The organism is Methylomonas sp. PHL2-19, assembly GCF_059331595.1.
The window spans coordinates 1-922,746 of the sequence record NZ_CP196839.1 but is presented as its reverse complement, the minus strand read 5'-3'; the positions used below and the strand labels follow the sequence as shown (position 1 = coordinate 922,746).

The 922,746-nt window shown below is 52.3% G+C and carries 845 protein-coding genes, 4 tRNA genes, 2 rRNA genes, 1 other RNA gene, 9 pseudogenes, 1 CRISPR repeat array and 2 riboswitches (1 of these 864 only partly in view); of the genes and pseudogenes, 402 read left to right on the top strand and 459 right to left on the bottom strand.

What is annotated here, in order from left to right; genetic code table 11:
* From ACR02O_RS04305 to ACR02O_RS04240, 14 genes are all read right to left on the bottom strand, one after another.
* A 23S ribosomal RNA gene (locus ACR02O_RS04305) occupies nucleotides 1-2,771 on the bottom strand; it reaches 124 nt to the left of the window's first position.
* A gap of 322 nt (nucleotides 2,772-3,093) precedes the next feature.
* Nucleotides 3,094-3,169, bottom strand: a tRNA-Ala gene (locus ACR02O_RS04300).
* Nucleotides 3,170-3,286: 117 nt separating this feature from the next.
* Nucleotides 3,287-3,363: transfer RNA gene (locus ACR02O_RS04295), tRNA-Ile, on the bottom strand.
* Between the two features lie 60 nt (nucleotides 3,364-3,423).
* Nucleotides 3,424-4,957, bottom strand: a 16S ribosomal RNA gene (locus tag ACR02O_RS04290).
* The 16S and 23S rRNA genes sit together here with 2 tRNA genes alongside, the layout of an rRNA operon.
* 401 nt (nucleotides 4,958-5,358) lie before the next feature.
* Nucleotides 5,359-6,252 (bottom strand): tyrosine recombinase XerC, encoded by an 894-nt coding sequence (gene xerC / locus ACR02O_RS04285; protein ID WP_494522861.1) that lies wholly within the window; start codon nucleotides 6,250-6,252, stop codon nucleotides 5,359-5,361.
* A gap of 5 nt (nucleotides 6,253-6,257) precedes the next feature.
* Complete coding sequence (locus tag ACR02O_RS04280; protein ID WP_415879307.1) at nucleotides 6,258-6,947, bottom strand: DUF484 family protein; 690 nt, start codon at nucleotides 6,945-6,947, stop codon at nucleotides 6,258-6,260.
* Nucleotides 6,944-7,771, bottom strand: a complete 828-nt coding sequence (gene dapF, locus ACR02O_RS04275) for a diaminopimelate epimerase (protein ID WP_415880854.1) — start codon at nucleotides 7,769-7,771, stop codon at nucleotides 6,944-6,946. Before dapF ends, ACR02O_RS04280 begins: the two co-directional genes overlap by 4 nt.
* A gap of 5 nt (nucleotides 7,772-7,776) precedes the next feature.
* Nucleotides 7,777-9,027, bottom strand: coding sequence for a diaminopimelate decarboxylase (gene lysA, locus ACR02O_RS04270; protein WP_415879308.1), 1,251 nt, complete (start codon nucleotides 9,025-9,027; stop codon nucleotides 7,777-7,779).
* A 3-nt stretch (nucleotides 9,028-9,030) separates the two neighbouring features.
* Nucleotides 9,031-9,156 carry an LPS translocon maturation chaperone LptM gene (gene lptM / locus ACR02O_RS04265; protein ID WP_084153286.1) on the bottom strand — a complete coding sequence of 42 codons (126 nt, stop codon included), beginning with the start codon at nucleotides 9,154-9,156 and terminating at the stop codon, nucleotides 9,031-9,033.
* Between the two features lie 141 nt (nucleotides 9,157-9,297).
* A complete protein-coding gene (locus ACR02O_RS04260) occupies nucleotides 9,298-11,541 on the bottom strand; it encodes a type IV pilus secretin PilQ (RefSeq protein WP_033156770.1) in 2,244 nt (747 codons plus the stop codon).
* Nucleotides 11,542-11,543: 2 nt separating this feature from the next.
* Complete coding sequence (locus ACR02O_RS04255) at nucleotides 11,544-12,101, bottom strand: pilus assembly protein PilP (RefSeq protein ID WP_084153287.1); 558 nt, start codon at nucleotides 12,099-12,101, stop codon at nucleotides 11,544-11,546.
* Nucleotides 12,098-12,724 (bottom strand): type IV pilus inner membrane component PilO, encoded by a 627-nt coding sequence (locus ACR02O_RS04250; protein ID WP_458138913.1) that lies wholly within the window; start codon nucleotides 12,722-12,724, stop codon nucleotides 12,098-12,100. The genes ACR02O_RS04255 and ACR02O_RS04250 overlap by 4 nt, the downstream gene beginning before the upstream one ends.
* Nucleotides 12,721-13,293: a PilN domain-containing protein gene (locus ACR02O_RS04245; protein WP_458138912.1), complete on the bottom strand. Its 573-nt coding sequence runs from the start codon at nucleotides 13,291-13,293 to the stop codon at nucleotides 12,721-12,723. Before ACR02O_RS04245 ends, ACR02O_RS04250 begins: the two co-directional genes overlap by 4 nt.
* Entirely contained in the window at nucleotides 13,293-14,354 is a 1,062-nt protein-coding gene (locus ACR02O_RS04240; RefSeq protein ID WP_020483743.1) for a pilus assembly protein PilM, read from the bottom strand. The genes ACR02O_RS04245 and ACR02O_RS04240 overlap by 1 nt, the downstream gene beginning before the upstream one ends.
* Before the next feature lie 210 nt (nucleotides 14,355-14,564).
* On the opposite strand from ACR02O_RS04240, the gene ACR02O_RS04235 reads away from it, so the two are divergent.
* Complete coding sequence (locus tag ACR02O_RS04235) at nucleotides 14,565-16,928, top strand: penicillin-binding protein 1A (RefSeq protein WP_494522860.1); 2,364 nt, start codon at nucleotides 14,565-14,567, stop codon at nucleotides 16,926-16,928.
* Between the two features lie 71 nt (nucleotides 16,929-16,999).
* Here the strand turns inward: ACR02O_RS04235 and rpmE are convergent, their stop codons facing one another.
* The 3 genes from rpmE to nhaD form a co-directional block, all read right to left on the bottom strand.
* Entirely contained in the window at nucleotides 17,000-17,200 is a 201-nt protein-coding gene (rpmE, locus tag ACR02O_RS04230; RefSeq protein WP_081607938.1) for a 50S ribosomal protein L31, read from the bottom strand.
* 294 nt (nucleotides 17,201-17,494) lie between these two features.
* The gene (locus tag ACR02O_RS04225; protein WP_494522859.1) at nucleotides 17,495-18,874 is read right to left on the bottom strand and encodes an AmpG family muropeptide MFS transporter; all 1,380 of its coding nucleotides are present in this window, start codon (nucleotides 18,872-18,874) and stop codon (nucleotides 17,495-17,497) included.
* A 262-nt stretch (nucleotides 18,875-19,136) separates the two neighbouring features.
* Nucleotides 19,137-20,444: a sodium:proton antiporter NhaD gene (gene nhaD / locus ACR02O_RS04220; RefSeq protein ID WP_225587310.1), complete on the bottom strand. Its 1,308-nt coding sequence runs from the start codon at nucleotides 20,442-20,444 to the stop codon at nucleotides 19,137-19,139.
* 212 nt (nucleotides 20,445-20,656) lie between these two features.
* Here nhaD and ACR02O_RS04215 point away from each other — a divergent pair, with 212 nt between their 5' ends.
* Nucleotides 20,657-22,309 (top strand): nitrite/sulfite reductase, encoded by a 1,653-nt coding sequence (locus ACR02O_RS04215; RefSeq protein WP_494522858.1) that lies wholly within the window; start codon nucleotides 20,657-20,659, stop codon nucleotides 22,307-22,309.
* Nucleotides 22,296-22,751 carry a DUF934 domain-containing protein gene (locus tag ACR02O_RS04210; protein ID WP_033156777.1) on the top strand — a complete coding sequence of 152 codons (456 nt, stop codon included), beginning with the start codon at nucleotides 22,296-22,298 and terminating at the stop codon, nucleotides 22,749-22,751. The genes ACR02O_RS04215 and ACR02O_RS04210 overlap by 14 nt, the downstream gene beginning before the upstream one ends.
* Nucleotides 22,752-22,861: 110 nt before the next feature.
* Here ACR02O_RS04210 and ACR02O_RS04205 read toward each other — a convergent pair whose 3' ends face one another.
* Nucleotides 22,862-24,226, bottom strand: coding sequence for a S41 family peptidase (locus ACR02O_RS04205; RefSeq protein ID WP_033156778.1), 1,365 nt, complete (start codon nucleotides 24,224-24,226; stop codon nucleotides 22,862-22,864).
* 37 nt (nucleotides 24,227-24,263) lie between these two features.
* Nucleotides 24,264-25,475 (bottom strand): murein hydrolase activator EnvC family protein, encoded by a 1,212-nt coding sequence (locus ACR02O_RS04200; RefSeq protein ID WP_494522857.1) that lies wholly within the window; start codon nucleotides 25,473-25,475, stop codon nucleotides 24,264-24,266.
* Between the two features lie 390 nt (nucleotides 25,476-25,865).
* Here ACR02O_RS04200 and ACR02O_RS04195 point away from each other — a divergent pair, with 390 nt between their 5' ends.
* The 21 genes from ACR02O_RS04195 (at nucleotide 25,866) to lpxC (ending at nucleotide 46,898) form a co-directional block, all read left to right on the top strand.
* Nucleotides 25,866-26,177: an ArsR/SmtB family transcription factor gene (locus ACR02O_RS04195; protein ID WP_458138906.1), complete on the top strand. Its 312-nt coding sequence runs from the start codon at nucleotides 25,866-25,868 to the stop codon at nucleotides 26,175-26,177.
* A gap of 35 nt (nucleotides 26,178-26,212) precedes the next feature.
* The gene (locus ACR02O_RS04190; RefSeq protein ID WP_171697288.1) at nucleotides 26,213-26,647 is read left to right on the top strand and encodes a rhodanese-like domain-containing protein; all 435 of its coding nucleotides are present in this window, start codon (nucleotides 26,213-26,215) and stop codon (nucleotides 26,645-26,647) included.
* 33 nt (nucleotides 26,648-26,680) lie between these two features.
* Entirely contained in the window at nucleotides 26,681-27,154 is a 474-nt protein-coding gene (secB, locus tag ACR02O_RS04185) for a protein-export chaperone SecB (RefSeq protein WP_171697287.1), read from the top strand.
* A gap of 5 nt (nucleotides 27,155-27,159) precedes the next feature.
* Complete coding sequence (gpsA, locus tag ACR02O_RS04180; RefSeq protein ID WP_494522856.1) at nucleotides 27,160-28,161, top strand: NAD(P)H-dependent glycerol-3-phosphate dehydrogenase; 1,002 nt, start codon at nucleotides 27,160-27,162, stop codon at nucleotides 28,159-28,161.
* A gap of 393 nt (nucleotides 28,162-28,554) precedes the next feature.
* Complete coding sequence (gene mraZ / locus ACR02O_RS04175) at nucleotides 28,555-29,022, top strand: division/cell wall cluster transcriptional repressor MraZ (RefSeq protein WP_026147052.1); 468 nt, start codon at nucleotides 28,555-28,557, stop codon at nucleotides 29,020-29,022.
* Nucleotides 29,023-29,027: 5 nt separating this feature from the next.
* Nucleotides 29,028-29,957: a 16S rRNA (cytosine(1402)-N(4))-methyltransferase RsmH gene (gene rsmH, locus ACR02O_RS04170; RefSeq protein WP_445369916.1), complete on the top strand. Its 930-nt coding sequence runs from the start codon at nucleotides 29,028-29,030 to the stop codon at nucleotides 29,955-29,957.
* Entirely contained in the window at nucleotides 29,957-30,229 is a 273-nt protein-coding gene (gene ftsL, locus ACR02O_RS04165; protein ID WP_020483757.1) for a cell division protein FtsL, read from the top strand. Before rsmH ends, ftsL begins: the two co-directional genes overlap by 1 nt.
* Complete coding sequence (locus tag ACR02O_RS04160) at nucleotides 30,230-31,957, top strand: peptidoglycan D,D-transpeptidase FtsI family protein (protein ID WP_445367665.1); 1,728 nt, start codon at nucleotides 30,230-30,232, stop codon at nucleotides 31,955-31,957.
* On the top strand, nucleotides 31,954-33,414 hold the full coding sequence (locus ACR02O_RS04155; RefSeq protein ID WP_494522855.1) for a UDP-N-acetylmuramoyl-L-alanyl-D-glutamate--2,6-diaminopimelate ligase: 1,461 nt from the start codon (nucleotides 31,954-31,956) through the stop codon (nucleotides 33,412-33,414). The genes ACR02O_RS04160 and ACR02O_RS04155 overlap by 4 nt, the downstream gene beginning before the upstream one ends.
* Nucleotides 33,411-34,775, top strand: coding sequence for a UDP-N-acetylmuramoyl-tripeptide--D-alanyl-D-alanine ligase (locus ACR02O_RS04150; protein WP_445367663.1), 1,365 nt, complete (start codon nucleotides 33,411-33,413; stop codon nucleotides 34,773-34,775). Before ACR02O_RS04155 ends, ACR02O_RS04150 begins: the two co-directional genes overlap by 4 nt.
* On the top strand, nucleotides 34,775-35,857 hold the full coding sequence (gene mraY, locus ACR02O_RS04145) for a phospho-N-acetylmuramoyl-pentapeptide-transferase (protein ID WP_033156788.1): 1,083 nt from the start codon (nucleotides 34,775-34,777) through the stop codon (nucleotides 35,855-35,857). The genes ACR02O_RS04150 and mraY overlap by 1 nt, the downstream gene beginning before the upstream one ends.
* Nucleotides 35,858-35,859: 2 nt before the next feature.
* Nucleotides 35,860-37,230, top strand: a complete 1,371-nt coding sequence (gene murD, locus ACR02O_RS04140) for a UDP-N-acetylmuramoyl-L-alanine--D-glutamate ligase (RefSeq protein WP_445367662.1) — start codon at nucleotides 35,860-35,862, stop codon at nucleotides 37,228-37,230.
* Nucleotides 37,224-38,390: a putative lipid II flippase FtsW gene (gene ftsW / locus ACR02O_RS04135; RefSeq protein ID WP_051669999.1), complete on the top strand. Its 1,167-nt coding sequence runs from the start codon at nucleotides 37,224-37,226 to the stop codon at nucleotides 38,388-38,390. The genes murD and ftsW overlap by 7 nt, the downstream gene beginning before the upstream one ends.
* On the top strand, nucleotides 38,387-39,451 hold the full coding sequence (gene murG / locus ACR02O_RS04130) for an undecaprenyldiphospho-muramoylpentapeptide beta-N-acetylglucosaminyltransferase (protein ID WP_445367660.1): 1,065 nt from the start codon (nucleotides 38,387-38,389) through the stop codon (nucleotides 39,449-39,451). Before ftsW ends, murG begins: the two co-directional genes overlap by 4 nt.
* A complete protein-coding gene (murC, locus tag ACR02O_RS04125; RefSeq protein ID WP_458138903.1) occupies nucleotides 39,448-40,875 on the top strand; it encodes a UDP-N-acetylmuramate--L-alanine ligase in 1,428 nt (475 codons plus the stop codon). Before murG ends, murC begins: the two co-directional genes overlap by 4 nt.
* Entirely contained in the window at nucleotides 40,875-41,753 is an 879-nt protein-coding gene (gene murB, locus ACR02O_RS04120) for a UDP-N-acetylmuramate dehydrogenase (protein WP_033156791.1), read from the top strand. The genes murC and murB overlap by 1 nt, the downstream gene beginning before the upstream one ends.
* The gene (locus ACR02O_RS04115) at nucleotides 41,750-42,700 is read left to right on the top strand and encodes a D-alanine--D-alanine ligase (protein WP_458138902.1); all 951 of its coding nucleotides are present in this window, start codon (nucleotides 41,750-41,752) and stop codon (nucleotides 42,698-42,700) included. Before murB ends, ACR02O_RS04115 begins: the two co-directional genes overlap by 4 nt.
* Nucleotides 42,687-43,430 (top strand): cell division protein FtsQ/DivIB, encoded by a 744-nt coding sequence (locus ACR02O_RS04110; RefSeq protein ID WP_458138901.1) that lies wholly within the window; start codon nucleotides 42,687-42,689, stop codon nucleotides 43,428-43,430. The genes ACR02O_RS04115 and ACR02O_RS04110 overlap by 14 nt, the downstream gene beginning before the upstream one ends.
* A 20-nt stretch (nucleotides 43,431-43,450) precedes the next feature.
* Entirely contained in the window at nucleotides 43,451-44,677 is a 1,227-nt protein-coding gene (ftsA, locus tag ACR02O_RS04105; RefSeq protein WP_020483769.1) for a cell division protein FtsA, read from the top strand.
* A gap of 23 nt (nucleotides 44,678-44,700) precedes the next feature.
* Nucleotides 44,701-45,861 (top strand): cell division protein FtsZ, encoded by a 1,161-nt coding sequence (ftsZ, locus tag ACR02O_RS04100; protein ID WP_033156793.1) that lies wholly within the window; start codon nucleotides 44,701-44,703, stop codon nucleotides 45,859-45,861.
* A gap of 110 nt (nucleotides 45,862-45,971) precedes the next feature.
* Nucleotides 45,972-46,898: a UDP-3-O-acyl-N-acetylglucosamine deacetylase gene (lpxC, locus tag ACR02O_RS04095; RefSeq protein ID WP_033156794.1), complete on the top strand. Its 927-nt coding sequence runs from the start codon at nucleotides 45,972-45,974 to the stop codon at nucleotides 46,896-46,898.
* A gap of 72 nt (nucleotides 46,899-46,970) precedes the next feature.
* On the opposite strand, the gene ACR02O_RS04090 is transcribed toward lpxC, so the two are convergent.
* From ACR02O_RS04090 to ACR02O_RS04075, 4 genes are read right to left on the bottom strand one after another with little or no spacing between them, the layout of a single operon-like run.
* On the bottom strand, nucleotides 46,971-47,435 hold the full coding sequence (locus ACR02O_RS04090) for a DciA family protein (RefSeq protein ID WP_494522854.1): 465 nt from the start codon (nucleotides 47,433-47,435) through the stop codon (nucleotides 46,971-46,973).
* Nucleotides 47,432-49,075, bottom strand: a complete 1,644-nt coding sequence (locus ACR02O_RS04085) for a hypothetical protein (RefSeq protein ID WP_494522853.1) — start codon at nucleotides 49,073-49,075, stop codon at nucleotides 47,432-47,434. Before ACR02O_RS04085 ends, ACR02O_RS04090 begins: the two co-directional genes overlap by 4 nt.
* A gap of 25 nt (nucleotides 49,076-49,100) precedes the next feature.
* Nucleotides 49,101-49,466 (bottom strand): DMT family transporter, encoded by a 366-nt coding sequence (locus ACR02O_RS04080; protein ID WP_033156796.1) that lies wholly within the window; start codon nucleotides 49,464-49,466, stop codon nucleotides 49,101-49,103.
* A 3-nt stretch (nucleotides 49,467-49,469) separates the two neighbouring features.
* Nucleotides 49,470-50,909 carry a UbiA family prenyltransferase gene (locus ACR02O_RS04075; RefSeq protein WP_458138898.1) on the bottom strand — a complete coding sequence of 480 codons (1,440 nt, stop codon included), beginning with the start codon at nucleotides 50,907-50,909 and terminating at the stop codon, nucleotides 49,470-49,472.
* 290 nt (nucleotides 50,910-51,199) lie between these two features.
* Here ACR02O_RS04075 and ACR02O_RS04070 point away from each other — a divergent pair, with 290 nt between their 5' ends.
* Complete coding sequence (locus tag ACR02O_RS04070) at nucleotides 51,200-51,955, top strand: pentapeptide repeat-containing protein (RefSeq protein ID WP_458138897.1); 756 nt, start codon at nucleotides 51,200-51,202, stop codon at nucleotides 51,953-51,955.
* A gap of 13 nt (nucleotides 51,956-51,968) precedes the next feature.
* Entirely contained in the window at nucleotides 51,969-53,366 is a 1,398-nt protein-coding gene (locus ACR02O_RS04065) for an amino acid permease (RefSeq protein ID WP_033156798.1), read from the top strand.
* Nucleotides 53,367-54,841: 1,475 nt separating this feature from the next.
* On the opposite strand, the gene ACR02O_RS04060 is transcribed toward ACR02O_RS04065, so the two are convergent.
* From ACR02O_RS04060 to speA, 6 genes are all read right to left on the bottom strand, one after another.
* The gene (locus ACR02O_RS04060) at nucleotides 54,842-55,084 is read right to left on the bottom strand and encodes a DUF2442 domain-containing protein (protein ID WP_458138896.1); all 243 of its coding nucleotides are present in this window, start codon (nucleotides 55,082-55,084) and stop codon (nucleotides 54,842-54,844) included.
* A 13-nt stretch (nucleotides 55,085-55,097) separates the two neighbouring features.
* Complete coding sequence (locus ACR02O_RS04055) at nucleotides 55,098-55,364, bottom strand: DUF4160 domain-containing protein (RefSeq protein WP_458138895.1); 267 nt, start codon at nucleotides 55,362-55,364, stop codon at nucleotides 55,098-55,100.
* Between the two features lie 32 nt (nucleotides 55,365-55,396).
* Nucleotides 55,397-56,716, bottom strand: coding sequence for a UDP-glucose dehydrogenase family protein (locus ACR02O_RS04050; RefSeq protein ID WP_458138894.1), 1,320 nt, complete (start codon nucleotides 56,714-56,716; stop codon nucleotides 55,397-55,399).
* Between the two features lie 16 nt (nucleotides 56,717-56,732).
* A complete protein-coding gene (locus ACR02O_RS04045) occupies nucleotides 56,733-57,599 on the bottom strand; it encodes an NAD(P)-dependent oxidoreductase (RefSeq protein WP_445367649.1) in 867 nt (288 codons plus the stop codon).
* Between the two features lie 71 nt (nucleotides 57,600-57,670).
* Nucleotides 57,671-58,279, bottom strand: coding sequence for a GDSL-type esterase/lipase family protein (locus ACR02O_RS04040; protein WP_458138893.1), 609 nt, complete (start codon nucleotides 58,277-58,279; stop codon nucleotides 57,671-57,673).
* Between the two features lie 64 nt (nucleotides 58,280-58,343).
* Nucleotides 58,344-60,170: a biosynthetic arginine decarboxylase gene (speA, locus tag ACR02O_RS04035; protein ID WP_033156804.1), complete on the bottom strand. Its 1,827-nt coding sequence runs from the start codon at nucleotides 60,168-60,170 to the stop codon at nucleotides 58,344-58,346.
* Nucleotides 60,171-60,253: 83 nt separating this feature from the next.
* On the opposite strand from speA, the gene speE reads away from it, so the two are divergent.
* The 4 genes from speE to ACR02O_RS04015 all read left to right on the top strand — a co-directional run bounded on the left by speE (nucleotide 60,254) and on the right by ACR02O_RS04015 (nucleotide 63,597).
* Nucleotides 60,254-61,099, top strand: coding sequence for a polyamine aminopropyltransferase (gene speE / locus ACR02O_RS04030; protein ID WP_033156805.1), 846 nt, complete (start codon nucleotides 60,254-60,256; stop codon nucleotides 61,097-61,099).
* 251 nt (nucleotides 61,100-61,350) lie between these two features.
* On the top strand, nucleotides 61,351-62,265 hold the full coding sequence (locus ACR02O_RS04025) for a diguanylate cyclase domain-containing protein (RefSeq protein WP_494522852.1): 915 nt from the start codon (nucleotides 61,351-61,353) through the stop codon (nucleotides 62,263-62,265).
* A gap of 163 nt (nucleotides 62,266-62,428) precedes the next feature.
* Complete coding sequence (locus ACR02O_RS04020; protein WP_033156807.1) at nucleotides 62,429-62,866, top strand: exosortase system-associated protein, TIGR04073 family; 438 nt, start codon at nucleotides 62,429-62,431, stop codon at nucleotides 62,864-62,866.
* Between the two features lie 35 nt (nucleotides 62,867-62,901).
* Nucleotides 62,902-63,597: an OmpA family protein gene (locus ACR02O_RS04015; protein ID WP_171697263.1), complete on the top strand. Its 696-nt coding sequence runs from the start codon at nucleotides 62,902-62,904 to the stop codon at nucleotides 63,595-63,597.
* Between the two features lie 84 nt (nucleotides 63,598-63,681).
* Here ACR02O_RS04015 and ACR02O_RS04010 read toward each other — a convergent pair whose 3' ends face one another.
* The 6 genes from ACR02O_RS04010 to ACR02O_RS03985 all read right to left on the bottom strand — a co-directional run bounded on the left by ACR02O_RS04010 (nucleotide 63,682) and on the right by ACR02O_RS03985 (nucleotide 70,143).
* Entirely contained in the window at nucleotides 63,682-63,882 is a 201-nt protein-coding gene (locus tag ACR02O_RS04010; RefSeq protein ID WP_494522851.1) for a hypothetical protein, read from the bottom strand.
* A 32-nt stretch (nucleotides 63,883-63,914) separates the two neighbouring features.
* Nucleotides 63,915-64,190 carry a late competence development ComFB family protein gene (locus ACR02O_RS04005; RefSeq protein WP_319961641.1) on the bottom strand — a complete coding sequence of 92 codons (276 nt, stop codon included), beginning with the start codon at nucleotides 64,188-64,190 and terminating at the stop codon, nucleotides 63,915-63,917.
* Between the two features lie 125 nt (nucleotides 64,191-64,315).
* The gene (locus ACR02O_RS04000; RefSeq protein WP_101052681.1) at nucleotides 64,316-65,515 is read right to left on the bottom strand and encodes an ABC transporter permease; all 1,200 of its coding nucleotides are present in this window, start codon (nucleotides 65,513-65,515) and stop codon (nucleotides 64,316-64,318) included.
* Nucleotide 65,516: 1 nt separating this feature from the next.
* Nucleotides 65,517-66,722: an ABC transporter permease gene (locus tag ACR02O_RS03995; RefSeq protein ID WP_458138892.1), complete on the bottom strand. Its 1,206-nt coding sequence runs from the start codon at nucleotides 66,720-66,722 to the stop codon at nucleotides 65,517-65,519.
* Between the two features lie 150 nt (nucleotides 66,723-66,872).
* Nucleotides 66,873-68,087: an amidohydrolase family protein gene (locus ACR02O_RS03990; protein ID WP_205452671.1), complete on the bottom strand. Its 1,215-nt coding sequence runs from the start codon at nucleotides 68,085-68,087 to the stop codon at nucleotides 66,873-66,875.
* A gap of 64 nt (nucleotides 68,088-68,151) precedes the next feature.
* The gene (locus ACR02O_RS03985) at nucleotides 68,152-70,143 is read right to left on the bottom strand and encodes a TonB-dependent receptor (RefSeq protein WP_494522850.1); all 1,992 of its coding nucleotides are present in this window, start codon (nucleotides 70,141-70,143) and stop codon (nucleotides 68,152-68,154) included.
* A gap of 299 nt (nucleotides 70,144-70,442) precedes the next feature.
* Here ACR02O_RS03985 and ACR02O_RS03980 point away from each other — a divergent pair, with 299 nt between their 5' ends.
* Both ACR02O_RS03980 and ACR02O_RS03975 read left to right on the top strand, forming a co-directional pair.
* Nucleotides 70,443-71,408, top strand: coding sequence for a helix-turn-helix domain-containing protein (locus ACR02O_RS03980; RefSeq protein ID WP_494522849.1), 966 nt, complete (start codon nucleotides 70,443-70,445; stop codon nucleotides 71,406-71,408).
* A 151-nt stretch (nucleotides 71,409-71,559) separates the two neighbouring features.
* A complete protein-coding gene (locus tag ACR02O_RS03975) occupies nucleotides 71,560-72,474 on the top strand; it encodes a DMT family transporter (protein WP_225892931.1) in 915 nt (304 codons plus the stop codon).
* A gap of 102 nt (nucleotides 72,475-72,576) precedes the next feature.
* On the opposite strand, the gene ACR02O_RS03970 is transcribed toward ACR02O_RS03975, so the two are convergent.
* From ACR02O_RS03970 to ACR02O_RS03945, 6 genes are all read right to left on the bottom strand, one after another.
* Nucleotides 72,577-73,476, bottom strand: a complete 900-nt coding sequence (locus ACR02O_RS03970; RefSeq protein WP_033156814.1) for a hypothetical protein — start codon at nucleotides 73,474-73,476, stop codon at nucleotides 72,577-72,579.
* Between the two features lie 36 nt (nucleotides 73,477-73,512).
* Nucleotides 73,513-73,941 (bottom strand): hypothetical protein, encoded by a 429-nt coding sequence (locus ACR02O_RS03965; protein ID WP_415879339.1) that lies wholly within the window; start codon nucleotides 73,939-73,941, stop codon nucleotides 73,513-73,515.
* 113 nt (nucleotides 73,942-74,054) lie between these two features.
* A complete protein-coding gene (locus tag ACR02O_RS03960) occupies nucleotides 74,055-74,726 on the bottom strand; it encodes an ABC transporter ATP-binding protein (RefSeq protein ID WP_033156816.1) in 672 nt (223 codons plus the stop codon).
* Nucleotides 74,723-75,859, bottom strand: a complete 1,137-nt coding sequence (locus tag ACR02O_RS03955) for an efflux RND transporter periplasmic adaptor subunit (RefSeq protein ID WP_033156817.1) — start codon at nucleotides 75,857-75,859, stop codon at nucleotides 74,723-74,725. Before ACR02O_RS03955 ends, ACR02O_RS03960 begins: the two co-directional genes overlap by 4 nt.
* A gap of 118 nt (nucleotides 75,860-75,977) precedes the next feature.
* Nucleotides 75,978-76,433 carry a DNA polymerase III subunit chi gene (locus ACR02O_RS03950; protein WP_033156818.1) on the bottom strand — a complete coding sequence of 152 codons (456 nt, stop codon included), beginning with the start codon at nucleotides 76,431-76,433 and terminating at the stop codon, nucleotides 75,978-75,980.
* Between the two features lie 76 nt (nucleotides 76,434-76,509).
* Entirely contained in the window at nucleotides 76,510-77,994 is a 1,485-nt protein-coding gene (locus ACR02O_RS03945; protein ID WP_033156819.1) for a leucyl aminopeptidase, read from the bottom strand.
* 91 nt (nucleotides 77,995-78,085) lie between these two features.
* On the opposite strand from ACR02O_RS03945, the gene lptF reads away from it, so the two are divergent.
* Nucleotides 78,086-79,219, top strand: coding sequence for an LPS export ABC transporter permease LptF (gene lptF / locus ACR02O_RS03940; protein ID WP_033156820.1), 1,134 nt, complete (start codon nucleotides 78,086-78,088; stop codon nucleotides 79,217-79,219).
* Nucleotides 79,219-80,286: an LPS export ABC transporter permease LptG gene (gene lptG, locus ACR02O_RS03935; RefSeq protein WP_033156996.1), complete on the top strand. Its 1,068-nt coding sequence runs from the start codon at nucleotides 79,219-79,221 to the stop codon at nucleotides 80,284-80,286. The genes lptF and lptG overlap by 1 nt, the downstream gene beginning before the upstream one ends.
* A 68-nt stretch (nucleotides 80,287-80,354) precedes the next feature.
* On the opposite strand, the gene ACR02O_RS03930 is transcribed toward lptG, so the two are convergent.
* The 3 genes from ACR02O_RS03930 to ACR02O_RS03920 are packed head-to-tail and all read right to left on the bottom strand — an operon-like array spanning nucleotide 80,355 to nucleotide 81,445.
* Complete coding sequence (locus ACR02O_RS03930) at nucleotides 80,355-80,741, bottom strand: hypothetical protein (protein WP_033156821.1); 387 nt, start codon at nucleotides 80,739-80,741, stop codon at nucleotides 80,355-80,357.
* Nucleotides 80,742-80,800: 59 nt separating this feature from the next.
* Entirely contained in the window at nucleotides 80,801-81,265 is a 465-nt protein-coding gene (locus ACR02O_RS03925) for an RDD family protein (RefSeq protein WP_494522848.1), read from the bottom strand.
* Nucleotides 81,266-81,445, bottom strand: coding sequence for a hypothetical protein (locus ACR02O_RS03920; protein WP_020483849.1), 180 nt, complete (start codon nucleotides 81,443-81,445; stop codon nucleotides 81,266-81,268).
* A 327-nt stretch (nucleotides 81,446-81,772) separates the two neighbouring features.
* On the opposite strand from ACR02O_RS03920, the gene pcnB reads away from it, so the two are divergent.
* From pcnB to panD, 5 genes are all read left to right on the top strand, one after another.
* Complete coding sequence (gene pcnB / locus ACR02O_RS03915) at nucleotides 81,773-83,083, top strand: polynucleotide adenylyltransferase PcnB (protein ID WP_494522847.1); 1,311 nt, start codon at nucleotides 81,773-81,775, stop codon at nucleotides 83,081-83,083.
* Nucleotides 83,070-83,573: a 2-amino-4-hydroxy-6-hydroxymethyldihydropteridine diphosphokinase gene (gene folK / locus ACR02O_RS03910; protein ID WP_494522846.1), complete on the top strand. Its 504-nt coding sequence runs from the start codon at nucleotides 83,070-83,072 to the stop codon at nucleotides 83,571-83,573. Before pcnB ends, folK begins: the two co-directional genes overlap by 14 nt.
* Nucleotides 83,570-84,379, top strand: coding sequence for a 3-methyl-2-oxobutanoate hydroxymethyltransferase (panB, locus tag ACR02O_RS03905; protein WP_494522845.1), 810 nt, complete (start codon nucleotides 83,570-83,572; stop codon nucleotides 84,377-84,379). The genes folK and panB overlap by 4 nt, the downstream gene beginning before the upstream one ends.
* Nucleotides 84,380-84,383: 4 nt before the next feature.
* Nucleotides 84,384-85,235 (top strand): pantoate--beta-alanine ligase, encoded by an 852-nt coding sequence (panC, locus tag ACR02O_RS03900; RefSeq protein WP_494522844.1) that lies wholly within the window; start codon nucleotides 84,384-84,386, stop codon nucleotides 85,233-85,235.
* Between the two features lie 97 nt (nucleotides 85,236-85,332).
* The gene (panD, locus tag ACR02O_RS03895; RefSeq protein ID WP_033156827.1) at nucleotides 85,333-85,713 is read left to right on the top strand and encodes an aspartate 1-decarboxylase; all 381 of its coding nucleotides are present in this window, start codon (nucleotides 85,333-85,335) and stop codon (nucleotides 85,711-85,713) included.
* A 48-nt stretch (nucleotides 85,714-85,761) separates the two neighbouring features.
* Here the strand turns inward: panD and fliW are convergent, their stop codons facing one another.
* Complete coding sequence (fliW, locus tag ACR02O_RS03890) at nucleotides 85,762-86,220, bottom strand: flagellar assembly protein FliW (protein WP_033156828.1); 459 nt, start codon at nucleotides 86,218-86,220, stop codon at nucleotides 85,762-85,764.
* A gap of 139 nt (nucleotides 86,221-86,359) precedes the next feature.
* Nucleotides 86,360-86,577, top strand: a riboswitch (cobalamin riboswitch).
* 119 nt (nucleotides 86,578-86,696) lie between these two features.
* Between fliW and ACR02O_RS03885 the strand changes: the two genes are divergently transcribed.
* The 4 genes from ACR02O_RS03885 to cobD all read left to right on the top strand — a co-directional run bounded on the left by ACR02O_RS03885 (nucleotide 86,697) and on the right by cobD (nucleotide 91,160).
* Nucleotides 86,697-88,520: a TonB-dependent receptor domain-containing protein gene (locus ACR02O_RS03885; protein ID WP_494522843.1), complete on the top strand. Its 1,824-nt coding sequence runs from the start codon at nucleotides 86,697-86,699 to the stop codon at nucleotides 88,518-88,520.
* A 19-nt stretch (nucleotides 88,521-88,539) separates the two neighbouring features.
* Entirely contained in the window at nucleotides 88,540-89,115 is a 576-nt protein-coding gene (locus ACR02O_RS03880) for a hypothetical protein (protein WP_458138880.1), read from the top strand.
* Nucleotides 89,116-89,230: 115 nt separating this feature from the next.
* Nucleotides 89,231-90,148, top strand: coding sequence for an adenosylcobinamide-phosphate synthase CbiB (gene cbiB / locus ACR02O_RS03875; RefSeq protein WP_458138879.1), 918 nt, complete (start codon nucleotides 89,231-89,233; stop codon nucleotides 90,146-90,148).
* Nucleotides 90,141-91,160: a threonine-phosphate decarboxylase CobD gene (gene cobD / locus ACR02O_RS03870; protein WP_458138878.1), complete on the top strand. Its 1,020-nt coding sequence runs from the start codon at nucleotides 90,141-90,143 to the stop codon at nucleotides 91,158-91,160. The genes cbiB and cobD overlap by 8 nt, the downstream gene beginning before the upstream one ends.
* Here the strand turns inward: cobD and ACR02O_RS03865 are convergent.
* Together ACR02O_RS03865 and ACR02O_RS03860 are read right to left on the bottom strand one after the other, a co-directional pair.
* Nucleotides 91,131-91,853: a hypothetical protein gene (locus ACR02O_RS03865; RefSeq protein WP_458138877.1), complete on the bottom strand. Its 723-nt coding sequence runs from the start codon at nucleotides 91,851-91,853 to the stop codon at nucleotides 91,131-91,133. The genes cobD and ACR02O_RS03865 overlap by 30 nt on opposite strands.
* 216 nt (nucleotides 91,854-92,069) lie before the next feature.
* On the bottom strand, nucleotides 92,070-92,864 hold the full coding sequence (locus ACR02O_RS03860) for an RMD1 family protein (RefSeq protein ID WP_033156832.1): 795 nt from the start codon (nucleotides 92,862-92,864) through the stop codon (nucleotides 92,070-92,072).
* 106 nt (nucleotides 92,865-92,970) lie between these two features.
* On the opposite strand from ACR02O_RS03860, the gene aroG reads away from it, so the two are divergent.
* From aroG to trmB, 4 genes are all read left to right on the top strand, one after another.
* Entirely contained in the window at nucleotides 92,971-94,050 is a 1,080-nt protein-coding gene (gene aroG, locus ACR02O_RS03855) for a 3-deoxy-7-phosphoheptulonate synthase AroG (protein WP_319961620.1), read from the top strand.
* Nucleotides 94,051-94,053: 3 nt separating this feature from the next.
* A complete protein-coding gene (thiS, locus tag ACR02O_RS03850; protein WP_494522842.1) occupies nucleotides 94,054-95,031 on the top strand; it encodes a sulfur carrier protein ThiS in 978 nt (325 codons plus the stop codon).
* 355 nt (nucleotides 95,032-95,386) lie between these two features.
* Nucleotides 95,387-95,584, top strand: a complete 198-nt coding sequence (locus tag ACR02O_RS03845) for a (2Fe-2S)-binding protein (protein ID WP_458138875.1) — start codon at nucleotides 95,387-95,389, stop codon at nucleotides 95,582-95,584.
* 425 nt (nucleotides 95,585-96,009) lie between these two features.
* A complete protein-coding gene (gene trmB, locus ACR02O_RS03840; RefSeq protein WP_458138874.1) occupies nucleotides 96,010-96,699 on the top strand; it encodes a tRNA (guanosine(46)-N7)-methyltransferase TrmB in 690 nt (229 codons plus the stop codon).
* 73 nt (nucleotides 96,700-96,772) lie between these two features.
* On the opposite strand, the gene ACR02O_RS03835 is transcribed toward trmB, so the two are convergent.
* From ACR02O_RS03835 to ACR02O_RS03825, 3 genes are read right to left on the bottom strand one after another with little or no spacing between them, the layout of a single operon-like run.
* The gene (locus tag ACR02O_RS03835) at nucleotides 96,773-97,327 is read right to left on the bottom strand and encodes a DUF2058 domain-containing protein (protein ID WP_494522841.1); all 555 of its coding nucleotides are present in this window, start codon (nucleotides 97,325-97,327) and stop codon (nucleotides 96,773-96,775) included.
* Nucleotides 97,328-97,381: 54 nt separating this feature from the next.
* On the bottom strand, nucleotides 97,382-98,602 hold the full coding sequence (locus ACR02O_RS03830) for a hypothetical protein (protein ID WP_458138872.1): 1,221 nt from the start codon (nucleotides 98,600-98,602) through the stop codon (nucleotides 97,382-97,384).
* Between the two features lie 3 nt (nucleotides 98,603-98,605).
* Entirely contained in the window at nucleotides 98,606-99,454 is an 849-nt protein-coding gene (locus ACR02O_RS03825; protein ID WP_171697229.1) for an outer membrane protein assembly factor BamD, read from the bottom strand.
* An 83-nt stretch (nucleotides 99,455-99,537) separates the two neighbouring features.
* Between ACR02O_RS03825 and rluD the strand changes: the two genes are divergently transcribed.
* Genes rluD through ACR02O_RS03810 form a run of 3 tightly spaced genes read left to right on the top strand, consistent with a single transcriptional unit; the run spans nucleotide 99,538 to nucleotide 102,074 of the window.
* Complete coding sequence (rluD, locus tag ACR02O_RS03820) at nucleotides 99,538-100,491, top strand: 23S rRNA pseudouridine(1911/1915/1917) synthase RluD (protein WP_458138871.1); 954 nt, start codon at nucleotides 99,538-99,540, stop codon at nucleotides 100,489-100,491.
* On the top strand, nucleotides 100,472-101,197 hold the full coding sequence (gene pgeF / locus ACR02O_RS03815; RefSeq protein ID WP_458138870.1) for a peptidoglycan editing factor PgeF: 726 nt from the start codon (nucleotides 100,472-100,474) through the stop codon (nucleotides 101,195-101,197). The genes rluD and pgeF overlap by 20 nt, the downstream gene beginning before the upstream one ends.
* A 1-nt stretch (nucleotide 101,198) precedes the next feature.
* Nucleotides 101,199-102,074 (top strand): ZIP family metal transporter, encoded by an 876-nt coding sequence (locus ACR02O_RS03810; RefSeq protein ID WP_458138869.1) that lies wholly within the window; start codon nucleotides 101,199-101,201, stop codon nucleotides 102,072-102,074.
* Nucleotides 102,075-102,148: 74 nt separating this feature from the next.
* On the opposite strand, the gene ACR02O_RS03805 is transcribed toward ACR02O_RS03810, so the two are convergent.
* Entirely contained in the window at nucleotides 102,149-102,613 is a 465-nt protein-coding gene (locus ACR02O_RS03805; protein WP_319961611.1) for a hypothetical protein, read from the bottom strand.
* A gap of 927 nt (nucleotides 102,614-103,540) precedes the next feature.
* On the opposite strand from ACR02O_RS03805, the gene ACR02O_RS03800 reads away from it, so the two are divergent.
* The 3 genes from ACR02O_RS03800 (at nucleotide 103,541) to glgC (ending at nucleotide 107,578) form a co-directional block, all read left to right on the top strand.
* Nucleotides 103,541-105,433 (top strand): thiamine pyrophosphate-binding protein, encoded by a 1,893-nt coding sequence (locus ACR02O_RS03800; protein WP_171697225.1) that lies wholly within the window; start codon nucleotides 103,541-103,543, stop codon nucleotides 105,431-105,433.
* A gap of 303 nt (nucleotides 105,434-105,736) precedes the next feature.
* On the top strand, nucleotides 105,737-106,210 hold the full coding sequence (locus ACR02O_RS03795; protein WP_494522840.1) for a carbohydrate-binding protein: 474 nt from the start codon (nucleotides 105,737-105,739) through the stop codon (nucleotides 106,208-106,210).
* Between the two features lie 102 nt (nucleotides 106,211-106,312).
* Complete coding sequence (glgC, locus tag ACR02O_RS03790; RefSeq protein WP_101052703.1) at nucleotides 106,313-107,578, top strand: glucose-1-phosphate adenylyltransferase; 1,266 nt, start codon at nucleotides 106,313-106,315, stop codon at nucleotides 107,576-107,578.
* Between the two features lie 55 nt (nucleotides 107,579-107,633).
* On the opposite strand, the gene ACR02O_RS03785 is transcribed toward glgC, so the two are convergent.
* From ACR02O_RS03785 to ACR02O_RS03775, 3 genes are read right to left on the bottom strand one after another with little or no spacing between them, the layout of a single operon-like run.
* The gene (locus ACR02O_RS03785; RefSeq protein ID WP_020483819.1) at nucleotides 107,634-108,221 is read right to left on the bottom strand and encodes a phosphoheptose isomerase; all 588 of its coding nucleotides are present in this window, start codon (nucleotides 108,219-108,221) and stop codon (nucleotides 107,634-107,636) included.
* Nucleotides 108,222-108,226: 5 nt separating this feature from the next.
* Nucleotides 108,227-108,595: a YraN family protein gene (locus ACR02O_RS03780; RefSeq protein ID WP_415879357.1), complete on the bottom strand. Its 369-nt coding sequence runs from the start codon at nucleotides 108,593-108,595 to the stop codon at nucleotides 108,227-108,229.
* A 1-nt stretch (nucleotide 108,596) separates the two neighbouring features.
* Nucleotides 108,597-110,417 (bottom strand): penicillin-binding protein activator, encoded by a 1,821-nt coding sequence (locus ACR02O_RS03775; protein WP_415879358.1) that lies wholly within the window; start codon nucleotides 110,415-110,417, stop codon nucleotides 108,597-108,599.
* Between the two features lie 21 nt (nucleotides 110,418-110,438).
* Between ACR02O_RS03775 and rsmI the strand changes: the two genes are divergently transcribed.
* Nucleotides 110,439-111,290 (top strand): 16S rRNA (cytidine(1402)-2'-O)-methyltransferase, encoded by an 852-nt coding sequence (gene rsmI / locus ACR02O_RS03770; protein ID WP_415879359.1) that lies wholly within the window; start codon nucleotides 110,439-110,441, stop codon nucleotides 111,288-111,290.
* A gap of 21 nt (nucleotides 111,291-111,311) precedes the next feature.
* On the opposite strand, the gene ACR02O_RS03765 is transcribed toward rsmI, so the two are convergent.
* Complete coding sequence (locus ACR02O_RS03765; RefSeq protein WP_494522839.1) at nucleotides 111,312-111,497, bottom strand: YjfB family protein; 186 nt, start codon at nucleotides 111,495-111,497, stop codon at nucleotides 111,312-111,314.
* A gap of 363 nt (nucleotides 111,498-111,860) precedes the next feature.
* On the opposite strand from ACR02O_RS03765, the gene ACR02O_RS03760 reads away from it, so the two are divergent.
* Together ACR02O_RS03760 and ACR02O_RS03755 are read left to right on the top strand one after the other, a co-directional pair.
* Entirely contained in the window at nucleotides 111,861-112,886 is a 1,026-nt protein-coding gene (locus ACR02O_RS03760; protein ID WP_494522838.1) for an HD domain-containing phosphohydrolase, read from the top strand.
* Nucleotides 112,887-113,202: 316 nt separating this feature from the next.
* Nucleotides 113,203-117,330 carry a PAS domain-containing protein gene (locus tag ACR02O_RS03755; protein ID WP_415879360.1) on the top strand — a complete coding sequence of 1,376 codons (4,128 nt, stop codon included), beginning with the start codon at nucleotides 113,203-113,205 and terminating at the stop codon, nucleotides 117,328-117,330.
* A gap of 67 nt (nucleotides 117,331-117,397) precedes the next feature.
* Here the strand turns inward: ACR02O_RS03755 and ACR02O_RS03750 are convergent, their stop codons facing one another.
* Both ACR02O_RS03750 and metH read right to left on the bottom strand, forming a co-directional pair.
* Nucleotides 117,398-117,661 (bottom strand): glutaredoxin family protein, encoded by a 264-nt coding sequence (locus tag ACR02O_RS03750; protein WP_494522837.1) that lies wholly within the window; start codon nucleotides 117,659-117,661, stop codon nucleotides 117,398-117,400.
* A gap of 11 nt (nucleotides 117,662-117,672) precedes the next feature.
* A complete protein-coding gene (gene metH / locus ACR02O_RS03745) occupies nucleotides 117,673-121,344 on the bottom strand; it encodes a methionine synthase (protein WP_494522836.1) in 3,672 nt (1,223 codons plus the stop codon).
* 75 nt (nucleotides 121,345-121,419) lie between these two features.
* Between metH and ACR02O_RS03740 the strand changes: the two genes are divergently transcribed.
* Complete coding sequence (locus ACR02O_RS03740) at nucleotides 121,420-121,611, top strand: DUF2970 domain-containing protein (RefSeq protein ID WP_494522835.1); 192 nt, start codon at nucleotides 121,420-121,422, stop codon at nucleotides 121,609-121,611.
* A gap of 58 nt (nucleotides 121,612-121,669) precedes the next feature.
* Here the strand turns inward: ACR02O_RS03740 and ACR02O_RS03735 are convergent, their stop codons facing one another.
* The gene (locus ACR02O_RS03735) at nucleotides 121,670-122,089 is read right to left on the bottom strand and encodes a hypothetical protein (RefSeq protein WP_033156855.1); all 420 of its coding nucleotides are present in this window, start codon (nucleotides 122,087-122,089) and stop codon (nucleotides 121,670-121,672) included.
* Nucleotides 122,090-122,302: 213 nt separating this feature from the next.
* On the opposite strand from ACR02O_RS03735, the gene ACR02O_RS03730 reads away from it, so the two are divergent.
* From ACR02O_RS03730 to ACR02O_RS03720, 3 genes are all read left to right on the top strand, one after another.
* Complete coding sequence (locus ACR02O_RS03730) at nucleotides 122,303-122,431, top strand: hypothetical protein (RefSeq protein WP_255189959.1); 129 nt, start codon at nucleotides 122,303-122,305, stop codon at nucleotides 122,429-122,431.
* 135 nt (nucleotides 122,432-122,566) lie between these two features.
* Nucleotides 122,567-124,474: a DCC1-like thiol-disulfide oxidoreductase family protein gene (locus ACR02O_RS03725; RefSeq protein ID WP_458138859.1), complete on the top strand. Its 1,908-nt coding sequence runs from the start codon at nucleotides 122,567-122,569 to the stop codon at nucleotides 124,472-124,474.
* Between the two features lie 100 nt (nucleotides 124,475-124,574).
* Nucleotides 124,575-124,712, top strand: a complete 138-nt coding sequence (locus ACR02O_RS03720) for a hypothetical protein (protein WP_165385996.1) — start codon at nucleotides 124,575-124,577, stop codon at nucleotides 124,710-124,712.
* A gap of 386 nt (nucleotides 124,713-125,098) precedes the next feature.
* Here ACR02O_RS03720 and ACR02O_RS03715 read toward each other — a convergent pair whose 3' ends face one another.
* From ACR02O_RS03715 to glyQ, 4 genes are read right to left on the bottom strand one after another with little or no spacing between them, the layout of a single operon-like run.
* Complete coding sequence (locus ACR02O_RS03715; protein WP_445367600.1) at nucleotides 125,099-125,863, bottom strand: lysophospholipid acyltransferase family protein; 765 nt, start codon at nucleotides 125,861-125,863, stop codon at nucleotides 125,099-125,101.
* Entirely contained in the window at nucleotides 125,829-126,371 is a 543-nt protein-coding gene (gene gmhB / locus ACR02O_RS03710) for a D-glycero-beta-D-manno-heptose 1,7-bisphosphate 7-phosphatase (protein WP_445367599.1), read from the bottom strand. The genes ACR02O_RS03715 and gmhB overlap by 35 nt, the downstream gene beginning before the upstream one ends.
* Complete coding sequence (gene glyS / locus ACR02O_RS03705; protein WP_458138858.1) at nucleotides 126,368-128,437, bottom strand: glycine--tRNA ligase subunit beta; 2,070 nt, start codon at nucleotides 128,435-128,437, stop codon at nucleotides 126,368-126,370. The genes gmhB and glyS overlap by 4 nt, the downstream gene beginning before the upstream one ends.
* A 1-nt stretch (nucleotide 128,438) precedes the next feature.
* On the bottom strand, nucleotides 128,439-129,353 hold the full coding sequence (gene glyQ, locus ACR02O_RS03700; RefSeq protein WP_458138857.1) for a glycine--tRNA ligase subunit alpha: 915 nt from the start codon (nucleotides 129,351-129,353) through the stop codon (nucleotides 128,439-128,441).
* Nucleotides 129,354-129,658: 305 nt separating this feature from the next.
* Here glyQ and ACR02O_RS03695 point away from each other — a divergent pair, with 305 nt between their 5' ends.
* From ACR02O_RS03695 to ACR02O_RS03670, 6 genes are all read left to right on the top strand, one after another.
* Nucleotides 129,659-131,824: a zeta toxin family protein gene (locus ACR02O_RS03695; RefSeq protein WP_458138856.1), complete on the top strand. Its 2,166-nt coding sequence runs from the start codon at nucleotides 129,659-129,661 to the stop codon at nucleotides 131,822-131,824.
* A 221-nt stretch (nucleotides 131,825-132,045) separates the two neighbouring features.
* Complete coding sequence (locus ACR02O_RS03690) at nucleotides 132,046-132,642, top strand: VPLPA-CTERM sorting domain-containing protein (protein WP_458138855.1); 597 nt, start codon at nucleotides 132,046-132,048, stop codon at nucleotides 132,640-132,642.
* Nucleotides 132,643-132,878: 236 nt separating this feature from the next.
* Nucleotides 132,879-134,417 carry a DUF1175 family protein gene (locus ACR02O_RS03685; protein WP_458138854.1) on the top strand — a complete coding sequence of 513 codons (1,539 nt, stop codon included), beginning with the start codon at nucleotides 132,879-132,881 and terminating at the stop codon, nucleotides 134,415-134,417.
* On the top strand, nucleotides 134,387-136,075 hold the full coding sequence (locus tag ACR02O_RS03680; RefSeq protein WP_494522834.1) for a hypothetical protein: 1,689 nt from the start codon (nucleotides 134,387-134,389) through the stop codon (nucleotides 136,073-136,075). Before ACR02O_RS03685 ends, ACR02O_RS03680 begins: the two co-directional genes overlap by 31 nt.
* The gene (locus tag ACR02O_RS03675; protein WP_205452571.1) at nucleotides 136,072-136,542 is read left to right on the top strand and encodes a hypothetical protein; all 471 of its coding nucleotides are present in this window, start codon (nucleotides 136,072-136,074) and stop codon (nucleotides 136,540-136,542) included. Before ACR02O_RS03680 ends, ACR02O_RS03675 begins: the two co-directional genes overlap by 4 nt.
* Nucleotides 136,543-137,334: 792 nt before the next feature.
* On the top strand, nucleotides 137,335-142,029 hold the full coding sequence (locus ACR02O_RS03670) for an MG2 domain-containing protein (RefSeq protein WP_494522833.1): 4,695 nt from the start codon (nucleotides 137,335-137,337) through the stop codon (nucleotides 142,027-142,029).
* Nucleotides 142,030-142,476: 447 nt separating this feature from the next.
* Here the strand turns inward: ACR02O_RS03670 and ACR02O_RS03665 are convergent, their stop codons facing one another.
* From ACR02O_RS03665 to ACR02O_RS03640, 6 genes are all read right to left on the bottom strand, one after another.
* Nucleotides 142,477-143,190: a DUF3240 family protein gene (locus ACR02O_RS03665; RefSeq protein ID WP_458138851.1), complete on the bottom strand. Its 714-nt coding sequence runs from the start codon at nucleotides 143,188-143,190 to the stop codon at nucleotides 142,477-142,479.
* 98 nt (nucleotides 143,191-143,288) lie between these two features.
* Nucleotides 143,289-143,594, bottom strand: a complete 306-nt coding sequence (locus tag ACR02O_RS03660) for a DUF3240 family protein (RefSeq protein ID WP_033156867.1) — start codon at nucleotides 143,592-143,594, stop codon at nucleotides 143,289-143,291.
* Nucleotides 143,594-146,653, bottom strand: coding sequence for an efflux RND transporter permease subunit (locus ACR02O_RS03655; RefSeq protein ID WP_458138850.1), 3,060 nt, complete (start codon nucleotides 146,651-146,653; stop codon nucleotides 143,594-143,596). The genes ACR02O_RS03660 and ACR02O_RS03655 overlap by 1 nt, the downstream gene beginning before the upstream one ends.
* On the bottom strand, nucleotides 146,653-147,744 hold the full coding sequence (locus tag ACR02O_RS03650; RefSeq protein WP_458138849.1) for an efflux RND transporter periplasmic adaptor subunit: 1,092 nt from the start codon (nucleotides 147,742-147,744) through the stop codon (nucleotides 146,653-146,655). Before ACR02O_RS03650 ends, ACR02O_RS03655 begins: the two co-directional genes overlap by 1 nt.
* On the bottom strand, nucleotides 147,741-149,051 hold the full coding sequence (locus ACR02O_RS03645; RefSeq protein WP_415879375.1) for a TolC family protein: 1,311 nt from the start codon (nucleotides 149,049-149,051) through the stop codon (nucleotides 147,741-147,743). The genes ACR02O_RS03650 and ACR02O_RS03645 overlap by 4 nt, the downstream gene beginning before the upstream one ends.
* A gap of 127 nt (nucleotides 149,052-149,178) precedes the next feature.
* Nucleotides 149,179-149,544, bottom strand: coding sequence for a hypothetical protein (locus ACR02O_RS03640; protein ID WP_458138848.1), 366 nt, complete (start codon nucleotides 149,542-149,544; stop codon nucleotides 149,179-149,181).
* A 170-nt stretch (nucleotides 149,545-149,714) separates the two neighbouring features.
* Here ACR02O_RS03640 and ACR02O_RS03635 point away from each other — a divergent pair, with 170 nt between their 5' ends.
* From ACR02O_RS03635 to ACR02O_RS03620, 4 genes are all read left to right on the top strand, one after another.
* Entirely contained in the window at nucleotides 149,715-150,686 is a 972-nt protein-coding gene (locus ACR02O_RS03635; protein WP_319961587.1) for a Tim44 domain-containing protein, read from the top strand.
* Nucleotides 150,687-150,692: 6 nt separating this feature from the next.
* Nucleotides 150,693-151,310 carry a class I SAM-dependent methyltransferase gene (locus tag ACR02O_RS03630; protein ID WP_319961586.1) on the top strand — a complete coding sequence of 206 codons (618 nt, stop codon included), beginning with the start codon at nucleotides 150,693-150,695 and terminating at the stop codon, nucleotides 151,308-151,310.
* A 99-nt stretch (nucleotides 151,311-151,409) separates the two neighbouring features.
* Nucleotides 151,410-153,398 carry a TOL_0244 family TonB-dependent receptor gene (locus tag ACR02O_RS03625; RefSeq protein WP_458138847.1) on the top strand — a complete coding sequence of 663 codons (1,989 nt, stop codon included), beginning with the start codon at nucleotides 151,410-151,412 and terminating at the stop codon, nucleotides 153,396-153,398.
* 27 nt (nucleotides 153,399-153,425) lie between these two features.
* Nucleotides 153,426-153,968, top strand: a complete 543-nt coding sequence (locus ACR02O_RS03620) for a YfiR family protein (protein WP_319961584.1) — start codon at nucleotides 153,426-153,428, stop codon at nucleotides 153,966-153,968.
* Between the two features lie 186 nt (nucleotides 153,969-154,154).
* Here ACR02O_RS03620 and phoU read toward each other — a convergent pair whose 3' ends face one another.
* The 6 genes from phoU to ACR02O_RS03590 form a co-directional block, all read right to left on the bottom strand.
* The gene (phoU, locus tag ACR02O_RS03615) at nucleotides 154,155-154,874 is read right to left on the bottom strand and encodes a phosphate signaling complex protein PhoU (protein WP_033156873.1); all 720 of its coding nucleotides are present in this window, start codon (nucleotides 154,872-154,874) and stop codon (nucleotides 154,155-154,157) included.
* A 10-nt stretch (nucleotides 154,875-154,884) separates the two neighbouring features.
* A complete protein-coding gene (pstB, locus tag ACR02O_RS03610; protein WP_033156874.1) occupies nucleotides 154,885-155,718 on the bottom strand; it encodes a phosphate ABC transporter ATP-binding protein PstB in 834 nt (277 codons plus the stop codon).
* A gap of 36 nt (nucleotides 155,719-155,754) precedes the next feature.
* Nucleotides 155,755-157,410 (bottom strand): phosphate ABC transporter permease PstA, encoded by a 1,656-nt coding sequence (pstA, locus tag ACR02O_RS03605; protein WP_458138846.1) that lies wholly within the window; start codon nucleotides 157,408-157,410, stop codon nucleotides 155,755-155,757.
* Nucleotides 157,407-159,686: an ABC transporter permease subunit gene (locus ACR02O_RS03600; protein WP_319961580.1), complete on the bottom strand. Its 2,280-nt coding sequence runs from the start codon at nucleotides 159,684-159,686 to the stop codon at nucleotides 157,407-157,409. Before ACR02O_RS03600 ends, pstA begins: the two co-directional genes overlap by 4 nt.
* Before the next feature lie 216 nt (nucleotides 159,687-159,902).
* Nucleotides 159,903-160,892 carry a PstS family phosphate ABC transporter substrate-binding protein gene (locus ACR02O_RS03595; protein WP_458138845.1) on the bottom strand — a complete coding sequence of 330 codons (990 nt, stop codon included), beginning with the start codon at nucleotides 160,890-160,892 and terminating at the stop codon, nucleotides 159,903-159,905.
* Between the two features lie 80 nt (nucleotides 160,893-160,972).
* Nucleotides 160,973-161,518 (bottom strand): dihydrofolate reductase, encoded by a 546-nt coding sequence (locus ACR02O_RS03590; RefSeq protein WP_458138844.1) that lies wholly within the window; start codon nucleotides 161,516-161,518, stop codon nucleotides 160,973-160,975.
* Between the two features lie 56 nt (nucleotides 161,519-161,574).
* Here ACR02O_RS03590 and ACR02O_RS03585 point away from each other — a divergent pair, with 56 nt between their 5' ends.
* Nucleotides 161,575-162,597 (top strand): asparaginase, encoded by a 1,023-nt coding sequence (locus tag ACR02O_RS03585; RefSeq protein WP_458138843.1) that lies wholly within the window; start codon nucleotides 161,575-161,577, stop codon nucleotides 162,595-162,597.
* A gap of 85 nt (nucleotides 162,598-162,682) precedes the next feature.
* On the opposite strand, the gene ACR02O_RS03580 is transcribed toward ACR02O_RS03585, so the two are convergent.
* The 9 genes from ACR02O_RS03580 to ACR02O_RS03540 form a co-directional block, all read right to left on the bottom strand.
* Nucleotides 162,683-163,243, bottom strand: a complete 561-nt coding sequence (locus tag ACR02O_RS03580; protein WP_033156879.1) for a FlgO family outer membrane protein — start codon at nucleotides 163,241-163,243, stop codon at nucleotides 162,683-162,685.
* Between the two features lie 145 nt (nucleotides 163,244-163,388).
* Nucleotides 163,389-164,033, bottom strand: coding sequence for an SPOR domain-containing protein (locus tag ACR02O_RS03575; protein ID WP_458138842.1), 645 nt, complete (start codon nucleotides 164,031-164,033; stop codon nucleotides 163,389-163,391).
* The gene (gene argS, locus ACR02O_RS03570) at nucleotides 164,033-165,790 is read right to left on the bottom strand and encodes an arginine--tRNA ligase (RefSeq protein WP_458138841.1); all 1,758 of its coding nucleotides are present in this window, start codon (nucleotides 165,788-165,790) and stop codon (nucleotides 164,033-164,035) included. The genes ACR02O_RS03575 and argS overlap by 1 nt, the downstream gene beginning before the upstream one ends.
* 57 nt (nucleotides 165,791-165,847) lie before the next feature.
* Nucleotides 165,848-166,531 carry a YggS family pyridoxal phosphate-dependent enzyme gene (locus ACR02O_RS03565; protein WP_458138840.1) on the bottom strand — a complete coding sequence of 228 codons (684 nt, stop codon included), beginning with the start codon at nucleotides 166,529-166,531 and terminating at the stop codon, nucleotides 165,848-165,850.
* Nucleotides 166,524-167,279: a twin-arginine translocase subunit TatC gene (tatC, locus tag ACR02O_RS03560; protein WP_205452536.1), complete on the bottom strand. Its 756-nt coding sequence runs from the start codon at nucleotides 167,277-167,279 to the stop codon at nucleotides 166,524-166,526. The genes ACR02O_RS03565 and tatC overlap by 8 nt, the downstream gene beginning before the upstream one ends.
* Nucleotides 167,254-167,577: a Sec-independent protein translocase protein TatB gene (tatB, locus tag ACR02O_RS03555; protein WP_026602621.1), complete on the bottom strand. Its 324-nt coding sequence runs from the start codon at nucleotides 167,575-167,577 to the stop codon at nucleotides 167,254-167,256. The genes tatC and tatB overlap by 26 nt, the downstream gene beginning before the upstream one ends.
* 8 nt (nucleotides 167,578-167,585) lie before the next feature.
* On the bottom strand, nucleotides 167,586-167,801 hold the full coding sequence (tatA, locus tag ACR02O_RS03550) for a Sec-independent protein translocase subunit TatA (protein ID WP_033156884.1): 216 nt from the start codon (nucleotides 167,799-167,801) through the stop codon (nucleotides 167,586-167,588).
* A gap of 23 nt (nucleotides 167,802-167,824) precedes the next feature.
* Nucleotides 167,825-168,145: a phosphoribosyl-ATP diphosphatase gene (locus ACR02O_RS03545; RefSeq protein WP_171697187.1), complete on the bottom strand. Its 321-nt coding sequence runs from the start codon at nucleotides 168,143-168,145 to the stop codon at nucleotides 167,825-167,827.
* Nucleotides 168,146-168,328: 183 nt separating this feature from the next.
* Nucleotides 168,329-168,481 carry a hypothetical protein gene (locus ACR02O_RS03540; RefSeq protein ID WP_494522832.1) on the bottom strand — a complete coding sequence of 51 codons (153 nt, stop codon included), beginning with the start codon at nucleotides 168,479-168,481 and terminating at the stop codon, nucleotides 168,329-168,331.
* A gap of 190 nt (nucleotides 168,482-168,671) precedes the next feature.
* Here ACR02O_RS03540 and ACR02O_RS03535 point away from each other — a divergent pair, with 190 nt between their 5' ends.
* The 4 genes from ACR02O_RS03535 to typA all read left to right on the top strand — a co-directional run bounded on the left by ACR02O_RS03535 (nucleotide 168,672) and on the right by typA (nucleotide 172,463).
* Entirely contained in the window at nucleotides 168,672-169,574 is a 903-nt protein-coding gene (locus ACR02O_RS03535) for a LysR family transcriptional regulator (protein ID WP_020484211.1), read from the top strand.
* On the top strand, nucleotides 169,571-170,140 hold the full coding sequence (locus ACR02O_RS03530) for a class I SAM-dependent methyltransferase (RefSeq protein WP_494522831.1): 570 nt from the start codon (nucleotides 169,571-169,573) through the stop codon (nucleotides 170,138-170,140). The genes ACR02O_RS03535 and ACR02O_RS03530 overlap by 4 nt, the downstream gene beginning before the upstream one ends.
* A 12-nt stretch (nucleotides 170,141-170,152) precedes the next feature.
* Nucleotides 170,153-170,545 carry a rhodanese-like domain-containing protein gene (locus tag ACR02O_RS03525; protein ID WP_319961570.1) on the top strand — a complete coding sequence of 131 codons (393 nt, stop codon included), beginning with the start codon at nucleotides 170,153-170,155 and terminating at the stop codon, nucleotides 170,543-170,545.
* Between the two features lie 109 nt (nucleotides 170,546-170,654).
* Nucleotides 170,655-172,463, top strand: coding sequence for a translational GTPase TypA (gene typA / locus ACR02O_RS03520; RefSeq protein WP_346015185.1), 1,809 nt, complete (start codon nucleotides 170,655-170,657; stop codon nucleotides 172,461-172,463).
* 68 nt (nucleotides 172,464-172,531) lie between these two features.
* Here typA and ACR02O_RS03515 read toward each other — a convergent pair whose 3' ends face one another.
* Nucleotides 172,532-173,344, bottom strand: a complete 813-nt coding sequence (locus tag ACR02O_RS03515) for a sulfite exporter TauE/SafE family protein (RefSeq protein ID WP_205452531.1) — start codon at nucleotides 173,342-173,344, stop codon at nucleotides 172,532-172,534.
* A 215-nt stretch (nucleotides 173,345-173,559) separates the two neighbouring features.
* Here ACR02O_RS03515 and ACR02O_RS03510 point away from each other — a divergent pair, with 215 nt between their 5' ends.
* From ACR02O_RS03510 to yfbR, 4 genes are all read left to right on the top strand, one after another.
* Nucleotides 173,560-173,958 carry a hypothetical protein gene (locus ACR02O_RS03510; RefSeq protein WP_494522830.1) on the top strand — a complete coding sequence of 133 codons (399 nt, stop codon included), beginning with the start codon at nucleotides 173,560-173,562 and terminating at the stop codon, nucleotides 173,956-173,958.
* A gap of 421 nt (nucleotides 173,959-174,379) precedes the next feature.
* A complete protein-coding gene (locus ACR02O_RS03505) occupies nucleotides 174,380-174,835 on the top strand; it encodes a hypothetical protein (protein WP_101052747.1) in 456 nt (151 codons plus the stop codon).
* A gap of 194 nt (nucleotides 174,836-175,029) precedes the next feature.
* Nucleotides 175,030-175,815 (top strand): retropepsin-like aspartic protease family protein, encoded by a 786-nt coding sequence (locus ACR02O_RS03500; protein WP_494522829.1) that lies wholly within the window; start codon nucleotides 175,030-175,032, stop codon nucleotides 175,813-175,815.
* Nucleotides 175,815-176,438: a 5'-deoxynucleotidase gene (yfbR, locus tag ACR02O_RS03495; protein ID WP_494522828.1), complete on the top strand. Its 624-nt coding sequence runs from the start codon at nucleotides 175,815-175,817 to the stop codon at nucleotides 176,436-176,438. Before ACR02O_RS03500 ends, yfbR begins: the two co-directional genes overlap by 1 nt.
* On the opposite strand, the gene ACR02O_RS03490 is transcribed toward yfbR, so the two are convergent.
* Entirely contained in the window at nucleotides 176,433-177,101 is a 669-nt protein-coding gene (locus ACR02O_RS03490) for an NUDIX hydrolase (RefSeq protein WP_494522827.1), read from the bottom strand. The two genes, yfbR and ACR02O_RS03490, sit on opposite strands and share 6 nt — an antisense overlap.
* Before the next feature lie 158 nt (nucleotides 177,102-177,259).
* On the opposite strand from ACR02O_RS03490, the gene ACR02O_RS03485 reads away from it, so the two are divergent.
* From ACR02O_RS03485 to ACR02O_RS03465, 5 genes are read left to right on the top strand one after another with little or no spacing between them, the layout of a single operon-like run.
* Nucleotides 177,260-178,108: a cysteine hydrolase family protein gene (locus ACR02O_RS03485; RefSeq protein ID WP_494522826.1), complete on the top strand. Its 849-nt coding sequence runs from the start codon at nucleotides 177,260-177,262 to the stop codon at nucleotides 178,106-178,108.
* 9 nt (nucleotides 178,109-178,117) lie between these two features.
* On the top strand, nucleotides 178,118-179,308 hold the full coding sequence (pncB, locus tag ACR02O_RS03480; protein WP_494522825.1) for a nicotinate phosphoribosyltransferase: 1,191 nt from the start codon (nucleotides 178,118-178,120) through the stop codon (nucleotides 179,306-179,308).
* Between the two features lie 19 nt (nucleotides 179,309-179,327).
* Nucleotides 179,328-181,025, top strand: coding sequence for an NAD+ synthase (locus ACR02O_RS03475; protein ID WP_494522824.1), 1,698 nt, complete (start codon nucleotides 179,328-179,330; stop codon nucleotides 181,023-181,025).
* Nucleotides 181,026-181,035: 10 nt separating this feature from the next.
* A complete protein-coding gene (locus ACR02O_RS03470) occupies nucleotides 181,036-182,082 on the top strand; it encodes an NUDIX domain-containing protein (RefSeq protein WP_494522823.1) in 1,047 nt (348 codons plus the stop codon).
* 58 nt (nucleotides 182,083-182,140) lie between these two features.
* Nucleotides 182,141-182,359, top strand: coding sequence for a DUF3820 family protein (locus ACR02O_RS03465; protein WP_205452518.1), 219 nt, complete (start codon nucleotides 182,141-182,143; stop codon nucleotides 182,357-182,359).
* A 204-nt stretch (nucleotides 182,360-182,563) separates the two neighbouring features.
* Here ACR02O_RS03465 and ACR02O_RS03460 read toward each other — a convergent pair whose 3' ends face one another.
* Together ACR02O_RS03460 and ACR02O_RS03455 are read right to left on the bottom strand one after the other, a co-directional pair.
* Nucleotides 182,564-182,821, bottom strand: coding sequence for a hypothetical protein (locus ACR02O_RS03460; protein ID WP_494522822.1), 258 nt, complete (start codon nucleotides 182,819-182,821; stop codon nucleotides 182,564-182,566).
* 2 nt (nucleotides 182,822-182,823) lie between these two features.
* Entirely contained in the window at nucleotides 182,824-183,105 is a 282-nt protein-coding gene (locus ACR02O_RS03455; RefSeq protein ID WP_494522821.1) for a hypothetical protein, read from the bottom strand.
* A 205-nt stretch (nucleotides 183,106-183,310) separates the two neighbouring features.
* Between ACR02O_RS03455 and ACR02O_RS03450 the strand changes: the two genes are divergently transcribed.
* Nucleotides 183,311-184,387: an alkene reductase gene (locus ACR02O_RS03450; RefSeq protein ID WP_494522820.1), complete on the top strand. Its 1,077-nt coding sequence runs from the start codon at nucleotides 183,311-183,313 to the stop codon at nucleotides 184,385-184,387.
* Between the two features lie 445 nt (nucleotides 184,388-184,832).
* Here the strand turns inward: ACR02O_RS03450 and ACR02O_RS03445 are convergent, their stop codons facing one another.
* From ACR02O_RS03445 to ACR02O_RS03410, 8 genes are all read right to left on the bottom strand, one after another.
* Entirely contained in the window at nucleotides 184,833-185,414 is a 582-nt protein-coding gene (locus tag ACR02O_RS03445; protein ID WP_494522819.1) for a DUF4166 domain-containing protein, read from the bottom strand.
* Nucleotides 185,415-185,417: 3 nt separating this feature from the next.
* Nucleotides 185,418-185,891, bottom strand: a complete 474-nt coding sequence (locus ACR02O_RS03440; RefSeq protein ID WP_494522818.1) for a DUF2269 family protein — start codon at nucleotides 185,889-185,891, stop codon at nucleotides 185,418-185,420.
* On the bottom strand, nucleotides 185,888-187,177 hold the full coding sequence (locus ACR02O_RS03435; protein WP_494522817.1) for an NAD(P)H-binding protein: 1,290 nt from the start codon (nucleotides 187,175-187,177) through the stop codon (nucleotides 185,888-185,890). The genes ACR02O_RS03440 and ACR02O_RS03435 overlap by 4 nt, the downstream gene beginning before the upstream one ends.
* 162 nt (nucleotides 187,178-187,339) lie before the next feature.
* Nucleotides 187,340-188,344 (bottom strand): helix-turn-helix domain-containing protein, encoded by a 1,005-nt coding sequence (locus ACR02O_RS03430; protein ID WP_494522816.1) that lies wholly within the window; start codon nucleotides 188,342-188,344, stop codon nucleotides 187,340-187,342.
* 125 nt (nucleotides 188,345-188,469) lie between these two features.
* The gene (pssE, locus tag ACR02O_RS03425; protein ID WP_458138835.1) at nucleotides 188,470-188,928 is read right to left on the bottom strand and encodes a PssE/Cps14G family polysaccharide biosynthesis glycosyltransferase; all 459 of its coding nucleotides are present in this window, start codon (nucleotides 188,926-188,928) and stop codon (nucleotides 188,470-188,472) included.
* Nucleotides 188,925-189,455 (bottom strand): hypothetical protein, encoded by a 531-nt coding sequence (locus ACR02O_RS03420; RefSeq protein ID WP_458138834.1) that lies wholly within the window; start codon nucleotides 189,453-189,455, stop codon nucleotides 188,925-188,927. Before ACR02O_RS03420 ends, pssE begins: the two co-directional genes overlap by 4 nt.
* Nucleotides 189,456-189,660: 205 nt before the next feature.
* Nucleotides 189,661-191,181: a fumarate hydratase gene (locus tag ACR02O_RS03415; RefSeq protein WP_458138833.1), complete on the bottom strand. Its 1,521-nt coding sequence runs from the start codon at nucleotides 191,179-191,181 to the stop codon at nucleotides 189,661-189,663.
* 154 nt (nucleotides 191,182-191,335) lie between these two features.
* Nucleotides 191,336-192,130: a chemotaxis protein CheW gene (locus ACR02O_RS03410; RefSeq protein WP_458138832.1), complete on the bottom strand. Its 795-nt coding sequence runs from the start codon at nucleotides 192,128-192,130 to the stop codon at nucleotides 191,336-191,338.
* 447 nt (nucleotides 192,131-192,577) lie between these two features.
* Here ACR02O_RS03410 and ACR02O_RS03405 point away from each other — a divergent pair.
* Nucleotides 192,578-192,670 (top strand): annotated as a pseudogene (locus ACR02O_RS03405) (REP-associated tyrosine transposase); the annotation flags it as partial.
* Nucleotides 192,671-192,705: 35 nt separating this feature from the next.
* Here the strand turns inward: ACR02O_RS03405 and ACR02O_RS03400 are convergent.
* From ACR02O_RS03400 to ACR02O_RS03380, 5 genes and pseudogenes are all read right to left on the bottom strand, one after another.
* Nucleotides 192,706-193,749, bottom strand: coding sequence for an IS110 family RNA-guided transposase (locus ACR02O_RS03400; RefSeq protein WP_494522208.1), 1,044 nt, complete (start codon nucleotides 193,747-193,749; stop codon nucleotides 192,706-192,708).
* Between the two features lie 1,039 nt (nucleotides 193,750-194,788).
* Nucleotides 194,789-195,280: pseudogene (locus tag ACR02O_RS03395) on the bottom strand (transposase); the annotation flags it as partial.
* Nucleotides 195,281-195,412: 132 nt separating this feature from the next.
* The gene (locus ACR02O_RS03390; protein ID WP_458138831.1) at nucleotides 195,413-195,919 is read right to left on the bottom strand and encodes a hypothetical protein; all 507 of its coding nucleotides are present in this window, start codon (nucleotides 195,917-195,919) and stop codon (nucleotides 195,413-195,415) included.
* Nucleotides 195,920-196,002: 83 nt separating this feature from the next.
* A complete protein-coding gene (locus tag ACR02O_RS03385) occupies nucleotides 196,003-196,527 on the bottom strand; it encodes a YcxB family protein (protein WP_458138830.1) in 525 nt (174 codons plus the stop codon).
* Nucleotides 196,528-196,552: 25 nt separating this feature from the next.
* Nucleotides 196,553-197,854, bottom strand: a complete 1,302-nt coding sequence (locus ACR02O_RS03380) for an NAD(P)/FAD-dependent oxidoreductase (protein WP_458138829.1) — start codon at nucleotides 197,852-197,854, stop codon at nucleotides 196,553-196,555.
* Nucleotides 197,855-198,128: 274 nt separating this feature from the next.
* On the opposite strand from ACR02O_RS03380, the gene ACR02O_RS03375 reads away from it, so the two are divergent.
* The gene (locus tag ACR02O_RS03375; protein ID WP_458138828.1) at nucleotides 198,129-198,629 is read left to right on the top strand and encodes a septal ring lytic transglycosylase RlpA family protein; all 501 of its coding nucleotides are present in this window, start codon (nucleotides 198,129-198,131) and stop codon (nucleotides 198,627-198,629) included.
* Between the two features lie 73 nt (nucleotides 198,630-198,702).
* On the opposite strand, the gene ACR02O_RS03370 is transcribed toward ACR02O_RS03375, so the two are convergent.
* The 8 genes from ACR02O_RS03370 to ACR02O_RS03335 form a co-directional block, all read right to left on the bottom strand.
* Nucleotides 198,703-199,389 (bottom strand): hypothetical protein, encoded by a 687-nt coding sequence (locus ACR02O_RS03370; protein WP_458138827.1) that lies wholly within the window; start codon nucleotides 199,387-199,389, stop codon nucleotides 198,703-198,705.
* Between the two features lie 399 nt (nucleotides 199,390-199,788).
* Entirely contained in the window at nucleotides 199,789-200,733 is a 945-nt protein-coding gene (locus ACR02O_RS03365; protein ID WP_205452461.1) for a FecR family protein, read from the bottom strand.
* Between the two features lie 150 nt (nucleotides 200,734-200,883).
* The gene (locus ACR02O_RS03360; RefSeq protein ID WP_205452469.1) at nucleotides 200,884-201,390 is read right to left on the bottom strand and encodes an RNA polymerase sigma factor; all 507 of its coding nucleotides are present in this window, start codon (nucleotides 201,388-201,390) and stop codon (nucleotides 200,884-200,886) included.
* Nucleotides 201,391-202,756: 1,366 nt separating this feature from the next.
* The gene (guaA, locus tag ACR02O_RS03355) at nucleotides 202,757-204,343 is read right to left on the bottom strand and encodes a glutamine-hydrolyzing GMP synthase (protein ID WP_494522815.1); all 1,587 of its coding nucleotides are present in this window, start codon (nucleotides 204,341-204,343) and stop codon (nucleotides 202,757-202,759) included.
* A 72-nt stretch (nucleotides 204,344-204,415) separates the two neighbouring features.
* On the bottom strand, nucleotides 204,416-205,375 hold the full coding sequence (locus ACR02O_RS03350) for a class I SAM-dependent methyltransferase (protein WP_240348151.1): 960 nt from the start codon (nucleotides 205,373-205,375) through the stop codon (nucleotides 204,416-204,418).
* A gap of 83 nt (nucleotides 205,376-205,458) precedes the next feature.
* Nucleotides 205,459-206,925 carry an IMP dehydrogenase gene (guaB, locus tag ACR02O_RS03345; RefSeq protein WP_033156917.1) on the bottom strand — a complete coding sequence of 489 codons (1,467 nt, stop codon included), beginning with the start codon at nucleotides 206,923-206,925 and terminating at the stop codon, nucleotides 205,459-205,461.
* A 76-nt stretch (nucleotides 206,926-207,001) separates the two neighbouring features.
* The gene (locus ACR02O_RS03340) at nucleotides 207,002-207,487 is read right to left on the bottom strand and encodes a hypothetical protein (protein ID WP_458138826.1); all 486 of its coding nucleotides are present in this window, start codon (nucleotides 207,485-207,487) and stop codon (nucleotides 207,002-207,004) included.
* Between the two features lie 9 nt (nucleotides 207,488-207,496).
* Nucleotides 207,497-208,099, bottom strand: a complete 603-nt coding sequence (locus ACR02O_RS03335) for a CPBP family intramembrane glutamic endopeptidase (RefSeq protein ID WP_494522814.1) — start codon at nucleotides 208,097-208,099, stop codon at nucleotides 207,497-207,499.
* A 74-nt stretch (nucleotides 208,100-208,173) separates the two neighbouring features.
* Here ACR02O_RS03335 and ACR02O_RS03330 point away from each other — a divergent pair, with 74 nt between their 5' ends.
* The 6 genes from ACR02O_RS03330 (at nucleotide 208,174) to ACR02O_RS03305 (ending at nucleotide 213,232) form a co-directional block, all read left to right on the top strand.
* A complete protein-coding gene (locus ACR02O_RS03330; RefSeq protein WP_101052774.1) occupies nucleotides 208,174-208,446 on the top strand; it encodes a YcgL domain-containing protein in 273 nt (90 codons plus the stop codon).
* 108 nt (nucleotides 208,447-208,554) lie between these two features.
* A complete protein-coding gene (locus ACR02O_RS03325; protein WP_020484171.1) occupies nucleotides 208,555-209,574 on the top strand; it encodes a DUF2333 family protein in 1,020 nt (339 codons plus the stop codon).
* A gap of 7 nt (nucleotides 209,575-209,581) precedes the next feature.
* Nucleotides 209,582-209,884 (top strand): DUF4389 domain-containing protein, encoded by a 303-nt coding sequence (locus tag ACR02O_RS03320; protein ID WP_020484170.1) that lies wholly within the window; start codon nucleotides 209,582-209,584, stop codon nucleotides 209,882-209,884.
* 6 nt (nucleotides 209,885-209,890) lie between these two features.
* A complete protein-coding gene (dinB, locus tag ACR02O_RS03315) occupies nucleotides 209,891-210,982 on the top strand; it encodes a DNA polymerase IV (RefSeq protein WP_494522813.1) in 1,092 nt (363 codons plus the stop codon).
* A 167-nt stretch (nucleotides 210,983-211,149) separates the two neighbouring features.
* Nucleotides 211,150-212,628 (top strand): hypothetical protein, encoded by a 1,479-nt coding sequence (locus ACR02O_RS03310; RefSeq protein ID WP_494522812.1) that lies wholly within the window; start codon nucleotides 211,150-211,152, stop codon nucleotides 212,626-212,628.
* Nucleotides 212,629-212,674: 46 nt separating this feature from the next.
* The gene (locus tag ACR02O_RS03305; protein ID WP_494522811.1) at nucleotides 212,675-213,232 is read left to right on the top strand and encodes a C40 family peptidase; all 558 of its coding nucleotides are present in this window, start codon (nucleotides 212,675-212,677) and stop codon (nucleotides 213,230-213,232) included.
* Here ACR02O_RS03305 and ACR02O_RS03300 read toward each other — a convergent pair.
* The 5 genes from ACR02O_RS03300 to ACR02O_RS03280 form a co-directional block, all read right to left on the bottom strand.
* Nucleotides 213,229-213,900 (bottom strand): NAD(P)H-dependent oxidoreductase, encoded by a 672-nt coding sequence (locus ACR02O_RS03300; RefSeq protein WP_494522810.1) that lies wholly within the window; start codon nucleotides 213,898-213,900, stop codon nucleotides 213,229-213,231. The two genes, ACR02O_RS03305 and ACR02O_RS03300, sit on opposite strands and share 4 nt — an antisense overlap.
* A gap of 1 nt (nucleotide 213,901) precedes the next feature.
* Complete coding sequence (locus ACR02O_RS03295) at nucleotides 213,902-214,654, bottom strand: DUF5765 domain-containing protein (protein ID WP_171697153.1); 753 nt, start codon at nucleotides 214,652-214,654, stop codon at nucleotides 213,902-213,904.
* Nucleotides 214,655-214,828: 174 nt separating this feature from the next.
* Nucleotides 214,829-217,036, bottom strand: a complete 2,208-nt coding sequence (locus ACR02O_RS03290) for a primosomal protein N' (RefSeq protein WP_494522809.1) — start codon at nucleotides 217,034-217,036, stop codon at nucleotides 214,829-214,831.
* 380 nt (nucleotides 217,037-217,416) lie between these two features.
* A complete protein-coding gene (locus ACR02O_RS03285) occupies nucleotides 217,417-217,914 on the bottom strand; it encodes a disulfide bond formation protein B (RefSeq protein ID WP_494522808.1) in 498 nt (165 codons plus the stop codon).
* 70 nt (nucleotides 217,915-217,984) lie between these two features.
* A complete protein-coding gene (locus ACR02O_RS03280; protein WP_494522807.1) occupies nucleotides 217,985-218,938 on the bottom strand; it encodes a universal stress protein in 954 nt (317 codons plus the stop codon).
* A gap of 321 nt (nucleotides 218,939-219,259) precedes the next feature.
* On the opposite strand from ACR02O_RS03280, the gene ACR02O_RS03275 reads away from it, so the two are divergent.
* Nucleotides 219,260-220,480 (top strand): potassium/proton antiporter, encoded by a 1,221-nt coding sequence (locus ACR02O_RS03275; RefSeq protein ID WP_494522806.1) that lies wholly within the window; start codon nucleotides 219,260-219,262, stop codon nucleotides 220,478-220,480.
* Between the two features lie 28 nt (nucleotides 220,481-220,508).
* On the opposite strand, the gene ACR02O_RS03270 is transcribed toward ACR02O_RS03275, so the two are convergent.
* From ACR02O_RS03270 to ACR02O_RS03255, 4 genes are read right to left on the bottom strand one after another with little or no spacing between them, the layout of a single operon-like run.
* Nucleotides 220,509-221,213, bottom strand: a complete 705-nt coding sequence (locus ACR02O_RS03270) for a potassium channel family protein (RefSeq protein ID WP_494522805.1) — start codon at nucleotides 221,211-221,213, stop codon at nucleotides 220,509-220,511.
* Nucleotides 221,210-222,814, bottom strand: coding sequence for an NAD-binding protein (locus ACR02O_RS03265; protein ID WP_494522804.1), 1,605 nt, complete (start codon nucleotides 222,812-222,814; stop codon nucleotides 221,210-221,212). The genes ACR02O_RS03270 and ACR02O_RS03265 overlap by 4 nt, the downstream gene beginning before the upstream one ends.
* A 6-nt stretch (nucleotides 222,815-222,820) precedes the next feature.
* On the bottom strand, nucleotides 222,821-223,534 hold the full coding sequence (locus ACR02O_RS03260; RefSeq protein WP_494522803.1) for an SDR family oxidoreductase: 714 nt from the start codon (nucleotides 223,532-223,534) through the stop codon (nucleotides 222,821-222,823).
* Nucleotides 223,522-224,514: an SPL family radical SAM protein gene (locus ACR02O_RS03255; protein ID WP_494523450.1), complete on the bottom strand. Its 993-nt coding sequence runs from the start codon at nucleotides 224,512-224,514 to the stop codon at nucleotides 223,522-223,524. Before ACR02O_RS03255 ends, ACR02O_RS03260 begins: the two co-directional genes overlap by 13 nt.
* 391 nt (nucleotides 224,515-224,905) lie before the next feature.
* Here ACR02O_RS03255 and ACR02O_RS03250 point away from each other — a divergent pair, with 391 nt between their 5' ends.
* Nucleotides 224,906-225,262, top strand: a complete 357-nt coding sequence (locus ACR02O_RS03250; RefSeq protein WP_494522802.1) for a hypothetical protein — start codon at nucleotides 224,906-224,908, stop codon at nucleotides 225,260-225,262.
* Between the two features lie 61 nt (nucleotides 225,263-225,323).
* Here ACR02O_RS03250 and ACR02O_RS03245 read toward each other — a convergent pair whose 3' ends face one another.
* Together ACR02O_RS03245 and ACR02O_RS03240 are read right to left on the bottom strand one after the other, a co-directional pair.
* Nucleotides 225,324-226,217 (bottom strand): PilZ domain-containing protein, encoded by an 894-nt coding sequence (locus tag ACR02O_RS03245; protein WP_494522801.1) that lies wholly within the window; start codon nucleotides 226,215-226,217, stop codon nucleotides 225,324-225,326.
* A 107-nt stretch (nucleotides 226,218-226,324) separates the two neighbouring features.
* Nucleotides 226,325-226,915 (bottom strand): LOG family protein, encoded by a 591-nt coding sequence (locus ACR02O_RS03240; RefSeq protein WP_494522800.1) that lies wholly within the window; start codon nucleotides 226,913-226,915, stop codon nucleotides 226,325-226,327.
* A gap of 156 nt (nucleotides 226,916-227,071) precedes the next feature.
* Here ACR02O_RS03240 and ribF point away from each other — a divergent pair, with 156 nt between their 5' ends.
* Nucleotides 227,072-228,016: a bifunctional riboflavin kinase/FAD synthetase gene (ribF, locus tag ACR02O_RS03235; RefSeq protein WP_319962128.1), complete on the top strand. Its 945-nt coding sequence runs from the start codon at nucleotides 227,072-227,074 to the stop codon at nucleotides 228,014-228,016.
* On the top strand, nucleotides 228,013-228,243 hold the full coding sequence (locus tag ACR02O_RS03230; RefSeq protein ID WP_494522799.1) for a DUF1289 domain-containing protein: 231 nt from the start codon (nucleotides 228,013-228,015) through the stop codon (nucleotides 228,241-228,243). Before ribF ends, ACR02O_RS03230 begins: the two co-directional genes overlap by 4 nt.
* Here the strand turns inward: ACR02O_RS03230 and ACR02O_RS03225 are convergent.
* Together ACR02O_RS03225 and ACR02O_RS03220 are read right to left on the bottom strand one after the other, a co-directional pair.
* Nucleotides 228,240-229,721, bottom strand: a complete 1,482-nt coding sequence (locus ACR02O_RS03225) for a polysaccharide biosynthesis protein (protein ID WP_494522798.1) — start codon at nucleotides 229,719-229,721, stop codon at nucleotides 228,240-228,242. The two genes, ACR02O_RS03230 and ACR02O_RS03225, sit on opposite strands and share 4 nt — an antisense overlap.
* Before the next feature lie 196 nt (nucleotides 229,722-229,917).
* Nucleotides 229,918-230,499, bottom strand: a complete 582-nt coding sequence (locus ACR02O_RS03220; RefSeq protein WP_494522797.1) for a TetR/AcrR family transcriptional regulator — start codon at nucleotides 230,497-230,499, stop codon at nucleotides 229,918-229,920.
* A 115-nt stretch (nucleotides 230,500-230,614) separates the two neighbouring features.
* Between ACR02O_RS03220 and ACR02O_RS03215 the strand changes: the two genes are divergently transcribed.
* From ACR02O_RS03215 to ACR02O_RS03180, 8 genes are all read left to right on the top strand, one after another.
* Nucleotides 230,615-231,265, top strand: coding sequence for a glutathione S-transferase family protein (locus tag ACR02O_RS03215; protein WP_033156937.1), 651 nt, complete (start codon nucleotides 230,615-230,617; stop codon nucleotides 231,263-231,265).
* 311 nt (nucleotides 231,266-231,576) lie between these two features.
* The gene (locus tag ACR02O_RS03210) at nucleotides 231,577-232,344 is read left to right on the top strand and encodes a YciC family protein (protein ID WP_494522796.1); all 768 of its coding nucleotides are present in this window, start codon (nucleotides 231,577-231,579) and stop codon (nucleotides 232,342-232,344) included.
* Entirely contained in the window at nucleotides 232,344-233,225 is an 882-nt protein-coding gene (locus ACR02O_RS03205; protein ID WP_494522795.1) for a DUF4129 domain-containing protein, read from the top strand. The genes ACR02O_RS03210 and ACR02O_RS03205 overlap by 1 nt, the downstream gene beginning before the upstream one ends.
* Nucleotides 233,222-234,517: a DUF4350 domain-containing protein gene (locus tag ACR02O_RS03200; protein WP_494522794.1), complete on the top strand. Its 1,296-nt coding sequence runs from the start codon at nucleotides 233,222-233,224 to the stop codon at nucleotides 234,515-234,517. Before ACR02O_RS03205 ends, ACR02O_RS03200 begins: the two co-directional genes overlap by 4 nt.
* A complete protein-coding gene (locus ACR02O_RS03195; RefSeq protein ID WP_033156941.1) occupies nucleotides 234,514-235,482 on the top strand; it encodes an AAA family ATPase in 969 nt (322 codons plus the stop codon). The genes ACR02O_RS03200 and ACR02O_RS03195 overlap by 4 nt, the downstream gene beginning before the upstream one ends.
* Entirely contained in the window at nucleotides 235,482-236,780 is a 1,299-nt protein-coding gene (locus ACR02O_RS03190; RefSeq protein WP_033156942.1) for a DUF58 domain-containing protein, read from the top strand. Before ACR02O_RS03195 ends, ACR02O_RS03190 begins: the two co-directional genes overlap by 1 nt.
* 52 nt (nucleotides 236,781-236,832) lie before the next feature.
* The gene (locus ACR02O_RS03185) at nucleotides 236,833-237,603 is read left to right on the top strand and encodes an RDD family protein (RefSeq protein ID WP_494522793.1); all 771 of its coding nucleotides are present in this window, start codon (nucleotides 236,833-236,835) and stop codon (nucleotides 237,601-237,603) included.
* A gap of 37 nt (nucleotides 237,604-237,640) precedes the next feature.
* Nucleotides 237,641-238,600: a stage II sporulation protein M gene (locus tag ACR02O_RS03180; RefSeq protein ID WP_494522792.1), complete on the top strand. Its 960-nt coding sequence runs from the start codon at nucleotides 237,641-237,643 to the stop codon at nucleotides 238,598-238,600.
* 220 nt (nucleotides 238,601-238,820) lie between these two features.
* On the opposite strand, the gene sodB is transcribed toward ACR02O_RS03180, so the two are convergent.
* Nucleotides 238,821-239,402, bottom strand: coding sequence for a superoxide dismutase [Fe] (gene sodB / locus ACR02O_RS03175; RefSeq protein WP_033156944.1), 582 nt, complete (start codon nucleotides 239,400-239,402; stop codon nucleotides 238,821-238,823).
* Between the two features lie 124 nt (nucleotides 239,403-239,526).
* Between sodB and ACR02O_RS03170 the strand changes: the two genes are divergently transcribed.
* From ACR02O_RS03170 to ACR02O_RS03160, 3 genes are all read left to right on the top strand, one after another.
* Nucleotides 239,527-240,000, top strand: a complete 474-nt coding sequence (locus ACR02O_RS03170) for a CYTH domain-containing protein (RefSeq protein WP_494522791.1) — start codon at nucleotides 239,527-239,529, stop codon at nucleotides 239,998-240,000.
* A 231-nt stretch (nucleotides 240,001-240,231) separates the two neighbouring features.
* On the top strand, nucleotides 240,232-240,921 hold the full coding sequence (locus ACR02O_RS03165) for a tetratricopeptide repeat protein (protein WP_494522790.1): 690 nt from the start codon (nucleotides 240,232-240,234) through the stop codon (nucleotides 240,919-240,921).
* Nucleotides 240,922-240,990: 69 nt separating this feature from the next.
* Nucleotides 240,991-245,625: an EAL domain-containing protein gene (locus ACR02O_RS03160; RefSeq protein WP_494522789.1), complete on the top strand. Its 4,635-nt coding sequence runs from the start codon at nucleotides 240,991-240,993 to the stop codon at nucleotides 245,623-245,625.
* A 688-nt stretch (nucleotides 245,626-246,313) separates the two neighbouring features.
* Here the strand turns inward: ACR02O_RS03160 and ACR02O_RS03155 are convergent.
* The 14 genes from ACR02O_RS03155 to ACR02O_RS03090 all read right to left on the bottom strand — a co-directional run bounded on the left by ACR02O_RS03155 (nucleotide 246,314) and on the right by ACR02O_RS03090 (nucleotide 259,409).
* The gene (locus ACR02O_RS03155) at nucleotides 246,314-246,784 is read right to left on the bottom strand and encodes a hypothetical protein (protein ID WP_319962139.1); all 471 of its coding nucleotides are present in this window, start codon (nucleotides 246,782-246,784) and stop codon (nucleotides 246,314-246,316) included.
* A gap of 362 nt (nucleotides 246,785-247,146) precedes the next feature.
* Nucleotides 247,147-247,791 (bottom strand): MAE_28990/MAE_18760 family HEPN-like nuclease, encoded by a 645-nt coding sequence (locus ACR02O_RS03150; protein WP_319962140.1) that lies wholly within the window; start codon nucleotides 247,789-247,791, stop codon nucleotides 247,147-247,149.
* 1 nt (nucleotide 247,792) lies between these two features.
* Nucleotides 247,793-248,881, bottom strand: a complete 1,089-nt coding sequence (locus ACR02O_RS03145) for a DUF262 domain-containing protein (protein WP_319962141.1) — start codon at nucleotides 248,879-248,881, stop codon at nucleotides 247,793-247,795.
* A gap of 327 nt (nucleotides 248,882-249,208) precedes the next feature.
* Nucleotides 249,209-251,044: a glutamine--fructose-6-phosphate transaminase (isomerizing) gene (gene glmS, locus ACR02O_RS03140; RefSeq protein WP_494522788.1), complete on the bottom strand. Its 1,836-nt coding sequence runs from the start codon at nucleotides 251,042-251,044 to the stop codon at nucleotides 249,209-249,211.
* Between the two features lies 1 nt (nucleotide 251,045).
* Nucleotides 251,046-252,467: a bifunctional UDP-N-acetylglucosamine diphosphorylase/glucosamine-1-phosphate N-acetyltransferase GlmU gene (glmU, locus tag ACR02O_RS03135; RefSeq protein ID WP_458138807.1), complete on the bottom strand. Its 1,422-nt coding sequence runs from the start codon at nucleotides 252,465-252,467 to the stop codon at nucleotides 251,046-251,048.
* Between the two features lie 72 nt (nucleotides 252,468-252,539).
* Nucleotides 252,540-252,962, bottom strand: coding sequence for a F0F1 ATP synthase subunit epsilon (locus ACR02O_RS03130; RefSeq protein WP_033156953.1), 423 nt, complete (start codon nucleotides 252,960-252,962; stop codon nucleotides 252,540-252,542).
* Nucleotides 252,963-252,986: 24 nt separating this feature from the next.
* Entirely contained in the window at nucleotides 252,987-254,360 is a 1,374-nt protein-coding gene (gene atpD / locus ACR02O_RS03125) for a F0F1 ATP synthase subunit beta (RefSeq protein ID WP_033156954.1), read from the bottom strand.
* Between the two features lie 42 nt (nucleotides 254,361-254,402).
* Nucleotides 254,403-255,266, bottom strand: coding sequence for a F0F1 ATP synthase subunit gamma (gene atpG / locus ACR02O_RS03120; RefSeq protein ID WP_171696980.1), 864 nt, complete (start codon nucleotides 255,264-255,266; stop codon nucleotides 254,403-254,405).
* Between the two features lie 11 nt (nucleotides 255,267-255,277).
* Complete coding sequence (gene atpA, locus ACR02O_RS03115; protein ID WP_033156956.1) at nucleotides 255,278-256,819, bottom strand: F0F1 ATP synthase subunit alpha; 1,542 nt, start codon at nucleotides 256,817-256,819, stop codon at nucleotides 255,278-255,280.
* 21 nt (nucleotides 256,820-256,840) lie between these two features.
* Nucleotides 256,841-257,371 carry a F0F1 ATP synthase subunit delta gene (locus tag ACR02O_RS03110; RefSeq protein ID WP_494522787.1) on the bottom strand — a complete coding sequence of 177 codons (531 nt, stop codon included), beginning with the start codon at nucleotides 257,369-257,371 and terminating at the stop codon, nucleotides 256,841-256,843.
* Between the two features lie 3 nt (nucleotides 257,372-257,374).
* Entirely contained in the window at nucleotides 257,375-257,848 is a 474-nt protein-coding gene (locus ACR02O_RS03105; protein ID WP_026602690.1) for a F0F1 ATP synthase subunit B, read from the bottom strand.
* 84 nt (nucleotides 257,849-257,932) lie between these two features.
* Nucleotides 257,933-258,217, bottom strand: a complete 285-nt coding sequence (gene atpE / locus ACR02O_RS03100; protein ID WP_020484117.1) for a F0F1 ATP synthase subunit C — start codon at nucleotides 258,215-258,217, stop codon at nucleotides 257,933-257,935.
* Nucleotides 258,218-258,259: 42 nt separating this feature from the next.
* The gene (gene atpB / locus ACR02O_RS03095) at nucleotides 258,260-259,024 is read right to left on the bottom strand and encodes a F0F1 ATP synthase subunit A (protein ID WP_026147085.1); all 765 of its coding nucleotides are present in this window, start codon (nucleotides 259,022-259,024) and stop codon (nucleotides 258,260-258,262) included.
* A gap of 16 nt (nucleotides 259,025-259,040) precedes the next feature.
* Complete coding sequence (locus ACR02O_RS03090) at nucleotides 259,041-259,409, bottom strand: ATP synthase subunit I (protein ID WP_026147084.1); 369 nt, start codon at nucleotides 259,407-259,409, stop codon at nucleotides 259,041-259,043.
* Between ACR02O_RS03090 and ACR02O_RS03085 the strand changes: the two genes are divergently transcribed.
* Complete coding sequence (locus ACR02O_RS03085) at nucleotides 259,408-259,554, top strand: hypothetical protein (RefSeq protein ID WP_171696983.1); 147 nt, start codon at nucleotides 259,408-259,410, stop codon at nucleotides 259,552-259,554. The two genes, ACR02O_RS03090 and ACR02O_RS03085, sit on opposite strands and share 2 nt — an antisense overlap.
* A gap of 165 nt (nucleotides 259,555-259,719) precedes the next feature.
* Here ACR02O_RS03085 and ACR02O_RS03080 read toward each other — a convergent pair whose 3' ends face one another.
* From ACR02O_RS03080 to mnmG, 4 genes are read right to left on the bottom strand one after another with little or no spacing between them, the layout of a single operon-like run.
* On the bottom strand, nucleotides 259,720-260,568 hold the full coding sequence (locus tag ACR02O_RS03080; RefSeq protein ID WP_494522786.1) for a ParB/RepB/Spo0J family partition protein: 849 nt from the start codon (nucleotides 260,566-260,568) through the stop codon (nucleotides 259,720-259,722).
* Entirely contained in the window at nucleotides 260,565-261,341 is a 777-nt protein-coding gene (locus ACR02O_RS03075) for a ParA family protein (RefSeq protein ID WP_494522785.1), read from the bottom strand. The genes ACR02O_RS03080 and ACR02O_RS03075 overlap by 4 nt, the downstream gene beginning before the upstream one ends.
* Nucleotides 261,334-261,960, bottom strand: a complete 627-nt coding sequence (gene rsmG / locus ACR02O_RS03070) for a 16S rRNA (guanine(527)-N(7))-methyltransferase RsmG (protein WP_494523449.1) — start codon at nucleotides 261,958-261,960, stop codon at nucleotides 261,334-261,336. The genes ACR02O_RS03075 and rsmG overlap by 8 nt, the downstream gene beginning before the upstream one ends.
* Entirely contained in the window at nucleotides 261,960-263,828 is a 1,869-nt protein-coding gene (mnmG, locus tag ACR02O_RS03065; protein ID WP_494522784.1) for a tRNA uridine-5-carboxymethylaminomethyl(34) synthesis enzyme MnmG, read from the bottom strand. The genes rsmG and mnmG overlap by 1 nt, the downstream gene beginning before the upstream one ends.
* Before the next feature lie 54 nt (nucleotides 263,829-263,882).
* Here mnmG and ACR02O_RS03060 point away from each other — a divergent pair, with 54 nt between their 5' ends.
* The 4 genes from ACR02O_RS03060 to ACR02O_RS03045 all read left to right on the top strand — a co-directional run bounded on the left by ACR02O_RS03060 (nucleotide 263,883) and on the right by ACR02O_RS03045 (nucleotide 268,546).
* Nucleotides 263,883-264,122, top strand: coding sequence for a DUF7230 family protein (locus ACR02O_RS03060; RefSeq protein ID WP_494522783.1), 240 nt, complete (start codon nucleotides 263,883-263,885; stop codon nucleotides 264,120-264,122).
* A gap of 27 nt (nucleotides 264,123-264,149) precedes the next feature.
* Nucleotides 264,150-264,758, top strand: coding sequence for a GTP cyclohydrolase II (gene ribA, locus ACR02O_RS03055; RefSeq protein ID WP_494522782.1), 609 nt, complete (start codon nucleotides 264,150-264,152; stop codon nucleotides 264,756-264,758).
* Nucleotides 264,759-264,766: 8 nt separating this feature from the next.
* Nucleotides 264,767-267,154 carry a Lon protease family protein gene (locus ACR02O_RS03050; protein ID WP_494522781.1) on the top strand — a complete coding sequence of 796 codons (2,388 nt, stop codon included), beginning with the start codon at nucleotides 264,767-264,769 and terminating at the stop codon, nucleotides 267,152-267,154.
* 480 nt (nucleotides 267,155-267,634) lie between these two features.
* Complete coding sequence (locus ACR02O_RS03045) at nucleotides 267,635-268,546, top strand: response regulator (protein ID WP_494522780.1); 912 nt, start codon at nucleotides 267,635-267,637, stop codon at nucleotides 268,544-268,546.
* 23 nt (nucleotides 268,547-268,569) lie between these two features.
* Here the strand turns inward: ACR02O_RS03045 and ACR02O_RS03040 are convergent, their stop codons facing one another.
* Complete coding sequence (locus ACR02O_RS03040; RefSeq protein ID WP_319962155.1) at nucleotides 268,570-269,091, bottom strand: GNAT family N-acetyltransferase; 522 nt, start codon at nucleotides 269,089-269,091, stop codon at nucleotides 268,570-268,572.
* A gap of 148 nt (nucleotides 269,092-269,239) precedes the next feature.
* Here ACR02O_RS03040 and ACR02O_RS03035 point away from each other — a divergent pair, with 148 nt between their 5' ends.
* Nucleotides 269,240-269,989: a zinc ribbon domain-containing protein gene (locus ACR02O_RS03035; RefSeq protein ID WP_458138803.1), complete on the top strand. Its 750-nt coding sequence runs from the start codon at nucleotides 269,240-269,242 to the stop codon at nucleotides 269,987-269,989.
* Between the two features lie 11 nt (nucleotides 269,990-270,000).
* On the opposite strand, the gene ACR02O_RS03030 is transcribed toward ACR02O_RS03035, so the two are convergent.
* The 6 genes from ACR02O_RS03030 to ACR02O_RS03005 form a co-directional block, all read right to left on the bottom strand.
* Nucleotides 270,001-270,471, bottom strand: coding sequence for a hypothetical protein (locus ACR02O_RS03030; RefSeq protein ID WP_192392320.1), 471 nt, complete (start codon nucleotides 270,469-270,471; stop codon nucleotides 270,001-270,003).
* A gap of 194 nt (nucleotides 270,472-270,665) precedes the next feature.
* Nucleotides 270,666-271,073: a hypothetical protein gene (locus ACR02O_RS03025; RefSeq protein ID WP_458138802.1), complete on the bottom strand. Its 408-nt coding sequence runs from the start codon at nucleotides 271,071-271,073 to the stop codon at nucleotides 270,666-270,668.
* The gene (locus ACR02O_RS03020; RefSeq protein WP_494522779.1) at nucleotides 271,070-272,809 is read right to left on the bottom strand and encodes an Hsp70 family protein; all 1,740 of its coding nucleotides are present in this window, start codon (nucleotides 272,807-272,809) and stop codon (nucleotides 271,070-271,072) included. Before ACR02O_RS03020 ends, ACR02O_RS03025 begins: the two co-directional genes overlap by 4 nt.
* A 17-nt stretch (nucleotides 272,810-272,826) precedes the next feature.
* Nucleotides 272,827-273,477, bottom strand: a complete 651-nt coding sequence (locus ACR02O_RS03015) for a nucleotide exchange factor GrpE (RefSeq protein ID WP_494522778.1) — start codon at nucleotides 273,475-273,477, stop codon at nucleotides 272,827-272,829.
* Nucleotides 273,474-273,809 (bottom strand): J domain-containing protein, encoded by a 336-nt coding sequence (locus ACR02O_RS03010; RefSeq protein ID WP_458138799.1) that lies wholly within the window; start codon nucleotides 273,807-273,809, stop codon nucleotides 273,474-273,476. The genes ACR02O_RS03015 and ACR02O_RS03010 overlap by 4 nt, the downstream gene beginning before the upstream one ends.
* A 6-nt stretch (nucleotides 273,810-273,815) precedes the next feature.
* Nucleotides 273,816-276,311: a hypothetical protein gene (locus tag ACR02O_RS03005; protein ID WP_494522777.1), complete on the bottom strand. Its 2,496-nt coding sequence runs from the start codon at nucleotides 276,309-276,311 to the stop codon at nucleotides 273,816-273,818.
* A gap of 685 nt (nucleotides 276,312-276,996) precedes the next feature.
* Here ACR02O_RS03005 and ACR02O_RS03000 point away from each other — a divergent pair.
* The 5 genes from ACR02O_RS03000 (at nucleotide 276,997) to ACR02O_RS02980 (ending at nucleotide 284,594) form a co-directional block, all read left to right on the top strand.
* A complete protein-coding gene (locus ACR02O_RS03000; RefSeq protein WP_494522776.1) occupies nucleotides 276,997-278,634 on the top strand; it encodes a hypothetical protein in 1,638 nt (545 codons plus the stop codon).
* Nucleotides 278,635-278,976: 342 nt separating this feature from the next.
* The gene (locus tag ACR02O_RS02995; RefSeq protein ID WP_458138796.1) at nucleotides 278,977-279,825 is read left to right on the top strand and encodes an aldo/keto reductase family protein; all 849 of its coding nucleotides are present in this window, start codon (nucleotides 278,977-278,979) and stop codon (nucleotides 279,823-279,825) included.
* A gap of 292 nt (nucleotides 279,826-280,117) precedes the next feature.
* The gene (locus ACR02O_RS02990; protein WP_494522775.1) at nucleotides 280,118-282,145 is read left to right on the top strand and encodes a TonB-dependent receptor plug domain-containing protein; all 2,028 of its coding nucleotides are present in this window, start codon (nucleotides 280,118-280,120) and stop codon (nucleotides 282,143-282,145) included.
* Nucleotides 282,146-282,162: 17 nt separating this feature from the next.
* The gene (locus ACR02O_RS02985; protein WP_205452311.1) at nucleotides 282,163-282,672 is read left to right on the top strand and encodes a YfiR family protein; all 510 of its coding nucleotides are present in this window, start codon (nucleotides 282,163-282,165) and stop codon (nucleotides 282,670-282,672) included.
* Nucleotides 282,669-284,594: an ATP-binding protein gene (locus ACR02O_RS02980; protein ID WP_494522774.1), complete on the top strand. Its 1,926-nt coding sequence runs from the start codon at nucleotides 282,669-282,671 to the stop codon at nucleotides 284,592-284,594. Before ACR02O_RS02985 ends, ACR02O_RS02980 begins: the two co-directional genes overlap by 4 nt.
* Nucleotides 284,595-284,608: 14 nt before the next feature.
* Here the strand turns inward: ACR02O_RS02980 and ACR02O_RS02975 are convergent.
* The 8 genes and pseudogenes from ACR02O_RS02975 to ACR02O_RS02940 all read right to left on the bottom strand — a co-directional run.
* Nucleotides 284,609-284,842 (bottom strand): annotated as a pseudogene (locus ACR02O_RS02975) (CreA family protein); the annotation flags it as partial.
* Nucleotides 284,843-284,925: 83 nt separating this feature from the next.
* The gene (locus ACR02O_RS02970; RefSeq protein ID WP_494522773.1) at nucleotides 284,926-285,402 is read right to left on the bottom strand and encodes a CreA family protein; all 477 of its coding nucleotides are present in this window, start codon (nucleotides 285,400-285,402) and stop codon (nucleotides 284,926-284,928) included.
* A 40-nt stretch (nucleotides 285,403-285,442) separates the two neighbouring features.
* Complete coding sequence (locus ACR02O_RS02965) at nucleotides 285,443-285,919, bottom strand: MEKHLA domain-containing protein (RefSeq protein ID WP_494522772.1); 477 nt, start codon at nucleotides 285,917-285,919, stop codon at nucleotides 285,443-285,445.
* Nucleotides 285,920-285,928: 9 nt separating this feature from the next.
* Nucleotides 285,929-286,627, bottom strand: a complete 699-nt coding sequence (locus ACR02O_RS02960; RefSeq protein ID WP_494522771.1) for an RES family NAD+ phosphorylase — start codon at nucleotides 286,625-286,627, stop codon at nucleotides 285,929-285,931.
* Complete coding sequence (locus ACR02O_RS02955) at nucleotides 286,627-287,031, bottom strand: MbcA/ParS/Xre antitoxin family protein (RefSeq protein WP_494522770.1); 405 nt, start codon at nucleotides 287,029-287,031, stop codon at nucleotides 286,627-286,629. Before ACR02O_RS02955 ends, ACR02O_RS02960 begins: the two co-directional genes overlap by 1 nt.
* A 123-nt stretch (nucleotides 287,032-287,154) precedes the next feature.
* Complete coding sequence (locus ACR02O_RS02950) at nucleotides 287,155-287,388, bottom strand: addiction module protein (protein ID WP_494522769.1); 234 nt, start codon at nucleotides 287,386-287,388, stop codon at nucleotides 287,155-287,157.
* Nucleotides 287,389-287,599: 211 nt separating this feature from the next.
* Nucleotides 287,600-288,400, bottom strand: coding sequence for a hypothetical protein (locus ACR02O_RS02945; protein ID WP_458138792.1), 801 nt, complete (start codon nucleotides 288,398-288,400; stop codon nucleotides 287,600-287,602).
* A gap of 341 nt (nucleotides 288,401-288,741) precedes the next feature.
* The gene (locus tag ACR02O_RS02940; protein WP_494522768.1) at nucleotides 288,742-289,212 is read right to left on the bottom strand and encodes a hypothetical protein; all 471 of its coding nucleotides are present in this window, start codon (nucleotides 289,210-289,212) and stop codon (nucleotides 288,742-288,744) included.
* Between the two features lie 148 nt (nucleotides 289,213-289,360).
* On the opposite strand from ACR02O_RS02940, the gene ACR02O_RS02935 reads away from it, so the two are divergent.
* Complete coding sequence (locus ACR02O_RS02935) at nucleotides 289,361-290,167, top strand: helix-turn-helix domain-containing protein (protein ID WP_033157661.1); 807 nt, start codon at nucleotides 289,361-289,363, stop codon at nucleotides 290,165-290,167.
* 1 nt (nucleotide 290,168) lies between these two features.
* Here ACR02O_RS02935 and ACR02O_RS02930 read toward each other — a convergent pair whose 3' ends face one another.
* On the bottom strand, nucleotides 290,169-291,329 hold the full coding sequence (locus ACR02O_RS02930) for an aminotransferase-like domain-containing protein (RefSeq protein WP_033157660.1): 1,161 nt from the start codon (nucleotides 291,327-291,329) through the stop codon (nucleotides 290,169-290,171).
* Nucleotides 291,330-291,400: 71 nt separating this feature from the next.
* Between ACR02O_RS02930 and ACR02O_RS02925 the strand changes: the two genes are divergently transcribed.
* Nucleotides 291,401-291,883 (top strand): MarR family winged helix-turn-helix transcriptional regulator, encoded by a 483-nt coding sequence (locus tag ACR02O_RS02925; protein ID WP_084153347.1) that lies wholly within the window; start codon nucleotides 291,401-291,403, stop codon nucleotides 291,881-291,883.
* A gap of 6 nt (nucleotides 291,884-291,889) precedes the next feature.
* Nucleotides 291,890-293,116, top strand: a complete 1,227-nt coding sequence (locus ACR02O_RS02920; protein WP_494522767.1) for an RNA polymerase sigma factor — start codon at nucleotides 291,890-291,892, stop codon at nucleotides 293,114-293,116.
* A 336-nt stretch (nucleotides 293,117-293,452) separates the two neighbouring features.
* Here the strand turns inward: ACR02O_RS02920 and ACR02O_RS02915 are convergent, their stop codons facing one another.
* From ACR02O_RS02915 to ACR02O_RS02900, 4 genes are all read right to left on the bottom strand, one after another.
* The gene (locus ACR02O_RS02915; RefSeq protein ID WP_494522766.1) at nucleotides 293,453-293,953 is read right to left on the bottom strand and encodes a hypothetical protein; all 501 of its coding nucleotides are present in this window, start codon (nucleotides 293,951-293,953) and stop codon (nucleotides 293,453-293,455) included.
* 76 nt (nucleotides 293,954-294,029) lie between these two features.
* Entirely contained in the window at nucleotides 294,030-294,794 is a 765-nt protein-coding gene (locus ACR02O_RS02910; protein WP_494522765.1) for a hypothetical protein, read from the bottom strand.
* Between the two features lie 614 nt (nucleotides 294,795-295,408).
* The gene (locus ACR02O_RS02905; protein ID WP_494522764.1) at nucleotides 295,409-295,846 is read right to left on the bottom strand and encodes a YkgJ family cysteine cluster protein; all 438 of its coding nucleotides are present in this window, start codon (nucleotides 295,844-295,846) and stop codon (nucleotides 295,409-295,411) included.
* Nucleotides 295,791-296,171 (bottom strand): YchJ family protein, encoded by a 381-nt coding sequence (locus ACR02O_RS02900; RefSeq protein ID WP_494522763.1) that lies wholly within the window; start codon nucleotides 296,169-296,171, stop codon nucleotides 295,791-295,793. The genes ACR02O_RS02905 and ACR02O_RS02900 overlap by 56 nt, the downstream gene beginning before the upstream one ends.
* Nucleotides 296,172-296,386: 215 nt before the next feature.
* Here ACR02O_RS02900 and ACR02O_RS02895 point away from each other — a divergent pair, with 215 nt between their 5' ends.
* From ACR02O_RS02895 to blaOXA, 8 genes are all read left to right on the top strand, one after another.
* A complete protein-coding gene (locus ACR02O_RS02895; protein ID WP_033157656.1) occupies nucleotides 296,387-296,779 on the top strand; it encodes a YciI family protein in 393 nt (130 codons plus the stop codon).
* A 122-nt stretch (nucleotides 296,780-296,901) separates the two neighbouring features.
* A complete protein-coding gene (locus tag ACR02O_RS02890; RefSeq protein WP_494522762.1) occupies nucleotides 296,902-297,387 on the top strand; it encodes a VOC family protein in 486 nt (161 codons plus the stop codon).
* 42 nt (nucleotides 297,388-297,429) lie between these two features.
* The gene (locus tag ACR02O_RS02885) at nucleotides 297,430-297,837 is read left to right on the top strand and encodes a VOC family protein (protein ID WP_494522761.1); all 408 of its coding nucleotides are present in this window, start codon (nucleotides 297,430-297,432) and stop codon (nucleotides 297,835-297,837) included.
* Nucleotides 297,838-297,848: 11 nt separating this feature from the next.
* The gene (locus ACR02O_RS02880) at nucleotides 297,849-298,205 is read left to right on the top strand and encodes a YciI family protein (protein WP_494522760.1); all 357 of its coding nucleotides are present in this window, start codon (nucleotides 297,849-297,851) and stop codon (nucleotides 298,203-298,205) included.
* A 25-nt stretch (nucleotides 298,206-298,230) separates the two neighbouring features.
* Complete coding sequence (locus tag ACR02O_RS02875) at nucleotides 298,231-298,758, top strand: SRPBCC family protein (RefSeq protein ID WP_494522759.1); 528 nt, start codon at nucleotides 298,231-298,233, stop codon at nucleotides 298,756-298,758.
* 29 nt (nucleotides 298,759-298,787) lie between these two features.
* On the top strand, nucleotides 298,788-299,264 hold the full coding sequence (locus tag ACR02O_RS02870; protein ID WP_494522758.1) for an SRPBCC family protein: 477 nt from the start codon (nucleotides 298,788-298,790) through the stop codon (nucleotides 299,262-299,264).
* 46 nt (nucleotides 299,265-299,310) lie between these two features.
* Nucleotides 299,311-299,793, top strand: coding sequence for a VOC family protein (locus ACR02O_RS02865; RefSeq protein WP_494522757.1), 483 nt, complete (start codon nucleotides 299,311-299,313; stop codon nucleotides 299,791-299,793).
* Entirely contained in the window at nucleotides 299,793-300,575 is a 783-nt protein-coding gene (blaOXA, locus tag ACR02O_RS02860; protein WP_494522756.1) for a class D beta-lactamase, read from the top strand. The genes ACR02O_RS02865 and blaOXA overlap by 1 nt, the downstream gene beginning before the upstream one ends.
* 10 nt (nucleotides 300,576-300,585) lie before the next feature.
* Here the strand turns inward: blaOXA and wrbA are convergent, their stop codons facing one another.
* Together wrbA and arsC are read right to left on the bottom strand one after the other, a co-directional pair.
* Nucleotides 300,586-301,176 carry an NAD(P)H:quinone oxidoreductase gene (wrbA, locus tag ACR02O_RS02855; RefSeq protein ID WP_458138781.1) on the bottom strand — a complete coding sequence of 197 codons (591 nt, stop codon included), beginning with the start codon at nucleotides 301,174-301,176 and terminating at the stop codon, nucleotides 300,586-300,588.
* Nucleotides 301,176-301,523 carry an arsenate reductase (glutaredoxin) gene (gene arsC / locus ACR02O_RS02850; RefSeq protein ID WP_458138780.1) on the bottom strand — a complete coding sequence of 116 codons (348 nt, stop codon included), beginning with the start codon at nucleotides 301,521-301,523 and terminating at the stop codon, nucleotides 301,176-301,178. Before arsC ends, wrbA begins: the two co-directional genes overlap by 1 nt.
* A 72-nt stretch (nucleotides 301,524-301,595) precedes the next feature.
* On the opposite strand from arsC, the gene hldE reads away from it, so the two are divergent.
* From hldE to ACR02O_RS02815, 7 genes are all read left to right on the top strand, one after another.
* Nucleotides 301,596-303,026, top strand: coding sequence for a bifunctional D-glycero-beta-D-manno-heptose-7-phosphate kinase/D-glycero-beta-D-manno-heptose 1-phosphate adenylyltransferase HldE (gene hldE, locus ACR02O_RS02845; protein WP_458138779.1), 1,431 nt, complete (start codon nucleotides 301,596-301,598; stop codon nucleotides 303,024-303,026).
* Nucleotides 303,027-303,097: 71 nt separating this feature from the next.
* Nucleotides 303,098-303,331 (top strand): DUF4258 domain-containing protein, encoded by a 234-nt coding sequence (locus tag ACR02O_RS02840; protein WP_216614915.1) that lies wholly within the window; start codon nucleotides 303,098-303,100, stop codon nucleotides 303,329-303,331.
* A 4-nt stretch (nucleotides 303,332-303,335) separates the two neighbouring features.
* Nucleotides 303,336-303,602 carry a hypothetical protein gene (locus ACR02O_RS02835; RefSeq protein WP_171697025.1) on the top strand — a complete coding sequence of 89 codons (267 nt, stop codon included), beginning with the start codon at nucleotides 303,336-303,338 and terminating at the stop codon, nucleotides 303,600-303,602.
* A gap of 42 nt (nucleotides 303,603-303,644) precedes the next feature.
* Entirely contained in the window at nucleotides 303,645-303,800 is a 156-nt protein-coding gene (locus ACR02O_RS02830; protein WP_458138777.1) for a hypothetical protein, read from the top strand.
* Between the two features lie 103 nt (nucleotides 303,801-303,903).
* Complete coding sequence (gene ubiA / locus ACR02O_RS02825; protein WP_458138776.1) at nucleotides 303,904-304,767, top strand: 4-hydroxybenzoate octaprenyltransferase; 864 nt, start codon at nucleotides 303,904-303,906, stop codon at nucleotides 304,765-304,767.
* A gap of 152 nt (nucleotides 304,768-304,919) precedes the next feature.
* Nucleotides 304,920-305,369 (top strand): nucleoside deaminase, encoded by a 450-nt coding sequence (locus tag ACR02O_RS02820; RefSeq protein WP_171697028.1) that lies wholly within the window; start codon nucleotides 304,920-304,922, stop codon nucleotides 305,367-305,369.
* A 263-nt stretch (nucleotides 305,370-305,632) separates the two neighbouring features.
* Complete coding sequence (locus ACR02O_RS02815; protein ID WP_101052874.1) at nucleotides 305,633-306,280, top strand: glutathione S-transferase family protein; 648 nt, start codon at nucleotides 305,633-305,635, stop codon at nucleotides 306,278-306,280.
* A gap of 240 nt (nucleotides 306,281-306,520) precedes the next feature.
* Here ACR02O_RS02815 and ACR02O_RS02810 read toward each other — a convergent pair whose 3' ends face one another.
* The 14 genes from ACR02O_RS02810 to gmk all read right to left on the bottom strand — a co-directional run bounded on the left by ACR02O_RS02810 (nucleotide 306,521) and on the right by gmk (nucleotide 322,383).
* A complete protein-coding gene (locus ACR02O_RS02810; RefSeq protein WP_494522755.1) occupies nucleotides 306,521-309,637 on the bottom strand; it encodes an efflux RND transporter permease subunit in 3,117 nt (1,038 codons plus the stop codon).
* Nucleotides 309,634-310,701 carry an efflux RND transporter periplasmic adaptor subunit gene (locus tag ACR02O_RS02805; protein WP_494522754.1) on the bottom strand — a complete coding sequence of 356 codons (1,068 nt, stop codon included), beginning with the start codon at nucleotides 310,699-310,701 and terminating at the stop codon, nucleotides 309,634-309,636. Before ACR02O_RS02805 ends, ACR02O_RS02810 begins: the two co-directional genes overlap by 4 nt.
* A 41-nt stretch (nucleotides 310,702-310,742) precedes the next feature.
* The gene (locus ACR02O_RS02800; RefSeq protein ID WP_494522753.1) at nucleotides 310,743-311,669 is read right to left on the bottom strand and encodes a hypothetical protein; all 927 of its coding nucleotides are present in this window, start codon (nucleotides 311,667-311,669) and stop codon (nucleotides 310,743-310,745) included.
* A 109-nt stretch (nucleotides 311,670-311,778) separates the two neighbouring features.
* Nucleotides 311,779-314,166, bottom strand: a complete 2,388-nt coding sequence (locus ACR02O_RS02795) for a tetratricopeptide repeat protein (RefSeq protein ID WP_494522752.1) — start codon at nucleotides 314,164-314,166, stop codon at nucleotides 311,779-311,781.
* Complete coding sequence (locus ACR02O_RS02790; RefSeq protein WP_494522751.1) at nucleotides 314,159-315,514, bottom strand: P-loop NTPase family protein; 1,356 nt, start codon at nucleotides 315,512-315,514, stop codon at nucleotides 314,159-314,161. The genes ACR02O_RS02795 and ACR02O_RS02790 overlap by 8 nt, the downstream gene beginning before the upstream one ends.
* A gap of 476 nt (nucleotides 315,515-315,990) precedes the next feature.
* Nucleotides 315,991-317,334, bottom strand: coding sequence for a DNA recombination protein RmuC (locus ACR02O_RS02785; protein ID WP_494522750.1), 1,344 nt, complete (start codon nucleotides 317,332-317,334; stop codon nucleotides 315,991-315,993).
* Nucleotides 317,335-317,365: 31 nt separating this feature from the next.
* Nucleotides 317,366-317,800 (bottom strand): hypothetical protein, encoded by a 435-nt coding sequence (locus ACR02O_RS02780; RefSeq protein ID WP_494522749.1) that lies wholly within the window; start codon nucleotides 317,798-317,800, stop codon nucleotides 317,366-317,368.
* A gap of 408 nt (nucleotides 317,801-318,208) precedes the next feature.
* The gene (locus tag ACR02O_RS02775; RefSeq protein WP_494522748.1) at nucleotides 318,209-318,469 is read right to left on the bottom strand and encodes a Txe/YoeB family addiction module toxin; all 261 of its coding nucleotides are present in this window, start codon (nucleotides 318,467-318,469) and stop codon (nucleotides 318,209-318,211) included.
* Nucleotides 318,459-318,731 (bottom strand): type II toxin-antitoxin system Phd/YefM family antitoxin, encoded by a 273-nt coding sequence (locus ACR02O_RS02770; RefSeq protein ID WP_494522747.1) that lies wholly within the window; start codon nucleotides 318,729-318,731, stop codon nucleotides 318,459-318,461. The genes ACR02O_RS02775 and ACR02O_RS02770 overlap by 11 nt, the downstream gene beginning before the upstream one ends.
* A gap of 176 nt (nucleotides 318,732-318,907) precedes the next feature.
* The gene (locus ACR02O_RS02765; protein ID WP_205452391.1) at nucleotides 318,908-319,426 is read right to left on the bottom strand and encodes a hypothetical protein; all 519 of its coding nucleotides are present in this window, start codon (nucleotides 319,424-319,426) and stop codon (nucleotides 318,908-318,910) included.
* A 129-nt stretch (nucleotides 319,427-319,555) separates the two neighbouring features.
* A complete protein-coding gene (locus ACR02O_RS02760; protein ID WP_033157634.1) occupies nucleotides 319,556-319,804 on the bottom strand; it encodes a CCDC90 family protein in 249 nt (82 codons plus the stop codon).
* A 76-nt stretch (nucleotides 319,805-319,880) separates the two neighbouring features.
* Nucleotides 319,881-321,167: a glutamate-1-semialdehyde 2,1-aminomutase gene (hemL, locus tag ACR02O_RS02755; protein WP_494522746.1), complete on the bottom strand. Its 1,287-nt coding sequence runs from the start codon at nucleotides 321,165-321,167 to the stop codon at nucleotides 319,881-319,883.
* Between the two features lie 143 nt (nucleotides 321,168-321,310).
* The gene (locus ACR02O_RS02750) at nucleotides 321,311-321,751 is read right to left on the bottom strand and encodes a hypothetical protein (protein WP_033157632.1); all 441 of its coding nucleotides are present in this window, start codon (nucleotides 321,749-321,751) and stop codon (nucleotides 321,311-321,313) included.
* Between the two features lie 17 nt (nucleotides 321,752-321,768).
* Nucleotides 321,769-322,383, bottom strand: a complete 615-nt coding sequence (gmk, locus tag ACR02O_RS02745; RefSeq protein ID WP_033157631.1) for a guanylate kinase — start codon at nucleotides 322,381-322,383, stop codon at nucleotides 321,769-321,771.
* 121 nt (nucleotides 322,384-322,504) lie between these two features.
* Between gmk and dnaA the strand changes: the two genes are divergently transcribed.
* From dnaA to ACR02O_RS02705, 8 genes are all read left to right on the top strand, one after another.
* The gene (gene dnaA, locus ACR02O_RS02740; RefSeq protein WP_033157630.1) at nucleotides 322,505-323,821 is read left to right on the top strand and encodes a chromosomal replication initiator protein DnaA; all 1,317 of its coding nucleotides are present in this window, start codon (nucleotides 322,505-322,507) and stop codon (nucleotides 323,819-323,821) included.
* Between the two features lie 189 nt (nucleotides 323,822-324,010).
* Nucleotides 324,011-325,114: a DNA polymerase III subunit beta gene (gene dnaN / locus ACR02O_RS02735; RefSeq protein WP_033157629.1), complete on the top strand. Its 1,104-nt coding sequence runs from the start codon at nucleotides 324,011-324,013 to the stop codon at nucleotides 325,112-325,114.
* A 14-nt stretch (nucleotides 325,115-325,128) separates the two neighbouring features.
* Nucleotides 325,129-326,202 (top strand): DNA replication/repair protein RecF, encoded by a 1,074-nt coding sequence (gene recF, locus ACR02O_RS02730; protein ID WP_033157628.1) that lies wholly within the window; start codon nucleotides 325,129-325,131, stop codon nucleotides 326,200-326,202.
* A 120-nt stretch (nucleotides 326,203-326,322) separates the two neighbouring features.
* Complete coding sequence (gene gyrB / locus ACR02O_RS02725) at nucleotides 326,323-328,728, top strand: DNA topoisomerase (ATP-hydrolyzing) subunit B (RefSeq protein ID WP_033157627.1); 2,406 nt, start codon at nucleotides 326,323-326,325, stop codon at nucleotides 328,726-328,728.
* A gap of 2 nt (nucleotides 328,729-328,730) precedes the next feature.
* The gene (locus tag ACR02O_RS02720; RefSeq protein WP_494522745.1) at nucleotides 328,731-329,021 is read left to right on the top strand and encodes a nucleotidyltransferase family protein; all 291 of its coding nucleotides are present in this window, start codon (nucleotides 328,731-328,733) and stop codon (nucleotides 329,019-329,021) included.
* Entirely contained in the window at nucleotides 329,018-329,383 is a 366-nt protein-coding gene (locus ACR02O_RS02715; protein WP_494522744.1) for a HepT-like ribonuclease domain-containing protein, read from the top strand. Before ACR02O_RS02720 ends, ACR02O_RS02715 begins: the two co-directional genes overlap by 4 nt.
* Nucleotides 329,384-329,450: 67 nt before the next feature.
* Nucleotides 329,451-334,028, top strand: coding sequence for an AAA family ATPase (locus ACR02O_RS02710; protein WP_494522743.1), 4,578 nt, complete (start codon nucleotides 329,451-329,453; stop codon nucleotides 334,026-334,028).
* A gap of 529 nt (nucleotides 334,029-334,557) precedes the next feature.
* On the top strand, nucleotides 334,558-335,178 hold the full coding sequence (locus ACR02O_RS02705) for a hypothetical protein (protein WP_494522742.1): 621 nt from the start codon (nucleotides 334,558-334,560) through the stop codon (nucleotides 335,176-335,178).
* A 296-nt stretch (nucleotides 335,179-335,474) separates the two neighbouring features.
* Here ACR02O_RS02705 and cueR read toward each other — a convergent pair whose 3' ends face one another.
* Nucleotides 335,475-335,876, bottom strand: a complete 402-nt coding sequence (gene cueR, locus ACR02O_RS02700) for a Cu(I)-responsive transcriptional regulator (protein WP_205452245.1) — start codon at nucleotides 335,874-335,876, stop codon at nucleotides 335,475-335,477.
* 190 nt (nucleotides 335,877-336,066) lie between these two features.
* The gene (locus ACR02O_RS02695; protein ID WP_494522741.1) at nucleotides 336,067-336,891 is read right to left on the bottom strand and encodes a class I SAM-dependent methyltransferase; all 825 of its coding nucleotides are present in this window, start codon (nucleotides 336,889-336,891) and stop codon (nucleotides 336,067-336,069) included.
* 497 nt (nucleotides 336,892-337,388) lie between these two features.
* Here ACR02O_RS02695 and rep point away from each other — a divergent pair, with 497 nt between their 5' ends.
* Nucleotides 337,389-339,395 carry a DNA helicase Rep gene (gene rep / locus ACR02O_RS02690; protein WP_494522740.1) on the top strand — a complete coding sequence of 669 codons (2,007 nt, stop codon included), beginning with the start codon at nucleotides 337,389-337,391 and terminating at the stop codon, nucleotides 339,393-339,395.
* Nucleotides 339,396-339,397: 2 nt separating this feature from the next.
* On the opposite strand, the gene ACR02O_RS02685 is transcribed toward rep, so the two are convergent.
* The gene (locus ACR02O_RS02685; RefSeq protein WP_494523448.1) at nucleotides 339,398-340,738 is read right to left on the bottom strand and encodes a DegQ family serine endoprotease; all 1,341 of its coding nucleotides are present in this window, start codon (nucleotides 340,736-340,738) and stop codon (nucleotides 339,398-339,400) included.
* Nucleotides 340,739-340,890: 152 nt separating this feature from the next.
* On the opposite strand from ACR02O_RS02685, the gene ACR02O_RS02680 reads away from it, so the two are divergent.
* Nucleotides 340,891-342,222, top strand: coding sequence for a cyclic nucleotide-binding domain-containing protein (locus tag ACR02O_RS02680; protein WP_033157604.1), 1,332 nt, complete (start codon nucleotides 340,891-340,893; stop codon nucleotides 342,220-342,222).
* Nucleotides 342,223-342,281: 59 nt separating this feature from the next.
* On the opposite strand, the gene rpmG is transcribed toward ACR02O_RS02680, so the two are convergent.
* Both rpmG and rpmB read right to left on the bottom strand, forming a co-directional pair.
* Entirely contained in the window at nucleotides 342,282-342,437 is a 156-nt protein-coding gene (gene rpmG / locus ACR02O_RS02675; RefSeq protein ID WP_013816853.1) for a 50S ribosomal protein L33, read from the bottom strand.
* Nucleotides 342,438-342,448: 11 nt separating this feature from the next.
* Nucleotides 342,449-342,685: a 50S ribosomal protein L28 gene (gene rpmB / locus ACR02O_RS02670; RefSeq protein WP_033157675.1), complete on the bottom strand. Its 237-nt coding sequence runs from the start codon at nucleotides 342,683-342,685 to the stop codon at nucleotides 342,449-342,451.
* 139 nt (nucleotides 342,686-342,824) lie between these two features.
* Here rpmB and gshB point away from each other — a divergent pair, with 139 nt between their 5' ends.
* The 18 genes from gshB to ACR02O_RS02580 all read left to right on the top strand — a co-directional run bounded on the left by gshB (nucleotide 342,825) and on the right by ACR02O_RS02580 (nucleotide 366,239).
* Nucleotides 342,825-343,775: a glutathione synthase gene (gshB, locus tag ACR02O_RS02665; protein ID WP_494522739.1), complete on the top strand. Its 951-nt coding sequence runs from the start codon at nucleotides 342,825-342,827 to the stop codon at nucleotides 343,773-343,775.
* Between the two features lies 1 nt (nucleotide 343,776).
* Nucleotides 343,777-344,670: an energy transducer TonB gene (locus tag ACR02O_RS02660; RefSeq protein ID WP_494522738.1), complete on the top strand. Its 894-nt coding sequence runs from the start codon at nucleotides 343,777-343,779 to the stop codon at nucleotides 344,668-344,670.
* A gap of 16 nt (nucleotides 344,671-344,686) precedes the next feature.
* Complete coding sequence (locus ACR02O_RS02655) at nucleotides 344,687-345,253, top strand: YqgE/AlgH family protein (RefSeq protein WP_020483975.1); 567 nt, start codon at nucleotides 344,687-344,689, stop codon at nucleotides 345,251-345,253.
* Nucleotides 345,246-345,692 (top strand): Holliday junction resolvase RuvX, encoded by a 447-nt coding sequence (ruvX, locus tag ACR02O_RS02650; RefSeq protein ID WP_051670127.1) that lies wholly within the window; start codon nucleotides 345,246-345,248, stop codon nucleotides 345,690-345,692. The genes ACR02O_RS02655 and ruvX overlap by 8 nt, the downstream gene beginning before the upstream one ends.
* Before the next feature lie 101 nt (nucleotides 345,693-345,793).
* A complete protein-coding gene (pyrR, locus tag ACR02O_RS02645; RefSeq protein WP_033157601.1) occupies nucleotides 345,794-346,315 on the top strand; it encodes a bifunctional pyr operon transcriptional regulator/uracil phosphoribosyltransferase PyrR in 522 nt (173 codons plus the stop codon).
* Nucleotides 346,312-347,277 (top strand): aspartate carbamoyltransferase catalytic subunit, encoded by a 966-nt coding sequence (locus tag ACR02O_RS02640; RefSeq protein WP_033157600.1) that lies wholly within the window; start codon nucleotides 346,312-346,314, stop codon nucleotides 347,275-347,277. Before pyrR ends, ACR02O_RS02640 begins: the two co-directional genes overlap by 4 nt.
* Nucleotides 347,274-348,563 carry a dihydroorotase gene (locus ACR02O_RS02635; RefSeq protein WP_494522737.1) on the top strand — a complete coding sequence of 430 codons (1,290 nt, stop codon included), beginning with the start codon at nucleotides 347,274-347,276 and terminating at the stop codon, nucleotides 348,561-348,563. The genes ACR02O_RS02640 and ACR02O_RS02635 overlap by 4 nt, the downstream gene beginning before the upstream one ends.
* 55 nt (nucleotides 348,564-348,618) lie before the next feature.
* Nucleotides 348,619-349,323 (top strand): LOG family protein, encoded by a 705-nt coding sequence (locus ACR02O_RS02630; RefSeq protein ID WP_494522736.1) that lies wholly within the window; start codon nucleotides 348,619-348,621, stop codon nucleotides 349,321-349,323.
* Between the two features lie 66 nt (nucleotides 349,324-349,389).
* On the top strand, nucleotides 349,390-350,376 hold the full coding sequence (locus tag ACR02O_RS02625) for an AAA family ATPase (protein WP_494522735.1): 987 nt from the start codon (nucleotides 349,390-349,392) through the stop codon (nucleotides 350,374-350,376).
* Nucleotides 350,377-351,294, top strand: a complete 918-nt coding sequence (locus ACR02O_RS02620) for a DUF58 domain-containing protein (RefSeq protein ID WP_494522734.1) — start codon at nucleotides 350,377-350,379, stop codon at nucleotides 351,292-351,294. It abuts the gene before it with no gap.
* Nucleotides 351,295-351,312: 18 nt separating this feature from the next.
* Nucleotides 351,313-355,470 carry an EAL domain-containing protein gene (locus ACR02O_RS02615; protein ID WP_494522733.1) on the top strand — a complete coding sequence of 1,386 codons (4,158 nt, stop codon included), beginning with the start codon at nucleotides 351,313-351,315 and terminating at the stop codon, nucleotides 355,468-355,470.
* A gap of 9 nt (nucleotides 355,471-355,479) precedes the next feature.
* Nucleotides 355,480-355,947 (top strand): DUF4381 domain-containing protein, encoded by a 468-nt coding sequence (locus ACR02O_RS02610; protein WP_319962787.1) that lies wholly within the window; start codon nucleotides 355,480-355,482, stop codon nucleotides 355,945-355,947.
* Entirely contained in the window at nucleotides 355,944-356,930 is a 987-nt protein-coding gene (locus tag ACR02O_RS02605; RefSeq protein ID WP_319962786.1) for a vWA domain-containing protein, read from the top strand. Before ACR02O_RS02610 ends, ACR02O_RS02605 begins: the two co-directional genes overlap by 4 nt.
* The gene (locus tag ACR02O_RS02600) at nucleotides 356,927-358,711 is read left to right on the top strand and encodes a vWA domain-containing protein (RefSeq protein WP_494522732.1); all 1,785 of its coding nucleotides are present in this window, start codon (nucleotides 356,927-356,929) and stop codon (nucleotides 358,709-358,711) included. The genes ACR02O_RS02605 and ACR02O_RS02600 overlap by 4 nt, the downstream gene beginning before the upstream one ends.
* A 71-nt stretch (nucleotides 358,712-358,782) precedes the next feature.
* Nucleotides 358,783-360,081, top strand: a complete 1,299-nt coding sequence (locus tag ACR02O_RS02595) for a hemolysin family protein (protein ID WP_171697062.1) — start codon at nucleotides 358,783-358,785, stop codon at nucleotides 360,079-360,081.
* Between the two features lie 191 nt (nucleotides 360,082-360,272).
* The gene (locus ACR02O_RS02590) at nucleotides 360,273-361,409 is read left to right on the top strand and encodes an efflux RND transporter periplasmic adaptor subunit (protein WP_240618076.1); all 1,137 of its coding nucleotides are present in this window, start codon (nucleotides 360,273-360,275) and stop codon (nucleotides 361,407-361,409) included.
* A gap of 3 nt (nucleotides 361,410-361,412) precedes the next feature.
* Nucleotides 361,413-364,538 carry an efflux RND transporter permease subunit gene (locus tag ACR02O_RS02585; protein ID WP_494522731.1) on the top strand — a complete coding sequence of 1,042 codons (3,126 nt, stop codon included), beginning with the start codon at nucleotides 361,413-361,415 and terminating at the stop codon, nucleotides 364,536-364,538.
* 12 nt (nucleotides 364,539-364,550) lie between these two features.
* On the top strand, nucleotides 364,551-366,239 hold the full coding sequence (locus ACR02O_RS02580) for a BatD family protein (protein WP_494522730.1): 1,689 nt from the start codon (nucleotides 364,551-364,553) through the stop codon (nucleotides 366,237-366,239).
* A gap of 55 nt (nucleotides 366,240-366,294) precedes the next feature.
* Here ACR02O_RS02580 and nudE read toward each other — a convergent pair whose 3' ends face one another.
* Both nudE and ACR02O_RS02570 read right to left on the bottom strand, forming a co-directional pair.
* Nucleotides 366,295-366,846, bottom strand: coding sequence for an ADP compounds hydrolase NudE (nudE, locus tag ACR02O_RS02575; RefSeq protein WP_033157587.1), 552 nt, complete (start codon nucleotides 366,844-366,846; stop codon nucleotides 366,295-366,297).
* Between the two features lie 83 nt (nucleotides 366,847-366,929).
* The gene (locus ACR02O_RS02570) at nucleotides 366,930-368,441 is read right to left on the bottom strand and encodes a methyl-accepting chemotaxis protein (protein ID WP_319962781.1); all 1,512 of its coding nucleotides are present in this window, start codon (nucleotides 368,439-368,441) and stop codon (nucleotides 366,930-366,932) included.
* Between the two features lie 177 nt (nucleotides 368,442-368,618).
* Between ACR02O_RS02570 and yrfG the strand changes: the two genes are divergently transcribed.
* Complete coding sequence (yrfG, locus tag ACR02O_RS02565) at nucleotides 368,619-369,275, top strand: GMP/IMP nucleotidase (protein ID WP_319962780.1); 657 nt, start codon at nucleotides 368,619-368,621, stop codon at nucleotides 369,273-369,275.
* Here yrfG and rhlB read toward each other — a convergent pair.
* Complete coding sequence (gene rhlB, locus ACR02O_RS02560; protein ID WP_494522729.1) at nucleotides 369,214-370,554, bottom strand: ATP-dependent RNA helicase RhlB; 1,341 nt, start codon at nucleotides 370,552-370,554, stop codon at nucleotides 369,214-369,216. The genes yrfG and rhlB overlap by 62 nt on opposite strands.
* Nucleotides 370,555-370,655: 101 nt before the next feature.
* Between rhlB and trxA the strand changes: the two genes are divergently transcribed.
* The 5 genes from trxA to ACR02O_RS02535 all read left to right on the top strand — a co-directional run bounded on the left by trxA (nucleotide 370,656) and on the right by ACR02O_RS02535 (nucleotide 375,854).
* Nucleotides 370,656-370,982: a thioredoxin TrxA gene (gene trxA, locus ACR02O_RS02555; RefSeq protein WP_033157672.1), complete on the top strand. Its 327-nt coding sequence runs from the start codon at nucleotides 370,656-370,658 to the stop codon at nucleotides 370,980-370,982.
* A gap of 174 nt (nucleotides 370,983-371,156) precedes the next feature.
* Entirely contained in the window at nucleotides 371,157-372,413 is a 1,257-nt protein-coding gene (gene rho / locus ACR02O_RS02550; protein ID WP_033157583.1) for a transcription termination factor Rho, read from the top strand.
* 231 nt (nucleotides 372,414-372,644) lie between these two features.
* Nucleotides 372,645-374,315 (top strand): ABC transporter ATP-binding protein/permease, encoded by a 1,671-nt coding sequence (locus ACR02O_RS02545; protein WP_494522728.1) that lies wholly within the window; start codon nucleotides 372,645-372,647, stop codon nucleotides 374,313-374,315.
* A gap of 43 nt (nucleotides 374,316-374,358) precedes the next feature.
* Nucleotides 374,359-375,459 (top strand): glycoside hydrolase family 5 protein, encoded by a 1,101-nt coding sequence (locus ACR02O_RS02540; protein WP_494522727.1) that lies wholly within the window; start codon nucleotides 374,359-374,361, stop codon nucleotides 375,457-375,459.
* A 134-nt stretch (nucleotides 375,460-375,593) separates the two neighbouring features.
* The gene (locus ACR02O_RS02535) at nucleotides 375,594-375,854 is read left to right on the top strand and encodes a hypothetical protein (RefSeq protein ID WP_033157580.1); all 261 of its coding nucleotides are present in this window, start codon (nucleotides 375,594-375,596) and stop codon (nucleotides 375,852-375,854) included.
* 5 nt (nucleotides 375,855-375,859) lie between these two features.
* On the opposite strand, the gene ACR02O_RS02530 is transcribed toward ACR02O_RS02535, so the two are convergent.
* Both ACR02O_RS02530 and ACR02O_RS02525 read right to left on the bottom strand, forming a co-directional pair.
* Nucleotides 375,860-376,318 (bottom strand): molybdenum cofactor biosynthesis protein MoaE, encoded by a 459-nt coding sequence (locus ACR02O_RS02530; RefSeq protein WP_494522726.1) that lies wholly within the window; start codon nucleotides 376,316-376,318, stop codon nucleotides 375,860-375,862.
* A gap of 1 nt (nucleotide 376,319) precedes the next feature.
* Nucleotides 376,320-376,553 carry a MoaD/ThiS family protein gene (locus ACR02O_RS02525; protein ID WP_494522725.1) on the bottom strand — a complete coding sequence of 78 codons (234 nt, stop codon included), beginning with the start codon at nucleotides 376,551-376,553 and terminating at the stop codon, nucleotides 376,320-376,322.
* Between the two features lie 53 nt (nucleotides 376,554-376,606).
* On the opposite strand from ACR02O_RS02525, the gene moaC reads away from it, so the two are divergent.
* Complete coding sequence (gene moaC / locus ACR02O_RS02520) at nucleotides 376,607-377,095, top strand: cyclic pyranopterin monophosphate synthase MoaC (RefSeq protein ID WP_033157577.1); 489 nt, start codon at nucleotides 376,607-376,609, stop codon at nucleotides 377,093-377,095.
* A 15-nt stretch (nucleotides 377,096-377,110) separates the two neighbouring features.
* Here moaC and ACR02O_RS02515 read toward each other — a convergent pair whose 3' ends face one another.
* From ACR02O_RS02515 to rlmH, 6 genes are all read right to left on the bottom strand, one after another.
* Nucleotides 377,111-377,692, bottom strand: coding sequence for a hypothetical protein (locus ACR02O_RS02515; RefSeq protein WP_445367435.1), 582 nt, complete (start codon nucleotides 377,690-377,692; stop codon nucleotides 377,111-377,113).
* A gap of 5 nt (nucleotides 377,693-377,697) precedes the next feature.
* Nucleotides 377,698-378,516, bottom strand: a complete 819-nt coding sequence (locus ACR02O_RS02510) for a carbon-nitrogen hydrolase family protein (RefSeq protein ID WP_494522724.1) — start codon at nucleotides 378,514-378,516, stop codon at nucleotides 377,698-377,700.
* 70 nt (nucleotides 378,517-378,586) lie between these two features.
* The gene (locus tag ACR02O_RS02505; RefSeq protein ID WP_494522723.1) at nucleotides 378,587-382,387 is read right to left on the bottom strand and encodes a YhdP family protein; all 3,801 of its coding nucleotides are present in this window, start codon (nucleotides 382,385-382,387) and stop codon (nucleotides 378,587-378,589) included.
* Between the two features lie 9 nt (nucleotides 382,388-382,396).
* Entirely contained in the window at nucleotides 382,397-383,854 is a 1,458-nt protein-coding gene (gene rng, locus ACR02O_RS02500) for a ribonuclease G (RefSeq protein WP_319962773.1), read from the bottom strand.
* Entirely contained in the window at nucleotides 383,851-384,426 is a 576-nt protein-coding gene (locus tag ACR02O_RS02495; RefSeq protein ID WP_033157572.1) for a Maf family protein, read from the bottom strand. Before ACR02O_RS02495 ends, rng begins: the two co-directional genes overlap by 4 nt.
* Before the next feature lie 4 nt (nucleotides 384,427-384,430).
* Nucleotides 384,431-384,895 (bottom strand): 23S rRNA (pseudouridine(1915)-N(3))-methyltransferase RlmH, encoded by a 465-nt coding sequence (rlmH, locus tag ACR02O_RS02490; RefSeq protein WP_033157571.1) that lies wholly within the window; start codon nucleotides 384,893-384,895, stop codon nucleotides 384,431-384,433.
* Nucleotides 384,896-385,217: 322 nt separating this feature from the next.
* Here rlmH and ACR02O_RS02485 point away from each other — a divergent pair, with 322 nt between their 5' ends.
* From ACR02O_RS02485 to ACR02O_RS02440, 10 genes are all read left to right on the top strand, one after another.
* Nucleotides 385,218-386,690 (top strand): complex I subunit 4 family protein, encoded by a 1,473-nt coding sequence (locus ACR02O_RS02485; protein WP_494522722.1) that lies wholly within the window; start codon nucleotides 385,218-385,220, stop codon nucleotides 386,688-386,690.
* Between the two features lie 11 nt (nucleotides 386,691-386,701).
* The gene (locus ACR02O_RS02480; protein ID WP_494522721.1) at nucleotides 386,702-387,061 is read left to right on the top strand and encodes a hypothetical protein; all 360 of its coding nucleotides are present in this window, start codon (nucleotides 386,702-386,704) and stop codon (nucleotides 387,059-387,061) included.
* Between the two features lie 2 nt (nucleotides 387,062-387,063).
* Entirely contained in the window at nucleotides 387,064-390,264 is a 3,201-nt protein-coding gene (locus tag ACR02O_RS02475) for a DUF2309 domain-containing protein (RefSeq protein WP_494522720.1), read from the top strand.
* Complete coding sequence (locus ACR02O_RS02470; RefSeq protein WP_494522719.1) at nucleotides 390,261-391,838, top strand: proton-conducting transporter transmembrane domain-containing protein; 1,578 nt, start codon at nucleotides 390,261-390,263, stop codon at nucleotides 391,836-391,838. Before ACR02O_RS02475 ends, ACR02O_RS02470 begins: the two co-directional genes overlap by 4 nt.
* On the top strand, nucleotides 391,835-393,376 hold the full coding sequence (locus ACR02O_RS02465) for a complex I subunit 4 family protein (protein ID WP_205452116.1): 1,542 nt from the start codon (nucleotides 391,835-391,837) through the stop codon (nucleotides 393,374-393,376). The genes ACR02O_RS02470 and ACR02O_RS02465 overlap by 4 nt, the downstream gene beginning before the upstream one ends.
* Nucleotides 393,369-394,940 carry a complex I subunit 4 family protein gene (locus tag ACR02O_RS02460; protein WP_494522718.1) on the top strand — a complete coding sequence of 524 codons (1,572 nt, stop codon included), beginning with the start codon at nucleotides 393,369-393,371 and terminating at the stop codon, nucleotides 394,938-394,940. Before ACR02O_RS02465 ends, ACR02O_RS02460 begins: the two co-directional genes overlap by 8 nt.
* 148 nt (nucleotides 394,941-395,088) lie before the next feature.
* Nucleotides 395,089-395,721 (top strand): carbonate dehydratase, encoded by a 633-nt coding sequence (gene can / locus ACR02O_RS02455; protein WP_319962767.1) that lies wholly within the window; start codon nucleotides 395,089-395,091, stop codon nucleotides 395,719-395,721.
* A 32-nt stretch (nucleotides 395,722-395,753) separates the two neighbouring features.
* Nucleotides 395,754-397,313, top strand: a complete 1,560-nt coding sequence (locus ACR02O_RS02450) for a SulP family inorganic anion transporter (RefSeq protein WP_101053743.1) — start codon at nucleotides 395,754-395,756, stop codon at nucleotides 397,311-397,313.
* Between the two features lie 247 nt (nucleotides 397,314-397,560).
* Nucleotides 397,561-399,924: a penicillin acylase family protein gene (locus ACR02O_RS02445; RefSeq protein ID WP_458138730.1), complete on the top strand. Its 2,364-nt coding sequence runs from the start codon at nucleotides 397,561-397,563 to the stop codon at nucleotides 399,922-399,924.
* Between the two features lie 262 nt (nucleotides 399,925-400,186).
* Nucleotides 400,187-400,585 (top strand): hypothetical protein, encoded by a 399-nt coding sequence (locus ACR02O_RS02440; RefSeq protein ID WP_458138729.1) that lies wholly within the window; start codon nucleotides 400,187-400,189, stop codon nucleotides 400,583-400,585.
* Between the two features lie 244 nt (nucleotides 400,586-400,829).
* Here the strand turns inward: ACR02O_RS02440 and ACR02O_RS02435 are convergent, their stop codons facing one another.
* The 4 genes from ACR02O_RS02435 to ACR02O_RS02420 are packed head-to-tail and all read right to left on the bottom strand — an operon-like array spanning nucleotide 400,830 to nucleotide 404,195.
* Nucleotides 400,830-401,894, bottom strand: coding sequence for a phosphotransferase enzyme family protein (locus ACR02O_RS02435; RefSeq protein WP_458138728.1), 1,065 nt, complete (start codon nucleotides 401,892-401,894; stop codon nucleotides 400,830-400,832).
* Nucleotides 401,891-402,478: an RdgB/HAM1 family non-canonical purine NTP pyrophosphatase gene (gene rdgB, locus ACR02O_RS02430; RefSeq protein WP_458138727.1), complete on the bottom strand. Its 588-nt coding sequence runs from the start codon at nucleotides 402,476-402,478 to the stop codon at nucleotides 401,891-401,893. The genes ACR02O_RS02435 and rdgB overlap by 4 nt, the downstream gene beginning before the upstream one ends.
* 4 nt (nucleotides 402,479-402,482) lie before the next feature.
* Entirely contained in the window at nucleotides 402,483-403,232 is a 750-nt protein-coding gene (gene rph / locus ACR02O_RS02425) for a ribonuclease PH (protein WP_171697841.1), read from the bottom strand.
* Nucleotides 403,233-403,289: 57 nt separating this feature from the next.
* Nucleotides 403,290-404,195 carry a serine/threonine protein kinase gene (locus tag ACR02O_RS02420; protein WP_458138726.1) on the bottom strand — a complete coding sequence of 302 codons (906 nt, stop codon included), beginning with the start codon at nucleotides 404,193-404,195 and terminating at the stop codon, nucleotides 403,290-403,292.
* A gap of 54 nt (nucleotides 404,196-404,249) precedes the next feature.
* Here ACR02O_RS02420 and ACR02O_RS02415 point away from each other — a divergent pair, with 54 nt between their 5' ends.
* Nucleotides 404,250-405,101, top strand: a complete 852-nt coding sequence (locus ACR02O_RS02415) for a YicC/YloC family endoribonuclease (RefSeq protein WP_230410256.1) — start codon at nucleotides 404,250-404,252, stop codon at nucleotides 405,099-405,101.
* A 176-nt stretch (nucleotides 405,102-405,277) separates the two neighbouring features.
* On the opposite strand, the gene ACR02O_RS02410 is transcribed toward ACR02O_RS02415, so the two are convergent.
* From ACR02O_RS02410 to ACR02O_RS02400, 3 genes are all read right to left on the bottom strand, one after another.
* Entirely contained in the window at nucleotides 405,278-405,694 is a 417-nt protein-coding gene (locus tag ACR02O_RS02410) for a hypothetical protein (protein ID WP_458138725.1), read from the bottom strand.
* Between the two features lie 252 nt (nucleotides 405,695-405,946).
* Nucleotides 405,947-407,206 (bottom strand): NAD(P)/FAD-dependent oxidoreductase, encoded by a 1,260-nt coding sequence (locus ACR02O_RS02405; RefSeq protein ID WP_458138724.1) that lies wholly within the window; start codon nucleotides 407,204-407,206, stop codon nucleotides 405,947-405,949.
* A gap of 46 nt (nucleotides 407,207-407,252) precedes the next feature.
* Nucleotides 407,253-407,933 (bottom strand): SDR family NAD(P)-dependent oxidoreductase, encoded by a 681-nt coding sequence (locus ACR02O_RS02400; RefSeq protein WP_458138723.1) that lies wholly within the window; start codon nucleotides 407,931-407,933, stop codon nucleotides 407,253-407,255.
* Between the two features lie 213 nt (nucleotides 407,934-408,146).
* On the opposite strand from ACR02O_RS02400, the gene ACR02O_RS02395 reads away from it, so the two are divergent.
* Nucleotides 408,147-408,773: a DUF998 domain-containing protein gene (locus ACR02O_RS02395; protein WP_494522717.1), complete on the top strand. Its 627-nt coding sequence runs from the start codon at nucleotides 408,147-408,149 to the stop codon at nucleotides 408,771-408,773.
* A gap of 166 nt (nucleotides 408,774-408,939) precedes the next feature.
* Complete coding sequence (locus ACR02O_RS02390) at nucleotides 408,940-409,326, top strand: MAPEG family protein (protein WP_494522716.1); 387 nt, start codon at nucleotides 408,940-408,942, stop codon at nucleotides 409,324-409,326.
* A gap of 39 nt (nucleotides 409,327-409,365) precedes the next feature.
* Here ACR02O_RS02390 and ACR02O_RS02385 read toward each other — a convergent pair whose 3' ends face one another.
* Nucleotides 409,366-409,797, bottom strand: a complete 432-nt coding sequence (locus tag ACR02O_RS02385; RefSeq protein WP_494522715.1) for a DUF2721 domain-containing protein — start codon at nucleotides 409,795-409,797, stop codon at nucleotides 409,366-409,368.
* Nucleotides 409,798-410,082: 285 nt separating this feature from the next.
* On the opposite strand from ACR02O_RS02385, the gene ACR02O_RS02380 reads away from it, so the two are divergent.
* Complete coding sequence (locus ACR02O_RS02380) at nucleotides 410,083-411,093, top strand: TIGR03790 family protein (protein WP_494522714.1); 1,011 nt, start codon at nucleotides 410,083-410,085, stop codon at nucleotides 411,091-411,093.
* A 49-nt stretch (nucleotides 411,094-411,142) separates the two neighbouring features.
* Here ACR02O_RS02380 and ACR02O_RS02375 read toward each other — a convergent pair whose 3' ends face one another.
* The gene (locus ACR02O_RS02375) at nucleotides 411,143-412,534 is read right to left on the bottom strand and encodes a sensor domain-containing diguanylate cyclase (RefSeq protein WP_494522713.1); all 1,392 of its coding nucleotides are present in this window, start codon (nucleotides 412,532-412,534) and stop codon (nucleotides 411,143-411,145) included.
* Nucleotides 412,535-412,578: 44 nt separating this feature from the next.
* Nucleotides 412,579-413,181, bottom strand: a complete 603-nt coding sequence (locus ACR02O_RS02370; protein WP_494522712.1) for a nitroreductase family protein — start codon at nucleotides 413,179-413,181, stop codon at nucleotides 412,579-412,581.
* A 326-nt stretch (nucleotides 413,182-413,507) separates the two neighbouring features.
* Between ACR02O_RS02370 and ileS the strand changes: the two genes are divergently transcribed.
* Complete coding sequence (gene ileS / locus ACR02O_RS02365) at nucleotides 413,508-416,339, top strand: isoleucine--tRNA ligase (protein WP_458138716.1); 2,832 nt, start codon at nucleotides 413,508-413,510, stop codon at nucleotides 416,337-416,339.
* The gene (gene lspA, locus ACR02O_RS02360) at nucleotides 416,332-416,811 is read left to right on the top strand and encodes a signal peptidase II (RefSeq protein ID WP_458138715.1); all 480 of its coding nucleotides are present in this window, start codon (nucleotides 416,332-416,334) and stop codon (nucleotides 416,809-416,811) included. Before ileS ends, lspA begins: the two co-directional genes overlap by 8 nt.
* Nucleotides 416,812-417,414: 603 nt before the next feature.
* Here lspA and ACR02O_RS02355 read toward each other — a convergent pair.
* Nucleotides 417,415-418,416, bottom strand: a complete 1,002-nt coding sequence (locus tag ACR02O_RS02355; RefSeq protein WP_458138714.1) for a hypothetical protein — start codon at nucleotides 418,414-418,416, stop codon at nucleotides 417,415-417,417.
* Between the two features lie 719 nt (nucleotides 418,417-419,135).
* On the opposite strand from ACR02O_RS02355, the gene ACR02O_RS02350 reads away from it, so the two are divergent.
* The 3 genes from ACR02O_RS02350 to ACR02O_RS02340 all read left to right on the top strand — a co-directional run bounded on the left by ACR02O_RS02350 (nucleotide 419,136) and on the right by ACR02O_RS02340 (nucleotide 421,228).
* Nucleotides 419,136-419,387, top strand: coding sequence for a hypothetical protein (locus tag ACR02O_RS02350; protein ID WP_033157546.1), 252 nt, complete (start codon nucleotides 419,136-419,138; stop codon nucleotides 419,385-419,387).
* A gap of 167 nt (nucleotides 419,388-419,554) precedes the next feature.
* A complete protein-coding gene (locus ACR02O_RS02345; protein WP_458138713.1) occupies nucleotides 419,555-419,776 on the top strand; it encodes a hypothetical protein in 222 nt (73 codons plus the stop codon).
* Nucleotides 419,777-420,133: 357 nt separating this feature from the next.
* Nucleotides 420,134-421,228 carry an L-dopachrome tautomerase-related protein gene (locus ACR02O_RS02340; protein WP_458138712.1) on the top strand — a complete coding sequence of 365 codons (1,095 nt, stop codon included), beginning with the start codon at nucleotides 420,134-420,136 and terminating at the stop codon, nucleotides 421,226-421,228.
* Here the strand turns inward: ACR02O_RS02340 and ACR02O_RS02335 are convergent.
* On the bottom strand, nucleotides 421,225-422,160 hold the full coding sequence (locus tag ACR02O_RS02335) for a LysR family transcriptional regulator (protein ID WP_033157543.1): 936 nt from the start codon (nucleotides 422,158-422,160) through the stop codon (nucleotides 421,225-421,227). The two genes, ACR02O_RS02340 and ACR02O_RS02335, sit on opposite strands and share 4 nt — an antisense overlap.
* Before the next feature lie 251 nt (nucleotides 422,161-422,411).
* On the opposite strand from ACR02O_RS02335, the gene amoA reads away from it, so the two are divergent.
* From amoA to ACR02O_RS02305, 6 genes are all read left to right on the top strand, one after another.
* On the top strand, nucleotides 422,412-423,164 hold the full coding sequence (gene amoA, locus ACR02O_RS02330; RefSeq protein ID WP_033157542.1) for a bacterial ammonia monooxygenase, subunit AmoA: 753 nt from the start codon (nucleotides 422,412-422,414) through the stop codon (nucleotides 423,162-423,164).
* A 12-nt stretch (nucleotides 423,165-423,176) separates the two neighbouring features.
* Nucleotides 423,177-424,415 (top strand): bacterial ammonia monooxygenase, subunit AmoB, encoded by a 1,239-nt coding sequence (amoB, locus tag ACR02O_RS02325; protein WP_458138711.1) that lies wholly within the window; start codon nucleotides 423,177-423,179, stop codon nucleotides 424,413-424,415.
* 16 nt (nucleotides 424,416-424,431) lie between these two features.
* Nucleotides 424,432-425,205, top strand: a complete 774-nt coding sequence (gene amoC / locus ACR02O_RS02320; protein ID WP_033157540.1) for a bacterial ammonia monooxygenase, subunit AmoC — start codon at nucleotides 424,432-424,434, stop codon at nucleotides 425,203-425,205.
* A 431-nt stretch (nucleotides 425,206-425,636) separates the two neighbouring features.
* The gene (locus ACR02O_RS02315; RefSeq protein WP_494522711.1) at nucleotides 425,637-426,899 is read left to right on the top strand and encodes an MFS transporter; all 1,263 of its coding nucleotides are present in this window, start codon (nucleotides 425,637-425,639) and stop codon (nucleotides 426,897-426,899) included.
* Nucleotides 426,900-426,919: 20 nt separating this feature from the next.
* On the top strand, nucleotides 426,920-427,300 hold the full coding sequence (locus tag ACR02O_RS02310; RefSeq protein ID WP_458138709.1) for a tautomerase family protein: 381 nt from the start codon (nucleotides 426,920-426,922) through the stop codon (nucleotides 427,298-427,300).
* A 64-nt stretch (nucleotides 427,301-427,364) separates the two neighbouring features.
* The gene (locus ACR02O_RS02305) at nucleotides 427,365-427,871 is read left to right on the top strand and encodes a DUF1993 domain-containing protein (protein ID WP_458138708.1); all 507 of its coding nucleotides are present in this window, start codon (nucleotides 427,365-427,367) and stop codon (nucleotides 427,869-427,871) included.
* 121 nt (nucleotides 427,872-427,992) lie between these two features.
* Here the strand turns inward: ACR02O_RS02305 and ACR02O_RS02300 are convergent, their stop codons facing one another.
* Entirely contained in the window at nucleotides 427,993-428,562 is a 570-nt protein-coding gene (locus ACR02O_RS02300; protein ID WP_494522710.1) for a TetR/AcrR family transcriptional regulator, read from the bottom strand.
* 271 nt (nucleotides 428,563-428,833) lie between these two features.
* Here ACR02O_RS02300 and ACR02O_RS02295 point away from each other — a divergent pair, with 271 nt between their 5' ends.
* Nucleotides 428,834-429,931 (top strand): IS5 family transposase, encoded by a 1,098-nt coding sequence (locus tag ACR02O_RS02295; protein ID WP_458137750.1) that lies wholly within the window; start codon nucleotides 428,834-428,836, stop codon nucleotides 429,929-429,931.
* A gap of 336 nt (nucleotides 429,932-430,267) precedes the next feature.
* Here the strand turns inward: ACR02O_RS02295 and ACR02O_RS02290 are convergent, their stop codons facing one another.
* From ACR02O_RS02290 to ACR02O_RS02280, 3 genes are all read right to left on the bottom strand, one after another.
* The gene (locus ACR02O_RS02290; RefSeq protein WP_494522709.1) at nucleotides 430,268-431,065 is read right to left on the bottom strand and encodes an SDR family NAD(P)-dependent oxidoreductase; all 798 of its coding nucleotides are present in this window, start codon (nucleotides 431,063-431,065) and stop codon (nucleotides 430,268-430,270) included.
* Nucleotides 431,066-431,122: 57 nt separating this feature from the next.
* Nucleotides 431,123-432,124, bottom strand: a complete 1,002-nt coding sequence (locus ACR02O_RS02285) for an NADP-dependent oxidoreductase (RefSeq protein ID WP_494522708.1) — start codon at nucleotides 432,122-432,124, stop codon at nucleotides 431,123-431,125.
* Between the two features lie 100 nt (nucleotides 432,125-432,224).
* Nucleotides 432,225-433,067 (bottom strand): oxidoreductase, encoded by an 843-nt coding sequence (locus tag ACR02O_RS02280; protein ID WP_494522707.1) that lies wholly within the window; start codon nucleotides 433,065-433,067, stop codon nucleotides 432,225-432,227.
* 104 nt (nucleotides 433,068-433,171) lie between these two features.
* Here ACR02O_RS02280 and ACR02O_RS02275 point away from each other — a divergent pair, with 104 nt between their 5' ends.
* Both ACR02O_RS02275 and ACR02O_RS02270 read left to right on the top strand, forming a co-directional pair.
* A complete protein-coding gene (locus tag ACR02O_RS02275; protein ID WP_458138703.1) occupies nucleotides 433,172-433,615 on the top strand; it encodes a winged helix-turn-helix transcriptional regulator in 444 nt (147 codons plus the stop codon).
* Nucleotides 433,616-433,742: 127 nt separating this feature from the next.
* A pseudogene (locus ACR02O_RS02270) lies at nucleotides 433,743-433,835 on the top strand (IS5/IS1182 family transposase); the annotation flags it as partial.
* Between the two features lie 95 nt (nucleotides 433,836-433,930).
* Here the strand turns inward: ACR02O_RS02270 and ACR02O_RS02265 are convergent.
* The 13 genes from ACR02O_RS02265 to ACR02O_RS02205 all read right to left on the bottom strand — a co-directional run bounded on the left by ACR02O_RS02265 (nucleotide 433,931) and on the right by ACR02O_RS02205 (nucleotide 450,593).
* Nucleotides 433,931-435,433: a cobyric acid synthase gene (locus tag ACR02O_RS02265; RefSeq protein ID WP_494522706.1), complete on the bottom strand. Its 1,503-nt coding sequence runs from the start codon at nucleotides 435,431-435,433 to the stop codon at nucleotides 433,931-433,933.
* The gene (bluB, locus tag ACR02O_RS02260) at nucleotides 435,405-436,118 is read right to left on the bottom strand and encodes a 5,6-dimethylbenzimidazole synthase (RefSeq protein WP_171696962.1); all 714 of its coding nucleotides are present in this window, start codon (nucleotides 436,116-436,118) and stop codon (nucleotides 435,405-435,407) included. Before bluB ends, ACR02O_RS02265 begins: the two co-directional genes overlap by 29 nt.
* Nucleotides 436,115-436,837, bottom strand: a complete 723-nt coding sequence (locus ACR02O_RS02255) for an adenosylcobinamide-GDP ribazoletransferase (RefSeq protein ID WP_171696961.1) — start codon at nucleotides 436,835-436,837, stop codon at nucleotides 436,115-436,117. The genes bluB and ACR02O_RS02255 overlap by 4 nt, the downstream gene beginning before the upstream one ends.
* Nucleotides 436,838-436,839: 2 nt before the next feature.
* Nucleotides 436,840-437,253 carry a TM2 domain-containing protein gene (locus ACR02O_RS02250; RefSeq protein ID WP_033157528.1) on the bottom strand — a complete coding sequence of 138 codons (414 nt, stop codon included), beginning with the start codon at nucleotides 437,251-437,253 and terminating at the stop codon, nucleotides 436,840-436,842.
* 175 nt (nucleotides 437,254-437,428) lie between these two features.
* On the bottom strand, nucleotides 437,429-438,469 hold the full coding sequence (gene cobT, locus ACR02O_RS02245; protein ID WP_171696960.1) for a nicotinate-nucleotide--dimethylbenzimidazole phosphoribosyltransferase: 1,041 nt from the start codon (nucleotides 438,467-438,469) through the stop codon (nucleotides 437,429-437,431).
* Nucleotides 438,470-438,476: 7 nt separating this feature from the next.
* Complete coding sequence (gene cobU / locus ACR02O_RS02240) at nucleotides 438,477-439,004, bottom strand: bifunctional adenosylcobinamide kinase/adenosylcobinamide-phosphate guanylyltransferase (protein WP_319961019.1); 528 nt, start codon at nucleotides 439,002-439,004, stop codon at nucleotides 438,477-438,479.
* Nucleotides 438,997-439,440: a universal stress protein gene (locus ACR02O_RS02235; protein WP_319961020.1), complete on the bottom strand. Its 444-nt coding sequence runs from the start codon at nucleotides 439,438-439,440 to the stop codon at nucleotides 438,997-438,999. Before ACR02O_RS02235 ends, cobU begins: the two co-directional genes overlap by 8 nt.
* 8 nt (nucleotides 439,441-439,448) lie before the next feature.
* The gene (locus ACR02O_RS02230; protein ID WP_319961021.1) at nucleotides 439,449-439,958 is read right to left on the bottom strand and encodes a hypothetical protein; all 510 of its coding nucleotides are present in this window, start codon (nucleotides 439,956-439,958) and stop codon (nucleotides 439,449-439,451) included.
* A gap of 2 nt (nucleotides 439,959-439,960) precedes the next feature.
* Nucleotides 439,961-441,847 carry an ATP-binding cassette domain-containing protein gene (locus tag ACR02O_RS02225; protein ID WP_319961022.1) on the bottom strand — a complete coding sequence of 629 codons (1,887 nt, stop codon included), beginning with the start codon at nucleotides 441,845-441,847 and terminating at the stop codon, nucleotides 439,961-439,963.
* Between the two features lie 291 nt (nucleotides 441,848-442,138).
* Nucleotides 442,139-444,436, bottom strand: coding sequence for a PKD domain-containing protein (locus tag ACR02O_RS02220; RefSeq protein ID WP_494522705.1), 2,298 nt, complete (start codon nucleotides 444,434-444,436; stop codon nucleotides 442,139-442,141).
* A gap of 477 nt (nucleotides 444,437-444,913) precedes the next feature.
* A complete protein-coding gene (locus ACR02O_RS02215) occupies nucleotides 444,914-448,021 on the bottom strand; it encodes an efflux RND transporter permease subunit (protein ID WP_458138693.1) in 3,108 nt (1,035 codons plus the stop codon).
* Complete coding sequence (locus ACR02O_RS02210) at nucleotides 448,018-449,196, bottom strand: efflux RND transporter periplasmic adaptor subunit (RefSeq protein ID WP_458138692.1); 1,179 nt, start codon at nucleotides 449,194-449,196, stop codon at nucleotides 448,018-448,020. Before ACR02O_RS02210 ends, ACR02O_RS02215 begins: the two co-directional genes overlap by 4 nt.
* The gene (locus ACR02O_RS02205) at nucleotides 449,193-450,593 is read right to left on the bottom strand and encodes an efflux transporter outer membrane subunit (RefSeq protein WP_494522704.1); all 1,401 of its coding nucleotides are present in this window, start codon (nucleotides 450,591-450,593) and stop codon (nucleotides 449,193-449,195) included. Before ACR02O_RS02205 ends, ACR02O_RS02210 begins: the two co-directional genes overlap by 4 nt.
* 310 nt (nucleotides 450,594-450,903) lie before the next feature.
* On the opposite strand from ACR02O_RS02205, the gene ACR02O_RS02200 reads away from it, so the two are divergent.
* Entirely contained in the window at nucleotides 450,904-451,647 is a 744-nt protein-coding gene (locus tag ACR02O_RS02200) for a methylenetetrahydrofolate reductase (protein ID WP_458138690.1), read from the top strand.
* A 166-nt stretch (nucleotides 451,648-451,813) separates the two neighbouring features.
* Here the strand turns inward: ACR02O_RS02200 and trpC are convergent, their stop codons facing one another.
* From trpC to trpD, 5 genes are all read right to left on the bottom strand, one after another.
* Entirely contained in the window at nucleotides 451,814-452,614 is an 801-nt protein-coding gene (gene trpC, locus ACR02O_RS02195) for an indole-3-glycerol phosphate synthase TrpC (protein ID WP_494522703.1), read from the bottom strand.
* A gap of 364 nt (nucleotides 452,615-452,978) precedes the next feature.
* Nucleotides 452,979-453,377 (bottom strand): hypothetical protein, encoded by a 399-nt coding sequence (locus ACR02O_RS02190; RefSeq protein WP_494522702.1) that lies wholly within the window; start codon nucleotides 453,375-453,377, stop codon nucleotides 452,979-452,981.
* Nucleotides 453,378-453,929: 552 nt separating this feature from the next.
* The gene (locus tag ACR02O_RS02185; protein ID WP_205451875.1) at nucleotides 453,930-454,229 is read right to left on the bottom strand and encodes a CopG family antitoxin; all 300 of its coding nucleotides are present in this window, start codon (nucleotides 454,227-454,229) and stop codon (nucleotides 453,930-453,932) included.
* Nucleotides 454,216-454,509 (bottom strand): toxin, encoded by a 294-nt coding sequence (locus tag ACR02O_RS02180; RefSeq protein WP_494522701.1) that lies wholly within the window; start codon nucleotides 454,507-454,509, stop codon nucleotides 454,216-454,218. Before ACR02O_RS02180 ends, ACR02O_RS02185 begins: the two co-directional genes overlap by 14 nt.
* A gap of 59 nt (nucleotides 454,510-454,568) precedes the next feature.
* The gene (trpD, locus tag ACR02O_RS02175; protein ID WP_494522700.1) at nucleotides 454,569-455,576 is read right to left on the bottom strand and encodes an anthranilate phosphoribosyltransferase; all 1,008 of its coding nucleotides are present in this window, start codon (nucleotides 455,574-455,576) and stop codon (nucleotides 454,569-454,571) included.
* Nucleotides 455,577-455,952: 376 nt separating this feature from the next.
* On the opposite strand from trpD, the gene ACR02O_RS02170 reads away from it, so the two are divergent.
* On the top strand, nucleotides 455,953-456,798 hold the full coding sequence (locus tag ACR02O_RS02170) for a hypothetical protein (RefSeq protein WP_033157511.1): 846 nt from the start codon (nucleotides 455,953-455,955) through the stop codon (nucleotides 456,796-456,798).
* Between the two features lie 66 nt (nucleotides 456,799-456,864).
* Here the strand turns inward: ACR02O_RS02170 and ACR02O_RS02165 are convergent, their stop codons facing one another.
* The 6 genes from ACR02O_RS02165 to trpE all read right to left on the bottom strand — a co-directional run bounded on the left by ACR02O_RS02165 (nucleotide 456,865) and on the right by trpE (nucleotide 461,330).
* Nucleotides 456,865-458,109 (bottom strand): TIGR03862 family flavoprotein, encoded by a 1,245-nt coding sequence (locus ACR02O_RS02165; RefSeq protein ID WP_033157510.1) that lies wholly within the window; start codon nucleotides 458,107-458,109, stop codon nucleotides 456,865-456,867.
* A 7-nt stretch (nucleotides 458,110-458,116) separates the two neighbouring features.
* Nucleotides 458,117-458,374 (bottom strand): Txe/YoeB family addiction module toxin, encoded by a 258-nt coding sequence (locus ACR02O_RS02160; RefSeq protein ID WP_033157509.1) that lies wholly within the window; start codon nucleotides 458,372-458,374, stop codon nucleotides 458,117-458,119.
* Complete coding sequence (locus ACR02O_RS02155) at nucleotides 458,371-458,607, bottom strand: hypothetical protein (RefSeq protein ID WP_033157508.1); 237 nt, start codon at nucleotides 458,605-458,607, stop codon at nucleotides 458,371-458,373. Before ACR02O_RS02155 ends, ACR02O_RS02160 begins: the two co-directional genes overlap by 4 nt.
* A gap of 86 nt (nucleotides 458,608-458,693) precedes the next feature.
* The gene (locus ACR02O_RS02150) at nucleotides 458,694-459,125 is read right to left on the bottom strand and encodes a DUF2442 domain-containing protein (protein WP_494522699.1); all 432 of its coding nucleotides are present in this window, start codon (nucleotides 459,123-459,125) and stop codon (nucleotides 458,694-458,696) included.
* A gap of 109 nt (nucleotides 459,126-459,234) precedes the next feature.
* Nucleotides 459,235-459,825: an anthranilate synthase component II gene (locus ACR02O_RS02145; protein ID WP_033157507.1), complete on the bottom strand. Its 591-nt coding sequence runs from the start codon at nucleotides 459,823-459,825 to the stop codon at nucleotides 459,235-459,237.
* Complete coding sequence (trpE, locus tag ACR02O_RS02140; protein WP_494522698.1) at nucleotides 459,822-461,330, bottom strand: anthranilate synthase component I; 1,509 nt, start codon at nucleotides 461,328-461,330, stop codon at nucleotides 459,822-459,824. The genes ACR02O_RS02145 and trpE overlap by 4 nt, the downstream gene beginning before the upstream one ends.
* A gap of 140 nt (nucleotides 461,331-461,470) precedes the next feature.
* Between trpE and ACR02O_RS02135 the strand changes: the two genes are divergently transcribed.
* Together ACR02O_RS02135 and ACR02O_RS02130 are read left to right on the top strand one after the other, a co-directional pair.
* On the top strand, nucleotides 461,471-461,704 hold the full coding sequence (locus ACR02O_RS02135; protein WP_458138681.1) for a hypothetical protein: 234 nt from the start codon (nucleotides 461,471-461,473) through the stop codon (nucleotides 461,702-461,704).
* A 344-nt stretch (nucleotides 461,705-462,048) separates the two neighbouring features.
* A pseudogene (locus tag ACR02O_RS02130) lies at nucleotides 462,049-462,237 on the top strand (IS110 family transposase); the annotation flags it as partial.
* A gap of 161 nt (nucleotides 462,238-462,398) precedes the next feature.
* Here the strand turns inward: ACR02O_RS02130 and ACR02O_RS02125 are convergent.
* The 13 genes and pseudogenes from ACR02O_RS02125 to mmoX form a co-directional block, all read right to left on the bottom strand.
* Nucleotides 462,399-462,977 carry a hypothetical protein gene (locus ACR02O_RS02125; RefSeq protein ID WP_319961034.1) on the bottom strand — a complete coding sequence of 193 codons (579 nt, stop codon included), beginning with the start codon at nucleotides 462,975-462,977 and terminating at the stop codon, nucleotides 462,399-462,401.
* Nucleotides 462,977-466,585, bottom strand: a complete 3,609-nt coding sequence (locus ACR02O_RS02120; protein WP_458139205.1) for an RHS repeat-associated core domain-containing protein — start codon at nucleotides 466,583-466,585, stop codon at nucleotides 462,977-462,979. The genes ACR02O_RS02125 and ACR02O_RS02120 overlap by 1 nt, the downstream gene beginning before the upstream one ends.
* 72 nt (nucleotides 466,586-466,657) lie before the next feature.
* Nucleotides 466,658-466,750, bottom strand: a pseudogene (locus ACR02O_RS02115) (DUF6531 domain-containing protein); the annotation flags it as partial.
* Nucleotides 466,751-466,761: 11 nt separating this feature from the next.
* Nucleotides 466,762-466,983 (bottom strand): hypothetical protein, encoded by a 222-nt coding sequence (locus ACR02O_RS02110; protein ID WP_445369930.1) that lies wholly within the window; start codon nucleotides 466,981-466,983, stop codon nucleotides 466,762-466,764.
* Between the two features lie 752 nt (nucleotides 466,984-467,735).
* On the bottom strand, nucleotides 467,736-469,523 hold the full coding sequence (locus tag ACR02O_RS02105) for a sigma-54-dependent Fis family transcriptional regulator (RefSeq protein ID WP_319961036.1): 1,788 nt from the start codon (nucleotides 469,521-469,523) through the stop codon (nucleotides 467,736-467,738).
* Nucleotides 469,524-469,735: 212 nt separating this feature from the next.
* The gene (groEL, locus tag ACR02O_RS02100; protein WP_494522697.1) at nucleotides 469,736-471,418 is read right to left on the bottom strand and encodes a chaperonin GroEL; all 1,683 of its coding nucleotides are present in this window, start codon (nucleotides 471,416-471,418) and stop codon (nucleotides 469,736-469,738) included.
* A 20-nt stretch (nucleotides 471,419-471,438) separates the two neighbouring features.
* Complete coding sequence (locus tag ACR02O_RS02095) at nucleotides 471,439-471,732, bottom strand: hypothetical protein (RefSeq protein ID WP_494522696.1); 294 nt, start codon at nucleotides 471,730-471,732, stop codon at nucleotides 471,439-471,441.
* 115 nt (nucleotides 471,733-471,847) lie between these two features.
* Nucleotides 471,848-472,885 (bottom strand): aromatic/alkene monooxygenase hydroxylase FAD-binding subunit MmoC, encoded by a 1,038-nt coding sequence (gene mmoC / locus ACR02O_RS02090; RefSeq protein WP_494522695.1) that lies wholly within the window; start codon nucleotides 472,883-472,885, stop codon nucleotides 471,848-471,850.
* A gap of 1 nt (nucleotide 472,886) precedes the next feature.
* Nucleotides 472,887-473,147 (bottom strand): soluble methane monooxygenase-binding protein MmoD, encoded by a 261-nt coding sequence (mmoD, locus tag ACR02O_RS02085; RefSeq protein ID WP_051670140.1) that lies wholly within the window; start codon nucleotides 473,145-473,147, stop codon nucleotides 472,887-472,889.
* Nucleotides 473,148-473,302: 155 nt separating this feature from the next.
* Entirely contained in the window at nucleotides 473,303-473,800 is a 498-nt protein-coding gene (gene mmoZ / locus ACR02O_RS02080) for an aromatic/alkene monooxygenase hydroxylase subunit gamma (RefSeq protein ID WP_033157498.1), read from the bottom strand.
* Nucleotides 473,801-473,809: 9 nt separating this feature from the next.
* Entirely contained in the window at nucleotides 473,810-474,235 is a 426-nt protein-coding gene (gene mmoB / locus ACR02O_RS02075; RefSeq protein WP_033157497.1) for a methane monooxygenase regulator MmoB, read from the bottom strand.
* Between the two features lie 9 nt (nucleotides 474,236-474,244).
* Nucleotides 474,245-475,423, bottom strand: a complete 1,179-nt coding sequence (mmoY, locus tag ACR02O_RS02070; RefSeq protein WP_033157496.1) for an aromatic/alkene monooxygenase hydroxylase subunit beta — start codon at nucleotides 475,421-475,423, stop codon at nucleotides 474,245-474,247.
* 28 nt (nucleotides 475,424-475,451) lie between these two features.
* A complete protein-coding gene (gene mmoX, locus ACR02O_RS02065) occupies nucleotides 475,452-477,035 on the bottom strand; it encodes an aromatic/alkene monooxygenase hydroxylase subunit alpha (protein WP_033157495.1) in 1,584 nt (527 codons plus the stop codon).
* Between the two features lie 337 nt (nucleotides 477,036-477,372).
* Here mmoX and ACR02O_RS02060 point away from each other — a divergent pair, with 337 nt between their 5' ends.
* Complete coding sequence (locus ACR02O_RS02060; RefSeq protein WP_494522694.1) at nucleotides 477,373-478,248, top strand: fumarylacetoacetate hydrolase family protein; 876 nt, start codon at nucleotides 477,373-477,375, stop codon at nucleotides 478,246-478,248.
* Between the two features lie 73 nt (nucleotides 478,249-478,321).
* Nucleotides 478,322-478,768 (top strand): hypothetical protein, encoded by a 447-nt coding sequence (locus ACR02O_RS02055; protein ID WP_171696929.1) that lies wholly within the window; start codon nucleotides 478,322-478,324, stop codon nucleotides 478,766-478,768.
* Between the two features lie 21 nt (nucleotides 478,769-478,789).
* On the opposite strand, the gene ACR02O_RS02050 is transcribed toward ACR02O_RS02055, so the two are convergent.
* A complete protein-coding gene (locus ACR02O_RS02050; protein ID WP_033157492.1) occupies nucleotides 478,790-480,676 on the bottom strand; it encodes a potassium transporter Kup in 1,887 nt (628 codons plus the stop codon).
* A 225-nt stretch (nucleotides 480,677-480,901) separates the two neighbouring features.
* Between ACR02O_RS02050 and ACR02O_RS02045 the strand changes: the two genes are divergently transcribed.
* The 3 genes from ACR02O_RS02045 to ACR02O_RS02035 are packed head-to-tail and all read left to right on the top strand — an operon-like array spanning nucleotide 480,902 to nucleotide 482,804.
* Nucleotides 480,902-481,693 (top strand): energy transducer TonB, encoded by a 792-nt coding sequence (locus ACR02O_RS02045; protein WP_225892962.1) that lies wholly within the window; start codon nucleotides 480,902-480,904, stop codon nucleotides 481,691-481,693.
* A gap of 15 nt (nucleotides 481,694-481,708) precedes the next feature.
* Nucleotides 481,709-482,389 carry a MotA/TolQ/ExbB proton channel family protein gene (locus tag ACR02O_RS02040; protein ID WP_033157490.1) on the top strand — a complete coding sequence of 227 codons (681 nt, stop codon included), beginning with the start codon at nucleotides 481,709-481,711 and terminating at the stop codon, nucleotides 482,387-482,389.
* A gap of 4 nt (nucleotides 482,390-482,393) precedes the next feature.
* Complete coding sequence (locus ACR02O_RS02035; protein ID WP_033157489.1) at nucleotides 482,394-482,804, top strand: ExbD/TolR family protein; 411 nt, start codon at nucleotides 482,394-482,396, stop codon at nucleotides 482,802-482,804.
* Nucleotides 482,805-482,887: 83 nt separating this feature from the next.
* On the opposite strand, the gene rimK is transcribed toward ACR02O_RS02035, so the two are convergent.
* From rimK to ACR02O_RS01995, 8 genes are all read right to left on the bottom strand, one after another.
* Nucleotides 482,888-483,778 (bottom strand): 30S ribosomal protein S6--L-glutamate ligase, encoded by an 891-nt coding sequence (gene rimK / locus ACR02O_RS02030; protein ID WP_171696927.1) that lies wholly within the window; start codon nucleotides 483,776-483,778, stop codon nucleotides 482,888-482,890.
* A gap of 18 nt (nucleotides 483,779-483,796) precedes the next feature.
* Complete coding sequence (mtnC, locus tag ACR02O_RS02025) at nucleotides 483,797-484,471, bottom strand: acireductone synthase (protein WP_458138674.1); 675 nt, start codon at nucleotides 484,469-484,471, stop codon at nucleotides 483,797-483,799.
* The gene (locus tag ACR02O_RS02020) at nucleotides 484,468-485,025 is read right to left on the bottom strand and encodes a 1,2-dihydroxy-3-keto-5-methylthiopentene dioxygenase (protein WP_494522693.1); all 558 of its coding nucleotides are present in this window, start codon (nucleotides 485,023-485,025) and stop codon (nucleotides 484,468-484,470) included. The genes mtnC and ACR02O_RS02020 overlap by 4 nt, the downstream gene beginning before the upstream one ends.
* On the bottom strand, nucleotides 485,022-485,648 hold the full coding sequence (locus tag ACR02O_RS02015) for a methylthioribulose 1-phosphate dehydratase (RefSeq protein WP_458138672.1): 627 nt from the start codon (nucleotides 485,646-485,648) through the stop codon (nucleotides 485,022-485,024). Before ACR02O_RS02015 ends, ACR02O_RS02020 begins: the two co-directional genes overlap by 4 nt.
* A 33-nt stretch (nucleotides 485,649-485,681) precedes the next feature.
* Nucleotides 485,682-486,031: RNase P RNA component class A (gene rnpB / locus ACR02O_RS02010), an RNA gene on the bottom strand.
* A gap of 399 nt (nucleotides 486,032-486,430) precedes the next feature.
* Nucleotides 486,431-487,141, bottom strand: a complete 711-nt coding sequence (locus ACR02O_RS02005) for a hypothetical protein (protein ID WP_458138671.1) — start codon at nucleotides 487,139-487,141, stop codon at nucleotides 486,431-486,433.
* Nucleotides 487,142-487,217: 76 nt separating this feature from the next.
* On the bottom strand, nucleotides 487,218-487,664 hold the full coding sequence (locus tag ACR02O_RS02000; protein WP_458138670.1) for an NfeD family protein: 447 nt from the start codon (nucleotides 487,662-487,664) through the stop codon (nucleotides 487,218-487,220).
* Nucleotides 487,665-487,666: 2 nt separating this feature from the next.
* Nucleotides 487,667-488,587 (bottom strand): SPFH domain-containing protein, encoded by a 921-nt coding sequence (locus tag ACR02O_RS01995; protein ID WP_033158304.1) that lies wholly within the window; start codon nucleotides 488,585-488,587, stop codon nucleotides 487,667-487,669.
* A gap of 101 nt (nucleotides 488,588-488,688) precedes the next feature.
* On the opposite strand from ACR02O_RS01995, the gene ACR02O_RS01990 reads away from it, so the two are divergent.
* The gene (locus ACR02O_RS01990; RefSeq protein ID WP_458138669.1) at nucleotides 488,689-488,952 is read left to right on the top strand and encodes a hypothetical protein; all 264 of its coding nucleotides are present in this window, start codon (nucleotides 488,689-488,691) and stop codon (nucleotides 488,950-488,952) included.
* A gap of 110 nt (nucleotides 488,953-489,062) precedes the next feature.
* Here ACR02O_RS01990 and ACR02O_RS01985 read toward each other — a convergent pair whose 3' ends face one another.
* The 3 genes from ACR02O_RS01985 to ACR02O_RS01975 are packed head-to-tail and all read right to left on the bottom strand — an operon-like array spanning nucleotide 489,063 to nucleotide 492,867.
* Nucleotides 489,063-491,012, bottom strand: coding sequence for a transglutaminase TgpA family protein (locus tag ACR02O_RS01985; protein ID WP_458138668.1), 1,950 nt, complete (start codon nucleotides 491,010-491,012; stop codon nucleotides 489,063-489,065).
* Between the two features lie 2 nt (nucleotides 491,013-491,014).
* Nucleotides 491,015-491,965, bottom strand: a complete 951-nt coding sequence (locus ACR02O_RS01980; RefSeq protein ID WP_494522692.1) for a DUF58 domain-containing protein — start codon at nucleotides 491,963-491,965, stop codon at nucleotides 491,015-491,017.
* A complete protein-coding gene (locus ACR02O_RS01975; protein WP_033158300.1) occupies nucleotides 491,962-492,867 on the bottom strand; it encodes an AAA family ATPase in 906 nt (301 codons plus the stop codon). The genes ACR02O_RS01980 and ACR02O_RS01975 overlap by 4 nt, the downstream gene beginning before the upstream one ends.
* Before the next feature lie 145 nt (nucleotides 492,868-493,012).
* Between ACR02O_RS01975 and ACR02O_RS01970 the strand changes: the two genes are divergently transcribed.
* The 4 genes from ACR02O_RS01970 to mltB all read left to right on the top strand — a co-directional run bounded on the left by ACR02O_RS01970 (nucleotide 493,013) and on the right by mltB (nucleotide 496,856).
* Nucleotides 493,013-493,354 (top strand): TraR/DksA family transcriptional regulator, encoded by a 342-nt coding sequence (locus ACR02O_RS01970; protein WP_033158299.1) that lies wholly within the window; start codon nucleotides 493,013-493,015, stop codon nucleotides 493,352-493,354.
* 116 nt (nucleotides 493,355-493,470) lie between these two features.
* A complete protein-coding gene (locus tag ACR02O_RS01965) occupies nucleotides 493,471-494,508 on the top strand; it encodes a type IV pilus twitching motility protein PilT (protein ID WP_026602881.1) in 1,038 nt (345 codons plus the stop codon).
* A 15-nt stretch (nucleotides 494,509-494,523) separates the two neighbouring features.
* Nucleotides 494,524-495,657, top strand: coding sequence for a PilT/PilU family type 4a pilus ATPase (locus ACR02O_RS01960; protein ID WP_033158298.1), 1,134 nt, complete (start codon nucleotides 494,524-494,526; stop codon nucleotides 495,655-495,657).
* 17 nt (nucleotides 495,658-495,674) lie between these two features.
* Entirely contained in the window at nucleotides 495,675-496,856 is a 1,182-nt protein-coding gene (mltB, locus tag ACR02O_RS01955) for a lytic murein transglycosylase B (RefSeq protein ID WP_033158297.1), read from the top strand.
* Between the two features lie 500 nt (nucleotides 496,857-497,356).
* Here the strand turns inward: mltB and ACR02O_RS01950 are convergent, their stop codons facing one another.
* The 6 genes from ACR02O_RS01950 to ACR02O_RS01925 form a co-directional block, all read right to left on the bottom strand.
* Nucleotides 497,357-497,911 carry a hypothetical protein gene (locus ACR02O_RS01950; protein ID WP_129871319.1) on the bottom strand — a complete coding sequence of 185 codons (555 nt, stop codon included), beginning with the start codon at nucleotides 497,909-497,911 and terminating at the stop codon, nucleotides 497,357-497,359.
* A gap of 114 nt (nucleotides 497,912-498,025) precedes the next feature.
* A complete protein-coding gene (locus tag ACR02O_RS01945; RefSeq protein ID WP_494522691.1) occupies nucleotides 498,026-498,562 on the bottom strand; it encodes an REP-associated tyrosine transposase in 537 nt (178 codons plus the stop codon).
* 415 nt (nucleotides 498,563-498,977) lie between these two features.
* Nucleotides 498,978-499,865: an MBL fold metallo-hydrolase gene (locus ACR02O_RS01940; protein WP_494522690.1), complete on the bottom strand. Its 888-nt coding sequence runs from the start codon at nucleotides 499,863-499,865 to the stop codon at nucleotides 498,978-498,980.
* A gap of 22 nt (nucleotides 499,866-499,887) precedes the next feature.
* On the bottom strand, nucleotides 499,888-502,665 hold the full coding sequence (gene polA / locus ACR02O_RS01935; RefSeq protein ID WP_494522689.1) for a DNA polymerase I: 2,778 nt from the start codon (nucleotides 502,663-502,665) through the stop codon (nucleotides 499,888-499,890).
* A 324-nt stretch (nucleotides 502,666-502,989) separates the two neighbouring features.
* Nucleotides 502,990-504,216, bottom strand: coding sequence for a PepSY-associated TM helix domain-containing protein (locus tag ACR02O_RS01930; RefSeq protein WP_051670283.1), 1,227 nt, complete (start codon nucleotides 504,214-504,216; stop codon nucleotides 502,990-502,992).
* Nucleotides 504,217-504,361: 145 nt separating this feature from the next.
* A complete protein-coding gene (locus ACR02O_RS01925; protein WP_494522688.1) occupies nucleotides 504,362-506,878 on the bottom strand; it encodes a TonB-dependent siderophore receptor in 2,517 nt (838 codons plus the stop codon).
* A 200-nt stretch (nucleotides 506,879-507,078) separates the two neighbouring features.
* Between ACR02O_RS01925 and ACR02O_RS01920 the strand changes: the two genes are divergently transcribed.
* Both ACR02O_RS01920 and ACR02O_RS01915 read left to right on the top strand, forming a co-directional pair.
* Entirely contained in the window at nucleotides 507,079-507,318 is a 240-nt protein-coding gene (locus ACR02O_RS01920; RefSeq protein ID WP_033158291.1) for a CopG family ribbon-helix-helix protein, read from the top strand.
* Nucleotides 507,315-507,599, top strand: coding sequence for a type II toxin-antitoxin system RelE/ParE family toxin (locus tag ACR02O_RS01915; RefSeq protein WP_033158290.1), 285 nt, complete (start codon nucleotides 507,315-507,317; stop codon nucleotides 507,597-507,599). The genes ACR02O_RS01920 and ACR02O_RS01915 overlap by 4 nt, the downstream gene beginning before the upstream one ends.
* Nucleotides 507,600-507,601: 2 nt before the next feature.
* Here the strand turns inward: ACR02O_RS01915 and ACR02O_RS01910 are convergent, their stop codons facing one another.
* From ACR02O_RS01910 to ACR02O_RS01875, 8 genes are all read right to left on the bottom strand, one after another.
* Complete coding sequence (locus ACR02O_RS01910; RefSeq protein ID WP_101053862.1) at nucleotides 507,602-508,558, bottom strand: FecR family protein; 957 nt, start codon at nucleotides 508,556-508,558, stop codon at nucleotides 507,602-507,604.
* A gap of 151 nt (nucleotides 508,559-508,709) precedes the next feature.
* Nucleotides 508,710-509,225 (bottom strand): RNA polymerase sigma factor, encoded by a 516-nt coding sequence (locus ACR02O_RS01905; RefSeq protein WP_051670277.1) that lies wholly within the window; start codon nucleotides 509,223-509,225, stop codon nucleotides 508,710-508,712.
* Between the two features lie 162 nt (nucleotides 509,226-509,387).
* Nucleotides 509,388-510,638, bottom strand: a complete 1,251-nt coding sequence (locus tag ACR02O_RS01900; RefSeq protein ID WP_033158288.1) for a dicarboxylate/amino acid:cation symporter — start codon at nucleotides 510,636-510,638, stop codon at nucleotides 509,388-509,390.
* A gap of 669 nt (nucleotides 510,639-511,307) precedes the next feature.
* Entirely contained in the window at nucleotides 511,308-511,631 is a 324-nt protein-coding gene (gene fdxA, locus ACR02O_RS01895; protein WP_033158287.1) for a ferredoxin FdxA, read from the bottom strand.
* A 148-nt stretch (nucleotides 511,632-511,779) separates the two neighbouring features.
* A complete protein-coding gene (gene fusA, locus ACR02O_RS01890; RefSeq protein WP_033158286.1) occupies nucleotides 511,780-513,885 on the bottom strand; it encodes an elongation factor G in 2,106 nt (701 codons plus the stop codon).
* A gap of 219 nt (nucleotides 513,886-514,104) precedes the next feature.
* A complete protein-coding gene (locus tag ACR02O_RS01885) occupies nucleotides 514,105-515,043 on the bottom strand; it encodes a ketopantoate reductase family protein (protein WP_494522687.1) in 939 nt (312 codons plus the stop codon).
* Complete coding sequence (gene hda / locus ACR02O_RS01880) at nucleotides 515,040-515,732, bottom strand: DnaA regulatory inactivator Hda (protein ID WP_458138657.1); 693 nt, start codon at nucleotides 515,730-515,732, stop codon at nucleotides 515,040-515,042. Before hda ends, ACR02O_RS01885 begins: the two co-directional genes overlap by 4 nt.
* 11 nt (nucleotides 515,733-515,743) lie before the next feature.
* Nucleotides 515,744-516,088: a DUF2069 domain-containing protein gene (locus ACR02O_RS01875; RefSeq protein ID WP_033158283.1), complete on the bottom strand. Its 345-nt coding sequence runs from the start codon at nucleotides 516,086-516,088 to the stop codon at nucleotides 515,744-515,746.
* Between the two features lie 105 nt (nucleotides 516,089-516,193).
* Here ACR02O_RS01875 and ACR02O_RS01870 point away from each other — a divergent pair, with 105 nt between their 5' ends.
* Nucleotides 516,194-516,760, top strand: coding sequence for a YceI family protein (locus tag ACR02O_RS01870; RefSeq protein ID WP_458138656.1), 567 nt, complete (start codon nucleotides 516,194-516,196; stop codon nucleotides 516,758-516,760).
* Between the two features lie 94 nt (nucleotides 516,761-516,854).
* Nucleotides 516,855-517,298: a GNAT family N-acetyltransferase gene (locus ACR02O_RS01865; protein ID WP_458138655.1), complete on the top strand. Its 444-nt coding sequence runs from the start codon at nucleotides 516,855-516,857 to the stop codon at nucleotides 517,296-517,298.
* 266 nt (nucleotides 517,299-517,564) lie between these two features.
* Here ACR02O_RS01865 and ACR02O_RS01860 read toward each other — a convergent pair whose 3' ends face one another.
* The 3 genes from ACR02O_RS01860 to ACR02O_RS01850 form a co-directional block, all read right to left on the bottom strand.
* A complete protein-coding gene (locus ACR02O_RS01860; RefSeq protein ID WP_494522686.1) occupies nucleotides 517,565-519,922 on the bottom strand; it encodes a TonB-dependent siderophore receptor in 2,358 nt (785 codons plus the stop codon).
* 103 nt (nucleotides 519,923-520,025) lie between these two features.
* Complete coding sequence (locus tag ACR02O_RS01855; protein WP_494522685.1) at nucleotides 520,026-520,982, bottom strand: FecR family protein; 957 nt, start codon at nucleotides 520,980-520,982, stop codon at nucleotides 520,026-520,028.
* A 110-nt stretch (nucleotides 520,983-521,092) separates the two neighbouring features.
* Complete coding sequence (locus tag ACR02O_RS01850; RefSeq protein ID WP_458138652.1) at nucleotides 521,093-521,617, bottom strand: RNA polymerase sigma factor; 525 nt, start codon at nucleotides 521,615-521,617, stop codon at nucleotides 521,093-521,095.
* A gap of 462 nt (nucleotides 521,618-522,079) precedes the next feature.
* Here ACR02O_RS01850 and ACR02O_RS01845 point away from each other — a divergent pair, with 462 nt between their 5' ends.
* Nucleotides 522,080-522,667 carry a Uma2 family endonuclease gene (locus ACR02O_RS01845; RefSeq protein ID WP_445367337.1) on the top strand — a complete coding sequence of 196 codons (588 nt, stop codon included), beginning with the start codon at nucleotides 522,080-522,082 and terminating at the stop codon, nucleotides 522,665-522,667.
* Between the two features lie 71 nt (nucleotides 522,668-522,738).
* On the opposite strand, the gene ACR02O_RS01840 is transcribed toward ACR02O_RS01845, so the two are convergent.
* The 15 genes from ACR02O_RS01840 to ACR02O_RS01770 form a co-directional block, all read right to left on the bottom strand.
* A complete protein-coding gene (locus ACR02O_RS01840) occupies nucleotides 522,739-525,120 on the bottom strand; it encodes a TonB-dependent siderophore receptor (RefSeq protein WP_494522684.1) in 2,382 nt (793 codons plus the stop codon).
* A 259-nt stretch (nucleotides 525,121-525,379) separates the two neighbouring features.
* The gene (locus ACR02O_RS01835) at nucleotides 525,380-526,372 is read right to left on the bottom strand and encodes a FecR family protein (RefSeq protein WP_033158320.1); all 993 of its coding nucleotides are present in this window, start codon (nucleotides 526,370-526,372) and stop codon (nucleotides 525,380-525,382) included.
* 69 nt (nucleotides 526,373-526,441) lie between these two features.
* Nucleotides 526,442-526,969: an RNA polymerase sigma factor gene (locus ACR02O_RS01830; RefSeq protein ID WP_033158276.1), complete on the bottom strand. Its 528-nt coding sequence runs from the start codon at nucleotides 526,967-526,969 to the stop codon at nucleotides 526,442-526,444.
* Between the two features lie 180 nt (nucleotides 526,970-527,149).
* Nucleotides 527,150-528,385, bottom strand: a complete 1,236-nt coding sequence (locus ACR02O_RS01825) for a PepSY-associated TM helix domain-containing protein (RefSeq protein WP_494522683.1) — start codon at nucleotides 528,383-528,385, stop codon at nucleotides 527,150-527,152.
* Nucleotides 528,386-528,615: 230 nt separating this feature from the next.
* Nucleotides 528,616-530,982: a TonB-dependent receptor domain-containing protein gene (locus tag ACR02O_RS01820; protein ID WP_494522682.1), complete on the bottom strand. Its 2,367-nt coding sequence runs from the start codon at nucleotides 530,980-530,982 to the stop codon at nucleotides 528,616-528,618.
* Between the two features lie 129 nt (nucleotides 530,983-531,111).
* Nucleotides 531,112-532,122 carry a FecR family protein gene (locus ACR02O_RS01815; RefSeq protein ID WP_033158273.1) on the bottom strand — a complete coding sequence of 337 codons (1,011 nt, stop codon included), beginning with the start codon at nucleotides 532,120-532,122 and terminating at the stop codon, nucleotides 531,112-531,114.
* 89 nt (nucleotides 532,123-532,211) lie between these two features.
* On the bottom strand, nucleotides 532,212-532,718 hold the full coding sequence (locus ACR02O_RS01810) for an RNA polymerase sigma factor (RefSeq protein ID WP_033158272.1): 507 nt from the start codon (nucleotides 532,716-532,718) through the stop codon (nucleotides 532,212-532,214).
* 268 nt (nucleotides 532,719-532,986) lie between these two features.
* Complete coding sequence (locus ACR02O_RS01805; protein WP_494522681.1) at nucleotides 532,987-534,210, bottom strand: PepSY-associated TM helix domain-containing protein; 1,224 nt, start codon at nucleotides 534,208-534,210, stop codon at nucleotides 532,987-532,989.
* Between the two features lie 251 nt (nucleotides 534,211-534,461).
* On the bottom strand, nucleotides 534,462-536,897 hold the full coding sequence (locus tag ACR02O_RS01800) for a TonB-dependent siderophore receptor (RefSeq protein WP_033158271.1): 2,436 nt from the start codon (nucleotides 536,895-536,897) through the stop codon (nucleotides 534,462-534,464).
* Nucleotides 536,898-537,263: 366 nt separating this feature from the next.
* Nucleotides 537,264-538,235: a FecR family protein gene (locus tag ACR02O_RS01795; protein WP_033158270.1), complete on the bottom strand. Its 972-nt coding sequence runs from the start codon at nucleotides 538,233-538,235 to the stop codon at nucleotides 537,264-537,266.
* Between the two features lie 182 nt (nucleotides 538,236-538,417).
* A complete protein-coding gene (locus ACR02O_RS01790; RefSeq protein WP_033158269.1) occupies nucleotides 538,418-538,939 on the bottom strand; it encodes an RNA polymerase sigma factor in 522 nt (173 codons plus the stop codon).
* Between the two features lie 363 nt (nucleotides 538,940-539,302).
* Nucleotides 539,303-540,517, bottom strand: coding sequence for an exo-alpha-sialidase (locus tag ACR02O_RS01785; RefSeq protein ID WP_415879610.1), 1,215 nt, complete (start codon nucleotides 540,515-540,517; stop codon nucleotides 539,303-539,305).
* Nucleotides 540,518-540,556: 39 nt separating this feature from the next.
* Nucleotides 540,557-543,085 carry a TonB-dependent siderophore receptor gene (locus tag ACR02O_RS01780; RefSeq protein ID WP_494522680.1) on the bottom strand — a complete coding sequence of 843 codons (2,529 nt, stop codon included), beginning with the start codon at nucleotides 543,083-543,085 and terminating at the stop codon, nucleotides 540,557-540,559.
* Between the two features lie 177 nt (nucleotides 543,086-543,262).
* Complete coding sequence (locus ACR02O_RS01775; RefSeq protein ID WP_494522679.1) at nucleotides 543,263-544,255, bottom strand: FecR family protein; 993 nt, start codon at nucleotides 544,253-544,255, stop codon at nucleotides 543,263-543,265.
* Between the two features lie 73 nt (nucleotides 544,256-544,328).
* Complete coding sequence (locus ACR02O_RS01770) at nucleotides 544,329-544,844, bottom strand: RNA polymerase sigma factor (RefSeq protein WP_494522678.1); 516 nt, start codon at nucleotides 544,842-544,844, stop codon at nucleotides 544,329-544,331.
* Nucleotides 544,845-545,264: 420 nt separating this feature from the next.
* On the opposite strand from ACR02O_RS01770, the gene ACR02O_RS01765 reads away from it, so the two are divergent.
* Together ACR02O_RS01765 and mtgA are read left to right on the top strand one after the other, a co-directional pair.
* Nucleotides 545,265-547,673 (top strand): TonB-dependent siderophore receptor, encoded by a 2,409-nt coding sequence (locus ACR02O_RS01765; RefSeq protein ID WP_494522677.1) that lies wholly within the window; start codon nucleotides 545,265-545,267, stop codon nucleotides 547,671-547,673.
* Between the two features lie 510 nt (nucleotides 547,674-548,183).
* Nucleotides 548,184-548,924, top strand: a complete 741-nt coding sequence (gene mtgA / locus ACR02O_RS01760; protein WP_458138647.1) for a monofunctional biosynthetic peptidoglycan transglycosylase — start codon at nucleotides 548,184-548,186, stop codon at nucleotides 548,922-548,924.
* 7 nt (nucleotides 548,925-548,931) lie between these two features.
* On the opposite strand, the gene yjgA is transcribed toward mtgA, so the two are convergent.
* Both yjgA and ACR02O_RS01750 read right to left on the bottom strand, forming a co-directional pair.
* Complete coding sequence (gene yjgA / locus ACR02O_RS01755) at nucleotides 548,932-549,579, bottom strand: ribosome biogenesis factor YjgA (protein WP_494522676.1); 648 nt, start codon at nucleotides 549,577-549,579, stop codon at nucleotides 548,932-548,934.
* 1 nt (nucleotide 549,580) lies between these two features.
* Nucleotides 549,581-549,808 (bottom strand): hypothetical protein, encoded by a 228-nt coding sequence (locus tag ACR02O_RS01750; protein WP_458138645.1) that lies wholly within the window; start codon nucleotides 549,806-549,808, stop codon nucleotides 549,581-549,583.
* Nucleotides 549,809-550,246: 438 nt separating this feature from the next.
* Here ACR02O_RS01750 and rdgC point away from each other — a divergent pair, with 438 nt between their 5' ends.
* Together rdgC and ACR02O_RS01740 are read left to right on the top strand one after the other, a co-directional pair.
* Entirely contained in the window at nucleotides 550,247-551,155 is a 909-nt protein-coding gene (rdgC, locus tag ACR02O_RS01745; protein ID WP_458138644.1) for a recombination-associated protein RdgC, read from the top strand.
* Nucleotides 551,155-552,120, top strand: a complete 966-nt coding sequence (locus tag ACR02O_RS01740; RefSeq protein ID WP_205451741.1) for a L,D-transpeptidase family protein — start codon at nucleotides 551,155-551,157, stop codon at nucleotides 552,118-552,120. The genes rdgC and ACR02O_RS01740 overlap by 1 nt, the downstream gene beginning before the upstream one ends.
* A gap of 66 nt (nucleotides 552,121-552,186) precedes the next feature.
* Here ACR02O_RS01740 and ACR02O_RS01735 read toward each other — a convergent pair whose 3' ends face one another.
* On the bottom strand, nucleotides 552,187-552,465 hold the full coding sequence (locus ACR02O_RS01735; RefSeq protein WP_165385904.1) for an Lpp/OprI family alanine-zipper lipoprotein: 279 nt from the start codon (nucleotides 552,463-552,465) through the stop codon (nucleotides 552,187-552,189).
* A gap of 84 nt (nucleotides 552,466-552,549) precedes the next feature.
* The gene (locus ACR02O_RS01730) at nucleotides 552,550-553,104 is read right to left on the bottom strand and encodes a L,D-transpeptidase family protein (protein ID WP_033158317.1); all 555 of its coding nucleotides are present in this window, start codon (nucleotides 553,102-553,104) and stop codon (nucleotides 552,550-552,552) included.
* A 72-nt stretch (nucleotides 553,105-553,176) separates the two neighbouring features.
* Between ACR02O_RS01730 and ACR02O_RS01725 the strand changes: the two genes are divergently transcribed.
* The gene (locus ACR02O_RS01725; protein ID WP_494522675.1) at nucleotides 553,177-554,811 is read left to right on the top strand and encodes an alpha-D-glucose phosphate-specific phosphoglucomutase; all 1,635 of its coding nucleotides are present in this window, start codon (nucleotides 553,177-553,179) and stop codon (nucleotides 554,809-554,811) included.
* Between the two features lie 46 nt (nucleotides 554,812-554,857).
* On the opposite strand, the gene ACR02O_RS01720 is transcribed toward ACR02O_RS01725, so the two are convergent.
* Nucleotides 554,858-556,969, bottom strand: coding sequence for a hypothetical protein (locus ACR02O_RS01720; RefSeq protein WP_494522674.1), 2,112 nt, complete (start codon nucleotides 556,967-556,969; stop codon nucleotides 554,858-554,860).
* A 295-nt stretch (nucleotides 556,970-557,264) separates the two neighbouring features.
* Between ACR02O_RS01720 and ACR02O_RS01715 the strand changes: the two genes are divergently transcribed.
* Both ACR02O_RS01715 and ACR02O_RS01710 read left to right on the top strand, forming a co-directional pair.
* Nucleotides 557,265-557,471, top strand: a complete 207-nt coding sequence (locus ACR02O_RS01715; RefSeq protein WP_033158255.1) for a cold-shock protein — start codon at nucleotides 557,265-557,267, stop codon at nucleotides 557,469-557,471.
* Nucleotides 557,472-557,685: 214 nt separating this feature from the next.
* On the top strand, nucleotides 557,686-557,952 hold the full coding sequence (locus ACR02O_RS01710) for a hypothetical protein (RefSeq protein WP_020484270.1): 267 nt from the start codon (nucleotides 557,686-557,688) through the stop codon (nucleotides 557,950-557,952).
* Nucleotides 557,953-558,177: 225 nt separating this feature from the next.
* Here the strand turns inward: ACR02O_RS01710 and ACR02O_RS01705 are convergent, their stop codons facing one another.
* Nucleotides 558,178-558,864 carry a zinc ribbon domain-containing protein gene (locus ACR02O_RS01705; RefSeq protein WP_494522673.1) on the bottom strand — a complete coding sequence of 229 codons (687 nt, stop codon included), beginning with the start codon at nucleotides 558,862-558,864 and terminating at the stop codon, nucleotides 558,178-558,180.
* A gap of 256 nt (nucleotides 558,865-559,120) precedes the next feature.
* Between ACR02O_RS01705 and mutY the strand changes: the two genes are divergently transcribed.
* The 3 genes from mutY to ACR02O_RS01690 all read left to right on the top strand — a co-directional run bounded on the left by mutY (nucleotide 559,121) and on the right by ACR02O_RS01690 (nucleotide 561,141).
* The gene (gene mutY / locus ACR02O_RS01700) at nucleotides 559,121-560,188 is read left to right on the top strand and encodes an A/G-specific adenine glycosylase (RefSeq protein WP_494522672.1); all 1,068 of its coding nucleotides are present in this window, start codon (nucleotides 559,121-559,123) and stop codon (nucleotides 560,186-560,188) included.
* Nucleotides 560,172-560,441: an oxidative damage protection protein gene (locus tag ACR02O_RS01695; protein ID WP_494522671.1), complete on the top strand. Its 270-nt coding sequence runs from the start codon at nucleotides 560,172-560,174 to the stop codon at nucleotides 560,439-560,441. Before mutY ends, ACR02O_RS01695 begins: the two co-directional genes overlap by 17 nt.
* A gap of 154 nt (nucleotides 560,442-560,595) precedes the next feature.
* The gene (locus ACR02O_RS01690) at nucleotides 560,596-561,141 is read left to right on the top strand and encodes a globin family protein (RefSeq protein WP_494522670.1); all 546 of its coding nucleotides are present in this window, start codon (nucleotides 560,596-560,598) and stop codon (nucleotides 561,139-561,141) included.
* A 57-nt stretch (nucleotides 561,142-561,198) separates the two neighbouring features.
* Here ACR02O_RS01690 and ACR02O_RS01685 read toward each other — a convergent pair whose 3' ends face one another.
* The 8 genes from ACR02O_RS01685 to aceE all read right to left on the bottom strand — a co-directional run bounded on the left by ACR02O_RS01685 (nucleotide 561,199) and on the right by aceE (nucleotide 569,844).
* Complete coding sequence (locus tag ACR02O_RS01685; protein ID WP_494522669.1) at nucleotides 561,199-561,645, bottom strand: hypothetical protein; 447 nt, start codon at nucleotides 561,643-561,645, stop codon at nucleotides 561,199-561,201.
* A gap of 95 nt (nucleotides 561,646-561,740) precedes the next feature.
* Nucleotides 561,741-563,156, bottom strand: a complete 1,416-nt coding sequence (gene lpdA, locus ACR02O_RS01680; protein WP_494522668.1) for a dihydrolipoyl dehydrogenase — start codon at nucleotides 563,154-563,156, stop codon at nucleotides 561,741-561,743.
* A 73-nt stretch (nucleotides 563,157-563,229) separates the two neighbouring features.
* The gene (locus ACR02O_RS01675; RefSeq protein WP_494522667.1) at nucleotides 563,230-563,982 is read right to left on the bottom strand and encodes an HNH endonuclease family protein; all 753 of its coding nucleotides are present in this window, start codon (nucleotides 563,980-563,982) and stop codon (nucleotides 563,230-563,232) included.
* Nucleotides 563,983-563,987: 5 nt separating this feature from the next.
* Nucleotides 563,988-565,220, bottom strand: coding sequence for an AAA family ATPase (locus ACR02O_RS01670; protein ID WP_494522666.1), 1,233 nt, complete (start codon nucleotides 565,218-565,220; stop codon nucleotides 563,988-563,990).
* A 74-nt stretch (nucleotides 565,221-565,294) separates the two neighbouring features.
* On the bottom strand, nucleotides 565,295-565,612 hold the full coding sequence (locus ACR02O_RS01665) for a PIN domain-containing protein (protein WP_415879617.1): 318 nt from the start codon (nucleotides 565,610-565,612) through the stop codon (nucleotides 565,295-565,297).
* Nucleotides 565,613-565,649: 37 nt separating this feature from the next.
* Nucleotides 565,650-565,832 (bottom strand): hypothetical protein, encoded by a 183-nt coding sequence (locus ACR02O_RS01660; protein WP_415879618.1) that lies wholly within the window; start codon nucleotides 565,830-565,832, stop codon nucleotides 565,650-565,652.
* 33 nt (nucleotides 565,833-565,865) lie between these two features.
* Complete coding sequence (locus tag ACR02O_RS01655; protein ID WP_415879619.1) at nucleotides 565,866-567,158, bottom strand: 2-oxo acid dehydrogenase subunit E2; 1,293 nt, start codon at nucleotides 567,156-567,158, stop codon at nucleotides 565,866-565,868.
* A gap of 13 nt (nucleotides 567,159-567,171) precedes the next feature.
* Nucleotides 567,172-569,844 carry a pyruvate dehydrogenase (acetyl-transferring), homodimeric type gene (aceE, locus tag ACR02O_RS01650; RefSeq protein ID WP_033158244.1) on the bottom strand — a complete coding sequence of 891 codons (2,673 nt, stop codon included), beginning with the start codon at nucleotides 569,842-569,844 and terminating at the stop codon, nucleotides 567,172-567,174.
* 284 nt (nucleotides 569,845-570,128) lie between these two features.
* On the opposite strand from aceE, the gene ACR02O_RS01645 reads away from it, so the two are divergent.
* The gene (locus tag ACR02O_RS01645) at nucleotides 570,129-570,740 is read left to right on the top strand and encodes a VPLPA-CTERM sorting domain-containing protein (RefSeq protein WP_494522665.1); all 612 of its coding nucleotides are present in this window, start codon (nucleotides 570,129-570,131) and stop codon (nucleotides 570,738-570,740) included.
* A gap of 62 nt (nucleotides 570,741-570,802) precedes the next feature.
* Here the strand turns inward: ACR02O_RS01645 and ACR02O_RS01640 are convergent, their stop codons facing one another.
* Together ACR02O_RS01640 and ACR02O_RS01635 are read right to left on the bottom strand one after the other, a co-directional pair.
* Complete coding sequence (locus ACR02O_RS01640; RefSeq protein WP_205451705.1) at nucleotides 570,803-572,956, bottom strand: retention module-containing protein; 2,154 nt, start codon at nucleotides 572,954-572,956, stop codon at nucleotides 570,803-570,805.
* A gap of 112 nt (nucleotides 572,957-573,068) precedes the next feature.
* Nucleotides 573,069-574,673 carry a protein adenylyltransferase SelO gene (locus ACR02O_RS01635; RefSeq protein WP_494522664.1) on the bottom strand — a complete coding sequence of 535 codons (1,605 nt, stop codon included), beginning with the start codon at nucleotides 574,671-574,673 and terminating at the stop codon, nucleotides 573,069-573,071.
* A gap of 110 nt (nucleotides 574,674-574,783) precedes the next feature.
* Between ACR02O_RS01635 and bamE the strand changes: the two genes are divergently transcribed.
* Complete coding sequence (gene bamE / locus ACR02O_RS01630; protein ID WP_033158240.1) at nucleotides 574,784-575,128, top strand: outer membrane protein assembly factor BamE domain-containing protein; 345 nt, start codon at nucleotides 574,784-574,786, stop codon at nucleotides 575,126-575,128.
* A gap of 12 nt (nucleotides 575,129-575,140) precedes the next feature.
* A complete protein-coding gene (locus tag ACR02O_RS01625) occupies nucleotides 575,141-576,082 on the top strand; it encodes a peptidoglycan DD-metalloendopeptidase family protein (RefSeq protein WP_494522663.1) in 942 nt (313 codons plus the stop codon).
* Here ACR02O_RS01625 and ACR02O_RS01620 read toward each other — a convergent pair.
* Nucleotides 576,079-578,319, bottom strand: coding sequence for a PAS domain S-box protein (locus ACR02O_RS01620; protein ID WP_494522662.1), 2,241 nt, complete (start codon nucleotides 578,317-578,319; stop codon nucleotides 576,079-576,081). The genes ACR02O_RS01625 and ACR02O_RS01620 overlap by 4 nt on opposite strands.
* Nucleotides 578,320-578,474: 155 nt before the next feature.
* Nucleotides 578,475-579,674 carry an MFS transporter gene (locus tag ACR02O_RS01615; protein WP_494522661.1) on the bottom strand — a complete coding sequence of 400 codons (1,200 nt, stop codon included), beginning with the start codon at nucleotides 579,672-579,674 and terminating at the stop codon, nucleotides 578,475-578,477.
* Nucleotides 579,675-579,830: 156 nt separating this feature from the next.
* Between ACR02O_RS01615 and ACR02O_RS01610 the strand changes: the two genes are divergently transcribed.
* Complete coding sequence (locus ACR02O_RS01610) at nucleotides 579,831-580,616, top strand: dienelactone hydrolase family protein (RefSeq protein WP_494522660.1); 786 nt, start codon at nucleotides 579,831-579,833, stop codon at nucleotides 580,614-580,616.
* Here the strand turns inward: ACR02O_RS01610 and ACR02O_RS01605 are convergent, their stop codons facing one another.
* A complete protein-coding gene (locus ACR02O_RS01605) occupies nucleotides 580,617-581,312 on the bottom strand; it encodes a TetR/AcrR family transcriptional regulator (protein WP_494522659.1) in 696 nt (231 codons plus the stop codon).
* Between the two features lie 136 nt (nucleotides 581,313-581,448).
* Between ACR02O_RS01605 and ACR02O_RS01600 the strand changes: the two genes are divergently transcribed.
* Together ACR02O_RS01600 and ACR02O_RS01595 are read left to right on the top strand one after the other, a co-directional pair.
* Nucleotides 581,449-582,618, top strand: coding sequence for an efflux RND transporter periplasmic adaptor subunit (locus ACR02O_RS01600; RefSeq protein WP_494522658.1), 1,170 nt, complete (start codon nucleotides 581,449-581,451; stop codon nucleotides 582,616-582,618).
* Nucleotides 582,618-585,680: an efflux RND transporter permease subunit gene (locus tag ACR02O_RS01595; RefSeq protein WP_494522657.1), complete on the top strand. Its 3,063-nt coding sequence runs from the start codon at nucleotides 582,618-582,620 to the stop codon at nucleotides 585,678-585,680. The genes ACR02O_RS01600 and ACR02O_RS01595 overlap by 1 nt, the downstream gene beginning before the upstream one ends.
* Nucleotides 585,681-585,699: 19 nt before the next feature.
* Here ACR02O_RS01595 and crp read toward each other — a convergent pair whose 3' ends face one another.
* Complete coding sequence (crp, locus tag ACR02O_RS01590) at nucleotides 585,700-586,353, bottom strand: cAMP-activated global transcriptional regulator CRP (RefSeq protein ID WP_033158235.1); 654 nt, start codon at nucleotides 586,351-586,353, stop codon at nucleotides 585,700-585,702.
* Between the two features lie 128 nt (nucleotides 586,354-586,481).
* Here crp and ACR02O_RS01585 point away from each other — a divergent pair, with 128 nt between their 5' ends.
* Complete coding sequence (locus ACR02O_RS01585) at nucleotides 586,482-586,901, top strand: OsmC family protein (protein ID WP_319961096.1); 420 nt, start codon at nucleotides 586,482-586,484, stop codon at nucleotides 586,899-586,901.
* Nucleotides 586,902-586,905: 4 nt separating this feature from the next.
* Nucleotides 586,906-587,685: an adenosylmethionine decarboxylase gene (speD, locus tag ACR02O_RS01580; RefSeq protein WP_033158233.1), complete on the top strand. Its 780-nt coding sequence runs from the start codon at nucleotides 586,906-586,908 to the stop codon at nucleotides 587,683-587,685.
* A gap of 61 nt (nucleotides 587,686-587,746) precedes the next feature.
* Here the strand turns inward: speD and ACR02O_RS01575 are convergent, their stop codons facing one another.
* The 3 genes from ACR02O_RS01575 to apaG all read right to left on the bottom strand — a co-directional run bounded on the left by ACR02O_RS01575 (nucleotide 587,747) and on the right by apaG (nucleotide 589,353).
* Complete coding sequence (locus tag ACR02O_RS01575) at nucleotides 587,747-588,067, bottom strand: periplasmic heavy metal sensor (RefSeq protein ID WP_319961097.1); 321 nt, start codon at nucleotides 588,065-588,067, stop codon at nucleotides 587,747-587,749.
* Between the two features lie 75 nt (nucleotides 588,068-588,142).
* On the bottom strand, nucleotides 588,143-588,976 hold the full coding sequence (locus tag ACR02O_RS01570) for a symmetrical bis(5'-nucleosyl)-tetraphosphatase (RefSeq protein WP_494522656.1): 834 nt from the start codon (nucleotides 588,974-588,976) through the stop codon (nucleotides 588,143-588,145).
* Nucleotides 588,976-589,353 (bottom strand): Co2+/Mg2+ efflux facilitator ApaG/CorD, encoded by a 378-nt coding sequence (apaG, locus tag ACR02O_RS01565; protein WP_020484295.1) that lies wholly within the window; start codon nucleotides 589,351-589,353, stop codon nucleotides 588,976-588,978. Before apaG ends, ACR02O_RS01570 begins: the two co-directional genes overlap by 1 nt.
* Before the next feature lie 71 nt (nucleotides 589,354-589,424).
* On the opposite strand from apaG, the gene ACR02O_RS01560 reads away from it, so the two are divergent.
* The 4 genes from ACR02O_RS01560 (at nucleotide 589,425) to ACR02O_RS01545 (ending at nucleotide 593,684) form a co-directional block, all read left to right on the top strand.
* Nucleotides 589,425-589,946, top strand: coding sequence for an ankyrin repeat domain-containing protein (locus tag ACR02O_RS01560; protein ID WP_494522655.1), 522 nt, complete (start codon nucleotides 589,425-589,427; stop codon nucleotides 589,944-589,946).
* 62 nt (nucleotides 589,947-590,008) lie between these two features.
* Nucleotides 590,009-591,379: a UDP-N-acetylmuramate:L-alanyl-gamma-D-glutamyl-meso-diaminopimelate ligase gene (mpl, locus tag ACR02O_RS01555; RefSeq protein ID WP_494522654.1), complete on the top strand. Its 1,371-nt coding sequence runs from the start codon at nucleotides 590,009-590,011 to the stop codon at nucleotides 591,377-591,379.
* Between the two features lie 3 nt (nucleotides 591,380-591,382).
* Nucleotides 591,383-591,670 (top strand): Rdx family protein, encoded by a 288-nt coding sequence (locus tag ACR02O_RS01550; protein WP_033158228.1) that lies wholly within the window; start codon nucleotides 591,383-591,385, stop codon nucleotides 591,668-591,670.
* A gap of 40 nt (nucleotides 591,671-591,710) precedes the next feature.
* A complete protein-coding gene (locus ACR02O_RS01545) occupies nucleotides 591,711-593,684 on the top strand; it encodes a serine/threonine protein kinase (protein WP_494522653.1) in 1,974 nt (657 codons plus the stop codon).
* A 143-nt stretch (nucleotides 593,685-593,827) separates the two neighbouring features.
* Here the strand turns inward: ACR02O_RS01545 and ACR02O_RS01540 are convergent, their stop codons facing one another.
* The 3 genes from ACR02O_RS01540 to ACR02O_RS01530 form a co-directional block, all read right to left on the bottom strand.
* Nucleotides 593,828-597,871 carry a hypothetical protein gene (locus ACR02O_RS01540; protein WP_494522652.1) on the bottom strand — a complete coding sequence of 1,348 codons (4,044 nt, stop codon included), beginning with the start codon at nucleotides 597,869-597,871 and terminating at the stop codon, nucleotides 593,828-593,830.
* Nucleotides 597,872-598,130: 259 nt separating this feature from the next.
* Nucleotides 598,131-598,313, bottom strand: coding sequence for a diacylglycerol kinase (locus ACR02O_RS01535; RefSeq protein ID WP_494522651.1), 183 nt, complete (start codon nucleotides 598,311-598,313; stop codon nucleotides 598,131-598,133).
* Between the two features lie 206 nt (nucleotides 598,314-598,519).
* Entirely contained in the window at nucleotides 598,520-599,155 is a 636-nt protein-coding gene (locus ACR02O_RS01530) for a phosphatase PAP2 family protein (RefSeq protein ID WP_494522650.1), read from the bottom strand.
* Between the two features lie 96 nt (nucleotides 599,156-599,251).
* Between ACR02O_RS01530 and ACR02O_RS01525 the strand changes: the two genes are divergently transcribed.
* Nucleotides 599,252-599,416 carry a hypothetical protein gene (locus ACR02O_RS01525; protein WP_165786353.1) on the top strand — a complete coding sequence of 55 codons (165 nt, stop codon included), beginning with the start codon at nucleotides 599,252-599,254 and terminating at the stop codon, nucleotides 599,414-599,416.
* 86 nt (nucleotides 599,417-599,502) lie between these two features.
* Nucleotides 599,503-599,808, top strand: a complete 306-nt coding sequence (locus ACR02O_RS01520; RefSeq protein ID WP_033158224.1) for a hypothetical protein — start codon at nucleotides 599,503-599,505, stop codon at nucleotides 599,806-599,808.
* 108 nt (nucleotides 599,809-599,916) lie between these two features.
* Here ACR02O_RS01520 and ACR02O_RS01515 read toward each other — a convergent pair whose 3' ends face one another.
* From ACR02O_RS01515 to ACR02O_RS01505, 3 genes are all read right to left on the bottom strand, one after another.
* Nucleotides 599,917-600,621, bottom strand: coding sequence for a DUF2490 domain-containing protein (locus tag ACR02O_RS01515; RefSeq protein ID WP_101053961.1), 705 nt, complete (start codon nucleotides 600,619-600,621; stop codon nucleotides 599,917-599,919).
* A 394-nt stretch (nucleotides 600,622-601,015) separates the two neighbouring features.
* A complete protein-coding gene (locus tag ACR02O_RS01510) occupies nucleotides 601,016-601,450 on the bottom strand; it encodes a hypothetical protein (protein ID WP_033158222.1) in 435 nt (144 codons plus the stop codon).
* A gap of 174 nt (nucleotides 601,451-601,624) precedes the next feature.
* Complete coding sequence (locus ACR02O_RS01505; protein ID WP_494522649.1) at nucleotides 601,625-603,187, bottom strand: bifunctional aminoglycoside phosphotransferase/ATP-binding protein; 1,563 nt, start codon at nucleotides 603,185-603,187, stop codon at nucleotides 601,625-601,627.
* Between the two features lie 315 nt (nucleotides 603,188-603,502).
* Between ACR02O_RS01505 and ACR02O_RS01500 the strand changes: the two genes are divergently transcribed.
* The 6 genes from ACR02O_RS01500 (at nucleotide 603,503) to ACR02O_RS01475 (ending at nucleotide 610,843) form a co-directional block, all read left to right on the top strand.
* On the top strand, nucleotides 603,503-604,330 hold the full coding sequence (locus tag ACR02O_RS01500) for an undecaprenyl-diphosphate phosphatase (protein ID WP_033158221.1): 828 nt from the start codon (nucleotides 603,503-603,505) through the stop codon (nucleotides 604,328-604,330).
* Between the two features lie 60 nt (nucleotides 604,331-604,390).
* A complete protein-coding gene (locus tag ACR02O_RS01495) occupies nucleotides 604,391-605,374 on the top strand; it encodes a calcium/sodium antiporter (RefSeq protein WP_101053971.1) in 984 nt (327 codons plus the stop codon).
* 2 nt (nucleotides 605,375-605,376) lie between these two features.
* Entirely contained in the window at nucleotides 605,377-608,043 is a 2,667-nt protein-coding gene (locus ACR02O_RS01490) for an MMPL family transporter (protein ID WP_171696861.1), read from the top strand.
* Nucleotides 608,044-608,159: 116 nt separating this feature from the next.
* Nucleotides 608,160-609,005 carry a flagellar motor stator protein MotA gene (gene motA / locus ACR02O_RS01485; protein ID WP_033158218.1) on the top strand — a complete coding sequence of 282 codons (846 nt, stop codon included), beginning with the start codon at nucleotides 608,160-608,162 and terminating at the stop codon, nucleotides 609,003-609,005.
* Nucleotides 609,006-609,016: 11 nt separating this feature from the next.
* Nucleotides 609,017-609,988, top strand: coding sequence for a flagellar motor protein MotB (gene motB / locus ACR02O_RS01480; protein ID WP_494522648.1), 972 nt, complete (start codon nucleotides 609,017-609,019; stop codon nucleotides 609,986-609,988).
* A gap of 138 nt (nucleotides 609,989-610,126) precedes the next feature.
* On the top strand, nucleotides 610,127-610,843 hold the full coding sequence (locus ACR02O_RS01475) for a class I SAM-dependent methyltransferase (RefSeq protein WP_494522647.1): 717 nt from the start codon (nucleotides 610,127-610,129) through the stop codon (nucleotides 610,841-610,843).
* Nucleotides 610,844-610,921: 78 nt separating this feature from the next.
* On the opposite strand, the gene ACR02O_RS01470 is transcribed toward ACR02O_RS01475, so the two are convergent.
* The 10 genes from ACR02O_RS01470 to pyrF all read right to left on the bottom strand — a co-directional run bounded on the left by ACR02O_RS01470 (nucleotide 610,922) and on the right by pyrF (nucleotide 621,118).
* Nucleotides 610,922-612,757: a polysaccharide biosynthesis protein gene (locus ACR02O_RS01470; protein WP_494522646.1), complete on the bottom strand. Its 1,836-nt coding sequence runs from the start codon at nucleotides 612,755-612,757 to the stop codon at nucleotides 610,922-610,924.
* Nucleotides 612,754-613,785 carry an MraY family glycosyltransferase gene (locus ACR02O_RS01465; protein ID WP_494522645.1) on the bottom strand — a complete coding sequence of 344 codons (1,032 nt, stop codon included), beginning with the start codon at nucleotides 613,783-613,785 and terminating at the stop codon, nucleotides 612,754-612,756. Before ACR02O_RS01465 ends, ACR02O_RS01470 begins: the two co-directional genes overlap by 4 nt.
* Before the next feature lie 7 nt (nucleotides 613,786-613,792).
* The gene (locus tag ACR02O_RS01460) at nucleotides 613,793-614,746 is read right to left on the bottom strand and encodes an NAD-dependent epimerase/dehydratase family protein (protein ID WP_494522644.1); all 954 of its coding nucleotides are present in this window, start codon (nucleotides 614,744-614,746) and stop codon (nucleotides 613,793-613,795) included.
* A gap of 66 nt (nucleotides 614,747-614,812) precedes the next feature.
* A complete protein-coding gene (locus tag ACR02O_RS01455) occupies nucleotides 614,813-615,271 on the bottom strand; it encodes a DUF411 domain-containing protein (protein ID WP_494522643.1) in 459 nt (152 codons plus the stop codon).
* 10 nt (nucleotides 615,272-615,281) lie between these two features.
* Nucleotides 615,282-615,701, bottom strand: coding sequence for a secondary thiamine-phosphate synthase enzyme YjbQ (locus tag ACR02O_RS01450; protein ID WP_205451618.1), 420 nt, complete (start codon nucleotides 615,699-615,701; stop codon nucleotides 615,282-615,284).
* Between the two features lie 259 nt (nucleotides 615,702-615,960).
* On the bottom strand, nucleotides 615,961-617,025 hold the full coding sequence (gene hemE / locus ACR02O_RS01445; protein ID WP_494522642.1) for a uroporphyrinogen decarboxylase: 1,065 nt from the start codon (nucleotides 617,023-617,025) through the stop codon (nucleotides 615,961-615,963).
* Between the two features lie 21 nt (nucleotides 617,026-617,046).
* Complete coding sequence (locus ACR02O_RS01440) at nucleotides 617,047-618,606, bottom strand: AAA family ATPase (protein WP_494522641.1); 1,560 nt, start codon at nucleotides 618,604-618,606, stop codon at nucleotides 617,047-617,049.
* The gene (gene aroB, locus ACR02O_RS01435; RefSeq protein WP_494522640.1) at nucleotides 618,596-619,678 is read right to left on the bottom strand and encodes a 3-dehydroquinate synthase; all 1,083 of its coding nucleotides are present in this window, start codon (nucleotides 619,676-619,678) and stop codon (nucleotides 618,596-618,598) included. Before aroB ends, ACR02O_RS01440 begins: the two co-directional genes overlap by 11 nt.
* Nucleotides 619,650-620,204, bottom strand: coding sequence for a shikimate kinase (locus tag ACR02O_RS01430; protein ID WP_494522639.1), 555 nt, complete (start codon nucleotides 620,202-620,204; stop codon nucleotides 619,650-619,652). Before ACR02O_RS01430 ends, aroB begins: the two co-directional genes overlap by 29 nt.
* Before the next feature lie 188 nt (nucleotides 620,205-620,392).
* Entirely contained in the window at nucleotides 620,393-621,118 is a 726-nt protein-coding gene (gene pyrF, locus ACR02O_RS01425) for an orotidine-5'-phosphate decarboxylase (RefSeq protein ID WP_494522638.1), read from the bottom strand.
* Between the two features lie 301 nt (nucleotides 621,119-621,419).
* Here pyrF and ACR02O_RS01420 point away from each other — a divergent pair, with 301 nt between their 5' ends.
* From ACR02O_RS01420 to ACR02O_RS01370, 11 genes are all read left to right on the top strand, one after another.
* The gene (locus ACR02O_RS01420) at nucleotides 621,420-622,841 is read left to right on the top strand and encodes an undecaprenyl-phosphate glucose phosphotransferase (protein WP_494522637.1); all 1,422 of its coding nucleotides are present in this window, start codon (nucleotides 621,420-621,422) and stop codon (nucleotides 622,839-622,841) included.
* A 355-nt stretch (nucleotides 622,842-623,196) separates the two neighbouring features.
* Entirely contained in the window at nucleotides 623,197-623,598 is a 402-nt protein-coding gene (locus ACR02O_RS01415; RefSeq protein ID WP_494522636.1) for a VanZ family protein, read from the top strand.
* Between the two features lie 156 nt (nucleotides 623,599-623,754).
* The gene (locus tag ACR02O_RS01410; protein ID WP_494522635.1) at nucleotides 623,755-625,068 is read left to right on the top strand and encodes an oligosaccharide flippase family protein; all 1,314 of its coding nucleotides are present in this window, start codon (nucleotides 623,755-623,757) and stop codon (nucleotides 625,066-625,068) included.
* Between the two features lie 120 nt (nucleotides 625,069-625,188).
* The gene (locus ACR02O_RS01405) at nucleotides 625,189-626,013 is read left to right on the top strand and encodes an acyltransferase (RefSeq protein WP_494522634.1); all 825 of its coding nucleotides are present in this window, start codon (nucleotides 625,189-625,191) and stop codon (nucleotides 626,011-626,013) included.
* Nucleotides 626,013-626,927 carry an NAD-dependent epimerase/dehydratase family protein gene (locus ACR02O_RS01400; RefSeq protein WP_494522633.1) on the top strand — a complete coding sequence of 305 codons (915 nt, stop codon included), beginning with the start codon at nucleotides 626,013-626,015 and terminating at the stop codon, nucleotides 626,925-626,927. Before ACR02O_RS01405 ends, ACR02O_RS01400 begins: the two co-directional genes overlap by 1 nt.
* Entirely contained in the window at nucleotides 626,918-628,087 is a 1,170-nt protein-coding gene (locus tag ACR02O_RS01395) for a glycosyltransferase family 4 protein (RefSeq protein ID WP_494522632.1), read from the top strand. Before ACR02O_RS01400 ends, ACR02O_RS01395 begins: the two co-directional genes overlap by 10 nt.
* A gap of 186 nt (nucleotides 628,088-628,273) precedes the next feature.
* The gene (locus ACR02O_RS01390; RefSeq protein WP_494522631.1) at nucleotides 628,274-629,509 is read left to right on the top strand and encodes a hypothetical protein; all 1,236 of its coding nucleotides are present in this window, start codon (nucleotides 628,274-628,276) and stop codon (nucleotides 629,507-629,509) included.
* Nucleotides 629,502-630,656 carry a glycosyltransferase gene (locus tag ACR02O_RS01385; protein ID WP_494522630.1) on the top strand — a complete coding sequence of 385 codons (1,155 nt, stop codon included), beginning with the start codon at nucleotides 629,502-629,504 and terminating at the stop codon, nucleotides 630,654-630,656. The genes ACR02O_RS01390 and ACR02O_RS01385 overlap by 8 nt, the downstream gene beginning before the upstream one ends.
* Nucleotides 630,657-630,745: 89 nt before the next feature.
* Entirely contained in the window at nucleotides 630,746-631,921 is a 1,176-nt protein-coding gene (locus tag ACR02O_RS01380) for a glycosyltransferase (RefSeq protein ID WP_494522629.1), read from the top strand.
* Nucleotides 631,899-632,498 (top strand): LbetaH domain-containing protein, encoded by a 600-nt coding sequence (locus ACR02O_RS01375; RefSeq protein WP_494522628.1) that lies wholly within the window; start codon nucleotides 631,899-631,901, stop codon nucleotides 632,496-632,498. The genes ACR02O_RS01380 and ACR02O_RS01375 overlap by 23 nt, the downstream gene beginning before the upstream one ends.
* Nucleotides 632,491-633,408 carry a glycosyltransferase family 2 protein gene (locus ACR02O_RS01370; RefSeq protein WP_494522627.1) on the top strand — a complete coding sequence of 306 codons (918 nt, stop codon included), beginning with the start codon at nucleotides 632,491-632,493 and terminating at the stop codon, nucleotides 633,406-633,408. The genes ACR02O_RS01375 and ACR02O_RS01370 overlap by 8 nt, the downstream gene beginning before the upstream one ends.
* A gap of 168 nt (nucleotides 633,409-633,576) precedes the next feature.
* Here the strand turns inward: ACR02O_RS01370 and ACR02O_RS01365 are convergent, their stop codons facing one another.
* Nucleotides 633,577-635,664, bottom strand: a complete 2,088-nt coding sequence (locus ACR02O_RS01365; protein WP_494522626.1) for a right-handed parallel beta-helix repeat-containing protein — start codon at nucleotides 635,662-635,664, stop codon at nucleotides 633,577-633,579.
* Between the two features lie 486 nt (nucleotides 635,665-636,150).
* On the opposite strand from ACR02O_RS01365, the gene ACR02O_RS01360 reads away from it, so the two are divergent.
* Entirely contained in the window at nucleotides 636,151-637,380 is a 1,230-nt protein-coding gene (locus ACR02O_RS01360) for a glycosyltransferase WbuB (protein WP_494522625.1), read from the top strand.
* Between the two features lie 290 nt (nucleotides 637,381-637,670).
* Here ACR02O_RS01360 and ACR02O_RS01355 read toward each other — a convergent pair.
* The 8 genes and pseudogenes from ACR02O_RS01355 to ACR02O_RS01320 all read right to left on the bottom strand — a co-directional run bounded on the left by ACR02O_RS01355 (nucleotide 637,671) and on the right by ACR02O_RS01320 (nucleotide 648,629).
* Nucleotides 637,671-638,785 (bottom strand): annotated as a pseudogene (locus ACR02O_RS01355) (IS5 family transposase).
* 235 nt (nucleotides 638,786-639,020) lie between these two features.
* Nucleotides 639,021-641,132: a right-handed parallel beta-helix repeat-containing protein gene (locus ACR02O_RS01350; protein WP_494522624.1), complete on the bottom strand. Its 2,112-nt coding sequence runs from the start codon at nucleotides 641,130-641,132 to the stop codon at nucleotides 639,021-639,023.
* Between the two features lie 914 nt (nucleotides 641,133-642,046).
* The gene (locus tag ACR02O_RS01345) at nucleotides 642,047-642,790 is read right to left on the bottom strand and encodes an Lcl C-terminal domain-containing protein (RefSeq protein ID WP_494522623.1); all 744 of its coding nucleotides are present in this window, start codon (nucleotides 642,788-642,790) and stop codon (nucleotides 642,047-642,049) included.
* A gap of 754 nt (nucleotides 642,791-643,544) precedes the next feature.
* Nucleotides 643,545-644,840, bottom strand: a complete 1,296-nt coding sequence (gltA, locus tag ACR02O_RS01340; RefSeq protein WP_033158189.1) for a citrate synthase — start codon at nucleotides 644,838-644,840, stop codon at nucleotides 643,545-643,547.
* A gap of 347 nt (nucleotides 644,841-645,187) precedes the next feature.
* A complete protein-coding gene (locus ACR02O_RS01335) occupies nucleotides 645,188-646,294 on the bottom strand; it encodes a HupE/UreJ family protein (RefSeq protein WP_494522622.1) in 1,107 nt (368 codons plus the stop codon).
* Between the two features lie 17 nt (nucleotides 646,295-646,311).
* Nucleotides 646,312-646,980, bottom strand: coding sequence for a hypothetical protein (locus ACR02O_RS01330; protein ID WP_494522621.1), 669 nt, complete (start codon nucleotides 646,978-646,980; stop codon nucleotides 646,312-646,314).
* A 27-nt stretch (nucleotides 646,981-647,007) separates the two neighbouring features.
* Nucleotides 647,008-647,385: a copper resistance CopC family protein gene (locus tag ACR02O_RS01325; RefSeq protein ID WP_494522620.1), complete on the bottom strand. Its 378-nt coding sequence runs from the start codon at nucleotides 647,383-647,385 to the stop codon at nucleotides 647,008-647,010.
* Between the two features lie 23 nt (nucleotides 647,386-647,408).
* A complete protein-coding gene (locus tag ACR02O_RS01320; RefSeq protein ID WP_494522619.1) occupies nucleotides 647,409-648,629 on the bottom strand; it encodes an exo-alpha-sialidase in 1,221 nt (406 codons plus the stop codon).
* Nucleotides 648,630-648,985: 356 nt separating this feature from the next.
* On the opposite strand from ACR02O_RS01320, the gene ACR02O_RS01315 reads away from it, so the two are divergent.
* Nucleotides 648,986-649,582, top strand: a complete 597-nt coding sequence (locus ACR02O_RS01315) for a CHRD domain-containing protein (protein ID WP_458138570.1) — start codon at nucleotides 648,986-648,988, stop codon at nucleotides 649,580-649,582.
* Between the two features lie 156 nt (nucleotides 649,583-649,738).
* On the opposite strand, the gene ACR02O_RS01310 is transcribed toward ACR02O_RS01315, so the two are convergent.
* From ACR02O_RS01310 to ACR02O_RS01300, 3 genes are all read right to left on the bottom strand, one after another.
* Nucleotides 649,739-651,151 carry an ATP-binding protein gene (locus ACR02O_RS01310; RefSeq protein ID WP_494522618.1) on the bottom strand — a complete coding sequence of 471 codons (1,413 nt, stop codon included), beginning with the start codon at nucleotides 651,149-651,151 and terminating at the stop codon, nucleotides 649,739-649,741.
* Nucleotides 651,151-651,810 carry a response regulator gene (locus ACR02O_RS01305; protein ID WP_033158182.1) on the bottom strand — a complete coding sequence of 220 codons (660 nt, stop codon included), beginning with the start codon at nucleotides 651,808-651,810 and terminating at the stop codon, nucleotides 651,151-651,153. Before ACR02O_RS01305 ends, ACR02O_RS01310 begins: the two co-directional genes overlap by 1 nt.
* Nucleotides 651,811-651,945: 135 nt before the next feature.
* Complete coding sequence (locus ACR02O_RS01300; protein WP_494522617.1) at nucleotides 651,946-653,178, bottom strand: NADP-dependent isocitrate dehydrogenase; 1,233 nt, start codon at nucleotides 653,176-653,178, stop codon at nucleotides 651,946-651,948.
* A 195-nt stretch (nucleotides 653,179-653,373) separates the two neighbouring features.
* Between ACR02O_RS01300 and ACR02O_RS01295 the strand changes: the two genes are divergently transcribed.
* The 3 genes from ACR02O_RS01295 to ACR02O_RS01285 are packed head-to-tail and all read left to right on the top strand — an operon-like array spanning nucleotide 653,374 to nucleotide 655,730.
* Nucleotides 653,374-653,952 (top strand): MarR family winged helix-turn-helix transcriptional regulator, encoded by a 579-nt coding sequence (locus ACR02O_RS01295; RefSeq protein ID WP_458138565.1) that lies wholly within the window; start codon nucleotides 653,374-653,376, stop codon nucleotides 653,950-653,952.
* A gap of 11 nt (nucleotides 653,953-653,963) precedes the next feature.
* Nucleotides 653,964-654,215, top strand: coding sequence for a ubiquinone biosynthesis accessory factor UbiK (gene ubiK / locus ACR02O_RS01290; protein WP_033158177.1), 252 nt, complete (start codon nucleotides 653,964-653,966; stop codon nucleotides 654,213-654,215).
* 6 nt (nucleotides 654,216-654,221) lie between these two features.
* Nucleotides 654,222-655,730 carry a YifB family Mg chelatase-like AAA ATPase gene (locus ACR02O_RS01285; RefSeq protein ID WP_494522616.1) on the top strand — a complete coding sequence of 503 codons (1,509 nt, stop codon included), beginning with the start codon at nucleotides 654,222-654,224 and terminating at the stop codon, nucleotides 655,728-655,730.
* A gap of 19 nt (nucleotides 655,731-655,749) precedes the next feature.
* Here ACR02O_RS01285 and ACR02O_RS01280 read toward each other — a convergent pair whose 3' ends face one another.
* The 4 genes from ACR02O_RS01280 to ACR02O_RS01265 all read right to left on the bottom strand — a co-directional run bounded on the left by ACR02O_RS01280 (nucleotide 655,750) and on the right by ACR02O_RS01265 (nucleotide 662,438).
* Nucleotides 655,750-657,033 carry a TolC family protein gene (locus ACR02O_RS01280; RefSeq protein WP_458138533.1) on the bottom strand — a complete coding sequence of 428 codons (1,284 nt, stop codon included), beginning with the start codon at nucleotides 657,031-657,033 and terminating at the stop codon, nucleotides 655,750-655,752.
* Entirely contained in the window at nucleotides 657,030-660,137 is a 3,108-nt protein-coding gene (locus tag ACR02O_RS01275; protein WP_494522615.1) for an efflux RND transporter permease subunit, read from the bottom strand. Before ACR02O_RS01275 ends, ACR02O_RS01280 begins: the two co-directional genes overlap by 4 nt.
* Nucleotides 660,138-660,149: 12 nt before the next feature.
* Complete coding sequence (locus ACR02O_RS01270; RefSeq protein ID WP_494522614.1) at nucleotides 660,150-661,142, bottom strand: efflux RND transporter periplasmic adaptor subunit; 993 nt, start codon at nucleotides 661,140-661,142, stop codon at nucleotides 660,150-660,152.
* Nucleotides 661,143-661,835: 693 nt separating this feature from the next.
* Nucleotides 661,836-662,438 (bottom strand): peroxiredoxin, encoded by a 603-nt coding sequence (locus ACR02O_RS01265; RefSeq protein WP_033158174.1) that lies wholly within the window; start codon nucleotides 662,436-662,438, stop codon nucleotides 661,836-661,838.
* A 251-nt stretch (nucleotides 662,439-662,689) separates the two neighbouring features.
* Between ACR02O_RS01265 and ACR02O_RS01260 the strand changes: the two genes are divergently transcribed.
* Nucleotides 662,690-663,202, top strand: a complete 513-nt coding sequence (locus ACR02O_RS01260; RefSeq protein ID WP_020484362.1) for a hypothetical protein — start codon at nucleotides 662,690-662,692, stop codon at nucleotides 663,200-663,202.
* A 16-nt stretch (nucleotides 663,203-663,218) separates the two neighbouring features.
* On the opposite strand, the gene nadC is transcribed toward ACR02O_RS01260, so the two are convergent.
* Complete coding sequence (gene nadC, locus ACR02O_RS01255) at nucleotides 663,219-664,046, bottom strand: carboxylating nicotinate-nucleotide diphosphorylase (protein WP_494522613.1); 828 nt, start codon at nucleotides 664,044-664,046, stop codon at nucleotides 663,219-663,221.
* 151 nt (nucleotides 664,047-664,197) lie between these two features.
* Between nadC and ampD the strand changes: the two genes are divergently transcribed.
* Nucleotides 664,198-664,785: a 1,6-anhydro-N-acetylmuramyl-L-alanine amidase AmpD gene (gene ampD / locus ACR02O_RS01250; RefSeq protein WP_494522612.1), complete on the top strand. Its 588-nt coding sequence runs from the start codon at nucleotides 664,198-664,200 to the stop codon at nucleotides 664,783-664,785.
* Between the two features lie 27 nt (nucleotides 664,786-664,812).
* On the opposite strand, the gene ACR02O_RS01245 is transcribed toward ampD, so the two are convergent.
* From ACR02O_RS01245 to ACR02O_RS01190, 12 genes are all read right to left on the bottom strand, one after another.
* Nucleotides 664,813-666,744: a dynamin family protein gene (locus ACR02O_RS01245; protein WP_415879670.1), complete on the bottom strand. Its 1,932-nt coding sequence runs from the start codon at nucleotides 666,742-666,744 to the stop codon at nucleotides 664,813-664,815.
* Nucleotides 666,745-666,846: 102 nt separating this feature from the next.
* Nucleotides 666,847-667,485 carry an orotate phosphoribosyltransferase gene (gene pyrE, locus ACR02O_RS01240; RefSeq protein ID WP_494522611.1) on the bottom strand — a complete coding sequence of 213 codons (639 nt, stop codon included), beginning with the start codon at nucleotides 667,483-667,485 and terminating at the stop codon, nucleotides 666,847-666,849.
* A 48-nt stretch (nucleotides 667,486-667,533) separates the two neighbouring features.
* Entirely contained in the window at nucleotides 667,534-668,664 is a 1,131-nt protein-coding gene (gene hemW, locus ACR02O_RS01235) for a radical SAM family heme chaperone HemW (RefSeq protein ID WP_494522610.1), read from the bottom strand.
* Nucleotides 668,665-668,675: 11 nt separating this feature from the next.
* Nucleotides 668,676-669,116 carry a VOC family protein gene (locus tag ACR02O_RS01230; protein WP_319961159.1) on the bottom strand — a complete coding sequence of 147 codons (441 nt, stop codon included), beginning with the start codon at nucleotides 669,114-669,116 and terminating at the stop codon, nucleotides 668,676-668,678.
* 276 nt (nucleotides 669,117-669,392) lie between these two features.
* Entirely contained in the window at nucleotides 669,393-670,223 is an 831-nt protein-coding gene (locus ACR02O_RS01225; RefSeq protein WP_494522609.1) for a CheR family methyltransferase, read from the bottom strand.
* Between the two features lie 66 nt (nucleotides 670,224-670,289).
* On the bottom strand, nucleotides 670,290-670,856 hold the full coding sequence (locus ACR02O_RS01220) for a chemotaxis protein CheW (RefSeq protein WP_033158168.1): 567 nt from the start codon (nucleotides 670,854-670,856) through the stop codon (nucleotides 670,290-670,292).
* Between the two features lie 9 nt (nucleotides 670,857-670,865).
* Nucleotides 670,866-674,669, bottom strand: coding sequence for a methyl-accepting chemotaxis protein (locus tag ACR02O_RS01215; protein WP_494522608.1), 3,804 nt, complete (start codon nucleotides 674,667-674,669; stop codon nucleotides 670,866-670,868).
* A gap of 295 nt (nucleotides 674,670-674,964) precedes the next feature.
* A complete protein-coding gene (locus tag ACR02O_RS01210; RefSeq protein WP_494522607.1) occupies nucleotides 674,965-679,902 on the bottom strand; it encodes a methyl-accepting chemotaxis protein in 4,938 nt (1,645 codons plus the stop codon).
* Between the two features lie 43 nt (nucleotides 679,903-679,945).
* On the bottom strand, nucleotides 679,946-682,120 hold the full coding sequence (locus ACR02O_RS01205; RefSeq protein ID WP_494522606.1) for a chemotaxis protein CheA: 2,175 nt from the start codon (nucleotides 682,118-682,120) through the stop codon (nucleotides 679,946-679,948).
* A gap of 12 nt (nucleotides 682,121-682,132) precedes the next feature.
* Complete coding sequence (locus tag ACR02O_RS01200) at nucleotides 682,133-682,420, bottom strand: STAS domain-containing protein (protein ID WP_033158482.1); 288 nt, start codon at nucleotides 682,418-682,420, stop codon at nucleotides 682,133-682,135.
* 80 nt (nucleotides 682,421-682,500) lie between these two features.
* Nucleotides 682,501-682,869, bottom strand: coding sequence for a response regulator (locus ACR02O_RS01195; RefSeq protein ID WP_020484376.1), 369 nt, complete (start codon nucleotides 682,867-682,869; stop codon nucleotides 682,501-682,503).
* A gap of 12 nt (nucleotides 682,870-682,881) precedes the next feature.
* Nucleotides 682,882-683,583 (bottom strand): methyl-accepting chemotaxis protein, encoded by a 702-nt coding sequence (locus ACR02O_RS01190; protein WP_240617928.1) that lies wholly within the window; start codon nucleotides 683,581-683,583, stop codon nucleotides 682,882-682,884.
* Between the two features lie 645 nt (nucleotides 683,584-684,228).
* Between ACR02O_RS01190 and ACR02O_RS01185 the strand changes: the two genes are divergently transcribed.
* A complete protein-coding gene (locus ACR02O_RS01185; RefSeq protein WP_033158484.1) occupies nucleotides 684,229-684,564 on the top strand; it encodes an ASCH domain-containing protein in 336 nt (111 codons plus the stop codon).
* On the opposite strand, the gene ACR02O_RS01180 is transcribed toward ACR02O_RS01185, so the two are convergent.
* From ACR02O_RS01180 to nth, 5 genes are all read right to left on the bottom strand, one after another.
* The gene (locus ACR02O_RS01180; RefSeq protein WP_494522605.1) at nucleotides 684,542-685,300 is read right to left on the bottom strand and encodes an HvfC family RiPP maturation protein; all 759 of its coding nucleotides are present in this window, start codon (nucleotides 685,298-685,300) and stop codon (nucleotides 684,542-684,544) included. The genes ACR02O_RS01185 and ACR02O_RS01180 overlap by 23 nt on opposite strands.
* On the bottom strand, nucleotides 685,300-686,151 hold the full coding sequence (locus tag ACR02O_RS01175; protein WP_494522604.1) for an HvfB family MNIO-type RiPP peptide maturase: 852 nt from the start codon (nucleotides 686,149-686,151) through the stop codon (nucleotides 685,300-685,302). The genes ACR02O_RS01180 and ACR02O_RS01175 overlap by 1 nt, the downstream gene beginning before the upstream one ends.
* Before the next feature lie 3 nt (nucleotides 686,152-686,154).
* The gene (locus ACR02O_RS01170) at nucleotides 686,155-686,736 is read right to left on the bottom strand and encodes a DedA family protein (RefSeq protein ID WP_101051455.1); all 582 of its coding nucleotides are present in this window, start codon (nucleotides 686,734-686,736) and stop codon (nucleotides 686,155-686,157) included.
* A 29-nt stretch (nucleotides 686,737-686,765) separates the two neighbouring features.
* Nucleotides 686,766-687,347: a hypothetical protein gene (locus tag ACR02O_RS01165; RefSeq protein WP_494522603.1), complete on the bottom strand. Its 582-nt coding sequence runs from the start codon at nucleotides 687,345-687,347 to the stop codon at nucleotides 686,766-686,768.
* A 106-nt stretch (nucleotides 687,348-687,453) separates the two neighbouring features.
* Nucleotides 687,454-688,089 carry an endonuclease III gene (gene nth / locus ACR02O_RS01160; RefSeq protein ID WP_494522602.1) on the bottom strand — a complete coding sequence of 212 codons (636 nt, stop codon included), beginning with the start codon at nucleotides 688,087-688,089 and terminating at the stop codon, nucleotides 687,454-687,456.
* Between the two features lie 210 nt (nucleotides 688,090-688,299).
* Here nth and smbP point away from each other — a divergent pair, with 210 nt between their 5' ends.
* Nucleotides 688,300-688,635 (top strand): small metal-binding protein SmbP, encoded by a 336-nt coding sequence (gene smbP / locus ACR02O_RS01155; protein ID WP_494522601.1) that lies wholly within the window; start codon nucleotides 688,300-688,302, stop codon nucleotides 688,633-688,635.
* 78 nt (nucleotides 688,636-688,713) lie between these two features.
* Here smbP and ACR02O_RS01150 read toward each other — a convergent pair whose 3' ends face one another.
* On the bottom strand, nucleotides 688,714-689,547 hold the full coding sequence (locus tag ACR02O_RS01150) for a thymidylate synthase (RefSeq protein ID WP_494522600.1): 834 nt from the start codon (nucleotides 689,545-689,547) through the stop codon (nucleotides 688,714-688,716).
* A 182-nt stretch (nucleotides 689,548-689,729) separates the two neighbouring features.
* On the opposite strand from ACR02O_RS01150, the gene ACR02O_RS01145 reads away from it, so the two are divergent.
* From ACR02O_RS01145 to ACR02O_RS01130, 4 genes are all read left to right on the top strand, one after another.
* Complete coding sequence (locus tag ACR02O_RS01145) at nucleotides 689,730-689,942, top strand: hypothetical protein (RefSeq protein ID WP_458138510.1); 213 nt, start codon at nucleotides 689,730-689,732, stop codon at nucleotides 689,940-689,942.
* Nucleotides 689,943-690,068: 126 nt separating this feature from the next.
* A complete protein-coding gene (locus tag ACR02O_RS01140; protein ID WP_494522599.1) occupies nucleotides 690,069-690,659 on the top strand; it encodes a DUF4124 domain-containing protein in 591 nt (196 codons plus the stop codon).
* On the top strand, nucleotides 690,656-691,489 hold the full coding sequence (locus tag ACR02O_RS01135) for an SDR family oxidoreductase (RefSeq protein WP_458138508.1): 834 nt from the start codon (nucleotides 690,656-690,658) through the stop codon (nucleotides 691,487-691,489). The genes ACR02O_RS01140 and ACR02O_RS01135 overlap by 4 nt, the downstream gene beginning before the upstream one ends.
* A gap of 164 nt (nucleotides 691,490-691,653) precedes the next feature.
* Nucleotides 691,654-692,040, top strand: coding sequence for a hypothetical protein (locus ACR02O_RS01130; RefSeq protein ID WP_033158495.1), 387 nt, complete (start codon nucleotides 691,654-691,656; stop codon nucleotides 692,038-692,040).
* Between the two features lie 75 nt (nucleotides 692,041-692,115).
* On the opposite strand, the gene ACR02O_RS01125 is transcribed toward ACR02O_RS01130, so the two are convergent.
* Entirely contained in the window at nucleotides 692,116-692,937 is an 822-nt protein-coding gene (locus ACR02O_RS01125; RefSeq protein WP_458138506.1) for a 5'-methylthioadenosine/S-adenosylhomocysteine nucleosidase family protein, read from the bottom strand.
* Nucleotides 692,938-693,046: 109 nt separating this feature from the next.
* Between ACR02O_RS01125 and ACR02O_RS01120 the strand changes: the two genes are divergently transcribed.
* The gene (locus ACR02O_RS01120) at nucleotides 693,047-693,484 is read left to right on the top strand and encodes an Rsd/AlgQ family anti-sigma factor (RefSeq protein ID WP_458139200.1); all 438 of its coding nucleotides are present in this window, start codon (nucleotides 693,047-693,049) and stop codon (nucleotides 693,482-693,484) included.
* 34 nt (nucleotides 693,485-693,518) lie between these two features.
* Here ACR02O_RS01120 and ACR02O_RS01115 read toward each other — a convergent pair whose 3' ends face one another.
* Both ACR02O_RS01115 and ACR02O_RS01110 read right to left on the bottom strand, forming a co-directional pair.
* Nucleotides 693,519-696,155, bottom strand: coding sequence for a UPF0182 family protein (locus tag ACR02O_RS01115; protein WP_494522598.1), 2,637 nt, complete (start codon nucleotides 696,153-696,155; stop codon nucleotides 693,519-693,521).
* Nucleotides 696,156-696,604: 449 nt separating this feature from the next.
* Nucleotides 696,605-698,335, bottom strand: a complete 1,731-nt coding sequence (locus tag ACR02O_RS01110; RefSeq protein WP_458138503.1) for a multicopper oxidase domain-containing protein — start codon at nucleotides 698,333-698,335, stop codon at nucleotides 696,605-696,607.
* Nucleotides 698,336-698,590: 255 nt separating this feature from the next.
* Between ACR02O_RS01110 and ACR02O_RS01105 the strand changes: the two genes are divergently transcribed.
* The gene (locus tag ACR02O_RS01105; protein WP_494522597.1) at nucleotides 698,591-700,291 is read left to right on the top strand and encodes a glycoside hydrolase family 17 protein; all 1,701 of its coding nucleotides are present in this window, start codon (nucleotides 698,591-698,593) and stop codon (nucleotides 700,289-700,291) included.
* Between the two features lie 237 nt (nucleotides 700,292-700,528).
* Nucleotides 700,529-701,215, top strand: a complete 687-nt coding sequence (locus ACR02O_RS01100) for a hypothetical protein (RefSeq protein ID WP_458138500.1) — start codon at nucleotides 700,529-700,531, stop codon at nucleotides 701,213-701,215.
* 127 nt (nucleotides 701,216-701,342) lie between these two features.
* Here ACR02O_RS01100 and ACR02O_RS01095 read toward each other — a convergent pair whose 3' ends face one another.
* From ACR02O_RS01095 to ACR02O_RS01080, 4 genes are all read right to left on the bottom strand, one after another.
* Entirely contained in the window at nucleotides 701,343-702,653 is a 1,311-nt protein-coding gene (locus ACR02O_RS01095; RefSeq protein WP_171696802.1) for a GGDEF domain-containing protein, read from the bottom strand.
* A 13-nt stretch (nucleotides 702,654-702,666) separates the two neighbouring features.
* Entirely contained in the window at nucleotides 702,667-704,193 is a 1,527-nt protein-coding gene (locus ACR02O_RS01090; RefSeq protein WP_494522596.1) for a GGDEF domain-containing protein, read from the bottom strand.
* A 125-nt stretch (nucleotides 704,194-704,318) separates the two neighbouring features.
* Complete coding sequence (locus tag ACR02O_RS01085) at nucleotides 704,319-704,924, bottom strand: thiol:disulfide interchange protein DsbA/DsbL (RefSeq protein WP_033158503.1); 606 nt, start codon at nucleotides 704,922-704,924, stop codon at nucleotides 704,319-704,321.
* Nucleotides 704,925-705,273: 349 nt separating this feature from the next.
* The gene (locus tag ACR02O_RS01080) at nucleotides 705,274-705,957 is read right to left on the bottom strand and encodes a c-type cytochrome (protein WP_033158505.1); all 684 of its coding nucleotides are present in this window, start codon (nucleotides 705,955-705,957) and stop codon (nucleotides 705,274-705,276) included.
* Nucleotides 705,958-706,068: 111 nt separating this feature from the next.
* Between ACR02O_RS01080 and yihA the strand changes: the two genes are divergently transcribed.
* The 4 genes from yihA (at nucleotide 706,069) to ACR02O_RS01060 (ending at nucleotide 708,399) form a co-directional block, all read left to right on the top strand.
* A complete protein-coding gene (gene yihA / locus ACR02O_RS01075) occupies nucleotides 706,069-706,689 on the top strand; it encodes a ribosome biogenesis GTP-binding protein YihA/YsxC (protein WP_033158506.1) in 621 nt (206 codons plus the stop codon).
* A gap of 309 nt (nucleotides 706,690-706,998) precedes the next feature.
* Complete coding sequence (locus tag ACR02O_RS01070) at nucleotides 706,999-707,385, top strand: hypothetical protein (protein ID WP_171696798.1); 387 nt, start codon at nucleotides 706,999-707,001, stop codon at nucleotides 707,383-707,385.
* Nucleotides 707,385-707,780 carry a glycine zipper family protein gene (locus tag ACR02O_RS01065; protein ID WP_033158508.1) on the top strand — a complete coding sequence of 132 codons (396 nt, stop codon included), beginning with the start codon at nucleotides 707,385-707,387 and terminating at the stop codon, nucleotides 707,778-707,780. Before ACR02O_RS01070 ends, ACR02O_RS01065 begins: the two co-directional genes overlap by 1 nt.
* 103 nt (nucleotides 707,781-707,883) lie before the next feature.
* Nucleotides 707,884-708,399: a septal ring lytic transglycosylase RlpA family protein gene (locus ACR02O_RS01060; RefSeq protein ID WP_494522595.1), complete on the top strand. Its 516-nt coding sequence runs from the start codon at nucleotides 707,884-707,886 to the stop codon at nucleotides 708,397-708,399.
* A gap of 71 nt (nucleotides 708,400-708,470) precedes the next feature.
* On the opposite strand, the gene ACR02O_RS01055 is transcribed toward ACR02O_RS01060, so the two are convergent.
* The 6 genes from ACR02O_RS01055 to ACR02O_RS01030 all read right to left on the bottom strand — a co-directional run bounded on the left by ACR02O_RS01055 (nucleotide 708,471) and on the right by ACR02O_RS01030 (nucleotide 716,611).
* Nucleotides 708,471-709,940: a methyl-accepting chemotaxis protein gene (locus ACR02O_RS01055; RefSeq protein WP_033158510.1), complete on the bottom strand. Its 1,470-nt coding sequence runs from the start codon at nucleotides 709,938-709,940 to the stop codon at nucleotides 708,471-708,473.
* A gap of 3 nt (nucleotides 709,941-709,943) precedes the next feature.
* Entirely contained in the window at nucleotides 709,944-710,483 is a 540-nt protein-coding gene (locus ACR02O_RS01050) for a PAS domain-containing protein (RefSeq protein WP_171696795.1), read from the bottom strand.
* Between the two features lie 157 nt (nucleotides 710,484-710,640).
* On the bottom strand, nucleotides 710,641-711,435 hold the full coding sequence (locus ACR02O_RS01045) for a response regulator (protein WP_033158512.1): 795 nt from the start codon (nucleotides 711,433-711,435) through the stop codon (nucleotides 710,641-710,643).
* A 3-nt stretch (nucleotides 711,436-711,438) separates the two neighbouring features.
* Entirely contained in the window at nucleotides 711,439-712,881 is a 1,443-nt protein-coding gene (locus tag ACR02O_RS01040) for an HDOD domain-containing protein (RefSeq protein ID WP_494522594.1), read from the bottom strand.
* A gap of 4 nt (nucleotides 712,882-712,885) precedes the next feature.
* A complete protein-coding gene (locus tag ACR02O_RS01035) occupies nucleotides 712,886-715,693 on the bottom strand; it encodes a valine--tRNA ligase (RefSeq protein WP_494522593.1) in 2,808 nt (935 codons plus the stop codon).
* Between the two features lie 231 nt (nucleotides 715,694-715,924).
* On the bottom strand, nucleotides 715,925-716,611 hold the full coding sequence (locus ACR02O_RS01030; RefSeq protein WP_445367224.1) for a hypothetical protein: 687 nt from the start codon (nucleotides 716,609-716,611) through the stop codon (nucleotides 715,925-715,927).
* A 228-nt stretch (nucleotides 716,612-716,839) separates the two neighbouring features.
* On the opposite strand from ACR02O_RS01030, the gene ACR02O_RS01025 reads away from it, so the two are divergent.
* A complete protein-coding gene (locus ACR02O_RS01025; RefSeq protein ID WP_494522592.1) occupies nucleotides 716,840-717,370 on the top strand; it encodes an MOSC domain-containing protein in 531 nt (176 codons plus the stop codon).
* 82 nt (nucleotides 717,371-717,452) lie between these two features.
* Here ACR02O_RS01025 and ACR02O_RS01020 read toward each other — a convergent pair whose 3' ends face one another.
* The 5 genes from ACR02O_RS01020 to ACR02O_RS01000 all read right to left on the bottom strand — a co-directional run bounded on the left by ACR02O_RS01020 (nucleotide 717,453) and on the right by ACR02O_RS01000 (nucleotide 721,178).
* Nucleotides 717,453-718,214 (bottom strand): hypothetical protein, encoded by a 762-nt coding sequence (locus ACR02O_RS01020; protein ID WP_494522591.1) that lies wholly within the window; start codon nucleotides 718,212-718,214, stop codon nucleotides 717,453-717,455.
* A 3-nt stretch (nucleotides 718,215-718,217) separates the two neighbouring features.
* Nucleotides 718,218-718,640, bottom strand: a complete 423-nt coding sequence (locus ACR02O_RS01015) for a YqaA family protein (RefSeq protein WP_494522590.1) — start codon at nucleotides 718,638-718,640, stop codon at nucleotides 718,218-718,220.
* A gap of 48 nt (nucleotides 718,641-718,688) precedes the next feature.
* Nucleotides 718,689-719,438 carry an IS5 family transposase gene (locus ACR02O_RS01010; protein WP_129871393.1) on the bottom strand — a complete coding sequence of 250 codons (750 nt, stop codon included), beginning with the start codon at nucleotides 719,436-719,438 and terminating at the stop codon, nucleotides 718,689-718,691.
* Nucleotides 719,439-719,554: 116 nt separating this feature from the next.
* Nucleotides 719,555-720,451: a cupredoxin domain-containing protein gene (locus tag ACR02O_RS01005; RefSeq protein ID WP_033158519.1), complete on the bottom strand. Its 897-nt coding sequence runs from the start codon at nucleotides 720,449-720,451 to the stop codon at nucleotides 719,555-719,557.
* A 133-nt stretch (nucleotides 720,452-720,584) separates the two neighbouring features.
* The gene (locus tag ACR02O_RS01000) at nucleotides 720,585-721,178 is read right to left on the bottom strand and encodes a hypothetical protein (protein WP_033158520.1); all 594 of its coding nucleotides are present in this window, start codon (nucleotides 721,176-721,178) and stop codon (nucleotides 720,585-720,587) included.
* A 312-nt stretch (nucleotides 721,179-721,490) separates the two neighbouring features.
* On the opposite strand from ACR02O_RS01000, the gene pgi reads away from it, so the two are divergent.
* Nucleotides 721,491-723,128, top strand: coding sequence for a glucose-6-phosphate isomerase (gene pgi / locus ACR02O_RS00995; RefSeq protein ID WP_171696783.1), 1,638 nt, complete (start codon nucleotides 721,491-721,493; stop codon nucleotides 723,126-723,128).
* Nucleotides 723,129-723,348: 220 nt separating this feature from the next.
* Here pgi and ACR02O_RS00990 read toward each other — a convergent pair whose 3' ends face one another.
* Both ACR02O_RS00990 and ACR02O_RS00985 read right to left on the bottom strand, forming a co-directional pair.
* Nucleotides 723,349-724,182 carry an alpha/beta fold hydrolase gene (locus tag ACR02O_RS00990; protein WP_494522589.1) on the bottom strand — a complete coding sequence of 278 codons (834 nt, stop codon included), beginning with the start codon at nucleotides 724,180-724,182 and terminating at the stop codon, nucleotides 723,349-723,351.
* A 65-nt stretch (nucleotides 724,183-724,247) separates the two neighbouring features.
* Nucleotides 724,248-724,970 carry an Lcl domain-containing protein gene (locus ACR02O_RS00985; protein WP_494522588.1) on the bottom strand — a complete coding sequence of 241 codons (723 nt, stop codon included), beginning with the start codon at nucleotides 724,968-724,970 and terminating at the stop codon, nucleotides 724,248-724,250.
* A gap of 200 nt (nucleotides 724,971-725,170) precedes the next feature.
* Between ACR02O_RS00985 and ACR02O_RS00980 the strand changes: the two genes are divergently transcribed.
* From ACR02O_RS00980 to ACR02O_RS00965, 4 genes are all read left to right on the top strand, one after another.
* Nucleotides 725,171-726,229 (top strand): hypothetical protein, encoded by a 1,059-nt coding sequence (locus ACR02O_RS00980; protein ID WP_494522587.1) that lies wholly within the window; start codon nucleotides 725,171-725,173, stop codon nucleotides 726,227-726,229.
* A gap of 256 nt (nucleotides 726,230-726,485) precedes the next feature.
* Nucleotides 726,486-726,878, top strand: coding sequence for a hypothetical protein (locus tag ACR02O_RS00975; protein WP_494522586.1), 393 nt, complete (start codon nucleotides 726,486-726,488; stop codon nucleotides 726,876-726,878).
* A gap of 164 nt (nucleotides 726,879-727,042) precedes the next feature.
* Nucleotides 727,043-728,860: a sensor histidine kinase gene (locus ACR02O_RS00970; protein ID WP_494522585.1), complete on the top strand. Its 1,818-nt coding sequence runs from the start codon at nucleotides 727,043-727,045 to the stop codon at nucleotides 728,858-728,860.
* Complete coding sequence (locus ACR02O_RS00965) at nucleotides 728,847-729,476, top strand: DUF998 domain-containing protein (protein WP_494522584.1); 630 nt, start codon at nucleotides 728,847-728,849, stop codon at nucleotides 729,474-729,476. The genes ACR02O_RS00970 and ACR02O_RS00965 overlap by 14 nt, the downstream gene beginning before the upstream one ends.
* A 145-nt stretch (nucleotides 729,477-729,621) precedes the next feature.
* On the opposite strand, the gene ACR02O_RS00960 is transcribed toward ACR02O_RS00965, so the two are convergent.
* Both ACR02O_RS00960 and ACR02O_RS00955 read right to left on the bottom strand, forming a co-directional pair.
* Entirely contained in the window at nucleotides 729,622-730,314 is a 693-nt protein-coding gene (locus tag ACR02O_RS00960; RefSeq protein WP_494522583.1) for a hypothetical protein, read from the bottom strand.
* A 124-nt stretch (nucleotides 730,315-730,438) separates the two neighbouring features.
* Complete coding sequence (locus ACR02O_RS00955; protein ID WP_494522582.1) at nucleotides 730,439-730,852, bottom strand: hypothetical protein; 414 nt, start codon at nucleotides 730,850-730,852, stop codon at nucleotides 730,439-730,441.
* A gap of 423 nt (nucleotides 730,853-731,275) precedes the next feature.
* Here ACR02O_RS00955 and ACR02O_RS00950 point away from each other — a divergent pair, with 423 nt between their 5' ends.
* From ACR02O_RS00950 to ACR02O_RS00925, 6 genes are all read left to right on the top strand, one after another.
* Complete coding sequence (locus ACR02O_RS00950) at nucleotides 731,276-732,547, top strand: IS256 family transposase (RefSeq protein WP_494521800.1); 1,272 nt, start codon at nucleotides 731,276-731,278, stop codon at nucleotides 732,545-732,547.
* A 178-nt stretch (nucleotides 732,548-732,725) separates the two neighbouring features.
* Complete coding sequence (locus tag ACR02O_RS00945) at nucleotides 732,726-733,379, top strand: response regulator transcription factor (RefSeq protein WP_101051504.1); 654 nt, start codon at nucleotides 732,726-732,728, stop codon at nucleotides 733,377-733,379.
* A complete protein-coding gene (locus tag ACR02O_RS00940; RefSeq protein WP_494522581.1) occupies nucleotides 733,379-735,196 on the top strand; it encodes a sensor histidine kinase in 1,818 nt (605 codons plus the stop codon). The genes ACR02O_RS00945 and ACR02O_RS00940 overlap by 1 nt, the downstream gene beginning before the upstream one ends.
* Nucleotides 735,197-735,286: 90 nt before the next feature.
* Nucleotides 735,287-735,691, top strand: a complete 405-nt coding sequence (locus tag ACR02O_RS00935; protein WP_494522580.1) for a hypothetical protein — start codon at nucleotides 735,287-735,289, stop codon at nucleotides 735,689-735,691.
* Nucleotides 735,692-735,817: 126 nt separating this feature from the next.
* Nucleotides 735,818-736,870: a MerR family transcriptional regulator gene (locus ACR02O_RS00930; RefSeq protein WP_494522579.1), complete on the top strand. Its 1,053-nt coding sequence runs from the start codon at nucleotides 735,818-735,820 to the stop codon at nucleotides 736,868-736,870.
* 84 nt (nucleotides 736,871-736,954) lie between these two features.
* Nucleotides 736,955-737,752: a hypothetical protein gene (locus ACR02O_RS00925; RefSeq protein WP_494522578.1), complete on the top strand. Its 798-nt coding sequence runs from the start codon at nucleotides 736,955-736,957 to the stop codon at nucleotides 737,750-737,752.
* A gap of 53 nt (nucleotides 737,753-737,805) precedes the next feature.
* Here the strand turns inward: ACR02O_RS00925 and ACR02O_RS00920 are convergent, their stop codons facing one another.
* From ACR02O_RS00920 to ACR02O_RS00885, 8 genes are all read right to left on the bottom strand, one after another.
* A complete protein-coding gene (locus ACR02O_RS00920) occupies nucleotides 737,806-737,967 on the bottom strand; it encodes a hypothetical protein (protein WP_494522577.1) in 162 nt (53 codons plus the stop codon).
* A 22-nt stretch (nucleotides 737,968-737,989) separates the two neighbouring features.
* On the bottom strand, nucleotides 737,990-739,033 hold the full coding sequence (locus tag ACR02O_RS00915) for an IS110 family RNA-guided transposase (protein ID WP_494522208.1): 1,044 nt from the start codon (nucleotides 739,031-739,033) through the stop codon (nucleotides 737,990-737,992).
* Nucleotides 739,034-739,503: 470 nt separating this feature from the next.
* Nucleotides 739,504-740,079: a DUF2452 domain-containing protein gene (locus ACR02O_RS00910; RefSeq protein ID WP_458138479.1), complete on the bottom strand. Its 576-nt coding sequence runs from the start codon at nucleotides 740,077-740,079 to the stop codon at nucleotides 739,504-739,506.
* A 181-nt stretch (nucleotides 740,080-740,260) separates the two neighbouring features.
* Entirely contained in the window at nucleotides 740,261-741,865 is a 1,605-nt protein-coding gene (locus ACR02O_RS00905; protein WP_494522576.1) for a cryptochrome/photolyase family protein, read from the bottom strand.
* Nucleotides 741,787-741,963: a DUF2256 domain-containing protein gene (locus tag ACR02O_RS00900; RefSeq protein WP_494523447.1), complete on the bottom strand. Its 177-nt coding sequence runs from the start codon at nucleotides 741,961-741,963 to the stop codon at nucleotides 741,787-741,789. Before ACR02O_RS00900 ends, ACR02O_RS00905 begins: the two co-directional genes overlap by 79 nt.
* Nucleotides 741,936-743,459: a cryptochrome/deoxyribodipyrimidine photo-lyase family protein gene (locus ACR02O_RS00895; protein ID WP_494522575.1), complete on the bottom strand. Its 1,524-nt coding sequence runs from the start codon at nucleotides 743,457-743,459 to the stop codon at nucleotides 741,936-741,938. Before ACR02O_RS00895 ends, ACR02O_RS00900 begins: the two co-directional genes overlap by 28 nt.
* 3 nt (nucleotides 743,460-743,462) lie before the next feature.
* Entirely contained in the window at nucleotides 743,463-743,699 is a 237-nt protein-coding gene (locus ACR02O_RS00890) for a TIGR02450 family Trp-rich protein (RefSeq protein WP_494522574.1), read from the bottom strand.
* 80 nt (nucleotides 743,700-743,779) lie between these two features.
* A complete protein-coding gene (locus ACR02O_RS00885; RefSeq protein ID WP_458138475.1) occupies nucleotides 743,780-744,913 on the bottom strand; it encodes a S1C family serine protease in 1,134 nt (377 codons plus the stop codon).
* Nucleotides 744,914-745,159: 246 nt separating this feature from the next.
* Here ACR02O_RS00885 and ACR02O_RS00880 point away from each other — a divergent pair, with 246 nt between their 5' ends.
* On the top strand, nucleotides 745,160-745,426 hold the full coding sequence (locus ACR02O_RS00880; protein WP_458138474.1) for a hypothetical protein: 267 nt from the start codon (nucleotides 745,160-745,162) through the stop codon (nucleotides 745,424-745,426).
* Between the two features lie 206 nt (nucleotides 745,427-745,632).
* Here the strand turns inward: ACR02O_RS00880 and tadA are convergent, their stop codons facing one another.
* The 4 genes from tadA to ACR02O_RS00860 all read right to left on the bottom strand — a co-directional run bounded on the left by tadA (nucleotide 745,633) and on the right by ACR02O_RS00860 (nucleotide 750,476).
* Complete coding sequence (gene tadA / locus ACR02O_RS00875; RefSeq protein ID WP_458138473.1) at nucleotides 745,633-746,097, bottom strand: tRNA adenosine(34) deaminase TadA; 465 nt, start codon at nucleotides 746,095-746,097, stop codon at nucleotides 745,633-745,635.
* 1 nt (nucleotide 746,098) lies between these two features.
* Nucleotides 746,099-747,067, bottom strand: a complete 969-nt coding sequence (locus ACR02O_RS00870; protein ID WP_458138472.1) for an L-threonylcarbamoyladenylate synthase — start codon at nucleotides 747,065-747,067, stop codon at nucleotides 746,099-746,101.
* Nucleotides 747,068-747,218: 151 nt separating this feature from the next.
* Nucleotides 747,219-749,042, bottom strand: coding sequence for a sodium-extruding oxaloacetate decarboxylase subunit alpha (gene oadA, locus ACR02O_RS00865; protein ID WP_458138471.1), 1,824 nt, complete (start codon nucleotides 749,040-749,042; stop codon nucleotides 747,219-747,221).
* A 15-nt stretch (nucleotides 749,043-749,057) separates the two neighbouring features.
* Entirely contained in the window at nucleotides 749,058-750,476 is a 1,419-nt protein-coding gene (locus ACR02O_RS00860) for an acetyl-CoA carboxylase biotin carboxylase subunit (protein ID WP_458138470.1), read from the bottom strand.
* A 437-nt stretch (nucleotides 750,477-750,913) separates the two neighbouring features.
* Here ACR02O_RS00860 and ACR02O_RS00855 point away from each other — a divergent pair, with 437 nt between their 5' ends.
* From ACR02O_RS00855 to ACR02O_RS00845, 3 genes are all read left to right on the top strand, one after another.
* Nucleotides 750,914-751,396: a hypothetical protein gene (locus tag ACR02O_RS00855; RefSeq protein ID WP_458138469.1), complete on the top strand. Its 483-nt coding sequence runs from the start codon at nucleotides 750,914-750,916 to the stop codon at nucleotides 751,394-751,396.
* A 250-nt stretch (nucleotides 751,397-751,646) separates the two neighbouring features.
* Nucleotides 751,647-752,729 carry a GNAT family N-acetyltransferase gene (locus tag ACR02O_RS00850; protein WP_458138468.1) on the top strand — a complete coding sequence of 361 codons (1,083 nt, stop codon included), beginning with the start codon at nucleotides 751,647-751,649 and terminating at the stop codon, nucleotides 752,727-752,729.
* A gap of 54 nt (nucleotides 752,730-752,783) precedes the next feature.
* Nucleotides 752,784-753,806, top strand: coding sequence for a glycosyltransferase (locus tag ACR02O_RS00845; protein WP_458138467.1), 1,023 nt, complete (start codon nucleotides 752,784-752,786; stop codon nucleotides 753,804-753,806).
* Nucleotides 753,807-753,846: 40 nt separating this feature from the next.
* On the opposite strand, the gene ACR02O_RS00840 is transcribed toward ACR02O_RS00845, so the two are convergent.
* Entirely contained in the window at nucleotides 753,847-754,449 is a 603-nt protein-coding gene (locus tag ACR02O_RS00840; protein WP_458138466.1) for an arylesterase, read from the bottom strand.
* Between ACR02O_RS00840 and ACR02O_RS00835 the strand changes: the two genes are divergently transcribed.
* The 4 genes from ACR02O_RS00835 to ACR02O_RS00820 all read left to right on the top strand — a co-directional run bounded on the left by ACR02O_RS00835 (nucleotide 754,448) and on the right by ACR02O_RS00820 (nucleotide 759,490).
* A complete protein-coding gene (locus ACR02O_RS00835; RefSeq protein ID WP_458138465.1) occupies nucleotides 754,448-755,140 on the top strand; it encodes an ABC transporter ATP-binding protein in 693 nt (230 codons plus the stop codon). The genes ACR02O_RS00840 and ACR02O_RS00835 overlap by 2 nt on opposite strands.
* Nucleotides 755,137-757,617 carry an ABC transporter permease gene (locus tag ACR02O_RS00830; RefSeq protein WP_458138464.1) on the top strand — a complete coding sequence of 827 codons (2,481 nt, stop codon included), beginning with the start codon at nucleotides 755,137-755,139 and terminating at the stop codon, nucleotides 757,615-757,617. Before ACR02O_RS00835 ends, ACR02O_RS00830 begins: the two co-directional genes overlap by 4 nt.
* Nucleotides 757,618-758,005: 388 nt before the next feature.
* Nucleotides 758,006-758,509, top strand: a complete 504-nt coding sequence (locus ACR02O_RS00825; RefSeq protein ID WP_458138463.1) for a sigma-70 family RNA polymerase sigma factor — start codon at nucleotides 758,006-758,008, stop codon at nucleotides 758,507-758,509.
* Between the two features lie 6 nt (nucleotides 758,510-758,515).
* Entirely contained in the window at nucleotides 758,516-759,490 is a 975-nt protein-coding gene (locus ACR02O_RS00820) for a FecR domain-containing protein (RefSeq protein ID WP_458138462.1), read from the top strand.
* Nucleotides 759,491-759,667: 177 nt separating this feature from the next.
* On the opposite strand, the gene ACR02O_RS00815 is transcribed toward ACR02O_RS00820, so the two are convergent.
* Complete coding sequence (locus ACR02O_RS00815) at nucleotides 759,668-760,069, bottom strand: type II toxin-antitoxin system VapC family toxin (protein ID WP_458139198.1); 402 nt, start codon at nucleotides 760,067-760,069, stop codon at nucleotides 759,668-759,670.
* 8 nt (nucleotides 760,070-760,077) lie between these two features.
* A complete protein-coding gene (locus tag ACR02O_RS00810) occupies nucleotides 760,078-760,320 on the bottom strand; it encodes an antitoxin (protein WP_458138461.1) in 243 nt (80 codons plus the stop codon).
* A gap of 238 nt (nucleotides 760,321-760,558) precedes the next feature.
* Between ACR02O_RS00810 and ACR02O_RS00805 the strand changes: the two genes are divergently transcribed.
* The 7 genes from ACR02O_RS00805 to ACR02O_RS00775 all read left to right on the top strand — a co-directional run bounded on the left by ACR02O_RS00805 (nucleotide 760,559) and on the right by ACR02O_RS00775 (nucleotide 770,107).
* Nucleotides 760,559-761,308 (top strand): IS5 family transposase, encoded by a 750-nt coding sequence (locus ACR02O_RS00805; protein WP_129871393.1) that lies wholly within the window; start codon nucleotides 760,559-760,561, stop codon nucleotides 761,306-761,308.
* On the top strand, nucleotides 761,305-763,881 hold the full coding sequence (locus tag ACR02O_RS00800; RefSeq protein ID WP_494522573.1) for a TonB-dependent siderophore receptor: 2,577 nt from the start codon (nucleotides 761,305-761,307) through the stop codon (nucleotides 763,879-763,881). The genes ACR02O_RS00805 and ACR02O_RS00800 overlap by 4 nt, the downstream gene beginning before the upstream one ends.
* Before the next feature lie 171 nt (nucleotides 763,882-764,052).
* Nucleotides 764,053-765,327: a PepSY-associated TM helix domain-containing protein gene (locus tag ACR02O_RS00795; RefSeq protein WP_494522572.1), complete on the top strand. Its 1,275-nt coding sequence runs from the start codon at nucleotides 764,053-764,055 to the stop codon at nucleotides 765,325-765,327.
* A 258-nt stretch (nucleotides 765,328-765,585) separates the two neighbouring features.
* Complete coding sequence (locus ACR02O_RS00790; protein WP_458138458.1) at nucleotides 765,586-765,888, top strand: hypothetical protein; 303 nt, start codon at nucleotides 765,586-765,588, stop codon at nucleotides 765,886-765,888.
* Between the two features lie 288 nt (nucleotides 765,889-766,176).
* Nucleotides 766,177-767,640 carry a 4-hydroxy-3-polyprenylbenzoate decarboxylase gene (gene ubiD / locus ACR02O_RS00785; RefSeq protein ID WP_458138457.1) on the top strand — a complete coding sequence of 488 codons (1,464 nt, stop codon included), beginning with the start codon at nucleotides 766,177-766,179 and terminating at the stop codon, nucleotides 767,638-767,640.
* 40 nt (nucleotides 767,641-767,680) lie between these two features.
* Nucleotides 767,681-768,817: a PP2C family protein-serine/threonine phosphatase gene (locus tag ACR02O_RS00780; protein ID WP_494522571.1), complete on the top strand. Its 1,137-nt coding sequence runs from the start codon at nucleotides 767,681-767,683 to the stop codon at nucleotides 768,815-768,817.
* 207 nt (nucleotides 768,818-769,024) lie between these two features.
* A complete protein-coding gene (locus ACR02O_RS00775) occupies nucleotides 769,025-770,107 on the top strand; it encodes an HD domain-containing phosphohydrolase (RefSeq protein ID WP_033158548.1) in 1,083 nt (360 codons plus the stop codon).
* Nucleotides 770,108-770,127: 20 nt separating this feature from the next.
* Here the strand turns inward: ACR02O_RS00775 and ACR02O_RS00770 are convergent, their stop codons facing one another.
* From ACR02O_RS00770 to hemC, 4 genes are read right to left on the bottom strand one after another with little or no spacing between them, the layout of a single operon-like run.
* Nucleotides 770,128-771,363: a heme biosynthesis HemY N-terminal domain-containing protein gene (locus ACR02O_RS00770; protein ID WP_494522570.1), complete on the bottom strand. Its 1,236-nt coding sequence runs from the start codon at nucleotides 771,361-771,363 to the stop codon at nucleotides 770,128-770,130.
* A gap of 12 nt (nucleotides 771,364-771,375) precedes the next feature.
* Nucleotides 771,376-772,542 (bottom strand): uroporphyrinogen-III C-methyltransferase, encoded by a 1,167-nt coding sequence (locus ACR02O_RS00765; protein ID WP_458138454.1) that lies wholly within the window; start codon nucleotides 772,540-772,542, stop codon nucleotides 771,376-771,378.
* Entirely contained in the window at nucleotides 772,526-773,308 is a 783-nt protein-coding gene (locus tag ACR02O_RS00760; protein ID WP_494522569.1) for a uroporphyrinogen-III synthase, read from the bottom strand. The genes ACR02O_RS00765 and ACR02O_RS00760 overlap by 17 nt, the downstream gene beginning before the upstream one ends.
* Entirely contained in the window at nucleotides 773,305-774,231 is a 927-nt protein-coding gene (gene hemC, locus ACR02O_RS00755) for a hydroxymethylbilane synthase (RefSeq protein WP_205452827.1), read from the bottom strand. The genes ACR02O_RS00760 and hemC overlap by 4 nt, the downstream gene beginning before the upstream one ends.
* Nucleotides 774,232-774,451: 220 nt before the next feature.
* Between hemC and ACR02O_RS00750 the strand changes: the two genes are divergently transcribed.
* Nucleotides 774,452-774,697, top strand: a complete 246-nt coding sequence (locus tag ACR02O_RS00750) for a hypothetical protein (RefSeq protein ID WP_129871327.1) — start codon at nucleotides 774,452-774,454, stop codon at nucleotides 774,695-774,697.
* Between the two features lie 29 nt (nucleotides 774,698-774,726).
* Here ACR02O_RS00750 and yccX read toward each other — a convergent pair whose 3' ends face one another.
* Together yccX and rlmKL are read right to left on the bottom strand one after the other, a co-directional pair.
* Nucleotides 774,727-774,999, bottom strand: a complete 273-nt coding sequence (yccX, locus tag ACR02O_RS00745) for an acylphosphatase (RefSeq protein WP_494522568.1) — start codon at nucleotides 774,997-774,999, stop codon at nucleotides 774,727-774,729.
* A complete protein-coding gene (rlmKL, locus tag ACR02O_RS00740) occupies nucleotides 774,996-777,191 on the bottom strand; it encodes a bifunctional 23S rRNA (guanine(2069)-N(7))-methyltransferase RlmK/23S rRNA (guanine(2445)-N(2))-methyltransferase RlmL (protein ID WP_494522567.1) in 2,196 nt (731 codons plus the stop codon). The genes yccX and rlmKL overlap by 4 nt, the downstream gene beginning before the upstream one ends.
* Before the next feature lie 337 nt (nucleotides 777,192-777,528).
* On the opposite strand from rlmKL, the gene ACR02O_RS00735 reads away from it, so the two are divergent.
* The gene (locus tag ACR02O_RS00735; RefSeq protein WP_494522566.1) at nucleotides 777,529-778,104 is read left to right on the top strand and encodes a chemoreceptor glutamine deamidase CheD; all 576 of its coding nucleotides are present in this window, start codon (nucleotides 777,529-777,531) and stop codon (nucleotides 778,102-778,104) included.
* Between the two features lie 354 nt (nucleotides 778,105-778,458).
* Here the strand turns inward: ACR02O_RS00735 and ACR02O_RS00730 are convergent, their stop codons facing one another.
* The 4 genes from ACR02O_RS00730 to ACR02O_RS00715 all read right to left on the bottom strand — a co-directional run bounded on the left by ACR02O_RS00730 (nucleotide 778,459) and on the right by ACR02O_RS00715 (nucleotide 782,200).
* Complete coding sequence (locus ACR02O_RS00730; RefSeq protein ID WP_458138447.1) at nucleotides 778,459-779,424, bottom strand: IS110 family RNA-guided transposase; 966 nt, start codon at nucleotides 779,422-779,424, stop codon at nucleotides 778,459-778,461.
* Between the two features lie 412 nt (nucleotides 779,425-779,836).
* On the bottom strand, nucleotides 779,837-780,505 hold the full coding sequence (locus ACR02O_RS00725; protein WP_051670343.1) for a hypothetical protein: 669 nt from the start codon (nucleotides 780,503-780,505) through the stop codon (nucleotides 779,837-779,839).
* 582 nt (nucleotides 780,506-781,087) lie between these two features.
* A complete protein-coding gene (locus tag ACR02O_RS00720) occupies nucleotides 781,088-781,573 on the bottom strand; it encodes an FKBP-type peptidyl-prolyl cis-trans isomerase (RefSeq protein ID WP_033158556.1) in 486 nt (161 codons plus the stop codon).
* 36 nt (nucleotides 781,574-781,609) lie between these two features.
* Nucleotides 781,610-782,200, bottom strand: coding sequence for a transglycosylase SLT domain-containing protein (locus ACR02O_RS00715; protein WP_171696745.1), 591 nt, complete (start codon nucleotides 782,198-782,200; stop codon nucleotides 781,610-781,612).
* 66 nt (nucleotides 782,201-782,266) lie between these two features.
* Here ACR02O_RS00715 and ACR02O_RS00710 point away from each other — a divergent pair, with 66 nt between their 5' ends.
* Complete coding sequence (locus ACR02O_RS00710; RefSeq protein WP_033158558.1) at nucleotides 782,267-782,899, top strand: PilZ domain-containing protein; 633 nt, start codon at nucleotides 782,267-782,269, stop codon at nucleotides 782,897-782,899.
* Nucleotides 782,900-782,924: 25 nt separating this feature from the next.
* Here the strand turns inward: ACR02O_RS00710 and ACR02O_RS00705 are convergent, their stop codons facing one another.
* Both ACR02O_RS00705 and cyoE read right to left on the bottom strand, forming a co-directional pair.
* Nucleotides 782,925-783,923, bottom strand: coding sequence for a glycosyl transferase family protein (locus tag ACR02O_RS00705; protein WP_494522565.1), 999 nt, complete (start codon nucleotides 783,921-783,923; stop codon nucleotides 782,925-782,927).
* Entirely contained in the window at nucleotides 783,920-784,810 is an 891-nt protein-coding gene (gene cyoE / locus ACR02O_RS00700) for a heme o synthase (RefSeq protein WP_033158560.1), read from the bottom strand. The genes ACR02O_RS00705 and cyoE overlap by 4 nt, the downstream gene beginning before the upstream one ends.
* Nucleotides 784,811-784,917: 107 nt before the next feature.
* Here cyoE and ACR02O_RS00695 point away from each other — a divergent pair, with 107 nt between their 5' ends.
* Genes ACR02O_RS00695 through ACR02O_RS00675 form a run of 5 tightly spaced genes read left to right on the top strand, consistent with a single transcriptional unit; the run spans nucleotide 784,918 to nucleotide 788,922 of the window.
* The gene (locus ACR02O_RS00695; RefSeq protein WP_458138445.1) at nucleotides 784,918-786,288 is read left to right on the top strand and encodes a M16 family metallopeptidase; all 1,371 of its coding nucleotides are present in this window, start codon (nucleotides 784,918-784,920) and stop codon (nucleotides 786,286-786,288) included.
* Nucleotides 786,278-787,576, top strand: a complete 1,299-nt coding sequence (locus tag ACR02O_RS00690; RefSeq protein WP_415879726.1) for a M16 family metallopeptidase — start codon at nucleotides 786,278-786,280, stop codon at nucleotides 787,574-787,576. The genes ACR02O_RS00695 and ACR02O_RS00690 overlap by 11 nt, the downstream gene beginning before the upstream one ends.
* Nucleotide 787,577: 1 nt before the next feature.
* Nucleotides 787,578-788,162: a 16S rRNA (guanine(966)-N(2))-methyltransferase RsmD gene (gene rsmD, locus ACR02O_RS00685; RefSeq protein WP_458138443.1), complete on the top strand. Its 585-nt coding sequence runs from the start codon at nucleotides 787,578-787,580 to the stop codon at nucleotides 788,160-788,162.
* 26 nt (nucleotides 788,163-788,188) lie between these two features.
* Nucleotides 788,189-788,674, top strand: coding sequence for a pantetheine-phosphate adenylyltransferase (gene coaD, locus ACR02O_RS00680; RefSeq protein WP_171696738.1), 486 nt, complete (start codon nucleotides 788,189-788,191; stop codon nucleotides 788,672-788,674).
* Between the two features lie 2 nt (nucleotides 788,675-788,676).
* Complete coding sequence (locus tag ACR02O_RS00675) at nucleotides 788,677-788,922, top strand: YfhL family 4Fe-4S dicluster ferredoxin (RefSeq protein ID WP_171696737.1); 246 nt, start codon at nucleotides 788,677-788,679, stop codon at nucleotides 788,920-788,922.
* 123 nt (nucleotides 788,923-789,045) lie between these two features.
* Here the strand turns inward: ACR02O_RS00675 and ACR02O_RS00670 are convergent, their stop codons facing one another.
* Nucleotides 789,046-789,747: a class I SAM-dependent methyltransferase gene (locus ACR02O_RS00670; protein ID WP_458138442.1), complete on the bottom strand. Its 702-nt coding sequence runs from the start codon at nucleotides 789,745-789,747 to the stop codon at nucleotides 789,046-789,048.
* Nucleotides 789,748-789,881: 134 nt separating this feature from the next.
* Here ACR02O_RS00670 and ACR02O_RS00665 point away from each other — a divergent pair, with 134 nt between their 5' ends.
* The 12 genes from ACR02O_RS00665 to ACR02O_RS00610 all read left to right on the top strand — a co-directional run bounded on the left by ACR02O_RS00665 (nucleotide 789,882) and on the right by ACR02O_RS00610 (nucleotide 800,987).
* Nucleotides 789,882-790,931, top strand: coding sequence for an NAD(P)-dependent alcohol dehydrogenase (locus tag ACR02O_RS00665; protein ID WP_458138441.1), 1,050 nt, complete (start codon nucleotides 789,882-789,884; stop codon nucleotides 790,929-790,931).
* A gap of 188 nt (nucleotides 790,932-791,119) precedes the next feature.
* Nucleotides 791,120-795,076: a CHASE domain-containing protein gene (locus tag ACR02O_RS00660; RefSeq protein WP_494522564.1), complete on the top strand. Its 3,957-nt coding sequence runs from the start codon at nucleotides 791,120-791,122 to the stop codon at nucleotides 795,074-795,076.
* 135 nt (nucleotides 795,077-795,211) lie between these two features.
* Nucleotides 795,212-795,838: a glutathione S-transferase family protein gene (locus ACR02O_RS00655; RefSeq protein WP_494522563.1), complete on the top strand. Its 627-nt coding sequence runs from the start codon at nucleotides 795,212-795,214 to the stop codon at nucleotides 795,836-795,838.
* Nucleotides 795,839-795,866: 28 nt separating this feature from the next.
* The gene (gene murI, locus ACR02O_RS00650) at nucleotides 795,867-796,709 is read left to right on the top strand and encodes a glutamate racemase (protein WP_494522562.1); all 843 of its coding nucleotides are present in this window, start codon (nucleotides 795,867-795,869) and stop codon (nucleotides 796,707-796,709) included.
* A 58-nt stretch (nucleotides 796,710-796,767) separates the two neighbouring features.
* Nucleotides 796,768-797,244 (top strand): cupin domain-containing protein, encoded by a 477-nt coding sequence (locus ACR02O_RS00645; RefSeq protein WP_494522561.1) that lies wholly within the window; start codon nucleotides 796,768-796,770, stop codon nucleotides 797,242-797,244.
* Nucleotides 797,245-797,258: 14 nt separating this feature from the next.
* Complete coding sequence (locus ACR02O_RS00640) at nucleotides 797,259-797,540, top strand: antibiotic biosynthesis monooxygenase (RefSeq protein ID WP_171696731.1); 282 nt, start codon at nucleotides 797,259-797,261, stop codon at nucleotides 797,538-797,540.
* Between the two features lie 93 nt (nucleotides 797,541-797,633).
* Nucleotides 797,634-798,317 carry a TIGR04283 family arsenosugar biosynthesis glycosyltransferase gene (locus ACR02O_RS00635; protein ID WP_171696730.1) on the top strand — a complete coding sequence of 228 codons (684 nt, stop codon included), beginning with the start codon at nucleotides 797,634-797,636 and terminating at the stop codon, nucleotides 798,315-798,317.
* On the top strand, nucleotides 798,317-799,108 hold the full coding sequence (locus ACR02O_RS00630; protein ID WP_171696729.1) for a sterol desaturase family protein: 792 nt from the start codon (nucleotides 798,317-798,319) through the stop codon (nucleotides 799,106-799,108). Before ACR02O_RS00635 ends, ACR02O_RS00630 begins: the two co-directional genes overlap by 1 nt.
* 137 nt (nucleotides 799,109-799,245) lie before the next feature.
* The gene (locus ACR02O_RS00625) at nucleotides 799,246-799,395 is read left to right on the top strand and encodes a hypothetical protein (protein ID WP_165385908.1); all 150 of its coding nucleotides are present in this window, start codon (nucleotides 799,246-799,248) and stop codon (nucleotides 799,393-799,395) included.
* A gap of 155 nt (nucleotides 799,396-799,550) precedes the next feature.
* Entirely contained in the window at nucleotides 799,551-799,826 is a 276-nt protein-coding gene (locus tag ACR02O_RS00620) for a DUF5710 domain-containing protein (protein WP_171696727.1), read from the top strand.
* A 25-nt stretch (nucleotides 799,827-799,851) separates the two neighbouring features.
* Nucleotides 799,852-800,355: a YgjP-like metallopeptidase domain-containing protein gene (locus ACR02O_RS00615; protein WP_171696726.1), complete on the top strand. Its 504-nt coding sequence runs from the start codon at nucleotides 799,852-799,854 to the stop codon at nucleotides 800,353-800,355.
* A gap of 164 nt (nucleotides 800,356-800,519) precedes the next feature.
* Nucleotides 800,520-800,987 (top strand): CBS domain-containing protein, encoded by a 468-nt coding sequence (locus ACR02O_RS00610; RefSeq protein ID WP_033158577.1) that lies wholly within the window; start codon nucleotides 800,520-800,522, stop codon nucleotides 800,985-800,987.
* Between the two features lie 76 nt (nucleotides 800,988-801,063).
* On the opposite strand, the gene ACR02O_RS00605 is transcribed toward ACR02O_RS00610, so the two are convergent.
* Nucleotides 801,064-801,429 (bottom strand): Rieske (2Fe-2S) protein, encoded by a 366-nt coding sequence (locus tag ACR02O_RS00605; RefSeq protein ID WP_171696725.1) that lies wholly within the window; start codon nucleotides 801,427-801,429, stop codon nucleotides 801,064-801,066.
* Nucleotides 801,430-801,554: 125 nt separating this feature from the next.
* Nucleotides 801,555-802,640 (bottom strand): AI-2E family transporter, encoded by a 1,086-nt coding sequence (locus ACR02O_RS00600; protein ID WP_415879728.1) that lies wholly within the window; start codon nucleotides 802,638-802,640, stop codon nucleotides 801,555-801,557.
* A gap of 154 nt (nucleotides 802,641-802,794) precedes the next feature.
* On the opposite strand from ACR02O_RS00600, the gene moaB reads away from it, so the two are divergent.
* The 28 genes and pseudogenes from moaB (at nucleotide 802,795) to ACR02O_RS00460 (ending at nucleotide 829,370) form a co-directional block, all read left to right on the top strand.
* Nucleotides 802,795-803,316: a molybdenum cofactor biosynthesis protein B gene (gene moaB / locus ACR02O_RS00595; protein WP_205452885.1), complete on the top strand. Its 522-nt coding sequence runs from the start codon at nucleotides 802,795-802,797 to the stop codon at nucleotides 803,314-803,316.
* The gene (locus ACR02O_RS00590; RefSeq protein ID WP_415880812.1) at nucleotides 803,316-803,687 is read left to right on the top strand and encodes a DUF423 domain-containing protein; all 372 of its coding nucleotides are present in this window, start codon (nucleotides 803,316-803,318) and stop codon (nucleotides 803,685-803,687) included. The genes moaB and ACR02O_RS00590 overlap by 1 nt, the downstream gene beginning before the upstream one ends.
* Nucleotides 803,688-804,236 carry a phosphate-starvation-inducible PsiE family protein gene (locus tag ACR02O_RS00585; protein ID WP_205452886.1) on the top strand — a complete coding sequence of 183 codons (549 nt, stop codon included), beginning with the start codon at nucleotides 803,688-803,690 and terminating at the stop codon, nucleotides 804,234-804,236. It begins immediately after the preceding gene.
* A gap of 3 nt (nucleotides 804,237-804,239) precedes the next feature.
* Nucleotides 804,240-806,882 (top strand): aminopeptidase N, encoded by a 2,643-nt coding sequence (gene pepN, locus ACR02O_RS00580; protein WP_494523446.1) that lies wholly within the window; start codon nucleotides 804,240-804,242, stop codon nucleotides 806,880-806,882.
* A gap of 49 nt (nucleotides 806,883-806,931) precedes the next feature.
* Nucleotides 806,932-807,525 carry an imidazoleglycerol-phosphate dehydratase HisB gene (hisB, locus tag ACR02O_RS00575; protein ID WP_445367155.1) on the top strand — a complete coding sequence of 198 codons (594 nt, stop codon included), beginning with the start codon at nucleotides 806,932-806,934 and terminating at the stop codon, nucleotides 807,523-807,525.
* Nucleotides 807,526-807,572: 47 nt separating this feature from the next.
* Complete coding sequence (gene hisH, locus ACR02O_RS00570) at nucleotides 807,573-808,214, top strand: imidazole glycerol phosphate synthase subunit HisH (RefSeq protein ID WP_445367154.1); 642 nt, start codon at nucleotides 807,573-807,575, stop codon at nucleotides 808,212-808,214.
* A gap of 68 nt (nucleotides 808,215-808,282) precedes the next feature.
* Complete coding sequence (gene hisA / locus ACR02O_RS00565; protein ID WP_171696720.1) at nucleotides 808,283-809,029, top strand: 1-(5-phosphoribosyl)-5-[(5-phosphoribosylamino)methylideneamino]imidazole-4-carboxamide isomerase; 747 nt, start codon at nucleotides 808,283-808,285, stop codon at nucleotides 809,027-809,029.
* A 24-nt stretch (nucleotides 809,030-809,053) separates the two neighbouring features.
* Nucleotides 809,054-809,827, top strand: coding sequence for an imidazole glycerol phosphate synthase subunit HisF (hisF, locus tag ACR02O_RS00560; protein ID WP_205452890.1), 774 nt, complete (start codon nucleotides 809,054-809,056; stop codon nucleotides 809,825-809,827).
* A complete protein-coding gene (hisI, locus tag ACR02O_RS00555) occupies nucleotides 809,824-810,210 on the top strand; it encodes a phosphoribosyl-AMP cyclohydrolase (RefSeq protein WP_494522560.1) in 387 nt (128 codons plus the stop codon). Before hisF ends, hisI begins: the two co-directional genes overlap by 4 nt.
* Nucleotides 810,211-810,220: 10 nt before the next feature.
* Nucleotides 810,221-810,296 (top strand) — tRNA-Thr (locus ACR02O_RS00550).
* Nucleotides 810,297-810,559: 263 nt separating this feature from the next.
* On the top strand, nucleotides 810,560-811,684 hold the full coding sequence (locus ACR02O_RS00545; protein ID WP_494522559.1) for a fatty acid desaturase family protein: 1,125 nt from the start codon (nucleotides 810,560-810,562) through the stop codon (nucleotides 811,682-811,684).
* A 152-nt stretch (nucleotides 811,685-811,836) separates the two neighbouring features.
* The gene (locus tag ACR02O_RS00540; RefSeq protein WP_129871328.1) at nucleotides 811,837-812,022 is read left to right on the top strand and encodes a hypothetical protein; all 186 of its coding nucleotides are present in this window, start codon (nucleotides 811,837-811,839) and stop codon (nucleotides 812,020-812,022) included.
* Between the two features lie 351 nt (nucleotides 812,023-812,373).
* Nucleotides 812,374-812,436 (top strand): annotated as a pseudogene (locus tag ACR02O_RS00535) (zinc-ribbon domain-containing protein); the annotation flags it as partial.
* A 6-nt stretch (nucleotides 812,437-812,442) separates the two neighbouring features.
* Nucleotides 812,443-812,841, top strand: a complete 399-nt coding sequence (locus ACR02O_RS00530; RefSeq protein ID WP_494523445.1) for a DUF805 domain-containing protein — start codon at nucleotides 812,443-812,445, stop codon at nucleotides 812,839-812,841.
* Nucleotides 812,842-812,883: 42 nt separating this feature from the next.
* The gene (locus tag ACR02O_RS00525; protein WP_494522558.1) at nucleotides 812,884-813,396 is read left to right on the top strand and encodes a J domain-containing protein; all 513 of its coding nucleotides are present in this window, start codon (nucleotides 812,884-812,886) and stop codon (nucleotides 813,394-813,396) included.
* A gap of 234 nt (nucleotides 813,397-813,630) precedes the next feature.
* Nucleotides 813,631-816,342: a CRISPR-associated helicase Cas3' gene (gene cas3, locus ACR02O_RS00520; RefSeq protein ID WP_494522557.1), complete on the top strand. Its 2,712-nt coding sequence runs from the start codon at nucleotides 813,631-813,633 to the stop codon at nucleotides 816,340-816,342.
* Between the two features lie 327 nt (nucleotides 816,343-816,669).
* Nucleotides 816,670-816,873 (top strand): type II toxin-antitoxin system HicB family antitoxin, encoded by a 204-nt coding sequence (locus ACR02O_RS00515; protein ID WP_033158589.1) that lies wholly within the window; start codon nucleotides 816,670-816,672, stop codon nucleotides 816,871-816,873.
* Complete coding sequence (locus ACR02O_RS00510; RefSeq protein ID WP_494522556.1) at nucleotides 816,870-817,076, top strand: type II toxin-antitoxin system HicA family toxin; 207 nt, start codon at nucleotides 816,870-816,872, stop codon at nucleotides 817,074-817,076. Before ACR02O_RS00515 ends, ACR02O_RS00510 begins: the two co-directional genes overlap by 4 nt.
* 25 nt (nucleotides 817,077-817,101) lie before the next feature.
* A complete protein-coding gene (gene casA / locus ACR02O_RS00505; protein WP_494522555.1) occupies nucleotides 817,102-818,676 on the top strand; it encodes a type I-E CRISPR-associated protein Cse1/CasA in 1,575 nt (524 codons plus the stop codon).
* The gene (gene casB / locus ACR02O_RS00500; protein ID WP_101051485.1) at nucleotides 818,677-819,240 is read left to right on the top strand and encodes a type I-E CRISPR-associated protein Cse2/CasB; all 564 of its coding nucleotides are present in this window, start codon (nucleotides 818,677-818,679) and stop codon (nucleotides 819,238-819,240) included. It abuts the gene before it with no gap.
* 16 nt (nucleotides 819,241-819,256) lie between these two features.
* Nucleotides 819,257-820,390, top strand: coding sequence for a type I-E CRISPR-associated protein Cas7/Cse4/CasC (cas7e, locus tag ACR02O_RS00495; protein ID WP_101051486.1), 1,134 nt, complete (start codon nucleotides 819,257-819,259; stop codon nucleotides 820,388-820,390).
* Between the two features lie 9 nt (nucleotides 820,391-820,399).
* Nucleotides 820,400-821,182, top strand: a complete 783-nt coding sequence (cas5e, locus tag ACR02O_RS00490; protein ID WP_033158594.1) for a type I-E CRISPR-associated protein Cas5/CasD — start codon at nucleotides 820,400-820,402, stop codon at nucleotides 821,180-821,182.
* Complete coding sequence (gene cas6e / locus ACR02O_RS00485) at nucleotides 821,182-822,060, top strand: type I-E CRISPR-associated protein Cas6/Cse3/CasE (RefSeq protein WP_494522554.1); 879 nt, start codon at nucleotides 821,182-821,184, stop codon at nucleotides 822,058-822,060. The genes cas5e and cas6e overlap by 1 nt, the downstream gene beginning before the upstream one ends.
* A 47-nt stretch (nucleotides 822,061-822,107) precedes the next feature.
* Nucleotides 822,108-822,383 carry a type II toxin-antitoxin system Phd/YefM family antitoxin gene (locus ACR02O_RS00480; protein ID WP_033158596.1) on the top strand — a complete coding sequence of 92 codons (276 nt, stop codon included), beginning with the start codon at nucleotides 822,108-822,110 and terminating at the stop codon, nucleotides 822,381-822,383.
* Nucleotides 822,380-822,709, top strand: a complete 330-nt coding sequence (locus ACR02O_RS00475; RefSeq protein WP_494522553.1) for a type II toxin-antitoxin system RelE/ParE family toxin — start codon at nucleotides 822,380-822,382, stop codon at nucleotides 822,707-822,709. Before ACR02O_RS00480 ends, ACR02O_RS00475 begins: the two co-directional genes overlap by 4 nt.
* Before the next feature lie 34 nt (nucleotides 822,710-822,743).
* A complete protein-coding gene (cas1e, locus tag ACR02O_RS00470) occupies nucleotides 822,744-823,655 on the top strand; it encodes a type I-E CRISPR-associated endonuclease Cas1e (protein ID WP_494522552.1) in 912 nt (303 codons plus the stop codon).
* Nucleotides 823,636-823,959 carry a type I-E CRISPR-associated endoribonuclease Cas2e gene (gene cas2e / locus ACR02O_RS00465; protein WP_033158599.1) on the top strand — a complete coding sequence of 108 codons (324 nt, stop codon included), beginning with the start codon at nucleotides 823,636-823,638 and terminating at the stop codon, nucleotides 823,957-823,959. Before cas1e ends, cas2e begins: the two co-directional genes overlap by 20 nt.
* Nucleotides 823,960-824,098: 139 nt before the next feature.
* A CRISPR array of direct repeats spans nucleotides 824,099-828,826; the repeat unit is 29 nt; unit sequence GTGTTCCCCGCACCCGCGGGGATGAACCG.
* Nucleotides 828,827-829,148: 322 nt separating this feature from the next.
* The gene (locus tag ACR02O_RS00460; RefSeq protein ID WP_101051493.1) at nucleotides 829,149-829,370 is read left to right on the top strand and encodes a hypothetical protein; all 222 of its coding nucleotides are present in this window, start codon (nucleotides 829,149-829,151) and stop codon (nucleotides 829,368-829,370) included.
* 8 nt (nucleotides 829,371-829,378) lie between these two features.
* Here ACR02O_RS00460 and ACR02O_RS00455 read toward each other — a convergent pair whose 3' ends face one another.
* The 4 genes from ACR02O_RS00455 to metG all read right to left on the bottom strand — a co-directional run bounded on the left by ACR02O_RS00455 (nucleotide 829,379) and on the right by metG (nucleotide 832,515).
* Nucleotides 829,379-829,534, bottom strand: a complete 156-nt coding sequence (locus ACR02O_RS00455; protein ID WP_494522551.1) for a hypothetical protein — start codon at nucleotides 829,532-829,534, stop codon at nucleotides 829,379-829,381.
* Nucleotides 829,535-829,612: 78 nt separating this feature from the next.
* Nucleotides 829,613-829,689, bottom strand: a tRNA-Arg gene (locus ACR02O_RS00450).
* Between the two features lie 153 nt (nucleotides 829,690-829,842).
* Nucleotides 829,843-830,415 (bottom strand): RnfABCDGE type electron transport complex subunit B, encoded by a 573-nt coding sequence (locus tag ACR02O_RS00445; RefSeq protein WP_415879758.1) that lies wholly within the window; start codon nucleotides 830,413-830,415, stop codon nucleotides 829,843-829,845.
* Nucleotides 830,416-830,445: 30 nt separating this feature from the next.
* The gene (gene metG / locus ACR02O_RS00440; RefSeq protein ID WP_494522550.1) at nucleotides 830,446-832,515 is read right to left on the bottom strand and encodes a methionine--tRNA ligase; all 2,070 of its coding nucleotides are present in this window, start codon (nucleotides 832,513-832,515) and stop codon (nucleotides 830,446-830,448) included.
* Between the two features lie 259 nt (nucleotides 832,516-832,774).
* Here metG and ACR02O_RS00435 point away from each other — a divergent pair, with 259 nt between their 5' ends.
* The 4 genes from ACR02O_RS00435 to ACR02O_RS00420 all read left to right on the top strand — a co-directional run bounded on the left by ACR02O_RS00435 (nucleotide 832,775) and on the right by ACR02O_RS00420 (nucleotide 836,887).
* Complete coding sequence (locus tag ACR02O_RS00435) at nucleotides 832,775-833,176, top strand: hypothetical protein (RefSeq protein WP_494522549.1); 402 nt, start codon at nucleotides 832,775-832,777, stop codon at nucleotides 833,174-833,176.
* Nucleotides 833,177-833,463: 287 nt separating this feature from the next.
* The gene (locus ACR02O_RS00430; protein WP_033155832.1) at nucleotides 833,464-833,712 is read left to right on the top strand and encodes an EexN family lipoprotein; all 249 of its coding nucleotides are present in this window, start codon (nucleotides 833,464-833,466) and stop codon (nucleotides 833,710-833,712) included.
* 572 nt (nucleotides 833,713-834,284) lie between these two features.
* A complete protein-coding gene (locus ACR02O_RS00425; RefSeq protein ID WP_445367137.1) occupies nucleotides 834,285-834,623 on the top strand; it encodes a hypothetical protein in 339 nt (112 codons plus the stop codon).
* The gene (locus tag ACR02O_RS00420) at nucleotides 834,620-836,887 is read left to right on the top strand and encodes an EAL domain-containing protein (protein WP_494522548.1); all 2,268 of its coding nucleotides are present in this window, start codon (nucleotides 834,620-834,622) and stop codon (nucleotides 836,885-836,887) included. The genes ACR02O_RS00425 and ACR02O_RS00420 overlap by 4 nt, the downstream gene beginning before the upstream one ends.
* 13 nt (nucleotides 836,888-836,900) lie before the next feature.
* Here the strand turns inward: ACR02O_RS00420 and ACR02O_RS00415 are convergent, their stop codons facing one another.
* The gene (locus tag ACR02O_RS00415; protein WP_494522547.1) at nucleotides 836,901-838,238 is read right to left on the bottom strand and encodes a L,D-transpeptidase family protein; all 1,338 of its coding nucleotides are present in this window, start codon (nucleotides 838,236-838,238) and stop codon (nucleotides 836,901-836,903) included.
* A 258-nt stretch (nucleotides 838,239-838,496) separates the two neighbouring features.
* Here ACR02O_RS00415 and apbC point away from each other — a divergent pair, with 258 nt between their 5' ends.
* Nucleotides 838,497-839,588: an iron-sulfur cluster carrier protein ApbC gene (apbC, locus tag ACR02O_RS00410; protein WP_494522546.1), complete on the top strand. Its 1,092-nt coding sequence runs from the start codon at nucleotides 838,497-838,499 to the stop codon at nucleotides 839,586-839,588.
* Between the two features lie 43 nt (nucleotides 839,589-839,631).
* On the opposite strand, the gene proB is transcribed toward apbC, so the two are convergent.
* The 4 genes from proB to rplU all read right to left on the bottom strand — a co-directional run bounded on the left by proB (nucleotide 839,632) and on the right by rplU (nucleotide 842,467).
* Nucleotides 839,632-840,753, bottom strand: a complete 1,122-nt coding sequence (proB, locus tag ACR02O_RS00405; protein WP_458138429.1) for a glutamate 5-kinase — start codon at nucleotides 840,751-840,753, stop codon at nucleotides 839,632-839,634.
* Nucleotides 840,740-841,798 carry an Obg family GTPase CgtA gene (gene cgtA / locus ACR02O_RS00400; RefSeq protein ID WP_458138428.1) on the bottom strand — a complete coding sequence of 353 codons (1,059 nt, stop codon included), beginning with the start codon at nucleotides 841,796-841,798 and terminating at the stop codon, nucleotides 840,740-840,742. The genes proB and cgtA overlap by 14 nt, the downstream gene beginning before the upstream one ends.
* Before the next feature lie 82 nt (nucleotides 841,799-841,880).
* The gene (gene rpmA, locus ACR02O_RS00395; RefSeq protein WP_020484554.1) at nucleotides 841,881-842,138 is read right to left on the bottom strand and encodes a 50S ribosomal protein L27; all 258 of its coding nucleotides are present in this window, start codon (nucleotides 842,136-842,138) and stop codon (nucleotides 841,881-841,883) included.
* 17 nt (nucleotides 842,139-842,155) lie between these two features.
* Entirely contained in the window at nucleotides 842,156-842,467 is a 312-nt protein-coding gene (gene rplU / locus ACR02O_RS00390) for a 50S ribosomal protein L21 (RefSeq protein ID WP_033156113.1), read from the bottom strand.
* Nucleotides 842,468-842,673: 206 nt separating this feature from the next.
* Between rplU and ispB the strand changes: the two genes are divergently transcribed.
* Nucleotides 842,674-843,678, top strand: coding sequence for an octaprenyl diphosphate synthase (gene ispB, locus ACR02O_RS00385; RefSeq protein WP_171696696.1), 1,005 nt, complete (start codon nucleotides 842,674-842,676; stop codon nucleotides 843,676-843,678).
* Between the two features lie 4 nt (nucleotides 843,679-843,682).
* On the opposite strand, the gene ACR02O_RS00380 is transcribed toward ispB, so the two are convergent.
* Nucleotides 843,683-844,087, bottom strand: a complete 405-nt coding sequence (locus ACR02O_RS00380) for a hypothetical protein (RefSeq protein ID WP_205452931.1) — start codon at nucleotides 844,085-844,087, stop codon at nucleotides 843,683-843,685.
* A gap of 195 nt (nucleotides 844,088-844,282) precedes the next feature.
* A riboswitch (TPP riboswitch) is annotated at nucleotides 844,283-844,390 on the top strand.
* A gap of 32 nt (nucleotides 844,391-844,422) precedes the next feature.
* Here ACR02O_RS00380 and thiC point away from each other — a divergent pair.
* The 7 genes from thiC (at nucleotide 844,423) to yacG (ending at nucleotide 851,958) form a co-directional block, all read left to right on the top strand.
* The gene (gene thiC / locus ACR02O_RS00375) at nucleotides 844,423-846,291 is read left to right on the top strand and encodes a phosphomethylpyrimidine synthase ThiC (RefSeq protein WP_494522545.1); all 1,869 of its coding nucleotides are present in this window, start codon (nucleotides 844,423-844,425) and stop codon (nucleotides 846,289-846,291) included.
* A 201-nt stretch (nucleotides 846,292-846,492) separates the two neighbouring features.
* Entirely contained in the window at nucleotides 846,493-848,208 is a 1,716-nt protein-coding gene (gene pilB, locus ACR02O_RS00370; RefSeq protein WP_458138427.1) for a type IV-A pilus assembly ATPase PilB, read from the top strand.
* A gap of 2 nt (nucleotides 848,209-848,210) precedes the next feature.
* Nucleotides 848,211-849,428, top strand: a complete 1,218-nt coding sequence (locus ACR02O_RS00365; RefSeq protein ID WP_205452935.1) for a type II secretion system F family protein — start codon at nucleotides 848,211-848,213, stop codon at nucleotides 849,426-849,428.
* Between the two features lie 75 nt (nucleotides 849,429-849,503).
* The gene (locus tag ACR02O_RS00360) at nucleotides 849,504-850,370 is read left to right on the top strand and encodes a prepilin peptidase (protein WP_458138426.1); all 867 of its coding nucleotides are present in this window, start codon (nucleotides 849,504-849,506) and stop codon (nucleotides 850,368-850,370) included.
* Nucleotides 850,371-850,373: 3 nt separating this feature from the next.
* Entirely contained in the window at nucleotides 850,374-850,985 is a 612-nt protein-coding gene (gene coaE / locus ACR02O_RS00355; RefSeq protein ID WP_458138425.1) for a dephospho-CoA kinase, read from the top strand.
* Nucleotides 850,982-851,755, top strand: coding sequence for a cell division protein ZapD (zapD, locus tag ACR02O_RS00350; protein ID WP_458138424.1), 774 nt, complete (start codon nucleotides 850,982-850,984; stop codon nucleotides 851,753-851,755). The genes coaE and zapD overlap by 4 nt, the downstream gene beginning before the upstream one ends.
* Nucleotides 851,755-851,958, top strand: a complete 204-nt coding sequence (gene yacG / locus ACR02O_RS00345) for a DNA gyrase inhibitor YacG (protein WP_033155846.1) — start codon at nucleotides 851,755-851,757, stop codon at nucleotides 851,956-851,958. The genes zapD and yacG overlap by 1 nt, the downstream gene beginning before the upstream one ends.
* A gap of 16 nt (nucleotides 851,959-851,974) precedes the next feature.
* On the opposite strand, the gene ACR02O_RS00340 is transcribed toward yacG, so the two are convergent.
* The 11 genes from ACR02O_RS00340 to ACR02O_RS00290 all read right to left on the bottom strand — a co-directional run bounded on the left by ACR02O_RS00340 (nucleotide 851,975) and on the right by ACR02O_RS00290 (nucleotide 866,057).
* Nucleotides 851,975-852,919: a Nudix family hydrolase gene (locus ACR02O_RS00340; protein WP_458138423.1), complete on the bottom strand. Its 945-nt coding sequence runs from the start codon at nucleotides 852,917-852,919 to the stop codon at nucleotides 851,975-851,977.
* 12 nt (nucleotides 852,920-852,931) lie between these two features.
* Nucleotides 852,932-854,146: a bifunctional glutamate N-acetyltransferase/amino-acid acetyltransferase ArgJ gene (gene argJ / locus ACR02O_RS00335; RefSeq protein WP_494522544.1), complete on the bottom strand. Its 1,215-nt coding sequence runs from the start codon at nucleotides 854,144-854,146 to the stop codon at nucleotides 852,932-852,934.
* A gap of 679 nt (nucleotides 854,147-854,825) precedes the next feature.
* Complete coding sequence (locus tag ACR02O_RS00330; RefSeq protein WP_129871331.1) at nucleotides 854,826-855,392, bottom strand: hypothetical protein; 567 nt, start codon at nucleotides 855,390-855,392, stop codon at nucleotides 854,826-854,828.
* Nucleotides 855,393-855,560: 168 nt separating this feature from the next.
* On the bottom strand, nucleotides 855,561-855,962 hold the full coding sequence (locus ACR02O_RS00325; RefSeq protein ID WP_494522543.1) for a hypothetical protein: 402 nt from the start codon (nucleotides 855,960-855,962) through the stop codon (nucleotides 855,561-855,563).
* Between the two features lie 448 nt (nucleotides 855,963-856,410).
* Nucleotides 856,411-856,635 carry a sulfurtransferase TusA family protein gene (locus ACR02O_RS00320; protein WP_494522542.1) on the bottom strand — a complete coding sequence of 75 codons (225 nt, stop codon included), beginning with the start codon at nucleotides 856,633-856,635 and terminating at the stop codon, nucleotides 856,411-856,413.
* On the bottom strand, nucleotides 856,632-857,675 hold the full coding sequence (locus ACR02O_RS00315; protein ID WP_494522541.1) for a tRNA (5-methylaminomethyl-2-thiouridylate)-methyltransferase: 1,044 nt from the start codon (nucleotides 857,673-857,675) through the stop codon (nucleotides 856,632-856,634). Before ACR02O_RS00315 ends, ACR02O_RS00320 begins: the two co-directional genes overlap by 4 nt.
* Before the next feature lie 184 nt (nucleotides 857,676-857,859).
* A complete protein-coding gene (locus ACR02O_RS00310; protein WP_415879772.1) occupies nucleotides 857,860-859,614 on the bottom strand; it encodes a methyl-accepting chemotaxis protein in 1,755 nt (584 codons plus the stop codon).
* A gap of 118 nt (nucleotides 859,615-859,732) precedes the next feature.
* Complete coding sequence (locus ACR02O_RS00305) at nucleotides 859,733-862,279, bottom strand: putative bifunctional diguanylate cyclase/phosphodiesterase (protein ID WP_494522540.1); 2,547 nt, start codon at nucleotides 862,277-862,279, stop codon at nucleotides 859,733-859,735.
* Nucleotides 862,276-862,698, bottom strand: a complete 423-nt coding sequence (locus ACR02O_RS00300; protein WP_494522539.1) for a hypothetical protein — start codon at nucleotides 862,696-862,698, stop codon at nucleotides 862,276-862,278. Before ACR02O_RS00300 ends, ACR02O_RS00305 begins: the two co-directional genes overlap by 4 nt.
* Before the next feature lie 141 nt (nucleotides 862,699-862,839).
* A complete protein-coding gene (locus tag ACR02O_RS00295; RefSeq protein WP_101051991.1) occupies nucleotides 862,840-863,472 on the bottom strand; it encodes a response regulator in 633 nt (210 codons plus the stop codon).
* A complete protein-coding gene (locus ACR02O_RS00290; protein WP_171696680.1) occupies nucleotides 863,469-866,057 on the bottom strand; it encodes a PAS domain S-box protein in 2,589 nt (862 codons plus the stop codon). Before ACR02O_RS00290 ends, ACR02O_RS00295 begins: the two co-directional genes overlap by 4 nt.
* Nucleotides 866,058-866,245: 188 nt before the next feature.
* Between ACR02O_RS00290 and ACR02O_RS00285 the strand changes: the two genes are divergently transcribed.
* Nucleotides 866,246-867,403 carry a PilT/PilU family type 4a pilus ATPase gene (locus ACR02O_RS00285; protein WP_171696679.1) on the top strand — a complete coding sequence of 386 codons (1,158 nt, stop codon included), beginning with the start codon at nucleotides 866,246-866,248 and terminating at the stop codon, nucleotides 867,401-867,403.
* 230 nt (nucleotides 867,404-867,633) lie between these two features.
* On the opposite strand, the gene ACR02O_RS00280 is transcribed toward ACR02O_RS00285, so the two are convergent.
* The 5 genes from ACR02O_RS00280 to ACR02O_RS00260 form a co-directional block, all read right to left on the bottom strand.
* Nucleotides 867,634-867,957, bottom strand: a complete 324-nt coding sequence (locus tag ACR02O_RS00280) for an NGG1p interacting factor NIF3 (protein ID WP_494522538.1) — start codon at nucleotides 867,955-867,957, stop codon at nucleotides 867,634-867,636.
* Between the two features lie 48 nt (nucleotides 867,958-868,005).
* Entirely contained in the window at nucleotides 868,006-868,155 is a 150-nt protein-coding gene (locus ACR02O_RS00275) for a hypothetical protein (RefSeq protein ID WP_165385910.1), read from the bottom strand.
* Between the two features lie 9 nt (nucleotides 868,156-868,164).
* Entirely contained in the window at nucleotides 868,165-868,794 is a 630-nt protein-coding gene (lexA, locus tag ACR02O_RS00270; protein WP_494522537.1) for a transcriptional repressor LexA, read from the bottom strand.
* Nucleotides 868,795-869,190: 396 nt separating this feature from the next.
* Complete coding sequence (locus ACR02O_RS00265; RefSeq protein ID WP_494522536.1) at nucleotides 869,191-869,451, bottom strand: hypothetical protein; 261 nt, start codon at nucleotides 869,449-869,451, stop codon at nucleotides 869,191-869,193.
* Nucleotides 869,452-869,634: 183 nt separating this feature from the next.
* Nucleotides 869,635-869,841, bottom strand: coding sequence for a winged helix-turn-helix domain-containing protein (locus ACR02O_RS00260; protein WP_225892983.1), 207 nt, complete (start codon nucleotides 869,839-869,841; stop codon nucleotides 869,635-869,637).
* Here ACR02O_RS00260 and ACR02O_RS00255 point away from each other — a divergent pair.
* Complete coding sequence (locus ACR02O_RS00255) at nucleotides 869,840-870,211, top strand: hypothetical protein (protein ID WP_225892984.1); 372 nt, start codon at nucleotides 869,840-869,842, stop codon at nucleotides 870,209-870,211. The two genes, ACR02O_RS00260 and ACR02O_RS00255, sit on opposite strands and share 2 nt — an antisense overlap.
* 159 nt (nucleotides 870,212-870,370) lie before the next feature.
* On the opposite strand, the gene ACR02O_RS00250 is transcribed toward ACR02O_RS00255, so the two are convergent.
* The 9 genes from ACR02O_RS00250 to ACR02O_RS00210 form a co-directional block, all read right to left on the bottom strand.
* Nucleotides 870,371-871,090, bottom strand: a complete 720-nt coding sequence (locus tag ACR02O_RS00250; RefSeq protein ID WP_033155859.1) for a cytochrome c1 — start codon at nucleotides 871,088-871,090, stop codon at nucleotides 870,371-870,373.
* A 3-nt stretch (nucleotides 871,091-871,093) separates the two neighbouring features.
* Entirely contained in the window at nucleotides 871,094-872,491 is a 1,398-nt protein-coding gene (locus ACR02O_RS00245) for a cytochrome b (RefSeq protein WP_033155860.1), read from the bottom strand.
* Entirely contained in the window at nucleotides 872,488-873,087 is a 600-nt protein-coding gene (gene petA / locus ACR02O_RS00240) for a ubiquinol-cytochrome c reductase iron-sulfur subunit (RefSeq protein ID WP_033155861.1), read from the bottom strand. Before petA ends, ACR02O_RS00245 begins: the two co-directional genes overlap by 4 nt.
* A gap of 148 nt (nucleotides 873,088-873,235) precedes the next feature.
* Nucleotides 873,236-874,315, bottom strand: a complete 1,080-nt coding sequence (gene hisC / locus ACR02O_RS00235; RefSeq protein WP_033155862.1) for a histidinol-phosphate transaminase — start codon at nucleotides 874,313-874,315, stop codon at nucleotides 873,236-873,238.
* Nucleotides 874,316-874,664: 349 nt separating this feature from the next.
* Nucleotides 874,665-875,216, bottom strand: a complete 552-nt coding sequence (gene fae, locus ACR02O_RS00230) for a formaldehyde-activating enzyme (RefSeq protein ID WP_033155863.1) — start codon at nucleotides 875,214-875,216, stop codon at nucleotides 874,665-874,667.
* A gap of 257 nt (nucleotides 875,217-875,473) precedes the next feature.
* Entirely contained in the window at nucleotides 875,474-875,920 is a 447-nt protein-coding gene (locus tag ACR02O_RS00225; RefSeq protein ID WP_458138411.1) for an ankyrin repeat domain-containing protein, read from the bottom strand.
* Nucleotides 875,921-875,925: 5 nt separating this feature from the next.
* Nucleotides 875,926-876,606: a hypothetical protein gene (locus tag ACR02O_RS00220; protein ID WP_033155865.1), complete on the bottom strand. Its 681-nt coding sequence runs from the start codon at nucleotides 876,604-876,606 to the stop codon at nucleotides 875,926-875,928.
* The gene (locus ACR02O_RS00215; protein ID WP_033155866.1) at nucleotides 876,593-877,375 is read right to left on the bottom strand and encodes a 4Fe4S-binding leucine-rich repeat protein; all 783 of its coding nucleotides are present in this window, start codon (nucleotides 877,373-877,375) and stop codon (nucleotides 876,593-876,595) included. The genes ACR02O_RS00220 and ACR02O_RS00215 overlap by 14 nt, the downstream gene beginning before the upstream one ends.
* Nucleotides 877,376-877,930, bottom strand: coding sequence for a flavodoxin (locus tag ACR02O_RS00210; protein ID WP_033155867.1), 555 nt, complete (start codon nucleotides 877,928-877,930; stop codon nucleotides 877,376-877,378).
* Between the two features lie 363 nt (nucleotides 877,931-878,293).
* Here ACR02O_RS00210 and ACR02O_RS00205 point away from each other — a divergent pair, with 363 nt between their 5' ends.
* The gene (locus tag ACR02O_RS00205; RefSeq protein ID WP_494522535.1) at nucleotides 878,294-879,292 is read left to right on the top strand and encodes a hypothetical protein; all 999 of its coding nucleotides are present in this window, start codon (nucleotides 878,294-878,296) and stop codon (nucleotides 879,290-879,292) included.
* 179 nt (nucleotides 879,293-879,471) lie between these two features.
* The gene (locus tag ACR02O_RS00200) at nucleotides 879,472-879,849 is read left to right on the top strand and encodes a hypothetical protein (protein ID WP_033155869.1); all 378 of its coding nucleotides are present in this window, start codon (nucleotides 879,472-879,474) and stop codon (nucleotides 879,847-879,849) included.
* 140 nt (nucleotides 879,850-879,989) lie between these two features.
* Here ACR02O_RS00200 and ACR02O_RS00195 read toward each other — a convergent pair whose 3' ends face one another.
* From ACR02O_RS00195 to dcd, 4 genes are all read right to left on the bottom strand, one after another.
* Nucleotides 879,990-882,413 carry a sensor domain-containing protein gene (locus ACR02O_RS00195; RefSeq protein WP_494522534.1) on the bottom strand — a complete coding sequence of 808 codons (2,424 nt, stop codon included), beginning with the start codon at nucleotides 882,411-882,413 and terminating at the stop codon, nucleotides 879,990-879,992.
* A 116-nt stretch (nucleotides 882,414-882,529) separates the two neighbouring features.
* Nucleotides 882,530-883,513 (bottom strand): glucokinase, encoded by a 984-nt coding sequence (gene glk, locus ACR02O_RS00190; RefSeq protein ID WP_494522533.1) that lies wholly within the window; start codon nucleotides 883,511-883,513, stop codon nucleotides 882,530-882,532.
* A gap of 8 nt (nucleotides 883,514-883,521) precedes the next feature.
* Nucleotides 883,522-886,737 carry a phosphorylase b kinase regulatory subunit alpha/beta gene (locus ACR02O_RS00185; protein ID WP_494522532.1) on the bottom strand — a complete coding sequence of 1,072 codons (3,216 nt, stop codon included), beginning with the start codon at nucleotides 886,735-886,737 and terminating at the stop codon, nucleotides 883,522-883,524.
* Between the two features lie 42 nt (nucleotides 886,738-886,779).
* Nucleotides 886,780-887,346, bottom strand: coding sequence for a dCTP deaminase (gene dcd, locus ACR02O_RS00180; RefSeq protein ID WP_062328840.1), 567 nt, complete (start codon nucleotides 887,344-887,346; stop codon nucleotides 886,780-886,782).
* A 299-nt stretch (nucleotides 887,347-887,645) separates the two neighbouring features.
* Here dcd and ACR02O_RS00175 point away from each other — a divergent pair, with 299 nt between their 5' ends.
* The 10 genes from ACR02O_RS00175 (at nucleotide 887,646) to phoR (ending at nucleotide 897,016) form a co-directional block, all read left to right on the top strand.
* Nucleotides 887,646-888,242, top strand: a complete 597-nt coding sequence (locus tag ACR02O_RS00175; RefSeq protein WP_458138406.1) for a TetR/AcrR family transcriptional regulator — start codon at nucleotides 887,646-887,648, stop codon at nucleotides 888,240-888,242.
* A 100-nt stretch (nucleotides 888,243-888,342) separates the two neighbouring features.
* Entirely contained in the window at nucleotides 888,343-889,092 is a 750-nt protein-coding gene (locus ACR02O_RS00170) for an HNH endonuclease (protein WP_458138405.1), read from the top strand.
* Nucleotides 889,093-889,163: 71 nt separating this feature from the next.
* Nucleotides 889,164-889,388, top strand: coding sequence for an addiction module protein (locus ACR02O_RS00165; protein ID WP_458138404.1), 225 nt, complete (start codon nucleotides 889,164-889,166; stop codon nucleotides 889,386-889,388).
* Nucleotides 889,385-889,678 (top strand): type II toxin-antitoxin system RelE/ParE family toxin, encoded by a 294-nt coding sequence (locus tag ACR02O_RS00160; protein ID WP_171696662.1) that lies wholly within the window; start codon nucleotides 889,385-889,387, stop codon nucleotides 889,676-889,678. The genes ACR02O_RS00165 and ACR02O_RS00160 overlap by 4 nt, the downstream gene beginning before the upstream one ends.
* A 173-nt stretch (nucleotides 889,679-889,851) precedes the next feature.
* Entirely contained in the window at nucleotides 889,852-890,124 is a 273-nt protein-coding gene (locus tag ACR02O_RS00155) for a DUF4242 domain-containing protein (protein WP_171696661.1), read from the top strand.
* A 143-nt stretch (nucleotides 890,125-890,267) separates the two neighbouring features.
* Complete coding sequence (gene mtoX / locus ACR02O_RS00150; protein WP_458138402.1) at nucleotides 890,268-891,581, top strand: methanethiol oxidase; 1,314 nt, start codon at nucleotides 890,268-890,270, stop codon at nucleotides 891,579-891,581.
* 475 nt (nucleotides 891,582-892,056) lie between these two features.
* Entirely contained in the window at nucleotides 892,057-892,539 is a 483-nt protein-coding gene (locus ACR02O_RS00145; RefSeq protein WP_033155875.1) for a cupin domain-containing protein, read from the top strand.
* A 407-nt stretch (nucleotides 892,540-892,946) separates the two neighbouring features.
* On the top strand, nucleotides 892,947-894,950 hold the full coding sequence (locus ACR02O_RS00140) for a cytochrome c peroxidase (protein ID WP_494522531.1): 2,004 nt from the start codon (nucleotides 892,947-892,949) through the stop codon (nucleotides 894,948-894,950).
* A 92-nt stretch (nucleotides 894,951-895,042) separates the two neighbouring features.
* Nucleotides 895,043-895,735 (top strand): phosphate regulon transcriptional regulator PhoB, encoded by a 693-nt coding sequence (phoB, locus tag ACR02O_RS00135; protein ID WP_171696657.1) that lies wholly within the window; start codon nucleotides 895,043-895,045, stop codon nucleotides 895,733-895,735.
* Nucleotides 895,736-895,741: 6 nt separating this feature from the next.
* Nucleotides 895,742-897,016, top strand: a complete 1,275-nt coding sequence (gene phoR / locus ACR02O_RS00130; protein WP_205453007.1) for a phosphate regulon sensor histidine kinase PhoR — start codon at nucleotides 895,742-895,744, stop codon at nucleotides 897,014-897,016.
* 18 nt (nucleotides 897,017-897,034) lie between these two features.
* Here the strand turns inward: phoR and ACR02O_RS00125 are convergent, their stop codons facing one another.
* Complete coding sequence (locus ACR02O_RS00125) at nucleotides 897,035-899,176, bottom strand: MASE1 domain-containing protein (protein WP_415879789.1); 2,142 nt, start codon at nucleotides 899,174-899,176, stop codon at nucleotides 897,035-897,037.
* A 165-nt stretch (nucleotides 899,177-899,341) separates the two neighbouring features.
* Between ACR02O_RS00125 and ACR02O_RS00120 the strand changes: the two genes are divergently transcribed.
* From ACR02O_RS00120 to ACR02O_RS00080, 9 genes are all read left to right on the top strand, one after another.
* Complete coding sequence (locus tag ACR02O_RS00120; RefSeq protein ID WP_494522530.1) at nucleotides 899,342-900,748, top strand: cytochrome ubiquinol oxidase subunit I; 1,407 nt, start codon at nucleotides 899,342-899,344, stop codon at nucleotides 900,746-900,748.
* Nucleotides 900,738-901,829: a cytochrome d ubiquinol oxidase subunit II gene (cydB, locus tag ACR02O_RS00115; protein ID WP_494522529.1), complete on the top strand. Its 1,092-nt coding sequence runs from the start codon at nucleotides 900,738-900,740 to the stop codon at nucleotides 901,827-901,829. Before ACR02O_RS00120 ends, cydB begins: the two co-directional genes overlap by 11 nt.
* A 112-nt stretch (nucleotides 901,830-901,941) precedes the next feature.
* The gene (locus ACR02O_RS00110; RefSeq protein WP_033155879.1) at nucleotides 901,942-902,520 is read left to right on the top strand and encodes a DUF502 domain-containing protein; all 579 of its coding nucleotides are present in this window, start codon (nucleotides 901,942-901,944) and stop codon (nucleotides 902,518-902,520) included.
* A gap of 85 nt (nucleotides 902,521-902,605) precedes the next feature.
* Entirely contained in the window at nucleotides 902,606-903,097 is a 492-nt protein-coding gene (locus ACR02O_RS00105; protein ID WP_033155880.1) for a CinA family protein, read from the top strand.
* Nucleotides 903,098-903,274: 177 nt separating this feature from the next.
* A complete protein-coding gene (locus tag ACR02O_RS00100) occupies nucleotides 903,275-904,060 on the top strand; it encodes a M48 family metallopeptidase (RefSeq protein ID WP_494522528.1) in 786 nt (261 codons plus the stop codon).
* Entirely contained in the window at nucleotides 904,060-905,262 is a 1,203-nt protein-coding gene (gene dapC / locus ACR02O_RS00095) for a succinyldiaminopimelate transaminase (RefSeq protein ID WP_494522527.1), read from the top strand. The genes ACR02O_RS00100 and dapC overlap by 1 nt, the downstream gene beginning before the upstream one ends.
* A 125-nt stretch (nucleotides 905,263-905,387) precedes the next feature.
* Nucleotides 905,388-906,206 carry a 2,3,4,5-tetrahydropyridine-2,6-dicarboxylate N-succinyltransferase gene (gene dapD, locus ACR02O_RS00090; protein WP_205453028.1) on the top strand — a complete coding sequence of 273 codons (819 nt, stop codon included), beginning with the start codon at nucleotides 905,388-905,390 and terminating at the stop codon, nucleotides 906,204-906,206.
* Nucleotides 906,207-906,288: 82 nt separating this feature from the next.
* Nucleotides 906,289-906,663, top strand: coding sequence for a CCDC90 family protein (locus ACR02O_RS00085; protein WP_171696648.1), 375 nt, complete (start codon nucleotides 906,289-906,291; stop codon nucleotides 906,661-906,663).
* Between the two features lie 122 nt (nucleotides 906,664-906,785).
* On the top strand, nucleotides 906,786-907,337 hold the full coding sequence (locus ACR02O_RS00080; RefSeq protein ID WP_458138394.1) for a hypothetical protein: 552 nt from the start codon (nucleotides 906,786-906,788) through the stop codon (nucleotides 907,335-907,337).
* Here ACR02O_RS00080 and ACR02O_RS00075 read toward each other — a convergent pair.
* Nucleotides 907,334-908,038 (bottom strand): aldose epimerase family protein, encoded by a 705-nt coding sequence (locus ACR02O_RS00075; RefSeq protein WP_458138393.1) that lies wholly within the window; start codon nucleotides 908,036-908,038, stop codon nucleotides 907,334-907,336. The genes ACR02O_RS00080 and ACR02O_RS00075 overlap by 4 nt on opposite strands.
* Nucleotides 908,039-908,323: 285 nt before the next feature.
* Between ACR02O_RS00075 and ACR02O_RS00070 the strand changes: the two genes are divergently transcribed.
* The 6 genes from ACR02O_RS00070 to ACR02O_RS00045 all read left to right on the top strand — a co-directional run bounded on the left by ACR02O_RS00070 (nucleotide 908,324) and on the right by ACR02O_RS00045 (nucleotide 914,287).
* Entirely contained in the window at nucleotides 908,324-908,761 is a 438-nt protein-coding gene (locus ACR02O_RS00070) for a hypothetical protein (protein WP_458138392.1), read from the top strand.
* A 358-nt stretch (nucleotides 908,762-909,119) separates the two neighbouring features.
* Entirely contained in the window at nucleotides 909,120-909,365 is a 246-nt protein-coding gene (locus tag ACR02O_RS00065; protein WP_033155885.1) for a hypothetical protein, read from the top strand.
* Nucleotides 909,366-909,371: 6 nt separating this feature from the next.
* Nucleotides 909,372-909,710, top strand: coding sequence for an ArsC family reductase (locus tag ACR02O_RS00060; RefSeq protein ID WP_458138391.1), 339 nt, complete (start codon nucleotides 909,372-909,374; stop codon nucleotides 909,708-909,710).
* Entirely contained in the window at nucleotides 909,710-910,840 is a 1,131-nt protein-coding gene (dapE, locus tag ACR02O_RS00055) for a succinyl-diaminopimelate desuccinylase (RefSeq protein WP_458138390.1), read from the top strand. The genes ACR02O_RS00060 and dapE overlap by 1 nt, the downstream gene beginning before the upstream one ends.
* Before the next feature lie 341 nt (nucleotides 910,841-911,181).
* Entirely contained in the window at nucleotides 911,182-913,503 is a 2,322-nt protein-coding gene (locus ACR02O_RS00050) for a sensor domain-containing diguanylate cyclase (RefSeq protein WP_458138389.1), read from the top strand.
* A 49-nt stretch (nucleotides 913,504-913,552) separates the two neighbouring features.
* Nucleotides 913,553-914,287: a TIGR00266 family protein gene (locus tag ACR02O_RS00045; RefSeq protein ID WP_033155888.1), complete on the top strand. Its 735-nt coding sequence runs from the start codon at nucleotides 913,553-913,555 to the stop codon at nucleotides 914,285-914,287.
* Nucleotides 914,288-914,300: 13 nt separating this feature from the next.
* Here the strand turns inward: ACR02O_RS00045 and radC are convergent, their stop codons facing one another.
* Nucleotides 914,301-914,975 (bottom strand): RadC family protein, encoded by a 675-nt coding sequence (gene radC / locus ACR02O_RS00040; protein ID WP_033155889.1) that lies wholly within the window; start codon nucleotides 914,973-914,975, stop codon nucleotides 914,301-914,303.
* A 177-nt stretch (nucleotides 914,976-915,152) separates the two neighbouring features.
* Entirely contained in the window at nucleotides 915,153-915,344 is a 192-nt protein-coding gene (locus ACR02O_RS00035) for a hypothetical protein (RefSeq protein WP_494522526.1), read from the bottom strand.
* Nucleotides 915,345-915,542: 198 nt separating this feature from the next.
* On the opposite strand from ACR02O_RS00035, the gene ACR02O_RS00030 reads away from it, so the two are divergent.
* Together ACR02O_RS00030 and ACR02O_RS00025 are read left to right on the top strand one after the other, a co-directional pair.
* Nucleotides 915,543-917,159: an alkaline phosphatase D family protein gene (locus ACR02O_RS00030; protein WP_494522525.1), complete on the top strand. Its 1,617-nt coding sequence runs from the start codon at nucleotides 915,543-915,545 to the stop codon at nucleotides 917,157-917,159.
* A gap of 84 nt (nucleotides 917,160-917,243) precedes the next feature.
* Nucleotides 917,244-918,479 carry a glycerophosphodiester phosphodiesterase gene (locus ACR02O_RS00025; RefSeq protein ID WP_494522524.1) on the top strand — a complete coding sequence of 412 codons (1,236 nt, stop codon included), beginning with the start codon at nucleotides 917,244-917,246 and terminating at the stop codon, nucleotides 918,477-918,479.
* A gap of 195 nt (nucleotides 918,480-918,674) precedes the next feature.
* Here ACR02O_RS00025 and ACR02O_RS00020 read toward each other — a convergent pair whose 3' ends face one another.
* Nucleotides 918,675-918,806 (bottom strand): hypothetical protein, encoded by a 132-nt coding sequence (locus ACR02O_RS00020; protein ID WP_494522523.1) that lies wholly within the window; start codon nucleotides 918,804-918,806, stop codon nucleotides 918,675-918,677.
* A 119-nt stretch (nucleotides 918,807-918,925) separates the two neighbouring features.
* On the opposite strand from ACR02O_RS00020, the gene parC reads away from it, so the two are divergent.
* The 3 genes and pseudogenes from parC (at nucleotide 918,926) to ACR02O_RS00005 (ending at nucleotide 922,734) form a co-directional block, all read left to right on the top strand.
* Nucleotides 918,926-921,163 (top strand): DNA topoisomerase IV subunit A, encoded by a 2,238-nt coding sequence (gene parC / locus ACR02O_RS00015; protein WP_458138384.1) that lies wholly within the window; start codon nucleotides 918,926-918,928, stop codon nucleotides 921,161-921,163.
* Nucleotides 921,164-921,317: 154 nt separating this feature from the next.
* Nucleotides 921,318-921,893, top strand: a pseudogene (locus tag ACR02O_RS00010) (IS5 family transposase); the annotation flags it as partial.
* Between the two features lie 90 nt (nucleotides 921,894-921,983).
* Nucleotides 921,984-922,734 (top strand): IS5 family transposase gene (locus ACR02O_RS00005; protein WP_129871393.1). Its coding sequence is split into 2 segments (ribosomal slippage): nucleotides 921,984-922,271 and nucleotides 922,273-922,734, totalling 750 coding nucleotides; the frame shifts between segments, so codons are not numbered across the junction.
* Nucleotides 922,735-922,746: the final 12 nt, after the last annotated feature.

Genomic DNA, 922,746 nt, shown 5'->3' with positions numbered 1-922,746 from the left:
CATCTTGGGAGGGGCTTCCCGCTTAGATGCTTTCAGCGGTTATCCTGTCCGAACGTGGCTACCCGGCAATGCCATTGGCATGACAACCGGAACACCAGAGGTTCGTCCACTTCGGTCCTCTCGTACTAGAAGCAGCTTCCCTCAAATCTCAAACGCCCACGGCAGATAGGGACCGAACTGTCTCACGACGTTCTGAACCCAGCTCGCGTACCACTTTAAATGGCGAACAGCCATACCCTTGGGACCTGCTTCAGCCCCAGGATGTGATGAGCCGACATCGAGGTGCCAAACACCGCCGTCGATATGAACTCTTGGGCGGTATCAGCCTGTTATCCCCGGCGTACCTTTTATCCGTTGAGCGATGGCCCTTCCATACAGAACCACCGGATCACTAAGACCTACTTTCGTACCTGCTCGACTTGTCCGTCTCGCAGTCAAGCACCCTTATGCCTTTGCACTCATTGCCTGATTTCCGACCAGGCTGAGGGTACCTTCGTGCTCCTCCGTTACTCTTTAGGAGGAGACCGCCCCAGTCAAACTACCCACCAGACACTGTCCCTAACCCGGATAACGGGTCGAGGTTAGAACTCCAAACATACCAGGGTGGTATTTCAAGGTTGGCTCCACGAGAACTGGCGTTCCCGCTTCAAAGCCTCCCACCTATCCTACACAAGTAGGTTCAAAGTCCAGTGTCAAGCTATAGTAAAGGTGCACGGGGTCTTTCCGTCTAGCCGCGGGTACACTGCATCTTCACAGCGATTTCAATTTCACTGAGTCCCAGGTGGAGACAGTGTGGCCATCGTTACGCCATTCGTGCAGGTCGGAACTTACCCGACAAGGAATTTCGCTACCTTAGGACCGTTATAGTTACGGCCGCCGTTTACTGGGGCTTCGATCAAGAGCTTCTCCGAAGATAACCCCATCAATTAACCTTCCAGCACCGGGCAGGCGTCACACCCTATACGTCCACTTTCGTGTTTGCAGAGTGCTATGTTTTTGCTAAACAGTCGCAGCCACCGATTTTTTGCAACCCCCTTCCGCTCCAGTCGCGAGGACCTTCACGTAATGAGGGCATACCTTCTCCCGAAGTTACGGTATCATTTTGCCTAGTTCCTTCACCTGGGTTCTCTCAAGCGCCTTAGAATTTTCATCCCACCCACCTGTGTCGGTTTAGGGTACGGCCACTAGTAACCTGAAGCTTAGAGGTTTTTCCTGGAAGCAGGGCATCTATCACTTCGCTGTTCTTTCGAACCGCTCGTCATCACGTCTCGGCATAAAGCACCCCGGATTTGCCTAAGATGCATGCCTACCTGCTTAAACGGCCACTTCCAACCGACCGCTGATATAGCCTTCTCCGTCACCCCATCGCAGTTACTACTGGTACAGGAATATTAACCTGTTTTCCATCGACTACGCTTTTCAGCCTCGCCTTAGGTGCCGACTAACCCTGCGTCGATTAACGTTGCGCAGGAAACCTTGGGTTTTCGGCGAGGGGGTTTTTCACCCCCTTTATCGTTACTTATGTCAGCATTCGCACTTCCGATACCTCCAGCCGACTTCTCAATCGACCTTCGCAGGCGTACGGAACGCTCCTCTACCACTCACACTTACGTGTAAATCCGTAGCTTCGGTACTATGCTTAGCCCCGGTAAATCTTCCGCGCAGACCGACTCGACCAGTGAGCTATTACGCTTTCTTTAAAGGATGGCTGCTTCTAAGCCAACCTCCTGGCTGTCTGTGCCTTTCCACATCGTTTCCCACTGAGCATAGATTTGGGGACCTTAGCTGACGGTCTGGGCTGTTTCCCTTTTCACGACGGACCTTATCACCCGCCGTGTGTCTCCCGTGCTGGCACTTGCTGGTATTCGGAGTTTGCATCGGGTTGGTAAGTCGGGATGACCCCCTAGCCGAAACAGTGCTCTACCCCCAGCAGTGATACACGAGGCGCTACCTAAATAGCTTTCGAGGAGAACCAGCTATCTCCGAGCTTGATTAGCCTTTCACTCCGATCCACAGCTCATCCCCGTCTTTTTCAACAGACGTGGGTTCGGCCCTCCAGTTAGTATTACCCAACCTTCAGCCTGGCCATGGATAGATCGCCCGGTTTCGGGTCTACACCTTGCGACTAAACGCCCTATTAAGACTCGCTTTCGCTACGCCTCCCCTATTCGGTTAAGCTTGCCACAAAATGTAAGTCGCTGACCCATTATACAAAAGGTACGCAGTCACCCCACGAAGGGGCTCCCACTGCTTGTACGCATACGGTTTCAGGTTCTATTTCACTCCGCTCTCCGCGGTTCTTTTCGCCTTTCCCTCACGGTACTAGTTCACTATCGGTCAGTAAGGAGTATTTAGCCTTGGAGGATGGTCCCCCCATATTCAGTCAAAGTTTCACGTGCTCCGACCTACTCGATTTCACTAGAAAAAGGTTTTCGTGTACGGGGCTATCACCCTGTATCGCCGGACTTTCCAGACCGTTCCACTAACCTTATCCTAGCTTAAGGGCTAGTCCCCGTTCGCTCGCCACTACTTAGGGAATCTCGGTTGATTTCTTTTCCTCCGGGTACTTAGATGTTTCAGTTCTCCGGGTTCGCTTCAGTGAGCTATGTATTCACTCAAAGATGACGCGCTTATGCGCGCCGGGTTTCCCCATTCGGACATCTCTGGATCACAGCCGGTTTGCAGGCTCCCCAAAGCTTTTCGCATGCTACAACGTCCTTCATCGCCTCTTACTGCCTAGGCATTCACCGTATGCGCTTATTCACTTGACCATATAACCCGAATACGTCTGTATTTTGGTTATACTGTCAGCTGACATTTTCGCTGATTTTTCTGCTTGAGAACGACATGCCGTTTGTTTTCTGCCTTTCCCTTTCGAGAACGACGTCATTCAAACCGCAACTCGTTTTAGTGTTGATCATTGCTGATCATTACTATAGTTACAGATTTCCATATTGTTAAAGAGCTATCGGTACGAATACCAATGCTATAAAGTCTTTATCCGCTGCCGCTGATAAAACTGTATAGCGTTGATGTTCACCCACTATTTTTCTTACGTTTGACGAACTGGTTGACCCTCAGCGTTCAGCATGATGGTGGAGCCAGGGAGGATCGAACTCCCGACCTCCTGCGTGCAAGGCAGGCGCTCTCCCAGCTGAGCTATGGCCCCTAAAGCAGACTAAAGACCAAGACTCAAGCCGAAACGTGACTAGACACAGCGCCAGTTATTCTAACCAGGCGTGTGGTCTGATTGTGTTTCGCCTTATTGCTTTCGCCTTTTATGCGTTGGTGGGTCTGGGAGGAGTTGAACCTCCGACCTCACCCTTATCAGGGGTGCGCTCTAACCAACTGAGCTACAGACCCAGGTGCGTCTTTCAATCGAAATAATTTGTTGTGAGTACGTGTAACGGTGTGCCGTCTTTGTAAGGAGGTGATCCAGCCCCAGGTTCCCCTAGGGCTACCTTGTTACGACTTCACCCCAGTCATGAATCACAAAGTGGTAAGCGCCCTCCCGAAGGTTAAACTACCTACTTCTTTTGCAACCCACTCCCATGGTGTGACGGGCGGTGTGTACAAGGCCCGGGAACGTATTCACCGCGGCATTCTGATCCGCGATTACTAGCGATTCCGACTTCACGCAGTCGAGTTGCAGACTGCGATCCGGACTGGGACCGGCTTTTTGGGATTCGCTTACTCTCGCGAGTTCGCAGCCCTCTGTACCGGCCATTGTAGCACGTGTGTAGCCCTACCCATAAGGGCCATGATGACTTGACGTCGTCCCCACCTTCCTCCGGTTTATCACCGGCAGTCTCCCTAGAGTTCCCGGCATGACCCGCTGGCAACTAAGGATAAGGGTTGCGCTCGTTACGGGACTTAACCCAACATTTCACAACACGAGCTGACGACAGCCATGCAGCACCTGTCTCAGAGTTCCCGAAGGCACTCCGCTATCTCTAACAGATTCTCTGGATGTCAAGGGTAGGTAAGGTTCTTCGCGTTGCATCGAATTAAACCACATGCTCCACCGCTTGTGCGGGCCCCCGTCAATTCATTTGAGTTTTAGCCTTGCGGCCGTACTCCCCAGGCGGTCAACTTAATACGTTAGCTCCACTACTAAGTTCTTTAAGAACCCAACAGTTAGTTGACATCGTTTACGGCGTGGACTACCAGGGTATCTAATCCTGTTTGCTACCCACGCTTTCGTACCTCAGCGTCAGTTTTAGTCCAGGGAGCCGCCTTCGCCACTGGTGTTCCTTCAGATCTCTACGCATTTCACCGCTACACCTGAAATTCCACTCCCCTCTACTAAACTCTAGTTGCCCAGTATCAAATGCAGTTCCCAGGTTAAGCCCAGGGCTTTCACATCTGACTTAAACAACCGCCTACGCACGCTTTACGCCCAGTAATTCCGATTAACGCTTGCACCCTCCGTATTACCGCGGCTGCTGGCACGGAGTTAGCCGGTGCTTCTTGTATAGGTAATGTCAGTCTACCGGGTATTAACCGATAGGTATTCCTTCCTATTGAAAGTGCTTTACAACCCTCAGGCCTTCTTCACACACGCGGTATTGCTGGATCAGGCTTTCGCCCATTGTCCAATATTCCCCACTGCTGCCTCCCGTAGGAGTCTGGGCCGTGTCTCAGTCCCAGTGTGGCTGATCATCCTCTCAGACCAGCTACGGATCGTCGCCTTGGTAGGCCTTTACCCCACCAACTAGCTAATCCGACATAGGCTCATCTATTAGCGCCAGGCCCGAAGGTCCCCAGCTTTCCCCCGTAGGGCGTATGCGGTATTAGCGTGAGTTTCCCCACGTTGTCCCCCACTAATAGGCAGATTCCTATGCATTACTCACCCGTCCGCCACTCGTCAGCGCCCGAAGGCCTGCTACCGTTCGACTTGCATGTGTTAAGCATACCGCCAGCGTTCAATCTGAGCCATGATCAAACTCTTCAGTTTAATTTTAACTTGTCACTAAATAAGATTAGTGACCAATCTTGGCTCGACTACAGAACATCTTTTCTTGCGAATTGACGTGGTTTCTGTGTCGACTATTTTTAAACAGCACATAGTCGCTACACATACCCACACAAATTATTTCGATTTCGTTTGTTAAAGAGCCAGAGCATTTCGCCCTGTTGAGCCGACACATTCTACAGCGTTTTCAGTGTTTGTCAAATTTATTTTTAAGTGGCTTCAAAAACAGAAACTAAAAAAACAAACCCGTCAATCAACAACTTCAAACCCGCCGAACTAAGTCGACCGCTTCACCGCTAAAACTTAAAAGCCAGAGCAGTGAAGAGCCGCTCATTCTAATCACCCAACATCCTCGCGTCAAGAACTTTTTTATTCAACAGCCTTCAACCCTTGCGCGAGCGCGGATGTGCTTGATCATAAACAGCCGCTAAATGTTGAAAATCTAGGTGCGTGTATATCTGAGTAGTCGATATATTGCTATGCCCTAACAACTCTTGCACAGCCCTAATATCTTTACTGGCTTCAAGCAAATGGCTTGCGAACGAATGCCTCAACATATGAGGATGAAGGTGCTCGGCTATTCCGTTTTTTTTGCCCCAACGATCCAATCTAAGTTGCACGCTTCTTTGAGATAATCGAACCCCCTTTAGGGAAACAAACACTGCCTGCCACTCCCCATCAGGCCGACTTGCCAGCCAAACCTTAAGCGCATCAAGTGCTTTACTACCAACCGGCAATTGCCTTTGCTTGCCGCCTTTACCAAACCGCACCCTCAAAAAGCCTTCGCTAAGATTGATGTCAGACAAATCAAGCATTACCAACTCGCTCAGTCGCAACCCAGATGAGTAAAACAATTCGAACATCGCCAAGTCGCGGATTTCCAAAATCGAATCCGGCGTCGCATTTAGCATCCCCACAACCTGATCGACATCCAAAACATGTGGCAACCTTTTTGAAACTTTGGGCGCTTGCACATGCTGAGCAGGGTTATGCTCCACTTGCTTGGCCTTGAGTAAAAATCGATAAAAACTGCGTAAAGCAGCGAGTTCGCGCTGAATCGTCTTGCTGCCGATACCGTTTTTATGACGCCCGGCAATATAATTCCGCACATCACGATCCTGAACTTGCAGCCAATACATGAGCCCTTGCCTAGCGCAAAAACTTTGAAAACGTTTTAAATCCCTTTGGTAGTTTGTTGACGTATGATCTGCAACGCGCTTTTCCGAAACCAAATAGCGAAAATACCGCAGCAAGGCCTCATCCGCTTCGGCATGCATGACAATCAATCCGTTTGGTGTAGCAATGATATAAGACGAGTCCCGATAATCTCACTCATTTGAGTAAGAAATATGCTGCCCATACTATAGTGAAAGCGCGACTCATCGCGACTGCCGATCGCCAACAGCCCATCAAGCTGCGTAAACACCATAGGAATGATTGCACACGAGCGAACTTCCGCAGCCACGTCGCCAAACAAAAACCTCGCTTGCGCTAAGGTCGGCCGACCGCATTTCGGCTGGTTTGTGGTTAATTCATTGGAAAAATGCTTCAAATTAGCATCATCAGCCCCAACGAATAAATTACTGATAGGCGAGAGCGGTTGTTCTTTAATTATTTTAATGGCTACGAAATCAGTGAAAAAACATTCAGCCAACACCTCACTTAAATTTGCTACCGCGTCCTCCAGGGTATTTGCTTCCAACATGGCCAGAGTCAACTCATGCATGCGATTGAACGAAGCGTCATTTTCCCGGGCAATATCGATCAACGCGGTCAATTGATTTTCTTGCTCCTGATGCTTCGCCCGAAAAATTTCAAGTTGCTTGGATATTAGCGATATTGCATTACCACTGGGATGTGGGATATGCATCTTCTCCAGCAAATCCAAATGATTTTGGAAAAACTCGGGATGTTCTTGCAGATAGGCCTTAACGAGGGCTTCGGTCAATAAGACTTTTGGTTCAGTGCTCATAACTTTATTTGTCCTTCGAATACCGTAGTCGCTGCTCCCGTCATCATGACAGGATGACCACTACCAAGCCAGCTAACGATTAATTCCCCACCAGGCAGTTGAACCTGAACATTCTGCTCCAACAAACCTTGCTCAATACCGGCCACAACAGCAGCGCAAGCCCCACTGCCACAAGCCAGCGTTTCGGCTGCGCCACGCTCGTAAACTCGCAACTTGATTTGTCGACGATTAACAATTTGCATGAAACCAATATTAGCTCGTTCCGGAAACAGCTCATGACACTCCAACCTAGCGCCGATAGATGAAACGGGCGCGCTGATTACATCATCGACCTGGATAACCGCATGAGGATTCCCCATAGAAACGGCTGCGAATGCAACTTCTGTGTCCGCCAAAGTCACTTTATATAACGTGGATTGTTCGGAAACCTTTAGCGGTATTTGCTCAGGCTCAAGCGCAGGAACTCCCATGTCAACGGTGATCAAACCGCCTGCATCGAATCGAAGCGTCAGTTGTCTCGCGTCTGTATCAACAATAATTTCGTCTTTATTACTTAATCCTTTGTCGCGCACAAAGCGTGCGAAGCAACGCGCACCGTTTCCACATTGCGCAACCTCGCTACCGTCAGCATTGAAAATCCGGTATTTAAACTCGGCGTTATCGCTAACCGGCTTTTCCACCAATAACAATTGATCGCAGCCCACGCCAAAATGGCGATCCGCCAAAAATCGAATCTGTGATGTCGTCAATTGTATTGGCTGGTTTATAGCGTCGATCACGACAAAATCATTGCCTAAGCCCTGCATTTTGGTGAAATTAATCATCATCGCTACTCAGGTAAAAGCTGCTCGCCAATCCACAGTTGCTCCAAGGTTTCTCGGGCTCGAATAAGATGCATTTTATCGCCATCCACCATTACCTCCGCCGCTCGTGGCCTCGAGTTATAGTTTGAACTCATCGTAAACCCATAGGCTCCCCCGGAACGAACCGCCAATAAATCGCCTTGTTTCAACTTTAACGACCGCGCTTTACCCAGAAAGTCGCCCGTCTCGCAAACCGGTCCCACAATGTCCCAATCCAACTCGGACTGATCGCTTTCAGTGTTCGCAGGAATGATTGCCTGCCACGCCCCGTATAAAGCCGGCCTAACCAGATCATTCATCGCCGCATCCACAATAGCAAAATTTTTATTCTCTGTTGGCTTGAGGTATTCCACTCTGGTTAACAATATTCCCGCATTGCCGACGATGGCGCGCCCCGGCTCTAATAGAATTTCAAAACTCCGTCCCGCTAAACGCTGCAGCAGAGCTGCAATATATTCAGAAGGTTGCGGCGGATGCTCATCGCGATAACAAATACCCAGCCCGCCCCCTAAATCGAGGTGGTGCAATTCAATACCTTCCTCTTGCAGTTCATCGACTAACGCCAACACCCTATCCAGCGCATCCAAAAACGGCACTGTTTCAGTTAGTTGGGAGCCAATATGGCAATCGATACCGACTATTTGGATATTCGGCATCTGCGCGGCACGCCGATACTCATGAATGGCTTGCTTGATATCGATCCCGAATTTATTTTCTTTCAACCCGGTGGAAATATAGGGATGCGTCTTGGCGTCAACATCCGGGTTGACCCGGAAAGACACGGGAGCAATAACACCCAGCTCACCGGCTAATCGGTTGATCCGATCAAGTTCGCCGCTGACTTCAACATTAAAACAGCGTATACCTATTTTCAACGCCGCTAAGATTTCGTCCTCGCGTTTACCGACACCGGAAAACACAATTTTGTCAGGACTGCCGCCCGCAGCTAGCACGCGCTGCATTTCGCCAAGCGACACGATGTCGAACCCAGACCCAAGTCGCGCCAGCACGTTGAGAATCGCAATATTTGAATTGGCTTTTACCGCATAACAAATAAGGTGCGGGTGCCCGGCAAAGCCTTGATCGAAGGCTTGCCAATGCCTCTCCAAGGTCGCGCGCGAATAGACATAGCAGGGAGTACCGTAGTTTTCGGCAATTTTGTCAACAGGAATGCTTTCGGCAAACAGCTCGTGTTGCCGATAATTAAAAAAATCCATGGCTTATTTATCTTGTTTCGGTACGTAAATTGGCGGCGGGCTATCCGGCATATATAAGGGCCCGGTTTGACCGCAGGCTTGCAGCAACAGAGCCCAAAGAACTAGAGTTAAAATTTTGTTTGTCGTCATGTTCGTAACGATTATCGGGTGAGTGCGGAATATAGCATAGCCGACAGCTTAAAAGAACGAACGCAAGACAGCTAACCAATCTCGGCAAGCCACAAAAAAAGGGGCATGAAGCCCCTTTTTGTCGCTAGGCCAGACGAAGACTCACTTTATCGTCATCGACTCTTTCACCACTTTAGGCGTAATAAACACCAACAACTCTTTTTTGGTATCGTTTTTTACACTTTTCTTGAACATCCAGCCAATCACCGGCAAATCCGACACCCAAGGCACAGTATTGTAAGATTCCTGAACAGTCGACTCATAGATGCCGCCCAACACTACCGTCTCGCCATCTTCAACTTGAACTTTGGTTTTCAACTGCCGGGTATCGATAGGTACCGTTGCGTTACCGCCTGTAGCCAAAGGTGTTCCCGGCGAATCTTTTTTGATGTCGAGCAGCATGATAACACTGCCGCTTGGCGTAATCTGCGGCGTGACATTCAGCTCCAACACCGCATCGACCAGCTCCGTCACCGGACCAGTCGCCTGGCTTTGGGTTTGATACGGAATCTGCACACCTTGTTTGATTGAAGCTTGCACCATGTCGCTAGTCATTACCCGCGGATTGGACACCAACTCGCCTTTACCATCGTCTTGCAATGCACTGATCTCAAGGTTCAAAAGATAATCCGCTCCGCGTGCCAAGGTCAAGGCCAAAGCACCTCCGCTGGAAGCTGCCAATGCAGATCCCAAATCCGACAGAATTTGCGAATTTTCGCTGGTTTCCGCACCACTGGCCGTCATTCCGTATTGCGTTCCGCTATTTACGTCGGCTTTATGAGCCACCCCAAATTTGGTACCCAAGTTCTGCGCAAACGAAGTATCCGCTATGACGATTCGCGATTCGATCAACACTTGGCGCACAGGCACGTCCAATAGTTTGATCATTCTGCGTACATCTTCCATAGCCTTTGCCGTATCCTTGACAATCAGCGTATTGGTTCTGGCATCGACAATCGCCGTACCGCGTGGCGATAGCAATCGCATACTTGCTGGACCGCCACCTTGGCTATTCTGGCCGGAACCGGCCTGTTGCGACGCGACGGAACTCCCGCTACCACCGCCGCAACCACCACCTCCGCCACTGCTTGCACCTGCACCGGACTGACCACCTTGCGAGCTATTCCCCACCCCCATTAATACACCGCAAATCTCCCCTGCTTTTGCGTAATTGATCTGAATATTTTCGGTTTTTAACGGTTCCAACTCTTCGAATATTTTTTTCGAATCCAGCTCCTCCTGCTCGATTTTCATGATCTCAGCAACCGGCGCCACCATCACCACATTGCCGTTCTGTCTTTTTGCCAAGCCTTTGGATTTTAAAATCAACTCCAAAGCCTGATCCCAAGGTACATCGTTTAATCTAAGCGTGACATTGCCCGCCACCGAATCAGCAGCAATGATATTCAGCTCGGTAAAGTCGGCCAGAATTTGCAACACCGAACGCACTTCGATATCTTGAAAATTCAATGACAACTTATTGCCGATATACGGGAATTTTTCTTTTTGCTGCGCTTCTTTTTCCGCCGGTGTCAACGGCCGAAACTCAACCGTCAATAAATTATCGGACTGATAGGACGAGTAATCGTAATTACCATTGTTGGGTGTTATGACAATGTTGACGCTATCGCCTCTGGGAGAGGCTTCGATTTTTTGTACAGGTGTCGCAAAATCGGATACGTCAAAACTTTTAACTAAAGACTCCGGCAACTTGGTGTTTAGGAAACTTAAAACCACTTTACCGGCATTTTGTTTAGCGTCGACTACAGTATTTGCCGCTGATAAACCCAGCAACAAACGCCCCTCACCGTTTGGCCCGCGTCGAAAATCAATACTTTTTATGTTTTGTTCCGGCAAAAATTTACTAATCACCGAATCCTTCGCGACAGGCGCTTGCTGTACGGCTCGGTTTACCGCAGCAACGGTCCCGCTGGACTTCAACACCACATAAAATTTATTGCCCTCGATTTTGGTTTCGTAAGGCACTTTTTCTACCAAATTGATAATAACCCGAGTCCGCCCCGAAGCCTCAACCACATATACCGTGCCTGCAGCACCTTGATTGATCGGAAAGCTTTTTTTTGCCAGATTACTTTTTACGCCGGCAAAGTCCAATGCGATTCTGGAAGGGTTATCGGTCTGGAAGATTTTCGGCTCCACTATCGGACCATCCATTTCCAGTTGCACTTGCACTTGGTTTCCGGCCAAGGTGGAAAACTCTAAGTTGTTTATCGCTCCATCATCGGCGTGCACCAGCGCAACATGCACAAAACAACTCAGCAACACTGAACACCAGAAACCGAAGCCGGCCACTTTCCATCCGTTTTTATTTTGTTTAATACTCATTTCTATAACCCTTTTTCATCGGCCAATGCTAGTGAAGACTGTTGTTCGCGCCAAGTGCCCGGTTTATCAGGTACGATTTCCATTAGCTCTATTTTGTCGTCAAGAATACGCAGTATCTTGCCGTAATTTTGCCCCATGTGATGCCCAACCTGTACGCGGTGGATAGTCCCATCTCTAGCTCTTACCAAACCCCAATAGCCTTTGTCGTTACGTAGCGTTCCAACCATGCGCAGACTGTCCAGAGGGTAGGCTTCCAACTCTTCCTTCCGGCGTTCTATATCAGGTCTAATACCGTTGATACCGGAGACGTCGACATTGCTATCGTCATCTTTTCTTTCAATTGACCTAAACGGATCCCTCAATCCATCGGGCTTGAATATAAACGATTCAACCACTTTAATTTCAGGCAAGGGTTCGATAGCGGCCTTGGGACGAGCTTTTACCTCTTCAATATATTTGGTCAAATCGCTGACATCGTCGCCACCGCATCCGACCATCCCAACCAAAAGCAAACTTAACATCGGCAGGGTCGGAAAAACTTTCACACCGACGCACCTCATTGCCCTCTCCTTTTCTTAGCAGCCGGTCCGCCAGCGGCTTGCGCTGTTTCGCCCTCGTTATAGGTTTTTATTGTTGCCGTCATGCTCATACCATCTTTGCCTTCTTTACCCATCGGCGTCATGACCACATCGTGCACCGTCACAATCCGGGGTAGGGAAGCCAAACCGCTGACAAATAATCCCAGCTCTTCATACTTCCCGACGACATGGATACCAATTGGTAATTCAGAATAAAACTCTCTGTTAATTTCGGTACTGGGTTGGAACAATTTAAACTCTAGGCCACTTGCCAATCCGGTTTGGGAAATATCAACCAACAAGCTGGCAACTTCAGCTTTGGTAGGCATCTGCTTCAACATCTCACCTAGCGACGCTTCGATTTGATCCAGCTGATCGCGGTAATCCTGGAGATTGACAGCCTTTTTCTGCTTAACTTCAAACGCACTTTTCAAACTCTCTTCTTGTTTTTCAAGCACATCCAATTCATCCAACTGCGGCACCGTCACAAAGTAAACGCCAGCCGCCGCTGTTAATACCGCAAACATAAGAATGACGATGATTTTTAGTGGCGTTGGCCAGCTGCCCGCCGAATTAATGTCCCAATTGATTTCAGACAAATTCATTTGACGGCTCCTGGTTGAGGCTTATCGACCTTCTTACCTTGCTTGGCAGTTAGGGTGAAGTCATTCATCTGCCCATCCTTCTTACCCTCGCCCTTGATAACATTCAGTACCGAGGTATTCATCCACGGCGAGTTATCGATAGCCCGCATATAAGCGGACACCCCCGCATTCGATTCCGCCTTCCCATCCAGCGTCAAAACCGCTCCTGCCTGGGCAAACTTCGTCAGGTAAATACCATCCGGCGTGGTTTTGGCCAATTCATCGAATAAATGCACCACCTCGGGACGGCTTTCCTGCAACTTTTGGATGACTTCAATTTTGGTCAATAACCGGTTTTTCTTATCTTCGATTTCTTTGATTTCTTGAATTCGCTTATCCAAGATGGCTATTTCGTTTTGTAGTAGCGTGTTTCTGCGGGTCTGATACTCTTTGATCCCTTCGATATACATATAGACCACGACCAAAATCAGTGCTGTCACCAAAATACCGGCACCAATACCCGCCACAAAATCCTGCTGCTTTTTTTTACGCAGCTCTTCTCGCCAGGGGAGTAAATTAATTCTTGCCATTAATCGAAACTCCTTAGCGCTAAACCGCACGCTATCATCATCGCAGGCGTATCGTTGCTCAGACTTTGCGGTTTGACCCGATTAGAAAGCGCCATATTGATAAATGGATTGGCAATGTAAGACGGGATGCCGAGGTCGCGTTCCACCAATTTGTCCAAACCCGCGATTGACGCGCAACCACCGGCAAGTACCAAGGCATCGACGCCGCGATTGGCGCTAGAGGAAACAAAGAATTGCAACGATCTGGCGATTTGCTGCAACATGGCTTTTTTGAAGGGCTCCAGCACATCCGTGACGTAATTATCCGGCAGGCCGCCGTGCTTCTTGGCCAGACCGGCTTCTTCATACGACAGGCCATAGCGGCGCTGAATCTCTTCAGTTAGCTGTTTTCCGCCAAAGCCCTGCTCCCGGGTATAAACAGTTTTACCTTCATGCAGAATGTTCAGAGAGGTCATGGTGGCGCCAATGTCGGCAATCGCAACAGTCATATTGCCGGCACCTTCCGGTAACTGATCCGCCAACAACGAAAACGCATTTTCCATTGCAAAAGCTTCCACATCGACGACGACAGCCTTAAGGCCGGCATAGGCCAGTGCTGCCACCCTGTCTTCAATGTTTTCCCGCCGAGAAGCCGCCAGCAACACATCAACCATATCCGGGTTATTTTTGGTGATGCCCTGAACTTCGAAATCGAGATTAACCTCGTCCAGCGAATAAGGAATGTATTGATCCGCTTCCACCATGATCTGCTCCTCCATGTCCCTATCAGACAAGGAGGCGGGCATCGAAATGATTTTGGTCATCACCGAGGAACCGGCAACCGCAACGCTCGCCTGCTTTGCCCGAGTACCGGATTGCTTGACCGCCGCTTTTATTACCGCGCCGATTTGCTCTATATTGGTGATGTTCTTATCGACTATCGCATCTTGAGGTAAGGGCGCCACCGAGTAACTTTCTACCCGGTAACGAGCACCGACCCGGCTCAATTCCAACAATTTAACCGCAGCTGTACTAATATCCACACCCAGCACAGCCGACGGATTCCTGCTCAACCAGCTCATGAATGAACCCTTTTTAGATCGAATATGATTGAATTTGGCTCAAGCATGCTCAGACGACGTGCAGAACCCACATGGGTCAGAAGTATAGTAGGTTTTTTTAATTTCATCCTCTTAGATAAACCACTTTATAAGTAACTTTAGGTTGTTCCTATTATCAAAAGGGTTTATTTTGACCGGCAATTTGTATTTTAGCAGTGCGTTTGAATTTCAGTGCCCATTAAGAAAGCTCCCAAACCCAAGTCTCTGATCAAGACACTTTTTAAGTGGCTGGCCTTCTTCTTTTTCGCTTTTATCGGCACATTTCTGATCGCCACTTATTTTTTCCTAATCGAACTCGATAAGGAACTGCCGGACATCGACCAGTTACAACATGTTCAATATCAAATGCCGTTGAACATCTACAGCCAAGACAAGCTATTGATAGCTCAGTTTGGCGAGAAGCGCCGAATCCCGATCAACATTGAGCAAGTACCGCCGCAATTGATCAAGGCGTTTATCGCTGCGGAAGACGACCGCTTTTACAAACACAACGGCGTGGATTTCAAAGGCCTGCTGCGAGCGTTAAGCCAATTAGCCCTCACCGGCAAAAAGCGCCAAGGCGGCAGTACCATCACTATGCAAGTTGCCCGCAATTTTCTGCTGAGTAACGAAAGAACTTATTTGCGTAAGCTCAAAGAAATCATTCTTGCCCTGAAAATAGAGCGGCAATATTCCAAAGATCAGATTATGGATCTTTATTTGAACAAAATTTATATGGGCCAACGCGCCTATGGCGTCGCAGCGGCCGCGCAAACCTATTATGGTAAAGATATTTCCGAGCTAGCCCTTCACCAGCAAGCGATGATTGCCGGTTTACCAAAAGCACCATCCATTTACAATCCGATCACCAATCCTCAGCGTGCCATAGAGCGGCGGAATTACGTGTTACGCCGAATGCTGGATTTAAACTATATAAGCCAGCGCGATTACGAAATTGCTGTACAAACATTAGATAACGCGGAGATCCAGCCGATAAATGTCGAGCTACAATCGCCATACATCGCGGAAATGGTTAGGCAAGAAGTTATGTCCAAGTATGGCGAGACAGCCTATACCTTGGGTTTGAAAATTTTCACCACCGTCCCTAGTCAATTTCAGTTAGCAGCAGAAGACGCTTTGCAAAAAACCTTGCATGAATATGACGAGCGCCACGGCTATCGCGGTTTTCCACATAAGAATTTACAAAAAAAGGGGATTCAAATTGAGGACACTGTTATTGGAGATACCCGGCAAGCCTTAGTAACAGCAGCAACTGATTCCGGTGTGGTCGCAACATTCTATGACCATACGCAGATCGACATAAGCTGGAAAAATATTGAATGGGCAAGACCGTACCCGGAAAAAAATATCGGCACCGGCAAAGCTTTTCTCAAATCCAACGACATCATCTGGGTCAGGCAGTTAGAAAATAACGAATGGGCACTCACGCAAATTCCGAGTGCTGAAGCTGCTTTTGTAGCGCTTAATCCCAACAATGGCGCGATTTTAGCTTTATGCGGCGGCTTTGATTTTTATCACAGCAAATATAACAGGGCTACGCAGTCCAAACGCCAACCGGGCTCGGGATTCAAGCCTGTTATTTATACTGCTGCCTTGGAGAAAGGCTTCACCGCGGCCAGCATCATTAACGACGCCCCCATCGTAATCGAGGACCCTTCGCAAGAAAACGACTGGCGTCCGGAAAACTATAGCCGCCGCTTTCTGGGGCCGACATCATTGCGGGTTGCGCTCCGGGAATCGATCAATCTGGTCTCAGTGCGATTGCTGCAGGAAATCGGAATACCTCAGGCAATCGATACAGCCATGCGCTTTGGTTTCGATAAAGAACAATTGCCCGGCACGCTGTCTCTGGCTTTGGGTAGCGGCTATGCATCACCGTTGCGTATGGCGTCGGCCTACGCGGTCTTTGCCAATGGCGGTTTTTTGGTAAAACCCTACCTCATCGAACGCATCGAAGATCACAAAGGTAACCTGTTGTTCCAAGCCAACCCACCCCTGGCGTGTGCCGATTGCCCAGACCAAGACCCACCGTCACCAAACCGCGCGCCGCGCGCTATTTCAGCAAAAATTAATTTCCTGGCAAACAGCCTGCTGAGAGATGTTGTACAGCGCGGCACGGCAACTCAGGCCAAACAATTGGGCCGTAACGATTTGGCGGGTAAAACAGGCACCACCAACGAACAGAGAGACGCTTGGTTTAACGGTTTTGCTACCGATATAGTGGCATCTGCATGGATAGGCTTCGATAATTCATTACCACTTGGACATGGTGAGACTGGTGGCAAAGCCGCCTTACCGATGTGGATTAAATTCATGAAAGCCGTACAACAAAACTTCCCGGAAAAACCATTAACGCAACCAGCTGGGATAGTCCAGGCTTACATCAACCCAGCAGACGGGTTATTGCTAGATCAAGAAGCGAGAGGAGGCATTTGGGAATATTTCAGTGAAGAAACCGTACCAACGGCAAAATCGGCACCAAAAGCTGAAGAACCCGAAGAGGATGAATTATTTGCAGAAGAAGCGTTATTTTAAAACACTTCGCATAACTGGGAAGAATCTGGCCGCCAGTTGACCGACGGCCGAACAAGACTTCTCGAAAACTATTATTTTCCGAATTTTTTGCGGAATTTATCAACACGACCCGACGTATCAACGACGCGCTGTTTACCGGTATAAAACGGATGGCAAGAAGAACACACCTCAATGTGTAAATCAGAAGCCAGCACAGAACCGGTTTGAAAAGTATTGCCGCACCCGCAAGTAACGGTAATTTGTTTATATTCTGGATGTATTTCTGGTTTCATAGCGCTCACATACCCGTTCCGGGCTACATACTTGATAGAGAACTGCTTATGATACGATCTCGACAGGCAATCTGCAACACAAAAAACAGTGCTAAACACTACCTTAGCGCCTCAGACCATCACCGCTAATCACCAGTCCGCATCAATAACATATTAAAACCCCAGCAGGCAGTGCCGGATTGAACCGGCATCACGAACAGGCGCTCAGAACAGGATAGCGCTTTTGAAAGCCTACTAAACATTTCGTGTAATTTGCTATCAAATTAGGCGCTATCAATACTTTGATCACAAGGACTATCGCTTGATGTTCTGCACGCGCCAAAGCAGCAGCAATATCAGCAGCGGCGGCACCGCGGTTAGGCCAGTAGCCACAAATGCAGTAGCATAGGCTCCGGGTAACCCGTATATGGGCGTGAGCGTTTCGACCGCAACCCCGGAGAATCCTTTCAGGAATTTGCCAAGCAAGGCGTAGGTTGACGACAGCATGGCGTACTGAGTGGCGGTGTAGCCCAAACTGGTCAGGCTCGACATATAAATTACCAAGGCGACGCCCGCGAAGGACTGGGCAAAAGCGTCGAGCGTCATGACTGCGGCGAAAATCGCTGTGTCTGCATTGACGCTGAGTAAGGCGAATGCCGCCGTGCCACCCCCCTCGAACACAAGCCCCGCGATCAGCGTTGGTAACAGGCCGAATCGCACGGCACTGAGACCCGCCGAGGCAATACCGAAAAAGGTTGCAACCAGCCCGAATGAGCCGCGCACCCAGGCCACCGTGTCCTTGGAAAGCCCGAGATCATGATAATACGGGTTGTACATTGGCCCCATCACGAAATCAGGCAGGCGATAGAGCGCCACCATCAGCAGCATAAGGAGTCCTGCAACCTTGTGATTGACGAAAAAGTCGATAAACGGGCCGATGATCGCATCGGCAAGGCCGCGCAAGGTCCATAGCGGAGACTTCTGGCGCCGCGCCACATCAGCGCGGGTTGGCTCAGAGGCACATAGGGTTGCTACGGTGCAAAGTGCCATCAATACCGCCATGGCAACATACGACATGCTCCACCCGACACGGGCCGCCGCAGCAATGATTAAGGCGTCAGTAATAATGAGAGCGATACGGTATCCGACCTGCGCTGCCGAAGTCATCAACCCCGCGTCGGCGTCGTCGGACGCGGATTCGATTCGCCAAGCGTCGATGGCGATGTCCTGCGTAGCTGACGCGAAGGCCGTCAACAACGCGAAGGCACCAATAGCCACCAGCCCGCCTGCCGTCCCAACAGTGGCCATGCCCAGCAGCCCGACGGCGATCAATATCTGGCACAGCAGCATCCAGCCGCGACGACGCCCCAGACGGCCCAGCAGCGGCACATCGATATGATCCACCAGCGGCGACCAGTACACCTTAAAGGCGTACGCAAAGCCAACCCAGGACATGAAGCCGATGGCAACCAGGCTCGTGCCATCGTCCCGCAGCCAGTAGCCGAAGGTATTGGCTGTCAGCAGGAAGGGTAGGCCCGAGGCAAAGCCCAGCGCCAACATGACGGCCACCTTGGGCTGCTTGAGCTCATGAATCACTTCCAAAGCGGAGCGCTTGCGGCGCACAACGGGGGTTGATTGGGTTGCGGGCGACGGCTTCTCAGCCGAATTAGGGGGGATGTGCGTCGGCGTGCTCATGCAGGAATAGTAATTTAATCGAGTAAGGCCCTACACCCACCAGAGTAAAAAAGCCTATAACCAACAGATAATCCTGTCCATCGGCCAGCCAAACCGATACAGGCGAAGAAACCAACTAGAAAGGAAGTCCGGCTGAAACCGAGAAATACCACACTCAGAACACGCCACTGCGTAAAAGTAGAGAAAGCGCTACGCCAACTATTAATAGCCTTTGTCACGCGCCTTCCCTTACTTTATTGCAGTTCTATCAAAAATCGACGAGTTAACCGTTTATCAGATAGTGGGTAACGATACTCGCCGCATAGCCTGCAGCGATAACCGGCGTCCATTTTAAGTGACTGAAGAATGTGTATTTGTGATTGGATTGCCCCATCAACGCTACGCCTGCCGCAGAACCCACCGAGAACAATGAACCACCCACACCGGCAGTCAATGTCACCAACAACCATTGATACAAATCCATATCCAGATTCATATTCAGTACCGCGAACATCACCGGGATGTTATCAACTATTGCTGAAATTATACCAACCAGGATGTTGGCGGTGGTTTGCCCCAAACCGTCGTACATCGCGCCGGACAACAATTCCAGGTACCCGATATAACCTAAACCACCTACCGCGAAGACCACACCAAAGAAGAACAGCAACGTATCCCATTCAGCTTCCTTTACGCGATCAAATACATCAAGATGCACTGCATCAGCCGATGCGAAGCGCATCTTTATGTAGTAGATGAATAACATCAATATGGACAACCCTGCCATCATGCCCATGAACGGCGGCAAATGCAGAAATTGTTTGAAGCTGACGGCCAAACCGATGGTAACGCCGAACAAACCGCACACCACCCAACCACCGGGCTTCAATTCAACAGCAGCCTCGTTGGTTGCTTTTGGCTGACCACTTGGAATCGCTTGCGCCATGAAGAAGGCGGGCACGACGAAATTGACGACAGAGGGAATGAACAACTTGAAGAAATCGAAAAACTCAGCATAACCAGCTTGCCATACCATCAAGGTCGTGATGTCACCGAATGGGCAAAAGGCACCACCGGCGTTAGCGGCAATCACCAGGTTCACGAAACCGATTGAGACGAATTTTTCGTTATCCGCACCCACGGCCATCACCACGGCGCCGACCAACAGCGCAGAAGTCAGGTTGTCAGCTACCGAAGACAGGAAGAAGGTAATGATGCCGGTGATCCAGAACAATTGCTTGTAGCCAAATTGTTTACGAATCAACCAGGAGCGCAGCGCTTCAAACACATTACGTTCCGCCATGGTGTTGATATAGGTCATCGCCACCAGCAAGAACAACATCAACTCTGCGTACTCTTTCAAATCATGTTCGAAAGCTTTATGCAGTTCTTCACCGGAAACACCGGCCTCTTGAGCCAATATCGCCACATGCCCCCAAATCACGGCAGCGGCAAAAATAACCGGCTTGGATTTACGCAAATGCGTAAACTCTTCTGCCATCACAAATCCATAGGCCACCAAAAAGATCAGAACGGTATAAATGCCCCGCTCCGTTCCGGTTAAGCCGAGATTGTGAAACTCTTCAGCCATGGCGATTTCCGGCAAAAACAGCAAGCCGGCCAAAATTAACAGTAAGCGCAACAAGATAGCCCCCTTTATCCTCTATGTTTTAGTCATTATTGAAAGCGGAAAAAACTAACCGGGCATGTTATCACCATACAATATTCTTTGTCATTTAATCCCGGCCAGTATATTATTCAGATACCTAGCAAAATAGTATGTAAACTAAGCATCGCCCTTAAATGTATCAATATAACAAGCAAGATCAAACACTTATAGAAGAGCGCGTCAATGAGTTTCGCGGACAAACCCAACGTTTTTTAAACGGCGAACTCGGCCCGGACCAATTCAGAGCCTTGCGGCTGATGAATGGTTTGTACGTGCAAACACATGCCCCCATGCTCCGTGTTGCAGTGCCGTATGGATTGCTATCATCAAAGCAATTACGCAAACTGGCATCGGTAGCTCGCGACTATGATCGCGGCTATTGCCATTTCACCACCCGCCAAAACGTGCAATACAACTGGCCTGAACTTAGTCGAGTACCCGACCTGCTTGCCGAACTTGCGACGGTGCAAATGCACGCCATTCAAACCAGCGGCAACTGCCTGAGAAATACCACCTCAGATCCCTTAGCGGGCATCTGCAAAGATGAGATCGAAGATCCACGACCCTACTGCGAAACCATTAGACAGTGGACGACGCTGCATCCGGAATTTGCTTATCTGCCGCGCAAATTCAAGATCGCCGTTAGCGGTTCGGCGCATGACCGCGCCGCCGTGCAATTCCACGACATCGGCGTCTACATAGTCAAAAACGATGCAGGCGAAATTGGCTTCAGAATTTTGGCCGGCGGCGGCCTGGGCAGAACTCCCATCATTGGTCAAACCGTTAGACCTTTTCTGGAAAAACAACACCTATTATCGTATCTGGAAGCGATCTTACGGGTCTACAACCTATTCGGCAGACGCGACAACAAGTATAAAGCGCGCATCAAAATCCTGGTCAAAGAAACCGGATTGGAGAAGTTTACCGCCATGGTCGAAAAGGAATGGCTGCGCATTAAGGAAGATATGATCCTGAGCAACGAACGCATTGAGGAAATCAAAGCGCAGTTTTTACCACCCGCTTACGATCCCAGCGCTGCGGATGACAACGCCCTGACCGCGCAGTTGGCCGACAACACCGATTTTGCAAAATGGTTTAAATACAATACCGTCGAACACAAAATCGCCGGCTATCGCGGCGTCTACGTTTCACTAAAAGCCCCGGATTCTCCTCCTGGCGACATGACTGATAAACAGCTTGAAGCGGTAGCCGATTTGGCTGACCAATTCAGCTTTGGCGAAATTAGAAGCACTCATAGACAGAATTTGGTCTTGGCTGACGTGAAACAAGCCGACCTGTTTACAGTATGGCAGCAACTAAACGCCATCAAATTGGCTACACCCAACATCGGCACCGTCACCGACATGATCTGTTGCCCGGGCCTGGATTTTTGCTCGCTGGCCAATGCCGGCTCTATTGGCGTAGCAAAGGAACTCAACGAAGCATTGGATGATTTGGATTACATACACGACATCGGCGACATCAAAATTAATATGTCTGGCTGCATGAACGGCTGCGCCCATCAAAGTGTCGGCCACATCGGCATTCTGGGCGTCGATAAACATGGTGAGGAGTGGTATCAAATCACCTTGGGCGGCTCTTCTGAAAACGAAGCAGCGATAGGCGAACGCCTGGGACCATCAGTTCCCAAAGACCAAATCACCTCGACCATCACAACGATATTAGACGTTTACATCAAGCAACGCCTTGAAGACGAAGCATTTTTAGAGACCGTCAAGCGTGTTGGCCTGGAACCATTCAAAGAAAGAGTTTATGCAAATCATTAAAGATCGACAGTTGGTAGAAAACACCTGGACTTTTGTTGCCGACGACAATCCGTTACCAGAAAATGGTGACATTACAGTCACATTAGCGCGTTGGCTGACAGATAAAGAACAACTACTCAAACGCTCCAGCCAAACCGGCGTTCGGCTCATTCCCAGCGATCAAATTGAACCGCTGACTAACGACTTAAGCAAAATTGGCGTGATAGAACTTAATTTTCCGATATTCGGCGATGGTAGGCTTTTTTCGCAAGCACGCTTACTAAGGAGCCGCGACGGCTATCAAGGGGAAATTAGAGCCGTCGGCGATTATCTGCCTGATCAGGTATTTTATTTGGCGCGGGTGGGCGTGAATGCGTTTGAGTTTTCTGACCCAAACCATATTCAAGAGGCTCTGGCAGCCATGAACAATTTCTCAGTACGCTATCAGGCATCGACAAACTAAGCCAAAACCGGCGACTTGTCTTAAGTACCTGACAAGAAACAAAAGCCACACAATAAAAAACCCGCTTGACGAATATCGTCAAGCGGGTTTTTCTTTGCCCTATATCTGAGCTACTTTTTCATAATGCTGATACCTTTCAGCAGATTCAACGCTTCATGCAAAGGATAGTCGCGAATTTCCGCTTCTGAAGATTCGTTGGTATCGCCATCTTTTTCAGACGGGTCTTTCGCATCATCTTTATCCTCTTCTTCGGATTTTTTCTCCGGCTTCGCGTTACCGTTAGTCAAGTGGTGCGTCAGATCGGCTTCTTTAATCGACTCGATCTTAGCTTTTTCCAATGATTCCAGCTTAACTCTCGCCAAAGTCACATCAGGCTCGATGCCCTGCGCCTGAATTGAGCGACCGGAAGGCGTGAAGTAGCGGGCTGTAGTCAATTTCACCGCCGCGCCATTGCTGGTCGGCAGAATGGTTTGCACCGAACCCTTCCCGAAAGATTTTTCACCCATGATGATGGCTCGTTTGTGATCTTGCAACGCACCAGCAACAATTTCGGATGCCGATGCCGAACCGCCATTAATCAACACCACAATCGGCGCACCATTAATAATGTCATCCGGTGTTGCACTAAAACGCATTTCTGAGTTTTTGATTCTGCCTTCGGTGTAAACGATCAAACCGGACTCGATAAACGCATCACTGACATCAACAGCAGCATTCAATACACCGCCGGGGTTATTACGCAAATCCAGCACAATACCTTTCAGTGGGCCTTCGTTTTCTTTTTTCAGCTCGTCGACCGCATCCAACAAACCTTGACCGGTACCGGATTGAAAACTACTGATCCTCAAGTAACCGTAATTTTTTTCCAGCAGTTTGTTTTTAACACTTTTGACTTTGATGATGTCGCGGGTCAAGGTAAATTTCAGCGGCGCTTCTTCGCCTTCCCGAACAACAGTCAACACGATGTCGCTACCTGGCTCGCCACGCATAATTTTGACTGCGTCGGCCAGAGTCATGCCTTTAACCGGCTTGTCATCCAGACGCACGATCAAATCGCCCGCCTTGATGCCGGCGCGCTGAGCAGGTGTATCATCAATCGGCGAAACGACTTTAACAAAGCCATTTTCCATACCCACCTCAATTCCCAAACCGCCGAACTGACCAGTGGTGCCTTCTTGCAACTCTTTATATTCTTCGCTAGCCAAATAAGCCGAGTGCGGATCAAGGCCGGACAACATACCGCGAATCGCATCTTCCAACAGTTTTTTGTCGGATACGGGTTCGACATAGTCCTGTTTGATACGCCCGAATATCTCGGTAAATGTCCGCAACTCATCAAACGGCAAAGCCTGTAAATCATCTACCTTGGTCGAAACAGGTGCTTCCTTTTCCGCCAGGACACTGCTGCACAAACTCAGCGTCGCACCCAAAATAAACCCGACCAATAAAATCACTATATTTCTGTTTTTTAGCATGTGTTTTAAAACTCCAACAACCTGTTCCTGTAAATGATTAACCCTTGCCCGGCTTACGGCACCATTGCTCGGGATCTATGGGCCGACCTTGTTTCCTGATGCCGAAGTACAATGCCGCATCAGCACGCCCCCCGCTACGTCCAACCGAAGCCAATGTCTCACCGGCTCTAACATGCTCTCCCACGCTTTTATGCAAACTTTGATTGAATGCATACAAACTCATATAACCCTTACCGTGATCAACAATGATCATCAAACCATAACCCCGCAACCAATCGGCGTAAACAACTCTCCCGGCATTGACCGCATGAATATCGGCACCTTCGCGAGCGCTAATCACCACGCCGTCCCAGGTTGTTTCGTAGCGGCGACTGCCGAAACGATCCGTTATCGCCCCTTGCACCGGCCAAGGCAGCTTTCCTTGCAACTCGGAAAAAGAAAGACCCGTCGGTTCGCGAACAGGATTGACTTCGGATTTTTTTGGCGGCTCGGGTTGTTCGACAGGCTTTTCGTGCTTATCAAGCACGCGCTCCGGTGCAACCGCAGGTTCATTATCATCAGTTTTCTGCAATGATGCTACCAAGGCTTGCAATTTTTTCTCGTCACGCATCAAGCCAGCCAGCAGGGCGCTTTTTGACGCATAATCTTGCTGAATGTCGGCAAGCAAGGCTTCTCGCTGTTTTTTCAGCGTCTGCATCGCCTCGGTTTCTTGTTGTTTCTTGTCGAGAGACACTTGCAATAACTGAGTTTCCGTGTCTTTTTGCGCCTCCAACTGCCGCAAAACCTTGAAATCCTCAGCCATGGCCTGAAGCTTTTGTAAGCGGGCCTTACTAATGTAATCGTAGTAAACCAACATGCGACTCGATAACGCCGGATTACGTTGGTTAAGGATAACTTTCAGCCCTTCCTTATCGCCACCCATTGCATAAACCGACTTAATCAGCCCCTCAAGCTCCTTCTCCTGACTACGCATGTCTTTTTGCGTGGCAACGCTTTTATTCCGAACTTCCTGCAATGCCTGTTCTTGCTGCCTGATTTCAGCTTTGATAGCTCGCAGACTATTCGCAAGCTCCCCGTATTGCCGCTCCAGCTTTTGCAACTGCTCTAACAACCGAGACTTTTCAACCCCCAGGCTTTTGACGTCATCGCCAACTTGCTGGATTTGCGATTGCACTTCTACCAAGCTACGGGCATTTACGGGATCGCCCTTAGCCGGCAATGCGCAGACAATCGCAATCCAAGCGGTCAAAAAATATCGGTAAACATGCATCGATTAGGCAACCGGCAATAACCGTCCAATCATTGACGCGGAGAGCAGCAATAATGGCTTTGCTGGACTGACCATGTGTTACAGACTCCAAACATTAGTTTTGCGGGCGTTAAGGCAGATAAAATTTGGCCTAGTCAAAAAACGAGCCAACCCAAGCAGCCCCGAGCTATTTTCCTAAGCCTCTAGCCGAGGGTATTGAACAATAAAGCCCACTCTGTTAGATTTGCTCACCTTTTATTGCTTTAGCGCAAGCAATTAAACCCACTTGCGCCGTAGCGACATTATACCAGTACAAGGATGTCGTCATAGTTCGAAAAGTACCATTGTTCGCTCACTGTTCTTAACCTTAGCCTCGATCATCGTTATTAAATGGAAGACAAAAACGATACCATCCACTACGACGACAGCGATATTAACCGGGCGGCACGCTGTTTGAAAGCAATGTCCCATCCGTTGCGCCTAAAAATCCTGTGCGTACTGGGTAATAACTCGATCAGCGTGCAAGACATCGTTGAGCAAGTTGGCACGAGTCAAAGCAATATTTCCCAGCACTTAGCAATACTGCGAGACAAGGGCATTCTCGATTACAAAAAAGAAGCCAATCGGGTTTACTACTTTATCGACGATGAGCGCGTAATACACCTGATTCAAATGATGCGCAGCGTTTTTTGCGGCACGTAAACAGCATTCAATAACCACTAAAATAAACCCACGCGATGGACCAATATATAGAATTTGCCACCAATCACTATTTGCTAGCATTCTCGCTGGTATGCGTTATTTTTTTGCTAATCCAGGATTTGCTCGCGAACTCATTCAATAAGTACGAAAGCATTTCTCCGTTGATTGCAGTCACCAAAATGAACAGTGACGATGTCGTTGTGCTTGACGTGCGAGAAACCAACGAATTCGCCAAAAGCCACATCGAAAACGCGATCAACATTCCCTTAGGCAAAGTAGAAGAACAACTGGGCTCTCTGGAAAAGCATAAAAATCATCCTATGATCGTGACCTGCCAGACTGGTGCCCGCTCGGTAGCCGCTTGCAAAACACTGACCAAAGCCGGATTTGAGCATGTATTCAATATGACGGGCGGCATGCAATCCTGGGAAGATAACAAGCTCCCCATCAAAGTCAGCAGTAAAAACTAAAGATTAATCAACCAACCTTAACAAGTAATCATCATGGCCGAAATCAACGCATCCAGCGAAAAGCAGTTCGCGATTCAAAAGATATATACCAAAGACATTTCTTTTGAAACCCCCAATGCTCCAAAAATATTCACGCAAAAGTGGGAACCCGCGCTGGATCTTAATCTCGGCACGCACGTTCAACCCATCGAAAACTCGATGTACGAAGTATCGCTGACATTAACTGTCACCGTAAAAATTGCAGACACAACGGCCTATTTAGTTGAAGTCAATCAATCCGGAATTTTTTCAATAGCCGGTTTCAGCGAACAAGAAATGGGACCAATGCTAGGCAGCTTTTGCCCCAACGTCTTGTTCCCTTATGCGAGAGAGGTCATTTCCGACCTAGTGAATAAAGGCGGTTTTCCACAGTTAATCTTGGCTCCGGTCAATTTCGACGCATTGTATATGCAGCACCTGCAACAAGCGCAAACCCAACAGGAACCTGAAGCTAAAACGCTAAATTAAGCGGAATGCCACCATCTATCAGTATACTTGGTGCCGGCTCATGGGGAACAGCTTTAGCGGTACAGGCAGCCAGAAATGGCTGCAATACCCTGTTGTGGGGCCATAATCCCAAACACATAGCCACATTAAAGCAAACCGGCGAAAATGCACGCTATTTACCCGGCGTCCATTTTCCAGAAAACCTGCAATTCACCGACAATCTTGCGGAAGCCGTGGGGTTCAGCGCGGTATTGCTTATTTCGGTCCCCAGCCACACCTTTAGAGACTTATTAGCGCAAATCAAACCCACGCTCAGTGAAAGCTCCCGCATCGCATGGGCCACCAAGGGTTTCGATTCCCAAAACGGCGCCTTGTTAAGCGAGGTGGCGACGCAAATACTGGGGGCGAATATCGAATGCGCCGCACTCTCCGGCCCCACATTTGCCCAAGAAGTAGCTGCCGACCTACCAACCGCACTCACCATCGCCTCTAACTCGGAAGGCTTCGCCACCCAACTTAGCGAACGATTGCACAACCAACGATTTAGGATCTACACCAGCAACGATATTATTGGCGTTCAGGTAGGCGGAGCCTGCAAAAATGTTTTGGCAATCGCGGCAGGCATAGCCGACGGCCTTGGCTTTGGCGCTAACACACGGGCAGCACTAATCACTCGCGGTCTAACGGAAATCATGAGACTAGGCATCAAGCTTGGCGGCCAAGCCGACACTTTTATGGGCCTAGCCGGTCTGGGCGACCTGATTTTGACTTGTACCGACAATCAATCCAGAAACCGCCGCTTTGGCTTGGCATTAGGCCAAGGCAAAGACCAAAGGTACGCATTAAGCGAAATCAATCAGGAAGTCGAAGGCGTATCCGCAGCCCGAGAAGCGCACCGTTTATCGCAAAAATACGGTGTCGAAATGCCAATCACCGAACAAGTTTACAAAGTCTTATTCGAACAACTCTCCCCCAAACAAGCCGTCCAAAACCTGCTGACACGCGATCAAAAGCCGGAAAGTTTGTAAATCTCGTCTGAAATAGCCCAACGAACTCAATCTAAGGGCTCTACCACTATTTATCCCAAACCACAGCCGCCAATCTTTTGCTCAGAAAAACCAGCCTTACCGCTAACCGTCCAAACAGCTTGCTACAGCAAACCGCGTGCAAAAAGTGAGAATTAGCACCTAATAATTGCAATTCACATCAAAAACCATCATTAACTTTTTGATACAAATCATTTTTACTCGAAACCCTCGCATATACCGCCTAATACGCACCAATCCTGCGTAAGTCCTTGTAGAAAAAGAAAGAATTTAATTTAAATGCCTCTTGACTAAGCACCCGTTGAAAACTATAGTGGTGCAAAAGTGATGTAAAGTGGTCAAAAATGGATTTTTTTGGAATTTTTGAGGTTCATCTTGTTTCGAGGCATAAGTTCAATCAGTTTGGATGCGAAAGGGCGCATTGCAATTCCTACCCGCTATCGGGAGGAGTTACAGGAGTCCTGCGACCGCCAAATGGTTGTGACCGTTGCAGTTGACGACAAATGCGTCGGCGAACCGGGTTGCCTATGGCTATACCCGTTACCGGAATGGGAAAAGCTCGAACAAACCATCAGCAAACTGCCGACATTAAACAAAATGGCCGGCAAGCTGCGGCGTTTTGTGATCGGCAATGCCTCGGAATGCGAAATGGACAGCCAAGGCCGCCTGCTGCTGCCGGAAACCCTCAGAGAGTTTGCCGGCATGGAAAAGCACATCATGCTGGTTGGTCAGCTCAACAAATTTGAAATATGGAATGAAGCTGCCTGGAAGGCCAAAGAACAGGAATGGATGGACGGTAACGACACAGAGGGCCTTGAAGAACTTGGCTCGCTGTCGTTTTGACGGAGATGACCGCCCATCAGACGGTTTTGTACGAAGAGGCCCTAGAGCAACTCAACATAAAACCGGACGGTATTTATCTGGACTGCACGTTCGGGCGTGGCGGGCACAGCAGCGGCATTCTGAAATTACTGAATAGCACCGGCAGATTACTGGCGCTTGACAGAGACATGGACGCCATCGCTAGCGACGAAGCCAAACGCCTATCGGAAGACAGCCGTTTTAGTTTAAATCACGCCAGCTTTGCAGACCTGAGTACCGTCATTGAACAGCACAGCTATACGGGCAAAATCGACGGCATTCTGATGGATTTGGGCGTATCGTCCCCGCAACTAGACAATGCGGAACGCGGGTTCAGTTTTTTACGCGATGGTCCTTTAGACATGCGTATGGATAGCAATTACGGCTTATCGGCAGCGGATTATTTGGCGCGAGTCGAGGAAAAAGAATTGGTTCGCGTGCTGTTTGAATATGGCGAAGAGCGTTTTGCCAGACGGATTGCCAACGCGGTTGTCAGCCAACGCCAACAGCAGCCGCTGCAGACAACTCTGCAATTGGCAAAATTGATCGAAAATAGCGTGCCGTTTCGAGATAAACACAAACATCCTGCCACCCGCAGCTTCCAGGCGATCAGGATAGAGATTAACCAAGAACTCGAACAGATTAAAACCGGATTGAAACAAGCTGTGGAGGTATTGGCGCCAGGTGGACGTTTAGTCGTGATCGCTTTCCACTCATTGGAAGACCGCATCGTCAAGCGCTTCATTCGCGACCAAGCAGGCCCGAAAACCAATCCCGGCAAGCTGCCGATTAAAGAGCAGGACATAGAACAAGGCCAGTTACGCAAAATAGGCAAGTCGATAAGGGCACAACAACAGGAATTGCAACAAAACCCACGCGCACGTAGCGCGGTCATGCGAGTTGGGGAGAAACGTTGATGGCGATTGCAAGAAATATCCTGCTGACACTGTTGGTGGCGATGCTGATGATCTCCGGCATTGCCGTGATCTACAGCAAATACCAATCGCGACTGCTGTTTATCGACATTCAGAAAAAAGAAAAAGAGCTCGACGACTACGAAGTGGAATGGGGTCGGCTACAACTGGAATTGACGACGCTCACCGAAGAAAACCGGGTTGAAATCGAAGCAAGGACACGGCTGATGCTGACTTTGCCGGCCCAAGACAAAATTATTTATATAAAGCCGTAAATGCGAATTGCCACCGGTGCGGGCACGATACCGCGCCACAATACAGATTTTGTGATCCGGCGCAGATTGCTGCTTTCGGTGATGTTGTTGGCCATGTTGGCCTTGGTGGGCCGCGCGGTATACCTGCAAATTCTCGATAAAGAATTCCTGCAGGACAAAGGCGATATGCAGCACGTCGGCGTGGTGTCGGTTTCGGCTTATCGCGGGCAGATTAAGGATAGGAACGGCGAACCGCTGGCGATCAGCACTCCGGTGCAGTCAATTTGGGTCAACCCGCGGCAACTGCGAGATGCGGAACAGGACAAATTAACACCGATGGCGAAAATCCTCGGTTTTCCGGAAAAGGAACTGCGTTCGCTGTTAAAAAAGGAAAAAGACGCCAATAAGCGTTTCGTCTATTTGCGCAGGCAGATTAACCCGGATATAGCCGAAAAGGTCAAAGCGCTGGAAATTACCGGTGTGTATTTCGAGCGGGAGTTCAAGCGTTACTATCCAGCCGGCGCGGTATCGGGCCATTTATTGGGCTTTACCAATATCGACGACATCGGCCAGGAAGGCATAGAGCACGGCTACGAGCACATTCTACGCGGCCAGCCCGGCAAAAAGCGCGTGATCAAGGACGGCAAGGGGCAGATCATCAAGGACGTAGAAAATATTGAGGAAGCCATCCCGGGCCGCGACCTGGTGTTGACTATCGACGAGCGCCTGCAATACCTGGCTTATCGGGAATTGCAGAACGCAATGATCCAGAACAAAGCGCATTCGGCATCCTTGGTGGTACTGGATGCCAAGAACGGTGATGTATTGGCGACGGTCAGCCAACCGGCTTTCAATCCCAACAACCGTAAGGAATTGAGCAGTAACCGCTATCGGAATCGGGCCATGGTGGATAGCTTCGAACCCGGCTCGACGGTCAAACCCTTCGTGGTAGCGGCGGCGCTGGATGGTGGCTATATCAAACCCAACGTGTTGATAGAAACCCATGGTGTCTATCACTTGGGTCGCAACGTCGTTAAGGACGTGCATAACTACGGCACAATGGATTTGACCCACGTACTGCAAAAATCCAGCAATATCGCGGTCACGCAAATCGCGATGAGCATGCCGCCGGAGTATTTTTGGGGCGTATACAGCAGGCTGGGGTTCGGCACCTCCGCCGGTGTTGGTTTTCCGGGAGAAGCCAGCGGCTCTTTGCTGGATTATCAGGGCTGGCACGAATTCGACCAGGCGATTTTATCGTTCGGTTACGGGGTTTCCACCTCGATTTTACAATTGGCCAGAGCGTATACCGCTTTGGCGGACGACGGCATCATTCATTCCGTGACTTTACTCAAGCGCGATGAAGATCCCGATGCCCAACGGATTTTCAAACCCGAAACCGCCAGAAAGGTCAGGGAAATGCTGGAGCACGTGATCAGCAAAGAAGGTACGGCATACCAGGCCAGAGTCGAAGGTTACCGGGTAGCAGGTAAAACCGGCACCGTGAAAAAAGCCGCAGCCGGCGGTTACAGCGAAGACAAATATTTATCGGTATTTGTGGGCATGGCCCCGGCCAGCAATCCGCGTTTCATTATCGCGATTGTGGTGGACGAACCTACCACCGGCCAATATTACGGTGGCCTGGTGGCGGCACCGGCTTTCTCGAAAGTGATGGCGGGCGCATTACGAGTATACGGCGTTGAGCCGGACGGCATGGACAACATGCATTTATTGTTGAGCAAACAATGAAGCTAGCCCAATTGCTACACGGAATGACCGTAAATCCGCCGGATTTGGCAATCAGCGGATTGTGTTTGGACAGCCGAAACATCCAAGCCGGCGACGCATTCATTGCGTTGAACGGTGCCGTCCAGCATGGTATTGCGCATGCGGAACAAGCTGTTGCCAACGGCGCGGTCGCGGTAATTTACGATCCAAGCGGCGCGGAGACGCAGATCGTCAGCAAAGTAACAGTACCAAGCGTGGCTATAACCGATTTAGCGCAAAAGTTGGGCGAAATCGCCGCAAGATTTTACGGCAACCCGTCGCAACTATTGGATGTGATCGGTGTAACAGGCACCAATGGCAAGACCACCTGCAGCCAATTAATCGCGCAAGCTTTGCCGGCTTGCGGCGTGATAGGCACGCTGGGTTGGGGCGATGTCGGCAATTTGCAGCCGACCGCCAACACCACGCCGGATGCATTGGCCGTGCAGCGGATGCTGAACGAATTCGTAAAGCAGGATAAGCGTAACGCGGCCATGGAAGTCTCCTCGCACGGTTTACACCAAGGCCGGGTTAACGGGGTTAGCTTTAAAGGCGCGGTTTTTACCAATTTGAGCCGGGACCACCTGGATTATCACGGCAGCATGGCGGAATACCTGCAAGCCAAACTGGCCTTGTTTAAAACGCCTGGCCTGCAGTTTGCCGTGGTCAACCTGGACGACGCCAGCAGCGCCGAGGTATTGCAAAGCCTGCCGGACGCCGTGCAAAGCTGGACCTATAGCGCGACCGGCCAACGCGGAACTGCTAAGGAAGCCGTAAGTGCCGAGCAAGTAAAACATAGCGCTGCCGGCATCGAATTCGATGTGATATGGCGCGAGCAAAGACGCCGGGCAACGACAACGCTGGTTGGCGGCTTTAACCTGGATAACGTGCTAGCCGTGCTTTGTGTATTGCTGGCGACCGGCAGCGAATTCGACGCCGCCGTCGCGCAACTGGCCAAATTAAACGCCATTGCCGGCCGTATGGAAAAATTCGGCGGCAACGGCAAACCCACGGTATTCGTGGATTATGCCCATAGCCCGGATGCTTTGGAAAAAGTACTTAAAGCAGTAAAAGGCGCGCACCATCTGCGAGTGGTATTCGGTTGCGGCGGCGACCGCGATAAAGGCAAGCGTCCGGAAATGGGCCTGATTGCCGAAACCTGGGCGGATCAAGTCATCGTCACCGACGACAATCCGCGCAGCGAAGCATCGGCAGCGATTATTAAAGATATTTTGAGCGGCTGCCAAAGCCAAAAAATAACGGTCATTAACGATAGAACCACGGCCATAAACACAGTGATACGACAAGCAGACCCAGACGATTGCGTGGTGATAGCCGGCAAGGGCCACGAGGACTACCAAGAAATCGGCGGCGTAAAGCAGCCGTTCAGCGATAGCGCTGTCGTCAAGCAAGCACTGGCGGCGTGGAGCAAACCATGAAGCTGCAACTCAGCGAAATAGCCCAAGCCGTCAACGGCAAGCTAATCGGGGAAGACAAAGAAATTCGCGCCACCGGCATCGATACCCGCACCTTACAAGCCGGCGCGCTGTACATCGCAATAAAAGGCAAAAACTTCGACGGCCACAGCTTTATCGATAAAGCCGAGCAAGCCGGTGCGGCAGCGCTGTTACTCGAGCGAGCCGCGCCATCCGCTTTACCGCAAATCATCGTCGCCGATACGCATTTGGCGTTGGCGGAATTGGCTGGATACTGGCGCAAAACCTTGTCGGTCAAAGTAGCCGGCGTCACCGGCAGCAACGGCAAAACCACCGTCAAGGAAATGATTGCGGCGATTTTCGCCACCCAAGGCCACACCCTATCGACCCAAGGCAATCTGAACAACGACATCGGCGTGCCGCTGACACTGCTCAAACTGGATGACTCTCATCGCTACGCAGTCATTGAAATGGGCGCCAATCATCCCGGTGAAATTGCCTATACCAGCCGCTATGCGCAAGCCGATGTCAGCGTCATCACCAATATTGGCGCCGCCCATATCGAAGGTTTCGGCAGCATCGAAGGCGTGGCTAAAACCAAAAGCGAAATCGTCAAAAGCCTCGGTGAGGGCGGCGTGGCGGTATTAAATCGCGATGACGCTTTTTACGATTTCTTGCTGACCATGGCCGGCAACCGTCGCAGCGTATCTTTCGGCTTGCACCCCGCAGCCGACGTTACTGCGTTAAATATTGCCACAGCCTTAGATTCGCACGGCTTTAACACCTATTTCGAATTAAAAACGGCGACCGACAGTTTACCAATCCGCCTGCATCTGGCCGGCACCCACAATGTGAAAAACGCTTTGGCCGCAGCGGCAGTAGCACTGCAATTCGGCATCAGCCTGTCAGACATTAAACAAGGCCTGGAACAACTCCAACCGGTCACCGGCCGCATGCAACCTTTATTAGGCCGCAAGGGCAACATCGTCATCGACGACACCTACAACGCCAATCCCAACTCCTTGAAAGCCGCGTTGGACGTACTGACCGATTGCGGCAGCGAAGCGTGGGTAGCATTGGGCGCTTTCGGCGAACTCGGCCCGGACAGCCCGGCGATACACCGGGAAATGGGCGAATTAATCAAAGCAAAATCAGTGAAGCGTTTGTTCGCGACCGGCGCATTGGCAAAACATGCCGTTGAAGCCTTTGGCGACGGCGGCCAGTTTTTCGACGATCAGGAACAATTAATAGACACACTGACAACAGCTGTCACAGGTAAGGAAACCCTATTGGTTAAAGGCTCGCGCGCCCAGAAAATGGAAAACGTGGTGGCGGCGATGGTCAACAATTTCAGAGCAGCCTAATGTTACTTTTACTCGCGGATTATTTAAGCAATATCGACAGCGGCTTCAGGGTGCTACATTACCTGACCTTTCGCGCCATCTTGGGCGTGCTGACCGCGCTCATTATTTCCCTGATGGTCGGCCCGGCCATGATCGAAAAATTGACTCGCAAAAAAATCGGCCAAAGCGTGCGCGACGACGGCCCGCAAAGCCATTTTTCCAAATCCGGCACACCAACCATGGGCGGCGCGATGATTCTGTTCGCCGTAGCGATCAGCACCCTGCTCTGCGCGGATTTGAGCAATCGTTATGTCTGGGTGGTGTTGCTGGTAACACTGGCACATGGCGTAATCGGCTTTATCGACGACTATAAAAAAGTCCTGCTCGGCAATAGCGACGGCCTATCCGCCCGCGCCAAATATTTCTGGCAATCGCTGGTGGCACTGAGCGCCGCCTTATACTTATACAACACCGCTCAAGTAGCGGCGGAAACCCAATTCATCGTGCCGTTTTTCAAAAACGTCACCGTCGACATCGGCTGGGGCTACGTCGTACTGACCTATTTCGTCATCGTCGGCTCCAGCAATGCCGTCAACTTGACTGACGGCCTGGATGGCCTGGCCATCATGCCGACCGTGATGATCGCCGCCGCCTTGGCGATTTTTGCGTATTTATCCGGCCACGTTAATTTCTCGCAATACCTGGCTATCCCGCACATCCCCAAAGCCGGCGAGTTGGTGGTGTTCTGCGCGGCCCTGGTCGGTTCCGGCCTGGGCTTTTTGTGGTTCAACACTTATCCTGCCATGGTGTTCATGGGCGATGTCGGCGCACTGGCCCTGGGTGCTGCGCTGGGCATCGTCGCGGTGTTGGTTAGACAAGAAATCGTTTTGGTGATCATGGGCGGTATTTTCGTGATGGAAACCATCTCGGTGATTATCCAGGTTGCCTCCTTCAAAACCCGTAAAAAGCGGGTGTTTCTGATGGCGCCGATTCACCATCATTACGAATTGAAAGGCTGGCCGGAGCCACGCATCATCGTGCGTTTCTGGATTATCTCGGTCATCTTGGTGTTGATCGGTCTGGCCACTTTGAAACTGAGATAAGCATGAACACCACCGCCCTAGTCAGTAATCTGGAAACCCATTTCAACTTAAATCCGGATAACGCTCGCCTATTGATCGTCGGTCTAGGCGCTACCGGCTATTCGGCTGCTCAATTTTTGCAAAAGACCCCGATTAAATTCGCCGTAATCGATAGCCGGAAAAATCCGCCGCTAATCGATAATTTGCGCGAACAAATGCCGGACGTACCGGTATTTTCCGGCGGTTTCGACCAGTCCGCACTAGATGTCGCCACTCATTTGCTGGTCAGTCCTGGCGTATCTTTACACGAAGCGGCCATCCAAAAGGCCGTACAGGCGGGCGTTACCGTACTCAGCGACATCGACTTATTCGCTTGCGCCACTGATAAACCGGCTATCGCCATCACCGGCTCCAACGGTAAAAGCACGGTTACCACCATGCTGGGCGAAATGGCTAACGCCGCCGGCGTCAAAACCGCCATCGGCGGCAACCTCGGCACACCGGCGCTGGATTTGCTGCAACAAGACGCCGAACTTTACGTATTGGAACTGTCCAGCTTCCAATTGGAGCGCACCACCGCTTTAAACGCCAAAGTCGCCACAGTATTAAACGTCAGTCCGGACCATCTGGATCGCCATGACGGCATGGCCGGTTATGCGGCGGAAAAGCAGCGGGTGTTTCGGGGTGACGGCGTGATGATCTTGAATGCCGACGACCCGATGGTCATGGCCATGCGCGATCCCGCCCGGCAAACATTGACTTTTTCCACCCAAACTCAAGCCGATTTTTATCTGCGTCGCGGCGAAATCGATACTTTAATGCAAGGCGAACAAGCCCTGATGGCAGCCAGTAAATTGCGCCTGGAAGGCAGCCACAACATCGCCAATGCGTTGGCGGCGCTGGCCCTGGGCACGGCTGCCGGCCTAAGCATCACCAAAATGTGCGATGCGCTTAGAAAATTCAAAGGCCTGCCGCATCGCATGCAAAAAGTCGCGGAAAAAGGCGGCATTAATTGGGTTAACGATTCCAAAGCCACCAACATCGGTGCGTGTATCGCCGCGCTAAACGGCTACGAGCATAAAGTTGTTTTAATTGCCGGCGGCGAAACTAAAGGTGCGGACATGAGCGAATTAGTGCCTGCCGTCACCGAAAAAACCAAGGCCGTGGTCCTGATAGGCAAAGATGCACCATTGATCGCACAAGCTTTGAATAACTGTGTGCCTGTCCATTTCGCCGGCAACATGAAAGAAGCGGTCACCATCGCCGCCAGTTTGGCCAGCGAAGGCGACAGCGTGCTGCTGTCACCGGCCTGCGCCAGCCTGGATCAATACCGCAGCTATGTTGACCGCGGCAATAAGTTCGCCGAAGCCGTGATGAGTCTGCCCTTATGTTGAAACCGACGCCCAAGCCCCGCGCGCAAAACCGCCTGCACGTCGACCCGGTGTTGATGTTGGCGTGCTTCAGCCTGCTGGGCATCGGTTTTATGCTGGTCACCTCGTCCTCTTTGCATTTGGGCGTCAAAATGGCCGACGACATTTCGCACTATCCCTTCAAGCAACTCATTCATATTGCTTTTGGCTTGGGCTTTTCCGCGATCATTTTGAACATACCGATGCAAAGCTGGGAAAGAATGGGCCAAACCCTGTTCATCGCCGGCCTGGCCTTGCTGCTGGTGGTATTGATTCCCGGTGTAGGCATCAGGGTTAACGGCAGTATCCGCTGGCTATCGATTCTGGGTTTGCGGATCCAGGTATCGGAAGTCGTGAAATTCATTTCGGTGATTTATATGGCCGGTTACGTCACCCGTCATGCCGACCACGTCCGCCGTTCCGCATTCGGCTTGGTCAAGCCGTTGATGCTGTTTTCGGTGGCTTGCGTACTGTTATTGCTTGAGCCCGACTTCGGCTCGGCGGTGGTGATTCTGATCATTGCTATGGGCATGATGTTTCTCGGCGGCGCCCGTATTTCTCAATTCATTATTTTATTGGGCCTGGTCGCCAGTTTGGCGGTGATCTTGGTCATTGAGTCGCCCTATCGACTGGCGCGGGTCACCAGCTTCATGGACCCGTGGGCCGATGCCAGAGATACCGGCTTTCAGCTCACCCAGGCCTTGATTTCTTTCGGTCGCGGCGAATTTTTCGGCGTTGGCTTGGGCAACGGTCTGCAAAAACTGTTTTACCTGCCGGAAGCGCATACCGACTTTTTGTTCTCCGTATTGGGTGAAGAACTCGGCCTGCTCGGCGTGCTGCTGATCATCGGCCTATTCGCCGCCCTGGTCGTGCGCGCCTTTGCGATTGGCGAGCAAGCCGAGCAAGCCGGTCTAAAATTTTCCGCCTTGGCGGCTTACGGCTTAGGTATCTGGTTTGGCTTCCAATCCTTCGTGAATATGGGCGTCAACATGGGCATGCTGCCCACCAAAGGTTTGACCTTGCCGCTGATGAGCTACGGTGGCGGCAGTATGATCGTGATGTGCGGCGCAATGGCCGTATTGTTTCGGATTCACTACGAAGTGACCGAACACAATAAAAGCAATGTGAAGGGGAAACACGCATGAGCGGCCGCATCGTGATCATGGCGGGCGGCACCGGCGGACACGTGTTTCCGGCACTAGCGGTCGCCCAGGAAATGCGAACACGCGGCTGGCAAGTCAGCTGGCTTGGCACCGAGAAAGGCTTAGAAAGCCGCGTGGTGCCCGCCAACAACATAGACATCGACTGGCTGGCGGTAGCCGGCATGCGCGGCAAGGGCTTGCTGTCCAAACTCGGCGCCGGTTTTAAATTGATCCAAGCCTGCCTGCAAGCACGGCGCATACTGAAGCAACGCCAACCTAACGTGGTATTGGGCATGGGCGGTTTTGTGGCCGGACCGGGCGGATTGATGGCGAAATGGCTGGGCATCCCACTGGTAATACACGAACAAAACCGGGTCCCCGGCACCACCAACCGCTTGTTAGTAAAGCTCGCTGCCAGCAAAGTCTTGGAAGCGTTTCCGGACAGCTTCGCCAAGTCGGTACACGCCGTCTGCACCGGCAATCCATTAAGGGATGCGTTCATTGATCTGCCGGAAAAATCCGAATGGCACCCGCAAGCCGGACGCAATTTAAGGGTTTTGATCCTGGGCGGCAGCCAGGGCGCCAAAGTCCTGAACGACACTGTGCCAGAAGCATTGGCCGGATTGAGCAATCTGGAGGTAAAGCACCAGACCGGCAGCGCGATGCAAGCCGAAGTGGCCGAGCGCTACCGCAAGCTGGATCTGAATGCCGAAGCCCTGGCCTTTATCGAGGATATGGCCGGCGCCTATCAATGGGCTGATTTGATTATTTGCCGGGCCGGCGCAATGACGGTCAGCGAAGTAGCGGCCTGCGGTTTGCCGGCGATTTTTGTGCCCTTGCTGCACGCCATCGACGATCATCAAACCGCCAATGCCAAATATTTAAGCGAAGCCGGTGCAGCCATCTTGCTGCCGCAACCCGAATTAAACGCGGACAATCTGCGTAAAACCCTAGAACAAGCCATGACATCATTAACTTCCATGAGCCGGGCCGCCAAAGCCAAGGCTAGACTCGCCGCCACTCAGACCGTAGCGGATATTTGCGTTGCGGAGGCCGCCGTATGAACCGCCCCCACATCGAAAACCAAGCACTGGGCGACATCGACAAAATCCACTTCGTCGGCATCGGCGGCACCGGCATGAGCGGTATCGCCGAAGTGCTATCCAACTTGGGCTATAGCGTGTCCGGCTCCGATATTAAAGGCTCGGCGGTTACCGACCGCCTGCAAGCGATGGGCGTGAAAGTCTATTTTGGCCATCACGCCGACAATGTGACTGATGTCGATGTGGTCGTCACCTCCACCGCTGTCGATAGAACCAACCCGGAAATCGTCACCGCCTACGAAAACCGCATCCCGGTAATTCCGCGCGCGGAAATGTTGGCGGAATTGATGCGTTTCAGATTTGGCATTGCCGTCGCCGGTACCCACGGCAAAACCACCACCACCAGCCTGACCACGATGATGCTGGCCGAAGGTGGCCTGGACCCCACTTTTGTGATCGGCGGCCGCTTAAACAGCGCCGGCGCCAACGCCAAACTGGGTTTGGGTAAATATTTGGTTGCCGAAGCCGACGAAAGCGATGCGTCGTTCTTATTCCTGCAGCCAATGATGGCCATTGTCACCAACATCGACCAAGACCATATGGAGACCTATGGCGGCAGCTACAGCAAACTCAAGGACACTTTCCTGAAATTCCTGCATCAATTGCCGTTCTACGGTTTGGCGGTGATGTGCATAGACGACCCCGGCGTCTGCGCGATATTGCCGAACATATCCAAGCCGGTGAAAACCTACGGCGTCAACGAAGACGCGGACGTTCGGGCGATAGACATCAAACAGGACGGCTTGCGCACCCATTTCACCGTGCTGCGCTGGGGCGGATTGCCGCCGCTGCAAGTCACGCTGAACCTGCCTGGCTGGCACAACATGCTGAACGCCTTGGCGGCCACGACTATCGCCACCGCGCTGGGCGTGGACGATGCCGCCATTATCAAAAGTCTGGCGGAATTCAAAGGTGTGGGCAGGCGTTTTCAAATCAACGGCGACGTGGATTTCCAAGGCGGCAAGCTGACCTTGGTTGACGATTATGGCCACCATCCGCGCGAATTGGCCGCCACGCTGGAAGCCTTGCGCCAAGCCTGGCCGAGCCGCCGTAAAGTCGTGGTGTTTCAACCGCACCGCTACACCCGCACCCGCGACTTGTTCGAAGATTTCGTGGAAGTATTGTCCAGCGTCGACGTACTGATTTTGCTGGACGTGTATTCAGCCGGCGAAGCGCCGATCACCGGTGCTGATGGCAAAGCCTTGAGCCGCTCAATTCGCGTGCGCGGCCAGGTTGACCCGGTATTCGTGCAAAACCGTGAAGACTTGGCGACCATCCTGGCCGGCATCGTCGAAAAAGACGACGTGATATTGACGATGGGCGCCGGTAACGTCGGCCAGATCGCTGCCGAATTGCCGCAACAATTGGCCGAGGCCCTAAAGTGATGGTGGCTAGAGGCACTTTATTAAATAACGAGCCACTGGCGAAATACACCAGCTGGCGGGTCGGAGGTCCGGCCCAGCACCTGTACATCCCGGAAAACAAGGCCGATCTGATCGAATTTATCGCCAGCCTGCCGGCCGGCGAACCGCTGTACTGGATGGGTTTGGGTAGCAATTTATTGGTGCGCGACGGCGGCATTCGCGGCACTGTGATCAACACCCGCGGCCGACTGAAGGAAATGTATCTGGCCGATTCCGAACGGGTTTACGTGGAAGCCGGCGTACCTTGCGCCCATGTCGCCCGCTTTTGCGCGGATTTAGGCCTGACCGGCGCCGAATTTCTGGCCGGCATTCCCGGCACGATGGGCGGCGCGCTGAAAATGAATGCCGGAGCGTTTGGCGGTGAAACCTGGAGCATTGTGGAACGAGTGGAAATGATCAACCCACGTGGTGAAGTCATTCTGCGCGACCATCACGAATTTGAAGTGGCCTACCGCTCAGTCAAAGGACTGGCCGACGAATGGTTTTTGTCTGCTCAGTTAAAGTTGAGCAAAGGCAACAGCGAAGCCAGCCAACAACATATTAAAGCGCTGTTGGAAAAACGTAACGCCTCGCAACCGACCAACAAGCCGACTTGCGGTTCAGTATTCAAGAACCCGCCCGGCGATTACGCGGCGCGTTTGATCGAAGCCTGCGGCCTGAAAGGCTTTGCCATCGGCGGCGCGGTGGTGTCGGAAAAGCACGCCAATTTTATCGAAAATCGCGGCAACGCCAGCTCGGAAGACATAGAAGCCTTGATCGAACATATTCAAACCCAAGTACAAACGCAATTCGGCATCAGTCTGCAAACTGAAGTCTGCCGGGTAGGTGAAAAAGCATGAAGCCATTACGCATCAAAAATGCCGCCGATTTCGGCAAAGTCGCCGTGCTGTTGGGCGGCTCCGCTGCCGAGCGCGAAATATCCTTGAACAGCGGCAATGCGGTGTATCAAGCCTTGAAAGCACAAGGCATCGACGCCGTCGCGATAGACGTGACCGCCAGCCCCATTGATGCCTTGGCGAGTGTTAAAGCCGACAGAGTGTTCAACGTCATCCACGGCCGCGGCGGCGAAGACGGTGTGTTGCAAGCAGTATTGCAAGTCATGGGCTTGCCCTACACCGGTTCCGGCGTCATGGCGTCAGCATTGAGCATGGACAAATTGCGCACCAAGCTGTGCTGGCAAGGTTTGGGCTTGAGCACGCCGCTTTGGTTTGTGTTGAAAAGTGCTGCCGATATTGACGCCTGCGTCGCCAAATTGGGTTTTCCGGTGATCGTCAAGCCGGCACAGGAAGGCTCCAGCATTGGCATGAGCAAAGCCACTAATCGCGATGAACTGGCGGCCGCTTTAGAACTTGCCAGCCAATTTCGTTGCGACGTTTATGCAGAACAATGGGTACAAGGCCAGGAATTCACCGTAGGAGTGTTGGACGGCGAAGCGCTGCCGGCTATCCGTTTGGAAACACCGAATACCTTTTACGATTTCGACGCCAAGTACCGGGCCAATACCACGAAATACCATTGTCCCTGCGGCTTGAGCGCGGAGCGCGAACAACAATTGCAAGCCTTGGCGGTACAAGCCTGCCAGGCCTTGAACGTAAAAGGCTGGGCGCGGGTGGATGTGTTTATCGACAGCAATGGCCAATCGCAACTGATCGAAGTAAATACCGTACCTGGCATGACCGACCACAGTTTGGTGCCGATGGCGGCGAAAGCGGTCGGCATCAGTTTCGAGGAATTAGTCTGGCGGATTTTGGAAACCAGCATGGCGGGTGCAGGTGAGCCGGTTTAGTGTGATTTTAATGACCGCGCTGTTGATCGGCGGCGGCTGGTGGGCTTGGCAGCAATTCGGCGCCAGCGCACTGAGCAGCAAGCCGATCCGCTACGTCAAGATTGAAGGCGCGTTCCAATACACCAGCAAAGATCGGCTGAAAGAAGTATTGGCGCCGCAAATGAAACAGGGCTATTACCAGGCCGACATGAACGCGATTCATCAAGCGATCAAAGCGCTGCCCTTGGTGGATAAGGTTGACGTAAAGCGGGTGTGGCCGGATGCGGTGCATATCAAAATCACCGAGCAAAAGCCGGTGGTACGCTGGGGCAAATCGGCGCTGCTGAACAAACAAGGCGATTTATTGGTGCCGGACAATATCGACGAATTTAAAAATTTACCGCTGATTACCGGCCCGGACGGCCAGGAAAAGAAGCTGCTGGAGATCATGAAAGGCGTCTACATCGTGCTGAAGGATAAATCGATGCAGCTAGCGGAATTTCATGTCAACGAACGGCGAGCCTGGCGGATTAAGTTAGCCAGCGGCATGGAAATGCAATTGGGCAGAAAAGCGCCGCTGGAAAATATGCAACGCTTTTTAAAAACCATGGATTTATTGGGAGAGGAACAGCTGGCGCAAATAGCCAGCGTGGATACCCGATACCCGAACGGCTTTGCAGTGACCTGGAAACCGGAAGTCACCAACATCGATTGGAAAGCAATCGTGGAAAAAAATAAAAACCTGATTTAAACGCTTACTGAGCATAAACAATGGCCAAAAAGACAGATCGAAATTTATTAGTGGGGCTGGATATAGGCACGTCGAAAGTCGCTGCCATCGTTGGTGAATACCGCGGTGGCGACGAGATCGAAGTGATCGGAATCGGCACCGCGCCGTCCAAGGGCTTGAAAAAAGGCATCGTGGTCAATCTGGAATCGACCGTGCATTCCATTCAGCGGGCGATTGAGGAAGCCGAATTGATGGCGGGTTGCCAGATCAAATCGGTGTTTGCGGGTATCGCCGGCAGCCATATTAAAAGCCTGAATTCACACGGCATCGTGGCGATCAAGGAAAAGGAAGTGACCCAACACGACATCGATAGAGTGATCGATTCGGCGCGGGCAGTGGCGATTCCGGCCGATCAGAAAATCCTGCACATCCTGCCGCAGGAGTTTGTGATCGACCAGCAGGAAGGCATCAAGGAGCCGATCGGCATGTCCGGTATCCGTCTGGAAGCCAAGGTGCATATGGTCACCAGCAGCGTCAGTGCCGAACAGAACATCGTCAAATGCATCCGCAAATGCGGGCTGGATGTGGACGACATCGTTTTGGAGCAACTGGCCTCCTGCGCGGCGGTATTGACTGACGATGAAAAAGATCTGGGCGTCTGCCTGATAGACATCGGCGGCGGCACCACCGATATTGCGATTTTCTCGGAAGGCGCGATCAAGCACACGGCGGTGATTCCCATTGCCGGTGATCAGGTCACCAACGACATCGCCGTGGCGTTGCGCACACCGACCAAAAACGCGGAGGAAATCAAACGCCAATATGCTTGCGCGTTGACGCAATTGGCGGACCCGCAACAAACCATCGCGGTGCCCAGCATCGGCGACCGCGAGCCGCGCAAGATCTCGGCGCAGAATCTGGCTGAGATCGTCGAGCCGCGTTATGAAGAATTGATGTTGTTGGTACAAGCAGAGTTAAGAAGAAGTGGCTATGAAGATTTAATTGCCGCCGGCATGGTGATTACCGGCGGCAGTTCGCAAGTGAGGGGATTGGTCGAATTGGCGGAGGAAATATTCCATATGCCGGTTCGCATGGGGGTACCGCTGCATGTATCCGGATTGACCGATGTAGCGGAAAACCCGATTTATTCGACCGCGGTGGGTTTGTTGCTGTACGGCAAGGATCATCACGGCCGGGCGTTAGGCATGAACGATGATGGCGCGGATCTGTTGTCAAAAATCAAAAGCTGGTTTCAAGGAAATTTTTAATTTTTTGTCTGGAGGGTGTGAAAATGAAATATGAATTATTGGATAGTAGCGGCACCGCGGTTATCAAAGTCATCGGCGTCGGTGGCGGTGGCGGTAATGCGGTTAACCACATGGTGGAAGACGGTATCGACGGCGTGCAATTTATCTGCGCCAACACCGATGCCCAAGCCCTGCGGGAAATGAACGTAGAGTCCATCGTGCAATTGGGTGTTGAACTCACCAAAGGCCTGGGAGCGGGCACTCGCCCTGAAGTCGGTAGAGCCGCAGCGGAAGAAAATCGTGACCGCATCCGCGAAGTCATTGCCGGCGCCGACATGGTGTTTCTGACCGCAGGCATGGGTGGCGGTACCGGTACCGGTGCCATCGCGGTATTTGCCGAAGTGGCGAAAGAACTGGGTGTATTGACAGTCGCTGTCGTATCCAAACCTTTTGATTTTGAAGGTTCCAAGAAAAAAGGCGTGGCCGATGCCGGTTTACGCGAACTGGAAAAACTGGTCGATTCCTTGATCATCATTCCTAACCAAAAACTGCTGCCGACTTTGGGCAACAATAAATCGCTGGTAGAAGCATTCCGCGCCGCTAACGACGTGTTGCGCGACGCGGTACAAGGTATCACCGAGCTGATTACTCACCCTGGCTTGATGAACGTCGACTTTGCCGACGTCAAGACTGTGATGTCCAATATGGGCAGCGCCATCATGGGCACCGGCGTCGCCAGCGGAGAAAATCGCGCCCGTTTAGCGGCGGAAAAAGCCATTGCCTGCCCATTGTTGGACGACAACAATCTGCAAGGCGCGCGCGGCATTTTGGTGAACGTCACCTCCAACGGCGACTTGGGTTTGAACGAGTTCGACGAAATCGGCAGCATCATGCACGCCTTCGCTTCCGAAGACGCCGACATGAAAATCGGTATGGCAGTTAATCCAGCCATGGGCCAGGAAATTAAAGTCACCGTCGTCGCCACCGGTATGGGTGAAAAAGCCAAGCAAGCGGCTTCGCCTATCAGTCTGGTGAAAAAAGTCGCGGCCGGCGAGATCAATTACGATCAATTGGACAAACCGACCATCGTCCGCCAGCAAAAACAGGAATCGACTCGGGAATCCCGCTTCGGCGCGCAACCTAGAAACGACGTCGATTTGGATTACTTGGATGTACCGGCTTTCTTGAGACGTCAAGCAGACTGAGGTCCGCTTGCGACGAGTCCTTATGAGGCTGCACAACCAAGTTCGGGGGGAGCTATCGCATAATCTGTGATAGACTCCCCGGCTTTGTTTTACCTATTTGTCGGCATTTCATGATTAAACAGCGTACTTTAAAAAACACCATCAGAGCCACCGGCGTTGGTTTGCATACCGGCGATAAAGTGTATCTGACCCTGCACCCCTCCGAGCCCGATACCGGCATCCGTTTTCGCCGCGTGGATTTGGAAACTCCGGTGATGATAGCCGCGCGCCCTGAAAATGTCGGCGAAACCAAGCTGTCCACGACTTTGGTCCGCGACGGCGTTAAGGTGTCCACCGTCGAACATTTGCTGTCGGCTTTGGCCGGTTTGGGAATAGACAATGCGATTGTCGATGTCAGCGCAGCCGAAGTGCCTATCATGGATGGCAGTGCCGGACCGTTTGTGTTTCTGTTGCAATCGGCCGGCGTGGTCGAACAGGACGTACCCAAACAATATATCCGTATCAAGCGCGCAATCCGCGTGGAAGACGGCGACAAGTGGGCCGCGTTCGAACCGTTCGAGGGTTTTAAAGTTACCTTTACCATCGATTTCGAACATCCGGCGTTTTCCGAGCATTTGAAAACAGCGGTGATGGATTTCTCTTCGACGACCTTCGTTAAAGAAGTCAGCCGGGCCCGCACTTTCGGTTTTATGAAAGACATAGAGTTTTTACGCGAGAACAATCTGGCGCTTGGCGGCAGTCTGGATAACGCCATCGTGGTGGACGACGATAAAGTGTTGAACGAAGACGGCCTGCGTTACGCGGACGAATTCGTGAAACACAAAATTCTCGACGCCATCGGCGACTTGTATTTGTTGGGTTACAGCCTGATTGGCGAATACCAGGGTTTTAAATCCGGCCACGCGCTGAACAACAAGTTGCTGCTAAGCCTGATGAACGACAAAGACGCCTGGGAAATGGTGACTTTCGAAAATGCCGAGGACGCACCGATTTCCTTTATGCATTCCGCGCAAACATCGGCACGCGCGACGGGCTAATCCCGCATCACACAGATATTAAGCTGTGCCGTGGCCGTTCAACTTGATCGGCCACAATCCTGCCAAAACCTACTAATCTTCCCGCAAGCGTTTCGCCAACGTAGCACCCAAACGCGCCAAAGCCGCCGCCAAAACATCCTGCTGGTCCGCCTGCTTAATCTGCTGTGCGATCAAACCGACATTTTCCGCTGACGGCAAGCGCGGTGTGCGTTTTGGCCGAATCGGCTCGCCTGTCGGCGGCACAATCCGTACTTGCAAGCGGACAATATAGGGATGCCCCACACCATGCAATTTGTCTAAAATCGCTCGATTGAAAAACCGAATTTGCGATGCCCAGCTGGCCGAATCGCAGTACAACAGTATCTGCGCACCTGACGCCACGCAATGTTGAGCATGCGGAGCAATCTCAGCCGGTAACGCCGTCCTGACAATGGTCAGCAAGGCCTGTTGCGCGTTAATTTTGGCCACACACAGATTCAACTGCTTGTTGTCAAAATCCAGCGCGGTCTTAAACACATTTTTGCGATAACGAGTCATTGCAAATTCATTTGCTCTGAGCCGACTTTTGGATATTCCAGAATCAGGCCCTGTTGATCGTTTTTAATAATATGCCAGCCATTTGCCACTATTTGCCGTTCATCAACGGCTGACAAAGGCAAATTTTCAGATTCGACACCGAATCGGCCCGGAAATAAACCGACGCGAATTGGTCGGCTGCCGGCTTGCTGTTTTATGTCACTGACAGCTTCGAGCACTGACATATACCCATCACCTGCGGACATGAATGCTCGCATTTCACCACCCTTTGTCCCTGCGGCAATGGCTTCAATCTGGCGGACTCGTGCGCCGCACTCTATCCGAAACACATGCGCCCAGTTCGATACCAAGTAAGTATCTGCCTGATTGCCGCACAAATAGGCTTTTCCAATTGAAAATGCCTGCGCCAATTTCGGGTAGTCGTTATCGCTGTTGCGGAAACTCTCCGAATTGACCGCATAGCTAGCATGGAAAAACACCAAGCAAACAGAAATCGCCAATTTGGCCTGCTTCCAGGCAATAATAGCGGACTGCCTGCCATGATCAGCCAACAGCGCAAACATTCCAGCCCATAAAAAAGGCGAATATTGCAGGGTGTGGCGAAGATTAATCACCTCGCCCCATTGATAGCGGGTACGGGCAGCAACGACCACACAGGACCCCATTACCAGATAAATAGTTGAAATAGCCAAGGCTTTTTTCCCGAAAGTCGGTAGATTGGAGCAACGGTATTTATAAGCCACGTAGGCAGCGGCGATAATCAAAACCCCGAATCCCAGTAAACCAGGCAGCGACCAAGCCACATACCGGGCACATTCGCTACAAGCCGTTGCATCCTTTAGCAAAGCCTCGATATAGGTGCGTAAATTCTCGACAAAACCTATCGTGCTTGGCCCCATCACATAGGGATTCAGCGACCCAAACATCACTATATTTCTGAGCAGCAGCGGCGCTACGACCACGGCCATGCCAAACATCGCCGCGACAGCGCGCAGCAAAACAACGCGCCGTTCCCCAGCGGCACTGCTTAACCAGCAATAACAAAAATATAAAATAACGCTAGCCAGCAGCGCTAAATGCGCATTTCTGATTGCGTAAGCCATACCGGCAAGCAAACCAGCGAAGATAAAGCCGACGATGGATCGCGAGTTAAGCGTCAACCCAATAACAGCCACCGCTAACCATAAACCGAATACATCGGTCAGCCCCATCAGCGAATGCTTGAGCACACCGGGTGATAACGCTGCTAATCCGGCCAGCAGCAAAGCATAAAGTGGTCCAAGGCTCTGCCGAAAACTGAAAAATAATAACCACGGCAATGTAATGGCGGAAAAATGCGCCAAACCTATCGTGGCATCTTTCGCATCGATACCGAAACTGGAAACGGCCGCCAGAACGACAGCAAAACCCACGGGAAACAAACGATTCTCGACCTGATCCTGATCTCCCGGCGCCAAGCCATACGGAGTAATCAGCAAGCTGCCTGAATTGAGAAAATTTCTGGCTTGTTCGATATAGCTGGCGCTGTCAGGCGTAAACGGAAAACTCGGCGACCGGTAGTGCATATGCACCATCATCACTAGCGATATCGCCGACAGAATGCATAATTGATGTAAAAGAGCTCTGAGTTGCCAAGTCATACTTATTAGTTATCTCGTAACAGGGTCATGAATTGGCTACCAGCCAAACGCCCTCGCAAATCAGCAAAATGCCCAAGACGCGGAAAGCAGTGACAGTCTCGCCGAGCAGCATGCCGATCAGCACGGTTAATGCGAAACCCAGGCCTACCAAGGGATAGGCTTTACTGACATCCCAGGATGCCAAAACCTTCAACCAAACTATGGCGCCGACACCGTATAATGTAAACCCGGCAAACACAAATTTGTTGGTAAATACGATCCAAGGCAGGCGTGGTGTCAGCGGCCCGGCCATCGCCTGCTTGACATCCACACTGGACATGCCAAGTTTCAACATAAACTGCGCGGCGACAGACAGGACGATGCTAAAAATAGCGATCAGTAGAATTTGCATGGCTTATTCCCAATGTGAAAAATGAGCGGCTAATGTGGCGAACAGCATCAAGAGCACTGTGATCCGGCTACCGAAGTCACGCACCGCAAACACCAGCGGGTCATCGTGCATTTCGCCGCGAGCGGTTTTTATCCACAGGCGTGCTAACCAATAAATCAGGCCTATCGCCACAAACCATAATAGCTGCGGATTTAGGTAACGTATCTGGGTCTCCGCCGAGGTAATAAATAAACCAAACACCACCACCGCGCACAACGCGGAACTGACACCCAAGGGCCAGAGCACTACCAGATCCACCGCCCGATAATCGCGGCCGTGTGTGGTTTCCCGGCCTTTTTGTTGCAAAGCGACCAGTTCGGAACAACGCTTGACTAAAGCCAGACTGAAAAAGATAAACACCGAAAAAGCCAACAGCCAGGAACTGGTCGCTACCGACGCGGCCACGGAACCGGCAATAATCCTGAGCGTATACAGCAGAGATAGCACCATTACATCGATCAATACATAAGATTTCAATAGCCATGTATAAGTAGTGGTGACGAATAAATACAGCAGCAACATACCCAAAAATGCCTGCGACACGGCGAGCGCTAACATCAGGCCGCTCAGCAATAGCCCGCAAGCGGCTGCCAGACCTTTCAGAATGGGCAATTCGGCGCTGGCAAACGGCCTAAATTTCTTACGCGGATGATTACGGTCGCTGTCCAGGTCCCACAAATCGTTACCCATATATGTGGCGGACGCGGCCAAAGAAAACCCGAAGAAGCTCATTACAACGGTACCCAACTTATCCAAATCATCAAACGAAAAAGCCGTTAGCAGCGGCACGAATATCAACAGGTTTTTCAGCCATTGGTGCACCCGCAGCGCGCGTAACCACAACCGGATTTGATTCAGGTTGGCGGTAAATTCCTGCTCTATAGGTGTATGTTCCCGCACGAATTTCGCGACCGGCTTTGAGGTATTAACCAGGATTGCGGCATGTGCGGCTCGCCAAATCGGCAAATCGGCCTTGCTGTCACCCGCATAGACAAAATTCGGCCCCACTGCCTCGCGGATGGCCTCCAGCTTGTTGACACCTTTAAGATTATGGTTCTCATCGCTGCCTAACACTTTATCGAACAAATCCAGATGCTTGGCAACCGCATCGGCTATATCGGTATGTGCTGCGGTGGCGAGCACCAACTGCCTGCCCTTCCGTTTTTCCGCGCGCAAATACTCCAGCAAATCAGTCCGATAAGGCAAACTCTCGACATCAAGCGACGATGCTTGCGCCACGCGCGCTTTAAACGCCGCTCGCCCCTTCGCTAACCAAAACGGTAATTTGAATATAGCGTGCGGCTGCCGTTTACAGACCTGTAATACCGATTCGACCAAGGTGTCGGTGGGCGTCAGCGTGCCATCCAAATCAACGACAAGCGCGGCTAGCGAAGTTTCTGTCATGTTATGTTTCTTTTAGAGTGATTGGTGCAACGCTGAAAAAATCGAAAATATCTGGCTGATCGAAGGCATTGTAATGTAACAGCAATTCCGCAAGCTACGTTTAACTGGGCCCGCGCGGCCACCCACAACCTCCCTTGGCTGCGTCCCGCTTAATCCCCAGAAAATTCCAAGTACAATCCGGGCAGCATTTTTCTCGTTGAGTCTGTCTGTGACCCTGTTACTATCAACGACAATACGGTCCTGCCAAGCGGATTATCCGAATCAACAATGACAATATTGCGGAGGTTTTAATGACAAACTTATCGATCAAAACATTTCTAGCGCTATTTCTGGCGAGTCAAAGCATAGCCCATGCCGCCGATCTCACCCGCGCCCAAGTCGAGCAAATGCTGGCCAAGGCCGACAAGCAACACCCCGCCGACCTGCGCCGTAAGGATCTAACCGACCTGGACTTGTCGAATCTGGATTTTCGCAATGCCGACTTATGGGGCGCCGACCTGCGACGCTCCAATCTGAATAAAAGCAATCTGCAAGGCCTGACGCTGGATTTGACGGTGATGACCAATATCAAGCTGAGCGCCGCTAATCTAGCCAACACCAGCATCTTCGGCGTCAGCCTGATGCACGCCGACCTGAGCAACGCCGATATGAGCGGCAGCCGGGTAGTGGCGATCATGGATGGCGCGAATTTAAGCCACGCCAATCTCAGCAATGTGCAATGGGCGGCGGACATGAAGAATCAATCGATGGGCCTGATGCGCGCCAGCTTGAAAGGCGCCAATTTAACCGGCGCCAATCTCAGCAACGCCCAGCTTGGCCGGGCCATGTTAAAACACGCCAAATTAAATAACACCAATTTACAAAACGCCGACCTGTATTCCGCCGAAATGGACGGCGCCAATCTGACCGGCGCCAATCTGACCAATGCCAATTTCTCGCAAGCCAAACTGCACGACGCGATTTTCACCGAGGCGGTCACTACCGGCACCCGCTTTGACGGCGCCCAAAACCTGCCCGATTCCGTAAAGCCCACCTCTTCCAAATAATCGAGACGACTTCATGCAAATCCCCAAGCAATTACTGCAACGCAAATCCGTCGAGGCCTTGACCGATGTTCAGCACGGCTTAAAGCAAACACTGACGGCCAAAGACTTGACCATCCTGGGCATAGGCGCGGTGATCGGCGCCGGCATCTTCGTCTTGACCGGCATCGCCGCCGCTAAATATGCCGGTCCTGCCATTGTAGTATCGTTCATTCTGGCCGGCATCGCCTGCGGCCTGGCGGCCATGTGTTACAGCGAACTGGCGGCGATGATTCCGGTTTCCGGCAGTGCCTACAGTTACGCTTACGCGACGATGGGCGAATTGATGGCCTGGATCATAGGCTGGGATTTAATCCTGGAGTACGCTCTGGCCAGCAGCACGGTGGCAATAGGCTGGGCCGGTTATCTCACCAGCTTTCTGGAAAATTTTGGCGTACATTTACCCACTTATCTCACCACGGCCTATCTGGCCAACCCCGCGGCCGGCTTCATCAATCTACCGGCGGTAGCAATCATTTTATTGCTGACCGGCCTGCTGGTAATCGGCATCCGCCAATCGGCGATCTTCAATTTCGTCATGGTGTTAATCAAACTGTCGGTAATTGTCGTCTTCATCATCGCCGGCTCCCAACACATCGAAACCGGGGAAAATTGGTCCAACTTCATGCCTTTCGGCTTCGGTGGCGTATTGACCGGGGCCGGGGTAATTTTCTTTGCGTACATAGGCTTCGACGCCGTTTCCACCGCCGCCCAGGAAGCCATCAACCCGCAGCGCGACGTACCTATCGGCATCATAGGTTCGCTGGCAGTCTGCACCTTGCTTTACATTCTGGTGGCAGGCGTATTGACCGGCATCATTTCCTACACCGAACTCAACGTCCCGGCACCCATTGCGCTGGCGGTCGACCATGTCGGCATGGGCTGGCTGTCACCGATCATTAAAATAGCCGCCATCGCCGGCTTGACTTCGGTGATGTTGGTGCTGTTGATGGGGCAGAGCCGGATTTTCTTCTCAATGGCCAAGGATCAATTGTTACCGCCGCTATTCGCGCAGGTGCATCCGAAATACCAAACACCGCATTTATCGACCATACTGGTCGGCGTCGCAGTCTCCTTACTCGCCGGCTTCATGCCTATCGAGAAGCTTGGCGAGCTAGTCAGTATCGGTACTTTGTTTGCCTTCGTGCTGGTCTGCGGCGGTGTCTGGATCTTGCGGAACAGCCATCCGGAAATGGAACGCCACTTCAAATGCCCGGCCGTGCCTTACGTGCCGATTGGCGGGATTTTGGTGTGTTTGAGTTTGATGGCGGGCTTGCCGATTGATACGTGGATTCGGTTATTCGTTTGGCTGGTGATTGGGTTTTTGATTTATTTTGGGTATGGGGTGAAGCATAGTCAGCTGCGGTCTTCCTAACTTTTTTAGGCTGACTCGCTTACAACTGGTACGTTCGCCCTGAGTTGGTCGAAGGGCTAATTGTGATGTGTCGCTGGCGCGACGGCTGGTTTTAATATCGGGTCTCGGCCCGACAGCCGAGATACTCTCGCTACGAAAACGATCCCTGGTTTTCGCCCTTCGTGCCAGCCTATCGGCTGTTCAAATTCGCTCCAGGCGAATTTGTGCTTGTCCAAAAGAAAGTATCCAAAGAAAAGGCCACCCGGACGCCGCTTATTCCCTGCGCTCCTCGCTTTTGAACGGGGTCGCCGAAAGGGGCTTCCTGCCCCTTTCGGCAACGCAATCCATCCCTGCAGCGCCCCTAACGGGCTGATCCGTTCAAAAACTCCGGTGCTCTGCGCGGCATACGGGAGAAAAACCACCCTGTGTGGTGGGCAATTTTGCCCACCATTTGGCTTTCACCCCGCGTGGGCACTAAATCGTGCCCACGCTACTGGGCTACGCCTATTGACGCCCTACATGCACCCTATGCACGTGAAGAAAGCCGGAAAACAGTCATTCATTGCTTGAATCGACGAATTAATTACTTGGTTTTCTTGAAGATGTAGCGAGCAGCGACCAAAACAACAATTACGACTATCGCTAAAGCTAGTCCAGCAAACAGAAGCGACTTTTGTGGACTGATGTCAAATTCAGAGATAGATAGCACAACAAGAGTCGTTGCCACTCCGAGTCCCATGGTGGACATAGCAATGCCAGACCATAATTCATGACGATCCGCACATTGCTCACAATAAATATACCTTCCGCCTCTGTGGTGACAAATGACTCGATATTTCGTCATCGAGACAGGGGTTCCGCATGAATAACATTCCTGTCGAATATTTCTAGCCTTTCCGCGTAAGTCGCGGAATATATGTATAAGCAATGCCAATATAACTGGCGAGATCAGAATGATAAAAAAGATAAAAAATCCCATAATGCAAATAGTCTAGGTGAAACGCAAGGCCGTAAGGCGCAATTCGTAGGGCGTCAATAGGCTCAGCCGCATTGCGCCGTATATCGGCCTTAAATCATTCGGCGCATTACGCTATCGCTAATGCGCCCTACAAAACTGATGTTACCGCTGGCGCGGATAGTCTGGATTCCCACGCGGCGCGTGGAAACGAGAGAAAACTTCGTAAACAATAAGCTGCGATTTGGGGCGGGGGTCTCCCGTATGCCGCGCCGAGCACCGGAGCTTTCGGCGGGAATAGCCCGAAGGGGTGCGGCAGGGATGCCGCACGTTGACGAAGGGGCAGGAAGCCCCTTTCGTCAACCCCCGGCGAAAGTTTCGGAGCGCAGGGAATAAGCGACATCCGGGTGGCCTTTTCTTTGGATACTTTCTTTTGGCCAAGCAAAAGAAAGTATCGCGGTTGTCGGTCCGCGAACCGACATTAAATAAACCGTCGCGCCAGCGACACAAATTCACCATCTGTTCCGACAGAACAAAACCATCAATCCGAATTAATTCGACACTTATCGTAAACAAACTCAGGATCAAGATCAGCCCCAGACTCCCATTCAATCGTATCAAATGCCACCGATACTTTTTCGAAACAGCTGTAGTCTCTAATACGTTTGAAAATGCCGAAATCCAAATAAGGTTTCATATCCAACGTGCCGGTTTCGCCATTATTGAAGGCAATATCCAACACATAATCATCTCTAGGCGCAACCGCTATTACCGAAGGATACATATGACATCTCCTATTACTGTAATGGCTGTATTTTGAAAGGCTCCTCGCCATTCATAACTAAATCCCAATCTTGCATAAGCTCTTCTTGGTGTAATTCCGCCCACGCCAAAGCAAGTTTTAATTGCTTTCTTGGTAAATTACCTTCCAATAACTCGCTAGTCCGTATATCGACTGTCGCTTTGTATTCAGCATAATAAACGTGAAAGTGTGGCGGAGGATGCTCGCCAGGTGCAAAGTACATACGAATGATGATGCCGTAAAATACCGAGATGGTAGGCAAAACGAACTCCTTACCCCAACACCAAAAACAATTTACCGCCCAATCGCGTAATACTGCAACCCAAACTGCTTAACCAACCTAGGCTCATACATATTCCGCCCATCGAATATCACCTTGTCTTTCAACAAACGGCCCAAGTCATCGAAATCCGGGCTGCGGAACTGCTTCCATTCGGTGACGATGATCAATGCATCCACGTCGCTTAGAGTGTCCGCCTGCTTGGCGCAGTACACCAATCCGGCTTTATCGCCGTAGATACGGTGCGCTTCTTCCATTGCTTCCGGGTCGTAGGCTCGCACTGTGGCACCGGCATCAATCAAGGCTTCCAGCAATACCCGGCTGGGTGCTTCGCGCATGTCGTCGGTGTTGGGTTTAAACGCCAGGCCCCACAACGCAAAGGTTTTGCCTTTCACGCCATTTGGGTAATGGGTGGAGATTTTCTCGAATAAGCGGTGCTTTTGCCGGTCATTGACGTTTTCCACCGCGCTGAGCAATTCGGCTTGATAGCCGTAATCGCGGGCGGTGCGTTCCAGGGCTTTCACGTCTTTTGGAAAGCAGGAGCCGCCGTAGCCGCAGCCGGGATAGATAAAGCTGTAACCGATGCGGCTGTCGGAACCAATGCCGTGGCGGACGTTTTCGATGTCGGCACCCAGTCTTTCCGCCAGATTGGCCAGCTCGTTCATAAAGCTGATTTTGGTCGCCAGCATGGCGTTGGCAGCGTATTTAGTCAGCTCGGCGGAACGGATGTCCATCGTGATCACCCGCTCCCGGCTGCGGTTGAACGGCGCGTACAGCGCTTTCAGCAATTCGGCAGTTCTGGGGTTGTCGGTGCCGATGATGATACGGTCCGGCTTCATGAAATCGTCCAACGCCGAGCCTTCTTTCAAAAACTCGGGATTGGAGACGACGTCAAACTCCAATTCCTGACTGCGCTCGGCCAATACATCCTTGATGGCCTGTTTGACCTTGTCGGCAGTGCCGACCGGCACGGTAGATTTATCGACGACGATTTTGTAATCGCTCATGTGTTCGGCGATGCTTTTCGCCACCGCCAACACGTATTTCAAATCGGCTGAGCCGTCTTCGTCCGGCGGCGTACCCACCGCGATGAATTGAAACAAACCAAAGTCCACGGCTTCTTTCACGTCGGTGGTAAAGCTCAAGCGACCGGCAGCGACATTGTCCTTGACCATTTCGTCCAAACCCGGCTCGTAAATCGGAATGACCCCTTGTTTGAGTTGGTCTATTTTGCGCTGATCGACATCCATGCACAGCACTTGATTACCCACTTCTGCCAAACAGGCGCCCGTCACCAAACCTACATATCCACTGCCAAACACCGTAATTTTCATCGTTACACCTTGTAAACTAATTGGAAGATCGTTTCTGTTTTAATCGATACAACGCGGAAATATCCTCGTCGCCATAACCTTTAGCCATCAGCTTGGCATAATCGGCCAGCGTGGTGACGGTTAACGGACAACCGACGCCGGCATGTTGCGCCATATGTTGCGCAATTTTTAAGTCTTTGTGATGAAGCGCCAGTTTAAATCCTGGCGGAAATTGGTGTTGCGTCATGCTCTTGCCGCGATGCTCCAGAAACCAGTTACCCGCCGCACCGCCGCTGACGACCTCAATGACTTTGTCCATCGGCAAACCTTGCGCTTCCGCAAACGCCAAAGCTTCGGTCACCGCTTGGTTAATCCCCGCACACATAATCTGGTTCACTGCCTTGCAGGCTTGCCCGGCACCGACATCGCCCAGGTGTTCGATACGTGCGGTCATGGCCGCCAAAACCGGCCGAACCTGCTCCAAGGTTTGCGCGCTGCCGCCGACCATCATGGCCAACGTGCCTTTGTTGGCGCCTTCCACGCCGCCGGATACCGGTGCATCGAGGAAAGCCGCATGCTTTTCCGCAAGTTTTTGCGCCGCGACGGTAGCCGTTTCACTGCTGACCGTGGACATATCCACCACCACACTACCAGGGCGAACGGTTTTAGCGACTGCATCCACCACCATCAATACGTCTTTATCCGCCGACACACAAATCAACACGACATCGACTTGACCGGCCAGTTGTTCGATAGTCTCGCAAGCCTGGATTTGCAATTCCGCCGCCAATGCCTCGGCTTTACTAAAGGTCCGATTGTAAACCGCGGTTAAGTGGCAGGCCTTGGCAAGATTACGCGCCATGCCTAGGCCCATTGCCCCCAATCCGATCAAGCCTACCCGCATGTTATATCCCCCGAAATATGGTCTGGACCATTATAGCGTCTTAGTTGGGTACTAACAGACCGTGCGGGCGATTATAACGCTCCGTGTTTTTGTAATAACGCGACAACATTTTCCGCCAAAAGCCGATACCCCCTATCATTAGGATGGACCGTATCCGACTTAAGCTCGTTATTTGCCAGAATCTTAGGCAAACTATCCAGATCGCTCGGCACGCCTTCAGATGCAGCCAGCTCTTCATAAATTTTCGCGCTATGTAAAAACACGATCCCAAACGCCGGCACACCGAAGATCACTACCGGGATATTGCGTTGCCTGGCTTCGGCTATCATGGCTTTCAGATTATCGCGGGTTTGCTCCGCCGCGATTTGTTGCAAAATATCGTTGCCGCCGTGTATCAAAATTAATAGATCGGGCCTGTATTCATCCAGCAATGCCGGTAAGCGCTGCCGGCCTGCACTGCTGATTTCTCCAGGAACACCTTCATTAATGACCTCGCGGCCGGTCAGTTGCGTGAGTATGCTGGGGTAATCATGCTGGGCCGAAGCACCGGTTCCATAAGTCAAGCTATCGCCAAAGGCCAGAATGACGGCGTTATCCGGCAGCTTGCTTAAGGCTGGCTTTGGTTTATTACAAGCCATACCACCGAATAGCAATGCCACAACCATCAGAACTATTTTCATGCTCGCCCTCGATCCTTTAAGCGCCTGGGGCGCAGCACCCTTATCTATCCTTCTATCGCCTTAGCTATTTTTCCAGGTAGGTATAAGCATTCAGTCCGGCCAACAGCTCCTGCTCGAAAGCCTGCTTTTGCGCAGCCGTTAATCCGCTGACACCCAACTTTTGCCGGTAGGCGGTTTTTAACGCTTCGGTATTGATATGCACATAATCCAGCAGTTCGCTGACATCCTCGCCTTCCATGAAGTCACCGAAACGATAGCTGTCTCCCTCCAGTTCGATATTGATCGAATGCGTGTCGCCGAATAGATTGTGCATATCACCCAAAATTTCCTGATACGCGCCGACCATGAAAAAGCCGATCAGATAGTCCTGATCTTCGGCAATGCTATGCAGCGGCATGGTGTTGGCGATGTTCTGATGATCGACGTATTGATCGATACGGCCATCGGAATCGCAGGTTAAGTCTTGCAGGACCGCACGCCGGTTGGGTTGCTGCTGCAGATTATGAATGGGCATAATCGGGAAAATCTGATCGATACCCCAAATGTCCGGCATCGATTGAAACAAGGAGAAATTGCAGAACACCTTGTCCGCCAGTTTTTCATCCAGCTCCTGCAAAATTTCGCGGTGATGGTGATTATCCAGGTTCAACTTGCGCTGAATTTGCTGACACAAACTGACATAGTGCTTTTCGGCTTCGGCCAGTTCGGTCAGCGACAAATCGCCTTGCACGAACTGGGCGCGGGCTTCGGCCATGTTGAATTGGGCATTGTGATAAGCCTCGGCGATATTTTGCCCGCTGATGGTCACCGCCGTCGCCGCACCTTGCAGGCTTTCAACTTCGGTAACATTAGTAATCAACACCGCATGATGCGCGGTGATGGCACGACCGGATTCGGTGATGATATTGGGCTGCGGCAGACCGTGCTGCTGAGCCACGTCCGCAAAGGCGCGGACGATGTTTTCCGCGTACTCGTTGACGCTGTAGTTGATCGAACATTCCCTCCGCGAACCGCTGCCGTCGTAGTCCACACCCAAACCGCCACCGGCATCGACCGTGGTAATGTTGGCACCCAATTGATGCAATTGCAGGTAAAACTGGCCGGCTTCTTTTAAGGCCAGTTTGATGTCGTGGATATTGGCGATTTGCGAGCCCATATGAAAGTGCATCAGTTGCAAACAATTCAACATATTCAATTGCTGCAAACGGGCAATCAGTTGCAACACTTCACTGGCATGCAAGCCAAACTTGGATTTCTCGCCGCCGCTGTTCTGCCATTTGCCGGCGCTGATGGTCGATAAACGCACCCGCAAACCGATCAACGGTGTGACTTGTAGCTTAGCGGCTTCTTCGATGATCATCTCCAGCTCGGAGGGCTTTTCGATGACGATGAATACCGACAAGCCCATTAACTGGCCCATCAAAGCCATGCGGATATAAGCCCGGTCCTTGTAACCGTTGCAGACGATGGTACCGCCAGGTTTGGCCAGTCCTAAAATCGCCAATAACTCCGGTTTGCTGCCGGCTTCCAGGCCGATATGCTCGGCGGCAACAATGCTTTCCACCACATTGCCTTGCTGATTAACCTTGATCGGATAGACCGGCGTGTAATGGCCGCTGTAATGGTTCGCGGCTCTGGCTTGGTCGAAGGCCTGCTGCAGCTGACGGATGCGGTCGCACAAAATATCGGTAAACCGCACCAGCACCGGGAAGTTCAAGCCCTTGCCCCGCAAGGCCTGGGCAATGTCGAACAGATCGATTTCGGTCGCGCAATCGGCTTGCGGCTTCACGCAGACATGGCCCTGGTCGTTAATTGAAAAATAACCGTTACCCCATTGCTGGATAGCGTAAAGCTGCTTGGATTGTTCAATCGACCAGGGTTGTGTCGGCACGCGCGGTATCCTAACTGTCATAAAGAGGTAGAAATTCTAAAGTATAATGATGAACGTTATATGACTTTTTACAGGACTTTCCCATGCTCGACGATCAATGGTTTAGCGAAGCCCAAGAGCCTTCCGGTTCGGCCTTCTCGTTAAAAATCAAACGCAAACTGCACGAGGAGCAATCCGAATTTCAGTTTCTGGAAATCTACGAAACCGAACAGTTCGGCAATCTGATGGTAATCGACGGCTGCACCATGGTCTCGACTCGGGATAATTTCTTTTATCACGAGATGATCAGCCACCCGGTGTTGTTCACCCATCCCAACCCGAAAAATGTGTTGATCATCGGCGGCGGCGACTGCGGTACTTTACGGGAAGTGCTGAAGCATCCTGGCGTCGAAAAAGCCGTGCAAATCGACATCGACGAGCGCGTCACCCGCTTGGCGGAAATCTATTTCCCGGAACTGTGCGAATCCAACAACGATCCGCGCGCCGACCTGAAATTCATCGACGGTATTAAATGGGTGAAAGAGGCCGCGCCGAATAGCGTGGACATCATCATCGTCGACAGCACCGATCCGGTCGGCCCGGCCGAGGGCTTGTTCTGCGCTGATTTTTACAAGGATTGCTATAAAGCTTTAAGCGAGAACGGCATCGTGGTGCAACAAAGCGAATCAGCCCTGCTGCATATGAAAATTCTCAAGGAAATGCGCGAGGAAATGAAAGCGGGGGGATTTGCAAACTTCCAAACGGTCTTCTTCCCGCAATGCATTTATCCATCAGGCTGGTGGAGCGCAACGATGGCCAGCAAAACCGATTTGTCGAAGTTCCGCGAGCAGGACGCGGTCAACAAAGGCTTCGAGACCGTTTATTACAACAGCGACATCCACAAAGCCAGCCTGGCAATGCCGGAGTTTTTCAAAAAAGCCTTCGCTTAACCATTGCTCGAGCCGAAGCCACGCGCTTCGGCTCTGCTGAGCAGTTCTTACCGCGCCACGCTGAACATGGCCTCAAATCGTTTGGCCACGTGCTCACATCCCTTGCTAGCTATCCGGCTATCTGCGACACTGAGGCCTTGTAGGAGGTTTCTTACAGCGCGCCTGACTGGCAAGATAGTCTCGCGATTGCCCGAGTAACCCCCAAAAGCATATTTCATTACCCAAGCCAGGAGATGATTAGGACTCGCCCGATGACCACGCCTCCCGACAAAACTCAGTTAATCTTGTCCAACACCTTAATAGGCAAATTATCCGAAAACAGTCGTGACACTTCGGAGCTTGAGCCGTATTTGGTGGTGTTATCCGGTAGCGATCAAGGCAAGCAATACAAATTGCACCATCATCAGCATGTGTTGGGCCGCGAACCGGCCGTGGACATTCTGATTCCCGACCCTAAGGTCTCCCGGCGCCACGGCAGACTTTGGGTACAAAACCAGCATATCCTGCTGGAAGACTTAAACTCCACCAACGGCACCTACGTCAATGGCAAACGGGTCGCAAAACATAAACTCGAATTACTCGACCGAATCCTGTTGGGCGACACTTACTTAAAAATCGATTACAAACGCGCCAACGAAGCCAAATCCGAACAGGCGCTATACGCGGCGGCGAATCTGGATGCGATGACCAACATTCTGAACCGCAACGCCTTCATGCTGCGCGCGCAACAGGAATTGTCTTTTTGTAAACGCAACGAAACCCGATTAACGGTGATGATGTGCGACGCCGACCATTTCAAGCGCACCAACGACAATTTCGGCCATCTCGCCGGCGATCAGGTCCTTAAAGAACTGGCGAAAATCCTCAATGCGGAAATGCGCCAGGAGGATTTCCTGGCCCGCTACGGCGGCGAAGAATTCATCATGTTGTTGCGGGATATTTCCAGCGATGCTGCAACCACCTTGGCGGAGCGCATCAGACTGACGGTGATGCGGCATGCGTTTCAACACCAAAATCAGCCCATACCGACCACCCTGTCGATTGGCGTCTGCTCGTGCCGGATAATGGCCGACACCTCCCTGGAAGCCATTATTCAAGCAGCCGACGACGCCCTTTACCGCGCCAAGAAAAACGGCCGAAATCGCGTAAAAATCGACGCCCGATAACTTTAGTTTGCCAGCCGGCCAATACAAACACCTGGCTTCATGAGGTATTTGCATTTATCCGCGCCGTGCGTTACTGTCCAACTTCCAGTGTTTTCGGCGTTCTGCTGCTATGCTTAGGCATGCTACGTAGAATTAAATTTGTAACACCACGGGAGTATCTAACATGAATAAAAATAAATTCCTCACCACCTGTTTGCTGTCAGGTGCATTATTGGCCAGCCAAATGGCAAATGCGGACGAAAACCATCCGGGTTATCTGGCAGGTTTCACTTCCAGAGTTAGCCAAGGCTTTGCTAACACCACCTTCAGTTTTATTGAAATCCCTAAAAACGTGGTCAACATCACTCACGACCAAAACATTCTGCTGGGTTCAAGTTGGGGTCTGCTGCGTGGCGTAGCTCACACCGTCAGCCGCACCGTAATAGGCGTAGCGGAGCTGATTGCCTCGCCGATTCCCACCGATGAATTTATCTCTCCGCCCTACGTCTGGGATCGTTTTAGCGAAGATACCCGTTACTTCGGTCTGCATTACCCCGGCTACTGGACTCATTTCGGCCCGCTGGATCACGGCTATACCGACACGCTGGATCATGGCAAGTAACGCGGACGATACCGCTCGATATTGAGGATAAGATCATGACAAAAAAATACGTATACATCCCGCTTGCCGTTATGGCTCTGTCGCTGGCCGCCTGTTCCACTCCGAAAAAGGATGTGGCCGGGCTCAGCGCTGAGATTGATGCTGCATCCAAAGGTCATTACGGCCAAGCTTTGCTCCATGCTTCAGCAGCTGAACAGGACTTGAAAACCGCCAATCATGTGTTGAAACATTGGCAAAACGATTATTACTGGAACATCGACGAGACTCTGAAAGCGCAAGAGGCCGCAAAATCGGCCGCGGCACACGTTTTGGCCTCGGAAAAAGAGTATTGCCAATGGCTGACCGAAGTCCATTCGCAAAACCACCATCACGTGGAAACCATTCACGAAACCGTGGCCTACTTTAAAACCGGCAGCCATGTGCCGTTTAAAACCAAGGAAGACACCATCAGCCATATCGGTCACTTTTTACACGACCATCCCGATGCGACAGCGACTGTCACTGCTTCCACCGACACAGTGGGCAAACCTGCGGCTAACCAAGCCTTATCGGAAAGAAGGGCTAAATCCGTTACCGAACTGCTGATTAAAAACGGTGCCAGAGCCTCGCAACTGGTCTCCAAAGCTATCGGCGAAGCGGGTGGCCCCGATAACACGGCGGATCAGAATCATCGCGTTGCCGTGGTTATTTCCGCGCATCCTGACTATCTCGACTGCCCTAAATTTAAGTAAGCCCAACCCACCCTGCTCGCGCCAGCGACAGGGTACTTGGCGGCAGAGATTCAATAACATCGGTTATCGAATCTCTGCCCCACCTTACATCTCGTCTGCCTGCTGTTTCTGCCGATCCGCGCTTTCAAAAATTTGCTTTTCCGCATCCCTGGCCTGATCCATGGGTTGCTTGATTGCATCCGCCAGCGGCTGCGGCACCACTGGCGGATTCGCCTTGTCTGGCGGTGAAGAATCGCAAGCCGGCAAACCGCCAGCTATTAGTAAAAAAATCAAAGCGTTTTTCATGGCTTTACCGAATCGGCGACGTCAACAAAAACTCAATCATTGCGGTGCTCGCGAGGACGGCGCAAAACCTGCTTTATCGCCTGCTCCACCGCCATATCGACAGCACCGGCCATCTCCTGATATTGCTGCTCGCTGACATTAATACCCTTATCGATGGTGTTCCGCACATAACACGGCGGTAATTGGTTCAGCGCCAGACAGGCCACGTCTTCCTGAAATGCTTGACTGAAAGGCTCGTCGGCCTGCTCAGCAAGCTTCCAAAGCCGGTCTATCACCAATCGCTCGTAATAATTACAAATATTCAGCATAAACGCCTCTTAAAAAACATTGGCTACCAATGTTGATAAGCATAGCCCAGAATCCGACTTGGCCGAAGCCATTCGCCAGGCTGACAGAGGCCCTGATTATTCTCATTTTTTACGGCGGGCATAGCTCATTCCGCCCGCAACGCTTCCAGCGGGTTCAATCTAGCGGCCTTGATGGCCGGCACCACACCGGCCGCAATGCCGATAAATAGGGAAATTGCAAAAGCGGCAACGATGTAATTCCAGGCCAATTGCACCGGTAATGCCGGCACGAAAGCAGCGGCGAGCTTTACCAGTGCCACGCCCAATAAAACACCACCGGAACCGCCGACCAGACTCAACAACATCGCTTCGCCGAGAAACAGCTTAAACACCATGCCACGCTCGGCACCAATAGCCCGCAACAAACCAATCTCCGATACTCGTTCCGACACGGCGATGGTCATGATGGTGAGAATACCGACCGAGCCCACCAGTAACGAGATACTACCCAGCGCCGCCACCGCCAAGGTCAATACACTCAATACCGAATCCATTTTTTCCAGCATCTGGTTTTGGGTAACTATCGTAAAATCCTCGGCACCGTGCCGCGCTATCAAGCGGCGTTTGATGGCTTGCTCCACCGTTTCCGCGCTGGTCTCACTGCTGTATAGCAAATCGATTTCCATCAAACTCTGCCGATCAAACATCTCCATGGCCTTGCCGCTGGCAACGAACACCGTATCGTCCAGGTCAAAACCCAACATTTGTCCTTTGGCCTGCATCACGCCGATTACCCGAAACCGGTCGCTACCGATGCGAATCCGTTGCCCCAGAGGGTTGGTATTGCCGAATAATTCCGTGCGCATCTTACTGCCCAACACCGCGAACGCTCGCGGATTATCCAAACCATCGTCGGGTAAAAAGCGGCCGCTATCGACTTTCAATTGCCATACTTGCGGCAAGGCGGCGCCGACGCCAAACACATTGGCCCGGCGCTGTTTGTTGCCGGCCTCAATCCGGGCATTGCCCTGTACCATGGGCATGGCGGCCAACACGTGATCGAGATTTTCCAGACTGGCCGCATCGGCCGTGGACAAAGGCCGCACCGTGCTGATGGTCGCACCGGACATGCCAAACGTGGTGGTTTTTCCGGGATAAACCGCGATCAGATGCGTGCCGAACTGGGTAAATTCCGCTAACACGAAACTATGAATGCCCCGGCCGATGGAGGTCAAAATCACCACAGCGGCGATGCCGATGATCAGGCCCAAGGCGGTCAACAACGAGCGCTGCTTATGGCTGCTGATGCTGCGTAACGCCAGTTTGGCTAAATCCAGCCAGATCATCTTAGCGCCTCGCCAAAGCCGCGACCGGGTCGAGTCGCGCAGCCTTGCGAGCCGGCAACACCCCAAAAACCAGCCCCGTCACTAAAGCGACGGCCAAGGCCGACACTCTGGCCCAAATCGGTAGAGCAACCGGAAAATTCGGATACAACCACTGCAAGATCAAAATACCGAACTGACCGAGTACGCTGCCGACCAGCGCGCCGGCCAGCGACAACAAGGCCGCTTCGCATAAAAACCAGCGTTGCAGTTGGCTTTGCGTGGCGCCCAAGGCTTTCAGCAAGCCAATTTCGGCAGTGCGTTGGCTGACGCTGACCAGCATCACATTCATCACCAACACCCCGGCCACCGCCAGACTGACCGCGGCAATACCGGCCACGGTAAAAGTCAACGCGGTGAGGATTTTATCGAAGGTATTCACCACGCTATCCTGGGTAATCACCGTCACATCGTCCTCGCCTTCGTGGCGCAGCTTGATGATAGTGCGGACCTCGTCGACGGCCTTATACATGGCTGCTTCAGAGTAGGCTTCAATTAAAATCCGAAACAATGAATGGCTGTCGAACAAGGCTTGCGCGGAAGCCACCGGTACGATGACTAGTTCATCAAAGCCGGTGCCTATCGATTGACCTTCCTTGGCTAACACGCCAATCACTCGAAACCGCCGATCATTGATGCGCAGCCATTGCCCTACCGCTTGTTGATGGGCAAACAATTCCTCGCTGATTTTTTTGCCGATCACACACACCGAGACTTCTTTATCGGCGTCGGCCTCCGGCAGAAACTGGCCTTGAGCCATGGTGAGATGCCGCACGCGCAGCAAGGCATGCGTGGAGCCCATGATATTGGTTTCCCGCTCCAGACCGCCAACCGATACCGGCGCGGAGCCGATACTGACCGGGGCAATCGCCGCGACGTGCTTGCTGCGGAATAAGGCAGCGGCATCGTCCAGCGTCAAATCGCGCGGGGTTTCGCCGAACAGGGGCGGGTGGCCGCCGGTGGTTTCGGTGCGGCCGGGCAGGACGATGACCAGATGGGTACCCAACGATTCGAATTCGTGGACCACATAATTGCGAGCGCTGTCGCCCAATGCAGTCAACACGTTCACGGCAGCCACACCTATGCTCATCGCCAAAATAATCAGTGCGGCGCGCAGGGGTTGAGTCTGGATGGCTTTGCCGGCCTGAAGAAGTAAGTCTTTACTGAGCATGGCGATTGGGTAACAAGCTTAGCCGGCAGTTTAGCCGGAACCGCCAACAAATACCCAGCTAAAACGCACGCACTCCATAGACCTCGGGGTTAGAGCCTTGAACTTTGGTTTTCCAGAGGCTGAGCAGAGCCACTATAGAACCGGGACCGATCAATTTCCGAAGTAATTGATTATCAGCTTGCCGCCGGACATCACCAAATCAGGGTATTCCAACAACTTAAGCTTTTGCGTCGGATCACCTTTTACCGCGATCAGATCGGCCGGCGCGCCGGGTAATAAGGAGCCAAGCAAGGGCGTATTCAGGTATTGGCCCGCTTTGGAGGTTGCGGTCCGCATCACATCCAACGGCGCCATACCAGCCAGATGTTGTAAGTACAGTAATTCCTGCCCATCTATGCCCCAGGGAATGTCGGGATGGGCGATTTCCGCGCCATATAAAAACTCCGCGCCCAACTCGGCCAAGCGCCTGACATTGCTGCTCAGGCCCGGACATTTCGACAAAGTATCGATGGTGCCGACGATTCTGACCTGTTGCGCCGCGGCCCGCTGCAATTGCGCGTCCGGCAATCTGTCGCAGGGCGCGTGGGCCCATTCATCGACACCGGCATCCAGGGCCAATTGTGCGCCTTTGGGCTCGGCAAGATGCGCCGCCACCCGGCGGCCGACTAGATGCGCTTCGTCGACAATGGCCGCCAACACCGCCGGCGCTAACATCGGCCAGCTATGTGGTTTATCGTGCGCTTTGCTGCGTGGGTCTTGGGAATGAGCGTGCGTGTGTCCGCCAGACCAAGGCGCGCCCGCTTCGCCGCCGGGCTCCAGCGCCACTTTAATCACTACCGCGCCGCCTGCCACCAGTTTACGCACCGCTTGCCGCGCCTGCTGCTCATCGGCTACCGGCATGGCAATGTCAGTTTCGCCCAGGTTAGGGATCGGATAGCCTGCCGGCGCGGTGATAATCGGCCCGGACGTCATCAGTCTTAAGCTGCCGTCGCCGCCGTAAGGCTGATGCAGCGGCCCGCCGACATCACGCACTGTGGTGATGCCATGGCGCAGCACGGTATCAGTCGGCACGTGTTGGTAGCTCAGATGGGCATGTAACTCGATGAAACCGGGCAACAGTGTGGCATCGCCTAGCTCAAGCCGGGGCGCATCGCTATCGTTAAACGCTTCCCGGCTGTCTATCCTGGCGACCTTCCCGTCGCTTATCAGCACCGCAGCATCGCTTCTGAGCGTATAGCCATCGAAAACCCGCGCTGCCGCGATGAGCAAATGTTGGTCTTGGGCGCAGGCGACGCTGCCCGGCAACGTCAACAGCAAAACCAAGAGTAATCGGTAGCAGTGCTTGAAACTAGATTGAGATTTCATGGCTATTTCAAAAAAGCAGCGCCGGCGAAAACCGGCGCTGTCGAGTGGATATGGATTAAATCGCCTAGAAGCTGGCGGCAATACCGATTTGCCCCCAAATACCCGGCATTTGATAACCAGGGCGATAGACATAGCGTTTATCAAACAAGTTTTCCACGCTGACAAACACTTCGCCTTTTTTGCCTAACTCGGCAATAGGATAGGCCAGCCGGGTATTCGCCACAGTAAAGGCTTCGACACGTTGGTTATTCACCTCGGCGACATTCCGGGCGCGATTCAACGCCCAAGTTCTTGATTGGTATTGCAGATCGAAAGAAAAGCGCAGCGGACCGATGGGGCCGTTGATGCCGGCGGTCACCGCTTGTTCCGGGGTGTAGGGCAAATTCGGGATGCTGGGGTTGAGTAGCGTCAATCCGGCAAATAGACTCCAGTCGGCGATCAAGTCTTGTTTTACCGACGCTTCCAAGCCACGCATCCAGTACGAGCCGTAATTGATATAAGCACCCTGGGTTAAGTCGAACACGTAGCGATTCTTGACGTTATCGATGAAAAAGCTCAGATCGATTTGCGTACTTTTGAACGGCGAAGCTTTCAAACCCACTTCAGCATGATCGACGTTTTCCGGCGACAAGTTTTGCCAGCCGTCGGCTGAAAAATTCGGTAAAAAGCCGCCGGAAAATAGATTTAACGGCACGTTCGACAAGGCGCCCGAGTTAGCCGCCGCGTCAATACCGGGATAGTTGACACCGTTTGAGACGTTACCGAACACGGTTAAATCGTCGGAGACAAATGACAAACCGGCATGCGGGGAGGCTTTGGACTGGTAGTGGCTATGGTCGTAAAAACGCACTCCGACAGACGGGACCATCACCCACTCTTTGCTCAGCACCAGGTCGTGACTCAAGGCCAGGTAAGGACTGGTGAGTCTAAAAGTGGGGGTAGCGAATTGATAGACTTGGTTGCCGGTCTGGCTGCCCAGGTTAGTCACTTTACCGTTCAGCCACTCGTTATCTATCCCAGCCGTTAAGGTGCCGCCCTGCCAGGGCGAAAGCTGTTCCTTCCAGCGAAAACCGTCCATGCTGTATTGGCTGAGCAGATTCGAACGGTTGTCGGCAAAACCGGTGAAGTAAGTATTTTGACTCAACCAATTACCGTCGCCGCCGTTATGGTAGAGAGTAAATTTGCCCTGCCAATCGCCGTGCGCGTGGCTGAGGCTGGCGGCGACCATACCCGCAACCGTATCGTACTCGCCGATAGGCGGCGTTACCCCGTTTTGTCCGGGATCGCCGGCTCGGTTATCCGCGTAAAGAAAAGTCACATCCGAGCGCCATTGCGGATTTAACTGATAGCCGGCTTTTCCCATCACATTGCGTAACTCGCCGTAGCCGTTTTGGCGGTGGCCGTCTGATTTGGCGTAGCCTTGCGCCAGTGAGAAATCGAAATCGCCGTACTTGCCTTGCACATCCGCTTGTTCGGTAATCGTGCCGAAAAAGCCGCCAGACAATCGGCCGCTACCGTGCAAACCGTCCTCCGCCGCAGCCTTGGTTTGCAGATTGATCGAACCGAAATTGTTGCCGTTGATAGCCGGCTGCGGGCCCTTGTAAACCGTAATCGATTGCATGCCGTTGACGGGCAACAAATCCAGCAAAGGATGGTTCCAGGTAGCCATATACATAGGAATATCGTCGATATAGGTCTTGATCTCGCTACCAGGCCGGCCGGCACCCTGGCCACGAATCGCCACCGCACCGCCCTGGTCACCGCCGAACGCACCGACGGGGTTGTAACGCGAGATCTGCACGCCCGGCGTTCGTTTCAGGACCGACGCCAGATCCAATGCATTTTGGTCGCGGATTTGTTCTTCAGTGACGACCGCAGATACGCCGGAGAACTCGTCCACATGATTTTCTTCGATAACAGGGTTGGCGACTACCTCGGTGGAATCGAGCTGGTCAGTCTTTTCCTCTGCCAGGACGGCAGTACCGGCTTGCAGTAGCGCAAAAAAAACCAGCAAGGATTTGGGTAAATTCAGTAAGGGCAGCACGGCGTATTTCATGATCATTCCAGTCAACATTCGGCAAAAATAAAACCCTATCCACCGAACATTTATCGCTGAATGTTCGAATATGGAAAGCGTTTATCACAATGCTGATTTTAACGAATCACTCGCAACCGCCTGAGTTACTTTCATATGCTAAAAGTAATATTTTTTATGCTATAAGTAGCAGCCGGTAATATCCGAATTTTCGACTACCTCATCCAAAAAAACTCAGCGGCCTATTTAGCAACTATTAATTAAGCCAAATAACATAGTTTAAATAAAAATTGCTTATTAGCACCAACACAGGGATTGCCATGACGAAGAAAACGGCGGGACGCTGGCGCATCAAAAACGACGAATTGCAATCCCGCCAGCAAGGCAATTGCCTGACTGAGTATCTGCCGGATGACATAGGCAAAGGCTACTCGACATTATTTCCGCTCGATCCAGACTTGAACTATATCGAAACCCATTATCAGCCCAGTCAGGATTTAGCCATTCTGACCCGAATGGATCAGCATAACCCTCGCCTGGTGGTGACTTTGGGCATGCAAGGGCAATCGCGATTCGTTGATGCGCAGGGCCAGGAAATTACTTTTAATGAAGGCTATACGTCGATCACCGCATTCAGCTCCAGTATTGGCGAGCGCCAATATCAAGCCAATAATCCAATGGCCCAAGTGCGGTTCTCGATGAGTAAATCTTGGTTGAGTCGATACTTCGGCGAAAATACCGCAACGCGATTTTTTAATAAGAACGGCATTAGTTTAATAAGTTATAAACCCATTTCAAATACGGCATTAATAGCCACGCGACAGCTATTAAATTGCGACCCGAATAATCCGGCAAGACATGTATTTATGCACGGCCAAGCCCTGTCGATATTAGCCGCGGAAATGACTCATCTATGGCAAGATAATCGGAAGACATCGCCGGTATTTTCAAAAAAAGACCAAGTCATTGCCCAAGCCGCGCATAACATTCTGTTAAATGAATATAAAAACCCGCCATCGGTTGCCGAATTATCCAGACGCGCCGGCACCAATCAATTTAAATTAAAACAATTGTTTCATCACTTTTTTAATACGACGCCGTATGGCTTATTATTAGAGATTCGCATGAAAACCGCCTATCAGTTATTAGAATCCAGCCGCTGTCAAATCGATGTTGCCGCCGCCTATGTCGGCTACAATCACGCCAGCAATTTCAGCACTGCTTTTAGCAAATATTTCGGCATATCCCCCCGCAGTATCGCCAAAAACCACACATCCAAACCTTAAGAGGTTAATATACCTGCGACGCTGACCAAATCCGTGCGTCGGTAGCCGGCGCAATGATGTGCATTTTGGACTCGCAAGCCGTCAGGCCGAACCGATACGGCCCTATCCTCAACCTATTCGCCCTTACCGACGCTCTTAAGCCAAGCCACCAGTGCCCGCCGACACTAATCAGCCGCAAACCATCCAAACTCCCACGCCTATCTTGCCGCTGCCTAACAGCCGCCTCGGTCTGAGTTATATGCTGGTCGCTTGTGTCTTGTTTTCGGTGATGAACGCCGGCGCATACGCCATCGGCCTATTCGATACCGGCTTGCCGCCCAGCATGATCAGCTTTATCCGCATCCTGGCCAATTTCTTGATCCTGACAATTCCGGCGCTGATCGGCGGCCGACTGCTCGGCCTGTTCGGCGACGCCCGCCCCTCGCTGTGGTTGCGCGGCTTGTTCGGCAGCACGGCCTTGATGCTGTCGTTTGCGGCCATCGTCCGCATCGGCCCCGGCGAGAGCGCATTTTTGACCGCCAGCAGCGGTGTGTTCGTCATGTTGTTAGGGCCACTGGTTTTGGGCCAAAAAAACTCGCTATTGGTTTGGCTGGCCATTATCGGCTCGTTCAGTGGGGTATCGCTGCTATTTGATTTCGAAAATAGCCACAACTTATTCGGACAAGCCATGGCCTTGCTGGCCGGCCTGTTGTCGGCGCTGGCCTATTTGATGGTGGCGCGTGCCGGGCGCAGCAATACCCCGCAAACGGTAATTTTCTATTTTTGCCTGGTGGGCTTGGCGTTACACGGCATTTATTTTGCGCGGTTTGGCTATCGCCTGCCGGGCTCGGCGGAAAGCTGGGGCTTATTGCTCCTGGTAGGCGTGTCGGGCAGCGGCGCGCAACATTATATGACTCGGGCTTATCAAGCCGCGCCAGCAGCCTTGGTGAGCTCCATAGGGTATTTGGCCCCGGTATTAAGCTTAGCCTGGAGCGTCTTGCTATTCGAACAAATTCCCGGCCAAACGGCCCTGATCGGCACTACGCTGATTTTGGTGTTTGGGGTGATGTTGCCGTTTCTGCGTTAAGCCAAACTGGCTAAACGCCTGTTCTTCAGATACCGGGTTGCTTGCAACGCCTGACCATCGGCATGTCATTGCTGAATTGGCAGTCGCTTTCGAGACCAGATTTTAAGCGGCAACCTTGCAATAAGAAGGAACCCAACTCCGGGCGACCATGTAGTCCGGCAATTGATTAAAATCAAACGCTTCGCCGTGAGCGATCATTTGCTTGACATCGAATAATTCGCCCACTTCCGGAATGTCCTGATAAAACAGTATGTAAAACGGCTTAACCAGATAGCGGGCAATCTTAATGCCCACCGACCCGATGAAATTACGGCGTTGTCCGACGTGCGCGACTTCGTCGATGGTGATTTCGTCCAGCAAGGCTTTCAGACGATCTCTAACTTCCGGCTCGTCGGCCAATAACTCGTCGAATAAGGGATACAAATGGCAATAGAAGCTGACACCCATTAACTCGGTGACGAAGGCCGGCGTATCCATCAATACCCCCGGCAACTTCGGAAATTGTTCGTAGATCATTTCCTTAAACGGGGTCAACGGTTCCCATACCACCCGCTCTAATCCGCAGGTTTTCAGCATTTCATCAAACAAACGCCAATGGCAAAACTCTTCGGCCAGATGCACTCGGGAAATTTTGTCTTCCACGCTATGCGAATTAGCCATATCCGGCACCACATCCCAGGCGCCTTTGATACCTACCCACTCGTGGCGCGCGAATTTATAAATACCGCAGAGTAATAAGGTCAGCCTGTCCAAGGATTTTGGATCGTCCACCATCTTCACATAATTACGATAAAATGCTTCCGGGTCCGCTAAGGGCTTGTGCAAGCGCACCGGATTATTTTGAAAATAAGCCAATCGCTCGCGCTTTTTAGCCAAATCCCGGTCCGCTTCCAATAACTCACCGCCATGTTGTTGGGTAAACAGCCAATAATCAGCAAAATTTTCTTGCCGTTGCACGTCGCTGGCTGGCGTAAAAATAGAACGATATTTGAGCTGAGTCACAAAAAACTTCCCAATCTGTGGCTGAAAACACAGATTCTAACGAATTAATGACTTAGAGGTGGATTTTAAAGTTTTTCCGTCGTGATCGTTCGATTCCCGCTGCATTCCCAACCACATCAACGCATCGTCACGATTATTAAAAATCCGATAAACCCAATCGGCATCCCGCGGCATTGACAACATAACTTGGGTGGTTAGCTGACTAATATGGGTATACACCACAAATGCCGCCGCTTTAATACCAAGCAAAGTACCCATAGCAGTTTGCGAGGCAAAGTCATAGTGATAGGCGTTTACTTTGTGCACCAGCAGCAGATAGGGCCTCTGCAAATGCGCCACGATCCAAGCATGATATTCGTCGACAAGCGCCAAGTTGAGTTCCACTCCCTCATCGACAATAAACTCCGCCAAGTCCTCATCCAGCTTGATGGCATTACAAAAACTTAATCTATATCGCTCCATCATCCCTCCTCAGCCTACTGGCGTGTCAACTCTGTTGACAGTATCGCACAACCAGGAAAACTCTAACGACAAAGTTATCGCCGCCAAGCTTTTTTAGCACCGTTCTAAATGAAAAACTAAACCGCGCCGTCCGCCAAACGGCCGTCCACAATGCGCAACTGCCGCTTGGCTCTGCCGCCGATATTTTGATCGTGAGTGATGATGATTAAAGTCACGCCTTGCTGATTTAAATTCTCCAACAACTCGATGATGTCCTGTCCAGACTTGCTGTCCAGATTGCCGGTCGGCTCGTCGGCCAGCAAAATACCGGGTTGCATGATCATCGCCCTGGCAATGGCAATGCGCTGCAACTGGCCGCCGGACAATTGATTGGGCTTATGCTCGGCACGATCCAGTAAACTCACGGACGCTAGCGCCTGTAACACCCGCTGCTTGCGCTGCTTACTATCAACCCCGGCCAGAATCATCGGCATTTCGATGTTTTCCGCTGCGGTGAGCCTGGGGATCAAATGAAAAAATTGAAACACAAAGCCGATATTGTCGCGTCGAATCCGCGCCAGCTCGTCATCGCTTTGCCGGGTGACATCGGTGCCGTTTAATAAGTATTGGCCGGCCGAGGGCTGATCAAGCAGCGCGACAATGTTTAACAGCGTCGATTTGCCCGATCCTGACGGCCCCATCACCGACACATATTCGCCGGGCCCGATAGACAGGTCTATGCCGTTCAAGGCCTGTACTGTCTGCTCGCCGACCTGAAATACCCGGCGAATGCCACTGAGCTGAATCATGGCTTGACACTGACCGTTACGCCGGCCGCCACGCCTTCCTTGCCAACCGACGTCACTACTTGATCGCCCGCTTTCAGCCCGGACAGTACTTCCGTAAAACTCCAGTTGGATAAACCGGGCTGGAAGCTCTGTTCATGCAACACATGGTCTGCGTCTATCAACAATACGCGATGATTCTCCAGAATCGCCTCGGCCGGCAAACGCAGCGTGCGCTCTTTTTGACTGAGCAACACTTCAATGTCGGCGCTGTAACCCGGCAACAGCTCCGCGAGATCTTTGGGATCGCGCAAGGTCACTTCCACTTCCACCGTGCGCGCCTGTTTTTCCTTTTCCAACACGTAGGGCGCGACGCGGGTGACAATGCCGGAACAACGCTTATCCGGAAACGCATCCAGCGACACACAAGCACTCATGCCGGTCTTGATGCTGGCTGCGTCCACTTCATCGATAGGCGCGGAAACGGTCAAACAGCTGACATCCAGCAAGTCAATGGGCGGCAAGGTTGGAATCCCCGGCGGCGACGGTGTAACAAATTCGCCCAACTCGGCATTCACTTCCGCCACCGTGCCGTCAAACGGCGCTTTCACCAAGGTACGCAGCACCGCCGCTTCCGCCACGCCCAATTGCGCCTCTGCCACCTCAATGGCTTGCAGCGCGGCCCGGCATGCCGCGCGCTGCGACTTGCCGCCCGTCACTGATTTATCGACTTGCTCCACAGACACCACGTTTTTGTGTTTTTGCAATTGCGTCATCCTGGCCGCTTCCCGCTCCGCGCCACCGGCCAATTGGCAAGCTTGTTCTGCGCTGGCTCGGCTGGCATTGATCTGGGCTTTTTGCAGTTCAACCTGAGCTTTTAAGTCCTGGTTCCAAACCTCCAATAACACCTGACCCTGCTTGACTTTGTCGCCCTCCTTAACCCGCAGCTGCGCCACTTGCCCGCCGGTTGCCGGCGCCAGATAGGCCCGCCGACACGCTTTGACCGTACCCACCCGGGTATTCGCTACCGTCGCCCGCACCTCGCCTTCCACCACAGTGTAAGCCTCCACTGCCACCGGCTGCGGGCGGCGGCTATAGAGAAATAGTGCGGTGACAGCTATAAGCAAGGCGGCAACAATCAGCGTTTTACTTTTCATGGCGCGAGAGGGCGGATGCGTTGTACAAATTGGGATTCCACTTTTCTGAGCTTTGCTTTGGTTGGCGATAACCGGGGCGAAGTCCTCGTTGCATTTTCTAGTTCGCCACGTGACCACCCTACATTTTGTGGGTAGTAATCGCCAGTAGGGCTTGCTGGTAATGCCGGTAACGCTGGCGGCCGGCCTGTTTGCACGCTTCGCTGTTGTCCAATATTTCCAGGATACGCTCGGTCGGGGCGGTGGTCGGCGGGTACAAACTGGATAGGTTGACGACAATTTTCTGCCAGCCCTCAGGAATGTTTTCGCCACCAATTAGGATGGTGCCGGTAAATGCCGGGATTTCTCCGCGATAGGTTTGGTGCGGAATAAAACTGCCGGCCCGGAAGGTCCACAAGGCTTTATCGATTTGCTCGGCTTGCTCCGCCGAGTCGGTCAGCACATAGGGAAAATGGCCGCTACGGTAGATTTTCTCGATCAGCTTGCAGGCGAAATCCTGGCGTTGTTGCTGGTCATGGGTCGCCAGCACGTAGAAGCTGACTTCGGGGAGGGATGGCGAATGACTGGGGTCGGTCATGTCGTTTTAAGCCTGCGGAAAGTGCAGGGGCTTTCGCGACACCGGATCACCGCGAAAGCCTCTGTTACGCTCGGCCTTAAGCCGAGGCGCGGTTTAGCAAATACTGGCTTACCAGCGGGACCGGCCGGCCGGTTGCGCCTTTGTTGGCGCCGGTGCGCCAAGCGGTGCCGGCGATGTCGATATGCGCCCAGCGGTATTCTTCGGCAAATTTGGATAAAAATACCGCTGCCGTGATGCTGCCGCCGTCCGGGCCGCCGATGTTGGCCAGATCGGCGAAGTTGGATTTTAGTTGCTCCTGATATTCTTCCCAGATCGGCATGCGCCACACCAAGTCGCAGGCGGCATCGCCGGCGCTCAGCAAATCGTTGCAGAGTTTGTCGTCGTTGCCGAACAAGCCGCTCGGTACCCGGCCCAAGGCGACGATACAGGCGCCGGTCAAGGTCGCCATATCAATGACCACATCCGGGTTATATTTCTTTGCGTAGGTGAGCGTGTCGCACAAAATCAAGCGGCCTTCAGCGTCGGTGTTCAGGATTTCGATGGTTTTGCCGGACATGCTGGTCCAGATGTCGCCGGGTTTGTTGGCCGCGCCATCCGGCAGATTTTCCGAGGCCGGAATCAAGCCGACGATGTTCAGTTTCAGATTCAACAATGTCGCCATGCGCACCAGACCTAACACGCTGGCGCCACCGCACATGTCGTATTTCATTTCGTCCATGCCCAGGCCGGGTTTCAAGGAAATGCCGCCGGCATCGAAAGTTAGACCCTTACCGATCAAGACAATGGGTTTGGCGTTGCTGTCGCCGCCTTGGTAATCCAGACAAATCAATTTAGCAGGCTGACGGCTGCCGCGCGATACCGACAGAAAGGAGCCCATGCCCAGGGCTTCCATGTCGCTTTCTTCCAAAATCTCGCAGGTGAGTTTGTCGTGCTCGCCGGCCAGAGCCAGGGCTTGCTCGGCCAGATGCGTGGGCGTGCAGATATTGCCGGGCAGGTCGGCCAAGTGTTTGGCCAATTCCATGCCTCTGGCGATGGCGATGCCTTGTTGCAGGCCCGATTCGGCCAAAGCTTGTTGACTATCGTCGGCCACTACAGCCAGCTTTTGCAGCGGATTTTTGTCGTCGACTTTTTTGGTGGCGCTGTATTGGTACAGACCATCGTTGAATACTTCTACAACTTGGCGGGCTTTCCATTGGCTGTCCGCACCGTTGACGTCTATATCTAGCAGTGCGCAGCTGGCGGCGCTGACTTTACTGTCCTTGATGATTTTGATCGCAGCCGCCAAGGCTTTACGGTATTGCTTGCGCGTGACCTTGCCGCGCTCGCCAAACCCGAGCAATACGATGCGAGCGATATTGCCGTCGGGCAGGTTATTGATCAATAAGGTTTCGGCGTTTTTGCCCCTGATGTCGCCGCGGCCGATTAATTTGCTCAACAAACCGCCGAATTGGCTGTCCAGTTGGGTTGCCGCCGGGCTGAGTTGTTGATTTTCGTAGATTCCGACCAGCAGACAGTCGCTTTGCAGTTTGTCTAAGGGTGAGCTTTCTATAGAATAGTCCATGAGAGTAGTCTGTAAGTATCTGGGATTGAGGGGTTGCGCCGGATGCAGCGGTCTGTGGTTCGATTATACCTTAGAAATTAGGAGTGAGTTGTTGAGCATTGAGCGAGGATTACCCAGCGCGGGCCGGCCTTTCCGGCTGTTGACGGTGCTGGATAAAATGATAATCAAGGAGCTGTTTCACACCGTCACCGCCGTGTTGGTCGTGTTGGTGGTGATCATCGTCAGCCGCAAATTTATCAAGGTATTGGCGCAGGCCATCGAAGGCAATATCGCCAACGATACGGTGATGACCTTACTGGGTTTGAAAATCGTCGTCGCCACGACCACCTTCCTGCCCGCCGCGCTGTTCATGGCGGTATTGATGGTATTGGGCCGCATGTACCGCGAGCAGGAGATGGCGGCAATTTCCTCGGCCGGCGGCAGCGTGTTTACCATTTATCGGGCGATATTCATGCTGGTCATACCGTTAAGTCTGGCGGGTATGGCGCTATCGATGCTGGCTTCGCCGTGGGCGGAGGCCAAAACCGAGCAGTTGATGCATCAGGATAAACAAAATGCCGATATTCGCGGCATCGCTGCCGGCCGCTTCAGCGAGTACAGCGACGGCGAGTTGATTTTTTACACCGAAAACGTCGATGACGAAGGCCGCATGCACAAGGTGTTCGTGCAAAACAAACAAGGCGACAAAGCCGGCGTGGTAAACGCCGAATACGGTTGGTTGAAAAATTTGCCCGGCGGCTTGTATCTGGTGTTGGAAAATGGCGAACGGATTCAAGGCGTACCGGGTAACAAGAACTTCACCATTGAGACATTTAAAGAATATGCCGTGCTGATCGAAAAAAAGGTCACCATTTTGAATTTGGGCCGCGAGGCTACTACTACCGAGAATTTATGGCTGTCTCCGGAACTGCGCGATGTCGCCGAGTTACAGGATCGTTTCAGCACGCCGTTAGGGGTTATTTTATTGGCTTTTCTGGCAGTGCCCTTAGCTAAGCTGTCGCCGCGCGGCGGCATATACGGCAGTATGCTGGTGGCTTTTGGGATTTATTTCGTTTACGGCAATTTGCAGAGGGTCAATCACAGTTGGGTAATCAGCGGGGCGCTGCCCTCCTGGCTGGGCTATTTCTGGGTGGACGCCTTGTTACTGGTCTTGGGTTTGTTAATGTTGATGCGTTTGTACGGCTGGCAATGGTTGTCGCAAAGTCTTAAGGAGAAGCTGTCATGATCAACGTATTGACCATTTACATCGTCAAAGAAGTCGTCAAGGGCTCCTTAATTGCGGTGATATTGTTATTGACGCTGTTCAATCTGTTCAGCTTCAGCGACGAGTTAAAAGATTTGGGGCAAGGCGGTTACGGCTTGAAACAGATTTTATGGTTTTTGACCTTAACCTCACCACGGGTATTTTACGAATTGGTACCGTCGGCGGCGTTGCTGGGTAGCTTGTTCGTCGTGGGCTCGATGGCGAATAACCGCGAGATTGTAGCGATGCGCGGCGCCGGTTTATCCATCGCCTGGATTATCAGAACCATTATGCTGGCAGGCTTGCTGTTGGTAAGCGTTGCCGTACTGGTGGGCGAGTTCGTCGCGCCGTCTTGCGAACGCGCCGCGCAAGTGCTGAAAACCACGGCGCTGCACGACGGCGTGGTGATGCGCTCGCAATACGGGATGTGGCTGAGAGAAGGCAATAGCTTTATCAACGTCCGCAAAATTCTCGACGATGGCTCGCTGGCCGATGTACGCATTTACGATGTCGACGATGCACATAAACTCGCCCGCATCACTCAGGCCGAACATGCGCAGTTTTTAGGCGACAAACAATGGCGCTTGGAAAGCGTCAAACAATCCGAAATCAATCGGCAGCAAATTTATGCCGGCACTCAAGCAGAACAAAGCTGGAAATCCAGCATCGACTCGGATTTGTTGAAAGTGGCCGTCGTTAAATCCGACAACCTGTCGCTTTACGATTTGTTCATGTACATCGACTTCCTGAAGCAGAACAATCAAAAGTCGCAAAGTTACGAGTTGGCATTCTGGAGCCGTTTAATCAACCCGTTTGTAACCTTTGTGATGTTGATGGTGTCGGCGCCATTTGTGATTGGTATCGGTCGCGGCACCAGCACCGGCGCGCGGATTATGATGGGTATCGTGATCGGGATGACGTTTAACATTTTCGACAAGATTGCCGGCCATGTCGGTTTGGTTTACGACATGAATCCGATGTTGATGGCGATGTTGCCGAGTGCTTTGGTGTTTTTAGGCGCGCTGATCGCGGTTAAGCGGGTCAGCTAGGCGGCATAGTTGTCTCTCCACGGACCGGAAACCCCTTGCTTCCGTTCCGTGGAGCGTTATCACGGCAGTTATTTGCGCGTCATGAACAAATAAAGAAACTTACATTTCAAAATCGCATCTTTTTCGTCCATTTCCACCACCGCGCAATCTTCGTATTTTTCCCGGCCAGGTGTGACTTGCTTTTTTATCACGCCGTCGGCCACGCTATATTTGATTGGGATGGTCATTTCCCCGATGCCGCTACGCGCATCTTCACCGGTGGTTATCAAGGTACCGTCTTTTTGAAATTCCCAAGTGACGTGCAAGGGCTTCTTTTCGCGGTCGAGAGCCAGGGCTTCGTGAGTGACCTGCCATTTACCCAGTAATTTGGAGTTATCCGCCAGTTTGACTTCGGCATTGGCGGTGCCGGCGGCAACGGCGGCAAACAGGGAGAAAAGTATTGTTATTGTTTTCATCGTATATTCCCGGCTGGTAGGTTGATCGAGCCTGGAATATAGCATATCCGCTTTTGCCGTCAGCGCTTTTCTTCCTGAAAAACCAGCCGGGTTTTTGACAGGTAATCGTGCCAGCATTGGCCGTTTCTATCGAATAGACACCAGAAAAACCCTAGCCCCAAGCAAGCCCAGGATAATAAACCGCCAAGGAAGCGGACGCTGGCTTGCTGCCAATTGGGAGAGCGACCATCCAAGGCGCTGACTTTAACTTTCCAGGCGCGCAAACCCAGGGTCTGGCCGCCGTGGGTCCAAAACCAACCGTAGAAAACAAAGCTGATGCCGAGCAGATAAAGTGGATAAAAAAACTGATCGCTGGCAAATGCCTGGCCGGCGTTAAAAGGCAAAGCAACGGCCGTGGCGAAAAACCATATCGCCAGCAGTAAGAAAGCATCGTAACCAGCAGCGGCCAGCCGACGCAAAAAACCCGGAGGGGAGGGTAAATCCACGCCGGGTTTTGGGGTGCTTGCTTTAGCGGATTGTCGCAATTATTTGTCGAAAATCGCCAGTTTTTGCCCCATGTACATGCTCATGCCCACCAGCGCGCCGATCATGACGATGGAAAACAGAAAGGGCGGTCTATGAAAAACCAATAATGCGAAATCGGCGACGAATAGACTAGTAAATACAGGCTGGTCTACAAAACCCAGTAAAATTTTTTTAAACATACGCTCCACTCTCCGATATAAATTCCCCGTCACCGGCCTAAGGGCGACAAGTACAGCCAATTTTTATGTTATTACACCAAAATATTCGGCGAATTGCGAAATTCTACATTTAACCCAAGGGAATGTAAAAGAATGTGCTGGATTGAGCTTAAATCTGGCGAGGTGTTATGATAAGACCGCTAGGACGTTCGCGCCCGAAGCCTCGAAAAAGCTGGCACACGTCATTCTAAATTAAGGGATAAAGTCATTTTTAGTTTCTTCAAAAAAATCTTTTCACCGGTTGAGCAAATTGCCGAACCGGTTAATGAATCGGCGGGGTCGAGTGCCGTGAAGATTTATCCGCGTTCAGAGCATTGCATTTCTCGTGCACAAATCAGCGAAAACGCCCTGAAAGTGCTGCAACGCTTGAAAAAGGCCGATTACGAGGCCTATTTGGTGGGCGGCTGCGTCAGGGATTTGCTGCTGGGGCGGGAGCCTAAGGATTTCGACGTGGCCACTAACGCCAGCCCGGAGCAAATCAAGCAAGTATTTCGTAATTGCCGAATTATTGGCCGGCGCTTTCGACTGGCGCATGTTTTTTTCGGCCGCGAAATTATCGAGGTGGCGACGTTTCGCGGCTCGGAAACGGAAGAATCCGACCAGCAAGTCGTGCATGAAGACGGCCGATTATTGCGCGATAACGTGTTCGGCACACTGGAACAGGATGTCTGGCGCCGAGATTTCACCGTCAACGCTCTTTATTACAACATCCGCGATTTTTCCGTGGTGGATTATACCGGCGGCATGCAGGATCACGCGGCGGCGGTCATGCGTCTCATCGGCGACCCGGAAGTACGCTATAGAGAAGACCCGGTGCGGATGCTGCGCGCCATCCGTTTTGCCGTGAAGCTGGGTTTTACGTTGCATCCGGATACCGAAAAGCCGATTTACGCCCAAGCCGATTTATTGAAGAGCATCCCCTCGGCGCGTCTTTACGATGAAGTCATTAAATTGTTTTTGTCCGGTTACGGTCTGCAATCCTTCGAGATGCTCAGACATTACGGTTTGTTTGCGATTTTGTTTCCGGAAACCGACCGCTGCCTCGCCAGCGAAGACCACGATTTTCCGCGCTTGTTCTTGATCCGGGCCTTGGAAAACTCCGACACCCGCTTCAACGACGGCAAAACGCTGACACCTTATTTTTTATTAGCCGCCCTGTTGTGGGAGCCGCTGCAATTAGCCGCGCAAAGACGCATCGCCCACGGCGAAAACGAAACACTGGCCTATCAGAACGCCGCCAACGAAGTGCTGACCAGACAAATCAAGGTCACGGCGCTACCGCGCCACATCACGCAGTCGATGCGCGAAGTGTGGTTCTTGCAAAACAAATTCTCCAGAACGGTTGGGCCAAGGCCTTATCGTTTGCTGGAGCAGCCTAAATTCAGAGCGGCGTACGACTTTTTGCGGCTACGCGCGGAAACCGGCGGCGCCGATCTGGAACTGGTCGAATGGTGGACACGTTTTCAGGAAGCCGACGATGCGGAGCGGGAAAGAATGACCGCGCCGCCAAAATCCGGTGGCGGTAAAACCCGTAACCGTAAAACCGGCCGTTACCGTTCTCGAGGCAAACCCGCCCCCGTCGGCAATGACGCTAGCTAAGGCAGCTGTCGAGGCCTATATAGGCTTGGGCAGCAATCTCGAAGACTCTGTCGATCATGTCAATCGGGCCAGACAAGAAATCGCGGCCTTGCCGGGTGTGGTCGAAATTGCCTTCTCGCCCTTGTACCGCAGCTTGCCGGTTGGGCCGCAAGATCAGCCCGATTACGTGAATGCGGTGCTGCGAATTTCGACCGAGCTGGAACCTTTGGTTTTGCTCAGACAATTACAGCAAATCGAAAACCAGCATGGCCGGCTGCGCAGTGTACGTTGGGGAGCCAGAACCCTGGATTTGGATGTATTGCTTTACGCACAACAGCGCATTAACGAACCGGACCTGATTGTGCCGCATCCGGAGTTGTCCAAGCGCGCCTTTGTGCTGTACCCCTTGGCTGATGTGGCAAGCAGCGATTTGCAGATTCCGGGCCTGGATTCATTGTCGCAACTCTTGGCGGCTTGTCCGCCCGACGGCTTGCGGAAAATAACAGTATGAACTTATATGCCGATGCCTTAAAGGCGCTGACGATCAGTGATCTGGAGGCAATGAAACGAGCCGGCGAGAAAATCAGTTGCCTGACTGCTTACGATGCCAGCTTCGGCGCGCTGTTGGACAGAGCGGGTATCGACGTACTGCTGATCGGCGATTCGTTGGGCATGGTGATTCAAGGACACGGCAGCACCTTGCCGGTCACACTGAACGATATGGTGTATCACAGCCGTAGCGTGGCAATGGCCAGGAAGCGCGCTTTTGTGGTTACCGACTTGCCGTTTGCCAGTTACGCTACACCGAAGCAGGCATTGCTGAATGCAGCAAGCTTGATGCAGTTGGGTGGCGCGCAAATGGTCAAGCTGGAAGGCGCCAAGCTCGACGTCATTCGCTTTCTGGTGGATCAAGGCATTCCGGTCTGCGGCCATCTAGGTCTGTTACCGCAATCCGTAAATCGCTTAGGCGGTTATAAAGTGCAGGGGCGTGAAGAACAGCAAGCCAAACAAATTTTGGCGGATGCGGAAAAAATCGAGCAAGCCGGCGCAAGCCTTTTAGTGCTGGAATGCGTGCCGGCGCAACTGGCCGCCGAAATAAGTCAGCGCCTAAGTATTCCGACCATAGGCATCGGCGCTGGTGTTGATTGCGATGGCCAGGTGTTGGTGCTGTACGATATGTTGAATATCAGCACCGGCAAGCGGCCGCGCTTCTCTAAAGACTTTATGGCCGACGCCTCCAGCATAGAAGAGGCGGTGCGCCACTATCATCAAGCGGTTAAATCCGCGCAATTTCCAGCGTCCGAACACAGTTATTAAGCGTATGCAGATAGTCACCAGCGTCGCCGCCTTGAGAGAAGTCATCCGCCAATGGCGGCAAGCCGGCCATAGCGTCGGTTTCGTGCCGACCATGGGCAATCTACATGCCGGGCATATCAAACTGGTTAGCACGGCCAAGCAACAGGCCGATAAAGTGGTGGTCAGTATTTTTGTCAATCCCACGCAGTTTGGGCCGAACGAAGATTTTGCCAGTTACCCGCGCACCGAGCAGCAGGATCAGGAAAAGCTGATAGCCAGCGACGCCGATTTACTGTTCTTGCCGTCGGTGACGGAAATGTATCCGCAAGCCACGCAAACCGGCATTTCAGTCAGCGGCTTGTCGGCACTGCATTGCGGTGCCAGCCGACCCGGACATTTTGACGGCGTAGCCTTGGTTGTTTGCAAGCTGTTGAACATGGTCCAGCCCGACCTGTTGTTGTTGGGCGAGAAGGATTTTCAACAACTGACGCTGATTCGGCAAATGGTCGCCGATTTGAATATACCCGTTGCAGTCCAGGGCGTGGCAACGGTTAGGGAGGACGATGGCTTGGCGATGAGTTCCCGCAACAGCTATCTGACCGACCAACAAAGACAGCACGCGCCCAAGCTCTATCAAGCCTTGATCGCTGCACGCGACGAGATTTTAGCAGGGCATGTCGATTATCCAGCTGTGGCGGAACGGCAGCGCCAAAATCTGCAGCAAGCCGGTTTTGCAGTTGACTATTTCAGCATTTGCCGTAGCAAGGATTTATTGCCCGCCAGCACCAGCGACGCTAATCTGCTGATTTTGGCTGCTGCCAAGCTGGGCACTACACGCCTGATCGATAACCTGTATTTTTCTAAAATAAACAACTGACTGCATTGGTTTTTACCTTTGAAAGCTAATGCTTAAATTTGATAGCAGAGTCAATTTCAGGCATAATCGCCGGCCCTAGTATTCGACCTTGTTTACCATGAACATAAACATGCTTAAAGCTAAGTTACACCGTGCGCGGGTAACGCATTCCGAGCTGGATTACGAAGGATCGTGTGCTATAGACGGTAAAATTCTGGATTTTTCCGGCATCAGGGAGTACGAGCAAATCCATATTTACAATATTAACAATGGTCAACGCTTTACCACCTATGCGATTCGCGCCGAAGAAGATTCCGGCGTATTTTCGATTAACGGTGCAGCTGCAAGGTTGGCGTGCCCTGGCGATTTGATTATCGTTTGTGCGTTCGCCAGCTTAGATGAGAAGGAACTGACGAACTACAAGCCGACTTTGGTGTATTTCGACGGCAACAATCGTATTAGCCATTCCAGTCATTCCATTCCTGTTCAGGCCGCCTGATTTAAACATCCGCCGGCGAACGCAATCGCCGGTGGATGTTTGCATTTTTTAAGCTTCAGATACATCTATCTCACTGACCTTCTCGGTCAGGGTGATGCTTTGTTCGATTGCCACCAATACTTTTTGCATGCCGATGCGTTTGTTGGCGTTGATTAAGATTGGCGATTTGATCGAGCCTTTAATGGTCGGCTTGCCATTATCCTGCTCGTTGTCTTTGTGCAGCAGAATTAATATCACCAGTTCGTCGCCCGGCTCTAGTTGCAGCAGCGCTTCTTCGGGGTCGGTTACCGTAAAATTATAATTGATGTTGAAGTGCGACGGATGAGCCGCGGAAAAAGTCAGCTCCGCGTTATCGACCGATTGCAGCCAATAGACAATCTCGCTGCCTTCCTGATGAAATAATTTAAAGCGGGTCTGATCTTCAAAACCGGGTAGGCCGCGCGGAAAATTGATGATAGTGTCCGGATTGATGTCTTGGTTGCCTAACAATTTCGATTGAATTTCCATGATCCCGCCCGTATTCGTTGAAGTCTAAGTTAACAGCATTAATCAATGCACCAATGTATAGCACGGAAAGGGGTATTTGCAATGCCGATTGTGGGCGACCCGCTCGGACACTCTTGCTTTATCATGCCCGACTCCCTAAAATTGCGCGCTTCTTTCAGGTGTTTGCGCCGCTTTCTCGGCCAAGCTTAAACAGGAAGTCGGTGCGGCGGTTTTATCCGCTCATGCCGGCGCTGCCCCCGCAACGGTAGATAAGTAAAGAGCTGCGTTTTTGCCACTGTGCGCTTTGCATGGGAAGGTCGCAGATCAGGCGTCAAGCCACTTATAAGCCCGGAGACTGGCCCGGAAGATCATTCGAGACAGCGGAGGGCTGTTGACGGAATGGTCTGAGTCCATGCCTAGCCTGCCTCCGTCTTTTTCGTTTTCCGTTTTTCCTCTGTCCTTTTTCACCCGGATGCGCGGCGGGCGCAGAGGATAATATGCAAACAATTCTATACAGATCTTTATTGCTGGCGAGTACGCCTTTTACAGTGTGGGCGGCAACCGGCGATGAGGCTATCAACCTTGCCGAAACAATCGTGACGGCTACCCGAACCGAGACTAGACAGAACGAATTAGCCACGGCGATGACGGTTTATACTCGCCAGGACATCGAGAAACTTCAGGTTAGAACCCTTCCTGAGTTACTAAAAGGCACGCCGGGTGTGGACATGGTGCAAAGCGGCGGTTACGGTAAGGATACCAATGTCTATTTGCGCGGCACTAACTCCGATCATGTACTGGTTTTAATCGACGGCATCAAGGCCGGCTCGGTGACCACCGGCACCAGCGCATTTCAGTTTATTCCTATCGATCAAATCGAACGTGTGGAAATCACTCGAGGCCCGCAGTCCAGCCTGTATGGCTCGGAAGCGATCGGCGGGGTGATTCAGATATTTACTCGCAAGGGCGGCACCAGTGAACGGCCGAACATTGCGCTGGAAGCTGGCGGCGGCTCATACGACACCTATAACGGCTCGGCGGCCGTCAACGGTAAATGGGGCAAGGCTTGGTATAGCTTGAGCGCCGCTCAACTCGGTAGCCAGGGCATCAATGCGCTGAGCGGTGTCAGCGTCGCGAGCGGCTATAATCCGGACCGCGACGGCTATAACAACACCAGCCTGAATGCCAAAGCCGGTTACCGCTTCGACAACAGCGCGGAACTGGAAGCATTTTTCCTGCGAGCCGAAGGCGAAACCGAGATCGACAATTCCATCAGTAGCACCACTGAGTTTGTCAATCAGACGCTGGGAGCCACAGCCAGCGCAAATTTCAGCGATAGGTGGAAATCCACTTTGCGGGTGGGACAAAGCATGGACGATGCCGATCAGTTTCGGCATAACGGTCGGTTTACCAGCCGTTTCAACACCACACGCTGGAACGCCAGTTGGCTGAACGAACTGGCCTTGCATAAGGATCACCAATTGACAGTGGGTGCCGATTACCGCTTCGACGAAGTCGACAGCACCACACGCTATGTCGAAACCTCGCGTTACGATGTCGGAGTGTTCGCTGATTTGCACAGCCGAATTTTCGACAAGCATTTTTTGAACGCTTCCTTGCGGTGGGACGAAAACCAGGCTTTCGGCGATAGTGTCACCGGCAATTTCGGCTGGCGGTTTAATTGGGATTACGGTCTCAGCGCTTTTGCCAGTTTCGGCAATGCATTTAAGGCGCCGACCTTTAACCAGTTATACTTCCCAGGCTTCGGCAACCCCGGCTTGCGTCCGGAAAAGTCCACCAGCTTCGAAGCCGGTTTTGCCGGCCATCACGATTGGGCCAACTGGGAACTGCGCGCTTATCACACCAATATCGAGGATTTGATTGTATTTAGCGGCACGCCGTCCACCGCCAGAAATATCGGCAAGGCGCAGATAGATGGCATAGAAGCCGAAGTGTCCACGCAAATTCTCGGCTGGAACAACAAACTAAGCATGAACCTGATGACACCGAAGGACAGGCAGACCAATTTGCGCCTGCCGCGTCGAGTGACGGAAAGCATGTCCTATGATGTCTCGCGCTCGTTCGGTGATATTGATATTGGTGCCTCCGTGCTGGCTCAGGGCGAACGATTCGACGACGCCGCGAACCGGGTCCGTCTGGGCAGCTTTATGACCGCCGATCTGCGTACCGCTTATCGCATCGACAAAAATTGGATGTTAAGCGCCAAACTGAATAATATGTTCGACAAACGCTATCAAACGGTTAACACCTATAACAGCTTCGGCAGAAATTTCTATTTTTCGATCCATTACAATTACTAAACCTTTTTTGGAGAACCCTATGAGTTTGAATCAAACCTTGGCTGTTAAACCCGGCGCGGTCGCGTTGATGGCGTTGATGGCGGCCACCCGTTTTCACCATTTCGGCACCCCGTTCGCATTGCCGGACGCTTCATTGGCGGTGTTTTTTTTCGCCGGCTTGTGGCTAGGCGGACGCTATTTGTTCGCCTTATTGCTGGCGGAAGCGGTGCTGATTGATTACTTGGCGATCACTAAACTTGGTGTCAGCGATTTTTGCGTGTCCAAAGCCTACGTATTTCTGGTCGGCTCTTACGGCGCGATGTGGTTGGGTGGCAAATGGTGCCGACAATTCACTGGGTTGTCGATAGCCAACGCCGCGCAACGCCTGATGGCTCTAGTAGCAGCTACATCCATCGCGTTTCTGTTTTCCAACGGCAGTTTTTACTGGCTATCCGGACGCTATCCCAACGGCTCATTCGCGCAATATATTGAGCGCGTTGCGATGTATTATCCGCCTTATATGACATCCACCTTGATCTATGGTGTGGTCATTTTTGGCTTGGTAACTGTCGTAAAATCCTTACTGGCCGCCAAAACCACTCGCGAAGCCCTCTAACAGCATTCCAGAATCCAGCGCGGCGATTTTCATCGCCGCGCTGATCAGGACTATGTCGGCAAGCATGCCCTTCCGCTCTTCCAGTTTTGCAACACCTGTTTATCCAACGTAAATCATGATTCTCACCCTCAGCATTTTGTTGGCTGTAACCATCGATTTTTGGCTGGGCGAGCCGCGCAATACTTATCACCCGCTAGTGATGTTCGGCAAATGGGCTAGCGCTATAGAAATGCGGCTGTTAAACAACGAGCAATCGGTTTTTCGTCAACGAGTCAGCGGCTTTTTGGCGGTGGCAATAGTCTTAATTCCCTGTCTGCTCTGGTTGCGGCTTGTACCGAGTTGGCCACCGCTGCAAACTACAATCGATGTACTGGTTTTGTATTTTTGCATCGCAGCCCGTAGCTTGCAGCAACATGCGCTGGCCGTTCATTCGGCCTTGGCGGATAGCGATTTACCGTTAGCGCGGCAACAGGTGGGTAAAATCGTCAGCCGTCAGACCGAAGCGATGACCGAGGCCGACGTACGCCGTGCAACTATCGAATCGGTGCTGGAAAACGGTGCCGACGCGGTGTTTGCGCCCTTGTTCTGGTTCGTCGTATTGGGGCCGTTCGGCGCCTTGCTCTACCGCTTCAGCAATACCCTGGATGCCATGTGGGGCTATAAAAATCAACGCTATTTATATTTCGGCTGGGCCGCCGCGCGCTTCGACGACCTGCTGAATTGGTTGCCGGCACGCTTGACGGCCTTGAGCTATGCCCTGCTCGGCAACACCACACAGGCTATCAAGTCCTGGCGGACGCAAGCCCATCTACTGGACAGCCCTAACGCCGGACCGGTGATGACAGCTGGCGGCGGCGCACTGCAGCTGCAGCTGGGCGGGCCGGCTTGTTATCACGGCCAACTGAAACAAAAACCCTGGTTCGGCGGCCCACAACTACCGGAAAACGGCGATATTGAACGCGCCAGCGCATTGATGTACCGGGCTCTACTGTTATGGCTAGTCGTGATCGGCGCGGGAGACTTCCTTGCTTGAACATGGCGGCCGCTTGCGACAAGCCGCGAGCCAATATGGCATTCCTTTGGCCGACTGGTTGGATTTATCCACCGGCATCAACCCTAACGGCTGGCCGGTGCCTGCCATTCCTGCCGAATGCTGGCAACGCCTACCGGAAGATGATGACGACTTATTAGCAGCAGCGCGGGTCTACTATCAAAACGATTCCTTGCTGGCGGTGGCCGGCTCGCAAGCGGCAATTCAAGCGTTACCTTTGTTACGGCCGAAATCACGAGTGGGCTTGCTGCACCCTGCCTATGCCGAGCATGCCGGCAGTTGGCAAAAAGCTGGGCATCAAGTTGTCAGAGTCGAAGCGGAGGCAATAGACGAACGGCTGGATGAGTTGGATGTGTTGATTTTGGTCAATCCCAATAATCCCACTGGCCGGCTATGGAACCGGCAACAGCTATTGAATTGGCATGAAAGTCTTAGCCGGCGTGGCGGCTGGCTACTAGTCGACGAAGCGTTTATCGATAGTTTGCCCGCCGAATACAGTCTGGCACCACTACCTGTGCGGCCGGGTTTGATAATATTACGGTCTGTCGGTAAGTTTTTTGGTTTGGCCGGCATCCGTTGCGGCTTCGTGATTACCCAGTCGGACTTATTGGCGAAACTTGCTGAGCGGCTTGGGCCCTGGGCTATCAGCCATCCAGGCCGTTATGTCGCTGCACTGGCCTTGGCTGATCGAAGCTGGCAATCCGCCGCTGCTGCATCGTTAGCGAAGCAGGGGCAACGACTACAGCAGCTATTGACCGACAGCGGTTGGCCACCCAGCGGTGGATGCGATTTATTTCAATGGGTGAAGTGCGTGCAGGCAGCTAAGCTGCACGATTTATTGGCTGGGCAGGGTATTCTGACCCGCTTGTTTCAGGAGCCGGCCAGTGTGCGTTTCGGCTTACCGAAGGACGAGTCAGCCTGGCAACGCTTGGCACAGGCGCTGACTCATCCTGATATTAGGCAATTAAGCTGGTTTGCGCATCCGCAAACCTAATCCGGCGATAACGCTTGCAAATAGCCACGCCGCGCCAGGTAACGGCACGGGGGTAAACACGTGAGTGTCGACAATGTCACTGGCGGTAATGACACCAGCGCCACGAAAATCTTCGCTGTCGCCTAATTTTCGGTTAACTTCAAAAACCAAAAACTTCAAATTATCGGCAAATGCTAAGCCAAACAGGCTGGGCAGTTTAGTCGGATCAAGGTCTACCCCGCCCAGTAATAGCTGATCAAAAAAACCTGTCACCGAAAATTCCGCACCGGATACCAACAGGCCACTGTCATCGTATTGGTTGCTAGCCGATTCCATATGAAGGGTCAGGATGTCATAAGTGCCCGGCATTACTTGGGTACTGGTAAACCCCTGACTGTTTATCTGAGCTTCGCTGACGGTGGCGTTGTCGACGATATTTAGCACAGCGTGGTCGTTATCGATCGCCAACGCTTGTCCGTTAGCTAACATGGAAAGCGGAGCGCTTAGCGAGTAGCCCAAACGTAAACTGGCGGATTCGCTGCCTGACGCCGGAAAAACGTCGCTGGAGCTCGGTGACAAAGCATCGACCGTTACTTGTCCTGAAAAATTGCCGGTGCTGAAATTGACGAAATCGCCTGAAAAAGTAAATTCAAGAGCCGCAGTCGCGTTAGCCGAATACAAAAACGTCGCTAATAGGGCAGTTAGTATTTTCATGGTTTGTCCTTAAAGTAAATTTAGTGGTGCGACTTCTTATACTTAGCAGCAAGACTAAGTGGAGGCGCAGGGGATACCAATATTTTTGTGAGCGAGTTCAATCTCTGGACCGATTATCGCGGCAGCCGGTCGATACCGTCAACCCTTGATTTTCCTGGGCAAGCGTTAGCTTGCTGCAAACCCGGTGCCGAATTGGGCCGCTGAGAGTTGGGCTAACTAAAAAAGCTTGTCCAAAATCGACATCACGATTTCCACGGCAATCAGCCAGATAATGATCCACTCCAAGGCCGAGGAATGCTGGTGTTTTTGTTCATCTGCCAGCATTTCCAGCAGCTCGTGTATCGTCTCAAGCTTTTTTGACAATACGTCGGTGCGTTGCTGAATTTCCAGGTAATTGGCCGCCATTGAATAAATATGCTGGTATTCGGGATGTTCCCAAAAAAATTCCGGGGTATCCAGCAGATCGTAATTAAGGATGATGTCGCTCTTGGTAAGAAACAACTGGCCGCGGATCATCGCCATGGTTTTGCGATTGAGCTTGATTTTGCCTTCCCGCGCCAGCGACTGCGGCAAATGGCTGGTGGCGCGGATGGTGTCGATGGCGTGGCCTTCGAACGCCGCTAATTTGATCGATTGCGCCATCGCGTGCGAAAGCGCCAACAGCACTTTGAAGTCGGCAGATTGCAATTCGATATGATCGTGCTGAATCCGGTCCTGCTCGCAACCTATTTCATAGCTGAAATTGTCTTCCTGCGGTTCCGCGTCGGGTTTGATTGCATAATCCAGCAATAAATCCTGCAAGGCGCGGCGGTCGTCGAGATTCAGGTTCCAGCACACCATCACGCCATAGGCAAACACAATCGCGCAGCCGGTTTTGTAATCGACCACCAAAGCGTTTCTAAATAGTTGCGCGCGGGTGGTATCCAGCAGTTTTTCCCGCAATTGCGCGAATTCGAACGATTGCGCCAGGCACACCGTCAAGCAGCGTTTAATGGGTCTGTCGTCTGTCATGTCCGTATTTTCTCAGGTCGGTTTCGGCATTAGTTTGTAACACCGACAGGCAAAACGGTTAAAATAGCCAATTAATCCATCTACTGAAAGCGTATTGCTGAGTGTCATGCCAACTAACTATAACACCGATGATTTAAGAATTTGTGAAACCAAGGATGTGGTGGCGCCGATTCAGGTTCATGAAGAAATCCCGATGACCGAGCAGGCCGCAGCCACCATTCTGCATGCCAGGGAAGCGATTCACAACATTCTGACCGGTGCCGACGACAGATTGCTGGTGATTATCGGTCCTTGCTCCATCCACGATCCGGCAGCGGCAGTGGAATATGCAGGGCGCTTGAAACTGATCATGGACGAGTTGAAAGACGACCTGGTGATCGTGATGCGGGTTTACTTCGAAAAGCCGCGAACCACAGTAGGTTGGAAAGGCTTGATCAACGATCCGGATTTAAATTCCAGCTTCAACATCAACAAAGGCCTACGGATGGCCCGTCAAGTATTGTTGGATGTGAATAATCTTGGTGTGCCGGCCGCCACCGAGTATCTGGACTTGATCACACCGCAATACGTCTCGGACTTGATTTCCTGGGGCGCCATCGGTGCCAGAACCACCGAAAGCCAGGTGCACCGGGAATTGGCGTCCGGCTTGTCTTGCCCGGTCGGCTTCAAAAACGCCACTGATGGCGGCATTCAAATCGCGATTGACGCGATCAATGCCGCGATGAGTCCGCACCACTTCCTGTCGCTCACCAAAGAAGGCCGCTCGGCGATTTTCTCGACGCGCGGCAACGAAGATGCCCACATCATTCTGCGCGGCGGCAACAGTCGCCCGAACTATGACGAAGTCAGTGTCGATCAAGTGGCCGAGGGGCTGGAGAAGGCCGGTTTGCGGCCGAACATCATGATCGATTTCAGCCACGCCAACAGCCTGAAAAAATACCAGCGGCAAATGCTGGTGTCCGAGGACGTGGCCAGCCAAATTCGCGGCGGCGACAACCGCATCATTGGCGCAATGGTGGAAAGCCACCTAGTAGGCGGCCGTCAGGATGTCGAAGAAGGTAAACCGCTGACTTACGGCCAAAGCATCACCGACGCCTGCCTGGGTTGGGACGATAGCGCCGAATTGTTACATCATCTGGCCGGCGCCGTGGAACGCCGCCGCGCCGCCAAAACACACAAGGTTTAACGCATGAAAATACAGGTCAATGGCGATCATCGCGAGTATGGCGAAAACGCCACCGTTGCCGACGTAATTACCGATTTGGGCTTGACCGGCAAACGCATCGCCGTGGAATTGAACAAAGAAATCCTGCCGTTTACCCAACACGCCAGCCAACGCTTGCAAGCTGACGATAGATTGGAAATCGTACAGGCTATCGGCGGCGGCGAAGACGATTATTTCACGCTGGCCGGCAAACAATACCGCTCGCGTTTGTTGGTCGGTAGCGGCAAATACAAGGATCTGGAAGAAACCCGCCTGGCTACCGAAGCCAGCGGCGCCGAGATTATCACGGTGGCGATTCGCCGCACCAATATCGGCCAGAATCCCGGTGAACCGAGCTTGCTGGACGTGATCTCCCCGGACAAATACACGATTTTGCCCAACACCGCCGGGTGTTACACTGCCGAAGATGCGGTGCGCACCTGTCGTTTGGCGCGCGAGTTATTGGGTGGTCATAAATTGGTCAAATTGGAAGTATTGGCCGATCAACTGACCTTGTTTCCCGATGTAGCCCAAACCTACATAGCCGCCGAATTGCTGGTCAAAGAGGGGTTTGACGTGATGGTCTACACCAATGACGACCCGATTGCCGCCAAGCGCCTGGAAGAAATTGGCTGCGTGGCGGTAATGCCTTTGGCGGCGCCGATCGGTTCCGGCTTGGGTATCCGCAACCCCTACAACATTTTGACCATCGTCGAAAACGCCAAAGTGCCGATCCTGGTCGATGCCGGCGTCGGCACTGCGTCCGATGCAGCGATGGCGATGGAACTGGGCTGCGACGGCGTGTTGATGAACACCGCGATAGCCGCTGCGAAAAATCCTGTATTGATGGCTTCGGCGATGAAAAAAGGCATCGAAGCCGGCCGCGAAGCTTTCCTGGCCGGACGCATGCCGCGCAAGCGCTTTGCTTCGGCCTCTTCGCCGATTGATGGGTTGTTTCTGTAATGGGGACTCTGTGGAACTATCAGAGCGGTTGGTAATAAAACTTCTGATTTTAGCGATTACTCTTGGGGTCTATTTTTTATTAAAAACTATAATCCCCAATTTGGAATTCGAGAGTTTGCACAAGAAAGTAATACTGATAGTTGCAGTAACTTCAATTGGATTTTTTATCTTTGTACCTTTTAAATACGGAATGTAGGTTGGGTTAACAACCGATAGGGCGTGACCCAAGATTTCAACCCAAACATGTTGAGAACGTAGATTGGGCTAGCCCAATAGGGCGTAACCCAACAAACCGAAGCCACTGCCAAAAGACATACTCTGTAGAATTTGAGTTGATACGCTTAAAATCCTTATCATGACCGCCCAGCCCGACACCGAAAACGACGTAGTTTGCTACTGCAGCGGCACCACCGAGCAGCAAATCAAACAACTACTTGACGAGGGCGTCACCGATCCGGAACGAATCTCCCGCATTACCGGCGCGGCATCCGGCTGCGGTGGCTGCGAATTCGAATTTCAGCAGCTAATCTCCGAGTACGGTCAAAAAACTTAAGACAATGGCCTGCTGTGACGATCCTACCGAGCCGAAAAAAAATTGATCGCCGCGACTTGATTCGTTGCCAAGAACGATATGACGAACTAGTGCGGGACCTCTTCACCGAGGACCCGGAACGGGTCATTTTCAAATTGCTAAGCGATACTAGCGGCTATCTGACTGAACTGGCTGCATTAAACGCCCACCACGCTTCGGCCAGGCTCCGAGCAATCAATTTATTAGAAAAATCCAGTTCGTCGGTACTAGAACGAATCATTAACAAGGAGCCGGATTCGGTGTTTGGTCAGGCCGCAAAGGCTAGGATGGAGCAATGTGGCGCTTAACGAAGCCAGCTGCATCTGCCGCAATTTGTGTCCATCGCCATCGCCTAATAATATCTTGACGTTACTATCCTATCATTCAGGCCAGCAAGAAATTTTTCCATGACCGAACCCCAAAAAATCGACCCCGCCCGCATCAAAAGCTTCATCCGCCGCCAAGGCCGCGCGACTGCCGGCCAAAAGCAAGCACTGGAAAGCCATTGGGATAAATATTGCCTGTCGCCGCAGCATGATTTTGATCTGGAGCAAGCCTTCGGCCGGCAAGCGCCGTTGATTGTCGAGATCGGTTTCGGCAACGGCGACAGCCTGGCGGCGATGGCTGAGGCCAATCCGGATTTGAATTATCTGGGGATTGAAGTGCACCGCCCCGGCGTCGGCCATTTGATGATGTTGCTGGAGCAGCGCGGCATTAACAACGTGCGGATTTACCACCACGACGCGATCGAGATTCTGGAGCAAAAAATTGCCGACCATAGCTTGGCCGGCGTGCATCTGTTTTTCCCCGACCCTTGGCAAAAGCGCCGCCATCACAAGCGCCGCATCGTCCGTCCCAGTTTCGTGGAATTGCTGAACAAAAAATTGCTGGCCGGCGGCTATTTTCACGCCGCCACCGATTGGGAGCATTACGCCAAGGATATGCTGGGGATTTTATCGGCCGGCACCGGTTTGCAAAACACCAGTGCCAGCAAAGATTTCTGCGAACGGCCGATTTATCGGCCGTTAACCAAGTTCGAAAACCGTGGTTTGGGTTTGGGTCACGGGGTTTGGGATTTGATTTTTCGGAAGGTTTAAACGGGTCGAGACGCGATAAGCCGTTCGCTGAGCGGAGCCGAAGCGCTTGCCGACTCCGCTCAACCTGCGGCTTTCACCACATCAAATCGTCCGGAATCTGAAACTCGGCATACGGATCGTCGGCGGCCGCCAGATCCTGCGTGGCTTCGTTCAACACCACAATACTACCCGCATCCCGCGCCTGCACTTTGCGAGCGACCTCCGCAGGCACGATCTCATAATGTCCGTCTACTTTGGCGATACCGGCCCGACCATTGATCAAGGCCTCCCGCACTTTTTCAGCCACGTATAGGGTTTTGACTTTGTTGTCGTCGGTGAAGTTGTAAGCCAAGCCGTTCGGATCCAGCGCGATACGGTTCATTTCGACGATTTGCTTGATTTGCGCGCCCAAGGCCTTTTGTTCTTCTGCCAGCTTGCGTTGCCGATTCAGTTCGCGGTCGCGCTCTACTTGTTGCTGGCGCAGTTGTTCCGCACTCAGCTTCACCTCATCGATGGTCTCGACGCCATTATTGCGTTCCAATTTGGTTTGTTTACGCTTCTCGGCTTTGACTTGTTTGAGCTTGGCGTCGTTGCTCAGACCGGATTTAAGCAGTTGTTCTTGCAGGGATAGATTTTGCGGTTTTTTCATGGCTAGACAATGGTTTAGCAAGGTTAAAATTCGCGGTCAGCATAGCATAAAGCGTTACTGGCCCAGCATCTTGCCGGTAGCGTATTGCCACCAGCTTAGCGGCTTGGTCAGCGGCACCTCGCAGCGGTCGTAACCTTGGTATTCGATGCCGCGGAAGATGTCCTCGCGTAGCCATTGATAAGCGGCCGGCGCGCTTTGTTGCAAACGTTCCGGAATTAGAATGTATTGCGCCACCAGTTCGGCCAACTTTTCCTGGGTGGTGCCGTCGTAACGGCCTTCATTGACTTCGCCTAAAGCTTCAAAGGCCTCGAACCATTTCGAAGGCCACAACGCCAATTTTGCCTCAGCGATGATTTTCATGATGTCTTCGTCGTTGGAAATCTTGTGGTATTTGTAGAAAAAATACAGATCGTCCTGGCCATTCCAGAAATGGAAATTATCGATGGTGTGGGCGATTTCATGCACGACGATAGGCAGCCGAAAATCCACCAAATACTGCACGCCGATGTCCCGGTAAGTGCCGCCTTCCTTGCCCTTGTCGAAGGCCTTGACGGTAAACACGATCAGGTTTTGACCGCTGAACACCTGTGCCACGGTCTGCGAGCGAAAGCCTATGCCCGGCACCAGCGTCAACGGATGAGTATGATCCTGCCAGATGCTGTTTTTGTAGTCTTCCTGAAACGCATCGCGAATCAGTTCCTGCATCACCGTGGGCTTGTCGGCAATTTCCTGTTCCAGATTATCTACCGGCTTGGCTTTGCTGATACTTTGCCGCAAAAAGGCCGGGATTTTGCGAATGGCTTTTTCGAACAGACGCAGATGATCTACGTTGAAGCGCCGCACTTCGTAGCGATAGTCATCGCTGTGTTTGACCACGGTTTTGGTGTCGTAGAACAAGGCTAAAGCCCGCCAGGCGGCTTCGCGGTCGTCCCAATATTTTTCCAATACGCAGAGTTCGCCGGCGATATTGTTGGCGCAATCTTCGCGGTAATCGGCCAAGTCGTCGAGATAATCCTGGTTTTTATGATCGGTCAGCACCGCCACCGCTTGTTTGCGCAAGCCCGGGTGGCCCGCTTCATAAAAGCGGATGATGTCAGCTAGGGCCGCAGTAGGGGTAAAGTGTTGCTGGCTGGTAGCGCAGACCAGTTCAGTGTTCTGCGACAACGTGAAAAAGCGGTTTTGAAACAGCGGTACCGGCTCGGCTGCGTATCCAAAGCCGGTATTTAACAGCAGCCAGCCTAAGCAAGCAGGCCGCAAAAAGGTCAAACGGCGCAAGTTTTATTTATCCAGGCCCATGGCGTCCCACACTTTTTGAATGGCGCCTTCATCCTTGTAATTGGCTTGCGGTGCGCCGGCTGGATAATTTAAGGTATAAATCCGTTCGGCGTCGGCGGCCAACTCGTCCATCCCCAACTGCCGATAGCCGTCCTGCATGATTTGCAAGGCAAACGGCACCGCCGGGGTGCGTTGATATTCCTTGATGATGTAATTAGCCCGGTTAACAGCGGCGACATAGGCTTTACGGCGCATGTAAAAGTCGGCGACATGAACTTCGTACATAGCCATATTGTTGCGGAGTGCGATCATCCGCAGTTTGGCATCGGCAACATATTGGCTATTGGGATAGCGGCGGATCAATTCCTGGAAATTATCGTAAGAATCTTTGGCCGGACCGGGATCGCGTTGCGAAGAGTCCGTGGGCAGAAAGCGGTCTATAAAGCCGATGCCGCGGTTGTAATTGATCAGGCCCTTCAGATAATAGGCATAATCGACATTGGGGTTACGTGGATGGATTTTAATGAAGCGGTCAGCGGCGGCTAAGCCCGCTTCCGGATCGTCGTTTTTATAGTAAGCGTAAGCAACATTTAATTGGGCCTGAGCCGCATAGTCGCCGAACGGATAACGCGATTCCAGCGCTTCGTAAAGAGTCACCGCTTTTTGATAGTTTTTATTGTCCAGCGCTTCCTTGGCTTTTTCATGGAACATTTTATCGTCCCAACCGGCGTATTCTTCATCTTTATTATTAGCCGAAGAATCCTTGCTCATAAAGGCATCCAGGGTCTCGCAGCCTTGCAGCGTCCAAGCCAGACAGGCGATAAAAACGGTTTTTACTAAAACTAATCGCATACGTTTATCAACACGTTGTAATATTGCGGGTTTTTTGCAGCTTTTGGCGGCATTCTGGCCGCGAGTATAACTTAAAAACGACTATGACGATATTGACGGCAAGGGTTCCCGAGGAACTGGCGGGTATGCGACTGGACCAGTGTCTGGCCGAAGTGTTTCCGGATTATTCGCGCAGCAAACTGCAAACCTGGATCAAAGCCGGCCGGGTATTGGTGGATGGTGAGGTTATGAAAGGCCGCGAGAAATTGGACGGCGGCGAAGAAATCGAGCTGGATGCCGAAGCCGAGCGCGTGATCGAATACGCGCCTCAGGAAATCCCGCTAGACATTGTTTATGAAGACGATTCTTTACTCATCGTTAACAAACCGGCCGGTTTGGTCGTGCATCCTGCGGTCGGCAACTGGGATGGCACCTTGGTTAATGCCTTGCTCAATCACACCCCCAATCTGGATACCCTGCCCCGCGCCGGCATAGTGCACCGCATCGACAAGGATACCAGCGGTTTATTGATGATCGCCAAAACCTTGCAGGCTCATAACAGTCTGGTCGAGCAGCTCCAGGCTCGCAGCATCCATCGTGAATATCTGGCGCTGGTAAAAGGCTGGATGACGGCTGGCGGCACCGTCGACGAACCTATCGGCCGCCATCCGGTGGACCGTAAACGTAATGCCGTAGTAAAGCGCGGCGGTAAAGAAGCGATTACCCATTACCGGCTGGAACAACGCTTTAAGCGCCATACGCTGATTCGCGTCAAGCTGGAAACCGGCCGCACGCATCAGATTAGAGTGCATATGTCGCACATTAATTATCCACTGGTCGGCGATCAAGTCTACGGCGGCCGCTTCCAAATGCCGGCTGACTGTAATCCCGCGTTGGCAGAGGCCTTACGCAATTTTAAGCGCCAAGCCCTGCATGCCGCGAAATTGGGTTTGGAGCATCCGGAAACCGGCGAATACTGCGAATGGGAACAACCCATCCCCGAAGACATGCAAAATCTGTTGAAATTATTGGCCGAAAATGAATTGGATCAAGCCTGATTGGCCGCTGCCGGCGCATGTACACGCCGCAGTCACCTTGCGCACCGGCGGAGTCAGTACCGGCCCTTACGCCAGTTTGAATCCGGCCAGCCACGTCAACGACGACCCGCAGCACGTCAAAACCAACCGCTACATCATTAAGGACATGCTGCAACTGCCGTCCGAACCGGTCTGGCTGCAACAAGTGCACGGGACGCGCGTGGTGAACGCCGACGAAACCGAGGGCCAGGAGGAAGCCGACGCCAGCTTTGCCGATCAACCCGGCACGGTATGCGCGATATTGACGGCGGATTGTCTGCCAGTGCTGTTCTGTGGAGACGATGGCGAAGTGGTCGCCGCCGCCCACGCCGGCTGGCGCGGTTTGCAGGCCGGTATCATCGCCGAAACCCTGTATGCGATGAGTTGTCAGGATGTGCATGTTTGGCTGGGGCCGGCGATAGGCCCGGATAATTTCGAAGTGGGTGACGAGGTGCGGGACGCTTTTATTCAAGACAACCCGATTACCGCCGTCGCATTTCGCGCGCGACAGCCTGGCAAATGGCTGGCGGATATTTACCGGCTGGCGCGTATTAAACTGGCGGAACTGGGTGTGGAACACGTTTATGGCGGTGACCTATGCACCGTCGCCGATCCGCAACGTTTTTACTCGTATCGCCGTGACGGCGCGAATACTGGCCGCATGGCCAGTTTGATCTGGAGAGACTAATTTGACTGTATTGTTGTCGATTATCTTGTTTACCGCGCTGGGTGGCGTGCTTAGTGTTCTGGCTGCTGCGGTGTTTTTATTACTGCCAGAACACAAACAAAAGCATGTACTGCCGCACGGCATCAGTTTTGCAATTGGCGCGTTGTTGACCGGCGCGTTTTGCGGATTGATCCCACACGCATTCGAGGAAGTGCCGGTCGAGGATATGTCCACACTCTCGGCTACGATTTTAGCAGGCATCCTATTGTTTTTTGTATTGGAAAAACTCCTGGTCTGGCGCCATTGCCATTCTCACGCTTGCGAAGCCCACGGCGAAGAATCGCACGATGACCATCACCACGAACACGGCCATACGCATGCAATCCAAGCGGCCGGCCACCGCCCCGCCGGGATGTTTATTATCCTCGGCGACAGCATCCATAATTTTGTCGATGGCGTGTTAATCGGCGCAGCGTTTTTAACCGACGTGCAACTGGGTATCGTCACCAGCTTGGCGGTGGCCGCGCATGAAATTCCGCAAGAAGTCGGTGACTTCGCGATTTTGCTGCATAGCGGTTACAAGCGCGGCGAGGCTTTGTTTTACAACATTCTTGCCAGCTTGAGCACGGTAGTTGGCGGCGTTTTGGCGTATTTCAGTCTTGGCGACCTACATCACATCTTGCCCTACTTTTTAACCCTAGCGGCTTCCAGTTTTATTTATATCGCGGTTGCCGATTTGATCCCGTCTTTGCATCAGAAGACCGATATTAAAACTTCATTACAACAGATTGGTTTTATTTTGGCTGGGGTGGTGTTGATTTTGGTGATGCAAGGCATAGCGCATCGGTTTGAAGGGAAAATTGACGGGGATAGAGTCGAGCAAACTGGTATCGTTTGATCCAGTCTTTATAAGGTCACAAGTCAACTGTCTCTTCGCCATGCGAACGAAATTTAGGTCGCCGGCGCCGCGACTCAGTAATCATAAGCGTCATCTCGCAAGCGGCGGCTAATTTGATAGATGTTCTCGGTATCAAATACATTCGTGTAAGCGGCGGCTTGCCCTTCATGCTTGATATTGCAACGCCGTTCGCCTTTACGCTTTTCCAGTATGTCTGTCGATACCGGCTGCTGCGTTAAGCGTCTGTCGTTTTTATGCGAACGAATAAAATATTCTCTGACTTCGACGATTTTATTTTTGAAGCGCTTGCCATGCAGTTTTTTGATTGCGAGCTTACCGGCTTTGTCATCGTCAATAAAAATACGGCCATGAAACGACAGCACATTGGTCTTGATATTTTTAAGACAAAAGATGTCGGTTTTTAGAATATTGCCAAGCTTGAAGGGAAGTAACAGGCAAAACCTGAGGGCCGGGGCGACAAAGTCTCCCAACTCGCTTTCTTGCGTAATCGACGGGATATTTTTAATAATCAATATCATAAAGACACTCTGGTAGTACTTAGCTGTATCCCAAGGCTGGTTAATACGGTTTGGGCCAACGCTCACTACCTTCGATACGTAAACCATGAAAATCAAGCTACCGGACTGCCGCTAAGTTGATTGGCTTGGACTCTCTTGCTTACCCTATATAGCGTCAACCAGTTACTTTAGGTGTTGGAAACATAGTCCACGTTGCGGATAAATACAACTAACGCGACCTTTCCCTTTGGAAAGACCACTTACACCGTTTTGCCATGTCTTGCCGACTCTCCCCCCAGGCTGTTTGAAACGCGATGGTTTTGGTCACCGCACCGGAAAGCTTGACTAATCGGCCTCCCTTCTCCTCTGCCGAAGCCATCCTTTGTCCCATCAATTAGAGCAAGAACGAAACTAATGGTTCCAAGCCCGCGTTCCGATCCCTCCGGCGAAATGTTTGATATTTTTCCGCTGGCGATTTGGGATTGTGTATAGGTGAGGCGTGTTTCGGCAACACACTACCATTCAATCAATTCGTCCCGCAAAGCTGCACTGCCGCGAAAAATAAAATAAATTTTTTTGCTGCTTATAATCCTTTGATAGTAGAAGCGACTTGAATAACTAATTGATTTTCCATAGAACGTATTCTGTTATTTGTCTCAGGGCTATACAGGCTTTCCGTTTCAATTTATATACAAATTAGTAGGTATTTAATAAGTCTTGCAAAGCCCATTTTAATGGGTGTAAGGTTCGATACGACGGCATGAAAAAACAAATTTAAGACTACAAAATAGCAACGGCTTGTGTAAAAAAGCAGCGGTATTGTAGTTAATTAGCAACGAATATTTGCCGGGGCTAAATATTATCTTTGTTCTATGTCGCGTTTAAAAATGACAGCGTAACAACTAGCTGCGCGTCTATAAAAATAATGTCCTCACCATGAGATTAGTTATGTCCAAATTTCCAATCGATCTTGGCGCTTATCAGCGCATCAACTTAGATCCAAAAAACCCAACTTTAACCGATGCACAACGTGCCAGCCTGAAAGCCAACATTCAGTTGTGCCGTGATGCTATTGTCTATTTCACAGCCAACGGCGCAGCCCGTGGTGTGGGCGGCCATACCGGCGGTCCATACGATACCGTGCCGGAAGTCATGATCATGGATGCGCTGTTCCACAGCTCCAATGATTTTGTACCCATCTTTTTTGACGAAGCCGGCCACCGCGTCGCCACCCAGTATCTGATGTCCACCCTGAACGGCGATTTGCCGGCAGAACGCTTGATCGAGTACCGTGCCGCGCATTCACATTTGCCCGGCCATCCTGAATTGGATTTCACCCCCGGCGTGAAATTCAGCTCCGGCCGTTTGGGCCACATGTGGCCGTATGTCAACGGCGTAGCCATCGCCAACCCGGCCAAAACTGTGTTCTGCCTGGGATCGGACGGCTCGCAGCAGGAAGGTAACGATGCCGAAGCGGCCCGTCTGGCTGTGGCGCAAGGCCTGAACGTTAAACTGATCATCGACGACAACAACGTCACCATCGCCGGCCACCCATCCGAGTACTTAAAAGGCTGCAGCACCGCCAAAACCTTGGCTGGTCAAGGTGTCACCGTACTGGAAGGCGACGGCGAAGATCTGGACGATTTGTACAAACGCATCATTACCGCCATTAACACCCCTGGCCCGGTTGCGGTTATCAACCACCGCCCGATGTGCCCTGGCATTGTCGGCCTGGAAGGCTCAACCCACGGCCACGACGTTGTGTCGGTGAAAGTGGCATTGGAATACCTGGAGTCACATGGCCAACAAGCCGCTGCCGATGCATTGCGCGAAGTCAAAGCACCGAAAAACGACGCGGTATTTTTGGGTTCCAGCGACAAATGGGATGCCAACCGCAACGTCTTCGGCGATGCGTGCGTGGAAGTCTTGGGCCGTTTGAGCGAAGCAGAACGGGTTGCCAAAGTGCGGGTAGTCGACAGCGACTTGGAAGGCTCTTGTGGTCTGTTCAAAATCCACAAAGCTTTCCCGGAAGTGTTTATCTCCTCCGGCATCATGGAGCGCGGTAACTTCTCCGCAGCAGCCGGCTTTGGTATGGAAGCAGGCAAACAAGGTATTTTCGGCACCTTCAGCGCATTCTTGGAAATGCTGATGTCGGAAATCACCATGGCCCGCTTGAACAAATCCAACGTGCTCAGCCACTTCTCGCATTCCGGTATCGACGACATGGCCGACAACACCTGCCATTTCGGTTTGAACAATATGTTCGCGGACAACGGCTTGAGCGACGGCTATGAAACCAAACTGTATTTCCCCGCAGATCCTTTGCAAATGAAAGCTTGCGTGGAAAAAGTCTTCTTCGATCCAGGCTTGCGTTTCATCTTCTCCACTCGTTCCAAAGTGCCCACCATTCTGGACAGCAACGGCAACGAGTTCTTCGGTGGCGACTACAAATTCGTGCCCGGCAAAGACGAAGTCATTCGCGAAGGCACGGCCGGTTATATCGTCAGCTTCGGTGAAGCCTTGTACAGGGCGCTGGATGCGGTCGAGCGCCTGAAACAACAAGGCGTGGATGTAGGCTTGATCAACAAACCGACCTTGAACGTCATCGATGAAGACATGCTGGCCAAAATCGGTAAGTCACCGAAAGTGCTGGTGGTTGAGTCCTTCAACCGTAAAACCGGTTTGGGTAGCCGCATGGGCACATGGTTGTTGGAACGCGGTTACACACCAAAATACAACTATATTGCCACGCATAAAGAAGGTTGCGGCGGCCTGTGGGAGCAATTCCCGCATCAAGGTATTGACCCGGCTGGCATCATGGCCAGCTTTTTAAAGGGTTAATCCTCCCTCTCGACCTGGGGCGCAGGGAAGCGCCCATATTTTTCGGCTGGGGTTTGGGAGCAACAGCCATTTGTAATCAGCAATTGCCATCAGGCAATTTCGCAGTAAAACACTCAGCTCTCACCGGGACCTAGCCATGCCGACATTCCTTGTTTCCAAACAGCCGGACGCTAGGCATGCGGTGCCTGCCTATCCAATTACGGAGCAATCGCACTCAAGTTAAAGATTTCAATCAGTCCCGACAAACAAAAACCGGATTCAAACCATTTCGACCGATTAATACAGTCCTACGCCAGGTAAACCATGCAAAAACGAATTATCGGTGACAGTCGGCCCAACAAAGTCAGCTCAATGACAGAGCCGTTAAATCTGGAAGCGCTTGCTGACGTTGAAGTGTCATCTGAGGCTAAGGAGCACACTATCGAAGCCGCGCTACTGCCTGGTCTTAGCGGCGGGTGGCGAGCGGGAATGCCGGGATCGCAAGTTATACGCTTACTGTTTAAGCAGGCCCAGCCTGTGCAATCTATTCAACTGGATTTTTTGGAATCGGCTATAGCCAGAACCCAGGAATACGTCCTGCGTATTTCTGCTGATAGCGGACAGTCGTTTCGCGAAATCGTCCGCCAACAATGGAATTTTAATCCGCAAGGGTGCACGGCGGAATCGGAACAACACGTTGTCGACTTGCCTGCGGTAAGTATTATCGAACTACATATCACTCCGGATATTAACAACTCAAGCGCGTTTGCTTCGCTTGAAACAATGCGTGTATTTTGAGTTTTCACCGGTAATTTTTAGGTTTGAAAAAAGCCTTGGGAAAACTTGATACACCCTATAAAACCTATTCGGCCAGCAGCTTATTTTTCTAAAGATTTAACCATGTCAGCGCCTACACACAATATCCATCAATTAACCAAAAATACTATTGCTTTAATTCTTGCCGGCGGACGCGGCTCGCGCTTAATGAATATGACGGATTGGCGCGCCAAGCCCGCCGTACCTTTTGGTGGCAAGTTTCGAATTATCGATTTTCCGTTATCCAATTGCGTGAATTCCGGTATCCGTAAAATCGGCGTGATGACGCAATATAAGGCCGATTCGTTGATCCGGCATATTCAGAAAGGCTGGGGATTCATGCGCGGCGAATTTGGCGAATACGTCGACATCATGCCGGCACAACAACGGATAGACGAGACTTCCTGGTACAAAGGTACTGCCGACGCCGTGTTGCAGAATATCGATATTCTGCGGGCTCGCCAGCCGCAGCATATTTTAATTCTGGCTGGCGATCATATTTATAAAATGGATTATGCGGCCATGTTAATCGACCACGTCGAAAAAAACGCCGACCTAACCATAGGCTGTCTGGAAGTATCCTTAAAAGACGCCTCCGCTTTTGGCGTAATGGATGTGGATGCAAATCGCCGCGTTCGGGCGTTTGTCGAAAAACCCGCCAACCCACCCGTGATGCCGGGTAGAACCAATACCGCGTTGGCCTCAATGGGTATTTATATCTTTAACGCCGATTTTTTATGGGAGCAATTAATTAAAGATTCTCTCACTGAAAATTCTACCAACGACTTTGGCAAAGATATTATTCCCGCCGTCATTGACGATCATATTGTTAATGCCTATCCCTTTTTGGATTTACAAAGCGGCCAGCAAAGTTATTGGCGCGATGTCGGGACCATAGACGCCTATTGGGCTTCCAATTTGGAGTTAATCGGCGTCAAGCCGGATTTGAATTTATACGATGCGTCCTGGCCGATATGGACCTATCAGGAACAAACACCGCCGGCCAAATTTGTGTTCGACGACAACGGCCGGCGTGGTCTGGCCGTGGATTCGATGATTGCGGGGGGATCCATTATTTCCGGCGCAACCATTCAACATTCCATGGTGTTTTCCAATGTCACCGTAAACGAATCAGCGCTTATCAAAGACAGCATTCTGTTGCCGCAAGTCTGCATAGGCCAAAATTGCCGAATTACCAAAGCCATCGTTGAAAAAGGTTGCGAGGTGCCGGCAGGCACGGTGATTGGCGAGAATCTTGACGACGACAAAAACAGATTTTATGTCAGTGAGGGCGGGGTAGTGCTGGTAACTGCCGAAATGTTGGGGCAAAAACTACATTACGTCAGGTAATCAAGTATGCAAACGCCCGTTTATCCGATTGAGTGATAACGGGCGCCTGAGCGCCTTAGCCGCCAAATAATTGATGATCGATTAAATCGCATAGGCAATGCGAGATCAACAAATGCACTTCCTGAATGCGGGCGGTGGAATAAGATGGTACGCGGATTTCAATATCGGCTTCGTTCAACGCGCCAGCCAGCACACCGCCGTCTTTACCGCTTAGCGCGATAACCGTCATATCCCGGTCATGCGCCACTTTCACGGCTTTAATGATATTGCCGGAGTTACCGCTACTGGTGTAGACCAGCAAGATGTCGCCAGCCTGCCCCAGCGCGCGCAACTGCTTCGCAAAGATTTCGTCGTAATGGTAGTCGTTGGCGATAGAGGTGATGGTTGAGGTATCGGTGCTCAACGCAATCGCCGGCAACGCGGGGCGTTCGCGTTCAAAACGGTTGAGCATTTCCGAAGAAAAATGCTGGGCATCGCCCGCCGAACCGCCGTTGCCGCAAGTCAGCACTTTTTTGTCATTCACCAAAGCCTCGACGATTTTTTGCGAGGCGAATTCGATCAGCTCGCACAGGCTGGCCATCGCATCCTGTTTGGTTTGAATGCTGTCGGAAAAGTGGGCGATGATGCGGTCTTGTAAACTCATAATACTCAGGTTTGAAAAGCGTTTTTAATCCAGTCCAGGCGGTTGTCGCCGGATACAGCAACTACGTCGAAACGAATCGAGAGCTGGCTCAGGTTGTTGATTATGACATAGTGTTGGGTAGCGGCGACGATGCGCGCCTGTTTTTGCCGGGTGATACTGGCCAGGGCGCCGCCAAATTGCGCGGATTTGCGAAAGCGTACTTCCACAATCACCAGCGCCGTGCCATCTTTCATTACCAGATCCAGCTCCCCCATTTTGCAGCGGAAGTTGCTGCACACCCATTCCAAGCCTTGCTTTTGCAAATAAGCCAAGGCTAATTGTTCGGCGCTGTCGCCCTTTTGCAAATGAACCGGCTTGGCTTTACCGAATAGCATACTATTCGACAAATCCCGAGGCGACCGGCACGCCGCCTTTAAACTGGGCACAGACTAGTTTGCGGGTAATGCGGTTTTCACCGTTCAACGACAGTCGGCCGGTAGCACCGGCGTAAGACGCCCCGGTCAGCTGCGGTAATTGGCCGATGATGTTATAAGCATCTATGCCCAACGCGACTAATTTAACCTGGCTGTCGCTGAGGCCTTGCCAGGTATTCTGCACGGCTTGCTGGCTGAGTGCACCGGTGTAGGCGTCGCCGAACACCCAGGGCAAATCGCAGAAATTAATTTTGCCTAATTCGCTATCCCGCACCGGATTTTGCCGGCCGCTGTAGATATTCGGCATCGCATAAATCGACAACTCGCTGCTTTGCGAGTACTTGAGTTGCGGCGCCAACTCTCTAGCCAATTCCGGGCTGGCGCTAACGAATAAGGCCAAGGGTTGCTTCTGGCCATTCGCGCTGACGCTGGTGCTGAGCAAGGTTTTTACAATGGCTGCGAAATCGTGTTGTTTCGGGTCGTAGCTTTCCACACCCACCACGGCGCCACCGGCCGCTTGCCAAGCCGACATTAGATAATGGCGCACCCGCTCACCTTGCGTGGTATTCGGCGTCAGCAATACGGCATTCTGTTGGCCATCGCGCTTGGCTTTTTGTACCAATTGCTCCGCGTCGTCTATCGGGCTGAGGCCGAATTGATACAGATTGGTTTTGCTCAGGTTTTCCACATGATTCAGCGCCAACACCGGCACGCTTAATTCGGTGGATTGCGCCAGGCTTTGGATCTGTTCTTTCACCAAGGGGCCTATCACCTGTTTCGCGCCGTCACTAACGGCTTGCTTATATATATTGGCTATATCTTCTTTTTCGCTATCGTAATACTTTAGCGGCATTTGCGGCGCAGCGCTGGCAGCCAGGCGATGGGCTACCGTCAACCCTTCCCTGATGGCTTTAGCCGCGCTGGCGTAAGAGCCCGAGCCAGGCAGCAACACGGCAATGGTTGCACCCGGAGCAGGCGGTTGCGCCGCTTGTTCCGGTTCTTGGACTGCCGGCTGACTGACAGGCGGCGGATTCAAATAGGCTTGCAGATAATCGGCGTTGGCCGGATGGCCGGGAAACATTTGCCGCCATTGCATGATTTGACCGGCTGTGTCGAAACCCGCCACGTTGCGTTGCTTAAGAACTTTAGCCAAGGCCATCCAGCCGCTGAGTTCGTCAACGATGGGAGACGGGCCGCTAAGGGTTTCCAGCGGCAACACGCTAAGCGCATCGAGGATGGCGATAATGTTTTGCTTTTGCTGCTCGGGTTTTTGCAACAGTCGGCCCAGTTTCAGGCGCGCTCTAACGCTGGGTACAACATCTCCCAACAAAGCATGCACAAAAGCCACGGATTGGTAATAAACAATTTGATCGGCGTCGGTCAGTATGGCGGGCCGCACGCCCTCCAGCTTTTTCAAGGCTTGTTCCGCATCGCCCATGCTCAACGCTACTTGAGCTTGGAGCAATTTGTATTTGCTGAACAATTCCGGCGGTAACTGTTCGGCGTTGATTTTATCCAAGGCTTTTTGCGCGGCCTGGGTGTCACCAGCCTGCAGGCGGGTGTCGGCATCCAGCAGATGCAGGCTGTTTTGATTGTCGGCCATCCGGTAACTGCGCGGCGGCTCGGCCGGCTTGGCTTTGCGGGCACTGGTTTGCGGGCGCACTTCCAGCTGGGTCTTGTTTTTGACCGGTTGCTCGCTACACGCAGCCAGTAGCAACAGGCCGAAAAACCAGCGGTTTAAAACACGACGCGGCATAATGGCGGCAAATTTGCGATGAGACATAGCACGGGGACCGAAGAATAAATGTACGGAAAATTATACGTGGTTGCCACGCCAATCGGTAATCTGGCCGATTTCAGTTTTCGGGCGGTGGACATATTGAAACAAGTGGATTTGATCGCCGCCGAAGATACCCGCCACGTCAAGATGTTGCTGCAACATTACGGCATCAATAAGCCGCTGCAATCGCTGCATCAACATAACGAAGAACACGCTTCGCAAGGCCTGATCGATAAAATCCGCGAAGGATTATCGGTGGCGCTGGTATCCGATGCCGGCACGCCGATGATCAGCGATCCCGGCTTTCCTCTGGTCAAATTGGCCAGACAGCAAGGCGTGGATGTGTGTCCGATACCCGGCGCCTGCGCGCTGATCGCCGCCTTGTCGGTGGCGGGCTTACCGACTAGCCGTTTTAGTTTCGAAGGCTTTTTGCCACGCACCGGCTCGGCGCGGCGCAGCTTCTTCGAACACAAGTTAGCTGACTGCTCGACTTGGGCCTTTTACGAATCCAGCCATCGCATCCAGGCTGCCTTGGAAGATATGCTGACGGTATTTCCGGCTGATCATCAAATCGTCGTCGCCCGCGAGATCACCAAATTGCATGAAACGATTGTCGGCGACGAACTGGCCAAGGTGTTGGAGAAAGTGCAGACCGACGAAAACATGCGCAAGGGCGAATTCGTAGTGTTGGTAGCCGGTCGAGAGCCTGGTGAGCAGGACGATGAATTAACCGACGAGCAGCGGCGGATTTTGGGTATATTGCTGGCGGAATGTTCTACCAAAACCGCCGCGGCACTGGCGGCCGAAATTACCGGCCAGCGCAAAAAAACCTTGTATCAGGCGGCGCTGGCGATGCAGGACAAGCAAGGCAGCTAAGTTCCAGCAATCTTCCGCCGCTCAAACCCGGACATCGATACCGTTCGCCGGTACGCTGGCCGACTCCAATAACTTTAAGGCGTTTTGGCCTTGTTGTTCCTGCATCTCCTTGGCTTTTACCAGCATCGCAACTTCGACTTGTTGCGCGGTTTTTTGGGTGGACATTTGTGTCGCCAGTGCGGCGATGGAAGAGACGGAATCAAGCATGACGTGGCCTCGTCGGGTTGGTTTAGGAAAGCAGTCGCCTTACGGCAACGTGCGGGTCTGCTAGGTTATCGAACAGCAAGCCGATAACTTTAGAGTATTTACAAAAATAGCCGCATATCGGCAGTTTCAATAAACTTACCCGCGTCCTGCCGGGTCGTGGGGCGTAAACTATAATGTCCTACGGAGTCGGCTAGACCGGCGCCATTCAGAATCGGGCGGCGTCCAAAACGGTTCCAAATGAATCCGCCTTCCGGCGCGGCGCACGAGATTGCTTCAGCCCCGGAAAACATTGGTATATTTTGCTGAAAACTGCGTTTGGCAGGGTATCCTGAAAGCGTTGCGGCAAACCGATCAAAGAATTTTATGACACATAAAGGCAAGATTCTCGCCGTTGACGACACCCCGGCGTCCTTAAAATTATTAACGGATATTCTGAAGGACGAAGGCTACGAAGTTCGCTCGGCGATCAGTGGGCAATTGGCGTTGAATTCCGCGTTGAAGAATCCACCGGAACTGGTGCTGTTGGACATTCGCATGCCGGAGATGGATGGCTTCGAAGTTTGTCGGCAACTGAAGGCCAACCCGAATACTTGCGATGTGCCGGTCATCTTCGTCAGCGCGATCATGGATACCGACGAAAAAGTGCGCGGCTTTGACTTGGGTGCTGTGGATTTCGTCACCAAGCCCTATCAGCGCGATGAATTGCTGGTTAGGGTGCGTACTCATTTGGAGTTTGACCGCCTGCGCAACCATCTGGAAGAACAGGTGGAAGAGCGAACCCGTAAACTGATGGAAAGCGAGAGAAATTTGCGCGCCGGCATGCTGGATTTCGTGACCGCGATTGCAGCCACTATCGAAGCGCGCGATCCCTACACCGCCGGCCATCAACGCCGCGTCGCCCACCTCGCCACGGCTATCGCCCGCGGCTTGCAATTGCCGGAAGAGCGGATAGAGGGGCTGACGTTGGCGAGCGTGGTACACGATATAGGCAAAATTCGGATCCCCGCCGAAATACTGTGCAAGCCCGGTCGGTTGGACGATTTGGAGTTCAGCCTGATCAAGCGGCACGCCGAAACCGGCTACGACATCCTCAAATCCATCAACTTCCCTTGGCCTATCGCGCAAATCGTCTTGCAACATCACGAACGCCCCAACGGCAGTGGCTACCCGTGTGGCCTTAAAAAAGGTGAGATATTGCTGGAAGCGGAGATTCTGGCAGTTGCCGATGTAGTGGAAGCGATGAAGTCTCATCGTCCTTACCGCGCCGGTTTAGGCCTGGATGCAGCACTGCAGGAGATTTCCGACAATCGCGGTGTGCTGTATAACGCCGAAGTAGTCGAGATTTGTTTAAAGCTTTTTCGGGAACGGGATTATTGCTTGCCCGCTTGAGCGGCTCCTTAGAATTACGCTAAAAATAACTTACCGAAATGACTATTCCCGGCAAACCGTTCGTGCTCGACTGGCCTGGATGTCTGAGCAATTGCCGAGAGCGCAGTCGAAGCATGAACGGTTAAGGGCTATGAAGGCCCGGATTTCCCCGGAGATCCTTCGACAAGCACAGGAAAGCTCCACTAATCCGCGCTAGAAAAGTTACTTAACCCTATCCTTAGGTGTTTTGCAGCGCGTTTAAGGAATACGATGGGACCGTTTGCCCGCGCACACTTACGGGCCGCCAATACACCACAACAGTCTTGTGAGTTCAGCTATGCCAGGTCAGCTTGATTTTCCAAACAATGTCTCTAGGCGGCTGATTGCCGGGGCGGTAATCCTTAACCTGTTGGTTATCGCCACCGTGGGGTTTGCGCTGTATCGCAGCTTCGACAAATATCAACAGCGCGCCGAAATCACGACGCAGAACCTGGCCAAGGTTATCGCGCAAAACTTAGATAGCCTTATCGAAAAGGTCGACTTAGGCGTGTTGGTGGCCGTGGAGGAAATCCAACGGCAACAGGCTTTGGGGAGCGTTGACGCCGAGGCGCTGTCGGTTTTTATGCAGCGCTTACAAGCGCGTTTGCCATGGGTTATCGGACTTAGAGCTACCGACGCGCAAGGTTGGCTAGCCTATGGCGTGGATGTACCAAAAGATAAGCCGCTCAGCATGGCGGATCGGCTCTATTTTTCTAGTTTGCGGGATAATCCGGCGCTTGGCCTATTTATCAACAAACCGGTGATGTCTCATATCAATAAGGTTTGGGTGCTAAATTTTGCGCGCCGCCTTAACCGCGCCGACGGCAGTTTTGCCGGCGTGGTTTTTGCCAATGTTTCACTGGATAACTTGAGTAAAGCGATTTCCAACGTTGATATTGGCAGTCGCGGGGCGATTAACCTGAGAGATGCCGATATGGGCTTGATCGTTCGCTATCCCGCCCATGCCGAGCCCGGCAACATGATTGGCGATAAAACCATTTCGCCGGAATTTCGCCGGATGCTCGCATCCGGACACACCTCGGGTGTGTTCCACACGCCTTTCAGCTTCGACAATACCGCCAGGGTGGTATCTTTTCGCAAACTGGACACCTACCCGTTATGGGTCAGCGTCGGCCTGGCTCGGGACGACTTTCTGGCGGAGTGGTGGAATGAAGTCCTGGAAATGGCCGGACTGGTCCTGCTGTTTGCTTTGATTTCGGCTAGCAGCGCCCGGTTCATCATCGGTGCGTGGCGAAAGCAATTGCAGGTTGCCGCCAAGTTGGCGGCAGAGGAGGAAAAGTTCCATACCGTCGCGGACTACACCTTCGACTGGGAATATTGGGAAGGCGATGATCAGCAGATTTTGTATATGACGCCTTCCAGCTTGCGGGTTACCGGTTATGCGGCCGAGGAGTTTATGGCCGATGCCGGGCTGTTGCCGCGCATCATACATGCCGACGACCGGCACTTAATGACCGATCATCGCCACGATGTCGAGCATTTACGCCTGGCTGAAGTGGATTTCCGGATTGTCCGCCGCGATGGTGAAATACGCTGGATCTCGCATTGTTGCCAGGCCGTGTTCGGGGCGGACAATAACTACCGAGGCCGGCGCATCACTAACCGCGACATTACAGAACGCCATCTATTCGCCACCGAAATCAATCGGCTGGCGCAAGCGGCGGATCAGAATCCGACCGGCATCCAGATTACCGACCTGCAGGGCGTATTGACCTATACCAACCACGCTTATACGCGGATTACCGGGTATACGTTCGGCGAGGCTTACAAAATGACGCCTCGCGCATTATTGTCCAGTGAAATAACTGCCGATACGTACCAAGCCTGCCAGGCACAATTGGCAGCAGGCAAACTATGGAAATCTTCGCTGACCAATCGCCACAAAAACGGCGAGTTGCGCTGGGAACAGATCACCGCCTCACCGATTTACGACGAAGCTTATCAGGTTTGCAATTATCTATATTTACGCACGGACATCACCGAAGCCAAGCAAACGGAAGCGGCCTTATATAAGCTCAATCGCGAATTGCGCGCGATCAGCAATTGCAATCAGGCCTTGCTGCGACATGACAACGAACCAAGCCTGCTCAAAGAAATCTGCCGTATCGTCTGCGATGAAGCCGAATATCGCATGGCTTGGGTCGGCTACTTGGAAAACGGCCCTCCCAAAACAATACGCCCGGTGGCCTGGGCCGGTTTTGAAAACGGCTATCTGGCCGTCACCGATCACAGTGGCGGGGATGCGGCGGGCGCCCACAGTCCCGCAGCGGCGGCTATTTGCAGCGGCGAAAAAGTCTATGTTCAGGATGTCTGCACCGATGCGCTGATGGCTTTGGCTCGAGACGAAGCGTTAGCGCGCGGCTATCGCTCGGTTATTGCCTTGCCTTTGGCCGATCAGAACGCGGATATTTTCGGTGCGCTGACGATTTATTCCGCAGAACCCAATGCGATCACGGCAACGGAGATTCGTTTGCTAGAGGAGCTGGCCGGAGATTTGGCCTTTGGCATTTCCGTGCTCCGCGATAAGGCTGAGCGCTTACGCACGGAAGAGCATTTACGCGACTCGGAGGAGCGCTTGCGGTTGACATTGGAAGCCGCCCAGGTCGGCGTTTGGGACTGGGATGTAAAAAACGACCAATGGTACGCTTCGCCCACCTATTACACGATGCTCGGTTATCCTGTTCGGACCGGCATGGCTGATCGGCGCGCATGGTTCGAAAGCGTTCATCCGGATGATCAAGCGGAAGTCAGCGACAAAATGAGCGGCGTGTTGTCCAGGGATTTCACGGAATATCAATATCAAGCGCGCATGTGCCACGCCGACGGCAGTTATCGTTGGCAGTATGTGCGCGGTTTCGGTATTCAGCGCGATGCGGACGGTAAGGTCATACGCATGTTGGGTATTCGTATGGACATCCATGATCGCAAGCAAAACGAGGAAGAATTACGGCGCTATAAAGAACACCTCGAAGATGAAATCCAGCAACGTACCGCCGACTTGATAATTGCGCGCGATGCGGCGGAAGCGGCCAATAGGGCCAAGAGCGTATTCCTGGCCAATATGAGCCACGAATTGCGTACCCCGCTGAACGCAATTCTTGGATTCTCGAAATTGATGCGGAAAAATCCCCAACTGTCGGACGAGCAAAGGCAAAACCTGGATATTATCAATCGCAGCGGCGAGCATCTGTTGATGTTGATTAACGATGTATTGGAAATGGCTAAAATCGAAGTAGGCCGGCTACACTTGGAAAACGCGCCTTTCGATTTGGGCAATATGGTGCGCGATATTACCGATATGATGAGTGTCCGCGCCGCCGAAAAAGGCCTGAGGTTGTTGGTCGATCAGGCATCGCAGTTTCCGCGTTTCATTGTCGGCGACGAAGCCCGCTTGCGGCAAGTGCTGATTAATCTGGTGGGCAATGCTATTAAATTTACGCAGCAAGGCGGTGTTACCTTGCGCCTAGGCACTCGCAAAAATCGCATTTCGCATCTACAGATTGAGGTCGAAGATTCCGGTGTGGGGATCCCGCTGGCCGATCAGCAACGTATATTCGAACCATTCGTACAGCTAGGCGAGCAAAGGGATAGCCAAGGCACCGGCTTGGGATTGACCATTACCCGCCAGTTTGTAGAATTGATGGGCGGTACGCTTACCTTGGAAAGCCACCCGAATCAAGGCGCTTTATTTAGAATAGATCTGCCGCTCGCGGAGGTGAATCAGGCGGATATTACCGACCGCAGTGTCGACAAAGCGGAAGCCGGTGCCGTCATCGGCTTAGTGGAAGGGCAAAGCGACTACCGCATATTAATCGTTGAAGATCAGCTCGAAAATCAGTTATTGCTAGCAAAATTGATGGAATCGGTCGGATTCTCCTGCAAAGTGGCCGGCAACGGCGCGGAGGGCATAGCGCTATTTCAAACATGGCAACCGCAATTTATCTGGATGGATAGGCAAATGCCGGTAATGGATGGTTTGGAAGCCACGAAAAGAATTCGGGAGTTGCCTGGCGGGCAGGAGGTCGTCATTGTTGCCGTCACCGCCTCGGCATTCCTGGAGCAGCGCGGCGAGCTTCTGGAAGCCGGTATGAACGATTTTGTGCGCAAGCCTTATCGCTTCAACGAAATCTACGAATGTCTGGCCAAGCACTTGGGGGTGCGTTATGTTTACGAGGGTGTTCCAGAACAAACCCCACCAATCGCGCCATTAACGCCGAACATGTTAGCCGGCTTGCCGGCATCGGCTCGGGAGGAATTGAAAAATGCTCTGGAAAGTCTGGAGCCGGAACGTATAGCAAATGCCATAGTTCTGGCAACTCCGCAGGATCCTCAATTGCGCAAAACCCTGGCCTATCTGGCTGATAACTTTGACTATCCGGCCATTCTGAGGGCTTTGCCTAGCTGATTTTATCGTTCGCCGTTTTGAGTTGCACTGTTCCGGCACGTACGATTTGGCGACCGCCAAACCGATACTACGTCCGGCGTGCTGACTGGTATTCGCTTGGATCGATGGCGATGCTGAATGCTTTTAATTTCAGGCTGTCGAACGGCCAATTCAGTTGCTTTTGGCTTGGGGCATGCCACAACACCGGAATCAACAAACCATACGCCCCCTGCCATTGCTCATTGTCCATAATGTCCCGGCTGGTAAAATCCAGCCCGGCGGCTACCAATAACGCTTCCGCCTCTTCGCACAAATGGCAGCCTTCGGTGCCGAACAGGATAAAATCGGCCACGGTTGAATCGATCAATGATTCAAATGCGCAGCCAACCAACGTTCGGCTACTTCGATCTTCAGGCCTTTGCGCCGCGCGTAGTCCTCTAACTGATCCTGATCGATCTTGCCGACGTTGAAATACTGCGAATCAGGATGCGAGAAATACCAGCCGCTGACCGCTGCGGTCGGATACATCGCAAAGTTTTCGGTCAGTTCGATCGTGGTGTTTTCGGTGACGTTCAGCAACTCGAACAACTTGGCTTTTTCGGTGTGGTCCGGGCAGGCTGGATAGCCTGGCGCTGGACGGATGCCTTGATACGCTTCCTCGATTAGGGCATGGTTGTCGTGTTGTTCATCTTCGGCATAGCCCCAGTAATCGCGGCGTACAGCTTGGTGCATATATTCCGCAAACGCTTCTGCCAAGCGATCCGCCAGCGCCTTCAGCATGATGGAACTGTAGTCGTCGTGGTCTTTTTCGAATTCCGCTAACTTGGTTTCGATACCGATACCGGAAGTTACCGCGAATCCCCCGAGATAATCGGCAATGCCGCTACCGACCGGGGCGATGAAGTCGGACAAACAGTAGTTGGGCCGGCCCGGCGCCTTGACGTTTTGCTGACGCAAATGATGCAGCTTTTCGCGTTGTTGGCTGCGACTGTCATCGGTGTACAGTACGATGTCGTCGCCGTCGCTGTTGGCTGGGAAGAAACCGATGACGGCCTTGGCTGTCAGCCATTGTTCGCGAATCAAGTGTTTCAACATCTCTTGCGCATCTTCGAACAATTTAGTCGCTTCGACGCCCACCACATGGTCGCTAAGAATGGCCGGATAGCTGCCGGACAATTCCCACGTTTGGAAGAACGGCGTCCAGTCGATATACCAAACCAGCGTATCCAGCGGGAAATTATCGATGACTTTAGTGCCGAGGAATTTAGGCTTAACCGGCTGATGGCTGGCGTAATCGAATTTGTTAAGCCGGGCTTTTTCCAGATTATGCTGCGGATTCTTGGCGTGCCGCCCCTTGTGGCGTTCACGTACCACTTCATACTCGGCGCGTGTTTTTTCCACGAAATCGGCTTTCAAATCGTCGCTAAGCAGGGCGCTAACCACGCCGACACTGCGCGACGCATCCGTAACATAAACGGTCGGCGATTGATAGTGTGGTTCGATTTTCACGGCGGTATGGGCGCGCGAAGTCGTCGCACCGCCTATCATCAATGGGATAGTAAACCCTTGGCGTTGCATTTCCTTGGCGACATGCACCATTTCATCCAGCGACGGCGTGATCAGGCCGCTGAGACCGATCACATCGACGTTTTGCTCACGGGCGGTTTTCAAAATCGTCTCGGCCGGCACCATCACGCCCAAATCGATGACTTCATAGTTGTTGCATTGCAACACCACGCCGACGATGTTTTTGCCGATGTCATGCACGTCACCCTTGACGGTGGCCATCAGCACTTTGCCGTTGGTTTGCCGCTCGCTGCCGTCTATTTCGGCGTCCATGAACGGCATCAGATAGGCCACGGCTTTTTTCATGACCCGCGCCGATTTCACCACTTGCGGCAGGAACATTTTGCCTTCGCCGAACAAGTCGCCGACCACGTTCATACCGTCCATCAACGGCCCTTCGATGACGTGCAGCGGTTTTTCCGCTTCCAGCCGCGCTGCTTCAGTGTCTTCTTCGATGTAATCGGCAATGCCTTTCACTAACGCATGTTCCAGGCGTTTAGTGACCGGCCATTCCCGCCATTCCAAGGTTTCCTGTTTCGCTGTCTGGCCGCTACCACGATATTTCTCGGCGATTTCCAGCAGCTTTTCGGTGCCTTCCGGGGTGCGATTCAAAATCACGTCTTCGACGGCATTGCGCAGTTCTTCCGGGATATCGGCGTAAATCGCCAACTGCCCGGCGTTGACGATACCCATGTCCATGCCGGCATGTACGGCGTGGTACAGAAATACCGCGTGGATCGCTTCGCGCACCGGATTGTTGCCGCGGAACGAGAACGACACGTTCGATACGCCTCCGGAAATTAAAGCGTGCGGCAGAGTCTGCTTGATGATGCGGGTGGCTTCGATGAAATCGACGCCATAGTTGTTGTGCTCTTCGATGCCGGTGGCAACCGCGAAAATGTTGGGGTCGAAGATGATGTCTTCCGGCGGGAAGCCGACCTGTTCGGTGAGTATCTTATAGGCGCGGGTGCAGATTTCCACTTTGCGCGCCATCGTATCCGCTTGGCCCTGTTCGTCGAACGCCATCACGATCACAGCCGCTCCATAGCGGCGCACCAGCTTGGCGTGTTCGATAAATTTTTCTTCGCCTTCCTTGATCGAGATCGAGTTGACGACGCCCTTGCCCTGGATGCATTTCAGGCCGGCTTCCAGAATCTCCCATTTCGAAGAGTCCAGCATGATCGGTACTTTGGCAATATCCGGCTCGGCCGCCAACAGATTCAAAAAGCGCACCATCGCGGCTTTAGAATCCAGCATGCCTTCGTCCATGTTGATGTCGATAATCTGCGCGCCGTTTTCGACCTGTTGCTTGGCAACTTCCAGGGCTTCTTCGTAACGTTCTTCGACGATCATTTTCTTGAAGATCGCCGAACCGGTAACGTTGGTACGTTCGCCGACGTTCACGAACAGCGTTTCCGGACCGATGCTCATCGCTTCCAGGCCGGCCAGGTGGCAGCGTTTTTCCAACTCGGGAATCTTACGCGGCTGATATTTTTCCAGCGCGGCAACGATGGCGCGTATCGTGTCCGGCGAGGTGCCGCAGCAACCGCCGATGATATTCAAATAGCCGCTCGCCGCCCAGTCTGCCAGCTCGGCGGCCATCATTTCCGGCGTTTCGTCGTATTCGCCAAATTCGTTGGGCAGGCCAGCGTTCGGGTGGGCGGAAACGTAGGTGTCGGCGATATTGGAAAGTTCTTCGATGTATTGGCGCAGTTCCTGCGCACCGAGCGCGCAGTTGAAGCCGATCGAGATGGGTTGCACGTGTTTCAACGAATACCAGAATGCGGCGGCGGTCTGGCCGGATAGCGTACGGCCGGAGGCGTCGGTAATCGTGCCGGAGATCATCACCGGCAGTTTGTAACCTAGTTTGTCGAAAGTCTGTTCGACCGCGAAAATCGCCGCTTTGGCGTTCAGCGTATCGAACACCGTTTCGATCAGGATGATGTCGGCTCCACCGTCGATTAAGCCCTGAGTGGCTTCGCTGTAGGCGCTTACCAAATCATCGAACGTGATGTTACGGAAGCCGGGATCGTTGACATCCGGCGACATTGATGACGTGCGATTGGTGGGGCCCAAGACGCCGGCGACAAAACGCGGCTTGTCCGGCGTTAACGCGCTGACTTCGTTGGCCGCCTGTTTAGCGACGCGGGCCGAAGCTACGTTGATCTCGTAAGCAAGGTCTTCCATCCGATAATCGGCCATCGCGATACGGGTGGAATTGAAGGTATTGGTTTCCAGAATATCCGAGCCGGCATCCAGATAGGCGCGATGAATCGCCTTGATTACCTCGGGCTGGGTAATCGATAATAAATCGTTGTTGCCCTTAAGATCGACAGGCCAGTCGGCAAAGCGTACGCCGCGATAATCCTTCTCCTCCAGTTTGTAGCTCTGAATCATGGTGCCCATCGCACCGTCCAGAAACAAAATCCGTTGAGATAATAACTGGTGTAATCTTTGTGTGCTGTTCATACTGCCTGAGGGTCGTAAGGGTGAATATCGGTGGGCTAGTCCGCTTTATTATCAAACCAAATTTTGAGGGAAATCATGTCTAAACCCAGTCTATTGCATGTCATAAAAAGCGTGTTTGCCGCCGTGATCGGCGTGCAAAGCAATAAGAATAGAGAGGTTGATTTTCAGCACGGCTCTTTGCCTGCCTATATTGTCGTCGGGCTGATTGCGACTGTGCTGTTTATTTTAACGATAGTCAGCATCGTATCCGCAGTTACCGGCGGCTGAGGAATTTCGACGGTAACGAAGCCCAAGCGGCCTTGGGCTTCGGAGCCAGCCAAGTTGGTTAGTTGCTGGAGGTTTTGAAGCTGTTTTTGATGCTGACAAACAACTCTTTGATACCGCTGAACAGGTTGGCTGGTGTCAACGCTTGTTTCAAAATAAACTGACAGCGAATCAGAGCGACAGCCAACACACCGGCAAACGGCGGTAGTAATTCGAAGAAAACCGGCATGAACCAGCCGCCGGCGCCTTCCTGGGTTTTTCTATCGCCGACGCTGGTCAAGTCGCGATCATATTCGCCGCCGACATCTTTACCGTCTAAGCCGTCGATGATCATAATGTTGATGTTGTAGAACAACACCTGAATGACCAAGAACACTATGGCACAGCCGGCAACCCACATCAGCACATTACCCGTTTTGGCTTTTATCAGGGTTTGATATACCCAGATTGCCGTCAAAATCATTATTACGCCACCAATCATCTCTATTCCCCTTGTTGAAACTGTTTTTATAATTCTCAAAATTCAGGTTGAGAAAGCATACTACCATAATCCACCTGGATGGCAATTGCGGTCGGATGTTTCCGCGATAGCCATGAATCGCTTGACTTTGAAGGTGGCTAAAGTAACATATGAAGCTCGACCGCCAAAGACATGGCAAATTTTATAACAACTAACTAAAGGTAGGAGGCACCCATGGGAGCGATCTTAGATTTAACAGAAATGCTGAAAGAACCGTCGGGCATGATTGGAGCGGTAGTTATCATCGCTGCAGGATACTTCTTTGTAAAATGGGTTTTTGCTGAGCCTAAAGACGAAGAGTAAGCTACACCCCCTCGCTTACAAAGCTTTTCTGGAAAAAGCGGCTACGGATAGATCCCGTAGCCGCTTTTTTTTTGCCTGACGCATACCATTTTCAAATCCCTTATAATCTGTGGACTTTTAGCCTGCCGACCCGCCATGTACAAACTGTTAGTTCAGAAAGTCAATGCTCTTTATTCTAAAAAAGTACCCGCTACCGGCGTAGGCCTTTTCAGGCTTTTGTTTGGGGTGGTGACACTACAGGAAGTTTTTTTTCTGCTGTATTTCAACCATTTGATATTCGACCCCATCCCATTCATGGATGTCGAATTTCCGATGATTCCGTTCTTCCTTTGGCTATGGGCCGCGGTGGCGTTTTGTCTGGCCATCGGTTACCGCTGCCAGGCGGCCAGTGTTGCTAACTACATTTTTTGGCTGCTATTCGTTAATTTCACGCCTATGCAGCGCGATTTCGACGGCGGCTTCGATTTGTTCATGATTGGCGCCAATTTCTTTCTGATCTTCATGCCTATGGACCAAGCCTTTTCTATTGATGGCCTTAGGAAAAAATTTCTGCGCCCCTTCACGCATTATTCTCAATACCAAGCTCCGGAAGTGTCTGCACTGACTTATTATCTACCGGTCGCGATTTGTCTGGGCTTTTTGTATTTCGATTCCGCGATACACAAGATGTTTGCCGAGCATTGGCGCAACGGCTTGGGTGCTTGGTTGCCGTCTTCGATTCCGTATTACATGTCCGCGCTGGATTTGTCCTGGCTGCTGAATATCGAGATTTTGCAAAAAATCATCGGCTACACCATCATCGCATTCCAGTTTACTTTCCTGTTGTTTTTTCATCGCCGCCAGTTCAGATGGCTGTACTTTCTGATCGGGATTTCCTTGCATTTGGGCATTACCCTGTCCTTCAATATTTACCCGTTCGGAATGGGAATGCTGATTTTCTACGCATTGGTGATGCCATTTGCCTGGTATAGAAAAATCGGGGTACTTCTACGGATCAAACAACCACTATTAACGGTGTTTTACGACCAACAATGCCCATTGTGCAATCGTACGGTTTTGACACTGAATCATTTCGACATTTTGCACGGTGTTGATTTCAAGCCCGCACAAGTGTTTGCAATCGATTATCCAGCTCTAGCCGAATTGGGCGAAAAGCAACTGCTGACCGATTTGTACGCGGTGGATGGCGATGGACTGGTTTATTCCGGCGTTGATACTTACGCGCAAATTTTAATCTCGATGCGCTACACCGCGATGATAGGTTGGGCCATGAAACTGCCGCTGCTTTATCAGTGGATATGCGGGCGCTACCGGGCGATTGCCGATTCGCGCACGCGATTGGCATGCGATGTGAGCTGTCTGCCGGCATCAGCTGAAAACCTGCCGCCGAGTTTGTACGAGCGAATTTTCGAAGCGGAGCATGCCTTACCGGCCAGAAGTCGCGTACACAAAATCAGCAAAGTGTTGCTGGTGTTGATCTTGTTTCAGTTCAACAGCAGCTTTCACTATGGTTTGCTGTACCGCCTGCATGTCGATACCCGCCAGTCGCCGATAACCAGCATGCTGGCGGATATGAGCAACGCGGTCTTAATGATGTCTCACACGTTTTTGGGCATCACCCCCCACGCGCTGTATCTTCACGACCATTTCGAAGGCTATGACCGTTTACTGGCTATTACCTATTTGGATGCCAACGGCGAAGAGCAATGGTTACCGTTTGTTAATCGGCAAGGCCGCCTGTTGGCGCCGAATTGGGGGCGGGTGCATTCCATGTGGGCCAACATTGCGGTAACCCCAAATATCGACGAGCTCCGCTTGAAAAAATTCATCATGAAAGTCACGGCGTTCTGGGGAAAAAAAAGTGGTTTAGAGCTCGATAGCACGCAATTTATCGTCAAAATGAAGAGAATTCGAGCACCGTTTGTGTGGGAAAAAGATCTCAGGAACAGCAACTTGGCCGGAGAATGGCAAGCAATAGGCTCCGCACAATGGACTGGAAAGGACATAAAGATCAACCTGCCGAAAGACATCGATATTTTGTAAACATCTAGGGTATTGCATACTCGGTTTTGTCATGCTATAAATTTTGCGTGCTTGAATTTGAGTACACACAAAAATAAAAACCTTTAAATCGGAGGATGTTATGAAAAAAGTATTTTCTGTCTTGGCTATGGTAATGATGATTGTAAGCTTGAGCGGTTGCATGGACGACCCAGACCAAGGCAACCCAAAACCAAAAGGCTATGGCTCACCTAACCAACAAGGTTCAGGGGTTAAATAATCCTAGCCCTGGCAGGATATTCCTTCCTGAGTAAGGCCCACCCTGTGGGCCTTATATCCCGATTTCTTTTCCTCCAAACAGATTTAGTTTGCGCCAAACTGGTTCGGCATGTTTAAATCTCGCTGTGCTTAATTTTTTGTTTAGATTCAGCACACGCAAAAATATAAAAAACTTTTATTTGGAGGATGTTATGAAAAAAGTATTATCTCTTTTAGCTATGACCCTGATGATTGCTGGCCTGAGCGGTTGCATGGACGATCCAGATGCATCAAAACAAAAAGTTTCTAGCTCTACTTCTGTAGCGCTTTAATCTTTAAGCTTGAAGAAAAAGGCCCGCGAATGCGGGCCTTTTTTTTGCAGCTTAAATTTTAGCTCCCCAATTCGAATTACCCTGCTATTCGTTCTGCATCGATTTGCAACATCGCTTTATTAATCCAGGCTTCGGCCTCTGCGTTAATATCCTTCGATTTTTTATCAATGCTACTGATAACCGGCCCAATTTTGACCTTAATCACGCCCGGATATTTCAAAAAACTGTTACGCGGCCAATATTCTCCTGCATTGTGCGCCAGCGGAATCACCGGAAAACCGGATTTTTGCGCCAGCATTGCACCGCCCGCATTAAATTTTTTATGCGCTCCCGGCGCCACTCGGGTTCCCTCCGGAAACACCACCACGAACAAACCTTCCTGCAAACGCTGAATCCCTTGATCGATCAACATTTTTAGCGCTTCTTTCTGATTTTGCCGATCTATCGCGATGGGTTTTAATGTCGCCAGCGCCCAGCCGCCAAACGGGATTTGCAGCAACGATTTTTTCAAAACCGCGGTTTGCGGGAAAATAAATTGCCGCAAAGCCACCGTTTCCCAGGCCGACTGATGTTTGCTGAGAATAATCGCCGCGCTATCGCGAGGAATGTTTTCCAGCCCTTCCACTTCATAACTTAGCCCGCAACATAACTTCAGCATAAACAGCAGGCAATTGATCCAAACATCGGCGATTTTATAGCGCATCGGAAACGGCAGAAAAAATCCGCCCAAAATCGCCACCCCGACAATCAGTGTCGAGAATACTATGTAAATGAACAACAATGTAGAGCCCAAATAGACTCTAAAATCAGCTTGTCGAGACGATGTGCGTGGCTGCGTCATAAAGATTATCGAAAATAGGAACGTTACGTTGTGGATTATTAAGGGCAGTTTTTTCGCCTTTCCCGGTTTTGACCAGAATAGGTTTGGCACCGGCCGATTCCGCGGCCTGAATATCGCGCAAGGAGTCGCCAATCGCATAAGTCCGGCTCAAATCAGCTTGCGTATCGGCGGCAAAGCGTCGAAACAGTCCGTCCAGAGGTTTGCGGCAGTCACAAGTGTCGTTTGGGCCGTGAGGGCAAAAATAAATGGCTTCTATGTGTCCGTCGGCCTGGGACGCCAATTGCCGCATTTTGGCATGTATCGCCGCCAGCGTTGCCAAATCGAATAAGCCCCTGGCAATCCCCGACTGATTCGTAATCACCACGACTTTGTAGCCATGTCGATTTAACAGCGCAATGGCTTCCAGGCTGCCGGCCAGCGGCAGCCATTCTTCCGGTGATTTGATAAAATCGTCGGAATCGACATTGATGGTGCCGTCCCGATCCAGAATAACGTAACGCTCGGTCACGATTGCAGTTTGGAAATATCGGCGATTTTCAGGAATTGATTGGACAATTTGGCCAGCAATGCCAAACGACTGTTGCGTAAAACTTCGTCGTCGGTATTCACCATCACATTATCGAAAAACGCATCGACGCTATCGCGTAACTGCGCCAGCCGGCTCAGGGCCAGCGGATAATTCTGTTCGGCCAACAACGGCAAAATGTCGGCTTCCGATTGCTCGGCGGCTGCCAACAAGTTTTTCTCGGCGGCTTCTACCAAAGTACCAATGCTCTCCGTAGGCGCTTGATCCGATTTTTTCAGGATGTTGATAATACGTTTGTTCGCCGCCGCCAGACTTTCCGCTTCCGGCAAGGCTCTAAAACCTTGCACAGCGCGAATACGCAGCATGAAATCCAACGGACTAGTCGGATTAACCGCCAATACCGCTTCGAACTCGTGGCTGGTATAGCCTTGATCCAGACAATAGCCTTTTAGACGGTCAAACAGAAAACCTATCACTTTTTGCCGGATTTCGGCTTTATTAAAGTCGTGACTGAACTGATCCAGCGCAGCATCCAGCAGTTCGACGACATCCAATGCAATACCGTTTTCGATCAGCACCCGCAAAATGCCCAGCGTGGCTCGACGCAAGGCGTATGGGTCTTTGTCGCCGGTTGGAATCAAGCCTGCGCTGAAAATACCGGCCAGGGTGTCGATTTTTTCCGCCAGCGCCAACGCCTGGCCGATTTGACCGCTCGGTGTCGCGCCGCCGGACTGCTTGGGGTAATAATGTTCTTCCAAGGCTAAAGCCACGTCGGCATGTTCGCCGTCCGCAGCGGCGTAATAACGACCCATCGTGCCTTGCAGATTGGCGAATTCGCCGACCATATTGGTCATCAAATCGGTTTTGGCCAACAGTGCGGCTCGTCTTGCAAGCTCCACTTCGGCGCCCAATTTTTCGGCAACCAAAGCCGCAAGCTTGGCTACACGCTCGGTTTTATCGAACAAGGTACCCAGGTCTTTTTGGAAGACGATGCTTTTCAAGCTGTCGACCCGATCAGCCAGCGATTGTTTTCTATCCTGTTTCCAGAAAAACTCCGCGTCGACCAGACGTGGCAACACCACGCGCTCATTGCCTTGCCGGATGGAATCGGGGTTGGAGCTTTCGATATTGGCGAAGGTAATGAAATGCGGCAGCAATCGGCCTGCAGCATTTTTAACCGGAAAATATTTCTGGTTGGCCTGCATGGTGGTGATCAACACCTCCTGCGGCAATTCCAGAAAACGCGCATCGAAATTACCCACGACCGGCACCGGCCATTCGTTTAATGCCGCCACTTCTTCCAGCAAATCGTCTTCGATATGGGCAATACCGCCAACATTGCTGGCCGCTTGATTGGCAGCATCGCGGATGATGGTCATGCGTTCTTCGAAATCGGCCAGCACCTTGCCATGCTGTTTGAGGATGTCCAGATATTCGTGTGGACTACCGATGCTCAAATCCAGTGGTGAATGAAAGCGGTGACCACGGGTGACGCGGCCGGTCGTGCGGCCGAGAATATCGGTAATCAGAATTTCAGAACCCAACAGCAAAACCGCCCAATGTACCGGCCGGGCAAATTCGGCATCGAAACTTCCCCAGCGCATACGTTTAGCAATCGGTAAATTGGCCAGACTTTTGCGGATAATGTCAGGGATCAACTCGGCAGTGGCTTGGCCTTTCACCGCTTGTTTGAAGATCAACCATGAACCCTTGTCGGTTTCCAGCTTCTCCAAATCCTCAAAAGACGCACCGCAACTGGCGGCAAAACCCAGCGCGGCCTTGCTAGGTGAACCGTCGGGACCGTAAGCCGCCTGAATGGCCGGACCGCGCTTTTCAACAACTTTATCAGCCTGAAAGGTTTGCAGATCGTCTATCAATACCGCCAAGCGGCGCGGCGTAGCATAGGCACGGCCTTGGCCGTAGCTCAAACCGGCCTCTTGCAAGCCGGCCAAAATATTGTCCAGCAAGGCCTGACTGAGTTTTTTTAAGGACTTCGGCGGTAACTCCTCGCAGCCCAGTTCGAACAATAAATGATTGGTCTCGGTCATGTCACGCTCCCTGTCTGGCGAGAATCGGAAAGCCTAGCGCTTCCCGGCGGTTGTAATAGGCTTCGGCGACCGACTTGGCCATGTTGCGTACCCGTAAGATGTAGCGTTGCCGCTCGGTAACTGAAATGGCGTGGCGAGCATCGAGTAGATTAAAGGAGTGGGAGGCTTTTAAGACCATTTCGTAAGCCGGCAGCGGCAGGTTTTTCTCCAGCAGCATCAGGCATTCACGCTCGTAGGTATCGAAGCATTGGAACAAGAATTCGACATTGGCGTGCTCGAAGTTGAACTCGGACATCTCGACTTCGTTTTGGTGGAACACGTCGCCATAGGTGACCACGCCTTGCGGACCGCGGGTCCAGACCAAATCGTAGACGCTTTCGACGCCTTGTAGATACATCGCAATCCGTTCCAGGCCGTAAGTAATTTCACCGCTTACCGGCCGACATTCCAGGCCGCCGACTTGTTGAAAGTAGGTAAATTGGGTGACTTCCATGCCGTTCAACCACACTTCCCAACCCAAGCCCCAAGCACCTAGCGTTGGCGACTCCCAGTTGTCTTCCACAAAACGGATGTCGTGTTCCAGCAAATCCAGGCCCAGATGCCGCAATGATCCCAGGTACAACTCCTGAATATTGTCCGGCGACGGCTTCATGATTACCTGAAACTGATAATAATGCTGCAAGCGGTTGGGATTTTCCCCGAAACGGCCGTCTGTCGGGCGCCGCGAAGGTTGCACGTAAGCGCTGTTCCAAGGCTCCGGACCGATGGCGCGCAAGAAAGTGGCTGGGTGGAAAGTGCCGGCACCGACTTCCTGATCCAAAGGCTGCAACAACACACAACCCTGATTCGACCAGTATTCCTGTAAGGTCAGAATCAGGCCCTGAAAAGTAGAGACATCGTTTTTGCTAATCGACACGTCGGGAGCCACTTGATAGATAAAAAATGAGTTTATTGTACCTGAAAAGTACTCGCTAGACAGGCGCCAAGGGGGCTTTAAAGAATCCCGCTCAAGCCTGCTAACATCGCTCCAGGCAAGCGGAATCTGTGCGCTCTGGATCCCCACTAGCGTCCTCACAAGCCGGAATGCCATACCGACTTACTCAACCGCCAATAATAGTAGTTTTCCGTTGCAAGACATTCAGCCAATATTCCTTCTCCGCCAATAACCGGTTAAGATCAGCCCCAGAAAATAATAACTATAAAAAAATAAGAGGGTGGATTATGCAAAACCCCAGCCGGAATCTTCCGGGTTACAGGCCGCTAAAACGCCTGCGTACTGCACTGGCTATTGCCCAAGGCGCCGGACTGTTGTCGACCTTGTTGCAAGAGCTGGAAATCACCGTCTCGCACGACCAGACCAAGCGAGTCACTTACATGACCGGCTTGTACTCGCGCATTCATCGCGAAATGTTTAGCGATTGGAAGGAGCAGCCCACCGTCACCCACCGCCCCGGCACGATGCCGGATGCCGATAAACGCAAACAGTTTCGCGTCGCCATTGAGCGCTTGGTGTTGGATGGGGACAGCAATGCCGATACGGCGATTTTCGATAACAATGGCTTTGTGATTCATAGCGAGGACATCGCCGAGCGACTGGCCAGCTTTTATCATTCCTTACGGATCATTCGGCCTTATGGCTACGGCAATCGGATGACGCTGGATTTTTTCATTACCGCGCTGGGTAACCTGCCGGCCTTCAAGGCCGTCTACGAACAAGGCATCGATTTTCGCCGCCTAACTGCCGAAGACGCTTTGGTGCTGCACGATCATAATAGTCAACACCGGGCGCTGAGCCGCGCCTTTACGCACGCCCTTGATCCCAGGCGGATTAAAAGCCTGCACAACCAAGCCAACCGCTACGGCAAATGGCCGGAGAACAAACGCTTTCTATTAGGGATTCCGTTTCTGTCGCATACCACCAGCGACGGCATCGAATGCCTGATCACCGTGACGGGCGGTTTGGTGCCGCTAAGTAGCATTAGCGCCGAACAACTGATCGCCGGCCAGCATTTTGCCGACAACCCTTTGAGCGTGTCCGAGCACATCATCGGCTATTTGCCGGGCACCGAAGATTTGCGCGCCCCCGGCAAATTCGAGATCGATGCCATCCCGATTCGTGAAGACGGCGTTGCGCCGCTGTTTTGCTTGGACGTGAATATGCTCACCGGCTTGCGCTCCCCCAGCCAAGCCGAATTGATGGATTTACTGAAGCAGTGCGCCGGCGAGCAAGCCAATCTATTTTTATTGGCGGACAACGAAGCCTTAAAACAAAAAATGCTGGTCGCCGCCCGTAACGAAGTGCGCTTACGGCGCACCGTGGAAATTGCCTACGAGCGTTTAGCCAAGATCACCCGCATTTTGATCGCGGCCAGGGACGCGATTTTTGCCGGTAAAACCCCGGTGGACCAACCGCATTTTCTGATGAGCATGGGCGGCGCCGGTGCAGGCAAAACAGCGGTCGAGGAAATCGCCACGGCGCTGTGCGGCGACAATTTTGTGATCGCCTCCCTGGACGAATTTAGAAAGCTCAGCGATTTGTACCGCTTGCTGACCGCCGCCAATCACCATAGCGACGACTACGTGTACGTCGAACCGTTCGCCAACCGGCTGCGCGACCTGGTAGCGCAACGGGCGCGCGAACAGCGGATCAATATTCTGTACGACGGCACCGGCATTCCCTATCATCCGCGCTATTCGACCGCCATCAAACACTTCCAGGCCGCCGGCTTTCGCACCCAGATTGCCGCCGTCGATGCATTTCTGGTGAAGCCGGTCGGGCGGGAACTGGAGTTATCGCGCTCCGGCGTGATCGGCAGTGTCAAATCGCGCTTTGAAGCGACAGGTCGCGCCTTGCCCTGGGTGGTCACCATCGATAAACACATTCGTTCGCCGCAAGAGTTTCTAAATGCCCTTGAAGACACAGCGCTGGCAAAAATTTCGCTGTTTGCCAACGATGGTGAGCGGGATAAGCATTATTTGGTGGCGGAAAGTGTCTTGCTTAGCGATGCCGAACTGGAGCAATTGCAACAGCAACAGTTGGCCGGCCACTTGGTCGGGCATCTACTTGAGTTTATCCGCCGGCATCCAGATTCGGTATTGAAAAGCCTGGCCGGCGATTGCGAAACCCGATTGACCGCGCTGATCGCCCGGAACCCGGACTTGAGCGAAGACAACGTCGGCTATTTAATCTACAAAGGCAGCGAAGGCAACCGGGTATTACTGGTTTACCATCTGCGGCGCTTGATCGATTTTGTGGAAAAACGCCAGCTCAACCCCAACGCCTCCGGCGAGGACGGCCTGCTTCACAAACCGGTGGCGCTGGCGTTTCATGTCGATCCGAATGCGAAAGACGCTTGGATTACCCGTTTGCAGGGGACGCTGGAATAATTTAATCCGTGGTTACTGCCCTTTTGGGAGGGTTGTGAGTCAATTTCTGAGTCTATAGAATAAGGCATCGAATTTAAAATCATGAGAGCCTTGCAATGAAATCGTTCCTTTTAAGCAAATCGTTTGTAGCTGCCGGAGTATTGCTGATATCCAGCACCCAAGTTTTTGCGTCACCCATAAGCCTGGGTTTTACGCGTGTTACCAGTAATAGTAGCCAAAACGTGGCGAGCCAATTAAGCGTTGAGGTATTCAATCAAGCCGATGCTTTTTCAATTTTGAATCAGAGTATCGGCGCCAATGACGTGATATTCACCTTTAAAAATGCGGTTGGCACTGCTTCCAATATTGCCGAAATCTATTTTGATGACAGCAATTTTCTGCTGTCTCAATATGCTCCTTTTCTACAGCTTGGTGGCACTACCGATTTCGGAAATACCTTGAACCCAAGTGATCTGCCAGCCGGCAACACACTGGCTAACCCTTTTGTTGCAACTTCCGGTTTTGGTGCCGATGTTAATCCAGGCAATCCCAATAAAGGGATCAACGCCAGTAACGATTTGTTGGGTATTCGCATAGCCTTGCAGACTGGCGTTAGCTTTTTGGACCTTGGGCGCGGTTTGCAAGACGACTTGTTGCGTATCGGCTTACATGTCAGATCAATTGGTGCGGATGGAAAAAGCGATTCTTTTGTTAGCAGCGGTGATACGGCTGGTGGCGGCGGCTTAGGTTCTCCGGTTCCCCTGCCTGCAGCGGCCTGGATGTTCTTGAGCGGTTTGGTTGGCTTTTTGGGCTTGCAACGCCGTCGGACTTCAGTTTAATTCCGATCACGGAATATCCGGCGAATAGCAGGCGCTTATCGGCTACCCGCCTTTTGCCATTTATCGCTTGACTAAGAATATCCCTCGCTCCAGACGGAACGAGGGATTTTTTTTTGCGCCAAAAAATCTGTTCTGTCTACGTTATGCGGAACAACCGGCAGTTAGATTTGCCGTTAGCCTATTTGCTTGCTACATTTCCAGCACTGATTACATCCCATAGCCCGATGGAGGCCTGGATGCGGAAACCTCACTTGTTCGATGCCCGCCGGCTGGGCGGCATTACCGCCGTGCTGTTGGCTTTATCGACTCAAGGCGCCGCGGCGCCTAGCGACGATCCCGATATTCTGGCCCGACGCGGCCAACAACATCCAGTCCCTACCGGGCCGGCCACAGCGCCAACACTGACACTAAGCAAGCCGGCTGGCGGTTGGACCAGCGGTCTGCAGATCACGGTAGCCGGCACCTGTTCCGACCCAGCCGCCGATCCGATAGTCGTCAATATCAACGGCGTCCGTTACTACGTGCGCAATGCCAATGGCAGTTTCTCCCGCGCTTTTCCGGCCGCCAAGGGCAAAAATACCGTCATCGCCGAATGCGCCAACAGCGCCGGCGTCGCCAAAGCCTCAACTACCGTCGATGCGGTGATTGCTTCGATAGGCCTGAAAGTGGTGTTGACCAGCGACAGCGACGGTGTCTACACCGATTTGCATATCTACGAGCCGGACAACAGCCATGTGTATTGGGCCGACACTAATTCCAACAGCGGCGGTATCTTTTTCCTAAACCAAAACGGCGACAACTTCGACCAGGCCGGCTACGGCCCCTATTTATATGTACATCCGGCCCCGCCGCTCGGTGTGTTCCGCATCGACACCAACTACTGGCCGGGCGGCGCAGTGCAACATACGCTGGCAAATCTCGACATCATCCTTGACGAAGGCTTACCCAGCGAAAGTCGGCGCCGCGTGCAAAAACCGCTAGCCCGACCCGGCGAAACCAAAACCCTGGCTTATGTGGTGATCCAAGGCAACCGCCAGCCGGCGAAAATCTATGTGCCGGGGCAGGATGCCGAGCGAGACATGCCGATAGAAGTAAAGGAATACATCAAACACGAGCCCAAGCGCGAAGGCGAAGCAGAGGACAGTGCGGAAGAATTGGGCTACCTGCCGCCGCAAGACGCCGACGCGCTACGCCAAGTCGTCACCGATGTTGCCCTGCTACAAGCCCGTAAACTCAGCCCACTCTGGGAACCCAAACAGCGCGATTGCGCCGGTCTGGTACGTTTTGCTTACCGCACCGCTTTGGAACCGCGCGACGCCAAACGCACCGCCAAGCTTGGGGTACCAGCCAAGCTGATGCTGCCGCCCTTGTCCGAACAGGCCCGTAAAGCCATCCCCGACTATCCGCAAATCTGGCAAACCGGTCTCAACAACGGTCAAGCGCGCTACGGCCATTTTGCCGACGCTGAAACTCTAATCGGCTACAACTTTCGCTTGAAATCCCGCGATCTGGCAACAGCAAAAAGCGGCGATTTGCTGGTATACCAAAAGCCATTAATTAATGACGAACCCTACCACCTGATGCTATTCGCCGCCGGCCATCCGCAGAATCTGGTGGTGTACCACAACGGCGCACAGGGCGGCGACGCCCAGGTGCGCGTGGTCAGCGTCGCCGAGTTATTGCAATCGCCCGATCCGGTGTGGGTCCCCCGCCCGGAAAACCCTTATTTCCTTGGAGTGTACGAATGGAACCGCTTAGCCCCGCAAAACGCCTGACCGCGATAGCTTCGGCTGCGGTGCTGACCGTTACCAGCGCGGTGGTCGGCTATCAGGATTATGCCCGACAACCCTTAAGCCGCTTGATGCGTAGCGGGCTGCCGTTACTGGACTTGACTGTGAAATTGCGCGATGCCGCCAATCAGGATTTGGACGCCAGTACGTCGTTGGTCGGCAGCAACGATGTAGTGCCGGCTGGCGACGATCACTGTCCCGCCTTGACTGGCGGCGATGTCGGCTCGGGCACCACCATGGATGTCAAGGTACAGCGTCCCGCCGACTGCCCAAAACAGGCGACCTGGTATGTGAAAAAACATCCGGTGGCCTTTACCCTTAACTTCAATCAGGGCGAAGCGTTTTTAAACTGGTGGGATGCGCAGCCACAAGTGCAAAGCTTGCTCGGCAATCGCTTCGTACAAGGTTTGTTTTTTGGGTTATTGCAAAGCCTGAAAGTCAAAGCCGAGCAACTCAATCTGGAAGGCCTGCAAGGCGAGTTTCTGACGCAACTGCTGCGCGACGCTGTCACCGCCAATGCTGAGCTGCATTACGACATGGCCCATGCCAGCCAGGGTTGGGTGATCAGTTATTCGCGTAGCGATAGCCAGTTTGCCGATCAAGCCATGCCGGCCTTGGCCGGCGTGTTGGCCAGCAGTGGTTACCGCCTCAACAAACTGCCGGAACCGATCCTGGAAACCCGCATCGGTTTGCAAAAGCTGTTTTTCACCCAATTCCGCGAGCGGATTTATCTGGCGCAAAGTCTGGAAGCGTTATTGAACGTGATCGACAGCATCGCCCCGCAAAGCCGCCGCAGCGATGCGCCGCTGAGTTTGACCTTACGTAGCGAAGCTTTTATCGATAATTTGCTGCCGGTGCTGACCGGCTCGCCGACGTATCCGCTGCAATGGGATTTTGCGTTGAAAGACGGTCAACTGGGTACGTTGAATCTGCCAGCGGCGGCTTGGCAAAGCCAATTGCACGGGCAATTATTCGAAGGCGTTTTAGCCAGCATCCCGCATGACGCTTTTGCCGGCATCGCCACCAGCCTAGCGTTATCGCCGGATTTAACCGCAGAAGACTGGCAAACACTGGCTGCAAACGGCCCGTCGACCAACCCGCCTGACCCCGAACCGGCTGGTGTAGGCTTGGTTTGGGATTTCACCGCCGACAGCCCGACCGGCGCGGTCGGCATCATCGTCGCCAATCCCCAGCAACCGCAAGCCAGCGCCGTTTATGCGCAATATCTGAAAAATCCGGATTTGGGCGCGGAATGTGCCGGCGGCAGTTTGTTCCTGGCCGCGAGTTCGGAAAGTCTGTTGACCCGGATGAAGGATGCTTGCAACAAACAGTCCTTGAGCCCATTGGATTGGCAACGCGGCATCGAAAAACAACGCTGGCAAGCAGCGCAACTAACCGCTTTTGTTAATCCTGGCGCCGCGGTACGAGAACTATTCCTAGCAGGCGGTGCGGGTAACGCGCAGGAAGCCAACGAGTTTGCCCCGCGCTGGCAGCAAGACTATGAAGCCGCCAAAGCCGCGATGCGGCAGGAGGGGGATAAGTTGTTTTACGGTTTGCCGATTTTGAGTTATGCGGGGAGGGTTGAGGGAGGTTCTGGTGCTGCTTTGGAAGGTAGGTTGGTAGCTCAAGAAGGTGGGAAATGATTATTTTGAATTCGCTTTTTGGTTTGTTATTGGTGGTGGTTGGGATTTCCTTTGTCGTTGCCACTGGCTTTTTGAATGCTGACGACTCAACTCCCTCTCCTGATGGAGAGGGTTGGGGTGAGGCGATTCAAAACTTGGTTTCATTTTCTCTCTTAGAAGGTGTCGCTAGCGCGACGGTTTATTTAATGTCGGTTCTCGGACCGACAGCCGAGGTACTTTCTTTTGCTTGGCCAAAAGAAAGTACCCAAAGAAAAAGCCACCCGGATGCCGCTTTGATCCTGCGCGCAAAAGCTTTTGCCGAGGGTTTTCGGAAGGGGCTTCCCAGCCCCTCCGAAAACGAGCGGCATCCCTGCCGCTCCCCTATCGGGCTGATCTCGGCAAAAGCTTCGGTGCTCGGCGCGGCATACGGGACAAAACCACTGGCTGCCATGCGTTTTCAAGAAAAAATTGAATGCCAATTGTTATAAAGCCAAAAACCGATGGGAGCGATAGCGTAGACGCATAACCAAGCGGCTTCTAAAAATGAAGGAAAAAACGATGGGCTGCTCACCCGAACGAAATATAAAAACAAAATGCCGGGCCACAGAAAACAAATAGTCGCTAACACATCTGTTTTTAAGCTAAATATTTGCGGAAGACCAATCCATAAAATGAGAAAACCGAAAATTAGATAAATAGCTGAAAAACCAATAACGACCCAACCTTGCGGAGTTGACAGTAATGGGCCGCGAAGAAAATCAGTTATCGGGCTATGCAGGTGGTCCATAAATCTTTTCTATATTTCAACAGGAAATCCAATGTTAGTTCAGTTTGCTGATGTAAGTGCCAGATTTCTGTCCCGTATGCCGCGCCGAGCACCGGAGGCTTGGAACGGATCAGCCCGGCAGGGGCGATGCAGGGATGCATCGCGTTTTCCGCAGGGGCTGGGAAGCCCCTTCGGAAAACCCCGTTCCAAGCCTTCGGCGCGCAGGAAACAAGCGACATCCGGGTCGCCTTTTCTTTGGATACTTTCTTTTGGCGATGCAAAAGAAAGTATCTCGGCTGTCGGTCCGAGAACCGACGCCAAAACATCCGTCGCGACAGCGACACCAATTCCAAACAGTCTGTTAGCAATCATCAGTCAGCTAATTTTACTAACGGCATTACTGGTACCGATAAGCGCAACCGCCGGCAGCCCATTTTATTTAACCGCCGAACGCAGCTTCACCAACACCGAAACCCCCAACATACGCCTGGACTACACCCTCACCGACCAGCCCATGCTAATCCGGGTGCTGAAAGCCAATAATCTGGAAACCTTCCTGGATGGCCAGTTCAACGTCAGCCGCAGTTACGAGCAGCCGGTTAGCGAGCTTAATCCCGGCCATTACTTCGCCAAGGGTCTGAACAATGCGCAATCGCCCTTGAAGCTGCTGCGCGGCATGCTGGATGTGGAGTTTCGCAAGTCTTTAAAAGAATCCAACTTCAGCGGCTCGGTGCTGACTGTCACCGAAAAACCGTTGGTGTCGGTGCCGCAGCAGGTTTTAGTCGCGCCGCCGAAAGGGTTTAGCGTCGTGAAGGAAAACTATCTGGATCTACTGCGCAACGGCCAGCAAACCCATGATTTGGGTTGGTGGTTTAACGAAGACACCTGGAGCGAGCATCGTTATAAAGTTCGGCAGATTGCGCTTGATCCGTTGCCGGACGGCATCTATTTGCTGCAAGCGGTGCAAGGCAAGAACGAAGCGCAGTGCCTAATTCAGGTCAGCAGTCTGGCGGTGCAGGTCAAGCAATCCAGCGAGCAGTTGTTGGTGCGGGCCATGAATCGCGACTTGCAACCGTTGGCTGGTGCCAAAGTCAGTTATCGCGACGGTCGCGGCCGTTGGCAAACCTTACCGGCCAGTACCAACGCCGCCGGCGAGCTGAGCTTTAATAATCCCGACGGCGTGTTGGACGGCAAATTGCTGGTACGTGTCGATGCGCCGGCTGCCAAACCCGGCGATGCGGCACGCACCGCGTTGACCGCCACAGACTTTTTGCCGACGCAAGCCAAGGACGACGCGGTATTCGTGATGACCGACCGGCCGATCTTCAAGCCCGGCGAGACTTTTTATTACAAAGGTATCGTGCGCAATTTGCAGGACGGCCAGTTGCGGATTCCGGCCTTTCAATCCAAGCAAACCGATGTGTCGCTGATTCGCGCCGACGGCAACGCCACCGGTTTGCAAGGCCAAACCCAGCTTACCGATTTCGGTTCGTTTTCCGGCAGTTTCGATCTCGATCCCAGTCAGACGCCTGGTTTGTATCGCTTGCTAGCGGAAATCGACCATAAAGCTTATGGCGGCGAGTTCCGGGTGCGCGATTACATTAAACCCACGTTTTACCTGGAATGGCTGGATCGGAGTCCGGTGGTGCAAGCAGGTCAACCGTTTAAACTAAAATTCCGCGCCAAACGCTACAGCGGCGGTGTACCGCAGAACGTCAAATTCGAAGTGTTTCTGTACCGGAAAAAGTTCGAAGCCCCGCAATTTGTGACCGAAGCTGGCGCGGGTTTAGCTGCCGGTAACGATTATTTCGGCCAGGTGAAATCCGCCGCGCCGTTGACCCAGCCCCAACGCTTGTACAGCTCCATCGAAGAACGTCAGGCCGTCGATGCCAGCAATCCTTGGGAAACCGCCGCCAAGCTGGATGAAAGCGGCGACGGCAGTTTTGAATTCACCGTGCCCGCCTCGGACAAAGAAACGCCTGATCAGGAATGGATTTATTCCTTGATGGTGCGCGCCCAAGATGCGGCCGGCGGCAATGCGATTTTGACCGACAGCATTTACGCCACCTTGTCTGAGGCGCAGCCGGCTGTGCGTTTTAATAAAACCGTCGCGGCTGTCGGCGATCAGGATTTGCAATTGCTGTTGCAATCCAGCTATGCCGACGGCAAGCCGGCTGCCAAGGCCGGCGGCGTGGTCGATGTGATGCTGGAACAGCCCGGTAGCAGCAAACGCAGCCTGGTGAAACTGGATTTCGCGACCGACGAGCGCGGTCAGCAAAAACTGACCATCCCGGCCTTGAAAGAATTTGGCCGGCTCACCGCCGTCGCCCGTTTGGAAAGCCTGGATGGCCGCAATTTAAACCATCCGGCCAGTTCTCAACCCAGCACCTTGATCGTCGCCGGCAGCGGTGGCGAAGCGGTGGCTGATAATCCGGAACTGGAACTGTACACGCCCACCACCATCCTCAGCCCCGGCGAACAAGCCAAGGTGTTTGCCTTGTTGCCCAAGGCCTGGGGCAAGAACGAAAGCGGCGCGATTTGGGAAACCGTGGCCGGCGCGCGTTTGTTCGATAGCCGCAGCGCGTCAGCTCAAGGCCGCAGCCGCTGGTTTGAAGTGACCGCCAAGCCAGAATATGGCACCGGCTTTTACCACACCGTGACCGTGCCGGTAGCTGGCGGCAAGTACAAGGAACAAACCCTGGGCTTTAGAATCGTACCCTGGGAAAAGCGTTTGCAGATCACCATCGAGCCGGAAAAAGCCGAAACCGAGCCGCTGAAACCCACCCAAATCAAGCTGCAAGTCAAACGCGCGGATGGCAGTCCGGCGGCGAATACCGAAGTCGCGGTGTCCATTGTCGACCGCGCCGTGTATGCGGTGCAAGCCGAATTCCGGCCCGGCATTTTCGACTTTTTCTATCCGCTGCAACGCAGCAATTTAGCGACTTTCTATTCCGACGATCTGCAAGGCTACGGTTACGCGGATTTGCTGCGTAAACCGAATTTCTCGCTCAGCGCCTTGAAGAGCCAAAGCAAGTTGGCGAAAAAAGCCATGCGCGACACAGCCGGCTGGTTTCCGCACGTGATTACCGACGCCAAAGGTAATGCGACGATTGATGTAGACATGCCGGCCAACATCACCGAATGGCTGGTCACGGCGGTTGCCAGCGACAAGGACGGCCGCATCGGCGAAACCACCGGCCAATTCCGTAGCATCACCGATGTGGCGGTGGACATGGTCGGCCCGCAATTCTTGCGGCAAGGCGACGAAGTGGACGTAGCGGTGAAACTGACCAATCACTTGGCCCAGCCGGTGAAACTGGCCGGTAGCATCAGTTTGCCGGACAGCTTGCCTTTGCAAAACGGCGAGACTTCTCCCCAAGCCGAATTGGCTGCGAAAGCCGAGCAATTGTGGCCGTTACGCTTGAGCGCCAACGCCCGGCAAGGTACACCGGCGCTTAAGGTGGCGTTGACTGCGCCGGCCGGCGTGCGGGTGGGCGGTGCCGAGGAATTCGAGATTCCATTAAAAGCCGCCGCGCTGCCACAGGTGTTTAGCAGCGTTCAGCAGGACAATCTGCTGCGTACCGACTTGCCCGCGCAGGCCGAACCTCGGCAAGTGACGGTGCGAGTCAATTCCGGCCTGCTGGGTGCCGCGCTGCAAGCAGCGGCCATGCTGGTGCAATACCCTTACGGTTGCACCGAGCAACTGGCGCACAGCACCGTACCGAATCTGGTGTTAATCGATTTGATCGAACGCGCCGGCCTGAAACCCGAGCAATTGGGCCCGCTGGAAAAGACTTTGCAACACGCCAAACAGAACGCGGCGCTGGGCATTCGTAAACTGATTCAAAACCAGAAAACCGATGGCGGTTTTGCCTTGTGGTCAAGCGATAGCGAAGCCAGCGTGCCAGTGACCTTGATTGCGATGCAAGCCTTAAAATACGCTAACGACTTGCAAGTGGAAGGCGTGAATAACGCCTATTTCAAGGGTATGGACTGGCTGAACAATCATACCGAGGGCAATACGATAGCAAATGGCTTTGTGTTGAGCGGCTTCGCGACGGTTGGCTATGCCTACAACGCGCCTTGGCAACAGCAGGCCGATTTTGTCGAAAAAGTGCTTGCCAATTCTAAGGCTGGAGCCGACGAGTTGGTCGCCGCGTTGCGCATCGTCAAGGCTTACGAGAATCAAAACTGGCACAGTTTCAACCACCAGTTCAAAGACCGGCCGCAGCTGAAAAACGATTTAGTCAAACGCTTACAACTTGCGCTGGATGCGTTTGACCCGGCGGGTTATCAGCATCAGCGCGGCGAGTTGTATAACAGTTTGGGCTTTGGCTTTGGCGTACCCAGCCTGATCTCTGCCGGCCTGGGCGCGTTAAATGAAGCGCAGGCGCTGCCGCCTGCACTGGAAACCAAGCTGAAACGCTTGCTGTTGCAAACTCAGAAAAACGGCTATTGGCAATCGACATACGATACCGCGCAGGTGATCTTCAACAGCCGGGAATTGTTAACTAAGGAAGCGGCGGCTGCGGCCAAGCAGAATGCCCGAACCATCACCGCTACAACCAAAAACGGTTTTGAGTTGGGCAAATTGGAACGCATCCCCGGCGGCTATCTGACCAATTTCAACCAGTTTGGCGATAGCCCCGACTTGAGCGAACTTCATCTGGCCGAGCTGAATGCCGACGAAATCGCCAGTGCCACTATCGCTGTCGAGGTGCCGTATCCAGCCGTCGCCGCCCGCGCCGCCGGTCTGGAGGTACAACGCAGCTTCCGCCGCATCACCGCCAAAGGCAGCGAGTTGATCAATATGAGCCAGGCTTTGCAAACCGGCGATGTGGTGGTCAGCGAAGTGCGGGTAAAGCGCAACGCCGACGCCGGCCGGCCGGTACCCGGCAGCGAGTATGTGGTCATCGACGACGGCATCCCCAGCTTGGCGGAAGGCCAGGAAAACGACGAAACCTATTTGGCCGACGCCAAAATCCAAGCCAAGGACGACAGCTATTGGGCCAGCATCAAGGAAACCCAACGCTACCCGGACCGCATCATCCGCGTCGCCAAGCTCCAAACCGGCGGCGAATTGACCTTGTATCAAGTTTGGCGAGTCGCCAGAGCCGGTAGTGCGTCGATCCCCCCTGCTAGCGGGTTTGATATGTATAACGAGGCGGTGCAAGGGAATAGTTTGGCGGGGAGGGTGAGTGTTCAGTAGTCTTGTTCGGCGGAACGGCTTTGGTTTTGCGCGTTAAGGTTACGGGTTGGGCGCCCCCAAAGCTTAACTGCGTCCTCGTCGTTGCTGTACGCAAATATACCGGTACGGCACGGATAATCTGAAAAAGTGGAATTGCCTTAAAAAACTTAACTATATCACCCAAAGAAAATTGAAAATCTCTTTTCAGTTCTTCCTAAAAAAGGTAGATATTCATGAATTCCAAATACAAAAAAAAGCGCCGCTTAGGCGCTGCCTTTGCCATTGCGAGCATCGCGTCAACAGGGCTGGCCTCTACTAGGGTTTAGGTCAGCGCCACCGGTATCAATGATAGCGGTAACGTGGTCGGTTATTAGACAATTCGCAGCAATTACAGGTATGGCTTCAGACCATTCGCTTAATACTTGCACCATACTCGACCATCCTAGCGCTTGCTTGCATTATTAAGCGCTAAATTTCGCCCTTCTCGACCACCGGCATGATCCAGTAATGGATACCGGACCCGGCAAATTCGGACTTCAATTTTTCCAGCAAGGCAGAAATAGCCATTTTCTCGGCGTAAATCTGAAAGCGCGCGGTTTGCTGATCGGCGTCATCGGCTTCGGTGAGAAATTTGGTGATTTTGTGTTCGCCGGTATCACTATTAAGCAGTTCTTCCTCAAAGCTGGTCAGGCACTCCATCATCGGCCCCTCCATGACAGGCGGCACGATAAATGAAATGGAGAACTGTTGATGATGCACGGTTCGAAAAAAATCATCTTCACTGTTAAAACGATCAGACGCATTTTTGATCACTTGCAGATACTTACCGCGCCTGCGATCACCCTTGCGCTTTTCGATAATATCCGCAGACACAGGCATCTGATTTTGGCGGGGGTCGTTGTACCAACTGCGATGATAATAAGGCCTAACCACCACCATTCTGCCGTTAAACCGCCGATTTTTTAAACCTTTAACAACTCTTTGCACGGAAAGCTCAGAATCCAGCGTTACCACACCGTGATATTCGATAGTGCCTATGCGGGTATCCTGTAAGGCCAGAATCTGCACATCGACTATACGGCCGGATTTTCTGAACAAGCCGCGTTTCAAAGCAGGGGCCACAAATTCGGAAATTTCAGTATGCCTGGTATTAGCAGGAATGCGACGCAAAAAGATATTCATAGGGCTATGTGTGGCAAGGAAAATAGCTCATTCAAAAATGTTTAACCGCTGTTCGTCCGAACTGTAGCATCCCCAGTCGCTTTCTGCATGCTTTATGCTTAGATGATGCCTTGTTCGATAGCCGGTACCAGCCAATAATGCAGGCCGGAACCGGTAAAATCCGCCTTTAGCTTAGTCAATAATGCAGAAATGTTTTGTCTTTCGACATACATTTGAAAACGAATTTTGCGTTGATGTCCGGCAACCTGCTCTGCCAGCGACAAACCCTGCTGATTGTGATCGTGAACATTGGCCGGAAAACTGGTGAAACCCTGCGACCATTCCAATGACAGCAAACAATCGACCAGCGCTTCCTCCAGACTGGGAGGCGCATTGACAGTTAATAAAAACGCTTCGTGACTCATCAGCAACGCTCCGGGTGGCGGCCAAACAGTTGGTAAAGTATCGGCAGCAAAATCAGTGTTAACAAGGTTGATGACAATAGACCGCCGGTAACCACAATAGCCAATGGCCGTTGAATTTCCGAGCCGGGGCCCGACGCAAACAATAACGGAATCAAGCCGAAGGCGGCGATGCTGGCCGTCATCAGTACCGGCCGCAACCGCCGCCCTGAACCGATAATCACCACCCGCGACAATTCCATACCGGTCGCGCACAGCTGATTAAAATAGCTGACCATCACCACCCCATTCAATACCGCAATGCCGAGCAGAGCGATGAAACCCACTGAAGCCGGCACCGACAGATATTCACCGGACAACCACAGCGCGAACACCCCACCTATCATGGCCAGCGGGATATTGGACAGCACCAGCACCGCCTGCCGCACCGAGCCGAAGGTGGAAAACAGCAACAAAAATATCAAACCTAAAGATAATGGAATCACTAGAGAAAGACGCGCTGAAGCGCGTTGTTGATTTTCAAACTGACCGCCGAACGCCACATGAAAACCGCTGGGTAATTGAACACGCTCGGCCACTGCCTTGCGCGCCTCGTCAACAAAACCAACCAAATCGCGGCCCTCAACATTACAGCGGATTACCACGAAGCGCTGACCCTTTTCCCGGTCTATCGACACCACGCCTTCCACCGCTTGAATTTTCGCCACTGCGGTAATCGGCACATGATCGCCATTCGGCAAACTGATTTGTAAATTCTCGAAGTTGGCGGTGTTACTGTCGCCGCGCAGCAACAAAGGCGTGCGTTTCACCCCCTCTTGGACAATACCCAGTTGCACGCCTTCAATCTGCGCGCGCAACATATCTTCTATGATATTGCTATCCAACCCGAACCGGCCGGCAGCTTCTCTATCAATGCTCAACTGCAGAAACTGCATGCCTTCATTTTTACGGGTAAATACATCACTGGCACCGGGGATGGTCTTCAGCACCGCTTCGATTTGCTCGGCTTTATGATTTAAAGTATCCAGCTCGGGGCCGAATAATTTGATCGCCACGTCACCGCGCGTTCCCGTTAGCATCTCCGAAACCCGCATCTCGATAGGCTGAGTAAAACCAAAGGCTATGCCCGGGGTGTGATCCATAATCTTGCGGATTTCTTCGATCAACTCTTCCTTGGTTTCCATCCGCCATTCCGCTTTAGGTTTCAGGATCAGAAACGTGTCGGTATCGTTCAAGCTCATCGGGTCCAGGCCCAATTCGTCGGTACCCACCCTGGACACCACGGTCTGCACTTCCGGGATATGCTCGAGGATGTTTTTCTGCACCCGGCCATCCAAGGCCACCGAATCCAGCAAGGTAATAGACGGCAATTTTTCCAACTGCACGATGATGTCACCTTCGTCCATCGTCGGCATGAAAGTACTGCCGATCTGGGTGAAGACCAATACGCTTGCCGCCAACATCGCACCAGCACCGATAAAGACTTTTTTGCTGTTAGTCAGGCACCAGGCCAGAATAGGCTGATACCAATGCAACAGTTTGCGCGGCAACCATGGCTCCTCATGCGACACCTGTTTTAGCAACAGCGATGCCAGTACCGGAATCACCGTCAATGACAAAATCAAGGAGCCCGTTAAGGCAAACACGATAGTCATCGCCACCGGCCCGAACAACTTGCCTTCCAGTCCCTGCAAGGTCAGCAGCGGTAAGAACACGATGACAATGATCAAGATGCCCGACGTCACCGGCACCGCTACTTCGCGGGTAGCGCGATAAATCAGATGCAGGCGCGGCAACCTCTCGGCCTTTTGATGATCGGCCAGTTGCGTAATCACGTTTTCCACGACCACCACCGCACCATCCACCAACATCCCGATGGCGATAGCCAGACCGCCCAGACTCATCAAGTTGGCGGACATACCGAAAGCGTGCATCAGGATGAAGGTCACCAGCGCCGCCAACGGCAAAGCCAATGCGACGGTCAAAGCCGCGCGCAAATCACCTAAAAACAGAATCAGCAGCACCACTACCAAAACAATGGCTTCCAGCAGGGCTTTGGAAACGGTGTTCACCGCCTTGCCCACCAACACCCCCCGGTTGTAGAACACATTCAGGCGCACGCCTTCCGGCAAGCTTGGTTGCAATTCCGCCATCTTGCTTTCCAGTTGCTCGATAGTTTGCCGAGCATTGGCGCCGCGCAAACTGAGCACGACCGCTGTCACGGCTTCACCGTCACCGTCCTTGCTGACCGCGCCATAACGTGTCAACGCGCCGATTCTGACCTCGGCTATATCGTCCACTCGTGTCGGCAGGCCTTCGTGTTGCGCCACCACAATGGCTTTCACATCCTGCTCATTCTTGATACGGCCTTCGGCGCGCACAATCAACGCTTCCTCGCCTTCGCTCAACCGACCGGCACCGTCGTTGCGGTTATTATTTTGCAAAGCCGCTTTTAATTGCTCGGTATCGATATTGCGAGACGCCATGCGAATATTGTCGGGCACCACTTCAAAGCTGCGTACCAGCCCGCCCAGCGCATTCACATCCGCCACGCCGCTGACGGTACGCAGAGCAGGGCGGATGGTCCAATCCAGTAATTCTCGCCGTTGCATCAGCGTTAAATCGCCACCCTCGATGGCGAACATGAACATCTCCCCCAGCGGCGTGGTCATCGGCGCGATACCGCCCTGCACACCCTCCGGCAAATTACTCCACAAAGCGTTCAAGCGTTCCGCGACTTGTTGCCTGGCCCAATAAATATCGGTGCCTTCTTCAAAGTCCAGCGTAATATCGGTAATGGCATATTTAGCCAGCGAGCGCAGCATGGTTTGATGCGGAATGCCCAGTAACTCAACTTCAATTGGCGCGGTAATTCTGGCTTCCACTTCTTCCGGCGTCATGCCGTTGGCCTTGACGATGATCTTGACCTGCGTCGGCGATACCTCGGGAAAGGCATCGATAGGAATGTGTTTAACGGCATAATAGCCGCCGCCCACCAGCAACAATACGCCGAGTAAAATCAGTAGCCGCTGGGTCAACGCAAAGCGAATTAACCCCGCCATTACTCGTCGCCTCCCAAACCTAACCAATTGGCTTTCAAGGCCACCGCGCCTTTTATGGCGATTTGCTCGTTGCCGGACAACGGTCCGCTAATCAAGGAATTGGATTCTTGTTTACCGGTAATAGTCACTTCGGTCACCACAAAACCGTCTTGATTGCGCACAAACACATAGGCGTGCCCTTCGTTCTGCGCAATGGCGGTATTGGGTACGACGAAGCCGGTCTCTGCGCTATTTTGCATGATCTGCACATTGACGTTCTGTCCCACGCGCAAGCCCTCGGCTTTGCCGTCAATCACCGCCCTGGCCAATACCGTCTGATTGTCGCGGTTGACGCTTTGGCCCAGCAGACTAATTTTGGCAGTGGTCTCGCTGCCTTTCAGCCGCACCGAATCGCCTAACCTGATGCCGCTCAAGCGCTCCTGCGGAATATTGATTTCCAGCCACAGTTCAGACAAATCGGCAATCCGATACAGCGGTGCCTGCACATCCAAGCGGGCGCCCAAATTGGCCACACGCTCCAATACCACCCCATCGATGGGTGCGCGAATAGTCAAACGGTTGTCCAGCTTATGGCTTTGCCCCAAACTTTTAATCTCGGCGGCCGACATGCCAGCCAACAATAACAACTGCCGCGCCTCGTCGGCCTTGGCCGATTTGCTGCTGTGCAGCATTTGGGTTTCCTGCCAGCGCCGCTGCGCAATTACACCTTCCTGCAATAATTTTTGATCGCGATTGCGCTCTTGGCCGGATAAATTCAGTTCACTGGTAGCGGTTAAAAATGCTTGCTGTAATCCGACCAGTTCCGGGCTGTGCAACTGCGCCAATAGTTGGCCTTTATGGATCTTGTCGCCGATATTGACCGGCAATTGGGTAACCAGGCCGGGCTGGCTGCTACTGATCAATACCTCCCGATCTGCCGGCACCACCACTTTGCCCGGCGCGTAAAACAACGGAATCTGCTGGCTGGCGGTAAGCGGCGCGACTTTTATATCCAAATTGTCGATCTGCTGCTGGGTAATTTTAATCTGGGTATCTTGAGCAAACGCGCTTAAGGCCTGAGTCAAAAACAGGCCGAAGATTAACCGCCTCATGGCTGTACGCCGACAGCTTGGTTGTAGAAAGCAATGTTGCGCTGTAATTTAACCTCCTGCAATTTGGCGTTGCGAATCGCTTCCAGACTACGGGCCTGGATTTTTAAGAGGTCCAGCAGGTTGATTTCGCCGGCCGAGAAGCTGATTTCGGTCATTTTCAGATGGGTTTCGGCGATTTGTTTCAACTCGTTGGCGATTGCCAGTTCCGCCCGCGTTACTTCCAGGGCATGCTCGGCTTCGTGCAGATTTTTCTCCAACTGCCGGTAAAGGTGCTCGCGTTGGGCTTTGGCATTGTTCAGTTCCAGATTAACTTTGGCGATTTCCGGCGCGTTATAGGCCTCGCCGCCGAATAGCATCACCACACCGACGCCGACGCTCTCAATGTCTTGCCCGCTGCGGCCATCCCGCTGGCTTTTCGCACCTACACTGAGTTTGGGTTGATTGATAGGATCAGTGGTTTTGGTCCATTCAATTTCCGCCTGTTTCCGGTCGATGATGGCGTTGATAGCTTCCAGCATCGGATGGTTGCCGCTCACCGAGGTAATGTCGCTTAGTTTTTCCTGATAATTGCCCGGCACCCGCGACAAGGTAGTCAAGCTGGCATAGGCTTTACGGCTATGCATCACTTCCGCTTCGGCTTGGGTGACCAACCCTCGGTTTTGCAGATATTCACCCTTGGCCAGCAACAAATCCGCACGTGGCAAATCGCCCAATTCCACCCGGCGCTCGACTTTCTTCATCAATTGCTCGGAAATCGACAAGGCATTTTGCGCTTGTTGCAAACCGATATTGGCGATTTCCATATTCCACAAAGCGTCTCTGATCAAGCGCGTGACTTCCAGCTTAACCGCCGCCGATTGCTTTTGCGCGGCAACGCCGGCCCGTTCCGCTACCGCCTGACCGGCATCGCGTTGCCCCCATTTCCAAGTCGTGATTTCGACTTGAGCAGAGGCCTCACGCGAACCCAGGTCGTCGGCAATTCGGTCATCCATGTAATTCAATCCAACAGCCGTAGAACCGGCCACCCAAGCGTCACTGCGTTCGGCCAAGGCATTGGCTTCCTGGGCCAAGGCTTCGCCGACCAGACGATCCGGGTATTTTTCCACGGTTATTTCGACTAATTGCGACAAACTTAGCGACGGATCGGTTTCGATAGGATCCATGTGTTCGACAATCAAATTCTCCGAAAACATTTCGCCGCGAGTCGCCGCCAAACTCTCTCCGACAGGATTCATTTCGGCAAGGCAAGGCGCCGTAACCAGCAGTAATACAGGTAAACCGCATTTTAGATAACGGTATCCATTCATGGAGCACTCCAAAGCAGTAATTGAATAGAACTAGCAGCCAAACGCCTAACGGGCTTTTGGCCAATTTTGGGGACGAGGGGCTGCCAGGTGTTGACCCAGCCTGCTTCGACAGCGAAGCCAGCCCCTTTCAGAGCGGCGGCGCGCGGGATGGATTGTGACTAAGTACGGGGTCGGGCGCGAACAGCGGTATGTGCGGAGAAAACTTAACGAGTTGGATTTGCCGCGTAACCGCCAAATAGGCAACCACGCTGACCAGCAGATAGAAAACCGGCGCCAGCCTGTCCAGCCATTGCTGCTGTTTAATCGCAGAGCCCAGATTGACAATACTATTTTGAATTTGCAGATCGTGATCGACAGCCATCAAGGCGGTTTCGCCATCATGATCGATATGCAGCACTTCGAATTCGTGCAGATGCAGGCCGCCCTGCATGGCATCTCTACCGATATGGGCATGCACCAGCGGCGCTGCCACTTGCAAAAGCAGCAAAAACATAACTAGAAATTGACGCAAATATGCAACCATTTATGTTTTCAGAATGTCTGTGGGGTGTCGTTAATCGGTAGACGGCGGTTGTATAGGACCATGCGAAAGGCTATTCTACTTGAATTACGCGATTTTACCCCGAATATCGGCATACATTTATTCACTTTAGGCAAACACCTATGAACAGAAAGATCGGTACCTTGGCAACATTATTCATTGCACTGGCCTTACTGCTAGGCAGTGTCCAGGAAGCGCAGGCTAAACGCATGGGCGGCGGCAAGTCTTTCGGTAGCAAGCCGAGCTACAGCACACCGTTTCAACGCTCTACCTCTCCCACTGGAGCCAGCAGCCAGCCGACCCGCTCGGCCAGCCAGCAACAAGCGGCTGCACAAAATCAAACAGCCAGACAAAACTGGGCTGGTCGCGGCGGCCTGATGGGCATGCTGGGCGGCTTGGCTTTAGGCGGGTTATTGGGCTCATTGTTCTTCGGCGGCGCCTTCGAAAACATCAATCTGATGGACATGCTGCTGTTTGCCGGCGTCGCTTATCTGCTGTATCGCTTGTTTGCGGCCAGATCACGTCAGCAACCCGCCGCGCCGGCCGGTTATGGGCCCGCGCACTCGCAACCAGCGGAATCGCAAAACTATTATCGCGAGAACCAGCAACCGGCAGCCGGCGGTTCCGGTTTCGATACCGATGTGCTGTTCAAAAAAGGCAGAACAGCAGGATCAGGCAGCAATGACTATCAACAAGCCGCTAGTTTCGATGCAACCAACTTGCCGGCCGGGTTCGATCAGCGCGCGTTTTTAAGCGGTGCGGAAAGTGCCTACCGCTACCTGCAAGCAGCTTGGGATAGACGCGACTTGGCGGAAATCCGCGGCTTAACTACCGACAAGGTGTTTGTAGAAATTCAAGAGCAGCTACGTGCATCCAATGATATTAATAAAACCGATGTCCTGAAACTGAGCGCCGAATTAATGGATGTCCGCGAAGCCGGCACCGAACTCGAAGCGGTGGTCTTGTTCGACGCGCTAATCAGCGAAGACGGTGGCAAGGCAGAAGCCATTAAAGAAGTATGGCATTTCGTCAAACCCATCAACAGCAATCAAACCCGCTGGTTCCTAGACGGCATTCAGCAATTTGCAGAATAATCCGGCATGTCGGCGGACAGCACTCAAGTCAGGCAGCGCTACGATAGGCTTGCACCTTATTTCGATGGTCTGGAAGGCTTTCTGGAAGGCTTGCTGTTCCGCCGTTTACGTAAAAAACTCTGGTCGCAGGCTAGCGGCGCCCACATTTTGGAAGTTGGGGTAGGAACGGGGAAAAACTTCCCGTTCTATCCTGATGACGCCCGAATTACCGCTATCGATTTCAGCCCGAACATGCTGGAAATGGCCCGCCGCAAACAACAGCGTAAACAGATTGCGGTCGATCTGGCTTTGATGGACGTGCAAGCGCTGGATTATGCCGATAACAGTTTCGACACGGTCATCGCCAGTTTTGTGTTTTGTTCGGTACCGAAACCCAGAAAAGGCCTGAAAGAGCTCTATCGCGTTTGCAAACCCGGCGGTCAAGTGCTGCTGTTGGAACACGTTTTAAGCTCCAACAAAGCTTTGGCGATGATGATGAATTTATTCAACCCGCTGATTTTGAATACTTTTGGCGCCAATATTAACCGACAGACGTTAAAAAGCGTACAAGCTTGCCCGTTCCAAAAAATATTCGTCGATCCCGCCAGCAGCGACATGATCAAACTGATCCGCGCCATCAAATAAACCCTTCGTCGCAGCGCCGTTAATTGGGGTTGTTTTTACTATTCAATCGCCGGCGTCTACAATGCGCGCGTGCTTAATCGGGCGTAAAAGACGGAAGTTATGGCAAACAAGTTAAAATTGACGGGCAACACTCAGCGCTTGACGCTTTTCTGTATTGCCCTGCAAGCAGCTGCCCCAGCCGGGGCGGACGACACCCTATCCCATTTAAAGGCCTTATCTCTCCAAGAGCTGAGTGCGACCACCGTTTCCATCGCCTCGAAAAATCAACAACCTATCAGCGAAACCCCATCGGCGGTATTCGTCATCAGCCACGAAGAAATCAGGCGCTCCGGGATGCAGTCCATTCCGGAACTGCTTCGCAAAGTGCCCGGCCTGGAAGTCGCGCGGGTGGATGGCAATCAGTGGGCGATCAGTAGCCGTGGCTTTAACGGGATAAATGCCAACAAGCTGTTGGTGATGATGGACGGCCGCACCGTTTACGACCCACTGAACTCCGGCGTTTACTGGAACGAGCAAGACTACCCGCTGGAAGACATCGATCGGATCGAGGTGATTCGCGGCCCCGGTGCAACGTTGTGGGGCTCCAACGCCGTCAATGGCGTCATCAACATCGTTACTCGTTCCGCGCAGGAATCACAAGGCGTATTGCTGTCAGGCGGCACCAGCAAGGAAGAGCCCGGATTCGGCACCTTTCGTTATGGCGGCCGACTCAGTCCGGATTTTAATTATCGCGTCTACGGCAAATACAATCATCGCGAGGATTTTCATTTCGGTAACGGCGAAAAAGCCAACGACAGCCTGGACATGGGCCGCGCCGGTTTTCGCAACGACTGGACCCCGGACGCCCGCAAAAACCTGATCGTGCAGGGCGATTATTTCAATGGCGGCATGCAGCAATCGCTGAATAGTCTCGACCCGGCATCGCCCATTAGCCCCGACAGCACCAAAAAATATGGCGGTAACCTGCTGTTACGTTGGCAACAAACCCTGGAAAACGATAGCCGCCTACAAATCCGCAGTTATTTCGATCATGCCGTCCGCAACCAAAGCCGACTGGATTATCGGCGCAGCACCTTCGACCTGGATCTGCAGCATGATTTCCGTTGGCAGGCTCATCACGTAACGTGGGGGGCCGGTTATCGCTTCAATAGCGATCAACTTCAGCAAAAACAGGCGTTGTTACACTTCGATCCATCCGAGCGCGATGTGCACTTGTTCAACGTCTTTGCTCAGGACGAATGGCGGTTTCTGGCAGACGAACTGCGTTTGATATACGGCAGTAAAGTCGAGCATAACGATTTTACCGGTTTTGAGATCCAGCCTTCCGCCCGACTATTGTGGGTACCCAATCAGCAACACAGCCTGTGGGGCGCGGTGTCCAGAGCAGTTCGCGTACCGGCCAGGGCCGACCACGACGTCAATGTCTTATTCAACGTAGGCCCCGGAACCACAGCCAACGTCTTGGGCGACGATAATTTTGACTCGGAGAGCGCAGTCACTTACGAATTGGGCTACCGCTTTTTTCCGAACGACATCTTTAACCTGGATACAACGCTGTTTTATAGCGATTACGGCCGACTAAGCACCACCGAACCGCAAACACCGCTGGTAAACGGCGATAACATCACTATCCCGTTTCTGATTGCCAACAAGGCAAACGGTGAAGCCTACGGCTGGGAAACCGCATTGAATTGGCGGATGTCCGAACGCTGGCGCGTGCAAGGTAGTTACAGTCTGTTTGCAATTGCCTTGCACCAGCGCGACGGCAGCCTGGATAGCGCAGCAACAGTTGCTGAAGGCAATAGCGCCCGCAACCGTTTCAACCTCAGTTCCTACTTCAATCTGCCGTATCAATTGGAATTTGATGCGCATTGGTATTACACCGACCACCTAATCAATCAGGTGCCGGCCTATCATCGGCTGGATCTGCGCTTGGGCTGGCAGCCGAATCTGCATTTTGAATTGGCTGTCGGCGCGCAGAATTTGCTGGACAACCGGCACCTGGAATTCAGCCCCAATATAGATAACGCGGTGATCAGTAGCGAAGTTGAACGCAATTATTACCTTAAAGCCACGGTACGCTACTAGATGCGGCGTCCAAGCCTACGCAAAGTTGTGACACGCACCGGCGCGGTTGCGCGGCGGTGCCTGTTAATGCTGTTGTTGGCCTGTTTACCGCCGCTGCAATCATCGGGCACAGCGGGTGAACCGCGCTTTAACGAGACGGAACTTAAAGCGGCGTACTTATATAACTTTGCCTATTTCGTTACTTGGCCGACCACCCACAAGGAATTTTTGTTTTGCAGTTACGCCAATTCGCCGGTCACCGGCGTACTGGCCAAGCTGATCGAAGGTGAGCGGGTAAACGATCTACCGATGCAGATGGTTATCGACCCAATACCCGAACAATTGCACGAATGCCAGGTGATTTATATTCCGGCACAACAGGAAAGAATTCTCGCGGCGACCCTGGAGTTTGTCAGGCCCTTTCCGGTGTTGACGGTCAGCGATATTACCGATTTCGAACACCGGGGCGGCATGATCCGACTGGCTAACGACGGCCTCCGTGTTCAACCGGTCATACAACTGAAAAATGTAACGCGAATAGGTTTGACGATTAGTTCCAAGCTATTGCGCAGTTCGCGGCTAATTGAGTAGCTGCCGGCAGCAATTTCCGGGCAATTTTGAACATGGCTTGATGAGTTACTGAACTCGCCACTGCACAAGGATCTGCATCGGCGCCGTCGAATGATTTTGAAACTGGTGAGCAGCACCCCCAAGTATCTAAATCAGTAAAGCAGGGTAAAGGATTAACCGTTACCCTGAATCAAATTGACCTTATCGCTAGCGAGCCGAATTAACAGTACGCTCCAATTCTTCGCGGCTAAGATGACGCACATCCTTGCCTTTCACCATGTATATCACCTGCTCGCAGACATTGCAGGAGTGGTCGCCAATCCGTTCCAGCGCGCGCGCAGCCCATAACATATCCAGAGCTCGGGTGATGTTACGCGGGTTTTCCATCATCTGCGTGATCAACTGCCGGGTGATGCTGGTGTATTCGCGATCAACCTTGGCGTCCTGCTCGGTGATGGCAATCACTTCCTCGACATCGTTGCGGGCATAAGCATCCAAAGCACCGTTCAGCATGTCCTTGACCAGATTCAGCAGATGTTCGATTTCGTAGTACTTGTCTTGATAATAATCGGCACCTTCCAGACGCATGGTCATTTTGGCGATACGCGCGGCTTCGTCGCCAATCCGCTCCAGGTCGGTGATGATTTTGATGGTGGCGATCAACATGCGTAAATCAAAAGCCGCCGGCTGACGTTTGGCCATGATTTCGGTGCATTCGTGGTCGATGTCTTTTTCCATCTCGTTGACATACTGATCCTGCAGCACCACTTTTTCGGCATTTTCCATGTCGTTACCCATGAAAGCCTTGGTCGCCAGATCGACTTGCTGTTCCACCAGACCGCCCATGGTCAGCACCTTGTTGCGAATATCTTCCATCTCCTCGTTGAATTGGCGGGAAATGTGCGATTTGATTTTGCTGTTATCCATTGTTTACCTCCTAGCCGTACCTGCCGGTAATGTAATCTTCAGTTTGTTTTTTTGCCGGATTGGTAAACAACTCGCTGGTTTCACCAAATTCGATTAATTCGCCCATGTACATAAAAGCGGTGAAATCGGATACCCGCGCCGCCTGTTGCATATTGTGGGTAACGATCACTATCGTATATTTTTCTTTCAATTCGTTAATCAATTCTTCAATTTTTAGCGTCGAGATCGGGTCCAGCGCCGAGGCAGGTTCGTCCAGCAGAATCACTTCCGGCTCGATAGCAATGGCGCGGGCGATGACCAGCCGCTGTTGCTGCCCCCCCGACATGCCCAAGGCATTATCGTTCAAGCGGTCTTTCATCTCGTCCCATAACGCGGCGCCGCGCAGGGATTTTTCCACCACTTCGTCGAGTATGCGCCGGTCATTAATACCCTGAATCCGCAGCCCGTACGCCACGTTTTCGTAAATGGTCTTCGGAAACGGATTGGGTTTTTGAAACACCATGCCCACGCGCCGGCGCAAAGCCGCGACGTTTACCGATTTATCGTAAATATCCTCGCCATCCAGCAGAATCTTGCCTTTGATGCTGACGCCGTCGACCAGATCATTCATCCGGTTGATGCAGCGTAATAAGGTGGATTTACCGCAGCCGCTGGGACCGATATAGGCCGTCACTTTCTTACGCGGCATTTCCATGTTCACGCCATGCAAGGCCTGCTTCTGGCCGTAAAACAAATCCAGATTTTCAACTTTGATGCAGGTTTCCAATTGCTCAACGCTCTTTCTGTCTTCCCTTTTCAACGCGCTAATGTCAATGGCGTGGGTATTCTTTTGGGCTGTTGTCATGATATAGGGTCCAGTCTTCCGGATGGATATGCGAATTTAATTTTCCAGGGCGCGGTATTTTTCCCGCAAATTGTTACGTATCGAGATAGCGAACATATTCAGACCGATAATAACCATCACCAGTAACAGCGACGTCGCGTAAACCAAAGGTCTGGCCGCTTCGACATTCGGGCTCTGGAAGCCGACGTCGTAAATATGAAATCCCAAATGCATAAACTTTCTGTCCAGATGCAGATAAGGAAAGTTGCCGTCCAAAGGCAAGGTCGGCGCCAATTTCACCACACCAACCAGCATCAAGGGCGCCACTTCACCGGCGGCGCGCGCCACCGCTAGAATCAAGCCGGTCATGATCGCCGGGCTAGCCATCGGCAATACCGTGCGCCACAGCGTTTCGGCTTTGGTTGCCCCCAGCGCCAAACTGCCTTCACGTATCGATTTGGGTATCCGCGACAAACCTTCCTCGGTAGCGACGATCACCACCGGCAAGGTCATCAAAGCCAGCGTCAGCGAAGCCCATAATAAGCCCGGCGTACCGAACACCGGTGCCGGGGCCGCTTCCGGGAAAAACAGGCGGTCGATGTTGCCGCCGATGATATACACGAAAAAACCCAAGCCAAACACGCCGTAAACGATGGACGGCACGCCGGCCAAGTTATTGACGGCAATGCGGATCACTCGGGTGATAAAGCCTTGCTTGGCATATTCGCGCAGATAAACCGCGGCGATCACGCCGAACGGCGTGACGACGACCGCCATCAGCATTACCATCAACACGGTACCGAAAATAGCCGGAAAGATACCGCCCTCGGTGTTGGCTTCACGCGGCTCATCGCTAACAAACGTGGCGAAATTACCGACATATTCGATACATTTGTCCAGCACGCTCATCGTGTTGGGGCGGGTCATTTTCACCACCCGATTCAAGGGCAGGCTAATTTCTTTTTGTCCGGCTTCCGCCACCACCAAGCTGTAGCGTTTGCTTTCCTTGCTCAACTTGCCGATTTGTTGCTGGATGGCTTGGTATTGTTTTTCGTATGTCTGCTTTTGCGCGGCAAATTCCTGCTTGGCCGCATCGTTCCAGGCATTTTTCAGTTCCAGCGCGCGCTGCTTCAAGCGCAAGCGCTCCAATTCATAGTTGATCGCCCCGACTTCGTGGTCTTGTAAACTATCGATGTCGTCGTGCTGCTCCAACACTGTCGCCAGTTTTTGTTGCGCCACCTGCCAGGCCTGCTCGCCTTGCGCAATCACCGCGCCGTCTTCCTTAACCGCCAACAAGCGGCCGTAGAAATTGCCCCACTCACGGCGTTCGACCATGATCAAATCATCCGGCGTGGATTGGCTGTGAATATATTGCTGCTGAATCCAGCGAAAATCGCTACCGAGAATATCGCGGTTACCGGTTTTTACCAGATGCTGCACCAGGTATTCGCCGTTATCCAGCAACTCATGGCCGGCAGCCCTGGCTTGCGCGGCCGGTAATAGGGAGGTGGCCACGGCTTCACCGATAATGGAACTCTCCGGGCCATCGCGATCTTGATAGCGATATTCGATAATGTCGGCCGGCCAAAAATGCCCCAAGCCCCGCACCGCAATCAGCAGCAGCAAGCCCACCACCAATATCAGATTCAAACTGACCGCGCCGGCGGTCATCCATATCCAGGGCGAACCGCTCTTAAACCATGCTTTAATCATAATGAGCTGTATTTTTGTCTTAGATTCTGCCGAATGACTTCAGCTAGCGTGTTGACTACAAACGTGAACATAAACAGCACCAAAGCCGCCAGGAACAGCACGCGATAGTGGGTGCTGTTGACTTCCGATTCCGGCATTTCCACCGCGATGTTAGCCGACAGTGTGCGCAGACCCTGGAAAATACTCAAATCCATAACAGCGGTATTACCGGTGGCCATCAACACGATCATCGTCTCCCCAACCGCGCGGCCGAAACCGATCATGATCGCCGAAAAAATACCGGGGCTGGCTGTCAGCAATACCACCTTGGTCATGGTTTGCCAGGGCGTAGCCCCCAGCGCCAACGAGCCGGTGGTCAAATGCTTGGGCACACTGAAAATCGCGTCTTCGGCGATGGAGAAAATCATCGGAATGACCGCAAAACCCATAGCCAAACCAACGACCAAGGTGTTGCGCTGGTCGTAACCAATACCAAATTCCTCGCGCATCCAGGTGCGCAGATCGCCTTTAAAACATAAGGCTTCGATAGTCGGACTTAACTGAAAAGCCAGCCAGGCGCCGAATATCACCACCGGAATCAACACCACCGCATCCCAACCGTCGGGGATTTTGTGGCGGGTTTGTTCCGGTACGAATTGCCAGAAATAGGCAAAAATCATCACGGACAGCGGCACAACCATCAATAAGGCAAAAATCCCGGTGAGATTAGCTTCCACGAAAGGTGCCAGCCACAAGCCGGCTAAAAAGCCCAAAATCACGGTCGGCAAGGCGCCCATGATTTCCACGCCCGGTTTCACGTACTGGCGCACGCTGGGCGCCATAAAGTAACCGGTATAAATCGCCCCAAACAGCGCCAGCGGCACACCCATCAGCATCGCGTAAAACGAGGCTTTTAAGGTGCCGAACACCAGCGGCGTCAAGCTCATTTTCGGTTCGAAATCGTTACTGGCCGCCGAGGATTGCCAGATGTAATCGGGTTTTGGATAACTTTCGTACCAGACTTTGTTCCATAACGAGCTCCACGATACTTCCGGATGTTCGTTTTCGATAGTCCAATGATTGATTTTGCCGTCTTCGGTTTGCAGTAACATGGCATTGGCGCGCGGCGATAAGGTGACGGAAACAGGTTTTCCGCCAGCGATTTTTTCCTTGATCAATTCCCGCTCGGCGGTGGAACTGTAAATGCCGATCTCGCCGTTGGCGTCAGCCGCCAACATACCTTTGCGGCGCTGTTCCGGATTGATGGTAATAATCGGCGCGTCGGATACTTTAAACGCCCGCAGCTTTTCGATGCTGAAATGGTTTTGCTGGTCGCGGACCATTGACCATTGGGCCATCACGCCGCTGGTGTCGCCGATCAGTAGAGAAATATCGCCGTTCAAAAACTCCATGCTGCTGATTTGCACGCCTTGGTTTAGCACATTAAGTTTATGTTTGATCTCGGGTTTGCTCTTGTCGAGAATATCGACGACAGTCAAATCCCCGGCACGGCTGGCCAGGTAAAGGTTACGCAACTCTTTATCCAACAGGATGAAATCCACGTCATCCGCGGCCATCTCGACCACGGAGTCGGTGGCTTCCCAAGTGCCTTCATCGTCGAACAGCGATTCTTTCTTACTGAGACTGCTCAGCACCATGCGGTTATCAGCGGTTTTAGCCAGCAAAGTGCTGTTTTTATCGCCCAACTTCACCGCCAACTTGGTTAGCGCCTGGCCTTGCTTATCCACCACCAGCGGTTCGGCCCCTAAGGGATATTGAATAGCAGGGGTAATGACCCGCTTGCCTCCGGGATAAGACAATTTGTAATCATGCTTGACGACCACGGCACGGCCATCGGATAAACCAAAGGCGATTACCCCTTTATCGACACCGCCATGCGCGTAACTGGTGATTTGTACTTGCTCGGGGATAGGTAGGGCATCCACGCGAATCAGTTGACCCGTGGCAACGCTAAAAAATATCGCTTTGCCGGTGTCGGTAAACCGCACCGCCACTTCGTTCTGTTCTTCCATCGACAGGAAAACGGTATTGCCCAGCACCTGCTCGGGCACGTCGTAACGGCCGACCACTTCCGCGTGGGAGGGCATCAGTATCGGGAAAACCACATACAGCAAATAGAAAAAGATTAACACCACCGCCAGGATAATACTCAACCCGCCGGCTACGACGCCACGAGCCACCATTTTGTCCTTTACTAGCCGCCAACGCTGATAGCGCTCACTGGTCGCCGTCTGAAACAGCGTGGCTTTCGCTTGAGTGGAATGGACTTCAGTCATAACTAGGTATCGTGAGTTAACAAAAAGCGGCGCCGAACAATCGCAACGCCTTCAGAGACAAAAAAGCCGATAAAACTACAGAATTATCGGCTTGATAGTATACAAGATCATCCACCATTACTTGGCGAGAGGGGCAATGACATTGTTGGTATTAGCCAATCCCTTGCTGCATCCATGCAGAATTGTCCCTTTATCAGGCATCCTTGGCTGATGTAATTACTGAATCAGAGTCAGAGCTTTTTCGACTGCCTTGGCTGGCAGCGGAATGTAGCCGTCTTTGATCACAACTTGTTGGCCGGTTTTGGACAACACCATTTTGATGAACTCTTTTTCCATGGGGGCCAGCGGCTCGTTAGGTTTTTTGTTCACGTAAACATACAAGAAACGCGATAAGGGATAAGCACCAGAAGTGGCATTTTCCGGGCTAGCCTCAACAAATGGCTGGCCGTCTTTCAAGGCAAGAGGCACGGCTTTTACGCCCGAGGTGGAATAACCGATACCGGAATAACCGATGCCGTTTGCCGACGTCGTAACCGATTGCACGACCGACGCGGAACCGGGCTGTTCGTTGACGTTACTTTTGAAATCACCTTTGCACAAGGCTTCATCTTTGAAGAAACCGTATGTTCCGGACACTGAGTTACGGCCATACAGCTGAATAGGTTTGTTTGCCCATCCGCCCGTCAGGCCGGCTTGACCCCAGGTGGTGATGTCAGTGGCATAACCGCATTTACGGGTTGAAGACAAAATCGCATCCACTTGCGGAAGGCTCAAGCCTTTAACCGGATTGTCCTTGTTGACGAAAACCGCCAGCGCATCGATAGCAACCGGAATCGCAGTGGGTTTGTATCCGTATTTGCTTTCGAAATCGTCGATTTCGTTGTCTTTCATTTTCCGACTCATCGGACCCAGGTTAGCGGTACCTTCGGTCAAAGCCGGCGGCGCGGTTGAAGAACCGGCTGCTTGAATCTGAATGTTGACGTTGGGATAAATCTTGCCGAATTCTTCGGCCCACAAGGTCATCAAGTTAGCTAAAGTATCCGAGCCAACGCTGGAGATATTGCCGGACACGCCGCTGGCTGCCGCGTATTCGGGCAAAGCGGGGTCCAAAGTCGCCGGAGCCGCCACAGCTTCGCCGCCGACTAAAGCGGCCGATGCAAAACCAAATCCTAAAACCAGCGATTTCAGCTTGAATGTATTTTTCATATATTTTCTCGAAATGTTTAAAACTTAAGATTCATATTGCCAACCTAGCGTGACAATAGTATGAAGCAAATGTGACAGTTTTATGACAACGCACCTAATCCTGAGCGGCCGCGCAAATCCAGCACGCCACTAAAGCCAGGCCGGACGTTTTCCAACTTTAAAAAACTGTAACTGAAATCAACGGCTTGATCATTTTCAACGTCCTCTCTGGCAAGCTCCCGCCATTGCCTGGCATCAATCTCCGGAAAAAAGGTGTCACCCTCGAAGGTTTTATGGATTTCGGTCAGATACAAATAATCGGCATACGCCAGCATGGCTTCATATAAGGTGGCGCCGCCAATCACGAATAGCTCCGGGCTATCGGCATAGCATTGCAACACGCTATCGATGTCGCCAAACACCCGGCAACCGGGCTGTTGATAACTCGGGTCGCGGCTGATAATGATATTCTCCCGTCCCGGTAAGGGCCGACCGATGGCCTCAAACGTTTTACGCCCCATCAATATCGGCGCGCCCATGGTGATTTGTTTGAAGCGTTTCAAGTCGGCCGAGAGATGCCAGGGCATTTGGCCGTTCAGGCCAATGGCGCGATTACCGGCCATCGCCACGATCAGTGATATTTTCATGCGGAGTGTTTAAGATGGGCTTTGTGAGCAAAACATCATACTAGAAACCATCGTTTATGAAGAAAAACATCCTGCTGATATTTACCGGCGGCACCATCGGTTCGCAGCTCAGCGGCGACACCATCAATACCGACGGCAGCGCCGGTTTTAAGTTATTGCAACGTTTTGCGGAACACGACGCCAAGCCGGATTCGGTAAGCTTCAAAACCTTGCAACCCTTGCAGATTCTCAGCGAAAACCTGCATCCCAGCCACTGGCCCCAGATCATCGCTGCGATTGAAGCCGAGGACTTAAGCCAATTCGCCGGCATCATCGTCACCCACGGTACCGACAGCCTGGCCTTTAGTGCTGCCGCACTAAGCCTGTATTTCAATGGATTGTCGATTCCGCTGCTGCTGGTTTCCAGCGATTTGCCGCTGAAAAACCCGCAAGCCAACGGCGTGGCGAACTTTCTGTGTGCGGTGGAATTTATCCGCCAAATTGGTCTGGCCGGCGTGTTTGTGCCTTATCGCAATCCAGGCCAAGCGACGCTGATTCATCTCGGCAGTCGACTATCGTCCTGCCTGCCCTTAAGTAGCGATTTTATCAGCGTGCAGTCGCAGGCCTGGATGCGCTTCGAGAACGGATGCTTCTACTCTCTGCAAAATTTGGCGCCCGCCGCGCGCTCGCCGATTGCGCTTAAACCCGATTTTTCCAAACGAATATTGTTGATCAGACCTTACCCAGGCCTGGATTACGCTGCTTACAATCTCGATAAGATCGATGCAGTACTGCACGACCTCTACCACTCCGGGACGGCTTGCGCCTCTGCCGCAGCAGGAGAGCAATACAGCCTGGTGGAATTCGTCAAACGCTGCACCGGGCAAGGCATCAAAATTTATCTGGCACCGGCGCTATATTCGGAAAGCGCATACGCCTCGACTCGCGAGTTACTGGATGAGGGCGCGGAAATGATCTGGAATACGTCGTTGGAAGCGGCTTACGCTAAATTGTTATTGGCTTACGGCAATTTCGATACGCCGCAGGCAATTTCTGGGTATTTGGCACAGAACTTGGCCCACGAGCAACTGGGTAATTAGAGGGGGACTTTAGTGCGTCGAGCCTGATGGCTAAACTATAGCGAGGAGCGGATTGCCTAAAGGCAATCCGCTTAATAGTTGGGAGCTATGGCTTGGCTGGCGCGGGTGCTGGCGGCTTTTTAACCAAAACTTTGGCATCCGGCCCCATCGACACAGAATAGTCGGTGGAAGAAATCACGTTCTGACTGGCGATGTCCACAACCCTTAGCGACACATAGACATTGTTGTAGCCAGGAGCAAACGATCCTACGACGACCGCTTTAGCCCCGACGTTATTTAAAGCTTCCTTGGTTTTATCAGGCAGTTGCAGGATACCGGCTTCGTTTTTAGCAAAAATTTCGGTAGGCAGTTCCATACCCATCACCCGGTAACCGGAACGATGAAAGGCCGAGGAAATTTGATCGGAGACAATTCGGCCAAACGCCAGTGTTTGCTCCAGTTCTCCGAGATTAACCAGCGAATTGATAACCACCAGACTACCTCTGGGCAAAGGCTCGCGCAAATCGAGAAGGAGCTGATCGACAGCCTCGTAGCTTACCTCGACCAAATCGTCATCTTTGACTTCGCTAGCCCGAAAACCCCGGCTACAACCGCTCAGCATGATCAGCGCCAAAGCCATCAGCGCCATCGTCTTTTTGTTAACCATAAGACCTCTCCTCTCGTAATTGTTGAAGTTATCAGAGCTTAAAACAGCAAGCCAGTCAATCTAATTTACTACCGCAGTATACACAGCATTGCGCTGGAGAATTGCTTGAACAATGCCAGGCAAATCCCTGGATTTTTTTGAACGCTTATTGACCGCTTTCGGTAACAATCACACCGATGCCGTTTTTCTGTAGCAATTCCTTAATCGTGGAAACGCTGGCGGGATTATCGTAGGGACCGACCTTAACCCGATGCCAGATAACATTGCCGACCTTAGCTTTCTCAACCCGGGATTCTATGCCGAGCGATGCCAGCTTAGCCTTATGGCGCTCGGCTTCTGACGCTTCCCGGAAGGAACCGGCCTGCATAATGTATTTGGCCGCCTTGGTTTTGCCGACTAGCTGCTCGCGCACCCGTGTTTTGATTTCGTAGTCGGGCACCACGACTTCCGCCTGTGGCAGTATGGTATAAAAATCGTAACGCGGTTCTTCCGGCTCCGCTGGTTGCGGCGGCTCCGCCGGCTTTTCCGGCTCAACGGCCGCGGCTTGAGTTTGCGGTTTGACCGGTAATTCCTGCTTTAACTTTTCCACTACTTGCGGGATCTCCGCTTCCGACTTGCCTGCCACCAACTCCGGCACCATTTTGCGGATCATGTTCAAAAACACCCCAAAAGCTACAATCAGCGCGATGACCAGCAACCAGCGCCAAGGTGGGACCGAGGACTTTTTCGGCTTTCTGCGACTGTTGGTGTAACTGGGGCTTTGAACGCGGTGCTTATAGTCTCTGGCCATTACATCGCTTCGGGTGCATTGATTTTCAATAGGGATAGGGCATTGACCAATACCTGTTTCACGGCACAAATCAAATTGATGCGTGCGTTGCAGAGCTTATCGTCGTCCACCAGAAACTGGTGCGCGTTGTAATAACTGTGGAACTGATTGGCCAGTTCACGCAAGTAATGAATCAATTGATGAGGTTCGTAATTCACAGCAGCACGTTCCAAAGTTTCCGGGTACTTGGAAAGTGTAGTCAGTAACGCGGCTTCCTGCTCTTCGGTCAACAGATTCAGATGCTCCATACCTAACTGCGGATTGCGTTGCCGGCCTTTTTCGTCGAGCTGGCGCAACACGCTGCACACCCTGGCATGCGCATACTGCACATAATAAACCGGATTTTCGTTGCTTCTGGAAGTGGCCAATTTCAAGTCGAAATCCATATGTTGTTCGGATTTACGCATCACATAAAAAAAGCGGCACGCATCTCTACCCACTTCGCTGCGCAGTTGCCTTAGGGTGACAAATTCGCCGGAGCGGGTCGACATCTGTACTTTTTCGTCGCCGCGATACAAGATCGCAAATTGCACCAGCAATACTTTCAGTTTGGATTCGTCGGCGCCCAAGGCTTGCATCGCCGCTTTTACGCGCGGAATATAGCCATGGTGGTCGGCCCCCCAGATATTGACGATTTGATCGAAGCCCCGATCCAATTTGTGCATGTGGTAGGCAATATCGGAGGCAAAATAGGTGGTCTGGCCGTTGTCGCGCACCACGACTCTGTCTTTTTCGTCGCCCAGGCGACTGGAGGCAAACCAAGTAGCACCTTCCTGCTGATAAAGATAGCCGGCCGCATCCAGACGCTGCAAAGCCTGTTCAACAGAATGATCGTCCATCAGCGAACGCTCGGAAAACCACTGTTGATAACTCACGCCGAATTCAGCCAAGTCGTCTTTGATGTCGTCCAGAATTTCGTCCAGACCGGCTTGAAATACCTCTTTATAAGCGTCGCCGAGCAAGGCTTTGGCTCGGTCGATCAACGCATCGATGTGTTTTTCCTTATCGCCGCCTTGCGGTTCGTCGGCGGGCAAATCCGCCATCACTAGCGCGGCAGCTCTGCGGTAGGCGTCGCCGGCTTTCTTATGCAAATTCGCGGAAATATCTCGGACATACTCGCCGCGATAGCCATTGCTAGGGAAAGGCAGAACTTCGCCACAGGCTTCCAGATACCGCAACCAGACGCTGGTGGCGAGAATATCCATCTGCCGGCCGGCATCGTTCACATAGTATTCGCGTTCGACTTCAAAACCGGCTGCCGCCAGCAAATCCGCCACCGCAGAACCATAAGCTGCGCCGCGGCCGTGGCCGACATGTAAAGGCCCGGTGGGATTAGCGGAAACGAATTCGACTTGCACTCGCTTGCCAACGCCGATCTTGCTCAAACCGTATTCCGACCCGATATCCAGTATCTGTTTGACGACCTGAAATTGGCTATCGGGATTGATGAAGAAATTGATAAATCCGGGGCCGGCGATATCAACCTTGGTGATCAGCGCATCGCTCGGCAGTGCCGCGACGATTTTTTCGGCCAGCTGTCTAGGATTAAGTTTGGCCGGCTTGGCCAGCAACATCGCCAGGTTGGTGGCGAAATCGCCGTGTTGCGCATCGCGGGTGCGCTCCAAATTGATTTGCGCAATAAAATCGTTTTCGAGAATACCTTGAGTTTTAAGGGCTGTAACGGCTTGTTGTAACAGGGATTCCAGCTTTTGTTTCATCGCGTTGAAAAATGGGGATTTATCGGAAAATACCCTGCATTATCCATGAAAAACAAATTATTGGCTAGGACGCTCGCCGAACAGCGCCGTGCCGATCCGCACCAGCGTTGAGCCTTCGGCAACCGCTGCCTGTAAATCGCCACTCATGCCAAACGAAAAAGTATCGAGATCGTGGCGATCAAGTTGCCGCACTGCCTGATAGAGCCGCCGATACGGCAGGCATTGCGCCTGATAATCCTGCTGCGGCTCCGGAATCGCCATCACCCCGCGTAAACGCAAATTGGGCAGCTTACCGACTTGTTCGATCAGTACCGGCAAATCCGCCAATTCAATGCCGGATTTGCTCGCTTCATCGCTGATATTGACCTGCAAGCAGATATTCAAAGGCGGCAAATAGTCCGGACGCTGCTCGCTGAGGCGTTCGGCTATTTTTAGGCGATCAACGCTGTGCACCCAGGCAAAGTGCTGGGCAATAGGCTTGGTTTTATTGGATTGAATCGGCCCAATGAAATGCCAGCTGATATTGAATGCCGCCAATTCCTGCTGTTTTTTCAGGGCTTCCTGTAAATAATTTTCGCCGAAATGGCGCTGACCGAAACGGTAGGCTGCGGCAATATCGGCGGCGGGCTTGGTCTTGCTGACCGCCAATAACTGCACACTCCCCGGTGAACGCTGCGCATCGATTTCGGCCTGACGGAGTTGCTTGCGTACCGAGGCGAAACGCTGAGCGATACTATTCACGATCCTCAGCCGCCGACTCTTTTTTGGCGAACAATCGCGAAAACAGCAATCCGGATTCAAACAACAACCACATCGGCACCGCTAACAGAGTTTGCGACAAAGCGTCGGGCGGCGTCAAAAACATCGCGATGACAAACACCCCAACGATGACATACGGCCTTTTTTCAGACAGCGTTTCCGGGGTGATGATGCCGGTCCAGACCAATACGATAGTGAAAATCGGAATTTCGAACGATAAGCCGAAGGCAAAAAACATTGCCAATACAAAATCCAGATAAGTGGCTATATCAGTCATCACCGCCACGCCGGCCGGCGCCGCCGATGTGAGATAGCCGAATACCAGAGGAAATACCAAAAAATAGGCGAAGGCCGCACCACTATAAAACAACAGCGTACTAGCCAATAACAGTGGCGCCACCATCAGTTTTTCATGGCGATATAAGCCGGGCGCCACAAAACCCCAGAACTGGTAAAGAATGAAGGGAATGGAAACGAACACCGCCACTACAAACGCAAGCTTGAACGGCGTGAAAAACGGCGAGGCCACATCAATGGCGATCATCGTGCTGTTTTTCGGCATGTGCACTAACAGTGGCTCGGCCAGATAGGCGTAAATCTCGTTGGCGTAGCTTGCGGTACCAACAAATACCAGCAGCACGCATAACACGACCTTTAATAGGCGGTCGCGCAGCTCGACTAAATGGCTAAAAAATGACTGCTCGTTATCCAGCGGCGCTTGGCTTGTCATCGTCCTGATTGATTTCTGTCGCTGCCTGAGCATTGAAGTTAATATCGTCGAGAGCTGACTGAGTATCCTGCACCACTTTCTGCAATTCGCCGGCTATGGACTGTTGCTGGATTAACTGGCGCATTTCCTCAGCGTGCAATTCCTGTTTAATTTCCGCCTTAGCAGTGGCCAACACAGTACGGGCTTTTCCTACCCAAAACCCAGCCAAGCGGGCCGCTTTCGGCAATTTTTCCGGGCCGAGCACCAATAGCGCCACCAACCCCACCATCAACAATTCTGAAAAGCCGACGTCGAACATATCGCAGACTAAGCTCGGTCTTTTTCTTTATTAGTGACTTCGCCTTCCAAAGGCTCCTCTTCCTTGCTTGCAATCGCCTTATCTTCGCTACCTTCCTTAACGGCAGAACGAAAGCCCTTAATCGCTTCGCCAAGATCGGCGCCGATATTTTTCAGGCGCTTGGTGCCAAACACCAAGATCACGATAACCAAAACCACTAATAAATGAGGGATGCTTAAACCCATTGTTCACTCCTTAATTTTTACTATCAGGAAATATCGCGCTGCGCTTTTTCCTGTAAACCGGACAATCCGAAGCGCCTTTGCAACTCACTGATCACATGTTCCGGCCCGAGTTCCTGATGCGCCAACATCACCATGCAATGAAACCAAAGATCGGCAGTTTCATACACAATTTTATCCTTATCGCCGTCTTTGGCGGCAATCACCGTCTCGGTAGCCTCTTCGCCGATTTTTTTCAAAATATGATCCAAGCCCTTGGCGTATAAACTGGCTACGTAGGACTGATCGGCGGTTTGCAACTTGCGCTGCTCAAGAACCTCGGCCAATTGCTGTAAAACTTCGCTCATTAGCTTTTGTTTGGATTGAAAATTGCAAAATCATAGCACGTTGCCGAAGCAGCCAAAAAAAATCTATCGGCAAAAAAAAGCCTCCCTATGCTTGCGCAGAGGAAGGCAAAAAAACCAGCGGAGTGCTTAGAAGGAGGTTCCGCTCGTTATTACAACACCAGGAGGTAGTTACAAATTCTTGGATCAGCTATTCAGCAGCGCCTTAGTCGACATATTGCTAAATATGGAGGTGACAGCGAACAGCACAGTAGAGATGACGAACAAGCCGGAAATAAAGCTCCAAACACCGACAATAAAAAGAGCGCCGATTAAGATGTCTTTTTTAAAGTCGTTCATTGTGCTCAAATTCTCTATTTTTAAATCTTGCGCTTGACAAGACTTCATGTGCTTGCTCTTCAGTTGCAGCGCACTATACAGGATAGAAAAAAGTTTACAATTAGGCTTTTACTAAATAAATTGTATACAATTTAGAAACAATAAAAATGTCAACGCTTTTTGGTGAATTTTTTACTTTCCAGGAGATACCATGGACAAACTAACCAGCATGAATGTCTTTGTCCGCGTCGCCAAAGCCGGCAGCTTTGCCGGAGCCGCCAAAGATCTCGATATTTCCAGAGCAATGGCTACCAAACATATTATGCAGTTGGAAAGCGAACTGAACACACGCTTATTCAATCGCACAACCCGCAGCTTAAGCCTGACGGAAGCCGGCGAGGCTTACCTGGAGCGCTGCCAGCAAGTCCTACTGGACGTGGCCGAGATGGAATCGGCGATCACTCACCTGCAAACAGAGCCACGTGGCACACTGAAAATTCTGGCACCGCCAGTCATCGGCGCCAGCCATATTTCGCCGGGCTTGACCGAATATCTAAAAAACTACCCTGACCTATCGGTGGAAATGGTGCTGAAAGGCGGACAAGTCGATTTAATCGATGAGGGCGTCGATCTGGCTATTTATTTGGGACAACTCAACGATACCAGCCTGGTGGCCCGAAAACTGGCCAGCTCGTCGCTGGTCGTATGCGCCTCTCCGGAATATCTCAAAGCACACGGTACGCCACAAGACCCCGAAGACCTGGAAGACCACAGCTGCTTGATCAACTGGGCGATCCCACCCCGTAACAAGTGGCGATTCAAGGGCATACTCGGCGAACGCACCGTTACTGTCACAGGCCGGATGCAGGCCAACATGGCCGATCCGATCCGCAACGCTGCGGTGAATGGCTTAGGCCTGATCATGTTGCCGCGCTACATCGTCGGTCGCGACATCGAACAAGGCCGTTTACAAGTGGTCATGGAGCAATACGGTATCGCGCCGCTGGAGATTTATGCGGTTTACCCACACCGCAAATATTTATCCGCCAAAGTCCGTTCGTTTCTGGAGTTTATTCAAGCCTGGCTACCGCATAGAATCGGCATGAACCCATGACCGATCTACAAAGCAAGTGGGACGCCATTTATCGAGATTCCACCGCCGCACCTGCGCCAGCCGAGGTGTTGGCGCGGCATCAGTATTTGCTACCCAAGCAAGGCAAAGCGCTGGAATTGGCCTGCGGCATCGGCGGCAACGCGATATTACTGGCCGGATCCGGACTGGCCGTCGATGCTTGGGATATTTCCTCGGTCGGCCTGGGAATATTGCAACAACAGGCTGCCGAAAAAGGCCTTTCCATCGCCACTCGGCAATGCCATATCTACGCCGAAACACTTACAAATCAAACTTTCGACGTGATTGTCATCAGTCGTTTTCTTGACCGAACCCTGTGTAATGCGATAATGGCAGCCTTGAAACCGGGCGGCCTGCTGTTTTATCAAACATTTACCCGCAACAAACTTGACCAACAAGGCCCCAGCAATCCCGATTATTTACTGGAAAACAACGAATTATTGCGGCTGTTCTGCCCCTTAAGTGTGGTTTTTTACCAGGAGTACGCAAAACTCGGCGATACGCAATTCGGCAACAGAAACGAAGCCTGTTTTATCGGGCAAAAATAAAGCGGTAAATTAATGATAGAAAATCTCGACCCCAAACAATCCTGGGCGGTATTACAAAGCAACCCGGCAGCGGTACTGATCGATGTCAGGACAGCCATTGAGCACAGCTTTGTCGGCCACCCGCCGCAAGCCATTCATGTGGCCTGGAAAGAATTTCCCGGCATGCAGTTAAATACGGGTTTTGTGGAGCAAGTACAACAGCACGCCCCGGATAAAGCCGCGCCGATACTGCTCTTATGCCGCAGCGGACAACGCTCTGTAGACGCCGCCAAAGCCCTGGAAGCGGCAGGTTATCAGCATCTGATCAACATTCTGGAAGGCTTCGAAGGCCCGCTGGATGAAAACAAACACCGCGGCAATACCGGCGGCTGGCGTTTTCATGGCTTGCCTTGGCAACAAAGTTAATCCCTCAGCCAATTTCGGTCCGCGCCAGCGCGAAAACCAAAACTAAATCCCGCTGTGCGGCTTGTCCGTTCGGCCTATCTGTTCCTTAAAAATCATCTAGTAAATTATTGTGATAGAAAAACTCAGAAACATCGCGATCATCGCCCACGTCGACCACGGCAAAACCACCTTAGTCGACCAACTTTTACAGCAATCCGGCACCTTCGACGCGCACACCAAAGTCGACGAACGGGTGATGGACTCCAACGCGCTGGAAAAAGAACGCGGCATTACCATTCTGGCGAAAAACACCGCGATCGACTGGAACGGCTATCACATCAACATCGTCGACACCCCAGGACACGCCGACTTCGGCGGCGAAGTTGAACGGGTTTTATCGATGGTGGATTCAGTTTTATTGTTAGTTGACGCGGTCGACGGCCCGATGCCGCAAACCCGCTTTGTTACCAAAAAAGCCTTTGCCTTGGGTTTAAAACCGATTGTGGTGATCAATAAAGTAGACCGTCCCGGCGCGCGCCCTGATTGGGTCGTCGACCAAACTTTTGACTTGTTCGATAACCTCGGCGCCACCGATGAGCAATTGGATTTCCCGATTGTGTATGCCTCGGCGTTAAATGGTTTCGCCGGCCTGGAAGCCGACGTATCCGGCGGCGATATGACACCGCTGTTCCAAACTATTGTCGATAAAGTAGCGCCGCCGCCGGTTGATGTGGACGCACCGTTCCAAATGCAAGTCATCAGTCTGGATTACAACTCCTACGTCGGCGTAATCGGCATCGGCCGTATCAAGCACGGCAAAGTCTCGCGCAACATGCCATTGACCATTATCGATAACGAAGGCAAAACCCGTAGTGGCCGCATGCTGAAACTGTATGGTTTCCATGGCTTGGAGCGCGTCGAAGTGGAAACCGCGCAAGCGGGCGACATCATTGCCTTCTGCGGTATCGAGAATCTGAAAATCTCGGAAACCTTGTGCGACCCTAACAATGTAGTTGCCTTGCCGCCGCTATCGGTCGACGAACCGACCGTGAGCATGACCTTTCAGGTCAACAATTCGCCGTTTGCCGGTAGAGAAGGCAAATTCATTACCACTCGCCAAATTTACGACCGCTTACAAAAAGAGTTGCAGCACAACGTGGCCCTGCGTGTTGAAACCACCGACGATCCGGATAAATTTAAAGTGTCCGGTCGTGGCGAATTGCACTTGTCGGTATTGATCGAGAACATGCGCCGCGAAGGTTTCGAGCTGGGCGTTTCGCGCCCGCAAGTGATCATCAAGGAAATCGACGGCATCAAACAAGAACCGTTTGAAAATGTCACGATTGAAGTGGAAGAGCAGCATCAAGGCACCATCATGGAAAAATTGGGTGACCGTAAAGGCGACCTGAAAGACATGGTGCCGGACGGTAAAGGCCGCATCCGTCTGGAATATGTCGTGCCTTCCCGCGGTTTGTTGGGCTTTCAAACGGAATTCCTGACCGCAACCTCCGGTTCGGGTTTGTTCTATCACGTATTCGATCATTATGGTCCGGTGAAAGAAGGCGCGGTGGGCAATCGCGTGCGTGGCGTGTTGATCTCCATGGCCAAAGGTAAAGCGGTCGATTATTCACTGTATCCGCTGCAAGCTCGCGGTGAGTTGCTGGTGGTTAATGGCGATGAAATCTACGAAGGTCAATTGGTCGGTATCCATTCTCGCGGTAACGATTTAGTGGTTAACCCGACCAAGCCCAAACCTTTAACCAACATTCGCGCGGCGGGCTCTGACGACAGCTTGACCTGCGCCAAAATTCAAAAAATGACGCTGGAACAAGCTTTGGAATTTATCAGCGATGACGAGTTGGTCGAAGTGACACCTAAATCAATTCGTCTACGTAAAATCTTATTGACTGAAAACGAACGCAAACGCGCACCGAAATAGGCAAACAAAAAAGCCGTGCTCGTCGCAAAGACGAGCACGGCTTTTTTATTCGGAAAACCAGATTGGGCTTATTGCAATACGAATTTTAAGCCTATCACCAGCAGTAAAGTCGCTAACACCGGACGCAAAAAATATTCGGGAATCTTTGCACTTAGATGACTGCCGACCCAAATACCCGGCACCGACCCCAGCAGCAAGCTGATCAGTAAATCCAGATCGAAATTCCCCAGGCTCAAATGCCCCAAACCAGCTACCGCGGTTAAAGGAATCGCGTGCGCCAAATCGGTGCCGACTATTTTCAAGGTCGTCATTCTTGGATAAAGAAATAGCAAAGCAACGGTTCCCAAAGCTCCGGCACCAACCGACGACAATGTCACCAACACCCCCAGCACAGCACCAGTAAAAACCGTTGCAACTTTTTCCCAACGCGGTGAAAATCGGCCACTATTTACCTGGTTGCTGTGTTCGTCATCAATCTCCGCACTCTTGGACGCTTTGCGCAACAGAATACTGCGAACCAGCAAGGCCAGAGCGGTCAGCAACAAAGCCACACCCAAGGTAAAGGTAATTGCACCGGTCACTTCCTTGCCAACCTCCATCAGATTTTTCAACACATAAAGTGTTACACCTGCAAAAGGCAAGCTACCCAACGCCAACCAGCCGACGATTTTCCAATCTACCGAACCGTGCTTACCGTGATGAACAAACACCCCTGCGGTTTTCGTAATCGACGCATACAGTAAATCCGTGCCTACCGCGACGGCGGGTTTAAAGCCAAACAAAAACACCAGAAGCGGCGTCATCAACGAACCGCCGCCAACCCCGGTAACACCCACCAACATACCCACGGCAAAACCGGATGCCGTATACATTAAATTCATAGACAATCACCTTAAACTTCATAATATTCGATAAGTGACTTCATTATGCCAGCGCAATCACTCAGCTTATTAATGATTAAATTGCATATGTATATTTAATTTTTAGATATTTATTGATCTGAGCGCACAATTGCTCAACACCTAAATGACTGAGTCCGACGCCATCTTTTAGTAAACTGACGAGTATTCACTAAAATCCAACTTTAGGGGGATTTATGGTTAAGCAAGCGATAGTTTTGGTATTTGGCTGGCTTTTGTCAGGCACGGCCTTCGGCGATCAAGATGACTGGGTCTACACGCCACGTCAGCAACCGCAGCAACGACAATACCGGCAGCAACCCGAGCTGCGGCAATACAATCGCCGAGACGATTACAGCAATGACTATGAACAGGATCGTGATCGTGATCGTGATTTTCAAGACTATCCAAGAAATCAAGGCAATCAAGGTTTTCAGGGCTATCGAGGTGGCTATCGCGGCTACGTTCCTCAGCCTCCGACCGGCTATCAGGCTCCCGCCGACTATTATGGATTACCGCCAGTAAGGGGTTTCGTCTACCCACCGCAACCGCAGCAAATGCCGGGATTCGAGAATCACCAACGCGGACGCTGGTAGCCGCAAAACGAGTTATTGATCCTTAGCATGAAAAAGGGCAGCAGGCTTTCGACATCTCTTCACTCAGATTGACCTTACGATACTGAGCGTTTTTGTCGGGAATTCGATAAATTGTCGGACAGTTGGCAAGCGTTCCCGAAGATAGAGCTTTTTGCGGGTTTTGAGATAGCGATGAAAGGGCTGGGAGCCTATTTACAAGGAAGCCTTTAACACATTGATTGCACTGACGTGCCCGACAAACTTACCACGAACGGAATCAATAACATATGCTTCGCCTTGAGCCTGCCGGAAGACTTACTCGAAGCGGCCTTAAGTTTTAAAAACAAACAGTTATTGCCGAATTTTGGCGCCGGCGGAAATTGGTCATGATTTTGCTTGGCGGTTAATGCCTGTCCAAATCAAATCGACTAAGGGGAATAAAATGTTTGAACACAAAAATCTTGACGGCACATGGAACCGCGTTGTTTCAACAAGCGATGCGTATCTGAGTGGTGATATTCTGGAAACGCGGGATATGGTCGGCACCGAACCCGAGAAAATCGCGCGCATGCAATTTGCTGTGATCGGCCAGCGCCTGGTCGAACGTTGCCTGCCGCCGGAAGCCTTGAGTGAAACTTGGGCGCAGGATGCCGGCAAGCTGCCTTGGTGGGATTCGGTAAAAAACCCGCCGCATATGGGTATTATCGCCGACTTCAACAGCCACAACGGCGGTTTGCATCGTATTCCTTTCGACGCCAATCATAACGTCGTTGGCTTTGCCAGCGATGGCGAGGAAATCGTTCTCGGTAAAGGTGTGTACACAGTCACCCGCAAAAGCGATGGCAAAGAGTTGAGCGCTGCATCGCAAAGTGAGCTGCGCGCGTTGTATTTCGCATAAGCGGTGGATTGATCGGCACTGGACCCGGTTAACCCGGTTTTATTAACCCGGCCCTCAAACATCGTTGCTCCCGCTTAAGCGGGAGCCCCGTTTTCTCACTCCCGCTCACCAGTATGCTAAGTTTTAGGTAATAATCGGCGCTAGCTGAGAATGCTACGAGTTTTTTCGCTGAACGCAGATTGTCGGAACGGAACATGGGCATACAGGATCGCGACTACTACCGGGAAAAATATCAACCAGAGTCTAAAATTGCCGGCCCTGATGTGGTCGCTCATCGGACGACGCAGCGGGATCGCGGAAAATCCGGTCACAGCGGCATTCGCTATCTTTTGTTTCCGGTCTTAACCATTGCCGCCCTGTGGTACGGCGCCGATGCCTTTTTGAGGTTCCAACAGTCCAAAAGGCAGACGGAGATACCGCTTCCGGTGGCTATGGCTCCGCAAGCCCAACCACAATCTAATCTGATTACTCCCAAAGCCGGCGGCGTGGTTTTAAAAACCGACCCGCAAGGCCATTTTCGCGGTACGGTGTTAGTCAATAATGTGCCTATGCCTTTTCTAATCGACACCGGAGCGACCAAAACCGTGATTCCGAGCAGTATGGCAATCCAAGCCGGTTTGCCCTTCGGCGGCGTGGTGCAATCCAATACTGCCGGCGGCAAAGTAGCGGATCGCGCGACTCAAATCACCAGCTTGGTTCTGGGTAGTGCTGTCATTAAAAATCTTGATGCGCACATCAACGACCATCTGGATGAAGTGTTGATTGGCATGAATACTTTAAAATATTTCCAGATCACGCAAACCGGCAATACGCTGACCTTGTTAGCCAATAACCAAGCAGGCATCAGCCCCGCGAATCAGTCCATGACCAGTCTGGAGACGTTGGCAGCAAACCAGCCGATTAAAAAGCCCACCACCATCAAAAAGACCGTGCACTGCGATGAACGTAAGGTCTGCACGACAACCTACAGCGATCATTGATGTCAGCCATTAGCAGCAGTTTTTATGCTTACCTATCGCGCTTGCGTTGGATCAAGCGCTGGGGCTTGAAGCGCAACGCCCATGAAGAAAATGTCATGGAGCATAGCTGGGAAGTGGCGGTGATTGCCCACACGCTGGCCTTAATCAAAAATCGCTATTTTGACGGCCAACTCGACGCCAATGCGGTTGCCACCGCCGCGCTGTATCATGATGTGACGGAAGTGATTACCGGCGATTTGCCGACACCGATCAAATACCACTCACCGGCGATACTCGGCGCTTACAAGCAAATCGAACAACAGGCCGAAACCGAGCTGTTGAACTTGTTGCCGGACGCATTGCGCGAGGATTTTCGCGCATTTATTCAGCACGAAAGCCTGCCGGAGGCTGATCAGCACGTCATCAAAGCGGCCGACAAGATTTCCGCTTATCTAAAATGCCAGGCCGAACTCAAAGCCGGCAACACCGAGTTTGAACTGGCCGCCGCGCAGTTGGCTCAGAATATTCATGAATTGCAGCAGCCGGAAGTAGTGTTTTTTATGCAGGCCTTTGCGCCGAGTTGCGGCTTGACGCTGGATGGCTTAATGCAAAAAAGCGACTCCGAAAAAGGCCGGAATCTATAATCCGCGCACCAATAGCTTCAACTGATTTTTAAATTCGCTTTTCAGCCGATAGAGCTGCGCGGGTCTGTGCGCGCCGGCGGCTTCGGTTTGCCCTTCTACTGTTTCCAGCACCCCCAGTTCCTCCATTTTTCGCCGAAAGCTGACTTTATTCAACGTTTCGCCTAAGCAAGCCTCGTAAATCTTTTGCAATCTCGGCAGGCTGAAGGTTTCACCGGCCAAGTAACAAGGCAAGGAGGAATACTGCGACTTGTTACGAATCCGCTCCACCGCCGTGGCAATGATGTCGTTATGGTCAAACGGTAAGCGCCGCAAGGCATCCACTGCACAAATAGTCAGCCCGGGGTTGTTTACTGACAAGATCAAATCGGCATCAACCAAGGCAAAATACACCACCGAGATCGACCAGCCGCGTGGGTCACGCGCTGCGCCGGCAAAGGTTTTCAGTTGCTCTAAATAGGGCGGCAGCAAACCGGTTTTTTGTTGCAGGATGCGTACCGCGGCGTCCAGGCAATCCCTATCGTCTTGTGCGTGAATATACCCGCCGGGCAAGGCTTCCTGGTTTGCGTAAGGTTCTTTGTCCCGTTTGGACAGCGTGACGCACAAGCGATCTTCTTGGATGATCAGCAAGACAATATCAACAGTTGAAATAATGGGTTCGAGCATAGCAATATTGAGTTGGGCGATGGGAGGTAACTTACTTAGTAAAGAATTATAACTATACCTGCATACAAAATAGCGCACGATAAATTTTTGTTAGTTGCATTATGTAACTAACAAGGTTAAGCTAAGCCCATCTCAAATATCGTCGCAGGTTAAAGCTCATGGCAAATACTCAATTAATGATCATCGATGCGCAAAACGACTTTTGCGATCACGCGACCGAAGGCTATGCTCCGGCCCTGCCCGTGCCGGGCGCCTATCAGGATTGCGTGAGACTGGCGCAGTTGATTGAACAAGCCGGACTTGCCATTGCCGGCGTTATCGCCACGCTCGATACCCATCACATGATCGATCTGGCACACAACAGCTCTTGGCTAACTGAAGAGGGTGTAGCCCCACCCCCATTTTCCCGGGTGACCGCCGCTGACTTTTTAGCAGGCCGTTATCGCCTGTCCGTCACACCGGTGTCACCGGAGCAAAACGATTATGTTCTAAACTACCTGCAACAACTGGAACAGATGCAACGGCCTTTTATCCTTTGGCCGCCGCATTGTTTAATCGGGACACCCGGGCACAAGCTTAACCCCGAGTTGGCGCAAGCCTTAAGCGATTGGGAAACGCGAACCTGCAAAGCCGTTACGCTGGTGCAAAAAGGCGAAAACATTTGGACGGAAAGCTTTTCCGCACTAAAAGCCGTCATCCCGGATCCTGCCGATCCGGCCACGCAGTTGAATCGAGCCATACTGGAAATGCTCGCTCAGTCGGATCGTTTGTTAATCGCCGGCCAAGCCAGCAGCCATTGCGTCAAGGAGACGATCAGCGACATCTTGCAGTTCGGCGCCGCCGAGCTAAAACGCAAGCTAGTGATCCTGACTGACTGCATGAGTCCCGTCAGTGGATTCGAAGCGGCGGTCGAACAATTTTTTACCGAACTGCGCGCACAAGGCGTTCGTTTGGCAACCAGCGCCGAAATGGCTTTGGAACTGGTCCCCGAAAATAACCCATACTAAGGAATGCACATGCCCCCCATCGTCAAAAGCCTGCTTGAAAACGATTTGTACAAATTTCCGATGTGGCAAACCATGCTGCATAAGCGCCCGGAAGCCAGCGCCGAATACGATTTTATCTGCCGGAGTACACCGGAATACCCGCTGGCCGAATTGCTGGATGATGTCAAACAAGAACTGGATCACCTGTGTTCGCTGCAATTTGCCGACGACGAGCTAGCCTATTTAGCCAAACTACGTTACTTAAAACCCGATTTCATCGAGTTCCTGTCCTTGTTTCGGTTTAGAAGCAAATACATCAAGGCATTTGCCGAAGGCGACACCCTGAGAATTCAAGCCCAGGGTCCGCAAGTGCATGTGATGAATTTCGAGATATTTTGTTTGTACATCGTCTCGGAACTGTATTTTCGCCGCTTCGACCAGGCGGCGTTATTGGCGGAAGGCCGCCGCCGCTTGCAGGCAAAATTAGCTACCCTAAAAACCTTTGCTGAGCAACCCGCAAAAACCCATGCCTTCGAGATTTTCGATTTTGGTTTGCGCCGGCGCGCTTGGGGTAGCTGGCAAGAGGAAGTGGTGCGGACGTTTCAAGCCGAAGTGCCGAGCTTGTTCAAAGGCACGTCCAATGTGTATCTGGCCAAAAAATTCGGTTTAACGCCGATAGGCACCATGGCTCACGAGTATCTGCAATCCTACCAAGCGCATGTGGTGCGGCTGCGCGAATTTCAACGCATGGCCTTGGAAGATTGGGCGCAGGAGTTTCGCGGTGATTTGGGTGTGGCGTTGACCGACACCATTGGCATGGATGCCTTCCTGCGCGACTTTGATTTGTATTTCGCCAAATTGTTTGACGGCCTGCGGCATGACTCCGGCGACCCGGTGGTTTGGGGCGAAAAAGCCATCGGCCATTATCAAAAACTACGCATCAATCCGCATGGTAAACGCTTGGTGTTCTCGGATGGACTGGATATTTCCAAGGCAATCAGTCTTTATCAGCACTTTGGGGACCGCATTCAATTGGGCTTTGGGATAGGCACAAATTTAACCAACGATCTTGGCGGCCCCAAACCTTTGAATATTGTGATGAAACTGGTGCGCTGCAACGGCGACCCGGTGGCGAAATTATCCGACGCCCCCGGCAAGACCTTATGCAATGACCAAACCTTTATCGCCTACTTGCGGCAGATTTTTAATCACTACGCCTAAATTCTGCATAGGAATTGTTATGTCCAAACTTCCCCTGACCGTCGCCATCGCCCAAATCAATCCCATGGTCGGCGATTTTGCCGGCAACTTGGCGATTGCCAAAGATGCTTATCGCCAAGCCGCCGCGCAGCAGGCGCAATTGTTAGTGTTCCCGGAGTTGTCCTTGTGCGGGTATTACCCCGGCGACCTGTTAAACGAATCGACCTTTATTCGCAAAGCCTACGAAGCGTTGGTAGAGCTGACTGCTTTTTCAACGCAGTTTCCGGACCTCGTTGCGATTGTCGGCACGCCGATAAAAGCAAACGGCCCCGGTAAGCCGCTGTATAACGCGCTGATTGCCATACGTAACGGCGAGACTATTGCGGAATATCACAAGCAACTGTTGCCCACCTACAATATTTTCGATGAGCGCCGTCATTTCGAGCCCGGTCAACAGGGCGCGGTGAGTATCGACGTCGCCGGTTATAAAGTAGGGCTGATGATTTGCGAGGACGGTTGGAACGACAATGCCGACGATTATCCGGTTAATCCTTACGAAGCACTTGCCCGGATGCGCCCGGACTTGGTGGTCAGCATCAATGCCAGCCCGTCCAATATCGGCAAACGCGCGCAACGCCAACAAGTGATTTGCGGCGCGGCCCGCCGGCATGGCTTGCCGATACTGTATGTCAATCAAGTCGGCGGACAAGACAGCATTGTATTTGACGGGGCTTCCTTTGCCGTGAATGCCGATGGTGAGATTGCGCGCGAATGGCCGGCTTTCCAAACGGTGATAGATACGCTGCGTTTTACAGAAGGCGGATTTCAAACCATTGCGCAATCGGCCCAGCCCCAAATTGATAATGATCAGGAATTCATTCTGCAACATATCCTGCTGGGCTTACGCGATTATGTGCGGCGCTGCGGCTTTAATCGAGTCGTGGTGGGTTCCTCGGGCGGTATTGATTCGGCGTTGACGATTGCGATTGCCGCCGAGGCCTTGGGACCGGAAAATGTCATTGCTATCACGATGCCGTCGGCATTTTCCAGCAGCGGTTCGGTGAGCGACTCGCAACTGCTCTGCGATGCCTTGGGCGTAGAGCTATACAGCTATCCGATCAAGACGCTGGTGAATGATTTTGGCGAGCAATTTCACAGCAGTTTTTCCGAGGAATTACGCGGTTTGAGCTTGGAAAATTTGCAGGCTCGTCTACGCGGCACCATCCTGATGGCATATTCCAATCAGTCCGGTGCGATGGTCCTTACCACCGGTAACAAAAGCGAAATATCGGTGGGTTATTGCACGCTGTACGGCGACACCAACGGCGGTTTGGGCCTGATCGGCGACTTGTATAAAACCGAGGTGTATCGCCTGTCCGCTTACATTAACCAACGCGCCAATCGTGAGATTATTCCCGCAGCGATTTTAACGAAACCGCCTTCCGCAGAATTGGCGCCCGATCAGAAAGACACCGATAGCTTGCCGCCTTACGAGGTGCTGGATGAAATCTTGAAACTGTTGATCGAAGGCAAGCAGCTGGCTGACCACGAATATGAAAAAGCCCGGGAGTTTGTGGCTGGCTATCGAACCACCGCGGCCGGTGAAGCGGTTTACCAGCGCATCGTCGGCATGATAGCCCGCAACGAATACAAACGCCGGCAAGCTCCGCCCATCATTCGGGTGCGACCCCGAGCCTTTGGCGCCGGCCGGCAAATGCCGATAGCGGCCAAACATTAAGGCTAGAGCGATGACTAAATACCAAAAAGCCATTGTGATTGGCCGTTACCAAATTTATCACAAGGGGCACGAGCAACTAACCCGCCGAGCCTTGGAAATTGCCGACGAGGTGCTGGTGATTGTCGGTTCGTCCTTTCAGTCCAGAAATATCCGCAATCCGTTTAAATGGACCGAACGGGCGGCCATGATCACCGCCACGCTGCCGGAGAGCGAGCAAGCCCGCCTCAGATTTTTACCGGTACGGGATTATTACGACGATACGCTGTGGAATGCCGATGTCCGGCGGCAAGTTGGTGCATGTGTGGCGGACGGCGAACGGGTTGCATTGGTCGGCTTTAACAAGGACGAGTCCACGTATTATCTGGATAATTTTCCCGATTGGGCGATGGAGGCGATAGAGTCCGAGCTGGATATTGATGCTACGGCACTGCGCCACCAGCTGTTTGCAGCAGAAAACACGGAGACCGCGTTGGCAAATATCGCCAGCCGGATTTCCGTGCCGGTGAGGGATTTTTTAAACGATTGGGCAAAGAATCCTGAGTACGCGGTATTAAAAGCGGAATACGCCAAAATCCATGCAGAGAATCAAGTCTATGCCGGCATTCCCTGGGATATTATTGCCACCACTGTCGATGCGGTAGTCACTGTCAACGATCATGTGTTGCTAGGCAAGCGCAAACATTATCCCGGAAAAGGCTTGTGGGCTATCCCCGGCGGCTTTCTGGAGAAACGCGAATCCTTGCTGCAAGGCGCGATCCGCGAATTGAAGGAAGAAACCAGCCTGAACCTGCCGGATTCCGCTTTGCGAGACTGCCTGCAACAGATTAAAGTGTTTTCCCACCCCAGAAGATCGTGCCGTGGCCGCGTCATCACGCATGCCCATCACTTTGCTTTGACAACTCCTTGGCTTGATGGGTCTCGGCCGGAGATAAAAGCAGCGGACGATCTTGAAAGCGTGGCCTGGATACCGATCACGCAGCTGCCGACACTGGAAGAAGCGCTGTTTGAAGACCATTTCGCTATCTTGTGCAACTTCCTGTCATTTCAAACTAAGTAGGACGATGCACGTTATTTAAGCTTAACAGGGCAGAGGGAATAGCCAGGGAAACTTATCCATGAAACCCGAAGATTTACCAAAACTGGTCAGCGTTACTATGCCTTACGGCAAATACAAGGGCCGCGTTATCGCCGATTTGCCCGGCCACTACCTCAATTGGTTCGCGCGCGAGGGGTTTCCTGCCGGTGAATTAGGCAGACTATTGGCATTGATGCAGGAAATGGATCACAACGGCCTAAAACCTTTGCTCGAGCCGCTCAGACAAATAAAGTCCTGACTATTAAGCTGGTCCTTAATATGACTGGTCTTTATTTGCCCTGTATCGGACGGCTGATTTTTAGGCAAAAAAATTCCGACACGAGGCCGGATTAAGGGAGGAAGTTATTGCGCTGAACATCTCTGCAATGGCCAGTATAGTATCAGTGTTTCCTAATGCCTGGAATGCGACATAATGTCACGCGCCACCTGGCTGAAACGCAGTTTAATGATGCCCGTGGTGACCAAAATGTCCGTGACCGTGATGCCCGCCATAGCCCCTATGGCCTCCGTATCCCCACCCGCCGCGGTACATTGGCACAGGGACCGGCACAACAGGCGCCGAATAGCCGTAACTATAGCTACCGTAACCATACGGCGTATACGTCGCGGGATAAGACTCGGCATAGGGTGCGTAAGCCACACAACCGCTCAACATCGTCAGACTCAAAAACATCAGGGCAAGGCGTATTCGCGTGTTCACGACTACCAACCTTGCCGTATATTCCGGTCACACCGCGGTGCGGGGATGGGTTGTTGATAGACAAACCCTCTCACTGGCGGCAACCCGTAATAATCTGCCGGCGCCTGGTAATAGCCGACTGCGGGCGGCGGCACGTATGCGCGGTAATACGGATTGTTATAGCGATACCCGTAGTGCTCGCGTTGGTAACTATGATGATGTCTACCGCCCCAGCCGCCGTCATGCGCAAATGTTGCGCTCGAGAATAGCAAGATGGTTGCCAACAGTGCGGTAAGCCTGAACATAAACCCTCCTTATCCGGGATCTTCAGTTGCGGCTCATTGTTCACCCGCAGGCTTAAACATCTCTTAACTGACGACAATACTTAATAAGACTTTTCCGCGCACGGCATGAATAGTGCCGCCTGATTGCATATTTCCATAAAATACCTGGCTGGATGTTATGGTGTCAGGTAAAACAGCTAACAATTGCATTTAACATGGAGACGATATGAGCAACCTGTTTGAGCCCATCAAAGTGGGGGACATTAATTTACCTAACCGCATCGTGCTGGCGCCTTTGACACGCTGCCGAGCCAGCGCCGGCCGGGTACCTAACGAATTGATGGCGGAATACTACGCACAGCGAGCGGATGCCGGGCTGATTTTAAGCGAAGCCACCAGCGTGTCCGCGCAAGGTGTGGGCTATCCGGACACGCCCGGCATTTGGTCGGATGAGCAAGTCGCAGGCTGGACCAAGGTCACCCAAGCAGTACATGCAGCGGGCGGACGAATTTTCCTGCAACTCTGGCACGTCGGCCGGGTGTCGCATCCGGACTACCTAAACGGCGAGTTGCCCGTCGCGCCCAGTGAGATTGCGCCCTTGGGGCATGTTAGCCTGCTCCGCCCGATGCGCGATTACGTAACCCCCAGAGCCCTGGGCATCAGCGAAATTCCCGAGATTGTCGAGACTTACCGCAAAGGCGCGGAAAACGCCAAACTTGCCGGTTTTGACGGTGTGGAGATTCATGGCGCCAATGGCTATTTGTTAGACCAGTTTTTGCAGGACAGCACCAATAAAAGAACCGATGCTTACGGCGGTTCGGTGGAAAACCGCGCCCGTCTGATGCTGGAAGTGACGGATGCGGCTATTTCGGTATGGGGACCGGGTCACGTGGGTGTGCATCTTGCGCCCAGAGGCGACTCGCATACGATGGGTGATTCCGATCCCTTAAATACCTTTGGCTATCTAGCCGAGCAATTGGGCAAACGCGGCATTGCGTTCATTTTTACCCGAGAATCGCTCGGAGAGAACCGTATCAGCCCGGCGTTGAAAAAGCGTTTCGGCGGGGTGTTGATTGCCAACGAAGGTTTTAATAGAGAAACCGCGCAACAAGTCATTGCGGCCGGCGAAGCGGATGCCGTTTCGTTTGGCAAGGACTATATTGCCAATCCCGATTTAGTCCGGCGTCTGCAACTAAATGTGGCCCTTAACCCCTATCATGCTGAAACCTTTTATGGGGCCGCGGGGCAGGATCCGAGAATTGGCTATACCGATTACCCGCGTTTGGTCGCGGACGTGGGCTAAAAAAATAGTGTGGTTCCCGCGCAGACGGGGACCACAGATGTTACCCACAAGTGGCTTGCGAGGCTTGCAGAGAGATATTAATCGCCACCCGGAACTTCAGACAACGCCATATCCTGCAATAATTCCAGCCAAATCTGGCGATATTTTGGACATCCGACTTGGTAAAAACAGTTGGTCAAGACGCGCCAACCGGCCATGCTGGGTTTCTTCAGTCAACACGTCGCAGCTGTTCTCGCTCGGCTGCAGTGGCGCCTGGAGCAACCAAGCTCAAACCCACTCCGGTTGCACCGCCATGCAAGAGCTCACCCCACAATATTCGAACTTATCCGCGATTATTCCGGGTCGTCTTGAAAACCGGAACACAGCGGTATAGCGGGCATGCATGCTTGGGAAGAGCCGCGTTTGGATCCCGATCTGTAGCCGTCCTTCCCATCGATAAACCCTATCAGCCATAGCGAAAGTTTCCCCGGTAGTAATAACTCACACCCCACCAGGGATGGCGGATGCTGAAATCCAGATAGAACTCGTCTTCTGAAACAGCACTTTCGCTGATGCTGGCCGAACCTAGCAATAAGTAATCCGGAATATTCAGGCGTAGCGACCCGCATTGCCAGAAATGGCCGTTACTGCGATACAGCAATTCGCCGTTTTCGACGCTGACGTGCAAGCGCAAGCCAAAACCAAAGCCTATGAGTTCGACCAACTCGTGGTCTGCCGCATAACTCATCCTGGAAGTAAAGCAATCAGTTTTACCATCGGCGTAAGTCATCGTCCTATGCCAATGCAATAGTTCGCCGTCGGCGGTCTTGTCCACTTCGGCTTGTGCCGCCTGCCCGCGCCACAGTAACAAGCCGCCGAACAAATGAATCAGCCAAATCAACGGAAACAGATAAATTGGATAACCTATTTCCATCGTTCCCGTTAGCCGGCTTTGTTGGCAGTCGCTGATTTGGTAATGTCTTTGGATGACTTCCGGCAATTGTTGCCAATCGGCGCCCAACACTTTTTGCATTAATGATTCGGACATGGCTCAGCTCCAGAGTGAATTATGAAACACCATCAAGGTGGTGATGCCTATCATGCCGAAGAAGGCCGGCACGCCCAACCATAGCCAAATCTTGGAATAATAGTGGTAAAGGTACGGCAAAGCCCGGCCTTGGGCCAGTGACTCGGTGGCGATGTCGCGCATGCGGATCTGCAAAATCACCACCGGCAACCAGCACAGCCCGGTGATTAAATACAGCGCCACTGTCCACCACAGCCAGCCGTCGCCGAACGAAGCCGACAATTGATCGGCCAATAACACGCCGGTTAACGGCTGGATAATCACAGTCGGCGTGGTGAACCACCAATCGGCCAGCACTACATGTTTGCTGGTCGTGGCGATTGCCGCGTGATCGCCGCTTTTATCGGCCATCACTTTGTAAAACACCGTGCCGGAACCCAAACCGAACAATACGATGGCGCTGAGGATGTGGATCAATTTTAAAGATAAATACATCATGACGGCTCTCCTTCCAATATTCTGACAAGCAACAAGCACATTAAAAACGGCAGATTTTTCAACAGCGGACCGAACGGGTGGAATACAAATTCCGGTAAACATGCGGCTACTGTCAGGCTATAGCCGAGGACGACCCAGAACTGCCAAAGCATGAGCTGACTAATCCTAAACCGCGCTAAGGTCGCCAAACCCAAGCCAATATCCATGGCTGCCAAGCCGTATAAGGCTATTGGCGCGCCCATGCCGGTGATGCCAAGCGCTGCCAATAACTGATAACTCAGTTGATGCGGGTAGAAAAACAGCGAGGTGATGCCGCTCCATAGCCAGACGAGGGCAATCACGTATCGCAACAAAGGCTTGAGAAAATACAAACCCGCATGCCAACGCTCGACTGGGCTGGCCGCTTGTTCGAACCATTGCTCGTTCACGTTGAAGGGCGCTCGTTCCAAAAACTGGGTGAGCGGCGCTGGATCCGCGCAATTGCCGCGATTTAGCATCGCCAGGTTGTCTTTACTGACAATCGGCTCGTTCAGCCATTTGCCCATATCAGCCATGCTCAGCGCAAATGGGTAAGGCACGGAGCAAGTTCCGGCCTTGGGTTTGCCTAATCGCCGCCTAAGCCCTTGCAGCCAGTCCGCATAACTTAGGGGGCTGGGGCCGACCAAAGCCAAGGTTTTACGACCGGAGACAGCCGGCTCAAGACAACGGCAGACAGTGGTGGCTACATCGGCGATATGAATGGGTTGCAAAAGCTGGCGGCCACCATCCGGCAGCAGATGCACGGGTAAAGCGGCCAACGCATGAAACAAGCCGCTACTTTGCCCGCCGGGACCATAAACCAGCGACGGTTGCAGTACAAACCAGTCCAGGGCCAAGTCGCGTAAGGCATCGTCGGCAGCTTTTTTGCTGAGGTGGTAATTTGATTCGGCACCCGCGTCGGCACCCAAAGCCGAAACTTGCACGATCTTTTTTACCCCGGCGCACGCACCGGCCTGAAACAAGGCTATCGGTGCTTGACTATGCAACTGGGCAAAGCTTTGGTTATTGTTCTCGGCAATGATGCCCACGCAATTGACGATTGCGTCGACAGCTTGCAGATGCGGCAGCCAGGAGTCGATCGTACCGGCCTGGGCAAAATCCAAGTTTAATCGGATCAGGTTTGGATGATCGATTAGTAGACGTTCGGGGTGGCGGCAACAGGCCGTGACCTGGTGACCCTGTCGCAGCAACTCGTGTAATACGGCGCTACCGATAAAACCGGTCGCGCCGGTTAATAGAATATTCATGGTTTTGCTCCAAATGTTGAGAGGCAGGAGCAGATTAACGACCGCGAAACGGCGGAACTTCCGGAATGATAGGACAGGAATAGAAATAATTTACGCGGGATATAAATCCATAGACATCAAAGTGTTACGGATTTACAAAATGATAAAACTGGAGTTTTTTGTTTAGCCGGCGTGTGTTTTTCGATACTGTCCGGGCGCGACGCCGACGATGTCGCGAAACGCCGCATAGAAATTGGACTGGGTGCTAAAGCCCACCGTCAAGCCTATGGACAATACCGACGCATTGGGTTCCGCCAATAGCAATTTTTGGGCGGCGGCGATGCGTTGTTCGCGAATGTAGCGGGAAAAGCCTTGTTGAAATTCGGTATTGATCAGTTCGGATAATTGGTGCTGGCTCAAATTCAGTTGCTCGGCCAGCAAACCTAGGTTCAGGGTTTCCAGTGCATATAGTTTGTCCTGTGTCATCAAGGCGTCAAGCTTGGACAGCACCGCCTGTCTGTCGACATTATTAAGCGTGGACCCGGCATAGGCCGCCCGTACCGCCTCGGAAACGTCGGCCGTAATGTTCGGGAAGCGCAACAAGGTTAATGTCACCGCAAAAAACGCCAGCCCGATCAGTATGCTGTAGCTGCTGATGAAGTCGGTCTGGTTCAATAACGGCCAGATAAAGCCCAGTAGCAACACCCCAACGGCAATCGCAAACAGGGTTCCCAAAGCCAACAGTTCCAGACGAAAGCGCCGCCGCTGTCCGTGCAAGCCGTAGACAATTTTAGCCAACCACGCCAGATAGCCGCTGCCCACTAAAAACGCACCCGGCAAAGCCAGCTGATAAGGCAGCATCCAACCGCACAGTATCGGCGCGGCGTGCCAGGCATCGGCCCAGCGGTAATTCACCTCGGCAATCAACAACTGCCGGCTATAGAAATAAAAACTGGGAGCGATGCCGTATAGCAATATCAGATAAAGCGGCGAATGCACCCCATCGAATCGATTCAATAACCAGCTCACATGCAGGCTTTGGACAACCGCCAAACTCGTAACCAATACAAATCCCGCCAATCTCGGCACGCAACGCAGCGATTCCTGGCGCTGTAAAAGATTGCCGACGATCAGCAACAAGGCCGCGCCTAGCGAAAAGCCGATGCACAACAGAGGAGCTATTTGCATGAAAAAATAAGGCCTCGACAAGAGCAGCTACGTGTAGACGGCATTCCGAAAGGTTCGCGATGGGGTTTAAATTAGCTATACATGTAGAAGGAGAACGGCCGCGCCATCAATTGCAATGGCTTTGGTTATCCTTGGCAGGCCGACAGATATTCCAACAGATCGTCGGCCAAATGCGGCATATTGGAGGCTTGATATTCGTGATGCCTAGCCTTGTCGATCATAGTGGCGAGCTGCTGTAAATCGGCCGTCCATAATATAGGCGTTTGCTCGGCGAGCCGCGTCAAAAATTGCGCCTGATGATTGTCTGCCCCCTTGGGATTGGCGACCGCCACGAATCTTTTTTCCTTGATCAACAATTCCAGAGTACTACCCGTGCCGCCGTGACAAACGATCAGCGACGCTTGTTCGATCAAGGCGTCGAGATTTTTTTGAAACTTAAAATACTCGCAATGCTTGGGAATATAACTGCCATGGCCGATTTGGCAGATCACTTTTTCATCGAAAAATTGCGCGGCCGCCAATTCGTCGACCGTTTGAATCAAATCGTCAAACGTCAAGGTGGTGCCCACGGTGACCAAAATCATAGGATGGTTCCTTTATAGATGGATTTATCGACCTCGCTTAATAACTCCGGCCATTGCACATAAAATTTATTCGCCAAGCCAAAATAGGCGATAAGCTGGCTGGTTTTTGACGGATTATTAACCCTGGTAATGCTTTCAACAAAGACCGTTTTAATACCTTTGAGTCTTGCCGCGATAAACAGCGGAATAGCCATCGACGAACCCAGGACTATTATCGCAAAAGGCTTTTCTTTATCTATGATTTTATAACTGGAATAAAGCGATTTAAAAAAAGAAGCTATTTTAGAAAACTGGTTTTTTTCCAGGCTGAAGTTAGTCACTGCCGGAATGGTATATACATCGGTACAATTTGGAAATTTTTCCGCAATGGGCGTGCTTAATATTTTACTATCGGAAGGGATAATGGCAATAAAATCGTAGTGTTGGCTTAATGTTTTCAGCAGACAAATACTTTCAAAATAAAACCCGCCTCCGCCGATGCCAAGGGCAATCTTTGAGGGTTTTTGCGCCGATGTATGCTCTGTCATGGTTTGCCTACGTCAATAGTGAAGAACGCTTATGCGCCTGTTTTTTATGCCGATCCGCAGATTGAATCATATGCTATTTTTCCGCCAGCGGCGATAAACTCAACAGAAAGCCGGTGTTTCGGGGGCAAATTTGTATGCCCTTGCTTGTAACAAAACCAGGAAGCCTACGCCTTTTACTAAAAACGTAAACATCAATATGGCGGGCTTATTCCGTTATCACCGGTATCTTCCCTATCCGGCTTTGCCACTCTTTCGGCGCGGTCGCATGAATCGACTCGCCGCAACTATCCACCGCTACCGTCACCGGCATATCCTCCACCACAAACTCGTGAATCGCTTCCATTCCCAGCTCGGGAAAAGCCACGACCCGTGCCTGTTTGATGGCCTTGGATACCAAATAAGCCGCGCCGCCGACCGCGATTAAATACACTGATTTATGCTTGGCAATGGCCTCAATCGCTTTTGGGCCGCGTTCGGATTTGCCTATCATGCCTAGCAAGCCGGTTTTTTCCAGTACCGTGTCGGTGAAACTGTCCATCCGAGTGGCAGTAGTGGGGCCGGCCGGGCCGACCACTTCATCGCGCACCGCATCGACCGGGCCGACGTAGTAGATGAATTTATCTTTTAAATCGACACCTTCCGGTAAGGACTCGCCTTTGTTCAACAGATCGACGATGCGCTTGTGGGCGGCGTCGCGGCCGGTTAACAAGGTGCCGCTCAGCAGCAAGGTTTCGCCGGGCTTCCAGTCGGCAACGTCTTGCTTGGTCAAGCCATCGATATTGACCCGGCGGGCGCTGCTGGCGGATTGGGTAATCTCCGGCCAGTCCGACAGTTTGGGCGGTGTCAGAATGGCCGGGCCGGAGCCGTCCAACACGAAATGCGCATGGCGGGTGGCAGCGCAGTTTGGGATCATCGCCACCGGCTTGTTGGCGGCGTGAGTTGGGTAATCCAGAATTTTCACGTCCAGCACCGTAGTCAGGCCACCCAAGCCTTGTGCGCCGATGCCCAGCGCGTTGACTTTGTCGTACAGTTCCAGACGCAGTTCTTCAATAGCATTCGATGGCCCGCGGGCGATCAGTTCCTGAATGTCGATCGAGCCCATGCAAGCCTGTTTAGCCAAAATCATGGCTTTTTCCGCGGTGCCACCGATACCGATGCCCAAAATACCGGGCGGACACCAGCCGGCGCCCATGGTCGGCACGGTTTTCATCACCCAGTCGACGATGCTGTCGGCCGGATTCAGCATCACGAATTTGGACTTGGCTTCCGAACCGCCGCCTTTCGCTGCCACTTCCACGTCCACTTTGTCGCCAGGCACCAATTCCATATGCACCACCGCCGGGGTATTGTCCTTGGTATTGATGCGCTTGCCGGCCGGATCGGCCAGGATGGACGCCCGCAACACGTTGTCCGGATGCAGATAAGCCTGGCGCACACCTTCGTTAACCATCTCGGTCACGCTCAATGCCGCATCCCAGCGCACGTCCATACCAATTTTTAAAAAAACCGTAACAATACCGGTATCCTGGCAAATCGGCCGGCGGCCCTCGGCGCACATCCGCGAATTGATGAGAATTTGCGCCATTGCATCTTTCGCCGCCGGGCTTTCCTCTTTTTGGTAAGCCACATACAAGGCGTCGATGAAATCCTTGGGATGGTAATAGGAAATGAACTGCAAGGCATCGGCGATGCTTTGGATGAAATCGGCTTGGCGAATGGTGGTCATGGTGGTCGTCGGGCTATGAAGGAGAATTGGAAATTTATCACGAACCGCTGCCGTCCTGAATCAAAAACTGGTCGCCCAAGCCGTCGGTATTGAAATATAAAACGACAACTTGGAAGTCAGGATGATTTCATCATCCACCCCAGCACTGCGGGTGCTAAATTGCCGAGTTCGCTGATTTACCCATCAACCCCGGCGCATTGTTGGCTAAGGATGCAAGATTAATAATCGGCACAGCCTGACCATTCTCAAAGGATACGAACTCGGAAAAATGCTCGGACCTTGTAATAGGGTTGTCACGGCGCATCGACGCCTTCACTTTAACAATGTCAGACACCTCATCAATGCCGATAGCCAGGTAATTGGCATCATGTTTGGCGAGCAAGACTAGGCGTCTTTGCAGGTCGACAACCAATTCAATCGTTGAGTCGAAAATATTCAAAAGCTCCATTAACGTGCCGTGTTTAGCCTGATTCAAAGCCGACAAGGCTTCATCGACACGGCCGGTTTCCGCCATATTCAGCAATTTATCGGCTAGTTCATGTATGGCGGCGTGCGGCCTTTCGAAACAAGACAACAGCAAATGCAGTCTTTTGTGCCGGGGTGTGTAAGCGTAATACCACTTACCGAATGCGCATTCTCTGGGGTTTCTGGCCTTGCTGAAGGTGCCGTGGTTGCGGACCGAGTATTCCAGCTCGGCAATCCATTCCAGGTGATCCTTTCTGCGAATTTCCAAAAAAGACTTTAATTCCTCGTATTCAAAGTATTTCGACTTGATATCCAACAAATCCCAAAGCGACACATAAGGAAAAACCTCGCCATCGACACCGTAGAAGGGATCGGAGTTCTGCCCGCTGTAGGGATAAACCGGGGAAATGGGCACAATCCGTTTGACGCTGGATAGCGGTAGGCAAAAATATTTTTCGCCTATAAGAAAAAGTAACAGTTCCATGCTTGCTCCTCCCACCCGATGAACCGGTGGGCTTCGTTAATTTCCCAATAATTTGCAGGTCCTCTGCTTTCGAACGACATTGCGGCGAAGGCCTTTATAGATGCTGAGCCGCCCAATCGGTGGGACTTGCCGCCCCATCGGGTTAGCAAAGCTAGTGCCTTTTATCGTTGGTTAACCGTCGGCATAAGCAAATGCAACCAGAGTCTAACCTAATTCGCCATAGTCTAACATCCAAAGCAAGTATAGATTAGCACGCTCTAATATTTTGTGGGGATCCTTGCGTAGCGGAGAGCGATGTTCAGACCGCTACGCATGCAGGATAAAGCATGGCCGCTGCAAGGCAATAACTCCAACATTAGCAATAGCGTAATGCGCCGAATGATTTAAGGCCAACATACGGCACGACACGGCAACGCCTATTGACGCCCTACCAATTGCGCCTTGGCCTTGGATTATATCCACCTGAATCCGGTTAAATGCGGTTATGTTGATTTACCGGAGCATTGGCGTTATTCAAGTGCTTGGATTTATGCCGGGTAGATACTCTGTTCAAAAGCAACAAATTTCATCATTTTTTACTCGGCGATGATGGATTCAGGGATGGCATAAAACCGTGTGTTATCGAACGGCTGATCGTGCTTCAACATGCCATGGATCGCATGCAGTAATTTACGCATGACGGCGCAGACGGCTTGCAAAGGTTTCTTGCCGTTGTCGATCAAATGCTGGAAATACGCTCGCACATGCGGATCGTGCTGTTTGGCACTCAAGGCCGGCATATACAACGCCGAACGAATATGCCGGTTACCGGCCTTGGATAGCCGCATTTTCTTGTGTACGCTTTTGCCCGACTCAAAGGCCTTGGGATCGAGTCCGGCAAACTTGACCCATTCGCGATGCGACAGGTTGGGCGGCAATAGCAGTAGTTCGCCCATCAAGGCAATGGCGCTGGTTTGGGCAATGCCTTTGATGCCGGTCAACAGGTCGAATATTCGTTGCAGTTCCGGATGCTGGTCGATCAACGCCAGCGCCTCGCCAGCCAACGTATCGATGCGTTTTTCCAGCTGACTAATCGCCAATTTGGCATCGCGTAGTAGGGCCTTCGGCGTTTCCTCGGTCGCACTCAGCGCATGTAGATGATTTTTCGCGGCGGCCTTCTGACCGGTTAGCGCGTCGATACGGCGAGCATAGCCGCGCAAAGCCAGCGCTTGATTCGAAGGACGAGTCCAGGCGACGAAATCCATGCGCTCGACATATTCGGCCAAGGTGTTGGCATCGACGGCGTCGGTTTTACTGTTTTTCATCAATACCTTAGCGAAGTGATGCGAAGCCTTGGGATTGACCACCATCACAGGTACACCGACGTCGTGTAGCGCAATAGCAAGATCGAAATGGTAAATACCGGTGGCTTCCAGACAGACCTTGATGCCGGGTAATTTGATCAACTTATTCACCAGACGCGCACGGTCGCTACGAGTATTAGCATATTTTTGCGGGTCGAACGGCTTGCCGTTCTTGCGGATCACTAAAACCAATTCGTCGGCGCCGACATCCACGCCGGCAAACAGGCGATGGACAGATTCAGCGGGGGTGTTGAGCGAGCGGTTCGTCATCATCATTTTTAAATACAGTTTAAAGGGAAGTACACTATTCACCGGTTCCCGACCCTGCACATGCACCTACCTTCCTTGTGTATGCAGGCTCTAAGCCTCGGATACTCCACGGTATGGGTGAATAGGGCGGGGGCCAATCTACACGACAGGCTCTGGTAAACTACCAGTCCTCAGGGTGGGACGGCCTCCCAATGAACAATCACAGCTTAATCGGTTTTTCTGGGCTATCGGTTGTTAAAATTCATCATACAAGGATGGATTATTGCCGGTCTATCGGGATTGGTTTTAGCTCACCGCAGCGCGGTTGGTTTGCATTCCCACGCGGCGCGTGGGAACGAGATGAACAACAGACGGCGCAATACGGCTATCGTCTATTGACGCCCTACTAATTACACCTTGAATCCGGTTAAATGCGGTTATGTTGGTTTACCGGAGCATTGGCGTTCTTCAATTGCCTGGAATTATGCCGGGTAGGATGGATTATTGCCGGTCTATCGGGATTGGTTTTAGCTCACCGCAGCGCGGTTGGTTTGCATTCCCACGCGGCGCGTGGGAACGAGATGATTATGCTTCGCTAATCATACCTACAGAGGTGCTGTGAAATCGGGATGGTTTTGTTCCCGTATGCTGCGCCGAGCACCGGAGCTTTTGAACGGAACAGCCTGCTAGGGGCGCCGCAGGGATGCGGCGCGTTGCCGAAGGGGCAGGAAGCCCCTTTCGGCAACCCCGGTCAAAAGCGAGGAGCGCAGGGAATAAGCAGCATCCGGGTCGCTTTTTCTTTGGATACTTTCTTTTGGCGATGCAAAAGAAAGTATCTCGGCTGTCGGGCCGAGACCCGACTTCTAAACCAGCCGTCGCGTTAGCGACACCAAAAATGAAAGCCTATTGACCGCGTGGGAACGATAGAAATTACTGCATGCGATTCATGGCATGCTAAAGCACGACCAGCCGTTCGATAACACGCGGTTTTATGCCATTCCTGAATCCATCATCGCTGAGTAAAAGATGATGAAATTTGTTGCTTTTGAACAGAGTATCTACATGGCTGCGCTTCCAGCTTTTCGATGTGACCGTGGGACAAGGCTTTATGCCTGGAGGCGTTCGCCTTCACTTTCGTACCGTCCAGCGCAATTTGCCCCAGTGTCACCAACTTCATCGCTTGGGACAGGCTGAGGACCTGGACGAACAGATCTTCCAGCTCGATCAGGAAGGTTTTGCGGAAATGGGCCAGCGTATCGTGGTCGGGATGCGTATCCGCGGACAGGAAACGGAACGCCACCGAATCGTAGGTCGCTCGTTCGATCTTACGGCTGGAAAACACGCCGGTGGCGTAACCGTACACCAGGAGCGCCAGCAACACCGAGGGATGATAGGCCGCACTGCCGCGTCCCTGGTAACGGCTGGTTAATTGGCTCAGATCCAGTTGCTCGATGACTTCGACAACAAAACGGGCCAGATGAGCCTCCGGCAGCCATTCGTCCACCGAAGGCGGTAGCACGTAAAGTTGATGGCGGTTGACGGGAATGAATCGACTCATCACAGGCTCCGTATATCTGATCTTTTGACCGTCCTTATTTTACCAAACCGATGTCGCGGTTAGATCTACTGCGCTAAAGTCCGACAGGCTCCTAGGGATGCATTTCCACGCTGGAGCGTGGGAACGATAAAATTAACTGTCTTTTGCCCCGATTTCCTTGATAACTTCATCTTTGGCTTCCGTTATTAACGTATCGATGTCCACATAAAGCGGTATCAGTGCAACTGCCACACAGCGCAACGCGTGCCAGGTAGCCAGGAATGATACGACAAGCGGAGCGAGCACCGGGCTACGGAAGAGAACTTGCCCGTCTTGGGAAATAGCTAGGGCAAACAGAACAAACCCACACGTAGCTACGAATAAAAAAACCGAGAGCTTCATTACTTGGAGTGTGTAAAACACATGAGTTTTGTTGTCTCCTGTCACGAAGTGCAGACGCACCAACTGTTTGGTGGCAGGGCCAACAAAATGCATCAGAAGCTTTTTAAGCGCGGCAACAAGAGATTGATTTACGACAGGCACGAACACTCGGTTAAAAGCCCAGATAATAATGGCTGATAAAAGACCTCCGATTACACCGAGCAAGATAATGCCGGGTATGGTGTTTTTCAGCCACTCTGAAACTGTTGCAATATCCATGTATGTCTCTTTGTTGTGACAGCTAACAAGCAATTATATTGTTCCCGTATATCTTCCATATACCTTGGACATTCGGAAATGAGTTATGACCCCGCCCTCTCAATCATCCCCTCAGCCTGCTTAGCAAACGCCTTCAAATCGCCTTTCTTGACCGTAGCGCGCGGGATCACGATCGCCGCATCGATATCCACATAGATGTACACATAGTCTTTATGTTTCTCCACCCGCAACATGTCTTTCCAGGGGGTTTTGCTTTTGCCGCCGGGGGCGCGTTCTTGCAGGAATTCCGGCTCGATGCTCAGCCAATGAATACCGAATAAAGCCTTTTTTTCCGCTTCGGTGTATTTGTTGAAAAACTGGCGGCGCATGTCCATTTTCATGATAAACGGCGAGGCGAACGACCAAGCCAGCGCCAGGATGGTGATGTAGGCGGTGGTGGTCATGTCCACGTAATACACGTAATAAAACAAGGCGATAGCCATCATCACGCCGGGGGCGAAGATGCGGTTTTGGCGGATTTTCTTCTGCATTTCCGGGTCTTTTTTCAGCCTTTCCTCATTAAAGTGGACCAGGTCTTCTTCGCGGAATTCGTATTCGATTTCTAACATGTGTATCGCTCAGTGGAGTTGTGGGTTAATGCATTTTCATTTTGGCGTGGGTACTGCGCCGGAACAGATTGGATAAGGTCAACATCGCGGTGCGGAAGTAGCCGTGGATGGCGACTTGGTGCATTTTGTACAAGGACAAATACACGCCATAGGCAATCAAGCCGCCGACGCTGACCGTGCCCATCAAGCTACCCATCAAGCTGCCAACGGTGCTGAATTTACCCAGCGACACCAGCGAGCCATAATCGCGATAAACAAACTTCGCAGCCGGTTTGCCTTTCAAGCGGTTGATGATGGTTTTGGCCACGGTAGAGGCCATTTGGTGGGCGGACTGGGCGCGCGGTGGCACGTTGCCGCCGTGGCCGACCCATTCGCAAGCGGCGCAATCGCCGATAGCAAAAATGTCGGGGTCGCTGGTTTGCAAAGTTTGATCGACCACTAATTGATTGATGTGATTGGACTCCAAACCATCCAGGTCTTTCATCCAATCCGGGGCTTTGATGCCGGCGGCCCAGACTTTTAAGTCCGCATCGAATACTTCGCCATCGTAAGTGTGTACTTCGGTTTCGGTCACTTCCGTGACCTTGCGACCCAGCTTTAACTGGATGCCTAGCTTAATCAATTGCTCCTGGGTGGCTTGTGACAGCCGTGGCGGCAGGGCTGGCAACAATTTAGTCGCGGCTTCAATGATGGTAATGTTGACGTCTATCGAACCTTCAAGCCCGTAGGTGGCCAGCAATTTGGTCACTTCGTGCAACTCGGCTGACAATTCCACGCCCGTGGCGCCGGCGCCGATAATGACAATCGACAGCGGCTTGTCACGTTGATGGCTCTGGTTGGCGTAGGACTGGATGTAATAGGTTTCCACCAGTTGTTTTTGAAAGCGGAAGGCTTCCTTGGTGGTATCGATAAACCGGCAATATTTATCCACGCCCTTGATGCCGAAGGTGTTGCTGACACTGCCGACCGCCATCACCAGCGTGTCGTACTTGAAGCGGCGTTGCGGAATGATCTCTTCGCCTCTCTTGTTGGTAATCGCGCTGACGATAATTTCTTTATTGGCCCGATCCAAACCTTCCATTCTGCCGAACAAGAAGCGGAAGTGATTGCTGTGCGCTTGGGCCAAGTATTCGATTTCCTCCGCTTCTGCTAAGGTGCCGGACGCCACTTCGTGCAGCAAAGGTTTCCAGATATGGGTGGACGCGGCATCCAGCAATGTAATTTGCGCCTTGCCGGCTTTGCCGAGTTTTTGCCCCAATTCGGTGGCCAACTCCAACCCCGCCGCGCCGCCGCCAACAATCAAGATTTTATGTAATTCACCCGCCATGTATCTTTCCCCCTCAAGTGGCGTTTGCCGCGTCGGCAAACAAAGAAATCGCTATCCCGGCCCTAGTTGTCTATTTCCTGATGCCGGCATTATAACCAAACCGGTCAGGGCTGACCGATTTTGACGGGATGAACTCGCGCCGGCAACGGTCGGCTACTCGGAAGACGGGAAAGGCGCTGATAAAGCAAACGGATTTTAAGGGGAGCTTTAAATTATGCTTAGATTATTGCCAGCGCATGCGCGCCCAATAAATTACGCCCTGTGGAGTTATCGAATGTCGCGAAACCAACTAATCCAGGCGCTTGCCCATCCAGGTTTTTTATTGATTTTACTCAGCCTGCTGGCGGGTTGCGCATCCGAGCCGCCGCAGCCTTCCATGCCGGCCCGGTTGCCGGCGTACCAAAACAACGCCGCTTACAACAAGCCTTACACCGTCAAAGGCATCACGTATTACCCTTTGGCATCGGGAAATGGTTACCGGGAAACCGGCTTGGCTTCCTGGTACGGCGCGGAATCGGGCAATCGTACCGCCGACGGCAGTCGTTTTGATCCGCAAGGCTTTTCGGCGGCGCATAAAACTTTGCCGATTCCGTCAAAAGTGCGGGTTACCAATTTACGCAATGGCCGTTATGTGGATGTGCTGATTAATGATAGAGGTCCGTTCAGCCCGAATCGGTTGATCGATTTATCGCAAGGCGCGGCCAAGCAAATCGGCATCAGCGGCTTGACGGAGGTAGAGGTAAGTTATCTGGCAGCGCCGTCCGGCGCGGAATGAAGTCGCAAACCCGCTCAAGCCTTTACAAAACAACAGGAACGGGTTTGCCAGCTTTTAATGTGCTGCTATTGAATTAGACAATGGCGGTGGATTTCACTGTTACCGCAAAACGCCGCTTGCTGTTGCCGGCTAACTTGAACATTACAAACACCGAACCAAACAGCCAAAACGCGCCAGGGAGCGGTACGACTTGCACGGGTTCATTGATTGCATCGGGAGCGAAATCGGAGATTTGTCCAAAACCCGCAGGCAGAGCCCCGTCGCGCGGCCAGAGATTCCAGGTGTAGCTCGATTTGGCAAGACCATTCGAGGGCAGCAAGCTCGCGGCAATGTCGGCAATCAACTGGTTGTCTTTAATTTTGGCGGTCCCCGCGGCGAAAGCGGTAGTGGAAGAAGTCGGAGCCAACAGGCTTACCAAACCGCTGCCATCCATATTGAAGCGTACGACCGAATCGAACAGTACTTGCGGCAAGCCGTTTGCGGTAAACCGCCCGCTGCCGGCGCCCCGGTCGAAGCCCCAAATGTAGAAACCGGACGGCGAGCCGCCGAGGTTACCGGCAAAGGTACTTTCGAAATGAAAAAGATCGCTGGCCGGATTGTAAGTAACCGAGGCACTGATCACATCCAGATCGCCGGTCTTACTGCCGAAATAAGTTGCCAGATAATCGCCGGCGGCATCATGCACGGCACTGGCATTCGCTGGCGCCGCACCGATTAACAAAACGGCGGCAATTACTGTTTTAGCAATGTTTAATCTCATACTTCTATCCTCTGTCGATAAGATCATTAAGGTACAGCTAACCGGCGGCAAGCCTCAGGTTGGCTGCGATTTTTGTTCCATGGGAACCTTTGCTGTTGCGTCGGCATTTTGACCAACTGCCTAGCGCGAATGCGACCCTGCCTTGAGGCAACTTAGGGGACTTGCTCAAAGCGAACTGCATTCCGAGGTTAATTCCGCCAAGTAGTTGCCAAGTTCAATGCGTTTGAAATTTATTTTTCGGATAATTGGTAGAGGGATAATTTCAGCAATGCGCTGACAACAACTATCGAGTAGGTCAAAACGGTAATTTGCCGGGAGCGTTATTAACCCGGCCCTTAAATAGCATTCGCCTCAATGCCTTTGCCCGGTCAATAAACGCCACCGATGCCGTAAACTCGTTTAGCGGTGCAGCACGATCAAATAATCACCAAACCGCGTTGAGCGCAGTTGCAGAGAGGTTTCCAAGGCCGCCAGCACCGATAAGGCTTGGTCGGTACGAAACACACCATTGACGCGACGTTGGGCCAGTTCAGGATCGTTGATCAGCAAAAAGCCGCGATGATAGCGATTCAGCTCGGTAAGCACTTCGCCCAGGGGCCGGTTTTCGAACACCAGTTTGCCGCGTTGCCAGGCGGTAACGGCCTGGCTATCGATGTGTTGCAAATTGCCCATTCCCGATTCGGCGCTATAGGCTATTTGCTGACCTTCGGCAACCACGGTGTGCAGCGTTTTGCCGTCGGCTTGTTGCAAGTCCACCGCCACGCTGTGTTCCGTGACACTGACTTCGGTTTTATCGTGATGCAGCCGCACGTTAAAGGCCGTACCCAGCGCGGTGACACTGCCGTGCTCAGTATTTACCCGAAACGGCCTGGCTTTGTCGGGGCTGACTTCAAACCAGGCTTCGCCTTGTAGCAGGGTCAATTGCCGCTGTGCGCCGTCGATATGTACTTCCAATGCGCTGTTGCTATTCAGATGCACCGTCGAGCCGTCGCTAAGATGCACGTCGCGCCGCTCGCCGAAGCCGGTATGAAAATCGGCGCGCAATATGAGCCATAGCGGATTGAACAACCACAAGGCCAGGCAGCCCCCGGCTAAGGCAGGCAGCGCCCACTGCCATCGCCAAGCAAACTGCTTGGGTTTGCTGGCGGCCGGAATCGTTATTTTCGGTGCGATAGCGTCCAGCGCTCCCCATAACTCGCGTAATTGCTCGTAAGCCTGACGATGCAAGGGATCGGCAGCCAACCAGCGGGTAAATTCGGCGTGCTCATTAGGGCTAAGTTTGCCGCTATCCAGCCTGACCCACCAGTCGCGGGCAGCGGCTTTAATCTCGGCAGAGATTTTCATTGCCTATGTCCGTTTACAGCCGACAGGCGGCAATGCATCCTGCTGCGTAGCGGTGAGCGATAAAGGCTGAAGTTTTTCATCGGGCGCAATTCAGGGTTGGTGGCTCGCCATTATAGGACGCATAACCCTGTGAAAACAGGAGCGAATCAGCTAAAAATCGTCGTGTTCTTGCAAGGCGGCCAAGGCATTGCGTAGATGCTTTTCCACCATATTGCGGGATATGCCTAGGCGCTGGGCGATTTCGGCGTGGCTCAGTTCCTCGAACTTGCGCAGTACGAAAACCGTCCGGCATTTGCCGGGGAGTCTATCTATCGCCGCGACCAAGCGGTCCAAGCGCTCGCGCGCCAGACTGATTTGCTCCGGATCGATACCATCGCTAACCTGCAAGGCCGCGTCGCCGGTATCGTCATGCTCTACATGTTGATTGCGAGTATTGCGGCGGCGTTCGTAATCGGTGGCCAGATTGGCGGCGATGCGATGCAGCAAGGCGCGCGGGTTGTCGGCCTGCTGCCACAAATTGCCGGTAAACATGCGCTGGTAGGTCTCCTGCACGATGTCGGCGGCGGTATCCAGGCAGCCGCAGCGTCTAAACATCACCCGGCGTAATTCCTCGTCGTAAGCCTCAATCAGGCGGGAGATGTGGAGAGCGTTGCTCATGGTTAGGATATGCGGATTTTGGTGTCGTTAATTGGGCGAACAACCAAGATTCATGCCAGAGCACTAAAATAGCGGTATTTAGGGCATTTGGCGGCAAATTGCCCGGGATTACCGGAGCAACACGCTACAAATAATGCGGTATATGACCTAATTGGAAAAGTTATTTAACATAGTTAATTTCTATCCAGCGCAGTTGGAGCCGATAGCTTATTAACCCGGCAGTATTTTATCTCGGGTAATCCGTCCGGGCTGAGCTCGTCTGAGCCCAGGTGAGTGCGTCCATCGACAGGCTGAGTTCGCTCAAGAGCATAAGGCGAACGGTTTTTAATAGCCCTGTCATAACACTAGAAGCAGCACCGCAACGAACTCCGCATTTAAAATACTGTAATCAAATGCCTCCGCCAATGTAACCATCCGCTGACATTCCTTTGCAAAATCCCAGGCAGGCCAAGTTGCAACCGTGTCGGAAATAAGACAAAAACCTGCACGGGAATATAGCTTTTAACGCTAACTGACTGACAGGCAACTAAGTTATGGTGTTATCCACAAAAGCTGTGGATAACCTTGGGGATAAAAAGTTTTTTCGCTCTCTAAATGCCTAATTTTTGGGGCCTTTGCTTAAATTGACTCAATTTTAGACAACAGTTTATACAATTTAAAATCAATAACTTACATGCAATATACGAAGATTAGAGCCCAGGACCAGGCAGTCTTTGGCCGCCGACAGTGTCAAGTAGTTTTTTGTGCATAATTAAAATTAATCTCTTGCATTTTTGCCTAAATAATCTAACCGTTTTCCACCTGAAACCATTCTAAATGTGCCTGGGAGCATTCATCTTATTGTCATTAAATACCCAACAATTGCCGTATCGGACACAGGCTGTTATTCAATGGCTTTGACCAACGTCAATGTCGTCAAAAATCGTGAATGGCTGGTTAATTTGGCGGACCTTTACCGGCCACCAAGGAAATGATTTGGACAAACCCTCAACTTAAGGCCTTTTCGCAACGTGCAGCATAAACAGCCCAGTTGCGAAACATTCAATATTCAAGAAAAGAAGCTGCCGGCATCGACATGACCCAGCCTATACCTGCTAAGACCGGGGTGCGCCAATGATGGGTTGTTAGGCGAATGACGGACGTTTGCCTGTAAGAACCGACATAGGTTAAGCCGCGTTTTATTAACTTTAATTCGGCATAGCGACCAAGACTGCTCATTCATCGCAAAAAAAAAACCGGTAGTCAAAACAATTGACTACCGGCTTGGGAGAAACAATGAATAAGCTATTGCGCGGAGCAAATTTTCACACCCCGCGCTTGCGTTGACCGGAAGTCATTTTCAAAGTTCCATTTTAATTTGAAGCTATTACTCCCACTCTATCGTCGCGGGCGGCTTGCCGGAGATGTCGTAGGTGACGCGGGAAATGCCCGGCACCTCGTTGATGATGCGACGTGAGATCAAATCCAGGAAATCGTAAGGCAGATGCGCCCAGCGCGCGGTCATGAAATCTATGGTTTCGACAGCGCGGATCGCGATCACATAGTCGTATTTTCGGCCGTCGCCCATCACACCCACCGATTTAACCGGTAGGAATACCGCAAAGGCTTGGCTGACTTTGTGGTGAAGGCCGTGGCGATACAGTTCTTCTATAAAAATTGCATCGGCCTGGCGCAATAAGTCCGCATATTGCTTTTTAACTTCGCCGAGGATGCGTACACCCAGGCCGGGGCCGGGGAACGGGTGGCGGTGGATCATGTCAGCCGGCAAGCCCAGCTCCAAGCCCAGTTTACGTACTTCGTCCTTGAACAGTTCTCGCAAGGGTTCGACCAGTTTCAACTTCATGTTTTCCGGCAGGCCGCCGACGTTGTGATGCGATTTGATCAGATGCGCCTTGCCGCTTTTCGCGCCCGCTGATTCGATAACGTCCGGGTAAATGGTGCCTTGCGCCAGCCATTTGGCGTCGGTGAGTTTGCCGGCCTCTTCGTCGAAGATTTCCACGAACAGGCCACCGATGATTTTGCGCTTTTGTTCGGGGTCGTTAACGCCGGCAAGTGCCGCCATGTAACGGGCTTCGGCATCGACACGGATTACCTTGATACCCATATGTTGGGCGAACATCGCCATCACCTGATCGCCTTCGTGCAAGCGTAGCAAACCGGTATCTACGAACACGCAGGTTAGTTGCTCGCCGATGGCGCGATGTAGCAAGGCGGCGACTACCGAAGAATCGACACCGCCCGATAGGCCCAGAATGACTTGATCGCTGCCGACTTTTTCGCGGACTGCGGATATGCTGTCTTCAATGATATTGCTGGCATTCCACAACGCTTGGCAGCCGCAAATTTCCAACACAAACCGACTCAATATCCGGCCACCCTGCTTGGTGTGGGTCACTTCCGGATGAAATTGCAGCGCGTAGAAGTGTTTGTCCTCGTCGGCGATACCGGCTATTGGCGCGCCGTCGGAGCTGGCGATCAATTTAAAACCGGTTGGTAATTCAACGACACGGTCGCCGTGACTCATCCACACATCCAATAAGCCGAAACCTTCCGGTGAAGCGTGATCTTCGATGTTCAACAACAATTTGGAATGGCCGCGAGCGCGAATCTGCGCGTAGCCGAATTCGCGGTGATCGGACGATTCTACTTTGCCGCCCAACTGCTCGGCCATGGTTTGCATGCCGTAGCAAATACCCAAGACCGGCACGCCCAACTCAAAAACAATTTGCGGCGCGCGCGGGGTGTCGCTGCTGGTCACGGTTTCCGGCCCGCCGGAGAGGATGATGCCGTTGGGTGCGAAGTTTTTGACTTCATCGGCGCTGCAATCGCAGGAGTAAATTTCGCAATACACACCAATTTCACGGATGCGGCGGGCGATCAATTGCGTGTACTGCGAACCGAAATCGAGAATCAGGATCTTGTCGGAATGGATGTTGGCGGCGTGGGATGACATGACGGGAAACCTTTCAAAAATGTGGGGTGGGCCGACTAGCGTACCCACCGGAAAATCTAAGTGACGAGCGTACTATAAGCCCCGATACAATTGGTCAAGCAGGCTTTTATTGTTATCGAAACCTTTGACGTCCCGACTTTCGAATAGCGAACGACTCATGCGTTTGATAAACCGCAAATAAGGGGCCGCGCGCATGTAATGCCGTAAATTGGTGTGGCCGCGTACAATCGCGGAGATTCGTTCGGCATTTTCTGGGATTCCCCAACCCATAGCTTGGTCGGCCGGGTGTTCGGCTTTTTTGAAAAACAGCGTGACATTGCCGCCGTCTTCGGAAAACACATGTCTTTCCTCAATTAAACCGGCTTTTTCACCCATGCGCCGCAGTGTCGCCAAATTGAAATTGTACAGATGCGCCTCATGAAAAGTGCTGCTCGGCGATTGGCAAGTGGCCTCGATATTCGGTACTTCCACTACTAACACGCCGTCGGCTTTCAACAGGCTGCGCAACTTGCCCAATACAAAAAACGGGTCTTCGGTGTGTTCCAGTACATGCCAAATGGTGATCACATCAAAACTGTTTTCTGCAAACTGTGCATCTTGAATAAAGCCGAACTGTAAATTCAGATCGTATTGCGCAGCGGAATATTGGCCGTAACCCTTGTTCGGTTCGATGCCGTGCAAATCGTGGCCCAGCGATTTGATTAAATAAGCAAACTCACCGCCGCCGGTGCCCACATCCAGTAGGGTTTGCGGTTTATGCAATAAGTGCTGGATTTTTTCATGCCTGGTCAGCGCAACTCGCCCGGCACGCAAGATGTGTTTGGCTTTGGGGGCATAGGTGTTTTTGTATGCCAGCCGATAATCTTCTTCGTAAAACTGCCGAGGATCGTGCGGAAACGGATCGCTCCAGACCAGTCCGCAGTCCTTGCAGATGACGCTACGTAACTCTGCGCCGCTGCGGCTGCGCATGGATAACACGGCAACGTGGTTGCCGCCGCAAAGATTGCATGGAGTTGAAGACGTTTCGGACATTAAGCTATTTCTGTGATTTGTGTTCGATTAAAGCGGGTCGACGCGAAAGCGCAGACCCGAGAGCAACAGCCTGAGGGCCGGTTTTAGTTCATATGGTAATTCGGCGCTTCCTTGGTAATCGTCACGTCATGCACATGGCTTTCGCGCATGCCGGCACTGGTGACACGCACAAACTGGGCATTGTCATGCATCGCCGCAATCGTGCTGTTGCCGGTATAACCCATGCTGGAGCGGATGCCGCCCAACAACTGATGCACAATCGCCAACACGCTGCCTTTATAGGGCACCCGGCCTTCAATACCTTCCGGCACCAATTTTTCGACTTGCTCGGTATCTTCCTGGAAATAGCGGTCACTGGAACCCTGCTGCTGCGACATCGCACCCAAAGAGCCCATGCCGCGATAAGATTTGTAGGATCGGCCTTGGAACAGTTCCACTTCACCCGGCGCTTCTTCAGTACCCGCGAACAAGCCACCCAACATCACCGCATGCGCTCCGGCCGCCAAGGCTTTGGCAACGTCGCCGGAATAGCGGATGCCGCCGTCGGCAATCAGAGGTACGCCTGTTCCTCTTAACGCATCTGCGACATTGCTAACGGCAGTGATTTGCGGCACGCCGACACCGGCGACAATCCGCGTGGTACAGATAGAGCCCGGACCGATACCCACTTTGACGCCATCAGCGCCCGCTTCGACCAATGCCAAGGCGGCCGCAGCGGTGGCGATATTGCCGCCGATCACCTGGACTTGCGGGAAGTTTTGTTTTACCCAGCGCACTTTATCCAGCACGCCTTGCGAATGACCGTGAGCGGTATCGACGATGATGACATCGACACCAGCTTCCACCAACGCGCCAACCCGTTCGCCGGTATCGGCACCGGTGCCAACCGCCGCACCGACGATCAGTCTTTCCTGTTCGTCCTTGCAGGCTTGCGGGTTGTCTTTGGCTTTTTGAATGTCTTTGACGGTGATCATGCCGCGCAAATGAAAGGCATCGTTGACGACCAGCACTTTCTCGATGCGGTGCTTGTGCAGCAAGTCTATGACTTCTTTATGCTTAAACGACTCATGGACCGTCACCAGCTTGTCTTTCGGCGTCATGATGGAACGGATGGATTCGTCCAACCGAGTTTCGAAGCGCAGATCGCGACTGGTGACGATGCCGACCAATTCTTCGCCATCCACCACCGGAACGCCGGAGATGTTTTTAGCGCGGGTTAATTCCATTACCTCGCGAACCGTCACGTTGGGAGAGACGGTAATCGGGTCTTTGATCACGCCGCTTTCGTATTTTTTAACCCTTCTGACTTCCGCTGCCTGCTGCTCGACAGTCATGTTTTTATGGATGATACCGATGCCGCCTTCCTGAGCAATCGCAATAGCCAGGCGGGCTTCGGTCACTGTATCCATTGCCGCGGACACTAGCGGGATGTTCAGCTTAATTTTTCGAGTCAGCTGGGTTTTTAGTTCGACTTCGCGCGGCAGTACGCTGGAGTGGGCGGGCACCAATAAAACATCGTCAAAGGTGAGAGCTTCTTGAATGATTTGCATAATCACACCGGGTGGCTAATCGTAAATAAGCCAGCCATTGTACAACTTAACCTGCAATCCGAAAAATCGGAAATAGTCAATGGTATTTAGGTCCGTGCTGGTTTTCGCTCGAGAGTGCCGCCGCAATCGCTAAATATTCGCTGGTATTGGGCTTATGCAGGAAAACTCCCAGTACGCCCATCGCACTGAAAATATACAAGGTGTTAAATCCATCGCCGAGAAAGAACATCGCGAAGCCGAACAAACTTACGAGTTCGATCAGAAACTGCGTGACAATTATCGTAGACAAATAGCGCTGCTTAGCGGTTTTCGGTCCCGGCATGGTTTGATTCAGACGCAGCAGGATGTGCCGCAGCAGTTTAGTAACAGGAAACAACAAAATCGCTAAGCCGTAGAGCACACTCCTGATCAGCACTCGTTGCGCTTCGTCAACGCCTAGTTGCAATTCGCTGGCCCAGAAATGGCAAGCCAGGTTGTAGCCCAGTATCGTTAGCAACGCGCCTGCACAGATAAGCCAGTGCGGACGCAAATCTTCGGCTGATGGCTGGGTTTGAACGGACATCGATAACTCCTAACGAGCGCGGTTGCGGTAGTCGCGGAGGATAACAACAAACGCCACAAAGTCATAAACGGCATGAATCACCATGGGCACCAGCAGATTGCGTTCACCGCCATAATCCAGCATAACCCCCATATACAAGCCCATCAACATCGCTAAAACCGCGTAAAGCGGCGTGACCGCATGCACCAAGGCAAACAGCACATTGCTAACCCACAAGCCTACACTCGCACCCCAGCCATTTTCCAGCCAAGGCTGTAAAAAACCGCGAAACAGCGCTTCTTCGGCAAAGCCGGCAATCGCAGCCAGTATCAGCAAATCGGTCCAATGCCGATATGCCAGCCTGGCGCCCAAGGTTTCCAGCAGTAAATCGCGAATCTTTTGGATGGGCGGATAGCTAAGCTGTTGCATCGCAAAAAACAATACCAGTAGCGGCCCGGTTGCGAATAAGCCAATCCCTAATGCTGCCTCGGAAAACGCCAGATTGGCAAACGGATCGAGGTCGGCAAGCCAGCCCAAAGCCAGCGCCAATACCGCTAAAGAACCCTCGAAATAACAGGCAATTCTGAAAAAAGCGTTTGAAGCGGCGGGCTGGTTTTCCATGATGTTGGGCATTAGGCAAACGGGGACTGAAAATTCTAAACAAAAACCATTAGAATTGGCAGCATTAGCGATCACAGGTCATCATCATGCAATGTTTTATCTATAAAAGCCTGAAAAAAGACGAACTCTATTTATATCTGGACAAAAAGGACGACTTTTCCGCGGTGCCGGAAGCCTTGTTCAAAAGCCTTGGCCGCTTAACATTTGTGATGGAGTTGCAGTTGAGCCCGGATCGCAAATTAGCCAGGGAAAATCCGGAAAAAGTCATTGCCAGCCTGCAAAGCAAAGGCTTTTTCGTGCAATTACCACCGACTTTGATCAGTGCCATGCCGGCGTCGCTGGACAAGCAACTGCACTGAAATCGGGCGCGCCATATTGGTATATCCGTGCTAACATGGTCACAAAAAATCTTTATCGGAAAGCACGGTTTTTGCTCACTTATTTAGTCAGACCAGGATACGCACCACATGTCAGATAATCCATTAGCTTACGAAGACGCAAAGTCTAAGGGCATACTTTGGGGTTTTGGTTCGCTGTTAGGCGTTGTTCTGATTGTCATGCTGGTGTTAGGCGAATGGTGGAGCCGCGAACCCGAGCAATTCAGCGTTCAGGACGAAGCGATCGAACGAATGAATGTCACGCATACCGATCAGATGCCGATTGGGTATGTGTATGCCAATACCCTAGCGCATATCGCCGACGTCATACTGTTCAAATCCGGCGGTTACCTGTCCAACGACGTGGCGCCTCCCGGTCTGTTTTGCGATAACATTCAAAACTTCGAGTATGGCGCACTGGTCATGTTGCGCGACGGCACCACCGCATTACGTAACCATTTCGCCCGCGACCAATCGCAATCTGCGGAAGACCCTGATTTGGCAAAAGCCGAACCTTATTTTTACTACGAACGCAATTCCTGGGCCTTGCCGTCCACCGAGTCGGAATATGTAAAGGGTATCGAAGCACTGCATGCTTATATGGTTCGCTTGCAAAACCCGTCTTCCACTTCAAAAGCCGCGCAGTTTCACTCCAGAGCCGATAATCTTTGGCAATATACCGAGGTTGTCATCAAGCGGTTGGGTGGTCTCTCGACCCGCTTGGCGGCCAGTACCGACAAATTTTCCGGCGCAACCCACGGCGATCCATCCAATCCTATCGACATCAATATGCCAACCATCGGCCAAACGCCTTGGATGGAAATCGATAACGTATTCTACGAAGCGCGTGGTTCTTGCTGGGCGTTATTGCACATTCTGAAAGCCATCAAGCACGATTTTTCCGACATTTTGCTGGATAAGCGGGCGATGAATACCTTGGATAATATGATCCAGGCCCTGGAAAACGCCTTGTCTCCCACCTTAAGCCCGGTAGTATTGAACGGCGATGGCTTCGGCATTTTCGCCAACTATTCGCTGGCAATGGCTAACTACATCGCTCGCGCCAATGCAGCTGCGCTGGACTTGCGGGACGTGATGAACAGAGGGTAATGCCATCATGCAGGAACAAATTAACGAAAATCTGAAAAAAATCGAGACATGGAAACGTATCATTTTCATGCTGATTTTCGCGGCTATCGATAGCTTGGTTAAACTATTGTTGTGGCTGGTGATTTTGTTGCAGGTGGGCTCGGTGCTGTTTACCGGTGACGCTAACGCGAACATCCTTAACTTCGGCCGTAGCCTGTCAACTTACCATTATCATATTTTGCTGTTTTTGACGTTCAATACCGAGCAGCTGCCGTTTCCGTTTTCCGATTGGAACGAAACCGCCAAACTGGAATTGATCGGCAAGCAGTGATTTTCCATGGAAGCAGCGCCGCGCAAAATCATCCACATAGACATGGATGCATTTTATGCGGCGGTTGAACAGCGCGACCATCCCCAATTTAGAAATAAACCCATCATTGTCGGCGGTAAGCCTGATTCGCGCGGCGTAGTCGCCACCTGTAGTTATGAAGCCCGCCAGTTTGGCGTACGTTCGGCCATGCCTTCCGCGCATGCTTACCGACTCTGCCCGCAAGCTATTTTCGTTAAGCCGCGTTTTGATGTTTACCGGGAAGCGTCCGAGACTATCCGTGGGATTTTCGCTCGTTACTGTGAACGTTTCGAACCCTTGTCGCTGGACGAAGCCTATCTGGATGTTAGCGATAGCGAGCTTTATCAAGGCTCGGCGACTTTGCTGGCCAAGCACATCAAGCAGGAGATACGCCGACAAACCGAGTTAGTGGCGTCCGCCGGCATTTCCTACAATAAATTTCTCGCCAAAATCGCCTCGGACCTGGGCAAGCCGGACGGCTTGTATCTGATTACGCCTGAACAAGGACCAGCATTCGTGGAAAATCTGGCTATCGGCAAGTTTCACGGCATCGGCCGCGCTACCGAACAGAAAATGTACGACTTGGGCATCGTGACCGGCAAGGATCTAAAGCAACTGCCATTGGCGGAATTGCAACGGCATTTCGGCAAAGCCGGCCAACATTATTACAATATCGCCCGGGGTATTGATCCGCGCCAGGTCAATGCCAATCGAGCTCGCAAATCGGTGGGTATCGAAACCACGTTCGACCACGATATAGCCGACTTGACCACCATTCTGCGCTATTTGCAGGATTTGCTGGAAAAAGCCCTAGTCAGATTGGCGGAAAAACAGCTGACGGCCTATACGCTAACTGTGAAAATCAAATATCAAAACTTTGTGCAAATTACCCGAGGACGCACCTTGGCGGAACCGATCAGCGATAGCCCGAACACTAGACTGCTATTGACCGAATTACTGAAAAATACCGGCATCGGCACCTCCAAAGTTCGATTACTGGGTGTGACCTTATCCGGGTTGGAAAATGGCGATAAGCGCTTGGGTCAGTATAGGCAGATGGATTTGTTTGACGTGGGCTGAAGCGGATTTGCCATAATACGAGGCTATCTCGGGGCAGTTCCTTTCTTCAAGATAGGGGTTTTTACGACGGTCTTAATAAGGGTGGGGGATTGTTCGGCTCAACAAGCTTTGAACCCACCGGAAATACTTCGGTTTCAACATTGCGGTTTCAAATATTGTCAAACTTAATGTCATTGGCTCGAAAAATTAGCGCGGTGGCGGAAATGCGGCAGGCCGAATGGATTTTTATCTGCGGATTCCTTATCCATCTCGGCATCATGTATCCGGGCTTCATGTGCTATGACGCGGTCAATCAAATCCTTGAGGCTCGCGAAGGCGTCTATTCCGACTGGCATCCGCCGTTAATGGCTATTATCTGGCGTTTCACCGATAGCATCGTGCCGGGTCCGGCAGGCATGCTGTTTCTACAACTCGGCTTGGTGTGGGTCGGCGCTTACCTGAGCTTTCAAGCCTTTTTTAAGCCCTATGGCGGCAAGACCTTAGCGGCATTACTTGGCGCGATATTATTTTTGCCGCCGTTGTTCGGTATCAGCGGCGCAATTTTGAAAGACGTGCTGATGTGGGGCGCGCTATTCACCGCTTTTGGCATGGCCGGACATATAAAAAATCATAACGAACAAATCCCGCGGATTGCGTTTCTGTTGTTCGCACTGACAGTTTTGGTTTTATGGTTAGCCATCCTGATCAGGCACAATGCATTGTTCGCCACAATCCCCATACTCAGCTTTGCTTTATATCGCTTATATCCCAAAAACAGCCTACTGGGCTTGGCACGCGCAGCAATTCCCGGCGCGGCGCTTACACTGGTGTTATTTTTAGCGACAGGAGCGATAAACAACCGGCTTGCCGACAGACATACCTATCCCTGGGTGGCCAACGCCTCATTTGATATTGCCGGCGTCATCAAACGGCTTGAGGATAAAGGCAGGCAACAAGCCATTTTCGATCAATTGGCTGGCAGCCTAAATTCAACGGGTTCTGTCGAGCCTTTGCTAAAAGCCTATACGCCTATGTATTGGCGAGAGGTTTTCCGCACCAAGCCGCCAACCTTGCAACTGCCAACAAATTCGATGGAATCGCAGATCCATGGCTTTGAAAGCCTCTCCGACCAGCAACGGCAAACGCTGCATACGCAGTGGATAAACACCATACTCGCAGAGCCGGTTTTATGGGCGCGTCACCGCTTGGCCGTGTCGAGATATGTTTTAGGTTTGGTACCGGATAACAGTTGGAGCCCGGTGATGATGGCTAAAGATTTTCCCGGCGACTTAGAACACTTTTATGGATCTCATCCAAAAGCGAACAAATTACAGGAGTGGCTAGAGGCTGGCATGTCGAAGTATGTCGAATACTGGTTTTTTCAACCCTGGCCCTATTTTGTGCTGACAATTTGTCTATTTTTTGCCGCTGTGTTTCGCCAAGGAACAGCCAATATCGAAGTCATTTGTCTAACTTCCAGCGCCATCCTGCATGAGCTGGGTTTGATGTTGGCTGCCCCATCGCCCGATTTTCGCTATTCGCACTATATGGTTTTTTGCAGCCTGCTCGGTTTGCTGCTGCTGGCGCGCCACTGGTTGGCAAAACGGGAGTCTGTTCACTGGCAAGCGTTTAATGTTGTTGATAAACGGCGAGCGCGCGTTGAATAGCCTGTCTATAATATGCAAATTGATGATTTTATTGCCGATAAATCCGATGTCCATTTGCCTATCTTACCGCCGTGCTTTATTACTGCTGGTTCAGATAGTGGCGGTTGCCATGCTGAGTCAGCTGACCGGCTGCGCCAGTAAGGAAAAAGCACCGCTGACCGTGTTGCCGGCGCCCGAAGGCGGCAACCGGATCGCAGCGAATGATGCGCTGCAATTACAAGGTGCGCCTTATGTTTACGGAGGGGAGTCTCCCAGCCAGGGCTTTGACTGCAGCGGTTTGGTGTATTACGTGTATAACCGTCAGGGGATGCGCCTGCCGCGCGACACCCAATCTTTAGCCAGACAATTGCCGGCCGTACAGCCAGAGCAAAAACAACCGGGCGATTTGTTGTTTTTCACCACCGAGCGGCCGTTTTCGCATGTGGGGATTTATATTGGCGGTGAGCAGTTCGTGCACGCGCCAAGTAGCCGGACCGGGCAGGTGATGGTGTCCGACTTAAGGCAGCCGTATTGGCGCGAGCGCTTTATCGGGGTGCGCCGTCCTGTGGCGCGTTACTCGCTGTCGCTGAACGACAGCGATTTCGTTGGTTGCCGTCTGAATTAATCCAGCCAGCGTACCACCGCTTCGCGCTGTTGCCGGGTCTTCGGCCGCGCCGGCGGATTTTTCCGGTATCCAAACGCCACCATATACGCTGCGGACCAGTATTCTAAATTTACATCGGCGTCTTCCGCCAAGATCCGCTCCACTTCCACACGCTCGAAACCTTCTATCGGACAGGAATCGATACCTATCAGCGCCGCCGCCGTCATCATATTCGCCAGCGGCAGATAGGTTTGCCGGGTTGCCCAATCGGTCAGCGTGCGTTCGGAACCCAGCAAGTCAAAATCGCTACGCTGAAACTTCTCGATCAAGCCGCTGCGCAATTCGATGATGTCTTCCGGAAACTGCTGCACCTGGCGCATGATGTGTTGCAGATAGGCGCTGTCGTAGCGCATGAAATGGCTTTTCCGCACCAGCGTCAAAACCACATGGCTGGCGGTAGGCAACTGCTTTTGCCCACCCCAGGTAACCGCCCGCAGTTTTTCCCGCAGGTCCGGGTTTTGCACGACTAGAAACTGCCAAGGCTCCAGCCCGAAAGAACTGGGCGAGAGTCTGGCAACTTCCAAAATAAAGTCGAAATCCGCGCCGGCAATCTTGCGCTCGGCGTCGAATTCCTTACAGGCGTGACGAAATTGAAATGCGTCGAGAATGTCCTGCTTACTGATGCTCATATTACAAGCTGTCGCCTACTTCACGTTGATAGAACGGCCATTTCTTCACATGCAAATGTTTTCTGATCGGGGTTTTGATTACCGATACGCACAACGCAATCGAGAACAAACACCATACCGCGCAATACTCGTTCGGATCGTTGGTGGTCACGTCGGAAATCCAGGGTCCGATCAAGTAGTGAAACCCTACAAAGCGCCAGGATCCGTAAATAATAGGCAGGTAAAACGCCGCCAGAATGTACGAAAATGCGTGCAAGCCCCAATTAAAGCCAAACAACCAAGTCACGGGTTGCGACATCAAGCCGTTCAAAGGCATTTGCCAGGCAATGTGCCACTCACCGGACACCGAGCAGGTTTGTACACCGCAAAAGCCTTCAGTACCGGGTACGCAGTCGCCGGCCCAGGCGAACGGATACATCTTGATTAGCATCGCCAGGGAACTGATCGCACATAAGGTGTAAACCGTGGTCCTAATCTTTAATTTGACGCTTTCCGGAATGAAGTACATCGCCACCATGTTTACAAAAAACGGTTGGAAAGCGATATGCAGATAACCGAGCAGGGTGAGTACCTGATTATTGGGGTTATCGCACAGATTGATATACACATAGGTTGCCGCTTGTAGCAGTTCCATCAGGGCAAAATACGTTAACGGAATCCATAATTCCTTGGATTCACCTTTGTAAGCCACGTAAACGGCGGTCGTTAAACCTGCGGCAGCCAGAACGCCTGACGCTTCTCCACTCCAACACATTGAAAAATACCTTCTTTATTTTAGTTATAGGCATAGACATCTAGTTTGTAAGCGTGCCATCCAACCGCGCTTAAGTTACTGATTCAGATGTCTATGGGTTTTGCTACGGTCCGTCGTAAAGGGCGGGAATTATTACATAAACCGGACTAAATCGCCGGATTTTGGCGGGTCAGGCTAGTACAAATCCACCGGATCGACATCCAGCGACCAACGCACCTTTTTGGCTTCCTTCAACGCATAAATGGCAGGCAACAAATTGTCCAGCAAGTGGTGTAATTCTTTGCGCTGCGGACTCTGCAACAGCAACTGGTAACGGAATAAACCTGCGCGCCTAGCCATCGGTGCCGTCACCGGCCCCAGAACCTGCACTTCGCCGGGATTTAGCTCGCTGATTTTCTGACAAACCGCCTGTAAAAACTGTTGCGGCTCCTCGGCTTTGCCGGCTTGCACCCGCAGCAAGGCCTGATGGCCGAACGGTGGCAAACCAGCCTGCCGCCGCTCCTGCAGCGCACTTTGTGCGAAAGCCCGATAGCCTTTGCTTAGCAGGGTCTCCAGCAAGGGATGTTGCGGATGGCGGGTTTGCAATACCACCTTGCCGGGTTGATCGGCCCGCCCGGCCCGGCCGGCAACCTGCACGATCAATTGCGCCAGTCTTTCGCTACCGTGGTAATCGATACTGAACAGGCCGCTGTCTATATCCAAAATGGCAACCAGCGTCACGCCCGGAAAATGATGGCCCTTGGCGAGCATTTGCGTCCCCAGAATAATATCGACCCCGCCATCTTGAATCTGCTCCAGATACTGTTCCAACGAACCTTTACGTTGTGTGGTGTCCCGGTCCAAACGTACCACCACCTTGTCCGGGAACAAGCTTGCCAGGGTCTGTTCGATACGTTCGGTCCCCAAACCCAGCGCCTGTAATTCGCCGGTTTTACAGGCCGGGCACTGCTTGAGCAAAGCTTGTTCGCTGCCGCAGTGATGGCAGCGCAGCAAGCGGTCGGCAGCGTGAATCACCAAATTGGCATCGCAGCGCCGGCAGCGCGAGACCCAGCCGCAGCCATGGCAAATCTGCACCGGCGCATAGCCGCGGCGGTTGAGAAAAATCAGCGCTTGTTGTTTTTTGGCCAGCGTGGCTTGGATTTCCGCCAGCAGCGGTTCGGACAGGCCGGCTTGCATTCTTTTATTGCGAATATCCAATAACTGAAAGCTCGGTGCCGTGGCATTGCCGGCCCGATTGGGCAAATGCAGTAATTGGTAGCGATGCTGGGCAACGTTCGCCATGCTCTCCAGCGACGGCGTCGCCGAACCCAACAACACCGGGATACCCAATCCCTTGGCTCTGGCAATGGCAACGTCCCGCGCGGAAAAGCGAAAACCTTCCTGTTGTTTGAACGAGCTGTCGTGCTCTTCGTCGAGAATGATCAGGCCGGGGCGCGGCATTGGTGTGAACAGCGCGGAACGGGTGCCGAGCATGATGGCGGCATGGCCTTGTTGCATGCTCAGCCAGGCATGCAAACGCTGGTTATCGGTTAACTTGGAATGCGTGGACACCAGGTTCACGGCAAAACGCTTTAGAAAACGTTGCTCCAATTGCGGCGTCAGGCTGATTTCCGGCAGTAAAACCAGGACTTGTTTGCCCTGTTCCAGCACCTTGGCGATGATCTGCATATACACTTCGGTTTTGCCGCTACCGGTCACGCCCTCCAGCAAGGACACTGCAAAGCGGCCCAGATTGGCGATGACCGCATCGATAGCGGCCTGCTGTTCGGGGTTGGCCGGTAACGCGGTCTTAGTGACGGCTAATCCGGCGCCTGGAACGGGATCTTGTGCCGTGACCAAACCCTTATCAAGCAAGGCTTTCAACACCGGCTTATAGGCACTGAGGGCGGCAGCTGTCATCGCAGTACCGGTAGCCTGCAGCAAAGCCAAAAGCGCTTGCTGCTTGGGGGCGCGGCGTAACTGGTCCGGGGAAACCAACCGACCCTGCGGACTGAGGCCGAAACAGGGTTGACGTTGCAGTAAAGCGGGCCGGCCTTGGCGCAAGACCACCGGAAACGCCGCAGCCAGCACTTCACCAATCGGGTGGTGATAATAGCGGCTGGCCCAGCGTAATAACTGAATGTCGGTGTCAGCCAATAGCGGCTGGGTATCCAGAATGGCGATGGCCGGTTTGAGTTTATCCATCCGGACGCAGGAATTGTCCGCAACAGCCAGCAAAATCCCCACCTGCTGGCGCTTACCAAAAGGCACCAGCACTCTGACACCAACCTGCCATGTGGGCACACTAACGCCGGCTGGCGGCAGATAGTCGAATAAGCCATCCAGCGGAACTGGCACCGCAACTTTCAAAATTAAATTGCCCGTAGTGTCACAGTTAGGCATGTCTTGTGATGTTTTTTTGATATTAGCTGGCTAAGTGGTTAACAGGATTGAGGAATCTGAGTTACCCACAAAAGCTGTGGATAACTCTGTGGACAAGCTTTTCGGAGAATCGCTTAGTGTCGGTTTTTATTACACATTTGTTAAATTGCGCAAATTTAAGCCAGCTAATTTGCCAATTATAAATCAATGACTTAGCCAAAAAATTAATCTGTGTTAAATATCGCAGGCGCTATCGAAATGCCATTCAGGCTACGCGCCGTTTTTGTGCATAACCTGTTGCGAAGCTGTATCGATTCGACGCGGTAACTGCTGCAGTTGCAACAATTGGGTGCCGCGAAAAAATCAGGAGTCCGATACCGGCGACTTTTGACATCGCTAAGCTAGGCGGCATCGGCATCGTTAAAAAATTGCAGGCATGCCCAACCCGCCAACAATAAAAACGCGAACAAGGTCCAGGCAGGAATACTCAGGCCCAGCAAGGTCCAATCGACTTTCGCGCATTCGCCGGTGCCGGTCAGCATTAATTTGATGGTGTCGGCTAGCGGGAAATGCTGAAACACATATTCCAGCCCCGGACTGCATTCCGGCACCTCTTCGGGCGGCAGATGTTGCAACCAGACATGCCGGGCCGAGACGCTGGCGCCAATCAGCGCCGCGGCGGCACTGCACAGCGCGTAAATTTTGCGGCCGCGATTATGCAAACCACCGATTAAAAAAATCACGCCTGTCGCCAAAATGGCCAAGCGCTGCGAAATACACAGCGGGCAAGGCTCCAACTCTTCGACAAATTGCAAATACGCGCCAACCGCCAATAGCCCAGCGCAAGCGGCAAAGCCCAGGAAAAAACAAATACGCGGATTAAATTTTAAAAAATTCATTTTCTATTTCTTGGATTAATACGGAAACTGCAAAACTTCGGTTTAGGGTAAAAGCTGGCTCCAACCCTGTTCATGCCAAAGGAGAAACAAAACCGTCCGGCTTGACTGCGAGCACTGAACATTGGATACCGTTAAGGATGACTTCGGCAGTGTTGCCGATGATCAAACCTTTGATGCCGGTACGCGCCACTGTTCCCATCACCAGTAAGTTGACGTCCAATTTTGCCGCCAAAGCCGGAATATCGTCCCGCGCACTCCCTCTGACCAAGTGCAGCCTCGGCGATAAGTAATTGTAAGCCTCATCGCCTATCCAATGCCTTAATTTAGCGGCCAAGCCATCGAGCCCGGCCTGATAGCGGGCTCTTTCGGCTTCAATCTGCATTTCGACGGTTTTACTCGGAATTTCGCCTGCCCACGCGCTCAACATCGAGTCCCAAACGTGTACCAGATGCAGTTCGGCGAAATCGGCGAGCGCGACAGAACTGGCGAGCTCCAAAATTCTGCGGTTCAAACCGTCGTCCGTCACATCCGCGGACCACGGATCGAAATCGACGGCGGCCATAATTTTGGCATAATGGTTTTTTTCTTCCGACCGCATCAACCAGACCGGACGCGGACATTTGCGTAACAAATGCATGTCCGTACTGCCGAACAAATGGTCATGGATCCCATGGTCGCCGGCGGCCAATTTAATGACCAAATCATGGTCGCCATCCAGGGTCTGGCGCACAATTTCGATAAACGGGCTGCCAACCCGGATTTGCACATCAACGGGGTTCACGCTGCTGTAGCCAAGCAGTAAGGCTTCTAGCTTCTGGCGCTCCTGCTCGCGCAGCTGATTGTCGATTTGCTCCGGCGTATAAAGCTCAAGCAACGCGCCCAGACGCGGTTGTTCGACGACCTGTAAAAACGTCAATCTGGCTTGATTGTTTGCCGCCAACGCGATCACCCGCTCGATAGCCTGCCGCTGGTCGACGGCAAATTCGGCGACATACAGGATGTTTTTGAATCGGTTCATAGCCATGGTGTTGAGATCGTATAAATAGCCGAAATGCTTAGATTCCGGCTATATTGTCCGGGCAATCGAAAGCCACTTTGGCGGCGGATGCGCGTCCAGTACCAAAAAATTCCGTTTTCAGCGGGGCCATGCGCTTACACTCCGGCCTCAGACTTTACCGCGTCACGGCAAGTGAGGCAATCGCCTCTGTTTACCGGCACGGCATAAATCGACGTGGGAAGTAACACACGATTTGATAGGACCGAACATGCCGGCTCAGGCTTGCAAGACCGCTCATTTGCCCATACATCTTAACTACCGTAAATTCCTGATCACAGAGAATCGCCCATGCCCTCTATTGAATTGGTCAGTCTAGTTAGCGCCAGCCTGCTATTAATCAGCGTGTTTTCCAGCAAACTGGCCAGCAAAGTGGGCATTCCTTCGCTGCTGTTTTTTCTATTGACCGGCTGGCTGATCGGCGAGTTCGGCGGACCGGAACTGCATAGCCCGGAAATCGCAAAATTTATCGGCGATTTTGCGCTGATTTTTATTTTGTTTACCGGCGGCCTGGATTCGCATTGGCCCAATATTCGCCCGGTGTTATGGCAGGGGTTATGCCTCTCCACACTGGGCGTGTTTATCACGATGCTTTTATTAGGTAGCTTCGCTTGGTTTATCCTCGGCTCATTCAGCACCTTTTCGCTGGGCGTGCATGGCATCACGCTGACTCAAGGCCTGTTGCTGGCCGCAATTGTCTCTTCCACGGATGCTGCCGCGGTGTTTTCCGTGCTGCGCTCCAGCCACATCGCTTTGAAGGGCAAGTTGCAACCTTTGCTTGAGTTGGAATCCAGCAGCAACGATCCGATGGCCGTGTTACTGACCGTTACCTTGCTGAATTATGCGACCGGGGCCGAATCGGCTTTTCTGGAAGGTGGCCTGTTTTTGATTATGCAACTGTTGATCGGTGTGGCCGTGGGTTATGGCGGCGGGCGTTTCATGGTCTGGTTGCTGAATCATATGGGCTTAAGCTCGGCAGGTTTATATGCCATCGCCTCCATAGCATTGGTGCTGCTGACGTATAGCGGCACTACGTTTATGCATGGCAATGGCTTTTTGGCCGTTTACGTGGCCGGCATTGTGGCCGGAAACCGGGAAGTTACCCACCACCATTACATCAATGCCTTCCATGACAGCTTCGCCTGGCTGATGCAGATCATCATGTTTTTAACCTTGGGCATGCTGTCGGTACCCTATCGCGCCGAATTGTCGTCCTTGGCCAGCGTTGCCGTGGCGATCAGTTTGTTTCTGATGTTTGTAGCCCGCCCGGTCAGCGTCTTCATCAGTTTGCTGTGGGCCAAGATCAGTTTTAAGGAAAAGCTGCTGGTTTCCTGGGTGGGTCTGCGCGGTTCTGTACCTATCGTACTGGCAACTTTCCCGTTGGCGGCCGGCATCAAAGAAGCCGGGGAGATTTTTGTCCTGATCAGTTTTATTGTGGTGATGTCGGTGTTGATTCAGGGCTTTTCGCTAGCGGCTTTGGCGCGTTGGCTGGGATTGGCGGAAAAAAAATAAAATCGGTTGGATGAAGTCCAAGTGCGGGCTAGATTTTACAAAACTCACTTTCGACGTCTTTTTTGAATGCTCTAATCTCCCGCGAGGGTCCCAAAATCACCAAAATATCGCCAACGCTCAGGCGGCGGTCGAATTCTTCCGCCACAAAATGCAGCTGTTCGCTGACTTGTTTATTGACGATACCGATCAGTATCAAATTGTACTGGGAACTTAAATGCAGCTGCGTGACATGGGCATTCTCCAGATAGCTGTTTTCCGGAATCGCCACCTCAGCCAGATGCAAATCGTGTCTGCCGAAGACAGTGTGATCGAAAAGATCGTGAATGTCCGGCCGCTTCAGCATGTCGTGGATTTTACGCCCGCAGATTTCATAGGGGTCGATAATCTTGTTGGCTCCCGCCGCTATGAGTTTTTCCGCCGACTCTGGACTGTCGACAATCGCCACGATATTCAACGCCTTATCCAGTGCCCGCGCCGATAGCGTTAGAAATACATTTTCCGAGTCCGTGTCGAAAAAGCAAAACAGCGTATCGATATGCGCACCAATGCCGATCAGCTTCAAATCGTCGTCGCTACGGAAATCGATATTGGCGGTTTCGAAGCCGTTTTCCCGCGCCAGCGCCGCTTTGACCGGATCGTGATCGATGACGGTGATTTGATACAGTTCTTTGTCCAGCCGGCTAATCGCCTCGAACGACAGCCGGTTGTAACCGAATACGGCGATGTTTTTCATTTGGGCTGCCTGCTGAATAAACGGCGTTGTTCCACCTGATCGCGAAAATGATCGATACCGTACTTACGGCCCAATAACACCAGCATGTCGCCGTGCCGCAGGATAAAGTCCACTTCCGGATTGAAATAAAAATGTTGCTGATTCACCTGGTATTTATTCTTGTGTTTCAGATGAATCGGATTGTCGCTGATCACTCCCAACAAGGTGAGCTTACGCTGCTGCAAATCCAGTTGGCCGATTTTTTGATTATCCAGCGGCGACTTTTCGCTCACCAACACCGACTCCATCACCGTCTCGGTTTGATTATGCAAAATGCCGGAGATGGCCTCGAAAGCAACGGGCTGACCGACAAATTCCGCCGCCAGCAATCCGGCAATCTCAAACGGCCTGATGACGTTATCAGCGCCGGCCTGGTAGAGCTTATTGACGTTGTCATGTCGATTGGCACGGGAAATTATGCGCAGGTTTTTATTTAAATGCCGGCTGGTTAAGGTCACATAGACGTTAATCACATCGTCGCCGGTAATGCACAGAATGGCGCTGGCACCGCGGCAAATACCGGCGTTGATCAACACTTCATTGTTACTGGCATCGCTTTCTATCGCCAGATAACCGCGTTTCTTAGCCAAATCAATCCGCGCCGACACTCTATCGATGACTAAAAATTTTTGTCTGTCATTGTGTAAATGCCGGGCAATTTCCTGTCCGACCCGGCCAAAACCGCAAATAATGATGAAATTGTCATAGCGATCCAGTTCAGCGTAGGTTCTGGATTCACGCACCGACAGCATTTTCTCGCTGAAGGCGGCAATCAGGATGGAGGTGAAGAACGACAACACGCCCAAACTGGCCAGTATCAAAAAAATTGTCACCCAGCGGCCGCCGGTGGTTTGCGGGGTAATGTCGCCAAAGCCCACCGTCGCCAAAGTCACGATGGTCCAATAAAAGGCGTCGAATAAATTATGGATGCCGCTATCGGTGGCCTGATACTCGAACATGTAAATCGACACGCTGGCGATAAACACCAAAAAGCAGGTGAAGATCAACAAGGTCATCAATTCGAAGCGTTTGCTCGCCAAAGCGTCGGCGAACAATTTGGCGCTATTGGAATAGCGGAATAGTTTGAATAGCCGAAATATGATGAAGATACGCAGGATCGCCAACGGCCGGTAGCTGGGCAAAATGGCCAGGATATCGATAATCGCAAACGGCGAGGTGATGTACTCAATATCCCTGACGAAGGCTTTGCGAAACACCCCGAGCAGATTGAAATCCAGATTCAAATACAGCGCTTTCTCGTATTCCTCGATAATGACTTTATAGGTGTCCGAGTAAATCCAACCCCTGATCAGATATTCGATGATGAATATCATCAAAATCGCCAGCTCGAAATACCCCCCCATTTTGCTGTCTTCGTGCTCTATATCGTAAATCAGAAAAATCACGCTCAAAATCAGCAAGCCGATCATCGTCGCGTCGAAATATTTCTTTTTGCGGCTATGGCTGTTTTCTAACAAATCGTAAAAAAACAGCTTGGCTCTGCGATACCCGTCGGCGGATTTAAGGTAATAAGCGCAATAAACGATGAGTTTGGCTAGCATGTGGGGTTATTTCTTAAATTCGATCACTTTGCTGGAGGGATTTAAATTGATTTCGTCGATGACGCAGTGCGGGCCGGCTTGCAGGATATAAGACACCGCGTCGGCAATATCCTCCGCCAGCAAGGCTTGGCCGGACTGTTTGCCGGGCGCGAACGACAATGCATCAAAAAACGCGGTGTCGACCATGCCCGGATTGACCAAAGACACCCGCACCGAGCTTTTACCGCATTCGTCGCGCAAGGCCTGGCTAAAGCCGCGTAAGGCAAATTTGCTGGCGCAATAGAGGCTGCCGTTGCGGCTGCCTTTTAACGCGGCTTCCGAACCGATATACACCAAGTTGGCATGGGCTTTTTGCTTCAATTTCGGTAACAACGCCCGCGTCAGATAGGCTTGGGCGGTAAAGTTGACGGTCATCAGCGTCTCGATTTGCGCGTAGGAAAACTGCTCCAATCCGCCGAATTGGCCGTAACCCGCAGCAAATATCACCGCATCCAAGGCCGGGAAATCGCTTTGCAACTGCTTGGCAAACGGCGGCAGGTCGGCCAATTGAACTAGATCCAGCTCGCGGCCGATAAAATGGGGGTGATGTTTGGAAAACTTCCGACAGTCGCGCGATGTGCCAATCACGTGATGCCCTTGCGTCAGCAATTGCCGGGCAATCGCCCGACCGATGCCGGAACTGGCGCCGGTCACCAATACCGTGCGCTTTACAGTGTGCATGGGAAATAAGCGCTTTGCGGGATATATTCCAGCAGCATTTGCGCGCAATCGGCCATCATCGCCTGTTCCAGATCGGCGCGGTAAGACACCATGCCGGACGCAGTTTGCAGCGGGCTGGCGAACAATCTTTCATCCGGATATAGCTTATGCATTTTTTTGAAATATTGCTCCGGCAAACGAAACACCCCCAGGCTGACCGAGTGCAGAGCCTGAGCATCAATGGCCGCAAAGACTTGTTCGAACAAGGCCCGGTATTGCTGCCGATAGTCGTGCTGATAAATCAACGGGTCGAAACGCAAACCGATTTGCCAGCCTTGTTGCTGCAATTTGGCGGCGGCTTCGATACGCTTGGCCACCGCCGGGGCTTTGGCTTCCACTTTATCGGCTACCGCATCCGGCGACAGGCTAAATGCCACCACGCAACGCGGCACCACCTCGCGATTCAACAGGCTTCTGATCTGTGTGCTCTTGGTACGCAGTTCCAGCCAGGCATTGGGCAAGTCCGCAAACACCGGCAAAAACTGTTCGGCAAAGTCGGTGACCGGCTCGAACGCCAAGCTGTCGCAATCGTAACCCGAGAAAAAATACACATCCTGATCCGGCGTTTGCAGACAGGTCTGGCGAATCTCATCTTGAAAATCTTCGTAATTTACAAACAGCACATAATTGGCCGACTGGTACATGCCTTGCAAAAAGCAGTAACGGCAGTCGTACAAGCAATTGAGCATGTGCGAAAAATAATAATTGCGTTGGCCGCCGATGCCATAGCCAGCCGGCGCGGGCAACACGAACTTTTGGTATTTTTCCGCCAGAATCAGCGCCGGATGTTGCTTTTGTAAGCGAAAGTTCTGCGCCTTGGGATTGAACACCTCGCCGTATCGTTCGCACACCACTGTCCGTGCTTGCGGAAAACGCCGCCGAATCGTCGCTACGCGCGGGTGCTGCTCGATAGCGGATTCGATGTATAGCGTGTCTATCATGATGGCTGAATGCGGCAAAAGGCGGGAGAGCATTATAAATGATTGCCGGCGACAGGACGCCAGCTTGCGCCCGATAAATCTGCAAATCCGCGCGTTGCGGCCACTTGTCGCAACTGCCCGGCGCAAATGGTCCGTTGCCGGCACGCTAAATCCGTTATGATGGCGCCTGAAAAGCAATAACGTTTTTCAATTGGACCCAGTAGGAAAAAAGATACTTCCCATCAGCATGGATTTGCTTCAAGCCTTTTGCCGGCTATATGGCAAAGGGTGCTGTACCGGTGCTACTTCACGACGAACTTAGACCTATAAGTTGCCGGTGCAAAAAATCTATTCTGTGATGACGTGTTTTTTAGGGCATTGGACCTATTAACCATCACACAAAATCTACTTAATGAAATTATTTACAAAAGCAGTTTTAACGCTGTCATTCGCAGCATCTTTGAGTCTGGTCAACGTTTGTGCCTTTGCTGCCGAAGAAGCGCCAGTTGCAGCAGCACAATCAGGCACCGCAGGCATTATCGCTCACATCGAAAAAGCACTGGTTGAAGTGAGCAAAAGCGATTTCTCCGCTGCGCAGATTCATCTGAAAGCCGCCAGAACCAGTTCCGAAGCGATTGCCGGCAACTCCGAAGCCGCGAAAAAAGCTCACGCCTCTTTGATGCAAGGACAGATCCAGTCTAAAGCCGGTAACGTAGCTAAAGCTACTGAAGAATTGACCAAGACTATCGAACTGTATAAAGCGCTGTAAGGCTTGAACAGGGCTGGGCTGTAATGTCGGTCCAGCCTAATTCAGGGGCAAACCATAGCACCTACATCCCAAAATAGGCATAGCCGGTCACGGCTATAACGCCGATTCCGACAATCTTGATCTTATCCACCAGCGCTTGCTGGCTCCAAAAATAAAGACAACTGGCTTTTTTGCGGCACCAGAAGGCTATCAGGCTATTGCCGGCCCGCCGACAATGACGGGGAATAACGCGCCAAAGGAAATACAGGCCAACCAGGCCTAGCGTACACAGAATGTAAAAAACGATGACTTGGGTAGTATGCGTATCGGTATGGAATGCGTGTTCGATGACATGGTCCAGATTGTATTCGGCATACTCGAACATCAAGTGTGCCACATGCAAAACCACTTCGAGAACATGATGGATCAAGCCCATCAGCAGCCCGAATGCGGCATCCGGCATGGCCAGAATTAATAAGACCAGGCTTAACAGCAGGCCGTTCACGGCCCGCTGTTGTGTTTTGGTTTTGTCGATATGCTTGTTTAACAGCGCCGTGTCTTCATGCGTCAAATTGACGAATTGGGCGCCGATTAAATACGGATAACGGTCGTTTTCGTAAGGGTTGCTGGGCTTGCAATACACCACCTTACAGCAGGTCATGATTGCGGTCATATTGGATAACAGCAATATTCGCAGCATTAGATAATCGCCGGCTTGCAGCGGCTCTTGCGCAGTAAAGGCGATACCGCTGGCGCTGATACTGACGTTGAGCGTGTCGTTTTCCCTGCTTTGCGAATCGGGTAGCGCTTGAGGCGAGACGGTATCGGGCGGATTGCTGTTGCCGAGTAAATCATGGAAATTTTCCGGCGCTTGCATTTGTCCATCATAATCAAGCTTGCGATAGAACAGATTGGCTTGCTCATGGATGCGAAAAGCCACTCTGCGATTCAATTTCTTGCCGTTTACCTTAGCCATATTAATCAAACCCTAAAAATCGCCTGTTACGTAGTGTCGATGATAGTCCAAGACCGTAAACTCTCAATCCGCATAAAAATAGCCCGGACGCAGACTGGCGCGATTGCTCAGGTGTCGTCTTTACTGACCCACTGTTTTACGGCAGGCGCCTGGTAACTGACATAGCGGTCCAGCAACAAATTTGGGTCGGACTCGACCATTAACATGCCGCGGTGATGCGGTTTGACGAATTGCTCCGCCGCGACGTGGTCCAGAAAATTAATCAAGGCATCGTAATAGCCCGCCACGTTTAATACGCCGCAGGGTTTTTGATGAAAGCCAAGCTGCGCCCAGGTCCAAATCTCGAATAACTCTTCAAGCGTGCCGATGCCGCCGGGTAGCGCGATAAAGCCGTCCGCCAGTTCGGCCATCAGCATTTTTCGCTCGTGCATGGATTGGGTGACGTGCAATTCGGTGAGGTTGGGATGGGCGACCTCCTTGTGCGCCAAGGCTTTGGGTATAACGCCAATGGCTTGGCCGCCGAGCTTTAACACCTGATCCGCCACCGTGCCCATGATGCCGATGCCGGCGCCGCCATAAATCAAGCGGATGTTGCGGCTGACCAGGGCTTGGGCCAGCGCCTGCGCGGCCTTGCCGTAAGCATCTAGCCGGCCGGGACTGGAACCGCAATAGATGCAAATGCTGTTTATCGTTGTCATGTCGGATATGCCGGAGAATTAGGGTGGCTTATATTCGGTGGAAAACCATGACGCGGCAAGACGAAATTTACTGCCGCCCCATGCATGGGCAACTGCCAGCATGGTCGCTCAAGGGCTGTTACTGATAGAATTAGTCTTTTTAGCCAAGCAGTCATCATGCGCTTAATCCGGGGTTTGAATCATCTTGAGCCGTTACGCGACGGCTGCGTGTTGACCATAGGCAACTTCGACGGTCTGCATCTTGGGCACAAGTTGGTCATCGAAAAGCTGGCCGAGCATGGCCGGCGGTTGAATTTGCCAACGGTGGCAATGGTCTTTGAACCTCAACCGTTGGAGTATTTCCTCGGCGACCACGCACCGTCCAGACTGACCCGGTTGCGCGAAAAAACCATTCAGTTTGCTAAATTACCGGTCGATGAATTGCTGGTTTTACCCTTTAACCGCAGCCTGGCCGATTGCGATGCGGAGCATTTCATTCGCGACATTTTGGTCGAGCGCTTGCGCGTCAAGCATTTGGTGGTCGGGGACGATTTTCACTTTGGTAAGGCGCGGCGCGGCAATTTTGCGCTGTTGCAGCATCGCGGTCAGGAGTATGGTTTTGCGGTGGAAGATAGCCATTCTTTCGAGCTGGCCGGTTTGCGAGTCAGCAGCACGCTGATTCGCGATGCCCTGGGCGAAGGCCAATTGGCGCAGGCCACGCTGATGCTGGGCCGGGATTATTCGGTCTGCGGCCGGGTGGCGCACGGCGACAAGCGCGGCAGGGAGTTGGGCTTTCCTACGGCCAATGTCAGAATGTTTAGAAAGAATACCCCCGTCGTCGGCGTATTCGCGGTGACGATGACCGGCTTGAATGGCAACGAGTACCAAGGGGTCGCCAATGTCGGCACCCGCCCCACCTTCGACGGTGGTGCCAAAGTGGTCTTGGAAACGCATTTATTCAACTTCAATCAAGACATTTATGGGCATTACGTGGAAGTGCATTTTAAAAAGAAGCTGCGCGACGAAATCCGTTTTGCCTCGCTGAGCGAATTGAAACTGCAAATCAGCCGGGATGTCGAACAGGCTCAGCAGTTTTTCAGTGAAACATTGGATATGAAATGATTAACTCCGCAAACTTCCCGACATCGCCTTGTGTCCGTAACTGTTGCCTGAACGACGACGATATTTGCTTGGGCTGTTACCGCTCACTGGATGAAATCCGCCTGTGGTCTAGCGCGGATACGCAGACTCGCGAACTGTTTTTGCAGCAGGCTGCCGAGCGGCGTAGCAAGATTTTGCAAGCCACTCGGTTGAGGTCTGCTTATGTCGAACAGTTGCCAAAAGCTTAAGCGCTACGCCGCCTTTGTAATATCGGCCTGACATCCAGCCAAGCCGCGATGCCTATATAAGTAGCCAAGCCCAGGCTACCGGCCAGCCAGACATTCACCTGATAAATAGCCAACACGTAGCGGTTGGCAAAATATAGCGCCAGACCCAATGCAAAATAACCGGTGATCTTCATGAGCGGATAGCTCACCGGATAATAATGCCGTCCCAAAGCCCAAGATAAAACCACCATAAACAAATAACAAGCCAGCGTTGCCCAGGCCGAACCGACATAGCCCCAAATCGGTATCCAACAGATATTCAAAACAATCGTCAGGCCTGCTCCGGCCAGCGACACCCAGGCGCCCAAGCCGGTGCGGTCGCTCAGTTTGTACCAGACTGACAGATTGACATAGATCCCCAGCAGCAAATTAGCCATCAGTAATATCGGCACCACCTCCAGGCCCACTCGATACTCTTCGCCGATAAAATACTTGAACAGATCGATGAATAGCATCACCACTAAAAAGATAAACACGCCGGCGATGACGAAATACTGCATCACCAGTGCATAAGCGCGTTTGGCGTCTGCGCGGCCGGCATAGGAAAAGAAAAACGGTTCGCCGGCGTAGCGAAAGGCCTGCACGAACAAACTCATCAAAATCGACAGCTTGTAGCAGGCACCGTAGATGCCCAGCATCTTCAGGTTGGTGGACAAATCGTAAGGCAGCAAGACTTTCAGAATCGCCCTATCCAGCATCTCGTTGACCATGCCGGCAAAGCCGATGATGACCATGGGCAGGGAGTAGCGGAGCATCGGTCCGAGCACGCGCGGGTCGAGCTGGAAACGCACCGCGCGAAATTGCGGCAGTAACAGCAGCAGCTTGCAAACACTGGCGGCCAGATTGGCTAAAAATATGTAACCCACGCCCAGTTTAGGGTCGTAATAAGCGGCCAGTGCGCTATCCGGCCAGTAGCTTTTCAGCTTGGGCCAAACCAACAAAAACAGTAGATTCAAGCCGATGGCGATGAAAATCTCGCTCATCTTGATACCGGCAAAACGCCAGGCCCGGTTCTCGGCGCGCAATCGGGCAAACGGCAATGCCGACAGGGCATCCAGCGCTAGAAGCCAGCCGAACCACAACAAATACTCCGGATGCTGCGGATATTGCAGCCAGTCGGCCAGCGGCTGTTGCCAATAGTAGATTGCTGCGATGAAGCCGAGACTGGTAATCAACAGAAAACCCAGGGCGTTACGATAGACTTCATCGCTACTAAACTCTTGTCGTTGTCGAAACCGGAAATAACCGGTCTCCAGACCCAGCACCAACAGCACCGCAAAAAATCCGGCATAGGCGTAAAACTCGGAGACCACGCCGTATTCGCCGGCGCTGAAGGTGTAGGTGTACAGCGGCACCAGCAGATAATTCAAAAAACGGCCGACAATACTGCTGAGACCGTAGATGGCGGTTTGGGAGACGAGTTGGCGTAGTGAGCTCAAAAGCAGTTGGATCCAAAGAATGATGAGACCTCTCGCTGAGGTCTAAGGTAGCCATATTGTAAGGTAGTTGCCGGCAGCGTGGCTTATTAACCCGGCCCAATTTATCCCGTGCCCCGTTCGGGCTGGGCTCGTCGAAGCCTGAGGCGGTTGGCCCTTAGATAGACTCAGTACCCTCAGGATATAAAGACGAGCAGTGTTAACAGGATGGTTCTGCGTGGCTTAGACTTTGCTCGATCAGAATGTTTGCAGCCGCCGAGGCGGTGCGCATCGCTCCCGACTGTCGGCGCATCTGTTCACTGACGATGGCCCCGGAAATCAGCATGGCCAATTGCCGGGACAGTTGCTCCGAGTCCTGCGCGCCGGCTTGCCGGGCCAAATCGGCCAATATTGCCCGGAAGGTATCGGAAAATTCGGCGGCAGCCAATTGCACCGGATTGGAGGCTTCCGCAAATTCGGCGGAAGCATTGATAAACGGGCAGCCACGAAACTCCGGGCTGGATGATAATTCATCGAATACCGCAAACACCGCCAGCAACTTTTGCTTGGGTTCGCTGGCGCGCTGTTCCATACCGATAAGGATACGATTCAGCATAGCCTCCCGGCTTTTGCTTAGATGCGCCAAGACTAGATCGTCTTTTGACGGAAAGTACTTATACAGACTCATTTTGGTGGTGCCAGCGGCTTTGACAATCGCATCGACGCCGGTGGCCTTGATGCCTTGGCTGTAAAACAACGCAGAGGCGGTTTGCAAAATGTGATCTTGGAGATTACGGGCCATAATTTAAGTACCTGGAAAAAACAGCTTGCAACTATACAGACCGGTATGTATTATTTCAATAGACTGACCGGTCTGTTATAGCGCAGTCTTTAATTCAACTACTGGAGATTATTCGATGATTACTTTGTACGGCGTGGCAATCAGCAACTATTACAACAAAGTCAAATTTGCGTTGATGGAAAAGGATATAGCATTCATCGAAGAGTTTACGCCACCTAGTCAGAGCGAGGATTTGTTGCAACGATCCCCGCTGGGAAAAGTCCCGTTCATCAAAACCAGCGACGGTTATCTATCCGAATCGCAAGCGATTCTGGAGTATCTGGAAGATGCATTTCCAGAACATCCGCTGTATCCGGCCGATGCTTACGAGCGCGGCAAATGCCGGGAGTTTATCCAACATCTTGAATTGAACGTCGAACTGATTGCGCGCCGCCTGTATGGGGAGTTTCTGTTCGGCAACACCGTATCGGCAGAAACCAAGGACGAAGTCAGAGCCAAGCTCGATACCGGATTAAAGGGCTTAGCCAAACTGCTGAAATTATCGCCCTATGCCCTGGGCGACCGTTTTAGTACGGCAGACATCGTGGCTTGGCCGCATCTGCAATTGGTGGGCTTTGCCACCCAAAAAATCTACGGGGAGAATTTGGTGAATACGCATATTCCGGGCATTGAAGCTTATATACAACTAATCGAAAGTCGCCCGCACGCGCAAATAGTGGGTGCCGACCGGGCAAAGGCGTTAGAAGCCTTTTTTCGGAATAAATAGTCCCCGCTCTGCTATTCCTCAGGTGATTTAGCACAAGACCCTCTTATCACTTTCTGGCATTAAGCCGTCGGCGTAATGATGCCGGCGGCCACTCCATAGTGATTTGCGTATTCCGATCAAATCAGTCAAGGCGGACCGACCGAGTGGAGTCCCTGCTGTGCTAGGGCTTCGGCGCCTGCTATTCAGGACATTTACGCATAGACCAATTCAGAACTAATTGTCTATACTTCGCTTCCTAACGGCTATCACAATTTGTTTTCGAACATTTAGCGGGAGCCAAGCTCCGCAACCTTCAATTTAGGAATTTACTCATGCGACTATTAGCCACTGAACCCGCCAGTATTGCGAAAATTTTGGATGCCAGTATCAAACTGTACTCGGCCTGCTTCAGCAGACTATGGGGCATTCTTTCAATACTTGCCGTGCTGTATATCGCCATGGGTTTGCTGACTGCAACTTTGCAGCCCGATCCGGCCGCACCACAGACTGCGGCGCTGGAATTATTGTCTGAGAACCTGTTACTGATATTAGCGTTTGTCATTGTCTTCTCCTTGGTGTCTTTCGTGCTCTATGCCGCCCTTATTTACCGCTTGGATAATGTGACCAATGAACGGGAAGACAGTTTTTCCGAAGCGATAACGGCCGGATTCAGAGCCTTTCCCTCTATGTTCCTCGCCGCGTTCCTGTACATGGTTGTGATAATCGTGGGCTATATCCTGCTACTGATACCGGGCTTGATCTTGACCTTATCGCTGATGTTTTATCTCTATTTCATCGTCATCGACGGCCTTGGCGGCTATAGAGCTCTTAGAGCCAGCCACTCTTTGGTTTGGGGACATTGGTGGCGGACTGCGACAATCTTTACCGTACCGATGATCATCTGGATGGCAGTGATGTTTGCGCTGGGGTTTTTGATGGCGTTTCTGGCGCCGGCAGACAATCAAGTCTTGATGCAGATTTTGATGAATTTATTGTCGGTGTTTTTCATGCCCTATTTTTTCGCGCTGGGTTACGTGCAGTTTCACGACTTGAAGTTGCGTAAATCGGGCAGCGACCTTGCCTCTCGCCTAGGCAGATAATGCGGTTTGCTGCTTTATTGCTGTTGTGTCTGGCCGGCTCATCCCAGGCGCAAGACAACAGCTTACAAGCCTGCCTGAACCTTGCCCGGCAACAATCCGGGCAACAGCTAGATATTAAAAAAGACTGTCCGTTTCTGTTCAAGGAGTTGGCAAACCAGGGCCTGCTGACCAGTTTCGATCCACCATTAACTGCCGACGTTAGCGCCACGCAACTGGCGCTTTTAGCCGACAGTCTGAATAATTCTGGGACCATCCGCCAGGAAGGCCTGACGCTATTGTTAGCTGAAATTTTGATCACGCCAACCGACGACTCGCAAGCGAATTGGTGGCAAGCCGTCCTGAACTGGCTGAATAGCCTCAAGCCGGCGGACCATGAAGACCAATACCAGCAATTGCAGCGCTGGCTCGCGGCCTTGAAGCCATCGCAACAAGCGGCCGAGATTATCATCTACGTGTCGATTGCCTTATTACTGGCGCTATCGGCCTGGCTGGTGATTAGCGAGTTGTATCAGGCCGGGGTTTTTCGCAAATTTTCCGGCAAGCGCCAGCCCGTCACTCCCGCCGATAAGCTCGCTGAAACGCAGTCATTAGCTTCGCATCCGGCGATTAAGACCGTAACCCCGCAAGCTCAAATCGGCGCATTGCTGGCGCAACTGATAAACGCACTAATCCAGCGCCAACTGCTTCCGGCCGACCCCAGCCTGACCCATCGGCAACTCGTTAGTCATTTTCAACAACAAGCCCGACAACCGGACTCGGCATTTTCCCGTTTGGTCCGCCAAGCCGAACCCTTGCTTTACGGCCATCGCCCTGTTGATGCGGACTTGGTCGGCAATTACCGGCGCGAGGTGCAGGCGCTATTGGGCAATTTGCGCTCATGAAAGAACGCTTGATTACTCTTCTAACCGCACTGGCGGCATTGGCGCTGGTGATTTTGTTGTTGTCGCCGCGCCATCCCGATGCGCAGAAGCCGCTATCGCTACCGACCAGCGAAGACCGCGGAGCAGATGGTCTGAAAGGGCTTTTTACCTGGCTACAACGCGAAGGACTGAATGTCGTCAGTTTTCGCAAACGCTACAGCGATCTGCATAAGGACAAAACCCTTCCGGAGCGCGGCAATGTGCTGATTGCCAGCATGCCCGCTTCCAAAGAAATCCGAGAAACGGAGTGGCCGGCGCTGGCGGACTGGCTGGAGCAAGGCAACACGCTGATCGTTCTAGGCGCCGTGTATCAACACCCGGGCTGGGCCGCTGCCGAGGATTGCTTTTGCGATGTTAAGGAACTTTTGTCACGCTACGACTGGATCCTGGATTCCGCAGATCAACAAGACGAGCCAAACACCCCGGAAACACAGACGGATCAAACCCTGCAAAGCACCCTAAACACCCTACAAAACAGCCTCAAAGGCGCTCTCCCGCAAGACAGCCAGTTGCTTGCTCAATCCTCGCACCCCCTGCTGCAGGGCGTAACCATCCTACAGACCCAAACCTCGGCAGACTTGTTAAAAGCCGCATGGACGCTAACCGGCAGCGAACCTGAGAATCTCTCGCTGCGCTTGCTGTCCGAGCGCGATAGCCATCTCACCACCGCCTGGTGGATGAATGCCGGCGCCGGCCGGATCGTGTTGCTGCTGACCCCGGATTTGTTTAGTAACCAGCGGTTGGGGCAAGCAGACAACGCCCGGTTTATCGGCAATTTGCTCAAGCAATCCCTCGCGCCAGCAGGCCGATTGCTGTTCGACGATTACCATTTCGGCTTGTCCGAACTATACGATCCCGAGCACTTTTTTAAAGACCAACGGCTGCATCAAACCTTGTGGTGCTTTGGCATATTCTGGCTGCTTTACGTGGCCGGCTACACCAGCCGCCTGGCGCCGGTGCGCCAAGCCGGCAGTCAACTATCCACCCGGGATTTCATCAAGGTTACCGCCGAATTTTTCGCGCGCCGCCTGAACCAGCCTGTATTGGCCGAGGCCCTGGTTAAGCATCTGCTGGCGGATATTCATGCTCGGCGGGGCATGCGCAGCGAAGCGGAAGTCTGGCTTTGGCTGGAACAGCATAGCCGGGTAAGCAACGATCAGATCACACTATTAAAACGGGCGTTAGCCAAACAACGTCTTTCATTACTGCGTTTATCCAACACTATTACTTACATCAGGACAGTCACGCTATGAGCAACAACGCGGCGCAAAATTTGAATCTCCACCTGCGGCAACAAATAGGCAAGGTGGTATTCGGCATGGATGAGGTGCTGCATGGCTTGGTCATCGTCTGGATTGCCGACGGCCATGTGCTGCTGGAAGGTGCGCCGGGCCTGGGGAAAACCCTGTTGGCCAAATCACTGGCGCAATTGATGAGCGGCAGTTTCGGGCGCATCCAAGGCACCGCCGATCTGATGCCGTCCGATATTACCGGTCTGCATATCTTCAACACCGAGGCTAACAGTTTCGAATTCGTCCCCGGCCCCTTGTTCAACGAAGTGGTGCTGGTTGATGAAATCAACCGCGCCGGCCCCAAGACCCAATCGGCATTGTTGCAGGCAATGGAAGAAAAACTGGTGACGCTGGATAGAAAAACCTACCCGCTAGCAGAAAACTTTTTTCTGATTGCCGCTCAAAACCCCTTCGATTTCGAGGGCGTTTATCCCTTGCTGGAATCGCAACTGGATCGCTTTTTGGTGCGTCTGGACATTAACTATCCGCAACTGCCGGCGGAGGTGGCGGTGCTCAGGCACTACGATAAACCGGGCGGCGGGCACAGCACGGCGTTGCAACAAATCCAAGCCCTGCCCGATACGCTACTGCAGCAAGCGCGCCAAGAAGCCGCCGCTGTTCACGTTGAAGACTGTTTGTACCAATATGCCATCATGCTGGCGGAAGCCAGCCGTAACCATCCGCGTTTAAGCCTGGGCCTGTCGACCCGCGGCGCACTTGCCATCATTCGCTGCGCACGGGTTGAAGCGGTGCTGGACGGCCGCGATTTCCTGATCCCCGATGACATCAAAGCGGTCGCGCCGCTGGTAGTCGGGCATCGTTTACTGCTCAGTTCCGAAGCCATGCTGGAAGGTTACTCCGCCATTCAAATCTACCGGGAAATCGAAAATCAGGTCGCCGTTCCCCGCAGTGCGGAAGCGAAATAATGTCGATATCGCGTTTGACACTGCTGCTGGCCGGCTTGATTGTTCTGCTGGCCATCGCCGGTATCTGGAGCGGCGAGCCGCTGCAAGGTTTCTGGCGATGGCCGGCGGCCTTGCTGATAACGCTGATGGCTTGGGAACGCTTCAGGTTGATGGACAATATTGAGTTGCATAGACAAGTTCCGGCCACTTTGGCACTGGGCGAGTCAGTCGGCTACAGCATTCAAGTCTGCAATCGGGCCGGCGCCAAGGTCCGCTTCGAAACCCAAAGCGACTACCCTGCCGCGATTGTCGGCGACAACTCGCTGCAGCGTTGGCTACTGGGCGCACATGAAACCCAAAGCCGGCAGTTTTCGATTACGCCCACCCGCTTGGGCGGCACGTCCTTGGGCAGTTTGTATGTAAAACAGCTGGGCGCGTTCGGCTTGTGCTGGTGGACGCGGCGGATAGACGACGATATCGCCATGCGGATAGAACCCGCCCGGCTGAACAACTTTGTAGACCTATCCGGCATGCAGCAGCTTGGTAGCCGCGGCAGCGTCCAGGCTCGCAGTAGTGGCGTCGAGTTTTTGGATTTAAGCGAGTATCGGCGCGGCGATTCCTTGCGCAGCATAGACTGGAAGGCCACGGCCCGGCGCGGCAAGCCGATGGTGCGGCACTTCGAGCGCGAACATTTGCTGGAAATTGCGGTGCTGATCGATTGCGGTTTGAGCAGCCGCCTGCAAAGCGAACACATGGACCGCTTACATCATTACATCAATGTCGCCGCCAAATTGACGGAATTTGCCAGCTACCAAGGCGACCGGATCGCCTGTCTGGCCTACGCCCAACAAACTGTCGATAAAACGCCGATGGCCGGCGGCATGAACTCGGTCCGGGCCATACGTCAGCTGTTGAGCCGGCTCACAGTGTTTAACGAGAACGGCAATGCCCTGAATGCCGCACTGGAGGTCAAGCAACTGCTGAAACGGCGCGGTCTGGTGATTTTCCTGACCGAACTGGAACAGCCGGAAGCCGCTTTGCAGTTGGTTCAAGCCGGGAAATTACTTTCCACCAAACATCAAGTCCTGGTCGCCACAGTCGATGAGCCGGCGATTGGCGACGATCTGAAACAAAACGGGGTCTACTGGCAGGACCCTTATCGGAAATTCGCCATTCTCGAATACCTGCGCGGCCGCGAGTTGACCCGCAAGCGTTTACAGGGCAGTGGGGTAGCGGTAACCAGCGCCACCGCACAGAATCTGGACCGGCGGATACTGGCTTATTACCGGAACAAGCGCGACACCATCGCGGCAGCCTGATGTTAAATACCCGGTACCAACCTGTGTAAACAACTGACCTGTTTTTAATAAGATGATGAATAACCCCCTGAATAAACCCGGTTCGTTCCAGGATTATCTGCACATACAATCGGCAGACGGTATGGATTACCAGTTGGAAATTGCCGGAATGGGCGCACGTACCTATGCCTTCGTCATCGATTGGCATATACGACTGTTGTTGGCGATTAGCTGGGTAGCGATCTGCGGCTTGGCGTTCTTTAACTGGGAAGAAATGCGCAACGTGTTTAAAGCGGGACATCCCGGCTACACCGGCCTGGTTTTAATCTTACCGACACTGCTGATATATTTTTTGTATCACCCGGTGCTGGAAATCCTGATGGCCGGACGAACGCCGGGCAAGCGCATGACCGGTGTTCGTTTGGTGGATTTACAAGGGCATACCCCCGGCATAGGCGCGCTGTTGTTGCGCAATGTGTTTCGCCTGATCGACTCGCTACCCGGCTTTTATTTTCTCGGCTTGGTGGCTGTCGCCTTCACCGGCAAGCGCCAGCGGATCGGGGATTTAGCGGCGGGCTTGGTACTGGTGTATGACAACGTCGACAAGACCCATTCCTTGCAGCAAATTTCCACGTTAACCCTGCATTCCCGTTTAAGCGGCGACGATCAGACTCTGCTGCTGGATTTGTTGAAACGCTGGGACGAACTGGCCTCCGAACGCCGGATCTTGTTCGCCACACAATTTTTAAGCCGAATCGGCCGCGACATTCCTGAAGCAAATGGCAAACAGACGCAAGAACAGGTCTTAAAACGGGCTCTGAAAAGCTTGTTAAGCGAACCCTGAGCCGACGATGCAGCAGTTAAACAACCAATCTCAAGCATTGTCTCACTGGTTAAATGCCCGGAAAAGCCAATGGGAAAGCCTGGAAAACACCCTTAAACCGACGGCTAGCCGCCGCGCCCAGGAAATCAGTGATGCCCGCCAGCTGCTGTCAGGCTATCGCGCCCTGTTGAGCGATTTGTCCTTGTCGCGCCGGGTAAACGGCAAAGCCATGATTACCCGTTACCTGGAAAACCTGTTCTTAAAAGCCCACGAAGAAATCTACGGTCCCGCCAATCATCCTTTGGCGCGTTTGATCGATTTATATCATTGGGAAATACCGCGGCTGATGCGGGAATTGAAAACCGCAATCTTCAGCGCCTTTGCGCTGTTCGTGCTGGGTATTGCCGCCGGCTGGTGGCTGATTGGCAGCTATCCCGATTTGATCGGTCTGCTGGCCTCGCCGAAGATGATAGACCACGTTCAGAAAGGCGAATTATGGACCGACGGCCTGCTCAACGTCGCGCCGTCCTCGGTATTGTCCCTTAGCATTGCCGCCAACAACATCACGGTGACACTGTTCGCTTTTGGCTTAGGGGCATTCTACGGCGTCGGCACCCTCTACATCATCGGCTTCAACGGTTTCATGCTGGGCGGAATCTTTGCCTTTACCGCCGCTTACCAGCTGGACGGGCGGTTATTTGCCTTCATCATTGGCCATGGCGTGGTCGAATTGAGCGTCATCATCATCGCCGGCGCGATGGGCTTGCAACTCGGTGAAGCCCTGATACGGCCCGGCGCCCGCAATCGACTGCAAGCGTTTCAGGAGACCAGCATCAGTGCCGGCAAAGTACTGCTTGCGGTAACTCCGTTTCTGATTTTCGCCGGTTTGATCGAAGGCTTTGTCTCTCCCGATCAAGCCTTCAATTTGCCGCAAAGAGCGGTAATCGGCTGCTGCAGCGGCATGATATTCTGGCTGATATTGTTGTTCGGCGTGCCGGGAAAATCCAGACAGCCGTGACAGTACTTCGCAGCTATTCGGTATAGGCTAATACTGCTTAAGGTATTGCCTTGCCGATAATAGCGATAGCTTGGTTGTCGAAACGATAGGTGGAGAGGTCGAGGCTTGCGGCTTTTTAAGCTCGGCTAGCGCCAGTCTTGTATTGAAAAGCCCGAGAAATAAGTCTGGCAAAAGCGGCGCGGACGGGCCTGTGAGGACGCCGGCCCACGCCTTCTAAAGCTTAAGCTTCGTAATTGGCGCTGGCGAATTCCCAGTTAACCAAGGCCCAGAACGCTTCCAGATATTTAGGACGCAGATTGCGGAAATCGATGTAATAAGCGTGTTCCCAAACATCGCAAGTCAACAACGGCGTTTGCCCGGCAGTTAACGGGCAACCGGCGTTGCTGGTGCTAACCAGTTCCAGACCGCCTTTGTCGTTTTTCACCAGCCACGCCCAGCCAGAGCCGAAAGTGGTGACCGCGCATTTGGTGAATTCTTCTTTGAATTTCTCGAAAGAACCGAAAGTTCTGTCAATGGCATTTGCCAAACCACCGGTAGGTTCGCCGCCGCCGTTGGGAGACAGGCTGTTCCAATAAAAGGTGTGGTTCCAGATTTGCGCTGCGTTGTTGAATACGCCGCCAGAGGATTTTTTCACGATCTCTTCCAGGGACAAGCCTTCAAACTCGGTGCCGGGAACCAGATTGTTCAGGTTGGTGACATAAGTTTGGTGATGTTTGCCGTAGTGAAATTCGATCGTTTCTGCGGAAATGTGCGGCGCCAATGCGTCTTTTGCGTACGGTAATGCAGGTAATTCAAAAGCCATCTTTATTCTCCAGATTGATTGAACAGCAGCAGTGATTAGGCGCGGGCTTACCGCCCAAACCTAATTACCCAGCATTATAATAAAGAATTATTGCTTAACACTACCTAATCTAAGGAAAACAACGATGGCACTTGAGGTTGAACATAAGTTTTTGCTGGCGAACGACGACTGGCGCGGCGAAATCGATCATTCCGTACACTACAAACAGGGCTATTTAAGCAGCAGCCCGCTCAGTTCGGTGCGCGTGCGAATTTCCGACAAGCAGGCTTGGCTGAACATCAAAAGCGCCACTATCGGCAGCCATCGTCAGGAGTTTGAGTATGAAATCCCGTTGAATGACGCCAACAGTATTCTCGACGAGCTATGCCATAAGCCGTTAGTGGAAAAAATCCGTCATTTTGTCTATCGCGACCAGCATGTTTGGGAAATTGACGAATTCATGGGCGATAACCAAGGTTTGATTGTCGCTGAAATCGAATTGTCGACAGTAGGAGAGGCCTTTGTTAGGCCGGACTGGGTCGGCATGGAAGTTACCGACGACATACGCTATTACAACAATAATCTCTGCAAGTATCCGTTCAAGGATTGGGATAAATAAGCGGCAACAATCCAAATAGGCGATAAAAACTGCCGTTTTCTGAGGTTTGCGGCGCTTGTTGCAAAACTGGGACAAGATATTTGCAGAGTCGCTACAGCGCTACAAACATAGACCTAAGCCGCCTCTCTAAAGCCTGGCGCTTAGCGAATTTTTGCGATAGGCAATACTTTGTTAAAACAATAATTTAAAGGACGTATTGAAATCCAAAATGCAATGCTCTATATTGAGTGTATGAGCAAAGCTACTTTTGTTGTTTTATTGATACTTTTCGCCGACCCGCTGCATGCATCGGAGCTGGCGACCGCTATTGCCCGCTTGGAAAGCGAGTGGGCCAGCATTTATTATCAAAGCGACGAAACCCGGCAAAGACAAACTTATCCGCAATTGCTGGAAACAGCCGCGGAATTAACCAAACGCTACCCGAATGCCGCCGAGCCGAAAATCTGGCAAGCGACGATTATCGCCACCAATGCGGCGTTTCAATCTTCGTTGAGCGCCTTGTCCAGCCTGCAAACCGCCAAGACACTTTTGGAAGAAGCCATCGCCCAAAATCCCAATGCGCTGGATGGCGCGGCCTATGTCACGCTGGGCACGCTGTATTACATGGTGCCTGGCTGGCCGGTATCTTTTGGGGATAATCAGCTTGCGGAGCAAATGTTGAAAGCCAGCCTGAAAATCAACCCCAACGGTATAGACGCCAATTACTTCTACGCCGATTATTTGCTGCAACAGGATCGCAGCGCGGAAGCTGAGGAATATTTGCACAAGGCCGTCCAGGCCCCGCTGCGCAAACAGCAAGTATTTGCCGATACCCAGTTGCAAAACGAAGCCAAAATGGCGCTGGCACATACCCAGCAACGTAAATCCAACGCCGGCAAAAATAAATTTCAATCGTTGTTCACTTCCGCGACAGCCGACTAAATCCGCCTGGCCCGTTTGCCTTTGGCTGTAGAATAACCCTACTTTCAAAACAGGCCACGACTGGCATTTATGAAAAAAACCATTTTCGGACTGTCCGCGGTATTTTTTTTACTGTTTTGTACGTCCAGCACCGCTGGCACACCCGCAGCAAACCGGCCGCTGGAACCAGTAACGCTGCAATTAAAATGGTTTCACCAATTCCAATTTGCCGGTTATTACGCGGCTATCGAGCAAGGCTATTATGCCGAGGAAGGCTTGCAGGTAGCGATACGCGAGCGCAATCCTGACCAGGACTACGTAGAACAGGTCGCATCCGGGGAAGCCGAATACGGCATCGGCGATTCCGGCATCATTGCCCAGTATGCCAACGGCAAGCCCATCGCGGCTCTAGCCGCCCTATTTCAGCACGATGCGCTGGTGCTGTTCAGCAAACAAGCTTCCGGCATCGTCAGCCCCTACGAAATGGCCGGCAAGCGCATCATGTACGATGTGGTCGGTGAGAATAATGCGCAGATTCGCGCCTTACTCGCCGAAGCCAATCTAAACGAAAGCCGCTATCAAAAAGTTGCCGAGACCTTTAACAACGCCGATTTTATCGCGGATAAAGTCGATGTGATGTCCGGCTATATCACCGACCAGCCATTCAGCTTTCGCGCCGCCGGCATCAAATTCAATATTATCAATCCGCAAAATTACGGTATCGACTTTTACGGCGACTTGCTTTTCACCAGCCGCAACGAACTAAAGCAACATCCCGGCCGCGCCGAGCGCTTCCTCCGGGCCAGCCTGAAAGGCTGGGAATATGCGCTATCTCACCCCGATGTACTGATCGAACTGATCCAACGCAAATATCCAGGCAAACTTAGTCCGGAACAACTGCGCTACGAAGCCGAGGAAACCCGTAAGCTGATCATGCCGGACTACATCCCGCTGGGCCAGATAGAAGCTACCCGCTTACGCCGGGTAGCCGACATTTATGCCAACCTGAAATTAGCGCGTCCTTTAAGCGACGGCCAACTCAATGAGTTTGTCTACGGCGGCAGACAATCCGCCGATTTGCCATTGAACGACGCGGAACGGCAGTGGCTGGCCGAGCATCCAGAAATTCGGGTGGGCATAGACAGGAATTTTCCGCCATACGAATGGCTGGATGCCACCGGCCTGCATCAAGGCATGGTTGCAGAACACCTCAAGCTAATCGAGCAGAGATTGGGCGTGAAGTTCGTGCTGATCATGGACAAATCCTGGCAGGAAGTGCTGGACATGACCAAACGCGGCGAACTGGACATGCTCGCCGGGGTGACCAAAACCCCGGATCGCGAGCAATATTTAAGCTTTACCCAGCCTTATATCAGCACGCCGACGGTGATCATCGGCGACAAAAGCAGTGCTTATATCGATTCCCTGCCGCTACTGACGGGGAGACGAGTCGCTATCGAACAAGGGTATTTTGTGCAGGAATTGCTGAGCAGAGACTACCCAGGAATACAGTTGCTGACCGCCCCCTCGGTGCAAGAAGCGCTGAATCTGCTGGCCGAAGGCAAGGTGGATGCTTATATCGGCGATGCGGCTTCGGCTAGTTATGTGATCAAACAACAAGGCTTATTGAATCTGCATATTGCCGGCCAACCTGGCTACGTCAACGAAACCCGGATGGCCGCACTCACATCTCAGCCGCACTTGCGGTCGCTACTGGAGAAAGCTCTGTCCAGTATCAGCCAAGCCGAACATGACGCCATTATTAACCGCTGGATGGCTTTGAAGGTCGAGCAAGGCATTCAACTGGACGCGCTATTGAGATCCGCCGCCGTTGCGCTGCTGGCCCTGTTGTTTTTCGTCTATTGGGTGTTCAGGCTGCGTAAGGAAATCAAGGCTCGCAAACGTAGCGAGGCCGACCTGGCGCGGCTTTACACCAATATGTCGCTGGGCTTTGCGCTACATCAGGTAATACGCGACGACAGCGGCAAAATCGTCGATTATCGCTATCTGGATATCAACCCGGCCTTTGAAAAAATGACCGGCATTGCCCGCGAGAACTGGATAGGCAAAACCGTGAAGCAGGTTTTGCCGAATACCGAGGGAGCCTGGATCGCCAGTTTTGACGGGCTGGATACCAGTGGCGAGCCGCAACATTTTGAAAACTGTGTGACCGATCTGGGCCGCTGGTATGCCATCGATAGCTATAAAGCCGGCCCCGACCGTTTCGTCGTGTTAGTCCAGGATATTACCGAGCGCAAACAGACCGAACTGGCACTAAAAGAGAGCGAAGAACGCTTTCGGATCAGCCAAATCTATGGCGGCGTCGGTATTTGGGAAGCAGATTTGTTGAAAAACCGCCAGTTCTGGTCGGAAATCGTCACAACTGAATTGGGTTTTCCGCATAAGCCACTCAATACCTGGAATGATTTCCTGGAAGTGGTTTGTCCGGAGGATAGGCCTTTAATTTTGGAAGCGACCCGCGAGCACCTTGAACGCGGCGCCAATTACGATGTGGAGTACCGCATCCAAACCCCTAACGGCGAAAAGCGCTGGATGCGCTCGGTGGGCCAGGTCGAGCGCGACGGTAACGGCAAACCGGTGCGGATGCGCGGGATTGTCCATGATGTTAGTAAACGCAAAGCGGCCGAGGAAAAACTGCGGCTGTCGGCGCGGGTCTTTTCGGACGCCCACGAAGGCATCATCATTACCGACCTCAACGCCTGTATCATCGATGTCAACGCCGCCTTCACGGACATCACCGGCTACAGCCGCGAGGAAGCATTGGGACAAAATCCCAGCTTTCTGAAATCCGGCCGGCAAGCGCCGGAGTTTTACGAAGCCATGTGGGCGATCATAAACCAGACCGGGCATTGGCAAGGCGAAGTCTGGAATCGGCGGAAAAATGGGGATTTGTATGCCGAACTGTTAACGGTTTCGGCTTTGCGCGATGACACCGGCAATATCATCAATTATCTGGGCTTGTTCTCGGACATCACCGAGAGTAAACAGCAGCAGCAGGCGCTGGAAGTGCTGGCGCATTTCGACCCGCTTACCCAATTGCCCAATCGCGCCCTATTTGCCGACCGCTTTGCCCAGGCTATCGCCCACAGCAAACGCGCCGAATCGCTGTTGGCGGTGTGTTATCTGGATTTGGACGGATTCAAGCAGGTTAACGATAACTTCGGCCACGAAACCGGCGACCAGTTATTGGTGGAAGTCGCCAAACGCATCAAGTTAAAGCTGCGCGAAGGCGATACGGTTTGCCGGCTGGGCGGCGACGAATTTGCGTTGTTATTTGAAAACTTGCAATCGGTGCAGCAATGCGAGGATGCCTTGACCCGCATTCATCAGGCCATGGCCGAACCGTTCGAGTTAGAAAACCGCCATGTGCGGATTGCCGCCAGTAGCGGCGTGACCATCTATCCGCTGGATTTGGAAGATCCGGATATTCTATTGCGCCACGCCGACCAAGCCATGTATCAGGCCAAATTGGATGGCCGCAACCGCTATCGGATTTACGATCATTTGCCGGGACAATCGAGCAGCATCAATCATCGCCCCAGCCGTTTGGAGCAAGCCTTGGCCGAAGTCGGCCAAGCGCTGATGGATAACCAGTTTTGCATGTACTACCAGCCCAGAGTCAATATCAAAACCGGCGAAGTGGTCGGCGCGGAAGCGCTGATCCGTTGGCATCATCCGCAACGCGGCGTATTGCCGCCGGCCGAATTTCTGCCCATAGTCGAAAACACTACCTTGGAAATTGACCTGAGCAACTGGGTGCTACGGCAAGCCTTTAAACAATTGCAGGTCTGGCACGATCTCGGCCTGAATCTACAAGTGAGCGTGAATATTTCCCCGCGCCATCTGCAATGGCCGGATTTCATCAAAACCCTGGAAACTTTACTAACGGAATACCCGCAAATTCCTTCCTGGCAATTGGAATTAGAAGTATTGGAGAGTAGCGTACTGGAGGATTTGATCTCGGTTGGGGAGACGCTGAAACAATGCTTTCACGACCTGGGCGTACCCTGTGCGCTCGACGATTTCGGCACCGGTTATTCGTCGCTGGCGCATTTGCGGCATTTGACCATCAATACGGTAAAGATCGATCAGAGTTTTGTCCGCAACATGATAGACGACCCGGATGACATGGCCATCGTCGAAAGTGTGATTGCGCTGGCTAAAGCCTTCAAACGCGAAGCGGTTGCCGAAGGCGTGGAAGATATAGAACACGGGATTTTTCTGATCGATTTGGGATGCAGCATCGCCCAAGGTTCCGCCATCGCCGAAGCGATGCCGGCCGACGCGCTGTTGACTTGGGTCAACAGCTATCGCAACCCTCAGGCCTGGACCGATTGCGCCAGACTTTCGCTGACTAATTGGCAAAACCAATTGGAATTACTGAAACTTCAGCAGCAGTATTGGTTGCGCCGTCTGGAACAATGTCTGCATCCCCCAACCGGCAGCAGTCCGCGCTGGCCTATCCTGAACTCGAAAAAATCGCATCTGGGTAGATGGCTGGAACGGCTCAAACACGAACGCGGCATTGATGCGCGCTTACTGGAACAACTGGAGCGGGCCCAAGCCCGGCAACAAATCCTAGCGGAACAACTCCAACGTCATCGGCTGGACGGCAGAAACGGCGACAGCGCAGATTTCAGCCAATTACGCGAAGTCAATCTGCAAATAGTGCAGCTACTGGAGCGCCTAGAACCCGCGGCTTAAGCCTGTTCTGATCACCCCCAGCAAGCTGCCGATACAACGTCAGGCGGATTTTGAACCCGTTAGACCAACCACAATCCACCTGACGAAACAAACACTTGACGGGCCACCTCCACATGCTTAAGGGCAAAGCCACAAGGCTTACGCGAATCGCTTATTGGCCTGCACGCGAGGCTTTCAGGTTTGGGGTTGCGCCCATTTGGTTTAGCCGAATCGCTTTTTACCTGGCCCGCAACGTTATCGTGGCTTGCGGTTAAAGCAATTTGCTATCGGCGAACACTGTTTCTGCTTGCGCGCTTGCCCAGACAGCTTTGCGATTGAAGCAATTTGCCTTGCACGAACGACTAAATGGCTTGCGCGCAAGGTTGAGTAGGTTTGAGTTTGAACCAAATTGGCGAAGCCGAATAGCTTTTTACCTCGCGCGCAAAGTTATATTGGCTGGCAATTAATGCGATTTGCTATGGGCGAGAACTGTTTTTGGTTGCGCGCTTGCTTAGGCCAGTTTGCGATCAAAGCTATTCGCTTTGCGCGCGTGGCTTTTTGGCTTGCCGACATGCCTTAATGCTTGGCCCTTAAGACTAAAAGGTATTCGGGAAAGGCAAGAAAGTTGGGATTGATAGCATTTAAGCTCAGCGGTAAAGCCTTGCTGTCGGCCGTCCCCCGCGGCCGGTTGCAAACGCCGCCGTCAAGCTTAGCCGGCGGCTGGTTCGACTTTGCTCTTGGCGCCACGATTGAATCGCACCGCCATCGCTTGCCGCAGCGTTTCCAAGGCCGCACCTTTGCCAGCAATTTTTAATGAAGCGTAAGCATCCAGGCAGAAGCTGTAAATATCGCTGCCCAGCGCCATGTCGGTATCGTCGCCGCGCGCCTGCAAATCCCGCAGCCGATGCAAGCGCGGGCGGAGTTGGTCAAGGCTGGTCATGTCGGCTTGCGCCTCAGGCATATTCAGATTGGGCGGAATCGCCTGGGCGTTTTGGGCGGCCAGCAGCATTGTCTGCCGGCAGAACGCTTCAGTCTTATCGCCCATCTTCAAAATATTGCGGCGCTGGTCGGGCGACAGCGTCGCAAAGCCGGCGAAATGGGTTTCCAAGGTAGTCAACGCCGCGTCGATTTCCGCCAGCGCGGTGTCAGTGAACGTTAACGATAACAAATTCTGACTCATCTCAATCTCCTACATAGTTGTCGAAGTCGCGAACCGGCAGCGCCTGTCCGCAGAGAAAAAGCGTAGGCTATTTTTCTAAAAAGGAGTGATTTTATATGTTAGAAAATGGCTTTTTTATTCGGTAAAGCCCGTAGCCTGGATGCAGCGAAGCGGAATCCGGGGTTGAGATTTAACTTTTATGGATGCTCTTGATTCAGGCCATACTTGCTGTGGCCTGAGAGGGAAGGCTTAAAGCGACCAAAACCGCCGGACGAATACAATAGTGCCAATGGCAATTGCCTAGCCGAAAATAGGCGTAGTGTGTGGTGCGTCTACGAACCGAACCAATCGCGAACTATGCGCTTCACGCTGTTCAGTACATCCTACGGTCCTTTCGCGTATGACCTTCTAACAGCAATATTCTCGATGTCATCTTTATAGTATCTAATGAGATCGAATACTCTATCCGATATCCTCTTATACTCATCAATGTTTACATCCATGTATTCTCCGTGAGCGATATAATTTCTCTTATTAACTATTGATTCGTCAATGAATGGGTATAAATGCATATATTTATTCACATCTACACCGACCGATTTCGCAATACGATCAAATACTTCTGAACTCAAATTAGACTCCGTATTTACGTAGTTTTTGTACTTAATACAGGCGCTTTTATTCATCTCATCTAAGATAAATCTCAATGACTCTACCGCAATACTTGCATTTTTAGTTTCTGCAAGGTTTGATAAATGAGATTTAAATGATTGAATAACATACACATCACTCAACTCATCATTTTTTAGCTTTTGGTTAGAGATATAATTTAGAAGGAGTTCAGAAGATGCTTTAATAAAACCCTCCCAATGAGAATACAGCACAGCGACTCCCGCTCTCAATATGGTTTTATTAACAACATTATCTTTCTTAGCGGCATGCATCCTTAATTCAATAATTTCTCGTTTACGCCAAGTTATTTCGTCATTCAAGGCTGCTGAAAACTGATGAATAGTTTTGATTCTCATGTTAAAACCAAGTACTCGCTATTGGCAAAATATTTGCCAGTCTAGTTGTACCCCGAACGCCTGCTCTTGCATTATTAGAAAACCTTTCATCTCCCCACATTTTTTTTATTGAATCGACAAGAGAATTGATCCCACATTTTTCAATATTATCTATTTTATGAGACATTCCATGAGTAATTGCTTCATAAGCCGAAATTAAGAATCCTCTTTCAAAAACTCCATTATCAAACTTTTTAAAGCTATCACTTCCTAGAGACTTTTCAAGAATTTCAAATATTCTGTAGAAAATCTCTAACTCATGATCAATATCATATCTATCATCCGTAGCAATATCGATCGCCACCTCATCAAGCCAATCATGTACATCAATTTTTTGATCATACTTCTTGTATCTATAGGCTAGAAATCGAATCAACAGCTCCATAGGTTTTTGTTCGGAAATTGACCTATCAGTTTGAGCGGTACATTGGACAAATTTTGCATTTTGAGCAGCCACAACAAGCTTTTCATAGAGTTCCTTGTTAAGCATTACCAATACGCAATTTCTTACTTCTTGCTCTGATAGTCTGGCTCCACCGGTATTTAACCTCTGAAAGAGTTCATATTTTGCTCTTTGATCACTTTCCCGCTTTAATATCTCAACCCTAATTCGAGAACGCTCTACATCTAACCTGATTGACATCGGAAGAGCCGATTCATCATCATCGTTAATAGGCTCCCAGTGTAACCCATCCAGAGAGGGGAGTAGTTTTGTGCCAGATGGAGTAAATGGAGCAATTTTTGAGCCATTTTCGTCCATAAGAATACCTGCATAGTGAAATACAGTGGATAAGCGTTGCAATCCATCAATTAGCTCCCACCTCCCCTTTTCATCGGTAAAGACAAATATAGGAGGAATAGGTATACCTAAAATAAGCGACTCTAAAAACCTTGTGCGTTTTGACTCATCCCATCGATATAAACGTTGATACTCTGGACGAATGACAAGCTCTCCGCGCTCATAGATACGCATAATTTCACCAAGAGACATATCTAATCCGTCTTTAACTATCTCTTGCTTGGCTTTGTTTACTTCTTTGTCAATGCTCATTTTAATAACCAAATTTTGATTCAGTAGGACCGTAGGGTGGATAAGCGCAGCGCCATCCACCTAATTTAAAATTCTTCTACTCTATGGCGGATGACGCTACGCTTATCCACCCTACAACTTTCGTTATTTGAATATCAAACCGGCGTGCCGGATTAAATACACCAATTTCCGCTTGGGTCCGATCTCTCCTCCCGGTCATCGGACAATTCAAAACACAACGAGCAAATCACAGCCAATAAAAAAGGATTTGCCGAGACTTAACCCGACAAACCCTTAAACCCAAACCCAAACCCAACATATTCGGAATCCATTCCGCCAAATTACCCGCTATTCCACCGTAACCGATTTTGCGAGGTTCCGTGGTTGGTCTACATCGGTGCCTTTCAGTACGGCGACGTGGTAGGACAGCAGTTGCAGCGGGATGGTGTAGATGATCGGCGAGATGGCGTTGGCGACGCTGGGCATTTTGACGATTTGCACGTTCTCGTCGGCGGCGTCGCATTCGGCCAGTTCCTCATCCATGAACACGATCAACTGCCCGCCGCGGGCGCTGACTTCCTGGATATTGGATTTCAGCTTTTCCAGCAAATTGTTGTTCGGCGCCACCGTGACCACCGGCATTTCGGCGTCGATCAAAGCCAGCGGGCCGTGCTTCAATTCGCCGGCCGGATAGGCTTCGGCGTGAATGTAGGAGATCTCTTTTAGCTTCAATGCGCCTTCCATCGCAATCGGGTAATGGGTACCGCGACCGAGGAAGAGGGCGTTGTGTTTGTCGGCAAAGCGCTGCGACAACAGTTCGATGGCATTGTCCAGTTTCAACACTTTTTCGATGTTGCCGGGCAGGGCGAACAGTTGCGAGACGATGTGCTCCTCTTGGTCAGCGCTGAGCTCGAAGCGGCGGCCGACTGCGATGATCAGCATCAACAAGGCCACCAACTGGGTGGTGAAGGCCTTGGTCGAAGCAACGCCGATTTCCGGGCCGGCGCGGGTCATCAATACCAGATCGGATTCGCGCACCAGCGAGCTTTCCGGCGCGTTGCAGATCACTAGCGAGTGTTTGACGCCGAGCTTTTTGGCTTCCTGCAATGCGGCAAGCGTGTCGGCGGTTTCGCCGGACTGGGAAATGGTGACTACTAATGTATCCGGCGCCACCACCGGGTTGCGGTAGCGAAATTCGCTGGCAATTTCGATCGAGCTGGGCACGCGGGCGTATTTTTCGAACCAGTAGCGAGCGACCAGTCCGGCGTGGTAACTGGTACCGCAGGCCAGGATCAGCACCGATTTGATCTGGTCGAACACTTCGCCGGCGTTGTGGCCAAAGGCGTTGTCCTGCAGGCGGTTGTCGATGAAGCGGCCTTCCAGGGTTTCCGACACCGCCCAGGCTTGCTCGTAGATTTCTTTGAGCATGTAGTGGCGGTATTTGCCTTTGTCGACCGAGTCGGCTTTTAGTTGGCTTTCGATAACCGGACGTACGACGCGGCGGCCTGCTTCGTCGAAAATGGTGACGCCGTTGATGGTCAATTCGGCCACATCGCCGTCTTCCAGGAAGATGAAGCGCTGGGTAACCGGCAGCAAGGCGGCAATGTCGGAGGCGATGAAATATTCGCCGATGCCGATACCGATGACCAGCGGGCTGCCTTTACGGCAGGCAACCAATAAATCCGGTTGTTCGCTGTCGATGACGCCCAAGGCATAAGCACCGCGCAGGCTTTTGACGGTTTTGGTGACGGCGTCGAGCAGGCTGTCGGCGTCTTTCAGTTCCTCGGCAACCTTGTGCACGATGACTTCGGTGTCAGTCTCGGAGGTGAAGACGTAGCCGTTTTCCTGTAATGCAGTGCGTAAATGATCGTGGTTTTCAATGATGCCATTATGTACCACCGCGACACGGTCCTTGCTGACGTGGGGGTGGGCATTGCGGGTGCTGGGCTTGCCGTGAGTAGCCCAGCGGGTATGGGCGATGCCGATGCGGCCTTCGATCGGGTCGGCGGAAATCAAAGCTTCCAAGCCTTTAACCTTGCCCAACTCGCGCTTGCGGAATATTTCTCCGCTATTGACAACAGCCAAGCCGGCAGAGTCGTAGCCCCGGTATTCCAGACGCTTCAAACCCTCTATCAATATCGGTACCACATTGCGTTGGGCAACGCCCGCGACTATCCCACACATACTATTTCTCCGACTGACTAGGAGCTAACGAGTGCGGAGAATTGTCGGGAACAATCTCCGCCAGTTTGACCGGACGCTGCCAGTTAGGCACGCTAAGCTGCTTACTCCGGCTAAGGGTTAATTGACTTTCCGGCGTATCGCGGGTAATCGTCGAACCGGCGCCGATTGTCGCGTTTTTTCCGACCGTTACCGGTGCCACCAATTGGGTATCGGAACCGATAAACGCGCCGTCTTCGATGATGGTTTTAAATTTATTCACACCGTCGTAATTGCAAGTAATGGTGCCGGCGCCGATATTGACCTTGCTACCCACTTCGCTATCGCCAATATAGCTTAAATGGTTAATTTTGCTGCCGGTGGCGACAGTGGATTTTTTGATTTCCACAAAATTGCCGATATGCACATGGTCGGCCAGCTCGGTTTGCGGCCGCAGCCGGGCGAACGGGCCTATGCGGCTGCCGGCGCCGACCGAGGCGTCCTCGATCACGCTGTTAGCGAGAATTTCGACATCGTTGGCGATGCTGGCGTTTTTAATCAGACAATTGGGACCGATTTTTACATTGGAGCCGATGCGATTAACACCTTCGAAAATCACGTTGATGTCCACATCAATATCCTGACCCAGTTCGGCAAAACTGCCTCTGACATCCACCCGAGCCGGATCGCGCAATGTCACGCCTTTTTCCATCAGCGCTTGCGCCTGTTCCAGTTGATACACGCGCTCTAGATGCGCCAATTGGCTACGATTGTTTACACCCAGCACTTCTTCCTGGCTGCCGGCTTGAGTGGTTTCAACGGTAAGGCCATCTTCCACGGCCATTTCGATAATATCGGTCAAATAGTATTCATTTTGCGCATTGTTATTGCTCAGCCTGGATAACCATTGCTTCAACTGGCTGCCTTTGCAGGCCAGGATGCCGGTATTGCCTTCGCTGATTTGTAATTCCACTTCGTTGGCGTCTTTTTGCTCAACTATTTTGACAACGGCATGATCTTTATCGCGGACTATGCGGCCGTAGCCGGTGGGGTCGTCCAGGTTAACCGTCAGCAATGCCAAGGACGTCAAGCTGACTTTGTGCAATAAGGTTTGGATGGTTTTGGCCTTTAATAAAGGTACATCGCCGTATAGAATCAATACGGTGTCCGGATCGTCGACGTGGTGAATGGCTTGCTGTACCGCGTGCCCAGTGCCTAGTTGCTGTTTTTGCTCTATCCAGGTAGCGTCCAAGCTACTCAAAGCTTGTTTGACAGTCTCGCCGCCGTGGCCGTAGATGATAAAAATCTGATTATTTTCCAGCGAAAGACTGGTTTCGTAGACATGCTGCAACAACGCTTTATTGGCGATTTCGTGAAGTACTTTAGGCCGCGACGAACGCATTCTGGTGCCTTGGCCGGCCGCCAAGATGATGGTTTTAATCGACATTGCTATTCCTTAAAACAAAAAAAGCCCGATAACGTTGCGTCATCGGGCTTATATTTTTACGCGATAAATGGTTTACGCACCACGTTTTCTTAATCTTTCCAAGGTTCTTAATTGGTTTACAGCTTGCGCCAATTCGGCTTGCGCAATCGCGTAATCGTATTTACCCGATTTATCGCTGAGCATTTCTTCCGCTCTGGCTTTGGCTTGTAACGCCGCCGCTTCGTCGATGTCTTTTGCTCTGATCGCGGTATCCGCCAAAACGGTTACCAAATGCGGCTGCACTTCCAGAAAGCCACCGGACACGTAAAACGCTTGATAGTCCTTATCGCTCAGCTTAACCCGCACTTCACCGGGCTTGAGCTTGGTAATTAACGGCGCATGGCGCGGCGCAATGCCTACATCACCCATTTCCGCCGGCGCAAAGACCATTTCAGCCAAGCCGGAAAAAATTTCCTGCTCCGCGCTGACGATGTCCACATGAATTGTCATTGCCATGTTAAAACTCTCCTATGAGGTGGTTTACATGCCTTTGGCTTTTTCAATGGCTTCGTCGATTGTGCCGACCATGTAGAAAGCTTGCTCGGGAAGACTGTCGTATTCGCCGCTGATAATGCCTTTGAAACCGGCAATGGTATCTTTCAGGGACACGTATTTACCTGGTGAACCGGTGAAAACTTCGGCAACGAAGAACGGTTGCGACAAGAAACGTTGGATTTTGCGCGCTCTGGATACGGTCAGTTTGTCGTCTTCCGACAATTCGTCCATACCCAAGATGGCGATAATATCGCGCAGTTCTTTATAGCGTTGCAAAATACCTTGTACCGAACGGGCTACTTCATAATGCTCTTGGCCGATAACCAATGGATCCAGCTGACGACTGCTGGAATCCAGCGGATCAATAGCCGGATAAATACCCAGCTCGGCGATCTGCCGCGACAATACCACTGTCGCGTCCAAGTGAGCGAAGGTTGTAGCAGGCGACGGGTCAGTCAAGTCGTCCGCAGGTACGTAGACCGCTTGGATCGAAGTGATGGAACCGGTTTTGGTGGAAGTAATCCGCTCCTGCAACACCCCCATCTCTTCAGCCAGTGTAGGCTGATAACCTACCGCGGAAGGCATACGGCCCAGCAGCGCCGATACTTCGGTACCCGCCAGGGTATAACGGTAGATGTTGTCGACGAAGAACAGTACGTCGCGACCTTCGTCGCGGAAAAACTCCGCCATGGTCAAACCGGTCAGCGCGACGCGCAAACGGTTGCCTGGTGGCTCGTTCATTTGACCATAAACCAGTGATACTTTGTCGATAACGTTGGAGTCGGTCATTTCGTGATAGAAGTCGTTACCTTCACGAGTCCGCTCACCGACGCCAGCAAATACGGAGAAACCGCTGTGCTCAATCGCGATGTTACGGATCAATTCCATCATGTTAACAGTCTTACCTACACCGGCACCGCCGAACAGACCGACTTTACCGCCTTTCGCGAAGGGGCAAACCAAGTCGATTACTTTGATACCGGTTTCCAACAATTCGTTGGCTGGCGCTTGTTCGTCGTAGGAAGGGGCGTCGCGGTGGATAGTCCACTTCTCTTTCTCACCGATAGGCCCTTTTTCATCGATAGCTTCGCCAAGGACATTCATGATGCGTCCCAGAGTTGCTTGACCGACCGGTACCTTGATCGCTTCGCCAGAGTTGCTGACTTCAACACCACGGCTCAAACCGTCGGTGGAACCCATCGCAATGGTCCGGACTACGCCGTCGCCCAATTGCTGCTGAACTTCCAAAACCAGACCGCCCTTAACATTTAACGCATCATATACTTTCGGCAGGTTATCGCGTGGAAACTCCACGTCTACGACCGCACCGATGATCTGAACGATTTTACCCAAACTCATTATGTCGTCCTCTTTTAAAATCTCTAAACTTGTCTTGATGCACTAAACAGCGGCAGCGCCGGCCACGATTTCGGAAATCTCTTGCGTAATTGCCGCCTGTCTGGCTTTGTTATAAACCAGTTGCAATTCTTTAATGATATTCCCGGCGTTATCGGATGCGCTTTTCATTGCCACCATTCGGGCAGCCTGCTCGCAGGCGTTGTTTTCCACTAAACCTTGGAAAACCGCGGATTCCACATATCGGATCAATAAACTGTCCAATACTTCTTTAGCATCAGGTTCGTATAAGTAATCCCAGCGACCTTTGGACTCTTCAGCCAAATCACCCACGGCAACCGGCAACAATTTTTGCACCACCGGTTTTTGTGTCATGGTGTTTACAAAGTCATTACTAATCAAAAACAACTCGTCAATTTCACCAGCGGCAAACGCATCCAGCATGATTTTGATCGTGCCAATAATTTCGCTCTGATGCGGTGTATCCCCCAATTTCGAGACTTGTCCTATCAGGTTAGCTTTGATCATGCTGAAAAAACCCGCCGCTTTGCTACCGATGGTACAAACGTCTACTTCAATCTGGCGGCTTTGCCATTGCTGCATTTCGCCTAAAACTTTTCGAAACAAGTTGGCATTCAGACCACCGCACAAACCTCTATCGGAGCTCACTACGATGATGCCGATGCGCTTGACTTCGCGTTCTATCAAAAAAGGATGCTTGTATTCGGGATTGGCATAAGCCAGATGTTTGATGATCTGGCCTATCTTCTTCGCGTAAGGCCGGGTGGCCTGCATTCTGTCTTTGGTTTTACGCATCTTGCTCGCCGCCACCATTTCCATGGCCCGAGTAATCTTCTGAGTATTTTTAATACTCGCGATCTTGGTACGTATCTCTTTGCCAACAGCCATGTGCGGACCCTTTACCAGCTACCGGTTTTGACGAAACGCTCAATGGCATTGTGGATGCCTTTTTGAATGTCGTCGTTGTAGTCGCCTTTCTCGTTGATTTTAGCCATCAAAGCAGATTCGTCGGCATGCATGAAGTCCAGCAAGGCTGCTTCGAAATCGCGGACTTTTTTAACTTCCAGACCATCCAGGAATCCAGCGTTAGCCGCATACAAGGAAACACTCATGTCCGCAACCGACATCGGCGCGTATTGGTTTTGTTTCATCAGCTCGGTAACCCGTTGGCCGCGTTCGATTTGCTTGCGTGTGCTTTCGTCCAAATCGGAAGCGAACTGCGCAAAAGCCGCCAATTCGCGGAACTGCGCCAAATCCAGACGAATACCGCCGCCCAGCTTTTTGATGATCTTGGTTTGTGCCGCGCCGCCAACCCGAGATACTGACAGACCGGCGTTAACCGCAGGACGAATACCCGAATTGAACAGACCGGTTTCCAGGAAGATCTGGCCGTCGGTGATGGAGATTACGTTGGTCGGTACGAAAGCCGACACGTCGCCGCCTTGTGTTTCGATAATCGGCAACGCAGTCAATGAACCGGTTTTGCCTTTCACTTTACCGTTGGTCAGTTTCTCTACTTCAACTGCATTGATACGCGCAGCACGTTCCAGCAAGCGCGAGTGGATGTAGAACACGTCACCAGGGTACGCTTCACGACCTGGCGGACGGCGCAACAGCAAGGAAATTTGGCGATAAGCCCAAGCTTGCTTGGTCAAATCATCATAAATAATCAGGGCATCTTCACCAATGTCACGGAAATATTCGCCCATTGAGCAACCGGTGTAGGGTGCAATAAATTGCAGCGCTGCCGATTCAGAAGCCGAAGCTACCACGATGATAGTGTGCTCCATCGCGCCATGCTCTTCCAGTTTGCGAACTACGTTGGCAATAGAAGAGCGTTTTTGGCCAATAGCGACATAGATACATTTGATGCCGGTACCTTTTTGATTGATGATCGCATCAATCGCAATGGCGGTTTTACCGGTCTGTCTGTCGCCGATAATCAACTCCCGTTGACCACGACCAACAGGAATCATCGAATCAATCGCTTTCAAACCAATTTGCACCGGTTGATCGACCGATTGTCTGGCGATAACGCCTGGAGCAATTTTTTCGATAGGCGAACTTAATTTGGTTTCGATGGCACCTTTGCCGTCGATAGGGTTACCCAAGGCATCGACCACGCGGCCCAGCAGCGCTTCACCCACCGGCACTTCTAAAATTCTACCGGTACATTTAACAGTATCGCCTTCGGTGATGTGTTGATAAGCACCGAGCATTACCACACCGACCGAGTCTCTTTCCAGGTTCAAAGCCATGCCGTAAGAGCCGCCAGGGAATTCCAGCATTTCGCCTTGCATCGCTTCCGACAGACCGTGAACCCGAACAATACCGTCGGTGACACTAACTACGGTGCCTTCGGTATGTGCCTCAACATGGGCGTCGAAGTTCTCGATCTTCTTTTTGATCAGATCACTTATTTCTGATGGATTTAATTGCATTTTATTTTCCCGCTCTAACTCTTAAAGTCTTTTAGCTAATTGATGAAGCTGGCCTTTGATAGAACCGTCGATGACTTTGTCGCCCGCTTTAGCGAGGATGCCCCCAATTAACGATTTATCGACAGAAACGGATGCATTGACCTTTTTATGCAAAAGCTTTTCCAGCATGGCGACATACTTGCCTTGCTCGGCTTTTGTCAGAGAATACGCGCTGTATAAATCCACATTGGCGTAACCTTCATCGTCCGCTTTGTACTGCTCGAACATCACCGAAATTTGCGGCAGTAAGGGCAGCTTGTCATTTTCTATCAACACTTTCAGAAGATTCTTGGCTTCGTCATGTATCTGATCCTGGCAAATATCCAGAATCAACTGTGCTGTACGCTGTTTGCCAACCCGAGGATTTTTGACAATGGCAGCCAATGCCTCATCCTGGATGACCAAAGACAAAAACGTCAACGAATCGGACCATTGTTTGGACGACCCAGTTTCCTTGGCACGCTTGAAAGCTGCTTCCGCGTAAGGTCTTGCTAATGTCGATAACTCAGCCATTGCTTAACCCAATTGATCCGCTGCTTTGCTGAGAATGTCTTGATGCTTGGCTTTGTCGATTTCTTCTTTCAAAATCTGTTCAGCGGCACGCAAAGCCAGTGAGGATACTTCCTTGCGCAAGCTCTCTTTGGCTTGCAGCATTTCCTGCTCTATCTGGGCTTTTGCTGCTTCAAGCAAACGCTCGCCTTCTTTTTTGGCTTGATCTTTCGACTCTTCAACCAGCTGATTGGCGCGTTTTTGCGCTGCACTGACGATTTCCGCCGATTGTTCTTTTGCTTCCTTCAGCAGGCTCTTGGCTTTTTTCTCGGCCAATTTAATCTCTTCCTGGCCCTTCTCGGCCGCGGCCAAACCTTCGGAAATTTTGGTTTTGCGCTCTTCCAGAGCGGCAATGATCGGTGGCCAGACATACTTCATGGTAAACCAAACCAGAAGTGTGAAAGTTATCATCTGCCCGATCAGAGTAGCATTGATGCTCATTGATGCTTTCCTCGTAATGCCGTTGTCATTCTATCGGTATGCGAATAAGGCTTAGCTTATTCAAATGAATCCGATAATTGCTAATTAACCTGCAACAGATTGAACGGCTGAAAGGAATGGGTTTGCGAAGGTCAACATCAGAGCCAGACCAACACCGATCATGGTTACCGCGTCAAGCAAACCGGCGATGATGAACATTTTGACCTGCAACATTGGAACCAACTCAGGTTGACGAGCAGCGCCTTCCAGGAATTTACCACCCAACAGACCGAAGCCGATAGCAGTACCGATTGCGCCCAAGCCCAAAATGATGCCAACTGCGATAACGGTGAAGCCTTGTACGTTGGCAATTAATGATGCGAGTTCCATAGTGTCTCCTAAATATTGATATGAAAGTTGAAAGTAAAACTATTAATGATCTTCGTGGGCCAAGCTCAAATACACAATGGTTAACACCATGAATATGAAGGCTTGCAGGGTAATAACCAGGATGTGAAATACCGCCCAAGGAAAACCCAGCAATGGCTGAACGATAGGTGGCAGCAAAGCGATCAGGATAAATACCAGCTCACCGGCATATAAGTTACCGAATAACCGCAGGCCCAGCGAGATAGGTTTCGCCAATTCTTCAACTGTTTTCAGCAGCAGATTGAACGGCATCATTTTCGGGCCGAAAGGTGTGCAAGTCATTTCCTTGGCAAACCCCATCAGGCCTTTAACCTTGATGCTGTAAAAGAAGATCAGGAAAAATACGCTGATAGACAATGCAAAGGTACCGTTCAAATCGGTACTCGGCACCACGCGCATGTATTCCATGCCCATCAAACTGCCTATCATCGGTAACAAATCCACCGGCAACATGTCCATGGCATTCCACATGAACACCCAGCAGAAAATCGTCAACGACAACGGCGCAATTAAAGGACTACGACCGTGAAAACTGTCCTTGACTTGGGTATCAACAAATTCGACCAAGGTCTCCGCAATATTTTGCGCCAAGCCAGGCACGCCGGATGTCGCTCTTTCCGCTACCGTTTTGAAAAACAGGATGAACAATCCGCCCAAAAACGCGGAGAAAAACAAGGTATCCAAATGCAATGTCCAAAATCCCTCACCCACCGACAACGGTGTCAAGTGATGGACTATATAACCGGTTGCGCCACCTTCAGTACTCATTTGTCCTCGCTAAAAACTAATCACGCCACAAAAACAGCGCAAACCAAAAAACCGACAACACTGCGATGTAACCCACCATCAGCGTTAAGAAATCAACAGAGGGAATCTGTAAAACGATAGAAAACAGGGCTACCGTCAAAATTAACTTAACCGTTTCGCCTGCATAAAATGCATTAACGATGCCCTGCGCACCCAAATCCTTGGCCAGATAGATTTTGTAGGCAAAATACAGATTGGGCAATAAAGCCACAAACCCTCCGAATAATGGAGACACTGCACTTTTCCAACCGCCTATCAATAAAAATCCCGACGCCACTAATGCAGCCATCAGGACTTGTCCAAAAACTACTTTTCTGACAGTAGAAAAATCATTTCTAGCTGTCATGTACTTCCCCTTTCGTCTTGAGCTGGGCGATTATATCCAGCCAGCACGTCTAAAGCAAGGTAAGCACGTTCAGCAAGAAGCAATCAGCGTCGCCACCTTGTTGATTTGGCAAGACTATCCCAACGAGCCCACTGTCCACACCTAGCCAATACAGACGTATTCCAAACGCTCAATCCCAACGCTTACAGCAATACGCATGCCATTTCGTAACATATTGATTTTCTGCAATGTTACCCAAAACGGCATTGTAGCAAATCCGACAAAGCACCGAACCATGACCGAAATACGACATTCGCCAACCCCGAAGCACTCAATTGATTTTCTTTATGATGCCTTCTAGCTCTTCCAAACTGGTGTAAGTAAAAATCAATTTGCCTTTACCGCTGCTCTGATGATTGATTTCCACCTTGGCACCGGTCCGCTCACTCAGGTCACGTTGCAAACGCAAGGTATCCGGATCTATTTTTTTTACTACCGCAGGTTTATCTTCATGCTGTTCGCGCACCAGCTTTTCTACCGCTCTGACGGTCAAGCCTTGTTTCACAGCTTTATTGGCAATTTCGATTTGTTTGGCTTCGTCCAACCCCAGCAAGGCGCGGGCATGCCCCATTTCCAGTAAGCCCTTGCCCAACATGCCTTTCACTTCGCCAGCCAACTCCAACAAGCGTAATAAATTGGTGACCGTGGTGCGCGACTTGCCGACTGCGGTAGCGATCTGCTGATGGGTGAGTTCGAATTCGTCCTGCAAGCGGTGCAGAGCCTCGGCTTCTTCCAGCGCATTCAAATCCTCGCGCTGAATGTTTTCAATCAAAGCTATCGCCATCACCGAACGATCATCCAAATCCTTGATCAATACCGGCACGTCCTGCAACTCGGCCAATTGCGCCGCTCGCCACCGGCGTTCGCCGGCGATGATTTCGTATTTTTCGCTATCTATTTTGCGGACGATGATAGGCTGGATGATGCCTTGCGCAGCAATCGAATCGGATAACTCCTTCAGCTTCTCCGGATCCATGTCCTTGCGCGGCTGATACTTGCCGCGCTGTAAAAACTCGATAGGCAAACTTTGCGTGTCTTGAGATTTTTCCGGCGCCGGCGCGCTCACATCACCGAGCAACTCGCTCAAACCTCGCCCTAAACCGCGTTTTTTTTGCATCATTTTTTTGCCGCTTTTTCTTTTCTGATCATTTCACCAGCCAACGCGATGTAGGCCATCGCGCCGCGTGAAGCTTTATCGTAAGTCAACACCGGCACGCCATGGCTAGGTGCCTCAGCCAGACGAATGTTTCTGGGGATAGTGGTTCTAAAGACTTTGTCACCGAAATATTCGATTAACTGGTCGGAAACATCCTTACCCAAGCGGCTACGGCTATCCACCATGGTTCTGAGGATGCCTTCCAGATACAAACCGGGATTGACGCTATCGCGGATGCTGCGCAGGGTGGACATCAGTGAAGACAATCCCTCCAGCGAATAATACTCGCACTGCATCGGAATCAACACGCTGTTGGCGGCCACCATCGCATTCAAGGTCAACATATTCAACGATGGAGGACAGTCGATCAAGATATAGTCGTACTGATCTTTTATAGCCAATAAAGCGTCTGCCAAGCGCCGCTCACGATGCTGCGCGCTCATCAGTTGCACTTCAGCTGCGGTTAAATCGGCATTGCCGGGGATCAAATCAAACCCCAGTTGCTTGTTTTTCACGACAATCTCGGAAACCGGCACTTCTTCCAGCAACAGCTCGCAGCTGGAATATTCGATTTCTTCCTTATTCACGCCGCATCCCATGGCCGCATTGCCTTGCGGATCCAGGTCGATTAACAACACCTTGCGCTTGGTAGCCGCCAAAGCCGCCGCCAGATTGACGCTAGTGGTGGTTTTGCCGACGCCGCCTTTTTGGTTGGTAATCGCGATAATCTTAGCCATGCTTGGGTTTCTCCAGTCGAATCAGGCAGCGTTCGGCGTCTATGCCGGGCACCGTCAGCGGAATCACGCTGTATGTTGCGGCCAAGTCTATCAGCTCTTGCTCGGGCTGCTGACCTTTCATCGCCAGCAGCACACCATCCTCCGCCAGCAAATGACCGGTGAGCTGCAGAATGTCGGGCATGCTGGCAAACGCCCGGCAGAGCACCGTGGAAAATAATTCCGCCGGTTGCAGAAGTTCAACGCGGCTATGCATTACCTCGACATTTTTCAGCTTTAACTCCAGCACGGCCTGCTGAACAAAGCGGGTTTTTTTGGAGTTGGAATCAACTAAGGTGAAATGACAATCTGGAAGACAAATCGCCAACGGAATGCCCGGCAAACCGGCGCCGGTACCGATGTCGGCAACGCGCGAACCATGAAGATACGGCAAAATCGCCAAGCTATCCAAGATGTGCAGGCTGACCATTTCCAGCGGCTCGCGCACCGCCGTCAGGTTATAGGCTTTGTTCCATTTTGCTATTAAGTTGACGAACCGCAGCAACGCATCGATTCGCTCGCCGCCAATATCCAGCGACAAGGCCCTTAAACCTTGCTCCAGTTTTTCGCGACAGACGTCCATCAAGCGCTTTTCTTTTTCAGATGCACCAACAACAAGGAAATCGCCGCTGGGGTAATTCCTGGAATCCGCGAAGCTTGCCCCAAGGTTTCCGGCCGTTGTTTTTTTAGTTTTTCGCTGACTTCGTTAGACAAACCCGACACCAGGCTGTAATCGACATTTTCCGGCAATTTCAAATGTTCGTAGCGCTGGGTACGGTTGATCTCGGTTTGCTGCCTGTCGATATAGCCGGCGTATTTAGCTTGAATCGCCACCTGCTCGGCAACTTGTTCGTCTACTTCGGTTTCATCGCTGAAACGCAACAAATTCTCGACATCCACTTCCGGCCTACGCAGCATTTCCATCAGGCTAGCTTCTTTCAACAACTTTTTGCCCCACAATTGCTCAGCCAGCGCGGCTTCATCAGATTCGGTGCGTATCCATTTTTTAGCCAACTTGCCTTGCAGATTGGCGATGGCTTCACGCTTTTCTTCGAAGCGTTGCCAGCGAGCATCGTCAACCAAGCCCAGCTCGCGGCCTTGTTCGGTCAAACGCAAATCGGCATTGTCTTCGCGCAGTTGCAAACGGTATTCGGCGCGACTGGTGAACATCCGGTACGGCTCGGCGGTGCCACGGGTGATCAGATCGTCGATCATCACGCCAATATAGGCTTCGTCGCGGCCGGGACACCAGCTTTCCAGGCCTTTGGCCAGGCGGGCGGCGTTCAAGCCGGCGATCAAACCTTGCGCGGCAGCTTCTTCGTAACCGGTGGTGCCATTGATTTGACCGGCGAAGAACAGTGCGTTCATATGCTTGGTTTCCAGCGAGGTTTTCAAATCGCGCGGATCGAAAAAATCGTATTCGATGGCATAACCGGGACGGACGATTTCGGCATTTTCAAAACCGAGCATGGTCCTGATAAATCGATACTGAATGTCGAATGGCAAACTGGTGGAAATGCCGTTCGGGTAAACTTCATTGGTGGTTAAGCCTTCCGGTTCGACGAAAATCTGGTGTGAATCGCGATCGGCAAAACGCACGACCTTATCTTCAATGGACGGACAGTAACGTGGCCCCACGCCTTCGATGATGCCGGAATACATCGGCGACCGATCCAGGCCGGAACGAATGATGTCGTGGGTTTCTTGATTGGTGCGGGTGATATGGCAGCAGATTTGACGCGGATGCTGTTCGCGGCTACCCATGAACGAAAATACCGGCAGCGGCGTATCGCCGTGCTGTTCCTGCAATTTGCTGTAGTCGATGGTGCGGCCATCGATACGCGCCGGCGTGCCGGTTTTCAGACGACCAATCCGAAACGGCAACTCACGTAAACGCTCGGCCAACGCAATGGATGCTGCGTCGCCGGCGCGGCCGCCGCTGTAATTTTCCAAACCGATATGGATACGGCCCGCCAAAAAGGTACCGGCGGTCAACACCACCGCTCTGGCGTTAAACTCCAGACCCATCTGAGTTTTGACACCAGTCACCCGGTCGCCCTGCACGATCAGATCGGATACGGTTTGTTGAAACAGGGCCAGATTGGGCTGATTTTCCAAAGCAGAACGCACGGCTTGCTTATAAAGCATTCGGTCCGCCTGCGCCCGGGTCGCCCGCACCGCGGGGCCTTTGCTGGCATTCAGAATGCGGAACTGGATGCCGCCTTTGTCGATAGCCCGCGCCATGATGCCGCCCAGCGCATCTACTTCCTTGACCAGATGACCCTTGCCGATGCCACCTATCGCTGGGTTACAACTCATTTGCCCCAGGGTCTCAATGTTTTGCGATAACAACAGAGTTTGCGCCCCAGAACGGGCAGCAGCCAAGGCTGCCTCGGTACCGGCATGACCACCGCCCACTACGATCACATCAAAGTCTTTCTGGAATTTCACAGGCATTCTATGTTCAAATAAAACGTTATTTTAATAGCTTACGGAGAAAAAAGCATGAGAAAACAAAACCCCAGCAAGGACTTGCAAGACAAGCCCAGCAAAAACCCGGTGGCGAAATTCGCCCATCAGTTCAACAAGGCGCAGGTTTTCGCAGACAAAACCCGCTATCGCCGCAAAGCCAAACATGCAGGCCTGGAGCCTTTCGTAATCGTTGCCCACTCAGCAATTACGAAAGGCTCCAGGCCAGTCGCCATCGCTTCTGCCGCTAAGCAGTCGCGCGCACTTGCCGCTTAATGCCGCAGATTGAGGACTCACACAGCAGTGAAAGCAAGCATAGAAGACAAAGTTCAAACTCGAATTCCCACCAAACACGGCGAATTCATTCTGCACTACTACAACAACAGCCTAGACAAAAAAGAACACGTCGCCTTCGTGAAAGGCGAGGTAGCCGGCAAGGAAGACGTGCCGGTACGCATCCATTCCGAGTGCTTTACCGGCGATGTGCTGGGCTCGCGGCGTTGCGATTGTGGGGAACAGCTAGATATGGCCCTAGATTTGATCAACACCGCCGGTTGCGGCGTACTGATTTATCTACGCCAGGAAGGCCGCGGCATTGGTTTGCTGAAAAAACTGCAGGCTTATAATTTGCAGGACCAAGGCCTGGATACCGTCGATGCCAACATCAAGCTCGGTCATTTGGCCGACGAGCGCCAGTACGATATCGCGGCGCTGATTTTGAACAGCCTGCAAGTCCGCTCCATTGAGCTCATCACCAACAATCCATTGAAAATCGACGAGCTGACCAAGCTGGGTATCAAGGTGAACAACCGTATCGCCATCGAAACCCGCATTCATCAAGACAATCTTGAATATCTGAAAACCAAAGCCGAACGCATGAGCCACATGCTGTCGATGCCTAACAGCAAATAACCCGCATCATGCTTGAACAATTGAAATTGCCGGTCTCGGCCCTGAAGCTGGCGATTGACTTGCCCAGCGCTGCGCCAAGCGCACAACACAACGTCATTCTCGGCCAAACTCGCGCCCAATCGGCTCTAGCCTTTGGCATCGCAATGAAGGCGCCGGGCTACAACATCTTCGTGATGGGCGACCCCGGCACCGGCCGCCTGTCCATGGTCAGCCATTATTTAAGCACCTATGCCGAACAGCAAGAATCGCCGCTGTCTTACGCCTATGTCGATAACTTCGAGAATCAGCGCGAGCCGGTGGCCATTGAATTACCGTCCGGGGAAGGGCATAGTTTTGCCAAGGACATCGAAAAGCTGATCGACGACGTACTGGCCACCTTTCCAGCCGCCTTCGAAAGCCCTAGTTACCAACAGAAGAAAACCGCGATCGAACGCCGCTTTAACCAGCGTTACAACGCCGCCATCGATCTGGTCGACGCCAAAGCCCGCGAGATGAGTGTGGCGCTGTATCGTGACAGCGACACCATCACTTTTCTACCGATCCGCAACGACAAGGCGCTGGACGAAGACCAATTCACCCTGCTACCGCAAGCAGAGCGCGACGCCTTCCACCAACACACTGAAGAGTTGGAAGAATTTCTCGGTGACGTATTGTTGGAACTGCCGCAATGGCGACGCACACTGGTGGAAGAAACCCGCCAGCTCGACAACGACACCATCAAGCAGGCTTTGGAACCGCTGCTGGCCGAGCTGAACGACAAATACCAAAACGTCGATGACGTGATTACTTACTTGGCGGAAATCGAAAAAAGCCTGAGCAATACCATCGGCGAATTGCTGATGCCCAGCCGCAGCCAGGATAGCCGAGAGATCATCGCCAAGCGCCTGGCGCTAATCGAGCAATATCTGCCCAATATCCTGGTAGATTGCAAACACGACGGCAACGGCGCGCCAGTCATTTACGAACCACATCCGATCTATCAAAACCTGTTCGGCCGCATTGAGTACATCAGCGACCAAGGCACGCTGGTGACCAGTTACCGACGCATTTGCCCCGGCTCCTTGCATCGCGCCAACGGCGGTTATCTGATCCTGGATGCGGAAAAAGTTCTGACCTATCCCTTCGTCTGGGAAGGCCTGAAGCGGGCGCTACAAGCCGGGCGCATCGAGATCGAATCACCATATTCCGAACTAGGCATTAACACTATTACGCTGAAACCCGGCGTCATCCCGCTCAATGTCAAAGTCATTCTGGTCGGCTCGCGAGATATTTATTATTTGCTGGAAGAGCTGGATAGCGAATTCAACGAAATGTTTCGGGTGCTGGCCGACTTTGATGACCACATCAAACGCAGCCCGGACAATGTCAGCCAATTTGTCACCTTGCTAAAACGCCACGCCGCCGACTCCGGCGCCAAAGCCTTGACCGACGGTGCCTTGCTGCGCTTGATAGAATACAGCTGCCGGCTGGCGGAAAACCAACAACGCCTGTCCGCACACGTCAACAGCTGCCTGGAAATCATCGCCGAAGCCAACCTGCTGGCCGACCAAACCAACACGGCTAACATCGATAAAACCGAAATTGAGCTGGCATTATCAGCGCGAGAACAACGCAACGGCCGCATCGCCGAAGCCATTCTGGAAGAAATGCTGGAAGGCACCATCCTGATCGACACCGACGGCGAAGCCATCGGCAAGGTCAACGGCCTGACGGTGATGGACATCGGCGGCAGCAGCTTCGGCGCGCCGGCGCGGATCACCGCCACCGTGCATCCCGGTTCCCGAGGCATCGTCGATATCGAGCGCGAAGTGGAACTGGGCCAACCCATCCATTCCAAAGGCGTAATGATTTTGAGCGGCTATCTCGGCCATTGCTATGCCCAGCAATTTCCGTTGGCCATCTCCGCCAGCATTGCCATGGAGCAGTCTTACGGCCACATAGACGGCGACAGCGCCTCCTTGGCCGAGCTGTGTTGCCTGATTTCGGCACTGACGCGCACACCGATTCAACAGGGCTTTGCCATGACCGGCTCGATCAATCAATACGGCGAAGTACAAGCCATCGGCGGCGTCAACGAAAAAATCGAAGGCTTTTTCGAGCTATGTGCGGCGCGCGGTTTGACCGGCAAACAAGCCGTGATCATTCCGGCATCGAACAAACGCAATTTGATGCTGAAACAGCAAGTGGTGGATGCCGTCGAGCAAGGCCTATTTGCCATTTACACTGTTTCCAGCGTCGATGAAGCCTTGAGCCTGCTCACCGGACAAGAAGCCGGCACTATCAATGCGGAAGGCCAGTACCCGGAAGGCAGCGTCAACTTCAAGGCTGTGGCCCGTTTAAAGGAAATTTCCGATATGTCAGTGGATGAGGACAAGGAAACCGAGACCGGGGCATAACGCCGCGTCGCTAGGCTCATCAACCAAGATTGCAGCAAGATACAACCCGCGCAGTCGGTGGCAACCGATTGAAAATGCTCACTACAGCTGAGACATGCGTGAGGGCAAACCCTTAAAAACGCGGGCTTCAATAAACCTGGTTAGCCTTAATCGAAGACATTCGGATAAGGCTAACCAAGCAGCTTAGAATACAAAAGAGTTATCGCAAGCTAGGCCATATCGCGCTTGCGATTCAACCATGACAGGCCAAACAGGGCCGCACCAAAAGCAAGCAGCATTTTTGCCCGTATGCTTTTATGATTCATTCAACATATATTTGAAAAATCGCAAAAATAAATTATCGATACTCACTGTGTGGGCAAAATGGGGATTGGCCACTAAATTTTGTTTCGAAACGCTATTTTCTATCACAGCAGACTGTCTATGAGGCCAGGGCTACTAAAATGTTTGTATTATCCGTAGCCTAAAGGAGATTTGGCGTTGAAATCCAATTCCGACTATAAAGCCAGCATCCTCATCGCCGACGATGTGAAACTGATGCGGGACATCCTCCGCACATATCTGCAGTCTGCCGGTTACGAAGTTCAATCCGCGGAGGACGGGCTCGAAGCCTGGCAGATGTTGAACAGCAGCGAAAAGCCGTTTGACATTGTGGTTACCGACCGCAACATGCCACAGATGGATGGCATGGCCTTATTGGCCAAGATCAAAGCTGACCCGCGCTTTAGCGATCTGCCGGTTATTTTCCAGACCGGTGAGTCATCGCGGGAGTCGATCGTGGAAGGCATTCAAGCCGGGGTTTACCATTACCTCACCAAACCCTACGACGAAAAAATTTTACTGGCTTTCGTAGCGGCAGCGCTGGAAGACAGCCGCCGCCACAAGACTTTGAGAACCCGGATTAGCAACAAAAAGGTGGCGCTGGGTTTATTGAGAAAAGCGGAGTTTTCTTTCCGGACCTTGAGCGAGGTCAATGGCTTGACCGCACTGCTGACCGGGTTGTCATGCAACCCGGAAAAGGTCGCCACCGGGCTTTCCGAATTGCTGCTCAACGCCGTCGAGCATGGCAATCTGGGCATTAGTTATCAAGAAAAAACCGAATTGGTAGGTCAAGGTTGTTGGCGGGAAGAAATCGAGCGCCGACTGGGTTTGCCCGAATATAAAAACAAATTCGTGCAGGTTAAAATCGTTAGAACACCCACTCAGACCATCTTTACCATCAAAGACCAGGGCAAAGGCTTCGATCCATCTCCTTACCTGGATTTCTCCCCGGAACGCGCCTCCGATCTGCATGGCCGCGGCATAGCCTTGTCGCGAATGCTGAGTTTCGATTCACTGGAATACCTTGGAAACGGCAATCAAGTGATTGCCACCATTAGTTTACCGACCTAGGTTCTGCGCTGAAACAAGCTGGCTTACAGGCACTTTTCCAATAACTCCAAAGACAAATCCGCCACTTTTGGCGTCCACATCTCGGGATTTATCGGAAACGCTTTGCTGATGCCGGTACGCCGATAGCCGCGCCGTTCGTAAAACGCCATCAGCTCGGCCCGACAAGGGATCACCGCCATCACCAAATGATTAACTCCCCAAGTTTGCACGGCCTCTGCTTCCGCCGCCGCCAACAAACGCTTGCCAATCCCCAAACCTTGCATAGCCGGCGCGACCGCCAACATGCCGATATGCCCCTGTTGATCGACTTTTTGTAAATGCACCGAACCTAACAAATCTCCCTGCCGCCGACACTGCAAAATCATAGACCCCGCACCGGCGATTAAGTCCAGAATATCCGCCGCATCGGTGCGCCGGCCATCCAGCAAATCGGCTTCGGTGGTCCAACCCTGCCGGCTGGATTCGCCGCGATACGCCGCATTGATAAACTCCGCCAATTGCTCGGCATCAGCCGGTTTGGCTCTGGTAAATGTCAGTTCCAACATGATTAACCTCAAAAAAACTCGCTGCTTCGGCAAGCTACCTTACGCACAAACAAAACCTTGCCGAAGCAGAAAAAATCCCCGCCTTGCTGCTAAGGTTTATGGGCAATAACCTACGTTCTTCTTCCCCCACCAAGCCTGGAGCCCCAACATGAAGCCATGCCCAAAGTGTCATCGGGATGTGCTGCCCGCGGAGGAAACCTGCCCGCACTGCGGCATCGTCTTTGCCAAATATTACAAATACCACGGCGATACAAACTCCCCGGCGGCGGAACGCCCACAAGTTGTCATTACTCTTGAAGCCCCCGCAGACACCCTATTTGGCGACGACGCCTACCGGGACAACGAAGCCATTTTTATCGGCCGCTGCCTATTATTACCAGGATTTTTGCTGTGGAGCTGGTTGCTGATTACGCCGGGTCTGGCCAGCAATGCGGTCGGCGCATCGTTTCTGCATTTGGTCAACCTGCCGTTTCACGAAGCTGGCCATGTGATTTTCCGGCCGTTCGGGCAATTTATCACCTCGCTGGGCGGCACCCTCGGCCAAATTCTGATGCCGACGATTTGCATGTTGACCTTGCTGCTAAAAACCCGCGATCCGTTCGGCGCCGGCTTGTGTTTATGGTGGGTGGGCGAGAACTTCTTGGACATTGCCCCATATATCAACGACGCCCGCGCCGGGCAACTGCCCTTGCTGGGCGGCAATTTCGGCCATTCCGCCCCTTACGGTTTTCACGATTGGGAATATTTACTGACCGAATCCGGCCTATTGGCCCAGGATCATGCGCTGGCTAAACTCGCGCAGTTACTCGGTGCAATGTTGATGATAGCGGCGCTGATCAGCTGCGGTTACGTGTTGTTCAAACAGCGACAAAAACTGACTGGCTCAAAACCCGATTAACGGGAAACAATTTAGCCCAACCACGCTTTCACTTTGGCCTTAACCTGCGCTTTTACCTGCCGCGACCAACGGTAAATCTCGGTATCGACAATCTTGGCATGCGCCCATTGCAGCCAACCCATCACGGTGTGATAAACAAAAGCGATAAGTCCGAAGGTCAGCAACTGCGGCTTGGTCAATTTAAACACCCGCGACACCAGCAAGGTACCGAGCAACTTGGCGAACACTTCCAATAAAATGCCTTGCAACAACAGGCCATGTACTATCAAAGACAGCGCAGCCAGATTCAGCGGAGTGACGATCAATACCGGAATCGTAAATGCCAGCAAAGCCATGGCCGGCGAAGTTTGAGCCAACCAACGCTCAACACTTTCCAGCCTCAGCAGTAGCGCCAGATAGTGCCCACAAGCCGACAGGAAATCCCACAACCATTCCTCGATGATCAGCAGGATGGCCAGCAGCGTAAGCAGGAGTTTTTTCACGATTATTTCCCGATAGTTGGACTCGGACACTATAACCAAGCGCACTTGCGCTTGTCGTCAATTTATTAATCCGGCCCGCTTTATCGCTGGTATGCCCTTCGACAAGCTCAGTACCCTCAAGGGCATAAAGGCGAATGGTATTCAGGACCGGGTAATAGCCGGAATGCGTAGCTTAGCGGCAATCCGCTAACAGCCTAAGCAACACTATGATTTGATTCCGCTTGCGCCGACAACTGGGCAATCATCTCGGCAAATCGGCGCAAGGTTTCATTGTCAGCTTGCAACATTTGTAACAGACTGAGCATGCCACGCGCTTCTTGCCAATCCTGTCGGCCCAAATTTTCGTACAGCGTCCGATACAACTGTTGGATCAAGAAGCCATGTAACAGCTTGGCTGCCGGCGTTTGCTTGAAACTCAAGGAGCGCAGCACCGCCGGCACCGCGATAGCCAAGCGTCCGGCCCGCGTAGTTTGTAATGCGACGCCTAGCCACTGCTCGGCCAAGCGTTGGCTTCGAAAGATGTGCTGCAACTCCGCACCGCAACGCGGGCACGCCGTGGCCGCACCGAGCCGGGCATTGCAGGCCGGGCAGCGAGGTATCACGATTCCAGGTAATAAATGATGTCGTTCAAGCGCTCGACCGGCTGTTTCAGACCGGCCTCGTCACCGCTTTCCAGACACGTCGAGATAGCTTCGATCAGATCAACCATGTCTTCCTTGTCTTCGGCGGAGACGGTGTCGAACAAGGCTTCGGCTTTTTTGATGACTTGCCGCGCGGCGGCCACGGCCGGGCTTTCCGGAACCGAATCCGCCTCGCCACCGGCCGAATCGCCGAACAAGCCGTCGATACGCTGTTTGGCGCTATTCAGTTCGCCGCTATCGAAGCGGGAGATCGCATTGTTGATGGTGATAGCTTTTTCCTTGCCGGAGGCTTTTTCCCGCGCCGACACATGCAAGATGCCGTTCAAATCCAGGTCCAGCGTCAAGGTGATGATGTTGCCGGCCGGCACGTCCAACAAGCCTTCGACCAAAAATTCGCCGATTTCGACGTTGTTCAACGCATCCGGGTCCTCGCCTTGAAAAATCCTCACGTTTACTTCGCGTTGATTGTCGTGAAAGGTTTCGAAAGCTTCGGACTTGCGCACCGGCAACACGCTGTTTTTATGCACGATGGGTATGTATTGATACGGATAGGGCATGCCGTCCAGGTAGCCGACCGCGCAGGTGCCGAAGGTATACGGCGTTACGTCGACCAAGACCGTGCCGATGTCCTCGCCATTAATCATCGCCGCCTGCATCGCCGCGCCCATCGCCACGCACAGATCGGGATCGACTTCGCCGTGCGGTTCGAAACCGAATTCCTCGAACAGGCGCTCGCGGATGCACGGCGTGCGCGTCGAGCCGCCGACCAGGATGATTTCGTCGATGTCGGATGCAGTCAATTTCGCGCCCTTCAGCGCGATGTGGGTAGCGTCCAGCGTGGCGTTGATGTGGTCGGCAATTAGGTCTTCGTATTCCGAACGCGCCAATTCCATCGTCAAATGCAGCGGCGTACCTTGGCGTTCCAGCAAATATTCTTCCTCTATCGTCGCAAACGGCTCGTCGGACAAGCGCAGTTTCGCCTGTTCCGCCGCCCGCACGATGCGCGCCATCGCCTTGCCGTGCGGCTCGACTTCGATGCCGAATTGCTGCCGAATATGCGCCAAAATCCGCTCGACGATCAGTTGATCGAAATCGTCGCCGCCCAGGTGATTGTCGCCATGGCTGGCCAGCACCTCGACCACGCCGTTCTGCACGTTCACCACCGACACATCGAAGGTGCCGCCACCCAAGTCGTACACCAGCATGCGCTTGGCTTCGAGCTGGCCGGCACCGTAAACCAAGGCGGCGGCGGTCGGCTCGTTAATCATCCGCACCACCTCCAGCCCGGCGATTTCGCCGGCTTCGCGGGTCGCCTGGCGCTGGGCGTCGGAAAAATAGGCCGGCACGGTAATCACCGCCTTGACTATAGGCCGGCCGACATAGGCTTCGGCAATCGCCTTCAAACGCTTCAGGATGATCGCGGAAATTTCCTGCGGTGTGTAAGCCTGGCCGGCCATCGTGACTCGCGCATCTTGGCCCATCAGGCGCTTGATCGACTTGACGGTGCGTTCCGGATAAATCAGGTATTGGTTGCGCGCGCTGGCGCCGACCAGAATCTCGCCGTTATCGTCCAGCCCGACGAAAGACGGCAATATTTTTGTGCCGCTGTCGGCGATCACGGTGACCTTGCCGTTTTCGACGATGGCGACTTCCGAGTTGGTGGTCCCTAGATCGATGCCGATGATGATGTCGTTCATTTGTGTTCCCTGAATGCTTAAAGTTTATTGACCTTGACTTCCGCCAAGCGCAGCACTTGGTCTTCGAGTAAAAATCCCTTGCGCAGTTCTTCCAGCACGACCGCGTTTGCCTGCGTGGGATCGTTGCCGATGGCGATGGTCGTCATCGTCCGCGCGTCGAAGGGCCGACCGACGCAATCGATGGCAAACACCCGCCGGCGTTGCAGCATCTGTTCCAAGCGCTTCAATGTAATTTCCTGGCCTTCGCCGACGCTGGCGATGAAGCGCACGTCCTGTGGTTTGGAATGCCGGAACAAGCCATCGACCGGCCGATACTGCCGCACGGCCCGATAGCCGGCATCGAGCCGGTCGTAAATATCCAGCCATTCCAGCAGCAGGGCTCGCTCGTCCTCCCGGCGTTGTTGCTGCAGGCGTTCGTTGGCTTTCGCCAGTTCGTCCACCAAGGCTTGATTGTCGGCTTTCAGCGTGGAAACCGCCTCGCTCAAACTATCCAGCGTGGCTTTAAATTGCCGCGACTCGGCTTTGACTTCGGTTTTCAAGCCGGCCAAATCGCTGAATAAGGCGGTCAAATCCGGTTGGTCGATTGCGGTCAGATGGGCGAAGTCGGTTTCCTGTAGATAGTGCTGCAAGGCTGTCAGCAACTCGTCTTGCGGGGTGTCTGTCGTCATGATGGCGTTTTAGTCAATTGAGCGAGCGATTTTTCGATGGTCAGCGTGCTCGCCAGCTTTAGGAAATCGTCCGCAGGCATAGTCTCTCCAGTAGCCGATTGGCCGAAGGCTTGCGCCAGCAACGTGTCGAATTCGACACGCGGCATAGCAAACAATGCATGGCGCAGCCGACTGTCTTGGTCTTTAATCGCTTCGAAAGCCTCCTGGATTTCGCGAAAGCGCGCGGGATCGCGGTCGGGCGGATTGTCCTTGACCCGCTGTAAATAGGCTTGTTTGATGTCGGCGTCGCTAGTTTGTTCGGGCACGCCCAGAATGTCATACGGTGAAATCATAAGCACTTAATTAAAAGGCAGCGAATACTGCGGTGAGTCGTGGTTGAAGCGGGCGACGATGTCGTCGAAACCGACGCCGATCTCGAGTTTCAGCTCCTCTGCGGCGGCGTATACCGTCACACACCATAGGAAGTCTTGATTCATGAACAAGATCGCCAGGTTTTGCTCATCGCGGCCATTGCCGTATTGATGCATGATTTGGGCGACGAACTGCTCTGGACCGCGCTTGCGCACCAGCTCCTCGATTTTCTTTTCGATACGCTTGAACACGGCGTCCGGAACGTGGCCGAACAAATCTTCAATCGGATCGTCGCTAAACGGCGGCTGGTCGAAGTCGTCCGCTTCATCCTGCATCGGCAAATACTCAGGCACGCCTCTGGCCCGTTCGAGCAGGCGCGCGATCAACCCGGCGGTCCTGTTGTCGTTATCCGCCCGCGCATCTGCCAACCCGATTTCCAAGCGGTATAAGCTCATTAAGTCTAAATGGCTGGCATCGCCTTGGCATTCGGCCAGCGTCCGGTAATACATCAAGGCCGGCGTATGTCGGCGAGCCTGAGCCATTTTGGCGCAGTGCTTCAATAGCTCGAAATGACCGACGCTTTCCAAAGCTTGGCACCAGGCAAGCAGCAGCGCTTCATGGTCCAGTAGCCATTCCACCGACTTTTTCAGCGGCGCTTTGACTTTGTCCAAGGCTTTCAGCACCAGGCTGTTATCGTCCAATTGCTCGTCGTAATAATTCAGCAAGCCGATCAGCCGCTGCAATTGCGGGGCGGACAGCAGATAGTCCTTAAACGCCGGCAGCGCGCGGCTAAGCCCCTGTGTCGGCAGTTCCAGCAATCCGGCTTCGATCTGCGCTTGCACATGCATATTAACCGGATCGTCATAAAGGCTTGCCAGCGTATCGGCGATGCGTTGCAAGCCTTGGGCTTTGTCCTCGGCATGCCACAGATAAAATCCGCGCAACAACTCGGCTTGGCGGCGCAGGCTTTTATCGATGGTTAATTGTTCGGCCGCTTGAATTTCCTTTTCCACCAAATGAAATTTTTCGGCTTTCACCAAGCGGCGGGCATGGGCCATGTGATTGGCAAACAATAGCTGTTTAGCCAAGGTATTGACCGGGTCTATCTGCAACAAGGCTTTAGCGTAAGCCGCCGCCTTTTTAAAGGCTTTTCTCGCGGCGGCGGATTTGGCCGCCCGCACCAGCAGATCGGTATCGTTGGGAAAACGTTGCAAGCCACGTTCCAACCAGTGTTCGTACTGAGCCGCATTCGGCCGCTGTTCCTGGTAAACCGTTAACAGTTTTAGATAGCTTTGCCGGTCGTCGGGGTCGTACTCCAGGCTGTCGGCCAACATTGCGGCCGCTTCGCCGGAATAAGCCTTGTCGGCCATATGCCTGAGGATCAACGCAATTTTTCGGTCATTGGCCGGCCGGTCTTGTTTCAGAATATCGATGCAGCGTTGCCAAAAAAAACCGGCGTCGTAGGCGTTTTCGGCTTGCTCGTGCAACAAGGCCTGCAAGCGGTTTTCCTCGAACGGGTCCTTGCTGGCGAAGTGTTTGAAATAGTCTTTTTCACCGCCCGGATACTCGGCCAAGGCCCCCAGGCAATAGGCTTGCGCGGCAGCGTTGCCGAATACGTCGCGATATTGCAGGACCAGATTGAAGCGGGTCTTGGCGTCGATCTGGCCGTTGAGTTTGACCAGCGCTTCCGCTAACTGAGTCTGGCGGGCGTTGAGACCTTTGGCCTGAGCAACGATGCGGCGCTGATTGTGTTCCAGACTCGACAGGCTGGCAACGAAATCCGCGCCGGATTGCCGATACGCCAAGCAGGCCTTAGCCAGCGGTTGATAAGGCGATTCGTCGGGGATTTTGGCTAAAATGGCGGGTGCTTGCTCGATATCCGCGCCAGCCAGCAGCTGCGCTTTCAGCAAGCCCCGCAAATCGCGAAACGCCGAACGAAACGGCAATGGTTTCAAGGCCTGCTCGCAACGTTCCCGTTCGCCGTTGCGATACGCCGCCAGCGCCGCGCTTACACACTCCCAATGTTTACGCAGCGCGGAATCCTGGGGCAAATGCGGCAACAACTCCGTGTCCCCGGAAACCAGTAGCATCCCCAGAAATGCCGAAAGCACTGGAAACTCTTCGTCCAACTGCCGAGCATTCAACCCATCCAATAGGGCGTAAGCTTTGCGCTCGTTTTTGCCGGCCAACAGCCACAACAGGTAAGCATCTTGCGCTTGCAGCGGCGGTTGCGCGTTAGCCGCGTAATTTTCCCAAAGCACGCAGGCTTCCTTGAACATGGCCTTGGCCGCCATTCCCCTGGCCCGTTGCAGATAACAATCGGCCAAGCAGCGTTTGGTTTCGGCGTCGGCCGATTGCTTTAACAGTTCCTTGAATAAATCGCTCGCTTCCTTATAGCGCCCGGCGGCATAGTGCGCCTGCGCTTTTTCCGGTAATGACGATTCCGAGAGCCCGGCGGAAATATTCTGGATGATTTTTTTCACGGCTGTTTAGGGATTAGCCCTCGCTTTAAAAAAGAACATTATAAAGCAGCACCTGCATACTAGGCCGGTTTGCTTTCACGTCCAGACTTCGATTCCAGTTCCTTTGAAGAGTCAGTAATGAACGATGGATGTTCACAGACTTTTTTGAACTTTAAGGGGATAGCTTGCGAATCGGCTGTTGAGCTAACTGACATTCTGCCGGATGCGAACGAGCAAAACCGACGCCAAGCAGACTGTCGATAGTGGTCCACTCGTTGGTGTTATTGGGACCCGGGTATCGTGTCAAAAATGCCCGTTATCCCGTCTAGAACTAGTGAGCTCCAAAAACAGATTGACGCAAACTTATAACCCTAATGTACAGGATATGCAGACCTAGATAATAACTAGTCAGGCATTTGTGGATTCGACACTCCCAAGCGGTAGTAGTCCACTTTTGTCAAGTGCAAAAAATCACATTTTTTATCTCACGTTAGCTGCATTCTATAACTGTCGATGTCTTAGTTCGCGCTAAGACGGGCAATAAATCAGGCTTACTTTTAATAATGCCTGTTTAATTATTTCCATGGTCGTAAACTTTTATGGAGACGGCAGAAATGGCAAAAATTCAATTTGAAATTCAAGGGGCTAATCAACTAGCACCAATCAAATCTAATAGCTTTGCAAGAGTAATACGCGGAGGTGCGTTATGACTATCTGGTCTGATCTCGCCAAGTTCGAGGTAAACAAAAATTTTCACGACAGTATTTTACGTTGGTTAAGGATTGATATCCTTGTGGTGGCCGACACCATCGTGTCTTTCGGGCCGGAGCATGACCCGCGCAACCTAAATGAAGATTACTTTGGGATGAGCCACCTTATTGGTGTGCTGGAGCAGGAGGGCAAAGTCACCAAAGCCCACCGCGGAGCTGACCCGTTGACCGCGCCGGGCGTCATTGAGAATTTCCGCTTCAACGAACATAACCTCAATGATTACGACCAAATCTGGTTACTCGGCTATGGCTCCGGCACCCTTCCCGATCCTGAACAAGCCGCCATAGCAGCATTCATGAACCAAGGTGGTGGTGTATTTGCGACCGGCGACCACGCCGGCCTCGGCTCAGCATTGGCTGGCTCGCTCCCTAGGGTGCGGTCCATGCGCCATTGGCAGTCACCCCCACCGGCGCTGGGACCTGATCGAGTCGATACTACGCGGCCTGATGTGAATGATGTTGTAGTCTTTGAGAATCAATCCGACGACATTCCGCAGGTTCTCCGCCTGAAAATGTACGAATGGTCCCGCCGCAGATGGTTTCGGGAGGTCTATCCGCATCCTTTGCTGTGCAGCCCGTCAGGCGCCATCACAAAATTCCCGGATCACATGCACGAAGGGGAAGTCGTCATCCCCGACAATCTCGATGCCAAAATAAGTGTGGGCGGCATGACGTTTGACGAATATCCCAAAGACAGACACGGCAATCGGGTCTCGCCGGAAGTGGTAGCCTGGGGCTGGACAACAGGCCGCGCCGACCCGGAAGTGATGCACGGCATCCATACGGGCGACTCAGAGACAGCCACACCGCGCTGGACGGGCACGATTGGCGTATACGATGGACATCAGGCAGGGGTTGGTCGGGTAGTCGTCCATTCGACCTGGCACCATTTCTTCGACATCAACCTAATTGGCGACAATGCCGCCAACCGTCCGGGCTTTTCCGACCCAAGGGCGGCGCTCTGGCGGAAGGGCTTTACGGCGTCCCCCAATGGGTTGCGCATATTGGGACAAATAGACCAGTATTTCAAAAATATAGTCCATTGGTTGTCGCCCGATGTCGGCAGGATTTTTAGATTCAATGCCATGGTAGCCAATCTCGCAATGAGCCATCATATCCGCGAAATCCTTGAGAACGGCAGTGGTTCGCCAGCATTGATAGGCGCTTATGCCTGGGATTACGTTTTGCGCCTCTATCCCCCCTGCACAATAATTGAACTAGTAAATATCGTGATTCCAGAAGTGGTCCCCATCCCTTGGGGTCCTTGGGGCGATCCTGGTCCGGGCCCGGATCCTGGCCCGGACGATGCCCCCATGCGGCATTGGCCAATACCGCCGCGACAGCTTGCACAAGCGGCACTTGGCGGCGCATTGCTCGGCTTCAGCCAGATTGAATCAATTGATGAAATCGATCTGGAAATTGGCATGGAACGGGTACGCATGGGTGCATTGGATGCCGTCAAAACACTCGTTGACAGCGAACATCGCCGATTAAACGCCGAGTTAAAACAACTCAAAGCCATCAAAAAGCAATTTGAACACGGTGGCTGCCAAGATCATAAGGAACGGCTTTAAGGCCGTAACCAGCTTAAGGCGGAACGCGCCAGCGGTTCCGCTAAATGAGTAGGAATAATAACTACTTGGCCTAACAAAACGCTCAAGCCGACCCGCTTCCGCTTCACTCCAGCGGTCGGCTTAGCTCTATGCTAGACGAGCAATTTTCGGTATTAACCGGACATTCAAAAATCCACGCGATAGACGGCTCTTGGCCTAACGCAGCCGACAATATCAAGCACCCACCCCTAGTTATTCAATCACCCCACACTAAGCTCACTCAACAATCCCGGATTTTAGTAGCCTCAGTAATTGACGCCCAGGCCGCGATCACCGAAGATCAAGGCTTTTTCGGGAGCTGTGATGAGTGACAACGACTTTATTCTCTCCGCCGCCGGGGTACGCATGCCGGGCATTATTTACGGCACGGCCTGGAAGCAGGAGCGTACCGCCGCACTGGTGGAACAGGCGCTAACACTGGGGTTTCGCGGCATCGACACGGCTTGCCAGCCCAAACATTATCACGAGGCCGGCGTTGGCGAAGGCGTGTCGGCAGCTTGCCGGACGTTGGGCTTGCAGCGATCCGAGCTATATTTGCAAACCAAGTTCACGCCCTTGAACGGTCACGATCCGCTGCGCATTCCTTACGATGCCAAGGCCAGCTTGCCCGAGCAAGTCGCACAGTCCTTCCAGGTTTCGTTAAAGAATCTGCAAACCGATTATCTGGATGGCTTGGTACTGCATTCGCCGCTGGCGGATCGCGCGCAGTTGTTGGAGGTTTGGCAAGCGCTGGAAGTTATCCAGCAAAGCGGTGGCGCCAAACAGTTGGGTATCAGCAATTGCTACGATCCTAAATTATTCGAATTTTTGTACGATAACGCCACGGTTAAACCGGCCGTATTGCAGAACCGGTTTTATGCCGATACCGGCTACGACAAACAGCTGCGGGCGTTTTGCCGGCAGCGGCAGATCGCTTATCAAAGCTTCTGGACACTGACGGCCAACCCCAAAATCCTGGCTGACGCGGCTGTAAAAACGCTGGCGGAAAAATACCAGCGCGGCCCGGCACAAATATTCTTCCGCTATTTAACGCAGAACGGCATCGTGCCTTTAACCGGCACCACATCCGCCGAACATATCCGCGAGGATTTGGCTATTTTCGAGTTTGAGTTGAGTAGCGCGGAATGCGCGGCGGTGGAGGCCTTGCTTTAAGCGAGGTTCGACGTCGCTAAGAATCAATAGCCAATTCCCAAAAAAAGCCTCTCCCCCGGCAGAGGCTTATAGAACAGCGGTAAGTCACTGTTTTATAACCTTCTCCCGAAGGGAGAAGGAACAAAACTCCTCTTTTACGATACCCCCGAGGAGAGAAGCTTTTATTAAATCCCACAAGCTGCCAAGTTTGTAATGTATCTCTATTGACCTAACCCATCATCAACTGATTTGCCCAGTTAACGGTTAAGGCTTTTATAATAACGGGAACCTTGCCTCTTCAAGCCCAAATGTCATGCTGATTAACCGTTATCTGCGTCAATTTGCCTACCTATGCAGCGGGCTTTGCCTGGTGCATGCCAACGTGCTTGCTCAAGGAAACCCGGCCGACATCGAAGCGACCAACGAATTGCTGCCGCTAAGTTGGGAGGAACTCACCGAACTGGAAGTATCCAGCCTGGCGCGGCAGGAACAAACGGTTAAAGACAGCCCGGCCGCCGCATTCGTCATCACCTCGGAAGACATCCGCCGCTCCGGCGCCACCAGCCTCCCGGAAGTTTTGCGCATGGTGCCTGGCATGAATGTCGCCAAAATCAATGCCTGGAATTGGGCGGTCAGCGCGCGCGGTTTTAACGATCTATACGCCAATAAGCTGCAAGTGATGATAGACGGCCGCAGCATCTACGATCCATTGATCAGCGGCGTGTATTGGGGCCAGCAAAACCCGTCGCTGCCGGATATAGAGCGCATCGAAGTGTTGCGCGGCCCCAGCGGCAGTTTGTGGGGCGCCAATGCCGTGAACGGCACCATCAACATCATCACCCGTTCGGCTCGCGATACCCAGGGCGGCTTGCTCAATGCCGGCGGTGGCACCGAGGAACGCGGCTTCGGCGGGATTCGTTACGGCCAAAAGTTGTCGGAATCCACTTTCCTGCGCGGCACGATCAGTACGATGGTGCGCGACGCCAGCATCGATTTGGCCGGCCTGCAAGACACCCACGACACCGGCGATACCGAGACCGCCAATTTTCGGTTGGACAGCCAGCTCAGCGCCCAGGATAAATTGATGCTGGAAGCCAACGTCTCCCGTTACCGGCTGGGCGGCTACTATATCGGCAAAACCTCGACGACCGCGCCGCTGTGGCAAAACGACGATTTCGGCAGGGATGGCGTGACCGGCAGTTTGCAGGGCAATTGGTCTCATCGCACCGACAGCGGCCACGATTGGCGCCTGAATATGGCGTTTACCCAAACCGAATGGCAACTGGCGGTGAATCGGATGAGCCGCTCGCATTACGATTTGGACTTTCAACACACCCTGCCGGCCATCGACAACCATAAGCTGATGTGGGGTTTGAATTACCAAAACATCGACGATAGTTTCGACAATACGCTCACCCTGGGTTTCGAGCCGAATCAACTCACTCAACATAATGTCGGCGTGTTTCTACAAGATCAAATCGGCTTGACCGACGACCTGACCCTAACACTGGGCAACCGGGTGGAGCATTTCACCTTCACCGGCTGGGAAACCGAGCCCAACGCCCGGCTACTGTGGACACCCAATAAACAGCACAGCCTGTGGGCCGCGGTGTCGCGGGCCGTGGTCCTGCCGAATAGGGCGCAACACAGCATTCGTTTGTTCAAACAAATCCCGGATACCAACCGATTTTTCGAAGCCAAAGCCAACCCGGACATGCTCACGGAAAACTTGCTGGCCTACGAATTGGGCTGGCGTTGGCAAGTTTCCACTAGTCTGGATGTCGACAGCGCCTTGTTTTACAACATCTATGACCGGATGCAAGGCACTAAATTTACCAGTGTGACCTATAACAACCCAACATACGGCAACATCAAGCAAGCCACCGTGGCCAATTACCGGCAAGTGGACAGTTACGGCCTGGAGTTGGCGGTCAATTACCGGGTAAACCCCGATTGGCGGCTACAAGCCTCTTACAGCGCCAACCAATTCTCGGTCAATTACGATAAAAACCAGCCCTGGTTTCGCGATCCGCTCACCGAAGAACATTTCAATCCGCAACACAATCTCTCACTGCGCTCTTTGTACAACCTGACCAGCGAAATCGAACTGGATGCCTGGGCCCGCTATGTCGATGAAGTGTATATCGATAGACGCAGCATTCCGGCCTATATCTCCTTAGACTTACGCCTGGGCTGGCATCCGCACAAAAATCTGGAGTTATCGATAAGCGGGCAAAATCTGCTGGATGATCAACATCCTGAATTCAGCGATGTGCTGTACATACCGGTCGCCAGCCAGATTCAACGCGGCTATCTGGCGCAAATCTCCTGGCATTTTTAAGACAGGTTATCGCGCCGATGCGTCTGCACACCCTTTTGCTACTCAGTGTCTGCGTTTGGTTCGCCGGTTTCGCGCGCGCGGAGGAAAATAGCCAAAGCCGGGAGTTTCAATTAAAGACTGCCTATCTGTTTCATTTCGCCGAGCTGGCGCAGTGGCCCAGCGCTGCGCCGGTGACGATTTGTTTGCAAGGCCGCAGCCTGTTACGCGCCTACTTGCCGGTTTTGGAAGGCCAGCAAATCAACGGGAATGCGGTTCATGTCAATTTGGCCGACGCCCCCGACATCACCCAATGCAGCATCTTGTTTCTAAGCGACTTGGTCGGATTAACGCCGGTATTAGCCGAGCAAGCCCGCCAGCATCATGTGTTGTTGGTCGGCGACGTGGAAAACTTTGCTAACCACGGGGGTATGGTGCAATTTACGTTGCGCGACAACAGGTTAAAACTGGTGGTAAATTTAGCCGCGGTGAAATCAGCCGATTTAAAGCTGAGCTCGAAATTACTGCGGATGGCCGAAATAATAGAATGACAGCGTCAACAAATCCTCGCATTTCCATCAGCCGCAAGCTGGGTAAAATCCTGCGAGTGATGGTGATGTTAAGCCTGATGGTGGCGACGGTATCGCTGTCGATTCGGGAATATTCGGCTTTGCAGCAGAACATTGGGCAAAAATTGACCTTGACCGCGAATATGATCGGTCAAAACAGCAGCTTTGCCTTGTTGTTCGACGACAATCAAACCGCCCAGGAAATATTGGATGCGCTGGCCCACGATCCGGACATTATCGCCGGGCAAATCCAAACTCCCAGCGGGGTCACGCTGGTCCGTTACGCAAAACCGGCAAGCAATTGGCACGGCTGGTGGCCGGCCTGGCTGTCGAAAACCCGGCAGATCACGCAGCCGATTTTGCATAAAAATAAACAGATCGTCGGCCACATTACCCTGGTTGCCGATTTGAAACGGTCCTACCACTCCTTGCTGTTCAATACCCTGATTAACACCGGCATTATTTTGATCGCCTTGAGCGTGGTGGCCTTGTATGTGCAGCGCTTGCAACGTTCGTTTTTAGGCCCGCTGTTGAAATTGGCCAATACCGCGCGGCAAATCGAAAAAGACCACGATTACAGCCGACGCTCGGATTATGCCGGTAACGACGAAATCAGCGATTTGGCCGAAGCCTTTAACAATATGCTGGCGCAAATCCAGGCGCACGGGACCGACTTGGAAAGCCAGGTGCGAAGCCGCACGCAGGAGCTTGAGCTCGCCAAACGGGAGGCGGAATCCGCCAATCAGGCCAAGGGCCAGTTCCTGGCCAATATGAGCCATGAAATCCGCACGCCGATGAACGCGATTGTCGGCTTGGTGGAACTGTGCCTGAATAGCGAACTGAGCTTTAAACAACGCGAATATCTGAAACGGGTGGAATCGTCCGCGCAGTCCTTGATGACACTGATAGGCGACATTCTGGATTTCTCCAAAATGGAAGCCGGCAAAATGCAGATGGAGACCATACCCTTTCTGCTGGAAGAGATGCTGGAGCATGTGTTTTCCACCATGCTGCAACTCAGCGCGAACAAGGGGATTCAACTGATCAGGCCGCCGGTCGGCGAGTATCACGCGGTAATCGGCGATCCGCAACGGCTGCGGCAGGTGTTAATCAATCTGATCGGCAACGCCATCAAGTTTACCGAGCACGGCGAGATAACCGTCAGTTTCAGCGAAATCAGCCGCGATGCGCACTCGGTGCGTCTGCAATTTGCCATCAGCGACACCGGCATCGGCATCACCGCCGAACAGCAAACCAAATTGTTCCAGGCTTTTAGCCAGGGCGACAGCAGCGTGACCCGCAACTACGGCGGTACCGGCCTGGGCTTGATTATCTCCAAGCAGCTGATCGAACAAATGGGAGGGACGATAGAGGTCAGCAGCGAACCCGGCGTCGGTTCCACCTTTACCTTTAATGTGCTGCTCGGCGCCACCGATTTGAATACCATCCGTAATTTCCAAATCCGCCGTCACCGTACCAGCATAGACATCGGAAAATTGGCGCGGCTGCAGGGGCGGCGGGTGTTGCTGGTGGAAGATAACGAAATCAACCGCATCGTCGCCATCGAGCTGTTGGAACAAGCGCAATTACAGGTGGATATTGCCGAAAACGGCGAACTGGCCTTGGACAAGCTGCGGCATCACGACTACGACTGTGTGCTGATGGATGTACAAATGCCGGTGATGGACGGCTATCAAGCCACCCGGCTGTTACGGCAAATCCCGGCTTGCCGCGACCTACCCGTCATTGCGATGACCGCCAACGTGATGCACGGCGATCATCAGCACTGTCTGGCCGCCGGCATGAACGACTTCATCGGCAAACCGATTCTACCGGCCACGCTTTACGAAACCTTATTGAAATGGATTAAACCGGTTACCGACCAGCCTTTGGACCTGGGATAGCATTAATCAACGCCCTATTTACCCCAAGGCATCACCGGCACCGTCGACACACTGTTGGCCGGTGCACCTTCGATCACTTTCCGGCTAATCGCCAGATAAACCAGGGTGTTGTGCTTGGCATCCCATAAACGGGTAATGTTGGTGGACTTGAAAAACAGCGAGGTGCTCTCCGAAAATACGGTTTCTTCCGTGCTCAGTTTGGCCGGCAATGTGATCGGCCCGGTTTGCCGGCAAGCCAGCGAAAATTCCGACGGATCTTCCGAACCTTATTGAAATGGATTAAACCGGTTACCGACCAGCCTTTGGACCTGGGATAGCATTAATCAACGCCCTATTTACCCCAAGGCATCACCGGCACCGTCGACACACTGTTGGCCGGTGCACCTTCGATCACTTTCCGGCTAATCGCCAGATAAACCAGGGTGTTGTGCTTGGCATCCCATAAACGGGTAATGTTGGTGGACTTGAAAAACAGCGAGGTGCTCTCCGAAAATACGGTTTCTTCCGTGCTCAGTTTGGCCGGCAATGTGATCGGCCCGGTTTGCCGGCAAGCCAGCGAAAATTCCGACGGATCTTCCGACAGACCCAAGCCGCCGGAAATCCCCCCCGATCTGGCCTGACTGATATGGCAAATCACGTTAGGGATTTTCGGATCTTCAAACGCATCGACACAAACCTTGTGATTGGCACCGATTAGTTTCCAGGCCGTGGTCACGCAACCCACTTCATCGGCCTGCGCCACGCCCGCCAGCATGAGCAACAAGCCGCAGCATAAGCGGCCGCTATGTTTTAGGGATATTTTCAGCATAAATTTCTCGCAGACAGTGAGTAGATGGAAAGGGTCAGACTCAGGGTAACAAGCGCCAGTCGCTAAAACAAGCCGCCTGACCGACATAGCGTTGCGCGCTATCGTAGACATTCCACACCACCGCGCGCTCGATCAAAAAACGCTGGCCGGATTTGGCGATACGCACGCCGCTGTAATTGTCGATATAACCCCGGCTGGTCACTTGATTCAACAAGCGCTCCCGTTCCTCGCGGTTGACCGGTTCTGCCGAGAGACGCGACGGCATGCCGATAAATTCCGGCCAAGATAGCTCGAATAAATCTTGTGCGGTTTGATTAGCGTAATTGAACAAAGGATCTGCGTCTGTGTTATGCGACAGCAGGGCGAAATCGGCTTCATAGACTTGCCGGCCCAGCGCCATGCTTGCAGACTTTTCCAACAGCGGCTTGCCCAGTAATTGCTGATAGCTTTGGAGCAGCAATTGGATATGGGTTTCATAAAAATCGTTTTCTTGGCTGGGTACTGGCAAATCGAGCATGGCTATCGGTTACACACCGGGATGGTAAAGTTCTTTTTTATAAACTGCGCTGATTTGCCGGCCGTCCCACACGTAGCAATAATGCGCACCTTGTTTGACCGGCGCCAGCAAACGCGGTTTAAACACCGCCACACATTCACCGCCTGCCGCCCGCACGCTGGAATAGACGATACCGTCCGCGCCGTCCGCTCGTAACTGTCTGGCCCAGGCCTGCGCGGCAGCGTAATTGCCGGTGTCGGCGTCGTAAATTTCCGGTAATTCGGTTTGCCGGTCGCGAATGTCGTGCAAATCGGCATTTAAATCGGAGGCATAACTGCGCATATCTATGTCAATTGGCGTCTGTTGGGTGGCGGCCAGAAACCGGCTGCGATGAAAGCGGGTCTCGGCAATCGCCGTATCGATGTCTTTGGCTGCGTAATACACACCGTAACTGCCGTCGCAAAACCGGCTGCCTTCCGGATTCAGGTGCGTAAACGCCGCCATGATAGGCGTAGTCCCCGGCCCGGCAATCCGGTCCGCCGCCGCGACCAAACTAATTTCGCCGGCTTCGTCGCGCAGCCTATCGTTAGTCAGCGCTTCGATGGCGAACACCACGTCCAGATCGGCCGGGTCGGCCACTCGGTCGAATAAACCCGTCGGTGGAAACCTGCTCGGCACCAAGCGCCAGCAGGGCCGCCAATCTATCCGACTGATTTTCGCTACCGCCATTAGGCCCAACCGCACTGCGCGTCGAGATATTGGCGCACCACATATAAATCAGCCACCCGCCCGGACAGCATGCGTTGCAAGGCGGTTTGCCCGGAAAACAGCGCTGCCTGATTAGGCTGATGCAGCCAGCCGTCCGCCGCTTCCGGCTTGGGCAGTAAAATCTGCAAGGCTTTATAAATCCCAAAGATGTAAGACAGCCTTTCCAGTTTATCGGCGTTAAGACTGGCGCTTTCCGGGTTCTTCTTCCATTTAAAATACGTGCTGCGCGAATCCAGCCCCAGTAACACCATGGCCTGCTCGACGTTCAAACGCCAAGCATCGGCGATATTAAAAAAGGTCCGTAATGCCGCGCTGGCGACCAGCGCGCTATCGGCGGGTAATTGCGCATGAGCGGTAGACAACATAAGTCCTCCAAACAACTTATCTAAACTTTGGTTTAAAATAAGTCTATTTATGGACTTTGTCAAAGGGGGATTGGTTTTATTCTTGGGCTTCGCCCGTTTCACGTCAAGCGCGTGCGGAAAATTTCAGGCGGTACGCCATGAGCCATCTTTAAGACACGATTTTACTTGATCCCAGGAATAGCCGGACTCTGGATTCCGCTCAAACTCAGTCATGCGTCGTTCCAGTTCGGCTTTAAGCGCCGGCGATACTTCCACAGCTTCAGGCACTGCGGCGACGCTGTCCCAAATAAGCTCAACTAGCTGAATGCGTTCCTGCAACGGAAGCTCGAGAATATCGGTAATAGAGATATTGTTCATGGCGGATACCGTATCCATTTTTGGTAAAAATCAAAAGCGACCCTTATAAGCGGCCCGACGATTTAAGTTCTTGCACTACTAACTCATCAACTCGATTATTCGGTGTGGCCGGCGAACAGAACGTGAGTTGGGGTGACGACAGCCCGAGTAGCTCAGATTAGCGAAGCGTAACGGAGGAACGACAAAAAATATGCGTCCGATTGGATGGGCGTCACTTTTCAGGCCTTTCGACGAAAGCGTTCACCCAGTCGCTGTATTGTGAGTCCGGTGGCAAAAGTCCTGACTTTAGCGGCCCGGAAAAATCAGCCTCACTTACGTTTGGCAATTGTTTCGACGGCTTCTTGGTAAGGGCTGCTCTTACCTTGGCTCCATGTTTCATGAGGTCATTGCAAAGCTGATAGCTAAAGTATGATAGATCATCGGTATAGCTATATATGGCCTCAACAAGATCCGGGTACTCCTGGTTCAAATGACCACCCGGAAGAGGTAGACCGAAATAGTAGTGCGCGTAGTTGTTCTCAGGAATTTCGCCCGATGCAAATTTTTGGACAAGTTGATCACGCTTCGCTATTGCACCACTCAAACCGATTAGGGACTGCTCGATTACTGCAACGAGAGCCAATGGCCTGCCGACTGCGGAGAGTTCCTGGAACACTAAGTGCTTCAAAGTTTCAACCGGCAAAATTGGAGCCGGGTAAGTGCGCATATCCATTTGGAGATGGAACTCAACATCCGATGCAATTTGCTTGGCATTCCGTTTGTCCTTAAATGCCTCCAAATCTCCCCTCAGCTGTAGAAATGCATCATGCATTGGTCGAACATGCTGCTTCTTTAGTGCGAGTGCCGCATTGCAAATCGTATGGGCGACCATAATCGCGGCGTTTGTGTATCGAAGCTCCTTTAGACTTTCTTCTAGCTTCCGTGAACGCTCAACAATGCGCTGTGCACCAAGGGCACCACCAATAGCGCCGGTTAAACCACCGACAAATGCTATGACGATGTTTGAGTTCAAAAATTGCCAGCCAGCGGTTCCCGCGGAAGATAGGAATGAAGTGATCGAGTCTATGCACATAGCAGGATAAGTTATGGTTACGCCCAACGTTCGAATTAAAGGTCAACTCAGCAGGAACGCTTGAAAAGAGCACGACATCGTTTGTCTTATAATCCCAGCCATCTGCCGGATAACTCCTTATTACTGCGTTTTCCAGACTATCGCTTTCGCTGAAATAAACATTTTGGCTCGGTGTTGTTTGCAAAGATAACCCAAGACCCAAACTAATCAAAGAATATTCCAACGCTCAACCTCTGTCAGTCGGTTTGTCTAGCTGCCCAAGCGCCTCCAAACGATTTGGGTTAATCCTGTTCCGATCTCGACTTCCAGGCCGCTCGGGCCACTAGAATCGCCGCCGTTAGAAAACCGACCGTGGTCAGCGTAAAACTGATGCCAGCCTGAATCGGGAAGTGCGGTTCGACCGGTAAAGCGGAGGCCACCGGCTTGGCCGACAATCCCCTTAGTAAAAACGATAGCGGGTTGAAAAACGCCCCGAAGCAGCAGGCACTCACCACCCAGACCGGCGGCGTGACCGCATAATGCCGAAACAGCAAAAAGAAAATGAACAGAAATTGCGCCATCATCAGGTAATCGATGTGGGCGCGAATAATGTCGGCCCGTTCGACCAGGTGGCTGGCCAACGCGCCGTCGGGATAAAACAGCGTAAAGCCCAATACCCAGGCGATACTCAACGCTATCGCCAGACAGAATATCGCAAACACCAGCAAAAACACGTTTGCCAACGGTTCGGGTGGAAATTTTTGATTGCTCATGTGTATCCTCATTTTCAAGAGGCGCTTGGCCCCAGTTATCGAACGCCGCAAAGGGCAAACGCGCCGACCCCGTTGCCAAGCTCAAACGCTTTGACTAGACTGCCCGGCAAAAATGCCGGTTGGCCGAACGCAACGGGGAGCTTAAACAATGACCAATACACCACGCTTGTATGAACGTGCTACTGCCTCGGCGGTCCCTTTCGATGCGCTCTGGGACATCAGCGGCGGCCGCACGTTTTTTTGCGGTCCGCTGTATTACAACGCCAACCACCAACACGGCGCTCCGGTGTTTCTGGCCGGTCTGTATGGGAAGTTTCGTTTGAAAGTGGCGGGTAGCGATTGGCTGTCTTGCCGCACGGCGGTAATTCCGGCCGGCGTGTGGCACGAGCTGGATGTGGGCGGCGACCCGCTTGCGGTGTTTTACATCGAACCGACCATCGCCGGCGTCGAGGCGCTGTTACCTTTAATCCGCGATACCCGCTCAGTGAACGGTGCCTTGGTCGGTAACGGCGGCGAAATCGCCTTCATGCGCGATCTCTACGAAGATCGCTACAGCCCGAATTGGACCGCGCAGCCCCTGGCCGATTTGCTGGATTTTTCGAAACGCCGGTCTCAAGCCGACAGACTAGACCCACGCATCAGCCAAATCGTCGAATTTTTATTCGCGCAAGGCGACGACCTGACGTCGGTGATTACGCTGGCAGCGAATGTAGGACTATCCGCATCCCGGCTACAACATCTGTTCAGCCAGCAGATCGGCGTGCCGTTTCGCCGTTATCGCAGCTGGAACCGGATGCGGCAAGCGATAAAAGAAGTCATCAAGGGCCACAACTTCACGACTGCCGCGCACGCTACCGGGTTTTCCGATTCCGCCCATTTCAGCCATGAATTTCGCAAGACTTTCGGTGCCGCGCCCACAGTGGGTTTGCATAATCTGGCGCGGCTGCAACCCTAGCTTAAATCGACTCCCGCACCAAATCTGCCAAAATCCGCAAGCCTGATTCGGCATCCTCGCTACTGGAGTGGCTGAAATTCAACCGTAGCTGGCCGCAAGCGTCCACCGCCATCGGTAGGAAGGGTTCGCCGGGCATAAAAGCCACGCCGGCTTCGATAGCCTTAGGCAACAGCTGACGGGTATCGATGCGGCGATTCAGCGTCAGCCAAAAAAACAAACCACCGGGCGGGGTTTGCCAAACTGCCAAATCCACAAAATGCCGGCGCAGCGCAGCGTCGAATGCATCGCGGCGCTGGCGGTAATGGCCGGCCAAATCCGCCAATTGCCGGCTGCGGTCGGGATTGTTCAGTTGTTGTAGTACCAGCCATTGGCTAAGGCGATTGCTGTGCAAATCGGCCGCCTGCTTCAAGCGGGTCAAAAAAGGCATCAGTTCCGGCGACGCGACCAGGTAACCCAAGCGCAAGCCCGGCGCCAGGCTTTTGGAAAACGAGCCTTGATAAATCCATGGCGCTTGTTGCAACCTGGCACATACCGGCGTGCGTTCGCAATCGTCGTACACCAGATCACGGTAGGGATCGTCTTCGAATAGGGGAATATTGCCGGCATCGCAAGCGGCGGCCAGGGCACTGCGCTCCCCGGCATCCAGGCAGCGGCCGCTGGGATTCTGGAACGTGGGGATCGCATAGGCAAACGCTGGCTTTTCCCGCTGCCAGGTATCCAGATCGGGCGCCCCAGCATCGTAAGCCACGAAGCGGGCGCCGAAAAAGCGGAACACCTGCAAAGCCGCCAGATAAGTAGGCGCTTCCACGGCCACCGGCGTGCCGGGATCGATGAACAGTTTGGCGACCAGATCGATACCTTGCTGCGAACCGGACAGGATCAACACCTGTTCGGCCGAACATTTAACGCCCAGGCTTTGCATGTCGGCGGCGATACGCTCGCGCAACTCCGCTTCGCCTTCGCTGGCGCCGTATTGCAACATGTGCTGCGGCATGGCCTCTAGCGTGAATTGCGGGAAGCTGTCCAACGACGGTAATCCGCCGGCAAAGGAAATCATGCCGGGTCTGTCGACGACGGCCAGAATTTCGCGGATTGGTGACGGATGCAGGTCTTGGGTACGAGCGGAAAAGCGGATAGGGTGCTGCGGCGATAATGAGTTCATGGTGGGCATTGATAAATGTCAATAAAGTTGACCTATAGCCATGCTAACGGCTGCCTGCCTATAATGTCAACATGGTTGACCAAATAGCCGCTATCGATAATCCCCTGCTTGATGAAACGCCGAAGCCGGACAGGCGCGAAGCCGCGTTACGTCTGGCTATCGAACAATTTTACTTCGGCTATCGCGCCTTTACCGTACAGCCGGACCGCATCCTGGCCGAGCGCGGGCTTGGGCGGGTGCATCACCGGATCTTGTATTTCGTCGGCCGCAACCCGCGGATTTCCGTGAACGCGCTGCTGGGCATGCTAAGCGTCAGTAAACAAGCTCTGAACGCGCCATTGCGGCAGTTAATGGACATGCAGCTGGTCATGATAGACACGGCCGCGCATGACAAACGGGTACGCGAACTCAGCTTAACGCCGGACGGCGCGGAATTGGAAGCGCAACTGACCGGCACGCAAATGCAACAGCTGCAAACGGTATTCGCGCAAGTCGGCGCCGAAGCCGAAGCCGGCTGGCATGAAGTGATGCGTAGCTTGAGTGCACAGAGCTGAGCAGCCGTGCGCGAAAAAATCGACGCCATCTACCAAAGCGAATCCCGCCAGGTACTGGCCACCTTGATTCGGCTGCTCGGCGATTTCGATGTGGCCGAGGAAGCGCTGCACGATGCCTTTCGCGTTGCGCTCGAACAATGGCCGCGTGACGGCTTACCGGCCAATCCGCGCAGTTGGCTGGTGTCGGCCGGCCGCTTCAAGGCTATCGACGGCCTGCGCCGGCAAGCCCGCTTCGATGTGCTGGAGGATGCCGATACCTTGGCGGATCCAGCCAGCGAACCCGGCGACACGGATGACGAAGGCCTGGAAGACGACCGCCTGCGGCTGATCTTTACTTGTTGCCACCCAGCATTGTCCCCGGATGCTCAAGTGGCGTTGACGTTGCGCGAGGTCTGCGGCCTGGCCACCGAGGAAATCGCCCGCGCCTTCCTGACGCCGACACCGACGCTGGCCCAACGCATCGTCCGCGCCAAAACCAAGATCCGTGATGCCAAGATTCCCTATCAAGTGCCGGCGCCGGCCGAGCTACCACAACGCTTGGATTCCGTGTTACGGGTAATTTATCTGGTGTTCAACGAAGGTTACTCCGCCTCATCCGGCTCTACGTTAACCCGACACGATTTGTCGGAAGAAGCGATACGCTTGGGCCGATTGCTGGTCGAGTTACTGCCGGAACCGGAAGCACAAGGCTTATTAGCGCTGATGCTGCTGCACGAATCCCGCCGCGCCGCCAGAGCCGGCGCCGACGGCGAATTAATTTTGTTGGACGACCAAGACCGCAGCTTGTGGGATAGGGAACGCATCGCGGAAGGCTCGGCACTGGTGCAGCAGGCCTTAGTATCGCAGCGTTTTGGCCCTTACGCTGTGCAAGCCGCCATCGCCGCAGTGCACGCCAACGCCAGCCATGCCACCGCCACGGACTGGCCGCAAATCGTCGCACTCTATGAAGTCTTATTGCGCATCGAAGCCTCGCCGGTAATCGAATTAAACCGGGCCGTCGCGGTAGCGATGCGGGATGGACCGGCAGCCGGACTGGAGTTGATCGATACGATTTTACAGAACGGCGACCTTACCGATTACCATCTGGCGCACGCGGCGCGGGCAGACATGTACCGGCGTCTGGGCAGAATCGACGAAGCCATCGCAGCTTACGAGCAAGCCCTGGCTTTGACGCGGCAGGAGCCGGAGCGGCGCTTTTTGGCGCGTAGATTACGGGAAATCCGCGTCGAGTGACGGTATTAGTGAAACATGGGCGCTTGATTTTAAAGTGATATTTCATTATTTGAGTCGTGCAACATACCCGCTTTTGACACAACTATTTGAAAGTTTCGCGCCCCATCGTACTGATAAAACAAGTTCGGCCAAAGCCCACCCGACGTAAAAAATAGGTGCCACCCAGCGCGAAATTGCGTCGATTGAAGTCGGGCCATTGTAGCCTCGATGCAGCGTTAGCGGAATCGAGGGCGTCGGCCTGTCGGCCATCAAACCCACATCGGCAATTAAAAGAAGCTGGCCTTCGAAACCTCGATTCCATCGAGGCTACTTGCTTTGAGCGACGTGTAGCCCAAATCACAGGGGAATTCCATCAGTCTTGGGATTGTAGATGGTTAAGAATTGCTGACCACTTAAAACGCGACCATTCATCCAACTGTCCGCAGAATTGCATACAAGGAGGCAAAATCTATCGACCTGAACAATCAACATTGTTCCGCGGGCGCGAGTGTTAAATGACCAGCCCTTCAAAGGTTGAACAAAGTAAAACTTTTCCATCACCTCCTGAGCTCGTTGCGATGTAATGTCCTCTGAACCGTTATGCAGAAATGAGCACCTCAATGCATAACAATCCGAACCGCTCAATAGTAAATTGCCAACTCCTTCGGAAAAGACCTCTTGGAATTTCGGAGCAACATATTGATCGTACCAGGCGACATATCTCTTTTTCGACGATTGCTCGGTCAGGTGTTCAATGCTGCCGCATATGTCTGGCAATGCTAGAGTAAGCGCGAGGGCGCAATACCAGTTCTCTGCGGTAATGGCTTGCCGAACTGAAGCAATGTACGTATTAATCATCTGAGAAAAGTTGTTGTGTGTTGGCTAACGCAAAACTTTGCGGCGGAGCGTTAGCGGAGTCGGCTGGAGCATTGAGTTAGGCACTAGGGTTGCCTGTATATAACTTCGAAATGAAATAACAAATTGAAGTAATCAAATTTCTGCCAAAACGTGCATATTCTTTTTCTGTAAATCCTAAAGGAATATGAGAGCCATCACTCACAAATGTGTAGATAGCTTGAATTGTCTTTTCCTGTTTTTCATTTATAAAATCTCTTGTTTTCAGATAATTAAGAGAGCTCCCCCATGCTTTTCTTTCTTCAGCAACTACAAAACCTTTATGCTTTGCTATTCCTCTCACCAAAGTTTCCAAAGCTATTCTCGCGTGTGATAAGCAAGCATTGTAATCAGGCTCAACCTTGAGGAAAGACTGAGCCGAATAGTTTATATGGTTAATAATGTCCTCTGATTCAGAAAGATGCGATGAATTTATTTCATTGGTTAAATCATCTTCAATTGAGCCATTTCCTTCAATAATAGGATCGATACTATTGATAGTTTTACCATCAACCTTAAACCCGTCAAGCAACAAACAGCCTTTTAATTCGCTCCATCGCTCATCAAATCTATATTTCGGTGATACCCTGAATCTAAGGTCACCATCTGTTTTTACAATTTCTTCAAATAGGCTTGCTATTGATTTGGAATCTGCTTGCAATATCGATTGACCAATCGATATTGTGTTTCCGTATTCATCCACATAAGGAATATTGTGCTTCTCAAGCAACACTATATATGTATCCCCATTTAATAAACCGAGAAACTGACTAAGCGATAGTTTTGTTCTCTTGCTTACATTCATTTGCCATTCCAACTTGTTTAAAGCCTAACTAGTTATTAGATAGATCTGTATATCTACCGAAAAATGATTTTCGACACGATACTCTATTAATCTGCATGTGCTCTTTATTTCTGTATATCATTCCGCGGAGAAATAATGACCGGTATCGGCCAAACTGCTGTCATTGAATCAGATAGAGAGACGGTCCGCAACGGGTCAACAGGGCCGTAGGCTGGGTTGAGCGGCAGCGATACCCAGTTTTAATAGCTTATAGCTGGATTTCATTATCATTCAACCCAGCCTACTTCAACAAAGAGAGATTCAGATTATTACCCATTAGCAGTCATTGGAAAACTCAACCGACTGCCTATTTTGGATCTTTAGCAGTGATCCGGGGTCAAGCGCAATTGGATTGCCGATCATTCCAGCACAGTTACAATCATGTCTCCCATTCAGCCTCTAAGCACCAAAGCCAATCGGTTTTTCATGCGTTGTGACAACAGGCAATCGGCGAATAAGTTATCCGGCTTACCGAGCTAAATACTGCATTTCTTTGACGCCGGAAATGTAATGCCGATGAAATTCCGCCAGGCCAGGTTCCGATGCGGTTTTTTCTAAATAACCGTTCAAAACCGCTAGTTGCTGTTCGGCAATCTGTTGGGCATTAGGGTGGCGAACGCGGTCAGAAACGACGAAAGGCTAGTCACCACTTGCCCGCCTTTGGGTTTAAGCGACACTTTGGCGAGGTTACCGACCAGCTGCAGCGTGTACTTCAACATATAGTCAGCATAGCGGCGAATCTGCGGGATCTGTTCCTCTAAGTCCTTACGTTCCGCATCAAAATCCTCACGAAACAGGATTTTCTTGTCGGCAAATACCAGCGGCGCCGACTCGGAAGTATCGCAGGCCCAACCGGGTTGCGGTTTTAATAGCTCGGCTTGAAATTGCTCTTCCCGATACGGGTAAAACGGCATGGTGCGGCAGCGCGAGGGTTTATCGGGGTGAATGCCGCACAGATTATCGGCCGCCAGCGCCGGACACGGAAACGACGGCGGAATATAGGCGGTGGGCACTATCAATGCCGCCAATTCTTTCCGGTTGGCTAGTTTTATCGTGGCGCCCCGCTGGTGACATATAGCCATTCGCCATTTCCGTGGCGTTGCGGATTTCCAGGCTGCGCCACTCGCATTCCTCAGCCATCCGCTCGGCTTCAGCCCGATTAAAATCCTCTTTGATTTCCGGCGCATGGGTGCGTTCGACATGGTCCAGCTTGCGTTGTACGAAAGCCGTGTAACGCGAACGCATCAAAGCTTCGGTGGTGGGCGCCGGCGCACCGTCGATAATCGGGCCGCAGCATTCGGCATAATCCAGTTTGGAGCCGCCAGGGCAAAGCGTCATAGTTCATCTCCGGTTAGGTTGCGAAAAATTGAGGTCGATCTTTCAATGGTAAGCGACAGCCGGCTTCGGCTCAGGGCAAGCACTGGAAATTGTCGCCATGCATCGACACCACTTTCGGTAGCTCGTTTCAACGATAAAAACGTTCCAGTTGTCGAATATGCCCGGCGCCGAACGACTACTCAGTGCGAACATTATTTTTAACCCAGGAGTTGACCATGAAATACCTATGCCTGATTTGCGCCGAAACCGTGATGGAGGGAATGTCGAATGACGCGGCAGCCAAACACTTTGACGAATACGCCGAATTTACCCAAGCTATCCGCAACAGCGGCCATTACCTGAGCTGCAATCGGCTGCTGCCGGCCAATGCGGCCATCACGCTGCGGGTGCGCGGCGGTAAAGTCAGCATCACCGACGGCCCGTTCGCGGAAACCAAGGAACAACTCGGCGGCTATTATCTGATCGAGGCTAGCGATTTAAACGAGGCTATCCAGGTGGCCGCGCGGATTCCCGGCGCCAAGCTAGGCTGTGTGGAAGTGCGGCCGATAGCCGAAGACCGGCAAACGCTGCAAGCGTTGGGTTTTTTGGAACCGGACAATTTGCGCTAGCCGGCAAGTTTGCCAACTAGTGGAAAAAAATTTCTGCAGCTTGTCGATTTCGGGATTCGCGGTTCGACAACAGATGTAAGCAATCTTTTTTCCACGACAAACCTTAAACCAGGAGCACAGCCATGAACAACATCAAACCTATCCCCGACGGTCACCACACCTTAACTCCTTACCTAGTGGTGCGCGGCGCGGCGGCGGCATTGGAATTTTATGCAAAAGCCTTTGCCGCCACCGAGCTAATGCGCCTCAACGCGCCCGGCGGACTTATCGCCCACGCCGAATTTAAAATCGGCGATTCGCACTTCATGCTGGCCGACGAGAATCCGAATTGCAGCGATATTTCGCCGCAGGCACTGGGCGGTACGCCGGTGAAACTGCACCTTTATGTCAATGATAGCGATGCGGTGTTCGCCGCTGCCATACAAGCCGGTGCGGCGGAAATCATGCCGCCCACCAACCAGTTCTGGGGCGACCGAATGGGCGCAGTGACCGACCCGTTCGGCCATAAATGGCTGATTGCCACGCACATCGAAGACGTCGATCCGAGCGAATTTCAGGGCAGAATGGAGGCTTTCTTCGCCGCTCAGGCAACAGCCGGTAAACCTTAACGCGGCCGATTTCGGCATCCTCGCACCTTCAAAGAGAGCAATATGAACACGCAAATATTCATCAATCTGCCGGTAAAAAACCTCGATCAATCCGTGGGGTTTTTTACCGCGCTGGGCTACACCTTCAACCCGCAATTTACCGATGAGACCGCGACCTGCATGATCGTCAGCGAGAACATCTTCGTCATGCTGTTGACGGAAGACAAGTTCCGCACCTTCACACCTAACGCCATTTGCGACGCCACGAAAAGCACTGAGGTGTTGATTTGCTTGTCCTGCCAAAGTCGCGAGGCGGTGGACGACATGGTAAGTAAGGCGTTTGCAGCCGGCGGCAGCACCTATAACCAGCCGCAAGACCACGGTTTTATGTATGCGCACGGCTTTCAGGATTTGGATGGCCATATCTGGGAACTGGTCTACATGGCACCGGATGCGGTATCCCAGTACTAGCGGAGAAAGCGATGAAATATATGCTACTGATTTATCTCGAAGAACACAGCCTGGAGGAAGCCGACCGGCAGGCTTGTTATGCCGAATCCACCCAGCTCGCACACAAGCTCAAAGCTAACGGCCAATACCTGGCCGCCAGCCCCCTGCAGCCCACAGCCATGGCTACCAGCGTGCGGGTGCGCGACGGCAAACGCTTTATCACCGACGGCCCGTTTGCGGAAACCCGGGAACAACTGGGCGGCTACTATCTGGTCGACGTCCCGGATCTGGACGCGGCTCTCGCTATCGCCGAACAGATTCCGATGGCACGCAAAGGTACCGTCGAAGTGCGGCCGCTGATCGAGATTCCGGGTTTGCCCGGCGATTGAACTTACCATGCTTTAGGAGCTGACCATGATCAAAACCATCCTTATCGTTCTCGTTATCATAGTCGTCACGCTGCTGATCTATGCGGCAAGCAAACCCGATACCTTCCGCGTACAACGCTCCATCACCATCAAAGCGGCCCCGGATAAGATTTTTCCGTTGATCAGCGATTTGCACAATATGCAAACCTGGTCGGCTTGGGAGAAAGTCGATCCGGGCATGAAGCGCTCATACAGCGGCGCAGCCAGCGGTCCCGGCGCGGTCTACGAATGGGAAGGCAACAAGGAGATAGGCCAGGGTCGCATGGAGATTCTGGAAACCAATCCACCGGTAAAGCTGATGCTGCGGCTGACTTTCATTAAGCCATTTCCAGCCGAGAACAGCGTGGAATTTACGCTGCAAGCTGAAGGCAGTGTTACTCATGTCACTCAGGCGATATACGGCCCCAGCCCCTTCCTCTCTAAAGTGATGAGCCTGGTGTTCAGCATGGACAAAATGATAGGCGGCAAATTCGAGGAAGGTTTAGCTAAGCTAAAGACCATCGCCGAAAAGTAACTGTCTATTTCAATTGCATAGGAAAAGCCATGAATCCAACTGAACAAACAGCTGAATCGCGTGAATTAATGCTGACGCGCCTGATCGATGCGCCACCCGAGAAACTCTATAAAGCCTGGACCGAACCGGCGCTGCTCAAGCAGTGGTTTTGTCCGAAGCCTTGGACGATGGCATCTGCCGAACTCGATGTCAGAGCCGGTGGCACCAGCATCATCGTGATGCGCAGCCCGGACGGCCAGGAGTTTCCAAACCAAGGAATCTATCTTGAAGTCGTGCCAAACGAGCGTTTGGTGTTTACCGATGCCTACACATGTACCTGGGAACCGTCTGAAAAACCGTTTATGTCCGGCATTGTCACGTTTGCACCTGAAGCCGGCAAAACCCGCTACACCGCTCGCGTTTTGCATTGGAGCGCGGCAGACCGGAAAACCCACGAAGAAATGGGCTTTCACGAAGGCTGGGGCAAGGCCACCGACCAACTGGCCGAGCTGGTAGCCGGCTTGTAAGCCGGGAATCCGGTCATCACTTTTTATCACTTACCGAGTAAACAGCATGCCGAAAATCACTCCGTTTTTATGGTTCGACAACCAAGCCGAAGAGGCGATGAATTTTTACCTGTCTATCTTTAAAGACTCCAAAGTCTTGAGTGTCAACCGCTACGGCGACGCCGGACCGGGACCGAAAGGCAGCGTGATGACTGCCAATTTCGAGCTGGACGGACAAGTATTTACCGCGCTCAACGGCGGCCCGACGTACCCGATGCAACCGTTTTCCCCAGCAATTTCGTTTGTCGTACACTGCGAAACTCAAGCAGAAGTGGACCACTATTGGGAAAAACTATCCGCGGGCGGCAAGCAGAATCAATGCGCCTGGCTGGAAGACAAATTTGGCGTTACTTGGCAGATCGTGCCGAATGTGCTGCTTGAATTGATCAGCGATCCCGACCCGGTAAAAGCCGGACGGGTGATGCAGGCCATGCTGAAAATAACCAAAATAGACATAGACACCTTAAAACTAGCCTACGCACAATCCTGATGAAACCGCTATTCGCCACTCTACTGTTACTACTTGCCGGCCGGGTTAACGCCATCGAATGGGTGGATAGTCCTGCGCTCGCCACACTGTTCAGCGAAGCCGGCGTGCATGGCACTTTCGTAGCCTACGATGTCGATGCGGATAGGCTAATCGGCCACGACCGACTTCGCGCGGAAACCCGCTTCATCCCGGCCTCGACGTTCAAGATTGCCAATAGTTTGATCGGCTTGTCGGTAGGCGCGGTCAGTAGCGTAGACGAACCGTTGCCATACGGCGGCCAAGCACAAATGATCAAAGACTGGGAACGGGATATGGGCTTGCGCGAGGCTATCAAACTATCCAACGTGCCGATTTATCAAGCACTGGCGCGGCGCATCGGCCACGAGCGGATGCGCGAGGGAGTTGCCAACCTGGGCTACGGTAACGCCGATATAGGGGATAAAGTCGATCGGTTTTGGCTGGATGGTCCGCTGCAAATCAGCGCGGTGGAACAGACAGCATTTTTGGCCCGCTTGGCGCGGGATCAATTACCGCTCTCTGCCGATGTTCAGGCCAAAGTCCGGGAAATCGCCATGCTCGAACAAAGCGGCGAACGGGTTTTATACGGCAAAACCGGCTGGTTAAACGCGCCCAACCCCGGTATCGGCTGGTGGGTGGGCTGGGTTTCGAATGGGCAACACCTGTATAGTTTTGCTTTGAACATCGATATTACCCAAGCTGCGGATGCGCCCAAGCGCGTCGAACTTGGCAAGGCCTGCCTTAAGGCCTTAGGGATATTCTAAGCTCAACGGATTAGCTGGCTCGCAAGGCCAGTGCCGTTTTTGCTAGACGTTCCCCCAGCACCCAGCACAAGCGTTTTTCGTGCTCGGTGAGTTCAGCATCGGTGTCGGCGACATGGCTGGGTCCGTAAGGCGTGCCGCCGCTGACCGTCTCGCGCAGGGCGATTTCGTTGCAAGGCAGGCTCATCAACAACATACCATGATGCATCAAGGGCAGCATCATCGATAACAGCGTGGTTTCCTGGCCGCCGTGCATGCTGCCGGTGGACGTAAATACGCCGGCCGGTTTGCCGGACAACGCACCGGAAAACCACAACGCGGTGGTGCCATCCAGAAAATGCTTTAACGAGGCGGCCATATTGCCGAAATGCGTAGGGCTACCCAGCGCCAAGCCGTCACAGGTTTCCAGGTCTTGCAAGCTTGCATAAGGTGCGCCGGCATCCGGGATGCTGTCGGCGATTTTCTCGCACACCGCGGATACTTCCGGCACAGTGCGTAACACCGCTTCCGCTCCGGTTACCGATTCCACGCCCCGGCCGATCTGCTGGGCCATGCGCGCGGTACTGCCGTCGCGGCTGTAATACAGGATCAGGATTTTCGCCATCAGAGTATGGCCAATACGTTTTCCGGCGGCCGGCCGATGGCGGCTTTACCGTCTTTCAACACGATGGGCCGTTCGATCAATTTGGGAATTCTGATCATCGCTTCGATCAAGTCCGCATCGCTTAAAGATTTATCGTCCAGGCCGTTGTCTTTGTATTCCGGTTCTTTGGTGCGCATTAAGTCGCGCGGCTTGATGTTGAGCTTGGTCAGAATGTCCTGCAGTTCAGCGGCGGTAGGCGGGGATTTAAGATATTCGACAATGTCCGGCGTGACGCCTTGCGCTTCCAATAGTTTCAAAGTGTCGCGGGATTTGCCGCAACGCGGGTTGTGGTAGATTCTGACGCTCATGGTTTGCACCTTAATCATGACGGGTTGCGGCTATAATAGCACCCTTCGAATCACGGATAAGCCCCCAAAGCCATGCAATTACCCAACTATTCAACCGCCCGCGTGCTGGTGGTCGGCGACCTGATGCTGGACCGTTACTGGCACGGCGCCACTTCACGGATTTCCCCGGAAGCGCCGGTGCCGGTGGTGCACGTCAAACAAGACGAACAACGGGCGGGCGGCGCCGGTAACGTGGCTTTGAATATCGCCGCACTGGGTGCAAAAGTATCGCTGCTGGGTTTTACCGGCGAAGACGAAGCGGCGACGGCGTTGAAAGCTTTGCTGCAACAGGCCAAGGTTTTATGCCTGTTTCAAGCGGTGCCGGGTTATCCGACGATTACTAAATTGCGGGTGATGAGCCGGCACCAGCAGTTGATCCGGCTGGATTTTGAAGACGGTTTTAACAATGTCGATAGCGATGCGTTACTGCATCTATACCATGCCGAATTGATGCAATCGCAAGTCATTGTGCTATCCGATTACGGTAAAGGCACCTTGAGCCAGGTGCAGCAATTCATCCGCTTGGCCAAACAACTGAACAAGCCGGTGCTGGTCGATCCGAAAGGCAGCGATTTTTCGATTTACCGGCAAGCCACGCTGATTACGCCCAACCTCAGCGAATTTGAGGCAGTAGTGGGCCGCTGTGCCGATCAACAGAAAATCGTCGAACGCGGCATGAATTTGCTGAACGAGCTAGAACTTCAAGCCTTGCTGGTCACCCGTGGCGAAAACGGCATGACCCTGCTCAGCAAGAATGAAGAACCCTTACATCTACCAACGCATGCCCGCGAGGTTTTCGATGTCACCGGCGCCGGCGATACGGTGATCTCCGTACTAGCCGCCAGTCTGGCCGCGAAAAAGTCGCTGGCCGAAGCCACGCAACTCGCCAATATCGGTGCCGGCATCGTGGTCGGCAAAATGGGTACCGCCACCGTCAACACCGACGAACTGGCTAACGCCTTACAAGGCCCACGCGCCCATCACAAAGGCGTCTGCAGCCTACCTGACCTGCTGGCTGAGCGCGCCGCCGCCAAACAAAACGGCGAAAAAATCGTCGCCACCAACGGCTGCTTCGACATCCTGCATCCCGGCCACGTCCGCTATCTACAACAGGCCAAAACCCTGGGCGACCGCTTGGTGGTATTGGTCAACAGTGACGCCTCGGTGCAACGGCTGAAAGGCCCGGAGCGCCCGGTCAACAAACTGGATCATCGTATGGAAATGCTGGCCGCACTGGAATGCGTTGATTGGGTGGTGGAATTTGAGCAAGACACCCCGAAAGAAGTCATCGACCAATTACTGCCGGACATTCTGGTCAAAGGCGGCGACTATACGGACATAACCAGCATCGCCGGCCACGAAAGCGTGCTGGCCAACGGCGGCGAAGCGAAGATTTTGTCGTTTATCGAGGGGCATTCGACGACTTCGATTATTCAGACGATTAGAGATAAAACTGGCAACTAGGCCATGTCGTCAATACAATGTATGTATAAGACTGGCGTTCTATGATGTCATGTGGGCAAGAGAAAAATGAATTGCTCAAACAAAGTCGAGGCATCGGCTTTGAGGAGATTATCGCGGCAATCAATGCAGGAAAAATACTCGATGTATTTGAGCATCCCGATCAAATACGCTATCCGCAACAAAAAATTTATGTCGTTGAAGCGCTTGATTATGTGTATTTGGTGCCATTTTTGCGGAACGAAGACGGCATCTTTCTTAAAACCATCATTCCAAGTCGCAAAGCCAAAAAACGTTACAAAGGGTAAAGCCATGTTCGATGATGAAGAGATGTCGATATTAAACGCATTGGAAAATGACCAACTGGTACGTAGCATCAATGCCGATGAAGAAATTGCTTTGGCAAAACAGGCCGCTAAAGAATATCTATCAAAATCAAAAAACGTCACTATTCGCCTTAGTTTGGGCGATGTGACATTAATTAAAAACCGGGCTCAAGATGTTGGTATCCCGTATCAAACGCTAATTTCTTCGCTGGTACATCAATATGCGACGGGCAAAATACGATTGGAAACTTAAGAAGTGTCGCGACATCAATAAATCATGTGCTGAAGACAACTCATGAAAACTGACGCCGAAATCATCCATAGCGGATTCGAATCGATTTTTTCAACCTTGGGCATGGTTGATGCCGAGAGGTTTATCATGCTGATTAAGCGTGACAAATTCGATTACACACAGTGGCAAAAGCAGCTCTGGCCGAATATGAGTCTGTAGAATCTTTATCTGCCCTAGCTCAGCCGGATTGGGAACAATCTTCCTGAATTTGCCGCGAACTTAAATAACAGACAATCGCTCTCCCAAAAGAATTGCTTTTCGAATGATTAACCTAAAAGACCGCCTCCACCAATACTGGCTACTGGCCCGCTTTGATAAACCCATCGGCATTTTCATTTTGCTGTGGCCGACATTATGGGCCTTGTGGATTGCCGGTGACGGTAGACCGGACAATTTGGTGCTGACCGTGTTCATTGCGGGCGTGGTGCTGATGCGCGCTGCGGGTTGCGTGATTAACGATTACGCCGACAAGGATTTCGATCCGCATGTTGATCGCTGCAAACTAAGGCCTATCGCGGCCGGCAAAGTCAGCCCTAAGGAAGCGTTGATTGTATTTGCGGTGCTGTGTCTCACTGCCTTTGGTTTGGTGTTGCTGCTGAATGGGTACACCATCGGTTTGTCCTTCATCGGCGCGTTTCTGGCGGCCAGTTATCCGTTCATGAAGCGCTTTACCCATTTGCCGCAGGCTTATCTGGGCGCGGCGTTTGGGTTTGCTGTGCCGATGGCGTTTGCCGCGCAAACCAACGAAATCCCCTTGGTAGGCTGGATTCTGTATCTAGCGGTGCTGCTGTGGGCGCTGGTCTACGACACGATGTATGCGATGGTGGACATCGACGATGATTTGAAAATCGGCGTGAAATCCACGGCCATTTTGTTCGGTAAGCGGGTGCGGGAAATAACCGGCGGACTGCAAATCGTCATCCTAGTGTTGTTGATGACAGTCGGCCTGATGAAGCAATTGAGTTGGCCATATTACGCCGGTTTAACCGTGGCAGCCGGTCTGTCAATTTATCAGCAAACGCTGATTTTTCATTTCGACAAACCCAAGTGTTTCAAGGCTTTTTTGAATAACAACTGGTTCGGTCTGGCGGTATTTGTGGGGATTGTGTTGGCTTATTGGCAATAGCGAATCGAGGCGCTTAGGGTTGGAAAATCTCCCCAGCCCCGTTTTTTAAAGAGGTTTTTGGAGCCCCTAAAACTCAACTTAAGCCCATACTCATCTACCCGGCCTTTGTAGAACGAATTTTCAACCTTACCCAATTGATTTTAGGATTTGCGATGAACTATCAGGAGATGCTAGCCGTGGCGTTTGCCGAAGCAAAAGCCGGTTTTGACGAAGGCGGCGTGCCGGTCGGCGCGGCCTTGTTCGATGCTGATGGCAGCTTGCTGGGCCGGGGCCGCAACCGCCGCGTGCAAGATAACGATCCGTCTGTGCACGGCGAAACCGATGCCTTCCGCAATGCCGGCCGGCAGACCAGTTACCGCGACAAAATTTTGGTCACCACCTTGGCACCGTGCTGGTATTGCTCGGGATTGATTCGGCAATTCAATATCGGCACGGTGGTTGTCGGCGAATCGAGCAACTTTTCCGGGCATCTGGACTGGCTAAAAGAAGCCGGCGTCAAGATTGTGGAATTGAACGACCCCGTCTGCATCGAGTTAATGAGCCGTTTTATTGCTCAATCGCCAAAGATTTGGTTTGAAGACATCGGTGAGGACTGTTGTTAAACCAAGATTTGCCGCTGATTCTATCCGTTGAATAGCACAGCCGTAGAACCCAACTAAAAATCCATTACAAAATGGCATTGCTCTATACGGTTAATTATTATAAAACGGCGAGAATGATTCGCTGATACCTAAAGGCGTTCTTCGCTGTCAAACCTTCGAGAGTGGAACAGGGCTTCTCATTTCCCTGGGTTCACACATTCTCTGGGACGACGAATCCGATTTAATAAATTCTCGATCCATAATCTGCAAAGGAGTTTTCGTTTATGAGTCTGTCCTTAGTCATCGGTAACAAAAATTACTCATCTTGGTCGTTACGGCCTTGGTTGTTTTTGAAATATCACGACATCGACTTCACGGAAATCCGCATCCCGCTGTATCGAGAGGATTCGAAAGACAAGCTGCTGCAATACTCGCCGACCGGTAAAGTACCGGTTTTGCTGGATGGTGAGCTTAAGGTTTGGGATTCGCTGGCAATATTGGAATATCTGGCGGAACGCTTTCCGCAAACCCAAGGCTGGCCGGAGGATTTTGCCGAACGCGCTGCGGCCCGCTCCTTAGCTGCCGAAATGCATTCCGGATTTACGGCGCTGCGTACCTATTGCGGGATGAATTGCAAGCGGACTCCCTCAGCCAAACCCTTGCCGGAAGCGGTGCATCCGGACATCGAACGTATCGGTGAAATTTGGCAACACTACCGGCAACTGCACCGCCACGACGGTCCGTGGTTATTTGGGCGTTTTACGATAGTCGATGCGATGTTCGCCCCCGTCGCCTTGCGATTTCACAGCTATCAACTGGCAACCAATAAAGAGGCGCAGGCCTATGTGGACTCAGTGCTGGCTTGCCCGGCTGTAAGCGCCTGGATGGAAGCCGGCAAGTTGGAAAGCGAGGTAATCACCGCGTTTGAATAAGCGGTTTACAACGTTGCTTATCACCAAAATAAAATGGTCGCTGCTTTACTGAAATGATCGATATTTTCAAAACTGAGTTTTGCCGATGTGCCAGTGCAGATGTAAAAGGCAACTGGAAAGATCAACTCAGTGACCAGCCATTAATCGGTCGTTCCCGTAATGCTTTTCTCCAGTTCATACCGGGGCATTCGAAACCTGAATTTCACCCACCCGAAAACACCGGTTTCTAAACCTTAAAAATTAAACCGCGATTCTGAACCAAGCTGCATATAAAGCCGGCAAAAACAGTAGTGTCAACGCAGTCGCGACGGTCAAACCTCCCATAATCGCCACCGCCATCGGGCCGAAAAAGGCGCTGTGGGTGAGGGGAATCATGGCCAATATTGCCGCCGCCGCCGTTAATACGATGGGGCGAAACCGGCGCACCGTCGAATCGACAATCGCATCAAAATCCGAACGCCCGGCCTGCTTATCCTGATCGATTTGATCGACCAGGATTACGGAGTTGCGCATGATCATGCCGGAAAGTGCGATGGTACCCAACATCGCCACAAAACCGAACGGTTGTTGAAAAATCAACAAAAACAAGGTCACGCCGATTAGTCCGAGCGGCGCTGTTAATAACACCAAGGCCATCCGCGAAAAGCTTTGCAACTGGATCATCAGCACAGTCAAGACCGTCAGAAAGAACAAAGGCATACCGGCCGCGACCGAATCGCCGCCTTTGGCCGACTCTTCCACCGCGCCGCCGGTCTCCAGGCGGTAGCCGGGCGGTAATTGCCGCTTTATGTCGACCAGTTGTTCTTCTATTTGAGCCGAAACCATCGGCGCCTGCATATTGCCATACAAATTCGCGCGCACCGTGACGGTAGGAATGCGATTACGCCGCCAAATCAAACCTTCCTCAAAACCGTATTCCAGTTCCGCGACTTGCGACAGGGGCACACTGCGTCCGCCGGGGATCGGTATCATCAAATTTTGCAGACGCGATAAATGCTTACGTTCGATTTCGGCGCCTCGCACCAATAAGTCGATGCGCTCGATGCCTTCACGAAATTCGGTCACATACAAGCCTTGTAGCGCACCGTTGACAATATTGGCAATATCACTGGAGCTAATCCCCAGCAGTCTGGCTTTCGATTGGTCAACATTCACGCGCACGACTTTCACCGGTTCTTCCCAATCCAACTGCACGTTGGACGGATAAGGGTTGGCGCGCATCACATCCGCCACCTGGCGAGCAATCGTGCGTAGCGTTGATAAATCCGGCCCGGAGACTCTGAATTGCACGGGAAAACCTACCGGCGGGCCGTTCTCCAAACGTAATACGCTGCCGCGCATATCCGGAAAATCCTGTTCAAACAAATGGATGAGTTTATCGCGCAGTTGTTCTCGTTCCGCTGGACCATTGGTCAACACCACAAACTGCGCAAAGCTGCGTTGCGGTAATTGCTGATCCAAAGGTAAATAAAAACGCGGACTGCCGTTGCCGACATAAGCCACGTAATTATCAATGCCGCTTTGCTCATCCAACCAGGCCTCCATTTTTTTCACATCGGCTTCGGTGGCGGCATACGACACACCCTCAGCCAAACGCAAATCGACGATTAACTCCGGCCGAGTGGAATCCGGAAAAAACTGTTGCTGGACAAACTTAAAACCGAAGATCGCGGTAATAAACATGGCAATGGTTAAAACAATCACCAGCCAACGGTGGATAACGCAAGCAGCCACCAGTTTTCGGAAGCGCAGATAAAACGGCGTTTGATAAAGCTCGTGGGCGTGGTTCTTGGGCTGTTCGGCATGTGGTTTGTTCCGCAATTTGGCCCAAATCCGCGCCCAGCTCGACGCTTGCTCTTGTCCCTTGCTCAAGTCAGGCAATAAGCGATGGCCCAAATACGGTACAAAAACTACCGCCGCGAACCAGGAGACCAACAAGGCGATAACCACCACTTGAAAAATCGAGCGGGTGTATTCGCCGGTAGAAGACGCCGCCGTGGCAATCGGCAAAAAGCCGGCAGCGGTTACCAATGTGCCGCTCAGCATCGGCATCGCGGTGGATGTATAGGCAAATGCGGCAGCACGGGTTCTATCCCAACCCTGTTCCATCTTAGACGCCATCATTTCCACGGCGATAATCGCATCGTCCACCAACAAGCCCAAAGCCAAAATCAACGCACCCAGAGAAATTTTGTGCAAGCCAACGCCAAACAGATGCATCAGCCAGAAGGTGACCGCCAACACCACCGGAATCGTGATAGCCACCACGATGCCGGTGCGTAAACCCAAAGACAGCAGGCTAACGCCCAGCACTATGACGACCGCTTCGGTCAGCGATTTGGCAAACTCGTTAACCGAGCGCTGCACCGCTTTCGGCTGCGAAGACACCGTATGCAATTCCAAACCCACCGGCAATTGGGCTTGGGTAGTGTTTACGGCCTGGTCCAAATCGCGGCCCAGCTTGATGATATCGCCGCCGGCGCGCATCGCCACGCCGATCAACAGCGCGTCATGACCTTGATAACGCACCCGGTCCTTGGGGGGATCTTCAAAGCCGCGGCTGACTTTGGCGACATCGCCCAACCGAAATTCGTTGTTATTGGCGCGAAAACGTACATCCCGCAGCTCTTCCAATCTATCGTAACGACCGGTTACCGCAATCCGAATATGCTCGTTTTCAGAATCGAAACTACCGCTGCCCGTCACCAGATTTTGCGCTTGCAAGGTGCGGAGCAAGGTGGCAACGTCGATGCCGATGGTCGCTAATTTGGCATTGGACAATTCGACGTAAATGCGTTGTTTCTGCTCGCCGAAAAAGTCAACCTTGGCAACATCGTTCACTCTGAGCAGTTCGGCGCGTAACGTTTCCGCGTGACGCTTCAGTTCCGCATAGTCGTAGCCGTCGCCGGTCAAGGCATACAAGTTTCCGTATACATCCCCAAACTCGTCGTTGAATGTCGGCCCTTCAACACCAGCCGGCAGGGTGTAAGCAATATCGCCGATTTTTTTACGAACTTGATAAAAAATGTCCGGGACTTGCGCCGCGGGTGTGGAGTCCTTGGCCGACAGAAAAATTAAGGATTCGCCCGGTCTGGAATAGCTGCGTAAATTATCCAGCCAGGGTACTTCCTGGAGCTTTTTCTCCAGTTTATCGGTGACTTGTTGTTCCACTTCCTGCGCGCTGGCACCGGGCCAACCGGTATGGATAACCATCACTTTGAAAGTGAACGGCGGATCTTCAGACTGGCCCAGCCTGGTATAAGAAAGCATGCCCACCAAGGTCAGCATCAACACGGCATATAACACCAATGCCGGGTGCCGCAAAGCCCACTCGGAGAGATTGAAGCCCGATTTCATGGTTGGCTCCGCAGCGGCGTTGCCCTAACTTTCTGGCCGGGTATCAAAGTTTGCACCCCCGCCACTACTACTTGTTCGCCTTTTTGGATACCGCCGGCAATCAACACGCCATCTTCGCGAAACGCGCCGGCCTGAACGGTTCTAGGCTGAACTTCACCGTTCGCCGGATTCACCACCCAGACGACGGATTGACCGTCACGCTGAGTAAGCGCTGTGGTGGGTAATAAAAAATCCTTGGTGTCCTGATGATAAAAGCGAACGCCGGCCGTCATGCCCAAACGCACCGAATCGTCGGCATCCAGCAAAACCACACGTACTTGAAAAGTACGTGTGAGATTATCAGCAGCCGGTGCCACTTCCCGAACCTTACCTTTGTATACAGTGGTGGGGTTGGCCCACAATCTGATTTCCGCCGGCACATCGACAGCGATGCCCAGCATGCGCGACTCGGGAACGGCTATTTCGACTTCTTTATTTTCCGGCACGGCAATACGAACAATAGGCTCGCCGGCGGCAACCACTTGGCCCGGTTCGGCCTGAATGCGGGTAACCACGCCATCCCGCTCCGCCAGTAACTGCGTGTAGCGCGACTGATTGCCGGTTACCGCCGCTTGCGCGCGGGTTTGCTTTACCCTGGCCGCCGCCGCCTTGAATTGCGCTTCCTGAATATCCAAAGCCTGGTTGGAAATGAATTTGCTGGCGTGTAATTGGCGTTGTCTGTCCAGCTCTGCTTGAGCCAAAGCCAAATCGGCTTCCGCCGCCCGGACTTCCGCCTGCGCCGCTTGGGTAGATAAACCGGTATCCATACTATCCAGTTTGGCCAACAGCTGACCTTTCGTCACCACTGCGCCTGTATCGACATTGCGTTCGATAATTTTGCCGTTGATGCGAAAACCTTGAGCACTTTCGTAGCGGGAGCGAATTTCGCCTATCAATATAATAGGGGCGGCTGCAGTTTGTTCGCCTACTGTCACCACTAAAGCCGGTCTGGGCGCTGATGCCGTGGGCGCTGGTTTTTCGCAAGCGGCCAGCAATAGCGGCAACGTAAACAACAAATATTTCATTTTATCCCCTAAAAAATGGCACTAGCTGCATCCAGAGTTATTTATGCCATGGCCTTGCGGATTAACTCCAGCGGCACCAGCGAAATCAATGCTCTAAACAACAAGGCGTTGTGATTGTTGACTAGGCCGTAACATTCGTAATCCAAGGGTGTGGCGTTCAAATCGCCGAAATCGTGCGCGGCACAATCTGCCGCGGGTTTGATTAAAATATGCACCGCGTCGTTACTTTTAAGCTGCAACAAACAGCGCCTGTCGATAGAAATTTTGTGCGAAGTATAGACCATGGGATTGCGCTCGAAATCGTGCAGCCATTTCAAAGCTTTTTCCAGTAAGGCACTGGAGAGCAGTGCGCACGGAAACATCTCCGGGAAAATCACCTTATCCTGTAGCTCGTCGAAATACTGGGTTTGATCACGCAGCGATGCACACAAAAAATTCTTGGCATTGCTGGTCATCATGAACTTGCGTTTGAGAAAAAAACCATTGCTCAAAAAACAACGGTCAGGCTGGATTTTTAATTCGCCGACCCGAGACAAATCCGGCTGATCTAAAAACAGCGGTTCGGCGGTTTCTTTTTTATAGCCGGTCAAGGCCAGTTTGCCGTCGGCTTTGACGATAATCCGGTTGCTCAAGCTTGGCGACGGCTCGTTCTTAAATACCGAGTCTTTAATATCTACTTCAATCGCCTGGTTCGGCTTAATGGCATTGGCAAAGGCAAACTGGTAATTGCTGAAGTTCAAGCCATGTTCGGCCAGCAATTTTTCTTCGTTGTGTTGTCGACGATAGTCGGTAATTTTGCCTTCTATCAAGGACTCCAGCTGAAACCCCAAGGTAATCGGGCCATTAAACGGATTGCCGTTAATGTTCTGCCATTTCCGGCTATCGTGAAACAAATTGAAATCGTCAGTGGAATTGCGGGCGATGTCGATATGCAGCTGACTGAAAACGTCCGGATTGTTTTGATTCATTTGGGCGGCCTCCGCTGGGCTTTGGATATAAGGCGTTGCAACTCGCCGCATGCTACCACCTATCATCAGCATCACAAACTTGGCAAAGGCGGCATACTGCGATTGCAGCTTAGTCTAGCTGATCGTCGCTATCCAGGGCTTGCAGGCGGGCGCTTACCCATACCAGATCATTAGCGTATTGCGGAACATTGGGAAAAGCTTCAGCCAATTTCGCCGCTAACTCCATACTTTCCGTAAAACAGCCTCTTGCCTGGGACAACCGTCCGACAGCTTGCTCCACCCTGCCGACATTGTTTAGCGAAATACTCAAATCGCGCAGCGCTTGCGGACTGTCGCCCAGCGCCTCCCGCAGTTGCCGGCGCAAGCCCAGGCTTTCAGCATAGGCCGCCCGCGCCGCCTCCAGGCGGCCCAGGGCGTTATCCACATCGCCGATCTTGTTCAGCGACACACTCAAATCGCGTAGCGCTTGCGGACTGTCGCCCAGCGCCTCCCGCAATTGCCGGCTTAAAGCTAGGCTGTCGGCATAGGCCGCCCGCGCTTCTTCCAGACGGCCCAGGGCTTCATCCACCTCGCCGATCTTGACCAACGACACAAACAAATCGCGCAGCGTTTGCGGACTGTCGCCCAGCGCCTCCCGCAGTTGCCGGCATAAGCCCAGACCTTCGGTATAGGCCGCCCGCGCCTCTTCGAGGCGGCCCAGGGCTTCATCCACTTCGCCGATCTTGGTCAGCGACACAAACAAGTCGCGCAGCGCTTGCGGACTGTCGCCCAGCGCCTCTCGCAGTTGCCGGCATAAGCCCAGACTTTCGGTATAGGCCGCCCGCGCCTCTTCCAGGCGGCCCAGGGCTTCATCCACTTCGCCGATCTTGGTCAGCGACACAAACAAGTCGCGCAGCGCTTGCGGACTGTCGCCCAGCGCCTCTCGCAGTTGCCGGCATAAGCCCAGACTTTCGGTATAGGCCGCCCGCGCCTCTTCCACGCGGCCCAGGGCTTCATCCACATCGCCGATGTTGCTCAGCGTAATACTCAAGTCGCGCAGCGCTTGCGGACTGTCGCCCAGCGCCTCCCGCAGTTGCCGGCTCAAGCCCAAGCTTTCGGCATAGGCCGCCCGCGCCTCCTCCAGGCGGCCCAGGGCCTTATCCACATCGCCGATCTTGTCCAGCGAAATACTCAAATCGCGCAGCGCTTGCGGACTGTCGCCCAGCGCCTCCCGCAGTTGCCGGCGCAAGCCCAAGCTTTCGGCATAGGCCGTTCGCGCCTCTTCCATCCGGCCCAGGGCATTATCCACATCGCCGACGTTGACCAACGACACACTCAAATCGCGCAGCGTTTGCGGACTGTCGCCCAGCGCCTCCCGCAGTTGCCGGCGCAAGCCCAAGCTTTCGGCATAGGCCGCTCGCGCCTCTTCCATCCGGCCCAGGGCTTCATCCACATTGCCGATGTTGTTCAGCGAAATACTCAAGTCGCGCAACGCTTGCGGACTGTCGCCCAGCGCCTCCCGCAGTTGCCGGCACAAACCCACGCTCTCGACATAGGCCGCCCGCGCCTCGTCAAGCCGACCCAGGGCATTATCCACATTGCCGATCTTGTCCAGCGAAATACTCAAATCGCGCAACACTTGCGGACTGTCGCCCAGCGCCTCCCGCAGTTGTCGGCGCAAGCCCAAGCTTTCGGCATAGGCCGCCCGCGCCTGTTCCAGCCGGCCCAAAGCCTGGTCTATATCACCGGCATAATTCAAAATTATGCTGTAATTTCGCATGGCTTCGGGTGCTTCGGGCTTATTAGCCAACTGCCGCAACACCGGCGACATTTGCTCGACAACTTGTCTAGCAGCGACGTAATCCATTCTCTCAATAACCGCGTCTAAAGCGGCAAAAGCCACAACAGCCGACAGCCGTTGTTTGTCGGTAGTGTGTTCCCACAAGCGCCGCCATTCCAGTTCGGCTGCTGACAATTCCCGGCTGGCCGCCAAACTGACCGGAGCCGGTAAATTCTCTGACCGACTAGCCTGTACGATAGGCATAGGTGTCGGCAAATCGGCGGTATAACTGCGGATGCTCCAGAGATCCGGCAGCATGCTGGGCACATCGATACGAAACTCGGCGGGCAACAGCAATACCAGAGGGCATGCGACGTCGCGTTCCAGTAAAAAGCGCCGTTCGTTAAGGCGGGCCAGTAACTGCCACACCGCCCGGCGCTGGGTATCATCATCCAGCCTTAGCTCCAACCACAAGGGCGGGCGTTTGTCGCCCAGCGGCCGGGCAGCCAGTATCGCCGCCAAGGTGGCGTCCAGTTCTTCGGGCTGTTGCAAAACAAAGTACCGTAACGGCAGGGTATTGATACTCAGCAAGTCTTGCAGGCGCTGCTTCAAGGCCTGGACCGGTGCGGGATGCCGGCTGAACAACACTGCCAGCGTAAAGCCGCGTGCCCATTCCAGATGCGGACGCAGCTTACGCCAAATGCTGTCCAGCTCGGTTTGATAATCGGCGTCAGTCACCTTTGGAAACAATGTCGCGCAACAGCGGATGGACGTCAAACCAGTCGTCGCCGTTGCGGTAGTTGAGGATGTATTTGCCTTCGGTCAGACGGGCAAAGTCCGGCAGTTTGTCCAGGCTTTCCAATTGCCGGTCGTGCTTTTCCAACACCCGCGCCAACACCTGTTTGTCGTCGCGAGCCAGCGGCATATCGTTACGCAAGGCGCTTTCCGCGCTGGCTAACACCGCATCGGGTAACGGTAAAGATTCCTGATACAGCGCTTCGGTGATGCATAATCCCACCAAACGGAAAAAATCGCGCAAATCGCCACCGGAGTTGGCGGCCAGCCGTAATAGTTGTTGTCTATGAAAAAACTGGCTCCATTCCGGAAAGCGCCGTCCGACAATATCGACCATTGCATTCAGTCCGGTTTCGGAAGGTACCGGTGCTGCGCCATCTTGCGGACGGTTTTCGTAAACATGCACACTGGGCAACATATAAATTTTGCCGCCGGAATATAAAGCCGCCAGACTGCCGGCTAAGGCCGTCAAATACGGCGGAATGGTGCAAACCAAATACAGCGGCGGGAAACGCAATTTATCGGCATGCCCGGAAAAAATAGTCTCCACGCTCTTGAACACTTTGCCGATGTCTTCGCTGTCACCGACCCCACGCAAGCGTTCCACCGAATCCAACAGTAACACCACTTTTTTATCCGGCTGCCCGGCTTTCTGGCGGGCGACAGCGACAACGTTTTCGACGAATTTGCGCGCTTCCTGCACCAATCTGGCGACGTGACCACGTGTGCCTTCCTGGAGCTTTTTCTTGAAGGTGGGGTTTTCCCGCAACGACATTTTCAAACTGGCTTTGAGGTCTCCACCAGCTTCCAAACCAAGTTCCTCGATTTTCACTTCGCTTTGCAGAAAAGTCCAAACCCGTTCGAAAAAGCCAATGTTGGCTGGATCGTGGCCGTAACGTTCTTCGATTTTTTCCGATAAACCACCGAGCATGCTGATCAGAAAATCGGTGATTTCCACAGCCATGGTCAAATTCAGGTATTCGGCCATATCGACATAAAACACTTCGCAGCCCTGCTCGCGCAGCATTTCCGCCAGACGCATCAATTCGGTGGTTTTGCCGGTGCCACGGTTACCGGAAAATAAGTAAGTGCCGCCGCCTTCGTCGAAATCTATGCGATCAGCCAACACCCTAACCAGAGGCCTATCAGGCCCGTGTAAACCTGCCACATAAAGGTCTTCGCTAACGCCGTCCGCAATCAAGGGATGCTTGCCGAATACCACCGGTCGGGTGGCATCCAGTGCATTGAGGCAAGCTTTTATTTTGGGGCGTAATTCTGCCGGGTTGACCATGAGTATCTCTAGCCTGAGTCAGTAAACATTCCGCTTGTGGAAATTTTAGTCATGTTAGCACGCAACAAGGTTTTCTTGAGTCTACCCGGACATAGTGTCCGGGTAGGTGTATTTCAACGGGCGATGTTAAGAGATGGCGCTTGTAGTGCTACCCCTATCTATTGAGCTGTTGCGAGTATCGCCGGAAAAAAAGCCTGCCAAAAAACACGGTTTTTGTTGAAAACCTGTTGGTCGAACAGCTAGGAGGTTGTGGATAAGTTGTCTGTAAAAACCCGGATTCTAGTTATCCCCAGACTGTAAACAAGCTAAAATGCCGCTGTATAACAGCGTTAATTTTTAATAAGACTATGAATAAATTCATATAACCAGTGTTTTCCACAGATTTTTCCGCCTTAGTAGTAATAACAATCTAAAGATATATATAAAGTTATTATTACTACGATGATTAGACCTTAGTATTTCAGATCACGGAAACATCAATCCTCCGATGACATTTGTTCGGTCAGGCTTTTAGGCAGCTTCTTTTTAACCTTAACCCCCAATTCTTCAAATGCGCTGGCTTGACGGAGCAAATTGCCGCTTCCGCTACTTAATTTGTTGACGATGCCATCGTAGGTTTTTTGTACCGTGCTGAGTTGGTTGCCCAGTTTTTCAATGTCTTCGACAAAACCTCGGATCTTGTCATACAGACTGCCGGCCTTATCGGCGATCAAGCGGGCGTTTTCGTTTTGTTGTTCGTATCGCCAGATGTTTTGCACGGTGCGCAAAGTCGCCAACAAGGTAGTCGGGGTGACGACGACGATTTTGTGTTCGAAAGCATCGTTGAATAATTTTTCGTCGGCCTGAAAAGCGGCCATGAAGGCGGCTTCGATAGGCATGAACAGCAATACAAAATCCAGTGAACGTAAACCTTTCAAACTGGAATAGTCTTTATTGCTTAAACCTTTGATGTGGTTTCTGACCGCTTCGGTGTGTTGTTTCAAGGCTTCGATACGTTGGTTATCGTCTTCAGCGGAACAGTAACGCTCGTAAGCCACTAGCGAGACTTTGGAATCGATGATTACATCCTTGTTTTCCGGTAAGCGGACGATGACATCGGGCTTGAACAGCCGATTATCTTCATCACGAAACGCACCTTGGGTTTCGTATTCGATACCTTTGCGCAAGCCGGATTGTTCCAAGACTTTTTCCAGGATCATTTCGCCCCAGTTGCCTTGGGTTTTATGATCACCTTTCAAGGCCCTGGTTAAATTCAGCGCTTCTTGATTCATCTTGGCCGTATCGCGGCGTAGCGAGACGATTTCCTCGCGTAAGGAAATACGATCCTTGGTTTCGTTGTCGTAAACGCTTTCGACCCGGCTTTTGAATTCGCCGAGCTGTTGCTTAAGCGGTGCGACCAAACTTTCGATACTGACTTTATTGTGTTCGGCAAACTGCTTGCCGCGTTCTTCGAAAATCCTGTGGGCGAGATTCTCGAACTGCGTTTTCAATTGATTTTCGGCATCCTGTAGCAGACGGATTTTTTCGGCGTTGCTCTTATGCTGTTCTTGCTGACGCGCGTTGAGATCCGCGTTTTCGGTTTTCAACTCCAACAATTGTTGCTGTAGCAACTGCAACTCAGATTCTTTTTGCGCCAACAGCAAAACCCGCTCTTCGGCCACGGCCAATTTAACGGCTTGTTGTTGGACTTGCTGTTGCTGCTGCTCTAACTGACTTTGCAATTCGCGCTGCCGCTTATCGCTCAGCCAGGCGCAAGTCATGTAACCAAGCAAAGCCGCCAACGGTATTGCCGCCAGTGCCATCCCTATTCCTGTTTCCATCGAAATCCTCTTAATAAATCAAGCAGACGGTTTACCGCGGCTTGATCGACAAATCCCCAATCGTAAAACCAATGTCAAAGCCCTTGCCTTTACCCATTAACACCAGGGAAATTTCGCCACGGGTCAATACTTGCCTATCCACCGAGTTTTTAATCCCAAAGTGATTACCCAGCGAAATGTAATCGCCAAAAATTTCACTGATATATTTCACATCGGTGAAATGGCCTTCGCCTTCGATAACGGAATAACCAATCGTAAAGCCTATGCTTTTTGAGGACAGCTTGACCGCGGCCTTTTGGCCATTACGGCAGGTGATTTCGCCGGTGCCGTCGTATTGCTTATAAGCCAGCGAAAAGCCCTCCATCTTGTAGGTCATGCTGCAAGTACCCAGTTTCTTTTCGCCAAATTGCTCGTTAAAGTCAATCTCGGCCTGATTAGGCTGGCCGGTATCAGTGGCTTCCGGCACGGCCGGTGTTGCCGGTTCTGATGGCTTTGGAGACGGTGCGTCGGTTAGCGGATGGGTAACAAAATCGGCGTGGCTTATATTGGAAAACCCGACAAGTAGACAAGTGGCGTAAAGCAGTTTCCGACCAGAAATCTTACTCTGGGCTAAATTACTCAGGTTTAGGCGATACCTCTGCTTTTTGGGGCAGGGGGCTGGCAAGTACGTTGGCTGCTTATTCATCTATTTCGTCCAAATCAGTTAGACACGGAATATACGATTTGGCCAGAGAGAGCACAAATCGTTGGTTTTCAAAGCTGGGAAAGCGTGCTTTGAGTTATCAGGAGAGATTGTAGGCTTGGGATTAGCGGGTGGGAATGGCGAAAATCAAAATTGTACCGCTGAGCGATAGCGACGCTCAGTTACTGACTTTCAATGTTGGTCGTAATGTCCGCCGATAGCAAAAATATAAATGCAGTTGTCGTCGAACTTATAAATCAGCCGGTCTTTATGCGAAATTCGCCTGGACCAAAGTCCGGAAAGATTGTGACGCAAAGGTTCCGGTTTGCCCAAACCGGTTGCGGGATCGCCGCGCAGCATTTCCTTGAGCGGTTTGCACAGCGCTTTGTGTAAAACTTTGTCTTTGTCTCTAAGCTCTTCGTAAACCGCCCAAGTGTTACCTTCAAATGCCATCGATCTCATTGAATTGCTTTTCGCTTGGCCGGTAGCCTTGTTGTTGAGTATGTGTGGCGGCGGAAGCAGCGATTTGTGCCATCAGGTTGGCGTTTTGCAGCACATAAAGCGTTTCCTGCTCCCGTTCCCAATCGTCGGCGCTGATAACCACAAACGCTTCCCCAGCTCGGCGGGTGACTTTCAGCGGTTCGTGATTATCCACCACTTGCTCGACGTAGCTTTTTAAATTGTCCCGAAATTGGTTGACGCTGACGGTTTCCATAATGGCTTTCTCCTGTACGGAAGTTCCGTACCATTATAGGATGAAAGTCGTTATTGGGCTATGGTTATGAACGATGCTAGCCACTCTGCTATTCGCTATGTCAGAAAAAACAAGGTTTGGTAGGTGCGGTTAGCGGAGCGTAACCGCACAAAAATAATAGCTTTACATGCCTTCGGTTAGAACGATATTTCAGTGCTATCCCATTGAATTGACTTGATATACATAGCCTCAGAGCTTTCTAGTGCTATCTCAGTATACGGTAAGTGTAATTTTTGATTGTTGTCCAATGACCTAAAACAAAGCCAAGTTCCGTTATTGGTAACAGCTATGGAAATGCTTGGTAAAGGATCCTCTATACCTGAAGCATTCCTAACAAAGATTTTCGGTGAGAACGCCGCTCCATTGGGGCCGACAAATTTCGGCGGTACCACCCCATTTGGACCGAATACTGCGTCCGCAACCACATATGGCTCAGCTGGAAGCACGCAAACAGAATCATAATCGTTCGGGGTTCTTATATGTTCTGGGTTTTTGATTGACACCCGTGTGTTCGCGGGGATCTGAAGTGGCCCACTTACCACGCCATATTCAAACTCACGAGAGCAGCCAATAAGAGTTAAGGTAACAATTACAGCGAAATAGATGTAGGGATTATAGTGATACATAAGCCTAACAAGTAATTTAAAGGTTTTCATACATTACTCGGACACCACAATCTCACAACGCTTTAAACACCTCCGCCGCCGCCTGCAAATCCTCCTTGGTATGCGTCGGTCCGTGGTGCTATTAGCAGCGTGTATACCGCACGAACGATGTTAGGCTATTCAAGCCAAAAGCTTGGCAAGCAGCGGCATGACTTCGGCGGCAAATACCAAGCCGAGCATCCATTTGACGATCAATAAATCCGATTTGACCGGCGCTAGCTCGATTTGCAAATCCTTTTTGGTGAGCGGATCGGCTTCGGTTTGGGCGTCGCGAAAAGCTTCCGATACAGCCTCCGCCTGTTTTTCGTCAAAACCGGCTTCTTTCAACTTACGCGCAAATTTGTGAGTATCAAAAGTCACACTAGCCATTGCATATCCCCTTTCAATTTGCCTGTCAGTGTACCAGAATTCAATGAGTTTTCAGGGGTTTGAACATACGCTACATTCAATCCAACAAGCACTTAAACACCTCCGCCGCCGCATCTACCGTTGCCTGCAAATCTTCATCCGAATGCGCGGCAGAAACAAACCCAGCCTCGAATGCCGACGGTGCCAGATATACGCCTTTGTCCAACATGCCATGAAAAAAGCGTTTGAAACGATCAACATCGCAAGCCATCACCTGAGAAAAACGGTTGACCGATTTTTCATTGCTGAAGAATAAACCAAACATGCCACCGACTTGGTTGGTGGTAAAAGCAATACCGGCCTGATCGGCGGCAGTTTGGAGGCCAGCCAACAGTTTTGTGGTTTTGGCGGTCAAGGCCTCGTAGAAACCCGGCTGGTTGATCAGTTCCAGGGTTTTCAAACCAGCAGCCATCGCCACCGGGCAGCCGGACAAGGTGCCGGCTTGATAAACAGGACCCAGCGGCGCCAGATATTCCATGATTTTGCGGCTGCCTCCGAAAGCGCCGACCGGCAGGCCGCCGCCGATGATTTTACCCAGTGTGGTCAAATCCGGTTTAACGCCGTACAGGCCTTGCGCGCCTTGCAAACTGACACGGAAACCGGTCATTACTTCATCAAAAATCAACACGCTGCCGTATTGGTCGCAGACATCGCGGAGAGTTTGCAAGAAGCCTGGTTCCGGCGGAATACAGTTCATATTGCCGGCCACCGGTTCGACGATGATGCAGGCAATCTTGTCACCCAATTCAGCAAAGGTGCTGCGGACTGCATCGCTGTCGTTATAAGTCAGCGTTAGGGTATCGGCGGCCACCGAGGCTGGCACGCCAGGCGAACTGGGGACGCCGAAAGTCAAGGCGCCGGAACCGGCCTTGACCAATAGGGAATCGGAATGGCCGTGGTAGCAGCCTTCGAATTTAACGATCTTGTCACGGCCGGTATAACCGCGTGCCAGGCGCAATGCGCTCATGGTGGCTTCAGTGCCGGAGCTGACCATGCGGACCATTTCTATGGATGGCAGCAGTTCGCAGACTGTTTGCGCCATCAGCGTTTCTATCTCGGTGGGCGCACCGAAGCTCAAGCCTTTTTCGGCGCAGTGTTTAACTGCGTCGATCACGGCCGGATGCGCATGCCCCAAAATCATTGGTCCCCAGGAACCGACATAATCGACATAACGTTTGCCTTCGCTATCGTAAACGTAAGCGCCTGCTGCGCGGTCGAAATATACCGGCGTACCGCCGACACCACTGAAGGAACGCACCGGCGAGTTAACGCCACCGGGAATGTATTGTTTGGCTTGAGAAAATAATTCGGAAGATTGGGTCATTGGGGGAATGAAAGATTGGGTAAATCGGTAGGTTGGGTTTACCCTGAATAAGCTCGATAGAGGGTAACCCAACATTTAAGGCCGACGTGTTGGGTTACGGCTAACGCCTTTTATGCCCTTTCGGGCAAACCCAACCTACATCGTTATTGCGGTTTGCCAAACAAATGCGGGCCTTTGGGCTGCGGTTTGTTTTGCAAACAGAAATACGCCGCAGCATCGAATTTGATCTGCAAGGTGTGGGTGTCTTCGTGGTCTTCCAGGTATTTCTCGGCATCGATTTCCGACAGGTCTTTCATGATGTGTTCGGCAATGCAGTCGCAACTTTCTTGGAAGCGTTTTTCATCGACATCTTTGTTATTCGAGTTTTTCAGTTCCCGCGCGACGCATTTGGCTGAAAACTCTTTTTCGAATTGACGTTTCTCGGGTTCGGTCGCTTCGCCGCTATCCACGCGGTGGACAGCTTTTTTACTTGCAGACGGGGCACTGGCTTTGGGTGTTTCCGCTTCATCGCTGGAGCAGCCGGCAAGGGTCAACGCCGAAACAATCAGCGTGGCAAACAGATAAGACGTTTTTCTAGTTTTCATAAGTATTGTTAGTTCTATTAGTTAAGTAAATCTTGCAGCAATGTTGCCAAGGTTTTTTGTTGTTGATTTTGGGTTAAGCGGTTTGCGGTCACAATGCTTTTTAATTGCTGCAACGCCAGATTGAAATCGTCGTTAACGATCAAATAATCGTACTCCGGATAATGGCTCATTTCCGTCACCGCATCGCGCATGCGCCGGGCAATCACCTCCGGATTATCCTGGCCGCGGTTTTGCAAACGCTGGCTCAATACCTCGATAGACGGCGGCAAGATGAAGATCGACAGGCTTTCCGGCAACATCCTTCTGACCTGCTGAGCGCCTTGCCAATCAATTTCCAAGATCACATCCAGCCCTTTGGCCAGATTATCTTCCACGGTCTGTTGCGCGGTGCCATAAAAGTTGTCGAACACTTGCGCATGCTCTAAAAAAGCTTGCTGCTCGATCATGGCTTTAAAAGTCTCTACCGAGACGAAAAAATAATCGACACCATCCTGTTCGCCGCTGCGCATCGCCCGCGTCGTATGTGATACCGACACTGCCAGATCGTCCATCTCGGCAATCAGTTGTTTAACAAGACTGGTTTTGCCTGCCCCGGATGGTGCGGAAATAATATAAAGTTTGCCCGAAATCATGTGTGTTTATGAGGGTAATCCATGCGGCCGTCATTCTTTTCTGATAACGTCCATAGAGTCAAGCCCTAAGCGGTCACTGTGGTATCATGCAAGGCCTTTCTAAGCCCCTTCTTGAATGCCGATGAGTGTGATTTGGAACAACTGCCTGGCCAAGCTTGAACATGAAATTCCCAGTACCGATTTCAGCACCTGGATCAGGCCGCTGCAAGCTGTGGAAACCGACAGCCAGTTAAAATTGCTTGCTCCCAACCGGTTTATTATCGACCACATCAAACAACATTTTTTCGCGATCATCGAAGACGCCGTCAACGAGTTTTCCAATGCGACCTTGGCGGTACAGTTTGAAATCGGCAGTAAAAAATCGCCGGCCATCAAAGCACCGGCACTTAATAAAAGTCCGGCGCAAAAGAAGAATCAACCGAATTTTTTAAACAAAGCCTTCACCTTTGAAAGCTTTGTGGAAGGTAAATCCAATCAATTAGCCAGAGCCGCTTCGATGACGGTTTCCGATAACATCGGCAAGGTCTACAACCCGCTGTTTATCTACGGCAGTTCCGGTCTGGGTAAAACCCATTTGATGCATGCCATCGGTAACGCGGTGCTGTTGAAAAAGCCCGACGCCAATATCGTCTATCTGCATTCCGAGAAGTTTGTGCAGGACATGGTCAAGGCACTGCAACAAAACAGCATCAATCAGTTTAAAGAGTACTACCGCAGCATCGATATTTTATTAATGGACGACATCCAGTTTCTGGCCGGTAAGGAACGTTCCCAGGAAGAGTTTTTCCACACCTTTAACAACCTGCTGGACAACAAACATCAGGTGGTTTTGACTTGCGATAAATATCCCAAAGAAATCGATGGCTTGGAAGATCGTTTGAAGTCTCGCTTCGGTTGGGGTTTGCCAGTGGCTATCGAACCGCCGGATCTGGAAACCCGGGCCGCTATCTTGATTAAAAAGGCCATGCAAGTCGGTGTGGATCTGGATCAAGACATCGCCTTCTTCATTGCTAAACGCATACCTTCCAATGTTAGGGATTTGGAAGGTGCGTTACGGCGGGTGGTAGCCAACTCGCAATTTACCGGCCGCGACATCACTCTGGAATTTACCAAGGAAGCGCTGCACGATTTGATTAGCTTGCAAGATAAGTTGATCAGTATCGATAACATTCAAAAGACCGTGGCCGAATATTTCAAGATCAGGGTAGCCGATTTATCCTCAAAAAATCGCAAACAATCCATCACTCGGCCACGACAGGTGGCTATGTGTTTGGCTAGAGAGTTGACCTCGCACAGTTATCCTGAAATCGGCGATGCCTTTGGCGGGCGCGATCACACGACGGTCATCAACGCCTGCAAGCGGGTGGCTGAGTTGAAAGATGACGATGTGAAGATGGCGGAAGATTACAAAAACCTGTTGAGAACCTTATCGCATTAATTGCGCTTAAGTTGTGGATAAAGTGTGCCGAAAATACTCTATCCAGGTTATCCACAAACCTCATACAAGCTAAAACGGTATCCGGCAACAATGTTTGATACATGCTAAGATTTTGATTTAAATTAGATAAAACCGGTTTTCCACAGCTTTTTGTTTACATAGTAGTAACAATATATAAAAGATATTTATATGAAATTTATTATTAGCAAAGATCAAATTTTGCCGCCGCTGCAGCAAATCGTTAGCGTGATCGAGAAACGGCAAACCATGCCGATTCTTTCCAATGTGTTGTTGCAGGCCAGCGACGAGCAGTTGGTAATGACCGGTACGGATACGGAAATCCAGATTGTTGCTAAATTAAATATCGAATCAATATCGAATTCTGGGGAAATTACGGTTCCTGCTAGGAAATTTCTGGATATTTGCCGCTTATTACCAAACGGCGCTGAAATCCACTTCGAGTTGCAAGACGATAAAGTCAAAGTTGTCTCCGGCCGCAGCAGGTTTTCTTTAAGTACCTTGCCAGCTGAACACTACCCTGAATTCAATGAGTCAGAGTTTGAGCATAGCTTTTTATTGAATGCCGGCAAATTCAAGAAGGCGTTGGATAAAACCGTGTTTTGTATGGCTAATCAGGATGTACGCTATTACCTTAACGGCTTGCTGCTGAATGTGAGTAATTCCAGGCTAAAGCTGGTCGCTTCCGATGGTCATCGTTTGTCGATTTATGAAGATGACATAGGGCAAGCGACCGGTTATGAATCCCGCATTATCATGCCCAGAAAAGCGGTGCAGGAACTCAGTCGTTTGCTTGATGATGCAGATGCTGAATTGAATATCCAGTTTTCCAGCAACAACATCCGAATTTATTACAAGGATGTGGTGTTCTCTTCCAAGCTGATTGATGCCAAATTCCCGGATTTCAGTAAAGTGTTCAATCAAAGCTTTATGAGTCCGTTGCTAATCCAAAAACAAGTCTTGAGAGATGCGTTAACGCGGGTGGCGATTCTGTCTAATGAAAAATACAAGGGCGTGACTTTCGATATATCCAGAGATTTGCTGAAACTCAGTACGCATAATCCCGAGCATGACGAGGCCGAGGAAGAGTTGATCATCGATTATCAAGGCGAGCCGTTGAGTATTTCGTTTAACTCGCAATATATGCTGGATGCGGTGTCCAATCTTGATTCCGAAATGGCGGTGCTAACCATAGCCGGCAACGCCAGCAGTTGTTTTATTGAAGAACCTGAACAGCCTTTGTTTAAATTTATCGTGATGCCGATGCGGATGTAGGTTGTCCAGGGATTATGACCTTGTTAAAGCTGGATGTGCTGTCGGTCAGGAACATCCATTCAGCAAGTATCTCGCCGTCTCCTGCCATTAATTTCATCACTGGTGCCAATGCCAGCGGTAAGAGTTCGCTGCTGGAAGCCATTTTTATTTTGGGTAGGTCCCGCTCGTTCAGAACCACCCATACCAAGCAGGCAATTTCTTTTGATCAGCCGCAATTGACGGTGTCGGCACAAAATCGGCAACAGTCCGGTTCAGTCAGTACGTTGGGGATACAGATTGACAATAAACAATGCCAGATCCGCATCGATCAGGAAGATCGGCAAAAAGCGGATTTGGCTTACGCATTGCCGGTGCAATTGATTCATCCCAAGAGTTATCGCTTGCTGGACTCCGGGCCACAAATTCGTAGAGAGTTTTTAGACTGGGGGATTTTTAATCAGCACAAAAACTTTCTGCCCAGTTGGCGGAAGTTTAATAAGGCATTGCAGCAACGCAACGCTTTGTTGAAAACCCGGCAAATTAAACAGCTGCCGGCCTGGGATAAGGAATTTGTGGAATATGGGCAGGTGATTAACGATTTTCGTTTGGCCTATGTCGCCAGCTTGCAACCGGTGTTTTTAGAAATGGCTAGCCATTTTTTGGATAAGGATGATGTCGATTTACGCTTCTTGCCAGGCTGGGACGATAGACAAGCCTTAGACTTTATTTTGAAAAACGATCTAGACCGAGATATGCGCTATGGCTTTACACATAGCGGCCCGCACCGAGCGGATTTTCAAACGTATCAAAACAAAAGACTGGCTAGAGACTATCTGTCACGGGGGCAACAAAAGCTTTTGGTCTTGGCTTTGTTATTGGCACAAGTGACCTTACTGAATCAGGAAAGCCCATACTCGTGCGTCATTCTCATTGACGATCTAGCGTCCGAATTGGATACAGAAAACCGGGCAAAATTGATAAAATACCTCGTTGGATTGAGTTGCCAGGTTTTTATCAGCAGTACCGATATAGCTGATTTTGGCGACTTAAGTTCGGTAGAAAACTATAAATGGTTTCACGTGGAACACGGCGATGTAAAACAATTTTGATGTTTCACGTGGAACAAATAATAAAAATTAACAACTCCCATCACACACGATACAACCGATTCATGCGTGACATGAAGACAGGGCATCGTTGCGGTAAAACACAACACAATGGATATACCCATGAGTGAAAATTACGACAGTTCGAATATCACAGTACTAAAAGGCTTGGATGCGGTCAGGAAACGTCCAGGCATGTACATTGGCGACACCGATGACGGTTCCGGCTTGCATCACATGGTATTCGAAGTCGTCGATAACTCCATCGACGAAGCGCTGGCTGGGTATTGCAAGGGCGTCGATGTCGTCATTCATGAAAATGGGTCCGTATCTGTCTACGACGACGGTCGCGGCATTCCGGTGGATATACACAAAGAAGAAGGCCGTTCCGCCGCTGAAGTGATTATGACCATCCTGCACGCCGGCGGTAAGTTCGACGACAACGCCTATAAAGTCTCCGGTGGCCTTCATGGCGTAGGCGTCTCGGTGGTGAATGCCTTGTCTGAAGAGCTGACGCTGAAGATTCGTAAGAACGGTAAGCTGCATATGCAAAAATATGTACTCGGCGAGCCTGTAGCACCGTTAGCGGTGATTGGTGACTGTGAAGGCAGCGGTACCTACATCAACTTCAAGCCCAGCCCAACTATCTTCACCAATATCGAATTTCATTACGACATCCTTGCCAAACGTTTGCGGGAACTGTCGTTTTTAAATTCCGGTGTGCGCATCTCCTTGCGCGACGAAAGATCCGGCAAGGAAGATGTATTCGAATTCGAGGGCGGTATCAGCGCCTTTGTGCAGCATCTGAACAAAAACAAAACCCCGTTGTTTGAAAAAGTCTTTCACTTTATCGCCGAAAAAGAAGGCGTAACGGTGGAAGTGGCGATGCAATGGAACGACTCCTACCAAGAGAACGTGTTCTGCTATACCAACAACATCCCACAACGCGACGGCGGTACGCATTTGGCCGGTTTTAGAGGCGCCTTGACTCGCACCATCAACCAATACATCGAAACTAACGGCCTGGCTAAAAAAGAAAAGGTCGCCACCACCGGTGACGATGCCCGCGAAGGTCTAACCGCTGTGTTGTCGGTAAAAGTCCCCGATCCCAAGTTCTCCTCGCAGACCAAAGACAAATTAGTGTCATCGGAAGTCAAACCCTTGGTCGAATCGACCATGAACGAAAAACTGCAAGAGTTCCTGCTGGAACAACCGCAAGTCGCCAAAGCCATCGCCGCCAAAATTATCGATGCAGCCAGAGCACGTGAAGCGGCTAGAAAAGCTCGGGAAATGACCCGCCGCAAAACCACCCTGGATATTGCCGGTTTACCCGGCAAACTCGCCGATTGCCAGGAAAAAGACCCGGCCTTGTCCGAACTGTTCATCGTGGAAGGGGACTCGGCGGGCGGCTCCGCAAAACAGGGCCGTGATCGCCGCACCCAAGCCATCCTGCCGTTGAAAGGTAAAATCCTTAACGTGGAACGCGCCCGCTTCGACCGTATGATTTCATCGGAAGAAGTCGGCACCCTGATCACCGCCTTGGGCTGCGGGATTGGTAAAGACGAATACAACATCGATAAACTCCGCTACCACCGCATCATCATCATGACCGACGCGGACGTCGACGGCTCGCACATTCGCACCCTGTTACTGACGTTTTTCTATCGGCAATTGCCGGAGTTGGTCGAGCGCGGCCACATCTACATCGCCCAACCGCCCTTATACAAAGTCAAAAAAGGCAAACAAGAGCATTACGTCAAAGACGACAACGCCTTAAATCAATACTTGATCCAATTGGCTTTGGACAAAGCGCAACTACAAACCGATGCCGACACCCCGGTCATCCAAGGCCAAGGTCTGGAAAAATTGGCGACTGAATTTGCCGACGTGATGAGCATCATCAATCGCCTGTCCAGACGCTACGACGACCTGTATCTGGAGCAAATGACCTACATGCAGGTGTTAAGCGACGAAATCAAAGCCGATCAGCAAAAGCTGCAAGCCTGGTTGGATTTGCTGCAAAAAAATCTGAACGAGGGTGGTCATAAAGCCATATTCAGCACCGAGTTAAAATATCGCGGCAGCGACGACTTCGATGTGGAAGTCAGTAAGCGTCTGCACGGCATTACCAAAAGTTTTGTCTTGCATGCACCCTTCTTTGCCGGCAACGATTATCAAAAAATCGCCCGCTATGTAGAAAAAACCCTCAGCATGTTCGGCGAAACCTCTGTCATGCGTATGGGTGAGCGCGAACAACAAGTCGATAACTTCAAGCAAGCATTCGAATGGATGATGAAAGAAGTTAAAAAAGGCCAGCACATCCAGCGTTACAAAGGTTTGGGCGAAATGAACCCGGAACAGCTTTGGGAAACCACTCTCGACGCCAACGGCCGCCGCATGCTGCAAGTCACCATCAACGACGTAGTCGCCGCCGACGAAATCTTCACCACGCTAATGGGCGATGTGGTGGAACCACGTCGGGATTTCATTGTGAAGAACGCCTTGGATGTGGCAAACTTGGACGTGTAACTGTGAAGCCGTCGGAAGCATTAGATTCCCAGCGTACGGCAATACGCCAGATAGTGGGCCGCTTTCGGGCGGCCAATCCGCGCGTATTTGGATCGGTGCTTTACGGTACAGACTGCGACGGCAGCGACCTGGACTTGCTGGTAGATACGTTGCCAGGCGCCACACTATTTGATCTTGGCGGACTACAACTTGAACTGGAAGATTTACTGGCAGTTCCGGTTGATCTTCTGACTCCCGGCGATTTGCCCGCCAAATTCCGCGAACAAATATTGGCCGAAGCTCAACCCGTATGACGGTCAACCGCGTTGCCGATTACCTGGAACACATGCGACAAGCCGCATCCGATGCTTGTGGTTTCGTTGAAGGTTTAAGCAAGGCAGAATTTCTTGCCGACAAACGCACACAGCAGGCGGTGGTGATGAGTTTGATCATCGTCGGCGAAGCATCAACAAAAATAATGGATCATTATCCTGCTTTCATCGAGAAGCATGCCAATGTGCCTTGGCGAAATATGCGCGGTATGCGCAATCGCATCGCCCATGGTTATTTCGAAATCAACTTTGAAGTAGTTTGGGAGACGGTTTGTTCAGCCTTGCCTGAGTTGTTAAAACAACTATCAATAGTGACTAGCAATGTCGACGAAGAACATCGTTAATTCCAAAGGACATTTCGCAGTTGCTCACACAATCATTGCCGATTTGTTCTTGAGAGACATTTTCTAAATGATAGTTGGTGGAATACCCGACAAACTTGGCAATCGGTATGAAGCGAAATGGCTGGTCCGCTGCCTGATAGACGTAATTGCCGGTAAGGCAAATTGGCTTAAATTCGAAGGTATTGATACGGAATATCAAGGCTTTGAATTTGCTCTTTCGCGTGGCGATATTACTGAATGGCATCAGACAAAGATCAATGCACCTGCCGGAAACTGGACGCTCAATGTTCTAAATCGTGAAGGTATATTGAAGGCGTTTTCAGAACGGCTATCGGTAGATCATAACGCGCATTGTTTTTTTGTTTCGCAAGACAGCGCTAAAGACTTCAGGACCCTGACAGACAAAGCCCGCTTAGCCGAGTCGTTTAGTCAATTTGTCGACGATGCGCTTGCGAAAGAGGAAAGAGATGGGACATTTCCGAAACTCTATGACTTTTGGCGTCAAACACCAGAAACTGCATTTGAATGGCTAAAACGATGCTATGTCAAAGTCATACCAGATAGTGAGTTAGACGCAATCAATGAGTCGTTTGGCGATCTGACTTTTCAACAAGGAGGTAAATCCGCCTTTCCCGTACTGCGCGACATTCTCGAAAAGAATTTCAATAAACAATTATCGACTGATACGCTTCGTGAAGCTTTGAAACAACAAAGCGGTTTGAGATTTAAGGAATGGGCTTTCGACCCTACTATCCAACGGCGATTGCACGAAGAAACTGACGCCTATCTCAGCACCTACTCCCCATTTGGCGCAGGTAATGAAATCATTACTAGGACACAGACACAATCTCTAATTGATGAACTGTTGGCTCAAAACGGGCCTGAATTGATTTTACTTGCCGGTGTTGCTGGTTCGGGAAAGTCAGGGATTGTGCGCGCTGCCATCGAAAATCTTCGGCGACTAAATATTCCTCATTTGGCGTTTCGAGTAGATCAACATTTGCAGTGTGTTAGTCGTGAAGCATTAGGAAAAACATTAGTTGGGCGAGAGGAAAGTCCAGTCACTACCTTGAAGGGGACTTTCCCGAGTACGCCATCGGTTTTATTCATCGATCAAGTCGATGCCATTAGTGAAGTGTCTGGACGCGACGGCCAGATAAAAGAAGTTGTCTTCCGCTTGATTCAGGATGCTCATTATTTCAGCAACATCAAAATAGTCGCTGTTTGTCGGACATTCGACTTGGATAGCGACCCCCGATTAAAGCATTTGAAAGCCAATGACCGCACTCGGCAAATCGACATACCTTTGCTGGATTGGGGTGCCGATGTTGAACCGGTATTGAAAAAGAATGGCGCCGAAATTGCCATTTTCAAAGAGCCACAACGCCGATTATTGTGCTTACCAGTCAATCTGGCGGTGTTTTTGGAAATCGGCGAACCCGGATTGTCTTTTCTATCTCGATCAAGTCTGCATGAAGCTCTTCTGAAAAAGAAAGAACGGGAAATCCCTCGGCAACGCCAAATTAACTGGTCTCCGACTAAAACCTTGACAGCATTGTGCGATTGGATGACTAAGCGGCAACAATTGAGCGCCCCTACATCGGTTTTGGATGACTATCTAGGTGCTGCGGATATATTGGTTTCGGAAGGTTTGATCATCGTTTCTCGCGGCCAGCTGAATTTCTTTCACGAAAGTTTTTTCGACCATATTTTTGCCAGGGCTTTTGTCAATCGAAACCAGAGTTTGGCCGAGTTATTGACTTCAGCAGAACAGCACCTGTTTAGGCGCACGCAGGTTCGGCAAATTCTTGAATCGTTACGCCAAAACGATCCCCAGAGATATTTAACCGAATTGTCTGAGTTACTTTCCAGTTCTAGTGTTCGTTTTCATATTAAATCGGCAGTCTGCCAATGGCTAAATTCCGTGGAAAATCCGACGAACTCGGAATTCCAGATTGTTTCAAAGTTCGATCAAACGCCAGAAAAATTTCATCCTCTGTTTCGGCAAGCAGTTCTATCGACTAACTGGTTTCATCTATTAAATGACAGCGGATGGATTAATAAAGAAATCAATGGGTTGCATAATGAGCGCGTTGAAAGAATATTGTGGTGGCTTGGTCATGCAGCTAATGATCATCCACAAGCAATTGCTGAATTGCTAAAGGCTTGGTGGGGCGGCAAGCCGGAGCGGACTGAGCGGCTACTAAATTGGTTTGGATTTATTAGTCCTGACAAACCTGATGGTCAATTGATTGATCTATGTGAAGAACTCATTCTTTCGCGTTCGGGTGAGCTGTTGAATTATCAAAATGATGATCTGGTTTCAACGCTGCTACATACCTGGAGCAAAAGTTCGCCTGAAGATTGTGGTCGGATTTTGCATGCCTTGTTCGATACTTGGTTTGCGCTTGATAAAGAAGAAAATCCATTTATAAACAATGACTTTGGTCAATTAATCGAACATAGTATAAACGAAATTGCAGGTCAAACTCCGCTTGCTATTCTGCGTGGAACTACGGATGCATTGATAAAAGCCATAAATACAGTGGTCGAATCCGACGATAGCGTTCAACGCTGGCAGTTTAATCATCGAGCGTATTCCAGTCATCACTTTGGATTCGATAGTTTTTTAGCTTGTTACAGATCAGCATTAAAGCAGGTGCTGAAACAAAGCCCTGAAATAGCAGTCGATTATCTGGATAAACTCGATCCATTCAAGCATGAATGCCTGATGCATCTTCATTTGGAAGCGATTCAAGCTAATCCTGTCGTGCTCGCACACCGGTTACGAAATCTAGTCAGTCACAACAGTGTTTTCGACGCCGGTTTTGATGGTGCAGATTGGTGGTCGTTTGCTCACGCTTGCCGAGAGGCTTTTTCCGTTTTGGATATGGGAGAAAAGCACGTTGTAGAACAAGTCATTCTTAACCGGTATCCGGAAATTGAGCGAAGCGTACATCTAGCAAAGCGGATCAGAATAGAAGGTGAATCTGAACCTTTTTCTACGAAGAAAGATGTTGTTTGGTACCTGAACCGCACCGGCTATGAGCAATGGTGCATGCTTGAAACAATAGGTGCAGCTTTACTTTCTCAGGTTGCTTTATCACGGTTGCAAGCGCTTCGCCGAAAATTTCCGAACAAGAAAATTGAGCAACCACGAGATAATGGGGCTTATTCAGTTGGGTCGCCTATAAAGCGTCCTCAATGCGAGAAAATGAGCGACAAGCATTGGCTAGCAGCAATTAAACGTTACGACAATGAAGCAGAAAGACGCAGAGGGCCTGGTTTCGTCGACGGAGGTTCCGATGAACTTGCCCAACAGCTTCAAGAGCTTACTAAAACACAACCTGAACGCTTCTCGACATTGAGTTTGAAAATTCCCGTTAGTGCACCAGTCTGTTATATCGAACGGATTCTATGGGGATTGGCTGAAGCAGAATCAGCTACAGATAATTCAATGATACAAGTTATCAAGTACGCCGATCAGCACCCGACTAAAGCTTTTGGCCGCGCGATAGCTCGGATAGTCAATAAGCGTTCTCACATTACAGCCGATTCTGAAATTCTCGAAATCATGCTCAAACTTGCATTACAGGGAGAAGCAGAAGGCGAATCTATTAATCACGAATATACCAAACGTGAAACTATTACTATCGACACATTGCTGCAATCGGTCGGTGGGTTATATCTGCGAGGTATAAACGGAACGCGCGGTCAAATGTGGGAGGCGTTAGCCAATGTGTTATGGGAAATGCCGGAGAATACTTCCAAAATTTGGGATGTATTAGATATTGCTTTGGATAGTGAGCCGTTAGTCAGTGTGCGTTGTAGCATGATAAAAACCCTGACTCCGTTATTCAATGCCGATAAAACCCGATTTTCCGCTTCGATACGAAAGTTAATCATCTTGCCCTGTAACGTGGTCGAAAACAGAGATGATACTTGCTTATCACCACTGGTTACCCACCAAGGCATTTATCTTTTTCCACATATTTTTTACCGGTTGCCGGAGTTGGGGAAAGAATTAGTGGAGCGATTGCTGGGATGCAGTGATGAAAACAAACAACTCATAGCTGCATGGTTGATATTTTGTGAAAGCTATCGAAATGATGCCTATATTGCTCAGGCTGAAAGCCTTGCCGTCTCAAGCCTACAGCATCAACGACTATTCGCGGATGTCATCGCCGATGCATTTAGCTGGACGGATAATCGCCGTCGAGCGGAAACTCTTCTGCAAGGCTTTTTCTTCGATGAAGACAAAGAAGTTCGTAAACATGCATCCGATGTATTTAGAAAAACAGATAAAACCGATATTGAGCCTTATCGCAAATTAATCGAGAGTTTCATAACATCCCCGGCTTTTTTCGGAAACTCTTACTTTGTATTACGAATATTGGAAGACGCGACAAGCGACGTGCTTAAGCTGGTTATTTCTGTAAGTAAACGTTTGATCAATGATGCGAGTAATTTTAGTAATCAACGGCTTACCGACACACACCATTTGCAAAGCCTTATTAAGAAAGAATATACGGCATCAGAAGCTCGTCCCGAGGCCCGTCGAAGAATTCTGGATGTTATCGATGAAATGTTGATCAATGAAATTTATGGTGCTGATGATGTTGTGGCTGCGCATGATCGCTGGTAGTTATGGTTAAAACATTGTCTAAATAAAAGAAGCAAATTAGGTTTTAATTCGGATTTAGTAGATTAAAAGTTGTTCCGAATGCACTCCCACGAGCCCCGACCGCATATAAACCCAACCCGGTGGCGTATAAAAATCTCTCGGCTGCATCCCAAACAAATCCGGCGATGCCTTCGAGCCTGGTAGGGGCACCTTCCAGGTTTGCGCAGGCGCATTCCGGACATTGGGATATGCCTTCCAGATATTTTTATATGCCACCGGGATTGTTGGGAATGTCTTCGCGGTGGTCGGCAACCCGCACGGATGATTTGGAAGTGACATTAAAGCCTATGGCTACGCCGTCAGCCGGATTTTATATCCAAAAACGCGACATTTAGCCGCACTTGTGTAAGTCGAGAGCTTATCTATAATCGTTGGCGACATAGTTTTAACGCTAGTTATTCCCTTCGATTTATTCCAATACTTCCGCCGGCGATTCGGCCTGTTGGCCGTTGTCTGGCGTGCTTATCGTTTATTTATAAGGAGCTTACTCATGGCTAAATCAGATTATTTCCCCCGTCCGGATGGCGAGTTATTGATATGGCATGATCGGTTTATCCTCAATCTTGCTGCTTTGAAAAGCCAGTTGGGTTTATCCGACGAGGACATTGCCGCCTGCAATACCGAGAACCAAGAACTGCATGGCAAAGTGTCGGCCGCCAATATTGCAGCCGCGGCCGCGCATCATGCGACCGCCGATAAGCAGGCTTATCGCGGCCAATTCGAGAATAAGGTGAGGGCATTGGCGCGGCGCATCAAGGCTCACCCCGGTTATACGGAGGCATTGGGTAGTCTGTTGGGTATCGTCGGTGCGGAAATCAATACGGATCTCACCGACGCCAAACCGGTGCTGAAGGCTGCCGATCAGACCGGGGGTAATGTGGTGTTGAGTTTTCAAAAATTCAAAAGCGACGGCATCAATATCTATTCCCAGCGTGAGAACGAAAGCGAATTTGTGTTTCTGGCCCGTGACACTCAAACCCGTTATGTCGATAACCGCCCGCTATTGGTGGCCGGCAAGCCTGAGCTGCGCCGTTATACGGCGGTTTATGTGGTGAAAGATTTGGAAGTGGGCCAATACAGTGACGAATTGGTGGTGAGTTGTGCACCGTAAGCGTGTTTCAATTCCAAGTGTATTCGATTTTAGGGGATGCGTGATTCAGCCTTCGCTGGTTTCCCCGGTTTAGACACCTCATATTCGACAACGTCTATCTTTGTCCTTATTAATCAGACTGTTAAATTCCCTGGCTCGGTCATTCCCACCTAAGCGGGAGCGACGATATTTGAGGGCCGGGTTAATAACTTGAGACTGATTATCCTTAAATATCAGTCATTTCCGCGTATTTGCAGATCCGGAACCAGCAAAACGGGGAGGCAACCAAGGGAGAATAATCGCTGGATTATGTAGTCTTAAACCAGCTGCTGGCCGAGTACCAATGTATCGATAATCGGGCAATCCGGTTTATTGTCCCCGCTACAAGTCTGCGCCAACCGGGCCAGAATGTCGCGCATTTCGGTTAATTCGGCAATGCGTCGATTCAAATCGTCGACATGGGATTGGGCCAGCGCTTTGACATCGGCACTGGCTCTTACCGGGTCTTGCCACAATGAAACCAGATCGCGGATTTGCTCCAGCGAAAACCCCAGCCCCCTAGCTCGTTTGATCATCCGCAACACTTGCAAATCGGTGTCGTTGTAGGTCCGGTAGCCCGATACGGTGCGCACGCTTTTTCTGATCAGTCCGATACCTTCGTAGTGACGAATCATTTTGGCGGATACGCCGGTCATTTTCGCAGCTTGGCTGATATTCATCGCTCACTCTCCAATAGGGGGACTCGGCGTTGCGGGCGGCCAGTTCGCCGCCCGCTAGCGGGTTCGGTTAATGCCTGACGGATTGCAATAAGCCGGCGGGTTACCGCGATGGGAAGGACAAGCGATTTTTTTGCTTTTTTTAGTCCCTGGTATTTTTTGAAAAAATCGCTCATGAAAAAAACGCAAGGCTCTAAACGACAGGTTTATCGGCGACGGCATAAATCACATTGGCTGAAATCTCAGTAACCGATTGGCTCACTAATTGGTCGAGATTGGCCTGTTTCACCTTCTGTAGCTGTTCGCAATTGAGCTGATCCAAGGTGCCCCGATAACCGCTACCCATCGCCAAGGTCCACCAATCCTCAGGTTCAGACAGAGCATGAGTCGCGGTTTCGGCAAAAATGCGCACATTGGTTAAACCGGCTTCGGCCAGCATCTCCAACAGTCCTTTCGGTGTGGAAATACGATCCCAAGGATTAAAGTCTTTATAGAGTTCGGGGCGTTGTTGGCGGATGGCTTGCCAAAGCGAGGTGTTGGCTGGCTCGAATAAATCCGGTCCCCAGGTCGTAATAGCCAATCGCCCGCCTGGCCGGACCTGGCGCCATAATTCTTTGACGGCAGCGGCCATATCAGGTACGAAAAAGATCCCAAATACGCAAACGACGGCGTCGAAATAACCATCGGGATAACCTAGAGCAAGCATATCATGGACCCGAAATTCCAGATTCTCAAGACCATCGGCTTGGGCTTTATCGGCTGCCCGAGTCAATAGTTTTTCTGCCAAATCGACCGCAACCACCCGGCCATCCGAGCCGACCATCCGCGCGGCCGGTAAGGCTGAAGCACCGGTTCCGGAACAAACATCCAATACTTGGTCACCTTGCCTCAAACCTATTCGCTCAATGGTGCTATGACCGAAACGGTTCCAAAACGTGTTGGCCGGGTGATCGAATAAATCGGCGGCTGTGTTATAAGCATGTGCGGTTTTCTGATTGGCTAGCCAATGTGATTCCATTTCAACCTCCTGAAAAAATATTCAAATTTTAGTCATGGATAGTCACCTTACCTCAGTGACCATCCGGAGGCATCAATCTAAAGGTTTACATAATGGGAAGGTCAAGCAGAATTAAGGCTTAACTATGATCGCTAGATGAATAATCTGCTCGGATCGTCGCCAAGCAAAAGTACGGCAACAAGATTGATGTGTGTCATGTTCATTTGTTTGTTGCGCCACGTAGAGCAAAGCGAAGCTTTTTGCCCGTCCGTTTGACTGCCATGTTAGGCACCGTCTTTTCTCATCATGCGCTTTAGAATTGGTAGTCGGTAAGCTGACGTCCTTGATTTCGCTGACGCTGCATTGAGGCTGCACGACTCTCGGTGCTATGTCTCTGATTTCCAAAAAGACAATGTGCTCCGCGAGCTCCCATTAAGCCAACGCCCATTCGCCCAAGTTCACACAATTTCAGCTAGCCCTGCGATAATGGCCGGCCTGTCAATAACCCCTTTGTTTTCGTGTCCCCCAAACTCAACCCCCAACAACTCGCTGCCGTTAAAACCATCGATCATCCCTTGTTGGTGCTGGCTGGTGCCGGTAGCGGCAAGACGCGGGTGATTACCGAGAAAATCGCTTATCTCGTGCAGCAAGGTACGCCAGCGCGACATATCGCGGCGGTGACTTTTACCAATAAGGCGGCGCGGGAAATGAAGAGCCGGGTCGGCAGGCTGATTGATGACAAAGCCAGTCGCGGCTTGCGGGTATCGACTTTTCATTCCCTGGGCTTGGATATTCTGCGCAAGGAACACAAAGCCCTGGGCTACAAGGCGGCGATTACCTTGTTCGACGAACAGGACCGGCTGACCTTGCTACGCAATCTGATCAGCCATGGCGTCGGCGGCTGTGACATTGATCATGTGGAGCAGTACAACTGGCAAATCGGCCAGTGGAAAAACGCCTTTGTGACGCCCATCCAGGCTTTGAGCCAAGCCGATGCCAACAGTTTGCCGGCGGCGCTGCTTTACGAGGCGTTTACCCGCAGTTTAAAGGCCTATAACGCCACCGATTTCGACGATTTGATTTTGTTGCCGGTGCTGCTGTTCCAGCAACATCCCGAAGTATTGGAGAAATGGCAGAACAAAATTCGCTATCTGCTGGTGGACGAATATCAGGATACCAACATCACCCAATACCAATTGGTCAAGCTATTGGCGGGTAATCTCGGCCGCTTTACCGTGGTGGGTGACGACGACCAATCCATCTATGCCTGGCGCGGCGCGCAACCGGAAAATCTCAGCCAGTTGCAAAAAGATTACAGCCGCTTGCAAGTTATCAAGCTGGAACAAAATTACCGTTCCGCCGGGCGGATTTTGAAAGTAGCCAATCAGTTGATCGCCAATAATCCGCATGCGTTCGAGAAAAAACTCTGGAGCGAGCTAGGTTACGGCGATCCGCTGCGGGTGCTGAGCCACAAAAATGACGTGGCCGAAGCCAAGCAAGTGACTGCTGAAATTGTGCATCACCGCTTCAAAACCGGTGGTTCTTACGGCGACTACGCGATTTTGTATCGCGGCAACCATCAGTCACGCTTGTTCGAGAAGGAATTACGCGAGAACAACGTGCCCTATTTCATCAGCGGCAGCGCCTCGTTTTTTTCGTATGCGGAAATCAAGGATGTGTTGGCGTACCTGCGTTTGCTGGTCAATCGCGACGACGACGCGGCGTTTTTGCGGGTGATCAACACCCCGCGCCGGGAGATTGGGCCGACCACACTGGAAAAGCTCGGCGCCTATGCCAACGAGCGGCATATCAGTCTGTTCGCGGCCTGCAATGAGTTGGGCCTGCAACAACGGCTGCCGGAAAAATCGGTACAGCGTTTGAGCAAGTTTTGCGATTGGTTGCAAGAGACGGCGATTAAGGTCGAGCGCGAGGATACCTTTGTCGTGATCAACCGGATGATCGACGACATCAACTATTCGGCTTGGCTGCAGGAAAACAGCAAAACCCCGGCGTCGGCGGAACGCAAATTGAAAAACGTTTATGAATTGATCGAATGGTTGCAACGGATTGCCACCAAGGAACAAGGTGTCGAACAATCATTAGCCGATGTGATTGCCAAGGTGATGTTGCTGGATATTCTGGATCGCAATCAGGAAGACGAAGCTGGCGACCAGGTCAGCTTGATGACCTTACATGCCGCCAAGGGCCTGGAGTTTCCGCACGTGTTTTTGATCGGCATGGAAGAAAACCTGTTGCCGCATCAAAACAGCATCGAAACCGATAATATCGAAGAAGAGCGGCGCTTGGCCTACGTGGGCATTACCCGCGCGCAGCAGACCTTGACCTTTAGCTATTGCACGCACCGCAAGCGTTTTGGTGACTTGACCGAGTGCGAACCCAGCCGATTTTTAAACGAATTGCCGGAAGAGGATTTGGAATGGGCCAACAAAAAACAGTTGCCGCCGGAAGAAATTAAACAGCGCGGCAAGGCCAGCCTGGCCGCGCTGAAAACGATGCTGAATTGAGCTTATTGCAATACCACGAAAAAGCCTTCGCCGCCGCGTTGCAGATTGACTAACAGCGGTGCGTTGGGGTTGACGACCTGTTTTATTTCATCCAGGTTTCTGACCCGGTAGCGGTTGGCGGTGACGATGATGTCGCCGGGCCGCAAGCCGGTTTTCCAGGCTTTGGAGTTTTGTTCGACTTTTTCTATCATCACGCCTTCCACTTGATCCTTAGGGGTTACTCCCAGCACCGCGCCGCTTAGGGTCGGATGCAGTTTATTGCCGTCCAACTCCGGCCGTTTCGGCTTGCCGATGGTGGCTTGCAGCGACTTGCGTTCCTCGCCGCGCATGATCTCCAGGTTGGCAGTGTCGCCGATTTGCAGCAAGCCCACCGCATTGCGAATTTGCGCGCTACCGCCTTTTACGTCCTGGCCGTTAATGGCCATAATAATATCGCCAGGCTCCAATCCGGCCTTTTCGGCGGGCGATCCGGCCTCCACTCGGCTAACGACCGCGCCGTGCTGGCTTTTCAAGGCAAAGGCTTTAACCAGTTCCGGCGTTAAATCTTGCGTGGTCACACCCAGCAAACCGCGGCGCACTTCGCCGTGTTGCACTAAGGATTCCATCAAGCGAACCGCCATATTCGACGGAATCGCAAAACCGATGCCGACATTGCCACCGGTAGGCGCGAGGATTGCCGTATTCATGCCGACAAATTCGCCGCGTAAATTCACTAAGGCACCACCCGAATTGCCGGGGTTGATCGAGGCATCGGTCTGAATAAAATCTTCGTAACCTTCAATGCCCAAGCCTGAGCGGCCCAGCGCGCTGACGATGCCGGAGGTGACGGTTTGGCCCAAGCCGAACGGGTTGCCGATGGCGACTACGAAGTCACCGACTTTCAGTTGGTTGGAGTCGGCAATTTTCAAGGCACTCAGGTTGTCGGCGGGGATTTGGATCACCGCCACGTCGGCTTCCGGATCGGTGCCCAGCAGTTTGGCGTTGAGCTGCCGGCCGTCGCTAAGGGTAACGGTGATTTTGTCCGCTTTGTCTATCACATGATTATTGGTCAACACATAGCCTTGATCTTTATCGATAATCACGCCGGAGCCCAAGCTGTTTTTTTGCTGTTGCCGCTGGTTTTTGGGGATGTTGAAAAAACGCCGAAACATCGGATCGTTCATTAACGGATTTTCCTGTACCCGCACATTGGTCGAGGTGGAAATGTTAACGACGGCGGGCATACTTTGCTCCAGCATCGGCGCCAGGGACGGCAAAGGTGCGCCGTCGACTTGTCCGGGCAATTCTGCGCTGGCTCGCCAGCTGCTCAGGCCAAACAAGATAATCAGGAATAGTTTGTTCATGTTCGTCATGGTTTTTGCATTCCAGGCAGTTAAGTTGCCAGCATGGACTCGCTGGGCGGGAAAATGTTTCACTGAGAGTTTACTTAATAATCGACTATCATAGATTAAGTTTTCTTGTTGGTTTCCCTTCACTTTTTATTCGCGACGAATACGTGGCTGTCGACATCCATTCCGCTGAAGGCCGTGTGATTCGGCAATTAATTCCGCTATCTACTTTGCCCTTCAGTAAATTTGAGGCGCTGTGCGCACAAATCAAGGTCGAGGATGCGGAAGAAGGCCAATTTTTGTTCAAATGCGGGGATGAACCTAACGATCTGGTGTATTTGATCGATGGCAGCGTGACCTTACAGACCGATCTGTTAAAGATCGAAACGATCAAGTCCGATAGCCCCTCGGCGCGCTTTGCGCTGGCGCATCAAATCCCCAGGAAAGTGCATGCCGTTGCCAATAGCCGAATTCGTTTTTTGCGTTTGAATGCTGATATGATGAAATCGGTTCAAGACGTCCCGTATGAAGAAGCAGAGAGTTTTATGGTAGCTGAAGAGGTGGAGGATAATGACGACTGGATGACGACATTGTTGAAGTCGCCGGTATTTCGAGCGTTGCCTCCGGCTAATTTGCAAAAAATTTTGATGGGCATGGAGGAAGTGCGCGTGAATGCAGGCACTGTCATTGTCAATCAAGGTGAGCAGGGCGACTTTTACTACATCATCAAACGAGGGCAATGCTTGGTGAGTAGGAAACCTGCACCCAACGCCAAGGAGATTAAGCTGGCGCAACTCAGCGATCAGGATACTTTTGGTGAGGATGCATTGATTTCAGGCGAGCCTCGCAACGTTACGGTCAGTGCGTTGACGGATGTTTGCCTGTTGCGATTGGGTAAGGAGCAGTTTCTGAACTTGATCAAACAGCCGACGCTTAAATATATCAGCTATAAAGACGCTCAAGACTTGGTGACCAAGGGTGCGGATTTGATCGATGTGCGCGAGCCCGATGAATACAAGCCAAAGCATTTGCCGTTCAGCATCAATCTGCCGTTTTTTTCCTTGCGCATGCAGCTAAAAACCTTGAATCGGCAGCATCCCATCGTCGTGGTTTGCCAGAACGGCAAGATTAGCGAAACGGCGGCTTTTATCCTGATGCGGCACAAATTCAATGCGCTGATTTTAAGCGGCGGTATCGACAGCATTAACCCGGACGAACTGAAAGCACCTTCATCGTTTCCGATCGACGACGGTATTGAGACCGGTAATTTTAGAGGGAGCAGCGGCGAGAGCGAGACGAGTCACTCGTTCACCGAGCAATCCTCAATACAAGATGATATGGAGCGTTTGCGGCGTTTTCTGCAGCAACTTAAAACCAAATACAATATTTTGGAAGCCGAGAAGAAAGCTTTGGAGATGAAATATTTGGCACTTGCCAAATTTACGGAATCGCTGAAAGCCGAGCTGGAAGCGATGAAGAAAGCCGGTGGCGGTGGCTAGTCGGAAAAAACCCTGCTACTAGCCCGCCAACGCCTGAAAGCGGATCAATAAAACGCTGTTTATTTGATCTTGGCTTCTTTGTACATCACATGCTTACGAACCACGGGATCAAATTTTTTGATCTCCATTTTTTCAGGCATGGTTTTTTTGTTTTTGGTGGTGGTGTAGAAATGGCCGGTGCCTTCGCTAGATACCAATTTGATTTTGTCGCGCATTGTCAGTCTCCTTAATATTGTTCGCCGCGTTTACGCATATCGGCCAGAACAGCATCGATGCCGTTTTTGTCGATGATACGCATACCTTTGGAAGATACTCTCAAACGAACCCAACGGTTTTCGCTTTCAACCCAAAATCTGTGGTGATGCAGATTAGGCGTAAAACGTCTTTTGGTTCTGTTCATCGCGTGTGAAACGTTGTGCCCTGTTACTGGGCGTTTACCTGTTACTTGGCATACTCTGGACATGACTACCTCAATGCGAGCTTTTAATTCAAAATAGCCGCGCTTTATAACAAAAAAACTTTTGTTGGTAAACAACAGCCTGCAAAATAAATTTGATAAAATCGGTTTTATTTCCCCTTGCTTCGGAATTTACAGGACTTTAATGGCTATTAAACTCGGCATGGTCATGGACCCCATCGGCCAGATCAATATTAAAAAGGACACCAGTTTCGCGATGTTGCTGGAAGCCCAGTCTCGCGGTTGGGAGCTGCATTACATGGAACTGTCCGACCTTTACATGCGCAACGGCGACGCTTATGCCCGTTCCCGCGTGCTGGAAGTTGAACGCGATGACAAGCAGTGGCATAGGTTTCTCGGTGAACAGCAAATAGCCTTGTCCGAATTGGACGCGATCATCATGCGTAAGGATCCGCCCTTTAATCAGGAATATATCTACGCCACTTATATGCTGGAACAGGCTGAGCGCCAGGGTGTTTATGTGGTCAACAAGCCGCAATCGCTGCGCGACGCCAACGAAAAAATGTTCACCGCCTGGTTTCCGCAATGTTGCACCGATACTTTGGTAGCCCGAGACCCGCAAAAAATCCGCAGCTTTCTGCAAGAGCACAAGGAAATCATCCTGAAGCCCTTGGACGGCATGGGCGGAGCGTCGATCTTTTACGTCAAAGAGCATGACCCCAATCTTAGCGTGATTCTGGAAACCATGACTCAACACGGCAGCAGTTACATCATGGCGCAAAAATACCTGCCTGCCGTGAAAGACGGCGACAAACGGATCTTGGTGGTCAATGGCGAACCGGTGCCTTATTGTCTGGCACGGATTCCGGCCAGCGGCGAAAGCCGGGGCAATCTGGCAGCCGGCGGACGCGGCGAAGGCCGGCCATTGAGTGACCGTGATCGCTGGATTGCCGAACAGGTCGGGCCAACCTTACGCGAAAAAGGCCTGATATTTGTCGGCCTGGATGTCATCGGCGACTATCTGACCGAAGTCAACGTCACCAGTCCAACCTGCGTGCAGGAGCTGGATAAACAGTTCGGCATTAATATCAGCGCTCAATTAATGGACCACATCGCCGCTCAATGCCAGGCCTGATATGTACGCGCCGGACTTGACTCCCACGCCGTTGTCGCAAGGTGATTCGCTGCTGACGGCGTTGTTTGTGGCGGCGGTACTGCATGTGATCGTGTTGTTGGGCGTTAATTTCACCGCACCGCAGCCACCTAAGATCAACCGCTCGATTGAAATAACCGTGGCCCATGCTCCGGTGAAAAAGGCGCCCAAGGATGCGAAACATCTGGCAACGGAGCATCAAATAGGTGCCGGCGAGGAAACCCGCAAACCGGAGCCGCCGCAGCAAAAAATAGCTACTCAGGAACAATCGATCAGTCCGCCGGCAAAGAAAGTCTTGCCGCATCCGGTGGTTCCGCAAGTCAAGCCGGTCGCCGAAAAATTGCTTACTCAAGCAAAAGCCCCAGTTAAGGTGGTGACGGAACCCGAGCAGCCGGTAGAATTACCGGAAGCTGTTGAAGTTCAGGAATCCGCCCCCAAATTATCGCCTGAAGCGCTTCAGCAACAAATCGCTCAACTCGGCGAGCGCATCAGAAATACCCAACAAAGCGCGCAAGATACTAAGATTAAATTCGTCAACGCGGTTAGCACGCACAAGTATCTCGCGGCGCAATATGTCAAGGATTGGGAGGACAAGGTTGAGCGCACCGGCAATCTGAATTATCCTGAGGCCGCGCGCAAAAAAGGCGTTTCGCAATCCTTGACCATGGACGTGGGGATTAACGCCGACGGCAGCATTTACAGCATGCGGATTGTCCGGTCATCCGGCAATTCCGCGCTGGATGACGCCGCGAAACGGATTGTGAAGATGAGTGCGCCCTTTGCCGCTTTACCCGATGATTTGTTGAGAGAAGTGAACGTTTTGGTGATTACCAGGGTCTGGAAATTCTCAGACGAAACCGGCATGACTGCCCGCTAGCCCATACAGCACTCCAATGACAGACGTTACTTATTTAAATAACCAGTTTTTGATTGCGATGCCCGGCTTAGCCGACCCGCATTTTTTTCACACGGTGACATACCTGTGCCAGCACAACGAAGAAGGTGCGCTCGGCATTGTCATCAACCGACCGACCGGCATGAAATTACGCGACATTTTCGAGCAAATGGGGATTAAAACCGAGCTGGAAAATGTATTGGAAACCCCGGTGTTTGCCGGCGGCCCGGTACAGCAGGAACGCGGCTTTGTCATTCACGATGCCTGTGAACAACGCTGGGATTCCAGTATCAGTACCGCCGAGAATATTACGCTGACCAGCTCTCGCGACATTCTCGAGGCCATTGCCGAAGGTAAAGGCCCCAACCACTATTTGATCGCCTTAGGTTACGCCGGCTGGGGTAGCGGCCAACTAGAAAAAGAAATGGTCGAAAACGCCTGGCTGAACACGCCATGCGGTGAAGAGATACTCTACGAAACGCCGATTAGCCAGCGCTGGAATGCGGCGGCGGGACAATTAGGTATCGACATTAATCGCCTGACCACGCCGGCAGGTCATGGTTAAGCTCGATCCGCTGGCGGCAAAATTCAGCAGCGATGCGTATTTAGGGTTTGATTTCGGCAACAAAAAAATTGGGGTCGCGGTGGGACATGCCGATACCGGCATTGCCAGTCCGCTGCAAACCATCCAGTCGCTTAATCAAGTGCCGGACTGGCATAAAATCGGTCAGCTGATCGCCGAATGGCGGCCCATAGGTTTGGTGGTCGGCATTTCTCGACAGAACGATGGTTCGGATAATGTGATTACCCCGCGCATGCAAAAATTCTGTCGGCAGCTGAATGGTCGTTACAATCTACCGGTGCACCAAATCGACGAAACACTGACCACGTTCGCCGCTAAACAAATGCTGTACGACGACTTGAAGGTTAGCGCTACTAAATTATGGGCCGTGCAAGATCAACTGGCCGCACAGATCATTCTGCAAAGCTGGTTTGATCAGTAAAAAGACGAAAACGGTTTTACGCCCATGCAGCCTTATTATCCCGTCGCTTTCAGCTTTTTCCCGAATTTCATAACAATAACAAGATTCCCCCTGTAACCGTCATGCCCATCACCACGCTGAATATCGATAACCTGCTCGACACTCTGGAAGCCGCGATTCGCCGGCAGATTAGCGAGCGTAACTTGCATAATCCTTTGCTAATCGGCATACACAGCGGTGGCGCATGGATCGCGCGGCATATGCATCAGCGTTTGGGTTTGAGCGAACCCTTGGGCATGCTGGACATCACCTTTTACCGCGACGATTTTTCGCAAATCGGCATGCATCCCAAGGTCAAGACCAGCCAATTGCCGCCGCACTTGGAAGGCCGCGACATCATCTTGATAGACGACGTGTTTTACACCGGACGCACCATCCGTGCCGCGCTGAACGAAATATTTGATTATGGCCGCCCTAACCAGGTGGTGTTGGCGGTATTGATAGAGCGTAATGGCCGGCAAATTCCGCTGCAACCGGACTGTTACGGTATCCGCATCGATCTGGCCGGCGATCAACGTATCAAACTGACCGGCCCCGACCCATTGGGCATCGAGATTCAATCCCCGCAAGTGGTGGCGGCATGACCCGACATATTCAGCTTACCGAACAGGGTAAGCTCAAGCATTTTCTGACGATCGAAGGTCTGGATAAGGAGCTGCTGACCGAAATCTTGGATACCGCCGAATCATTTGCCGGCATGTCCGAACATCAAGTCAAAAAAGTGCCGTTGCTGCGCGGCAAAACCATCGTCAACCTGTTTTTCGAAAACAGCACCCGCACCCGCACCACTTTCGAGCTGGCGGCCACCCGGCTGTCGGCGGACGTGCTGAGCATGAACATCGCCACGTCCGCCACTTCCAAGGGTGAGAGTCTGCTGGATACCATTCACAACCTGGAAGCGATGCACGTGGACATGTTCGTGGTTCGCCATGCCCTGAGCGGGGCGGCGCATTTTATCGCTCAACACACCGCCCCGCATATCAGCGTGATCAACGCCGGTGACGGCCAGCACGCCCATCCTACCCAGGCGATGCTGGATATGTTCACCATCCGCCAACATAAAAAACAATTCGAAGGCCTGAAAGTCGCCATCGTTGGCGACATCTTGCATTCGCGGGTGGCGCGTTCGCAAATCTTGGCTTTGAACACATTGGGCGTTGCCGAAGTGCGGGTAATAGCTCCCAAAACGCTGTTACCGGCGCAAGTCAAAACTATGGGCGTGATACCCATGCATGACATGGACGAGGGCCTGGATGATGTGGATGTGGTCATCATGCTGCGTTTGCAAAAAGAACGCATGAATTCGGCGTTTTTGCCTAGCGAAAGCGAGTTTTTCCGCTGTTTTGGTTTGACCGAAGCCAAGCTTAAACGCGCCAAAGCCGATGCCATTGTGATGCATCCCGGACCGATCAATCGGGGTGTGGAAATTGCCTCCAGCGTCGCCGACGGCCCGCAATCGGTGATCTTGCAGCAAGTCAGCAATGGCGTGGCTGTGCGGATGGCGATTATGTCGATGGCGATGCACAGTCAAGGAGGAGCGGCATGACCAAGATTTTGATTAATAACGGCCGCATCATCGATCCGGCCAACAACATCGACGCCATCGGCTCGGTCTGTATTGCTGACGGCAAGATTGTCTCGGTGTTGGAGCACGCCGCCGATTTCACTCCCGAACAGATTATTGATGCCAGCAGTCAAATCGTCTGCCCCGGCTTCGTCGATCTAAGTGTGCGCTTGCGCGAACCCGGCCAGACCCAAAAAGGCAATATCCTCAGCGAAACCCGCGCCGCGCTAAGTGCCGGTGTCACCTCCTTGTGTTTGCCTCCCGACACCAAACCCTGTATCGATAGCCCGGCGGTAGTCGAGTTCATCAAGGACAAGGCCGAAAAAGCCGATTACCCGCAAATTCATAGCATAGGGGCGTTGACGCAGCGTTTGGCCGGCAGCGAATTGAGCGCGATGTTCGCGTTGAAACAGGCCGGCTGCATTGCCGTCAGCAACGCCAGCGAACCGCTCGGCAATCTGTTGATATTACGGCGGGCGATGGAATATGCCGCCACCCACAATTTATTATTGATGTATCGCGCCAATGAACCCGCCCTGTCCGGCAAGGGCTGCGCCCACGAAGGCGCGGTAGCCAGCCGCTACGGTTTGCCGGGTATCCCGGAAGCCGCCGAATCGATCGCCTTGGCGCAATGTCTGGAGTTGGCGGAGTTGACCGGCTGTCGGGTACACATCAGCCAAATTAGCTGCAAGCAATCGGTGATCAAATTGCAGCAGGCCAAGAAATACGGCCTAAACGTCACGGCCGACGTGGCGATTCACCAACTGCATCTGACCGAAGACAATATCACCCCATTCGACAGCAACTACCATGTATTGCCGCCGCTACGTAGCGCCATCGACCGCCAATATCTGCGCGAGGGCCTGGTTAACGGCACCATCGACGCGATATGCTCGGATCACCAACCCCACGACCTGGATGCCAAACTAGGCGCATTCCCGGAAACCGAAGCGGGCGTTGCCGCACTGGAAACCCTGTTGCCATTGACGCTGGCACTGACCCAACAACATCGCATCGGTTTGTCGCAAGCCATCGCCAATCTAACCTGCAAACCTGCACACATTTTAGGCCTGGCTAGCGGCACATTAACGCCGGGTTCTGCGGCCGATGTGTGTATTTTCGATCCACAAGCCAATTGGCAGGTTAATCGCGACAACTGGCTTAGTGCCGGTTGCAATACGCCGTATTGGCAGCAGACCTTGACTGGGCGCGTGACCCATACCTTGCAGGCCGGTAAGCCGGTGTATCGCTTGGTTGAGCTGCCGTGAACAGGTTATTTCGTCCCATTGTAAGTAGCACAGCGTGCTCATTAAGGAATAAATCATGAGTTGCATCAAAAACCGCCGCACTGACGGCTCGACGTCCTCCAGTATCATCGACGACCTGAAAGGCGATCAATCCTGGCGGATTTTTCGCATCATCAGCGAATTTACCGAGGGCTTCGACGAACTGTCCGGATTGTGCGACGCGATTTCGATTTTCGGTTCCGCCCGCTTGCCGCCCGAGCATTTTTATTATCAAAAAACTGTGGAACTGGCGGAAATGCTCAGCAAGGAAGGCTTTGCCGTGATCAGCGGCGGCGGGCCCGGCGTGATGGAAGCCGCCAACAAAGGCGCGATTTTGCATGATCAACCGTCTATCGGCTTGAACATCGAATTGCCGATGGAACAAACCCCCAATCCTTACCAAAACATTTCGCTGAATTTCCGTTATTTTTTCGTGCGCAAAGTGATGTTCGTGCGCTACTCGATCGGTTACGTATGTATGCCGGGCGGTTTCGGCACGCTGGATGAGTTTTTCGAAGCCTTGACCTTGATGCAAACCCACAAGATCTATCCGATTCCATTGGTACTGTTCGGCAGCGATTTCTGGAGCGGCCTGATGGATTGGATGAAAGCCAAGATGATGGAATACGGCACCATTTCCGCGGAAGATTTGGCTCTGATCACCGTCACCGACGATCCGCAGAAAGTGGTCGACATCATGGTTGCGCATCGCGAGTGGAAAGATTTGCAGCGCAAAAATTAAGCGCCGCGCAACTTTCAGGACTCAACTCGGTCACAACCTCGTTAAACATAAGGATTTTTTACACACATGACTGCGACAAGTCTTAGCCCCAGCCAAGCCGCCTTACAAAATCTCAAAACTCACATCAACACCCAGATCATCGGCCAGGAAGTGCTGGTTGAACGGATGCTGATCGCCCTGCTGGCCGATGGCCATTTGCTGGTGGAAGGCGCGCCGGGTTTGGCGAAAACCCGCGCCATCAACGTGCTCAGCCAAGGCATAGAAGCCGACTTTCATCGGGTGCAATTTACCCCGGACTTGTTACCGGCTGATTTGACCGGCACCGAGATTTACCGGCCGCAGCAAGGCAGTTTCGAGTTTCAGAAAGGCCCGCTGTTTCATAACTTGATCCTGGCCGACGAAATCAACCGCGCACCGGCTAAAGTCCAGGCCGCCTTGCTGGAAGCCATGGCAGAACGGCAGATCACGGTCGGCAAGGCCACTTATCCGCTGCCGCCCTTGTTCATGGTCATGGCCACGCAAAACCCGATCGAGCAGGAAGGCACTTACCCCTTACCGGAAGCGCAACTGGATAGATTTTTACTGCATGTGAAAATCGATTATCCCAATGCCGAACACGAGCAAGCCATTCTGCATCTGGCCCGTGCCGAGGCCAAGGGCGCACTGCAAAACCAGGACAGCGCACCGCCTAAAGTGAGCCAGCAAGCCTTATTCGCCGCGCGTGGTGAAGTGCTGGATTTGTATCTGGCCGATAGCTTGGAGCAATATCTGCTGCAAATCGTGCTGGCGACCCGCAATCCCGGCGCTTATGGTCAGGATTTGGCCGGCTGGATTCAATACGGCGCCAGCCCGCGCGCCAGCATTGCCCTGGACCGCTGCGCGCGCGCCAAGGCCTGGCTGCAACAGCGCGATTTCGTCGATCCCGGCGACATTCAAGAGATGGCTTATGACGTGTTGCGCCACCGCCTGATTCTGTCTTACGAGGCTGAAGCCGAAGGCATTAGCAGCGATTATGTGATCAAAGAATTGATAGCCAGAATTGCCGTACCCTAAATGAATAAATCGCCAGCGACCGACAACCCCAGGGTGACGGTCACTCTAAAAGCCTTGGTGGATCTGGCCAAACCGGCCGGCATGCTTAGCCTGGGGCACGCCAATATCCGCGCCGCGCAAAGCGGTAATTATCTGTCGCATCTAAAAGGGCGCGGCATGGCCTTCGACGAAACCCGGCTCTACCAACCCGGCGATGATGTGCGGCGTATCGACTGGCGCGTCACGGCCCGCACCGATAAGCCCCACAGCAAGATTTTCAAGGAAGAACGGGAAAGGCCCATGTTCATTGCCGTGGATTATCGCGCCAGCATGGCTTTTGCCACGCGCGGCGTGTTCAAATCCGTGCAGGCTGCCCGCTTGGCCGGTTTGCTGGCTTGGGCTGCACTGAAGCAAGGCGACCGCATCGGCGGGCAGATTTTCAGTGATGACGGTTGCCAGGAAGTAAAACCGCAAACCGGCAAACCGGCACTGTTACGCTTCTTAAACGCCCTGGTCAATCCGGATTACAACGGTGCGGCTGTTGTCAACCTGGCGCAGCCTCTGGCCAGATTGCTGCATCATGCCCGGCCCGGCAGCCGGGTGTATATTCTCAGCGATTTTCGCGGCATGAATAGCGCGGCCGAAAATCATCTGGCTAATTTGGCCCGGCATTGCGAGGTGGTGTTGGTACACATCGCCGACCCGCTGGAAAGCAGTTTACCGACCCTAGGCCGCTACCGCTTTACCGACGGCTGGCGCGAAGTGCTGTTCGATAGTGGTGACAAACAGCGCCTGCAAGCCTATCGGCAGCGCTTCCAAGACCGGCAGGCGTATCTGCAAAAGCTGGCCAATAAACTGCGTCTGACCTTGATACCCTGCACGACCCAGCAAATGCCTTTGGACGCATTGAACGGCACCCGCGCGCGTCCGGCGGCCTAAGACCTTCTCAATCTGGCCATGCGCATCCCCAATTTGTCTCATTCAATAGATTTTCCGGTGCCGGATAACGAGACACAAAGTATCGCGCTCGTCAGCCCGTTGGTTTCACTGATACAAATCGGCGTACTGAGTTTGCTGATGTTTGCCGGCGGCTGGCTGGGCGGCAAAATGATCATTCCGCCCGGCTATGCCAGTCCGCTATGGCCGCCAGCCGGCATCGCACTGGCTGCGCTATTTATGGGTGGCCGCAGGCTTTGGCCCGGAATCTGGCTGGGTGCGGCGTTCAGCAATTTTCTGGTGACTATTGATTTTTCCGGTCAATTGACCGCGCAAACTGCGATGTCCTCCTTTGCCATTGGCGGCGGCAGCGCCTTGCAGGCGTTGGCGGCTCTGGCTTTATCCAAAGCCTACGTAGAACCGGGTTTGCCCAAATTGGATAGTCCGGCTGCCATCCTCAAGTTTTTTGTCCTGGCCGGGCCGGTAGCCTGTCTGATCGCGCCCAGCGTAGGCGGAGCCGTACTTTATTCATTGGACTTGATGAGCCAGGCACAACTCTGGTCGTCCTGGCGAAACTGGTGGGTTGGCGACAGTTTGGGCGTGATGATAGTGACGCCGCTATTGTTTTGTTATTTCGGACGCCCCCGCGCGCTTTGGCAGGCGCGGCGCTTGAGTGTCGCGCTACCCTTACTGGGCACGCTGCTGGGTTTGGTGCTGGTATTTTTGCAAGCCTTTCAAGCGGAACGCGCACGCATTCAACAAGCTTTCGACAGTCGGGCTGCCGAGTTAGACCGGCTGCTGGCGGAATATGCCATTGATGTAATCGATAGTACGCTGGCGCTAAGAGATGTATTTCTGGCATCCGGGCAGGTAAGCAGAGCCGAATTTAGCGTGTTTTCCCAGGGTATCCTGCAACGCCATCCGGAAATCCAAGCCCTGGAATGGCTACCGCTGATTACCCAAGCCGATTTACCGGCCTTCGAACAAGCGGTACGCGCCGAAGGATTTCCTGATTTTCGCGTCATCGAACGGGATAGTGCCGGTCAATTGGTGCATGCAAGTGCCCGGCAGGAGTATTTTCCGATCATGTTTGTGGAGCCGATGGCCGGCAACGAAAAAGCCTTCGGCTTCGATTCCATGACAAATCCTCTTAGCCGGCAAGCAAAAATCCTGGCCCGCGCCAGCGGTAAACCCACCGCCTCGCAAAAACTGACGCTAATGCAGCGTGACGATACCGATCCCGGTATTTTGGTGTCCATTCCGGTTCGCCGGCATAGCACCGGCGGCGACGTCTTGGATATTACCGGCTATGTCTCGGCAATCTTACTGCCGGCCAAAATGGTGGAAACAGTCACCAGGGGGCTCAACACCGATACGCTGGGTATCAGCATTGATGACCTCAGCGCGCCCGCCGGACAAACGGCTTTGTATGTAAAACCGGTACGCAAACCGGTGTCGTTAAACTACGACTTAAAAAAATGGCAGCATAATTTTGCGTTTGTGGATCGTAATTGGCAAATTACCGTCACGCCGGATAGCGATTTCGTCAACGAACAAGGTTCATCGCTACCTTTGATTACGCTGATCGGCGGACTCTGTTTTACCAGTTTGCTGAGTATTTTATTGCTGATCATCAGCGGCAGAACCGCCTCCGTGCAAGCCTTGGTGGAAGAGCGCACCCAGGCATTGGCCGACGCGGTTGCGGAATTGGAAACCGCTGCCAATATCGCCAAGGAATCGGAATTAAAGCTGCGCACTATCGTCGATTCCGAGCCGGAGTGCGTGAAACTGCTCGCGCGGGACGGCAGCCTATTGCAAATGAACCGCGCCGGTCTGGACATGATAGAAGCCGAGACGCTGGAGCAAGCCCAACAAGGACGCATGGAGGATCTGGTATTGCCTAAGTACCGGGCAGCCTTTAAAAAATTGACTCGGCGGGTGTTTGCCGGCGCATCAGGCACACTGGAATTTGAAATCGTCGGCCTGAAAGGCCGGCAACGCTGGTTTGACACCCACGCTGTGCCAATGCGCGATGCGGAAGGCAATATCGTAGCCCTGCTGGGTTTGACCCGAGACATTACCGAACGCAAGCAGGCCGAGGAACATCTGAAACTGGCCGCGCGGGTATTCAGCGAGGCGCACGAAGGTATTTTAATTACCGATCCTGGCGGCATCATCGTCGATGTGAATCCGACTTTTTCCGAGATTACCGGCTATAGCCGCGCCGAAGTGATCGGTCGCAATCCCAGTATGTTGCAGTCCGGCAAATATGGTGCGGATTTTTACCGGGATATGTGGCAGGCCTTGCGCGAAGCGCAGCATTGGCAAGGCGAATTGTGGAACCGTAAAAAAAACGGCGAGTTGTATGCTGAGTGGCTGACGGTTTCTGCTTTGTGTGATGCCGACGGCAAGGTCACTCACTATATCGGGCTATTTTCCGATGTCACCCAGGCCAAGCAGCAGCAACAGATGCTGGAATTGTTTGCCCATTACGATCCGCTCACCCGCCTGCCGAACCGGATTTTATTCGCCGACCGCTTGAATCAAGCCATCGCCCACAGCAAGCGGGAAAACACTTTGCTGGCGATTTGCTTCCTGGACCTGGACGGCTTCAAGCCGGTCAACGACCAGTTCGGCCACGACATCGGCGACCGAGTGTTGGTGGAAGTGGCGGAACGGATCAAAAGCGCGATTCGCGAGGAAGACAGCGTGTCGCGGCATGGCGGCGACGAATTCGCGCTACTACTGGGCGATATAGACTCGATTGAACAATGCGAGCAAACCATCATGCGCATTCACCGGGCGATTGCCCAGCCGTATGTCATCGACGATCAGCCGATTTCGGTCGGCGCCAGCAGCGGTTTTACCGTATATCCGCTGGATGATGCCGACGCCGACGCTCTATTGCGGCATGCCGACTATGCCATGTACCAAGCTAAATTGGCCGGCAAAAACCGTTGTCAGCTGTTTGATGCCAGCCACGACCAACAAATCATGCATCGCCACCAACAACTGCGCGACATCGAAGCGGCGTTTTTAAACAACGAGTTGTGCATGTATTACCAGCCCAAGGTGGATATTAAATCCGGCCAGGTTAAAGGCGTGGAGGCCTTGATCCGCTGGCTGCATCCGCAGCGCGGCATGGTGCCGCCGTTGGAGTTTCTACCGGTGATTGCCTCCACCGATCTGGAAATCCGCATCGGCAATTGGGTCATCGCGCAAGCTTGCGAGCAGCTGGCGGGCTGGCATGCGCGCGGCTTGCCGTTGGAGGTCAGCGTCAACATCTCCTCCTATCATTTGTTGTGGTCCGGGATTGGTGCTTGTATCGAAGACACTTTACGCCTTCATCCGGAACTGGACGCCCGCTACCTGCAATTGGAAATTCTGGAAAGTACCGCATTGGATGATTTGTCGGCAGTGAACCGGATTATCACCAGCTGCCGCGAGCAACTGGGGATCAGCGTGGCCCTGGACGACTTCGGCACCGGCTACTCCTCGTTGACGCATTTGCGGCATCTGTCGGTGGATACCGTAAAAATCGATCAGACCTTTGTCCGTGACATGCTCGACGATCCGGACGACTACGCCATCATCGACAGCGTGATAGATCTCAGTCAGGCTTTTAGCCGGGAAGTCGTGGCGGAAGGCGTGGAAAGTCAGGAACAAGGTATCGTGCTGTTGCTGCTGGGCTGCCATCTGCTGCAAGGTTATGCGATTGCCCGGCCCATGCCTGCCTCGGCGATTGCCGACTGGGTGATTGCTTACCGGCCTTTCGACGACTGGCAAATTTATGCGGATGCCGAGCTGTCGGCGGAACAGGTTGACATAGCGATTCGCCGCTTCGACACCCGGCAGTGGTTGCAGCGGGTCCAGGCCTGCCTGTTCGCAGAGCCGCAAGCTGCCGTCAAAAGCTGGCCCATCATGGACCAGCGTCGTACCCATCTGGGCCGCTGGCTGAAGCAAGTACAACACGACCGACAGTATGCCCAGGATTGGCTGGAACATATCGAACAATTACAGCGGCAATTGCATGTCCTGGCCGAAAGTTTGCTGAAACGCTGCGAGGCCGGCCAGCGCGATGCCGCGCAGGCGGGTTTTAACGATCTGCGGGCTATTCAGCAGCAAATCGACGACATGTTGATTTTGTATACCCCACTCCCCAATTTGGACGCGATGTAGATATTCAATATGGAACCATTGCCCTTAAAAGATATTCATTTGCCCGATTCCGTGGCTTTTTGGCCGCCGGCGCCGGGCTGGTGGTTGTTAGCGGTATTGCTGCCGTTGTTGATTTTTTTGTGCCGGTATTTTTGCAAACGCATCCGCCGGCAGACAGCGGTGAAAACCGCCGGCAAATTGTTATTAGCGCTTCGCCGGGACGGCGGTGCCGACGCCAGACAGACCTTGGTGGCTTTATCGGCTCTGTTGCGGCGCGTAGCCATCAGTACGGCGCCGCGCAGCGATGCGGCCAGCTTACGCGGCGAGGCCTGGCTTAGCTATTTGGATCAGTCATTGCCGGATGCACCGTTTAGCCAAGGCCCCGGCCGTTGCCTGGCCGACGGCCATTACCGGCAAACGCCGCCCGCCGATACCGAACTGGAGGCCTTGTTTGAATTGTGCGAACGCTGGTTGAAACAACAGGCGAAAAAACGATGATCGAATTGTACTGGCCCTGGTTGCTATCTCTATTGCCACTACCGCTGCTATTGCGTTGGCTGTTGCCGGCGCGTGCCGTGGCCCAGCAGGCAGCATTGAAAGTACCGTTTCTGGACGATCTTGGCCCCAGCGAAACGCGGGTGGTCAGCAGCGAACGGCGTTGGCCTTTATGGCTGGCAGCTTTTGCCTGGGCCTGTTTACTGTTGGCCACCGCGCGTCCGCAATGGCTGGGCGAACCCATCGAGCAAGCGGTCAGCGGCCGTGATTTGATGCTGGCGGTGGATGTGTCCGGCAGTATGCAGGAGGAAGATTTCATCATCGGCAAACAGCGCGTGGACCGCTTAACCGCGATTAAACAAGTGGCCGGCGAGTTTATTCAGCGCCGGGTCGGCGACCGCCTGGGCTTAATCCTGTTCGGCACGCAAGCTTACTTGCACGTGCCGTTAACCTTTGATCGCAAGACCGTGCAAACCTTGTTGCACGAGGCGTTTATCGGCATCACCGAGGATGATCCGAAAACCTCCATCGGCGACGCCATCGGCTTGGCGATCAAGCGCCTGCAACAACAGCAAGATGCCAGCCGCGTGTTGATTTTATTGACCGACGGCGCCAATACCGCCGGCGAATTAACGCCGCTAAAAGCCGCCGAACTGGCGGCGGAGCATCACCTAAAAATTTACACAATAGGCATAGGTGCCGACGAAGTGTTGGTGCGCAGCCTGTTCGGCACCCGCCGCGTCAATCCGTCCGCCGATCTGGACGAAAAAACCCTGACTGCGATTGCCGATACGACCGGCGGCCATTATTTCCGGGCGCGTAATACCGAAGAACTGGAAAAAATCTACCGGATGCTGGATCAGCTGGAGCCGGTTGAAAAAGACAAACAATATTTTCGGCCGCGCAGCGAGTTGTTTTATTGGCCGCTGGGTCTGGCTTTGCTATTGACGGGATGCTTAACCTTGGCCCGCTTGAGGTGGTCATGAATTTTGCCGATTTTCATTTCCTGCGGCCCTGGTGGTTGCTGGCATTATTGCCGGCCGCGCTGTTTTTGATTTTGCTGGTGCGGCATCGACAAGGACGCGGCAACTGGAGCGAGGTGTGCGATGCCGAGTTGCTGCCCTTTATTTTGCAAGACAAACCGTTGCAAGCATCGCGTGGCCCTTTGTTCGGTGCCGGCTTTGCCGCGTTGCTAACCATAATCGCCCTGGCCGGCCCCACTTGGCAGCGCTTGCCCGGCCCGGCCTTTAGAAACGATGCCGCGCTGGTGATTGCGCTGGATTTGTCCAAGTCCATGGATGCCGCCGACATCAAACCCAGCCGTATCGCCAAGGCCCGTTACAAAATTGCCGATTTATTAAAACAGCGCAAAGACGGCCAAACTGCATTACTGGTCTACGGCGGCGATGCGTTTACCGTCACACCATTGACCAACGATACCGCGACCATTGATAGCCAGCTAAGCGCCCTGACCACCGACATCATGCCCAGTCCGGGCAGCAACACCAGTGCGGCATTGAATGCGGCGGTGGCATTGCTGCGCCAGGCCGGCTTGGTCAAGGGGCATATCCTGCTGGTCACCGACGGCGTTGATAGCGATGTCGCCGAGCAGGCCGAACACTGGTTGGGCGATTACCGGCTCTCGGTACTGGCGATGGGCACGCCGGAAGGTGCGCCTATCCAGCTACAAGGCGCAGGATTTTTAAAAGATAGCAATGGTGCCATCGTGGTCGCCAAGTTGGACGAAGCGGCCCTGAGCACGTTGGCGCAACACGGTCGCGGCATTTACCAGCCGGTGACGGCAAACGATGCGGATGTCGAGAATTTGGGGCGTTTATTCAATAGCGCCGAAACCGGTAACGAAAACTTGGATAGCAATCTGTTGCTGCAACAATGGGATGAAAAGGGGCCCTGGCTGTTATTGCTTGTGTTACCGTGGGCGGCTTTGCAATTTAGAAAAGGTTTGTTATTGGCCTTGCTGTGCCTGTTGCCGTTGCCGAAAAACAGCTACGCGCTGGACTGGCAGAGCTTGTGGCAAACGCCTGATCAACGCGCCAAGCAGGCTTTCGAGCAACAGCAATATCAACAAGCCGCCGAGCAGTTCGACAATCCGGATTGGCGCGCCGCCGCCCAATACAAGGCCGGTAAATTCCAAGAAGCCGCCGAGACCTTGAAAAACACCCAAAGCGCGGAAGGCCATTACAACCGCGGCAATGCCTTGGCTCAGGCCGGCCAGTTGCAAGAAGCCGTGCAAGCCTATCAGCAGGCGCTGCAACTTGATCCTAAGCATCAGGATGCGAAATACAATAAGGAGCTGGTCGAGAAGAAGCTGAAAGAACAGGAACAGCAGCAGGAGAATCAACAGCAAGACCAGCAAAAGCAGGACAAACAGGATTCGTCCGAGCAACAGCAAGAACAGCAACAACAGGATGGCAAGTCCGATCAAGCCGACAAAGATGCGCAGCAGGAGCAAAAACCGCAAGACCAGCAAAAAGCCGACGCCAAGCAGGACGCGGAACAAAATAAGGCGAAAGAAGACCAACAATCCGAAGCCGAGGCCAAACAGCAAGCTGAGCCGCAGCCGCCCAAGCAAGAGCCGACAGACCATGAACAAGCCGCGCAAGCCACGGAAAAAAACGAAACCGAGCGCGCCAACGAGCAATTGTTGAAGCGCATACCCGACGAGCCGACGGGCTTACTAAAGCGTAAATTCAAATATCAATACGGTCAGCGCAATCGAGCTAACCCGACCGGTCCGGCCTGGTAAATTGACGGATCGGGAATCCGGAATGAATTAGCCTAAGACCGACACATTTTAATTTTGGACGCGATGAAACGATGGATATTGGCCTGATACTGATTTTAATCCTGATCAACGGTGTGTTTGCAATGTCGGAAATGTCGCTGGTCTCTTCCGGACTGGCGCGCTTGCAGAAATTGGCCGGCGAAAAACGCGGGGGGGCGCGCACCGCGCTGAAATTGCACCAGGATCCGTCGCGGTTTTTGTCTACCGTGCAGGTTGGCATTACCTCGGTCGGCATTCTCAGCGGCGCGCTGGGCGAGGATGCCTTGACCGAGCCGCTGTATCGGCAACTGCTGAACATTCCCCTGCTGGCGCCCTATGCCCAGAGCATTGCATTAATCGCCACGGTATTTCTGATTACTTATTGTTCGGTAGTCATAGGTGAACTGGTGCCTAAGCGACTGGCCTTGCTACATCCGGAGCGGATTGCGGTGTTTATCGCCCGGCCCATGCACACCCTGTCACTGGTTGCCAGCCCTATCGTCTGGCTGCTGTCTTCATCCAGTACGCTGATACTGCGGGTATTTGGCGCGCATCGGCCGCCGCAGACCAGTGTCACCAACGAAGAAATTAAACTGCTGATGGAAATCGGTGCGGAGTCAGGGGTATTTCATGCCAGCGAAAGCCATTTGGTCGGTAACGTCTTGCAACTGGATGAACAAATGCTGGGTGCGGCCATGACGCCCCGGCAACAAATATACGCTATTGATTTAAGCGATCCGGAAGCGACAGTGCGCGCCGAAATCGCCGACTGTCCTTACGCCCGGGCAGTAATTTGCCGGGACGGTCTGGAAAATGTGGTCGGAATCTTGCAGAGAAGCGATCTGCTGAAACTGGCGATGGCCGGCGAGACCTTGGATATAGCGCCGATCCTGCATACACCGCTATACGTGCCGGAAGCCATGACGCTAAGGCAATTACTGGAGTTTTTCCAGGAAAAGCGAGCCGATCTGGCGCTGGTCGTCGACGAATATGGCGATATTGAAGGCTTGGTCACGCTGAGTGATGTGCTGAAAGCCATCGTCGGCCATCTACCCAGCCGCACCAATCTGGACGTCGATGTGGTGCAACGTAGCGACGGCTCATGGTTGGTGGATGGCGGCTTATCGATTCAGCGTTTGAAGACGGTGATCGGTATAGACGGCAATTTGCCCGGCGAAGCCGACAACGCCTACCACACCGTCGGCGGCTTTATTTTGTTTTACCTGGAAAAAATTCCCCAAGTAACGGACAACTTCGAATATCGGCAGTGGCGTTTCGAAATCGTCGATATCGACGGTACCCGTATCGACAAGGTGTTGGTCAGCGCCAAGCCGCCCGAGGCCGCAATTTAACGCTTTGCCAAATTGGGTTTGTCGGCCTAAAGCGCAATAGGCGACACCTGAGTTATACGCCAACATTGCTTGCATCGGCATTCGCTTTGCATCGTTAGATTACCTGACGACCTAGAAAATCACCTGGCAACGTAGAAGTAGCCCGTGATTTGTTAGTTGTTTGAAAAGATTTTTTGCTTAAAGGACATACCATGAAAGCTAAGCTCCATACGTCATTCCGCTCCTCGCCGCTTATGGCCGCGCTGTTTTTGCTGAGTTTTGCCTTGCCCGCCCTTGGCGCGGATCATAAACCCTTATTGGAAGCCTCGCCCGCCCTGTTAAAGCTGTTAAGCATCGCCGAAGTCAAACCCGGCGAAGTCGGCGAATCGCTGAATCTTTCGGCTCGGGTGGAGTTGGATCAACATAGGGTCGCACGCATCGGCGCCTCGGTAACCGGGCGGATTACCGAAATCGATGCCATGCTCGGCCAAGCGGTAAAAAAAGGCGAACGTCTGGCGCTACTGAACAGCACCGAGCTGGGTAAAGCTCAGTCCGACTATCTAAAAGCCGCGTCACAAGTCAATTTGCGGCGGATTACCGTGAAACGTGCCGAGCGTCTACTGGAAAGCGGCGTGATCTCGGAAGCCGAGTTTCAGGAGCGGCAGAGCGTGTTGACTGAAGCGGATGTGGATTTACGCGCCGCCGCCGACCAGTTGCGGGTCATGGGTATGAGGGATGCCGATTTGCAGCGCATAGACAAACAACGCAGCATTCACTCCTTTTCGCCGGTTACCGCCAGCATAGACGGCGTCGTCATCGAACGAAACGTCGCCATCGGCCAGGTGGTACAGCCGGCAGACGCTTTGTATACCGTTGCGGACTTGTCGCAGCTGTGGCTGGTGGCGGAAATTCCCGAGCAACAAGCGCATTGGGCGCGGCAAGGCGATCAAGCTTTCGCCGAAGTGCCTGCACTGCCTGGGCAGGAAGTGAGCGGCAAACTGATTTACGTCGCCGATATGGTCGATTCGGATACCCGCACGGTGACGGTGCGGATGGCCCTGGCCAATCCGCAGCGTCTGTTTAAACCGCAAATGCTGGCAACACTGAAAATCAGCAAGCCCGGTTCGCAATCTTTGATCGTGCCCAGCCAGGCGGTGGTCAGAGAAAATGACAAGGATTTCGTGTTCGTGGAAACCGCCGCCGCCCGGTTCGAATTGCGCCCGGTACGTTTGGGCCGCGAAGAAGCGCAGAAACGGCCCTTACTGGAAGGTTTGAAAGCGGGTGAAAAAATTGTCGTGGGCGGCGCGTTTCATTTAAATAACGAACGCCTGCGCAGCACATTGGAGTAGAGCATGATTAATAGCCTAATAGCAGCCGCTCTGCATCAACGTGTTCTGGTGGCGGTGCTGGCAGTGGCGGTCACGCTCTTCGGCGTGCGCGCCGTGCAGCAGTTGTCGGTGGATGCATTTCCGGATGTTACCAATATCCAGGTTCAAATCGCTACCGAAGCGACCGGCAAATCGCCGGACGAAGTGGAACGCCTGGTCACCGTGCCCTTGGAAATAGCGATGGCCGGCCTGCCGGGTCTGGAAGAAATGCGTTCGATGAATAAGAACGGCTTGTCCTTGATCACCTTAATCTTTACCGATAAGACCGAGGTTTACTTTGCCCGGCAGTTGGTGATGGAACGGCTGATAGAGGTGAAGCAGCAGATGCCGCAAGGCATCAATCCGGTGCTGGGGCCGGTGTCCACCGGTTTGGGCGAGGTCTATCAATACACCTTGGAACGCGACGACGACGGTCAGCGGGCCTTGACCCAGGAGGAATTGCAACAGCGCCGCGAAGCCCAGGACTGGGTGGTACGGCCGTTGCTGCGCGGGATTCCCGGCGTGGCGGAAATCAACTCCCAGGGCGGCTATGTCAAGCAATACCAGGTGTTGGTTGATCCCAACCGCTTGCATCATTACCGGATTTCATTGACTGAAGTATTCGAGGCGCTGGCCAGAAATAACGCCAACAGCGGCGGCGGTGTACTGCCGCATTATGCCGAACAATATCTGATTCGCGGTGTCGGTTTGATTAACGACGTCAAGGACATCGGCAATATCGTCTTGAAGGAAGAAGACTCGGTGCCGGTACATATGCATGACGTTGCCGAAGTCAAAATCGGCCACGAAGTTCGGGCGGGCGCGGTACTCAAGGACGGCTACACCGAATCCGTGGGTGGCATTGTCATGATGCTGCGCGGCGGCAACGCCAAGGAAGTGGTGAGCCGGATCAAGGCGCGAGTGGCGGAAATCAACGCGAAAGGCATGCTGCCGCATGACCTGAAAATTGTCTCCTATTACGACCGTAGCGATTTGGTCGATGCGGCTTTGCATACCGTGACCAAGGTGCTGCTGGAAGGCATTGTGTTGGTAGTGATCGTGTTATTCCTGTTTCTGGGCGATGTGCGTTCCAGTCTGATCGTGGTCAGCACCTTGATCGTCACGCCCTTGGTGACGTTTATCGCGATGAATCAGCTGGGTCTGTCCGCCAATTTGATGTCGCTGGGCGGCTTGGCGATTGCCATTGGTTTAATGGTCGACGGTTCGGTGGTGGTGGTGGAAAACGCTTTTCGTTTGCTCGGCGAACGCAAGGGCCGTGCCACCAGCCGGGTGCGCGTGGTGCAGACCGCAGCGCAGGAAGTGGCGACCCCGGTATTGTTCGGTGTCGGCATCATCGTGCTGGTATTTTTGCCGCTGATGACGCTGCAAGGCATGGAGGGCAAGATGTTCGCGCCGTTGGCTTATACCATTGCGATTGCCTTGCTGATTTCACTGATCGTGTCTCTGACCTTATCCCCGGTACTCTGTGCCTTTTTACTGGAAGGTCACGACGGCGAACATGACACCCGGCTGATTGCTTTCATCAAGCGGATTTATTTACGGATGCTGGATTGGGCGATGGCCAATCGGCTGAAGGTGGTGGGCGGTGCGGTCGGCGTGTTCGCCGCGACCTTGGCCTTACTGCCCTTGCTGGGCACATCGTTCATTCCGGAAATGAAGGAAGGCTCCATCGTGCCGGGCATTAACCGGATGCCGAACATTTCGCTTGAGGAAAGCATCAATGTGGAGATGCAGGCGATGAAAATGGTGATGGCAATCCCCGGCGTAAAAACCGTGGTTAGCGGTGTGGGGCGCGGCGAAAGTCCGGCCGATCCGCAAGCGCAAAACGAGTCCACGCCTATCGTTACATTGAAACCGCGGGAAGAATGGCCGAAAGGCTGGACTCAGGACGATATTGCCGATGCGATGAGCGCGAAACTCACCGAAAACTTGCCTGGCATGCAGGTGGTGATGGCCCAGCCGATTTCCGACCGGGTGGATGAAATGGTCACCGGCGTGCGCTCGGACGTGGCGGTGAAAGTCTTCGGCGACGATCTGGCTGAACTGAAACGCCTGGCAGACGCCATTGCCGGGGTGGCGAACGACGTGAACGGTGCCCGCGATATTCGGGTCGAGCGTTTGACCGGCCAGCAATATTTGAATATTACCGTTGATAGGCAGGCCATTGCGCGCCACGGTTTGAATGCCTCGGACATTCACGATGTCATAGAAACTGCGATAGCCGGCAAAGTGGCTACCGAGATTTATCAAGGCGAGCGGCGCTTTTCGGCGGCGGTGCGCTTGCCGGAGCAATTTCGGAACAATATCGGTGCCATTGATGCGTTGATGCTGACCTCCGCGAACGGCGCGCGCGTGCCGCTGGGCGATGTCTGCAATATCACCTTAAATGATGGTCCGGCCCTGATCAGCCGGGAAATGGGCAAGCGCCGCATCGTGGTGGGGATTAACGTGCGCGACCGGGATTTGGGCGGTTTCGTCGCCGAGCTGCAAAAAGCCGTGGCCGATAAAGTGCAATTGCCGGAAGGCTATTATCTGCAATGGGGCGGCCAATTCCAGAATATGGAGCGGGCCTTGGGGCATTTACAAATGATCATTCCGGTCACTATCGCGGCGATTTTCTTTTTGCTGTTTATGTTGTTTAAATCGCTGCGCTTCGCCGGGTTGATTATTCTGGTGCTGCCGTTTGCATCGATAGGCGGCATCATCACACTGTTTCTCAGCGGCGAGTATCTTTCGGTGCCGGCGTCGGTGGGATTCATCGCCTTGTGGGGCATCGCGGTGCTGAACGGCGTGGTGTTGGTATCGTATATCCGCTCCCAGCGCGAAAGTGGTCTGAGTCTGGAGTATGCGATACGCCGCGGTTGCGAACAGCGTTTTCGGCCGGTGATGATGACCGCCACGGTGGCCTTGCTGGGTCTGGTGCCGTTTTTATTCGCCATCGGCCCAGGTTCGGAAGTGCAAAAACCCCTGGCTATCGTGGTGATCGGCGGCTTGATTAGTTCGACGCTGCTGACCTTGGTGGTATTGCCGGTGTTATACGGCTGGTTTGATGACCGTCCTGATGTTCATAAACCTTTTTCAATGAAGTAAATGATCCATTGTATGCATAGACATAGTTACTCGTGGCTGCTGTATGGCCTGTTAATGCTGATCAGCGCCGCGATACATGCGGCGGAGATTCAAGTAGCGGTTGACCGCAACCCGGTTGGCCTTAACGAATCGTTTCAAATTACCTTTACCGCCAGTGAAGCTCCGGACGGCAATCCGGATTTTGCGCCCTTGCAGGAGAATTTTGAAATTCTCAGTCAGCAGCGCAGCACCAGCTCCTCTTGGGTCAACGGCAAAAGTAGCCGGACTGAACAATGGATAGTCCGGGCGATGGCCAAACAAGCCGGCGAGTTGTTTATCCCGCCGATTGCCTTCGGTGCCGACAGCAGCAAACCGTTGAAACTTATCGTCAACGAAAATACTGCCGCCCCGCAAGGCAACGACGACATATTTCTGGACGTGACCGCTACGCCCGAGCAACCTTATGTGCAGTCGCAGGTGCTGTACACGCTGAAGTTGTTCCGCAAAGTACAGATTACCCAAGCCAGCCTTAGCGAGCCGGAAATTAAGGATGCCTTGGTCGAAAAACTGGGCGAGGACAGCACCTACGCTACCCAAGTCAAGGGCGTGGATTATTGGGTGACCGAGCGCAAATATGCCATTTTTCCGCAACAGAGCGGCGTATTTACCATTGCGCCGCTGATTCTGAATGCCGAATACCTGAGCAATCAACGCCAACCGCGTTTCAACGGCTTCTTCAATCGGCCCGACACGGAAACCCGCCGGGTGGCTTCCAAAGCCATCACGTTGAACGTGCAAGCGGTGCCGGCAGGCTTTAAAAGCCCTAACTGGTTGAGTGCCGAGTCATTAACACTCAGCGAAGCTTGGTCCGACGCGGGCTTGCAAACCAAAGTGGGCGAACCCTTGACCCGCACCCTCACACTGAGCGCGAAAGGCACCACGGTCGGCCAGTTGCCGGAGCTGCTCGATAAAACGGCTATCGACGGTATCAAAACCTATCCCGACCAACCGCTGCTGAAGGAAGATAAGGAAAGCGACGGCTTAACCGCGCTGCGCGAGGAAAAAATCGCCTTCATCCCTTCCAAACCCGGCGAATATACCTTGCCGGCGCTGGACATCGTTTGGTTCAACACCAAAACTCAGAAAACGGAAACCGCGCACCTGCCTAGCGTCAAGCTCACGGCCTTAGCCGGCAGCACGGATGCCCAAAATTCCGCACCGCCCGCTACATCAAGCACGCCGCAAGAGCCGGTAACTAATCCAATGATCACGTCGCCGATTACCGTGACCAACAGCAGCGACACCCGCTTTTGGCAAGCGGTATCGGCGACCTTGGCGCTGGGCTGGCTGCTGACTATTGTTGTGTTTTATCGCCGCCCTTCCGGCAAAGTATCAACGAACAAGCCTGTTGAACGGGTGCCGGAAACCGCTATGGAAAAGACCCTGAAACGTGCTTGTTGGGAAAATAACCCGCAGGCCGCCAAACAGGCCTTGCTGCAATGGGGGAAGGCCGAGTTCGGCGCGGAGAGTCTGGGTGCAATTGCGGCGCATTGTCCCGAGGCACTTCGTGAAGAGATTTTGGCGTTGAATCGCTTGCTATATTCTGGGCGGAATCAAGATTGGCAAGGCCGGAATCTTTGGCAGGCGTTTTCCGCTAAACCCGCAGCGGTCAACAGTAAAGGGAAAAACGACGACGGTTTGGAGCCCTTATTCAAGATTTGAAGTTCGAAGTCGTAGAGGCGCAGAATCTTGCGTCTCTGCGACGATGATTTATAGCTTAGCCGCGCCCGTTCAGATGCGCCAACGCCATATACAAGGCAGCAATCGAGCGGGCTTCACTGCATTCGCCGCTGGCTAGCAAGGTATCGATACTATTCAAGGGCCAAGGTACCACTTGCAGTTCTTCAGGTTCGTCGCCGACCAATTTTTCCGGATACAGGTCTTCAGCAAGAATAATATCTATCGTGTGTTCCAGATAGGCCGGCGCCAGCGATACCCGGTGCAAATGGTGTAATTTGGCCGCGCCGTAACCGATTTCTTCTTTTAACTCACGGTTGGCGGCGTCCAGCATATCCTCGCCGGCATCCAGCTTGCCTTTCGGTAAACCCAGCTCGTAACGATGGATGCCGGCGGCGTATTCCCGAACCAGCAGCACAGTATCTGCATCCAGCATCGGCACCACCAGTACCGCGCCGTGCGAGGCGCTGCGGGCCAGGCGCTCGTATTGGCGGCGCTCGCCGTTACTAAACTCCAGGTCCAGAGCTTCGATGCAGAATTGCCGGGTTTGGGCGATGACGGTTTGTTTGAGGATTTTCGGTCTGTTGGGCATCGGCTCAGCTTCTAAAGCTTGGTTGTTGGTTGGTTTGCTGACGTGGGTTTGCTTTCAATGCCAAGATCGGCGTGAAAGCACTTTCAACTGTTCGCTAACTTAAAAAAACCCACCACGCTTTGCAGTTGTTCGGCTTGGCCGTTCAATTCCTCGGCGGTTGCGGCCATTTCTTCCGAGGCGGCTGCGTTTTGTTGCGTCACTCTGTCCAACTGCCGCATGGCCTCGCTGATTTGTTTGATACCGCTGGCTTGTTCTGCTGACGCGGCATTGATCTCTTGGACCAGGTCCGCTGTTTTCACGATGTCCGGCAGCACATGGCCGATGAGCACCCCGGCTTTTTCCGCAATCGAGACGCTGTTGGACGCCAACTCGTTGATTTCTGCCGCCGTCGTGCGGCTGCTTTCCGCCAATTTACGGACTTCCGCCGCCACCACCGCAAAACCTTTACCGTGTTCGCCGGCCGAGGCGGCCTCGATTGCCGCGTTTAAGGACAATAAATTGGTTTTGTAGGCAATGTCTTCGATCAGCCCGATTTTTTTGGCGATATGTTTCATGGCATTGACGGTTTCGATTACCGCTTCGCCGCCTTGCTTGGCCTCGCTGGCGGATTTGCCGGCCATCTGTTCGGTGACATGAGCATTTTCGGTATTTTGTTGCACCGAGGCGCTGAGTTGTTCGATGGAACTGGTGGTTTCTTCGACACTGGCCGCCTGCTCGGTGGTGGCTTGGCTGATCGATTGCGCGGTTGCGCTGACTTCCTTGGAGGCCGAACTTAACACGTCGGCATTACCCAGAACTTGCTGGACGACGTTACTAAGCTGGTCGCGCATGCCTTTTAAATCGTACAACAAACTGTTGGTGTCGCCTTCCCGCAGCTCTATAGCCACGGAAAGGTCGCCGGCGGCCATGGTATTGACCGCTTCAGCGGCATAGCCGGGTTCTCCGCCAAGTTGCGTCATTAAGCTTTTGGTGATCAGATAGCCGGCAACGCCACCAATCAGCACTGAAATTAGCGCCAGCGTGGTAATCAAATTCACGCTTTGATTGACCGTTTCCTTGGCTTCTAATCCGGATTGTTTCATTAGCTTGGTTTGGAAATCAATTAGCGCGTCCACCGAATCTATATACTCGGTTTGCAACTTCCTGACTTGGGACAGCAGAAAATCCGCCGCTTCCGCTTGCTTGCCATCGCCGGCCAATTTGATGAACTGATCCTGGGCATTTACGTAAGGTGTCCGGGCATCCAACACTTTTTTGAGTGCGGCTTTGCCTTCCGCGCTGCTAATACTCTCGTCGAGTTTATCCAGGTTTTCCTTGATAGCTCGCCGTGCGTCTTGAATACGGGCCAGTTCCTTATCGATGGTGGCTCGGTCTTTGATAATCAGGGTATTGCGCATCGAGCGGGCAATCACATTGATGTTGCCGATGACGTCATTGGCCCAGACTGTTTTCGGAAATTTATCGTTGACCATGTTGTCGATGTTGGACAATAGGTCATTCATGCTGTTGATGCTGATGCCGGCAATCATGGCCAGCAGCAGCAAGACTCCGCTAAAACCCAAGCCTAAACGGGTTCTCACTTTCATGGTACTCATGAATTTAACTCCTTTCGACGGTTGATGCCGTGACAGAACAGATATAAAAGCTTTTAATCCTTTTTCTAGTAGACATCAAGCCTAGCTGAACTTAGGGATTTTCCGGTTAGAATAAAAAACTAATTTAGGCCGTGTTTGGGAATGACAAGCGCTATTGAATGATAGGGATAAACTAAAATGCTCGACTGGAAACAAATCGATACCGTACTGCTGGACATGGACGGCACTTTGCTGGATTTGAATTTCGATAATCATTTTTGGCAGGAATTTGTGCCCTTGCGCTTTGCCGAACTGCACAGCCTGACGCTTGAGGACGCCAAACAGCAGTTGGCGCCGCGTTTCAAGGCCATGGAGGGCAAGCTGGAATGGTATTGTCTGGATTATTGGACCCAGGAATTGGCTTTGAATATCGCCGGATTGAAGCAGGAGTTGGCCGGTTTGATTGCGGTGCATCCACATGTCACCGAGTTTTTGGATGCGGTGCGAGCCAGCGGCAAGCGGCTATTGCTGGTAACGAATGCGCATCGCGATAGCTTGAATCTGAAAATGGAAAAAACCTGTCTGCATGGGTTTTTCGACGAAATCGTCTCGTCGCACGATTTTGGTTTTGCCAAGGAGCAGCAAGGTTTTTGGCAGATCCTGCAAGACCAGCATTTGTTCACAAAGGATAGAACGCTGCTGGTAGACGATAGCGTTGCGGTGCTGACGTCCGCCCGGACGTTCGGCATTGCTCATCTGCTATCGATCAGCAAGCCGGATAGCCGACGGCCGGTTAAGCAGGTTGCTGAGTTTGTGGCGGTGGAGGATTTTCGGGCGTTGATGCCTGGTTTGTAGTGGGAGCGGGGCGGGGCGGCCGGTGCTCTCTGGGCTTGTGCTCTGAACGCGGCGGGCGTTTGTCGCGCGGCATGACCCGTTCGCGCGGCTCGCGGCGTTGGGGCTTGATCACTTCTTCGACCATCAATTCCGCCGTGATGCTTTGCACCGGCACTTTCTCACCGATGTAATCCTCGATGTCCGGCATCGAGTAAGCGTATTCTTCGCAAATAAAACTGATCGCCTCGCCGCTGGCGCCGAAACGGGCAGTACGGCCAATCCGATGTACATAATCTTCGACGTCTTGCGGCAAGTCGTAGTTGAACACATGCGAGACGTCCGGAATGTGCAGGCCGCGCGCCGCCACGTCGGTAGCGATCAGCAGCGTGACCCGGTTTTCCTGGAAATCGTTAAGCAGGCGCTGGCGCTTTTCCTGGGGCACGTCGCCGCTGAGCATGGCTACTTTGTGGCCGTTAGCAGCCAAATAATCGTCGAGCTGCTCGGCGCAGCGTTTGGTGTTGACGAAGACGATGCTGCGCTGCGGTTGGTGGTGCTTCAGCAAGCCCAGTAATAGCGGGATTTTTTGCTCATTGGCAGGACAATAAGCCACCTGATTGATGGCTTTGGAAGTCACTTCCTCGGATTCGATGCGTATCAGCACCGGGTTGTTCATGTGTTCGTAAGCCAGTTCGGTGACTTTATAAGACAACGTAGCGGAAAACAGCATGTTCAAACGTTTTTCCGCCGGCGGCATGCGGCGCAGCAGGAAGCGGATGTCTTTAATAAAGCCCAAATCGAACATGCGGTCGGCTTCGTCCATCACGGTGACCTGGATGTTATCCAAAGTGAAGGCGCCTTGTCGGTAGAAATCGATAATGCGGCCCGGCGTGCCGATAATGATGTCGACATTGCCTTTGATTTTATCCAACTGCTTTTGATAGTCGGTACCGCCGTAGATCAATGCAAATTTCAGATTCAGATACTTGCTCAGAGCCACCGCGTCTTTGTGAATTTGGATCGCCAGCTCGCGGGTTGGAGCGAGAATCAGCGCGCGCGGGTTCTTGATTTTTTCGCTTTCGTCGTTGATCAGATGCTGAAAGGTCGCCAGCAAGAACGTGGCAGTTTTGCCGGTGCCGGTTTGGGCTTGGCCGGCAATGTCCTTGCCGCGTAAGGACAAGGGCAAGGATTTATCCTGAATGGGTGTGCAGTTGATGAATCCTGCTTCTTTCAGACCTTTAATGATGGAGTCGGACAGCTCCAAATTGCTAAAACGTGTTTCCGTCAAATGTGTTTTCTTCATAGCCCGATAGAATAAACTAAAAAGCCGCGCGGTTGAAATCGATTGACAATTAAAGCGCCGCGAAACTATAGTCTTGACTTTGTAAACTAATGGAGAATGGCGTGAGCGACCTAGTCCTTCATGTATCAGACGCTGATTTTAATGAAACTGTGTTGAAAGCCGGTGCGCCGGTGTTGGTCGATTATTGGGCAGAATGGTGTGGTCCATGCAAAATGATTGCCCCGGTTTTGGATGAAATTGCATCCGAATATCAAGGCAAACTCACCGTTGCCAAGCTGAATATCGACGAAAACCCCAAAACCCCGCAGCACTACGGTGTGCGCGGCATCCCGACCTTGATGCTTTTTAAAGGCGGTGAAGTGGAAGCGACTAAAGTCGGCGCCTTAACCAAATCCCAATTGGCTGCGTTTATCGATAGCAACATATAAATCAAGCCGAATCACCGGATTTATTAAAAATGTTTTTGATAAGTCCGGTTATTGCGCTAGAATTTTCCCCGCTTGCTTCTTCGCATTCTGATCGTCCTTAACAAATCCAACAACTACCTGCCGCTGTAAACAGCACTCTGCTGTTTTGCATTTCTTTCATTTCCCTTAATCAACATGAATCTTACCGAGTTAAAACTTAAACAAGCCACTGAAATTATTGCAATCGCTGAATCCTTGGGTCTCGAAAACATCGACAGAGCCCGAAAGCAGGAATTGATTTTTGCGATTTTGAAGAAACAGGCGAAGAGTGGGGAAGATATTTTTGGCGATGGGGTTTTGGAGATATTGGCGGACGGATTCGGTTTTTTAAGAACACCGGGTTGCTCCTATTTGGCGGGCCCCGACGACATTTATGTATCGCCCAGCCAGATCAGACGTTTCGGTTTACGCACCGGTGACACCGTTAGCGGCAAAATCCGCCCGCCGAAGGAAGGCGAACGCTACTTCGCGATGTTGAAGGTCGAAAGCATCAACTTCGAATCGCCAGAACAATCCAAAAACAAAATCTCCTTTTCCAACCTGACACCGCTGTTTGCCAATAAACGTTTCCGTTTGGAGCAAGGCAACGGCACCAGTGAAGATTTAACCGCCCGTATCATCGACTTGATTGCCCCTATCGGTAAAGGTCAGCGCGGCCTGATCGTCTCGCCGCCGAAAGCCGGTAAAACCATGATTATGCAAAGCATCGCCCATGCGATTGCCGAGAACAATCCCGAGTGTTATCTGATCGTACTACTGATCGACGAGCGCCCGGAAGAGGTGACTGAGATGGAGCGTTGCGTGCGCGGCGAAGTAGTGTCCAGTACCTTCGACGAACCCGCTACCCGCCACGTACAAGTGGCTGATATGGTCATCGAGAAAGCCCGGCGCATGGTTGAACACAAGCACGACGTGGTTATCCTGTTAGACTCGATTACCCGTCTGGCCCGTGCTTACAACATGGTAGTGCCGTCTTCCGGCAAATTGTTGTCCGGTGGTGTCGACGCCAATGCGCTGGAAAAACCCAAACGTTTTTTCGGTGCGGCGCGGAATATCGAAGAAGGCGGCAGCTTGACCATCATCGCAACCGCGCTGGTGGAAACCGGCTCGCGGATGGACGAGGTGATCTTTGAGGAATTCAAAGGCACCGGTAACATGGAGTTGCACCTTGAGCGGAAAATCGCTGAAAAACGTATCTATCCAGCGATTAACATCAACCGCTCCGGCACGCGCCGCGAAGAATATCTGGTCGATCCGGACGAACTGCAAAAAACCTGGATTTTGCGCAAAATCCTGCAGCCAATGGACGAATTGGCGGCATCCGAGTTTTTGCTGGGCAAACTCAAGGACTTTAAAACCAACGCCGCATTTTTCGATTCGATGAAGCGCTGAGCGCAAAACCTCTGTACCGACGAGCGCTACAGCGCTCGTCACAAACTCGTCAAACATCCCCACCGCTGTTTTTCTCTTTTTTGTCATAAAACACAGAAGCCTAGACTCATTCTGATGCGCAGCCAGCAGCGCGCCAGCACATTTGATGGTTGTCGATGCGATTAATTTTGTTATATTGCGCGACGACCTTAAACGAGGAGTATGGCCTTGCGAACAACCAGCAAATTTTTTATGCAATTCGTCCGATTAGCCGGCCCCTTCTGGTGCTCGGAAAATAAGACAACCATTCGGACCTTATCGGCGTTTTTGGTCGCGTTAACAGTGGCGCAAATTGCGGTGTCGGTCATTATTACCGAATGGAGCGCGGATTTATTCGATGCCTTGGAGCAGCGCTCTATGTCGAGGCTGTTTACCCAAGTTGGGTTGATCGTCTTGATTTTTATCGCGAATATGGCAATCACGGCGACCCATTTGGTCGTCAAACGTCGCTTGCAACTGAGCTGGCGGGGTTGGTTAACCGATAAATTGATCGGGCAATGGATGCGCGACGGCCGGCATTATCTGGTTACCCACTTACCGGGTCAGCACGATAATCCTGACGGACGCATCGCCGAAGATGTACGCATTTCCACTGAATACGCCATCGATCTGTTACACACTTTCTTTTACTGCGTGCTGTTGTTGACCAGTTTTACCGAGATCCTGTGGACCTTGTCGGGGACCGTTACGCTAAATCTAGGTTTGGTCGAAATCCCGGTTCAAGGCCATTTGGTCTGGTTGGCGCTGATTTACGCTGCTAGCGCATCCACGCTGGGTTGGTGGATAGGTAAGCCGCTCACCATGGCTACCGACAATAGACAGACTGTGGAAGCCAATTTCCGCTTCGCGCTGGTCAAAGCCCGGGAGAATGCGCAAGCCATTGCGTTGATCCACGGTGAGCGCCATGAAAATCCGCATTTTCATCATTTATTCGGAAACATTGTCGATGCCTGGAATCAGCAAACCCATGCCTGGCAGCGGATCACCATGTTTAGTTCCGGTTATTCGATATTGTCCATGGCATTTCCTATCTTGGTGTCGGCGCCGCGCTTTATTCTGGGTACGATCAGTCTGGGAGCGTTGATGCAATCCGCACAGGCTTTCCAGCAAATGGTCGCGGCTTTGTCATGGCCGGTGGACAACATGGGTAAGGTTGCGGAATGGCGGGCCTCTGTCGAGCGAGTTTTGGGATTGAGCAAGGCCCTGGAGCAATTGGAACGCGAAATAGCCAAGCCCGACCCCTATCGGATTCGGTTGGTGAAAAGCGACAAATCCGTATTGGCGTTTCGCGATTTATGCATTTCGCGTTTGGACAGAATCGTTTGCGTGTCCACTCTCAATGAAGAAATCAAGGCCGGAGAGCGGGTGTTGATTGCCGGCAATGCGTTTTCCGGTAACAAGCTGTTCAAAGCCATAGCAGGTCTGTGGCCATGGGGCGAAGGCATAATTGAATTGCCGGATGATGAAACCATGTTTTTTATGCCGCCGCGTCCTTATCTGCCTACCGGTACCTTGCGCGCGTCAATTTGCTACCCATCCAACCCCTCCACTTTCGATCAACAGATACTTGAAAATGCCCTTCAACTGGCCGGTGTGAAAGAGTTGGAGGAACAGCTCGACCAGGTTGCCGATTGGGAAAAGAATCTTGAGCGCGAACAACAACAACGCTTAGGCTTGGTGCGGCTGTTGTTGCATAAACCCAAATGGATATTGATGCAGGAAGCCTTTGATTCGCTCGACCCTGAAAGCGAAGTGGACATGGTCAATCTAATCCATAAAAGGCTCACGGATTCCGCTGTCCTGACCATCACCAAGGTGCCCAATATACAGGCTTTGTACCAGCGGCGGATTACGCTCTGCTAACGGGAAACGTGCTCTAAGGCGTTTTGTTACCGGGACTATCCGGATGTCTGCCAATAAACTGCGCGGGGTCAATCTGGGCGGATGGTTGGTTTTAGAAAAATGGATGACGCCCAGTTTGTTTGTCGGGTTGAATGCCAGGGACGAGACCAGTTGGTGCGTCGAATTGGGCCGCGAAGCCGAAACCCGTTTGCAGCAACATTGGCAAACCTTCATCACCCGCGCCGATGTTGCCTGGTTGGCGCAAGTCGGGATCAATGCGGTACGCATCCCGGTTGGCTATTGGCTGTTCGCAGCCGATTATCCCTATCATCATAGTTTCGGCGCAGTGCGATTTCCTTTTGTCGGCGGCGGCATGGAGGTGCTTGACCGGGCTTTCGATTGGGCTGAAGAATTTGGCTTAAAGGTTGTTGTCGATCTCCATGCCGCGCCCGGCTGTCAGAACGGTTTCGATAATGGCGGCATCCAGGACGTTTGCGAGTGGCATACTCAAAACAGCTATATCGACTATTCCCTGGAGACCCTGGAGCGATTGGCCCAGCGTTACGGCAAACGCGCTGCATTGCACGGAATTGAGATCTTAAACGAGCCGCGCTGGGATGTGGATACTGAACTGTTGAAACGTTACACCGAAGCCGCTTATTGGCGCATTCGCCGCCATTGTCCGGCCGAACAGGTGGCGGTAATATTTCATGATGGTTTCCGGTCGTTTCGCGAATACGCCGGTTTTTTACAGTCGCCCGAGCATGGCAATGTGATCTTTGACATACACCGTTATCAATGTTTTGTGCAGGACGATATCGACAGGAATATTTATCACCATTTGCAAAAAGTGGTTTGCGATTGGAAAGCAGAAGCTGACGAGATTATCAGCGGCCTGGGTTTGCCGACCTACGTCGGCGAATGGAGTTTGGGGTTGGATGCAAAACTGGCGGCGCTTTGGGCCGAGGGGCTTTTCGATCATGTCCATACGCAGATGGACGACATGCAGTTCGATATCGCTTGTCGCGGTTACGCGGCCGCCCAGCTGGCCGTGTTCGAAAAGTATCTGGGCTGGTTTTTCTGGAGTTATAAAACCGAGAATATGCCGCAATGGAATTTTCGGGAATGCGTCGAGCGTGGCTGGTTACCGGGTAAGTATGCTTGACGCTTGGGGCGATTGTTAAAATATTTGGTATTTTAAGTGGGGGATTTGCGTTCTGGAACGTCTTACTATTAACAGCATCATAGCAATCATGCCGAATGGGTATGCTTTAGCCGATAATGATGATTAGGTGTAATATGAAAACAAGACGATCTCGAACCAAATTGGACAAAATGTCGCCGGAAGCCTTGGATGCCTGCTTCCCGTCGGCGCGCTATTTTCAAGTTCACTTCGAATATCTGCATGAAACCATCAATGAACTGAAACAGCAGCTTACTCAGTCCAACCAGCAAATTGCCGAACTGCAACAGCAGCTACAAGCCCAGTCGTTGGCCGAAATGCCAACGGTAAATTATGCTGCCGAGACAAAGTCCACGGGTAATTTGCGTCAGTCTTAACAAACCTAAGGTTGCTTTAGATAGCCGTCACTGTTCTTTTCGACCCAGCGTATTTGCCCGGATTCCAAGGTTTCCCGTTTCCAGAACGGTGCCTGGCTTTTCAAGTTTTCCATAATGAAGCGGCTGGCGTCAAAAGCGTCACCGCGATGCGCGGACCACACTGCCACCAGCACCAGCGTATCGTTGGGCCATACCTCGCCGATGCGATGGATCAGCAACACCTCCAACAATTGCCACTGGCCTTGGGCTTGTTCGACAATACGCTGTAATTGTTTTTCGGTCATCCCTGGATAATGCTCCAGGTACATACCGCGTACCTCGTCGCCTTGATTAAAGTCACGCATGGTGCCGACAAAGACACCGGTGGCGCCGTATTTGCCGGCCATGTCGACCGCCAGGGCTTGAAAATCGGCCAGTTCTTGCCAGGGGTCGAAAATCTCGGCACTAAGTTTGATGGTACTCATTTCAACCTCCGGTCACCGGTGGAAAAAACGCCACGTCGTCGCCGTCGCTAACCTTGGCATCCAGACCGACGTACTCCATATTCACCGCCGCCAACAGCGTCTCGGGTATGTCCATGTGTGGATTAGCGCGGTGCCAGACCTCGAGCACTGTCAACGGCGCATCGATTGTTAGCTCGTCGTAGCTGCGGCCGACGCGATCCTTCAAGCTTGCAAAGTAAAGCACTTTAATCGACATCTTTATTCACCCGGTAATACAATGCTTGGCTGATTCCACTTGCCTAGTATGCCATGTCCCATTCGCCGCTCACTCATTTTAATGCCGCCGGAGAAGCCCATATGGTGGATGTCGGGGATAAGGCCATCACCCAACGTCAGGCGGTTTGCGAGGGGTACATAGAGATGCAGCCGGAAACCTTGGCGTTGATTGTGTCCGGCACCCACAAGAAGGGCGACGTACTGGGCATCGCCCGCATTGCCGGCATCATGGCCAGTAAAAAAACCGCCGATCTGATTCCGCTCTGCCACCCATTGCCGATCAGTCATGTCGAGCTTAGCCTGCAAGCCCAAACCGACTTGAGTCGGGTCTATTGTCAAACCACAGTGAAGACTACCGGCCAAACCGGCGTGGAAATGGAAGCCCTCACCGCGACCCAGATTGCTTTGCTGACTATTTACGATATGTGCAAAGCCGTGGATCGCGGCATGACGATTCAAGGGGTGCGCTTGCTGGAAAAAAGCGGCGGCAAATCCGGGCACTGGCGACGGGACGACGCTTAAATCAAGCCTTGCCGCTTACTCGTCGGCCTTCTTGTCAGGCGGGCGGTTGATGATTTTTTCGTCTATGGCTTTGTGTAGCAAACGAATCAGTTCCGCCGAGCCATCTTCGCCAAACTCCAAGTCTTGCGGTTTTGTCAGGCTGGCGTTGACGGTTAAGCCACGCCGCTCTTCTTTCAACTTGATGGTGTATTCGGCTTCGTCGTAATCATTATTCAATAAAGCGCGCAACAAGCCGACATCCTTGCCACTGGTGTCGGGGTCATAACGCACCTGAAAGCGTTGATCTTCCTGGCTTTTATCCAGCACTTCGATATTGCTGATTTTTAGCGCCGTGGCGACCATTTCCCAAGCCCGGTCGGGGCGGGTTTTCAAGGTCAGCACAGGCTTGCCCCCTTCGTCGGTAAACGCCATCAAATCGGCCAAAGCCGACTTAGGCTTTAAATCGTCGGCAGCCACTGCCGGCTGCGGATTGGTATGTTCTATCGGTAAAACCGGCGGCAGTTCCAGGTGATGGGTGTCGCGGTATTTGTCCGGCGCATCCGCGCAAGCTGTCAGCAACAGGCAAGGCAGGCCGTAAGTCAGCGTTCTCAACCACATAAGGCTCACTCGCAAAAAAAGCGTCTATGTTCCAGCACCGGGAAAGACAGGCGGGTTTTTTCCAGGCGGCTTTTATCGATTTCGGCGCTGACAAAGCCTGGGCCGGTTTTGTAACAATCCAGTACCACGCCCCAAGGATCGATCACCATGCTGTGACCGTAGGTTTGCCGGCCGTTCATATGAAAGCCGCCTTGGTTTGGCGCGATGACGTAGCAGAGGTTTTCGATGGCGCGGGCCCGCAACAATACTTCCCAGTGCGCGGCGCCGGTTTTGGCGGTAAACGCGGAAGGGATCACCAATATATCCAGGCCTTGCCGGGTCATAGGCCGGAAAAATTCCGGAAAACGTAAGTCGTAGCACACCGCTACGCCTAGCCGGCCAAACGGCGTATCGATCACGCAGGAGGCGTCGCCGGCTTCGACGGAGTCGGATTCGCGGTATTCCTCGGCGGTATCCGGTACGCTGACGTCGAATAAATGCACTTTGTCGTAACGGGCGACTCGCTCGCCCTGCTCGTTGTAAATCAAACAAGCCGCGCGGACTTTATTGGGAGCAGTGGCTTGCATCGGCATCGTGCCGCCTATCACCCATATGTCGTATTTTTTGGCGGTGGCGGCCAGAAAATCCTGAATAGGGCCGTTTCCATCCTGCTCGCTGACTTTAACCTTGTCGTATTCGTTCATACCCATGATGGCAAAGTTTTCCGGCAAGGCTACCAGTTTCGCACCGGCTTTCACGGCTTCGGCGATCTGTTTCTCGGCTTCAAGCAAATTGGCGCTGACTTGCGGTCCGGAGGCCATCTGGATGGCGGCACATATGGTCATGAGGTGTCCCTGATTTTAATTGTTTTCGATAGTTTTAACGGTTGGGGAGCTGTTTATTCGGCAGAGCGGTTCATTTGCTCAGCGACTCCAGCCAGCCGCCGGTTAAGCCGCGCCAAGCCTTTTGCACCAAGCCGTCTTGATCGTGTAACGGCGTGACCTCGACATTGCCCCAGGGCCCGGCGAGTTTGTATTGCGAGCCGAAAAAATAACCTTCTTTGTAATCGTCAGTCACCACTTGGGTAATGACGGCAGCGATACCGCCCACGATTGTACCAGCAATCGGCACCGCCCCGGAACTCTTGGGCACGACGGCAACGCGGTGGTCCATGGTCTTTTTTACTAGGTCGGCGGTCCCGGCTATGCTGAGTTTCGCCGATACCGCGTCGATTAATAAATTGTCGGTATAGGCTAAGCCGTTGCTGATTTTGAAGTCGCCGGTAATCTGATCAAAGGCCAAGCCCTGGCGGTAGACGTCGGTAAAATCCAGGCTCAAGCGCTTGGCCCATTGTTCCATCGCGATCAAGCCCAGCAAGCGGCCAAAGCCCGGCTCGATGCTGGAAATGCGGCCGTCACTGAACTTCAGCTGCATTTGCCCGGTCAGGTTGGCCGCTGAAAATTGCTGCGGGGCGCCGCGCCAGCCGCCGTTGAAATTGATTTCGGCGTGTGTGCCTCTCAAGTCGTCGGTAAAACCTAGCTGCGACAGAAACAAGCCGAAACCGTTCATGTTCAGTTTGCCGGTTAATTGCGTCGAACTGCCACCGACCAGTTTGATCCAGTCCGCACTGAAATCTATCGTACCGGCCACGCTGGCCAGTTGCACGTGTTTGAAATGAATGCCGTTGATCAGCCGCTCGGTATTCAGCTTCAAGCTACCCAAATCCACGCCGCGCCATAGCAGTTGTTTGCTGTCGATCTCGATCAAGGGCAAGTCGGTAACGACGTCTTCTGCCGCGTCGAAATTCAGGCTATCCATCGCCGACAAATTCAGATAATCCATTTGCAGCTTGATGATGTTGGTGCCGCCGCGCTGGTCGGGGATCGTCAATTTGCCACGTGCCATCGCGCTGTCCAACGTGGCTTGCCAAGCTTGATTGATATGCTGCAACCGGCATTTTAGCGCGCCGATGTTCTGGCCTTGCCAGATCAGTTGCTCGGTATCCAGAATAACTTCTTTTAACGCCGGCAAACGTTGCTGGGTTTCGTTGTCGGAGAATGCGGCAAGCGCGTCGGACAATTTGAATTGCGGCTGATTGATTTCCAGCTTCAACCCTGCCGGTTCGTAAAAGTCCGCCGAGTTCCGGCCGAACACTATATGCCCGGAATGGAGTTGATTTTGTTTGCCGTCGATCAACAGCGCAGCGTTCAACTCCTTGCCGTAAGTAATTTTTAGTGGCAAGTATGGGCTGTTGTTAAAAATAAAGCTTAGATTCAATGCTTGCTCTTGATCGGCCGATTTGGCTAGAGCATCCTGGGTGTTGATCGTTACGCCCTGTAAGTTGCTGTTAATGCTCAGGGTGGACGGCTTAGCCGCATCGTAAGGCAGCGTCAATACGGTTTGATAATTCAAGCTGCCGTCGGCAACCTGGTTTTTCAGGAAACTGAATTGCTTTTCCAGGCGCTGGATGTCGGTGGTACCGTCTATCAGGATTTGCGTGGCGCTGGCATCGCTTTGCAGGATGGCATGTATCAGATAACCCAGGGTATTGCCTTCCAGGCGGTTGCTGCTGACCCGGTCTTCGGTAAAACGCAGCACGCCGCTGATGTCGTTGACGGCCAGATCGACGGGTTTGACCAGCAAGCGGGCCTTATCCAGATGCGCATCGACTTTGACGGTGGTCGGCAGCGTTTCGTAGTAAGCAATTTTCAGATCCAGATCGACCTGAGTATGGCCATCCGGGGCCAACACTTTAGCCAGCGGATCGATTTTGGCGCGTAACGGGGTTTTTTGTAGATACTGCAAGCTTTGCGGCAGCTTGCTCTGCACCTGGCCTAACACGTAAACATAATCGCTATTGGCCAGGTCAGGAATTGAAACCACGGCTTGATTGATGTCGACATTTTCGCTATGGCCGCCGTTAATCGCCACGTTCAGATCCGCACCGAGGAATTGCACATCGGCATGCACCGCACGCAAATGCGGCCACAGGGCGTTGAACTGAATTTCGCCGTCGTCTATCTCAAACACTACTTCAAATAGGCCGGGACCGTTAGTGAACGGGAAGTCCGCTAATCTTCCGTTCAAGCGCATTTCGCCCTTGTCGATATGCCCGCCGATAAAAGCATCGTCCAGCCAGGCTACCGCATCCTTGCCCATGATTTTGGCCGGCAGGTATTGCGGTACGTTACTGATGTCTTTGAAATTGTCAAAACGAGTGCGCATATCAATGACAGCGCTGTCGTCATTCTTGGGGATGCTGAGTTGCAGATGGGTCTGCGTGTGGAAGGCTGCGCTGTCCAGTTGCAGATTTTCGCTGGCGATTTGCCAGTCGCTGTCGGTTTGCCGCCAGTTGATTTGGCCTTGTAAACGCGGGACGTCCAGGCTACTCCTAAACATTTGCGGCGCATTGAATTTGGCGTTTGTACTGTCGAATATCAGTTGCCCGCCCTGGTCACCGGCAATGATCGAGCCGCTTAGCTCTTGTAATTGCGGCACGTCGCCTTGCGCATCGTTGCCCAGTTGGCTGAAATGGCCGTTGAGCGCATAGTGTTGCTGATTACTCTCAGCGTAAAACGACAGATCGCGCAAAGTGCCGCGTGGATTGAGTGACAGCCATTTAGCCCAATCGGTTTGCTCTGCCGGTAGAAACGGCGGAATCAAATGCATCAAGGCTTGCAAATTCAACTGTTTGATCACGCCGCTGAGGTTGCCTTGCGCATCTTGCTGTAGATAGAGCTCGGCATCCCGCCAGCGCTGATGATTGGCGAAAACGTTGACGTCGTAGGCACTCCAACGTTGCCGGCCGTTTTGCTCGGTCCAGGCCAGATTGCCTTCAAAGGTATCGAGTTGCAGCGGTTTGCCTTGCTGTCTGCCGAGTTTAATCTGTTGGCCTTGCAGATAACCGCTAACTTGGTAAGGCATCGAGTCGCGCCATTGGCTCCAGATCCGCATATCGCCCGAGCCGGATTCCAAATGCAAACCCAGCGGTAAATCCTCGATCAGCCAAGCCGGCCCTTGCAGATTGCTGCCTTCCACATAAATTTGGCCGTTGATGCCATTGGCCTGAAAGATATTGCCGTCAAGCCGGGCGGAAATGCGCAAGTTATCGCCGTATTGCTCCGGTAAACTGCTAACTAGATGGATCTCGTGGCTTTGATCCAGATAGTGGTTTTTGATCAGCAAATCGAAGTGTTCGACAGTCACCGGCGGCCGATGCCGCTTCAGATCCTGCCACGTCACCTGGCTTTGCAGGATCTCGTATTTGCCGCCTTGTAACAGCCACAGCGGTTGTCCGTCGCTGCTTTGCAGGCCTTTGATGCTGAGGCTGCCGTCCTCATTACGCAGAATATCCAGTTTGGCGCCCACCAGCGTCACCCAACTGGCGGCCATAGGGTCCTGGGTCAATAGCCATTCCAGTAAATCGATACCAATCCGAACTTCTTGCAAACGGATAGCCGGTTTCGCCCCGGCTTCGGCGCCTTCGATAGCGATTTCCCGCAACAATAATTCCGGGCTGAAGCCGCGCATATTTGCGCCCAGTTTGCCGATATGCAGCGGAATGCCGGTGGTCTCGCGGACTTTTTGTTCCAGCGTGATGCGGTAATCGGCAATGTCGATCAAAAAAACCCGTACCGCGCTCAAGACGAGGGCAATCGTGATCAGCGACCAGAACAACAGGTGTCGGGTAGCCCGGGTAACGTGGTGAATAACCAAAATAGCCGCCTATAACAACACCACGTCGTAGTGCTCCTGGTTATATTCGGCTTCGGCGCGGATTTTAATACCGACTTTCAAGAACATTTCCAGCTCTGCCAGCATATCGGCTTCTTCGTCGAGCAGCATTTCCACGACCTGTTCGGAAGCCAGTACCAGGATTTGCTGGACATTGTATTGCCTGACCACGCGAATGATTTCCCGAAAAATTTCCAGGCAGATCGATTCGGCGGTTTTCAAGACGCCGCGACCGCCGCAGGTCGAGCAAGGCTCGCAGAGGATATGTTCCAAACTCTCGCGGGTACGTTTGCGGGTCATTTCCACTAGACCCAACGCGGAGACTTCGGTGATCTTGGTCTTGGCGTGGTCCTTGTCCAGGTTGCGCTGCAAGGCCTGCAATACCTGCTTTTTATGGTCTTCGCTCTGCATATCGATGAAATCGATAATGATGATACCGCCCAAATTCCGCAGCCGTAATTGCCGGGAAATGGTTTGAGCCGCTTCCAGATTGGTCTTAAAGATGGTTTCTTCCAGATTGCGGCCGCCGACATAGCCGCCGGTATTGACGTCGACAGTAGTCATCGACTCGGTCTGGTCGAATACCAGATGGCCGCCGGATTTGAGTTTAACCTTGCGGTCCAGGGCCTTGCTGATTTCGTCTTCCACGTTGTAAATATCGAACACCGGCCGCTCGCCCGAATAATGCTCGATCACAGAAACGATTTCCGGCACGAAGGTTTCGGCGAATTCGACCAAGCGTAGAAAGGTTTCCTTGGAATCGACCCGGATTTTTTCGATGCCGTCTTTGTACAAATCCCGCAAGGTGCGAATGCTGAGCGGCAGGTCTTCATGGATCAGGGTTTTGACTTTGGCCTTGCTGCTTTTTTCCAGGATGGATTCCCAGAGTTTGTGCAAAAAAGTCATGTCGGAATACAAAATCACGTCTTCCACGCATTCGGCGGCGGTGCGAGCAATAAAGCCCCCCGGCACCTGGTGTTTCAGCTGATAGGCTTCTATGCAAGCCCGCAAGCGGGTGCGCTCGGATTCGCATTCGATGCGTTGCGACACGCCGGAGTTACCGGCATAGGGCATGTAAACTTGGTAGCGGGACGGGATGGAAATATCGGTGGTCAGTCGCGCGCCCTTGTTGCCGAGCGGATCTTTGGTGACTTGCACCACCAATTTTTGGCCTTCCTTTAAATAATGTTCGATATTTTCCGAGGCTTTTTCAGCCAGTTCCTTGCTGCTGAAATCGGAAAGATGTAGAAACGCGGCTTTTTCCAAGCCAATATCCACAAAAGCCGCCTGCATGCCCGGCAATACCCGGCATACCTCACCTTTATAAATATTGCCGACCAAACCTTTTTGCCGTACCCGTTCGATAATCAGTTCTTGCAGGACGCCGTTTTCGATCACCGCGACTCGGGTTTCCGGCGGCGTGACGTTGATTAGTATTTCTTCGCTCATTGGATGATGTCTATGCCTGCTAGGCTTAATAATTGCGCGGTTTCGAAGAGCGGTAAGCCCATCACGCCGGAAAAACTGCCGGTGATCGATTCAATAAATACGCTGGCCAAGCCTTGAATGGCATAGGCGCCAGCCTTGTCGTGCGGTTCCCCGGTTTGCCAATAGGCGACGATTTCCTGGTGGCTCAAGGGCCTAAAGCGCACTTCGCTAACGCTAAGCGCTTGCCAGTGTTGCTCACCGCGTAAGGATACCGCGCTATAGACTTGATGGCTGCGGCCGGATAAATGACTGAGCATTTCAATGGCGTGCTGCAAATCGTCCGGTTTGCCCAGGATGCGGCCGTCGCAAATCACGCTGGTATCCGCGGCCAGTACCGGTAAATCAGTGCCGACCGTTGCCAGACAGAGCGCCGATTTTTCTGCGGCTACCCGTTCGACGTAAGCAGTCGGTGTTTCGCCCGGCCGCGGCGTTTCGTCGATGTCTACCGCCATGATACTGTGACGGATGCCGATTTGCTTGAGCAATTCGCTGCGGCGCGGCGAGGCGGAGGCCAGGATCAGTTGTGGGTGCATGCGCTTAACGATGGTAAGGGTGGTTATTCAACAGACTCCAGGCTCGGTAGATTTGTTCAGCGACAATCACTCGAACCAAGGGATGCGGGAAGGTCAGCGGCGACAGGCTCCAGGATTCCTGCGCCAGGTCGCGCACTTGCTGGGATAAACCTTCCGGTCCGCCTATCATTAATGCGACCGGCTGACCGTTGCCCAGCCAGCGTTGCAAGGCTTGCGCCAAATTCGGCGTGGTCCAGGGTTTGCCGGGAATGTCTAGCGTCACCACGTGAGCCCGGCTTGGCAATGCCGCTATCATGCGTTCTCCTTCGTCCTTGGTAATGCGGGCAATATCGCCGCTACGGCGTTTGTCCGGGGCAATTTCTTTTAGCAGCAACTCGCATTCGCGCGGCAACCGCTTGGCGTATTCATTATAACCTTGCTGTACCCAGTCCGGCATTTTGTTGCCGACGGCTATCATGTGGATTTGCATAGTTGTTACAGGCTATCAATTCGCGGGAAAACGGGGTAAAGAACGGGTGGCATTCATGCGCACAGCGTTTACAAACGTCGCCGAGCTATTATCGCCAGTCGCTAGCGTGACCATGTTTGGCATGCGTAGGATCCCCAAATCCCGACACTTTTTGATGCGCTTAGGTTACACGAAGCGCCAGGCTTTGCGAAATCGGCTCTACCGTCTGATAGTATAAGCCCCAAGCGGTCAGCTGGTTGATTTAAACCGATTCTTGGTCGGATTGGCTTTTTTCAACCAAATGTCGTTAGAATGTTTGTTGTATTGGACTTAGACGATAACAATGGTGATGCTAAGCGCGCTGTTATGGACCCCGGCGCTGGGGGCAATATTGCTGGTAATGGTCTCCGGCAGGAACAGTCAATTGATCAGAATTGTAGCTAATGTAGTGAGCTTGACGGCTTTGTTGCTGGCTTGTTTGCTATTAGTAAAGTTCGACGCCAACGACACCGCGCTGCAATTTAGCGAGTTCTATCCGCTTAACCCTAAGCTGGGTAGTGCTTACGCGTTGGGTGTGGACGGCCTGTCTATGCCGATGCTGGTGCTGGCTGCGCTGTTAACTTGCATTTCCCTGCTGGCTTCCTTTTCTTTAACTGACAGCATCAAGGGCTATCATATTTCCGTACTGTTGCTGGAATTCGGCATGCTCGGCGTGTTTATGGCGCAAGACTGGGCGCTGTTTTACATCTTCTGGGAAGTCACCTTGATCCCGCTGTTTTTCCTGATCGACCGCTGGGGCGGCAAGCGCCGGCATGCCGCCAGTTTGAATTTCGTGTTGTATACCATGGGCGGCTCGGTGTTCATGTTGCTGAGTTTATTGGCGATCAGTCAATACGATCTGGAAAACCAGGGCTCCTTGATGGCCTCAATGGGCCAAGCCGCGCAAAACATGCCGGAGATCGAGCAGGTTTTGGTTCTTTTGGGTTTCCTGATCGGCTTTGGTGTGAAAATGCCGATCTTTCCCTTGCACGGCTGGTTGCCGTTGGCTCATGTCGAAGCACCCAGCCCAATCAGTATTCTGTTATCCGGCATTCTGCTGAAAATGGGCGCCTATGGCTTGCTGCGCTGTGTGGTGATGTTGCCGGTTGCCGCCAAATTGATTCAGCCGCTGCTGGTATTTTTGGCCCTGTTCGGCATGCTTTACGGCGGCTTGCTGGCCTGGCGGCAACGCGATCTGAAAGCCATGGTGGCCTACTCCTCTTTGAGTCATATGGGTGTGGTCCTGCTGGGCATTGCCGCGCTGAATCAAACCGGCTTCACCGGCGCAATTCTACAAATGACTGCGCACGGCCTGATCGCCGGCGCGTTGTTTTTATTGGTGGGCCTGCTTTACGAGCGCACGCATACCCGTAACATCCAAGATTACAGTTCGCTGGTGCAGGTCATGCCGCGCTTCGCTACCTTAACTACCTTGACCTTGCTGGCGGCCATGGGCTTGCCCGGCTCCGTGGGTTTTATCGCGGAACTGCATACCCTAATCGGCGGCTTTCAGGAATGGGGCGGTTTGATGGTGTTTTTTAGCCTCAGTATTCTGATCAGCGCCGCCTATGCGATGCGCACCATCGGTTTGCTGTTTACCGGTCCGGTGAAACCGCAGATGCGGAAGATTGCCGACCTGAAATCTTTGGAACTGATGGCTTCCGGCGTGTTGGTCGGCGGTATTGTATTGTTTGGTTTGCTACCGGCGCCGTTGATTGATTTGTCTATGGCAACAGTGGGGAAAATGTTGGCGGTAATGGGGGAGAGGTTGCCTTAGGTTTTATGCTTATGTTTGAGGTATTTAAACTTTGTGTCGCTAACGCGACGGCTTATTTGATGTCGGTTATCGGACCGACAGCCGAGCTACTTTCTTTTGTTCCGCCAAAAGAAAGTAGCCAAAGAAAAGGCGGCCCGGATGCCGCTTATTCCCTGTGCTCCTCGCTTTTGACAGGGGTTGCCGAAAGGGGCTTCCTGCCCCTTCGGCAACGCGATGCATCCCTGCATCGCCCCTTCGGGCTGATCCTGCCAAAAGCTCCGGTGCTCGGCGCGGCATACGGGGTAACCCCCCCGCCCAATTTCAAGATTTTTGCAGATACTAAAGCAGTAAGCTTTTTGCTCTGCGCGTCAATGAATATGGCGGCGATTTGACCATGCACGATTACGCAAATGGCAACGCCTCTGCCCAACAAATTATCCTCGACGCAATCCAGCACCTGGATCACGTATTACCGGGGCAGGCGCCGATCCACGATTTCGTGCATCACAATACTTTGCATGGCTTTCAGCATTTGCCGTTCGAGCAAGCGCTGGAGGAATTTAACGAATTGACGGGTATCAGTTGCTACCTGCCGGCCGAACAGTTTCGCGAGTTTTATGCACAGGGCCGGATAGCCGATCAAGATATTGATGGCGCATTGGCGCAGCAATTTGGAGAAGCGCTGGACACTGAGATTTGCAAGGTCAATGGCAAACCCATTACTCAGCAGATGCTTTACCGGCTGGCCTTGCTGCACGAGTTGCAGGCGCTGACACCCGGGCAATTCGATTGGCAGGTGCGCGAGCTCGGAGTGCTGGATAAGCCGGCCGCCGCTGGCGAAACGGCTCGTGAATTGTGGGATGCCTTGCTCGCCAAGCTTGAGCTGCAAACACCGAATTTGCATCCGGAAGATTTGCTGGATTTGTCCGCCGAGCAAATCCGGCAATGGCTGCCGGATGCGGCGAATGCCGGTGCGGAACAGCAGATGCGCCAATCTTGCATGGAGAGCCTGGAAAGCCTTTTTGCACGGGTCGGCGACCGTTTGACCCTGCGCGGCTTGTTGCTGGCGTTGACCGGCAAGGATATTCTGGACACGGTGCGTCCGCAATTGATTCGTTTATGCGCATCGTTATTGGACGAAGGCCTGGCGGCCTGGCGATTGCCCAAGCGCCAAGAACTGGGGTTGTACGAAGCCTGGCGTGAGAGTTTGATCTACGATGCCCAGCCGGTTTTTCAGGAACTACATAATTGGCAAACGGTTACGGGAGCGCTACCTGCCGAACCCATAGATGCGATTGCGCAAGAGCTGGTAGCACTGAAAATCACAGAATCCCGCTGGGTTGGCTATCTGCAAAGGCTAGCCCTTGAACTACCGGGTTGGTCGGGTTTGATCAACTGGCGGCAAACTCATCCCGATTATCAAGCGGATGACGCCACCCAGCCCCTATTGGCCGATTATCTGGCGATACGCTTGATTCTGGATCGGCTGTACGCAGAACAGCTATGCAGGCAGCAATGGGGTTGCGAGGCGCAACTGGACAAACTCCGCGGTTATTTTTCAAAAAACCTGGCCGAGTTTTCGGTCAGGCATACTTTGTTTCAAGGCCAATTGCCGGAATATCTGGCGCTTGCGTCACAGGCTTTACTGAAAGATTCGGCGCGGGACAAACAGGTCTGGCAGACCGTGGCCGAACGGATTTGGACCTGGCAACTTAGTCCGTTGGCTCCCTCAGCCCTCAGTATTTATAACCAGGGTTGGCGCTTGTTTCGCCTTTGCCAATTGCTTGGATTAATCGCCAGCGACGTGCAGCGTTCAGAGCTGGCCCCGCTGTTGGATTGCTTGGCCGTCATCGACACTTTCAGTCAGGCGGATCGCAGCAATATTTGGCTTAACGCCTACGAACGCCACTATCAACAAGCGCTGCTGCAAGCCCTGCACGCCAATCATAATCGCGGGCGCTGGGCGCAACGAGACAACCGCCCCGCAGCACAAATCGTGTTTTGCATGGATGATCGCGAGGAAGGCATCCGCCGTCACTTGGAAGAACTCAATCCGGCTATCGAAACGCTGGGAGCCGCCGGTTTTTTTGGCGTACCGATGAATTATCAAGGCCTCGACGATAGCAAATTGACGGCCCTTTGTCCGGTGGTGGTCGTACCGGCACATAACGTTCAGGAATGCAGTCAACCCGGCCAGGAAAAAGCCTTGGCCCGGCGCCGGCAAGGCCGCAATCTAAAGCAACGGCTTGCCGATTTGCTTCAGCACGGTTTGCGCCGTGATACGCTGCTGGCATATCCGGTGATCAATGCCATGGCACCTTTTACTTTGCTCGGGTTGCTGGCGAAAAGTTTCATTCCCAAAACGCAGCAGCAGTTGCTGGCTGCGGTGGCGAAAGGCATCGCGCCTGATGTGCCATCGCAATTGCATTTTACCGCTGGCAACCCCGATACACCGGCCACGCCCCAACAACCTAGATGGGGCTTTACCGACCAGGAGCAAGCCGAGCGGATCGCCGGGTTTTTGCGTAATACCGGTCTGACTTACGGCTTTGCCGAATTGGTGGTATTGATGGGCCATGGGTCATTGAGCCAAAACAATCCGCATTTGTCCGCATACGATTGCGGCGCCTGCAGCGGCCGGCACGGTGGGCCGAATGCCCGGTTGTTCGCGGCAATGGCGAATCGGCCAGAAGTCAGGCAATTACTGGCCGAGCGCGGTATCGTCATTCCAGCCGACACCTGGTTCATCGGAGCCGAACACAATACCTGCGACGAAGACATCATCTGGTATGACAGCAGCGCCGTGCCGCAGGAGCGCCAACCGGCCTTCAACAAATTTATGCAGCAGATGCAACACGCGCAGCGCATGTCGGCTCACGAGCGCTGCCGGCGTTTGGCGTCCGCGCCGCGCCGGCCGGAGCCCAAGCAAGCGTTACGGCATTTTCTAAATCGCGCTGCCGATTTTTCCCAGGCTCGGCCGGAGTTGGGCCATGCCACCAACGCCGCGGCACTGGTCGGTAGACGCTCTTTAACGCAAGGTGCATTTTTTGACCGTCGCCTGTTTTTGATTTCCTACGATCCGAGCCAGGACCCTGAAGGTACAGTGCTGGAAGGCATCTTGCTGGCGGTCGGTCCGGTCGGCGCCGGCATCAACCTGGAATATTATTTCTCCACCGTGAATAACGAACGGCTGGGTTGCGGTTCGAAAGTGCCGCACAATCTGACTGGCTTCTGTGCGGTGATGGAAGGTGCCAGCAGCGACTTGCGCACCGGCTTACCAAGGCAGATGATCGAGATTCACGAGGCCATGCGTTTGCAAATCGTTGTCGAGGCGAAAACCGCGGTGTTGGCGCAAATTTACGGCCGGCAGGAAAGCCTGCGAGAACTGATCGGCGGCGGTTGGGTGCATCTCAGTGCCAAAGACCCGGATAGCGGCGAGATATTTGTGTTTCAGCGCGGTGTCGGCTTTGTGCGCTGGCAACCCGGCGACAGCGAGCTGCCGTTGCGAGATAACTCGCCGGATTGCTATCGCGACGAAACCCTGCCGGTGGCACCCATGTTGATCAAACAGCCCGATTTAATGGGGGTTGTATGAGTATGGCAGCCTACGCAACCCTAATGCCCTTGTTTCCGCTATTGGCCGCGTTACTGATTGGCGGCCTGCACTTTTTCCGGATTATCGATGGCGAGGCCGGCGAGAAAACCACGGCACGGCTGGGTGTAATGGCTATCAGCCTATCGGTACTGACGGCCTTGGCTTTATTAGCCGGCGATTTGTCCGGCCAGCTGGCCGACTCAGTTTCGTACGGCACTTGGCTGCGTAGCGGCTCGCTGAGCGTAGACTACACACTCAGCACCAGCGGTTTTAATCTGGCCTTGGTCAGTTTGTTCTCGCTGTTACTGCTGGTCGTGATGCGCTTTTCGGTGAATTACCTGCACCGCGAGGCCGGTTTCCATCGCTTTTTCTTCATCCTGAATCTATTTGCGGCGGCCATGCTGCTGTTGGTGTTGTCCGGCAACGCGGTGTTTACCTTTATCGCCTGGGAGATGGCCGGGGTTTGCTCGTACTGGCTGATTGCTTACGCCTACGACAGACCCATCGCCGCGCATAACGCCACCCGCGTATTTGTGACCAACCGCATCGGCGACGGCGGTTTTATTCTGGCAATCGGTCTGGCCTTGGCCTGGCTGGAAAATGCCGATTGGCAAACCATCAACAGCAGCGCGGGCGATCTGGAAGTGGGCGACGCTACCTTGCTGGCCCTGAGTTTTGCCATGGCGGCATTCGCCAAATCTGCGCAAATTCCATTCACGCCCTGGCTGGCCAGAGCAATGGAAGGGCCAACGCCATCCAGCGCGATTTTCTATGGTGGGGCGATGATCCATGCCGGCGTGTTCTTGATTATCCAATTGCAGCCTTTGTTCATGCAGGCGCCGTTGGCTATGCTGTTGTTGACGGTGGTTGGCGCGCTGACGGCAATTTACAGTTACTGGGTAGGCTTGAGCCAGACCGACATCAAAAGCTCGCAAATCTTCGCCACCTCCGGGCAACTGGGTTTGATGTTTGTTGAATGCGGCTTGGGATTTTGGACTTTGGCGGCCTGGCATCTGGCCGCGCATGCCGTAGTGCGTTGTTATTTGCTGCTAACCGCGCCGTCCATCTTGCACAACACCCACGGACAACCCATCAAATCGGTGGCGCCGGCGCTGGCAAATTGCCGCTGGGCCTTTATCGCCTCTTTGCAGCGCGGCTGGCTGGAGCCGGCCCTGGATTGGCTGATGGTCAAGCCGGTTTTACGCTTAGCCAAGGATGCGCGTTACATCGACGAACACATTGTGGATAAGGCCTTGGGCGCGCCGGCACCGGCTATCAAAGCGGTGTCGTCCTTGGCGCAGTGGGAAGAGCAAAAAATGGGCGCCAACCTGGATAGCCAGGAAGACAGCTTCGCTCAAGGCAGCGGTCTGGCCGGCAAATTGGCGCAATGGACCGCCGCCTTGCTGAACTGGTTTGAATATCACTTCATTCTGCGCGGCATCGGCCGCGATTCGATTCGATTTGGCCGGCGCCTGGGTCAGGCTGCCAACCGTTTTGAGCAATTATTGTTACAGCCGCGCTATCTGGCGTTGTTTGTGTTGATCACCTTGATGGTAGCGCTGGGATACCGATGAATACCCCTATTGTTTTCTGGCAGGCAGTGGCGGCGGTACCGCTATTGACTTTGATGACGCTGGTGCCCTTGCTGGCCATGTTAGCAGTGGTGTTCGCCAAACCGGTTTACAGCGTGCGACTGGCCTTTGCCGGGGCATTGCTGAACGTATTGCTGAGCATTTATCTGTTGCTGATATTCGACTCGGAAACCCCTGGGCTCCATCTTGCCGAACATTTTCAATTGTTGGGTATGAACTATCGGGTTGGCGTGGACGGCACCAATATTCTGTTTATTCCGCTAACGGCAATTTTAGGCTTGCTGGCGCTGGTCTATACCTTGATCACCCGGCATCGCAACGACCGCTTGTTCATCGCCTGCCTGCTGGCCTACCAAGGCATATTAATCGGCGCATTCGCGGCGCTGAATACGCTGCAATTCTGGTTCTGGTGCTTGCTGGAGCTGGTGCCGGTGGTGTTATTAACGGTATTTGCCGGTACCGGCAAGCAGCGCAATCAGGTGGTGAAATCGGTATTGCAATACTGGCTGTCCGGTTTGGTCATGACTCTAGCCGGCTTTGTGTTGCTTAGCTATGGTTTGGCGCAAAACGGCTTGGATTTGAGCTTCGATTGGTTGACTCTAAAACATCACAATCTGGCGATTCCTAACGAAACCCTGATCTTTATCTTGCTGTTTTTCGGCTTTGCCATCCGCATGCCGCTGTTTCCGTTTCACGCCTGGCTTCCGTTGCTGGCCGAGCACGGCACCGCCGCCAGCGCGGCGATTTTTCTGACCGGTTTAAAGCTAGGCATCTACGCCTTGATCCGCTTCATCCTGCCGCTAGTGCCGGGTGCGGCCGAGCAATGGGTGCATTTTGTCGTCGATTTGGGCTTGATCGGGATTTTTTACGGCGCCCTGCTGGCGCTGATGCAAATCAATATGCGCCGGCTGTTGGCGTTTGCGGTGATCAGTCATACCGGCATGTTGGCGATAGGCGTATTCTCCTTCAACGACTTTGCCTTGGAAGGCAGCATTCTGCTATCGATAGCCTACGGCCTGGCCACGGCCGGCATGCTGTTCAGCATCGGCTTGATTTACGAACGTACCCGCACCTCGTTCCTGCCGCGTTTGGGCGGACTGTTCGAGACCAATTCGACTATCGCCTTGCTGTTTTTGATTTCCGCGCTCAGCACCATGGTCATGCCCGGCACACCGGGTTTCGATGCCGCGCACCTATTAATCGAAGGCACCATAGAGGAACACGGCTGGTATATCGCCATCGCGATTTTGCTGGGTAACGTGCTGGGGGCGGCTTTTCTGCTGTGGGCGTTTCAAAGGCTGTTTATTGCTCATGCCAAGCGCATTGTTCAGCCTTACGGCAGCGTCCACCATCCGGTGGTTAAGGAGCGGATTATCGCTGTGACCATCTGCGGCCTGCTGATCGGCACCGGTTTTTACACCACGCCCTGGCTGAAATATATCGATCAGGAAGCCAAGGAAATCGGCGAACATTATCCGGAACATCACAGCCACCACATGAACGGCCCGCACCATGACTGATAGTTTTCCTTTGCTGTCCCTCTGTCTGGTCTGGCCCTTGTTGGGGGCCTTATCGCTGGCGTTCATCCAGGATACCCAGTTAGCCAAGCGCGGCGCTTTGTTGGTGGCCGTTGTGGAATTACTGTTTACCGTCGCGGCGGCTGGGGTTTTCGATACCGCGCGTGGCGATTTTCAGTTGCTGGAAGACTATGCCTGGATACCGGGCCTGAATATTCACTATCAACTCGGTGTGGACGGCATCTCGATCCTGTTTTTGCCGATGACGGCCTTGCTGACCCTGATGGGTTTGTTGGCCGGCTGGAACAGCGTGCGGCAGTTAAATCGCTTTCAGTTGGCGTTGATGCTGGCGCTGGAGAGCGTAACTATCGGTGTATTTACCGCATTGGACCTGGCCTTGTTCTTCCTGTTTTGGGAGCTGACCTTGCCGCCGATTTTTTTCTTGATCGGGTTATGGGGCGTAGGCGCAGAGCGACGGTACGCGGCGATGAAATATACCTTGTATATGTTATTCGGCGGCGTGCCCTTGTTGTTCGGGATTATTTTGCTGGCGATTAATCACGCGCAGGCTAACGGCGGGACCATTCCGCAGGATTTGGCTTTCAGTTTGCCGGTTTTACTCAACACGCCGATACCCGAGTCGGCGCAGGGTCTGATCTTTCTGCTGCTGTTTTTGGGGTTTGCGGTGAAAGCGCCGCTGCTGCCGTTTCATACCTGGCTGCCGACCACGGCCATTGAGGCGCCGACTTTTCTCAGCGCCTTGCTGGTCGGTTTGAAACTGGGCGTTTACGGCATCATTCGTTTTGCGATACCGCTGGCGCCGCAAGCGGCCTTGGAACATCGCTGGCTGTTGGCGATACTCGGTGCGGTGACGCTGATTTACGGTGCCTTGATTGCGTTGCAGCAAACCAATCTGCGCCGCTTGCTGGCTTATTCCAGTATTAGTCATGTCGGCCTGGTCATCGTCGGCATCGCCGCTTTTAATTTGCAAGGTTTACAAGGTGCGGTCATGCAGTTGCTGAATTTCGGCATCGTCGTCGGCAGCCTGATGTTGATCGCCGGCATGATTCAGCAACGCTTGGGTAGTACTGATCTGGTTCATCTCGGCGGCTTGGCCAAACCGCTGCCGCGCTTAACGACGCTATTTTTCGTGTTTGCGCTATCCAGTATCGGCGTGCCCGGCACCAATGGCTTCCCCGCGGAATTGCTGATGATACTCGGCGCATTGCAGGCTTATCCGGCACTGGCGATGGTGGCTTTGTTTGGCGCGGTATTGGGCGCGGCGTATCTGTTGGGTTTTGTCAGACGGGCATTCTTCGGCCCGCTTGTGCACAACAGCGTAGCCAAAGTACAGGATCTGCGCCCACGCGAGTTGGCATTGCTGGTCGTGCCGGCGCTGCTGGTATTGGTGATAGGCCTGTATCCGCAATGGCTGTTGTCCTGGCAAGAAACCAGTGTGCAGTCCTGGTGGCAGCGGTTAAGTGTGGCGGCTCCGCAGGCGGCACCAACATCCATACTCACGCAGAGAACCACAATTTCAGGCGCGCTGAGCGATGGTTCAATATAACTTTTGATTTAGCCCAGATTTAGAGCCTAAAGCAATTGCTATATAGTTTCGATTCGATATAGTATTACCGGTAAAGACACATTCTTTTGAACAACCCGTTCCGGATCCGCTCCAGGACGCATAGTGATAGAAAATAAGGACACCCATTATGATTACACCCACGAAATTACTGCTGGAAAACAAAGCCTGGTCGGAAGAAGTCAGTAGGAAAGACCCGGAATTTTTCGTCCAGTTGGCCAAAGAACAAAAGCCCGACTTTTTATGGATAGGCTGCTCGGATAGCCGGGTGCCTGCGGAGACCGTCGTCAACGCCAAGCCCGGCGAGATTTTTGTGCATCGCAATATTGCCAATCAGGTCATCGTCACCGATTTCAATTGCCTGAGCGTCTTGCAATACGCCATTTCCGTCTTAAAAGTTAAGCACGTTATCGTTTGCGGCCATTACGGCTGTGGCGGCGTGAGAGCGGCCTTGCAGCCGCAAAAATCGGATCTGGTTATCACCAATAAATGGTTGCTGCATATTAAAGATGTCTACCGTTTGCATCAGGAAGAGCTTGAGTCTATTGCGCCGGAGAAAAAAACCGATCGCCTGATCGAGCTGAATATCATCGAGCAAGTTTATCGCCTGGCGCATACCTCGATTATTCAGTCGGCCTGGAAACATGGGCACAAACCCACTTTACACGGCTGGGTATACGGCCTGAACGACGGCTTGATCAATGAACTGATCAAGCTCGACCATAACACGCAAATCAATCCGATTTACCGCTATGCCGACTAGCATCCGGATTTTCGCAACGACTGGGTAAACCAATGACATCGCAATTGAATTCTTATATGAAACATCTGCACCAGGACTTACCGGCCGGTATCGTGGTCTTTCTGGTGGCTTTACCGTTATGCCTGGGGGTTGCGCTAGCCTCCGGTGCGCCGTTGTTCTCCGGCATTATCGCCGGCTTGGTGGGCGGCATTCTGGTTTCCTGGGCCAGCGGCTCGCAATTGAGCGTTTCCGGACCGGCAGCCGGATTGACGGTTATCGTCTTCGAAGCCATCGAAACCTTGGGCGGCTTTGGCGGTTTTTTACTCAGCGTGGTGCTGGCCGGCGGCTTGCAAATAATTCTGGGCTATTTAAAAGCCGGGGTAATTGGCGCATTTTTTCCGGCTTCGGTGATTAAAGGCATGCTGGCGGCGATTGGCTTGATTTTGATTATCAAGCAAACGCCGCATGCCACCGGTTACGATACCAGCTTCGAAGGCGATGAAAGTTATATGCAGGAGAGCGCTGAATCCAGCTTCTTCGAATTGTCCGAAGCGTTGGAAGCGATTACCCCCGGCGTTACCATCGTCAGTGCCGTGGCACTATTGATTTTGGTGATCTGGGATTCCGGGTTTATCAAGCAGTTCAAGCTTTTAAAGTTAATTCCCGGTCCGTTGCTGGCGGTTATTTGGGGTGTCGGTTTCAACGCTCTGGCAGTGCGTTTTGCCCCGGAAATGATGATTGGCGAAAAGCACTTGGTGTCGCTTCCCGAGTTGGGCAGTGCCGCCAACTTTATCAACCAATTGCGTCTACCGGATTTCAGTTATTTCAGTAACCCGAAAATTTACAGCGTGGCGGTGACCATTGCGATTATCGCCAGCCTGGAAACCTTGCTGAGCATAGAGGCGGTCGATAAATTGGATCCGCACAAACGGGTTGCGCCGACCAATCGGGAGCTGAAAGCGCAGGGCCTGGGCAACATGGTCAGCGGCTTGATGGGCGGCCTGCCGATTACCGCCGTGATCGTACGTAGTTCGGCCAATATCAATGCCGGGGGCCAGACCAGAATCGCGTCATTCTTACACGGCGTTTTGCTATTGGTCAGTGTGCTGTTTTTTGCGAAATATTTGAATATGATTCCGTTGGCCTGTTTGGCGGCAATTCTGCTGCAAACCGGCTACAAACTGGCCAAGCCGGCACTGTTCGTGGAGTTTTATCGCAAGGGCTGGAATCAGTTCGCGCCGTTTGCGATTACCGTGGTGGCGATTTTATTCACTGACCTGTTGTTGGGTATCGCGATTGGTATGGCGGCTGGATTCTACTTCGTCTTGAAAGCCAACTTCCACGCGGCGATTACCTTGACTCAGCACGGCGATCATTATTTGCTGCGCTTACATAAAGATGTCTCCTTCTTGAATAAAGCCTTGCTACGTAAGCATCTATCTGCCGTAACCGATGACTGCGAATTGCTGATTGACGGCTCCAAAGCGTTGTTCATCGATCAAGACATCATTGAAACCATCGCGGATTTTCTACTGGCCGCGCCGGACCGCGGTATAAATGTGGAAATCCAGGGCTTTAGCGTCTCTTGCGACGTGTCTTCGTCGGCTCACTGATGCAAAGTCAATTTCTTTAAGCCACTACCAATCGAAAGTTGTTAATCGGTTTCGGAAAACGCCGTGCCGAAACCGATTTTTTGACGCATGAATTTCGAATGTTTTTGCTAGCGGAGTCTAATTGCTAAACTCCGCTTTGCTAAAAATCCGCTCAATCACCTTTTGAAATCTTAGCCCTATAATAGCCGGGGCAGTTGGCGACTTTCTCCGCGCCAATTTTTCCAATCTCCCCGAGGCTATATCAACCATGTCCAAAAAGCGCGTTGCCTCCCTGTCGATTGCCGGTGTTATTGTCGGTGGAATTGCTTTGGTAACAGGGCTGTTGCTGGCATCGCTACCCGCCGAAAATGGCGAAGTGGTTTTACCCGGCCTTTCCAGTCAAGCCAGCGTCAAAAGCGATACCTTCGGTGTGCCGGACATCGAAGCAACCCGGCGGGAAGACGCCTATCGCGTGCTGGGCTACTTGCATGCCCGCGACCGATTGTTTCAGATGGAATTGATGCGCCGCAAAAGCGCCGGGCGCCTGGCCGAATTGTTCGGCGCCAAGGCACTGGACGCGGACCGCAAGCAACGTGTCTATCAAATGGATCGCGCCGCGCAACGCATCGTTGCCGATTTGCCCCCGGCTCAGCGTTTGACGCTGCAAGCTTATGTCGACGGCGTGAATCAATTCATTGGCACTGCCCGTGTTCTACCGCCGGAATTTCTGGCACTGCGCCACCGCCCCGAGCCTTGGCGTCCCGAAGACAGCATCCTCGTCGAGTTGGCGATGTTTCAAACCCTTAACGGCCAGGAACAGGACGAGCGCATGGTCAGCGTCATGGCCCGCGCGCTGCCTCAGGAATTGGTGACTTTCTTGACGCCCGATACCGATCCCTACGCCAAGGCATTAATCGGCGGCAGCCTACCGCGCCGCTTTAATGCGTCAATTCCGCTTGAGGCGCTGGCCAGCCTGCCCGGCACCGATTCAACGCTGGCGCTTAACCAAGCCGTGGATGCCGAAAACGTGGTGTCCGGGTCCAACAACTGGGTGGTTGCCGGCAACAAAACCCGCGATGGCCGGGCGATGATCGCCAGCGATATGCACTTGGCGCTAAATGTGCCCAACATCTGGTACCGCGCCGATCTGAGTTATGGCAATCGCCATATTTACGGCGTGACCTTACCTGGTGCTCCTGCCGTAATCCTGGGTGGCAACGGTGATGTGGCCTGGGGCTTTACCAATGTCACCGGCGACTTTCTGGATTTGATCCGCCTGGAGACTGATCCGGCCCATTCCGGCCAATATCGCACACCGCAGGGCTGGCAAGCGTTTACCGAACACCAGCAAACCATTCGGGTTAAAGGTGAACCCGACGTGACGCTGACCTTGCGCGACAGCGAGTGGGGGCCGGTATCCGATCAAGATTTGCTGGGGCAGCCAGTGGCCATCAAATGGACTGCGCTGGAGCCGCACTTTGTGGATCTGGGCCTAATAGATATGGACCAAGCCCGCAATACCGAGCAAGCCGTGGCGGTGATGAATCGCTTCGGCGGGCCGCCGCAAAATGTGGTGATTGCCGATCGTGACGGCCATATCGCCTGGACTTACATGGGCCGTTTTCCTAATCGTCGCGGATTCGACGGCCTGATCAGCCAGTCGTGGGCCGACGGTAACCTCGCTTGGGGCGGTTCTATTCCTCCCGATGAATTGCCGCGCCTGTTCGACCCGGCCGACGGTTTTATCGTCACCGCCAACAATCGCACCTTGGGCCGGGATTACCCGTATGTGATCGGCCATAACTGGTCCTTGAGCTATCGGGCGCACCGCATCGAGGAATTGCTGAAAAATCGCAACGGCCTGACGGAGCCGGATTTGCTGGCAATCCAATTGGATACCCGCAGTGAAGTTCTGGCGTTTTATCGGCAATTGGCACTGGACGCTTTGGACCATCTGAGCGACGCCGACGAAAGTTTGCAAAAAGCCCGCAACTCCATCGCCGCCTGGGACGGCTACATGCAAACCGGCAGCATAGGCGCGCCAATCTTGAGTGAATTCCGCACGCGCCTAGCCGGCGCAGTGTTTGAGAAAGTGGTGGCGGCAGGTCAAACACTGGACCCGCAATTTCGTTACGCCTGGCGGGAAATGGAAACGCCGCTACGGCAATTATTGACGCAACGGCCCAAAGGCGTGCTGAACCCGCGTTATCAAGACGATTGGCAGGCGATGATCGTGGCAACCTTGCAGCAAACCGTGCAAGCGTTGCGCGAGAAATATCCCTCTGTCGAGCCCGATCAACTGACCTGGGGCATGACCCACCCGGTTAATTTACGCCACCCGTTCAGCAAAGTGGCGTCTGCTTTGAGCGGCGTGCTGGACATGCCCGCCTTCGACAGCGACGGCTGCGCCAGCGTTTGCGTCAAGGTCATGGACAATGCCCATGGCGCCAGCGAACGGCTGGTCTTGTCGCCGTCGCACCCGGAAAACGCCCTGTTCCACATGCCGGGCGGCCAGTCCGGCCACCCTTTATCGGCGCACTACCGCGACCAGCAGAATTTTTGGCGGGATGGGGTGGCTTTGCCGATGCGGACGGCTGTGGGTGAGGATGTTTTGCAGTTTGTGCCGAGGTAACGGCAGCGTTATTTGATGTCCTTTAGTGTTCACTGACGAGCGCCCATCAAGGCAAATCAAGCGACGATCCGAAAGCAATCACTCCAACAACGACTATCGGCGCCTTGAGTGAATGGAAAATGACGACCCATTACTAACCGTCACAGATGTTATCTAGAACAAACGTTCTTTACTAATCAATAAATTAGTATGTCAATGGTCACTTTCAGGTAGATATACTGTTAGCAGCTTAATAACTTATTAGAAATAAATGCGACTTTTCTTGCTTATACCTATTTTTTTATATGCCACCAGTGCAGTTGGGTTTGATAAGCAACACTGGATACAAGTAGCCGGGGGCTCCTGGGAGCCTGACGAAACGATACTTATCACAGTAGATGCAAAGTTGAAGCACGAGTTTCAGTCGCATGTCCGATACGTTGGACCTGGAGATCGATGGGAGGACTACACATTTCAATATCAGGGAAGCAAATTGCCGACAGGCCAGAAAATTATTGACATAAATGCCTTCTGCTCGAATATTCCGGAAGAATGGCGCGCACATTTTAAGCTTTCAAGTGAATGGGTTCGCATATTCGGCGGTGGCGGTTGCTTTTTTCGCGCACACTACGATTCAACGCTCGACAAAATATTCGATTTAAAGGTCAATGCGCCAAAATAGGGCCGTAGTTCGCGATTGGTGCGGTTCGTAAACTCACCGCACCCTACGCCTGCTTTTGCTTTGACATTTGGCATTGGCAGGCTCATGTCGTTTGGCGGGTTTTGGCTGTATCCCGCCTCCAAAAAATCCTGCCGAATTTATCTCGACGCTCAAATCGGTACTTCAGTTGGTTTTGATATGGACGGTGGCGGCTGTTTTGACCGGTGCTCACCACGCGATTTCGCGGTAATTTTGAGCGCTCTGGTTACTCGTGTCGGCACCGAGCAATCAATCGCTCCAACAAATCCTTCTGCAGCTCGATACTCCCGCACAACGCAAATAACGCCTTTGCCCGTTCCAGGTTCTGCCTGGGCGTGCTGACTTTGAAGTATTGGTTACCGTCCAGGTAATCGCTGAAAAAGCGCAGGCCCAGTTCGAACGGAATCAGCCAGATGGCCGGGTAGAGATAGTCGTAGTCGTGGGCACTGAAAAACTCGCCGGCTTCTTGCAGGTAGCTTTCCAAAATGGTCCGGCAGCGGGTCAGGTCGAATTCGTTGTTGCTGGGGTTGTGGCAGCAGGAGCGCAGGCAGTCGCCGATGTCGTAGTGCACCAGGCCGGGTTTGACGGTGTCCAGATCGATCAGGCTGACGATGCGGTCGCTGCCGGGTTCGAATAGAAAATTGTTCAGTTTCGGGTCGCCGTGTATCACCCGTTCGCGCAGTTCGCCGCCCTGTTTGGCCTGTTCCAGGACGGGGATTTGTTGCTGCATCCGGTCGATAAAATCCCGGCATTGGTTAAATGCCGCATCGACGGTGACTTGCAACGGCTGCGCCAGCCGTTGCCGATAAGTTTCAAAATAGCTTGGCGTGATATGAAAGCCCGGCAGGGTGTCGTGCAATTCAGCAGCGGGCAGGTTGGCGCATAGCTTGTGGAAGTGTGCCAAGGCAAAACCCACTTGGCTGGCTTCCGCCGGATTGCTGATGTGCTCGCGGCTCTCGGCGGGCTCGATTAACTGCAGCGCTCGCCAGACTTGGCCGCTGTCGTCCCGGTAACTCGCTGCTCCAGCCACGGTGGAAAGCATGGCCGGAATTTGCAGACACACATCGCCGGGACGCTGAGAGCCGATGTGCCGATTCAACCGTTGCAGATTGGCGATGACCTGTTCCGGTTGCGGAAATACCCGGCCGTTCAGGCCTTGCAACACAAAGCGATTACCCTTGCTTGGGGTGACGAGATAGGTGTCGTTGATCAGGCCGTTACCGAGCGGGCTGATCTGCGGGTTGCTGCCGAGGCCGGTGAATTGTTCGGCTATCTGCTGTAGCCGACTCACAGCCCGGCAAGTTGTTGACTAAGCGCCCGCAAGGCTTGGCCGCGATGGCTGAGGGCGTTTTTTAATTCCGGGGCCAGTTGCGCCGACGAGCATTGGTATTGCTCGACCCAGAACACCGGATCGTAGCCAAAGCCGTTTTCACCGACTGCCTGCCGCAGAATCCGGCCTTCCCAGACGCCTTGGGCGATGATGGGCGTTGGGTCCAACGCATGGCGCAGATAGACCATCACGCAGATGAAACGCGCGCTGCGTTCTGGGTCCGGCACGTCGCGCATGTCTGCCAGCAACTTGTCCAGATTCGCTTGGTCCGAAGCGCCGACGCCGGCATAACGTGCCGAAATCACCCCCGGCGCACCGCCCAGCGCATCGACGGCCAGCCCGGAATCGTCGGCGATGGCCGGCAGTTTGCAATGTGCGGCAGCGTTGCGGGCCTTGATGATGGCGTTTTCGATGAAGGTGGCGCCGGTTTCGTCCGGCTCGACCACGTTGAATTGCGATTGCGGCAGGATTTGGTCGTTTTGCAGGATGGCCTGAATTTCCCGAATCTTGCCGGCATTACCGCTGGCTAAAACGATCAAACTCATTTTTTTACAGCACGACTCGCAGCGGCGCGGGCTTTTTGGCTTCGCGCAATGCGGCTTGCTGTTTTTCGATCAATTGGTTGATGCCCAACTCAGCCAATTCCAGCATCGCGTTGAGTTCGTCTTTTCTAAAGGCGTGACCTTCGGCGGTACCTTGTACCTCAATGAAGTGGCCCGCTTCGTTCATCACTACATTCATATCGGTTTCGGCTTGATGGTCTTCGGCATAGTCCAAGTCCAACACCGGCACGCCGTTATAAATGCCGACCGACACCGACGCGACCTGGCCGTGCAGCGGGTTTTTTTTGATCTTGTGGGTTTTTAACAGGTGCTCAATCGCAATCGACAAGGCGACAAAACCACCGGTGATGGATGCGGTGCGGGTGCCGCCGTCGGCCTGAATCACGTCGCAATCGATAGTGATGGTGTTTTCACCCAGGGCTTTCAGATCGATTGCTGCGCGCAAGGAGCGACCGATCAGACGTTGAATTTCCAGGGTGCGGCCGCCTTGTTTGCCGCGGCCGGCTTCGCGGTCCATGCGGCTGTGGGTGGAGCGCGGCAGCATGCCGTATTCAGCGGTAACCCAACCTTCGCCTTTACCTTTTAGAAAACGCGGGACGCTATTGTCGACGCTGGCGGTGCACAGAACCCGAGTATCGCCAAATTCCACTAACACCGAACCTTCGGCGTGTTTGGTGTAATTGCAGGTAAAGCGTATTTCGCGCAGTTGATCGGGGTTGCGTCCGCTTGGTCTCATATTCTTCTCGCTGGTCTATAAATTGCCGGCATTATACTGGCTTTACCGGGCGGATTTTTAACTATTGCCGGGACTCAGGGCCTGCTGTAACTCCGCCACGCTTTGTGGCCGATTCTCTGGAAAAACCGCCATGGCCCAATCGATGGCTTTCAGTAAATACTCCGGAAAATGCCGTTTATGCGCCTTCACGGCCGGGGCTAAATCGTCCTGTTTGATGCGGTCCGGCGAGGGCTGCGGGATTTTATAATCCAGACAGGCGCGCATACTGGCGCCCACCGCATAAATGTCCGACCAGGGTCCGAGATTGCCATTGTTATCGTATTGCTCGATAGGCGAATAACCGTTGGTCAGCACCTTGGCACGATTGCGCTGCGGGTCCAGCGTGATTTTGCGGATGGCGCCGAAATCCAGCAGCAAGGGGTCGTTTTCGCTGCGGATCAGAATATTGGCGGGCTTGATGTCCAGATGCACCAGACCTTTTTGATGCACCGCTTCCACGCCGGTCAGCAATAGCTTGAATACGGTCAGCAAGAATTCTTCGTTAATCGGCAGGCTGCGTTTGTGCAGGATTTTGTCTAGCGTGATGCCGTAGTCGTAAGTCATCACCATATACACGGTGTCGTTGGCCTGAAAGAAATTAATCACATCGACGATATTATGGTGCTTCAGCATCGCCAGCACTTTGGCTTCTTCAAAGAATAGCGAGCGGCCGCGCATGAACAGCGTCTTGGCCTCCTCATTATTGGGTACGACTAGATTATTCCAGGTGCGGTGCGCCAGCTTGCGCGGTAGATATTCCTTAATCGCCACCTGAATTTGATCGGCCAGCTGTCTGGCCAGATACACCGAGCTGAAGCCGCCGTGCGCCAATTCCCGCTCGATCATGTACTGATCTATAATGGTTCCCGATTGAAGGTAATTCCATTCCTTGGGATAAGTTTCTGGATCGTAGTATTCGGCCATGTGCAAGCTGCGCGGGTTAAGCGTAACGATTATAGGTGAAAAATGATAAGAAGCATGACCGCTTTCGCGGACGGCGAAATAAGCGCCGACAATCTGACCATCCTTTGCGAATTACGTTCGGTCAACCATCGTTACAGCGATGTTAGCGTCAAGTTGCCGGAGAGACTGCGCTTTGTCGAAGCCGACGCCCGCCGCCTGATCAGTGACAAACTCAAGCGCGGCAAAATCGAATGCGCCTTGAGCTACAAAAAACAAGCCAGCGACAACAGCTTCAATATCAATCGGGAAATAGTCGAAAAGTTGTTGTCCGCTACTGCCGGTATCGAAGCATTGATGAACAACCCGCAGCCGTTTTCCGCGCTGGAGGTGTTGGCGTTTCCGGGGGTGCAACAAGAAACCGAAACCGACAAGGAAGCGCTACGCGATAAAATCGTCCGGTTGCTGGACTCAACCCTGGACAAAATGCTGGAAACCCGCGCCCGCGAAGGTGCGCAACTGGCGCAACTTCTGGAAGACCGCTGTCAGAAGATTAATTTGCTGGTCGACGCGGCGCATAAACGTATGCCGGATGTGCTGCATAACCTGCGTAGCAAACTTACCAGCCGAGTGCTGGAGATGGTCGCCGAACCCAATTTTGATCGCTTGGAGCAGGAGTTGGTGTTGCTGGCGCAAAAGCTGGACGTAGCGGAAGAACTGGATCGCCTGGAAACCCATGTCGCCGAAGTGCTGCGCACCCTGAAACAACCGGAACCCACCGGCCGCCGTCTGGATTTTTTAATGCAGGAAATGAACCGCGAGGCTAACACCTTGGGCTCCAAGTCCGCTGACCGGGAAATGACGCAGATTTCCATCGATTTAAAAGTGCTTATCGAACAGATGCGTGAGCAGATACAAAATATTGAATGAAGTCTCAACCAAGACAGGCGCTTAGACTTTTATCTTACTTCCCGTACCACATATATTTTGTGATCCCTCTAATTTAAAGTTCAAACTGAGCTTGTCGGCGTTAGCGGCTCACTATTATCCGACAAGCTCAAGACCCATAATAAAGCTAAACAACACTGATAGCGTAAATTAAAGCACTACTTATCAGCGCGCTGACAAAACAATATTGCGTCTCGCCAATCCAAACCTTTTCCTGTGGCATTTTGGAAGCACTCTACTGTGTTTTTGGCATTATTGGTGCCGGCGCAGAGATTAATAATATTTTGCCAATCCCAACTGATACCCTTGCCCCAGTTCACTCGGCCGTCCAGTACGCTTAGAAAGCATGCGCCAGGCTCTGCGGATTTAGTCGTTCCGGCACAGAGTTGCTTGACGTTTTTGGGCTCCCAATTCATATTTTTCTCGTCATTCCAGGGGATTTTGCCTTGCACCGAGTTAAAGCATTCTGATTCATGGTCGGAGGCTTGAACTGTCACAGGATTAAAAAACAATGCAATTGAGCCGACGGCAATCGAGGTGCGGATAAAACGGTAAATACTACTTGATGTTTTCATGGGTAAATCCCTCACTATTTAATATTGATGTTTAATATAATTTAATCACTAAAAACTATATTTTTGGCTCGCTAATAAATTACTCGGCGGTTAGAGTATTTAGTTACCAGCTTACGCTCACTCACTATTCCATAAAAAATAGGTTTGTCGAATATTTACAAATCAACTGCAAATTTATAAAAACTCAATAAAAATAATCGGCACAATAAAGCCTCGGCCTGGATTAACTCCTCGATTAATAATAACTAGAATTTACAAGCTGTTTTTCTTCAGTGCATTGGACTGCCAAAACTGGGATATATCGTTATTCGAAAACCTGCCTATGGAAAACTCTGCAATATCAATAGACTTTGAATTCACATGGCCTTCAATAATTAAGTCGGCAATGATCTCGCCGAAAATTGGCGCGTATTTCAAAGCTTGGCCGGCGCCCAAGCAGTGGTAGAGATTAGTCAACTGGGTGTCCGGACCTAAGATAAATTTCAAATCGGGGGTAATATCGAAAAACGAATGATAACCGCCGGCATAAACCGGCTTACCAATTTTCGGGAAACGATTAATCACCTTACCCAGATAATTATCGAGCTGTTGATGGGTAACATTAAAACTCAGCGCGTCATAAATGACGTTGGCGCCCTCCGGATTCATCACCGCTCTGCTAAACGAGCGGGCAATATCCTTGGCGTTGCGGCTACGAGGTTGGTGCATGTGCAAAATGCTGCCGCGCCAGCGCCGAAAATAGGCTTGATTGACATAATCGGCAATGATGGGCATGCCTTCGGGAATGTCATCGGCGCTCACTAAAAAATTGGCGGCATACACCGGTTCCAAAGCCACCGGGATGCTTAGGCCGATACCAGCGAATAATTCCGCGCTCCAAGCCCCGGCGGCATTGATCACGTGTTCGGCAAAAATTTTGCCCTGGCTCGTATTAATGGCGCTGATACCCTGTCCGGTACCTTCAAAGTCTATGACTTCGCAATGTTCCAGCACATCAATGCGGTTCTTTTTAGCCGCCGTTTGCATGGCATTTAATATCTGCGGCGAGTCCAACTGCAAAACGTCCGGTTCGTAGTAGTAGATTTCGTCCGGCACGGTTTTTAGGGCGTGGCGGCTCAGATCCATCACGTCGCGATGAGCAAGCATCGCAAAGCCTATGCCTTCCTGTTGCAGCATTTGCTCCAGCGCCGTCCAACTCTCGGCGCGGCTGTCGGGGGTATTTTCCGCAATCCAGATTGCGCCCGGTTGCTCGTAGGGGATGTTGACGCCCCAAAGAGGTTTGAGATTTTTCCAGTATTGGGTGGCCATTTTAGCCATCCTGGCCGCCATCGGCGACGCATTGGCGGAACGGACGATGGCGCTATGCCGCGAGCTAAGGCCGGCACCCAAAACTTTTTTCTCGATAATAGCGACTTTATGTCTGTTATTGCCCAGCCGGCGTTGTAACGAAAAAGCGCATGCCGCGCCGAGGCAGCCACCACCAATCACCACGGTATGATAGAGCTTATTCATCAAGTCTCCGCGCAGCCTGGCGCTGCAAAGCAATTTTCAGCGGCTATCAAGTCTTGATAGCAGACATTCCCCCATCGACATGCATGACTTGCCCGGTAATCCAGGCGGCATTTTCGGACAGTAAAAACCAGGCCATCTGGGCAATATCCTCTGCTTCGCCTAGACGTTTCAAAGGGTGCCGCGCCGCCGCAGCCTGTTTTTTACTGTCTTCGCGCAGCAAACTTTCCGCTAATGGCGTGTCGGTCAATGACGGCGCGATAGCGTTTACCCGGATTTTTGGCGCCCATTCCGCCGCCAAGGCGCGGGTCAAACCCTCTATCGCGCCCTTGGATGCCGAGACCGAGGCATGGAAAGGAAACCCGGTTTGCACGGCCACCGTGCTGAACAGCAAGACCGAAGCACCCTCTGCCGCTTGTAGATTGCGATGATAGTGCTGCAGGCAGCGCACGGCACCGATCAAATTAAGTTGAAAATCCGCGATAAATTCCTCGGGCTTGATCCTGACGAAAGGCTTTAAATTGATACTACCGGGGCAATACACCAAGCCTTGCAAGGGTTCATCAATGGTCGGCAATGCGTCGCTTGCTACATCGCAACTAAAATGTTTGAACACGTTCGGCACCGCAGCAGAACGGCTTAACGAGTAAATTTGACAGTGCGGCTGAGCCAAACCCGCAAGTACGGCACCAATCCCGCTACTGGCTCCTACAATCAAAACATTACCCATGTTGTCCTCTGTCAGCCGATCAATCCAAACAAAATCTGTCGTTTGCGGTGGGGGTGCTAATGATTTCTTCTTGTATGCGCCGTAACAGACTGAGTTTTGCACCACTAGCCCCCCGTGATCTGAAGGCTACCTTGCGGATGCAGTTAGTCAATGCACTACGCACGGCTAAGCTGGACGGGATAAACTAGTGTTTTTACGTGACGAGATTTGCAGATGAATCCAGGCCGATTTGGCATCTTTAGCGGCATCGCGGCACCGGTAATCTGGCTGTCGCTGATTGGTTTGGCCGGCGCCATGCGCCCGGAGTTCAACCACAGCTATCAGTACATCAGCGAATTGGGTGAACGCGGCAGTATTACGGAAATACCGATGCGCTATATCGGCTTCGGATTCGCCGGATTATTGTATGTGTGCTTTGCATTAGCCGTCCCGGCCACTTTGCGCGAAGGTTGGCGTTCGGCACTGCTCGCCACGCTGATTGGTCTGGACGGAATTGGGCGTATTGGGGCCGGTGTATTCGCCTGCGACCCCGGCTGCGATGGCTTGTCTTCCAGCCAGGAATTACATCGGCTGTTTGCGATGACCGGGTTTTCCGCGGCTATTCTGGCAACGCTTGTTTGCGGTGTGGTATTCCGACGCCATGCGTGGCTGGGCATACTTAGCGCTTACTCGATTGGTAGCGGCTTGCTGGCGACGACTTTGCTGCTGCTGATGACTTGGGAGGCCAATCCCATCCAAACCACCGGCCTGTTCGAACACTGGGCAACCGGCGTGCTTTCCATCTGGACATTGGTGTTGGCGTTGCGTTTACGGCGCACTCCCGTAGCGACCGATGAATAGCGCTGTTGCTAAAAACTTTAGTTATTGCCCGGCCCTTGTAACGACACTTCGGCACAGGCAAGTGTGGAGTGCAGTGGAGTATGAAATTTAAGGGTCTGCTTGATGGCAGGAACTTTCCAGGATTTCAATCACCGAAATTTCAACACCAAAACTGCGGGAGAATAATGTGATCAGTGCCGTATATGCCGCTTTGGCGGCCTTGCTAATAGCCGGGTTGTCACAGAGAGTTATCAAATTACGCCGGGCAAAAAAAGTGATTTTCGGCGATGGCGGCGAGACCGATTTGCAAATCGCCATCCGCGCCCAAGGCAACGCTACGGAATACATACCGATATTGTTGATTTTATTGGCGCTGTTGGAATTAAGCGGCGGACATGTCGCGCTGCTGCATATCGGCGGCTTTGCGATCATCCTGGGTCGAATAGTCCACGCCCGGGGTTTGCTGCGTGCGAACCTGGATCAACGAGTGCTTGGCATGCAAATCACTATTTTCACCCTGATCGGCCTGGCCGTCGCCAATTTGGGCTACGCCGCTTATGCCGCATTCGGTTAGCTGACGCTTTGGCAATAATCTGCGGAATGGCTGTATAGCTTAAGGTCGTTTGAGCAGGGCTAAAATGCCCGTGGCCAAGATGATTTCTCTAAGAAAACACAAAAGACCCGCTATCAGCGCCAGCATCGACGCCACAAACAAAAAAGAGACGACATCCGAGAGATCGATGGCCAATTCCACGCCAACAAACATGACGACGATAGACAGGCAAACCAGCAAGGCACAACTGGTGCACAGGATGATGGACCATTGGTTCCAACGTGCCCGCCGCGTCAAGATTTGCAATTCCAGATGATGTTGTTCGGCTTGTGCGCCATCAAGCTCACTGAGCAAACGAAACCGGTCCACGGTGCGTCCCAGGCGGTTGGTCAATACCGCCAAAATACCGGCAACGCCGGAAAGCAGAAAAACCGGAGCGACCGCTTGTTGAATCACGTGAGCAACTGTCGGTATGTTGGCTATGGCATCCATAATGACTATCCGCAAAATTAAAAATAACGCATCTATGCACCCAAGCTTTAAATGCCCTGGATTCCTGATTCCCGCGACATTCAAAGGCCGGGTTTAATCGGACAAGTTAAACGCGCACCTTGCCCGCTGTCGAAAAATTTTACAATGAGTGTTGCATTTAATGCGTGTCCGGTTAAAGTGACCGATCCGATAAATTCGACCGCCAACCTCACGGAGTAACGCGTGTTTCCCGTTAAGTCATGCAAATTCGCCCTGCTCGGGCTTATCCTCAGCCAGCTGCTTTGCGTGCCAACATTGGCCGCCCCTGTCTCGCCTATGTACCGGCCCTCTTCGGCGCTGACCGGTCAAGATCTGGCGGTCGTTGTCAATGACGCCGACCCCTTGAGCGTGCAAATCGCCGCTTACTACCAAAAGCAGCGGCAAATCCCGGCGGAACAGATAATACACGTGCGTTTTGCGCCGAATCAGGCTGTGTTGTCCAAACAACAATTCGAGCAAGTGAAACAGGAGGTCGATCAAAAAACGCCGGCGCATGTGCAGGCCTACGCGCTGACCTGGCTGCAACCGTTTCGTGTCGATTGCATGTCCATTACCACGGCCTTCGCAGCCGGATTTAGCGAATCCTTTTGCGCCAAAGGCTGCGTTCAAACCCATAGCAGCCCTTATTTCACCTCCGAAACCGATAAACCGTTTAAAACCCACGGCTGGCGGCCCACCATGGCCGTGGCCGGCAAGACCTTCGCGGAAGCGAAAAAACTGATCGATACCGGTGTCGCCTCGGATTATTCGCATCCGCAAGGCTCGGCATACTTGTTAAAAACCTCGGACCAGGCGCGCAGCTCCCGAGCCGCACTGTTTCCGAAAGTGGCTGAATCGCTGTCCAGCTTTTGGCCTGTGCATTATCTGGAGCAAGAGTACATTGAGGGACGCCAGGATGTGATGTTTTATTTCACCGGACTGACCAAGGTGCCGCATCTGGCGGATAACCGCTATTTACCGGGCGCGGTTGCCGACCATCTCACCTCTTCGGGTGGCGTGATGTCGGGCAGCGACCAGATGAATATCATCGAATGGCTGAGTGCCGGCGTTACCGCCAGCTATGGCGCGGTGGTGGAACCGTGTAATTTCCCGGCCAAGTTTCCCAATCCGGGCGTATTGATGTATTTCTACCTGCGCGGCAGCAGCGTGATCGAAGCCTACTGGAAAAGCGTCGCCCAACCCGGCCAAGGTATTTTCGTCGGCGAACCGCTGGCTAAACCGTTTGCTTATCAGCCGCACCAAGCGCCAGCTCCTTAGTGGGCATCCCTAAAATCCCTTCTCCCCCACGACGAAGAGATTTTAGAGGTTACCCCGGATCCGCTTCTTCATCCGCGACGACAAGCCGATTTCGGCCGGCTTCTTTCGCGACGTAAAGAGCTTGGTCGGCACGCGTTAACAGATCGAGCCGATTGCCGCCATGGACCGGATAAATCGCCACACCTATCGATACCGTCACCTGCGGCAACTGATGATTACCGAACTTCAGCGATAAGCTTTCGATAGCCGCACGCAAAGCTTCCAGACGTTGAAGGATTTTGTCCGGCTGGATTTCAGTAGTGACCACCACGAATTCTTCGCCGCCGAAACGGCAAACCATATCGCTGCCTTCCCGAAAACCGTTCATCAATTGCGCGGTTTTTTTCAAAACTTCGTCACCGGCATCGTGGCCGTAGTTATCGTTAAAAATTTTAAAATGATCGATGTCTACCATCGCCACGGCCAGCATTTTGCCGCAGCGGCTCATCCGCAATAATTCCCGGTCCAACACTTCTTCCAGAAAACGCCGATTGAACAATCCAGTAAGCGGATCGCGTATCGATAAGTCGTGCAATTCCTCGCGCAAGCTCAAATTCGCCAAGGCCAGCCGGGCACTATCGGCGGCGGCTTCGGCTATCGACAGCTCACGTTGAATTTCTTCCGGGTGATCACTGGTAAACCGGTGTTCGATGTAAATCAAACCTAAAGCGCGTGAATGCGCTAACAGTGGAATGCACAGATAGGGGCTGCTTCCCGGTTTTACATGGCTGCAAACCGGATTGATACTCTGGCCGACGCGGGCCATATGAATACAGCCGCGCCGCATGCCCCAGCATTCGTCCGGGGTAAACACTGATTCCAGCTCGGTTTCGCCGCAACCCCAGGCGTCGACCAGCACCAGCGAATTACCGGCGGCGTCCAGCATATAAAGACCACCGACGGAATCGGTAAACAAACGTACCAATGCCGCTTTGATAATCGGATAGGCCTCGTCCATTTTTTGACAGCTCTGTAAAAGATCAGTCATCTCGCGGATTAATTGCATATGCAAAATCGCGGCTTCCAATTCGGTCTGGGCTCTTTTTAATGCGGTGACGTCCCGCGCGGCAGCAAAAATCCCGGCGACGTCGCCTTTGTCATCCCGATAAACCGAGGCGTTGTACATCACCTCGGTGATCTGGCCGGAGGTATGGCAGATAGCCAGTGGATAATCCGTGACTTTGCCTTGCGAAAACGCCAAGCGATAGCCGTCGCGGGCTTTTTGCGGGTCGGTAAAGTAAGTGGAAAAATCGCTACCGATCAATTGTTGGCGCGGTACGCCGGTGACTTTTTCGGTAGCGCTGTTCACGTCCATGATCTTACCTTCCGCGCTGATGGTCACCAGCGGATCGAGGCTGGCCTCGATCAGGCTGCGCGCATAGGAGGTTTTAATATTCTTCATTCGCGCGACTCAACGCCCCCGCAGTTCATAAATATCGGCGGCGCTTATTTAAATGCCTCGCCCCATTGCCCGAGATAAAACCGCTGTTCCAGGGCCGCACGGCTGCGTTCTGCCTGTTCGCCGGCTTGAAATTCTTCGGCTAAGTTATCCGCCTCAGCTTGATAGCCTAATGCCAACATCGCCATCGGCGTGCAGTCGTCCGGCAAATTCAGCACCTGCCGGGCTTTATCGGCATCGAAACCGCCCATTTGATGGGTAATCAAGCCTAAGGCGTTGGCTTGCAAGCATAAGCTCAGCGTGGCAGCGCCGGTATCGTAAGCGGCAAAGCGGTTGGCTTTGCCGTTGTGATTGAAATTCTGCATCGCCACCGTCAAGATGAACACCGGGGCGTTTTTGGCCCAGAGCTGATTTTTTTCGACAATCACCGATAGCGCGGTTTCCCAGGCTGCGAGATTGCTGGATTTGTCGCAAACCACAAAGCGCCAAGGCTGGTCGTTAAAACAAGACGGCGCCCAGCGCGCCGCTTCCAGGCAAGCGGTCAAATCCTGGTGGCTGACCATTTTATCCACGGCAAAAGCCCGCGGGCTCCAACGGCTGGCGATCAAGTCGTGAATCTGAACCTGGGTGGTGGCGCGTTTATGTTGCATGGTTGAGCCTCTTCTGTGTGCTTAAGTAATTTTTAGTGCATGCCGGACCAGTAGTTTGCCGACCCTGTGCCACGCATAAACCCGCCGGTAAATTTCCTAAATCAGCAAACCGGATACGCTAACCGATGGTAACTCGCCGACGCCGTCCCGTCTATTTTTAGCACGGTTCAAGGTCCAGCGCCGAGTAGGCTTTATGCCACTTGGCACTTGGTGCTAAAATCGCGCGTTTACTATCATCCTTAGACTCATTCGGCTAATCGGCGCAACCGTTATTTTCAGCGGCCTAAGTCCGCACCCAGCCGCTGGAATGCAACGCAGACAACATCATGACCATGGATTACAAACAAACCCTGAACCTCCCCAAGACCGAGTTTGCGATGAAAGCCAATCTGGCGCAACGCGAACCGGAGATGCTGAAAAAATGGAACGAAAACCAGCTCTATCAAAAAATTCGCGAGGTGTGCGCCGGCCGGCCTAAATTTGTGCTGCATGACGGCCCTCCCTACGCCAACGGCGCGATTCACATCGGCCACGCCGTCAACAAAGTGTTGAAGGACATCATCGTCAAATCCAAAACCCTCAGCGGTTTCGATGCGCCTTATGTGCCGGGCTGGGATTGCCACGGCTTGCCGATTGAGTTGATGGTGGAAAAGTCGGTCGGTAAGGCCGGTGTCAAAGTGTCGCCTGCCGAGTTTCGCAAGGAATGCCGCGCTTACGCGAAAAAGCAGGTCAATATCCAAAAAGAAGAATTCATCCGCCTGGGTGTGTTGGGCGATTGGGACAATCCGTACTTAACCATGGATTTCGCCTTCGAGGCCGACATCGTCCGCGCCTTAGGCAAAATCGCCGCCAACGGCCATCTTAGTAAAGGCGCCAAACCGGTGCATTGGTGTACCGATTGCGGCTCGGCGCTGGCAGAGGCGGAAGTGGAATATGAAGACAAACACTCACCGGCCATTGATGTGCGTTTCGCCGTCGTTGATGAACACGCTTTCATGACCAAGTGCCATCACGCCGGTGACCGCGAAGGCAAAGGCCCGCTGTCGGTGGTGATCTGGACCACCACGCCGTGGACGTTGCCGGCCAACCAAGCCGTGGCTTTGAATCCGGATCTGGAATACGCGGTGGTGCAATGCGAAATCGACGGCCAAACCGAGCGCTTGGTCATCGCCGAAGCCTTGCTGAAAGACGCGGTACTCCGTTACGGTATCGGTGAACATCATATCGTTGGCTACTGCAAAGGCGCGGCATTGGAAAACCAATTGTTGCAGCATCCGTTTTACGACCGGCAAGTTCCGGTGATCTTGGGCGACCATGTCACCACCGATGCCGGTACCGGCGCGGTCCACACCGCACCCGGTCACGGTCAGGAAGACTATGTCGTAGGCATGAAATACGGCTTGCCCGTCGACAATCCGGTCGGCAGCAACGGCGTATTCTTGCCCAGCACCGAATTGTTCGCCGGCCTGCATGTGTTTACCGCCAACGAAAAAGTGCTGGAAGTATTGCGCGAACGCGGCAAATTGCTGCATCACCACGCCTTGCTGCACAGCTATCCGCATTGCTGGCGCCACAAGACCCCGATCATTTTCCGCGCCACGCCGCAATGGTTCGTTTCCATGGAAAAAAACGGCCTGCGCGATACCGCGTTGAACGAAGTGAAACGAGTAGAGTGGATCCCTGATTGGGGCCAAGCCCGTATCGAAGCCATGCTGAATAACCGGCCGGACTGGTGTATTTCTCGCCAGCGTACCTGGGGCGTACCGATTGCCTTTTTCGTGCATAAGGAAACCGGCGAACTGCATCCGCGTACCGGCGAGTTAATCGAGCAAGTGGCCAAACGCATCGAACAACAAGGCATAGACGCCTGGTTTGAATTGGATGCGGCGGAGCTGATCGGTGCCGATGCCGAGCATTACCAAAAAATGACCGACACGCTGGATGTCTGGTTTGATTCCGGTGTGACCCATGCCGCCGTGTTGGAGCGCCGCGAGCAACTGCGCTTCCCGGCTGATTTGTATCTGGAAGGCTCGGATCAACATCGCGGCTGGTTCCAATCTTCCTTATTGGCATCGGTAGCGATGAACGACGTCGCGCCTTACAAACAAGTATTGACTCACGGCTTTACTGTCGATGCCGAGGGCAAGAAAATGTCCAAATCCAAAGGCAACGTGGTGCTGCCGCAAACCGTGATGAAATCGTTGGGTGCGGATGTGTTGCGCTTGTGGGTGGCCGGTACCGATTACCGCGGCGAAATGTCGGTGTCCGACGAGATTCTGAAACGCACCTCGGACGGCTACCGGCGCTTGCGCAACACCGCGCGCTTCCTGCTGTCCAACCTGGACGGCTTCGACCCCGCACAACATCTGGTCGCCAAGGACGATTTGCTGGCGCTGGACCGTTGGGCCGTCGATAAAGCCTGGCAATTGCAGGAAGATATCAAAGCCGCTTACAGCGCGTATCAGTTCCAAAGCATTTACCAAAAAGTGCTGACCTTCTGCAGCATCGACTTGGGCGGCTTTTACCTGGACATCATCAAAGACCGCCAATACACCGCCAAGGAAGATTGTCTGGCCCGCCGCTCCGCGCAAACCGCGATGTACCATGTCATCGAAGCGCTGACCCGCTGGCTGGCGCCCATCACCAGCTACACCGCTGACGAATTATGGCAATTCATTCCCGGTCAACGCGGCGAATCAGTGTTTCTGGAAACCTGGTACGAGGGGTTGTTCCCGCTAGACGCCAACGCGACGATCAGCCGCGATACCTGGGACAAAGTGATGGCGGTACGCACCGTGGTGTCCAAAGAGTTGGAGCAACTGCGCGGCAAGGGAGCGATTGGTGCCTCGCTAAACGCGGAAGTGGAATTGTATTGCGACGAGGCCTATGGCGCGGAGCTCAACAAACTGGCCAGCGAGCTGCATTTCGTGTTCATCACTTCCAACGCCGGCGTCGCCGACATGCAATTCTGCCCGGACGATGCGGTAGCGACCGAATTGGACGGCGTGAAATTGAAAGTGACGGTATCCGAGCATCCAAAATGCGTGCGCTGCTGGCACCAACGTTACGACATCGGCGAAAACCCTGAGCATCCGGAATTGTGCGGCCGCTGTGTAGAAAACGTCGCCGGCCCTGGCGAGACCCGTCGTTATGCTTAAGTGGTTGTGGATTTCCGCAGTCACACTGGTGCTGGACCAAGCCAGTAAGCTGGCGGTGGACGGTTCGATGCAGCTATTTGAGTCGATCCCCTTGCTTCCGTATTTCAATCTGACCTACGTGCATAACACCGGTGCGGCATTCAGCTTTCTAGCCCAGGCCGGCGGTTGGCAGCGCTGGCTGTTCGCCGGCTTAGCCGTGGTGATGAGCGGCATCATTGCCGTCTGGCTTTATCGTTTAAAAAAACACGAGACTTTGATGGCAGTTGCCCTGGCTTTGGTGTTGGGCGGGGCTATCGGCAATCTGATCGACCGGGTGGCTTACGGTTATGTGATCGACTTTCTGGATGTCTATTACCAGGACTGGCATTGGCCGGCGTTCAATATTGCTGATTCGGCGATTTGCGTGGGCGTGGGCTTGATGTTGTTGGAGAGTTTTGGGGTTGGGCGCAAAACTGTGGATGTTTTGGAATAGGCTTTTCGAATTACTTTTTGATCAAACGTTAGCCAAAAACTGTGAATTCTGCTTATTTCCCCTCTTTGGAAAAGAGGGGTTAGGGGAGATTTTCCAATCAGGTGTCGCTAGCGCGACGGCTGGTTTTTAATGTCGGGTCTCGGCCCGACAGCCGAGATACTTTCTTTTGCTTGGCCAAAAGAAAGTATCCAAAGAAAAGGCGGCCCGGATGCCGCTTATTTCCTCCGCTCCTCGCTTTTGCCGAGGGTCGGCAGAAGGGGCTTCCCAGCCCCTCCGCCGACGTGCGGCGTCCCTGCCGCACCCCTTCGGGCATTTCTCGCCAAAAGCTCCGGTGCTTCGGCGCGGCATACGGGAGAAACCGCGCCCGAGATTTGAAGAATGTAAATATAGTGAGGCAGATCCGAGCTGCGAAGGGTGGGTATTCGGAGGAATTAAGGATATTCAGCGCAAAAAAATACAGTAACCGTGGATAAGGGGAAAGATCAGCTGGTTTTTCACCAGCCTGTTAGGGCTTATTGCCAATAGCGTATGGCACCGAATAATAAAAGGCATTATGCGAGGCATAGCAGCTACGCCTTTTGACACCTTACGTCGCTAACTTAATCATGTGACATATAAGCAAAACTGACCCTCCAGACTAATTGGGTAAGAATTATTAATCACCATATTGTTAAGGACAGTACCATAGAACTTGTTTTCCTCGAGTACGCCAGTCGCTGAGGCAGACAAGCTGATAAACATGTTGTTCGGTAACCTAACTATTTTCCAGGTATTCATATCAAGTAACTCTTCACCAGCAGGGAATATGACTGATTTTGAGGATGTAAAACGGGTTGGCGTTATTGGGTCAGTGGAAATATATGAGTCGATCGAGACCAGCTCAACAGTAGCTAGACCCATACGCTCATTGAGTTCTTGAAATGAACGAGTTGGAGCATGCGTTTCTAAAAAAACGACCATTCTGTTTTCTGAATCCCTCTCTACCGCTCCAGAAGTTATTGATATTTGTAATGCCTCCAGGGCTGGCATAGGGAAACTACATTTTTCGTAGTGAATGTGTCCGCCAGTTATCCGAGCGATTGATCGGAGGCCAGGGCCAAGGGCAGGATTTATATCAATAACTTGTGCTGGATGATCTCTGAGTACAGCCTCTGGAGACAGCAAATTTTGCAGCACACCCATGGTAATTTGATCACTGAGTTGTTCGTAGTCAATTGACAAAATAGGCGGTGATTCAGCCCCACGATTGGTTTGATATATCAATAGGTGTTTGCCGTTACATAACGAAAAATAAACCGCTCGTATTTCTGGGTGATTAGCATATGTCCATGCTTGTTCTATCTCATCAGCGTCAATGGCACAAGATGGCGCTTTAGCTTCGATCACCCAACGCACCTCCCCACCCGCTTCTAGAATGTAATCAGCCTTCCCTCGCAAAACCGGATCCTTTTTGGAATCCTTTCGGCCCAGATATATTCTCGGGTAGCGAAGAGACTGCTCTCGTAAGACATTGTGTTTCGACGCTGATCGATAACCCAATTCTCGAATCAACGGTGCAATAATTTCCTCGCGTACATCGGTTTCATTGAGTTTTGTAAAATCCATGTCTTAAGTACTCTCTATTCTGAAAAAATTATTTGTCATCTCAACCTTTAGGATTAGGATCTCAGGTTCTTACGGCCATAGGATGCTGCCGAGGCACGAGGCGCATCGATCATGACCGTTGCGCCTCGCCGCTGGCTCGGCACAACCTATGGATGCGCAACTTTTCGCGTTGATCGTACCAGATTGAATTTCAAATCCACGGCGGGTTTTCTCCCTTCTGCCGACCCTCGATAAAAGCTTTGGATCGCAGGACAAATCGGCAGGATAGCCGATTTGCATGCATCGCACCCGAAGGGCGAGGCACTGGGATGTGCCGAGTGAGCTAAGCGGCATCCGGGTGGCCTTTCTTTTGGTGACTTTTCTTTGGCCAAACAAAGAAAAGTTACTCGGCTGTCGGGCCGAGACCCGACATTAAAAACTAGCCGTCGCGCTAGCGACACCTATAACACCAACCGCATTGGCATCATCCCCGAAATCTCAAATCCCGCCCGCGGCACCGTCGCGCAGAAAAATTATTCTTATCCGTTGATAACCTAATAAGAGGGCAGTTTTGAGCTAATTGGGAACGCAAACCCAGCCACGCTAAGGTCAAAAATCCCACGTCAAACAAGCTGCTAAACCACCACTCACACAATTCCGCGAATTTGAATGACGGTAGTTATATTGCGCTACAGATTGCAAAAGTTCCGGGCAATTTGTTTCCTTATAGGAAACAAATCATGAATAAAATGCCTGATTGTAAATATTTTTGGTGGGTATATAGTGAAGTCGTACTTACAAAACGACTAAACATAGTCAAGGTGGACCCCATGAATATTTCAAAAAACATTTATAGAGACGTGATGATTGGCTTGTTTTTTGTCACCGGCGTGCTCAGCTTCGTCTCCGGTCAATTTATCCTATCCACACTTTTATTTGGTTCCGCATCATTGGCCAGTAACTTGAATCAAGCAACACCTGCGCGGGTTTAAGAGTGTAGGCTGGCCGCTATCGGCAACTTGTGGCGCAGACTCAAATGCGGGCATTGCTAATCAAGGCGGAACCTTATGGGTATTTTTTTAACCAAAGCCAAATCATCGACACATTAAAGATCCTTACTGTCATTCACAGCCAAGCATAAAGCCATAGGAGAAATACCATGAATTTACGTTATGCAAATATGAAAAGTGCGCTCGAATTTTTATATGCGCCTCCCGTCACCCTGGCGATTATCGAATCATGGAGCGATGACGAGTTTGATGATGTGTTGGACTGGATTGAACAAATGACTCGTCGCAATTGGCATCGAATACTTCAGCGACCAGAAGTGTTGGTGCAACAAAGGCCGGATGTTTTGAATGTATTGGATGTTGAAATGTAATGGATAAATTCAAATACGGCGTTTTTCTGGGCGTTATTATTAACTCGCCCCCTAAATACCATTCGCCTTGAGTCTATCGAAGGGGGCGCCAGCCTGGGCTTCGATGGGCTCAGCCCGAACGGCACCCGTGTCACATTGTTCCACTCTAGCCAGGGGTTGAGCTTAGACTCTCCCTCGACTTGGCGCTGCGGCTATCTAGGGATAAAAACCTTCACTTCGCTATCGCTGCGCTTCCAAAATTGATTACGCCAATCATCATCAATGTACTGAATGGTTCGTGATGAATGGATGTCATTTAACAGGGCTCTAACGATCCAGTATGGTGTTGCCTAACCCAACAACTTACTGGAGATGATAATGAACCGTGGAATCCTATTTTGCACCGCCATGGTGTTTGCAGCCTTTGAGGCTTTGGCGGATGGCAATTCTCATTTTGATGTATTCGCCAACCTCGATAACGGTCCTGGCAATGTCACGGCAACCGCCAACGGCCGGATCATCATGAGCCAACATCAGTTTTATCAACCGCAATACACGGTGGTGGAATACAAGGATCAAACCTTGCTGCCTTTTCCGAATAAGGAGATGTCCGCAGCGGATTCGACCGCACCGATCAAACTCGACTCGGTGCTGGGTATCCGCTCCGACGCCAACGGCATCGTCTGGATGCTGGACAACGGCATGCGTAGCGGCGTGACGCCTAAGCTGGTAGGGTGGAATACCAAAACCAACAAACTCCAACGGCTGATTTACCTGCCGGCCCCGATTGCCCCGAAAGATGCGTTCGTTAACGACTTTGCATTGGATGCCAACCACAATCATGCCTTCATCAGCGATCCGGCGGGCGGCGCGAATGCCGCCTTGATTGTGGTCAACCTGTCTACCGGTGCGGCGCGGCGGGTGCTGGAAGGCCATAAAAGTGTGGTGCCGGAAAACGTCGATTTGGTCATCGACAATGTGCCGATTCAGGTGAAAACCCCGGCGGGCGAGTTGGTCAAACCGCATATTGGCGTCAATCCGATTACCGAGGATTTGGCCAACGAATGGGTCTATTTCGGGCCGATGCACGGCCTCAGTCTTTACCGGATTAAAGCGGCGGATTTGGTCAACGAGTCGTTAACGCCTGAAGAACTGGCAAAGCAGGTGGAACGCTACAGCGACAAACCGATTTCGGACGGCATCAGCATTGATGAAAACAACAATATTTATCTGGGGGACTTGGCGAATAATGCGATTGGCGTGATCGCGCCTAACCGACAATACCGGCAATTGGCGCAGTGTCCAAGGCTGTCATGGGTCGATTCCTTCAGTTTTGGCGCTAACGGCCAACTCTATGCGGTAGTGAATCGCTTGCATCGCTCAGCCACACTGAACGGCGGCGACAACCAATCCAAACCGCCTTACTTTCTGTTGAAGGTCAAAACCTTGGCCGCGGGCCTGCCAGGACGTTAAAGATTGATTTGAGATGCGCTTATTTTCCGGCCTATGGCGTTGATTTGTTCGCGCAACCAACCGTGGGCCGGGTCTTTTTCCCATAGCGGATGCCAAATCATCGCCAAATCGTAGTCCGGTAAACTCACCGGCACGGGTAATACTTGCAGCGGCACCAGTTTCTGAAAAGCTATGGCCAAGCGATAAGGCAAAGACAAAATCATGTGGGTTTGGGCCACGATCAAGGGTGCCGATAGAAAATGCGGCACGATGAAATTGATACGCCGCTCCAAGCCCAACTCGGTCAATTTCTCGTCTATTACCCCCAATTTATCGCCGGTTCGGGAGATCAGCATGTGCGTCCCCGCCAAATAGTCCTCCAACGACGGTGCGGCTTGGATGGTGGGATGATCCTGCCTGACCACGCAAGCCATGCGATCCATGAATAAATGTTCGCAGTGCAAATGCGCGGGCGGATTCAGTACCGAGGCAAAGCCCAACACCACATCCAGACTGCCGTTTTCCAACTGCGCCAAGGGAAAAGCAGATTCCGTACGTTTGACATGAATATCCACGCCCGGCGCCGTTTGCTCTATCAATTGCGACAACTCTGGCAAGATCAAAAACTCCATGTAATCGGTCGCGGCGATGGTGAAACGGCGCTGACTGGATGCCGGATCGAAGGCCTGGGGTGCCTCTAGCAATCGTTCCATTTCCTGTAACAGACTGCGTACCGGCTCCACCAAGGCCAGCGCCAGTGCGGTCGGCTGCATGCCGGTGGGCGATTTAACCAAGACTGGATCGTTCAATTGCTGGCGTAAGCGGTGCAAGGTATGGCTCATCGCCGACTGGGTGACGAACATGCATTCCGCCGCGCGGGTGACATTGCGCTCCCGCATCAAAACATCGAAAGCCAGCAATAGGTTTAAGTCGAAAGTGCGTAGGTTAGCCATCCTGAGTTCCTCAAAAAATTCGGCTGCATACTAAACAAAATCGCTGCTGGCCGGTATGAACAGTCTTGATGGTAGCGGATGAAATTTCACCATTTCACAGCCAAGCCTTTTCTCCCTACCTTATACCCCGAGCGCGTCGTCCAAGCCTACAAGGTTTAACTCCCCCCAAGGGTAGCTTTTCGGTTGGCGGCGCGCCCAAATACTCAATGGCAACAGCCATTCACTAAAACGCATTACGGGGGATTCTTACCATGTCTGCACAAATTCCAATTTCAACATTCAAACCTTATCGGGGCGAAAAAGCCCGGCTGGCCAGAGCTTACGATTATCTGATTCTGGTACTGGCCCTATTTTTATTCATCGGCTCGTTCCATCTGCATTTTGCCCTGACCGTCGGCGACTGGGATTTCTGGGTGGACTGGAAAGATCGGCAATGGTGGCCTTTGGTCACACCCTTAATCGGCATCACCTTTCCAGCGGCTGTTCAAGCTGTGTTATGGGATAAGTTCCGGCTACCTTTGGGCGCCACGCTCTGCGTTGCAGCGTTGTTGATCGGCACTTGGGTTGCCCGAATCTTTGCCTATCACTACTGGAATTTCTTTCCCGTCAACATGGTGTTGCCGGCCACCATGGTGCCGGGAGCCTTGGTACTGGATACCTTGTTGATGCTGACCAACAGCCTGACCATTACCTCCATTTTTGGCGGTGGCGCGTTTGCCTTGTTGTTCTACCCCACCAACTGGCCGATCTTCGGCATGTTCCACCAAGCTGTCGAATACCACAACAGCCAGCTGACTGTGGCCGATTTATTTGGTTTCCAATATATCCGCACCGGCATGCCGGAATACCTGCGCATCATCGAACGCGGCACCTTGCGCACCTACGGCCAGTACGCCACACCTTTGGCGGCGTTTTGTTCGGCGTTGTTGTGCTCGTTGATGTATCCGCTGTGGTGGTACATCGGTAAATGGTTCGCCACCACCCGTTATCTGAAAAAAATCTAAGGAGGAATGGTCATGAAATCACTCTTTAAACCTTGGCTGTTGGCGTTGCTGTGCGTCAATGTATTGTCGATATTTGCAGTACCCACCGCGCAGGCACATGGCGAAAAAGCCCTGGAGCCGTTCATCAGGATGCGCACCATCCAGTGGTACGACGTGCAATGGTCCACGCAAAAATTCAACGTCAACGATGAAGTCAGCGTCAGCGGCAAGTTTCATGTCGCCGAAGACTGGCCGATCAGTGTGCCAAAGCCGGAAGCCACTTTCCTGAATATTTCAACACCTGGGCCGGTACTGATCCGCACCGAACGTTACCTGAACGGCAAACCATGGACCAACTCGGTAGCCCTGGAGCCGGGCGGCGACTACGAGTTCAAGGTGGTCATGAAGGGCCGTTTACCGGGTCATTATCACATCCATCCGTTTTTTAATTTAAAAGACGCGGGTCAGGTGATGGGCCCTGGGGTGTGGCTGGACATTGGCGGCGATCCCGCGGACTTTAGCAATACCATTCAAACCATCAACGGTGAAATGATCGACATGGAAAGTTTCGGCTTTGCCAATGGGGTGTTTTGGCACCTGTTCTGGGGAGCGTTGGCGGCTGCCTGGCTGTTGTGGTGGGTGCGCCGTCCCTTGTTCATCAGCCGCTACCGGATGTTGGATGCCGGTTTGGAACATGAGTTGATCACAGCTCGGGACAAAACCATCGCCAAGGCCGTGTTAGTGGGCATCCCGGTATTGGTATTGGTGATTAATTCCGTAACCAATAGCCGTTATCCGGACACCATCCCATTACAAGCAGGACTGGATAGAATTTTGCCTTTACCGGCTCAAGTCAATGCCGGAACGGTCAATGTCGACACGCTAAAAGCCGAATACAACGTGGCGCAACGTGCCATGGTGTTGCAGGTTAGTGTCGATAATCGCAGCCAAGGGGCGGTCAGGATAGGCGAGTTTTCCAGTTCCAACGTGCATTTCATGAATGATGATCTATCCGAGGTAGGCAACGTGCCCGGCAAGGACGACGTCAGCAATAAAGGCCTGAGCCTGAATGACAACACGCCTATCGCCCCCGGCGAACAACGTACCGTCACTATTGAAGTGCGCGATGCGGCCTGGGAGTCGGAAAAGCTGGATGGACTAATCAAAGACGCGGATAGCCGAGTGGGTGGCTTACTGTTTCTTTACGACGACGTGATGGGAAAACGCTATATCTCCAGCATTTCCGCCGCCGTCATTCCCAAATTCAATTAATTCAGGAGCACACATCATGGCTACCACGACAGAACATGTTAGCTTAAGCACCGAAACCCCAAAATCATTGCCTTGGTATTTGATCGACTTACCTAAGTACCTAAAGGGTTTTGGTCTATTAGCGGTTATCTACATCAGTTTACGGTTGTATCAGGGCGCTTTTGCCATCGCGCACGGTTTGGATTCCACGGAACCGGCGTTCGAACAGTACTGGATGCGGCTGTTTTATATCGAACTGGCGGTTCTCGCCGTCGTCGTCAGCGGCTTTTGGGGTTACTTATGGACCACGCGCGACCGGAATCTGGATCAGTTGGCGCCCAAGGAAGAAATCCGCCGCTATTTCACCTTGACGATGTGGATCAGCATCTACACCTTTGCGGTGTACTGGGCGGGCAGTTATTTTGCCGAACAGGACAATTCCTGGCATCAGGTGGCGATCCGCGATACGCCGTTTACCGCTAATCACATCATCGAGTTTTACTTCAACTTCCCGCTGTACGTGATCCTGGGCGGCTGCGCCTGGTTGTATGCTAGAACCCGCTTGCCCTTGTATGCCAAAGGCATCTCCTTGCCTTTGACCTTGGCGGTGTTCGGACCCTTCATGATCTTAGTCAGCGTCGGATTCAACGAATGGGGGCATACCTTCTGGTTTAGAGAGGAATTCTTCGCCGCGCCTATCCATTGGGGATTCGTGATTGGCGTATGGTTTGCCCATGGTGTGGGCGGGATATTGTTACAAGGCGTGACTCGGCTGATCGAGCTAATGGAAAAAATCGAAGACGCCGAATAGGTCTGCTTTGGGATGCAACTGGCATGAAGAGCGCATCATAACAAGGCTGCCGTACCCAAGGTAGGTCGGGCTGAATGCAATGGGTGCGGTTCAAATTGATGTGAAAAATCAAAAAACCGCGAAGCGAAAAAAGCCGAAGGCTGGTTTTTATCCCCTCATACCGCCCCGAGCATCGCAGCCTTTGACGAGAAATTGCCCGCAGGGGCGCGGCATGGATGCCGCGCGTTTTTCGCAAGGGCTGGGATGCCCTTTCGAAAAACCCTCGCCAAAGGCGAGAAGCGCAGGATTAAGGCGGTATGCGGGGCGGCCTTTTCTTTGGTTTCTTTCTTTTGGCCGAGCAAAAGAAAGAAACTCGGCTGTCGGGCCGAGACCCGACTTTTAAAGTAGTCTCGCGAAGCGTTTCCATACCTTACTAATCAACCCACACGACCATGTTTCAATCCAAATCCGATGTCGCCATGCCAAAGAGTCACGCTGATTCAGTTCACTATGCCTGGGTCGTACTCGCGGTGACGTTTCTGTGCTTGTTTATGGCGTCTGCACTGCGCTCCGTTCCAGGGATCATCATGCTGTCTCTGGAACAGGAGTTTGCCTGGAACCGGGAAACCATTAGCGGCGCGATTTCGCTCAACCTGCTGCTATTTGGCCTTGCCGGTCCCTTTCTAGGTCGATTGATGGATGTCTACGGCGCAAAACGGATCAGCGTTATCACTTTAATTTTGTCGGTGGCGGGTGCCGGCGGCAGCGTTTTTATGCAGGAATCCTGGCAACTGTATTTGCTTTGGGGATTGCTGATAGGCGCAGGTTCGGGCGGCTCGTCGATGATTATGGGCTCGGCGTTGATCAATCGCTGGTTTCATAAACACCGGGGGCTGGCCTTAGGCATATTGGGGGCAGCTTTCTCCTCCGGCCAGTTAGTGTTCACCCCGGTGCTCATGCAGATCAATGTGCATGAAGGTTGGCGCGCAGCGACGATATTTATCGCCGTAGGCTTGGGGCTAGTGGCTTTACCTTTGGTCCTGAGATTTTTAAGAGACGATCCCAAATCAAAAGGCCTATCGGCCTATGGGGAGCATGGCGTTCATAGAACAATGCTTAAGCCTGATCAAAATCCCATGCGCTCGGCCATGCGCAGTCCGCAGTTCTGGTTGTTAGCCTTGAGTTTTGGCATTTGCGGTTTAACCACCTCCGGGCTTTTTCAGACCCATTTGATTCCACACGGCATCGAACACGGCTTCACTGAAATGACCATGGCCATGTCCTTAGGCGTCATGGGTGCGGCCGATGTGTTCGGCACCATTTTATCCGGCTGGTTGTGCGATCGCTACGGCAAGCGCTGGCCGCTGGCGTTTTATTACATAGTCAGAGGCGCAACGCTGATAGTGCTGCCCAGCATTGATACCACCGGACAATTAATGCTGTTCTCGATTATCTACGGCATGAATTGGTTGTCCACCATTCCGGCAACCTCAGCCTTAACCGCGGATTTATTCGGGAAACAAAACGTCGGTGTGGTGTTCGGCTGGATCTGCTTCGCGCATCAAATCGGCGCGGCGATTGCTGCCTACAGTGCCGGGTATGTCCATAGCCTGGTGGGTGATTACCACCTGGCTTTTGTGGCGTCAGGTCTATTCGCTTTTATCGCAACCGGTATCGTTCTTTTCATAAAAGAACCACAAACTGTTCGTTTTTAATTTAATTTTGGAGGAATAACATGCCCTTAGTTCGAATATCGTTAATCAAGCAAGAAAATAAAGAGTTCGGGAGAAAGATTGGCCAAATCGTTCACCAAGAAATGGTGCGCACAATCAATGTACCCGAAAAAGATTGTTTTCAGGTTATTACCGAGCATGATAATAATTCTTTAATTTACGATTTCAATTATCTTGGTATACATCGAAGCGATGGCATCGTTTTTATACAAATAACCTTGAATGAAGGCAGAGGTATCGATTTAAAGAAATCACTTTATAAAAACATAGCCGATAGTCTGCATAATCAGCTAGATATACGCAGAGAAGATGTCTTAATAAGCCTTGTTGAAGTCAAAAAGGAAAATTGGTCGTTTGGGAATGGCATTGCGCAGTATGCGTAATAAGCGGTCAATACTTCTGCGTTTCATTAATCTGATTAAATGTTTTTAAAAATAGGGGGTTATTATGTCAATCGACATGTATCAAGCGTCAATACAAGTTTTTATCAAAATGCTGGGCAATTTATCGAAAATACTAGATAAAGCAGCAATCCATGCCGAAGCGAAAAACATTGATCAATCGGTCTTTATAAATTACCGTTTGGCCCCCGATATGTTTCCGCTCAGCAAACAAGTGCAAATTGCAACGGATATGGTTAAAGGCTGTGCCGCGCGCCTGGCGGGATTAGAGATTCCATGCTACGAAGACAATGAAACCACCTTTGCCGATTTGCAGGCTCGTATATCCAAAACCATCGCTTTTATCCAAGATGTAACCCCGGCGCAAATAAATGGCACTGAGAACCTGGCTATTAATTTCAAGATTGGCGGCGCCGAGAAAAGCTTTGTCGGTCTTCCATACGTGTTAGATTTTGTCCTACCTAATTTTTATTTCCACATCACGATGACCTACGCAATCCTTAGGCACAATGGGGTTGAATTGGGGAAATCGGACTTTTTGGGCGTGGATTAATTCCGCGTTTAAATTATTCATGTCTTTTGTTTTCCATAGGTAGAATGCGGCGTTTTGCCTATGGTAGCGCTGTTCCTTAGCCTGGAATAGGCAGAGTCTTGATCACGGCTTGGATCTCAAGTTATGGCTGATTCGTAGCAAGGCAATCCAGATGGGAATAAACTAGTTCTTTGGCATTAGCTATATAATCTGAATTGCAATTCGTTTGAGAAAATAGTATTGAGCCATGCATTAACATGGCAATTTGTGATGCTAATGTTTTTGGCTGACTTACCCCGCATTGATTGGCGAGGTTTAGTATATGCGTCCAAAAATTATGAATTATCCTGATCGCCGCTTGATGCACAGGATCGTCCTTGATTGGAAATTCCGAAAGCGCATTCAAAAACGGACTGCCTTTGAACTCTCCACTTTGAATTAAATCATTATAAACATCCAGCATCGCCAATAACTTATCTTTCGGATCAATCATTTCGGCGGCTATGTTTTCGTATCGGGACATGAATAATGCTTCCTGACGCAGAAGATAGGCAACGATTAAGTCTTTTTTCGACGCATAATATTTATAAAGACTCATTTTAGACACTTCAGCTTCTTTCAAAATGCCATCTATTCCGGTTGCGCGAATCCCTTGCTCATTAAAAAGATGAGTCGTAGCGGCTAAAATTTTATCCTGAGTATTATTTGACATTTTTAATCGACATAAATCAAACGCTATATTATGGCGCCCAATAAAAATTCTACATTCATTCTTTGTTCGCTGGAGTTTGAGTAAAAATCGTCATGAAACAACCGTGCATGCTAAATTTTTAAAAAGCGCCTGGTAATAAATCAATGAAGTTTAATGGCGATATAGAAACTCGCCGCTAGCAGGCTGGTGAAAAACTCGAAAAGCCAAGTAAGCTAAGGCATAGATGAGCGGCTAACTGTTAAAATAGGCTACCTAAATTTGGAGCCTTTCAATGCGCGGACACGATGCCATTCAAAACAGCTGGTTCAGCTATGTTGGCCTGGAAGACCGTATTCCCAAACAGCATCCGTTGCGTCGTTTACGGCTACTGGTTGATGGCGTATTGGCCTCGATGGATGCCGTCTTTGCCGAGCGTTACTCGCACACAGGCCGTCCCTCGATTGCCCCTGAAAAACTGCTGCGCGCCTTGCTGTTACAAGTCCTGTATACGGTCCGTAGCGAGCGTCAGTTGATGGAACAACTGGACTACAACCTGTTGTTTCGCTGGTTTGTCGGTCTGGGCATCGACGACGCCGTGTGGGAACGCACAGTGTTCAGTGCCAACCGCGAACGCCTGCTGTCCGAAGCCCTGAGTCGCGAATTTTTTGAGCGGGTACTGGCCATAGCCGAATGGCAAAATCTGGTGTCCGACGAACACTTCAGTGTCGACGGTAGCCTCATTGAAGCCTGGGCCTCGCACAAAAGCTTCGTCAAAAAAGATGGTAGTGGTCCCGATAAACCCGCCGGCCGCAATCCCGAGATCGACTTCAGTGGCGAAAAGCGCAGCAACGCCACCCATCAAAGTACAACCGATCCCGAAGCCCGGCTTTACAAGAAAGGCGAATACACCGAGGCCAAACTGCGTTACATCACCCATGCCTTGTCCGAGAATCGCAACGGCCTGATTGTCGATGTCGAAACCACTCAAGCCACCGGCACCGCCGAAATCGAAGCCGCGCAAAAAATGATCAAACGCCGCGTGCCCCAAGGTGGCAGCGTCGGTGCCGACAAAGGCTATGACCAACCGGCGTTCGTCAACGGACTCGAGTCCCGTGATATCAAAGCCCATGTGGCCCGCAAAAAGATTGGCAGTGCCGTCGACGGCCGCACCGCGCGCGGCAAAGGTTACGCCCAAAGTCTCAAGCGCCGCAAAATCGTCGAAGAAGCCTTTGGCTGGGTCAAAACGGTCGGCGGCCTGCGCAAAACCCGTCACATCGGCTTAGCCAAAGTCGCGGGTCAGGCCTTGTTTTGCTTTGCCGCCTACAACCTGACGCGCATGCTCAACCTATTGGTGTTCACGCCGAAACCGGCGTGGAGTGCACCCGCCTAGGGTGAAGTTCGCCTGAAAACCGTCCACAGACGGCTTCAGGCGAATAAAAAGCCCTTGAAACCGGGGCAAAACGCTTGAAACTCGATGTCATGACCGATTTCAACTCGAAAAAATCACGAACATCGTGGGTAAGGGGAAATATCGGCGGGTTTTTCACCAGCCTGCTAGGCGCGGATTGTTTGGTAATCCGCGCGACTAACGACTCGTTGCTCAGCCTACCTGTTTCTGTGAAGAATGTCTGTCATACGCCAACCAGCCCCGTGCCTTTCCAGATGTGATTTATAGCGGTCTGTGGAGTTATCAAAAAACGGCGCATGTTATTCACATGGAAAACAATCAAGATTGCGTAGCTAGGCGTGGCGCGGACTGGCCGGTTTGCGTCGCCGCGAAGAGTTCGGACCGTTCAGCGTCGTATCTGTCCCAGTGCCCGACGTCAGCCAGGGAGGGCCAGGTGACCAACTCGCCTTGGTCGAAACCAGCCAGCGCGGCATCGACAAGATGCTCGGTAGTCATCACCGCTTCTTCTGGAAACGCGGTCAGTGGCATCCCGGCGGTATCCCAAAGTTCGGTGGCTGTGGCGGCAGGCAACACCACTTGCACCCTAATCCCCGTATTTGCCAGTTCTTGCTGTAGCCCGCGACTGAAATTGAGCACGAACGCTTTCGTGCCGCTGTATACCGAGCTCACCGGAAACGAATGCACAGCCAATACCGAGGCGATATTGATAATGACACCGTCGTTGCGTGCCTTGAACGCAGGCAGCACGGCATGCGTCAATCGCGTCAGCGCCGTGATATTCAACGCGATCTGCGACAAGGAGTCTTTCACTGGCGCTTCCGCAAAAGGGCTGAGTCTGGCAATGCCGGCATTGTTGACCAATAGACTGATAGCGGGATTGGCAGCGAGAACGGCTTCAAGACCCGCGAGGTCTGTTTCGTTCTCAAGATCGGCCACCCGCGTTTCGGCCTTGATGCCGTAAGCCTGCTCTAGTTTGGCGGCGAGATTCTGCAAGCGGTCGCCGCGCCGGGCGACCAGCAAAAGGTCGTATCCGCGTTGAGCTAGACGATCGGCGTAGATGGATCCGATGCCGGAAGAAGCACCTGTTACAACAGCGATTTTTTTAGATGAAGTCATGGTTTTTTACCTTTAATTGAAGTGTTTGAAAAATTTGGAGCTTGGGTTGTCTTCTGCTCACAGCATCTTGACGACGACTTTCCCCCTCGAACGCCCCTGAGCGAGGTAGGCAAGCGCATCTTTGGCTTCCTCGAACGGAAACACCTTGTCGATCACAGGCTTAATACGCTCGGCTTCGAGGAGTTTGCCGATCTCGCCGAGTTGAGCGCCATCGGGACGCACGAACAGAAATGAATAAGTGACTGCCCGTTTTCTGGCAAGCCGAATGATCTTGCGGCTCATCAGCCCGAATACGAACCTGAGGAAGAAATTCAAGCGCTTGGCATCCGCGAACGCCGCATCCAGCGGCCCGATCAGAGAGACGATCTTGGCCCCCGGTTTGAGGATGCCGACGGATTTCTCGAGCTCGCCCCCTTTGAGCGTGCCGAGCACCACATCGTAGCCGCCCAGTACTTTCTCGAAATCTTGCTTCTTGTAGTCGACGACTTCATCGGCTCCCAGGTTGCGCACCAGTTCAACGTTGCCCGTACTGGTGGTGGTTGCCACCGTGGCGCTCAGGTGCTTTGCCAATTGGATCGCAAAGGTGCCAATGCCGCCTGAGCCTGCCGGGATGAAAATCTTCTGGCCGGCCCGAAGATTGGCGCGTTCCTTCAGCGCTTGCCAGGAGGTAAGCCCGACCATCGGAATGGATGCGGCCTGCACGAAATCCAGATTGGCCGGCTTCAGCGCGGCGGCGCTCTCCGGCACCACCGCAAATTCGGCAAGCGATCCTTTACCAAGATCGAAGATACTGGCGAAGACCGCATCGCCGGGCTTGAAGCTCGTTACGCGGCTGCCAACCTCAGTCACCACGCCCGCCAGATCGCTGCCCAGCGTGGCCGGAAGCTGGAAATGCAGGACCGGCTTGAACATCCCGGTCGGAATCATGTTGTCGATCGGGTTCAGGCCCGCGGCGTGGACTTTTACCAGCAGTTCGTCCGCCTTCAGTGTGGGACGAGAAATGTCGGAAAAACCGATCTCGGGCGACTTGCCATAGCGTTTGAAGGTGAGGGCTTTCATGGTTAATGTGCTATTCACAAAAAATTCCTTGTTGCTAAGTTCAGACTAAATCGGTGTTGAAATGCGACTTGGTTTCCATAACGCTGGACGACGAACGCCTTCATGACATTTGTGGTTTTTTTATTGCGTCGAGCCGCAGATCTTTTCGAAGCCCTGCGTCCAATACGCGAGCAGGCGCAAATCTGCGTAGCAAGCTCAAGCGCTTAGCGAGACCGCCAGCTGTATATCGGAGCTTGGGGCGAGCCGCTCTGGCCGCTTTCAGCACCACATCGGCCACGACTTCCGGCTCGTCGGCAATAGCCATCACTTCCTCCAGCACCTTGTCCAAGACCGCGCGGGTTTCGTGATACTCCTCAAGCTGCGAATCGGCCGCCAGCAGGTTCGCGTCGAACTTCGTTTTTGTGTATGCGGGCTCGATGACGGAGACCCGGATTCCTCTGGTACGCAACTCGTGATCGAGCGATTCCGAATAGCCTTCGATCGCGTGCTTGCTCGCGGCATAAATGGCCATATACGGCATCGGCAATACGCCAAGCACGGAGCCGATGTTGATGATGCGACCGCTGCCTTGGCGCCGCATATGGGGTGTAACGGCGCGAGTCATGCGGACAATGCCGAAGAAGTTGGTATCGAAAACCGACTGGGATTGTTCGATCGAACTTTCTTCCGCTCCGGCAGGGGCAACCCCGAATCCGGCGTTGTTCACAAGCAGGTCAATGCGTCCTTCCCGTTGCATCACCTCGCTAACGGCAGCTTCGACGGAAACATCGCTAGTCACGTCGAGAGGCAGCATCTGAAAAGGATGTCGATTCGTTTGGACGGCCCGTCTGCTGGTCCCGTAGACCTTGTAGCCAGCCGCGGTCAGCCGCAGAGCGGTTGCTTCGCCGATGCCCGAGGATGCGCCGGTAACCAGCGCGACACTAATATTTTGCTTAATACTCATAACTCAAATCTCCTTGCGGGGTGGATTGTCTATCATCTAAGTGTTACTATCATTTCGGTAGTCATGTTACTACCAATTTGAAAGCAAGTCACTACCAAAATTGTATGAACGATAAAAATATTTGTGATGACCCTTGTCCAATCGCGCGCTGCTTGGCTTTTCTGGGAGACGCATGGAGTCTTTTGATTCTGCGGGATGCCCATTTCGGCCTCACCCGCTTTGACCAGTTTCGGAAAAACCTGGGAATCGGACCGGCGATCCTGACCCGCAGATTGGCGACTCTGACAGCGGAAGGCTTGTTGGAAAAAAGGCTTTATTCGGAACGCCCGCCGCGTGAGGAGTATGTGTTGACTGCCGCCGGCCGCGATTTTCTGCCGGTGCTGTTCACGATTGGAGCCTGGGGACGTCAATATCGCGGCGAGGGCCGGCTGGTGCGCATCTTGGACGCAGAAACGGGGGCAGAAATCAGACCGGTGCTTGTGGATGAGGTCACCGGGATAAAGATCGGGAATCGGCCGATACGCATTGTCGAGCCGGATGGCGACTAGGGGGGTGTTGCTGCTTTGGAATGCTAGTTTTGAAATCGGACTGATTTGCCCAAGGGCTTGAAATTTTGAATCAAAAGAGCATTAAGCGATGCTTCGGCAGTTGTTCACGGACGAATACTGGAATAAATTCAAAGCCAGCGCGACGCGATATGACACATTGAAACGCCATGTTGAAAGCCTTGCCGCTTTGGCCTGCGCTTTTATTTGGTTGCCCAGTTAAAACGGCAACAGCCCTAATCAAACAAAGGGGTTTATGCAAAAAATCCGCTGCCGGAAATTGCGTATATTTCAGCCATTCGCCGCAATGGCTGAGCGTCAGCAAGCGCGTCGGGTAGATGCCGCCAATGCTTCCAGCAAGGTGAAATTGCAATGCGTTGCCAGGCAATCGGCCAGACGCTCGATGCCGGCTTCGCGCACCGCATTGAAATCCAGGGCTTGCGCTTGCCGATAGCCTGCCCAATGCAACAGCGCATCGCAGGCGGCGGGCAAATCGAATAAACCGTGCAGATAACTGCCCGCCACCTGTCCGTCTGCCGAAACGGTGCCATCGTGACCATCCGCTAGCGAAAATAAGGGTTGTGCCAGCGCCGGACCACTACTGACGCCCAGATGAATCTCGTAGCCCGCCACCTTTGTCGTTTGCCCATAAAACGTGCCGGTAGTTTGTTTCAAGCATTTTTCCGCTCGCAAAACCGTCTGCATATCCAATAAATCCAGGCCGGCAGCACTACCGGCCGGACCTTCCAGCCCCAGTGGGTCGTCTATGCTTTTGCCCAGCATCTGAAAGCCGCCGCAAATCCCCAGCAGTTTGCCGCCGTAACGCAAATGGCGAGCAATAAATTTGTCCCAGCCTTGCTCTCTAAGACGCGCTAAATCACTACGCACCGATTTGCTGCCGGGTAGCACAACCAAGTCTGCACCGGCTACCTGGTCCGGACTTTTCGCAAAACTGACTTGTACGCCGGGGTGCAATTGCAATGGATCGAAATCGGTATGATTGCTGAAGCTGGGCAAATGCGGCACGACGATATGAAACGCGCCGGTTTGGCCCTGTTGGGCATGCCGAGTGGATAAGGCATCCTCGGCTTCCAGATAAAGATCGTGCAAATACGGCAGCACGGCCAACACCGGCTTCCCGGTTCGCTGTTCCAGCCAATCCAAGCCGGGTTTTAACAACGCAATATCGCCCCGGAAACGGTTGATGACAAAACCGATCACGCGCTGTTGTTCGCTTGCTGATAGCAATTCCAGCGTGCCGACCAAGTGCGCAAACACACCGCCGCGATCAATGTCGGCGATTAGAATGACTGGGCAATCCACTGCTTCGGCAAAGCCCATATTGGCGATGTCACCGGCGCGCAAATTAATCTCCGCCGGACTGCCGGCACCTTCGACAATCAGCATCTGGTAATGAGCGCCCAAGCGTTGCCACGATTCCAGAACCGCTTGCTTGGCGATTTTTTTATAATCGTGGTATTGGCTGGCTGATTGGTTTTGCAGGACTTTGCCGTGAATGATGACTTGCGCGGTGGTGTCGGTATTGGGTTTGAGCAGCACCGGATTCATATCGCTATGCGGCGGCAAACCGCAGGCTGAGGCTTGTACGGCTTGGGCGCGGCCGATCTCGCCGCCGTCTATCGTTACCGCGCTATTCAATGCCATGTTTTGCGGCTTGAACGGCGCGACGGCGATGCCTTGACGCCGGTAATAACGGCACAAGGCCGTCACCAAGGTACTTTTGCCGGCATCGGAGGTGGTGCCTTGCACCATCAGGGCCTGGAAAGGCGGTTTAGGATGCATCGGGCCAGCCGTTTTCATAGACAAACGCCGATAAAGGTTGCGGCGTTGCCCAGTTTTCCAGTTCCAACATGGGTTTGGAATAAAACTCGGCGACATTGCCCAGACAAAGCACCGCAATCGGCCGGCTGCCGGTAGGCATTTTCAATAGTTGCGCCAATGCGCCCGGATCGAATAGCGATACCCAGCCCAGTCCCAGGCCTTCGGCGCGGGCCGCCAGCCACAGGTTTTGAATCGCGCAGGCCGCCGAGGCCAGATCCATTTCCGGCAGGGTCCGGCGGCCGAAAATGTGTTGCTCGCGTCGATCAGGTAAAGCGACGATCAGCAATTCGCCGCAATCGAGTATGCCTTCCACTTTAAGCTTCATGAATTCGTCGTGCCGTTCGGCGAGGGCTTCGGCGGTAAGTTTGCGTTCCTGTTCGACCAGCGCGTAAATATCGTTACGTATGCGGCGATCAGTAATGCGGATAAAGCGCCAAGGCTGCATTAAGCCGACGCTACCGGCCTGGTGCGCGGCTTGTAACAGACGAGCCAAGACTTCGGCATCGACCGGATCGGAAAGAAAATGCCGCATATCGCGGCGTTCGGCGATGGCACGATAGACGCCGGCGAGTTGTTGGTCAGGGAAGCGGTGCGCGGCAGAGGCGTCTTGCGGTGCAGATTTGTGCTCGGGAGTTGCCGGCGAACGCGGCGATTGCTGTGTCATTGCAGCATGGCAACCATTAGCACGGCGGCTTCCGTTAGCTCGACCGCCGCACCGTAAACGTCGCCGGTTACCCCGCCCAAGCGCGAGACCGCGGTTTGCCGTACCCAAAATAGTACACCACCGGCGAACAGTACAGCCGGTAAACCTAAAAACACCGCGGCAGTCAGGACGCTAATCACCAACACCGCTTGGATATGCGCTCTTGGCAATTGTTGCAATAGTGCCTCGGCCAGGCCTTTTGGGCGAATATAGTCAGTTGTCAGCATCAAACCCAGAATTGCGGTTCGGCCTAAAACCGGGGCCAGCAGCAAGGGGGCGAGGCGAGTTTGCTCGAACATGGCGGTCAGTGCAGCAAACTTCAGGACTAAAACCAGCACCAGCAAACTAACCGCAATCGGCCCGGAGGCCGGGTCTTTCATGATTTGCAGGCTACGCTGTTTGTCGCCGTAGCCGCCGACCCAAGCATCGGCGCAATCGGCCAAACCGTCCAAATGCAGGCCGCCGGTCAGTAATACCCAGCCGGTCAAGACGATAGCCGCCAACAGCATGGGCGCACTGCCGGCAAACAGTATCGGCGGCAGGCTTAGGAGAACACCCAGTAGCAGGCCGACCGCTGGATAGTACAAAACCGAACGCCCCAGCAAGGGAGCGCCAGCCGCGTCACGACAGCTAACAGGTATGCGGGTCAGGAATTGCAAGGCAAGCAGAAAAGCATCCACGATTATTTAAGATGACGTCCCTTGGCATCTTTGTAGATATGGCCGGTTGCAATCAACACGCCTTCGATGAAGCCCCACATGACGCCAAAACCGCCGGTAACCAGCGTGACTACGGCTTGGGTGAAGCCGAGGAAATAGAAGCCCAGATAAATGCGATGCAAGCCGATCGCGCCGAACGCAATCCCCAACAAAGCCGCGACCAACTTGCTTTTGACTGGCTTGGCTTCCATCAAATATGCGCCGACCAGGCTGACGTCGGTGACTTTATCTTCGTCGTGATCGAAATCTACATCGTCGCCGACTTTGGGCGGCGCTTCCGATGTCCATTGATCCAGGTGGAATTCGTAGAATTGACCTTCGTATTTGATCACGCCGGTCTGGCATCTTTCATCGTAACTTTCTATGTGTCCTAGCATGTTGTTTACCAAATCAGTTGTATGTTTTTATTATTATGTGCACCTGCCGTTAGGACAGTTGCCGGTCGCAAAGCAAGCTCGACGTCAGCCCAGCTTATTTTTCGCGGCTAATGATACGGGAAAGCCCAAGGCCCCGCCATTGCGCCTGACGCAGATTGCCAACGTAAAACCTATTTCAGGCAGTAGAGACTTGCGCTTGACTGAATGTGGCCATTTCATTGTGTAAACGACAGGCCATTTGCAGTAAGGGTACCGCCAACACCGCGCCGCTACCCTCGCCCAGGCGCATCTGTAGATTCAACAACGGCTGAGCGTTCAAGGCTTGCAGGATGCGGGCATGGCCTTTTTCCGCAGAACAATGGCCGTAAAAAAACCAGTCCACGCAGCCGGGATTGATTCCCACCGCCAGCAACGCCGCGACACTGCTGATAAAGCCATCTATCAACACCGGCAAACCTTGCTGGGCGGCGCTGATATAGGCTGCGGTGAGAGCGGCGATTTCAAAACCGCCCAAGGTTTTTAAAATATCCAAAGGCGTCTGCAAAGCAGCTTGGTGGTGCTGCAAGGCCGAGTCGATAACACCGGCTTTGTGGTCGATTTGTCCAGCGTTCAAACCGGTGCCGGCACCGGTAATCTCGGCGGCCGGTATCCGCAAACTGGCGGCCGCCAAAGCGCTGGCGCTGGTGGTATTGGCGATGCCCATTTCCCCGCCGATAAACAAATCGGCGCCGTTCGCCACCGCCCGCTCGACGGCAGCCCGGCCGGCGGCCAAGGCGATAGTTAACTGTTCGTCGTTCATCGCCGCTGTCCGGGAGAAATTGGCGGTGCCGGCACCGGCTCGATGGCTGATTACATTGGGTAAGGCCATTGGCTGCAATAGACCGACATCGACGACTTCGAAATAGGCATCGACATGCCGGGCCAGCACATTCACCGCGGCACCGCCGGCCGCGAAGTTTTTGACCATTTCCATCGTTACCACTTGCGGAAATGCCGAGACGCCTTCCTCGGCAATGCCGTGATCGGCGGCAAATACGCTGATATGGATTTTTTCCAGTTTAGGCATTGCCCGGCGCTGCATCGCCGCCAACCTGACCGCGCAATCCTCCAGCAACCCTAGGGAGCCGGGCGGCTTGGTTAATTGCGCTTGCCTGCTTAAAGCTTGTTGGTAATAAGCGGCATCAGGCGCGGCAATCGGCGCGGATAAACTGTTCATAATCAAATTACAGGGTTTTGAGGATTTGCGGCAAACCGGCGGTGACCAGCACCACCTTGTCGCTGATTTGCGCGAGTCTTTGATGTAAAAAGCCGGCTTCATCGACGAATCGGCGGGTCATGGCGTCGGCGGCTACAACACCCAGGCCCACTTCGTTGCTGACCATAATCACCCGTTGCCTGCCGGTCGCCAGTACGGCGCATAAGGCATCGGCTTGTTGCTGATAGCGCTGTTCTTGTAGATTACCTTGTTTATCGAATAACACATTGCATAACCAAAGCGTCAGACAGTCCACCAGCAAGCAATGTTGTTTGCCGGCATAGTCGCCAATCACATCCGCCAAGGCGATGGGTTCTTCAACGGTTAACCAATGCGGCGGCCGGCGTTGTTGATGGTGCTGGATGCGGCTGTGCATTTCGTCGTCACCGGCTTCAGCGGTGGCGATGTAGACCACGGGCAGGCCGGAGGCCAAAGCCTGTTGCTCGGCATAGCGGCTTTTACCGGAACGGGCGCCGCCCAAAACCAGCTCAATCATCCGCTAACCGCACCGCCAGTACGTCGCATTTAGCGTGATGCAGCACGCCGTTGGCAGTAGAGCCGAGTAACAAAGCAAAACCATGGCGGCCGTGCGAACCTACGACAATCAAGTCGGCCTGAATCTCTTCGGCTACCCGGACGATTTCCAGTTTGGGGCTACCCATTTCCAGATGTTGCCGTTCGGTAGGGACATTCAGTTTTTCGCCCAGCTCGTGCAGGCGTTTCTTGGTGGCATCCATCAGTTCCTGGGTCAGATCCACATCGAAGGGAATGATGGGGCCATAGGCCGGATCGGTAATCGGCAAATTATCGACCACATGTACCAAGCTCAGTTGGGCAGCGTTTTGCGCGGCGATTTGCCTGGCTTTTTCCGCAACTTGACCGCCATGTTCAAAAAAATCGGCCGCCAATAAAACATGTTTATAAATCGACATAATTCCTCCTAATCGCTAACGGCGATCTCGGTAAACAACAAAGTCATGACCTGTGTGGAAATCAGTATATATAAAAAAGCCAACGCCAAGCCGAACATCAACGGCCTATCCAGGGCATGCCGAAAAATATTGCCGTTAACCAGCCAATGCCAGCCCATCAGAGCTATCATCGCGATATAGGCCACCTGACTGATCTGGGTATACAGACTGGCGACCGCCGGAATGGCGCACAGACTAATCACCACATCGGAACCCAGTAATGCCGTCAGAGTTTGCGGAAAACGGGCGGTTTTCCCGGAAAAATAGAGTAGCGGATAGCAAAAACCTATCATCAACACCGTCTCGGTTGCAATTTGCAGCAGGGCATGCGACCAATCGCTATCCAGCAGCAAAATCAATAGATTAACCAGCAAATAGGGTATGAACATCAGCCGCATTAACCAAGGCGACGCCGGCACATCCTGCGGGCCTTTGCGCATAATGCAAATCTCAAAAAACAACACCATCAGTTGGTACATGATCACTCCGCTTGTTGTAGGTTTTCCTCCGCTGCCAGCCAATCCATTTCTGCCTGTTCCAGCGCGCTATCGATTTGGCCTTTCCGGCTCAGTAACTGCTTTAATTGTTCCTTATATTCCTCGGCATAAATGGCCGGATCGGCCAATTGTTCTTCCAGATCGCGCTGTTGCTGATGAAACTTTTCCACCGCCGCTTCGGCTTTTTTCACGGCGTCCAACAATGGTTTTAAACGCTGCCGACGCTCCGCATCGAGTTTACGCTGATCCTTGCGCGACACCCCGCCGCCATTCTCGTTGGCGACCGGTTCGTCGCCCGCTTTCTTTTGTTCGGCCAACCATTGCTTGTAATCGTCCAAATCCCCGTCGAACGGCTGGATTTTGCCGCCAGCCACCAATAACAGTTGGTCGGTCACGGAACGCAGTAAATGCCTGTCATGCGAAACTACCACCAGAGCACCCTGGTATTCCTGCAAAGCCACGCTCAGCGCGTGGCGCATTTCCAAATCCAGATGGTTGGTCGGTTCGTCCAACAGCAGCAAATTCGGATTTTGATAAACTAACATCGCCAGCACCAAGCGGGCTTTTTCGCCGCCGGAAAACGGTCCGACCGGATCGTTGACCTTGTCGCCGCGAAAATCGAAGCCCCCCAAAAAATTGCGCAAATCTTTCTCAGTCGCTTGTTTATCCAGCTTTTGCAGATGCCAGAGCGGGCTTTCTTCCAGGCTTAGCAATTCCAATTGATGCTGAGCGAAATAGCCGATATGCAAATCCTGAGCGGTTTGTAGCTTACCAGTCAATGCCGGCATTTGCCCGGAAAGTACTTTGATCAGGCTGGACTTGCCGGCGCCGTTGGGCCCGAGCAGGCCGATACGGTCGCCTGGCGCAATCGACAGGCTGGCGTTTTTAATCACCACTTTATCGCCGTAGCCGATGTCGGCTTCTTCGATTTTCAGCAGTGGATTGGGCATTTTCTTCGGCGGTGGAAAACTAAAACCAAACGGTGAATCGACATGAGCCTGAGCGATCAACTCCATGCGTTCCAAAGCCTTGATACGGCTTTGCGCCTGTCTGGCTTTGGTGGCTTGCGCTTTAAACCGGTCGACAAAACTTTGGATATGGGCAATTTCGCGCTGCTGCTTTTCGTAGGCGGTTTGTTGTTGAGCCAGTTTTTCGGCGCGCATGCGTTCGAAGTCGGAATAATTGCCCGTGTATATTTCGGCTCTGTTTTGCTCGATATGCACGATGTGGTCGGTGATGGTGTCCAGAAAATCCCGATCATGGGAAATCAACAGCAGCGTGCCGGGGTACTTGCCGAGCCAATCCTGTAGATAAATCACTGCGTCCAAGTCCAAGTGGTTGGTGGGTTCGTCCAAAAGTAAAACATCGGAACGACACATCAGCGCTTGCGCCAAATTTAAACGCATACGCCAACCACCGGAGAATGAGCTGACCGGCCGGCTTTCTTGCTCGGTGCTAAAACCCAGACCGTTTAACAAACGCGAGGCCCGAGCTTGCGCCGTGTATCCACCGACATGATCCAAAGCAGCATGCAGCTCCGCTAATTTGATGCCGTCATGCGCTTGTTCGGCCGTATGTAATTTTGCCTGCAACGCACGTAACTCTCTGTCGCCGTCCAGCACATAATCGATGGCTGAACATCCCAAGGCCGGGGTTTCCTGGGCGACATGCGCGATTTCCAGATTCGGCGGCATGGAAAAATCACCTTCGTCGGCATGTAATTCACCGCGCAATAATGCAAAAAGGCTGGATTTTCCGGCACCATTGGCTCCGGTCAGACCAATTTTTTGGCCTTTATGTATCGTGAAAGAGGCCTCGCTAAACAGCAAACGGTTGCCGCGACGGATGGCGATGTTTTTGAAATTGAGCATGATGGTCAAAAGTTGGCTGGGTGCGACGCCGCACAATAGGGGAATTTTAGCGCGGCAGGGGGTTGCGCGTCTTTTGCAGTTTACTTGACGACGCATAGCCGGCTATTTGCGGGCTTGGTGTTGAGCCGGGCAATAGAAGCTTTTGGGAGAGGAGGAATAAGCCGCTAGGGGATGTAAGCGGGAGCGGCAATGTTTTTAAGGCTATCCCGATTTCGGATGAATTATCGTCAACCGGGACAACTCCGGAATACGTCGGGGACGGCCAAGAACCAGCCGCCCCCGAGCATTAAATTACCAGGACAAACTGCGTGAAATAGCGCCACTACCATCGTACAAGTAGCCATTTTTAACTACCTTGGTGACGGTGAACGCGCAAGTACCCTTGCTGTTGCTAGGTAACAGGGCACTGCTCAAACTGGTCGAGCCCTTTGTACCGGTAATGGAATAGCTTGCCCCGGTCACATTAGTTTTGCTGGTGCCCGAGGTGACTGAGCCACTCCAAGTACCATAAACGCCGGCACCGGTAATGGTCGATGTTCCGGATTTAACGGTAATGTTGGCGACGCATTGCGATTTACCTCCGCTTAACAATTTTCGAGTCATCACGGTACTGGCAACTTTCATATTCATCGCTACGACACTTTGCGCCGCCTGAATACTTTGTGTGGTGCTGGTTTTCAAACCGCTGCTATCGGTAACGGTTAGTGTTGCGGTATAGGCGCCAGGGGTATTGTAGATGTGGCTGACCGATGCGCCGCTGGTTGCCGCAGAACCATCGCCGAAATTCCAGGCGTATGAAGAGATCGAGCCGTTTTTAGCGCTTGAGCCGGCACCATTCAACGTAACATTGAGCGGAGCGTCGCCGACAGTTGGCAGCGCTGTGATGACTGCTGAGGGTGGCACCAACGCTACAACCGGGTAATTGCCGGTAATTTGGTATTGGCCAAGGCTGCCGTAGTCAGAGTAACCCGTAGTTAAGTCGCCTTTGCCTACTCCTTCGACTTTCAGGAAATATTTTCCGGCGTTGAGCGAGACGTTTAAGGATGCCGCCAAGCTGTCCACCGGATTGGCTTGGGCCACCGTTTTGCCTTGCGCGTCAATTAACGTTAACAACACATCCAAATTGGGCGCTATTGCATCGGGTGTAACATTCAACTGCGCGCTGCCCCCGCCGGTTGAAAATACGAAAACGTCGACGTCCGTTGTGCGCTCGATGATGCCACTTTGTGAAACCGCGCTGGCGTCGCCGGCTAATGGTGCCGCACTGGCAGTTGTGTCAGGGAAGTCATCGGGCCGCACAGACGCACCCGCAGCGTTTATTACTGCAAGATCATCCTGTAGATTGTTGGCGCCCGGATACTCGCCTTTACTCCATTGTGCGACAGGTTTGTAGTAGCCCACTCCCATGATCGGCGCCCAGCCGGTAGCACCGCTACCATGGCCGGCATAGTAGCCGGTGCTGGCATTGCCATCATGATTGAGGTTTAAGTTATGCCCTACTTCGTGTGAAATAGCTTCTGCAACATATTTGGGATAACCGTTGCCCAGTTTGTCGAAGAATACCCAGGCGGGCCGATAGCGTTCCGGGTAGGCGGCTGAATAATATGAAAACACATTAACGTAAGCCACGCCGCCGCATGTCTGGTTGCAAAGTTCCGGCATAGACCGGGTAACCACGGCTCGAGTGCCGTACTGAATGTCACTGGTGCTACTGCGCCTCAAGGCATCCAAAGTGGGCTCCTGGGTCGTCACGTCAACATCGAAGGGGGCGTAGTCTTCCGCTACCCGTTGCCATATTTCCCGAATGTTATTTAATTCCGTAGTGCTGAAAGCGCCCGGGTTGCCATCTATATCATAGGCTTGAGCGGTAAGCGTAGTCATACTCCAGGCCGTGTTGGTCGCGATGTGGCCATTGAAGTCCAAATAAATAACGCGATTGGAACCAGGCTTGCTGTGCAGGGCGAATGGGTCGGCAGTTGCCGTACTGGCTACGCCGCTACCGGTGCTGGTGACCGTGGCGGTTTCTTGCTCGCCTTGTCCTTGAGTGATTTTGGTATGCTCGTCGATATAAAGCAGGCGACCGCTTTCATCGATCCAGGCGGACGCATCGGTGCGCAATATATCTTCCAGGCGTTCGCTGGACATGTCGTAGGCTTTCGCCACATCCCCCAGCTTGTCGCCCAATGCGTCGATAGCTGCCTGACCGTTCTTTTTGCCTGTTAGCGTAATTTGCGGAAACGCCATTTCAGTTTCCGCTTCGGCCAATTCGGTAATCTTGGCTGATGAACTTTGCGATTTTGCCCTGACCACGTCGAAGGGGTTTTCCATGCCCGACCCGTTTAAACCCGAGACAAATGCTTGAACCCGGCCATCGGCAAGCAGGGTCAGCCCGTAGTTATAACCGATCAAAGCGCTTTCGGCTTCTTGTTGCGAAGAAAAGTACAGTGGCTCTGCAGATATGCCGGCGGCTGAAGCGGGTAATTCGGTACTCAAATCATTTTCGATGGTCGCTTTCTGCTCAATCGGCGGCGTGGCGCAACCCACTAAGGTAGTGATGACGGCGGATGCGATGAATGTCTGTTTGTTCATGGTGGACTCCCGTGTATGGAAAGATCACTGTACCCATTCTCAAAAATCGGCAGGCACAGGCGAGTAATACTGACGACAAAGTAAAGAACAATGTGCCCAAAAATTCTGAGATCAGAGTGGCTATTTTAAAAAGAACGGAAAAAACTGAACGGCGCCGACCTTTCCCAAGGTAACTCATAACAATACCCAAGTGCCGCTCCCCTGAAAGCGCGGGCCCTTTGCAATCACCTTACTAGATCCGCGCATACACAACGATGACAAATGTTTTCAGACCTCCCTAAAGCTATGATTGTCGTAGTTGAAAATAGCCGTCACTGCCACCGTACCTCGCAGCATAACACCGGCTTGATAGGATTGCCTTACAACGCGAATCCGCCGCTAATTTAGTAAGCGGTGGCAACATCGCTACCTGCCAAAAACCCCCGCCACCAATGTATCAGGCCAAACTTACCGCTTTGGTTTTTACATCGATACTGCCTATCGCCTGGCCCCCAAAATCGCATAGCAAACCGGTGTCAAAATCAAGCTGGCTGCCATCCCGATCAATAGACCGGCCGACAGCGACAAAGTCATCGGAATCAGGAACTGCGCTTGCTGGCTGGTTTCCAGTAAGGTCGGCAAAAAACCGGCAAAGTTGGTTAGAAAGGCCAGCAAGATCGGCCGAAAACGGGCGATACAGGCGGCGCTGATCAGCTGTTCCACCGGGGTATCCTCGTCGCCGTGCTGACGAATATAATCCAGCAGCACCAGGCTATCGTTTACCACCACGCCGCTAGCCGCAATCATGCCCACTAACGATTCCATCGACAAGGGCAGTCCGGCCGTCCAATGCGCCAGCACAGCGCCGCTCCAGGCCACCGGCGCGGCCAACAGAAAGATCAGCGGTTTGCTGTAAGATTTAAACGGCACCGCGATCAAAGCATAGATCACCAACAGCGCGATCAAGGTATTTTTACCGAAGGCCGCCAGCATCGCTTCCTGTTCCTGGCGCTGTTGGCCGATTTGCACATTCAAGCCGGGAAACGCCTGCTCCAGATCCGGCAAAGCACTGTTCTCCAGCTCGGCGTAAATGCCGTTGACATCGGCCTTGGTCGGATCGACGCGGGCCTGCACCTTCAACACCCGATGCCGGTCTTCGCGATTCAGCCGGGAATAGCCTTGCACCAGCTTGATCTCGGCCAGATCGTTCAGCGGTACGCTGCTGCCGTTCGGCAGGCGCACCGGTTGCGCCTTCAACGCATCCAACGATTGTCGTTGTTCCAACGGATAGCGCACCATCACTTTTACTTCCCGGCGGCCGCGCAGGAAGCGATGCACTTCCTCGCCGTAATAACCCTGGCGGACTTGCTCGGCCAGTTGTTCCAGGCGCAAGCCCAGGCGTTCGGCTTCCGGCTTTAACGCCAGCCGTACTTCCGGTTTGCCCGGTTCGGATGAGTCGATCACATCGTAAACCCCGGGAAACGTCGCCAATGCCGTTTTGAGTTGCTCGGCGGCGGGTTGCAGCAGACTTGGGTCGCCGGCGCCCAGCAGCAACTCGATGTCGTAAGGCACATCGCCTTCTTTGTAAATAAAATCGACCTTGCCCCGGCCAATATCGCCGATACGTTGCCGCCAGTCGCGGATGAAGTCTTCTACTTTCAAACGCCGGCGGCCTTCTGCCGAAAACTCCAACCAAATGCCGGCGCCATGCTCCCAAATAATCGTTTCCACACCGACGATCACACTGTGGTCGTTGGCATGAGCGGCTTGCATGTTTTGCCGGCTTGCTGGATCCACGCCGTCCAGTTCGTCGCGTAAAGCAAACAGGGCTTTTTCCACTTGGGTCGCCAGTGCTTGAGCCTCGCTGTAAGGCGCACTCTGCGGCAATTGCATCGATACCCAAAAACTGTCCTTGGTGACATCCGGATTAATCGACTGCCGCACCCGGTCGCTCAGCACCAAGGCCGTGCAAATTGCCAGCAGGGCGATGAACAAGGCCACGGTCAAATAGCGCCAAGCCAGTGCCGTTTCCAACAGCGGCTGGTAAACACGCACGACGAAACGATCCAAGCTCTGATTCATTCGCTCGCGCAAGCGTTGTAAACGGCCGGGTTTGGCCTGGGTATCGATGTCGCCGACCAGATGCGACGGCAAAATCAGCAAGGCTTCGATTAGCGAGAACACCAGCGTCAAGATCATCACCAGGCAAATCGGCCGCATCAGTTGCCCTGCCCAACCCGGTAAAAATAGGCCGGGCAAAAACGCTACCAGTACGATTAATACCGACAGGCTCACCGGCAGCGCTACCTCCTGTACCCCCTTTATCGTAGCTTGCAGCGGCGAATACCGGCCTTCTATCTGCCGGCTATGCACACTTTCGCCGATGATGATGGCGTCGTCCACCAAGATGCCCATCGCCAGCAAGAAACCGAATAAGGACAGCATATTCAAGGAAATATCCAGGGCCGGCATCAGCCAAAACGCACCCAGCACCGAAGTAAAAATGCCGACGCCGGCCCACAGCGCCACCCGCAGCCTTAAGAACAAGGTCAGCACCAAACAGACCAGCACAAAGCCGCTCAAGCCATCTTCCAATAGCGTGCCGATGCGCTCGTCGTAAGCTTGTGAATCGTCCCACCAGGTAATCAGACGCAAGCCGTCCGGCAATTGCCCGCGCATTTCTTCGACATACGCTTTGACGCGCCGCGCCACCGCCACGCTGTCCTGTTCGGCGTGAATCTCCCAACCCTGCGCGGTTTGGCCATTGTGATGCCAGGCCCATAAGCGTTCTTCCAGGCCGTCTTTGATGGTGGCGATTTGCTCAAGCCGCACCCGGTTGCCGTCCGGCAAAGTCTTGACGATCAACGCGCCGACGGCGTCGGCATCGCGGGCCCGGCCGCTGACTCGCAGTTGCAACTCGCCGTCGGGATTCTTGATCAGGCCGCCCGGCAGATCGACCGAGGCCTTACGCAAGGCTTGTGCTACGTCGTCCAGCGTCAGCTGATATTTGCGTAATTGGTGCGGCAACACTTCGATGTCGATTTCATAGGCCAGCTCACCGTAGTTACGCGCGCGGCTGACGCCCGGAATCGCCGCTAGTTGTTCCTGAATCCGGTCGCCGTAGCGTTGCAAGGTGGCGGCATCGGTGGCCCCGTGCAAGGCCAGCCAGATCACACCGTCGTCGTCGTCCCGGCCAGCCGGCAACACCTGGATTTTTTCCAGCTGTTTCGGCAGGCGCGGAATAGCTTCCACCCGGCTTTGCAGGGTTGCCATCATCTGGTTTCGGTCATGGTCCGGCAGAATTTCAACTTCGATCTTGCAGTTATCGCCCCTAATCTCGCCGTGCAGATGTTTAACGCCCGGTACATCATGGATCGCTTCCTCAATGGGTACGCATACCGATTCCTCGACTTCCGAGGGGCCAGCGCCAGGGAATACAGCTTCGATCACGATGATATTAGGGCTGAAACGCGGAAATACTTCTTTATCGATACCGAGCACACCCAGCACGCCGCCGGTCAGAATCAGCAGCATCAATAGATTGGCCGCGACCGGATTGCCGGCGAACCAAGCCAATAAACCCAATCGCTGGTTGGTGGGCATCATGGGGCAGCGTCAGGCTGCGCTTCGACTGCGGTGACTTTCATGCCGGCCACCGCCACCGGCAATTCCGACACCACTACCCGCTCGCCGGGATTTAATCCGGCCTTGACGACGACACGCTCGGCGTCGTGGCGCAGCACTTGCAGCTGGCGGATTTCCAAGCGTTGCTCGGCGTCGACCAATTTGGCTTGTTGCAAGCCGTTCAAAGCCGTGCGCGGCAAGCTAAACAAACCTTCCCGGAACACGCCTTCGATCTCGGCTTGCACGAATAATCCGCTCAGCAAGGGCGGCCTATCCGCGCTTTCCCGGAACGGCTCGGCGACTTGCGCGACCAGATAAAGCTGGCCGCTGTTGTCGTCCAGCGCCGCTTCGCTGCGGACGATGCGGCCTTGCCAGCTATGCGGTTTGCCGGCCAGTTCCGCGCGCAAAGTCACCGCCGGCCAGTGGCCGGTCTTGCCATGTTGCCCCAAAGGCAGCTCTAAAAAGGCCAGTTGCTCGGTGCTGATCGGCAGACGTATTTCGGCGACATCGCTGGCGTAAATCCGAGCTATCACTGCGCCTGATGGCAGATATTGACCCAAACCTGCTTGCTTGCTGAGCACCCGGCCGGCAAACGGCGCCCGCAATTCGCAGCGGCTGCGATTGAGTTTGGCCTTGGCCAGATCGGCTTCGGCGGCCTTGAGCTTGGCTTGCGCCTCGGCCAATTGCGGCTTACGCAGCGCCAACGCTGTCGGCTCGCCTTCGCCCAACGCTTGCCATTCGCTGTGTGCCTGCTCGACTTGCGCCTGTTCGTTGATCAAGACCCGCTGGGCCTCGGCCAGCTGGGCTTCGGCGGCAACGATGGCGTAATCGTAATCGCGCGGGTCTATGGTCAGCAGCAATTCGTTGGCGGCAAAGAAACCACCGGCAGCCATCGCCGAATGTACCTGCGCTACTTTACCGCCCACTTCGGTGACCAAGTCAATAGTCTCGCGCGGCGCGACCACGCCTTGGGACATGACGTTCAGCCGCAAGCTTTGCGGCTCGACACGAACCACATTGACCTTGGGAATCGTCGGCTCGGCATTTTGCTGAACGGTTTGCGGCTTGCCGGCGATAATCGCCCAGGCCGCGCCGGCCGCCGCCAGCAATACCAGAATCGGTAACAGGATTTTTAAATTGAGTGCTTGCGGATTCAAACGCCACCGCCTAATGCCAGATAGAGGTTGATACGATTGTTTAATAATTGCCGCTGTACGGCCAGGTGAGCGCTTTGCGCATTGAGGGTGCTGCGGTAGCTGTCGAGTAAAGTCAGGATTTCGATCAAACCCTGCCGGTAGGAATACACCGCCAGCTTACGGCTGGCCTCGGTTTGCTCGACGGCTTCGCGCAAGGCCTGTTCCTGGGTGCGCAGCCAGGCTTCGGCGGCCAGCGCTTGCTCGACTTCGCGAAAGGCGTTTAAGGCCACACTTTGGTATTGGTTAAACGCTTCCTGGACTTTAGCTTCATTAAAGCGAATTTCGCCTTGCAGCCGGCCGCCGGTAAATAGCGGCTGGGCCAGGCCGGCGGCTAAATTCCAGGCCGCCGCGCGCGGGTCGATGATCTCGGTCAAGGCCGCGCTGCTGGAGCCGCCGGCGCCGGTTAGCGTCACCCGCGGCAGCAAGGCTTTTTCGGCGCTTTCCAGGCGCGAGTCGGCGGCCCGCAAGCGTTTGAATGCGGCGATGACGTCCGGGCGGCGTTCCAATAGCTCGGCCGGCAAACCGGCGCTCAAGGTTTCCGGCGGCTGCGGTAATTGGAATGTCGCGTCGAATTCTTGTTTAGCTGGATCATTACCCGGATACCGGCCCAGCAAGGTTTGCAGGCGCTTACCGATTAATTGCGCATCATTTCTAGCCTGCGCCAGTTGCGCTTGGGCATTTGCCAGATCGGTCAGCACCAAGCGCAAATCCAGGCCGCGGGTCAAACCTCTGTTGAAACGGCCGCGTACCAGATCGACAATGGTGCCGCGGTCCTTGACCGACTGTGCCGCCACCGTCGCTTGCCATTGCGCTTCAGTGAATTCGAAATAGGCTTGGGCAATCCGTGCGGCCAGCGATAATTGCGCGGCACGATAATCGTCGCCAGCTGCTTCTGCTTCGGTTTCCGCCGCTTGTTGTCCGGCCTTGATCCGGCCCCAAACATCCAGCTCCCAGCTCAGGTTGAACAGCGCCGTATACGCGCCGGATTCGCTGCTTTCGCCGCCCATATTGGTTTTTGCGCGTTGATAGCCGGGGGTTAACGACAATTGCGGCCAACGGCCGGAGCCGGCGATAACGGCTTGTTCGCGCGCCGCGTCAACACGGGCCGCGGCACTTTTCAAATCAAAGTTATCGGCCAGGCCGCTGTTTACCAAGCCCGTCAGATGCTCATCATTAAAGGCTGCCAACCAGCCCGTTGCGGCCGGTTCGGCAAACTGGCCGTTGCTGCTCCAGTTTTGCGGCGCCTGAAAAGCCAAAGCATGTGGGTCCCGAGGAACGGGTGCTTCGCAGCCAACGGCCCATAACGCCGATAGAGCTGGCAAAATCCATAACATCGGGCGACAAGGTTTGGCGGGCATTGGGGCGGGAATAACTGAATAAATCCGATGAATAGAGGCAGCTATTGAATAAGACGATCAAGCCGGCCAAATCCCCACCGCAAGCGAAAAAATAATTGAGTCAGCTCACTGGCAGCAACTGTTTGGGCCCAACATAATTGTTCAGCAACCCCTCTGGGGCGAATTCATTCCGCCTCTTGGTGCTTAGGCCGCTTCAGCCAAACCAAAGAAATCGGCCATGTGCATCGGGCTTTGTCTTTACTGCGTTACAATCCATACTTTGCGCATTGCGCTCGTTTCCAGTCAAATCTTTTAACTACCCAGCCACACGATGAATATTTCGTTTGAAATTGTCCCGCGCAGCCTAGAGGCTTTCGACGAGCAATACGCCTTTGTGCAAACCTTGGATAAAGGCGTCAACATCATTAATGTCCCGGACATCCAACGCTTCGATACCCGCAGCTGGGAGTTGGCGGTCCGCGTAGATCGAAGCAAATACCGGTTTATTCCGCATTTTCGGGCGATAGACTTCAAAATCGACAGCGGCGAACTCTACCGCATCATCGAAGAGTATGCGCTAGACAGCGTGTTGTTGGTGTCCGGCGATCCGCCGGAGGGGTTGAAGCGGTCGTTTTACAATACCGATGTGGTGGATTTGATTCGAGCCGTGCGCCAGCGTTTTCCCAGTTTACATATTTATGCCGGCTTCGACCCGCATCGTAGCGGTGTGCAGGATGAATGCGATTACATCCAACGCAAGGTCGATGCCGGTGCCGGCGGCTTTTTCTCCCAGCCCTTCTACGACAGCCGCATGATTGACATCTACGCCGAGCAGATGCAAAACCTGGAAACCTATATCGGCATCAGCCCCATCACCAGCAAGGCCTCGATGAATTATTGGGAAGTGAAAAATAAGGTGAAGTTTCCAAAGAGTTTTCGGCCGGATTACGACTGGAACGTCGAGTTTGCCAACGGCGTAATTGCCTCGGCGGCGGCGAATGGCTTGAATGTGTATTTCATGCCGATTCGGATTGATTTGGCCCGGTATTTTGGCGAGATTAAATTGGGCGGCTAATATCAGATACTTGGGCATCCGGACGAATCCGTCATCCCCGCGCAGGCGGGGATCCACTTTTTTGATTTTCCTGGGTTCCCGCATTAGCGGGAACGACGGGAGAAACGCCTGCCGTTCCACGAGGGAACGCCTCTTTAGATTCTCTGTGTAAGGTCTTGCTGTTGGCCTAAAAAAACAACTCGCGCATTTTTTTCCCTGGCGATTCCGCGCGCATAAACGCTTCACCAACCAGGAAGGTATAAATACCGTTGTCCTGCATCAATTGCACATCGGCTGGCGTGTGGATACCGCTTTCGGTGACGATCAACTTGTCGGCTGGGATGGTGTTTTTCAAATCCAGCGTGGTTTGCAGGGACACGTCGAAGGTGCGCAGATTGCGGTTGTTGATGCCGATCATATTGGTGTTGAGCTTTAGCGCGCGTTCAAGTTCCTGAGCATCATGCACTTCGGTCAATACGTCCATGCCCAAGCCGGTAGCGGTGTCGGCCAATTCTTCCAGCATCGCATCGTCCAAAGCAGCGACGATCAACAGGATGCAGTCCGCACCCAGTGCGCGCGATTCGTGGATTTGATACGGATCGATCATGAAGTCCTTGCGAATCGCCGGCAACGGGCAGTTTTGCCGCACCATTTGCAGATTGGCTTCCGAGCCCTGGAAAAACTCCTTGTCGGTCAGCACCGACAAACAAGTCGCGCCGCTGAACGCATAATCCACGGCAATTTCCACCGGCTTGAAGTTCTCGCGGATCACGCCCTGGCTGGGCGAGGCTTTCTTGATTTCGGCGATGATCGCCGGCTTTTTCTGATCGGCCTTGCTGCGCAATGCTGAATAAAAGCCGCGCGGGCCTTGTACCGTGCCGGCTAATTCTTCCAGCAGCGACAGCGGCGTATTGCTTTTGCGGCGCGCTACTTCTTCGGCTTTTTTGGCTAGGATGGTTTTTAGGATGTCGGGTGTGTCGTTTGTCATTGTTTGATTTTTATGTGGTGTCGCTATCGCGACCTATTATATTTGAAGTCGGGTCTCGGCCCGACAGCCGAGATACTTTTCTTTGCTTGTCCAAAGAAAAGTATCCAAAAGAAAAGCCACCCGGATGCCGCTTGTATCCTGCGCGCCGGAGGGTTTGAACGGGGTTTTTGGAAGGGCTATTCATAGCCCTCCAAAAACGAGCGGCATCCCTGCCGCTCCCCTTCGGGCTATTCCGTCCAAACCCTCCGGTGCTCGGCGCGGCATAGGGGAGAAAATTGTCCCGAGTTTATAAGTCGCCTGGTCTAAAAATTATGTAGCCTTGATGGAGTGAAACGTATCGGTCGCTAGCGATGTCCTACGAGGATTAATCTGGATTCGAACTACGTTGTCGAAAATAGTACAGCTCAAAAAAGCCGAACAAGCCCATTAAAAGAAGAAGTTGCCAAACAGGTATTAGCAAATAATCCCACCCTCCAGTTGGAATTCCTTTTAACCTAAAATAGCCAAACGAAACCATAGACAAGCCGCTAACTAAACAAAAGGAAACTACTTGAAAAATCAAAGACTGATTGGCGCGATTTAGCAAAAAGACAAGTATTCCATAAGGCGTCAGAGCGAACATTACAAGGAAAAAATGAACATGCAATTGTTCTAGCTCATGCGTATTAGACCAATCAATGCCCCCGACATAAAAAATAAATGTAATTCCTGAAATAATTTTACATGCGCGAACCAGACTTTGGTGAGTGACGATAGTTGCCATTTTATTGGTTTCCAGGATTGGTAGGACCGTAAGGATGTGCTTAACGAAGTGAAGCGCATCGGTCGCGATCGATGCGCCTCCTACAACAGACCGTCTCTCAATGCTTTCAAATTCATACGATTCTTGAGTGAGCTTAGCGGAACAATTCCCCCTATGCCGCGCCGAGCACCGGAGGGTTTGGACGGAACAGCCCGAAGGGGAGCGGCAAGGATGCCGCTCGTTTTCGGAGGGCTATGGATAGCCCTTCCGAAAACCCCGTTCAAACCCTTCGGAGCGCAGGAAACAAGCGGCATCGGGGTGGCTTTTTCTTTGGATACTTTCTTTTGGCCAAACAAAAGAAAGTATCTCGGCTGTCGGGCCGAGACCCGACTTCTAAATAACCCGTTGCGATAGCGACACAAAACTTCAACTACTTCCGACATCAAGTGTCTCGCTTTGATCGATAAATAAACCTGAGTAAACCTCTCAAACCGTTCGAAAAACCAGACCTAGACAATAGACCGGCTAATCAAGCGAATCAACCCGCCAGGCCAAAAAACACTATTTGGCAATCTATTGGTTTGAACGAGAATTTAAGCTGGAAGGTTTCTCTACTAAGCGACCTGAAACATATTTGTGCAAAACACTGGCAATCAGTGTTTGATACGGAATACCTTCTTCCAACGCACGAGCCTGAATATCCATCAGATCGGGAGAGGATAAGCGGATATTGACTCGTTTATCTTTGATGGTGGTAGCTAAGGCTGCGGCCTTGAATTTAGCCAAATCGGCTTTCGATGGCGTTGTCGACTCAAGTTCGCCCTGCTCATAGGCCGTCAGAAGATCTTGTTCAAAGTCATCAAGTTTTATCATTGGGTTTTTTCCTGGTCAGATAATCTCGGGTTGCTTTTCTGCTTGGAATAACTGTCTTCAAGAAAAAATAATTGGCTTCCTCGACGTAAGGTACCAAGTAAACATAACCATCCAGCGCTACCACGAGCACAAATTGATTGGGATATTTTTCCTGGTTGGGGTGGCGTAATTCATCCAGCATTCCGTCAGCTTCGATAGCCAATACTATTTCTTCGAAAGAGATGCTGCGTTCTTTCTTCAATAGTTCATTTTTCTCATGATTCCAGCGAAACGGTTTCATGGATAGAGTTTACGTCGGCGTGTGCCTATTGTCATCATTTATAGGGCAAATGCTGCCGCTCAAGAGTAAGCAATCAACGCCTCAAATTTCCCCAACGCACTCCCATCCGCCAACACCTGATGCGCTCGGCGAATGCCGGCATCCAGCGAATCGGCCAAATCGGCGGCATAAATCGCTGCGCCGGCGTTTAATGCCACAATGTCGCGGGCCGGGCCGGCTTGATTATTTAATACCGCGCGCATAATTGCCAGGCTATCGGCTGCGCAAGTGATCGACAAGGTTGCCAGGCTGGCGCGCGGCATGCCGAATTGTTCCGGGGTGACGGTGCAGCTGTGCACGATGCCGTCGATCAACTCGGCGACGTCGGTCGGTGCGGCGATGCTGATTTCATCCAGGCCGTCGCGCGCATGCACCACCAGCACATGCTTGCTGCCCAGTTTTTTCAAGACTTCCGCAACCGGCACCAACCATTGTTTATCGAACACGCCGATCAATTGATGCGGCGCATTGGCCGGATTGGAGAGCGGGCCGATCAGATTGAACAAGGTGCGCACGCCCATTTCCTTGCGCGGACCGACCGTGTGGCGCACCGCGCTGTGATGTTTGGCGGCAAACAAAAAGCCGACGCCGATGTCGTTGACGCATTGCGCCACTTGTTCGGCGGGCATATCCAAATTGATGCCTGCTGCTTCCAATACATCGGCGCTGCCGCAGCTGCTGGATACCGAGCGATTGCCGTGTTTGGCCACTTTGCCGCCGGCCGCCGCGACCACAAAGGCCGCCGTCGTCGAAATATTGAAAGTGTTGGCACCGTCGCCGCCCGTGCCGCAGGTGTCGATGACATGCTCTCCATGCACCGGAACCGGCCGCACCAGCTCACGTAACACACTGACCGCCGCGGCAATTTCTTCGATGGTTTCGCCCTTGCAGCGCAAGGCAATCAAAAAGCCGGCGATTTGCGCGTCGGTCAGCTCGCCTTGCATCATGGTACGCATCACATCGCGCATTTCCTCGGTGCCGAGGTCTTGTTTATCCAGAAGTTTTTGCAGCGTGGCTTGGATTTGCATGGAGTGGGTAGCCGGTGTCTTGGTCAAGACAGGGATGATAACAAACGACGGCTCATATCGAAAACCTCGCGGGCCGTCAATCCCTCGCGAGCGAGGTCGCTTGCTTACACGATCTCGAGAACGGGTAGATAAAAAGGCGATTTTATTCCAAGCCAGCTTATAAATTTCAAGTTTTATTGACGTAGCACATTGATTAAGCCGTTATGTTTTTATGGTAATTGACGGTGGTTAACTTAGCTGTTAAATGACGGTCAAGACTAGCATTTTAAATAAGCGGCTTGTCGCAAAGAGCTAGTCTTTATCAGCATGGCAACGGTTTTTGGCCGTTTGGCCGTGCGCAGAAAATTTGTGCTCGTTAATCAATGGAGACATTACCATGAAATACTTTGCCAAGCCGATTCGGCGACCTTACTTTAAGACTTATCTGTTCAGCATTCTGGTGCTATCGCTTTGCCTTGCCCAATCTGCTGAGGCGGCGACGGTTTCTGCGAGCGCGGTCATCGACTGGAGTACCTTTAAAATTACCGCCATTGATATTGGCAATGGCCTGCCAACTGTGACGTGGAGTAATCAGAACGACACTAGCCAAGTGAATACTGGTTACTACTACAACACCTATGATAGCGCGGCAAATTGGAGCTCAGGGACTTCGACTACCGAGTCACTGTCCACATCGACCTATAGCAGATCTGCTTCCAGCGCTACATCGATTAATCAAATCAACGCCAATGCCGCTCTAAACGGTTCTTTTCCGTATCAAAGTTTATCAGCCAGCAGCGGTAGCCAGCGATCCGGCAGTTTTACCGTGCAAGGCAGCGGACTGTTAATTTTCGAAGCGAATTACAGTTTGATGGGGGATCTGGGTGCCTCAAGTAATGCCTCGGCAAGCTCCAACGCAAGCTTCAATTTGAGTTACTACAATGGCGGAAACTCCGGGTCAGTCAACCAAAATGTCAATCAGTACCTATCAACCGGCTCCGCGCCCGTGACGGAAAACGATATATTGTCTGTTGCTTTGGTCTTTAAAGACGGTTGGAGCGGAAGTTTTTCCGCGAATACCAGTGCATCGGTTTACGGGTACGACTACGGAACCGGAGGCGGCGGCAGCGTACCGCTACCGGGGGCTTTCTGGCTATTTGGCAGTGTATTGGCCGGAGCCGCCTCGTTGCGGTCGGCTAATACAATGCGCAGAATGCGGCCATTCGCAGAAGTCGCACGCTAAACAAGATGTCGAAGGGGTGGCGCCGGCTACCCCTTTTTTGCGTCCGGCTATGGAGTGGGGAGTTCTTTAAAACTTTTGATGCCGGTTTAGCCAGTCACACACGCCCAGTCCGGCACTGCGGCCGGTAGCGAAGCAAGCCGAAAGCAAATATCCCCCGGTCGGCGCCTCCCAATCCAGCATCTCACCGGCGACAAAAACGCCGGGTAGCGCGGTAAGCATCAGATTTTGATCAAGACTGTTAAAACTCACGCCGCCGGCGCTGCTGATCGCTTCGGCGATGGGCCGGGTGGCATTGACAGTGATGGGCAAGGCTTTGATCGTCTTCGCTAGAATGGCGGCGTCGGCAAATTGCGCCTGGCTGAGCACTTCGCGTAGCAAGGCCGCTTTGACGCCGGAAATGCCAACCCGGCTCTGCAAATGGCTGGATAAGGACCGGGAACCCCTGGGGCGGCTGATTTCGGCCAGCACCCGTTCCGCATCGCGTCCTGGCAGTAGGTCAACGGTGAAGGTGGCGCTGCCGTGAACATGCAGATATTCGCGCAGCCGCCGCGAAAATGCGTAAATCAGGCTGCCTTCCACGCCGTGCGTGCTAATCACCATTTCGCCTAGCCTGCGTTCGGTGTAGCCCTGCGTGTCGGTAAAGGTTAGCGCTATCGATTTGAGCGGCGCGCCGGCAAACTTCTCGCGTAGATGCGCACTCCACGCTACTTCAAATCCGCAATTTGCGCTTTGCAAGGGTGCAACTTCCACACCGCGAGCCTGCAGCCATGGCACCCAGGCCCCATCCGACCCAAGTTGCGGCCAACTAGCACCGCCCAAGGCCAACACGGTTGCTTGTGGCTTGACCGAAATTTCGCCATCCGGATTGCTCAGGCGCAGCGCGCCATCATCATCCCAGCCCAGCCAGCGGTGGCGCATATGAAAGTGCACACCATTCGAACGCAAGCGGTGCAGCCAGGCGCGCAGCAGCGGTGCGGCCTTCATCTCCGTTGGAAACACGCGGCCGGATGTGCCGACAAAAGTTTCTATGCCCAAGCCTTGCACCCAGGCTCTCAGGGCCTCCGGAGAAAAGGCGTTCAGCATCGGTTCCAGTGCGGCACGCTGTGTGCCGTAGCGAGACAAAAACGGCTCGAACGATTCAGAATGGGTAATGTTTAATCCACCCTTGCCGGCCATCAAAAACTTACGCCCGGCAGAGGGCATAGCGTCATACACAGCGACGCTCAAGCCGGCCTGGCTTAGCACTTCGGCGGCCATCAATCCGGCGGGGCCGGCGCCGATGATAATTGCTGAATAGCTAATGGCGGCCACCTTGGAATCAACGGTAATGATATTTGCACGCGACGATTAGGCACTCACCATTTTGCACCCGGTAAACCAAACGATGTTCCTGGTCGATTCTCCTAGACCAAAATCCTTGCAGCTGATGCTTCAAAAGCTCAGGTTTACCCAATCCACTATGAGGATTGCGGGCTATGTCGCTAATCAGCGAAACGATACGCTGGTAGATTTTTCTGTCGGTTTGCGCCCATTCATTGAAGTCTAGAAATGAACTTTGCTCGAAAGCGATTTTCATAGCTCGGATAGGTCAACGCGAACGATATTTTGCTTTTGCTCGATATTGTTAATGGCTGTTAGCAAGCGTTCGCTGTTAACCGGATTTTTCAGCAAATATGTGGTTTCGTCTTCTTCGGCCTCCAAGCTATCGCAAATGGCGATTTCCACTACTTTATCGTGGAACAAGGCTTTAACAGATTGCAGAAAATCGTCGTTAAGCTCGCTGGCTTTGAGTTTGTAAGTCGTGTACATGTTAATGCGCTCCGGAAATTTTGAGTTGGCGGTAACAAAGTCAGCATTAGTAACAAGAATTGCCGTTACTCCCTAATTCAAGTGGCTTATAGCTTGGCTTGCAACGGATGTCTATCAGGATGCTTGATCATTTCTATTGTCAAATCGACATCGATCTCCGGCCAATAAAAATGATCCGGCGATGGCTCTTCGACTTGGTAGATAGTCTGAAGAGACTGGTTTTTAAACCACGGGAAATCGTTATATGACATGTACAAGGTATTTTCCCTAGTTTTCAACCAAAGGCCATGGCTAGAAATTTGGGTTACTTCAACGCTGAAAGCTGTATCGCTATCCGGAGCATCCGATCTGGGTGCCGTAGAATTTCTTCGGAGCTTTGAAATTTCCTGCCAAATAACAGGTATTGCGGCTAAACCCAAAATGAATTGAAACCAAAAAGCAAACCAGAACCATTCGGGACGTTTGTCAATATGAATAATCGAGCTACTGCGACCAAAACCGATTTCGCCGGTAAACAATGCTGTCAGACAGCTGTATACGAAATATAAGTCCCAAGCGAAAATCAAGAACCAAAAGCTCAAGCCAAGCAATGTTGGAATGCGGGACCTAGCTCCTGTAATTCCAATTTTACCGCGCCAAAAAATTCCGCAACATATCATGTCCATGCTCGGTCAGGATCGACTCGGGGTGGAATTGCACGCCTTCAATATCCAGCGTTTTATGTCTTACGCCCATGATTTCGTCGATGTTGCCGGCCTCGTCCTGGGTCCAGGCGGTCACTTCCAGGCAATCCGGCATGGTCGCTTGTTCGATCACCAGCGAGTGGTAACGGGTGGCGGTGAACGGATTGCTCAAGCCTGTGAACACGCCCAAATCTTTGTGATACACCGGCGATACTTTGCCGTGCATGATCTGCTTGGCGTGGATGATGTTGCCGCCGAAGGCGTAGCCTATGCTCTGGTGACCCAGGCAGACGCCAAGAATCGGGTATTTGCCGGCGTACCGGTGGATGGTTTCGACCGAGATGCCGGCCTCTTTGGGGGTGCAGGGGCCGGGGGAAATGACGATTTTGTCCGGGCGCAGCCCTTCGATGTCTTCCACCGTCACTTCGTCGTTACGCACCACCACCACCTCGGCACCCAGTTCGCCGAAATATTGCACCAGGTTGTAGGTGAACGAATCGTAGTTGTCGACCATCACCAATCTGACGCCGCTCATGTTTGTGCTCCTTTAGATTGAGCCGCGCTGCTCAGGAGGCCGGCTTCGGCCATGCTGACGGCGCGGAACACCGCGCGGCCTTTGTTCATTGTTTCATCCCATTCGTTGCGCGGCACGGAATCGTAAACGATGCCGGCGCCGGCTTGAATGTGTAAGGTTTGGTCTTTGATGATGGCGGTGCGGATCGCGATCGCGGTATCCAGATTGCCGGACCAGGAGATGTAACCCACCGCGCCGGAATAAATCCCGCGCTTGACCGGCTCCAGTTCGTCGATGATTTCCATGGCCCGGATTTTCGGCGCGCCGCTGACGGTGCCGGCCGGGAAGGTGGCCGCCAACACGTCGAAGGCATTTTTACCTTCCTGCAATTCGCCGGTGACGTTGGAAACGATGTGCATCACGTGCGAATAGCGCTCCACGATCATTTTGTCGGTGAGTTTGACGCTACCGATTTTGGCGACTCGTCCGGTGTCGTTGCGGCCCAGGTCGATTAGCATCAAATGCTCGGCGATTTCTTTTGGGTCGGCCAGTAGTTCCTTTTCCAGCTCCAGATCCTGCTCGTGGGTTTCGCCGCGTTTGCGGGTGCCGGCGATTGGTCGCACCGTCACTTCGTTGTCTTCCAGCCGCACCAGAATTTCCGGCGACGAGCCCACTACATATAGATCGTCCAGGTTCATGAAAAACATATACGGCGACGGATTCAAGCACCGCAAAGCCCGATACAAATCCAGCGGAGCGGCTTCAAACGGAATCGACATGCGCTGCGACAACACCACCTGCATGCAATCGCCGTCGGTGATGTATTGTTTGGCTTTTAACACCGCGTCTTCGTAGCCTTGTTGGGTAAAACCGGAGACAAAATCGTGTTCGTGCACGTGCTTAACGGCAGGATGTGCTTGCGGATTGGCTTGCAGTTCACGCAGCTTCACCACCAGTTCGTCGAGTCTGGCCTTGGCGTTTTCGTAAGCTTGGGCTTGTGCCGGATCGGCATGGGTCAGCAATAGCATTTTGCCGGACAGGTTGTCGAATATCAGCAAATCTTGCGACACCATCAACAAAATGTCCGGCGCGCCGATAGGGTCCGGCTTGCCGCTGGGCTTTAAACGCGGCTCGATATAGCCGATGGTTTCATAACCGAAATAACCGACCAGACCGCCGTTGAAGCGCGGTAAACCCGGCACATCCGGCACCTTGTAGTTTTGCCGAAATTCTTCTATCCATTCCAGCGGTTGAGCGTGCTCGAAAGTCTGGTTGTCGTGGCCGTCTTTTTCGACCGTGATGCGGTGGCCGCTGATTTTGATACGGGTTTTGCAAGGCAAGCCGATGATCGAATACCGTCCCCACTGCTCGCCGCCGTGTACGGACTCAAACAAATAGGAATAAGGGCCGTCGGCCAGCTTTAAGTAAGCGCTGAGCGGCGTGTCCAGATCGGCCAGCACTTCGCGGCAGATCGGGATGCGGTTGTAGCCTTGTTGGGCGTATGCGGTAAATTCGGCGGGTGTCATTATTATTCTCTTGAAGCAACCGGTTGTGCGACTCGCGATTGTAACGCACAACGCGCCCAGCAGCGACCCGCGCGGCTGAAAACTGAGCCTACTGCGAAATTGTAAACTGCTTGGACGTCCAAAATTAAACTGGCCGCACGTTGACAGCCTTATATTTTGCACCTCTATCTATCGGGCTGATAAAAATGGAGTTGTTACAGCGTGACATTGAGGTGTTGGAGCAGGAAAGGCATCAGCGTTTGGGACAAGACGCGGCAGCAGCTGATCAAGGGCCTTCGGCAGCTGATAGCCCTGTCGGCAAGGTTAAAACATTGGCGGTGAATAAAGAGTTTGGCGAATCCATGCGCATTTCGGGTATTGCACTTCGGTTTTGAATCTGCAGTTTGTGTCGAGCCATGCAAGGCGCAACGGTCGCGAACGATGCGCCTGTCGGCAGCATCCTATAGATCAGCGCACGTTATCGCGTTGGAACCAAAACTATAGCAAGGAAGATTTGATTGACGGGCAAGGCCGTAAGACATACGGCGCAATACGGCTTCGCCTATTGACGCCCTACCGATTGCGACTTACGGCCTTAAGAAGGCTCCAAGGCTATGGCTATTTAATTCCAGTGTTGGGCAATGAGATTACCACCTCTCCTGTCGATTGTTCTTTTACTTGTCGAGCAGGTGGGACTGTGGGATTTTCTGGATATGTTTTGCCGTTAAATATGAGTTCCGCGTTCTATATGCCGGCCATGGTGACGCTTTATAAAACAGCCTGGGGTAAACAATTCCGTGGACGATTAGCCGGTGCTGGTAAACCCAATAAGCTGATTATCGGGGCCATGATGCGTAAATTGATTCATGTGGCATTCGGTGTCTTGAAATCCGCAAAACCCTTCGACTCGGCTATTCATCTGGCTTGACTTGGATAACAGTATCTACGGCCCTGAAATCCGCAAAACCCTTCGATTCGGCTATTCGTTTGATTTGATTTGGATAACAGTATCTACGCGGGCTTGCTTATGAGAGACCAGCGGTCTTGCAGTCATGAGCGGAACCCGCCAAAAGTTCCGCTTTATGCCTGTTACAAGCGACTATTCGGTGACCAATGAATATAACCTTCTCCATCATAGGCGCCAACAACAACTTCTAGTATATTTTTGAACGAATCGTATTTTGAATTCATAACACAATCTTTAATATCAATAGAATTTTCTAACTCAAAAACAACGCACAAAAAATGCCACGAAACACCAGTTCCTCTAATTAAATCTCTCAATTTTAATTCCGTGGCTTCTGTATCAACAACCCAATGATAGACCTCGTCATTATTTGTAAGACATGAACCGTGGCCAGCTACATTTTCCGCACTTCCCATTACATCATCAAACATTGCAATAGACGGAGAATTTAACTTCAAAGCTCTTAGTATTCTATCCGGCAATGAGTTGTCAGAGCCTTTGCCAAATCCCCAAGAAAAATCAACAACATTTTCGACATTTAAATCTGCAGGAACAACAGAAAAAACACCGCCAACGCTTAAATCGACTTGAGTTTTTACAAACTGGCATAAGGAATTATCAATATCAAGAACATTTAATATGTGCTTAATAGCTTTTTCCCTCGCCAAGCCTAAGATTGATTGAACTGATGAATTTTTCATTATTTCGGCCATATCGTTCCATCAGGCCCAATTCGATAGCCAGGGCCATTTCTATCATTAAAATCCCAGTGTGGGCCAATATCTCCACCATGATCTAAGTCAGGATGCAAACTTTCCGGGCCATTTGGATTTTTATAGCCGCCTTTATCGCCACCTTGTGGTGGTTTGCCTTTCCAAGGCCATTGATTGCCATTCTTGTCTACGGGACATTGACCGGGTTTATCAAAATCAAAGTCTGGAATATTTTCCGGCAAATCAATTGGTACTGATGGACCTTCATCTCCAGAACTAAGTGAATCAGCGATCATTGCGCCGCCAAGTACAACCGTTGCAGCATCAACAAGCGCCTGAACAGCTGGTATTACAAGAGGCGCTGCAACTGCAACCAATCCTTGAGGATCGGTATATCTCAGAGGATTGTTATAAACATAGGCATAGGTATTAATGCCCCCCGCCAACCCAATCGGATCGGATTGCAGGTAGCGCCCGAGGTTAGGATCGTAGAAACGGGCGATATTGTAATGCAGGCCGGTTTCTTCATCGTAGTATTGACCGGGGAAACGCAGATTCTGGGTGATGAAGGCCGTGGTCGGCGTGGCCTTGCCGAACGGATCGAAATCTGCTGCCCAACTGATGTTGCCCGTGCGGTCCGTGGTTTTTTGGGGCGTGCCCAACCGGTCGTTGTGGTAATAATGGATAGGCCAGGGTGTCTGGTTTGGATCCGAGTCCACGTCATAGTTGATCCGCGCCAGTGGCTCGCCTTCCAGGTAAACATAACTGTGCGAGAAGGCCGTCCCTCCCCACTTGGTTTCATCCAGCAGCGTTCCGCTCAGCACGTCATAATCAAACGCGACGTTACCGCTGTTTGTCAGTTTCATGCTGCGATAGCCGAAGGCGTCGTACTTATTAGCCTGAACCGAGACTAGGCTTCCGCCCGCCTCATCCTTGATGGCCGTGACCAAATGGTCGGTGGCCTGGTAAAAATGCCGGCTGCCTTTCTGGCTCGCGTCGCCGTTCGCGTCGTACTGGTAGCTGGCCTGCTGCGCGCCCGTGAGCGCCAGCAGTTTCTGGCTGCCGAGGTCGTAGGTATACGAGGTCTGTGCGCCATTCCGCTCGCTGCTCAGACGGTTGCCTACATCGTCATAGCTAAAGGCATGGGTGTTCACGCCGGTGGCGCTGGACAGCCGGTCCAGCGGGTCGTAACCGAAATTTCGATGACGCCCCGAGGAGCTTAATTCGTCGGCCACACTGTCGAGGTTACCGTTCAAGTCATAGCCATAGGTGGCGGCCATGACGCCCGGCACGGTGCGCCCGGTTTCCCGGTAGTCTAAGTCGTAGCGACGGCTGATCTGTTTGCCATTGCCGTAGGTGAGCGATTTGACCGGGCCGAACGGCAGATGGGTGATGTGAGTTGCTAGCGGTGTTGTTATGTCGTAGACCCAGCTAACGGTACCATCATCCCAGTCGTGCAGCGATACCGAGTCGACTTGGCCGGCCGCATCAAAGCCATAAAGAACTTCACGGTATCCCGAATGCGATATTTTTTCTACTTTGCCATCGGCGTCGTAGGCATAGTAAATAAAGTTATCGTAGGTATGCGGCAAACCCTTGGCGGTGATGGAAGTCAACCGTCCTGCCCGGTCGTACTTGAGAGTCCGGTTACCGCTGGAGCCCGAACGCAAGGCGCGCGACAGCTTGCCCAAGTTGCCGTTTTCGTCGTAATAAAACTGCGCGCCGCCGTCGCCACTTTTAATCCGATTCAGCGCATCGTAGGTATATGTTACCGACACCTTGGCCACATCCGTTTTACCGATCCGGTTACCGGCACTGTCGTAGCCGTATTGAGTAATCCCGGTATTGGGACTGTCCAGTTGCATCAGGTCGCCGAGGCCGTTGTAGCTGTAGACGGTGTCGTGGTTGTTGGCATCGGTGACTTGGGTGAGGCGGTCTTGGCCGTCGTAGCGATAGTCGGTCAAGCCGGCGAGAGCATCGGTGTTGCGGATCAGCCGGTTCAGGCTGTCGTATTGGTGCTGGGTGGCATGGCCGTTAGCGTCCGTGACCTGGGTCAGGTTGCCGTTGGCGTCGTATTCGTAGCGTGTGGTCTGGTTGTAGGCGCCGATGTCTTGGGCCAAGCGGTTCAAGGCGTCGTAGACGCGACTGCGGGTTTTAACCACTGCGCCGCTGCTATCGAGAATTTCCTCTTTGGTGCGGTTCCCCATCGCATCCAGCGTGTAATGAATCTTGCCTCCCAGGGCGTCGGTGATGTCGGTCAGGCGGTGCGCAGCGTCGTAGGTAAACGTATGGGTCACACCGGCTGCCGAGGTAGTTTGAGTCAGGTTGCCGGCTTTGTCGTAGGTGTAGGCGGTGGTGTTGCCGTCGACGGTTTTTTGGGTCAGGCGGCCGCGAGCGTCGTAAGCAAAGCCAATCACCAAGCCATTAGGATCGGTCAGGCTGAGCAGGCGGCCGTTAGCGTCGTAGGCGGTAAAGGTGGTGGTGTGGCCGAGAGCATTGGTGATTTTCCACAGGTCGCCGGGATGGTGAGTGGCCGTGGTATCCGAGTAATAGCTATAGGCGGTGATGTCGCTAACGTCGGTACGCGGGCCGTCGGCGCTCAGCACTTGGCCGAGGTTGTTGTAGGTATAGCTCCACCTGCGGTTTTGCCCGGTCGCGGTATCGGTGACGGCTTTGCTTAGCAGGTTGCCGCCCGCGTCGTAATTGAAGGCGGTGCGCCGGCCGGCCTCGTCGATTTGGGTGGGCAGGTGGTAGTTGGCGTGCCACTGGCTGCTGATTTTGCGCTCAATGCTGTTCGGCGCCGGTACGTAAGTACTCAGATTGGCCGGGCAGCTGGCACCGGGCGCCAGGCCTTCGATGCGGGTCGTTTCCAGATTGCGGCTTAGGTCGTAGACGTAACAGCTCAGGTTGCCGTTGAAGTCGGTGCGGCTGGCGAGGTTGCCGTTGGCGTCGTAACTTTGGGTGTGGGTTGCCGCAACACTACCGGCTCCGGCGGGCTGGCTAATAGCGGTTAGTTTCTGAACGTTTAAGATAGTCTGAAACGTGTAATGCCGGCTGGCATTGAAGCTATCGACGACATCGGTGCTATTGTCATTGTTATAGCTCAGCGCTACTTGTTCAACGTCGCCGGCATGTTTGGATAAATTGGCGCGACCTTGGCTGTCGTAGGCCCAAGTCGCATAACGGTCGCCGTTCTCGTCGGTGATGCCGGTCAGGGCATGCGGGAAGGCGGTGCTCTCGTAATGGTAGAGTTTGAAGCTGCCATCCTGATAGGTCACTTTGCTGAGGTTGCCATCGCTATCATATTGATATTGACTACTCAGGCCGTCCGGGTAGGTGACGCTGCTGATCCGGTTGGCGCTGTCGTAAGCCAGTTGCAGACTGTGGCCGAAGGGACCGGTGACCGTGACCAAACGCTGGCTACTGTCGTAGCTGTATGTGGTGGTGCGACCGTTGGCTTCGGTGCGTGACACGATGCGACCGGCGGTGTCGTAACGTTCCACCACGCCCAGTTGATCGGTCAAGCTGTAGCCGGTGCTATCTTGGGTTAGCCGCAATTGGCTGTCGGCATCGCCTTGCCAGAGTCCGTTGCTCAATGTGAGCCATTCGGCACGGCCATCGGCTTGGTGGATAAAAATCTTGCCGGTTAGAATTTCCAGACTGGGGGCAAGTTGATGGCTCCAACCGTAGCCTATGCTATTAGTATTCCGTAATTGCTGAACACTGTTATAGTGACGTCTGAAAGATAAACCAATACTTTCATTAGAAAAATCTACGTCTTTTTGATATTTATTTCCTGTTGCGGAATCACATGGATTTCCAACTTTACTAGCGCAACCACTATTTTCACCCGCACTCTTTTGGTAATTGACCCCGGCGCACGTCCCATTAGCGTAATTTGGTGCAGAACCATCAGGACATGAAAGATCTGCTCTACATGTAAATCCCCCTCCACATCCAGTACTTGAGCAGTTAATAATAAGTCCTTGTCCATAATAAGAACATTGAGCAGGGCTTAAATACATGTCTGGGTGACCCGGCCATGTGGCGTGCCAATCAGCTATACGCCCATTTCCAGAGGGCGGCATAGAAAGCTTACCGGGAGCGTAGCCATAATCGTACCAGCTCACAATGGTAGCGGGGTAAGTTGCTAATCCAGTTGTTGGCAATATTATTGCCATAATCAAAGCGGCAACCATCAAAATATGATGGTTTGTGTTATGACTCCACCAAGTGACATAAGTTACGGGCAATACTTTGTTTTGTTTGTGGCTCATAATTTATCCAAGGATTTTGTGTCAAGCGATCAGCAATAGTGCGTACTGCCAATAATGTTCTGCGGGCTGTCAGATTAAATCTTGATATCTGTCCTGTTCTCTGAGCCGTTTTAGAAAATACAACATCCAGTCCTTACTATTTGTTGCCGACTCAGCATAGCCGTAAAAGCTAATTACAGGAGTGGGTTTAACCACTAGCGGGTGTTTTTGTGACTGAATCTACACCAGGTCTATTATTATCAGAGCTTCAGCCAGCCCAACAAACAGAGAAAAGTCATGGGCAACAGCTCTGAAAACTAACCAAAAAACATATTAGCCAGTTGACTATCGGGTAAAACGGGACATGCAAGGGAGAATCAATGCGGAAGCTGAAAGGCAAAAATACTACCGAAAACTGTCATTTACGCACCTGTCAGCCGGAGAATGTGCAAATGGATGCAATTACGCGCCTCTCGAATCAGTGTGCTTCTTACCCGGCCTTAGAATGCTCCCGCCAATCGATTTTATCCAGACCGAAGCGCTCGATTTTCCGATATAGCGTGGTACGAGTTATCCCCAGGTTTTTCGCAGCCAAGGAAATGTTGCCCGCGCATTCCCGCAAACTGGCTTTAATGCCGTGCAACTCCCAGTCTTCCAGTGTCATGGTACGGCCCGCAGCCGCCGATATTGGGTAAGTTAGCGTGTTGTCCAAAGCGTTATTGTCGTTCCCCGGCAGCACTTTACCCAGCTCTTCGACAAAATCCAGCGGCAAATCCTCGCGGGTAATCAGCGTGTCGCCGGCGGTGTACAGCGTCGCCCGGATGACGTTGATCAGTTGGCGAATATTACCCGGCCACGGGTGCTGCTCGATCAAGGCAATGACGCTGGGGCAAATACTGATCGCCTGCGGATTGGGTAGATTAGCCAGTTCGCGCTGCAAGATGTGGTGAATGATGTCGAGTTTGTCTTCGCGTTCGCGCAAGGGCGGCAGATGAATTTGCGCGCCGTTCAAACGGTAATACAAATCGCGGCGGAAGCGTCCGGCTTCGACGGCTTCCAGCAAGGGTACGTTGGTGGCGGCGACGATTTGCACATCCACCTTGATCGGTTTGCTACCACCAACTGGCGTAAATTCCGAGGTTTCCAGCACTCGCAGCAAAGTCGATTGCAAATCCAGGCTCATATCGCCGATTTCGTCCAGAAACAGAATACCTTTGTCGGCTAACAGAAATTTCCCCGGTTTGCCGGCACTGCGCGCGCCGGTAAAGCTGCCGGCTTCGTAACCGAACAGCTCGCTTTCGATCAAGTCATGCGGAATTGATGCACAGTTGATCGCAATCAAAGACTGATTTTTCCGCGGTCCGGCCTGTTTCAGCAGATTGACGAAATGATCTTTGCCCACGCCCGATTCGCCGGTAATCAGCATGGGAATCTTATGGTGTTGCAGCTTCACGGCCTTATCTACCAAGGCGGTCAATTGCTCTGACATTGCCGATTCGTATTGGCTGGGCGGCCTTTTGGCGGGTTTGAACGGGATTTTTTCCAACACCCGCGCTTGCGCAACCGGACTCTGGGTTAAGGGCAGATTGGTATTTAGGAGTACGCACAACAAATGCAAGAATGCGAACAAGGAGTTCATGCTTTCCTGTCTATCGCTGATCAAGCCGATCACGGCTTGCACGTTGTCGTCCTCATCCAGCAAGGGGTAACCGACCGTGGTGAAGGGGTGCAACAGGCTGACAAAATGCTCCATGCCCTGAAAGGCAATCGGTTTTTTCAATTGCGCGGCGGTGCCGATGCCGTTATTACCCAACACCGCTTCGCTCCAGCGGCTGTGCTTTTCGTACAAACTCAGCATGAAAGGGCTGGCAAACGGATTTTCGCCCAAGACTTGTAACAGGTGTCCGTCGGCATCGGTCAATACCAGCATGACGCCGGCTTCTTTCAAAAACACGTCGAACTGATGCCCCAAATGCCGGAGCATTTCGGCAATATCGTGAGCGGCACGGTTGATGCGCGGCTCCGGATCGGTGGTGAAACGCCAATGATCCCAGCGCGCGTAATTGCCCAATGGCAATTGGTATTCTTCCAGACAGCGGCGCCAGGATTCCGAGACTTCCGGGCGTACCCAGTCCGTGTGATCGGGCACGCAACGGCTCTGTGCCATCCAGCGCCAGGCCTGTATCGGGCGGTCAACTTCAAACGCTAGTGAGGTTTTGAACGCGCAGGCTTCTTTGATGATTTTAACGTTGTGGGGCAAGTGCAAGGCAATATCCATTTTTCCTCTTGTATTTTGGTGCGCCAATTTAGTATCGGCACAAAACAAAAATATAAAAAACAGAGGTTTAGCTGCTTTTTACGGCGATGTTGTCCAAAATAACAAAATCAAAAAAAGAGGCAATGCGACATAACGTCACATTGCCTTACTCCATTGCAGAATAATGGATAGCTCTAACTTTCGGAGAGAGGAGGTTGAGGTAGAAATAACAATTACATACGGGGATCTTCGCGGGTGGCGGCAGCCCATTCCGGCGAATAACCGGCCATGATGGACAAGTCCGGCACGTTCATGATCACCGTCTCGCTGCTGATCAAAGTAGCCACCACGCTCACTGCATTGCGCAAGGCGGTGCGCAACACTTTGACCGGATCGATAATCCCAATATCCAGAAAATGCCCGTAGTTTAAATACTGCATATCCACGGCAAATGCCGGGTCAGCCTGGGTAGCTAAGCGCATCAGCACGTCTTCGTTGTTCAGGCCGCCATTGTTCAACAATTGCCGGAGCGGCGCGCCCAGTGCCTGCTTGACGATGGCGATGCCTTGTTGCTGCTCGGCATTTTCGGCAATCACTTCGTCCAGCACCGTGGTGCAACGCCACAAACCGATACCGCCGCCGGGTAACACGCCTTCTTGCAGCGCAGCCTTGGCGGACAAATAGGCATTTTCGATGCGCACCAGCCGCTCTTTGATTTCCACGTCGGAGATACCGCCGACCTGGAAGCTGCCGGTCTTCCCGGATAGGATAGCGATGCGCTCTTCCAGCTCTTCGGCTTCGTGTAAATTGCCGGTGGCGGAACCTTCGCCGGGTTTACGGGCGCGAACCAGTGCCAACTCGCGCCTTAAGGCCTCTATGCGTGCGTTCACGGGTTCGCGCGTACCCGCCGCGCCGATGATCGTCGTATTACCTTCCGAGATGACCGCGCGCTGCGCCTGACCCAGTTGCGCCAGCGTGACGTCTTCCAGCCGCATGGCCCGCTCCTGCAAAATAGCGGTGCCGCCGGTCAACAGGGCCAAATCGCTCAGCCTGTTGATGCGTTTGTCACCGAAGCCTGGCGGCTTGACCGCCACCACTTTGAAAATGCCGCGCACATGATTCAGCAACAAGCCCGTTAACGCTTTCTCGGCGACCGCTTCGGCGATGACCAAAAGCGCGCGGCCTTCCGCCGCGACGTCTTCCAGCAGGGGTACCAGATCCATGAAGTCGCTGATTTCCCGGTCGTACAACAGAATGTAGGGCTGCTCCAAAACCGCTTCGGCGCGGGTTTTATCGGTGATGAAATAGGGCGACAAAAAGCCCTGCTCGTAATGGATACCTTCCACAATCTCCAGTTGGTCTTCGCGGCCATTACCCAATTGAAAGGTCAAGGTGCCGGTTTCGCCAAGCTCGGCCAGGGCCTGTTTCAGGAGCTTGCCGACACCGGCTTCGCCTTTACTGGCGACCCGCGTAATCTTTTCGACCCAGTCTGCCGCGCTGTCGGTGACAGCCGATTTTTGTAAATGCTGCTCCACCAAGATCAGCGCCAACTCCATGCCTTTTTGCAATTGCAGGGGATGAAAACCGGCCGCGACGCTTTTCAGCGCTTCCTCCGCCAGGCTTTGCGCCAGCACAATCGCCGTGGTGGTACCGTCGCCCACTTCGCGAGACACCGCGCCGGCGACGTCCCGCAACATGCGGGCACCCAAATCGGCAATCCGGTCTTCCATGACGATGGCATTGGCAACAGTAACGCCATCTCGGGTAAAGACGGGCATGATGCCGTCGGTTCGGTGTTGAATCATCACGGCAGGGCCGGCGCTACCCAGCGTAACGCTCGCCGCGCGTGCTACCGCATTGATGCCTTGCAGCAGACGTTGGCGAGCTTCCGGGTTGTAAATAACGTGTTTACTCATTTCTAGGGTGTTCCCATCGGTTAGAGGTGCGAATTTAATTTCATTAAGGTTTGCCCCACCTGGGCACGGGTTTGCCGAGCACGTTGCGCATTGGCCCAAGTACGAATCAGGATTTTGTCCCAGTAATCCAGGCTGCGTTTAAAGTCCGCCTCTTCTTCGCCCGTGAATTCCTGATTCCAGAATGCCTTTAATTCCTGAACTCTGGCATCGCCCAATTTTTCAAAAATCTCCTGCTCTTCTATCACCAGTTTTCTGATCGTTTCGTCTAGTTGCACCGCCATACCAACCAGAAACTCTACATCGTCGGCTTTCATAGTCGCCTCAGCGTGGTTGCGCGATTTTTCGATAGGAAAAAAAGGCTGATTTGGATCGGCAAACAGGATGGCTGCGCAGGGAAATGGCAGCGCAGCACCCTGTTTGCCCGTGGCGTTAAGGCGAACCGCTAGGCAGGAATTTTTCAAGGTAGATACGTTCCTTAGGGATGCCCATTTCGGCGCACACCGCAAAGGTGGCGTCGACCATGCCCGGCGGCCCGCACAGATATAAATCCGGCTTGGCGCCGGTATCCTTTAGATCGCGGCGCAGGATGTCCACCACGCTGCCTTTTTCGCAATGCCAGTCGTCCGAACATTTCCAGACGCAGTTTCTCAGCTCCAGCGTCGGCATTTGTGCGGCCAGTTGATTCAGTTCATCCAGATGGAAAATTTCGGCTTCGGTGTTTACCCCAAAATAGATGATGCACTTTTGCGGTTCTTCCCATTCGTGCATCCGCCGCACCATCGATAATATCGGCGCCAGTCCGGTGCCGCCGGCCACAAAATAGCGCGGGGTAAAACCGTTTTCCTTCAAACCGAAAACGCCGGACGGGCCTTTGACGTTTAATTTCTGACCCAACTTGGCGTCGTTTTTTAAATATTCTGAAAATTTGCCGCCATCGACGATGCGAATCAAAAACTCCAGATCGCCGGTTTTATTGGACGTGTTGGCGGGGGAGTATGAACGGGTGATGGTGGTGCCGGGAATTTCCAAATCAAAAAACTGCCCGGAGTCGAACTTGATGGTTTGATCGTCGCCCGTGCGCCGCAGCAGCAGTTTCACCACGTTGATGGAAATTGGCGTTAGCTCAATGACTTCCGCTACAAACGTCAAACCTTCCGGTGAGAATGAAATCCGGTCGTAGGTATAAGGTACTTCGACTTCCAAATCGCTCACGGGGTAGCAACGGCATAACAACACTTCGCCGGCCTCTTCTTCTTCGTAGGGCAAAGCCTGCGAACTGCATTTGCCCAAAACGTAATCGCCTTCCGCGCAAAATCCTTTGCAAGTCGCGCAACCGCCTTCCCGGCAAGAAGACATCAAATATATATCCTGCCGCACCGCTGCCGTGATGACATCCTCGTCTTCGTAACAATCAAAGCAAACGGATTCCCCGTCTTGCGTAATGATTTTAATTTGATGGGCGCTCATGTCATTCTCCCAGGCATTGGTTTTTGGCCGACACGCTGAAAAACGCCAATACGTGCTCAACCGCACGCCGCGATGCGTCCAGGGTTAGCGAGCAACCTTCCTGCACCAGTTTTTGGTCGCGGTAGATGGTCCAGCGCCACATGAACTCGAGATCTTCGCAGAAGGCAGCGTAGGGCGCGGTGTCGTATAGCGTGGTGAGTTTGTCGGCTTCACTGGGAAAAGCTGGCGCAACCGCCGACTTAAAATTTGAGAAAAAATCCATAATACTGATTCTATGAAATGGTTCGTTGAGATCGAAGCGCACACACAGGCCCTCTCGCTCACGGCGATGTAAGCGACGAGTAGGTTTTGTCCGCTATCGGTTTGTTGGCTATAAAGGATGCGCCACGCGCAAGTGCGGCGCATCCTGCCGAACGATTACTGCAAGGTGACCACTTTCACGCCGCGTTTCTGACGCAATGCCTCTAACGGCAAGGCGTAGTAGTCGGTGTTGCGCAGTTCCATCAACTTGGTCCCCAACTGGCGGTCGGTGTCCAGAAACACATTGACCGGCATCACAGGCGGTTTGCAGGCCAGTCTGAAGTTGATGTGAATGCGCTCTGCTTCGTACATGTCCGTGCATGCCTCCATTTTGGCAATTACTTCATTTGCCACTTGCTGGGCATTGGCGCCGCAGGTGCAGTTGTTGAGCAGTTGAGTGTCGTTGAATTCCTTGTGCTTCAACAGCGCCAGCTTTTCTTCGATTTTCAACTCGATCCACAAGCCATCCAATTCCAGCGACCAATCGGTTTTGAACGGACTCATGTGCTTGGCGCGGAAGTCGGTAATGAAGGCGTGCGCCTTTGCCAGGGTATCCAGCGTGGCAATTTTGGCCATCCAGGCATTACGGGTGGGGTTGTCATGAATATTTGCCATGGTGTTCTCCTACGCCGCAGCCAAGTCTTTCAGTTTCACGTCAAGACCCATCAACTCGGAAGTGATGGTGAAGGTCTCGCCCAGGGTATAAGCACGGCCGATGGTGGACGACACATCCACCAACAGGTCGTAAACACTGTAGTGCTTGCCCAGTAATTCCGAAACTTCGACGCAGTCGATCTCGATTTTGCCGGTCGCTTTCAGCCACCAGAAACCGGCGCGGTCTTCCACCACCAGCGTGGGGTTGTCCGCCTTGTGCGAACCTTGCAGAATTTCTTCCACCACGGTGTTGAGTTCATCGGATTTTTTCAGAACCAGCACCACTTCGTGGCTTTCGTGCACGACCTGGTTATCTTCGGCAAAGTATTCATCGGCAAAGGCTTTGCCGGTTTTTTGCATAATGCCTGCGTTGTAAGCATTTGAACTTTTCGACATGAGTTTTCCTTATTTGAGTCCGCTTAACACGGTTTTGACGAGGGCATTGGTATCGACTTTAAAGTTGATCGGATCGGCAAAATCGCGTTTCCAATCGGCAAACACCCTAACCAGCGCCGCTTCGATGGCGGCTTTGTCGCTGACGCCTTTGATTTCCGGAATGGTGGCGTAAATCGCCATGAAATCCTTCAGTGCATCGACGGTTCTGGGCAGCCACTTATTGGCCCAAGCCCGCATCAACCGGTTGTTGTAATCGCCGAATTCCACGTCGGCCCCCAGACAGGTATGGAACATGTCGGTGGTGATGCCTTTGGTTTGCGAGAAATACAACTGCATTTGATTGATAAAGAACGGGGTCAAGTTATCGCCGTAATAAGACGACAAACGCATAAAGAACTCTCTGCGTACAAATTGCCCGAAGATGGGGTCGCAAATCATATGGCCGGAGAACAAGATTTCATTCCAGTCATAAGTGGCTTGCCAAATATCCTGGACCAGTTCCCTGGCGCCTTTGAAAATCGCCCCCTTAGTCCATTCTTGTTTGGGAATGTCGGTGGACTCGGGGAAACCCGGTACCAATTTAGACAAAAAGGTTCTTTCCGCTTGAATCATTTGCGCGTTGTCTACCTTGTCCAAACCGATCATCGCGCTGCTCATCCGCAAGGTGTCGCCCAAGCAATCGCGCACCACGGAAGAATGCGCATTGAACAATCCATACTCGTAAAAACCGAAAGCGCCGAGATAATCGCCCAATACTTCATCGCGCCAAACCGGATCGATCGACCGTACGTGGCCGTCGGCGGAATAGGCTTTCAGGAAGCGGTCGGTATAACGCCACTCTTCGGCTTTATCCTTGACATACAGCGCATGCCAACGGAAAGCCGGGTCGCGGTGCGCCAGCCAATCCGAGCTGCGCATTTCGGTGGACTCGTTACTCCAGGATGGGCGGCCGCCGTGGAATTTTTGGGTCCAATCGCCCCAGTCCAAGCCGCCGGGAATCCAGTCCGGTGTCGGCTGGCTATAGCAACACAACACTTCATATTCATTGATCCGCTTACCGCGCGGCTTCATGAAGTAGTTCATTTTGCGCTGGGTTTCCAGAGGCTTGTCCGGCACTGCGGCCATGATCACTGCGGCAATTTCCGGGTCGGTCAGGCCGCGTCTGCCGCCATTTACTTCTATAGACATAAGCTAGTTCCTTAAAGTGTTGAAACGGTTACAGAGCTTTCAAAGGATCGGAAAACACGCAGTTAATCCGTTTGATGTCATCCAGCGTCCACAGCTTGCCGTCCTTTTTGGTGTGCGGCTGGCTGATCAAGGTTTTGCCGTCGCTACGCACGCCAAAGCCTTCGGCAATCACTTCCGACAATTCGCGGCCTTCGTATTGTTCGAAGATGTTTTGGCACTCATAACGCTCGGGCTCGGACAGCCACATTCTTTCGCCCCATTGGTCGCTGAAGGAATGTTTCTTGCCGTTGTATTCCAGCACCCGCAAGGTGCTTTCGCCTTTGCAGTAACTAGGGCAGAAAGGTACTTGCGAAACCCGGTCGATATAGATCGGATGGTTGTTTTCGATGAACCATTGGATCGGTAGGAAGCCGCTGCTTGGATCTTCGCAACCGCGTGCGCGCCATTCGTCGTAGACTTTGCCGTACATGTCGTACCAGCCAGGGTAATTGGCTTCGTACCATTCCGCTTCTTCCTGGGTTGGCAGGCTCAAACGGAAGAAACCGGTGGGCCACAAGGCATAAGCAATCAGGAACAAGTCGTGATGCGCCCAGTAGGCGTCTTTTTTGGCATCGCGCAAGCTGCGTGGCGACTCAACGCCGTATTTGCCCAGCCGGCCGATCCAGATACCGCCCCAATCTTCGTACACCCAGCGGTTCCAGGTTTTCACCCATGGCTCGACTTTGAAATGACTGCCGTACTCGAACATCATGCCCAATACCGGGGTGAAGTATTTTTGCTGGGTCCAGAAGGCGTTGTTCAAATCGGTGTTCAGATATTTTGAAGCCGCTTCGTCGTTGGCGATGGACACCACGGTTTGATAACCGTTGGCCATGTGACGCAACTCGTCGGTTTCGATGGACAAGAACACGGTCGGCGTCATTTCGTCGCCGTTGGCGGACGCCCACTCGGTCACGGCCACGATCAATGGATTGGTAAAGCAGGCTTCGCCGACCAATTGCAGATTGATGGAGCATTCCACCGCATCGCCGGAAATAAAGCCGTCCGAGAATACCCGTTTCATGCCTTTCCACAGCGGACCAATTGCTCGAGTGCGGCGGGCATCGTTATGGCCGGCGGCGTCTTGGCCTTGTTTGGCAAAGTAATAGTTGATGTAAGCACATTGGTTGGTGTGGCGAATTTCGTCCAGCACTTGGCCCAAGTAACCGTTTTTTTGTTCGGGTGCGGTAGCGGAATCCCACAGCATGCCGGTAGCGGCAATGGCGTTGTATTCACCCACTTCCAGGAAGTTGGAGATGATCTTCATCGATTCATTCCATTTCGGATGCACGCGGTTCGCCGCATCCACCCGCGTCAAAACGTCTTGCAAGCTGCCGAATTGACGCTCGTCCTTCACCGATTCCATGCGGGCATATTCTTTAGCGATCAGCTTGAATTGCTCCTTGGTATCGTTGGCCATTTTGTATTTGGTCGAATACTTGGTGCGATTTTTATCAAAATCCCAGGTAAAGCTCTGCATCCAGCGGTGAACTTCCTGTGCACCCACACTGACGGGCGCCGGATTGGCGGCCAACGCATCGGTTGCGGCTTTTGTGGCGGTACTTATAGCCATATTGAATCCTCGTTGTGGTGTTATAAGAATGGCGAGGCTGTCGTCATTAAGCTAAGCGGTGACTTTCCGTTGCCTTAAAGCGCTGATTGGCCTGGACTGACGCCAGCCTCGCAGGGCAGATTGCAACACACGTGCCAGCATTGCAGCTCCTGATTTAAATCTTTTCTAACAATCACTTAGCGAAACTTGCCTGCGGCTTCGAGCTGGCGCTTTCTAAGAATGAGCGTCCAATAACTGGACACTGCTTAGAAATAAGACGTCTAGTTCGGCGGTTTTGCCGGTCGATACCGGCGCTGGGATACAATGCTGTTTTGTTTGGTTTACGAGAAAATTCGCAATGAAACTGCTGAGCTTTAAACACAACGGTCAAATTCAAATCGGCGCGCTGCTTGGCGAGCAAATCGTCCCGGCTGGCGCGGATTTGCCCGGCCATATGCTCGATTTTCTGGCGGCCGGAGAGCCGGCAAAACAAGCGCTGCAAAAGCTGATCGATGCCGGCGGCAAGCGCATACCCTTGAGCGATGTGCAACTGCTGGCGCCGATTCCGCGTCCCGGCAAGTTGCTGGGCGTGGGTTTGAATTACGCCGATCACATCGGTGAAACAGGTATGGAAAAGCCGGAATATCCGACCTTTTTCACCAAGCAAAGTACTTGTGTCATCGCCGACGGGAACGCGATACATGTGCCGCCCGTATCGGACAAAGTGGATTACGAAGGCGAGCTGGCTTTCGTGATTGGCAAGCGCTGCAAACACGTAACGGTAGAACAGGCACATGAAGTGATAGCCGGCTACACCATTTGCAACGATGTGACGGTGCGCGATTGGCAGCAACGCACGCCAACCTGGACCTTGGGCAAATCTTTCGATACTCATGGTCCACTGGGGCCATGGCTGGTGACAGCCGACGAAATCGCCGATCCGCATAATCTCAGTTTAAAAACCTGGGTGGGCGACGAGTTGCGGCAAAACGGTAATACCGGCGACATGATTTTTAATTGTTACGAGTTGATTACTTATCTGACACAAGTGATGACGTTGGAGCCGGGCGATGTGATCAGTACCGGTACACCGGCTGGGGTGGGAGTAAAAATGAAGCCGCGCGGGTATCTGAAACCGGGACAAACTGTGCGTATCGAGATAGAAGGCATCGGCGCGCTAAGCAATCCGGTGATTGCCGAGCCGGAACATTTTTTGGTCGGCGCCTCAGGTTAAGCATTGATTAAGTCTGCCTCGGATATGCTAAGCCTAACTTTACATTAGAGGGCCAACCAGCCAAGAGGCAGTCATGAAAACCATACAAGTCAGCATTCTTACCATCGCCGTATTAACCCTATCGGGTTGCGCGACCGGCTATTATCAGCGTGACTATGGTTATGGCAGTGCTTACTCGTCGCCCGGCTATTACCAAAGCTACGGGCGTAGTTATGCCAGCCCGAGCACCAGTATTACTTACGGCCGCTATTATGTGCAGCCGAGTTATCGCCCGGAGCATCATCACGGCGATCATCATGACTGGCATCAACCAATGCCGCATTTCGATCATCGTGTTGGCGGTTGGCAGGGGAGGGACTTGGGGCGTCGGGACTTTGATCGTGAACGGCATGCCGAACAAAGATCCCTCCAACAACAATCGATGCCGGAGCGGCAGGAACGCGGTTTCGGGCGCAGGGACAGTGACGGCGACCATCAGCGCGGCGGCTGGGGCGGCCGTTTCGGCAGACGCGGAGACTAAGCGCGACTAGGCAGTGGATTTCTACAATTCGATGCGGATTCCCAGCTCGATCACACGTTCGACGGGGATTTTGAAATACTCTATCGCACTACTGGAATTATGCGTTAAGAAACTGAACAAGGAGCGCCGCCATTTCGGCATCGGGCTTTTGCGGCGGAACGACAATTTTTCACTACCGATAAAAAACGATACGGTTTTTTGATCGATATCCAAGCCTTCGTGGCAGCAAAGTTGCAGGGCGCGGCGCACGTCCTGTTCCTCCTGAAATCCAAAATACAATTTCACCCGGTAAAAGCCACCGCTATCGCCGAACATGCGGATTTTTACCCTATGCGCTTCATCCACGTAAGGTTCCTCGCGGGTCACGATGGTCAGCACGATGAGTTTTTCGTGCATCACATGGTTGTGCTCCAGGTTATGCAGCAAGACCTGCGGCACACCGTGTACGCTGCGGGCCATATAGATTGCCGTGCCGGGTACCGTAACCAGGGGCCGGTCTTTCAAACGTTCGTCCAAGTCCTCGAACAATACCCGTTTTTCGTCCAGGTACCGGGCTAACAATTCCTTGCCTTTGATCCATGTGGTCATAATCAAGAAAAACACCGTACCTACCACCAGCGGCAACCAGCCACCGTGCGGGATTTTCAGGCTGTTGGAAGACAGAAACAGCAGGTCGATAATCAAAAAAGTCGACAGAAAAGCAATGCTGGTGGCTTTGTTCCATTGCCAGAGGGCCTGGATGACGATAAAGGCCAGGATGGTATCGACAATCATCGTGCCGGTTACGGCAATGCCGTATGCCGATGCCAATGCGGACGACGATCTGAAGCTGAGAACTAAAATAAACACCGAGACCATCAGCAGCCAGTTGACGGCAGGCAAATAGACTTGGCCCATTTCGTCGCCGGAGGTGTGGCGGATGTTCATTCTTGGGCAGTAACCGAGTTGTATGGCTTGCCGAGTTACCGAAAACGCCCCGGAAATGACGGCTTGCGAGGCGATCACGGTGGACAGTGTTGCCAGGACCAGCAGCGGATATAGGGCCCAATGCGGCGCCATCAAATAAAACGGATTTTCGACGGCCTTGGGATTGCCGATCAACAACGCGCCTTGGCCAAAGTAATTGAGCAGCAAGGCCGGAAATACGAAATAGAACCAGGCGCGCCGAATTGGTTTCAAACCGAAATGTCCCATATCGGCATATAGGGCTTCGGCGCCGGTTATCGCCAACACCACCGCGCCCATGATTAAAAAGCCTTTCCAGCCCAATTCTATTAATAAGCTGACCGCGTAATAGGGGTTGATCGCCATCAATACATCCGGATGCTGGACAATACTGATGCCCCCCAAAAGACCCAGCGTGGCAAACCAGAAACACATAATGGGCGCAAACATTCTGCCGACTTTGCCGGTGCCTTTGGTCTGGATAAAAAACAGCACGCTGAGCACGATGATGGTGATCGGCAAAACGTAATGTTCCAGGCGCGGCGCCACGATTTGCAAACCTTCCACGGCGCTGAGTACCGAAATGGCCGGGGTAATCATGCTGTCGCCATAAAACAACGAGGCACCAAGCAGGCCGATGGTGACGATGAACGCTTTGCGTTCCGGATTATCTTTGGACCCCTGCAAGGCCAGCGCCATCAAGGCCATGATGCCGCCTTCGCCCTTATTGTCGGCGCGCATGATAAAAATGGCGTATTTGGTGGTGACCACCAAGGTGATAGCCCAAAAAATCAAGGACAGCACCCCGAGCACATGGGTGGTATCGGTCGGCAAGCCGCCGTGAAAAACCTCTTTTACTGCATACAAAGGACTGGTGCCGATGTCCCCAAACACGACACCTATCGCGCTTAAAGCCAGTGTGTTGACTTGACCCTGGGGATGATCGGATTGTTTTACGGACATATGGAATCAATCGGAAATACAAGACGGGAGTGGAAATTATGCCACAGATTGTAATTTAGCCCGAAACCGTCATCAGCCAGTGGGGATTTTGACGGCTGAAACGTCTTAGTAAGGAATGGTTAGATAGTGTTGTTTCCTGTAAGGATGGCTGTCGCGCTAAGACGTATTAATTTACAATGCCCGGCTAAATTCGAATCGCGCTTAATTTTGTATTCAACAGTTTATATGTATTTATTTAAAAACCACGAGGATGCTTTGCAAAATAAAGAGTTAGCGTCGTTCGGCGGTTATCTGCCGGCAGTGGCAAGCGGTTCCGGCTCATTTTGGCGGACGCTATTGGGAGAGGAACGGCCCGCCAGCATGCTGAGGCTGTTAACGCTATTAGTCGCGTTGCTGCATGTTTGGGGTTTGCAGCAATTGCTGAAACCCGAGGAAAAAGTCACGCCGGCGCAACCTTTGATGATGGAAGTATCGATGATTGCGATGTCAGCACCTAAGCCCGCCGCCGCCCCGCCGCCTCCCGCCCCGCCGCCGCCCAAAAAAGAGCCGCCGCCGAAAAAGCCGCAGCCCAAGCCGGTTCCCAAAAAAGCGCCGCCCATCGTGCAAAAGGCGCCCGAATATGCGCCGGTTGAGCCGGTTTCCGAGCCGCCGCCGACACCGGTAAGCAATACAGCGAGCAGTGCGCCGGTAACGACTACGACGACCAACACGACCGCGACCAACGCCGAGCAGTTTACCGAAGCCAATTTTCGGGCAAACTACGCCCACAACCCCAAGCCGGAATATCCGATGATTGCGAAAAGCCGCGGATGGCAGGGCAAGGTGATGTTACGGGTACAAGTCTCGCCGGAGGGTTTAAGCGATTCGGTGGCGGTCGAGCACAGCAGCGGCCACGAGATGCTAGACGAATCGGCGGTGGAAGCCGTGAAAAAATGGAAATTCATTCCGGCCAAACGCGGCGAAACGCCGGTGGCCAGTTCGGTGATTGTGCCAATAATTTTTACTTTGCGTGAATAAAAATCGGAGAGATTAATGCCCTACCATATAGCCCCGGAAGCGGTTATCGACGCTACCCTTTACACATTGCTGGTGTTTTCGTTGATAACGTGGACGTTGATTTTTTTCAAAATCTGGCAGTTTGCCAAGAATAATTATTACAACAAACGATACGACAGCGCTTTTTGGGACACTACCGATTTAAATGCCGCCGAGCAACTGCCCGCCGAAACCGCGCGCGGCCCTAAAGCTCGCGTCGCAGCCTGCGGCTTTGCCTGGTTGGCGGAAATGACGCATCCGGAAACCTGCACCAGCCTGAAGTTTCGTGGCTCTCCACAAGACTTGCTGGAACAAACCCTGCGTAAACAGACTCAGGACGAACAACGCCGAATGGAAAGCGGCTTGACCATGCTGGCCAGTATCGGTAGCACCGCGCCGTTCGTCGGCCTGTTCGGTACGGTACTGGGCATCATGCACGCCATGCACGACATCAGCGCCAGCGGTTCGGCCAGTTTGGACGTAGTGGCCGGGCCAATCGGCGATGCATTAATTGCTACGGCTATCGGTATCGCCGTAGCCGTACCAGCAGTGTTGGCCTATAATTTCTTCCAGCGTCGCGCCAAGCACCATCGGGCTTCGCTGGAAAATTTCGTCGAGGGTTTTCTGCATATCGCCTTCGGCGACTCAAACATCAATACCAGTAAAAACAAGGATTAATTACATGGGATTTAAAACAAACTCAGACGACGATGGGCCGGTTAGCGAGATTAATGTTACGCCGCTGGTAGATGTGATGTTGGTGTTGGTGATTATCTTGTTGGTCACCGCACCGTTGTTGACCCAATCGGTCAACGTGGCTTTGCCGAAAACGGCCTCCACGACCCCGGATTTGGAAAAGCAGCCTATGCAACTGGGTATCGACGCGCAAGGTGCCGTAACCCTGAATAAAAACGCCGTGGCCGATTTAGCGGCGTTGGATACCACGCTGAGGAACGAATTGGCCGGCAACCCCGAGCTAATCATTCACATTTATGCCGATCAAGGCGTGAATTACGGCAAAGTGGCGGAAGTGATGGCGACAGTACAGCATGCCGGGATTTCCAAGTTGGCATTCGTGACATTGGAAAAGTAATCCATATCGGCTGGGTTTCTCGCCCAACTCGCGATCCCCCTCCAACGCTTTAACGATTCTGTTGACTAAATCCGGGTTACCGATTACCCGGATTTATTTTTCCCGGCATTCTTTTCAATATATTCGATCATCAAGCCGGCAATATCCTTGTCGCTGGTTTTTTCTATGCCTTCCAAACCAGGGGAGGAATTGACTTCCATCACCAGCGGTCCGCGTTTGGAACGCAGCAAGTCCACGCCGCAGACATTGAGGCCCATGATTTTGGCGGCGCGCACTGCCGCCGAGCGCTCCTGCGGGGTCAACCTCACCAGTGTGGCCGTGCCGCCACGATGCAGATTGGAACGAAACTCGCCTTCGCGGCCTTGGCGTTTCATTGCCGCGACCACTTTGTCGCCGATAACAAAGCAGCGAATATCACTACCCGCGGCTTCCTGAATGAACTCCTGCACCATGATGTTGGCGTTTAGGCCCATGAAGGCTTGAATCACGCTATGTGCGGCGTTATGGGTTTCGGCCAGCACGACGCCTATGCCTTGCGAACCTTCCACCAGTTTGATCACCAACGGTGCGCCGCCGACTTCGGCGATTAGATCTTCGATATTGTCCGGATTATGGGCAAACGCGGTAATCGGCAGGTCTATGCCCTTGCGCGCCAGCAACTGGCTGGACGCCAGTTTGTCGCGGGAGCGGCTGATCGATGCGGAATTGTTGAGAACGAAGGTGTTCATCACCTCGAATTGCCTAAGCACCGCCGTGCCGTAAAAGGTGATAGACGCACCGATGCGGGGAATGACCGCGTCGTAACCCACCAAATTTTCACCCATGTAATGAATGGACGGCTTCATGGAGGTGATGTTCATATAGCAGTGGGTCGGATCCAATACTCTGGCCTCATGGCCGCGAGCGGCGGCGGCCTCCAGCAGCCGGACGCTGGAATACAGCGTCGCGTCGCGCGACAGGATGGCTATTTTCATAGGTAAACAGTGCCAGGTTTACAGATGAATGCCATCAAAATCGCTGACTTGCACGTGTTCAGTGTCGGAGTCGGGAACCTGGTCGCGCACCAGCCAGCAAGTGGCGAAGCCGGCCTGGCGCGCGGCGTCCAATTCGTCTTTTATATCCGACAAAAACAGGATTTGTTCGGCCGGCAAGCCAAGCTCGGCGGCAATCCGCTCATACGACGTTGCCTCTTTCTTGCCACCGATATGTGTATCGAAATAACCGGAAAATAAAGGGGTAAGATCGCCGAAGTCGCTGTACCCGAACAACAGCTTTTGCGCCTGCACCGAGCCGGAGGAATAGACATAAAGCTTGTAGCCCAGGCCAAACCAGTTTCTCAAGTTGCGCACAGCGTCTTCATAGACATGGCCGGTGAAATCGCCGTTGCGATAGCCTTCCTGCCAGATCAAGCCCTGCAAGGATTTTAACGGCGTAATTTTTTGGTCGGTATCTATCCAGTGGATGAACTGCGCAATCAATGCCTCGTCATCGAGTTCACCGCCGGCTAACTGCTTGGCATCGGTCAATAATAGCTTGATCTCGGCTTGCTCTCGATGGCGGCTCACAAAATCCGGCAAGCGGGCGCGGGCGTACGGAAACAACACGTCTTTAACAAACGACAGCGATGACGTGGTTCCCTCAATGTCGGTAACGATAGCCTTGATCATAAGCCGGCGACGTATTGGTCCAGCGTCGGAAAACTTTCTGCAATCGGATTGCCGGTAAACTCCGCTACCCAGCCGTCTTCGGTGGTGAACAAGCGTATGCATTTAAACGCCGGATTTTCCCCCATATCGAACCAATGCGTGGTATTGGCCGGCACGCTGATCAGATCGCCTTGTTCGCACAGCACGGCATAAACTTGATCGCCGACGTGCAGATAAAACAGCCCTTTGCCTTCCACGAAGAAACGCACTTCAAAATCGCTGTGGGTATGCTCGGATAAAAACTTCTGCCGCAAGGCATCTTTATTCGGATGGTCGGCGTTCAGGCTGATGACGTCCACCGACTGAAAACCGTATTGCTGTTTGAGTTTGTCTATCGAACTTGCATACGCCTTTAATACTGCATCGGCATCGTCAGCTTGCGAAAATTCGCAATCGGCCTGCCAGCGTTCGAACTGTACGCCAATTGCTTGTAACTGCTCTGCGATGCTTGCAAAGTCGCGGAAAGTGCGGCCATGTTGCGGCTGGGTGGCGGGGTAGAGGGTTAATGCGCTCATAATCGTGTTACTCCATGTAGGCGAATTTCAACGTCGAATAAAAATTCCAGTGCTTCCAGGTGGCGCAAGGCATCATCTACCGATGCGCCCCAAGTATAAAAACCGTGGCCGGCAATAATATAGCCGTAAACGTCATGCGTGTGATGGTCCAGGTAATTGTCCACCTTGTCGGCCAACCGGGGAATGTCCTGATCGTTAGCAAAAATCGGGATGGCAATACGGGTCTCATGGGTATTGATGCCGGCAAACGCCTTGAGCAGTTCGTAATCCTTCAGCACGATCTCATGCTTGAACAAGCGCGCCGTTAACGTGGCGTTGATCGAATGCGGATGCAGCACCGCCTGAATCTCCGGAAAACGTTGGTACAGCGCAGTATGCAATAGCGTTTCCGCCGACGGTTTCTTACCGTCCAGCGAGTTGCCTTTGCTGTCGATCAGCATAATATCGTCGGCTTGCAAACGGCCTTTGTGCCGGCCGGATACGGTAATCGCAATATTGCCGTCGCTGAGTTTGGCGGAAAAATTGCCGCTGGTGGCGGGCACCCAGCCCTTGCCGTCAATGAAGCGGCCGGCGGCAATCAACTGATCTGCCTTGCGGAAAAATTCGTCGGTTTTTGCTGTCATGGAGTATTTTGCGGATTGCAAAAGAAAAAGAAGAGAAAGAGTTGGCCTGTAAGCCGGGTTCTGTCTTGAACAGCCATTCATCTAGGCGTCAGATCACTCTGACGCTCAAGCAATCTACCCAGGAGCAGCGCGGGCCACGCCAATGCTCCTCTATTTGATCTTGCTCCGGGTGGGGTTTACCCTGCCACACCTGTTACCAGTTGCGCGGTGCGCTCTTACCGCACCATTTCACCCTTACCGGGTTCCGAAAAACCAGGCGGTATATTTTCTGCGGCACTTTCCGTAGGCTCACGCCTCCCAGGCATTACCTGGCACCCTGCCCTATGGAGCCCGGACTTTCCTCCCTTTTATTTGCATAAAACGGCGACTGTTCGGCCAACTCTGTTGTGGATTATACAGGCAAAGCCGGGAAATAGGAGTAATTGCGCACTTTATCTACTCAGAGAGGAATCAGACGGGATGTGATGGATCGGTAGTCGCAAAAGTCGAAGGCCACTGTATCGGCGAAAGCGAAAAGGTACGCGATGCGTATCAAGCTTCAAAGCACTGGACGGGGTTTTTCCCGTATGCCGCGCCGAGTACCGGTGCTTTCGTCAACCCCCGGCGAAGGCGAGGAACGCAGGGTGCAAGCGGCATCCGGGCCGCCTTTTCTTTGGATACTTTCTTTTGGCGGAGCAAAAGAAAGTATCTCGCCTTCGGGTGCGAGAACCCGATTAAATAGAGCAGTTGCGTCAGCGACAAATTATTCTGTAAGCCTTCAAATCCCGCGTGAGCAGAAAAACTTAATGTTTACCTGTTGAGCTATTAGCTGAAAGAAAAAATTCATAAATTTCTTTGTCCACATTCCCTACGTCTTTCAATAGTTGACCCACCATGAAATGTTTGTATCTAAAGTAATCAGCAACATAAGAGGAATCATTTGAGATAACTCGGTACATGTTCAAATATCGATACAGACTGCCAGCCGCCAATGCCAGCCTTAAATATACCGATTCAACTATGCTTCCGCTAGATTTTGCGAGAACAATAAAGTTTTCGTAACTATCTGATTTATTTGGCGTATGCCTGAGCCTAAACCCCTCGTGAATTATATGTTGAACTCTTAACTCAGGCTCGGAGTGTTCAGGACTAACCACAGTTTGTAAAATAGACTCTAGATCATCGTCGATATCTTTTATAATTTTGAACAGGTCTTCTTTCTCCGCTGAAAGTCTGTTGTGATCTAATTGCTTTTGCATAGAATCCGCCTGCCGAGCAAACTCAGTAGTTGCAAGCTTGAGCTCTGTGGCTTGAATAGCGATCGTGTATAGCAACGCCAGAAACGCCAGAAACGCATAAATCGGATTTAGCAAGCCACCGAAAAAGTCGCCAAACTGTCCCCATATCTCTTGTGAATCGGACCAATGAAATCCGTAGACCCAGATATACGGAGCTATCGGAATAAGAAGTAGTAGTCCAGCAACCACGCCCATTACGATGAGAGTTCTCTTCATAATTTACAATTAGAGATTAAGTATTGATGTAACAAGCTAATATTAGGAGAAATAGCATCAGGTTAACGGTTTAGAATTACTCACAAACCTCCACCTCAAACACCGTCCCCTTAACCGCCACTACCTTAACCTTAGCCCCCAGCGGACTATCCTCCCCATGCACCTTCCAAAAGGTGTCATCGACCTTAATCTTGCCCTGACCATTCTCAATTGGCGCGATCAAATTAAAGGTTCGGCCGATGTACTGTGCCCCACGCTGATTCAACAAGGGGTGATCGGTGGCCACCACGGCGCGGGTGCGGGCGTATTTACGCCAGCCCAATACCGACAACACCGCCAACAAGGAAAACATCAATAACTGCACGTTGAACGGCGTGGCCGGCACTAACAGCACTACCGCGCCGACGATGAACGCCGACACCGCCAACCACAGAAAAAAGAAGCCGGTGACAACAATTTCCAAGGCCAAAAAGCCGACCGCTAGCACCCACCAGTACCAAAATACGATGTCTTGCTCCCCCATAATCAGGCCTTTTTGTTTAAGGCTTCTTTAGCCAGTTCGCCGATGCCGCCCAGTGCGCCGATGACGCTGGAGGCTTCCAGCGGCATGAAGATCAGTTTGCTGTTGTTGGCGGAGGCGACGTCTTTTAAAGACTCGATATATTTTTGCGCGACGAAGTAATTGATGGCTTGTACATCGCCTTTGGAAATGGCTTCCGACACCATCATCGTGGCGCGGGCTTCCGCTTCTGCCAGACGTTCGCGGGCTTCGGCGTCGCGGAATGCGGCTTCTTTGCGGCCTTCCGCATCCAAAATCGCACCTTGTTTCAAACCTTCGGCTTTCAGAATTTCCGCTTGCCGCAAGCCTTCGGCTTCCAGAATCTGTGCGCGTTTTTCCCGCTCAGCTTTCATTTGCCGGGCCATGGAATCGACCAAGTCCTTGGGCGGGGCGATGTCTTTGATTTCGATACGGGTGACTTTAATACCCCACGGCGAGGTGGCCTCGTCGACTACATTGAGCAGGCGGGCGTTGATTTCATCACGACGTGACAAGAGTTCGTCCAGGTCCATGGAACCCATCACTGTTCGGATATTGGTCATCACCAAGTTGATGATTGCCACGTCGAGGAAATTGACTTCATACGCCGCTTTGGCGGCATCCATGATCTGGTAAAAAATCACCCCATCCACCCGCACCATGGCGTTGTCTTTGGTAATGACCTCTTGCGACGGCACGTCCAGCACCTGTTCCATCATATTCAGCTTGCGGCCGATGCGGTCGATGATAGGCATGATGATATTCAAGCCAGGTGTCAAAGTCGCGGTATATTTACCGAAGCGTTCGACGGTGTATTCCATGCCTTGCGGAACAGATTTGACGCTCATGAACACCATCAAAACCGCAAATACCAACAACATTATTGCGAATAAACCAAAGCCGCCCATAGCGCCTCCTAAATTATGAAAATGAATTGTGTATTGCCAACGGTCACGCGGCTAATAATAATGTATGTCTCTTTAACTTGCTGGAAACAGGGTTCCGATTCATGAATACTTTGATCTACTACAGTTTTAACGTGATGATTTTGGCGGCGATTATATTGGTCGTCGGTCTGATCAAACCCAAGTGGATATTGTTGTGGATGGATAAGCCCGGCCGCCTGCCTATCATCGCGATTGCCGGTGCCATATTCATGGCCGGCGCGGTGATGTTCGGCGAAGGCAATAAACAAAAACAGCAGGAACAAGCCGCGGCCGCCACCAAACAACCGGCGCAAAAAGGGGCTGAAGAAGTGCCGGATTTACATTAATCCGTCGCATAAATTCGCGCTGCAAATTTCGCTTTTTGCTTCCCTCACGCCAGCCCGCTCCCTGATGGCATCAAGCATATATGCCGAAATTTGGGGTGGGAAAGGTATATTTAAACCCTAAAGCGCGCGACTAGTCCTTTTAGAACCTGCAAATCGCCGGCTTCGCTGTCGGCTTGGTAGCGTAAGCGAATATAAAGCGCGGTGATCCGCTCAATCGTTTCGGCCAAATCCGGGCGCAGTTTTTTGGCGCGCTCGGCGACGGTTTTGGGGCCGTCGCCAATTTCAACGCTTAAGCCGGCTTTAGCCAACTTGGTACAAAATTGCCGGTACAAGCGCAACGCCGGATCTTGGCGGCGCCGGTTAGGCCGCAACAAGCGCCAAGCCACGACACCACCGATACCGGCAACGCTAATCACCAGCCAATAGCCAAGCTTCACAAAGCTGTCTATTCCTAAGCTCTGTAAAAACGCTTTCTGATTAACCGTGTCGTAATTGATGACCCAACGTTGCCAGTTGTAATCGACGCTTTGCCACAGTTGCCGGCCGCGTTGCAGCCAGGACAAAGTCTTGGCGTCGAGTTGCACCGGGCTGAAATTCACCGCGCCGCTAGCAATTTGTAAATCCACATTCACGCCGCGCTCGATGCGTTCCGGAGCGATGGCGGCGGTCGGATCGAATCTAACCCAGCCGCGTCCTTCCAGCCAGGCTTCCGCCCAGGCATGCGCGTCGGCTTGCCTGATCTCCAGAAAGCCGCCGACTTGGTTAATCTGCCCACCTTGATAACCGCCCACCACCCGTGCCGGAATCTCCGCCACCCGCAGCAAATACACGAAAGCCGTGGCGTAATGGCTGCAAAACCCGGCGCGGCGCTCGAACAAAAACGTCTCGATGGGTTTATCCGGCATCGCTTCCGGGCTTAAGGTGTAATGAAAATTCTCCTGGCGAAAATGCTGCAACAAATTGGCGATAAACAACTCGGGGCCTGCCTGCCGCCCTTGTAACTGCTTCACCAATTCGACGATTTTTTCCGATGGTTTGCCGGGTAGTTGCAAATTTTCCCGGCGCTCGGATTTACTGATGCCGCCGGTGTTATAGGCTGGCGACGAGCTCAGCCGATACTCGGCGCGGTCGCCGGGATTTTTGTTGGTAAGTAGCTGATACAGGCCATTGCGCCGCAAGCCGTCAAACTGGCTGGGCATCTCCAACGCGAATACCCAATTCTGTTTTTGCGGCTCCATCATCAGCGTGTAATCGTAAGTCGCGCCAGTAAAAACAGGTTGATCCGGATTGTTTTCCCGCCCTAACACCGGCGGCGCTCGCCAACTTACGCCATCGGTACTGGCGTAAATAGGTCCGCGCCAATAGCGCTGCGCCGGCGGCGGCATTTCTCCGTCAAATTTAACCCTGAACACCAGTTCCGGCGACAGGCTTAGTTCAGCGATGGAGCCAGGCTCCAATGTATTGCTTAAACCGCTATTGGCATGCGTATCATCGTCCAACCAACTCCAGTGTGGCGCTTCCAGACGCGGAAACAATACAAACAACACCAGGGCCAACGGCAGGCTTTGCAGAATAATCGCCGCCGAAGTTTTTAAAGCCGCCAGGGTTTGCGGCGTGTGGCTGTTTTGCGTAATCAAGGTAGCCAGCAAAACTCCGCAAACTACCAGAATATAAAGCGCCATCAAGATACTTTCTTCGTACAAGAACTGGGTGACGGCGACGATGAAAGCCAGATAAACGATCACATACACATCGCGCCGGCCGTGAATTTCCAGCAACTTCAAACCCAAGGCCACCACGAACAGACTGGTGCCGGCATCGCGGCCGAATACCGAGTGCTGCTGGCTGTATAACAAGCCTATTCCCAGCAGCATCAATAAAAACACGCCAAACCGGTTCGGCAAATAGCGGGGCTGCCAAATGCTCAGCAAGCGCCAGAGTAGCAGCAGAGTGAAAAAACTAAACAATATCGGCGGAATATGCCAGGCATGCGGCAAGGTAATCAGGCCTATCGAACCCAACATAAACAACATCAGCCGCGTGGACGGCAGAAACGGCATGCTCAAAACAGCGCCAAGGCTTGCAGGCAGTGACGGTAATGCGCGGTGCCGTTGTCCGGCGGCAGACGCAAGCCAGGCAGCACCAAGCCGTAGCGTAAACCGGCTTGTTCGGCGTCCACTAGCCAACGGCATAACTGGCTGAGGCGTTCTTCGGTGTGATGCCCTGGTGCCTGTTGATAATCCAACCACAATTCGCTAGCACTGGCGCCGCTGTAATGTTTACTGTGCACACCCTGGCCTTTGGCAAAGGCTTTCCAATGGATTTGCCGAATCGCGTCACCACGCTGATACACTCTTACGCCATCAAACTCGTCACCACTGCGGCGGTTTTGACCGGGCTTATCCTGGCCGCCGTCGCTGTCTGGAAACGGCAGTAATTTACTGGCCGGCTTGGGATACACCAGCAGCGGGCTATCGAAACGTAGTGGCGCCCAAGCCCGAAATAAACCCAAGGGGTAGGTGCTGGAAAGGGTCAATGTGCCCGGCAACAGCCAGCCACGCTGCCGGGTGGGTTGATATAGCGTCACCGTTTGGGTTTGTTCGGCTGCCAAGCTTATGGATAACTCGGATTGCAAAGCCAAATCCAAAGCAAAGCGCGGCTGTGAACCCGGATTGCTGATCTGGAAATTAAACGGTCCGGCCTGGCCGGCAAACACTGCTTGCTGCCGGGACGGCTGAATCGTTAGTCCGGCCAAGGCTTTGAAGCTGTGCAGGATGGTCACGAAAAAGATGCTGGCCAGTAAAAATCCCAGTAAATAAGCCAGATTATTGTTGTAGACAAAGCCGATCAGTACCAGCAACAGAATCAACAACACAAATGCCAAACCGCGTCGGGTCGGTAAAATAAATACCCGCCGCTGCGTCAACACAATCGGTCCTGCGGTCGGCGCTTCGCCGGTAAAAAAGCGCGATAGTTTAAAGCGCTGTTTTAAGGATAAGGCCGCTTCGCTCAAAATACCGGCACATGCTTGAGAATGGGCGCGACGATGGCCGCCGAATCATTGGCGCCCACGTTTAAACGATGTCCGGCCACTGCCGGCAAAACCGCTTGCAGATCTTCAGGCAACACGGCCTTGCGCTTGTCGATAAGCGCCCATGCCTTGGCGGCGGCCAGCAAACCCAGTCCGGCCCGCGGCGACAAACCGTTGGCAAAGTCCGTGGATTGGCGGCTGAACGCCAGAATGGCTTGCAGATAATCCAGCAAGGCCTGCGATACGTGTACCTGATCCGCCGCCTGTTGCAACTCTGCCAATTGCGCGGGTAGTAACGCTACAGGCAACTCGTCGATCAAGACATGCCGGGGTTGACCGCTTAGTAATTCCCGTTCGGCTTGCCGGCTGGGATAACCTAACTCGATACGCATCAAAAACCTATCGACTTGCGATTCCGGTAAAGGGAAGGTGCCAATCTGATGCGCCGGATTCTGGGTAGCGATGACGAAAAACGGTTGCGGCAGGGGATAAGTACGGCCTTCTACCGTTACCTGCCGTTCTTCCATCGCCTCTAATAACGCACTTTGCGCCTTGGGCGTGGCCCGGTTGATTTCGTCGGCCAGGATCATTTGTTTGAAAATTGGCCCGGGGTGAAAACTGAAGAGCTGTTGATGGGCATCGAATACCGAGGATCCGACGATGTCGGCCGGCAAAATATCGCTGGTGAATTGAATCCGCTGATATTCCAGACCAAACAAGCGCGCCAGAGTGTGGGAGAGGGTGGTTTTGCCGACACCGGGAATGTCCTCAATCAGCAAATGCCCTCTGGCCAACAGGCAGCACACCGCCAGACGAATTTGGGGTTGTTTACCGAGAATGACTTGATTGGCGGCGGCGAGTAAGCGGTCGAGAGCAAGGTCCATTGTGCAAAAAGCTAGAAATGTCGATGACTCGAGTATAGATCAGCTTGGTTGCACCTGCTATCGGCTTCATTGTATAAACCAGGGATTGACATCCGGCCGACAGAAGCCGGTTATTAAACCATGCAGCCCTGCTGCGGAGAGCACCATGAAAGACTATACCGATGTACGCGACCAACTATTGAATATGCTGGAAGACCTGGACGACAGGCTGGGAAAAATCACCGAAGACGTCAGGCACACCGACAAACCGCTGGCCCAGGATTTTTCCGAACAGGCCGTCGAAACCGAAAATGACGAAGTCTTGGACGCCTTGGGCAATGCTACGCGCGACGAAGTCGAAAAAATCAAACAAGCCATTTCCCGCATCGATGCCGGTACCTACGGCATTTGCCTGAGTTGCGGCGAACCCATAAAAAAGGAACGCTTGGCTGCGGTGCCGTATGCCAATCAATGTATACACTGCGCCGAAAAAAGCCAGCACCGCTAGGCCGATCCACCACTCACCAGCATAAGGGTTGCTGCCAAGCAGGAATAAGCCGGCCGGTTTTGAATTGTGTACTATCCTTGCCGACGATCATTCCTTTTATTGTTGGGACATAAATCATGGATATCGCCGAACTCTTGACCTTTTCCGTCAAAAACAAAGCCTCCGACTTGCATCTTTCCGCCGGCCTGCCGCCGATGATTCGGGTGGACGGCGACATCCGCCGTATCAATATCCCGTCCTTAAATCACAAGGAAGTCCACGCGCTGATTTACGACATCATGAACGACAAGCAGCGCCGCGATTACGAAGAGTTTCTGGAAACCGACTTCTCGTTCGCGCTGCCCGGCGTGGCTCGCTTCCGGGTCAACGCCTTCAATCAGGATAGAGGCGCCGGCGCGGTATTCCGGACCATTCCGTCCAAGGTGTTAACCCTGGAAGAATTGGACGCGCCGAAATTTTTCGCGGAATTGTGTACCAAACCGCGCGGCCTGATTCTAGTGACCGGCCCAACCGGTTCCGGTAAATCCACCACGCTGGCGGCGATGGTGAATCACATTAATACCAACGATTACGCACACATCCTGACCGTCGAAGACCCTATCGAGTTTGTCCACGAAAGCCAGAAATGCCTAATCAACCAGCGCGAAGTACATCGCGATACCTTAGGTTTCAACGAAGCCTTGCGCTCGGCACTGCGGGAAGACCCGGACATCATTCTGGTGGGTGAGATGCGGGATTTGGAAACCATCCGCCTGGCCTTGACCGCCGCGGAAACCGGCCACTTGGTGTTCGGCACCCTGCATACCACCTCGGCCGCGAAAACCATAGACCGGATTATCGACGTGTTCCCTGCCGCCGAAAAAGATATGATCCGGGCCATGCTGTCCGAATCCTTGCAGGCGGTTATCTCGCAAACGCTATTGAAAAAAGTCGGTGGCGGCCGGATTGCCGCCCACGAAATCATGGTCGGCACCCCTGCCATCCGCAACCTGATCCGCGAAGCCAAGGTGGCGCAGATGTATTCCGCGATCCAAACCGGCCGTAAAGACGGCATGCAGACGCTGGATCAAAACCTGAAGGAATTGGTCGACAAAGGCTTGATTACTGCGAAAGGCGCGATGGTCAAAGCCGTCAACAAAGATATGTTCCGTTAAATTTTAGGAGGCGTCATGGACTTTAAAGCCCTATTGGCCCTGATGGTGGAAAAGAAAGCGTCCGACTTGTTCATCACCGCCGGCCGGCCGCCGTCGATGAAAGTCAACGGCAAAGTCGTCGAAGTGTCCAAATCCGTTTTAACTAGCGAACAGACCATGATGCTGGTTCTCAGTATCATGTCGCAGCGCCAACGCGACGAGTTTGAAAACACTCACGAATGCCAGTTTGCCTTGAGTGCCCACAGTCTTGGCCGGTTCCGGGTCAGTGCGTTTACCCAACGCGACTCGGCCGGCATGGTGTTGCGCCGCATCGAAACCACCATCCCCAGCGCAGAGGAATTGCACCTGCCGCCGGTGTTGAAAGAACTGATCATGTACAAGCGCGGTCTGGTGATGTTTGTCGGTGCCACCGGTACCGGTAAATCCACCTCGCTGGCGGCCTTGATTCGGCACCGCAACGAAAACAGCAGCGGCCATATCATTTCCATTGAAGACCCTATCGAGTTTATCCATCCGCACAAGGGCTGCATCATCACCCAGCGCGAAGTGGGCCTGGATACCGAATCGTTTGAAGTGGCGTTAAAAAACACCCTGCGCCAAGCGCCGGACGTAATCCTGATTGGCGAGGTCAGAAGCCGGGACACCATGCAACATGCGATCACCTTCGCCGAAACCGGGCATTTGTGCGTCTGTACCCTGCACGCCAATAACGCCAACCAGGCCTTAGACCGCATTCTGCATTTTTTCCCGGAAGAAATGCACAGCCAGCTGTTCATGGATTTGTCTTTGAACTTGCGCGGTATCGTCGCCCAACAATTGATTCAGCGCGCCGACGGCAAGGGCCGCTACCCGGCTATTGAGATTTTGCTGAATACCCCGCTGGCATCAGACATGATCCGCAAGGGCGAAGTACACAAATTAAAAGAACTGATGAAAAGCTCCCGCGAGCATGGCATGCAGACTTTCGACCAAGCGCTTTACGATCTGTATACGGCGGGTAAAATTGGTTACGATGACGCCTTGCACGCTGCCGACTCCCGCAACGAGGTGCGCCTGATGATTAAACTGGGGGCCGAGAACGTCAACTTCGAAACCGCCGGCATGACCCTGGCCGAAAACGACGACGAGGGAGGCAGTCTTTTTAAATAGCCCTGGATATAACTCGCTTGTATACATTTAGTACTAGTAAAGTCTCGCTACAAAACGCCGGTTCGGCACTGTTAATAACACTTTTGGCGGGCTGCGCCTCGCAGCCGCCCGCCGGCGATAAAGCCAATACTCGCGTCCGCACACCCACCCAACAAACCGCGCCCAACCAGTCGCGCCAAGCCACGCCGGACTTACGGCCGTTCGCCAGCGTCGGCGGCTATCACGCTACAGCCGTCACCGGTGATTACGCCGGCTATCCGGCTTTGAACCAGTTCATCGAACAGATGGTGCAAAAGCACGGCTTTAACCGCGAATATCTGCAAGGCCTGTTCTCGCAAGCCAAACGCAAGCAATGGACGTTGGATTATCTGGCCAAATCCGATCAGGGCATGAAAGGTAAAACCAGCAAAGGCGGCTGGACCCGCTACCGCGCGCAATTTCTGGACGACCGGCATATCAACGCCGGCATCAGCTTCTGGCAACAGCATCATGCAACGCTGCAACGCGCCAGCCAGCAATACGGCGTGCCGGCCGAATACATCCTGGGCATCATGGCCGTGGAAACCACTTTCGGCAGCTTCGTCGGCAACCATAGAATCATCGACGCGCTAACGACCTTGGGCTTTGACTACCAGCGGCGTGGCGAATATTTCCGCAGCGAACTGGAAAATTTTCTGGTGATGAGCCGTAGCGAGGGCCTGGACCCCGGCAAACCGGTCGGCTCCTTCGCCGGCGCAATGGGCCTGGGCCAATTCATGCCCGGCAGTTTTTTGCAATGGGCGGTGGACTTTAACGGCGACGGCCGCCGCGACCTGTGGAATCCGGAGGACGTGATCGGCAGCGTGGCCAATTATTTTGCTCAGCACGGCTGGCAAGCCGGTCAACCCATCGTCTCGGCCACACGCGGCAGCTTCCATGGCATCGACAGCCTGGAACCCGGCGCGGACCATGCTTATTCTTTGGATACCTTGGTTAAAGCAGGTGTGGAACCGGCTGACACATGTGCTTGCGATTATCCGTTGCGGCTGTTGTTGCTCAGGCATCAAAGCAAAGACGAATACTTGCTGGGACATCCTAACTTTTATGCGATTACCCGCTACAACCAGAGCACGCACTATGCGATGGCGGTGCATGAGTTGGCGTTGGCGATTAAGAGGGGGTATCAGAGGGTGGCTGTTAATCGGTCTGATGCTGGGTAGGATTTTTGTGTCGCTGGCGCGACGGCTTGATTTAATGTCGGTTCTTGGACCGACAACCGAGATACTTTTCTTTGCTTGTCCAAAGAAAAGTATCCAAAAGAAAAGACACCCGGATGCCGCTTTGATCCTCCGCTCCTCGCTTTTGAACGGGGTTGCCGAAAGGGGCTTCCTGCCCCTTCGGCAACGCGATGCATCCCTGCATCGCCCCTGCGGGCTATTCCGCTCAAAAGCTCCGGTGCTCGGCGCGGCATACGGGAACAAAACCATCCCGATTTCACGATACCCCGTAGGTACGATTAGCGGAGCGTAATCGTACGCAAGACTCACATCCCCCCGATTACGCTTCGCTAATCGGGGCTACGATGCTATAGATAAGTGTCAATCCTTTAGTCTCCATCGGGTAAAACCAGCTGGATTTAATGAGTTGGCCTTTTTGGTCATCGGTTACCGTTGTCATAGTTTTCCGCTGTTTGTATGTAAGTTAAAATTTAAAGTAAGCTTCATGGTTCCATGTATTTTCTAAGGCCCTGTAAATCATCGGGTATATTGGATACATTGGTGCCACATTCATCTTGATTGTTTTCACCGCAAAGCAATTGTTTTAGATTGCTATATTTACTCATTTTTTTTTCAAAAAATTGAAAAAAAATAGAGTCTTGAATAGTAATATTAATGAATTTATCTTTATAGGCGATAAAAACACGCCAAGGTACACTTACACTTTCCTTTGCCCGCTCAAGCTTTTTTGAGGCATCAAATGGAAGCGATAAAAATACATCCACCAGTTCATTCAACTGCTCTGCTGTCATCTGTGCATAGCGGTCTTCGGATTCACTACCAAAATCAGTTTTGTTGCGGTGAAAATGGACTTTGCCATCGGGATATATTTTGATAACGGAAGTAGGAACGCCGCCCCAGGTATGCGTCAACTCGAAAACAGGCTCGGGATTAGTTTCTGCCAAGCTGTTTTGGCATGACAATAAGGTGAAACAGAAGGCTGCAAGGCGCAATAACCAACAGGCATTGCGCTGTATTTTCAAACTATTCAAAATCATATAAAACTCCATCAATTACCGTTATCACGCGCAATAGGGGCCAGGTCTTGCATTAACGCATTATCTCGTTCCCACGCGCCGCGTGGGAATGTAAGCCTGCCGCGCTGCGGTCAGCTAATACCAATCCCGATAAACCGGCAATAATCCATCCTGCCCCGAATAATTCCGAGCACTCGAATACCGCCAATGCTCCGGTAAATCGACATAGCCGCGTTTAACTGGATTCAGGTGGATATAGTCTAGTTTCTGCCGCAATACCTCTGGACTATCGATCATCTGCGGATGGCTACCCTCTTCCCATAACTGATAATCCCGGTCGGTTTTATGTGCTTTGCGGAACCAGTTCAATTGCTTCAATAAGCGCTCGGCGTTAATGGCTTGCAAATAATCGATCAGCTGGCGCGCGGTGTAAGATTTGAAGTGGGCCAATTGATGGATTAAATCGTCAGCTTGTACCAGCAGGTGCAAATGGTTTTCCAGAATGACATAGCCGTAGATTCGCCAATTGTGCTGCTGTTGGCGGTAAAGCAAAGCGTCCAGCACGATTTGCACGGTGGCCGGACGTGTGAATAACGGAATCCAGTTCAGTACGGTGCAGGTTATAAAATGCGGGTGTTGGGATTGGAGAATGCGGTAACGACTGCGGCCCATGGGTTTGACCTCGTTTGGTAGCTTGGTCGTATGTTACCGCTGACGCGGAAAGTCTGCATTCCCACGCGGCGCGTGGGAACGAGGAAAATGCTAAACGACCTATAAACTAGGGGACGGTTTTATCTCGTATGCCGCGCCGAGCACCGGAGCTTTTGGCGAGAATTGCCCGAAGGGGTGCGGCAGGGATGCCGCACGTCGGCGGAGGGGCTGGGAAGCCCCTTCTGCCGACCCTCGTCAAAAGCGAGGAGCGGAGGAAACAAGCGGCATCCGGGCCGCCTTTTCTTTGGATACTTTCTTTTGGCGGAGCAAAAGAAAGTATCGCGGTTGTCGGTCCGCGAACCGACATTAGAAAAACCGTCGCGCCAGCGACACAAAAAAACCAAACTCCAGCAAAATCAGGCCTAACTTATTCGGACTAACCAGAGTCATCCAACAACTCAAACTCTTCCCCCTCCCGAGCCAAACAAACCGAAACCTCACCAGTCTGCAAAAGCGATGCAAAAATCGCTTCCAAATCTGCATCACTCCGCGTCGGCTCGTGATGCGTCAAAAATAAGCGTTTAGCGCCCGCCTGCGCCGCGAAATTCATCGCCGAACGATAAGTGCCGTGGCCCCAACCATGCCGGTTGGCGTATTCGGCGTCGGTGTAGGAGCTGTCCATAATCAACGCATCGACCCCGGCCATGGCCGCAATCACTTCTTCGTGCTTTTGCTCGATCAGCTCCTGCATCGCCGGGTAGCCTGGATGACTGGATTCATAAGGATTGAGCTGCGGCTCGTAATCGCCGGTGAAAAACAAGGAGCTGCCATCGGCGTCATCCAGGCGGTACCCAAAATTATAAACAGGGTGATTCAGCACCGTCGGTGTCACCCGCACGCTACCCACGGTAATCGGCGCGCCGGCTTTCAGTGTGAAATAACGCACCTCGGCCTTTAATTGCGCTTCGCTGATCGGAAAATAGCTGTGCTGCAACTGCACATGCATCGCCCGCTCGATGCCTTGATGCGTCAAAGGTTCCAGGCCGCCGTAGATGTTGATGATATTGCCGGCTTTGAACATCGGCAGGAAAAACGGCAAACCCTGGATGTGATCCCAATGGGTATGGGTAATCAGGATATGCGCTGTCAATGCTTGTTGGGGCAAGCTCTGCGCCAGCGCGTGGATACCGGTGCCGGCATCCAGAATAATTAAATCGCCGGCGCTGCTGGTGACTTCGATACAGGTGGTGTTACCGCCGTATTTGACGGTGCTTGGCCCCGGCGTGGCAATCGAGCCGCGCACTCCCCAGAACTTGAATTTCATGGCCCGACAGCCTCAGCAATGCTCAATGCGCTTCGTCCCAATTCTCGCCGCTACCCACTTCCACCAGCAAGGGTACATGCAACTCGGCCGCGCCGGACATGATGCCGCGTATGGTTTCCATGTACTCCGTTAGACGTGTTTCCGCCACTTCGAATACCAATTCGTCATGCACTTGCATGATCATTTTTACGTCCGGATTGTCCGTGCCTATCCAGGCGTCGCAAGCCAGCATCGCCCGTTTGATGATGTCGGCGGCTGTACCTTGCATCGGCGCGTTGATCGCGGTGCGTTCGGCGTATTGGCGCATCGCGGCGTTGCGGGAGTTGATCTCCGGCAAATACAAACGCCGGCCGAAGATAGTTTCCACGTAACCTTGCTGTTTGGCCAGTTCCCGGGTGTTGTCCATATATTGCTTCACGCCGGGATAACGGCTGAAGTACAGATCGATATACGCCTGGGCCTGGTTGCGCGGCAAGCCCAATTGCTGGGCCAGTCCAAACGCCGACATGCCGTAAATCAAACCAAAATTGATGGCCTTGGCCGAACGGCGCAAATCGTGAGTCACCTGATCCAGTTCCACTTCGAATACTTCCGCCGCCGTCGCGCGATGCACGTCCACACCTTGCGAAAACGCCGCCAGCAGGCCGGCATCGCCGGACAAATGGGCCATGATCCGCAGTTCGATCTGCGAATAGTCGGCAGCGACGATTTTATAGCCGGGCGGAGCAATAAAAGCTTGCCGAATCTTGCGGCCCTCTTCGCTACGAATCGGGATGTTTTGCAGATTAGGATCGGACGAGGACAAGCGCCCGGTCGCGGCTACCGCTTGATGATAAGAGGTATGCACCCGGCCGGTGCGATCATTGATCTGCTGCGGCAATTTGTCGGTATACGTGGATTTCAGCTTGCTCATGCTGCGAAAATCCAGAATCAGCTTGGGCAAAGCGTAATCCACGGCCAGTTCCTGCAACACCGATTCATCGGTAGACGGCTGGCCTTTCGGGGTTTTCTTCAGCACCGGCAGGTTCAAGCGGTCGTACAAGATTTCCTGAATCTGCTTGGGTGAACCGAGATTGAACGCCGATCCGGCTAGATCGTGTGCCTGCTGTTCGATGCCTATCATCCGGTTCGCCAACTCCAGACTTTGCTGCGCCAACATTGCGCTGTCGATCAACACGCCGTTTTCCTCGATGCGCGCCAACACGCTAATCAGCGGCACTTCAATTTCGTTATACAAAGTCCACAAACTGGGGTGCTGTTGCAATTGCGCGGACAGGGTTTGATGCAGGCGCAAGGTGATGTCGGCATCCTCGGCGGCATATTCGCTGGCTTGCTCGATAGCCACTTCGGCGAAGCCGATCTGCTTGGCGCCCTTGCCGGCCACATCTTCGAAATGAATGGTATCCACCCCCAGGTAATGCTTGGCCAGATCGTCCATATTGTGTTTGGTGGCGGTGCTGTTTAGCACATAGGATTCCAGCATGGTGTCGTGTTGGACGCCGCGCAATGCGATGCCGTGATTGACCAACACATGGCTGTCGTATTTCAGGTTTTGGCCCAGTTTGGCTTTGTTTGGGTCTTCCAGCAAGGGTTTTAAGGCAGCCAACACAGACTGCCGGTCCAACTGCACCGGCGCATCTGGATAATCGTGCGCCACCGGCAGATACGCCGCTTGACCGGCTTCCACTGCAAACGACACGCCGACGATTTGCGCGTCGCTGTAATTCAGGCTGGTGGTTTCGGTGTCAAAGGCAAACAGCTCGGCTTGCCGGAGTTTTTCCAGCCAGGTATCGAAATCGGTTTGGGTGAGGATGGTTTGGTAGTTTCTGGTAAGCGCGGCCTTCGGCTCATTCTCCTCCGCGGGTAAAGGCTGAAATGAGGGGGGGCTACTTTGATTTCCCCTCACCCCTCCCTCTCCCGCTGGAGAGGGGGTTGAACCGTCGCCGTTCAAAGTTTTTAGCCAGCTGCTGAAACCCAAATGGCCCAACTGATTTTTCAGCGCGGCGATGTCCGGCTCCTTGCGTTTCAAATCGTCCAGACTGTAATGCAAGGCCACGTCGCACTTAATGGTGGTCAGTTCGCGGGACAAGGGCAGTTGGCCCAAGGCTTCGCGCAAGTTATCGCCGACTTTGCCCTTGATCTCGTCGGCGCGGGCGATCAGATTATCCAGCGTGCCGTATTCCTGCAACCATTTGGCGGCGGTTTTCGGACCGACTTTCGGCACGCCGGGGATGTTATCCACCGCATCACCCATCAGCGCCAGATAATCGATGATTTGCTCCGGCTTGACGCCGAATTTGTCCTGCACACCCTGAATATCCATGCGGGTGTTGGTCATGGTGTTTTCCAGCGTGATTTGCTCGTTGACCAGCTGCGCCATATCCTTGTCGCCGGTGGAAATGATCACTTCAAAGCCTTGGCGCGCGGCGTTTTGCGCCAGACTGCCCAGCACGTCATCGGCTTCCACGCCGTGTTCGATAATCAGCGGTAAACCCAAGGAGCGAATCAAATCGTGCAAGGGCGCAATCTGCACGCGCAAGTCGTCCGGCATCGGTGGCCGATGCGCTTTGTATTGATCGTACAAATCATGTCTGAAAGTCTTGCCCGGCGCATCGAATACCACGGTGATATAGGGCGTGTTGTAATCATTGATCAGCTTGCGCAGCATATTGGACACGCCGTAAACAGCGTTAGTTGGCTCCCCCTGGGCATTGGTCAACGGCGGCACGGCGTGAAAGGCGCGAAACAGAAACGACGAGCCGTCGACCAGAATCAATTTGTTGGGAGCGGAATCGGACATGTAAAGTCAACAAGCAAGAATTAGGGTTCCCGCAACGATACAGGGCCACGCTGATGGCTGCAAGTGCGTTATTACCAGTTGGCGCCGGGACGCTTGACTGCCAGGCCGGCTATCGACTATGTTGCATCACACCGTTTGAAAACTGCTTTCCTCGTGAGTTCAGCCATGGCATTACCGCACTCCCAGCGCAGCATTAGCCCGGAAGAATATCTTCGGGGATAACTACAGCCCACAATCAAACATCAATTAATCGATGGTGAGGCTTATGCGATGGCGGACGCCAGCGAAAACCATAACTTACTCGCTGGCATCAGCCTCTTAAACTTAATCCTGCAACACCGTTTTTTGCAGTCTGGCCCGGCGTTTTTTCAGCCAGATGACTACTCCGGTCACCGAGAGCATCACAATCACCAGCCCCAGCAGGCACACAAAAATCCGGTAAGGCATGCCGAACACGTTAGCCATGTGCAAGGCCCCCAACCAGTTAGTCACTGTGTTGCCGGCATACTGGCCGCGGGGCAGTAACAGCAATTTTTCAGCACCGGTAGTGGCGTCGATTACCAAGCGGGTAGTGCCGTGCTTGTCCTGTATATCCAGGCTAGTGCGCACCTGATAAACATAAAACCCTTTGGCCGGGTTGTAGCGAAAGCCTGACGGTGACTGAATCACAAATCCTTGCTCACGCGCCGCTTGGCCCATCTGCTCGACGGCTATCCGGTAAGCGTCAGACCAGGCAATTGCTGGCTGCTCCAAGGGTTTGTCCAGATCAGGAAAATCGATCCAGGGTTCGTGATAATCGGTGAATACCGCCCGGGTGACCGGCGCGTAAACAGTATCTGCCAGATTCATATAAACGCTGGACCAGGCGAACACCAACAGCATGGCCCACACCCACAAGCCGCCGGCCCGATGCAAATCAAAGTTTATTCGGAAGCTGGAGCCGTTCCATTTAATTTTCCAGGCCGGCGCCCAGCGTTGCCAAAACGAACGCGGCTTTCCGTGGGCAGCCGGCGAGGTGTGTCGTTTTGCAACGGGCAGCGTCAGATAAAATCCCACGAAGCAATCCAAGGTCCACACCAGCGCGGTAATGCCTAAAATCCAGCCGCCGATTTCATCCAGTGCCAGGGCATAATGCAATTTGTATACAAAGGGCATCAGGTTGATCCAGCCTTCGGAAATCGCGCCCCAAGTGCGGCGGCCCAGTTCTTCGCCGGTGTAGGGATTCAGAATCAGCTGGGTGAAGCCAAGTTCGTACGGCTTACCGCTAGCCGGATCGGTGCGCGGCGCCACATCGAGATGCGCGGCATCGTGTTCCAGCCATATTGAAACAACATTACCCTGAGGCACCAACAGTTCGGCCTTGGCTTTTAGCAAAGGCGGGCTCAAGCGCGGTAAAGACGATGCTGGCGCCGATAGCTGCGGGCTGATCAAATGCTCCAATTCGCTATAAAACGCCAACAGACTGCCGGTCAGGCCGACGATGATCAAAAAAACCGTCATCGCCAGACCGGCATAACGGTGCACCAATACCCAAAAGGGACGAATTTTCATAGCGGCTCCAGGATTTCCATTTCAAGCCGGCAAAGTACCGGCCATCATCGGATAAGACGTATGAGGTAGTGAAATTCCCACCGGCCTAGCCAAAGAAATCTTAGGATCGGGGTTGGACCGCCCCGATCCGCTAATGCGTTTGGAATCAAAACTCCACCCGCACCGAACCTAAAAACGTCAACGGTTCGCCGGGGCGAATATTCAGCCGATTGCTGGAATGGTCGTAATAGGTTTTGTCGAGTAAGTTGTAGACATTGAGTTGCGGGGTGATTTTGGTGCCACCGTGTTTGAAACTGTAACTAATGCTGGCATCCCAACGCGCATAGCCAGGCAATTGAAAGCTGTTGGCGTTATCGCCCTGCCGCTGGCCGCGGACATAAACGCCGGTACCGAAGTTCAAGCCCCGCAAAAGGCCGTTGTCTATGCCATATTTGGCCCACAGGCTGCCAGAATGGCGTGGTGCCGTGGGCAGTTGGTGGCCGGTGTTGCCCGAGTTCGTGGCAATGGCGTTGCCGTCAGCATCATAGATCGCCGCCGAATCCTTGGTGATTTTGGTATCGGTATAGGCATAAGTGCCGATCAAACTCAGGTTCTCGGTAACCCGGCCGGTTATGTCGAGCTCCACGCCGCGGCTACGGGCTTCGCCGATCGCGACACTGTATCGGGGATTATTCGGGTCGGTGGCCAGCGAATTTTGCTTAGTTATATGGTAATACGCCAACGTCGAACTCAGCCGGCCATCGAAAAAATCGGTTTTGATGCCGCCTTCGAATTGGGTCGCGGTTTGCGGTCCGAACGGTTGGCCGGAGGCGGAAAGGCCGCCGTTATTGCTGCCGATCGATTCGACGTAATTACCGTAAAGCGCCAGCCATTGCCAGGGTTGATACAGGATTCCGACCCGAGGGCTGAAAAATTCGCTACGGGTATTTTTCATCGAGATTGCGGCATGCGAATTCGACGATTCGCCGCTACCATTTTCCGTCCAGTCGTGGCGGCCGCCGCCCAAAATATGTAGTTTGTCCCACAAGGTGATCTGATCCTGAAAATAGACGCCGTACCAGTTATCTTGGGATTTATAGTAAAAGTTCTTCGCGCCGGCCAGCGCCGACATATCGACACCGTACACCGGGTTGTTGATATTGATGTCCAGGTCCGAATAAGTATCGGCATAGCCCGAAAATCCGCCGCCGTCCTGACTGTTAAAGCGATTTAAATCGAAGCCGACCAATACATCGTGGTGGGCAAATCCGGTATCGAACTTGCCGGTCAAATCCAGATTGGTGCTGTAGGTCATCCGGTGTATGGGTGTATGCCACAGGCCGCGAGAAAGCGTTTGATTGTCATCCGCCAGGCTATCCGCCCACAGTATCGATTGATGATACTGCGCGTCGATGTATTGGAAGCGGTTTTTCAGCTTCCAGTCTTGGGTGAACTGATACGACCAATCGAAACCCAACAGCACCTTATCCTGAGTATTCGGGTTTTGACGATTGAACACCGCGTCGCCCAGATAGCGATTAATCGGGAGATTGGCCGGACGGTTGCCGATAGCCGGAATGCCACTATCGCTGCCGTCTTCCACCCAGGTATCGTGCTGATATTCGATGTCCAGATTGGTTTCGAAGCGGTCGTTGGGACGCCAGGTTAGCGAAGGCGCGACAAACACATGCTCCTGATGCGCGAAATCCCGAAAGGTATCGTTGTCTTTGTATGCGATATTCATCCGGTACAACAGCGATTTATCCGCCAATAGCGGTCCCGTCGCATCGACCGTGGTGCGGAAGAGGTCGTATGAGCCGAACTGTTGTTGTACGGAATAATAAGGGGTGTCGAGCGGACGCTTGGTCGCCAGGTTGACCAAACCGCCGGGTTCGATGCGGCCGAATAAGATCGATGCCGGCCCTTTCAGGACCTCCACCCGATCCAGATTGGCGGTTTCCAGGTTGGTAATATAAGGTTGGCGCAGCCCGTTACGATAGGTGCTTTGCCCGGCATCGAAGCCGCGGATCGTGGCGTTGTCGTAAAAGCTATAACCGCCCGATTGCACGCCGCTGACGTTTTTCAACGCATCGCCGACCGAAATTGCTTGTTGATCGTCCAGCACCGCGCGCGGAATCACTTGGATCGACATCGGCGTTTCCATGATGGGGGTATCGGTTTTGGTCGCGGTACTGGCGATGGGCCTATTGTAGTCGCGGCTATAAGGGTCCGTGAGGTCATACGCAGCCTTACCGGCCACCGTCACCGTAGGCAAAGTATTGGCGCCAGATTGCGGCTCGGGTGCGGCGGCTTTTTCCAAAGTCACCGTGCCGTTGCGGCTGGATTGCACCGCCACGCCGGTGCCCGCCAGCAATTTTCGTAAAGCCTGCTCCGGTGCATATTGGCCGGATACGCCAGGAGAGATAACGCCGGCGGTCAATTTGCCGTCGGCCACCACTTGAATGCCGGATTTCAGCGAAAACTCCACCAAGGCCTTGTCCAGAGTCTGCGAGCGAATCCGGTAGTCGGCCGTTTGCTCGGCCAGGGCTGTCGAGGCCGGTTCCACACCGTGCGCGGCATGGGATGCCGCCAGCGAAAGTAGCAACAGGCCGCCGGGCAGCCGCGCGGGTGTTTTGGACTTGCACCGTGGCAAGCGGGTGGCGATAGGTGTTTGATCAGGCATTTACATCTCCGCAAGATAAATCGTCGTCAGGGTTGCTGGGCGATTCGGCCCATTAACCAGCAAGGACGATGGCTTTGCGCATATCCCTAGGCAAAATTAAAAATATTTCACCTCTACGCCACGCTGTGTTTATTGTGTTAAGAAACGCGAGTCATTAAACTGGTATTCACGATGTTTTTCGAACAACGGAAGAAGCCGCCATGCCTGTTACCTTACAAATAAATCCCGAACTAAAAGCCCAATTGAGCGCGCTTGCCAAGCAAACTCATCGAGATGAAACGGAGCTAGCGAATCAAGCCATCGGCAATTTCATTGCGTGGGAAAATGGCATGCTGGATAAAATCAAGGAAGGGCTTGCTCAAGCGGACCGTGGAGAATTCGTTGACGACGCGGAAATGGCCGCGTTTTTTGAACAACATTCGTTGCCATCAATGAAATGAGACTCCGCTATACCCGGCGAGCCAAGACCGATTTGAGCGAGATATACGACTTTGTGGCTCAAGACAACCGCAATGCTGCAACACGAATTATTACCAAAATTCACGACACGCTGAATAGCTTACTCGCAAATCCTTTCATGGGCCGTCCGGGCCGTATCGACGGCACCCGAGAACTGATCATTACGCATTTTCCGTTCATTGTTGTTTACCGTGTACAGGATAAGGACATTCATGTGCTTGCCATTATTCATACGGCCAGACTTTGGCCGGACACACTCTAACTTTACCCTAGCAACACCCAATAGTCGGCAATGCGCCGGGCCCGAATGCCGAAGGTTTGCTCCAGCGCGGATACCGCATCGTCCAACTTGTCGATATTAAACACCGCCGTGATCGGCCGATTTTCCAATTGCGGGTCCGTGACGATCAAACGGCCGGGGCGATAACGATTGATTTGCGCCACCACCTCAGCCAGCGGCGCTTGCACGAATACCATTTGCCCTTGGCGCCAGGCCAATTCGCGCGCTATGTCGGCCGTGTGCTTGGCGGAGAGCCGGGCGCCTCGATAATGCGCCGACTCGCCCGGTGTCAAGGCTGTGATCTGTTCGGGATGGCTTTCGGTGCTGGTTTCCACTCGGCCCTCGGCGACGGTGACGGCAACATTTTCCGAACGGCGGCCGACGCTGAACGCGGTGCCGGTGACTCGGGCGCGGGCGTCGCCGGCCACCACCCAAAACGGCCGTTGCGGCGCGCGCGCCACTTCGAAATACGCTTCGCCGCGCAGCAGCGTAACCCGGCGTTCAGCGGCGGTCATTTCGATGCCAACCGCGCTGTCGGTATTCAGCAGCAACCGCGAGCCGTCGGTCAACGTGACTAGGCGCTGTTCGCCGGTGGCGGTGTGATAATCGCTTTGCAGGTTTTGCAGAAGTGTCGATTGCGGGAGCACGGTGATCAAGACCGCGCAAGCGGCCAAGGCCGCTGCCATGCTAGCGGTTCGCAGGCGTCGAGGACGCTTGGCGGTCAAGGGTGCCGCGGCTTGCCGGCGAACGGCCTTGGCGGGGGCTTCCAAATCCGCGAACAACGCTTGCACCGTATCCCAGGCCTCGGCATGCAAGGGGCTGGCGGCCAGCCATGCGGCAAACCGTTCTCGCTCGGCAGCGTCGACATCGTCCGCGCGCAGCCGAAAGAACCAGGCATTGGCTTCGGTAAAGAGGCGGTCGGAAGCGGAGGATGATTCGATTGGGTGAATGGCGAGACTCCGGGGTAGCAGCGGCTAAAAGTTCAGTTAAGCGCGATTGTAAAGCAAAGCCCGAGCCGGTTCGACCGGGTATATTTTCAGCATGGGATACTTGAATGGGGGGCGGCTGCGCCGAGTGCTATTTAAACAGCACTCAAGTATTGGCCAAAAAACTTCGACACAGCAGCAGCGCTTGGCGCAGATGATATTCGACGGTTCGTTCGGAAATATCCAGTCGCGCGGCGATCTGTTTGTAGCTCAGTTCGTCGGCGCGGTATAACAGAAAAATTTCCCTGGTTCTGTCCGGCAAGCTGGCGATGGCTTGTTGCAATTGTTCTCCCAGATATTGCCTGGCGACGATGTCTTCCGTGTGCGGTTTCGAGTCGGCGATGTCGGTATCCAGCGGCACCATCTCGCGATGTTGCTGGCGTTTGATACCGCGCAGATGGTCACGCGCCAGATTGGCGGCGATGGTAAACATGAAGGCATTCAGATCCAGAATGTGTCGCGGCTCTTGTCTCAAAAACCGCAGATAGGTTTCCTGCGCCAGCTCCTCAGCCACTTCCCGCGAGCGGACCTGCCAATACAGATATTTTTGCAGTTGCGGGTGGCTGGCGTTAAAAAAATCGGCCAATTCCTGACTGGTGGCGGTGTTGTGTGGTTGAGTCATGCCAAATCGAATTCATGCGAGAATCCAATTTTCTGCAAGCTACATGCCATGGCGGCGGATTGCCGGCAATATGGGGTGCCCGTGTAGCCGGGGTCGTTGAATTGGGGCTAAAAAACTAAGGCATATGGCCAATCCTATGCGCGATATGACACAGTTGGTTTGTTAGGTTCGCTGCTGTTCGGGTTGGTCGACCAAGGCTGCAATCACCAAATCGCCGCTAACATTTAAAGTGGTGCGGCACATGTCCAGGAAGCGGTCCACCCCCAAAATCAAACCCATGCCTTCAGCAGGAATCCCGACCTGTTGGGTCAATATCATGATCAGCGGTAACGAGCCGCCGGGTACTCCGGCCGTGCCGATACCGGCCAATATCGACATCAACACCACTTGTACCTGCTGCGCCAGCGATAAATCGACACCATATACCTGTGCCAGAAACAGCACGGTAATGCCTTCGAACAAGGCCGTGCCGTTCTGGTTGGCGGTGGAACCTATTGTCAATACAAACCGCGCAACTTCCGGCCTAAGTTTTAAATCGTGTTCCGCCAGTTCCAGCGAGCGCGGCAATGTGGCATTCGACGACGCTGTGGCAAAGGCGTAGAGATAGACATCCCGGCATTGCCGGAAAAAATTCAAGGGCTTTAGGCTGGTAAAGAAGCGCAACAGCATGCTGTACACCACCACTTGCTGTAGCAGCAGCCCCGTCACCACCACCAGCACGTAAAACCCCAAGGAAAACAATATGTGATGCCCAAATTTGAAAGTCGATTGAAACACCAGCGCAAACACCGCAATCGGCGCCAGTTTCATCGCGGTATCGACGATCAACAAGCAGGCGGCATAGGTTTCTTCCAATAAGCCAACCCAACGCGACGGCTTGTCGCCATTGGTCGCCGCCAGCGCCGCGCCGAAGGCCAAGGAAAAGAACATCAACGACAACATCTCGCCTTCCAGTGCTTGAGTGGCACTGGCGAACGGATTTTTGGGAATGATCTCCAACAAAGACTGCACCACCGGCTTGGCTTGGGCGACGTTTTGCTGGATTTTATTCACGCCGCTGCTATCGCCCAACATCTGCGAAATATCCAAACCAACGCCCGGCTGCGCCAGATTGACCAGTGAAATCCCCACCGCCACCGACGCCGAACTGGCCAGCAAGGTAAAAAACAAAGTGCGCTGGGCGACCCGCGCCAATCCGTGATGATTGCTGAGTTGATACACACCCAACATCAAACCACTCATCACCATCGGCACCACGATCATGAAGATCAGCCGCAAGAAGATTTGGCCGATGGGTTCCATCAAGTAGCGGTTAAAGATTTGCAATGCCTCGCTGTTGGCAAAGCCGTGGCAGACCAGTCCGGCGCACGCGCCCAGCACTAAACTCAGCAGTAATCGGTGGTGGTTTTTCATGACGGAATTAGAACAGTTAGCGGGGATGCTTTGATCTTAGGGGTTTTGCGGATGCTTTGCTTGATTTCTCGCCATGATGGGTTTTGGGTCGGATGAAAATGCTCTGACAATCGATACCACCCCCGCAGTTATTCGGGTCTGCATTTAGCGAGGTAAATGGCGGTGATCATGGCACCTGAATGACGGGAAACAACATTAAACCAATAAAACTAACGGGAGAAGTACCAAGCAGTCAGATGGAGAATGGGGTCGGAAGGGGCGTAAATGGTGGCAAAAGTACCGCCGTAGCGAGTGTCGAGGTGAATTATTAACTGCTAATAATGTAATCTTGGCGGGGTGTCACGAGCAGCCCTAAAAATAGAGTGTTCCGCGGAAATGCGGGTGGAGTTAGAGTGACGCGCAGCGAGCCGGCAGAAGCACGGGTGGTTCTGGGCGGTCTGGCGGGAGAGCAAGTCAGAGAGGTTGTAGCGAACAGCCTAACGCGAGCAAAGTGCAATCCAATGACTACATCTTTTCAATGGCGAAAACACGAGGGTCGTAGTGCGTAACCACGAAATACTATCGCTAACTTGCGGGATTAAGTGCTAGTGACTAGCGAGTGCTTTAACGCTGGGTTGAGCCCATGCCGGAAGGGCATGGGCTCGGTATTTCATTAATCAATGGCAGTTCTTACTTTTCCAACAACGCAAATTTACCGGGTTTGCCGTTCCATTCGTCGGCGTCTGGTAGAGAGTCTTTCACTTCCGTAATGATAGGCCATTGTTTGGCCAGTTCCGCGTTCAGCGCTGCGAAGTGTTCTTGGCCTTCCGGCAATTCGTCTTCCGCGTGGATGGCGTTGGCTGGGCACTCGGGTTCACAGAGGGTGCAATCGATACATTCGTCGGGATCGATAACCAGAAAATTGGGACCTTCATGAAAGCAATCGACGGGGCATACGTCAACGCAGTCGGTAAATTTGCATTTGATGCAGTTTTCGGTGATTACAAAAGCCATATTGTTCTTCCAAGGTTAGGTAAATGAACAAGCTGCCGTGCATGGCGGAAGCTTTATGGTTAAAAATGCACCTGCCGCTTAACGCGGCAGGTGGCTGATCGGCAATATTAAGCAGAATAAGGGCCGACAAGATCAGCCCGTATAATGCTTATTTGTCTTTGTTACGTTCCTTAACTTCCTTGATCACCTCTTCCGCGACATTGCGTGGGCAAGCGGTGTAATGCGAGAACTCCATGGAGAACTGGCCGCGACCGGAAGTCATGGTGCGCAAATCGCCAATGTAACCGAACATGTCGCTCAGCGGCACGTCGGCTTTAATACGCACACCGGTAACACCGGCATCTTGCGATTTGATCATGCCGCGGCGACGGTTCAAGTCACCGATTACGTCACCGACATGCGCATCCGGTGTGAATACGTCCACTTTCATGATCGGCTCCAGCAATTGCGGACTACCTTTTGGGATCGATTGACGGTACGCGGCACGGGCAGCGATTTCGAAAGCGATGGATGAGGAGTCGACCGCGTGGAAAGCACCGTCGGTCAGAATGACTTTGAAGTCCAAGCAAGGGAAGCCTGCCAACACACCTTTGTCGATACTGGCTTTAAAGCCTTTTTCGACAGCAGGCCAGTATTCGCGAGGTACGTTACCGCCGGTCACTTGTGATTCGAATACGAAACCGCTGCCTGCTTCGCCTGGCTCGATGACGTAATCGATTTTCGCGTATTGACCGGAACCGCCCGATTGTTTTTTGTGGGTGTAGCTGTCTTCGATGCGTTGGGTAATGGTTTCGCGGTAAGCCACCTGTGGTTTACCCACGTTGACGTCTACACCGTGGGTACGGCGCAAGATGTCGACTTTAATGTCAAGATGCAGCTCACCCATACCTTTGATGATGGTTTCGCCGGATTCTTGGTCGGTTTCAACGCGGAAAGAGGGATCTTCTTGCACCATTTTGCCCAGCGCAATACCCATTTTTTCGTTACTGCCTTTGTCTTTCGGTGCAATCGCAATGGAGATAACGGGATCCGGGAATACCATCGGCTCCAATGTGGCCGGTTTGTCGGGGTCGCACAGGGTGTGGCCGGTTTGCACGTTTTTCAAACCGATCAACGCGACGATGTCGCCGGCTTGTGCGGTTTCGATCTCGTTACGGTCGTTGGCGTGCATTTCCACCATCCGGCCCACACGTTCGGTTTTGCCGGTGTAGGTGTTCAATACGGAGTCGCCTTTTTTCAGCTTGCCGGAATAAACACGGACGAAGTTCAGGGCGCCGAAACGGTCGTCCATGATTTTGAAAACCAGCGCGCGGAACGGACGTTCTGGATCGACAATCGCGTGTTCGCCGGTTGGTACGCCTTCGATATCGGTTTCAGGCTGCGGGTTAACTTCGGTAGGATTCGGCAGATATTCGATAACACCGTCCAGTACCAATTGCACGCCTTTGTTTTTGAACGAAGAACCGCAATAGGTCGGGAAGAAATCCATCGCGATGGTACCTTTACGGATGCAGCGTTTGATTTCTTCGATGGTGGGTTCTTCGCCTTCCAGATATTTTTCCATGATGTCGTCATCTTGGTCGGCGACTGAATCGATCAGTTTCGCGCGCCATTCTTCGACTTGTTCCACCATGTTGGCGGGCACATCTTGGATTTCGTATTTCATTGGATCGCCGGAGTTATCCCAGACCCAGGCTTTGCGAGTCAACAGGTCGACCACGCCGACGAAATTGTCTTCTTCGCCGATAGGCAAGGTCATGACGACCGGTTTTGCACCGAGTACGTCTTCGACTTGCTTGACGACGCGGTAGAAATCCGCGCCCAATCTGTCCAGCTTGTTGACGTAAATGATACGAGAAACTTTGGAGTCGTTCGCATAGCGCCAGTTGGTTTCGGATTGCGGTTCAACGCCGCCGGAACCGCAGAATACGCCGATGCCGCCGTCCAATACTTTCAAGGAACGATAAACTTCGATAGTAAAGTCAACGTGGCCCGGGGTGTCGATGATGTTGAAGCGGTGTGGCTCAAATTGCTTGGTGCTGCCCGCCCAAGAACAGGTAGTGGCCGCTGACTGAATGGTGATACCGCGCTCGGCTTCCTGAGCCATGAAGTCCATGGTTGATTCGCCTTCGTGAACTTCACCGATTTTGTGGATTTTTCCGGTCAGCTTCAAAATCCGCTCGGTTGTCGTGGTTTTACCGGCATCGACGTGAGCGAAGATGCCGATGTTTCTGTAAAGCGATAGATCAGTCATGGTTATACTCTAAAAATGGACATAAAAACTTTTAAACCCCAGCACCATTGCCACGGTTGGTTGTGGATCACATAGCTGCTAGTCTAGCGAAGTATGCGGCCGGTCTTCGCTTTGCAAGGTCTGAGGCGAAATTCACACGGCTTCTTCAAAGACAGGGTCAATGAAAATCTTCACATTCTAACCGAAAAATAACAAAAAGCAGAATGTCAATTGTGTGAATTAGCTAAGAAGGCTATTAGAACGGATTTGCAGCTCCCGGAGTTGCATCAATACATAAAGCGACTGCAGGCAAGGACAGTCTAAACCTTGCCGCTGGGCGGCGCGCACCGCGTTGCCGAGAATGGCTTCGGTTTCCATGGTCTGTCCGCGTTCGAAGTCCAGCAGCATGCTGGTTTTATAGGGTGGCATATCACAGGTCAGAGCAATGTGTTTTTCGACAATATCGGTCGGGAGCGGATGGCCGCAAGCCGCGGCAATACTGCAGACTTCCTGCATAACGCGGCGCACAAAATTTTCCTGATTCTGCAATATCGCCTGAGTTGCCAATCCGCCGGACAGTACCGATAGCGGATTAAACGGCGCATTCCACACGCATTTTTGCCAGCGGCTGGCGACAATATCTTCACTAATCGCGCATTCGATGCCGGCTTGTAGGAACAAATCGCGCAAATGCGATGTTTTAGGTTCGTGGCTATCTGACAGATTACCCAGAATCAACTTGCCGTAAGCCAAGTGGCTAATCTCGCCGGGAGCCAGCCGGTTACAGCAAATAAATGCCAAGCCGCTGATTAACAGATTGTCCGGGAAAGCTTGTTGCAGCTCCTGTTCAATCTCGACACCGTTTTGGATCAGCACAATGGTGGTTTGCCGAGCGACTGCATCGCGAATCAACGCAACTCGATCAATGTCCGGGGTTACCTTGCTGCATAAAATCAGGTAATCGGCTTGACCATCGTAGTTCGCGGCATCGCGCAATACCTGGCTAGGCATGAATTGCCAAGTGCCCAGAGCATGGCTTTCGATACGATACCCATGCTGTCTGATGACATCATAATCGGAGCGGCACACCACTGAGACTTCCGCGCCAGCCTTAGCCAGCAGGCCACCGTAAAAGCCGCCGATGGCACCGGCACCCACGATCAATACCTTGGCGCTCATGTTTCCTCAGCCAGAATCTGCTTTAAAAACGGAATGGTTAATTTGCGTTGCGCGGCCAAGGTGGCGCGGTCGATTTTTTCCAGGAGCAGCCATAGCGCTGCTAAATCGTGAACATAATGATTCAACAAAAATCGCCCCACTGCCGGCGGAATGTCGAAGCCCAAAAAATGGGCTTTATAAGTCAGTGCCTCGATTAACTGATCGTCGCGCAAAGGCTGGATTTTTAAGGTCAGTCCCCAAGCCATCCGGGTTTTCAGGTCGGGTAAGTCAAAGCCCAAAAACTTTGGTGGGCAATCGGCAGCCAGCAGCAATTTATGATTGTTCTGCCGATGCGTATTATAAAAAGCAAACAGCGCGTGTTCCCAGTCGAGGTGGCCGGCCAGCGCTTGCATATTGTCGAAACAGACCAATTCCAGATCTTCCAGGCCGTCCAACAAGGTCGGTGCCGGCAAATGGTCGATGTCAAAAGCCAGATAGAACGGGTCTTTACCCGCCAGTTTGGCTTGCTGGCAACAGGCCTGCAACAAGTGGCTTTTCCCGCTGCCGGCATCGCCCCAGATAAAAATTTGCTGTTCCTGGCCGTTCTCTGCCAGGGCCTTTAATTGCGTGACGATTTCGGCGTTATTGCCGGGAAAAAAACTGGCAAAGGTCTGATCGTTCTGAAACTCGAATTGTAACGGGACTTGCATGCCGCCGGTGCTCAGGCTTTTTCCGCTTTGTAGACATACAGGCCGGCGCCGAAGCACAGCAGCAGGCTGAACAACACTTCCAGCAGCGCATAAGGCCGTTCTATTTGATTGACATAGGCTTCAGCGGCGCCATGCGCGAAATACGGTAGGCTCAAATAACACATCCAGGTGCAGCTTTTCAGGTTGCGGTTTAATAAGCCTTTAAACGGCAGCAATAGCGGTCCGGCCGAGATTAACAACAGCAATGCAGTGGGCAACTTGTTCGATGGTGACAATAGCGTATGCCAAGCCATCATTAACAAAAACAGGCCGAAGAAGCCCATCAAGGCCGCGTAATAGTAATAGATTCGTTGCATGAGAGCGGCAAATGGCCAGAGTGATAGAGTTAAGCTGATCTATTATCACAAAGTCTCTGCAATAATGCAGTGTCGCTCGTTTTTTAACCCACAAAGGAGATAGACATGATTCGAAAACTTTGCTCCATAACCGCTGCCGGCCTGTTGAGTTTTAGCGTGTTGGCCGCCGATAGCTATACCATCGATAGCCATCACACCTTCCCCAGCTTTGAAATCAGCCATTTGGGTTTTTCCACGCAACGCGGCCGTTTTAACGAAACCAGCGGCAAAGTGACGCTGGATACCGCAGCGGGTAAAGGCAGCATAGACATCAGCGTCAACACCGCGTCTATTAGTACCGGTTTGAAGGAGTTGGAAGAGCATTTGCGTGGCAAGGAGTTTTTCGATAGCGGGCAATATCCGCTGATGACCTTCAAATCTGACAAGCTCAGTTTTCAAGGCGAAAAATTGGTCGGTGCGGATGGCATTTTGACCTTGCACGGCATCAGCAAGCCGGTGCATTTGGACGTTGAGCACTTTTACTGCGGGATGAATGTCATCAGATTAAAGTACACCTGTGGCGCCGATGCGGTCGGCACGATAAAACGCTCGGAGTTTGGTATCGACAAATATGTGCCGGCAGTGGGCGATGAGGTCAAGGTGCTCATCCAGGTTGAAGCTGTTAAGGATTAAGTTGCCCAGCGTTTTGCTCAATGCCGAACCAATCTTTACCTTGCGCCGAAATCGGGTGTTACACAATGCTTTTAATGCTTAGCCGGAGACGGGGATGGAAATAAGCTTAGCCAATGCGGCCGACATCCCGGCGCTTTGTCTGCTACTAGGCGAATTATTCAGTCAAGAAGCCGAGTTCCAGCCCGATTATGCGGCTCAGCATCGGGGCTTGGCGCGCATCATTGCCGACCCAAACATCGGTCATATTCTGGTGGCGCGGCATGAATGCCAAATTGTCGGTATGGTGAATCTGCTTTACACCGTCTCAACCGCGCTGGGCGAACGGGTGGCCTGGCTGGAAGATATGGTCGTGTCAAGCGAGGTTCGCGGCCTAGGTCTTGGTAGCCGGTTGTTGGAACACGCGGTCGCATTTGCCCGCCAAAATGGCTGTCGCCGGCTCAGCTTGTTGACCGACGCCGATAATCTGCATGCTCAGCGCTTTTACCAGCGACAAGGTTTCAGCGCGTCTCAAATGTTGCCGATGCGCTTGGTTTTTTGAATAACAGTGCCGCATTGCGCAAAAATGGCCCGCTTTTGTGGTCGGGGGCAACGTGCGGATGGGTAATGATGTTTATCCCTGGGTTGCAGAAAACCGGCTGGCGACGATGTTTTTTTCCATGTCGCCGGTGATCATCAAGGAAGTGCAGCCGGTCCTGCTTAACAAATAGCCCCATTTGTCGCCCATTACTAACCCCGCCCTCAGCCCAAACGATTTGGGGCGGTGGATGCGCGGAGTTTTTCGTCCATCCTTATCCTTAGCGGCTTTTAGAACTCATATTTCAACGAACCCAATACGCTGATGGGTGAACCTGGAATGCTGGTGTGGCGTCCACCCGACGTATTTGCGTAATAGTCCTTATCCAAAACATTATTGATGTTCAACTGCAAAGTAAGCTTGTGTTGACCAATGCGAGGGCTATACGCCGCCATCGCATCCACACGAGCGTAGCCGGGCAACGAGCAGGTATTGGCGGTGTCGCATGGCCGGCTACCGACGGCAACAGCACCTAAGCCCGCTTTAAAAGTATCGGTAAACTGCCAGGTACCCCACAGGCTGCCCTGGTGCTCGGGTACATTCTCCAAGCGATTGCCTTTTAGTCCGCTGAAGCTTTGCACATAATTAACCTGGGTATAGGCATACGTCCCCAACAAATGCAGTTGCTCGGTAATTTGCCCAGCCAGATCCAACTCAATACCTTTACTGCGGATTTTGCCGGCCAGAATCTGGTAGTCAGGATTGGCTTCGTTAGGATCGTCGGTTAGCAGATTGCTCTTGGTTAAATGAAAAAACGCCAGGGTCGATGAAAAGCGCTTGTCCTGTGACTCCGTTTTAAGGCCGATTTCATATTGCTTACCAATCTGCGGCTCAAAACTGGTGCCGCCGACGCTCACGCCATTGTTGCCGCTGAAAGATTTCGTGTAACTACCGTAAACCGACAGCCAATCCTGGACTTGGTAAAGAATACCTGCTCTCGGGCTAAAAGCGTTGTCTTCCCGCTCTATCCGTCCGGCTTTGGCCGCATCCAGGGACGCAGTCGAGGCAATGGCTCCCGTGGTGACGTTGTCGTAGCGACCGCCCAACAAAATGTGCAGCTTATCAAATAGCGTTATCTGGTCCTGGGCGTATGCGCCCACCCACGATTCCTCGCGATAAAAGAATCTGTTGTAGGTCGACAAAGCGGCAAAGTTTACTTGCCCATAAACCGGATTGTATATATCGATAGAAGCTGCTGAACCGTTTGCGGACGGGGCCTCGGTCGTGGCATGGAAGCCGTCGACACCGACCAACAGGTTGTGCTTGCTGCCCAATATTTCGAATTTGCCGTTCAAATCTATATTGCCGGAATGCGTCCTTACATCTTGTACGCCCACCGAGGCCGAACGATTCAGAATGCGGTTGTTAGCCTGTAAGCCACCGTTGAAAATGGCCGGACCGCTTAGCGACCAATCTTTAAACAGATAACGCTGGGTAATTTTCCAATCGTCGTTAAAGTGGTAAGTCCAGTCGTAGCCCACCAGTGTACTTTCCACGGTTTGGCGCTGAAAGCCATCTTTTAGGCTGCGGTCGAAGGGAATGGCTGCCGGGCGGTTGCCAATCGCGGGAATGCCGAAATCCGCGTTAAAGTTGTCATGCTTGTATTCAAGCTCGAGATTAGTTTCGAACTTTTCATTCGGCCGCCAGGTAACGACCGGTGCCACAAACACGCGCTCGTTGCCGACAAAATCCCGGAACGACTGATTGTCCGTGTAAGAGCCATTGAATCGATAAAGCAGCGTCTTGTCGTCATTAATTGGTCCGGTGGCATCGACCAAGGTGCGATATTGATCGTAAGAGCCGAACTGTTGTTGCAGAGAATAGTAAGCAGTATCCAGCGGTTTCTTGGTCACATAATTCACCAAGCCGCCGGGCTCAATACGGCCGTAAAGCACTGCGGCCGGGCCTTTTAATATCTCCACCTGCTCGATATTGGCAATATCGTAAATGTCTTGGCGATTGAACAAGCCATTGCGGTAGGCATCGCCAAAACCGGAACCGGCAAGGCCGCGAATGATGAAGTTGTCGTACAAAAAGCCGCCGCCCGTGCGGCCCAATACGCCGCTGACATGGCCGTTTACTGCGTCGGGCAAGGTCATGGACTGTTTGTCCGCCAGCACGGCTTTAGGCACTACCTGAATCGAAACCGGCGTCTGCATGATCGGGGTATCGGTCTTGGTGGCCGTCGTGGCATTGGGTCGATTGTAATCCGGGTTGTAGGGATCGGTGGCGTCATATACGGTCTGACCGACGACATTGACCGGTGGTAGTGTCGTCGAGTCTTGGGCGGCCGCTTTGACCGACACCGAGCCGTCGGCGGCAATCGCAAAACTCAGGCCGCTGGCGGATAACAGCCGGCTGAGCGCCTCGTTCAGCGTCATGGTGCCTTTTAGCGCCGGCCCGTTACGGCCGGCAACGCTGTCGTGCGCGTAAAAAATTTGTACGCCGGATTGCGCCGCCAGTTTTGGCAGCGCCGCCGCCAGTTCCTGGGCCGGGATGTCAAAGCTGTAGGTGGTTTCGGTTGCCCGCACTTCGCAGGCTGAGGCCAACAAGGCGCCGAACAATAGCGGTTGTGTTAAAAACTTCATCCATCTTCTCCTTTTGCGTGGGTTTCCAGAATGAAACGTACCAAGCCGAAAAAGACGCCAAAAATTATTGGAGGGGAAGACGCGCTGTGCGGTCTTGGCGGCCTCAGCGTCCGGCTAATATCACCTGTCCCGGCGAAGGTCGCTGAATATTGACCGGCAGCGTCATCGCGATCACATTTAGCGCGCCATCAAGGTTACCGATATGGAAGGTGCCACTGACTTTTAGTTTGGCCAGGTTTGGGTCGGCCAAGCTCAGGCGGGTGTCATGAAAGCGTTCCAGCTCGCTTAATACCTCATCCAACCGCCGGTTTTCGAACACCAGTTGACCGCGCAGCCAGGCTGTGATGGTGGCCGGTTTGTCCTGGCTTTCCAGAAAGTCGCCGCGCTGATCGTAAGCGAGTACTTGATTGGCGCTGATTTCCCGGCTGCCGGTCGTCACAATCTTTACCGCGCCTTCCAGTACTGCGACAGCGACCTGCCGGTTTTGCAAGCGCACGTCGAACTCGGTGCCAATATCAACGATACTGCCATGGCCGGCCTGCACCTCAAACGGCTGTTGCGGGTTGTGGGCCACACTAAAAAATGCCTCGCCCTTGATCAATTCAACCGAGCGCCGCCAACGGTTGACCCGTAGAGTCAGCTCGGTATCGCCGCTCAGTTCCAAACGCGAGCCGTCGGCCAGATTTACGGTTTGGCGGCTGCCGCGCTCGGTTGCATAGTGGCGAGGGTAGCCGTACCAGCCGTACTCGGAAAAAGTGGCGATGCTCAAGCCCAATAGCAGCGAAGCGGCTAACGCCAGCTTGCTAAGGCGGCGCGTTCGCTTGTGGGGAGCCAGGTAGCTCAGCGCTTGCCGACGCACCGGAAAGTCCCGGCCCTTATAGCGATCCAGTCTGTTCCAACGGCTGGCCAACTGCTGATAAATGCGTCGCCGGTCTTCGCCTAGCGCCAGCCAATCTGCGAAGGCCTGGCGATCTGCGGGTGTGCAGGCAGCCGAATCCAGCCGCAGAATCCACTCTATGGCTTGTTGCTGCAAAACGGTTGAGGTCTCGATGTTGGGCATGTTAAACAGAGGACATTAGGTTGCGCTTGGCGAGCATTATCACGTAGCCGCCCAACATTTAAAATCCGGCAAATGAAGCGGTGAGAAAAACCGCTGCGCCGCCCATGAGCTCAGTCATCCAACGAAGCAAAACGCAGCAGAACGTGTTGCGCGGCGATCCCGAGCAAGCGCACGGAATTACGTTCGGAAACGCCCAGTCGCCGGCCAATTTCCTTGTGTGACAATCCTTCCAGCCGGTAAAGCACGAAAACGTTGCGGGTTGCCTCCGGCAATTCCTGCAAAATGCTGTTTAAGGCATGCAACTCCTGTTGCGAGGCTAATTTATCTTCCGGTAATGGCTCGGGAGTCGGTATGTCATGCAATGCCTGATCGTCGCCGTTGTTTTCGGCATGAAAACGGTCGCGGACGTTTTGCCGGCGATGTTGATCGACGCTGAGATTGGCGATCGTTCGATATAGAAAGGCCCTGGCATTATCGATTGATTCCGGTTCGGGGTGCTGCATCAGCCGCAAATAAGCTTCCTGTACCAAATCCTCGGCAAACTCATTGCCGCTACGCAGGCCGGCAAACACCCGGAGTTCCTGGCTATGCCGCTGAAATAGCCGATCAAACAGCGATGGTTTGGATTTTGGCACTAACAAGACTCGGTGACGAAAAAGATAACGGTTAGGCAAACTACCAAGCAGGGCTGGACTTAACGGCATGGCAGCCGGACCAATTCCGGTTTGGAGGGGTTGATCTAACGGAATACCTCGCAAAAAACATTCCATCCGGCCGAATTCAAATCGATAGACAGGTTTTGGCTGCAATTAAACCGTTTGCAAACAGTTGCTTGAGTTACCCGTAACGGTGGTTGCTTGTGTTTGGGCGGCGGGAGTTTTTGTGGAACCGGGTGCGTTAGATCACGCAAAATGGCTTTTAGATACGCCAAATCACACAGGTTTTTTCCGCATTATCAATTTCAGGGGCAATTGCCGAGCGCGGCATGCTCAAACCTGAGCAATCCTGCTGCCGTTAGTCGAGAATTCCCCCTTGTATTCCCAGGCTAGGTCCCTAACAATATCTTCAAGCAACGCAAGCATAGTTGGGAGCGAGTCATGGCGTTACAGCAAGAGCAAGACAGTTTTTATCTGAGCGAAGAGGAGTATCTGGCCACGGAGATCCATTCCGACGTTAAGCGCGAATATATCGACGGCCGGATTTATGCGATGGCCGGGGCCGGCTATAACCACAACTGTATCTCGGCCAATATTTTGGGCGAGTTCCGAAACCATTTGAAAGGCACGCCCTGTGCAACGTTCATGGCCGACATTAAAGTGCGGATGGGTAAGGATTACGTTTATCCCGATGTACTGGTGGATTGCAGCAAAATGGCCGGCGACGATGTTTTTTCCACTTCGCCGGTCATCATCGTGGAAGTACTGTCGCGCTCGACCCGCAAAACCGACACCACCACCAAACTGCTGCGCTACATCAATTTGCCGTCCTTGCAGGAGTATGTGTTGATAGAACAGGACATCGTTTCGGTGCAGGTGTTGCGCCGGAACAAGCACTGGCTGTCGGAATATTATTTTTTGGGCGATGCGGTCACTTTCGAATCCATCGGTTTGACCTTAAACGTGGAAGATATTTACGACCGGGTCGATAACCGCGATATGAATGAATTCAGGCAAGATAAGCTTTGATCCGTCGTCGGCGTGAAAACGATGAAACCTAGGCCGGGTTCGCTCGATAGAGCGTAACCCGGCCTACGTGACTAAAACTCCACCTTAACCGAGCCCAAGAAAGTCCGTGGTGCACCGGGCATGGTTTGGTAAATAAAATTACCGTAACCGTTGCTGGATGCGATGTATTCCTTATTCAAAAGATTTTCTATGTTGAATTGCCAGGTTATACGGGAAGGTCCGGCTTTGTGCTGGTATTTCAACATCGTATCGACGCGGGTATAGCCGGGTATTTCGAAGCTGTTATCGACATCCCCCGAGCGCTTGTCGACCACGTATACACCGGCGCCGGCGCTGAAGCCCTGTGCTCCCAGACCGGAAAAATCATAGGTGGACCATAAACTGGCGGTATTTCTGGGGATATTCTCCAGGCGATTGCCGGCTTTGCCCACGCCGCTGAACGGCGACTCGTTGCCGCTGGTGACAACTGCGCCGATGTAGGTATAAGTGCCAATGATGTTCCAGTAATCGGTCAACTGCCCTTGCAAGTCGAACTCGATGCCTCGACTGCGTGCCGCGCCGATTGTGGCGTAAAAGCTGTTGTTAGGGGCCGGCAGTTGCGATTTGATATTGCTTTTGGTCAATTCGAAGAACGCCAGATTGGCGCGCAATTGTCCATCCAACCATTCGCCTTTCAAGCCAAACTCCATTTCCTTGGATTTTTCCGGGGCAAAGGCCGAACCGTCGATAGGCCGTCCGGCATTAAAGGTATTAAAGCCGTTGACGTAATTGACGTAAGCACCCAGCCACGGCACGGGTTGGTACAACAAACCTATGCGCGGACTAAAGTTGTCGTCGTCGGTGTGATTGGTGGAAACGCCTTGCGCATCGTAATTGCTGTGCATGGCATTATCGAAGCGTCCGCCCAGCAATAAATGCCATTGATTCCACAACGAGATTTGGTCCTGAATGTAAATGCCGTACCACTCATTGACGGTATCGTTCTGTCCTCCTAGCGGCAGGTCCAGCAACTCGGTATATCCGTATTGCGGGTTGAAGATATTGATATTGGGAGCGGTCGCATAAGCGCTAAACAGATTTCTGTTCTTGGAATGATAGTAATCAGCACCCAGCAAAACAGCATGTTTCAACGCTCCCGTCTCGAAGTGACCGGTGATGTCCACGGTGCCATAGTGATTTTGAAAATCGTCGCTGGTCTTGATAAACCCTCTAGCCAAATTTCCCAAAAGATCGGCGTTTTCATTCGAAGAAGTCTGTGCGGTTAAAAATGTTTGGTTATGGGTTGAATATTTTGCCCGTACTTTCCAGTCTTGATTAAACTCGTGGGTCAGGGTTAAGCCGCCGGTATAGGCTTCTTTGTCGGCAAAATCCGTTGGTTCGTTGCCGGAAAAGTGAAATGGAATTTTGCCGGGAATCGCTCCCGACTGCTGCAAGCTGTATGGGATTCCGGAATCGGCGACGTCTTTAATGTTCTGATACATAAAATCCAGATCTAGCCGGGTATGATCGGTAATGTTCCAGCTTAGGCTGGGCGCTACAAAGTCGCGGGTGACCGGATGGTTATCCCTAAACGTCGCGCTGTCCAAATGCTCGTAATTCAGACGATAGGCCAATGCACCGTCTGCGGTGATTTTATTGGTGGCATCCAGCAGGGTGCGGTAAGTATCGAAGGAACCAAATTGCTGTTGAAGCGAATAATAAGCATCGGTACGGGGCCGTTTGGTGACGATATTGACCAGACCGCCCGGTTGGGCGCGGCCGTACAACATGGCCGAAGGCCCTTTAAGCACCTCAATGCGTTCGGCGTTAGCCAGTGAAATAGGCGTGTTGGGAGTTAAAACGCCGTCACGATAAATATTATTGGTGTTGGCGAAACCGCGAATATAGAGATTTTCGTCTTTGTCGTTGCCGAAGCCCCAGCCTTTCGCAACGCCGCTGACGTTTTTCAGGGCGTTTTCCAGACCGATGGCTTGCTGGTCGTCGATGACGGCTTTGGGTAGCACTTGTACGGAAATCGGGGTATCGAACAGCGGCGTATCGGTTTTGGTCCCGGTCACGGCGTTGGAGACTGAGTAATCCTTGTTGTAAGGATCGCTCGGGTCACTCGTGCCTTTGACTAACACAGCGCCTAACGTTGTCGCATCGCTGCCGGAGGATGCTGGTTTCAACGTCACAGTACCATCTGCGCCAATACTATAAGTCAAGCCGCTGCCGTTTATTAACTGACGGACCGCTTCCTCGACGCTAAATTCGCCTCGCAGCGCCGGGCTGGTCTTGCCGGCGGCGGATTGTTCGGCATACAGCATCGCTCTGCCGGATTGATTTGCCAGTTGTTGAAGCGCGGAGGCCAAACTTTGGGCGGGAATATCGAAATGGCGTTTGTCGTCCTCGGCGTAGGCTTGCGCCGAGATCAGCGCGATTGCGGTCGCCAGGCGTTTTATCGTCAATGTCATGCTCCATGTCTCCATTGGTTAAGGGGTCATGGGCATAGACGCAGTCGATCAAAAAAGCCGCCAGCAAAACGATAGTTTATTTTGTGACGACCGGCGTTAAGGGCGAATGATTGAGTCGGCCTTAGGTATGGCAGCTATTCCCGTTTGGGCTAGGCGCTTTGGCTGTGCTCGGGGCTGGTGTTGTCAACGCCCGTTGGGTCACGTCTTAAACGGGTATGTAGCCAAGCTGCATAAAGGCGAACAGTTTTCAAACCCCGAGTCAATCATTCGCCCTGCGCGATGATGCCGCTTCCAGCACGATTTCGCGCTCGCCGACATGTTTGACTTTGACCGGCAATAACATGGCAACCGCGTTCAGCATATTGTCCAGTTGCTCGGTGCGGAAGCTGCCGTTGACGCGCAGTTCGGCCAGTTTAGGATCGGGCAGGCGGATTTGTACGTCGTGATAACGGCCGATTTCCGCCAGCGCTTCGCCAAGAGGCCGGCCGCGAAAAATCAGCTGGCCCTGCCGCCAGGCGGTTACGGTGGCGATGTCGGATTGCAAGGCTTCGACGAAGCGCTGGTCATGGCTATACGCCAACTGCTGACCGGCGTGCAATTCGCGGCTGCTGCCTTGGCCGGTCATTTCCACCAAACCGTCCTGCACAGCGACGCTGACCCGGTCGGATTGTTTGTAGACATCGAATGCCGTACCGATGTCGCGCACGCTGACATTGCCAACATGCACGGTGAATGGCCTTTCGGCATCGTGAGTCACGTTAAAAAAAGCCTCGCCGCGCACCAGATCGACATGGCGCTGACGACGGTTGAAATGCACTCGCACCTCGGTGTCGGTGTTGAGTTCCAGGCTGGAGCCGTCTGCTAGCGTCACGGTCTGTCTTTGGCCCTTGCCGGTGCCATAGCTATGGGGGAATCCGTACCAACCTTGCGGCGAGAATAACGCCAGGCCGACGCCCAGCAAGACAATCGCGGCAGCGCTATAGCTTGCCCAACGCAGCCAAACCGGCTTGCGAGTAGGCGGCCGGTAACGCAAGGCCTGGTTGCGCGCCAGGAAGGCCTGTTGTTTGAAGGGTTCCATCCAGGCCCATTGCGCTTCAACCTGTTGGTAAGCCTGCCCATGCAGTGGATCGGCTGCCAGCCAATCAGCAAATTCCTGGCGGATTTGCGGGTTGCCGGGCGCATCGCGCAGACGCAGCAACCAGCTTATCGCTTGCTCGCGGGTCGCTTGGCTGCAAGATTGAATGCTGGTCACGCTGGTCTTCTGTTCAATTGAGTGGGGCAGCAGTTTACCGGACATAGGCATAGACGGGCTAGACGGCAATTACCGCCAAGCGTGCTCCGGTTCTTCGCTGAGCTTGGCGCTGATGTGCTGCATTGCCAGCATCACGTAACGCTCGGAGCAACGTACCGAAATGCCCAGGCGCTTGGCGATTTCGGCATGGGAACAGCCTTCTATGCGGTATAACACAAAGGCGTGGCGGCGCAATTCCGGCAGTTCGTCCAACCAGCTGGAGAATTTCTCCAATTGCTGATGAGTTTGCCAATAATGCTCGGGCGAAAGGCTTTGGTCGGCAACATGCTCGATGTCTGCGTCGGCTTCATCGAAGCGTGCGCGCGTTGCGCGGCGGCGATGCCGGTCAACCGTTAGATTGGCGGCGGTCTGAAATAAAAACGCCCGGGGGTTTTGAATGGTTTGCGGATCGGGATATTGCGATAAGCGCAGAAAAGTCTCCTGCACAATGTCGCTTACATCGGGCTCTCGCGGCCAACGGCCGCGTAAAAAGCTGCCGATTTCGTGCGCGTGTTGCAGAAACAGCGTGTGCAGAAATCCGGAAAGGTCTTTGGGCATTGGCGATTGTTTGCGGAGGGACAGCTGGCGCGAAACCAGCAATGTTCAGGCCATGACGCTGAAAACGATCTGAGGTAGCGGTTTGCGCCGACCGCTACGCTAGCTTGCGTCGGTGCTTGGTTATACCCACTGATTGAGCGCTGTGTGATATGCCGCAGTTTTTGAAAAAGTCGCGGCATATCACACGGCAAAATTTTTGCGGTTATTTTGGCCGGCTCTACGCTTTTGCCGCCAGCGGATCACGCCGGTGACGAATAGAACCGGACAGGCCAGACCGGTGATAAACACCAAAATCCGCCCGGTCATGCCGAAGGCCTGGCCGGAGTGCAAGGGCCATTGCCAGTGGGTGAAGATTTCACAGGCGGTAGCAGTCGGCAGGCTGGGGTCGTCCAGGTCCAGAATCTTGCCGCTGTAACGGTCGATCACCGTGCAGCGGCGCTGCAAAATGCTGCCTGGCGCATCGACGCCGTCCTGGCACACCGTATAGGTTTTAGTCGGTTCCGCAGCCCCATAAATCCAGTGCGGACGGCCTTGCGGATACTGCTTAAAGGCAATCGCCACCGCCTCGTCCATGCCGATGGCCGGTGCATTTGGATAAGGCGGTTTGGATTGAAACCCGTAGCGGTAAGTCACCGGCGAGAACAGTTCCAGCACCGGCACCACGTTATGCGGCAGCACCATGTAAATCCCTGAGAACAGCACCGGCACCATCACCAAGGCGGTGTAAAATCCGCTGGTTTTATGCAGATCGTAATTGAAGCGCACCTTGCCGGCCTTGGCTTTAAAGGTCAAGGCGTTGCGCCAATGTCCGGTCAACGGCCACCAGACGACCAGGCCGGTCAAGGTCGAAATAATTAATAACGCGGCGGACATACCGACTATCGGCTCGCTGAGTTCTCCCGGAATCAACAAGGCGAAATGCAATTCAAACATCAAGCCGATAAAAGTGCTGGGCAGCCAGTTGCTGGAGCGCCTCTTGAGTTGCTTACCCGAGATATTAGTCGTATACGGGTCAACGGCAACTTCCCAGTTTTCCAGCGAGCCGTCAGCACCAGCAACCGCGTACCGCAGTTTGAAGGCCGCGAATTCGTTGCGCGGATAAGTGGCGAAGGTATGCTTCGCGGCTGGCGGCATCGCCTGCTTGCCGGCTGCGAAAATTTCCGCCAAGGGTCGATATTCGGCATGCGCCAGTGGCTGCACCGTCAACATCTCGGGATGCAACCATTCGTCGATTTCGGCATGAAACACCAGGATGCTGCCGGTGATGCCGTAAATCGACAGGAGCAAACCCAGCGTCAGACCCAACCATAAATGAACGGTCAGCCAGCGTTGGCGGCGGGCTTTCAGGCGAGACAACTCTCGGTTTTGCGGCTTGGATTGGATAAGCGTGTCAGGTTGATAGAGATTACTGTTCATGATGGGAGTACGGTTATCGTCAATATTCGAAAAAGAAGCCAGGGAACCAGATACTGCTCTTGTCCGGATCAAGCGCTGGCTGCCTTTCTTGCATAAGACGTTTAGGCGTAGGAAATCCGCATCGTATCGACCGGGTTTGGCGGGAACTAAGTGCCATTCCCACCGTCATTTCGGGCCGGAGCGGTATGCCCCGGCACGTTTAGGCCTACTAATTGACAACCCGCCAGTGCTTAAAACCGGTATTCCACGCCACCGAATACCGAGCGGGTCGCGCCGGGATTGAACTGGTCCAAATCGGCACCATTCGCATTGCCTAGAACCCACACCGACGACGCATAATGCTCGTCGGTCAAATTTCGGCCATCGACGAACAACTTCCAATGTTTGCCGTCATCCCAACCCATGCGTGCGCCCAACAGCGCATAAGGTTTGGCGGCCAGGGTGTTGGCGAAGTCCGCATAATTGGAACTGACGATGCGGGCATTGGGGCCGATGTAAAAGCCGCTGGGATGCTGGTACAGCGCTTCGACGAAAGCATTGTGTTCGGGAATGCCGGGCAAGCGGTTATTGCGAAGCGCGGGGTCGCTGTCAAACGTAAAGTCATTCCAGGTGTAGTTGCCGCTGAGCCGTAAGTTATCGCCCGACGCCGCCAGATTTAGCGGTAAAGTGGTTTCCAAGCCGAGTTCGACACCACGATGCAAGGTCGTGCTATCGGCGTTGGTGGAGGAAAAGGCCGTTGGATTTCTGGGATTGGAAACAATCAAGTACTCGTTGTTAACCCAGGACTGATAAAAAGCCAAGTCCCATTTCAAGCGCTGGGCTTGCCCGCGCGTGCCAATTTCCACGGTGCTGGCAGTTTGCAGATTTCGTTTGGGTTGGAGATAAATGTTGGCAAGATCGGCCATTTTTGGCGGTTCAGCGCTACGGCTGACATTGCCGTAAATCTGTGCTTCGTCGGTGGCTTGCCAAGTAAAGCCCAGCTTGGGGTTAGCCGTGAAGAAATCTTGATTGGCTTGGTTGCTGGGTCTGGCGGCACTAGCCACATAACCTTCGTACCGTTCGTAATTCACATCGCGATAATTCAATTGAATGCCGGCAATCAAGGTAAACCTGTCGGTCAAACTCAATTGATCTTCCATAAACGCTTCGACATTCAGCCAGCGGTCACGCTCCGCCGTCAACAACGGCCCAAGCTGTCTGCCGACGATGCCGTAGTTTTTATCGTTGATAAATTGCCATTGGGTCAGACCGCCCCAAACTACCCGGTTATTTAAACCCAATAACTGGCCGTTGATCTCATGCCGCCAGTTAAAGCCGACATCCTGCCACTGGTCGTGATTGCCGCTATCGGTATAGTCGTAACGATAGTTATTGATCGAGTAATAAGTGCCGACATCGAGTCGATCGCCGCCATGCAATTTTACCGAATGCTTTAGATCGAAGCGGTAAGATGAAAAGCCGTTAGGTAAGGACCAATCGTTGGGGTTTTGCTGGGGATTTTGGTCGATTTGTCGCTTGCTCAGCGTTGCCGGCCACAAGAAATTATGGTTTTGCGCATCGAAATACAAACGGGTTTCGTGATTTTCGTTCCAGCGGTAGCCGACATTGCCATGGCCTAAAAACTGCTCTTGATGATTGTTTTCCCGGGTCGTATCGGTATTGACGTAGGAAAACGTGCCGAAAACATCCAATCCGTTTTCAAACGCTTTACCGCCGCTGAAATAAGGTCGGTAATAATCGTTGGTGCCGCCGACGATGCCGATTTTCAACCCATTGGCGGTATACCCGGTCGGCGTGATGTAGTTGATGGCGCCGCCCAAATTGCTGCCGCCGTATTCCAAGGCATTGGCACCGCGATAGACTTCGATATGCTCGATAGCATAAAGATTGAGCGCCTCGACATCGAACGTCCCGTTGGCGTGAGTAAACGGCATGCCGTTGCGCAGAAATTTTATTCCGCGAATCGGCGAAATATCGGAATTGCCGTCCGAACCGCGGATGGAGATGCGCGATCCACCGGTCGCGCCGGCACTAATGTCGCCCACATAAACGCCCGGCGCCGTCGCCAAGGCATCGCTGACCGACAAGGGCGCGCCTTCTTCGATCCGCTTGCCGTTGATCACCGACGTACCGCCCGCCACGCGATTCAGTTTGATTTGCGATTCTTGGAGCGATGGCGTAGTCAGGCTTGGGCTTTCGCTTGCTAAGGCTTTACCCGTCACCGTCATCGTCGGCAAGGTTGTCGTACCGGCGGCGGACTGCGGTTCCACCGCCGCCGCCTTTTCCAAGGTGACGGTATTGCCGTTGCTGAACCGGTACTGCAGCCCGGAGCCGCGCAGCAAGTTCCGCAGAGCCTGTTCCGGCGTATAACGGCCGATTAATTCCGGCGCGGTGATGCGCTCGGCAATGTCGCCTTCATACAGCACTTGCAAGCCGGTGAGTGCGGAAAACCGGATCAGCGCGGAGGACAGCGCTTGGGAGCGAATATCAAAGGTTTGCGCGGTTTGCTCGGCAGACAGGATAACAGTAGGCGTCAATAGGCCGGCAGCAAGTGCTACGTAGAGTGGGGCACGGCAAGTGTGTGCGGGGTATTTCATGCGTCTATCTCCTTTGTCGATGGCAGGTGTTACCGACAAAGACGACGCGGGTTCGGGCTTACCCTTAGTGCCGAGAAAAATATTTTTATATTCGTTGGCTAACGGCGCAAGGCGCGCCCATCTATTACGTCAATACAACAACACCCAATCGCCCGGCATCCGCAAGGCCTTGGCTTGCAGCGTGGTGGTCAGCGCGGCCAGCACAGCATCGGGGTCGGCGTTGTTGAAGACACCGTTGACCACCCGCTCGGCCAACCGCGGATTGACCGCGACAATCCGGCCGCTGCGATAGCGGTTAATTTCTTCCAATACTTGCGTCAAAGGTTGGCGGTGAAACACAGTTTGGCGTCGTCGCCAGGCCAATGCATCGTCGTTGTCGAGCCGAGCAACGGCTTGCAGCCGGCCTTGCCGGTATTCGGCTTGCTCGGCGGCGTGCACCAACGCCTTAGCACTATCGGCGTCAACTTCTACGGTGCCTTCGCTAACAACGACGCGCAACTCGTCGGCTTGTTTACGAACGCTGTAGGCGGTACCGACGGCGCGCGCGGTCGCCTGACCGCCGTCGACGACGAACGGCCGTTGCTTATTAGGCGCGACTTCGAAATAGGCTTCGCCGCGCAACAATTCGATCTCCCGCAAGTTGTCGCTGTAACGGACCGCCAGTGCCGTATCGGTGTTCAAAGTCAGCCGAGAGCCGTCTTCCAATTCGATACTGAGTTGCTGACCGGCTGCGGTATGGTAATCGCTGCGCCAGTTTTGCCAGTGCTCCGGTAAGCGCCAGCCGGCCACCAGCAACAACAGCCCCAGGCAGGCTGAAGCAAAACGCAGCAGGTTTCGGCCGCTCGCCGACGATTGTAAGCGCCCCACACCCAGCGCCCTTCCGGTGGAAAAAGTCTCGGTTTTAAATTGGGCGGCATCCGCTTGCAGGCGTTGTTGAACCCGCTCCGCCGGCTGTTGCAGCAGGCTCCATAGCTTGCGGGATTTATCGTAGGCTTCGGCGTGCCGAGGATCGGCGTGGTACCAAATTTCAAATTGGCGGCGCACATCGTCGCTGACGTCATCCGCTTGCAAGCGGGCAAACCAGGCGAGTGCCTGGTCCGAGAGCAAATCGGAAGACGCGGATTGGAGCTTATCGGACATGGTTGGGAGCACGAAGCGTTGAGCCGAGGCAGGCATGATGCCACGATTTTAGAACGGGGTTAAGTTGCATGATACGAACGCACGGCGCATCAAAGGAAATCGATGCGGTCTTTCAAATGCTTCAAGGCCTTGTACATATGGGCCTCCACGGTACGTATCGATATGCCCAGCTCGGCGGCGATTTCGGAATAACGCTTGCCTTCCACTCGGCACGACAAGAACACCTTGCGGCATTGCGGCGGCAGTTCGTAGATGAGTTTTTCGAACAATTCCATTTGTTGCTGCCCCTCCAGCATGCTGTCCGGTTGCGGTTGTCTGCAAACGAGGTCTTCCTCGACCAAGCCGCCGTCGCGTTGCTCGTGTCTGGCCCGGCTGCGCAAATGGTCCAGGGCCAGATTGTCGGCGATGCGGAACACAAACGCCCGCTGGTTGACGATCTCGCCGTCGGCGGAATAGCGGGCGATGCGCAGATAGGTTTCCTGAATCAAATCGGCCGCGGTTTCCGCGCAATTGACCTTATGCGTCAAAAATTGCTGGAGCTCCTTCTGATAGAGCAGAAAGCTGGCCAGTAAATCGGAATCGGTAATTGCATCCATGAACACATAGTCGGCAATGAAACGTCTTCCGCTGCAGCAACTTTTAAGCCACTAACCTGGGAAGTCAGTGTTGTACGGCGCTTGATCCGTCAGTCGGCGGGATTGATGCCAAAACCCTCGAAAGCGCGACGAGCAAAGTGCGGCATATCACGCACTTTTAAATTGCGCATCCTGCTTCTAAGCACGCCTTGCGGAGCGGCAAATTCAGGCACCTCGTGTCGGTCGAAAATATTGACCACTCGTTTCGGCACCTGATAACGGATCGGAATCAGCCCTTCCGTACTTGCTTGGTCCTGGATTTTTGCCGCCAGCGAATCACCCCGGTGACGAATAGCACCGGGCAGGCCAGTCCGGTGATAAACACCAAAATCCGCCCGGTCATGCCGAAGGCCTGGCCGGAATGCAGCGGCCATTGCCAATGGGTGAAGATTTCGCCGGCCGTGGCGGTCGGCAGGCTGGGATCGTCCAAGTCCAGAATCTTGCCGCTGTAACGGTCGATTACCGTGCAGCGGCGTTGCAAGATACTGTCGGGTGCATCGACGCCGTCCTGGCATACAGTGTAAGTCTGGCTGGGATTCGGCGCGCCGTAAATCCAGTGTGGCCGGCCTGTTGGGTATTGTTTCAATGCAATAGCCACGGCTTGATCCATGCCGATGGTCGGAGCATCCGGCGTAGATGGCGTGGAATGAAACCAGTAGCGGTAAGTCACCGGCGAAAACAATTCCAGCACCGGCACCACGTTATGCGGCAGCACCATGTAAACCCCGGAAAAAAGCACCGGAATCATCACCAACGCGGTGTAAAAGCCGCTGGTTTTATGCAGGTCGTAATTGAAGCGCACCTTGCCGGCACCGGCTTTAAATACCAGTGCTTGCCGCCATTTGCTGGTCAGCGGCCACCAGACGATTAGGCCGGTCAGCGTGGAGATGATCAATAATATGCCGGACAGGCCGACCACTACTGTGCTGATGTCTTTGGGCAACAATAAGGCATAGTGCAACTTGAACATTAGGCCGATGAAGGTGTTGGGCAACCAATCGCCGGATCGTTCCTGGAGCTGTTTACCGGTGACTTTCGCGGTGTAAGGATCAACGCCTACTTCCCAGCGTTCCACCGCACCGTTGGCATCCGCCACCGCGAAGCGCAGCTTGAAGCTCGCAAACTTGTTACGCGGATACGTGGCGAAGTTGTGTTTGGCTTGTGGTGGCATGGCAGCTTTGCCGGCCGCGAAAATTTCAGCCAGGGGCCGATACTCGGCATGTTCCGGCGGTTGTACCGTCAACATCTCGGGATGCAACGATTCGTCGATCTCGGGATAAAACACCAAGACGCTGCCGGTGATGCCGTAAATAGACAGTAACAAGCCAAGCGTCAGCCCCAACCAAAGATGCACGGTTAGCCAACGTTGGCGGCGGGCTTTGAGGCGGGCAAGCGAATGGTGCTCTGGTTCGCTGCGAACGATAAGGCCGGATTGAGGATTGGTTACATTCATCGCAGTAACAGATTTGAGTTGAGAATTTGAAGAGTCAGGGCTTTGTATCCAAGCTCACCAACCCTTGTTTTTATGTGTTTCATTTGGATAAGACGTTTCCCGGCCAAAATTCCTCACGCGCTACGAGTTAGACCGGCAAGGCGTTAATCGGAATTTCTCCAAGCCAAATACCTTTACCTTGAAACCAAGCCGATCATGGTTTGAACTGGCTCACCATGATCGGCTTGATAGGATTACCGAGCCATCCGGCGTCAGAACTCCACGCGGATCGAGCCCATGAAATTGCGCGGCGCGCCCGGCTGAGTCAAATAGCTGTTAAATGCCGATGTTTCGTAAATCGTCTTATCCAACAGATTATTGACGTTCAACTGCGCGGTCACTTTAGACTTGCCTATCTCCCAGGAATAGCCGAGCAAGGCATCGACTCTGACGTAGCCCGGCATTTGCCAATTATTCAAATTATTACCTTGGCGCTCGCCAACCAGATACGCGCCGGCGCCAACATTTAGGCCACGCAAAGCGGGATCTTGAAATGCGTATTTGGCCCAGAAGCTGCCCGAATTTGCCGGCACGTTCCATAGCTTGCGGCCTTGATTACCGCTGTTATCCTGTGTGATGACTGCATCGGTATAGGCGTAAGTCGCGATCAAGTTCAGGCCATCGGTAATCTGGCCCGATATGTCTACTTCGATACCACGGCTGCGGGCCTCGCCGGTTTGCACGGAAAACCGGGTATTTACCGGGTCCGGCGTCGCGATGTTTTGTTTGGTCAATTCGTAAAAGGCAACGGTGGTCATCAGCCGCTTATCGAACCATTCGGTTTTGAATCCAACCTCGTGCTGCTGCGCGGTTTCGGCATCCAGCGGTTTGCCGGTTGATGCCAACGCGCTGTTCGCCCCGCCCAGCGATTCCGTATAATTTCCGTACAGTGATAGCCAGGGCCAGGGTTGATAGACCACACCCACGCGCGGACTGAAAGCCTCGTTTTTAACTTCAGTCTCACTGTTTCTGGCAGCTGCGATGGAAGTCGAGGCTGCGCCGCTGCTGCGCGTTGCCCAATCGTAGCGCCCGCCACCCATGATATGCAGCTTGTCAAACAGGGTGATTTGATCCTGAAAGTAAGCGCCGTACCAATATTGTTCTAAGGTGCTGAAATTATTGAAACCCCGGCTGGCAGCGGATGGAACCTGTCCGTAGACCGGATTAAAAATATCAACCACCGGCCTATGGCTGGCGGGAGCGGGCGCACCAAAGAACCCCTGACCTTCAAAGTCTTCCCAAAAGTAATCGAATCCCGCCAATACCCGATGCTCGGTTCCAAATAGTTTGAATTTGCCGGTGAGATCGATACTGGTCGCGACGGTATCGGTAATGTCGATGGGCCTATCGGTCACATTTCTTACCGAGGTGCGATTATTCGCGGGATTGACCGGTCCTGGGAAAAATGAAGAATTGTTGATTTGGTAATCCAGCTTGTAGTAGTGAAAGCGATGCTGGATTTTCCAATCGTCGTTGAATTGGTGCGACCAATCAAACCCGATCAAAAACTTGTCGAATACCGATTTTTCATTATCCGAGCCAAAACCGTAGTAACGGCTGATCGGTACATTGGCCGGACGGTTGCCCTGTACCGGCAAGCCGGTATAACTGGTGCGGGTATCGTAGAGATACTCCAAATTCAAATTGATTTCGGTGCGGTCGCTGGGCTTCCATGTGAGGGACGGCGCGAAAAACACCCGTTCCTGATCCATTTTATCGATGAAAAATTCATTGTTTTGATAGGCCAAATTGACTCTGTAAAGCAAGGAACGGTCTTGGTTGATCGGTCCGGTTGCATCGGCTGTAGTACGGAACATATCGTACGAACCAAACTGCTGCTCCAATGCGTAATAAGGGGTATCCAACGGTTTTTTGGTAACAATGTTGATCAAGCCGCCCGGCTCGATCCGACCATACGCCGCCGCAGCCGGACCTTTCAGAACTTCCAAGCGTTCCAGATCGGCAACCTCTTGTACGGCACGCCGGATGCGCAGTCCGTTCCGATAAACCGTGGTGGTGCCATCGGTCTGAAAACCGCGTAACTGAAAGCCTTCGTACATCGGGTCGGTCGCCCAGTTTATGCCGCTGACATTTTTCAGCGCATCCTTGATTCGAATTGCCTGTTGGTCTTTCAATATCTGCTTAGGAATGACCTGTACCGACATCGGTAATTCCATGATCGGCGTATCGGTTTTCGTGGCGGCGCTGGCGTTGGGTAGGTGATAGTCCGAGTTATAGGGATCGTTAGGGTCCGACAGGGTTTTGCCCAGCACCGTCACACTCGGCAAAGTTGTCGTACCGGCTGCCGATTGCGGTTCGATTGGCTTTGCCGACTTTTCCAGCGTCACGGTGCCATCGGTCGCGGTTTGTGGTGTCAGACCGGTTCCGCTCAACAGTTTGTCCAGCGCCTGTTGCGCTGTAAAGCGGCCTTGTACGGCGTTGCCGCGCAGGTTGCCGGCCAATTGAGAGCTGAAGAACACCTTGATGCCGCTGGTTTCGGAAAATTGCAGCAAGGCATCCGCCAACGGTGCGGCCGGGATGGCAAACTCGATGGCAGTTTCCGCCGCACACCAGGGGCTGGCGCTCATCGCGACGGCAAAAACGGTTAAACAGAACGGGTTAAAGGGCGGTATTGTGCGCTGACTCATTGGGCATCCTGGCTTGTGATTGTGATGACGGCGGTTGGCGAGGGAAGGTGTTCCGTCGGCGTATCCGCAGGGGTTCCAAAGCAAAGACGAAGGGAGGGATGGGTTTTATAACCTGGCTGAGAAAATATTTTTGGCCGAGGGCGCAGCGCAATGCCCTCAGCGACCGGATGGGGCCTAGGCTCGGCGCCACGCCGCTCCGTAAAAGCTATGAAATTCACCCGGTCAATAATCCCGTGTAGGCAGTACTGGCGAATTTATCCAGGGCTTATTGGCAGGGGCTAAAAATTATTAATCCGGCCCAAAAATGCCGTTCACCTTTATGCCCCTGAGGGTGCGAACGGCATTTCACCGATAAATAGGGCCGGGTCAATAATGGCGGTGCAGAACGATTAATGCGTCGGTCAGACGGGTTTCGCTAACCGCCAAGGTGGTCTCGATAACCGTCAACGCCGCTTCCGGGTCGTTGGCGTCGAATACGCCGGTCACCAAATGCGCGGCCAAGTCGGGATCGGCGATGACGATTTTTCCCGGACGGTAGCGGTTTAGATCGTCGATGACTTGTTGCAGCGGCTTTTCCTTAAACACCAGGCGCCGCTCCTGCCAAGCGGCGGCTTGCCTGAGATTGGCCTGTTCCGGCGCGCCGCTTTTACCGTCGAGCGACGCGACGCGCTGACCCTCCGGCAGGCGCTCGATGGTCGCGCCGTCGGCAAACGCAACGCGCACACTGTGCTCGTAAACGGTGACTGCCAGGTCGCCTTGCCACTGTTTGACGTCAAATGCCGTGCCCAAGGCGCGAACCCTACCGCCGCCGGCAACGACCTCAAACGGTCTTGCGGCATCGGCGGCCACTTTGAAATAGGCTTCGCCGCCGTGCAATCGAATCACCCGCTGCTGTTCGGAAAAATCCACCGACAGCGACGAAGCGGTATTCAGAATCACCATCGAGCCGTCGCTGAGCTGAATTCGGCGCTGCTCGCCGGTGCCGGTGCGGAAGTCGGCAAAATAGCCGGCGTTAAACGCCCAGCCCAAACATAATGCCAGCATCAGGCAGGCGGCAATGGGCCAGCGCCATAGACCCGCCCCGGCCGCAGCTGCTCTGCCGGCTTTTTGTACTGATCGTTCGATTCGGCGAACTTGGGCCGGATTCAAGGTCTCCACGCGCCGAAAAAAAAGCTGTGTTTGTTGCCAGGCCTCCAGGTTCTCTCGGCTGGCCGCCAGCCAGGCCAGCCACAATTTTTCCTGCTCACTGTCGTAGAACGGCGATTCGCGCAGGGCCAGCCAGTATTCGGCTTGCTCTTCGGCGCTGGCGTCGGGAAAAGGCGGGAAGGAAGGGTTCATATCGAAAGTGGCTGTGCTGTCAACTCGGTGTCCTGATTATAAAACGCTTGTTGGTAAACTCAGGCCCGATGGGCAAAAACTATTAATTCGGCCCAAAATGCCGCTGGCCCTGCGGGTGTTGAAGGATTCAGGGTCAAAGGCGTTCCGGAAGTTGTTATCGACGGTTTGATAAACAAACCCGGTCAATCCAGATCGCCAACCTTCGCTCGGCAGTGGCGCATGGCCTGGGTCAAATATTTAAAGATCATGGTTTGTGATATGCCCAGCCTTTGTTCCACCTCTGCGTAACTGCAATGCTTGAGTTTGAGCAAGATAAACACTTCTCGGCATTTGGGCGATAAATCATCCAACGCAGTGACCAGTTGCTCTAGTTGTTGTTGCGACATGACAGTCCGTTCGGCGGATAGCGCAGATTGTACGCCTACTTCAGCCTCGTCATTTTCGGCGGCTTCCAGATCTGGGCCGGTATGGCGGCTGTGGCTGCGCAGATAATCGGTAGCCAGATTGGCGGCGATGCGGAAAATGAAGGCGCGGGGATTTTCCACGCTATCTTTGCCGCCGTAACCGGCATAGCGAATGAAGGTTTCTTGAAAAATATCCTGCGCCGTATCCGTACAGCTGATGCGTTGCGATAAAAACCGCAACAATTCGTGGCGATGCTTGTGCATCAGATCGGCAATGTCGGCGGCAGTCAATTCAAGCATGGGATAGTTTAGGTAGGCGGCCAAATAGGGTGTTGATTAAACCGGCCCTATTTGTCGCGGGTATGCCGTTCGGGCTGGCTCAGTACCTTAAGAGCGCTAAGGCGAGCGACATTAAGGGCTGGGTTAATAAGCAAGCAATATTTGCACCCAAACTTAGAAAAGAGAGGTTTTTAGCGTGAGATTGTCCGGAAAGCCCGCCGGGCTTGAGGGACGGCGAAAATCGCTAAAGGCAATTGGGAGAAGTCGGCGGGCAATACGCGGCGAAACAACTGGATAAACTGTGTCATATCCCGCGTTTGGGAATGCTGGCGAAGGGCTCGGGACGAGATATCTCAAGACCAATCTGCTCTTTTAGGGGCTTGTTTAGTCGAGGGATAAACTGACCAGGCGTACTTTCTTCTGAAGCGGATCGGTCCAGGCCACAAAAGCTTGCTTGCCGACGCGGGCCAGCGCCAGGTATTTGCTGGGCCATTTCGGGAAGCTGCCGCGATATACGGTAGTTTGCCGGCTGACTTTGCCCTTGCTGGTCACTTTGGCAATCCTTAGCTCATCGTCGGGACCATTGCGGCCGCGCCAGCTGACCAAGGCCGAGCCGTCATCCAGCAGTAAGGCGTTGATATAGCCGCTGGCGTCGGCATCCAGCTCTATAGGCGAATTAAAATGCGCGCCTTGGTCAGTGGAGAAAGCCAATTTCACCCGGCCTTTGCCGTCGGCGGCAGTGAACCAAGCCGCCACACCGGCTGAGGGAGTCAGATCAATGGATGGCCCATTACTGGGGCAACCGCCGATCACCCAGCCGTCCGCATGAACGTTAGCGATTTGCGGATTGCCGCCAGCCTGCCAGCGCACCGCGCTTATGTCGCGAATTTCCCCGGCGGCATGATCACGGTAGACCGTGACCAGTTGCTCGCCTTGTGCGTCGGTATAGCTGCGGCAGCAGGAGCAGACATCGTCATCCAGCACGATCTCCGGGCTGGCTTGCCAGTTTTTGTCGATGACGCTTGCCATCAGTTGATAGCGGTTGGTTTTCTTATCCGCCGCCGGGTCGTGGCTGGCGTGGCGCATGTCGGTCCAGACCAGCGCCAGCCGTGCATCGGGAAGCGCGGCCAAAGACATTTGTGCGTCATAAATTCGTGCCGCGTCGCCGTATGGTTTTAACGCCGGACTCCAACTCAATCCACCGTCGATAGAACGTGCCAGTAAGATGTCCGCCGCATAACGATCAGTAGCACCTTGCCGATAAGGCATCCAGGCCGCCGCCAGGCTACCGTCGCTCAAGCCGATCACCACCGGCGGATCGGCCAGCTTGCCTTTCACTTGGACGACGGTGAGCGGGATGCTCCAGCCCCCTTCTTCCAGTATCGCAAACTTGGCGGTACTGGTTTCGGCGTCGGTTTCCACCCAGCTGACAATCAAATGCTCATCGGCGGTTTTAGCCAAATGGTGCTGCTGGCTGAAACCGGCCACCGGCATGTCCAATTCGCGGAACGGCAGCGGTTTGGCCAATAGCGATTGGCTGATGCCGGCAAACAGCAACAGGCCGGCAAGGGTGTTTGTAATCAATTTGGCGTGGCGCATGATGGTTCTCGACGGTGGCGGACAGGTGGGCAATTTACCTCAATATTCCACCCGAATCGAGCCGATAGCCGTCAGCGGCGCACCGGGATACACGCCCAGGGCCGGCGCAACGTTGGAATCGGGATCGGTGGATTCGTAATATTCCTTGTCCAGCAAATTGCGGATGTTGAACTGGGCGGTGATGCGGGAACCGCCGACTTTTTGCTTATACGCCAAAAAAGCGTCCAGCCGCACATAGCCCGGCATTTGGAAAGTGTTGGTATTGTCTCCCTCGCGTTGGCCGGCAGCAACACCGCCAAAACCCGCGCTCAAACCGTCCTTGGCGGCGTAGCCATTCATGTCGTAACGCAGCCACAGGCTACCGGAATGCTCCGGCACGTTGCTCATTCGATTGCCCTGAGTGCCGCCGCTGTAGTCCTTGATGATCCTCGCATCAGTAAACGCATAGCTGCCGATCAAACTGAATTTGTCGGTCAAATACCCGGTGGCGTCCAACTCAATGCCTTGGCTGCGTTGCAGGTTGGCGATACGGTCGAAAGGATCGGGGGTTGCATTATTGGCAACCAGAATATTGTCTTTTTCCAGATGGAAATACGCCAAGGTTGCCAATAGCCGTTGGTCGAACAATTGGGTTTTCAAGCCCACTTCGAATTGTTCGCCGATCTGCGGATCAAAACTGCGGCCATCAGCGGCTGGAGCGTTGTTAGCGCCCAACGAAGTGGTCCAGTTGCCGTAAAGACTGAGTTCGTCCATGGCCTCATAAAGGATGCCGACTTTGGGGCTGAAGCCTTGGTCCTCACGTTTGAACTGGTTAATACGGCTCTCGGCGGTGGCGAAGTCAAAGCCGTTGCCGCGCCCGGTTTCAGTCCAGTCGTAACGGCCGCCGCCCATGATGTGCAGTTTGTCCCACAGCGTGATCTGGTCCTGAAAGTAAGTGCCATACCAGTTGTTGTAGATTCTGGCGTGGTTGCCAACCCCGCTATTGGTCGCGCTACCGAAGGTGTTGGATGTCAAAAATGCGGTATCAAAGGTGGATTGTGGAATGCCGTAGCTGGGCTCCGGATTGTATATATTGATAGCCAGCGCTGGGTTCGCTACTTGCCAGCGGCCGTTGACATTGTAATTGTTATAAGTCCGGTAGTAATCAAATCCCACCAGAACCTCATGCAAAATGTCACCCGTCTTGAATTTACCGGTCAAATCCAGATTGGTGGCGTAATGCTCCTGATCGGTAAACTGTTGAAAGATGTTGCGCTGCATCAAGCCGGTGGTTTGATTCAGCGCCGCCGCGGCATTAAAGGCCGGGCCCGGATTGACGAAGGTGGTATTGCCTTCCGCCAAGCTGGCCAGGAAACGATTGTGTATCGCCCAGTCGTCGTTAAAACGGTGGTTAATTTCGCTGCCGACTTTGACGCCGGATTGCTCGCCGTTCGGTGTATTCGGATCGCCCAGGTTGCGGCTGATCGGAATCGGCGCCGGGCGATTGCCGATAAACGGAATCCCAAAGTCGGCCGGCGCGGTTTTATCAGTGCCCTCAATATCAACGGTCACATCGGTGTCATCGCTGGGCCGCCAAGTGATGCTGGGGTTGAACACCATCCGGTCCACCGACACAAAGTCACGAAACGAACCGTTGCTTTGGTAAGCGCCGGAAAAACGATATACCAGCGATTTGTCGCTGGTCAGCGGCCCGCCGGCGTCCCATTGGGTCCGGTAGTGGTCGTAGTTGCCAAACTGCTGTTCCAGCGAGTAGTACGCCGTATCCAGGCCGCGTTTGGTGGTGAGATTGATCATGCCGCCGGGTTCGGTGCGGCCGTAAAGTTGTGCCGGGCCTTTGATTACTTCGATGTTTTCCAGGTTGGCGGCGTCGAAGTCGCCAAAGAAAGCCTCGCTGGCCATCAAGCCATTACGGTAAACGTTGCCGTTACGAAAGCCGCGAATAATGAAACCGGTACCGCCACCCAGGGACGGATTGGCGCGCACGCCGCTAACGTTTTCCAAAGCGTCCTTCACCTTGGTGGTTTTTTGGTCGTCCATCACCGCTCGCGACACCACTTGCACGGATGTGGGGTTCTCCATCAACGGCGTGTCCGTTTTAGTGGCAGCGAAGGATTTTGTCACCGCATAGTCCTTGCTGTAAGGATCGGCGGCGGTGCTGCGAGTGCGATTGCCAGACACGGTGACCGCCGACAAGGTTGAAACATCGTTGTGCGAGTCCGGCGCTTTTTGCAGGGTAATGGTGCCGTTACTGGTGGCACCGGCTACTACGCCGGTGCCGGCCAGCAGTTTTTGTAAGGCTTGCCGGGCCGTCAATTGGCCGCTGACACCGGGCGATTTCAAGCCCGCCGTCATTTCCGCCGGATAACTAAGCTGTATGTTGGCGGCGTCGGCAAAGGCATTTAATGCGCCGCTTAAGCTTTGTGCGGGGATGTCGAAAGCGATGTTTTGTTCGGCGGCAATGACGGCAGGTGTGCCGAGCACAGCGGCGATTGTCAGCGACAAAGGCCAACGATTATATTGGGTCGGCTTGCCTTTGCGGTGGGCTTTGCGGAACGGATAAGATGCCATTAGATTCTCCCTTAGCGAATGAATTGATCCCCCGAAAGATTGGGGTTGCAATGGAGACGGGCGAAATGCGTTTTCCCTCAGCTTGACGGTAAAACTATTTTTTGAAGCTAAGAAGATATGGCTGAATGGCGGCGAGCTTTGTCGGGCGATTTGGCTAGGCAATAAGCTTTGTGATGCTCAAGCGATCACCACCAGCCACGGTGTAAATCGGTAAATCCGGATTGGCAGGGTTTGTTGTAACGACTCCAGGGTTTTATCGGTGTCGCGAATATCGAAACGGCCGCTGACTTTCATGTCCTGCAATACCTGATTGCGGATTATCAGGCTACCGCGCCGATAGCGGCCAATTTCCGCAATCACCTTCTTGAGCGGCACATTATCGAACGAGACGCTGCCTTTTAACCATGCCGTGGCATTGTCGGCGGGCTGGTGGCGGATTTCGCCTTGGTGGCGAGCGCTGACCTCCATGCTGTCATTGGCGTTCAAGGTGGCCGGATTTTGCCGATCCCGGCTGACTTCCACCACCCCATTCACCACGCTGACCGTGTCGCTGTCGGCGTCTTCCTTAACCACGAAACGTGTACCCAATACCCGTGTGTTGCTGTAGCGGCCATCCACTTGAAAAGGATGTTGAGAGTCGTGTTGCACCTCAAAAAATGCCTCGCCCCGGGCTAGCTGGACATGGCGCCGGCCATTACGCATGTTAACGTTAAGCGCGGTACCGGAGTTTAAAGTGACTTGGCTGCCGTCGCTGAGCTGTACGGTTTTTATTTCGCCGACGGCGGTGCAGTAGTCGGCCTGCCAGCAGCTTAATGCCGGCTGATAAATAAGCGCGGCGATGACTAGGCAGGCGGCTGCGGCTAACAACGGTTTGGCGTCGGGGGCGATATCTAAACGCCGCCTTGGGCTGTTGGCTGGTTTACTATTCAGCGAAATCTGTGGCGACAGCGTGGCGGCGTCCAGCGTGGCGTGGAAATCGGCATCCTCCCAAAATGCAGTGATTTCGGCATAGGCCTCGCGGTGAGCAGGGTCGGCTTGGTGCCAGATTTGAAATAGCCGGCGTTCGTCTACCGTTACCGACTCGGCACGCAGCCGGACAAACCACATTATCGCCTGCTCGCTAATGGCATCGGGCTTATCAGAGTCTGCGGGTGGTTGGTTTTCGGTCATGGCTGCATTATAAGGCGCTGGGCTAGGCGTATGCCTGGGGAATATCGGTACGACGGTTAAGGCGGCAAAAACCTCAGTCGGTCCGATAGGGGCGGCCGAAATGACTGCCTAGCTGTTTGCGGCAATACATCAAGCCTTTAATAATGTGTTTCTCGACGGCGCTCTCGGAAATACCCAAAACGCTAGCTACCTCCCGATAACTCAATCCATGAATTTTATGCAAGATAAATGCATCGCGGCAGCGCGGCGGTAACTCGTAGATGGTTTGTTGCAACAGGGTGCGCCATTGCTGATCCGCTAATTCGGCTTCCACTCCGGCCAGTTGCGGCTCATCCAGATGCCGCGTCGCTTCCTGATGACGCTCGACGACTTTATGGTGGCGCAGGTGATCCATCGCCAGATTGCTGGCGGTGCGGTATAAAAATCCGCGCGGGTGGTCTATGGAGGTATCGTTGGCGGTGCGGGCCAAGATCAGATAGCTTTCTTGCAGCAAATCTTCCGCGGTTTCCGGGCATTTGACTATCCGCAGCAAATGGTGCAGCAGCTCCTTGCAATGCAGTCGATACAGCGAGCTGATGTCCGGGGTCATGAGGCAGGGCTGGGTTTCAGTGGTTTCAGAAGCTCCGTCCCATGCCTGATTCGTGCCAGTAATGATTCAAATGCCGGCCAAGGCGCCGAATATCCTGATATTGCTGGATTGGAGCAAAGATCGGTGGTTCGCATGCGCGCTACCCGCACACATTTAACCGGTGTTGAATAGGTTATATGGCGCATCTGGCGCGGCATATAACCTATTTTTTGATGGTGGCCGGTATGATACCGGAAAGCAAAATAGGGGGACTGATTAGCGGCTTAGCGAAATGCCGAGAAAAGCGTTCGATGAGTCGGGGCCTGCAATGTCAGCAGCAGCCAATTAGTTGCCATGAATTTTTGTGCCTCACCTCCTGTTTTCTGCCTGTCGTGCGTCAAAACAACGATAGTCATTATTTAACAACAGCGAGGGAAATTCATGGCGTTGAAACAAACATTTAGCGGCGGCCTGTTTGGACATGCTTCGGCACTGGTATTGGGGGCTGTGTTGGCGGTTTCCGGTACCGCGGCGGCAGATAGTGTCAGTCGGGCTTTCAGTATCCCCGCAGGCTCTCTGTCTACCGCGCTGAATCGCTTGGCGGAATCCGGCGGCTTGCAACTGGTCTACGACACGGCAATCACCGAGGGTCTGCAAAGCAAGGGCCTTAGCGGCCATTACACCCCGGAAGCCGCGTTGCAACGGTTGCTGGCAGACAGCGGATTGAGTTACCGCATCGCCGAGAACGGCAATATAGTGATCGAAAGACAGTCTCTGAATTACAAACAGGACCCTACGGCCTTGCCGGCGGTGAATGTGGTGGGTAAAAAGGTATATGATCCTAACGACCCTTTCAGCCAGTTCTATGCGGTGCCGAATGCATCAACAGCGACCAAAACCGATATTGCGATTATGGACACCCCGGTATCTATCCAGGTTGTGCCCAAATCGATCATGAACGATCAGCAAGCGATCCGCATCGAAGACGCCTTGACGCAAAACGTCAGTGGGGTGCAACGGGCTTACGGTACGGCGGATATGTACGAAAGCTTCATTATTCGCGGCTTTGCTTCCGACGATCAAATGTACCGCAATGGTTTCAGGCGCTCGATGGGCAAGTTCGATCCGGCGAATATCGAACAGCTCGAGGTATTGAAAGGTCCGGCATCCGTGCTTTATGGAAGGTTGCAACCCGGCGGTATGGTTAATTATGTGACCAAAAAGGCGTTGGATGTGCCTTACTATTCCTTGCAGCAGCAATTTGGCTCCTTCAGTGAATTTCGTACCACGGTGGATGCAACCGGGCCGCTGGATAAGGATAAAACCCTGTTGTACCGATTTAATGCCGCTTACGACGAAGGCAATTCTTTCAGAGATTTTGTTGATCACGAGCGGGTATTTATTGCGCCGAAATTGACTTGGCGGCCCAACGACCGCTTCGAAGCCAATGTCGAAATAGAGAAACGCCATGAAAATTACACGGAAGATTATGGCGTGCCGGTATCGGGCAATCGGCCTGTTACAAACCGCAGATCCTTATTTACCGGCGATCCGGCCATCAAACCCAGCCAAGACACTACGCTGGTTTATGCGGATTGGAGCTTCAAATTCAATGATGACTGGGGGCTAAGGCATAAATTTCAGTGGGACGAGACCGACATCGTATTCGGCGGCGTTGCGCCTAATAGTAAAATTAACGCGGATGGGCATACTCTGGATCGATTTGGCATCCTCGGCACCAGTAACCGCCGCTCTTACTCAACCAGCCTGGATCTCACCGGAAAGTTTCAAACTTTCGGCCTCAAACATAATGTTTTAGTGGGGGGCGATTGGTTCTTTTTTAATCAGGATGCGCCGGACAATAACTTTAGTTACGGCACCATACCGACATTCGATATCAACAATCCCCAATACGGCAATTTCGACATGGCGGCTCTGCGCGCCGAGCCCGCCAATTGGTTTTGGCGCTCGCGCGACGATTGGTATGGGGTGTATTTTCAAGACCAAATTACCTTGTGGGATAAGCTGCACATCATGGGCGGCGGGCGTTACGATATGGCAGGTTACGGCGGCTACGGCGGTACCTCCTGGGATGAAACCAAGGCTGGATTCAGCATGCAGCACGAAGATAAATTCAGTCCGCGGGTAGGTATCGTTTACCAGCCTTGGGATTGGTTGTCTGTATATGGCAATTACGTTGAATCATTCGGTACGAATAACGGCCGTTCCGCTACCGGCGGCAATTTTGCACCGCAAGCCGCCGAGCAGTATGAAATCGGTTTCAAAACCGAGTTTTTCGATAAACGCCTGTCGTCAACAGTGGCGTATTATCATTTAACTAAAAATAATCTGATGACTTTCGACTTGAGCACGCCGGACCCCACCGATCAAAAAACTATCGGCGAGGCGCGTAGTCAGGGCATTGAAGTGGATATCAAAGGCCAGATTACCGATGAATTCAGCCTGGTGACGACCTACGCTTACACCGATGCAAGGTATACCAAGGATTACAGCGGCTTGCAGGGCAATCGGTTGTTGAATGTGCCTGAGCATCAAGCCAGTCTGTGGGGTACTTATCAATTCACTGAGCACTTCAAGGCTGGTCTCGGCGGTGTGGTCGTCGGCAAACGCGAAGGCGACAACACCAATACCTATCAATTGCCAGGCTATACCCGGCTGGACGCCATGATGGCCTACGTGCAACCTATAGGTAAAACCCGTCTGACCGCGCAAGTCAATGTCTATAATCTGCTGGATAAGGAATACTACACCGGCTCAACTTCTTGGTTGCCTACCGCCAACGTTGGCGCCCCTATTTCCGCCATGGGATCTTTGAAATTGGAATATTAATTCAATACGGGTTGATGGTGCTGCTGATAAAGCGGTGCCATTAGCCCCTTTTGAATATCCTCGTGTGAATATCCCCGTGCGAGAGCTTTATTTGGGATAGAGGATGGGCGTATGGACAACTCAGTCTTGCGGCTCATCGCCAACTCGATTTGAATTTTTACTGATTATTGAGCAGGCAGGAGGTATAGAGGGCTTCGTCATCCCTGCCCGGATAAAAGCGGTTTTCCGCGCTTTTATCCAGGTATCCTTGGCGTCTTGTTTTCCATGTTCACGGGGGAGAGAACTTAAACATCCTTGACACCGATCTTTATATAACAATATCCATGCCAAACCCTAAAGGCTGCGTGATTCAGGGGGGTTCGCTAACGTAGACGGCTACTCTATTAGTTTCTATGTTATTTGCCGCAATAATGGCTTTACTTTGCGGCATTTCCCGCAAAAGCTGCAGTTAGTCAATTCCGTGTTCAATCATGGATAATAAACATCTCAGTCACAACGCTCGAGTCGCTCGTGAAGCATTTCCGTCATCCGGCCCGCTATCGCCAATTTTGGCGTCAACCCAAAACGGCGCTTTCTTTACCGCAACGTTGCAAGCGCGGACTGGTTTATGCGGCGTTGTTTTTTGTAATCAGTTCGCTGCTGCTGGTAGGCGTTTTGCGGTACCTGCCCGCGCCGACGTCGGCATTCATGCTGCATCAGCATGTTGACGACCTGGTCGAAGGCCGACACTATAGAGGCATTGATCAGCGCTGGGTCAGTCGCCGGCATATTTCGCCGCACGCCTTTGCTGCGGTGGTCGCGTCCGAAGATCAATTGTTTTATCAGCATAACGGCTTTGATGTTGACGCCATCACCAAGGCTTTTAACCAATATTTGCGCGGCGGTAAACTGCGTGGGGCCAGTACGATCAGCCAGCAAGTCGCGAAGAATTTGTTTTTAAGCCCGGCTAAAAACTTCGGCCGCAAGGCGTTGGAGATTTGGTTTACGTTGTTGATCGAGGCGATCTGGGATAAGCAGCGGATTCTGGAAATGTATTTGAATATTGCCGAGTTCGGCGATCATTTATTTGGTATAGAAGCGGCCAGTCGCCGTTATTTCGGTATTTCCGCCCAGCAGTTATCTGCCAATCAGGCTGCGCTGTTGGCGGCGACATTGCCGAACCCAATATTGCTAAAAGCCGATCAGCCCAGCGCTTATGTACATAAACGCCAAAGCTGGATCTTGGGCCAGATGCGGGTATTGGGGAATTGATCGCGTGTTAATCCTCGGCATCCTGATTATCCTGCGCGTCCTCGTCAGAGAGCGGCAGGCCGGATGCATCGGCAATCAGTTCTTTCAGGTATTTGTATAACAAGCGCGCCGACTTAGGCGGTTTGGCTTCCTTGGCTTCTTTTTGCGCGTTGCGCTGCAATTGGCGCAAATGTTGGCTATCCGCGCCCGGAAATTCTTCCATAAATTGGGTCAGTTGCTGATTGCCATTGGCTGCCAGCAACAAATCGCGCCAGCGTTCGGCCTGATGATGTTCTCTGACCGCATGGGCGCTACGGTTTTTCATCCGCGCCAATTTTTCATGAATCGCGGCGGTATCCAGCTTTCTGAGCTGCGCGGTGATGTATTTCAACAAGCGCTTTCTGGCGGAGTTTTGCCCCATTTTGCCGGCATCGCGCATGGCTTGTTCTATGCTCTCGGGCAATTCGAATTCGGCGATATGCGCAGGGGATAGAGCACAAATTTCTTCAGCCATCGCAAATACTTCGGCTATTTCTTTTTTGATGCGGGTTTTGTTGGGGCGTATCGCGTAATGTTCGACTTCTTCTTCGTCGCTTTCGCCGTCGTCCTCCTCGTAATGGGTTTCGTCGTAATAATCTTCTTCTTCGAATTCTTCTTGGTAATCTTCGTCGTTCATGTCAAACCATTGCTATTAAGAAAAGCACGAACATCACTACCATCAACAGGGGCACAATAACGCTGGGCCAATCGGAGGGTGTTTGTTTGCTGCGCGCGATTGCGGCTTTGATGCCGGGCTGCATCCAGAACAAAAGCAGCAGCGCCAGGGCGCCGAGTATCAAGTTTTCCCAGGTTGACAGCATGATGCGACCGCTTTGTTGTGAGTGAGGGACTTTACTATGCGGCATTCTAGCAAACCTTGCCACGCAATAAGACATTGCTTGCTGCGACACATTAAAAGTCGTTTGTCTGGATTTGTCGCTAAGCGATTATTGCGGCTGGGTAAATTCAGTTATTCACAGAAGCTGTGGATAACTCTGTGTATTAAATGTCGAAAGCCTTTGCTGGTCCCCGGTAGCTCTGGGCTGCGGTCAAGTTGTATATTATTAGGTCACTATCATTAGTTAATAATAATCAATGATTTACAAATGATGCTTTGTATTTCAACGAGTTATTTTGTCAAGCGTTTTATGATCTTGCTGCAAACCGTTTAATGTGCATAACTTGTTTGCGCGCCAAGCAAATTTGCGGCCAAAATGTGTTTTTTGGCGAGTCTTTAAATGGGCTGGCTTATATGGTGTGCGTAAATTTGCGATAATGGCCGGTTTTTAAAAAAGAGTCATTTCATGTGGTTTAAAAATCTTGCAGTCTACCGTTTTACCGAGCCATTTACTTTGGATGCTGTTGCTTTGGAGCAAAAACTGCAACAACAGCCGTTTCGTTCCTGTGGCAGTCACGACGAGTTTAGTTTCGGCTGGACCTCGCCACTGGGTAGAGCTTCGGATGCGCTGGTGCATGCCAATAACGGCTTCTTGATGCTATGCGGCAAAAAAGAAGAAAAAGTGGTGCCGGCATCGGTGATCAACGAAATGCTGCAAGAGCGAATCAATGAAATCGAAGAGCGCGAAGCCCGCAAATTGCCGGCGAAAGAGCGTAGTCGGATTAAGGACGAATTGATATTCGAACTGTTGCCGCGGGCGTTTTCGTTTTCCCGCAAAACCTATGCTTATATCGATAGTCAAGGCGGCTGGTTGGTTGTGGATGCGGCATCGGCTAAAAAAGCCGAAGACATGCTCAGCCAATTGCGTAAATGTCTCGGTTCCTTGCCTATCGTACCGCTCACCGCTACCGCCAAACCGGCTGGCGTGATGACGCAATGGTTGATCGACAACATCTCGCCGAAAGATATTTTGATCGAAGACGAGTGCGAGTTGCGTTCGCCGGAAGAAGAAGGCTCGATTATTCGTTGCAAGCGTCACGACTTGGCCTTGCCGGAAATCAAGAATCATCTGGATAGCGGCAAGCAAGTGATTAAGCTGGCAATGAGCTGGGCCGAACGCATTTCGTTTGTGTTGGATGAGAACTTGGCGGTCAAGCGGCTAAAGTTTCTTGATCTTATCCAGGAGCAAGCCGCGGATATTGAGGCATTCGACGAAGTCGAGCAGTTTGATGCCGATTTTTCTATTATGACGGCGGAACTTGCTCAGTTTTTGCCGCGTCTGCTTGAATTATTTACTGCTGAAGGTAACGCCTAATGAAAACCCGTTTGTTATTCAGTTTGCTGCTGACAGCCAGTACGGCGGCGTCGGCACTGACGCTGCCGGCACCGGATAGGCCGGGTGACAGTTTGATAGGCAATCCGCCGCATGAGGTCAAATATGTCGCGGCCAAGCAGGAAGACACGCTGATTGACATCGCCGTCAACTTCCGACTGGGTCAGGACGAAATCGTGCTGGCCAATCCCCATGTTGACCGTTGGTTGCCGCGCGAAGGCACGCAGGTGCGGATTCCCAGTAGCTTTATACTGCCCAATGCGCCGCGCCAAGGGATCGTGATCAATCTGCCGGAAATGCGTATTTATTATTTTCCGGATTCTAGCAGGGTCGTAACCTATGCGATCGGCATCGGCCGGGAAGACAACTGGAAAACACCGCTAGGTAAAACCCATATAGCCGGTAAAACCGAAAATCCTTCTTGGACTCCGCCAAAATCGATCATTGCCGAGCACTTGGCCGATGGTGATGTATTGGAACCTTATTATCCACCCGGCCCCGATAACCCGCTGGGTCTGTTTGCGTTTAAACTTGGCATACCAGGCTATCTGATTCACAGCACCAACAAAACCAACGGTGTCGGCATGCGGGTAAGTCACGGCTGCATTCGAATGTATCCGGCCGACATCGAGCAGTTTTTTCCGATGGTCAAGGTTGGTACTCAGGTCAATATTGTTAATCAATCCATTAAGGTGGGCTGGTATCACGACACGTTGTATATGGAGGTCTATCCGGAAATGGAAGAAACGCCGGCTACTTATGAACAGCGCTTGCATACGGCATTGAATTTGATAGAGCAAGCCAACGGTGGGCAAATGCCGGTAATCAAAGGTTCTGTTTTAAAAGCGGCAGTAGAAAAAGCGACGGGTATTCCGGTGGCTATTTATGAGCGTCCTACCCAGACGCCTCCTGTCGTGCAAGGCCAAGCTGCTCCGGCAGCAAAATAGAGGCAACAAAAAAGCCCGTGGCCTTGCGGCTCACGGGCTTTTTAAAATCAACAACAGCAATAATGCTTATTTGTGTTGTGATTTTTTGAACATACGGTCCAATTTGCTGTTGGTGTCTTGAGCATATTGAGCAGCACGGTTAGCAGCAGCTTCAGCAGCAGCAGCTTTTGCAGCAGCTTCAGCAGCAGCGGCTTTAGCAGAAGCAGCGTCAGCAGATGCAGTAGCAACTTTGCCTTCCAAAGTGCCAACTCTTGCGTCCAAAGCTTCCAGGTCTGAAGTGCTTGCGCAACCGGTTGCCAAAGCTGCAATTGCAACAACTGCTGATAATGTAATAGCTCTCATCATGGTTTTCCCCTTGATTGTGGTTTCAAAAAATAATAAATGAAAAACGGTGGTAATTGTCCAACATTTTTTTGGATTTTACCAACATTATTTCACCGTTACGAGTGTCCCTTTTTCTACCCATTGACTTAACTGATCAATTTGATCATTAGTCAACGCGATACATCCGTGTGTCCAATTCATGGATCTGTGGATGGACAGACTACCGCTGCCCAAACCATGAATACCGATTTGCCCACCGAGATCGGTATTTTGCGGCGGAATTTGTCCGGCAGAATGCGCTCTGGCAATAGCTTCGTAAGTGTCGAGATCGATTTTGCCTTTTTTCAAGGCATTATCGGCATTGTCTACATTGGGGTAGGTTAGACCGAAGAATTTACGGAAAGCGCTTCTTTCGTTGATCCAGCCGATCCGATAGTTACCGAGCGGCGTGATGTCATCGCCGCGATGATTCTTTTCGCCGGCGCCATTGCGGCCAATAGCGATATTTTCCAGCACGGCAACTGTCTTGTCGCCCTTCCTGACTTCCATGCTTTGCGTCTGTGTATCCACCAGCAACCAAACATCCTGGTCAGCGAAACTGCGTGCCGATACGGTACAGCCCATCACAATCAAAACACCTAATAATTTTTTCTTTATCATGGCAATCTGTAAATAATCAAAGTTTTGGTGTAATTTAACCCTTTCGAAACGAGGTATTACAAAGGGTAGCATATGACAACAACAATCACCAAAACGACTCCCTACGATGATCAAAAACCCGGCACATCGGGCTTACGCAAAAAAGTCAAAGTCTTCCAGCAACCCAAATATCTGGAGAATTTCGTCCAATCCATCTTCGACAGTCTGGAGGATTTTCAGGGCAAAACCCTGGTGATTGGCGGTGACGGCCGCTACTTTAACCGCAAGGCCATTCAGATCATCATCAAGATGGCCGCAGCCAACGGTTTCGGTGAGCTCATTATAGGCCAAGGCGGCTTGTTGTCCACCCCTGCCGCATCAAATATTATTAGGAAATACAATGCTTTCGGAGGTATTGTTCTATCAGCTAGTCACAATCCAGGTGGTCCTGAAGAAGATTTTGGGATCAAGTACAACGTCGGCAACGGCGGCCCGGCTCCGGAAAAATTTACCGACAAACTGTACGAGAATACCAAAACCATCACCGGCTACAAAAAAGCCCGTTTCGGCGATATAGATTTAGACCTTATCGGTGAAGTCGAGAAAGGTGGCGTGAAAATTCGAATTATCGATTCGGTAGCCGATTACGCTGAATTAATGGCCAAGATATTCGATTTCGACCTGCTCAAACAAAGCATCCATAACGGCTTTATCACCTTACGTTTCGATGCGATGCATGCCATCACTGGGCCTTACGCCAAGCATATTCTGGAAGACACGTTGGGCGCAGCACCTGGCTCGGTATTTAATGCCGTGCCGCTGGAAGACTTCGGCGGCGGCCATCCAGACCCGAATATGGCCCATGCCCACGAACTTTGTGACATCATGTTCGGTGCCGATGCGCCTACTTTTGGTGCCGCGTCAGATGGCGATGGCGACCGCAATATGGTCATGGGCGCGAACATATTTGTTACTCCCAGCGACAGCTTGGCGATCATGGCCGCCAACGCCAAGCTGATCCCGGCCTATGCCAAAGGCATTAGCGGCGTGGCGCGTTCGATGCCGACCAGTCAGGCGGTAGACCGCGTCGCCGAGAAACTGAGTCTGCCATGCTACGAAACCCCAACCGGCTGGAAATTTTTCGGCAACCTGCTCGATGCCGACAAAATTACTATCTGCGGCGAAGAAAGCTTCGGCTCCGGCTCCAATCATGTCCGTGAAAAAGACGGCTTGTGGGCTGTGTTGTTTTGGTTGAATTTAATCGCGCGCAAACGCGAATCGGTGGAAGACATTGTCCATGAACACTGGCAAAAATACGGCCGCGACATTTATTGTCGCCACGATTACGAAGCGGTCGATTCGGAGATCGCCAACGGCATTGTCGCGCATTTGCGTAGCCAGTTAAGCAGCTTGCCTGGTAAAAGCTGGGGTGATTACGAAGTCAAATTTGCCGACGAGTTCAGTTACACCGATCCGGTCGATGGCAGTGTCAGCAGCAACCAAGGCATCCGTATCGGTTTTGTGAACGGCTCGCGCATCGTGTTCCGGCTGTCCGGTACGGGCACGGTCGGCGCTACTTTGCGTATTTATTTGGAACGCTACGAGCGTGATGTCAGCAAGCACGATCAGGATGCCCAAGTCGCGCTGGCGGAATTAATAGAGATTGCCGAGCAGTTGTGCGAGGTCAAAAAACGTACCGGCAGAACCGAGCCTGACGTCATCACTTGATCGAACTCGGCGGCATAATACGTTAGGTCTGGCTGAAGCGCCTGACCTAACGGCTTGATCCGTAAGCATCCCGCAAAATCTGTTCCGCCGTTCGACCGCCCTCCTCCAAAGCCTGAGCTCTGGCGATGGATAAACCCAGGCCGTGCCCGGCGCCTATGCCTGCAAATTGCCAGATTTGACCATCGGCAGCTATTACCGAGTCAGGGCAAGAAGGTAGCTTCAGGGTATTACGAAAAATCTCGCAACTGAGCAGCTCTTCGCTGGTCGGATAAAATAAGCGGATAAACAACTCGCCGTCTTTGCGCCGTTCGCGGCGAATATCCAGAATTTGATTTTCCGCAAATGCCCGGCTTAGCTCGGCGCTTGAGAGCTGCCGTTGCCAGTGCTGATCACCGCCGTTGGCAAACGGCAACCAGTTCAATCCGGATTTGGCCGCCAGTTGGTCCAAAAGCGTCAGTAACGCAATATCCGTGTGGCTGCTGCGTCGCGGCTTGTCCTCAGGCGACTCGCCGAGATAGACCATGCAATGCGTGGTGTCGCAAAGTGAGCTTGATTCATTGTGCCTATGGCTGCCGTGACTGCCGTTCCAGGCAATCACGGCCCGCATCGCGTCGCGTGCACTGCCTGCTAAATTTTGGGCCTCGGCAGCCAATACGCCATCGACATAGCTGTCGACATCAGTTTCCAGCACGGTTACTCCGTGTTCATCAGTTTGTCGTAGAACACCTTTCACCACCCGCTCGGATCGGCTGCCCCGTGCGCTGGAAACGATCCTGATTTGCCCGCAAACCGTAAAGCGCCCGTGTTGGTTAGCCACTAACGGACAGTCCGGCTCCGCACTCCAGCTATCTGGATCGGTAGGCGTTAACAAACTAACCCTAACTGCCGCAAAGCGGCTGGGATAGTCGCGTTGCCAAGTGCTTAGGAAGGCGGCAGCTTTGCTTAATATTGCTGCGCCACTGACGCGGCGTTGCCGAAATATCGCCAGAAATACCGGGTGCGTAGCTGGCCAGGCTAGCATTAAGTGGCCTGCCAAGGGGTGGCCGTCAACAGTCGATACCGTGCCGGTTTTTGCTAGAACTTGAAGTTGGCGCAACAATTTTTTATCGGTTTCGCGTTGCCCCGCCAAGGTGGAGTTGGGCAGGATACCGTTTTGACTCAGGCCGCGAAAATATTCCGGCTTCGATAGCAAGGCCGCCCGCATTGTTAGTGCCAGTTCGGGCAAGTTGGTCTGTAAAGCAAAATCGCCGTCGGCGTTACGTTCGCCCAGGTAAGATCGCCAGGTCTGCAGGTCCGATGGTTCAGTTTGCGCCGGAAGTTTTTGGTCTTTAATGGGCGACAATAACAGACGATAACGTTCGCCTTGAAATTGCTCGCGGCGCCGCAAAAGCTTTTCGGTATCGCTCGCCGCCAGTTCTGTACCTAGCAAATCCGGATCGGCTTGCGCCAATGCCGCCGCATAGGGAATTTTCAACAAGGAACCCGGGGGTAAGCGGCTGACTTGGTCGCCGCCGCTTACCAATATCCGCCCGGACAGCAGGCTCATCAACAGAAAGGAGCTATCCCCCGCATCATCAAATGCCTGACCAAGCATTTCATTTAATTTTGCCGACACGGCACACGGTTCGCTTGGCCAGCCGGCGTTAACCAACATTCGGGCCAATACCTCGCGATCATTGCTATCTAATTCGGCGCCTTGCCTCACCCGGTTCTTGATGCCTTGCAGTTCAAGCGAGCCGGGCCAGTCTCCAGGTGTTAGGCTCGCCGATTCGCCGCTAAAATACATCGCCCCCGCTTCTTCAGCCCAAGCCGGTAAGCGGCCGCCACAGCTGCGATGACTGGCTTCGTGAAATAGTTCGTGACGCAGATATACCGCCTCGCTCAGCCCGCCTTGCGGTTGTTGCCGCAGATAAATACTGCCTGGCCGCCAGCCGCCGGCATGGCGGCCGCTGAACGCTCCACTGGTCAACGCGGGGAACACCCGCACCGGATCATCCTCGCTAGGTATCTTGTAGCCTCGCGCCGCTAGTTCGCTAACGGCAATAGTCGCGGCTTGTCTTAATTCAGCTTGCTGGGTTAGCGCCCCGAAAAACAAAATCGCCGCGCCAACATCAAACAAATATTGCCGTCTGATGCATCGCTTTAATGAAGCATTCATTGGTAGTTAAAGGTTTATGCTGAGCGTGAGGAATCCCGCAAATTGCCGAATAGCGAAGATAAGTCCTGAAGTATCTAAATATTGGATTTTACGATTTAAATTGACAATCAGTCGAATCAGCCTAGAATGCAAGTCAGCTAGAAAATACGATTTACCCTTTGTCTACCAGCTCGATGTCTCTTCAGTAGTCCTTCGTCCTAGTTTTTCATTAAGTAATTTCCACATTTACCAGCGTGACCCGCCTTACTTTAGCTAAGGCATTATCTAAATTTTAATAGGACTTATTATGTCTACAATGACAACTGGCGTCGTAAAATGGTTTAACGCAGACAAAGGCTTCGGCTTTATCGAACAAAAACAAGGCCCTGACGTTTTCGTACATTTCAAAAACATTCTGAACCCAAACAACAGCTACAGAACGCTGGACGAAGGCCAGCATGTACAGTTCAAATTGGGCCGCGGCCCTAAAGGCCCACAAGCCGAAGAAGTAACCATCGTTTAAAGATTAAGCCGTAGTTGCCAATTGGTACCTACAGCTTTTTTGTTAGATAGAGTGGAAATCAAACGCGGTTTCCACTTTCGTTCATCCCCCCGTTTCATTTCAACGCACTGGATTGCTTTTAAAAGCTTCTAGCAAAGCATTCAGCAGACTAAACTTTAATTGTCCGCAATGGTCGAAAGGTCTTTGTAATTTTAATCAAGCAAAGAGGTGGGGCATGTCATTAAAAAACGAATTTGAAAGTTTGCTCGTTAATCTGGATTCGGTTCGCGAGGAACTGCAACTGAAGTTGCATCTGGCTTCAATGGATGCCAAGGACGAATTTGCAGAAGCGGAAAAACAGTGGTTGCAGATTAAAAGTAAAGCCGCTGAAATTGCCGACGAATCGATAGAGACTTCCGAAGAGTACATCGCCAAGGCCAAAATCGTTGGAGAGGAGTTGAAGGAAGCTTATCAGCGAGTAGCCAAGCGCCTTTCCGAGTGATCTGCCACAACTCAAAAAGCTGGCAAATTTAATTTGGTACCAGCCTTGCCGCTAGTGCGGGCTGGTTCATAAGTCTATTGCGTTTGGTATGAAATAAGTTGGAACAGGTAGCCGCCAATTGTGCTGACCATGGCGGCTTGGAGCCTATAAACTCAACGGCGGTTTTTGCAGTGTGGTTAAGCTATTGAATTAGCATCGCGACTTCAGCTGGAGATCTAGCTTTCCTCAGCTGTCCGAAACTGTTGTACTGCCAAGCTTAGATCCGCAATTTTGGCAATATTGTTGATCAACCGAAACCTTCGCTTCGCATGCGGGACATGTATTGGATGATTGGGTTTTATGTCCGCAGGCATTACAAAAATGAGTATTTGCGGTAATGTCGGCACCGGATTGCTGACAGGCCGGGTTTTGCTGGGGGAGAAGCCTTGATAACATTTTAACCAGCTTGGTAATGGTATCAACCAGATAAGTCGCATGGCTATACGCCCTGAACACCAACCAAATACTGACGCTTACGATTAGAATGATCGCGCTACTATGGTAAATCGTTCTTCCCAAGCTATCGACGAATGGCGCCAATAACTCCCAGAACAACGCCTGTATGGTAATCAAAATCAACAGAGCGGTTAACGGCTCCGCAATACCTCTGGCAAATGACAACGCACCGCCGCTGTTGGGAATGGCCTCTATCACGTAGCCGGCAAAAAAATAAAACAAGATTAATGCTGCCAGCCTGGCGAAAAACCAGACTACGGCCGCGGCCTTGAATACGCCGGCCACTTCCAATTCCGTCATTACCGGTACTAGTGTAATTAGCTGGCCTATTGTCAGGATGCTGGCAATGGTAATGAATAGCTGGGCGGCCCGCTGCCATGCGTTGCTAGATGAGGAAATCAGAGAAAACATAAGCATTGCAACTCCTGTTTGTAGGGGACTGAATTTGACCAATCATTTAGCTCGTTGGACGGGCTTGATTCCTTAAATAGAGAATATCACACAAAAAAGTGGATAACCTTCCTTGCTAAACAACCTGGCAGAGTACTCAAGCATTGTCTGGATATTTCCGGTTCGGATATCACAGGCGCAAAACGGCTTTTGCCTTATCTAAATCCTTTACGGTACTATTCGGTGGCTATGCCTAATTGATTTTTCCCTTCCCCCAAGCGACATGTCCCCCGAACAATTCCAACAAAAGCTCTTTAATTGGTTTGATAGCCATGGCCGCAAGGATTTGCCATGGCAACTGGACATTAATCCTTATCGAGTGTGGGTGTCGGAGATTATGTTGCAGCAAACGCAAGTAGTCAGCGTGATTGCATATTTCAATCGCTTCGTCGCCAGATTTCCGACGGTACAAAGCCTGGCGAGCGCAGAACTGGACGAAGTCTTACAGCACTGGTCCGGGCTTGGCTATTATGCGCGCGCCAGAAATCTTTACAAAACCGCGCAAATCGTTGCCGGCAATGCCGGCGTATTCCCGCAAACCGTCGCAGAACTCAGTGCCTTGCCCGGTATCGGCCGCTCCACTGCGGGGGCGATACTCAGCATCGCTTGCGGGCAAAGCCAGCCCATATTGGACGGCAACGTCAAGCGCGTGTTGGCGCGGTTTCATGCCGTGCATGGCTGGCCAGGTGACAATAAAGTGGCTGCGCAGCTTTGGCAAATTAGTCAGCGCTATACGCCGACGCAAAGAACCGGCGACTACACCCAGGCGATGATGGATTTAGGGGCCACGCTCTGCACCCGCAGTAAACCTCTATGCGAGATCTGCCCAGTTGCAGAAGGTTGTCAGGCCAGGCAGTTGGGCTTAGTAAAACAGTTGCCAGGCTCCAAGCCTCGCAAGAATGTACCGGTAAAACAACTATATTTTTTGCTGTTGCTAGACAAGGAAAACCGGGTTTTATTGGAAAGGCGGCCACCGACCGGCATTTGGGGCGGGCTATGGAGTCTGCCGGAGTTTGCCGATCCCCAGGCTTTGCAAGACTGGTGCCTGCAACGCAATTACCGAATCCATGCCTCACAAACTTTGGCTGACCAGCGACACAGTTTCTCGCATTATCATTTGGACTACACACCGTTCCTGGCGAAATTGGAAAACCCTATAAACAATGTGATGGAAGGCGAGCGGGCGGTTTGGTATAAAACCGCCGAGATTAATACTTTAGGTATGCCGGCGCCGATCAAGCGTCTGCTGCAACAACATGTCACAGAGGATCAAAATGACGAGAGTGATTAAATGCGTAAAACTGGGCGTTGAGGCTGAGGGTCTGGATGCGCCACCGTTTCCGGGTGTAAACGGCCAACGCATTTTCGAACATGTATCGAAACAGGCCTGGAAGGACTGGTTAGCGATGCAAACCATGATAATTAACGAGCAGCGGCTGTCCAGTTTCGATCCGGCCGCGAAAAAAATATTGGAAGCCGAGCGCGAGAAATTTTTGTTTGCCGGTGGTTTCGAGCTGCCGGAAGGCTATGTGCCGAAAAAATAGTGCCGTTTGGGCTTTAGGCGCTTTGTCAGCTGGTTAGTATTTGCAAAGTTACGTGTATGGCTTTTGTATAGTGTTAATCCGGTTAAAAGGTTGACAAAAACACCGTGACTGGAAAGCTCAGGATGCATGTTAAAACTATCATCCGGAGAAAAGTATGAACGCAACTGTAGCACCTCAGATCCATGCCTTGCGCGCCGCTCTCAGCGACCACGTCCTGATGGGTAAAATAATCGATGTGTTTTATGCAAAAATGCTGGACGACTATCGGATTAACCGCTTCTTCTTTACCCGCCCGGCTGCTGAGCAGGCTGATGCGCTAAAAGCCTATTTGAAAGCTTACTTCAATAGCTTAAATAGTGACGATGAGAGAGTATTAGAGGCATTGGATGGGTATTTTACGGCAGCGTTTGCCCGCACCAACGCCAAACCGAGTTTGGTTACCGGCAACGATTTTGCCTTCCTGCTGGATATCGTTGGCGGGCAAGAGATAAGAAGCATCACGTTGTTAACGCCGGCTCATAGTTTTTTGATCAAGCTCGGTCCTGACGATTTCCATTACGACATCGTGATGGAGCATTTGGCCGCCTCTTTAAAGCAATTGAATATCGCCGAAGATTTGGCTTATCAAATCCTGGCTTTGGCGGAGAAAGGTCGAGATGGCTTGTTGGCTAGAGGCGTAGAAGTTAAGAAAGCCGCTTGAATAGCGTTTTAGTCGTTCGAGTTTCGTTCGCTTAGGCATTGCCTAAGCGAACAATCACTAGCTGTCTTCCTTGATCATGGCAACAAGAAAATCTACGAAGCTCTGAATGGCTAAGCCGGTGCCCACTGCGGTTGCCATGTTTGCCAGTAATTTGCTGACAACACCTAAAAGTCTTTCAAGCAGTTTGTGGCCGCCGATAATTTCTATTCCGTACAGCAAAAATTCGCCTAAAAAATGATTGATGACGGCGAGCTTTAGATTTAGCTGGGTTCCCAATAAGCCTTGCGCTAACAAGGTGTGGGTTTCCGCACGTTGCAAGCCGTCTTTTAGCGCCGAAAAGTTTGGGTTAAGCTCCATCCAGGCTTTTTTATAATCGTCGCGAAATTTCGGCTGAAAATACTCGCCGTTATTTATCACCTTCTCTAAAAACTGCTGCAGAGCATCAACGAAATTCAGCAACCTTTTTCTGTCATCTTCGCCAGCCCCAAAGACAAATTTTTCCACTCGCTGTTCCTTCTATATGATGTCGGCGTTCTCACCAAAAAATGGCAGGCTGCCGTTTAACCCACTCACGAATTTTGCGTTTAGCAAAATAAGCACTATTTCTTTACATACAGGTCGGTAATCGTCCCCTCTATCATTTCCGCCGCAAACGCAAAGGTTTCCGATAAGGTTGGATGCGGATGGATGCTGAGGCTGATGTCGGTAGCGTCCGCGCCCATTTCCAAAGCCAACACAGCTTCTGCCACTAATTCGCCCGCACCTGGCCCGGTAAAGCCGGCGCCGAGAATACGGCCGGTAGTTTTGTCGGTCAGAATTTTAGTAATACCTTCGCTACGGCCCAGTGCCAAAGATCGGCCACTGGCGGCCCAAGGGAATACGGCTTTGTTGAATTCCACGCCTTGCTGTTGCGCCTGGGTTTCGGTTAGGCCCATCCATGCTACTTCCGGATCGGTGTAAGCGACCGAAGGAATGGTTAGCGCATCGAAACCGGCTTTGTGCCCGGCAATGACTTCGGCGGCGATTTTGCCTTCGTGCGTGGCTTTGTGGGCCAGCATCGGATTGCCGACGATGTCGCCGATCGCAAAAATATTGCTGACATTGGTACGGCCTTGCTTGTCCACCGGGATGAAGCCACGCTCATCAACATTGACACCCGCCTTATCGGCGTCGATCAGTTTGCCGTTGGGACGGCGACCGACTGCCACCAATACCGCATCAAAAACCTCCGATTCAGGTGCATCCTTGCCTTCCATGGTGACCTTGATACCAGCATCCGTGGGCTCCATAGCCTTGACACTGGTTTTCAGCCACAAATTATCGTATTGCTTTTTGATTTTACGCTGCAGCGGCGTGACCAAATCTTTGTCGCAGCCGGGGATAATCTGATCCATCAATTCCACGACACTGATTTTCGAACCCAGAGCATGGTAAACAGTTGCCATTTCCAGGCCGATAATACCGCCGCCGACGATCAATAATTTTTCCGGTACTGATTTCAACTCCAGTGCGTCGGTGGAATCCCAAACCCGAGGATCGTCGTGCGGAAAACCGGGGATTTTGGTCGGTTGCGAGCCGGCGGCGATGATGGCATTGTCGAAGGTGACGGTTTGCACGCCGGCCTCGCTGGTCACCGTTAAGCTGTTGGCGGTGGCAAATTTACCCACGCCATGGATTACAGTGACTTTACGTTGCTTGGCCAGTTTGCCCAAGCCTTGATTCAGGCTTTGGCTGACGCTTTGTTTCCAGCCACGAATTTGGTCCAGGTCAATGTTTGGCTTGCCGAAGCTGACGCCGTGTTCGGCCATCGCTTCCGCTTCATGAATCACTTGCGCTGTGTGGAGCAGAGCTTTGGAGGGAATGCAGCCGACATTTAAGCAAACACCACCCAGAACTGGATAGCGTTCGACCAATACCACTTGTTTACCCAAATCGGCAGCGCGAAACGCTGCGGTATAGCCGCCGGGGCCGCCGCCCAGAACCAAGACTTCGGCGTGTGTAACGGAATTAGTCATAGGATTTGTCTCCAGTGAGGATGTCTATTTAGGTTATTTTATCAATTCAAAATCGTCCGGCAGGCTTAAGCCGTCAGTGTAATGCCGGTAATTGTGCATTTATCATGGCCGAATATTCCGCCGTTGGTAATATCGCTTCGGCAATTATTTGTTTTGCTTGCGCGGCTACCGATTGAAGTTCAGTGTTTTCGAGTTGCTTGTTCGCAAGTTTTATCACCGCAATTAATTGATTAATCAACGCAAGGTGGCTACGCCGCTTTTCATTCAACGCTTCTCTATCTAATCCCACAACAGCAATCGTTGCTTTGCCGTAGATATTGCTGTCAATCGCATAGGGAATCTCTTGCCGAAAGCCGATATATTGCCGAGGATCGGTGGCGGAAGGGTTGATTAACAGTGGCTGTTCCAACGTAATGTCGTCGTGGTGGTTAAGTGCTCGCTCCTGCGGGTCCAACAAAGGAAACAGATTTTTCTTAAATTGTTGATTGCATAAGGTGCAGCTCAGCAACAAGTTTTCCCAAGTATAAGGCAACCAATAATAGCCAGGAGCATGCAATTCGTCCTGTTCCGCTTGTTTGTAGCCGCCCTTGGGCCGGTAATGCTCCACATCGCCATAACTAATATGGGAAATTTTCGACTCGCAAAAACAGCACTTGTCATAATGCATTTTTAATAACGCGGTTTTAACGGTGGGATTTCCGTAAATCGCACTATCGAATTTAAATTCGCGTTTGCCAGCATCATAAGCCTCACAAAAAGCCTGTTGTTCAGCTTTACCCTTGTTTTGCAATACGGCGGGTTCCTGGCTGCGCTGGATAAAAATCATCGGACCTATTTCAACAGCTCCGCCGCACGGCGAATAATATTCATCGCGTCAATATCTTCGGGGGTTTCCGCTGTGGGCAGTTCTCCGATTTGACATTCCAGTTCAGACAATTTGGCTTGATCGGCAGCGGTCAATTGCGCTTGGCTCAAAATCTGCCGGCGTTGTGTCAACAGGCTCTCGTAATGCGGCGAACGGGCACTGGGCAAATCGAACAAATCGCTGGTCAATAACTGATCGATACGCCAACCTTTGACGTCTTGCGGATGCTGGTGGATTTTCACCGAGTCGCCTTCGCGTTTAAGCACCACGATATTGGCGTTTTCCGCAGCCTGCACGATTAAGGGGCTATGGGCGGTAACAATAAACTGAGTATTGACGAAGCGTTCGCTCAAATAAGCCATGATGGTCCGCTGCCATTTGGGATGCAAATGCAGGTCGATTTCGTCGATCAACACCACAGCCGGTTCGACGATGGGGTTGGGGGAATTTGGGTACTCATCGAATAATCTTGCGGCTAAGTCCACCATCCAAGCTACCATCGTTTGGTAACCCAAACTCATTTTGTGCAATGATATCCAGCCGTCTAATGTTCTGAATTCTACCCTGGGTTTTGGAATAGTTTCGCTAGGCTCCGAAATGCGAATATCTTTCAAGTCTGGCAACAAATCAATTAATGTTTCTCTAATCAGTGTAAATCGTTGTTTATATTTGTGTTCAATAGATGGATCGGATGCTCGGTTAACGATATAGTCAATTTGTAACAACCATTCCTCAGCATTTATTAATTCTTCAGGGCTGTCGGGAATATCGCTTCTGGTGTCTCTAAGTCGAACAGCACTGTTTTTGAGAGGTCTTCTACTGGCGCTATAAGGATAGATTCTGGTATTTTCAGGCGCTCTGCCTTCATATAAATTGAGGTCGACAGTAATTTCTTGACGCTGAAAAGCGCGATCAGAATTATTAATTTGGCTGTCGAACACCAATTGGTAATTTACTTTGAATGTTTGGGCGTTCTTTCTCGGCCAATCGTGAGTTTCATCTCCTCTTAACATCAAATTAGCTAAGACTTCTAGCAATGTTGTTTTGCCAACCCCATTATCCCCCAAAATCACTGTCCACTGCGCTGGCCGGCCGCTACCGTCCGACAAATCCAGCGTCTGTTTTTCGGCAAAACAGCGCACGTTTTCCACCGATAACGACAGGAAATAAACGCCTTGGTTGCTAGAAGTTTCGGTCATTAGTTTGAGTGTTCGCTATTAAATTACCGACTTTCACGAGGCAAAAGGGTTGATTTGCTGTAAACCGTTTATGTTTAAACCATTGTGCATATCTTCCGAGTAAATGTCCGGCTATCGGCTGCCATTGCCGAGGCGATCAGCAAACTATCCCAATAGGACAAACTGAACGATTCGCGTAATTCGGAGGCCCGGCGTACATCATCCAATGTGACGGTATGTATCGGATAACGTTGCCGGAAATTATCCACGGTTAGTCGAATCTCTTGCTCGGTGTATCCGGCTTTTCGCTGCAGATTGTTGCAGACCTCGTTGACGACTTGAGTGCTAAGCATTACGCCGGGCTGTGCGATAACCGTTAAAGCTTGTTGGTGTTTGGGCGAACTCTCATCCATGAAAGTATAAAGTCAGACGTTGGAGTCGACAAAACAGTTAACGCTCATACACCGCTTCGCGCGGCGGCGGCTCGAATGGTTTAACCAAGCGAGGCGCTAACGGCGCTGATTCCTTAAGGTCTTGCTGTTGCCCCGCGTATTTTTGCAACAAAAATTGATAAAAATCCTCCAAATCATGCCTGGTAAAATCCTGTAGTTTATCTAAATTCAGTGTTTGCATACTGGGCCTCCCAAGAAAATTGATCCTTGCTGTTTACAATAACAAGCGCCGAATGTCGCCCAGATAAGATTTTAATGCTTCCATAAAACGCGCACCTTCGGCGCCGTCTATGACGCGGTGGTCGTAGGTAATGTCCAATGGCAGCATCAATTTCGGTTCGAATTCCTTGCCGTTCCAAACCGGCTGCACTTTGGAGCGGGTTACGCCCAAAATCGCCACTTCCGGGGCGTTGACGATGGGCGTAAACGCTGTGCCGCCGATGCCGCCCAAACTGGAGATGGTCATGCAACCGCCCTGCATATCGGCCGGTTTCAACTTGCCGGTTCTGGCCAATTCGCTTTTCTCGGCCAGTTCGGCGGACAGTTGGAAAATGCCTTTTTTATCCACATCGCGAATGACCGGTACGACGAGACCATTTGGGGTATCGACGGCGATGCCAATGTGGAAGTATTTTTTGAAATACAGCTTGTCGCCTTCCGGTGACAGTGAGCTGTTGAACGCCGGATATTTCTGCATCGCGGCGACCAAGGCCTTCATGATGAAAATCAGGCCGGTAACTTTGACAGCATCCTTGGCCAGGCCGGCGTTGACCGACTTGCGGAAGTCTTCCATCGTGTCGATGGCCACTTCGTCGTGATACGTTACCAATGGCAAATTCAACCAGACGCGAGTCAGATTTTGGCCGGTCAGACGCTTGATTTTGCTGAGCGGTTTTTCCTCGATTTCGCCGAATTGGGTGAAATCAACGGCAGGAATAGCCGGAATACCTGCGCCACCACCGGTTGATCCGCCGGAGGTCATGACTTGCTTGACGAAGTTTTTCACATCCTCTTGCAGGATGCGGCCTTTACGGCCGCTACCGGTTGGGATTTTGCTCAGATCGACGCCCAATTCACGGGCGAAGAGTCTGACGCTGGGTGTGGCGTGGGCTTTAAACCCTTCGTTACTTGTTACGACCGGCGTAGCTGGCGCTGCGGCAGGTTGAGCGGGTTCTATTTTTGGGGCTTCCGCAATCGGAGCTGGGCTCGGTTCGGCTGGGGCAGGCGTGGCAACCGGTGCCGGTTCGGCAGGAGCTGCAGTTGCCTCGCCCACTTCAAGCGTAGCGATCAATGTACCCTCGGAGACTTTATCGCCGGGTTTGATATGGATGGTTTTGATGGTGCCGGCTGCGCTGGATGGTAAGTCCATCGTCGCTTTGTCGGTTTCCATCACCGCCAGGGTTTGTTCGACCGCGACCACGTCGCCGGGCTTGATCAGCACCTCGACGATGTCGATTTCAGGGACATTGCCGACGTCGGGGACTTTTATTTCAATTACAGAACTCATATGTCGCTTTCCGTTAAATCAACCAGGGAGCGGTTGCGTCAGGGTTGATGTTGTATTTGGCAATGGCTACCTCGACTTTGGCGGCGTCGAACTCGCCGGCTTGCGCCAGGCTGTGCAAGGCGGCAACGGCAACGTGGTATCTGTCCACTTCGAAGAAGCTACGCAGCTTGGCGCGGGTGTCCGAGCGGCCGAAGCCGTCAGTACCCAACACCGTGTAAGAGCGATTCACCCAAGGGCGAATTTGTTCGGCAAATGCGCGCATGTAATCGGTAGCGGCGATGATCGGACCCTTGGTGCTATCCAGGCAGTGTTCGATATGCGTGATGCGCGGCTTTTCGGTCGGATGCAAACGGTTCCAGCGCTCGCAGGTTTGGCCGTCTCGAGCCAGCTCGGTAAAGCTTGGGCAGCTCCAGATGTCGGCGTCCACGCCCCAATCATCGTGCAGCAGTTTGGCGGCTTCAATGACTTCGATAAAGATGGTGCCGGAGCCCAGCAATTGCACGCGCGGTTTTTTGCTGTTCGGGCCTTTTTTGAACAAATACATGCCTTTCAGGATGTCGGCCTCCGCGCCTTCCGGCATGGCCGGTTGGTCGTAGTTTTCGTTCATCAAGGTGATGTAATAGAAAATATCCTCCTGTTCTACATACATCCGGCGCAAGCCGTCCTGAATGATCACCGCTAATTCGCAGGCGAAGGTCGGGTCGTAGGAATAGCAATTCGGTACGGTGGCGGACATCAAGTGGCTGTGGCCGTCTTCATGCTGCAAACCTTCGCCGTTCAAGGTGGTTCTGCCGGCGGTGCCGCCCAGCAGGAAACCGCGGGTACGTTGGTCTGCCGCGGCCCAGATCAAATCACCGACCCGTTGGAAACCGAACATCGAGTAATAGATGAAGAACGGAATCATCGGTACGCCGTGGGTTGAATAGGCGGTACCGGCTGCAATCCAGTCGCACAGGCCGCCCGCTTCGTTGATACCTTCCTGCAACACCTGGCCGTGCTTGTCTTCCTTGTAAAACATCAGTTGCTCGGCGTCTTGCGGGGTGTAGAGCTGGCCGACTTGAGACCAGATACCCAACTGCCGGAACATGCCTTCCATACCAAAAGTGCGCGACTCGTCCGGGACAATCGGTACTACGCGCTTACCGATTTGTTTGTCCTTGACCAGGATGTTCAAAATGCGCACAAAGGCCATGGTGGTGGAAATCTCGTGACCTTCGCCGGTGCCGTCCAATAGCGCTTTGAAAGCGGATAAGGCCGGTACTTCGAGCGGGTAGGACTTGGCGCGGCGAGCCGGCAGATAACCGCCCAGATCGACGCGGCGTTGGCGCAGGTAATTCAGTTCCGCAGAGTCTTCCGCAAAACGCAGGTAAGGTAGATTGATCAATTCTTCGTCGCTGACCGGCAATTGATAGCGGTCGCGGATATATTTGATCGATTCCATGCTCATCTTCTTCTGTTGATGGCTGGTGTTTTGCGCTTGTCCCGAATCGCCCATGCCGTAACCCTTGATGGTTTTAGCCAGAACTACCGTCGGTTGACCTGTGTGATTGACGGCGGCATTGAAGGCCGCGAACACTTTGATCGGGTCGTGGCCGCCACGATTCAATTCCCAGATGTCGCGGTCGGTGTAATCCTTGACTAGTTCCTGCAGTTCGGGGGTGTTGAAGAATTTTTCCCGGACGTAGGCGCCGTCCTTGGATTTGAAGGTTTGGTAATCGCCGTCCACGCATTCCATCATGCGTTTAACCACCAAACCGTCCTTGTCGCGGGACAGAATCGCGTCCCAGCGCCGGCCCCAGATTACTTTGATAACGTTCCAGTTGGCGCCGCGGAAGTTGGCTTCCAATTCTTGAATAATCTTGCCGTTGCCGCGTACCGGACCGTCCAGACGTTGCAGGTTGCAGTTGACGACGAAAATCAGGTTATCCAGTTTTTCCCGGCCTGCCATGCCGATCGCGCCCAGAGTTTCCGGTTCGTCGGTTTCGCCGTCGCCCAGGAAGGCCCAGACTTTACGGCCTTCGGTGTTGGCAAAGCCGCGGTTTTGCATATAACGCATGAAGCGGGCTTGGTAGATAGCCATGATCGGGCCTAGACCCATCGAAACGGTCGGGAATTGCCAGAAGTCCGGCATCAACCAAGGGTGCGGATAAGACGATAAGCCGTTGCCGCCGACTTCTTGTCTAAAGCTGTCCATTTGCTCTTCGCTCAAGCGGCCCAGCAAGAAGGCGTGAGCATAGGTGCCGGGCGCGGAATGACCTTGCGAGAAAATCAGGTCGCCGCCGTGTTTGTCCGAGGGGGCGTTCCAGAAATGATTTTGCCCGACATCGTATAAGGTGACGGCGGAAGCGAAACTGGCGATATGGCCGCCGACATTGGTGTATTTGTTGGCGCGCAACACCATCATCATCGCATTCCAGCGCACGTAAGAGCGGATGGTGCGTTCGATGTCGGTGTTGCCGGGAAATTTGGGTTGCCTATCTATCGGGATGGTGTTGATGTAAGGCGTATTAGCCGAGAACGGAATGTCCATGCCGGCTTGTCTGGCGGTACTGAGCAGGGTTTCAATCAGAAAACTGGCGCGGTCGCCGCCTTCTTTTTCTATCACCGCTTGCAGTGCCTCCATCCATTCTAGGGTTTCAGCAGGATCAATATCGTGTTTGGCGGCAATATCGGTATTGTTGGTCATTACGGAACCTTGGAAAACGTTGGATTAGCTTAAAAAGGATACCCGAAATGACTGGTTTGAGCATATTTTTTTAGTAATCCGCTACCGGCAAATCCGGCTAGAATCCAGGTAAAACCTGGATGTAGCCAAAAAACGCAGCGGTTTAGTTTTTCGAAACAGGCAAAAGGTTATTGTATGGTCAGAATTGCATTGAATTTAATGAGTTTCAGCCCTTAAGTACAGGTGGCTTTGCAAGCCGACATGACGTAAAATTTGTGCCAGTACTCATTTTTAAGGAAATCCCTATGCGTAATCAACTAGTTAAACCCTTGGTTGCCTTGTTTCTTTCTACGGCAAGCATAGAAGCTAGTGCTGGGCTGGTCAGTTTTACCTCCACTGAGTTCCAGCAAACCCTGGATGGACAGGTTTTTACTTTCGCTATTGATAATGCGCCTTTGGCGGATTTAGTGGCCGGCAGCTTCACTGTCCATGCGCGCGGAGATTACTCGATCAACGCATCTACTGCCAATCCTGAGAACATCGCCGTTACATTCGAAAGTGTGATCAGCAATCTGAAATTCGCTCCTATTGCTCCACCCGTTAACTCTAGTGCTGTCTTTGTTGACGCCAACAATTACAGCACGGTTACAAACGCCGATTTGGTCGAGTGGTCGCGGAGCACGCTGCTACCGGGTGCTTTATTGCAGAGTTGGACACAGGACAACAAAATTCTTATCACCTTGGCGCTGTCACCTGACGTGACCGCGGACTTGAATGCTGGACAAGGCAGCAACCCTTTTGTCCAAGCCACTATTACGTATACGACTTCGGCAGTACCTTTGCCGGCCGCAACATGGCTGTTTTTGTCTGGTCTGATTGGTATGGTAGGCTACGGAAAACAGCGCAAAGCAGATTAAAGCTGGTTCCCAGACAACAAAAAGCCGGCTTATGCCGGCTTTTTGTTGCGAAATGCGCTTGATTAATGAATAACGCTATCGGGGTGTTGCAAATCAGGCAGCACACTGCTGATGCCTGTATTGAGCAATGCGCCGGTATCGACGGTAAAGCTACCAACGCCGGTGCTATCGCCATCACCATCTGTTGCATTAAAACCAAATTGTAATTGCAGGTTTTGTGGCGCTACGCTGGTATATTGCAGGCCTCCCACCGCGAGCTTGCCAAAATTAACCTGGATTTCCAGCCTGTCGTATCCACCAACCACATCAATCGGGTCCGTAAGCCCACCTCCAGCAGGCGTGCTAAATACAACCGTTCCAGTATCAACTTGGGTTAGCCCCCTATAAGCTGTCCAGCTAAAAACATCCAAAGCACTACCAACATCGGCTTCATTGAGTTGTACCGAGTTTACTAATTGCGGAGATGTAATATCGAAACCGCCGACAGTACCAAACCTGTAGGTTATTACTTCCGATGCATCCAAAAATCTATCACCCACACCGACGTCATTGTTTGCTGAGTCGATAAACAAGTTGCTGCCCTCAACAAGCAGAGAATTCCCTACAGCAACTTTTCCGGCACCGAAAGCCAGCGCGGCGCTGCCAAAATCTAGCGTGGTGCTCGGCGCAGCAGGCAAATCCAAAACATCGTGCAATTCCAATTTGTACGCACCATCTACGGCGCCGTTAACTGTCGGCAGCAGCGAAAATACCATGCGGTCAGCGCTGAGGTCGGCAAATGTGGTCGTCAGGGCACCGTTATCGACAAAAGCATAAAGTTCTTGTAACTGGTCGCCGTTGCTATCGACAATCAAATAAGAAATACCGTCTGCTCGAGACGTTAACGCCCCATTATTGTTTGTCAAATTTACACCACCGGCACTCCCAAAGCCGTCAAAACCCAGATCGTAATCAATCAAGCCCGTTAATGTTTGACCTGCGGCATCTTGTAAATTCCCGTTGCTGTTTTTGACGAAGGGCGCATCATCAAACACGTTCGCACTAAACGTCGTATTGGCGACCCTTCCGTCCTGATCGGTTAACGTCGCGGAAAATGTAAAGCCAATAGCCGGCGATTCCGGTGCGCCCGTGTTTATGTGGGTCAAAGCGTTTAGCAAGGTAAAGGTATAACTGTCATTGTTCACAACGACCTGATAAGAGCCGTCGCTGGCTGTCAGGGTTTGTGTAGCGGCGTCCCAGGTTGCCCCGCTGGCCGACAAGACAACCGATGTTGGTGCTTGGCCGTTAATACGCAGAGTGCCGGTCTCGGCAGGGGGTAAGCTAGCGTCACTTTCGTCCACGATGACGTCGCTGACAGTGACAGTAGGCACGTAAACAATGCTGACCTCGGCAGGATTGGACTCCAGGCCCAAATCATCCTCGACGGTGTAGGTGATCAGAGTCGGATTGCCGGTAAAACCGGGGGTTGGCGTAAAAGTAATCGAGCCTGTAATCGTGTCGACAGTCCAAATACCCTGGCCAGGCACAACTAGTGGTTGACCGGGTCCATTACTGCCGACGATTTGCACGCTGGCGGGGTTGAGCGTGCCATCCGGGTCATTGTCGTTGCCCAGCACGTTGATCGTAACACTGCTGCCGGGTGTTAAGCCTGTAACGCTGTCATTGCCTGCAATCGGCGGCTGGTTGCCGGAGGTTGCAGCGGCCTGCTCCGGATTCAAAATCAAAACTTCGGGCACAATCGGCGGAAATGCGACATTGGGACCGGTGGTATCGAAACCATTCGTGACCGGTGCTACAGGGTTGAGATATTCGACGATAACCGGCACATGGCCTTCGTTACCTGCCCCAGGCGCGCCTCCTGCTGCCGGCGCACCGCCAGCGGCAGTCGCTTCAGCTATTGTGGTTGGATCGGCGCCGGCCAGTAAGGCCGCCTGAATATCTTCCGCGCTGGGACCGGCGGGTGTCGGATTCTGGGTGATCTGACCCGGCTCGCCTTGTTCCTGCAGCGCTGCAGCAAGCTGCATGCTGTCGTTGCCGCCCATATCAATAAACGAGCCATTGGCAAGTTGTATCATCACCGTGCTGCCGTCGGCAGTGGTCAAAAGATCGGTTGGGTAAACGCGGTCGCCGACCTGCAAAATACGTTTACTGCCGTCGGCGGCAATGGCGGTAACGGTGCCAGTTGCGATTTTAACGATGCCGATTTCTTTGGCCATGCTTTGCTCCGAAGTTTATTCCAAATAAATAACGTGATTTTGTGACCGAATAATAAGCTAATTTGAACAAGTTAACATAGTACCTTGGTTCGAAATTTGCCGATACGAGTCGTTAGGAGCTGCAGGACAGCATGGAGCAGCCGGCGCGCTGCTTAGCCCAATCGGGCCGTTTAGCGGCAAAACTCTGTTTATCCGCTTGTTCGGCGTAAGGGTGGCGCAGCACTTCGAGTAACTCCTGGACTAAAGAAAAATCGCCTTGTTCAGCCTGATCAATAGCCAATTGCGCCAGATAATTACGCAATACGTATTTCGGATTGACTGCATTCATTGCTGAGCTGCGATCCAGCGGTAGCCTGCCGTCGCGCTGACTGCGCAGGCGATAAATGGCGAACCAGCGGCTAGCTTGTTCCATGAGGTCGTCGTTCAACGGCTCGTAGCTGGTGCGCTGCAACAGCGCTAAAAATTGCGCCGGCGAATTCGATTCCGCGCTGACATCGACATCAGCCAACTGCCGATAAAACAAAGTCATATCGGTTTCAGCGGCTTGCATGAGCTGGGTTAAGTCGTTCACCAAGGTCTCGTCTTCGCTGGGCTCGAACCTTGTTAGGCCCAATTTGGCGGCCATCATCGCCTGCCAGCTGGCGTCGAAGGTGTCGGTATAAGCCGATAAAGCTTGTTGCAAACTTTCGGCGCGCATAATCAAGGGATACAGAGCGTTGGCGAGTTGTACCAAATTCCAATAGGCGATTTTCGCCTGATTGCCGAACCGGTAGCGCCGGCCTTGGGCGTCGGTGGTGTTAGGCGTCCAGTCCGGATCGTAATTTTCAAGCCAGCCGTAAGGACCATAATCGATGGTCAAGCCCAGGATCGACATATTGTCGGTGTTCATCACGCCGTGCACAAAGCCGACCCGCTGCCAGTGCACGATCATTTCGGCCGTCTTGCGGCAGACTTGTTTAAACCATTCCAGGTAGACGGGAATCGATGGCTCACCCAGCTCCGGAAAATCGGTGCGAATGGTGTAATCCACCAGTTTTTTCAGCGAATCGAGGTCATCGCGCGCGGTGAATAGTTGAAAACTGCCGAAGCGGACGAACGATGGCGCCACCCGACACACCACCGCGCCAGGTTCCATTTGCGGATTACCGTCGTAAAACATATCACGCACCACCTGTTTGCCGGTCAGGATCACACTTAAGGCGCGGGTGGTCGGCACACCGAGATGATGCATGGCTTCGCTGCACAAAAACTCGCGTATTGAAGAACGCAGAACCGCCAAGCCGTCGGCGCTGCGGGAATATGGCGTAACGCCCGCGCCTTTTAGTTGTAAGGTATAACGTTGGTTACGCTGATTAACGACCTCGCCCAAATTGATAGCCCGGCCATCGCCGAGCTGACCGGCCCAATGGCCGAATTGATGGCCGCCATAGCACATCGCATAAGCTTCCATGCCTTTTGCCAATCGGCTGCCGGCGAATACTTGGCAAAAATCTTCCGATTCACAGATTTCGGCGGATAGGTCCAAATCTTCCGCGACTTCTCTGGAATAAGCAACTAACCTGGGTTGCTGCGCCGGTGTCGGATTGGCCCTGGAATAGCACGCTGCATAAACTTGGCGCCGAAAATTGTCTGGTTCGGGATCACCTGGCAACTCGCGGATAAAACGATTGTCGAAGTTCAGATTATCGAGGGCTGAATTGTGGTTTTCGGTAGGCATGACGACATCTTATTGGTGGCTAAAAAATTTTCGAATCGCGGCTGGAACCGGCTAAGATAAGCCACTAGCAGCTAGTTTATATCAATCAACTTTTCAATCAGGGAATACCAATGAACAATTTTCTTGCAAAACGCGGACCACGCGCTTTTGGCTTTAGTTCACTTCTATTAGTCGCCTGCCTTGCGACGACGCAACTGACCGGTTGCTTTACTGTCGGCCAAGAGTTTTCCCCCGTCCGAGTGCCGGAAATCAAGGTCGGCCAAACCCGTAAGCAAGATATTACCGAAATGTTCGGCACGCCTTGGCGTACCGGTATGGAAGATGGTAAGCCTACCTGGACTTACGGGATCTACAAATATGCGTTGTTCGGCGGTAACGATTCCCAGGATTTGCTGATTCGTTTCGACGCACAAGGCGTAGTGCGCTCTTACACCTTTAGTTCTACCCGCAAATAATCGTGGCGACCGGTGTTTGCTCGCGGTATTTTAGCGATCTCGCTGTTACTGGCGTCAGGTAGCGGCGTAGCGAAAAAGCTTTATAAATATCAGGATGCCGAAGGTACCTGGTTTTTTACCGATCAGGCCCCCGCATCGAATCAGCCGGTAGCAGTCAGGCAGTTAAAAGCCGCCACTCCTAAGCGCGTTTGGCTGGAAAAAACGGCCGATGATTTGCAACCGAGTTTTTTTGCGCTGAACGCCTATCCGGGGCCTATCGAACTGGCCGTCGATTGGCGAGAGCGGGAAAATGTCAGCGCCAATCCGGATTTGCCGCGCCGCTTTGTCGTTGAATCCGGACAGTCCGGCAGCTTGTTTTCGCTTATTCCCAACCAGAGCGCCGGTTTTTATAGTGTCAATCTGCAATATAGCTATGTGGTTGGGCGGCCTTTACCCGGCTATGTGAGTCAAACCCTTTATAAACCACCTTTGCCGGCCGGCGCACAGTTTCAAATTACCCAAGCTTTTAATGGACCATACAGTCATAACGATGAACAGAATCGTTATGCGGTAGACATCATGATGCCGGTTGATACGCCGATTTACGCAGCCCGGGGCGGTATCGTGCTGGAAGTGGAAAATGACTATACCAGTCATGGTACTAGCCAGGCTTACGCCAGCAAGGCTAACAGTATCAGGATCTTGCATGAGGACGGCTCCATGGCTGTGTACGCGCATTTGGCTCTGGAAAAAGCCCAAGTCACGCCAGGAATGCGGGTGGCAACCGGGCAGCTGATCGCTTACTCCGGCAATACCGGTTTGACGACCGGGCCGCATTTGCATTTTGCGGTGCAGATCAATCGCGGTATGGAGCTGATTTCCGTACCGTTTCAATTTACCGACTTGAACGGTCTGGCGGTGGAGCCAAGGCTTGGCCTGTGGTTGTCCGGGCCGGCGGCTTCCGTCGGTAATTAGCCACCAGCCGTTGAACTAAAAAACCGAAAGCAGCCCCGCCCCGCGCATTTGGCTTGATACATGGCATTGTCGGCGTTTTTCATCAGGCTATTTGCCTCCAGGCCGTCATCGGGATAAACGGCAATGCCGATACTGGAAGAAATATCCAGCGTGTGTTGTTGAATCACAAACGGCTGATTCAGACTGCTTAAGATGCTTTCGGCCACCAGCCCGGCCGCGGAGTGTCGGTCCAATTGGCAGAGTAAAATTACAAACTCATCGCCGCCCAAACGCGATACGGTATCCGTTTCCCGCTTGACGCAAGCCTCCAGACGATTCGCCACCTCTTTCAGCAATAAGTCGCCGACATCGTGACCGAAGCTGTCGTTGACCGGCTTGAATTTATCCAGGTCCAGATAGAGCAAGGCCAGCAAACTGCGTTCGCGTCTGGCCTGAGCGATAGCCTGATGCAAGCGGTCGATCAGCAAGGTACGATTGGGCAAGTCGGTTAGTGCGTCGAAGTGGGCCAGATGATGAATGTGTTGCTCTATGGCTTTACGCGCCGTTATGTCCATCATCGTGCCGACATAATGGGTTATCTTGCCATCCGGGTTTTTCACGGCGCTGATGGTGAGCCATTCCGGAAAGATATTGCCATTCTTACGCCGATTCCAGATTTCACCTTGCCAGACGCCTTTGTTATCAATGGATTGCCACATTTCGGCAAAAAACAGCGCATCGTGAATGCCGGAATTGAGGATATTCATTTTTTGACCGATGGCCTCTTCGCTGGCGTAGCCGGTAATCTCGGTAAAGGATTTATTCACCTTTAAAATGACGGCATCGGCATCGGTAATCATCATGCCCTCCTGCGATTCAAAAGCGGTCGCGGCAATTCGCAGTTCGGTGTCCAGGCGTTTGCGTTCGCTAATATTTTGCGCGAAGGTAAAACTCAGTTCCAAGCCATTGTGAGCGATATAGTGGCAGGTGAGCTCAACCGGGAAAATCGTGCCGTCCTTACGCCGATGGCGGCTTTCGTGGCTGACAATTTCGCAGTCGCGCAAGCGCTGCCAGATGTTTGACCAGGCGCTGGCCAAAAGGTCCGGATCGAATTCCCAGGGTGTCATACCCACCAGTTCGTCCCGCGAATAGCCCAAGGACTGACAAGCGTAATCGTTGACGTAAGTCACCATGCCCTTGGGATCAAGGCAGAAGAAAGCGGTCTTGCTTTTATCGACCATGGTTTTGGCCAGCCACAACTCGTTTTCGATCTTCTTTAGCTCGGTGATGTCATCGTATACTCCTAATACCCCGATGGTTTCGCCCAAACTATTGCGCAGTGGCGCTTTCGATGTTCTCAGTAGAATCTCTTTGCCCTCAGGCGTGGTTTGCGGCTCTTCGTAAGCCAGCTTAGGCAGATTGGATTGCATGACCTGGCGGTCATCGGCGCGGTAGAGCAAAGCTTGGTTTCGCCAGGATAGTTGCTGGTCGACTTTACCGAGGAGGTCTTCGGTTCTCGTGAAACCACCATCTCGGGCGAACTGCGAGTTGCAGCCGAGATAGCGCGAGTGCAGGTCTTTCCAAAATACCCGCATGGGTATGGTTTCGATCACCGATTGCAGCAAGCTGCGCGACTCGGCGAGCGCATTCATTGCATTGATGCGTTTGGAAATATCGTAGAGCAATACCAGTTGCATTTTCTTGCCGGCCCCGCCTATGCGGGTAGCGGTGGTCATCACGTGCTTGTTCAGGCCGTTTTTGCAACGAACTTTGATTTCCAGGGGCTGAAATTCTTGGTCGTCATTTTCGAAGCGCTTTTGCCATTCCGCGCCAATCGTTTCACGGTAAACAGTATCGGGGAAGGCTTGTAATTGCCAGGCGGACAGGTTGGGAATATCCCGGAGCCGGTACCCGAAGACCTTGGTAAATTCCGGGTTCAGCATTTGCAGATTGCGCTTGTCGTCGAATAGCGCCAGTGGAATGGGGAGTGCGGTGACAATAGTGCTTAATTGGATATTGTCGTCGTTCAAGCTGCTCAACTGGTCTAAAAAAACAATGATCATCGCGCAGATCAGCGAGGCGACCAGCAGCGAAGCGACCAAGCCGGTAAGTAGATAATCGAAGCTGATTTCGCCTTTCAGCAGCCATTCCATTATCGCCACAATCGATTCGGTGAGCATTGTCGCCAGAGCAACCGAAATCAGCCAAAGTTGGTATTTATTGATACGCTGTAAACGGCTGAGAAGGATGTATTTCAAACTAGGCTTTAAGTACTTATTCGGCTGAAACGCGCAGTCGTTGACGACGTTTTTTTGTACGCTAAAGCTTACATCGTTGTAGGCCTATTTCAAAATCTTTCGAGGATTTTCCCTTTTTTAATCTGCGGCTGCTCCAATCCAATGGACGCTCAATGTCAATGAGCCGCTTTAACCCGGCGACGAGCGATGAGGATGCATAAAGCCATTAAACAAAATCCGGCCCCCGCGTAAAACGTAAACTCGGCGCCGTAGCTATCCCACAGCAACCCCGCCATGACGCTAGCCAACAGCATGGCGATGCCGCCGACCAGATTGAAAAATCCGTAAGCGGTGCCGCGCAGGTCGGCCGGTGACGTGTCCGCGACCATTTTGGCCAGCAGGCCTTGAGTCATGCCCATGTGCACCCCCCAAAGCCCAACGCCGGCCAACACTATCCGCCAATCGGCGCTACTGGCCAGTACTAGGTCGGCGGCGATGAGTACCAACAGCCCCCAAGCCAGCAGTTTCCGGTGCGATACGCGGTCGGACAGACGGCCAAACGGGTAAGCCGTGGCCGAATACACAACATTCATCGCCACCATTGCCAAGGGTAACAGCGCAATCGGAATGCCGCTTTGTTGGGCGCGCAGCACCAAAAAGGCCTCGCTGAATCGCGCCAGCGTGAACACCGCGCCTATCATCACTACCCGCCAATAGTCGGCATTTAAGCGTTGCAGATTGGCGCGCTTGATGGGGCTGCCGTGTTGCGAACGCTGCAGATGCTTGGATTCGCGCACACCAAACAGCAACATCAGCACCGACAGCCCGCCGGGGATCACGGCCACCCAAAAAACCGCCCGAAAATCGTTGGCCCACAGGAGCATGAGCGCCACCGCCAGCAATGGTCCCAGAAAAGAGCCGACCGTATCCAGCGATTGCCTGAGGCCAAAGGCCGCGCCGCGAATTTCCGGCGGGGTGATGTCGGCAACCAGTGCGTCGCGCGGTGCGCCGCGTATGCCTTTGCCGACCCGGTCTAGCAGTCGCGCGCTTAAAACCATGCCGCTGCTGCCGGCGATGGCAAACAGGGGTTTGGTCAACGCTCCCAGGCTGTAACCTATCAAGGCCAGACTTTTGCGCTTGCCCAAATAATCGCTGAGCACCCCGGAAAATACTTTGACGATCAGCGCGGTCGCTTCCGCTGCGCCTTCGATTAAACCGATGCTCAAACTGCTGGCATGCAGAGTGGTGAGCATGAATACCGGCAGCAGGCTGTGGATCATTTCCGAGGAAATATCCATCAACATACTGACAAAGCCCAATGCCCAAACGCTTTTCGGGATTTGTCGCCAGATAGGTTTTGCGCCGGAATGCGTCATGGAGTTTATGTTTGCCGTTCGTTTAAAGGAAATCACAGCGCCTAGGTTGCCGTAAAACCCGCCGCCCCGATGGAATTTTATTGTCGCAAGGCCCTAGAGATTGACAATGCCCGTTAGCAGTGTAAACGTAAGGCCATTTTTCAACAGGAGGTTTTTATGATGCGTAGTTTATTCTTTTTGGCCTTATTGTTCAGTTCCGGTTTGCAAGCCGCATTGCAGGAGCAAGCCGTGAGTTATACCGCCGGCGATACCACGCTAAAAGGCTATCTGGTTTGGGACGATACGAAAGGCGACAAGCAGCCCGGCGTGCTGGTGGTTCACGAATGGTGGGGCTTGAACGACTACGCCCGGCAGCGCGCGAAGATGTTGGCGGAACTGGGTTATACCGCGCTGGCGGTCGATATGTACGGCGACGGCAAATCCAGCGAGCATGCAGCCGAAGCCTCAACCTTCATGAACAGCGTCGTGGAGCGGGCGGGCGTTTCGCAATTGCGTTTTACCGCGGCTTTAGCCTTTTTACAAAAACAAGCCAGTGTCGATAAGGGCAATATTGCGGCGATAGGTTATTGTTTCGGCGGTGCGACAGTCTTGAATATGGCGCGCTTGGGTACCGATCTGGTGGCAGTGGTGAGTTTTCACGGTAATCTGGCCACGCAAACGCCGGCGCGGGCCGGGCAGGTGAAGGCGCGGGTATTGGTTTTGAACGGCGCGGCCGACGAGTTTGTCAGCGCCGACAGCATTGCGGCGTTTGAAAAAGAAATGACCCAAGCCGGCGTGGATTATCGTTTGGTTAACTATCCCGGCGCGCGCCACGGTTTCACCAACCCCGACGCGGCTAGGTTGGGCAAAGCCAATAATTTGCCTATCGCTTACGATGCCGAGGCGGATAAACAATCCTGGGAAGCCATGCAACAGTTGTTTCGCGAAGTGTTCAAGCAATAGCTAATCGTCAGTCAAATCGGTGGCAGTCGGTGCATAGGCTCGGATAAACGCGCTGACGGCGCGCTCGACTGTGGCTTTAATTTGTTTGGGTTTCAATTCCCGGCGGGCGTTGAACAAGCCCGATTCGTATACTTCCGATTCCAGCAAACCGCGAAAATGCGCGGCCACCACATGTGGGTCGGCATGCCGCAACTGGCCGGCATTCATCGCTTGTGCGAAGAATTGCGCAGTAAATTGCATGCCCTTGGCGGGGCCATTTTCGAAAAGCAGGCGGCCGGCTTCCGGCTGAGTGGCGGCGGCTGCGATCAACATGCGTCGGGCCGCCAAACTTTTCAAGGACAGAAAGTTGCTCATCACGCCTTCGCCGAAACGTTGCAAAGTGGCCGGCAAGTCGTCGGAAGGTTGCAACAGTGCCAGGACTTGGTTGACCTGGTCTGGCAGTGTATCCAGAGGCGCACTGCCGCAGTCCGGCATCAGCAAGGAAAATAATTGCTCGCTGTGGCGATCAGCGGAACGGCGCGCCAATTCCAGAAACAACTGCTCCTTGGAGCTGAAATAGTTGTACAGCGTGGCCTTGGAGTGGCCGGCAGTAGCGGCGATTTCCGCCATCGTCGCTTGTTCGAAACCGACTTTTTCAAACAGGGTTTTTGCCGCATCCAGAATGGCTTGGCAACGTTCTCCACTTTTCTTTCTCATGGAACCTTCCTTATTCGAGCGAGTCGGCTGAGTTTCGAGCACTAGGCCGCTGTTTGGCTTATTCTAGACCCGATGGTTCAGTTTTAAATTGTCGTATAGACTTGGAGCTGAGTAATGTTTGCCGAGATTTTTCGTCATGATGACACACCTAGCCCGCCGTATAAGCTTTTATACCCCTTATTCCCAGCGTGGATCGGCACGCGGTTCATTGCTTATCGGGATTTTTACCGTACTGGCATGCTGTGCGGTGCTTATAGTTTGGTTGTTAAACCGGGAAAGTCCAGGCGCTGCCGCGCCGGGAAAATCGGTGTCGGCGCTGACGGTGACGCGGGCAGTGCCGCAATGGCGGCAGTGGCCAACCACCCTGGAAGCGTCGGGGGCGATTGCGGCCTGGCAAGAAGCCGTCATCGGCGCCCAGCAATCCGGATTAAGGTTAATCGAAGTCAATGTCAATGTCGGCGATCAGGTCAAGCACGGTCAGCTATTGGCGCGTTTCGATGCTGATATGCTGCGCGCCGATCTGGCGCAATTGCAGGCCAATCTGGCCCAGGCGCGGGCCACCGCCGCGCAAGCCGAAACCAACAAACAGCGGGTGCTGAAACTCAAAAATGCAGCGACGCTGAGTCAACAGGAGTTGTTGCGTTACGAAACCGAAGCGGAAACCTCCCGCATTCAGGTCGATGCGATCAAAGCTCAGTTGGCTGCTAAACAGTTGCAACTAAGCTATGCCGAGGTGCGGGCGCCGGATGACGGTGCGATTAGCGCGCGAATGGCAACCCTGGGCGCGGTGGCCGGCAGCGGGCAGGAATTGTTTCGGTTAATTCGGCAAAATCGCCTGGAATGGCGCGGTGAATTGACCGCCGGGCAAATCGCGCAAATTCAGGCGGGGCAAGCGATACAACTGAGTCTGCCGGACGGCAGCGTTGCCCAAGCTAGGGTGCGGCAGCTGGCGCCGGCCTTGGACGAGCAGTCGCGATTGGGCGTTGTGTACGCCGACATCCTGCCTGGCAGTCAGGCGCGGGCCGGCATGTATGCCAATGGTCGGATCGAGTTAAGTCAGCGTCCGGCACTGGTGGTGCCGGCCGCCAGCGTGGTGATCCGCGATGGCCGCAACTATGTGCTGAAGCTGCTCAGCGATGCCGATACCTCGCCGGTTAGTTTGCAGGCGGTCGCTACCGGCCGTCGGCACGGCATAGAAATTGAAATCGTTCAAGGCTTGAGCGAAGCTGAGCGTGTGGTATTGGAGGGGGCCGGCTTTCTCAATGATGGTGATCTCGTGCACATCGCGCCGACGAGGGTTGATTGATGAGTTTTGCCTCTTGGTCGATTCGCAACCCCATCCCATCGATTTTACTGTTTATATTACTGTCACTGGCCGGACTGCGCGGTTTACAACAGTTATCCATACAGAGCTTGCCGGACCTGGATTTACCCAGCGTTATCGTCAAACTTAATCAACCGGGGGCGGCGCCGGCACAGCTGGAAACCGAAGTGGCGCGCAAAGTCGAGGATTCTATTGCCACTTTGTCCGGGTTGAAGCATATCCGCACCTCGATTACCGATGGTTTGGTGCAAATTAATGTCGAATTTATTCTGGAAAAAAAGCTTTCCGATGCCTTGATCGAAACCAAGGACGCGGTGGACAGAGTGCGCTCGGATTTACCTAGCAGTGTGCTGCAACCTAGTATCAGTGCGGTGACCGTGGGTGGCGCGCCGATTTTGACCTATGCGATTGCCTCGACCAAACTGGACGAGGAAGCCTTATCCTGGCTGGTGGACGATAACGTCAGCAAGGTCATGTTGGGTGTGGCCGGCGTCGGCCGTTTCGAACGCCTGGGCGGTGTGCAGCGGGAAATACAACTGGAGGTCGATCCGGTGCGCTTGGCTTCGCTGGGCGTCACCGCGACCGATGTGTCGCGAGCCTTGAAACAGGCGCAGCAGGAGTCTTCCGGCGGCCGGGGTAATGTGGGCTTGGCGGAGCAATCCGTGCGCACGCTGGCCACGGTGCGGCAGGCCAGCGAACTGGCGACCTTTCCGGTGCCTATAGCCAACGGCGGCGAGGTGCGCTTGGCGCAAATCGCCACGGTCCGCGACACCGTTGCCGAGCGTACGCAATTGGCAGCCTTGGACGGCAAGCCGTTGATCGGTTTCAACATCTACAGGGCCAAGGGTTTTGACGAAACCCGCATCGCCAATGATGTGGAGCAGGCCTTGGCGCGGATGCGCGAAGCCGATCCTTCCTTGAGTTTTACCCTGATTTCCGGTTCGGTGGCGTATTCGCAAGAGCAGTATGAAGGTTCGATGATGATGCTCTACGAGGGCGCGTTATTGGCGGTGCTGGTGGTCTGGTGGTTCTTGCGCGATTGGCGGGCAACTTTGGTATCGGCGTCGGCCCTGCCTTTGTCGATTCTGCCGACTTTTGCGGTGATGCATTGGCTGGGGTTTTCCATGAACATGCTGACCATGCTGGCCTTGGCTATCGTGGTCGGGATATTGGTGGACGATGCGATTGTGGAAATCGAAAACATCGCCCGGCATGTGCGGATGGGCAAAAGCATCCGTCAGGCCGCCGCCGAAGCGGTTGATGAAATCGCGCTAGCGGTGATCGCCACCACCTTGACGTTGGTGGTGGTGTTTATGCCTACCGCGCTGATGAACGGGGTTTCCGGGCTGTTTTTCCGGCAATTCGGCTGGACGGCGGTGGTTGCGGTGCTGGCATCCTTGCTGGTGGCGCGCTTGCTGACGCCCATGCTGGCGGCTTATTTACTCACTGAAGGTCATCATCCGGCCAGCGTCGATGGTAGATTGATGCCCATTTACCTGCAAGCCGTGCACTGGACGCTACGTCATCGCCAAGCGACGATGCTGCTCTCCACGCTGTTTTTTATCGGCGCTTGCTTATTGCTGCCCTTGATTCCGGCGGGTTTCGTACCGCCCGCTGATCGCGGTTACACCACGGTGCAATTCGAGTTGCCGCCGGGTAGTTCGATAAACGATGCCGGTCGAGTCGCCGAAGCGGCGCGAACGGTTCTGCAACCGCTGGCAGGTGTCGAACACATTTTTACCGCGGTCGGTAGCAGTCAAATAGTCGGTGGCGGCGTGACCAGACCGGGCGAACAACGTAAGGGAGCGCTGACCTTAACCTTGAGCGAGCGAGGACTGCGGCCGCATCAAGCGCAGATTGAACAGGCAGTGCGGGCAGTGTTGCGCGAAGTGCCCGGCGCCCGCTTCTCCATTGGCATCGGTGGTCCGGGCGAGAAGATGTCTTTGATACTGTCCAGCGATAATGCGGCGGCCTTAAAGGCCAGCGCGCAGGCCTTAGAGCGCGATTTGCGTAATATGGGTAGCTTGAGCAGCATCAGCTCCACGGCCAGCCTGGAACGGCCGGAGATTGCGATTCGGCCGGACTGGCAGCGCGCTGCCGAACTAGGCGTGACGGCCGAGCTGATCGGTGAAACGGTGCGGATTGCCACCAGCGGTGATTTCGACGCCCAACTGGCCAAGTTGAATCTGGATAACCGCCAACTCGCGATTCGGGTAAGGATAGCCGATGCCGCGCGGCAGGATTTGCAGGTCTTAGCCAATCTAAGAGTAAGGGCGGGGGATAGGTTGGTGCCGCTGTCCAGTGTGGCGGAGCTAACGTTAGCCAGCGGTTCGGCGCAGGTTGACAGGTATGACCGTCGCCGCTATGTCACGGTCAACGCCGAACTGGGCGGCATGTCCCTGGGTGAGGCACTGGCCGCTGCCAAAACTTTGCCGGCAGTGGTTAATATGCCATCCAGCGTTAAATTGATTCGTACCGGCGACGCCGAAATCATGGCCGAATTGGCCAGCAGTTTTGGTATGGCGATGCTGACCGGATTGCTGTGCGTGTTTTGCGTATTGGTGTTGCTATTCAAGGATTTCTTTCAACCCTTGACCATCCTGTCGGCGATACCGTTGTCAATGGGCGGCGCGTTTGTCGCACTGTTGCTGACCGGCGGCGAGTTGAATATTCCGTCGATGATAGGCTTGATCATGCTGATGGGCATCGTCACCAAAAACTCGATCCTGCTGGTGGAATATGCGTTGCTGGCGATGCGCGAACATGGGCTGAGTCGGCACGAGGCCTTGCTGGATGCCTGCCATAAACGCGCCCGGCCTATAGTCATGACCACGGTGGCCATGATTGCCGGTATGTTGCCGATTGCGTTGGGATGGGGGGCGGACGCCAGTTTTCGTCAGCCGATGGCGGTGGCGGTGATTGGCGGCTTGATTAGCTCTACTTTGTTAAGTCTGCTGGTGGTGCCGGTGGTGTTTACCTATGTCGATGGTGCTCGGCAAAGTTTGGTAAAGCCGTTTTTCGGTAGTGTCTCAAAGGGCGAATGAATTCGCCCTTCACGCGGCGTTAACGTGTGCCGAATACCACGATGGTTTTACCGTGTGCGGTGATCAAGCCCTTGTCTTCCAGCTCTTTCAATACGCGCCCTGCCATCTCGCGGGAACAACCGACGATCCGGCCGATTTCCTGGCGGGTGATATGCAACTGCATGCCGTCCGGATGGGTAATTGCGTCCGGCTCCTTGGCCAAATCCAACAGGGTGCGGGCGATACGGCCTTCCACGTCCATAAACGCCAGGTCGCGGTATTTACGGCTGGTGATCAACAAGCGAGTCGAGAGCTGTTCACCGAGTACGGTCAAAATCTCCACCGCCTGATCGCGCAACTCGGCGTTTAACAGCATTTTGAAGCGCTCGTAGCCGATTTCCGCCATTTGGCATTTGGTGCGGGTTTTCACCAGTACGCTCCGCGTTTCGGCATTTTTGAACACCCCGATCTCGCCGACGAAATCGTGTTTGTTCAAATACGCCAAAATCAACTCGCGGCCTTCCTCGTCCTCGACGCTGACGCTGACCGAGCCGTCGACCACAAACAACAGTTTGTCGCCTATATCGCCGGGGCGGACTATGGTGATTTTGGCCGGATAGCTCCTAACATGGCAGAAGCGTAAAAAGGCATCCAGGGCAGAGGGTGAAATCTTGTTTTGTTTAACAAAGCTCATAATTTGTAATAATTCTGTGAACTAGATTGGTTACCCTATCAAGGTGCAGTAGTTTTACAAAAAAATCAAGACATTTGACGGGTTCGTTGTAAAATTCGCGACAATTTTGAATTTGGTTGGGGTTTAACATGCAGGCAACGATTAAATGGGTCGACGGCAGATTATTCGTCGGCGAATCCGGCAGCGGGCACACGGTTGTGATGGACGGTCCGCCGGATCACGGCGGTCGTAATCTCGGGGTGCGCCCCATGGAAATGCTGTTGTTGGGTGTGGGCGGCTGTTCGTCGTTCGACGTTGTGGATATTCTGCAAAAAGGCCGCCACGAGATTGTGCATTGTACTGCCGAGCTGACTGCGGAACGGGTGGATACAGTGCCTGCCGTATTCAGCAAAATTCATTTGCACTTCAAGGTGACGGGTAAAAATCTGCCGGCTGCCGCAGTGGAACGGGCGGTGAAGTTATCCGCCGAAAAATATTGCTCGGCTTCCATTATGTTGGGCAAAGCGGGCGTGGAAATAAGTCATGATTTTGAAGTTATAGAGGGTTGATCGGTTGAGCAAATTACAGTTACACGGGTTTAATAACCTGACCAAATCGTTGAGTTTTAATATTTACGACGTTTGCTATGCACCCAAAGAGCAGGAAAAAGCCTACATCGAATATATCGACGAAGCCTATAACGCCAAGCGTTTGACGCAGATTTTAAAAGACGTAGCCAACATCATTGGCGCGCAAATTTTGAATATCGCCCATCAGGATTACGATCCGCAAGGTGCCAGTGTGACGATGCTGATTTCCGAAGGTGCGGTCATTCCGGCCGGCATGAATTCCGAGTCACCCGGCCCGTTGCCGGAAACGGTTTTGGCGCATTTGGATAAAAGCCACATCACCGTACACACTTATCCGGAAAGCCATCCGGATACCGATATTTGTACGTTCCGGGCCGACATCGACGTGTCAACTTGTGGGCAAATTTCCCCGCTGAAAGCCTTGAATTATTTGATTCACAGTTTCGAGTCCGACATCGTGATCATGGACTACCGCGTGCGTGGCTTTACCCGCGATGTATCCGGGCAAAAACATTACATCGATCATAAAATCAATTCCATCCAGAATTACATCGCGGAAAGCACGAAAGAGCTGTACCAGATGATCGACGTCAATGTGTATCAGGAAAACATCTTCCACACCAAGATGATGTTGAAAGAAACCGAACTGGAAAATTACCTGTTCGAAAAGGAAAGTAATTTCAGCGACGAGGATCAGGAAGAAATCCAAGGCATGCTGCAGGAAGAAATGGCCGAGATTTTTTACGGTCGAAATTTCTCTTAAAAAATACGCTGGTTCAAACAGCGGCCTCAGCAGTCACAGCTACTGCTGAGGCTTGTTTTGTTTATGGGGCCGGTTTACGTGGGGCTTGCTCGCGCATTTGTTCTTGATGTTGTTTGCGCAAGTCGTCCATTTTTTGCATTTGTTCCGGGCTTAACACTTCTTTCATTCGGCTGTGCGACTCTTCGTGGATGGCGCGGAATTTTTCGTGCTGTTCTTTAAAAATCGCTTCCAGTTTGGATTTTTGCTCAGGGCTGAGTTGCAGCAGTTTATTCAAATGTTCTAGCTTGTGGTCCACCGGTTGGCCATAGTCGTTTTCACTAGGGTAAGCGAAGGCGGTTAATGGCAAGGCCAGGATGATGGCGAGGAACAGGTTTTTTCGCATGGTCTAATCTCGAGTTAAATTGATGTGGTGCTTGGTGTGCGAGGGAACTGATGCCGGAACGCCGGCAAAAGTTCACTACTCTGAAAAAGCCTTGGGGTTTTGCACGGGCGCGCAGTCGATGCTGAAACGTCTGGGTTGTTCTGACAGTTCCAGCGCCGTCAATTGTCCGCCCCACAAGCAACCGGTGTCTATTGAGTAACAGTTATAGCCGGCGAAATAGCCTAGCGTGGACCAATGGCCGAAGATGATGCGCATATCGATACTTTTGCGGCCCGGCACTTCAAACCAGGGCATTAAGTGGTCGGGCTGACTGCCGGGCGCGCCTTTGGGCCCAAAATCCATCACGCCGTCGACGGTGCAATAGCGCAGCCGGCTGAAACAATTGATCGCAAAGCGCAGCTTTTCGGTTTTCAGTAAATCGTCGCGCCAAACTACGGGTTTGTTACCGTACATGGAACGGAAAAAGCGCTCGTGATCCGGGCTTTGCATGGCTTGTTCGGTTTCACGCGCCATGCGCAGCGTGGTTTCAAAATCCCACTGCGGCGGCAGGCCTGCGTGCAGCATGCAAAAATCGTCATTGTGATGGAACAGCTTTTGATGGCGCAGCCAGGTTATCAGCTCTTCGCAATCCTCGGCCCTTAAAACGTCGCTCAGCGTGTCTTTTTTACCGGCCTTGCCCAGCGAAACCACGGTCGCAATCAAGTGCAGATCGTGATTGCCCAGTACAGTAACGGCCGCAGAACCCAAGCCTTTCACAAAGCGCAGCGTTTCCAAGGATTTTGGGCCGCGATTGACCAAATCGCCGGCTAGCCAGAGTTGATCCTGATTCGGATCGAAGCTTATATGGTCCAGTAAGCGACGGAGCTCGTCGTAACAGCCTTGAATGTCACCAATTGCATAAATCGCCATTAGTGCAGCGTTCTAGGTATCGATAAAGTGAATTTGGGAATGGCTGCGTTAAAATTTTCGCCGGCGTCCGACTGCATTTGATACTTGCCCTGCATTACCCCAACCGGAGTTTCTATCATCGCGGCGCTGGTATAGCGGAATGAGTCGCCGGGGCTAAGATGCGGGTTTTCTCCCACCACGCCATCGCCGTTGACTTCCTGCACCTTGCCGTTGGCATCGGTGATCAGCCAGTGCCGGGTCAGCAATTTGGCCGGCGTGGAACCGACGTTGGTGATGGTGATGGTATAGGCGAACACATAGCGGTTTTGCTCGGGGGACGATTGGGCCTCGATATAGTAGGGTTGGGCTTCAACTAAAACTTTGTTTTTTTCGCTCATTGATAGATGATGTAAATCAGTATTTGCCTTATTTCAACCCAACTCATACCCAAACGCAAGCAAGCAATCCGATGAATATCCGCAGATTTCTGAGCGCCGGGCTAATCGTATGGTCCGTGCAGGCGCTTGCCGAAGATACTAAAGATTTATTTGCCGCCGCGGCCACCGGCAAGCTGGATCGCGTCGAAGCGCTATTAGCGCAAGGATTGGACGTCAATGGCAAACTGGAGACCGACCGCACCGCGCTTATGGCAGCCAGTTTTAACGGCAATTTAAGGATTGTCAAGGCGCTGCTGGCGTACGGTGCCGACGTCAATTTGGCCGATAAACTCGGCTCCACCGCGCTAACGGATGCGGTAATGTTCGGCAATGCCGACATCGTTGGCGTGTTAATCGCGGCCGGTGCCAACGTCAATGCTGCGGACAGCCAGAGCGTGAAAATACTCGATAAAGCCAAAAAGCTTGGCCGAGAAAACATCGTAAAGCAGTTAGAAGCGGCTGGCGCCAAAGGTTCGGAAGCCAAAGTCGAAGAAAAAATCGAAGGCGAACCCAAAGCCGAGGAAGAAAAAAAGCCGGAAGAACCCAAAAAATGATCCAATTCGCTGACGACCCAATTCCAGATTTGAATCTCATTAAACCCGCTAAAATTATCAGAATGACAGAATTACAAAAGCCACTACACATCCACATCCTCGGCATTTGCGGTACCTTCATGGGCGGCTTGGCCTTGATCGCCCGCGAATTGGGTTACACCGTCAGCGGCTCCGATCAAAACGTCTATCCGCCGATGAGCACGCAACTGGAAGAGCAAGGTATTCGACTGATGAACGGCTATAAGGCCGAAAATCTGGGCTGCAAGCCGGACCTGGTGGTCATCGGCAACGCCATGTCGCGCGGCAATCCGGAAGTGGAAGCGGTATTGAACCTAGGCTTGCCGTATATCTCGGGGCCGCAATGGTTGGCGGAACACGTGTTGCAACATAAATGGGTGTTGGCGGTGGCCGGTACCCACGGCAAGACCACTACCAGCAGCATGCTGGCCTGGGTGCTGGAATATAACGGCTTCAAACCGGGCTTTCTGATCGGCGGCATTCCACTGAATTTCGGCATCTCCGCCCGTTTGGGCGAGTCGGATTTTTTTGTCATCGAAGCCGACGAATACGATTGCGCCTTTTTCGACAAGCGCTCCAAATTCGTCCATTACCGGCCACGCACTGCAATATTGAATAACCTGGAATACGATCACGCCGACATCTTCGAAAACCTGGACGCCATTAAAAAACAGTTTCACCATCTGGTGCGCACCATACCCAGCGAAGGCTTGATCATCGCCCCGGCTTGCGAGCAACACGTCACCGAGGTGCTGGAAACAGGCTGCTGGACGCCGGTCGTGAAGACGGCTATCGACGGTGAAGGCGATTGGCAGGCGCACTTGTTGAAAGCCGACGGCAGCAGCTTTAGCGTCAGTTTTGCCGGTGAAGAGCAAGGAGTAGTCGATTGGACCTTAACCGGCCGCCATAGCGTCTACAATGCCTTGTCTGCCATCGCTGCCGCCCGGCATATCGGCATTCTGGCAAAAGATGCGATAGCAGCCTTGCAGCAGTTTCAGAGCGTGAAACGGCGCATGGAAGTCATCGTCAAAAGCGCTGGTGTTACCGTTTACGACGACTTTGCCCACCATCCGACAGCGATAAAAACCACGCTGGACGGCTTGCGCCAACAAGTCGGTAGCGAAAAAATCCTGGCCATCGTCGAGCCCCGCTCCAACACCATGCGGCTGGGCGTGCATACGCAATCGCTCGCAGAATCGTTGGGCCAAGCCGACCGGGCCATCGTTTATCAGCCGGATAATCTGGGCTGGGATTTAAGCCAGCTGCTGAAATACGCCAACAACATCGAGATTTGCAACAGCTTGGAAAGCATTATCGCTACCATCAAAGCCCAAACCGGCGGCGCGTGCCACGTGCTGCTGATGAGTAACGGCAGTTTCGGCGGCATATACAAACGCCTGCGCGACGAGTTGTAAGCCATGAACCGGGTCGAAATCCGCTACTGCACGCAATGCCGCTGGCTGCTGCGCGCGGCCTGGATGGCGCAGGAATTGTTAAGCACCTTCGAACAGGAACTGGACGAACTGGTATTGCAGCCCGACACCGGCGGCATCTTTGAGGTGCGCGCCAACGGCGAATTAGTTTGGTCTCGCAAGCAGCAAGGCCGGTTTCCGGAGATTACCGAGTTAAAGCAATTGGTGCGCGATCAAATTGCCCCCGAGCGCGACCTGGGGCACGCCGACCGCAAGCCCGCGCCGCAGTCTTGATCAGGCTACGCAGAGACTAAACAAGGCTAAGCTGTCTGAGATGATGCTCCCGGAAGACGACGCCACCCTCATCAAACCCAAAGACGACGATCTGACCCGGATCAAGCCTCGCCCCTACCCACAGGTGTTGAACGGCAGTCCGGAGCAGGACGGTAAATTCAACGATGATTATTCTTTGCGCGGCGCCGTGGGCGTGGGCGGTGGTGGTCAGGTGTTGCTGGGGTTTGACGAGCGCATCGGCCGCGAAGTGGCGATCAAGGAATTACTGGATCAGGCAGCGAATGATGATGTCGAGTTGAGCGCACGTTTTCTGCGCGAAGCTCGCATCACCGGCCGCTTGGAACATCCGGGGATTGTGCCGGTTTACGATCTGGGGACTAAACAAAGCGGCGCGCCCTACTATGTGATGCGCTTGGTGCGTGGCGATACACTGGCCAAAGCCCTAAAAGCCTGTAATGACGAGGTGTTGGCCGAGCATGCCTTGTCGCGGCGCCTGAGTTTGCTGGACAGACTGATCGACGTTTGCGAAGCGGTGGCGTACGCCCACTCCAAAGGCGTGATTCATCGAGACCTCAAGCCCGGCAATATCGTGCTGGGCCCGTTCGGTGAAACCATTGTTTTGGACTGGGGCTTGGCCAAGGTGGAAAACGAAGCCGATCTGGCGCCACTAATATCTGCCGCACCAAAACAGGTAGCCGACGATGCGGATTTGACCCGGATCGGCGACATTCTCGGCACCCCGGCCTATATGGCGCCGGAACAAGCTAATCCCGATTTCGGTGCGGTAGATACGCGCTCCGATGTGTTTGCACTTGGCTGTATTCTCTATTATTTATTGGCCGGCCATCCGCCGCTGCGCGGCAGTGCCGATGAGATATTGGCACAACTCAGTTCGCTGGCGCCCATGCCCTCGGCGCGGGAGCCGAAGCTGCCCATGCCGCCGGAATTGATCGCCATCTGCGACAAGGCATTATCCAAGGACAAAACCCTACGCTTTCCAAACGCGGCTGCGTTAGCCGACGAGTTACGGGCCTATCGCGACGGCCGCTTGGTGAGTGCCTATGCCTATTCGCGCGGCGAACTGCTGCGCCGCTTCATCGCCCGTAACAAAGTCGTGCTGGCGGCTAGTCTGGCGGTATTACTGGCGATTTTGATCGGCGCCGGGCTGGCCTTCAAATTTGGCGTGGAGGCGCATAAAGCCCGAGACTTGGCGGTGGCTGAAGGCGAACTCGTCAAGCAGGAAAAGCAGCAGGTGGAGCGTGCGCTAGCCGATGCCACCCGTATTTCCAATCAGAACCTGACGGCCGCCAACCAGATCGCGGACCGCATCTTGGGCAACTTGAACGAAATGCGCATGGGCATGCAGCAAACGGCTGAGTCCTTACACGGCAACACCGATTTAGCCGCATCCAGCGGCTTACTGGAGAGCTTGCTGCAACGTTATCCGCGCGGTGAAAGTTTCGCTACCACCCGCGCACCCGGGATTATCGTGGCGGTGGCGCCGGCCAAATATCGCCAAGCGCTGGGTGCGGATACCTCGCAACTTGAGCACAACCGGATGGTTTTGGAGCGGGGCGTGCCGATTCTGAGCCGGATTTATCAAGCCCCAGAGGGCTTTCCCGCCGTCACGATGGTGGTGCCGATCAAACAGGGTAAAACCATCCCGGGCTTTATTTCCATGCGCATCAAACCGGCCGATTTTCTGGGTGGTTTGCTGGCCGAGGATACTCAGACCCAAAAACGCACAGTATGGGTTGTGCAAGATGATGGCCTGCTGCTTTACGATAGCGACCCGCAGGAGATTGGCCTTAATTTGTTCCGTGAGGAGCGCTTCAATCAGATACCGGAATTGCGCCAGCTCGCTGCTGAAATCGCCGATCAAGACGCCGGCGTGGGTTATTACCAAAGCCAGTCAGCGGGTCAATCCGCGCCGTCAAGGCAGATCGCCGCCTGGGTAAGTTTACGGCCGGCGGAGAATCGGGGCTGGAAAGTGGTGGTTTTAGAAGCTTGGTGACGCGGCTGTATTGCACAGTTTCGCCCTTGGAACTTATACAAGGCGTGGCGAAAGCATTGCGTTGAAGCGTAGCCGGTTAGAGAAAGCTTTGAGGGTCATTGCGCGTAATAAAGCCCCCGGCTGTGCCGGGGGTATCTGCTATGTCAAGCTTCTGATTTCGGCACGCCCACTTGAGGCTGTGATTTTTTCCAAAGCCCACCACCGATAAAACAGTTCCAGCCCCAGCGCAGCCAATTCAACAACGCTGCGGCCATCCACAAAGACCAAGCCAGCATCAGAATCCGGTAAGCCAGCAAAGGCAGGCTTACGACTGTGGCAACGGCCAACTGCGGGCCATTGCGATCCTGATACCAATTCAACAAAGTTGCAGAGGATTGATTTCCGGCAATTTGCATATCCGGTTCGCCCAGCAGGCCCTGCTCAACGGCAATCGCTATTAACAATAGCGACAACAGCGTCAAGCCGGCCAAGCCGATTTGCGCCAGATTGAACCAACGCGGCCGCTGCGGCGCATGGCCGGCGCGCAATCCCAACGCAAACAGCCAGCCCACCACTAAAAATGCGGCAGCTATATGCAGTTGGCTCAGACCGATCAATAATAAAAACCACTGCCAATGCCGCAACGGAGTAATGCTCAGCTTGCCCAAGCCGAATGCCAATAAGGCCAGTACGATCAGCAAGCCCCAAATCAACACGGCCGGACCAAATTTTGGGCCGAAGGTCCACAACAACCAACGCTGTTGCTGCATCAGCAATTGAATACGGCTGTTGACGCTGGCGACACCAAGATCGACCAGCGGCGTGCGCAACAGTACGCCCGGTTCTTTAGCCGTTTGCCAATTAAGCACAATTTGCTGGGTGCCAGGATGTATCGGCAAGCTGACCGTTGCGCCTTGCTGGCGAATCGGCTGACTGACACCATCTATCGTCACACTTTGCAGCTCCGCCTGTTCCGGCAGCTTTACGGGGTGTTGTCCGCCTTTGGAGCTGCGGATGCTCAAAATCAGTTCTACCGTTTCGCTGCGTTGCCCAGACTTGACCGCTAATTCGCTTCTATCGATAGTCAGAGTTGAGCCGGCCACCGCTTGCGGTCGGCCGATAGTCAGATTGACCTTTTCGCCGGGCCAGGGCCGCCACTCCGGCAGCCACTGGCCCTGCCCGTCCTGGTGATGCACCACCGCGATACCGTCGGCTTGTAAATGCCAGATGGGGCTGACATCGGCGCGCCACACCTCGGTCCATTGCGGCGTGTCGGCGGCTTGCAAGGTCAATTGCTCGGTTTTTGCCAGTGCCGACTCCCATTCCAAAGTGGCTTGACCGGCCGCCATGTTCACCAATACTTTACCGTCCTTCACCCGTACTTGCGGACTGGTGACCGCTTCGCCCGGCAACAACGGTAGCTCCAGTAGCACCGGACTGAGTGCGCCGGCCAATTGCTCGACGCGGGTGGACACCCGCCAGTCCAAGCCCAAATGTAGGGTTCTTTCCACCCGCACGAATGCCGGCAAGGCGGATTGCTGTAATTTATTTTTCGGCCCGCTATCGGGTTGCAGCCGGCTGAACTCCAGTTGTGGACCCACCTTGCCGTCCTCGTATAAACCATCCACCCGCCAACCGTCGGCAATGACACCAGCGTGTTGCGGCGGCAATGGCAGCGGCAAACTAAATTTATCCTGCGCGGTATAGCGGCCCTGCATCATCACTTTGTGTACTCCAGGCGACACGGCCAGCCACAAGCCGCCGTCATCCTGTCTGATCAAGGCTTGCGCCTCACCGCCATCGACACTGACCTGCTCCGGAAACCATTGCTCAAGCTGGGCCGGCAACGGTACAGCCAAATCTTGCTGCGCGTGCAATTGCAGTTCGATACGCAGCACTTCCGGCTTGACCAGTAATTGCATGTCGGCAATCTGCGCGCAATTGGGTAGGCACTGCGGCGCTTGCAGCAAACGGGTTTTCAATTGTTCCAGCATTGGCGCGTCGGGCAGATCGGCATAAGTCTTTTCGCTGGGTGCCATCAACAGCGGCAGCAACAACAGACAGCTTAAACCCGGCAGAGACAAGCGCCAGTTACTGGCGATGGCGCCGAGCATTTTCAAAACCAATACCGCCACTAGTGCGGCCTGGGCAAAGTGCAGCAACATCATCATAAATGGCGACAAATACCAGAGTCCGATTTGCTGCCCATTATCGACCGCGCCGTTCCAGCTCAAATCCACCTTCTGCCAGCCCCAGTGTGGCAGACCAGGACCGGTTTGCAAATTGGCTTCCGGATCGACCCGTTGCAAAATGGCCGAGCTGCCGCCGTAAGGGGAGACAGGTACAACCGATTTTTTAAAATAAACTCCGCGCTCAGCTTCGCCCGAATCACTCCGTTCCGGCGCCATCGCCGAATCCGTCATCTGCTCAACTTGCATCGCCATCGGTGCCGCTGCACTCGCCATCGAATGCAGGCGTTGAATAGACTGCTCCGGCAACTCCAGCTGCGGGTATATACCGATACGAATCTGCTCTATCATGAACGGAATAGTCAGCATCAGCAGCGCCAGCCAACTGGCGTTGCGATACCATCGCAGCCATTGCGCGAAACCACCTACCGGCAATACCCGTAACAGAGCCAGTACCGCCAGCACGTTCAACCAGATCAGGCGCGGCGCGTCTGCCTCATGCCAAATCAACGTCAAACTCAACAAGGCAAATGCGCCCCATTGCGGCGACCAGATGCGCCCCACCGCCAATCCGGCGATCAAGACCAAGAACAAATCCAGCAAAGTCCAGCAGCTCAACCAGCTATTCGGCACATTATCTACGCCACTGACCGCCAGCAAGCGCCAGCCGGGTGGAATGTTCAGTTCAGCCTGTACTTGTTGAAATCGCTGCTGCCAGCCGCTGGCATTGATCGAACCCAAATCGGCTTCGATCCGGCTGTCGGCATTCAGCTGGATGGCACCGCGGCGCACTTCCACGCCCTGTTTGCCATCCGCCAGTTGCGTGATCAATTGGCTCTGACCGTCCAGTTGCACTTGGCCCAGTCCCAGCTCGGGCACCGCGTTCAAACGCCAGTCGCGACTCATCGTACCGGTGATGTTATCGCTGACCGTGTAACCGCCGCCCTCGAAGTCCAGCCACAGCGTGCGCTTCAACTTGAGTTGATTCGGTTCGGGCTCAGGGTCGCCGCGGCGCATGACCTTAAACTTCATGCTCTCGCCTTGCTTGAGTTGATAGGTAGGTAAATGCTGCCATTCTGCGGGCAGATTGGTTTGACTGCCGTCTATCGCGGTCAAATTCTCGATCTCCACCAGACGCAAGGCCGGCACGGCCTGGAATGCCCACAACTCTTGCGCCGGCCAGTTCTCGTCCTTTACAGCCAAATCCAGTTGCGTCAAGGCTTGCGGGTGGCGGCCATGAATTTCGATACTCCAACGCCCCGGCCGTACTTGCACCAATAACCGCCCGTTACCGTCCAGGCGAGCCGGCAACGAGCTATTCAACGCCACCGGGATAAAGTTAGGCAGTAAAGCATAAGGAAACTCAATCTCCCGCGCCTTGCCGGAAACTTCCAAATCCAGCCGGGTAATGACTTGCAGCGGCACCTCGTCCTGCACCTGCCGGAATACTTGCAGGTCCAGCCTATCCTGCTCCCGGTCGGCAGTGTCGGCGTTCTCGGTATTCAGCCACAAGGCACCTTGCTTGATGGGTGGATACGCGACCGGTTTATCGTTGACGCTGAGCTGAATCAAGCCGCTGGCTTCGGGTAAGGCTAATTGTTCCGGCAAGTTTTCCCAGAAAAATTCGCCGCTGATCTGGTAGCGGCCGGCGGGCAAGTGCAGGGCCGGCTTACCGTCTTTTTCTACGACCGGCTGGGTTTGTTTGTTGACGGTGACCGCCTGCGGCCAATGTTGCGTGTCGCCCGGCAAGCTAATCCAATCCTGGCGATAAACGGTCCATTCGGCGGCGAAGCTGCCGTGCTTGGCTTGTAAATTCAGGTGCAGAGCGCCCGGCCAGGCACAATGTTTTTGTTGAAAATCGTCGAAGATAAACGGGCAACGATACTGAGTTTCATCCGCCAATACCCAGTTGATCCAGGGTTTTAACGGTTCCGGAACGTCTTGCATGTCCAACGCCCTTGCCGTTTGCAACGGTGCCAGCCCAAGCAGTAGCCACAGCATAAAAACCAATCGTCCCATTTTATCCTCCCGCCTTCATCCCAGTTAAGGGACTTGATAAACATCACAGAAAACTCTCTCCCTCCGCACCCAGGGGCATAAAGGGATTTATGTATCTTAACATTCGTCATGCTTATCTAGCGTGGGGGCGATTTATCCCCAGCCGGGCTAAAGCTGGTGAAATTGAGCAATCTCCGGTTTTTGCTTTTAAGTCGCTGCGCCGTCTGCCTCTTGTAGCTATTTGTCTGATGGTGCCGGGGAAATCTTTATCAGCGGCGGATCAAGCGATTAACGACCCTAAGTAGCTGAGCTCCCAGAGCATGACCACTGCCCAAATCAGAATGCTGATGCCGGCAGCGGCTGCGGCAATATCCTTGATGATGCGGATTTTTTCATTTTGCCGAGTTTCCACGAAATCGCACAGCGCCTCTATCGTGGTGTTAAACATTTCGCATATCAGCATCAGCCCAGTGGCGGTAAGTACCGGATGAAATCCACCCATTGGCGAAAATAAAAGCATACGGCCAAAATCAACACGGACAGTACGACTTTATAGGCCACACTAAAATCATAAACAACCGCGTAGCGCAGACCAGACAAACAGACCTTCAATTTTCTAAAAGGGTGATAACCGCTCTGTCCGGTATTAAGAAATTTGTTTCGCATGACTCACCTGATAAAGATGCCGCCGTTTTGCAGCAGATTAATTAAACCCAGCACCCACAATAGTCCCAGTAAGGCGCCAGCTAGTACATCCGAGGGGAAATGAACTTGCAGATAGACTCGTGAGACGGCAACCAGGGATACCGTCAATAGCGTAAACCCGGTCAAAGCGTAAAAGTTAAGCCCCAGTTTGTCGGGTTTGCACATCCAGCATAAGGCCGTAGCAAAGGCAACGATTTGCGCGGTGTGGGCACTTGGGAATGAGGCGTCCAAGGGGATTTCACCCACAACGGGGAAAAAGTCGGGCCGCGGGCGAGCGAACCAAAGCTTGGCGAGACGGCTGAACAGGGCTGCACCCGTTAGGCTCAAGACCATCAACCCTGCCTCTTTGATACGGTTGTTTCTCACCAGAACACCGCTTAGCACTGCGGTTATCGGGGCTAGAATGAACAGCGAACCAGCCCAGGTGATGGCTGCAAAAAAACGATCCAGCAACACACTTCTGATGCCGTGCGCGGTACTCATTAGAACGCGATCCCACGGGGGCCAATGCACACTGAAGCGCTCGATAAAAACCAACAGTGCGATTGCCGTTAACCAACATCCAAACGTCGGGAGATATTTCAAGCCTAACATTTTCATTATTTTGCCTCCGCGTTAGCCAACCACTAATCCGGCCGTCGAATCTCGCTGTTTCCGGGCAATCGAGAGTTTTATTGTTACCATGGATTCCGGCTTTTGCCGGAAACATCTAATTCCGCACCGCGGCTTGCCGCTTCGCCTGTCATGCGTGTTGGTGTATTACCGACAAATTGTTGGGAAAACGGCAGGGTTTTAGGTGCTGATAAATTATTTTTTAATTATTTAACAATGGCTTATGCGTTTTTGGTGGTGGCATTCTAATTGCTAAGCAAGAGTCGCCGGCACAGGCCTGGTTGACTTTGCAACCTGGTTTGGCCGGTATTCTTTATTAGTCATGAGGTGTTGATATGTTCGAAGCCATTGTATTGTTCATACTGAGCGGCCTGGTCGCTGCGTGCGCATACTCGTCTCAGGGTTGCGAACTTTCCTTTTTCGGCAAACTATTTCGTTCCGCTAAAGGCCAAACGCCAGCAACTTCGACCAGCCAGTCTGTCGCTACTGACAGCACGGAACCAAGCTCCAGTTTTCTGGAACAGCTGCAAAGCGAAATTGAAGCCACTTTATTTCCGCGTCCTACGGACTCGGTATTGCGGCGTCATTACGATGCCTTGGTTGCTGTGGAAGTGAAAAACCGGTTGAGCTTTTTTAGCTGAGAGCCGAGGATTCTATATGCAGCCCAGGCGGGCTGCATATAGAGTCAGTCTCCAGCTTGGTTTTAGTGCCTCGCTGGTGGTAGCGAAAAATCCCCGCATTTCTCTGGCTTAGAAATTGACATTGATATTGGTTAGCCAGACGTGATTGGTGACATCGGGCGAGCCGTAGTTATGGATGTATTGCAATTGATAGCCGGTATCGACATTCAAATTTTTGGTTACTTTGTAGCCCACCCCGACATAACTGCGATTTTGGTTGATACCGGTTTGCACGGATCGCGCCAGCCGGCCCTCGTCTATGGAATTGAAATACACAAACAGCTCATCAAGCGCGATTAGATAAGCTTGGCTGTCCGGTATCGAATAGACTAAACGGAAGCGGTGCCGCATGCGATGACCGACGTCGCCTTCGTGGGCAAAGAAGCGTTGCTCGAGACGAAACCGGTACTGAAAATTCAATTGCGACGTCCAGTTGTCTATCCACTGCACCTGCTGCATCGCATCGTTGGTGGCCATTTCAAAGTCGGTTTGCTCGTTGTATTCGCCCTGCCAGGTATAACCTAGCCAGAGCTGCAATTTGTTGGTTAGCTTATAGCCGAGCAGTGGACGGACAATAATTTGATTAAACAAGGTATTGTCGGTTTTGGTGCGCGGTGCCAATTCCAGAAAAGCTAAGTAGGGGCTGCCGCCGAAATCGGTTTGATAGGTATTGCTGATCCAGGTGCTGAAATCGTCTTGCACGGGGCCGGCTTCAACTGCGAACGATGTCAGCGTAAGGCCGGTGAACAGCAGGGCTAAGTGAGTTTTTTGCATGTGTTGGTACCGAAGAACTTGATTTGAAACGAACGGCGTCACGGTCAGCGGGGCTTTGCGTGTGCGGGTGCACGGTTTATCTGCTGGGGATAAGCTTATCTCAATTCTTGATAAATGTGCTTACTCAGGGCAGGTATTCTGCGTGCTACGCAGAGGCTTAGGTTTATAAGTTTGTTGATTCAGGGAGTCGGGCGTAAGTCATCTGCTTGCCGCCATGCGGCTTTGTAGCAGCGGGAAAACCTGAAAGAGGGTTTTGGCCCGATTACATTGCAGACAAGCTGTTTGCCAAAGAAGTCTGCAACAGCAAAAGGTATTAAACGGTGACGTGATTTAGAGCGGTTTTAGACAAACCCTCCGGTTGCCGGAGGGGGTGTGTCAGCGAAATGAATTCGGCTTAATCGGTCAAGCCGCTTACGCCTTCGACGGACCAATTTTCGAAATCGCTGGCTCCGGAGGTGTCGTCGCCTTTGCCGTATTGGATCCGGCAAGCGTAGTGACGCATCACGTTGGGGCTGTCTTTGCCGCTGATTTCCACGTCGGCATTGACAATATATTCGTAGTTGCCGAGAGTCCAGGCATTGGTCGGTTGGCTGGCAAATGACAGGCTTTGATCTTCGTCGGCTTCGTTTTTGATGTAGGTGTTGCAGTGGGCGAACGCCATAGCGGTCATGTCTGTGCTGATGGACATAGGGTTGGCCGCGTCCTTGCTTTCCACCAAAAATAAATCGGAAGCGGCGATGTCGTACATAAACGGCAGGAAAAACTTAATCTGAATGGCTAGCAGGCCTGCCAGACAGACGGCAAATATTATAATTTTCTTTTTATTCATGGCTCAAATGGTGGTTTTTATTGGTTTAATTATCTAGCGATCACCCGCGATTCTAACAAAGATCGTGGACAGTAGGAAATGCCAACCCTCTCCGCCTAATTTACCGTGAATTTAATATTGTCCAAGCGCGCAGTTTTACCGCGTCCGTTTCGGCAAACGCCGGTCTGGCTTGGCTTATTCCAATGTTCGCGCCAGCTCGTGCCAAGCTGCTTGTTGATCGATTTCGTCCAGACCGTCGCTATTGTTGGTCAATACGAGTTTGTACGGCAGCTCTTCGGTTTGCAATGCTTCGGCGCCTGTCTTGGCTTTGTCCAATACGCTCAAGTCGGCTTCCGATGGGTCGCCGCCTTGTTCTTGTCTACGCTGTATGCGTTGCTGCAGCACCTTGTCCTTAGCCTGTATCGAAACAATGACGAAAGGAATTCCCAGGCTTTGTGCTAGTAACTGGAACGGGCGGCGTTGGGCGTGTTGCAAAAATGCGGCATCGACAATAACCGGGAACCCGAATTTAAGCAGAGTTTGTGCTAGGTCTAGCAAATGTTGGTAGGTTTTTTGGCCGGCTTGTGGATGGTATATGCCGCTATCGATTGCCGAACCGCTTTTTTGCAGGGCGCTTAACCCAAACAGCCGTTTTCTCTCGACATCCGAACGCAAGCGGATCAGCTGATGTTTTTCCAATAGTAATTGCGATACCGCGCTTTTACCGCAACCTGGCAGGCCATGGGTCAGAAGCAATGCTGGTTTGCGCGGGCTTAAACTGCTGTCGGCCAAATTTAAATAACTTAGGCATGCTTGTCTGGCCGATTCTGCGCCGGTTTGCGCGAACCTGAACCCGGCGATCTTCGCGCGCACCGCGGCCCGGTAACTGAGATAAAAGCGCAACACGCCGAGGCCGGCGTAATCGCCGCTGATTTGCAAATAGGCGTTCAAAAACCGGTACGCCAGATCGGTGCGCCCGCGATGGAGCAAGTCCATGATCAGGAATGCCGCATCGCTCATCGTATCTATCCAGCGCAATTCCGGCGAAAACTCGATACCGTCGAATGCGACCGGCCGACCTCTTAACAGCACGATATTGCCCAGATGCAGGTCGCCGTGGCATTCACGAATAAAACCGGCTTGTTGCCGCTGCGAAAACAGGTTTTCGGCCGCCAAAAATGCTTGCCGACAGTTATCTTGCATTGGCTTGATCAATGCGGCATCTTCGGGTTTCATCAACTCAAGCAATTGCTGAAAATTTTGCCGGGCCGGCGCTTCAATGGTGGCCGGAGAGCCGTAGTTCGAGTCCGGACTCGCCGGCGCCAAGCCCCTATGAAACCGGGCGATAGTGTCGGCCAAGCTGTCGATATGCGTTGGCGTAACTTCCGCTTGGGTCAGTAACGTATCCATCAACTTATCGGCTGCAAAGCGGCGCATTTTTACCGCATATTCAAACGCCGGCTCCACGTTGATTCGGGGTTGTTTGGGGCTCCCGCCAATAGCCGCCACCTGCAAATAAATGCCGGGCGCCAGACGCCGATTCAAGCGAATTTCTTCCTGACAGTAAAAGTGGCGCTGGCTAAGTTGGCTGAAATCCAAAAAGCCCAAATCGACCGGTTTTTTAATCTTGTAAGCATAGCGGCCAGCCAGCAACACCCAGGAAATATGGGTTTCCAGTACGGTGACTCGTTTGACCGGATGCGGGAAACAGGCCGGATCGCAAAGAGCGCTTATCAGTGGAGGATATGCAATGGCCATGATTAAACACCTTCCCAGACTGAGCGGGATTAATACTGCAACGGCAGTGCCTGTACTGTCGGCGATTCTGGCAGACCGGCGAGCGCTATGCAAAGCACGCCCAAACCTAAATTGCTGCCAGGCACGTCGGTCATAAATGCCAGGATTTGCCGTGCCTTACAGCGTAAAGTTACGTAATGGTTGAGATTTCGACTATAATCCCGCCCCGCTTATATGGCTTTTTCATAGGCTTACCAAATTCGACTGGTTTACATCAACTTCATCGACATGCTGATTTCGACCCTGCTACCTGACCGGTACGGAGCCTGATAAAAAATGGACATTACCCTCATCATTAAATCCCTGATACTCGGCGTAGTTGAAGGTTTAACCGAATTTCTCCCCATTTCCAGCACCGGCCATTTAATTCTAGCCGGCGATTTGCTGAATTTTAATGACGACAAGGCCAAGTTGTTTACCATCGTGATTCAGGTCGGCGCGATCCTGGCGATTTGCTGGGAATACCGGGCCAAGATTGGCTCGGTATTGAGCGGATTGACCAGCGACAGGCAGGCGCAAAAATTTGTATTGAATCTGGCGATTGCGTTTATGCCGTTGGCGACACTAGGATTGTTGTTTGGCAAACATATCAAGGCCGCGCTGTTCAAGCCGGTGCCGGTCGCCTTGGCGTTTATCATCGGTGCGTTCGTGATTATCTGGGCGGAAAAACGCGAGCACAAAATCCGGGTCGATAATGTTGACGATCTCAGTCCGCTGGATGCCTTGAAATTGGGTATCGCCCAAGCTTTTGCCTTGATCCCCGGCACGTCCCGTTCCGGCGCGACCATTATCGGCGGCTTGCTGTTCGGTTTGTCGCGTAAGGCGTCTACCGAGTTTTCTTTCTTTTTGGCGATTCCCACCTTGGTCGTCGCCAGTCTGTACGACTTATACAAGCACCGCGACTTACTGCATATCGAAAGCGATGCGCTGTCGTTCGCGGTGGGGTTAGTCGCGGCTTTTATCAGTGCCTTGCTGGCGGTTAAAGGTTTGCTGCGGTATATCAGCCATCACGATTTCATCATTTTTGCCTGGTATCGGATTGTGTTTGGCGTGGTGGTGATTGCCAGTGCGTACAGCGGTCTGGTGCAATGGACGGTGGATTAGTATTCGGCGTCACGTAGGGCAGTATTTCGGTTTTTTGATCTTTAAAATTAAGGGTAGGTTATGGCTTTGCCACTGTTGATGATAGTCATCGGTCTGATTGTGTTGGTTTGGAGTGCCGATATTTTTGTCGAAGGAGCTGCGGCGATAGCGCGTTTTCTGGGCATGTCGCCGTTATTAATAGGTATGGTGGTGATCGGTTTCGGCACCTCCGCGCCGGAGTTGTCCGTGTCCGCCTTGTCGGCCTGGCAAGGCAATCCGGGTATAGCGCTGGGCAATGCTTACGGGTCAAATATCACCAATATTGCCTTGATTCTGGGGATGGTCGCCTTGATCAGTCCCATTACCGTCCATTCGCAAATCGTTAAAAAAGAACTGCCGGTGTTGTTCGCGGTGACCTTGTTTGTGCTCGGTCAGGTATACGACGGCGATCTGTCGCGGATGGATGCGGTGCTGGAACTGGCGGTATTCGTCGGTGTGATGACCTGGATGGTCCGGCAAGGGATGAGTAAAACAGCCGAGACGACCGACGTGTTAGGCGAAGAAGTTGCTGAAGAATTGGAAGAGCATGCGATGTCCTGCGCTCAGGCTGTCATCTGGCTGGTTTCCGGTTTGCTGTTATTGGTGATCAGCTCCCGCTTATTGGTTTGGGGTGCGGTATCGATTGCCCAGGATTTGGGCGTCAGCGATTTGGTGATTGGTTTGACCATCGTCGCCATCGGTACCTCCTTGCCTGAATTGGCGTCGTCGATTGCCGCCGCCCGTAAAGGCGAGCACGATCTGGCCTTGGGCAATATCATCGGTTCCAATTTATTCAACACGTTGGCGGTGGTGGGTTTGGCCGGGGTGATTCAGCCGATGTCGATTCCACTGGAAATCGTTAATCGCGATTGGCCGCTGATGGCCTTGTTAACGGTGTCGCTGTTCTTTTTAGGATACGCCAGAAAAGGCGAGCAAGGCCGCATCAATCGGGTTGAAGGCGGCATCTTGTTGGCCATTTACGCCAGTTACACCGTGTACTTGATTAACACTGTCGTGAGCGCTTAAGCATGTCCTTGGAAAAACGTTTGGGAAATATTGCCTTTCGATGGGGCAACTGGCTGCTGTATTCGCCGGGGTTAGTGTTACTGGCTTCGGTAATCTTGGCTTATCTGGCCGCGCAATACACCGGCAACCATCTGACCGTCAACACCGATACGGCTGAACTGATCGCTCCTGAAGCGCCGTTTCAGCAAAACCGCCGCAAATTCGAACAGCAGTTCGGCCAGGAAGTCCATACCTTGCTGCTGGTGATCGAGTCTTCCAGTCCGGAGTTGACCAAGGCCGCTGCCCAACGCTTGAGCCGGGAGCTTAGAGCGGATACCGAACATTTCACCAAAGTCTATCGGCCGGATGAAAATGCGTTTTTTCAGCGCAATGGCCTGCTGTATCTGGATACCGACAAGTTGCAGGATTTTTCGGTGACGCTGGCGCAAGCCCAACCGTTTATCGGCCGCATCTCCCAGGACCCCAGCCTGAATGGCTTTTTCTCGATCTTCGAAGATGCGCTGAATGCAGAAACCAAAACCGAAGAAGTGCCCATCGATCTGATGTCTTTAATCGACAAGGTCAGCAACTCGCTGCATAAGACTCTGAACGGCGAAACCGATTTACTGTCCTGGCAAAAACTGATTGCCGAAAACAAAATCAGCGAAGAGCAATCGGACAAAGCCTTTATCTTCGTCACGCCGAAATTCGACTACACCCAAATTTTGCCGGTAGAGCCGGCGATTAATGTCATCCGGCACGCCGCCGACAAAATTCAAGACCCCAATATGCCGGCCGTCAAGGTCTGGGTGACCGGCGAAGTCGGTTTGGAACACGATGAAATGGCCGGCATGAGCGAGGGCACATTTACCGCCAGCATTTTTTCCATCGTGTTGGTCTGCGGCATTTTATTGGTTGCTTACCGTTCTTGGCTGTTGATGCTGGCTACCTTGCTGACATTGGCTTTGGGCATGGTGTTTTGCGGATTGTTCGCCTCCGTGGCGGTGAAACAACTCAATCTGATTTCGGTGGCCTTCGCGGTATCCAATATTGGTTTGGGCGTGGAGTATGCGATCCATTTTTGCTTGCGTTATCGCGACAATCTGGATTTGTACGGCAGCGACAAAGGCAAGGCAATCCGTTCGGCCTTGTTGGCAACCAGTCCGTCTTTGATTTTGTGCGCCGGCACTACCTCCATCGGTTTGTATGCCTTTATTCCCACCGACTACCAAGGCATTTCCGAGTTGGGTTTGCTGGCCGGTACCAGCTTGTTCATTTGCTTATTCATTACGCTGACCGTGCTGCCGGTGCTGCTTAAGGTACTACCGAATCCGCCCGTGCATCAATTGCATGGCGAACAACCCGGCGAGTCGAAGTTTACCCACGTGTTGGCTCACTATACGTTGCACTACGCCAAACCGATTTCCTTGTTGACTTTGCTTGGCGCGGTGGTTGCCGTGTACTTTGTGTTTCAGGTGCAAACCGATTTCAATCCCTTGAATCTGCGCGATCCGCATACCGAGTCGGTGATTGCCTTCAAGGACTTGATGAAAGAGCGCGAAACTTCGCCGATGACCTTGACGGTTTTGGTGAAAAACGAAGACGAAGCCAGAGCGGCGCAGAAAAAGCTGGAGAGTCTGAAAACCGTGGATAAAACCGTCAGCTTGTTCGACTTTGTGCCTGACGATCAAGAAAGCAAATTGGGTATCATCGACGATATGGTGCTGACCCTGGGTCCGCAGAGCCAGTTTTTCCCGCAATTGAAAACCGGCACTGATCCCTTGCCGGCCATCAAGCGCATGATCGCCGCGATTGATGCCAATCTGCCGAAAAAAACCAATCCGGCGGACATCAAATCCCTGCAAACCTTTAAGCAGCAGTTGCAAGACGTGATGGTGGAATTAGAAGCCAGATTCCAGCCGGATCGCGGCGTGTTTATCGAGAAGATTCAAACCTCGTTGCTCGGCACCTTGCCCACGGTCATGAACCAGCTTCTGATCGGTTTCCATGCCGAGGAAATTGTGCCGACCAGTATCCCGGCGGAAATCAAGGAACGTTGGTTGAGTAAAGACGGTTTATACCGTATCCAGATTTTTCCCAAGGAAGATTTGAACGATCTCGGTAACTTGCAGGCTTTCATCACCGACGTACAGGCCGTAGCGCCCAATGCCACCGATTTGCCGGTCATGTATTGGGAATCCATGAAAGCGGTGATTGGCGCCTTCCAGGAAGCCATCATCATTGCCCTGGTGGCGATTGCCTTGCTGTTGATGTTCATACGCCGCAGTATCGTCGACACGCTGTTGGTGATGACACCCTTAGTGTTGGCCGGCTTGTTCACAATGGCAACTACCGTGTTTACCGGCACGCCGATCAATTTTGCCAATATTATCGCTTTGCCTTTATTAATGGGGCTGGGTGTCGATAACGGCATCCATATGGTTGAAAAATTGCATCATTCGTTGTCCGAGGATCAGAATATTTATCAATCCAGTACCGCGCGCGGCATGTTCTACGGCGCGTTGACCACCATTTCCAGCTTTGTTGGTTTGGCATTTTCCCCGCATCAGGGCATCTCCAGCATGGGCTTGGTCATCACTATCGGGATTTTCTGGATCATGACGTGTACTTTTGTGGTGCTGCCGGCTATCAGCAAGCTGGTTTTAAAAAAAACTGAGCATTTAGCCTGAGAGTTTGAAAACCATAGCCTAGACTTATCCGGCAACTTACATGGCGGCCGGTAAAGGTAGCGAACCCAGGGTAAGTTTGATTTTTATAATTAACTTTTAGTTTTTTAGAGGCAACCATGTTTGTAATCATTGGTTATGTGATTATTTTAGGCTGTGTATTGGGCGGCTTTTTGATGGCCGGCGGCCATCTGGGCGTGCTTTGGCAGCCGGTTGAGGTGCTGATCATCGTCGGTGCCGCCTTCGGTTCCTTCCTGGCCAGTAACTCGCTGGCCACCAGTAAAGCAGCGATGGCCGGCGGAACCGCCACGCTGAAAGGTAGTACCTACACCAAGGAGTACTACATGGAACTGCTGATGAGCTTTAACGCGCTGAGTCAGAAGGCCCGCAAGGAAGGTTTGTTGTCCCTGGAAAAAGTGGTGGACGATCCGGAGGGTAGCTCGATATTCGGTGAAAAAATCGTCCACGATCACCATCTGATGGAGTTCATTTGCGACAAGCTCAGGCTGATCCTGACCGGGGTTGATGTCAACCAACTGGAAGACATCATGGACGCGGAAATCGAAGTACACCACGCCGAAGGCAACGAGCCGATCAAAGCCGTGCAAAAAGTCGGTGATGGCATGCCGGCTTTCGGTATCGTCGCGGCGGTAATGGGGGTGGTACATACGATGGAATCGGTGGGTATTCCGCCGGCGGAACTGGGCAAATTGATCGCCGCGGCGCTGGTCGGTACCTTCCTGGGTATTTTGGTGTCTTACGGCTTTATCGGCCCGGTAGCGTCGGTCATGGAAGCGCGGCTGGAAGAAGAAAGCAACGCCTATAAATGCACGCAAAAAGGCCTGCTGAATTGCGCGAAAGGTACTTCGCCGGCGATGACGGTGGAATTCATGCGTACCGCGATTCCACATCATGCCAGGCCGACCTTTACCGAGCTGGAAGAACAATTGAAAGCCGGCAAATAAGGTAAACGACAATGGCCGAACAACCCATAATCATCAAGAAAATCAAGAAGGGTGGTCACGGTGGGCACCACGGCGGGGCCTGGAAAATTGCCTATGCCGACTTCGTGACGGCGATGATGGCTTTCTTTCTGTTGATGTGGTTACTCGGTTCCACCGACGAGAAAACTAAAAAAGGCATTTCCGAATATTTCCAAAACCCGTTTGGCGTCGCGATTGTCAGTAACCCCGGTGAGGGCTCCGGCGACCGGACCAGCATCATTCAGGCCGGCGGCCAGGACTTGAAATCGCAAGACGAGGGGCAAGTGCATCAAGGGGAAAATACCCCGGCCGAGCCAACGCCTGAGGATATTGAAAAACTGGCGGAAGAGCAGGAAAAACTCAAGCTGGAAAAATTGCAGGAAAAAATCGAGGACATGCTGAAAGCCAATGACAAGTTGGCGGAATATAAAGATCAGATCAAGCTTGAAACCACCCCGGAGGGTTTGAAAATCCAGATTATCGATGCGCAAAATCGGCCGATGTTCAAACTGGCCAGTTCCGGTATCGAAACCTATGCGCAAGCCATCCTGCGCGAGTTGGCACCGGTGATCAACGAATTACCCAACAAAGTCACCATCAACGGCCATACCGACGCATTGCCGTTTCCCAGCAATCGCACCGGTTATTCCAACTGGGAGCTATCCAGCGACCGGGCCAATGTAGCGCGCCGCGAGTTAACCCAAGGCGGACTCAGTGAAGACAAGGTGCTGCGCGTGGTCGGCTTGGCATCCAGTATTCCTTACAAGGGCGACGTGCCTAACGATCCGATGAATCGGCGGATTTCCATCGTCGTGATGAATAAAAAGACCGAAAATCAGGTGTTGCACGATGGCGCCGAAGATAAGCCCGGTAGCAGCGATACCTCTGTGCCCGGCCTGCCGGCCATATCGCCGACTATTCAGCAAAATACCAAAATTACAGGGGCGGAAGGCGCTGCGCATTAGCCAGGAGTAGTTAATTTGCGCAGCGCATCCTCTGTAGTAACTGGGCTCCCGCCGGCGCGGGAGCGACGATATTCAAGAACCCCTTAAATTGTAATCTATCCGGCGATGCAGTTATTCAAGGCTCTGCTGAGTCAGCTAATGGCCTGTGTCGCTGTGATGGGCTTACGCGCACTGATCCCCCTGCACATTAGCGTTTGGCAAACTGTCGCTATTCAGGCCGGCTTGGCCGCACTGTTTTCTCGCGGTTTTCGCCAGCCTGTCTGGTGGCTGCCGATTCATTTGCTATTTTTGCCGACCGTGTTAATCGGGCTGAGCTGGCAAGTGCCTGCTTGGCTGTATCTGCTGACATTGCTGCTGCTGACCCTATTATTTTGGGGTACAGTGAAAGGCGATGTACCGTTGTTCTTGTCCTCTTCCGCAGTCAGCGAGGCGCTGATCGAAATAGTAAGCCGCGAGCAGGCGCAAGCGTTTATCGATATTGGCGCCGGTCTGGCTACCGTTGTCGTGCCGCTTGCAAAAGCCCGGCCGGACATGGCTGTGGTGGCCTTGGAGCGAGCGCCGCTACCCTGGCTGCTGGCAAGATGGCGTTGCCGCAATCTGGCTAATGTCCGGGTAGGCAGATCCAGTTTTTGGGAGCAGGATTTACGCGAGTTCGATGTGGTGTTCGCCTTTCTGTCGCCGCTGGTGATGGCGAAAATCGGCGAAAAAGTCCGGCGGGAAATGCGGGCCGGCTGCTTGTTTGTCTCGTCTTCTTTTCCGATACCGAATAGCCACCCCGAATCGGTGCTCGAACTGAACGATAGCCGCAAAACCAAGCTGTATTGCTATCGGATAGGTGGATCTCTGAAAAGTTAAGAACCCTATAGCTTTCTTCAGCAGGAGGGGGCTTAGCTCAATGACATTGCCTGGAGAGAGTGCGTTTTAGCGCTGTTATTAAGCCGCCGGCGTATTCGTAAATTCGGGGACCAACTGCTTCAAACCGGCCAACAGTTGTTGGTTATCGTAGCTCCGGCACTCCTTCTGCAAATCCTCAATCTGTTTAGCCCATTCCACCGAGTCGTAGAGTCGGGCTTTGGCCAGGCGCAATTTCGCATGGCTGGTTGCTAATAATTGTTCCTGATCGTGGAATAGCTCTTCATAGAGTTTTTCGCCGGGCCGCAAGCCGACAATCTTAATGGCAATGTCTTTATTCGGGACTTTGCCGCTCAGGCGGATCATCTGCTCCGCCAGGTAAGTAATTTTGACCGGTTCGCCCATATCCAATACAAACACTTCGCCGCCCTGGCCTATGGTTTCCGCTTGCATGATGAGCTGGCAGGCTTCCGGAATCGTCATGAAGTAGCGGGTAATATCCGGATGCGTCACCGTGATAGGGCCGCCGGTCTTGATTTGCTCTCTAAACAGCGGCACCACGCTACCGGCCGAATCGAGCACGTTGCCGAAACGTACCGTGGTAAAGCGGGTGTTGCCGGTCTGATTCAGGTTTTGGCACAGGATTTCCGCCGCCCGCTTGGTGGCGCCCATCACGTTGGTCGGATTGACGGCTTTATCGGTGGAAATTAATACAAAGCGCGCCACGCCGGCGGCAATAGCCGCTTCCGCCAGGATCTTGGTGCCGATCAGGTTGTTATGCACCGCTTCGCGGATCTGATTTTCCAGCAAAGGCACATGTTTATAAGCGGCGGCGTGAAACACGATTTCCGGTTTTTGCCCGGCAATTAATTGCTGCACCGCAACGGGATCGGCGACATCGCCCAGCACCGCTTGGTGCGATAACTCCGGAAACAGCCGATTCAAGTCGGCGTTGACTTTGTACAAATTAAACTCGCACTGATCGAATACGATCAGCTTGCGTGGCTGGGCTCTCGCCAGTTGCTTGCAAAGCTCGGAACCTATCGAGCCGCCGCCGCCCGTCACCAAAATGACTTTGTCGTGCAGATGGTTTTTTATGCCGGGCCAATCCAGCTTCACCGGCGTGCGGCCCAGAATATCTTCGATGGAAACGCTACGTAGATTGGCGGTGGTGACCGCGCCGCTCAGCAATTCTTTAACCGATGGCAGGGTTTGAAAATCCACCGAGCAATTTTCGCAGATTTCCACGATCCGGCGCATTTGTTGATCGCTGGCCGACGGCACGGCAATCAGCACTGTTTCGATATTCCAACGTTCGATTAACTCCGGAATTTGCTCGACCGTGCCGGCGACGCGGATGCCGCGAATTTCGCGTTTGTATTTGCCATGGTTGTCGTCGACGAACACTATCGGCACATAATCGCTATCGACATTGGCCAATAAATCTCTCACCAGCATTTCGCCGGCGGAACCGGCACCGACGATCAATGCGCGCTTACCCACGCGCTCCGCGAACGTCTGTTCCTTCCAAAAGCGATATACCAGACGCGGAATGCTGAGCAAGGAAAACAGGATCAGCACGTAAAGGGGGACGACCGAACGCGGTACACCGTGCAGGCGGTCGTATAAAAACAAGGCGGAGGCAATAAAAAAAATCCCGGTCAACACCGCTTTGCCGATGCGGATCAGGTCCGGCAGCGAGGAAAACCGCCAAACGCCGCGGTACAAACCATACACCCAGAATAAACTGACTTGGATGGCTATGACCCAAGGCAGGAACAATAAGGCCGAATAAAAAAATTCGTCCGGGATGTTTTGCAGATTAAAGCGTAGCCAGTAAGCGCCGAACCAGGCCAACGGGATCATGGCTAGATCGTGCAAAAAGATGGTGGTGCGGGAGCGGAATCTTAAGGTCACGAAATAACCCACTCGGATTGGCCGGCTTTAAACCGGTAAGCCAGATAGATTAAGGGCAGATAAGCCACGATAACGCCGGCCAAAGCATGGCTGGGATGCTTGAATATCCATAGGGATATAGGCAGCAGCCAGCCGCAATTGATTACCCAGCTTGCCAATAACACCGGTAAATGCCCGTAACGTTTGGCTGCATGCTGATAGGTATGCGAGCAATGCGCCGCGTACCATTTTTGTCCGCTGAACATTCTGACCGCCAGGGTATAGCTGGCATCCACGATAAACGCACCGAATAAAATCAGCCCGCAATACAGCAGAACGGCGGCCTGTTGTGCGGCCAGTAAAATTAATAAACCCAGCAACAGCCCGATAAAGCCGCTACCGACATCGCCCATGAAGATTTTCGCTTTCGGCCAATTCCACAGCAAAAAGCCGCCGCAAGCCGCCGCCAAACTCAAGGCAACACCGCATAAGCTTTGGTCGATAAAAAACAGATAGCCCGCCAATGCAGAGGATACAAACAGCGCTTCCGACGCGGCAATGCCGTCGGTACCGTCCATGAAATTGAGCAGGTTTAAGGCCCACACCAAAAACAGTGCTCCCAAGGGGTAGCCCAACCAGCCTGGATTGACGCTCAAGCGCCCGAAGAGAGCGTCGAATGGCGCGGGGACCAATACCACGGGAAGGCCGTCCAACAATTCCAGGGCGATGATCGCCGCCAGTAAATGCGTCAAGAAACGCCAGCGCGCGGCCACTTCGCCGTGATCGTCACAAAAGCCGATAGCGGCTACCAATAGCGTGGAGCCCAACAAGGCCAGGGAAGTGCCAGTCAGTTGCCGGTCAAAAAACAACCAGAGCATCGCCACGCTGAAGGCCAGCACGATAGCCAAGCCGCCGCCGCGCGGGGTTGGCACGCTGTGTGAGCTGCGTTGGTTGGGAATGTCCAGCACCTTGTAAGTTAAGGCGTAGCGGCGAATCAGGCCGGTCAATACGGCGGCGAGCAGTAAGGTAACAGTAAAAAGCAGTAGCACGCTGGATTTAACTTAAATGGCGAATCATATCGGGCAGGGCTTTCCAGAGAGTTTGGCGAGGTTGAAAACCCAATTCGCGGGCGATTTTAGCAGACGAATACCACGCCGAACCGGTTAATTTTTCTAGGCTATCGCTATCGATAGGAAAGCGTCGCCCCGTCAGCCGGCCAAAGCCATCGCCCAATTTGGCTAAGCTGGTTAGCAATGGCATCGGTATCGACCAGGCGACAGGCCGCTTGCCGAGCGCGGCTCTGATCGCGTCGTAAATCTGCCGGGTGGAATAACTTTGTTGATCCGTGACGATATAGACCTGCCCGGCTGCTTCGGGATTTTCTGCAGCCAACAATGCCGATGCCACCACATCATCGACATGCACCATGGAGCGCTGGTTACCGGATTCCGGTAGCGGCGGGAATATGCCGCGGCGAATTGCGTGGATCATGCGCGGCAGATTGCCTTTCCCGGTGTCGCCGTAGACCATGCTGGGCCGTAACACCACAGGATGCGGGACATAGCCGCCGTTCAGCACCAGTTGTTCGGCTTCGTATTTGGACAAACCGTAGGGATCTGAGGCGGGGGCGTTGACCGTTTCATCCATGGCTTGTCGGCTAGTCTGGCTGACGGCTTTGACGCTGCTGAAGAACACAAAGGTTTTCACTCCGGCCTGTTGTGCGGCTGCCAATAGTTTGCGCGTGCCATCGGTGTTGATTTGCCGGTATTCGGCCTCGTCCTGCCGACGTTCCGCCAAGGCGTGGGCTTTGCCGGCCAGATGAAATATCACGTCTATGTCGGCGCACAACTCAGCGGGGCACGCTCCCGGTGCAGCCCAATCCAAGACAATGTTGTCCTTACCATGCCCGGAGCGACTACATGTTCTGATCGTATATCCCTGATTGACCAAGGCTTGGCATAGGTGCGCGCCGATAAAACCGCTGGCACCGGTGACGAGAGCCTTAGTCATGCTATATGTTGGCGAAAAGACATAATGGTTGGCAGCGAAACGGACGGCGAGAGTACGTAAGTTGAGTTATTGCTTGCTGCCATGCTCTGCAAACACTTCATACTTACCTTCTTTATCGAAGGAAACCACCTTGTACGCATCTTGCTGCCCGCCCATTTCCATGCCGGGGCTGCCCATCGGCATGCCCGGCGCGGCGATACCGGCGATCTTGGATTTGCTTTGCAAAAGCTTCTGAATGTCGGCGGCCGGCACATGGCCTTCGATAACGTGGCCGTCCACGACAGCAGTATGGCAGGACGCCAGCTTCTCAGGGACACCGAAACGGGCTTTGATGGTTTCCATGTCATCGCTAACCACGTCGTTGATTTTAAAACCGTTTTGTTTGGCATGTTCCAGCCATTTACCGCAACAACCGCAAGTGGGGCTGCGATAGACGGTCATTTCCAGAGGCTTTCCGGCTTCTTCCGCGGATAGGTTTTGACTGAGAGCCGCCAGTAATAACATGATTGATTTCGATGCGTTCATAAATACCTCTTTATTCGCCGTGTAGCGTTACGATGATGGTGCGATTGCCGGCACGATTGCGATGCTCGCATAGGTAAATGCCTTGCCAAATCCCCAAGGCCAATTGGCCGTCGCTGATCGGAATACTTAGCGAGCTGCCCAATATAACGGTTTTTATATGGGCAGGCATATCGTCCGGCCCTTCGAGTGTGTGCCGGTAGTATGGTTCATTTTCCGCTACCGCCCGGGAGAAATAACTTTCCAGGTCCCGGCGCACATCCGCATCCGCATTTTCGTTGATGGCCAGCGATGCCGAGGTGTGTTGCAAAAACACATGGGCCAGGCCAATTTCAATTTTATCCAGTTCGGCCAGCTGGCCGACTATTTCCCGGGTGATCAAATGAAAGCCACGCGGTTTCGCGGCTAGCTGGATGCGTTTTTGAATCCACATGTCGAGAATGTTAAAAATTGATAAATGCTGGAAATTTGGATGGCTGCAAATTATTCAGCGAATCGTAAAACTCCGCAATTGGTCCTCTAATCCCGGAGTAATACCGCAAAGTTGAGGTAGATAATTCCTTCTCCCGCCGGGAGAAGGTTAGGATGAGGGAGATTAAAAACAATTATTTCCATCCCTCACCCCAGCCCTTTCCCGGAGGGAGAGGTAGGCGTAACTTAGCGGCATTGCCCTCAAGTATAAACGCCCTTATTTAGCGATGATATTGCGGACTCAATTCCCGCACCGCATCGACCATGGCTTTGACGTGTTCCGGATTAATATCCGGCAAAATGCCGTGCCCCAGATTGAATACATGTCCTGAGCCATTGCCGAAACCTTGCAGCACTTTGCCGACTTTTTCGCGAATGACTTCCGGTTGCGCGTACAAAGTAATCGGATCCATATTGCCCTGCAACGCCACCCGGTCGCCAACGCGGGCGCGCGCCTGGCCAATGTCGGTTTGCCAGTCTAGGCCCAGCGCGTCGTAGCCGGTGTCGGCCATCGCTTCCAACCACAGGCCGCCGCCTTTGGTAAACAAAATGGTGGGGATTTGCTTGCCGTCCTGATGGGTGTTTAACAACTCGCGAACCTGCCGCGCATAGCGCAACGAAAACTCCAGATAATCGTCATGGCTGAGCATGCCACCCCAGGTATCGAACACCATCACCGCATCGGCGCCGGCGGCAATTTGCGCATTAAGATATGAGGCAACCGATTGCGCCAGCTTATCCAGCATCTGGTGCATGAGCTGCGGTTGTTCGAACATCAGGCTTTTCACTTTCTGAAAGCTTTTGCTGCTTTTGCCTTCCACCATGTAAGTCGCCAGCGTCCAGGGACTACCGGAAAAGCCAATCAAGGGCACCCGGCCGTACAGATTGGTTTTGATCAAGCGCACGGCGTCGATCACGTAACGCAATTCGGTTTCCGGATCGGGAATCGGTAATTTGGCAATGTCGGCTGCGGTTCTGACCGGATTGGCGAATTGCGGGCCTTCGCCTTCGGCAAACGATAGCCCTAAGCCCATCGCGTCGGGGATGGTCAAAATATCGGAAAACAAGATGGCCGCATCGAAATTAAAACGCTCCAGCGGTTGCAAGGTCACTTCGCAGGCCAATTCCGGGTTGGTACAAAGTTGCATGAAGCTGCCGGCCTTGGTGCGTACTTCCCGGTACTCGGGTAAATAACGTCCGGCTTGGCGCATCATCCAGACGGGGGTGCGGTCGACGGGCTGTCTTAACAGGGCTTTTAAGAATAAATCGTTTTGTAAGTTGGTCATTCGTTTCGATTGGGATGAGAATCAGCGGCGGCTTTCTTTTTGTACGGCCCGGAAGCGTTTTTCCATGGCCTGCTTAAACTCGCCGGGCATAACGGCTTTAAGCTGTATCGCTTCGGCGGCAGATTGAAAAGAGCCGTAAATTACCACGTATTTTTCCTGTTCGCCCTGTTTGATGGGGTAGAACTTCAGGCCGTCGCGGTAATCGGCGTATTTTTTTTGAAAACGTAGTGCCGCATCTTTAGTGGACAGCACCATGACTTGCAGCGTGAAGTTGTTGGCTGGTTGCGCCATGATCCAGTCCTGATCGCTGCCTTCGAAGGCGGGTTTGGCGGGTTTGTGTTCGACGGGTTTAGCAGCTGCTTGCACGGGCGGCTCCTCGGTAGGTGTTACGCCTGGGACAGGTGCTGCGGGTTTTTCAATCTGAGGTTCGGGTTTAGGCGACGGAGGGCTGGCAACGGCCGGTGTATTGATGGTTTCGCTGACAGCGGGTTGGCTCACCGGCTGTTTTTCGATGGCAGTCGGAACAGGGGTGGCCGGCTTTGGCATTTCCGGAGCGGGGGCAACGGAGGCCACAACATTGGTTGGCGCTGCTACTGGCTCGGGAACTTTGGGTTCGGGCAAGGCTGTAGCTGGAGGTGGTGAGATTGCTTCCTCGTTGGTCGGTACCGGCGCCGATGGCTTTTTTGATTCCGGTATCGCCGGCACGGGTAGGCTTTCGACCGCAAGTTTGTTGGTGCTGTCGGTTGGGCTGCTACTCGGCGCATTGACAGCTGTTTGCTCAATGAGTTGTTCCAGCGGTAATAACGAGTTTACCGCATAGCCGGCTCCGGCTAATACGCCGGCAATGGCTAGCCACAAGCCTGCCTTGCTGCGTTTTTGGCTTTGGTAATTGGCCAGCTTGGGCAATTGCCCGAGAATCTTGCCGGGGATGCCGTTGCTGGCCCGATATAAATCCTCGATCAGGCTGTCGCTGATGGCGTTAAACGAGACCACTGCGCCCGGTTGCGCCGACAGATTTTGTAAATATTCGCCACATTGTTTTTTGCTGAGCGGCGGCAGTTCGATGAAATGGCACTCCTCCACCAATTTGTCGGTACCGCTTTTGATGTGGAATTGATCGTGATTCATCGCCAACACCAGCCGCAAGCCCGGTAGCGAGTCGGCAAATTCGATCAGCATCGTCATCAGGCCGGGTACTAAATTACCGGCATCATCAATCAGCAGCACTACCTTTTGTCTGGCGCATTTGTCGCGCAGTGCGCTTAAATCGAAAGCGGAGCCTTTAGCGATGTTCAGGCCGCGCAACAAATCGTTGATCAGGCTTTCGAAGCTGGAGTCTGGTGAAGCCGGCAGCAACACGACTTCCCACATATCCTTGCGATTTTGCCGGACAGTTTCCAATAAGGTGGTTTTACCGATGCCTTCCGGGCCGCAGACGATCAGCGATTGCTGCAAATTGGCCAGCAAGTGCAGCAGCAAATCCAGTTTCTGCGAGCGCTCCAGCGTAATCAAGGTCCGTTCGGCGTTGTTGGCCACCGAGCGTTTTTGGTAACTATAAGTCAGGTCGTCGTTATCCAGCATAGCCGTTCAAAGTTGCCTGCAATTGCGCCAGATCGACGTTGACGGGAAGAGAGGCTTTGCCGACCGCTTCCAACAGAATCACGCGGATTTTGCCGTCGACATTTTTTTTATCGACCGCCATCAAATCCACGTATTGTTCGGTCGTCATTTCCGTAGGCGGTGTCACGGGTAGCTTGGCGGCCTGGAAAACGTCGATAATCCGCTTAACGTCGGCATCGTTCAGCCAGCCCAGACGCCGCGATAAATCGGCGGCAAAGCAGGTGCCGATAGCTACCGCCTCGCCGTGCAGATAGTGGCCGTAGCCGCTACCGGTTTCGATGGCGTGGCCGAAGGTGTGGCCCAAGTTTAGAGTAGCGCGCACGCCGGATTCAAACTCGTCTTCGCCGACCACTTCCGCTTTATTGATGCAGGAACGCTCAATGGCATAAGCCAAGGCGTCTTTGTCGCGAGCCAGCAATTTCGGCATATTCGCTTCCAGCCATTGCAAAAAATCCGGGTCGCGAATTAGGCCATATTTGATCACTTCCGCCAAGCCGGCAGACAGCTGTCTGTCGTCCAAGGTGTCCAGTACATCGGCGTCGGCAATCACGCATTGCGGCTGGTAAAACGCCCCTATCATGTTTTTACCCAGCGGATGGTTAACGCCGGTTTTGCCGCCCACCGAGGAGTCGACCTGGGCCAGCAAGGTGGTGGGAATCTGAACAAACGCAATGCCTCGTTGATAACAGGCCGCCGCAAAGCCGCCCATATCGCCGATCACGCCGCCACCCAAGGCAATCAAGGTGGCATTGCGGCTAAATTTTTTGGCAAGCAATTGATCGAAGATTGTTTCCAGATACTGTAGCGTTTTGTATTGTTCGCCGTCCGGCAGGATGGCCGTTTCGACTTGATAGTCGCCCAATGCTATCTGTAATTTGGCCAGATACAGTGGCGCGATAGTCTCGTTGGAAACGATCAGCACCTGTTTGGCGCGAATATGTCTGGTCAACAATTCCGGCTGAGCCAGCAGGCCGGCGCCGATGTAAATCGGGTAACTTCTGTCGTTATTTAGTGCAACTTGCAATTCTTTCATGATCTTCTAGGGCAGCCTGATATTGCTGCAAAATGGTTTTAACCACGGTTTTAGTGGGCAGGACGCCGGAGTCGATTTTAAAATCGGCGCATTCCGTATACAGCGGGTCGCGCTGCGCCAGCAGGGTTTGCAGGCGTTGCCTGGGGTTGTCGGTGCGCAATAGCGGACGTTGCGTATCGTGTTTGGTACGATGCAGGATTTTGTCTATCGAACAGTGCAAATAGACGACGAAGCCGTTTTCCTTGATGGCTGCCCGATTCTCCGGCAATAACACTGCACCGCCGCCGGTGGCCATCACTATCCCTTGCAATGCCGATAAATGCCGAATCACGGTTTGCTCGCGCATCCGAAAGCCGTCTTCACCTTCGTAAGAAAAGATAGTCGGAATATCGACCCCCGTGCATTCCTCAATGACTCTATCGCTGTCGTAGAACGGCCATTGCAAGGCTTTAGCAAGCTGTTTGCCTATGGTGGTTTTACCCACGCCCATCAGGCCGATCAAGTAGATGTTTGCCGCTGGTTTCATTGCATTGGCTGGTTGCGCGCATTAAAAACCGGAGCATTATGCCCACTTTTTGCAGGGAGTTAAATTTTAGATGCCGGGCATAGGTATTCGAGTCGCTCTAAAGCGTAAAGAAATTGCCATTTATCTCGGCACCCTCCGGGCATAATTACCCGAAGGGTAAAGGAGAATAATCGAGAGATTAAAGCCACTCAAGCAAACTGCGCCGCAATCTGCCCCTGGATTTTTTCCGCCATGGCTTTACGGTCAGTCGCGTCGCGGATAGGCCTGCCTACTACTATGTAATCCGCGCCGTTTTGAATGGCTTGCTCGACACTGACCGCGCGTTTTTGATCATCGTCTTCGCGGTTATCCACCGGCCGGATACCGGGAGTGATTACCAGCAGCTTTTCGCCCAGTTGTTCCCTAATCATTGCTACTTCCAGGCCTGATGAGACGATACCGTCGCAACCAATTTGCAACGCCCGCTTAGCGCGGGACAACACCAACTCGCGCACATCGCATTGAAAGCCCAAGTCGTCCAAATCGCCGCGATCCAGACTGGTTAATGCGGTGACGGCCAACACTTTTAAGTCGCCTTTCGCCGCTGCCGCTGCTTCCATAATGGAATCGTTGCCGTGGATAGTGGCCAGATCCACGCCTTTGTTACTCAGCGCTTTAATTGCCCTGCCCACCGTGGCTGGAATGTCGAAGAATTTAAGATCGACAAACACTTTTTTGTCACGGGCCTTCAGCCATTCGATAAATCCGAAATAATCACCCGACATGAATAGCTCCATGCCCACTTTGTAAAAAATCACCGCTTCACCCAGTTCTTCAACCAAAGCTTGCGCTTCTGCAATGCTGGAAACATCCAGCGCCATGATCAGGCGTTCGCGAACGGGAATGGCTTTATTTGATATGAAAGATTCTGTCATAAGGATTATGAAATAGTCTGTTTACTGGGTTAAGGGTAGCGTTTTTATTGGTGAGCTTGGCAAGACCTGCTAAAGTGGTTTACAAGCAACGTTGATTTTTCATTTGGTGTTTAAGTAACAATTGTTGCGCCTGCGATGTCACTAAGAAGCGGCATGCATGAAAAACTTGTAGGCACCGAACGGATTACATGCCACCGCAGGTGTAGCATTAAACTTTCATTAAGCTGAAATAATCTTGGCTTAAAGTCCTATAATCAGGCAGGCAAATGATCGACTCATTAAGCTAACCAGTATATTTGATATGAATCAGTTTCGCCCAAAAGGATTTATCAGGCCGCTGCAGCCCGAATTGCAGAGCATTAAGCGGGCCATGGATACCGCGTTGATTTTTATCACGCTATACATCTCGCTACACATCTATGGCGAGCCGTTCGACCGTGAATACCTGGGCTTATTTATTGTCTGTACCGTGCTGTTCGGTATTTTTGCCGAGCATCAAGAGATCTATCACGGCTGGCGCGGTGATCCCTTATTTGACGATGCAGTGCGGATACTATTATCGTGGATAGTGGCCTTTGCACTGATTGCCAGCAGTTTTTTCGTATTTGACCTTGGCTTTGAGTACTCGCGGCAAGTCTTGGAATTGTGGTTGCCGCTGGCGCCGCTCAGCATCATTATGCTGCACTCGCTGCGCCGCTCGACATTGTCCTACTTGCGTATGCACGGGCTTAATACCCGTAACTACGCGATTTTGGGCGGCAATTCGCTAGGCAAACGCCTAAATGCCGCGCTGACTGAAATGCCTTGGCTGGGTTACAGCTTTGTTGGTTTTTTTGACGACCGCATCGAGAACAAACAGCGGAGGCAGGATGAAGACATGGTCGATGTCATCGTTGGCGACTTCAAAGAGCTGCTGGAAAGAGCGCAGCGCGGAGAAATCGATCATATCTACATCACCTTGCCGTTACGTGCAGAAAAGCGGATTAACCAATTAATCCGAGAGCTGGCTGACAGTACGGTGTCGGTGAATATAGTGCCCGATTTTTTTACCTTTAACCTGATGCAGTCCAAGCTCAGCAGCGTAAAGGGCATCCCGGTGGTCAGCGTCTTCGATACGCCCTTAAACTCGTCACTGGATGGCTTCGCCAAACGCCTTGAGGATCTGTTGCTGTGTGCGATCATTTTGCCGATTATCGCTATCCCGATGCTGATCATCGCCATTGCGATTAAGCTTACCTCGCCGGGGCCGGTCATTTTTAAACAGATGCGTTATGGCGTGAAGGGTGAGCAGATTGAAGTGTGGAAATTTCGGTCGATGTCGGTATGTGAAAATGGCGACAGCATCAAACAAGCCACTGCCAACGACAGCCGGGTGACGCCACTAGGCAGCTTTTTGCGGCGTACCTCGTTAGATGAATTGCCGCAGTTTCTAAACGTACTGAGCGGCACCATGTCCGTGGTCGGCCCACGGCCCCATGCGGTGGCTCACAATGAATACTACCGCAAACAAATCCAAGGTTACATGTTGCGGCACAAAATGAAACCCGGCATCACCGGTTTGGCGCAAATCAGCGGTTGCAGAGGCGAAACCGAAACCATCGATAAAATGGAAAGACGGATTCATCACGACCTGGAATATATACGCCAGTGGTCAGTCATTTTAGATTTAAAGATTGTGATATTGACTATTTTTAAAGGGTTTGTGGGGCAGCAGGCGTACTAAGATTGTCTAGGAAATTCTATCATCTGCGTCCATGTTCACTAAATAATACGATATTTCAGTATACTTGGATGAAATAGCTAATTAATTAGGTTGGATCGGTCTTGAGTAGATGATTCTAATAAGTCTTACTTTTGAACAGTAAGGATAAGGATCGAGAAATTAGTCGAGAAAGGAAAATGGAGCTCGAAAGTATATGGAAGTTTATTTTGGTTATAAAAACAATTCCCGAATACCCTGTTCTCTGATAAGTGAAGTCGTCAATCTGATTCAATAATGGGATCTCTCATTTCTAAGGCGATAATGATTAGGGAGGTAGCAGCCGATCTAGAGCGTTTACTTCCATGAAAATAATGAAATGACCAGATCAAAAAAAAATCTCAAATTTGCAAGTCTATTCATTTTATTGAGCATTGCTTGGATAATGTTATTGTTCACGGAGTCGTCTCAGCCCCCCGCTAAAATTATGGGGGAAGTCTCCGGTCTAGACAAAGTAGCGCATTTTATGGCCTTCGGTATATTTGCTTTGTTGAGTTGCGTGGCTTGGTTTGGCGTTATTGGTAAACAGAGTAGGGCTGTATTTATTGGGCCGTTATTGTTGGCCTTATTGTTGGGGATTGCCGAAGAAGCCTACCAATTGACGGTTCCGGATCGAGCAGCAAGTATAGAAGATATGGTCGCTGATGTGTTTGGTGCTACATGCGCTCTTCTGCTGGTGAGGTATAGTTTTTTGCTAAATGCACTTAAACATTGGGTTTGACTTTTGTTGTAAATCGCTTGTTTATTAATGTAATTGGCAATAGTTAATGATAATCGCCTTGTCAATATATAGGGTGGCATTTAAGCTGTAGTGTTTTAATTTTCTAAATCAGTATGATGATTTTTTAATATATTAATGCGGAGTTATAAAAAGTCAGTGTTAGAAAGTAAAGGGCAGGAAAGGAAGAAAAAAATCATTAAAACTGCTTGGTCAGGACTTGCTGCCAGAATAGTGACAATGGGGGTTTCTCTTGCGATAGTTCCGCTGACTGTGCATTATTTGGGTAAAGAACAATACGGTGTTTGGGTGGCTGTTTCATCCATGGTATCGATGTTGGGGTTTATGGATGGAGGTGCGGGAAATGCGGTTCTAAATATGATTGCTCATGCAAGTGCTGAGAACAGGGATGAAGTTCCCAAAATTGTATCTACCGCATTTTTTAGTTTAATGGCGGTTGCGTTAATTGGTTGTTTATTATTTCTGGGTGTATTGCCTTTTATTTCTTGGGGTAAAGTACTGGGAATATCCGATTCGGTATCATTATCCGACCTAAATGCTGTTGTATTGATAGTTGGCGTGTTTTTCTTTGTGAATATATTTATCACGTTAGTGGGTAAAGTACAAAGAGGCCTCCAAGAAGGAAATTTGGATAATTTCTGGAATGCTACGGCGTCATTACTATCGCTTCTATTTGTGTACCTGGCCATTCAGCGGGATACAGGGTTGCTGGGTTTTGTCATTGCATTTCTTGCCGGACCTTTTTTGGCTTATTTCATTAGTAATATTCACTACTTATTTATCAGCAGGCGATATTTGCGCCCTCGTTTTAGCAATATTCAGGGATCAATTGCAAAACATTTATTTGCTGTTGGTGGCTTGTTTTTTGTATTGCAAATTGCCGCCGTCATCCAAGGGCAGGCCGATAATGTCATTATCGCCAATATGCTGGGGCCAGCTGAAGTCACTACTTACTCAATATGCATGAAATTATTTTTGATTCCTCCCATGCTGTTTGGATTGGTGTTCACCCCTTTATGGCCAGCCTACCGGGAAGCGTTTGCTAATGGTGATATGCAGTGGGTAAAACGTATATTTTTAAAATCCATACGCTGGTCACTTCTCGTTAGCATACCTTCGGCCCTTATTTTAGTATGGCTGGGTGAAATGATTATTGATCTTTGGGTGGGGCATGATACGACACCGTCTATGATTTTATTAGTTGGTTGTGGAATATGGTTGGTGTTCTCTACCGTTGGGGGAGCAATTGCTGTTTTACTAAACGGTTTGCAATTAGTTAAATCCCAATTGATAGTGGCGGTGTCGACCGGAGTTATGAATGTATCTATTACTGTATTGTTAATACCTAAAATTGGATCTGCAGGTGCTGTTTTTGGTTCGGTAATAGCTTATTTTCTTTGCGCGATTTTACCTTTTTTCTTCATCATAAAAAAATTATTAAAAAGCGTTTAGCCGGTAGATAAAAAATCTATATTATAATTACTAAATCTGATGAAATAAGGCTTCGACAAAAATGGATTTTTACTGGCGTTCTATAAGATAGTTTTTTGTAAATAATCTTGGTTTTCAGATATGTGCAAGAAACATTCGGCTAATAATAAAAATTATCAAGTCGGTGTGGTGTTTGCTGATAAATTGAGAAATAATGGAAAAGGTATGATGAGGATAATTAAAAAAATACTGAGCTTTTTTTATTACAGATTTCAGCCGTATTTGCCAATCACTTTACATTGGCGGATTATATCCATTTTGGCGGGTAAGTGCCTAAAGGGAAATGGCGTGTACATCCATCCATCTGCACAGATGATAGGTGCAACCAATATCTCTATAGGTAGTAATTCAAGTGTAGGTGAGAGATGCTGGTTAAATGTAAATCAACGGATAAAAGATGGATTTAATATTAAAATCGGAGAGAATTGCTTTATTGGGCGGGGTAATTTCTTTAGTGCAGGTAGTCAAATAACTATTTCAGATTATTCCCTGACAGCAATTGATTGCAAATTTATTTGCGCAAATCATCGTTTTGATGACCCGCTCAAACCATATTTGTCGAGCGGAGTGACTACGGACGATTCTATTTATGTGGGCGTGAATTGTTTTTTTGGTGCGGGAGCGGTAGTGATTGGCAATGTAACTATTGGGCATGGTTCTGTTATTGGTGCTAATGCGTTGGTGACCAAAGACATCCCACCATTCAGTGTTGTCGTTGGTAGTCCGGCCAAGGTAATACGGAGGTACAGTTTTGAAAAGCAAGCCTGGATTAATGCCAGTATTGTGACTGAATCTGACTTGGTAAATAATCCCGACGAAACAACTTATCTCGCATCACTCAAGAAGACACATCCTAAAATAGTTATGCCGTTGCCTGCGGCCGGCTCGAGTTTCGGAAATATCTAATGGAGAAGGCAGTGACAGTTTTAATTACCGGGGCAGCTGGTTTCATTGGTCGCCATGTCGCCGCAGAGTACGCCAAGCAAGGTAAGCGTGTAATCGGAATGGGGCGTGGAGATTGGGAAAACTGGCGGGAATATGGTATTTCAGAGTGGCGTAGCTGTGAACTGACACTTGAGGCTCTTATTCAGTGGGGTATTGCACCAGATGTCATTGTGCATTGCGCTGGTGGTTCTTCCGTAGGGATATCGGTTGAAAAGCCGGCCCTCGATTTTGATTTAACTGTTCGCGCAACTTCAGATGTTCTTGAATATATTCGGGTGCATTCGCCTTCGACCCGCTTGGTTTATCCTTCCAGTGCGGCAGTATATGGGCAAGTCAAAACTTTACCAATTACAGAGGATGCGGCGCAGAAACCGGTATCGCCTTATGGTGTACATAAGCAGATGGCCGAAATTTTATGCAAACTCTATGCTCAGCAATTTAATTTATCGATTTCTATCGTGCGTCTGTTTTCCATATATGGGCCAGGCTTGCGCAAGCAATTACTTTGGGACGCATGTCGAAAGTTCGAAAATGGCGAAAATGTTTTTTTTGGAACGGGCGAAGAGATACGGGATTGGTTGCATGTGGAGGATGTGGCGAAACTGATGGTAATCGCAGCGCAAAGTGCTACTCAAGATTGTTTGATCATTAATGCCGGCGCCGGACAAGGTGTATTGGTGAAGGATATTTTGGAATATGTAGGCGATCAATTTGGGGTGAATGTAAAACCCACCTTTTCATCCCGGCCTAAAGCCGGTGATCCCAACGCCTATGTGGCGGATATTTCAAAGGCTCGCGCGTTGCATTGGGAGCCTAAAATTAACTGGTGCGAAGGCGTTTCTACTTATGTCGATTGGTATAAAACATGTCAGTAATTCGCGTCGGATTTATTTTTGAGGTATTTGATAGCCGGTGGACTGGTGGCGTAAATTACTATATTAATTTAATAAGAACTATACAAACCATGCGCGATTCACGCATTGAGATTGTAATTTTTACCGGGCAGAGCATTGATTTACATGGTCTTGAGAAATACGCTCAAGTGGTGCGCAGTAGCATTTTTGATAAAGGAAGTTTTCCAAGAAATATCAGAAAAATAATGCAGCGGCTTTTAGGAAGAGATTTATTCTTTTACCAGTTACTCAAACAATACAAAATCGATTGTGTGTCCCACACTGAAAGTCTATGGAAAACTTGCCCAATTCCTGCGTTGCCGTGGATACCGGATTTTCAGCATAAGAGGTTGCCAAATTTTTTTGATGCCAAAGAAATCGCAAGAAGAGATAGTTTGCATACTAACTTGCTAGAATCAGAAAGATCGATTTTGCTAAGTAGCTACAGTGCAGCAGAAGATCTAAAGCGTTTTTATCCAGATGCGGATATAGATGTGAATATACTTCAATTTGTATCTAGCCCACCTGTTGATTGGCAGCCGCAAGAAAAAAGCCAATTGCAGCAGTTATATCAGTTACCGGAACACTGGTTTCACGTGCCCAACCAATTGTGGGTACACAAGAACCATTTAATTGTCATTGAGGCACTGAGTCGCCTAAAGACTCGCGGGATTGAACCGACAGTGGTGTGTACCGGTAATACTGTTGATTTTCGAAATCCTGACCACTTTCAGTTGCTTACAAAAAAAGTTGAGGCGTTGGGGTTGGAGAATTCTTTTCGTATACTGGGGTCCATTCCATACGACGATATGCTGGGGTTGATGTATCACGCCGTGGCGGTGATTAACCCGTCATTATTTGAGGGATGGAGTACAACGGTAGAAGAATCAAAATCAATGGGCAAGAATATTTTGCTATCCGAAATTGATGTGCATATAGAGCAATCGCCTAAACGTAGCCATTACTTTGGCCCTGATGATTCGGCTGAATTGGCTGATCTGATCGAACAGGTTCTCGATAATTATGATCCTGAAGAAGAACAAAAACAGATGCTTTTGGCAAAGAATGAGGAAATCGAACGCCGGCAAGGATTTGCTAGGGCCTATCAGGAAATCATTGTTAAATTGACGACAAAGGTCTAATTCAACACGGCATGATACTGAGAATGTCAAAAAAGATTGGCTTGATTAAAGCTGTCGTTTTTGCATTTTGCGTAGATTATATAGGCACCCGATGTATTTAAAAGTTGGGGGATGCTAGCGACAATCCTTAAGATGTCAGATTAAGACGCTGTGATATTAAAATTTTGAATAAGGCTTAAGAGTTAGATGGAAACTGAAAGTTACCCTACAGACACTAGTTATGCCAAAAATAAAACATTGCTGTTGCTATTGGTTTTATTGTGTTTTCCTTTTATTCAATTAGGCCTTTCATTTTATGTTTCATTTCAGATTCTGGCGTTCACTCTGGTTTTGTTTATTATACCGATAAGAAACTTTTTGCAGTTTGCACCTGTCGGTATTATTCTTTTTGCAATCATGTGTTTGCCGGTGCTTTTTTCCCTAAACTCGGGTTATGCGGAGCATGATTTTTTAAAAACGGCCAGGGAGTTTTTTTGCTATTCTGCAATATATGCTATGGTTAATTGCGGATCTAATATATTTGAAAGTATTAAGCTCAGGCCTGTTCTCAAAAAAATCGTCCCTGTTTTATTAATATCGTTATTAGGCATGACTATCGTTCAAACTATTTTTTTGAAGCGAGGTGTTTATTTTACTGTGCCGTACGAGTTGTTTATTACAAATTATGCGACGCTACCAGAGGCGCTTGATTTAATTTATTCGCGTATTCGGCCTGCGGCGACTTTTGGTGAGCCTTCTTATTTGGGGTTTGTATTAAGTTCGCTATTGGTTATTGTACTAAAGGCATACGAGAAATCATGGTTTAAAAATGGCATGATTCTTTGTGTTTTGGTAACAGTATACTTATGTATGTCTGCCTCCGGACAGTTTGCTGTATTCTTGTTGCTATTGACCAATTTTATGCAGTCAGATGTTAAGGCGGGTAATAAAATATTACTGCTTTCCGCTGGAGGTTTAGTTCTAATTGTAAGTTGGGCTGCTTTTTCATCATTTTCAACTGTTGAAAGATTTTCGAATATCTTCGATAAAAAGAAAGAAGCATCAGGCTATTATCGCTTGGCGGCGCCCGCTGGAGTGGTTGGTCAAGTGTTATTAAACAGCCCTATTGGGGTAACGAATAGCGAGCTAGGTAAGTTTATTGTTTCGACGAAAGAGATGTCACGGCGTGATTTATTTGGTGCGTTATCTACTGGTTTCTATAATTTGTTTATAAATTATGGCGTTTCAGGTTTTTTGCTCATGGGATTATTACTCAGGCCGCTATGGAAAGATTGGTTGCTAATGGTTTATTTATCACTATCTACATTTTTTAATGGTGCATTCTTGGCATTTGACAAGTCTTCTATTGTTGTAGCTTCGCTTTGTATGGCTTTCTATTTTTCTTCGGAATTGAAAAACAAGTCTATAAAAAAAAATGTATAACAGAATATTGTTAGTCGCGGCTTATAGTCCGCTTGGTAAATCATCCTTGGCTCATTTGGGGGCGTCAAAAAAAATTGAAAGTGTAATAAGAATACTGCATGGTTTGAATAAAAATGTTGTTTTAATCAATACTGCTCATAATTTGGAAGAATTTAGTAAATGTTCAGTAAAAAGAGAGTTTGTTGGTGGCATCAAAGTAATCGTTATTACTCCTTTTACTATACCGAATAGAAAATTCGGCAAGCTTTTTAATTTGCTTTTTGCCGGGTGGTATGCAACGCAACTATGTAAGTCAACTAAACATTTTTTGCTTTGGTGCTACAACGGTTATGCCTTTGAGTGCTTGTTTGCGTTATTAATGCCTAAACGCCACGATATTGTAATTGAAGTCGAAGATCTCCCTTTTTCTCGTAAGAACGGATTCTTAGATATTAAAAATAAATTAGACAGTTTTCTGCTACTCAGGCTATCAAAGATTGTTCGCTTAATTACTTGTGTAAACAAGGATGTTGCAGATTATTTTTCGGTCGTTCCAGCAGAAAAAATTCTCTTTCCATCCGTAATATCCAAGCAATTATCTAGTCAAGAATTTGACAAGCCGTTTGTGAATAAAGCTCGTATAATCGGGTATTTTGGCGGATTAAACGTAGAAAAAGGCGCAGATACAATTCTTGAGTTAGTAACTGACTTGCCTGTTGGTTGGAAAGTAGTTGTAACTGGAAATGGGGGCTTGGCCGAAAAGTTTGATGTGTTGGCCAAGGCGATGCCTGAAAAATTGACTTTTGGACATAATGTTTCGGAAGTTGAGCTTTATGAACTTATGAATCAATGCGATGTATTAGTTAATCCACACAAATCCATTGGTGACATGGGAAATGGCATATTCCCGTTTAAGGTTTATGAATATATTTTTACTCGTCGGCTAGTTTTGACTACGGAATTGCCGAAAGAATCTTTAGTTATCAATTCGGCACTTGTTTTTTTTGATGGCTCAGTTGGATCATTAAAAGACACTCTAATTCGGGCGGAACAGTTGTATATTGAAAAAAGGGCTGCAATCGATAACGCCGCTGACTTTATAACAGAAAACTATACCGAGAATGGTTTCAGCCAGACAATAAAGACAATGTTAGCAAAACTTGGGTAGCCATTGACGAAGTCTTTATTATTTAGGTTTTATTAGATCTAAGTTTTCCCGCGTTCAGTACTTAATCCATATATAAGTCAACTTTAGTGATGAAAATATTACATATAATTCGCTCAGTTAATCCCGAAGGTGGTGGACCAATCGAAGGGGTGTTGCAATTAGCAAGGGTTAACACGAAGCGTGGAAATACAATTGAAATTCTGAGCTTAGACAGCCCTAGTGCTCCGTATATTAGCGAATGCCCTCTCAAAGTCTACCCAATGGGGCCGGCGTGGGGTAAGTATGGATACACTTCTAAGATTAAGCCCTGGTTGGCCATTCATGCGGCGGATTATGACGTTTTTGTTATCAATGGCATCTGGCAGTATCACAGTTTTGCTGCTCATAGCGTATTAAAGCGCTTAAATATGCCATATGTGCTATTTACCCATGGTATGCTCGATCCCTGGTTTAAACATCGTTATCCCTTGAAGCATTTTAAGAAATGGTTGTATTGGTTTTGGGGCGAGTATCCAGTACTTCGCGATGCTAGCAAGGTGTTATTTACTAGCGTTGAAGAGATGATTCTTGCTCGGCAATCATTCTCAATGTATCAGTGTAACGAACAGGTTGTTAATTATGGCACAGCCGGTCATAGCGGCAATACTCAGGAGCAGTCTCGCTTATTTCTTGAGCATTTTCCTGAATTGCAAGGTAAGCGCTTCTTGCTATTTTTAAGTCGTATCCACCCAAAAAAAGGTGTTGATTTATTGATGGAGGCGTTTTCTCGAGCCAGCAAGAGTCAATCTGATCTGCACCTAGTCATTGCCGGACCTGATCAAGTCGGATGGAAGGAAGAGTTAGTGAACTTGGCACGATTACATGGTATTTCAGGCAAAATTACTTGGACTGGGATGCTTAAAGGTGATTTGAAATGGGGCGGCTATCATAATGCTGATGCATTCATATTGCCTTCCCACCAGGAGAACTTTGGCATCGTAGTTGCCGAAGCCTTGTCTTGTGCGGTACCTGTGTTAATTAGCAATAAAGTTAATATCTGGCGTGAAATTGTTGATGATAATGCAGGGCTAATGGCGGAAGATACTGTAGATGGTTGTGAAAAATTAATTAAAGGTTGGCTGCAATTAACTAATAATGAACAAGCTGAAATGCGTCGGAATGCTTTGCGTAGTTTTACTAATCGATTTGAAATAACCCAAGCAGCGAGTGGATTGCTGGCTGTATTGGAAAGCGTAGTGGGCCGTGAATGCCAAGATCATGATTAATAAGAGCGAAGTATCAGATATAGTCAGAAAGTCGCGTCTAACGGGTGCAAGTTTTTCGTTAAAAAACCGTATTATGCGTGTTGGATGGGATTTAGCCTATTTACTGCTGTTTCGTTTTACGCCCCGACTAGGTCATGGTTGGAGAGTGTTCGTATTGCGTTGTTTTGGCGCCAAAATTGGCAAGTATTGTCATGTCTACCCTAAAGTTAAAATATGGGCTCCTTGGAATTTGGAAATGCACGATTATGCCTGCCTTGCCGATAACGTCATTTGCTATTCTCAAGCTAAAGTTTGTGTGGCGGAGCGAGCGATTGTTTCCCAAGGAGCGCATTTGTGTACCGGCTCTCACGATTATAATGATCCTGAATTTTCGTTATTTGCCAGGCCGATCATTATCGGAAAGGATGCGTGGGTTTGCGCAGAAGCTTTTGTAGGGCCAGGTGTCTTTATTGGTGAAGGTGCAGTTCTTGGGGCCAGGGCGGTAACTTTTAGAAACCTAGATGCTTGGCAGGTGTACAGCGGCAATCCTGCGGAGATCATTAAAACTCGCCAAATTAGAGCCAAAACTCATGAATAAGCCGGAAATCTCCGTTGTCATATTGACATACAACGAAGAGTTACATATTGAACGTTGTATCAAGAATGTGTTGCCGATTGCTAAGGATATATTTGTAGTTGACTCTTTCTCTAACGATAGTACCTTACAAATCGTTGAGAGATTGGGGGTTAAGGTTCTACAAAACCCGTTTGTAAATCAAGCACAACAGTTTCAATGGGCCCTCGACAATTGTCCAATAGAAACCAATTGGGTTATGCGGATGGATGCGGATGAGTACCTTGAGCCTCTGTTAATAGAAGAAATCATAAGAAAGTTTCCGACTTTGGAAGATAATGTTGGTGGGGTTTATCTAAAACGAAAGCATCATTTTTTGGGGAGATGGATTAAGCATGGTGATCGTTATCCAGTAGTGTTGCTACGCATTTGGAGGAATGGTCAGGCTCATATTGAAAATCGTTGGATGGATGAGCATATTGTCCTTGATTCGGGCGATTCCGTTATTTTTGATGGCGACTTCGTTGACGATAATTTAAATAGTGTTGAATGGTTTATTGCTAAACATAATCGCTATGCCAGTCGTGAAATGATTGAAATTCTCAATCAAAAATATAATTTATTCTCGCGAGAAGTGTCAATTGCTGAGGTTGACAGTGGGCAAGCGAAAATTAAGAGAGTAGTTAAGGATGTTATATATAACAAATTACCGTTGTTTGTGAGGCCAATGCTTTATTTTATTTATCGGTATTTTTTGCGGCTAGGTTTCCGAGATGGAAAAGAGGGTTTTGCTTACCATTTCATGCAAGGTTTGTGGTATCGCTGTCTGGTTGATCTAAAATGTTTAGAGGCCGAAAAAGTTTTATCTGGCGCTAGCACGAGAGAGCAAAAAGTCGCTCTGCTTATTAAGTTGACTGGATTAAGGTTAGAGTAGTATAAAATTGACTACGGCATGAGTTTTTCAATATAGTATGAAAATTAATTTTCTGTTCTTTAGTTAGTGGAAAACTATTATAGTAATTAGAGTAACTTCTGCTATATGTTGTTTAAAAATATTATTATTTTAATAGTCAAAGGGGCGTTGTCGAAATATTTGAATATATTATCGCAATATGCCTATATCGGCTGGCAAGGGATTGAATCCTATCTCCCTTATAGGTGAGTTATTGCAGGGGATTAGTTTATTGTTGGTGATCCTTATACAAGGATCGTCCATAAAGCTATATTTCTCAACGCCTTCCGCAATCCATTCTTGCCATGATGCTCCACGAGCGCTTTTGTTCGACTCTAGCACCTTGTAATCAATTACAAGCTTGCCGCTTGTAGACCAAATCATGTTATTCTTCACCACAATGGAATCCTTGGGTGCGGTGTAAAAAAGCGATCTGCCGTTTGGGTTAGTGGTGACAATAATATTGCGTTCTATTATGTTTCCTTCGGGCCATATTTTGTTCTTCATAGGTATGGATAACTCAGGATATTTCTTTTGCCAGATCGGTGTTTTGTATGGCGAGGCGTCAAGCTTTTTTTGGTTAATACTCCAATCATAATTTGGATTGCGAGCATCTAAATATATAGCATAATCTCCAGTTTTAAAGTAGTTATTCACTATTTTATTTTCACGTCCGCCGCCAATCTGCACTGATAAGAATCCCGCATTTTCAAATATATTTCCATTGACTTCGAAACCGCTGGCGCCATCGTCTAGGTAAACCCCAACCGCCCCTCCAGGGGAGTAGATGGCTTGATTCTTTGCTAGGTCAACTTGTTTCATGCCGTAGCCGATAATGTCATGTATGTAGTTATTGCGAATAATATTTCCACGGGCCGACCAATCTCGTCCTGCGTATACTGAGCCACAATCTGAAGCTTGCAGGCAAAAATGATGTATTTCATTTTTTTCAATTAAATGCTCATTACCTGCAATTAAGATTGCCGATCCTGCGCCTTGTTCAATCAAGTTGTGTGAAGCTTCGATGCCAACACCGGAAAGTCCTATGGCTGGTGTGTATGTAAGTATTGTTGTAGAAATATGATGGATATTATTATTGCTAATAATATGTCCAGAATGATCTAGTATTGCTCTGTTGCCTCCAAAAACATCAACCCCATTGGCTCCAGTATGGTGGATCTTGCTATTCCTGAGCTGAACATTATGCCCGCCAACTATTTCTACACCTTTTCCTCCAATATTATTTATATCTAATTGATCCAATAATACATTATCGGACTCTTTTATTTTAATAGCTGTTTCGGTGCTGTGTTGAAAGCTAATATTTTTGAAGATTAAGTTTTTTGCATCATTGATAATTAGCACATTTGCTAAAGATGAAACTATGATTTGTGACGGTGGCGTCTGGGAGGGCGGTGCAAAGCTGATTTTTTTATTGGATGCGTCATATATCCATTCGCCAGGCGAGTCTAACAGAGACGGCGTGTTTTGTATGTAGAAGCGTCTGCCACTAGACAACGGAAAAGCTGTTGGCGACGCTAGTTTGATAGTGTTTGTGGAATAGTCTATTGAATCGATACCTAAGTATTCGTCATACCAATCATTGCCGGCAAATATGTGTATTTGAGCAGAGTTAGTCTCACTGGATAGTGATGGTAATGTTTGTAAGGCTGAAAATTGTGTATTGTTGTCAACTGGGCTTTTAATATGTGCCCAGTCATTATCAGGCCAACGAGCTAATTGGAGTCGTTTGTCATCTACAAATAACTCAAATTTTGGTGAGTTACCTTTAATGCGTGCGGGATCAAAAAACATCGTATTAATGGGGGGCTCAGTAATGGGGCAATCCCAAAAAAAATCATCACGTATTGTACAATTAACGTTTAAGCCGGCGCTTATGGTTACACGGGTGTCTGGTGCTCCCTGCCATAATATTTCCCTGTTAGGTAAGCCAGAGTCTAGTAAATTAAAATAGAGTGGCTGACTTATAAAATAATGTCCAGTAGCTATGTTGACGCTAATTTTTTCATTAAATTTATTTGTTTGTTTAAGGAGTCTGATGGCAGATTTAGCTCGCTCAAGTGTCTTAAAGGGGCCATCGGATAAATTTGCGTTCGGCTCTTTTAATGTGCCGCTCCATGAGTCGTCACCAATTTGGTTTACATAAAGATCGGTTGCAATGGTTTTTGTGGTAAAGCACGAACTTGCAATCATCAAAAATATTTTTAGGTAGTTCATATGGTTTGCCTACAGTGTAAATTTTCAATATATTTTAACTCATCTTGTTAAGTTCGAGCTAATTCTAGTGATCCCAGTTAAAATAATCGTATAATTTAGCATGTTGATGGAGGCTAGTGTTTTTTAGTCAGTATTTCCTGTGTATTGTATCGTTAAGGTTGGCTATATGGCTAAATATATCCTGCTTTCAATTGAGATAGCTGCTGCCTGGGGGGGTGGTCTTTAAAGTGTCGGGTATTGTGTTTTTTTGGAGGGCTGGTGACTGCAGTTATTAAACAATATCCCCCGATATTTTAGTATATATTTTTTCGGCACAAAATCTTGTTTTTTTTAGAAAAAATGTTCTTCGTAGCTGTCTTTTTCTTATTCAGTCCTGTTTAATTTAGTGATATGATCGAGTTTGCGCAAGCTATTTTAAAGCTTATCTCGAAAAATAAATTATTTATAGTGAGTGTTGTTATTTTTAATTAACGGTTTTAATAAATAATGAAAATCCTTCTCTATGGCATAAATTATGCGCCAGAATTAACTGGCATAGGTAAATATTCAGGTGAGATGTGCGAGTGGCTAGTCGATAACGGGCATGAAGTTCGCGTTGTCTGCGCTCCGCCATATTATCCTGAATGGAAAATCGCCGATGGTTATTCAAGTTGGCGATATACCTCGGAAGTGCGTAAAGGAGTGATGATAAATCGCTGCCCCCTGTTCGTACCTAAGCAACCGCGCACACTCAGTAGGCTAGTACATTTATTGAGTTTTGCGCTTTCTAGCTTACCGGTAATTTTTAAGCAATGGTGCTGGAAGCCAGATGCTGTAATTTGTATAGAGCCGACTTTTTTTTGTGCTCCTGCCGCCCTATTGTTTAGTAAGGTGCGCGGATGTGAATCTATGTTACATATTCAGGATTTTGAGTTGGATGCTATGTTAGGGCTCGGATTAGGTGGAGGTGGCGTGGCTGGAGTCTGCAAAGTAATCGAACGGCGGTTGATGCGCGGTTTTGATATTGTTTCTAGTATTTCATATAGCATGTTAAGCAATGCGGAGCAAAAAACTGAACAACCTGAGAAACTTTTTTATTTTCCAAATTGGGTTGATACAGTGTTTTTGAGTCCTGATGCCGATGCTAGCCTATTCAGGCGTCGTTGGGGAATAGATGAGTCCAAACGGGTTATACTTTATTCGGGTAATATGGGGAAAAAACAAGGATTGGAAATCCTCTTGCAAGCGGCCGAAAAATTCAAGCATGTGGGGGATGTACTTTTCGTGTTAGTTGGTGCCGGTGCAGTTCATTCAGAATTGAAGCAAATGGCTGAGCAATTAGGCCTTGATAACTTGAGATTTTATCCATTGCAGCCTTATGAGGATTTGCCCGCCTTGATGGCTTTGGCGGATGTTCATTTGGTTATTCAAAGGAGGGGGGCTGCAGATGTGGTGTTGCCGTCCAAGTTGAGTACAATTTTGGCCGTTGGTGGGCAATCCATAATAACAGCTGACTCAAATACTGAATTGGGATTGTTATGTTCAAAATACCCGGGTATAGCCCGATGCATTGAGCCAGAAAATGCTGGTGCATTGGTCGCGGAGCTAGTTGAGCTTCTCGGGACGTTATCACCAAAAGTACAAGGTAGTCACAATATGATTGCGCGACAATTCGCTATGGATAATTTAGAAAAAAATCACATATTAACTGGGCTGGTAAGGAAGTTGTCAGATTAGTTATTGCTAGTATCTGTAGTTTGGACGGTATAGGAAGGCTAAAAGAAACCGCCTGTAATCCAGCGTACAGTTAAATGGCGTATCAACCAAAGTGTAAGAGTGATTCCCGCCGCCTCTAATGCTTAACAGGCTGGTGAAAAACCCGCCGATATTTCCCCTTACCCACGATGTTCGTGATTTTTTCGAGTTGAAATCGGTCATGACATCGAGTTTCAAGCGTTTTGCCCCGGTTTCAAGGGCTTTTTATTCGCCTGAAGCCGTCTGTGGACGGTTTTCAGGCGAACTTCACCCTAGGCGGGTGCACTCCACGCCGGTTTCGGCGTGAACACCAATAGGTTGAGCATGCGCGTCAGGTTGTAGGCGGCAAAGCAAAACAAGGCCTGACCCGCGACTTTGGCTAAGCCGATGTGACGGGTTTTGCGCAGGCCGCCGACCGTTTTGACCCAGCCAAAGGCTTCTTCGACGATTTTGCGGCGCTTGAGACTTTGGGCGTAACCTTTGCCGCGCGCGGTGCGGCCGTCGACGGCACTGCCAATCTTTTTGCGGGCCACATGGGCTTTGATATCACGGGACTCGAGTCCGTTGACGAACGCCGCTTGGTCATAGCCTTTGTCGGCACTGACGCTGCCACCTTGGGGCACGCGGCGTTTGATCATTTTTTGCGCGGCTTCGATTTCGGCGGTGCCGGTGGCTTGAGTGGTTTCGACATCGACAATCAGGCCGTTGCGATTCTCGGACAAGGCATTGGTGATGTAACGCAGTTTGGCCTCGGTGTATTCGCCTTTTTTGTAAAGCCGGGCTTCGGGATCGGTCGTACTGTGGTGGGTGGCGTTGCTGCGCTTTTCGCCGCTGAAGTCGACCTCGGGATTGCGGCCGGCGGGTTTGTCCGGGCCGCTGCCGTCTTTCTTACCCAAAGGGCATAAATGACGAAGCTTTTGTGCGAGGCCCAGGCTTCAATGAGGCTACCGTCGACGCTGAAGTGTTCGTCGGACACCAGATTTTGCCATTCGGCTATGGCCAGTACCCGCTCAAAAAATTCGCGACTCAGGGCTTCGGACAGCAGGCGTTCGCGGTTGGCACTGAACACTGTGCGTTCCCACACGGCGTCGTCGATGCCCAGACCGACAAACCAGCGAAACAACAGGTTGTAGTCCAGTTGTTCCATCAACTGACGCTCACTGCGAACGGTGTACAGCACTTGCAACAGCAAGGCGCGCAGCAGTTTTTCAGGGGCAATCGAGGGACGGCCTGTGTGCGAGTAACGCTCGGCAAAGACGGCATCCATTGAGGCCAATACGCCATCAACCAGTAGCCGTAAACGACGCAACGGATGCTGTTTGGGAATACGGTCTTCCAGGCTAACATAGCTGAACCAGCTGTTTTGAATGGCATCGTGTCCGCGCATTGAAAGGCTCCAAATTTAGGTAGCCTATTTTAACAGTTGGCCGCTCATCTATGCCTTAGCTTACTTGGCTTTTCGAGTTTTTCACCAGCCTGTTATGTCTTAATTGAACTTAACCTTTTTGGCTTCTACCGATGAATTTTATTCCTGACTTTTTCATCGGTTTTGTGGGCTTTGACCTCGCTCACTATGCCAACTAGGTTATTAAATTAGTTTAAGCTTTATTGGTACCAGTTAGTTATTTTCGTAGTCCAATGTCAGTAGGTATATCTTGAAAGCCTATTTTATATATTGGAGAATTTGCGCACATTATATTTAACTTACTATTTGAAATCGTTGCGCAGGGATCGCCGAACGAGCTGTTAGTTTCAAAGCCTTGGGTTAACCAGTTTTCCCATGATCCGCCACGCAATACTTTGCCGGTATCCAAAATATTGTAATCGACCCAGATGTAGTTTTTAGCGTGCCAAACTAAGTTGTCGCTGATGGTATTGCTTTGCTTTGGCAACGAGTATTGAAAGGTTTGTCCTGCTGCTGTTGTGGCTATAATGACATTTCGTCGTATAGTGTTGCCTTCAGGCCACGTGTCATTATGCATCGGCAAAGTCAGTTCAGGATACTTTTCCTGCCATATATCGGTTTCAATAGGCATTGTTGTTAGGCTTTCTCTTTGTTTAGACCAATCATAAAATTGGCTGCGAGCATCTACAAGTATCCCATATTTATCAGTGAAAATTATATTATTTTCTATAGTAGTATCGCGGCCGCCGCCAAGCTGTATACCGCTGAGACCTATGTTTGAGATAATATTTCCAAATACCGTGAATCCACTGACACCATCATCAAGATAAATGCCGCGAGCACCGCTGTTAATATATTGGATAATATTCTTGGAAATATCCATGGTCTGGCCGTTAAGCGCATAGCCGGAGATATCGTGGACATAGTTGTATCGAACAACGTTACCCCTATATGTCCAGTTTCTTCCCGAATATATAGCGCCACTGTCGCTAGATTGTAGGCAAATTTGCGAAATCTCGTTTTTTTCTATCAGATGGTCGTTTCCGACAACGACGATACCGTTTCCGTTTGCGTATTCCACTTTGTTGTGCGTGACTTTGGTCGCAACTCCCCCTACTTCGATAGCAGGAGAGTAGTTGAAAAGAATGGTGTCGTAGTGGTGAATATAATTATTGTCGACTAAATTGTAAGACGGCTCGAGACTAGGTCTATCACCGCCGTAGAGAAAAATTCCGCCGATTCCTAGATCATGCAGGTGATTATTTGTAATTGTCGTATGGCTACTATTCATGCCAAGAATGCCCTTGCCGCCGATATTGGCTATTTCATTGCTATCCAATAAAACAGTATCTGTGTCTGCAATTGTAATAGCTGTGTCAATGCTATATTGAAAAAACAGGTTTTTAAATCCAATATTTTTTGTTGACTCTATTTTAATTAGGTTGTTGGCGTACGGAATTACCACTTGTTTGGCTGTTATGCCTTGTGGAGGGATAAATTTAATGCGTGCATTTGCTTTGTCATAATACCACTCCGCTGGAGTATCTAGGCCAGATTCAAAGTTTTCTAGATAAAAGCGCCTACCGCTTGCCAGCTTTTGCGCAGTTTGGTTTGCTAGGAGGACTTGATTGTTGGCAAGGTCAATATCGGCTATGTCAATGTATTGATCATAGTAATCGTTGCCTGCAAATATATGTACTTGGGAGTTATTTAAATTACCGGAAATCAGGGGTATTTGTTCAAATACGCTAAACTTGGTTTGTTGATTTAGGGGGCTGCGAATATGTGCCCAATCATAATTGGGCCACCGAGCCAAATGCATTCTTTTGCCGTCTACAAAAAGTTCTACCCGAAAAACATTACTAAATATTCTATTTCCTGCGTCTTCCGGGGTTATGCTATCTAATACATTGCTGTTCAAGGAACAGTTCAATACGCTATTTGGATTTTTGGCATTAAATTGCTCACAGTTTGTGATTGGCATACCGCCTGAAATTATACTGAGTCCCTTTTCTCCCTCCCATATGATTTGTTGACCAGGTAGGCCAGAATCACGATCATCGAATTCGAGCGCAGACTGCAGTTGATAAGTTCCCTTGCCAACATGAACCGTAATCGCTTCATTAAATTTCCCCGCCGCTTTTAATTGCCGAATCGCGTTTCGGGCGCGAGTTAGGGTTTTGAAGGGACCTGTTTTCGTCCAAAAATTGACGCTAGGGGACAGGCCATTCAGCTTGTCGCTGCCCGAGGGTGACACATAGAAATCCTTTGCCGCCGCTGCCGAGCAGAACGTCGCGAAGGTTAGGGTAATGACAAGTTTAATAAACATAGTTTTCTCCTTTTATTAACTCATGCTCCAATAGCCTGACAGACCACGGAATACAGTCAGCTAATTCAGTTAATATATGAGGGGTAGTGTTCCGGTCCTTGGTTACGAAGATACTTGGAAATTGTTTCAGAATTGGGTCAACTGCGGGCCATTCCATTCAGTCTGCATCGCCAACACGAAATCAATATTAGCAGGTCTTTTCAATAACGAAATGCGGAACCTCTTCAATAACGCTTTTTCAACCGCAGTCAGGTTTTGATAATTTTTTGACGAGCCAATTTGGTGCGCATAACTAACATCTGAACTAAAGTGCGCTGTCCCGACATGCTGTTGAAATGTGTTGAAACAACCTATCTCGAGTAGTTACGTCGACAATGGCGTTCAATATACCCATCCAGGTTTTATTGCTATGCGCCTTCAATGATTACGCTTCGTCCGGTTTGGCATGCGCAGCGCGGTTGATGCGCATATCAGACTGCCTGTTCGGGGCGAAATATAAGCAGATGATTTTGAAGGCTAGGTACAGCGTAAAACATAATGGTTTGATAACCAAGCCATTTTTTTATTTTAATTAAATCTTAATGGTGTGTAAGCTTGTTCTGGTGTCGTTCCTAGACGTTACGGCCAGCAATTTTGTCGGCATCAATGAGCTTTTGGTGGGCATGCCAAGGCGCTTTATCTGTAATGGTGAACCTTTTATGGCTGCCCCGAAGTATCAAATCGGAACTCAATCTATCCAAAGAGCCTGGAATAGGCTTTTACAACAAACGCTTGTGACAGGAAGAGGACTCTTAACGGTATTTAATTTCCTCATCCGACCTTCCCACTTGCGTATTCCGAAAAAAGTTGACGAATACAATACCCCGCCAAAAAACTTGTCTGGGCGCTATCGCCACAGCCCCCAAATGACCGAATTAGGCAGCGTGCCCGTGTCGTTTCAAACTCAGCAATCCCAACAGGCCACTGCCCATCATCCATACCGCACCCGGTATCGGCACGGCGGACACTTGTCCGGGGCTGACCGCCCATGCGTAGAGCGGGACCCACTTATTTTCGATGCCCTGGTAGCCGCTACCGAAGGACCATGCGAACCAAGGAAAGGAGGCATGCTCTGTACCCAACCAGTATGGATAGACTTGTTCGTCGTTAATAAAGTTAACGGTGTTTGGAATGTTGCTGCCCGCAGTACCGCCCAATTCGTTGTAGAACAGTTGACCGAATTGACCGCCGGTTTGGTTATAGTCAGGCTGCGGATTAGCGCCCTCGCCAGGCAAGGCCCATAGCTTGGAGCCAGCGTAGTTGATGGTGTTCAGATAGCTGACAAACGCTTGGGCGCCGTACCAGCTGACTAGGCCGTTGGCACGGAAGTCGGCTGTCGTGAGCGTGTGTGTGCCGCTATTGCTACCCGCTGGAGTGTCATAATAGTTGGGCGTGTCGCTAATCGAGCCTATGGTACTGATGATGATGCTGACCAGACTAGGATTACTAGCTTCCAGGGTGTCCAACAAATTGGCATCGCCGGTCCAGGTGATGTTGCTGACACTGCTGTAAACAAGGCTTTGACCGGCGGAAGTGTAAGGGGTTAAGGTAGCCTCGGCATTGAGGGCGGTTAAGCTGAATAGCAGGCCGGCGGCCAGCACGGGTGGGTTAATACGCATATCCATTCTCCATATCGGTCAGTTTAAAGATTTTGCCAACGGCCTGCCCCTAGGGCTTTGCGTTAGTCTTTTGCCTTGGCGCAGCAGTTAACGCCAAACGCTTGGAACTTTGGAACTTTGGAACTTTGGAACTTTGGAACTGACGAGTTTTCAGCGGCAGCCTCGGTGGGCAAGGTATTTCTATCCGAATTTGCGAAGTGGGTCAAACTATACTAAAGTCCATCTATTTGGGCGAGCATTCCAACATACTCTTTTTCGGAGGGCACTACAAAACTAACGCTGAGAAACCTTGGAAACGAAGCGTTAGCGAGTGAAGGTTGAGTAGTTCCTGGAAGCCGTAGCGCCGGGTGGTTTTTCGACTAGAAAAACTGCAAGGCCTCGCGAAACGGCGTCGAGTCATGCGAGAGCCAAGGCTTTGATCCCCTTGTTAGTTCAAAGCCGAGGTGACGCGGACGGCCAGGGCCGCCGAAGGCAATCACGTGGCGGTGCAGGCGCGATTGTTAGCAAGGGAGGGCTAGCAATCTTTCCCGCCGGAAGCCGACACTCGCCGACTCAAGGTAAGAGGGCAGCTTTGAGCCTTTGATCTTTATCGGTAGAATTGCAGCCAGTCCATGGCTGCAATTGGGCGGTTCGGCGTCACTGGCGGGTTTCGATTGGAATGCTTGGGCAGTTTGAATTTGGAATCGGTGTCCGACGTCACTGGAATACAGCCCCTCCCGTACCCATAAGGAGGGGGATATAACTAATTACCTTATCACCGATTAGAAATCGATTTCACATCCCTAGTCGTCACGCCTTTATACAACTGGCGCGGCCGGCCGATTTTCAATTCGGGATCGGAGATCATTTCGTCCCATTGCGCGATCCAACCCACCGAGCGGGCCAAAGCAAAGATGGCGGTAAACATTTCGGTGGGGATGCCTAGAGCGCGTAGGACGATGCCGGAATAGAAATCCACGTTGGGGTAGAGTTTTTTCTCGACGAAGTACGGGTCTTCCAAGGCAATCCGTTCTAGTTCCATCGCCAGTTTGAACAGACGGTCGTCGTTCAGATTCAATTCGTCCAACACTTCGTGGCAGGTTTGCCGCATCAGTTTGGCGCGCGGGTCGTAGTTTTTGTAAACCCGGTGACCAAAACCCATCAAGCGGAACGGATCGTTTTTATCCTTGGCTCTGGCGACATATTCGCCAATTTTCGACACATCGCCGATTTCTTCCAGCATATTCAACACCGCCTCGTTGGCGCCGCCGTGTGCTGCACCCCACAGGCAAGCTATACCGGCCGCGACGCAAGCGTAAGGATTGGCGCCGCTGGAGCCGGCCAGACGCACGGTGGAGGTGGAAGCATTTTGTTCGTGGTCGGCGTGCAGGATCAGGATTCTATCCAACGCTCTGACCAACACCGGATTGGCCAGATAATCTTCGCCAGGGTCGCCGTGCATCATGCGCATAAAGTTTTCCGCATAGCCCAGTTTGCGTTTGGGATAGATAAACGGCATGCCGATGCTGTATTTGTAGCACATCGCTACCATGGTCGGCATTTTCGCGATCAGGCGGATGGCGGAGATGTACCGGTCTTCCTTGCAGTTGATGTCCATCACTTCGTGATAGAACGCCGACAGTGCGCCGACTACACCCACCAATACCGCCATCGGATGCGCGTCGCGGCGGAAGCCGCTGTAAAATTTGATCAGCTGTTCGTGTACCATCACATGCTGGCTAATGGTAGTGACGAAGCCTTTCATTTCGGAGCCGTTGGGTAAGTCGCCGTTCAGCAGCAGATAACAGACTTCCAGAAAATCGCATTTTTCCGCCAGTTGTTCGATGGGATAGCCCCGATACAACAGTACGCCGGCGTCGCCGTCGATAAAGGTGATTTTTGAAGTACAGCTGGCGGTGGAGGTAAAGCCGGGGTCGTAAGTAAAATGGCCGGTCTGTGCGTATAAAGACCGAATATCGATGACGGACGGACCCATGGTGCCGGGTGTGACCGGTAATTCGATTACGCGGTCTTGGTCTTCCTGTTTTAACGTCACTTTTTTATCAGTCATGTCAAATTCTCCGGAGAGCTAGCTGTTGAGAAGGGGATGGTTTGTATTCTATTGCAAATAGCGAATAAACACAGCTTTAGATCGGGATTGTTTACAATTTAACGAAAAACGAAGGCCTGATTGATGGATTTTGTGTTGCGCTAACCGTCCTAAGGGACTGGGATGGCAAATTTCGAGGATGTGTAGCGCAATGCGAAACTCGTTGCCTGCGCTGTCACAGTTGACGGCGCAGGCGTCTTTGCAGGCGTCAATGGTCTTGGCTATTCAAGACGTCCCGGAATCGCTAAAATTCTGGGGCAACTCGGTGTTTGCCTCTTCTGATGCTAGGCACCCCCCTCAAGGGCGGTTTACAAAACCGTCCGCTCCAACAGCCAATAGGCCCCCATCAAGGCTACCATGGCCGAACAACCTTTCAAGAATTTCTCGGCAAATGCAGGCTTGTTGTTTAGCCACCAGATGATAGGCAACACCACCGATGCCACGGCGATTTGGCCGGTTTCTATGCCTAGGTTAAACGACAGCAAGGGCAATAAGATGCCGGTGTCGCCGCTGGAAATATTCATTTCCCGCAGCACACTGGCAAAGCCAAAGCCGTGAATTAAACCAAAGCCGAAGGTCAACCATTGCCGGCCCTTGGGGTGGTCGCCGCGGATGATGTTTTCCACGGCCACATAAATAATGGTCAACGCAATAACAGGTTCGACGAAGCTGCTGGGTAGCTCAATGATGTTCAGCCCGGCACATGCCAAGGTGATGGAATGGGCGATGGTAAAGAAGGTGACGATCTTGATCGCCGGCCAGAAACTATGCGTTACTGCCAGCAAGGCAAACAGGAATAACAGGTGGTCGTAACCGGTGAGGATGTGCTCGATGCCCAGCTTCACAAAATCGGCAAACGCGGAAAATCGGGAATCGTTTTGCGCCACAGATTGATCGGCAGGAGACAATGCCAATTGCAACTGGTCGTCGGCCCTGCTTAGCATTTTCTCGCTCAGTGTTTTCCCGGCGGCATCGCGCAAGGTGACATACTGTTGATGCCCGTCAGGTAGCCAGGCCAATAACTTGGATTGCACCTGTAACTGTTGGTGCGGCACGGATTGAAAAATAAATTCGACATGAGCATTGTTCTGTTCGTCGTAAACGACAGCCCCCGGCGCCACGGCTTGCACATCAACGCTATCAATATTAACCCGCAACTGCGCAGCCAGCATTTTGGCGATGTCCGGCTTGGCCGCTTCGCGCTCCGCGGCGCTGACTTCCGCATCCAGGTCGCTATCCATCGGCGCAAAGGCTTCGATGTCTTGCAGGGCAAAGGTCAATTTAACGATAACTTGGTCGGATTTGACAGTCACATCGATTGAGCTAAGGCCAGGGGCGTGCGCCGCTGCCCAGCCCGATGGCAGCAGCAAAAAAACCAGCAGCAAGCATTGCCAGCGGGCAAACAACCTAAGCATTTTCCATCCGCTCGTCATTAGGGCTGTTCCCCATTACCATTGATTTGCGCGGCTTTTCTACGTTTGTGCAGGTAAACCAAAAATCCCAGCACCAGCAGCACCAAGGCCACCACGCCACCTATTGCCGCTAGTGGTAAATCGGCGCCATTGGGATCGACACCCACTTCCAGCGCAATGCGGAATTTATCATCGTCTTCCATCGCTTCGCCGATCAACAGGTACAGCACGTAGTCGCCGGTTTTATCCATATCGGCTTGTGCTTCTACCGCGCCTTTCGGATACAGCTTGGACGGGATTTCGGCGACTGTGCGGATTTCGCGCACATCATCCGGCGCTTTCTGGCCGGTTTTTTCCACTTCCACCAATTTAATGCCAATCGGCGTGGCGCGAATATCGCGGTCTATCAAATCGGCAGTGAAAAACATCTTGCCGGCTCTGGGGATTTTCTGACAAAACGGCACAAAAGCGGCTTTGGCGTCCGGAGCTTTATCGTTCTTATCCGGCTGCAAATACGCACTGAAATGCACGGCGTAAAAATCGTTGGCGATGATGCAATCCAGGTCAGGGCGGTTGCCCAGTGCATTGGATTGCTTATTGCTAAATCCGAGTTTGTCGCAACCGCTGAGTAAAACCACGCAGGCCACGAGCCCGGCGATAAAAAAGACGGGAAGTCGCTGAATATTCATAGAAATAAACCGATGGAAGAATGCAGACTAGGGTTTGACGGTAAATTCAAACTTACCGGTGACTATGTGAGTGTCCTCGGAAACCACGCGGTAGCGAATAGTGTAGGTGCCCGGCGCCAGTGTTGGCACGGTGGCGTAGATATTGGCACCATTCGTCAAACTTTGCGCGACATCGTGGTTATCCACCCGCTTGCCGGTGCTGTCGATCACGGCCAGGGCTTTGTATTCGCTGCGGACTGCGTCGTTAAACCACAGATCGATTTGCTTGGGCGATTCGGTGACGGTCTCGTCCTTGGCCGGTTGCGATTTCACCAGAATCGCGTGCGCAAATACTGAGACCGGGTTGAATAACGCGAGCGCCAACAAGCCGGGTTTTATTATTTTTGTTATGTCTAACTTGGGCATGACCACCTCTTAAAGTATAAAAATCATTGTAAAACCGCCGCCGACCATAGCTTGCCGGTGGGCGTTTGCTCTAACCACATTGCCAACAAGCCCGTCGGCGTGGCGACGATACGCGGGAAGGTCGCCGAAGCGCTGGCGGATGATAGCAACTTGCTTGTCGACCAATGCCCGCCATTATCAACGGATTCCGAGACAAACACTTTAGAGCCTTCCGGCCCCAGTGCATCCCACACCGCGACTAAGCGCCCGGCACCGAACGCGATGTCCGCATGAAACGCGCCGGCCTCGCCAAGCCGTTGCGGTGGCGTCCAGCTTTTACCATTATCGGCGGATTGCATATGATACAGCCCGACCTGATTTTCCGCGCCGGTCCATACCAAACTGTGTAAGGAACCGTCGCCGGCCACGCTCAAGCCGCCGCCGTTATGCGGACAGCCGTCGAAAATCCAGTTGAACTCACCTACCGTACTCAAGCGTTGCCAATTGGCGCCGCCATCGGCAGTTTGTGCCAGGGCCATATCCCGCGGTTTCATATCCCGGTACAGCAGATTCAACTTGCCGTCAGGACCCAGCGCCAGGCGGTTCCAGCAACACGAGCAACTGGAATCGTCGATCGTCTGCGCCATCTCCCAGCTTTTGCCGCTGTCGCTGCTGCGCGCATAGCGCACACCTTGGTAACCGTTCTCGTCTCTATCATCCAGCCACACCGCATGAAAACGGCCTTCCGCATCCGCCAATAGTTCGTGGTGCGATTGGTCGGCATCGCTGCCGGTTGGCTTGACACCTTGCTGCCAGGTTTTGCCGGCATCATTCGAATAAATGGTGAATAACGGCCCCATGCCGGGCAATTCGCCGGTAGTTTGCCAGACGATCAACAATTTGTCGCCGGCTGCGGCAATTTGTATATCGTTGCCGATTTTCGCCTCAACGGGCTGGTTAAATTGCGGACTCAAAGCGCTGGGCTGCGACCAATGCAATCCGCCGTCTTCGGAATGCAGATAGCCTATATAAGGTTGCTTACTGCCGGTTGGTGTCGCGACGAAGGCGGCATGCACGGTCTGCCTGTCGACATACACATCGAAACTGACCAAATTTTGTAAACCTAGCGTTTTGGCGTCGATAGGACTGAGAACACTTTGATCTAAAGCCAGCTTCGCCGTAACAAGTTTTTGCTCGCCACAACCAAACGACGCCAAGCTGGTGAGCACGGCAACGCTCAAGTAAATAGCCTTCAAGTTCGGCATGGGTATGACGCCTCTCTGACAAAAAAGGCGATGATTAGATCATATTGGCGCGTAAATCAGAACCGGGAAACACCGGCAACTTCGAGCAATGCAGGAGCCCAATGGATAGCAGCCGCGTCGATCAAATTCCGGCCCGCCGTTTGAAGGCCAAATCGCTCTATCCCGGCATTGCCGCCAGCCCACTTGGTTTAATGGCTAGCCATTGAAAAGCTTAAAAATTGTATGATTGACCGTACCTATTAAAGCAAGTGACAATCCTATCGCCTTGTAGGGGGAAGGTAGCGGGCTAAGATTTTTGGCAGACGTTTTTTGACACAAAATCTTTTAATTTTGCATTGGTATTTAGGGAGATTTACATGAAAAGCATTATGTTGTTACTAGCGTTACTATCGGCATGTTTAACCAGTGTTGGCGTGGCTGCTCACGAACTTAGTTATGCCGTCGTTTTATCCGGGCCAAACGAAGCGCCGCCCAATAGCTCTTTAGGTTTTGGCAGCGGTACTGTCACTTTCGATCTGGACTTGGTCACCATGCGGGTTAATTTTTCTTTCAGTGGGTTGCAGGGCAATACCACCGCCGCTCACATTCATTGCTGCACTTCCGTTGCGGGGGCAGCGACTGCCGGGGTCGCTAGTCAAACGCCAAGCTTTGTTGGATTCCCTTTGGGTGTAACATCCGGCAGCATGGACCAAACATTCGATCTTAGTCTCGCAAGCAGCTATAACGCGACATTCATCACCAATAACGGCGGTACCGTCAGCAGTGCACTGAATGCGCTACTGGTTGGCGCGGAGGCGGGCAAAGCCTATCTCAACATTCATACTTCGGCATTTCCTGGCGGGGAGATTCGCGGGTTTTTGCAACCGGCCGCAGTACCGTTGCCGGCTGCAATTTGGTTATTTGGCAGCGTAGTCGCTGTGTTCTCGTTACGCCGCCGTCGTAGACAAGTTTAAAAGCAAGCGATTTGGCATTAGTTGAAATGTCGGGTTACGCGCTATCGAGCTAACCCGACTTACGAGACCGCAACATAATCTGCTGGCTCTTCAAAACGGCATTCGTTTAACTGCAAACATAGACTTGGACGTCAGTTGATTCGAATAAATTTGCCTCTATTTCACAGGCGCAGAACCGGCCAAATCCATATGTAACCGTGCTTGCAAACCACCCAGCTCCGACTTGGCAAAATCAATATCCGCCGCATGTAAAGCCACAATGCGCTGTACGATGGACAAGCCCAAGCCGCTGCCTTCAACACTATTGGCCGTTTCCACGCAACGGTAAAAGCGCTGCGTGATGCGCTGATAATCGTCGTCGGCAACACCGGGGCCGCTGTCGTCCACAGTCAGCTGCAAGCGCTTGTTTTCGCGGCGGCAAGCTACTTTGATATGCCCTTCAATCGGCGAATATTTGATGGCGTTATCGAGCAAGTTGCGTAACAACACTTGAAATAACTGAGGATTGGCGACGATCACTAGAGCCGGCTCTCCTTGCAATTCAATATCGATACGCTTCTCGCGGGCGGCATGATCCAGATCGGAAATCACCTCTATCAAGGCTTCGTTAACATCAACAGACTGCTTGGCAATCCCGGCCTGCTGATGCTGCACTCGCGACAAGGTCAGCAATTGTTGCACCGTATGCGTCATCCGCGATACCGCTTGCTGGGCTTTTTGCAAAGCCTGATCGCGCATCTGCGTATCGGTGGTTTTTTGCGCCACTTGAATTTGCGTCAACAGACCGGCCAATGGCGTGCGCAGTTCGTGGGAAGCGTCGGAGGTAAAATTGCGCTCGTTTGCAAAAGCTTGTTCCAGCATCGCAAACAAGCTATTGATTTGCGTGACAACAGGCAATACCTCGTCCGGCAGATTATCCACCGACAGCGGTTGCAGAAAGCCGGCTGCCCGGCTGGCCAATTGCTCCTTGACCTGGTTGACCGGCGACAAGGTGCGGCTGACGATCCACCAGATCATTACGCCCAATATCGGCAATGCGATCAAAAAACCAATCACTTGCTGGCCGGCGATGCCTTCCACCAATTCCCGGCGAATATCGTCGCGTTGACCGACATGAATCACATAATTGCCGTTTTCGGTACTCAGGCTAAATACATGCCAAAGCTGACCATCCAGCATGGTTTCGCTGTAGCCGTTTCGCGTCAAGGATAAGGCAAATTCCGGCGCGCTTTCCGAGCGCAACACCAGCCCCTCTTTCACTGAGCGTAATTGAAAGGCAATTTTGCGTTCGTATTTGTGGCCGAGGATGGGCGTGTCGAACAGTTCTGGAGCTTTGTCGCGCTCCCAGAGTTTGGTCAGTGCACGTTGCCGGACCATATTCTCGACAAAGGCGTGTACCACCCGTGCCGATTGAGCTAATTCAGCGTTGAACAGTTCGGTGACTTCGTCGCGGGTTTGTTTGTAACTGAAGTAGGCGGTAACGCCCCAAACCAGCAACAGCGAGGTTAGGAGCGACAGCAGCAGCTGCTTTTTCAGGGAGCGTGGCGCCAGACGAAAATGTTTGGCCATCAGTTCTCGTCGATGATGTAACCGACCCCGCGGATGGTGCGAATCAGATTGCTATCCAGTTTTTTACGCAGATGGTGAATATGCACTTCCACCGCATTGCTTTCCACTTCCGAGCCCCAGGCGTAGAGCGACTCTTCCAGACGAGCCCGGGAAATAACTTGGCCGATATGTCCCATTAGGTAACTCAGCACTTCAAATTCTTTTTGCGCCAGATCAACCGGCTTGCCGTTGAAATACACCTGGTGCGCGGCGGGATCGATGGTAACGCCTTTATGTTCGATCACTGGCAGGCTATGACCATCGTGGCGGCGGGCCAATGCGCGTAAGCGCGCACAAATTTCCGCTAGGTCGAACGGTTTGGTGACAAAGTCGTCGGCGCCATTGTCCAGACCGGCCACCCGTTCGGCGACGCCTTCGCGGGCGGTTAAGACCAAAACCGGGGTGCTGTCCTTGCGGCGGCGCAGGTTCTTCAACACGCTCATTCCGTCCATGCGCGGCAAGTTCAAGTCCAACACCACCAAATCATAGTGGTTCAATTTCAGCGCCTCGTCGGCCTGCGCACCGTCGATTAACCAATCCACCGCATAACCTTCCAGCGTCAAGCCGGCTTTTAAACCATCACCAAGGATGGCGTCATCTTCTACCAATAATAAGCGCATGATGTTTGTGTACCTATGGGCTGAGTGATTAACTTAGCCTGGATTGTAGCAATGATTTCTCAGTGTTCTGTGAGCGAGTAAGCAACTTAAAAGTTCGCTGGGATTGCAACTAAAACCCAGCGAACGGCAAAAGCCTCATGACGCCGAAAGGCTGCGTTCCAGATTGGCTCGCAAGGTCTCCAGAAAATCCTCGGTCGTTAAATAATACGAGTCGTTCAAATCATCGCCGTAAATACACAAGGCCAAATCCTTGGTCATTTGCCCGCCCTCGACGGTATCGACGCAGACCTTTTCCAAGGTTTCGCAGAAGTTGATCAACTCGGCGTTGCCGTCCAGTTTGCCGCGAAACGCCAAACCGCGCGTCCAGGCAAAGATCGAGGCAATCGGATTGGTCGAGGTCTTTTTGCCTTGCTGGTGCATCCGGTAATGGCGGGTGACGGTGCCGTGAGCTGCTTCGGCTTCCATGGTTTTGCCATCTGGCGTGACTAAGGTGGAGGTCATCAAACCCAGTGAACCAAAACCTTGGGCCACCGTGTCGGATTGCACATCGCCATCGTAGTTTTTGCAAGCCCAGACAAAGGCACCGTTCCATTTCAGAGCCGAGGCCACCATGTCGTCGATCAGTTTATGTTCGTAGACAATGCCTTTGGCTTGGTATAAGGCTTTGTATTCCGCTTGGTAGATTTCTTCGAAGATGTCTTTGAAGCGGCCATCGTATTTTTTCAGGATGGTGTTTTTGGTGGAAAGATACAGCGGCCAGCCTCTATCCAGCGCCACGTTAAAGCAACTGCGGGCGAAGCCGGCGATCGATTCGTCGGTGTTGTACATCGCCAACGCGACGCCGTCGCCGTCGAAGTGGTAAACCTCAAAGCTTTGCTCCGGGCCGCCGCCGTCCGGCATGAAGCTGATTTTTAGCTTGCCTTTGCCTTTGGTGACGAAATCGGTGGCTCGGTACTGGTCGCCAAACGCATGCCGGCCGATGCAGATCGGCTGGGTCCAATTCGGCACCAAGCGCGGCACGTTTTTGCAAATGATCGGTTCGCGGAACACGGTGCCGTCCAGGATGTTACGAATCGTGCCGTTTGGTGATTTGTACATTTTTTTCAATCCAAACTCTGCCACCCGCGCTTCGTCCGGGGTGATGGTCGCGCATTTGATGCCAACGCCGTGCTTTTGAATGGCGTGGGCCGCATCGATGGTAACTTGGTCGTCGGTGGCGTCGCGCTGCTCGATGCCTAAATCGTAATAATCGATTTGCAGATCCAGGTAAGGCAGAATCAATTTGTCTTTAATGAAATGCCAGATGATGCGGGCCATTTCATCGCCGTCGATCTCCACCACCGGATTTTTGACGGATATTTTCTTCATAACGGCTCCTCACCTATCGCTAAAAGAGGCCTTCAGTATAGCCTGCCTACCCCTGAAACACGGAATGTTTAACGGCTTGCTCTGCGCTGTCTGCAACATGGATCGACTGTAGCTTTTTTGGGCGACGGTGGCCGGATAGTTGCGTCCGGCAGCCGCCACGCTTGGAATTGGCCGGCCTGTGGTAGAATCGGTCCAATGCATGAACTAGACACATTCAAGCTGATCGAGCGGATCAGCGCCTTGCTACGTTCGGAAGAACGCAAAAAATACGCAGCAATCGGTTTGCAACCGGTACATGGTCAGGTGCTGGAGTATCTGGCCAAGTGCAATAAATACAGCAACACCCATGCCGCGGTGGCTGAGTATCTGGGCTTGACCAAGGGCACGGTGTCCCAGACTATCCAGATTTTGGAACGTAAGCGCTATCTGGATAAAACCACGTCCATTTTGGACGGCCGGGTGGTCCATCTGAGCCTGACAGAGGCCGGCAGGCAGTTGATCGAAGAGTTAAAGCCGCTGGATGTTTTTAAGCAGGCCGAATCCAAAGTCAGCCGCCAGGAGTTCGATACCATAGGCCAGGCGCTGCAAACCACGTTGGGCGTGCTGCAAAAAGTCAATGACTCGAAGAGTTTTGGTTTATGTCGTTCCTGCCATTATTTTTCGGTGGAACAGCATCACTATCAATGCGGCTTAACCGAACAACCCTTGGATCGCGAGGATACTGATAAAATATGTCGTGACCATTTACCCGTTCCCAATTCATTCATAGACTAAGAGTAGCCACCATGTTTGATCCCAAAGCCATAGACAATCTTGCCGAGCGTATCGCCGGCGCCATCCCTCCCGGTTTGACCAATCTGAAAGACGATGTGGAAAAGAACGTCCACGCCTTGCTGCAAAGCGGCCTGTCCAAACTGGATCTGGTCAGCCGCGAAGAATTTGAAGTGCAAAAAGCCGTATTGGCGAAAACTCGCGCCCGTTTGGAAGAACTGGAAAAGCGCGTCGCCGAACTGGAACAACGGATTCCGCAAGCCTAAAAAGCCATGTCGCTGGCCGTCGTTTACAGCCGGGGCCGTTCCGGCATAGACGCCCCGCAAGTGACGGTGGAAGTGCATGTCAGTAGCGGGCTACCGGCTTTAAATATCGTCGGTCTGCCCGAAACGGCGGTGAAGGAAAGCAAGGACCGGGTGCGCGGCGCGATCATCAATTCGCACTTCGAATTTCCGTTCCAGCGCATTACCATCAATCTGGCCCCAGCCGATTTACCCAAAGAAGGCGGCCGCTTTGATTTGGCGATTGCCTTGGGCATCCTGGCCGCCTCTGGGCAAATCCCCAAGGATGCCTTGCACGAGTACGAATGCATCGGCGAGTTATCGCTAGGTGGTGAGTTGCGGCCGATTCCCGGCGCGCTGCCGGTAGCGATTCATTGCCGCAATGTTTTTAGGCAACTGATTCTGCCTGCTGGTTGCGCGGCGGAGGCGTCGTTGATCAAAGATGCGCAATTGCTGCCGGCCAGGACACTGCTGGAAGTCTGCGCCCACTTGGCGGGCCGGCAAGCCATCGCGCCACCTGACGTTCATCTCAGCTTCGAGCAAGCAGTTCACGCGGTCGATTTTGCCGACGTGCACGGCCAATTTCACGTCAAACGGGCCATGGAAATCGCCGCAGCCGGGAAGCATAATTTACTGATGCTGGGCCCGCCCGGCACCGGTAAATCGATGTTGGCGGCACGTTTGCCGACGATTCTGCCGGAACTCAGCGAACAACAAGCCCAGGAAACCGCCGCGCTGGCCTCGATCAGCGACCATGGCCTGGACGTCAGCCGTTGGCGGCAGCCGCCCTATAGAGCGCCGCACCATACGGCCTCAGCGGCGGCCTTGGTTGGCGGTGGCAGCAACCCTAAGCCCGGCGAAATATCCTTGTCGCACAACGGCGCGCTATTTTTGGACGAACTGCCGGAGTTCGATAGAAAGGTCCTGGAAGTGCTGCGCGAACCCTTGGAAACCGGCCATATCACGATTTCGCGTGCCAACCGCCAAGCCGATTTTCCGGCCAGTTTTCAGTTGATCGCGGCGATGAATCCGTGTCCCTGCGGCTATTTAGGCGATGCTTCCGGCCGTTGCCGCTGCACCTCCGAACAAGTGGCCCGCTATCGCGCTAGGGTCTCCGGGCCTTTGCTGGACAGGATAGACATGCATATGGAAGTGCCGCGCGTTGCGCTGGAGGTACTGAGGAAAGGCTCGGCGGCGGGTGAAGAAACCAGCGAAACGATTCGGCAGCGCGTCGTCGCAGCCCGCGACATTGCTTACCGCCGCCAAGGCAAAGCCAATGCCGGACTAAGCGCCGCCGAGGTGAAGGTTATCTGCACCTTGTCCGAAGCCGGTCATCAGTTGTTGGAACAAGCGCTGGAAAAATTCGGCCTGTCGCACCGGGCTTACCACCGGATTTTGAAGCTGGCGCGCACGATTGCCGATCTGGCGAATTCAAAGAATATCGAAATCTCCCACCTCAGCGAAGCCATAGGCTACCGCAAGCTTGATAGAACCCGATAAGCATGCAAAACCGGCAGCGTCATGCCGGGTTTTCGAAATAAACCGCCAACAAGCCCGAGGCATTCATGACATCCAATTCTGCTTCGATTTCATTTTGAATCAACTCTAAATGATTCAACTTGATTTCGGTACGGGTGCGCGATGAATCCAATAACTCAATAAGACCGGTTTGCCCTAAACGATAGGCATCTTCGGCCATTTGCTTTAAAGTGGGTAACGGCGCTACCACTTCTTTTTCGGCCTTTGCTAGCGTCGCCCGCCGTCTTGCCAGCACATCGACCGCGCGTTCCAATTCTTGGCGAGTGGCTGACATCAGCAATTCGCGCTTTAATTGGCTGGCATGCACTTCGGCTGCCGCACGGGCCATGCCGCCTTGACCGCGATCAAAAATCGGCAGATCGATCGATACCCCGGCGAATGTGGTGTTGCCATACGGTTTATCGGTGAAAGCCGTACCGAACATTAATGACGGTACCGGCCAGCGTTCCCGCTCAGCTTTTTCCAATCCGGAGTCCGCCGCGATCATTTCCCGGCGCGCCGTTTCCAGGTCTGGATTATGCTGCTCGGCTTGTTGCCATAACTTATCCACGTCCGCCGACACGCCAATCGGCTCCAGCGTACCGCTGGCTTGCGGCTTCCAGTTGGGGAAGCCCAGCAAACTCGCCAGTTCGCCAATGGTGCTGGTCATATTGGTTTGGGCATTTTCCAGACGGGTATTTAGGCTCTTCACTTCCTGAGTGATGCGCAGCACATCGTATTGACTGGCGGTGCCGGCGTTTTGTTTGCCGGAGATGATGGTTTGCAAGCGCTCCAATTCCAACCGGGCCTCATCCAGCACCGACACCCGCTGCTGATTGGCCAGTAATTGCGCAAACAGCCGCCAGGATTCGCGAATCAACTGGTTATAGTCAACCTCGACGCGAGCTGCCGCGACATCGAGCTGCCGTTCGGCGCTATCCTTGCGCGCGCCGCGCTGTCCCGCCAGCAGCATCGGCACTTCGACGGTGATGTTTTGTTGTGACGGACCGTCGAACTGGGTATTGCGGCGTCCACCAGCTTGATCGAAACGGCCGTAACTGATTTTGGGATTGGGCAATACATCTGCCGCAACCACCTCTGCTTCGGCTGCTTCGATTTGGCTACGAGCTAATGCATATCTGGGGCTTTTCTCGCGGACGATTTGCAGCAAATCCCGAATCGTCACCGTTTCCGGCAAAGCTTGGCTTGCCGTCTCGGAATCGGCATAGCTAAACGGGCTGGCTAACAAGGAAATCAGCAAAATCAGGCTGGCTTTGGGATTCATACTTGGCTATCCAATAATTCGTCGGCCTCTTCGGGCGTGAGGATTTGTTTGCTGGTCACGAAAGAATAAATCACCGGCAAAATAAACATCGCCACCAAAAAGGTGGTCAACATCCCGCCGACGATCACCACCGCAAACGGCCGCTGGGTTTCGCTACCGATGCTGGTGGAAAAGGCCATCGGCAACAAACCCAGCAAAGCCAACAGCGAGGCCATCAATACCGGACGCAAACGTTGCGTCGCGCCCTCCTTGATCGCCGCCAATAACTCCATGCCGCCGCGGCGCATTTCCTCGGTCGCGCTCAGCACCAGCAAGCCCATCAGACAGACTTGGCCCAACAGAGCGATAAAGCCAATGGCCGCACTCACCGACAGCGGAATATTAGTGACCATCAGCGCAAACACGCCGCCAGTCATCGCAAACGGTGTGGCGATCAAAATTGCTGCCGCGCTACGCCCGGATTGCAAGGCACTGTACAACAAGCCTAACACGATCAATACCGCGATCGGCACCACCACGCCCAATCTGGCCATCGCCCGTTGTTGATTTTCGAACTCGCCGCCCCAGCTCAGGAAATGGTCTTCCGGCACTTTGATATTAGCGGCGACCAGTTCCATGGTTTCATGTACGACCGAGCCTAAATCGCGGCCTTCCACGTTAAACTTCAAGGCCATGTAACGGCTATTGGCTTCACGTTCAATGGAGGTGCGGCCTTGCGCAATATCGATAGTGGTCAAATCCCGCAAGGGAATATAAGCACCGGAAGGGTTGACCACGTTCAGATTGCCGATTTTTTCGATGTCGCCGCGTTCGTTCTCCGGCAAGATCAAGCGTATCGGCACCGGCCGCTCCCCTTGCCACAATTCGGAGACTATCCGGCCTGCCATGCCGATTTCAATAGTGTCTTGCACTCTATCCACGTCAAAACTGTTGCGGGCCAAGGCGGCACGGTCCAGCTTGATCTGCAGTTGCGGCACCCGCGATTCACGGTAAAGATCCAAATCAATCACCCCATCCACCTTGGCCAGCAAGAGTTTGATATCTTCCAGCGTGGTGCGCATTTTTTCCAGATCGGGGCCGTAGATTTTCAAGACCACTTTGCCGCGCACGCCGCTCACTGCTTCCTCGACGTTGTCCTTGATCGGTTGTGAGAAATTGAATCGCACGCCCGGTATTTCTTCCAGAGAAGTCCGCATCGCATCGACCAGCTTTTCTTTATGCCAGCCCGGTCGCCATTGCTCATGATGCTTGAGATGTACGAAGGTTTCGCTCATGTTCACGCCTTCGTTGTCGGTGCCGTCCTCGGAACGGCCTTGCTGGCTTAAAATGCCCAGCACCTCTGGAAATTTCATCAAGCGCTGACGCATATCCAATAGAATTTCCTGACCTTTATCCAGCGAAATACTCGGCGGCATTTCCACAAATACATGGATGTCGCCTTCGTCCAGTTCCGGCAGGAACTCGGTACCCAGTCCGGCACCGGCCAAGCCGCCGGCAAACAGCAAGACGCCGGCAAAGCTTAAAGCCATCAGCCTTTTACTCAGCACCTGCGCCAATAAACGGGAATACCAGTCCCGTAAACGTTCCAAAAACTTGGGTTCTGCGACCAAGGCATGTTTGGGCTGAATGAAGGTGGCGCACAAGGCCGGCACCAATAGCAGCGCAAAGATTAAGCCGCCAGATAACGCAAAACTATAGGTCATCGCCAGCGGCCGAAATATCCGGCCTTCCACGCGCTCCAGTGTAAACACCGGAATCAACGCGGCGATGATAATCAACATTGCAAAAAACGCTGGCTTGGCTACATCTACCGCTGCATCGGCAATCAGGTGCAGCATTTCCCTCCGCGACTTTGGCTTGCGGTGTTGAGCCTGGTGCATGACGTTTTCCATCAGCACTACCGCGCCATCGAGAATAATGCCGAAATCAATCGCACCCATCGAAATCAAATTGGCCGGCATGCCGAGCTGGTACAAACCTAAGAAAGCCACCAGCAACGACAACGGAATCACCGTCGCGACAATTAACGAGCCGCGAATACTGCGCAGAAACAACCAAACCACGCCCACCACCAGTGCAAAGCCGTGCAGCAAGTTGTCGAACACGGTATGCAGCGTGCTACTAACCAATTCCGAACGATCCAGAAACGGCACGATTTTCATCCCAACCGGCAAAATGCCGCCATTTAATTCCGCGACTTTCTCGTGCAAGGCATCCAACACTCGCGACGGGTTCTGGCCGCGCCGCAGCAGTACGATACCTTCCACCACGTCTTTGTGTTCGTCCAAACCCACCGTGCCACGCCGTGGCGTGTAGGATTGCACCAGGCGGCCGACATCGCCGACGGTGACGGGCGTACCTTCGTGATTTTTCAATACAATTTTTTTGATATCGTCCGCGGTCACCAGGTTGCCTACGCCGCGCACCACCATTTCCTGATCTCCATAACTCAAAAATCCGGCGCCGACATTTTTGTTGGACTTTTCCACGGCCAGGCCGATGTCTTCCAGCGTCAAGCCTACCGACTCGACGCGAGTCGGATCGATTTGGATATGAAATTCCTTGTAGTAACCGCCGAAGGTCAGTACATCCGCAACCCCTGGCACTTGGCGCAATTTTCGCGACACGTTCCATTCCATTTCCGAACGCAGTTCGTAGAGCGAATGCCGGTCGCTGGTCAGGGTAAATTTATAGATTTCGCCCAAAGGCGTGTAGTCCGGCGCCAATACCGGCGTGACGCTGCTGGGTAATTCCGCGCCGGAGATGCGCTGAGATATTTCGGTACGGGAATGAAAACTGTCGATGTGGTCTTCAAAAGTGATGGTCACCAAAGACAAGCCGAACAGGCTTTGGCTGCGCATCTGCAGCATATTCGGCGTGCCGTTCAATACCCTTTCCAAGGGCACAGTGACTTGTCGCTCGACTTCTTCCGGGGCATAGCCGGGCATCAAGGTAATGACGGTCACCTGGGTATTGGTCACATCCGGGTAGGCTTCTATAGGTGTTTCCATAAATGCATGGATACCGAAAATAGCGATGATCACCGCCACGGTAATCACGACCAGACGGCGGTGAACGCAATGTTCAATCAAGGGGCGCAGCATTAGTCCCCCCGATTACAGCAGCATGGATGCGGAGGAATCGAGCAGCAACGCGCCGGAAACCACCACTTTTTCGCCATCTTTAAGCCCATCCAGCACCGGCACCTGGCCGTCGCGTGCCTGTCCTATCAAAACCTGCCTTGGCTCGAAGCAGCCATCGCCGGTTTCCACGTAAACCATGGTGTGCTTCTTGTCTCGAATCACCACTGCGGTAGTGGGTAAAACGATACGATGCGGGCCGGCGGCCTCAATCAGGCCTTTGGCAAACATACCCGGTTTTAACACTAGATTGGGGTTGTCGAATTCGATATACACCGCGCCTCGGCGCAAATCGGATTGCATCGCCGCGCTGACCGCCACTACCCGGCCGGTTACCGGTTCGGACAAGGCGCTGATCTGTAATGTCGCTTTGGCACCTTTTTGGATCAGCGGCAAATCGTTATCGAATACATCGGCAACGATCCACAAGGACTGCGGCTCGCCGATTTCGATGATGGTTTCGCCGGCTGCCAACGCCGAACCCACTGAGGACTTAATTTGCAAAACCACACCATCTTCTGAGGCACGAAGTATCACGGCCTGATCGGTGCCATCCCCTATCATCTGCAAGGCTTGCTGGCTGCGCTGATAGTCGGCACGCGCTTCGCGCAATTGCACATCGGCTTCCGCGCGCTCCACTGCTAGGCCCACACCGCTTTTTTGCATGATGTCCTGGCGACGCATACGGTCTTCGGCACGTTGCAGCTCGGCTTTCGATTCTGCAACCTCGGCTCGCATCTTGGCGGCGTCAGCGCTTTCCAGAACGGCAATCGGTGTGCCTGCTTTGACGCGGTCACCGACCTGTACATTGATTTTTTTCAGCCGTCCGGCCACCACCGCGCTCACCGCGGATAAGGCTTTGGTTCTAAATTCGACATGCGACGGCGCTTGCACCATCGCCGAGAAATTTTGCGGCGTGACCGTGGCCACGCTGATATAAGGCCTTGATTCGGCGGGAATTGAAATCAACCCAACATGTTGGTCATTGTCTGTTGTCTTAAGTTCTTCAGCAGACGTGTTGGAGGCTTTTTGATTTGCCGGGTGCTTGTCGGGTGGGGCGGAGCAACCGATTAAAAAGCTTGCTACGAGTATCGAAACTATGAAATTGATGCGCATGAATTATTATTTTTATGTGGATGCCATTTTTACGGTGAAGGCCGGAAAGTTGCACAATGTTCAAAAGAACGATCTCCCTTAAGTAAATGGGGGTTAACTACCGCCTACATAATATCGTATCAATATTACTGTGCCTTGTGCTCTGCATTTTTGTAAATCCGTTCTTTTTGCGCTTAGCCAAGTGGAGCGCAAACGTTCGTCAATCATTGTTTGATCAGTCGTAGAACAAAGCGTGGGACTTTAATCCGGAAAGAACTTTCCAAACTTGTTTGTCGTCAGCGAGAAACATGCCATGTACACCAGTGCGCACTAACTTAGTCACAATAGGCAAGGGGGAGGGTTAAGACCAATGACTTGGTTCAAAAAACCCGTTTAGTGGGCTATTTAAACCATAGCGGTAACGGATATAAAAAATGCCGAGCGGCGATTAATGGAATTAGCGCCACACTGAATTCGCAGTCATGGGGCGAGAAACAGAGAAAATTCAGGCAATAAAAAAGGCGCATTGTCTAGACAATGCGCCTTGTCTCAGAGTAAAGCTAATGCTTACAGTTTGTCAGCATTTTTGCTCAGATATTCAGCCACGCCCGCTGGGTTGGCATTCATACCCGCATCACCTTTGTTCCAACCGGCTGGGCAAACTTCGCCATGCTCTTCGTGGAATTGCAGCGCGTCAACCATGCGCAGCATTTCGTCAAAGTTACGACCCAGTGGCAAGTCGTTGACAACTTGATGGCGGACGACACCGGCTTTGTCGATCAAGAAACTACCGCGGAAAGCCACGCCACCAGCGGACTCTACGTCGTAATCTTGGGCAATAGTGTGTTTCAGGTCGGCAGCCAGAGTATAGCGGACAGGACCGATACCGCCTTGGTTAACAGGAGTGTTACGCCAAGCGTTGTGGGTAAAGTGTGAGTCAATAGAAACACCAATCACTTCAACACCGCGGCTTTTAAATTCGTCGATCCGATGATCCAAGGCAATCAATTCGCTTGGGCAAACGAATGTAAAATCCAATGGGTAAAAGAAAAGTACTGCGTATTTGCCGCTAGTGGCCGCTGAGAAACTGAATGAATCAACAATTTGACCATCGCCTAATACCGCAGGAACTGTAAAGTCAGGGGCTTGCTTACCTACTAAAACGCTCATCAATTTTCTCCAAAATTTTTTATAAAACAAAAGGTTAAGAGCATGTTTGCGCCTCTGCGAGAAGGCTGGCGCTTATTCTACACGAATTTAGTTGGTATTTGCCCAATAATCCCCTTAAATTCCGCTTGCAAGACGGTCGATTTCGCGCTAATTTGTAATCCATAGCTTACACAATTAACAGGCGGTCTGCGTGCTTCGCGATGCTTAAATTCACTATGCAGACCTTTGGTGAATTTTTTAGGGTACGTCAAATGGCAAAAGTAAAACACATTACAGAACCAGATACTTTCGGTTTTCAAGTTCGTATTGTTCGGCGTGGCAAGGAGAGCAGCCGTTATTTTTCTCACAAGCTCTGGGGCAGCAAAACCAAGTCGCTGAAAGCCGCGATTACTTGGCGCGATCAGATGCTGGTGGTATTAAAAGGCAGCAAGACTCGCTTCCTGAAACCACCCAAAAACAAAACGACTACCGGCGTAACCGGTGTGTCCAGAACCATCAAGTTCGATCACCGCAAAGACAAAAGCTATCTTTGCTACACGGTGTTTTGGGTGAAAGATGGAAAGTCCCGGAATAAAACCTTCCAAGTGGGCAATGTAGACACGGTAACCGCCGACGACGAATTGCACGCCTTTCGCACTGCGCGCCTATTTCGGAGCTGCTACGAGCATGCGATCGACCACGATGCGCCGTTCGACGACAGCAAATTCGCCAACTGGAAAAAACTACGCTTATACGAAAACGAGATGCTAAACGCTGTCAACTGAGCGTACCAGCATGAGCTTAATCGATGCGCATCTCAATGCGCATCGACAGATCGACTGCCGCAACATTCTTCGTTAACGCGCCTATCGAGATAAAGGCCACCCCGGTTTCGGCCACGGTTCGGATATTGTCCAAAGTAATATTGCCCGAAGCTTCCAGCTCGAGTAGGCCCTGGTTTCGCTGTACCGCTGTGCGCATATCGGCCAGTGAAAAATTATCCAGCATGATGCGATCCGGTTGCGCGGCAAATGCTTGGGCAAACTCGTCAAGAGTTTCCACCTCCACTTCGACCGGCACATTCCCATAGTCTCTGGCCAGCTTGACTGCATTGGCAATTGAGCCTGCTGCGATAATATGGTTTTCCTTGATCAAGATGGCGTCGAATAAACCGATGCGATGATTGAAACAACCTCCGCATTTGACTGCATATTTTTGCGCCAAACGTAAACCGGGCAGGGTTTTACGGGTATCCAACACCTTGCAGCCGGTACCTGCCACGGCATCCGCATAGCGGCGGGCGATGGTCGCCGTCGCGGATAAGGTTTGCAGCAGATTCAACGCCGTGCGCTCGCCCGTCAGCAAGGCCCGAGCCGGACCGCGCAACTTGCATAGTACGGTGTTCGCTGCGACACGTTCGCCCTCATTGCATTGCCAATCGACCATTACCTGGGGGCTTAATTGTCGAAACACCTCATCGAACCAAGCTCTACCGCACAGCACCATGGATTCGCGAGTTACCACTGCGGCATTGGCTTGAGTCTCGGCTGAAACGATGCTGGCGGTAATATCGCCGCTACCGATATCTTCAGCCAGATAAAGCGCGATTTCTGTGGAATTTGGTTGCATGGATATTTAGTTGAAGATGGACAAGGAGGGTAATTATAAACCGCATGCGGTGACAGCCGTGCCAAACTCTGACCAATGTGAGGCAAGTAAAAGTATAGGGGTGGTTGGCAAAGCTTATAAAATACCGCATCACTGACAAAGCTTGAAAACCATGATAATTCGCGATCACTACTTGAGTAGCGCCTGCCAGGTCGCTTCGCCGAACTGCGACGACAGACCGGACCCCGAAGATGTTTCCTTATTGGTTATCCATTGCATCAGCCTGCCGCCTGAGCAATTCGCGGGCGACTATATCGACCAATTGTTTTGCAACTGCCTGAACCCAAACGACCATCCTTACTTCCAAGACATACACCAACTTAAGGTGTCCGCGCATTTATTGATTCGCCGGGATGGCAGCATTCGGCAATATGTGCCGTTCAACCGCAGGGCTTGGCATGCAGGCGTGTCAAAATATCAAGACAGGGAACGTTGTAACGATTTTTCTATTGGCATTGAACTCGAGGGAACCATCAATGTGGCTTACACTGACGCTCAATATCGGTGCCTTGCCGATGTGTGTAGAACGCTACTGGCGAATTATCCGAAACTGTCGAGCCAGCGTATTGCCGGTCATAGCGATATTGCCCCAGGCCGAAAAACCGACCCTGGGCCATTTTTTGACTGGTGCCGCTTTAACGAATTGCTGAGTTCTAGCGCTGAAAGTCCTGCGGGGCAAACAACAAAAGGGCTGCCGTAACCTGCGACAACGGAGCAAAAATCGGCACTAATCGGTTTTAATTTCCAGATGCACGGCTTTAAGTATCTCTAGCAACTCATGATACTGGACTTGTAGTGGCCCCAATTCGCTCTCCAACTGCGCAATGCTTTCATTGACATTACCTTTGGATTCATTGATTTTCCTGAGCATGATCAAGCGGCTTTCGATTTGCTTTTTGTGATCTTTGATTTGGTGCATTAGCGGCGACAGTACGCTATTACTCCAGGTAACCGCATCCCGTTGGGCTTGCTGCAGAATATTCCTTGCTTTGGCTATCAACGTACCATAGAGCTTGTTAACCACTATGCTTTGCTCAGTCATCGTGGTTTTAGCGCTATTGCGAAACGCTTCGCCTTCTTCAAAAATCTGCTCCAGCTCAAACTGGTGTTGTTTTATCGAAAATAACTGTGGCTCAATTTCCTTAAAACCGTATTCATCCTGAAACTTCTTGTGAATCGCTTTAATCAAGCGCCGGGTTTCTTCGGTCATATCCACCGAGTCTTGCAGCAGATCCCGCAACTCGTCAAACAACCTACGCATATTCTGTTTCATGCCGTAAGTCGTCAGGCTTTTGCTCATATCCTCCTTGGTACGGCGGATAATGTCGTCGATTTTTTCTTTGGCAAACGAATCGATCAACATCTTGGCCTGCACCGCAAACACTTTACGGCTGGCCTGAAAGTTTTCGATATTAGCCATATAGGCATTTTGCCGGTCGCGGGTTTCGGCCATCAATTTGCCGGTCAATTCCTGGTTCTCGAAATCGACTTGTTTGAATTCGTCGAGCTGCTTTTGGGCGTTAGCGATTTTTGACTCCATCAACTTGACCGACTCGCTAACCAAAAACCCGATTTCTTTATCGACAACACCCTTTAGAATATCGCGGCGCTGATCGAGAATGTCGTCCGACAGATAGCTTTCCAACAGATTGAGACGGCTTTTTTGCAGCAAAGCATCGTCGCCCTTCACCTTAGCCAATAAAGCTTGCTTCGCGGAGACCGGGAAAATAACTTCCTTCTCCAGATTCAGAATCATGGCACAGGTGTCGATTTGCTTTTGGATCGAAGCTTCGTAGCCAGTCTCGCCGGCCAAATCGTCCCACATCGAGTCGATTTTATTCATCACCACCGCTAAGCCCTGGCGGCGGTTACCTCTGGAGCTACAAACGTGGCTTTTCCACATTTCCAGGTCGCTTTTGGTTACGCCGGTATCGGCCGCCAACACGAAAATAATGGCTTGAGCGCTGGGCAACATGCTCAAGGTTAACTCCGGCTCGGTACCCAAGGCATTTAGGCCCGGCGTATCCAGAATGCACAAACCTTCTTTTAACAAAGGATGCGGAAAGCTGATCATCGCATGTCGCCAGCATGGCACTTCCACGGTTTCCGGATTGATAATGCCTTGCTCGGCAGCTTCGCGTTCGTTCCAAAGGCCCAGTTTATCGGCCATTTCCCGAGAAACCTTCTTCGTGGCAACCAACTCTCTGAACGCTTCCTGCATTTGCGTAGGCGATTCGCAATTCAACTCGATTTGTGTCCAACGATCCGGATTGCGCTTGTAATCCATCAAAGATATATCTTCCAAGCGGCTCTCAATGTTGAGCAGCCGAATGTAACTGCCGCCTTTTTCATCCCAGAAAAGCTCGGTGGGCGACATCGTGGTCCGGCCCGGCGAAGAAGGCAACAAGCGCACGCCGGTTTCCGCAAAAAACAGCGAGTTGATCAGTTCGGTTTTACCTCGGGAAAACTCCGCTACAAACGCCAAGGTGACGCGATCATTTTGCAAGCCTTGCAATATATTCAGCAAGGTATCTGTGCTTTGCGGGTCGCTGAAGCGATAGCGGTTACGCCAGTCCCGATACAATTCGATACCCTGAATCAGTTGTTCGCGCCACTGCGTGTATTCGTGCAACTGTTCTTTAAATTCCAGATTTCTCATGGCTCGCCTTTGTTCCGACTGTACTCAATATAAGGGGCAAATTGTAACGGCTAAGTGTAGACCAATAATCCATAAGCAAAAGCCTCGGGCACGCATGGATACTCAAATTCCGTACTGCTGTCGATAGGCTTGAATAATGGCTAACTTATCCGCCGAACCGCTCTGTTGGGAAATAAATTCGATGATGTCCGCCAAGCAGATTATCGCCAGCACCGGAATACCGAATTGTGCCGACACTTCCTGCACGGCTGACAATTCGTTCTGACCTTTTTCCTGACGATCCAGCGCGATCACGACACCTGCGACCGTAGCGCCGGCGGCATTGATGATTTCCACCGATTCACGCACCGACGTGCCGGCGGTAATCACATCATCCAAAATCCAGACTTTGCCTTGCAAGGGTGCGCCCACCAATACGCCGCCCTCGCCATGATCCTTGGCTTCTTTGCGGTTAAACGCAAACGGAATGTCGCGTTGCAAGCGGGAATAGGCAATCGAGGTGGTGCTGACCAACGGGATGCCTTTATAGGCCGGCCCGTACAATATATCGACCTCGACATCGGCGCTAATCAGTGCCTGCGCATAAAATTGCCCCAATTTATCCAGCTGAGCGCCGCTGTTGAATAGGCCGGTATTAAAGAAATACGGACTGACACGTCCGGACTTTAAATGAAATTCGCCAAACTTTAATACGCCGCAATCCAAAGCGTACTGGATAAACTGTTTTTGGTAATCGAGCATCGTGGAGTGTTACAAATCTAAAATGAAAGCAATTATACCCGCGCGTATTTAATCGATGAATTTTTCTAGGACCATGTCCAGAAAATCCCAACCTTTTTCGCTACAGCGATAGACCAAGCTATCCCGACACAACAGGCCTTCAGCCAGACAACGCGATAAATTAGGCTCCAAGCTGTTTGCCGCCAATCCGGTGGTCAGTTCAAAATCCTTCAGGCTAAAACCGGCTTTTAGTCGCAACTGGTTCATCAGAAACTCTAACGGCAATTGTGCGACCTCAATCGCTTCGTATTGTGATCGACCGGGTCGTGATAAATACTGTTCCGGGCTTCTTGGCTTAACCGTGCGCATAATCTTATCCGGCAAGGCAAGGCTGATTTTGCCGTGCGCGCCAGCGCCTATCCCCAGATAATCGCCAAATTGCCAGTAATTGCGATTATGCTGGGATTGCTTGCCGGGTTTTGCATACGCAGACACTTCGTACTGCTGAAAACCGTTCTCCGCCAATAGCCGCTGACAGCGCTTTTGAGAGGCGAATATCAGGTCGTCTTCCGGCAATTTCGGCGGAAACTTATAAAAATACGTATTGGGTTCCAGCGTTAGTTGGTAAAAGGAAATATGGGTTGGGGCCAAGCTAATGGCTATTTCCACATCGCTCAAGGCTTCGCTCTCGCTCTGATCCGGCAAACCGAACATCAAATCCAGATTGAAATTATCGAACCCGGCCGTAACGGCAATTTCCACCGCGGCCTTGGCTTCGGCGGCGGAATGCACCCGCCCTAATGTCCGCAAGTGCCGGTCCTGAAAGCTTTGAATGCCTATCGACAGGCGATTAATCCCTAAAGCCCGAAACTCATGAAATTTTGCGCTTTCGAAGGTGCCGGGATTGGCTTCCAAAGTGATTTCGCACTGTTCTGCAACAGGTGCCGACTGCCTGACGCCAGCCAACAAGCGGCCTAAGGCTTCCGGGGAAAACAAGCTGGGTGTGCCGCCCCCCATAAATATACTGTTGATGGTCCGCTGCTCGCCCAGCAATTCCAAATCATGGTGCAGGTCGGTCATCAAGGCATCGATATAAGCCTGTTCGGGAATCGGGTGTTTAACGGCGTGGGAGTTGAAGTCGCAATACGGGCACTTCTGGATGCACCACGGAAAATGGATATAAAGACTCAGCGGTAACAATTCGACAGACCTTACCACACGCCAACATTGGGCATGGAGGCCCACGGCTCTTGCGGCGGCAATGCCTGGCCTTTTTGTAACAATTCGATAGAAATTTGGTCGGGTGAGCGCAGAAATGCCATATGACCATCACGCGGTGGCCGGTTAATCGTGACCCCTTTTGCCATTAAGTCTTGGCATACCGCATAAATGTCGTCTACTTCGAAGGCTAAATGTCCAAAATTACGGCCACCGCCGTAGTCCTCACTATCCCAGTTGTAAGTCAGCTCCAGCAATGGCGCGTCAACCGCTACAGCGGTTTGCCGGTCGCCAGGTGCAGCCAGATACACCAAGGTAAAACGTCCGGTTTCGCTTTCCATGCGCCGCACTTCAAGCAAACCTAGCTTATTGCAATAAAAATCCAGCGATTCGGTAAGATCCTTTACCCGAACCATGGTGTGTAAATAACGCATATTGGTCGCCCCAGAAAATAAAAGCGCGATTATGAACGAGTCGGTGGCGGAGAATAAAGTTTCCTGATCAATAATTGGACTCAGCTAAACCAAGAAAGTCCGTCATGCCCGCCATCCAGTGCTATGGAGCAGGCAAGCTTCGTTCTAACCATTTGTCCGGGATTGCGATATGAGCTGCCGAGATGACGATTTTAAGTATGAGGGAGGGACACACTTGAAGCAGTTTGCTAAGCAGGTAGTTAGACACGAATGCCCGATTAGCTTGCTACAGCCCAATTACTCCAAGGCTTTGCGATACACCGACGGCATGATGGTTTGCAGCTCGGTTTTCATACCGCTTAAAGATTCGGAGTGACTGATAAAAAAATAGCCGCCGGGCCGCAGGTATTTCACAATTTTGTCCAGCAGGCGTTGCTTGGTTTCAATATCAAAATAAATCATTACGTTACGTAAAAAAATCACGTCGAAGGTACCCAAGTCCGGCAGCGTTCCAATCAAATTGGCATATTCGAACTTAACGCGACTGCGTAGCTCAGGCGCCACCAGCAAAAAACCGTCATATTCACCTGTACCTTTCAGACAATACTTTTTCAATAACGGAAGAGGAATTTTTTCGGCGGCATTACTGGGATACAGGCCACGCCGGGCTTTTTCTAGAATCCGTGTGGAAATATCGGTCCCGACAATATCCCATTGCCGGGATCTCAAATATTCCGCCAACAGCATTGCCAGCGTGTAAGCTTCCTCACCGCTGGAGCTGGCCGCGCTCCAAACTCGAAACGGCTTGGCTGCCGAGTGTTGCGGTAAAATTTTTTCAACTACAAAATCGAAATGCTTGGATTCGCGGAAAAAATAGGTTTCATTGGTGGTTAGCAAATCGATAGCCATCGTCGTTTCATTTTCGAACCCCGGCTTACCGAATTGCCGAAAATACTCGCCATAGCTATCGATGCCATGATGACGCAAACGCTTCTCCAAACGTCCCATTACCATAGCCTGCTTACTATCGTTTAGGACAATGCCGGCGTGCTTGTAAAGATAGTCCCTGATCCAGGCAAACTCTTGCTTATGCAATATCGGCGCGCCGACACGATGGATTGACGACACTCTATACTCCTATTTGTGGGTTAGCCAACATGTCGATAAATTTAAACGCCTCAAGTCTTGGAACGATCAAGCGTTGATTGTATCCGGCAATGCTTGACGGTCTTGGCGAACTTTACTCAAAGCCGCCATTTCATCCACCGAAAGTACCTTGCTGACGTTCAACAAAATAACAAAGCGGCCATTCCGTTTGGCCATCCCGTTAATAAAGTCAGGCCGAATCCCCGCCCCAAAACTGGGCGGCGGCTCTATATCCTGTTCACCGATTTCAACCACTTCGTTGACGGCGTCCACGATAATCCCCAAATCCTGGGATACGCCATCTTCAGTTTCGCTGGCGGTTTCGACAATAACGATACCGGTGCGCTTGGCCACAGGCGTCGATCCCTTGCCAAAGCGTGCCAACAAATCCACCACCGGCACCACGCTACCGCGCAGATTAATCACGCCGCGCACAAACACCGGCATCATGGGGACTTCGGTAAGATTGCCGTAATCGATGATTTCCTTACTACTCAAAATGCCCAGTGCGTAAAGTTCTCCCCCAAGCGTAAAGGTTAGGTATTGACCCGCCAGCGCAGTCTGTTTGCTCTGCGCGGCGGGTAGCTTTTCTTGAGTTGTTGCAAGTCCTGTCATGGCCCGCTCCTAGAAACGTTCGAACTGGTTTAAATCGAAGTCATGATCAATATTCGCACTTGCCTGAGCGACAGGCTTGATTTTGATAGCCTTTTTTGCTGATTTGACTTCAGCTGTGATCGTCGCTTTTCGACCGCTGTCGTCGAGTCTAAAAAAGCTCATCAGCGATTGCAGTTGTTCAGCCTGACTGGTCATTTCTTCCGCAGTCGCCGCCAACTGTTCGCTGGCGGATGCATTCTGCTGAGTAATCTGGTTCATCTGGTTCATCGCATTGTTGACTTGGCTGACACCGGCGGATTGTTCTTGGGAGGCGGCGGCAATCTCTTGCACCAAGTCGGAGGTTCTGGCAATGCTGGGGACAATTTCATCCAGCAGTTTGCCGGCACTTTCCGCTGTCTCGACGCTGTTTTCGGCCAACTCGCCAATCTCCTGCGCCGCCACCTGGCTGCGCTCGGCCAGTTTGCGCACTTCCGCCGCCACCACCGCAAAGCCTTTGCCGTGATCGCCGGCGCGCGCCGCTTCGATGGCGGCGTTCAATGCCAACATGTTGGTTTGATAGGCGATGTCGTCGATGATGCCGATTTTTTTGGCAATCTCGCGCATGGCATCAACGGTCTGTTTCACCGCTTCACCGCCTTGGCTGGCTTCGGTAGCGGCTTTGCTGGCCATGCCGTCGGTGACTTTGGCATTGTCGGCATTCTGGTTGATGCTGGCCGCCATTTCCTCGATGCTGGCACTGGTGATCTCGACACTGCCTGCTTGTTCGCTGGCAGCTTGCGACAGCGATTGCGAAGTGGAACTGATCTGCTCGGAGGCATTACCCAGCTGATCCGCGGCGGAAATCACCTCGGCGATGGTTTGGGAGAGTTTGGCGACGGTGTTGTTCACGGTGTCTTTAAATTCACCCAACTGGCCTTGGTAGTTACCGGTCACGTTGCGCGTCAGGTCGCCTTGTTCAACCAACGCCAGTACTTCGACCGCTTCATTCAGCGGCAAGATCACCCCATCCAGGGTGTCGTTGACGCCTTCGACGATTTTGCGGAAATCGCCTTGGTGTTTGCTGGCGTCGGCACGGGTTTGCAGGCGCCCCTCAACCGCAGCGGTGGCCAGCATATTGGCGTCGGCCACCAGCGTATTGACCGCATCGATACAGGTGTTGAGGTTGTTTTTAATGGTGTTGAAATCACCGTTGTAGGTGTCGGTGATTTTGGCGGGAATGTGGCCTTTGGAAATGTTATCGACATAGTCAGCCGCCACATTCAACGGGCCGATCACCGCATTCAGGGTCAGATTCACGCCCTCGACAATCTTACGGAAATCGCCTTGGTGCTTAGTGGCATCCGCGCGGGTGGCCAAACGCCCTTCGACGGCAGCGGTCGATAACATATTGGCATCGGCCACCAAGGCGTTCACCGCATCAATACAGGTGTTCAGATTGTTTTTGATGACATTGAAATCACCGTTGTAGGTGTCGGTGATTTTGGCGGGGATCGCGCCTTTAGAGATGTTGTCCACGTACTCGGCCGCCACGTTCAAGGGTCCGATCACCGCATCCAGCGTGTTGTTGACGCCTTGGACGATTTTCCGGTAGTCACCTTGGTATTGGCTGGCGTCGGCGCGGGTGGCTAAGCGGCCTTCGATAGCGGCTTTTTCCAAGGCCACCGCTTCGGCCACCATGCTGGAAATCGCATCGATACAGTTGTTCAGGTTGTTTTTGATGGTGTTGAAGTCACCGTTGTAGTGGTCGGTGATTTTCGCCGGAATCGCCCCGCGCGAGATGTTGTCCACGTACTCGGCGGCCACGTTCAAGGGCCCGATTACCGCATCCAGGGTGCTGTTGACCCCTTCGACGATTTTGCGGAAATCGCCTTGGTGTTTCGTGGCATCCGCGCGGGTCGCCAAGCGACCTTCGACGGCAGCGGTCGATAACATATTGGCATCGGCCACCAGGGCGTTCACCGCATCAATGCAGGTGTTCAGGTTGTTTTTGATGACATTGAAATCACCGTTGTAGGTGTCGGTGATTTTGGCGGGGATCGCGCCTTTAGAGATGTTGTCCACGTAGTCGGCCGCGACGTTCAAAGGTCCAATCACGGCGTCCAGCGTGTTATTGACGCCTTCGACAATCTTGCGGTAATCGCCTTGGTATTGGCTGGCGTCGGCGCGGGTGGCTAAGCGGCCTTCGATGGCGGCTTTTTCCAGCGCAGCGGCTTCGGCCACCATGCTGGAAATCGCATCGATACAGTTGTTCAGATTGTTTTTGATGGTGTTGAAATCGCCATTGTAGGTGTCGGTGATTTTCGCCGGAATCGCCCCGCGCGAGATGTTGTCCACGTACTCGGCGGCGACGTTCAAGGGGCCAATCACGGCGTCCAGGGTGTTGTTGACGCCTTCGACAATTTTGCGGTAATCGCCTTGGTACTGGCTGGCGTCGGCGCGGGTGGCTAAGCGGCCTTCGATGGCGGCTTTTTCCAAGGCAGCGGCTTCGGCCACCATGCTGCTGATCGCGTCGATACAGTTGTTCAGATTGTTTTTGATGGTGTTGAAATCACCGTTGTAGGTGTCGGTGATTTTCGCGGGGATCGCCCCGCGCGAGATGTTGTCGACGTACTCGGCAGCGACGTTCAAAGGTCCGATCACGGCATCCAGGGTGTTGTTGACGCCTTCGACAATCTTGCGGAAGTCGCCTTGGTGTTTCGTGGCATCCGCGCGGGTTGACAGGCGGCCTTCGACGGCTGCTTGCGACAGCATGGCGGCATCATTTACTAAAGCCTTGATGTTATTGCGAACTAAATCTATGGTTTCATTGATAAATCGCTTTTTGCCAGGCAATTTTTCAACATCGGCTTCGAGATTACCTTTGCCAAACTCCATGAAACACTTTATGGCCATTTTTTTCACAGCAATATGACCGTTAACCATGTCGTTAACGCCTTTGGCGACGGTCTTGAAACTACCGTGGAATTTTTGTTGATCAACCACTACATCAATATCGCCTTTTTCATGTTCAGCGGCCATATGATCCATCTCGGCTAATAGCGCTTTGATGTTATCGCTCAACTGCTTCATATTGGCCATAACACTGCTGTTATCGCCGGCTTTGAGTTGAATAACGGTGGTCAAATCCCCTTGCGAGATTTTATAAGCCAAATCCGCAACAAAATCCGGTTCGCCACCCAATTGCCGTGTCAGGGTTCGGGCAATGAAAAAACCCAAGGTGCCGATAGCCAGTATCGTTAGCGCTGTAATAATGACGGAAATGGTAATGGCGCTGGACTGAATCGAAACTGCTTCGTTCGATGAGTTTTTACCCAGACGCTGGTTATATTCGCTATGATTTTTGAACGCATCCAACAGCTTATCAACCACAGGCTGATTGCCCATCATCACAGTTCGGGCTTCGGCATTTTTATTCTGCCTGGATAAATCACGAATTTTGAGCCGTAATTTGTCGTATTCCGCCAAACTAGCTTTATCGTCCTGTAACAGTTTTTTGTCCTCATCATCGGTCAAAAGCTTTTCATAGTCGCTCAAAAGCTTATCGATATTCGCGCGTTTTTCGTCGATTTCTTGCTCGACGCCGGCCATGGCCGTATCGTCGGTTTCCGTTAAATGCTGCCAGACGTGCGCGCGGACTCCGGATATCTCCCCAACAATATCGTTAAGCAACAACACACTAGGCAAGGTATTGATAGTATTGAAGTTGGTGGCGGTATACACTTTGTCGATCTGCACATAGTTGAAGCCGGCCAGACCAGCCAAGCCCAACACAGCGGAACCGATTAATAACAACAAACGTTGTGTGACTGTCATTTTTTTAACCCTCATGCAATTTAAAATTTTGATTCGCTCACGCGCTCCGTAAGTACCGCATCCTCTAAAAGCGCGGACTTCAAGTCGCCACGCTGCCAACTTCCCTTTTAGTCGCCAGTAGATTATTAACCAGGCCTTTAAACTCCCTGATTCCGTGATTCCCGCGTAAGCTGAAGTCCAGCGTGAAAACTGGGTTTGCGCTTACACGGGAGCGACGATATTTGAGGGCAGGGTTAATAAAAGTTGATACCAGCTTTTTCTAGCTCATAAAAACCAGCTTGAGATGGCTCCGATTTTATAAATGTGCTTGTTTTTTTAACGTCACAATGGCAACACTGACTTGGCTGGAGGCCAATGCAAACGCGCTGCCCGCATCTAACAAGGACTCGGCGGTTTCATATTGGCCACTATTAATCACCTCGGCCACTTTTCCGGCTTCGCGATGAAACTGCGCATGTTTATGCAGACAGTCCTGAAAACCCGACAAATGTTTGTATTGCTTTTGACCGCCACCGTGCAACCATTTACCCAACTTGCAGCAATCGTCCCGGCCAATGGTGACGGCATCCATGTGCTCGTGTTGGCTGATACCCCGGCGCAGTTTCACCTTCCACTCGCTGTGCGCTTGAATGGCGGCATCCAAGTCAATGGCGTCATCCTCTGTGGTTTTCGCACTTGCCTGTTTCGCACTTTCTGAGCGACGCGATGTTGTTTGGGTTGCAGAGCGGCTAGCAGCATGTCCGGAAGAGGTGATTTTGAAAAAGCTCATCAAACTTTGTAGTTGTTCCGTTTGCCCCATCATTTCTTCCGCAGTAGCCGCCAACTGTTCGCTGGCGGATGCATTCTGCTGAGTAATCTGATTCATCTGGTTCATGGCATTGTTAACTTGGCTGACACCGGCGGATTGTTCTTGGGAGGCGGCGGCAATCTCTTGCACCAAGTCGGAGGTTCTGGCAATGCTGGGGACAATTTCATCCAGCAGTTTGCCGGCACTTTCCGCTGTCTCGACGCTGTTTTCGGCCAACTCGCCAATCTCCTGCGCCGCCACCTGGCTGCGCTCGGCCAGTTTGCGCACTTCCGCCGCCACCACCGCAAAGCCTTTGCCGTGATCGCCGGCGCGCGCCGCTTCGATGGCGGCGTTCAATGCCAACATGTTGGTTTGATAGGCGATGTCGTCGATGATGCCGATTTTTTTGGCAATCTCGCGCATGGCATCAACGGTCTGTTTCACCGCTTCACCGCCTTGGCTGGCTTCGGTAGCGGCTTTGCTGGCCATGCCGTCGGTGACTTTGGCATTGTCGGCATTCTGGTTGATGCTGGCCGCCATTTCCTCGATGCTGGCACTGGTGATCTCGACACTGCCTGCTTGTTCGCTGGCAGCTTGCGACAGCGATTGCGAAGTGGAACTGATCTGCTCGGAGGCATTACCCAGCTGATCCGCGGCGGAAATCACCTCGGCGATGGTTTGGGAGAGTTTGGCGACGGTGTTGTTCACGGTGTCTTTAAATTCACCCAACTGGCCTTGGTAGTTACCGGTCACGTTGCGCGTCAGGTCGCCTTGTTCAACCAACGCCAGTACTTCGACCGCTTCATTCAGCGGCAAGATCACCCCATCCAGGGTGTCGTTGACGCCTTCGACGATTTTGCGGAAATCGCCTTGGTGTTTGCTGGCGTCGGCACGGGTTTGCAGGCGCCCCTCAACCGCAGCGGTGGCCAGCATATTGGCGTCGGCCACCAGCGTATTGACCGCATCGATACAGGTGTTGAGGTTGTTTTTAATGGTGTTGAAATCACCGTTGTAGGTGTCGGTGATTTTGGCGGGAATGTGGCCTTTGGAAATGTTATCGACATAGTCAGCCGCCACATTCAACGGGCCGATCACCGCATTCAGGGTCAGATTCACGCCCTCGACAATCTTACGGAAATCGCCTTGGTGCTTAGTGGCATCCGCGCGGGTGGCCAAACGCCCTTCGACGGCAGCGGTCGATAACATATTGGCATCGGCCACCAAGGCGTTCACCGCATCAATACAGGTGTTCAGATTGTTTTTGATGACATTGAAATCACCGTTGTAGGTGTCGGTGATTTTGGCGGGGATCGCGCCTTTAGAGATGTTGTCCACGTACTCGGCCGCCACGTTCAAGGGTCCGATCACCGCATCCAGCGTGTTGTTGACGCCTTGGACGATTTTCCGGTAGTCACCTTGGTATTGGCTGGCGTCGGCGCGGGTGGCTAAGCGGCCTTCGATAGCGGCTTTTTCCAAGGCCACCGCTTCGGCCACCATGCTGGAAATCGCATCGATACAGTTGTTCAGGTTGTTTTTGATGGTGTTGAAGTCACCGTTGTAGTGGTCGGTGATTTTCGCCGGAATCGCCCCGCGCGAGATGTTGTCCACGTACTCGGCGGCCACGTTCAAGGGCCCGATTACCGCATCCAGGGTGCTGTTGACCCCTTCGACGATTTTGCGGAAATCGCCTTGGTGTTTCGTGGCATCCGCGCGGGTCGCCAAGCGACCTTCGACGGCAGCGGTCGATAACATATTGGCATCGGCCACCAGGGCGTTCACCGCATCAATGCAGGTGTTCAGGTTGTTTTTGATGACATTGAAATCACCGTTGTAGGTGTCGGTGATTTTGGCGGGGATCGCGCCTTTAGAGATGTTGTCCACGTAGTCGGCCGCGACGTTCAAAGGTCCAATCACGGCGTCCAGCGTGTTATTGACGCCTTCGACAATCTTGCGGTAATCGCCTTGGTATTGGCTGGCGTCGGCGCGGGTGGCTAAGCGGCCTTCGATGGCGGCTTTTTCCAGCGCAGCGGCTTCGGCCACCATGCTGGAAATCGCATCGATACAGTTGTTCAGATTGTTTTTGATGGTGTTGAAATCGCCATTGTAGGTGTCGGTGATTTTCGCCGGAATCGCCCCGCGCGAGATGTTGTCGACGTACTCGGCAGCGACGTTCAAGGGCCCGATCACCGCGTCCAGGGTGTTATTGACGCCTTCGACAATCTTGCGGTAATCGCCTTGGTATTGGCTGGCGTCTGCACGGGTGGCTAAGCGGCCTTCGATGGCGGCTTTTTCCAAGGCAGCGGCTTCGGCCACCATGCTGCTGATCGCATCGATACAGTTGTTCAGATTGTTTTTGATGGTGTTGAAATCGCCATTGTAGGTGTCGGTGATTTTCGCCGGAATCGCCCCGCGCGAGATGTTGTCGACGTACTCGGCAGCGACGTTCAAAGGTCCGATCACGGCATCCAGGGTGTTGTTGACGCCTTCGACAATCTTGCGGTAATCGCCTTGGTATTGGCTGGCGTCGGCGCGGGTGGCTAAGCGGCCTTCGATGGCGGCTTTTTCCAGCGCAGCGGCTTCGGCCACCATGCTGCTGATCGCGTCGATACAGTTGTTCAGGTTGTTTTTGATGGTGTTGAAATCGCCGTTGTAGGTGTCGGTGATTTTTGCGGGGATCGCGCCTTTGGAGATGTTATCGACGTACTCGGCAGCCACGTTCAAAGGGCCGATCACGGCTTCCAGCGTGTCGTTAACGCCTACGACGATTTTCCGATAATCACCCTGATGTTTAGTCGCATCTGCACGGGTGGACAGCTGTCCTTCAACGGCTGAGTGGGACAGCATGACGGCATCGGCAATCAAAGATTGCACGGAAAATACTGCGGCTTTGACACCCTCATTCAGTTGATTGAATTCTAAGCCGTAGTTATGGCTATCGTTTTGCGGCATTTGGCCGCGCCCGAACAAGGTCATGGCATGAATCATGGCATTGACAGGGCGGAGCACCCCCATGACGATGTACCAACTCATTGCCAGGAAACCCAACAAGAACAAGGACACGACTATCATCGTAGTGTTGATAGTGCCGCCTAATCGCGCCAAACGGGCATCCAAACCGGCATATAGCAACTTGCTAAATCCTCCTGCTAACGAGAAGTTTTGTTGGATAGCCTGCGTCAAGCTGTTGAAATAATCGCTGCCGGCAAGCTCAAGTTGCCCGCGTTGTAAAATTTCCGTTTCAGTCAAGGTCAGTGCTTGCTTGGCTAAGGCGGTGGCTTTTTGCAAATCCGTGCGGAGTGCGGGGTTCATGCTGCCGATTTTGGGAATATTCTCGTCGATCATCGCCAGGGTTTCTTCAGCATTCGCGATTAATGCTCGCAGGTAAGCGGCTTCTGCAACAGTCACGGTTTTTCGCTGCAAAATCGGCGAACCCACGCCTCTGAGCATACCCAATTGTTCGGACAGCTCAGGAAATAAACTGATTGCCAACACTTGGGCGTAATAGGTATCGGCTTCCGGATCCAATCCTAGTCCCGAAGCATCAGCCACTTTGCGGTTAAAAGCGTGCAATTGCCTAATGAATTCGCCATGCTTTGCAAGATTGGTTTGTGCATCAAATTTGCTAGCCGAAGCCGCCAGCTCTTGCCATTTTTCCCTGAGCGCTTGCCAGGCCAAAGTCAGCTTTAATTCCTCCAACCGTCCGTCCAATGCGGAGATACCGGCGATTTGCTGATTGACTTCGTTGCGTTTCGCCTCCCGGCGGCTCGCTTCCTGTGTGTTGCCGGCGATTACCATCGCGTTCAAGCCACGGTGCTCTACCACCAGTTGCATCAGTTTGATGGTCTCCGTAGAGTAATCGACACCTTGTTTTTCCTTTAATGCGAAATCCTTGTCTGCGATATTGTCATTTATCAAAAAGTAGGTTGGCACTGCGAACATAGCAATAGCCAGAACCACTAAGGCAACAAACTTTTGCCAGAGCTTAATTTTGCTAAATACACTAGAAATCTTTCCCTCTTTAAAGGGATTTTTAACGCGACCGGCTTTGATATGGGCATATAGCGCTGCCGCCGCATCAACTTCGCTGCGTGCTGGCTTGAAGCGGATAGACCGGTAACCAATCATCTGGCCTTCGTTGTAAATTGGCGCGACATTGGCTTCCACCCAATAGAAATCGCCATTTTTGGAACGGTTTTTTACCAATCCGCGCCAAGTGCAACCGGCGGAAATGGTTCGCCACATCCATTCATAGGCCTCTTCCGGCATATCCGGGTGGCGCACAATGTTGTGCGGCTGCCCCAGCAGTTCCGATTCCGTGAAGCCACTCAGTTTGATGAAAGCCGGGCTGACACTGGTGATATAGCCACTCAAATCGGTGGTAGAGGTGAGAATGTCTTCTTCGGAAAAATGTAATTCGACGTCAGTAACGGGTTGATTATTTCTCATGACTATTTTCCTTAGTGTGTAATTGGCTTTTTTCCAATTTGGCTCAAGCCTGTGCCACGTGCATATTGCCCTGAAGCTTGTGCTCAAAGGCGCTAACCAATACGGGTACATCCAAAATTAACGCCACTTCGCCACTGCCCAAGATCGTGGATCCACCCAGCCCCTCTACATGGCCGAATAATTTGCCAAGCGGCTTGATAACCGTCTGAAACTCGCCGATTAAGCGATCAACGACTAGCCCCGTCTTGACACCCGCTGCATGCACCACGACGACATTAGGTCTGCGCGGTTGATCTCCGCTGATGTTGAACAGATCGCGCAAGCGGATAAAAGGCAGCACTTCGCCGCGCAAATCCATGTAATCCCTGTCAATCAAATCGCCGGACAACTCCAAGCACTCAACAACCCGGTCAAGAGGAATCACATACGATGACTTACCCACTCCCACCAGGAAGCCATCGATAATGGCTAATGTCAGTGGTAAGCGAATACGGATGGTGGAACCTTGACCCGGCCTGCTTTCAACTTCGATGTCGCCGCGTAAATCGGTAACGTTCCGCTTGACCACATCCATGCCCACACCGCGCCCGGACAGATTGGAAATTTGGCTGGCGGTTGAAAAGCCGGGTTCGAAAATCAAGCTATAAATTTCATGGTCGCTTAGTTTGGCGTCGGCTTGCACCAAACCTTTTTCGATGGCTTTTGCCAAAATTCGATCACGATCCAGACCACCGCCATCATCGCTAACTTCTATGGCGATGCTGCCCGACTCGTGGTAGGCGTTTAATCTGAGTTCGCCGCGACTGGGTTTGCCGCGCGCGGCGCGGACTTCGGCAGACTCGATACCGTGGTCCATGGCGTTGCGGACTAAGTGCATCAGCGGATCGCCGATTTTTTCGACAACCGATTTATCCACTTCGGTGTCGCCGCCGGTAATGACCAAGGCAATATCTTTGCCCAGTTCTTTGCCGACATCGCGCACCACTCGCTGGAAGCGGCTGAATGTGGCACCTATCGCCACCATTCGCAGTTGCAATGCACCGTCGCGCACTTCTTCGACCAAGCGCATCATTTCGCTGGTGGCTTCCAATAGCGCGGAATCGCTGGTCTGTAAGGCACGCAGATTGACACCCGCACCCGAAATAACCAGTTCGCCTATCACATCGATGAGTTTGTCCAAGCGCTCGGCGTCTACCCGTATGGTTTGGTTTTCTCGGGCTTTGTTGTCTTTAATCTGCTGCTGTTTTTCCAACGCCGCATTCACCAGCGGCTGTTGCACCACTTGTTGATCGACCAAGATTTCGCCAAGGCGGGTATTCGGTTGCGGGACTTGCGCCTGCTGCGCGTTGAGGCCTTCTTGTAGTTCACGTTGGGTAATGACCCCGCTTTTCAGCAACAGCTCGCCGAGTTGGGCATTGTCTTCGCCCAGCGAATTGATCAGTTCGACGTAGTAGGGAATTTTGTCTTCCAGCGGCAAAATGTGGATGTAACTGCCTTCGCGAACAAAATCGAACACGCTTTCGATAGCGGCTTTGTCTGCGTCGCTTTTTAGGACAATTTCAAAACCCAGATAACTGCTCTCGGGGTCCATGCTCTCGGCGTCCGGCATTGCATGACTGAAAGTAGTCAGCGACATAATCTCGCCTAGCGTTGCCAAATAGCGGATGAAAGACAAGGGATCCATACCGTCGCGTAGACAGTTTTCGCCGAATTGAATAAACAAATGCCAATTGCCGCTGTCGATTACGCCGCCACCGCTGGCTTCGAGCGGTTCGCCAGCTTGTTGCACGGTAGTCATCGCCTGCTTGGGCTCAGGCTTCAAAAAAGACTCCAAGCCATCCAGTAATTGTCGTTCGGCATTGGTCATCGCCGGGTTGGCGTTTACTTCACCGTCGGCCACTGCTTGAATCAGCTCAATCATATGGTCGCAGCAAGGTAGCAGAATGGCGACCAGTTCCGGCGAAACGCTCAACTTTCCGTCGCGCAAGGTATCAAGCACGCTTTCCACCACGTGGGTGAAGGCAACGATATGATCCAGACCGAACAATCCCGCCGACCCCTTAATGGTATGTGCGGCTCGGAAAATGGCGTTAATCCGTTCGGATGGCTCCTGATCGTCTTCCAGCCCGAGTAAGCCGTCTTCCATGTCTTGCAATAACTCCAGACTTTCAATCACAAAAGTCTTCAGAGCATCCCGCATTTGATCATCAAAACTCATTTCGCATACTCCTTAGTTTTGGGTCAGCACGACCTGATCGCCAAAAGTACCCGTCAGATTCGCTAGTTCCAGCACATCCAACACGGCTTTGCTGTGCATCACGAAACGCAAGCTCTTACCCAAATGCGCGGCTTCGCGTTTAATTAGAATCAACAACTGTAGGCCGGCAGTATCGATTTCGGTGACATTGGCAAGATTGATCTCCAAATCATCCCCAGCCGTTAGAAACATCAGCAGATTGGATTTCTGATCTGCCGCGTTGTAGATGGTTAATTCGTCTTTAATGGTTAGGCTGGGCATGGACGATCTCGCTAGACATAGACAGAGGTACTTATATGAATCGGCGGAAACGGGATGAACGACCGCTGTTCATACTTCGATCAAGGCAAAATTAACTTGGAAACGGCCGCTAACATTTGCGCCGGCTGAAACGGTTTGACCACCCAGGCTTTGGCGCCCGCAGCTTGGCCCTCCTGCTTTTTGCCTTCCTGGGATTCGGTGGTCAGCATAATGACCGGGGTAAATTTATAGGCCGGTAACTGTTTAAGTTCCTTCACGAAGGTAATGCCGTCCATATTCGGCATATTGACATCGGATATGATGAGGTGAATTTTCTGGCCGTTGAGCTTACTTAGCCCATCCTTGCCGTCGCACGCTTCTATTACTTCATAACCGGCGCCTTTCAGCGCAATACCTACTACCTGACGGACCGACGCCGCATCGTCTACTACCAATATCGTTTTTGCCATATGCTTAATATCCTAGAAAAAAGTGATGTCTTGTGATTGAGGTTCAACGGCTCGACTGCCATGACCATGGGCGTGGTGTTCGGATTCCATGGTGTAGGTGCTGGTCAAGCCGCTTAAAATGTGGTCCGCATCTATCGGCCGCAACGCAAATACACCGCCGGCATGACTGCGGTTGAGCTGTTTGGGGAAATCGGCAATGCTGTCTTTGACGTGTTCCAGAATTTGGCCGATCCGGTCTTGAAATTGAAAATGCACCAAGGATTCGTCTATCTCACCTTTTATGGCCTGCGCCGAATGGCTTAAGTTGCTTGAATAGCCCTGCAATTTGGTAAACACGTCATGCAGGTTATCCATTACCGATTGAATATTGCCGTTACAAGCGGAGACCGCTTCGGCCTCGTTTTGCGCGCTTTTTTCCACCGCTAGCAAGGCGGTTTGAATAGCAGAGCTAACTTGCTCGACTTTGGAGCCGATCTGCTTACCGGTTTCACCGGACAAGTTGGATAGCTTTCTAACCTCGTCCGCCACCACGGCAAAACCGCGGCCTGCTTCGCCGGCCCGAGCCGCTTCGATAGCGGCGTTTAAGGCAATCAGATTGGTTTGTTCGGCAATCCGCGCCACTTCCTTGGCCATCTGCTTAAGTTCATCAATAAAGCCCGCCAAGGAGCGAATTTTCTGCAAAACCGCCAAATTTTCCTGCAATGCCGCATCCATGGAGCTCACCACTTTTTGCAAATTGGTGTTGCTGTTTACGAATACTTCTTCGCCGTTGCCACCGAGAGTGGAATGGGAGGATCTTAAAGCCGCTTCCAGATTATTGGTAATCCCGGCAAAGCGTTGAGTCAACAACGTAATCGCCTGCTCGATTTGTTGCCGGGTCGAATCGATTTGTGCTGCCCATACCGGCGTGACTTGCTCGGCAAACCGATCCAGACCGGAAATATAGTTTTCTATTTCGGCTACCGATAAGGCGGGGGCCTTGTCAGTCAAGGTATTTTGCGTAGCGGCAACACAGCGTTTTTTGGTCACCCAAGCGGCTATTCCTGCCGACATCAATGCAACGCAAATCATTACCGCAAATTGGAATATAGACATTTTGGCGTAATCTCCCTGGTTTTTTTATGATTTCGCAGCCCTCTGCCGCCGATCATTTCGGTTCAGTGGCCTGGAAATTCAATGTGGAAAAAAGTATAGGCAGGAAAATTCGGTTTATCTAGAAAGCTACCGACAAATTGTAGGGTTAGTCCCACAACTTATGATTAATTTGCGAAACTGCTAACGGAAGTCGCTTGCAATGCGTGTTTAAGGCTTTTAAAGTGCCAAGCTGTTTTATTCCGTACTACAAGGACATCCGCTTTCATGACTGAATATCCCGAAAAATCTTGCAGCATCGACCGTTTGGTCCGACACCCCAAATTAGTGGCGGCAACGCTGGCCGGCGACAAAACCCAGCAACGCCGCGACGGTTTATATGCCTACCCCGGCGAAACCTTTGTATTGGAAGACGTCGTATTTGAAGTAACTAGCGTGGAGCGCCAAAGAATAGGCGATATGAGCGACGCGGACGCCCGGGCGGAGGGTTATCCGAATCTGGCAATGTATAAGGATTTAATATTGAAAATGCACAGCGGCATGGAGTGGAACGAGGACGGACTAGTCTGGGTGCATAGCTTTAAGCGGCAACAGCCGGAATAAGAATCCCTTTCTCAGCCAGCTCCCGCAGCATCGGCGGGCCGGCGGCCATTAAGGCTTGGCTATCCAGTTGCGGGAATTCCGTGGCAACCGCTTGCAAGCACTGCTCGCCGGTCATCGGCCCTTCATCCTGCAAAATTTGCAGCAAGCGTATGGTCAAACCGGTGGTTTTCAGAAAATGCACGCAGTCGAGATTGTCGCGGTAAACGATCAAGCAAGTGGTTTGCTCCGGCGGCTCTAGCGGCAAAAAGCCGGGGCCTATTGCCTGTACCGGATAACGGTAAAGCAACGGCCAGGCCAAGGGCGATAACGCGATGCTGCGCGGCAACAACTTATCCAGAAAATCGCTGTCACCCAATATTGGTGTGTCCTTGGCAATCGACAAAGCCATTTCCACCCATTCGTAATGTGCCAATTCCAACAGAAACGGATAATCGTCCGGATTATTTCGTTCGTTTTGTAAATACGCTAAAAACTCTTCGGCAATTTCCGAGAAATAGGGTGTTTCGCAGCTGTGCCGGGTAAAGAAATCCTGGGTGATTTCCAACCATTGCGCATCATTCAGGATGGCTCGCAATACCGGAAAATTACTGGCAATAAAACTGTCGATATTGTTGAAAAACAACTCCCGATACATGGCCATACGCCGCGGCTCGACATCTGCCGGTGGCGGATTGTTTTGCGGATCGCGAATATACGCGGCAAACTGGCCTTGGGTAGCCTGAAAATCGGCAGCCATCAGGCTACCTGTTTTTGCCGGCCAGCCGCATAGTGCTGCTGAATGGCTTGGATGGTATCGACTTCCTGGCTTAACTCAAGCAAGGCGGGAATGTTGAAATCCCGCTCAAGCAGGGTAGGGAATACGCCGAACAGCTCGTAAGCCTTGCCTAGCAAAGTCCAGACCGGATCGATCACCGGCGCGCCGTGGGTATCGACCAGAAAATCCTCTGCTTCCACATAATGACCGGCAATGTGTGCGTAAGCGATGCGCTCGGCAGGCATGGCCCGCAGAAAGGCCTCGGCATCGTAGCCGTGATTGACGCTGTTAACGTAGATATTGTTGATGTCGATCAGCACATCGCAGTCGGCTTCAGTGACTACCGCGTTGAAAAAATCGATCTCGGCCATTTCCTGTCCCGGCGCGGCGTAATAGGAAATATTTTCGATAGCCATGCGCTGTTCCAGAATATCCTGCACCCTGCGGATACGCGCGGCGACATGCTTAACCGCGTCTTCGGTAAACGGCATCGGCATCAAGTCGTATAAATGCCCGCCATGGCTGCAATAGCTAAGGTGTTCGCTGTAGAATTTGATCCCGTGCTCGCGCATGAACACTTTCAAATCTTGCACGAATTGCTCATCCAGCGGATCGCTGCTACCTATCGACAGCGACAGGCCATGACAGACAAAATCAAAACGCTCGGTCATGGCGCGAAACTGTTTGCCGAACTTGCCACCGATGGTCATCCAGTTTTCCGGCGCCACTTCGTAAAAACCCACATGGGCCAGCGGCGACTCGACAATCTCGCTCAAAAACGAGCGCCGCAAGCCTAAGCCGGCACCGTGAACGAGATTGCGAACGCTATCCATGACTTACTCTTCCGGTGCGTCTGGTGTTTCCGGTTTGTGGGTAGAACGCCAGAATAAGGCTAAACCAATCGCCACCAATACGCCCAGGATATACATTTCGTATTTTTTAACCTGACCCATGATGGACTCGGCAAATTGGCCGAAGGTGTAGCCCAGATAACCGACCGCTATCGCCCAAATCCCGGCGCCGAGAAAATTCAGCAAGAAAAACTTCAAGGGATGAATCTTGCTGGCCCCAATCACAAACGGCGTGACGTTACGTACGCCGTAGAGAAAGCGAAATCCCAATATCACCGGGATCTGATGCTTGTGCAGCAAATCGAAAACCTTGTCGGTTTTGCTGTGCCAAAGCGGACGTTTCTCCAGAAAGGCGATGCCTTTCCAACGGCCCAGATAGAAAAAGGTCTGGTCGCCGGCAAAGGTACCCAAAAACGCCGTCAGCATCACCCATTCCAATTGCAAATAGCCGCCATGCGCTAAAAAGCCGGCGATGACCAGAATGGTTTCACCTTCCAGATACGTACCGATAAACAAGGCTAGATAGCCGTAATCGATAACCAGCTGCTGTAAATCATTAAAATCCATAGTGTCGGTCTATTGGCGATGAGTCGAAATTAATGGCTGGCCGATTTGTCGGCATCCATTTTGCTCCCGCAACTACCTTCTTCGTTTTTCATCATGGCACCGCAGCTATGTTCGCCGGCTTTTTTGTCGCCACCCATCATGGCACCGCAACTGCCTTCTTCGGCTTTTTTAGACTTGTCGGTGCCGTGATCCATGCCGCCCATGCTGCCCATGCTCATCATGCCGCCGCCGGTCATCATGCCCATGCCGCAAGCGCCTTCTTTACCCTTCATCATCGCGCCGCAAGCGCTTTCCATGCCTTTTTTCATTTTGCCACCGCTCATCATGCCGCCGCACATGCCTTCGCCGCATGAGCCTTCGGTTTTTTTCGCTTCAGCTTTTTTGGTCTCACTTTTTTTGATGCCATTGCCGTCCATTGCATTAGAGCCACACGCGCCCTGACTGATTTTGCCGTTTGAATGCTCTGCATGCGACGTCGCAACTTGCATATAGCCGCTAGACAACTCGGAAACGGCGAATGGGTTGGCATCGGCCTGCGCGTTGACAGCCATGCCGGACAAAAGCGCACCGCCCATCGCAGCGGCCAGCGGAGATTTATTAAATTTTTTCATGCGTTTATCCTCTCGTTTAATTTTTATTTATGGTGCTCCGGCACATTACTACCGGGGCTTACGACTGATGCGTAATCCTTATGGCTCTACTCTGATTATTGCATATTCAGTCTAAATTCTTTGCCTTAAATTCACAGACATCGGCGATGCAGCAAGCGCCGCAACGCGGCTTCCTGGCCACACAAATATATCGGCCGTGTAGAATCAGCAGATGGTGCGCGTCTTTCTTGTATTGCTTGGGCACGGTTTTTTCCAATTTGCGCTCCACTTCCAGGACATTTTTGCCCGGCGCCAGGCCGATGCGATTGGCGACCCGGAAAATATGCGTATCTACGGCGATGGTCGGCTCCCCAAAGGCGGTGTTTAAAATCACATTCGCCGTTTTGCGGCCCACCCCGGCCAGCGCCTCCAGTGCTTCCCGCTGACGCGGCACTTCTCCGCCATGCTGTTCCAGTAGAGTCTGACAAAGTTTTATGACATTTGCCGCCTTGCTGTTGAATAAGCCGATGGTTTTGATGTGCTCCTTCAAACCGTCTTCACCCAAAGCCAGGATCGCTTGCGGTGTATTCGCCACGGGAAACAACTTGGCAGTCGCCTTGTTGACGCCCTTATCGGTCGCTTGCGCTGACAACACCACCGCCACCAGTAATTCGAACGGGGTAGTGAAATTCAGTTCGGTGGTCGGATTCGGCGTGGCTTCGGCCAAGCGCTGGAATATCTGTAGGCGTTTTTCGTTATTCATGCTCAAAAAGGGATACAAAGCCAAGCTTTCCAGGATTCTCCCGGCTTGCAAGGCAAATATTGGTGGCGTCGTTACTTGTTCACTAAAGGAACTAAGTAACGAGTCAACTAAATTGTCGCATTTATGTGGAACCAAACTCGCGCGCATCAAGTCACTAGCTAGCACTCAGAATGGGTGCGGAAAACCACAACAATTCAATTCGGGGGAATTATGAAAACATTTACTGCCATTACCATTAGTGCATTACTGCTCTCGAGTGCCGGTGTATTCGCCGAAGAACATGCTACCGAAGCCTTGAAGCATGCCGAACAGGCTGTCACCCACGGCAAAGCCGGCCATAGCCCCGTCTTGGTGGAGCATGCCGAAGCGGCCTTAACCCATGCCAAGAAAGGTGCTGAAGTCGCCAAGGGCGAATCTAAAACGCATCTCGATGCCGGGGTAAAATCCCTGGAAAGCGCAATTGAACACGGCAAAATGGGCCATGCCGATGTCGCTACAAAAGCCGCCGAAGAAGCCGTTGACCATATCAAGGCCGGCAACAAGTAGCCTCTTAACCGCTAATCAATAGATCCATTTGCGATCGAATAGGTAGAGACGCAAAATTCAGCGTCTCTACCTAGTTCACTAAACTGAAACCGCACCGGCGATATGCCGATGCGCCTGATAATCCAGTAGTTCAAAGTCGGCAAATTCATACGAGAATAGCGATTCCGGCCGGCGTTTTAATTCCAGCCGCGGCGGTGTCAAGGGTTGCCGGCTAAGTTGCAATGCAACTTGCTCAAAATGGTTGCGATAGATATGCACGTCACCGAACGACATGATTAACTCACCGACTTCTAAGTCGCATTGCTGTGCCAGCATATGCGTTAACAAGGCCACACTGGCTTGATTGTAAGGCACCCCTAAAAAGCAATCGGCGCTGCGCTGCGTCATCATGCAGGACAATTTGCCGTTAGCGACATAGAACTGATACAACACATGGCACGGTGGCAGGGCCATTCGCCCGGCTGCGGCATTCTCGCGCGGACCAACGGTTTCATCCGGCAAAAATGCCACATTCCAGCCGCTGACGATGTGTCGGCGCGAATCCGGTTTATTTTTTAAACCGTCCAACAAAATCTGCATCTGATCGTAACTCTCGCCATTCGGCCCCAGCCATTTACGCCATTGCGCACCATATACAGGCCCCAGCTCGCCGTCTGGCGTGGCCCACTCATCCCAAATCGTTACGCCGTGATCGTTTAAATATTGGATATTGGTATCGCCGCGTAAAAACCACAACAATTCATACGCAATGGATTTGAAATGTAGCTTCTTGGTCGTCAGCAGAGGAAATCCGTCCGCTAGGTTGTATCGCATCTGCCGGCCAAACAATGAGCGAGTACCGGTGCCGGTGCGGTCACTTTTGTCGATGCCGTTACTCATGATGTCGGCGAGAAGATCCAGGTAGGGTTGCATAGCGCTCTGAGGTCGAAAATTGGCGGGCAGTATAACTTGCCGGCTTGATGAATACGACTGTCATGGCGCTGTTTCATGAGTCGTGATGGAGGCAGCCGAGAGCTTTAGAGGTGCGACAAAATGGCTGGCCGATCACCATGAGAAGAGCTGCGCGGCTACCACCCAGCTACACGGTTTTGTAAATGCCAGATAAGCTCGCGGCGCTGTATGCCTTTAGCCGTCTGCGTGTGCAGTTTGAGATAAGGGGCTTTATCGCCCAAGGATTTCGGGAAAAAGCAGTTGGTATTTCGCTCAAGTGCTTTCGCGGCGAACATGGCTGCATCTGCGTTTTAAGCGGCTGGATATTGCTGAAAAGACTGATACACTTCGCCGTCGAGCTCACTTCCGGAAATTAATGGCCGGCAAAAACCACCGATTTTTTGCGCGATGCCAGGCTGGCACTGGGCAACAGAAAAAATTTATTTACACTGATCGCGAGCTGAGTAATAGTTTTACTTCGGCGTTTAATCAACAGGAATCCAATGAAAAATCTGTTCTTCGTTTTTGCCCTGTGCCTGTCCGCGGATAGTTGGGCTGGGGTATTTAAATGCACTGATGCCAGCGGCCACACCAATTATCAATCTTCACCCTGCACGGTGGAGCACAAAGCGGTGCAAATGAATACCAAAACCGGCAGCAGTGTTGATTTAAATGCGCTGGAAAGGCAGCAAGCCGCAGAAGCCGAATTGAAAAAACAGCAGTCTGCGCAGGAACAAGCCGAGCACCAGGCCAAACTCGACGCCATCGCCAAAAATAAACAAGATGCCCGAATTCAGAGTGAAATGACACAGACTCTGATCAAGCAAAACCCCATGCAATTTTCCGCATTCGCCATTCCACCTTACGACCCGGAAAAACTACCCGCGCAAGTCAAACCCTTCGAAACGCGCCTGCCGGATGTCGAAAAATTCCGCAGGCTGGCCGCACAAAAAGCTTTAGCCAGCGGCGAGTGTCAACGCATCGAAACCGATGAACTCACTGGGAAGAGCAAACCGGACCAGCTAAATTTTCTGATAAATTGCAGCAGCGGCAAAACCTTTTTGTTCAACGAGGCTGATCTCGTTCAACCATGATGGTCGGCAAAACGCTGTTTATCACCGGCTGCTCTTCCGGCATCGGTTATCACACCGCTCTGTTTTTGAAACAGCGCGGCCATCGGGTGATTTGCTCCGCGCGTAAGCCTGAGGATGTAGAGCGTTTGCGTGGTGACGGCTTCGAATGTCTGCAACTTGATTTGGCGGATTCGCCGAGCATTCAACGCGCGGTCAACGAATTAATCGCGCTGACCGACGGCAAGATCGATGCACTGTTCAACAACGGTGCCTTCGGCCAGCCCGGCGCCGTGGAAGATTTGAGCAGGGATGTGCTGCGCCACCAATTCGAAACCAATCTGTTCGGCACCCACGAATTGACCAATCTGCTATTACCGCTGATGCGCAAACAAGGCCATGGCCGGGTGATCTATAACAGCTCGGTACTGGGGTTCGTGGCGATGAAGTTTCGCGGCGCCTATAACGCCAGCAAATTTGCACTGGAAGGCTTGGCGGACACCTTGCGCCTGGAATTGCGTGGTACCGGCATTCATATTGTGTTGATCGAACCGGGACCGATAGCAAGCCGTTTCCGGGAAAATGCCTTTGCTTTGTATCAAAAGCATATCGATGCCGAGCATAGTTTTCACAAAGAAACTTATAAAGCGATGGAAGCAAGGCTACAAAAACCCGGCCCGGCGGCACCTTTCACGTTACCGGCTAGTGCAGTCGCTGAAAAAGTGGCGCATGCATTGGAGTCGAATCGGCCGAAAATTCGCTACCGGGTGACGGTACCCACGCATTTGTTTGCCTGGCTGAAACGGCTGCTGCCCAGCGCATGGCTGGACAAGCTGCTAGTCAGCGTCGAATAAGGCCGCAGCGGCATTTTTTCGCCACCGAAAAAACCATAAAAACCGCTATAAACAGGCTAGCAAACAGAATGAACTGTGCTATTATCCCGGCCCAACATGTAGTGGTTAAAGCGGTTGGGTTAGCAGCTATATGTTCTTATAAAAATAACTGTGAGGTTCAATACATGAAAATTTTAAAAAGTGCTGTTATCGCGTTCTCTTTAGCTGCTGCCATGGGTTCTTTTTCAACAGCTGCCGTTGCTGAATCTGATCCAGGTAGAACTGCTTACAAACCTACCGATGTAATCAATGAAGTTGTAGCGCGTATTACAGCTGCCGAGGCAGCAATCAACAATGGTGCTGAAGATGCTGCCGTTGTCGATTTGATCCAAAAAGCGGCTGGTTTTATCAAAGAACTCAACGCAAACGACAAGGTTGCCAGATATGCCGATAAAGCTAGAGGCCATTTGAAAGCAGCCATTACTGCCGCTAAAGCCGCTAACTTGCAAGAAGCCAAACAACATTTAGCTGCCGGCAAAGAAGGCGTTGAAGCTTTGAAAAAAATGCTTTAATTCTGTCCCGGGGTGTCTTTCGGGGCACCCCGTATTTTTTCATTCCTCCCCGTTCATTGCCATCTCCGGCAATAGCTACAAATAATACTGATGCTTCTCTAGCTGGGTTTCCAACCAAGCTAATAACGCCCTAGCATTTTCAAATTTTGTCCCAGCTAAATTGAGCATGGTCGCGTGGTTTAATGCTTGCCAACGATTCACCAGTGTGTGCAATTTAGCGGCGTTGGTCGCCGTGAAATGAAACTGTTCAAGCAGCTGTTTGTATAACGCACTTTCCGATGTTGGCAGCGATCCTCTGAGTGTAGTCAGCACGGCGATCATACCTTCGACGTCAGCAATACGCGCCTGCACCCAAGCCATCACCAACTCCTCATTGATTTTCTCCAGTGCCGATTCGGCATTATCCGAAACCACTTTTAAACAGTGAATCAACTCGCTGGAACTGAATTTAACGGCTATTTCGTAAAACGCCGCAGCCTCCATATCGCGCAGATTCTCGTCGTTGTACTCGACATCGGCTCGGGATAAAGTAATTAGCGGCAGGGTGGGGCAAGGGGCATCGAAAGCCAGTTGCGGATAAAAACGGCGTTGGGTTTCGGCGTCGGTGATTTTATCGGCCAAAAAGCAACTGCCTAGCGCCTGGTGGCGATGTCCGGCGATGCCGAAATTGAGCAGGATAGGTTGGGTTGCCTCGGGAAAATGCGCCAGCGTATAAGCCACCGCGCCAGCCATGGCGATTTTGCCTACACCGCTAATCACCAAAACGATGTCGGCGTTTTTGTAAATCGCAAAGGGCTGCTTTTGTGGTAGTTTTTTTAGTCGCCATGCCTGAATTAACGGTTTGGCCTCACAGGGCAATGCGACAAAGATAAAAGTTGATGGTGCAAAGTCAATCACAGTTTTTAAGAAAAATTCCCTTATATTTTAATCAATTGTTGAATATTCATGATAATTCACATAAATTTAAGATTCGTCAATTTTCAAAGGGAGACGTGCCGTGATTGAAATGAATTCCGTAGCTAACAACACCAGTTCAAATAACTTACACCTGGTGACAGCATTGCAGGAGGAGCGCTCTGCCGTCTGGGCTTTGTATTGTCAACTCGCCGAAATGAAGCCATTCTCCAGCGAGAACGCAATCAGGCCAATGTTGTCTGAGTTTTCGCAACTGCTGATAGATTACATATCCTTTGGTCACTTCAGCATCTACGAGCATCTAATTGCTGAGAAGCAGCATCAAAGTTCAGCGTTGTCTCACGCGGAAAAGATATATCCGGCATTCTCCAGCATTACCGCGTCGGCCGTTACTTTCAGCGACACTTACGACGATGGCAGGCGTAAATTTAATACCGCGAATTTGGCTCAGGATTTATCCATGCTTGGCGAACGGCTGGCGGAACGCATGGAGCTGGAAGACCGGCTGTGCTCCATGCTGCTGCATTGATGCGCAGATATTGCCCCTGAAAAGCTCCGATAGCCTATTTGCTTTCAGCTGCCGAAACGCCTGAAACAGGCCCAGCTGCGCCTTTAATAAACAAATCCTTCAAACGACTGAAGGCCGCCTGCAGGGTTTTGTCCATCACCACCTGATTGCCTATCGAAACAATTACCCGCGCCAGCTCAGGCATCTTGGTTTTGGTCGCCAGCATATAAATAGGCTGTACATATAAAATCGAATTACCCATCGTCAGTATCACCATCCGGCCTTTTTTAACTTCCGAGCCTTGTTGATTCCATAGGGTAAACTGCGAGGCGATTTCCGGGTTTTGATCGATCAGCGCATTGACTTGCGACGGTCCGTTAACCTGTACAGCCTTCGGGAATTTGAAAATAGTGATACCCGGCTTGTAAGTGTGGTCGCAGCTTTTATCGTCAACTGTACCGGCAATGCCAACCATACTTAAATTATCTCTGTGTATCGGGGTCATCGGATTAATCATCACAAACTCCTCCAAATCGTTACAACGATCAAAGTCCATCGTAATGAAATACGGTAATACCGGCTGACCATCCACGGAAGCGAACTGCCAGGTTTCCGCCTGCTCATAAAACAACTCCGGGCTGTTTTGATGATATTTAGCGTAAATTTTCATTTGCATATAGTACAAATCACGCGGATAACGCAGATGCTGCATTAGCTCGTCGGGCATTTCCCGCAAACTTTTGAAAACGCCGGGATACGCGCGGTTGTAAGCGTTGATGATCGGATCTTTTGGGTCGGAAATATAGTAATCGACGCTGCCGTCATAGGCATCGACCACAATTTTGACCGAATTACGGATGTAATTGAACTTGTGCTGGCCGTCCAGATAATCGTCAGCTGCCGGTTTGGAGACAGGGTAATAATTGGATAAGGTATAGGCGTCCTGTATCCAATAGAAGCGATCCTTGTCAACAACCAAATACGGATCTTTATCCAGGTGTAAAAACGGTGTCAGCGCGGTGATTCGCTCGTCGATATTACGACGCAACAATAACTTGCTTTGCGCGGATATGTTTGGCGAGAAGAATATTTTTTCGTCTTTCAGGTAAAACGCGAACAACATTTTTCTGAACAGCGACGGGATCGGTATGCCGGAGATACCCTGATAATCCAGCGATTCGCCTGGCGCAGAGCCGGAAATGTCGGTCACAGCCAAGTTGTTCGGTACTATCGCGTAGCGATATTTTTCCTGACCGTAATAAATGTCGGGGTACTTCACGGAAAACCCAACATCCGAAGTCATGTTCAAATCGCGCAAGTACCAAACGATAGGAATGCCGGCATCCTGAGCGGCCGGCGAGATGACCGCGCCGTAGCCATGGGTATAGCGCAAATGGGTGTTTTCCCAGTTTTGCGCCTCCTTGGGTAATTTATCGATATTGACTTCACGGGCTGCCAGATTGACCTGTTGATGATGTCCGTTAATAAAATAACGGTCTTCATCGACAGTCGGAAAGCCATAATAAGGCCGAATGCCTTGTAACTGCATATAGCTGTCAATCAGAAATTCGCGATCCCATACCGGAATATTTTCGAAATGTTTTTTGGTTGACCAAGCTTCTATATCTTTGGTGGCGTCCAGATTGACCTGGAAATCGACGGTTTTAATATTGTTTAAATCGAATGCCGCCATGGTGGCATCAATGTTATGCCGAATCGAATCACCTTCGGTGCGGGTAAAATTAGGTTTGACGATAAATTTTTCAATCAACTCAGGTAGGGTGTGAGAGCCTTGCAGGCCCCAAACGGCTAAAAACCCCAATGAGGCAACGATAATCGGCGTTTTACTGCGATGCCTCTCCGACAGCGCGTAAAAAACTAACGATATGGCAATGGCCAAAAAGAACAAGACCTCAAGCCAAATCATTGGCAACTTGTAACGCAATTCGACAAAGCCGGGGCCAAAAAACACCGGTTCGTTACCCCCGGAATATAACAAGGCGAAGCGTTCCAGTAAAAATCCCCAGATCACAAACAGCACTACGAATGCAAACAGCACCGTCAAATGGATCTTCGCACCCAGTGGAAATTCCTTGCTTTGATTGGGGACAAATTCATGCTCCATCCAATACAGCACGCCGGTCGCCAAAAACACAATAACCGCTGTGGTTAACAACTCCTTCTGAATCAGCATGTAAATCGGATAGGAAAACATGTAGAAGCTGACGTCGTTACCATATACCGGATCGACGATGCCAGATGCGCTGCCGAAGAAAAACAGCAGCGCCTGCTCCCATTGCAAATAGAACGGCACAGCAATAACTACGGCGAGTAGCAGTGAAATGGGAGTATAGATACGAGCCGAACCACTCATGAACACATCGGCAAAGCGTTGAAAACGCCGACGCTTGGAATCATCCATCAATATTTCATCGGGCGGGTTCAGGCCCAGGTAGCGAGAGGCAATCCAGAAGTGAAACAGAAAAACAGCAAAGAAAAATGCAGTAACCGCACCGGAAAAAATAAATCGATAGAGTAATTTCAACCAAAAGTAAGCTTCGAATTCCAGCGAACGGAACCACCATAGATCCACGAAAAAATCGAGAAACACGAAGTAGAACGCGACATATAGCACAATAGCAGTCGCCAGGGTTGCTAAAGTGATCGCCGGCAACAGTTTCCAGTTACGCATAATTTCCTCTTTACTTAGATATCCGAGCGCCTACTTGCGGAACACGTCGCCAAACTTTGGTCGGCAATGTCCCCTTAACATCAATGGCTGAGCATTCTAACACCCAAATCCGGATTGTGATTGTCCGGTTGTTGGCTGGGTTGCCGAGTTGTTTGCCGTGGGGAAAATGGCAAGATCAATCCGATACTAAATAGCTGATGGTCCCGGTCAAATGACAGGAAGGGGAGACGTGCCAACTGAGATCAACGGCAGTAGGGCGCAAATTTTGCCGGATTTGAGATGGCGCAGGATGGTGAACAATTTGCTCAGATCATAACAATACAAGCTTTCTTTGTATCACCGTCACAACTCAGGACACGATGCGGAGTTACACGCGAGCCTGTAACAAAACGCCGCTGCCGAGGCTTTAGCTCGACAGCGGCGTTGGTCTGACGCAGAGCAGTTGGCGCTTACTTTTTGAACATCGCCATGATCCGCTGGCGATTGGCAAAGCCGACATAACTCAAGCCGCCTAGTATCAAGCCATACAGCAATTGCCCAATAAAAGACGGCTGATTTCCGGCTGCTTCCGCTTTCGCAGCGGCGTCGCCCGTATTCAGCGGGGGAGGCGGTGGCGGCACAAAAGCCACTTGCTTTTTATTGCTGATATCCGGCAAGCCTAAGCTTTTCCAGGCATCGTAATCCTGCCAGGCAGGATATTTACCCTGCCAGAATTCTCTGGTGAAGTAAGGCGCTAGGCTCATGCCATGGACTTTGGGGATGCCTTTCTCATCGGAAAAACCTTTGTACACCACCAAACTGATGTCTCCGCCCTCGCCGATACCATTAGTAGTGAAGGATTTCTCGACGTGGTCGTGAAACATCCAGACGCCTTGACCAAAACTGTTCAAGCCATCGTCAACACCGCTTAATTCCAGATCGATACGCTGGGCGGGTACCATGCCATGTACGTCGCGTTTGATATAGGAGTTCGGGCCGTTATCGACACCATCGTAATGCGTCACCATAGGCTTGTGGCCATGAATATGCATCGCAAATGCTTCTTCATGACCGTTCAATATCCGCAGCTTCACCTTTTTATTTTCTTCCATCAGGATCAGTGATTCCCGCAATGTATAAGGGAATGAACGACCATTCAGCATGAAATAATCGGGGCTAGCATCAGTAATGTCATATTCCTGATTCATGCGCCGGGCAATAATCCGCGGATCATTGGCGGAACGCACCATTTCATGCAATTCCTTATCAACCGATTGATAGTGCAGATCGTACTCGGCCGCATATTTTTCTTTGATCGCTACCGATGGATGGCGAACCTGTCCATTGCCGACGTTGAAAACCTGTACCCAGTTGTTGGGGCGATTTTCCTCGACCACAAACATGCCTTGCAAACCCATCGGAATGTGGGTGTGTGGCTGTACGTGGCAGTGGTAATACATAGTGCCGGGTTGGCGCGGTTTGATCACATACGTTTTGCTCTGGCCAGGCAAAACATCCATCTGGCCGGTTTGGCCGACGCCATCGTTGCCTTCGCCGCTATGATCCATGTAAGGATGATCCACGCCATGCAAGTGGATTGAGTGCGGAAAGTAATGGCTATTTTCCAGCACCAACCACACAATATCGCCTTGTTCGACCCGGATAGTTGGCGATGGCGCGCGCAGTAAAGGATTGGCCACTGGCTCGTACAAGCTCAAGGTAGACATATCCCGGGTTTTCGGCGCGTAGACCCAGAAAGTCGGTTGAATACCTGGGGCAATGTCAAAGGTGGTGGTGGGGTCTTTCATGTCCGGAGAATGGCCGTTCAATTCGGCAATTTCCAGCTTGATAATATAGTGGTCGGGGTCGCCGTCGCCGTCCATATCTTCGCCGAGCGTAATGGCATCGGCAGCGAGCTGAGTCTCCATTAAGGTAGACATTGAAATATTATTGGTGCCTTTAACAAAAGCAGCGATTTCAGCAGGATTATCGGGGTTACACATCCGTGATTCTTGTATTTCGACTCCGTCGATCACTTGCGCATCACGCCACTTGGCATCGGTAAATTCGGAACAAACTTCCTCTGCCGCACCCATCTTGACGCTATTGGTCGCCGGTAGTTTGTCTACCGCCGCCATAGCCCATTGCGACGCCGGAAGCAGCATGGCGCCACACAGAATGGGGATAACCTTTTTATGCATACAAAACCTCATAAAACAGACGAATTGACGGAAGCCTTAATAAGGTTTCCGAATATCAGAAAAGCCAGATACTGTAACCAGAACCCATGGGTAAAGTACAGTAAATATTTAATGAACTCGCGACAATCCTGACCGTTATTACTTAGCTGCCAAACGATGTAATTCTGGAAGGCGGCTAATGCCTTATAATTCCATGACGAGCGATTATTGCCAGTCAATCCGCGTCATTTTTGCAACAGACCCCTCAGTCAGATTATGCCCAGCATCAGAGTAACGCTTTGTTTGATTTTCATTTTTTTAGTTCACGGCAGTTTTGCCTGGTTGAACAATCAGCCGCAAGACGCTGGCACGGACGTGCCCTCCGGCAAGTTGATGAGCCTGTCCTTTGCGCCGTTTCGGGAGGGCTTTAGTCCGCTGGAAGAAAAATTCCCGTTGCCGGAACATATCGATGAAGACTTGCGTCTGCTGGCCGACAAAACGGAAAGCATCCGCACTTACTCCAGCCTTGGCGGCCAGCAACCCACTCCGGCGTTAGCTCGCAAACACGGATTGAAGATGATCCAGGGCGCCTGGCTGGGTTACGGTTACAAAGACAACAGTAATGAAGTTAATGCGTTGATCAAATCGGCCAATGAAAACCCCGACGTGGTGAAACGAGTGATTGTCGGCAACGAAGTGCTATTGCGCGGCGACATGGATGTCGACAGGCTAATCGGCTATATCCGCGAGGTGAAGAAAGCGGTCAAGCAACCCGTGTCTTATGCCGACGTGTGGTCGATGTATATGAAGTACCCCAAACTGATCAACGAAGTGGACTTCATCACCATTCACATCCTGCCTTATTGGGAGGATGAACCCATTTCGGTGGAGAATGCCTCGCAGCATCTGGAAAAAATTGTCAAACAGGTGGAAGACGAAGCCCGTGGCATCGCGCCCGGCAAACCTATATTGATAGGTGAATCCGGTTGGCCCAGCGCCGGCAGACAGCGCGGCATGGCCATTCCTGGTGTCGTCAACGAAGCCAAATTCATTCGCGGCATGATCCAGGTCGCCAATCGCCACGGCTTTGATTACAACATCGTCGAAGCCTTTAACCAACCTTGGAAAAGTGAACTGGAAGGCGTGGTGGGGGCCAATTGGGGCTTGTTCTCGGCGGATCGCGAACCGGTATTTCCGTTGACCGGCCCGGTCAACGAAGCACCCAATTGGCCGGTCCGCTTTGCCGTCGCCACGCTGATCTGGCTGTTGGCAATCGCGAGGTATTCCAAAAAGCTGGAGCAAGCCTCGCTGATCCGCATGTTGGCGTTTTTCACCCTGGCGCAAGTCTTCAGCGTTTGCCTGGTGACATTGGCCGATTTTCTCTGGTACACCAGTTACAGCACTTGGCAAAGGCTTTATACCGTAGCCCTGGTGATCGCGAATACGATTCTCGGCGCGCTGTTGCTTGAGCGTGGTAGCGATATTTTGGTCGATAAACCAGGCAGCATTAAGTTGGCCAATAGCTTGAGAGCCGGTTATCTAATCTTTATATTGCTGGCGCTTTATAAAACCTACGGACTAGCCATGAATGGGCGCTATTTGAGCTTTCCGATCGAGCAGTTTGCCATTCCGGCTTTTGGGGTGTTCGGTTTGATTGCTTGCCTATGGCTAAAGGAGCGTAAATTCAATGGCCGAGTTTTGGCGTTTGACAGTCTAATTGGCGGGAACTTGCAAAGCCGCCGTGATCGGTTCTTGGCTTATTTACTGAGTTTTGGCGCTATCGCGCTAATACTGGGAGAGATCAAAGCCTTTATGGATGGCCGGGATTTCATTCAAGCTCACCCAGGCTTTTCAGAAGGCCTGCCATTTGCGCTGAGCTACACCTTGTATAACCAACAGTTGCTTGGCTGGCTGGCTTGTTTGCTTACGCTGTCCTTGCCGTTCTGGACTCAGCATCGCAGCAAACAGGACGCTTAAGTTTTACGTTAACGGGTATGACGCCGTAATACCTGTTTTTCAACCCGAAAAGTCGTTGTTATATTGAGTGACAGTTTGCCGCGCGTCAATTTGTCACATTTTCAAAACGCGCTTCCAGCATTAAACTGTATGCAACTCTTATGTATGCGCTCCCTCTCCTAAAGGGTAAAGAGTTTTAATATCCTTCCTCAATGCGGCCCTTGGGCCGCATCTTTTTTCTGGATGAGGTTGCTGTCTATGGAACGAAACTACTATTCAACTACGTCAACTTTCGTGCACCCTAACGAACTCAATTGGCGCACAGCTTTTCATGAAGCCGGTCATGCCGCGGCTATCCATCTTGGCAATCGCCAAAAACAATTACCTCCGGTATTTTTTGAAATACATGTCAAACGGCCCGTTAATGCTTACGACGATTTTTTTGCGAAAGTGGTAGACGGCAACTTAATCCAAAACTTGCCGATTGCTGTTGTGGAAAGCTTTAACGACTTATCCGACGATAGTCAGCAGCACGCCTGTCAACGCGCTTACGAAGCGGATGTTGTCAACTTATTGGTTGGACCTTTGGCGGAAGCCAAATACGTGTCCATTCGTGATGACGAAGTTTTTAATATCAATCTAATAAGTTTCAATGCCTTACATAACTACGGCGGCTGCAGCGATCTGGAAAAGGCGCTCAGTTACCTGGATCACTTCATCGCGTCAAAAAGTCAGCGGGAAGAGAAAATGCAGGAATTGTTGCTTCAGGCTTTTCGCTTTATCGACAATCGCCGCCACTGGAAATGTATCCTTAATTTAGCCCACTATATCCTGGACAGTCAGCAGGAAATCATCTCCTGCGATGAGGCAATCGGCATATTCGACCGTTGCCTAACAGCCAATACACCGTTCAGATCGGTTAGCTATCCATTTTTATTTGGCTGAGAGTAAGCGAACAGATTGCTCAGTTGTGGGGAGCGCGTTTTGTAGAGGCGATGCTAAAAAACTAACTTTTTGCGCTAGATAGCCAGTGTTCTAAAAGAGCCGCCAAAAAAGTGGGGACTCGTAAAGATTATCGTTCGAACACCGTACAGCGATTGCGCCCACCTTGTTTGGACTGGTAGAGCGCCTGATCGGCCCGCACGAACACATCGTCATGCATGTCACCGTCTATAAACTCACTGATACCGCAGCTCAGGGTTAGATTGATATTTTCGCCGTTAGAATTAAATCCGCAGCTTTTAATCATCTTGCGGGTGTTTTCCGCCATTTCCAGCGCCTGAAGCGCACTAGTGTTGGGCATCAGCATGACAAACTCCTCGCCGCCGTAACGGGCGACGAAGTCCGTTTCCCGGCAGTTGTTCAACAATAGCTGAGCCACCAAAGCCAGGGTTTTATCGCCGGACTTGTGGCCGTAGGTGTCATTGATTTGCTTGAAAAAATCTATATCCCAAATGATCAGCGCTAGCGGAGCCTTATAACGCTTCCAACGTTTCAATTCCATTTCCGCACGATTGTTATACGCCAGACGATTCGGCAATCCGGTCAAGGAATCGCTTAGGGCTTTGTCGTGCTCTATTTTAAGTTTAACGCGCAGGGTCTCGGTCTCAGTTTCCAGCTCCTGTAATTTTTGCGTCATTGACTCAATTTTTTCTTGCGCATCCCGCTGCCTTTCATCTTCTATTTGTTTATGCTCAAGTAACCGCTCCAGCAAGCGATCAAGATGCTCGGCTGTCTGGTTCTTCAGCAAATCGAGTTCTTCAGCCGCCTGTGTCGAGTCTTTTAGATTACCGACTTGCCTGTGAATTTCGGTGTTCATAATCTCGCGATCATCAATCAATGCGCGATTAGCTTGTCCAGCGGTTTCTACGTCTTGTCCGAGCTCGTCCAGCCTCTCGCTTAAATCACCGAGAAATACATCGATACCTTTCTGCTCGGAGGCGCTGTAATCCTTGATGTTCAGCAGCAATGTAATCGCTGAGTCGATGACTTTCTTATACGAATCCTCGCTGAGATTAGCTCTGACCCGTTGCTTTAATAGCGACGTCTGCTGCTGAAAACGTAAAGGCACCTCAGTTTCGCCAAGCAGTTCATCCAAACGCTCCAGCAAATAGTTGTGTTGTGACTCAGTAGCATCGTCTTCCCCGACGCTCACATTCTGCTTGGCTTGCTTGGAAATGTGTAACAAAGTTTTAGAAACCGCTTGCAACTCAGGCAGTAGTTCCTGCGCATTCGCGCCGCTGCGCAATTTTGCACCTATTGCCAGAAGATGGGGCTCCAACAACTTGTGGCTGCCTTGGCAAAAAATCAGCAGCTGAATAACGAGCTTGTATAAAAACTTTTCGTTATCGAGCGGTGCGGAATAAGGGTTAGCAGTTGCCATGAATCAGACTTGGTTACACGACAACGCAGCGGTTACGGCCGGTTTGTTTGGCGCGGTACAAACCTGAGTCGGCTCGATTGAAAATCGATTCGTTAGTGTCGCCATCGATAAATTGGCTCATTCCGCAGGATAAGGTGATCGACACTTTGTTGCCATTGGCATTGAAGCTACTGTTTTCCAGGGTTTTTCGAAGCTTTTCCGCGATCACCAAGGCGGATTTGGCATCAGCGCCGGGTAATATCATCACAAACTCCTCGCCGCCGAAACGCGCCACGAAATCGGTTTCCCGGCAGTGTTTGAGTAATAATTCGGCTATCACAATCAGGGCCTTATCCCCGCTTTTATGGCCGTAAGTGTCGTTGATGCTCTTAAACAGATCCACGTCCCAAACCATTAGCGTCATCGGCGATTTATGCCGTCGGCAACGCGCCATCTCATCCGCCAATCGATCTTCGAACGCCAACCGATTGGGTAGATTAGTCAACGGATCGCGGGTCGCGCGATGTTGGGCCAGATCCAGTTTCGAGCGCAACTCAGAGGATTCGGACTCCATTTCCCGCAGCCTTTGCGACAGGATCTGCATGTCCCGTTGGGTTTTATCGCGTTCCTGCTGTTCCTGGAGATTGTGTGCTTGGATCTGTTGCGTGATAGTGGTTAATCGACTGCTGACAATTTGCTTCAGCGGCTCAAGCTGCGTCGCGTTCTCGGACTTTTCGCGTAGCTCCATAATTTGCTCGGATACCGCTTGATCCAGCAGATTGCGCTTTTTAACCCTTATTTCGTTGGCGGCGTTAACACCGGTCGCTTTTACACCTAATTCGGTTAATTGCTCGGTCAATTTCGACAAAAATGCCGCCATCTCCTGCTGTTCGGATTCCAAATGTTTTTTTATCGCCAACAGCAATGCAACCGTATCGTCAAAAATAGGCCCTAAGGCTTGATCGGCATGCAGCCGGTTTTTGATCTTTTCGGCGTCTTCGGCAAAAACCAACGGAATTTCCGCATTGTCCAACAAACGAACCAGTTGAATATTGATGGCTTTAGCATCCGCTCCGGTTAGCTCCAAGGCCAAGTCCATGTTGGCAAGCGGCTTGTTGCCCTCTATAAGCTCCAACAGTGCCAGATAAAAGGCCTGATTGTTACTGAACAGGCGGTTTTCGTATTTTTCGCGAATCTCATCAAGCTGATCCGAGTGTTGGGGATATTGTTTGCCAAGAAACTCGAACAGCAATGAAGCGTCGATGAGGGTAGGCTCGGGCGATTCTTCCAGCATTATCAGCGCATTAGAAAAAGCCGATAGCTCTTTCTGCAATTGCTGACTTTGCAGGCCGCTTTTTAATAAATTGCGAATACGGTTTAAGTGAGGATCGAGTTGCCGGTTCAGGCCTTTAACGGCCAGCGCAAAACGGACGATAGTTTTGCACAACAACTCTTCGTTGGCTTTGTATTGTTTTTCAGTGTGTTCCTGGTCGTCCAACAGCTTGAGGTATTTTTCCTTCCACCTGTCCGGACCCTCATCCTTGTTTTTAAAAAAAACCATGAAACGTGCCCTAATTCTTAAATTCTTAGTCGCTTGATTATAGACTATCGTTGAATTTGTGAAGAATATCCTACAATCAGCATTCGCCCCTCACGTCCTTGTGCGGCAATTCGTTAGTGGGGCGTTTATTTTTTCTGGCTTTCTTGTGCGATCAATTGATTGACTACGGTCAACATGTTGGCTTGAGATTTGGCCGATTGAGCGGTGACTTTGTATTTGCCGTTGACAATCAGCGCAGGTACGCCACTGATACCGTAACGAGGGCCGGTAGATTCGGCTTGACGCAGCTTGGCATCGACCAAAAACGAGTTAAAAGCACTCCGAAAATCCTCGTCCTTAACGCCATGATCTGCAAAAAACTTAGCCAGTTCGTCTTCGCTGACTAATTTTTGCTTCTTGTTCTGAATCGCATCGAACAGATCGGCGTGGACTTTATCCAAAATGCCTAAAGCTTCGGCCGTAAAATAGGCCTTGGCATGCTTGCCCCACAGATCGCTGAATACCGCCGGCTGACGGATAAACTCAACATTGGCGGGTTTGGTTTTCAGCCATTCCACCATAGACGGCTCCAGGCTATAGCAATGCGGGCAGCCGTACCAAAAAAACTCGATCACTTCGATCTTATCCGGATTTTGTACCGGCTGTGCCGGCGTTATGGCTTCGTAACCGCCTTCTGCATTTACCAGCGAAGAAAAGCCCAACAGTCCCAACAATGCGATTATTTTTAACATCAACGTTCTCCGTAATAATGTATTCCCGATAAAAAACCATGTTTACACGCAGATGCGTAAACAATTTGACAAAAAATCGAACGTATTCGCCCAGTCAATGACTGGTCCGCACCTCGTCAGCCCTCACTCCGTAACATTCAAGCAAACGCAGTTCTGTAATCTAACCCAATCTGTTGCGGAGCTGACCTTGTCCAGTTTTCAAGGCAACGCTTCCGCGCCGGCCTTCAGGAAGAGAGCTTTCAGAACGAGGAAGGCAGGTTGCGACAAGAACGAGGAAGAGAATTTAATCCTTGTGAATCAAGGACTGGTCAAATCCGGCAGAGCAGCAACTCCGCCGGATAACGAAGGCTTATTTCATCGTGGAGATGTAATAAGCAACCGCTTTAATATCCTCGTCAGTCATTTTGGTGGCGATCATGTGCATCATGTTCTCCCGGTTGTTGCTGCGGGCACCGGTTTTGAAATCAGTCAGACTTTTAATCAGATAATCGGCGTGCTGCGAATGTAAGGACGGGAATGAGGCCGGTTTATTGCCTTCGGCATAAGGGCCGTGGCATGCCACGCACGCCGAGACTTCGCGGCTGATATTGCCGTTACGGTATAAGTCGCTACCTTGCGTAATTAAGGCATCCAGCGCGGCTTTTTCTTGCTCAGGGGTTTTTGCGGGCGCATCGTCGTCGTCATTCGCCGGCAGTTTGGGCGCCGGATTGGTGGAAATTTTGTTGCCGGCATAATAACTGGCAAGCTCTTGAATTGTTTGCTCGTCAAGGCCCGCCGCTAATGGCGCCATCATCGGGGCCAAGCGCGCGCCGCTCTTGAACGCTTGTAATTGCTTAACCAAATAAGTTTGATGCTGTCCCGCCAATTTCGGAAACGCCGGCATCGTGCTGTTACCGTCTTCGCCGTGGCAGCCCGCGCAACTGGCGGCTTTGGTTTTTCCGGCGCTGGCGCTGGCATTACCTTGCGCATTTACATGACCGGCGGCAGTTGCCAACAACAAAGAGATGGAAACAGTCAGCAATTTTTTTATCATTATGGGCCCCTGCTCAGGAAGGTTGATTCGATATAAAGCAAGCTGATGTCAGCCGCCGGACGTTATAATGCCCGGATTCTAACCGATTTATAAACACTAAGCGAGACTGTGATGAATCCCATCTACCACCAGGCCAAGTTCATCAACAGCGCCCCCAAACTGAAGGATGCGCCGCCCGACCAAGGCATGGAAATCGCTTTCGCCGGCCGCTCCAACGCCGGTAAATCCAGTGCAATCAATACGCTGGTGCAACAAAATGCCTTGGCCCGCGTCAGTAAAACCCCCGGTCGTACCCAATTGCTGAATTTTTTTGAAATTGATGCTCAACGCAAACTGGTCGATCTACCGGGTTACGGCTACGCGAAAGTGCCGGAAGCCATCAAAAAAGACTGGCGGCAGATGATGGAAAGCTACTTACACGACCGTCAAGCTTTGTGTGGTATCGTTCAAGTCATGGACATCCGCCACCCACTCACCGATTTCGATTGGCAAATGGTTGAATGGTGCGAACATCGCAAATTGCCCTTGCACATTCTGTTGACCAAATCCGACAAGCTGAAATTCGGCGCGGCCAAGACTACGTTATTGCAGGTGCAGCGGGATTTGAGTCAGGCGGATATTGTGGTGACTTTGCAATTGTTTTCCGCTTTGAACAAAGTCGGCATTGACGATGTGCACCAGGTTTTGGATGAGTGGTTTGGGTTCAGGAAGATGGTGGTGTCGGAGGAGTAGACTTCGCTGTTCTGACGAGAAACGCATCGGTAGATTTCCAACTTCAAACACAAGTTGAAACGGTCCAAAAAAACGCTAAGTATTTTACAACCCACCGCGAATGCAGTTATCGCCCGTTCTGTTTAATGACGAATCAGGGCCTTCAAGGTCGGACAAGAATATGCCCAGATAATTGCTGATTTCGTTGCTTAACGGGCTAATCGGCGCGGCGAGATTCTTAATCCGATCATAATCTGCCCTTAATTCTGTTTTAAGCCAGTCTCCCTAGAATTTGCTGCAACTGAATAATTTCCCAACAAGGAGTCATATATGTTCAGAGTGACAAAAATCATGTTGATCGGTTTGTTGTTTTCGTCAGCGGCTTTGGCCGATGACGATTGGGGCGAGCATCGCCATCATCGGCACCACCACCATCACGGTCACGGTTATGGGCGCGAGTATTACCCCGCTTACCCTGTGGAGCGGGTGTATGTGCCCGAGCGAGTAGTGGAATATGTGCCCATGCAACAGCGCTATTACGCGCCGCCGCCACCCCCGCCAGTTAGATATGGCGGTTACGACCAACGTTCTCCGCAAGGCTTGGTTGGCGGTTTGGTGGGTAGTGCGATGGGTTATGAAATGGGTCGCGGTGACCCATTGGCGGCCGGTATTGGTGCTGCCGCCGGTTCGTGGATTGGCAATGGGATGAATAGATAATGACGAAGCTAACAGTCTGTTCAGTTACTGTCGCTTGTCTGTTGGTATCGGCTTGCGCTTCGCAAACCGGCTGGACGCCAACCGTCGATGCTTACAATAACCCAAATTCTTACCGCTTGAATCAGGATATGCATGAGTGCCAGCAATTGGCATCGCAAGCGTCCGGGGGTACTGCGAAAGAAGCCGCAATAGGTGCCGGCGTTGGCGGCCTGATTGGCGCGGCCGGTGGCGCCGCTTTGGGCGCAGTCCTTGGCAGCCCTGGAAAAGGCGCGGCTATCGGTGCGGCTGCCGGCGGTATCGGCGGTGCATCCAAACAAGGTATTCAATCCGAAGACCGCTATAAAAACGCCTACAACAACTGCTTACGCCAACGCGGCCATCGGGTAGTTAACTGAGCAATCCGTCAGGATAAGCCGGCTCGGCAATCTCGTCTGAATTTTTCAACTCTATCCATTGAAGACTGCTTGTTTAAGCAGTCTTCCTCGCGGAGAAACAGTTATGTTTTTAAACACGGTATCGGGTTTTTCAAGCCGATTTAGCCTCAACGTGCGGCGATGGCATACAGTTATGCCGCTGATGTTTATTAGTCTACTTAGTGCCTGTTCCAGTGTGCCGACGCTGCAACGCACTGACGATCAAGCCATGCTGACCGGTACGACCAAGACTACTTACAGCAAATCTTATAAAGTCAAAGGTAAAATTTATTCCCCGCTGCACAGCGCGCTAGGGTACAAAGCACAGGGATTGGCTTCCTGGTATGGCGCAGAATCCGGTAATTTTACGGCCAATGGCGACCGCTTCGATCCGCGCGGCATGACGGCGGCGCATAAAACGCTGCCGATTCCCTCTAAAGTTCGGGTTACCAATCTGCGTAACGGCCGTTTTGTGGATGTGGTGATCAACGACAGGGGGCCATTCAAGGCTAATCGACTTATCGATCTGTCCCAGGGCGCGGCGGAACAGATCGGTATGCACGGATTAGCGGAAGTGACGGTGGAATATTTGGGAAGTTAGGCAGCTCAGTGCATATTGCTGCGCTTTGCACCGAAGCGACTTGCGCTACGGCGATTCTGTAAAGCGGTGGACTATATGTTTTTATGCCTTTCTTCCACCATCGCGTCGATATACTGCATCACCTCGGCGCTGGCGGCCTCTGCCAGTTGCATTTGCCGAATGATCTCATCCAGCATGCCTGGATCATCCACCCATTTGGATCGAGAGACTTCATAAGCCTTTTGCGTCGTCCTATGCACCTCGGCATGCGGCTGATTCAATTTGGCGTAAGCGCTGGTCGAGCGGAATTTTTCATAGCCCAGCCCTTCGTAATACCACTTTCCTAACCGGCAATTATGGTTGTCTACCATGATGGCTTGGTGATGCGGACACTCGCTGAAGGTTTCTATCGCCACATAGCCGTTTTGTTTGTAAACCACATGATCCAGTTTGGCCAGGACGCCGAAGGATTTGTCTTTTGCATAAGAAATGTAATCGACCGAAATTTTTGCCGACTGCGAGAGATTGGAAAACTGCTGGCGGAACGAGTTGACCTGAGCCAGTATCTCTTGCGACAGCGATGACGAACTTTCTGCCTCGATTTGCATTTGTTCGACTCGTTTATTAAACGACTTTAATGTTCTGGAGACTTCCAAAGCGGCGTTCTTGGTATGCTCGGAGAGATTTTTGACTTCGTCCGCGACTACCGCGAAGCCCCGTCCATGCTCGCCAGCGCGTGCCGCTTCTATGGAGGCGTTTAAGGCCAGCAGGTTGGTTTGATCGGCAATTCCGGTAATCATCGATAAGGATTCAGTAATTTTTTTGCTGTCGTTAATCAGCGCACCGATCACATCCGACACCGAATGTACATTGGCATTGATGTCGGACAGGGAGTTGCTGATGGTTTCCACTGCCGATAGGCTGGCGTTGGCGTTTTCACCCGTTTCCACAGCAATATTTTCTACTTTCTGCATTTGCTCGGTGATATTGAGCAAGTCGCTCTGATTGCCTTTCAGATTGTTGAGCAGATTGTTGGTGTTGAGCGCATGCAGACCGGCCGATAAACGCCGCTTTATCGTCAATTTGTCGTTTTCATCCATTAATTTGATGGCGTCGTTCATATTCTTCGCCGACTTTTTCAGTATGCCCGGAAAGCCGTCAACCAAGGCATAACGGTCATAATTGCCTTCGGCTGCGTGCTGGAAACAGGAGTTCATTTCTTTGAAGTAAGACTCCATGATGTCCAGGGTTTCATTGAGCTCCCAAGCGATCTTACCGACCTCGCCCATGCCTCGCGTTTTGGTGACGCGATGATAGAGTTGGCCTTGATTTGTGTGTCTCAGCACTTCTTCTATACGCTCTAATACCAGCAGGCATTGTTTGCCGGCGTGCCATGCATCCAGAGCTATCACCGGCAACGGCAGCAGCAAGCCAAGCATGAGCCAGGAAAAGCCATGCGTGATAAGCGTGTAGACGAATGCCGCAACAGTAAAAAATATAACGGCTGCCACCGCATAATTCAGCTTGGTTCTTAAAAACGGAATATTGGCATTTGAATTCATGGCTTACACTCCGTTGGGCTTGTAAAGGCTTAGCACCAGGCTGTTGTAATTTTTAGCGCCGGATTGCTGAACCACGTCAAATAGGTATTCCAGCGATTTATCCGGGGCATCTTTGACTGAATGGCGTTTCTCGATGGCCAACATTTCCTGATAAATCGGTATGATGACCCCCAGTGCGTTACGGGGCGGATTACGGCGCACCGAATAGTAACCCTGCAATTTACCGTCCTTGTCATAATCCGGCGTAATGTTGGCAAATACCCAATAAAATCCGCCATCCCGGCATAGATTTTTGGCAAACCCGAAAAACTCATCACCGGCTTTTAAGGTATTCCACATAAATCTAAACACGCCGCGCGGCATATCCGGGTGTCTGATGATGTTGTGTTGTATGCCCAGCAATTGGTGTTCCGGATAGCCGGCGATTTCCATAAAAATGCGATTAGCGTAAGTGATCCGCCCAGAGGTGTCGGTCTTGGAAACGATAAAATCATCGTCCGCGAGTTTTTTTTCGTTATTGTTAGGCGTGATAGTCGGCTTCATATTCCGTACCTTAATTTGGGGCTATTGGTGGTCAGTCCTGGCATATTTTGCGCGAAAACCGGATGAGCTCGATCATGGCCGCATCGGACATTGGTTCGATCCGGGATTCTCATAGCCGTGCATATTGTGGGGTATTCGCTCGCCACACAAGATTAGCTCAATTGAGCAAATTAATCAGAAGGCGCTTGATTGAAGTGGCTTCGAAGGGCTTGTCTAGTATGGCGGAGACTTCGGATTTTTCGATGGCCGCCAGGCGGCTTTCATTTTGCTCGCTGGTGACCATCAAAATAGGTACCGAGCCGCGCTCGGAATGGTTGCGAATGTGATCGACCAGTTGTAGGCCATCCATCTGCGGCATGTTGTAGTCGGTGACTACCAGATCGAAATACTGCTGATTGAACATTTGCAGCCCTTGTTTGCCGTCATGAGCGGTCACAATTTGCCCAACGCCAATATTTTCGAAAACCCGGGTCAAGTATTTCAACGAGAATTCGCTGTCGTCCACCAGCAGCACGCTTAGGTCCTCTATGTCCAGATGGGTGAGGTTAAGTTTTTCCGGGCGAACATACTCCAGCGTGGAATGCAGGGCGGTTTCCAGGGCCTGACGGGTAAACGGCTTGGGTAATATGGCGATGGCGCCGGCCTGGCGGATCGGTTCCAGATATTTGATATTGGTCTCGCTGGAAATCAGCAAAAAAGCCATTTCGTAGGATTCGTCGTGTTTGCGAAGCGAGGTTACCAACTCCACGCCGGTCATGTCGGGCAAATACATCGAGCTGATAATCAGATCGGGCCGGGAGTGCTGTAAACGCTCGAACAACTCCGCGCCGGTATTTAGGCAGGTAATGTCGTTGATATCGCAAGCATGTAAAAAATGGGAGATGATTTGCTGCTGAGTATGTGACGGTTCGACGAGAAAAACCTGAAGATTGGCAAGCTGATAGTCTGTCATGGATTAGTGGTTTTTCATGCAGTATAGGGTTAAGCCGATATGCGCTTGTTTGGCAAAATGCTTGGCTGCGGTGAAGTCCTCGCGCGTTAAGGGTAGTCCATGAATAGAATGGTCGCAATAAATGAGGCCCACGGTCTTTTTCTCCGCATAAACCGGGAAAACAAAGCACTCGTATTCGCCGATATGCTGGCGGATTTGCGGCGTGTAAAGCTCGCGATGTTGCTGGGGAAACAGCCAGACGCCTTCTTGCTGTTGCAAGGCGTGAAACAGTAAGTTCGCGGAGGGTTCGGAATTGTAAATGCGAATTTTTTGGTCAAGCCCGATTTTATGCCAGCCTAAGGAAAATTTTTCGTTTAGCGTCTGTTTATCCGGACTGAGCAGCATGAACAAAGTTCTGTCCATTTCCACGCCGCGATGTATGCCTTCCAGCACCATTTCAAACAGGCCGTTGAGATCGATTTGACCGCTGATATGGCTGCTGATGTCTTGCAAAATTTGAAATTGCAGCTGTTTCTTGTCGGCCTTTTCCTCTTCAGCGTCTTCGAATTTGGCGATGATGGCTTCGGTGCTGATGAATTTGGAGGCATCGTTGGCGCCAAATTGGCGGGCGATATGTACGGCTTCCGAGGTGTTTTTGTCGATCTTTGTTTTCAGGATTTCCGTTGGCAGGCCGGTGAATGCGGCGACTTTCTGCAGACAAGCCCGCATGGCGTCTGAGTCGCGGCCGGCTTTTAGAGCCAAGCAAATCTGATGCCCTAGTTGCACCATTTGCACCCGTTTTTCCGCGGAATCCGGCTTGGCGATGGCGTCTTCTATCAGGCCGCCCAGGCTCCAGGATTTGCTGAGTTTTTTGCCTAAGTCCTGCAAGGTAAAGCCCAGCACCTTTTTCTCGGCTTCGCGATTGTTTAGGCCGCTTTTTTCGATTTGCTCATGGACTTTTTTGGATTGCGGATTGCCGGAGCACCAGAAGGCAATGTGGCCGATATTGTGCAGTAGCGCCGCGACAAACACTTCCTCGGGCGAGGTATCTCCCATGCTGAGCGCCAAATCCTTGGCCTGGACGGCGGCATGCAAGGCTAACGCAATTTCTCGATTAGCCCTGTCCTTGTTGGTGGACGACAGCATCGCTTCGAAAAACGAGCAAGCCAGCGTCAGCTCTCTGATCACCTCCGCGCCCAATACCACGATGGCGCGCGATACGGTGCTCATCTTTTGTTTCGATGGATTGTAGTAAGGGCTGCTGCCCACCTTAAGCAGCTTGGCGGTGAGGTTGGGGTCTTGCAGAATTACCGTCGCCAGCTCGATGGCCCCCTTGTGCCTGTCGTCCAACGCCGCGTAGATGTTATGCGCGGTGTTGGAGAAGATCGGCATTTCCTGCACGCGCAGCAGCTCTGACCATTCGTCCAGAGTTTGCGGTGGCTTTTGTGGGGTGCCGGCGGGGGACATATATTTATAACGCTTTGATTTTGGCGAATTGCTCGTTCAGGTTTTTTAAGGACGACTGCAAGCCCGCCAGTTTCTCACGCTCTTTCTCGATGACTTCCGGCGGCGCTTTATCCACAAACGCCGCGTTGCCGAGCTTGCCCTCGATACGCGGCAGTTCTTTTTCGATACGCTGAATTTCCTTGTCCAGCCTAGCTAGTTCGGCGTCCTTATCAATCAGACCGGCCATTGGGATCAGGATTTTCATGTCGCCGACCAGCGCAATCGCCGATTCCGGCGCGTTGTCGTCCGCCGCCAGCCAGGTAATGCTTTCCAGGCGGCCCAGTTTCAGCAGATAACTTTCGCTGTCTTTCAAATAAGCTTGATCGGTGTCGCTGCCGTTTTGCAATAACACGCTTAGCGGTTTGCCGGGGGCGATGTTCATCTCGCCGCGGATACGGCGGATGCCGAGGATGAAGTCCATCGTCCACTGGACTCGGGCTTCCGCGTCGGTGTTGATAGCCGTGCTATCGCTTTCCGGGTAAGGCTGCAGCATGATGGTTGCTGCGGTGACACCTGCTAGCGGGCCAACCCGTTGCCAGATTTCCTCGGTGATGAAGGGCATGATGGGGTGCGCCAAACGCAACACGGTTTCCAGTACTTTCAATAACGATTGGCGAGTGCCGCGTTGCAGCGTTTCGTCGTCGCTTTGCAAGGAGATTTTTGCCAGTTCCAGATACCAATCGCAGTATTCGTTCCAGGTGAATTCGTAAATGGCTTGCGCGGCCAAGTCGAAGCGGTAGCTGTTGATCGCATCGGTAGTCGTAGCGATGGTGCGGTTCAATCTGGACAGAATCCACAAGTCGGCCTGGCTGTATGTGCATTCTGCGCAATCGATGCCGTTATCCTGCTCTTCGGTGTTCATCAACACATAACGCGCCGCGTTCCACAATTTGTTGCAGAAGTTGCGGTAGCCTTCGGTACGCTGCAAGTCAAAGCGAATGTCGCGGCCGGTCGAAGCCAGCGACGCAAAGGTAAAACGTAGCGCGTCAGTGCCGAACGATTGAATGCCGTCCGGGAATTGCTTGCGGGTGGCTTGTTCGATCTTTTTGGCCAGATGCGGCTGCATCATGCCGGACACCCGTTTGGCTACCAAGGCTTCCAAATCAATGCCGTCGATGATGTCGATAGGATCCAACACGTTGCCCTTGGATTTCGACATTTTCTGGCCTTCGGCGTCGCGCACCAGGCCGTGGATATACACTTCCTTGAACGGCACCTGTCCCTGGAATTTCAAGCCCATCATGATCATCCTTGCAACCCAGAAGAAGATGATGTCGAAGCCGGTGACCAATACACTGGTGGGGTAATGCTTCGCCAGTTCCGGGGTTTGTTCCGGCCAGCCGAGCGTAGAGAACGGCCACAGCGCCGACGAAAACCAGGTATCCAGCACGTCTTCGTCTTGCTTGAGCGGATAATCCGCAGCTAGGCCGTGTCTCTCGCGGATTTCCGCCTCGGAATGGCCGACATAGGTATTCCCCTGGTCGTCGTACCAGGCCGGAATCCGATGTCCCCACCAGATTTGCCGGGAGATACACCAATCCTGGATATTGCGCATCCACTCGAAATAAGTATTCTTCCAATTGTCCGGTACGAATTTTATGGCGCCGGTTTCCACCGCTTCGATGGCCGGCTTGGCCAACGGGGCGATTTTGACGTACCACTGGTTGGTCAACAAAGGCTCGATCACCGCGCCGGTACGGTCGCCGCGCGGCACCATTAGTTTGTGGTCGGCGATTTTTTCCAGCAGGCCTTGGGCGTCCAGATCGGCAACGATGCGTTTCCGCGCCTCGAAGCGATCCATGCCGATATAAGCTTCAGGAATAATCGTAAAGCCGTCGTCGTTGCCGCGTATTGCCGCATCGACCGTGAAGATATTGATCAAGCCGCCGTGCGGCAGGTCGGCGATGGCCGAGATTTGTTTATGCCGCGACCAGACTTCGTAGTCATTGAAATCGTGGGCCGGGGTGATTTTCACACAGCCGGTCCCGAATTCCGGATCGACATATTCGTCGGCAATGATGGGAATACGGCGTCCAGTCAGCGGCAACTCGACAAATTCGCCGAGCAAATGTTTGTAGCGCTCGTCGTCGGGATGAATCGCCACCGCTGCATCGCCGAGCATGGTTTCCGGACGGGTGGTTGCTACCAATAAGTGGCCGGTGCCGTTGGTCAACGGGTAACGCATATACCACATTGAACCGTTTTCTTCTTCCGACAGCACTTCCAGGTCGGAAACAGCGGTGTGCAACACCGGGTCCCAGTTCACCAGGCGCTTGCCACGATAGATCAGGCCTTCTTCGTACAATTTGATGAACACTTCCTGCACCGCGTCCGACATGCCGTCGTCCATCGTGAAGCGCTCTTTTTCCCAATCCAGCGACGAACCCATACGCCGCAACTGGCGGGTGATGGTGCCGCCGGACTCTTCCTTCCATTCCCAGACTTTCTCGATAAACGCCTCGCGGCCCAGGTCGTGGCGGGTTTTGCCGTCGGCGTTGATGATGCGTTCCACCACCATTTGCGTGGCGATGCCGGCATGGTCGGTGCCCGGTTGCCACAGGGTGTTGTAGCCTTTCATCCGGTGATAACGGGTCAGCGCATCCATGATGGTGTCTTGAAACGCATGCCCCATGTGCAAGCTGCCGGTAACGTTGGGCGGCGGAATCATAATGCAATACGACTCGCCCTCTTGTTTGGCCGCGAAGTAGCCGCTATCTTCCCAAAGTTGATACCAGCGTTGTTCGATTGCGTGCGGGGAATAGGTTTTTTCCATGTTCTCTGTTGAATGCGCTTGGGTTTAAATTAGGGGTGTATTTTAACCGCAAAACGACTGGCGACTAAGATTTAACCGGAAACTTACGCCGGTTGGGCGGCGAACATTTGGAGAAATCCGGCGGGGAAGGTTTTTCGACGTTAGCAAAATACGGGTGAGTGCCGAAAAGCAGTATTTTTTGGTTTAGGTAGGAATTAGGCTGCGGAAAACCCCGCAGCCTGGACTTGCAAATTATTTGCGTGATCGTTTTTTCTTGCTTGGCTCCGATGGCTCGGCAACCGGTTCTGGCCTTGCGGTCGAAGGCAGGCGCGCGGAAACTTCGGTTAAAAAGTCGTTTTCAAGTTTGTTAGAGGACTGACATGTGACATTGGTTGGGCGATAACTGACATCGGCTTTTTGTGTGTCCGGTTCGCGGGAGCTGAAATTCCATACGCCGACCCGCTCGACTTTGTCGCCGATTTTTTTGTCGATTACCAAAGTATATTGGCTGTTGATCTGAACCTGGGTCTTGTTATCGGCTACTGGACGAGCCATGACATTGGCTCTGCCCGAAAGATGCATAATCAGGTCGCTTATCGTCATATAGTTAATAACCGATTTGGGATCGGGATGGATAGTCTTTTGGGCGCTTTGATTGCTTACAAATTCTCCGCAATTGACATAGGCGCCGATATTGCCACGGATATTGTCGTATTCGAGAGTCATCAAGCCGCTACCCTTGTCAAAGTTTTTGATATTGAAGAAGGTGGCGCCCGCGACATTGGTAATTGTTGACCAAGTTGAGTCGAAATTTGCATTCACTTCACGAGAATAATCCAAGGTTTGCGGCGCTTGCGGCGGCTGATAGACGCCGGTTGCGACGCAGCCAGCCAATAGGTTGCTAGCGACAAAAAGGGTGGCGGCAAGAAATTTATTCATAGAATTGTCATTATCCTTTGCTGATATTTGAGAAGCCGTTCGTTCCGAATGGCTCGATAGCTCCCAACTGAGTCTATCTGCTATGAATTATACACAAGCTTGAAAGGGCTAATGGCTCGTAGCGTCGACTAGCAAGTTCGACACCGGGGTAATGAAGTTTTTCATATTAGAGCGATTACGCTACGCTTTTACGCCTCAGATTAAATCGTCCTAACACTACGTTCAATTATGACTCTCCGCGATCTCACTCAACAATTCGCTTCGGAAGGCCGGATCGAAGCTATCATCCTGCGTCCCGAGCGAGGTAAACCGGCTGTTTCGGTTGCCGAGGTGCGGGCTGAGCCGGGGCAGGGGTTATTGGGGGATCGTCGGGTCAATAGCGCTCGTTCCGGCAGGCAATCGTCAAAACGCGAACTGACTTTGTTTCAAGCCGAGCATTTACCCATTGTCGCCAACTGGTGTGGACTCGCGGAATTGGAACCGAGTCGGCTACGGCGCAATCTCGTGGTTTCGGGACTCAACCTTATCGGTATGCGCTCGCCGTTTCCAGATTTGGTGTTGGAATGGGCGATTGGGGATGAAGTGATTATTCAAGTCACCGGCCCTTGTGATCCGTGCTCGAAAATGGCCGCCGAACTGGGGATGGGGAGTTATAACGCGCTACGCGGACATGGTGGGATGACGGCGCGAATTGTGGCCGGGGGCTTGATTCGGGTGGGTGACCGGGTGCGCTTGAATGCGATCCGGCATGTGGAATAATGTAGGCTGGGTTGAGCAGCGCGAAACCCAACATTGAAGGCGTTTTGCGGGGTATCGTTTCGCTCGACTCAGCCTGCAACGGTCACGCCCTTTGCCGCTGCAACACCAAAGCTGTTTTGGTGAATGCCTGCAATACCGGCCCGGCCCCGGCAATAGCCACCGCATCGACTAAGCAATACCAAGCCGCTACACCGCTAGGCGGGTTGCCTTGCGGTAGGTGCGAGGCGGGGTCGATCTCGGCCCAGGCCCAGGTGCCGGCGCTGGTGCCGACGATTTCCAGCCAGGAGGTAATGAAGAACGCACCCAAATAAACCATGGGTGAGCGGCCTTTGAACAAGTAGCCCAAGAACACCACAAACAGCACCGCGCCGATGATGTCCAATCGTCCGAGGCCGCTCAGCCCCCACGCCACCCAGGTGCCGCAAGCCGTCACAACCAAAACGGCAATGCGGCGTGCGTGTTGCTGAAATAGTCCGGAGCGGCCCAGTGCGACGGCGGTGAGATACACCAGTCCGTGACCGGCGGGTACGTAAGCCGGAACATTGCCGAAGCGGTAGATATAACCTTTCATGTACACGGAAGCGAAATATTCGCCGATCACGGCAAAGGTTACCGCCACCGCCACCTGGGTGCGCACATACTTGCATTCGCCGCGCAGCCAGGCTATCAAAAACAGCCAGCCGAAAAACGCCAGAACGTATTGCATGAATTGCGGCGCGAAGCCGTCCATCGTCAAACAGATGGTGGTGGTGACAAAGGTAAACGCTGCAATCTGATAATCGCGTTTATTGTGCTCAGCGACTGTATTGACGGCGGGGAAGTGCGGTAAGGAAAACAAACTCATGGCTTAGACAAAGGCGTAGGCAACGGCGATATAACGCAACACTTTACCTAAAAAAATCGCCAACAGCGAGGATAGGATGGAAAGGCGCAGCCAGCCACCGGCAAAACACAGGCCATCGCCAACCAGCGGCAGCCAGGAAAACAGCAAGGCCCAGCTACCCCAGCGACGCACGGTGCTTAATGATTTTTGATGTTGTTTGGCTATTGCTTCGGCGGGATATTTTTTGGCGGCCCATAGGCCTAGCCACCAGGTGGTCATGGCGCCCAAGGTGTTGCCGATACTGGCGATAGCTACTAACTGGCTGACGGAATGTTGTTGGCTGTTAACCAGGTAGGCCAGTACGGCTTCCGAACCGCCGGGTGCGACGGTGGACGAAATGAAAGCGCTGATAAATAATCCCAGAGGGCCGAGCGATTCTAACTGCATTTGTTTGGCTCATAAAAAAAGCCCCTGAAACTAGGGGCTGTTGCCGTTTCACATCGGTAACCATATAAATGCACAAGCCAGGGCGATAGCACCTTCAAAATTGCGTTTTAGTTTGTCATATCGGGTGGCAATAGCTCTAAAATGTTTCAGTCGCGCAAATACGTTTTCAACGAGGTGGCGATATTTATAGAGACACCAGTCCATTTCCTCATTCCCGACTATTGAATTTTGTTTTCTTGGGATGATGGGGACTGTGCCTTGGTCTCGAATTTGAATCCGTAACGGCTCGCTGTCATACCCTTTGTCTGCAATCATGTAGCCCGCCTGGGGGAGCTTGGCCACAAATTCCGGCGCTTCTTTGCAGTCATGTACTTCGCCCCCCGTAATCGAGAACTGGATGGGAAGTCCACCGGCATCAACCGCCATATGGATTTTGGTCGTGTTGCCTGCGACCGATTTCCCGATGGCTGTTGGATTTTCATGGGCGCCGCCGCTACTGTGTTGATGGGCTTTAATAATGCTGCCATCAATAAATAGCCATTCCAAATCAGGCTCAATCACTAGCGCTTGAAAGATACCCCTCAGCTTTTCTTGCAGTGACCAGGCATTGAAGCGCTTGTACACGGCATTCCACTTGCCAAAAGCGACGGGCAAGTCTCGCCAAGGGCAGCCAACACGCAAGCGATAAAAAATCCCTTCGACCGTTTGCCGAAGACCGGGTTTGTCGTAAATGCTGAAACTCAACATAATCGTTTTTAGCTTTTCCCAGTGGGTATCTGTAAGCAGTTGGCGTGGCATTCGCTAGTTATCGTTTGATTGAAAACTCAATCAATATGGCTCGCCAATCGATTTTCAAAGGGATTATGACAAAATGGCAACAGCCCCTACTGTTTCAGGGGCTTTTTGCTTAGTCTTTATTTGTCCGGTAAGGCGATGACGTTTTTGCCGGATACCATTTTTATCAGCTTGCCGATCAGTTGCATGACATAGCCAACAGCGTGAGCGACTTGCTCCAGTACGGTAGCAACAATTTCGCCGGCGCTCATGCCTTTAAAGCGTTTCGCCAGCCAAGGTGCGGCAATAAAACCGATAGCCAAACCGACTACGGTGGTGCCGGAAACAATCGAATCATCGACTGCGGCAACAGGCACGGGTGCCGCTGCCACTACTGGGGCTGCCACTGGAGTGCTGGGGGCTGGCGCGTCGAGTTTAGGATCGTAGGGTCTGCCGCTGTAATCATCCGGGAAAATCGCCGCGGTTACCCCAGGAATGCTGGGCAAGTCCTCGCTGCCTTTGCCGACCTTCAATTGGGCTTTCATACCTTTTTCCATGTGCTGCGCGATGTCGCAATGCACTAGATAGGTTTTGTCGCCCGGCGGTAGGATTAGCGTGCCGGATACTTTGCCGGGACCGCTGACTTCCAAATGGAACATGCCTTTGGGGTACAAATATTTGGGTAAGCCGTGCATCATCCATTGATGACGGATTTCATCTTCATTGACGAAATGTACAGTCAGTTTGGTGCAAGGTTCGAATTGAAACTCCTGCTGATCGAACGCAAACATGGTGCCGGGGAATTTCTCGGAATATTTGTGCCCGGCATGCACGGTAATTTCCTTGGTTGCGGCAATTTTGTCGCAGCCGCCGGGCAAGGTGTCGGTGTTCTGGCCCATGACCATGCCGCCATCCATATCCATCAAATGGCCGTCGCCGTGGTTCATCATCTGATTGTGATCCTGCATTTCTTTTGCGGACGCAGCAGTCACAGATAAGGCGCAGACCAGTGTGGCAAGTGATACGAATTTGAACATTATTGCATTACCTCAAAGGGGCTTCGTGTATAGCGTGGATTATGCCGCGATAGTTCTGATTGACAAGGCTGCCGGACATGACGTTATTCCGCCGCGCAGCATAGGCGGAATAACGGTTCTTGCGGCGTAATTCTTAGATTTCTTTCGCTTTACCAATTATGCCGTCAACTTTGCGTTTGAAACCGGCGTTAGACAGATAAAGGACGTACAAGCCAGCGAACAACACCAATGCATACAAGGCATAACTACCTTTGCTGGTCGGTTGACCCGCACCGGCTTTAAAGCTCATGTGTGCATCCAATCTTTCGCCATTATCTTGCAGTAGCGTGATGTGGATCAAATGTTTGCCGGCTTCCGGCACGCCTTGTGGCAGGTTCAGAATGACGGTGCCGGATTTATGTTTTTCGGCTGCTTGGAAGAAAACCCGTTTGCCTTCAGGCTCTTTGGTCACTTCAAATTCTATAGCCATGCCGCGATAGCGTTGGTCTTGATAGTCGAAGACCAATTGAGTCAATGTGTTGATATCGGGAATATTGCCGCAGAACTCTTCAGCCGGGTATGCGTTTGGCTGGTAGGCGGTGTAATGGATCCAGTGATCTTTTTCCAGTTCGAACTTACATTGGTCAGTATCAGTACCCGCGGCGCCACCGTGTGCCAATACTGTTGATGAAAAAATCAGGCCCAACAAGCCCAGTAAACCGTTTCTTAATATGCGAGAGCTTCTCATAAATACCCTTCCCGTGTTAATAAATGCTGTAGTTTTTATTATTTTTCATGTGGTTATACATGAACATGTTTAAATCATTGGCGAACGTAACTGCCTGATTTCGATCAAAACAGCGCTTAACTCTAGCACATCGCCCTAGCCAAAGAAAGGCTATCGTGCCGTAGTTGAGATGATCGATTCAAGCTGTAATTTTTTTTGTCAGCAATCAAAGACAATCCTTATAATGGGGTTATGAATCATCCCTTTAAATTGCCTCTGCCTGTTCAGGTCTACTGAAATATCCCCCTATCCGGTTAATTAAATAACAACAATATGTCCAAATTAATAAACTCTGCCGAATGGAATGCCGTTAAGCAACATCACCGCGAGATTGCCGGCAAATTTTGCATGAAGGATGCGTTCGATAAAGATCCGCAACGCTTCGACAAGTTTTCCGTGACATTTGGCGATTTGCTGTTCGATTTCTCTAAAAATCTAATTACCGAAGAAACTTTGCCTTTGTTGATTGAATTGGCAAGCCGCGCGGAGCTTTCCGCCAAGACCGAAGCCATGTTTTCCGGTTCCATTATTAATACCACGGAAAAACGCGCTGTCTTGCATACCGCTTTGCGCAATCGCAGCAACAAGCCGGTATTGTTTCGCGGTAAGGACGTGATGCCGGAAATTAATAAAGTGTTGGCGAAAATGCGGGTATTTACGGAACAAGTCCGTTCCGGCGCCTGGACCGGCTACACCGGCAAGACTATTACCGACATCGTCAACATTGGCATCGGCGGTTCCGATTTGGGGCCGAAAATGGTCGATACTGCATTGGCGCCTTACGGTAAAGATGGTTTGAAAGCCCACTTCGTTTCGAATGTTGATCAAACCGACATCGTGGAAACCCTGAAACCGCTCAACCCCGAGACTACCTTATTTTTGATCTCGTCAAAAACATTTACGACTCAGGAAACGATGACCAACGCCCGGTCGGCGCGTAACTGGTTTTTAAAAGCGGCGGTTGACCCGGCCAATATTTCCAAACATTTCGTGGCGATCTCGACCAATGTCGAAAAGGTCAAGGAGTTCGGTATAGACCCGGAGAACATGTTCGAGTTTTGGGACTGGGTCGGCGGCCGTTATTCCCTGTGGTCCGTGATCGGCATGTCCATTGCCCTATACATAGGCATGGACAATTTTGAAGAATTGCTGATGGGCGCGCATATCGCCGACGAACATTTCCGCAGTGCGCCATTCGAAAAAAACATCCCGGTCATCATGGGCTTGCTGGGCATCTGGTACAACAACTTCTTCGAAGCGGAAACCTACGCGATTCTGCCGTACGCGCAGTCCTTGAAATATTTTGCCGATTATTTCCAGCAGGGCGACATGGAAAGTAACGGCAAAAGCGCTACCATCAACGGTGAAAAAGTCGATTACAACACCGGTCCGATTATCTGGGGCCAACCCGGTACAAATGGTCAGCATGCCTTTTTCCAATTGATCCATCAGGGCACCAAGCTGATTCCCGGCGATTTCTTGGCGGCCGCGCAAAGCCAATACGACCTACCCGACCACCACGATATTCTGATTTCCAACTTCCTGGCCCAAGCCGAAGCGCTGATGCGCGGTAAAACCGAAGCGGAGGTTAGGGAGGATTTAAGCCATGAACCCAATCTGGATGACGCCCTGATTGCCTCCAAAATCTTCGAAGGTAACAAGCCATCCAACTCGTTTTTATTCAAAAAGCTGACCCCCAGAACCTTGGGTACTTTGATTGCGTTTTACGAACACAAAATCTTCGTACAAGGCGTGATCTGGAATATCAATTCCTTTGATCAAATGGGTGTGGAATTGGGAAAAGTGTTAGCGCGGGCGATTCTGCCGCAGCTGAAAAACGACGAGATGGTCACAGACCACGACAGCTCCACCAACGGCTTGATCAACGCTTATAAGCGCCTGCGTAAATAAGCTTACACAATAGGCTGTTTTAGAAAACGCACATTCTGTCTTTGGTAGGCAAGCCGTTTTCCAAACCTGAAGGTTGCAGCATATTTTCGCAGCCTTCAGGTGTCTTAACCCATCCAAGCATGATCTGTCTTGTTAACCTTCCGGGTTGCGCCGCTCACAGGGCGCAAATTGATTTAAAAAAACAAAAGTTAGGCTGCGATACTACTGGGCATAATCCCACTTAGGGTATCGCATTGGGCTTGGTGTCATTCGGCTGTTTGCTCAACAAGACTTCGTGGATTGCGGAAATGACGGACTCCGGCTTCTCCAGTGGAATGACGTGACCGCTATCTACCCAGCGTTGAATTGCCCCCGGATATAGCCGCGCAATATCCTTGCGTTTTTGATTGGCGTCGAGCGCCAGCGCAGAGGTATCCTCCAGAGGTTGCGCAGCGCTCAGCACTATTATCGGTCCGCCGCTATAGGGCGGGGCGGCCAATACTTCGTCACCGGTCAGGTCCAGAGCGGTCAGCTCTTGTTTGGCAGTTGCCGATGTCATCAAATCTAACAGCCAGCGCACCCAGAGCGGCCAGTTTTCGATTGCCCCGGCGCCTTTGAGTTGAGCAGGATGAGTGGAATCAACCAGAATCAAGGCCGCCACTTCATCTGGATGATGCCGGGCATACCATTGCATATACAACCCGCCCAGCGAATGCCCGACCAGCACATAAGGCGGCGTTAGGCCTTGGTTGACAAGCAATCCGCGCAACTCTTCGACGATATGCCGGCCGTCCCTCGCAGTGACCGCCTCTTCGCTATTCCCGTAGCCGGCGCGGTTGTAAACCAAGGCCGTGGTATCGCGCGCTATCGTGGGATAAATTTCTGCCCACCCTTCGATAGTCCCGCCCAGCCCGTTTTCGAAGATGACCGGTGCAGTCTGGTGTTTGCTAAGTGCAAATTCCACCTGCCGGCCGGCGACTTCTGCCGTTGTTATGGCGGGGATGGTGGCGGAGCAGCCGCTTAGCGCGATTAGCCATAGCAGAAAACTGACCGTTATGGATGGTCTAAATTTCATCGGCCGCTTCCTCTGTCAGTTGAATTAGCGCTGGGTGTGCTTCACGATGGTTATTCCTGGGGAAATTAAAGGGGGCGATGGTTTTGCCGGCGCTTGCCGCGAGCCAGCAAACCGGCCAGCCCCGCGCCGAACAGCCAAGCGGCGCCGGGCAGCGGTACCGCCGCGACATCGCCGTCGCGCACCGCCCAGACGTAATAATTGGTGCCTTTGCTGATGTAGTTTTGCATGCCGGTTGCGGTGCTCAGGTACCAGGCTTTGCTGGCGTCGCCACCGTAACTGGTGCCTAGCCAATAACCAAAGGATTGAATATGACTAAACAGACTTTCGTCGTCGGCAGTTGCCGGATCGTCGACGATGCCGTAGCCGGACTGCGGCCCGCCACGCGAATCGAGGGAGCCTTTGTTACCGAAGTCGCCGTAATAGAGATGCGCGAGCTCCGAACTGGCCGTGGAGACGTTGAATCCGCAATCGCTACCGCTGTATCCATAGTCGCAACCGGGCACGCCCAGGTCGTTGAAGGTCGGCAAGCGCCAATCGTTGTAGGTGGTTCCGCGCACACTGTCCGAGTAGCTGAGACCGTCCACCCAGGCCACGGCGTTTTGCCAGCTCATCTTGCCTTCGGCGTCGAAGCCGCTGGTTTTGGCGTAATTGGCGTCCGCCAGCCAGGTAACGTTTTGCGCACTATCGTAGATCAGGCCGCCGCCGCGGTCGAACAGCTGGGCTTCGGCGCTACCGGTCGCTAGCGTGCAGAGCGCGGATAACCCGGCGCATATAGCTTTATGTTTCATTATTTTTTCCAAAAAGTTAGTTATCGAAGACATGTAAATACTCGTAAACCTGCCTAGCGGCACCGAGCTTAAGGAGCATTATCGGAAGGTGCGTGTAGCCAGGGAACCCTACCGGAGTAGGGTGTTGGCGCGTTAGGAAGTTTTGTTAACATGTATTTTTAATTCAACTATTAGAGCGATAATTTCAAGAGGAATTTACAATGAAACGCAGTCTGAAATGCCTTGCCCTGGGCTTAATGCTGCCGGTATTACCGGCACACGCCAGTGTTTTGTATACGTTGGTGGATCTAATGCCGGAGAGCCCGTTAGTCAATTCGGGCGCGCGCGCTATCAGCGATGCCGGGCATGTTCTGGGTTTTACGGGGGATGGTGAAAGCTTTGTTTACAAAAACAATAGTGTGAGCTGGCTGTCCGTACCCAGATATGCAAACCCTACCGGGATCAATTCAAGCGGTGTGGTGGTGGGCAATTCTGCCGGGCGCGGGATTGTGTACAGTAATGGTGTCACGCAAATAATCGGTGGTTTCAGCGGCAGTCCTTATTCCAGTGTGGCCTACGGCATCAATGACGCCGGGCAAATAGTCGGCAGTGCATGGAATGCCGAGGGCAACCAACGAGCCACTATTGCCGGTAACGGCAGCTTGACTGATCTGGGAACTTTGAATGGTGGCCAATGGAGTGCGGGGAATGCGATCAACAATAGTGGTCAGGTCACTGGCGAGAGTCAAACGCCTAATGGAGGTCACGCTTTTATTACCCGTAATGGCCAAATGGTGGATCTGGGCGCTTTTGCCTGGGGTGTCAGCAGAGGTTATGCCATCAACGACCTCGGCCAGGTGGCCGGCACATCCCATGTCACCAACAATGAAAAGCACGCTTTCATTACAACGCTTGATGACCACATGGTTGATATAGGTTTGTCGGGCTATAGCAGCGAGGCATTGGGTATCAATAATGCCGGACAAGCCGTGGGATATTTCGGCGACAATTTTGGTGGATCCAAACGTGCGTTTGTTACACTCAATGGCGTCATGACAGACTTGAACACGCTGATTGCAGCCAATATCGGTTGGACGTTGATGACAGCTTACGATGTCAACAATAGTGGACAAATCGTTGGGGTGGGGATTGCCGCGAATGGCGTGCAACGGGCCTTTCTATTAAATCCGATTGCGTCCGTGCCAATACCCGGCGCCATCTGGTTGTTTGGTTCTGCTTTACTCGGTTTCGTTCCGCTGCGCCTGCGGGCTCGATTCTGAAAGCGCATGGAGGTTGTGGAGCTAACGTTTAGCTGCAACTTGGACAAGCAGCTCGTTACCCGGATGTAGCAAGGTTGCCGGGATTCTGAGGACGTGACAATCGGCTGCGCCTGCAAAAAAACAACCCATAACACCGCGTTAATCTTGAGCGCTTTGGCCTCTGGAAGCCACCAAAGCGCCTTTGCTTACCTGCGTTAGGCATATTTTTCGCTCCTGTGCCCAGCGCTTCTATCAATCGGAGCGCTGGAGAATCAAAATGCTGCAAAAATTTGTAACGGTAACTTTCCTCTTGATCCTTTCCGGCTGTGCCACAACGGCAAGCAACCCTCCCGCCCAGGGAAGCAACAAAGCGGAAGGCAAAATATCAATGGCCATTGGCCGTGAAATGGGCAACTTCAAAATCACCCATTCACAGGCAACCGAAGCCCCCGCCGGTTATAACGGCATGCAGTACACCGTTAAAACTGACGATGGCGCGACCTTTAAATGTGAGATTTTAGAGCCGTCGGGGTTTGGTAAATTCGCGACCTGGGGCATGGCAAGCGGAGCGGACGCCATGTGCACCGATTTCACCAAAGGATCGAGCGACGTAGGCAAAACCAACAAGGCAAGTTGCAACGCTTTGCTGCAGGCGGCGGGCAAATGCTGAAGTAATAACCGACACGGAGCTCAAGGCGACGCTCCGTGCTCCTCTGCCGCAGTGCCGATGGCTAGCGGAAGGTTATAAAACCGCATGTTAACGAAGGAGTATCCGGACACGAAAACCTGACTAACGGCGCCAAGGCTGGGCGGCAACAGAATCGGAATAGCAAAATGGAAAAGCTTTTTTCTAATCCTCGCCAAGACGGGGCGGTTTGCTTCTCGGACATCAGTCCAAACGGTCAACTACGCCTACTGGACTTGAGTTTCGGGCGTATCGCCTTCGGTTTTGGCTTGATCCCCGTGGTAGCGGCACCGTTTATTGTCTGGCTGCATCAAATCGACCGGGACGCTCGCGCCTTTTGGGCTTGGGCCAGTATTTTTACATTGGTGGCGCTGGCCGTCCGTCTGTTGTTCCGACGCTATCGGCGCGACTGCGCACAACTGGGCGCCGAACGGGCAATGCACCATTGGCTGCCCAAGGTGCATGCGTTGGCGCTGCTTTACGGATTCAGCCTGTCGGTACCGGTGATGATTATGTGCAGCGGCGACTATCCCTTTGAGTTTGCGATGCTGTTTCTGGTCACCTGCGCGTTGATAGTGGCGGGCAACGCCACCCACCAGTCGCCTATCCTGAGTGCTTTCCAACGTTTCTTCGCTGCCAGTTGGGGCGTCTCGACATTGCTAATGCCGTGGGTATTTCCCGCTCATTGGCCCTACGTGATGCCGCTGACTGCGCTCTACATTCTGTCAATTTACAAACACGCAGTGCTCGTGCACCGGTTTTTTTTACAACAGATATTCCTGGAAGAAGGCTACCGCGCCGCCAAGGATCTAGCCGAAGCCGCATTGCGTGCCAAAAACCAATTTCTGACCACCGCCAGCCATGACTTGCGCCAGCCGGTGCATGCCATGGGCTTTTTGATCGAATCCATTTCCCGCCGCAACCGGGATTTACTGTTGGGCCCAGCCTTACAGGATTTGCGGCAAAGCGTGCAGTCGGTCACGCAGATGTTCAACTCGCTGTTGGATTTGTCCAGAATCGAGCTGGGTGCCCAGCCGGTCAATCTACAGACCGTGGCCTTGGACCCGTTGATGAACGACGTCGCGACGCTGTTCCGGGAAGAAGCGCGCGTCCGCCAAATCCAGCTCCGCGTGCGCACCAGCGCCGGTAAAGCCTTGGTGCGCGCCGACCCGCTATTGCTGCGCCAGTCGATGATCAACTTGATGCAGAATGCCTTGCGCTATACCCAAAGCGGCGGGGTACTGATGGCGGCTCGCCGCTGCCGCGACGGCTGGCAGTTCGAGGTCTGGGATACCGGGGTTGGCATCGCGGAAGCCGATCAACCGCATATCTATTCGCCGTTCTTCCGCCCCGAACACGCCTGGCGGATCGACAACGCCGGACACGGCTTGGGCTTGGCGGTGGTGGCGCGTTGCGCCGATTTGATGGGCGCCAGCCAGGGTTTGAGTTCGCAGGAAGGCAGGGGCTCGCGGTTTTGGCTGCGGCTGCCGTCCGCGCGCATTGAGGAGCGGCGCGCGGTGGTGCGCGACCGGGACTTTGCACCGGCCGGCCGTGGCGAAATGCTGAGCGGCCGTTGCCTGGTGATCGACGACGAACCGCAAGTGCGCAACGCCTGGCAAGCCTTATTGAATTCGTGGGGCGTGGAAACGGCTTGCGCCGCGTCCGCCAACGACGCCTTGGCCTTGCTCGATGCCGGCTTCGAACCGCAGGCCATCTTTTGCGACCAGCGACTGCGCGCCGGCGAAAGCGGCTTCGAGTTGTTGCAAGCCTTGCTGGAGCGCTGCCCGGACGCCGCCGGGGCGATGATCAGCGGCGAATTCGATTCGCCGGCCCTGGCGCAAGCCGAGCAGGAAGGTTACCTGGTACTGCATAAGCCCTTGGACCCGGAGGCCTTGTACGCCGTGCTGAGCCGGCTATTGCCAGCCGATCCGCTAACAGGGATAACCAAGAAAAATGCAATCGCCTAGTAGTAGTCTTGCCGGATGGCTGGGGCTGGCTTCCTCAGGTCTGTTGGCTTGGGGTAATTGGCACTACGCCCAAACGCTCCCCAACTACGACGCCGTGCGCCAAACCATTAGCGAATTGGCTGCGTTCGGAACGCCAATGGCGGCCCCAATCAATTACGGAATTTTCCTGCCGGTGGGCTTGATGCAATGGCTGGCATTGGCCTGCCAGTACCGCACTCTCAAGCAGAACCCTACGCTACGCCGGGGTTTACTGGCGTTTTCCTGGGTGGGAACGGCTTATGTCTTTTGCGCGCTATTCCCGTGCGATCCCGGCTCTCCGCTGATGGGCTCCTGGCGCCAGCAAATTCATAACCTGTTCGGTGCGCTTGAATATCTGGGAGGCGGTTATGGCTTGCTGCTGTTTGGGCGTATTCCCGGCTCCCGCGTCGCCATCCCTTTGAAAATTTCCGGCGTGCTGGTACTGACAGTTCTGGTGTTGCTGGCCATCCCTTTTCTGGCGGACTACAGGGGCCTGATTCAACGCATTGCCGAAAGCGTGTTGTTCGGCTGGTTGACGTTAGCGAGCGCTGTGCAATTGGCCCGCCTCTACATTGACCGCATTGCAATGGCAAGGTGACCGAATAAAAGGCGCAAGCGGAAAAAAGTCCCGCGTCAGGCGGTCGATAAAGCAAGCGATGCAACCGACATCTAGCTCGGGTGCGCTTAGTGGCTTAGCCCTCAATGCCTAAAATCATGCAACTTCATCAAGCCGACCGATGGTGCTAATGTTTGCCGACAGCCTGCTGTAGACGTCGAGCGAATTCGATGGATTTGCCGTCGGCCGGCTGCGAGTCCGGTAAATAAATCTTAGCGTTCCAAATACTGTCGTCATCCGCCTCTTTACTCATACATTGCTTTACGCCGTCCGCGTTGACGACGCATCGGCGCTGGTAACCGTTGGGAAGCGTATAGGTTTCCGATTCTTGTACGGGCCTGCTATCCGGCGCCTTAAGATTTTCCGGGGCAACCGCCAATTTGCGGTGATCGAACTTATTCCCCCCTGCAAGTTCGGCCGATTCTCGGGCGACTTGGCGCATATCGTCCAGTACCTTGGATAGGTCAAGTTTGGCAGGCTCCGGATGTGCGGGATCCGTTGACTTGTCGGTCCGCGGCGCGGCGTTGTTCGTTTGCCGCGCCGAAGAGTCGCCATGATCCGGCAAAATCGGCGCCGGCTTTGGTGGCGTCCTCGATCTGCCTCCAGCCACTTTGGGCGGCGGGTTTAGCGACAACCGATTTTGCCTGCCTTGTTCCGCTAAGCGTAGGATCTTGAATTCCACCGATAGCGCTGTCAAACGGTCAGCCGGTTTCCTCGGCCGGTCTATATCGGTCAACGTCAACACTATCCCAAGATGTATCGACAGAGAGACGATCAGGCATAAGACAAACTTGCGTGGCGCCGATTTGATCATTGGCATCAGCTATTGCCATTCTTGTAACGTGTTGCTAAACGGCGCGTTGGTCTCGGAAGATGGGTTTCGACTGGGCAAGAACAATAGATCGAGTTAACCATGGCGGGTAAAATCCAACAGCCCTAACTGGCTAGTTGGCTCGCGAGCTCACCCCGATAAACGCCTGATCGCTTCGGACATCGCATTTGAGCAAATAGGTTTGGCCCGCTTGTAAAACCAGGGTTTTCTTGGGTCTATGACTCGAAAATCCTTTAAAGCAATAGACTTGAATGTCGTACTCTCCAGGCAAGACATGAATTTCGCTGGGGTAGTCCGTAAAACCCGGCCAGCCAAACTCCTTCTGTTCGCCCGCGCCGTTGGCTTCAATCTTCGTGTAGCCGATGATAGTCGCGTGATAGGCATCGGCAAAAGGGGTGCCCACAACACTTTGGATTACCGCAATCTCGTCAGCGCTAAGCGTGTCGCCCGCATATTGTTTGGCTGGCGTCATAAAACCGCATGAACAGAGCATGGACGTGGCAATTATGGTCATGACATTTTTCATGGATTCGCCTTGTCATTGCCGCGCAAACGTAAAGCACGCCCACCAAGGGTTAAAACAACCATAACCGGTAACGATGGAAAGTACGTTTTCATAGCGTCGCCTCTTTTTAATTGATAAACCTAAGGTTGATGTAACGGCATCGAATGTCTTATAAAATTCGTCATTTGCCGTATCTTCGTCTTGGGCTGCTTTTATTGATTAATAAATCAGTGAGATCAAAAAACGTTCTCCAAACAGCCGTTTTGCAGGGATGAAAATGCCCGGAACCCCGATGAACGGCGACGAGCCTGGGCAGCATTATCGGAAGCGCAGTGCGGCGGCGAGTTATAACTAAATCTGGTGTACGGCCCGACTTGATGAAAGGTGGCGCCCTCTGCTGAAATGAGATTGTCGAGATCGAATAACAGCAAAATGAGAGACGCCATGAACAAAGATAATGCAAAAGACTGGAATAATGCCAGTGGGATTAACGATCCTTTGACGGATTTGTTGAAGACGGGTGCTAGAGCCTTGATCCAACAAGCCGTTGAGGCGGAGCTACAGGCTTTTCTGGGCGAATACGCCAAGGTTACCGATTTACGGGGCCGGCAAACCGTGGTGCGTAATGGCTATTTGCCGGAGCGGGAGATCGTGACGGGCGTGGGTAACGTGACGGTCAAAATCCCCAAGGTTCGAGACCGTTCCGGCGGCAGGATCAAGTTCAACTCGTCGCTGGTGCCGCCGTATGTTCGCAAGACAAAACGGGTGGAAGCGGCCTTACCCTGGCTGTATTTGCGCGGCATTTCCACCGGCGACATGCAGTCGGCCTTATCGGTGTTGCTGGGTGACGATGCCAAAGGCTTGTCACCTGCCGTGGTTAGCCGCCTGAAAGCCCAATGGGCCGAGGATTATCTGGCCTGGAATCGGCGAGATTTATCGAAGGAGCGCACTGTGTATGTCTGGGCCGACGGCATCTATTCGACCCTGCGTGGCGAGGATGATCGGCTGTGCCTATTGGTCATCATCGGAGTCAACGAACAGGGTGAAAAGCGCTTGCTGGCCTTATCGGACGGTTATCGGGAATCGAAAGCCTCGTGGCTGAGTGTTTTGCAGGATTTACAAACGCGAGGTCTACAGGACGCGCCGAAACTGGCTACCGGCGACGGCGCTTTGGGTTTCTGGGCAGCCATCAACGAAGCTTGGCCCACCACACAACACCAGCGCTGCTGGGTGCATAAGACGGCGAATGTGCTGGCGACGCTACCCGATTCAATCCAAGGCAAGGCCAAGGCGGGGCTGAAAGAAATCTGGATGGCGGAAACCAAAGCCCTGGCCAATCAAGCCTTCGACACGTTCTTGCGTGACTTTGAAGCCAAGTACCCCAAGGCGGTGGGCGTGTTGGAAAAAGACCGTGAATCGCTATTGGCCTTTTACGACTTTCCCGCCGAGCACTGGATACACATTCGGACGACAAATCCGATCGAATCCAGCTTTGCGACGATTCGCCATCGGACCACCCGCACCAAGAACTGCGTGTCCCGCAATACCTTGTTGGGCTTGGTGTTCCAATTGGCGTTAACCGCCGAGAAGAGTTGGCGCAAGATACGCGGCTTTAAACGATTGCCGGATGTGATTGAGGGCATTCGTTTTCAGGACGGCATGGCTGTCATTATGGAACCGGAGAAAACAGAAGAAACACAGCAGATGGCCGCCTGATTCAAATCAGCCATACACCAGATTTGACTATTTCTCTGCGGCGGCGTAACCCTACCGTAGTAGGGTATTGGGGCGCATCGGCTGTTTGTTAAGATGTAATTATTTTGCATGTTTTAGCGATAGCCTGGTTCGACGCAAAATGCCGAACCAGGCTATCGACCATGAGGGAGAGTTGAGCGTGACAAATTTGGCTAGCGCGTTGGTTATAGACGACCATCCGCTGTCGGCGAGCGGTATCGCCGATTTTTTGCTATCGCATTGCGGCTTTGGCCAGGCCCGGCCGGTATCAAGCATCGCCGAGTTTTGGGCGATTCTCGATGCCGCGCAGCCGCCGTCGTTGGCCGTGGTGGATTTTTGGCTGCCGGAAGGTGCGTCGCTGCCGTTGTTAGTGCAAATGAAGCGGCAGTATCCAGCGACACGTTTGCTGGCAATCAGCGCTGACGACAATTCGGCCGTGTCGGACAAGGCACGCGAGGCCGGCGCCGACGGCTTTCTGCACAAGCAGGAAGCGCCGGAGATTTTCGGCCGTGCCGTGGCTGCGTTGTTGCGGGGCGACACTTGGTTTCACAGCGGTCCATTTGCCGTGACAGGCAGCAATCAGCCGCTCAAGGAACTGCCGGTCACCGCCGCTGAGCTGGGTTTGACTGCCCGCCAAGGCCAGGTGCTGGCGATGATGTTGAAAGGCTTGCCCAACAAACGCATCGCGCTGAATTTGTCCTTATCCGAGCAAACCGTCAAGGAGCACGTCACCGGTATTCTGGAGCGGCTGGGGGCCCGCAACCGGATCGAGGTGATTACCATGCTGCGCGGCAAAAAGCTGGAAGGCTCCTGATGCAAGCCACACTGGCCGATTCAACGGACAGCAAGCCGCTGCGCTTTGCCGACATCAGCCCGGCTGGCCAAGCTCGATTGCTGGACATGACGCATAACCGGCTGGTGTACGGTATCACCATTATCCCGTTTGTAGGCTTGCCCTTCGTGTACTGGAAGCATCAACTCGATCAAGACGTCTTGGGATTGCTGGCGTGGACGGTGTCGTATTTTCTGGTCGTGCTTGCCGTGCGCCTGCAACAGCGGCAATACTTGCGTGACAGGGCCAGCCTCGATCCGCATGCGGCAGTCGCCCATTGGCTACCCATCATTCTGCGCATGGCCTTGGCGCATGGGCTCGGCTTGGCGGCGCTGGTGCTTATCATCGCCGGTCGGGTCCCGTTCGAATATACCTTGCTGCTTTACATGAGTTTGGCGGCAATCATGGCGGCCAACGCCACCCACCAATCACCAGTATTCAGTGCGTTTCAGCGGTTTTTCGGTGCCGCTTGGGGCGGTTGCACACTGTTGACCCCATGGGCGTTTCCCGAGCATTGGCATTTAATCATGCCTCTGTGCGTCAGTTACGTCTTATCGATACACCGGCACTCCTCGATTGCCCATGGCTTTTTCCTGCAGCAAATAAAACTGGAAGAAGATAGCGCCAAGTTGGCCGAGAATTATCGGCGTGCCAAGGAGGAAGCCGAAGCCGCCTTACGCGCCAAAAACCAGTTCCTGACCACGGCCAGCCACGACTTGCGCCAGCCGGTGCATGCCATGGGCTTTTTAATAGAATCGATTTCTCGCCGCAATCAGGAACCGAGTTTGCAGCCTGCATTGCAAGATCTGCAACAAAGCGTGCAATCAATTACGCAGATGTTCAATTCGTTGCTGGACTTGTCCAGAATTGAGTTGGGCGCCCAGCCGGTCAATCTGCAAACCGTGGCGCTGGACCTGCTGATGAACGATGTCGCTACGTTGTTTCGTGAAGAAGCCCGCTCACGGCAAATCGATCTTAGAGTGCGGTTGAGCGGCGGCCGGGCCTTAGTCACCGCCGATGCCATGTTGTTGCGCCAGTCCATGATCAACCTGATGCAAAATGCCTTGCGCTATACCCAGCAAGGAGGGGTACTGATGGCGGTGCGGCGGCGCAGCGCTTGCTGGCAGTTCGAGGTCTGGGATACCGGCGTCGGCATCGCCGAAGATGACCAACAACGGATTTACTCGCCATTCTTCCGTCCCGAACATGCCTGGCGCATCGACAACGCCGGTCACGGCTTAGGCTTGGCGGTGGTGGCGCGTTGCGCCGATTTGATGGGCGCCAGCCAGGGCTTGAGTTCGCGGGAAGGCCGCGGTTCACGCTTCTGGTTGCGACTGCCGGCCGCCGCTCCCAGCCACGAGCGGTGGGCTATGGCGGCTGATCAGCCCGTCGCACCGGTCGAGCAAGCCGCAGCGCTGAGCGGCCGCTGCCTGGTGATCGACGACGAACCGCAAGTACGTAACGCCTGGCAAGCCTTATTGAATTCGTGGGGCGTGGAAACGGCTTGCGTCGCCTCCGCCAACGATGCATTGGCCTTGCTCGATGCCGGCTTCGAACCGCAGGCCATCTTTTGCGACCAGCGTCTGCGCTCCGGCGAAAGCGGTTTCGAGTTGCTGCAAGCCTTGCTGGAACGCTGCCCGGACGCCGCCGGGGCGATGGTCAGCGGCGAATTCAATTCCCCGGCTTTGGCGCAAGCCGAGCAGGAAGGTTACTTGGTGCTGCATAAGCCCTTGGACCCCGTGGCGTTACATGCCCTGCTGAGCCGGCTATTGCCGGCGGCCGACAATAACTGCTCGTAAAAGACGCCAATTCGACAATCCCAAGCCTCAACAAATGGCGTTTATTTTGCTGGATGCGATGGACACACACCCTAAAACCAGGAGTTTGCGATGAATATTTCGAACATAGGACCCAACCTTGCCACTAGCCGCGCAGTCAGCGGAAAAACTTTGCCGTCTCCGGCAATCGCTAAAGTTTCCGAGGTAGCCGATCAAAGCCAAGCGCCGCGGACCGTCGATATGCGCCGGGTCTCGCTCAATGAAATCAACGCCTTGATCAAATCCGGCGTGGACGGTTTGCTGGATGTCGTGCCTTATATTCCCACCGCCACCATCAACTCCTCCGGCGCAGGGGATGCCGGCGACGTGAAGGTGGATTATTTGGGCCAGATCGAAGCGCAGATAGAATTTCAGAAAAGCCGTCACGAAGACACCGCTTTTCTGGAAAAAGTGTTGAGCAACGTTAAACGTCTCGACGGCATGGCCTTGCCGCCGAAACTGGATGTGATGGCTTGAGGCCCAGGACGCGGCCATCAACATTTTAATAACCCAGTTCCAATCTATTTATCTTAACCATGGCGCTTGACCCTGACGCAACGTCACGCTCTATGCTGGCGGCACGCATAACGAAGGAGCCAAACCATGTTGCTTAAAGTGGGCGATCTTGCCAAACGCTGCGGACTGACGGTCCGTACTTTGCACCACTACGACAGCATCGGTTTGCTTAAGCCTTCCGCGCGTTCCGATAGCGGCTACCGGCTGTATAACCGGGCCGATATTTCCAGATTGCATCAAATTCAAGCCTTACGGCGGTTTGGTTTGTCGCTGGCCGACATCGGAGACATTTTGGCAAACTCCGGACTGAATCTCGCGACTATCGTCGAGCGGCAGATTGAAGCCTTGGACCAGCAGATTGCGCAAAGCCAAGCCTTGCGCGACCGCTTGTCCGGTCTGCGACTGCAATTGACCCGCGGAGAAGAGCCGGAGCTTGCCGATTGGCTAACCACTTTGGAGATGATGACCATGTACGATAAATATTTTTCCACCAACGACTTAAAGCGCTTGCCGCTACTGGATATAGACGAGAACTCCACCGCCGGCGAATGGGCGGCACTGGTTCAAGCGGTGCACGAGGCGATGCAGGCCGGGTTTGCGCCGGAGAGTGCCGAGGCCCAGGAATTGGCAAGGCAATGGATCAGCATGCTGGAACGCGACACCCAAGGCGATCCTCGGCTACTCGTCAAACTCAACGCCATGATGGTCGGCGAGCCGACGATGCAAGCTAAAACCGGCGTGACGCCGGAGCTTGTTGTTTACATCCAAAGTGCATTCATCGAGACCAAATTGACGATCTACGAGAAATACCTCGCCGCCGATGAATTCAGCTTTATGCGCGAAAACTACGGTAAGCGCGCCGACGAATGGCCACCGCTGATCGCCGCGATACGTCAACATAGGGAAGACTGCACGCCGCCGAGCGATCCGCGTATGCAGCAGCTGGCCCGAACCTGGCTGGAATTGTTCCGCGCCTACGCCGGTGATAATCCGGAAACCCATGCCAAGATTCGCGCCGCCAACCAGGCCGAACCTTACCTATTCTTCGGCACGTTTATCGATCAGCCGCTATTGGCTTACGTGTTTCAGGCGGTGGCCGAACTAAATCTAGGCCCGTTGCCGATGAGCGGCGAGGCCTAGTAACCCTGCCCTCAAATTCCCTGTGGCCGGATTCCCGCTTGCGCGGGAGAGACGATATTTCTTTTCATAACTTATGGAGTATGCATGCCCCTAAAAACTCTTATTCGCAAGATGGCCGTCCAGAAGATAGTTGCCGGTTGGTCTTTGGTTTGGGTGCTGATAGCCGGGTTGCCGGCCGGTGCACAGGCGTCTTATATCTGTCCCAACGGGCCGGGGCCCGGTGAAGTGCAACTGGGCATCACGGGCGGCTCGCATGGTGTCGCGGCGATGCCGGTCTGCGAAGAGAATATCAATAACGTCTACGAATCCGCCGAAGATGCCGCAGCACCGGAGCCGCGCGCCGATCCGCTGCAAATGCGTATCGGGGCGATGAGTTCGGTGCTGGAAGTAATGTCCATGAGCTATGACCGCTTACATACCGCGCTCAACAAAGACCCGGAACTTAAAGCCATGGGTAGTGGCATGTGGCAATATCAGCAAAATGGTCGGCCGCCGCGTCCTGGCGAAGGTTGTAGCGCGCTATATACCAATCTGAAGGGTGCGCTGGTACTGTCGGGCCCGGATGGTGACTACAAAGGCGCTCTGATGACTTTTTGGGGACCGGATATTCCCAGCCCCCAAGCGGCCGGCACCATCAAAGTGACGCTGGATCAAGCGGACGGCCAGCCGCAAACGGTAACCGCTTTCAACTATGCCTCACCAAACGGCAAAGTCGGCGCTATCGCGCTGGCGGTACCGACGATACAGGCTCTGTTGGATAACATGGCGGACCAGCAATCCTTCGATATTGCTATCGACGGCAAATCGGTGATTCATCTTGAATGGCAACAGGGATTGGCAGCGCGCGACCGGTTACGCCGTTGCGTGGCCGGACAGGGTTGACCACGATAGATCCGCTAGGTCGATAGGATCGACTCATCTTATCGGGCAACTTGCTACACCTTGGCCTCCAAAATCAGGTTGAACGGCGTTTCCGCCGCCCGGCGCGGACTGTTGAAACCGGCTTCGTGGAAGATGCCGGTCCAGCGCGCTTCGCCGGCTTGTGCGCCGAGCGCCAGACCCACGTCTTCGGACAGCCTAGTAGATACTCTGTTCAAAAGCAACAAATTTCATCATTTTTTACTCGGCGATGATGGATTCAGGGATGGCATAAAACCGTGTGTTATCGAACGGCTGATCGTGCTTCAACATGCCATGGATCGCATGCAGTAATTTACGCATGACGGCGCAGACGGCTTGCAAAGGTTTCTTGCCGTTGTCGATCAAATGCTGGAAATACGCTCGCACATGCGGATCGTGCTGTTTGGCACTCAAGGCCGGCATATACAACGCCGAACGAATATGCCGGTTACCGGCCTTGGATAGCCGCATTTTCTTGTGTACGCTTTTGCCCGACTCAAAGGCCTTGGGATCGAGTCCGGCAAACTTGACCCATTCGCGATGCGACAGGTTGGGCGGCAATAGCAGTAGTTCGCCCATCAAGGCAATGGCGCTGGTTTGGGCAATGCCTTTGATGCCGGTCAACAGGTCGAATATTCGTTGCAGTTCCGGATGCTGGTCGATCAACGCCAGCGCCTCGCCAGCCAACGTATCGATGCGTTTTTCCAGCTGACTAATCGCCAATTTGGCATCGCGTAGTAGGGCCTTCGGCGTTTCCTCGGTCGCACTCAGCGCATGTAGATGATTTTTCGCGGCGGCCTTCTGACCGGTTAGCGCGTCGATACGGCGAGCATAGCCGCGCAAAGCCAGCGCTTGATTCGAAGGACGAGTCCAGGCGACGAAATCCATGCGCTCGACATATTCGGCCAAGGTGTTGGCATCGACGGCGTCGGTTTTACTGTTTTTCATCAATACCTTAGCGAAGTGATGCGAAGCCTTGGGATTGACCACCATCACAGGTACACCGACGTCGTGTAGCGCAATAGCAAGATCGAAATGGTAAATACCGGTGGCTTCCAGACAGACCTTGATGCCGGGTAATTTGATCAACTTATTCACCAGACGCGCACGGTCGCTACGAGTATTAGCATATTTTTGCGGGTCGAACGGCTTGCCGTTCTTGCGGATCACTAAAACCAATTCGTCGGCGCCGACATCCACGCCGGCAAACAGGCGATGGACAGATTCAGCGGGGGTGTTGAGCGAGCGGTTCGTCATCATCATTTTTAAATACAGTTTAAAGGGAAGTACACTATTCACCGGTTCCCGACCCTGCACATGCACCTACCTTCCTTGTGTATGCAGGCTCTAAGCCTCGGATACTCCACGGTATGGGTGAATAGGGCGGGGGCCAATCTACACGACAGGCTCTGGTAAACTACCAGTCCTCAGGGTGGGACGGCCTCCCAATGAACAATCACAGCTTAATCGGTTTTTCTGGGCTATCGGTTGTTAAAATTCATCATACAAGGGTGGGCACACGCTTTTTGTGCCCACGCGGATTTAAAGTTCTTGTCTTCAAAAGGTGGGCAGAAAAGCAGTGCCCACCCTACATTTTATTTTTGACATCATCAATGATCGAAAACATTACTAAAACCGACATTCGATTTTATAACCCACTCACGGCAATGGCTCGACTACCGACTTTAACGCCTCAAAATCATAGATTTTGGGTCAATCGTCTGCGAGATTATTTAATCGATACGGTTTATCAGTAACTTTTCCGCTTGCCGAAAACTCAAGCCCAAAATACCCGATTTTTGCATGGATTGCTTCAGCGAATAGGCCAGCGTCGCGGCAAGTACTCGGGAATAGTAAGGCAGGGTTTCCATATAGACCGGCAATACATCGTCGATTTTTTCGGCTTGTTGCAGTGTCTGTTCCAGTTGCCGGCGCTGATCCGCAATCTCTTGGATAAACGCACCGTCATTGGCGCAAGCCTCGGATAAGGCCAAAGTCCAGGTTAAATCCGGCTGTAATTCGCAAGTGCCTATGAATCGGCCGGACTGGCTTGACAGCCATTGTTCCGGGGCAATCAACGATAGGCGATATTGCTCATCTTTAAAATACAGCCAATATGCTTGTCCCGTGGTCGGTTTAAACCGAATTTGGCTATTGAGAACAAACAGAGAGGTAAATAAATCGCTGCTGATTTGCTGAATGTTTTTGGCCGGGGCAATCAGCTGCTTTTTGGCTTGCTGCAAACTGTCCAATACAGCAACAGCTCCCTTTCCCTGAGGATTGGCCGGTTTAATTGTTAAATTCATCATTCCAAGTATTCGGTAAGTTTGCAAAAACAGTATCCAGCAGGTTTAATCAACGCAGAGGATTCGAACGATCATTGATGGTTTTCCCCTCATCCTAGCCTTCTCCCGGAGGGAGAAGGAGAGTTTATATCACGCCTATAGCGATGAATCACCGAGCGGCGGCAATCGGGTATAGTCTTTGTTTTCAAAGCCTTTCCAAATCCTCTAACACTGTTTCCGCGCGCCGGGCTATCGCCTCAAGCTCTACAGCCGCAAACCGATCCAGATTGCGATAGACCATACTCAGGCGCGGATTGCGGCTTAGCTTGTCGCGATGGCGGATAAAAAAATCCCAGTACAGCGCATTGAATGGACAGGCTCGCTCGCCAGTGCGGGCTTTTTTGTCGTAGTGGCAACCCTTGCAATAGTCGCTCATCCGGTCGATGTAAGCGGCGCTGGACACATAAGGTTTGGTGGCCAGCAGGCCGCCGTCGGCGAATTGGCTCATGCCCAGGGTATTGGGTAATTCCACCCATTCAAAAGCGTCGATATACACGCCCAGATACCAACGCTGCACGGCTTCCGGTGCCAGGCCGGCCAGCAGGGCGAAATTGCCGATCACCATCAGCCGCTGGATGTGGTGGGCATAGGCATATTGCAGCGATTGGCCGATGGCAGCCGCTAGGCAATTCATCCGGGTTTCGCCGGTCCAGAACCAGGCGGGTAAAGGTCGGGCATGACCGAAATAATTGTGCGCGGCATAGTCCGGCATCTTTGCCCAATACACGCCGCGCACGTACTCGCGCCAACCGAGAATCTGCCGGATGAAGCCTTCCGCCGCCGCCAGTGGGGCATGGCCTTGGCGATAGGCCTGTTCAGCGCGTTCGACCACTTCACGCGGATTGAGCATTTTGGTGTTTAGTGCAAAGGACAGCAGCGAATGAAACAGCCGCCAACTGCGCCGGCTCATCGCATCCTGAAAATCGCCGAACTGCGGCAGGCCATCGGCGATGAACGCTTCCAGTTGCTGCAAGGCTTCTGCACGATTCAAAGGCCAGCGGAAATCCTCGGCGTCGGCTGTGCCGAAACTGTTCACATCCGCTGCGACGATGCTTTGCCAAATCGCGCTATGGTCGTGACGGGGCCGAGCGTCAGCGGCCACCGCCGGCGTGCCGGGCCAGGTTTTGCGGTTGTCGTGGTCGTAATTCCATTGCCCACCGGCCGGCCGCTGATTGTCTGCCAGTAACACCCGGTGTTTGACGCGCATGCGCCGATAGAACATTTCCATCAGCCAATGCGGCCGAGAGCCAAACAACTCTGCCGCTTCCTCCCGCTGGCTATAGAAATGCTCGCTGTCGCAGGCTCGGCTGCTGATGGGCAACTGTTGGCAATAGGTGCACAATTGCCGATCCAAACGCCATTCGTCGGGGAGCTGGTATTCAAAATGCTGAACCCGATACTGCGTAATCAACGTATCCAAATTGGCAGTCAGCGATTGGCGGTTGCCACTATCGTCAATTGGTAGGTAATGCACGCGATGGCCTTGGGCCGACAAATGCTGAGCAAAATCGCGCATCGCCGCGAAAATACCGATGATTTTTTGTGCATGATGCAAGACGTAATCGGTTTCTTGGCGGATTTCCATCAGCGTATAAACCGTTTCGTCATCGGTTTGCGCAAACCAGCTGTGCAGCGGATTTAATTGGTCGCCCAGAATCAGGCGCAAGGTCGTCATGCGGTTTTGGCCGTGCCGCGTTGCCGGCGGCAACGCTCTGAGCAATATTTCACCGCATCCCAGTCTTTTGCCCATTTTTTACGCCACACAAAGGGGCGACCGCAGACGGCGCAGAGCTTGGCAGGCAACAAGGCTTTTTGGTGCATTAAAAATCCAGCTGGGTTTGTACCCAGTCGCCGGCTGCGGCTTGGGTTGGTCGGCGGCGGGTGGGCTGCTTTCGCGAGCCGTGTTTCTCGACGATAGCCGCCTTGGCGGCTTTCACGTCGGCGCGGCCTCGCACTTGGTAAAGACGGGTTTTGGCCTGCCGGGTAGCGGATTCCAGATCGACCAGCGGTTCGGCAATATCCACACCGACCCTCACGCCGCATTGTTGTTGCAGTTTTACCGGCATCCGCCAGGGTTCGAATAGCCATTCTTTGGGCACGCTGCGTAAGGCCGGCAGCCAATGTCTGACAAAATGGCCGTGCGGATCATGGTCGCGGGCCTGTTTGATCGGGTTATACACCCGCGTGGTGTTAATGCCGGTGGTGCCGGCCTGCATTTGCATCTGGCTCCAGTGGATGCCGGGTTCGTAATCCAGAAACTGCCGGGCCAGCCAAGTGCCGACCGGTTGCCAATGCAGCCACAGCGGATAACTCGCTACCGATACCAGCATCGCCCGCATGCGGAAGTTCAGCCAACCGGTTTGCTGTAGCATCGCCACACAGGCATCGACCAACGGCCAACCCGTCTGGCCTGCGCTTAAGGCCTGAAAATGCACCGGATTCCAGTCCGCTTCGCGCAGGCCGTCATAGCCGCGATGCAGATTGGTAAACTCCAGTTCCGGTTCGCTCTCCAGCTTTTGCATGAAGTGGCAATGCCAATACAAGCGGCTGATGAAGGCCGTCAAACCGGCACGACGGGCATCGCCGCGCGGTAAAGCAGCCAACTGGCGGCGGGTGGCTTGCACGATCTCCCGTAAACTCAAACAGCCGAAGGCCAAATAAGCAGAAAGCCGCGAACAGGCCGTTGGTGCGGACAAGGGCGAGGAGATGCCGCCTCGGTAAGAGTTGCAACGAGCGAATAGAAAATCGCGCAAGGTTTCGATGCCTTGGCGGCGGCCGCCCAGTTGTCTTAGCGGCAGGTCGGGCTGAAGTAAGCCCAGAGCTTGCGGATCGGGCAAGATCGGCGGTTGAGGTGCTGCTAGCCAATCAGAAGAGGGAGGTTCCAGGCAGGGTTCCGCCATCAGCGCTTCCCAATGCGCTTTCCACAAGTCTCGATTTTGCAAGCGCCGCACCACACCGAATTGCGCAAATTCATACCATTTTAAGCTGCGCGCCCGGCACCAGCGTTGCACGGCCAAGTCGCGCTGAAAGCTCAGCCAGTTGCCGGTTTCCTGATGCGAATACACAGCCAGGAAGGGCGCTTCCTGCCAAAGCCGGTCCAATACTTCCAGCGCCTCGCCCACTTCGATACGCAAACCGCCGCCGCGTTTACGCAAGGCAAGTTCCAAATCAAGCAGGCTTTCGCGTAGAAATTGGTAGTGTTGCGTGGCAACGTCGTCGGCCGCCCACAAGCTGGGTTCGATGATGAACAAACACAGCACCGGCGCGTTGCGGCTGGCGTAAAGCAGCGGTGCATGGTCGTGTACCCGCAGATCGCGCTTGAACCAGACCAGGTTATAGCTCATCGCTCAGTGCCAACCCTGGCGCCAGTTGTTGGTATTACGTAAATCCCGCCAGGGCATGATTTGCACCCGTTTGCTAAACACCGCCTCCAGTTCGATCATTTCCAGCGGCGCGTCCGGCTCGTCCGGCAGTAGCAATTTACTGACGATAAAGTGCTTTTCCTTATTTTGCGGGGTAACGGCGGTCCATTTGCTGAGCAGTAATTTGTTCGGGTTCAGCCTGGGTGATTTGGCGGTCGGCATGGCTTGGTCTGCTTAAGAAATATAGCTTCCGAGCATACCAGCCGATCCCGAAATGGCGAGATCGGCGCCATGCCGAAGAATCAATTTCCTGGCTGTAAGGTTACTTCGACTTCCCGCTTATTGCCGTTATTGACGACCTGGATTTTCACGACATCGCCAACCTTCTGGTCGTCCAGGCGGGCGAACAGTTTTGAGAGCGTATCGACGTCCTTACCGTTAATGGCGACGATGATGTCGCCCGGCACCATGCCGTTGGCCGTTATCGATACGCCTTGTAGACCGGCTTTTTCCGCCGCCGAACCGGGTTGCACCCGCAATACTGCGACGCCGGCTGTGCCGGTCAAAGCCGCTAACTGCTCGTTCATCTGTTGGTCTATTTCGATACCCAAGGCCGGACGGATGTATTTGCCTTGTTTAATCAATTCCGGCACGACCCGCATCACCGTATCCACCGGCACCGCAAAACCGATGCCGGCTGAGGCGCCGCTCGGGCTGTAGATTGCGGTATTGATGCCGATCAGCCGGCCGGCGGAATCGAGTAGTGGGCCACCGGAGTTGCCGGGATTAATCGCGGCGTCGGTTTGAATTAAATGTTCGACGGCCGGACCTTCCTGACCGCCCAGGGAGCGGTCCAGCGCGGAGACGATACCGCCGGTCAAAGTCCAGTCCAAACCAAATGGGTTACCGATCGCAAACACTTTCTGCCCGACTTTCAGATCGCGGCTGGTGCCGACCGGTACCGGCGGCGGCCGTTTGAAGCCGACGCCGATCTTCAACACCGCAATGTCATGCACCTGGCTGGCGCCGACCAGCGCGGCTTTGTAATCGCGGCCGTCGGCCAGTTTTACCGTGGCTTCATTGGCGCCGGCGATGACGTGGAAATTGGTCACCACGTGGCCGGCTTCGTCCCAGATAAATCCGGAACCGGTACCCTTCGGCACTGAAAATACGTCGCGAGTCCAGACATTGCGTACCAGCGCGGCGGTGCTGATGTAAACCACCGAATCTCGCGATTTTTCGAACAATTCGATGGTGCTTTTTTCGTCCGCTGCCAAGTCGCCGCGCGCGGCGACGGTTCTGACTGGGGCGGGTTCGGTCGCCGGTGCTCCCGGCTGCCAATGCCAAAGCACTATCAGCGCTGCGGCGACTGCACCGGCGGCGAATACACGTTTAATGAATACATCGGGCGAATCGGGATGATTGGGATGTTGCATGTCGGCCTCCGGTTTGTTGGTTCCTACCCAGAATCGTGCGAACGGATTAATGCTGTTTTAAACGGCGGCAGCGCGGGATATTCAATTCCACTGAGCCGCTACGTCGGCAAAATGGGAGCGCGTTTAGCAAATTTCAAGCGAGTCAGTTACGTGTGTTTTTAATCAACAGTGGATTTAGGAACTATCGTCAAATCGCAAAGTCTCGAAAACGCCTGGATCGTTTGCTACTGGATAGGAGTGATCATCATGAAACGAGTTAAAAACACGATAAAACTCGCCATATTTGCTGTTTTGGGTATGGGATTAACAGGTGCCGCTATTGCGGAACATCATGAAAATGCCACGCTCAAAGCGCCATTGCAAACCGAGGAAGAATCTGAAGTGGAGCTTTACGATTACCACTCGGGTGTGACGTATACCGGTACGCTACAACGTTTTATGTTTCATCGGCATTTGGATAATGTAGCCGAAGAGCCTGAGAATAGACATTCAGAATCGACGCAAATAAAGTAAACAGGCTGTGTAATTGAGATTTGAAGACAGTTTAGGCAGGCATAATCAATAAAAAAGCCTGCTCGCCAAAGCATAAAAGAGTTAAGAGGGTTGTTGTCAAGGTACTTTACGCATCAATAATTGCAAGCGGATCCAGGCAATCGGCAGGCAGCTATTCGACACGCTAGCGGATAGGCCAATAGAACAAATTGTTCGGGTCGGATGTATTATTGGTTTTTCGATTGCTGGCGTCTGGCCTTGAAAAAATCGCTGAGCAGTTCCGCGCAATCCGCCTCCAGAATCCCCCCGGTCCATTCCACGCGATGATTTAAGAACGCCGCGTCGCTGAGTTGCAGCGCATGGCAGACCGCGCCGCGTTTGGGATCGTAAGCGCCGAATACCAGACGTTTGACGCGGGCGTGGGCGATGGCGCCCATGCACATCACGCAGGGTTCCAAGGTGACGTAAAGAGTGGTGTCAATCAGTCGGTAGTTGTTTAAGACTTGGCCGGCCTTGCGTAGCGCGACCATTTCCGCGTGGGCGGTGGGATCGTTGCTTTGGATGGGTTGGTTCCAGCCTTCGGCGATGCAGCGGCCTTCATAAACCAGCACCGCGCCGACCGGCACTTCGTCTTGGCTTTCGGCGCGCTGCGCCAGACGGATGGCATGGCGCAGCCATTCCTCGTCGGTCATGTTAAACCGTGGCTTTATTCAGGCGGTCGTTGACCGCTGCCCAGGCTTCGTTGTCGGGCGGTTGCTCGATCAAGATGGTATCGAGCTGCAGATTATCCAACGCGCGTAACGAGCTGTACAACGCCGGTTCGTAAAGCTCGGCATCGGCCGGTAATCTGAGTAAATGCAGGCAGGGAATTTCGGCGATTTCCGTGCTGAAGGCCAGGATGCCGATGTGTTTGCCTTGTGCGCACAAGTCGTCTGTCATCGTGATCAGGGTATCGGCCGGGCACAGCAAGGCCATGGTATTAGGTGCGTAATGTACCGCCATCATGCCCGGCGCCCGAATTTTGCTTTGCGACGACAGCCGAATGTCGGTATGCAGCACGGCTTTTAGTTGGCTGCGGGTAATCCGGCCGGGTCTGAGGATGGCGGGAACACCGTCGCTGAGGTCGATAATGGTCGATTCCACGCCCACCGAACAAGGTCCGCCGTCCAGAATGCAACCCACGCTGTCGCCCAGTTCTTCCGCGACATGTTCGGCTTGGGTGGGGCTGATATGGCCGAAGCGATTGGCCGACGGCGCCGCGATGCCGCCGCCGAAGGCTTGCAATAATTGCAGTGCGACCGGATTGGCCGGCACCCGCAAACCCACCGTATCCTGACCGCCGGTAACGGCGGCAGGTACGGTCGATTTTTTATTCAATATCATGGTCAGCGGGCCGGGCCAGAAGTGTTCGGCCAACCTTAGTGCCGCCTCCGGCACGGCTTCCGCCCAATCGTTGATTTGCGCGGCGCTGGCGATATGCACGATCAGGGGATGATCGGCCGGCCGGCCTTTCGCGGCAAATATTTTGGCAACCGCATCGGGATTGGCGGCATCCGCGCCCAGTCCGTAAACGGTCTCGGTCGGAAAGGCGACCAATTGCCCCTGCCGTAATAGCTCGACGGCGTGGCGGATGGATTCTTCGGTGACGGGTTTAGGATTCAAAGTAATCAGGCGAAAGATAAAAATCTAAAAAGACGAGCAGCCGGCATAATTGTAGTGGCGAATTCATTTGCCAAAGTAAACAGCTACAAATATATGGAAGCCATCCTCACGGCAAACGCGCCATTTTACCTTTCGCCTTTAGGCTTTTCTCCTAATTAATTTCGACCAGGACTTCATTAGGATTAACAGCATCACCTTTTGCCACATAAATGGCTTTGACGATGCCGGCTATCGGCGCTGTGATTTCGGTTTCCATTTTCATGGCTTCGGTCACCAGCAAAGATTGACCGGCATTGACTTTTTGACCTTCCTTGACCAACACATCAATGATATTGCAGGGCATGCTGGTGACCACATCGCCGGGCTCGCTAGGCCGGCGGCGCTTGCTGGCGATGGCGCTTTGCACCGCACCTTGCGCGCCACCGTCCAAGACGATTTCGTCCAGGGTTTCGATGACGATCTCTTCCGGCATGCCGTCCACGGTGAAGTAAAAATGCCGCAAGCTCTGGTTTTTTGGGCCAGCGCCGGTGACTTTGACGTGATAGGACTCGCCGTGCAGCGCCACGTTGAATTCGGTGGGGGCTTTTTTCACTTCGGCGGAGGCTGGGGCTTCGTCCAGCTCCAAGGGTTCGGCGACTAAGCTGTCGGTGGAGCGTAGCTCCAAAAATTGTTTGCCGATTTCCGGGAACATCGCGAAGCTCAACACGTCTTCGTCGTTCGTGGCCAGATGGGCGATTTCGTTACGCAGATGTTCGAATTCCGGTTTGAGCAAGTCCGCAGGGCGACACTCGATGACTTCCTCCTTGCCTACCGCTTTGGCCTGCAATTGCGGATTTACCGGGGCGGGGGCTTTGCCGTAACCGCCGTGCAGGTAGCGTTTTACCTCGTTGCTGATGGTTTCATAACGCTTTCCGGTCAGCACGTTCAATACTGCCTGTGTGCCGACAATTTGCGAGGTGGGGGTGACCAGCGGCGGATATCCCAGGTCCTTGCGGACTTCGGGAATTTCCTTATATACCTCGGCCATGCGATCCAGAGCATTGCGTTCTTTAAGCTGATTGGCGAGGTTGGAGATCATGCCGCCAGGTACTTGAAAGATGTGAACGCGGGTGTCGATGCCGGTAAATTCGCTTTCGAAGCGGCGGTATTTTTTTCGAACGTCCAGGAAATATTGATTCACTGCTTGCAGTTTGTCCAAGTCCAGGCCGCTGTCGTATTCGGTTCCGCGCAAGGCAGTAACCAAGGATTCTGTCGGTGGATGGCTGGTGCCGCCTGCCCAGGAGGATAAAGCCGTATCGACATGTTCGCAGCCGGCTTCAATAGCCTTGAGCTGGCACATTTCCGCCAAGCCGGCGGTGGCGTGGCAATGCAGGTGCAGCGGCAAATCGACGGCATCTTTCAGCGCTTTGACCAATTCGCCGGCGACGTAAGGCGTCAACAGACCGGCCATATCTTTGATGGCAATCGAATCGCAGCCTAAGTCGGCTAGGCCTTTACCCAATGTGATGAAACTGGCGATGTCATGCACCGGACTGGTGGTGTAACAAATCGTGCCTTGCGCATGTTTGCCGGCGGCTTTGGTGGCCTCGATAGCGGTTTCCAGGTTGCGGATGTCGTTTAGTGCATCAAAGATTCGGAACACGTCCATGCCGTTGCGCGCGGCCGTTTCGACAAACTTGCGCACCACATCGTCGGAATAATGCCGATAGCCCAGCAGGTTTTGGCCTCGCAACAGCATTTGCAGGCGGGTATTGGGTAGAGCGGCTTTCAGCTTGCTCAGCCGTTCCCAGGGATCTTCCTTTAAAAAGCGCAGACAGGCGTCGAAGGTGGCGCCGCCCCAGCATTCCAGAGACCAATAGCCGATGTCGTCCAGCATGGCGCAGGCTGGCAGCATGTCTTCGGTGCGCATGCGGGTGGCGATGAGTGATTGGTGGGCGTCGCGGAGGATAACGTCGGTTACGTAAACTTTGCTCATGGGGTTTCCTTGGGTTTACAGGCCAGTATGAGAGGCGACAACCGCCGCCAGCACGCTGGCCAGAATTTCCGGTCGCGGCTTGTTGGAATAATTGATCAGGTCGGGATTAGCTTCGACAAAGCCGGTGTTGAACCGACCGCGGCGAAAATCCGGATGACCGAGAATTTTTAAATAGTAAGGGATCGTGGTTTTGATACCGAACAAGCCCATGTCTTTCAAGGCTCGCTCGCCGCGATTGATAGCATCCTCCCAGGTCATCGCACTGACGATCACTTTAGCCAGCATCGAATCGTAAAAGGGCGGTACTTCGTAGCCGGTATAAATCGCCGTGTCGGTGCGCACGCCGGGGCCGCCGGGGGCGTAATAACGAGAGATGTGGCCGAAGCTTGGCAGGAAATTGTTTTTTGGGTCTTCGGCATTGACGCGGAATTGAATGGCGTAACCGCGACGAACAATCTCTTCTTGTTTGAAACGCAGCGGTAAACCGGCTGCGACGCGGATTTGTTCCTCAACAATATCGACGCCGGTGATGGTTTCGGTGATGGTGTGCTCGACTTGCACCCGGGTGTTCATTTCCATGAAATAGAAGCGGCCGTTGCTATCCAGCAAAAACTCGACGGTGCCGGCATTGGTGTAGCCGACAGCCTTGGCAGCCATCACTGCCAAGCCGCCCAGATACTGGCGTTGCGCTTCATCCAATTGCGGCGACGGGGCGATTTCGATCAGTTTTTGGTTGCGGCGCTGCACCGAGCAATCGCGTTCATAGAGATGGATGGTGTTGCCGAAGTGGTCGGCCAGTACCTGTACCTCAATGTGAATCGGATTGACGACGCATTTTTCCAAAAACACATCGGCGCTGCCGAAGGCCTTGGTGGCTTCCGAAATCACCCGCTGATAATTTTGCCGCAATTCGTTGGGATTATCGCAACGCCGGATGCCGCGACCACCGCCGCCGGAGGTGGCTTTCAGCATGATTGGATAACCGATTTGTTCGGCCACCTGCAAGGCATGCTCGACGCTACCCAGGTTACCGTCCGAGCCCGGCGTGACGGGTAAGCCGGCGGCTATCATCGCGCTGCGGGCTTCGGTTTTGTCGCCCATGCGCTGAATCACTTCGGCGGAGGGGCCGATAAACACCAAGCCGCGTTCCTGGCAGGCTTTGGCGAACTGGGCGTTTTCTGACAGGAAACCGTAGCCGGGATGAATGGCGTCGCAGCCGGTGCGCAAGGCTAAATCCACCAAGCCGTAGATGTTTAAATAGCCGGCCAGCGGCTCGCTGCCTATGTAATGCGATTCGTCAGCTTTTTTGACGTGTAAGGCAAAGCGGTCGGCTTCCGAATAAATAGCCGCTGAACGAATGCCCATTTCCGCGCAGGCCCGAATGATTCGGACAGCAATTTCGCCGCGATTGGCGATCAGTATTTTGCGTAACATGATGCTCCCGAGTCGTAGTGTTTAGTCACTTGTCTACTACTCTAACAATTTATGGCTATCTTTCAACAGGAAAACCGCCGCTTGCCGATGGAAGCTTAGCCTTTAGCTTGGGTGGTGGCGGTGTTGCCGGCCACTGGATTCGAACAGAATAAGCCGGCAAATTTCGCGATATTGGCTACGGCAACTTTGATGAAGTCGCTAGCCGCTAAGTTGTTGTGTTAGCAGCATTTAATTGGCTTTTTGTGGCCTCTATACCAACAAGTTTAAAGGGTGGATGGGAAATGTTGATATAAAACAGCCTCTTGCAATTGGCACGCATAGTGCTGTCCTCCTGTGTATGGATGCCTATACCATAAGCCGTTGCCAGCCGTAATCGGTCCGGTTTGTGCGAATAGGGTTTCACCTCTTAACTAATTGATTAATTCTGGGGTTTTAATATGGACACAAACAAGCCGTTACTTTCCGCGTTATTTTTTATTGGTCTATCGTTTTGGGGGATACAGCTTGCGCAAGCAGCTACGACCGAAAATACGTTAAACCCGCTCGAATCCTTCCAAACGATTTTGCCGGATTTGCCAAGCGCTTATCAGGAGCAACCATTGAATCCACTAGCGGATAAGCCCTTACAGGACTATGCGCTCACACTGTTTACACGGGTCAAGACCCGTGCGGTCGTAACATTTCAGCAGGCATTGTCCGACATAGCAGGGCTTGGCGACATGGTTTCGCAAATGGGTTTACTTGGCCTGCTTGGCACGGTTTTCCAGCCAGTGATAGACGAAAGCAAAACAGCTGAATTGAAAGCCGCCTTACCTACGGCGGCCTGGTTTTTTCTCAGCGGCATGTTGGGTGTTCTGGGCTTGAAAAAACGCAGCAATTTGCTGGATACCAAAGCCAATTTTGAATCTGTAAACTCTTAAGTTCCGTTCCCGACATCGCGTGGGTTTGGGCGGCTATCGCATTTCCTAAGGTTTGCGGATAGTTGCCCTGGACCCAAGGCGTGTCGGGCTACCGTTCTCATCTGTGGTTCAAGCGCTCTAAATTTAGTGCTGCGTCGTAGTTTGGAGTTAGAGCATGTTTGCGCCGATAATAGCTGCTGATTTCTGGTGAGCCTTGGCTATAGGTTTTCGGCCTAGCCAATAATTTCAGCATTCTTGTCGAGAGAAGTTTATGTCCGACTTTACGGAGCGTTTTAAGTTCGGCTTTATCCAACTGGCCGATATTCCCGATTGCATCAGGATCGTTGTCGAAAATTTCGATGAGTTTCAGGAGCATCCGGAATACGTTTCGCTTTGGTTCGAACAGCGTATCGTCAATAATCCTTGGCAAACCGGATTGCCGGGAATTGGCGTTGGAGTTAGTTTGGATGGCCGGCCCATTGGCTTTCGGGCAATGTTTGCCCAGCCGTGGTGGTTGAATGGTCAGTCCACTGTTATCGCTTTTTGCGCGAATACTAGCGTCGATTCCAGCTTTAGAGGCAAGGGCCTTGCGACCGCATTGATCGATCATAGCCGGCAATTTGCCGAGATTACCGGCAGTGTCACTGCCGGTAACATTACCCAAAAGGCCTATAAAAAATTAGGATTTTCCGAAATCGGCGGCAGCGATAACGATTTTTATCGTTTGCGCGTCGGTTATCGCGGCTCCTGGGAGAAACGCGCCGGCAAACCGTTGGGTTATTTGTTGGGCAGCCTATTTGACATCAACTTGCGCTTACGGAATGTCAAATTGCGTAGCGGCGGTTTTACCTTCGCGGAGGTTTGGCATTGCGACACTGAGTTTGATGCGTTGTGGGAGCGAGCCAAAGCCGGCTACACCTCTTGTCTGGAACGTAGCAGCCGCTACTTGAATTGGCGTTTATTCGATTTTCCGACCTGTCCGTTAAGACTTTTCGCGTTGCGTGATGCTGCCGGCAAATTGCGCGCTTATGCCATCTGGCATCAGCAAAGCTTTGGGGACGCTATCAGCATGGCGGTATTGCGTGACGTGTTTTATCCCTTGGACGATGAGCCGGCCTTGAAAACACTGCTGTATTACCTATTTGCTTATTGGCGGGAGAACGGGATTAGTTGGGGCAGTCTGGAAGTCGCCTCGCCGTCATTGACCAGTTTGTTCCGCAGTCTTGGCTATGAAGCGGTGCCGTCTCGCGGCAACCGCTATCGGATCTATCGCGAGCCGCCGCTAGCCGACAACATTTTGCAAAATTGGTACCGAAGCGGGATCGATGGCGATTATTTTGATCATCCGCTATGATGTTGCCCCGTTGTTTCTAAAACTGTAACGTTCATATTTGGCGATCTTAATAACATGCGAAACACCACTGTAAGCATCATCTCCACGGTCCTAAACGAACGCGGCAGTATTAAAAGTCTGCTGGATTCTTTTTTAACTCAGACCCGTCGGCCCGATGAAATCGTAATAGTTGATGGGGGTTCGTCTGACGGGACTCTGGAGCTTCTGCAACAATATGCTGATCAGAATTCCAACATAAAGTTTTTTGTCGAGAAAGGTGTCAATATTGCTCGAGGACGCAATCTGGCAATTGCGCGTTCCAGTGCTGACATTATCGCAGTGACCGACGGAGGTTGCCATCCTGATCCCGTTTGGCTTGAGGAGTTGGTAAAACCGCTACTGGAAAATCCTGATTTTGGTGCGGTATCCGGTGTGCGTAAGGTCGAACATATTAATCCTTTCGAATATTTCGCTGGGGCGTTATCGACCTCTGGAAATTCGGCCGATGAAGAACATCGGGTGTTTCATGGTAGAAATTCGGCATTTCGAAAAAGTGTTTGGACAGCGACAGGCGGTTACCCGGAATGGCTTTACACCGCAGAAGATACGCTGTTCGCGCAGAGAGCTAAAGCACTTGGATGTAGGGTCGGATTGGCGCAAAATGCTGTGGTGTCCTGGCGTCCTAGGCCTAATTTTAAAAAACTTGCCAAGCAATACTATTTGTATGGACGAGGAACCGGGCGGATAGGTAACGCGGATTTAAAAGCCGTTTTCTATCATTTGCGTAACCACGCGCTCTGGATGTTGACTTTTCTATTGGGATTTATCGTTCCTTGGTTTTGGCTGGCGACAGTGAGTTTGCTGACTTTCATGTACACAAGTTTGATCGCTCCGGTTATTAAAAGGCTGCAAGGCGATGGTTTAGTTGCGCCTGGTCTGTATTGGTATGTTCCACTTATCGTCATGATCCGTAGCTTTTGCAATAATCTCGGCCAACTGCATGGTTATTGGGAATATGAGAAAGTAGAACCTTTCAAGAAAAATCTGCAATTGTATTTGTCCGGTCAATGGAAAAGCGCGGACAATGTAAATAGCTAAAGTTGATAATTTGGTTATCTAAAACGCAGACTGTTGGCTATTATTTCAGCAACGCTTGTAAATATCCCCAAATCTTTTCGGCAATCACCGGTTGTGCCAGCTCATTCGGGTGCAGGCTGTCGGCCTGCATCATCTCCGGGTTTAATGCTACCTCTTCGAGGATAAACGGCACGTAAGGGATCTTCAATTCCGCGGATAGCTGCGGAAAAACCTCGTAAAACATCTCGACATAACGCTTGCCGTAATTGGGCGGAATCTTCATCCCCAGCAGCATCACTTTGGCGCCGACGTTTTGCGAACGCCGGGTGATTTCGGTCAGATTATTTTTCATTTCCGCCGGCGATAAACCGCGTAAGCCATCGTTGGCGCCCAATTCCACCAACACAATATCCGGTTTATGCCGCGATAAAATTTGCTCCAGTCGCGCCAGGCCGCCAGCGGAAGTATCGCCGCTGATGCTTTCGTTACTGATAACATAGTCGCTATGCAGGTCGGTCAGCTTGTTTTGCAACAAAGCCACCCAGCCAAGCTGAACTTCGATGCCGTAACCGGCACTAATACTGTCACCCAATACCACTATCGATTTCGCCATGGCGCTGATTGGTAGTAAACCCAGAATTACGGCAAGGACCACGCTATACATGTTGAATACTCATATTGATAAGACCAGTTCCCCGATTATCGTTACCGAACAGCTCGGCAAATCGGTGCCAACTTCCGAGGGCATTTTACACATCTTGTCCTCAGTGAATTTAATCATCAATTCGGGCGAGAGTCTGGCCATTGTCGGCGAGTCCGGTTCCGGTAAATCCACCCTGCTCAGTTTGCTGGCTGGATTGGATACGCCCAGTATCGGTCGAGTGGTCGTCAATGGTCGCGATCTGACCAAGCTCGACGAAGACGGCCGCGCCCTTTTGCGCAACGAATTAGTCGGTTTCGTGTTTCAGTCCTTTCAACTGCTGCCGGGGTTGACGGCTCTGGAAAACGTGATGCTGCCGCTGGAACTCAGCGGACATGCTCAAGCGGCGACCGCTGCCCGGGCCTTGCTGGATAGAGTGGGCTTGTCGCAGCGCTTGACGCATACCCCCAAGCAATTGTCGGGCGGCGAGCAGCAGAGGGTGGCTTTAGCGCGGGCCTTTGTCACCCGGCCTACCATCCTGTTTGCTGACGAACCGACCGGTAATCTGGACAGCAAAACCGGTGCGCACATCATCGATTTGCTGTTCGAGCTCAATCAAGAACAACATACCACTTTGATTTTGGTGACTCACGACATGACTTTGGCCGGACGTTGTCAACGCACCATTCGCCTGGATGCTGGGAGCGTGGTATGAAACGTGTCAATCTGGCCATGAAACTGTTGTGGCGCGATAGTCGTTCCGGAGAGCTGACCTTATTGCTCCTAGCTTTGCTGATTGCGGTCAGCAGTTCCACCGCCATATCGCTATTCGCCGACCGTTTGCATCGGACCATGACGGTGCAAGCCGCCGAGTTTTTAGCCGGCGATCTGGTGGTGGCTGCGCCGGCGCTCATAGCCGAAACCTGGTTGGCCAAGGCTGGCGAATTGGGCTTATCCCATTCGCAAACCAGCGAGTTTGCCAGCGTTTTGTTGGAAAACCAGGAAATGCTGTTGGCTTCGGTAAAATCGGTGAGCAGCGGCTACCCGCTGCGCGGCAAATTGAAAACCAGCGATGCCGAGTCACAGGATGAAATCGTCGCCAGCCAGGGTCCGGAACCCGGCTCGGCTTGGGTAGACAAGCGCATCCTGCCGGCTCTACATCTAAAAATCGGCGATACGTTGACCGTAGGCGAAAAACCTCTGACCATCGGCCGGGTGTTGAGCTACGAGCCGGACAAGCGCGGTGACTTTTACAGCTTTTCGCCGCGGGTGATGATTAATCAAATCGATTTGGCTGCCACCGGCGTCATTCAACCCGGCAGTCATGTGCGTTACGCCTTCCAGTTCAGCGGCGACGAACAGGCTTTGCTTGCCTTTAAAACCTGGTTGAAACCGCAACTGAACAGTTCGCAAAAAATCCTGGATATACATGAGGATCGCCCGGAGCTGGGATCGGCATTGCAGCGCGCCGAGCGTTACCTGGGCTTGTCCAGTATCGTGGTGATCTTGATTGCCGGCGTGGCGATTGCGATGGCTACCCGCCGTTACACCGAGCGGCATTTCAACGCCACTGCCTTGTTGCGTTGCCTGGGATGTAAACAAGCGGAAATTGTCTGGCTGTACGGTTTGCAATTCTTGGTGCTGGGCCTATTAGCCAGCAGCGTCGGCTGCGGCCTGGGCTGGTTGGCGCAGTTTGGTTTATTCGAGCTGTTAAAATCCTTGTTGCCGGAAGAATTGGCCAGTCCCAGCTGGTTGGCGGTATTTTTTGGCTTGACTTCGGGCTTGGCAATCTTGCTGGGTTTTGCTTTGCCGCCGTTGCTGCGTTTGCAAAAAGTCTCACCGTTGCGGGTATTGCGTCGTGAGTTGGAACCCTTACCCAGCAGCGGTTGGTTGATTTACGGTTTGGCGCTGGCGATTATCGGCGGCTTGATTTGGCGCTACACACAAGACCCGAAAATGACATCTACCATATTGGGGTTGGGTGCGCTAACACTATTGGGTGTAGGTGGCGCGGTATACGGTTTGTTATTGCTGGCGCGCAAGCTGTTGCCGAGGATGGGCTTGAATTGGCGTTTTGGCTTGCAGGGATTGCTGCGGAACAGCCAGGCAAGTGTCAGCCAGATATTGGCTTTCAGCATCACGCTCACCGCCATGGCCCTGAGTTTTACGGTGCGCAGCGATTTGATCGACAACTGGCAACAGCAATTGCCGGAACAGGCGCCGAATCATTTTGCCTTGAATATTCTGCCGGAACGCCAGCAGGCATTTCAAAGCGAATTGCAGCAGGCGCAAATCCCCAGCAGCCGGTTTTATCCGGTGGTACGCGGACGCCTGGTGACGATTAATAACGAAGCGGTGCAAGGCCGGGTCAGCAAAGACACCCAGGGCGAAGGCGCCACTCAACGCGAATTGAGCCTGACCTGGGCGGTGCAATTGCCGGACGATAACAAAGCCACCGATGGCGGTGCTTGGCAAGCCGATCGGCCGGGTCTGGTATCGGTGGAGCAAAAACTGGCGGAAAGCTTGAAAATCAAGGTGGGCGATGAATTGACCTTTACGGTGGGGAGCGCGCAATTCAGCGCAAAGGTAGCTCAACTCCGCAGCGTGCAGTGGGATACGATGCGGCCCAATTTTTACATGATTTTCTCGCCCGGCACGCTGGATAACTTTCCGACCATGTACATGACCAGCTTTTATCTGGCCGATACCCAAAAAATTCTGTTGAATACCCTGCTGAAAAAGTATCCGGCGATCACGATATTGGAAGTTGATCAGATTTTGAAACAGTTCAAGATGATCCTGACGCAGTTGACCAAGGCCATCAATCTACTATTGTATTTTGCCCTGGCGGCCGGTTTCACCGTGTTGTTTGCTGCCGTCTATGCCACGTTGGATCAACGGATCTACGAAGGTGGGCTGATGCGGACTTTGGGCGCCCGGCGCGGCTTTTTACGTACCACGCACGTGATTGAGTTTGGCTTGCTCGGCATTTTAGCTGGTGCTATGGCGGCACTGGCTAGCGAAGCGATTCTGTATGCGTTGTATACCCGTGTGATGCAGATCGACTATCGTCCGGGCTACCATTTGTGGGGAGCATTGCCGGCGATAGGCGCGATAACGGTGGGGCTGGCAGGGTACTGGGGGGTTAGGCAGGTGGTCAATCAGCCACCGCTACAAGTGTTGAGGCGTTGATAGTTGATCAGTAAATTTTTCGCGATGGTTGCGATAAGGCAATGCACTGATTTTTTCATACTCAATAGGTCACTTAACATAGTTAAATTTGGAGGCGACTTTTCGCCGGTAAGTTTAGTGTGCAACCCTAGGTGGCGTTAAGAGTGATGTATTTGCTTGAGTAGTTGTTTTTACTGGAATTTATTTCACATAGGCATTTTGGAAGATGTCTATAGCCTAGAAAATGGTATATTTTTTGCTGAATTCTTTGGTTATTTGGTAAAAGTTTGACTGATTTGTAAGCATACAATCAGCAATCGTGAGGATTTAGCAAGGCAACCAAAGCTATGATCAAAAGTCTGTATGTCGTCTTGAAAGCACATCTTTCAATCATCAATAGGAGTGTTTAGTGGCGACGGAATTGCTGACTAATGAAGCCTTGTCCCGGCTTTATCAAGAACATCACTCCTGGCTGCTCGGTTGGCTGGATAAACGTGTGCAATGTCGCTTGCAAGCCGAAGATCACGCGCAAGACACTTTTGTACGGGTGATGGCATCGGGTCGCACACCGGATTTGAATGAACCCAGGCCTTACCTCGCCACCATCGCCAAAAATTTACTGATCAACCATTGGCGCCGCGCCACCATTGAACAAGTGTATCTGGAACGTCTTTCGGCAATTCCTGAAGCCACATCGTTGTCTATGGAAGAAAGCGCCATTATTCTGGAAACCATACAAGAAATTGATGAATTGCTTAGTCGCTTACCGGAAAAGGCGCGCAAGGCATTTTTTATGTCCCAGATCGATGGACTTACCTACGTCGAAATCGCCGAAAAACTCGGGGTCAGTGATCGCATGGTTAGAAAGTACATGGTGCAAGCCATGGTGCTATGCCTGAGCGTGGAGTTCTAACAGTAAATGTCTTCCGGAGATCGACAAAAGATCCATCCCCGCATCGTGGCGGAGGCCGCTGAATGGTTTATGGTTCTTAGCTCCGGTAACGTTCGCCCTGACGAAACCGCACAGTGGCAAGCCTGGCTGGCTTCGCACCCGGATCACCAAATGGCTTGGGCCAGAGTTGAGTTTTATACCGACAAATTTAAATCACTGCCACCACCAGCCGCCTTCGCCGCCACCGCAGCGTTAAATGCCCCCAATCTCAATCGAAGACGCATGCTGTTAAGCATGGCCCTATTGGGTGTTGCAGGATGGTCCGGCTGCCAGATTTCTCGAGGTCGTTATTGGCAGGAATGGTCGGCCGATCAACATACAGCGCTCGGCGAAACTAAAACCATCACCCTAGCCGACGGCTCCAGCGTGGTTATGGATAGCGGTAGCGCGGTAAACGTTGATTTCTCGGTTAATTTACGCAGGTTGCAACTGGTTAAAGGGGAAATTTACATCGAAACAGCACCTGATAGCGTTGGCTGGAAACGGCCCTTTGTCGTCGATACCTTGGAAGGCAGAGTTCAAGCACTCGGCACCCGCTTCAGCGTCAGCCAACGCCAAAATCTATCGCAGGTTACCGTATTTCAAGATGCCGTAGAAATCCAACCAGCCGATGCAGCGTCCGCCAAACAAACTCTCCGCGCCGGTCAACAAGTTCAATTTTCCTCAAACCACCTTGAGCCTATCCAAGGACACAGACAGAATAAACCCGCTTGGACCGAAGGCTTTATCGTTGCCGATGATCTGCCGCTCAGCGAATTTTTGCTGCAACTAAGCCGTTACCGATCAGGCTACATTACTTGTGCTCCCGAGATTGCCGATTTACGGATTATCGGGTCATACCCGTTAAAAGATACCGACAAAATTCTCGCCTTTCTCGAGGCTAACCTGCCAGTCAAGCTCTCACACCCGCTACCTTTCTGGGTTAAAGTCCTGCCGCGCTGATTGCTTCTGCACTCGCAGAGACGGTCATGCTCGGTCCGCTAGGTCCGTTTACGATAAAGCTCGAAGCACTGCTTGAAGCTCTTTCTCTACGGCCTGCAACAAAGCCAATGCAGGTCCATGCGGTTTACGATAGCACCATCAGCAGCTTGTTTTTTATTGCCATCGTTTATTACTTACTTAAACCCCATTCACCCAATCTTCGATAGTCAAAACCCCATCGGGAATCAGGCTGAAGGCTTTGTCATGGGTGACAAGTATGGTTTTGGCGGCTATTGCATGCGCGGCGATCATCATATCTAGCGCCCCAAGCGTAATGCCAACCGACATGCAAGATGCACGTAAATCGCCATAAACGCAGGCGGCTTGCTCGTCCCAGGGCAATGTCTCAACACGCAATAGAAACTCCCGGATCAGCTTTGCCAGGCTGGTAGGGTGGCCCTTGCGGGCTAAGCCATATAAAAGCTCACCTTGTGTGACTGCCGATATAAAAATACTGTCCATCGGCAGTGACGCCAACCGGTGTCGAATCTCCGGGGGATGGCTTTTGATAATATAACTAGCCATATTGGTATCCAGCATATAACGCATCAAAACAAATCCCGCTCTTGGTTCGGCTGGTCTTCGCGATCGGCCATGAAATCAGCAGGAATCTTTGTGTGGTCGGCAAGCTCGAAAAACTCCGCCCAGGATGCCGGTTTAGGCGACAGAATGACTTCGCCAGTCACGGGATCACGACGAATAAATACTTCCGCGCCCGGAAAACGGAATTCTTTCGGAAGCCGTATCGCTTGGCTTCGGCCAGTGGTAAATAACTTGGCAGTGGTATGCATCTTAATTCCCCTTATCAAATAGGTATCTGAAGTATATATCACAGCTTGATATGTACCAATGATACTCGTCAAGTCGGTTCGATAAGGCAAGCCTAACCGGACATTTTTCGCTGAACAATAAAATTATTTTCATAGAAAAGACAATCGATTAGGGGCTGTTGCCATTTTGTCATAATCCCTTTGAAAATCGATTGGCGAGCCATATTGATTGAGTTTTCAATCAAACGATAACTAGCGAATGCCACGCCAACTGCTTACAGATACCCACTGGGAAAAGCTAAAAACGATTATGTTGAGTTTCAGCATTTACGACAAACCCGGTCTTCGGCAAACGGTCGAAGGGATTTTTTATCGTTTGCGTGTTGGCTGCCCTTGGCGAGACTTGCCCGTCGCTTTTGGCAAGTGGAATGCCGTGTACAAGCGCTTCAATGCCTGGTCACTGCAAGAAAAGCTGAGGGGTATCTTTCAGGCGCTAGTGATTGAGCCTGATTTGGAATGGCTATTTATTGATGGCAGCATTATTAAAGCCCATCAACACAGTAGCGGCGGCGCCCATGAAAATCCAACAGCCATCGGGAAATCGGTCGCAGGCAACACGACCAAAATCCATATGGCGGTTGATGCCGGTGGACTTCCCATCCAGTTCTCGATTACGGGGGGCGAAGTACATGACTGCAAAGAAGCGCCGGAATTTGTGGCCAAGCTCCCCCAGGCGGGCTACATGATTGCAGACAAAGGGTATGACAGCGAGCCGTTACGGATTCAAATTCGAGACCAAGGCACAGTCCCCATCATCCCAAGAAAACAAAATTCAATAGTCGGGAATGAGGAAATGGACTGGTGTCTCTATAAATATCGCCACCTCGTTGAAAACGTATTTGCGCGACTGAAACATTTTAGAGCTATTGCCACCCGATATGACAAACTAAAACGCAATTTTGAAGGTGCTATCGCCCTGGCTTGTGCATTTATATGGTTACCGATGTGAAACGGCAACAGCCCCTAAAAAAATTTGTAATTTTTCTTCAATGTGCAGTTCCGGTTTTTCCGCGCTCGTTTGTATTAGTTAATGAAAACACCACAAATGGAGAAAAACCGATGTCAAACACACACCGCAGCAGCAATCCGGGCTTTCGTTCATCCAGATTGAGCCAAGCTATACAGGGAATTTTATTGGCTTCAGCGCTGACCGCTTCTGTCGCAGCCCATGGAGAAGAAACTACCAACAGGAAAAGCTACCACATCAGCGGCGGTTCCTTGGGACAAGCACTTAGCCAGTTTGCGCGTGATGCCGGCATTTTATTTACCGGGGAATCCGCGTTGACCGATGGCAAAACCAGCAAGGGACTGGACGGCGAGTACACCGTAGAAGAAGGCTTTAGAAAGCTCCTGGCGGGAAGCGGTTTGACCTATACCATCACGGACGACAACGCGGTAGCTATCAAGATTGCCGAACCTGGAAGCGATGCTGCATCTACTTTGCCGGCGGTGAGGGTGGTGGGGAAGGCGGTTTATGATTCTGAGACGAGCTATAACCCGGTAAATGCAACTACAGGCACAAAAACAGACGCCAAATTATTTGATACACCAATGTCAGTGCAGGTTGTCCCAAAAGCAATTATTGATGACCAACAAGCCACGGGTTTAAGTAATGTCGTAAAGAACGTTAGTGGCGTTCAACAAAATTTTGGGTTCGGTTTTAGTAACAATGAAAGTTTAATTGTGCGGGGCTTTGATACTTCTCTTGAGAAAGCTGGCGATTCTTTAATATTGCGTGATGGATTTTTCACTTTCGGAGTTCCTGTTTCATTAGCTAATATTGATCGTGTGGAAGTGTTGAAAGGCCCAGCGGCTATGCTCTACGGAAAATTAGAACCCGGCGGCCTTGTTAATGTAGTTACCAAGCGCCCCCAATCAGTTCCGTATTATTCTTTACAACAGCAGTTTGGTTCGTTTGATACCTATCGCACCCTCTTGGATGCAACTGGCCCCGCTACTAAGGATGGTTCATTATCTTATAGGTTTGATTATGAACATTTAGATTCGGGGTCATTCAGAAATTTTGGGTTCAATAAGCGAGATTTCATTGCTCCGACAGTAACATGGAACATCAGCGATGCTACACAAGTTGATTTCGAATTTATATATCAAAAATTGGAATCAATACGAGATCATGGCATACCATTTGGTTTAGAGCAAAAAGGGCTTTTAGCTGGGAAGCTACCGCGAAATTTATTTATTGCCGAACCAACCGATCACTACAATCAAGAATACATTCAAGGTGGAATGTCCTTAAGCCACCAAATTAATAAAGATTGGCAGATAAAAGGAAAATTCAATATTGCTAAAAACGATATTTCGGATGCCCAAACTTTTGGAGATTCCCTAATTGGTAATAGTGAGCTGTCTCGGGGCACATATGCCTCAGACGACCAGACGGGAACTGATTTTGAAACAATAAATGTCATTGGTCATTTTGACACATGGAGTTTGCAGCACACCTTATTGATAGGCGGCGATCATTTTAATTACAATACGAATATTTCCACCTTTTGTTGCGATAGTGCGCCATCAATCAATTTATTTAATCCTCAATATGGCTTCAACGGTTTTAACCTTCCCTCATTTATCAATTCTCCACGATATGAACGTGAACGTGATTATTCATGGTTTGGCACGTATATTCAGGATCAAATTAAATTTGGCGAGGAGTGGAGCTTACTTTTAGGTGGTCGTTATGACAATACTGAATTCCAAGAAAAAGAGACTGTAGCAAGCAAATCAACCAAAAATGAAAACTTTAGTCCTCGTGCTGGCTTGATGTATCACCCATTGCCGTGGCTAGGTCTATATGCAAGTTATGTTCAGGGTACGAATGCCTTTAACAGTGGATTTACCGCGTCAGGGACGGCTTTAAGTCCAGAACAATCGAGGCAATATGAAGCTGGTGTAAAAGGCGAATGGTTCGATGGCAAGCTATCAGCGGGAATAGCAGTTTTTGAATTAACCAAAGAAAATATCAGCGTATCAGATCCAGATAGGGCTCTTGCTTTACAAGGGTATAAGCAAGCCATTGGCGAAGTACGCAGCCAAGGCATCGAATTTGATATTCACGGAAATTTGACTGACTATTTGAATTTGATTGGTAACTATGCATTTACCGATGTAAAAATCACAAAAGATACAGACTCTTCAGGCTGCACGGGTAATCAAGGTAATCGCTTTGCCAATGTACCTACACATTCAGGTAGTCTTTGGACAACTTATGACTTTTCTGGATTTGGTGCGCATGGATTCAGCAGCGGTATTGGGGTGTTTTTGGCAAGCGATAGAGCCGGAAATATCGCCAACACTTTTGACTTGCCCGGTTACGCAAGAGTGGATGCGATGTTGAAATATAAAAGACAGGTTGGCCCTTCAAAAGTGACTCTGCAATTTAATATAGAAAATTTAACTGACAAGGACTATATGGCGTCCAGTAACGGATACGGTAATAACGAAAATCAGGTTATACCTGGTACGCCGCGTACGTTTTTAGGGTCTGTAAAAGTCGAATTCTAATATCGGGTTAGTTGTTTAGCTACGCAGGCCTGGTTAGGTGTAACCAGACAGATTGGCTTCGATTTGTCGGGTTACGCTCTATCGAGCTAACCCGACCTACGCTTGATTGAATATTTACCTCCCCAAACCCACTAACACTGCATTTAATTTAACGAAATCCATTTGCAAACCATGAATAAATCGGACGCCGATGTTTTGGACATCTATCCAGATAGCGCTAGCGCTGCGCGTTTATCTCGGCTTAAGGCGCATCGTAAACTATGGCTGGCTGTGCATCTTTACCTTGGTTTGTTTGCAGGTGCATTATTGGTAGTCGTCGGCTTTACCGGCAGTATCGCGGTTTTCTATGTGGAGCTACAAGAGGTCTTGAATGCCGAATTGAATGTAATTTCTGAGCCCTTACAACCCCGGCAGAATGCCCATTCATTGGATGAAATTATCATCACAGCAGAATCTGCTAAACCACTAGGCAGCCAATTTCTTAAGGTGTATTACCCCCGCAAGGCAGATGTCGCTTATAAGCTGCTTTACTTTGTCCAAGACGCCCGCCAAGCGAATAACGGCGATGGCTATTACATTTATATCGATCCTTACATCAATCAGGTCAAGGGCATACAGCTTTGGCATCCCAAGGGCAAATATTGGGGGCGACCTTTTATGAGTTTCATCATGCAGTTGCATTGGAGTTTGCTGTTAGGTGAAACCGGCGGCACGATTGTGGGTATTTTGGCAGCGTTATCGATTATTTCTGTTTTGACTGGCTTGATAGTCTGGTGGCCGTTAACCGGCAAATTTAAACAGGCGTTAAGTTTTAAACGCCGCGCGGGGCCAGTACGGTTCAATTTTGATTTACATAAAGCCATCGGCTTTTATTGCAGCTTGGTGTTGTTGCCGGTTTTGTTTTCCGGGATTTATATGAACTTGCCCGAACAGGTTAATACGCTGGTTAAGCTATTTTCGCCAATTACCAGAACGAATGCCTATGACGGTATAGACGACGAAAGCTATCACTCTTGCCGCCATGCCGGTGAAAAAGCCATCGGGTTTTCGGCAGCGGTTGCGGCAGTTGAAAATCACTCCTCTGTCGGTAAGGTAGTGATGGTCAATGCACCGATTGATCCGAACGGCGTGTATATCATTCAAAACAGGGATGTTCTAGAAAACAGCCGCTTCGTTGGTCATCAAACACTGGTTGTTGATCAATACAGTGGCGAGATTATTCACAGCTACAACGCAGGTATAGGCAATGCGGGCGATGTATTTCTGGATTGGCAATGGCCCTTACACAGCGGCCAAGCGTTTGCTTGGCCGGGCCGGATTTTGGTGTTTCTGGCGGGTTTGGCATGTCCGGTTTTGTATGTAACGGGTGTGATTCGTTGGCTGCAAAAACGCCGCGCGGCAAAGTTGCATCAAGCCAAACAATCGCCAGCTTATGAATCGCGTTAGGAGCAAGCTGGGGTCAGGTCTTGTTATCAAGGGCCGTAGGTTGGGGGGAGGCACGAACCCCAACATTGATGGCCTTTAAATTATCGATGACTTCATTGTTGCGTTGCCAACGGTTTGCGGGTTGTTTTGCTACTGTCGTGTTGGGGTTCCTGTCGTCACCCCAACCTACGCTCTGACTACCCGTAGGAATTTCCTGGCCGGAGCCAATTAACTCCCCGCCCCATAATAATTATTAAGAACATGGAAGGAGGCGCGGGTATGCGCAAAACCACTAAAAAGGCACCCTACGTGGTACCGGCTGAAAAAGCCGCCGAAATATTCCCGTCCGCGCGTTATTTCCAGATTCATTTTGAGTTTCTGCAAGAGCAGATTCAGTTGATCTTGCGTAATCAAGAAACCTTGCAACAGCAAATGCGACAACTGGAAAGTCAGCTGTCGCGAACGGGGCAAGGCATCCGCCTTGATGGCAACACGTTGAGCCCTATTGAGCGCCTAACGGTGAATCGTAACGCTACTTCGGACAGTGAAACCCCCAATTTTAATCTGACGGGGGGACGGTGAAGCTGGCACTGTGGCATTCGACTACGCATACGGCGGACCTATCGGTCTGCTTTTGGGGGTAGTTATTTGTTGCGTCAAATTTAAAGGGTTCTAAAAACTTGAGGCGACAACTAGCTTGAAATTTTCCGTGAAATTTTCCAGTGAAGACGACGGCGGGGAAATGAGCGAGATCATAGTCTGATTACTTGTCTCTTTGGTTTTCTCGTCTAGCTTAACTCAGCGTATGATTGCCGCTTTAATTTTGCACCCCATGGCACGAAGTTCGGCCTCCCCTTTTAAGGACCATGCATGAAATATAGAGATTTACGAGACTTTATCGCGCAACTGGAAAAGCAGGGCGAACTGAAGCGCATCAAACAGGCAGTCGATCCGGTGTTGGAAATGACAGTGATATGCGACCGGGTGTTGAAGCAGGGCGGGCCGGCTTTGCTGTTCGAAAATCCGAAAGGTTCCAACATTGCCGTGCTGGGCAACCTGTTCGGCACGCCGAAGCGGGTAGCGATGGGCATGGGAGCCAAAGATGTGTCCGAATTGCGCGGTATCGGCGAGTTACTGGCCTATCTGAAAGAGCCGGAGCCGCCGAAGGGCATGAAAGACGCGCTGGAAAAATTCCCGGTATTCAAGCAGGTGTTGAATATGGCGCCGAAAATAGTCAGCTCCGCACCCTGTCAGGAAGTGATTCGGGTCGGTGACGAAGTCGATTTAAGCGTCTATCCGATTCAAACCTGTTGGCCGGAAGACGCCGCGCCTTTGATCACCTGGCCGCTGGTGATTACCAAAGGGCCGAACAAAGACCGGCAAAACCTGGGGATTTACCGCCAGCAAGTCATCGGCAAAAACAAAGTCATCATGCGCTGGCTGGCGCATCGCGGCGGGGCATTGGATTTCAAGGAATGGCAACAAGCGCATCCGGGTAAGCCGTTTCCGGTGGCGGTAGCGTTGGGGGCTGACCCGGCGACGATATTGGCATCGGTTACACCGGTGCCGGATTCTTTGTCCGAGTATGCCTTCGCGGGTTTGCTGCGTGGCAGCAAGACCGAAGTGGTCAAATGTTTGTCCAACGATTTGCAAGTGCCGGCCAGCGCGGAAATTGTCCTGGAAGGCTTCATCTATCCCGGCGAAACCGCGCCGGAAGGGCCGTACGGCGATCACACCGGTTATTACAACGAAGTCGATGAATTTCCGGTGTTTACTATTGAACGCATCACTCAGCGGCAGGTGCCGATTTATCACAGCACCTACACCGGCCGTCCGCCCGATGAACCGGCTATTTTGGGTGTGGCCTTAAATGAAGTCTTCGTGCCCATCTTGCAAAAGCAGTTTCCGGAAATCGTTGATTTCTATCTGCCGCCGGAAGGCTGTTCGTATCGGATGGCGGTGATCAGCATGAAGAAACAATACGCCGGTCATGCCAAGCGTGTGATGCTGGGCACCTGGTCGTATTTGCGCCAATTTATGTACACCAAATTTGTGATCGTGGTGGATGACGATGTCGATGTACGCAATTGGCAGGACGTGATTTGGGCGATTACCACCCGCATGGACCCGGCGCGCGATTTGACGATTTTGGAAAACACGCCTATAGATTATCTGGACTTTGCTTCGCCGGTGTCGGGCTTGGGGTCCAAGGTCGGTTTCGATGCGACCAACAAATGGCCGGGCGAAACCAGCCGGGAGTGGGGACGTCCGATTGTAATGAGTGAGGATGTCATCAAAAAAGTCGATTCTATGTGGGATACCCTATTTAACTAGGGTAGACTGCCGGTTCGCTTGAATAACGGTACAGTTCCTAATGAAAATATTGGTTGTCGACGATATCTACGAAAACAGGCTATTGCTCGACAAATTACTGAGCAGGATGCAGCATGAAGTCATTTTGGTCGAAAATGGGGAGCAGGCGGTTCACGCTCTGGCCAGCGTAAATCCCGATCTGATTCTGATGGATATTATGATGCCGGTCATGGATGGCCTGGAGGCTATCAAAGCGATTAGAGAGCGAACCCTGGACAAATGGGTGCCCATTTTTGTGCTCAGCGCGCTAGCCGATGACCAAAATGTCCTGGATGGGCTGCAAGCCGGTGCTGACGACTATCTGCAAAAACCGTTCAGTCGCGCTGTTCTTGCCGCTAAATTGGGTTCGGTGCAGCGTGTGATCGATATGCAAAATCTGATTATTGCCGATACTCAGCTACTTAAAGCCTATCGCGACGAAAACGAAGCGGAGCAGCAGTTTTTACAGAGTATTTTTGAAAGGTTAATTAAACAGAGCGATCTGAAAGACGATCATTTGCAGTTTTGGTTATTGCCGGCCAAACGCTTTAGCGGCGATTTGATTTGCGCCAGGCGCGTCAGCAAGCAACAAATTTACTTTATGCTCGCCGATTCGACCGGCCACGGCTTGGCGGCAGCGTTACCGACGGTGATTGTCAATCAGGCATTCCAGGCGATGACGAAAAAGGGCTTGGCCGTACCCATCATCGTCCGCGAGATCAATCGCCTGGTGCACAGCCAGATGCCGACGGGCCGTTTCGTGGCTTTGGTATTGGGCATGATAGATGCTGAAAAAAAGTCGGTGGAGTTGTGGAATGGCGGCTTACCCGATGTTTATGCGCTGGATGGCGATGGCAAGCCGGTTCACACCTTTCGTTCCTCACACCCCTCTGCCGGCATTCTCGATAACCGGCAATTCGACGATACTTGCGAAATCTGGCATTGGCGGGAGGCTTGCGAGTTATTTATGTACTCTGATGGCTTGACCGATACCCTGGGTCCTGACGGCGGTTTATTCGGCCAAGAGCGCGTCCTGCAGATTCTCAAAACGGCGCCGCCTGGCGCTGAAGTGGCGGCGATCCAACAGGCCCTGGAAGCGCATATGCTGAACCGGGAAGCGCAAGACGATATTTCCTGTATGGCCATTCGCTGCCGCTGAATATTTCGACGTTGGGCCGGCTGGTTTTTATTTCTGGAATCTTTTGGGCTGTTAGATTGAATGCTGGCGTCAGGCTGTAAAAAGCAGACTCAACTAATTTGTCTATACTGAGAATCTCGCGGATAACCCATTCAGCAGGCACGGCTCGGTACGAGTCGGACTGCTAGGTTTTCGCTCCCAACTTCATGATTCTTTGAAAACAGCAACGTGGACTTAAAACAGCATATTCTGCAAGCCGCCATTCTCATCGTCGACGACGAACCCGCTAACGTCAAATTGTTGGAAAAAATTTTGCAGCGCCAGGGTTATCGGAATATTCAATCGACCTGCGATTCTCGCGAAGTGACTTCTCTGTGTGATACCACGCGATTCGATGCCTTTTTGTTAGACATCCGCATGCCGCATTTAAGCGGCTTCGATGTCATGGAACAATTGCAACAGCGTTTCAGAGACGACTATTTACCCGTGTTGGTGCTCAGTGCGCAGCCGGACATGGAGACCCGCTTGAAAGCGTTGAGTTTGGGCGCTAAGGACTTTTTGACCAAACCCTTCGATCAACTGGAAGCCGTTACCCGCATCCACAATCTGCTGGAAGTGCGCTTGATGCATAATCAGATACGCGATCAAAACCGCCTTCTTGAACAACAGGTAAAAACCAGAACCGACGAATTGTATCGTACTCGTCAGGAAGTCATACGCAGACTGGGGCTGGCCGCCGAGTATCGGGATAACGAAACTGGCAACCATATCATTCGCATGAGTAAATATGCGCAGCTGTTGGCTTTGGCGTATGGCTTAACTGAGCAGGAGGCGGAAATTATTCTAAATGCGGCGCCGATGCACGATATTGGTAAGATAGGTATTCCGGACCGGATTCTGTTAAAAACCGGCAAGCTCGACCCCGAAGAATGGCGGATCATGCAGACCCATGTGCAAATAGGCGCCAATATTTTATCCGGCTCGCCGACCGAGTTGATGCGGGCCGCGCGCACCATTGCCCAACATCACCATGAAAAGTGGGATGGCACCGGCTATCCGAATGGCTTGCGGGAAGAAGATATATCGATTGCCGGCAGGATTTGCGCGCTAGCCGACGTGTTTGACGCGCTGACGTCGCAACGACCGTATAAGCCGGCCTGGGCGGTAGAGGAAACGTTGGCTTATATCGCCTCGGAATCCGGCAAACACTTCGACCCTAAATTAGCGCCGCTGTTAAAAAAGAATTTGCCGGAAATTTTGATTATCAAAAGCGAATATGCAGACGCCGAGGTTATTCGGGATTTGAACTGATCGCGGGTTGTTTTAAGTATTTAAGCTGTGCGAATCGATTCCACACCGCTGATCAGCTCGGATGACGCCAACTCCATGCCGCGTTTGAAATAATCGCAGGCTTGATCCTTGTCGCCTTTGCTAAACAATAATTCGCCCAATAATTGATAGGTCGCCACCGACGCTTCGGTATTCAGGCTTTTCAACAAATACTGTTCGGCTTTCTCCATTTGCTCGGCTTTCAAAGCCAACTTGCCCAGCACTCTTAACAACACTGCGTTGCTGGGGTAAACCGCCAGCCATTGTTCGACCGACTGCAATTGCTTGGCTTTATCTTCGGCTTCGATATTTGAAACCAACACCAGCAAGGTGTCGTCCCAATGCCGGCCCAATTGCTTGAGCATCGCCGATTCCACGCTACTACCGGCGCCTGCGGCAATCATCGCCGCAAAATAGATATTGGCGATGCCCGGCAGAGTCTTAATGTGATCGGGGATGCCTTCCCAGCAGGTTTGAATCGCCTGGCGGTCACCCTGGGCGATGGTTTGTTTCAGCAGGCGGCTGAAGGTTTCCGTTTCCAGCAACTTAACTTCGGTTTCCATCAACACTTTATGCTGTTGCAGCGAAGGCAGTATCTTGCTCAAGCCTTCCCAGTCCCCCAGATGTTGATACGCCTGATGCATCATTTTCAACACCCGCGCATGGCCGGGATTGATTGAGTGCAATTTGCCCAGGGTTTCCAAGGCTTGCTCGAATTGTTTTTCAGACAGATGCAATTCGGCTTGGGTCAAGCCGACGGTCATATTGGTGTCCGAGGATTGTTCGCTGGCTTTTTGCAGATATTCGTCGCGTTTGTCCAGTGCGCCGCGCGATTGCGCTGCTCTGGCGGCAGTCAGATAATGCAGCAAAGGTGCGCCACTATGCGCGGCATGCTTGATCAGCACTTTCTCCGCGCGCTCCCAATTACCGTCTGCCGCATCGAATAAGCCGGCCACCAGGGCTTCCTGCGAGCGGTTGAAACGGATATTGCGGCGGCGCTTGGCAAATTGGTTGGGCATGCGAATCAACACGCCCATCAAGCGGAAAAAGTTGTAGAGAACGAAAAAACCGATCACTTGCGCAACCGCAAATACGGTCAAAGAGGTTTCCAGCGACCAGTGGCCGAAACCGATCAATACATAACCCGGATCGTTCTGTTTGACCAGCCAGCTATGCAGCAAAAACGCCACCAGAACGGCGCAAAGCAAGGAGCCTAGAAAATACATGAGATTTTTCATAATGCCACTCGCTTATTGCTGGCCGGCAGAGGGTATTGCCGGCGAGGCCGTTTCCGCTGGCGGATTATTCAGCACGGCTTTATCGGATTCGATACGCAATTTACTAATGTCTTTCAATAGCTTCAACGACCCGCTGACATCCGGATATTGGCTGCGGATTTGCACACTCGCCAGTTTGTCGAGTTCAGCCACGAAGTTATCGGTTTGCTGATTTTCCGCGAAATTTTTCTTTAGCCATTGTTTGGCGTCGGCGATGCTGCTGGCAAACAAGGTGTCGTTTTGTTGCACCAGGGCAATTTCGATCATTTCCAGCCTGACTTTCAACTGCTGCTTGATAAAGTGCGCTTCTTCAGGGGTCAGGATGGCGTTGACAGGTTGTTCGGTGTGGCGCAACACCACATAGCCTTCCAGCTGTTTGGCGACCGTATTCAAGATTTCATGGCCGTGTTCAGATAAGTCGCTATTGGGTTCGGGCTTTTCCGGCTGCTTGCCTGCGTGCGGCAGAAACACCGATAAACCTTCCACTGCATCCTGTAAGTGCTGGATGCCGCTGTAGATGCCGACGATGTCCGGTACGGTGGCGCCGTTTAACAAGGCGATTTCCTTGGCAATTTGCTCACGGACTTTAAATACCGCCGCGTCGCCGCTTTCTCTTAGCCGTTGATCGGCCGCTTCCAGCGCTTCGCGGGTGGTGGTGACGTCACCGACCAAATGCAAACGCTGATTGGCAACGGTCAACAGATATTCGGCATCGGCCAGTAGCCAGTCGCCGCGGGTTTTACCCAGCTGCCGTTGCAAAGCCACAATGGAGGCTTCCAGCTCTTTGCGCGCCGTGCTCAGGCGCTCATCATGCAGCTTGGAAAAATCAGCCAATGTTTCATTAAAATGGTTATCTTTGCCGGTCATTTCGGCATTGACGTTGGCGATTTGCGTTTGCACGCCATTCAGCTGTTCGCGCAGGCCGTTAAGTTCTTTGTCCAGTTCCAGTATCTTCAGGTTATCCTGATTGTTTTCGGTATCTTGACTGAAGCGCAATTGCTGGAAAAAGAAAAAACCCGCACCAGCCAAAGCAATCACCAATACGATAGAGGTGATGCCTATCCACAATCCGGCGTGAGACTTTTTAACCACCACTACCGGAGCTGGATTTTCTTGTTGTTCTTCAATTACTTCGGCCACTGTTTTCCCCGTTAAATAACGTCGTCAAGGTCTCTAAAATCGCTGCATCCGTGGGCTGTGTGCTCACTGCAATCTGTTTAAATCCGAAATCTTCGGCCGCTTGGCCGATCCGCTCGCTCACGACGACTAAAAGTATCGATTTCAACGATACTATCGACTCGTCATCCAGCATCGCCAACAAATTTTGTAACGCTTCGACGCTGGTGATCGTCACGGCGTCCAGCTTCCCTTGGGCTATGTCTGTCCGCAATTCCGTGCTGTCCGCCATCGGCTGTTGGCGACTATACACTTCCAGATAACTCGCTTCCGCGCCGCGGCTGCGCAAGCTCTCCGCCAGTTTCTCCCTGCCACCGACTCCGCGCACAATGACGCAGCGCATGCCGGCGACAGCGTGCAATTCAGGTTCAGCCAACAAGCCTTCGCTGTTGAATGCGCTGGCCGGCACGCAATCAACCGGCCATTCCGCTTGCTGCAATGCGTTGGCGGTTGCGGCGCCGACAGCCGCGACTTTGAATTTACGCAAGGCCGGCATTTTGCCACCGAACGCCTTGATAGCAAAATCCACCGCGTTGGTGCTGGTAAAAATCAGCCAGTCGCTGGCGACGGCTTGGCTTAACAACTGCGGATCGGGCTGGGTTTCGACGATTTCCAGTGTTGGAAAGCGTATTGGCACGCCGCCCTGTTGTTCAATTAAATGACATAAATTCTCAGCCTGCGCGGCGGGCCGCGTCACTAGAATGCGTGCGCCGTTTAAAGCCGAGTTCACTGGTATAGCTCGCGCAATATCCTGTCCGCGCCTTGCGCTAATAAATCCTCGGCCACGGTTTTGCCCAACGCTTCGAAGTCGCTAAGGCTGCTTTCCGCCTCGGCTCTATATAACAAAGTGCCGTCGGGGCTGCCGACCAGGCCGCGTAGCAATAAACGCTCGCCTTTGATTTCAGCAAAACCGGCAATCGGTACCTGGCAGCCGCCGTTGAGTCGGGCATTCATCGCTCGTTCGGCGCCGACCCGGATGCTGGTGTCCTCGTCGTGCAGTACCTTTAAATACTCGTGAATCTCTGCGTCGTCGATCCGGCACTCGATGCCGATAGCGCCTTGGCCCATCGCTGGCAGGCTTTCTGTCGGCTGCAATTGAGCGGTGATTCGTTCGCCCATTCCCAGACGTTTCAAGCCGGCCGAAGCCAGGATGATTGCATCGTATTCGCCGGCATCCAGTTTAGCTAGCCGCGTGTTGACGTTGCCGCGCAAACTCAGGATTTCCGCATTCGGGAATTTTTCCTTGATTTGGCATTGGCGGCGCAAGCTGGAGGTGCCAATGCGCGCGTTAGCGGGCAATTCGGCTAGGCTGCGATAGTGATTGGAAACAAAGGCGTCGGTCGGATCTTCTCTATCCAGAATCACCGCCAGATGCAGGCCTTCCGGAAACTCTACCGGCACGTCCTTCATGGAATGTACCGCGATGTCGGCCGTACCTTCCAGCATGCCTTGTTCCAATTCTTTCACGAACAAGCCCTTGCCGCCGACTTTGGCTAGCGGTGCGTCGAGAATTTTATCGCCGCGGGTGACCATTTTGACCAATTCGGTTTGTAAGCCGGGAAACGCCTGTTGCAGCCGCGCCGCGACATGCTCGGCCTGCCACAAGGCCAGCGGGCTTTGCCGGGTAGCGATGCGAATAATTCTGTCTGCCAAAACTGCTCCTGCCGATTGCTGGCGGGCGTCTAAGCTGCGCCCTTTGTTGAGAATAAATGTTGTCTATTGTAATCCGATTTGGGGGGGAAGGTGGGTAGAAGTTATAAGCGTTGCAGAGACGGCGGGAATGGGGCGAGAGAATTGGCTTCAAACGTTGTTCTTGGTTAAAGTTCTCTAATTTCAACAATCAGACGAATTTTAAATTCGCGTCCATTGGAATATGTACGAACTTTTACTACTCCTAGCGGGAGCAGCTATTGCGATTTATATCGCTGCTCGGTGGTTGATATATTTTGTGCAGATCAATTCTTGGCTAGCCTTATCTCTGGCCTTGTTGGTGCTGGTTTTGTTTTCAGTCGGATTATGGCTAAAAGTCCGCGTCTGCGGTTACATATTGGCCGCCATTGCCAGCGCCGTCTGTGTGTTTGCGCTTTCAGGGAATATTAGTGTTCTGTTTCCCTATTAACGAACGAATGCGTATTAATCAGGCAGTGCCTACCTAATCTCAAACAACTCAAAATGCTCGCTTGCGGCATGTGAACTGACGATTACCTCGGAAACTTTCGCCAACATCGGCCCTTTGTGACACCACGCCAACAGTTTTTGCAAGTCTTCAGGATGGCCGGTGGCGACGATTTCCACCGAGCCGTCGGCCAGATTTCTGACAAAACCTTTCACATTTAGCTTCACCGCCTGTTTCTGGGTATAGGCGCGAAAATACACGCCTTGGACCCGGCCCTTGACGATGATGTGTAAGCACTCGCTCATCGGCTAATCCTCCAGCAATAATGAATTTTTTGATCGCGGGCAAAATCTTCCGGAATCGTTTTCGCGCTGATGTCTTCTATCTGCAAGTCCGCCAAGGCTTGTCTATCGAGTTTGAAGCGGCGGAAGTTGGTGGAAAAATACAGCACGCCTTCCGGTGCCAGCAAAGCTACGGCATTGCGCAGCAAGTGCAGGTGATCGTTCTGAATATCAAAGGCTTCGTCCATTTTCTTGGAGTTGGAAAAGGTCGGCGGGTCGAGAAAGATTAGATCGAACTGCACTTTGTCTTTGGCGCTGGCTTGTTCCGCCAGCCATTCCACGCAATTGGCACGCAGCAGTTTGTGATCACCTTGGATGCCGTTTAAGTCAAAATTGCGTTTGGCCCAGTCCAGATAGGTGTTGGACATATCGACCGTGACGCTGGACGCCGCGCCGCCGACTGCCGCATGCACGCTTGCGCTTCCGGTGTAAGCAAACAGATTCAGGAAGCGCTTGCCCTTGGCTTGCTTTTGTATCATCAACCGAATCGGCCGATGGTCCAGAAACAGGCCGGTATCCAGATAGTCTTCGAAATTCACCCAAAACTTGCAGCCACCTTCCTCGACGATATGAAAGCGGCCGGATTCGCCTTGCTTTTCGTATTGATCGGTGCTTTTCTGCTTGCGGCGGATTTTTAAAAACACCCGCCCCTTGGGTATCTCCAATACTTTGGGGATTTCCATCATCGCCCCGGCTAAACGCTGATTAGCCTTGGCCGGATCGATGGTTTTCGGTGATTCGTATTCCTGGACGTTGACCCAGGTCTGTTCGCCTTGGTAGACATCCACCGCCACCGCGTATTCCGGTAAATCCGCGTCGTACAGTCGATAGCAATTGACCTGATTTTGCTTGGCCCATTTGCCGATTTTTTTCAGATTCTTACGCAAGCGGTTGGCGAACATCTCCGCCTGATTGTCGGGTTGCTCAGTCTCCGTACGCCGGCTGATTTGCTTGATGCGTTCTTGCTGGGATTTGGCTTTGGGTTCGAAGAAGGTCTGTTCTTCGATATTAAAACGCAGCAATTTGCACTCCAGCGCGCCGTTGAACAGGGTGATGGGCTTTTGCGAACGCACGCCCAGCCTAAAACCCAGTTCCGGATTGCTGATGATCATTGCCACCTGCCAGCCGACGAAGCGCTGTTTCAGTACCTCTCCAAAGCGGCGGTACAGTTCGGAGGTTTCCGCTTCGTCGCCCAATCGTTCGCCGTAGGGCGGATTACAGGCGATCAAGCCCTTGGGCCAACTTTCCGCCGCTGTCGCATCGGCGATGTCGCGCCGTTCGATATGAATCTTGCCCGCCAAGCCGGCGTTTTCAACATGCTGCAAGGCGGCTACCACGGTGCGCCGATCCTGATCGAAACCGACGATGACCGGCATTTTGCTCAAGCCAATATCGCGGCGTTGCTTGGCTTCGTCGAGCAGGCTTTGCCACAACTGCGCATCGTGTTTTTTCCAACCCAGGAAGCCGAAGTAATCACGCTGCAAACCCGGTGCATAGTCTGCAGCGATCATCGCGCCTTCTAGCAGCATCGTTCCTGAGCCGCACATCGGATCGAGCAAGGATCCGCCTTGTTCGGCGATTTTCGGCCAGCCGGCGCGCAGTAAAATCGCCGCCGCCAGGTTTTCCTTGATGGGCGCGGCGATGTTGACGTCGCGGTAGCCGCGCTTGTGCAAGCTCTCGCCGGACAAATCCAGGCTCAGTTGTGCGGTTTCGTTTTGCAAATACACGTTTACGCGAATGCTGGGTCGGTCGGTGTCGATATTGGGTCGCTTGTTGAACTTGGCGCGCATCTGATCGACGATGGCGTCCTTGACCTTCAAGGCGCCGAAATGCGTGTTGTTAATGGCGGGATTGTTTTTGCTGCTAAACGATACCGCCAGACTGTCGTCCGGTTTGATGTGTTCGAACCAGTTGATCTTTTTGACGCCATCGTACAAATCCTGCTGGGACTTGACCTCGAAACTGCTCAGCGGCAAAAACACCCGGTTGGCGGTGCGCGACCAAAGGCAAACCCGGTAAGCCAGTGCCAAATCACCCTCAAAAGCCACGCCGGCCATTTTTTCGCGGACGTTTTGGCCGCCCAGGGCTTTGATTTCGTTGGCAAGGATGCCTTCCATCGCTTTAGGCGTGGTGGCAAAAAGTGGGTATTGGCTCATGGTTGACGGCTGGGTACGGAATGGCTGGCTAGGATACTAAAATGTGTTGCTACTGCGGCGGATATTTTTATGGCAAAACAGCCCTGCGCCAATCGAGAGCGCTACGCACCACTCCGGCCCGTTGATAGCTCTGAGTATCGACAGCCTTGGCGCCTGTGATTTGTGCAACCAAGGCAGATAACTAAACCAATCAATAGTTGTCGAAGCGTTTTACAATCGCTTCGGTAAGGTCGCACGCTGAAATCCTAAAGATTTGAGGCGGAAAGAAAACTATATAGTGGCCGATTTTTTGCTTAAAAAGTATTATCGTTCTACAACCTTCAAGATGGTCCTGGCTATGCGTCCGCAAAAATATTCCGAAACCTACTACGATCCGTACCAACGCATCCGCGCCTGCAAAATCACTCCAGGCGAGTATTGTGTTACCAATTCCGGCGAAGTTATTGTTACCGTGCTGGGGTCCTGCGTGATTGCCTGTATTCGCGATAGGCGGCGGGGCATAGGCGGCATGTATCAGTTCATGGTGGTGAACGTCAACGAAGACCAGCCGCTCAACCAGCGCATGGAGAACATGGCTAGTAAAGGTATGGACAATTTCATCAACCATCTGGTTGGTATGGGTGCCGAAGAGGGCGAGCTGGAAGCCAAGGTGTTTGGCGGCGGCAATATTCTTAACGGTATGCAACGCAACAATGTCGGCGCTCGTAGTGCGCAGTTTTTACGCGGTTATCTGGCCGGCCGGAACATTCCGGTCCTTGCTGACGACATGCTCGGTATCTATCCCCGCAAGGTGTATTTCTTTCCGGAAACGGGGGAGGTGTTGGTGAAAAAGCTCAAGGATATAAAAAACGAAACTATTTTGCAGCGGGAGCAGGAATATTCTCATAGGCTGTTTGCTAGGGTGTTGGCGTAGGGGTGTTTTTTTTGGTTAGGCTTGTTGGGGTTGTGTCGCTGGCGCGACGGCTTGATTTAATGTCGGGTCTCGGCCCGACAGCCGAGATACTTTCTTTTGCTTGGCCAAAAGAAAGTATCCAAAGAAAAGGCCACCCGGATGCCGCTTATCCCCTGCGCTCCGAAGCTTTCGACGGGGGTTGCCGAAAGGGGCTTCCTGCCCCTTCGTCAACGCGCCGCATCCCTGCGGCGCCCCTTCGGGCTATTCCCGCCAAAAGCTCCGGTGCTCGGCGCGGCATACGGGCGACACCCACTGCCAGGCTCGAAAACTTTCACAATACTTTTGGATTGGGTGGAGTAGATACTGTTATCCAAGTCAAGCCAAATGAATAGCCGAGTCGAAGGGTTTCGCGGATTTCAAGACACCGAATGCCACATGAATCAATTTTCGCATCATGGCACCGATAATGAGTTTATTGGGCTTACCCGCGCAGGCTAATCGGTTTCTGAATTGTTTTCCCCAGGCCGTTTTATAAAGTGTCACCATGGCAGGCATATACATGGCTTTTCGCAAGAACGAGTGGCCTATTTTGGAGAGTCTGGGTTTGCCCTTGATACTACTACCCGATTCGTATTGCCTAGGATCGAGTCCGGCAAAGGCTGCGGTTTGTCGGCTATTGGCGAAGCGCGAGGTATCGGCGTAGAACGCTAGGATAATAGCGCTGGTGCGCTCGCCAATGCCGGGGATGCTGTCGAGTAATTCGCGCTGTTGCTTGAGATCGGGATGGCGATCAATGTGATCATTGATGGCGTCGATCAATTGTTGGATAGCGGTATCCAGCCAATTCAGATGCTGCTGAATGTCCTCGCGCACCGCTTCGCGCGCCACCAGCCAGCGGTTGCTTTCCTGGGTGCGCATGGTTTGCAGGGCGTCCAGGCGTAACACTAGTGCGCGTAACGTGACTTCCGCCTCGCTACGGGGTTGCCACGCGGATGGTTTGCGTTCGGCGCAGAAATCGGCAATGAGTTTAGCATCGACCGTGTCGGTCTTACTGCGAGTGAGCCGTGAAGCGCCATAAGCTTTGATTTGTGCCGGATTGACGACGCTGACGGTTAAGTCGTTGGTTGCCAGATGCTGAGCAACGTCTTCCCAATAAATGCCGGTCGCTTCCATGCAGACCTGCACGGATTCAGCTTTTTGGGCGTTTAGCCACGTCAACAAAGCGGTAAAGCCTTCAAGCGAATTGGGAACCACTTTGGCGCGAAACTTACCGTTGGGCAAGCGTAATGCGCAATCCAGCTTGGCTTTTGAAACATCGATACCGAGATAAAAATGGGACATTGAAAACCTCAAATGATCTACCTTGTGAATGCAGGCTGCCGGAAACCGGGCCGAAGAGACTGTCCGATCGTTGATCGAGGGTGGGTCGCTGCTGCAAAGATCTACGCCGGGGATTTCGAAATCCAAGCTCCGATACGGCATCCAGCGACCCAAACCTGAGGTGCCCCTCAGGTGTGTTTTCACGGGGTATTATCCTTTGAAAAGCACGACTTGATAATACAAGCTCCGAATAGCGGAGCGTATTCGGAGGAAGGAAGAATATCCCAACCATTCTTTGGTAAGGCGTGCCTTGATGGATTTGATTCAACATGCGTCCGATTACGCTGCGCTAATCGGACCTACCGTGCTGCGCGGCTTTATCGCGCAGCGTCCAGAGAGCGAAGCGAACGGGGTTGAGCGCCGGGTTAGCATTTCATTCAACGGTGATTTCATATTCAATATCTTGCACCATACGACCAAAAGCGCTGCTTTCACTGTTGTACCGTCCACCAAACTTGAGCGTGTGCTTCCCTTTGTTTAACGGACTGAGCCCAATCCAATACCCATCAGAAGCAGATGGATACGCATTTATCGGCTGATATTTTTTTGGGACCCGTTCAAAAATATTGAAGCACTTTTCTGTTCTTGCTCTATAGCGCTTAGGGTTCTTCACACTAACGCCATCTAGCTCAACAAATAAGTCTATGGCTTTGTCGTTATTGACTGCGGCATTTGCTTTGGCCTGCTCGCATGTAAAACCATTATTTTCCTCTCGCGGGTAATAAACCATATTAACCACAGGGAAAAAAATGCTCTTTCCCGCAGGAACTACGCAATTTCTTTTGATTTTCGACGAGCCGAAGCCACCAGCCAGAAACCATATATTGCCTTGTTGGCCAACATGGCAGTTATTGCCCGAAATATCTCTAACAGGGTTTATTTCATCAGGACTAGACATTGCCCACATCCACCATGAAGCAGATAACTCACCGACAGAATGCTTTTCCAGCGTAAAGCCGGGAGCAAGTGGCGTAGGGGATTCGGCTGAATGGGCTAGGCCAGCCATCGCCAAAAAGGCTGCGGTTATAAAGAAACGATGCATCGATACTCCTTTAAAAATGCCAACAAGTGATTAGAAAGTTTCTGTATATCTCCCCGAATCGGGTGATATACATGTTATGTCAGTTTAGGGGGAAGTCTAGCTGGAAAAAGGATTCAGATTTTGTTCAAGCCAAAAACAATGTTCCAGCACGCTTAAAGATGAGGCTCGACGTACCTTGGTTTGATCTAGGATTATGGGATGGGGTTATCCCGTATGCCGCGCCGAGCACCGGAGCTTTTGGCGGGACAAATCGGCAGGATAGCCGATTTGCATGCGCAGCACCCGAAGGGCGAGGTACAGGGAGGTACCGAGTGAATAGCCCGTAGGGGCGCCGCAGGGATGCGGCGCGTTGACGAAGGGGCAGGAAGCCCCTTTCGGCAACCCCCGGCAAAAGCGAGAAGCGCAGGGAATAAGCGGCATCCGGGCCGCCTTTTCTTTGGATACTTTCTTTTGGCGGAGCAAAAGAAAGTGTCTCGGCTGTCGGGCCGAGACCCGACATTAAATCAAGCCGTCGCGTTAGCGACACCTCAAATAAAGTTTCAAATTAGCTAACACAGCATCAGCTAAAAAGACAAAACAAACTCAGTTGACCTTAATCAACTCAACATCAAAAATTAATGCCGCATTAGGCCCAATATCCCTTCCAGCACCACGCTCACCATAAGCCAGGTTAGAAGGAATAAAGAAACGGTATTTAGCGCCTTCTTTCATCAATTGCACGCCTTCGGTCCAGCCCGCGATAACGCGGTTCAATGGGAACGTGGCGGGTTCGCCGCGGCCGTAGGAGCTGTCGAATTCCTTGCCGTCGATGGTGGTGCCTTTGTAATGGACGGTGACGTTGTCGGTGGCTTTGGGTTGGGCGCCGGTGCCTTCGGTGAAGACCACATATTGCAGGCCACTGGCGGTGGTTACCACGCCGGCGGTTTTGGCGTTGTCGGCCAGAAATTTTTCCCCGGCGGCTTTATTTTCGGCTGGGGTGGGGGCGTTGGCGTTGGCCAGTGAGAACATAGCAAATCCTGTAATAAATGCGATTAAAATGGCGATGACACGTTGTTTCGTGGATTTCATGAAAACTCCCGATAGATGATTGGGGCGGCTAGTTTATCAGTTTTTTTGTTCCAGCTCCTGCCGGCAACTTGCCAGTTGCGCGTCGTAACGCAAGGCGCGCTGATGGACTTTTTGCGCGGTATTCATCAGCCATTGCTTGGATAAAAAGCTGTTGCGCTGATAGCCGCCTAAGCCTTCGTGATAGGTTAAATACAGATTGTTGGCGTCTGAGGTGGGGATGCCCAGCTTGCGGTTGCTGGTGGCGCAATACCAAGCCACAAAGTCGCAGCTGTCGGCAAAATCTTCTCTATCGGCCCAGCCGTTGCCGGCTTTTTGCTGATAGTCCGCCCAGGTTTCGTCCTTGGCTTGCGGGTAACCGTAAGCGCTGCTGGAACGAAACCAAGGGATAAAGCCGAGAATCAATGGCCGGGGCGGTTGGGCGTCGGCGACGAAGCTGGATTCTTGATGGATGATCGCCATCTGCACCGCAATGGGCACGCCCCAGCGCCGCGCGGAGCTTAAGGTTGCTTGATACCAATCGTCTTTTTCCCGGAAGATTTGACAGATATTTTCCGGGTTTTTTGGTGGCATGGTTGTACACGCCGATAAAACGGCTAGACTAGCCAGACAAATTAATCTGCTTTTCATATCCCAATAAATTAGATTGCTAAAAGGATTTACCTTTAAAAAGCCCTGCCAAACAGAAGGATTATTATGCCAACAACCGAAAAACGCGCCTATCGCAAAAACCTGGCTAGCCAAGGATTGCTGTATTTGGGCTTTGAAGAGCACGAAATTTGGGTCGTCAATCTGTCGCTTTCCGGCTTGCTGGCAGTGCTGAAGGTCGAGCCGCAGGTCAATGGCATCAAAGACATTTTTAATGCTTTGCAAGTTTCGCCGATAGTCGATTTTTATCTGCCGAGCATGCGCTTGGCTGGAGAGGCGGAAATGGTGCGCGCTGAAGCTACCGAGGGCGGATTTGAAATTGCCATCGAGTTTCGCAACTTGTCTTACGATACCGATAATTTACTCTACAGCCGCCGCGCCTACCGCAAAAACATGACCGCGCCCGGGCATATTGTCTTCAACGGCAATGATTATGCGTTCAATACCGAAAATGTCTCGGTGGACGGTTTGATGATACGCATGCTGGGCAGAATTGAAGTGGCGGACGGTACGGTGGCCAAATTCGATTACAAGCACTTGAATCTGGAAGGCGAGGTTAAGGTGGTTTGGGTCGATCACGACGATATTTCCACGCTGATGGGCTTGCAGTATCTGCATTTGCAGCGTGACTATATCAAGGGTATTCCAAACTTTAGCTACCCGCCTCTGGAAGCCGGCTAGAACTGCGGGTTAAACCGTCGGCCACTCAAAAACGTTGCCGGTTACGCGCCTGCCAAAATTCCGTTGCCAATTGCTGAGCTTGTGCTTGGTCATCGGCTTTGTCCAGCAGCTTCAACGCAACGGCGGCAGTCGCTATCACGGTTGCCTCGCCAAATTCGTCGTTAACCTCGCCGCGCCAGAACTGCGCCAATAACTGCGGGTCCATGTCTTCGGCTTTCATGTGCCGGCGTTCGAATAAGGCCGGCCAGGTTTCGTCGTTAAGTTCGCCGTTATTGACGCTTTGCACCAGACACTCGACGTCTGGATTCCGTTCGGTTTCGCCGCCTTCGCCTTTTAACACCGCCATGTTTTTCTGATCCAGCAGCAACGCGGCTTTTTGATGCACTTGCCGGTAGCTGGGATGAAAGATGCCTTGAATGCTGGCGGTGGCGTCGAACGGATTCAACAATCTGACCAATGTATGCACCGGCGAACGCAAACCCATAATCGGCCGCAGATTGATCATGTCGTACAGTTTCGGGCAAATATATTCCAACGATAGATAGCTGAAATTGTCTTGCTCCAACTGCTGGCCGGCTTCGGTTATCGAGGTTGCGGCCTTAATGCCTAGGGCTTGCAGCACGTTTTCGGTATATAAACGCCCTTCGGTATGGCCGCCGGCGCCGTGCATGAATACTTTTATACCGTTTTCTGCCAGCAGCAGCGTGGATAATAAAAACCAGGGTAAATGGCGGCGTTTGCCTGCGTAGGACGACCAATCCAGATCGACAGCTACTTTGGATTCGAAGGCGAAGCTTTCCCGCGCGGCTTGCACGAAGCCGGCTAGCTCTTCGCAGGTTTCTTCCTTCACCCGCATCAGCATCAAAAATGCGCCGAGTTGAATCGGCTCGACCTGGCCGTCGGCCAATATCATTTGCATGGCCCGGTAGGCTTCGTCTTGGGTCAGCGGCCGGGCGCCTTTCTTGCCCTTGCCGAGTATCTTGATAAATTCCGCGAACGGATGTTCCTGGGTCAACAAGCTCATGAGAATGACAATGGAAAATAATGATCGATCAGCAATGCTGCGAAAATCAGCATCAGATAAATAATGGAGTAGCCGAAGGTGCGCATTGCGGTTTTATTGTCTTTTTTACGCATCATTTGCACGGCGTAATAGATAAAACCCAAGCCCAATACTACGGCGGCCAGCAAATAAATCACGCCGCTCATGCCGGTTAGATAGGGCAGCAGCGTACTAATCAGCAACAAAATGGTGTAAAGCAAAATCTGTAGGCGGGTGAATTCGACGCCATGCGTCACCGGCAGCATCGGGATGGCAACTTTGGCGTATTCGTCTCGTTTGGCGATAGCCAAAGCCCAGAAATGCGGTGGGGTCCAAACGAAGATAATTAAAAACAGCAACAACGCATGCGGATGCACTTCGCCGGTAATCGCCGCCCAGCCCAATACCGGCGGCGCTGCGCCGGCCGCGCCGCCGATGACGATATTCTGCGGCGTTAATTTTTTAAGGTATACCGTATAAATCAGCGCGTAGCCGATCAGTGACAAAAAGGTCAGAAAGGCGGTCAATACGTTGATTTTGATGGTCAATATCGCCATCGCTACAAGGCCGATAAAGCTGGCGAATACCAATACCTGATGAGAGTTCAAATGACCGGTGGGTAGTGGTCTATTCTTGGTGCGGCCCATTTGCGCATCGGCTTTTTGGTCGATGAAGTGATTGATCGCCGCCGCCGAGGATGCTGCCAGAGCGATGCCTATGCTGCCGTAGAAAAAGTTATCCAGCGGCGGCATGCCTGGCACGGCCAGCAGCATGCCGACGATGGCGGTAAACACGATCAATGCCACGACTCTGGGCTTACAGAGTTCTAAGTAGTCTTTCCAGGATAGCGCTGAAGTGGTGTCGGTCATCAAGTACCAAATAGATTTGCGGGTCTTTAAACATATAGAATAACAGTGAACCATTGATTATTAAAATAATCACAAGCGCTCACCATCTTTTAGTCAACGAGGGATTTATGAACTATAGGCTCGCGGCGTTAGCGCTGCTTTGCCCTGCTGTCGCGGCGCATGCCGAGGCCGGCAAGGTACACGAACATGTTTTTAGCAACGGCTTGAAACTATTGGTAAAGGAGGATCATCGTTCGCCGGTGGTAGTATCGCAAGTCTGGTACAAGGTCGGCTCCAGTTACGAGCCCGGCGGCATCACCGGTATCTCGCACATGTTGGAACACATGATGTTTAAAGGCACCGCAAAATATCCGGCCGGCGAGTTTTCCCGGATCATCGCCGAAAACGGCGGCAACGAAAATGCCTTTACCGGTCAGGATTACACCGCCTATTTCCAAACCCTGGAAAAGTCCCGTCTGGAAATCAGCTTTAAACTGGAAAGCGACCGGATGCGCAATCTGGACTTGAAAGCCGAGGAACTGAAAAAAGAACTGGAAGTAGTCACCGAAGAACGGCGCATGCGCACCGACGATCAGCCTCGTTCGAAAGTACATGAGCAATTCATGGCTACTGCTTTCACCAACAGCCCATACCAAAATCCGGTGATCGGCTGGCCGTCCGACATCGCCAATTACAAAGTCGAAGACCTGCAAGCCTGGTATCAACAATGGTACGCACCCAATAACGCCACGCTGGTGGTGGTGGGTGATGTCGATGCGTTGCAAGTCGAAAAGTTAGCCGAGCAATATTTTGCGCCGCTGCAACCCAGCGTGTTGAAGCCAGTGAAACCGCAAGACGAAAGCGAACAACGCGGCGTGCGACGGATTACCGTCAAAGCCCCCGCCAAACTGCCCTACCTGATGATGGGCTATAAAGTCCCGGTACTGAAAACCGCCAAGCCGGAATGGGAGGCGTACGCGCTGGAAGTGCTGGCGGGTGTGCTGGACGGCGGCGATAGTGCCCGCTTGTCTTCGCGGTTGGTCAGGGGCAAACAAATCGCGGTATCGGCCGGTGCGGGTTACGACTTCACTTCGCGCTTGCCTGAGGTGTTCCTGTTGGAAGCGACCCCCGCCGAAGGCAAAACCGTATTTGATCTGGAATACGCTTTGCTGGACGAGGTATATCAACTCAAGAACCAGTTGATCGACAAGGACGAATTGCAACGCATCAAGGCTCAAGTATTGGCCAGCGCGGTCTATCAGAAAGACTCCAACTTCTATCAAGCCATGCAATTGGGCACGCTGGAAACCGTGGGTATCGGTTGGCAAAAAGCTGACGAGTATGTCGATAAGATCAATCAAGTCACCGCCGAGCAGGTCAGGGAAGTGGCGCGTAAATACTTGATCGAAGACACGCTCACCGTCGCTTATCTCGATCCGCAGCCGATAACTCAAGCCGCCAAACCTGCAAAAGCCATAGGAGGCCATCATGCGTTTTAATTTAATTGGTTTGGTACTATTGCTGTTGAGCCAGACCGTCTGGTCCGCCGCCAAAATCGAAAACTGGCAAACCCCGCAGGGCAGCCGGGTTTACTACGTGCGCACCGCCGGTTTGCCGATGGTGGATGTGCGGGTGGTATTCGATGCCGGCAGCGCCCGCGACGAGGCGAAGTTCGGCGTCGCCGCGTTGACTTCCGCCTTGCTGGATAGTGGGGCCGGCGACTTGAGCGCCGATGACATCGCCCAGCGCTTCGAATCGGTAGGCGCCAACTATTCAGCTGGTGTCAATGAAGATATGGCTTGGCTGGCGATACGGACCTTGACCGAAAAAGCCTTGTTCGACAAAGCTTTGGCGACCTTCGAAACCGTATTGAGCAAGCCGGCCTTTAATCAAGCCGATTTCGAGCGGGAAAAAGCCCGCACCTTGGCTGGTTTGAAACACCGGGAAGAATCACCGGGCGAATTGGCCGGCATCGCGTTTAACAAAGCCTTGTATGGCGATCATCCCTACGCCCATCCCGAGACCGGCGTGGTGGAAACCGTGGCCGGTTTTAGCGCTGACGATTTGAAAAGCTTTTATCAAAAATACTATGTGGCTGCTAACGCGATGGTGGTCATCGTCGGTGACGTCAGTCGCGAGCAAGCCGAGCAGACCGCTAACCAGTTACTGAGCAAGTTACCGGTTGGCAGTAAGCCTGCCGAAATTCCGGTGGTGACGATGCCTAGCAAAGCCAGCAAACAGCACATCGAGTTTCCGTCCACGCAAACCCACGTACTGGTTGGCTTGCCCGGCACCTATCGTAAGGACCCGGACTATTTCGCCTTGTATGTAGGTAACCATATTTTGGGGGGCGGCAGTATGGTGTCAAGGTTATTCGAAGAAGTGCGGGAGAAGCGCGGTTTGGCGTATGGTGCTTATAGCGTGTTTGCGCCCTTATACCGGCAGGGGCCGTTCATGATGAGTTTGCAAACCCGAAACGATCAAACCGAACAGGCTTTGGATGTGTTGCTGAAGACCTTCAACGAGTTTCTGGATACAGGCCCCAGCGATAAGGAACTGACCGCCGCCAAGCAAAACATCACAGGTGGTTTTGCGATGCGCTTCGATACCAACAGCAAGCTGACCGATTACGTAGCGATGATTGGGTTTTATCAGCAGCCGCTGGACTATCTGGATACCTTTCAGAGCAATGTCGAAGCTGTCAGCATCGAGCAAATCAAGGATGCGTTCAAGCGCCGGGTAAAACCGGAGTTGTTGCAAACCGTGACGGTCGGTGCCGGTAAATAAAATGTCTAACCAAATCCGCATCATCGGCGGCGAATGGCGCAGCCGGCAAATCGTATTCGACGACGCGCCGGGTTTGCGGCCGACGCCGTCGCGGGTGCGGGAAACCTTGTTCAACTGGCTGCAAGCCGACATCCTGAATAGCCGCTGCCTGGACCTTTACGCCGGTAGCGGCGCGCTTGGGGTGGAAGCTGCCTCGCGGGGTGCCAAGCACGTGGTGCAAGTGGAAAACAACCCTGGCAGTTGCCAAAAGCTGCGCGAGAACATCGCCAAATTGGCGGCGACACAGATTCAGGTGGTGCAGCAAGACGTTGGGCAATTTCTAAACGCGCCGGCTCAACCGTTCGACTTGGTGTTCCTAGATCCGCCGTTCGGGCAAGGTTTGATCGGGCAGACCTGCCGACTATTGGACGCCCAAGGCTGGCTGGCCGATTACGCCAAAATCTACCTGGAATGTGAGCGCAAGCGGCCGTTGGATGATCTGCCGGCCGGCTGGCGATTGTTGAAAGCCAAGACGGCCGGCGAAGTCAGCTACCACCTGCTGCAAAAGCAATCGGATACTTTTGCCGCGGCGAATGGTTTAAAATAAGCCGCTTTTGCCTGTTTCCAAAGCCGATGAACATTACCGCGATTTATCCCGGCACCTTCGATCCCATCACCAACGGTCATCTGGATCTGATCCACCGCGCCTCCCGGCTTTACCAACATGTGATTGTTGCCGTCGCGGTCAGCCGCGGCAAACAGCCACTGTTTTCCTTGGAAGAGCGCGTGGCGTTGATTCAGGAAGTGGTCACGGAATTCAGCAACGTCCGCGTGATTGGTTTCGACACCTTGTTGGTCGAATGTGCCAAGCAACATCAAGCCAGCGTCATCATCCGCGGCTTGCGTGCAGTGTCGGATTTTGAATACGAATTTCAATTGGCCGGCATGAACCGCCGTTTGTCGCCCGATATTGAAACGGTGTTTCTGACCCCGGCCGAACAATACGAATTTATCTCGTCCAGCATGATCCGCGAGATCGCCCAATTGAACGGCGATGTGTCCAGCTTCGTGCCTGATGTGGTCAAACAACGCTTAACCGAAAAATTTTCCGAGGAGTAATTATGGCGCTCATTATTAGCGACGACTGTATCAACTGCGATGTCTGCGAACCGGAGTGCCCGAACGGCGCCATTTCGCAAGGTGATGATATATACGTGATCAACCCGTCCCTATGCACTGAGTGCGTCGGTCATCATGACAAGCCGCAGTGCATGGAAGTTTGTCCGGTGGATTGTATCGATAAAGATCCGGATGTGGTCGAGGACAAGGACAGTCTGTACAAGAAGTATTTAAAACTGACAAGTTAATAACTGGACTACCTCGAAAAACTCGTAGCCCCCCGCGCCCGAATGCGGGGGGCTAGGTTTTACGAGAACGATGAAACAAAGGCTTTTTGATGAGCTCGTTATTTTTCTTTCGATAACTCGTTTTTAGGTATTAGATTTAGTGGCATTAATATATAAACTCTCTACGGGACGCCACCAGTCGGTACCATCAATGTTGTATTGAGCTTCAATATCGCCTATCTCGGAGCGATTGATCTGTGTGAAACCAGCTTCCGATAAAGCGAGCTTCAACGTTTCGAAATCCCAGGCAAACTTGTGGTCGTCGTCCATTCGGAACATTTGGTTAATGATTTCCATTTTTGTGTTGTATGGCTTTGGGCTGCCTCCCAAATTTTTAAGTTGTTCGAAAAATTCTTTGTCGTCAAAGCAGTAAGCTTTCAAGTATTTTTCAGCGTCGGGCACGATTAGTCTGAGCGTGGCGCCATTTTCGAGTAGTCGATAGCACTCTCTAAGTAATTTTTTCGCATAGGAGTATTCCAAATGCTCTAGAAAGTGTTCGCAATGAATGTGCTTAGCACATTGATTATTCAGCGGAATAAGATTACGCAAGTCATGAAAGTAGACACCCTGGCTGTCCGTCATGTCTATATTGATCCAGTTTTCTTTTGCAAGGTTTCCGCAACCGAAGTTAATTAGAAGTTGATTTCCACTCGCTTTTTTAAGTTTTCCCCTAGAAATCAGTCGTCGGCGAAAATTTTTTAAGAATTGTATCCAGAGATTAATGTTATTTCTTAGATCACGCCATCCGGCATGTCCAAAAACCGTTTCTGCTACGTTATGGATCACTTGTTACTCCCAATCGAATAATTAAGCTAAAGTCCATTAAACAAAATTAAAGTTTCCTTTTCTTTCAATTATTACACACGCATTCAAAACAGCGGTTGTGATCCTTTATAAAACCTTAATCGCAGGAGATCGATATGCTTAAAACGGTTGGCTATGCCGCCTATAACCCGCAAACGCCGCTACGCTCGTTTCATTTCGAACGCCGGCAACCCGGTTCCGAGGATGTGCGTATCGAAATTCTGTATTGTGGGGTTTGCCATAGCGATTTGCATCAGGTGCGCAACGAATGGCGCGGCACGACGTTTCCGATAGTGCCGGGCCACGAAATTGTCGGTCGGGTAGTGGAAGTCGGTTCCCAAGTGACTCAATTTAAGGTGGGCGATTTGGCCGGGGTAGGTTGCATGGTGGATTCCTGCGGCGTCTGTCCCGATTGCCTTGATCATCAGGAACAGTTTTGCGACCAAACGGTGTTCACTTACAACAGCCCGGATAAATACACCGGCAAAATGACTTACGGCGGCTACTCGAATCAGATCGTGGTCGATCAGGGGTTTGTGTTGCAAGTGTCCGATAAGCTGGAGTTGGCGGCGGTAGCGCCCCTGCTGTGCGCCGGTATTACGACCTATTCGCCGTTGCGGCATTGGCAAATCGGCAAGGGCCATAAGGTTGGCATCGTCGGTTTGGGCGGTCTGGGGCATATGGGCGTGAAGTTTGCCCACGCCTTTGGCGCGGAAGTCGTGCTGTTTACGACTTCGCCAGGTAAAGAAGCGGATGCCAAACGCTTGGGCGCGAGCGAGGTGGTGATCTCAAAAAACACCGACGAAATGGAAAAACATTTAAACAGCTTTGATTTCATTTTAAATACCGTCGCCGCGCAGCACGATTTGGATCAATATTTAAGCCTGTTGAAGCGCGACGGCACGATGTGCCTGGTCGGCGTGCCGTCCGAGCCGCATCCCTCGCCGAACGTCGGCAACCTGATATTTCGCCGCCGCGCGTTGGCGGGTTCGTTGATCGGCGGTATTCGCGAGACTCAGGAAATGCTGGATTTCTGCGCCGAGCACGGCATCGTGTCCGATATTGAGCTGATTCCGATGGCCGGCATCAATGACGCCTATCAACGTATGTTGAAAAGCGACGTGAAATACCGCTTTGTGATCGATATGGCAACCCTGCCGGGCTGACGCACTATCCCAACCTCCTAAATATCGTCGCTCCCGCGCCGCCGGGAGCCCAGTTGCTAAACTGGATGATGAGTCCTCGCAATGCCGGATGGCCCAGGTTTTGGCCTATCCGCATCCCTAGCAAAACATTTGACCTATAATCACCTTCTCTCACTTTTCTTGGCTTGTTGGGCAGAGAAGGAATGCGTTTGAGCTTTTACCGATTTATTTTTCTGACAGCAATGATTGCCGTGGCGGGTTGGGCTGGGTTGCGCCTGGCCTTACCGCCAGGCTATGCCAGTCCGATTTGGCCGCCGGCCGGCATTGCGCTGGCAGCGGTGTTGCTCTGGGGTAAGAAAATCTGGCCGGCGATAGGGTGCGGCTCGTTCCTGACCAATCTATCGCAAGGATATGATTTAAGCGGCGAATTAACGCCGCCGACGGTCTTCGTCGCGATGGGCATCGCGATCGGCAGCACATTGCAAGCATTGACCGGTGCTTGGCTGTCGCAACGCTTTCTAGGGGCCGGCGTACCGCGTCTGGATAAAGGCAAAAACATTTTTCGGTATGTGTTACTAGTCGGGCCTTTGACTTGCTTGATCGCCGCCACCGTCGGGGTCAGCACCTTGCTTGGATTCGGTGTTTTAACCGATGCCAATGTTTTGGTGGCTTGGTGGAATTGGTGGATAGGCGATTGTCTCGGGGCCATCATCATATCGCCTTTGGTTTTTTGCTGGTTTGCAGAGCCAAGAGCGCTTTGGCGTCCCCGGCTGGTAGGTGTGGCTATGCCGCTGGTAGCCATGTTGGCCGGGCTGATCATTACTTTTCTATTGGTTTTGCGAGCGGAAGACAGTCGGCTGCAACTGCAATTTGACAGCAATGCCGGCGCGGTTAATAAAGCCTTGGCAGACAATTTTTCCGCCGTGTTGAAAGCGTCTTTTTCGCTCAATAGTTTCTTCCAAGCGGCCGGACCGGTAGACCGGGATAAATTCGGCGTTTTTGCGAATGGCGTGCTGGCACAGAATCCGCACATTCAAGCGCTGAGCTGGGTATCGCAGATCCCCAGCGAACAGCGGGCGTCTTACGAACAATCGATCCGCGACGAAGGATATAAAGATTTTACGATCAAGGAACTAGGTGCGGATCGCCAGTTCATCAAAGCTCAGGAGCGTACCGAGTATTTCCCCGTTACCTTTATCGAGCCTTTATCAACCAATAAGCTGGCGCTGGGTTTTGACTTGAATTCGGAGGCCAATCGCCGAGCAGCGCTGACGGAAGCCAGGGCCAGCCAAGCGGTCAGCGTCACCCGGCCTATTCAACTGGTGCAGGACGGGCAAGCCAATCAAGCCTTATTGCTGATGATGCCTGTATATCTGGCTAATGCCAACAGTTCGGAGCCGGCGTTTAGCGGGTTTTTGTCTACAGTGGTGCGTATCGATTCCCTGGTGAAGGCGGCCATGCAAGACTTAAATCTTGACGATATGAACGTGGCGCTACTGTATTACGATGCGGAAAACCACGCTATACCGTTATACGGAGCGCTGAAAGCATTGACGACCGGTGTTAATGAGTCCAGGCATTCCATCCGTTTTGGCAATCGCTTGTTGGAAGTGATTGTCCAGCCGGAAGCCGTATTCATTGCGACGCATGCCTCCTGGTTACCGTGGCTGGTGTTATTGGGCGGATTGCTGTTTACCATGCTACTAAGCGTGTACTTGTTATCCGCCACCGGCAGGGCGGCTATGGTGGCGGCACTGGTCGATCAGCGCACCGCTCAGCTTGATGCGGCAAACTCAAGTTTAAAGGATGCGTATATTCGTTTGGCGGAAAAAGGCCAAAAGCTCCGCGACTTATACGAGCTGTCCCCCTTAGGCATCGCTTTGCTGGATGTGCACGGCAAATTCGTTGAATTCAATCATGCTTTTCAACGCATGACCGGTTACACGGAAGAAGAACTTCAACGGCTCGATTACATGAGTTTATCCGCCGATAAAGAGCAGAGTTTGGCCGAACAATTAAGTTGGTTAGCTAGAACCGGGCAGTATGGTTCGGACGAAGCGACGTTTATCCATAAAAGAGGGCGGCCGGTATCGTTGCAACTAAGCGGCACCAAAGTCGCCGGTACCGAGGATCAGGATTATATTTGGTTTATTGCCGAGGACGTCACCCAAGCCAAAGCCAATAAAGAAGTGCTGCGACAAAGTGAGTTGAAGTATCGAAAGCTGTTCAACAGCGCTAGCGATGCGGTCATGATGGCCGATAGCAGCGGATTTCTGGATTGTAATCAGGCTACCTTGGATTTATTTGGTTACGACGCGGTGTCCGAGTTCTGCCGCTTGCACCCCGGTAAAGTTTCGCCGCCAAATCAGGCAAACGGCAGGGATTCGGTAGAATTGGCGAACGAGTATATGGCTACGGCGATCAAAAACGGCCACTTGGAATTCGAGTGGCTGCATAAGCGTGCTGACGGTCGTATTTTTCCGGCTTTGGTGACGCTGGCGCGGGTTAGTCTGGACGGCCACTTGGTATTACAAAGCGTGGTGCGCGATCTAAGCGAACAGAAGCGGGTGGAACAGGCCTTGATCGAAGCCAAAGAAACCGCCGAGAGCATGGCGGCCTTCAAATCGGAGTTTCTGGCGAACATGTCCCACGAAATCCGCACGCCGATGAACGCGGTGATCGGGTTGTCGCAGTTAGCATTGAATAAGCCGGTATCCGCTGAGGTAAGGGATTATCTGCAAAAGATTTACAGCAGTTCCGTCAGTTTACTCGGCATACTCAACGACATTCTCGACTTCTCCAAAATGGAGGCCGGTAAACTGGGACTCGAACAGGTCGAATTCAACCTGAATACCGTATTGGATAACCTGCATAATCTGTTTGCCTTGTACGCGGCGGAAAAATGCCTGGACATCAAGATAGACGTTGCGCCGGATGTGCCCTTAGGTTTGGTCGGTGATGCACTGCGTTTGCAACAGATTCTCTCCAATCTGGTGGGAAATGCGCTGAAGTTTACTGAGCAAGGCAGTGTCACATTGCAAGTGGCTTTGCTGGAATGGCAGGATGCTCAGGCTAAGCTGCGTTTCAGCGTGATGGATACCGGTATCGGTATTCCCGAAGCGGATCTGCCTAAGTTGTTCCATTCCTTCAGTCAGTTGGATGCGTCGATTACTCGCCGCTTCGGCGGTACAGGGCTGGGATTGAGCATCAGCCAAAAGCTGCTGCAACTAATGGGCAGCGATTTTCATGTCGAAAGTATTCCGGGGCAGGGGTCGAATTTTAGTTTTGACTTGATGCTGGGCGTTGCTGCGCAGCAAGCCGACTTGCCGGCGGCGCAGCCGCATGCCGACACTCAGGTCGGTGGCTTGTCTAAGACGCTTGCCGATCAAGGTAGCGCATTGCGGGGCATGCGTATCTTGGTGGCCGAAGACCATGCTATCAATCAGAAAATTTTGCAGGAATTTTTGGCCTTATGCGGGGTTAGTGTCGATCTTGCCGGTAACGGCCGTGACGCCTTGGCCATGCTGGCAGAGCACGCTTATGATGCAGTGCTGATGGATATTCATATGCCGGTGATGAGCGGCCTGGCCGCCACCGAGCAGATCCGCCAAAATCCCGAGTATCAATCGCTACCGATTATCGCGCTGAGTGCTGGCGTGACCCAAGAGGAGCGGGACAAATGCCTGGCCAGCGGTATGAACGAGTTTGTGGTCAAGCCGATTCAACCGATGCAGTTGGTTAAGGTGTTGTGCCAGCAGATAGGTCGAAGTCCGGTTGGCGCTTCGGTAAACGGGCCTGTTACAAATGCGCGTGACGTTTCAGCGTTTTGCTTACGAGATTTGCCCGGTTTTGATTTCAGCAACACGCTGGATTTGCTGGATGGCGACGAAAGCTTTTTGAGCGAGTTGCTGGGTAGTTTTAAAAATAGCACCGCAAGCACCTTGATAGCGCTGGATGATTTGCTGGAGAAGCGCGATTTGCAAAAGGCGCGAGACGTGCTGCACGGTTTGAAAGGCGTCGCCGCTAACTTGGGGGCAAATCGTGTGGAGCAGGCCGCGACGAGATTTTGTCTGTCACTCAAGCAGGACAGTTTAAATCCTGCTGACTATGCCGAATTCAAACGGATAATGACCGAAGCGCTGACTGCACTGGAACCGTTGGGATAGTCGCTCGACATTGTTCCTGATGGAACAGTGTCTACAGCCGGTCCCAAAACATCGTCTGAGTCCGGTCCGGTTTATCGGTGTAAAATCCGCCGCCATATTGCCTTTAGTAAAACATCCCGCCAAGGAGAACGCACAATGAACGATCTGGTGTTTTATACCAATCCGCAGTCGCGTGGGCGCATCGCTCACTGGATGCTGGAAGAAATCGGCGAGCCTTACGAAACGGTCTGGCTGGCGTTCGGCGCCGCGATGAAAAATGCCGACTATCTGGCTGTCAATCCAATGGGCAAGGTGCCGGCGCTGAAACACGGCACAGCGTTCGTCACGGAAACTGCCGCCATTTGCGCGTATTTGGCGGATCGTTTTCCGCAGAAAAATCTGCTGCCGGCCGCAAACCATCCCGCGCGGGCCGACTATTTCCGTTGGTTGTTTTTCGCGGCTGGTCCGCTGGAGCAGGCCGTTACCGCCAAAACGCTGGGTTGGCAAGTGCCAGAGGGCAAAAGCGGCTTTGTCGGTTTCGGTAGTTACGAAGCGACCTTAGCCGCCGTCGAAACAGCCCTGCGGCCCGGACCTTACATTTGCGGCGAGCAATTTACCGCCGCGGACGTGTATGTCGGCTCGCAGCTGGGTTGGGGGATGATGTTCGGCAGCATCGAGAAACGTCCGCTGTTCGAGGATTATGTGGCGCGCATCTACGCCCGTCCGGCAGCCCTGCAAGCCATTCGCCTCAACGAAGCGTATTTGCAACAGCGCCAGGCCTGATCGATTGGATAATAGACAGCATCCATCCATGACAGCGTTGCGCACCGAGGCCCCCATTGGCGTATTCGATTCCGGCGTCGGCGGCCTGTCCGTGCTGCGAGCCATCCGTGCGGAACTGCCCATGGAAGACTTGTTGTATGTGGCCGATTCCGGCTACGCGCCCTACGGCGACCGGGATGCGGAGTTTATTGCCGATAGGGCGACAACGATCACCGAGCGGCTGCTCGATGCCGGCGTGAAGGCCATCGTGGTAGCCTGCAACACCGCCACCGTGGTCGCGATCGAAAAACTGCGCGCGTGGTGTCCGGTGCCGGTAGTAGCGATGGAGCCGGCCATCAAGCCGGCGGCGCAAACCACCCAATCCGGAGTGGTCGGCGTACTGGCCACCAGCCGCACGCTGGCTAGCCCAAGCGTCGCCAGGCTGTGCGCGGCCTATGGTCAGGACATTGAAATATTGTTGCAGCCTTGTCCCGGTTTGGTCGAACAAGTTGAAAAAGTCCAATTGCACAGCGATACGACGCGCGAGCTTTTGGTTGGTTACCTGTCGCCGTTGCTGTTGGCTGGTGCCGATACCATCGTATTAGGCTGCACGCATTACCCGTTTCTGGCAGAGCTGATTCGGGACATTGTGGGGCCGGATCTGACGATAATCGACCCGGCCACCGCCGTGGCAAAAGAGCTGGTGCGGCGTTTGCAAGGCCATCTTAGGCCTGTTCCGAGTGCGCGAACCGCAGAGGTCCGCTTTTTTTCCAGCACCGCGGTCGAAGAGGCCAGCCCGATCATATCAGCGCTCTGGGGTAGCCCTGTGCTTGTTCAGGCGCTTGCTCGGAGCGCTAAGGGCAAGCAGATCGGTTCGGCAGCTTTGGGCTAGTCTCCGCCGGATTTTTAATAAACCGTTCGAGCCGGTTTTCTTCCATTTGCAGGCCACCATGAACGATAAACACACTCCAATAGCCGTGTCGGCGGCAGATGGCGAGCCACGCACCACCTCGCTGTATCCGGAACCGTTTGCCTCGCGCATGACGGGACGGGAGAAGCGCCGCCTTGGCGATTTATTTGATCTGGCAAACTTCGGCGTCAATCTAAGCACGCTAGCACCCGGCGCCAGATCGGCGTTGCGGCATAGCCATTCGCGGCAAGACGAGTTTATTTACATATTGCAAGGCCATCCGACATTGGTGACGGATGCAGGCGAAACCGAGCTGGCGCCGGGTATGTGCGCGGGATTTAAAGCCGGCACCGGTAATGCGCACCAGTTGCTGAATCGCTCGAACGCAGACGTGCAGTACCTGGAAGTTGGCGACAGGACGGCCGGAGACGCAGTCATTTATCCGGACGACGATTTACAAGCGATGTCAGTCGACGGGGGCTGGCGTTTTGCCCACAAAGGCGGCGAGCCATACTAAAAAACGGAGTCTGCATGCCACACGTATTAATCATCCATGAGGTCGCCGACTATCCGGCCTGGAAGCGGATTTTCGATCAGGCCGCCGAGATCAGAAAACGCGCCGGAGAAATCAGCTACCAACTGCTGCGCTACGACGACGATGCCAATAATATCGTGCATTTTTCTGCCTGGACCTCGCTGGACAACGCCCGGCGATTTTTCGACTCCCCCGAGTTGGTGGAAATCAGAAAACAGGCCGGCGTAAAAGCCCCGGAATTTATCTATTTGCAAGAGATAGAGCAGGGCGTGCTTTAATCGCGGCCTTGCTCAATGCTACTGGTATAAGCGTTGCTGCCTCTGTTAGCAACGAACTGTAATCGGTAGCGCTGACGAAGATGTGCTAGCGCAATGAAACCCCAGATTAGTATTGTCATTCCGGTAGTCAACGAGGCGGCGCGGCTTGCCGATACATTGCAAGCCTTGCAGGTGCTGAGATCGCGCTGCGAATTATTGGTGGTCGATGGCGGCAGTCGTGATGCCAGCCCGCTTATTGCGAAGCCTTTGGTCGATCAGATTTTGCCCAGTCTGCCTGGCCGGGCCAGGCAGATGAACCTGGGTGCGCAACAAGCCCAAGCCGACGTGTTGCTGTTTTTGCATGCCGATACCCGGCTGCCGGATCAGGCTATCGCTTTAATTTTGTCGGCGGTCGAGCAAGGCTGGTCGTGGGGGCGTTTTGATGTGCAGTTCGACAGCCCACAAGCCATTTTTAAATTGATCGCCGGCATGATGAACGCGCGCTCCCGCTTGACCGGTATTGCTACCGGCGATCAGGCCATCTTCATCACCCGTCAGGCATTTCAGGCTGTGGGCGGTTTTCCGGAGATTGCCTTGATGGAAGATATTGCCATCAGCGCGGCGCTGAAAAAGCTCGGTAAACCTTGCTGTTTAAAGACTAAGGTCGTCACTGCCGCGCGGCGTTGGCAACAACACGGTATCCTCAGAACGATCTTATTGATGTGGTGCTTGCGGCTGCGGTATTTTTTCGGAGCCCATCCGGATGAACTGGCAGCGCAGTATTATCGGAGACGGTGATGGAAGCAATGGTGCGCTTGGGCGTGTTTTTGGGGATATTTTTGCTAATGGCGGCTTGGGAGTGGCTGCGGCCCAAGCGGCGATTGGCCGCAAAGCGCCGCCGCCGTTGGCCGGTCAATTTGGGTTTGGCGATTCTGAATGTCGGCGTGATGCGGCTCAGCATCGGTGCCGCGGCCTGGCTGGCGGCGAACTGGGCTGCCGAGCAACAAATCGGCGTATTCAATACGTTGTCGGTGCCGAATTGGCTGTCAATAACACTGAGTTTGCTGCTGCTGGATCTGGCCATTTACGCTCAACATATCGCCGCCCATCGCTGGCGCTGGTTCTGGCGGCTGCATCAGGTGCACCATAGCGATATGGATTTCGATACGACGACTGCCGTGCGCTTTCATCCTTTGGAGATCATGCTGTCGATGCTTTATAAGGTCGCGCTGGTGGTGTTACTCGGCGCCGATCCGCTCGCGGTGATCGCTTTTGAAGTGATATTGAACGGTTGCGCGTTATTCAATCACGGTAATGTCGGCTTGCCGCCTGCGCTGGAGCGCGGCTTGCGCTATTTGATAGTGACACCCGACATGCACCGCATTCATCACTCGGCATTTCAACCGGAAACCGACAGCAACTACGGCTTCTCGCTGTCATGCTGGGATAGATTGTTCAAAACCTATTGTCCACAAGCGCGCGAAGCACAGACTGCCATGATGATAGGTTTGTCCGAGTTTCAAGATAGTAACCAAATGGGATTTGTCGGCCTGTTGATGCTGCCGTTTCGCCGTCTACGCAGTCGATAAGCCGAGGTAAACCGGCTTGCGGTTTGGCTTATTGGGTTGTTTCCTTTTAGCGATTAATCAATGTGTTTTTAGTGTCATTGTTAATTAATGTAGGCGGGCATATAGTCTAAATGCCTTAATTACTTCGGGAAGCGACCATGAAACGCTTACATAAAGACATTTTGACCGGGCTGGTGTTTGTGACCGGCGTTATCGAGTTTATTTCGGGCGATTTTATTGTTTCCTCGGCCTTGTTCGCGGCGACCACTTTTGCCAGTACTATGGGTTCGAGCCGCAAAAAACCGTAGGACTGGATTGTTCTGCGGTGTAGCCGAACCGGCAGATGTTTTGATAAATGCGTTCAGCGTTAGGTTTCCTGGGTAAGATCGGATTATCCGAACCACTTGCATAAGCAATGTTTTACAATATTGCGATGCAATTAAACTTTGACCGGCTACGGTAAATGGCTGACGCGAAAACTTATCTGAATGTACCCTATGCCGAAAAGGATGCGGCGAAAGCGCTTGGCGCCAGGTGGGATGCGGCTGTCAAGAAATGGTATGTCCCCGCCAATAAAGACGTGGCGCTGTTTGCCAAATGGCAGGTGGAGTCCGGGCTTGGGCAATTGCCCAACGGCGAGGCGAAAAATTCAAAAGCCGACAGTGTCGTCGGCGGCACAACCCGGTCAAGCGATAAAAACTTCGTAGCCTATGACGGAGACGAGCCGCCATGGGATTGAAGCAAGCGGTGCGTGGTTTTAGCTTGTGCGCCCGTTAAAATACCTGGCTGGCTATGCGCCTGCCATCACGGTGCAAGTGCATGCGCTGATCGACAGCGACAAACTGCCCGAGTTGCTGCTGAAAAAATACCCCCGGCCGCATGATATAAAGACCGACAAAGCGCTTTATGTCTACACGATGGATCTTAAAAATCAATTTCTGCGGCAATCCAGCCCTCTCAGTAAAGTTGTTTACGACGACAAAATCGATGTCTTGCATCAGGCCTTGGGCTTACATTCCGCGGTCTCGCGGGTGCAGGGCGGCAATTTAAAAGCAAAAAATGAAATTCGTATCGGTGCGATCTTTAAAATTGCGCCGCCGGAGTTTTTGCAGATGATCGTCGTTCATGAGCTCGCGCATCTACGTGAAAAACAGCATAACAAGGCTTTTTACAAATTATGCGAGCACATGGCGCCGGACTATCACCAATGGGAATTTGATATGCGGCTTTATCTGACCTGTCTGGATTTGGGTCGGGCGATTTATTGAGTCGATCCAAGTGCCGCGGGCGAAGGATTCACGGCCGTGCTTCGCGAATGAATGGTTGTGTGCAGCCATCAAGCAGCGTATTTCTTAATTTTGCCTGGCTATAGTGGCACTATTGCGTCAGAATTTACTTACTTTTATACAGACATTTTTATGGGAGAAACAGCATGCGCGTAGCAGAGTTAATGACCACCAAGGTATTTACCGTCGAACCTCACGATCTGATCGATCGCGTGTTCTTTTTGATCCATTACGAGAAAATCCGCCACCTGCCTGTCGTTGAAAAAGGCAAATTGGTCGGTATCGTTTCCGACCGGGATTTATATAAAGCCTTGGGCCCCAAAAGTAATTCCAATGCGGTGGAAGCTAGTAAAGACAGCACCCAATTGCATGTGGTCACGCAAAAAGTCGTGCACATCATGCATCGCGGCGTTTATACCGTGACCCCGGAAACGCCTGCGTCGGAAGCGGCGGCGATGATGGCGGAACACCGCGTCGGCGCGCTGCCGGTGGTGGAAAAAGACAAACTGGTAGGCATATTGTCCGCTACCGATATTTTAAGAGTGTTTGCCAAGTTGGAACGCGCGCACGAAAAGCTGGAACAACAAATCAAGGAAGGCGCCGCGCACGGCTAAGATCGGATGGGTTTGCGGCGCAAACCGTCTGAAAGTAAATGGGGCGATGCTTATTGTTTCGCCCCGGGCCAAAGCCTCAACCGGTAATCGCGGCTCTTTTATCCACTAAGTAAATCCAGTCGTCTTGTTCTTTGACTTTCAGCGCGGTCAGTTTTTTGCCCAGGCAAATTTCGCTTAAAGACTCGCCGCTGATCGGGTCATAGCAAATACTGTGCATGGAACACTGCAAATAGCGTCCCGATTCGTCGAAAATGTTGCTGTTCTCACAATCCAATGCCCTAGGCATGTGGACGCATTGGTTCAGATAAGCGTATACCTCACCTTGGAAACGCACCAGAACCGCAGCGCGTGGCGAGCCGCGATAGAGCAGTTCAAACGGAAATTTGCCGAGCTCGGGAACTTGTTGAGCAGGGCAGATGGCAAATGGGTGTTTCACCGACATGGTTGTTTATCCTCCCCCACGATTGCTAGCAAACCTTGGGCCACAATGCTGTATTTTTTCGATGGATTTTCGGCAATTGAGCAAGCGGACGGCGTTACTCGGCAAATCAAACTGACAGCGGATAACTAGCAGTCTTTACCTTCAGTGTTTGCTTGGTTGTCCTGCTCCTGTTGTTCGCTGCGAATCAGCCAGTCCAGCACCAAGGCATAGCTGGTGGCCAGCAGGGTCGGGCCGATAAATACGCCGATAAAGCCAAATGCTAACAGCCCGCCGAAGATGCCGAACACGATCAACACGAACGGCAATTCCACTTCCCGGCTGATCAAAATCGGCCGTAGCCAGTTGTCGATGGTGCCGACGAATAACAAAAACCACAATGCGATAAAAACCGCCCAGCCGGTTTCGCCTTCTGCCAGCAGCCACAAGGCAATCGGCAGCCAGATCACCGTGCCGGCCGCTGGAATGATCATCAAAAAGAAGGCGATGACGCCTAACACAAAGGCGTAAGGCACGCCGGCAATCACAAAGCCCAGGATGGAAGCCAGTGCTTGTACCAGCGCGGTGCCGAGGATGCCGTATACCACCGCGCGCAGACTGGAGCGGACGATATGCAGGATGCGCTGGGTGCGCTCGCCGGCCAGGCGTTCGACGCCAATCACGACATGCTGAGCCACGTGTTCACCGTCGCGATAGAAAAAAAACAGCACCAAAATAGCCAGGCCCATATGCATCAGTTCGCCGGCCAAGCCAATGCCTTGTTGCAGCAACCAGCTACTGGCGCCCAGCGCATATTGCCGGGCCAGATTGACGAGGCGGCTGGAGTCTTCGCCGACACTTTGCCAGGCGGCAACAGCGTTGTCGCCGACTACTGGCAACGATTGCAGCCAAGCCGGAGGTTCCGGCCACACATGCCGGCTTTGATTAAGCCATTGCAGCAAGTGGTTTATGTCTTCAGTAAATGTCAGCGTGGCGGCGACGAACGGCGTCAGCAGCAATATGCCTATCGGCAGGACCATGGCGGTGGCGGCCCAGTTGGCGGTCAACTTCCAATCGCGCAAACGTAAATACAACGGCCAGGTGACAAAACACAGAATCGCCGCCCACAACAAATCGAAAATAAACGGTTTTAATACCTGATAACAGGCAAACAGCAGCAGGCACAAGGCTGCCAGACTGGCGATTTTTTCGTAACGGGAAATCTGGATAGGCATGATCGAGTAGGCGGCAGCTAACTGAATTGGAATCAATATCCGGAGTTTACGGCATTATCGGTTAAGCCGGTATGACAGCCGGCGAATTAAACAATGCTTGCTTGTCCGGCGGCGCTTTACATAGAATGCGGTAGCCTTTATCTGGAGCCTTACCGTGAGCCAAGCCCGAGAGTTTATTCCGATTAATATCGCCGTGTTGACGGTCTCCGATACTCGTACCGAACTGGACGACGTATCCGGGCAAACCTTGGTCACCGGTTTAACCGATGCGGGGCATAACTTGATCGACAAAAAAATCGTTCCCGATGATATTTACCAAATCCGCGCCGCTGTTAGTCAATGGATCGCCGACCCGCAAGTCAACGCGGTGATTACCACTGGCGGCACCGGCGTGACGGGCCGCGACGGTACGCCGGAAGCGATTCAGCCGCTGTTGGATAAAGTGTTGGATGGCTTTGGCGAAGTGTTTCGGATGATTTCCTACCAGGACATCAAAAGTTCGACGATGCAGTCGCGGGCTATAGCCGGCGTGGCCAACGCCACTTATATTTTCTGCGTGCCGGGTTCGTCCGGTGCTTGCCGGACTGCCTGGGAGTCCTTAATCAAGGAACAATTGGATTACCGCACCCGGCCGTGTAATCTGGTGCAACTGATGCCGCGCCTGCTGGAGAAATGATGCGTCCGCCTTTTTTGTTTCTGGCCGCCGTCGGCGGATTTATCGGCGTGGCGATGGGCGCGTTCGGCGCGCACGGCTTGAAGCATTTATTATCCGAGCATCTGCTGGATGTTTACAAAACCGCGGTAAGCTACCAGATGTGGCACGTGTTGGTTCTCGCTTTGATCGCAGTGTTACCGGAACATAAATTATTGCGAATGGCCGGCTGGTGTTTGGTGGCGGGCGTCGTGCTGTTTTCCGGCAGTCTATACTTACTGGCGATATTGAATATCGGTTGGCTGGGTATGATCACGCCGTTGGGCGGCCTGGCTTTTTTAGCGGCATGGGCCTTATTGGCTTATGTGGCTTGGCAGAAAAACCAGGAGTTGTAGATGGACACTAAACCGCCCGTTCGACCTTCCATGCCGCCACCGGCATCTTCCCGGCCCAGCGCTAACCGCAATTTGCGCGAGGAAGGCCACGAAGTAAAAGTGCCGCCGATTCCGGAAGATGCCATGCTCAAAGTCCTGCACGCGGTCATTCATTTCGCGGTCAGAATATTGGCGGTGCTGATGGTGTTGGTTATCTTGTGGGGCGTGGCTGACGTGGGCTACGTGATGTACCAACGGGTGGTCGCGGCACCGTTTTTGATGCTGACGGTCTCCGACATACTGGTGATTTTCGGTTCGTTCATGGCTGTTTTGATCGCGATAGAGATATTTATCAACATCACGCTGTACATCAAACACGACACGCTACCGATTAAAATGGTCATAGCCACCGCTTTGATGGCCGTGGCCCGAAAAGTGATCATGCTGGATTTCAAGGATTTGGATCCGGCTTATATTACGGCTATCGCTGCGGTCATCGTGGCGCTGGGTCTTACTTACTGGCTGATTTCTTATAAACCGCCACAACCTGTCAAACAAGACGAGCGATAAATGATGCGCGATGCAAGCCCGCAAACGGTTTTCCTGAAAGACTATACCCCGCCCGAGTATCTGATCGAGCAGATTGAACTGAATTTCGATTTGGACGAGCAACACACGCAGGTCCGCTCGACCTTGAGTTTACGCCGCAATCCGCAAAGCCAAGACAGCAGTACCGCATTAACCTTGCTCGGCGAGGAATTGCAGTTGGTGAGTATCGCGATAGACGGCCAGGCACTGGAACAGAGCCAGTATTTGCTGGGCGAGGAAGCCTTGGTCGTGCATGAAGTGCCGCAGGATAGGCCGTTTCAAATCGTCATCGAAAATGTCATCAATCCGCAAGCCAATACCGCGCTGGAAGGTTTGTACTTGTCCAGCAGCATGCTGTGTACGCAGTGCGAGGCGCAGGGTTTTCGGAAAATCACCTGGTTTCTGGACCGGCCGGATGTGATGAGCCGTTTTAAAACCACCTTGACTGGCGATAAGAGCAAATATCCGGTCTTGCTGTCCAACGGCAACAAGATCGGGCAGGGTGAGCTGGAAAACAACCGGCATTGGGTGAGTTGGGAAGATCCGTTCGCCAAGCCTTGCTATTTGTTTGCGCTGGTGGCCGGCCAGTTGGAATGCGTGGCCGACGAGTTCATCACCATGACCGGTCGGCGGATCGCGCTGGAAATATTCGTCGAGCAGCACAATGTCGACAAATGCGACCACGCCATGCAGTCTTTAAAAAACGCCATGCATTGGGACGAAGAAACCTACGGGCTGGAATACGACCTGGATTTGTACATGATCGTTGCGGTCGACCATTTCAATATGGGCGCGATGGAAAACAAAGGCTTGAACGTATTCAACACCAAATTCGTGCTGGCCCGGCCCGACACCGCCACCGACAGCGATTACGAGCACATCGAAGGCGTGATCGGTCACGAGTATTTCCATAACTGGTCCGGTAACCGCGTTACTTGCCGCGACTGGTTTCAGTTAAGTTTGAAAGAAGGTTTTACCGTATTTCGCGACCAGCAATTCAGCGGTGATCGGACTTCGCCGGCCGTAAAACGTATAGAAGATGTCAACGCCTTGCGCACCCGGCAGTTTGCCGAAGATGCCGGCCCGTTGGCGCATCCGATTCGTCCAGAAGCGTATATCGAAATCAACAATTTCTACACGCTAACCGTCTATGAAAAAGGCGCGGAAGTAGTGCGGATGCTGCACACCTTGCTGGGCGCGGCCGGTTTTAGGAAGGGCTGTGATTTATATTTCCAGCGCCACGACGGCCAGGCGGTGACTTGCGAGGATTTTGTCAAGGCTTTGGAAGACGCCAACGGTGTGGAGTTGAAGCAGTTCAGACTTTGGTATTCGCAAGCCGGTACGCCGGTGTTGACGGTGAGCCAGCAATACGATTCCGAATCTCAACAACTGCATTTGACCATTCAACAAAATTGTCCGCCTACGCCTAATCAACCGGTGAAAGCGCCGCTGCATATCCCGGTAAAACTGGGTTTGCTGGCAACCGACGGTTCGGCTGCGCAGATTCATTACAACGGTTCCAGTCAGGCGGAAATCACGTTGAATGTTACGGAAGCGGAACAGACTTTTAGTTTTGCTAAGCTGCCGCAGCAGCCGGTCGTATCACTACTAAGAGGCTTTTCCGCGCCGGTCACGCTGAAAATGGAATGCACTCCGGAAGAATTGGCGTTTTTGCTGCGGCACGACAGCGATACCTTTAACCGCTGGGAAGCTGGCCAGCAACTGGCTGTGCAGGTGATTTTCAAGTTGATCGACGCAATAGAGTTGGGCCGGCCTTTGCAGTTGGAGCCGGTTATCGTCGATGCCTATCGCAGTGTGTTGACCGATGGCGGCGGTGATTTGTCTTATCAAGCGCTGTTGCTGGCCTTGCCCGAAGAAAGTTATTTGTCCGGGCAAATGGCGGTTATTGATGTTGAAGCCATTCATCAAGCCCGCGAGTTTGTCAAAAAGACTTTGGCCGAGCAATTGCAAGTCGAGTTTAAACAGCTGTATCAGCAACATCACCGCGACGAATCCGGCAGTTTCGATGCCGGAGCGGTGGGGCGGCGGCGCTTGAAAAATGCCTGTTTGAGCTATTTGAGCAAGCTGGAAAATCAGGACGTTTATCATATCGCCGAGCAGCAGTTTTATAGCGCCCGGAATATGACCGATCAACTGGCGGCCTTATCGGCCATCGTCAATAGCCATCATCCTGCCAAGGCCAGAAGTCTGGATAGTTTTTACGTGCAATGGCGGCAAGAAGCGCTGGTCATCGACAAATGGTTTACCTTACAGGCAACCAGCAGCATGCCCAATACCTTTGCGACTGTGCAGGCTTTAATGAAGCATCCGGCTTTTGATATGAAAACGCCCAACCGCGTGCGTTCATTGATCGGCGCCTTCAGCCAAGCCAATCCGCTGCATTTTCATGCCATAAACGGCGAGGGCTACCGCTTCCTGGCCGACCAAGTGTTGGCGCTGAATACCCTCAATCCGCAAATCGCCTCGCGGATGGTAACCGGGTTGGCGCAATGGCGGCGTTATGACGCAGCCCGGCAGGGCTTGATGAAACAGCAATTACAGCGTATCGTCGCTACCGAGCATCTATCCAAGGATGTCTATGAGATCGCCAGCAAGAGTTTGGCGTAGTTGTCACAATCACGTAAACTAGCGCCGAAATAAGCCATCCGCATTAAGCATGAACCCACGCACCGCTCAGGTTGAGCGCAATACGCTCGAAACCCAGATCAAAGTTTCCATTAATCTCGACGGCAACGGCACAGCCGCGTTTACCACGGGCTTACCGTTTTTGGATCATATGCTGGATCAGATAGCCCGGCACGGCTTGATAGACATAGAGGTTGTCTCGCATGGCGACTTGCATATCGATGCGCATCACAGCGTGGAAGACATCGGCATTACGCTGGGCCAGGCCTTTGCCAAAGCACTGGGCGATAAAAAAGGCATTTACCGTTACGGCCACGCTTATTGCCCGTTGGATGAATCGTTATCGCGGGTGGTGGTGGATTTCTCCGGCCGTCCGGGCTTGTTCTATCAAGTGGAATTCAAACGCGCGTTCATCGGTAATTTCGACGTGGATTTGTTTAAAGAGTTTTTTCAAGGTTTTGTGAATCATGCCGGCGTGACCTTGCATATCGATAATATCAAGGGCGGCAATGCGCATCATATTGCCGAAACCGTATTCAAGGCATTCGGCCGGGCCGTGCGGATGGCAATCAGCCATGACGAGCGGATGGCCGGTATCATGCCTTCCACTAAAGGCAGTCTATAATTCCCCCATTTTTCGCCTAGAAACCCCGACCTTGTATCTCTAGTTTTATGTCATCAGTAGCCGTTATCGATTACGGAATGGGAAATCTGCATTCCATTGCCAAAGCGCTTCAACATGCCGATAGCCGGGTAAACGTACAAATAACCGCCGAAGCCTCGTTGATCCGCGCTGCGGATCGCGTGGTATTTCCGGGGGTCGGCGCGATACGCGATTGTATGCAAGCCTTGAACGAGAGTGGTTTGGCGGATGTGATCCGTGAAGTAGCGCAAAGCAAGCCTTTTCTGGGCATCTGCCTGGGTATGCAGGCCTTGCTGACCGACAGCGAGGAAAACGACGGCATCGCCTGTCTGAATATATTCCCCGGTCATGCGCGCCGTTTTACCGATCACATGTTGGATGCCGAAGGCAATGTCTTGAAAATCCCGCATATGGGCTGGAATCAGGTTAAGCAAAACCCGCATCCGCTTTGGCACGACATCCCGGATCATAGCCGCTTTTATTTCGTACACAGCTATTATGCAGCGCCGGACGATGTGCGCCACAGCGCTGCGACGGCCGATTATCCACAAGCCTTTACCTGCGCACTGGCAAAAGACAATATGTTTGCCGTGCAATTTCATCCCGAAAAAAGCCAGACTGTCGGATTGCAGCTATTGCAAAACTTCCTGGCTTGGGATGGGACCGCGTAACTCCCCAACCCTTAGATGTTGGCTTTACTAACCTTTAGATTTAGTGTTTTAACTGTCGAGATTTAAATATGTTGCTGATACCCGCAATTGACTTGAAGGAAGGAAAATGTGTCCGTTTGCGCCAGGGTCGTATGGAAGACGATACCGTATTCTCGGACGATCCGGTGGCTGTGGCCGGGCGCTGGGTTGAAGCAGGGGCAAAACGATTGCACCTAGTCGATTTAGACGGCGCCTTCGCCGGTAAACCGAAAAATGCCCAGGTTATTAACGAGATTGTTCAGGCTTATCCCGATGTACCGGTACAAATCGGCGGCGGTATCCGCGACGAAGACACCATCCAGGCGTATCTGGAAGCTGGTGTGCAGTATGTGATTATCGGCACCAAGGCCGTCAGCGAACCGCATTTCGTGCGCGACGTATCGATTGAGTTTCCCGGTCATATCATCATCGGCCTGGACGCCAGAGACGGCAAAGTAGCGATCGACGGCTGGTCGAAACTGTCCCGCCACGATGTGATCGACCTGGCGCAAAAATTTGAGTCCAACGGCGTCGCGGCCATTATCTACACCGATATTTCCCGCGACGGCATGATGCAGGGTGTCAATGTCGAAGCCACCGCCAAATTGGCGCGCTCGGTGCACATTCCGGTCATTGCCTCCGGCGGCATAACTAACTTGGACGACATTCGCGCGCTGGGCGAGGTAGCCCACGAAGGCATCATGGGGGCCATTACCGGTCGCGCTATCTACGAAGGGACGCTGGATTTTGCCGAAGGCGAAAAGCTCGCCGAGTCTTTCGGTGGAGCTGATGTCTGAGCAATCCCCGGTAAATCGTAAACCATGAGCCTAGCCAAACGTATTATTCCCTGCCTGGATGTCGATAACGGCCGCGTCGTTAAAGGCGTAAAGTTCGTTGATATTCGTGATGCCGGCGATCCGGTCGAGATTGCCCGCCGCTACGATAGGGAAGGCGCGGACGAAATCACCTTCCTGGACATCACCGCCACTCACGACAACCGCGACACCATCGTCCATGTGGTCGAACAAGTGGCCAGCGAAGTATTCATTCCGCTGACTGTCGGCGGCGGCATCCGGGTGTTGGAAGACATCCGCCGCATGCTCAACGCCGGCGCGGACAAAGTGGGCATCAACAGCGCTGCGGTATTTCGCCCGGAGTTTGTTAAGGAAGCGGCTGAAAAGTTTGGTTCGCAATGTATTGTGGTGGCTATCGACGCCAAAAAAGTCAGTCAGGAAGGCGAGGAAAACCGCTGGGAGATCTTTACCCACGGCGGCCGCAAACCGACTGGCATTAACGCGGTGGAGTGGGCCGTCAGAATGAAAGACTACGGCGCGGGTGAAATTCTTTTGACCAGCATGGACCGCGACGGCACCAAATCCGGCTTTGACTTGGCTTTGACCCGCGCCATCAGCGAAGCGGTCAGCATTCCGGTCATCGCTTCCGGCGGTGTCGGCAATCTGGACCATCTAGCCGACGGCATTACCCAAGGTAAAGCCGATGCGGTCTTGGCCGCCAGCATATTCCATTTTGCCGAATACACGATAGAGCAGGCCAAGAAACATATGCAATCCAGAGGCATAGAGGTGCGTTTATGAAAGTTGCCTGGCTGGACGAAATCCAGTGGACCGAAGACGGCTTGGTGCCGGTCATCGCTCAACTGCAGGATAGCGGCCGGGTGGTGATGTTTGCCTGGATGAACCGTGAATCGCTGGTCTTAACGGTCGCCGAAGGTTATGCGGTATATTGGTCCCGCTCCCGCAACCGTTTGTGGCGCAAGGGCGAGGAGTCCGGGCATAGGCAAAAAATCATCGATATGCAATTGGATTGCGATGCTGATGTAATATTGCTTAAAATTGAACAGGAAGGCGGCATCGCCTGCCACACCGGTCGGGAAAGCTGTTTTTACCGCAGCCTGAAAGATGGTGCATGGCAAGCCACCGAGCCGGTACTGAAAGACCCCAAAGCCATCTACAAATAGACAATCACACGCCGGCATAGCTCAGCAGGTAGAGCAGCGCACTCGTAACGCGAAGGTCGTAGGTTCGATTCCTATTGCCGGCACCATTTAAATCAACACTCTATCCTTTTTAGACATTTGCAAAAGTTGCTTCGTTATACTCGCGCGCGGGATGTCGGGGAGTTTGATAGCACGTGCAAAGATGCGGATGGTTTATAGACTTATACCGTTTTGGCCGGCCAGTTTTGGTTAGTTCCGACCCTATAGGCCGCAACCGCTAATTTTAAGCGCCGTCCGGACGCTTTAAATCCTGACTTTTTATCCGAAGGTATTCAAATCCTTTCCTTGCACTTTACAGAGACAACACATTTTGAGTTTAAATAGTTACCAGTCGGTTGATCGCGAACAATTAGCCAAAGACATCAGCCAAATTCATAAACAAGCGTTAGCCGATATTGGTCCTGCCGATTTCGAACATTTAAAAAAAGTCGAACGTTGGGGCAAGGTTTGCTCTCTCGTGGGTTACGCGACCGCCTGGGTTTTTCCCAATCCGGTTTCCGCGTTGTTGATCAGTCAGGGCAGTTTTTCCCGCTGGACCGGGGTAGGCCACCCCATCGTGCATAAAGCCTTCGATAAAATGCGGGATGTGGACAAAAACTACACCAGCAAGAAGTTTGCAAAGGGTTGGCGGCGGTTTTTGGATTGGCCGGATTGGATGACCCCGGCCGGCTGGCATCACGAACACGATTTATTGCATCATTACAACCTGGGTGAGGAGACCGATCCCAACAATGCCCAGCACAACATGGAATGGCTGCGGCAATCCAAACTGCCGATGTGGCAACGCTATGCCATCGTGGCTTTGTTTTCCGGTATCTGGAAAATTATTTATTACACGCCGCGCACGCACAAAGAATTGGTTTTAAATGCCGCCCGCCTGCAAGGTAAACCCAAGCCCGAGACCACACGTATCGGTGCCTGGAGCCTGTTTACCCCGCAAGGTAAGGCGCTATGGCTGCAAAGCGTATTGCCTTATAGCGCGTATCGTTTTGTATTAATACCGCTGCTATTCTTGCCGCTGGGCGGGTTTGCCGCTGTCAGCGTATTGATCAATTCGATTCTGGCGGAAATTTTCACCAATATGCATAGCTTTTTGGTGATGATCCCCAATCATGCCGGCGACGACGTGATGATGTTCGATGAAAAATCGCATAGTAAAGGCGAGTTTTATCTGCGGCAGATTTTGGGTTCGGTCAATTACCCAACCGGGTCTAATTTCAATGATTTTTTCTACGGCTGGTTGAATTATCAAATTGAGCACCATTTATGGCCGGATTTGCCGCTAAGCCAATACCAAAAATTGCAGCCGCAAGTGAAAGCGCTGTGCGAAAAACATAATATTCCTTACTGCCAGGAATCGGTATTTAAACGCATGCTGAAAGCCGCGGATATTATGGTAGGCAAAACCTCAATGCTGAAGCCGGCGGTTGTTTAATACGTCCAGCGCGAGTTGTTTAAATAGCCCACTGAATCAAACTTTATGTTTTAGGCGAAGTGCCTATGCGATTCTGGGTGACTGGCGATGCGCGCTAATTTATGTCAATGCAGTTAATCTGCCCACAAACGAGTGTAATCAACGAAAATACTATGAGCGACATCAGAGATACCAAGCCCGAACCCATCGCAGCAAAACCAAACTGGAATTACGACTCGTACTTTCTAGCCCAGCTTGAACGGATAAATCAGCAGACCGCTATTAAGAAGTCGAAAAAGCGCGTTGTCGATGCCGCCCCGAAAGACGACAACGACACTGTGGACGAGCAGAATAAATAGTTAACCCGGGTAAACCGTGCAACGCGGTTTAGTCGTGTTACGCCGCCTTTTGGCGGAGGACTGCCAGCGGTTTTGTGGTAAACGCATTCAGGCAAGGTTCCACCTGATTTTTCTGGACCTGCCGTGTCGTTGAAAGCAGCGATAAACTTGGCGAGAGGGTGCGTTCGCTATTTGCCGGGATTGGTTTAGTTACTGGCGTACAGTGTAAGCACTGTGGCTGGTCAGGTTCGTAAAGCGTTGCATCTCTATCGTCAAGGCGACTAACGAAACGGCATAAAAATGTGCGCACGGACTACACATTTTTCCATATCGCAGTAATATCGTCACTTAAAGAGTCTGTCGGAGCGCAAAATGTACTGCCCAAACTGTGGAAAACAAAACCCGGACAATGCAAATTTCTGCCTTGAGTGTGGCGCAGCCATGCAAGCGAATAACGGCTATCGCGGGCCAGTGGCTAACGGACGGAATATGACGTTTACCGAATCGGTGTCCGGCTGTTTTGCAAAGGCATTTGTTTTTACAGGTAGAGCATCACGCGCTGAATACTGGTGGTTTGCGCTTTTCACGTTATTGGTATCGATGATGGCTGGAATCATCGATCAATCGTCCTACGGCGAGCCGGCTACCGTCACGGCGATCACCAATTTGGTAATTCTATTTCCGTCGCTGGCTGTTAATATCCGCCGATTACACGATACCGGGCATAGCGGCTGGTGGTATCTGATTATTCTGACCATCATCGGCATCATTCCGTATTTCATCTGGATGGTGTTAAAAGGCGATGACCGTGCAAACGAGTATGGGGCGCCGCCTGTTTAACCCCCTTCATTTTAAATTTCGTCGATCAGTCAATTAGCCGGGATGATGATCAATATTGTTTTGTCCGCATCGCTAATATTGAACATTATTTTGGTCGCGCTGCTGGTCTTCAATGCCCGAAAAGTTCGACGCAAACATCAAAATCAAAAGCAGCCCACCCTTAGAACGCCTACCAATGTAAGGACAATTTCCTGTCCATCCTGTGCGCAACACATTAAATTTACGTTACCCATCGAAGGCAACAAAGCGCGATGCCGGCGGTGTCTGGCCCAGTTCAAACTGGATACCGATGAGCATCGGAATGTGTATATAACCGAAATAAAACTGCCTGAAGACGATCAACACATCAAATCGTTAGCGGATTGTTATTTAATTCTCGGCCTGACTGCTGATGCCATACCGATAGACATCAAAGCAGCATACAAAAAGAAAATTTCCGAATACCACCCGGACCGAGTCGGCGTGTTTGGCGAAAAAATCAAACAACTCGCCGAGGAAGAAACCCGGCAAATCAACGCCGCCTACGCCATGCTGCAAGAGCAGGGCATGGTGTGAGAATGCCAAGTTGGTTTTAGGATGATTGGCGCTGACAAGGGTTAAAAGATTTTACGTGGCCATCGATTTTTAACATTGGCGTGTAAACATAACCAGTGGCACAGCGCTTAACAAACGCCAAAATCTTCCTGTGCCGAGTCTATGCATTGTTGATGAATGTTTGCAAACGACTACACTACCTGGCGGCGTAGCATATCTGTCAGATATGGATTTCAATCAAATCAAGGACTGAGCGTGACAGCATCGTATTTCCAATATTGGGGTAAAGCCAAGCCAGAATCCGATGACGGTCCGGCTTATCATTTATTGCCTTACCATTGTTTGGATGTGGCGGCGGTAGGATCGCTCTGGCTTGCTCCGAATACAGCGGTTTGTAAGCAACTAGCAATGCGCCTGCAAGTCGAGCCGGAATGGCTGCAACGTTGGTTTACCTTTTGTCTTGTCCTGCACGATCTAGGCAAATTTGCTCGTGCGTTCCAAGGTTTGCGAACGGATTTGTCGGACGGTTTGGTCAAGCCGAATCCCAGAATGACTTATTCGGAACGTCACGATAGTCTGGGATTTGCGTTGTGGCGGGACGTGTTGCAAGAAAAATTGGCGCAGCACCTTCAGCCGGTTCAGGCTACTTGTATCAACAAAATCGATCCCTGGCTGGAAATCGTCACCGGCCACCACGGCATGCCGCCGAAATTGGATAGCTTTCGGCTTGGTAATTTCTTCGAGGCCGACGACGAGCAGGCAGCGTTCGTCTTCGTGCAGCATTTGCTGGATTGCTTTCTGGCTGATTTCGACTTTCAGCCCCTAGCGGACAAGAACCTTTATAAACGCCTGAAGCCGTTGTCCTGGCAATTCGCCGGTATAGCCGTGTTGGCCGACTGGTTGGGTTCGAATCAGGAGCATTTCACTTATTGCGCCAAGCCGATGCCGCTTACCGAATATTGGCAAAACTTTGCGTTACCCAAGGCCAAACAAGCGCTTGCCGGTTTGCCTAAACCGCCTGTAGCCGGAAAATTCGAAGCCGTGCAAACCCTGTTTCCCTTTATCCAGCAGCCTACGCCGTTACAACGATACGCTGCCGAAGAGCCGTTGGCCGATCAACCGCAGTTCTTCATCCTCGAAGACGTCACCGGTGCCGGCAAAACCGAAGCTGCGTTGATTTTGACGCAACGCTTGATTGCAAAAGGTTTGGCTGACGGTCTGTACATCGGCTTGCCGACCATGGCGACCGCCAACGCCATGTACCAGCGCTTGGGTAAGGTCTACCGCAGCTTTTATGAAGTCGGCGAACAGCCATCGTTGGTACTGGCGCATGGTGCTCGGGAATTGTCGCAAGCCTTTCGTGATTCGGTGCTACTGGCCGAGCAAGCAAATCTAGATACCGATTATCAGAACGGCCGACTCGAGGAAGATCAGGAACTGAGCGCTACCGCTTACTGCAACGCCTGGCTGGCGGACAGTCGCAAAAAAGCCTTACTGGCGGATGTCGGCGTCGGCACGCTCGACCAAGCTTTATTGGCGGTGTTGCCGGCGCGGCATCAATCCTTGCGTTTACTGGGTTTGGGGCGCAAGGTGTTATTGGTGGACGAGGTCCACGCCTACGACAGCTATATGCGAGAACTACTTTCGGCATTATTGGAAGCCCATGCCCGCCAGGGTGGCAGCGCGATTCTGTTGTCGGCCACCTTGCCGCAAACCATGCGCGAAACTCTAACCGCGGCTTTTCATCGCGGACTCGGATTGGAAGCGCCGAATTTGGCCTATCCGGCGGCTTACCCGTTGGCGACTCACACGCCGGCACAAAACCTGGAAAAGCCCATCGATACCCGCGCCGAAGTCAAACGCACGGTTCACGTTCAACGCCTCGACAGCGAAGAACAAATCATTGCCAAAATTCGCCAAAGCGCCGAGCAAGGCCTCTGCGTTTGTTGGATACGCAATACCGTCAAATCGGCTCGGCAGGCTTATCAAACATTGCTCAGTCAAGGCGTTGCCGCCGAACGCTTGAGTTTGTTCCATAGCCGTTTTGCGATGATAGACCGGCAAGTCATCGAAAACCGCACCTTGCAAACCTTCGGCGAACAATCAGGGCATGACCAGCGCAACGGCCAAATCCTGATTGCCACCCAGGTAGTCGAACAATCCTTGGACTTGGATTTCGATGTACTGATCAGCGACTTGGCACCCATCGATTTACTGATTCAACGCGCCGGCCGTTTGTGCCGCCATGTCCGCGATGCGTTAGGCAACCGTTTGTGTGAACAAGGCGCGGAAGATCGCCGCGGCGCACCGGTGTTTTACCTGTATGCTCCGACGCCTTCGGACGATGCAAACGCCGCTTGGTTGAAGCCGGATCACGCCGGCACCCAGGCGGTTTACCCCCACGTTGGTCAGCTATGGCTGTCGGCTCGATTATTGGCAGATAAAGGTGGTTTCGCCATGCCGGACGATGCGCGGGAATTGATTGAAGGCGTGTATGCCGATGAAGCGCAGGCTCGCATACCGCTTGCATTGGAAGAAGCGTCGTTCGACGCGGAAGGTAAAACCATGGTGCAAAAAAGCATGGCAACGTTGAATGTGCTTGATCTGGGAAAGGGTTATACCCGGAAAAGCGGCGATTGGGATGAGGAAACCCGAATTCCCACACGTCTCACCGAAGAGGAAAGTATTTCGGTGGCGTTGGCTGTGCTGGTTGACGGTCAGCTTAAGCCTTACGCCGATGTCGAGCGTTACGCTTGGGCGTTGAGCACGATTAAGTTGCCGGAACGTGAATGGAAAAAAGTCAGTCTACAAATACCGGAAGATTTGAAACCGCAGATTGAAGCTTTGAAAAATGAACAAAAGGCGTTGCGTTGGTTGGAGGTGTTGCCGTTAGTGGATGGGCAAAGCCTGTATTCGGCGACGGACGGATTTGTCGGGGAAGTCCCCGCGGGTGCGGGGAACGAATGAGTTGCTTCACATAATGTAGTCAGCGAAGCGGTTCATCCCTAATTGGCTTAAGGAACGAGTGATAGTTTAAAGGTTGTGGATGTATATGTAAAACTTTAAGCTTCGTTGACTTCATTAAAATTGACATTGTTCAATTGTATCGCCTATGATTTCCCCGTCAGAATTTTTTGAGGGTCAGTCATGGGGCAGATCAAGGGTTTGATAGATGCGGTCAACGCTTTTGCGCCAAATCCGCTGGCGGTTATTTGTTTAGCTCTGGTACTTGCAATCATCTTGGCGTTGAAGATGTGATTGCAATATCCAGGCAGGTGTTTTTTGGAGAGAAGCATGAAATTAAAAGTCATCATTCACGAAGCCGAAGAAGGCGGTTACTGGGCTGAAGTGCCGTCGATTCCGGGCTGTGTAACCCAAGGCGAGAGCTTTGACGAGTTGCTAAGCAATATTTATGAAGCAGTGGAAGGGTGTTTATCGGTGGATATAGACGAGGCCAGCGTTGGCAGTAACGACCGAATCATGGAGATTGCCGTGTGAAGGCTATCAGCGGCAAGCGCATGTGCCGATTGCTGGAAATGCGCGGTTGGGAGCTAAAACGAATCAACGGCAGCCATCATATTTACGCCAAAGCCGTTAGCACAATGAGGATTTCCGTGCCGGTGCATGGCGATAGCGCGTTAAAGATCGGTTTGCAAAAGCAGATAATGAAAATGGCCGACATAGGCGAAGCTGAGTTGTAATTTCAATTTCAAGCAGGGAGACAAGATGAATTTAATAACGGATCGCTGGATACCGGTCATTCGCCAAAACGGCTTACACGATTTGATCGTGCCCTGGCAAATCGCCGAAACCGAAAACCCGGTGGTCGAAATCAACGCGCCGAGGCCGGATTTTCAGGGTGCACTTTATCAATTCCTGATTGGTCTGCTGCAAACCGGATTCGCGCCGGAAGACGAAGAGCAATGGTTGGAGTATTGGGACGAGGCGCCGGATTCAAATGAATTGCAAGCCCGTTTTTCCCAATTGGCACCGGCGTTCGAATTGATCAGCGACGATGGCCCGGCATTTTTACAGGATTTGGCACTGCCGGATGGCGAAGCCAAGCCTATCGCGGCGTTGCTGATCGAAGCGCCCGGCGGTAAAACCCTGAAAGACAATCTTGACCACTTCATCAAACGCGGTTTGGCGAACCAACTATGCCCAAGTTGCGCGGCCAGCGCATTATTTACCTTGCAAACCAATGCACCATCCGGTGGCGTTGGGCATCGGGTCGGATTACGCGGTGGTGGACCGTTGACGACCTTGGTGCTTCCCAAAGCCACCCAAACCGCGTTGTGGCAAAAGCTTTGGTTGAATGTGTTCAACCAGGAAGACCTGCAACCTTTGGACAAACTGGAACTATCCATCATGCCCTGGTTGGACAAAACCCGCACTTCTGAAAAAGGCCAAATCACCACGCCGGTCGACGTTCATCCGTTGCACGCTTATTGGGGCATGCCGCGCCGGATTCGCTTGAGCGAAACTCCTGAGCCGGGTATTTGCGATGTATGCGGATGCGATGCCAAGACGTTGTTCCGCGAATACCGTACTAAAAACTATGGCACCAATTACGATGGCGCTTGGCAACATCCGTTAACGCCGTACCGTCACGATTCGAAAAAGGTCAATCCACCGTTGTCTTTGAAAGGCCAGCAAGGCGGTTTGGGTTACCGGCATTGGTTGGGCTTGGCCTTGCAGGACGATAGCAACGGCGACAAAGCCGCCAAAATTGTTTGCCAATACAACCAGGAGCGCGGTCGCAAGTTGGCCGACCGGGGCGGAGCGGCATTGTGGTGCTTCGGTTACGACATGGACAACATGAAGGCGCGTTGCTGGTACGAAGCGAGGTTTCCGGTGTTTTATCTGTCCGCACAGCAGCAACGCAACCTTGTCGGTTGGGCTGGCGAATTGATAGCCGCGGCACGGGAAACCGTGAAGATTTTGCGTAGCGAAGTCAAAGCCGCCTGGTTTCGACGCCCAGAAGATGCCAAAGGCGACATGAGCCAAATCGACGCGCAATTTTGGCAAGCCAGCGAAGCGGAGTTTTTCCGCCTCTTGGAACGCTTGGCTACCTTGTCGGACGGCGGTGGTATGGCCCCGGCTGACATTTACGCTGATTGGTTTGCAGCGTTGAGATCGAAAATGATCGAGGTTTTTGAAGTTGCAACTTTAAGCGCTACCCCGGAAGACCTCGATTTAAAACGGATTATCAACGCCCGGAAATCCATGTTAGGCCGTTTTCACGGCAACAAAATCGTCAAGCAATTGAAAACCCATGCCAAAACGGAGGAGGCTGCCTAAATGAGCGAGAACTATTTTTTAACTTCTGAGGAATTACCGGCTTTGCTGGCCTGGCATCGCTGGTTGAACGGCGACGACGGCGACCGGGGTGGTAATCGTGGCGCCCGCGCCCGTTTACGCCGCGCCGAAGCGCCGGAAGACATTTTGTTGACCGACGCCTTTTTCCATTTCTTACGGCAAATGCCGGACGATTTTCCGCAAAAGGTGTCGCCCGAGCAGCGCTTGTTGGTCGCCGCATCTATTGTTGGTTTGCTGGCGCATGTCGAAACCAACGATGCCACTGCCCGTTTTGCCGCTCAGTTGGGTACGGCCAAAGATAAAGCCAAGCCGCCAATGAGCGAGTTGCGCTTTCAGCAACTGCAAAAAAGCCCAACCGTCGAAGACTTTTATCGGCGCATGCTGCGCGCGATTCGTTTGCTTGGCAAAACCGCCAATGTTGTGTCGCTCACCAACGACATCATTCATTGGCATAAGGAGTTTAATCAGCCGCTGGGCCGCTATCCCAAAGACCGCCTTGCTGTGCGTTGGGCCACCGACTATTTCACCGCCTTACCCAAAAATTAATTTCAAGGAGAGACACATGAGCCGTTTCATTCAACTGCATTTGCTGACCGCTTACCCGCCCGCCAACCTGAACCGCGACGATCAAGGCAGCCCGAAAACCGCGAAGATGGGAGGTTACGACCGCTTGCGGGTGTCGTCGCAATGCCTGAAAAGAACCTGGCGGACCTCGGACATGTTCCAGGCGGCGGTTGCCGGCCATTTGGGCACCCGGACCAAATTGCTTGGCCTGGAGATTTATAACAAGCTGTTGGCAGGCGGGGTTAAAGAAAAAGACGCCAAGGAATGGACCAAGGACATTGCCAAGGTATTCGGCGCGTTGAAAAAAACCGACAAAAGCGACCCGCTGGCGGAAATGGAAATCGAACAATTGGTGCATGTCAGTCCTGCGGAACGGTCGGCATTGGATGTGCTGACCGCAAAATTGATTGCCGAACAGCGAGCGCCGGAAAAAGACGAATTGAATTTGCTGCGAGTCAAGGAACAGGCGGTGGACATTGCCTTGTTCGGCCGTATGCTGGCATCCAGCCCGGCCTTCAACATCGAAGCTGCTTGCCAAGTGGCGCACGCCATCAGCGTGCATCCGGTGGTGATCGAAGACGATTATTTCACCGCCGTCGACGATCTAAACAACGGCCAGGACGACATGGGTGCCGCCCACATCGGCGAAACCCGCTTCGCAGCCGGTTTGTTTTACGCCTACATCTGCATCAACCGCGAGTTGCTGATCAAAAACCTGGATGGCAACGCCGAGCTTGCGAATAAAGCCATTCGCGCCTTGACCGAAGCCGCCGTCAAAGTTGCGCCGGAAGGCAAGCAAAACAGCTTCGCGTCCAGGGCTTATGCGTCGTTCGTGTTGGCGGAAAAGGGCGATCAGCAGCCGCGTTCCTTGTCGGTAGCGTATCTAAAGCCAGTTGATCGTTCGCACGAAGATTATAGTGTTAAAGCCGTTGCCGCTTTGCTCGACCAGTGCTTTACCTTTGATAGTGTTTATGGCGAATGTGCCGAAGATCGTCGATTGTTGTCGGCTTTGACTCAAGAGCAGCAAAAAGACGTGATTGAAAAATTGAAAAAACGCCAGCAAGAGCAATCTGTAGAGTCACAAATAGCGCCAGTTTCACTGGCCGGATTACTCGACTTCGTCGGCCAATAGGAGCCGGCAATGGACCTATTGTTATTCCGTTTATACGGGCCGATGGCGAGTTGGGGTGAAATCGCCGTTGGCGAAAGCCGGCATAGCGCCAATTATCCGAGCAAGTCGGCGATATTGGGATTGGTCGGCGCGGCGCTGGGTATAGAGCGAAGCGACGAAGCGCAACAAGCCAGTTTGCAGAATGGTTACCAAGTGGCCGTCGAAGTGTTCAGCACCGGCCAATTGCTGCGCGATTACCATACTGCGCAAGTGCCGGACTCGGCCGGCAAGTTTGTTTACCGTACCCGCCGCGACGAATTGGTGTTGGGCAAGGAGCGCTTGGGCACGATATTGTCCAGCCGCGAATACCGTAGCGATGCCCTGGCCGTCGTGGCTTTGCGCGCTTTACCGGATGCGCCGTTCAGTCTGATACAAATCGAGGAAAAACTGCGCAAGCCGGTGTTCCATTTGTATTTGGGGCGCAAATCTTGTCCGCTGGCCGCGCCGTTGCATCCGCAATTGCTGACCGAGCAAGCCGATCTGTTGTCGGCGTTCAAAGCCTATCTGCATAAACCGTTATTGCCGCACAAGGAGGCAGATGGCGCACTGGGCCAACCCGATAAGCAAGATGCTTATTGGCTGAATGCCGGTGGTGAGCGCCATTATTACTGGGAAGGCGAGCCTGATGACTTTGCCAAAGACATCGATTTGCAGCTCCGGCAAACCCGCGTTCGCCACGATCAACCCTTATCGCGCAAACGGTGGCAATTCGCGCCGCGTCAGGAACATTATTTTTATCAGGGAGGCGAGTGATGTATTTTTCCAGGGTCAGGATACGGCCGGATATTTACAAATCGTCGCAGTTGGCGAGGGTATTGGAAGGCAACGTTTACGGTTGTCATCAATTGTTATGGGATTTGTTCCCGGAACAGGACAAACGGACTTTTCTCTATCGCGAAGAAATTGCCCGCGAACAGATTGGTCCGTCGCCGGCGGTACGCGGCGAGCCCTTGTATTACGTCGTTTCGCAAAATAAGCCTATTGAGCTTGAAGGATCGTTGTTCAAGGTCGAGAGTAAAGAATACGACCCACGATTGGCGAACGGCCTATGCCTGCAATTCGATTGCCGGGTCAACCCAGTGGTCAGTCGGCAAGGCAAAAAGCATGATGTGGCGATGGATGCGCAATTGCAGTTTTTGGCGTCGTTGATCAAATCGCATGGCCTGGATGTTTCTTTGCCCGCCAAAACCGATAAAGGTATTTACAAAAGGCTGTTACTGGAAAAGGGCGGGGCGGCGTTGGAGGCTGAATTATCCGAATTATTGGCTGGGGATCGTTACTACGCCGAGCGTTTGGGGCAAATTTCCAGCTTGGCTGATAAGTTGGAATGGGCGATCAAAGCCTGCGTCGATCAGGCACTGACTAGTTGGATGATCAAGCAAGGCGAGCGTTGCGGATTTACGTTACTGAGCGGCGATGACGGTTTACCCAAGTTGCAAAACAGCACTTACGCATGGCACGGCTTGCAGCAAAAGGCTGTCAAAAAAGGCGAAAAATCCGGCTTTAGCTCGGTCGATTTCACCGGCGAACTGCAAATCACCGACGCCGAAAAATTTCGCCAAACCCTGTTCACCGGCCTGGGCCGGGCCAAGGCATTTGGTTGTGGTTTGCTGATGGTGCGGCGGTTATAATTCGGACTTAATTCAGTCTGAATTTATTTCATTGCGAGCAAAACCAAATGAAACTATCCGAAAACATAAAACCCATCAGTTACTTAAAAGCCAACGCCGCTGAGGTGATCGAAAAATTAAAAACCGATCACCAGCCTATGGTCATCACCCAAAACGGCGAGGCGGCGATGGTGGTACAGTCGGTAGCCGATTACGAGCAAACTCAGGAAACCCTGGCCTTGCTGAAAATGTTGGCGCAAAGTCAGCAAGCGCTAGCGGAAGGCAAAACGGTGTCCAGCGCAGAGGCGTTTAGTCGTTTACGCGAACGGCGCGGCTTGGCATGAGTGTCCCGGTACGACTGACCGAACCGGCCTTGGCCGATTTGCTGGCTATCAATGATTATTTCCTAGTGGAAGTCAGTGATAAGGTGGCAGCAAAAATCATCGATGCCCTCGAAACAGCCGTCAATAGCCTCGCGGATTTGAACGAGCGTGGAACCGTACCTAAAGAGTTACTGGGTTTGGGCATACGCCAATATCGACAACTCATCGTAAAACCCTATCGCATCGTCTATCAACGCATGCCTGAACAAGTGGTCGTCCATGCCATTCTGGATGGGCGCCGCGATATGCAAACACTGTTAACCCAGCGATTGATAGGCGCTCTCTAGCCGAACGATCCCCAAAATTAAGGATGATTTACCCATGCTCCCACCCCTAAAACCCATCGCCATGAAAGAACGTGTCTCGCTGGTCTTTATCGAAAAAGGCCAGATAGATGTCAAGGACGGCGCCTTCGTCGTCATCGACGAAACCGGGATCCGCACCCACATCCCGGTCGGTTCGATCGCGTGCATCATGCTGGAGCCCGGCACCCGTGTTTCCCATCACGCCGCCGCGCTGGCGGCCAGGGCCGGGACGTTGCTGGTTTGGGTCGGCGAGGCCGGCGTCAGGCTGTATGCCGCCGGCCAGCCGGGCGGCGCGCGTTCCGACCGCTTGCTTTACCAGGCCAAACTGGCGCTGGACGACGACGCTCGTTTGAAGGTGGTGCGCAAAATGTACGAAATCCGTTTCGGCGAAAAACCGCCCGAGCGCCGTAGCGTCGAACAACTGCGCGGCATCGAAGGCGCCAGAGTCAGGAAGTTGTACCAGTTGCTGGCCAAGCAGGCCGGCGTGGACTGGAACGGCCGCAATTACGATTACACGCAATGGGACAACAGCGACACCGCCAACCGCTGTCTCAGTGCCGCCACCGCCTGCCTGTACGGCATTTGCGAAGCGGCGGTGCTGGCCGCCGGTTACGCGCCGGCCATCGGCTTTATCCATACCGGCAAGCCGTTGTCTTTCGTTTACGACATCGCCGACCTGTTCAAATTCGACGACATCGTCCCGCATGCCTTCAAAATCGCCGCCAAAAACTACTCCAACCCGGAACGCGAAGTGCGGCTGATGTGCCGCGACGTGTTTCGTCAATCCAAAATCCTGCGCAAGATCATCCCCACCATCGAAGAAGTGCTGGCGGCCGGCGAACTGGAAGTGCCTAAACCCGCCGAGGAAAACATTGCCCCGGCCATTCCCAATGCGGAGGGCATCGGCGATGTTGGTCATCGTAGTTGAAAACGTGCCGCCCAGGCTGCGCGGACGCTTGGCGGTGTGGTTGATCGAGATTCGCGCCGGGGTTTACGTCGGCGACTTGTCGGCCAAGGTGCGGGACATGATCTGGTCGCAAGTCGAGCAGGGCTTGGAGGAGGGCAACGCCGTGATGGCCTGGTCCACCAATACCGAATCCGGTTTTGATTTTATGACTTTAGGAAAGAATAGACGGCTACCGGTAGAGCTTGACGGCTTGAAACTGGTGTCGTTTTTTCCGCCGGAAGAGGCCGATTTGTCTCCCTCGCCCTCCGGGCGAGGGGCGGGGTGAGGGTGCACTAAATTCCTGTTGGGATATAGGGCGCTGTAAGGGTAGTCGCCAGCTTTTTAACAACTTGGAAAATACCGAAAAATTTGGTGGAAATTTAGCCAGGTTGTTTTTATATGCGTAACAATGAGTTACGATTAGTGTGTTCCCCGCACCCGCGGGGATGAACCGCGTTTCAAATGCTTCAACGTCTGCTTGTGCAGGTGTTCCCCGCACCCGCGGGGATGAACCGCGATAGACAACAAAAACCCGCCTGAGCGGGTTGTGTTCCCCGCACCCGCGGGGATGAACCGATACCACCGGCCGTCCGGTCTGGACGCCTTCTGTGTTCCCCGCACCCGCGGGGATGAACCGTCTTCAGTTTCTCGATCATGGCATCCTCAGTTGTGTTCCCCGCACCCGCGGGGATGAACCGTAGGGTTCTGCCGGGCTTTGGTGGCATGGGCTGTGTTCCCCGCACCCGCGGGGATGAACCGAAAAATTCCAGCTGATGTGTATTCTTTAATTAGTGTTCCCCGCACCCGCGGGGATGAACCGAGGTCACACTATGTCTGCACCAATTGGGACCGGTGTTCCCCGCACCCGCGGGGATGAACCGCAAGGCCATGAAATGGCAGGTGTGACCGCCGAGTGTTCCCCGCACCCGCGGGGATGAACCGAATTACGTACATACCTAAACAATCTTTCTCCAGTGTTCCCCGCACCCGCGGGGATGAACCGCCCAGCCACCTGTCCGGAAAAACCGGACAACTGTGTTCCCCGCACCCGCGGGGATGAACCGGGCAGCCGCGGGAACATAACGCTATGGAATGAGTGTTCCCCGCACCCGCGGGGATGAACCGACATTGTTGTAAAAAATGTTCTCGTTCTTGCTGTGTTCCCCGCACCCGCGGGGATGAACCGTTTTCCTCGTCTATCACCGTAGGCTATACGCTGTGTTCCCCGCACCCGCGGGGATGAACCGCAAAAAGAGCTAGCCGATGAGATTCTATTGATGTGTTCCCCGCACCCGCGGGGATGAACCGGCCGCATCATCAAGCGCGTGTCGCGCCTGGTGGTGTTCCCCGCACCCGCGGGGATGAACCGACAACGACAGCAAAATAGACGGCGCGTCTGCTGTGTTCCCCGCACCCGCGGGGATGAACCGACACAACAGGCCGTTATTTGCTGGGTGATGCTGTGTTCCCCGCACCCGCGGGGATGAACCGGCAATTTGCATAACAGGCCTTGCCACGGGCGCGTGTTCCCCGCACCCGCGGGGATGAACCGTACCAGAAGCGGAAACCAAGTCAACACCGTAAGTGTTCCCCGCACCCGCGGGGATGAACCGCATCACTACACATCGGCACAATAGCCGACGTAGTGTTCCCCGCACCCGCGGGGATGAACCGCGTGTGTATTTCATCGGGCATAATCCCGATAAGTGTTCCCCGCACCCGCGGGGATGAACCGTCTGAGCTGTAGCAGCAGCAGACTCCGCGCGTGTGTTCCCCGCACCCGCGGGGATGAACCGAAAAAACGTAAACAGAGTTAAAACACCAATTAGTGTTCCCCGCACCCGCGGGGATGAACCGACGTGCGCGACACGCATAACGTGCAGCACATCGTGTTCCCCGCACCCGCGGGGATGAACCGGCGACCAGTTCGGGTCGCTTTCCAACATCGCTGTGTTCCCCGCACCCGCGGGGATGAACCGGCGGCGGCCTGACCATATACCGGCCTATTCACGTGTTCCCCGCACCCGCGGGGATGAACCGCTTGTTGAATGGTGTCCGCCGGGTTGTCCGGGGTGTTCCCCGCACCCGCGGGGATGAACCGATAATGCGCTTGATCCGTGGGGCGATGAAGAGGTGTTCCCCGCACCCGCGGGGATGAACCGGAATAGTTATTGCGGGTTGAACTCTATTGATCGTGTTCCCCGCACCCGCGGGGATGAACCGCCATCAAAAACAACGCGCCAATCTTCATTAACGTGTTCCCCGCACCCGCGGGGATGAACCGGAACGTTTCGCCCTTGCCATAAGATATAGAAGGTGTTCCCCGCACCCGCGGGGATGAACCGCAACTGCTTGGAGGCGTTGGGCATATCCAGCGGTGTTCCCCGCACCCGCGGGGATGAACCGCACTTCAGCGCCGGCTTCCCCATCAGCGCAGAGGTGTTCCCCGCACCCGCGGGGATGAACCGATAAATTTAAAAGTTTTGGTAAAACAATAAGCGTGTTCCCCGCACCCGCGGGGATGAACCGGTGAAGTCTCGCCTCTTCACCGACCCTAATTAGTGTTCCCCGCACCCGCGGGGATGAACCCAACCGGCCAGCAACAGCGCCAAGCAAAAAGCGGTGTTCCCCGCACCCGCGGGGATGAACCGGTATTGGCGTTTGCGGCTGGTGACTAGCCAGCGTGTTCCCCGCACCCGCGGGGATGAACCGACAATATCTGGCTCTTGCCCGCTATCATCAATGTGTTCCCCGCACCCGCGGGGATGAACCGGCTTCGCTAATATCGGGGCGTCCTCTGCCGGTGTGTTCCCCGCACCCGCGGGGATGAACCGCGGGTATTAAAAGAAGTGCTGTTTCCTATATGGTGTTCCCCGCACCCGCGGGGATGAACCGAAATGTTTCTCTGTTATTTGGAATATATTTAGGTGTTCCCCGCACCCGCGGGGATGAACCGTAACGGATGATGTAGTCGCCGGTTTTGATGGGGTGTTCCCCGCACCCGCGGGGATGAACCGGTGGCATGCACTTTGGCGACGGCGGCGTCGGTGTGTTCCCCGCACCCGCGGGGATGAACCGCACAGTGGAACCTTGGCGATGTCGGCTTTCAGGTGTTCCCCGCACCCGCGGGGATGAACCGGAAGAAACCCTGCTGGGCTGCTATTCCCGGGCGTGTTCCCCGCACCCGCGGGGATGAACCGCGGATGCAAAAAATATTATTTCATCAAAGGGCGTGTTCCCCGCACCCGCGGGGATGAACCGAAAAGGGCCGGAAAGAGGTTATCGAGTGGCTTGTGTTCCCCGCACCCGCGGGGATGAACCGTCGATAAAGTAAAGGCCGATTTATACAGCCTAGTGTTCCCCGCACCCGCGGGGATGAACCGCAATGGTTACCTGTATATGAAAAGGATAGGCAGTGTTCCCCGCACCCGCGGGGATGAACCGCAACGACAAAACGTCTGACATTGTTAGAAAAAGTGTTCCCCGCACCCGCGGGGATGAACCGCGAAGAACGCAAAACGGCCAAAGACAAACGAAAGTGTTCCCCGCACCCGCGGGGATGAACCGGCGGCGGCGTGGTGCGTCAGGAGGCGCGGCGAGTGTTCCCCGCACCCGCGGGGATGAACCGACTGGCCTACGCCCGCCAGAATCGGCAAACATGTGTTCCCCGCACCCGCGGGGATGAACCGGACGTCCAACTATTACACCATCGGCAAACTGTGTGTTCCCCGCACCCGCGGGGATGAACCGCCATCCAGCTTTGGCAACGCTACCACGATCCAGTGTTCCCCGCACCCGCGGGGATGAACCGACGAAACGCTTGTACCCAATTGTTATCATCTTGTGTTCCCCGCACCCGCGGGGATGAACCGAGTATGCCGCTGCCGCTGAATATTACGCAGCAGTGTTCCCCGCACCCGCGGGGATGAACCGGGCCGCAGAATCGCACTCATTGTCGCTGCTGGGTGTTCCCCGCACCCGCGGGGATGAACCGGATTCCGATAACGATTGCTTCAAGCTCTTCGCGTGTTCCCCGCACCCGCGGGGATGAACCGAAATAGAGGCGTGATTGGCATCAAATTCGAGGGTGTTCCCCGCACCCGCGGGGATGAACCGAATCAGCGGGATATTTGTAACGATTTTACGATGTGTTCCCCGCACCCGCGGGGATGAACCGACAATAAATACACCGGCGAGAGCAGCCATGACGTGTTCCCCGCACCCGCGGGGATGAACCGTACTGTTTGACCCGCAAAATGTAGCGTAATTAGTGTTCCCCGCACCCGCGGGGATGAACCGTGACGGTAGGCGCAAGATAAATTTCAGATGTAGTGTTCCCCGCACCCGCGGGGATGAACCTAAATCCAGTTCGCACACGACACTGCTGTTGCCGTGTTCCCCGCACCCGCGGGGATGAACCGCTTCTCAGTGCTTAGTCAATTCCGGCTTGTTCGTGTTCCCCGCACCCGCGGGGATGAACCGTCATAACCGTATGACTGAGGGCTTTGGAGAATGTGTTCCCCGCACCCGCGGGGATGAACCGAATGAAGAGCTCAACAGCAGAATAGCTTTTACGTGTTCCCCGCACCCGCGGGGATGAACCGTTCGCCCAGGCATCTTCCGTATCGGTCGCTTGGTGTTCCCCGCACCCGCGGGGATGAACCGCCTTGTCAGTATTGCTTTCGTCAATTTGAGGGGTGTTCCCCGCACCCGCGGGGATGAACCGCACCGGCTACCAGGCATCGCAGGTTATTTCGAGTGTTCCCCGCACCCGCGGGGATGAACCGTATGCCGGGGATCTGGATGCTGAGCGGATGTTGTGTTCCCCGCACCCGCGGGGATGAACCACGTCAGCCCTACGGAGCCACCGCCAAGATCACGTGTTCCCCGCACCCGCGGGGATGAACCGCGACGATTACGGCGGCGCTGGAGGTGAATCAGGTGTTCCCCGCACCCGCGGGGATGAACCGGCAAAAATTTTGCTGATGACGGATGGCACTTAGTGTTCCCCGCACCCGCGGGGATGAACCGCCACGCTCTGATAGCGCTTGCGTCAATTTGTTGTGTTCCCCGCACCCGCGGGGATGAACCGTCCGCATCGGCAGAGACCACCAGCTTGGCCTGGTGTTCCCCGCGCCCGCGGGGATGAATGACTTGTTGTTGACCTTCCTCATATCGACTCGTGGCTTTGGTGCAAGTGTCGAGGCATGGAATGCGGGGCGTATTCTGTTAAAACCGCTATTTCTGATCGGCTTGCCGGCAGGGAAATTGCTAAAATGCCTTGTTCGCCGGCGAAATGGAGGTTCTCCGGTATTCGTTGCCCCAGTTTGTATTGGCTCGGTTCCCCGTGATTAGAAGAGGAGTTTATTTGATGTTGCAGCAACACTTCGCCGAAGTTACCAGGGTCTATGCGCTGGAGATGATGGCCTTAAGCGGCCGCAAGTGCTGCGGATTTGTTGTTGTCATTAAATTGATATGAATAATATTCCACCCAAACGCGGCCTGGGCCGCGGGCTTGAAGCATTGTTAACCGATATGCCGGCTAAATCGGCAGCGGATAAATCAAGCATTAAGGCGGAAACCGTTCCGGGGCCAGCCGTCCGCCAAGAAAATAGCCATTTGCTTCAAGAAGCCGAAGTGTTAAAGACCCTGTTGGAGGAACTTGAAAACGCCTTGAGTGACTTCAATCCGGATTAGCCTGTTTATTAGTCTTTAAGTATCGATTTTCCAGCTATGACCATAGCCCAGCGGCTATTTTGGATTTCTGCTTTCGCGGGTATGGCGACTCCAGAGACGTTAAGGGGCAGGCTAATATTAAATGCCCATTTGATCAGGGTTTCGGAAGCGGGTTTGCCGGGCATGGCAAAAGACTATTTGCTACTAAAGGCCTCTCGGCACCATCGTACGCAGAGTCAAGATAGGGTAGGAAACATGTCAAATGGCGCGCCCGAGAGGATTCGAACCTCTGGCCTCAGCCTCCGGAGGGCTGCGCTCTATCCAGCTGAGCTACGGGCGCTATGTGATTTGCAGTCAAGCGGTTTAGGCTTTTTACCTTAATCCTGAAAACCTAAGAGGATTTCCTTTCAGGATACGTATCGGCCACTGGGCCGAATCGGGTAAGCGCGCCATTATAAGATTAAATGCCGTTAAAGTCATTGCCAATCCTGGCTTAAACAGCGGTTTTTCCTTTATTAAGTTTCGCCAGCAGTTGTTTTTGCCGATTCAGCCGTTCGGACTTTTCCGCTTCCGCTTTGGCCTGGCGCCGGTTTTTGGCTTGGTGGCGCTGTCTGGATTGCTCCGCATTAGCGGCGGTCCATTCGGCGTTTGCCGGGATCATGCTGATACAGTTGACCGGGCAGGGGGCGATGCATAATTCGCAACCGGTGCATAAGGTGGCGATGACGGTATGCATCTGCTTAGATGCACCGAGAATGGCGTCGGTGGGGCAAGGCGGCAGGCATTTGGTGCAGCCTATGCAATTTGCCTCGTCGATTACGGCCACTTGCAAAGGCTGCGTCATACCGAACGCCGGATTCAACGGTTTGGCGGGGACGTTCAGGAAATCCGCCAGTAGACGGACACCCTGGTCACCGCCCGGCGGACACTGGTTTATGTCGGCTTCACCGTTGGCGATAGCTTGCGCATACGGCCGGCATCCCTGGTAACCGCATTTGCGGCACTGGGTTTGCGGTAGCAGCGCGTCGATCTGTACGGCTAGAGATGCCTCGTGTTGCTCGCTCATGACCAATAAGCTGTCTTGCGGCCTCTTGCTTTATTTAACCCGCATGCCCGGTTGCGCGCCTTGGTCCGGCGACAGCACCCAGATGTCTTTGCCGCCGGGTCCGGCCGCCAATACCATGCCTTCCGAGGTGCCGAAGCGCATTTTGCGCGGCTTTAGATTTGCCACTACCACGGTCAATTTGCCTTCCAGTTCTTCCGGGGCGTAGGCCGATTTAATGCCGGCGAAGATATTGCGGGTTTCGGTCCCCAAATCCACCGTCAGTTGCAGCAGCTTTTCGGCGCCTTCCACCGATTCGGCTTTGACGATGCGGCCGATGCGCAAATCAATTTTGGCAAAGTCTTCGATCTCGATCGCTTCAGCAATCGGCTCGGCTATCGCTTTTGCTACTTGCTCGGGATTGTTTTCCACGGCGGCAGCTTGTTTGCCTGGCTTGGCTACAACCGGTGGCGTCTTTTCCAGATTTTCTTTGGAGGCTTCTACAATCGCGGCGATTTTGTCCGGCTCTACGCGGGTCATCAACGGTACGAAGCTGTTGATTTTATGGTCGAGCAGCGGTTGAGCATCGCTCGGCCAGCTTTGTGTGGGAATGTTCAAAAAGCTTTCGGCGTTGTTTGCCAGCGTCGGAATCACCGGGCGCAGATAAGCTACCAGCATCCGAAACAGATTCACGCCCATGCTGCACACGGCATGTAACTCGGCGTCTTTGCCTTCTTCCTTGGCGATTAGCCAGGGTTTTTTCTCGTCGATATATTGGTTGGCCTTGTCGGCCAGCGCCATGATTTCCCGCATCGCTTTGCCGAACTCGCGGCTTTCGTATAAATCGGCAATCGTGCTGTTAGCGTCGACAAACTGTTGGAATAGTGCCGGTTCGGCGCATTCCGCCGAAAGCAGGCCGTCGAAGCGCTTGGCGATGAAGCCGCTGCAACGGCTGGCGATATTAACCACTTTGCCGACCAAGTCGGAATTGACGCGCTGGCTGAAATCGTCGAAGTTCAAGTCGATGTCGTCGACGCCGGCGCTGAGTTTTGCGGCGAAGTAATAGCGCAGATATTCCGGGTTCAGATGGTCCAGGTAGGTGCGGGCCTTGATGAAGGTGCCGCGCGATTTGGACATTTTCTCGCCGTTGACGGTTAAAAAGCCGTGGGCGAAGATCGCGCTGGGTGTTCTAAAGTCTGCGCCGTGCAGCATGGCCGGCCAGAACAGGGCGTGGAAGTAAATGATGTCCTTGCCGATGAAATGGTACAGCTCGGTGGTGCTGTCTTTTTGCCAAAACTGGTCGAAATCCAGGCCTTGACGGTCGCAGAAGTGCTTGAAGCTGGCCATGTAACCGATGGGCGCATCCAGCCAGACGTAGAAATACTTGCCCGGCGCATCGGGAATTTCAAAGCCGAAATAAGGCGCATCGCGGGAAATATCCCATTGCTGCAAGCCGTTCTCCAGCCATTCGGCCATCTTGTTGCTGACTTCCGGTTGCAAGTGACCGGCAGTGGTCCAGTCGCGCAGCATGTCGGCAAAATGGCCGAGTTCGAAAAAGTAATGCTCGGAATCTTTTTCGATGGGGCGCTCACCGGAAATGGCGGAGACGGCGTTTTTCAGTTCGGTGGGCGAATAGGTGGCGCCGCAGGCTTCGCAGCTGTCGCCGTATTGGTCGGCCGCGCCGCATTTCGGGCATTCGCCCTTGATGAAACGGTCCGGTAGGAACATATTTTTCACCGGATCGTAAGCCTGGGTGATGTTGCGTTGGCTGATATGGCCGCCGGCGCGCAGACGTTTGTAGATCAGCGCCGAGTATTCTTTGTTTTCCGGCGAATGGGTGCTGTGGTACTGGTCGAAAGCAACACCAAATTCCTGGAAATCGGCGCGATGTTGTTTTTCCACATCGGCGATCAGTTGTTCCGGGGTAATGCCTTCCTTGTCGGCTCTAAGCATGATCGGCGTGCCGTGGGTGTCGTCGGCGCAGACGTAGTAGCAATTGTGCCCGCGTTGTTTCTGGAACCGCACCCAGATGTCGGTTTGAATATATTCGACGAGGTGGCCCAAGTGGATGGGGCCGTTGGCATACGGTAAGGCGCTGGTAACAAGGATTTTTCGGTTAGACATGGGGTTAAAACAGCCTGGGAAAATGAGGGCGGATTATGGCATAAATCGCCAGGGCTTTCATGGTTTGGGCAGCGGTTTGCCGATTGCCGGCGCGTTACCCTGATGCGGGGGCTAGGGATGTTTGGTAATAGGGATCAGTAAGGTACAATCCCAACCAAGCCTCCAGCTTAAGCGCTATACCGTCCGGCATGGCATACTTAAAGTCGGATCGGCCTTAGCCCTTTTTGAATCACTTAAACTTATAAGAAGAGGTAACATCATGAGAAAAACGTTGTTTCTGGCCATCGCGATGCTGGCTTCCGGTACTGCGGCGGCGGCTACTGACCATTATCTGTTGCGCGACGGCAATCATGTACAGCATTTGAAGGTTACGACCTTAGGTAAAGACATTAACGCCACGGTGGATGTGGATTTCGAACCCAATCCCGATGAAGCCGGCAAGCACGCCTGTTCCGCAACGGTATCCGATGAGGCTAAAAGTGTTGGTGAAAACGAATTGGTCTTGAAAAAGCACATTGAGGGCGAAGCGCGCTCGTGCTCAGTGAAAATTCATCTGACGCCTAACGGTGCCAAGCTGGAGCAATCGGACGAATGTACTTATTTCGCAGCCGGTATCTGCAGTTTCTCCAGCAATGGTAAGGAACTGGTCAAAATCAAATAAATCCCTGGCGCAATGGCTTTGGCTTATTGCGCCGTCTTTTCTCCAACAAACCTGCCTGGGCTGTCCCGCTGTGTTTTGCGGCCATTTGTTATTAACGCTTTTTGTCAGCCGCATTTAGGGGTTTTTGTGCAAAATTGTGTGATATGCCGCACTGTAGAGACATATTGTCGCGCGGCAATCGGCCACATTTTAAACGTTAGGATTCTTTGCTAGATTATCGCCAGCTCATGCGGGTTTGCATGGGCGTTAATCGTTCCCCCCGATAATCGAGAAGCCAAGGAGTTTTTATGAAAAAAGCACACATGATGATAATAGCCGCTGCCGTTGCCGCGCTGGGTTTGACTACGGCGTTGAATGTTACTAATGCCAATGAAGCGGCTGGCGAGGATGTCAAAACCGTCGCTTGGTATGTGGCCAACATTAAAGAGGCGCGTACCCAAAACCAAGCTTGTCACGATGATCCGGCTATTCAAGGCAGCGCTAATTGCGCTAATGCCTTGCACGCGCTGGAAATTACCTTCAAAGGTGGCAACTGATACCCGTTGAACCTATTCGGTTCGACAACTTGCCGGCCAAGACTTTACGAAATGATTGATCCAATTCTTGAATATCGTCGCTCCCGCGAAACCGGGAGCCCAGCGGCTATGCCGGATTCGCTGAGAATTCTTTAACGGTTGCGACCTTCTCAGGAATGACGAATCCAGGGCGTTTAAGAGTCGGTTTGATAGAGGTTTTGAGCGGTTTGGTTTGAACCGAGATAATTGTTTTTGGCGGTCACTGCCGCCTGTTTTGTGACCGGATAATCTCCCCTCGATTGTCCGGATAGCGTTTACCGGTTTGCTTAGTTGACAGCTGTCGTCTAATTAGGCAAGCCGGCAAACGCAATGCAAATTCCTTTTTTTCAAGTTAGTTGTTGTGGATGGGTAATCGCCAATCCGCATGATTTTAGCGGTAACTTTTAAGTCCTTCCTTTCTTCATTTCCATAGCACGTGGTCGAGCGGCAAGTGAAGTCTCTGACCTAGCGTCGGCTGCTACTGAAATAATTCTCAAAACTGAAAATCTGCTAAATTAACCTTTCAATTTGTCAGATAATTCGGCCATTAGACCATGTACAAAGCCAGCCAAAATCAAATTCATATTTCTGCCAACTTGGGCGAATACGCTATTCCGCCGTTAAAAGATATGTTGGTGTTAGGCAAGGAGTCTCCGATTGGCTGCATCGCCATGCGCCGGGCAATCGAACTATTGGTAAAAGCGCCGTTTGAGCATATTGAGTTTGATGACGATGTGATCAGTGATCTTTTGGTAAGACAGAGCTTGCTAAAACGTATCAGCAAGGCTGCGTTAATCGATTTCGTGTTGACTCAGATAAAGCCCTTGATGAGTGACGATGAAATATTGCATGCGGAGATGGATATTTCCGTTCAGCTAAATACCAAGTTATGAAACAACTGGCGGTTGGCGATTGTTTATGGCCGCACGTTCGTCGGGTCAAGGAGGAGGATCGTCCATATAGCGTGGCATGCGATATTGTTTTCGCCGTGTTCCGGGATGCTCCGGCGGAAGAGTTTTGCGGTTTGGCCACCGATCACGATATATCAAAACATCCCAATTGGATTTTTGCCGATTTGGTGGAACATCGGCCGATGCTTAGTGTCGCTCCCAAGCTTGGCGTCCGCAAAGCGTTAGGTCTGATGGATGAAAATCAGTTGGGCGCCTTGGCCGTGCTCAATAAAGGTCAATTCGTCGGCGTGGTTACCCGGCAAAGTATTTTGGAAGCTCTACTAAACCGCGAACGGCAATTACTGAAAGAGACTATGCGCCTTAAGATTGCGGCGGAAACCAACCACGAGCAAACGGTAGTGTGGGTCGAACGTTTGGCGGCATTGAACGACGCTGCGCGCAGTTTATTGGGAGTGTTGGCGCATACCTCTATCGAAACCGAGTTATTGCAGGCCGGCATTGATGCGCTTTGCAAGCTATTGGATGCCCGTTATGGTGCTATTGGAATTGTCGATAATGTTGGTGCGTTGAAGGAATTTATTTATGCCGGAATCAGCGACGAACAGGCTCAGCAAATCGGGCATTTACCCGAGGGCAGGGGCTTGTTGGGGGTCGTGATTGAGGAAAATGTCTCGTTGCGGCTTGAGGATATGGGCAAGGACCCGCGCAGCGCCGGTTTTCCGCAGCATCATCCGCAGATGAAATCCTTATTGGCGGTGCCTATTTCCCATCAAGGCCGGGTGTATGGGCGTATCTATCTCAGCGATAAATACAGTGGTGAGCTGTTTACCAAGAACGATGAAGAGTTGGCGTTGAGTTTTGCGCATTCATTGTCGCTGGTAATCGATAACGCCCGGGAAATTGAGGAAGTGAAACGTGCACGGCAACGCCTGGATTACATTGCCCATTTCGATGCGCTTACCGAGTTGCCGAACCGAACTTTGTTAACCGATAGAGCCTTGCAGTTCATTACGCAAGCGCAGCGCAAGAACGACATTATCGCGTTTCTATTTCTCGATCTGGATAACTTCAAGGCGATCAACGATACCTTTGGACATGCCGTGGGTGACGAATTGCTCAGAGCTGTTGCCAAGCGAATTTCGGATTGTTTGAGGGAAGGCGATACGCCCTCCAGAATGGGTGGCGATGAGTTTATTATCATGCTGCCCAATATTGCAGATAGTCTGGACGCCGCCAAAGTGGCCATCAAAATATTACATGCCTTGAACGAGCCTTTGCAGGTTCAACAGCATCAAATCTATTCCCGGGCCAGTATCGGTATCAGTATTTATCCGGATAATTCGCTTTCGTTTGACGAGTTGCTGGCGCAGGCCGACTCTGCTTTGTATCACGCCAAAAAGCTGGGCAAAAATAATTATCAATTTTTTACCCCGGAAATGAACAGCGCCGCTCAGTATTATCTGAAGTTGGAGCATCATTTGCGCCAGGCCCTGGAGTTGGAGGAACTGGTGTTGCATTATCAGCCGCAGGTGAAAATCGACAACGGTTGCATCATCGGCATGGAGGCCTTGATCCGTTGGCACAATCAAGCCTTGGGTATCGTCATGCCGGATCAATTCATCGGCTTGGCGGAAGAGACCGGGCTGATCGTCCCGATAGGAGCTTGGGTATTGCGGACTGCATGCAAACAAGCGCGGGCCTGGCAGTTGGCCGGTATGCCGATTCGAATTGCGGTCAATTTGTCCGGACGGCAGTTTCACCGTTTCCAAGATCAGCGTCAGCTGCTGGATGTGGTGTTGGATGTGCTGAAAGAAACCGAACTTTCGCCGGAGTTGTTGGAGTTAGAGATTACCGAAAGCATCTTGATGCATAAGCTGGATACGACGCTGGACACGCTGAATCAGATCAAGCAGCTGGGAGTGCGGATTTCGGTGGATGATTTCGGTACCGGCTATTCTTCGCTCAGTTATTTGAAGCGTTTTCCGCTCGATACCTTAAAAATCGATAAATCGTTCGTGAAGGATATTTGCACCGACGCCAACGATAGAGCGATTGTGTCGGCTATTTCGGCAATGGCGGGCCAACTGAAACTGGAGTTAGTAGCGGAAGGCGTCGAAGATCAGAGTCAGTTGGACTTTTTGGGCGGACAGCAGTGCAATTACGGACAAGGGTATTTTTTCAGCAAACCCGTGCCGGTCGAGCAGGCGTCGGCCTTGTTGCGGCAGTCCTTGCTGGGCCGGCAATAAGTCCTGGCCGCACTTAGTTTCTTGCAGCCTGTTTCGGATCGATGGCTTTAACGTCCATATCGAAATTCTGCTTGATGCGTTGCGCTACGGTTTTGGCTTCTTTCTTATTCTTAAACGGTCCTGCCACTACTTGGAAACCACCATCCTTGGCAATTTTTCGGGCAGGAATCGGCGGTCCTTGGTGATTGAGCATGGCTGCCAGCTTTTGGGCGTCGGTCTCATTTTCGAAGCTGGCGGCCAGAATCGACCAGTCGCTGTCGCTCAATTCATTGATAACCGGTTGGCCGTAGAATTGCTCAGGATGGGCAAGTTGCACCGCATCCGCTGTTAATTCGGGTAGATCAGCACTGCCCGGCAATACGGGAGTGGGGACGCCGTCGGCACGTTGCAAGATGCGCTCGACTTTGCTCCAATCAACCGTTGCTTGCTTTTCGGATGCAAGCTGTTGCAATTTTTTTCGAATATCTTTTTGCAGCTGTTTTTGTTGTTTTTCCCATTTGTCTAATGGGCGGTGGGCTTCCAGATAAAGCATGTCATCTTGCCAGGTTGCCATGTACGGCTGGTGGACGATACGAACCGGGGTGCCGACTTCTACTTTGTTGAATAGGACTTCTATGTCTTCGGGGTATAGCTGTACGCAGCCATGGCTGACTTGTAAGCCAATCCCGTAAGGCTTGTTGGTGCCGTGGATCAAATAGCCGCTGAAACCCAAGGGCATGGCGTAGCTGCCCAAGGGGTTGTCCGGGCCGGAACGTATCACTTTGGGTAGTGGGTCACCCAATGCCTGATGTTCGCGGTGGATCGATTCCGGTACCGTCCAGTCCGGATTGGCCTTTTTTGCGACAATTTGGGTTTGTCCTAACGGCGTGTTCCAGCCTTGGCGGCCGATGCCCACCGGATACGTCAGCACGGTATTGGCTTGATTTTTGGGGTAATAGAACATGCGCATATTGGCCAGATTCAACACGATACCTTTGCGTGGGGCGTCGGGGAGCACGAAACGCAAAGGCAGCAACACGGTTTGCTCGGCGGGCAAGGTCCATGGATCGAGATGGGCATTGGCGATGGTAATGTCGTTGTAACCCAAACCGTAATGGCGGCCGATGTCGGACAGCGTATCGTTTTCGCGGCTGCTGATACTGGCAAGCGTACCGACCATGCCTTGGTCACTGCTCAGGTTAAATTCATGACTGGCTATATTGTCCGGTTTGGAGTTCCAGACGATGTGTTCCGGCTGGTTGTCGGAAAATAACGGTATGCTTTGACAGCCGCTAAGCAGGGCGCTGACTACTGCTACAACGAAGACTAGCGGTATCGGTGAATCAGTACGGTTTTGAATGACTGCTGACATGTTTATGATAGGCGCAGATAGTGACGGAGCGGATGGTTGAAGGTAAGCGATCCAAATTAAAATCAGATTAAGGCGGCATTAAGTCTTAATTAAGAATTAACTATTAAGGCTAATTGTTAAGTCGTTACGATAAAGCATTATTCTGCAAGAGAAAACTATTTTTTAACAATGGCGCGGATTTAATGGCATCCTGTTAAGGTGTTATCATATTCGCACTATTTTACTTGGTTATTATTTCCCCTTACTTCGGAGTTCCGCATGGCGAGCATTGACAAAACGGCTGTCGAAAATTTACTTAAACACTTTATCGATCCAAATGTGGAAACCGATTTGGTGTCGGCAAAATCCGTTAAGAAAATCAGTGTGGATGGCAATGATGTCAGCGTCGTTATTGAGTTGGGTTATCCGGCTAAAAGTTATCTTGAAGAACTGAAGGCGGCGGTAACACAGCGTCTGCAAACTTTGCCGGACGTCGGCAAACTGGATGTGTCGGTCAGTTTCAATATCGTTTCGCACTCGGTGCAAAAGGCGCTGAAACCCTTGCCGAATGTGAAAAACATCATCGCAGTGGCCTCCGGCAAGGGTGGGGTGGGCAAGTCCACCACTTCCGTGAACCTAGCTCTGGCCTTGGCGGCGGAAGGCGCCAATGTCGGTATTCTGGATGCGGATATTTACGGCCCCAGCATTCCGACCATGTTGGGCTTGTCCGGTAAGCCCGATAGCCCTGACGGCAAAAGTATGTTGCCGAAAATCTCGTTCGGAGTGCAGACAATTTCCATCGGTTATCTGATCGATCCGGATCAGCCGATGATCTGGCGTGGACCCATGGTTACCGGTGCTTTGCAACAATTACTGAATCAAACCCAGTGGCAGGATGTGGATTATCTGATCATCGATTTGCCGCCCGGCACTGGTGACATTCAGCTGACATTGGCTCAACAAATACCGGTGAGTGGCGCGGTGATCGTGACTACACCGCAGGATATTGCCCTGATCGACGCTCAGCGCGGCTTGGGGATGTTTGAAAAGGTCAACGTGCCTATATTGGGGCTAGTGGAAAATATGAGCGTGCATATTTGCAGCAATTGCGGACACGAAGAGGCGATTTTCGGGCAAGGCGGCGGCGTGGCGATGGCGGTCAAGAATAAGCTTGATTTACTGGGGTCTTTGCCGCTGGATATACGGATTCGCGAGTACGCCGATAGCGGCAGGCCTACAGTGGTGGCTGACCCGGATGGCCGGCCGGCGCAAATCTACAAAGCGATTGCCCGGAAAATGGCCGCCAAGCTGGCAATGCGTGCGCGGGATTATAGCGGCCGGTTTCCAAATATTGTTATCCAGAATACCTGAGATTAATGGCAGACGACTTGGCTAGTCGCGAAGTCGTCTGGTTTCAGACCAACACTAAATTATCGCGATGGATAAGTTCGTCTTCGTCGGCGTAGCCCAGCAATGTTTCGAATTCGCTGCTGGGTTTGCCAGCGATTTTATTGGCATCGTCCGCGCCGTAATTGATTAAGCCGCGGGCGATTTCATTGCCTTGCAAATCCAGGCAAGAGACCAGGTCGCCACGTTTAAACGAACCTTGTACGCTTTTAACGCCGACCGCGAGTAGGCTTTTGCCGGCATCTTTCAGGATTTTTACCGCGCCATCGTCCAATACCACACTGCCTTTCAGTTGCAATTGCCCGGCCAGCCATTGTTTGCGAGCCGCCAGCGGTGCAATGTTGGGTATTAAATAAGTACCTAAGTCATTGCCGTCGAATACTGCGTGGATGACGTTGTCAATTTTGCCGGATACGATCACTGTTGCTGCACCAGAGCGCGCAGCCAGCCTGGCGGCGCGAACTTTGGTGTACATGCCGCCGCGTCCCAGGCCGCTGATGCTGCCGCCGGCAACCTCGTCAAGTAGGCTTTCGTTAACGCTAATACTGGAAATCAGCCTAGCGTTTGGATTCAAGCTAGGGTTGGCGTCGAATAAGCCGGTTTGGTCGGTAAGAATGATCAGCAAATCGGCTTCTACCAAATTGGCAACCAGCGCGCCCAAGGTATCGTTGTCGCCGAAGCGGATTTCTTCGGTAGCGACGGCATCGTTCTCATTGATGACCGGCACGACACCGAAATCCAGCAGTGTGAGTAAAGTACTGCGGGCATTCAGGTAACGCTGGCGGTCTGAAAGGTCGTCATGGGTCAGCAATACTTGCGCTGCCAGCAAGTCGTGTATTTGAAATTCATCTTCAAAGCGTCTGACCAAGCCCATTTGCCCTACTGAGGCGGCCGCTTGTAATTCATGTAAGGTTTTCGGGCGGGCTTTTAGCTTTAAGCGGGACATGCCTTCCGCAACGGAGCCGGACGATACCAATACCACGTCGACGCCTTGGCGTTTGAGGGCGGCCATTTGCGCGACCCAGCCGGCGATGGCCTGTTTATTGAGGCCGCGCCCGCCGTCGGTTAGCAGTGAGCTGCCGATTTTGACGACAATGCGCTGGGCTTGCGAAAACTCAGAACGGCTCATGGCGCGGCTCCTGTGCTTGCTGATCCTGCTCGGCCTTTTGTTGGTCGAGAAAGTCCATGATGGCGTACATCAGCGCCTGCGTGCCTTGATTTTTTAAGGCGGAAATCAGGAATACCGGACCGGTCCAATCAAGTTCTTCGACGATGGCTTGGCAATGTTGCTCGACTTCGTCGTCAGGCACATTGTCGATCTTATTCAATACCAGCCAGCGTGGCTTGCTGGACAGGTCATCGCTCCATTTTTCCACTTCATGGATGATTTTGCGCGCAGCGCTCACTGGCGTTTCGTCGCTTTCGTAGGGGGCAATGTCTACGATGTGCAGCAACAAGCCGGTTCTGGATAGATGTTTTAAAAACTGCAAGCCAAGGCCTGCACCTTCTGCAGCGCCTTCGATGACGCCGGGGATATCTGCGATGACAAAGCTGCGTAAATCATCGACACGCACGACACCCAGGTTGGGGTGTAAGGTTGTGAATGGGTAGTCCGCGACTTTGGGGCGTGCGGAAGAGACGGTGCGAATCAGGCTGGATTTGCCGGCATTGGGCATGCCTAGCAAGCCAACATCGGCGATGACCATTAATTCCAGGCGCAACATCCGGTGCTCGCCGGCCGAGCCTTTGCTGGTTTGTTGCGGGGCGCGATTGACGCTGCTTTTGAAGCGCGTGTTGCCGAGGCCGTGGAATCCGCCTTTGGCGACTAATAGCTGCTGACCGGGTTTGGTTAGATCGCCGATTTTTTCGCCGGTGTCGGCTTCGTAAACGATGGTGCCGGGTGGGACCGGGACGAAGCAGTCGTCGCCTTTCTTGCCGGTGCAATCGCGGCTGCCGCCGTTTTGTCCGCGTTGGGCTCGGTGTACCGAGTGATAGCGAAAATCCACCAGCGTGTTGACGTTTTCGGTGGCTACCAGATAAACACTGCCGCCGTCGCCGCCGTCGCCGCCGTCCGGGCCGCCCAGGGGAATATACTTTTCACGGCGAAATGAGGCTTTGCCATTGCCGCCGTCGCCTGCTTCTACGCGGATTTCCGCTTCGTCAACAAATCTCATAATCTACCGGTATAAACAAAAAAGCCCCGCTGAAAACGAGGCTTTTATTTTTAGTTGTGCCAATCAGCACAGCCAAAGAAATTTACGCTGCTGCAATGCTGACGTATTTGCGGTTTTTAGGACCTTTTTCTTCAAAAACCACTTTGCCATCGACTGTTGCAAACAAGGTGTGGTCTTTGCCGATGCCTACGTTGGTGCCAGGGTGGAACTGGGTGCCGCGTTGACGAACCAGAATGTTGCCGGCTTTAACAACTTGACCGCCGAAACGTTTTACGCCGAGGCGCTGAGCCTGAGAGTCGCGGCCGTTACGAGTACTACCGCCTGCCTTCTTATGAGCCATTTCTTATCCTCGTTATATTAAGCAGAAATGCCAGTAATCTGGATTTCTGTGTAGTATTGACGATGCCCCATTTGTTTCATGTGGTGCTTACGTCTTCTGAATTTAATGATTCTGACTTTTTTGTGTCTGCCCTGGGAAACCACGGTTGCAGTCACTTTGCCGCCTTCGACAAATGGCTGACCTACTTTTACGGAGTCGCCGGATTGGACCATCAGTACTTTGTCGAACTCTACGCTGTCGCCTGCGCCCAACTCAAGTTTTTCTATTTTTAAGGTAGTACCCTCTGCGACCCGATACTGTTTACCACCTGTTTGAATTACCGCATACATCAGCGTAAGCTCCATCAAGCATAATCTGTTAATAGTGAACAGAGGATTATATTTTTTATTTAAGTCACAGTCAAACTAAAATTCCAGGGGAAGCCTGCTGTCTAACAGGCCTATGCAGGGAGTACTATTGACACTAATCAGTATTCTTCATAGCATGACCGGTTATTCACGTTATACGCTAACGAGCGACAAGTTCACAACATCACATGATAGCTAAAGTTTCAACGCCAGCGTCAGTCACTATAGACTTCGATTCCATCAAAAATTTAACCAGTGCGGAAACTCAAGCCGTCGACCGGTTGATTTTAGAGGAACTGAGTTCCGATGTTGTGCTGATTAATCAAATTGGGCATTACATAATCGGTAATGGCGGAAAAAGATTACGACCGATGCTGTTGCTGTTGGCGGCAAAAGCCTTGGGCAAGGTTGATGACCATCATCTGATTTTGGCAGCAGTGATCGAATTCATCCATACCGCGACGTTGTTGCACGACGATGTGGTCGACGAATCGGCTCTGCGGCGCGGCAAGGAGTCGGCGAATGCGGTGTGGGGCAACGCGGCTAGCGTGCTCGTAGGTGATTACTTGTACTCCAGTGCCTTCGAAATGATGGTCCGCACCGATAACATGCGGGTGATGGCCATTATGTCCAAAACTACCACCGCGATTGCTGAGGGTGAGGTGCTGCAATTGTTGAATTGCAATAACCCGGAGACCAGTGAGGCTCGATATTTAGAAGTCATTGCCCGTAAAACCGCCATTTTGTTTAGTACGGCCACCCGTTTGGCGGCAGTCGTTTCTGCAACAGACCCGGCTACGGAAGAAGCGTTGGCGGTTTATGGTCAGCAATTGGGCGTGGCGTTTCAGTTGATAGATGATGCATTGGATTACAAAGCCAATAGCGAAGAACTGGGTAAAAACTTGGGTGACGACCTGGCTGAAGGTAAGCCTACCTTGCCGTTGATCTATGCCATCCAGCACGGGAACGAGCAGCAGGCTAAAATTGTGGTCGATGCGATCCGGCAAGGTTCGCGCGAGGCGTTTAACGATGTCTATGAAGTAGTTAAGGCCACCAATGCCATAGAATACACAGAGCAATGTGCGGACAGGGCCGCTGCAAAGGCGATTGCCGCACTGCAATGCCTGCCTGATTCCGATTACAAACAGGCTCTTGAAGAGTTGGCGCGCTTCTCGGTGCAGCGCAGTCACTGAGCGTTTACAGCTTATCCGGCATCGCAGTTAGTTGCTGGATGGACGATAGTAGCGGCGAATACAGTTTTTCGATTTTATCGAGCAACTGTTGGAAAAACTCGCCTACTTCGCCCGATTCTTGATCAGCATGAGCTACAAACAGTCGTTGTTCCAGTGTGCTGATCGGATCGCTATCGATTAGCTCGTCCAATATCTCCAGTATCTCCGATTCTGCCAGGGTGGCGTTGAATTCTGCCTTTTTTAAGCCGGCTAATTGGCGGTTTAATGTCTCGATGTTTGTTTTTAGGTTTAGCGCCAGTCTGTTTGTGTCTGCAAGCAAACTCAAATCGCTGGTCAAAAATACTAACTGATTTACTGAGTCCTCTATGTCGTTCAGCAGGCGTTTGCTTTGCTTTTTTTGGGATGCCATGTTTTCTCCTGTTTTTTAGTGCGTTGATTGCTGCGGCGGCATATGCTCTGGTTTGGCTGTGAATGCTTATGATAGCAAGAGCGCCGGGAGGGATTGATGAGCTTTAAAACCCATTGTTTTATAAGCTTTTTGCGCCTTGGGAGCTTGGCGCTGCGCTTGCAATTGGCTCGATTATCATTTAACTTAGCAAGTCACCTGAAAGGCTAGGGGTGCTTTCCGCTGTATGCAAGCCCGGAAAGCTGAGAAAAACCCTTCGAACCTGAACCGGTTAACACCGGCGTAGGAAAGCCCTATCTTCCCTGCGCTTGCGATTTATTGAGATTTTGGAGATAAGCATGAGCGCTGTCCGTAATGAGATTACTACCGATACCGGTAGTAGCGTAAGAATTGATTCCTACCCCGCTTCCGAGAAAATTTATATTCAGGGCAGTCGCGCGGATATTCAAGTGCCGATGCGTAAGATCAGCATGTCGGACACGCCGGCGCACTTCGGTGCGGAAAAAAATCCGCCGATTTATGTTTACGACACCTCCGGTGTTTACACCGATCCTAATGTGGATGTGAACTTACACAAAGGTTTGGGTTCGATTCGAGGTAACTGGATTGCGGAGCGCGGCGACACAGAATTATTGAGCGGTCCGACCTCAAAGTATGGTCACGAGCGCTTACACGACCCGAAAACCGCGCACTTACGTTTCGAATTGACCCGTAATCCACGTCGTGCCAAATCCGGCCACAATGTCTCGCAAATGCACTATGCCCGTAAAGGCATCATTACTCCTGAGATGGAATACATCGCCATCCGCGAAAACCAAAATCTTGAAGCAATGCGCGACCGTTACCAAGGTCAGCACCCCGGTTTTTCCTACGGCGCTAATATCCAGTCCTTCATCACACCGGAATTTGTTCGCTCCGAAGTTGCCCGTGGTCGCGCCATCATCCCCGCCAACATCAACCATCCCGAATTGGAGCCAATGATTATCGGCCGCAACTTTCTGGTCAAGATTAACGGTAACCTAGGTAACTCTGCCGTGACGTCTTCTATCGAAGAAGAGGTCGAGAAAATGCTGTGGGGCATCCGCTGGGGCGCTGATACCATCATGGATTTATCCACCGGCAAAAACATCCACGAAACCCGCGAATGGATCTTGCGCAACTCGCCGGTACCGATCGGCACGGTGCCGATCTACCAAGCCCTGGAAAAAGTCGATGGTAAAGCCGAGGAGCTGACTTGGGAAATCTTCCGCGACACGCTGATTGAACAAGCTGAGCAGGGCGTGGATTACTTCACCATCCATGCCGGGGTACGTCTACATCACGTGCCTTTAACCGCCAAGCGTCTCACCGGCATTGTTTCGCGTGGCGGCTCCATCATGGCCAAATGGTGTCTAGCTCACCATACCGAAAGTTTCCTTTACACCAACTTTGAGGAAATCTGCGAAATCATGAAGGCTTACGATGTGTCGTTCTCCTTGGGCGATGGTTTGCGTCCCGGCTCGATTTACGACGCCAACGACGAAGCGCAGTTCGGCGAACTGGAAACCCTGGGAGAATTGACTCAAATCGCCTGGAAACACGATGTACAAACCATGATCGAAGGCCCCGGTCACGTGCCGTTGCAAATGATCAAGGTCAACATGGACAAGCAATTGGAAGATTGCTACGAAGCGCCGTTCTACACCCTGGGACCGTTGACCACCGACATCGCGCCCGGCTACGACCACATTACTTCAGCGATTGGCGCTGCCAATATCGGCTGGTACGGCTGTGCGATGCTGTGCTACGTGACTCAGAAAGAACACTTGGGTCTGCCCAATAAGCAGGATGTGCGCGAAGGTATTGTGACCTACAAAATCGCCGCGCATGCCGCCGATCTGGCCAAAGGCCACCCCGGCGCGCAGATCCGCGATAACGCCATGTCCAAGGCGCGCTTCGAATTCCGCTGGGAAGACCAGTTCAACTTGGCGCTCGATCCCGAAAAAGCCCGCTCTTTCCATGATGAAACTTTGCCGAAGGATTCCGCAAAAGTCGCGCATTTTTGCTCGATGTGTGGTCCGCATTTCTGCTCGATGAAAATCACCCAGGACGTGCGCAATTACGCCGAGCAAAAAGGTCTGGAAGAAGCCGAGGCCTTGAAAATTGGTATGGAAGAAAAGTCCAAGCAGTTCCTGGAAGAAGGTGCTGCGATTTATCACGAAATCTGATTCTTGTCCCCTTCGTCGGCGGTGCTGTTCTTGGCACCGCCGGCCGTTCCAAATGATCGCCAGCTTAAAAACAGCGCTTGGCGGCATGCCAATATAGCCATGTTAAAGTCTTGGGCATGGCTTGATGAGTTTGGATAAAATCCTTACTTCATCTATAGTTGCAGCACTTAGTTGCAGTAAAACCAATCCAGACTTTTTTTCATGGCGACAGCACCCACTAACATCCATTTCAGCGGCTTGGTCAAATGCCTGATTCAAAAAGGTTTGTTGACCGAGGAATCGGCGGCGACCTGTTTGCAGGAGGCGCAGAAGCGTAAACAAGCGTTTATCAGCTATTTGGTGGAACATAAGTATGCGGACAGCAAAACCGTGGCTATGCTGGCTTCGGCGGAGTTTGGTGTGCCGTTTTTCGATCTGGATGCCATAGATCCTTCATTCTTGCCGATCAAACTAGTCAGCGAGAAATTGATTCGCCAGCATCATGCCTTACCTTTATTCAAGCGCGGCAACCGCTTGTTTGTCGCCACCGCAGATCCGACCAATTTTCAGGCGCTGGACGAGATCAAGTTTCATACCCGGCACAACACCGAAAATATTCTGGTTGAAGAAGACAAGCTGATCCGCATGATAGACACGGCGCTGGAGGCTGCCGATACGTCGATGAAGGATCTGTTGGACGACGATCTGGATAATATCGATATTTCCGCAGGCGACGACAGCAAACCGGCCGACGAAGCAATAGGCTCGGATATTGATGACGCGCCTATCGTCCGTTTTGTGAACAAAATCCTGCTGGACTCGATCAAACGAGGGGTGTCGGACATACACCTGGAGCCTTTCGAGAAGAAATTCCGTATCCGTTTTCGGGCCGATGGTATTTTATCGGAGGTGGCCAGTCCGCCGGTGGGCATTGCCAACCGGATTATTTCCCGGCTGAAAGTCATGTCGAAAATGGACATTGCCGAACGGCGGGTGCCGCAGGACGGCCGGATCAAAATGCAGATTTCCAAGAACCGGGCCATCGATTTTCGGGTAAACACCTGCCCGACGTTGTTCGGTGAAAAAGTGGTAATGCGGATTCTCGATCCGACCAGTGCGCAAATTGGCATCGAGAAACTCGGCTTCGAGCCCGAGCAGCAGAAAAATTTTCTGGAGGCGATCCACAAGCCTTACGGTATGGTGCTGGTTACCGGGCCGACCGGTAGCGGTAAAACCGTATCGCTGTATACCGGGCTGAATATTCTGAACAGCATCGAAACCAATATTTCCACCGCCGAAGATCCGGTCGAGATCACCGTGGAAGGCATCAACCAGGTCAACGTCAATCCCAAGGCCGGCCTGACCTTTGCCGAAGCGCTACGGGCGTTTTTGCGGCAAGATCCGGACATCATCATGGTTGGCGAGATTCGCGACCTGGAAACCGCCAGTATCGCGGTCAAGGCGGCGCAAACCGGTCACATGGTGTTGTCTACCTTGCATACCAATGATGCGCCGCAAACCATTAACCGTTTGGTGCAAATGGGCATAGAACCGTTCAATATTGTTTCGGCGGTGATTTTGATCATGGCACAACGGCTGGCGCGGCGCTTATGCGAGCATTGCAAGCAAGAAGTTGATTATCCGGAAAGCACCTTGCTGTCGGCCGGGTTTAAGCAGGAGGAAATCGGTACGTTTAAAGTCTACGGTCCAGTGGGTTGTGAACATTGCAATAACGGTTACAAGGGCAGGGTAGGGATCTACCAGGTAATGCCTATCACCGAAAAAATGCGTGCGCTGATTTTGAACGGCGGTAATTCCATGCAAATGGCGGAATTGTCGAAAAGTGAAGGGATCAACGATTTAAGAATGTCGGGGCTGTTAAAAATTAAGCAAGGCGTTACCTCGCTGCAAGAAATTGACCGGGTCACCAAGGAATAATCATGGCAAAGCAAGACGAACAAATCGAGTTCAATTGGGACGGTTTCGATAGGCAAAACAAGAAAACCAAAGGCACCATCAGCGCCAAGAGCGAGGTCATTGCGCGCACCGAATTAAGGCGGATGGGCATTCGGGTCATCGGTATCAAAGCCAAGTCCAAGCCCTTGTTCGGTGCCAGAGTGCAGAAAATCACGCCCGGCGACATCGCGGTGTTCGCCAGGCAGTTGGCGACTATGCTGGCCGCTGGTGTGCCTTTGGTGCAATCGTTCGACATTATCGGCAAGGGACACGACAATGCCAGTATGTCGGAGTTGCTGTTATCGATAAAAGCCGATGTGGAAGGTGGCGATACCCTGGCCCAGGCCTTAAACCGTAAGCCACTGTATTTTGATGCGCTGTTCTGCAATTTGGTCGAAGCCGGCGAACATGCCGGGGTATTGGAAACTTTGCTCGATAAGATTGCCACCTACAAAGAAAAAACCGAATCGATCAAAAAGAAGGTTAAAAAAGCATTGACCTACCCGATTGCAGTGTTGGTCGTGGCGTTTATCGTCACCGCGATTTTGCTGATTTTCGTAGTGCCGGTGTTTGAGGATTTGTTTAAAGGCTTTGGCGCCGACCTACCGGCATTTACCCAATTTGTTATTGAGCTGTCGGCGTGGGTGCAGGAATGGTGGTGGGCGGTGATTGGCGTGATCGCCATTACCGCTTACGTGTTCAATTATTTTAAAAAGCGCTCGAAGGCGTTTAACCATTTTCTGGATAAGACTTTGCTGAAAATCCCGGTTGTCGGGATGATCCTGGAAAAATCGGCCATCGCTCGTTTTGCCAGAACACTGTCCACCATGTCTGCGGCTGGCGTACCCTTGGTTGAAGCACTGGTTTCGGTGGCAGGGGCTTGCGGCAATATTTTATTTTACGAAGCGGTGATGGCTGTGCGCGACGACGTTTCCACCGGCCAGCAATTGAAGTTTGCTTTGGAGACCACCGGCATGTTTCCGAATATGGTGGTGCAAATGGTGGCGATCGGCGAGGAGTCCGGTTCCATTGATGCGATGCTGGACAAAGTAGCCGACTTTTACGAAGAAGAAGTGGATAACCTGGTCGATAACTTGAGCAGTTTGATGGAGCCTATCATCATGGTGATCCTGGGTATCCTGGTCGGCGGCTTGATCGTCGCGATGTATCTGCCTATCTTCAAGTTGGGCGCGGCTATTTAGTTTTTGTTATTCCCTGGTTGCTTGCCATCGTTGGGCCGAGCGCCGGGGCCGAATTACGGATATTCTCTCTTCCTCATGGTTTTTGCCACTCTACAACAATATCCGCTGTTTCTGATCAGCGTCGTTTGCGTGCTGGGCCTTCTGGTCGGCAGCTTCCTAAACGTGGTTATCTACCGTTTGCCGGTGATGATGCAGACGGGTTGGCGGCGCGAATGCCGGGAATATTTGCAGCTCCCACAGGATGAAGCAAGCGAAGTGTTCAACCTGATGTTGCCGGCCTCGCATTGCCCGTCGTGCAAAACCGAAATCAAAGCCTATCAAAACATTCCGGTCATCAGTTACCTGTTGTTGGGCGGCAAATGCGCACATTGCGGGGTGAAAATCGCCATCCGTTACCCGCTTATCGAAGCGTTTACCGGTTTATGTTCTGCTGTGGTGGCTTGGCATTTCGGTTACGGTTGGGCTTTAGCGTTTGCATTACCTTTGACCTGGTGTTTGATCGCATTGAGTTTTATCGACATCGATCAGCAATTATTACCGGACTCGATCACGCTGCCGATGCTGTGGCTGGGCCTGTTGTTAAGCCTGTTTGATATATACACGAATAGCCACGACGCGATCATCGGCGCGGTGGCTGGCTATTTGAGCCTGTGGAGCGTTTATCAACTTTTTAAATTGCTGACCGGCAAGGAAGGGATGGGCTACGGCGATTTCAAACTGCTGGCACTATTCGGGGCCTGGCTGGGCTGGCAATATCTGCCGTTGATCATTCTTCTGTCATCTTTGGTGGGTGCGGTCATCGGTATCGCGATGATCGTATTCGGCAAACGCGATGCCGGCAAACCGATACCCTTCGGGCCTTATCTGGCCATGGCCGGCTGGTTGGCAATGTTGTTCGGACCGGAGCTGAATGCCTTATATCTGCATACTGCCGGTTTGTAGGCGATGCTGAAGATTGGTCTGACGGGCGGCATAGGCAGCGGTAAATCCACGGTTTGCCGGTTGTTTGCCGAATTTGGCGTTCCTATTGTTGATGCAGATCTGATTGCCCGACAGTTGGTCGAGCCGGGAGAAGCTGCTCTGTCGCTGATCGCCAGGTCTTTTGGGCAACAGATGCTTAACCAGGACGGTAGCTTGAATCGCGCCAGACTGCGCGATGCGGTATTCACTGATAGGGACAAAAAGCGTGAATTGGATGGCATCATGCATCCCTTGGTGTACGGGAAGATCGCGGAGGATGTCCGCGAGTTAACGGCCGACTATTGCATAATTGCCGTGCCACTGCTGCTGGAGTCGAAAAATCCTTATGTCGTGGATCGGGTTTTATTGATCGATTGCCCGGTGGATTTGCAAATAGCCCGGGTTACCGCGCGCGATAAACTTGCTCGCCAGCAAGTGCAAGCCATCATCGACAGCCAAATGTCGCGGCCAGAACGTTTAAGCAAAGCGGACGATGTCATCGAGAATATCGCCGGCCCGGAGCAACTTGCAGAACAGGTTAAAAGACTGCACAATTCCTACACTTTATTAGCCACCGTCAGGACACAATCGGCTTGAATACACAAACTATCTACGAATTCCCTCTCAATGAACGAATTCGGGTGTTTATGCGCTTGGAGCAACTCTTTCAACAGCTCAGTCACTTCATGTTGGGCGCTTCGGTCTTCGATAAACGCGCCGCCATTTCGGTTTTACTCGACATCTTGATGATCTTCAGCCGCAGCGACTTGAAATCCGAGTTGATCAAAGAGCTGGATAGGCACACCAAAGTATTGAATCAACTGGCGCATAGCTATGGCGTTGATGATGAGAAATTGCAGGAAATACTGCTCGAGCTGAATCAAGCCAGCCGTAATTTGTATAGCGCCAACGGCAAAATTGGCATCAGCGTGATGGAAAGCGATTTGTTTCAAAGTATCTCGCAGCGCAACTCCATCCCCGGCGGCAGCTGTTCCTTCGATTTGCCGGCTTTTCATTACTGGCTGGAGCAACACGAAGCCGAGCAGCAAAAAGACCTGGAACGCTGGACTCAACCGTTCGTGGATATTCGGGTAGCGATTGATTTGATCCTGGGTTTTATTCGGCAAAGCAGCGTGCCCACCCAGGAACTTGCCAAGGCCGGATTTTTCCAATTGGCGCTGGACAATAAAAACCATCCGGTGCAATTGCTTCGAGTTGGCTTAGCGGCTGACACCCCGTGTTTTGCCGAAATCAGCGGTGGCAAGCATCGGTTCAGCATCCGGTTTATGAATCCATCGGTTGACGAAAACCGGCCCAGCCAGACGTTGGACGATATTGAATTTTCTTTGACCCGCTGCATGTTCTGATGACCGCGAATACCCCGACTATGGTGGCATGTCCCACTTGTCGCAAGCCGGTAGCCTGGATAGCCGCCGAACCATTCAAGCCGTTCTGTTCCGAACGTTGCAAATTGATCGATTTGGGCGATTGGGCTACCGAAGCCCATAAAATCCCCGGTCCGCCACTGCTTGACGAAGACGGCGAAAATTCGGATTTCGAATCCTACTAAGCCGGGTTTTATCCTGCTAATCTGCCGCTAAAAAGGTGCTGATGCCGGCTATGCCCTGAGCGCCGGCGGCAAGGGCTCGGTTCAGGTGGTGCCTCCCCAAACCACCCAAGGCAAACACCGGTAAATTGATGTGCTCGAGCAATTCGGTGAAAGTCTGCCAGCCTAGCGGCGTGGCGTCCGGATGGGATGCGGTCGCTTGGATGGGCGCTAAAACCGCAAAGTCCAGGCCCAGCGCTGCCGCGTGTTGTAGTTCCTCAAGGTTATGACACGATGCCGCTACCCAGCGATAGCCGTTTGGCCGTTCATGACAAGCCAGCAAGGTGCGGCTGCTCAGGTGCAGGCCTTGCGCATTAACCGTATCGACAGGCAAATCGGCGTTGACCAGCAAGCTAACCTGTTGCTGCCGGCAAAGCTGAGAAACCTGCTCGAAGACAGTTTGCAAATCGGCAATAGGTAAAGACTTGACGCGAAATTGCAGCAGCTTGACACCGTTTGCCAAAATCCGCCGGCAATTGTCTAGCGCTTCCGTCGCGCTGCGGCCTTCCAGGATGGCGTAATAATGCGGAAGTTGCGCGGCGGCGATGATGGGGGTGTTGGCGGCCGGAAAGGTAAACTCCTTTAGTTGCTCGGCATCAATCCAGCGCATCGCCTGACCTTCGCAGCCTCTGGCTTGGCCGGCAAAGGCGCTGACATTCCAAACATCCAGCAACACATGCCTGTCGCCATAATCGTGGTTGATTTTGATCAGCGGTGTTGCGGTTTCTACCTGAATACCAACTTCTTCCGCCAGCTCACGGGCTAGTGCTTGCTGTACCGGTTCATCTGTTTCCAGTTTGCCGCCTGGAAATTCCCACAAGCCGCCTTGATGCGCGTGTTTGGCGCGTTGGGTAATCAAAATCCTGCCGTCGCCGTCGCGGATTACGCCGACCGCGACATGCAGACGCTGATTATTGCTTGACATACTTTTAGCCGCTTAGGTACGGTATTCGGCGTTGATTTTCACGTAATCGTAGGAAAAGTCGCAGGTCAACACTTCCTCGCTAGCTGTGCCTCGTCCCAGTCTGACGGTGACAACGATTTCCTCCTGATTCATCACGCGCTGACCATCCTGTTCGGTGTACGAGCGGGCTCGGCCGCCATTTTCGACGATGCACACCGTACCCAGATAAATTTCGATTTTATCCAGATCCATGTTTTCGACCCCGGCCCGGCCGACCGCCGCCAAAATCCGCCCCCAGTTCGGGTCGCTGGCGAAGAAGGCGGTTTTCACCAAAGGCGAATGAGCGATGGTTTTGGCGACTTGCACCGCCTCGGCACTGTCGCGGGCTTGCTCGACGACGATGCGCATCAGCTTCGTCGCACCTTCTCCGTCGCGAATAATCAATTCCGCCAGACGTTTACAAACCGTCATCACGGCCTCGGCGAAGGTCGCAAACTCCGCGCTGTCCGCCAGAATTTCCGGTGCCGAGCTACTGCCGCTGGCCAATAGTACGCACGCATCGTTAGTCGAGGTATCGCCGTCCACGGTAATGCGATTAAAGGATTTTTCCGCTGCCGCGGACAAGCATTGTTGCAACAGCGATTGCTCGATATTGGCATCGGTGGCGACAAAACCCAGCATGGTGGCCATATTGGGTTGAATCATGCCGGCGCCTTTGGAAATGCCGGTGATCGTCACCGGATGGCCGGCGATATTGATGATGACCGAGGCGCCCTTGGGGAAGGTATCGGTAGTCATGATCGCGCGGGCGGCTTGGTCCCAATGCGTCTCAGCCAAGTTTGCGACTGCGCTTGGCAATGCCGCCGTGAGTTTTTCCACCGGCAGCGGTTCGCCGATGACGCCAGTGGAGAAGGGCAAAACCTGTTGTGCCAAGGCCTCGACTTCGCCGGCCAGATTGGCGCAGCAGGCAAACGCATCTTGCAGACCTTGTTTACCGGTGCCGGCATTGGCGTTGCCGGAATTGACCAGCAGCCAGCGCGGGTTTTGTGATAAGTGGGCTTTTGCGATATGTACTGGCGCTGCGCAAAAGGCATTTTGGGTAAATACCGCCGCGCAACTGCCGCCGTCCGCCATTTCGATCACTAAAATATCGTCCCGGACGGTTTGCTTGATGCCGGCATTGCAGGTGCCGAGTTTGATGCCTTTGACGGCATGCATGGTGGGGAAGTCGATTTGTCCTACTGCCATTTTTGTAACCTGTTAATTTGTGTCGCTAATGCGACGGCTTGATTTAACGTCGGGTCTCGGCCCGACAGCCGAGGTACTTTTCTTTGCTTGTCCAAAGAAAAGTACCCAAAAGAAAAGACACCCGGATGCCGCTTTAATCCTCCGCTCCTCGCTTTTGAACGGGGTTGCCGAAAGGGGCTTCCTGCCCCTTCGGCAACGTGCGGCATCCATGCCGCACCCCTTCGGGCTGATCCGTCCAAAAGCTCCGGTGCTCGGCGCGGCATACGGGACAAAACCATCCCGTAATTTTGCAAGTAATTCACGCCCCAAAGCCTTTTATTTAACCCTCGTAGTGTGCATTAGCGATAGCGTAATGCACCGAATAATCGAAGGCCAACATGCGGCGCAATACGGCTTCGCCTATTGACGCCCTACTGATTGCGCCTTACCGCGTTCATCTCACCAAAAGCTGCGATGCTCGGCGCGGCATACGGGAGGAAAACCGTCCTGAACTTCAAGGAAATATCGGAAATATGTAGGGTATGCATTGCGCAACTACCAATATTTTACAGATTGTAGGTCAGGGTGCACGATAGCGTTCCCTGACACTTTGGTTTAAATTGTCACGTAACCGCTATCACCGCAACGTGACCTACCGGGCTTCGTCTGCATTGCTTGCCTAAACAGTAGGGTTGAAATTTTAGGGGCTATCTTTACTAAAACTAGATTTAATAGAATTAACTAACCGATTACGTACCTCGGAACAATAATTAGCCGTTTCAATACGCGGATCATCCCTTTGGCATGATTTAAAAAATTCTAAATCACCGGCTTTCAATTCTTCTTCCGCCTTGCCTATATCACCATTGGCTTGGTAATAAAAAGAGTTTATCCAGTGATCATCACCATCCCAATATTTCCAAACACAGGGCGAGAATGTTTTACATTGGACAGGCGTCGTTTTTGACAATAGATGTGCCTTTAATGCGTCGCTATACAGCCCAAGATCATAAAAAGCTGAAGCTTCTACTTCAAGAGAAGGCCCGTCAAGGAGCCCTTTACGCTTTAGTTTTTCCGCAATTTTAATTACCTTAATGGGTTGATTCTTTAAATGTAGTTTTACATGCTCTTTGACGCACCCATCTTGACTTAATTCATGTTGATTCATATGAATCAATGCTTCGAAATCTGGGCGTTTGCATGGATAAGCTGTTGAGCTAACTGTAAATAACACTGAAAGCGATACAACTAATTTCCGACTAAACATATATTTCTCTAACTTTTGTTCATCATAAGGTACTTGATACGTGCCCTACAGGACTTTAATTGTTACATAACCGCTATCGCGGCAACGTGACCTACCGGGCTTCGGGTGGCCGTGCGCAAGCGATGCGGAGTCTATTGCATCTGATCTCATGGCCTTGTTAGGCACTTTCTACTTGGAAAAGCCAAAATCGGCTTCACTCTGCGTGATGTAAGCGCAAAACCTTCCTGTTCCACGATTCTCTGCTTTGTTCAACGGAAAATCATAAAGATCGAGCAAGAGCTGTTCTACGTACTTGGCTTTTCTGTTGGCGATGTCAATAAATGTAAAATAGACGATATTTTCTTCGGTGAATCCCTTGCTGTTGGCGTGATCGAAGATTCGCTTTTTCACGAAACCTTTACCTACATAAATCGCCCTAGCATGAAATCGATCATGCTTAGGACAATAATCGTTTTTCTCCCAAAGCAAATAGACGCCATCATTTTCTGAAATCGGCCACGCCCCATTTTTTAGATCATGGAAACCACAGAACCAGCCTAAATTCGAATGCGCTAAATCTTTCGCTGACACTTCGATTTGAGTTTCCTCCGAGATTATCTCATCGAATTCGCGGCCTTCCGCGCTACAGCAACAATCGCATCCTGTGTAACAAGTCATATTGCGCCTAACAAGTATTTAAATGGTTTCTGTATATCGTCCAGTGTTCGCATATAAATCGTTCATTTCTGTCGCGACGGTTTTTCCTCCTGTATGCCGCGCCGAGCACCGGAGCTTTTGGCGGGAATAGCCCGTAGGGGTGCGGCATGGATTCCGCACATCGACAGAGGGGCAGGAAGCCCCTTCTGTCGATCCCCGTCGAAAGCTTCGGAGCGCAGGATTAAAGCGGCGTCCGGGTCGCCTTTTCTTTGGATACTTTCTTTTGGCGACGCAAAAGAAAGTATCTCGGCTGTCGGGCCGAGACCCGACGTTAAATCAACCCGTCGCGACAGCGACACAACCACTCGGAACGGCAAACAAATCAACCCACTTCCAAAACAATCACATACTCCCCACCATCAGCACGAGTCTCCAAAACCTTATGCCCATTAATCCGACACCAAGCCGGAATATCCTGCATCACCCCAGGATCTGTACATTCCACGGTCAACACATCGCCGACTTGCAAGGTTTTGACTTTGTCCTGAGTGCGGATCACCGGCAATGGACACAACAAACGGCGGGCGTTCAAAACATGGCCACTCATACGAACCACTCCTGTGGAATGTCGTCGGCAAGCAAAGGCTTCACAAACACATTGCGTTCTGCTCCGTCCCGCTCGCGGATGGTCACTTCCACTTGTTCGGCTTCGCGGCCTTGGCCGTAGCGCGCGGTAATCTGCGCGGCTTGCAGCAGATCGTCTTCGCTGGGTGTGCCGTCGATCAAGGCTAGCGGGCCGCGATGGCTGGCGCAGTTCATACTGATAAATTCTTTTTTATAACCGCTCATGAAGCGGGCTTCACCGTCTTCGCGCGCTATGATGACTTTGAAATGCGGTTTGGGGCGGATATGCCGGCCTACTTTCAGTAGCATCACATCGTCCAGATCGTAATCCCGCTCGCCGCGGGCTTTCCATAGATCAACCAGCTTTAATGAATAGGCTTCGTCGGTCAAGAAACAACAGCCGCCGGCGGGTTGGGCGTAGTCGGTAAAGCCGTATTCTTTCGCCAAGGTCATTTGCGGTTTGCGTGACCGGCCGCTGAAACCAAACATTTTCTCGCGACTGATCCAGCCTTCGCGTTCCGGCAAAGTGGCGGGTAGGTTTTGCGCGGACAAGGGTCTTACCAGTAAATCGTCGGCACCGGACTGGGCCGCGACGATGGGCATGGTCTGCTTGCGCTGCGACATGGGTCGTTGGCCGACCACTTCGCCGGTGATGATGAAATCGAAGCCGTTTTCCACCATCCACTGTTTGGCCTTGTTGACCATGAAAATCTTGCAATCCAGGCAAGGGTTTAGGTTGGCACCGTAACCGTGCTTGGGGTTTAGAAGGACGTTTTTGTATTCTTCGATGACATCGATGATATGCAGTTTGATACCCAATTGCTCGGCCACCCACAGCGAGTTGTTGCGTTTGACCTTGTCGGCGTCTTGCTTGCGTATCGCGTGCGTGTGGCCTTCCACGCAAAAGCCGGTGAAAAAATTGATGCCCTCGACGTGGATACCTTGCTCAAGGATGGCTTGGGTAGCCAGCATGGAGTCCAGGCCGCCGGAAATCAGCGCCACCGCTTTTCTTTGTTGACTCATAACTCAGATGTCTAGCAGGAAAAACGCCGCATTATACTGTGGATTTCAGCAATATGCGGCTGTCAGCAACGTGGGCAAACAATTAATTGGGCAACTTTCGGCGGGAAAATCCACCAAAAAATCAGGGGTTTGCCTTGGTGGGTCGGTGATTCGCCGGCCGCTGACGGCCGGCGAAGCGATGGCTTTAAATTCTAAAATGGCCAACCGTCTGGCGTAATTGATTTGCCAGCTCAAGCAACTCATGGCAGGCATCGGCGGTGTGTTTGGCGCCGCTGGAGGTTTCTTGGGACACATGGCTGATATTGCTGACATTACGGTTAATTTCTTCCGCGACCGCTGTCTGTTGCTCTGCGGCGGTGGCGATCTGATTATTCATGTCGTTGATGGTAAATATTCTCTCGCTGATGGTATTGATCGAATCACCTGCCGAAGCGGCTTGCTCAACACTGGAGGCGGCGCGTTTTCTGCCGTTTTCCATCACCGAAACCGCTTGTTTCGCCCGGCCTTGCAACCTTTCTATGGTTTGGCGGATTTCCAGCGTCGAGTTTTGCGTGCGGCTGGCCAAAGTTCTGACTTCATCCGCCACCACTGCAAAGCCGCGGCCTTGCTCGCCGGCGCGGGCGGCTTCAATCGCCGCATTCAACGCCAATAAATTGGTTTGCTCGGCGATGCCCTGAATCACGCTTAATACTTCGCCTATGCTGTTGCTGTCGGTTTCCAGATCGTGAATCACATTGGCGGCATTTTCCACTTCGGTGGCTAATTCGTTAATACCGCCAACTGCTTGCGTGACGATATTTTTGCCTGACGTCGCTTCCCGGTCCGCATTTTCGGCGGCTTCGGATGCTTTAACCGCGTTTTTGGCAACCTCTTGTACAGTCGATGTCATTTGTTTCATTGCATTGGCCACCAGCGTGGTTTCTTGCAATTGCCGCTCTACGCCTTGTTGGGTGGATTGGGTGATGGTTGCCAGTTTGTTGGCTGCCTGCGCCAGCCGGTCGCTGGTCACGCTGATTTCTTCAACGGTTTTGGCGATTTTCTTCACGAAGGCATTAAAACTGGAAGCCACCCAGGCAAACTCGGATTTACCCGACGCGCTGAGCCTGGCGCGCAAATCGCCGTCTCCGCTGCAAATGGCTTGCAGGTTCAGCGCCAATGCAGTCAGTGGGCCGATGATGATTTTACTCATCACCAGATAACCGGTGATACCGATGATTAAAAGCGTCAAACCCAAAAAGCCGACTGCGTAAAACACGGTTTGCTTCAACTCGCTAAAGGCGTTGCTGAAGGGAGTGATGATTTCGAATGCGCCGTGCAAGTCGCCGGTCCGGCGGTTTTCCATGGCATAACCGAGTAAATCCTGGCCCTTGCCGTTGCCCCATAAGGCTTGCGAGGTTTGCGGGTCGCCGTGACAAAGCTCGCACTGTTTGGTCATTTTCACCGGTCTGAAATAGCGAATTTCTTGTTTCTCTTCGTCGACCATGCTGTATTCGCTTAGCGCCGGGTCTTTTTTGAATTTGTCCAAAACCTGTTGTTCCAGTTGGTCCGGCATGTTTCTGGGCGGATTGCGCGGATTCAGTGCCGGCGCTTTAAAACGAAAACCGCCTTCCTTGGCTTTGGCTTCTATCACGTCCCAGGCATTGGCGGTGGGGACGGTCGCGATAATCAACGACCGGCGGCTGGCTTCATCCTTACCTTGCACCAACTGCCGGAGGTACTCCGGCGAGTAAAGGCCGCTTTCCCAATTTTTGGCTACATTGTCGCGAATCGATTCGGAAAGCAGCAACAATTGTCGGGACGATTCAATCTTGCGGTCTATCAGTTTTTGTTTTTCGATGTTGGCAAACATCAACAACAAGCCCAAGCTCAGGACGAAGAGTATGCCCGTGGTTATTGCTACCACTTTGACTCCCACCGAATGCCAGTTCATTAAGAACATAAGATTTCCCCCGTTAAATTTATTGTTATAAGAGTGAGTGAAACGGCAGATGGATGATCAAACATGCCATGTCGCCAGTTCGTGTAGAAAATCAATGAGGGCTTAAAATGACGGCCATTTAGCTGCCGTTGCGGATGTTTTCCGGTCGAATCGCCCGGTTCAAGCTGTGTATTACACGTTCGAATTCAGGTAAGGGCATGGGTTTGCCGAACAGGTAGCCTTGAAAGGCATCGCAGCCTATACGCTCCAGGCAGATGCGTTGATCCTGGGTTTCCACCCCTTCCGCAATCACATTCAGGCCAAGGTTGTGGCCCATGCCGATAATGGTTTGGGCAATGACCGCATCGTTAGGGTCAACGATAAGGTCACGCACAAAGCTTTGATCGATTTTGAGTTGGCTAAGCGGCAGCTTTTTCAGATAACTCAATGAGGAATAACCGGTGCCGAAGTCGTCCATCGAAAAACGTACGCCCAATGATTTCAGCGTTTGCATTTTTTCAATGGCGTCTTCGACATCGTGCAATACCATGCTTTCGGTCAATTCCAGTTTGAGTTTTGCCGAGTTGGCGCCCGAGTTGTTAAGAATTCGGCAGATCGATTCGACGAAATCGGCTTGACGGAACTGTCTGGCGCTTACATTGACGGCAAGCTGTAAATGCTGGGTGAGCGGATTCTGTTCCCAGGCCTTGAGTTGCTCGCAGGCGCATTGCAACACCCATTCGCCGATGGGCAGAATCAAGCCGGATTCTTCGGCTAGCGGGATAAACTCGGCCGGCGAAATCATGCCTTTTTGCGGATGTTTCCAGCGTAATAGCACTTCTGCGCCAAAAATCTGGGCGTTTTTATCGACCTGGGGTTGGTAATGCAGGCTTAGCTGGTCTTGGGCCTGGGCATGGCGTAAATCGAACTCCAGCAGTACGCGCGATTCCAATAAGGCCTGCATCTGTGGATCGAAGAAGCGCAGCGTGTTGCGGCCGGCATCCTTGGCCTGGTACAGCGCCGCGTCGGCGCGCCTCAGCGTGTCGTCGAACGAGTTATTGTGTTCGTCGAATATGGCAATGCCGATACTGATGGAGCCGAGATGTTCCTTACCGTTTAACAACATGCCGGTATTGATGGCGCACAATATTTTGTGTGCAACGTCTTCGGCATTCGCGGTTGCCTCGGCTTGCGCGCTGCCCAGATTTTCCAGCAGCACGATAAATTCGTCGCCGCCCAGCCGGGCAACGGTATCGCCTTGACGGACGCAGGACCTTAGGCGCGAGGCAATTTCTATTAGTAGCTGATCGCCGATTTGGTGGCCCTGGGTATCGTTAATCGTTTTGAAGTTATCGACATCGATCATCAACACCGCGCCATGTTTGCCCACGCAACGGCTGTTGTGTAAAGCCTGCTGTAGCCGGTCTTGCAACAGGCGGCGATTGGGCAGGTCGGTGAGTGGATCGTAATAAGCCAGGCGGTGAATGGCGGCTTGCGCTTCCTTGTGCTGGCTAATGTCGGTAAAGGCCGCCACGTAGTTGCAAGTGTGGCCGTCCGCGCCGGTTACTACACTGATTGTCAGCCACTTCGGGTAAACGTCGCCGTTTTTACGCCTGTCCCACACCTCGCCTTGCCAGAATTTTTCGCGCTTCAGAGCGGCCCACATTTCCTGATAAAACTCTTGGCCGTGGCGGCCGGATTTTAAAATCGAGGGTTTGTTGCCGATGACTTCGTCCGGCTGATAACCGGTCAGCCGGGTGAAGGCGTTGTTGACGCGCAGGATGATATTATTTTCATCGGTAATCATGATCCCTTCCTGGGACTCGATAGCGCGCTCGGCGATGCGCAATTGGCTCTCTGCCCAGCGGATGTTGCTGATGTCCCGGCTAATCACCACCATGCCTTTGCGTTGGCCGTTTTCTTGGTAAATCGGCGTTTTGCGTACCTCTATTTCGATCGAGCGGCCCTCGTCGTTGAGAATATGATCTTCAAACATGATCAAGTGTCCGGCCTTCCATACCGCTTCTTCATCCGAAAATAGTTTTATATGCTTGTCCAGTGCGTCCGGCTGTTGATCGGCCAGTTCCAGATAGGTCTTGCCCTGCCAATCCATACCGTCAAATCGGAATAACTGTTGCGCGTGCTCATTGGCGAATAACAAGCGGCCGTCGCCGTCTTTGAACAGAATAGCGTCGGGAATGGCTTCTATCAGGCTGATGAGTTGCTGGCTGAGGGCTTTTAGCTTGCTTTCGCTTTCCTGTAGATCCTGTTGCGCCTGCGTGCGCACGGCAATTTCGGCTGCCAGTTGCCGATTGCTCGGTAGTTTCAATGCATGCGGCACCAACTTGATCAGCAATATTGCCGCTGCCAGGGAGATGGTCGCCGTCAAGGCTTTTATGGCGGTATCCAACCAATACAAGGGTTGCCAGATCAGGAAGATGGACATCAAGTGCGATGCCCCGCAGGCCAGAATAAATGAGCTGAACATCAAATAGATGCCGCGAAATTTCAGGTCTCGGCGCTGTGATACGACATAAGCCAGAATGACGGCAATCGCGAAATAGGCCAGAGTGATTAAGGCATCGGAAATTACATACGACCACAGCAGGCCGGGCGTCCACTTTAGGCAAAACCCGTGCGGCATCAGTCCGCCCGCACTGAAAAAATCGAAGAATGGTGTTTTCACGCTAATTTTCCAGCACGGTTTGGTCCGGACGTAACCGTGGGCGGGTTTTGCGTATCGGGCAATCCTTGGCTAAACGCGGCTTTGTGCGCTCCAGGCAAATGGTGGGTGGAGCGAATGTAGGGGGTGTGTTTGCTGAAGTATTTATCGAATATGCCGGTATCGAAAATCTGATGTACGTCGCCGCCACAGCCTTGCAGATTCAGCTCGACGCCGGCCTGCATCCAATCGCAGATTAGCGAGATGGTGGCGATGCCGCACATATTGAATGTAGGGATATTCTCGAGTGTTATCCTGGCGCCGGCGCGCGTATTGACTTTGGTGTGAGCCTTGCACGACGCCAGTAATTCATGGCATTTTGCAAACTCCAACGTGTTACGGATAGTCACCTCAAACCATTCACCTGTTACCGATACTTGCATAGATGAACCCCGATGCATTCAAAATTCTGGATCCTGCATCATATTTAAATGTAGAGCGGCTGAATATCAGTCAATCCGAAATTTCAGGCAGGTAAAGATGTAATTTTTTGTAGTTAATTTCCTGCTCATGAGGGCATAGGACTACATGTTCAGGCGGTGTGCATCATAGTAGCGGATCAATTCGGCGTTATTGCTGATGTGCAATTTTTCAAACAGCCGGGCTTTGTATGTACTGACAGTCTTGTTGCTGATTGCCAGGTCCCTGCCGATGTCGTTCAGGCTTTGGCCTTTAGCCAGTAACTGCAAGATTTGAAACTCGCGTTCGGATAGTTTTTCATGCGGTTTGCTTGGCTCGGAGCTCTCGAATTCAAATACCATTTTTTCGGCGAGTTTAGGGTCGATAAATCGGCCGTCGCCGGCGACCCGGCGGATGGCTGTCAGTAAGGTTTCCGGGTCGTTATCCTTGGTTAGATAGCCATTCGCACCGGTTTTTAATGCGCGCGAGACGATTTGCAATTCGTTGTGCATGCTCAAAATCAAGATGGGCAATGCCGGATATTGGCTGCGAATCCGGCTGATCATCTCCACGCCGCCAAGATCGGGCATGGTCAGATCCAGTAGCACCAGATCAACGGCGTTTTCATCGAGAAAACTCAACAGTTGCTGGCTATTTTCGGCTTCGCCGACGACGGTAATATCGGTGGAGAGTGCGAATAGTTGTTTCAGACCGCCCCGCACAATGGCATGGTCGTCGGCAATAATTAATCGGATCATAGTTCTGGTCTTTTAGGGTTAGCCGGGATACGTACCTGGATAGAGGTACCTTGGCCCGGGGCACTGGAAATACTGGTTTCTCCGCCCAACATCAAGGAGCGTTCACGTATGCCGATCAGGCCAAAAGACTTGGTCTTAGTGGGCGCATGTGTGTCGAAACCACGACCATTATCGTCAATTTTCAGGCAATAGTGGTCCTTATCCAAATTGACGGCAATTTTTACCTTGCTGGCTGCCGCATGCCGCAGCACATTGGTCAGCGATTCTTGGGCGATGCGAAAAATCACGATTGCGCATTCCTCGTCCATATCGAAATCATCTTCCGGATACAACAGATCGCACTGAATCCCGGATTGTTCCGCGAATTTCCTTACCAGCCACTCCAAAGCCGGCACGATTCCCATTTCTATCGCCGAGGGACGTAGGGAGGTTGCCACGTCGCGGGTAACCTGGATGGTTTGATCCAGCAACTCCATAATGTTGCGGATTTGTTCGGCCAGCTCTCGGTTGTTGATGGCGAATTTCATGCGCAGCAGCGACATTTCCATGCGCAGGGCAGTCAACATTTGTCCCAGCTCGTCGTGAACTTCACGGGCCATGTGCTTGCGTTCTTCTTCACGGGCCTTTTCCCGACGAGCGGCCAGTTGCCGTAATTGCAAGCGGGACGATTCCAGGTCTTTTTCTATTATTTTCAGCTCGGTGATGTCCTGCGATGTGCCTATGCCGCGCACGAAACTGCCATCCCCGGCAAATACCAGATCGGCGCGTTCCCTCAGCCATTTTATTTTACCGTTCGCCACGATACGGTGTTGGATGTCGTAAGGCGCGCCACGCATGGCCGCTTCCCAGGCGTGGCGCACGTAATGTCGGTCAGCCGGATGCACACATTTCAAGAAGCGCTCGTAGCTTATCGGCGTGCCCAAAGGCATGCCGAAAATGCGGTAATTTTCGTCAGACCATTTCAGAGAATGCTCTCTAAGGTTTAATGACCAACTGCCCAAATGCGCCTGGGCTTGGGCGTGAGCCAGATGTGCTTCGCTTTCGCGCAAGGCATTTTCGATCAACTTAAAATTGCTGACATCTCTGTTAACCCCGACGATTTTTTGCCCGCCGCTCTTGGGATCGCCGGCTATGATGGCTGAAGCCTGAATGAAGCGTAAGGCGCCGTCGCTCTGGCGGCGAATCCTAAACTCCCAATGCTTTTCCTGCTGGTCTCGAATCAGCTTGCGAAGTGTGGCTTCGGTACGCGGTAAGTCTTCGACTACCACCAAGGCTGCCCAGGTCTGATAGTCTATGGGCGTCCCCACAGGAATACCGAACATCTCGTACATGCGTTCATCCCAATCCCCGACGCCCAAGGCCAGATCCCACTCGCAAATGCCGATTGCGGCGGCTTTGGTGGCCAAGCTCAAGCGTTCGCTGTAATTGCGGAGTCGCTCCTCCGCGCTGCGGCTTTCGGTTATATCGCGTGCCAGACCGATGGTGCCCAGCACATCGTTTTTATCGTCGACGATGGGGGCTTTGATCGTTTCGGTCCAGGTTTCCCGTCCAGCGTCGAAGGCCCTCTCGGTCAGCGATATTTGTTGCCGAGTCAGCATCACTTCTTGGTCAACCGCGCGGTAATGCTCGGCCAGGCCTTCCGGCCAGATATCGAAATCAGTCACATCGTTTGAATCGTGCAGATGGTCGATGCCCACGGCGTTTAGCCAATGTTTGTTGGCTTGAATATATTTCCCGTTTCTGTCCTTCATCCAGGCCAAGAACGGCAAGCTATCGTACATGGCACGCAGACGGGCTTCCGATTCGCTAACCCGTTTTTGTGCAGACTTCAATGCGGTAATGTCGGTCACCAAGACGAAAAATCCTTTTACTTGCCCTTCCGTACCGTCGGGCAAATAAGCGGCTTGCGTATAGCGCGTTTCACCCGCGAAATTGACGATGGTACGCTCAAAATACTGCGGTTCTCCTTTCAGAACGGCATCGATAAACGGCTTATTCAGCGTGTATAGATGATCGCCGATGACTTCGCGAATATGTTTGCCGAGCAAGTTTTCCGAAGTAAAGCCGAACCATTCTTCATAGGCTTTGTTGCCAAATTTGTTGATAAGATTTTTGTCCCAGTAGCCGATCATCGCCGGCATATGGTTGAGGACGGAGCCCAAGTTATGTTGGCACTCTAAAATTTCGGCATGTTTCTCCGGGTTATTGGGCACCGGAATGTCCGAAAGTATCGTTAGCCACGCCGATATAGTGCCATGCCGGTCTACTAGGCCTCGACCGCTAACGCTGACGCAGACTGCGCTGCCGTCTGCGCGCTTTACAATTAATTCGATAGCCTCTTCCGTCATGCCTGGGTCAACTGGCTGGAAACACGGTAAAAGCGCAACGGGAAAAGGCGTGTTGCCGTCGGCGGTAAACAGGTAATGTCGATTCTCCCAATCGGCTGTTGAGCCAATCCCCAGCATAAGTTCAGCGGCGCGGTTGACGCAGACGATTGTGTGCGTCGTGTCGAAAACAATGACGGCTTCTTTAATGCTGTCTATGATCCCGTAAAGCAAGTCGGTTTCATGGGCAAAATTACTCAAGTTGAGTCGGCGGTTTGGCATCTCGACGAATTAGTAATGGTTTGGGAAGGCAAGCATAAACGAGCTACTACATTTTTCGGCGAAGAAATTAACAGGCATTTTTGGGTAAGCGAGCGAATAGCGTCCCGGCTTCACTTGTGGGCGGATTGGCCTACACTTTGGGCATTATCAATTCGAGAGCCGCCCGCATGGAATTTAAAGACTATCTAAAAATCCTCGTCCAACACGATGGTTCGGACCTTTATCTGACGGCGGGCGCTCCACCGGCGGCCAAGTTCCAAGGCAGCTTAAAACCGTTGGAAAACGTCAAACTTAGCCGTGAACGCATCAAGGAAATTGCTGACGGTATCATGGACGCCGAGCAACGCGCCGCCTTCGAACAGGTGCCGGAAATGAATCTGGCGATTACCGAAGAAGGAATCGGACGGTTTCGGGTGAATATTTTTAAACAGCGCAATTGCCATGCCTTGGTAATTCGCAACATCAAGGTCGATATTCCCAGTGCCGACGCCTTGGGCTTGCCGCAAATCCTCAAAGATAAAATCATGGAAAAGCGCGGGCTGATTTTGTTTGTCGGCGGCACCGGTTCCGGTAAATCCACGTCCTTGGCGGCCTTGATAGATTATCGCAATAGCAACTCATCCGGGCATATCATCACCATTGAAGACCCAATCGAATTTGTACATCCGCATAAAAAATCCTTGGTTAATCAACGTGAAGTGGGCGTCGATACCCTCAGTTATGAAGATGCATTGAAAAACACTCTGCGGCAGGCACCGGATGTGATTCTGATTGGCGAAATTCGCAGTCAGGAGACCATGGAACACGCTTTGGCTTTTGCCGAAACCGGGCATTTGTGCTTGTCCACCTTACACGCCAATAACGCCAATCAGGCCTTGGACCGGATCATCAACTTTTTCCCGGAAGAGCGCCGTCCGCAGTTATTGATGGACTTGTCCTTGAATCTGCAAGCCTTTATTTCCCAACGCCTGGTACCCACCGTGGAAGGTAAGCGGGTGGCGGCTATCGAAATTTTGCTGGGTACTAAGTTGGTCAGCGATTTGATCCATAAAGGCGATATTCACGCCATTAAGGAAGCGATGGAAAAATCCGAAAATATCGGCATGCAGACTTTTGACAGCCATTTACTCAAGCTCTACAAAGGCGGCGTGATCACCTTGGAGGAGGCTTTGCGCAATTCAGATTCGCCGAACAATTTAAAACTTAAAATCAATTTGAGCGAAGGTTTGGGGTCGGCGACCAAAAAGCCCAGTTCGTTGGCCGGCGGTCTTGCTTTGGAAGAAATCACCAAGAAGGAGGGTGACGAGGAAAGTGGGGGGCATTAAGGAAATTCCAAAGAATCTCTCAAAAATCTTTGCTTTGTCGTTGCCACGAAAGCGGCAAGCCGGCAAGTTCGAAAACTGGATTCCGGTTGCGGGAATGGCGGGTCAATCAAGACATAAAAGCCGACGATAGACCTTTTGCCAGCGAGTGGCAATCGATAGATTTCGTCTGGATGGCTTCGAATCCCAATGGAATCAGCTTGTGCACAGATCCTAAAACTGATTTGAACAGGCTAGGATAAGTCTGCGATGCTGAGGATTTTATAAACCTCGTAGGCCGGCTGCTGATAAGGGTGGCAAGCCAGCAAGGTTTGCACCACCGTTTTTATCAAATCATCGGCGCAGACCATTTCTATCTTATATTCGGCGACCTGCTCAATTTTACCGATACTGCCCAGATAGGGTTGGCTACCGGCAAGAGGCCGGAATTGGCCCTCTCCCAGCACTTGCCAGGCGCAACTATCATAATCGCCGATACGCCCGGCGCCCTGCTCGAACAACGCTTGTTTTAGCTGCTCGGCATGGCTCACCGGCGCATAAAAACTCAGCTTATACATAGTGCCGGGTGCCAGCTGACCGTGCCAAGCAGTTTATGGTTACGAACATCAGCCGGTAGCCAGTAAAAACACACCCCACAGCACCACTACCAACGTAATTTCCTCGATCATGTTGATGGCGGCCTGTCGGTCTGCTCTGTTCAGCATGGCTGTTTGATTGGCTTTTTGATCGCGCATATGAACGGATTGATGAAGCATAATCTCCTCCTAGTGGTGGTTGGTATAGCTACGCATTTGTCCGACTAATACCCCTTGTATTTCCACTTGCTCGGGCCGGTAACGCATGGCCTGCATCGTGGAATTGGCGGGGATTAGCAGGGTTTCGTGTGGATACTGCTCAATAAATTTCAATGTTGCTTCGGCTTTTTCGACCAATGCCACGACGATTTCGCCGTTACGGGCATGGCTGCGTTGTTCGATGATGACCCAGTCACCGTCGAAGATGCCTTCTTCCTGCATCGAATCGCCCTTTACTTTCAGTACATAACAAGGGTTCTCGGTTTTCAATTCTTCCGGCACTGCCATATAAGAAATGTTTTCGATCGCTTCTATCGGCCTGCCGGCGGCTATGGTGCCGACAAAAGGCAGCATGCCGGATGCCTCGGTTTTGTTGAGTAGCGATTTGGCGTGTTCGGTCAGGCGGATGCCACGTTGCTTGCGCTGCGGCGCTTCGATCAAATCGGCATCGATTAGCGCCTTAATCTGGCTATGCAATGAACCGCGTGATTTCAAGCCCATCGCCGCGCACAATTCTTCCAATGTCGGCGGATGACTGAATCGCTCCTGATTTTGTAGCAGGAAGTCGAAAATTTCTTGTTGTTTACGGGTAAGCGTCATATTTGTTCTGTGTTTGTTTTGATAAAGCATACAACTAAAACAAATGTAGAACAAATAATTTTTTTCGTTACCGGAAAAATTTTCTATCGATGGGCTGTTGCTGCTTGGGTGAGGTAAGGCGGTCTTCTCGAAACCGCTATGGTTAATCCGCTTCTTGAGTTTCTTGAGGTCGTCATTCCCGAGAAGAGGGGGCTCCAGTGCGGCAACTGGGCTTCCGGCTTTGCGGGAGCGAGCTTATTGAGGCGCGGTGTTAATAGCTGTTGCGTATGTGTCAGTGGGACTGAAACACGTCATTCCACAAAAAACGTATTTTCGGAGTGATTGCAACTATGGGGGCAAGCAGATATTCGTTGCTGGCGTTCCTGAGGGACGGAGGACTCGCGTTTATCGAAAGTGCTATTTACTTGCGTCTGCGACACATTTCTTGGTGAAACTGTTCTTGGCCGCGCCTTTCAAGTTTTTCTCGGCCGCTTTTGTATCGCAACTGGCTTTAGCGGCAGCGATCTTGGCGTCTTTCTCGCATTTTTTAAGAAAGCTATTTTTGGCGGCTCCGGCCAGCTTTTTTTCAGTCGCCTTCGCTTCGCAATCTGCGTCGGCCGCATACGCCGTTTGGCCTAAGAACAATAAAGCTACGATTGCCAAAATAATGTTTTTCATTGTTTATCCTCCGAATAATTGATAGTGCGCTTATTCGGTCATTGCTGAGGTTTGGATGGCTCTCGCAATTGACCGTCTGTTGCTTGTCGTTTAAAGCCAGAGGTCTTTATGCCTCAACAATCGTTATTTTCATGGCAAGCGGCTAAGTGTTGCGTGAGGAACGATTTTCTCAGCCGCAAAATACTAGCCCTTCAGCACGATGGTTTCGACTTGGTCACCACCTCTGGCCGACAGCGTGATTTTGTCCTCTTGAGCTAACCAACCGATACTTCTTTGAATGACGGCCTCTTCCTCCGGCAGTACATAAACTAATTTGGCAACCGGTGTCGCGCCGTTTTCAGCCAAATGATGCCAGATAACGCCAGCGGTCAAACCTATGCGTTCAAGCATGGAAATCTCGACTGGCGCAGTGCCACTTGGCTCGGCTTCCACATTAGGCTCTACTTTGGCGGCCTTTGGTTTTGGAGTGGCTTTTTTCGTGGCTGCTTTGGCTGCGGCAGCTTCCGGCGCTTTTTCGATACTTTCCGGGGCAGCCGGTGCTTCAGCCGTTGTTTTTACGGCTTTAGGCGTTGTAGTTGCTTTGGGTTTAGCTTTGGTTTTGCCCGGTGCGGCGGAGGCTTCTTGTGCTGTTTTAACGGCAACGGATTTGGCAGGGGATTTTTTAGTCGCTTTCGCTGGAGCGGGCTTTTCAGCGGTAGAGACTGGTGTTTCGGAGGTAGGCGTAGTTTTTTTCATATTAGCTTTCGACGGTCAAGGATAGAGTTGTTTCCAGCGTTAGAGCTTAGCGCATGGCTATACTGGGAGTTTAACCGAGATTTTAACCGGATTTACAAATCGATTGCTTGTTAAACCCTTGGTCATAAAAAAACCGGTATCAGCTTAGCCGATACCGGTTTGATATAACGCGCTTAAGCTGTGATTAGTGTACGTCTTTCCAGTACTCTTTTTTCAGCAGATAAGCTAGAGCGATAAACATCAGGATAAAGAACAGCACGTATTTACCCATTTGTTGTCTTTCCAACTGTACCGGTTCACCGACGTAAACCAGGAAGTTGACCAGATCGTTGACCATTTTGTCGAATTCCTGGGGTGTCATTTGGCCGGGTTGATCCAGTTTCAGACCAGTAATCACGTCATGGCCGTCGATTTTCTGCGTAATTGCCGACTGCGTACCTTGCAGTTGCCAGAACACGTTGGGCATACCGACATCAGGGAATACCGCGTTGTTAACGCCTAAAGGTTTTCCCGGTTCCGCATAGAAGCTGCGCAGGTAGGTATATAGCCAGTCGGCACCGCGCGAACGGGCGATCAGCGATAAATCCGGCGGTGTGGTGCCGAACCATTTTTCCGCGTCGTGCGCGTTCATGGCTGAATGCATCTGATCGTAAATGCCGGCCCCGAAAGGCGCCACCACTTTCAGAACTTCCGCTTCATCTAGTTTCAAATCGATCGCGATACGTTTGTAGCGGATGTGTTTTGCCGAATGACAGCCCAAACAATAAGTGACGTAATACTTCGCGCCGCGCTCCATCGACAGGTTGTCGCTCAAGTCGATGTCGGCGCTATCCAGTTTGACGCCGCCACTGGCCAGCACGTTGAAAGGCAGCAAAAACAAAAGAGTGTAGAGTATTTTTTTCATGGCTTAATCCAGGCTCTTTTTTAGGTTTTTTGCAAAACGAATCAGCACGGCTGAGATGCCGGACCAGTTCGGCCTTTTCTTAGCGATAGTGCCCCCCATATTGTCGGGAACTTGCTGTACCTCAACGACTTCATCGACTAAGGCCAGCAGAGCGGGAATGCGATCCTCCAGGCTAGGCTGGTTGGTCAGGCGATTCGGTACCGGTTTGGTTTTTTCCCAGCGGGTATATAAAGGCATCAACAGGAAAAATCCGAAGTAAACGGCGGTCAATATCCGCGCAACCGTCGTGGCGCCTGGCGTAGCAGGCTGGGTACCCAAATAACCCAAGCCGATAAACGCCACTACAAACAATGCCACGGCTTTTTTGAAGATGCCGCCACGGTAACGGATAGACTTGACCGGGCTACGATCCAGCCAAGGCAGCATGAACAGCACCACAATCGCGCCGCCCATCGCAATCACGCCGGCAAACTTATCCGGTACCGCGCGCAAAATGGCGTAGAACGGGGTGAAATACCAGACCGGGGCGATATGTTCCGGGGTTTTCAATGGGTCAGCCGGGATAAAGTTGGCATGCTCCAGAAAGTAGCCGCCTAATTCCGGCATGTAGAAAATCACCGTGGCGAAGAAGAACATGAACACGCCGACGCCGACGATGTCCTTGACCGTGTAGTACGGATGGAAGGGAATGCCGTCGACAGGATGTCCCCAAGGGTCCTTTGATTGCTTGATTTCAACGCCGTCGGGGTTGTTGGAACCCACTTCGTGCAAAGCCACGATGTGCAGGAATACCAGGATCAGCAATACCAGCGGCACAGCGATGACGTGAAACGCAAAAAAGCGGTTCAAGGTGGCGTCGGAGACCACATAATCGCCGCGTACCCACAGCGATAGCTCGTCGCCGATCACTGGAATCGCGCTAAACAAGGAGATAATTACCTGGGCGCCCCAGTAAGACATTTGGCCCCAAGGCAGCAGGTAACCCATAAACGCTTCGGCCATCAAACAGACGAAGATCAGCATGCCGAAAATCCAGATCAGTTCGCGCGGTTGCTTGAACGAGCCGTAGATCAGGCCGCGGAACATGTGCAGATAGACGACGATGAAGAACGCCGAGGCGCCGGTGGAATGCATGTAACGCACCAGCCAACCCCAGTTGACGTCGCGCATGATGTATTCGACCGAATCGAAAGCCAGTTTGGCGTCCGGCTTGTAGTTCATGGTCAGCAAAATGCCGGTGATGAACTGGTTGACGAGCACGAACAGAGCCAGAGACCCAAAGAAATACCAGATGTTAAAGTTTTTGGGCGCGTAGTAGTGCGCCATGTGTTCATTCCACAAATCGGAGAGTGGAAAGCGCTCCAGCAGCCATTCGCTGCATTGATTCATTTTACGCTTCATGCTTTGTCTGCCTCGCTGTCTTCGCCCACGACAATCAGATTGTCTGTTTCATATCGATAAGGCGGTATTTCAAGATTGGTAGGGGCGGGAACGCCGCGATACACACGACCGGCCAGATCGAACCAGGAGCCGTGACACGGGCAAAAGAAACCACCTTTCCAGTCCGGGCCTAAATCATTAGGGGCAATTTCCGGGCGAAACGTAGGAGAGCAGCCTAAGTGCGTGCATAGGCCGACCGCGACAAAAATTTCCGGTTTAATGGAGCGCAGCGGATTTTTGCTGTTCTCCGGCTGCATGGATTCGTTGGATACCGGGTCAGCCAGTTTGCTGTCCAGCGTCGCCAGAGTGGATATAACCTCCGGCGTCCGGTTCAAGACCCACACCGGCTTCCCTCGCCAAGCTACACGAATTAGCTGGCCGGGTTCCATCTTGCTGATATCGACATCGACGGGCGCGCCTGCTGCCATGGCCTTGGCGCTGGGCTGCATTTGCGAGAGAAAAGGGACGGCCAAATAGCCGGCACCCACTGCACCAACCACCGACAGTGCCGAGGTCAGAAACTGGCGTTTGGAATGATCGACGCCTTCGTGGTTCATAAGTAACACTCCTGATGATGTGATGTATATCGCGATACATCGATTATTATAATTTTCAGCAAATATACCCTACTGTCCGTGATTATTGAAATTGTTCTTGCGACAGCGCTATTCAAGGGTTTCAGGCGTTTGCGGATGCTGAGAATTATCACTTTAAAGCAACTGCCAGCGCGTTTAGAAAGGCTTGATTTTCTTCCGGTTTCCCGATGGTGACGCGCAGGCAATTGTGTAACAGCCCGCCTTGCGGGGACAGATTCTTGATCAACACGCCTTGCGACTTCAAAGAAGCAAATACATCGTCTGCGGCGTTGTTGAGGGTGCGGAACAATATGAAGTTAGCGGCGCTGGGGTATGCGTGGACGCCGGGTGTCTCGTCTAAGGCTTGAAGAACTGAAGCGCGCTCCGCTCGCAGCGTTTGGGTTTGCTCTAACAGAAACTCGCCATGATCCAACGCAAAGCCCACCGTGATTTGGGTCAAGCTATTGATATTGTAGGGTAAGCGGACTTTATGCAGCTGCTCCACAATGGCCGCATCGCCGGCCAGAAACCCCAGGCGTAAGCCGGCCAGCCCCAGTTTGGAAACGGTACGCATCACCAGTAAATTAGGATAATGTCCTAGCTCGCCGATAAAACTGGCGTCGGCAAACGGCGCATACGCTTCGTCGACTACGACCAAGCCCGGTGCAAGGCTGAGTATTTCCTTGATGGCGTCGGCATCGAATAAGTTGCCGGTGGGGTTGTTGGGATAGGCGATAAAAATCAGGGAGGGTCGCGATTCGGCAATCGCCGCGCGCATGGCCGGCATGTCCAGTTCAAAACAGTCTGCCTGCAACGGCACGCCAAGGTAACGCAGGCCCAGGCTTTGCGCCACTTGCTTGTACATCACAAATCCGGGTTCCGGTGCCAACACAGTGGCATCGGCGCTCAGAGCCATCAGCAATATTTGAATGATCTCGTCCGAGCCGTTGCCGAGCAGCAAGGCCGCTTGCTCCGGTATGCCGTTCGCTCGGCGCAATGCGGCCGCCAGGGTCTTGGCTTCCGGGTCCGGGTAGCGGTTGATCGGGCAGGATTTCAGTGATTCCAGCCAGCGTGTTTGAATGTCTTCCGGCCAGCTATAAGGATTTTCCATGGCATCGAGTTTGATGAAGTTACTGGCATCGGCGACATGGTAGGCCGACATGGAGAGAACTTCTGAGCGGAACAGCGTTTCGAGCGGTTGGGTTGGCATGTGGTCAAACTCTGCGGAATTGGAACGAGCGGCATGGATATTACACCCTAGCAAACTGGGCAGGCCGCGAGGGCAAAAAATCGGCGGATTTTAACAAAGCGGAGGGCGAACGTATAACCTTGAAAACCAGCCTCTTGCGTCTCCGTTGACGCGAATCGCTCGCTGCGGTGCGGGCGGATACGGCGCGGGATAATAACACTGCTTGCTGGAGGTGGCAAAGGGATTAGGCTGCAGAGCGGGCGGATTTGCCTGTGAATGCGATGATGCTTGGACAATACGCTTCTATGATGAATTAAGCAGTCAGTCAGGTTGCCGCTATCGCGGCTCCCTGACGATTCGCTTTACAAGCCTACCACTGTGATTCGCCAGTTTCCGGGTCGTACATTTCGTGGAAGATTTTGTGGCGGTTGGCGATCAATTCGTCGATGCTGGGCGAGTTGCTCATCGCTCGGGAAATTGCCAGTTTCATGGCTTCGTAATTGGTGCGGTACAAATCCTTACGGTCCAAATCCGGGTTTTCCGCGCAGGAGGGATCTATCCAGATCATGGCGATGATGCACAATTCGTTGGCTTGCAGGCGCGGAATGACGCCGTCGGCGACGCTATCGATGACGGCGTCGGCGACCGCCGACTGTACCGGACCGCCCAATAAATTGACATAAGCCGAGGATTTGATTGTGACTTTCGGCACCATGATGGTGGCCGGACGCACTTGTTGGTTGGTGGCGCGGATCGCAAACATGCGCGTGTGGCCGGCGGTTTGGCCCATCAGATTGGCAAAAGCATGGCCGGCCGGGCCTTTGACGTCGCCAATCAGAATTTCCGGCATGGCGTCGGTACCTTGCCCTTCGCTGGAAAATACGGTGGCTTCGCCGGTTCTAAACCAATAAGAGTCTGACATGGTGCGTCCTCGGAGTATGTTGAGAAAGGCCGCATTCTATGCCCGCGCTGGGATCGCGGCAATAGGCGGACTCCGGCTTAGGGTTTAGATTGGTGGCTAAGCATGCGGGTGTAGCGCTGTTAGCGCATGCGATCCCGATACGCGCAGGTAATGCTGGAAGGTTGTGAGACGGCACAACCACTCCAGCGTAGCTGCTGGTCTCCCGCCTTCGCGAGAGTGCCACTATTTAGGGTAAAAGTGAATAATGTCCGGTTCCGCTATGCCTGCTCGGCTTTCATCGCACTGCGTAACAACTGCAAACATTGGCGATTGGCGGCTAGATCCAGCGCGCTGAAATCGTCCTGAGTAGTCAGTAGCGGATCGGCGCCGGCTTCCAGTAATTGCTTGACCACCGCGTGCTTGCCACTGGATGATGCATAAGTCAGCGCGCTGGCGCCGCTCGGGTTTTGATAGTTAATATCGATGCCGGCTTCCAGTAACAAGCCGATGCAATCGCCGGCTTCGGCGAAACATGCGGCCCACAGCGCGTTGTTGCCGTAAGCGTCCAGCGCCGTAAGATCTGCACCTTGCTCCAACAGAAAGGCCAGCACGTCGCTCCGGCCTTGTTGGGCGGACAGAATCAATGGGTGTTTGCCGTGTGGGTTGAGGCCTAATTGAAAGCCATTTTCCAGTAGCCAGGCGTCTATTTCGGGCGTAAGAGGCATACAGATCAGACCAGAGAAGGGCGGTGGAGTAAGGACAGATGGCCGACACCGGCGGTTTTCAGTTTGTCGGCTAATTCGTGTCGGGCTAGTTCGCCTTTGCCGCGCAGATACTTCAATTCGCTGCCGGTCAGCAAGGTGATGGCAACCAGTTTTATCTCGCCACCCGCTAGCGTTAGGGTTTTGCCGGGTTCGCTGTTAGCGCCCAGCAGTGCGCCGATTTGCCCACGGCCGTCCTTGATATGGTCGATTGCGAATTCCATCGATAATAGCTCGCCGTTCAACAGCCGTTCGCTCAAACGCGGAAAGCCGGCCAGGGTGTGGCTGACTTCGGCGGTTAAAGGAAATAACCAGGTGTCGGCGAGTTTGCTGAGCGGCGCATCGGTGGCGGTGCCGGAATCCGGGCTTGCGATAAACACTTCCAGGCCCAGGCCGGTTTCCGGGCGGTCGCGCTCTACCCAGGGATCGGATAAACCATCCGAGATCACGCAGGCGTTCTGGCCATGCCGTGCCGCCAGCCAGGCTGCGCCGGCCGGCCATTCCGGCCCGTCGCTCATCGGTCCCATCAGCGAGGTCAGCGCCGCCAATTCAGAACCCAGCTGTTCCTGCAGCGCTTGATGGCGAGATTCGGTCGCCATGCGCAATCGATCCGCATAAGTCAGGCCGATGATGTGTTCAGTCTGCTGCATGCGCCGTCTCCATGGTGAGGGCTTCCCAGCGCTCGCGGGCGGTAAAGCTGACTTCTTCGTCGGCATCGTCGAGCATCTGTTTCAGCAGTTCCGGCTCGGCGCGCAAGGCCACCTCGTAACGTACGGTCCAGTCTTCGTCTTTACTCATCATGACCAGATCGTCGACGTCCATGCGCTGCGCGACGATGCGGCGGATGTTCACCTCGTGATCTTCGGCCATCAAGCCCAAACTGACACTGGGTATGCGTTCGGCGACGGTGCGGCGCACCTCGTTGTCCGGGTCGGCGACCAGACGGAACAGCCGCCCGGCAGGCAAGCGTTTGGCCACGTAGGTTCGCACCAAATAATCCGGGTCGTTGGCCATCAGTTCAAGTTGCGTTTCGGGCAGACGATCAGCTACGGTGACCCGGACTTCTCTGTCGCTGTCTTGACTCAACTCCAGTAGCCAGTCAACGGGTACGCGGTAGGCCAATACCCGGCGCACCGCTTCGTCAGGATCGGTTAGTAGCGGGCGTAAATGATTGGTGGGGAGATAGCGGGCGGCGATTGCCCGTCGTTCCCAGAACGGATCATTGGCGTAATTCGGCGCGAAGCCCGGATGAACTTTAAAAAAACGGTCGATTTGCCGGCCGCTTTCGGCGACCACACAGCGGTCGCCCGGTTTGCAAGTGCCGGCAGCCAATAAGCTATCCCGGTAAGCACAAGTCGAGCAGTCGGCTAGCGGGGTTAGATCCACGGAATCGTGCTCTGCTAGGAATGAGGCCACCATTTAGGCGGCCTCCGCCAAGACCGGCAGTAGCTGCGGCGTGATTTGCGCCAGCCAGACTCGAATGCGCTCGTCGGTCAAATGCGGTTGACCGCGTTGATCCAGCACCAGACCGACGAATTGATTGTCGATTATCGAGTCGGAATGCTCGAAGGTGTAGCCTTCCGTACTCCAGCGGCCGATCATTTCGGCGCCGTAGCCGTAAAACACCCGGTAAAGCTGGATCAGCGAGCTGGCGAAACGCGAAGCGTAGCGTTCTTGATGGCCCAAGCCGAATAGCGCGATGCGTTTGCCGGAGAGATCGGCGCCGTCCAGGGAAGGTACGAACTCTTGCCAGCTGCGTTCCTGGCATCCGGCTCCCAGGCCCGGCAAGTCGCCTATGCCATAGCTCGGGGTGCCTAAAATCAGCGCGTCGTACTGCAATAATTCTTCGGGTTTTACTCGATTGATATTTTTGGGCTTGTCGGCCAGCTCTTCGCCCAACAGACTAAAAATTTTTTTTGCCACCAGTCGGGTGCTGCCGGTATCCGTTCCGAAAAAAATGCCGATTTTGCTCATAAATCACCTGTGATCGAGAGTGCGGGATAAGGCTTGTACAGCCGTTTTAAACTTCTCAGCAAATTTTGATCCAGATTCAAAAATAACCGGCGCACCTGGTTTTTTGTTTTATATCAGTTAGATAGGATTTTTTGCCGTATTTTCAGGTTGAGGTCTGTGCAGGCATGTCTACAATTGCCAGACCGATGGGGTGATTTGTGACACGGCGGCCGGCGTTATCCGTTAGATTCAGGGTGGATTGTTAGCGTCAAGATGCGGCTCTTCAGTGAGCTAAACGCCAGTTTTTAGTGCAAGCTGATTGCGTGGTTATTTTGAATTTAGCCAAGTACATTCATTACCGTAATAAATATTCAAGGACGCCATATGGCAATTCTGCGCTGTAACAATTGTGCCTATTTACGTGAAGTGCCGAACGAGCATGTGGGCAAAACGGTTAAGTGTCCGGTTTGCGAACAAGCCTCGGCAATTCACGATACCGTGGTTTTTGTGAAGAAACTGATCGATAAATACGGGGTGCTACTGGCTAAATACCGTGAGTTGGAACAGGCGAGTAATCCTGTAACGGAAATGGCGCCATCCGATATTCGCTTGCCTAAAGACGAAGAGGTGGATTTGCACAACACTGCTGTGATGACTAACAGTATGCAGTACAAACCCATCATCAGCTGGTTCGAACGTAAAAATATCCAGGTCGAAGTGAATCATAACGCCTTGGATACGCAAGGTTTTTATGATGAAGTGGCGGTTGAATTGGGCGATAACTTTCCGGTTTTGCAGGATGTACTGGATAGAATTAGGAAAGCCCAAAGAAATAACTACGCATCGGTTGTTTTGAATTTAAGCGATTACAGTCAAAATCAAATTAAAACCATTACCGGCTTTTGTAAAAACCTTTACGAATTCTCGTTTGTCGCCAAGTATTTTTATAATAAAAATGAAAAGAGAGTCCATCTGACGTTACAGAGTATGTCGGCCATTGTCGGATTTTTTAATGGTGAATGGTTGGAATGGTATGTGTTTATGAAATTGCTGAAACATTTCTACGAAAGCAAAGGGCTTTTCTCTTGCTTAAGAAGCTTTAATATTCAGTTTGCGAACGAAGATAAATATGAAGTGGATGTATTTTTTCTAATTAACGGGCGGATACCGGTATTTATAGAATGTAAATCCGGAGAATTTCGTTCGTTTATCGACAAGTACTGCAAAATGCGGCGCAGGCTGGATATTGCCAAGGAAAACTTTCTGTTACTGGTCTTGGGTGTTAGTGATGAGCAGGTGTTGGGGTTGACTAAAATGTACGATATTACCTTCGTCAATGAAACCGGCTTTATCAAACATATTGCCGGCTTGGCGTCGCAATAAATTATACCTCTTAATATTTGTGGTAATTAGGCTATTTTTCCCGGTTTTGCTGCTATTTTCAGAATCTATGGTAGGATGAAAAGGCTTTGAGCAAGCAACCGGATTAAAATATACAGTCATAAATTTGTAATTTTAATGTGGTTTAAAAAAACACTTAGTTATCAATTGATAGGATTTGTATGAACACAGTAAAAAAAACCTTGGCTTCATTTTTGGTGATCGCCGCAGCATTGGTTTCCACATCCGCTAATGCAAACAGCGCTGGCGACGCCAAAGTACGTGCAGCCGGTGAAGCTACCGTTGCCAAAGTAGAAGAAGCTGTAAGCTTGTTGGAAAAAGGCGACAAAGAAGGTACTTTGAAAGCACTGGGCGACGTTCGCCAGTCGCAAAAAGAGTTCCGTTATGAGCAAACCGAGCGTTTGCGTCAAAGAGCTGGCGACAAACTGAAAGTTGCCCGCGATGAGATCGAAAAAGGTGATGCCAACGCCGTAGCCAGCTTGAAAGCGACTCTGGACCTTTACAAAGAAATGATGAAAGTTTACAGCGCCGCTCACTAAGGACGCATCTAATTAATCCAATCCGGATTGATTAACGGCTGCCACCGGAAGACGTGTTTTCTCGGTGGCTCCCAACTAAACTGTTTTCGATGTTCATGCCTGCTTGGCATACTTCCCTTACTCCCTCCGCTGCCGATCTTTCAAAGCTTGCAATCGGCAAACAATCTTTCGAATTCCTGAGCTTGTAATGGCTTTGCGAACAAATAACCCTGTCCGAAATCGCAACCTGCCGCAGTGAGCAAATCCCGTTGGCTTGAGGTTTCTATGCCTTCGGCAATCACTTTTATGCCCAATTTGTGGGCCATCACGATGATCGCCTCGCATAAGGCCATGTCATCGGAGCCGGTCGCCAGATTGCGGACGAAGCTCTGATCTATTTTCAGATAATCAATGTCGAATTTTTTCAGATAAGACAACGAGGAATAGCCGGTGCCGAAATCATCCAGCGACACCTGAATGCCGGCGTCGCGGAACGACAACAGTTGCTCGGCCACGCTGCTATTGGCATCCAGTAACAGGCCTTCGGTAATTTCGATGACGACGCTTTGCCCGGAAAGACTCAGTGCCTCCAGCCTATCCAGCCAATCGCGATGGCTTTCGCGCTCATTCCGAAATTGCACCGGCGACTTATTGATACTGATCTGGAATTTTTCGTGTATCGATTGCCGCCAGCGACTGGTTTGCTCGGCGGCTTCCTGAAAAATCCAATTCCCGATGCTGCTGATCAAACCGGTTTCTTCGGCAATCGGAATAAAATCCGCCGGGTTGATTAGGCCGCGTGTTGGATGTTGCCAGCGGATCAGCGCTTCCGCTTTGCGTACAGTATTAGTAGCCAGTTCGACGATGGGTTGGTAGCACAAATAAAACTGCTGCCCGGCCAGAGCCTGTCTTAGGTCGTTACTGAGCCGCAGCCGCGCTTGCGCAGATTCCTGCATGGTGGGGATGAAAAAACAATATTGATTCCGGCCCTGGCGCTTGGCGGCATACATCGCCTGGTCCGCATGCTTTAACAGCGATTTCAGGTTGTCGGCGTCATCCGGGAAAAAAGCGATGCCGATACTGGTGGAAATATAAGCAATTTCGTTACCCAACTGAAAACATTCCGTCATTTTGTGCAACAGCTTGCCGGCTATACGCTCGGCGTTGTCGGGGTCGCCGACATCGCTCAGTATCACAGTAAACTCGTCGCCGCCCAGGCGGGCTACCGTGTCGGTTTCCCGCACGCTGGTCAAAATCCGTTGGGCGGCAATTTGCAGCAGCTCGTCGCCCATGTCGTGTCCCAGGGTGTCGTTCACTTCCTTGAATAAGTCCAGGTCGATAAACAACAGCGCCAGACGCTTGTGTTCCCGGTGGGCTTTTTTGATCTCCTGACTCAGCCGGTCGTAAAACATGCGCCGATTCGGCAATTGGGTTAATGGGTCGAAATTGGCTTGTTGCCAGATCACGCCTTCGGTTTTTTTCTTTTCGGTAATATCGGAAAACAAAGCCACCCGCCGCTGCATGGTCTGTTGAGCATCAAAGATGGTATTGACGGTTAACCACTTGGCGTATAACTCGCCGTTCTTACGTTTGTCCCAGATTTCGCCCTGCCAGCTGCCCTTGCTTTGAATGGCTTGCCACATAGCTTCGCTGTGGATGCTGCTGTTTAAAATGCCAATGTGCTTACCGACTACTTCATCGGATTGGTAGCCGGTAATGGTGGTGAAGGCGGCGTTGACTGTCAGGATGCGATCATCCGAGTCTGCCAACAGCATGGCTTCGCTGCTGTTTTGATAAATCAGTGCGGCCTGTTGCAGGGCTTCTTCGATACGCTTACGTTCGCTAATGTCCCGAGCGATAGCCAAGTTATAACCGACATTGGCGTATTCAAAATAATTGGCCACGACTTCCACCGGAAACAACCTGCCATCCTTGGTTTTGTGGATGGTTTCCAACTTGTTCGAGCGCTTAATTTTCAGCTCCGCCCAGTGCGCGGCCCAGACTTGGCGCGGAAAGCAAGGGTCTACATCGAATACGCTCAAGCGCAACAGCTCTTGATGGCTATAGCCTAAAGCCTTGCAGGATTGGTTGTTGATATAAATGAAGCTGGCATTCTCGGTAATCAAATAAGCGCTGTCATGCATTTGATCCATACCAAAGCTTAATTGGGCTAAGCGCCTGCGCGAGGTTTTTTGCTCGGTGATGTCCCGAAAACTCCAAACCCGGCCCGCCGGTTGCCCGTCCAGATATTGTGGTTGGCAATAGCTTTCGATAAAGCGACCGTCTTTAAATTCCAGTTCGCTGGCGTAACGTTGCTTAGGGTATTTATAAATCTCTTCGATTCGGTTTAGGAAGGCGGTTCGGTCTTTTAGCAGTTTCAGGGCGTAGCTCAGGGATTTCTCATCGTCGCCGATCTTTAAAGAACCTGGCGGGATGCCCCAAATCCGCATGAATTGCGGGTTGAAAGTGGCGATCTTGCCGAACAGATCGACTACCAATATAGCGTCGGTGCTGGAGTCGAGCGCGGCTTGAAGGATTGATAGCGATTTTTGCAAACTGGCTTGTTTCTGCTTGGGTTGGACCATGACTCGGCTACACTGCTAGCAAGTAAATCTAGCAAAGGCTTATTTAAAAGGTTGATTTATAAGCCTAGCCGATTCCGACGCTGCCGTACCTTTTTCTATAGCTTGATACGAAATGCTTATTGCGCGGCAAAGTAGTGCATTGCTCCCAGCAAAGGTGTGCGCGGATTCAAAGCCAGTTTGACCGATAGCTTGGCGAGCATGGGCTGAAACCGGCCTTTGGCGACAAAAGCCTGGATAAATTCTCCGGATTCCAGCACCGATCTGATTTTAGGGCCGATGCCGCCGCCGATGAATACGCCGCCGGTAGCGAAGGCTTTTAAGGCCAAGTTACCCGCTTCGGCGCCGTAAAGTTCCGCAAACAAGCGCACGGTTTCGCGGCACAAGGGATCTTCGTCGTTCACGCCCAAGCGCGAAATCAGCGCATTTCGATCAACGCCGCTGGCATTGGCGGGTGCCGGCACCGCCGGGCAGGGCGGGGCGAAGCGGGCTTGGACCAGGAAGTCGTAGATATTGCTGAAGCCGATACCGGACAATATCCGTTCGCAGCTGACATGCGCAGGATAACGGCCGCGCAGGAAAGTCAGCAGTTGATCTTGTTGCGGGTTTTGCGGGGCAAAATCGCAATGACCGCCCTCTGTGGCGATGGGGTGATACTGTTCGCCGTCCCAATGCAGCATCGCTTCGCCCAAACCGGTGCCGGCGGCGATCACCGCAATATTGCCGGTTTGCGGCTCGGCGGTGGGATTGAGCTCCACGAAGTCCTGTTCCTGTAGGTGCAGCATGCCGATTGCCATGGCTTCCAGATCGTTCAACAATTTCACCTGTTCGGTGCCCAAGCGGAGTTTGAGTTGCTCACCGTCCACCAGCCAAGGCAGATTGGTGGTCTGGCAGCGTTGATTGACGACGGGGCCGGCAATGCCGAAGCAAGCCGATGCCACCGTTGGGGTGTCGGTCAAAAACAGATCCAGGATTTCCTCAAAGGTCTGAAACTCGCCGCTGGCAAAGGTTTGTTCCTGCAAACAGCTCAGCGTGCCGTCGGCTTGTCTGTCGAGTAAGGCCAGAACCGTTTTGGTTCCGCCAATGTCGCCGGCTAGAATCATAGTCGTCCTCATGCGGTTGGGGTGGCGTTGTTGAGCAAGTGGATCAAGGCATCGAGTATCGCGTTGGCCAGCGCATGCGGCGGCAGTTGGTAAAACGCTTGCCAAGCCAGTGATACGCATTCTTCGTAATCGTCGCGGTAATGAGGATGCTGTTGTAGCCAGCTAATTCTGACCGCATGGCCGATCAAAATATCCGTGACCAAGGTGTCGTCAATGTACAGGTCGGGATAATCACGGACAATGGAGGCCAGCGCTCGCAGGGCTTCCACGCTCAATTGCCGATACACCGGCGCCTGAATTTTATTCAGAATATGGTTGATATGTAATCTAAAGCTTTGTTCGCCGGCGGTCATCTGTGCCAGCATGATCTCGCTGTCGATCCGGCGTTTGCTGTTGTATTTTTCGCCGACCATCAAACCCTTGCAGTGATGCAACAAGTCCCATACGCCAGCGAAGAAGGCTTCGTTTTCCCGGCCGACGCTGCCTTGCTGTTCACGCCAAGCGTACCAATCGTCGGCATCGCCGCGGTCTTTCGGATTCATCGACTCCGGAAAGCGCGCGGCGGTCAGATCGCGCTGCGGGCCTTCGCAATGCAAGGTTTCGACTTGTCCCAGCTGGTTTTCGCTGTTGTTGTAATCTTCCAGGGTTTCCTGCAACAGGTCCGCCACCTGATGTGGCGGCAGCGACAAAATATCGCTAAACGCCTGGTCCAGAGAGGTACTGCTCAGGCGTTTTTGTCTGGCAATGATCAATTGCAGAATGTGGCCGACGCGAATGGTGTGCATGTCGGCGAACAGTTCCGGCTTTAACTTGATCAGCATGCCCAGGTAGATGATCAACTCCTGGACGATGATTTGCTGACTACTGTCGTTGGGGTTAAAGGTGCGGATAGTGTCCAGGATTTGCCAGGAGTCGGTGGGGCGGCGCAAGGTGGCTTTGCCGCTGTAAGCGCGGCCCACGGTCAAACCATGCTGGCGCACCAGAATCTCGGTGGCGGCTTGTTCCAGGTTGATATCGTACTTGCCCAGTAAGCTGGCGCAACGCCGCACCACATACCAAGCGTGGCGGTCGCCGGCTCGGGCATAGACTTCTTCTAGCAAGTCGCGCACGTACCCTGGCTGGTTTTCGTCGTTGCGTAAGCCAGTGTCGTAATCAAGTCCGTGGCGTTGGCAGAGCAAGGTGAGGGCTTCAAGTTGCGCGTAGAGATTGGGATTATCTCGCAACTGCTTCACTAATTGGCCGTCGTCACCAATTTCCCACTCGGTCAACACGAAGCTATCCAGTGCTTGTGGCGCTTGGTCGTCGTGGGCCAGCAAATTAGCGAAAGGCCGTTCGACCTCTTCCCAACTCGCTTCCGAAAAGCTAAAGCCATGTAAGTTGCCGATTTTTTCGTGGCTGGCCGTTTGCACAAAATCAGTCAAGCGTCCCAGTTTCACCGGTGTGCCTTGCACATTACCTTGGCTGAGTTGCTCGATAAAACCCAACAATACTTGGCGGTCTTCGTTGCCGAGCATATTGTGCTTGATGTTGATGACCAACAAGGGCTGAGCGGGATTGTCCCAGTGGCGGATAATGTAGGCCAGTTCAGTGCGCAGCCGTTGAATCAGTAACTGGTTGTCCATGGCAATATAAAAACCTTTTTGGTTCATAAATTGCGGTAAAAACAATAAAGGCTCGCCCGCCAGCACGTAAAGCTTGGAGGTGGCTAGCGTGCGTAATTGTCTTAGGGGTCGGCCAGTGAGTCCAATGCGGTCGTTGCGCCCTACTTGGGTGTAAGCAGCGGCTAATTCGCTGGCGTCTCGCACTTGGATCGGCGCGATTTCAGTTAAAGTTTGTGAGGGAATGCCGCGCCCGCGCAATTCGTCTTGCACCTGTTCGTCTTCGGCCAGCAGGGCAATCTTCAGGGTGGAGTTCGGGTACAAGCGGGTGGCCTTGTAACGGCCCAGCGGGTCGATGTCGTCCAGGTCAATCAAACCGTCTTGCAACAGTCCACCCAAGATATACAAGCTTTGCGCCCAAACCAGCGGGACATTTTCATTGGGAATGCGCGTTTGGCTGTGCGGGTGGCGTTTTTCAGCGGCGATGGCGCTTTCCGGCACGATGTATAGTTCCGGCAACAGCCATTGGCCGTTCTGCTCCACCAGCAAGTCTTCCAGGCGGCGGCGGTAATCACCAACCCCTTCAGTATCGCCGGCAAACAGTTTATTTAGTAATAAGTAGCAGAAAAACAGCGGCCATTCGCATTCTATGTCCATGAATTGCTTTAATTCATTCGGTTCGTAATGCAGGCGCTGATGGTCTTCGATGACGGTTTGATGGCCGTCCAGCAGGAAGCGTTTACAACCGTAACGGCCTTGCAGTTTGTCGACAATCAAAGCCTCGGTGCGTTCGCGTAGCGCTTTATTGTCTACCGCGAAGGCCGGAAAGCCGGTCACACTCAGTACCGCTGAATCGACTTCCTTGGAGATGGATTCACGGGGCAGTAAGGCTTCCAGGGTAATGCGGGTGCGGGCGATGTCGTCGCTGATGACGTGAATAATCGCAGTTTGGCCGCCGTCTTTGCCGAATAGATTGCAGCCGGACATCGCTTCCAACGCCGCCTTGGCCATGCCGATCGAACTGGCATTCAATTCCGCCAGACCGTGATTCATCTTATTGCCGCGCTCCCAGATGCCGTAGTCTGGGGTGCGATAGGCCCGGCTGACGTAATGCACCAGGTTTTGCACGAAATTGACTTCGTCGATGCTGAACACAATCCGTAAGCCGGAGGCGGTCATTTGCGCCAGCATCAGCAAGAACAAGGAGGTCGCGTCCAGTTGCAAATGGCCCCATTCGCTATCGCCGACCACTACTTCGCCGCTGGTGGTTTTGTATTTGGCGTGCAGCGCATCCAGCGGGTCCTGGCTGTGTTTGAATTTTTCCACCTTTGCCGCTTGTCGCATCATCGCCGTCAACAGACCGCGCATCAGTTTGACGACGCTTTGTTCCAGTAAATAGGTGCGTTCCTGCTGGCCCTCCACTTTGCGGTACGCCAGCCCCAATCCCCAGGCTGCCAAAATGCTGTAGACATTGTCCCGCACCCAAGCGTCGGTGTAATTACCGTGGGTGGTGACGGCGGTACTGGCCGGTAGCAGGCCACTTATCCAATCCTGGCGTTTCAGGATAATGTCTTGAACTTGCTGATAATACTGGTCGAGCGTCTCGGTTTGACTGGTCGGCATCATGTATTTAATGGATTGTGAGGTGGCGTTTAAAGAATCGGGCACTCAAGCCTTGGGCAAGGTAACTCCGGTTTGGCCTTGATACTTGCCGCCGCGATCTCTATAAGAGGTTTCGCAGACTTCGTCGCCGCCGAAAAACAGCATTTGTGCGACGCCTTCGTTGGCGTAGATTTTTGCCGGCAGCGGGGTGGTGTTGGAAAACTCCAGCGTCACATGGCCTTCCCATTCCGGTTCCAGCGGGGTGACGTTGACGATGATGCCGCAACGGGCATAGGTCGATTTACCCAGACAGATGACCAGTACGTCGCGTGGAATCCGGAAAAACTCCACGGTGCGGGCCAGCGCAAACGAGTTGGGCGGAATAATGCAGACGTCGGATTTCACATCCACAAAGCTGCCTTCGTCAAAATCTTTCGGATCGACGATGGTGGAATTGATGTTGGTGAAGATTTTAAACTCGTTGGAGCAGCGCACGTCATAGCCGTAACTGGAAGTGCCATAGGAAATGATGCGGCCTTGCGCGGATTCACGGACTTGCCCGGCCTGAAACGGCTCTATCATGCCGTGTTGCTCGGACATGCGGCGTATCCATTTGTCTGATTTTATGCTCATGTTGCTGGTTGGGTAGGGAAAAATAACAGAGGCTTCAAAATAGCATATTAGGCGGGAAAAATCGCTAGTTGCCTTGCCGAAAGGCGCTAATTTGTTGAGGTTTGGCGGTTGCTGTGCTGGGTTATGGGGTAAGAAGCCGTATCAGCTAGGTCAGGTTGCTGCGAAAGCGGTTAATTGACAGGCTTAAATTGTCAGAGAGCACCGTCTCCCACCTCGACTTGTAAGGATCGAACGGTTATTTTTCTAAATTAGAAAAAACTTATTTACAAAATAAGACGACCGGTCGCATAATGCGGCCCATGGCGAAATTGGCACCCAAACAGATCAAAAAAGACAAACTCCTGGAGCAGGGCGTCAGCTTGCTGTTGGAAAAAGGCTACCACGCCACCGGTCTAAAAGAGATTCTGGACACGGTACAAATCCCGAAAGGCTCGTTTTACAGTTATTTCGGTAGCAAGGAACAGTTTGCCGCCGAGGCGATACACCACTACATCGAGCCGTTTATCCTGCGCTTGTCCGGGCATTTGCAAAACCCGGAAACGGACGGCTTGGCCGCCTTGAAAGCCTATTACACTGGCTTGATCGGCGAAGTCGCTATAAGTGGTTTCAAAGGCGGTTGCTTGCTGGGCAATCTGATGGGCGAGATTGGCGACACCAGTCCCTTATGCCGCGATGCTTTATTGGATGCCGTCGGTCGATACAGTGCCTTGCAGCAAGCGGCATTGGAACGCGGACAAAAGCAAGGTTCGGTGCGGCTGGATCGCTCGGCGAAAAGCATGGCGGATTTGATGCTTAACGGTTGGCAGGGCGCGTTGTTGCGGATGAAGGTCGAACAATCGGTGGAGCCTTTACAGGCGGTTTGTAGGGATTTGTTGGATGATTATTTTAGGGTTTGATGCTAGCTTGTTGCTTGGGGCAAAGTTATTTGTCGGGTTGTGACGAATGCCTAAGCCGGCCTAAGAGACCTCAGGTGATATTATAAGGATTGACAGGAATATGACTCGCAAGCGATTTATAGAATCTCAAGGAGCAACATGCGACAATTGGACCTGGAGTTGGTCATTCAAAAACGAATCCGAGAAATTCATAATATTTGGCGCTTGGGATGTCTTTGATGATGGGAACTTAACACTCATTTTTAGTGATGATTGGTCAATAAGTCGGAAAGGGAAAGGACAATCTGGATATTCCCAATCACGAGAGCATATACGGCTTATTGAAGAAGAAGGTTATCAGCTTAAAACTTTTCCAATGGAGTACATGGCGGCAGATGAAAACGATGAAGGAGCGCCCGCTAAAATTAAAGGCTTCACTCCGAAGCTCAGTGATAAAAAGTTAATTCGAATTGAAAACAGTTGGTATGCCTCTGACCAGTCGTATGGGGCGCGATTACCTGAAGAAGTAGACCCAAAAGAGGTTTTTAAAGAAGGTGCGTCTAAAACTGTAACTGTAAATCAATATGAGCGTAGTGCGTTGGCTAGAGCGAAGTGTTTAGAGCATCATGGGTATAAATGTGCTGTTTGTTCATTCGATTTTGAAAGTTTGTACGGTGAAATCGGAAAACAATATATTCATGTCCATCATATTACTACAATTTCAGAAATTGGGAGAGAATATGAGCTCAACCCAGTAAAAGATTTAATTCCAATATGTCCAAATTGTCATGCGATGAACCATATTACACGTCCTGCGTTGAGTGTAGGGCAATTAAAACAAATCATAAACAACAATAAAAATTGCACATAACGCGGTTGCTCAAAGGAACGCACCGTGCCTTTAGCGGTTTCAAAGTAAAAGTAACTTTTTGGTTTTTAATTATGAATATTCAATCGATTGAACAAGAAGTTTTGCATCTACCTGTTGAAGAAAGGGCTCGGCTTGCCGAGAAATTGCTTTCAAGCTTGGATGATTTGTCAGAACAAGAAATTGAAAAGCTCTGGCTTTTAGAAGCGCAACGTCGGGCAGCAGAGATTGATAACGGAACTGTCCAGCTTATTTCCGCTGAAGAAATGGAACAAAGAGTCCAAGCCATCTTGCAATGAAATATGCTTTTCACCCTGAAGCTGCGGATGAATATGCGGAAACCGTTGCCTACTATAAATCCTTGCGTACGGAACTAGGTATGCGCTTCGATAAGGCAATTAAATCGGTTATTGCTAGCGCTTGTGAATTGCCGGCACGCTACCGGTTAGAGCTCCCGCCAACCATACACAAAGGAAGAGTTCAGGGATTTCCTTACAATGTTATTTTTCGTGAAGTTGAAGACGGCATTCAGATTCTTGCTGTTGCGCATCATCGCCGTCGTCCGCTTTATTGGTTGGGGAGGGTTTAAATTGCACCAAATCACAGCCATAACTTAGCCCAAGGATGTGAGCGCATCGTTTTCGTCAGAAGTTCGATCAGACGCAGGCGCATTCATTATTGACTAAGCAATCCGCTGCCCAAGTAGGCAGCATTTTTTAACGCCGGAAAATTAGACGACCGGTCATTTATTAGGAGGTCATCATGCCCAAATACATCATCGAACGCGACATTCCCGGTGCCGGCCAACTGACACCAGCCGAGTTGCAAGGCATTTCCCAAAAATCCTGCGGTGTTTTGCGCGACATGGGGCCGCGCATCCAATGGCTGCACAGCTACGTGACCGGCGACAAAGTGTATTGCGTGTATATTGCCGACAGCGAACAAGCAATACGCGAACACGCCGAGCAAGGCGGGTTTCCGGCCAATCGCATCGAACAAATTACCACCATTATCGACCCGACCACGGGCGATTGATACACCACCAATTTATGGTTCCCACGCTCCGGCGTTGGAACCGAGCCAGGGACGCTCCGGCGTCCCGAACCGCTAGAGCGGTTCAACATGCATTCCAACGCTGGAGCGTGGGAACGATAACAACAACCAGGGGAGAGAACATCATGACATTCAAACTAAGCACTTTTACCGCCGCACTAATGCTCGGCACCGCCAGCCTGTCGGCCAGCGCCGACGAAACCTGCGCATCGCCGTATATGGCGAAAATCACCGGCCAGGAAGATTTTGTCTACATCTGGACCTTGGGCGCAGAAGGCGTCGGCGACGAGCAGGACAAGCTGGTCACCGTCGACGTCAATCCGAAATCCAAACAATACGGCAAGGTGATCGGCAGCCTGTCGGTCGGTGGTCGCAACGAAGCCCACCATTCCGACTTTACCGACGACCGGAAATTTCTGTGGGCCGGTGGTTTGGATACCAACAAGATTTTCATCTTCGACGTCGCGACCGATCCGGCCAAGCCTAAGCTGAGCAAAACCATCACCGATTTCGTCGCCAAAAGTGGCGGTGTTGTCGGTCCGCATAGCTTGTACGCCTTGCCGGGGCGGATGATCATCACCGGCCTGTCCAATAACAAAGACCACGGCGGCCGCACCGCGATTGTGGAATACAGCAACGCCGGCGATTACATCGCCACCTACTGGCTGCCGACCGACAGCAACCTGGAAGGTGCGATCAAATCCGGCAAATACGCCGACGGCTACAACTACGACGTGCGGGTATTGCCGCGCAAGAACCTGATGCTGACCTCGTCATTCACCGGCTGGTCGAACTACATGATGGACTTCGGCAAAATGCTGGCCGACCCGGAAGCTATGAAACGCTTCGGCAATACGGTGGTGCAATGGGATTTACATAGCCGTCAACCCAAGAAAGTCTTCGACGTTCCCGGTGCGCCCTTGGAAATTCGTTGCGCCTGGGCGGAAGAGCATAACTACTGCTTCACCAGCACCGCGTTGACTTCAAAAATCTGGCTGATTCATCAAGACGACAAAGGCGAATGGCAAGCCAAGGATGTTGCCGACATCGGCGAACCGGCCAAAATCCCGCTGCCGGTGGACATCTCGATCTCCAGCGACGACAAAACCCTGTGGGTTAACACCTTCATGGACGGCATGACCCGCCGCTTCGACATCAGCGATCCTTTCCACCCCAAACAAGTGTTCGAGCAAAAAATCGGCGCGCAAGTGAATATGGTGTCCTCCAGCTGGGACGGCAAGCGCTTGTATTACACTTCGTCGCTGTTGGCGAACTGGGACAAGAAGGGCGCGGATAACGAGCAATTCTTCAAGGCCTATGGCTGGGATGGTAGCAAGTTGACCGAGCAGTTCTCGATTGATTTTACAAAAGAGAAATTGGGTAGGGCGCATCAAATGCGGTTTGGGGCGTATGCTTTGTATGGTGGTTCGCCTAAATAGATTTGTTGTTCAGGATAGCTTCCGGATGTGTCGTATTTGTGTCGCTGTCGCGACGGGGTGTTTGGATGTCGGGTCTCGGCCCGACAGCCGAGTAACTTTTCTTTGTTTGGCCAAAGAAAAGTCACCAAAAGAAACGCCACCCGGATGCCGCTTATTCCCTGCGCGCCGAAGCTTTTATCGAGGGTCGGCAGAAGGGGCTTCCCAGCCCCTCCGCCGACGCAGCGCATCCATGCGCTGCCCCTTCGGGCTGATCTCGATAAAAGCTTCGGTGCTCGGCGCGGCATACGGGGGGAACCCCATGCCAAATCCGACGGCTTATTATTTACGAAGTGTTTTGTAGGGCGCATTAGCGATAGCGTAATGCGCCGAATGATTTAAAGCCAACATACGGCGCAATACGGCTACGCCTATTGACGCCCTACATTCGCCCTAATCAGAGCTATGAGCTTAACAATATAGAAAATGGAGAAACCAGATGAGATTTTATTTGATAGCTTTAATACTTATTTCTTTCGCGGATTTCGCACTAGCTCAGGACAAAATTGAACGGATGAGCGCCGTTACCACGGAATCTTTTGTTCCGGATACAGTTAAGTGGAATGACGAACCGATACTCCCTAAAGGTGCCAAAAGCGCCATTGTATTAGGGGACCCAAACAAAGCGGGAGTTTTTATCGCTCTGCTGAAATTTCCAGCCAATTATCCAATCCCACCGCACATACACCCGTTCACAGAGGTAATTACCGTTCTCCGTGGCAAATTAGGCAATGGCATGGGTGAAACATTTGACACCAAAAAAGGTGAGATTCTGAATGTAGGTTCAGGCTTTGTATTGCCGGCCGGACACACTCATTATGTGTGGACCACTGATGAGGAAACAATCGTCGAATTAATCGCTACTGGGCCATGGGGTATTACTTATACGAATTCGGCCGATGATCCGCGCAAGAATAAGTAGCAAGTAGCCTCGATGAAACGTAGTGGAATCGAGGATAATCGAAGTTATCTTCTCCTCGATTCCGTTTCACTGCATCGCGGCTACATTTTTTATAAAAACAAAGTTTCTTTCAAATGCCGGGATGGTTTTCCTCCCGTATGCCGCGCCGAGCACCGGAGCTTTTGGACGGACCAGCCCGCAGGGGCGATGCATGGATGCATCGCGTTGCAGAAGGGGCAGGAGGCCCCTTTCGGCAACCCCGTTCAAAAGCTTCGGTGCGCAGGATCAAAGCGGCATCCGGGTCGCCTTTTCTTTGGGTACTTTCTTTTGGCGATGCAAAAGAAAGTACCTCGGTTGTCGGGCCGAGACCCGACATTGAATCAAGCTGTCGCGTCAGCGACACCAAATCCCAAGAGCAAGCAGCAACCATGAAACTCCTTGACCGCCCCAGTATACTTTTTCTGAAAGCCGACGCTGGAGCGTCCGCCGCGGCATTCCCGCGCTGGAGCATGGGAACGATAGGATTCGCTGCTCTCTGTTTACTGGCAAACGCAATCGTTCTCGCCGAAGAACAAAATCAAAAGCCCTTAGCCCCCGGCCACACAGCACTCCCTTTTGAACCCGCAAAACCCGGCACCTACACCCTACCAGTAATCACCCAAGCCACCAACGGCGAAGTCCTAACCACCAACAACCAACCCAAAAAACTCCACGACTTAATGGGCGACAAACTGGTACTGCTAAGTTTCATCTACGCCGCCTGCAGCGACGTCAACGGCTGCCCGCTGGCGACCCAGGTGTTGCACAAAATCAGCCGGCAATTACAGAAACAACCGGAATTGGCCGACAAACTCAGATTAATAACGCTCAGTTTCAACCCCACGCAAGACACCCCGGAAATGATGCGCCATTACGGCGAGGGATTTAAAACCGGTAATTTCGATTGGCAATTTCTGACTACTAAAGACGAAGCCAAATTGCAGCCCATCCTCGACGGTTACCAGCAAAACGTGCAAAAGATTTATGACGACAAAGGCCAGTTTACCGGCACGTTTTCGCATTTGTTGCGGGTGTATTTGATCGATAAAGACAAGAACGTTCGCAATATTTATAGCGTGGATTTTCTGCATGCCGACACGCTGATCAACGATGTAAAGACCTTACTGGCTGATGCCAAGCCGCAAGTCGCCGCAGTGCAAGCAGTCAAGCCCGAAATGTTGTTCCAGCCCGGCGACAATAAACAAAACTATCAGCAAGCCGATTACCAAACCCGCTCCCTGGCACTGGAACAGCGCCGGGGGCAGCCGGCAAAGTTGATCGACTTTGCGCTAAAGCCGCCACTCGGCTTGCCGAAATTACCGGTGCCCAAAGACAACCCGCTCACGCCTGCCAAGATCGCGTTGGGTCGCAAGCTGTTCTTCGACCGGCGGCTCTCCCTGAACAATACCTTTTCCTGTGCCATCTGCCACATCCCGGAACAAGGTTTTAGTAATAACGAAATGACCACGGCGGTGGGTATTGAAGGGCGTAGTGTGCGGCGTAATAGTCCGTCTTTGTATAACGTCGGCTATGCGCAATTGCTGTTTCACGACGGCCGCGAAAACAGTCTGGAGCAACAAGCCTGGGGGCCGTTGTTGGCGCACAACGAGATGGCGAATCCGTCGATTGGTTATGTGGTGGATAAACTGAAAGCCAGCGCCGATTATCGCGGGCTGTTTGAAAAAGCCTTTAACAAAGGGCCGACCATGGAAACCATCGGTCAGGCCTTGGCTAGTTATCAGCGCACGTTAAATGCCGCCGATTCGCCATTCGACCGCTGGTATTTTGGGAAACAAAAAGCGGCGATTAGCGAGGCGGCGCAAAGGGGGTTTGCTTTGTTTACCGGTAAAGCCGCTTGCAGCAGTTGTCACGTGATTGGCGACAAGTCTGCCTTGTTTACCGATCAAAAACGCCATAACACCGGTATTGGCTATGCCGAATCCATGCAAAAGTCGCCGGAAAATCAACGGGTGCAAGTGGCGCCGGGCGTGTTTGTGGATGTGAATAGCGAGTATCTGAAAGGTGTAAATACCGAGAAGCCCGGCGATTTGGGCTATTACGAGATCAGCCAAAATCCCGCCGACCGCTGGGCTTACAAAACCCCATCGCTGCGTAACGTCGCGCTCAGCGCGCCTTATATGCATAACGGTTCCTTGCCTAGTCTGGCGGAGGTGGTGAAGTTTTATAATCAAGGCGGCGTAGCCAACGAAAATTTGTCGCCCTTGCTCAAGCCGCTGGGCTTGTCTGATCGGGAAATCGCCGATCTTGTAGCGTTTCTGGAAGCGCTGAGCGGCGGCAATATAAGTACTTTAGTGTCGGACGCCTTTGCCGCGCCGGTTGGCGATAGTGGCGTGACGGCGCGGCCGATGCCGGCCCCTGGCAAGGGACGGTAGCTCGGGGATTGGCCGGCTTTTTTTGTCACAAAACGGTAATATAGCGCTGCTAAATTAGCCTAATCCTTGGACCCTTTAGACTAAACATGCTTATGTCGAACTTGAAAATCCTGGTCGTGGAAGACGAAGAAGCGATCAGGGAGATGCTGGTCATGGTGCTGGAACAGGCCAATCTGACGGTGATCGCCGTTGGTAGTGCCGAGCAGGCCAGGGAAAGTTTGGCCGATAATATGGTGGATTTAATTATCCTGGACTGGATGCTGCCGGGCATCAGCGGCGTGGAATTGGCCCGGCGCTTGAAAAACGAGCCGGGTTACAAGGAATTGCCTATTATTTTGCTCACCGCGCGCGGCGAGGAAGAAGACAAGATTCGCGGTTTGGAAATTGGTGCCGACGATTATGTGACCAAGCCTTTTTCGCCGAAAGAACTGATCGCCCGGATCAAGGCCGTGATGCGCCGCAGCGGGAAGTTGTCGGAATCCGGACAGCTCAGCGTCGGCGATCTCACTTTGGATGCCGAGCAACACAAACTGACTATTGCCGGCCGCAGTCTGGAAGTCAGTCCTACCGAGTTTAGATTGATGCAGTTTTTTATGACCAATCCCGACAAGGTCTACAGTCGAACCCATTTGCTGGATCAGGTCTGGGGGCGTAGCGTGTACATAGAGGAGCGTACCGTGGATGTGCATATTCGCCGCTTGCGCAAAATTCTGGCCGAATATGGCCGCGAGGAACTGATCCAGACCGTGCGCGGTTTTGGTTACCGTTTTTCGATGGCAAACTGATTATTCATGCAGCGTTGGCAGCGGGAAATAAATATTGCTATTGCTTTACTGATACCGGCTTTACTGCTGAGTTTTTTTGTCGGGCACCTCAGCTATTTCTTATGGGCAATCACCCTTTTTCTCTATATTAAGCAATCGATCAACGTGAGCCGCCTGGAGCGTTGGTTAAGCCAGGGCGGCCGCGGAGAGCGCCCCGATTTTAAAGGGATCTGGGGCGACATCTACTACCACTTTTATAAAATTCGCAAAAGCCAAAAACGCCAGAAGAAGAAGTTGGGCAAAATGCTGGATGGGTTTCGCAAATCGACCAGCGCCTTGCCTGATGCCATTGTGGTGCTAGGCAGCTATGGCGAAATCGAGTGGAGCAACAAAGTGGCCTATGACTATCTGGGCCTGAAGCGTTCCGATAACGGGCAGCGGATTCCTAACTTGGTGCGGCACCCGCTGTTTATTCAGTACCTGAAGGATCAGGATTACCACAACAAGGTTTGTATTCCCTCGCCTATCAACGAAAACATGATTTTGCAAATCGGTATCTTCCCTTACGGTGCCGGCTTACGTTTGTTGATGGCGCAGGATGTCACCCATCTAAAGAACATCGAACGGATGCGTACCGACTTTGTGGCCAATGTCTCGCACGAATTACGCACGCCGATTACCGTGTTGCGTGGTTATCTGGAGACCTTGCAGGAACTTGACGACGGTAGCAGTCCTTACACCCGCTCATTCCAAAACATGGCGGCACAGACCGAGCGCATGCAAGCCTTGATCGATGATTTACTGCTGCTGGCGCGCCTGGAGAGCAAAACCAAGAAATTCGAATGCGTGAATATTCCTGATCTGCTCGTGCAGGTTTGCCAGGAAAGCGATTTGTTGGAAAAGGATGAGCGCCGGGTCGAGCTGGTGTTGGATAGCCGAGCCAATGTGCGTGGCGATATGGAGGAGTTGCGTAGCGCTTTCAGCAATCTGTTGGTCAATGCCATGAAATATTCGCAGCCTAGCTCACCGGTTAAAGTGAGTTGGCGGGGCAAGCCCGACGGCAGCGTTTATTTTGAAGTGGAAGATTTTGGCGACGGGATCTCCAGTGTGGATATTCCCCGAATTACCGAACGCTTCTACCGCGCGGAAGTGAAACGCAATCAAAAAATCCCAGGCACCGGTTTGGGATTGGCCATCGTCAAGCATGTGTTGGTCAGGCACGATGCCAAGCTGGACATTGAAAGCCAACTGGGCAGAGGCAGTAAATTCCGCTGCGTGTTTCCGCGGCAGCGCCTGTGTTGAGGCTTGGCTGAATCGCGGTTAAAACGCGGTCGGCGGATTGGCGAAACGGTAAGTTTGTGAGGCGGCTTTTTTGGCGGCATTCATAGCGGCTTGTTTCAGCGCTTCGGTATTGTCGGCATGGTCAGGGCAGATGGCGATACCGATACGGCAATTGAGTTGGGCTGTGTCGTGTTCCAGCGTAAACGGTTCGGCGAGTTTTTCGATAATTAATTGCGCGACGCGCTCAGTGCTGTCGGTTTTTTCCAGCTCGGCAAGGATGACCGCAAATTCCGCACCATCCATTCGCGCCACCAAATCGGTTTCCCGCACATTCGCTAGTACGCGCTGCGCGGCTTCCTGCAAAATGCTGTCGCCTTGCGCATAACCAAAGCGTTCGTTAATGTCTTTGAAGTGCTCGATGTCCACCACCAGCAATGCCAAAAACCAGCCGCCGCGCTGCGCTTTTTTAATGTCTTGCTCCAGTCTGTCGTAAAACAGGCGGCGATTGCCAACACCCGTGAGCGGATCTAAATTAACCTGTTTCCACAGTTGTTCTTCACCGAGCTTACGCTGGGTGATGTCGAAAAACAGGCCAATACGCTTTAGCGGTAGTCCGTTGCGGTCGAAAATGGTGTTGATGTTGAGCTGCTCGACATAAAGTTCGCCGTTTTTACGTCGATTCCAGATTTCGCCCTGCCATTTCCCTTTGCTATTGATGATTTGCCACATGGATTGGAAAAAGCTATCGTCATGCCGGCCGGAGCCCAGAATCCGGGCGTTCTTGCCGATTATTTCTTCGGCGGAGTAACCGGTAATGCGACTGAATGCCGGGTTAATCGAGACGATGGTGGCATCCGCTTCGGTGATCATCATCGCTTCGCTGCAATTTTGGTAAAACAACATACCTAGTTGCCGATCTTCTTCAGCCAATTTGTGTGCCGTGATGTCTTGCAGAATACCGGTCATGCGCGGGCTATTGCCGATTTGGTGGCAACCGGAGCCGCGAATCCAGCGGATTGCGCCGTCGATGCGGCGAATTCGGCATTCGAAATTCCAATTGCTGTGTTGGGTGCAGGCAGTTTGGAAACCGGCATTGACCATATCCCGATGTTCCGGTGTGACATGGCCGAGAAATGTATGATAGGTCCAATGCGGCAGCAGTTGGCTGTAGCCGAAAATTTGATCGTGTATGGCCGTGCGTTGTACCGAATAATCTTGCAAATCCAGATCCCAGGCGCCGGTATCGATGGTTTCCAATGCAAAACTCAAGCGGGCTTCACTTTGTTGCAAGGCCTGGTTGATTTGTTGTTGATGGAATAAAGTCAGGGCCAACGGTATGCCCACGCTAGCCAGGATGAACAGGTAAAACCAGATGTTTAGCAGGCCGCTTTGCAGGTGTGTGGTGGCGAATGCGCCCAACTGATGTTGCAATCCCCACAGGGATTGAATGGCGGTCATGGTCACCAAAAGCAGCACGCCGTGACGGCCGAATCTGACAGCCGCCCAAACCACAAACAGGAAGGCCCAATAAGTTTCGCCGTAAGCGTTCAGCAGGTTGGGAAACCAGCTTAAAAACACCGCCTGGCCGCTCAAAAAACTCGTTGCTATGAAGGCCAGCGTTTCCAGTAAGCGTTTGGGGGCGAACCAGTCTTTCGGCCAGTGTCGCCAGATCAGAATTAAAGGCGTGACCAAGGCGATTCCCAATACATCGGCCATCCACCAGTGCCGCATACTGGGCAGCAGGGCTTCGGCAGGCAGATACTTGCTTAAAAACAAGGTCATGGGGCCGATCAGTGCGCTGAAACAGGCGGCGATGATGCCTGTCAAAGTCAGCCAGGCAAAATCCCGCGGGTGCCGTAGCGATAGCGAAAAGCCTGGGTTGCCGAGCAGTAGCCAGGCGCCAAGCCAGGATTCCAGGATATTGCCGGTAGCGATGCAGGCGGAGATTAACCAGGAGTCGCCGACCAGCATGCCGGCCAGAAACGCGCCGATGAATACGCCCGGCCAATAGCGCTTGCCGCCCAACAGAAAAGTGGCCATTCCCAGGCCGGCTGGAAACCAAACCAGCGTGACATTGCCGTTGTCGGAAAAAAAAGCCAATACCAGTTTGGCCAGCATGGCGTAGAGCAGGGCTATAGCGACTATTTTCAGTCCAACGATGTGGCGCGGAGTAAAGCCCATGAGGTTTTGGAATGTGTGCTTGTAAGTTGAAAAGTGTATATCAGTCGTCTGTATTCTCCAGTTTTTCACGCGGGTTTTAATGCGAATCGGTCGAGAAAAATCGCAGACAAACAAGCGGATAACTCTATAATTGCCCGCATTTTTGAGCTTGACCGAGGAGTGGGGATGATTTCCGAAACGGTTGTTGAGTTATCGCGGGCGCAGTTTGCGCTGCATGCGGTGCAATATTTTCTATTCGTACCTTTGACGCTGGGTTTATCGCTCTTGTTGGCGGCTATGGAATCCTGGTTTGTACTCAGCGGGCAGGGCGTTTATCAACGTATCACCCAGTTCTGGGGCAAGTTGTTCGCGATTGGTTTTGGCTTGAATATGGCTTCTTCTTTGGTGATGGCGAGTCAATTCGGCACTCATTGGGCGTATTTTGCGCATTATGTCGGCGATGTGTTTGCCTTGCCTTTATTGTTGGGGTTTGCCGGTTTGTTTATAGCTGCCAACGGCCTGGGCTGGTTTTTATTTGGCTGGCAGCGCCTGGGTAAAGGCACACATCTGGCGGTGACTTGGCTAATCGCGATTGGCTGTCACTTGAGTTTTTTCGGCTTTCTGATCGCCAGCGGCTGGATGCAAAATCCCGTGGGTGCGGAATTGAACACCCAAACGCTGCGCCTGGAGTTGCTCGATGTATCGTTGGTGTTGAGCAATCCGCTGGCTTGGGCGAAATTTGTGCATAGTTTGCTGGCCGGTTATGTGGTGGCGGCTGGTTTTGTGTTGGCTATCAGTGCTTACTATTTACTGAAGCAGCGCGAAACCGAATTGGCGCAATGTTCTTACCGCATGGCGGCCGCTTTGGGTTTGGCGAGTGTGATCGCTACGATGGCGATAGGCGATGCCAGTGTTTATGGCGCCGGCGCGATGCAGCATAACAAGTTGGCGGCCATTAACGGTCTGCCCAATGATGCGACTTTGGCACAAAATCGCCAGCGCATAGGCAATGGCATAAAAGCTTACGCGCTGCTGCAAGAATTGCGCGACGACAAAAAAGAGTCGGAACTGTTGGCGGCGTTTGCCGCCGCCAAAGTGGATTTGGGTTATGGCTTATTGCTGAAGCGTTGGCGGGAGAGCGTGACCGATGCCAGTCCGGCGCAGATAGAACAAGCCGTCAGCGCGAGCGTGCCGGCTGGCGGACGTTTGTATTGGGGATATAAATTGATGATTGCCGCCGGCGCCTTGCTGGCGCTGCTGTTTGTAGCGGCAAACGCGGTCAATATCGTCGGTTGGCGGCATGCCTGGTTGTTCAAGGCCAGTGTTTATGCCTTGCCGTTGCCGTGGTTGGCGAGTGCCAGCGGCTGGTTTATCTCGGAGTTCGGCCGGCAGCCTTGGCTGGTGGCCGATATGCTGCCCATCTGGCACGGGGTATCCACATTGGCTGTCGCCGATCTGGCAGTCAGTCTGGCGGCTTACGGTTTGACCTATGCCGGCCTGCTGGCGTTGGCAGTCATGTTAACTTTAAAGTTTATCGGGCAGGGCAGCGCCACCGCGTTGCCGATTAACCAGGAGCCGAGTTATGTTGCTTGATTATGAAATGCTGCGCTTGATCTGTTGGGGCGTGTTGGGCTTGTTCGTGATCGGTTTTGTGCTGAGCAGCGGTATCGAGATCGGCGTCAGCCTGTTGTTACCCTTTTTGCATATTTCCGAAGCGCAGCGCGCCGAGCTGGTCGACAGGTTGGCACCAACCAGCGCCGGGAATCAAGTCTGGCTATTGGTAACTATCGGAGTCTTGTTTGTCGGTTGGCCGACAGTGTATGCGGCGACGTTTGCCAGCTTTCAACCTTTGCTATTGTTGATGGTGTTATCGCTATTCGTGCGGCCTTTGGGCTGGTATTTCAGAGCTAGCGTGACGCGCGAGGATAGTCTGAAAAAATGGGATAAAGCCTTGTTTATCAGTGGCTTGTTGCCGGCGGCGCTGTTGGGGGTGATGGCCGGCAATCTGTTGAAAGGCGTGCCGTTTCATTTAGCCAGTGATATGCACATTGCTTTTCTGGGCAGTTTTTCCGGGCTGTTCAGTCCGTTTGCGTCCTTGATTGGCGCTACCTGCGTAGCCTTATTGGCAGTGCATGGCGCGATTTACCTGCAAACGCATAGCCAAGACGAGCTGTACCAGCGGAGCAAGGCGCTGGTCATGTCCAGCGGTCTGGCGTTTTTGGTGTTGTTTGCGTTGGCCGGCGGTTGGATTACTCATTTGGAGGGTTATCACGTCAGCACCGAGATTATGCCGAATGGGGTTTCCAACCCATTGACCAAATTTGTGAAACGCGGCGACGGTTTGTGGCTGGACAATTACGAGCACGAACCGGCCTTATGGGCCTTGCCTGCTTTGGCCTTTGTCTGCGGGATAGCCGCGTTGGTGTTGTCCCGTCTGGATAGAGCGTATTGGGCGTTGCTGGCTAGTGCCGTGATGGTGGTGATGGTGATTTTAACCATGGGAGTATCCTTGTTTCCGTTCTTGGCGCCGTCCAATATCTCTTTAAATAGTTCTTTGACTATTTGGGATGCCAGCGCCAGTCTGACGACCTTGAGCGCGCTGCTGTGCCTGACGGGAGTAATGCTGCCGCTGATGGCGATTGCCACGCGCGGCCTTTATAAAATATTACCTTGAGTGCGGCTAGGGGTGTTTCGGAGGCAATGCATGCATCGAGACTTCCTTAACCGGCGTAACTCTGCTAAAACCTAGTTTCCTAACAACTATAATTAATAAAGGTAGGCGCATCATGAAGAAAATCCTTAACCACACCCTGATCGGCATTCTGGCGTTTATACCGGTTATGGTGATTGTACAAATCGTGTTGTTCGTGAAAGACCGACTTACCGATTTGTTTCAATTCGTTTACGGTTATTCCGATAATTATCTGGTGACATTTCTGTTGTTTGCCGCCAGTTTCGCGACCATTACCTATGTGGGGAGTCGGGTCAGCCTGGGCCGGTTTTCCATCATCGCGATGTTCGAACACCTGATCGAGCGCATCCCGCTGTTAAGTACGATTTACCGGGTGACCAAGAAACTGGTGAACATGATTGCCGGCCATCAATTGCAAGAGCCGCGCGAAGTGGTGTACATCGAATATCCAAAGGAGGGCATTTGGGTACCTGCCTACGTAACCAACAAGACCGACGACCGTTATGTGTTGTTTGTGCCGACTTCGCCTAATCCTACTTCAGGGTTTGCGGTGATTGTTCACGAATCGAAAGTGGTTAAATCGGACATGAGCATCGAGCAAGTGACCAGCTTTATCATCAGCGTCGGCGCCGATTTCGAAAAAGTCTCGGAAATCGCCAAATTGCCTAAGTAAATTCGCCCGTCTGTTGCAGCGATGACCTTTTCGCTGCAACAAAATCCCTTTTCGGCTTGATGCCGTATCAGCTAACCGGACTGCCATGCACGATCCAAGCTATTTACTCGCCGAAGCGCTCGGCAATCGACTAAACACCCTGAGTCTACGTCTGGCTTTGGCGGAATCCTGCACCGGAGGCGGTATTGCCAAGGCAATTACCGATGTGCCGGGCAGTTCCGGATGGTTTGATCGGGGTTTTGTCACCTACAGCAACGATGCCAAGATCGATATGCTGGGTGTCAAACCGGAGACTTTGGCGAGAGTGGGGGCGGTTAGCGAGGAGACTGCTTTGGAAATGGTGGCGGGCACTTTGACCAATAGCCTGGCCGATCTGGCTTTGGCCGTCACCGGTATTGCCGGGCCGGACGGCGGCACGCCGGTAAAGCCGGTCGGAACCGTATTTATCGCCTGGCAAATGCGCGGCGCTAAAGGCGCTTGTTTGCAGAAACAATTCAGCGGCGACCGGCAGTCGATACGCCAGCAGGCAACGCTGTTTTGCTTGCAGCAACTTTTACACATGCTGGAAAACGCCTAATCCCGGCGATTTTTATTTCTTCGACAGCGTCTGATCCAGGTATTTTCAAGAGCTGTTCTGTAAATAGCCTGGGTTCAATCCGGAGTCGGAATAAGGCTTGATCGGCCAAAAAGCTTTTAACTCCGGCTCACAAGTTACGTTAAAATGTCGCTTCTTTTGCTTGCGGATGTTGTCGCCATGTTGAAAAAATTCCTGCTTTCCACGGCTGTTTCCTTAGCGCTAACTGCTTGCGCTACTAGCCCTACCGGCCGTTCCCAGTTTATCTACATGTCCGATAATCAGGTCGATCAAATGGGTTTGCAATCCTTCAGTGACATGAAAAGCAAAAACCCTATTACGCAAAACCCACGCTACAGTCAATTTGCTAGCTGTGTGGCGCAAGCCATTACCCAACAAACCGGCGGGCAATGGGAAGTGGTGGTGTTTGAAGATGAAACCCTGAATGCGTTTGCATTGCCTGGCAACAAAATTGGTGTACATACCGGTCTGATCAATCTGGTCGACAATCAAGATCAACTGGCGGCTGTCATAGGTCACGAGGTAGGCCACGTCCTGGCGCGCCACAGTAATGAGCGTTTGTCGCAGGAAACCGCGGTCAGCACCGGATTATCGATGGTGCAAGCCGTGTCGCAGCCGCAAACCGCATTGGGGCAAACTGCGCTGGGCTTATTAGGCGTTGGTGCCCAATACGGTGTCATTCTGCCGTTCAGCCGGGTGCATGAAACCGAAGCCGATACCATCGGTTTGGATTTAATGGCCAAAGCGGGATTTGATCCGCGGCAGAGCGTGAATTTGTGGTTGAAAATGGATAAGGCTGCGCAGGGCGGCCAACCTATCGAATTTATGTCCACCCATCCATCGCACGGTAGCCGCATCGAGAACTTGAATCAGCACATGAATCAAGCTTTGCAGATACAGCAACAAGCTCGAAACAACGGCAGACAACCGCGTTGCAGTAAATAATGAATCCGCATTTATCCCAGTTACATCCTTACCCGTTTGAAAAGCTTGCCACGCTGAAACAAGGCATTACGCCGCCAGCCGATAAAGCGCATATCGCCTTGTCGATTGGCGAACCCAAACATGCCACCCCGCACTTCATTCAGGAAGCTTTGCTACGGCATTTGCATGGCTTGACCCAATACCCCACTACCAAAGGCTTGCCGGAACTGCGTCAGGCGATAGCCGACTGGACTTGTCGCCGTTTTGGTATTCCTGTGGGCGGTGTGGATGCCGAGACTCAGGTACTGCCGGTCAACGGTACCCGCGAGGCCTTGTTCTCCTTGGTGCAGGCCATAGTCGATCCGGCCGACAAGCCGGTGGTGATCATGCCCAACCCGTTTTATCAGATCTACGAAGGCGCGGCTTTGTTGGCTGGCGCCGAGCCGTATTATCTGAATACCGTCGAAGCCGACGGCTACTTGCCGGATTTTGACAGCGTGCCGGAGGCCATCTGGCAACGGTGCCAGTTGATGTTTATTTGCTCGCCGGGCAACCCCACCGGTACGGTGTTGACTCAAGCCGAGCATCTGAAATTATTGGCTTTGGCCGAAAAATACGATTTTGTGATTGCCTCGGACGAATGCTACACCGAACTGTACGACGACGAGGCCAATCCGCCGCAAGGCTTGCTGCAAAGCGCTTATCAGGCCGGCATTACCGATTTCAAACGCTGCGTGATTTTTCAAAGCCTGTCCAAGCGCTCCAATGCGCCCGGCTTGCGCTCCGGTTTTGTGGCCGGCGACGCCGAGGTGCTGAAACAATATTTCAAATACCGCACCTACCACGGCTGCCCGATGCCGGTGCCGACCCAGCACGCCAGCATCGCCGCCTGGAACGAGGAGGAACACGTCAAGCTTAACCGCCAGTTGTACCGCGACAAGTTCAGCGCGTTTATCGAAATTTTGCAGGATGTTTGCGAGATCAGCCGGCCACCAGCCAGCTTTTACATCTGGCTGAAGACGCCAATCTCCGATACCGAATTTGCGCAAAAGCTGTTTGCCCAGCAAAACATTACGGTGTTGCCTGGTAGTTACCTTTCTCGCGAGAGCGGCGGCATCAATCCCGGCGCCAATCATGTGCGGATAGCCTTGGTCGCGCCTATTGAAGAGTGTGTAGAAGCCGCGCAACGGATTAAAGCATTTCTCAATGAAAACAAGCCGTAGGAATTTCCCCTCTTTGAAAAAGAGGGGCTAGGGGAGATTTTTAGATAAATCCCCCTCGATCCCCCCTTTTACAAAGGGGGAAGAAACCCAGACCCTTTTTTAAAACCATTCCAAGAAGTGAAACCATGTCAAACCTGGAAACCATCATCAACGACGCCTTTGAAAACCGCGCCGAAATCAGCCCGTCCACCGTCTCAACCGAAGTGCGTAACGCGGTTGCCGAAGCCTTGAATATGCTTGATAAAGGCGAAGCCCGCGTTGCCGAGAAAAAAGACGGCGATTGGGTCACCAACCAATGGCTGAAAAAAGCCGTGTTGCTGTCGTTCCGCATCAACGAAAACAAAGTCATCGAAAGTGGTGACGTGCGTTATTACGACAAAGTGCCGACCAAATTCGGTCAATACAGCGAAGCCGATTTTGCTCAAGCCGGCGTCCGCGTGGTGCCGAATGCAGTAGCCCGTTACGGTTCCTACATTGCGCCGGGCGCGATCCTGATGCCGTCTTACGTCAACATCGGCGCTTACGTCGATAGCGGCACCATGGTCGACACCTGGGTGACCGTGGGTTCTTGCGCGCAAATCGGTAAAAACGTGCATCTGTCCGGCGGCGTCGGTATCGGCGGCGTACTGGAACCGTTGCAAGCCAACCCCACCATCATCGGCGACAACTGCTTTATCGGTGCTCGTTCCGAGATCGTCGAAGGCGTGATCGTCGAAGACAATTGCGTGGTATCGATGGGCGTCTACATCGGCCAAAGCACCAAGATCTTCAACCGCATGACCGGCGAAGTGACTTATGGCCGTATCCCGGCCGGATCGGTAGTCGTCTCCGGCAACCTGCCTTCCAAAGACGGCAGCCACAGCTTGTATTGCGCGGTGATCATTAAGCAGGTGGACGAGAAAACTCGCAGCAAAACCGGGATTAATGAGTTGTTGCGGGATTAATCGCTCGCTTTCTGATGCATGGCGCTGGTTTGGCGCCATGCGTTACAATGTTGGCACGGCTTTTTCCTTGAGGGCGTAGGGCATGAACGCAATTCCATTCGATACCTTAAAATTTGCGCTGCGTTTAAAGGCGGCGGGTTTTACCGAGGCGCAAGCCGAAGTAATCACCGAAATGCAAAAGGAAGTCGTCGACAACACGCTGGAACAAGCCAGGCACGATTTTCATCTCGACGATGTCTCCACCAAACGCGATTTAAAGGACTTGGAAGTCGTATTGCGTACCGAAATCAAAGCGTTGGAATCCGAGTTAAGCCACAAAATCGAATTACTCCGAGCCGACACTCGACGCGATCAAGCGGAAACCAAAGCCGATTTAACTCGCTGGATTGTCGCCGCCGGGTTCTTGCAAACTACAGTCATTGTGGCGGTGTTGCTGAAAATAGCGCATTTGGTTTGATTCTTCACGGAGACAGTTGTTAACCGGCCAAGATTTTTTCCTTGTTACTCCAGTCCCGGCATAGTGGTTCTGGTTGGCCTGTATACTCCAAGCTGCTTAACAAAACGCCATGAGGGAGTGCGATGTCCAAAGCAAACAAAGTGAGGTTTTGGAGCTTATATGCTGTGTGCCTGCTGAGCTCGGGCGTCAGAGCCATCGAAAACTGCCCCATAGAACGTGCCCGTTATGAATTGATGGGGGACGAAAAGTTCTCCGCCGGTTTTGACATTAAGCCTACGCGAGTTAATCCGGCCGGAGAGCTTGTGATATTTGTGTCGTCGTTAGCCAGTCAATACACCTACTGGTTCAGATTGAATTCGGGAAACGGTTACTCAATACTGTCCATGACGCCTTTGGAGCAGCCCAAGCCCGGTTCGGAGTCTATACTGCTCCGTGACGCGTCAACGACGCAGCACGAGTTGACCGAGTTTCAACCGATATTCTTGATCGACGAAAATCTGGTGTTTTTTCCTCCAGAGTCCGCTCGGCCGGGTTTGGCTGCACCAATGTACCTGTTTCCAGCAGCTCTCGCTCCAAGTCTTTGGTACCACAGTGGATCGCTCGGCAATCCCGAAAATACCCGCGAATCGATGCTCCGTGCTTTGTTTAAATATAAGGATTGTCGGCAAAGTTAAATTTTATTCGCCCTGATGGTAAACACCATTACCAACTCCTCATCCTGTTGTAAGGTCAACGGCGTCGGCAGGCCGTCCGGGCCTGGTTGCTTGCCGATAATCGGCTCGATGCAGACATACTCGGCTTTTTTGTCGCTCCAAATGCCAAAAGCCAACGAAAGTCCTGCCGACAATGGCGAGATGTCGCAAGCCATTGTGACCGCGTAATCTGCTGTGCTTAACTTGATCGGTGCCGCTGGCGAGTTGGCGTGATGTACTCTCAAGCTATCGTGCGGGAGAGCCGAGACCTCAATATGCGTGTCCGCAATATCGATAAAACTGTTGGGCGAAATCGAAAAATAGGGGTGAAAGCCGGGGCGTACCAAGGCGGTTTCCGACAGCGCGCGAATGCGGGTGCTGACTGTCAGGGTTTTGCTGTTTGCTTCCGTCTGCTCCTGCCAATCGGTAATTACCTCGACGCTGCCCCAGTTAGTTTCGTCAGGCGCCGTGAGGTTTTTTTGGTGCGGCAGATCGCTGTCACAAGGGGTTATGCGGTATTCGCCGTGTTTAAGCGCGAAAGGCGGCGACAATTCCTCAAAATTAGGTATGCACAGATACACACCGCCGCGCGAACCGCCGTCGGCTTTATCGTGTAAAGGTTGGATAATATGAATGTCGTCTAACTGCCAATTGACTAGGGTGCCTGTGTCGGTGAATTTCATGAGGGAAAATGTATCCTGTGCTGGAATGGTTTTACGGTATTGGGTATGGCGATAATTGAGTGAGTTTTTAGGGCGCGCGATGTGGCATAAGTTGCCAGTCTGCGGTCATGGGTCTCAAAAATAAGTGCCTTGAGGGCTATTGTAAACAACGGGGCAGGGAATATGGGGATTTCAGGTTGGCTTGATGATGTTTCTGTAACCGGGCGCTGCTGATAGACTCAGGATTGTCGAATTTTCGACTGTAATAAAATTAAGCGGTAACCTTGTTTTATCCAGGTCGAGACGATGCAAACAACCGATATTTTTTCCTTGAAAAGTCACGCCGGCGAATATCAAGATTGGCCATTGCAGACCCAATTGCTGATAAATGGTTTGCCGAGCTCGTCTTATGTGCCCGGCTATCGGCTTTTGCATCAATTTCAAACTCCCGCGCATGAATACCTGTTAATTTGCGATTGGGATTGCCCCTTTGAAGAAGCCACAGAGATAATCTTGCTGGATAGCCAGTTCAACGTGCTGGCGGTGCGTTCGTTTGGCGTGCCCTACGGCTCTTTCTGGCTGGACGAGGTGTGGGTGTTGGACGATGCCAACCTCAAGCTTAGGTTTTTTCGAGATGAGGATTGGCAAGTGACTATCACGCCGCAAAACGTCCCTTGCCTGCATTTTTCAAGCAGAAGTTGGCTACCGGTGTTTCGATCGCGGATACAGTTAAAACGGCTTTAAGCGGATAGATCGACCGGACGCGGTCTGCCGCTCGGGTTTGTGCGGCTATGCAGCCCTAGGTAGGAATTTTCCGAACCAACCGATGTAATTGCAAATGTAGCTGGTAAGCTTGTCCTGAGAATCGAAACGGGAGTATGCCCGGCGGAAAATAGCCGGTCAGGGAAAGTAGACGGCGCGCGAGGGAGTTTTAACGCATGGCAAGGATGAGCGGCTATGCGTTACAATGCGGGCATAAGTTCCAAGGAGGCAACACAGCATGAATGCGAACCCTTTCGATACGCTGCCTACGCGCAGTTGATTTAATTGCCGCCAGTTGCCGGCCCCGTTTTTCTCTTCAATCCTAACCTGCGAGCACATCATGCCAGAAAATATTTCCAATAATGCCCTAATCCTCGCCCTGTTATCTCTGAACGGCGAGATCGCTATTCAAAAAGACTACCTGGAATCCGATGAAATTCCGGAAGACGAGGTAGCCGATGAGGAAGAAGTGCTGGACGATTTGGAGCAGGCTTTCATGGAGTTTGTGGACGTTTACAAAGCGCGTGCCCACGCCGATAAAACCTTGCCTAGCCTGGAAGAATTGTTGGCCGGCGAAGAAGGCTAATAATCCATGTTGGTAATGTACGGCATCAAGAACTGCGATAGCGTTAAAAAGGCGCGCACTTGGCTGGAAGCGCGGCAGATTGCCTACCGCTTCCACGACTATCGAATCGATGGCCTGGATGCGGCTTTGCTGCAGCGCTTTGTCGATACGCTGGGCGTGGATGCCGTGCTTAACCAGCGCAGTACCAGCTGGCGCCAATTGGACGACGCCCAAAAAACCGATTTAACTCCCGACAAAGCCGTGCAACTCATGCTGGCTGTGCCGACCCTGATCAAGCGCCCGATTCTGGATGATGGAGAGCAACTGATCGTCGGCTTCAATCCCGATCAGTACCCTACCGAATAATGAGCGAAACCCTTTCTTTGCTAGAAGCGTTGATTCGTCGCGAATCAGTGACCCCCCACGACGCCGGTTGCCAGGATTTGCTGGCGCAGCGCTTGACCAAGCTTGGCTTTACTGACGAACGCCTGAATTTTGCCGATACCCAAAACCTCTGGTTGCGAAAAGGGCAACAGGCGCCGCTGTTTGTGTTCTTAGGGCATACCGACGTGGTGCCGACCGGGCCTTTGGCGGCGTGGGATTCCCCGCCGTTCGAACCAACCATCCGCGATGGCAAGCTTTACGGCCGTGGTGCGGCGGATATGAAAGGCGGCATTGCCGCGTTTGTCACGGCCGTCGAGCGTTTTGTGGCGGAATATCCAGAACATAAAGGCTCAATCGCCATCATGATGACTAGCGACGAGGAGGGCGTAGCCACCAACGGTGTCGTCAAAGTGGTCGAAGTGCTGGAGCAACGCGGCGAAAAAATCGATTGGTGTCTGGTCGGCGAACCGTCCAGCGATAAAAAAATCGGTGATGTGATTCGGGTCGGTCGGCGCGGCTCCTTATGCGCCAAGCTGACTGTATTGGGTATCCAAGGCCATGTGGCGTATCCGGAACTGGCGGAAAATCCGATTCACACGTTCGCGCCGGCGCTGAAAGAGTTGACCGAGGAAGTGTGGGACCACGGTAACCAATTTTTCCCGCCTACCCGTTTGCAAGTTTCCAACATCAACGGCGGTACCGGCGCGGAAAACATCATTCCCGGCCAGGTGGAAGTGCAGTTCAATCTGCGGTTTTGCACGGAGCTGGACGAAGCGACCATCAAGGCCCGTACCCAGGCAATTTTGGACAAACACGGCTTTAAATACGATCTGCAATGGCGCTTGTCCGGCAACCCATTCCTGACCTCGCAAGGCGAATTAATCGACGCCACGCATGCCGCGATTGAAAGCGTCTGTGGCTTTCAAACTTTGGACGATACCGGCGGCGGCACCTCCGACGGCCGTTTCATCGCCCCGACTGGCGCACAAGTAATTGAGTTGGGGCCTTTGAATGCCAGTATTCATAAAGTCAACGAGCACATTGGCCTGGACGAGCTGGAAGTTTTAAGCCGAATTTACCAACAGATTTTGGTCAATTTACTGGCGCATTAAACGGGTTCTTAAAATATAGGCACTCCTGCTTCTGCGGGAGCTCAACTGCCTAAACAGGGTTCTCACCGGGCCCGTGTAAACAATTGTCTTCTCCCAGTCGTCACCCCTCGGCCTCTAATACTCTGCCCAAACCGCTGGCAAGTTAGAGAAAAGCCAGCCCATGATTGAGCTATGCCGAAGCGCTCAAGGGATTATCTTCAAGCAGTGATTACCGAAGGTTTGATCCGGAAATTTCGCCGGATACTAATCGCAACGACCACGCTATACTTTTAAGCCTAGATTGTGGCGCAAGCTTGGCCGACGGTCTGAAACGGAATATTCCGATATCAACAGGGGAAAGCATGACTACTAGCCCTGCTCCACAAAAGTTATTGGCGCGCTACCGGCATTACTATCCGGCTCTCCTGATTTTGCTGATTTCGCTGTCTGCCTTGTTTGTGGCTTGGCAAGATCTGAATTGGCGTTATCAGCAGCGTTTACAGGAATATTTCGATTTTGAAACCCAACGCCTTACCAGCGACATCAGCAAACGTATGGCTTTACATGGCCAAACACTACGTAGCGCCGCCGGCTTGTTTGCCGCAAGCTATGAGGTTACCCGCGAGGACTGGCGTGCTTTTGTTGAAATGCTGGAGTTGGATCGCAGCCATCCGGGGGTGCAAGGCGTGGGCTATACGGTCTGGATTCCCGCCGGACAGCTTGAACAGCATATTGCCGATATTCGCCGCCAGGGCTTTCCTGACTATGTAGTTAATCCGTTAGAACCGCGCAGCGAATATTCCAGCATTATCTACTTGGAGCCGTTCGGCGGCCGCAATCTCCGCGCCTTTGGCTACGATATGTACTCTGAACCGATTCGGCGCAAAGCGATGGAGCGCGCGCGGGACAACGGCGAGTTGGCCTATACCGGTAAGTTGGTTCTAATCCAGGAAACCAAGGCCGATTTACAAGCCGGGATGTTGGCGTATTTTCCGGTGTATCGCAACGGCAGCATCCCACAAACCTTAGAGCAGCGCCGTTCTGCGCTGCTGGGCTGGGTATACATTCCTTATCGCATGAATGACTTGCTGAAAGCTATCCTGGGACAGGATTTATTGGCCTTGCGCCTGGAAATTTTCGATCAGGACGATCTCAGTGCCGAGGGCCTGCTTTTCGATAGTCAGGCCAGCTTGGTGCCGGCAGCGTTTAAAACCGATGCCGGTGCCATGACTCGCATACAGCGCCTGGATTTGGGCGGGCATTTTTGGACCTTGCGTTACAGTGCCATGCCAGCCTTCAGCAAGACCGCCAGATTCGAGCCGCCCTGGGTTGAAGTATTGGCGTTGGTGCTGATCAGCTTTTTGCTGTTTTTTATTACCTGGGCCTATATCAATGCACGCCGAAACGCGGAGATTGCGCTGCAATTGACCGAGTCGTTACGGCAAAGCGAAAGCCGGTTCCGCAGCTTGTTCGAAAACTCGCCGGTGGCCTATCTGGCAATGGATAGACAAGGTAATTTGTTGGATGTCAATCCGCAATTGTGTGCGCTGCTGGACTACGACATTGATGAACTGATAGGCCGCAAACTGTTTGAGTTCATTTCGCCGGAAACCGGACAGGATTTTCGGCTAAAACTGCACCTGCTGAATCACTACGGTTTGCTGGAATGCGAATTGTCGCTGCTGACAAAATTGGGTCATATGTTGACCGTGATTCTGGACGGCCGCTTGCAGGGCGATAAGGCCCGACCTGCCGTTATTCATTGCATTTTGACCAATATTACTGAGCGCAAGCGCGCCGAAGATAAATTGCAATTGGCGGCCCGGGTGTTTAGCGATGCGCATGAAGGCATCACCATCACCGATGCGGCCGGCAATATTATCGATGCCAACCCGACTTTTTGCGCGATAACCGGCTATGCCCGCGAGGAAGTGATCGGCCGCAATCATAGTATTTTGCAGTCGGGAAAACACGATGCGCAATTCTATAAAGACTTGTGGCAAACCCTGCAAACCGAGGGTTGCTGGCAAGGCGAGATATGGAATCGCAAGAAAAGCGGCGAGTTATATGTCGAATTGCTGACGATCTCGGCCATGCGCAACCGCACCGGCGAAATTCTGAATTATGTCGGTTTGTTTTCGGACATCACCCAAGCCAAACTTCAGCAGCAGGAGCTGGAGCGCTTGGCCCATCACGATCCGTTGACGCAATTGCCTAACCGCATCTTGTTCAACGATAGATTTTGTCAGGCCTTGGCGCGCTGTAAACGCGACAGTACCTTATTGGGCGTTGTGTATATGGATCTGGACGGGTTCAAACAGGTCAACGACCAGTTCGGCCACGAGGCTGGCGATACATTGCTGATCGAGGTGGCTAAGCGGATAAAAGCCAATTTGCGCGAGGACGACACGGTGTGCCGATTAGGCGGTGACGAATTTGCCTTATTGATGGGCGGTCTGGAATCCAAGCCGCAGTGTGAGCAGGCTTTGCTGCGTGTTCATCAGGCGATTTCCCAGCCCTACTATATCGGCGGGCAAACCGCGAAAATTGGCGTCAGTAGCGGTATTACCTTATGTCCCCTGGATGTGGGGACGCCGGATTGCTTACTCAGTCACGCCGATCAGGCCATGTATCTTGCCAAACAGCAGGGCCGAGGCAGCTATGAATTTTTTCAGCCCGGTTGAGTCTGCTTAGCAAGCGTTTAATTTTTCAACTCAATAAGAGGATATACCTATGCGTTGCCATCAAGTCGATTATCAGATTATCGGTCATGACATTCAAATGGTCGAAGTCGAGCTCGACCCCAAAGAAACCGTGATCGCCGAAGCGGGGGCGATGACGTATCTGGAGCAGGATATAGACTTCGAAGCCAAGATGGGCGACGGTTCCGGTGGGGTGATGGATAAGCTGTTTGGTATCGGCAAACGCATGCTAACCGGCGAGTCGGTATTTTTGACCCATTTCACCAATCACGGTGCGCAAAAACGCCGGGTGGCCTTTGCCGCGCCGTTTCCGGGCTCAATCGCGGCATTGAATATGGCTGAATTGGGTGAAGAAGTGATTTGCCAGAAATCGGCGTTTTTAGCGGCGGCTTACGGCACCCAAGTGGATATCGCTTTCAACAAACGCTTGGGTAGCGGCTTTTTCGGTGGCGAAGGTTTTATTCTGCAACGTCTGCGCGGTGACGGCATGGCCTTTATCCACGCCGGCGGCACGGTGATCCGTAAGGAATTGCGTAACGAAACCTTGCGTCTGGATACCGGCTGTCTGGTGGCGTTCAGCGGCGACATCGATTACAACATTGGCATGAGTGGCGGCTTGAAAAGCATGCTGTTCGGCGGTGAGGGCTTGTTTCTGGCGACGCTGACAGGCACCGGTTCGGTGTGGATCCAGAGCATGCCGTTTTCACGCTTGGCGGAGCGGGTGTTAAGCCAATATAAGCCAACTATCGGTCAAGATAGCCAGTAGCGGCGGTCAAGCGCTAAAGCAAGCCATGTTCGGCAAACGAAAAGGGTTGGCCGTCGCCGACGATGAAATGATCCAGTACGCGGATGTCGAACAGGCCCAAGGCCTGTTTGAGTTTGTCGGTAATTTGCCGGTCGGCTTGGCTGGGTTCGTTGATGCCGGACGGATGATTGTGAGCAAATATGACCGCCGCCGCATGATGAAATAAGGCCCTTTTTGCCACTTCGCGCGGATAGACGCTGGCACCGTCGATGGTGCCGCGAAACAGCTCTTCCCATTGAATCACCCGATGCTGGTTGTCCAGAAACAGGCAGGCGAACACTTCGAAACTGTAGCTACGCAATTGGGCGCTGAGATAAGCGCGAGTGATGTCCGGGCTGGTCAAGGCGCTGCCGCGTTGCAATATCTCGGCGAAATGGCGGCGGGCCATTTCCAGTACGGCTTGTAATTGGGCGTACTTTGCATCGCCTAAACCGTTGCTCCGGCAAAAGCGTTGTTGATCGGCACCAAGCAGCGCCTGCAAGGAGCCGTATTCGCTCAACAAATCCCGGGCCATATCCACCGCCGACTTGCCGGGCGTGCCGGTGCGCAGAAAAATCGCCAGTAGCTCGGCGTCCGTCAGCGCGGTAGCGCCACGCTGCAAGAGTTTTTCACGGGGTCGCTCGTCTGTGGGCCAATTCTTGATGCTCATCAACTCCTCCCGGCCGTTAATAATTGATTTTAAGCATAGAAGAAGCAGAAGGAGTTTGCCATGAAGCAAACTGAAAAGATTAAATGGCTAATTGCGCCGAGACTTTAGGTGCGCTGCACGCAAAGTTAGCGATGAAGGGAATGTTTGCAACGTTTTGGTATACATGGTTGCCGCAGCTTAGCGAAGGGGGCTGGCTCCTGTTGCGAAGCCTAATTTGTCCGCCAGCAAGGCCAGCAATCGTTCGGTTTCCGCCATGCCTTTCTCGTCGCGCGGATACAGCTGCAGTTCGGCAGGCAAACGGGCGTCGATGGATTGCAGCGATTCGTGCATGGTATATAAGGTTGCTTCGCTGGTGATCAGCACCGGCATAGTCTTGGCATCGGCACACTGACTTCTTCCCGATACGGTACCCCGCGGTAATCGAGCATCCAGCGCACTAACTCGCTGATATGGGATACCGGAATCGTCGATAAACCTTTCCGGTTCTTTCTCTTAGCGCCTTAATCAGATTGTCATTTGCCGCTGCCTATAATCCCGGCCTCTTCATAACGCTTAGGAGCAGTCGCAATGCAATTACTAAAACCCAGGCCGCCATTCTTAAAACCCGCCAAACTGGCATTGGCATTAGCCGGCTTGTCAGCGCTGAACGCGCCGGTATTTGCGGAAACCGTTGATGTACCGCAAATGGAGCAAGGCATTCAGATCGGCGATTTAGCGCCTGGACGCGCTATCGTGTGGAGCCGCGCGGATCGGCCGGCGCGGATGATGCTGCAATATGCTTATAACCCGCAGTTCAAGGACGCGATTAGTGTCCGTGGCCCGTATGCATTGGCAGAAACCGACTTTACCGCCCGCCAGGACTTGACTGGATTAGCGGATGGCAAAGACGTGTATGTGAAAGTCTGGTTTGAAGATTTAACCAACGCTCGCGGCAAAAGCGCAGCGGAGGTTGGCCATTTCCATACTATCGGTAAGCGCGACGATATTCGTTTTGTTTGGGGCGGCGACACCGCTGGTCAAGGCTGGGGTATCAACGAGAGCTTTGGCGGTATGAAGATTTACGAAGCGATGCGCCAAGTCCAGCCGCAGTTTTTCATTCAAAGCGGCGACAACGTGTATTCGGACGGGCCTATTCCGGAGAGCAAACTGGCCGAGAACGGCCAGATTTGGACTAATGTGGTCACGCCGGAAGTAAGCAAAGTCGCTGAAACCTTGGACGAGTTCCGTGGCCGCTACAAATACAATCTGTTAGACGAAAACGTCCGCCGCTTCAACGCCGAAGTGCCGCAAATCTGGCAGTGGGACGATCATGAAGTGGTGAATAACTGGTCAGATTCCAAAGACCTGAGCGCCGATCCGCGCTACACCGAAAAAAATGTACCGACGTTGATTGCCCACGCCACTAAAGCCTTCTTGGAGTATGCGCCGTTGCGTCCGCACGACGCCGAAGAATCCGAGCGGATTTATCGCAAAATTTCCTACGGCAAACTATTGGACGTGTTCGTACTGGATATGCGCAGCTATCGCGGCCCTAACACCGCCAATCTGCAAACTCAAGAAAATGCCGAAACCGCTTTCCTCGGTGCCGAGCAAATGGCTTGGCTGCAGGACGAGTTGAAGCACTCTAAAGCCACCTGGAAAGTCATCTCCGCCGACATGCCGATTGGTTTGAATATCGGCGACGGTAACACGGTCCAAGGTCAAGCGCGTTGGGAAGCTGTAGCAAACGGCAACGATGGGCCGGCTGCCGGGCGGGAACTGGAAATGGCTCGTCTGTTGAGTTTTATCAAGCATGAGCAAATCAACAATCTGGTTTGGCTGACTGCCGATGTCCATTATGCCGCCGCGCATTATTACGATCCCGCCAAAGCGGCATCCAAAGACTTCGCGCCGTTCTGGGAGTTCGTCGCCGGTCCGTTAAATGCCGGCTCCTTCGGGCCCAACAGCACTGATGGCACCTTCGGTCCGCAAGTGGTTTTCTCGAAAGCGCCGCCAGCCGGTCAAGCCAATCTGTCGCCTTACGCCGGCTTGCAATTTTTTGGCGAAGTGAATATCGACAAGAAAAGCCGCGCCATGACGGTGGATTTTAAGGACATCGACGGCGCCGTGGTGTTCAGTAAAACCCTAGCGGCGGAAGCCGAGCGTGAACGCGAGCACGATCATAACGACCGCGATCACGACTAAAGCCAAGTTGCCGGGACGGTAATTGCCGCCCGGCCATTTCTCTGGTTAAGCCATTTAACTTCAAGCAAAATAAGGACTCTATTCATGTTGAAACCCACGTTATTGACTATAGCCATGCTGGCTGCTATCGGTATCCAAAACAGTGCTCAGGCGCAGCCGCACAGTGAACATCACGAACACGCCAGTGCCGGCCCGCTGGTCATCGGCCATCGCGGCGCGTCCGGCTATCGTCCCGAACATACGCTGGCTGGCTATGCACTGGCGATTGAACTGGGTGCGGATTTTATCGAACCGGATCTGGTGCTGACCAAGGACGGCCAGATGATTGCCCGCCACGAACCGATGATAGGCGGCACCACCGATGTGGCCAATCATCCGGAATTTACTGATCGCAAAACCACTCGCATGGTGGATGGCGTGGCCGTGACCGATTGGTTCGCCAGCGACTTTAGCTTGAAAGAAATCAAAACGCTGCGCGCTATTCAAACCCGTGGCCGGGATAATTCATATGACGGTGAGTTTGAAATCCCGACTTTGAATGAAGTGATTGCGCTGGCCAAGCAGCAAAGCGAAAAGACCGGCCGCCGCATTGGTATCTATCCTGAAATCAAACATTCGACTTATCACGCCGAACTGCAGAATGCTAAGGGTAAGCCGCTGTTTGGCAAGCATTTCTTCGAAGACAAACTGCTGAAAAAACTGCATAAGGAATATGGCAACAGTGCTTGCGCACCGGTGTTTATCCAGTCTTTCGAAGTCAGCAATCTGCAATATTTAAGCCGCAAGACCAACATCAAATTGGTACAGCTGATCGATGCCGACGACGTCAATGCGGACGGCTCAATATCTCTGGTTGCACCTTACCAACAGCCTTATGACTTTGTGATAAAAGGCGATCAACGTACATTTGCCGATTTGCTGAGTAGCGACGGTCTGGATTTTGTTAAATCCTATGCGGATGCGATTGGTCCTTGGAAGCCGTATTTGGTAAAAACGGTTGCCGACGGTGTGGATCGTGACGGCGACGGCAATATCACTATCAACGACCGTCGGTTAGAAGGCAGCACCGGTGTCGTGGAAATGGCCCACGATAAAGGTTTGCTGGTGCACACCTGGACGTTCCGCAACGACGCCAGTGGTTACGGCTTTGCTGATCCGCAACAGGAAATGACCTATTACTATGATTTAGGTGTGGATGGCTTGTTTACCGACTTTGCCGACACCGGAGTTGCGGCCCGTAACGCCTCGGTGCACGGGGATGGCACGCAGGCTGGAGAATGTTGCGGATTGGAGTGGAGTCACCTAGGGCGTCATCGTTAGCGCTAGTCGATGATTGTCATTATGTTCTGCAAGCTCCATGGCTTGCGGAGCATCGCCTTGGTGTTAGGCGAACAAGCGCCGGAACGAGTTGTACTTTACTATTGATACGTTAGCGGCGAGCTTGTTCCAGCGGATGGTGGTAGTCATTAGTTGGCCTAGCGTGCCGTGCCCGGGCATAACCTCTTCCCCGAAAGGTTAACTACGCATGGCAAAGCGTATATGATTTGGATAGCTGGCAAGTTTGTCGGTGTCACGTGATGCCGGCTTGGAGTGGCTAAAATTCTTGATCAGCACGCAACGAATTTGGCTTTGTTTGGGTTGATTCATTGAATCCACCCAGAGAAGGCCAATGTCCAGCACCCCATCATGCTACGACTGTGGTATTTTAGCCGCCCTCTACTTCGTCGCGGTTCGGCGGCTTTCAACACAGGATTACTCGCAAAACCATGGGTGTACAGGAAAACTTCGAACAACTCCCGCTAAAAGAATTCACCGAAAAAGCTTATCTGGATTATTCCATGTATGTAATTTTGGATCGGGCTTTACCGCACATCGGTGACGGCCTAAAGCCAGTACAGCGCCGTATCGTGTACGCGATGTCCGAGTTGGGCCTAACGGCGTTGGCCAAATACAAAAAATCGGCCCGTACCGTCGGTGACGTGCTGGGTAAATACCATCCGCATGGCGATTCGGCTTGTTACGAAGCCATGGTGTTGATGGCTCAGGACTTTTCTTACCGTTATCCCTTGATTGATGGCCAGGGCAACTGGGGGTCGCCGGATGATCCAAAATCTTTTGCCGCCATGCGGTACACCGAGTCACGGCTGACCGCTTACGCGCAAACCTTGCTTAGCGAATTGGGGCAGGGCACGGTGGACTGGACCGACAATTTCGACGGCACCTTAAAAGAGCCCAGTCTCATGCCGGCCCGCTTGCCGAATGTGCTGCTGAACGGCACGATGGGTATCGCAGTGGGTATGGCAACCGATATTCCGCCGCACAATCTGCGCGAAGTCGCCAATGCTTGTCTGCAATTACTGGACGATCCGGAAACGCCACTCGAAAATTTGCTGACGCATATCAAAGGACCGGATTATCCAACGGATGCCGAGATTGTGACGGCTAGTGTCGATATTCAAAAAATGTATGCGACCGGTAACGGCTCGATAAAGATGCGCGCCAAATATGAGCTGGAAGACGGCAATATCGTTATCACGGCTTTGCCGCATCAGGTCTCCGGTGCCAAGTTGCTGGAACAGATTGCTGCGCAAATGCTGGCGAAAAAGTTGCCAATGATCGAGGATTTACGCGACGAATCCGACCACGAAAATCCCACGCGCCTATTAGTGATTCCCAAAACCAAGCGCATCGATGTCGATGCGGTAATGTCGCATTTATTCGCCACGACTGACCTGGAAAAGAATTATCGGGTCAATATGAATATGATCGGCTTGAACGGGAAGCCGCAGGTCAAAAATCTAAGGATGATTTTGTCTGAATGGATCAGCTTCAGAACCGAAACTGTGCGCCGGCGTCTGCAATATCGCTTGGATAAAGTGCTGGCACGTTTGCATATTCTGGAAGGTTTGCTGATCGCTTATCTGAATATCGACGAAGTGATCGCCATCATCCGTAAAGAAGATCACCCCAAACCGGTTTTGATGGAGCGGTTTGGTCTGAGCGATTTGCAGGCGGAAGCAATCCTTGAGCTGAAATTGCGGCACTTGGCCAAGCTCGAGGAAATGAAGATTCGGGGCGAACAGGACGAATTGGAGCAGGAACGCCAGGCTTTGGAAAAAACCTTGGGCTCTGAACGCTTGTTGAATCGACTGATCCGCAAGGAAATCGAACGCGATGCGGAAAAATACGGCGATGATCGGCGTTCACCCATCGTTGCGCGGGATGCGGCTCAGGCCCTGGATACCACTGAGCTTATCGCGAATGAACCGGTGACGATTATCTTGTCGCAAAAAGGCTGGATCAGGGCGGCCAAAGGCTATGACATAGAAGTCGAAAGTTTGAGCTATCGCGCCGGCGATGCGTATTTATCGTCAGCGAAAGGCCGGACCACGCAATCGGCGTATGTATTGGACTCCACGGGCCGAGTCTATACCATTACGACTCATGATTTGCCCTCTGCGCGAAGTCAGGGTGAGCCGCTGACCGGTCGGCTTAATCCGCCGCCAGGTAGTTTGTTTACCGATGTATTTACTGGGCAAGCCGACGATTGGCTATTGATTGCCAGTAATGCCGGTTACGGTTTTCGAGTGCAGCTAAAAGAGCTGCAAAGTAAAAATAAAGCTGGGAAGGCGTTGTTGAGCTTGCCAACTGGCGCCAAAGTTTTAACGCCGGCGCCGATTCCAACTGGTCACGACTTGCTGGCGGTTGCGACCTTGCAGGGTAGATTGTTGATATTTCCAGCGTTGGATCTGCCCGAGTTGGCGAAAGGCAAGGGTAATAAACTAATTCAGATTCCTGGCGGAGACTTGGTTTCCGGTAAGGATGCTGTGGTCGCGGTAACGGCGTTGTCGGCGAGCAGCGAATTGAAAATCGTCTCAGGCAAGCGGCATGTCACCCTGAAAGCCATGGATATTGCCCAATACACTGGCAATCGTGCGAATCGTGGCACAGCATTGCCGCGTGGTTTCCAAAAAGTGGATGGGTTGGAGTGTATTGTTGCTTAATACTTTGCCGGTGCTGGACATATTATTGGGAGTTTAAAAGCTTTTTTGGGATTTTTTGTACCAACTAGGGGCTGTTGCCATTTTGTCATAATCCCTTTGAAAATCGATTGGCGAGCCATATTGATTGAGTTTTCAATCAAACGATAACTAGCGAATGCCACGCCAACTGCTTACAGATACCCACTGGGAAAAGCTAAAAACGATTATGTTGAGTTTCAGCATTTACGACAAACCCGGTCTTCGGCAAACGGTCGAAGGGATTTTTTATCGCTTGCGTGTTGGCTGCCCTTGGCGAGACTTGCCCGTCGCTTTTGGCAAGTGGAATGCCGCGTACAAGCGCTTCAATGCCTGGTCACTGCAAGAAAAGCTGAGGGGTATCTTTCAAGCGCTAGTGATTGAGCCTGATTTGGAATGGCTATTTATTGATGGCAGCATTATTAAAGCCCATCAACACAGTAGCGGCGGCGCCCATGAAAATCCAACAGCCATCGGGAAATCGGTCGCAGGCAACACGACCAAAATCCATATGGCGGTTGATGCCGGTGGACTTCCCATCCAGTTTTCGATTACGGGGGGCGAAGTACATGACTGCAAAGAAGCGCCGGAATTTGTGGCCAAGCTCCCCCAGGCGGGCTACATGATTGCAGACAAAGGGTATGACAGCGAGCCGTTACGGATTCAAATTCGAGACCAAGGCACAGTCCCCATCATCCCAAGAAAACAAAATTCAATAGGGGCTGTTGCCATTTTGTCATAATCCCTTTGAAAATCGATTGGCGAGCCATATTGATTGAGTTTTCAATCAAACGATAACTAGCGAATGCCACGCCAACTGCTTACAGATACCCACTGGGAAAAGCTAAAAACGATTATGTTGAGTTTCAGCATTTACGACAAACCCGGTCTTCGGCAAACGGTCGAAGGGATTTTTTATCGTTTGCGTGTTGGCTGCCCTTGGCGAGACTTGCCCGTCGCTTTTGGCAAGTGGAATGCCGTGTACAAGCGCTTCAATGCCTGGTCACTGCAAGAAAAGCTGAGGGGTATCTTTCAGGCGCTAGTGATTGAGCCTGATTTGGAATGGCTATTTATTGATGGCAGCATTATTAAATGCCCATCAACACAGTAGCGGCGGCGCCCATGAAAATCCAACAGCCATCGGGAAATCGGTCGCAGGCAACACGACCAAAATCCATATGGCGGTTGATGCCGGTGGACTTCCCATCCAGTTCTCGATTACGGGGGGCGAAGTACATGACTGCAAAGAAGCGCCGGAATTTGTGGCCAAGCTCCCCCAGGCGGGCTACATGATTGCAGACAAAGGGTATGACAGCGAGCCGTTACGGATTCAAATTCGAGACCAAGGCACAGTCCCCATCATCCCAAGAAAACAAAATTCAATAGTCGGGAATGAGGAAATGGACTGGTGTCTCTATAAATATCGCCACCTCGTTGAAAACGTATTTGCGCGACTGAAACATTTTAGAGCTATTGCCACCCGATATGACAAACTAAAACGCAATTTTGAAGGTGCTATCGCCCTGGCTTGTGCATTTATATGGTTACCGATGTGAAACGGCAACAGC

Bases quoted from the DNA above. Each gene is read 5' to 3' on its own strand.
- xerC (WP_494522861.1), bottom strand. From the start codon at position 6,252: ATGCATGCCGAAGCGGATGAGGCCTTGCTGCGGTATTTTCGCTATTTG.
- ACR02O_RS04280 (WP_415879307.1), bottom strand. From the start codon at position 6,947: ATGAGCACTGAACCAAAAGTCTTATTGACCGAAGCCCTCGTTAAGGCC.
- dapF (WP_415880854.1), bottom strand. From the start codon at position 7,771: ATGATTAATTTCACCAAAATGCAGGGCTTAGGCAATGATTTTGTCGTG.
- lysA (WP_415879308.1), bottom strand. From the start codon at position 9,027: ATGGATTTTTTTAATTATCGGCAACACGAGCTGTTTGCCGAAAGCATT.
- lptM (WP_084153286.1), bottom strand. From the start codon at position 9,156: ATGACGACAAACAAAATTTTAACTCTAGTTCTTTGGGCTCTGTTGCTG.
- ACR02O_RS04260 (WP_033156770.1), bottom strand. From the start codon at position 11,541: ATGAGTATTAAACAAAATAAAAACGGATGGAAAGTGGCCGGCTTCGGT.
- ACR02O_RS04255 (WP_084153287.1), bottom strand. From the start codon at position 12,101: ATGAGGTGCGTCGGTGTGAAAGTTTTTCCGACCCTGCCGATGTTAAGT.
- ACR02O_RS04250 (WP_458138913.1), bottom strand. From the start codon at position 12,724: ATGAATTTGTCTGAAATCAATTGGGACATTAATTCGGCGGGCAGCTGG.
- ACR02O_RS04245 (WP_458138912.1), bottom strand. From the start codon at position 13,293: ATGGCAAGAATTAATTTACTCCCCTGGCGAGAAGAGCTGCGTAAAAAA.
- ACR02O_RS04240 (WP_020483743.1), bottom strand. From the start codon at position 14,354: ATGAGCTGGTTGAGCAGGAATCCGTCGGCTGTGCTGGGTGTGGATATT.
- rpmE (WP_081607938.1), bottom strand. From the start codon at position 17,200: ATGAAACCAGAAATACATCCAGAATATAAACAAATTACCGTTACTTGC.
- ACR02O_RS04225 (WP_494522859.1), bottom strand. From the start codon at position 18,874: ATGAGCACGCCGACGCACATCCCCCCTAATTCGGCTGAGAAGCCGTCG.
- nhaD (WP_225587310.1), bottom strand. From the start codon at position 20,444: ATGGCTGAAGAGTTTCACAATCTCGGCTTAACCGGAACGGAGCGGGGC.
- ACR02O_RS04215 (WP_494522858.1), top strand. From the start codon at position 20,657: ATGTATCAATATAACAAGCAAGATCAAACACTTATAGAAGAGCGCGTC.
- ACR02O_RS04210 (WP_033156777.1), top strand. From the start codon at position 22,296: ATGCAAATCATTAAAGATCGACAGTTGGTAGAAAACACCTGGACTTTT.
- ACR02O_RS04205 (WP_033156778.1), bottom strand. From the start codon at position 24,226: ATGCTAAAAAACAGAAATATAGTGATTTTATTGGTCGGGTTTATTTTG.
- ACR02O_RS04195 (WP_458138906.1), top strand. From the start codon at position 25,866: ATGGAAGACAAAAACGATACCATCCACTACGACGACAGCGATATTAAC.
- ACR02O_RS04190 (WP_171697288.1), top strand. From the start codon at position 26,213: ATGGACCAATATATAGAATTTGCCACCAATCACTATTTGCTAGCATTC.
- secB (WP_171697287.1), top strand. From the start codon at position 26,681: ATGGCCGAAATCAACGCATCCAGCGAAAAGCAGTTCGCGATTCAAAAG.
- gpsA (WP_494522856.1), top strand. From the start codon at position 27,160: ATGCCACCATCTATCAGTATACTTGGTGCCGGCTCATGGGGAACAGCT.
- rsmH (WP_445369916.1), top strand. From the start codon at position 29,028: ATGACCGCCCATCAGACGGTTTTGTACGAAGAGGCCCTAGAGCAACTC.
- ftsL (WP_020483757.1), top strand. From the start codon at position 29,957: ATGGCGATTGCAAGAAATATCCTGCTGACACTGTTGGTGGCGATGCTG.
- ACR02O_RS04160 (WP_445367665.1), top strand. From the start codon at position 30,230: ATGCGAATTGCCACCGGTGCGGGCACGATACCGCGCCACAATACAGAT.
- ACR02O_RS04155 (WP_494522855.1), top strand. From the start codon at position 31,954: ATGAAGCTAGCCCAATTGCTACACGGAATGACCGTAAATCCGCCGGAT.
- ACR02O_RS04150 (WP_445367663.1), top strand. From the start codon at position 33,411: ATGAAGCTGCAACTCAGCGAAATAGCCCAAGCCGTCAACGGCAAGCTA.
- mraY (WP_033156788.1), top strand. From the start codon at position 34,775: ATGTTACTTTTACTCGCGGATTATTTAAGCAATATCGACAGCGGCTTC.
- murD (WP_445367662.1), top strand. From the start codon at position 35,860: ATGAACACCACCGCCCTAGTCAGTAATCTGGAAACCCATTTCAACTTA.
- ftsW (WP_051669999.1), top strand. From the start codon at position 37,224: ATGTTGAAACCGACGCCCAAGCCCCGCGCGCAAAACCGCCTGCACGTC.
- murG (WP_445367660.1), top strand. From the start codon at position 38,387: ATGAGCGGCCGCATCGTGATCATGGCGGGCGGCACCGGCGGACACGTG.
- murC (WP_458138903.1), top strand. From the start codon at position 39,448: ATGAACCGCCCCCACATCGAAAACCAAGCACTGGGCGACATCGACAAA.
- murB (WP_033156791.1), top strand. From the start codon at position 40,875: ATGGTGGCTAGAGGCACTTTATTAAATAACGAGCCACTGGCGAAATAC.
- ACR02O_RS04115 (WP_458138902.1), top strand. From the start codon at position 41,750: ATGAAGCCATTACGCATCAAAAATGCCGCCGATTTCGGCAAAGTCGCC.
- ftsA (WP_020483769.1), top strand. From the start codon at position 43,451: ATGGCCAAAAAGACAGATCGAAATTTATTAGTGGGGCTGGATATAGGC.
- ftsZ (WP_033156793.1), top strand. From the start codon at position 44,701: ATGAAATATGAATTATTGGATAGTAGCGGCACCGCGGTTATCAAAGTC.
- lpxC (WP_033156794.1), top strand. From the start codon at position 45,972: ATGATTAAACAGCGTACTTTAAAAAACACCATCAGAGCCACCGGCGTT.
- ACR02O_RS04090 (WP_494522854.1), bottom strand. From the start codon at position 47,435: ATGACTCGTTATCGCAAAAATGTGTTTAAGACCGCGCTGGATTTTGAC.
- ACR02O_RS04085 (WP_494522853.1), bottom strand. From the start codon at position 49,075: ATGACTTGGCAACTCAGAGCTCTTTTACATCAATTATGCATTCTGTCG.
- ACR02O_RS04080 (WP_033156796.1), bottom strand. From the start codon at position 49,466: ATGCAAATTCTACTGATCGCTATTTTTAGCATCGTCCTGTCTGTCGCC.
- ACR02O_RS04075 (WP_458138898.1), bottom strand. From the start codon at position 50,909: ATGACAGAAACTTCGCTAGCCGCGCTTGTCGTTGATTTGGATGGCACG.
- ACR02O_RS04070 (WP_458138897.1), top strand. From the start codon at position 51,200: ATGACAAACTTATCGATCAAAACATTTCTAGCGCTATTTCTGGCGAGT.
- ACR02O_RS04065 (WP_033156798.1), top strand. From the start codon at position 51,969: ATGCAAATCCCCAAGCAATTACTGCAACGCAAATCCGTCGAGGCCTTG.
- ACR02O_RS04060 (WP_458138896.1), bottom strand. From the start codon at position 55,084: ATGTATCCTTCGGTAATAGCGGTTGCGCCTAGAGATGATTATGTGTTG.
- ACR02O_RS04050 (WP_458138894.1), bottom strand. From the start codon at position 56,716: ATGAAAATTACGGTGTTTGGCAGTGGATATGTAGGTTTGGTGACGGGC.
- ACR02O_RS04045 (WP_445367649.1), bottom strand. From the start codon at position 57,599: ATGCGGGTAGGCTTGATCGGATTGGGGGCAATGGGCCTAGGCATGGCG.
- ACR02O_RS04040 (WP_458138893.1), bottom strand. From the start codon at position 58,279: ATGAAAATAGTTCTGATGGTTGTGGCATTGCTATTCGGTGGTATGGCT.
- speE (WP_033156805.1), top strand. From the start codon at position 60,254: ATGCTCGACGATCAATGGTTTAGCGAAGCCCAAGAGCCTTCCGGTTCG.
- ACR02O_RS04025 (WP_494522852.1), top strand. From the start codon at position 61,351: ATGACCACGCCTCCCGACAAAACTCAGTTAATCTTGTCCAACACCTTA.
- ACR02O_RS04020 (WP_033156807.1), top strand. From the start codon at position 62,429: ATGAATAAAAATAAATTCCTCACCACCTGTTTGCTGTCAGGTGCATTA.
- ACR02O_RS04015 (WP_171697263.1), top strand. From the start codon at position 62,902: ATGACAAAAAAATACGTATACATCCCGCTTGCCGTTATGGCTCTGTCG.
- ACR02O_RS04010 (WP_494522851.1), bottom strand. From the start codon at position 63,882: ATGAAAAACGCTTTGATTTTTTTACTAATAGCTGGCGGTTTGCCGGCT.
- ACR02O_RS04005 (WP_319961641.1), bottom strand. From the start codon at position 64,190: ATGCTGAATATTTGTAATTATTACGAGCGATTGGTGATAGACCGGCTT.
- ACR02O_RS04000 (WP_101052681.1), bottom strand. From the start codon at position 65,515: ATGATCTGGCTGGATTTAGCCAAACTGGCGTTACGCAGCATCAGCAGC.
- ACR02O_RS03995 (WP_458138892.1), bottom strand. From the start codon at position 66,722: ATGCTCAGTAAAGACTTACTTCTTCAGGCCGGCAAAGCCATCCAGACT.
- ACR02O_RS03990 (WP_205452671.1), bottom strand. From the start codon at position 68,087: ATGAAATCTCAATCTAGTTTCAAGCACTGCTACCGATTACTCTTGGTT.
- ACR02O_RS03985 (WP_494522850.1), bottom strand. From the start codon at position 70,143: ATGAAATACGCCGTGCTGCCCTTACTGAATTTACCCAAATCCTTGCTG.
- ACR02O_RS03980 (WP_494522849.1), top strand. From the start codon at position 70,443: ATGACGAAGAAAACGGCGGGACGCTGGCGCATCAAAAACGACGAATTG.
- ACR02O_RS03965 (WP_415879339.1), bottom strand. From the start codon at position 73,941: ATGATGGAGCGATATAGATTAAGTTTTTGTAATGCCATCAAGCTGGAT.
- ACR02O_RS03960 (WP_033156816.1), bottom strand. From the start codon at position 74,726: ATGATTCAGCTCAGTGGCATTCGCCGGGTATTTCAGGTCGGCGAGCAG.
- ACR02O_RS03955 (WP_033156817.1), bottom strand. From the start codon at position 75,859: ATGAAAAGTAAAACGCTGATTGTTGCCGCCTTGCTTATAGCTGTCACC.
- ACR02O_RS03950 (WP_033156818.1), bottom strand. From the start codon at position 76,433: ATGACCGACCCCAGTCATTCGCCATCCCTCCCCGAAGTCAGCTTCTAC.
- ACR02O_RS03945 (WP_033156819.1), bottom strand. From the start codon at position 77,994: ATGGACTATTCTATAGAAAGCTCACCCTTAGACAAACTGCAAAGCGAC.
- ACR02O_RS03930 (WP_033156821.1), bottom strand. From the start codon at position 80,741: ATGAAAACAATAACAATACTTTTCTCCCTGTTTGCCGCCGTTGCCGCC.
- ACR02O_RS03920 (WP_020483849.1), bottom strand. From the start codon at position 81,445: ATGTTTAAAAAAATTTTACTGGGTTTTGTAGACCAGCCTGTATTTACT.
- folK (WP_494522846.1), top strand. From the start codon at position 83,070: ATGACGCTAGCTAAGGCAGCTGTCGAGGCCTATATAGGCTTGGGCAGC.
- panB (WP_494522845.1), top strand. From the start codon at position 83,570: ATGAACTTATATGCCGATGCCTTAAAGGCGCTGACGATCAGTGATCTG.
- panC (WP_494522844.1), top strand. From the start codon at position 84,384: ATGCAGATAGTCACCAGCGTCGCCGCCTTGAGAGAAGTCATCCGCCAA.
- panD (WP_033156827.1), top strand. From the start codon at position 85,333: ATGAACATAAACATGCTTAAAGCTAAGTTACACCGTGCGCGGGTAACG.
- fliW (WP_033156828.1), bottom strand. From the start codon at position 86,220: ATGGAAATTCAATCGAAATTGTTAGGCAACCAAGACATCAATCCGGAC.
- ACR02O_RS03885 (WP_494522843.1), top strand. From the start codon at position 86,697: ATGCAAACAATTCTATACAGATCTTTATTGCTGGCGAGTACGCCTTTT.
- ACR02O_RS03880 (WP_458138880.1), top strand. From the start codon at position 88,540: ATGAGTTTGAATCAAACCTTGGCTGTTAAACCCGGCGCGGTCGCGTTG.
- cbiB (WP_458138879.1), top strand. From the start codon at position 89,231: ATGATTCTCACCCTCAGCATTTTGTTGGCTGTAACCATCGATTTTTGG.
- ACR02O_RS03865 (WP_458138877.1), bottom strand. From the start codon at position 91,853: ATGAAAATACTAACTGCCCTATTAGCGACGTTTTTGTATTCGGCTAAC.
- ACR02O_RS03860 (WP_033156832.1), bottom strand. From the start codon at position 92,864: ATGACAGACGACAGACCCATTAAACGCTGCTTGACGGTGTGCCTGGCG.
- aroG (WP_319961620.1), top strand. From the start codon at position 92,971: ATGCCAACTAACTATAACACCGATGATTTAAGAATTTGTGAAACCAAG.
- thiS (WP_494522842.1), top strand. From the start codon at position 94,054: ATGAAAATACAGGTCAATGGCGATCATCGCGAGTATGGCGAAAACGCC.
- ACR02O_RS03845 (WP_458138875.1), top strand. From the start codon at position 95,387: ATGACCGCCCAGCCCGACACCGAAAACGACGTAGTTTGCTACTGCAGC.
- trmB (WP_458138874.1), top strand. From the start codon at position 96,010: ATGACCGAACCCCAAAAAATCGACCCCGCCCGCATCAAAAGCTTCATC.
- ACR02O_RS03835 (WP_494522841.1), bottom strand. From the start codon at position 97,327: ATGAAAAAACCGCAAAATCTATCCCTGCAAGAACAACTGCTTAAATCC.
- ACR02O_RS03825 (WP_171697229.1), bottom strand. From the start codon at position 99,454: ATGCGATTAGTTTTAGTAAAAACCGTTTTTATCGCCTGTCTGGCTTGG.
- rluD (WP_458138871.1), top strand. From the start codon at position 99,538: ATGACGATATTGACGGCAAGGGTTCCCGAGGAACTGGCGGGTATGCGA.
- pgeF (WP_458138870.1), top strand. From the start codon at position 100,472: ATGAATTGGATCAAGCCTGATTGGCCGCTGCCGGCGCATGTACACGCC.
- ACR02O_RS03805 (WP_319961611.1), bottom strand. From the start codon at position 102,613: ATGATATTGATTATTAAAAATATCCCGTCGATTACGCAAGAAAGCGAG.
- ACR02O_RS03800 (WP_171697225.1), top strand. From the start codon at position 103,541: ATGTCCAAATTTCCAATCGATCTTGGCGCTTATCAGCGCATCAACTTA.
- ACR02O_RS03795 (WP_494522840.1), top strand. From the start codon at position 105,737: ATGCAAAAACGAATTATCGGTGACAGTCGGCCCAACAAAGTCAGCTCA.
- glgC (WP_101052703.1), top strand. From the start codon at position 106,313: ATGTCAGCGCCTACACACAATATCCATCAATTAACCAAAAATACTATT.
- ACR02O_RS03785 (WP_020483819.1), bottom strand. From the start codon at position 108,221: ATGAGTTTACAAGACCGCATCATCGCCCACTTTTCCGACAGCATTCAA.
- ACR02O_RS03780 (WP_415879357.1), bottom strand. From the start codon at position 108,595: ATGCTATTCGGTAAAGCCAAGCCGGTTCATTTGCAAAAGGGCGACAGC.
- ACR02O_RS03775 (WP_415879358.1), bottom strand. From the start codon at position 110,417: ATGTCTCATCGCAAATTTGCCGCCATTATGCCGCGTCGTGTTTTAAAC.
- rsmI (WP_415879359.1), top strand. From the start codon at position 110,439: ATGTACGGAAAATTATACGTGGTTGCCACGCCAATCGGTAATCTGGCC.
- ACR02O_RS03765 (WP_494522839.1), bottom strand. From the start codon at position 111,497: ATGCTTGATTCCGTCTCTTCCATCGCCGCACTGGCGACACAAATGTCC.
- ACR02O_RS03760 (WP_494522838.1), top strand. From the start codon at position 111,861: ATGACACATAAAGGCAAGATTCTCGCCGTTGACGACACCCCGGCGTCC.
- ACR02O_RS03755 (WP_415879360.1), top strand. From the start codon at position 113,203: ATGCCAGGTCAGCTTGATTTTCCAAACAATGTCTCTAGGCGGCTGATT.
- metH (WP_494522836.1), bottom strand. From the start codon at position 121,344: ATGAACAGCACACAAAGATTACACCAGTTATTATCTCAACGGATTTTG.
- ACR02O_RS03740 (WP_494522835.1), top strand. From the start codon at position 121,420: ATGTCTAAACCCAGTCTATTGCATGTCATAAAAAGCGTGTTTGCCGCC.
- ACR02O_RS03735 (WP_033156855.1), bottom strand. From the start codon at position 122,089: ATGATTGGTGGCGTAATAATGATTTTGACGGCAATCTGGGTATATCAA.
- ACR02O_RS03730 (WP_255189959.1), top strand. From the start codon at position 122,303: ATGGGAGCGATCTTAGATTTAACAGAAATGCTGAAAGAACCGTCGGGC.
- ACR02O_RS03725 (WP_458138859.1), top strand. From the start codon at position 122,567: ATGTACAAACTGTTAGTTCAGAAAGTCAATGCTCTTTATTCTAAAAAA.
- ACR02O_RS03720 (WP_165385996.1), top strand. From the start codon at position 124,575: ATGAAAAAAGTATTTTCTGTCTTGGCTATGGTAATGATGATTGTAAGC.
- ACR02O_RS03715 (WP_445367600.1), bottom strand. From the start codon at position 125,863: ATGACGCAGCCACGCACATCGTCTCGACAAGCTGATTTTAGAGTCTAT.
- glyS (WP_458138858.1), bottom strand. From the start codon at position 128,437: ATGACCGAGACCAATCATTTATTGTTCGAACTGGGCTGCGAGGAGTTA.
- ACR02O_RS03695 (WP_458138856.1), top strand. From the start codon at position 129,659: ATGCAAAACCCCAGCCGGAATCTTCCGGGTTACAGGCCGCTAAAACGC.
- ACR02O_RS03685 (WP_458138854.1), top strand. From the start codon at position 132,879: ATGCGGAAACCTCACTTGTTCGATGCCCGCCGGCTGGGCGGCATTACC.
- ACR02O_RS03680 (WP_494522834.1), top strand. From the start codon at position 134,387: ATGGAACCGCTTAGCCCCGCAAAACGCCTGACCGCGATAGCTTCGGCT.
- ACR02O_RS03675 (WP_205452571.1), top strand. From the start codon at position 136,072: ATGATTATTTTGAATTCGCTTTTTGGTTTGTTATTGGTGGTGGTTGGG.
- ACR02O_RS03670 (WP_494522833.1), top strand. From the start codon at position 137,335: ATGCTAATCCGGGTGCTGAAAGCCAATAATCTGGAAACCTTCCTGGAT.
- ACR02O_RS03665 (WP_458138851.1), bottom strand. From the start codon at position 143,190: ATGAATATCTTTTTGCGTCGCATTCCTGCTAATACCAGGCATACTGAA.
- ACR02O_RS03660 (WP_033156867.1), bottom strand. From the start codon at position 143,594: ATGAGTCACGAAGCGTTTTTATTAACTGTCAATGCGCCTCCCAGTCTG.
- ACR02O_RS03655 (WP_458138850.1), bottom strand. From the start codon at position 146,653: ATGGCGGGGTTAATTCGCTTTGCGTTGACCCAGCGGCTACTGATTTTA.
- ACR02O_RS03650 (WP_458138849.1), bottom strand. From the start codon at position 147,744: ATGAGGCGGTTAATCTTCGGCCTGTTTTTGACTCAGGCCTTAAGCGCG.
- ACR02O_RS03645 (WP_415879375.1), bottom strand. From the start codon at position 149,051: ATGAATGGATACCGTTATCTAAAATGCGGTTTACCTGTATTACTGCTG.
- ACR02O_RS03640 (WP_458138848.1), bottom strand. From the start codon at position 149,544: ATGTTTTTGCTGCTTTTGCAAGTGGCAGCGCCGCTGGTGCATGCCCAT.
- ACR02O_RS03635 (WP_319961587.1), top strand. From the start codon at position 149,715: ATGAACAGAAAGATCGGTACCTTGGCAACATTATTCATTGCACTGGCC.
- ACR02O_RS03630 (WP_319961586.1), top strand. From the start codon at position 150,693: ATGTCGGCGGACAGCACTCAAGTCAGGCAGCGCTACGATAGGCTTGCA.
- ACR02O_RS03625 (WP_458138847.1), top strand. From the start codon at position 151,410: ATGGCAAACAAGTTAAAATTGACGGGCAACACTCAGCGCTTGACGCTT.
- phoU (WP_033156873.1), bottom strand. From the start codon at position 154,874: ATGGATAACAGCAAAATCAAATCGCACATTTCCCGCCAATTCAACGAG.
- pstB (WP_033156874.1), bottom strand. From the start codon at position 155,718: ATGACAACAGCCCAAAAGAATACCCACGCCATTGACATTAGCGCGTTG.
- pstA (WP_458138846.1), bottom strand. From the start codon at position 157,410: ATGATTAAAGCATGGTTTAAGAGCGGTTCGCCCTGGATATGGATGACC.
- ACR02O_RS03600 (WP_319961580.1), bottom strand. From the start codon at position 159,686: ATGACTGAAGTCCATTCCACTCAAGCGAAAGCCACGCTGTTTCAGACG.
- ACR02O_RS03595 (WP_458138845.1), bottom strand. From the start codon at position 160,892: ATGAAAAATACATTCAAGCTGAAATCGCTGGTTTTAGGATTTGGTTTT.
- ACR02O_RS03590 (WP_458138844.1), bottom strand. From the start codon at position 161,518: ATGAAAATATCACTGATCGTGGCGATGGCCGGTAATCGCGCCATTGGC.
- ACR02O_RS03585 (WP_458138843.1), top strand. From the start codon at position 161,575: ATGAAGAAAAACATCCTGCTGATATTTACCGGCGGCACCATCGGTTCG.
- ACR02O_RS03580 (WP_033156879.1), bottom strand. From the start codon at position 163,243: ATGGTTAACAAAAAGACGATGGCGCTGATGGCTTTGGCGCTGATCATG.
- ACR02O_RS03575 (WP_458138842.1), bottom strand. From the start codon at position 164,033: ATGGCCAGAGACTATAAGCACCGCGTTCAAAGCCCCAGTTACACCAAC.
- argS (WP_458138841.1), bottom strand. From the start codon at position 165,790: ATGAAACAAAAGCTGGAATCCCTGTTACAACAAGCCGTTACAGCCCTT.
- tatC (WP_205452536.1), bottom strand. From the start codon at position 167,279: ATGACAAGCCAAGCGCCGCTGGATAACGAGCAGTCATTTTTTAGCCAT.
- tatB (WP_026602621.1), bottom strand. From the start codon at position 167,577: ATGTTCGACGTCGGCTTTTCAGAATTGTTGATGGTGGGGTTGGTGGCG.
- tatA (WP_033156884.1), bottom strand. From the start codon at position 167,801: ATGGGTTTAAGCATCCCTCATTTATTAGTGGTTTTGGTTATCGTGATC.
- ACR02O_RS03545 (WP_171697187.1), bottom strand. From the start codon at position 168,145: ATGAGCGAAGTTTTACAGCAATTGGCCGAGGTTCTTGAGCAGCGCAAG.
- ACR02O_RS03540 (WP_494522832.1), bottom strand. From the start codon at position 168,481: ATGAACGACTTTAAAAAAGACATCTTAATCGGCGCTCTTTTTATTGTC.
- ACR02O_RS03535 (WP_020484211.1), top strand. From the start codon at position 168,672: ATGGACAAACTAACCAGCATGAATGTCTTTGTCCGCGTCGCCAAAGCC.
- ACR02O_RS03530 (WP_494522831.1), top strand. From the start codon at position 169,571: ATGACCGATCTACAAAGCAAGTGGGACGCCATTTATCGAGATTCCACC.
- ACR02O_RS03525 (WP_319961570.1), top strand. From the start codon at position 170,153: ATGATAGAAAATCTCGACCCCAAACAATCCTGGGCGGTATTACAAAGC.
- ACR02O_RS03515 (WP_205452531.1), bottom strand. From the start codon at position 173,344: ATGAATTTAATGTATACGGCATCCGGTTTTGCCGTGGGTATGTTGGTG.
- ACR02O_RS03510 (WP_494522830.1), top strand. From the start codon at position 173,560: ATGGTTAAGCAAGCGATAGTTTTGGTATTTGGCTGGCTTTTGTCAGGC.
- ACR02O_RS03505 (WP_101052747.1), top strand. From the start codon at position 174,380: ATGTTTGAACACAAAAATCTTGACGGCACATGGAACCGCGTTGTTTCA.
- ACR02O_RS03500 (WP_494522829.1), top strand. From the start codon at position 175,030: ATGGGCATACAGGATCGCGACTACTACCGGGAAAAATATCAACCAGAG.
- yfbR (WP_494522828.1), top strand. From the start codon at position 175,815: ATGTCAGCCATTAGCAGCAGTTTTTATGCTTACCTATCGCGCTTGCGT.
- ACR02O_RS03490 (WP_494522827.1), bottom strand. From the start codon at position 177,101: ATGCTCGAACCCATTATTTCAACTGTTGATATTGTCTTGCTGATCATC.
- ACR02O_RS03485 (WP_494522826.1), top strand. From the start codon at position 177,260: ATGGCAAATACTCAATTAATGATCATCGATGCGCAAAACGACTTTTGC.
- pncB (WP_494522825.1), top strand. From the start codon at position 178,118: ATGCCCCCCATCGTCAAAAGCCTGCTTGAAAACGATTTGTACAAATTT.
- ACR02O_RS03475 (WP_494522824.1), top strand. From the start codon at position 179,328: ATGTCCAAACTTCCCCTGACCGTCGCCATCGCCCAAATCAATCCCATG.
- ACR02O_RS03470 (WP_494522823.1), top strand. From the start codon at position 181,036: ATGACTAAATACCAAAAAGCCATTGTGATTGGCCGTTACCAAATTTAT.
- ACR02O_RS03465 (WP_205452518.1), top strand. From the start codon at position 182,141: ATGAAACCCGAAGATTTACCAAAACTGGTCAGCGTTACTATGCCTTAC.
- ACR02O_RS03455 (WP_494522821.1), bottom strand. From the start codon at position 183,105: ATGTTCAGGCTTACCGCACTGTTGGCAACCATCTTGCTATTCTCGAGC.
- ACR02O_RS03450 (WP_494522820.1), top strand. From the start codon at position 183,311: ATGAGCAACCTGTTTGAGCCCATCAAAGTGGGGGACATTAATTTACCT.
- ACR02O_RS03445 (WP_494522819.1), bottom strand. From the start codon at position 185,414: ATGTCCGAATCATTAATGCAAAAAGTGTTGGGCGCCGATTGGCAACAA.
- ACR02O_RS03440 (WP_494522818.1), bottom strand. From the start codon at position 185,891: ATGATGTATTTATCTTTAAAATTGATCCACATCCTCAGCGCCATCGTA.
- ACR02O_RS03435 (WP_494522817.1), bottom strand. From the start codon at position 187,177: ATGAATATTCTATTAACCGGCGCGACCGGTTTTATCGGTAGCGCCGTA.
- ACR02O_RS03430 (WP_494522816.1), bottom strand. From the start codon at position 188,344: ATGCAAATAGCTCCTCTGTTGTGCATCGGCTTTTCGCTAGGCGCGGCC.
- pssE (WP_458138835.1), bottom strand. From the start codon at position 188,928: ATGATTTTGGTCACCGTGGGCACCACCTTGACGTTTGACGATTTGATT.
- ACR02O_RS03420 (WP_458138834.1), bottom strand. From the start codon at position 189,455: ATGACAGAGCATACATCGGCGCAAAAACCCTCAAAGATTGCCCTTGGC.
- ACR02O_RS03415 (WP_458138833.1), bottom strand. From the start codon at position 191,181: ATGACCACCATTCGCCAAGCCGATTTCATCCAAAGCATCGCCGATGCC.
- ACR02O_RS03410 (WP_458138832.1), bottom strand. From the start codon at position 192,130: ATGGAACTGTTACTTTTTCTTATAGGCGAAAAATATTTTTGCCTACCG.
- ACR02O_RS03400 (WP_494522208.1), bottom strand. From the start codon at position 193,749: ATGATGATGACGAACCGCTCGCTCAACACCCCCGCTGAATCTGTCCAT.
- ACR02O_RS03390 (WP_458138831.1), bottom strand. From the start codon at position 195,919: ATGGATATTGCAACAGTTTCAGAGTGGCTGAAAAACACCATACCCGGC.
- ACR02O_RS03385 (WP_458138830.1), bottom strand. From the start codon at position 196,527: ATGTTAGAAATCGAATACGAATTCCGCGAAGAAGACCTGGTCCACTTT.
- ACR02O_RS03380 (WP_458138829.1), bottom strand. From the start codon at position 197,854: ATGGCGGGTGAATTACATAAAATCTTGATTGTTGGCGGCGGCGCGGCG.
- ACR02O_RS03375 (WP_458138828.1), top strand. From the start codon at position 198,129: ATGTCGCGAAACCAACTAATCCAGGCGCTTGCCCATCCAGGTTTTTTA.
- ACR02O_RS03370 (WP_458138827.1), bottom strand. From the start codon at position 199,389: ATGAGATTAAACATTGCTAAAACAGTAATTGCCGCCGTTTTGTTAATC.
- ACR02O_RS03365 (WP_205452461.1), bottom strand. From the start codon at position 200,733: ATGAAAATCTCTGCCGAGATTAAAGCCGCTGCCCGCGACTGGTGGGTC.
- ACR02O_RS03360 (WP_205452469.1), bottom strand. From the start codon at position 201,390: ATGAGCAACGCTCTCCACATCTCCCGCCTGATTGAGGCTTACGACGAG.
- guaA (WP_494522815.1), bottom strand. From the start codon at position 204,343: ATGTCATCCCACGCCGCCAACATCCATTCCGACAAGATCCTGATTCTC.
- ACR02O_RS03350 (WP_240348151.1), bottom strand. From the start codon at position 205,375: ATGTCCGAAACGTCTTCAACTCCATGCAATCTTTGCGGCGGCAACCAC.
- guaB (WP_033156917.1), bottom strand. From the start codon at position 206,925: ATGCAAATCATTCAAGAAGCTCTCACCTTTGACGATGTTTTATTGGTG.
- ACR02O_RS03340 (WP_458138826.1), bottom strand. From the start codon at position 207,487: ATGTCCGTTCAAACCCAGCCATCAGCCGAAGATTTGCGTCCGCACTGG.
- ACR02O_RS03335 (WP_494522814.1), bottom strand. From the start codon at position 208,099: ATGCCCAACATCATGGAAAACCAGCCCGCCGCTTCAAACGCTTTTTTC.
- ACR02O_RS03330 (WP_101052774.1), top strand. From the start codon at position 208,174: ATGCAATGTTTTATCTATAAAAGCCTGAAAAAAGACGAACTCTATTTA.
- ACR02O_RS03325 (WP_020484171.1), top strand. From the start codon at position 208,555: ATGTCAGATAATCCATTAGCTTACGAAGACGCAAAGTCTAAGGGCATA.
- ACR02O_RS03320 (WP_020484170.1), top strand. From the start codon at position 209,582: ATGCAGGAACAAATTAACGAAAATCTGAAAAAAATCGAGACATGGAAA.
- dinB (WP_494522813.1), top strand. From the start codon at position 209,891: ATGGAAGCAGCGCCGCGCAAAATCATCCACATAGACATGGATGCATTT.
- ACR02O_RS03310 (WP_494522812.1), top strand. From the start codon at position 211,150: ATGTCATTGGCTCGAAAAATTAGCGCGGTGGCGGAAATGCGGCAGGCC.
- ACR02O_RS03305 (WP_494522811.1), top strand. From the start codon at position 212,675: ATGTCCATTTGCCTATCTTACCGCCGTGCTTTATTACTGCTGGTTCAG.
- ACR02O_RS03300 (WP_494522810.1), bottom strand. From the start codon at position 213,900: ATGAGCATCAGTAAGCAGGACATTCTCGACGCATTTCAATTTCGTCAC.
- ACR02O_RS03295 (WP_171697153.1), bottom strand. From the start codon at position 214,654: ATGTGTTGGAGTGGAGAAGCGTCAGGCGTTCTGGCTGCCGCAGGTTTA.
- ACR02O_RS03290 (WP_494522809.1), bottom strand. From the start codon at position 217,036: ATGCCTAACTGTGACACTACGGGCAATTTAATTTTGAAAGTTGCGGTG.
- ACR02O_RS03285 (WP_494522808.1), bottom strand. From the start codon at position 217,914: ATGAATTTTTTAAAATTTAATCCGCGTATTTGTTTTTTCCTGGGCTTT.
- ACR02O_RS03280 (WP_494522807.1), bottom strand. From the start codon at position 218,938: ATGGCTATGAACCGATTCAAAAACATCCTGTATGTCGCCGAATTTGCC.
- ACR02O_RS03275 (WP_494522806.1), top strand. From the start codon at position 219,260: ATGCCCTCTATTGAATTGGTCAGTCTAGTTAGCGCCAGCCTGCTATTA.
- ACR02O_RS03270 (WP_494522805.1), bottom strand. From the start codon at position 221,213: ATGAAAAACATCGCCGTATTCGGTTACAACCGGCTGTCGTTCGAGGCG.
- ACR02O_RS03265 (WP_494522804.1), bottom strand. From the start codon at position 222,814: ATGCTAGCCAAACTCATCGTTTATTGCGCTTATTACCTTAAATCCGCC.
- ACR02O_RS03260 (WP_494522803.1), bottom strand. From the start codon at position 223,534: ATGCACACTGTAAAGCGCACGGTATTGGTGACCGGCGCCAGTTCCGGC.
- ACR02O_RS03255 (WP_494523450.1), bottom strand. From the start codon at position 224,514: ATGATAGACACGCTATACATCGAATCCGCTATCGAGCAGCACCCGCGC.
- ACR02O_RS03250 (WP_494522802.1), top strand. From the start codon at position 224,906: ATGAAATTATTTACAAAAGCAGTTTTAACGCTGTCATTCGCAGCATCT.
- ACR02O_RS03245 (WP_494522801.1), bottom strand. From the start codon at position 226,217: ATGGCTAAGGTAAACGGCAAGAAATTGAATCGCAGAGTGGCTTTTCGC.
- ACR02O_RS03240 (WP_494522800.1), bottom strand. From the start codon at position 226,915: ATGACAACGATAAACAGCATTTGCATCTATTGCGGTTCCAGTCCCGGC.
- ribF (WP_319962128.1), top strand. From the start codon at position 227,072: ATGCGCTTAATCCGGGGTTTGAATCATCTTGAGCCGTTACGCGACGGC.
- ACR02O_RS03230 (WP_494522799.1), top strand. From the start codon at position 228,013: ATGATTAACTCCGCAAACTTCCCGACATCGCCTTGTGTCCGTAACTGT.
- ACR02O_RS03220 (WP_494522797.1), bottom strand. From the start codon at position 230,499: ATGGCCCGTAATCTCCAAGATCACATTTTGCAAACCGCCTCTGCGTTG.
- ACR02O_RS03215 (WP_033156937.1), top strand. From the start codon at position 230,615: ATGATTACTTTGTACGGCGTGGCAATCAGCAACTATTACAACAAAGTC.
- ACR02O_RS03210 (WP_494522796.1), top strand. From the start codon at position 231,577: ATGCGACTATTAGCCACTGAACCCGCCAGTATTGCGAAAATTTTGGAT.
- ACR02O_RS03205 (WP_494522795.1), top strand. From the start codon at position 232,344: ATGCGGTTTGCTGCTTTATTGCTGTTGTGTCTGGCCGGCTCATCCCAG.
- ACR02O_RS03200 (WP_494522794.1), top strand. From the start codon at position 233,222: ATGAAAGAACGCTTGATTACTCTTCTAACCGCACTGGCGGCATTGGCG.
- ACR02O_RS03195 (WP_033156941.1), top strand. From the start codon at position 234,514: ATGAGCAACAACGCGGCGCAAAATTTGAATCTCCACCTGCGGCAACAA.
- ACR02O_RS03190 (WP_033156942.1), top strand. From the start codon at position 235,482: ATGTCGATATCGCGTTTGACACTGCTGCTGGCCGGCTTGATTGTTCTG.
- ACR02O_RS03185 (WP_494522793.1), top strand. From the start codon at position 236,833: ATGATGAATAACCCCCTGAATAAACCCGGTTCGTTCCAGGATTATCTG.
- sodB (WP_033156944.1), bottom strand. From the start codon at position 239,402: ATGGCTTTTGAATTACCTGCATTACCGTACGCAAAAGACGCATTGGCG.
- ACR02O_RS03170 (WP_494522791.1), top strand. From the start codon at position 239,527: ATGGCACTTGAGGTTGAACATAAGTTTTTGCTGGCGAACGACGACTGG.
- ACR02O_RS03165 (WP_494522790.1), top strand. From the start codon at position 240,232: ATGAGCAAAGCTACTTTTGTTGTTTTATTGATACTTTTCGCCGACCCG.
- ACR02O_RS03160 (WP_494522789.1), top strand. From the start codon at position 240,991: ATGAAAAAAACCATTTTCGGACTGTCCGCGGTATTTTTTTTACTGTTT.
- ACR02O_RS03155 (WP_319962139.1), bottom strand. From the start codon at position 246,784: ATGAGTCAGAATTTGTTATCGTTAACGTTCACTGACACCGCGCTGGCG.
- ACR02O_RS03150 (WP_319962140.1), bottom strand. From the start codon at position 247,791: ATGAGAATCAAAACTATTCATCAGTTTTCAGCAGCCTTGAATGACGAA.
- ACR02O_RS03145 (WP_319962141.1), bottom strand. From the start codon at position 248,881: ATGAGCATTGACAAAGAAGTAAACAAAGCCAAGCAAGAGATAGTTAAA.
- glmS (WP_494522788.1), bottom strand. From the start codon at position 251,044: ATGTGTGGGATAGTCGCGGGCGTTGCCCAACGCAATGTGGTACCGATA.
- glmU (WP_458138807.1), bottom strand. From the start codon at position 252,467: ATGTCGATTAAAACCATCATCTTGGCGGCCGGCCAAGGCACCAGAATG.
- ACR02O_RS03130 (WP_033156953.1), bottom strand. From the start codon at position 252,962: ATGGCAATGACAATTCATGTGGACATCGTCAGCGCGGAGCAGGAAATT.
- atpD (WP_033156954.1), bottom strand. From the start codon at position 254,360: ATGAGTTTGGGTAAAATCGTTCAGATCATCGGTGCGGTCGTAGACGTG.
- atpG (WP_171696980.1), bottom strand. From the start codon at position 255,266: ATGGCTGTTGGCAAAGAGATACGTACCAAGATCGCGAGTATTAAAAAT.
- atpA (WP_033156956.1), bottom strand. From the start codon at position 256,819: ATGCAATTAAATCCATCAGAAATAAGTGATCTGATCAAAAAGAAGATC.
- ACR02O_RS03110 (WP_494522787.1), bottom strand. From the start codon at position 257,371: ATGGCTGAGTTATCGACATTAGCAAGACCTTACGCGGAAGCAGCTTTC.
- ACR02O_RS03105 (WP_026602690.1), bottom strand. From the start codon at position 257,848: ATGAGCATCAATGCTACTCTGATCGGGCAGATGATAACTTTCACACTT.
- atpE (WP_020484117.1), bottom strand. From the start codon at position 258,217: ATGGAACTCGCATCATTAATTGCCAACGTACAAGGCTTCACCGTTATC.
- atpB (WP_026147085.1), bottom strand. From the start codon at position 259,024: ATGAGTACTGAAGGTGGCGCAACCGGTTATATAGTCCATCACTTGACA.
- ACR02O_RS03085 (WP_171696983.1), top strand. From the start codon at position 259,408: ATGTACTTCCCCTTTCGTCTTGAGCTGGGCGATTATATCCAGCCAGCA.
- ACR02O_RS03090 (WP_026147084.1), bottom strand. From the start codon at position 259,409: ATGACAGCTAGAAATGATTTTTCTACTGTCAGAAAAGTAGTTTTTGGA.
- ACR02O_RS03080 (WP_494522786.1), bottom strand. From the start codon at position 260,568: ATGATGCAAAAAAAACGCGGTTTAGGGCGAGGTTTGAGCGAGTTGCTC.
- ACR02O_RS03075 (WP_494522785.1), bottom strand. From the start codon at position 261,341: ATGGCTAAGATTATCGCGATTACCAACCAAAAAGGCGGCGTCGGCAAA.
- rsmG (WP_494523449.1), bottom strand. From the start codon at position 261,960: ATGGACGTCTGTCGCGAAAAACTGGAGCAAGGTTTAAGGGCCTTGTCG.
- ACR02O_RS03060 (WP_494522783.1), top strand. From the start codon at position 263,883: ATGAGAAAACAAAACCCCAGCAAGGACTTGCAAGACAAGCCCAGCAAA.
- ACR02O_RS03050 (WP_494522781.1), top strand. From the start codon at position 264,767: ATGCTTGAACAATTGAAATTGCCGGTCTCGGCCCTGAAGCTGGCGATT.
- ACR02O_RS03040 (WP_319962155.1), bottom strand. From the start codon at position 269,091: ATGTTGGAACTGACATTTACCAGAGCCAAACCGGCTGATGCCGAGCAA.
- ACR02O_RS03035 (WP_458138803.1), top strand. From the start codon at position 269,240: ATGAAGCCATGCCCAAAGTGTCATCGGGATGTGCTGCCCGCGGAGGAA.
- ACR02O_RS03020 (WP_494522779.1), bottom strand. From the start codon at position 272,809: ATGAACGACATCATCATCGGCATCGATCTAGGGACCACCAACTCGGAA.
- ACR02O_RS03015 (WP_494522778.1), bottom strand. From the start codon at position 273,477: ATGACGACAGACACCCCGCAAGACGAGTTGCTGACAGCCTTGCAGCAC.
- ACR02O_RS03010 (WP_458138799.1), bottom strand. From the start codon at position 273,809: ATGATTTCACCGTATGACATTCTGGGCGTGCCCGAACAAACTAGCGAC.
- ACR02O_RS03000 (WP_494522776.1), top strand. From the start codon at position 276,997: ATGACTATCTGGTCTGATCTCGCCAAGTTCGAGGTAAACAAAAATTTT.
- ACR02O_RS02995 (WP_458138796.1), top strand. From the start codon at position 278,977: ATGAGTGACAACGACTTTATTCTCTCCGCCGCCGGGGTACGCATGCCG.
- ACR02O_RS02990 (WP_494522775.1), top strand. From the start codon at position 280,118: ATGCTGATTAACCGTTATCTGCGTCAATTTGCCTACCTATGCAGCGGG.
- ACR02O_RS02985 (WP_205452311.1), top strand. From the start codon at position 282,163: ATGCGTCTGCACACCCTTTTGCTACTCAGTGTCTGCGTTTGGTTCGCC.
- ACR02O_RS02980 (WP_494522774.1), top strand. From the start codon at position 282,669: ATGACAGCGTCAACAAATCCTCGCATTTCCATCAGCCGCAAGCTGGGT.
- ACR02O_RS02970 (WP_494522773.1), bottom strand. From the start codon at position 285,402: ATGCTGAAAATATCCCTAAAACATAGCGGCCGCTTATGCTGCGGCTTG.
- ACR02O_RS02965 (WP_494522772.1), bottom strand. From the start codon at position 285,919: ATGCTCGATTTGCCAGTACCCAGCCAAGAAAACGATTTTTATGAAACC.
- ACR02O_RS02960 (WP_494522771.1), bottom strand. From the start codon at position 286,627: ATGGCGGTAGCGAAAATCAGTCGGATAGATTGGCGGCCCTGCTGGCGC.
- ACR02O_RS02955 (WP_494522770.1), bottom strand. From the start codon at position 287,031: ATGTTGTCTACCGCTCATGCGCAATTACCCGCCGATAGCGCGCTGGTC.
- ACR02O_RS02950 (WP_494522769.1), bottom strand. From the start codon at position 287,388: ATGAACAATATCTCTATTACCGATATTCTCGAGCTTCCGTTGCAGGAA.
- ACR02O_RS02940 (WP_494522768.1), bottom strand. From the start codon at position 289,212: ATGAGCAATCAAAAATTTCCACCCGAACCGTTGGCAAACGTGTTTTTG.
- ACR02O_RS02935 (WP_033157661.1), top strand. From the start codon at position 289,361: ATGACCAATACACCACGCTTGTATGAACGTGCTACTGCCTCGGCGGTC.
- ACR02O_RS02930 (WP_033157660.1), bottom strand. From the start codon at position 291,329: ATGAACTCATTATCGCCGCAGCACCCTATCCGCTTTTCCGCTCGTACC.
- ACR02O_RS02925 (WP_084153347.1), top strand. From the start codon at position 291,401: ATGGTTGACCAAATAGCCGCTATCGATAATCCCCTGCTTGATGAAACG.
- ACR02O_RS02915 (WP_494522766.1), bottom strand. From the start codon at position 293,953: ATGATTAATACGTACATTGCTTCAGTTCGGCAAGCCATTACCGCAGAG.
- ACR02O_RS02910 (WP_494522765.1), bottom strand. From the start codon at position 294,794: ATGAATGTAAGCAAGAGAACAAAACTATCGCTTAGTCAGTTTCTCGGT.
- ACR02O_RS02900 (WP_494522763.1), bottom strand. From the start codon at position 296,171: ATGACGCTTTGCCCTGGCGGCTCCAAACTGGATTATGCCGAATGCTGC.
- ACR02O_RS02895 (WP_033157656.1), top strand. From the start codon at position 296,387: ATGAAATACCTATGCCTGATTTGCGCCGAAACCGTGATGGAGGGAATG.
- ACR02O_RS02890 (WP_494522762.1), top strand. From the start codon at position 296,902: ATGAACAACATCAAACCTATCCCCGACGGTCACCACACCTTAACTCCT.
- ACR02O_RS02885 (WP_494522761.1), top strand. From the start codon at position 297,430: ATGAACACGCAAATATTCATCAATCTGCCGGTAAAAAACCTCGATCAA.
- ACR02O_RS02880 (WP_494522760.1), top strand. From the start codon at position 297,849: ATGAAATATATGCTACTGATTTATCTCGAAGAACACAGCCTGGAGGAA.
- ACR02O_RS02875 (WP_494522759.1), top strand. From the start codon at position 298,231: ATGATCAAAACCATCCTTATCGTTCTCGTTATCATAGTCGTCACGCTG.
- ACR02O_RS02870 (WP_494522758.1), top strand. From the start codon at position 298,788: ATGAATCCAACTGAACAAACAGCTGAATCGCGTGAATTAATGCTGACG.
- ACR02O_RS02865 (WP_494522757.1), top strand. From the start codon at position 299,311: ATGCCGAAAATCACTCCGTTTTTATGGTTCGACAACCAAGCCGAAGAG.
- blaOXA (WP_494522756.1), top strand. From the start codon at position 299,793: ATGAAACCGCTATTCGCCACTCTACTGTTACTACTTGCCGGCCGGGTT.
- wrbA (WP_458138781.1), bottom strand. From the start codon at position 301,176: ATGGCGAAAATCCTGATCCTGTATTACAGCCGCGACGGCAGTACCGCG.
- arsC (WP_458138780.1), bottom strand. From the start codon at position 301,523: ATGAGCGTCAGAATCTACCACAACCCGCGTTGCGGCAAATCCCGCGAC.
- hldE (WP_458138779.1), top strand. From the start codon at position 301,596: ATGCAATTACCCAACTATTCAACCGCCCGCGTGCTGGTGGTCGGCGAC.
- ACR02O_RS02835 (WP_171697025.1), top strand. From the start codon at position 303,336: ATGTTCGATGATGAAGAGATGTCGATATTAAACGCATTGGAAAATGAC.
- ACR02O_RS02830 (WP_458138777.1), top strand. From the start codon at position 303,645: ATGAAAACTGACGCCGAAATCATCCATAGCGGATTCGAATCGATTTTT.
- ubiA (WP_458138776.1), top strand. From the start codon at position 303,904: ATGATTAACCTAAAAGACCGCCTCCACCAATACTGGCTACTGGCCCGC.
- ACR02O_RS02820 (WP_171697028.1), top strand. From the start codon at position 304,920: ATGAACTATCAGGAGATGCTAGCCGTGGCGTTTGCCGAAGCAAAAGCC.
- ACR02O_RS02815 (WP_101052874.1), top strand. From the start codon at position 305,633: ATGAGTCTGTCCTTAGTCATCGGTAACAAAAATTACTCATCTTGGTCG.
- ACR02O_RS02810 (WP_494522755.1), bottom strand. From the start codon at position 309,637: ATGAAATCGGGCTTCAATCTCTCCGAGTGGGCTTTGCGGCACCCGGCA.
- ACR02O_RS02805 (WP_494522754.1), bottom strand. From the start codon at position 310,701: ATGAAATATTTGTTGTTTACGTTGCCGCTATTGCTGGCCGCTTGCGAA.
- ACR02O_RS02800 (WP_494522753.1), bottom strand. From the start codon at position 311,669: ATGAATCAAAACAATCCGGACGTTTTCAGTCAGCTGCATATCGACATC.
- ACR02O_RS02790 (WP_494522751.1), bottom strand. From the start codon at position 315,514: ATGGTCAACCCGGCAGAATTACGCCCCAAAATAAAAGCTTGCCTCAAT.
- ACR02O_RS02785 (WP_494522750.1), bottom strand. From the start codon at position 317,334: ATGGAAACAGGAATAGGGATGGCACTGGCGGCAATACCGTTGGCGGCT.
- ACR02O_RS02775 (WP_494522748.1), bottom strand. From the start codon at position 318,469: ATGGCATTTGAAGGTAACACTTGGGCGGTTTACGAAGAGCTTAGAGAC.
- ACR02O_RS02770 (WP_494522747.1), bottom strand. From the start codon at position 318,731: ATGGAAACCGTCAGCGTCAACCAATTTCGGGACAATTTAAAAAGCTAC.
- ACR02O_RS02765 (WP_205452391.1), bottom strand. From the start codon at position 319,426: ATGAAAACCTTTAAATTACTTGTTAGGCTTATGTATCACTATAATCCC.
- ACR02O_RS02760 (WP_033157634.1), bottom strand. From the start codon at position 319,804: ATGGCTAGTGTGACTTTTGATACTCACAAATTTGCGCGTAAGTTGAAA.
- hemL (WP_494522746.1), bottom strand. From the start codon at position 321,167: ATGACCCAATCTTCCGAATTATTTTCTCAAGCCAAACAATACATTCCC.
- ACR02O_RS02750 (WP_033157632.1), bottom strand. From the start codon at position 321,751: ATGAAAACTAGAAAAACGTCTTATCTGTTTGCCACGCTGATTGTTTCG.
- gmk (WP_033157631.1), bottom strand. From the start codon at position 322,383: ATGATTTCGGGCAAACTTTATATTATTTCCGCACCATCCGGGGCAGGC.
- dnaA (WP_033157630.1), top strand. From the start codon at position 322,505: ATGAGTGTGATTTGGAACAACTGCCTGGCCAAGCTTGAACATGAAATT.
- dnaN (WP_033157629.1), top strand. From the start codon at position 324,011: ATGAAATTTATTATTAGCAAAGATCAAATTTTGCCGCCGCTGCAGCAA.
- recF (WP_033157628.1), top strand. From the start codon at position 325,129: ATGACCTTGTTAAAGCTGGATGTGCTGTCGGTCAGGAACATCCATTCA.
- gyrB (WP_033157627.1), top strand. From the start codon at position 326,323: ATGAGTGAAAATTACGACAGTTCGAATATCACAGTACTAAAAGGCTTG.
- ACR02O_RS02715 (WP_494522744.1), top strand. From the start codon at position 329,018: ATGACGGTCAACCGCGTTGCCGATTACCTGGAACACATGCGACAAGCC.
- ACR02O_RS02710 (WP_494522743.1), top strand. From the start codon at position 329,451: ATGATAGTTGGTGGAATACCCGACAAACTTGGCAATCGGTATGAAGCG.
- ACR02O_RS02705 (WP_494522742.1), top strand. From the start codon at position 334,558: ATGGCTAAATCAGATTATTTCCCCCGTCCGGATGGCGAGTTATTGATA.
- cueR (WP_205452245.1), bottom strand. From the start codon at position 335,876: ATGAATATCAGCCAAGCTGCGAAAATGACCGGCGTATCCGCCAAAATG.
- ACR02O_RS02695 (WP_494522741.1), bottom strand. From the start codon at position 336,891: ATGGAATCACATTGGCTAGCCAATCAGAAAACCGCACATGCTTATAAC.
- ACR02O_RS02685 (WP_494523448.1), bottom strand. From the start codon at position 340,738: ATGAACAAACTATTCCTGATTATCTTGTTTGGCCTGAGCAGCTGGCGA.
- rpmG (WP_013816853.1), bottom strand. From the start codon at position 342,437: ATGCGCGACAAAATCAAATTGGTATCTAGCGAAGGCACCGGCCATTTC.
- rpmB (WP_033157675.1), bottom strand. From the start codon at position 342,685: ATGTCCAGAGTATGCCAAGTAACAGGTAAACGCCCAGTAACAGGGCAC.
- gshB (WP_494522739.1), top strand. From the start codon at position 342,825: ATGGCTATTAAACTCGGCATGGTCATGGACCCCATCGGCCAGATCAAT.
- ACR02O_RS02660 (WP_494522738.1), top strand. From the start codon at position 343,777: ATGTACGCGCCGGACTTGACTCCCACGCCGTTGTCGCAAGGTGATTCG.
- ACR02O_RS02655 (WP_020483975.1), top strand. From the start codon at position 344,687: ATGACAGACGTTACTTATTTAAATAACCAGTTTTTGATTGCGATGCCC.
- ruvX (WP_051670127.1), top strand. From the start codon at position 345,246: ATGGTTAAGCTCGATCCGCTGGCGGCAAAATTCAGCAGCGATGCGTAT.
- pyrR (WP_033157601.1), top strand. From the start codon at position 345,794: ATGCCCATCACCACGCTGAATATCGATAACCTGCTCGACACTCTGGAA.
- ACR02O_RS02640 (WP_033157600.1), top strand. From the start codon at position 346,312: ATGACCCGACATATTCAGCTTACCGAACAGGGTAAGCTCAAGCATTTT.
- ACR02O_RS02635 (WP_494522737.1), top strand. From the start codon at position 347,274: ATGACCAAGATTTTGATTAATAACGGCCGCATCATCGATCCGGCCAAC.
- ACR02O_RS02630 (WP_494522736.1), top strand. From the start codon at position 348,619: ATGAGTTGCATCAAAAACCGCCGCACTGACGGCTCGACGTCCTCCAGT.
- ACR02O_RS02625 (WP_494522735.1), top strand. From the start codon at position 349,390: ATGACTGCGACAAGTCTTAGCCCCAGCCAAGCCGCCTTACAAAATCTC.
- ACR02O_RS02620 (WP_494522734.1), top strand. From the start codon at position 350,377: ATGAATAAATCGCCAGCGACCGACAACCCCAGGGTGACGGTCACTCTA.
- ACR02O_RS02615 (WP_494522733.1), top strand. From the start codon at position 351,313: ATGCGCATCCCCAATTTGTCTCATTCAATAGATTTTCCGGTGCCGGAT.
- ACR02O_RS02610 (WP_319962787.1), top strand. From the start codon at position 355,480: ATGGAACCATTGCCCTTAAAAGATATTCATTTGCCCGATTCCGTGGCT.
- ACR02O_RS02605 (WP_319962786.1), top strand. From the start codon at position 355,944: ATGATCGAATTGTACTGGCCCTGGTTGCTATCTCTATTGCCACTACCG.
- ACR02O_RS02600 (WP_494522732.1), top strand. From the start codon at position 356,927: ATGAATTTTGCCGATTTTCATTTCCTGCGGCCCTGGTGGTTGCTGGCA.
- ACR02O_RS02595 (WP_171697062.1), top strand. From the start codon at position 358,783: ATGGATATTGGCCTGATACTGATTTTAATCCTGATCAACGGTGTGTTT.
- ACR02O_RS02590 (WP_240618076.1), top strand. From the start codon at position 360,273: ATGAAAGCTAAGCTCCATACGTCATTCCGCTCCTCGCCGCTTATGGCC.
- ACR02O_RS02585 (WP_494522731.1), top strand. From the start codon at position 361,413: ATGATTAATAGCCTAATAGCAGCCGCTCTGCATCAACGTGTTCTGGTG.
- ACR02O_RS02580 (WP_494522730.1), top strand. From the start codon at position 364,551: ATGCATAGACATAGTTACTCGTGGCTGCTGTATGGCCTGTTAATGCTG.
- nudE (WP_033157587.1), bottom strand. From the start codon at position 366,846: ATGCCCAACAGACCGAAAATCCTCAAACAAACCGTCATCGCCCAAACC.
- ACR02O_RS02570 (WP_319962781.1), bottom strand. From the start codon at position 368,441: ATGAGTACCATGAAAGTGAGAACCCGTTTAGGCTTGGGTTTTAGCGGA.
- yrfG (WP_319962780.1), top strand. From the start codon at position 368,619: ATGCTCGACTGGAAACAAATCGATACCGTACTGCTGGACATGGACGGC.
- rhlB (WP_494522729.1), bottom strand. From the start codon at position 370,554: ATGAAGAAAACACATTTGACGGAAACACGTTTTAGCAATTTGGAGCTG.
- rho (WP_033157583.1), top strand. From the start codon at position 371,157: ATGAATCTTACCGAGTTAAAACTTAAACAAGCCACTGAAATTATTGCA.
- ACR02O_RS02545 (WP_494522728.1), top strand. From the start codon at position 372,645: ATGCAATTCGTCCGATTAGCCGGCCCCTTCTGGTGCTCGGAAAATAAG.
- ACR02O_RS02540 (WP_494522727.1), top strand. From the start codon at position 374,359: ATGTCTGCCAATAAACTGCGCGGGGTCAATCTGGGCGGATGGTTGGTT.
- ACR02O_RS02535 (WP_033157580.1), top strand. From the start codon at position 375,594: ATGAAAACAAGACGATCTCGAACCAAATTGGACAAAATGTCGCCGGAA.
- ACR02O_RS02530 (WP_494522726.1), bottom strand. From the start codon at position 376,318: ATGAGTACCATCAAACTTAGTGCCGAGATTTTCGACCCCTGGCAAGAA.
- ACR02O_RS02525 (WP_494522725.1), bottom strand. From the start codon at position 376,553: ATGTCGATTAAAGTGCTTTACTTTGCAAGCTTGAAGGATCGCGTCGGC.
- moaC (WP_033157577.1), top strand. From the start codon at position 376,607: ATGTCCCATTCGCCGCTCACTCATTTTAATGCCGCCGGAGAAGCCCAT.
- ACR02O_RS02515 (WP_445367435.1), bottom strand. From the start codon at position 377,692: ATGTGGTTGAGAACGCTGACTTACGGCCTGCCTTGCCTGTTGCTGACA.
- ACR02O_RS02510 (WP_494522724.1), bottom strand. From the start codon at position 378,516: ATGACCATATGTGCCGCCATCCAGATGGCCTCCGGACCGCAAGTCAGC.
- rng (WP_319962773.1), bottom strand. From the start codon at position 383,854: ATGAGCGAAGAAATACTAATCAACGTCACGCCGCCGGAAACCCGAGTC.
- ACR02O_RS02495 (WP_033157572.1), bottom strand. From the start codon at position 384,426: ATGCACCCACAACTGATCCTGGCCTCCGCCTCGCCGCGCCGCAGCGAA.
- rlmH (WP_033157571.1), bottom strand. From the start codon at position 384,895: ATGCAAATCCACATGATAGCCGTCGGCAACAAAATGCCGGACTGGGTA.
- ACR02O_RS02485 (WP_494522722.1), top strand. From the start codon at position 385,218: ATGGTGATGCTAAGCGCGCTGTTATGGACCCCGGCGCTGGGGGCAATA.
- ACR02O_RS02480 (WP_494522721.1), top strand. From the start codon at position 386,702: ATGTTTGAGGTATTTAAACTTTGTGTCGCTAACGCGACGGCTTATTTG.
- ACR02O_RS02475 (WP_494522720.1), top strand. From the start codon at position 387,064: ATGCACGATTACGCAAATGGCAACGCCTCTGCCCAACAAATTATCCTC.
- ACR02O_RS02470 (WP_494522719.1), top strand. From the start codon at position 390,261: ATGAGTATGGCAGCCTACGCAACCCTAATGCCCTTGTTTCCGCTATTG.
- ACR02O_RS02465 (WP_205452116.1), top strand. From the start codon at position 391,835: ATGAATACCCCTATTGTTTTCTGGCAGGCAGTGGCGGCGGTACCGCTA.
- ACR02O_RS02460 (WP_494522718.1), top strand. From the start codon at position 393,369: ATGACTGATAGTTTTCCTTTGCTGTCCCTCTGTCTGGTCTGGCCCTTG.
- can (WP_319962767.1), top strand. From the start codon at position 395,089: ATGATTACACCCACGAAATTACTGCTGGAAAACAAAGCCTGGTCGGAA.
- ACR02O_RS02450 (WP_101053743.1), top strand. From the start codon at position 395,754: ATGACATCGCAATTGAATTCTTATATGAAACATCTGCACCAGGACTTA.
- ACR02O_RS02445 (WP_458138730.1), top strand. From the start codon at position 397,561: ATGTCCAAAAAGCGCGTTGCCTCCCTGTCGATTGCCGGTGTTATTGTC.
- rdgB (WP_458138727.1), bottom strand. From the start codon at position 402,478: ATGAGTTTGATCGTTTTAGCCAGCGGTAATGCCGGCAAGATTCGGGAA.
- rph (WP_171697841.1), bottom strand. From the start codon at position 403,232: ATGAGACCAAGCGGACGCAACCCCGATCAACTGCGCGAAATACGCTTT.
- ACR02O_RS02420 (WP_458138726.1), bottom strand. From the start codon at position 404,195: ATGGCCGAATACTACGATCCAGAAACTTATCCCAAGGAATGGAATTAC.
- ACR02O_RS02415 (WP_230410256.1), top strand. From the start codon at position 404,250: ATGACCGCTTTCGCGGACGGCGAAATAAGCGCCGACAATCTGACCATC.
- ACR02O_RS02410 (WP_458138725.1), bottom strand. From the start codon at position 405,694: ATGAAAACATCAAGTAGTATTTACCGTTTTATCCGCACCTCGATTGCC.
- ACR02O_RS02405 (WP_458138724.1), bottom strand. From the start codon at position 407,206: ATGAATAAGCTCTATCATACCGTGGTGATTGGTGGTGGCTGCCTCGGC.
- ACR02O_RS02400 (WP_458138723.1), bottom strand. From the start codon at position 407,933: ATGGGTAATGTTTTGATTGTAGGAGCCAGTAGCGGGATTGGTGCCGTA.
- ACR02O_RS02395 (WP_494522717.1), top strand. From the start codon at position 408,147: ATGAATCCAGGCCGATTTGGCATCTTTAGCGGCATCGCGGCACCGGTA.
- ACR02O_RS02385 (WP_494522715.1), bottom strand. From the start codon at position 409,797: ATGGATGCCATAGCCAACATACCGACAGTTGCTCACGTGATTCAACAA.
- ACR02O_RS02375 (WP_494522713.1), bottom strand. From the start codon at position 412,534: ATGAAGAATATTAAAACCTCCTATGCGCGCAGCCTGATCGAGGCCAGC.
- ACR02O_RS02370 (WP_494522712.1), bottom strand. From the start codon at position 413,181: ATGCAACATAAACGCGCCACCACCCAGGTTCAGATTCACGACTTGATC.
- ileS (WP_458138716.1), top strand. From the start codon at position 413,508: ATGACCATGGATTACAAACAAACCCTGAACCTCCCCAAGACCGAGTTT.
- lspA (WP_458138715.1), top strand. From the start codon at position 416,332: ATGCTTAAGTGGTTGTGGATTTCCGCAGTCACACTGGTGCTGGACCAA.
- ACR02O_RS02355 (WP_458138714.1), bottom strand. From the start codon at position 418,416: ATGGATTTTACAAAACTCAATGAAACCGATGTACGCGAGGAAATTATT.
- ACR02O_RS02350 (WP_033157546.1), top strand. From the start codon at position 419,136: ATGAATAAAATGCCTGATTGTAAATATTTTTGGTGGGTATATAGTGAA.
- ACR02O_RS02345 (WP_458138713.1), top strand. From the start codon at position 419,555: ATGAATTTACGTTATGCAAATATGAAAAGTGCGCTCGAATTTTTATAT.
- ACR02O_RS02340 (WP_458138712.1), top strand. From the start codon at position 420,134: ATGAACCGTGGAATCCTATTTTGCACCGCCATGGTGTTTGCAGCCTTT.
- ACR02O_RS02335 (WP_033157543.1), bottom strand. From the start codon at position 422,160: ATGGCTAACCTACGCACTTTCGACTTAAACCTATTGCTGGCTTTCGAT.
- amoA (WP_033157542.1), top strand. From the start codon at position 422,412: ATGTCTGCACAAATTCCAATTTCAACATTCAAACCTTATCGGGGCGAA.
- amoB (WP_458138711.1), top strand. From the start codon at position 423,177: ATGAAATCACTCTTTAAACCTTGGCTGTTGGCGTTGCTGTGCGTCAAT.
- amoC (WP_033157540.1), top strand. From the start codon at position 424,432: ATGGCTACCACGACAGAACATGTTAGCTTAAGCACCGAAACCCCAAAA.
- ACR02O_RS02315 (WP_494522711.1), top strand. From the start codon at position 425,637: ATGTTTCAATCCAAATCCGATGTCGCCATGCCAAAGAGTCACGCTGAT.
- ACR02O_RS02310 (WP_458138709.1), top strand. From the start codon at position 426,920: ATGCCCTTAGTTCGAATATCGTTAATCAAGCAAGAAAATAAAGAGTTC.
- ACR02O_RS02305 (WP_458138708.1), top strand. From the start codon at position 427,365: ATGTCAATCGACATGTATCAAGCGTCAATACAAGTTTTTATCAAAATG.
- ACR02O_RS02300 (WP_494522710.1), bottom strand. From the start codon at position 428,562: ATGTCAAATAATACTCAGGATAAAATTTTAGCCGCTACGACTCATCTT.
- ACR02O_RS02295 (WP_458137750.1), top strand. From the start codon at position 428,834: ATGCGCGGACACGATGCCATTCAAAACAGCTGGTTCAGCTATGTTGGC.
- ACR02O_RS02290 (WP_494522709.1), bottom strand. From the start codon at position 431,065: ATGACTTCATCTAAAAAAATCGCTGTTGTAACAGGTGCTTCTTCCGGC.
- ACR02O_RS02285 (WP_494522708.1), bottom strand. From the start codon at position 432,124: ATGAAAGCCCTCACCTTCAAACGCTATGGCAAGTCGCCCGAGATCGGT.
- ACR02O_RS02280 (WP_494522707.1), bottom strand. From the start codon at position 433,067: ATGAGTATTAAGCAAAATATTAGTGTCGCGCTGGTTACCGGCGCATCC.
- ACR02O_RS02275 (WP_458138703.1), top strand. From the start codon at position 433,172: ATGAACGATAAAAATATTTGTGATGACCCTTGTCCAATCGCGCGCTGC.
- ACR02O_RS02265 (WP_494522706.1), bottom strand. From the start codon at position 435,433: ATGAAAACGGCTGGCCCGATGCATCCTAAACCGCCTTTCCAGGCCCTG.
- bluB (WP_171696962.1), bottom strand. From the start codon at position 436,118: ATGACACAGCAATCGCCGCGTTCGCCGGCAACTCCCGAGCACAAATCT.
- ACR02O_RS02250 (WP_033157528.1), bottom strand. From the start codon at position 437,253: ATGCTAGGACACATAGAAAGTTACGATGAAAGATGCCAGACCGGCGTG.
- cobT (WP_171696960.1), bottom strand. From the start codon at position 438,469: ATGAACAGTTTATCCGCGCCGATTGCCGCGCCTGATGCCGCTTATTAC.
- cobU (WP_319961019.1), bottom strand. From the start codon at position 439,004: ATGATTGAGCTGGTTTTGGGCGGCGCCCGTTCCGGTAAAAGCCGCTAT.
- ACR02O_RS02235 (WP_319961020.1), bottom strand. From the start codon at position 439,440: ATGTCGATTTATAAACATGTTTTATTGGCGGCCGATTTTTTTGAACAT.
- ACR02O_RS02230 (WP_319961021.1), bottom strand. From the start codon at position 439,958: ATGTACCAACTGATGGTGTTGTTTTTTGAGATTTGCATTATGCGCAAA.
- ACR02O_RS02225 (WP_319961022.1), bottom strand. From the start codon at position 441,847: ATGCTCAATTTCAAAAACATCGCCATCCGTCGCGGCAACCGTTTGCTG.
- ACR02O_RS02220 (WP_494522705.1), bottom strand. From the start codon at position 444,436: ATGAACAAACAGACATTCATCGCATCCGCCGTCATCACTACCTTAGTG.
- ACR02O_RS02215 (WP_458138693.1), bottom strand. From the start codon at position 448,021: ATGATGCCCACCAACCAGCGATTGGGTTTATTGGCTTGGTTCGCCGGC.
- ACR02O_RS02205 (WP_494522704.1), bottom strand. From the start codon at position 450,593: ATGCCCGCCAAACCTTGTCGCCCGATGTTATGGATTTTGCCAGCTCTA.
- ACR02O_RS02200 (WP_458138690.1), top strand. From the start codon at position 450,904: ATGAATATTTCGTTTGAAATTGTCCCGCGCAGCCTAGAGGCTTTCGAC.
- trpC (WP_494522703.1), bottom strand. From the start codon at position 452,614: ATGACAAACGACACACCCGACATCCTAAAAACCATCCTAGCCAAAAAA.
- ACR02O_RS02190 (WP_494522702.1), bottom strand. From the start codon at position 453,377: ATGGCAACTATCGTCACTCACCAAAGTCTGGTTCGCGCATGTAAAATT.
- ACR02O_RS02185 (WP_205451875.1), bottom strand. From the start codon at position 454,229: ATGATAAAACTTGATGACTTTGAACAAGATCTTCTGACGGCCTATGAG.
- ACR02O_RS02180 (WP_494522701.1), bottom strand. From the start codon at position 454,509: ATGAAACCGTTTCGCTGGAATCATGAGAAAAATGAACTATTGAAGAAA.
- trpD (WP_494522700.1), bottom strand. From the start codon at position 455,576: ATGCAAATCCAAGCCACGCTGCAAAAACTTCTGGATAAACAAGACCTC.
- ACR02O_RS02170 (WP_033157511.1), top strand. From the start codon at position 455,953: ATGAAATACTTTGCCAAGCCGATTCGGCGACCTTACTTTAAGACTTAT.
- ACR02O_RS02160 (WP_033157509.1), bottom strand. From the start codon at position 458,374: ATGAAAATCGCTTTCGAGCAAAGTTCATTTCTAGACTTCAATGAATGG.
- ACR02O_RS02155 (WP_033157508.1), bottom strand. From the start codon at position 458,607: ATGTACACGACTTACAAACTCAAAGCCAGCGAGCTTAACGACGATTTT.
- ACR02O_RS02145 (WP_033157507.1), bottom strand. From the start codon at position 459,825: ATGAGCGGCGTCAGATTGGTGATGGTCGACAACTACGATTCGTTCACC.
- trpE (WP_494522698.1), bottom strand. From the start codon at position 461,330: ATGACACCCGCCGAATTTACCGCATACGCCCAACAAGGCTACAACCGC.
- ACR02O_RS02125 (WP_319961034.1), bottom strand. From the start codon at position 462,977: ATGAAAAATTCATCAGTTCAATCAATCTTAGGCTTGGCGAGGGAAAAA.
- ACR02O_RS02110 (WP_445369930.1), bottom strand. From the start codon at position 466,983: ATGGACAAGGACTTATTATTAACTGCTCAAGTACTGGATGTGGAGGGG.
- ACR02O_RS02105 (WP_319961036.1), bottom strand. From the start codon at position 469,523: ATGGATATTGCCTTGCACTTGCCCCACAACGTTAAAATCATCAAAGAA.
- groEL (WP_494522697.1), bottom strand. From the start codon at position 471,418: ATGAGTAAACACGTTATTTACAACCCGGAAGCTCGCCAACGTCTGCTG.
- ACR02O_RS02095 (WP_494522696.1), bottom strand. From the start codon at position 471,732: ATGAAAGCCGACGATGTAGAGTTTCTGGTTGGTATGGCGGTGCAACTA.
- mmoC (WP_494522695.1), bottom strand. From the start codon at position 472,885: ATGAGCGCCCATCAAATTAAAATCATTACGCAAGACGGGGAATCCGTT.
- mmoD (WP_051670140.1), bottom strand. From the start codon at position 473,147: ATGGATTTTTTCTCAAATTTTAAGTCGGCGGTTGCGCCAGCTTTTCCC.
- mmoZ (WP_033157498.1), bottom strand. From the start codon at position 473,800: ATGGCAAATATTCATGACAACCCCACCCGTAATGCCTGGATGGCCAAA.
- mmoB (WP_033157497.1), bottom strand. From the start codon at position 474,235: ATGTCGAAAAGTTCAAATGCTTACAACGCAGGCATTATGCAAAAAACC.
- mmoY (WP_033157496.1), bottom strand. From the start codon at position 475,423: ATGTCTATAGAAGTAAATGGCGGCAGACGCGGCCTGACCGACCCGGAA.
- mmoX (WP_033157495.1), bottom strand. From the start codon at position 477,035: ATGGCTATAAGTACCGCCACAAAAGCCGCAACCGATGCGTTGGCCGCC.
- ACR02O_RS02060 (WP_494522694.1), top strand. From the start codon at position 477,373: ATGAAACTGCTGAGCTTTAAACACAACGGTCAAATTCAAATCGGCGCG.
- ACR02O_RS02055 (WP_171696929.1), top strand. From the start codon at position 478,322: ATGAAAACCATACAAGTCAGCATTCTTACCATCGCCGTATTAACCCTA.
- ACR02O_RS02050 (WP_033157492.1), bottom strand. From the start codon at position 480,676: ATGTCCGTAAAACAATCCGATCATCCCCAGGGTCAAGTCAACACACTG.
- ACR02O_RS02045 (WP_225892962.1), top strand. From the start codon at position 480,902: ATGTATTTATTTAAAAACCACGAGGATGCTTTGCAAAATAAAGAGTTA.
- ACR02O_RS02040 (WP_033157490.1), top strand. From the start codon at position 481,709: ATGCCCTACCATATAGCCCCGGAAGCGGTTATCGACGCTACCCTTTAC.
- ACR02O_RS02035 (WP_033157489.1), top strand. From the start codon at position 482,394: ATGGGATTTAAAACAAACTCAGACGACGATGGGCCGGTTAGCGAGATT.
- rimK (WP_171696927.1), bottom strand. From the start codon at position 483,778: ATGAAAATAGCCATCCTGTCGCGCGACGCGACGCTGTATTCCAGCGTC.
- mtnC (WP_458138674.1), bottom strand. From the start codon at position 484,471: ATGATCAAGGCTATCGTTACCGACATTGAGGGAACCACGTCATCGCTG.
- ACR02O_RS02020 (WP_494522693.1), bottom strand. From the start codon at position 485,025: ATGAGCGCATTAACCCTCTACCCCGCCACCCAGCCGCAACATGGCCGC.
- ACR02O_RS02015 (WP_458138672.1), bottom strand. From the start codon at position 485,648: ATGACAGCAAAAACCGACGAATTTTTCCGCAAGGCAGATCAGTTGATT.
- ACR02O_RS02005 (WP_458138671.1), bottom strand. From the start codon at position 487,141: ATGAAGAGAACTCTCATCGTAATGGGCGTGGTTGCTGGACTACTACTT.
- ACR02O_RS02000 (WP_458138670.1), bottom strand. From the start codon at position 487,664: ATGGGGGAGCAAGACATCGTATTTTGGTACTGGTGGGTGCTAGCGGTC.
- ACR02O_RS01995 (WP_033158304.1), bottom strand. From the start codon at position 488,587: ATGGGCGGCTTTGGTTTATTCGCAATAATGTTGTTGGTATTTGCGGTT.
- ACR02O_RS01990 (WP_458138669.1), top strand. From the start codon at position 488,689: ATGAATACTTTGATCTACTACAGTTTTAACGTGATGATTTTGGCGGCG.
- ACR02O_RS01985 (WP_458138668.1), bottom strand. From the start codon at position 491,012: ATGCCGTTTCTGCCGTCCACGCGGCTGATGTTGTTTATGTTGGGTTCG.
- ACR02O_RS01975 (WP_033158300.1), bottom strand. From the start codon at position 492,867: ATGGACCTTGCTCTCGACCGCTTACTCGCCGCCGCCAATCAAGTCATT.
- ACR02O_RS01970 (WP_033158299.1), top strand. From the start codon at position 493,013: ATGAAAGACTATACCGATGTACGCGACCAACTATTGAATATGCTGGAA.
- ACR02O_RS01965 (WP_026602881.1), top strand. From the start codon at position 493,471: ATGGATATCGCCGAACTCTTGACCTTTTCCGTCAAAAACAAAGCCTCC.
- ACR02O_RS01960 (WP_033158298.1), top strand. From the start codon at position 494,524: ATGGACTTTAAAGCCCTATTGGCCCTGATGGTGGAAAAGAAAGCGTCC.
- ACR02O_RS01950 (WP_129871319.1), bottom strand. From the start codon at position 497,911: ATGATTTTGAATAGTTTGAAAATACAGCGCAATGCCTGTTGGTTATTG.
- ACR02O_RS01945 (WP_494522691.1), bottom strand. From the start codon at position 498,562: ATGGGCCGCAGTCGTTACCGCATTCTCCAATCCCAACACCCGCATTTT.
- ACR02O_RS01940 (WP_494522690.1), bottom strand. From the start codon at position 499,865: ATGAAATTCAAGTTCTGGGGAGTGCGCGGCTCGATTGCCACGCCGGGG.
- polA (WP_494522689.1), bottom strand. From the start codon at position 502,665: ATGTCCGATTCCGCTCCCAACAAATTGATTCTGGTCGACGGCTCGTCG.
- ACR02O_RS01930 (WP_051670283.1), bottom strand. From the start codon at position 504,216: ATGAAAATTCGTCCCTTTTGGGTATTGGTGCACCGTTATGCCGGTCTG.
- ACR02O_RS01925 (WP_494522688.1), bottom strand. From the start codon at position 506,878: ATGCCTGATCAAACACCTATCGCCACCCGCTTGCCACGGTGCAAGTCC.
- ACR02O_RS01920 (WP_033158291.1), top strand. From the start codon at position 507,079: ATGCCTGTTACCTTACAAATAAATCCCGAACTAAAAGCCCAATTGAGC.
- ACR02O_RS01915 (WP_033158290.1), top strand. From the start codon at position 507,315: ATGAGACTCCGCTATACCCGGCGAGCCAAGACCGATTTGAGCGAGATA.
- ACR02O_RS01905 (WP_051670277.1), bottom strand. From the start codon at position 509,225: ATGACTCAACCACACAACACCGCCACCAGTCAGGAATTGGCCGATTTT.
- ACR02O_RS01900 (WP_033158288.1), bottom strand. From the start codon at position 510,638: ATGAAAAACCACCACCGATTACTGCTGAGTTTAGTGCTGGGCGCGTGC.
- fdxA (WP_033158287.1), bottom strand. From the start codon at position 511,631: ATGGCTTTTGTAATCACCGAAAACTGCATCAAATGCAAATTTACCGAC.
- fusA (WP_033158286.1), bottom strand. From the start codon at position 513,885: ATGACTGATCTATCGCTTTACAGAAACATCGGCATCTTCGCTCACGTC.
- ACR02O_RS01885 (WP_494522687.1), bottom strand. From the start codon at position 515,043: ATGAGCGCCAAGGTATTGATCGTGGGTGCCGGTGCCATCGGCGGCTTT.
- hda (WP_458138657.1), bottom strand. From the start codon at position 515,732: ATGCAAGTCCCGTTACAATTCGAGTTTCAGAACGATCAGACCTTTGCC.
- ACR02O_RS01875 (WP_033158283.1), bottom strand. From the start codon at position 516,088: ATGCAACGAATCTATTACTATTACGCGGCCTTGATGGGCTTCTTCGGC.
- ACR02O_RS01870 (WP_458138656.1), top strand. From the start codon at position 516,194: ATGATTCGAAAACTTTGCTCCATAACCGCTGCCGGCCTGTTGAGTTTT.
- ACR02O_RS01865 (WP_458138655.1), top strand. From the start codon at position 516,855: ATGGAAATAAGCTTAGCCAATGCGGCCGACATCCCGGCGCTTTGTCTG.
- ACR02O_RS01860 (WP_494522686.1), bottom strand. From the start codon at position 519,922: ATGAAGTTTTTAACACAACCGCTATTGTTCGGCGCCTTGTTGGCCTCA.
- ACR02O_RS01855 (WP_494522685.1), bottom strand. From the start codon at position 520,982: ATGCCCAACATCGAGACCTCAACCGTTTTGCAGCAACAAGCCATAGAG.
- ACR02O_RS01845 (WP_445367337.1), top strand. From the start codon at position 522,080: ATGGCGTTACAGCAAGAGCAAGACAGTTTTTATCTGAGCGAAGAGGAG.
- ACR02O_RS01840 (WP_494522684.1), bottom strand. From the start codon at position 525,120: ATGACATTGACGATAAAACGCCTGGCGACCGCAATCGCGCTGATCTCG.
- ACR02O_RS01830 (WP_033158276.1), bottom strand. From the start codon at position 526,969: ATGCCCAAAGACCTTTCCGGATTTCTGCACACGCTGTTTCTGCAACAC.
- ACR02O_RS01825 (WP_494522683.1), bottom strand. From the start codon at position 528,385: ATGAACAGTAATCTCTATCAACCTGACACGCTTATCCAATCCAAGCCG.
- ACR02O_RS01820 (WP_494522682.1), bottom strand. From the start codon at position 530,982: ATGAAATACCCCGCACACACTTGCCGTGCCCCACTCTACGTAGCACTT.
- ACR02O_RS01815 (WP_033158273.1), bottom strand. From the start codon at position 532,122: ATGTCCGATAAGCTCCAATCCGCGTCTTCCGATTTGCTCTCGGACCAG.
- ACR02O_RS01810 (WP_033158272.1), bottom strand. From the start codon at position 532,718: ATGGATGCAATTACCGATTCCGATTTACTGGCCAGCTTTCTGCTCTAT.
- ACR02O_RS01805 (WP_494522681.1), bottom strand. From the start codon at position 534,210: ATGAATGTAACCAATCCTCAATCCGGCCTTATCGTTCGCAGCGAACCA.
- ACR02O_RS01800 (WP_033158271.1), bottom strand. From the start codon at position 536,897: ATGAGTCAGCGCACAATACCGCCCTTTAACCCGTTCTGTTTAACCGTT.
- ACR02O_RS01795 (WP_033158270.1), bottom strand. From the start codon at position 538,235: ATGAACCCTTCCTTCCCGCCTTTTCCCGACGCCAGCGCCGAAGAGCAA.
- ACR02O_RS01790 (WP_033158269.1), bottom strand. From the start codon at position 538,939: ATGCTTGAATTGACTGCCGCCGACATTGCCGATCTGATGCACAAGCAT.
- ACR02O_RS01785 (WP_415879610.1), bottom strand. From the start codon at position 540,517: ATGCGCCACGCCAAATTGATTACAAACACCCTTGCCGGCCTGTTGCTG.
- ACR02O_RS01780 (WP_494522680.1), bottom strand. From the start codon at position 543,085: ATGGCATCTTATCCGTTCCGCAAAGCCCACCGCAAAGGCAAGCCGACC.
- ACR02O_RS01775 (WP_494522679.1), bottom strand. From the start codon at position 544,255: ATGACCGAAAACCAACCACCCGCAGACTCTGATAAGCCCGATGCCATT.
- ACR02O_RS01770 (WP_494522678.1), bottom strand. From the start codon at position 544,844: ATGACCCCGGACATCAGCTCGCTGTATCGACTGCATTGCAAGGAGCTG.
- ACR02O_RS01765 (WP_494522677.1), top strand. From the start codon at position 545,265: ATGGCGTTGAAACAAACATTTAGCGGCGGCCTGTTTGGACATGCTTCG.
- yjgA (WP_494522676.1), bottom strand. From the start codon at position 549,579: ATGAACGACGAAGATTACCAAGAAGAATTCGAAGAAGAAGATTATTAC.
- ACR02O_RS01750 (WP_458138645.1), bottom strand. From the start codon at position 549,808: ATGCCGCATAGTAAAGTCCCTCACTCACAACAAAGCGGTCGCATCATG.
- rdgC (WP_458138644.1), top strand. From the start codon at position 550,247: ATGTGGTTTAAAAATCTTGCAGTCTACCGTTTTACCGAGCCATTTACT.
- ACR02O_RS01740 (WP_205451741.1), top strand. From the start codon at position 551,155: ATGAAAACCCGTTTGTTATTCAGTTTGCTGCTGACAGCCAGTACGGCG.
- ACR02O_RS01735 (WP_165385904.1), bottom strand. From the start codon at position 552,465: ATGATGAGAGCTATTACATTATCAGCAGTTGTTGCAATTGCAGCTTTG.
- ACR02O_RS01730 (WP_033158317.1), bottom strand. From the start codon at position 553,104: ATGATAAAGAAAAAATTATTAGGTGTTTTGATTGTGATGGGCTGTACC.
- ACR02O_RS01725 (WP_494522675.1), top strand. From the start codon at position 553,177: ATGACAACAACAATCACCAAAACGACTCCCTACGATGATCAAAAACCC.
- ACR02O_RS01720 (WP_494522674.1), bottom strand. From the start codon at position 556,969: ATGAATGCTTCATTAAAGCGATGCATCAGACGGCAATATTTGTTTGAT.
- ACR02O_RS01715 (WP_033158255.1), top strand. From the start codon at position 557,265: ATGACAACTGGCGTCGTAAAATGGTTTAACGCAGACAAAGGCTTCGGC.
- ACR02O_RS01710 (WP_020484270.1), top strand. From the start codon at position 557,686: ATGTCATTAAAAAACGAATTTGAAAGTTTGCTCGTTAATCTGGATTCG.
- ACR02O_RS01705 (WP_494522673.1), bottom strand. From the start codon at position 558,864: ATGCTTATGTTTTCTCTGATTTCCTCATCTAGCAACGCATGGCAGCGG.
- mutY (WP_494522672.1), top strand. From the start codon at position 559,121: ATGTCCCCCGAACAATTCCAACAAAAGCTCTTTAATTGGTTTGATAGC.
- ACR02O_RS01695 (WP_494522671.1), top strand. From the start codon at position 560,172: ATGACGAGAGTGATTAAATGCGTAAAACTGGGCGTTGAGGCTGAGGGT.
- ACR02O_RS01690 (WP_494522670.1), top strand. From the start codon at position 560,596: ATGAACGCAACTGTAGCACCTCAGATCCATGCCTTGCGCGCCGCTCTC.
- lpdA (WP_494522668.1), bottom strand. From the start codon at position 563,156: ATGACTAATTCCGTTACACACGCCGAAGTCTTGGTTCTGGGCGGCGGC.
- ACR02O_RS01675 (WP_494522667.1), bottom strand. From the start codon at position 563,982: ATGATTTTTATCCAGCGCAGCCAGGAACCCGCCGTATTGCAAAACAAG.
- ACR02O_RS01670 (WP_494522666.1), bottom strand. From the start codon at position 565,220: ATGACCGAAACTTCTAGCAACCAAGGCGTTTATTTCCTGTCGTTATCG.
- ACR02O_RS01665 (WP_415879617.1), bottom strand. From the start codon at position 565,612: ATGGATGAGAGTTCGCCCAAACACCAACAAGCTTTAACGGTTATCGCA.
- ACR02O_RS01660 (WP_415879618.1), bottom strand. From the start codon at position 565,832: ATGCAAACACTGAATTTAGATAAACTACAGGATTTTACCAGGCATGAT.
- ACR02O_RS01655 (WP_415879619.1), bottom strand. From the start codon at position 567,158: ATGAGTTCTGTAATTGAAATAAAAGTCCCCGACGTCGGCAATGTCCCT.
- aceE (WP_033158244.1), bottom strand. From the start codon at position 569,844: ATGACCAACAATACCGATATTGCCGCCAAACACGATATTGATCCTGCT.
- ACR02O_RS01645 (WP_494522665.1), top strand. From the start codon at position 570,129: ATGCGTAATCAACTAGTTAAACCCTTGGTTGCCTTGTTTCTTTCTACG.
- ACR02O_RS01640 (WP_205451705.1), bottom strand. From the start codon at position 572,956: ATGGCCAAAGAAATCGGCATCGTTAAAATCGCAACTGGCACCGTTACC.
- ACR02O_RS01635 (WP_494522664.1), bottom strand. From the start codon at position 574,673: ATGCCTACCGAAAACCACAATTCAGCCCTCGATAATCTGAACTTCGAC.
- bamE (WP_033158240.1), top strand. From the start codon at position 574,784: ATGAACAATTTTCTTGCAAAACGCGGACCACGCGCTTTTGGCTTTAGT.
- ACR02O_RS01615 (WP_494522661.1), bottom strand. From the start codon at position 579,674: ATGACGCATTCCGGCGCAAAACCTATCTGGCGACAAATCCCGAAAAGC.
- ACR02O_RS01610 (WP_494522660.1), top strand. From the start codon at position 579,831: ATGATGCGTAGTTTATTCTTTTTGGCCTTATTGTTCAGTTCCGGTTTG.
- ACR02O_RS01605 (WP_494522659.1), bottom strand. From the start codon at position 581,312: ATGAGAAAGAAAAGTGGAGAACGTTGCCAAGCCATTCTGGATGCGGCA.
- ACR02O_RS01600 (WP_494522658.1), top strand. From the start codon at position 581,449: ATGATGACACACCTAGCCCGCCGTATAAGCTTTTATACCCCTTATTCC.
- ACR02O_RS01595 (WP_494522657.1), top strand. From the start codon at position 582,618: ATGAGTTTTGCCTCTTGGTCGATTCGCAACCCCATCCCATCGATTTTA.
- crp (WP_033158235.1), bottom strand. From the start codon at position 586,353: ATGAGCTTTGTTAAACAAAACAAGATTTCACCCTCTGCCCTGGATGCC.
- ACR02O_RS01585 (WP_319961096.1), top strand. From the start codon at position 586,482: ATGCAGGCAACGATTAAATGGGTCGACGGCAGATTATTCGTCGGCGAA.
- ACR02O_RS01575 (WP_319961097.1), bottom strand. From the start codon at position 588,067: ATGCGAAAAAACCTGTTCCTCGCCATCATCCTGGCCTTGCCATTAACC.
- ACR02O_RS01570 (WP_494522656.1), bottom strand. From the start codon at position 588,976: ATGGCGATTTATGCAATTGGTGACATTCAAGGCTGTTACGACGAGCTC.
- apaG (WP_020484295.1), bottom strand. From the start codon at position 589,353: ATGAGCGAAAAAAACAAAGTTTTAGTTGAAGCCCAACCCTACTATATC.
- ACR02O_RS01560 (WP_494522655.1), top strand. From the start codon at position 589,425: ATGAATATCCGCAGATTTCTGAGCGCCGGGCTAATCGTATGGTCCGTG.
- mpl (WP_494522654.1), top strand. From the start codon at position 590,009: ATGACAGAATTACAAAAGCCACTACACATCCACATCCTCGGCATTTGC.
- ACR02O_RS01550 (WP_033158228.1), top strand. From the start codon at position 591,383: ATGAACCGGGTCGAAATCCGCTACTGCACGCAATGCCGCTGGCTGCTG.
- ACR02O_RS01545 (WP_494522653.1), top strand. From the start codon at position 591,711: ATGATGCTCCCGGAAGACGACGCCACCCTCATCAAACCCAAAGACGAC.
- ACR02O_RS01540 (WP_494522652.1), bottom strand. From the start codon at position 597,871: ATGGGACGATTGGTTTTTATGCTGTGGCTACTGCTTGGGCTGGCACCG.
- ACR02O_RS01535 (WP_494522651.1), bottom strand. From the start codon at position 598,313: ATGCTGATATGCGAAATGTTTAACACCACGATAGAGGCGCTGTGCGAT.
- ACR02O_RS01530 (WP_494522650.1), bottom strand. From the start codon at position 599,155: ATGAAAATGTTAGGCTTGAAATATCTCCCGACGTTTGGATGTTGGTTA.
- ACR02O_RS01520 (WP_033158224.1), top strand. From the start codon at position 599,503: ATGTTCGAAGCCATTGTATTGTTCATACTGAGCGGCCTGGTCGCTGCG.
- ACR02O_RS01515 (WP_101053961.1), bottom strand. From the start codon at position 600,621: ATGCAAAAAACTCACTTAGCCCTGCTGTTCACCGGCCTTACGCTGACA.
- ACR02O_RS01510 (WP_033158222.1), bottom strand. From the start codon at position 601,450: ATGAATAAAAAGAAAATTATAATATTTGCCGTCTGTCTGGCAGGCCTG.
- ACR02O_RS01505 (WP_494522649.1), bottom strand. From the start codon at position 603,187: ATGGCCATTGCATATCCTCCACTGATAAGCGCTCTTTGCGATCCGGCC.
- ACR02O_RS01500 (WP_033158221.1), top strand. From the start codon at position 603,503: ATGGACATTACCCTCATCATTAAATCCCTGATACTCGGCGTAGTTGAA.
- ACR02O_RS01495 (WP_101053971.1), top strand. From the start codon at position 604,391: ATGGCTTTGCCACTGTTGATGATAGTCATCGGTCTGATTGTGTTGGTT.
- ACR02O_RS01490 (WP_171696861.1), top strand. From the start codon at position 605,377: ATGTCCTTGGAAAAACGTTTGGGAAATATTGCCTTTCGATGGGGCAAC.
- motA (WP_033158218.1), top strand. From the start codon at position 608,160: ATGTTTGTAATCATTGGTTATGTGATTATTTTAGGCTGTGTATTGGGC.
- motB (WP_494522648.1), top strand. From the start codon at position 609,017: ATGGCCGAACAACCCATAATCATCAAGAAAATCAAGAAGGGTGGTCAC.
- ACR02O_RS01475 (WP_494522647.1), top strand. From the start codon at position 610,127: ATGGCCTGTGTCGCTGTGATGGGCTTACGCGCACTGATCCCCCTGCAC.
- ACR02O_RS01460 (WP_494522644.1), bottom strand. From the start codon at position 614,746: ATGACTAAGGCTCTCGTCACCGGTGCCAGCGGTTTTATCGGCGCGCAC.
- ACR02O_RS01455 (WP_494522643.1), bottom strand. From the start codon at position 615,271: ATGAACGCATCGAAATCAATCATGTTATTACTGGCGGCTCTCAGTCAA.
- ACR02O_RS01450 (WP_205451618.1), bottom strand. From the start codon at position 615,701: ATGTGGATTCAAAAACGCATCCAGCTAGCCGCGAAACCGCGTGGCTTT.
- hemE (WP_494522642.1), bottom strand. From the start codon at position 617,025: ATGACCAACTTACAAAACGATTTATTCTTAAAAGCCCTGTTAAGACAG.
- ACR02O_RS01440 (WP_494522641.1), bottom strand. From the start codon at position 618,606: ATGCTGGATAACGACGACCTGACTTATAGTTACCAAAAACGCTCGGTG.
- aroB (WP_494522640.1), bottom strand. From the start codon at position 619,678: ATGAAAGAATTGCAAGTTGCACTAAATAACGACAGAAGTTACCCGATT.
- ACR02O_RS01430 (WP_494522639.1), bottom strand. From the start codon at position 620,204: ATGAAACCAGCGGCAAACATCTACTTGATCGGCCTGATGGGCGTGGGT.
- pyrF (WP_494522638.1), bottom strand. From the start codon at position 621,118: ATGACAGAATCTTTCATATCAAATAAAGCCATTCCCGTTCGCGAACGC.
- ACR02O_RS01420 (WP_494522637.1), top strand. From the start codon at position 621,420: ATGAATCAGTTTCGCCCAAAAGGATTTATCAGGCCGCTGCAGCCCGAA.
- ACR02O_RS01415 (WP_494522636.1), top strand. From the start codon at position 623,197: ATGACCAGATCAAAAAAAAATCTCAAATTTGCAAGTCTATTCATTTTA.
- ACR02O_RS01405 (WP_494522634.1), top strand. From the start codon at position 625,189: ATGTGCAAGAAACATTCGGCTAATAATAAAAATTATCAAGTCGGTGTG.
- ACR02O_RS01400 (WP_494522633.1), top strand. From the start codon at position 626,013: ATGGAGAAGGCAGTGACAGTTTTAATTACCGGGGCAGCTGGTTTCATT.
- ACR02O_RS01395 (WP_494522632.1), top strand. From the start codon at position 626,918: ATGTCAGTAATTCGCGTCGGATTTATTTTTGAGGTATTTGATAGCCGG.
- ACR02O_RS01390 (WP_494522631.1), top strand. From the start codon at position 628,274: ATGGAAACTGAAAGTTACCCTACAGACACTAGTTATGCCAAAAATAAA.
- ACR02O_RS01385 (WP_494522630.1), top strand. From the start codon at position 629,502: ATGTATAACAGAATATTGTTAGTCGCGGCTTATAGTCCGCTTGGTAAA.
- ACR02O_RS01380 (WP_494522629.1), top strand. From the start codon at position 630,746: ATGAAAATATTACATATAATTCGCTCAGTTAATCCCGAAGGTGGTGGA.
- ACR02O_RS01370 (WP_494522627.1), top strand. From the start codon at position 632,491: ATGAATAAGCCGGAAATCTCCGTTGTCATATTGACATACAACGAAGAG.
- ACR02O_RS01365 (WP_494522626.1), bottom strand. From the start codon at position 635,664: ATGAACTACCTAAAAATATTTTTGATGATTGCAAGTTCGTGCTTTACC.
- ACR02O_RS01360 (WP_494522625.1), top strand. From the start codon at position 636,151: ATGAAAATCCTTCTCTATGGCATAAATTATGCGCCAGAATTAACTGGC.
- ACR02O_RS01350 (WP_494522624.1), bottom strand. From the start codon at position 641,132: ATGTTTATTAAACTTGTCATTACCCTAACCTTCGCGACGTTCTGCTCG.
- ACR02O_RS01345 (WP_494522623.1), bottom strand. From the start codon at position 642,790: ATGCGTATTAACCCACCCGTGCTGGCCGCCGGCCTGCTATTCAGCTTA.
- gltA (WP_033158189.1), bottom strand. From the start codon at position 644,840: ATGACTGATAAAAAAGTGACGTTAAAACAGGAAGACCAAGACCGCGTA.
- ACR02O_RS01335 (WP_494522622.1), bottom strand. From the start codon at position 646,294: ATGCTTAGGTTGTTTGCCCGCTGGCAATGCTTGCTGCTGGTTTTTTTG.
- ACR02O_RS01330 (WP_494522621.1), bottom strand. From the start codon at position 646,980: ATGAATATTCAGCGACTTCCCGTCTTTTTTATCGCCGGGCTCGTGGCC.
- ACR02O_RS01325 (WP_494522620.1), bottom strand. From the start codon at position 647,385: ATGCCCAAGTTAGACATAACAAAAATAATAAAACCCGGCTTGTTGGCG.
- ACR02O_RS01320 (WP_494522619.1), bottom strand. From the start codon at position 648,629: ATGCCGAACTTGAAGGCTATTTACTTGAGCGTTGCCGTGCTCACCAGC.
- ACR02O_RS01315 (WP_458138570.1), top strand. From the start codon at position 648,986: ATGAAAAGCATTATGTTGTTACTAGCGTTACTATCGGCATGTTTAACC.
- ACR02O_RS01310 (WP_494522618.1), bottom strand. From the start codon at position 651,151: ATGGCCAAACATTTTCGTCTGGCGCCACGCTCCCTGAAAAAGCAGCTG.
- ACR02O_RS01305 (WP_033158182.1), bottom strand. From the start codon at position 651,810: ATGCGCTTATTATTGGTAGAAGATGACGCCATCCTTGGTGATGGTTTA.
- ACR02O_RS01300 (WP_494522617.1), bottom strand. From the start codon at position 653,178: ATGAAGAAAATATCCGTCAAAAATCCGGTGGTGGAGATCGACGGCGAT.
- ACR02O_RS01295 (WP_458138565.1), top strand. From the start codon at position 653,374: ATGCATGAACTAGACACATTCAAGCTGATCGAGCGGATCAGCGCCTTG.
- ubiK (WP_033158177.1), top strand. From the start codon at position 653,964: ATGTTTGATCCCAAAGCCATAGACAATCTTGCCGAGCGTATCGCCGGC.
- ACR02O_RS01285 (WP_494522616.1), top strand. From the start codon at position 654,222: ATGTCGCTGGCCGTCGTTTACAGCCGGGGCCGTTCCGGCATAGACGCC.
- ACR02O_RS01280 (WP_458138533.1), bottom strand. From the start codon at position 657,033: ATGAATCCCAAAGCCAGCCTGATTTTGCTGATTTCCTTGTTAGCCAGC.
- ACR02O_RS01275 (WP_494522615.1), bottom strand. From the start codon at position 660,137: ATGCTGCGCCCCTTGATTGAACATTGCGTTCACCGCCGTCTGGTCGTG.
- ACR02O_RS01265 (WP_033158174.1), bottom strand. From the start codon at position 662,438: ATGAGCGTTTTAGTAGGTAAGCAAGCCCCTGACTTTACAGTTCCTGCG.
- ACR02O_RS01260 (WP_020484362.1), top strand. From the start codon at position 662,690: ATGGCAAAAGTAAAACACATTACAGAACCAGATACTTTCGGTTTTCAA.
- nadC (WP_494522613.1), bottom strand. From the start codon at position 664,046: ATGCAACCAAATTCCACAGAAATCGCGCTTTATCTGGCTGAAGATATC.
- ampD (WP_494522612.1), top strand. From the start codon at position 664,198: ATGATAATTCGCGATCACTACTTGAGTAGCGCCTGCCAGGTCGCTTCG.
- ACR02O_RS01245 (WP_415879670.1), bottom strand. From the start codon at position 666,744: ATGAGAAATCTGGAATTTAAAGAACAGTTGCACGAATACACGCAGTGG.
- pyrE (WP_494522611.1), bottom strand. From the start codon at position 667,485: ATGCTCGATTACCAAAAACAGTTTATCCAGTACGCTTTGGATTGCGGC.
- ACR02O_RS01230 (WP_319961159.1), bottom strand. From the start codon at position 669,116: ATGCGTTATTTACACACCATGGTTCGGGTAAAGGATCTTACCGAATCG.
- ACR02O_RS01220 (WP_033158168.1), bottom strand. From the start codon at position 670,856: ATGACAGGACTTGCAACAACTCAAGAAAAGCTACCCGCCGCGCAGAGC.
- ACR02O_RS01215 (WP_494522608.1), bottom strand. From the start codon at position 674,669: ATGACAGTCACACAACGTTTGTTGTTATTAATCGGTTCCGCTGTGTTG.
- ACR02O_RS01210 (WP_494522607.1), bottom strand. From the start codon at position 679,902: ATGAGAAATAATCAACCCGTTACTGACGTCGAATTACATTTTTCCGAA.
- ACR02O_RS01205 (WP_494522606.1), bottom strand. From the start codon at position 682,120: ATGAGTTTTGATGATCAAATGCGGGATGCTCTGAAGACTTTTGTGATT.
- ACR02O_RS01200 (WP_033158482.1), bottom strand. From the start codon at position 682,420: ATGCCCAGCCTAACCATTAAAGACGAATTAACCATCTACAACGCGGCA.
- ACR02O_RS01195 (WP_020484376.1), bottom strand. From the start codon at position 682,869: ATGGCAAAAACGATATTGGTAGTAGACGATGCGGCGTCGGTCCGTCAG.
- ACR02O_RS01190 (WP_240617928.1), bottom strand. From the start codon at position 683,583: ATGGATGCGGCATTGCAGGAAAATTTGGCGGTTTTGCAGAAAATTCGC.
- ACR02O_RS01185 (WP_033158484.1), top strand. From the start codon at position 684,229: ATGACTGAATATCCCGAAAAATCTTGCAGCATCGACCGTTTGGTCCGA.
- ACR02O_RS01180 (WP_494522605.1), bottom strand. From the start codon at position 685,300: ATGGCTGCCGATTTTCAGGCTACCCAAGGCCAGTTTGCCGCGTATATT.
- ACR02O_RS01175 (WP_494522604.1), bottom strand. From the start codon at position 686,151: ATGGATAGCGTTCGCAATCTCGTTCACGGTGCCGGCTTAGGCTTGCGG.
- ACR02O_RS01170 (WP_101051455.1), bottom strand. From the start codon at position 686,736: ATGGATTTTAATGATTTACAGCAGCTGGTTATCGATTACGGCTATCTA.
- ACR02O_RS01165 (WP_494522603.1), bottom strand. From the start codon at position 687,347: ATGAAAAAATTTAATAAATCTCCGCTGGCCGCTGCGATGGGCGGTGCG.
- nth (WP_494522602.1), bottom strand. From the start codon at position 688,089: ATGAATAACGAAAAACGCCTACAGATATTCCAGCGCTTGGCCGAAGCC.
- smbP (WP_494522601.1), top strand. From the start codon at position 688,300: ATGAAAACATTTACTGCCATTACCATTAGTGCATTACTGCTCTCGAGT.
- ACR02O_RS01150 (WP_494522600.1), bottom strand. From the start codon at position 689,547: ATGCAACCCTACCTGGATCTTCTCGCCGACATCATGAGTAACGGCATC.
- ACR02O_RS01145 (WP_458138510.1), top strand. From the start codon at position 689,730: ATGCCAGATAAGCTCGCGGCGCTGTATGCCTTTAGCCGTCTGCGTGTG.
- ACR02O_RS01140 (WP_494522599.1), top strand. From the start codon at position 690,069: ATGAAAAATCTGTTCTTCGTTTTTGCCCTGTGCCTGTCCGCGGATAGT.
- ACR02O_RS01135 (WP_458138508.1), top strand. From the start codon at position 690,656: ATGATGGTCGGCAAAACGCTGTTTATCACCGGCTGCTCTTCCGGCATC.
- ACR02O_RS01130 (WP_033158495.1), top strand. From the start codon at position 691,654: ATGAAAATTTTAAAAAGTGCTGTTATCGCGTTCTCTTTAGCTGCTGCC.
- ACR02O_RS01120 (WP_458139200.1), top strand. From the start codon at position 693,047: ATGAATTCCGTAGCTAACAACACCAGTTCAAATAACTTACACCTGGTG.
- ACR02O_RS01115 (WP_494522598.1), bottom strand. From the start codon at position 696,155: ATGCGTAACTGGAAACTGTTGCCGGCGATCACTTTAGCAACCCTGGCG.
- ACR02O_RS01110 (WP_458138503.1), bottom strand. From the start codon at position 698,335: ATGCATAAAAAGGTTATCCCCATTCTGTGTGGCGCCATGCTGCTTCCG.
- ACR02O_RS01105 (WP_494522597.1), top strand. From the start codon at position 698,591: ATGCCCAGCATCAGAGTAACGCTTTGTTTGATTTTCATTTTTTTAGTT.
- ACR02O_RS01100 (WP_458138500.1), top strand. From the start codon at position 700,529: ATGGAACGAAACTACTATTCAACTACGTCAACTTTCGTGCACCCTAAC.
- ACR02O_RS01095 (WP_171696802.1), bottom strand. From the start codon at position 702,653: ATGGCAACTGCTAACCCTTATTCCGCACCGCTCGATAACGAAAAGTTT.
- ACR02O_RS01090 (WP_494522596.1), bottom strand. From the start codon at position 704,193: ATGGTTTTTTTTAAAAACAAGGATGAGGGTCCGGACAGGTGGAAGGAA.
- ACR02O_RS01085 (WP_033158503.1), bottom strand. From the start codon at position 704,924: ATGTTAAAAATAATCGCATTGTTGGGACTGTTGGGCTTTTCTTCGCTG.
- ACR02O_RS01080 (WP_033158505.1), bottom strand. From the start codon at position 705,957: ATGATAAAAAAATTGCTGACTGTTTCCATCTCTTTGTTGTTGGCAACT.
- yihA (WP_033158506.1), top strand. From the start codon at position 706,069: ATGAATCCCATCTACCACCAGGCCAAGTTCATCAACAGCGCCCCCAAA.
- ACR02O_RS01070 (WP_171696798.1), top strand. From the start codon at position 706,999: ATGTTCAGAGTGACAAAAATCATGTTGATCGGTTTGTTGTTTTCGTCA.
- ACR02O_RS01065 (WP_033158508.1), top strand. From the start codon at position 707,385: ATGACGAAGCTAACAGTCTGTTCAGTTACTGTCGCTTGTCTGTTGGTA.
- ACR02O_RS01060 (WP_494522595.1), top strand. From the start codon at position 707,884: ATGTTTTTAAACACGGTATCGGGTTTTTCAAGCCGATTTAGCCTCAAC.
- ACR02O_RS01055 (WP_033158510.1), bottom strand. From the start codon at position 709,940: ATGAATTCAAATGCCAATATTCCGTTTTTAAGAACCAAGCTGAATTAT.
- ACR02O_RS01050 (WP_171696795.1), bottom strand. From the start codon at position 710,483: ATGAAGCCGACTATCACGCCTAACAATAACGAAAAAAAACTCGCGGAC.
- ACR02O_RS01045 (WP_033158512.1), bottom strand. From the start codon at position 711,435: ATGACAGACTATCAGCTTGCCAATCTTCAGGTTTTTCTCGTCGAACCG.
- ACR02O_RS01040 (WP_494522594.1), bottom strand. From the start codon at position 712,881: ATGTCCCCCGCCGGCACCCCACAAAAGCCACCGCAAACTCTGGACGAA.
- ACR02O_RS01035 (WP_494522593.1), bottom strand. From the start codon at position 715,693: ATGGAAAAAACCTATTCCCCGCACGCAATCGAACAACGCTGGTATCAA.
- ACR02O_RS01030 (WP_445367224.1), bottom strand. From the start codon at position 716,611: ATGAATAAATTTCTTGCCGCCACCCTTTTTGTCGCTAGCAACCTATTG.
- ACR02O_RS01025 (WP_494522592.1), top strand. From the start codon at position 716,840: ATGACTCTCCGCGATCTCACTCAACAATTCGCTTCGGAAGGCCGGATC.
- ACR02O_RS01020 (WP_494522591.1), bottom strand. From the start codon at position 718,214: ATGAGTTTGTTTTCCTTACCGCACTTCCCCGCCGTCAATACAGTCGCT.
- ACR02O_RS01015 (WP_494522590.1), bottom strand. From the start codon at position 718,640: ATGCAGTTAGAATCGCTCGGCCCTCTGGGATTATTTATCAGCGCTTTC.
- ACR02O_RS01010 (WP_129871393.1), bottom strand. From the start codon at position 719,438: ATGCCACGCCAACTGCTTACAGATACCCACTGGGAAAAGCTAAAAACG.
- ACR02O_RS01005 (WP_033158519.1), bottom strand. From the start codon at position 720,451: ATGTTCAAATTCGTATCACTTGCCACACTGGTCTGCGCCTTATCTGTG.
- ACR02O_RS01000 (WP_033158520.1), bottom strand. From the start codon at position 721,178: ATGAGAAGCTCTCGCATATTAAGAAACGGTTTACTGGGCTTGTTGGGC.
- pgi (WP_171696783.1), top strand. From the start codon at position 721,491: ATGTCCAAATTAATAAACTCTGCCGAATGGAATGCCGTTAAGCAACAT.
- ACR02O_RS00990 (WP_494522589.1), bottom strand. From the start codon at position 724,182: ATGAAATTTAGACCATCCATAACGGTCAGTTTTCTGCTATGGCTAATC.
- ACR02O_RS00985 (WP_494522588.1), bottom strand. From the start codon at position 724,970: ATGAAACATAAAGCTATATGCGCCGGGTTATCCGCGCTCTGCACGCTA.
- ACR02O_RS00980 (WP_494522587.1), top strand. From the start codon at position 725,171: ATGAAACGCAGTCTGAAATGCCTTGCCCTGGGCTTAATGCTGCCGGTA.
- ACR02O_RS00975 (WP_494522586.1), top strand. From the start codon at position 726,486: ATGCTGCAAAAATTTGTAACGGTAACTTTCCTCTTGATCCTTTCCGGC.
- ACR02O_RS00970 (WP_494522585.1), top strand. From the start codon at position 727,043: ATGGAAAAGCTTTTTTCTAATCCTCGCCAAGACGGGGCGGTTTGCTTC.
- ACR02O_RS00965 (WP_494522584.1), top strand. From the start codon at position 728,847: ATGCAATCGCCTAGTAGTAGTCTTGCCGGATGGCTGGGGCTGGCTTCC.
- ACR02O_RS00960 (WP_494522583.1), bottom strand. From the start codon at position 730,314: ATGCCAATGATCAAATCGGCGCCACGCAAGTTTGTCTTATGCCTGATC.
- ACR02O_RS00955 (WP_494522582.1), bottom strand. From the start codon at position 730,852: ATGAAAAATGTCATGACCATAATTGCCACGTCCATGCTCTGTTCATGC.
- ACR02O_RS00950 (WP_494521800.1), top strand. From the start codon at position 731,276: ATGAACAAAGATAATGCAAAAGACTGGAATAATGCCAGTGGGATTAAC.
- ACR02O_RS00940 (WP_494522581.1), top strand. From the start codon at position 733,379: ATGCAAGCCACACTGGCCGATTCAACGGACAGCAAGCCGCTGCGCTTT.
- ACR02O_RS00935 (WP_494522580.1), top strand. From the start codon at position 735,287: ATGAATATTTCGAACATAGGACCCAACCTTGCCACTAGCCGCGCAGTC.
- ACR02O_RS00930 (WP_494522579.1), top strand. From the start codon at position 735,818: ATGTTGCTTAAAGTGGGCGATCTTGCCAAACGCTGCGGACTGACGGTC.
- ACR02O_RS00925 (WP_494522578.1), top strand. From the start codon at position 736,955: ATGCCCCTAAAAACTCTTATTCGCAAGATGGCCGTCCAGAAGATAGTT.
- ACR02O_RS00915 (WP_494522208.1), bottom strand. From the start codon at position 739,033: ATGATGATGACGAACCGCTCGCTCAACACCCCCGCTGAATCTGTCCAT.
- ACR02O_RS00910 (WP_458138479.1), bottom strand. From the start codon at position 740,079: ATGATGAATTTAACAATTAAACCGGCCAATCCTCAGGGAAAGGGAGCT.
- ACR02O_RS00905 (WP_494522576.1), bottom strand. From the start codon at position 741,865: ATGGGCAAAAGACTGGGATGCGGTGAAATATTGCTCAGAGCGTTGCCG.
- ACR02O_RS00895 (WP_494522575.1), bottom strand. From the start codon at position 743,459: ATGAGCTATAACCTGGTCTGGTTCAAGCGCGATCTGCGGGTACACGAC.
- ACR02O_RS00890 (WP_494522574.1), bottom strand. From the start codon at position 743,699: ATGCCGACCGCCAAATCACCCAGGCTGAACCCGAACAAATTACTGCTC.
- ACR02O_RS00885 (WP_458138475.1), bottom strand. From the start codon at position 744,913: ATGCAACATCCCAATCATCCCGATTCGCCCGATGTATTCATTAAACGT.
- ACR02O_RS00880 (WP_458138474.1), top strand. From the start codon at position 745,160: ATGAAACGAGTTAAAAACACGATAAAACTCGCCATATTTGCTGTTTTG.
- tadA (WP_458138473.1), bottom strand. From the start codon at position 746,097: ATGACCGACGAGGAATGGCTGCGCCATGCCATCCGTCTGGCGCAGCGC.
- oadA (WP_458138471.1), bottom strand. From the start codon at position 749,042: ATGAGCAAAGTTTACGTAACCGACGTTATCCTCCGCGACGCCCACCAA.
- ACR02O_RS00860 (WP_458138470.1), bottom strand. From the start codon at position 750,476: ATGTTACGCAAAATACTGATCGCCAATCGCGGCGAAATTGCTGTCCGA.
- ACR02O_RS00855 (WP_458138469.1), top strand. From the start codon at position 750,914: ATGGACACAAACAAGCCGTTACTTTCCGCGTTATTTTTTATTGGTCTA.
- ACR02O_RS00850 (WP_458138468.1), top strand. From the start codon at position 751,647: ATGTCCGACTTTACGGAGCGTTTTAAGTTCGGCTTTATCCAACTGGCC.
- ACR02O_RS00845 (WP_458138467.1), top strand. From the start codon at position 752,784: ATGCGAAACACCACTGTAAGCATCATCTCCACGGTCCTAAACGAACGC.
- ACR02O_RS00835 (WP_458138465.1), top strand. From the start codon at position 754,448: ATGTTGAATACTCATATTGATAAGACCAGTTCCCCGATTATCGTTACC.
- ACR02O_RS00840 (WP_458138466.1), bottom strand. From the start codon at position 754,449: ATGTATAGCGTGGTCCTTGCCGTAATTCTGGGTTTACTACCAATCAGC.
- ACR02O_RS00830 (WP_458138464.1), top strand. From the start codon at position 755,137: ATGAAACGTGTCAATCTGGCCATGAAACTGTTGTGGCGCGATAGTCGT.
- ACR02O_RS00820 (WP_458138462.1), top strand. From the start codon at position 758,516: ATGTCTTCCGGAGATCGACAAAAGATCCATCCCCGCATCGTGGCGGAG.
- ACR02O_RS00815 (WP_458139198.1), bottom strand. From the start codon at position 760,069: ATGCTGGATACCAATATGGCTAGTTATATTATCAAAAGCCATCCCCCG.
- ACR02O_RS00810 (WP_458138461.1), bottom strand. From the start codon at position 760,320: ATGCATACCACTGCCAAGTTATTTACCACTGGCCGAAGCCAAGCGATA.
- ACR02O_RS00805 (WP_129871393.1), top strand. From the start codon at position 760,559: ATGCCACGCCAACTGCTTACAGATACCCACTGGGAAAAGCTAAAAACG.
- ACR02O_RS00795 (WP_494522572.1), top strand. From the start codon at position 764,053: ATGAATAAATCGGACGCCGATGTTTTGGACATCTATCCAGATAGCGCT.
- ACR02O_RS00790 (WP_458138458.1), top strand. From the start codon at position 765,586: ATGCGCAAAACCACTAAAAAGGCACCCTACGTGGTACCGGCTGAAAAA.
- ubiD (WP_458138457.1), top strand. From the start codon at position 766,177: ATGAAATATAGAGATTTACGAGACTTTATCGCGCAACTGGAAAAGCAG.
- ACR02O_RS00780 (WP_494522571.1), top strand. From the start codon at position 767,681: ATGAAAATATTGGTTGTCGACGATATCTACGAAAACAGGCTATTGCTC.
- ACR02O_RS00770 (WP_494522570.1), bottom strand. From the start codon at position 771,363: ATGAAAAATCTCATGTATTTTCTAGGCTCCTTGCTTTGCGCCGTTCTG.
- ACR02O_RS00750 (WP_129871327.1), top strand. From the start codon at position 774,452: ATGTACGAACTTTTACTACTCCTAGCGGGAGCAGCTATTGCGATTTAT.
- yccX (WP_494522568.1), bottom strand. From the start codon at position 774,999: ATGAGCGAGTGCTTACACATCATCGTCAAGGGCCGGGTCCAAGGCGTG.
- rlmKL (WP_494522567.1), bottom strand. From the start codon at position 777,191: ATGAGCCAATACCCACTTTTTGCCACCACGCCTAAAGCGATGGAAGGC.
- ACR02O_RS00735 (WP_494522566.1), top strand. From the start codon at position 777,529: ATGCGTCCGCAAAAATATTCCGAAACCTACTACGATCCGTACCAACGC.
- ACR02O_RS00730 (WP_458138447.1), bottom strand. From the start codon at position 779,424: ATGTCCCATTTTTATCTCGGTATCGATGTTTCAAAAGCCAAGCTGGAT.
- ACR02O_RS00725 (WP_051670343.1), bottom strand. From the start codon at position 780,505: ATGCATCGTTTCTTTATAACCGCAGCCTTTTTGGCGATGGCTGGCCTA.
- ACR02O_RS00720 (WP_033158556.1), bottom strand. From the start codon at position 781,573: ATGAAATCCACGAAACAACGTGTCATCGCCATTTTAATCGCATTTATT.
- ACR02O_RS00715 (WP_171696745.1), bottom strand. From the start codon at position 782,200: ATGAAAAGCAGATTAATTTGTCTGGCTAGTCTAGCCGTTTTATCGGCG.
- ACR02O_RS00710 (WP_033158558.1), top strand. From the start codon at position 782,267: ATGCCAACAACCGAAAAACGCGCCTATCGCAAAAACCTGGCTAGCCAA.
- ACR02O_RS00705 (WP_494522565.1), bottom strand. From the start codon at position 783,923: ATGAGCTTGTTGACCCAGGAACATCCGTTCGCGGAATTTATCAAGATA.
- cyoE (WP_033158560.1), bottom strand. From the start codon at position 784,810: ATGACCGACACCACTTCAGCGCTATCCTGGAAAGACTACTTAGAACTC.
- ACR02O_RS00695 (WP_458138445.1), top strand. From the start codon at position 784,918: ATGAACTATAGGCTCGCGGCGTTAGCGCTGCTTTGCCCTGCTGTCGCG.
- ACR02O_RS00690 (WP_415879726.1), top strand. From the start codon at position 786,278: ATGCGTTTTAATTTAATTGGTTTGGTACTATTGCTGTTGAGCCAGACC.
- rsmD (WP_458138443.1), top strand. From the start codon at position 787,578: ATGTCTAACCAAATCCGCATCATCGGCGGCGAATGGCGCAGCCGGCAA.
- coaD (WP_171696738.1), top strand. From the start codon at position 788,189: ATGAACATTACCGCGATTTATCCCGGCACCTTCGATCCCATCACCAAC.
- ACR02O_RS00675 (WP_171696737.1), top strand. From the start codon at position 788,677: ATGGCGCTCATTATTAGCGACGACTGTATCAACTGCGATGTCTGCGAA.
- ACR02O_RS00665 (WP_458138441.1), top strand. From the start codon at position 789,882: ATGCTTAAAACGGTTGGCTATGCCGCCTATAACCCGCAAACGCCGCTA.
- ACR02O_RS00655 (WP_494522563.1), top strand. From the start codon at position 795,212: ATGAACGATCTGGTGTTTTATACCAATCCGCAGTCGCGTGGGCGCATC.
- murI (WP_494522562.1), top strand. From the start codon at position 795,867: ATGACAGCGTTGCGCACCGAGGCCCCCATTGGCGTATTCGATTCCGGC.
- ACR02O_RS00645 (WP_494522561.1), top strand. From the start codon at position 796,768: ATGAACGATAAACACACTCCAATAGCCGTGTCGGCGGCAGATGGCGAG.
- ACR02O_RS00640 (WP_171696731.1), top strand. From the start codon at position 797,259: ATGCCACACGTATTAATCATCCATGAGGTCGCCGACTATCCGGCCTGG.
- ACR02O_RS00635 (WP_171696730.1), top strand. From the start codon at position 797,634: ATGAAACCCCAGATTAGTATTGTCATTCCGGTAGTCAACGAGGCGGCG.
- ACR02O_RS00630 (WP_171696729.1), top strand. From the start codon at position 798,317: ATGGAAGCAATGGTGCGCTTGGGCGTGTTTTTGGGGATATTTTTGCTA.
- ACR02O_RS00625 (WP_165385908.1), top strand. From the start codon at position 799,246: ATGAAACGCTTACATAAAGACATTTTGACCGGGCTGGTGTTTGTGACC.
- ACR02O_RS00620 (WP_171696727.1), top strand. From the start codon at position 799,551: ATGGCTGACGCGAAAACTTATCTGAATGTACCCTATGCCGAAAAGGAT.
- ACR02O_RS00610 (WP_033158577.1), top strand. From the start codon at position 800,520: ATGCGCGTAGCAGAGTTAATGACCACCAAGGTATTTACCGTCGAACCT.
- ACR02O_RS00605 (WP_171696725.1), bottom strand. From the start codon at position 801,429: ATGTCGGTGAAACACCCATTTGCCATCTGCCCTGCTCAACAAGTTCCC.
- ACR02O_RS00600 (WP_415879728.1), bottom strand. From the start codon at position 802,640: ATGCCTATCCAGATTTCCCGTTACGAAAAAATCGCCAGTCTGGCAGCC.
- ACR02O_RS00590 (WP_415880812.1), top strand. From the start codon at position 803,316: ATGCGTCCGCCTTTTTTGTTTCTGGCCGCCGTCGGCGGATTTATCGGC.
- ACR02O_RS00585 (WP_205452886.1), top strand. From the start codon at position 803,688: ATGGACACTAAACCGCCCGTTCGACCTTCCATGCCGCCACCGGCATCT.
- pepN (WP_494523446.1), top strand. From the start codon at position 804,240: ATGCGCGATGCAAGCCCGCAAACGGTTTTCCTGAAAGACTATACCCCG.
- hisB (WP_445367155.1), top strand. From the start codon at position 806,932: ATGAACCCACGCACCGCTCAGGTTGAGCGCAATACGCTCGAAACCCAG.
- hisH (WP_445367154.1), top strand. From the start codon at position 807,573: ATGTCATCAGTAGCCGTTATCGATTACGGAATGGGAAATCTGCATTCC.
- hisA (WP_171696720.1), top strand. From the start codon at position 808,283: ATGTTGCTGATACCCGCAATTGACTTGAAGGAAGGAAAATGTGTCCGT.
- hisF (WP_205452890.1), top strand. From the start codon at position 809,054: ATGAGCCTAGCCAAACGTATTATTCCCTGCCTGGATGTCGATAACGGC.
- hisI (WP_494522560.1), top strand. From the start codon at position 809,824: ATGAAAGTTGCCTGGCTGGACGAAATCCAGTGGACCGAAGACGGCTTG.
- ACR02O_RS00540 (WP_129871328.1), top strand. From the start codon at position 811,837: ATGAGCGACATCAGAGATACCAAGCCCGAACCCATCGCAGCAAAACCA.
- ACR02O_RS00530 (WP_494523445.1), top strand. From the start codon at position 812,443: ATGCAAGCGAATAACGGCTATCGCGGGCCAGTGGCTAACGGACGGAAT.
- ACR02O_RS00525 (WP_494522558.1), top strand. From the start codon at position 812,884: ATGATGATCAATATTGTTTTGTCCGCATCGCTAATATTGAACATTATT.
- ACR02O_RS00515 (WP_033158589.1), top strand. From the start codon at position 816,670: ATGAAATTAAAAGTCATCATTCACGAAGCCGAAGAAGGCGGTTACTGG.
- casA (WP_494522555.1), top strand. From the start codon at position 817,102: ATGAATTTAATAACGGATCGCTGGATACCGGTCATTCGCCAAAACGGC.
- casB (WP_101051485.1), top strand. From the start codon at position 818,677: ATGAGCGAGAACTATTTTTTAACTTCTGAGGAATTACCGGCTTTGCTG.
- cas7e (WP_101051486.1), top strand. From the start codon at position 819,257: ATGAGCCGTTTCATTCAACTGCATTTGCTGACCGCTTACCCGCCCGCC.
- cas5e (WP_033158594.1), top strand. From the start codon at position 820,400: ATGGACCTATTGTTATTCCGTTTATACGGGCCGATGGCGAGTTGGGGT.
- cas6e (WP_494522554.1), top strand. From the start codon at position 821,182: ATGTATTTTTCCAGGGTCAGGATACGGCCGGATATTTACAAATCGTCG.
- ACR02O_RS00480 (WP_033158596.1), top strand. From the start codon at position 822,108: ATGAAACTATCCGAAAACATAAAACCCATCAGTTACTTAAAAGCCAAC.
- ACR02O_RS00475 (WP_494522553.1), top strand. From the start codon at position 822,380: ATGAGTGTCCCGGTACGACTGACCGAACCGGCCTTGGCCGATTTGCTG.
- cas1e (WP_494522552.1), top strand. From the start codon at position 822,744: ATGCTCCCACCCCTAAAACCCATCGCCATGAAAGAACGTGTCTCGCTG.
- cas2e (WP_033158599.1), top strand. From the start codon at position 823,636: ATGTTGGTCATCGTAGTTGAAAACGTGCCGCCCAGGCTGCGCGGACGC.
- ACR02O_RS00460 (WP_101051493.1), top strand. From the start codon at position 829,149: ATGAATAATATTCCACCCAAACGCGGCCTGGGCCGCGGGCTTGAAGCA.
- ACR02O_RS00455 (WP_494522551.1), bottom strand. From the start codon at position 829,534: ATGCCCGGCAAACCCGCTTCCGAAACCCTGATCAAATGGGCATTTAAT.
- ACR02O_RS00445 (WP_415879758.1), bottom strand. From the start codon at position 830,415: ATGAGCGAGCAACACGAGGCATCTCTAGCCGTACAGATCGACGCGCTG.
- metG (WP_494522550.1), bottom strand. From the start codon at position 832,515: ATGTCTAACCGAAAAATCCTTGTTACCAGCGCCTTACCGTATGCCAAC.
- ACR02O_RS00435 (WP_494522549.1), top strand. From the start codon at position 832,775: ATGAGAAAAACGTTGTTTCTGGCCATCGCGATGCTGGCTTCCGGTACT.
- ACR02O_RS00430 (WP_033155832.1), top strand. From the start codon at position 833,464: ATGAAAAAAGCACACATGATGATAATAGCCGCTGCCGTTGCCGCGCTG.
- ACR02O_RS00425 (WP_445367137.1), top strand. From the start codon at position 834,285: ATGTACAAAGCCAGCCAAAATCAAATTCATATTTCTGCCAACTTGGGC.
- ACR02O_RS00420 (WP_494522548.1), top strand. From the start codon at position 834,620: ATGAAACAACTGGCGGTTGGCGATTGTTTATGGCCGCACGTTCGTCGG.
- ACR02O_RS00415 (WP_494522547.1), bottom strand. From the start codon at position 838,238: ATGTCAGCAGTCATTCAAAACCGTACTGATTCACCGATACCGCTAGTC.
- apbC (WP_494522546.1), top strand. From the start codon at position 838,497: ATGGCGAGCATTGACAAAACGGCTGTCGAAAATTTACTTAAACACTTT.
- proB (WP_458138429.1), bottom strand. From the start codon at position 840,753: ATGAGCCGTTCTGAGTTTTCGCAAGCCCAGCGCATTGTCGTCAAAATC.
- cgtA (WP_458138428.1), bottom strand. From the start codon at position 841,798: ATGAGATTTGTTGACGAAGCGGAAATCCGCGTAGAAGCAGGCGACGGC.
- rpmA (WP_020484554.1), bottom strand. From the start codon at position 842,138: ATGGCTCATAAGAAGGCAGGCGGTAGTACTCGTAACGGCCGCGACTCT.
- rplU (WP_033156113.1), bottom strand. From the start codon at position 842,467: ATGTATGCGGTAATTCAAACAGGTGGTAAACAGTATCGGGTCGCAGAG.
- ispB (WP_171696696.1), top strand. From the start codon at position 842,674: ATGATAGCTAAAGTTTCAACGCCAGCGTCAGTCACTATAGACTTCGAT.
- ACR02O_RS00380 (WP_205452931.1), bottom strand. From the start codon at position 844,087: ATGGCATCCCAAAAAAAGCAAAGCAAACGCCTGCTGAACGACATAGAG.
- thiC (WP_494522545.1), top strand. From the start codon at position 844,423: ATGAGCGCTGTCCGTAATGAGATTACTACCGATACCGGTAGTAGCGTA.
- pilB (WP_458138427.1), top strand. From the start codon at position 846,493: ATGGCGACAGCACCCACTAACATCCATTTCAGCGGCTTGGTCAAATGC.
- ACR02O_RS00365 (WP_205452935.1), top strand. From the start codon at position 848,211: ATGGCAAAGCAAGACGAACAAATCGAGTTCAATTGGGACGGTTTCGAT.
- ACR02O_RS00360 (WP_458138426.1), top strand. From the start codon at position 849,504: ATGGTTTTTGCCACTCTACAACAATATCCGCTGTTTCTGATCAGCGTC.
- coaE (WP_458138425.1), top strand. From the start codon at position 850,374: ATGCTGAAGATTGGTCTGACGGGCGGCATAGGCAGCGGTAAATCCACG.
- yacG (WP_033155846.1), top strand. From the start codon at position 851,755: ATGACCGCGAATACCCCGACTATGGTGGCATGTCCCACTTGTCGCAAG.
- ACR02O_RS00340 (WP_458138423.1), bottom strand. From the start codon at position 852,919: ATGTCAAGCAATAATCAGCGTCTGCATGTCGCGGTCGGCGTAATCCGC.
- argJ (WP_494522544.1), bottom strand. From the start codon at position 854,146: ATGGCAGTAGGACAAATCGACTTCCCCACCATGCATGCCGTCAAAGGC.
- ACR02O_RS00330 (WP_129871331.1), bottom strand. From the start codon at position 855,392: ATGTTTAGTCGGAAATTAGTTGTATCGCTTTCAGTGTTATTTACAGTT.
- ACR02O_RS00320 (WP_494522542.1), bottom strand. From the start codon at position 856,635: ATGAGTGGCCATGTTTTGAACGCCCGCCGTTTGTTGTGTCCATTGCCG.
- ACR02O_RS00315 (WP_494522541.1), bottom strand. From the start codon at position 857,675: ATGAGTCAACAAAGAAAAGCGGTGGCGCTGATTTCCGGCGGCCTGGAC.
- ACR02O_RS00310 (WP_415879772.1), bottom strand. From the start codon at position 859,614: ATGTTCTTAATGAACTGGCATTCGGTGGGAGTCAAAGTGGTAGCAATA.
- ACR02O_RS00300 (WP_494522539.1), bottom strand. From the start codon at position 862,698: ATGCAAGTATCGGTAACAGGTGAATGGTTTGAGGTGACTATCCGTAAC.
- ACR02O_RS00295 (WP_101051991.1), bottom strand. From the start codon at position 863,472: ATGATCCGATTAATTATTGCCGACGACCATGCCATTGTGCGGGGCGGT.
- ACR02O_RS00285 (WP_171696679.1), top strand. From the start codon at position 866,246: ATGGAATTTAAAGACTATCTAAAAATCCTCGTCCAACACGATGGTTCG.
- ACR02O_RS00280 (WP_494522538.1), bottom strand. From the start codon at position 867,957: ATGTATAAGCTGAGTTTTTATGCGCCGGTGAGCCATGCCGAGCAGCTA.
- ACR02O_RS00275 (WP_165385910.1), bottom strand. From the start codon at position 868,155: ATGCTTCATCAATCCGTTCATATGCGCGATCAAAAAGCCAATCAAACA.
- lexA (WP_494522537.1), bottom strand. From the start codon at position 868,794: ATGACGCTTACCCGTAAACAACAAGAAATTTTCGACTTCCTGCTACAA.
- ACR02O_RS00265 (WP_494522536.1), bottom strand. From the start codon at position 869,451: ATGAAAAACATTATTTTGGCAATCGTAGCTTTATTGTTCTTAGGCCAA.
- ACR02O_RS00255 (WP_225892984.1), top strand. From the start codon at position 869,840: ATGGAAATCTCGACTGGCGCAGTGCCACTTGGCTCGGCTTCCACATTA.
- ACR02O_RS00260 (WP_225892983.1), bottom strand. From the start codon at position 869,841: ATGCTTGAACGCATAGGTTTGACCGCTGGCGTTATCTGGCATCATTTG.
- ACR02O_RS00250 (WP_033155859.1), bottom strand. From the start codon at position 871,090: ATGAAAAAAATACTCTACACTCTTTTGTTTTTGCTGCCTTTCAACGTG.
- ACR02O_RS00245 (WP_033155860.1), bottom strand. From the start codon at position 872,491: ATGAAGCGTAAAATGAATCAATGCAGCGAATGGCTGCTGGAGCGCTTT.
- petA (WP_033155861.1), bottom strand. From the start codon at position 873,087: ATGAACCACGAAGGCGTCGATCATTCCAAACGCCAGTTTCTGACCTCG.
- hisC (WP_033155862.1), bottom strand. From the start codon at position 874,315: ATGCCAACCCAACCGCTCGAAACGCTGTTCCGCTCAGAAGTTCTCTCC.
- fae (WP_033155863.1), bottom strand. From the start codon at position 875,216: ATGTCAGACTCTTATTGGTTTAGAACCGGCGAAGCCACCGTATTTTCC.
- ACR02O_RS00225 (WP_458138411.1), bottom strand. From the start codon at position 875,920: ATGCCTCTTACGCCCGAAATAGACGCCTGGCTACTGGAAAATGGCTTT.
- ACR02O_RS00220 (WP_033155865.1), bottom strand. From the start codon at position 876,606: ATGCAGCAGACTGAACACATCATCGGCCTGACTTATGCGGATCGATTG.
- ACR02O_RS00215 (WP_033155866.1), bottom strand. From the start codon at position 877,375: ATGGTGGCCTCATTCCTAGCAGAGCACGATTCCGTGGATCTAACCCCG.
- ACR02O_RS00210 (WP_033155867.1), bottom strand. From the start codon at position 877,930: ATGAGCAAAATCGGCATTTTTTTCGGAACGGATACCGGCAGCACCCGA.
- ACR02O_RS00205 (WP_494522535.1), top strand. From the start codon at position 878,294: ATGGCAATTCTGCGCTGTAACAATTGTGCCTATTTACGTGAAGTGCCG.
- ACR02O_RS00200 (WP_033155869.1), top strand. From the start codon at position 879,472: ATGAACACAGTAAAAAAAACCTTGGCTTCATTTTTGGTGATCGCCGCA.
- ACR02O_RS00195 (WP_494522534.1), bottom strand. From the start codon at position 882,413: ATGGTCCAACCCAAGCAGAAACAAGCCAGTTTGCAAAAATCGCTATCA.
- glk (WP_494522533.1), bottom strand. From the start codon at position 883,513: ATGATTCTAGCCGGCGACATTGGCGGAACCAAAACGGTTCTGGCCTTA.
- ACR02O_RS00185 (WP_494522532.1), bottom strand. From the start codon at position 886,737: ATGATGCCGACCAGTCAAACCGAGACGCTCGACCAGTATTATCAGCAA.
- dcd (WP_062328840.1), bottom strand. From the start codon at position 887,346: ATGAGCATAAAATCAGACAAATGGATACGCCGCATGTCCGAGCAACAC.
- ACR02O_RS00175 (WP_458138406.1), top strand. From the start codon at position 887,646: ATGGCGAAATTGGCACCCAAACAGATCAAAAAAGACAAACTCCTGGAG.
- ACR02O_RS00170 (WP_458138405.1), top strand. From the start codon at position 888,343: ATGACTCGCAAGCGATTTATAGAATCTCAAGGAGCAACATGCGACAAT.
- ACR02O_RS00165 (WP_458138404.1), top strand. From the start codon at position 889,164: ATGAATATTCAATCGATTGAACAAGAAGTTTTGCATCTACCTGTTGAA.
- ACR02O_RS00160 (WP_171696662.1), top strand. From the start codon at position 889,385: ATGAAATATGCTTTTCACCCTGAAGCTGCGGATGAATATGCGGAAACC.
- ACR02O_RS00155 (WP_171696661.1), top strand. From the start codon at position 889,852: ATGCCCAAATACATCATCGAACGCGACATTCCCGGTGCCGGCCAACTG.
- mtoX (WP_458138402.1), top strand. From the start codon at position 890,268: ATGACATTCAAACTAAGCACTTTTACCGCCGCACTAATGCTCGGCACC.
- ACR02O_RS00145 (WP_033155875.1), top strand. From the start codon at position 892,057: ATGAGATTTTATTTGATAGCTTTAATACTTATTTCTTTCGCGGATTTC.
- ACR02O_RS00140 (WP_494522531.1), top strand. From the start codon at position 892,947: ATGAAACTCCTTGACCGCCCCAGTATACTTTTTCTGAAAGCCGACGCT.
- phoB (WP_171696657.1), top strand. From the start codon at position 895,043: ATGTCGAACTTGAAAATCCTGGTCGTGGAAGACGAAGAAGCGATCAGG.
- phoR (WP_205453007.1), top strand. From the start codon at position 895,742: ATGCAGCGTTGGCAGCGGGAAATAAATATTGCTATTGCTTTACTGATA.
- ACR02O_RS00125 (WP_415879789.1), bottom strand. From the start codon at position 899,176: ATGGGCTTTACTCCGCGCCACATCGTTGGACTGAAAATAGTCGCTATA.
- ACR02O_RS00120 (WP_494522530.1), top strand. From the start codon at position 899,342: ATGATTTCCGAAACGGTTGTTGAGTTATCGCGGGCGCAGTTTGCGCTG.
- cydB (WP_494522529.1), top strand. From the start codon at position 900,738: ATGTTGCTTGATTATGAAATGCTGCGCTTGATCTGTTGGGGCGTGTTG.
- ACR02O_RS00110 (WP_033155879.1), top strand. From the start codon at position 901,942: ATGAAGAAAATCCTTAACCACACCCTGATCGGCATTCTGGCGTTTATA.
- ACR02O_RS00105 (WP_033155880.1), top strand. From the start codon at position 902,606: ATGCACGATCCAAGCTATTTACTCGCCGAAGCGCTCGGCAATCGACTA.
- ACR02O_RS00100 (WP_494522528.1), top strand. From the start codon at position 903,275: ATGTTGAAAAAATTCCTGCTTTCCACGGCTGTTTCCTTAGCGCTAACT.
- dapC (WP_494522527.1), top strand. From the start codon at position 904,060: ATGAATCCGCATTTATCCCAGTTACATCCTTACCCGTTTGAAAAGCTT.
- dapD (WP_205453028.1), top strand. From the start codon at position 905,388: ATGTCAAACCTGGAAACCATCATCAACGACGCCTTTGAAAACCGCGCC.
- ACR02O_RS00085 (WP_171696648.1), top strand. From the start codon at position 906,289: ATGAACGCAATTCCATTCGATACCTTAAAATTTGCGCTGCGTTTAAAG.
- ACR02O_RS00080 (WP_458138394.1), top strand. From the start codon at position 906,786: ATGTCCAAAGCAAACAAAGTGAGGTTTTGGAGCTTATATGCTGTGTGC.
- ACR02O_RS00075 (WP_458138393.1), bottom strand. From the start codon at position 908,038: ATGAAATTCACCGACACAGGCACCCTAGTCAATTGGCAGTTAGACGAC.
- ACR02O_RS00070 (WP_458138392.1), top strand. From the start codon at position 908,324: ATGCAAACAACCGATATTTTTTCCTTGAAAAGTCACGCCGGCGAATAT.
- ACR02O_RS00065 (WP_033155885.1), top strand. From the start codon at position 909,120: ATGCCAGAAAATATTTCCAATAATGCCCTAATCCTCGCCCTGTTATCT.
- ACR02O_RS00060 (WP_458138391.1), top strand. From the start codon at position 909,372: ATGTTGGTAATGTACGGCATCAAGAACTGCGATAGCGTTAAAAAGGCG.
- dapE (WP_458138390.1), top strand. From the start codon at position 909,710: ATGAGCGAAACCCTTTCTTTGCTAGAAGCGTTGATTCGTCGCGAATCA.
- ACR02O_RS00050 (WP_458138389.1), top strand. From the start codon at position 911,182: ATGACTACTAGCCCTGCTCCACAAAAGTTATTGGCGCGCTACCGGCAT.
- ACR02O_RS00045 (WP_033155888.1), top strand. From the start codon at position 913,553: ATGCGTTGCCATCAAGTCGATTATCAGATTATCGGTCATGACATTCAA.
- radC (WP_033155889.1), bottom strand. From the start codon at position 914,975: ATGAGCATCAAGAATTGGCCCACAGACGAGCGACCCCGTGAAAAACTC.
- ACR02O_RS00035 (WP_494522526.1), bottom strand. From the start codon at position 915,344: ATGCCGGTGCTGATCACCAGCGAAGCAACCTTATATACCATGCACGAA.
- ACR02O_RS00030 (WP_494522525.1), top strand. From the start codon at position 915,543: ATGCAATTACTAAAACCCAGGCCGCCATTCTTAAAACCCGCCAAACTG.
- ACR02O_RS00025 (WP_494522524.1), top strand. From the start codon at position 917,244: ATGTTGAAACCCACGTTATTGACTATAGCCATGCTGGCTGCTATCGGT.
- ACR02O_RS00020 (WP_494522523.1), bottom strand. From the start codon at position 918,806: ATGAATCAACCCAAACAAAGCCAAATTCGTTGCGTGCTGATCAAGAAT.
- parC (WP_458138384.1), top strand. From the start codon at position 918,926: ATGGGTGTACAGGAAAACTTCGAACAACTCCCGCTAAAAGAATTCACC.